Origin of the sequence: Peribacillus sp. B-H-3 (assembly GCF_048572925.1) — a bacterium.
Taxonomy (GTDB): Bacteria; Bacillota; Bacilli; order Bacillales; family DSM-1321; genus Peribacillus.
Map to the genome: position 1 here is coordinate 990001 of NZ_CP183879.1, position 922746 is coordinate 1912746.

The following is a 922746-nucleotide window of genomic DNA, read 5'->3' on the forward strand; positions in this document are numbered from 1 at the left end:
CCCAAGGGTTGGGCTGTTCGCCCATTAAAGCGGTACGCGAGCTGGGTTCAGAACGTCGTGAGACAGTTCGGTCCCTATCCGTCGTGGGCGCAGGAAATTTGAGAGGAGCTGTCCTTAGTACGAGAGGACCGGGATGGACGCACCGCTGGTGTACCAGTTGTCTTGCCAAAGGCATAGCTGGGTAGCTACGTGCGGACGGGATAAGTGCTGAAAGCATCTAAGCATGAAGCCCCCCTCAAGATGAGATTTCCCATAGCGCAAGCTAGTAAGATCCCTGAAAGATGATCAGGTTGATAGGTCTGAGGTGGAAGCGTGGTGACACGTGCAGCTGACAGATACTAATCGATCGAGGACTTAACCAAATTGAAAAGCGGAGAAAGCCCGCATAAACCGGTAGGATGATGGAGCTTCTGGCGGAAGAGACGGATGTCTCAGACAGAAGAAGCGAAGCAGCCGTACGGTTTGGCTTTCGCAGCCAGACAGCATGTATTGTTCCTGAATGCAAAATCTTCTTCTATTATCTAGTTTTGAAGGAACAACGTTCCTCATAGTTTGGTGGCGATAGCGAAGAGGTCACACCCGTTCCCATTCCGAACACGGCAGTTAAGCTCTTCAGCGCCGATGGTAGTTGGGGGTTCTCCCCCTGTGAGAGTAGGACGCCGCCAAGCAAACGAGAGGCCAGCAGAGATGCTGGTCTTTTTTGTGTGCAGAAATGGATATTTTATAAGAGCTAAATGAGTCCAGTAAACCAAAACCTGAATGGGGAGAACCAAGGAGGTCGATGATCGAAGAAGTGAGCACCGGCGTATACGGTGTACACGAGGAGCGGAAGTGCTGAAGCTGACAAAGAGATCCTACGGTTACCGCCATTCGGCAGTTAAGCATTCGCCGATTGCAGTTGGACTGCAAGGAGTGAGCCATTTTGATTAATACAAGAGAGTTACTTTTTATATAGATAGGAAACAGCTTGATTCTTTATGGTAAGATAATGAGTTTAAGCTCAGGGGAAATACAAATGAGCGGCTGCCGTTGGCATGCTCATTAGAGAAAGCAGGAGTTGTTACCACCGGCTACAGTACCTGTTTTTTAATGATTTTGTATAATTCATTATAAATAGGGCAATAAAGAAAATAAGTTGTTCTTTTAACAAAATGCTTGCAAAACCCCGAAAATAACCTTTATTAAGTGACAAATGCACAGAAGATATGATATGTTTTGGATTCTACATAAAATATTGAAAAAGAGGTGTTTTAATATGAATAAAACTGATTTAGTGAATGCAGTGGTTGAACAGGCTGAATTATCAAAGAAGGATGCTTCTAAAGCTGTGGATGTGCTTTTGGAGACGATTACTAATACTCTAGCTAAGGAAGAGAAAATCCAGTTAATCGGATTTGGCACATTTGAAGTGCGTGAGCGCGCTGCACGTACGGGCCGCAATCCTCAGACTGGGGAAGAATTGAACATTCCAGCTTCCAAGGTTCCTGCGTTTAAACCAGGCAAAGAGTTAAAAGAAGCTGTAAAGTAAGCTTATACCTGTTTAAAAGGCTCATAGGTTTTCCTATGGGCCTTTTTTGCGCCTTCTTAAAGGCTTGTCATTGAATTAAAGGAAGAGAGAGCCAGCATATTATTTTTACATAAGTCTTTAGGTTAGCGTTATTTCTGCCGAAATAAGATAGAGAGATTTTATTAAAAAGGGGAAAATTATTTGTACATGCAGGGACATTATAATTGGGGGTTTGTGTGCCTTTCAATATTGATTGCCGTATTTGCTTCGTTTACGGCACTTGATCTTGCAGGCAGAATAACCTTAGCCCGAAATGGGGCAAAAAAGCTATGGCTGATGGGCGGTGCAGTGACAATGGGCCTTGGTATCTGGTCCATGCACTTTGTGGCCATGCTGGCGTTTAGTTTGCCGGTAATGGTTAATTATGATGCTTCAATCGTTCTTTTCTCAGTTGCAGTGGCCATATTAGCCTCGTTTACAGCCTTGTTTGTCGTAAGCCGCGAGAGAATGGCAAATATTCATTTGCTGATCGGCGGGCTATTTATGAGCACCGCTATCATTTTGATGCATTATACCGGCATGATGGCTATGCAGATGCAGGCTGCTGTCCATTACAACAAGCTGCTGGTTACTTTATCCGTATTCATTGCTCTCGCTGCATCCTTGGCAGCGTTGAAGATCTCCTTTTTTTTCAGGGTGAAGTCGGGAAATCATTTTTTAGGAAAATTATTAAGTGCAATTGTGATGGGTTCCGCCATTTCTGGAATGCATTATACAGGAATGGCTGCAGCAAGCTATCGTGCCCAGGGACAAATGGTCCATCATATGGCATCAGGCGGGTTCCGAATGGATACAGCCATCCTGGCAGGAGGAATAGGTGCCGCCATTCTAACGATCCAGATTTTTGTTTTATTTTCTTCAGGAATGGACCGAAAGCTGGCCATCCAGAATAAAAGGCTCCAGGAAAGCCAGCAGCGGTATGATTCTCTTGTAAGGCATAACCTGGATATCATTTTTTCCTTGGATGCTTCCGGCAGCCTCTTAAGTTTTAATCCTTCTTTAACAGATGTATTGGGATATTCTGCAGAAGAAGTTCCATACCTTTCTTTTGATTCTCTGCTTTCTGAAGAAGAGGGATTGCGGGCAAGGAAGTACCTGACTAATACGATAAGCGGAATTCCTGAAAGATTTGATATCGAGGCAATCCATAAAAATGGAAATTCTGTCATGTTGAATGTGACGACTGTTCCGGTTTATATCGATAAAAAAATTGATGGCATTTATGGAATCGCTAAAGATATTACTGAACAGGTTAAGGCTCTGGAGATTATTCATAAGCAGGCATATCAGGATGATTTAACGTCCCTGCCAAACAGGCGCTCCTTCAGAGAACAGGTTTCCCGGGTGCTTCAAGAAATGGACCTAAGCAAATCAGCTGCCATTTTCCTGCTGGATATGGACCGGTTCAAGACAATTAATGATACGCTGGGACATTCTTATGGAGATTTGTTATTGGTGGAAATGGCCTCACGTTTTGAAAAGGCCATCGGTGCAAATGTATTCTTGGCAAGAATGGGCGGAGATGAGTTTACTTTGTTTCTCCCAAATATAAAGCATGTTTCGGAGGCTGAACAGCTGGCAGATAAACTGCTCAAATCTCTGAATGAGCCGTTTACGCTAAATCATCATGAAATATACACGACTGCAAGCATTGGGATTGCCATTTTTCCTCAAGATGGATCAGATATTGAAGAGCTGCTTAAAAAAGCAGATTTAGCTATGTACCTGGCAAAGGAAACGAGTAAGTCCAACTATCAGATTTACACAAAATCCATTGATAGCCGTTTAGATAAGATTCAATTGGAAGAAGAGATGAGAAGGGGAATTGAATCAGAGGGTGAATTTATCCTTCACTACCAGCCGAAGATTCATATAAAGTCTGAAGAGGTGACAAGCTTGGAGGCGCTGGTACGCTGGAATCATCCGCGGCTTGGATTTGTATCTCCTGCAGATTTTATCCCGCTAGCAGAAGAAACGGGTTTAATTGTTCCATTAGGCGAAAAAATATTAAGAATGGCCGTTGCACAGCTAAAAAAATGGCATGAACAGGGATTTTCCCATCTTCAGGTGGCTGTGAATGTGGCAACAAGGCAATTTATGGAGAACAGCTTTCTCAGCGAGCTGGAAACAATTCTGAAAGAGTATAATCTGGAGGGGAAATATCTGGAATTGGAGATTACAGAAAGCACGGCGATGAAAAATGTGAGCCGGGCCATTTATACGTTCAATAAGCTGAAGGAGATGGGCGTAGAAATTGCCATAGATGATTTCGGAACTGGTTATAGTTCTCTTGCTTATCTGAAGGATTATCCAATCAATACTCTTAAAATTGATCAGTCCTTCATAAGGAATTTGTCTGAAGGAAATACGGCTGGGACAGATGAAGCAATTACAGCTTCCATAATCAGCCTTGCTAAAAATATGCAGCTTAACATAGTGGCGGAAGGGGTAGAAACAGAAAACCAGCTGAATTTCTTAAAAGAAAATGATTGTGATACTGTGCAAGGCTATTTGTTCAGCAGGCCCCTTTCCGCTGAGGATCTCAAGAGAAGTTCCTGCAGAAACCCCTGTTGCAAACCTAGCGCAAAAAGAGCCATTTCATATGTACGGCACCCCAAAAGCTAGAGCTCTAACTTCTGGGGTGCCGTACATTCATATTGGCTCTTTTTATTTTGGGGTTTTGATGAAGGCTAGGCCTCCAAAGCACTATTTAGGTCATATTGCTCCAGGTCTATATCGGTTTCAAGCCCGAGTGCAAGCTTTGATAGCTGATAACCAATGTAGGGTCCCATTGTAAGGCCTGAAGCTCCAAGTCCGTTAGCGGCCAATATTCCCTCCCAGCCTGGCAGGGAACCGATAACAGGCAAAAAGCCCGGTGTAAAGGGGCGAAATCCAGTTCTGGCTTCAAGAAAGGAAGCTTTTTCGAGCCCAGGTGCAGAAAGTAAGGCCTTATTCAAGACTTCCTGCAATCCTCCAGCCGTAACCCGGCTGTCGTATTCTTCTGTATTTTCATGAGTTGCCCCGGCTACCAGCCTGTCTTCAAAGGCCAACAGATACTGATCACTTGGAGGCATGACGACGGGCCAGGTTTTTGTGCTTGTCCCAGGCAGCTTTAGATGAACGATTTGCGCCTTTTGGAAGGTGACTTGAAAATTTACTCCAAGGGGCTTCAGCAGCTGAGTTGCCCAGGCGCCGGCACAGACAATTACCATACCTTCCAGGACTTCACCATTCACGTTAGCCCCGATTACCTGTTTATCCTTAAAATTCAGAGATGCTGCTCCCTCTATAAAAACAGCACCGTTTTTTTCGGCAGCCCTGAGCAGGGAATCACGGAGAGCACGCCCATCAACACGTGACGCCCCGCTGACATGGACAGAACCGATTCCTTCTGCAAGAGGAGGGAAAAGGCTCTTTGTCTGCTCAGGATTAAGAATAGTGATATCACCCATCTCAGGAGCGTCTTCTTTTCGCTTTAATGCCCGTTCTTTCATGGCAATAAGCTTTTCGCTATCGCTGTGGAGGCTGATCGCGCCGACTTGTGCATATCCGGTATCTGTTTCACCGTCCTGTTTAAGGGACTCTATCAGATCCGGGTAAAACCTTGCACCTTCTTTTGCAAGCCTATACCAGGCTTTATTGCGGCGCTGCGACAGCCATGGACAAACAATGCCTGCTGCTGCATCAGTAGCCTGCCCCCTGTCTTTACGGTCAGCAATGACAACCTCTGCCCCGCTTTTGGCCAGCTGATAAGCCGTGGAAGCACCAAGGATTCCAGCTCCGATCACTATGTATCTCTGCATAAATAGACACTCTCTTCTTTATCAGCATCAGCACATGTTTCACAATGGCAATGCATTAATATGCTAAATATAGAGATTATCATAACATGGGGTCCTTGGTTTATCCAAAGGAAGAGGAAATCCATGCATGGTTGAATCAAAAAAATGGAATATTCTAAAATTTAATAGACAGCTGATTGACTGAATGCAGGAATCTTGTTACGATTTTCAATATGGCAAGTAGAGGAGGGCATTATGAATACAGTATCTGGCTTTTATTTAAAAGAATACGCTCAAAGCTTGGATAGAGATGATCCCCTTAAGGCATATAGGGATGAATTTTATACAAAGCCAGGCAGCATTTATTTGGACGGAAATTCATTGGGGCTTTTGTCAAAAAGAGCAGAAAAATCTCTGCTTAATACACTGAATGACTGGAAGACATATGGCATCGACGGATGGACACAGGGAAGCAATCCCTGGTTTTACTTATCAGAAAAAATGGGAGCGCTTTCAGCGCCCTTAGTTGGGGCATCATCTCCTGATGAAGTGATTGTCACAGGCTCCACAACGGTTAACCTTCATCAATTGCTGGCCACATTTTATAAACCTAAGGGAGACAGAAAAAAAATCTTGGCGGATGAATTAACGTTTCCTTCCGACATTTATGCCATGCACAGCCAGCTGGAAATGCATGGATATGATAAAACGAATTTGGTGCAGGTGAAGAGCAGGGACGGGCGATTCTTGGAAGAAGATGATATTATTGATCAAATGACGGAAGAAATTGCGTTAATTATATTGCCGACAGTCTTATACCGAAGCGGCCAGATTCTTGATATGGAACGTCTGACAGCAGAGGCGCATGAAAGGGGCATTATCATTGGGTTTGATGGCTGCCATTCTGTAGGAGCCATTCCGCACTATTTTGGCGAATGGGGTGTGGATTTTGCTTATTGGTGCAATTATAAGCATCTTAATGGAGGACCGGGAAGCGTTGGAGGCCTTTATGTGAATTCCAGGCATTTTGGAAGGAGCCCGGGGCTTGCAGGGTGGTTTGGATCTGATAAAAACAAACAATTCGATATGGAGCATCTGCTGACCCCGGCACAAAATGCAGGAGCGTACCAAATTGGGACCCCGCATGTGCTTAGCATCGCCCCTTTGATCGGTTCGCTCGAGATGTTCGGTGAAGCAGGAATTGATAGGATACGCCAGAAGTCCCTCCAAATTAATGAATATTTGATGAATCTGATTTCTTTTGAGCTTGGGAATATGGGCTTTTTTATCGGTAACCCAAGGGAGGATAGCCGCAGGGGCGCACATATCAGCCTGGAACATAAAGAAGCAGCGCGGATTTGCAAAGCCCTTAAGGCAAATGGAATCGTGCCGGATTTCAGGGCTCCTAATATCATTCGCCTGGCTCCGGTCGCCTTGTATACAGCCTACACAGATGTGTGGGAGGCAGTTCAGATTCTTAAGAAAATCATGATTGAGAAAGAATATGAAAACTTTAAGAATGAGCGGGACGTGGTTGCTTAAGACAAGGCAGGGAGGATGAAAATTGAATAGATATAAAAGCAGTAAGAATCCCCCTGAAAATGCGGGATTAAAAAGGGAAATGAGTACGAAGCAGCTGACCATGATCGCCATGGGATGCGCCATTGGGACTGGATTGTTCCTGGGAAGCGGCCTTGCCATTACGACTGCGGGCCCAAGCGTATTGGTGAGTTATGCCATTGGGGCATTTATTGTACTTTTATTAATGGGATGTTTAGCTGAAATGACGGTCGCCTACCCTACCTCGGGCTCCTTTGGGACCATTGCTGAGAAATATGTCAGCCCCATGGCGGGATTTCTGGTCCGCTATTCGTACTGGATTGCCAATGTGCTGGCAGTCGGTGTGGAGATAAGCGCCAGCACGGTGTATATGAAATATTGGTTTCCTGCAGTTCCGCAGATATGCTGGATTTTATTATTTGCCATCCTGTTAATCTATGTAAATTTGAAAAGTGTACATACCTTTGCAACTTTTGAATACTGGTTTTCAATGATTAAAATCAGCGCCATTATTTTATTCATTCTGCTGGGGATATATGTATTAACCGGTTCTTCACATGCTGAAATGGGGCCAGGACATTTGACAAATGACGGAGGCTTTCTCCCATTTGGAGTAAGAGGAATGTGGATAGCTGTATTCATTTCCCTATTCAGTTTTCTTGGGACAGAGTTAATTGCAGTTACGGCCGGGGAAACAAAGGATCCTGATACGGCTGTACCGAAAGCTTTGAAAGCAACGGTGTTCAGGCTTTCGCTGTTTTATGTAGTGACTATCGGGATCATGCTGATGATTGTTCCATGGAAGTCTGCCGGCATCGATCAGAGTCCGTTTGTTAAGGTCATGGAAATACTAAAGATTCCTTATGCATCCGGAGTCATGAATTTTATTGTTTTGACTGCTGCTTTATCCGCTATGAATAGCCAGCTTTATGCCTCGACAAGGATGATTTTTTCCTTGTCTCGCGAAGGCTCGGCTCCGGCCGTTTTCGGCAGGGTAAATAAACATGCAGTACCGAAGAATGCGCTGGCTGTCTCAACCGCAGGGATTTTTCTTGCAGGGATTGTCAGCGCCCTTAAACCGGACACCTCTTATTCTTTCATGATGGGCATTTCCATGTTCGGTGCCATTTTTACCTGGTTCATGATATTTGTTTCACATTTGTTTTTCAGGCAACAATGGGAGAGAAATGGCGGGAGGAAATTGCCGGTGAGAATGATGGGATATCCGTACCTGCCTTTGTTAGGAGCATTTCTTTTGCTTTGCCTCATTGTCACTACATGGTTTACCGATTTTAAGATTCTGCTTCAGTTTGGTGTTCCATGGCTTTTATTTTTGTCACTGATTTACTGGATCAGTAAAAAGCGAAAGCGCAGATCAGTTTAAGCATTCATGCAGAAAAGGGGATTTCCGGGATGGAAAAAGGCAATCAAGGAAAGGAAAATCAACTCCATACAGATTTTGAAAAAGAAATGTCATATGGAGATTATCTTCAACTTGATAAAATCCTTACGAGCCAGCATCTCTTGTCAGATCATCATGATGAAATGCTTTTTATCGTAATCCATCAAGCAAGCGAGCTATGGATGAAGCTTGCGATTCATGAATTGACTGCCGCAACGGATTGTATCATGGATAATAATCTTGAGCCTTCATTTAAAATGCTTTCCAGGGTGTCGAGGATTCAGCAGCAGCTGACCCAATCCTGGAGCGTCCTGTCTACCCTGACACCCTCTGAATATATGGAATTCAGGGACAAGCTAGGACATTCCTCCGGTTTTCAATCCTATCAAAACCGGCTCATCGAATTTGCACTTGGCAGCAAAAACTCTAAAATGCTATCTGTCTATCAGCATGATGAAAAACTGATGCAAATTATGCAGACAGCCCTGCATGCGCCAAGCATTTACGATGCTGCCATCGGGGCACTTTCCCATAAGGGGCTGCACATAGATGAAGATGTGCTTAATCGCGATTATTCTGAGCCCTATCAGCATAATAAAAGTGTAGAGGATGCATGGCTTACTGTTTATCAAAATGTCGGGCAGTATTGGGATTTATATGAACTGGGAGAAAAGCTGTCAGATATCGGCAGCCAGCAGCAAATTTGGCGATTTAACCACATGACAACGGTCGAACGGATTATTGGGCATAAGCAGGGCACAGGGGGATCTTCAGGAGTGACCTACTTAAAAAGAGTGCTGGACCAGGGGTTTTTTCCTGAAATATGGAGCCTTAGAACCCGGTTATAGAAATAATCCGCAGCGCGAGTTCAAAAAAGGAGAGGTATCCAAATGAATAAATGGATAGATATTTCCCAGAAGCTTAATGAAAGGGTTGCTGTTTGGCCGGGAGATACTGCGTTTTCCTATCAGCGGAATTGGACAAAAGAAGAAAGCGGATCTGTTAATGTCGGACAGCTGACTATGAGTATACATACCGGCACACATATTGATGCCCCTTTTCATTTTGACGATGAAGGAAAAAAGACGGGTGAATTGGATTTAGAGCTGTATATCGGAAAAGCCCGGGTCATTCATCTCCTTGGCAGGAATTCCATATCCACCCTGGATGTTAGCCAGTTTAATCTAGAGGGAGTGATGCGCCTCTTGATTTATACGGGCTCCTGGAAGGACAGAAGTGTTTTCCCCGATTCGATCCCGCCGATTGAACCGGATTTGGCCGTGTGGCTTGCGGATAAAGGCGTCCGTCTGCTTGGCCTTGATTTGCCTTCTGTAGATCCAATAGACAGCAAGGAACTGCCTGCACATCATGCCCTTTCAAAAAATGGGGTGCATATTCTAGAAGGGCTCGTACTTGATAAGGTGCCTCCCGGAGATTATGAACTTGCAGCCCTGCCTCTTTATTTAGCGGATGCAGATGGAAGTCCGGTCCGGGCGGTTTTGAGAGAATTGTAGACTACAGGCAGCGAAAAAAGCCAGGAAATCCTGGCTTTTTTGTTTTGCTAAATGGCAGTTGAACCTGATATGGAGTGCTCGGTTATTTTGTTAGAATAAAATGCATCCAAATGCCGTATTTTAACAGTAAACATATTAAAGGAGGATGAACAAGCATGTGGAAATCGCACATAGGATTTCTCCGGGGAATTGGGCTGATTGAGGGCGTTTCATATTTAGTTCTGCTTTTTATTGCCATGCCGCTAAAATATTTTGCACATGTTCCTATCTTTGTCAGGATTTTCGGAATGGCCCACGGTGTATTGTTTGTGCTATTTGTCCTTGCCCTTATTGGGGTATGGAGCAAGCATCGATGGTCCCTAATTCGAGTGTTAGGAGCATTTACTGCTTCATTGCTGCCTTTCGGTACATTTCTTTTGAATGGGCGCCTGCCAAAAGATTGAGTAAAAAAAATTATACAGCGTCTCAAAAAACAACAATTCAAGAAGTGGGCATAAGCTCACTTTTTTACTTTTCAGCGGGGAATACAGTAAAATGAGAAAAAAGGGAGGCAGACAATGGGACATGCACAGATTATCGAAAGCAGATTAGAAAAGGAGCAAAACCGCTATATTTTTCTCGGTTTATACACAGCGGATGACTATACCAGCTCTGTGACTGGGGATTTCGTCTTTATCCATTGGCTCGATAATGAAGGAGTGAATGGGGTAATAAAAGGCACTGCGCACTTTGAGGAATATTGGATGAATGAGATGGATCCGAGCAGGCAGCAAGAAGTGAAGCAGCAAATAAATGCATCCGTTAAAGACTATCTCAGAGAAAATAGATTGAAGTTTATGCTGGAAGGATATAACGTCGGCTTAAGATTAGGGGAGAATTAAATTCTCCTCTTTTTTTATGGCTTTGTTAATCCTGCCTGCTCAAGGGTCTTCTGGACCGTTATCGATACACAACCATTATTGTCCTTGGTTGTTTTCGTAAACTTTGCTGCTATTGAACAAGTGGGGTGATTTCCGCCCCGGGATGCTCGCTTTCCGCGGGGCGGTCGGTTTCACCATTGCTGCATCCCTTTTCCTAATATGGAGTATGTGTTAAGGGAGCTTAAAAATAAAGGAATATTGTTAGGCATCATAACAAATGGATTCACTCGATTCCAAATGCTGAATATTCAGGCCCTAGGGATTGAGGGGCATATGGATATCATTCTGGTGTCAGAACAAGAAGGAATTAAAAAACCTCAAGCAGAAATCTTTATTAGAGCATTAGAAAGGTTATATGTTCGCCCAAAAGAAAGCGTGTATGTTGGAGATCATCTGGAGAATGACGTAATAGGTGCCAGGAATGCAGGTTTGAATGCTATATGGATAGTTAGTGGCTTGCTGGGCAGCCTGTTCACAGATGACTATGTGATGAATGTTTTAAAAGAGCTGCTGCATCTGGCTGATACCTTATAAAAAAATTAATTGGCCTGCTAAAACGGGTGTTAAGTATTCTGGATGTATATGAAAGGGGATGAAGGAATGAAGTTTTACATCGGTTCAAGTTTTCAAAATATAAAACAAGTTAGACGCGTTGCAAAAGTACTAATACTTAAAGGATTTATACACACCTATGATTGGACTGAAAATGAAAGAGCAGATACTCTTGATAAGCTGCAAAGCATAGGAGAAGAAGAAAAGCAGGCTGTTACGGAATCTGATTTTGTAATTATTCTTCTGCCAGGAGGGAAAGGAAGTCATATTGAGTTAGGCATTGCACTCGGGTTAGGCAAACCCTTATATTTGTATTCTCCTTCAGATGAGATTAATGATCCCGCTGAATCAAGTACGTTTTACCATATTTCAGGAGTAAATAAGTTTACAGGCAGCTTAGATGACTTTCTGCTTCACTTGTTAAAACATGAATTAGTACCGGACTATCAGTAATGCATTAAAACCCCAAAGAAAATTCTTTTTATTGCATCAGAGACTGAATTAATACTCGTGGTACATATTATACAGCTTTTTATATTTCACAGTGATTTCTTCAAGGAAAGCCTGAAGCTGCCTATATTTCTGCAGGGGAGCTTTTGCGCCGAATCTTTCATCGAGTTCTATAAGTTCAATCTGGTGCCAATTACTGAGGTCGTCTTTCTCCAGCAAATGAAGGTTTTTATGGACGATTGCCCGGATCCTGTTAATAAGGTCATTCCATTTTTCCGCATCCTGAATGACAGGGATATCATCTTCAGGAATGATTGCCCCGTCAAGGGCTCCTTTTGAAGCCGTATAAAAGCTGTTCTTGAGCTTCTCCATATGAGTCAAACTGATGCTGAACAGCTCGTTATATACCTCTTTTAGCTTTTGTTCATTGATTACTTGTTTTTTTAATCTTTTTCCTTGTGAGTTCTCTTTTATATATAGTAAAAGTGTAGTGAATATCGTGGTTATCAATGGAATAAGCAGGATGTTTATCATGATTGTGCCGCCTTCCTTAATTGACGATTCCCTCAAATGGCAGGTTGTAAAGAGTATATGCCCCGGGCTCCGATAGATGATTGATGGAAGAATGGACAGCATAAAAAAAACCCTGCAGCAATAATGCAGGGGGAGACTTATCGCAGTTAAAAAAAGAGTGCTTACTTCACAATGATAACCGGACACTCTGCACTTTGGGCAACACGGTGGCTTATGCTTCCAAGCAGGGCTTCCTTAATGATGCTTTTTCCGGTGGTGCCCATCACAATTGCATCATAGTGGTGCTCTGCAGCAAAATCTCTGATAATCTGTGAGGGATCTCCTTCAAAGTTATGTGTTTCATACGAAATGCCTGATTCAGACAAAAATTGTATAGCAGGTTTTAGGATATCCTGATTTTCTTCATCCATTAATTGATCAAGATCCATGTAAGCTGGTTCCTGCAGCGGAAGATTTCTTGTCACATGAAGAATGGACAATTTTTCTGAGTTCAATGCTTTTGCGAGTGATGCTGCATGCATCAAAGCCCGTGATGAAGATGCAGAACCATCAAATCCTACTAAAATCTTTTTATACATATAAACTCCTCCTTTTATAATGCTCTGTATTCATGAATGCTGATTTCCGCTCCTATCACAATTTGCCAAAATGTATTTGAGCTGTAACAGGGCTGTGTTAAGAATTAAACGCTATAAATATGTATAACAGAAATGTTCCTTCAGGGAAAATATACCCTAAATCCTCTACACCTAACCGCCAGCCTGTTAATTCTTGAAACATGGAATAATACTTAGGGGTGAAAGGAAGAGGCTCTTTTCTTAAAGATTGTTGTTTTTTAATGAGTTCTTTGAGGCGTTCCATTGTTAATCGATTCGATTGGAGCGAGCATTCTGGAGCGGAAATCATCCCCTTGTTCCATAGCAACAAAGTTTATGAAACAGCCAAAGAAAAAATAGTGCTGTCGAGCATGAAAGAAGCCAGTCCTAAAAAATTAAGGACTGGCCAGTTTATTCTGTACTAACAATAAATAAGCGATGCGTATTAGAAACCTCTTTTGGAGTTTTTACTTAAAATGGGTATTTTCTTGCTTCTCTTTGGACAGTGACCCACTTGGCACTGGTGAATTCTTCAAATCCCCATTCTCCGCCATATCGGCCGAGCCCGGATGCTTTTTCTCCGCCAAATGGGGCGTTAGGAGAAGAATTAACAGTCTGGTCGTTAACATGAGCCATTCCGCTTTCAATTTGACGGGCAAACTCTATTCCACGCTCAAAATCCTGAGTGAAGACTGCACCTGACAGTCCATATTCTGTGTCATTGGCCATCTCAAGAGCCTCTTCTTCCGAGTCAAAAGGAATAATGATTGCTACAGGCCCGAAGATCTCTGTCTGAGCCAGTTTTGATTTGTTGTCTACATCAGCAAATACAAAAGGAGTAAGGATATTTCCAGCATGCTTTCCTTCCAATACAAGATTGTTTCCTTCTTTTTTTCCTTCTTCTACAATGTTCAATATTTTCTTGAGCTGGTTATCGTTAATGATTGGTCCGATAATGACTTTCGGATCAACAGGGTTTCCATAAGGAAGCTCACTCGCTCTTTGGACATAACGGTCAACGAATTCCTTATAATGCTTGCGATGGACCAGAATACGATTGGTTATCATGCAAATCTGGCCTTGATGAATGAATTTGCCGAAAATCGCTGCATCAATGGCCTGATCTATATCGGCATCCTCTAATACTACAAGGGGACTGTTTCCTCCAAGCTCTAAGGCTGCCTTTTTGAGATGCTGGCCGCACAAAGCTCCGATATGGCGCCCGACTGCTGTTGAGCCAGTAAAGGAAATAACCTGGGGAATAGGGTGCTCTACAAAATAATCCCCGACTTCTTCAATGGCAAACGTAAGCACGTTCAGGACACCCTTCGGCAGCCCTGCCTGCTCAAAAACCTCTCCAATGATATACCCGCCTGAAATTTGCGTTTGCAAATCAGGTTTAAGAACAACGGCATCGCCTACCGCTATAGCAGGTGCAACTGCCCTCATTGAGAGAAATAGCGGGTAGTTAAATGGAGAAATGATGCCCACTACACCTGCAGGCTTATGGAAAACAAGACTTTCTTTGCCTGGCATGCTTGAAGGGAGAGAGACGGGATTCTCCATGCGTTCGCTGTAATTTGCGGCATCTTTAATCATTTCGATGATGTTGATGACTTCACCTGTTGCCTTCAATACGGAGCTTCCTGTTTCTTTTGAAATAATCTCGATGATTTCCTGTGTTCGTTCCCCGAATATTTCTGCTGCACGAAAAAGGATCTCTTTTTTTTCTGCAGAAGGGACCTTTGCCCAGGTTTTCTGTGCTGATTGGCAGCTTCATAAGCTTCATTAACATCTTCTTTATTTGATAATTTAACAGAAGCAATAACCTCTTTATCAAATGGGTTGACGTTATCATACATTAATTGGCTGCTGCCATTACGCCATTCACCGTTTATAAATTGCTTAGAATATTTGTTTAACATCTATTTGACCTCCTAGGACTTATGCTTATTGGAATCTATCTTCTATCGGGTTAAAGGAGACTTCACTAGTCATTATAGAGGGTTATACCAATAGTGTATAATACATAATTCATTATATAATAATAGTATCAAGTCTATTAGAGAAAGCAGTTGAAAACAATTGGAATTATTACAGCTTAAGTACTTTCAAACCGTGGCACGGCTTGAGCATATGACACATGCAGCTATGGAGCTGAAGATTGCCCAGCCATCTTTAAGCAAAACAATCTCCCGCCTTGAGGAAGATTTAGGTGTTCCATTATTTGACCGTAAAGGGAGGCAGATTAAGCTGAATCATTACGGAAAAACCTTTTTAACAAGAGTAGATCGTATATTCATGGAGCTTGGAGAAGCCAAGAGGGAACTGGAGTATTTATCAGGACTTCATCTCGGAATGGTGCAGCTTGCTATCTCCATCCCCAGTATCTTGCCAGATTTAATCAGCTCGTTTTTAGCACAGCATAAAAATGTCTTTTTTCAGCAGCTGGTAGCAGGAAATGAATCCATGGTCCATTTGCTGGAAAAAGGGGAAATAGATATGTGCATTTCTTCTACACCGATTGAAGGCTCAGACATTGAATGGATTCCGCTGTTAACGGAGGAGATTTATTTAATGGTTCCTGAAAATCATCATTTAGCAGGAAGAGAAAGTATTGATCTAGAGGAAGTGAAAAATGAGGCATTCATCAGCTCAAATACCGGATTGGGAGTGAGAAGCATTACGGATTATTATTGCCGGGAAGCAGGCTTTGTTCCTAGAATTTCCTTTGAGGGAGATGAAACGATGGTGATTGCAAGGCTGGTTCAGCAAGGGCTTGGAGTTGCCTTTGTTCCAGCCTTGATTTGGCATATAGCACCCCATAAGTCCGTATCCCTGCTGCGTATTAAAAAACCTGTTTGCGAGCGGACCATTGGTGCCGGAAGATCCAAACGAAGGCATCCTTCTATTGCTGCTTCGAACTTCTTTGAGCATGTGATTGATTATTTTGCTGGTATCTCTTCCAGGATTACAAGAAACCTTTAGAGAAAGCAAGAAAGAAGACATTAAGCTGTCTTCTTTCCTGTATCTTACTATCCTTTACCACCTGTGAGCCTTTGCATTGCTTCTTAGTATAATGTTTGTCTGCGACATCGCAGTATGTCCATTTACTTGAGAGTTTGAACGCTTAGGTCTTGTCCAATTATGGTGAAACTGCTGTGAATGCGGATCTAGATGTTCTCTATAACTCATTCTAAGATCACCTCATCATTAGGATTGGATAGCAGGAAATCTTTGATATTGCATCAATATCATTTAAGAGTATGTGATAAATGCCTGAAAAAAATACATAGCTATTCATGTGGATTAAATCATGTTTAGTGAAGTACCCTTAAGCTTCTTTTTTGATATTATGAAGATCGTTGAAGACGATGCCAGTCAAAATATATTGAAGATACATACAGTCATTTAAGTTTTTTTTGCTGATATACTGCAGGTTAACAAGCAGGTCGTTAAGCTGTTCTTTACTTAAATGTGTTAAGAGCAAATTAATGGCCTTTGTTTTGCTGATTTTTATATGTTCTTTTCGATTGGCCTTTATAGCCATTTCTTTAAACGGGGAAATATAGAGAGTAAGCAAGTCCTTCATCTCATTTGTGGTCAGCCTGTCGAATGTCCATTTCTCCATTTGCCGTCTCCTTCTTTCAGGGCATATTTTTAAAATGTTTTAATTTTCTTTATATTTCCATACCCCTTATCAGCAGATTCAATCAAATTTCGCCCCAGAATTATTGTGATATAAAAAAATGGTAGTAAAGACTTGTGCATATGGTATGTGTAAATTTGAAAAATACCACAAAAAGGATATTTTAACCTTCCTATTACATGTACTAGCTGTCGCGGAAAATAACCTGCTTGGGAACTGGAATAGATTTCAGTTTAATATTTGAGAGCTGTCTGGAGATCCAGCTGGAGATAACTGCCCATAAAATCAGGCTGGCTAGGAAGATTCGGGCTGATAAAAGCTTTATTTTAGATCATTAATGAAAAAGAGATAACTAAATAACGCATGATTCCCCTTCTTTCTGCCGCTTGATCTGCTTTTTGACAAATTTCAGTCCTTATCGTCGGTTTTTGTTTATATCATCTTGGCAGCTGTGGTGTTAATATTAAGAAAAATCTAAATATTATTACGGGTCACTTTTATTGAATGGAGTCCCTCCTAATAATAGAAAGGGCGATTTAATGAAAGAGCTTATAAAAGGCATGGTGCAGGAGCTTTCTAAAAGACCATTGTCTCAAAGCGCAGTTGTCCATACATTTAAACTTAATCAAGAAGATATTGTGTCTGTGTCATATGACAATAACATTTCAATATATCATTTAAATCTTATAAAGAAGCAGCAAGTGGTCTATTGTTTCGACGAACATGAAGCGGCCGATATGATTATGCTCCAGCTTGCAAAATGCCATGAAAACTGACCATTCATGAGCAATCATAAATGTGCGGTTTTTTTTTTGCTGTTTTTGTAAACTTTGCGGTTATGAAACTAGGTGTTTGTTTTCCGCGGAGCAGGCGGTGGGCTTCCTCACTGCGCCTGCGGTGGACACTGGAAATGCTGAAGAAAATAAGCGTCTTCCACCGGAATCTGGGAATACTCAGTATCTTTTTTACAGAAGCATGAGAAATACTCCGCGTTATTTATTTGGGGATAAAACCCATATTAATCATCCGTTTAGCAGAGGTTCCCTTTGACTAGTATAGACAAATGGGATTGTTTTTTTGCAGTAAAACGTTCCTGAATATCAAGTTAAGCGATTAAGGATTCTAACTGGTTTGATGTATAGGCACATTGTCCGCTCTTGTTTTACAAAAACATTTCTTTATGATGTTTTAATAAATATTTAAGTTATACAGCGCTGTATAACCACAAAATACTTCAAGATTCAACAAAACAGTATTTACTGTTAAGAAACAGGGACAGAGTAGTGCATTCAGCCAAAGAAAGCTGGTCAGAAACTATCATTTAAGCATAAAGCAGTATACGCTGAAGCTCCACAACGCAGTACAGCCTAGAATGGTCCGTCTTTCAGCCATGCTTACAAAGCCGAGAAGTCCCTTGACCTTATGACGGGTCATATCCGTTCATATTTCTTTGAAAAAAAATCAAAGACTCTTTATGTCAATATCCCTGTAAATGAAAAATGAGATTTTGTAATCCGCTGATATAATAGGAGCCGGCTGCGATAAGCAGCCGGCTTTGTTTTGGTTTGTCAATTTTTTTAAACAATGGAAAAAGCGCATTTCATCGAGTCTGCCTGTTTAATGAATAGGCAAACAGATTTGTACTTCTGTGCCTTTTCCGATTTCGCTTTGAAAGGTCATTTTACCTTTATGAGCTTCTATGATCCTGTAGCTGACAGTCAATCCAAGGCCAGTGCCTTTTTCCTTGGAAGAATAAAAAGGCTCGCCTAAATGCCTGACCCGGTCTTCCTCAATGCCGCAGCCATCATCCTTAATGGTCATGATCACCCAGTCGCCTTTGGTGTCAAAGTCAATCCAGACATGCTGGGAGGAGGCTTCAATTGAATTTTTAATAATATTAATGAAAACCTGCTTCAAACCATTCGCTTCACAGGAAATGGGCGGGATGCTTTTTTTTGCATTAATTAGAAGCTCAGAGCTGTAGTAGGCAGCCTCTGGCTCAAGAAGGGTAGTCACATCGCCTAGCAGCTGGATAAGATTGTGTTTTTTAAAATGCGATTCCTGCGGTTTGGCGAGTACAAGAAGTTCGCTCACAATCTGGTTGATTCGATCAAGCTCGCTTAACATGATTGAGTAGTAGTTTTGATATTGTGTTTCATTATCCTTCAATAGCTGAACAAAGCCTTTCAGGGAAGTTAACGGGTTCCGGACCTCATGGGCTACACTCGCGGCAAGCTCGCCGACAACCGATAGCTTTTCTGTTTTCCTGAGGATGGCTTCAGTTTCCCGCATGGCTGTGACATCCTTGGCATAACCGATAATCCCGGCCATTTCTCCATCAATCAGGATAGGGACGAATGTGCAGGATAAAAGGAAGACCTCATCACTTACCGAATTGAACCGGAAGTCCCCGCTTGTAATGCCGGCTTTGCTTTCTTTTACGTAATCAATTGAACGCTTCAGATTAATTCTATCTTCGTGATCTGCAATAAAATTGCTGATGCAGACTCCGGAAAGCTGATTATGGGAGGATCCTGTGATGTTTCTGAATTTGGGATTGACGTTGGTGATATTTCCATGCAGATCCATCATGAAAACAGGATCAGGATTATAATCAAATAGGGATTTATACTGCTGCTGGCTGTCGGATAATTTCTTTTCAGCCTTTACCCGCTCAGTAATATCTCTTCCAATGACCACTAGAGCCCTTCTGGAACCATCTTCATGGAAAAGGGGAACCTTAATGGTGTCAAAGGTTTTAGTCTCTCCATCAGGCAGGGGGATCTTTTCTTCGCAGCGTGTTATATAACCTTTTTTCCAGGTTTCTTCATCAGAAATCTCGCAATAGAGCAATGCTTCATTATAAAAGCTTGTATAATTGGCTAACTCAGAATCCTTCTTACCTTTATAATCAACATGCTCCAGCTCAAATAGCCTTCTGCCAAAGTCATTTGCTTCTATCCATCTTCCATTTCCATCCTTGAAATTAACAAAATCCACCATTGAGTTGATTAAGGTCTGCAGTCGCTGCTGGTCTTCATCCAGTCCGTCTGATTTTTTCCTGGCAGCAATAAAAAAATGCAGCATAATTCCAGAGAATACTATGAATATAGCACTGAGGATAAATTGAATGAATGCTATCCCATTCAACTGTTGAAAAAAGAAGAGGAGAGAGAAGTCAAAGAGCAGGAAAACGGCAATACCCAATAAAATATAGATAAGCGAATTGTTATGTTTAATCATGATTGTTTCCCTCGATTTCCCAAACACTTGTACTAATAATAAAATTATTTTCAAATATACATTTTAACAGAAAAAAGATGGAAAAGATATACATCGTGCGAAAGGGACTCTGCTTGATCCGCAATTTTTCCTTAGAAGGTTTAGCGGAGCTTTGAAAAAGATAAGTAAAAAGCGGGCAGAATAGCTCTGCCCGCTTGATCATGAAGAAGCTTTACTGTAGTGAGGGGGGGTATCTTCTGTTAAACGATACTGCCCATTCCACGATTGCAGCCAGTTTTTCACTGCCGCTATCATGATAACCACACCCAGTACGAGCATGATGATGGAAAGTACGGCATTGAGCACGCTGTAACCTGCTGCATCTGTGTTTAAGTAAACATTTTTCACCATCCAGTAACCTGCATAGTTCACGGTTATATACAAATATGCCAGCGGAATCAGGCATGTCAGCATATATCTTCGCTTATCAGCCACTTTGAGGATAACGGTAGCTCCGATAATCAGGCCGATGGATGCCATCAGCTGATTGGAAACACCAAATAATGCCCAAACAGATCCGATATCTCCGGAAAATAACAGGTAGCCCCATAATAAGCATGCTAATGCACTAGCGAATATGTTCCCCGGAAGCCAGTCTGTATTTTTCATAGGTTTATAAAATGCCCCTGCAAAGTCCTGGATAATATAACGGGCAACCCTTGTACCGGAATCGATGGCAGTAAGGATGAATAGTGCTTCGAACATAATGACGAATTGAAAGAAGAAGGATGCAAGCTTTGAAAACCACGGGATATCCGTGAAAACATATGTCATTCCTACAGCAAGCGTTACAGCTCCGCCTGTGCGCCCTTCAAGATTTAGGCCGATTTCTTTGCTTAACGTTCCGAGGTTGACAGTATTCATTCCGAGTGTCTTGAAAACTTCCGGTGCAGAGTTAATGGCGAAATAGTCACCTGGATGCAGCGCTGTGGCAGCAACCAGGGCCATGATCCCGACGAGGCACTCTACGAGCATCGCTCCAAAGCCGATTGGTTTAATATCGCTCCAGCGGTCAAGCATTTTTGGTGTCGTGCCTGAACCCACAAAGGCATGAAACCCCGAGATTGCCCCGCAGGCAATGGTAATGGAGATGAAAGGCCAGACAGGACCATTCATAACAGGGCCGCCGCCTTTTATGAATTCCGTGAATGCAGGCATGTGCAGACTTGGATTTACAATAAAGACACCTGCGATAAGTGCTATAAAGACACCAATTTTCATGAAGCTGCTTAAATAATCACGAGGTGCCAAAAGAAGCCAGACAGGAAGCGCTGCCGCAAAAAATGCGTAAATTGGCAGAATGATGGATAGTGAGGTAATATCCAGCTTCAGAAAATCACCGAGAGCAGAATGCTGTATGTATGGTCCGGAAAAAACTGCGGCCAAAATCAGGATAAAACCAACAATGGTAGCTCCTTTTAAGTTTCCGGTTTTCTTATGATAGATGCCGACCCCCATTGCGATGGGAATCGTGATACCGACGGAAAACGTGCCCCAGGGGTTGTTTTCCAGTGCATGAAGTACGACCATGGAAAGCCCTGCCATCGTAATGGTTATGATGAAAAGCATAGCAAGTCCTGTACAGAAGCCGGCTACAGGCCCCAATTCTTTTTTTGCCACTTCGGCAAGTGATTGGCCATTCTGCCGCATCGATGCAAATAATACAACGGCATCGTGAACTGCACCGCCGATGACGGCGCCAATCAGCAGCCAGAGCAAGCCGGGGAGATAGCCGAATTGGGCGGCAAGGATTGGCCCGACTAAAGGGCCGGCAGCAGCAATAGCTGCAAAGTGATGCCCGAAAGTCACCCAGCGGTTTGTCGGTACATAGTCCTTTCCGTCCTCCAAGGCATGTGCAGGTGTCTGCTTGGAATCATCCAGTTTTAGTACTTTAGCAGCCATAAATGTGCCGTATAAACGATAAGCAATCATTAATATACAAATCGACCCGACAACCATAGTAATTGCATTCATTTCTCATGCCTCCCGTTACGATGTTATACGCTAACTATACCCCATGAAATAGAGTGTGATAGCGTTTTCAAAGCGACATGCCGGAAATGGAGGCTGAAATGCAGAATGATTCTGCTGAGTTACATTTCTTGTACATAACATAGCTAAAACCCAAGCAGACTTTTTAATTCCTTAACATAGGTGCGGCTCACAGGAATTCTTGATTTGTCTGACATGATGAGGTTATAGGTGGAGTTGAACCATGGCTCTATTTCTTTTATATGATTCATATTCACCAGATAACTGCGGTGAACTCTTACAAAGTATGGCTGGCTGAGTTTTTTCTCGAGAATGATCAGCGGTTCGGACACCTTATATTCCATGTTTAGAGTCTTAATGATCGTTCCATTATCAGTCCCTACATAGATGATTGAATCGATATCTGCCATGACAATTTTTTCGGCGGTCATGATGGCAAGCTTTCCGGCCTTTTCAGCAGTTAACTTTGGTTTGTTTGTTTCAGTGTAACTGCCTATTGTCTTTAAGCCCGAAATTTTATCTATCGTTTTTTTTATTCTATTTTCATCGAAAGGCTTTAACAGATAATCGGCTGCGTCTAAGTCAAAAGCCTGCAGCGCATATTCATCATAAGCTGTAGCAAAAACGACAGCAGGTGCCGGATCCATCATCTTGAGCTTTTCAGCCAGTGAGATGCCGCTTTCCCCCGAAAGCTCGATATCGATGAAAACAAGATCGGGTGTCAGTGCTTCTGCCTTTTTTAATGCTTCATCTATCGTGCCTGCCTCTCCGATTACTTCTACTTGATCTGTCTGAAGCAGGAGGTATTTCAGTTCATCTCTTGCCAGCGGTTCGTCATCCGTGATGAGGGCTTTCAGCATAACGTTCATTTCCACCTTTCTGTAAAATTTCAAGCGGTATATTTAGCTTGACCGAGGTTCCCGTTCCTTCAAGGCTTCTTATTTCAAAGCTGGCGTCATAGTTGTACATTCCTTCCAGACGTTCCCTGATATTAACCAGTGCTGTACCTGAACCCTGCTCGGAATGTACCTCTTTTTTTCCGAGAGCCTCAAGCTTGGCAGGGGATATTCCTTGTCCGTTGTCCGTTACATCTATATGCAGCCGGTTTTCCTGGGCACAGGCAGTAATCTGGACTTCGCCTGGGGCATTGGAATGCAAAAAGCCATAGCGGATTGCATTTTCTACAAGAGGCTGAAGGGTGAAGGGAGGGAGCAGGCACTTTTCCAGACCGGGTTCAATGTCAAAAGCAACATGATACTTATCCGGAAATCTGGCTTGCTCCAGTGATAAATAGGCCTTTACATGCTCCAGCTCCTTATCAAGCGGAATAAACATCTGTCTGGCACCCTGCAGGTTGCTTCTGAAAAACTGGCTGAGCTCCAATAGAAGCTTTCTGGCCTTCTCCGCATCTGTCCTGCATAAAACAGAGATGGTATTAATGGCATTAAAGAGAAAATGAGGGTGTACCTGTGATTGTAAGGCCTTGATTTCGGCATTCTTCAGCAATTTGCTTTGTCGTTCTGCTTCCGCAAGCTCCAGTTGTGCAGAGAATAATTTGGCTAGTCCTTCAGCCAGCTCATGTTCGACTTTCCCTAAGGAATTCGGGTTTTTAAAATACAGCTTGAGTGTGCCTGCTGTTTTATCATGAACTTTCAAAGGAAGGACAACTGCTGCCCTCAGAGGGCAATCACTATGATAACAGAGAATCTCCTCCCGGCTCTTTGCTGTCAAGATGGTGCCTTGCATAAGTACCTTTTTTGTCAGTTCGGTAGAAAATCCTTTTGTGGGAACATGATGATCTGAGCCTGCGCCGGCATGGGCAAGAACACTGTGTGAATCTGTAATTGCAATAGCATCTGCATCTGTAAGCTCCAGCATGATTTTGGCCACTTCCTTACAGGAAACAGGATTAAGGCCTTGCCGGAAATATGGAAGGGTTTTGTCTGCAATATCAAACGCTTTATTTGTCTGAAGGGCCTTTGTGCGTTCTTCTTCTCTCAGTATAGATTGAATGATCAGCATGAACAGGAGCGTCCCAAAGCCATTAATGGCAACCATGGGGATTCCGATCATTTGAACAAGATCCCAGGCACGTTCAATGGGCCTGGTCACCAAAATGATAATCGCCATTTGGACAATTTCCATTAAGCAGCCTGCAGCTGCCGCATACCATGGCTGTATTGAGGAATCTCCTTTATTTTTTTTTCCAAGGTATCCTGCGGCCACCCCGGCTAAAATGGCTGAGACAGCACATGCTTCCGCTGTAAATCCCCCCAGCAGAAGTCTATGGATTCCAGCAATCAGGCCAATGCCAAGCCCAACAAGCGGCCCGCCAAGCAGTGAACCAATGGCGATTCCCATAATTCTCGTATTGGCAATCGCACTATCAGGCTGCAGGTTATAAAGCCAATTGCTTTTGCCTACTAAACTTTGATGTATTTCTATGCCCGTATAATTACTGATAACGGCAAAAGCGCCAAATACAAGAATGAGAAATCCTTTTTCCTTCAGTCCTTGTTCATTGTGAATAATACGCCGGAATGGCTTGAATTGTGAAAGAAGGAATACTGCAATTAAAATAATGCCTACTCTTTCTATCATTAGAGGGAGCAAATTGATCATGGCCTGCTCCTTTCATTTCCTGAAAATTTTAGCCCCTTTTAACTGGGAGAAATATCTTTATTCGTTCAACTAAACATCAGCGGGGGAAGTTTCCCTTTTATTTTACAATAGTAAAGAAATAGTTGTCGAATATTGAAAAAATTTAAGCGCCGATTTTTGAAGAAAATTGGAGATATTTAGGCTGCACTTTTTATAGCAGAAGAAACGGACAGTCTGTATATAATAATAATTTATACATTTGTAAAATTCGAAAATAAATAAAAGGTAAAGCCAAAGGAATGTATAAGGAATATGATCTTGGTAAACAGGGAGGGAATTATGGGGAATGCTTTGGGTTTGCAGAATGCTTTTGGTTAGTGATGGTATGGTGAGAGCTATTGTATGGGGTGGCGATATGTCTGGGGGTAGCGGTAAATCAGGGTTCTTTAGCATGAGCATACAGCATAGGGGACGATACAAACTGGAGGGCAAAGCTCCGCGGTTTACCAGTAAGCCCGAAAACGAAAATGCAAATAAAACGGCCTTGAAAGAGCACAATCCTTCAATTCCAGACGGAATAGTTTAGCCCAAAAGGCAAAGGTAACCCAGGCCACGTAAGGCATCATGGCAAGGCCGGCAATTTTGTCACGCGGATGAAATTCATATGCTGTCAATGTCAGAACGCTCAGGAAAAGGGCGATTTCCACAAATGCTGTGCCTCTAAGCCCCCACTTAAAGAATAGAAAGGACCATAAAAAATTAAGCCCAAGATCAGCGGAAATTCCGTAGTCCAACTTCTGCCTCCAGCATAGAATAAACAACTTTTTGGGTTGCGCCTAATCAGCAAAATTAGTGCATACAAAAAGAATTCAACATGAAATATTGAATTCTTTTTGATTCGCTCTGTTAAACTTGCCTATTGATTTCCGCTCCAATCAACAAAGTACAGAAAGCAACAACGCTTTAACAAACCCTTATAATTAATAAGAACCTTGCCTTTGGAATCAATCAAATGAGCTGATCAAGGGGCTTTCGCTTTTTATTATGCCATGCAGAATGGATAAGTTAGTTATTTAATAGTTCATTATCTAATTCAGCAGGAGCATAATTTTGAGATTGATTGAATAAGTGTGTCAGGTATGTAGTTAATTCGAACCTTTCTGCGTTGATAAATTCAGAAAACCTCACTTCATTCTTTTCGTTCATCATGATTACCTCCTATTATTTTATGATTTATAATAACAGTATTCCCATTCTATGAACCTTTTAAAACCTGAAAAAAATTGGAAGTGCGTTCAGGGGGGCAAGAAGCCGATTGAAGGCTGCCATGAGGTGGGCGTCTCTGGGGAAAAAACTGATCGGGGGTAATGATATTGACTATTGATAGTGTTAAATCTCATTTTAGGAAGCTTGGGAGGGAAGGGGATATCCTGGAGTTTGACCAGTCTAGTGCTACAGTGGAATTGGCAGCTGCTGCTCTTGGAGTGGAACCAGCTAGAATTGCCAAAACCTTATCCTTCAGGGGGGAGGGGGAAAGGGCTCTTCTGATTGTATCTGCAGGAAATACAAAAATTGATAATAAGAAGTTCAAGAAGACATTTGGGTTTAAAGCACGGTTTCTTTCTCCTGTAGAAGTGCTGGAACAAACAGGCCATGAGGTAGGCGGTGTCTGTCCGTTTGGGCTTAAAAATGATTGTGATGTTTTCATCGATATTTCCGTTAAGGAGTTTAACACCCTGTTTCCAGCATGCGGGAGCTCTAACTCGGCCATCGAGCTCGCAAATGAAGAACTTTTTCAAATTTCCGGGGCAAAGGATTGGGTGGATATATGCAAACCGCAGGAGCAGGTCTCTAATATCTAACATCCCGCAGTCATTCCCTGAAAAAAAGAAAAGGACAAGCCAGTGCTTGGTCCTTTTCTGTGAAATGCGTTATCTAAAAATACTGCTGATTTTTTCAACTTCCTGTGGAGTTAAGTGCACATCAAGCGTCCCAAGGTTTCTGACAACCTGCTCAGGCACTTTGGCGCCTGGTATTAAGGCGTCAATTGAATCCTGGTGAAGATACCAGGCAAGCACAACATTTGCTACTTCAGCATGCTTGGCGTCGGCGATCTTGCGGACCTCTTCGACTTTTGCCAAATTCCGTTCAAATGCTTCTCCTTGGAACATTGGGTTCTTCGCGCGGCCATCGTCAAATTTGGTATCTTTAGTATATTTGCCTCCTAAAAGACCTGCAGCAAGCGGGAAATAAGGAACAAAGGAAATGTTATTCTGTGAAGTATAAGGCAGCGTGTCCTTTTCTGCACCGCGTTTAAACAGGTTATATTCTGATTGCAGAACATCTACATATCCATCTTTATTTGCCTGCTTTAACTGTTCCAAAGAAAAATTGGATACTCCGATCGAACGGATTTTGCCAGCATCCTTCAATTCTTTTAAAGCACCTACTGCTTCATCCTTAGGCGTGTTTTCATCTGGGAAATGAATATAAAATAAGTCAATATAATCTGTCTGAAGCCTTTTTAGGCTGCTTTCGACAGATTCCTTCAAGAATGCAGGAGAGTTATCTATGACTACCTTGCCATCCTCAAATCTATGGGCGCCTTTTGTTGCAATAACAACCTGATCACGGCTTCCCCTTTCCTTGAGAACCTCGCCGATTAGTTCCTCTGAGCGCTCCGGTCCGTATATAAAGGCCGTATCCAGGAAGTTGATTCCATGGTCCAATGCATTGCGGACAACTTCTTTGCCTGTTTCTTCATTTAAATTCGGATAAATATTATGCCCGCCCACTGCATTTGTTCCTAACCCAATCGGATTTACATACAAATCTGTCTTTCCAATACGTCTTTTTTGATCAGCCATGATTTACTTCATCTCCTTATATTAGACATATAAGTATCATAACAAGTTAAGCCGAAAAACAAAAATGATGGAATTCAGAAGAATGTGTTTTTTTTTTATAGCAGCTTATTCTATAACAATATGATATTCCTTCAGCCAGGCATTAATTTGCAGGAGATAATCTAGTAGCCCTCTAGCCGCCGTGCCAGTTATTTGTTCGCTTTTTCCTTCTGCAACGAGCCTGACTTCTGCTCTATCAATCAATGGGAGGATTGGCGACTCTGGGTCATCTAACACATGAAGCATCAGGTTTGATATGCCATTTAAATAGGCTTGGTCCTTGGTGCTTGGATAAGCACTTTTTCTCCTGTTGCGCACATCATCCGGCAATATACCCCCGAAGGCACGGCGGAGTATCCCTTTTTCAATATTATCAATGCTTTTTACTTCATAAGGCACATTCCATAAATATTCGACGAGCCTGTAATCACAAAAGGGAACACGCACTTCAAATCCAGTCATCATGCTGGCCCGGTCCTTGCGGTCAAGCATAAATGGCAGGAAGCGGGTGATGAACATATAGGACATTTGACGCTGTTTTCTTTGCATGCCCGTTTCTCCTTCGAGGAATGGCACTTCATCCAATGCTTCCTGGAACCGCTTTCTCCGGTATTCTTCCGGCTTTATTTTTTGCTTCATTTCAGGTGAAAGGATATTGGTTAAATAGCCAAGATTCAAAAGCCACGGGAAAACATCAGCGTCCAGGAATTCCTCCTGATGAAACCATGGATAACCAGAAAAAACTTCATCAGCAGACTCACCGGAAAGAGCGACCGTCGCTTCTTTTTTCATCTCAGTAAATAAAAGGTAAAGAGATGTTTCGAGTTCTCCGACGCCAGGCAGGTCACGCGCACGCATGGGAACCAGCAAATTCTCGATTAATTTATCTGCGCCAAAAACAATGGAATGATGATCGGTTCCGACATATTCAGCAACCTTTTTTACCCAAGGCTCATCCAGATCACGCCTCAGGAAGTCTTCTTCAAAGTCTTTATCATTATTTACGAAATCGATAGAGTAGGTATGGAGCGTTTTTCCTTCTTTTTTATATTCCGTGCCAGCAAGAGCTGTTAATCCGGATGAATCCAACCCGCCGGATAGCATGGAAACAAGAGGGACATCTGAAACAAGCTGCTTATGAACAGTATCTCTCAGAAGGTTCCTTATTTTTTCTTCTGTTTGCTTTACATCATCATTATGAAGTTTGCTTTCGAGCTGCCAGTAGCGCTGATTTTTTGAACCGTCTGAATTAAAAGTAATGCAGTGGCCGGCACGAACCTCTTTAATGTTTTTGAAGACCCCATTGCCTGGTGTACGCATCGGGCCAAGTGCAAAAATCTCTGCAAGCCCCTCAGCATTTACTTTTGTCTCTACTTCAGGGTGTGAGAGAAGAACCTTTATTTCAGATCCAAAAACGATAGAGTCGCCAACTTGTGTATAAAACAGGGGTTTCACACCTAGATGATCACGGCCAAGCAGCAGCTGGTCTTTTTCTTCATCCCAAATCCCAAAGGCAAAGATGCCATTAAGGCGGCTGAGGCAGTCTTCCTGCCATTCCAGATAAGAGTGAAGCAGCACTTCGGTATCAGATGCAGTGCTGAATATATGTCCTTTCTCTTCAAGCTCTTTCCGCAGTTCCTGATAATTGTATAGCTCACCGTTATATGTCAGCGCAATCGTATAACTGCTTTTGTGATATAACATAGGCTGCTGCCCGCCATCTGGATCAATGACAATCAGCCTGCGGTGTCCTAAAGCAGCCTTATCTGACATGAAATATCCGTCTGCGTCTGGACCCCTGTGAATGATTGAATCTGTCATCTTTTTAAGGATTTCTTTCTGTTCTGAGAGATTTTCCTGCCAATTAACCCATCCTGCTATTCCGCACATGCTTATTCCCTCTTTCTGTGAGTGTGATAAGTAGAATATAACCTTTACGTTAACGTTACATTTTAGTTATGCCAATCTTGAAGAGATTGACCGTCACGGCACATCGGCCATTATGAAAAACCAGATCCATGTTTTATCGTATGGGCATTATTGGGGGAATTCAACCTTTTCAGTCTTATATTTGAAAAAATCCTAAGATAGTCCCATTCACTTAATGAGGAAAGAGACTGCATTAAGCAAGGATGACCTGCGGCTTGGTTTCAATAGTTTGTTTATTGCCATAAGAACTTAAAAAAGAAGTCTTAGGTATGAAAACCCTCTTTATTATGTTTTCAATGTATTATGGAATAATGAATAACCCCGAAAATACCCAGAAAAGCTGATTCTGAAAATTTAAGGTGACGTGAGACTTACTGTTGGCCTTCAGAATTCTTTTGTTCACCAAATAGGACCAGGGCTTCTTTAGCTCGGTCTCTTAATGAAATCAGCTCTTCCTCGACTGCTAGCATTTTTTTTTTCTTTTGTTCAATCAGCTCCAGTTTTTCTTCAACGGTCTGCAGTACCATTCTCAATTTTTCTGTTTGTTCATCAGTGCCCTTTACTTGCCTGTAATTTATTCTTTGAAGCTCAAGTGTGTCGCTTAAAGCGATGAATTGCTGAAGCTCCAGCAGGGAAAAACCCATAACTTCTTTGGCGTTCGTGATTTTTTCCAGGAAGTCAATATGGTCCTGAGTATATAACCGTGTACCGCCTTCTGTTCTTGGAGGGGAGGGCAGAAGCCCTATTTGTTCGTAATACCGGATTGTTCGCTTCGTCAGTCCGCTTCTTTTTGCCACATCGTCAATCTTCATTCCATCCATATGTGTACGCTCCTATATTACATCCTCTGTGCAGGATGTTAATTGTTCATCTTTCTTTCATCATACCATAAACCAATAATCTCATAAATGTGACGTTGACGTTAAGGTTAAAGAGGAATATAATTGGATTATTATTGGATTTTACATTTTTGTTTCTGCACTTTTAAAAAACTGAATAAAGGAGTCAGATATACCATATGAGCAAACGAGAAGAATTACTCACTGCCCAAAATCAGCAGGTTAAACAGCCGCTTGTTGTTTGGGTGATCTTTGCAGCTGCGATTATTTCTTTTATGGGACTTGGCCTGGTCGATCCCATTTTGCCGGCGATTGCTGAAAAGCTTCATGCATCACCAAGTCAGGTGTCACTTTTGTTTTCCAGCTATAACTTGATTACGGGGGTAGCCATGCTGATTACTGGTGTAGTCTCAAGCAGAATTGGAATCAAATGGACCTTGCTGACAGGCATTTTGTTTACAATTTGCTTTTCTGCTTTGGCGGGGTCATCACATGGAATTTGGCAGATTGTCGGATTCCGCGGAGGCTGGGGCCTGGGAAATTCCCTATTTATTGCTACCGCACTATCAGCCATTGTAGGACTTGCGCTGGGCGGAACTGCTAAGGCTATAGTTCTGTACGAAGCTGCGATAGGCCTTGGCATATCAGTAGGACCGTTATTAGGAGGGGAACTTGGCTCAATATCATGGAGGGGTCCCTTCTTTGGAGTCAGCGTTTTGATGGTGGTTGCCTTTTTGGCCTTGCTGCTGAAAATGCCGCAGGTTGAGAAGCCAAAGGTTAAAGGCTCCATCCTGGATCCTATTAAAGCTTTAAAATATCCAGGATTATTAAGACTTGGGCTAACCGCTTTTCTTTATAATATCGGATTCTTCACTTTAATGGCATTCGCTCCATTTGTTATGCACTTGGATGAACATGGCTTAGGGTATGTATTCCTTGGATGGGGATTATGCCTTGCCATCACCTCCGTTTTTGTGGCACCAAAGCTTCAAGCGAAATTCGGGACCATCAAGTCCATGTGTATGATGCTGATATTATTTGCATTAACACTTTTATCTATGGGCATTTGGACGAATTCTTCTTCAATCGTAATTATTTGTGTTATTGTGGCAGGTCTTTTCCTGGGCACTAACAATACGCTTATTACAACAGCGGTCATGCAGGTGGCACCAGTAGAGAGAGCGACTGCATCGGCAGCATATAGCTTTGTCCGCTTCATTGGCGGTGCGATTGGTCCTTGGCTGGCAAATAAGCTTGCTGAATCCTATAACCCGCATGTTCCATTTATAACAGGAGCAGGATTTGTCTTTCTTGCGATGCTGGTTGTAGCATTTGGGCGTAAACATATCCAGCACGTGGATAAGATAAGCGGCCATTAATTTGTGCATATGCTGAACGAGTGAAAATAGCCTGCTCCCTTTATGGGAGCAGGCTATTTTTTTGGTTAAAGAAAGGGACGAACAGCCTGACCCCTATGAGAGAGGAGTAATTTCATGTTTTCCGAGTGTTACGGCTGATTTAGAGAAGTTCCCATTCAATGTTTTTTTTTCGGGTGTCCAGTTCTGCTACAATTTCATTATATTTATTATCAGAGAGCTTATAAAAAACACCCATGACAATGAAGGTAGCCAGGGCCAGAACACCCGGATAGATAAACATCAATCCTTTAATTCCGGAAATAACGCCTGCACTTTGAACGGCATTCGGCACATACCCGACCATTCCTAAAACCATGCCTGGTATGAACCCTGCGATGGCCTGTGACAGCTTGCGGAAGAAGGTAAAGAAAGAGTATACGACACCTTCTGATCTTCTTCCGGTCTTCCATTCTCCATATTCTACAGCATCAGATACAAGAGCCCAGTTCAGGCTGTTTATAAAAGAGCTTCCAAAGAAAGCCAAGCAGGCAAATATGATAAATAAGACAGCATCCTTTGCCAGCATGTATGCAAGAGCATCGCCAGCCGCCCAAATGGCGGCACCAAGCATGTATGTATACTTTTTGCCGATCTTCCTGACAAGAAAGGGAACGAATGCTACACCAATGAACACGCACCCAATACTGAAGAATCCCATATATGGTACGATAGAAATTTTATTAAGGACATATTGGCAATAATAAACCTGTACGGCAAGCTTTACATTAAATGCAGAGAAGGTAAACAAGTTGACCAGGCACAAAATCAAAAGCGGGGTATTTTTAAAGAGACCTTTATAGCTTTCTCTTAATGGCACTTTTGTTTCTTTTGGTTTATGTTCCACAAATCTCTCTTTAATGTTGGCATAGCAATACATCTGCAGCAAAACACCGGCGATTGCAAAAACTGCAACTGCAATTGGGTAGCCAATAGATTCATTATGAATGCTCAGCACTAGAGGCATAAAGCCTACCGTGGAAATCAGCAGTCCCAGATTGGAGCCGGCTTGCCTAAACGAAGCCAATTCTGCGCGTTCTCCAGGATCCTTTGTCATGGCAGGTATCATAGAGCCGAAAGGAATATTAGAAATACTGTAAATGGTTCCAAAAGCCATATAAGATGCATAAGCCCAAATGGTTTTGCCGGTTATTGAAAAATCCGGATTTATGAAGTTGACGACGGCAATCAGGGCCAAGGGAACAGCAGTATATAGGATAAATGGCCGGAACTTGCCTTTAGGCCCGATATTTCGGCGATTATCTATCCATGTTCCTACAGTAATATCAGCTATAGCGTCCCAAATTTTTGAGATCAGGAATACAAAGGCAGCTACAGCAGAGGGCAGTCCTAGTGTAAAATTTAAGCAAATAAATCAAATCTGGCCCATATCCAGTAAAAAGTTGTTGCCGACATCTCCAATCCCATAAGCAATTTTTTCTTTTAGCTTTAATTTATCGTGATTGAGTTTCTGATTGCCTTGCTCGGTAGCTGAATTTTTGCTCATCATTCTTATTCCACCTTCTCCGGAATTTTCTTATATCTTGAGGCAAACGGCTTTTCATTGGATGATGGGCAAGTTTGCATGTTAGCCTCTATTTTTCGGCTTTTTTACCCAGGCCAATTATTCTATAAACAAGATAATTCTTCCTTATCCGACAAAATGCCTGAAAGTGTGAAATGCGACAAGTCGGAAAGTGCAAATGCCTGGAATACCTGAATTAAGAAAAATTAGCACAAAAATAGAATGTCGAGTACGGGAAATGGGACCTAGTTAAATTTGAGGAATATTTACCATCGACATAATTCGACAAATTTCTTATAATGGGATAGGGAGCAATCATATTGCGGTGATTGTTTTCTTTTTATTCATTGAGATGCAGCCGGCCTCCCTTCAAAAGCCGGCTGCATTTTTTTGTGTTTTCTCTCCTGATTCTCCCCCTGAATAGGATGCACTCCAGTTATATCAGAGGGCTGCCTATCATAGCTAATGTGAATCACTCCTGGAATTCTCCTCTGCCAATACTTCAGAACTAATAAATAGCTAACAATTCCTGAAGGAAGTTTCCTGCTTAATTAGAGCTCAGTACCGATTTTGTCCACATGTGGAAGCTGAAAAACAGAAAGCTTGATTGTGCAAAAATAAATATTGTGATTTGGTTAAATTTTCTGATAACATTTAGTTGAGAAGTCACTAAGTTTTTATTGGGGGAGACATTGATGGAAAAAACAATGGAAAAACGGCTTTTCCGTTCTGAAGTACTTGTGGAGCAGACCTGGAATCTTGAGGATTTATTTTCTTCCAGAGAAGACTGGAAAACACAATTAGAGAATATTAATCTGGAAATTCCAGCACTATGTGAATTTCAGGGGAAGCTAAATGACGGGGATAAGCTTGTGCAATGCTTGGAGCTTCGGGAACAGCTTCATATGAAATTGACCAGGGCAGGAACATATGCATCATTGAGAAGATCGGCAGATGGAACAGATTCTGTCAATCAGGCAGATTATGCACAATTTTCTGCGCTGATGACTAAGGTGAATGCTGCCCTTTCATTTATTGATTCTGAAATTCTTGAATTGCCAGAGTCAGACTTAAGAGAATACATAGCTTCAGAACCAAACCTTAGGGTCTTTGAGAAGAATTTATTAGAACTGCTGGAGACGAAAAAGCATAAGCTTTCTCCAGAAACAGAGAAGGCTCTTGCTGCATTAGGAGATGTGCACAGCTCACCTTATAAAGTATATGAAATGGGCAAATTGGCCGATATGCAGTTTCAGCCAATACATGATGGGGAGGGAAATGAATATGCGGTTTCTTTTTCTTTATATGAAGACCGCTATGAATTCTCACCAGATACGGATCTTCGCAGGAAAGCATACGGATCATTTGTGAATACATTAAAACAATATAAAAATACCTTTGCCCAAGCATATTCGGCAGAGGTTTCAAAGCAGGTTGCACTTTCGCGGCTGCGCAGCTATGAATCTGTCACGCAAATGCTGCTTGAGCCCCAGCAGGTAACAGTTGGCATGTATAATAATCAGCTCGATATCATCCAGAGCGAGCTGGCTCCCCATATGCGCCGCTACGCTCAGCTCAAGAAAAAGGTGATGGGGCTTGATAAGATGCTTTTCTGTGATTTGAAAGCGCCGCTTGATCCTGAATTTAATCCAGCTACAACGTATGAAGATGCGTGCGTTGTCATTCTTGAAGCCCTAAAGGTAATGGGACCCGAGTATAGTGAAATCATGAGAAAAGGGCTGACAGAAAGATGGGTCGACCGTACCGACAATGTCGGCAAAGGAACTGGGGCTTTCTGTTCAAGCCCGTATGGAGTTCATCCATATATTTTAATTACCTGGCAGGATACAATGCGCGGAGCATTTGTATTAGCACATGAATTGGGCCATGCCGGACATTTTTACCTGGCTAACAAAAATCAGCGGCTATTCAATACAAGGCCGTCAACTTATTTTGTTGAAGCCCCGTCTACACTAAATGAGCTTCTTTTGGCGAAGCATCTCCTTGCTAAAACCGAAGATAAACAGATGAGACGCTGGATAATCCTGCAGCTGCTTGGAACCTATTACCACAATTTTGTGACACATTTGCTCGAGGGAGAATATCAGCGAAGAGTATACATGCATGCTGAAAGTGGGCACCCCTTAACTGCAAAAACTTTGTCTGAAATAAAAGGGAGCGTCCTTGCCGGCTTTTGGGGAGATGCTGTAGAAATAGATGAAGATGCAAGCTTAACCTGGATGCGCCAGCCCCATTATTATATGGGTTTATATCCGTATACCTACTCCGCAGGATTGACCGCATCCACAGCAGCTGCCCAAATGATCCAGGAGGAGGGCCAGCCGGCTGTTGACAGGTGGCTGGAAGTCCTGCGTGCGGGCGGAACAAAAAAACCGCTAGAACTTCTGAAGCATGCTGGAGTAGATATGTCGAAGCCGGAATGCATCAAACAGGCAGTTTCCTATGTTGGCTCCCTTGTTGATGAATTAATTGCTTTATATGAATGATGTGCAAAAGCTTGACTTTAGTTTATTGACAATAAAGATTTTTCTAAAAACTATTGCATTAAGAATCGGATGATGGTATATTCACCACAGGAAAAAAATTGAATAATGTTTTGCTTTAAAACTCTTATCCAGAGTAGGCGGAGGGATTTGGCCCGATGATGCCCAGCAACCGACTGTAATTCCGTTGTGAGACGGGGCGCGTGATAAAATGCGCCGGTATTTATACCAGAGGGCACGGTGCTAATTCCAGCAGAAAGATCATTCTTTCTGAGAGATAAGAGGTTAGAAGATCTATTTTTGTATTCTTCAAGCCTCTTTCTTTTACAGAAAGGGGCTTTTATTTTTTGGCTCTGTTTAATCTGGCCTGTCACCGTATTCAGGCGCGCAGCTTCCGGGAGCAGTTTGGATAATCCAGGCTTTCCGCGGGGAGGGCGGTGAGCCACCTCTGCTGCGCCTGCGGGGTCTCACCTTTCCGCAAATCTAAGCAGGAGTCTCGCACCTTACGCTTCAATCAACCTGGTTGAACAATGCGTTCGCCTCACAGAACTCATTAAAAAACAACAATCTTTAAAAAAACAGCCTTTAAAAATGGAAAACAGGAGGGAATACAGCTGAAAGGAAAATTCCAGGAGTCAGAAAATCTCAAATATTATGAGGGAGAGAAATCAATGAAGAAATATATATGGAAATCATCAATGGCTTTAATTTTTATTATTATGCTGCTGGCAGGGTGCCAGCCGCACGTAGGAAAGCAAGCAACCGCTGATTCAAAAGCAAGTGATAAAAATCCGCTTGCAAATAAGAAAGTGGCACTTATTATGCAGCAGAATCTTGGTACTTTTTCTGCACAATATATTGATGGTGTGAAGGAGCAGGCTGCAAAATTTGGAGGGAAGGTTACAGTATTCACTTCTGATGGAGACCTTGCAAAGATGTCCTCTAATGTTGATGCAGCGATTAACCAGGGCTTTGATGCCATTTTGATTGACCACGGCACAAAAGAAGCACTAACAGACGGCGTGAAAAAGGCCATTGCTAAAAAAATTCCCGTTATCGCATTCGATGCTGAAGTCAATGTACCGGGTGTAACAGTTCTTGAGCAAGGGGATCAGCAGATGGCAAAGGCTACGCTTGAAAAATTGGCCAAGGATTCCGGAGGCAAAGCCAATATCGTGAAAATTTGGGTTGCGGGATTTGCGCCGATGGAAAGAAGGCAGATTGCCTATAAAGACTTTTTAGCCAAAAATACAGGAATAAAAGAGGTTTCTGCTTTTGGAGCAGCTACTCAAAATACGGCTCTTGACACCCAATCGCAAATGGAAGCTATTTTAAAACAGTATCCTAAAAAAGGGCAAATCACAGCGGTATGGGCTGCTTGGGATGAATTTGCCAAAGGGGCGGTGCGGGCCATTAAACAGGCGGGCAGAACGGATATCAAGGTTTATGGAATCGATATGAGTGATGAAGATCTTCAAATGATCCAGGATAAAAACAGCCCATGGGTGGCTTCGGCTGCAGTTGATCCAAAGGATATCGGAAGAATCCAGGTTCGTTATGCTTATCAAAAACTCAGCTCCGGATCCGCGCCTGATAAAGTGAAGTTAAATCCGGTGTTCGTCACCAAAGAAGAATTGCCTGCAGAACAAATTACGACAGCAGAGCTCAATAAATATGTAAAAGGCTGGGGACACAGCGAGCAGGGATATACAGAAAAACTCAAAGACCTGGAAAATGGGAAGTAAAGAAATGTAAAGCCCAGTCGCGGACTGATGAAAGGGGGAGAATAAATTGAGTGCTAAATTGCTGGAGATGAAAAGCATTTCGAAATCATTCGGCCAAGTGAAGGCCTTGAAAAAGGCAAAATTCGAGCTGAGAGCAGGTGAAGTACATGCGCTGCTCGGAGCAAATGGTGCCGGCAAAAGCACACTGATTAAAATTCTTTCAGGGGTGTTCACTGAGGACAGCGGTGAGATAGTATTGGACGGAAGAACCGTCAACTTCCGCTCTCCCAAGGAAGCCAAGGAATGTGGGATTCATTGCGTTTACCAGGAGGTGGACACAGCCATTGTTCCGCAATTGTCAGTTGCTGAAAATATTTTGCTGGATTCATTCTCCACGGAAAGAAAATGGTTTGTATCAAGGAAAAAGATGCTCAAGCAGGCACATGACGCGCTGATTCAGCTTCATGCAGGGGGGATTTCACCCGATAAGCCGGCGTCTGCTCTCACCCTCGCAGAAAAACAAATGGTCCTGATAGCACGGGCCCTGGTCAGGGAGGCAAAAATCATTATTTTTGATGAGCCAACAGCCCCTCTTTCGCTTGAAGAAACACGGCATTTATTTGAAATCATCCAGAAGCTGAAGAAGCGGGGGGTAGCAAGTATTTTTATCTCCCACCGGCTCCCGGAGGTTTTTGAAATTTGTGACCGCATTACGGTGATGAGGGACGGAGAAGCGGCAGGGACTTTCCTTGCCCCGGAAATCACCCAGCAGCAAGTGGTAGACAAGATGCTCGGCAGCCAGCTGAGTATGGAGCTATTAAGATCCGGGAGCAAAATAGGAGATGTGCTGTTTGAGGTCAGGCATTTGGACGATGATGAGATGCTTAGAGATATTTCTTTCTCTGTTTCAAAAGGAGAAGTGGTCGGTGTGGTGGGTCTTGTCGGGGCAGGGAAGACAGAACTGGCCAAAGCTCTGTTTGGACTAACTCCCTGGAAGAGCGGAGAGGTCCTTGTACACGGGGAACGTTTTAGATTTAAGCATCCCTCGCAAGCAATTAAGGCTGGCCTTGCCCTTGTACCGGAAGAAAGGCGGAAAGAGGGGCTGTTTATCGGGGAATCTGTCCAGGCAAATATCACTTTTCCGCATCTGAAGAAATTCTCGAACTATTCATTTTTAAAGAAAAAGGCGGAACAAAAATATACAGAAGAAATGATTGATGCACTTGGAATAAAAACGCATAGCAGCCAAACTCCCGTAATGAACTTAAGCGGCGGAAATCAGCAAAAGGTAGCTATCGGAAAGTGGATGTCCGGACAGGCAGAAATTTATCTGTTTGATGAGCCTGCCAAGGGAGTGGATATAGGAGCAAAAAAGGATATTTTTCAGCTCATACACCGCCTGACCGGCAGCGGAAAGGGAGTTCTTTACTTCTCATGTGACATTACTGAAATTCTTGCGGTATCTGATCGGCTTCTGGTTATGTATGATGGAGCCATTGTGAAGGAACTAACAGCGGCTGAGGCGACACAGGAGGAAATCCTGCTGTATGCAAGCGGAGGAAAGGAAGATGGAAATGAGCGGGAAATTCATCGGGTTTTTATTTAAATATGGAGCCATCCTTTTAATGGTGCTGATATTAATTTATTTTAGCTTGGTGAATGGGGCATTTCTTTCTTACGGAAATATATCGGATATTCTGAGGTCCATATCCATTGTCACACTGCTTGCTTTAGGAGTCACATTTACGCTGATTGTGGATGGCTTTGATTTATCTGTCGGCTCGACGATGAGCTTGTCTACAGTTTTGACCTCGTCGCTCATGGTATGGTTTCAGCTTCCCCTTTGGCTCGTTATCATCCTTCCAATCATTACTGGTGTGCTCGTTGGGCTATTCAATGCCTTGCTGATAGTGAAAATCAGGATTCCGGATCTTCTTGCAACACTTGGAGTCATGTATATTGTTTCAGGCTTTCACCGGACGTATACAGAGGGATACTCTATATACAGCCATATGGAAATGACAACAGGAGGAAAAGCGCCAGGCGAATTTTATAAAAGCTTTCTGTGGGTAGGACAGGGAGAGCTGGGAGGCGTTCCTGTTCCTGTTATCATCATGCTGGTTTTTGTGGCAGCTGTGTTTATTATTCTCACCCATACCAGATGGGGCAGGATCTTGTATATGACAGGCGGCAATGCAGAAGCGGCGCGCCTGTCTGGCATTAATGTCAATAAAGTGAAGCTACTTTCTTACATTGTTTCCGGAATATTTGCTTCATTGGCAGGGATCCTTTTTGCCGCACGTGTTGGATCAGGGCAAATCGATGCAGGTTCATCCATGCTTATGGAAGCTGTTGCAGCAGTATTTGTCGGCTTTTCTGTTCTTGGCGCAGGCAAGCCGAATGCGCTTGGCACCTTTTTCGGGGCTGCTTTGATAGGTGTTTTGTTAAACGGTTTAACCATGCTGAACCTTCCTTATTACGCATTTGAAATTGTGAAAGGTACGGTTCTTGTACTTGCTCTGGCTGTAACATATATCCATGTGGGAAAAAGGGGCGGAAGCCTGAGGAAAAAACGGATTCAGCAGCCCGTGAAAAAGGCGAGCTGACTATACAGACAGACCAGGATGAGGCGATGCCGCTTTCGGCATCGTCTTTTAATTTGGCGAATTTTTAGCCATGGTATTCTCTGAGTACTCCTCTCAAACCTTCACTTGCTGAGATTGGAATTACCTCTGATTAAAATAGGCCTTCTTATCAAGGGGCTCTCTTCATTGTTGGGCAGCGGACTTATAAGCAAGTTAAAAGGGATTAAAAAATAGCTAAAAAGTTTCCTTCTATAAAATATTGACGTAAACGTGTTAAATTATGGTATATTGAAGGATAGCAGGATTTTTTCTGAAAAGTCATTAATAAAATGAACGTTTTTATAACATATGGGTGGTGCATGCTGTGGAAACACGTACAGGCAGAAAGCAGCAAAAAAAGAAAAAGAAATCCGTTTTAAAGGGCATATTAACTTTTATTTTCCTTATTTTTTTAGCGGCAGGAGGATATGCAGGTTTTCAATATTATGAGGGCTTAAAACAGGCCAAGCCTGCAGCTCAGCTGGAAAAACACTATGATGATTTTCAGGCTGCTGATCAAATTGAGGGTATACAAAATGTGCTTCTGCTGGGAATTGATGCCCGCAAAAAGGGCGAGATATCACGTACGGACAGCATCATGGTCGGGCAATATGATACAGATACCGAACAACTGAAGCTTGTTTCGATTATGAGAGATAATTACGTTGACATTCCGGGACACGGTAAGAATAAAATCAATGCAGCTTTTTCATTTGGCGGACCCGAACTGCTTCGTAAAACAATTGAACAAAACTTTGGCATTGATGTAAATTATTATGCACTGGTTGATTTTAAAGGATTTGAAAAAATTGTAGACGCACTGTCGCCTGAAGGCGTCCAAATTGATGTGGAGAAAGCCATGTCCAAAAATATCGGTGTTAACCTGAAACAGGGAGTCCAAAAACTTCATGGGAAAGAATTGCTGGGATATGCAAGATTCCGCCACGATGCAAGAGGGGACTTTGGGCGTGTAGAACGCCAGCAGAAGGTTATAGGAGCCCTTAAGGAGAAATTTCTTAGCGTAAGCGGAGTGGTCAAGCTTCCTAAAATGGTCGGAACCATCCAGCCTTACATTGATACAAATATGAAGACTTTGACGGCAATTGGTATTGCTAAGGATATTATTATCAATAAAAGTGATATTCAAACGATGGTCATTCCGGTTAAAGATGGCTTTAAAGAAACCAGATATCCTAATGCTGGGCAGGTTTTAGAGCCTGATTTAGCGAAAAATAAAGAAGCACTGCAGGAATTCCTTGTCAATGGAAATCAGGAAACGGAATACGGTCTATCCAGCTCGAATTGAGCTGGACAATGAAGGGAAGAATTACTTATAGAAAGAAAAAAGCAGTCTCATCTCAATGAGCTGCTTTTTCTTATGCTGAAATTTATTTCTTCACTAGGATTTTTGCCGGTTTGCTTACGTTTCCTGCTTTATCTCTGGCATAGAGGTATATGAAGCCTGTTGCTTTCTTGCTCATCGATATGGTGAATTGCCCCTTTTTTCCAGCTCTGGCTGTGCCGGCAGCTTTTCCTTTATTGACTGCTTTCACAGTAGAAAAAGGTTCAGCTCTTCCTGTGATCTTATTGCCTTTGATGCTTGCTTTTGGTGCAGAAGGAGCCGTTTTATCCTTTACGATGACTTTGGCGGATTTGCTGTTCCTTTTCGCCAGGTCAGTAGTGTGTATATACAAAGCAGAATATGCTTTTTGTCTTGCTATCTTAATCTTGTAGGATCCTTTGCTGTCGCTGACAGCCTGGCCAATAAGTCTTTTGGACGTATTGATAGCCTTGACAGCCAGTCCAGGCTGCGCTTTTCCTGCGATATAGCTGCTTTTGTCAGTGACAGAAGCAACTGTTGGGACAGAAGGAGCAGCTCCTTTTTGCACGTAAACTTTAAGGGTTGTTTTCGCAGCGTGATCCTGAGAAGAGATCGTGACAGAAAGCTGCTGATTTGCTTTTTGGACTGGTACATTTACAGTGAAGCTTCCGTTAGCAGATGCCGCTGATTTTCCAAGCAATTTCGTGCCATTTCTCACTTCAATCAGGGAATTCTTGGCGGCAGTTCCTGTAAGGTGGTTTTCATTATCTTTTATGATTTTGATTTTTGCATGCAGATCGAGATCACTGAGCGCACTGAATGCATTCAGTCTTCCGTAGCCTGTAACAAAATCCCAGCCGGCTGGATTAGGCTTAGCCGGAGGTTCTTCTCCGTCTTCTGAATAATCCATCGAGTCCTGGTTGTCTTTTTCAACAAATGCAACATGGTCAGATGTTTCATGCAGTATTTTTTCGATTTCACTTATTTTTAGAGACGGATTCTCCGCTAATAGCAAGCCGACGGTTGCTGTTACATGTGGAGCGGCCATGGAAGTCCCGTCCATATACGTAACATTTCCATCAGGAAGCAGACTTGGTATGCCAGAGCCTGGCGCAACCAGATCCAGTCCGTCTCCGTAATTTGAATAATCCGATACAAGGTCGAGCCTATTGGTAGCACCTACCGAAATGACATATCTGGACGATGCAGGATAAGATAATTGCGGAAGCCCGTCATTTCCGCTGGCAACGATAACGGGGACATTCTTAGAGTAGGCATATTTAAGCGCATATTCAAGAACTCTGCTGTATTTGCCGCCTAAACTTAGATTAATAGCTTTTGCTCCATGATCAACGGCGTAAATTATTCCATAAGCGACGTTTTCTGTGTCGCCCTGTCCAGATGCATCCAGGACTTTGACTGGCATAATTTGCGCTTTAGGATTAATCCCGCTCATGGAAAAGCCATTATCCTGTGAAGCAGCTATGATTCCTGATACATGGGTGCCGTGTCCGTTGTCATCCATGGTGTTTGTGCTATGATCGATCATGTTTTTCCCTAAATCTGTCCTTACATGTTCTCTAAGATCAGCCAAAGAAGAATCTGTACCGGAATCCACAACGGCGATTACCGTGTCTTTAAGTGTGCGGTGGTGAATCAGATTTTGCAGATAATCATAGTGAATATCTGCATGGGCTTTTCCTTCATTTAATCCCTTGTTTTGAAGAGACCACTGATAAGGAAATTGCACATCTGCAGATAGGGCGCGGAATTTCTGGACGGGCTCGACAAATTCTACTTCCGGCAGCTTTTCGAGCTGTGATGCAGTTAGCGCTGAAGCTGAACTAGCCTGAAGTCCGTTTTGAGCGGCTGTGTCTTTTATATTTAGCTCATACATGTTGCCGAATAGCCGATCGCTGCTGTTAATGGAAGACACAACAGATTGAGCGGCATACCCGCTTGTACTCTTGATATCAGTCAGCTTTTTTCCATCCTTTAGCTTAATGATGTATTTTCCGCTGATAGCCGCTTCAGGAAGGGATATATCCCCGTCTTTCATAACATCTGTAATACGTTCTCCAGCAAGACCTGAAATGTCCACCTTTTGGGCGGCTTCATCCATTTGTTTTTCCAATGATTCCGGAGCTGCCTCATAAGTACTGTCATACAAATTTTGTATGGATTTTTGTTCATTCTTAGAAATAACGTGAGTGCTGTCAGCACCATTCTTATTAAGGTCATCAATGATTGGCTTTAGTATAATCAGATTTTCATAAACTTCATTTCTTTTATCTTTGCTTACGATTAGCTTTGCCGCCAAAAATGGGGAAGCTTTGTAATAAAGAGAAGATAGCTTTCTGCCTTCCTCTGTCTTTGCAAGCGTACCGTCACGGAACAAACGAATGGCAGCCAGCAGGCTGCCCCCTGACTTTTCCTGTGAGCTGCTGAGCTCAACTGGGCACTCGGGCTGTGCAGGCTGCTCGGATGGCGCTAAATTTTCAGGTTTGTATGAAATGGAAAATTCCGCTGTGCCGTCTCCTTCATTTTCCGAAGAATCAAGGGCAGGCACTTCTGATTCTGCTGCTCCCAAATATTCCACTTTTACATAATAGGGATTGGCCCAGGCATATGGGAAGTGAATCTCTGCAGGAGCGTCCTTCCCGGCGGCACCTCTATACAAATCAAATGTGCTGTCCTGTGCGGCTTTTTCGAGACTTGGATAAACCGAAACATTCAGCGTTTTTTCGCTTTTTACTAAAATCTTCGCATGAGAGAACTTTTCACTGTCATCTTTTGACGGTGATATTTTGTACCATTTCACTGCCGGTTTTTCAAATAACCCCGATACATCAGCACCTTCTCCGAGAAGAATGGACTGATTTTCAATTGAAGCATTCGGCATTGCTTCAGCCAAACTACTTACAGGCAGAGTGAAGCCAAAAAACATAATGAATATTATCAAAAATGCTGGAATGCAGCTTGCCTTTTTGTGCAGCAAAATATTTCCTCCTAATCACGCAGATGCTAAATAAACACCTGGAAAATTCCAATACTATACTAAGCTACCATATATAAGATTTTATTCAATTGCTATCTGCCATTTTCATAATAAACAATACGAACTTCCTAGTAGGTAAAAGTGTCTTGTGTAAGGGGCGGTTTCGTAATAAGATAAATATAATTCTTGTAAATGGAATTTATTTCATATTGAACGGATTGGGGAATCTGTAAGGTATTCAGTTTGATGCAGCAAATCGGCAGCTCTCCAAGGACTTCTGGAACTTGAACGGCAATCACTGTTCATATCTCAGGATTACTAGTAAAGGATCAGGATAAAGTTTAACTATATAAACGGGGAGGTGAACATTATGATTTCTGGAGACGGTATTTTCGGTCTATTCGCAATTATTCCCATTTTATTGTATCTGGCCATATTGGTATTCAGTATTTACTTCATCATAGAAGTATTGAAGTTTATGAATGAAAAAACACGGCTGGATCGTGAAAGAAACGATAAACTGGATCAATTAATCAACGCAATCAGTAAGGAAAATAGTCTGTAATACTGGGCGATTCATTTAATGTGAAAAGCTTTTCTTATTGGAGGGGGCAATTTGACTGCTGTCTATGCAAATTGGGGAGAATCAAGAGTTAAATTAACTTGGGAAGAAAACAGCTTACTTCCTCAACAACATTTAATCACTAGTGTGCACGGCTTTTGTTTCCAAGAGAGTAAATTACTATTAGTTGATTTATACCATAGAGGGTGGGACTTTCCAGGCGGCCATATCGAACCTGGTGAAACTCCAGAGAAGTGCTTCAAAAGGGAAGTGATGGAAGAAGGTTATGCCGAAGGAGAATGTAAATTGTTAGGATACATCATCGTTGACCATAGTGAAAATCCTTTATGGGAAGAAAACAGCCCATATCCTAAAATTGGTTATCAAGTGTTTTACAAAATGACTATCACTAATCTCCACCCATTCGAGGGCAAATATGAATCCGCTCAGCGTGTGTTTGTAAGTCCTCATGATGTTTCTGCTTATTATCATGATTGGCACATTCTATACCAGGAAATATTGGATTGTGCTTTACAATAGCAGCCTGGCTATGCAAAAAAACAGCAGCAGTGTGCACTGCTGCTGTTAATAATTTTATTTAGATGCCTTCAAGTTCACATGTGATACCGTATGGTCCTTGCCGACTACAAAATGGATTTCATAGCCTCCGGTCTTGTATATATAGTCTTTTTCCTTTGTTTTAGAGATTGTCAGAATACGGTCTGCCCTGCCAAGCCTTTTAGCCAATGTCTTATTTGTGATACCTCCAAGATTCTGCTGTCTTTCCACGTTTGTGCCAAAATAGCGGATTTCAGCTATCTTGCCGTTTGCATGGTAAGAAAATGCATATCCTCCCTGGCCCATGGTAGCAGTGTATGTGTCAAAATGATTTTTTTTGCTTGCCGGGATTTCAGGCTTTCCGATTTTTTTATATACCTCTGCTCTAGTGGTGATGTTGATTTTAAAATTGTGGACAAGGACAGGCATTTTTCCTGTATGTGCTGATTTATAAAGCTTCATCAATACATTTTCAGCCTTTTTCTGATCAGCAGAAGCAGCAGAAGAAGGCTTCACCGTTTGTGCGTGTGCCGTTTCATTAAATGCAGGGATGGCGGTTCCGATCGTTCCCAAAACAGACCCGGTCAAGACGGCGGCAGCTAGTAAATTCTTTTTAAACATAACTTTATCCCTCCTTGATAGTTATTATTTATTTTCCACAAGGTGAACCGTACTAAACACTGCGTTTCCTTTCAATTATATATAAATGATTTTACAGGATATTACATTGGTGTCATATGAAATATAACGTAAACTCTAAATTTATATTTCAGAAGGATATTAAAGGAGAAGGTGCCGGTGATGCCGAATAAAAACAGTGGTTCTGCAGCTATGGCAAAATGACAGAACGAATCAATAAAGAAGGCGGGAAAGTATGCACTGTAAAGATAAAGAATTAATCATTCGTCCTATTGCTGAAGAAGATATACCGGTATTATGGCAAATGATTTATAGTGAAGAATCTCCAGAATGGAAGAAATGGGATGCTCCCTATTTTGAACACAAGAAGGTTTCTTTTGAAGACTATGAAGCTAATAAGGGGAATATCATCAATAGTGACCGTCTTTGGGCCATTAAAGTTAATGGGGAAATTGTAGGGACAGTCAGTTATTATTGGGAACACGAGCCTTCCAGATGGCTGGAAATGGGAATTGTCCTATATAACCCTTTATCCTGGGGCGGCGGTTATGGTACAAGGGTGCTCCGCCTTTGGATCAATCATTTATTCACTGCCCTGCCGCTTGTTCGGGTCGGTTATACGACTTGGTCGGGTAATGAACGGATGGTTAAGGTGGGGGAGAAACTTGGCATGACTTTAGAAGCAAGGCTAAGAAAGTGCCGGTATTATAATGGAGAATATTATGATTCAATCAGGATGGGTCTTCTGCGTGAGGAATGGGAAGCAAATCCCCTATTTCGTTAATCTGGTTAATATGAAACATGCCTTGAAGGATTCCTCAAGGCATGTTTCACGTTAGGTTTTGCTGCAGTACATTGCTGATTTCTGCACCGAATCTATCGCCTGTGTCCGAAATCATCAGGCACGTAACTTTAACAGTACCTTACAATTAAAATATTAGTGTATCAATAGAATATGCGCCTGCACCGGATATGGCGACAGCAATTGCTGTAACTAGGATGGAAAGATTATACTCATAGCCATTTTGTGTAGACCAATAGCCGTTTGTTCCATGGACTTTAACGATTGCAATCACCATAGTGAGAGCAATCAAAATGCCTGCTAGAGGTGTAAGGAATCCCGCAGCGAAGAATAATCCTCCTGCAAATTCTGCAAGGCCTGCAAAAAGAGCCATTGTTACACCAGGTTTCATACCGATTGAGTCAAACCATCCGCCTGTTCCTTTTAACCCATGGCCGCCGAACCATCCAAATAATTTTTGCGCGCCATGTCCGATAAAGGATAAACCAATCACTAATCGAATCAGCAATAATGCCAAATTTATCATGATATTTTCCTCCAATATTATTTTTTATTAAATAATCTTTAATTCGAGATAAATGAATAAAAAAAGATATGTCTATAAGAAATAGGGCTAGACAAACATATATTTTCAGTCTTGGAATATATCTTGAATTTAATTATCTCGAATATAGTGTAATTATATGCGGGTATCTTAAATGTGTCAATCCTTTTTATTATCGGTTCAGTAAATACTCTTTAGCCAATGGAAATGGAAGAAGAAACGGTCAATGTATGAGACACGGTCAAGAGAGGAAGGGCTTGTAGTAATAAAAAGTTAATATAGCCAGCTGTCTAAAACTTTATTTAGCATAGGTATTAAATTTGAGATATTCCTGCAAAGAGAATTATAATAATAATTGAAATATTCTTTTAATAAGGAGGCTTTCCTTAATGCCTGTTAATGCCAAAATAAAGTATTTCTTAGATAAGATGAAAGAGATGCCGCAAATGCAACTGGATAAAGTATCTCCCGAAGATTATCGGAAAAGGGAGAACCGGGGGCTTGATTTTCAGCAGCAAAAAGAACAGGTCCATGATGTGGAAGATAAGGTACTGCCTCTTATTGGGCGTGATCTTCCGATAAGGATATATACTCCAGAAGGACAGGCGCCGTATCCTGCATTAGTATTCTTTCACGGAGGCGGATGGGTGATCGGCAGTTTAGACAGCCATGATTCTATCTGCCGGACACTGGCTAACTGTTCAGGATGCAAGATTATTTCTGTTGACTACCGATTGGCTCCTGAAAATAAATTTCCGGCTGCAGTAAATGATGCATATGATTCGCTTGTAAGGATTGCTTCTGAACATAAAGAATTTGGAATTGATCCTGCACGGATTGCTGTAGGCGGGGATAGTGCTGGCGGAAATCTGGCCGCTGTAGCGTGCATTATGTCAAAAGAACGCAGGGGTCCGAGCATCATACATCAGCTGCTTATTTATCCTTCTACAGGATATGAGGAAGAGCCGCCTTCCATTCAGGAAAACGGGGAAGGGTATTTATTGACAGGGGAAATGATGCAGTGGTTCAGAAACCATTACTTCACCCGCGATGAAGAAATCAATAATCCTTGCGCTTCTCCGGTGTTATATCCTGATTTGAGCGGATTGCCGCCTGCATCCATATTTACGGCAGAGTATGATCCGCTACGTGATGTTGGCAAGGCATATGCAGAAAAACTCAGGGCCAGCGGAGTACCTGTGTTTTATAAAAATTACAGTGGCCTGATTCATGGATATGCAAACTTTGCCCCGGTGGTGCCAGAGGCAAAAGTGGCGCTGGAGGAAGCTGCATTAGAGCTGCATCATGCTGTCAAAATATAGAATGCCGGACCTTGGCATCAGAAGGTGCTGAATGAAACGCCAGATTTGAATTGCATCCCATTGTTAATTCTTATCAGAGAATGGGATGCAATACATATTTCCTGGCGTTATTTTCTACGCATCATAGCAGAAGAATGCTTTATTTTTTTAATTTACGGGCTGTGCGCCAGCCGGCATATATTGCAATTATCAGGCCGCCGAGTGTGTCCGCAATCAAATCTGTCATTGTATCCGTATTTCCGCCGCCCTGCAGGGACATCCCGAAAAACTGATCAGAGCTAAATTCATATATTTCCCATACAACCCCGCCGAGTGCAGCAAAGGATACAGTATATAAAAAGACGAACCAGGCTGAAATGCTTTCTCCTGCGCCTCTGTGCAGAAGCCTCTCGTATAAAGCGATTCCTGCAAAAGCCAGAATTCCCCCGCTGATAAAATGCAAGAAGGTGTCCCACCAACCCAGGCCGTACCATCCTGAAATGGATCCTAAAAATTGGGATCCGAATAAGAAAATCAGATAGGAGATTGTAATGGGCAAGTTGAATTTCAGCTTTGTGAATAATGATAAAAGGAGCGGAATGGCCCCGCAGACTACTCCTCCGATTGCAACTAAATATTTAAATGATTCTCCGCTTTGATAGTAATGGAAAAATAAAATGGCCATGAACAGAACATACAATAAACTTAGTGCCAATACGAGCTTTCGATTCATTCTTTTCACCCCGGTTTTTTGGTTTTTATGCTGAAATAAATCGCTGTCAGAAGGCCTCCAGCCGTACCGCAAAGCAAATCATACATCGTATCCCGATTACCGCCTCTTTGCATCGTATGGGTGAAAAAACGGTCTCCTGCAAATTCATAAATCTCCCAAATTACGCTTGCTGTGACTGCCAATGAAAAAATGAATATAAACGGAATCCATTTAGATACATCTCTCTGACTCCGCACGGGAACAAGGAATTCGAAAAGAGATATTGCAATAAACCCCATAAGCAGTCCTTTATAAAAATGAAGTGTTGAGTCCCACCATTTATATTTCATATAAAAAGATAAAATTGATCCAAGGTAGGTTGTGCAGAACAGAAAAATATAATAACTGATGAAAATGGGAACAGAAAAGGGATTTTTTTTTACGAAAAGCATGAAAAGCGGCAGGGCGCTGACTGCAATCCCTCCAAGAGCTACCTGCCACCGGGAAGAATCGTCCTTAATGAGGTAAACGATAAATAAAATGAGCATGAATAAGCTCAAAACCAAACTTAAAATTAGGATCAATTTATTCTTCAATATTTCACCCCATCACCCTGATTTCTCTTTAATTATCTCCAAATCTGCAAAAACCATTCTTAGGCAATTTACTTCATGCTGCTATGAGCAAAAGTGGAGGAGAAAATTAATTTATCAAGACACGGTCTACATTAGGGCAAAATAAATAAAGTGCTTTCATAATAATGGACATTCAGCAGCGATATTGTTTTATTGCATGATATGCTGTACCAGGAAAAATGGCACCATTTTTCATTTTTTGGGCAAGCTAGTTTTTGGAGGTGCAGAAATTGACGCTTATACGATTAGGGTACGTAGCCATGAGCATGCATGTTAAAAATTGTTCTCCTTCGCAGACCATGACTTTTTCACAGTTTTCAAAGATTAAAAATAAAGAGGCAGCTGTAGAAAAGCTTGAGAGGATCGCCAATTCTAATCTCCGCAATTGCCTGAGATTATTAAGGCATAACCAAGTGCATGATATTTCTTTTTTTCGGTTAAGCTCTAAGCTTATTCCGCTTGTAAACCACCCGGAAATACCTGAGTGGAATTATATGAATCCGCTGATGGATGAGTTAAGGGAAATCCGGAGCTTTCTTGAAGAGCATCCTGAAACAAGGGTGGATTTTCATCCTGATCATTTTGTTTTATTGAATTCTGAGGATAAAGGGGTGCTTATGTCAGCTGTCAAAACACTGCGGATGCACCGGCTATTGCTAAAAGGGATGGGGATAGACCCGGAGCATCGATGCGTCCTGCATGTAGGGGGCGGATATAACAATCATGAAAAGGCACTTGAACAGTTTATTCATAATTGGGGAATGATATCAGCGGGACTGCAGGAAATGATCATACTTGAAAATGATGATACAACCTTCAGCCTTTCAGAAACCCTTTATCTTTGTGAGAAGCTGGGCATACCCATGGCGTTTGATTATCATCATTTCCTGGCCCATCACGATGAGGATGAAAGCTGGGAGGATCAATGGGACAGGGTTATAGGGACGTGGAGCCATTCCAAACTGCCTCCAAAGATGCATATATCAAGCCCGCGTTCACCCAGCCAATTCCGTGCGCATGCAGAATATGTAGACAGCAGCATGTTCCTGGATTTTCTGAGAAAAATAAAAGGAAGCGTCCCCCAGCTTGACTGTATGATTGAGGCAAAGCAAAAGGATGACGCCCTTTTTCATTTAATGAAGGATCTGGAGAATTACGAAGAAATTGAAATTGTGGATGGCGGAAGCTTTTTAATAAAATAAGAGAGGAAGGCCGAAAAGCCATTCATCTCTTCATTGGCATAGGGCTTAAAAGTGATGGGCAAAGATCGGTTCTATGCATAGCAGGACACACAGGACATACGAAATAAGAGATGTTTTTTTGACAGCTTCCTGGCGCTGTATCCCGATGCCCATCCCGTAAATTGCAGTTTGTTTCTGTATAAAACGAATAAGAAAATAAAAATGGCTGCTCCTAAAAACCAAACATCATACTGCCTATCTGCTCCTAGTACAGAATAAAAAGCGTTCAGCAAGGCGTACAGAAGGCCTCCGCCAAATAAAAAAATAATGATTATCCTCAAAAGCTCAAGCAAGACTCTCATGGTACTCCTCCCCGTGTAAAAGAATCACGATAACTTTAACATAATTTTACATTTGGTTAAAGCCTTTAATCCGGCTTTTCGGGGAGATTGTACTCCTATAGATTTATATGTTTGTTTTTTCCTTTTGATATTTGAAATATGCCATACAGTGCCAAGCCTATAGAAACAATGCCCAGCATCCAGGGGCCGTAGCTTTGCTGCAGAATTTTCTCAAGCGCTCCATCTAAATTGGTAGGATTATGCGGATTGCTCGTGATGGCCATCCTGATTACGAAGTAACCCAGAAAACCAAATACTGCTCCTCTTGAAACCATGCCGATTTGTCCGGATTTTCTCGTTGCCTGAATTTCCTCTTTACTCATTTCCTCAAGCTTGAATTGCTTCATAAAATTCCCCTTAAACCCGGAGAAAATCGAGTAAATCCCGTAAATAATAATGCCTGCCCCAATCATGCCAATCAGCCAGGGTCCATAATCTTGAGCCAGGATTCTCGCTGTCCATGCCTTTTGTGCGCTGCTTGACTGACCGGCGTGAATGGCAAGCTTAATTGCCTTTGCTGCCAAACCGATGTAGATGATACAGGAAATTACATTGCCGGCTTTGCTGAGGCTGCCTTTCATAGGGTCATCTTTAATAGTTTGAAGTTCGAAAATTTGAATGAGAAGCCAAAGGATGTATCCGGCTAACCCAATGCCGATTAGCCAAAGAAGAACTTCTCCATATGGCTTCGCGGCAACTGCCGCCAATGCCCCATTCGTTCCTTTAGCTTTTGATCCCGCCCCGCATGCTGCCAGAAGAGATAATGCCCCGACTAAGATAAAATTGGTGCCCTTTGCCATGAAACCTGCTCTGGCGGCCTTTCTCGCCCAAGGCTTCATGTGATGAGCCGTTTTTTTAGCATGATATTTTGCATCAGCTTTTGAATGGATGCCAATCATTATCATTCTCCTCCCGCAGATTTGTCTGCTACTTCTTTTATTTCCCGCCTGGCTGATTTAAAAACGCATTTGACCCTTCCTATTTATGGAGGTTCTAAGTAAATACCTTAATAAAACATAAAAAGTTTTTACAATTCTTGGAAAAAGTAAGATGCTGCCTGTTAAAGCAGGATAAGGTACAGCCATCCATTTCCGAAGGCTGGCTGTACCAATCGGAGTTTTACGGGCAGTCCGCCACCTTTTAAAATGCCCAATTATATGATTTTTGAAGGAGTTAAGAGTATAAGAAGGCAGGCACATTCCGGGTTGCCTGCCTTCTTTGTTTTTTCTGGTTCAGCAGTACATTCGGCTAAAAGGTAAACAGTTTGGATACTAATAGATAATGGTATGTGAGAGTGGTGAGTCTCATTTTGTTCTTTTCTAAAGACTTATTGTTAAAATAAAAGGAACCAAACTATAAAATAAGGAGTTTTAAATTCATGGGGAAGAATAATAAAAAGAAAAAACAAAAAAACATAGTCAGGTACAGCCATGTAAAGGATCACGAAATTATAAAGATGGGTGATTTTAATATTGCCATTGACACAAAAGAAGAAGCAGGAAAAACAGTCCCTATTCATGGAGAAGAAACCACCATTTGCATAGCCCAGATAGCCGGAACGAAAAAATGGTCTTTATGGGAAGAAGCGGCTGGCCGCCAATTTCTGTCCACTGAGCGATATGAATCTAAAGAGGCGGCACTGAAAGCTGCTGATACTATGGTTAATCAATCAAGGGAAATTTACAAGCATATCATTAAGTCCATTGAAGGGTGATTAATGGTCATTTTGGCATCTAATTTCGCTGTCCATTCTCCTGCAGAGGTTCCTGCGCTTTATTAATATTATTACTGGAATAACTTATTTATTTTTTTTAAAATGTTAAAATCCTTTGGTGTTTTTCCATTGCAGGAAAACATTGACGTTAAATTGTAAGGTAAATGAAATCTATAGAGCTGTTTATTTTGCTAAAATAATATGTTAGGAGTCTATCTTTTTCGTTTATCAAATTGGTGTTTATTTTACAGTTAAAGAAGGTAATGGATTGGTAAGGACAGTTCACTGCAGTATATGGCGGGGAGCTGCGAAAATATATTACATTAACATGGCGGGGGACAGAAATGATTTCAGAAAATTTATTAATAAATAAGAAATTTTATGAAACATTGATTGGGGAAAGCGAAACAGCACATCCCATTCAGATTTTGGGAGAGGCGTATCTAGAGCGGCAAAAAACTGATGTGCCGGAGCTTGCTTCCATACGGTTTGCACAGGGGGAAGTGTACTTTCACTCTAAAGACTATGAAACGGCAGTTTTTAAATGGGAGAACATTGATTCTGAATTAAGTTCATGGGCAAACAAAAACATAGCTGATGCCTATTATGAGCTTGAAATGCTTTCCATGGCTGAAGAAAAGTATAAGTCCATTTCAACGGACGACCTTGTGCTAAGGGCAGAAGTCGCTCTTCAGCTTTTTTCACTATACATAGAAGAAAAAAGGTTCGACCTGGCTTCAAAAACAATTAAAGATGTTGTCTCGTTTTATCCGGATTATCCAAATGTCTCAGAAGTGGCGCGTGCCTTTTTTGAGGAGCAGCAGGATTGGAACAGCGGCATAGAGCTTGCGATGAGCGAAAGTATGCGTACAGGATACCTTCATTGGTTCGATGTGCTTCTAGACTATATCGACAGCGGATATACGGAAGATCTGCCTCCTGATTATTTCCTGCCGATGCTGAAGTCGCTTTATGATGCGGACCGGAACCGATTTGAAAAAGTTGTGCTCTCATTATGGAGTATATACAGGAAACAGGATACTTACTTTGCATGGCTTGCGTCTATTAACTCTCTTATTGCTGAAGCTGAAATCAATCAGTTTGATTCCTGGACAGATTTATCGCAGGTTTATCAAAGAACATACCTGGAGCTGATTGACGGAAGCTATTTGATTAAAGACATACAGATTACAGTTCCTCAGGTATTAATGAATTGGCTGAAGCTTTCAGAAGGTCAAAACGCCTTATTTGCAGCTGCTGCTGTTCTCTCATGGAGCGAGAATTTTCAAGGCAGCATCCCAGACAGCATGGCCCATGACGCCGAAACGGTATTAATGAAGTCAAGAAAACACCCGGATTCGCTTCGCGAAAGCAAAGCTCTCTTTGAAAACATCCTCCATTGGGCGAGCAGGCATGAACTGCAAATCGGGGAGAAAACCAAGTGGATGGCAGATCTCCTTTCAAATATTCAAACCCAGCAGATTCTTGTTGCAGGAACTGGAGAGTCAGATAAATCGCTGTTTGTTAATTTTCTGAGCGGTGAAGAAATTACAAAGCCAGACTCATCTGTTTTTACTTCAATAAGTGATAGCGACATAGCACAAATCACCGAGATATCACCAAGCGGCATTATTCCGCTGGATGAATTAGAAGCGATTTCTCTCAGCCGGCGTCAGCGGGATTCTGTATTTGAGGTAAAATTCCCTTCTGAGTTTCTGCAGAGCCAATCAATGGGGCTGATTGATACACCCGTATTAAACGGACAGGCAGGCATAAGGGAAGAATTGCTGGAAAGCACACATGCGGCGGATGGAATACTTTTTGTTCTCGATGCAAGTGCTCCGTTTACGGAAAGAGAACGAACGATTTTGCTTGATATTAAGAAAGAGTCCCCATATCAGCACATCCACTTTATCCTAAACAGGATGGAGAAGATTTATAACGAACAAGATGCAATTCGGATACTGGAAGAAACCACAGCCCGAATCCGCGAGTATTTTCCTGCAGCTTCTGTTTTGGCATGGTCCGCAAATTACCAGGGCCAAAAACAGCTGAATGATCTTACAGATTTCCTTGCCTATGGATTCCCTAAGGGAAATCTGGCTGAGGAGCGGACAGAACGGATTTTATACTTTACCAGAAAAACATTATGTGACCTGCTGGAAAGACGAAGAGACATGGAGAATGGCTATATAGATTCTATTCAATGGAATGAAGAAATGGCCGTGAAGCTTAATGGTGCCATTAATCAGCTTCATGATAATGAAAAAGAAAAAATGAGAATACTTAAATCATCCTACAGGGCAATTAAAGAAGAAGTGAAAAATGATCTGACCACTGAAATTCCGAAAATACTGCGCAAATGTGCAAATCTTTTGAATGAAGACAGTGATTTCCGCCGTGTGCATATTGATTTGAATGATGCCATGAACTCGAAAATTCAGGAATTTATTAATCAGACGGTATCTCCTAAATTTTATCGGAGTCTGCAGGAATGGATTTCTGTTTCGCAGGAAGAGTTTTCTCAAAGCCAGTTTTATCTTGAGGAAATGTCAGATGGCTTTAACGCCTTGTATGGAGATGACCGGATTCAACTGGAGTGCGACTTCAAAGTTCTGGATGACTGGAGACGCGATGCAGACCGGATGACAAGCGGGGTTTATAGCGATGAAGTCAATATTCTAATGCGGCATACTCCCTCACAGCTTCTTCTTAAAGGAGCAGGAAAGCTGTTAGGTGCCATTGCCCAAAATAAGGCTGCACTGTATACAAGATATAAAAAATTCCTTGAAACGATGGATTATGATGATGTAGCAGAGAGCATTGCAAAAAAATATCTGTCACAGTTTGATTTGTTTGAAAAATCATTAGACCGTGATATTTCCCTATTCTTCAGATACCCTTTGAATGTTTTAAACCAAGCGGTTACCGCATCTCATAAAGAAATCAAGGAAAGCCAGGAAGCTCTTGATAAAATGAGAGAAAACCCTGAAGTATATCTGGATCCCATTACATTATTTGAGGTTAAGCTGCGTCAATATGAATGGATGATGAATGCAGGCAAATAGAAAAAACGTTTCCGCAAATTGCGGAAACGTTTTTTTTGTTGGATGACCGTATTGTCATAACTCCGTTTTTATTAATCAGCCAGCCTTCTCACATAAAGTCTTTGGTACTCAGGAACGGGCTTTGCTTCAAAAAATACTATTGTTTAAAGCGCTGTATATCCTTTCTTTCCTGATAATTGTCATCTTCGAGTATTCCCATTTCTTTAATGAACCTCCGGGATTGCTCATTTCCCAATTTATAAATCATGGCGTAGATATCCTGAATCGTCCGGTCATATTTCCCGTTTTGAGAATCCTTGTGATATTCCTCATAAGGAATATGTGAACGGACATATGTTTTTATGTCAGCCGTATGATTTTTTTCGAGATAGCTTTTTAGTTCATTTACTTCACTGTCGTTTGCTTCAATGACAAAACTCGGATTTTCTTCTCCGATAGACTCAAGAAGCACATCTCCGCCAACAGAATCCACATAGTACGTTCTTTTTTCAGAATCCATTACATCCATCTCCTTTTTCCTTTTCTTACCTGTTCTCTACCACAAATTAAATCAAAATAACCCTAAATCAGCCGAAGGCAAAAGATTATAAAATAATGGATAAAATAGGCTTAATTTACATGATATAATTTATTTAGGCTGTTTTCGTAAACTTTGTTGCTATGGAGCAATGGGTTGATTTCCGCTTCAGGATGCTCACTTTCCGCTAATCTAAGCAGGAGTCTCGCGCCTTTCGCTCCAATCAGCCCCATTTAATAATGAGATTGCCTCACAACATTAAAAAACAACAATCTTTAAGAAAAGAGCCTTTATTTATTAATAATCCCTGATACTAGCAGATTTTAAAATCATCGCAGCGGGACACATAATTGGGAGGACATCGCATGAAAAAAGCAGGTTTATTATTGGTTTCACTGGCTCTACTGACAGGGTGCACATCAAAAGTATACAGCAGCAATATGGAGCTTGGGAAAGACCAGCTGAAGGATGGCCATTATCAGGAAGCTTCTGAAGCCTTCAGTAAAGCATTTAAGGATAATCGGACAAATGAGGCAAAAGAGCTTATGAAGGCTTCAAAATATATGGAAGAAGGCACAAAGGCTTTTAATGAAGGAGACTTTAAGGTCTCGGTTTCTTTCTTTAAAAAGGTTCTGGATATGAAGGCAGAGCAGCAGGAAGACAAGGACCTTAAGAAGGAAGCAAAGGACTGGATGGAAAAAGGTGTTCTTGCAGACAAACAAAGCACTGAACTGAAAGCCCAATTAAGTGATGGGCTAACAGCCCTGAATCAAAAAAAATTCGATGAAGCAAGCAAACAGTTTCAGGAGGTTGCTGAGAAATCAGCGGATCCTGCACTTAAAGAAGAAGCCAATGCTCTGATCAAACAGACCACTGACCAAAAACAGGCTTACAGTAAAACAGCATCCAGCCAGCCTTCAAAAGATACGAATGACTCAGTAAAGGAACAGGCCGGTTCTAAAGAAGAAGAACAAAAGCAGCCGGCAGCGGAAGTCCCTAAGAAAAAGGAAAATCCAGCGCCAAAACAGAATGAGCCTAAACCTTCCGCAGGCAAGAAAAACGATGACAAGCATAGCCAAACGGCTAAAAGCCTGACACACAGCGAAGCAGAGAAGCTAGTGAAAAGCTTTTTGCACATGGAGAATTCTTCAAATATCAAAGCACACTATGATCATGACGCAGATAATGGGGATTACATCATCCATGTATTTGAAGTAGTCATCGATGATCCTAAAACCAAGGAAGGGCATACAGCCACATGGGGATGGTATGGAGTGAACCCTAAGACTAAAAAGGTTTATGAGGCCATTTAAATGGCTTAAATAATCCTTTATAGCTTGATGCACAATCTTTGTTAAAGGCACTTTTTTAAAAGATTGTTGTTTTTTAATAAGTTCTGCGAGGCGATCCCATTGTTAAGCCAGGTTGATTGGAGTGTAAGGTGCGAGACTCCTGCTTAGATTAGCGGGACATGTGAGACCCCGCAGGTATTGCTGAGGAGGCTCGCCGCCCGCCCCGCGGAAAGAGAGCCTCCTGGAGCGGAAATCAACCCATTGCTCCATAGCAACAAAGTTTATGAAAACAGCCCCTTTGCTAATACAATACCAAGTGCCTCAGCACAGACGGGTTTTGCAGGAAATAAAGGGCAGATCAGCGAACTTCTATTATGATTGCTGCTTTAATCAGAAAGGAGACTGAAATATGGCTGAACAATATCCAATCCTAAAAGGAGCAGAGCCGTTTTATTTTGAAGGAAACAGGACGGGCATTCTCATATCCCATGGTTTTACAGGCACGGCCCAAAGTATGCGGCCAATTGCGGAGGCTTATGCTTCCACAGGGTATACGGTATGCTTGCCAAGGCTTAAAGGACATGGCACCCATTATGAAGATATGGAGTCAACCTCACGCGGCGACTGGATGGCTTCCGTGGAAGAAGGGTATCAATGGCTGAAAAAGCGCTGTGACAGGATCGCAGTCACTGGTCTTTCCATGGGAGGCACGTTGATTCTATATCTTGCAGAAAAACACCGTGAAATTGAGGCTGTGATACCAATCAATGCAGCAATAGATCTGGAAAAAATGGGCGCAGGGAAGGATTTAAGCAATACAAGGTATTTGGATGCTATTGGTTCGGATATTAAGAATCCGGCTGTTTCAGAGCTCGCTTATGAGAAAACACCTGTAAAATCACTGATGGAGCTGGTTTCTTTAACAGATGAAGTGAGAGCGGAACTTAGCCGTATATCATGTCCCGCACTTATTTTTGTATCCGAGGAGGACCATGTAGTGCCACCGGATAATGCTGAAGTTATTTATGAAGGCATTTCTTCTGAGGAGAAGAAGATTGTGACTCTTCAAAACAGCTATCATGTGGCAACGCTGGACTTTGACCAGACCCTGATCATTGAAGAGTCGCTGGCCTTTATAGAAAAAGTCTGCAGTCAAACATTGCATGAATAATGTTGGCAATTTGAAAGAGACATTCCTGTCTCTTTTTTTCATGCGCTGCGAAGGATAAATTATTTGCTAATCTTCGATGATAGTCTTAATTTAAAATAAAGAACTACAATGCTAAAGGAGAATGCAAGATGGATATTCTTGTAATAGAAGATAATGAAAGTGTTAGTTCCATGCTGGAAATGTTTTTTGCCAAAGAGGGGCTGAACGGGGAATTTATTACAAATGGAAAGGAGGGGTATGAGCGTTATAAATCTGGAGAGTGGGATTTGCTTATCCTTGACTGGATGCTGCCTGGAATGGACGGGGTCACCATTTGTCGCAAAATCAGAGAGGAAGGCAGCAGGATTCCAATTATCATGCTGACCGCTAAAGACAGTGAATCAGACCAGGTGCTGGGGCTTGAGCTTGGGGCAGATGATTATGTTACCAAACCCTTCAGTCCGCTTGCCTTAATGGCGAGAATCAAGGCCGTTTCAAGAAGATATGAAAAGGAAAGCAATGAGGGGGACAAGGAGGGCCAATATATAAAGACCCGCCATTTTAAAATAAGCAAAGAAACAAGAGAAGTCTTTTTAGACGGAGACCCTGTTTCGAACCTTACTCCAAAGGAATTCGATCTCTTATATTATCTGATTACCAACCCTCGCCAGGTTTTTTCAAGAGAACAGCTGCTGGAACGGGTTTGGGGCTACCAATTTTATGGAGATGAAAGAACAGTGGATGTACATATAAAGAGGCTTCGCAATAAAATAGGGTCCTCACGAAAGCCTATGCTTCATACGGTATGGGGAGTGGGATATAAATTCGATGAATCGGCGGCTGCCCATGAAGAATAGGATTATCATGCTGCTTCAGAAACTAAGGGTTAATTATATTTATCAAATGCTTGGAAGCCATATCAGTGTCTTGCTCGTAGCGTTTATTGTGCTGAGCCTTCTTTTTGCAAATTATGTAGAAAGACTGGTATACCAGAATAAGACGGATGAATTGATCACCTACGGTAGGAGCATTCTTGATAAATTCGAGAAAAATCCACAAGGCCCTGTAGCGACGCTGGAGCAATTTTATACCGTGCTGAATGCCCGCAATATTAACTTCAGCATCTTCGATGAAAATCAAAACATTGTATACCCTTTTACTGGCAGGCTTTCTAAATTTGTTCCGACCCGCGATGAGTGGAAACAGATTTCTGAAGGAAAGACCGTTGTTATTAAGCGGGAAAATCAGCGCTTCGGTCAGGAGGTTTCCATGGTTGTACTTCCTTATATAAGGAATGGAAACCTGCTGGGAGGAATCCTGCTGATTTCTCCTATCAGCGGTTCTGCGGAAATGATCAGTGAAATTAACCACTACCTGCTTTATACCGTACTGATAGCGCTTGCCGTTTCCTTTTTGTTCAGCTGGCTTCTGTCCAGAATCCATGTTTCCCGGATCAAAAGAATCAGGGAGGCGACTTCAATGATTTCTTCAGGCAAGTATGATGTCCATGTACCATCATCAGCGCTGGACGAAATTGGCGACCTTGGAAATGACTTTAATAAAATGGCTGAAAGACTGAAGGCCTCGTATGAAGAAATCGAGGTGCTTGAAAATAGGAGAAGGCAGTTCATGGCTGATGTTTCACATGAACTTAGGACGCCTCTAGCCACAATCAGAGGAATGATTGAAGGATTACAAGATGGAATCATTCCTGAGGAAGACAGGGAGAAAGGAATCAAGCTTGCAAGCAAGGAAACAAAGAGGCTGATTCGGCTTGTCAATGAAAATTTGGATTATGAAAAAATCCGTTCTAACCAAATCAAGCTGAACAAGGAACATATCCAGCTTTCAGAAATGCTTGAAATAATCAAAGAACAGCTTTTGTTTCAGGCTGAAGAAAAAAATAATGTGCTATTGGCAGAAGCGGACAGCGATGCGATGGTTTATGCCGATTATGACCGTTTAACGCAGATTTTAATCAATATTGCGAAGAACAGTATACAGTTTACTGAAAATGGAACCATTTGGCTCAGAGGAAAATCAGAAATGAAGCAGACGGTCATTGAGATTGAAGATACAGGGAAAGGAATTGATCCGAAAGAAATTGAATCCATCTGGAGACGTTTCTATAAAGCAGACCTTTCAAGAAGCAGCACCCCATATGGAGAATTTGGGCTTGGCCTATCCATTGTCAAGCAGCTGGTTCATCTGCTTGACGGCGAAATTAATGTGACAAGCGAAAAAGGAAAAGGCACAAAGTTTGTGATTTGCCTGCCACTGCAATCAGAATAAATACCATCCCGGCGTCCGGATATCCGGCCGCTTTTGTTTTGCCGGGAATGAGCATAAAGAAGGCCGGTGTTCTGAATAATAATGAAATGACAATAAATATTTTTATAATTTAACCAGGATTATTCACCTTTTTCAAGGGGAAGTTGTATAATGAACTAAAAGTTGGGTATAGGAAAGAAATATAGTAAAGGTTAAATACAAGCTTTGGGATGAGGTGAACAAACATGAATACGCAGCAAAAGGCTATGTCTAATAAAAAAACTTACTCTGCCGCAGATGACTCCATTTCAGGAAATCGAAAAGGGCTGCTTGCTTTATTGCCTTTTATAGGGCCTGCCTTTGTAGCGTCGATTGCTTATCTCGATCCGGGCAACTACGCGACAAACATTTCGGGTGGTGCCCAGTTTGGATTTAAATTATTATGGGTTATAGTCATTGCCAATATCATGGGGATTTTATTTCAGAATATGTCTGCGAAGCTTGGCATTGCCACTGGAAAAAATCTGCCTGAGCTTTGCCGGGAAACATTTCCGAAAAAGTCGGCTATCTCCATGTGGATATTGTCCGAGCTTGCCTCCATGGCTACAGAATTGGCAGAGTTTCTTGGTGCGACCCTTGCACTGCATCTGCTGTTTGATATTCCGATGATTATCGCCGTTATTATTAACGGAATTATAACGTATGTTATTGTTGCCATGGAGCGCTATGGTTTCCGGCCATTGGAAAAAATTATTACAGCATTCGCCCTCCTTATCGGCTTATGCTATATCGTAGAAATGTTTTATGCCAAGCCCCCGATGGAACAGGTGGCGTACCATAGCATTGTTCCTTGGATTGGAAACAGCCAAAGCATCATGCTTGCCGTTGGAATCATTGGAGCCACAATCATGCCGCATGCGGTATTCCTTCATTCCAGCTTAACCCAAAAACGTGTTGTTCCGAAAAATGATGCGCAAAAATTAAAACTTCAAAAATACAGCACAATCGAAATTTTTCTGGCAATGGGCCTTGCCGGTGTGGTTAATCTGGCAATGATGGTCATGGCAGCGTCGGTCTTTTACGAATCGGGTCATACCGCTGTGGGAAGCATTGAAACAGCCTATGTAACTTTAATTCCTCTGCTTGGCCATGCTGCAGCTTCTGTATTTATTGTATCTTTGCTCGTTTCAGGTGTTTCGAGCTCAGTGGTGGGAACAATGGCAGGCCAGGTTATTATGCAGGGATTCGTTAATTTCACCATTCCTGTCTGGCTCCGAAGGGTCATCACTATGGTCCCTGCTGCCATAGTTGTAACAATGGGGCTGGATCCTACACAAACGCTCGTCGTGAGCCAGGTCATATTAAGTATTGTGCTTCCACTCCCATTGATCCTGTTAATTCATTTTACAAGGAAAAAGGAGCTGATGGGCAATCTTGTCAACAGAAAACTGACTACGATTATTGCCTGTATTTTTGCCGCTGTCATTCTTACACTCAATATTGTCTTGATAGTCGATGTCATTTCTTCTATTCTTTCATAAATAGTAAAGGCAGGGTGCTTATTATAGGCACCCTGCTTTTTTGGTCGGGAAAATGGATGCCTTTCATTATGCGTGATCTCCTGATTATTAATAATCGTTTCATTCTTTGTTAATAATTTGGCCATAATTACTGGTTATGATAAAAACATAATCGGTGATCAGGGGAGGAATAAATCATGGAAAACAATATACACGAAGAAGAAAACTATACTCAGCAGCAAAGACAGAAGCCAAAAAACGGTCGGTCCATATGGATTTACTCAGGTGTTTCAAGTATTGTCGGCTCGCTTGTGACAAGCACAGTTTTCTTGGCTGGAGGTAACTATTTTCATGATACGCACGCAGCTTCCACTGCTGCACAGCCGAAAACGGCAGTGCAAAGCAGCAGTCAAAATTCAAAACTAAATGTCCAAAATACTTCATATAATAAAGGCTCATCAAACATTGCTGATATGGTAGAGAAATCATCAAAGGCAGTAGTCGGTGTTGTTAACTTGCAGGCTGGGAATAATGGAGACCTTTTTTCACAGGATACAACGAGCCAAAACGTCGAAGCTGGTTCAGGTTCAGGTGTCATTTATAAAAAGGAAAATGGAAGTGCATATATTGTTACCAATAACCATGTTATTGAGGATGCCAAGGAAGTGCAGGTTGCACTCTCCAATGGAGTAAAAACTAAAGCGGAGATTGTCGGAGCAGATCCTTTATCCGATTTAGCCGTATTAAAAATTGACGGAAGCAAGGCTCCTGATGCGCTCAGCTTTGGGGACTCCGATTCCCTGCGCGCAGGAGACCAAGTGATTGCAATCGGCAATCCTCTTGGACTTGATTTATCTCGTACAGTTACAGAAGGTATTGTAAGCGCCGTAGGAAGGACAGTACCCGTTTCCACCTCACAGGGTGAATGGGAATTGAACGTTATACAGACAGATGCAGCCATTAACCCTGGAAATAGCGGAGGAGCCTTAATTAATTCAAATGGAGAGGTAATTGGCATCAACAGCATGAAAATCTCAGAAAGTGGCGTGGAGGGCTTAGGATTTGCACTGCCGAGCAACGATGTACTTCCTATTGTTAATCAATTGATTAAAGAAGGAAAGGTGAAGCGTCCATATATCGGTGTGAGCTTGTCAAACTTGGATGAACTGCCGCAGTATTATCTCCAGAATGCGCCTAAGAACTTGAAAGGCGGAGTCATGGTTACAGGAGTCGATCCTAAATCAGCTGCTGCGAGAAGCGGTATCCTTGAACAGGATATCATTGTTTCAATCAATGGAAAGAAAGTGGCGAATTCGTCGGAGCTAAGAAAATATCTGTATACGAAGGTTGGTTCAAATGATAAAGTAACCCTGGGTGTTTACCGGGGGGATATTAAAAAAACTGTAACTGTGCAGCTTGGAAATTAAATTAACCTAAACAAAGAGAGCAGAAGTAATTTGCTCTCTTTGTTTAGGTTAATTTAGATATCAGGAATTAATAAAGCTTTGAGAGCCGCATAGGGGCGGCTGCAAGATTTACTATATTACCTTGCTGATTGGAACGGAAACGAGCAAGGTGCAGTGTGACAGAGCCGGCTAAAAAAATAATTTATTTTTTATGACAATTAAGGAAAAATTCATTCCTTTGAAATAGTATTATTCTAACGATCGGTAATCTGAATTATCTGTAAACAACCATCAGGCCCGCTTGTACACTTCATGTTTCAAATATATATAGGGTAATTAATTTTTTTGAAAAAATAAACGGATGCACAATAATAAAATAAATGCAATAGCATATAATGAATTATATATGAAAACTATTTGACAAATTTGTGAACAGAAGTAAAATAGAAAGTACAAAGGAGATGGAAAATATGGATGAAAACAAAATGAAAGCGCTGAATGTTGTGAGAACTGCTGCAATCCTTGGTTGCTTATTAGGTTTTGGTTTATTTGTAATTGGTATGTTTGCAAGCGGTTTCAATTACAACCACATAGTATCCATTACGGGAATTATGATCGCACTTAGCTCTGTTTTTGTCTTTGGGGGTGCTCTTATGATTTTGCTAATCAGTGAGGGCGGACCATTTAAGCAAAGAATAAAGTAATGAATAAAGATAAGTAATATATAAAAAAAAACCTGAACAGGAACGGCCCGTTCAGGGTTTTTTTTCTTTTAGCATCAAGCTGCAGGGCGCAAAGCCCTGCAGCTTTTTAGATGTAGTTTAGTACTTGTATCCCCAGATCATGGCGAATAGTGTACCAAGGATCGTTACAATACCTACGAATAAAGCATAAGCGACATTCAAGTAGATATGAGACTTATCACGTGATTCACCAACGTGCATGAACATAAGAAGCTGGACGCTTGCCTGTGCAATAGCAGTGATAAGCAAGATAATCATGCCAGCTGTAAAAGAAAGGTCAAAATAGTAAACCGCCAAGGCAACAATTGATAGGATTAATGAGAAAACAAATCCCATTACATGGTGAGCAGGGAATAATTGTTTCATATTACATCATTCCTTTCAAATAGACGAAGCTGTAGATGAAGATCCAGACAACGTCTAAGAAGTGCCAGTAAAGAGAGAAGATAAACGCTTTGTTGGCTGTACCTGCCGTGAAGCCTTCCCTTTTCACCTGAATCAGAATGGCAAGGCCCCAGAATACACCCAAAGTAACGTGAAGTCCGTGTGTTCCAAGCAATGTAAACAATGCAGAAAGGAAACCGCTTGTTTGAATTGTTGCACCATCATGGACATATGTGACAAATTCAGTGATCTCAGTGCTTAAGAACCCAAGGCCCAACAGCAATGTGATGATAAAGAAAGTCATCATCGCTTTCTTTGAACCATGGCGCATGGCGTTAATTCCAAGGCCGATGGTGAAACTGCTTGTAAGAAGCAAGGCAGTTTCAATTAGTACACCTTTAATCTCGAATAAATCATGTGCGCTTGGACCATTTCCAAAACGGTTTGAAAGCGTGAAATATACGGAGAAAAGGGTGGAGAAAAGGGCAATTTCAGCCCCTAAAAAGATCCAAAACCCCAATACCTTTAACCTGTTTTCCTCTGTGCTGTACTCAAGAGGAAGTGAGTTATCTATTTTCATGCTCTGTCACCTCGCAGTGCATTTTCTGTTCTTTCAATTTCTTCTACAGAGATATGGTAGCCATGGTCACGTTCGAATGAACGGTGGATCATAGTACCGAAGATTACAGCTACAGCAACGATTGCTGGAATCCACCAGCTGAATACTGCAAAGAATCCGCCGAAGAAGATTGCTACACCCATGACGAAAGGAACGCCTGTGTTGTTCGGCATATGAATTGGCTCATATTTGCCTTGGAAAATAGGTGTCTCACCTTTTTTAGAGAACCAGAACGCATCCAATTTTTCAATTGTTGGTGTAATGGCAAAGTTGTAAACCGGAATCGGACTGTGAGTAGCCCATTCCAAAGATCTTGCATCCCAAGGGTCACCAGTAGTTTCTCTTGGGCTCTTGCGGATACTGTAATAGATATTGTAAACAAGGATACAGAAACCGATCGCAAGTCCAAGTGCACCCACGAAAGATACCATATTTAACGGGCCATAGCCTGTGCTTGCTGAGTAAGTGTACATACGGCGTGCCATTCCGTTTAGCCCAAGAATGAATAGCGGGAAGAATGCCACGTTAAAGCTGATTGCGATAAACCAGAAAGCAAGCTTTCCAAGTCGTTCGTTCAATTTGAAACCAAAAACTTTAGGGAACCAGAAGTGGAACCCGGCGATTACCGCAAACACTGCTCCTGGAATTAATACGTAGTGGAAATGCGCTACAAGGAACATTGTGTTGTGGTACTGATAATCGGCACTTGCCATTGCAAGCATTACGCCTGTAACACCGCCGATTGTAAAAATCGGAATGAATGCCAATGAATAAAGCATCGGTGTAGTGAAAGTAATTTTCCCTTTGCGAAGGGTGAAGAGCCAGTTGAATATCTTAACCCCGGTAGGAACCGCGATAGCCATTGTTGTAATGGAGAAGAATCCATTAACCATTGCTCCGTGGCCCATTGTATAGAAATGGTGAGCCCATACTACGAAAGAAAGCAATGAAATGGCAACCATGCTTATTACCATGGATTTGTAGCCATAAAGGTTTTTGCGTGAAAATGCTGAAATGATTTCACTGTAAATACCGAAAGCAGGCAGGATAACGATATAAACCTCAGGATGTCCCCATACCCAGAAAAGGTTGGCCCAAAGCATATCCATACCGCCGTTCTGCATTGTAAAGAACTGTGTGCCGAATTGACGGTCAAACATCATTAGAGCAAGTGCTACAGTCAATACAGGGAAAGCGAAAACGATAATTACGTTTGTAACAAGGATAGACCAAGTAAACATTGGCATTTTCATTAAAGTCATGCCTGGAGCTCTCATTTTCAGAATGGTAACAAGGAAGTTAATACCTGTCAGCAATGTACCGATACCGGCAATCTGAAGTGATAGAGAGTAATAGTTATTTCCTACTGTTGGGCTGAACTCTTTGCTTGCAAGCGGGAAGTATGCAGACCAGCCTGCGTCAGGAGAACCACCGATAACAAAGGAAATATTGAATAGCATAGCTCCGGCAAAGAAAAACCAGAAGCTTACAGCGTTCAAACGAGGGAATGCAACGTCACGCGCCCCGATTTGAAGCGGAACAACAACGTTCATTAACCCAATAATAAATGGCATAGCCATGAACAGGATCATGATGACCCCATGAGTTGTAAAGATTTCATTATAATGCTGTGCATCAAGCAGGCCATTATCTGGCATTGCAGTTTGAGCACGCATCAAAAGTGCGTCGACGCCTCCGCGGAAAAGCATAAGCAAGGCGGCTAAAATGTACATGACACCGATACGTTTATGATCGACAGTTGTCAGCCATTCGCGCCAAAGATATCCCCATTTCTTAAAATAGGTTAATCCTGCAAGAATAGCGATTGAAACGACAACGATACTGACCATGGCTCCGTAGATCATCGGTTCACCGGTTACGAAAAATTCGTCCCATTTCATACGTTTGTGACTCCTTTCTTATTGTTAATAGAATTGTGATTCATATTAAGTCACATTGATTATTTGTCGTTCCCCATATCCATTCCATCCATGTCAGAAGACTTCATATCTGCATCTCCGCCATGATGATGGCTGGCATTTTTGCCTTCTGGTGCCGGGTTGAATTTCAGGTGAGTGGAAGTGAAAGTCTCACGGCCAACGTGCTCAGCCTTAAGAAGCTTATTAAATTTAGATTCAGTCAGTTTAGGAGCTGTATTTTTTACGTCAGCAACCCATTTCTTATAATCTTTTGGCGAAAGTGATTGTGCTTCGAAATCCATGTCAGCAAATCCCCGTCCTGAGAAGTTGGAGTTTCTGCCCATGAAAGAGCCTGGTGCATTCGCAACTAAACGAAGTTTATTTACCATATCGCTCATTGCATATTTTTGTCCGGCAAGCTGTGGAATCCAGAAGCTTGAGATCGGACCATAAGAATAGAGACGGAATTCAATCGGTCGGTTTGTAGGAATGTTTACATAGTTAACTGTCTCGATATTTTCTTCCGGATAGCTGAAGTGCCATTTCCAGTTAGATGATGCAGCATAGATAACGACAGGTTTTTGTGATTCATAACCCTTAGGAGTCGTTTCAACTGCATTCGTCGTACGGACAGTTACAACTGACAGTACAGCAACGATGATAACCGGAATTGCAATCCAGATTGTTTCAAGAACCTTGCTGCCCTCGTCATGCGGAGGCTCATAATCTTTATCCGCTTTAGAAGCGCGATATTTGGTTAACATAATTACAAAAAGTACATACACGACAAGTAAGATGAAAATCATGACTAAGATGGAGAATAAAATCGTGTCAGATTGCGTTTTAGCGACCGGACCCTTTGGATCAAAGATTAGTAACGAATTTTCGCAGCCTGAAAGCACTGTGGCAATAGTGAAAATTATAAACAGGAAAGCCCATTTCATTTTCATAATGTACCCCTTTCTTATATAGTGGTTAAAGCAATTTGTTAGTTATTCAGAAAAAGTGTTAAACATTTCACAAACTGACGTATCTATCTTATTCCCATAGGAGAAAAAATACAATCTAAAGTTACGCAGTGTCACAAAAAGTTCATTTATTATTGGTGAACAATTGGAAGCACAAACTAAAAGCTGGATATATTTAAGTAAGTAAAATATGATGGTAGTTTAGTATTTATACTTTTGAAAACAGTATTCTGATATAACTGAAATGATTAAATTATCCAACTTTTTAGAAAATAATGAATATCATCAAACGGCATTCTAATTTCCTAGTATGGCTGAAATCAAAGGAAGCCATACTCTGGAATTGAAATTTCTCTATAATATGGAAAGAAAATAATTATTTCATAAAACTAAATAGTATATACCAATGAAAAAGCAGGTATCTCTTGGATGCCTGCTTTAAGTTAATTAGCAACTTGTTTTTGTATCTGTTCCATTGCGGTTTGGTAAATTTCCTCTTGAGCTGTGCCTCTGCGTGCAATTACATTTGTCTGGTAGCACTTTCCCTGATAATCCAGTTTAACTGTTATTTCAATCATTTGTTCCACCTCCGTTATAGCGGAATATTTTTTCTATAGTATATATACCAAAAATCATCCCTTTTAAAACACATAATCCATTAATAATGGATATTTTTAAATAAAAACATGAAGCAGCCTTTTTTGATCGTGGTGCCATGGAACAAGGGGTTGATTTCCGCTCCAGGATACTCGCTTCCCGCTAATCTAAGCAGGAGTCTCGCACCTTACGCTCCAATAAACCTCATTTAATAATGAGACCGCCTCACAGAAATCATTAAAAAATAACAATTTTAAAAAAAAGAGCCATTAAAAAACACGAAACTAAAAATGTTTCGTGTTTTTTACCGTTTAACGTGCGTTTACTTTATTCAGGAATTGAAGGGTGCGTTTATTGCGGGTGTTGATAAGTACTTCTTCAGGAGTGCCTTTTTCAGCTATTACTCCTTGATCCATGAAGACTACGGTATCAGCAACATCGTTTGCAAATTGCATTTCGTGTGTCACGACAACCATAGTCATGCCTTCTTCAGCAAGATTTTTCATAACCTTAAGAACTTCACCGACAAGTTCTGGATCCAGGGCGGAGGTGGGTTCATCAAACAATAGTACTTCTGGGTCCATAGCCATGGCGCGTGCTATGGAAATCCTCTGCTGCTGGCCTCCGGAAAGCTGATGCGGATACATGTCCGCACGATCAGCGAGGCCAACCTTATCCAGAAGATTCATCGCCTTTTTACGGGCCTCCTGTTTGGAACGCTTCAGGACAATTACTTGGCCCTCCATAATATTCTCGACTGCAGTAAGGTGCGGGAAGAGGTTGTAGTTCTGGAATACCATTCCCGTTTGCTGCCGGAAAGCGACAACTTCTTTTTTATTGGTTTTTGATCCTTCATTAAAAGACATATTTTTGTTTCCCAGCACAATCGAGCCTGCGTCTGGAATCTCAAGCAGGTTTAAACAGCGGAGAAGCGTTGTCTTTCCTGAACCGGAAGGACCGATGATAACTGCTGTTTTACCTCTTTCAATTGAAAGGTCAATGCCTTTTAAAACTTCCAGGTCATTAAATCTTTTTTTTAGGCCATCTAAGATAATCATTTGATGTTCCTCCATTATTTAGCCACACTTCGCTCAAAGCGGATTTCGAGTTTAGTCTGCAAATAAGAAAGCACGGTGCTGAATATAAGGTAGATAAAAGCTACTTCAATATAAAGCCATAAAGGCTCATAGGTTACAGCAGCAATTTGCTGCCCTTTTTGAAATAATTCTGTAACTGTAATTGTTGCAGCAAGTGATGTATCCTTCACAAGGCTGATAAATGAATTCCCAAGAGGAGGGATGGAAACCCGGACAGCTTGAGGAAGAATAATTCTTCTCATGGCCTGTCCCCTTGTCATTCCGATAGAATAGGCAGCCTCCCATTGGCCTTTTGGAATGGAAAGGATTGCAGCGCGTATGATTTCAGAGCTGTATGCGCCTTTATTTAAAGTAAATACAATAATTGCGGCCGGAAGCGGGTCTAACGTTATATTCACACTGGGCAAACCATAGAAAATGATGAATAGCTGGACAAGCAGGGGTGTTCCCCTGAAGATCCAAACATAAAATTTCACCAGTGCTACCAGGGGTTTAACCCCGGATATGCGGGCAACTGCTGCAAAAAACGCCAGCAGGAGTCCGAGAATAAAGGTAATCAGCGTAAGCGGTATTGTATAATAAAGACCCGCTTTTAAGATAGGAAAAAAGGAATCGCTAAGGATTCCTAATATTCGGGTGACTCGTTCATCAGCAAACATATCTATTCAATTCCTTTACTTCGATACGTCCGTTCCAAACCATTTTTTAGAGATTTTTAAGTACGTACCGTCTTTTTTCATATCTGCCAAGGCTTTATTGATCTCAGTTACAAGCTTGCCGCTGTCTTTACGGAAAAGGAAAGCATTGCTTGTTGCATTTTTTTCTTCATATACCTTCTTGATCGGCAATTCAGGGCGCTGCTTGATTAAATCAAGGTATGAAAGGCTGTCATTCAGTGTTGCATCAACCCTTTTGGAAGTAATAAGGTCAATGGATTGATTGAAGCCATCTACCACTGTGTTTGTTGCTCCGTGCTGTTCAGCAATTTTGCGATAGTTGCTGTCTAAGGACTGTGCAACTTTTTTACCTTTCAAATCATCAAGTGTTTTGATGTCTTTGTTGTCCTTATTTACGATCAGGACAGCTTTAGACACGATGTATGGATTTGAAAAGTCATATTTTTTCTTGCGGTCATCACGCACAGCAACTTCATTAGCCACCATGTCATAGCGTTTTGAATCAAGTCCGGCAATCATGCCGTCCCATTTTGTTTCAATGAACTTCGGCTTGATATTCAGGCGCTTGAAAACTTCCTGGGCAATTTCAACGTCAAATCCAGTTAATTTGCCGGATTTGTCATGAAAAGTAAAAGGTGCATAAGTTCCTTCTGTACCAATCGTTACTTCGCCTTTCTTCTTCACTTGATCATAAAGACTGTTTGATGCTGAGTTGTTTTTATCCTTGCTTGTGCCGCAGGCTGATAAAGCCACGACAAGAATCAATGCAAGAAAAGACCATGCTGCTTTCTTCATATCTTAACCCCCACTATTTTTATCGGTATTATTAAAAACTTAATCAGAATACTTGAAAAAAATTTGCTTGTCAACGAATTAAGCACTCCTTATTATGTCTCTTTAAACCAAATATTATTTTTAAAATACAGATACCCTTAGAGAAGGAGGCGAAAACGTATTTAGAAATAAGGTTCTGTAAATCTTGCCTGTTGAAAAAAACTGCATTGAGCTTTAACAGAGCCCGTAAAAAAGGAGATGTAAAAATGAATTGATTGACAAAGCTTGTTTTTTTACATATAGTAACAAAGAAAAAAATACATATTCCGTGAAGCGGGAGAGGTTCATAGCGGCAACCCTCTATAAAAAACTATGGCTTGATCCTATACCAATCAACCATATCACTGAGGCGATATGGTTTTTCTTTTTTTAGGCTTTGCTAAAGTACAATGGTGATTTCTGTACTTTGTTGATTGGAGCGGATACGCTTGACTCCTGGAGGATTAGCATTACAGGCGAGCCTCCACAGACGCTTGGCGACGAGGTGGCTCGGCGAACGCCCCGGGGAGTCTTACGTCTGGAGCGGAAATCAACAGGCAAGTTTAACAGAGCCTTTTTTAAAAAAGCTTCCGGTTAGAGTATACTCTCTAGTGAAACGGGATATTAGGAGGAATTAGGATGTCTGGCAGAAAGACAGAAGAATTAACGGATATTACCCTGCTTGGAAATCAGGGAACAAAATATTTATTTGATTATTCTCCGGAGATTTTGGAAAGCTTCGATAATAAGCATCCAAACCGCGACTATTTTGTGAAATTTAATTGTCCGGAATTTACCAGCCTTTGCCCGATAACGGGACAGCCGGATTTTGCTACAATCTATATCAGCTATATTCCCGGCGAAAAAATGGTCGAAAGTAAATCATTGAAACTTTATTTGTTCAGTTTCCGCAATCACGGGGACTTCCATGAGGATTGCATGAATATTATCATGAATGATCTTATTGAATTAATGGATCCGAGATATATTGAGGTATGGGGCAAATTTACTCCAAGAGGCGGCATTTCCATTGATCCATATACGAACTATGGAAAACCTGGAACTAAATTTGAGGAAATGGCAAATTACAGGCTAATGAACCACGACTTGTATCCGGAAAAAATCGACAACCGTTAATGAAATAATGACATAGGCTTTATTTGGGGAAAAATTTTTGACCTCGTGATAGACCTAAAGAAAAAAGCTGTATTTATTCTATATTAGAATAGGTACAGCTTTTTTTATGTTTACAATTCTCCTTTTATCCTATTTTTTGCTTTTCGTCCCTGTTGTAAGGACAGCTTCTTGAATGATTCGTTCATTGGTCAAAATAAATAAAGAAAGATATTCCTTTATTCTTTGATAAATAAGAGAATTGCCATCGTTGAGTTAGATACATTCATTTTTAAGCACGAGGTTGATTGGAGCGCAAGGTGCGAGACTCCTGCGGGATCAGCGGGATAGGTGAGACCCCGCAGACGCTAGCGTCGAGGAGGCTCAGTGCACGCCCTGCGGAAAGCGATGCATCCTGGAGCGGAAATCAACCGGCCAGTTTAACACTGGCTAAACCTTTTCGGTGGCTCCAATTTATCCATTGTCATATTCCCGCCTGAATTAATTGTATATTGCGATAATAAATAAAACTGTAAACATTTATCCTGAAATGGCCGTTATATAGAATGAATTCAAAATAATAAGGCAGGGATGGATTTTGTTATGAAAAAAGTTCTGATGTTGTCGATCATACTGGTCTTGCTGGTTAGTGCAGCGGGTTGTTCTAATCAAGATAAAACAGCAAGTGCCTCTAAGCATAGAATTAAAATTGGCATCATGCTGTCGGATGCAGGCCTTGGGGACCAATCCTTTTCGGATGCTGGCTTTGAAGGTCTGGAAAAAGCGAGGGACAATCTTGGAGTGAAGTTTGATTACCGGGAAATCGAGGAAACGAAAACCTACGAAAAAGGGCTGGAGCAATTGGTAAAGGGAGGAAACGATCTGATCATAGGACTTGGATTTTCCATGCAGGAAGCTATGGATAAAGTAGCCAAGAAGTATCCTCACACCGATTTTCTAATTGTGGATTCTGAATCAAAGCTTCCTAATGTCTACTCCGTGACTTTTAAAGAAGAAGAGGGTTCTTATTTAATCGGTGCCATAGCAGGCATGAAGACGAAGACCAATACATTAGGCTTCGTAGGAGGGGTGGATGTTCCCTTGATCCGTAAATTCGAAAAAGGATTTATTGAAGGGGTAAAATCCGTTAATCCAAAAGCAAAAGTTATTTCCCGGTTTGCCGGAAGCTTCGGGGATGACCGGGCAGGGGCAAAAATAGCTGAAGACTTGATAAAAAAGAAAGCGGATTATCTGTATCAGGCAGCGGGATTTACAGGAGTGGGCGTAATTCTTGAGGCTCAGAAGGCCGGTGTCTATTCATTTGGTGTAGACAGCGATCAATATTTTGTGGCAGAAAAGTCAGTAGTGTCATCGATGCTTAAGCGAGTGGATGTAGCCGTCTATAATGCGGTGAAGGAATATGCCGAACATGGAAAAATCAAACAGAAAAACAGCAGATTAGGTATCAAAGAAAACGGGGTTGGAATAGCACCAATCACGGTTATTAAGCTTTCACCAGCGGAAGAGGAAACATTGGACCGCTTGCGCAGCAATATTTCCGGCGGATCCATAAGCATACTACCTTAAGAATTGAATGGAGTAATCACAATGAAGCTTAAACAAAAAATTTTATTAATGTCACTTGTTCCTTTGTTTTTGTCTGCCATTATCATAGGATACAATATTTTGGGACTAAAAGCCTTAAAGTCCTCGACCGAAAGTACGGTAGCATTACTGATGAATGTAGAAGAGCTGAATAGTTCTGCAAAAAGCATGGGAAAATCATTGAGTGCTTATTCTCTTAATATTTCTGACAGCAACGCAAATGATATTTCCCAGGATATCAAGGCATCCAAGGCTGCGTTTAAAACCTTAAAAGGAAAAATTAATAACAAGGAACAGAAGGCTTCTGTCAGCAGGATATCCATAAAGCTGGATGAAATCAGCGAAACCTCGCTTAAATCTCTTTCCGCAAAAAATCAGGCTGAAATCAAACGCCAGTCATTAAGAACAAAAGGAATGATGAATGATATTTATGAACTGAAATACTCGATTAATCAGCAGTATGAGCAAATGCAGCAGAATCTGAAAAATCAAATTCAGGGAATTGTAACCTTTTCTCTAATTGCCTTAGTTATCCTTTTGGCAGGAAGCGTGCTTTCATCCATTATCTTTACCCGGAGGATTACCGGGCCGATTAATAGGATTGCCCAAAACGCAAGAGATATAGCGGAAGGCAACTTGAATGTGCAAACGATAAAAGTGCGTACAAAGGACGAAGTAGCCGAATTAAATAAAGCTTTTGGCCAAATGACAGAAAACCTGAGAAGGGTTATTGAAAGGGTCGGCAATAGTTCTGGCCAGCTGGCTGCATCGGCAGAAGAACTGATGGCAAGTGCAGATGAAACAATGAAAGGAACAGAACAAATTACTTCTTCCATTCAGCAGGTATCTGCGGGAGCAGAACAGCAGACGAAAATGAGTATGGAGTCAGTACAATCCGTTGAACAAACAACAAATGCTGTTAAACAGATAGCAGACAATGCTGCTGCAGTCCTGGAGCTTACCATTTCAGCCAATGATAAGACAAAGCAGGGATCAGGTTATGTTAATGAAACAGTTTCACAAATGAAGTCCATCCATGAATCTGTAGAGCAGACAGATACAGCTTTAAATGAGCTTCATACCCGTTCTGATGAAATAAGCACCATTTTAAATCTGATTACAGCCATAGCCGATCAGACGAACCTTCTTGCACTCAATGCTGCAATCGAAGCTGCGCGGGCAGGAGAAGCAGGAAAGGGCTTCGCTGTAGTGGCAGATGAAGTAAGGAAACTTGCTGAACAGACAAGCCAATCAGTTTCCCAGATATCCGGCATCACTCAGGATATTCAAAAGGAAACAGTTAAAACGGTACAATCAGTTGGATTTGTAAAAGAAAAGGTCCAATCCGGGCTGGATATCGCCAATCGAACAGAAATGATTTTCAGCGATATCCTTGCTGCTATTCTTGAGATGGGTAAGCAAATTAAAGGAATTACTGAGGTTTCCCAGGGAATTAATCAGGAAGTCGGCCAGATATACGGCCATGTGCATGAAATGCTGAATGTTGCTTCCAATACATCAGGCAGTGCCGTTGATGTTGCTTCAGCATCAGAGGAACAGCTTGCTTCCATGGAGGAAGTAAATGCTGCAGCTGTATCTTTGTCCAGCTTGGCTGAAGAGCTTCAAAGCTCCATATCCGCATTTAAATTATAAAATCTATACTGATAAGCATATTATAAGATAAGGCCTGCGCATGCCATGCTGCGGGCTTTTTTATATTACATTAATCCCGTTTTGTTCTCTATGAATAAACATTTGTGTGTATCAGGGAGAATCTTCTTGAAATTTATTTATTTAAGAGTGATAATAAAAATTAAAATTCACGGACTATTACAAAAATGGGAGTTGGGTCAATGAAGGTTGTAAAGTTTGGAGGTTCATCCCTTTCCACAGCTTCACAAGTCAAAAAGGTTTATAACATTGTAGTTTCCGATCCTGAGAGAAAAGCAGTAGTGGTATCTGCACCGGGCAAGAGATTTGAAGAAGATCTGAAAATCACAGATTTATTAATAGAGTGCGGGGAGCGTGCGTTAAACACCAGGGAATATGGTGATATTGCTGCTGCAGTCATTTTAAGGTACAAACAAATAGCGAAAGAGCTTCTTCTTTCCGACAGCATTGGAGAAGAAATCAGCCAAAACATACTTGGGCTTTTAAAAGGAAATAAAAACAATCCCCATAAATACCTGGAAAGCATTAAAGCAAGCGGAGAGGATAACCATGCCAGGCTTATTGCGGCCTATTTTCAGTCACAGGGGCATAATGCCAGCTATATGAACCCAAGGACCGCAGGCCTGATTGTCAGCAATGAACCAGGAAACGCACAGGTTCTGCCGCAGTCCTACGAGCGTCTTTCAAAGCTCCGTGAGCATGAGGGCATTATTATTTTCCCTGGTTTTTTTGGTTATAACACAGAAGGAGAAGTAATGACGTTTTCAAGAAGCGGATCGGATATTACAGGGGCTATTCTTGCGAATGGCATGGGTGCTGATATATATGAAAATTTTACAGATGTTGATGCTGTTTATGCTGTGAATCCTAGTATAATCACTCATCCCAAGGAAATCAGAGAGCTGACATACAGAGAAATGAGGGAGCTGTCATATGCCGGATTTTCAGTATTCCACGATGAAGCATTAGTTCCGGCGTTCCGTGCAGCCATTCCTGTCCATATCAGGAATACGAATAATCCCGAGGCGGAGGGAACACTCGTGGTAAGTTCACGTGATAACAAAAATGGCCCAGTAATCGGCATTGCCAGCGATAATGGTTTTTGCAGGATTTATATCAGTAAATACTTAATGAACAGGGAAATCGGATTTGGCAGAAAGCTCCTGCAAATACTTGAAAGACATGGAGTTTCGTATGAACATATACCCTCAGGCATTGATGATGTCACGCTTATTCTGAGGCAGGACCAGATTGGAAGAAACGATGAAGATATGATTATCAGCGAAATCAAAAACGAACTTAGGGCAGATGAAGTGAAGATTGAACGTGATCTTGCTTTGGTCATGATTGTCGGGGAAGGGATGAGGCAGAATGTTGGTACAGCTGCAAGGGCATCTCAGGCTTTAGCTGATGCTTCCATAAATATTGAGATGATAAACCAAGGCTCTTCCGAAGTGAGCATGATGTTCGGGGTGCATGGAAATGATGAAAAGAAGGCGGTTGGGGCCCTTTATCGGGCGTTTTTTTGAATGGGAGGTTTTTATTTTTATTATGCCAATATACCTTTGCAAAGGTTTATTGGCATTTTTTTAAAACCTATATGGGCATTTGATCTAAAACCATGATGACAAACACAGCAACTAAATGAACCGCGGCAATTATGGCAAAATGATATCCTTCCATCCCGTCAATCATCTGAAAAACTATGGGAAACAAAATAGTTTCCGAACCAAACAGCATGACAACTGCCCCTATGCGCCCAGCTAATTTCTTTTCATTTTTAGGAACGAAAACTTCATTGTTACCTGCAATAAACGATGTTTTTCCCCTCTTGCGCAGTGAATATCCTGTTATAAATATTAAAATACCTGCAGCCATTATAGCCAGGGAAGCTATGAGCATCAGCTGTCCCTCCTCAATTTTTTTAAAGGCAGTTTTCGTAAACCTTGCTGATATGGAACGAGGTGGCTGGTTTCCGTCCGGGATGCTCGCCTTCGCGGAGCGGAAATCAGCCGCCACGGGGTCAATTCCGCAGGAGTCTCGCACCTTAAGCTCCAATCAACCTGATTTAACAATGAGATAACCTCACAGAACCATTAAAAAACAATATTCTTTAAGAAAAGAGCTTAATGTTATTGTGATTTTCACGAAATTTTTACATTAAGCTTTATATCCTCTTATATGAAAATAAAGAAAAATTTTCTTTATTTTTCTTTTGCAATTCGTCATCATAAAGATAAAAGATTGGAGGCCAAAAACTTTGTTGCTGCATCTGCGGGTAGTCATGTTTATTTTGTTTTGCTGGTTTTATTATGATAATACGCCCCCAGGCCACCCCTGGTCAAAGGTGTATGTTGTGCTGGTGCTCTTTGTACTGGTATTGAGCCACTTCTCTATGTTCCGGAATAACCGCAGGAAAACCCGGCTGGCAAATATATATCTGGACAGCAGTTTATGCTTTGGTCTTGGATTTGTTTACCTGAATTCATCTGCATACCTCATTCTTCTTGGCATAATTGCGATGACGCTGTTCATGTCTTTTTCCAATGCCAGGGTTTTAAGAATTTACAGCACCCTATTTCTTTTATTCCTGCTGGGTGAATTTCTGGCAAGATTCCTTGTTTATGGATCTTTTGATGTTTTAGGCGATATATTAAATGTTTCATTTGTTGCTTTCGGAGCAATCGGCGGCAACCTTGTCAGGAAATTGTATGATGCAAGCGACACGCTGAATGATCAGTATAAAAAGCTGGATGAATCACACCGTGCTCTATCAGAAGCCCACTTTCAGCTGAAACAATATTCTGATCAGGTGGAGGAGCTCAGTACTGCAAGGGAGAGGAATAGGGTTGCAAGGGAAATCCATGATACTGTCGGGCATAAAATGACAGCGCTGCTTGTTCAGCTGGAGCTTGCCCGGGAGTTTCTTGCACGTGATGTGAAAAAATCAGAAGATATTCTGGCGATTTGCGATCAGCTTGCCAGAACATCGCTGGAGGAGGTCCGTTATTCTGTCAAAACATTAAGAAGTGATGATAAAGGAGAGCAGAGCTTAATTTTGGCAGTCCGCAGCATGCTTGAAGATTTCCATCAAGCAGCGGGCGTGAAAAGCGAGCTTGAGCTGAAAGGAGATCCTTCGACAATCCCTGATTCAATGAGGCCGACAATCATCAGGGTCATACAGGAGTCACTGACGAATGCTAAACGCCACGGTGCTGCTTCAAAAAGCCATGTACTTATTGAATGCAGGGAAAGTGAAGTGAAATTAATGATTTGTGACAACGGAATTGGTACAGCTAAGATAATGCCGGGGTTCGGTCTTGTAAACATGAAGGAGCGAATTGAAGAGCATGCTGGCACAATCCTTTTTGAAAGCCTGGCTGGCGGAGGCTTCCAGACTGAAGTGGCATTTCCGCTCTTGCAAAAAAAATGGATGATAGGTGGAAGCGCATGATAAAGGTAATGGTTGTGGATGATCAGCCACTGATCAGGGACGGATTGGCCACTCTCTTGGATTTGAGGCCAGAGCTCCAAGTAGTGGGGACAGCGGGGAATGGGCAGGAAGCTTACGAAAAAGCATTGGAGCTCAAGCCGGATATCGTGTTGATGGATATAAGAATGCCTGTCAAAAATGGTGTGGAAGGAACAAAGATGATTACTTCGAATATCCCTTTTGTTAAAACACTGATGCTGACAACCTTCAGTGACAGCGAACTGATATTCGAGGCGCTTTCTGAAGGAGCTAGCGGCTATTTATTAAAGGATATGCCAACAGATACAATTGTGCAGGCTATCATTACTGTGCATTCCGGTGGCATTGTACTTCCTCCGGATGTGACCGGGCAGATGGTTCAGGAATTAAAGAAATCAAGAGGGACTGAAGATTCCGGCAGGACCGCAGAAGCTCCTGAAAGCTTGCATGACTTGACGGAACGCGAGGTTGATGTTCTCCGGCAGCTGGGATATGGACACAGCAATAAAGAAATAGCCGGAATTCTATTTATCACTGAAGGCACAGTGAAGAACCATGTATCCAATATTATCAGCAAGCTTTCACTGAGGGACCGCACACAGGCTGCAATTTTTGCTGTGAGATTTGGCATAGCCATTTTCCCTGAATCCTGAACATGGATTGTGCATATGACTTTTGGCATATAGAAAAGCATGGAGACCTGTATAATCGGGTCTTTTTTTTATGACTGTAAATCTATCCCAGGAGAGATGGTAAAAAGTCATTTTCGCAATAAGATGTTAGTAAGAAGACTAAAGCAAACCAAAAGGAGCGGATGAACCGATGCTGGTCGTTCAGGATATAAAAAAATCATTTTCTCATAAAGAGGTAGTCAAAGGCGTTTCTTTTACAGTGGCAAAAGGAGAAGCTTTTGGTCTGTTAGGGCCAAATGGTGCAGGCAAGTCAACCACCATCAGCATGATTTGCGGCTTGCTTCCATATGACTCTGGCGAAGTGACGGTAGGAGATGCATCTGTTAAAAAAAACCCTATGCAGGTGAAAAAGAAAATTGGCATCGTTCCCCAGGAAATTGCTCTGTATCCCACTATGTCGGCAAAAGAAAACCTGCTGTTCTGGGGGAGAATGTATGGATTAACAGGAAGAATGGCAAAAAAAAGGGCAGCTGAAGTATTGGAATATGTGGGTCTAAGCGATCGGGCTAAAGATAAAATTGAAACATTTTCCGGGGGAATGAAGCGGAGAATCAATATCGGGGCTGCGCTGATGCATGAACCGGAGCTGCTTATCATGGATGAACCGACTGTAGGCATTGACCCTCAATCAAGGAATCATATTTTGGAAACAGTGAAAATGCTGAATGAATCCGGAATGACAATTATATACACATCCCATTACATGGAGGAAGTAGAGTATTTATGCCAGAGAATCGGGATTGTTGATCAAGGAAAGATGATTGCGATAGGTGATAAAAATGATTTATGCAGCCGCCTTGCAGGCGGAACGGTCATTACCGTATCTGTCAGTTCTTTTCAGAATGAATTGATTGAAAAAATAAATAGCCTGCCTGATACAGAAAAGGTCACTGCTGATCACGATACTTATTCACTGGATATTATTGTGAAGGATCACAAGCGGGCAGCTGCTGGAATTTTGTCATGCTGTATGGAGTCAGGCACGGAGGTATTATCATTCGAAAGAAAAGATCCTAATTTAGAAAGTCTCTTTCTTCAATTAACGGGGCGCTCATTGCGCGATTAAGGGAGGTTTTAATCATGAAAATTATTGCCATAGCGTGGAAGGACTTCAAGATACGGATTACGGACCGCAGAGGGTTTCTGATGATGCTGATTATGCCGCTGGTTTTGACTGCCATTCTTGGCACAGCATTAAAGTCCGTCATGGCAGGAGATGACGGAATCCAGGATACAACAATTGGCTTTTACGCAGCTGACGGTGATCCGCTTTCGAAGTTATTTAAAGATGAAGTGCTGAAGAAACTTGATTTTATAAACATTAAATCAGCAGATAGTGAAGGCAGTCTGGAAAGCCTGCTGAAATCAAAAAAAATCGATGCAGGCATAGCCATTCCTGCCAATTGGAGTTCAGGTTTAAATGAAGGAGAACTGAAAAAGGTGAAAATATTCAGCGATCCTGATAAAAAAATCCGGTCTCAAGTAGCAGAGTCCTTGCTTACATCATTCAGCGAGCGTGTTAAAACAACGTCTGTTGCGTCTAGGGCTGTTATGGGGGACTTAGCGGACGCGAAACAGGTTTCTTCCAATCAGCCTGATTTGAAGAGTGCTGCCAAAGATGTAAGAAGTGAAATAATGAAGGCCGGAGAACAGGAGCCGAAGATAACCGAAGGGTCCATCGGCAAAAAAATGGTGGGTTCAAAGCAATATTATGCCGCTGCAATGTGTGCCATGTTTCTTCTTTATAATATCACGATCGGGGCCAAATCTTTATTGAAGGAAAAAACGACCGAAACTCTTTCAAGGCTGCTGATATCTCCAACTAGGGGGATTTCAGTCCTGATAGGGAAATTTCTCGGCACATGGCTATTTTCATTTATCCAGTTTACGTTATTTTTCCTGGTGACTTCCCTTTTCTTACATGTGAATTGGGGCGGCAATAATCTGCAGGTAATATCTATTGGACTATTTTACTCGTTTGCTGTATCTGGATTATCCATGATTATAGCGGCCTTCATATCTGACATAAAAACAGCAGACCTAATCGGAAGTGTGGGACTTCAGATTATGGCGATATTGGGAGGTTCCATGCTGCCGATTTATGCCTTTCCTGATGCTCTTCAGGCTATATCAGCATTTACCCCTAATCATTGGGCGATTACAGGTTTTTTGGATGTGATGTCTGGAACAGACTGGAATGGCTTATATGCTGGATTTGGAATATTGGCAGGAATTGGGGTATTATCGCTGCTTGCAGGAACCTGGAAGCTTGGAAGAAAGATTGGATAAGGGGGATTGGACATGAGAAAAGCCTGGAATATATGCAGTGCTGAAATCGGATTAATATTAAAAAAACGAAGAAGCTATTTGACGATGTTTGCCATGCCATTATTATTCACGCTTCTTTTTGGAAACATCCTTGGCGGTGACGTGGGAAGCCAAAAGCTGAAAATATTGCTGGTGGACCAGGACGGAACATTCCTTTCTAAGGAGTTAGGCAGGGATATGGGGAAAGACAATCAATATTTCACACTGGAGAAGTCAACTTCAGCACAAGCGAAGAAAATGCTGGAAAACAAAAAAGCGGAGGGCATGATTAAAATACCAAAGGATTTTGAAAGAAAGCTGAAGGCAGAACAAGACCCTGCCATCTCTTTCCGCAAAATTCCGGAATTCACATCCAGTGGAACGGTGACCGGAAGCTTATCCGCCGCTTTAACAAGAATGAAAATGAATCTTGCCGCATCAAATGCCTGGAGCAAGTACAGCGGCGGAAATGTTAGGGAAATGTATGGGAAGCTGGCAAACGAAACTAAGAATCATTCACAAAAAATAGAAAGAATTACGGTTTATGATCATCAAAAAGACAATCAGCCTTCAAAAATATCTGCCAGTGCTTCAGGGATGTCCATCATGTTTGTCATGATTGTCATGATGAGTGTGACAGGAACCATTTTAGAAGCCCGTAATAATGGTGTCTGGCATCGCTTGCTCATTGCGCCTGCTAAAAGGGCTTCCATAGCCAGTGGATATTTGCTTTCCTTCTTTATCTTAGGGTGGATTCAGTTCGGGACAATTATGGTGCTCACCCATTATCTGTTTGATGTGAATTGGGGGAATCCTCTTGTGCTTTTCATTCACGTATCGGCAATGCTTTTGGCCATTGTCGGCCTGGGATTGATTATTGCGGGCACAGCAAGGACGGCTGAACAGCAATCAGCGTTTGGCAATCTTCTCGTCATTTCAACCTGCATGATCAGCGGCGTTTACTGGCCCCTTGAAATTGAACCGCCCTTTATGCAGAAAATTGCAGAATTCCTGCCGCAGACATGGGCGATGCGGGGCTTTAATGAAATTTCCCTGAATGCCTCTTTCTTGGATAACCTGCATAACGTAGAGGTCCTGCTTTTATTTGCTGCGGTCTTTCTGGTGATAGGCATAAGGAAAATCAGAATATAACTGGAAGACAGCTGGCCTTACAGCTGTCTTTTCTGTTTTTTTGCCGATGAACCGTAAGGAGCCTCCTTACGTTCAGGGCAGTATAGTCAGAAGCTCTTCAAGCGGTTTTCTTTCACGGGGGGAAGGGATTTTTTCTGGATATCCGATATGCAGGGATCCAACAATTCTTTCTCCGGGAGCAACACCGGCTGCATTCCGGAATTCATGGCTGTGGATCATTCCATAAGTTTCCCAGATCATGCCAATGCCCTGTTCCCAGGCAAGCAAGCTGAAATTATGAATGAGGCAGCTTGTAGCCGCGTAATCTTCTTCTCTCATACTAATATTTGGATCTTCCTTCATCACTACAATTAAAAACATGGGAACATTTTTTAATTTATCGTATGCCCGCTGTCCCGCTTCGTTTTTCTTCTCAGGATCTCGTTCTTTAGCTGCATTGAAGGCTCTGCTTGCTTCTGCAAGCTTTTTTTTGCTTTCGCCCTGTACCAATATAAATCTCCATGGCTGGGTCATCTTATGATTAGGAACCCATACTGCAGTCCGGAGTAATTCTTGGATTAATTCGGATGAAACAGGCTGATCTTTAAATACTTTAATGCTCCGGCGATCTTTTATAAGTTTTTTCAATTCCATGATAATTCCTCCTTTATAAATGCTGGCAACAATATAAATACGCATATCTGCAGCCTTGCATCTTTCATTATTCAGCAAAGTAATTGAAAATCATTATCATTTAATTATCTCCATTATCATTTAAGAATGTCAAGGCAACGGTTTAAATAAATGTTCAGTGAAAAAATAAATTCTGATTATTTGAAATCCTGATCAAACATTGTATGATATGAAGAAGGAAAAGCGGAGAATTCAAGATATTAGTTTGGCTAAATAAAAATAAAGTATTTTTAAAAGGTTTTCGTAAACTTTGTTGCTATGGAACAAGGTGGTTGATTTCAGCTCCAGGATGCTCGCTTTCCGCGGGGCAGTCGGTGAGCCTCCTCGGCTGCGCCTGCGGGGTCTCACCTGTTCCGCTCATCCCGCAGGAGTCTCGCACCTTACGCTCCAATCAACCTGATTTAACAATGGAATTGCCTCACAGAACACATTAAAAAACAACAATCTTTAAGAAAAGAGCCTTTTAAATATTGACATGAAGATGAAAGGATCCCTATTGCGCTCTGGGGAGAATGGTGACAGACATGAAAAAGGTTTTTTCGTTTTTAAGGCCTTATCGCATCCCGATGGGCATTGCCGTCATTTTAATGCTTGTCGAACTGGGCGTTGAACTGCTTCAGCCGCTGTTAATGGCAAAGATCATTGATGAGGGAATTTTGAAGAAGGATTTGTCAGTGGTCTTACAGTGGGGAATAGTGATAGTGGGAGTTTCTTTGTTTGCATTTGCGGGAGGGATCATCAATTCCTTTACTGCCTCACATGTCTCACAAAGCTTTGGTTATGACATAAGAAAGCATTTATTCGAGAAGGTTCAATCTTTTTCGTTTACCAATTTAACAAAATTCCCCACGTCTTCTTTAATTACAAGGATGACGAATGATGTGACCGTCCTTCAAAACACGGTTTTTATGAGCTTGCGGATCATGATGCGGGCGCCTTTGATTGTCATAGGAGGAGCCATTATGGCACTGACTGTGAATGTGAAATTAGCTCTCGTATTGGTAATTTCCATCCCTATCCTTGTTTTGTTTATTTCTCAAGTGATGAAACATGCCGGAAGGCTATTCCGAACTGTTCAGGGAAAGCTGGACAGCGTCAATAGCGTGATGCGTGAAAATCTGACGGGGATGAGATTGATTAAGGCTTTTCTACGCAAGGATTATGAAGAAGACCGTTTTGATAAGGCGAATGATACTTTAAGAGAAAAAACTTCTTCGTCACTCCGTCTTATTGAAACCACAATGCCTGTCTTGCTGATGGTGATGAATATTTCTGTTCTCGTCATTTTATGGATCGGATCAAAGCATATCCAAACAGGTGACATAAAAGTCGGGGAAGTAGTGGCGATTGTGAATTACGCTACCAGAATAACAGCATCATTTTCTGTTTTTTCCTGGCTGATCATGTCATTATCAAGAGCTAAGGCTTCCGTTGAGCGGGTGAATGAAGTATTTGAAACAGAAGTTGATTTGCTGAACACCGCAGAAAGCAGGGCAGGTAATGATGTGAATACTGGAAAGGTCGAATTTCAATCTGTTTTCTTTTCGTATCCGGGGAGTGAAGAACCTGTTTTAAAGAATATCAGCTTCACGGCAGAAGCAGGGGAGACTGTGGCCATCCTAGGTGCCACTGGTTCTGGAAAAACCTCGCTGTTCCAGCTTATTCCCCGTCTTTTTGATGTGAATCAGGGAACCATTATGCTGGATAACCTCGATATAAAGTCATTCAAGCTTGATCATCTTCGTAAACAGATCGGGTATGTGCCACAGGAAGCCCTTCTTTTTTCAGGGTCGATCAGGGAGAATATTGCATGGGGAAAGGAAGGGGCATCTCCTGAAGAAATATTGGAAGCAGCCAAAAATGCTCAAATTCACGAGTCAATCATGAAGCTTCCTAATCAGTATGATACATTGCTGGGCCAAAAAGGTGTCAATCTATCTGGAGGGCAAAAACAGAGGCTTTCCATTGCCAGAGCACTAGTGCGGCGCCCGAAAATCCTGCTCTTGGATGACAGTACGAGCGCATTGGATTTGAAAACAGAAGCAAAGCTTTTAACAGCACTCAATCAATATACATCAACCACATTGATCATTACCCAAAAAGTCAGCACAGCAATGGCAGCGGATTCCATACTTCTTATGCAGGACGGAGAAATGATTGCAAAAGGAACACATGAAACCTTGTTAAGCGAAAATGATCTGTATCAGCAGATTGCCGCATCACAGTTTGGAAAGGAGGGCATGCACATTGAGAAGAATGGCTCATCCTTCTAATGCAGGCAAAAATAAAAATTCCAAACCAAAAAACTCCATGAGAACGATTCAATTAATCTGGAGGTATCTGGCCGTGAAAAAAGGAATGCTCGCACTTGTCCTGCTTATGGTCGTAGCAAGTTCAGCATTCGGGTTGCTTGGTCCATACCTTGTCGGGAGGGCAATTGATCATAATATTGTGGAAAAAAACAGCAGCGGGCTTATTGGCTTGCTTTGTGGTTTGCTTCTTGTTTATATCCTGTATTCCCTTACCACCTGGCTGCAGAATTATTGGATGATCGGGATTGCCCAGGAAACGGTGTATACGATGCGGAATCAGCTGTTCAGGCATCTTCACATGCTTCCGATTCCGTTTTTTGATAAGCGCCAGCATGGTGAACTGATGAGCAGGGTTACCAATGATATTGAAAACGTAAGTTCTACGTTAAACAGCTCAGTCATTCAGCTATTTTCAAGCCTGCTGACTTTATTGGGGACGATTAGTGTAATGTTATGGCTTAGCCCGTTGCTTACCCTGCTCACTTTATTCATCGTGCCGCTGATGTTCTTCGGCATGAAGTGGATTACTGCAAGAACAAGCAGGCTGTTTCAGCAGCAGCAGCGCAACATCGGCGAGCTGAACGGATTTATTGAAGAAACAATGTCAGGGCAGAGGATTATTAAGGCTTTTTCACAAGAAGAAAAGGTGACTGCTGATTTTATTGCCAAAAGCGAAAAGCTAAAAAAATCCGGTTATCTTGCCCAGGCCTATTCAGGTTTCATCCCCAAACTGATGAACACACTGAATAATCTCAGCTTTGCGATCATTGCTGGAGTAGGAGGGTTCCTTGCGGTAAAAGGGCTGATCTCAATTGGGGTCATTGTTATTTTTACCGAGTATTCCAGGCAGTTCACACGCCCTTTAAACGACTTGGCCAACCAGTTTAATACCCTGCTTTCGGCAATTGCAGGAGCAGAGCGTGTATTTGAAATACTAGATGAAGAAGTTGAGGAGAAGGATGAAATTAAACCCCTCGTTTTTGAAAAAATAGAGGGCGTAGTAGATTTCGAACATGTATCATTTGCTTATGAAAAAGGAAGCAGCACTATTGAAGATGTTTCCTTCCATGTGTCACAGGGAGAAACCGTGGCGCTTGTGGGACCGACCGGAGCGGGAAAGACTACGATCATTAATTTGCTGTCAAGATTTTACGAGCCTGATTCAGGCAGCATTTTCGTTGACGGTTATGAAATTACCGAGGCTAAAAGGGCCAGTCTGCGCCGTCATATGGGTTTTGTTCTTCAGGATTCGTTCCTTTTCCAGGGAACAATCATGGAAAATATCCGGTATGGAAGGTTGAATGCAACGGATGAAGAAGTCAGAGAAGCTGCAGAAATGGCAAATGCCCACTCTTTTATCACCAAGCTTCCCAATTCCTACAAAACCGTTCTTAAACAGGATGGAGGAGGAATTTCACAGGGGCAAAGGCAGCTCCTATCCATCGCACGCGCACTATTGGCTGATCCATCAATTCTGATCTTGGATGAAGCAACTAGCAGCATTGACACAATAACAGAGTTGAAGATCCAGGAAGCACTAAAGCGCCTGATGAAAGGAAGAACAAGTTTTGTGATTGCCCACAGGCTGAACACCATTCAGCAGGCAGATCAAATACTTGTCCTGCAGGAGGGGCGGATTATTGAAAGAGGCTCCCATGAAGAGCTTTTAAATAAAAAAGGATTTTATTATGGGCTTTACAGCAGCCAGCTGGATAAATCGATATCATAGAATTTTATTTAGCGGGTGAACAGCGAAAAAAGGGAACATATTGTTTCCTTTTTTCATTTTCCGGCTGTGTACGCCATTCGCTTTTTATGATATGCCCTTTCAGGGAGAGGATTTCTCTATCATTATTGATTTGTGCCAATAAAAGGATTAATATATCGCTAGACGATAATGGCAGTTCGAAGCAACACTAGGGGGCTTAATGATGAGAAAGAAAGCTGAAAATTACTTGCCGCTTACACATTCCTCTTTTTATATTTTGCTTGTTTTGGGAGAGCCGCTGCATGGATATGGCATTATGCAGAGAGTGGAGGAAATGAGCAATGGAGAAGTAAAACTCGGTCCTGGTACGCTGTACGGCGCACTCAGCAAGCTTGAAAAAGAGGGGCTGATTGTGAAAATAGATGGACAGGAGAACGAGCAGGAACGAAGAAAAAGCTATATCCTTACCGATCTTGGTAAAGTTGTCGTTACCCTGGAATATAAGAGGCTTCAATCCCTGGTTGAAAAATGTGAGTCTTTCATTAATAATTTAGGGACTTTATCTGAAAAACCATAGAAACTTATGCGGCAATCCATGATGAAGGCAGCTATATCTTAAGATTGACAAGTTTAATTCTGGATTCATGGGGAATTAAGTATAAAAACTGTAAGTGATATGGAATTTTGGAGAGTGTATAGAGTGTGGAGCATATCATTTGATAATCGTTATCATTCCGGTTATACTATGTATATAATCTGAAAATGAGGTGATCATGTTGAGAGAAACCATACATCCTGATTATAAGAAAGTTGTGTTTATGGACACAAACAGCGGCTTTTCATTCTTAGGAGGCTCTACAAAGACTTCACAGGAAACTGTTGAATGGGAAGATGGAAATACCTATCCGTTATTGAAGGTAGAGGTAACCTCGGATACACATCCTTTTTATACAGGCAGGCAGAAGTTTGCCGACCAAGGTGGCAGAGCCCAAAAATTCATTGAAAAATATAATTTAAATAAAGAAAACTAATATATATGAAAAAAAGGGGAATCGGTGCAAGTGCCGCTTCCCTTTTTTTATGTTTAATTATACAAATATTTGGAATATGATAGAAGTGAAGTTTTTAATAGAGAGGGATTAGTAATCAATGAAAAAAAGAATTTGGTTTAATCGCTGGTTTTCTGCTGCTTATCATTTTATAGAAGCAATTAAATATAATGACGATGGTGTGGCCTATCAAATCTATGGCACCCATCCGAATGAAGATACTGTTTATTTTCAGGTTTGTGATCACTCAGAAACGGAACCAGAGCTGGAGGAGGAGGAATATGTTGATTTTTGCCTGGATTACTGCCTAAAACATAACATTGATATTTTTATTCCCTATCATCATGCCCTGGCGATTTCGGGGTCTATCAGCAGGTTCCATGCAGCGGGCATTTCTGTTTTGGTAAGTGATAATTATTCACTTATGGACATGATTTCACATAAAGGAAAACTATATGAAAATTTCAGCCGCAACGCCTTGACAAGATTGGTGCCTGAGTATAGGGTAGTTAATACCGCAAAGGAATTTGCCGAGGCATACCAAATGCTGAAAGCGAAGGGGAAGACAGTGTGCCTGAAGCCGGACAGCGGCAGGGGCGGTGAAGGCTTTCGCATCATTCGAGGCAGCAAGGATTCAATAGAGGATTTATTTGGGCATCTGAGCCATGAAATGGCTTACGAGGATGTGTATGATATCCTTTTGACAGTCCCCCGATTTGATAGCCTGATAGTCATGGAGTATTTAGAAGGATATGAATACAGCATCGACTGCCTGGCATTCAATGGAAAGCTGCTGGCTGCCGTTCCAAGGAAAAAAGCGGGCGGAAGAATCAGAAGCCTGGAAAACGTGCCTGAGCTTATGCAGATTGCCCTTGAAATAAACCAAGAGCTGAATATCCCATATGTATTTAATATTCAGGTCAAGTACAGCAAAGGTGTTCCCAAATTGCTTGAGATTAATCCGCGGATGTCTGGCGGTCTGCATATTTCGTCTCTCTCGGGGATAAATTTCCCTTATCTTGCGGTCAAGCTGCTCACAACAGGTGGTGCAGATGTGCCAGTCCCTAATTTAAGGGTAACGGCCACACACATAGAGAAGTCGGTTGTATTATCCTGATTTTATTTTAGTTTATGGGGTTTTAGAGAAGAAAAAAATGAATCATGGGTAAAAAACTCTTCACAGCCGTCGATAATACTCTAGTAAGATGGAAGGAGAGAATGAGAATGTTAGTTGCTGGTTATTATTTTTTAAAAGAGAGAGAAAGGTTCCAAAAAGAGAGGGCTGTATTGGACTCAATGACTGGAATTACAGAATCCGAAGTTGCTGTTATGGATGATAGAGAACTAATGGAGATCTATCAGAGCTGCAAGGAACTCGTTACTGCTTAATTAAAATTGTTCGCTGTTACAATGCCAACTGACATACCGGGTGTGATTTTATCATCCTGGTCATATATAGTTTACCGAACAGGCCGGAAGCATTTTTTCCGGTCTTTTTCTTGTGGATTTTATGAAAAACTAGATAAATAAAATTTTTTCGAACAAAGTAATTGATTAAAGAAAATTTTTTTCATATAATTTTATTTAGCCGCTGAAAATGCTTTCAACTATTTAAGCGAGAAATAATAGCGAATTTTTTACTGTTTTGCAATATTATTCAATGAAGTCAGTGGTAACTTGTTAAGTGAAAGGCGGAATTTGCGCATGGATACACATATATACCATTTAATTGCTACACTGCTTGCCATCGCCATTGTTATTTTAGGTGTGTCATGGTGGAAATGGCATGCATTTATTAGTTTGACCGTTGCGAGCTTATTCCTGGCCATCGTGTCCGGGCTATCCTGGGATAAAATTGTAAGCGGCTTCGAAACAGGTGTCGGAGGGGTTCTCGGACATCTTGTCGGTATTTTGGCGCTTGGGACCATATTAGGTAAAATGATGTCAGAGTCCGGTGCTGGCATACAAGTTGCAGACTTTTTTGTCCGTAAATTCGGTGTCAAAAAACTGCCATGGGCCATGCTTTTGTCAGGATTTATCATTGGTATTCCTGTTTTCTTCGAGGTAGGCATTCTAATTGTGCTTCCACTGGTTATTTCCATACACAAAACAACTAAACAAAATATTTTACTGATTTCATTGCCGGTTATTGCCGGATTATCGGTTGTCCATGGGCTAGTGCCTCCGCATCCCGGAGCAATGGCTGCAATCGGAATTTACAATGCAAATGTCGGGAAAACGCTTCTTTATTCTTTAATCATTGCCATTCCTACTGCAATCATTGCAGGGCCTATATTTGCCAGCTGGATCCATAAACGGGTTGTTCCAGAAGGAGAGCCGGAATTGATCCGGGTAAATGCAACTGCCAAAAAGCTGCCTGGAACAGGTATTTCCTTCTTCATCATCCTTCTTCCAGTCATTTTAATGGTTCTTTCTGCAGTTGCTCCATATTTGCATCTCGCAGCTGGTTTGGTTAGATTTCTCGGATTTATAGGAAGTCCGCTTATTGCTCTTCTGATTGCATGTTTTGCTGCATTTTATTTCCTTGGCTTCCGCCAGGGAAGGGACAAAAACCTGCTTAAACGTTATACAGAGGAATGCTTGCTTCCTGTAGGTTCAATTTTGCTGATTATCGGAGCAGGCGGCGGATTTAAACAAATTTTGATTGATAGCGGTGTGGGTACAACAATAGCTCAAATGTCCGAAAACCTTTCGCTGTCTCCGCTTGTATTAGCGTTTCTTATTGCCGGATTGATCAGGATTGCTACAGGGTCAGCTACCGTTGCCCTGACAACAGCGGCAGGCATTGTTTCTCCTGTCATCGAGCATATGTCAGGTGTCAATCTTGAATTGCTTGTAATCGCTACCGGTGCTGGTTCACTGATGTTCTCGCATGTCAATGATGCAGGGTTTTGGATGGTCAAGGAATATCTTGGATTATCCGTGAAAGAGACATTTAAAACATGGACGGTTTTAGAAACCCTTCTTTCTTTTGTTGCCTTTGCCGGAGTATTGATAATTAATATGTTCGTATAATAAAAAGCAGCCTTTCTCTTTTTCAGGGAAAGGCTGCTTTTTATTTTTACTGTATTCTTTGGATAATTGTTTATGCAAAAGTTGCATGAATCATAAAAATAAGGATAAACACAATCGCTAGCTTAAAATGGAGTTTTCTATCGTTTCTTTTGAAGCGCTTAAAGCCCATTATAGCAAGGAACCCCAATAAAATTACTCCCAGCATTCCTGTCATATAAGTAAAGTCCAGGGTAAAACCCCTTAATATGGCCAATGTGCCATGCAGCAAAACCAGAGCCGCTGAAACCAGTGCGATGGGAGTATGCCACTTCCGCACATATTTAGCCGGAACCTGCAGTACCCTGCCTGGTTTGAAGCTTCCCCACTCAGCTTTTTTTAGCTTTTTCCATTTTAGCAGCAGAAAAACCGGGTAAACAGCTGCTGCTGCAAAGAAACCTATCCTCGCTATGGATCCAAGCTGTTTGAAAATACCCTTATACCAATGACTATCACCATTCATTAAAGTGTGATAGTCAGCATAGGTAAACAATAGGCCAGCTGCCAGCAGGATGCCTGACCCAGCCAATGCCATGCTTGTAAATACTCTTTCTTTTGGATTAGGAATATAAGATGAAAGAAAGCCTTTAGATTTCGAAGAATTAGTTGCAGGTTTAATGGAAAATCAGCTCCTTGTGAATTCAATGCAGAATAGATAATTTTGCTTCATTATAAACAATCCCTATTAAGATGGTATTAAAATTTAATTAAAATTTCTGAAAGGACAAAATTGGCAGATAGGCCTACAATAAACTTGGATGAATCACATGAAAAAGAGGGGCATTTTCTATCGGTACCGCTGAAACTTAAAGGGATTATTTACAGGGCATAGAAGTAAAATATACGCAATATGGTTATTAGGTATATTTCTTTCTAATCATGCGGATATGAAAGACATTCTGTTTATGCTAAAGTCTAAATGGAATACTAATTATAAGATACTTTATAAAGTGAGGCTATAAGATGATTGCAAAGACTGAAGAGGATTTTAAAGGACTAAAAGATATTGGTAAAATTTGCGGAGAGATTCGAGATGAACTAGTTTCTCGTACCAAACCTGGAATTACTACTAAAGAGCTTGATGAAATTGCAGGAGATATGTTTGAAAAAGCAGGAGCTCAGTCTGCACCAAAAGGAGAATACGATTTTCCTGGATATACGTGCATTAGCATAAACGAAGAAGTAGCGCACGGGATTCCTGGGGAACGGGCTATTCAGGAGGGGGACCTCGTGAATATTGATGTTTCAGGTTCAAAAAACGGGTATTTCGCAGATACAGGAATTTCCTTTGTGGTTGGGAAGGGAGAAATGGTTTTACAAAAGATATGCGATGTTGCAAAAGAAGCATTCGACGCTGGACTTCAGAAGGCAAAACCAGGCTCGAAAAAAAGCGCGCTCGGAAAAGCTGCACACAAAGTAGCGAAACAGCATGGTTTGACAGTCATTAAAAATCTTACTGGACACGGTGTCGGGCGCTCAATTCATGAAGAACCAGAACATATTTTCAATTATTTTACACCATGGGATGACGAAATTTTAAAACAGGGTATGGTGATTGCCTTTGAACCCTTCATCTCTACATTTGAAGAAGAAGTGTTTCAATCTGAAGATGGCTGGACATATCTAACCGATGATAGCTTTGTGGCACAATACGAACATACGATTATCCTTACAAAGGAAGGCCCCATTATTACTACATTGTAAGAGCACTAATCCATAATCATTTTCATTATAGCGTAACCTTTTTTGCTATGGAACAAGGGGGCTGATTTTCGCTCCGGGATGCTCGCTTTCCGCGGGGCGGGCGGTGAACCTCCTACAGCTGCGACTGCTGGGTCTCACTCGCTAATCCCGCAGGAGTCTCCCACCTTAGGCTCCAATCAGCCTGACTTAACAATGGGATTGCCTCATAGATTCATTAAAAACAACAATCTTTAAGAGAATAGTCTCATTTATAAAAGGGCAGCTTTTGCTGCTCATAAAGAACAGACAAAGACCTTTTCCATAAAATTATATGAGGAAAAAAGCTTTCATTTCAATTACAATACCAAATCTAAGGGATCTTTTTTCAAATGAAACAATCTGATGTGAATAGAACAGGGCTTCCATGGGGTGTATAATGTAATTATAGATTCCATGGCGGGAATAGCTGTTTCAACGGAATGGATAGTTTTATATAATTTTACAGACGGAATTTCAGAATACATGCAAAGCAGGTGGAAATATGAAAAAACTAGGTTGGATTTTATCCGGTTTAGGTGCCCTTGCTATACTAGGAAGCCTACTGTATCCTATTGATATTATTACTAAAAAAACATTTTTTATTTTACTTCTTGGAGGAGCAGGAGTCATGTTCATCGGTTCAATGGTAAGAAGCTTCAGCTTGCTGAAAAAATAGAGAAGAGGAATAACTTGATTCAGAATGTGATTGTAAATTCTGATTCTCTTAGATTCTTTGTTCAAATCTTTAAACCTATAAACGGTTAAGATATTTTAAAGGAGATGATACATCGTTATGGAAACATATGCAGATGAAATAAAGCAAATTCTCCGGGAACAAAAGCTCTTTTTTGCCTCAAATGAAACAAAAAGCCTGACTTTCCGGCTGGAGCAGTTAAAGAAGCTGAAAGAGGAAGTGAAGAGGCGGGAACAGGATATTATTCAGGCACTCGCACAGGATTTGAATAAATCAGAGCTCGAATCGTATTCAACAGAAATAGGGATTCTCTATGAAGAAATCAACTTTACTATGAAGCACTTAAAAAAGTGGGCAAAGCCAAAGAGGGTACGTACTGCATTAACACATACCGGCTCTAAGGGGAGTGTTATAAAGGAGCCGTACGGAACAGCTTTGATTATTGCCCCATGGAACTACCCTTTTCAGCTTGCGCTGTCCCCGCTCGCGGGAGCAATTGCAGCGGGCAACACAGCTGTGGTTAAGCCGTCGGAATTGACGCCCGCAGTTTCTTTACTGATTAAAGAAATTCTTCAGCACATATATCCTGCCTCTTATATTGCTCCTGTCGAGGGAGGGGTGCCGACAAGCCAGACCCTGCTGGAGCAAGACTTTGACTATATTTTCTTCACTGGAAGCGTATCAGTCGGAAAAGCCGTAATGGAGGCAGCAGCGAAACATTTAACACCGGTTACACTCGAGCTTGGCGGGAAAAGTCCAGTGATTGTTCATGAAGATGCCAATATTGCACTTGCAGCAAAAAGGATTGTCTTCGGCAAATTTACGAATGCAGGACAAACATGCATTGCACCTGACTATCTGTTAGCACACAAAAAGGTGAAAAAGGAGCTCCTGAGGGCTATAAAGGAAACGATTATCGAGTTTTATGGAGACATGCCGCTCGAAAGCTCCCGTTACTCCAAAATAGTAAATGATCGCCATTACGGCAGGATTTGTGAATATTTAAATGATGGCAAGGTTATTTTTGGCGGAGAAAAATCAGATGAAACCCTTAGGATTGCACCCACTCTGCTAGATCAGCCGGATCCAGGCTCGCCTGTCATGACAGAAGAAATTTTCGGACCGATTCTTCCAATAGTGGAGTACGAGAACTTACATGAGGTAATTGAATTTGTCAATGGCCGTGCTAAGCCGCTTGCCCTTTATCTGTTTACAAAAAGCAGGGAAACAGAAAGTCAAATAATGAGCTGCATTTCATTTGGAGGAGGGTGTGTGAATGATACACTCATGCATATTGCGACTCCTTATCTCCCATTTGGGGGCGTTGGTGAAAGCGGCATGGGAAGCTACCATGGAAAATACAGCTTTGATACTTTTTCACACTCAAAAAGTGTATTAAAGCAAACCACTGCCTTTGACTTTTCCTTCCGATACCCTTCGGCAAAAAATGGCCTTAAGCTTATAAGGCGGTTAATGAAGTGAAAAAACTGTAGCCTGTAGGTTACAGTTTTTTTTGAATTATATAGGATTGTAAAAGTTTTTTGAAATCTGGATTCCATTCTTTTGTAAGACTGCAGATTAAAAGGAATAATCTGCAGGGAAGTTGCGATTTTTGAATGGCTATCCAGGGGAGTCCCATATCGAGAGGGATCACCAATAGTTACAAACAACCTTTTCTTTAAAGGGATTTATCTGGCAAGTATTTTTTTCTCCCTTGCTTCTGTCAGCCAGCGGGGAAATTCATGAAGCAATTTTTCATATAGTTCTTCATCCGTCTCCTTTTCAATATCAGGAATATGAAAAAATCCTGCGTTGTCTGCATATCGGCCCTCTAAGTCATCGAGTTTTCTCAGAACGTCAAAGTTGCCGTCACCGATGCCTGCAAACTGCCAGAAAATAGCCTCCTTTGAAGAATCAATCAGAACATTTGCCACACTATCCTGATTCTTCTTCGCTTTCTTAATGCCCCCATCATTGATGAAGATTAAATAAACGGGGAGGCTGCTGCTTTCCTCCTTTATATATTTATTTAACACGTCACGCATGACAGGAGGTTCATTATTGGCAGTGAATTTTGAAACACCAGTATTTTCAAGGATTTCTCTTTCTACATAATTGGGAAAATCTTTTTCTGATACAGAAGGCAGCCTTGAAAAAGAATTATCATAGATCCAGACATCCAAGATTCCGTCATCATCAAAACGGGTCGCAAGGGCAAGCAGCCGCTCCATTACATTTTGGACAATCCCTTCTTTATACAGCCTTCTCATCGATCCGGAGATATCCAAGACTACCCCGACTCTTGCCCGGATTTTCTGCAGGGCGTTTTTTTCAATAATTATATCTACTTTTTTCTTTAATAAATCCAGCTTGCTGATTATTGGCTTTTCCGTTTCACTCTCTTTTTCTTCTTTAGACGGGGTATCTGCCGTATTTGCAGGATGATAAATATCCAAAAACTCCTGAAGCCCCTTGTTATACCCCCGGCCAATGGGATTGAACCGCCATGAACCTTCTTTTCGGTAGACATTGCCCAGTTCAAAAGCAGTTTCTTGTTCAAAATTGTCTAGAGTAAAAGTAAGAAGTTTTTCCTTTCTTTCTTCATCCCAAATGGTCAGGGAAATGTTTTCAAAGTGGCTAAAATTCTGCTGTCTGATTTCTGAGTCATGAATTGTAAGAATAAAAGTGACTTTTTCAATTTCAGGAGAGATGCTTGCCAGATTTAAGGAAAGTTCTTGATTTTCAGCTGAGGGAACCACCTTTGACATAGCTAGGGAATGATCGGCAGATAATGGATTATTGTAAAAAATAAAATATCCTTCTTCAGGAATCACAGCGTCCTGATTAATCATGAAGGCTGATAAGTCTATATCGTATGAATTGGAGTGGTGCGGGGCCTTTAACTTCCAGAAAATATCTATTTTTAGTTTGTCTGTTTCCGGGTATAGCTTGCTTAGATTGATTCTTTGTCCTTTAATTAATGTAATCAATGTTTTCACTTCTTTTCCCGCTTATTTTTATCATTCTATCTTTCTATATTCTAGCGTAACAAGGGTGCTTCGTAAAAATGAAACTGCCAATTAACGGGAATTGAAATGCAACTTTTACTATGAAAATGCGGTATAATAGGGGAAAAGTAAGTGCTTTTAGAAAGGAGATTATTCGGTGGGGGCTTTTGGCCAATATTCGAAGATCAATCCGGTATTGATCTCTTTTAAAGAAGACGAATGGAAAAATATATTAGAAAAAAAACGTGCCGAGAGACAGCCATTCCAGGCGGATGATCAAGAAATTTCCATTGGTCAGCTCGCAGCCAGGTTTTTAGGGATTCGCGGGGATGAAGATGAGTATTATAATGAGCTTTTTGAATTATCCCGTAAGCCCTTCCTTTATGTTCTCGATGCCGTTTCCATGAATAAAGAAATTGCACCTGAACAGTTTCAGGCCATACAAAACGTACTCATGATCAATCAGAATGAATCACTTTCCGTTAATAGGTTTGTCGCATTTCTGGAAGGAAAACAGCTGATACCTGTACATGAAAATTCTGCTGTCAACAGGCATGTCCGCGAGTGTTTGATACATACTTTGCAGGAATTCGCAAAGCGCCACCATGATGGCTTAAAGCATCCTGATTTCAGGAGGGTCATCGTGGACTTAATTAAATGGATGCGCAACCACATGGAGGAAGCATTAAGGGACATGCAGGATGACAGGATGCCGGCATTCCTCTGGTATGGTGACGGCAATAAAAGTGAAGGATATTTTTTGTACTATCTAACGCTCTTCGGGTTTGATGTTTTGATTTTCCATCCGGGAGGAAAAGACTTATTAAAAGAGCTCGAGCTTGATCCGGAGCATAATCTTATGATTGTTCAGGAACATTCCATAAATAAGGAGCCCAGAGCATTCCCTAAAGGAAAATCGGTCAGGAAAGCTACGGTTGCCTATCAGGCATCCAGGGAAATAGAGAGAATTCTCCACACTGATGAAACGCCAATCTTTAAGCCTTGGCAGTACCGTTCCTTCCAGCCGCATTCCATAACATTAAAAACGACATATGATGAATTGTTTTTGGTAAGCAGGGAAAAGGCATTTATCCGTCCGAATTTTTCAATAGAAGGAAACAAAGTCCATATTCCTTCCATATTTGCGAAAATTTCCGGGATCTCTGAAAACAGAAGGGAATACTGGGAAAGGCTGGAGGAAATGAAGGAAGGCGAATTAACTTTGTTTATCCGCTATTTTCCTTTGACGGCAAGTGTCGGGGCAAATCATCAATATCATTATCATCATGCATTAAATGCTGATGGCATGCTTGATCCTGAGAAGATGATCAAGAGTGTATGGTGGAAGCTCGGTCAATTGCCGCTTGGTGTTCAGCAGGGTGTGGCATCAGCTATTTCCAGGGTATGCGGGCATCCAAGGCTGCTTGCTGAAGGGAGCGAGTCCCTTTCTGACATTCAGCTTTATTTATTTACACAGCTGACGGTTTTGCCTGCTTCTGTTGTTGCTTTGTTAATGAAGTTTGATTACCCTCAGAGCGTGCCGAGAATTGTGATGTATAATAGCGGTTCAGGCAGCGGGATTACCAGGCCGGATGCTGCATTGCTGCTGCTCCTGAATGAGATGGGCATAGATTTAATCCTTTACAACCCTTCAGGCTTGAGAGATATGGAGATGTACATAGATGAACAATACTTTGATGTTCATCTCATGGAGCACGTCGAATTTGATTGTGAATATAAAGAGCCAAAGGTTCCAATTTGGCGGAGATTTTTTAAATAATTTTCTGGCTGGCCACATGGCTGTTCAGGGATAAATAAAGTGAGGGATAGGCATGGCAGATAATAATGGAATAGAATTAATGGATGTAAAAAATGAAGAGATTACACAGGCCAAAGCGGATGAAATTAAATTGAAGCTGAAAAACGAACCGGAAGTTCAGCGCCTTGTCCAGCAAATTGATGTAAAAAACCAAATGTCTTTATTAGAATTTGGAAAAGAGCCAGCAGTTGAGATTTCAAGGTTTTCAGACCGGATTTTGAGCACCATGAAATCTAGTTCCATGGAAGATTCCAGCGAGCTATTGAAGCATCTTGGACGGATCATGGACAAGTTTGATAAAAAGGATTTTGCACCTGAGAAAAAAGGCATGTTTGCCAAGGTTTTCAATCGCGGGGAAAAAATGATTGAAAAAATCTTCGGGAAATATCAGACCATGGGAAGCGAAATTGATAAGGTATATGTTGAAATTTCAAAATACCAGAATGAGATGGTCAATTCAACTCATAACCTTGAAAATTTGTATGAACAAAATTTTAATTATTATTTGGCACTGGAGAAATATGCAGTTGCGGGAGAAATGAAGGCAGAGGAATTGAAAATGCAGCTTCTGCCGCAATATGAGGCACGTGCACAATCCGGTGACCAGATTGCTGCCATGGAACTGGATTCCTTGCGCAATGGCATTGAAACGCTGGAGCAGCGTGTGTATGATCTGGAGATGGCAAAAATGGTCGCTCTTCAGACGGCTCCGCAAATTCGCCTGCTGCAAAGAGGCAATACCAAGCTGATTGGTAAAATCAATTCGGCATTTGTCATTACAATTCCAATTTTTAAGAACAGCCTGATTCAGGCAGTGTCAGCAAAACGGCAAAAGCTGGTTGCTGATTCAATGAGCGAACTTGACCGCCGAACGAACGAAATGCTGCTTCGCAATGCCCAGAATATTTCAACCCAGAGCACGGAAATTGCCCGGCTGGCAGGTGCGCCGAGCATAAAAATCGAGACTATAGAAGAATCATGGAACATTATCATCAAAGGGCTTGAAGAAACAAAAAGCATTGAAGATGAAAACAAACGCACCCGTGAAGAAGGCAAAAAGCGCCTGCTTGAACTAAAGGATAACTTCCAGGCAAAGCAGCTTAATGGATAAAGAAAAGTGCTTCATAAAACCTGGCAGCAAATACGGGATATTAAATGTTTGTCATAAAATAACATGAATGATAGAATGATATTATCACGCTGGCGTGATTTTAATGTTTAAAATGAACTGATGTTTAGTCTGCCGTTTCTGAACATAAAGGATGGCAAGGCTCTTACTGGTGAAAGGGAGTGTTTCTGTTGGCAATAACACTGCAAAAAGGACAAAAGGTTGATTTAACAAAAGGCAGAGCAGGTTTATCATCAATTACTGTCGGCTTAGGCTGGGATCCGGTTTCCCAAGGCAAAGGGAAGGGTATCCTCGGCGGGCTGTTTGGCGGCGGGAGCGCACCTGATATCGATTGCGATGCTTCCGTTTTGCTGCTTGATCAAAATGGCAAGCTGACAGACAAGAAAAATTTGATTTACTTCGGCAATAAAGTCAGTGCAGACAGAAGCGTCAAACACTCCGGTGATAACCTGACAGGAGATGGAGACGGTGACGACGAGCAGATTGTCGTTGATTTGAATATGGTTTCCCCTTCGGTTTCCAAGATGGTATTTGTCGTAAATATTTATTCCTGTGTCTCCAGAAAACAGGACTTTGGCATGATTCAAAATGCCTTCATCCGTGTTGTGAATAACTCTAATAACGAGGAATTGATTCACTTTAACCTGACAGACAATTACTCAGGATTAACTTCTCTGTTCGTCGGCGAAATTTACCGCCATAATGGTGAATGGAAATTCAACGCAATCGGCGATGGCACCAAGGATACATCCATTTCAGAAATAGCAAACAAATACGCGTAACATAAAAAGCGCAAGCGCCTTGCAGAGGGATCAAAGACTAAGAACGCCGCGTCCTGCGGCAACGCCTTTGTGACCCCCATCCTGGGGGCCTCAGCATAAGGCGCCCGAGAATAGAAGGTGCTCTTTGCCTTCAATTATTGGGTGACTTATGACCTTGAGAGGCTAGGCGCTGCAGCTGGATTAATAAAAAGCGGAAGCGCCTTGCAGAGGGATCAAAGACTAAGAACGCCGCGTCCTGCGGCAACGCCTTTGTGACCCCCATCCTGGGGGCCTCAGCATAAGGCGCCAAGAATAGAAGGTGCTCTTTGCCTTCAATTATTGGGTGACTTATGACCTTGAGAGGCTAGGCGCTGCAGCTGGATTAATAAATCAAACACATCCATTAATTAGCAAATAAAAAATAAAAAATAAGCGAGGTAATACATGATGGCTATTTCATTAAGCAAAGGTCAAAAGGTAGACTTAACTAAATCAAATCCTGGACTTAAAAATATTATTGTCGGATTGGGCTGGGACACAAATAAGTATGATGGAGGCCATGATTTTGACTTGGATTCCTCTGTATTTTTACTAAATGCATCAGGAAAAGTAAATTCCGATAAAGATTTTGTATTTTTCAATAATCTTCAAGGCGGAAATGGCTCTGTTGTACATACTGGCGATAATTTGACCGGTCAAGGGGATGGAGACGACGAGCAAATTAAAATTGACTTGACTGCCGTTCCTGCTGAGGTAGAAAAAATCGCATTTACTATTACAATTCATGAAGCGGAATCACGCGGCCAAAACTTCGGCCAGGTTTCCAATGCTTTCGTTCGTGTTGTAAACGAACAAGGAACTGAGGAATTAATCCGATATGACCTTGGAGAAGACTTTTCCATTGAAACAGCTGTAGTTGTAGCTGAATTGTACCGCCACAATGGAGAATGGAAGTTCAATGCTATCGGAAGCGGCTATCAGGGCGGATTAGCAGCGCTGGTTACAGACTACGGCCTGCAAGTAGGATGACCCAAAAGCGAAGTCGCCTGTCCAGCCCGGAAAGCAAATAGGGTTTTGCCGGAAGAAGGCGGGTTTAGGCCTTCGAGGGCAAAACATCTTTTGCAAAGCGGGCTGGGCGAAGGAGCTGAGAATAATCCAAAAGCGGAATCGCCTGATTCCGCTCATTTTTTAAAGAACAGGCAGAGCGGATTCATTCGCCTGTAATTCTAAGGGTTTCATGATTTCTTATGATGTACAGAAAGGGTGATCACATAAGATGACAATTTCACTTGCTAAAGGACAGCGGATTGATTTGACTAAAACAAATCCGGGTTTAACCAGAGCCATTATCGGGTTAGGCTGGGACACGAACCGCTATTCTGGCGGATATGATTTTGACCTTGATGCCTCGGCATTTCTGGTGGATCAAAATGATAAATGTACCAATGATCTGGATTTTATTTTCTATAATAATTTGAAGGATCCGAACGGTGGGGTCGAGCATACTGGCGATAACCGAACGGGTGAAGGAGATGGAGATGATGAGCAAATCAAAATCGACTTCAGTAAGATCCCTTCCCAAATCCATAAAGTGGCTATAACCGTAACCATTCATGATGCTCCTGCACGCAATCAGAATTTTGGCCAGGTATCAAACGCCTTTGTACGCGTAGTGAACGAGGATAACGATGAAGAAGTGCTTCGCTATGATTTGGGTGAAGATTTCTCTATTGAAACGGCAGTTGTGATTTGTGAACTTTACCGTCATGGCTCTGACTGGAAATTCAATGCCATCGGCAGCGGCTTTTCGGGCGGCCTTGCTGCGCTTTGCAGAAATTATGGGCTGACGGTCTAAGTCGAGAGGCTTCCTGCTGGCTATTCAAGGGGATGCCTCATTTGGTTTTGTTTGTAAACAATAAAAAAGAATTAAGGGTTGAACAAAAAAGGAGACCAATACATGAATTTTTTTCAAAATCTTTTCCATACATATGGGGAATTTTTTTCGATTGATAACATACAGCAGGTACTGACAGACCCTGCTGCATGGGGAGTAATCGGCACGCTGATTATTCTGGAGGGGCTATTATCCGCTGACAATGCACTGGTTTTAGCTGTCATGGTTAAGCATCTTCCGCCCAAGATGCAGAAAAGGGCGCTCTTTTATGGAATCATTGGGGCCTATATTTTCAGGTTTATAGCAATCGGGCTTGGTGTTTTCCTCATCAAAATTTGGTGGATCAAGATTGTTGGGGGAGCGTATCTTCTCTGGCTGTCTCTTAGCTATTTCCTTAAGAAGAATAAAGAAGAAGAGGAATCGGAAGGAATCAATAAAAAAGGCATCCTTATCAAGATGTTCGGCGTGTTCTGGGGTACGGTTGCTGCTGTTGAAATAATGGACATTGCCTTCAGTATTGATTCAGTCATTGCGGCCTTTGGGGTAAGCGATCAAATTTGGGTGCTGTTCCTTGGAGGAATATTAGGTGTGTTAATGATGAGAGGTGTTGCCCAGATATTCCTTGTTCTTATTGAAAGAATCCCGGAACTGGAAACAACTGCCTTTGTTTTAATCGCAATTATCGGAATCAAAATGATTGCAGGGGCATTCGGATTCCATATTGAAGAATTATTATTCTTCGGTATTCTGGTGGGCGTGTTCTTAATCACATTCATCGTACATGCTTTAAAAAAACGAAGCAAAGACGAAGAATTATCCAATTCTAAATAAAGTATTCATGGAGGGTAAACACATCAGTGTTTCCCCTTTCGTTTTTATCCAGATAATTTAGCAAACAGGAAGCGGGCGCTTTAGATATGCCCACCCGATATAGCAGGATGCTGCAGCAAGGAGAAAGGAGGACAATAATTGCGCCACTTTGATTATTTAAATACAAAAAATGATGACAGTATCTTTTTTCAGAAGCCTGCCCATTTTTCCAAAGACAGCGAGAAGGAATTGCTTGCACAAGGTTTGGGAGCTACACTATATATGCCTGGAACCAGGCCGAATATAAGCGGGGAAATAACAGCGAAAAAATATGATGGCCTTGTATCCATGGCGCTCTGCCTGGAGGACGCCATTGGAGACCATGAGGTGGAGGATGCTGAAATGAATATTATCACGCACCTTCAGCAGCTATACATGAATATTGAAAAGGGACTTTTTAAATATGAAGAACTGCCCCTGATCTTCATCCGTGTAAGAAATGAAGAACAAATGAGAAATGTTTCTGAGCATCTTGGCAGTTCCATCAGGGTGCTTAGCGGCTTTATTTTTCCGAAATTCAATCCTGAAAATGGCCCAGGCTACATCCAGGCCCTGCTTGATATAAATGAGGCATATGGACTGCAGCTGTATGGAATGCCAATACTTGAGTCGAAAGAAATAATCTATAAGGAAACAAGAATTTCTTCTTTGATGAAGATAAAGGAATTGCTGGATCAAAATTATGGCCGAATCCTGAATGTAAGAATGGGGGCAACTGATTTTTGCGGTTTATATGGAATCAGAAGGGGCAGCGATACGACCATTTATGATATATCTGTTGTCCGCGATTGCATTGCAGATATCGTGAATGTATTTGCCAGAAGCGAAAAAGAATATGTGGTCTCCGGCCCTGTCTGGGAGTATTTTCACAAGCTTGAGAGAGTCATGAAGCCTCAGCTCCGGCAAACTCCCTTTAAAAACAGCAGGGGCACGGAAGGCTTATTGATCCGTGAAAATATGCTGAATCAGTATTTGGACGGCTTGATTAAGGAAGTACTGCTGGATAAAACGAATGGGCTGATCGGCAAGACAATTATTCATCCAACACATATTCTGCCTGTCCATAGCTTCAGCGTCGTTTCTTTTGAAGAGTATTTGGATGCTTTGAGCATTATTGAAAGTGCAACTGGAGATACCGGCGTGAAGAAAAGCCAATTCTCCAACAAAATGAATGAAATGAAGCCACACTTTAATTGGGCTAACAAAATTATGACAAAAGCCAGAGCATATGGGGTGTACCATGAACAAAGTTCCTACATCGACTTACTTGCAAAACAAGAATCCATACACATTTAATATTCTTGATTCACTAAGTATCAAACTTACTGTTACTGAAAATCCATACCAGCTTCCGCTGGAATTGCTATTTGAAATGGCGGCCAGAAAAAATAAAAAAAGAGGGTTTTTATTTGTCAGCAAGGTCCTCGGCAAGCATATTCCGGTTAAACCAGCCGCTTCTTTATTAAGCGGAGGCGTTCTGGCAATGAGGTATATGGAGGAGGTTCATGGCGTGTCATGCAGCAAGCGCGAAGATATCATTGACCGCCTGCTCTCCGGACAGGGAGAGAGAGAAGCCTATCTTTCCATGCTGAAAGAGCCCTTTCAGCTGCCTGATGAAACTCTATTTATCGGATTTGCAGAAACGGCAACGGCACTTGGACACAATATGTTCGAGTTTTTTGATAATGCAGCATTCGTTCATACTACAAGAGAAAATATCCAGGAATTAGAGTCTATTATAAATTTTGAGGAAGAACACTCCCATGCTACCTCACAGGCATGCTATTGCAGTGAAGAGCTGCTGCAAAAGGGCGGTCCCATTGTACTTGTTGATGATGAAATCACAACAGGAAATACAGCCCTAAACATCATTAGAGCGATTCAGCAAAGCTTTCCTCGAAAAGAAGAGTATACGGTCGCTTCACTGCTCGACTGGAGATCAGCAGATAATAAAAAAAGGTATAAAGAGCTTGAGAAAGAGCTTGGAATCAGAATCAAGACAGTTACCTTGCTGGCAGGGGAAATTGAAGTGCAAGGAAATCCTGTTGAAGATGAAGGGGCCTTTCTATACATAAAGGACGAGCGAGCGGCTGCTGCTGCTCAGGTAAATAGAATCAGCCTATCTTCAATCAGCAAAGAGATACAGGATCACCCCTATACATCTATCAGCAGCAAGGGGGAAGCATCAAATGTGCTTTACTCTGGGATGACTGGCCGATTCAGCGGTCTCTTGTCTGAAAATAAGGCAGATATCAACTCATTTTGCAGGATGGCTGGCGAAAGGCTTCTTCAAACCCGGTCAGAAGGAAAAGCGTTATGCCTTGGAACAGGGGAATTTATGTATCTGCCAATGAAAATTGCCGATTATATGGGCGATAACCTTTTCTATCAATCTACAACAAGAAGTCCCATTCACCGGGTTAACAAGACTGGATACGCAGTAAAAAGCGGTTTTGCTTTCCCGTGCCCGGAAGATGACTGTATCATGAATTATTTCTATAATATTGAGTACAAGCAGTATTCAGATATTTTCTTGTTTCTTGAGAAAACAATTGACGAAGTAAAACTGGCTCCATTGCTGGAGTGCCTTAAGAAGACAGGACCGGAAACCATTACCTTAGTTACTGTTAATTAAGTCCAAGTGCAAAAGAGAGGGGGCGCAGCCATGCAAGTAGAAAGCTTTAATAAATTAACGCCAATGGGCAGTTATCCAAAAGATGATGTTACGTTTTTATTGAAGGATTTAAGCAATGTTATGGAGGAGCAGGAAACAGAAGACCGGGAAAAGGCTATTCAGTCTGGCATCCATTATTCAGAAATGCTTCCGGTTGAGTATCAGCCCACATCACAGTATATGGAGCTGTTTTGGAAGTCTCTTAATGAATATTCTCGAAAACTGGCAGTATCTGTTGGGGCTGTGGCGGAAGAAATTTATGAAAAAAAAGGAGAACGGATTGTACTTGTATCTCTCGCAAGGGCAGGCACGCCTATAGGAATTTTAATTAAGCGCTATTTAGCATATGTGTATGGTCTTGATCTGCCGCACTACAGTGTGTCCATTATCCGCGGAAAGGGTATTGATGAGAATGCTATAGCCTATATTGCCAGACATCATGGAACAGAAGGCATTCAATTTGTTGATGGCTGGACAGGCAAGGGAGCTATCACTACTGAGCTTAAAGGTGCATGCCGCAAGCTTCAGAATGATTTTGGTTTTTCCATAGATGACAGTCTGGCTGTTTTGGCTGATCCTGGGTATTGTGCGGAAATATTCGGGACAAGAGAGGATTTCCTGATTCCAAGCGCTTGCTTGAATTCTACGGTTTCCGGACTGGTCAGCCGAACTGTTCACAATGTAGCCTTCATCAAAGATCATGATTTTCACGGAGCAAAGTATTATCATCACCTTGAAAAAGAGGATGTTTCAAATGAATTCATCCGGGTGATTACAGAAGAATTTCAGTATGTGAAAAACGAAGTGAAAAGCCAGCTGGAAGAGCTGAGAAAAAGCGATTCAGGATTATCCTGGAGCGGATTGGAAGCAATCAAGGAAATTCAGGAAAGGTTTCAAATCAAGGATATCAATCATATTAAACCAGGCGTTGGAGAGACAACACGCGTATTGCTGCGGAGAGTACCCTGGAAAATTCTTGTGAAGGACCGCAATGATGAACGCCTCAAGCATATCCTGCTGCTGGCGGAGGATCGGGATGTGCCTGTGGAGGAATATAAAAGTATGACATATGCATGCTGCGGGTTAATTAAGATGGTGGGAGATCAAAAATGATTTTTGCAAGTGACCTGGACCAGACTTTAATTTATTCAAAACGTTCATCAAGAGTAGGACCTGGTGAAAAATGGCCAGATACCATTTTGGCGGAAATACTCGAAGAACGGGAAATTTCCTATATGACCAGTGAAGCAGCAGCGCTATTAAAGAAAGTAAATGGCATGATGACATTCCTGCCTGTCACTACCAGGACCATTGAACAATATAAGAGAATATTTTTTATTTCAGAGGTTATTCAGCCAAAAGCAGCAGTCACCAGCAATGGAGGAAACATTCTGATTGATGGAAAAGCAGATGAAGATTGGAAGCGCAGAATTGCTGGAAGATTAATTGGAGAATCCTCGCCAAAGGAAGATATTCAAAAAGAGTTCGGCAGGCTTTCGCATAGCAATTGGATTATTGAAGAACGGACGGCGGATGATCTGTTTCATTATTACCTCATTCAGCAAAATCTTGCGCCGAGAGATGAAATTGAGCAATTTAAAAAAGTGGCAGCTGCAATGGGTTGGAATTTATCCCTTCAAGGCCGGAAGCTTTATTTTGTTCCTCAATGTGTAAACAAATGGGAAGCAGTTGCATATTTAAAAGATGTTTTGAGAGAAGACGTAATTGCCGCTGCAGGCGATTCTATGCTTGATTTATGTATGCTTGAAGCAGCAGATTATGCTATTGCTCCTTGTCATGGAGAGCTTAACATCATGCCTGATTCCCCGGCAGGAACCCTGCTAAGAACTGAACAAAAAGGGATAAAAGCTGCTGAGGATATCTTGAAACACGTATTGAAGGTTTACGAAGAGCATAAAATGAATGTACATGGAGCATCCATTTCCTCAGGGAAATGAAATTTTTACAGCACAAGAAGGTGTCCTCTTTGATCAATTTATTGAAAAAACAGCCGAATTTAGATGACCGCAATATACTGAGTTCAAGTGATGCCTGCAAAGAATGGGGCATTGAAGCATCTACCTTGAGAAGAAGAATCAATGACTTTCCGTATGGGACAGTCAGGAAGTTCGGAACCTCCTGGGTTGTTACCCGGGAAGGGATGTACGCGGTGTTTGGCGAAAAAAGAACCAATAGGAATTTTTATTCTTGGAACCAAAAACGAGATCAGCTATGAGCTGATCCCGTTTTTTTTAGGTGATTTTTTCAACACTTTATCCGCATAATCCCCATGCTGCCGCTTTTGATGCAAGGCGCTTTCGCATTTGGATCAAGATAGGAATTCGGATGGGTTTAAGCCCAGTTCCCTGCAGATTTCAGCAACGACTCTTTGTTCGTTGGGGTCAAAATGGCCGTCTGCATAGCCGATAGCTATGCAATAACGTGCGACCAGTCTGGCGATTTCCGGTTTCGTGCGGACCCGACCAAGAGCTTTAAAGGCTTCTGCTCTTCCAACAATTTGATCACGTTCCATGCGCTGCACGAAAAGATTGAATGCCTGGATTACCTTATTGGTATCAAATACACGCAATTCTTCACTTTGATTAACGAACTCTGTCATCTTCTGGCGTTCTGAAGGGTCAAGCCGGCCATCTGCCATGGCTACCAAAGCGCATGCTGCTACCACTGCATCCATGACATCCTGGCTTTTAAAGCGTTTGAATACTTCCTGTGCTTTGCGTTTCTGCTGATTTGCCCACTCAACATAATCCTTTTGGTTGGGTGACCAAGAGTTCCCGCAGCTGCTGCAGGTGAACTTCAGCTGTTTTTTCCCGATAAATCCGCCAAGCAAGCCGACTGGTCCTAGAATCAGGCCGCCGATTGCAGCTTTTCCGAGTCCAAACCCTTTTTCACCCGTTCGGACATTGGAAGAATGGCAGCGCGGGCAGTGAATTTCCTCTCCGCCATAGGTCTGCGGTGCTGCAGGGTGTGACTGCTGCATGGGCGGATTGTATGGAGGCTGATTATAGGCAGGGCTTTGGGGTGCAAAAGTCTGTGCCTGCTGCTGAAATTGTCCCCCGTTATATGGAGGCTGCGGCTGCTGAAAGTAAGGCTGTGCAGCTTGCGCTGGCTCATCATCCACGGTTACTCCAAAATTTCTGCACAATGCCGCAAGACCGCCTTGGAAACCGCTGGCAATTGCGTTGAATTTCCATTCTCCATTATGTCTGTACAATTCAGCTGCAACAATGGCTGTTTCAACAGTGAATTCCCTGCCAAGATTGAAGCGCAATAATTCTTCGTTGGATTGTTCGTTGAAAATGCGGACATAGGCATTGGATACCTGGCCGAAATTCTGCTGTTTCATTTGCGCATCATGAATGGTAATAGTAAATGAGATTCGATGAACAGATTGCGGGACTCTTGATAAATCAATCCTGATTTGCTCATCATCTTGAACTCCAGCTCCGTTTCTGTTATCACCGCTGTAAAGGACTGATCCATTGCCTCCGGAAGGGTTGTTGTAAAATACAAAATCTGAATCAGAACTCACTTTTCCAGAAGGGCCAGTAAGAAATGCAGAAGCGTCCAAATCAAAATTTCCGCCGTGCTGGCTTACATCCCATCCTAAACCTGCAACTACATGCTGAAGACCTGGATTGGTTTTTGTTAAATCCACTTTCTGACCTTTGCTTAGGGTTACTCCCATAAACGAAATCCACTCCTTATCTACCGTAATTAAACGATTAATTTTTCAGCACAAAAACTTTATGCATGAAAAACTATTTATCTGGGAAAATATTGATTTATGTATAGTCGAAGCCGTTGCTGTATCTTAACTTTAACACAAGAAAAGTAAAAAAAAGAAATTTAAGTATTGGTATTTCTGCTGATTTTTTAAAAAAGCACTTAAAGCACAAAACCGATTTTGGCTGTCGGCGGTTAGAGCGGCTTTATGCAGTAAAGACGGGTCCTTGAGAGAGTGTAATCGGCGATGAGGCTTCCGGATACACATGGAAAAAGAGGCCTAAAAGAGGCAGCAAGCAGGCAAGAGCCGGGCCTGAAATGCAGGATAACATTAAGAAGCATAATTGTGCAGATTCTTTTTTGCAGAAGTCATTGTCTCAGAAGAGAAGTTGTTTTATAATTCAAAATATATAGAAAATTATAAAAAGGAGAGAGGAGTTTAAGAAAGTAAAGTCAGGAAAAGATTATACATTTCAAGAAAGGCAGGCATTTAAATGAAAGCGCTTAAATCAATTGTGCTATGGGGAATCATTTCGGCAATAGGAGCCATCAGTTTTGGATATATGGCTCTCAAAAGAGGAGAAAGCATTAATGCAATCTGGATTTTGACTGCTGCAGTTTGTGTATATGCTGTTGCTTACCGCTTTTATAGTAAATTTATTTCACAAAAGGTATTTCAGCTGGATGACAGCCGTATTACTCCTTCAGAAGCCAATAATGACGGTAAAGACTATGTCCCTACTAATAAGTGGGTTTTATTTGGGCATCATTTTGCTGCAATTGCCGGGGCGGGACCGCTCGTTGGCCCGATTCTTGCAGCACAGATGGGTTACTTGCCCGGAACGCTCTGGATTATCGTCGGCGTTGTGCTGGCAGGAGCGGTCCAGGACTTTGTTATCCTTTTTGCCTCAATGCGCCGAAACGGAAAGTCACTTGGGGAAATTATTAAAGAAGAAATAGGCACTGCAACTGGCATCATTGCCAGTATCGGAATTTTAGGAATCATGGTCATTTTATTGGCAGTTCTTGCGCTGGTAGTTGTGAAGGCACTGGCTGGAAGTCCATGGGGGATGTTCACGATAGCAGCGACCATTCCGATTGCCCTCTTCATGGGCATTTATATGCGCTATATCCGGCCGGGAAGGGTAGGCGAAGGTTCGGCAATCGGCATTATTTTACTGATGATTGCCCTCTATTTCGGGCAATATGTCTCTCAGCACCAGGCATGGGCAGATGCCTTTACATTCAAAGGAGAGACCATTGCAATCATGATGATTGCATATGGATTTATAGCGTCTGTCCTGCCAGTATGGCTGCTGCTTGCGCCAAGGGATTACTTGAGCACATTTTTAAAGGTAGGGACAATACTTGCACTCGCCTTAGGGATCATTATTGTTGCACCAAATCTTGAAATGCCGGCAGTCACAGATTTTGTTAATGGAACCGGCCCTGTATTTTCAGGCAATCTCTTTCCCTTTTTATTCATAACGATTGCCTGCGGATCTGTTTCAGGGTTTCACTCTTTGGTAGCATCCGGCACTACACCTAAAATGATTGAACGCGAATCTCATGCTCGTGCTATCGGTTATGGTGCAATGCTGACAGAGTCTTTCGTTGCAGTCATGGCAATGATTGCTGCATGTGTGCTGACTCCAGGGGTCTACTTTGCAATAAACAGCCCAGCGGCCGTAATAGGCACGGATGCCGCGCAAGCAGCTGCAGCTATTGCAAAGTGGGGATATACCATTACCCCTGATATGCTGACAGGCCTTGCTGATAAAGTTGGCGAACAATCCATTTTATCCCGTACCGGAGGAGCGCCAACGCTGGCCATCGGCATGGCTTTAATCTTCTCAAAGGTTATTGGCGGAAATGCACTTATGGCCTTTTGGTATCACTTCGCCATCCTGTTTGAGGCATTATTCATCTTAACTACGATTGATGCCGGCACTCGGGTCGGCCGGTTCATGATCCAGGATTTAATGGGGATCGTGTATAAACCATTGGCCAAGACGGATGCCTGGGTGCCCAATATTATCGCTACAGCACTGTGTGTATTACTTTGGGGATATTTCCTTTACCAGGGGGTTATTGATCCGCTCGGGGGAATTAATACATTATGGCCGCTTTTTGGAATCGCCAATCAAATGCTTGCTGGCATCGCACTCATTCTGGGAACAAGCATCCTGTTTAAAATGGGCAAAAAAACCTATACATGGATTACACTTGTGCCGACAACATGGCTGCTTGTGGTAACGATGACTGCTGGCTGGCAAAAACTTTTTCATGACAATCCGAAAATTGGATTTTTATCACATGCCAAAATATTTAAAAACGCTCTGGATCACGGAGAAGTGCTTGCGCCTGCCGCAACAAAAATCCAGATGAAACAGATTCTTGTAAATGATTATGTGGATGCAGCTCTTTGCGGCATTTTTATGATTGTGGTGCTGGCTGTTTTACTATCTGCCATTCGATTATGGATTAAAATCATTTCCAATCAAAAGGTCACGCTGCAGGAAACCGTTTATACCCGCCGAGCTTGACAGGAGGAGATTTCCATGATTAAGAAATTAGCGGTCATTTGGAGTTATCGAAAACAGTTTATTAGTTTGCTTGCAGGTGTTCCGTGCTATGAGCAATACGTGGAGCATATGAAACACCACCATCCGGATGAAAAGGCGATTAGCAGAAAAGATTTTTTTTGCGAAGCCCAGGAAGCGCGATTTAATGCAAAAGGCGGAAAAATATCAAGATGCTGCTGATGAAGAAAAGACGCTTTAAAAGCCTATATAACAGGCTTTTAAAGCGTTTTTTCATTTAGAGTAAACTGTCGGAATAGTTAGAACTGATCAGATTGGTTGAAACGTGTGTGAATTAAATGTTAAGGTTTTAGAGTATCTTAACCAGTCCTCATAATAATAAACCCGGAAATTCTTTATGATTCACTCTTCTGCTTTATCCATTTGCTCAACACATCACAAATTGGATGCCGTTTTACATTCATCGATTTTCCTGAAAAATCACGGAGAATAAAAACTGGCAAAAGGCACATTCTTTTTAATAAGACTGTCCTTTTTTTATTTCATTTTTAAGAATCTGCCTAGCTTTAAGTAATAGGAACTGTTTATTAAAAGAAAATTAATTGAACGAGGTGAAGCTAGTGAACCCCAATGTAATTGTAAAGGACGTATCAAAAATATTTGGAAAGAATCCGAAAGCGGCCGTCGAGCTATTGAAAAAAGGATACTCAAAAAAAGAGATCCTGAAAGAGACAGGCCAGACAGTCGGAGTCAATAAAGCTAATTTTGAAATCTATCCTGGAGAAATATTTGTCATCATGGGCTTGTCCGGCAGCGGGAAATCAACACTGATCCGGATGTTTAACAGGCTTATAGCGCCGACTTATGGGGAAATTCACATTGATGGTGAGGATATCGTCAAAATGACCCCGGCAAGGCTTCGGGATGTAAGGCAGAAGAAAATCAGTATGGTCTTTCAGAATTTTGCCCTTTTTCCTCATAAAACAATTCTTGAGAATACAGAGTATGGGCTGGAAATACAAAAAGTTCCGGCTGCTGAACGTGAAAAGAAAGCGATGAAGGCCCTGGAGGTTGTTGGTTTAAAAGGTTATGAACATCAGCATCCTTCACAGCTGAGCGGAGGCATGCAGCAAAGGGTAGGACTTGCGCGGGCTCTGGCGAGTGATACAGATATTTTATTAATGGATGAAGCATTCAGTGCCCTTGATCCGCTTATTCGCAAGGACATGCAGGATGAGCTTCTGGAAATCCAGGAAAATCTGAAGAAGACCATTATTTTTATTACACATGATTTAGATGAGGCTCTAAGGATTGGTGACAGAATCGCCCTTATGAGGGATGGAAGTGTTATTCAGCTTGGGACTCCTGAAGAAATCATGATGAATCCTGCCAACGAATATGTCGAACGTTTTGTGGAAGATGTGGATATTTCTAAGGTGCTTACTGCTTCTCATATTATGAAAAGACCTGAAAAAATTTCAGCCGACAGAGGCCCTCGTGTTGCTCTTCAAATTATGAGAGACCAAGGATACTCAAGCATTTTTGTAGTAGACCGCAAAAAACGTCTTCTCGGTGCATTGAGCGCTGAACAGGCAAAGCAGGCAATTGACCAGAACCTTGCCATCAGCGAGGTAATGACCACAGATGTTCCGGTTGTGGGAGAGCAAGTGGTGATTGCAGATTTATTAGATGTAATGGCTACGGCAAATTTGCCTTTATCTGTAGTGGACGAAGAAAATCGACTTAAAGGAATCATTATCCGGGGCGCCGTAATCGGTGCATTATCCGGGAACAAAGACTCCTTGAATGATTTGGGGGCTGAGTAAATGAATATACCTAAAATCCCTTTAGGTTCTTGGATTGATACATTGGTTGATTGGATTACGGTTACATTTGATCCTATTTTCAGTGCCATATCGAATTTCATACAAGGTGTGCTGGATGTATTTATACAGGTGCTTGGAGCAGGTCCGTCCTTTATTCTGATTCTGCTTCTCACTATACTTGTGACCTATACATGCAGATGGCCGCTGGGACTGTTTACATTAGTCAGTTTATGGCTGATTGACAATTTGGGTTATTGGGATGCTACGGTCGATACACTGGCTCTCGTGCTTTCTGCGGGAATTATCACCATACTGATAGGTATTCCAATCGGAATTTGGGCTGCCCAAAACGATACAGTGAAGAAAATTGTTACACCGATTCTTGATTTCATGCAGACAATGCCTGCTTTTGTTTATTTGATACCTTCCATTTTGTTTTTTGGAATCGGAGTGGTTCCTGGAATTATCGCTTCTGTAATTTTTGCAGTGGCTCCTACCATTCGGTTGACCAATCTGGGTATTCGCGAGGTCCCTAAAGACTTAATTGAAGCCTCTGAGGCATTTGGTTCAACTGCGGGACAGAAGCTTTATAAAGTACAGCTGCCATTGGCCATGCCGACTATTCTTGCTGGCGTGAACCAAAGCATCATGCTTTCTCTATCAATGGTTGTTATTGCATCGTTGGTTGGGGCGCCTGGGCTTGGAGCCGAAGTATATCGTGCAGTATCCCAAATAAAAGTGGGAACAGGCTTTGAAGCAGGCTTATCCATTGTTATTATCGCTGTCATTTTAGACAGGGTTTCACAGAATCTGAGAAATCCGGCATATGAGAAGATTTTAAAGAAAAAAGTGGTTTATGGAGTGTATGCCGCCCTAGTCATCATAACGGCAATTTACTTTGTCGTTGTCAATGCCGCTGCTCCTGACAAATCGTCAAGCGGCAATGCAGGGGATCAGGTAAATCATCAGATTATTGGGATTGATCCTGGTGCAGGCATCATGAAATCCACTAAAAAAGCTATGAAAGATTATGGGCTGAATGACTGGAACCTTGTCGAGGGGTCTTCAGCAGCCATGACGGCTCAGCTGAAAAAGGCTTATGAAAAGAAAGAGCCTATTATTGTAACCGGATGGACACCGCATTGGATGTTCCAAAAGTACAAGCTGAAATATCTGTCCGATCCTAAAGGTTCGTATGGAAAAGGAGAGTCTATCCATACCATAATCAGAAAAGGATTAAAAGCGGATGCACCAGGTGCTGTTTCAACACTTGATAAATTCTACTGGAAACCGTCGGATATGGAAGAAGTGATGGCGGATGTCCAAAAGGGAACGGAACCGGAAGAAGCTGCTGCCAAATGGATTTCTTCACATGGTGATCAGGTGAAAAAGTGGACAGCAGGTGCTCAAAAAGGCAATGGGCAAAAAATCAGTCTTGTTTACGTAGCTTGGGAGTCTGAAGTTGCCAGCACCAATGTAATCGGCAAAGTGCTTAAGGATCAAGGATACGATGTGTCGCTTAAGCAGGTTGAAATAGGCCCGATGTTTGCGGGCATTGCCAATAAAAGCGCTGATGCAATGGTTGCAGCCTGGCTGCCGACCACAACAGCAGATTATTATAAAGAGTACAAATCCAACATTATTGACTTGGGTCCTAATTTAAAAGGAACAAAGCTTGGCTTAACTGTTCCGCAGTATATGAAAATTAATTCAATTGAAGATTTAAAAAAGAAATAATCTAGAAAAGGCATTCTCTTAAGAGGATGCCTTTTTTAGTTGCTTATGTGAGGTTTTTTAACATCTTTTAGAAAAAAACTAAAAATTCATTGTATTTTTTCTATTTACGTAATAAGATAGTAAACATATTAGAATTCATGTTATAAAATCTAACATCAAATAAAATGGGGGAATGAAAATATGCAAATGGGAGATACAGTTTTTATGTTTTTATCCACGTTACTGGTTTGGATCATGACACCAGGCATTGCATTGTTTTATGGAGGAATGGTCAAAAGCAAGAATGTATTGAGCACAGCCATGCATAGCTATATGCCGATTGCTGTGGTATCTATTCTGTGGGTGCTTGCCGGGTATTCTATATCGTTTTCGACAGGAGGCAATGCATTCTTTGGCAATTTGGATTGGGCTGGGCTAAAAGGGGTAACATTTAAACCAAATCCGGATTATAGTGCAACCATACCGCATAATTTATTTATGATGTTCCAGATGACTTTTGCCGTCCTTACGGTTTCCATTATATCGGGTGGGATTGCTGAGCGTATGAAATTTTCTGCATTTTTTATTTTCTCCATATTCTGGTCTCTATTGGTATATGCTCCAGTTGCCCACTGGGTATGGGGAGCAGGGGGCTGGCTTCGTGAGCTCGGCACGCTTGACTTTGCAGGGGGGAACGTCGTTCATATTTCATCTGGGGTGACAGGGCTGGTTCTAGCCATCCTTCTTGGGAAAAGGAAAGGTTCTAATGTTAGTTCCCCGCATAATCTTCCTTTGACCTTTTTAGGGGCAACTTTAATATGGTTTGGCTGGTATGGCTTTAATGTAGGCAGTGCTTTAACCATTAATGACGTAGCGATGACTGTTTTTGTGAATACCGCCATTGCAGCATCAGCTGGGATCCTAGGCTGGCTTTTGGTGGAATATATCATCAACAAAAAGCCGACCATGCTTGGAGCACTTTCGGGAGCTATTGCCGGGCTTGTTGCCATTACACCTGCCTGCGGTTTTGTTACACCTGGAGCTTCAGTCATCATTGGACTGATTGGCGGGGCCGTGTGTTTCTGGGGAGTCTTTTTCCTTAAGAGAAAGCTTGGATACGATGATTCTCTTGATGCTTTTGGATTACACGGAGTGGGCGGCACATGGGGAGGAATTGCAACGGGGCTGTTTGCCACAACTAAAGTAAATACAGCCGGGGCTGACGGACTTTTTTATGGTGACGCAGGACTTCTCTGGAAACAGCTGGCTGCTATTGCTGCTACCTATATCTTTGTTGCGGTGCTTACTTTCATTATCGCAAAAGCCATACATGTATTTATGCCGATTCGGGTTAATGAGGAAGAAGAATCACTGGGGCTTGATATAACTCTGCATGGTGAAAAAGCTTATCACGAATCAATATAAGGAGGCGGAAGTATGGGAGATATCCTGACTAAAATAGATATTATTACGCGTCCTGGACAGTTCGAGTCATTTAAAAAGGAACTTGCGAAGATTGGCGTAAGCGGGATTACTGTTTCCGAAGTGAAGGGAACAGGTCTTCAAAAAGGCTTCATTGAGACATATAGGGGAGTGAAACGTGAAATAACCCTTCATGACCGCATTAAGATAGAAATTGTGGTATGCGAAGTGCCGGTGAGCGAAGTTGTGGATCTGCCCGAAAGTTATTGAACACCGGAAAGCCCGGTGACGGCAAAATCTTTATTTATGAGCTATCGAATGTTATCAAAATACGCACAGGAGATGAAGGGCATGCGGCACTAAAAAATGAAAACTGACAGCAGATGGCCATTCTCTGATGCTTTGGAAAGTTTATGATAAGCAGGAGGTATAAAATGGGGAGACTGGTGAAGATTATTGAAGCCAAGAAACAAAGAATCATTAATATGCTTATTGAAGAGAATGCGTATAAACCGTCTGACAGAATGTATTTATCCAATTTGCCGCTGAAAAATCTAGAAGAAATATTGCGATATCGTCCTGTTAAATCAGTAAATGAAAAAGAGAATAATAGCTGATGCTATTTTGAAAGGCGTTCTGTTAACAGGAACGCTTTTTTTAATTGCAGTCGGCAGAAAGTGCATATTCATCGGAGGCGACGGACTCGGGGGCTATGCATCTTTATTATTGTAAAAAAACACCGTTATGGTTTTCTTCCTATTAAAAAGGATGTAAAATAGCACTGTACTTTATAAGGCGGGCACGGGCAACACAAGCTTGCCAGTTTTCTTTTGAAAAAAATTTACCCGAGGTGATTTTCATGGATCCATTTACAGTGTCTTCTGTAATGAATGTAATCAGTGAATTCTTTCCGAAAGATACCTCGATTGCAGTGGCGAATGATCAAAATTTTATATACTATCAGCCGAGCAAGAAGGTTGATCTGAAAATTAGGCCAGGTGACAGAGTAAATGAAGATACAGTAACATATAAGGCACTGACCATTCACGAAAAAACTTCCGAATACATTGAGCGAAATGGATTCGGTGTTCCTTATTATGGGATGTCTGTTCCAATCCTTGACAATGGAAGTACAAGAGGGGTTGTTACCGCCATCTTGCCATCAAAGCCTTCTATCATGCCATCGTCCTTTTTGACTGTAAAAACCACTGACCGGTGGATACCGGTTCCATACGGAGAAGTTATGTACCTGGAAGCCCAGAACCGCAAGACAAGCGTTGTTTCAGAGCGCATCAGCGGATCTCATAAACTGAATTTAAGTGAAATAGAATGGTTTTTGCCAAATGAATTATTCATAAGAGTACATCGCTCTTATATTGTAAATATCCATTTTATCGAAGAAATTTTGCCGGATTTCCACTCGACTTTTTTGCTTGTAATGAAGGATTCATCGAAAATTCAAGTCAGCCAGACCTATGCAAGCCAGTTCAGGCGGGCACTTGGTTTTTGAACACTCTGAAATAGGTAACTTATTTTCTGCTTTATCCCTTAATTAAGGCTTTTCATTCCAAAATGGGTGAGGATGCTGTCCCTGGTTGGTAATATAGAAAGAAAAGCCGGAATGGGGGATACAAATGGAAGGGAACATTTCTAAACTGATTAGGAATTACGATTTGTTGGATAAGGTAGTATCTGCAGAGGAGGCTGCTTCCTGGATCAATGATGGTATGACTCTGGGATTGAGCGGCTTTACACGCGCGGGAGATGCAAAAGTAACACCAATGGCTTTAGTGGAACGGTCAAGACATGAACCGCTGAAAGTGAATGTCTACACCGGCGCATCTTTAGGTTCGGATGTCGATCGTTTGATGGCTGAGGCGGGTATTATTAATAAACGGCTTCCTTTCCAGGCGGATTCATCCATGCGGCAAAAAATAAATCAGGGAGAAATGATGTTTGTTGACCAGCATTTGTCTCATACAGCTGAAATGATCCGCGGCGATATTTTGCAGCCTATTGACTTTGCGATTGTAGAGGCTCTTTCCATAACCGAAGATGGCATGATCATTCCAACTACCTCTGTGGGGAATTCCTCTATTTTTGTAGAAAAAGCAAAATATGTCATCGTTGAATTGAATTCTGCCCATCCGGCAGGGCTTGAGGGAATTCATGATATATATTCGCCTGCAAAGCAGGGGGAGCGCCAGCCAATTGCATTGACTAAGGTGAATGATATCATCGGCAGCAGGGGAATCAAAGTAGAGATGGAAAAAATTAAAGGAATCGTGATTACCAATCAGCCCGACTCTCCGTCTAATATTGTCCCCCCTGACCCGGAGACTGCCATGATTGCCAGTCATTTAATTGAATTTCTGCGCGGGGAAATCAGGCAGGGAAGGCTAACGGAAAGCCTGGCCCCACTTCAGTCAGGGATCGGGACGGTCGCAAATGCGGTTTTCCATGGATTGCTGGAGTCGGAATTCACCGATTTAGAAGTGTATTCAGAAGTGCTGCAGGATTCTGTTTTTGAACTTCTGGATGCAGGTAAAATAAAATTTGCTTCAGGCTGCTCGATCACTCTTTCTGAAGAAAAAATGAAAGAGGTCTACAGCAATCTGGACCGCTACCGGGACAAGCTTGTACTCAGGCCGCAGGAGATTTTCAACCATCCTGAAATTATCAGAAGGCTTGGCTTGATTTCTATTAATACAGCCTTAGAAGCGGACATCTATGGAAATGTTAATTCCACCCATGTTTCTGGAACGAAAATGATGAATGGCATAGGAGGTTCGGGTGACTTTGCCCGAAATTCCCGCCTCAGCATCTTCGTTACGAAATCCATTGCTAAAAATGGAAAAATCTCAAGCATAGTACCATTTGCTTCACATATTGACCATACAGAACATGACGTGGATGTTCTTGTTACGGAACAAGGATATGCGGACTTAAGAGGGCTTGCTCCAAAAGAAAAAGTGCCTCTTATTATAGAAAATTGTGCACACCCTATGTACCGCAAACAGCTTCACACCTACTTTGCAGAGGCATTGGAGCTCGGGGGCCAGACCCCGCATGTGCTTGAAAAGGCATTTTCCTGGCATATTAATTATTCACTTAACGGAACGATGCTTAAAGAAGAACCCCAAAAACTGCAGCTAACATAAGGTGAAACTGCCTAATATAAAAACCAGCAGAATCATTACTGCTGGTTTTTTGTTCATGTTGAATAGGTTTCTTTATAGCCCAAGAGAAATATACTTTACTTCAAGGTACTCTTCAATCCCGTGGTGTCCGCCTTCACGTCCAAGACCGCTTTGTTTAAAACCGCCAAATGGAGCCTGCGGAGTGGAGGGAAGGCCATCATTTAAGCCGACGATCCCGAATTCAAGGGCTTCGCAAACCTTGATGCCGCGAGTGATATTTTCAGTAAAAACGTAAGCAGCAAGTCCAAATATAGAATTGTTGGCGCGCTCTATCGCTTCTTCTTCGGTTTTAAATGGTGCAATTGGAAGAAGAGGCCCAAACGTTTCTTCATGCATGCAAAGCATATTGTCGCTTATATTGGAGATCACCGTAGGCTCCATAAAAAGCCCTCCCTGGGATTTGCCGCCTGTTTCCAGCTTGGCTCCGAGGTGAATGGCATCATCAATATGCCTTTGGACCTTTTCTACTGCATGCTCATCAATCAGCGGGCCGATGTCCACTCCTTCTTCCATGCCATTGCCGATTTTAAGGGCCTTGACCTTTGGCAATAGTTTTTCAATGAAAGCTTGGTAAATATTTTCGTGAACATAAATCCTGTTGGAGCAAACGCAGGTCTGACCTGCATTACGGAATTTTGAGCTGATTACACCATCTGCCGCCTTATCAAGATCCGCATCTTCTAATACTATGGCAGGAGCATGGCCGCCTAGTTCCAGGGAGATTTTCTTGACCGTTTCTGCTGATCCTTTCATCAATTCCTTGCCTACTTCGGTTGAACCTGTAAACGTAAGCTTTCGGACCCGTTCATCCTCCATCCAGGCATTCCCGATTTCTTTTGACTTCCCTGTCACTACATTAATGACGCCTTTGGGTATGCCGGCTTCTTCAGCCAGTTCAGCCATTTTTAGGGCAGTAAGAGGGGTCAGGCCGGCCGGCTTGATTACGACTGTACATCCGGTAGCTAGTGCTGGAGCTACCTTGCGGGTAATCATGGCCGCCGGAAAATTCCATGGTGTAATAACGGCAACCACACCTACTGGCTGCTTTGTTACAAAGAGCCGCTTATTCTGGGCGGATGCTGGAATCATTTCGCCATATACCCGTTTTCCTTCTTCGGCATACCAGGAAATAAAACCATTTGCATAGCTCATTTCTCCTATGGCTTCTTTAAGCGGCTTGCCTTGTTCCGCCGTCATGACACGGCCTAATTCTTCTTTGTTATCCTCAATCAAACGGTGCCACTTTGACAGCAGTTCAGAGCGTTCGTAGGCTGAGAGGGCAGACCAGCTTTTGAAGGCCTCATAAGCTGCATCAGCTGCCTTTTTAGCTTCGTTGGTGCCGCCGTTAGGAACAGTGGCAATCACTTCATCCGTCGCCGGGTTTTTTACTTCAATTTCCGGCAGTCCAAAATCGGACCATTCTCCGTTGATATATAAACCATACTTTTTCATAAAAAAACCTCCCCGAATAAAGTGGCGTCGCTACAGGTGCATACGCTTTTTTTCTATTATATACAAATTTGTCTTATCTCTTAAATCTTCTGCCTGTATGAAGCCTATTCCTTTTTATATCCCGCTTTTTTATACTGCAATCCAGGCTGGGTCCCTGTGTTTTGCTTAAACTGCAATTTCCCTTTTCAGGCAAACGGATATCAAGTATAGTTACTATATACATATAGTGAGGTTTGCCATTTAAAATTTAAAGCGAGCGGAGGAGATTTTTTGTTCAAATCAAAGCTCCATTTTTGGACATTCGAGCTTTTAATGATTTCAGTCCTGATTTATGTCAGCACAAAAATTTCTTTTTTCTTTGAACCGGTTGTCATATTCATTTCGACGCTTTTTTTCCCGATACTGATATCGGGTTTCCTTTACTTCATGTTTAATCCGGTTGTTAAGTTCCTGGTTAACAGGAAAATTCCAAGAAATGCAGCGATATTATTGATATATGTCGTATTCATTGGACTTATTGGATTGCTTGCTGCACTTGTGGGGCCGCCATTGTCGAGACAGATTACAGAGCTTGTAAATAATGTGCCAGCTTATATTAAAGAGCTTAGGCAGCTGACTGATCAATTTTCACATTCAAGCTGGTTCAAATGGGGAATGCAGCAGGAATATGTGTCTCTTGATAAAGTAGAAACAGCTCTGCAAAAATATGCTACACAGCTTCCGGGCAATATTTCCAACAGCCTGTCATCCATTTTGAATGTTGTGACCAATATTACCTTAATCGTAGCGACCGTTCCTTTTGTTTTGTTTTATATGCTTAAGGATGGAAGCAAGCTGCCGCAGGCCATCATGAAATTTGTTCCATCTTCTTATCAAAAAGAAGGACTAGTCATTCTTGAAGAAACATCTGATACGCTGGCGACTTATATTCAAGGGCAGCTTCTTGTTTGCTTGTTTGTAGGAATTGCCACATTTATCGGCTATTTGGCCGTTGGACTGCCGTATGCCATTTTATTTGCCATTATCGGCGCAGTTACAAACATTATCCCTTATGTCGGCCCATTCATCGGTGCAGCACCGGCAGTCATAGTGGGGCTGCTGCATTCGCCTACACAGGCCCTGCTGGTCATCGTTGTCGTAGCCGTCGTTCAGCAGCTGGATGGAAATTTCATTTCGCCATTGGTCATCGGCAAGAAATTGAATACCCATCCGCTCACCATCATTATTTTATTGCTTGTTGCCGGAAATATTGCAGGCATTTTGGGCATGATCCTTGCAGTTCCAGCCTATTCGGTCACAAAAACAATTGTTCTGAACATTGTCAGGTTTATTAGATTGAAGAAAAGATCTAAAGTTGTCCTTGAAGAGTGAAGGCCTTGCTGAATACAGCAAAGCCTTTTTTTTAGGCTGTTTTCGTAAATTATGTTGCTGAGGAACAAGGCGGTTGATCCCCGTTCCATGATGCTCGCTTTCCGCGGGGCGGGCGGTGAGCCTTCTCAGCTGCGCCTGCGGGTGCTCATATATCCCGCTGGAGTCCTGCATTTTGCGCTGCATTCTAACCAAAATAGAAAGAAGCCTGCTATTTTAATAGTGAGAAATGCCAGGAGCCATGAACATATACACATTTAATCTGAAAAACTGAAGCAGGTGAGGCAAAAATAGGGTGGGGCCTTGTGAATATAAAAAATCCGTACTTGTTCCAAATATATGGATTGTGTACGGATTTTTTGTATGCAGGTTTACCAGGAGAGCGAAAAATCGGCGAATTTTCAGTGAACATGAAAATGACAGGGTCTCCCTAAATTATTTAAGATGTTTCCACGCTTATGAGGCTAAATGTACTATCCGCAAAAGGCCAGGAAAGTCATCCTATTTTACAGCTTCTTTTTCATAACCATTAACAATTTGCCCGCATAGTCTCTCTCTTCATAGACAACAAAGCCTAATTTGCCCCAGAAATCCAGTCCATCAGCATTTGCAGCAAAACAGCCTAAATGAATTTCTGCCACATCCCGCTGCTTCATCATATCTTCATAATGGTGATAAATCTGCACTGCATATCCTTGATTTTGATAATTTTTATGTAGAATAAATAGTCCCAGCCAGGGGTTTTTGTCACGAGGGTTACACATGGTGAAATCAGCAATGGCTGCGGGATTTTTATTTTCCAAAATCAGATATCGTTCCTTCTCGATTTCTTCTTCATGTTCTGCCAATATATCCTCTTTTGTTAAAAAAGACTTATCTTCAGAAAGCTTAACGAATTCAGGGTTGGAGTTCATTACAGCCATTTCGTATAGAATAGTATCATCATCACATGTTTTCCAAATGAACATTTTATCACCTCTCAATTATTACTTTTATTAAGTGATTGTAAGAAGAAAAAGACCCCGGAAGACCAGAGCCTGCTTAAAAGGTCTAAGAAAGATGCTAAATATTATAGGCTTTAGACCAATGAAATGGTTGTATTTCCTTCAGTGTTTTATATTCAAGCTTCTCATCTGAGTTAGTAATTGCTGCTTTTAAATTAGGACCCCAATAAAGCAGCCTTTCTTGACAAACCCCACAAGGTGTTAAAACTTTAAATTCATCCTTTTCGTCATCTCTTACTACACAAACAGAATGAGTAACTTTTTTATTATGCTTATGAGCTTCAAGGGTTGCCCCAGTTTCAATACACAATTCTGTCGATGCATTGATAACCTCTGGAGCAACGCTTGTGAAAATTTCACCATCTTCCGTATACATAGCTGCTGCACCGCCCCAGCCAAAAGGGTACCTTTTTTTTATCAATTCAATAGCAGCTTGGTATAGTCTTTGTTCAATGTTCATTCATCCTCGCCCCAAGTCATTTAGCGTTAGAATAACTTTAACAGAATCTAATAGAGTTTTCTTACCAATTCGACCTATTAGTTTAATGAAAATCCTCTTTTAGAAACGGGTGTTTTTTATCATACCAATACAACAATCAATCTAGTTTTAGACCTAATTTGGTCTCTATGACCGTATTAGGAAATCAAAGATGGGAAGGTTTTCAGTCGCCGAATACCGGAACTAGGTACTTAATTTTCAAAAGGCTTGATGATGCTATATAAAATTTCTGTGACAGGAAGTCTGATACCGGTTTTTTCCGCGAGCCTCAATGCCCCTCCCTGGATATGTTCCAATTCAAGAGTCAGCCATTTTCTTCTGTCTTGATGCATAGAGGAGGTGGCCCCATCTGGAAGTTTCCTGAATTGTTCGAGGGCCTGCCCGACTTTATCGCTGCTGATGGAGATGCCGTTTGCTTCAGCAAGAGAACGCATTTCTTCCAGGACCCTTGCTAGCAGTTCAAAGGTATCGGGATATTTTCGAATGGTGCCAATGGGCAGATTTAACGCGGTAGTTACTCCAGAAAACGCTGTAATAAACATATATTTGTTCCACATTTCATCTAAGATGCTATCAGTGAGCTTTCCATTGAGATTGGCCCCTGTTAAAATAGAATCCAGCTCGCGGCATATTTCGTTCTGTGAGTGATGCAGAGGGCCAAATACGAGATCGTGCTGGCTGCTGGTATGAACAACGTGACCTTTTTCATCCAGAGTAGCAATGATGTACGCGCTGCCGCCCAAGACTGCTTCTTTCTGCAGTTCTGCTTGGAGAATAGAAATATGCTCGATCCCGTTTAAAAGCGGAAGAATCTTAGCGCCTTTTTCTGCGAGAGCTTTTAAAGAGGGGAGAGCAGCCTTTAAATGGTAGCCTTTCAATGCAACGATGACCAAATCAGGCATTTCGATATCCTGTACATTCTCTGTGAATTGCAGATTGTTAAAAACATAGTTTCCGTGCGTGCTGGTTATATACAATCCATGTTCAGAAAGCTGCTGTGCCCGTTTTTGCCTGACTAAGAAAGTTACATTCTGGCCTGCAGCCTGCAGCCTGGCCCCATAATAAGCTCCTAATGCCCCGGCTCCCAATACGGCAATATTCAAAGTAAGCACCTCTCATCCTTTAATTTGGCTATAACAGCCCAGTTTAATTTTAACAAATTTTAGAAAAATTTAAAAATTTATTTTCCTCAAAAAAAAGCCAGGCTGCTGTTAAGCCCGGCTTTTTACTGTTAACGATAAATTCTTACTTTTACGTATTTGACGCCCCATTGAATTGCTTTTGACCTTGAAGAGACAAAAATATCAATTTTGCTGCCTTTTATTGAGCTGCCTTTATCTGCTGCGACTGCGTAGCCGTATCCTTCAACATATACCTTGGAACCCAGAGGAATGACTCTAGGATCAACAGATATTGCTTTAATAGAAGGGTTCTTCTTTAAATTCAATCCAGTTGATGTAATGCCGCTGCAGCCGCTGCATGTTGCGGTATAAGCTGTAGCCCTGACAGTAATGGTTTTGTAGGCTGCGGCCTTAACAGCCTTTTTGGCTGCCGGCTTTTTAACCGATTTTGCCTTTGTGCCTGATTTAGGTGATACCTGCAGAACCTGGTTTGGTTTGATGATGTCTTTCGAAAGCTTATTCCAGCTTTTAAGCTGGCTGACAGATACTTTTTGGTTATGTGCAATCTTCCAAAGTGTATCGCCTTTTTTAACATGATATGTATTTGCTGAAGCTACTCCTGAAAAACCGAATGCTAGGAAACATGCGCCAGTGATATATAATAGTAGTTTTTTCAAACGTTTTGATCTCCTTTGTACTAAATCGTTAACTTATCATAACAGGTTAATATGACAAATATGTTTCAATGGGTTGCTATTTTTGTTACAAAACAGAGACTTAAGTTTAAAAACTGTAATATATGGAAAACTATGTATCTTTGATAACAGCTTTATAGCATAAATTGTGATTTTTTGGGTTATATCATCGGAAAGATTTCCCGTGAATATTACGTGAAATCCGCTTGACTAATCAAAATAAGCCCCGGCCTTTGCCTGGAGCTTTCTGCAATTATACTTCTTGTTCAGTTCTTACATTTATATCTTCAATAATAGAATTCATTTGCAGTGAAAGAGAAGACAGTGAGCCAGTTATAGTATTCAGTGCTTCCACAGTATTTAATTGATCTTGGGCAGCGGCTGTAATATGGCTGCTTTTTAAAAGTGCATCTCTTGTTATATGGTTGCCATGTTCGATAGACTCAAACACATGCTTGGATTCACTGACCATTTCCTGTAATACGGTATCTGCATGTTCCGCCTGGCTTTCCGTACTACCTGCAGCCTGGGCAATTTGGGCAAATACCTGCTCTGTATCGAGGATTAATGATATTCCTGTCTGAAGATCGCTATTGCCTTTGGCAAGATCATCTTTTACTTCTTTCATGTCAGAATGAATCAAAGAGATCATTTCCTTGATCTCCTTTGCTGCCTTATCAGATTCAAGAGACAATTTGCGGACTTCATCCGCAACCACGGAAAATCCCTTGCCATAGCTTCCTGCCCGTGCAGCTTCAATAGATGCGTTCAAAGCAAGCATGTTAGTCTGGTCGGAAATGCCTGATAAAGTGTTTAAGGCGCGTTCAATATACTGTGTCCTATTTTCTAATTGGCTAACTGAGTTTGTCAATGTGGACATATTCCGTGTAATTACGTTCATCTGGCCTGTCATATTATTGACTTTGACACGTCCTGCTTTTGCTTCTTCACTTGTTTTAAGAGATGTTTTTTTAACAAGCCGTGAATTTTCCCGGATTTGGGAGATTTTTTGCAGCATGCTGTTCAGCAAATGTACATTTTGTGTGCTGATGCCGAGCTGTTCATCACTGCCAGAATTCATTTCTTCAATGGATACAGCAATCTCCTTGCTGGATTTTGAGGTAACCTCAGAGGTAACGGAAATTTGGCTTACTGATTCTAACAGGCGTGATGAGCTGAGACTAAGGCTGTCGAGCAGCTGTCTATTTGCTTTTTCATGGATCCTGTTCTGGGCTTCCATTGCATGTGCATATTTATTGCCTGAATGGATGAGCAGTACGGTTGCAAGGCATGAAAATATCAGGAAGAATGCGTGAACAAGCAGGAGCGAAAAATGATAATCTGCTGTACCGCATAAAAGCTCAGGATATAGAAAAAAACCAGTGAAATGCTGGATGGCAAAGAGGGCTGTGCTGATCAGGATAAAATTAATAGATTCAAAGTAAGCTATCATTGCAAGCACCATAAATATGCTAAAGTGATATTCGGTCATTCCTTCGCTTCCTGCTATAATGCTGATGCTGCTAAAGGTGAGGCATAGCGTTATTAAAAGCTGCAGGGACGGGTGGAAAGGCTGTTTTTTATAGATGGCGAATACAGATACAAGCAGGATGACTGGAACTATGAGAAGTGAATTCTGCAGGATATGTATTGAAGGAGAGAATGATCCATACCCATTTTGTGCTGTGTAATCAGCCAGGAAGCTGAACTTTCGATGTATGAGATGAACCATAAGGGATAAAAGGACGGTAAAAGAAGTCAAATATATCATCATTAAATTTTTATTCTTATTTTTCAATGTTATATACTCCTTTAGTTTGGGTTATTGATGTCAGTATAGTATTGAATAAGGAAATATATCTATTTTCAATGTGCTGTTGATGTGTAAAAAAAACCTCCCCAACCCGGAGAGGTTTAAAAATATTAATCTAGTTGTCAGGAGTGTACGAACTCCCTGGCAAAATCAATGAGCATATTTTTATAGAGTTCTACAGATTCAAGAACAACATATTCATCATCACCATGCCAATCAGCGCCGCTTGGTCCAAATTCAATGGCAGGAATATCAAAAGCAGCGTAAAACACGGTATCTGCTGAACCATGCTGGCCGAAAATCCTGGCTTCCTTATTGGTGTATCTTTCCACTATGGGCCGGAGCAGGGAGATGTACGGATCGTTTTCTTCTGTTTTCACTGGCTGGCTGAACATCCGGACCGAAACTTTTCCGTCTGTAATGCTTTGAATCTGCCTGATGATTTCATCCTTATTCTGTGAGGGAAGATAGCGGATATCAAGGCCCATGATGCATTTGTCAGGAACCTTATTATAAACTTCTCCAGCTTTTATTTTAGCCAGGTTAATAGATGGGCCTTCATAAAGCTCAGTCCTTTCCTTTGTAAAAGGCAAGGAGAGAATATGCTGGTATACCTCATAGGCCTTTTCGATGGCATTAATGCCCTCCCATGGTCTGCTTCCGTGGGCAGGTTTTCCGCTTATTTCAATATCGGTTTGCATGACGCCCTTTGCCTGCAGGGCAATCCCCAGCTGTGTCGGCTCCGCACAAATGACAAAGTCGCCTAAATAGCCTTGTTTGACCAGATAGCCTGAGCAATTAAATCCGCCAGTTTCTTCATCCGATACAATTTGCAGCTGAATCTTAAGACCTAGTTTATGATCCTTTAAGGCAGCTGCCGCGGTCATCATCGCTGCAACTCCCGCCTTCATATCTGCAGAGCCCCGCCCGTACAATCTGCCTTCACGAAACTCAGGAATGAATTGATTGGGCTTTCCGCTTACCACATCTACGTGGCCATTGAATATGAGAGTTTTTTCTCCGGAGCCGATGCTGCAAACGAGCATCTTATGGCCGTTATTTTCAAGCTGGCTAACAGGCAAGCCGTGCTCTGAAAGCCAATGTGAACAATATTCGACCGCTTCATTGGCACCTTCCTTAGTAGAACTATCAATAGAGATTAATTTTTTTAGCAAATCTTCAAGCAAAGTAATATCCTCCTTTTTAAATCTTTCCGCTTTAACTATACCCGTTACTGATAACAATAAAAAAGAAATGATATCCAAATACGTATAGTGCCAAGAAAACGATTTCTTTTTCTCTTGACGTATATGTATATACAAGTTAAAATGAAAAGGCAATCATGTATATACAAGTTCATTTATTGATAAATTTTAAGACAGATTGTAAACGTTCACACGGGGGGTAAGATTTATGTCTAAGAATTATCGTCAAACGGCCACCGAGATTGTAGAAGCAATCGGGGGAAAGGAAAATATCGCATCCGCTACACACTGTGTAACGCGCCTGCGTTTTGCATTAAATGACGAAAGCAAGGTGGATAAAGAGAAACTGGAACAAGTTAATGCCGTTAAAGGCTCTTTTTCTGCCAATGGACAGTTTCAGGTAGTCGTCGGGCAGGGGACGGTCAACGAAGTATATAGGGAAATGGTGGATGCAACTGGCATCGGATCATCCTCTAAAGAAGAAACAAAAGCGGCAGCTGAAAAAAACCTGAATCCGCTTCAGCGTGCAATAAAAACACTTGCTGATATCTTCATTCCGATCCTTCCAGCTATCGTAACAGCAGGCTTGCTGATGGGGATTAATAATATCCTGACAAATAAGGGGATCTTTTTTGATACAAAATCCATTGTAGATGTTTACACACAGTGGAAGGATTTTGCCGGGATTATCAATTTGATTGCAAATACAGCGTTTACTTTTTTGCCTGCCCTTATCGGCTGGTCTGCGCTTAAACGTTTTGGGGGAAGCCCGCTGCTTGGGATTGTGCTTGGTTTAATGCTGGTTCACCCTGATTTGCTTAATGCATGGGGATACGCTGAAGCAAAAGCTGCAGGCAAAATCCCTACTTGGCATTTATTTGGTCTCACTATCGACAAAGTTGGATATCAAGGACAGGTACTTCCTATATTGATTGCTTCCTTTGTACTGGCGAAGATTGAAATATTCCTGAGCAAAAGAATTCCTGACGCATTCAAGCTTTTATTAGTGGCACCAATTGCTCTGCTCGTTACAGGATTTTTGTCCTTTATCGTTATTGGACCGGTTACATTTGCAATTGCTAATGGCATCACATCCGTGTTTACGGGAATTTTCTCACACATTCCTTTGCTTGGAGGTTTGATTTATGGAGCACTGTATGCCCCGCTTGTTATTACAGGCATGCATCATACATTCCTGGCAGTGGATTTGCAGCTGATCGGAAGCACCGGCGGAACATTCCTATGGCCGATTGTAGCCCTATCAAACATTGCACAGGGCTCTGCCGCTCTTGCCCTGATGTTTGCTATCAAGGATCCAAAGCTGAAGGGATTAGCATTTCCGTCAGCAGTGTCAGCCTATCTTGGCGTAACCGAGCCTGCCATGTTTGGTGTTAATATCCGTTACCGTTTTCCATTTTTTGCAGCAATGGCCGGTTCAGCTCTGGCAGGGGCATTCATTACCGTCAATCATACGATTGCCTCATCAATTGGAGTAGGCGGCTTACCGGGCATATTCTCAATCATACCGAGTAAATGGGTTCCATTTGCAATCGGCATGCTGATTGCACTTGTTGTTCCTTTTGTTATAACCTTCTTCTATGCAAAAATGCGAAGAAATCAAAAACCTATATCATAAGGCATTCACTTAAGCCACAGAGAGGTTTCTTTCTGTGGTGTTTGAAATTCTATACGGAAAATAACTTTGAACAGGCGGTGGCTTACAATGAAAGAATGGTGGAGAAAATCAGCAGTTTATCAAATTTATCCAAAAAGTTTTAATGATACAACTGGCACTGGTGTGGGTGATATTAAAGGAATTATCGACAAACTTGATTACCTTAAAACACTTGGGATCGATGTAATATGGCTGACTCCGATCTACGAATCACCTCAGCGGGATAATGGCTACGATATCAGCGATTATTATGCCATACATGAGGAGTTTGGAACGATGGAGGATTTTGAATGCTTGATGAACGAGGCACATGGCAGGGGCATTAAGGTAATCATGGACCTGGTGGTTAACCATACCTCAACAGATCATGAGTGGTTCAGGCAATCAAGGATGTCAAAGGACAATCCATACCGGGATTATTACATTTGGAAAGATCCGGCGGATGGGAGGGAACCGGCTAATTGGATATCGAAATTCGGCGGTCCTGCCTGGGAGCTTGATGAGAAAACTGGTCAATATTATCTTCATCTTTTTGATGTAGCACAAGCTGATTTAAATTGGGAAAATAAAAAGGTGAGAAAAGAAATTTATGAAATGATGCATTACTGGTTTGGAAAAGGGATAGACGGATTCCGGCTGGATGTCATTAACCTTATCTCAAAGGATCAGGATTTTCCGGATGATGATGGTTCAATCGCTCCTGGAGATGGCAGGAAATTCTACACGGACGGACCGCGGATACATGAATTTCTTCATGAAATGAACACTGAAGTTCTTTCTAAATATGACAGCATGACAGTTGGTGAAATGTCTTCTACAAGCATTGAGGACTGCATCAGATATTCTAATCCCGCGAGCAGGGAGCTCAGCATGACTTTTAACTTTCATCATTTGAAAGTGGATTATCCAAATGGAGAAAAATGGGCACTTGGGGAATTGGATTTTCATGCGCTTAAAAGCATCCTCGCAAACTGGCAGACAAAAATGCAGGAAGGAGGAGGGTGGAATGCGCTGTTCTGGTGCAATCATGATCAGCCAAGGATCGTTTCAAGATTTGGTGACGATCTGAATTATCCTGTTGAATCTGCTAAAATGCTGGCAACCTCCATCCACATGCTGCAGGGGACTCCATACATTTACCAGGGAGAAGAGATTGGGATGGCCAATCCGCATTTTAATGACATCAAAGATTACCGTGATGTAGAAACTCTTAATTATTATGAAATTATGAAGGGAAAAGGACTTCCGGAAGCAAGTATAATGGAAATCATCAAGCAAAAATCAAGAGACAATTCAAGAACTCCTGTACAGTGGAATGATTCAGTGCATGGCGGATTTACGGAAGGAACTCCCTGGATACCTGTACCTTCATCTTATAGAAACATAAATGCCGAAAAAGCATTAGCTGACCCTGATTCTGTGTTTTATCATTACCAAAAATTAATAAAGCTCCGCAAGAAGCATGACATTATTACAGAAGGAAGCTTTGAACTTCTTTATCCGGAACATAAAGAGCTTTTTGTATATAAACGGGAGTTTAAAGGTGAAGTTTTGCTCGTTATCAATAATTTTTATGCTAAAGAGACAAAGCTGTCTATCGGCAAGGAATGGACATCAGGTGAATTTGAAGCATCCACCCTGTTATCCAATTATAAAGATGCTCCCGCTATAGCAGAAGAAATGATATTCCGCCCGTATGAATCTATCGTTTATCATTTTAAGAAGAAATGATAAGATTATCTGGGTGATATTAGATGATGAATAAATTCATGAAAATATATGAGGATATATCAAATCAGATCCAGGAAGGGAGCCTGGCAGCAGGCTCGCTCCTCCCCTCTGAGAATGACTTGGCTGATACCTTTCAAACATCAAGGGAAACAATCAGGAAAGCCCTTAAAATTCTTTCTGAAGACGGATATATTCATAAAGTTCAAGGGAAGGGATCCATTGTCCTGGATGTGAAGAAATTTGCTTTTCCAATCTCGGGACTGGTCAGTTTTAAGGAACTTTCCAAAAAAATGGGTCACCGGGCCAAAACGCATGTGGAGATGCTGCAGGAGATTTTTCCTGATGAAGGCTTGAAGGAGCATTTAAAGCTTTCCAGAGACGATACAGCCTGGGAAATTCACCGTGTTCGGGAAATAGATAAAGAACGAGTTATTTTCGATAAAGATTTTATCGTAAAGAAAATGGTTCCCGGTTTGAATAAAGCTATTTGCCAGAATTCCATTTATGAATATGTAGAAGAAGAGCTGGGTTTGACAATCAGTTTTGCAAAGAAAGAAATCACTGTGGAAACACCGACTGAAGAAGATCGAAGCTATCTTGATCTGGAAGGCTTTCATAATATCGTTGTGGTAAAAAACTTCGTCTACTTAGATGATACGAGCCTTTTTCAGTATACGGAATCACGCCATCGTCCGGATAAATTCAGATTTGTCGATTTCGCCAGAAGAAAATAAAGGTCCGCATTTCCCTGATTCTTTATTTTCAGTGATTTGGTCTCCCGCTTTTATTATCATTCAGTCCATGGTTAGTTTTTTCTTAATAAGGGTATGTAATAACCATACACTTTTTAGAGGAGCTGAGGGAAATGGATAAGAGAGTAGTCGGCGTATATGATAATGGAGAAGATGCAATTCGTGCGGTAGAAGATTTGAAACGGCAAGGATATGACCGGGACGATATTTCAGTAATCGCTAAGGACCGCGATGATGTGGATATGGTAAATGAGTCTACAGGAACTAACACAGAAGAAGGAATGGCGGCCGGAGCTGCGACAGGCGGCATCCTGGGCGGTGCTGTCGGGTTATTGGCCGGGGTGGGTGCTTTGGCAATTCCCGGAATAGGCCCGATTCTTGCGGCAGGCCCAATCGTTGCCACGCTTACTGGGGCGGCTGTTGGTGCAGGCACTGGAGGATTGGCAGGTGCTCTTATCGGAATGGGAATTCCTGAAGATGAAGCAGACCGCTATGAAACTGATGTGAAAGCAGGTAAATTGCTTGTGCTTGTTGATCCTAATGCTAAGAGAAGCGATTCGGGTTTAACAGAAAAGTATGATACAGATCCTGTACATCCTGGCAGAAATGATCAGCGTGCAGGCTTTGATCAAACCGTTGATGATGTCAATTCCGGCGCTAAAAGATATTGATATTTTAAAAGAAGGAGCTGCCTCATAACGGCAGCTCCTTTTTTTCGTGCATAATGCTATGGCCGGTCCAGGGAGGGACTCCGTCATCATTTTTCTGTTCCTGCCTTTTCAGCGTTCACCCTGCCGGAGAAGAAAACGGCGCCGCCGCCCATATCTGCAATCCTATCCGGGGTCAGGGAGTTTACGAGCTGTTTGGCTCCGATGACATCTGCAAATAGTCCCTGGCTCACTAATACACCGGGCAGCACATGCTCTCCTACGGCTGCCTTTAGCACGCATTCTCCGCGGTGATTCCAGATCCTGATATCATCTTTGTCCTGGATGCCGAGCTTCAAAGCATCTTCAGTGTGTATGTGAAGTCTGGGGGATTTCTCTAGAGAAACATGTTTTTCATTATTGGAAAAGGTCGAATTCAAATAATTATGGTTAGGTGCCGGAACAAAAAGAAATGGCAAATCCCCATCCTCTTTCAGCGGTTTATAGACAGGAAGCGGCTGGTGCCCATCACGTTCCATCGCTTTGGAATATAACTCAATTTTTCCGCTCGGTGTGGGCAATTCACCTGGAAACAGAGGACTGGTTTTCGCTTTCAAGAACTCATTTTCCATGAGTGAATCTAAGGTAATTCCCTCCAGATAAGGATTTTGGGGGAAATCCAGCGCCTGACGGATCATTTCTTCGTCACTATCCTTAAACGCCTGTTCATTAAATCCCATTCCGTCTGCGAGCAGCCGAAAGACATCTGTGTTCGATTTTGATTCACCGAAAGCTTCAATTATCGGTTTTTGAATTTGCATATAATGATGCCAATAGGAAGTGAAAAAGTCTATATTTTCGAAGGATGACGATGCCGGAAGGATGATATCGGCATACTGGGCAGTTTCAGTTAAAAACAGGTCATGCACAACAGTAAATAAATCCTCCCGCATCAGCCCCTCTCTGACCTTATTGGCATCTGGAGCTACAATTGCAGGATTTGAACTGTATACGAAAAGGGACCGTACGGGTTCCTCCAGACTCAGCAGTGCCTTTCCCAGCTCGTTCATGTTAATCGTCCTGGTTTGTTTATCCTTCAGTAAATCCGGACGCTGCAGCGCAGCAGTATTGAATGCCAGATATCCTGAATTTCCTTTGATGGCGCCGCCGCCCTTGATGCCCCATTGTCCTGTGAGGGCAGGCAGGCAGGCAATCGTCCTTATGCACATCCCGCCATTATCATGATGCTGCAAACCGTTTCCTATCCTTATGAAGGATGGGGAAGTTTCTCCATACATTCTTGCCAGCTTGTATATGTCATCTTCCGGTATGCCAGTGATGGCTGAAACAGTTTTGGGATCATATTGAGAAACATGCTGGCGAAGTTCTTCCCAGCCGGTTGTATACTGCTTCAAAAACTCAATATCCGCCATATTTTCAGAGAATAATAGATGCATGATTCCCAGTGCGAGAGCGGTATCTGTACCTGGGAGAATGGGAATGAACCAATCTGCAAATTTTCCTGTCTGATTTTTGTGCACATCAATGACAACGATTTTTGCTCCGTTTTTTCTCGCCTGCTGTGCCAGTGCAACCTGGTGCATATTTGTGCTGGCTGCATTGATTCCCCACATAATAATTAATTTGGAATGGATCGTGTCTTCAGGGTCGATGCCAAAAGATCCCCCCATTGTATACGTATAGCCAGCCGATCCCGCAGAGTTGCAAATAGAGCGGAGAAGCCCGCTTGCTCCTAAACGGTTGAAAAATCTGCGGTCCATGCCCTCGGCTGTTAAATTGCCCATGTTTCCGTAAAAGCTATAAGGCAGGATGCTTTCCGGGCCATGCTCGGAGATCAGCATTTTCCAATGAGAGGTGATGCTTGCTATCGCTTCTTCCCAGCTGATGCGCTCAAATTTCCCTTCTCCCTTGGCGCCTGCCCTTTTCATTGGATACTTGAGCCTTTTAGGATCATAAAGGCGTGACGCCATATGCCGCACTTTATTGCATATATTCCCTTTTGTGACCGGATGTTTTGGATCTCCTTCTACTTTAATGATTTTTCCTTCCCTTTTATGGACAAGAAGACCGCACTGATCTGGACAATCCAGTGAACAGACGGAGGGAAAAACCCCATCTCTTTGATTAATATATGAATTCATTTTTTTGCTCCTTATATGTTCATGGAATATTTCGTCTTTTTTACCTGAAGATGTTTTCTCTTCTCCGGAAGCAAGGGTCAAGCGAATCCTCCCCATTCAAAAATGTGCAGAATTAACCATGTACTTTTACAAATCCAATTTTATTGAGCTTATTTTTATGATAGTGGAATTTTACCATTCCATCAATAGAGGATACTTGAAAAAGAGTGAAGCAACATGGGTATAAAGAAGGTTTTCAATCCAAAACAAGGTAAACCGCATTAACCGGGTTTATATTATTTGTTAAGATAGGATATTATTTATTAATGATTAACGAACTATAAGGGGTGAAAGCGTTGAACCATGGAATGATTATTTCTATTGGGATTTATATGGCAGGGATGCTTTTGATTGGCTATATTGCATACCGCAGGACGTCTAGCTTATCGGATTATATGCTTGGAGGAAGGAATTTGGGTCCTGCTGTAACTGCTATGAGCGCAGGGGCCTCGGATATGAGCGGCTGGCTTTTGATGGGTCTTCCGGGTTCCATGTACGCTGCCGGCCTAAGCAGCGGCTGGATAGTAGTCGGGCTGACGGCAGGGGCTTATCTCAACTGGCTGTTTATTGCACCGCGTCTCAGGATATTTACTGAAGCTGCCAATAACTCACTGACTATCCCGGATTTTTTTCACAATCGTTTTAAAGATGCCTCAAGTATTTTAAAGATAGCATCCGCACTTGTCATTTTAATATTTTTCACTTTTTACACATCATCAGGCATGGTTTCGGGCGGGAAGCTGTTCACCACGGCTTTTCATATGGACTATACATTGGGGGTATGGCTTACAGCAAGCATCGTGATTCTTTATACTTTATTTGGAGGCTTTCTCGCTGTAAGCTGGACGGATTTTGTTCAAGGAACTATTATGTTTATTGCACTCATTTTAGTGCCAATTGTCACGATTCATAATATTGGGGGCATTGACAGGACTTTTGACGAAATTCATTCGGTCAATCCAAAGCTTTTGGAAGCTTTTAAAGGAACGACCCCTATCGGCATAATTTCTCTTCTTGCGTGGGGACTTGGCTATTTTGGACAGCCGCACATCATTGTCCGCTTTATGGCGATATCTTCAGTAAAGGAAATTAAAAGCGCAAGGAGGATTGGGATGGGCTGGATGATTTTTTCCATAGCAGGCGCGATGTTTACAGGCTTGGTTGGAATTGCATATTTCAGTATTCATCACTCCCCTTTGGGAATAAAGGAGGCTGAGAGTGTTTTCATTCTCCTTTCAAAGCAGTTATTTCCTTCGCTCATTGCCGGTTTCCTTTTGGCAGCCATTCTTGCTGCTGTAATGAGCACCATTGCTTCGCAGCTTTTAGTCACATCAAGTGCACTTACAGATGATTTTTATAAAGCATTCATCAGGCGTTCTGCTTCAGACCGGGAATTAGTACTTGCGGGCAGAATTTCGGTACTGATTATTTCAGCAATTGCCTTATATCTGGCACTGAATCCCAGTAAAACAATTTTAGAACTTGTAGGGTATGCCTGGGCAGGGTTTGGTGCGGCTTTTGGTCCTGTTGTCTTATTGAGTTTGTATTGGAAGAGGATGACGGGAACAGGGGCGCTTGCTGGCATGATCGCTGGAGCGGCTACAGTAATTTTATGGGAAAGGCTTGGCATTTATAAAAATGTTTATGAAATCATCCCGGGTTTTGCTGCAGGAACCTTGGCAATCCTGATTTTTAGCCTGCTGACACGAAAACCGTCACGGGAAATCGAAAAAGAATTCGATGCAGCCGTGAAAATACTTAATCAATGACCTAAAAGGGACCTGTTTCTTCACTAAATAAAATTCCAAATGCTTATATAAGCAGTTTTTTCATGGAATACTGATTAACGTATAAAGAATTCAAGCATAAGAGGAAACAATATGAGCCATTCTCGTAAAATTGCCCTAAAAATATCAATTATCTATATCATACTTGGCGTTATCTGGATTATAGGTTCGGATTCGCTATCCATGGCACTTGCCCAAAAAAACCTTAATCTATATGCTTTTTTTCAGCGTTATAAGGGATGGCTGTTTATCATTCTGACCGGTATTTTCCTGTATACCGTTATCCATAACGGAACATCGAAGCTTGTGGCTTCTAAAAACGAGCTCCAAAAGAAAAATCAGCAATATCAGTCCATCTTCATCCATAATCCTGACGCGGTTCTTGAATTGGATTTAGAAGGGAGAGTCTCTTCGATCAACCCGGCTGGAGAAGAAATACTGGGATGCAAGGCCGACTTCTTAAAAGAAAACCAAGCTTTCTTAAGGATGATGGCAGGTGAATATGAAAAGGTAAAAAAATACTATTATCGCGCGCTTCAAGGGGAAGCATCCCTATTTGAAACTGTCTTAAATAAATTAGATGGCGAAAAAGCGATATTAAGATGCACGTTTTTGCCCAGCAGCGTGAATGACCAGATTACTGGCATTTTTGTAATTGCCCGGGATATCACCATCATGCGGCGGGAAGAAGAATTAATGATTGCATCAGAAAAATTATCGGTCATTGGCCACCTTGCTGCTTCAGTCGCCCATGAAATCAGGAATCCGCTGACCTCATTAAAAGGTTTTGTACAGATTATGGGTATGACAAAAGAAGTAAATGAAGCTCATTTGGAAATCATGCTCACAGAGATTGACCGGATCAATATTATTTCGAGTGAAATGCTCATTCTTGGGAAAAAGCAGGATGTGACATTTGCTGTTCAGGATATGAATCAAATCATCGACCAGGTCATTATGCTAATGAAGGCACAGGCCAATCTGGATAGCATCGAATTGTTTTACAGGGAAAAATCAGCCGTCCCAGCCCTTGTTATGGCAGACAGCATCCAGCTCAAACAGGTGCTCATTAACATTATAAAAAATGGAATAGAGGCATTGGAACATAACGGTGAAATCAGCATTACCCTGACCACGGATTATGATGAAGTTATTGTGACCGTCCAGGATAATGGGATAGGGATGGAGCCGGAGCGCCTGAACCGGATTGGCGAGCCTTTTTATTCTACGAAAGAAAAGGGAACTGGGATTGGCCTTGCCGTTTGCAAAAAGATTATCGAACGCCATAAGGGGAAAATCCTTTTCCAAAGCAAAAAAAATGAAGGAACAACCGTCACTATCCGCATTCCATTGGCAGACTCCCCTTAAATAGTGATACTATGGAGGAAGGTACTATAGGAAAAACAGAACCCTAAACTAGCAATAATGATTAAAGGAGAACAATATGACAGACACACAGCCACTAACTTTAGATATGAAGCCTTTTATTATAAAAGCGTGGGAGAAATCGGAATTCCGGCAGCCGACACCCATCCAGACAAAGGCCATTCCCCTCATTGCGGAAGGAAAGGACCTTATCGCAGAATCTCCGACAGGCACTGGAAAGACGCTTGCTTATCTGCTGCCCCTGTTAAATAAGATGAATGCGGAGAAAAAAGCGCCTCAGGCTGTCATTCTTGCATCTTCAAGAGAATTGGTCATGCAGATTGCCGAGGAGGTGCGCATCTGGTCAGAAGGAAGCGAAATTACAGGAGCTGCTTTTATTGGAGGAGCCAACCCAAAAAGACAGCTTGAAAAATTGAAAAAGCATCCCCAGGTTATAGTAGGAACTCCCGGGCGCATATATGAGCTTATTGCTCAAAAGAAAATCAAAATGCATGAAGTGAAGACGATTGTCCTGGATGAGGGAGATCAGCTAATTGTATCAGAACATATAGCAACCATCCGGAATATTGTTAAGTCTACAATGAAGGATCGCCAGGTGCTTATTTTTTCTGCAACATTAACCGGGCAGGCAGAACAGCTGGCAGGAGAGCTTTTAAATGAGCCTGAAATTGTGAGAATCGATAAAAGTGAAAGAATGGAATCAAAGGTAGATCATATGTATCTGGTCGGAGACAGACGGGACAAATTTAAAATGATTGAAAAAATTACCCGTCTCGAAAATCTAAAAGGTCTTGCATTTTTAAACGATATAGCAGAATTAACCGTACTTAAGGAAAAACTTGATTATAAAGGAATTAAGCTTGAGGTCCTTCATGGTGAATCCAGCAAAATGGAGCGTGAGAAAGCGCTGAGGAATCTTCGCTCTGGAAAGTCCCCGCTGCTTCTAGCCACAGATGTAGCAGCAAGAGGACTGGATATCAAAGGGCTTAACACTGTAATCCATGCTGATTTGGCGAAGGATGCAGATCAATACACACACCGTTCTGGCAGAACAGGCAGGGCTGGGGCAGACGGCACAGTCATCTCCCTGGTTACGGAAAGGGAAGAGCGGGAATTAAAAAAAATAGCCCGTGAACTGGAACTGACACTTTCAAAGAAAACCTTTTTTGGCGGAAAATTAGTAGATGAACAGTAAATGAAGCAGAAAGACATATGATGCTGTCTCAGACTGTAGACAAACCCGAAAAGACGGGTTTGCCTACAGTCTTTTTTGTTTTAGGTTGTTTCGTAAACTTTGTTGCCATGGAACAAGGTGATTGATTTACGCTCCAGGATGCTCGCGCCTTGCGCTCCAATCAACCTCACTTAACAATGGGATCGCTTCACAGAACACATTAAATTAAAAAACATCAATCTTTAAGAAAAGAGTTTTGTTTTAAAATAGATAGCCAATTTTGAGGTGATGACCATGCTATCTAAACATCATTCCATTCAGCGAGATCAAATCGAAATAATTGCTTGAGATCAACTGATGCCTGTGGACCATTTAGTTCGTAAATTAGAGAGGGCATTTGATTTCTTTTTATGTATGATTTGGTGAAAGATATGTATTCAGGCATCAATCGCCCAAGTATGGATCTGTTTACCCTGATAAATTAACATTCATGATAAAATCATTATTTTGCTTAGAACCTATACTTAATAAGTTCACTTTGATTCTTTTGTTATTTCTATATAATCCGTATCAAAGTTAAGATTTATAATGTTATCACCTTTTTGAAATATCATATTTGCACCTTCTATTTGTATCTGTTTCCAACCACTCTTCTTAATCATTAAACGATAACTTAAGGGTACCTCTGTACCTGTGGCTGGGTCCCACTCATAATTTTTTGCTTTTTTGTTTTCGCTTTCTAACTTTGCATCATCTGGTATTGGAAAATCATAAAATCCTTTTTCTAAGCGATAGTTTTTGTCTAAATTGCCATAATAATAGATACCTATTCCTAATAAAATGATAAAAACTAAGATTAATGATATAAATCGCTTCATAAAATTTAACACTCCTGTGACTCATAGGATTTTCCTTTTCCATATTAAAGCACGTAATGGTAAAAAAAACCATATGATAATAACCAAAATTCTATTCTTGATCAAATTGGTTGAAAATCTAATGAAAATCGTAAAGGGGAAACGGAATGATCACATTCAGTTTCCCCTTTGTCTTATTTATCACTACGGATGGTTCTGCCAGGGAAAAAGCTTTTATCTTTGTTCATTGGATTCTCTTTTGCCGTTATGCTCTGAGGCAGCAGTTTATAAATGAACGTTTTGCTTCCAAGAGACGACCGATATTTATCTACATGGCTTTTTTGAAGCGGGGTTTCGTAATATCCCGGAACGTATTTATCGAGCATGTGCTGCATTACTGCTGAAGCTTCTTCTAAATCTTGCAAAAAAATAATTTCACCGAATATCATTACACTCATATATGCTGTGTCCGTTCTTGCAGGGACGGGATCTGCAATGGTTCCAAAGCTTTCGGAAACCGTCAGGCTGGCCCTGTTATTATGTTTCATAATATCTACTTTTTTGCCTTCATCCGCTCCGTGAAAATAAGCAGCCCCTTCATGCCATATAAAATTCATAGGTACCACATAAGGATAGACCCCGTCAAACAATCCTAAATATCCGGTTTCAGAACAAGAAAGAAACTTATTAATTTTCTCATCGTCAAAGCATGCCATATTCCTCTGTCTCATATTTTTCCTCCTAAGCGGATTATATGAGAATATTTTACTATATATCTGGTAGTTTTCTAAGGTTTATTGTACAGTACTGCATACATCTGCATGGGGAATTGAAATTCGGCAACAGTAAAATATGCTGACTAATTGGCTGATCAAGGGAGTTTAGCGTCTGGAGCGGAAATCCACAGGCAAGTTTAACAGAGCCAAAAATATAAATCCGTGTAATTAAGTCAGAAATGAAAACGCTTCCAATTTTATTTTATTTAACATAAGATAGAAGCATACAGACATAACAAGGAGGGGAACTATGGAGAGCAAGTATAAACATATTGAAACAGCTGTGATTCATGAAGGGTATGATTCAAAAGCTCACCTTGGGAGCCTTGCCATACCTATCTTCCAGACATCAACCTTCACTTTTGAAACGGCAGAGCAGGGAGAGAGGAGATTTGCAGGTACGGAGGAAGGCTATATTTACTCCCGTCTTGGCAATCCCACAGTGCGTGCACTTGAAGAACGAATTGCAGTCCTTGAAGGAGCTGAGGCGGCACTTGCATTCAGTTCAGGCATGGCAGCAGTTTCTGCTGTCTTAATTGATTTGACTAAGGCCAATGACCACATTATTTGTTCCCAGGGTCTATATGGCTGTACCTTCGGATTATTGAATCTTTTAAAGGAGAAATATAGCATCAGCCATGATTTTTGCGAAATGGAAACAGAAGAACAATTAAGAAATCTTATCCTTCCAGAAACGGCATGTATTTATGTTGAAACACCCATTAATCCAACAATGAAGGTATTGGACTTGCAGATGATTTCAAGGGTGGCGAAGGAATACGGAATACCTGTTGTAGTCGATAATACCTTTTCTACCCCATATATTCAAAGGCCAATTGAATGGGGGTGTGATATCGTTCTTCATAGCGCGACCAAATACATTTGCGGCCATGGAGATGTTGTCGCTGGACTTGTGGCAGGAAGCAGGGAATACATCAGCCGGGTTGCCAGATCTGCACAAAAAGATATTGGCGGCATATTATCTCCCTTTGATGCCTGGCTTTTGCTGAGAGGCATTAAGACCCTGCCAGTAAGGATGGATCGCCACTCAGCGAATGCTCTCCACATCTTCAGGGAACTGCAAAATCATCCAATGGTAAATAAGATTTACTATCCTTTAGATCATTCCCTTCCCGGGTTTTCTGCAGCAGAACGCCAAATGAAGCAGGGGGGAGGCTTGGTTACCTTTGAAATCAAGGGTACCAAACAGGATGCTCAAAGGTTCATGAACGAGCTTAAAATGGTGAAGATTGCAGTCAGTCTGGGAGACGCAGAGAGCTTGATACAGCACCCTGCCACAATGACACATGCTGTTGTCCCGGAAGAATCCAGGATTAAAATGGGCATTACTGATCAGATGCTGAGGTTATCGGCGGGACTTGAGAATTGTCATGATATCTGGGAAGACATAAACCAGGCGCTGAATGCCCTTATTCATGAAAAAATTTAAGCGATTGGACAAAATAACATAAAGTATTGAAAGAGCAAACCAAATAAAAAAGCAAGAATGATAAGATCAAGCTCTTATCGTTCTTGCGAATCGTCGTCTTTCTTCAAATCTTCAATCTGGGTAATAAGAATGTCACCTGTGTACTTATCATCATGCTTTTTTTTCAGCGCCAGGATAGCGGCTTTTCCGTCACTGGGACTCCCGTCATTAAAGTACATAGGAAAAAGCGAAAAAAATAGTACATAGAAAGAAAAGTATATAAATTGATCCATAATTACAGATGAATCAATAATATGAGCGTATTTCAGACTGCTGACAGTATACATGCCTGCAAAATTGAAAATGGATCCTCCCAAATAAATCAGTGTGTTTGTGAACCTGTTATCAAATTTCAATTGATGGAATTTACAAGCCCCGTTCCAAAAATAATATTTCCGGATTTCAACTTTTCCAAAAGAAAATAATAGATTTCCGCTTCCGATGATCAGTCTCTTTTTACTGCCGCCAAAAATGGTAACAAAAAAGAGGTGCCCCATTAAATGAATCATTGTGACAATGGGAAAAATAAAGAAGAAGGAAACTAAAAATTTAATGATATCATACATTCCCAGCATGGAAAAAAACCCCCTTCATCTAAGATGTTTGTGTGATTTTGTGTGTGAGCAGGAGGTCCACTATTCAGGTACCCGTCATAGAGCCTGAAAAACATGATTTAATTTTCCAATTGGGATTGAGGGTATTCTATGCATCCTTTCTTTCTGCATCCTATACCTAAGTACGAATACTCCTTCTTGAGATTAAAGGAATTAACACAGCAATAAAAAGGATGGCAGCTAAAACATAGGAAAGATATGCCAGTTGCAGATAACCCTCTGCATTTTTAACGCCAATTCCGATGAACGCCCAGACAAAAACAAGCGGATAAAGCCAATCATCATTTTTAAACCGGAAAATGACACCCAGGGCAGAAGCAGCGAGAAGCAGGATAATGGTCCATATTAAATCAGAGAGACCGAAACCCTTCCAGTTATAGTTTTTGAGCACATAGGCAATATTGGTTATCGTCGCAACGGATATCCACCCTAAGTAAATAGAAAAGGGAGCTAGGTCCATGAATGTATGGTGACGTTTCTTTATTTTTTGATAAAGCCCAATCAATGAGAGAAGCAATCCTGCCATAAAGATAACAGTCAAAATGAAAAATTCGTTATGTCACAATAATATTCATGAGATATTCAGAATGCAGCTCACAGAAAATAACGAAAAAGAAGCACGGTATACCGGTGATTGCCGCTGCTTTTTTAAGAATTGCCTCAGCACCCAAATTCCCGCTAAAACTTAGATTAGGTCCCAAATGGAAAAAACAAAGCTCGCTGGAGTAAAAAGCACTTTAATGCGTTTTGATAATTCTCCCGTTGTATTCCCGTTAATCGGAATTGCATTAGCCAAATAATTGACGAATATGACGAGCAAATATAAAACAAGATTAATCCAGGCTTTAAGCAAAAAAAGTCCCCTTTAATTAATGTATCTCCTTACTCATCCTTCTTAACAAAATGCCATAGAGTACAAATGTTTTTAAAATCCGACAAACGTTGCCTTTGGAACGCCAATACTTTGGCTAAGCTGACTCGCAGTGATGCCCTCACCATTTTGGAACTGCTCCAATATACGAATAGCATGAACAACGCTGTGAACTCCTTCTTGGTTATTCATAATCTATTCTCCCTTGACAAAAAATAAGTAACAATATAAATTTATTCCAATATTGATACACATGTGTCCATTATTGATACAAAATAAAGTATGGAAGAAGCAATAAGTACAGAAAAACTTATTGAAAAAGCACAACTCAATCATTAAGTGAAAATATAGTAAATAGTTTGCTTCTTTTATATACAAGATTAATAGAAAGGTTGGGAAAACGTGAAACGTGGGATTTTGCTATTGATTGTAGCCACTCTTTTATGGGGAGGCAATTACATTTGTGGGAGGTTTTTGGCACTTGCATTACCATCAACCTTACTTAACACAGTTCGGTGGGCAATTTCAACAATCATTCTTATAGGAATTATGACAATTTCTAAAAAGAGGTTGCCTTTATTCTCGAAATGGAAGGAATTCCTGATCCTTGGCTTCTTTGGTGTATTTGCATTTTCAACGTTGAACTACTTAGGATTAAGGTCCATTAGTGCTTCTCAAGCTGGGATGATTTCAGCAGGTATTCCAGTTGCCATTTTAATATTTACTCCATTCATTCTTAAAGAACACATCAAACTAAAGGCTTGGATAGGTACTGCGGTTTCGATTATTGGTGTTATTACATTGTTACTGGGGAAAAACCAAGCTTCTTCCGAGGGTTCCCTCATTGGTGACATGGAAATTGTCCTATCTTGCTTGGCTTGGGGATTATATACCGTACTTGGTAAACAATATGGGAAACAGATGGATCCTCTCACAATGACGGCAGGGGCATCTTTTTATGGAACAATACTAAGTGCCATCAGTTGCATAGGGACAGTACAACCAAGCATGATTCATATGTCAACGAACGCATGGCTTGCAGTACTATATGTTAGCACCTTTGCATCAGTCGGGGCATATTTCTCCTGGAACACTGGTGTGAAAATTGTTGGAGCAGGAAAAGCAGCACCATTCATCAACTTACTTCCTGTTTGGACGGTTATATTTGGTGTTTTCTTATTACATGAACAAATTTCTTTAATGTCGTTATTGGGTGGAATTATCACGATTGCGGGTGCGGTTTTGGCAAGCTTATAGCGCTATTGATAAGTCCTTATAAAAGTTTTTTTATAAGGACTTATTTGCAATGCTCATCTGAATTTATTCCATTATGCAATAATAAATTCAGATTTTCTAAGACTATCATATGTTTCTGCCACTGGGAAAAGGAAGGCGTAAATCTCCTTCAGATTTGCTTTTGTAGCTTCGAATTCAATTGTTTCATGGAACCAGATGTTGCTCAGTGCTTGCCAAAACTCAAATAGAATTACAGTTAAGTTTCTGCGTGAGGTGTATAAAAACAGCCATTCCATTGAGAAACGGCTGTCTTCCTTTTACTATTTTAAATTTTTGTTAGCACAATGCACAATTTATTTGGTTTCTTTAAGAACTTCACTTAATTGCAATGGTGATATAGTGCCTTGATGAAAATATAATTGCCATCTGCCATCAATAAGTTTCCATATAGAACTGCGAAACGTGTTACGATTTCTAGTTTTATCTACAATAAAATAAGTAGATAAAACTACATCTGGTGCTAACGGATTAATTTCATAGTTATGCAGTGACATTTCAGTCAACACAACTCCAGTTTCAAGGCATTCTTTTTTATCAAACATATACCCAGAACTACCTATTTCAAAGAACTCGTCTGCAAGTATTTCATCTAGTTTTTCACGACTTTTACGTACTTCTAGTCCTGTGTGGCTTTCCTCTAATTCCCTTAAATGTTCCTTTAAATTCGCATCCACAATATCATCATCCTTTAATTTGAATAATTGTAATAATTATACTATATACGGTGGATTTTCCAGGTTATTTTTAAAAGCAACAATCTTTACGAATAGAGCCTTTTAAAAAGAATCTCTAAAGTATACAATCCCTCAACTTTAAACCTGCTTACAATTTAGCACAATAAATGCATATATTTTCTAAGTTAATGAATTCTTAATCATGTATTAAGGGAACCAAAAGGTTATGAAAAAAAGCTATCCAAATTGAATGGCTAATAGCTTTTTACACAGGAACATCCATTAAATTTTTTTTACCCTAATTGGACTTACCATTAGGAGAGCGAGTATTAGGGTAATATACGCATTGCTATATAAAAAAAATCCCATACCCGCTAAAGATAATCCAGCCGCTGGAATGGGTAATCCGCTAAAATACCCTATGGTGGGTTTAACATTGAACTTAGCTAGTCTTAATGCCCCCATCGTTGGGAATACAATAAAAGCTAAGGAAGTTAAAATGGACGTTGCTGCTATTGAATGAAATAGAAGAGCAGGGGCAACACCGAAGCTCACTATATCAGCTAAGGAATCCAATTGAATACCAAATTCACTGTTCACTTTTAATTTTCTGGCAACCCTTCCATCTAAAAGATCGAATACAGCTGAAAAGAATATTAAAACGCCGGATACCTCTAAAAATCCACTCATATTACATGTAATTGCAAGAACACCGCACAATAAATTCCCAATCGTAAATAAATTAGGTACGGCCTTTACTATCTTTTTAATCAAACTACTCCCACCTTATAATCGGAATTCCTACTTTTATATATCATGCCCACACAATTTTATGAAATAGCACGATATGTAAATTAATTAATCAATCATATTAATGAATTTTGACAGAAATATAAGGTTATTTGGGTTTGGTTATATAAACAGATCGGGGAGGAAAAACATGAAAAAATTAGTAGAGGCAACTATGCAAAGAGCCATTCTTATGATTGTATGTGTTGTCTCATTTTGGCTTGGGGAGGTTATTTCAGCATACCAAATGCAACGAAATTATTTGCCTGATATTAATAATACAATCCTCTCTGTCAGTATGAGAGTGCCTGGTTTACAGGCTGAACAAGTAAAGCAGCAAGTTACCGATAATCTGGCTGTGCTGTCAAAGTAGTAGACGGACTTTCTAATGTGGAAAGCACATCTTATGATGGCGGCTTGTTCATGAGTTTGTATTTCCTTATGGATACAGACATGAAAATGGCAGAAGATCAAGTAAACAAAGTGTTGGCTAATGCAAATATTCCATCAACTATTACAAGCACGCCGTCAGTAACACGTTTAACAACTAGTTCGTTCCCAATTTTAACTTACAGCGTAATAAGTTCAAAATTGGATGAACAAACTTTACGTTCCACTGCAGCACAGGAAATTGTGAAGCAATTAAAATCTGTTCCTGGTGTATCAGATGTATCCGTCATCGGAGGAGCAAAAGATGGATATGTGTTAACTGTCCGCATGAAAGACCTTGTGAAAAACGGATTAACATTGGATGATGTGAATAAATCATTTGCGTTGGCTGTTCCATCCATGCCACAAGGGAATATTGTAAACAATCAATTATCAATACCAGTATCTTTCGATGGTTTACCATTAACAGTGCAACAAATGGAAAACGCAACGATTAAGAATAAGGAAGGAAATGCGATTCCTGTATCAGCGTTTGGTACCATCACTCATTCTTTAAACGATGTTAAAACGGTTTCTAGAACTAATGGAGCACAAGTGTTACTTTAAATGTTATCAAGGCACCATCGGCCAATATTACTGATGTGGCAGGCCAAGTAAAAAACCGTATTGGACATCTTCAATTGGATACTGTAAATCAGTGCATCTTATAGCGGGTTTGCGTGGTCGGTTGTAATCGCACTTATCAATTCATTCTTTGTTGCGATGCTTGTCATCCCTTCTCTTGCTTTTATGGGATGGAAAGGTGGCCACGGGGAAAATAAAACAGTTAAACTCGATTCAAAAATGAAACCAATCTTGCAATCTGCTTTTAAACATATAAAAGCAATGATTATTGGTTCTATCTTAGTGTTCTTAGCTGCTGGTACCTATTCTGCTTCTCTTTCAGTGAGTTTATTACCTAGCGGATGTCAGATTAACGACAACTGTTAATGAAAGGTATATCCAACCCATGCACCGGCGCATAAATTGCGCAGCATAACACCTGCGCTTTTTTAGTTGCAAAAATGGACAAAAACCTTGTTAAAAGCCCTGTCCGTTGTGATTGTTTGTACATAGGATAAATTGTGATACCAAGAATTTTCGCAAAGGGGTGGATAATATGGCAGATGGATATGGTGGAGGAATGGGTAGCGGATTTGCTCTAATCGTAGTATTGTTTATCTTGTTAATCATCATCGGTTGCTCTTGCTTCATGGGCGGCTATTAATAGCAAAAAAAAGCCTGTTAATTGGGGAAAACCCTTTTAATAGGCTTTTTAAATTCACAAAAAAACAAAAAAACAAGCCGGAATATATCCGACTTAATCGATGCCACTGTTTTATCCGAAACTATTTTTCCTAAAATATGCGTCTTCTACGGAATGAAAAAATAGCAGCTGTAAAAATGAAGGGAAAAAAGCGTCTCCTGAACCCGGTACGAATAAATACTCCCCGTGGTGGGTCAACGGCTTCCATTATCCCACGATGCTCTCTACCATCACGATCCCTCACAATAACCTCGCGGCCCATGTGTCGCATTAACTCTGGCATAGTAATCCCCCTTTTATATGGCCGTAATGGACAAACTACAGCGTGTTATATCCTATTGTCGGTTGTTATTAAGTGAAACGGACGTTAGCCCAGCTTGTACGAAAAATTACGCAAAAGAAAAAAGCCATCTGGGAGGGATAGCTCTCAGACTGCTTATGACGAAGCTTCACAGTTGCGCTAGACTATGTAAATTTATGTAAAATTCAGAAATCTGAAGCTAAACGGAAAAAAATCAAAGAAAAGCATTTTTAAGAATTGACCGTATTTCTTATTATTTCCCAAACTGAAAAACCTGGAATACGGCTTATTTTGGCCTAAAATCAAGCTTCAATATATGGCCAACTTTCATAAGAATCAAAGTCAGCTCTTCTTCTACTTTATTATGCCAAAGATGAAGATCCTTTGATGGGTGAATTTTATTGGTATGATCTAGATGACAATTTACAAATTTATTGGACCGGTTCTCAAATACATGTTGGTCAAAGTATTAGTCAGTCTTTTCCAGCGGAAACAAAATGGAGGAGCAATTTTGAAGGAGTCACTGCATACTTTCCAAATGGAACTAGCGGAGATTTATGGTTTGATATCCTTGAACAATTAGGATTTGATGAACCTGTTGAGTAATATATTCCAGAGGAATTTAAAACAGATAAATGGTATAAAAAAAAGTAAATGAGCAGAAAATTCACTAGCTTGTTGAGAGATGCTTTGGGGGCTTTTTTCTTATTTAATACAAAATTTGTGAAGGATTGTACTTAAACTAACGTCTTACATATTTCCGTCTTTTTTACATTCGAAAAACATACTGCCCTAAACAGTACTTTTTAATTGCCAAAAACACTCATAATATACTCAGCCATCATAGTGTTTCCTAATAACACGAAACTGTGTAGCTTCGCCTTGCAGAACTTTTGTGTTGAGATTTACTTGTTCAAATATCTAATTTTAAAAAATGCTTCAATATACATAAAATTCACCTTTACTAAGATACTAAAAAAAACATGTAATAGTACGAGGTGAATATGAAAACAAAGAATTTTGAACTCCAAAATGAGAACTTATCTATTCTAATATGGAACATGGCAATAGGATCTGCTTTTTCATGGGAATTAGCAAAATTATTGGGTTCCGATCATCCTTACTTAGCTCCACTATCGGTTATCTTATGTCTACAATCCACATATCATAAAACTTTACGTTTATCCATAAAACGCGTAACGGGAACTATAATTGGTATTTCTTTTAATGTGATAATCTCAACCCATATGAGTATAAATGGATGGAACTTAGGGCTATTGATTCTTTTGGGAGGTTTTATTACAAAGTGGTTAAAATTTGATAAGACTGTCCTTCATCAAGTCTCCCTTACGATATTATTTGTCTTTGTGTTTGAACATCAAAAGAATCATTATGTTATGGACAGAATGAGAGATACTCTTATCGGTGTAATTGTAGCTGTTTTTATACAGTTAGTTTGGTTCCGTCTAATTTTACCGAGCAAGCAAAAAGTTTCGTAATTTCTCCGGCAACTGGAAGTCCAATTTAACTGTTGTACATTGATGGCTACGATGAATAGCATCTTCAATATGAATATCTATTTTCGGAGTCAACAGTTAAAGAAGAAGGGTTGCTACAGCTGTTACAGCAACCCATTGTTTTTTATAATATATCCTTCAATTCAGTATCAGAATAAATTGAGATGAAGACAACTGCATTGCGATCACCAATGTTTTTCACGAAGTGAGGGACACTCGCATTCCAGCTAAAGGAGTCACCTTCTTCTACAATAAAGGAGTCCTCTCCTTGTTCAGCCAGAATTTTCCCTTCTAATACTAAATGACACTCTTCTCCCTCGTGTGAATTTGGCTCCCCAATGGAGGCTCCGGGGGGGAATTCAACTATCATGGTCCTTAGGCCCCCCTTTGAAGCCAAATGCTCTATCTTTAAGTTATTAAACGAAGAATTTGTTCTTTCATCTTGTCTAACAACACGCATGTGTTGTTTCTTCTCTAAAAGTAAATAAGGCAAAGGAACCCCTAGAAAATTTGCAATGGTACTTAGTGTATTAATAGAAGGTGAAGTATTATTGTTTTCAACATTGCTTATGAAACCTTTAGAAAGACCTGTTCCTTCACACATTTGAGCAATGGTAATTTTCTTTCTGTTTCGTATGGCTCGAATTTTTGTTCCAATATCCAGCTTAATCACCTCTAGTGTTTTTTAAAAAGAAACTTATTTATATATTAGCAAAAAAAACATTGACATTCTACCTGATTCGCTGTTATTTTATAGATAACAAATATTCATAGAAGAAAACAAAGGCGCAGTAATTATTTTTTTGACCTTTTGTTTCTTAATATGAATATTAATTCTGCATTAATAAAAATTTATGTTTGGTTTCTTTAGAGTAATAATCCAAGAAGGGATGATGTAATTTTGAATTCACCCATGATTTATGAACTTCACAAACCATCACAGGTTGAGCCCAATAAAACCTATCCTGCTATTTTTGTCATGCATGGAATGGGTAGCAATGAACAAAATATGTTGCCGATAGTCGATGGGTTAGAAGAAAGGTTTTACATTTTTAGTGTTCGCGGTCCATTATCTCAACCACCGGGCTTCGCCTATTTTTCCATTCAAGGATTTGGAAAACCGCACAGGGAAGTATTTGACCATGCAATCATTCAGTTGACTAGTTTTATTGATTATGCAACTGAACAATATCCGCTAAATCACGATCATTTATATCTACTTGGATTTAGCCAGGGAGCCATTTTATCCATGACGCTTGGCTTAACATTAGGAAATAGAATCAAAGGAATTGTTGCTCTGAGTGGATATATTCCCGGATTCGTCAAGGAAGAATACAGTATTAAACCTGTTGATCAGCTTTCTTTGTTTATTTCTCACGGCGAACTTGACACGGTTCTGCCTTATCAATGGGGATTAGAAAGCAATGATTTCCTTCAGGGATTAGGTGCACAAGTAACCTTTCAATCCTATTCTGAAGGGCATACCGTTTCATTAAAGAACCAAAAAGATTTTACGAAATGGATCCTTGATAATTTAAGTCAATAATAAAAAGATAAGGGAGGAATAGGACATGCTGCCGTCTTTATTTGTTGCTCACGGAGCACCACTTTTAGCCATTGAAAATAATGAATATACTCAGTTTTTACATTCGTTAGGCCAAACACTTCCAAGTCCCAAAGCGATTGTGCTGTTTTCGGCACACTGGGAATCATCTACTCAAAAGGTGAGTGATGTAGATGAATTTGAGACGATCTATGACTTCGGTGGATTTCCAGATGCTTTATACCGCATTAAATATCCTGCTAAGGGCAAAAAGGAAGTCACTAAGGATATTACAGACTTGTTCATAAAACTGGGTATTCCTTATGGAATTGATTCCACACGTGGATTAGATCATGGAGCCTGGGTAGTTCTCAAGATGCTTTTTCCCAATGCAGATGTTCCGGTCATTTCAATGTCTGTAAACGCTCATCTTAAGCCAGAGGAGCAATATCGAATTGGAAAGTCACTAACAAAACTCAGAGAGAAGGATATCCTTATTATTGCTAGTGGAGGAACTGTTCATAACCTAAGAGCCTTAAAAATGGGTAACGATGATGGATCAATAGATAAATGGGCTCTTAATTTCGATGATTGGCTAGGTGAGCATATAAACAATTGGGATTTAGAATCATTATTTAATTATGACTCGTTGGCTCCTGCTGCTGATATGGCAGTACCTTTATACGGAAAGGAACACTTTATTCCAATCTTTTATGCTATGGGGGCAGCAATCAAGAAAGAAATGCAAGACTATTGCATCGCAGTTATCGATACGGGAATCTTAGTCATAGTGTTTGGCAGTTTGGATTGTAGTAAATTTACTAGGAGGAAAGAAAAATGAATAACTATTTTAAAATAAGCAGTTTACTTTTAAGAGTCGTATTAGGAATAACTTTCTTTGTTCATGGATTAACCAAATTCCAGGGCGGAATTGAAAATACAGTTGGCTGGTTTGAAAGTATTGGACTGCCAGGATTTCTAGCCTATGGAGTTGCTGTAATAGAAGTTGTGGGCGGTCTTGCCTTAGTATTTGGGTTATTTACCAGATTTGTATCTGCTTTGTTTGTCCTACTAATGGTAGGAGCCATCGTAAAGGTGAAATTAGATGTAGGTTTTTTAGGAAATGGAAAGATGGCCGGATATGAATTGGATTTGGCATTCTTAGCAATAGCAGCATCTCTTGCTATTACCGGATCTAATGCTTATGCACTGGATTCCTTTATTTTTAAAGGACAAGAGAAGGAAAAAACTACATCTATCATCTAATTCCCTTGAATAAGCACTTTTAATAAGGCATTACTTCATTTCCAGAGGTAGTGCTTTCTTTTTGTCATTTATTACGTGGAGGGATAGCCTATGCCGATTATTCAAATTACATTGATTGAAGGTAGAGATCAAGAAACAATTGAAACATGTATACGTAATGTTGCACGTACTGTTCACGAATCGCTTGGGGCTCCTATGACAAGTATTCGTGTTATTGTGAATGAAGTTCCCAAGAATCGTTTTGCGGTGGGAGATATGCTAAAAAGTGAGATGCTGGAATAGGGAGGGTATCAATGCTTAACTACAGGGGTATTGCTCAAAGTTTAATCAAAGCTGAGAAACAAAAACAAGCAATTTCTTGTATTACCGATCAGCATGCAGATTTTAATGTAGCAATGGGATATAAGGTACAACAGGAACTGGTAAAGTTAAAAATTGACTCAGGCCATAAGGTGACGGCCTACAAGATGGGCCTTACCAGTCGGGCAAAAATGGAACAAATGAAAATCGGTGTCCCTATTTACGGGTACATTCTTGACTATATGAATGTCCCAAATAAAGGTCAAATCATAATGGAAGATTTCATCCATCCCAAGGTGGAGGCTGAGATTGCGTTTATACTTGGGGAAGATATTGAAGGACCAGGTATTACGGGTGAACAAGTTTTAGAAAAAACGCAATGGATTCTGCCTGCCCTTGAGATTATTGATAGCCGATATGAGAATTTTCGGTTTCAACTACCCGATGTGATCGCCGATAACACTTCTGCATCAAGGGTTATTTTGGGGAGTCGATTATACAGACCTCATGATTTTGCAGTGGATTCGATTGAGGTAACCATGGCCATAAACGGGGAGGTAAGAGCATGTGGGAAAAGTTCAGCGGTCCTAGGAAATCCCGCAAACTCTGTTGCGATGTTGTCTACCATGCTACATGAGGAAAAAAAGGGGAAGATTAAAAAGGGTTCCGTCATTCTGACAGGAGGAATGACGGAGGCTGTCTTCTTAAAGAAAGGTGACCATGTAATAACGGAATATGATCAAATGGGTCAAGTATCTTTTCATATTCATTGAGCTAAGAATAGGTAAAAAAATGAACACCGCTGTGTAATTTCTTCTGCGATTTTGGGGAGATAGTTGTTTAAATTTGGAATGCTTGTCAACCCTAAATTTTTGTTAAGGTGTATTTCCAATTTGAAGGGAAACCAAATATGAAAAGGGGGCGATGCCTTACAACTTTGCATTGCTCCCTTTTCATATATTTGCTTATACTAATTGTTAGTTTAACTATTAATCATGTATATACGTGGATTGCTTCATATACGTTTCATTTTCAATTGTACTTAGCATAAATGCCGCTAAATCCGCACGAGCAATTTTCCTAAATATCGAAGGAGAAAAATCTCCGTGTTTATATTGTCGTTTAGCAGATAATCGCTCTCATTCCTAATCCAACTTGCTTTCTGCTTATACGGCTTGTAACTCATCTGTACTAAGGCAATGTTCAGCTAAGGGTATAGAATATGGATTGGATGGAAAATCCGTCCTCCTTTTTTACGTGGTTTTGTTCCTTTAATATTCCGTTTCCCTTTTTGAGAGTGTGGGAGCGGAGTCCAAAAAAACAGCAGGAACCTGTGTACAGTTCCTGCCGCTCTGATTTTTTAAAGCTTTGCATATTTTGGATGTGCTGTTTTTACCAGCTGCTTTCCAAGGTTGGTTCCTTTGAAGAGTCCCAGAAAAGCTTCTGGTGTATTTTCGAATCCTTCAATGATTGTTTCTTCATATTGAAGTTTTCCTTCTTGCAGCCATTTTCCTAATTGGGCTGCTCCTTCCTTGAAGCGGGAGGCGTAATCTCCAACTGTAAATCCCTTCATTAAGGCACTAGTTTTAATCATCGCTGTCTGAATGCGGGGACCAAGATCTTCACCCTCGACATTGTAGGAGGAAATAGAACCGCACAGCGGAATTCTTGCATTTTTATTCAATAAAGTAAACACAGCATCCGTTATCTCGCCGCCTACATTATCAAAATAAACATCAATTCCGTCCGGACATGTCTCAGACAATGCTTCCCGGATATTTTGGGCTGTTTTATAATTAATTGCTTCATCAAAACCAAACTCGTTCTTCAGCAAGCTGATTTTCTCTTCTGAACCGGCTAACCCTACAACACGTGCTCCTTTAATTTTGGCAATCTGGCCAACCACGGATCCCACTGCTCCGGCTGCGCCTGACACAACAACCGTTTCACCTTTCCTGGGCTGCCCAATATCCAGCAGTCCAAAGTAAGCCGTTAATCCTGGCATCCCTAAAATGCCCAAGTGGGTTGTAACCGGTGCAACAGATGGGTCAATGGTCCGGATTTCTTTTTCGGTCACCACCGAATATTCTGCCCAATTTAAATTTCCGATCACTACGTCTCCCTGCTTAAAATGAGAAGAATTCGATTCTGCCACTTCGGCAATCACTCCGCCAGAAATTGCTTCATGAAGCTTAAAAGGAGGGATATAAGATTTAGTATCCTGCATTCTTCCTCTCATATAAGGATCAACTGAAAGATAAAGGGTTCTGACCAATATCTCGTTTTCCCCGGGAACTGGGATTTCACGTGTTACAAATTTAAAGTCTTCAATACCAGGCAACCCTTTTGGACGGTTTGCAAGCTGAATTTCTTTTTGGTTCATTGTACCCATGTTATAGCCTCCCAGCTTATATTACTCTTAAATTAGAAAGAATAAAAACGATGACAAGCAAAGTGTTAGTTCTACCAAAAAGCCTAACATTTTTAGAATTGCAGAGTCAAAACATATGCAGGAAAAAAACTTGGCAGTGTGCAGCAATTATTTAAAGGTTTGAGGAAGTTAATGATCAATAACTAGATGGGTGCCGTCTATTCATTTGGCTCTTTTCTAAAAGATTATTGTTTTTAATGAGGCGATTCTATTGTTAATCGGGTTGATGGGAGCGTAAGGTGCGAGACTCCTGCAGGATTAGGAGTTAGGGAGCATCCTGGAGCGGAAATCAGCCGCCATGTTCCTTAGTGCAAAGTTAACGAAAACAGCCATTCATTTAAAAGGAAAGCAGGTGAAAAAAATGAACGCAGAGAGCAAGAATTTAATAAGGTGGATTATTCCAGGATGGATATTCATAGGAGGAGTTTTGGTTTATATATTAGCTGGCCAGTCATATAGCCTATCAGAACTAAAGGGTGAAGATGGTGCCTGGCTTGCTGGGGTGGCCATAATCTTAGCGGGGGCTGGGCTTCCTGCAGGCTATATAATTTATCAAATCAGCATGTTTTTCGGCTTGATTTTGAAAAATAGGAATCTCCATTACAGCGAGGAGTATGACCTTGAGGTATTTTTCTCCATTCATGTGAATGGAGAAAAAATGAGAATGAGGTACAACAAGCTGCTTGAAACAGCGGGTGATTTAAGGGCTGCGGCCTGCAGTCTTCTTCTGGCTTTAATTGCAAATCTGCTCATCGGTATTCTGTACTTCAAAAGTTTTGACTTTGCTTTTTGGACAAGCATAGCAGTCAATGCAGCAGTTCTGTTAATTGTTTATCTGAATCAGAGGCACTATATGGGAAATCTGGAATACTTCAAAAAAAGAATTCATCATGAATATAGCTGGCTGAAGTAAGGCAGTTAAGCGACTGCTTTATTTCAAAAAGTCTTCATGGAAGAACAGGGACATAAATTCCTTGTTCTTTTTTTAGTAAGGTGATAGTATCTTAGGTAATCAAATTTGCAAATCAGAAGGGAAACAGAGCATGGCTGTTTTTGCTGGATCTGTTAAACGGATGATGAAGTGCAGGTTTGTTTGCAGTACAAGAAAGTTCATAAATACGCAGTCCTTCGGGGTCGGGTGAGAATCCCAACCGGCGGTGATGAAGCAATTCTAAGCCCGCGAGCCTGAATAAGGCAGGATTTGGTGAAATTCCAAAGCCGACAGTATAGTCTGGATGGGAGAAGGACGTATGGAAAAAAAAGACATAAATCGTAAGGTCTGGAGCAAAAAAAACTTTTGTAATAGGCTTATTTGGTTATGACTGAAAAATCCATATTCTCCCTTAAAACCTCTTAGGAATCCCTGAGAGGTTTTTATTTTTTTCAGAAGGACCTAAATGGTCCGAAACATGAAAAGAGGGTGAATGAATGAACGATCAAGAGTATATGGAGATTGCTTTAGGTCTTGCTGCTGCGGCTGCAGGCCAAACTTCGCCTAATCCGGCGGTTGGTGCTGTCATTGTCAAGGATGGGGAGATTGCCGGAATGGGAGCGCATTTGAAAGCCGGGGAAGATCATGCAGAAATACATGCTCTTAAAATGGCTGGCGAAAAAGCAAGGGATGCCTCCATGTATGTAACACTGGAGCCGTGCAGCCATTTCGGGAAAACTCCTCCATGTGCAACTGCTCTTATAAAGGCGGGAATAAAAAAAGTGTATATATCTTCAGCAGATCCCAATCCTCTTGTTGCAGGAAAAGGGATCAAGATGCTTGAAGAAGCAGGCATAGAGGTTCATAGCGGACTTTTATCAGAAAAGGGTGATGAGCTGAATGAAGTGTTTTTTCATTTTATCAGGACCGGAACCCCATTTGTCACGATGAAGCAGGCTGTGACTCTTGATGGAAAAACAGCTGCGGAATCGGGTGACAGCAAGTGGATCACTTGCGAAGAATCAAGGCTAGACGTTCACAGGGAAAGAAGCCGGCATGACGCTATTCTTGTAGGAATTAATACGGTCTTAAAGGATAATCCGCGGCTGACGAACAGAATAGAACGGGGAGCAAGGCAGCCCGTCCGCATCATTCTGGATACTCATTTAAGGACGCCTATAGATTGCGCGGCAATAAAAGATGGAACGGCAAAAACCCTTATTATTACAGGTTCAAAGGCTGAACAAAAAAATATAGATCGCATACAGTCAGACACAGTTAAAGTGCTGAAAATGCCATCTGATTCTATAAAAATTATGGATTTATTGAAGGTTCTGGCAAAACAAGGAATCACTTCCCTTTATGTAGAAGGCGGTGCCGAAGTGAATGCCAGCTTTTTGAAGGAACATGCTGCAGGCCGCCTGATAACGTATATCGCTCCGAAACTCGCCGGCGGAAAAGCTCACGGTATGTTCGGAGACCTGAATGTGAAGATGATGCCTGATGCATATTCCATGGAATTTGAGAAGGTGGAGAGAATCGGGAAAGACCTCAAAATTACATCACGTTTAAAGCAGGTGGAGAAATGTTCACAGGAATCGTAGAAGATATCGGCACTGTCGGCGGCATAAAGAAAGGCCGCAACAGTATGGAATTGACGGTACTTTCAAATAAAATTACACATGACATGCATCTTGGGGACAGCATTTCGGTCAACGGGGTATGTTTAACAGTTACAGAATATAAGAGTAATTCTTTTACGGTGGACGTGATGCCAGAAACGGTAAGTGCTACGTCACTGAATAATCTTAAAGCCGGGTCACCCGTTAATCTTGAAAGGGCCATGGCTGCGAACGGCAGGTTTGGAGGGCATTTTGTTTCCGGACATGTGGATGGAACAGGAATGATAGTGAAAAAACAGCATAAGGAGAATGCTGTTTACTATGTAATCGAAGTTCCTGAATATGTGTATAAATACTGCATTCCAAAAGGCTCGGTTGCTATCGATGGTGTCAGCCTGACTGTCTTTGATTTGTCTAAAAATCAGCTGACCATATCCCTGATTCCGCATACTCACAAAGAAACCGTATTAGGCAGAAAAGCGCCGGGAGAAATTGTCAACATTGAAGCAGATATGATTGGAAAATATATGTACCATCAAAATAATCGGGAAAGACAGACTAAAATGTCTGTTACTTATGAACTGCTGGAGAAAAGCGGATTCTGACAAAAAGGAGCTGATTGATATGCTGAGCAGTATTGAAGAAGCACTGGTGGACATTGCAGACGGGAAAATCGTCATTGTAATAGATGATGAAGACCGTGAAAATGAAGGTGATTTTGTAGCTGCAGCAGATAAGGCCACTCCAGAGGTCATCAACTTTATGGCGAAATATGGACGCGGCTTGATTTGTACAAGTATTCCTGGAGCATTAGCGCAAAAGCTGGAGCTGCATCCTATGATTGGCAAAAACACTGATCCTTTTGGAACAGCATTCACTGTGAGCATTGATCACAAAAATACCTCAACAGGAATAAGTGCTTATGATCGTTCGCTGACCATTCTTGAACTTCTCAATGAAAATACTGTTCCAGAAGACTTGAAGCGGCCGGGCCATGTTTTTCCTTTGATTGCAAAGGAAGGCGGTGTCCTCCGCCGTGCCGGACATACAGAAGCTTCCGTTGATTTAGCAAAGCTTTCAGGAACTGCTCCCGCGGGGGTTATTTGTGAAATCATGAATGAAGATGGAACAATGGCAAGAGTGCCGGATCTGGCTTTAATCGCTAAAGAGCATGGACTTAAGATGATATCGATCGCTGACCTCATTGCTTATCGCAGAGAATCGGAGCAAAGCGTGAAAAGAGAAGCGGAAGTGAAGCTTCCGACATCATTTGGCGATTTCAGGATGATTGGCTATTCTAATGCCTTTGACCAGCAGGATCACTTTGCATTAATCAAGGGTGAAATCGATCCAGATAAGCCAGTGCTTGTCCGCGTGCATTCTGAATGTCTGACAGGAGATATTTTCGGCTCGCACCGCTGTGACTGCGGACCGCAGCTGCATGCCGCGCTGGCACGGATCGAGTCTGAAGGGAATGGTGTTCTGCTTTATATGAGACAAGAAGGGCGCGGCATCGGCCTGATGAATAAACTTAAAGCCTACGAATTGCAGGAACATGGCTATGATACGATTCAAGCCAATGAGAAGCTCGGATTTCCCGCTGAGCTGAGAGACTATGGAATCGGAGCTCAAATATTGAAGGATCTCGGCATCACGAAAATGAGGCTTATGACGAATAATCCCAAAAAAATGGCAGGCTTAACAGGCCATGGGCTTGAAATAACAGAACGTGTGGCAATTGAGATTCCGGCAATTAAAGAAAATGAACAATATCTACACACAAAAAAAGTGAAAATGGGGCATCTGCTGTCATTATAGGAGGAATAAAAAATGGGTAATATATTTGAAGGAAACTTAGTAGGTTCAGGATTGAAAGTTGGAATTGTGGTTGGAAGATTCAATGAATTCATTACAGGCAAGCTGCTTGGGGGAGCACTGGATGGATTAAAGCGTCATGGCCTTAATGAGGAGGACATTGATATCGCCTGGGTTCCTGGAGCCTTTGAAATTCCGATGATTGCAAAAAAACTAGTCAATACAAATAGATATGATGCAGTCATTTGTCTTGGTACAGTGATCAGGGGGGCAACTTCCCATTATGACTATGTTTGCAATGAAGCAGCCAAAGGCATTGCTTCTGTTTCCCTTGAAACAGGAGTACCAGTGATATTTGGGGTACTGACCACTGAAAATATTGAACAGGCTATAGAACGCGCCGGCACGAAAGCTGGAAATAAAGGCTATGATTCTGCTGTTTCAGCCATAGAAATGGCAAACTTGCAAAAAATGATAGGTTAAGAATAGCGAAGAATTGGATAACAGCGGATGATTTTATCCCCTGTTATCCAATTTTTTTTATTGTATAGTTAGCTGAATTATTGTAAAATTTATATGATTCAAAAATTTGTATTTTGGAGGTGAAAGAGATGAATCGTTCTATTTTGCGCGAGCAATGGCTGGACTTTATGTATATTTGCCGTGCAATTTTTCATGAGGATTGTAATCAAGGGGGAAGTCTGCCTTTTTTACAACTGAATACATGAAACGGAATGATTAGAAGTCTCTTCACCCTTAACTTATAGAATGGGAAAAAGAGAGCCTTTTTGAGAGCTCTCTTTTTCTTTCACTGGCCGCGGGAAGAAGCTGCAAACTTCTTTCCCGCGGCTTTTTTTGTCCAAAAACTAAATATGCCTTTGCTGCGCGAACGCCCCTGGAGTCTTGTGTGAAGTGCAAATCAGCATAGCAGGCAAGTTTGGCAGAGCCCAAAACATAGAAGAGAAAGGGAGTCATAAACATGATTCTTTGCGGAATGAATCAGGTCAGCAAAATGTACGGAGGCAGCATCGTTTTTGAAAATTTATCACTGGAGATAAAAGAAAAAGAGCGAATTGGTCTGGTAGGAAGAAACGGAGGCGGCAAGACAACGATTTTAAAGTTATTAGCCGGTGCAGAAACGCCGGACTCTGGTACTATTTTTCTGAAAAAAGGATTGAAAATCGGCTATTTGTCCCAGCTCCCGTCTTTTCCCGAAAATACGAAGGGTAAGGATGTTTTAATGTCTGCCTTTGATGAGGCCGTTTCAATTTATAAAAAAATGAGTGAGTATGAGGAATACATGGCATCTGAAATCGATGAGGGCGCTTTATCACGCAAGCTGGAGGAATATGGCTTCCTCCAGGAACGATTTTCACTTCTTGACGGGTACAGCATGGAGGCTCAAATATCAAGGATTGCGAATGGACTTGGCATAGAGAGCTTACTGAATTCTCCCTTTTTATCACTTAGCGGAGGAGAGCAGACCAAAATATGCTTAGGGCTCATATTGCTTCAAAATCCGGATTTATTGCTGCTGGATGAGCCGACCAATCACCTGGATATTTACGCAGCAGAATGGCTTGAGCGATTTATCCGGGAGTATGATGGGACAGTGGCCATTGTATCCCATGATCGTTATTTCCTTGATGAAACAGCAACTAAAATCATTGATCTTGAAGACGGAGAAGCAACTGTATATCATCAGAATTACTCAGGTTTCGTCATTGAAAAAGAAAAGAGGCTGCTTGAGGAATTTCAGGCATATCAGGAGCAGCAAAAAAAAATCAAGAAAATGAAGGATGCAATCAAAAGATTGAGAGAATGGGCCAATCAGGCAAATCCTCCTAATGAAGGTTTGCATAAAAGAGCAAGAAATATGGAGAGAGCCCTTGAGAGGATCGAACAGCTGAAGCGCCCAATTATTGAAAGAAAAAAATGGGACTGCAGTTCGAGACGGCTGGAAGAAGCGGAAAAGACGTGATTGCTGTAAAAAAGGCAGCTAAAGTATATGGAAACAAAATGCTGTTTAAGGATGCAAATCTGCAGCTTCAATATAAGGAACGTGCTAGCATTGTAGGAAGAAACGGTACTGGGAAGTCCACTTTGCTCAAGATGCTGCTTGGAGATGTTCACCCGGACAAAGGTGAGATTCGCATTGGAAGCAATGTCAAGATAGGCTACCTTTCACAGCATCTGTATAACTCAAATGGAAATGAAACTGTTATTGAGGCCTTCCGGCAAGAAGCAATGGTAGATGAGGGGCAGGCAAGGCGTATTCTGGCAGGTTTTTTATTTTACGGGGCAGCGGTTTTCCGCAAGGTTGGACAGCTGAGCGGCGGCGAAAGAATGCGGCTTCGCCTGGCACAGCTCATGCATCAGGATATTAACTTATTAATACTGGATGAACCTACAAACCACCTTGATATTGATTCACGGGAGGTGCTTGAGGATGCGCTTGAGGATTTTTGCGGAACAATTCTTGCAGTGTCGCATGACCGGTATTTGCTGGATAAACTGTTTGATAAAACCTACTGGATGGAGAATGAAAGCCTGCATGCCTTTGCGGGGAACTATAGCTGGGCAAGAAAAAAATTGGATGAATGGAATAGGAAGAACATCAGTGAATTCGTTCAAGAAGATGTGCGGCCAGTAAGAAAAAGAGAAAAAGAAAAAAAGGAAGAAACAAAGAAAGATATGGAAAAGATAGAAGCTGAAATGGAAAAAGCAGAGCTTCAGGCAAGGCAGCTGGCTGGAGAAATGGAAAATGAAACAGATTTGCAGGAGCTGCAGAAACTGCACGAGCGCCTGATGCAAGCAGAGCAGAAGATAGAGGAGCTTTACACCGAGTTGGATGGTTTATAATTCAGCAGTCAGCTTTATCCCGCATTTGCTGAGGATGAATAGACTTGAAAAACTATAACTGAGCTTATAAAAAAGAGACTGTTCCGGGACAATGACTACTAGCCCGGTTAACAGCCTCTTTATTTAGCGGCAATTAAGCAGCCGTTTTTGTCCTTCTGAATTTACTGCGTGATAAAACGGTTTTATCTAAGCGGTAAGACATGACTCCAGCCAAAACAGCTAAGATGATATCCTTCGGAAGAGGAACGGCCATCCACGCCCAAGCCATTTTATATGTGAATCCTTCCGGAGCACTTGCCCAAAGTTTATAGGCATAATACATCCAGTTTGTGCCTATGACATAATTGATGGCCATCCCTGCAAGAGATCCAATAATGAATGTAGGGAGTGTCCGGCTTTTTTCTGAGATTTTTCCTGCTGCATAAGCTGTTAATATGTATGAAAGAATAAAACCGAAAGTAGGGCTGACCACAGATGAAACTCCGCCGCCAAATTTAGCGAAAACAGGAACGCCAACAAGTCCAACCAGTGCATAAGCCATCATGGTAAAAGCTCCGAGTCTGCTGCCTAAAATGGTTCCTGCTAAAATAGCGAAAAAAGTCTGCAGGGTAATTGGAACACCGCCGACAACCATGAAAGGAATGAGGGAGGTAATATTTGCGCCGATCATCATTAAAGCGATGAACATGCCTCCGAGTGTTAAATCAATCGCAGTAAACTTCCTTTTCATTTGAATTCCTCCGTTATAGTAATAGTGTTATATATAGAGGATAATGGTTTTTTCATCTTTATGTCAACTTGTTTTTTTTTAGGTTAACATATTTCATCATCCTGCTAGTCTTAATGATTGAGGAGGAAGAATTCTTGGCTGAGAATCACTGAACTAAGTCAGAGGAAACAGACTAATAAAGCCTATTTACTTCATTAAGAATACTTGTTATCATATTAAGTGATAATGATTATCAATATTATTCAGGGGGTAAACCATGTTTAACAAAAAGAAAAGCCTGTTTACAATGATTTTGCTGGTTGCATTTGCAGCTGTACTCAGCGCCTGCAGCAATGGATCTGATAAACAGGAACCTAAAGAAAGTAAAAAATCAGGGATGATTACATATAAAGCAGAGAACGGAGTTATTAAAATACCAAAACACCCAAAAAGGGTGGTACTGGTGGCAGACAGTTATTATGGGGATTTCCTGACTCTTGGCATCAAGCCTGCAGGTGCACCTGACAATGTATTTAACAATCCATTCTACAAAGGAAAAACAAAGGGAGTAGCCAATCTTGGCGATGGCACTTCTATCGAAAAAATTCTTGCTCTGAATCCAGATTTAATTATTGCCTGGACTACTTACCCGGCTATCGATAAGCTTGAAAAAATCGCTCCAACAGTGGCGATTGATTATTCAAAATTGAATTCTAAGGATCAGCTTAAGGAATTCGGCAAAATGACCGGTACTGAAAAGAAAGCGGACAAGTGGCTTTCTGATTGGGACAAGAAAATTGCAGAATACAAGCCGCAGGTCCAAAAAGCTGTCGGAAACAAAACCGTTGCCTTGATTCAGCCTACTGCTAAGGAAATCAATGCTTTTGGCGCCACCTTTGGCCGCGGCGGGGAAATTATCTATACTGAATTCGGCTTAAAAGCTCCTGCAGCAATCCAAAGAGATGCCATTGACTCTAAAACCGGCTATGCTCAATATTCTCTTGAAAAAATACCGGAAATAGCAGGAGACTACATTTTTACAAGTCCATGGTCTGTAGATGATAATGGCAGCAAAACTTATAACAGCAAGGTATGGAAGGACCTGGACGCTGTCAAAAATGACAGGGTGTTCGAAATTGATCCAATAGGGTTTTACTTCAATGATCCTATTTCGCAGGAAGGTCAGTTAAAATTCATTACTGATAAATTAATCAATCATAAGTAAAAAACAAAGTTTACGAAAACAGCTATTCAAAAAGAAACCATGTTTTAATATCAAAAGCGGGACCCGGTTATTGCCGGGCCATTTTCAGGAAATACACCAAATGAAAATCTGAGGCGAAGTAAATGAATGAAGAATTGGAAAGTATAGAAAAAGAAAATGAAAAACTGCATACAAGGCCATGGGCAGCGACGCTTATCCTGACAGCAGGCATACTTGCCCTGCTGTTCGGAGTCGCCTTTTCCATCTCGGTCGGAGCCGCGGACATTGACCTTAAAACCGTATGGTCCGCCATTTTCAGCTACAACCCTGATATGCCTAAGCACACTATAATCAGGGAACTCCGTCTGCCAAGGTCATTGGCGGATGTTATAGTTGGTGCTGCTTTTGCAGTAAGCGGGGCCATCATGCAGGGCATGACAAGGAATCCGCTGGCTGATTCAGGGCTGATGGGGCTTAATGCCGGGGCTGTATTAATGGTCGCTATATGCTTTGCCTTTTTTCCTGGACTATCCTATAACTCTCTAATTCTTTTTTCCTTTCTGGGGGCGGCGCTTGCAGCCATTCTTGTCTACGGGACAGGATCACTGGCCAAAGGCGGCCTTTCACCGATGAGGCTGGTTTTGGCAGGAGCTTCTGTTACTGCACTCATGACGGCAATGAACGAGGGGATTGCTATCCATTTTAAGCTTAGCCAGGATCTTGCCTTCTGGTTTGCGGGAGGAGCAGCAGGCGTGAAGTGGGAGCAGCTGAGAATCATGTTCCCCTGGTTTGTTATCGCGCTTCTTTTTGCACTCATGCTTTCACGATCTATCACTCTTTTGAGTCTGGGGGAAGATGTAGCTAAAGGTCTTGGCCAGAGAACTGGGCTTGTAAAGCTTGCCTGTTCCCTCGTCATTCTCATTCTGGCTGGTACTGCTGTTTCTGCTGTAGGGCCAATTGGATTTGTCGGGCTCGTCATTCCGCATTTGACAAGATATCTGGTAGGCGTGGATTACCGCTGGATTATTCCTTGCTCTGGAATACTTGGAGGTTTGCTGATGACTTTTGCTGATATAGGGGCAAGAATGATTAATCCGCCATTTGAAACACCCATCGGAGCTCTATTTGCATTGATCGGTGTGCCTTTCTTTTTGTTTGTTGCACGCAGAGAAGGGAGGTCACTGTGATGGACGAAGTCATTTTTGCCGAAATGGAACGAAGAAAAAGAATAAGAAGATTTACTGTCTTATTTATTCTGACGCTCGCCATTTTGGTGATTTTTTTTATTAGTATGGACACGGGTTATACAAAGCTTAGCCCTTTGGAAGTCGTTAAGACTTTATTTGGAATGGGAGACGAAAAGCAGAGCCTGATTCTTTTCGAGTTCCGGCTTCCGAGGATTATCATTTCTATCCTGATCGGAAGCGGTCTGGCTGTATCCGGCTGTGTGCTGCAGGGAGTGACCCGCAATCCTCTTGCCGATCCGGGTATACTCGGAATAACGGCGGGTGCGGGGTTATTGGTTGTCTTATTTATCTCGTTTTATCCAAACAGCATGGATGCCCCAGTCTTGCTTCTGCCTTTTTTGGCTCTGCTGGGAGGCGGCATGGCTGCAGCGCTGATTTATATGCTGACTTATAAAAAAAACGAAGGCCTGCTGCCTGGTCGGCTGCTGCTAAACGGCATTGGCGTGTCAGCAGGGATTAGTGCATTGATGATCGTCTTAATGCTTAAGCTTAACCCAAGGCAATTTGATTTTCTGGCAGTCTGGCTGGCTGGAAGCATCTGGGGCACAAGCTGGAAGCATGTCCTTACTTTGCTTCCGTGGATTTTACTCTTAATTCCTTATGTAATTTATAAATCCCGCAGCTTGGACGTGCTGGGCTTTGGAGACCAAATGGCTGCCGGACTTGGAATGCCCGTTGAGAGAGAAAGACTGAAGCTCTTGGCTGCTGCAGTCTTTCTGGCAGCGGCAAGTGTTTCGGTGAGCGGCGGAATCGGCTTTATTGGTTTAATCGGTCCTCACATGGCTAAGAGGCTTATCGGTACGGGGCATAAATACCTGATCCCAGCATCTGCTCTGACAGGGTCGCTGTTATTACTTGCAGCAGACACGATAGGGAGGACTGTGCTCCAGCCTTCTGAAATCCACGCAGGTATTGTTGTGGCCATTATTGGGGCGCCATATTTTCTTTATTTATTATCTAGATCAAAAGCATAAATTCATCAAAAGGAGCTCAAATGAGATGGACAGTAATCAGGAATTATATGATGTAACCATAATTGGCGGCGGGCCTATCGGCTTATTTACGGCATTTTACAGCGGGATGAGAGAATTGAAGACTAAGGTTATTGAATTTTTGCCGCAGCTTGGCGGAAAGGTATCCTATTTTTTTCCTGAAAAGACCATCCGTGATATTGGCGGGATTCCAGGAATAAAAGGGGAAGATTTAATCAAGCAGCTTACTGAACAGGCAGGCACCTTTAAGCCTTCGATTGTTTTGGGACAGCAGATTGCCGGTATGGAAAGGATGAAGGATGGAACGTTTGTATTAAGCAGCACAAATGGAGAAGTGCACCATACAAAGACAATTATCCTTACTACTGGAATGGGGACGCTTAAGACCATCAAGCTAGATGTTAAAGGGGCTTCACAGTATGAAGGCGGCAACCTTCATTATGCAATTAATGATATGCGGGATTTTACGGACAAGGATGTTGTCATTTCCGGAGGGGGAAACTCTGCGGTAGACTGGGCAAATGAACTGGAGAAGGTTGCCCGAAAAGTGACCATTGTACACAGGAAAAATGAATTCAGCTGCCACGAAAGCGATGAATCTCTGCTGAAGAATTCTTCTGTTGAAGTTTTAACTCCCTATAGCATTGAAGAGCTTCATGGAAATGGAGAGAAAGTAAGCGGGATAACCATCAAGAATGCAGAAACAGGCGGGCTAAGAACGCTAAGCATTGATGCGTTAATTGTCAGCCATGGCTTCTGCATTGATCTTGGTCCTATCAGAGAGTGGGGCTTGCAGATCGAAGAAGGCCGGATTGTTGTGAATGGAGATATGGAAACCAATATACCTGGAATATTCGCAGCAGGGGATTCTGTCATTCATCCGCATAAGCTCAGATTGATAACGGGAGGGTTCACGGAAGGCCCGCTTGCATTAAACAGTGCGAAAAAATACATGGATCCAGGAGCAGGAGCCATGGCGATGTACTCTACCCACCATAAAGAATTCGTCGCAGAATAGAAATGGGTTCATTAGAAAGCGGGGATTTGTTTGATTAAAGCAGAAAAATTGGACATTGGATATGCAGGCAGAATCATTGTCAGCCAATTGAATGTTTTTATTCCTTCCGGGAAAATAACAGCACTGGTCGGTGCAAATGGCTCGGGAAAATCCACAATCTTAAAGACCATGGCCCGTCTTTTGAAACCTGAGAGCGGCTATGTGTATCTAAATGGAAAATCCATTGCGGAGCAAAAAACAAAGGAAGTGGCCAAACAGCTGGCGATTCTCCCTCAAAATCCGGCAGCTCCTGAAGGAATAACGGTTCTGGAACTGGTCTCTTACGGACGGTTTCCGCACCAAAAAGGCTTGGGGTCGTTGAATAAAGAAGATCACAAAGTGATTCTGCAAGCTCTTGAAATGACCGGCATGAAGGAATTTGCTTCCCGCCCTGTTGATCAGCTTTCTGGAGGGCAAAGGCAGCGGGCATGGATTGCGATGGCTTTGGCCCAGGAAACAGATATATTATTCCTGGATGAGCCCACGACTTTCTTAGATATGGGGCATCAGATCGAGGTACTGAACCTGCTCCAGATGCTCAATAAGGAAAAGCGGAGAACGATAGTGATGGTGGTGCATGATTTAAATCACGCAAGCCGTTATGCCGAGCACATGATAGCGATAAAAAAGGGCGAGGTAATAAAAAGCGGTTCACCGGCCGAGGTCATGGCAGCGGATATTATAGAAAATGTATTCGGGGTAAAAAGCGACATCATTTTGGATCCAAGAAGCGGCCAGCCGCTTTGCCTGCCTTATGAACGGATTTAAATACACGAAAGGTTTCATTTTCAATTAGGAAATGAGCCTTTTTTCATTTGGAGTCAATACTGATTTTAGCTGATGATTGGAGCGGGACCTTCTTTCCTTAATATGTTGTTGAGTGTTTGTATAGAAAATGAAGGCAAAGAGCGCCCATGAATTTTTAAATGGCTGTTCAATGCCCTTGAGTATTTGTTTTGTTTTTTATTATCCCTTTTATTTGTATAATAGAAGGCGGAAAAATAAAAAGGTGCTTAATAGGAAAGAATGAATATATCTGTGCTTTAGGAGGCTGCAATATGTATCGGGTGTTAACGCATAATGATCTTGATGGAGTGGGCTGCGGAATTTTAGCTAAATTGGCGTTTGGGGATAGTGTTCAGGTCATTTACAATTCCATCTCCGCTTTAAATTATCAAGTAGAAAAATTTATTCAAGAAGGAAATAAAGATGTGCGCCTGCTGATTACCGATTTATCGGTACATGCGGATAACGAAAAAAGAATTACAGAATTTGTGGAATCTGGCGGACATGCGGAGCTGATTGACCACCACCAATCAGCCCAGCATCTTAATGAACATTCATGGGCAGCTGTTACGGTTGTGCAGGAAGACGGAAAACAAACCTCTGCCACTTCGCTTTTATATGAAAAATTCCTGAAGGATAACCTGCTTGAGCGTTCACAAATCCTGGATGAATTTGTGGAGCAGGTCAGGCAGTATGATACATGGGAATGGGAAATGAATGGAAATATTGCTGCCAAGCAGCTTAATGACCTGCTATTCATGATCACGATTGAGGAATTTGAAGAAAAAATTCTAAAAAAGCTTACCAGTGAGAGTGAATTTGTTTTTGATGAAATGGAAAGCAAGCTCTTGGACGTTGAAGAAAGAAGGGTGCAGCGCTATATTAACAGGAAAAAGCGGGAGGTATACCAGGCAAGCATAGGCGGCAAGTATGCTGGGATCGTTCATGCAGAATCGTATCATTCAGAGCTGGGAAACGAGTTATCAAAGGAATTTCCCCATTTGGATTATATCGCGATCATTATGGTTGGATCTAAAAGGATCAGCCTGCGCACCATTCATGATGAAGTGGATGTATCGGAAGTTGCGGCCAAGTATGATGGAGGCGGACATAGAAAAGCTTCCGGCTGCAATCTGACAGAAGAGGCTTACAAGAAGTATGTAGAAGGAACCTTCTTTTCTGAGCCGCTCAAACGTGATGCTTTTAAAAACCAGTATAATCTAAAAGAATCGGAAAGAGGCAGCTTATATATTGGCAAAAACGAGGAGCGCCTGTTTGTATTTTTCACCGGGGATAAGGGCTGGTCTCTCGAGATCAACCACCAGCACAGCAAACAATTCTTTTCCGGGTTCCCGGAGATTGAAAAACATATCAAAAGAAAATATTACGCTTCGCTAACACGGGATGATAAGTACCTGGATTATCTTATAAAGTACTATCAAATGAATACAGGCAAAAATCTCTGATATTATACATAAAGGCAAGAATCCCTGCACGTTCCGGGTTTCTTGCCTTTTTAGATTGCTTCATCCACCCCTCTTAGCCCCCCAGGATGGGGGTCACAAAGACGTTGCCGCAGGGCGTGGCTCCTTTATCTTTGATCCTCCAAACAAGGCGCTACCGCTTTTTGGTTTATCGAGCTTCAGCGCCTAGCCCGCTGTGCAAAAGATGGTTTGTCCACATAAGGCAAAGATCGGCCTTCTGAGGCCAACCCCCTATTTGCTTAGGCCCCCAGGTCACAAAGACGTTGCCGCAGGACGCGGCGCCTTTAGTCTTTGATCCTCCAAACAAGGTGCTTTCCGCTTTTTAGTTTACCCGCGGTATACGGGTGTTGTTTCCTTGCTTGCTTTGGCAGCAGCAGGGGAGTTTTTGTGGAAGAGGGCATTGATTTCTCCTCCAATTACCAGTGCAAGGCCGGTAAAATACAGCCACAGCATCAGTACGATAACTCCTCCGAGGCTTCCGTAAGTAGAAGCATAGTTTCCAAAGTTGGAAACATAAAAGGAGAAGCCGAGAGAAATAATTAGCCATACAAGTGTTGCTGTAATGGCACCTGGGATTACCTGTTTGAACGGATAATGCTTATTGGGTGCAAAACGGTATAAGAATGCAAGAACCCCTGCAATGATTGCTACAGAAATAACCCAGCGCAGCACTAAAATCAGAATGGCCAATCCATCGGGGATAGGCACAATTTGCTTAATAAGATCCAGAATGACATTTCCAAAAACGGGCAGAACTAACGCTACGATAAAGGCAATAATCAGCCCGAATGTCAGTAATATGGAGATAAGCCTTGCTTTAATGAAGTTTCTTGTTTCTGTGACATCAAAAGCGATATTCATGGAATGCATAAATGCATTCATTCCATTGGAAGCAGACCAGATTGTTCCGAGGATACCAAAAGTCAGCAATCCTCCATTGCGCTCGCTGATTATTTTCAAAATATTATCCTGAAGCACATTGGTCGTTGCAGAAGGGATGAAGTCATTTATGAAGTCAAGTGCCTTTTGAGGCTGTATGGATAAGTACGGCAGAATGGAAAGCAAAAGAATCAGCATCGGAAAAAGTGCAAGCATATAGTAATAAGCCTGTTCAGCTGCCAATCCTGTAGCTCTGTCTTCTTTTACCTCCTTGGAAAGGCTTTTGCCAAAGGATATAAGTTTTTTCATCTTTCATATCATCTCCCGGTTTTTCATCTTTGTTTACATTCCTTTTCCCCAAGATAGTGCTGTGTAACCCTCTAGTTTGCTTTTGGAAACACCAGGAATTAATGAAAGCGCAGATTTGGCTCCAAATAGAGAAAGGGCCTGACCCCAATGGATCAAACCCTTTCTCTGTAATTTTATTCTTGCCTATCCGTTCCGGTCGCCATTAGCGCAAAAAAGCATTTAGCTTTAACAGAGACTAATTTTTAATAGTAAATGAACTATATGATACATCTGCCTGTTTTTCGTTCCAATTGACTTCAGATACGCTTGAAAAGCGAGGGCCGGCTTGGATTTTAGCCAGGAAAGCTTCTAGGCTGTTTTCATTTCCTTCTGCCTCAATTTCAACAGATCCATCTTCAGTATTTCTTACCCAGCCTTTTATGCCAAGTTCAAGTGCAGCTGCATGGGTAAAATAGCGAAAACCTACACCCTGGACGTGTCCTCCAACGATGATGTGATACTGTTTCATAATTGTCAGCTCCCAAAGAACAGAGTTATATGATGGTTTTCAGCAAATCCTGCTTGATGCTGTTCCATAAATCAGCATCTGCAGTAAACCTGCTTGTTAAGCCTTCGATGAACAGCTGGAAGCCTGCTTCATGTGCAGGATCTTCTTTTGGCGGCACATTGGCACGCAGATTGTTTACAAATTCCTGGACTTCAGGAGCGCGCGGGCCCCATTTTGCAGTTTCGTTTCCATCTTGATCGATTAAGATGATAATAGGAATAGACCGTGCAGTCCCGTTTGTTAAATACTGATCCATCAGCTCCAGATTTTCATCCCTGATCAGGTAACGGTCATCAATGCCTGCCGCCTCTGCTATCCTCATGAAAATCGGCAAGTTTACCATGGCATCTCCGCACCAATCTGCAGTGAGGCTGATGGCACGCAGCTTTTTCTCCTTCAAGGGTGCAAGGATTTGCTTATCTTCATCTGAAAGCTGAAAGCCCATATAGACTCTTTCTAAGCTTTCTTTGTGCTTTTCCATGCTTTCTACATATGCGTCCCGGTTCATAGCTTTTTCAAACCAAGTGTTTAAGTTGCTCATTTTATCACTCCTCCTGAATTTTTCAAAACCTTTTTAATATCATAAGCTTTTTGGCACAGTAAATGGAAGAGATATGTTTGAGTGAAGAGGCTGCAGTATAATCAGGAGGAATGAATATATTTCGAAACTATTCTACCTCTCATCCAGCATATAATCTGGCAGCTCACTAAGAAACAAACCTTCGCTTAAGAGCTTTACATCCTGATAGATTTGTTCTTTAATGACGGTATTTTCACATTTATAATAATCATCTGTTAATCGTTTAATTTCGCGGCAAAGCAGTTCAATACGGATCATGGCAAGCCCTCCTTTGCAGATCTGTGTAATTTAATGCAAGGGCAAAGGACGGTTTATTATCCGGCGGAAATGATACTTGCAAGTGTAAAAACTCTGCCAGATTCGTTTTGCACCCCTAGATAATTTATACTATGTAAATAAAAGAATGCAAATGATTGTTAAAAGGAAATTGGCCATTAAACCAGCCCAGCCGCTATTTTTATCAATAGGCTGGAGTACAGGGGGGATCTGTACATAGTACTTATCAATCTTATTTTTGAAGATCATGACGAGGAAAGTATTGATTACATAGTATATCACTAAGGCTGATTTGGCGAAAAATATAAAAACAGTCATTGCATTTAATATTACTGGGTAAGGCATTTTGTTTGGCAATTAAAAGACTGAATCCAATTTCAAGGCAACTTAAAAATTTTCAATGTCTTTTATTATGCTTTTTAAGACATCGATAGATTCAACTATATCTTCATCATATTCCAAACTATGATTCACATTAGGGATTAATCTTGGAGAGATATTTGGATTTTCTGCCGCCTTTAAAAATCTTTCCTCACTGTAGTAATGATCTTTATCTCCTATGATAAACAGGCCTTTATTTACACTTCCTGCCATCGAACCTAAAACATCTTCTCTTTGTATCAAAGGTGTCAGCCAGATAGCTTTAGCATTCTTGAATTCTTCTCTTTCTAACACAGAACTCATTGCAATGGTTCCAATTGATTTGCCAATGAGATAAACATTTTCATAAGTTCTTTCCGCCAATACAGAATCCAAAACAGTATGTACATCCATTTTTATTGCTTCGCTTAATTCATCCATACTAAAGTCAACATAAAAGTCGTTGTTGTATTGGTACTTAACTTGTAAAACATCAAAAGATTTATTGATGAATACACCTGTTGAGTAATGGAGGATAGGAGCCTGAACCGTATACCCTGCTCCTGGAAGCAAAATCGCCAGTTTCCCAGAATCTTCTTTTTTGCTTAGCATAGTAAAAGGAATGTTCATCCCTTTGTATCCTTGGATTGTATTTGTTTTTACATGTAACATACTATTTCCTCCCTCTATTCTCCACTAAATATTACCATAAATTACAAAAAAACAGGAAATGTTTATTTCATTGACTTTGTTAAAATACATAAAAAAGTAATAATCTTTACGAAAGGAGTCTATTGATAGCAACTGTGGATATGTTTGAATGAATGAGTTGAACTAATTGAAAAACGGAGTGAAGATAAGCGGTTAGGAAGGAAGGTGGACTGTACCTTCTGCATGAGAATTAGAATTTTATAAAAAAAAAAGGGACTAATGCATGGTCTGCAGATAGTCCCTTTGAATATGTTAATCTTTTATTTTGCTTTTTGTAATTTGTGAATGACAGAAAGAGACCGTCCAGTTCCAATCGCAACAGATTCAAGAGGGTTGGCTGCCAGGTGAACCGGAACTACTATTTCGGTGCTGAGCCATTCCTGGATGCTGTTTAATAGAGCTCCTCCGCCGGTAAGTACAACTCCCTGGTCAACGATGTCTCCGCTTAGTTCAGGAGGGCAATCTTCAAGAGTGGCCCGTATGGCTTCTAAGATATGAAGCAGGGATTCTTTAATGGCTTCCTGAATTTCTTCAGAGTGAAGGGTAACGGTCTGAGGAAGGCCTGTCACAAGATCACGGCCTCTTACTTCCATTGAAACTCCTTCGTGTTTGACAAGCGCATGGCCGATTTCTATTTTAATTCTTTCGGCTGTTCTTTCGCCAATCAGCAGGTTGTATTTCTTTCTGACATACTGCACAATGTCCTCATCCAGCTGGTCTCCGCCGATTCTGATAGAATGGCAGGAAACTACGCCGCCAAACGAGATGATGGCAACCTCGGTTGTTCCTCCGCCGATATCGACAACAACATTCGCTATTGGCTCTTCTACAGGAAGATCTGCACCGATTGCCGCTGCTACAGGTTCTTCAATTAAATGAACCTGCTTTGCCCCGCAGCTTCTCACAGCATCCTGAATTGCTTTTCTCTCTACAGATGTGGAGCCTGATGGTGTGCATACCACTACATTCGGTTTTCTTAATGTCAAACCGAGCTTCTTGCCCGCTTTTTTCATGATTTGTTTAAGCATTTGCGTTGTAATATCGAAATCAGCAATCACTCCATCCTTTAATGGACGGATCGCAACGATATTTCCGGGAGTTTTGCCGATCATATTTTTCGCGTCTGTACCGACAGCCAATACGGTTTTTGTATCTAAATCTATCGCAACAACAGAAGGTTCATTTAAAACAATCCCTTTATTTTTGCTGTAAACCAATGTATTAGCCGTACCTAAATCAATTCCAATTTCAGTGTTTGATAACATCTAGTCACCCCTTAGTAAGAGTTTGACCCCCATATAAGCATTCTACATAAAAGTCTCGATTTATGGGGGTATGAGTAAACGGTAATTTTTACCTCAATATTAAGAAAGAGGTAAAAAAGGGGCGGAAGAACCTAGTTTAGCCTGCGCTGGAGGAAATTAACTATAAAAGCTGATGCATATGCATCAGCTTTTAGGGAATATCTGCTAGGTTTATTGGACGGCTTTTTCCTTTTCGAATCGTTTAAACATCACAAAATAAACAAGGGCGCTGATGATGGCAAGCAGACACAGGATCAGGAATGTCCAGTTATAGCCAAACCAGTCTGTCAATGGGATGGAGAGGGGGGCGAGCATCCTGCCAATGGTGAAGCGAAGACTGGCTGCTGCAAAATATTGTCCGCGCATGCTTTCCGGAGCCAATTCTGAAATGAAGCTCTGCTGTATACCTGCTGTCATTAACTCGCCATATGTAAAGATCATCATGGCAAATATGAGCCCCCAAATCCAGTCTGTCTTTCCGAACATCAGAATGGATGCTGCATATACAATCGATGAGGTCATGAAGACATTTCTTTCCTTATATGCTGACATCCATTTCGTTATGACAATGGTTAAAAGAGCAACCAAAAAGCCGTTTTCTGCAATCAACAGTCCAAATGCCTGCTCTCCTTTAATGGTAAAGGTATAATTGCCAAGTGAGAATAAAGGCTGTGTCGCGACAGTTTCTTTAACATAAACAGGGAACAAAAGATCGAGCTGCATGAAAGTCTGGCCTACAAGTACGCCTGCAATAATAAATAGCAGGAATGTTTTATCCCGGACAATGACGCTATAGTCCTTAAACTGATTGCCGATTATCCGTATCCAGCTTGTTTTACCTTCAGCAGAGCTATTTTCCCTTTTGAATGGGGGAGCGGTTTCTTCAATCCATCTTTTTAAAACAAGCCCTAGGGCAATATTTAGTATTCCTGCACAAAGAAGCAGCTCAAAGCGATGTTCAGCATAAAAAATGCCGCCTAAAATAGGGCCTATGACCACAGCAATATTAATGGATGTATAAAAGATAGCAAACACGCTGCTGCGGTCTTTTTCGTGTACAACGTCTGCCACCATCGCCTGGCTTGCCGGCCAGTAAAAAGAGCCGAAAATGCTGACAACCGTGAAGCTGATAAAGCCCAGCACAGGAGATTCGAGCCATGGTGAGCTGGCAAATGCAAAAACCATAAATGCGGCCCCTTGTCCCACGGCGGAATAGACCATCATTTTCTTTCTGCCGAATTTATCCGCGTAATATCCTCCAAGCAAATTCGCCGCTACAGAAAAGAATTGTGAAAAAATCAGCAGAAGGCCTGCAGCTGTTTTTCCGAAAGAATCTGTAAAATAAATCGCCAGGAAGGGAAAGAACATCCAAAACGTAACATTTACCAGGAATTCACCGCTTAAGCGGATTTTTAAATTTTTATCCCAATCTTTTAATCTCATAGCCATTATATCTGTCTCGCTTTCTAGTAATAACCCATTTCATGATAACTTCTGGCAGAGTGGAAATACAAGATAATTCTCAAATTACTTCCAATTCGATTTGTTTGATTTAAGATGGAAAAAGCATAATTTGACGCTGCTCAAGAATATTTTAAATATATGATATGATAAAGAGGGGATTTTTTTACATATTTTACTGTATAGAAGGAGATGGCTATATGTCAGAAATCAAAAAAACCAATTCAAAGGCTATCGCGTCTTTGGTACTTGGCATCCTCTCGCTCATCATCCCATTTTTAGGGATACTGCTGGGCATTATTGGGCTTATCATTTCATTTCCGAGTTTAAAAGAAATAAAAAATACCGGAGAAGGCGGCCGGGGAATGGCAATCGCAGGACGTGTCTGCAGCATCATCGGAATCATACTGGGCATCCTGTCTATCATCGCCATCATTATCCTCTCACTCGTAACCTATAACTCTGGCGTCACCACCTTTTAAATGGGGTCAGACCCCATTTCCCGTTATTTCCCAAGTGGAATATGTTAGGATGAAAGTATGGTATTTTACTATTTATATGAAGAAGGTTGGTTGAAGTGGTTAAGGGAGTTGTGAGCGGGGGTTTGGGGCCTTTGGTGCTGGCTGTTTTGGGCATTGCCGGGGCTGGCGGTTTTTTGTTTTATTATTCTGGTTTATATTTGCCCTGGATGCTCGGGCCGCTGTTTTTCGTTATGGCTGCGAAGATGAAGTTCGGCAAATACATGCAGTGGAACAGCAAGCTGCGAAATGCTGGCCTGATTATGCTTGGCCTTCAGCTGGGAAGTTCATTTACCAGTGATTCTGTTGCTCAGATGGCGAAATATCTGCCTGTCATGTTCTTTACAACAGTTATCATTATTTTATTTACGGTTCTGACCGCTATTTTTCTAATGAAAAGAATGAAGCTTACATTAAATACCTCTTTATTAGGAAGTTTTCCTGGAGGGCTTTCCCAGATGGTAGTGTTAAGCGAGGAAATCGAGGATGCAGATGAAAGTATAGTCGCATTCATGCAAACGCTTAGAATCATACTTGTGATTTCTATTGTACCCTGGCTGGTTGTGCATGTAATGTCTGCACAGCCTTCTACAGGCGCCGCTTCTGCAATTGTCCACAGAAGCACATTTAGTTTTCATTATAGCTGGATGCATGCAATCCTCATGGCTGCCATTTTTTCATCTATTATTTTTTTCGGCAAAAAAATAAACTTTCCGCTTCCTTTTATGCTTGGGCCGCTGCTGACAGCAGCCGCCTTTAATTTAACAGGCTTTGAAGCTCCGCAAATACCGGTGTTTTGGCTGAACCTTTCACAGCTGCTGATCGGTGCTCATCTCGGATATACTCTAAAGGTAAATAATCCGAGGCTGTTCCGAAAAATGTTCGGGGTGATTTTTGTCATTAATGTTTTACTGATTGGATTTTGCTATTTGGTCTCAAACAGTCTGAAAAATTATCTGTCTCTGCCAGCCAACGAGCTTTTTTTAAGCCTGGCACCGGGAGGCGTGGCAGAAATGTCTGTGACCGCTCTTTCTGTTCACTCCAACGTTTCGATTGTGACCAGCTTTCATCTATTCCGGATTTTATTTATTTTATTTCTGCTTTCTCCTGTAATGAAGTTTATTGCAGGCAGAAGGAAGAGTGAGGAACTCGAATAGCCCTGTTTTGCAGATATAGCGCGCTCACTGTGCAAAAGACGGAGAGATGCAGAAAGAAAAACCAGTTTTAGATCTTTACGGCCTATTCGTTTTATGAGCTGGCGAGGACACAGGTGGTCCTGGCTGGCTTTGAATTTTCATAATTTTCAGCGATTGGAGAGGAAGGACATGAAACAGGAATTTGAACATTGGAACAACCGTGAAGATATTATAATGCTTATTAAACGGCTTGTTGCCATTCCGAGCATTTCCGGTACGGAAGAAGAAAATGATATGGCCTCTGAAATATTGGCCATTTTAAAGGAAATACCTTATTTCAAGGAAAATCCATCCATGATTTTTGAAGAAAGCATTGAAAATGATTCTTTAAACAGAAAGACTGTCGCAGCTCTATTAAAAGGAAAGCAAAAGAGCGGACATCAGAAAACAATCATTCTCCTCAGCCACTATGATGTAGTAGGTATCGAGGATTATGGCTATTTAAAACCATATGCATTTGATCCGGACAGGTATACAGAAATGCTGAAATCAGAAGCATTGCCTTTGGATGCTGAAAAAGACCTAAGCTCTGGGGATTGGCTGTTTGCCAGGGGCATAATGGATATGAAGGCGGGGCTTGCCCTGCAGATTGCTCTGATTTCTGAATGGAGCCAAAGCAAGGACTTCGAAGGAAATCTGCTTCTTTTAGCCGCACCAGATGAGGAAAGAAATTCTGAAGGAATGTTTGCAGGGGTGAAGCTGTTAACAGCTTTAAAGGAGAAATGCGGGCTGCACTATGAACTTTGCTTTTGCTCGGAGCCGTCTTTTTCGAGTTATCCTGGTGATGAATCCAAATATATTTATCTTGGATCTGCCGGTAAACTGCTTCCGCTCATTTTCTGTACCGGTAAAGAGACACATGTAGGAGAGCCCTTGGAAGGAATTAATGCATCATGGATGGCGAGCGCTTTTACCATGAACATGGAGCTTTCCTGGCATTTCAGGGAGGAAGTCAGCGGAGAAAAAAATCCTTTGCCGACAGCATTGAAGCTTGCTGATTTGAAGGATCATTATAACGTGCAGACACCGGCCCATGCTTATGTGCTTTACAATATCCTGACACTTTCACAAAGTCCCCAGGAAGTGATGGATAAATTGGTAGTAACAGCGAAAAAAAGCTCTGAAGATATTTACAGAAAACTGCAAACTGCTTTTCAAAGTGAAAATGTGGAGAAAAATGAAGCAGACCTTCATATGCTTAAACCTGCTGTGTATACATATTCCGCTCTATTTTCATTAGGATTGGAAAGGTACGGAGAATCTTTCAGGGAAGAAATGCAGCATTGCTTGAATCAGGCAACGAATCCGGACTTTGATTATAGGCAGCTCACGATTGAACTGGCTAAAACCATCAGCGGATATTTTACTGATCTTGCACCGTTTTACTTGATCCTATTTGCACCGCCATATTATCCGCATGTTACTTTAAATGGACAAACAGCCAAGGAAGGCAGGCTGCTTGAGCTCGCAGAAAAAACAGTAATGCAAACGGAAGAAAAATTCGGCGTAAGCTTGAAGACAAAGAATTATTTCACAGGTTTATCGGATGTCAGCTATTGCCGTTTGATGGATGCTGATAAAGTCATTCCTGTTTTGGAAAAAGAAATGCCGCTCTACGGCAGGCGGTATCATGTACCGCTGTCAAAAATAAAGGATCTGGATATTCCTTCAATTAACATCGGTCCATATGGAAAGGATGCACACAAACGGACTGAGCGCCTTGAAATTCCTTTTTCAACTGAAGTTACACCAGCAATAATGAAGGAGTTTTTAAAAGAGGTGCTTTCAGCTGATTTTTGACAGATTATGGCCCACCCCCTGGTTTAAGTGGCAAAATTTGAAACATCTATTAACAGTTTGAGTTAGCAATTAATATAAAGTGCGTGTTTAACAATGCTCCATTTTTGATTTGGAAAGAGGTTAGCAAAATCAGCAAAACATATGCAGGAAGGGCTGGTATGAGTGGAATATATTGTCCGGGAGATGCAGAGGGAAGATATTCGCCAAGTACAGCATGTTGCTAAAACAAGCTGGAATAGCACATATCAAGGAATCATTCCTCTTGAGATTCAAGAAAGTTTCTTAAAAACAGCTTATAACAACGAGATGATGCAGAAACGATTAGAACATTCGTTGATTTGGGTTTCAGAAGTGAATGGGGAAATTGTGGGCTTTGCAAATTTTTCTGCTATAAAAGAAGAAGGCAAAACGGAACTCGCTGCTATATATTTAAACCCTGAATATCAAGGCAAAGGCATTGGCACTGCTTTACTAGATGAAGGGATTAAACAATTAGATGGTGTTAAAGAGATTTATATCAATGTAGAAAAAGAGAATAACATTGGAACAAGATTTTACAATGCAAAAGGGTTCAAAATTGTTTCCGAATTTGATGATGACTTTGATGGACATATCCTAAAAACAGTGAGAATGGTTTTGAAAGTATAAAAACCAGCTGGAAAGTTACAGCTTTACAAGGATATACTAAATAAGTTTTCATATTATCTTAATCTCCTAAAAAAAGGTTTTAAAACAAAAAACGGTGGTATAAAATAAGAAACAGCCAACTTTGGAGTTGGCTGTATGATTGGAATTATAATCGTCTGGCACCAATGAATTTAGATCTCCAGTATGATGTTTTAAGAGAATCTATGCTTACACCCTTTGATGTGGAGGCATGGATAAACTTGCTGCCGCCAATATAGATTCCTGTATGGGAAGCGCCTCTTTTGGATTTTATGGTTGAAAAGAAGACGATATCGCCTTTTTTTAGGCTGCTTCTGCTTACATATTGACCTGTTGAAAAAATTCCAGAGGCGGTTCTCGGCAATATCTTGCCGGTAGCTTTTCTATATGTATAGCCAACGAAGCCTGAGCAGTCAAAACCGCTTGGAGTCGTTCCTCCATACCGATAATGAACCCCTATGTATTTTTTTCCTTCCTGAACTACTTTTTCAGATGAAAAGGCTGCTTCTGCCCTGCTGGAAGGAGCAAGCAACTCTAAAAACAAACTTAGTATAATCACAGCGGCGAATAATAAATTCTTCATGTGGTTCCTCCGAATGCTTAGAAAGACTTGCTCTTTCCTTTGATAAATTTAATATAGCAAATATAGGTAATTAGTAGGGTTACAGGCCTATTAAGTTTTATTACAAAAATATGACAAAATATTCAAAAATGTAATGGATTCGACATATTTATCTGAAAATTAAATTTATTTTAGAGGTTATCTCAAATAACTTGTTACTTGCCAGAGACATTGAGGATACATTTTGTAATACCCCTTTCAATGCCGGGACGAAGGAGAGATAAAGATGGACTTTGCAGGAATTGTCTCTGAAGAAAGAATCAAAAAAGCGAGGCTGAAGGTGAATTCGATCACTTGCCTGGGAAAGGGAAGCCTCTCGTACTTGAAGATCTTTCAGCAATTCCGCCAGAGCTTAGAATGGCATACAGCATGATGAAAAATGCGAAAATGCTGGAATCTGAGGAAAAGTACCGAAAAGAGCTGCTGACAATTGAGGAATTAATCTCCTGCTGCCATGTTCCGGAAGAAAGGGAAAAATTGCAGGCAAAGCTCAATCAAAAACTGCTTCATTTTAATAAAGTGATGGAGAAAAGAAAGGTTACAAACAGTTCCTTCTTCAAAAAATATGAAAATAAGATTGCCAGCCGTTTGAGAGATTGACTGAGAGCCCATGAAAGGGCTATTTTTTTTTGCTCTCTTTGTCTGTTTTTAAGGAATATGTTTCCCGGGACATATTTGTTGGACATAATTCATGTTAATTCTCGTAAAAATGATAAAATCACTCATGATTTCTCTGTCTTTACCGATATAAAAATAAGAGTTGAGAAGATTAATAATGAATGGGTGAGTAATATGGATAAATCGTCAATCATAGGGCTTTTGCTGGGGATCATTGCAATTGGTGTCGGGATGGTGCTGAAGGGTGTAAGTTTATCAGCGCTGATCAATCCGGCAGCTTTTTTAATCATCATTGCAGGGACCATTGCAGCTGTTGCCACCGCATTTCCTTTATCTGAATTAAAAAGGCTTCCAAAGCTTTTCAAAATTCTTTTTACTGAGCAAAAACTGACTAAACCTGAAGAGTTAATCCGCACTTTTTCTGAATGGGCAGTCGTAGCAAGAAAAGAAGGACTGCTTGCACTTGAAGGAATTGCCGAGCAGGTAGAGAACCAGTTTTTGAAAAATGGTCTAAACCTTGCTGTTGAAGGACAAAGTGCAGATTACATCCGGGATATCTTATCAGAAGAAATTGATGCGATGGAAGAAAGACATCTTTCAGGTGCAGCCATTTTCAGCCAGGCGGGCACATATGCACCAACTTTGGGGGTGCTTGGAGCAGTACTCGGGCTGATTGCGGCTTTAAGCCATATGGACAATACAGATGAACTCGGTCATGCCATTTCAGCAGCATTCGTTGCTACCATGCTCGGTATTTATACAGGCTACGTATTATGGCATCCATTTGCCAATAAGCTTAAAAGGAAGTCGAAGCAGGAGGTTCAGCTGAAGGAAATGATGATTGAAGGAATTCTTTCTATCATTGAAGGAGAAGCACCAAGAACCATAGAGCAGAAGCTTACCTCTTACCTGCCTGCCGAAGACCGGAGAAAATGGCTGGAAGGCGAAGTGAAGCAGGATGCCTAAGAAACGGAAAAAGAAGAAGCATCATGATGAACATATGGATGAGTCGTGGCTCGTACCTTATGCAGATATCTTAACACTGCTGCTTGCTTTATTTATCGTTTTATTTGCTTCGAGTTCAGTAGATGCCACCAAGTTTCATCAGCTGTCAAATGTTTTTAATGAAATTTTCACCAGCGGATCTGGTGTCATGGATTACTCCAGTCCTGTAGCGGAAGAAGTTGCATCAGTCTCTGAGAAAAATTCTTCATCAAATGCCATGAAGCAAGCTGCTGAAAACGGCGGCCTTGGCAAACAGGATCAAAAAGAGCTTTCACAAATCCAGCAGAAGCTAAATGAATATATTCAAAAAAATAAACTGAGCAGCAAATTGCGGACCTCATTAACTGATGAAGGCCTGCTTGTCACAATTCGCGATAATGTATTGTTTGACTCAGGCAGTGCTGAGGTGCGGAACCAGGACGAAAAAATATCCAGAGAAATATCGGATCTGCTTGTGATGAATCCTCCGAGGAATATCGTCATCAGCGGCCATACGGACAATGTTCCGATTCAAACGTATCAATTCAATTCCAACTGGGATCTAAGTGTCATGAGAGCAGTAAATTTTATGAAGCTCCTTTTGAATAATAAAAAGCTGGACCCTGCCATGTTCAGTGCTAAGGGATACGGGGAATTTAAGCCAGTTGCTTCCAATGAAACAAAGGAAGGCCGTGCAAAAAACCGCCGTGTAGAAATACTGATTATGCCGCGGACAAGTGTTGCAGGCAATAAGTAAAGCTTCTCCGAATGATGGTTAGCTGCTCTTTAATGAAGGATGGAAACTTGTTATATAAGAAAATCGGGACTGCCAATCCATTATGTATAGTGAAAAGATTTTGCAGAAGCAGAGAGGACTCATCATGGATAGGGATTATATTAATGTAATGGAAGAAATCGTTGCGGCACTGGTGCAATTTTTGATGACAGGAACAGAGTACCAGACCTTTTGCAAATGTTCGAAATGCAAAACAGACATCATTGCTTTAAGTTTAAATAACCTTCCCAACCACTATGTTACAACAGCGGAAGGAAGAAAAAGGGTAATAGAACAGTTGAATACATCGGATAACCGGAAATGGATCAATAAGCGGATTATTAAAGCCATTCATGTGGTTGGAAAGTATCCGCAGCATGCGGAAGAAAAAAAGATAAACGTGACATAGCATTTTAATATATGGAAAAAAATGAAGCCCTTGAAACGTCAGGGGCTTTTCTGATTTGGGTTAACCTTGCTGGCTTATTTCTGGTGCGGGTACCCGAATTCCAAGTGTCCATCACCTTCCGTTTCAAACACTTATTGAGAATAAATTAACTTGGAGATTTAGCAAAGCTCTTGTGTTGCTCCCGTCAGTATGTTTATTTTTGCATTGTATTTAGTCTAACGGAGACACAATTAAGAGGTAAAAACGTTTACTAATACTAAATAGAAAGGATGTTTACTATGAGAAACATTTGGAATGATTTGGAAGGCGATTATTATAGACTTGAAAAGCTAGAAAAAAATGATATAGATAAAGCTGAAAAGTTTTTTGGAGTAAAACTCCCAGAAGAATACAAGGAATTACTTAATTTACAGAACGGTGGAACTTTAAAATTTCCTGCTCTGCCTGTAAATTTCACAAGTGATACAATCGGTAATGATGGTTTTGTTTTTATTGAATACTTAAATGGTGTTAAGGAAAATCATGGGGTATATGAGAGTACAGAGGCATTAAAAGATTGGGGAATTACTGAAGAGAATTTAGTAGTGTTAAGTGGAAATGGTCACACTTGGATTGTTCTAGATTATAGAAAAAGCTCTGATAATCCAGTAATCACATACATTGAAGTCGAAGAGGAACGTATGGAAATAATAGCGAATTCCTTTAAAGAAATGATAGAAAAGTTATTTGAACCGGCTTAAGTATACCTAATAAAAAAGCCCTTTTAATTTAATTTGTATCCTTTGTAAAGGAAAACTTAAAAAAGGACAGGCAGCCCCCATAAGGTGATTTCTGTATTGTACAGGGGTCATCTTTTTTATATTCCATTGAAACCTGTGATGATTATAATACATAATATCCTTGTTGAACTCATGCTTTATTCAGCAATGTCTTATATGCCTTTATATTTGCTTTGTCTTTAGCTGGAACATCATAGCACATAACAAAGTTTTATTAACTTAACATGTGGATATAGATACCATAACTTTTTATAATTTTTCTGAATATTTAAATATTTATCTTAAGAGTACTGAAGGGTTTATGAAATGCCATAAAGGGAACAATACAGTGAGTTCATTAATTCAATTAATTCAATTAGATGAGGAGATGGATGAATATGAGTAAAAAGATTGCTTGCGTTGTAACAGATATGGTTGAGGATTCCGAGTATACGGAACCAGCCCAAGCCTTTAAGGAAGCTGGGCATACTGTTGTCACCATTGAAATGGAAAAGGGAAAAACTGTAACAGGCAAAAACGGGGAAGCAAAAATTACAATTGATGAAAGCATCGATTCAGTAAATCCTTCCGATTTCGATGCACTCTTTATCCCAGGCGGAAGTTCTCCTGACGCGCTTCGAGGGGATGATAGATTCGTAACATTCGCCAAATCCTTCATGGATGATAAAAAACCTGTATTCGCTATCTGCCATGGACCGCAATTGCTGATTACAGCTAAAACTCTTGACGGCAGAACTGCTACAGGCTATAAATCCATCAAGGTGGATATGGAAAATGCCGGCGTAAACTTCAAGGACGAAGAAGTGGTTGTGTGCGGCAACCAGCTTGTTACAAGCCGTACGCCTGACGATATACCTGCTTTTGTCCGTGAATCCCTGAATTTGCTTAAATAAGTCTTTGTAAAAACCCGGCAGCTTGCCGGGTTTTTTTGTCGTGGAACCGGGAATGCATGCCGGCAGGAGGGATTATCAGGTTAAATTGCCTAATTAATTCATATCCAGGTTTTTTTGATATAGAATATAAATAGCTCTAAAGAAAAAGGAAGTGTCACGATTGATTGTATTAAAATCTGAAAGGGAAATCCAGGCTATGCATGAGTCAGGCAAGTTATTGGCTTCCTGTCATAAAGCATTGTCCAAACTAATTGTGCCGGGAGCAACCACTTGGGAAATTGAAGAGTTTGTTGAGGATTATTTAAAAAAACATGGTGCCAAGCCAGAACAAAAAGGCTATAAAGGCTATGAATATGCAACATGCGCCAGCATAAACGAAGAAATATGCCACGGCTTCCCAAGGAAGTCGGCTCTAAAAAGCGGGGATATCGTCACCATTGATATGGTTGTCAATTATAATGGGGCTTTATCAGATTCAGCCTGGACTTACAGTGTTGGCAAAGTCACCAAAGAAACCGAACGGCTTCTGCATGTGACCAAGGAAGCACTGTATAAAGGGATAGAACAGTCTGTAGCCGGCAACAGGATCGGCGATATCGGCCATGCCATCCAAACCTATGCAGAAGGAGAAGGCTTTTCTGTGGTCCGTGATTTTATTGGCCACGGAATCGGTGCTTCCATACATGAAAGCCCAGAGGTGCCGCACTACGGACTTCCGAATAAAGGAGCCCGGCTGAAAGAAGGAATGGTGTTCACCATAGAGCCCATGATAAATGCAGGTACCTATAAAGCGGTCAGACATGCCAATGGATGGACTGCTTCTACTGCAGATAATAAATATTCTGCCCAATACGAGCATACAATTGCCATTACAAAGAATGGCCCCCTGATCTTAACGGATCAGGACTAAAAATGCGGCGGCAGCTTGTTCAGCCTTGACCACCATAATATGGTCATTAAAAAGCCGGCATTCATTGAATGCCGGCTTTAGTTATTTCATAAATATGAAAGGAATGCGGTCTTACTTTACTGGCCGTTCCAGGGAAAAGAGTTCTTCTTCCAGGCTATCCATCCGGTCTTCAATAATGCGCTTTGCATCTTTTATTCCTTCGTTATAAATAAAAGGAGCTATCTCGCGGAGGATGAATTGGAGATGGTTTTCTGCAGCTAAATCCCCGATTTCCTCTCCTTGTTCCTGATGAACGTATTCCTGGATGCTGCGGATCATGGCTTTCTTTTTTTCTAAAGGAAATTGAATAAACATATGATTCCCTCCATTTTCATTAATCGGTCTTTGTTTACCATACATTGGTGATTGTTTTACTGTGCTGGCTGGAGTGAAATAGCTTTGCAGGCGAGTGACATGGCTTGCGTGAGCGGAAATCAGCACGGATGTTTATAATCATATAGTTTTATAAAGAGGTGTTTAAATAGCTGTTAAGAAACCATTCAGTAAAAAGTGTTCCGTTTATTGGGAACACAGGTATATTGCCGCCTGAAAACTCTTCTGCTGCATGAAGCATCTGCGGCCACGCCAGAATGGCTTCTATTGAGCTTAATCTTTTAAGCAGGCGCAGGTCTTCTTCATCCCGTATCAAGACTGCTTTTGGAAAGTCCTCATTTTTGTATCCTTCAACGATGATGACGTGAGGATGGAAAAAGCTGAGGACTTCAATTAATTTGCTCAATGTATTGTCTTCGTTTATGTTTGCAAGAAGCTCAATAGTTCCTTCACCCTCAACCAGGGAAGCAATGGCACCCGAATGAAAATGCTTATGAGAGTCCTTCTGCAAAGCGTAATCGGGTTTCCCTCCGTGTCCATGATGCTTTAAAACAGCGGCTTCGTACTGATTGCCGCGCAGTTCTTTAATCAATGCTGATATGATAGTGGTTTTGCCGGAATTCTGGAATCCGGCAATTTGGAAAATCACTGGTTTTACCAAGGCCAGCTGCTTCCTTCCTGATCCTCGAGCAGAAGAATCTCCACTTCATCGCCTTTAGTGAAACCACGGGTACCGCCCGGCAAAACGGCCAGTGAATTGGCGCCTGCAAGGCTCATGACTATGCTGGACTTGTCTTTTCCGCTTGGAGCGGCAATGAGCTTTCCATTTTCAAAATAATAGCGGGTACGTACAAGGCGTGTAAAAGGATTAGCTTTTGTAAAGTCGCTTCCAAGCTGAGCACGCTCTTTTCGCAAATGCGGTTTTTCGGAAAACAGCATGGTACGGATAATCGGCCTTGCAAATAATTCAAAACCCACATAGCAGGCCGAAGGGTTTCCGGACAAGCCAAACAGGATTTTATTTTCAAAAGAAGCTACAGTTGTAACGCTTCCCGGACGCATCCCTACTTTATTGAACAGCACCTGTGCACCAAGCATTTGATAAATATCAGGAAGCAGGTCATAATCGCCAACTGAGACCCCGCCGGTAGTAATAAGGAGATCCACCTTGCTTAAGGCTTCCTTGATGGCCTGATAGCTTACATCCAGCTCATCTGCGAGTTTACCGAAGTAAATGAATTCACCGCCGGCCCTTGTTATTTGTGAGGAAATCATATGTGAATTGCTGTTCCTGATTTTACCTGGCTCAAGAGGCTCATTTACGTCAAGCAATTCAGATCCTGTCGCAAACAGCCCGATGACCGGTTTTTTTGCGACAGGAACAGAGTCATAGCCAAAGGTAGCAAGAACTGCTTTGATGCCGGGATTAATTTTTGTTCCTTTTTTTACGAGCATATCGCCAATTCTTGCATCTTCCCCTTTAAAAGAAACATTTTCTCCCTTTTTAATGGAACGCTTAAATGTAATGAATTTTTTTCCGTCTATTTCGGATTCTGAGGTAAGCTCGAGCATAATCACTGCATCGCATTGTTCAGGCATTTGTGTACCTGTCATAATACGGACAGCCTGATTTGCGCTTACAGGCACGCTTGGAACCATGCCCGCTCCGAGCTCTTCAATCACTTCAAACGTAAGCGGGTGATCCAAGGAGCCAGAAGAGGTGTCTTCCGAGCGCAAGGCAAACCCGTCATAAGGAGAACGGTCAAAATGCGGAACATCATGGGTCGCTGCTATATCCTCTGCTAAAAATCTTCCATCTGAATCTGCCAGTGAAACATATTCTTTTTCACCTGCTGGTTTTTTTTCCATGACTAACTTAACTGCCTCGGCTATACTGATTGGTTTTCTTCGTTCTGCCAAACTTCTTCAGCTCCTGTTTCTGTGAATGATATGTCCTGATTATGTAGGTTATTATTTATACTATATCAAAATCATTACCCTCATGACACGTTCAGGCACTTGAAGCACCCGAAATGCATCAGGCTATCGAAAAGCGTAGTCTTAACAAAAAAACACTCAGAGTAGAGTGTTTTAGTAAAATTATGAATTCCGCAATTTGCCAAGTTCTTCAGCAATTGCTTCCATTTCATTTGGGCTGAAGGTGCTTTTTTTCATAACCATTGCGTAAATTTCATGCAGTTCTTCATACATATCACCATTAAAATGGGAAGGCTTGATGGCACCGATATTCATGACCTTTAGCTTTTCCTTGATTGCTTCAATTATAAATTCCACATTTTCGGCTGTGTTTTTTGATAAATCCATGGATTTCACCCTTTCATGCACTCTTTCAAGATAAGTATTCTAATTTTTTCATGATTGTCCTGATAAGTCAATGAAAACTCACAGCTGTCAAGAGAAAGGAAAAAAATCATGCCTAACAAAAAAATTGGCGGCTCGGCACATGCTATTCCTGTTTTTAAGGAAACAATAATACCGTTAGGGCGTTTTTACCCGGCCTTAGCTTATTGCTTAAGGATAATAATGAGATGACTATATGGGAGTTTGTTTGAAGAGAAAAGGATGCTGCTTTAAAGGCAGCATGCACCCCAAGAGGAGGATAAGACATGGAAAATTACAATAGAGAGTACCGCAACACAGGAAAAAGCTGGTTTATGCAGGGGATGTTTTATGGAGCTATGGCAGGAGCAGCCATCAGTTTATTTGATCAAAGCACAAGGAAATCTGTACTTCAGGGAAGCAGACAATGCATGAGGAGCATGAAGGAATATTTGAAAAATCCCAATCAAACATTGCAACAGGTAAAAGAAGCAACAGGGAATATGCGTGCTACCATTGAGAAAATAGCAGATGACGCAGCTTTCATTTCTCAACGCGTAGAGGAAATGAAGAATATTCCGCCGCAGGTTGCGCACGTTGTTAAAGAAACAAAGGAAGCTTTTGCGACGGATCAAAGTGAGTATACGCCACCTTCTTACGAAGGGCGCGAGAATGCATCACGCAGTGTATAGACAGCTTGCAGGCTGCAGAAGGTGAGGGAAAAGGCGATATGGCAGGAGAGACAGGATGGACAAAAATTTCTTATTATGCGGAATTGATAAGGCGGTTAATGGGGGATGATGTGTCAGGATTGGCGGCCCAGCTGGCGTATTTCTTTTTGCTTTCCCTGTTTCCGCTTCTGCTTTTTTTAATGGCTTTGCTGCCATATTTGCCAATATCTCAGGATGATATCCTGAATTTAATTCGAGGATATGCCCCCTCTCAATCCATGGCTTTGATAGAGGATAATCTGAACCAGGTCATGAAGGGAAATGGAAAACTCCTGTCATTTGGGATCATAGCAACGATTTGGTCTGCATCCAATGGGATCAGTGCTATTGTACAGGCATTTAACCGGGCATATGATGTGAAAGAAACCAGGCCGTTTATTACAGCAAGGGCCATGTCGATACTATTGACAATTGCGATGGTCATTGTATTTGTGGTTGCTCTTTTGCTTCCTATCTTTGGAAGGGAGCTTGGATATTTTCTGTTTTCTGAGCTTGGATATTCAGGGCAGTTTTTTGCATTTTGGAATTCATTAAGATGGATCATCAGCTCGGCCATTTTATTTTTTGTTTTCCTGATATTATATCTGATTGCTCCAAACAAGAGGCTTAAGTGTGTAAGCGTACTTCCTGGGGCCATTTTTGCCACTGCAGGCTGGAGCATTGTGTCGCTCGCTTTTTCTTTTTATGTCAGAAGGCTTGGGCATTACACAACAACCTACGGGGGACTTGGCGGAATTATCGTGCTAATGACCTGGTTTTATCTGACAGGGCTGATTCTGATTATTGGCGGTGAAATAAACGCCATGGAAAGCGTCAGGAAAAAACCAAATTGTGAGTAGTATGCCAGCAGTTCCTTGATTTTTCACACTTGCTTTAACGAATACTATAGCTGATGGAAACATCAAAGGAGGCTACTCTAATGGCTAAAAAAGATGGCAGCACGAAGCAAAAAGGCAAAAAAAGCCCTAAGCATAAAACTTCCGGTTCAGCGAATGGCAGAAACGGATATCACTAAATGATAAAAAAGAACCAGTGGATTTTATTCACTGGTTCTCATATTTAATACATTGGCAGGGAAGTTTTATGCATCGGGTTTTACTTTACTTTTCCTAATTTCAGTAATCGGAGACTGTTCAAAATAACAATAATCGTGCTGCCTTCATGACCGATGACACCATAGGGGAGGTCAAGAAACTGAAGGAAATTGGATAAAATGAGCAGCATGATTACACTGATTGAAAAAATGACATTTTGTTTGATGATTTTGTTCATTTTTTTGGAAAGTCTCACAGCTTCTGCTATTCGGGAAGATCGTTTTTCATCAGTACCACATCTGCAGTTTCAAGGGCTACATCTGTTCCTTCGCCCATTGCAATGCCGACAGAAGCCGTCGCTAAAGCGGGAGCGTCGTTGATGCCATCTCCAACCATGGCCACTGTTCCAAACCGTTCTTTAAGCTTTTTAATTTCATCTACTTTTGTTTCCGGCAGGCATTCTGATACATACTCATTTATATGGCTTTCATCAGCAATCACTTTTGCCGTTTTTTCGCCGTCGCCTGTAAGCATGACCGTGTAGATATTTTCTTTTTTTAATTCTTCCATGGCAGCGGCTGTTTCGTCCCGGACAATATCCTTAAGAGTGACAATGCCTGCGATGCCAAGCTCATCCTTTGCAAAAACAATCGTTTTCCCCTGCTGTGCAAGAGTATGGGAAATAGAATCGTGAAAGGCTTCCGCTTCTTTTTTTCCGACAAAGTCTGCCCTTCCTATTTTCCAAAGTGAACCATCCATATAACCCTGCACACCGTTCCCTGATATATCCTCCATGGCCTGCGGCTTTGCCAATTTTTTCGTGACAGCTTCTTTGGCATATTTAACGATGGCTGATGCCAATGGATGATTGGAGTAATTTTCAATGGATGCAACAGAATATAAAAAGTCTTCCTCATTAAGATCTTCTCTGATTATTACATCAGTTACCACAGGCTTTCCCTTTGTAAGCGTTCCTGTTTTATCCAGGGCAATTGCCTTCAGGTTGCCTAAGTTTTCAAGATGAATGCCGCCCTTAAATAAAATACCGTGCCGCGCTCCATTTGAAATAGCTGAAAGGGTAGCGGGCATAATGGAAGCGACCAGGGCACAGGGAGATGCAACCACTAGCAGGATCATGGCCCGGTACAGCGTTTCATTCCAGCTCCAGCTTAAAAGGAAATGGGGTAAAAACATCATTGCGAATACTGCCAGCAGCACAACCTTCACATAAGTTCCTTCAAACTTTTCTATAAATAGCTGAGAGGGCGATTTTTCGCTTTGAGCAGTTTGGACGAGTAAAATAATCTTTTGGAAAAGCGTTTCACTGCTTGGTTTGGTAATTTCAGCAGTAATCGTGCCGCGCAGGTTTACAGTCCCCGCAAATATTTCATCATCAATAGTTTTCATTAAAGGAATGGATTCACCTGTAATGGCCGCTTCATCAATATTTGTCTGCCCTTCTGTAATGACCGCATCGGAAGGAACTCTCTCCCCTGGCTTCACGATAATGCGGTCGCCAACATTAAGCTTCGCCACAGGAACTCTTTCTTCAATTCCGCTTAGTGTAATCCGAAGTGCTTCTTCAGGCTGAAGATTCATTAAGGAGGAAATTTCCTTGTGGCTTTTATTCATCGTATAAGTTTCAAGGGCACCGCTCACTGCAAATATGAAGATTAAAATAGCGCCTTCTGTCCAATAGCCGATGATGCTGGAACCTATGGCTGCAAGAATCATCAGCATTTCTACATTTAATTCCCTATTTTCAATGGTTTCCTGAATGCCTTCCTTTGCTTTAGCATATCCGCCGATAATAAAAGCAAAAAGGTAAGTGACAATTGAGGCGGTGTTTAAATCAGTTTTGGCAAGCAGCCAGCCGGCCAAAATCAGTACACCGCTGAATAAAGCGCAAATGAGTTCGATATGAGGTTTTGCTTTTTCCAATAGCGAGCTATTTTTAACAATAGGCTTATCTTGCTTTAATACATTTGTTTCTGCAGACATAGTATCCCTCCAAATATTGTCAAACATTTTATTGTAAAGTCATGATTGATATTTACACCATTATCCTTTTAGCGCTATGCTGCGGCGGCCTATGGAATAGGAATGTGCGAAGATGTTTGTGTACCGCACATTTTTAATTAATTGAGAAAGATACTCAGCATCAATGCCCCTATAAAATGACGAAAGCTGCCATCGAAGAGCGATGACAGCATGATACATAAATAAATGGATAATATTCTTTTTCCTGCATTTATAATACCATATTTCATGTTAGAAATTAAAGGTATTTGATTGCAGATAGCAGGTAATTCAGCAATTTAATTATAGAGTAAGTGTTGACTCGGAATGGTTATTCACTCCGGAAGATTTTTTGAAAGATATAAGGGCGAAAAAAATCATAAGAAGCATAAAACTAATCACAAAGAAAAAGCTTCCTTTAAAGAATTGTATGACGATTCCGCCGATAAACGGCCCGGAAATGCTTCCAAAGCTGAAGAAAATTCCGCATAAAAGATTTCCTGTAGGCAGCAAGTTTTTAGGAAGCAAATCTGCCATATAACTGATGCCGAGAGAAAAGGTTGAGCCTACCATCATGCCTGACAACAGGAAGCATAAAAACAGCCCAAGGGAGGAGGCGCTCAGAAATCCGGCTGCTGTAAAAATGAAGAATCCGGCAAGAAGAACGAATAGTAAGACTTTTTTTCTTCCGTAGCGGTCGCTCATCATTCCAAGAGGCAGCTGGGAAATCAGGCTGCCTGCAGCAAATGCGGGAACAATAATGGAAACCTTGCTGAGATCAATTCCTTCCCTAAGTGCGTAAACAGGGAAATTCCCATTAAGCGACGCTTCAAGAAAACCATATCCAAAAGGAGGCAAAAACGCGACCCATGCATATTTGCTGACCTTTGAAAAGCGTTTCATCGTACTTAGAAAGGAAGCAGTTTCAATTTCATGATCATGATCTGGCCGCTCATTTTTCAGTAAAAAGACAGTAAACCAAGTTAATAGGCTAAGTGCGGAAGAGACGATGAATGGCAATGCTTCATTAATTTCTAAAAGCTTTGTCATAAGCGGGCCGACTGTAAAACCAATGCTGAAAAATAATCCGTAAATGGATATATTCCTGCCGCGCTTATTCTCAGGCGAAACTCCAGTGATCCATGTTTGTGTGGCAAAATGGAGCATATGGTCGCCAATGCCAATGCATACCCTTAAAAAGAACCAAAACCAAAAAGATTTCCAGACCGGAAAGAGTGCCAGAGAAATGATGACTGTTAGCCCGCCGGCGAGAATCAGGGGTTTATAACCGAATTTGCGGAGGGGGTTCTCCATTAAAGGAGAGACCAGCAAAATTCCTGCATATAAGGCAGTTGCATTAAGTCCGTTCATGGAAGAGCTGACACCATCATGCTCAAATATGACTGCAATTATCGGAAGCAGCATACCCTGTGAAAATCCTGAAATTCCAACGATACTTACCAAAACTGCAATTAATAATTTCTGGTTCATAGCATTTCTCCTAATATAATTTACACTAATGATGTTACATGGATAATAGGTGATTAGGCAAGAGATATTAGGGTATAGAATTTTATCCGCTTCAATGGGAAGTAAACCCCTGCAGATGAAACTTTCACTTTGAGACAAAAGATTGAGAATAATAAAGAGGAGGATGTGGACAGGGGCTTGTGAAGAATAAAGCCAAATACGATACATATAAGGGAAAAAGGTACAAAAAATAAAAAATACAGCATTAAAGAAGTGAGGATATAAAATGGGGAATAAATTCTTTATGATTTTGCTTGCAGCAGGTCTTCCGCTTTCTGTTGCGGGCTCTCTGCTGGACTGGCCGAGTGTAATTATGTTTATCATCTACTGCTTAACAATCATCTCTCTGGCCAGTTTTATGGGGAGGGCAACAGAAAGTCTTGCCATTGTAATGGGGCCGAGAATAGGCGGGCTGTTAAATGCCACCTTTGGAAATGCGGTTGAGCTGATCATTTCCATTTTTTCTTTAAAAGCGGGCCTTATCGGAGTAGTGCTTGCTTCTTTAACGGGTTCCGTTCTTGGGAATTTGCTCCTTGTTGCAGGCTTATCTTTCTTTCTCGGAGGAACAAAGTTCAAAAGGCAGAAATTCAATATTTTTGATGCCAGGCATAATGCAGGATTGCTGATTTTCGCCGTAGTTGTGGCATTTGTGATTCCAGAAGTGTTTTCCATGAGGATGAAGGAAACAGAAACGATGACATTAAGCATCGGGATCTCCATCATTTTAATTCTTCTGTATTTGGCTGCACTATTCTTTAAGCTTGTAACACATCGGGGTGTATACTTGCCGAACAAAGAAGAGGGAAAGGCGGAAGAAGAGGAAGAAGAACCGGAGTGGAGCAAAAAGACTGCAATGACTGTATTGGCTGCGTCAACAGTCGCCGTAGCTTATGTTTCAGAAAATCTTGTCCATACCTTTCATACAGTTGGTGAAGCATTTGGGTGGACGGAATTATTTATCGGGGTCATTATTGTGGCAATCGTGGGAAATGCAGCGGAACATACTTCGGCCGTATTAATGGCTCTGAAGAATAAAATGGACGTAACGGTTGAAATTGCTGTCGGCTCTACTCTGCAGGTGGCGATGTTCGTAGCGCCAGTCCTTGTGCTTGTATCACTATTTTTCCCGGATACCATGCCATTGGTATTTTCTATGCCTGAACTGATCGCAATGATTACCGCTGTTTTTCTATTGATCATGATATCCAATGACGGAGAAACAAACTGGTTTGAGGGGCTTACCCTTATTGCCGCGTATATCATTATGGGCATCGGATTTTATCTGTTATAAAGGCTTTTCTATACTTGTCTGCTGTTATCCGCCTATAGCACTCAATCCGCACGCGGGTACAGATTTTTTGTAAGTGAAATTTCCCAGCCATAAAAAAATGACTCTGCTGAATACATTGCAGAGTCATTTTTACGTTCCATTTTCTAACGTTAAGTACATACAGTCATCCAAAATTATCATCATTCTTTTTTGCCGGAAAAGCGATTAAATAATTCTAGAATGCTCACATCCTTTTGCTTATGGTATAAAAAAATCAGCGAATTCGTTTTTATTCCTGATAGCCTGTTATCGTGTTCTCGCGATAAACATTCCTCCCTTTAGCTAAGGTGTGTTTGAACGATTTCGCCTCCTTGCTGTTAAGATAGTTTTAGTATACAACGTAAATGTAAAATTGTAAATATTCAGAACTTTACAATTTCATTACAATGAAAATATTTTTGAGCGCCAGCATCTGTGCATAGAATGCCATTGCAACGAGAACGATAAGTAACAATAGAATAACCTTCTTCAAAAGGAGCGTAAACACCATGAAAAGATTGATAAATGTACTATTACTTAGCTTACTTATCTCGTTGTGCCCTGCCGCCATTTCTGCAGAAAATAAAAATGCTGAAGATTATACAGTGCTGCAGCAAACTAAGGTGCCGCAGTCTGTGCTGAACATTGCCAAGGAAAATACCTATCCAAACCCGGATCAGGATCTTCCCTATTTGCAGCCAAGTTCATTGGCCAAGCAATTGACTTCGGCAGCAAAAGTTAAAATTGAAAACCCTGAGCTGATTCACATGCTGAATGAATCAGCGATTGCCAAGGCACCGCTCGCATTTGGCTACAGGGCGACCATTTATTTGGGGCATTGGGCGCTGAGTTATCAGTCCGCGGAAACCTCACCTAATTGGGATTATCAAAAAATAAATACCAATTACTTTGATAATCGCGGAAATACCGACATTTACAAAATCCATTACGTTCAAGAAACCCAAAAAACAGTACGCGGAGGACTTACAGCTAAGATTCCTTCCACGGAAGATGTGCAAAAGATGATGCTTTTGAAGGCCATCGAGAAAACAGGTTTGCCGCTATCCTTTGAAACCGTCATTGGTGCCGGAACGAAAAAGGATCAGGTGTATAATATTCCGCCAAGCAGGCTTGGTTATTTGAATGCCTACGCTTCGGCCGTGAACGAAAAAGGAAAAGTCACATATGGTGAAGTGTACCTGGTGCTGAAGGGAAGCAAAAAGCATTTGATGGTAAAAAATATTACCTCTCAGGGAATTGGCGCCTGGATTCCCGTACATGATCATCTGTCCTTTAGCTTCACAGCAGCTGTACAGCCAAAATAAACCAATCGCCCGCCCCACTAGGGGACGGGCGATTATTTGATTAAAGAGCATGATTTGTTTTTAAATATTTGTCTTCATGCTGCGGAAATCAGTATTTGCGTAGTAGGCATTTTTGACAAGAACGTTAGGTCCAAGGCATCTTACTGAAGAACAATGGCAATTAAGCTGAGCGGCCAGCTTCGAGTTCATCCATGTTTCATAAGACTGAGACAGAGGGCTTGTTGTTATATTGCCCAGTGAAGGAGCGTCACCGAAATCTGTTACAATGACTTCTCCTGTGAAAATATTTACATTAAGACGTGAGCGGCCATCCGGATCATTTCGGACAGTCACTTTTTTCGAACTATACAGCCTCTTAAGCAGTTCGAGATCTTCAGGTGTGCTGCTGCACGGATAAAACGGCAGAGTTCCAAAGAGCATCCAGACATCTTCATTTCTGATATCGAGTAGATGATGAATGGCTTCCCTTGTCTTTTCCAAAGGCAGGGTTTCAAGTGCTGAAGCAAAATCGCTCGGATACATAGGATGCACCTCATGGCGTTGGCATCCCATTTCTTCAGTGATTTGTTTATGTATGTGCTCAAGATGTGGCAATGTACGCTTGTTCAGCATTGTTTCTGCTGAAACAAGAACTCCTGCCTGAGATAGGGCACGTGAATTTTCAATCATTCTATTAAAAAGTTTAGCTCTTTGCTCGCGTGTCGGCTTTCGATCCATCATGGCAAAGCCGCCATCAATAAAGTCATCCAGCGTTCCCCAGTTGTGTGAAATGTGAAGAACGTCGAGATACGGGGCAATTTCCAAATAACGCTCAAGATCAAGAGTCAGGTTTGAATTGATCTGTGTACGGACACCTCTGCGGCGCGCATATTGAAGCAGCGGCAGTACATAGTTTTTCACGCTTTTCAGCGATAACATAGGTTCCCCGCCGGTAATGCTCAAGGACCTTAAGGCCGGAATTTCTTCAAGACGTGATAAAAGGAGTTCAAGAGGAAGCGCCACTGGATCTTTGGGCTGAAGGGTATAACCGACAGCACAGTGTTCACAGCGCATATTGCAAAGTGTGGTTGTTGTGAATTCCACATTTGTCAGGGCCAGCTTGCCATATTGTTCAATATCCATATATGCTTCCCATGGATCATGTTCAGGTGTGATAGGGTTTAAAAGATTTCTTTCTGAAAGTTTCATTATTTTATCTCCTTACTTTTTAGCACTCAATTATTATGGTGAAGGTGCGGGGGAATGTCAATGAATTAAAGTGAGTCCCTCCAAGCTTTCTTATATGGATTGCACTTTTTGCCTGATTTCGGTAGGATAAAGTGAAACTTCCATCAATGGGGGAAACTCGATTATCAGGATACAGTGAGACTAAAGACAGAAGGAGACTGCAATATGGGAAAACCAATACAAAGCAAAGACGGACAATTAAAGTACTTGAAGGAGCGCTTAAATATGTTTATGGAGGTGCTTGAAAACATTGATCCTGAAAGCACAGAACTGGATGACATCGATCGATTGATTGTTATCATTGATGAGCTTGAAACAAAAATTGAACAATTCAAAGCACGTGAAGAGTAAGCTCTTCATTTTATGATTTTCATGCTCTGAACATGCTAAACCCTTGTGAAGTGCCGCAGGGTTTTTCTTTTTGGCTGTTTTCGTAAAACTTTGCTGCTATGAAACAAGGTGGCTGATTTCCGCTCCAGGATGCTCGCTTTCCGCAGGGTCTCACGTGTTCCGCTAATCTAAGCTCTAAGCAGGAGTCTCGCACCTTAGGGACTTAACAATGGGATCGCCTCACAGAACACATTAAAAAAACAACAATCTTTAAGAAAGAGCCTTCTTTTTCCCCCTCATGCTGCATTTCAGTCATGCATTATAAGTGAAATGAGTATAGCCCGTATACTGGAAGATTTGGCTTAACTGCTGATTTCCGCCCTAGACGAAAAACTTCCCGGCGTCGTCTCGCCTGTGCCGAATATCTTCCATTTCAATCAGTACCTTAACAGTAAAACAGGACTCCCCGTACTAGACGGGAAGTCCTGCTTACTATTACTGAATGGAAATAATGCCGCTTTCTCCTTGTTCAGCTTTTCCTTGCTTCTTTACATGAAGCTTTGTCAGGTTCGTAAAGATAACAGGTGTAATAGTAGAAGATGCATTATTTTTTATAAAATCAAGATTGAATGTCAGGATTTCCTGGCCTTTTGCAACTCCTTCTCCTTCATTAACATGAACAGTAAATCCCTCGCCTTGAAGGTTGACTGTATCGAGGCCAACATGGATCAGGATCTCATACCCTTCTTTGGATCGAATGCCAATTGCATGCCTGGTCGGAAAGATGTTGATGATTTCACCGTCCACAGGCGAAACTACAGAGCCATTCACAGGCAATATACCAAAACCATCACCCATCATTTTTTGTGAAAATACCGGATCGGGAATTTCCTCTATCGAAATGATTTCCCCATCGATCGGCATTACAAAATTCTCATTATTCAATGGGAGCATGCCGGCTGTTACCGGCACATCCTGGCAGTCGCTGCTGTCCATACTTACAGCACTCATATCCAATCTCTTCATGGCATCAGCAACGAATTCCACTTCTGTACCGACGATTATTTGCAGATTTTTTTTATTTAACTTCATAACGCCTCTTGCTCCATGAGCTTTTAAGGAGGAATCATCTACCTTTTCCATGTCTTTCACATTCAGGCGAAGGCGTGTTGCGCAGTTATCAATATTTGAGATATTTTCTTTACCGCCAATATCATTAATAAAATGATAGGCCATCCTTTCAAACTTATCGCTGCTCAATGTGACAGGTGCAGAGGTCTCCTGTTCCTGCCCGAGTTCAATGTCATCTTCGCGGCCGGGCGTTTTAAGATTAAAGGCTTTGATTAAGAAATAAAAAACAAGGAAATAAATGATAGCATAAATTACTCCGACCAGCAGGATCAATAATGGTTTTTGTGCAATGTTAAAATTCAGCACATAATCAATGGCACCCGCTGAAAAAGTGAATCCATCTTTAATTCCGAGCAGGGAAGTTATCCACATAGAAAGCCCTGTTAATACAGCGTGCACTCCATATAGAAGGGGTGCTATAAACATAAATGAAAACTCGATGGGTTCTGTAATTCCTGTAAGGAAGGATGTAAGGGCGAGCCCTATGAACATCCCTGAAACTTGCTTTCTTTTTTCTGGCTTGGCTGCTGCAATAATGGCAAATGCCGCAGCAGGAAGACCGAACATCATGACCGGGAAGAAGCCAGTCATGTAAGACCCGGCAGTCGGATCGCCGGCAAAGAATCTGGCGATATCCCCGGCTTTACCCTGATATTCACCAAACTGGAACCAAAATAGGCTATTTAAAACATGGTGCAAGCCTAATGGAATCAGCAGGCGATTTAATAATCCAAAAAGACCTGATCCGACGGCTCCTAAATCAATCAGCCAATTTCCGACTGCGTTGATGGCATCCTGTACCGGCGGCCAGGCATATCCTGCGATTCCTGCTAAAATAACCATCGCAAGTGATGTTATGATCGGAACAAAACGCCTTCCGCTAAAAAAGCCGAGCCATTCAGGCAGCTTAATATCATGAAACCGATTATATAAAAGACCAGCAATGATCCCCGCTATAATACCGCCGAGAACCCCCATATTAATGCCCTTGTCCAACGATTTCGCGCCTTCTGTCAATACTAAATAACCAATGGCCCCTGAAAGTGCTGCAGCGCCATTGCTGTCCTTAGCGAATCCCATGGCCACCCCAATTGCAAAAATTAAGGGCAAATTTGCAAAAACGGCGTTTCCTGCATTTAGTATAAAGGGAATATCTAATAAATCAGGCTGTCCAAAACGCAGCAAAAGTCCGGCAGCGGGCAATACAGCAATAGGAAGCATTAGTGCTTTTCCGATTCGTTGCAAAAATCCTAACATATGTCCTCACTCCTATTCTTCATTGTATTAACAGTAATGAAAGCGATTAACGGAAACATCATATCATGCAAATTATGTATATGTCTATACCAATTTCAGCTAATGAAGTAATTGAAAACTGGGTTTTAACTGATTTTAAAAGGATATTATTCATGAGAATTTGTAAAACTTCAATACTGATTCTAAACTGTAGTTGAATTGCAGGGGGGAGAATCTGTAGGGGGACAGCAGACAAGATGTGCTTGGCCAATAAAAAAATAATGTTAAATAAAATTGGTATAGACGACTATAAATGGTTGATGATAAAGTAAAGATGTGAAACTGAAAGGAAGTTATGAATATGAATTCCATAGACAATCCTATTTTACTTAAAGACATTGAAATTTATACAGCCAGCAAAATTATCGATCATGGATTCATTAAAATAAAAAATCAAAAAATTATTGAGCTGGGACCTCTTGAAGACTTGGCCGATGAAGAAGATTTCAAGATTTTGAAGATACCTGGGAGCTATACCGCAGTTCCTGGATTTATTGATGTCCATATACATGGAGTAAATGGCGCTGATGTGATGGATGCAACCACAGAAGCGCTGGAGACGATGTCCGGGGCATTGCCAAAGGAAGGGACAACAAGCTTTTTGGCTACGACGATGACACAAGCAGTTAAGGAAATTGAAAAAGCGCTGCAAAACGCGGGAGAGTATATTTCAGACCGCCAAACTCCAGGCAATGCTGAGGTGCTCGGAATTCATCTGGAAGGGCCATTTGTTAATGCAAATAAAGCAGGGGCCCAGCCTGTCCATCATATAAAGGATCCTGATTTAAAGCTGTTTAAAAGCTGGGAGAACCTTGCGGGCGGCACAATCAAGCTGGTCACCCTGGCACCGGAACAGCCAGGCGGCCTTGAGATGATCCGCTATCTAAAAGAAAACGGCATTATTGCCTCTATAGGACACTCTGATGCTACCTATGAGGAAGTTATGGATGCGATTGATGCAGGGGCCAATCATGTTACACATTTATACAACCAGATGAGAGGACTTCACCATCGCGAGCCAGGAGTTGTCGGAGCGGCGTTTCTGAGAAACGAATTAAAAGCTGAACTTATTGCAGACGGAGTTCATGTACGCCCGGAAATGGCGGCGCTTGCTCTAAAGCAGAAAAGCAAAGACGGCCTGATTTTAATAACTGATGCCATGCGGGCAAAATGCCTGAAAAATGGACAATATGACCTCGGCGGCCAGGACGTTACAGTAGAAAATGGCAAGGCGGTTTTGGCGGACGGAACGCTTGCAGGCAGCATTCTGAAGTTAGGAAAAGCAGTTACGAACATTATTTCCTTTACAGGCTGCACGCTTTGGGATGCCATTAAAATGGCTTCCTCAAATCCTGCCAGGCAATTAAATATTTATGACCGGAAAGGAAGCATTGAGGCAGGAAAGGATGCAGATATAGTCATTCTTGATGAAAATCTCGAGGTATATCTTACATTATGCCGAGGGGAGATTGCATATATCAGAGGAGGAATTGCAGAATGAAAACAATTAAAGTTAAAGATTACGAAGAAATGAGCCAAAAAGCTGCCGAATACATTATTAAAAAAGTGCGCAATAACCCCAAGATTACACTTGGCCTTGCAACTGGAGGAACACCTGTTGGAACATACAGAAACCTAATTGAAGACCATGAAAAAAACGGCACCTCCTACAAGCATGTCACAACCTTTAATCTGGACGAGTATGTGGGCCTTCCTCAGGAAAATCCGCAAAGCTATCGTTCCTTTATGGATAATAACCTTTTTAACCATATTGATATTAATAAAACGGAAACACATGTCCCAAACGGAAATAAAGAGACACTTCATACAGAATGTAAAAGCTATGAAAAGACACTAATCGACCATGGCGGCGTGGATCTTCAGGTTCTAGGAATTGGAAGCAATGGCCACATAGGTTTTAATGAGCCGGGAACGTCATTTGAATCCAAAACCCATATTGTTGACCTTGCACCATCTACTATAGAAGCAAACAGCAGGTTTTTCGAAAGCGAGCAAGAGGTTCCGACACAGGCGATTACAATGGGTATTCAAACGATCATGAACAGCAGGGAAATTCTCCTTATCGTTTCTGGAGAAAATAAGAGAGATGCCCTGTTTCAGCTTTTGAATGGAGAAGAAGTGACAGAGAGCTTCCCTGCCTCGGTGCTCAGAAACCACCCGTGTGTTACAATCATTGCAGATGAAGCAGCAAGTGCAAACATCAAATATGGTATTTAAAGGAAAGGTTCGGTTGAATGGCGAATGATAAATAAAAATTCTCCTATTCCTATCTATTATCAGCTGGAGGAGCATATAAAGGATCTGATTGAAAACGGCGAGTTAAAACCGGGAGATTCGCTTCCTGCCGAAAGAGAGTATGCCGAAAAATATCAAATAAGCAGGATGACTGTCAGGCAGGCATTTACACAGCTTGTTAACGCAGGATACCTGCATCGGCTGCAGGGGAAGGGCACATTTGTATCTCAGCGGAAAATAGAACAGCCTCTTCAGGGCCTGACCAGTTTTACAGAGGATATGAAGGCAAGAGGCCTTGCGCCTGGCAGCCAATTAGTGAACTTTGAAATCATTCCTGCAGCAAGCCAGATTGCCAACACTTTATCCATTGGTGAATATGGCCCTGTTTACGAAATAAAAAGAATCCGACTGGCAGATGACGTGCCGATGGCTTTGGAGACAAACTACATTTCCGCTAATCTTATTAAAGGCCTTACAGAAGATATCGTAAACCGCTCTTTGTATGCCTATATAGAGGAACAGCTTGGCTTTCACATTGATCATGCTTCCCAGGTCATTGAGTCATCAATTGCGAATAAAATGGAAGCAAAATTCTTGAAAATCCAAACAGGTTCGCCTGTTATGCGAATTGAGAGAAATACTTTTTTGGAAGATGGCACTCCGGTTGAGTTTGTTAAATCCTCTTACCGTGCAGATCGTTATAAATTCATGATTTCTATGAAACGCTGAAACAAAAAGGTGGCAGCTCTTAATATGTTCAATCCATATTTTAAGAAAATTAAACAACTGATAGATACCGAATGAAATTGGAGCGCTTAACCACGCAGCAAGTAAAATTGCAGAGTGCATCCAAAACAATGGAATACTCCATGTTTTCGGCTGCGGACATTCCCATATGCTGGGTGAGGAGCTCTTTTACCGGGCAGGAGGGCTTGTGCCTGTCAGTCCGATTTTAATCGAAGATTTAATGCTGCATAAAGGCGCCGTACGTTCCTCTAAGCTCGAACGGCAAAATGGCCTTGGCCGGGAGTTTATGCAGCATATTTCCATAGAGCCGGGAGATGTCATGATTGTTGCTTCTACTTCTGGCAGAAATCCCGTCCCGATTGATGTGGCAGATACAGCAAGGGAAAGGGGCGCCTTTGTGATTGCAATCACTTCGCCCCGCTATGCCAATACTCAATCGTCTCGGCATAGCAGCGGGAAATACCTTTATCAAGCAGGTGATCTTACAATTGATAACCACATTGAAGCTGGAGACACACTTATGAAGGAAGAAGCACTAGATATTGGTTTTGGCTCTGGATCAACTATCATTGGAATGGCCATACTTAATGGAATCATAACAGAAGCCGTAAACATAATGATTTCAAAAGGTTTTACACCACCTATATTTAAAAGCGGCAACGTGGACGGTGCAATGGAGCATAACCGCAAGCTGATTGACCGCTATAAAAACAGAATTCCGATGCTGGAATCCTGACTAAAGATGAGCAGATGCTCATCTTTTTTTTAGGCTGTTTTCGTAAACTTTGTTGCTATGAAAAAAGGGGGTTGATTTCCGCTCCAGGATGCTCGCTTTCCGCGGGGCAGGCGGTGAGCCTCCTCGGCTGAGCCTGCGGGGTGTCACCTTCCCGCTAATCCCGCAGGAGTCTCGCACCTTACGCTCCAATCAACCTGACTTAACAATGGGAACGCCTCACATAACAAATTAAAAAAACAACAATCTTTAAGAAAAGAGCCTTTTTTTATGATTCCAAGCAGCACGGCGAAAAACAGCAAACAGTCCCAAACATCATCTTTTCGAAATAAAACGTTAGATGTATAATGAAACGGGGAAATGACTAAATTTTCTTAAGTTTATGTTCTAAGCATTCAGCACAGGGGAATGACCAAGAGGGGGAAATGCAGTATGAATATCGAGAAATTTCAAGAAAGCATGTACAGCTTAATTGTGGAAACGTCTACAAACCTTCCGAAAGATGTGCGCAGAGCCATTAAACAGGCGAAGCAGCTTGAAAATGCGGGAACCCGTTCTGCCATGAGTTTATCAACCATCACTGAAAATATAACAATGGCAGATGACAATGTATCGCCGATTTGCCAGGATACAGGTCTGCCGACTTTTAAAATCAAAACGCCGGTTGGGGTAAACCAGCTTGAAATTAAAAGTGCGATCAAAAATGCAATGGTATTGGCTACAAAAGCTGGTAAGCTTCGCCCAAATGCAGTTGATTCATTGACAGGGGACAACAGCGGAGACAATCTTGGCGAAGGATTGCCAGTCATGAAATTCGAACAATGGGAAAAGGATTATATAGACGTCCGCCTGATTTTAAAGGGCGGCGGCTGTGAAAATAAAAACATCCAGTATAGCCTGCCGTGTGAACTGGAAGGACTTGGAAAAGCAGGACGTGATTTAGACGGAATCCGTAAATGCATTCTTCATTCTGTGTATCAGGCTCAGGGACAAGGGTGCAGCGCAGGATTTATCGGAGTGGGCATCGGCGGTGACCGTTCATCCGGCTATGATTTGGCCAAGCAGCAGCTTTTCAGGAGCAATGAGGATGTTAACCCGCATGAAGATCTTAGAAAGCTTGAAGAATATATTATCAAAAACGCCAACGAGCTTGGAATCGGAACCATGGGCTTTGGCGGGGAAACGACTCTTTTAGGCTGCAAAATCGGCGTCATGCACCGTATACCTGCAAGCTTCTTTGTATCTGTTGCCTATAACTGCTGGGCTTTCCGCAGGCTTGGAGTGACCATCCATCCGGAAACCGGGGAAATCAATGAATGGCTATATCAGGAAGGCGAAAAAATTGACTTTGGAGCTGAAAGAGAAACAGCTGACATTGAATCAGCAGCTGCAGCAGAGGCTGAAGCACCGGCCAGCCGTGAAGTGGTATTGACTGCTCCGATCACGGAGGAACAGATCCGTGAATTAAAAGTAGGCGATGTAGTCCATATAAATGGAATGATGTACACAGGACGCGATGCAATCCATAAATATCTGTCCGAACATGATTCACCTGTAGATTTGAATGGCCAGATCATCTACCACTGCGGTCCGGTCATGCTAAAAGACCAGGAAGGCAAATGGCACGTAAAAGCTGCCGGCCCTACAACAAGCATTCGTGAAGAGCCGTATCAAGGAGATATCATGAAAAGGTTCGGCATCCGCGCTGTAATCGGAAAAGGCGGGATGGGCCCTAAAACGCTTGCTGCCCTGCAGGAGCACGGAGGCGTTTACCTGAACGCTATCGGGGGCGCAGCACAATATTATGCAGACTGCATCAAGTCTGTTGAAGGTGTCGACCTAACACAGTTCGGCATTCCGGAAGCCATGTGGCACTTAAAGGCAGAAGGCTTCACGGCAGTCGTGACCATGGATTCCCACGGAAACAGCCTGCATAAAGACGTACAGCAATCCTCACTTGAGAAGCTGTCACAGTTTAAAGAGCCTGTGTTTAAATAAAGAACCGTCAGTGAAAAACGTCAGCTTCCCTATCAGGAGCTGGCGTTTTTTTTATGGGGAATTACAACATAAAACACAATTGGCCCGAACATATAATCTGGCTCTAATAGAAGGTGATTTCGCTCGATTCATAGAGGAATTGGCTCTAATGGAGCTTGATTTGGCACTATTATCCAAATGAATGGAAATTAGCTGCTGATATTCTTTTTTAAAAAAACAGCTCTCGCCCGGACAAACATAAGAGCTTGTACATAAGGTATAGAGAAAGGAGAGTGATTACTACATGAATAACAATTACAAGCATAACAATTACATCTTATACTTTCTTGCCATCTTGAGCGGCTTTGCTTTGGTTATTCTTCCGGGACTAGTGACAGCTGGTGCGCTTGCTTCCTTCGTTGCGTCCATCGCCCCTGTTGCTATTAGCATTGGCTTGATTACTGTTGTTGTTTTCTCTCTTGTTTTAATTTATTTGGCATTTAAATCACTATTTGCCTAAGAAATAAAACGGGGGCTCTATATTCAAAATAGGGCCCTTTTCTATGCCGTATATTTTCCCTCCAACTCCAAACAATAAAAAAAAGAAATGGATGGAGGAAATAAGATGAAGAAATATATTCTCCTGATCATGCTGTTCATACTGCTGCCTTTGCACGCAAATGCCGGGCCGTCTAATACATCTTATAACTGGGGTTTTAATAAAGGGAAAAACGGACAGCCGGCTGAAGCAGGGACCAGGTACGATAACATGATAAAAAAATATGGTGCAGTCTATAAAGGGGATTCTGCTAAAAAAGAAATTTACTTAACATTTGATAATGGCTATGAAAACGGCTATACCGGAAAAATTCTGGATGTTATGAAAAAGCAACATGTGCCTGCCGCATTTTTTGTAACAGGACACTACTTAAAATCAGCTCCAGACCTTGTGAAAAGGATGGCGGCGGAAGGGCATATTGTCGGGAATCACTCTTGGAGCCATCCAGATATGTCAAGAACCGCAGATGATGTCATTAAATCCGAGCTGCAAAAGGTAAAAGATGAAACACAGAAAATCACGGGACAAAAAACGATGAGCTACTTAAGGCCTCCGCGAGGGGTGTTCAGTGAGCGGACTATGGATGTTGCCAGAAAAGAGGGGTATTATCATATTTTCTGGTCTCTTGCTTATAAAGATTGGATTACCGATGAGCAAAAGGGTGCGCAATATGCACATGATGCTGTAATGAAGCAAATTCATCCTGGAGCGATTTTGCTGCTTCACACTGTTTCCAAGGATAACGCGGACGCTCTGGACTCGATCATCACGGATTTGAAAAAACAGGGCTATGTATTTAAAAGCCTTGATGATTTAATGATAAAAGATCAATTGCCGGATAAAATGCTTTATTGATGAAGCGGCATTAAAGTGCAAGAGCTGTCTCTTTGCTTTGATGCCGTTTTTTCTATTGAGCTTATTATTGATGGAGACAAGTATTATTGCCGGAAACATGCTATAATACGTGGAAAACTGCTAAAGGAAGATGACTGTGTGGACTGAAAAATTATCGGTGCAGGCCCCTTATAACTTTGAACTGGTTCTTGAACGCCTGCTGCTTGATCCGCTGCATGCAGTGGACGTGGAAAACAAAACTGTTAAGGTCCCTCTTACTATAGAAGGAAATCCTCTGGTGTTCACAGTAAAAAGCCTGGGAAATACAGAGGAACCGCTCTTTGAAATTCATGGTGAAACAACGGAATTTAAAGACATGGCACTGCAGCGCATAAAGAAAATTTTTCATTGGCATCAGCCTTTGCATACAATAGCTTTGCATTTCGAGGGCTCGGATTTAAAAGAAATATTCGCTGAACATCGCGGAACGGCCATCGTTCTAGATTTTGATTATTACAGCTGTTTAGTTAAATGCATTATCCATCAGCAATTGAACCTTGCCTTTGCCCATACCCTTACGGAGAGGTTTGTGCATGCATTCGGCTTTCAAAAGGACGGGGTATGGTTTTACCCTTCTCCTGAAACAGCTGCCGCACTGACAGTTGAGCAGCTGAGAGAGCTTCAATTCAGCACCCGAAAAGCAGAGTACGTGATTGGGCTTTCTGGTCTGATTGCAGATGGTAGCTTGAATCTTGAGGAACTGGCTCAAAAGCCAGATGAAGAAATCATCAATACATTAATAAAGATACGGGGGATTGGAAAATGGACAGCCGAAAACTTTCTTTTATTCGGTGCAGGGCGTCCTAATCTTTTCCCAAAAGCAGATATCGGCATCCAAAATGCGCTGAAGCAATTATACGGACTGGATGTTAAACCAAATCAGGATGAAATGGAAAGCTACAGCAAGAGCTGGGCGCCATTTTTAAGCTATGCTTCCCTTTATTTATGGAGAAGCGTTGAAAAACGGAGTGAGAAGAAATGAAAACAGATGAAAACCAATTGGAAGTTAACCAAACCTTCCCGTTAACAATAAAAAGACTGGGCATTAACGGTGAAGGAGTCGGCTATTTTAAACGAAAAGTCGTCTTTGTGCCAGGAGCTCTTCCAGGGGAAGAAATTGTGGCTGAAGCTGTTAAAGTACAGTCTAAATTCTCAGAAGCAAAGATTAAAACAATACGCAAACCTTCCCCAGACCGCATCAACCCTCCTTGTCCGGTGTATGAAGAGTGCGGCGGATGCCAGCTTCAGCATATGAGCTACAGCAGGCAGCTCGCAGAAAAACGTGATATTGTGATTCAATCCATGGAGCGTTACGGTAAAGTTTCATTGGACTCGTTAAATATCAAAGAAACGATTGGTATGGAAGATCCGTGGTTTTACCGTAATAAAAGCCAGTTCCAGGTCGGCCTTAAAAACGGAAAAGTGATTGCTGGGCTATATGGACTGAATTCACATGATTTGATTGATATCCCTAATTGCATTGTACAGCACCCAAAAAGCAATAAAGCAACAAGGATGATTAAGAAAATCCTTACAAATCTTGGCATTTCAATTTATAACGAGAGAAAGAAAAAAGGCGCTATCCGGACAATCATCACCCGTGTAGGATTTGAAACCGGCGAAGTCCAGGTCGTGCTTGTCACAAACACGGAAGAGCTGCCGCAAAAGGATAAACTGATCGAATTGATCAAAAGTCAGCTGCCTGAAGTAAAGTCCATCATTCAAAATGTTAACAACAAAAATACATCCCTGATTTTTGGAGACAAAACGATCCTGCTGGACGGGGAACAGGTGATCACCGAAACACTTGGAGACCTATCGTATGAGCTGTCAGCACGGACATTTTTCCAGCTGAATCCGATCCAGACGGTTAAATTGTACGATGAAGTCAAAAAGGCAGCAGCTTTGACAGGCACTGAAAAAGTTGTTGATGCTTACTGCGGAGTCGGCACAATCGGTCTATGGCTTGCAGGCGATGCCAAGGAAGTCCGGGGAATGGATACGATCAGAGAATCCGTTGAAGACGCAAGGCAAAACGCAAAACGCCATAAAGTAAACAACGTAAAATATGAAACAGGAAAAGCAGAAAATATCCTGCCGCGCTGGGCCAAAGAAGGATGGAAGCCAGACGTGCTCGTTGCCGACCCGCCAAGAAGCGGCTTAGACGACAATCTGCTGCAAACGATCCTGAAAGTACAGCCGAAGAAAGTCATATACGTATCCTGCAATCCATCCACACTTGCAAAGGACCTTCAGATCCTGAGCAAGAGCTACAAAGTAAAATACATGCAGCCGGTCGATATGTTCCCGCAGACAGCCCATGTGGAAGTTGTAACGGAGCTGGAGAAGCTGTAAACAATGTACTTGCGGACAAGGTAAGAAACAAACGGAAAGAAAGGATGGGAACGAAACCCATCCTTTTTTCTGTTTTTTCATTGTTTATCAATTTGGAGATGAATTTTGGAAGTATGTTAAGTTTTATTTTTCTTAACAGCTTCATAAACAATTTGCTGCTTACTATTTGTAGGCTGTTTGCCATCGACAAAATCAGCTGAAATCACTACTTCGGAAAAGCCAATCTTCTCCAAAACTAATTTCAATTCCTCAACACCGTACCAACGTAGGGCAAAACGCTGTAATTCAGTTTGAATAAGTTTTCCTTCCCGCCATTTCTCATATTTTAAATACGAAACCTTGTATTGGTTAAGAAAGTCAACTTCCACTAGTTTCCTTTCCAGAGTGATGATGTCACCATTAGAAACGTGAAAAGTGGAAGTTCCCTCAAAACTTCCTGCTTGAAGATTGTCGTCTGGTATGAAAAGATCAAGTAGTAATCTTCCGCCAGTTTCAAGGTGCTCATAAATTTTCTTTAAAACCTGAATGGAGTCCTCTCGATTTTCAATTAATAAAAATGACCCAGCGGGAATGATGATAGCATCATATTTATGGGCTAATGATAATTCCCTTAAATCTGCTTGATATAAGTTCGGACTTAACTCATGCTCTTCACAGCGCTGTCGGCAAGAAGCCAGCATCTCAGGAGAGTAGTCGACTCCATCCACATTAAGACCAGCTTCTAAAAGAGGAATAATTACACGCCCTGAACCAACCATTGCTTCTAGAATTGGCCCTTTACAGTTTTTTAACTTTTCTAGATAAAACTCTATATCACCGCCGATTGATTGTCCTGTTTTTTTCGTTAAATCATAAACCTCTGTGCAAAGCTCACCGTAATAGCTAAAAGACATATATGTACCCTCCGTTTTTCGTTTTTACTGAAGGGTGAAAGGCAATAAAATTAACTAAGCCTTCAGTACCTCCATTTCGTTATGATGTATTTTCGAAAGTGCTATCATTTAAACCACTCGCTTTCTAAATGTAATATGATAACCTTAACATAAATAAAAAATTCAGACGATTTGTATCGTGTTAGTTTCTTTGTCTGTTTCGTAACCCTGGTACAAGGGGGTGACGTCCACTTCAGGATACTCGCTTTTCGCTAAAAATCATGCAACTTATCGAAATCATGCAACTTTGCTTCAGAATCATGCAATTTTGCTTCAGAATCATGCAGCTTTACTTCAAAATCGTGCAACATTACTATATAATCATGCAACTTCTCTTCAGAATCGTGCAGTTTTTCATGAAAATCTGAAGTTAGTATAAAAAGTGGACACAGGTAGTGGCGTCATGTTTAACTCTATACAACTACAAAAAGGGTGTGTATAAGCATGGCAAAAGATCAGAAAAAGTACCCGGCAGAATTTAGAGAATATGTGTGTAAATTAATCCATTTAGATGGACGGAAACTCGTGGATGTAAGCAGTGAACTCGACATTTCGTATAGCACACTTCAGAAGTGGATCGGCGCCTATCGTAAAAAGCAGAATCAGATAGAAAAAGAGAAACAAAGCCCTTATCTAACTGCTTCTGAATACAAAGAATTGTATGAAGCTGAAAAGGCGAAAAAATTAGAATTGGAAGAGGAAAACGATATTTTAAAAAAGGCTATGCACATCTTCACGCAAGAAAAGAAGTAAGATTTCGGTTTATATATCAAAATAAAAACGATCATACTGTCGTGAAGATGTGCGAAGTCTTGAATGTATCCACTTCTGGCTATTATGCCTGGGAACTTCGATTGGACAAGGAGGAAACGGAAAGGCAGCGATGGAGACGCCATCTTGATGAGCAAATCCGCTATCATTTCCACGACAACCTTGGTACGTATGGAAGCCCGAGAATCTATCAAAAACTAATCGAGGTGGATGACATTCAAGTCTCACTTAAAACGGTAACGAACCGCATGAGAGAGATGGGCTTATATGCCACTCCGCCAACTCGATACATTCAGACCACTGATTCGGATCACCAGCAGCTTGTGTTCAAGAATGAGCTGAATCGTAAATTTAAGCCTAATGAACCAAACCGTGTTTGGGCAACAGACATCACCTATATTCATACAGGGGAAGGATTTCTCTATTTAAATCCTGTTTTAGATCTGTTTTCTCGCCGGGTGATCAGCTATAGAATGGGTGACCGCATGGATGCCGAATTGCCGTTAAAAGCATTAAAAGAAGCGCTTGAAATTCGCCAGCCCGCTGAGGGATGGATTCACCATTCAGACCAGGGAAGCGTGTACTGTTCAAAAAAATATACCGAAGCCCTGAAGGGGGCCAAAGCGACCATTAGTATGAGCCGGAAAGCAACTCCTTATGATAACGCTTGTGTAGAATCGTTTTTTGCCTCCCTGAAAAAAGAGTATTTGTACAAGTTTGTGTTTAAGACAAAAGCAGAAGCCATGGGCGCCATCCAGTTTTATATTCAGTTTTATAATCGTAAAAGGATCCACTCGACATTAGAATACACCACTCCGATTGAGTACGAAAAGGCGTACAAAGAGGCACAGCGTTTAAACGCCACTGAGGAAAAATCGCCCTCTGCCTGAAGGATTCATTGTTTTTCAAATGATTCCTTCAGGCAGAGGCCTCCAAGCGGAGTGAAAACGAAGCGCGGAAGAAAAAAGTACGCCTCTACCTGGCATATAAGTGTCTACTTTATTGACAGAAGTCCAAATCGTGCAACTTTACTAATCCCGCATAAGTCTCGCACCTTTCGCTTCATGCAGCTCAGCAAACTTTAAAAAAAGATTAAATGGTTCAGAAGATTACTTAGTAAAGCAGCATACCAGTATCAAATGAATTCGTCATTTAGTAAGTAAGCAGGGCATTTTTCTTCTTCAAGAAGGTTTTTTATCTATTGATAGAGAAGACTTTATGGGGCTTTTATGACATTTTAAAGTATAGGGAGGAAATATGTTTAACTGCAAAATTTTAACGTTACCAGCTTACCGGGCAGTTGGATTGAAATGGGAGGGTACATTTTCAGAAATTGTACCTGATTTAAAAAAGGTAATTCAGCAATGTGAAGATCGAGCTAATGAATTAGAATATAGGGAAAATCCGAGCGTTCAATTGGGCTTATCTTATCATGTGATTGAAAATGGATTTATACATTACGCTGTGTATAAAGTAAGTGAGGAGCAGGAGATTCCTGATGGAATGATTGAAATAAGGGTTCCTGAATGGACATATGTGAAAACGACACATGAGAAAGGAAAAGATATAAAAAAGACATATGAGGAATTACATCAATGGTTATTTGCCAGTGATTATACTATAGTGAAAGAACCTGATGTAGAATACTATGATCCTTACATGCCAATTAAACATGAGTATTGTCCAGTTGATCATGATCCTAATGATCCGCATTTTGATATCTATATACCAATTGTGAAAAATTAATTGTTTTCAGCACAATGCGATCCTTTAATAATTAAGGATCGCATTTGTTATTGGGGCAAAATGGAGTGTCTGAAAACGTGTCTTTCTAAAAGGCTGTTTTCGTGTACGTTGTTGCTGATCTGAACAAGGGGCTGATTTCAGCTTCAGGATGCTCCGCTTTCAGCGGGGCGTGCGCTGAGCCTTCTCGACTTGCGTCTGCGGGGTCTCATCTGTCACGCTGATCCCGCACCTTTCGCTCCAATCAACCTGCTTTAACAATGGAATTGCCTCGAGAATTTATTAAATAAAAAAACCAATTATAACCCCTTCTTAGCTTCTTCAAAGGGAACGAATCTTCTCTAACTTAAAGAACTACTTACAGTTAAGTAAATATCCTCCAGAACCTGACTGTTATTTTGTTAGAAAAAATTTTTCCATCCTGCTTCTTTTTCCTGTCAAAACACTGCCAATTAAGGAGTCTTTTAATTCTTTCTTTGCTGCCTTTCAGAAAAACATAACTCATTAATGAGCAGGCTTTAACATAAAATCGTTTTGTTTGTATGAAGGATATGATGTTAAAATAAATGGTGCCAGTTTGATAAAAAGTACCTAGGCATGGTATAAGTGTAGATGAAGCAGAGATTGTTTGCTTCTTTAATTTTGGGCTGAGAGTTTTACTAACCCATTATGGAAGGATTGGAATTTTAAAATGAAAGATAATTTCTGGCGTGATTTACCGCGTCCATTTTTTATACTGGCTCCAATGGAGGATGTGACGGATGTTGTTTTTCGTCATGTAGTGAGTGAAGCAGCCAGACCTGATGTATTTTTTACTGAGTTTACGAACTCTGAGAGTTATTGTCACCCTGAGGGAAAACAGAGTGTGCGCGGGCGTTTGACTTTTACTGAGGATGAACAGCCGATGGTAGCTCATATATGGGGAGATAAGCCTGAAAATTTCCGGAAAATGAGTATTGGTATGGCGGAAATGGGCTACCGGGGAGTGGATATCAATATGGGCTGTCCTGTACCGAATGTGACACAAAATGGGAAGGGAAGCGGCCTTATCCTCCGTCCGGAAGTTGCAGCAGAATTAATACAGGCAGCTAAAGCAGGAGGCTTGCCTGTAAGTGTTAAGACAAGGCTTGGCTTCACGGATGTCGATGAATGGAAAGGCTGGCTGACCCATATCCTTAAACAAGACATTGTTAATCTTTCCATTCATCTGCGTACAAGAAAGGAAATGAGCAAAGTGGATGCTCATTGGGAATTGATCCCGGAGATTAAAAAACTTCGTGACCAGGTGGCACCAGACACACTCCTTACAATCAACGGAGATATTCCTGACCGTCAAACTGGTTTACAGCTTGCTAATCAATACGGTATCGATGGGGTCATGATTGGGCGCGGCATTTTCAATAATCCATTTGCCTTTGAAAAGCAGCCAAAAGATCATAGCAGTAAGGAATTGCTTGATCTGTTAAGGCTGCATGTGGATCTTCATGATAAATATTCAAAATTAGAGCTGCGTTCGTTCAAGGCTCTTCATCGCTTTTTTAAGATATATGTCCGTGCATTTCCCGGCGCAAGTGAATTAAGAAATCAATTAATGAACACAAATTCAACAGATGAAGTGCGCTCATTGCTCGATAACTTTATATCAGAGAAACTTTAAGGGTACGGTGGAGCAGGACTTGATTCCGGGAGTTTGAATTTTTCCTTAGCAGTTAATTGGCTGGTGTGAAGGCGGTATAGAACCGGATCCGCACCGCCAATTTTTGCTTTCTTTGTTAGTACAGTAATCTTTATCAGGATAATTAATAGATTGCCTAGATTTGTTGCCGGAGGGAGCATGACATTTGCCAATCTGCTCTTGTTTCTTTGCAGCAGTATAATAGTTAATTTTTTCAAGAATAAGCTCTCCCGGGGCGAATTTCGTTCAAATATAGTAAAATAGATAGAGAATGTAATAGACGAAAGGAATTAACTAACATGACATACAAAATGATTGTTCTGGATTTAGATGATACATTGCTGCGTAATGATTTGACGATTTCTCCAAGGACCAAGCAGGCCTTGATGGATGCTCAGGAAATGGGGGCTAAGGTGGTGCTGGCTTCAGGGCGGCCGACAAGTGCGATGCTCCCGATTGCTGAGGAACTGAAATTAAAGGAGTACGGCAGTTTTATTCTTTCTTTTAATGGAGCGAAAATAATCAATTGCCAAACAGGCGAGGAATTGTTCAGCTCTACATTGCCAACTGAAACAATCCATCAATTATATGACATCAGCCGCAGGGAAAACGTCTTGATCCATACGTATGTCGGAGATACGATTGTGACTGAAGATGCAAATCAATACACAGATGTTGAAGGCAAACTGACTAACCTGCCAATACATGTTGTAGAGAGCTTTAAAGAAGCTGTAACAGAACCTGTTGTGAAAGCATTAATGCTTGAAGAACCTGATTTTCTTAAAAAAGTGGAAGAGAAGCTTCAGAAGGAATTTGCAGGAAGCTTAAGCGTAATGCGGTCAAAACCGTTCTTCCTTGAGTTCACTGAAGCAGGAGTAACAAAAGGGACCAGCCTGAACTCTCTTATCGGGAAGCTTGGCATTAGCCGCGATGAAGTGATAGCAGTCGGCGACAGCAATAATGACTTATCCATGATAGAATTCGCAGGCCTCGGAGTTGCCATGGGAAATGCAACTGATGAAATAAAAGCAAAAGCTGATTTTATCACAGATTCTAACATGAATGACGGCGTTGCTAAGGTAGTAGAAGAATTTATCCTGAAAACAGTATCTGTACAGTAAGTTAGTTCTTTTTGCTATGGTAATTGTGAATACTTTCACATCACTTTCTTCCGGTCAGTTGGGGAGGAAGCAGGGTGCAACAAGCAAAAATCTATCCGTAAAAAGCAGATTTATTATTGTAGAAAGGCAGCTTCCGTCTTATCAGCGGAGTTGCCTTTTTTACTTGATAGCTCTGTTATAGTTCTATTGCTTTACTTTACCTTTAATACATAATCGTACAGGTAAATCTGTAAAACATGTCTCTGACGTGTTAAGCTAGTTATTCAATGGCAGGCAGGTAATTGGTATTGATGAAGGGTACTGGAGATACAATATTAAGGATTATACTTAATGATATTTATTACAATAAAGTATAAAGCAATAATGCTTTGACTTTCCAAGCAGGGGGAACAAAAGATGGTTATGGATAATAATGATATATTAATTAGATTGAGATATGCGCTGGATATTAAAAATACAGACATGGTAAAGATTTTTAATCTTGGAGGCATTGAAGCTTCTAAAGAAGAAGTGCTGAAAATGCTTATTAAATCCAAGGACAGTTATTATGATGAAGCCGGCAATGATGATCCGGAAGAAGAAGAGAATATAAAAGTCGATAATTACACGCTAGAATCATTTTTAAATGGACTTATTGTATTTAAACGGGGAAAACAAGAAACAAAACCAGGACAGCCTGAAAGACCGGCAATTACTATCAAAAATAATGGCAGTGTCAATAATGTCTTACTGAAGAAATTAAAAATAGCACTATCATTAACAAGCGAAGATATGATTGAAATATTAGATGACGCAGGAGTCGTTATCTCTAAAGGGGAATTAGGCGCTTTATTAAGAAAAGAAGGACATAAGAATTATAAAGCGTGCGGTGATCGGTACGCCAGGAATTTCCTGAAGGGATTAGCTTTAAGTTACAGGGAATAAGGGAATGCTTGATGCAGGTTTTAAGTTTTAACCGATATATTTATTAAATAAAATACATTTTTTGCTACATAGGTGTGAATGAAGGCAGTCAGCTCATAAAAGGGCGGCTGCCTTTTCATTAGCTGGTATAAATAAAACACTAGTCTGTAAAATGGTTTGTACATAATAAACCTTAAACGCGTCAATTATGCCGGGTGCGGGTATAATATGATGTATGTTGATATTTATCAGGCTTCCTGGTTCTGGAAGAAAAAATAAGTGAGGGCAATGCCTCAGTTTTACTGTAAAACAAAGAAAGGGGAGATATGATGACAAAAGCAATAAGTGAAACAGGCTGGAATTTTGACAATAGTTATGCACGCCTTCCTCAATCGTTTTTTACAAGTCTTGACTTAAATCCTGTACATACGCCTAAGCTGGTTATTCTCAATAAACCGCTGGCTGTATCACTGGGACTTAACGCTGAGGAGCTTCAAAGTGAAGATGGCATAGAAGTGCTGGCAGGCAACCGCATTCCTGAAGGCGGTATGGCACTTGCTCAAGCTTATGCCGGGCATCAATTCGGGCAATTGAATATGTTAGGTGATGGACGGGCTTTACTGCTGGGAGAGCAGATTACTCCCGGAGATGAGCGTGTTGATATTCAGCTTAAGGGTTCAGGCAGGACCCCTTATTCCCGCGGCGGAGACGGAAGAGCAGCACTAGGGCCGATGCTGCGTGAATATATCATCAGCGAAGCCATGCATGCACTCGGTATTCCTACTACCCGCAGTCTGGCAGTGGTAAAAACCGGTGAGACAATCATCCGTGAAACAGGGCTGCCAGGTGCTGTAATGACCCGCGTGGCCGCCAGCCATCTGCGCGTCGGCACTTTTCAATATGCTGCAGGTGCAAAAGCGGTCACAGATGAAGATCTTCAAATTTTGGCTGATTATGCTTTGAAGCGCCATTTCCCCGAGGTGGAAGGTGATGAAAATCGATATCTTTCCCTGCTTCAGGAAGTAATTAAACGCCAGGCTGCCCTGATTGCAAAATGGCAGCTGGTCGGTTTTATCCACGGTGTAATGAATACCGACAACATGGCGATAAGCGGTGAAACCATTGATTATGGCCCATGCGCGTTTATGGATGTGTATGATCCGGCAACCGTATTCAGTTCTATTGATATTCAGGGGCGCTATGCATTTGCTAATCAGCCGAATATAGGCGGCTGGAACCTTGCACGATTCGCTGAATCCCTGCTGACTCTGCTGCATGATGATCCAAAGGAGGCTGTCAAGCTGGCCCAGGATGCAATCTCGGAATTTCCTAAGCTATATCACCAAAATTGGCTGGCTGGAATGAGGGCAAAGCTTGGTTTATTTAATGAAGAGAAAGAGGACCAAACACTTATTGAAGACCTTCTCAGCATGATGCAAAAATATAAAGCGGATTATACCAATACCTTCCGCGCATTAACATTGGATAAGCACGAGGACACGGATCTGTTTGGTGCAGAGGAATTTGCTCAGTGGCATGCAGCCTGGAAGGAGAGACTTGGAAGGCAGGCGGAATCGGCGGACTCATCGAAAGAGCTGATGAGGAGCAGCAATCCAGCCATCATCCCTCGCAACCACAGGGTAGAAGAGGCACTGGACGCCGCAAATCAAGGAGACTACGGTGTGATGGAAAAGCTTCTTAAGGCACTGTCTAACCCATACGCTTATACTCCTGAACTGGAAGAATACACAAAGCTGCCTGAGACATCAAACTGTGCCTATCAAACCTATTGCGGGACATGATGAGCTAGCAGCATTACATCGCTATATATAAATTAGGTTAATATTTTTATTAAGGCTTCAGGTCTCTCCTTAAACAAGGGGGGACCTTAATTTGTTGATCCATAATCCTGAGGAACTTTAGCAGAGACAAGTAACCTGAATATTGCGGGTTACTAAAGGAAAATCTCATATGATTCAAGCGAAATTGGAAGAAATTGGAGCGAATTAAGGATCCATCCGAACAGATTAAAAGGATTTAATACACCTGTAGGATTACTACACGTGCGGTAATAAAGTGATAGTTCATTTGAATCATTTTTATGGAATAATCTGCAGATTCCTTGTTGTGGCAAAAGTATTCCTTTAAGATGTGATTATCCAATAATTTACATAAACAGGGACGACCGTGCCGAGTTTGTGAGAAAGGAATTCCAATTAAAATGTCTAATAAACTATATGATGCGAATACACTTTTTGCTGCAATGGATGATCGCGCAAACAATATGATTTGCATAAGCAATTGGCGGCAATCAGGAAGGAATTCGCCCTCATTGTGAAACTGGATGATGAATTTCAGGGAAAAGGCGCCGAATCTATAAAGGGATTTTACGAGGCGCAGATTGATGCAGTCGATGCCTGGATCGGTCTAGTTAATCGGCATATCGCCTTTTTTAAAGGGATAAGCGGGGATGCAAAGGAAGCCAAGCTTGGAGAAGACACCATTATCCATGTTCCCTTTTTAGAAGATGAAGTGCCAATGCCGACCAGAAATCCAAGGATTTAATCACCGCCCAAAAAAGGGACCTCAAAGCGATATTGGACCGGATCCATGACATTATCGACCTTAAACCTTTCTCTGATGAAGACTTTCAGGACGAAATTCAGAAGGCAGAAAATAAGATGAAGGGCTGCATTGGGTTTTCTCAGTAGTCTAGCACACCCTTTTCAATCAAAATATTAAAACTTCACGAGGTCAAATCCCTTCTTTTTAAAGGATCTGGCTTTTTTTTGTTTTCTACCTGCTGGAAGTGTACTTTTCCATTGAAAGTAATAAAACAATCAAACCAAACAAGTATAGTGTCAGTAAGTATTCTGTGGCATCACATAAATACTTATTACTAAATAAATAGATTACAGACCTCGTATGAACTTCATTTCATAATGTTATTTATTCATCTTTCGATTGAAAATTGCTCTTGACCAGAAGTAGACAGCACAGCCAATTAATAAAATAGTCATTTGCCATCCAGAGTCACCCTTGATAAAAAAACCATATAACGACCAAATAAAAAGGGCTATAGTATAAAAAATAAATCCGTATTTTGCAGACTGATCACTCTGATATTTTTCTATTTCATCAGCTTTTCGCAGATTCAATTACTTTCCTCCTTAAAAAAATTTTCTAAATTTGAGTTAATAGATGTATAGATAGCACTTTTTTTAGTTGGAAGAATTCTTGTAAATAAGTAAGTAAGTAAGTAAGTAAGTAAGTAAGTAAGTAAGTAAGTAAGCACTTTTTCAATAGCTGTTCTTTGATTGTAATGCCAAACATTTTTGTATAAAAGACATAGGGATTCACCTTCCATTGGTTTACTAAACAGTATTCAGGATCTTTGGGATGTGCCTCTTTATTTTATGTTGAACCCCTTGGGGGAAGAGGGGTTCAAATTATGAATTACTTCAATTATTAACTATGCTTTTTTTTATTGTAGAAAAACAACCTTAAACCAGCTATTAAAACGATTCCTATAATAATATAAGTTATTTCTTTAGAAAAAAGACTTAAAGCTAAACTTAAAAATAAAATAATAATTTCTAATATTTTTTCAGCTTTGTTTTTCAAGATGCTCTCTCCTTTTTTATAATATCCCATTTCTTACTTAAATTTCGTGAGTTCCATTTTGTGTGGTTACTAAACTGTATACAGAGATTTTGGGAGGTGTCTCTTTTTTTATATTGATATTACATTTCTGATTTTTTCTTCCGTTATTTAGAGTGTTTTTTTGTAACGGAATTTGTTTCCTCTACAGGCTAGAATGCCGCCATTTCAACCGTACCCTGCTATCCTTGTTACAAACTACCCTCCAATTGCAGCAGCAACTTCTTTCTCGTATATTTTTTTCAGCTTTCCTTCGTCAGCCGTTCCGTATTTCTTTTCCAATTTAGTGCGTAACAATGTCCAAATGTATCCTTGTTCGAACATGTCTCTATCAAATTTATGGTCTAAATCGATTGGGGTTATTCCTAAGCTATCAGCGAAGGCTACTTTCGATGGAGGTGAATATTTATCAAATGTATCAATATATCTATCTAATTTTTTATTTTCTATATGCATGTGATATTTATTTAGTGCGATTGCTTTCCATATCTTATATTTATGGGCTTCTTGCTTTGATAATTGGACTACCTGCTTTTCGGACAATTTTGTTTGGTAATATAATTTTTCCTGTGCTAATGTGCGAATGATCCACTTTTTCTGCAAGTCATCATGCACTTTAAAATTCTGAGATTCAGACAGAACTTCATCATAAGCTTTTTTGTATTGGCTATAAGAATAATCGGCAAGATATTCTTGTTCTTTTTTGCTTTTTAATTCTACATGGACTTGCCCAGATGAATTTTTTTGACATCCTGTAATAAAAGTTAGGCTAAAACAGAAAAGGAATATGCACAGACGGACCTTCATCGACTAGCTCCTTTTAAGAATCTTTTTCCTTATTTTAACATATGACAAAGGTGGTGAATATGCAGTAAAAATGCTGACTAAGAGACAGTTCATTCTTGTTGGCCATAAAGGAACATAATTATAGATAGAACCTGAGGCATTTAGTGAAGTACAAGTTAATGAAAAATCAGTATTGGACACTAAATGCTAATAAACATATCTCCGTTCTTTATTTTATTTGAAGCGTATGAATGTCAGCATAAGTTTACAATGCTGACATACAAATACAAATCCTATTTACAATACATAAACATTCGCTAAATACTCGTCCTTTATATTTAAGGTATAAATTCTTTGAAAAAGGGAGTGTTATTTATGGTGAAAAAGAAAACGATTATCAATGCCGCTTTATCTCTTGCTGTTGTTACCACATTCGGATTTAATCATTTTGCAGATGCGCATGGAGCTTCAAAAACTATAAAACCTCATAATGGAAAGGCAAAGAATGTAATTGTTTTTGTCGGGGATGGAATGGGTGCGGCCCATCGTGAGGCAATCCGGCTGGCTACTGTAGGACAAACTGGTAAACTAGCAATGGATGATATGCCTTATTCAGGCATTGTACATACAAGTTCAACAACTCCCGTAACGGATTCAGCAGCAGCTGCTACCGCTATGGCATCAGGGGTGAAAACGTATAACGGTGCTATTGGTGTTGATGCAAACAAAAAATCAGTAAAAACGGTCCTCGAAATGGCAAAGGGAGCAGGTAAATCAACTGGATTGGTGACAACTAGCCAGATTACCGATGCGACACCAGCTGCATTTGGTGCTCATGTTACAGATCGTTCAAAACAAAGCGACATTGCCAAGCAGTATCTTGAAAGTAGCAAAGTCGATATCCTGTTAGGCGGAGGGGAGGATTTCTGGTATCCTGCAGGAAATGCCGGAAGCTATGAAGACCACCCTGCAAAGGACCTTTCAGAACAAAGTAAAGGAACACAAGGTAATCTTGTTGAGGAAGCAAAAAAGCGCGGCTACATGTATGTGACCAATGCTAACGAGCTTAAACGTGCAAAAAGCGGCAAACTGTTAGGTCTGTTTGCAAACGAAGAAATGTTCGAACAGAGACCAGAGGGTGAAGGTGATCTATACGAACCTGTTGTACCTCTTCCTGACATGACAAAAAAGGCGATTGATACTCTATCTAAGAATAAAAAAGGGTTCTTCTTGATGGTTGAGGAAGAAGGAACGGACGAAATGTCCCATGAGAACAATGCAGAAAAAATGATCAAAGCTGGTCAACAATTGGATAAATCCGTTGTGATTGCAAAGGAATATGCTAAAAAACACCCTGACACACTTGTTCTGGTTGTGGCAGATCATGAATGCGGCGGATTATCTATAGAAGATGTGGACAGCAAAGATGAGTCCGGTGATGGCATCTCTAAAGAGGACGGTCCGTTTAAGGTGGCAAACAGCGGAAATCAATTTATGATGGATTGGACAACAAGCGGGCATGGCGGTGTATCTGTTCCTTTAACGGCAACAGGTGCAGGAGCGGAACTTTTGTCAGGAACATACGAAAACACTCATATTTTTGATGCTATTAAACAAGCAATGGGATTGAAAAAATAATTACTGACCAAACTTTTGAAAAGCATTCTTTAATATGGTCAGGCTGTCGGCAAAGTCGGCAGCCATTTTTTGTGCAAATACCAACTTCAAACATTTATTATTCGCAAATTTTATATACCTTCTTCTTCGTGAGTCCTGCTGATTGATTAGAGACTTATTGTATATGATACACAGTTGGCAAAACGCTGCATGTCACTTACAATTATCATGATGCTGACCGGGATAAGGAAGGCAAAACCATCTTCAAATGGTTCCGAGCAGAAAAAGGAAGAAACAACTAATTAAATGTTCAAACAAATCAAGCTGCAAATTAACATCTAAAGATGCATCAAAGCAAATTATGGTGGAAATTACCCCGATTGCTAAATCAGGAGTGAAAACTGGAACTAAAAAAATAAGCAAAGCTATCAAACCAGTGAAAATACAGTATAATGTGCACCTAGAATTAGGCGTAATTAGTAGTAAGGCATATGTGGAAAGAGTAAGGTCCATCGTTAAGAAGGATTACTATGGACAAGTAGTCATTAAGAAATCAGGCTTTTATTATAAAATGACGGCTAACTTTAAAACGAGAGCAGAAGCAGTAAAAGTTGGTAAGGATCTGAAACGAAGAAAATTAATAAACAATTATTCTCTCAATTGAAAAAGGGACGATTATTCAGCTGCCATTAAAGAAGCAGAATAATCGTTCCTTTTTTATGAATAGCCATTGTTTCATTAAAGTGTACGCTTATCCAAGAAGGATAACGTCTATTTTTGTTAAAGATATTGTATTAAGGAGCAATTTAGTAGATATTCAATTATGAAGAAAACCAAGGGGGAAACTAATATGACAAAGAGAAATAGGAAGTTATCACTAGAACAGCGTGAAGAGCTGCTCAACACTTTGAAAGCCCGTTTTGAGAAAAACAAGCACCGGCATAGAGGTCTTGAATGGGATAAAGTACAAGCTAAGATCGAAGCTAATAATGAAAAACTGTGGTCGCTCAATGAAATGGAGGGAACTGGAGGTGAACCGGATGTCGTGGGACATGATAACAGGACAGATGAATACATTTTTGTTGATTGTTCAGCGGAAAGCCCTAAAGGGCGCAGAAGTGTTTGCTACGACCGGGAAGCGCTAGAGTCAAGAAAAAAACACAAACCAGAAAATAACGCTATTGATATGGCAACTGCTATGGGAATAGAACTTTTAACGGAAGAACAATATCGGGAACTACAGAAACTTGAAAATTTCGATCTGAAAACTTCGAGCTGGGTGCAAACACCTGGCTATATTAGAAAGCTTGGCGGTGCCATATTTTGTGATTGCCGCTATGATACTGTATTTGTGTACCACAATGGAGCGGAATCCTACTATGCTGCAAGGAGTTTCCGTGGCTTGCTCAGGGTCTGAACTTTGAACAAACATCTAAATCTGGATTTGAAGAATGGATTACCTGGGAAATTCTAAATTTTCTTCTTCAACTAGGTGTTGTAAGATGAAAAATTGGATGCTGCAGTAGCTTTTTTTTCGCAGTGGGCAGTTAGATATAATTGGACAGTGCAGTCAATTTATGAGCAGATTTATTTTTAGTCTGTACTTTGTTAACTGTGGATACGCTGGGCAAAGAACCTTGAAGTATTGCGTTTGGAGCAGAGCCCGCCATGAAAGTTCGGTAAAGCTTTTAAAAAAAGCAATGCTTGCATTTTTAATATTTATAGATAACTTTTTTTGAATTTCATTTCAAATGTTTATATTCAGTTCATAAATATTTTATATAATCTGCTTATCAAATGTTGAAAGGGTTAGATATCAATGGAAAGCATTACAAAATATAAGGAACCAGTTTTAGCTGATAAGAGCAATAAAATTCTGGTGATGATGGGTTTGGTAATTGGATTGATTTTTTCTGAGCTGGATGAAACAGTGGTTAATACAGCAATGCCGACAATCATCCGTGATTTAGGCGGTTTAGCTGTGTATGGATGGGTCGGGGGCGTGTATATGTTAACCATGTCCGCATTCATGCCAATATTGGGAAAGTTAGCTGATTTAATGGGACGCAAAAAAATATATTTAGCAAGTATGGCATTTTTTATGGGCGGATCGATTGTCTGCGGGCTATCACATTCTATGACTCTTCTCCTTATTGGACGCGGGATTCAAGGGTTGGGGGCAGGAGGCTTAATGCCGCTTGCTATGACCATTTCAAGTGATCTCTTTCCCGTTGAGCAGCGGGCAAAAGTACAAGGATTCATGGGCCCGATTATGTTTATTCCGATGTTATTAGGGCCATTGATGGGCGGGTATTTTGTCGATCAGGTAAGCTGGCATTGGATTTTCTTTGTTAATATTCCTGTTGGTATCATAGCAGCACTTTTTTTGGCAAGCGGATTGCGTGAAACAGCTATTAAGAAACAAGTGGTTATTGATTGGGGAGGGGCACTGTTGTTAGTTGCTTCAATAGTTTCCTTGCTGATCACACCAGTTCTTGTAGAAAACAATGGCTACACGTGGGGCTCACCGCAAATTATTTTCCTCCTTTGCCTGGGAGCTGTTTTAATTGGGATCTTCATTTGGGTTGAGACCAAGGTAAAAGAACCAATTGTACCTTTGCATTTGTTTAAAAACCGCAATATTCTTGTGTTATCCTTAATTGTCTTTACTGTAGGAATTGGCTTAATGGGGTCATTTTCCTCATTTCCTTATTTTGCACAAAACGTGCTGGGACTGACTCCGACAGAGGCTGGCTATTTGACATTGCCTATGATGGCAGGAGCAGTTGGGTCAGCGATGGTAAGCGGTTTTCTGCTGACAAAAGTGCGCTACCGGGAACTATTTGGAATTGCATTTATCATGCCGATTATCGGATTTTATCTGTTTTCTCATATGAGTATTCATACAACTATTATTCAAATTATTATCTTCTTTTTCATTACAGGTCTTGGGTTAGGAGTTTTATTTGGAGGAGATAACCTCATTGTTCAGGAGTCTGTTGAAAAAGAAAATAAAGGAATTGCTCTTGCGACTGTTCCGTTATTTCAAACCATAGGTGCAACAGTCGGAGTCAGTCTCTTTGGAAATTTGTTATCCTCCACACTTACCTCCAAATTGCACAGCTTAGGTGATAAACTTCCTGAAAGTATGACAGCAAATATGAAAAATTTAGCTGCAGCAGGTGTTCCTCGCGGGTTGCCGGCAGGGCTATTAACACAAGTTAAAACATTATTCATAGAATCATTTCAGCATATTTACATGTACTCATTTATCATCGCGATCATTGCGTTTGCCTTGAGCTGGTTTTTGAAGAAAGAAGTATTATCACCCAAATCCGACGACGAGATTAAATAGAAACCTTTTTTCATGTTTCGCTAGCCGAGCAAGTTAGGCGTCAGGAGAGTTATAAATCTCTATACATCCCCATATTGTCCATACAGTATGTTATAATGTAAACAAACCTTTGAAGTCTTAAACTTTTTTACATTACCTGTTTCATCTCCCTGCTCTATTAATGAGCAGGGTTTTTTTTGCTATAAAAGAATAAAAAAACAAGCTCTTAAAAAGAGCTTGTTTGTGTCATTCATATAAAATTAAGCTTTTTGAACGTTTGTAGCTTGGGGTCCGCGTTGACCTTGCTCAACGTCAAAAGTAACTTTTTGGCCTTCGTCTAAAGATTTGAATCCTTCAGATTGGATAGCAGAGAAATGTACGAATACGTCGTCTCCAGCTTCGCGTTCGATGAATCCGAATCCTTTTTCTGCGTTAAACCATTTTACTGTACCTTGTTCCATTTTTGTTGCCTCCTAGTGCGTTAAAACACAATGTATTACTATCCTTGCCCAAAGTGATTCTCAAGAAGAAAAGTCCATATCTGTACTATCCCATTACACCGAACAAAAATAATTCTTTCTTATCATAACAGGATGCTGAAGATATTGCAAATTAATGGAGGCAGAACATCTCTGTTTCTTCATTGATGTAGTTTGTGGGGGTATAGTAAGACCGTTATATTTAATAGTTCCTCTCCTATCGGATGCTGAAGCCATTAGTGGATTAATGGTAAAATTAAGAAGTTAAAAGATATGAAAAAAATAACTGATTTCACTTAAAAGGTTCTATTACTAAAGGAGGTACATTACTATGGATTTTGAAACAGTTATGCAGGAGCTTGAAGGCTTGGGTAAGGAACGTACCAAGAAAATATATATATCCAATGGTGCTCATGAGCCGCTGTTTGGCGTGGCAACAGGGGCTATGAAGCCAATCGCCAAAAAAATAAAAATAAATCAGAGTCTGGCTGAAGAACTCTACGCCACAGGCAACTACGATGCCATGTACTTTGCTGGCATTATTGCAGACCCGAAAGCAATGACAGAGGCGGATTTTAATCGCTGGATGGACGGAGCGTATTTTTATATGCTGTCCGATTATGTGGTGTCAGTAACTTTATCAGAGTCAAGTATGGCACAAGACGTTGCCGATAAATGGATTGCCAGTGGTGAAGAGCTGAGAATGTCAGCAGGCTGGAGCTGCTACTGCTGGCTATTAGGGAATCGCGCAGACAATGAGTTTTCTGATAGTAAGATTTTGAATATGCTTGATCTTGTAAAAAAATCTATTCATGATTCCTCAGAACGAGCGAAATCTGCTATGAATAATTTTTTATACACCACTGGGACTTCCTATTTGCCCCTTCATGAAAAGGCAGTTGAGACTGCAAAGGAAGTAGGTACAGTTGAAATTCAGCGTGACAATAAAAAAAGCAGTTTCCTGAACGCCTGCGAAAGTATTCAAAAAGAAATTGATAGAGGGAGGATTGGGTTCAAACGCAAATATGTAAGATGTTAAAAGTAACTCGTATAAGGTTAAGCTTGAAATTAAATAACATAGATTGAAGACGCTCTTTCGACATTGAAAACCCTTTGATCTTTTAGTATGCCTCGCTGAGTAATAGAAAATATTTCCTTCGTTTTTTTGTTTTTAGAGAGAAGTGCGGTTATTCAACAATAGGTACAGGCTGATTGAGCAGGGATTTACGTTTATTTCTTGAAGGTCTATTGTGAAAAGTAATGTATTCGAGGGGAGATAATTATGATTATTAAAGGTTTTGGCGGGATATTTTGGAAAACTAAAAATGTGGATGCTGCAAAAAAATGGTACAGTGAAGTATTCAAAATCAATATAGAAAATTGGAATGGGACCATTATTAAACCCCACTCAGAGAATGAAACGATCTTTTCTTTCTTTGCTGAAGATGACAGTTACTTTCCTGCAGAACAGCAAGTAATGCTGAACTTCCAAGTTTATAACCTTGACGAGACTATTAAGCATCTTGAAGAGATTGGGGTACCTCTTGTAAAGGAAAGAGAGAGCAGTGAATATGGAAAGTTTATCTGGATTGAAGATCCCGAAGGCAGACTAGTAGAGCTATGGGAAAAATAAAAAATGTCATATTTTAGTTGAAATGGGCGATTCTTCAGTAAGAAGGATCGTTTTTTCTTGTTTAAGTAACAGGCAGATGATGAAGGGATTTTAATTGATGCTCCAGAATATTCATATTTAGGAAATTTGCAGGAAGGGAAATGGAATATGGGCAGAAATCTGATGTCTTATTCAATAATTTTTTTAGGAATATGCATTCTTTTGGGTTCTTGGTTTATTTCACAATCTTTAAAAACTCAACAAAATAAACAAAATATTGTAACTCAGGAAGACAAGCAGAGATATGAGTTAATCACACCAAACGAAAGCAACATCATTTTATTTGATAAAAAAAGCGGAGAGTATTGGCGAAGATTTATTGAGAAGGATGGGGGCCCGACTAACTGGGAAAAACAAAAATCGCCAGTTTCTCAGCATTAATGCATCAAACTTAACTAAAGGGCAGGAATATGGCAAAGCAATTACTTTAATTTATGGTGATATTTCCGTTCATGATCAACTGATGCCTGCTAGAGGGGAAGAACCCGCTGCCGTTGCAGCGACTTTTTCGATCGCTGCCGGTTTTAGTTGAAGAAGGGGAATTTTGTATTCTAGGTTCTTTTTATATATGAAAAGATTGGGATGGATTAAATGTTAATAAAAACTGATGATGAAATTGATTTATATATAGAAGTGAGGGGGAAAGGAAGCCCCTGTATATTTCTCCACGGAGGGCCCGGCTATTGGAGTAAATCGTTTAGTGAAACAGCTGGGAGTCTTTTAGAAAATCACTTGGAAATGATTTATTTGGACCAAAGAGGATGCGGGCGATCTTCATCTAATACGAAAAATTATTCTTTGAAAAGATTACTGAAAGACATTGATATTGTCAGATTGAGCTTAAATATTGATGAATTTTACTTAATGGGTCATTCATTCGGGGGAATTATCGCTGTAAACTATGCTTATTATTTTAGTCGACATACAAAAGGATTAATATTATCTAATGTAACCCTAAACATGGAGGCGTCCTTTCGCCATCAAATAAAAAAGGGTTCAAAAGTGTTAGGCTTAGAACAAATGGAATTGGACAGTAATGATCTTATGAGTATGTTCTATGCCATTCAAAGTGAATTAATGAAACAGGATATTTACTTTTCTCTTCAATATAAAAACCTAAAAAATAAAACAATAATAGATGAAATGGATAAAGAATTAATGCCTAAACCACATTTTCAGCAATATATATTCGGAGCAGAGGAATACTTTAAAGATTTTACTTTGCTAACAAAGGATATTGATAAGCCAGCTTTAATTTTATCTGGAAAATACGATGATGCTATAGGACCAGAGCACCATCTCTCTTTTAATTTTAGGGAAGGTATTAATTGTGTTTTGGATAGCGGACATCACCCATTTATTGAAACTCCAAATGAGTTTGCACAGGCAATTAGACATTTTGTGAAATAATATATTAAAGTAGGAAAAGTTACCTTGTAAACAAGAAGCAGAGGCAGCTTTTTAAGATGCCTTAAAGAATGAAGCAGCAAAGAACAGACTTCAGCTGCGGTTTAAAGAGATGCGGGTAACATAAATCTGTTTGCCGCGAACCATTTGAGAGCTTTTACAGAGTTATATTCGGTGTAAGGTTTAATTAAGGCGGGGATTTAATGATAAAGCTGTTTTTTCTTCTTATTATCTTGATTTTAAGCGGCTGCAGCGAAGAAAGGTCCATTTCTTTAAAAGGAGAAAGTGATCATTGGAGTGGGAACTATACTGCCGAAATAAATGGCGATACCGAACGAGGGGATCATACGTTCGGATACAGAAATGGAAAAAAAAGTAACAGAGAATTTAAAAACGTAGAGATTATTGTTAACGATGGAGAGCTCAATTTCAATCAAAGCAGCTATAAGGGAGCCATCATTACTATTCCTTCAAGCTGTTCGGGTTGTTCATTGACCGATAAAAACAAATCTATTAAAGCAAGTAGCCGCCTGCAAATACACCAGACCATAAGGAGGCTGCTGAGTTTAAAAAGGTTTATGCGATAACCTAAAGGGAATCAGAATCGGGAGATGATTTCGACAGGAGGAATGCCAGATGGGTAAAACAATTTTCATTACAGGTGCAGGCACCGGGCTTGGAAGAGGGGCTGCGCTGGGACTTGCCAGTGAGGGGCATTATGTAATTGCCACTACCGAATAGACTTCCCAGAAAACGGATCTCCTCAGGGAAGCAGCGGAAAAGGGCCTGGACATGGATGTTTTCAAGCTTGATATTACCAATTCGCGGGATCTTGAGCAGATTGAAAACTATGATTTTGACGTCTTTGTGGCAAATGCTGCGATCAATGAAGGAGGACCTCTTGGAGAAGTGCCAATGGACAGATTTCGTGCACTTTTTGAAGTGAATGTTTTTGGGACGCTTGAAACAGTACAGATAGCTGCAAGAAAGCTTGTGGAGAAAGGAAACGGAAAAATCATCTTCATGAGCTCGATGGCCGGAATTTCTGCAACACCATATGTTGGGCCTTACACAGCCACAAAGCATGCGATTGAAGGCATCGCCCAGACCTTAAAGGCAGAGCTGGAGGGGTTTGGGGTAAAAGTGGCTACCATTAATCCTGGAGCATTTAATACAGGCTTTAATGATCGAAGCGCAGAGGAAAAATATAAATGGTTTGATGAAGAAATACACTTTACAAAAAAGGAAGATATGAAAAAACAAGAAGAGCAGCTGAAGAATCAATTTGATCCAGAAGATATGATTAAGAAGATGATTGAAATCATTCCGGCTGATGAACATAAATTCCGTACCGTCTATCCCTGGGAAACGGAAAAACAGCTGAAGAAAACAGAACAAGAACGCTGGAACATGAACATTTAAATCATGATTTAAAAAGGCGCCGGCCCTTGGCCAGACGCCTTTTTTTGCTGCAGCAAATTGATTGGGAATAAAAAAACATTTTTCTCTTTAGCATTTAATCCCGCTCCAGTAAAATCTGCAGTATACGGGGTATTTCATTTTCTCATTATCATATTTTAGTTGTATCCCCGTTCACCGAATGGCTGCAGCTCTTCCAGCCATTTCTTCTCAAGATCACCCAGTGCTTCCTTCTCGTTATAATAAGGGTCGTCTTTCTTTTTCAATACCTCCAGCACCTCAATTGTGAAGGCATTCCTGCCGAATTCCTTCCATTCTGCCTGCAGTTTTTTATTGAAATTCGCGCCATTTTCGAGACTGAATATAACACCATTAAGAGTTTTTAAATTGCGGGTGCTGCCCACGAAAATTTTCTGGTTTCCTGTATTTTTAATTTGGTATACACCGGCTTCAATGGTTATTTCTTTATACTGCTGTTTCAGTTCCTTTTTGCGGTCCATATTTTTTCCTCCTATACTCTTGCTTATCCGGCATTAACCGGAAGTATAACCGTGGTTCAATGTTTCGAGAGGGGGAAATCCCAGTAAAGGATCAAGCTCAATCGAAATCATAGTCTATTTTTTTAGCCAATATTCGCTTCCATCAGGATGCCGGTCAATAAATCCATATTCAATCAGGTATCTTCTGATTGTTGCATAATCATCATACATTTCCTGCAGAATCTGATTTAAATTCCTTTCATCATATACCTTTTCCGTTTCTAGCCTGTTCGCGATTTCCCGCAAAACGGCTAGACGCTGCTTTTCCTTGGAAGGGAATCTTTTTAATGGCCCGTCCGTTCCATCAGGAAAGAATTTGCGGATAATATCAGCTTGTTCTTCCTGTGTAATATCGTACCTGCTATCAATCATTTTGGCCGTTTTATGTGGGGAGACAAAAGCGGGTGCATACTGGTCTTTTTCTTTCAGCAATTCCATCATCGCCAGAAATACTTTCGCCTGGCGTTCCTTTTCCTTTAGGGCAAAACGATGGTGCCGGATTGTCGATGTACTTCCAATGCCAGCTTCATGCTGAATATCTTTATCATTTTTTCCCTGATAAAAAAGGCCGAGCAAATGATTTTGATGATCGGTCAGCCCTGTCAGCTTCTTATCAAGATGTATTAAATAATTGAAAACCGAACCATGTTCCATCTCGATATGAACACGCATATATCTTTCAGCTTCATAAAAAATGCTTTCGTCCTGATAAATGATCCCCTTTTCAGTTCTTTCGCCGCATAACAGGCAAATATATGAATCATTTTTTAGGATATAACCCTGCTTAAGTTCTTGCAGCGAAGCATTCCAAAATAAATCGGATAATTCCAAGATAACACCTCTTTATCAATATATTAAACATATTATAAAATTGTTTGTCATATAGCAAATATTTTACCGATAAGTTTAATGTCTGTCAATTTAATCCTCATGTTCACAAAAACGTTTAAATAGCATATCCTACATTAACCCGCTCAACAGCGAAGGAAGTGACATATATGTGCAATATGCCTATTCAGATTATTAATGTTGGCGGTTCAGCAACAGTTCAATTCGGGAACTCGATTAACAATTCACCCAAAACCACTTCCAAAAATTTTCACGGCTCAGGCTCCAACAACTCCGGGGGCTTCATAACCAATAATAATCTTTTCAGCATGACAAATGCGGAAAATTCGAGCGTGGTTGACCAGCCATCAGCATGCTAAGATCAGTTACAAGTCTGCCCGCCTTTTGGCTGGGCTCTTTTTTTGTCTAATTATCCGATAAATGACTGTTGGGAAATGATAATAAAGAAGAACTTTGGAGACGATAATAAACGGATAAATGGTCTCTTTAGAAAGGAGTGAATGAAGGATGCAGAGAAAATTTCTGGGCGTATGTTTGATGTTTTTAATAGCTGCAGGAGGATGCAGCCAAAACAAGGGTATTGATGACAATGATGGAGGCAAACAAAACGTTCCTAATGATGTAAACTATCCAAGCCAGGTCCCGAATAGGACACCGGTTGACACACAAAGACAAATTGAAATGAATATCCCGCCAAGTCCTGCAAATCAGTAATACCTTTAGATTCTAATTCTTTCTTGATGAAGATAAAATGAAGTAAGCCTAATTAGCCGCAAGTGAGAATGGGATTTCTTAGATACAGAAATCCCGCACATCATTATGATTTGATATGGTAGAATTAAAGTACCGAATTTCTTCCATTAATTAGCAGGTGAAAGGGGTCTTCAATGAGCGATTTATCAAGATCAAAAATTTCATTAGCCGAGAAAAGAGAAGTGTTTCATAAAGAGCTGGATATTCTCAGAGAAAAAAGACTTATACCGAAAACAGATTACATAAGAATCGGCAGCGCATATGAAAGGCATTATAATCAGGCACTTCATCAGTCGATGCAGGAGGACAGCCAGAAGCCCGAAAACTATAGTCAGGATGTGCCTGCAAGCAGCACTGATACAAATCGATCTGTGGGGGAACAGCCCGTCAATCTGGCCTCCAAAACGCCGGAGGGACACCCGCAGGTAAATATCGCGGCAGAAATACAGAAATATCCGGAGATAAACGAAAAGGAGAAGAATCAAACAGCAGTACCTGATTCTGCTGCCCTCAGCAAGCAGACAACGGCTAAGCCTGCAAAAACGGCTGAGCAAATCAGGGAAAGAAACATTGCAGCAGTTTTGATTGCTGGAGTGGTTTTTCTTCTATTTGGCGGGCTTATTTTGGCCACTTCCACATGGGGGGCTTTAAATTCTGTTCTTAAGGTTTCACTTATAAGTCTGGTATCGGTTTTCTTTGCTGTTATGGCATTTATCTCTGCCAGGCTGAAAATCAGACAAACTGCTTTTGCGTTTTTGACATTGGCCGGGATGTTTATCCCAATCGCTATTTTGTCAGCTTCCTATTATAAAATCTTCGGAGAGTACTTATCGCTTCAGGGGGAAGGAAGAGGGCTGCTTGGATTTATGGGCGGCCTGGTGTGTTTGTTTATCTACTATAAAATCGCTGCTTTTTTTAAGTCGAGGGTGTTTATTTTTATTTCGCTTGCGACATTTGCAGCTACAAGTTATTTTGGATTATCCTTCATTACACCTTCGATGGAGATGTTATTTCTCCTATTAGCGGTATTTAATCTGCTCCTGGTGTGGAATGTGAGTAGTCTTAAGACAAGGAAAATCCTGCAAATATTCCGTTTATATATATTTCAATTTATCCAATTTAAGATTATAGCTGAAACCTTTGTGATCTTAACTTTATTTGCAGGCAATTGGCTGTATTCCCTGGCTGTACTATTATCTTCACTCGTATTCTTGATATTATCTTTGAAATACAAAGGGAAATATTATGATTATGTTTTCAGTGCACTTTTTAGCTATGGATATTTCCACTTAGTTTACACGTCTTTCCTTGAACAGGCAGACATTGTTGCAATTGGGCTGCTGCCAGTCATTTTTGCGGTAATTTGGCTGCTGCTGTCACGGATCAAGCATCCTTTATCAACAGATTTTCTTTACACAAGCATGATTGCTTCAGCATTGGTTTTCATCTATATGAATGGTCTTTTTTATCAAGAAAACTATGCTCAAATGGCAATTGCTCTATTTATCATGGCGGCACAGTTTGTTTCAATTGCGCTTTTAACGGCAAACAAGGTGTTCACTTATCCGGCAGCAGTGCTTATTAATCTTGCACTCTATGATTTGGCTATGGCTAATCACTTTACTATTTCAGAAACATTGACTATGATGTTTGTCTTTTCAGCAGTCTTATTTGCTGGAGGCTATCTGTTTAATACAAGTAATAGATGGCGTTTATTCAGGGAAAGTACCCTATATATTGAAGGAAGCCTCATTTTCCTGCTCACTTTGGCAAAAGTGGCAGGTGAAGAGTGGCTAACAGCTTGTTTGTTCCTTTTAGTGATTTCTGCACTATTCTTTATTGCCTATGGAAAGGAACAGACAAGATCAGCGCGCGAAGTATGCCGATATGGTTTTCCTATAAGCGCATGTTTGTCCCTGCTGCTGTCTTATTTGTTCTTAACAGAAAGAATCGGGTGGTATGATGTTCATATTGCTCCAAGTATTCATTTAATGATGAGTGCCCTAATAGCCATTAGCGCAGGGTTTTTACTGAAAAAATCATACAGCGGCTATTTTTCGGTATTTTTTATCAGCGGGCAAGTTCTTTCGTTCATCTCGCATCTTTTGATTTATGCAGATGGCTTAAATCCGTATGGCTCTGCAGGTTTAATGCTTGCTGCAACTATGATAAATATTTTATCCGTCCGTCAATACCAAAGGCACTATCTATGGCTGGCTGTTTTATTTACGGGGTCTGGGGCCTATGGTTATATACTGGACGCCCTTGACTTCAAAAATCAGAATTACACAATTGCATTCTGCCTTGCAGCTCCATTGGTTTTTTATCTTATCAGTGAATTTGCTGGCAGGTACTCAAGAAGCGGAAAGCTGTATTTCTTCTGGTACAGCCATCTCCTCAATCTAGCAGCTATTCCTGCAGGCTGCCTGATGATAATTATAACTGGTGCCTCACCGTTTTTATATCTGTTTGTACTGGTGCTTTACCCGGTGTGTGCAGCAAGAACAGTGATTAATCGCGAAAGGTATATTTTTGCATATACGGGATTTGCAGCACTTTACCTGCAGGTATGTCTATTTTTCAAAGATGTTCAAAATATGGATTATTTTACTTCGGTTACAATGTCCATTACAGCGGCAATCATTATAGTTTTATGGTTTGTGTTTAAAACATGGAATAATATAATCGAGTGGTATTTGATTCCATTCCTGTTGTTAACAAGTGCAGCGTACATCATGGAATCTTATACAGCAGGCTTTCCGGAGAAGATGGAAGCTGTCTGGACAGGGCTTGCAGCTGTTTTTCTGGCCTTTACGCTGTATCTCCTGATGAAGAGAAAGTGGGAAAACCTTGCTTCGCTTCCTTTATTGCTGGCTCTTATATTCTTTACGAATTATGCCTACAGCTTGCCGGCCAGCGGGGCGATTGGCATTACTTTAAGTTTAACGGCAATCATGCTGCTTTTGAGCAGAAGCCGCTTTAAGGGATTGATAAAAAGAGAAGCATCAAAAACATTTGTTGATGCGTACCGTATATTTGGCTGGCTGTTTGTGTTAAGTCTTCAGGTTAGACTAGTATCATCCGTATTCCGCCACACCTTTCTGGAAATTCTAGTAGCTTGTCTGATAGCGGCTTACTTTGGGATTATCAGAATGTGGACAGAAGGACGAATGGAAAGAAAAATTTATATGGCGGCATTATTTACTGCAAGCCTCTATCCTTATTACCTTGTGATGGAGCAAATACCTGTTCCTGAGATACTATCCATGGAGGTACTATTAATACCAGTCATGGTGATCTCCTCGATTCTGCTCAGGAAGATATTCGATTATGGAAAAACCTCACAGCTGATCGAGCTGCTGATTGTTGCATTCGTCTTTTTGATTTTGGTGTCAGACAGTATGGCGGGCAATACAGTAAATGATGCCATTGTAATTGGCGCCATTTCTCTTGCGTCAATTTTAACCGGATTTTTCATGAAATATAAATCGTATTTTTTGTCAGGGGGAGCGGTTCTTTTATTCAATGTATATATGAATACAAAGTCTATGTGGGGCAGTCTCCCGTGGTGGCTGTATCTGATTATTGGCGGTATTTTGATGATAGCTGCCGCGAGTTTTTTAGAATGGAAAAAGCAAAGGGAACATACAACCTCGAAAGAACTTCTTGATAAAAATAAAATGAAGATAAAAAACTGGTTCAGTAAATGGAAATAATGAACAAAGAAGCAGGAATCAGCTTGATTCCTGCTTCTTTGTCATAATTATCACTAAACGCGCTTCGGCTTACTTGCGCTCAATAAGCTTATTAAAATTCACCTTCATATTAAGCGAAAGCATAACGGGTATACCCGCCAGCATAACTGCAAATTCTCCGGCAGCAGTTGTCAGCCAGGTCAGCAGGAACGGCAGGCCAATGGCCAGGTGAAGCTCCAGTGCTATAAGGAACATTGTAATCGTGAAAACAATGGTATTTATAAACATGCGGAGCAGCACATTTTTAACAAACCGTGCAGTCAGTATCGCAATCAGTAAACTTATCACCGATTGCCCGACTCCAAAAATCAAGTCATAGGCAGCGGTCGGTGAAAAGAAGTTGGTTATGATGACACCCAGGACAATCCCTGGGAAGAACTTCTTATTGAACACAACAAGATGATTAAACATCTCGGAAATGCGGAATTGGATGCTGCCAAATCCAAATGGCGCAATGGCCATTGAGACGGCAATATACAAGGCGGCCAGGATGCTGTTGGCGACCAGGGGCTTAATATTCATAATCTCTTATTCTCCTTAGTTTTTTTGCGTGGGAGGGTCACGAACCACGTTAGTTTATTAACACTCAAAATGTAATAGTATAGTAAAATGAATGTTTCCGTCAATACATTGGGTATAATTGCATAGGCAATGTGTGATTGAGATTAATTTTAGGCTAAAAAGTAGAAATGAATCGGGAAATTTTAGTATAGTAGAATAAACTTTGATATTCATGCTGGCCTGCCCCGTGAAATATTATGAAATAGGGATGATGAATTTGACACTGCAAAAAAATCTTGGTTTGGTGGTCGATGTCGAAACAACTGGCTTAAGCCCAAAAAGCGATGAAATCATTGAGCTTGCCTTAAAGCTGTTTTCGTATGATGCAAAAAGCGGTGAAGTTCTGGATATAGTCGAAGAGGCTTCGTATTTAAGAGAGCCATTATCATATTCTGCAAGACAAAATTACAGCAGTGCTTATAAGATACATGGAATTCCTTTTGAAACAGTGGAAGGAAAAAGCTTTTATGATGAAGAAATTTCAGGTTTGTTTGCTAAGGCAGATACGGTTTTTGCCCATAATGCCTCGTTTGACCGCAGCTTCCTTTATCATATGTACCCTGAAATAAATGAGCTGAAGTGGCATTGTACGATGAGAGGGGTGCCTTGGAAGGAATACGGATTTCTTAACAGCAAGCTACTGACACTTCTTCAATTCCATAAAATAGCAAACCATCAGACACATAGGGCCCTCGACGATATCACCTACCTGCTTGAGCTTCTTAAACAGCAAAATCCGAGCGGCAGCCCCTATCTGAAAGAAGTGCTCGAACGCGGCCACATGAAGAAATATAAACCTGCATCCCAAAAGAGTACAAGTTCATTTCCAAGGAAATCAGGAACCAGGAAAACAGGAGATCATTTCAGCTTTTAAGAGGGTGGCTCTTAAAATCCGTCTATTAGCGGACTTTTGAGCCTCTCTTTTTTTATGCATTATCTCCCGTCAACAGGCAGCAAGTCTCCTTGGTACAACAAACCAGGCAACGATTTTTTTGGGTTACTTTTTCTTTGAACATTCAAAAAAAATTTGAATGTATTTTCATACTTAATGTAGTGCTTAGGGCCGATTATGTGTAAGATGTAAATAGGGAAATTTTTTTAAAAGTGATATGTCAGAAGGAGATAAAGTAGAAAAATGAGTGCAGTTAAAGATTATTTGCAAAGTAAAGGATTTTCAAGGCTGATTACGCTGTTTATACTGGTGGTTTTTTTATTTAGCATAGGCAAGATGCTGAATTTGCTTCTATTTACGTTCATTTTCACCTTTCTTATGGGAAGGATGCAAAGCTTTATAACAGGGCATCTAAAAAAAATCATCAATATAAGCCCGAAATTTGTCATCAGTACCTTATATATTATTGTTGTCGCCACGGTTGGAATCGTTCTATATAAATATCTTCCGGTCATTACTTTGCAGATTACAGAGCTTGTCAAGCAGATGCTGCACTTTTATCAGCATCCTCCGGATATCAGGGCGATCAGATGGATCATTGATAATATCAACAGGCTCAAGTCTCCTCTTGACGTACAAAAGCAAGTGAATGCACTATACATATATTTATCCGACATCGGGAAGCTGGCTTTGCAGATCTTTTTAGCAATTTTGCTGAGTTTGTTCTTCCTGCTCGAGAAGAATAAAATCATCGCTTTTACAACAAAATTCAAGCATGGAAAATTTAGTGACTTCTTCATTAACATTGCGCATTTTGGAAGCAAGTTTGTTAATTCCTTTGGCAAAGTGATTGAAGTGCAGTTTATCATCGCTGCCACAAATGCCATTGTTTCTACCATTGTTCTATGGATTTTAGGATTTCCGCAGCTGATCGGGCTGGGCCTTATGATTTTTTTCCTTGGGCTTGTGCCGGTTGCCGGCGTCCTGATTTCGCTTGTTCCGCTATTGGTCATTGCCTATAGTATCGGCGGGATTACAAAAGTCGTTGCTGTAATTATTATGATCATTGTGCTGCATGCATTGGAAAGCTATATCCTTAATCCGAAGTTCATGTCGGCAAAAACTAATCTTCCAACTTTCTTTACATTTATCGTGCTCATCTTTTCCGAGCATTTCCTTGGAACATGGGGGCTGATTATTGGTATCCCGATTTTTATGTTCATACTGGATATGCTTGAGGTTACAGACGATAGATTAACATAGGCAAAAACCAAAGAGGTGGGAATAGAGTGTATCTTACCGTCAAAGAAACAGCAGAATACCTTTCAATGACAGAAGTGATGATAGAAAAACTGATTCATCAAAACAAAATACGTACCGTTTTTGATGGTGAACAGCATTTGGTATACAAAGAGCAATTTAAAACACACTTTGAACAGCTTGAGAAATATAAAAAACAGCTGGCAGAGTGGAACAGCGAACCGCTGCCTGAAGATCCCGATATAAAGGATGAAGATTAACCGCAGAAGAAGGCCTTCCAAAATAATGGAAGGCCTTTTTGGCAGGTTTCAGGCAAATGAATCTTCATTTTTAATCCAGCATTTCCCCTTGTGAGTTCAATTTAAGAATCCCCCTATTAAATATCAGCATTACTCTTTTTCCTCATGTAAAATTTAGATTGTATCTAAAAACACGTTAACGTATAATAACCATTAATAGAAAATACTGAATTTTATAACTTCATTGTTAAAACAGAGGCTTTAAATCATATACTCAGAAAAAAGGGGGCAATACATTGAAAAAACTGATTACAGCACTGCTTGTTATTTCTTCATTAATATTTCTCGCAGCAGGCTGCGGGTCGTCTGATGTCAGCGGCGACGGAAAAGATGCCAAGGGAAAAACTCTGCGGGTCGTGACGGATGCTGCTTATTCACCGTTCGAGTATCTGGATAAAGACAAGATAGTAGGTTTTGATGTGGATTTGATTCAGGCTGTCGCAAAGGAAGCAGGGTACAAAGTAAAGGTTGAGAACGTCGGATGGGATCCATTATTTGTAGAAATCGATTCTAAACGCGCGGACATCGGTCTATCTGCTATTACCATCAACTCTGACAGGGAGCAAACCTATGATTTTTCCAATCCATATTTCTTATCCACCAACAAAATACTTGTCCCTGAAAAGAGCACCATCAAAAATGCGCTCGATTTAAAAGGGAAGAAAGTGGCTGTCCAAAGCGGAACAACAGGGGCTGAAGCTACAGAAAAACTGCTTGGGAAAAATAATAAAGATATTAAAAAATTTGAGAATAACAACCTGGCCATCATGGAGCTGAATAGCGGAGGTGCAGCAGCGGTAGTGGCTGATAATGCCGTCATTGAAGCGTATGCCAAGAATAATCCCGGCAAAAACCTGGCTGTCATTGAAGATAGCTCTAACTTTTCCAAGGAGTTTTACGGAATGATGTTTCCAAAAGGAAGCAAATTAAAGCCGGAATTTGATAAAGCTCTTAATAAAGTTTTTGAAAATGGGAAGTACAAGGAAATTTACAAAAAATGGCTTGGCAGCGAACCGGATATGGAAACGCTAAAAGCTCAGCAGAAAAAGTAAAACTCTAGCTCTGCGTAACTGTTGAGACAGGTTACGCAGTTTTTAATATAGGAGGATTAAAATGAGCAATTTTCGCTGGGATATTATTATGGAATACGCCCCGTTATTTTGGCAGGGCACGCTGCTGACAGTCGGTCTGTCATTGGCTTCGATTATACTTGGGACAATTCTTGGCTTATTGATCGGCCTCGGTAAAATGGTGCGCAGCCGCATTTTGGCATTTCCGTTTCAATGCTATGTCACTTTCTTTAGAGGCACACCCCTGCTGGTGCAGCTGCTATTGATTCACTTCGGCGTTGTTCCATTATTTACAGGTGAGACACATGCTGTCGCGGCAGCCATTCTAGCCCTAACCTTGAACTCTGCTGCGTATATAGCTGAAATATTCCGCGCAGGGATTCAATCAATAGACAAAGGGCAAACGGAGGGAGCACGTTCTTTGGGGCTGACACATGTACAGACTATGAAATTTGTCATTCTGCCTCAGGCCTTTAAACGGATGATCCCGCCGCTTGGAAATGAATTTGTTGTGCTGATTAAGGATTCTTCGCTGGCTTCTGTCATTGCTGCACCAGAGCTTATGTACTGGGGAAGGGCCATGGGCAGCCAATATTTCAAGGTTTGGGAGCCCTACCTGACATCCGCGCTTATTTACCTTGTTTTAACACTGCTTATGAGTGTTATATTACATTTCCTTGAAAGAAGGTTAAAGACAGCATGATAACGGTAGAAAATCTCAAGAAATCGTTTGGTGATCATGAAGTGCTGAAGGGAATTACTGCAAGCATAGCCCATAAAGAGGTGGCAGTCGTAATCGGCCCGTCTGGTTCAGGAAAGTCAACATTCCTAAGATGCATCAACCAGCTTGAAACCATTACAGATGGACATATATACATAGAAGGAATAGATATTGCAGGCAAAAAAGTGAATATCAATGAAATAAGAACAGAAGTTGGAATGGTATTTCAGCACTTTAACCTATTTCCGCATAAAACAATTTTGGAAAATATTATGCTGGCACCGGTAAAAGTAAGGAAGCTGAAGAAAGAGGAAGCAAAAAGAATTGGGCTGGAATTATTGGAGAAGGTAGGGCTTTCCGATAAAGCAGAAGCCTACCCTGATTCTTTATCTGGAGGGCAAAAGCAGCGTGCAGCCATCGCAAGGGCCCTTGCAATGAAGCCGAAAATCATGCTGTTTGATGAACCGACCTCTGCTCTTGATCCTGAGATGGTCGGGGAGGTTCTGGATGTGATGAAGCAGCTTGCAATAGAAGGAATGACCATGGTGGTTGTTACACATGAAATGGGTTTTGCAAGAGAAGTCGGAGACAGGGTCATCTTTATGGATGAAGGCTGCCTGATAGAAGCAGGTACTCCAGAAAAACTTTTTGGCAGTCCAGCAGAAAAAAGGACACAAGCGTTTTTGAGTAAGGTGCTATAAATAATATTAAAAAAACACGCCAGCAGCTGCAGCCAGCCAAAGCGTGTTTTTATTTGATGACCACAGCCCCTGATAAAGACTCTGGTTTATTGCCGAGTATCAATAAGCTGAGTTTAGCAAACCCAATTGTCTGATAGCGGGCGAATATTTCTTTTAAGGTCTGAAACTCTGCATCCTTTTTTAGCTGCTGAACTTCATTTTGATACAGTTGTATAACAGAGGGTCTCACAAATTCTGGTGAGCTTACTGTCTTTTCACCATCCACGATTAAACTTCCCATATATTGATATTTAAAATGCAGTGCACGCGTCAGGCTCACGACATGAAGCAGCTTTTCGAAAAAAGCAGGGCTTTGCATTTTAAACGATTGAAGGGCATCATTTGCAGTCTCAAGTTCATTAACACTTGATAATGAGATCATAATATCTGCTCCTTTCAGATTCGGCTATCAATCCCAAGGCTTGTTTAATGGAATTAAAGCCGCTAATTCTTTGCTTTTTTTCTTTCTTGCTTTACGAACTTCTGCTCTTTCGCTTCCTGTATTGAAAACAAGCCATTCTTCTTCTGTTTCTGGCTCAACCTGGGGAACAGGCACTGGCCGTTTATTCTCATCAAGAGCTACAAAAGTTAAAAATGCTGTTGCTGCAATACGGCGTTCGCCAGTAATCATATCTTCAGCAATGACTTTGCAGAAAATTTCCATTGAGCTTGTGCCCGTATATGAAACGAAGGATTCTACACAAACAGAATCAGTTTGGTGAATCGGGCATAAAAAGTCAATAGAATCAGTAGACGCTGTCACGCATTCTTTTACTCTTGAATGTCTTCTGGCAGATAAAGTCGCAACAGTGTCGAGCTTTTTCATAAGCACTCCGCCAAAAAGGGTATTATAGTTATTTAAATCGCAGGACAGCACCTGGTCAGTATTTACAATGCGGCTTTCTCTTGCTTTCTTTTTTTCCATGTTCAAACATCCTTTCCTGTTGAAATGCATAAATGAAAAGGTAAATAAACCCGAAAAGACAGGGTTTTCACTACTAAAGTGTACGCTCCGGCAATCGGGAAGTAAAATGATTAATATTCATTGTTTGCATAGCTTTCATCTATGAAAATGCTTTCAATTATACAGAAAAAGAATACCTGAAAAAAGCGATTTCTTTTGGAATTCGCTTTTTCAGGTATTCTCAAGATGCTCTTGGGTGAATCTCAGCCATTCTTTTGCTGCGTAGGAAAGATACTGTCCATTTCTCCAGATAAAACCCAGGTTCCAGCTGATTGATGGCTTGGATATTTTAACGGCACGCACGTTTTGATGTAGGTTCCGGCAGATGCTTTCCGGAAGAAGTGCAACACCAAGCTTGCATGCTACCATTTCTTCAATAAAATCCCATCGCGAACTTTCTGAAAGAATAGATGGATTGAATCCTGCACGATTACAGGATGAAATTATCAAGTCGCGCAGGACAAAATCTTTATTAAATAAGATAAATGAGTCCTCGCTGAGCTGTGCAAGATTGATCTCTGCTTCATTTGCGAGAGGATGAGAGGGATGAAGGATCAGTTTAATGTCTTCTTTTAAAAAGGAAAAAGAATGAAATTGATTATTTTTAGCCGGAAGAACAATGACACCAATGTCCAGGACATCATTTGCTACTGATTCTTCGATTTTTTTTGAGCCCTCTTCAACTAGCTGAAAGGTAATGCTTGGGTATTTATCATGAAATTTGCCCATGATTTCCGGAAAGAAGGAAGGATCAATGATAGGCGGAAGCCCGATGCGAATATGGCCTTTCTTCAGTTCCAGCAAGTTTTCCATTTCGACTTCCAGGTTTCGGAAAGCTTTATCGATCAGCTTAGCCTGTTCGAGCACAACACGTCCTGCATCTGTCAGGGTCAGGCTTTTCTTTGAGCGGTCAAAAAGCTCTACGCCAAGTTCGTTTTCCAGATTTTTTATCATTTTGCTGATTGTCGGCTGTGTGATGAACAAATGATCGGCAGCACGAGTAAAGCTTTTATAATTGCTGACTTCAATAAAATATTGCAAATGCTTGATATCCAATGCTTTCACCCGCTTATATTCTTTCATTAATAACTGTCCTTATTCTACCTTGTAATGCCTCTTTTATAAAACAAACAAATTTTCATGAATTTTTAGAAATTAATCAATTCCGGCTATTGATATTTACGTTAACGTAAATGCTATGATGTTTATAACAAAATTTGGGATAAAGAGTGGTTTTTCATGTATACAATTACAAACCTTGCAAGGGAATTTAAACTGACTTCGCGGACAATACGCTATTATGAAGAGCTAGGATTGCTTCATCCCAAGCGGTCAGCTAATGGGAGCAGAATCTACACGAATAAGGAATATGCTCTTCTTAGATTGATTCTTCGGGGAAAGCGCTTTGGTTTTTCGCTTGAAGAAATTAAGGACATGGTGCTGCTGTTTGATAAGGACCGGACAGGAATACAGCAGCTTGAAAGGACGGTTGTTTATGGTGAGCAAAAATTAGAGGAGGTGACTCAGCGGATTAAGGAGCTAGAGGAAATAAGAGAGGAAATCAGCCTTCTTATGGTTGATTTCAAAGAAAAAATTATGATGCTAAGGGGAGAAAATATATGAATATTTCTGAATTGCTGTCAAGGAATGCAAGGAAATACCCGCTTCAGGAAGCAGTCATAATAAATAATGAAAGAATCAGCCATAAACAGCTTAATGAATACTCCAATCGCCTCGCTTCTTCCTTAAGGGAGCTGAATATTGCCGCTGGGGATAAAGTGGTTCTTATTCTGCCTAACTGCCTTGAATTTGTCATAAGTTATTTTGCTGTTCAGCGGCTGGGAGCCGTCGTTGTCCCGGTGCATGCCAAATTGTCTGTAATTGAGCTTGAATATATTATTTCCCATTGTAATGCCAGTGCTGTAATCATTCACGATAGCGTGAAAGCATCAGTGGCATTTGCTGGCCATCCAACGCTGATTTCTATAAAAATAGGAAAACAGGAGGAAGGGTGGCGCTCTTTTGACTATCTTCTTAAGCAGGGAGATATCTCCGAAATAGCATGCACTCTTTCTGAAGATGATGAAGCTGCCATCTTGTATACATCCGGTACAACCGGCAAGCCAAAGGGAGTGCTGTTTACAAACCGCAATATCTTAACTGCCGCCATAATGATGTGTGTGGAAATGAGTTATAAACCAGAAAGCAGGATCCTGCACATGATGCCTCTCAGTCACTCTGCTCCTCTGCATTTATTTCTTGTAGCAGGAACCTACGCAGGCGCTGCTCATGTTTTATCTGAAGTCTTTACCCCGGAACTTCTTTTGAATTTGGTTCAAAAAGAAAGAATCACTCACTTTTTCGGCGCTCCTGTAGCCTATCTGCTTACGGCAAAACAGCCGGGGCTTGCAGAATATAACCTTGCATCGATGAAGTGCTGGGTATACGGAGGTGCACCGCTTCCTGAAAAGGATGTTAGATTCATTCAAGATAAGCTGCAGACCAAAGATCTCTACTGTGTGTATGGATTAACGGAGTCTGGCCCTACAGGGATGCTTCTGCACCCCGAAGATCACGATAAGAAGGCGGGAAGCATAGGAAAACGGGGGGCACTGGGCACGGAGTTCCGTATCGCTGATTATTCAGGGTATGATGTCAGTGTGGGTGAAGCGGGGGAAATACTCTTATACAGTGAAGGTAATATGAAAGGATATTATGGTGATCCAGATGAGACGAAAAATGCTTATTTTGGAAAGTGGATCCGTACCGGCGACATTGGAAGGATGGACCGGGACGGGTATGTGTGGATTATCGACCGCAAAAAGGATGTCATCATTTCAGGCGGAGTAAATGTGTATCCGAAGGAAATTGAAGAAGAGCTGCTAAAGCATCCGTCTGTTATAGAGGCTGCAGTCATTGGCGTGCCTCATCCTGAATGGGGAGAAACGGTGAAAGCGGTTATGGTGATGTCAGAAAAACCAGAAAACCTCCAGGAGGAATTTCAGGAATTTTTATATGGAAAGCTTGCTGCCTTTAAGCTGCCGAGGCTGTATGAAACTTGTGAGGCTCTGCCAAGAAACGCGACTGGCAAGGTACTGAAGCAGGTATTAAGAAAGAAGCAATTGGAGGTATGATGGATGAACTTCTATACTGATGACCCTTTATTTCAGGATTTGCTGAGGGAGCTGCTGGACCCTGATTTCTATGCCTATGCTAAAGAGCAATTAACAGATTTCGGCCGGATATGTGCCAATGAAATCGATGAACGTGCCCGTTATACAGATCGTGAAGGGCAGCCGCAGTTAATTAAATATGACGCTTACGGGGAGGATATCTCTGAAGTGCGGGTAAATGAGGGGTATAAAAAAACCGTGGAAGATACCTATAAAACCGGCATCGTGGGGTATGTCCATAAACCTGTGCCTGAGCTGCAGAAAAAAGGAAACTATATCTATTCTTATGCCCAGGGATATCTCCTGTCACAGACAGAACCGGGCTTTTATTGCCCTGTAACCTTAAGCATGGCGACTGCTTACCTGCTTAGCCATTACGGAAGTGAACAGCTGAAATGCCGCTTTTTGCCCCATGTGCTGTCTACAGGGGAGGCGCCTTTGTATGAAGGGGCTACCTTTTTGACAGAACGGCAGGGAGGCTCGGATGTAGGCGCAAATGAAACGAAAGCGATCAGAAACGGTGATGAGTATTTGCTTTACGGGGAAAAGTATTTTGCCTCAAATGCAGGAATGTGCGGGGTAGCGATGGTGCTTGCAAGGAAAGAGGGAGCACCTTCCGGAAGCAGGGGACTGACCCTTTTTGCGGTTCCCTGGAGAAACGAAGATGGCACATTGAATGGGATATCCATCCGGAGGCTGAAAGATAAGCTTGGTGTCCGGGCTGTTCCTTCAGCCGAAGTTGAATTTAATGGAGCGAAGGCTATTGTTGTTGGAGATCCTTCAAAGGGCTTCTATTATATGATGGAAGCTCTTAATCTATCAAGAGTCTGCAATGCAGTTGCATCACTTGGAATTATGCGCCGTGCTTACCAGGAGGCTGTGCGGTATAGCCTGAACAGGCGGGCATTCGGCCAGGCTCTCACTGACTTTCCAATGGTGAAGGATTCACTTGTGAAACTGGCTGTGAAGCATGAGATAGAAATGCGGGCAGTCTTTACTTACTTGCCGCTGTTTGATGAAGTCATGGGCGGAAATCAAGCCTGTCAGGAAGCAATGGTGCTTAACCGTTTATATATTGCTTTATTAAAAAAGGAAACAGCAGAGCAGGCTATTCATTTCGCACACGAAGCCATTGAAATGCATGGAGGAAACGGCTTTATTGAAGACTTTGTGACTCCCAGGCTGCTTCGCGATGCACAGGTGCTTACAGTTTGGGAGGGAACGGCTAATATTTTGGGCCTTGAAGTGCTTCGGCTTATTGAAAAATCCGGAGCACATAGTATATTTATTCTTGAAATGGAGAGAAGGCTTGAAGCTGTATCCTCAATATCACAGAAATGGACCATTCCAGTGTCATCCGCAATTTCAGAGCTGAGGGAACAGCTGGATGCGCTAAGCAGCGCCACGTATGATCACAAAACCTTTTATGCAAAGAAAATAGCTAAACGGATGACAGAAATCTTTGAAAGCATTATAGCCCTTGAATATGGCCATCAAAAGGGAGAGCGCGCTAAAAAAGTGATGGAGATTTTTATAGAAGAAACCTGGGAGAATTCATTTGCTTTTAAGGAAAAATTAAGAACCGTGGAGTATTTTGAAGAAATTGTTTTAAGTCCGCGGCAAAATAAAGAGATTGCTAGATAGGAAGATTATTAAAAAACAGATAATTCCGTCTGTTTTGAAGAAAGTAAAATTTTGTAGAAAAACAGTGCAAATAAGGATATAATGGTAAATAATACTAGAAAATCTGCGGGTATTTTCTTCCTTTTTGATAGAATGATAACTATGGATGGGATGCTGTTATGCAGACATGGAGGGAATTGAATGTTTAAAAAGAGTGCATTACTTTTATTTACCGTTTTTCTTACATTGGCTTTTGGCTCAGGAGCATTTGCTGCAGAGAATACCGACACACAAAAGGCTTTGCGTCTGATTGATGCAAAAAATGCCCAAATCGATGATGAAATACAAAAAGCCTCAGCGGCAGCTGACAATCTTCAAAGCAAGTATTTTGAAGATATCAAAGGCATTGAAGGAGCAGACGCTTTTATATCATTAAGAAATGAGCAATCCCAGCTTGAAGCAGCATTAGTTGCTGAAACTGATTCAGCAAAAGCTGATTCTATCAGAGCAGAACTTGCTCCTATTGATAATGAACTTGCTTTATCTGAAAACAGCCTTAAGGAAAAATCAAGTGATTTTGCTGGCCTTACCGATAAATATAACGGCAATTTGAATGCATTGATTTCTGCCCTGGACACACTTACTTCAGATATCACTGCAAATGCCATCCAAAAAGCAGCTGAATTAGGCGTATCTGCACAATGTGAACTTAAACTGGTGAAAATAGCCCACAAATTAGTATGGATTGACCCGATTCAGGTAGTCGGAAGTTAATAAAATACTTCTTGAGTTTATCCTTCCTAATAAGGTAATATTAAGAAAAAAGGCTCTATTTTAATGGAGTCCTTTTTTACTTATAGATAGAAAGAAGGGTATAAACTGAAAGGGCTGAAAATTTTCAAAAGTGGTACTTTTATAGAAAAAGTCGTCTCTAAATCTACTGAAATTAGCCTTTTAGAAGATAGTGACGGTGTCGAAATTATGATGCAAACTATTTATAAAGATAAGCTTTTCTATTTGTATCCTAGCGATAAAACGAATGTAGTTGAATTTATATATATATTGAATGGTACTATGGAATCCGAAATAAACAATCAAAAAGAGCAGTTAGGCCCAAATGATTCTTTTTCTGCAAAGGGGCTTGGCGGACCAATATATTTTGTCGCTAAAACTGATGTTACCTTTTTGTGGATTATAACAGAACCCACATTTCATTATATAAGCGAAGATATTAAGTTATTGAGAAAAATGGTAAACGATGTTGAAAGCAGAGATATGTACACGTTTATGCATAGTGAACGAGTTGCTGATTATTCCGTGAGAATAGCTAAAAAGCTCAATCTTAATACCGAAGATTTACAGAGTCTATTTTTTGCAGCTGAACTTCATGATATAGGCAAAATAAACATTCCGATTGAAATCCTCAATAAACCCGGCAAACTCACAAAAGAAGAATTTGATGTTATTAAAAAACATCCGGGTGATGGTGCAGATATGGTGATGAAAACCAGCTATAAGCATCTTGCGAAAATTATTGAACAGCATCATGAACGGTTAAACGGATCAGGTTATCCGCATGGTTTAAAAGGAGATGACATTCTTCTTCAGGCTAAAATCATTGCGGTAAGTGATACTTTTGATGCAATGACAGAGGACAGGGCGTATAGGAAGGCCCATACTGCACAATACGCCATGGACGAAATTAAGAGTATGGCAGGCACTCATTATGAGCCTGAAATAGTCGATGCCTTGGAAAAAGTGCTTATAGAAGAAGGAAAGATTGAAAGCAAGCGGGAAGAGTAGCCTGTCTTGCTTATTTTTGTGTCTTTTTTTGCTCAAAAAGAATCGAAAGAATATCATTTTGCTATTTATGAAGCTGCGATTAAAAATCTTTAAACTTTATTCTATGCAGGTATGTTTGGATTGAGTTAAAATAAAGATGTATTCTAAAGATTTAGAAAATTTAATATTCAAGGAGGCAGTGATGGAGATAGCAGGATGCTCGGCGCTTGTAACCGGCGGTGCTTCTGGCCTTGGTGAAGCGGTAGTCAGGAAGATTGTTGAAAAGGGCGGGAAAGCAGCCATTCTTGATCTTTCCATTGAGAAGGGAGAAAGATTGCGGAAAGAATTGGGGGATGCTGCATTATTCATAAAAACGGATGTTACAAATGAACAGGAAGTGACTGCAGCAATAGGAGCAGCCATAGATAAGTTTTCTTCATTTCACGCTGTTATCAATTGTGCCGGTATCGCAATTGGACAGAAAACGGTTGGAAAAAGGGGAGCCCATAATCTTGCGGACTTCTCAAAAGTCATTGAAATAAACTTAATTGGAACCTTTAATGTGATCCGCCTTGCAGCGGAGAAGATGATACATAATGAAGAAAATGAATGGGGAGAACGGGGAGTCATTATTAATACAGCATCTGCAGCAGCCTTTGAAGGGCAAATTGGCCAGGCGGCTTATAGCGCTTCTAAGGGAGGAATTGTCAGTATGACCCTCCCGATTGCCCGGGAATTGGCAGCATACGGAATCAGGGTAATGTCGATTGCCCCCGGGTTATTTTCTACTCCAATGTTTGACGGGCTGCCCGAGGATGCCCGCATTGCACTTGGCAAAACGGTGCCATTCCCCCCGAGATTGGGAATGCCTGCTGAATTTGCAAAACTCGCTGAAAGCATTATAGAGAACCCCATGTTAAATGGCGAAACAATCCGGCTGGACGGGGCAATCAGGATGCAGCCTAATTAGCTATTATTAGTAAGCGTTTACATTTTGCCAGGGAGTTGAAATGATGAAGCATCCTTATTTGTTTGATGAACATGAAATCTTTCGCAAGTCACTTCGGAGATTTCTGGAAAAAGAGGCTTATCCCTTTTATGATGAATGGGAAAATAATAGAATCATCCCCCGTTCATTTTGGGAAAAGATGGGCAAGCAAGGATTCCTATGTCCGCATCTTCCTGAAGAATATGGAGGCTCAGAAACGGATTGGGGATATTCCGTCATCATTAATGAAGAACTTGAACGTGTGGGTTCAGGATTAGTGGGAGTCGGGCTTCACAGTGACATTGCTGTTCCCTATATTGCCAGCTACGGAACAAAGGCTCAAAAAGAGAAATGGCTCCCAGGGTGTACGAAGGGTGAAATCATTACTGCGATAGCCATGACAGAGCCTGGGACCGGTTCAGATCTTGCCAATATCTCTACAACGGCTTTTCTTGATGGAGACCGCTATATATTGAATGGGCAGAAAACCTTTATCACAAATGGAATTCACGCTGATTTGGTCATCGTGGTATGCAAAACGAATACAAAAGCAGTGCCAAAGCATAAAGGAATCAGCCTGCTTGCTGTCGAGCGGAATAACCCCGGATTTTCAAGGGGAAGGAAATTGAACAAGGTCGGCCTCCACTGCCAGGATACGGCAGAGCTAATCTTCGAGGATTGTGAGGTACCTAAAGAGAATCTGATTGGCGAAGAAGGCGAGGGCTTTTTATATTTAATGGAAAAGCTCCAGCAGGAACGACTTATTGTAGCGATTGCAGCCCAAGTCGCAGCAGAGGAGATGGTTGCTGACACCCTGGAATATGTGAAGAACCGTGAAGCCTTTGGAAAAGCAATCGGGAAATTCCAGAATACGCAATTTAAAATGGCTGAGATGGCAACAGAAATAGAAATGGGGCGAACATTCCTTGATAGCCTGATTGCAAGCCATCTTGCAGGAGAAGATATCGTAACCAAGGTTTCCATGGCTAAGTGGAAATTGACGGAAACAGCGAGACGGATTTCCATGGAATGTATGCAGCTTCATGGCGGTTACGGCTATATGGAAGAATATAAAATTGCCAGGAGATATCGGGATATTCCTGTTGCAAGCATTTATGCAGGAACCAATGAGGTCATGAAAGGCATCATTGCCAAAAGACTCGGTTTATAGATATGAAAGGAAGGATGCTCAATGCGTGAAGTTGTTATTGTAGAAGGAAACCGCACACCTGTTGGAAGACGTAATGGCCTGCTTAAAAATGTGAGGCCAGATGATCTGGCAGCCTTGGTTTTGAAAAATCTGGCTGAAAGAGCTGGAATTAGTCCTCATATCATAGAGGACGTGATTCTGGGATGCGTAACCCAAACGGGTGAGCAGGCAGGTAATATTGCGCGGACAGCCGCTTTGATAGCAGGCTTTCCGATCGAAGTTCCCGGAACAACAATCGACAGGCAATGCGGCTCAAGCCAGCAAGCTGTCCATTTTGCCTCACAGGCCATTCTATCCGGTGACATGGATGTGGTGGCTGCTGGCGGAGTGGAAAGTATGTCGAGAGTTCCGATGGGCAGCAATTATCAGGGTGCAGGAATCAGTGAAAGCTTAAAGAAAAGCTATGATATGGTCCATCAGGGTATTTCAGCAGAGCTTATAGCCGAAAGATATGGTCTAACCCGCGAAGAATGTGACCTGTTTGCACTTCAAAGCCATGAAAAAGCAATCAAAGCCAGAAATGCCGGCTTTTTTGAAAGAGAAATCCTTCTAGTTGAGGTAATGGATGATCTAGGTGAAAGGTCAATCATGAAGGAAGATTCAGGCCCGCGGAGCGAAACGACATTAGACGCATTGTCGGGTTTGAAATCAGTTTTTAAAGAAGATGGCCTGATTCATGCAGGAAATTCAAGCCAAATCAGCGACGGGGCAGCAGCCGTTTTGCTCATGGAAAAAAATAAAGCATTGGAGCTTGGGCTAAAGCCTCGCTTTAAGATTCATACACGTGCCGTTGTAGGTTCCGATCCGACACTGATGCTGACAGGACCTATACCTGCTACAAAGAAAGTGCTTGAAAAGTCAGGACTGAAGCTTGAGGACATAGATATTTTTGAAGTGAATGAAGCTTTTGCCCCTGTTCCTCTAGCATGGCTGAAAGAACTTGGGGCAGATCCGAACAAACTGAATCCAAACGGAGGTGCGATAGCTCTTGGCCATCCTTTAGGGGGAAGCGGAGCACGGCTGCTTGTCTCGCTTATGCATGAACTTGAACGGTCCAACGGCAGGTACGGGCTGCAGACAATGTGCGAAGGAAACGGCATGGCAAATGCAACGATTATTGAACGGTTAGACCTATAAAAAGGAAAATGGGGGAATATCATGGAGGCTACTATTGGCGAAATTTTTGACGCGGCAGCAGAACGATTTCCGGATAAAGAGGCCATATATGATGTAAGAAGAAATGTCCGTTACACCTACAGGGAGTGGAGCGAAAGAATCCATGCCCTGGCACAAGCTTTTATAGCTGAGGGTATAAAAAAGGGCGATCGGGTTTCTGTCTTTTTGTACAATAACGAAGAGCTTGCAGCAGCCTTTTTTGCCTGCGCAAAGATTGGAGCGGTATTTAATCCGATAAATTTCCGGCTGATGCCTGAAGAAGTTTCATATATTCTGAGTGATGCCAAGCCAAAAATCCTGCTATTTGAGAGTGCCCTGAGACAGGTCATTGACGATATTGAAGGCCGGTTTCCTCATACAAGTTTCTGGTACATCGATGATAAACCCCCTTCCTATGCAGCAGACTTTAAGCAGAAAATAAAGCAAGCAAAAACATCCGAAATAACAGGCGGGGTTACACAAGATGATATTTACGCCATTATGTACACTAGCGGCACCACTGGCCGGCCTAAGGGAGTCCTTCACAGGCACAGGGAAATGACAGAGCAAAGCAAAATCCTGAAAGAGGCGACAAAATTGGATCAGCATGATGTGGGCTTAATTGCAGCTCCCATGTTTCATTGTGCTGAGCTTCACTGTGCGTTCCTTCCCCGTATACAGTCTGGAGCAGGAAATATTGTGGTGCATGGATTTCAGCCAAAGGAAGTGCTGCGTTTAATCGAAAGTGAAGGAGTCACAAAGTTATTTGCAGCTCCAGCTATGTGGAATATGCTCCTTCAAGAGGATCTCAGCCAATATTCTCTGAAAAGCCTGAAGCTGGGACTGTACGGTGCCGCACCTATGGCTCCCTCTTTAATTATGGCCTGCCGCGAAAAATTGGGAATCGAGCTGGTTCAGGCATATGGAATGACCGAAATGGGGCCAGCCATTACACTTCTTGCGGAAGAAGATCAAATAAGGAAAGCAGGATCGGCCGGCAAGGCATGCTCCGGCCATGAAATTATCATAGTCCGGCCGTCTGAGGACGGACCTTCTGATCCAGATGATGTGCTGCCGGCTTTTGAAACGGGGGAGATACTTGTCAAAGGGCCCTGTATGATGAGCGGATATTATCAAAGGGATGAAGCTAATGAAAAAGCCCTTTATAAGGGGTGGTACCATTCGGGAGACATTGGTTACTTAGACGATGAAGGGTATTTATGGGTAAAGGACAGAGTGGATGATATGATCATCTCCGGCGGGGAAAATATCTATCCTAGGGAAGTGGAGGATACACTGTTTGGACACAATGGTGTGCTGGATTGTGCAGTAATCGGGCAGCCTGATGACAGATGGGGAGAAACGGTCACTGCCTTTGTAGTGGCTAAAGACTCTGAGCTGACAGAAGCAGAACTGGAAGAATGGTGCAAGAACAGCCGCAGCCTGGCAAATTATAAACGTCCCCGAAAATATATATTCTGTGAAGCATTGCCAAGAAATGCGAGCGGCAAAGTACAAAAGTTCATGCTGCGCAAGGAAATTGGGCAAATCATTACCGGAAGCAATAAGTAAATGTACCAAGGGAGTATATTAGAATCCTATTTAACAAGCAGGGAGCAATAAATGCTCCCTGCAAGTTTACTTCTGTTTTCTCTTTTTTGCCCGCATATCTGCGGCATCTGACCGCTTTTGGGCTTCTAGGTCATTTTGATCAGCAAGCTCTTGTGAAAATTCAACATCTAAACCATCATGCTTCATTTCTGCAGGCACCTGCGGAAGTTTTTGCTTGTTTTTATCGCGGTTTTTATGAATGCTGTTTCTTCCCATGTTAAGCAGCCTCCCATAGAGAAAATCTTTTTGAAATGATATAATTTCAATATCACTTCAATGTTATTGTTAGCAGAATGGCTGTTTAAATGTCAGGTAATTGCCTCCAAAAATTCCTTAGCGTTTTCCCCTTTTAACATCAAATCCGCCAGCGCGGTCTGCGTGTTTGAACTCTCTGGCGTACAATACTGCCTGTGTGCTTGTTAAAGTGCTTTTTGTTCTATCCTTTTTTTTAGCTTCCAATGATATCATCTCCTGTTCATTACCTGTATTTTTTCCATAGAAATGAAATCCAATACCTGCATATGATCATTTATCAAGTAACTGTTCAAGTGCTCCTTTTAATAGGGGATAGTCAAATGTGAATGAATGTGAAAGTAATACATCTGGCATGACGCATTGTCCTTCTAAAACCATGCTGCTCATTTCTCCCATCACGGTTTTTAGGGCAATGGAAGGGACCGGGAGCCAATGTGGCCTGTGCAGGACTTCTCCAGCTGTCTGTCCGAACTCCTTCATTCTGACTGGGGCAGGCGCTGTTAGATTAATTGGGCCTGAAATGCTTTCATTTTGCAGACAATAATGAATGGCCCTTGCCGCATCGTGGATATGAATCCAAGAAAGCCATTGCCTGCCGCTTCCGATTGTACCTCCTGCAAATACCTTATATGGCATAATAATACTTGGCAGGGCACCCGCGTCCATTCCCAGTATGACCCCAAAACGGGCTATAACCATCCTGCCGCAGTATGCCTTGGCTTTTTTCGCTTCTTTTTCCCAGAGAACAACCGTCCTTGCAAGGAAGCCATCCCCGCTTTTTGTTTCTTTTTCTGTGTATGTGCTGCTCTCAGAGACCGGATAATAGCCGATTGCACTCGCGTTGATAACACATTCCGGCTTTTTTTCAAGGAGAGATAGAATTTTTGTCATTTCTGCTGCAGTTTCAATTCTGCTTTCAACGATTTCCCGTTTTCGTTTCTGTGTCCATCGTCCGCTGTTTAATGATTCTCCTGCAAGATTAATGAAGGCATCGATGCCTTCCAGTTCTTTTTCAGGATGGGCATCCTTTTGCAGCCATCTGATATATCGAATTCCCTGTGCTGGCTTATGTTTATCAGGGTTTCTTGTCAGAATGCAGATGTCATGCTTATGGGCGCGCAGTTCTTCAGTTATTGCCATTCCAATAAAACCGCTGCCGCCGGCAATGGCGATCTTCATAAAAACACTCCTTCATGACTGTATTGGATATAGATTTCCCGATTAACAAAACTGTATCATGTAATTGAAGTTTTTAAAAAAGTAAACCTTCTATAGAATGTGTTACAGTTAAAGCAGGGGGTAAAATTATGCCGAAAATCACCAAAATCACTACTCAAAAAAAACGGGCTGACCGTTATAATGTATATATAGACCATGGCAAAGGAGAACAGTATGCCTTTAGCGTGGACGAGGAAGTACTCATTAAGTTTCAGCTTAAGAAGGGCAGGGAACTGGAAGAGTTTGATTTAGCCGATATCCAGTATCATGATGAAATTCAGAAAGCTTTTACCATGGCACTGAATTATTTATCTCACCGGATGAGGTCTGAAAAGGAAGTCCGGCTTTATTTAAAAAAGAAAGAAGCAGAGGAGCCAATCATCCAGGAAGCCATTCATAAACTGTATCATTATAAATATTTAGATGAACTTGAATTTGCGAAAGCATTTGTCCGGACATATGCAAATGGCGGAAATAAAGGGCCATATACGATAGATATGGAGCTAAAGGAAAAAGGAATAGCAGACTCTGTAAGAGTGCAGGCAATGAATGAATATCCAATCGATCTGCAGATCGAACATGCCCGGAGCTTGGCTGAAAAATCTTTAAAAAAAGAAAAGAACCTGTCAAAGACGGCTCTCTCCCAAAAGATTGACCAAATTCTGTTGCGCAAAGGGTTTTCCCGGGATATTATTATGGAAGCTTTAAGCGAAGTTAAGGTTGAGAAAAGCCAAGGTGAAGAGTGGGAAGCCATATGTCTTCAGGCTGGAAAGATTAGCCGGCGGAATCAAAAATACACAGGCTTGGAGTACAGGCAGAGAATGAAGCAGGCCTTATATAGAAAAGGGTTCGATATCGGGTTAATTGACCGGTATCTGAATGAATCCGAAGACGTTGATTAAAAATCTTATCAAGCACATTAAAAGCGGAGGTGTTATTCAGTGAGTGAAGTAAGATACAGCCAAATGACAGAGCATGAGCTGCGGCAGGAAATAGGAGCTTTAAAAGAAAAAGCAAGAAAAGCGGAGCAGCTTGGCATGGTGAGCGAATTTGCAGTGCTGGAACGAAAGGCTGTTATGGCGCAGGCATATTTATTAAATCCTGAAGACTTCTTGCCTGGGGAAATCTATCAAATTGAAGGCGATCCCGGAACATACTTTAAAGTGGATTACTTAAATGGGGTTTTTGCGTGGGGGTATAGGATGAGCGGCAGCGGCGAAGAAGAAGCCCTGCCGATTTCAATGCTTATACCTGCCAAAAAAATCTAAAAAATCCAGAGGCAGCTGAGCCTCTGGATTGTTATACAACTTGTCAGCGAAGTGTGTCCGACGTTCTTTCATTCGAGGCTCTCATCCGCTCCTGTGGATGGGTATTAATGCTGCCATCCGGGCGTTTTGAAGCATACTCTGCTTTAGCCCTCGGCTCTCCCTCGAATTTATTATTGTTTTGATTCGGGAAATTTTTGGCTTTGTTTCTCATGGTTTTTTTCCCTCCAAACACAATGTAAAAGAATCGCGTTTCCGCGTACACTTAGTATGGGTAAAGAAGTACAAATTATGATTTTTTCAGGCAGAAAAAAATGGGTAGAGGTGAGAAAATGAAGGAATACCAAGAACGATTGACTCAGTCTCTTTTAGAGAAAAACGATCAAATTACGTTCAATCAAGCTTTGACATGGGTTGAGCTTCTCTGGGAGGATTTTGAAGCAACTTATGCAAAGGCCGGTCATGAATACGCAGGAGAAGAAATGACAGCGAGAGTCGTAAAGCAATGGATTGACAACTACGGGGACAGGCTGCATGAATTTATTGCAAGAAATCCTAAATATGAGCATTTATTGAACCAAAAAAATAACTTGCATTAAAAAATCCCCCCTTTTAAGGGAGGATTTTTTCTGTTTCGAAACTGATGAATTTAAAAAGGAATTAAATTCAGCTTTTTTCTGAGCTTTGCTTCACTGAATATCCAGCCTGTATAGGAGTTAAGGATATTTAAGTCCCGGTCCAGGTGGACGACGGCGACAAATGGGTAAAAGCCATTGCTGCGGTAGCGTAAATCAATAAAGCGGACTTCGTAATAATCCTTCACTGCCGTAATTTCCCATCGGTAAACAGGTGAAAAAGAAAGGAATGCCGCCAGATTTTTATCATGCTTTGCCGCGTCAAGCACTTCGCTTTCAGGCAGAGGAAGGCGGTCAAACTTGTCAAGAACCGTAACATACCCGTTTTCGGCACGCGCTACATAGAATTTGTTTCCTGTAATGACGGCAATTTTCCAGCGGTGATATTTCATTGTCGGTGAAAGGATGATTTTTTTAGCATCAGGAATCTGCTGCTTTACAGCTCTTTTAATATATCGCTGCTCCTTGAATCGGGCAAAATAGTAAATGACTAAAATGCCGTACATGGCAAGAAACGTATAGCCCGGCGGGAAGCCTACTCCCCACAGGACCAGGGCTGCAGCATGAATGCCGAAAATAAAGGGATCAAAGGTATTAATAACCCCAAGTGCCAGCCATCTGGATGAAATTGGCCGTAAAGCCTGTGTGCCATAAGAGTTGAAAATATCTACAAAAACATGCAGGAAAACGGCAAGGAAGGTCCAAAGCCACAAATGCAGCAAATTTGCTGAAGGAACGGCTGTAAAAATCGTAAACGTAATTAATACGGGCCAAAGCAGCACAGCGGGAATCGAATGAGTAATTCCCCTGTGATTTCGTATATAAACAGCATTGTTTCTGAGCTTTAAAACCGTGTCAATATCCGGAGCCTGGGAGCCTATAATAGTTCCAGCCATAATAGCATGTGCTGTTGACGTGTCGCCTAAGGCTGGATCCAGTGATGCAAGACCTCCTAAAGCGATCCCCATGACCAGGTGAGTGCCAGTATCCAACTAAGTAACCTCCCTGCTTAATAGCGGTCTGATATAATTGTTAAGAGTAATCATAGCTCATATAATTAGTATTCGCCAAAAGAATTTATTTTGACATATTGATTACACATATTACAATAAAAGAAAAGTACATCTTTTAAATGCTTTAAAGTATTTCATATATATATTCCCATTTTCTAAAGAAGTTTAACATCGCGGAGGAACAAATGTGAAGGAAAAAGAATTGCAGGGTTTGTCAGATATTAATATAACTGAATTTCAGCAGGATTTGCTTTCCTGGTTTGAAAAGGAACAAAGAGATTTGCCATGGAGAAAAAACAGCGATCCATACAGGGTATGGGTTTCAGAAATTATGCTGCAGCAGACAAGGGTAGATACTGTTATCCCTTTTTATAACCGGTTTATGGATTGGTTCCCTACAATTGAGGATTTCGCAGATGCCGATGAAGAAAAAGTGCTTAAGTCCTGGGAGGGGCTTGGATATTATTCCCGGGTCAGAAACCTCCATAGTGCCGCTAAGGAAGTAAGAGAAGCCTACGGCGGCATTGTTCCTGATAAACCTGAAGAAATTTCAAAATTAAAAGGTGTCGGGCCCTATACGGCAGGCGCAATATTAAGCATTGCTTATGGAAAGGCTGAACCGGCAGTAGATGGGAATGTAATGCGGGTACTGTCGCGAATTCTTAAGATTAAAGAAGATATTGCAAAGCCTAAAACAAGGATATTATTTGAAAGGGCTGTCAGGGGCCTGATTGACCATGATCATCCATCTTTTTTTAATCAGGCTTTAATGGAGCTGGGTGCCTTGATATGTACGCCTGGAACACCCGCATGCCTATTATGTCCTGTACGCAGCCATTGTCAGGCCTTTCAGGAAGGCATACAGTCTGAGCTTCCTATCAAGATTAAAAAGAAAAAAACACGCAATGTACCGCTTGTTGCTGCAGTGCTGACAAATGAAAAAGGTGAATTCCTGATTCATAAGAGGCCTTCTGAGGGTCTGCTTGCAAATATGTGGGAATTCCCCAACTTTGAAATACACACTGAGCTTATGACAAAAAGGGAGTACTTCGCAGAGGAATTTCGCAAGCTCTTTGAAGCAGTGGCTGATATTGGTGAATTGGTAGCTGAAATTGATCATGTTTTTTCTCACCTTGTCTGGAAAATCGATGCATTTAAAGGCACAGTAAGCAGTCATATTGATAGTACTATGTTAGAAAATCAGCAGTATAAATGGGTTTCTGAAAAGGAAATAGAACAATATGCATTTTCGGTATCACATCAAAAAATTATGACGGGTTATAAAAATTCCCAATGAAAAAGGAAGCGGAATATTCCGCTCCCCTTACTTCCATTATAGCTCAATCATAGCTTTCATTAGTACCATGTGTATAATCGGCTTCACTTCTTTGAAGGCCGCCGCGCTTTTCAATTTCCTCCACAATCTCCTTGTGGATTGACTGGCCTTCCTGGTTCAGGTAAGGTACCATTTGCTGCAGGGAATGATGGAAGTAAGCTAGCTCGCTTTTTTCCCAATCGGATTTTGGCAATAATGATAATTCTGTCATGTCACGGCCAACGTACATAATAACACTCCTTTTTCTTTATATTTTTCTTAAAAATAAACATCTTTATTCTTATTTTTCCAAATAGAAGGGACGATAAACAAATGACAAACAAAGTAGCATTGGTAACAGGAAGCAGTAAAGGGCTTGGAAAGGCGACTGCCTTAAAGCTGGCTGAAGAGGGATATGATCTTGTCATCAACTATGCCAGAAGTAAATCCAAAGCGCTGGAGGTTGCTGCTGAAGTTGAAGCAATGGGCCGGAAAGCGCTTGTTGTAAAAGCCAACGTAGGTGATGTGGCGAAAATAAAATCCATGTTTGCCGAGATTGAAGAGTATTATGGCAGGCTGGATGTATTCATATCAAATGCTGCATCTGGCGTTCAGCGTCCATTGATGGAACTTGAAGAGTCACACTGGAATTGGACCATGGATATCAACAGCAAAGCCCTGTTGTTTTGCGCACAGGAAGCTGCCAAATTAATGGAGAAAAATGGCGGAGGGAAAATTGTCAGCATCAGTTCACTGGGTTCTATCAGATACCTTGAAAATTATACGGTAGTTGGAGTTTCCAAAGCAGCACTTGAAGCACTGACACGTTATCTTGCAGTTGAACTGGCTCCAAAAAATATTACGGTAAATGCTGTTTCAGGCGGAGTGATTGATACAGATGCCCTTAAACATTTCCCTAACCGAGAAGAATTATTGGCAGATGCGGCAAAAAACACTCCTGCCGGACGAATGGTGGAAGTATCGGATATGGTAAATGCCATTCTCTTTTTAATAAGTGACCAAACGAGCATGATCTGCGGACAAACCATTATTGTAGATGGAGGAGTTTCACTTCTCGTATAGGTTTGGATAATTGGATAAATTTAACTGATATTTATTCGGATATCACCCCGTACTCCTGGTTATTCTATTATCGTGGAGGTGATTACGAATGGAGAACAACAAAACAACACAAGCTGGAACTAACGTACAGAAAGTTCAACAGCAAAATCAACAAGCATCTGCAGGAAAAAGCCAATCTGGACAGGGCCAATTTGGCACTGAATTTGCAAGCCAAACTAACGTGCAAGAAGTGAAGCAGCAAAACCAGCAAGCATCTGCAGGAAAAAGCCAATCTGGCCAAGGCCAATACGGTACTGAGTTTGCTAGCCAAACTGATGTACAAGAAGTAAAAAGACAAAACCAGCAGTCTCAATCTGGAAAATCTTCCAAAGCATAAGCACAAGAAAAAGGCATTCTTCTCTTCAGAAGAATGCCTTTTTTGTTTATGCTCTTTTTAGAATATGTTCTGTGAGGGGATCCCATAGTTAAATCAGCCACCTTGTTCTATAGCAGCAAAGTTTACGAAGTCAGCACTTTAATAAAATTCATTGAAGCTGAACAGGGCGCCTCCGCCTCCTGATTCGTCGAGCTGCAGCGCCCAGCTTCCTGTGCAAAAGACCGATGGAGGCCAGAAGGCAAAGACAGGCCTTCAGGCCTCCATCGCCTATTTGCTTCGGAAGCTGATCAGGGCGCCTCCGCATCCTGTATTCGACAAAAGTTCTGTTTGGTCTACATTTTAAGTCAAAGGACAATCAGGTGGAAGCAAGAATATTTGGAGGAGGGGAAATCATTATATAAATGATGGGGCGGTGTATGGATATGAAAGAGTTTGACCGGCTGATTAATGAACAGCTTAAAACGATGGAGAAGCTTTTATTTATACAATCCGAAATTGAAAGATGCCAGGAAATCGAACAGCAGCTCCGGGCCTTGCAGGAATTGACCGAGTTAGATTCCATTCAGGATGAGATTTTACGGATGAAACAGGAATTATCTGCAATTCATGATATGTTTGAACAGCAGACAGAAGAGGTCATCAGGTACTATCAGGAAGGGCAGGCAGCAATCATCTAATCAGTCACGCTGAATCCGGCTTAAGCTTAAATAAGGTTGATTGGAGCGAAAGGTGCGAGATTCCTGGAGCGGAAATCAACCCCTTGTTCCATAGCAACAAAGTATACGAAAAAAAGTCCTAAGGGGCTATCTTACAGTAATTGTCTTCAGCCAATAATGCGGGAATTTTGCAGCTTTTTTGCAGATTTTTTAAGTATTATTGGCTTTATGGCACATTTTTACTGATAGATAGCCTCTTTTGTTTTAAATTTTTGAATAAATCGCTATAATAAAGGAATATAGGAAATCGAATAAGATACAGTATAACCGCCATTAGAAAAGTTTTGTAAGATGTTTAAGGAAGGCAGGGGAGAATAATTATGGGGATTCCCACCGAGGGAGGAAAAATCCAAATTCAAAGTTATAAGCATAATGGGCATATCCACCGGATCTGGGAAGAAACCACCGTTTTAAAAGGGACGCAAAATCTTGTCATAGCGGCAAATGATCGTACAATGGTAACGGAATCTGACGGAAGAACCTGGATAACGAGAGAACCGGCAATATGCTATTTTCATTCTAAATATTGGTTCAATGTTATTGGGATGCTTAGAGAAGACGGTGTGTACTATTATTGCAATATCAGTTCTCCGTTCACTTGCGATACGGAAGCGCTTAAGTACATTGATTATGACCTGGATATTAAGGTGTTTCCGGATATGACTTTTAATTTACTGGATGAAGATGAGTATGAAAGGCACCGCAGGGAAATGAATTACCCTGATGCAATCGATGCTATCTTAAAGAGAAATGTCGATTATTTAATTTACATGATACGGCAGAGGAAAGGCCCTTTTTCTGCAGAATTTATTGATTCCTGGTATGAACGGTTTTTAACATACCGTTAGTGCCGAAAGCCTGTTGCATCAACAACAGGTTTTTTTTTGAGACAAAACTTACTTACGGAGGAATTTTGTGGACAGCGTAAAAAGATATCTGCGGTTTGTTAAGCCATATAAGTGGCAAATTGCAGGAACAGTCATCATAGGACTTTTAAAATTTGGTATACCGCTTTTAATTCCTGTTCTTACAAAATATGTTCTGGATGATATTATTGCCAACAAACACTTAACGTCATCTGTAAAAACGGAAAAGCTTTTCTGGGTTATGGGAATTATGCTGGTGATATTCGTGGTTGTCAGGCCGCCTGTTGAATACTACCGGCAATACTATGCCCAATGGACCGGCACGAAGATTCTATTTGATATCCGGAATGAGCTATTCAGCCATATCCAGAAATTAAGCTTTAAATATTATGCCAATACCCGGGCTGGAGAAGTCATCTCCAGGGTCATAACAGATGTAGAGCAAACAAAGAACTTTGTAATCACGGGGCTTATGAATCTCTGGCTTGATATAGCAACCATTATTATCGCGATCATAATCATGTTTACCATGGATGTAAAGCTCACCATTGTCTCCTTGGTGATGCTCCCATTTTACGCATTTTCCGTGAAGCATTTCTTTGGAAAGCTCCGAGATTATACGAGAACGCGCTCGCAGGCTCTTGCAGATGTTCAAAGCCATTTGGGTGAACGTGTTTCTGGAATGCCTGTTATTAAGAGCTTTGCCATAGAGGATCACGAATCAGAGCTGTTTAAAAAACAAAATCAAAACTTTTTGGACAAAGCGCTGGCGCATACAAGCTGGAATGCCAAGTCTTTTGCTGTTGTTAATACCATCACCGATATTTCGCCTTTGCTGGTTATTGGCTATGCAGGTTATCAGGTGATAAATGGCCCGCTGTCAGTAGGAACGATGGTGGCCTTCATCGGGTTCATCGACAGGCTGTATAATCCCTTGAGGAGGGTAGTCAACTCTTCAACTACCATGACACAAACACTAGCCTCAATGGACCGTATGTTTGAGTTCATTGATGAAAAATATGACATTGAGGATAAACCAGATTCTATATCACTGAACCATGTAGAAGGCAATCTTGATTTTGAGAATATTTCGTTTGCCTATGATGAATCAGAAGAGCCAGTTTTAAAGAATTTGAACCTTCATGTCCGTAAGGGTGAAACCATTGCATTGGTTGGGATGAGCGGAGGAGGAAAGTCTTCGCTAGTCAGCCTGATTCCAAGGTTTTATGATGTCAGCAGCGGAAGGATTTTATTGGACGGCACAGATTTGCGGGATTTCAAGGTCCGCAGCCTGCGCGATAAAATTGGGATGGTACTGCAGGATAATATCCTATTCAGTGAGTCGGTTGTCTCGAATATCAGGATGGGCAAGCCCGATGCAACCATGGAAGAGGTAATAGAGGCAGCAAAGGCAGCAAATGCCCATGACTTTATAGAAAACCTGTCAGAAGGTTATGAAACGAAGGTAGGAGAGCGCGGTGTTAAATTATCCGGAGGGCAGAAACAGCGTGTTGCCATTGCAAGGGTGTTCCTGAAAAACCCTCCGATCCTCGTGCTGGACGAAGCAACTTCGGCTCTTGATCTGGAAAGTGAGCACTTAATCCAGGAGGCACTGGAGGAGCTTGCGAAAGAGAGGACTACCTTCATTGTTGCCCATCGGTTATCCACGATTACACATGCTGACCGGATAATTCTTATCGAGCATGGAGAAATAACAGAAATGGGAAGCCACGAAGAGCTGATGAGAAGACAGGGAGGCTATTATAACCTCTTTCAGGTACAGCAGCTGGATTCATAAACCCGCACACAAAAGCCCCCAAGTCAATTGGGGGCTTTGGCTTTATTTATTTGTGTCCTGATTTCTCATGGATTTTAATGTTTCACGGAACATGTTATCGTTCATTTTGGAATCCATTTTAGGCTGAACAGAAGGTTCTTCTAGTTCTTCTATTTCTGCCTTAGGAGTATCGGTAGGGGTTTTCATGCTTTGCAGGGCATTCCTGTAAGCATTATCATCCATTTTTAACGTTTCTTCTTCTGCCCTCACATCAGGCATTGGCTGCACAGCAGTTTCATGGGCTTCTTCAGCCGGAACAGGAGGCATGGAAGAAGGCGTTTCTTCATGAAGGGCCGGTTCTTGCTCAACATGTGCCCCGCTGCGGGATGATGACCTTATATTCATGGTAACTAAGCCGGCTGCTACCAAGATCGCTACAATTATAAAAATAATCATTGCCATCTTATATCAGTCCTCCTTATCGCTCATTTTTAAATGATTTTGCGACATTCGCTACACGTGCTCCTAATATCCTGCCGAGTGCCAGGCCTTCCTCAGAAATTGCTTCGGTACTATCTGGAGGGCAGGTTACACCTACTCCATAATATGAGCCATAAAGGGCATTTTCACGGATGTTGCTTGGCATGCCAGTGATGATCATTCCCTGGTGCAGCATTGGAGTGATTAAGTTAAGCATCGTAGCTTCAAGTCCGCCGTGGACAGTAGCTGTTGTACAGAAAACTGCACCAATCTTATCCTGAAGCTTTCCTTCGGCCCAAAGATATCCCAATTTGTCGATCCATGATTTCAATCCTGAACTGATTGTTCCGAAATGTCCTGGGCATCCCCAGATAATGGCATCCATTTCAGGAAGCTTATACACATCTGCCTGGCTGACATGATCAATAAATACCTCAGCACCGCTTACTCCATCTGCTCCCTCTGCGATAGATTCCGCAAGAGCTCTAGTGTGTTCGCCTTCGCTATCATACACAACATAAATTTTCATGAAAGAAAAACCTCCTGTTAATTAAATGTAGCCTTCTGTGATAATAGTAAACCTCCCGATAAGGGGAGGTTTACTATTTCTTTATTTCGTTTCATTCACTGGAGAAGGAAGCAATTGAATTTCGTTTTTCTTTTTTGCTTCTTGTCTCTTTTTATCTTTTCTTACATCACGCAGGAAGAAGCTTAGTATTAATCCGACAACAGTAAATCCTGTTGCCCAGAAGAAGGCATCATTGATTCCCATAACATTGGATTGCAGCTGAATTTGGCCGGACAGCAGCGATACGGCTGTCTGCTGGGCTGATGCAGCTGTTTGGTGCATGGAAGCCATGATATTTTGAACCAGAGTCTGCAGATTTTGCGAGAATTCCGGATCAGTTGTGCTCATCTGGTTTCCCATTGTAGTTGCATGGAAGATGGTCCTGTTTGTATAAATGGTAGTGACCAAGCTTGTTCCGATTGCGCCGGTTACCTGGCGGATTGTATTCGTCATGGCGGTTCCGTGGCTATTTAAATGGCGGGGCAGCTGGTTCATGCCTGCTGTCATAATCGGCATCATCAATAGAGACATTCCGAATGAACGAATCATGTAAATACCTAATAGTGTTGTATAAGCAGTATCAGGCGTTATTTTAGTAAATTCAAACGTTGTTACAATAGTGACCAGCAATCCGACTATACCAAGGGGACGAGGTCCTACTTTATCAAACAGTATCCCCGAGATAGGGGACATAACCATCATAACAAGGGCTCCTGGAAGCATGAGAACACCTGATTGAACAGGCGTAAAGCCTCTTAGGTTCTGCAGATAGATCGGAAGCAGGAACAGCCCTGTGAACATTGATACGGTGATGATGGCTGAAATGATATTGGATAATGTGAATATGTCATACTTGAAAACCCTGAAATCGAGCAAAGGTTTTTCTGATTTTAGCTGCTGGATAACAAATCCGGCAATAGACAGAAGACCAAGCACGATCATAACCACTACAATTGAGTCTGACCATCCTTTTGAACCGGCTTCACTGACTCCATAAAGAAGGGCAGCCACACCGAAAAGGGAAAGAAATGCGCCGAATGCGTCGAGTTTGATTTTTTTTGGCTCGATTACATTACGCAATGTGATGAAAGCGACGATTACAATAATCGCTCCAAGCGGAACCATTCCATAGAACATTAAACGCCATGTATAGTGTTCTATGATCAGGCCTGATAGGGTAGGGCCGATAGCCGGTGCGAACATCATCGCAAGACCAAAGATCCCCATCCCTCTACCGCGCATATGCGGCGGGAAAATAAACATAATCATAGTCATAACAAGCGGCTGAAGCACACCGCCGCCTGCAGCCTGAATTAAACGGCCAGTCAATATTACGGAGAAAGTCGGTGCAATTCCGCAAATGAAAGTACCGATTGTGAAAAGTATCATAGCCAATATAAAAAGTATCCTTGTGCCAAAGCGTTCAATAAGGAACGCTGAAAGAGGAATTAACGCACCGTTGACAAGCATGAATCCTGTGGAAAGCCACTGGATGGTTGTGGCTGTTACGTTAAACTCTGTCATCATGCGCGGCATAGCCACGCTTAGAAGGGTTTGGTTTAAGATAACTAAGAATAAGCCAAGCATTAATATAACAAGCAAGGGAATATGCTGTCTAACTCCCTGGTCGTTATTTTCGATACTTTGGGCAGCCATTAAACCAGCCTCCTTTCTTGTAAAGTAAACAAATCAAATTATTTTGTGGAAATTTTAACTTCTGCGTTCATACCTGGAAGTACTTTATCAGATGGTGCTTTAATTGAGATTTTAACAGGAACCTTTTGAGTTACTTTAGTGTAGTTGCCACTTGAATTTTGAGACGGCATGATAGAGAACACTGAGTTTGTAGCATATCCGATATCTTCTAGAGTACCTTCGAAAGTAGTGCCTGGATCTCCGTCAACTGTGATATCAACTGAATCGCCTTTTTCGATATCGCTTAATTCTGTTTCTTTAATGTTTGCAGTAATATAAATTTTGCTCATATCGATTGTTTGGCCCAATACCTGTCCTGCTTGAACCAATTGATCAGATGAAACTTGTTTTTTAACCACTGTTCCGTCTTGAGCAGAAGAAACAGTCACAGAATTTTTACCATCAGAGATTTTGCCAAGTGTATTTCCTTTTGAAACATTATCGCCTTCCTGCAGATCCCAGCCTTTTAGCTTGCCTGTTGTTGGAGCAACAATTGTATTAAGATCTCCGGCTACTTTTGCTTCGTCCGTCTTAACGAAGTTTGTGCTTTGATAGTAGTAATAAGCACCTCCGGCTACTAATGCAAAAATAATGATAATTCCTACGATATTAACTAGGACTAAACGACCTCTACCCATAAATCTTTCTCCTTTCAATCCAACGAAGTATTTTAAGTATTAAATTGGCGGATAATTTTCACGTCATCATTTTCAATAGAAATTGGTTCCGTCATTTTATCCAGCAATGCTGAAAACCGATAAAAGTCTTCAAGTTCTGTTTCATCCATTTGTTTAATAGTTTGGATGATTAAATTCTTAAAGCTCTTTGTTACACATTCAAGAACTTCAGATCCTTTTTCGGACAGTTGTACTCTGACAACACGCCTGTCTTTGTCATCATTGAAGCGGCATATTAAAGTTTGCTCTACAAGGCGGTCAATCAGCCTGGTGAGGGAACTGAGGTGGATATGAACCATTTCCGCCAGCTTGCTGACCCGGATGTTGTTGTTTTGTCCGACTTTATAGAGAATATGAACCTGCAGCAAAGTGATGTCATAAGGTTCTATGCTTTTTTCAAGAAACAAAGTACGTATTTTCCCAAGCAGTAATATTTTGTCATGAATGTGCTCTACCGCAGCAATAATACGGCTTTCTTCATTCAACACTTCACTCCCCAATCATGCTAATATTTAAGAACATTAAATGTTAACTAATATAAATATATTTCTTAACAAGAAATTATTCTAACAGAGATTTTTTGAATTGTCATCAATTTAATCCTTTATTTTTTATTATTTTTTCGAGGTAAAAAATGTAATTTTTCTTGTTTGATGTGAATAAAGGGGGATTCCATTATGTTGAGTATTTGATAAATAATAAAAAAATATTTATGTAAAACAAAAATGGAGCGCTTTCATGTCGGGCGGGAGAAAAAACAAAAAAAGGGCTATCCTCTAAATAAGAGGAAAACCCTTTTTATCAAGTCCAGCTCACAAGGAGCCGGACAAGGCTCAAGCAATTAATCTACATCTTCTGGAGGAAGATATACTTCATTATCATCTTTATGGAAAGTCTGAAAACTGCTGATCAATTTTTCTAAGTGCTCCATTTGCTCATCATACTCCATAATGGCAGAGAGCAGAGGGACAAGTCGTGCAGCTAATTCCTGATCATCAATTTCTGAATCCCTGCCGTAAAAAAGCGCGAGCAGGTCCTCACGGCTTAAGCATTCATCTGAAACACAGTCTGAATATACATCGCTGAATTTCACCTTGCCGATATATTTTAACAGCAATTGCTCATGCTTGCGGATCAGGCAATCCAGCTGATAAAGAAGCTTTACCTGGAAACCCTCAGGCATCATGCTTATTTCATGTTCAAATTTATGGATGCGTTTAAGTGTTTCAAAAGCTTTTCTTGTGGTGATGAGCATTTGCCGGTACACGACTTTCTTTCTGGCCTTGACATGGTTTTCTTTCAGTAAATATCCGCGTTCTTCTTTAAACATATGATAAAGCTGTTCAATTTGATAAAGGTCGTTCTTTAAATCGCCGATGTCCTTTTTTAACAATGTCCGTTCCGAGACATGGCGGGTGCTCATCCTGATCCACTTCAGGATATCCTCCGTGACATTTGTAATCCGCACATACAGCTTTGTTTCATATTTGGGAGGAATAAATACAAGATTAACCAGGAATGAGCTCAGGATCCCTAATAACACTGATGATAAACGAATGAAGGCAAAGGTGTAGAAATTACCCTGCTGCGCTTCCATAATCGATAAAGTGGTTACAATTGATAGGGTAATGGTATTGCCCATCTTAAGTTTAAGGTTGATTGAAATGACCACGATAACAGCTAAACCGATAATAAAAATATGATTGCCAAAAAAGAGAACGAATACAACAGCGACACAGGCTCCGATAAGATTTCCCTGAAGCTGTTCCACAATCGTCCTGTATGAACGGTAAATGGTCGGCTGTATGGCAAATATGGCAGATATCCCTGCTAATACCGGTACAGGCATGTGAAGCAGCTTTGAAAGATAAAGCGCTAAAACAATTGCAATTCCCGTTTTTAAAATGCGGGCACCAAGCTTCATATAAGTCCGTTTTCCTTTCTCATGGGTAAAATCCAGCTATGAATATGATTTTTTATAATGATTGCGATATAATTCCGGATAAATAAAAACTCCCTTTTAAATACTTTACACTAAAACCTATTTAAGTAAACAATAATGTAATATACAGGGTTTACCGATAAGTTTCAAGGGGAAATAGCCAGATTTTACAATTGTTTATAAAAACTATAATAAATAAGAAGGTTTACGGTCAAAACGGTTTTGAAGGATACGAAAGCCGGCACTGGATGCAGTGCCGGCTTCTTTGCAAATACAACATTGCTGTGCAATTACATCATTCTGTTGAAACAGAGGGATCGGCTTGCTGTTTGACTGGGACAACCATAATAAAATGCTCAGCCGGATTAGACAGAAGGGGAGAAAGGGATAATGCTTCTTCTTCCTGTTCCTGTTCTTTAAGCATGGCTGTATACGCCCCCAAAAGCTCGGAAATGTCCTGGATTCCTTTTGTGGAGAGTGTTTCTATCGTGACGTTCGCACCCTTTGCAATCCTTCTTTCGGCTGCTTCCTTCGTAAAGCCGGACTTCGGCTGCAGCCTTAAATAAACGACGCCTCCTGTCATGCCTGCACAAATCCATGGTCCTGGATCTCCAAGAACCAAGCCCCTGCCATTTGTCATGTACTCAAAGGCAAAGCCTTTTATATTGGCATGTACTGCGATATTTCCGCTTTCTACTTTTCCAATTGGCTGCTTTAACTGCCCGCCAATGATCATATCTGCTCCAGAAAGCCTGATTCCTGCTCTGGCATCTGCATCTCCCTGTGCAACAAGAAGCCCGTGCTGTGCCCCATATCCGAAGCCTTTTCCAACAGAACCATTATAGAAATTTCCATCCTTGCCGCGGGATTTGAAAATCCATATGTTCCCGCCGATGGCAGTCTTGCCGATGCCATCCTGTGCTCCTCCGCTGACCTGTATCTCAATTCCCTCTGTGTTATAAGCGCCAAGTCCATTTCCTGGTATGGAACCATTTTTGTAAATGAGCTGTACAGAAGGGAGTGATTTATAAGATCCATCCAATCTTCCCCTGACACGATGGCAGGAAACCCTGCTTCCGAGCACGCGCTGGTCGGAGGTGATTCTGTCATATGTTCTGGATTCATTGAGGTCATCTACCGCTGAGTCCAGATATTCTGCTCCTACAGCAGCTTGCAGTGCACCTTCATTTAGGCAGGCTGCTGTCTCCAGGCTGGGAAACTGGCTGATTTCGAGGGTTTTCAACAAATATGTTAAATCAAGAAGTTCCTTCCCCTTGACCTGCTGAAGCAGATCAGATCTGCCGACGATATCCTGCAGGCTTCTTGCACCAAGAGAAGCAGTAAGTGCTTTAAGTTCGTTCCCAAAAGCAGTAAACATATTGGTCAGCCCCTGAACAGCCAAGTCAAATTTACGGGGCACAAAACGGCGCAGCCCATGTTCTTTTGCTTCTGCTTCAGATTCTATCTGGGTGGCAATCCCAACATGGCATGTATCTAAATGGCAGCCTCTGCAGGTAGTGCATCCGACGGCGATCATCGAAAGGGTGCCAAATCCAACCCGATTCGCTCCAAGGAGCATGACTTTCAATACATCCAGCGAGCTTTTTAAGCCTCCGTCGGCCCAGATTTCTACATTCTGCCTGATTCCTGCTTCCAAAAGGGCATTATGGGCGGCCTTGACGCCAATTTCAACAGGAAGCCCTACATGCTGAAGGGCATGGATACGGGCTGCGCCGGTTCCTCCGTCAAAACCGGAAAGCGTAATGATATCTGCGCCGGATTTGGCTATCCCGACCGCTATTGTCCCGATATTAGGGACGACTGGAACCTTTACCGCCACTTTTGCTTTATCATTCGCCGTTTTAAGCTCGTGTATCATTTGTGCAAGGTCTTCGATTGAATAAATATCATGATTATTTGATGGTGATATAAGATCGGAGCCAATGGTTGCATTGCGTGCCTGAGCAATCTTGGCTGTTACCTTAGAGCCGGGAAGATGGCCGCCTTCACCTGGTTTGGCGCCCTGGCCGATTTTAATTTCCAGCAGGTTGGATGAATTAAGCAGCTCAGCATTCACCCCGAAACGGCCGGAAGCAATCTGCTGGCCACGGGATTTGGGATATTTGCCGAGCATATCTTTGATTTCCCCGCCTTCGCCATTCATGCTGATCATATTCAAACGGTCGGCAGCTTCAGCGTAGGCCCTGAAGGCAATTTCGTTTTGCGATCCAAATGACATGGAGGCAATGACAAACGGCAGGCTATGCTCACCGATAGATATGCTGACTTCTTCAGGGGAAAGAGGTTCTTCACCTGGAATCAGGGAGGTTAAATGCCTGATTGCTGTTGGATTCGCTTCTTCCTGTTCAGATATTTTTTCCCGGTACGCTTCATAATCTCCGGTAGACGCAACATCTCCAATCGATTTCCAGATCCGGGGGAACAAATGGAAGGTTTTTCCTATTCGTCCTTCAGTGCTATGATAATCTTGAGCCCTTTGAAGAGCGTCTTCTTTCATGCTGTCAAAATTGTATTGCAGTTCAGAAGAACCGAAGAAGTTCACAATGTTTAAATGCTGCCCGACTTCATCATTCAGCCCTATGCTTGAAAATAGGCGGCCATATCCCCGCAGCTCATGTATTCCTATAGTGGAAATCACTTTCTCAAGCCCTTTTGTCAGGGCATTGTACAAATTAACGGCAGGTCCGGCTGTTTCTGCAGGCAGTGTCAAGAACATGTAATAAGGGCTGATTGCATCGGCACCAAGTCCGTATGCGGTAATAATATCATGCAGGGAACGGATTGCTGCAGACCTGACCAATAATGAGCAATTTCTTCTTTGGCCTGAACTCAATAGGGCCTGGTCAACAGCAGAGACCGCCAGATGGGGATCAAGCCACAGATAATCATCATGATGGGCATCTGCGTCATCCAATATGATCAGTGTTTTTCCATCTTTAACAGCAGAGACTGCTTCATCGGCTATTCGGGATAATGCGGACGGTATGGATTCATCCCTCATAAAAACAGCGGAAATGCTGCAGCTGGATTTTTGTTCCTGATGGTATTTGATGAATTGGTTATAGCTTGGCTGAGCCAGGATATCTGAACAATCAATTCCGCTTTTTCCTTCTATAAAAATAGGTGTCAGAAGCTCCATTACTTTTTCTGCTTTTTCAGCCTTGAATAAAGCTGGACGTTTCCCGATAATCGTGCGTGTAGAAAAATGCTCGGTTTCCCTGTCCCGGTCAATGGCTGGGTTTGTAACAACGGCTACGCTTTCTTTTATAAAATCAGCTATATTTTTCCTCTGGGGATTGAGAGCTGCCAATGGTGCGTCGTGGCCTAATGAACGGATAGGCTCTGCCCCTTTTTCCGCCATTTGCTCAACCAGCTGCACATGATCTCTTTCCCAGCCAAATGCCTTATATTGCCCATTTTGGATACCAGCAGAGTGAGTGCCGGGAGCCAGCTTTTCAAACACCGGGGGCTTGAGGCGGATACTGTCACTGGAAAGAATGAGCCGATTGGAAAAGCGTTCATAGACTTCAGTCTGATAGGAGGTATAATCCAAGAGTACAATTGAATCTCCCTCCCATTTAAGGCCGATTTTTTCTCCAGGTCCGATGGGCTTCGGATCTCCGGTATATTCTGAAGAAGATATAATGCCAGGTTCAGATGAAAATAGATAAGAAGTTTCTGTTTCCAAATTCCATAAAGGCCGCAAGCCTAATGAGTCAACGGAAAAAACAGCTTCATCCCCAAACCTGGAGATGATCCCTGCAGGCCCTTGTGCAAAGTGTCCCCAAGCCTCCCGCAGATAGGTATATAAGTTTTGCAAATGCTCGGGATAGGCCTTTATTTCATTAATGATAGGGGGGAAGAGCATATCGATTGCTTCGAATAGTGAAAAGCCATGCCTGCAGATCAGCGTTTCAATGGTCCTGTTAAGATCCTGGGAATCACTGCCCTCCTTCAAGAGCGGGACGCCAATCATTTGTGCTTCTTCACGCAGCTTGGCAATGGTATTGATTTCTCCGTTATGGCCTAGAATGCTGAATGGCTGAACCCTGAAAAAGCTTGATAAAGTATTTGTTGAAAAACGGTTGTGCCCAAGTGTCATTGTGGAGGCTGCCAGCGGATCAGCAAGGTCAGGATAATAGTTTGGGAGAATATCCCCTGCACCCATCACCTTGTATATAGCATGATATTGGCTCAGGGAAGCTACATGTATAAAATCATTTTTTTCTATATCGTGTGTAATTTCAAATAGAGACTGTGTAATCTCCGTTTGTTCTGTAAAAGAAGAAAGGCATGCGAATTGCCAGAACACCGGATTTTCCTGGATGGCAATCGGTCCGAGAGCAGATGGATTGCAGGCTTTATCTGTTTCAAATACAAGTGACAAACCGGCAGCGCTAAGCTTTTCCTTTACCTCGTCCTTTAAGGCGGAAATATCGCCCTTTGTGCTCAGGAAAAGATGCCCGACTGCAAAGCTTGTGTTATCAGCAAGTCCGCCGTCAACATTTGCTGATTCAAGCTTTTTTTTCCAAAGGGCTCTTGGGATATCGATATGGATGCCAACTCCATCTCCTTCGCCATTAATAAAGCCGGCACGGTGATTCATTTTTACTAAAGCATCTATGCAGGTGAAAATATTTTCCCTTGCAGGTATTCTTTTTTTCTCAATGCTTGCTACAATTCCGCAGGCATCATGCTCCTCGCGGTAAAACTCTTTGAATAACCCTGGATTCCATTGCTTTTGATTCATAAGTTCGGCGTCTATAAGGGGGAGCCTTATTTTGCCTTCACCTCCTGGTTTTATATAATGATGCTCTAATAAGTAAGGGGAATTTTTAGAGTGGCTCTGTTAGCTCTGCCAGCTATTTCTGCTTCAGTCACTGCGGTGCGATTTCAGTTCCGGGGCATTAACAGAGCCCCTATAAAAGGAAAGTAATTAATTTTCTGAATATTATTATAATGATACTAAATTAGGGATGATAAATCAATTTTTTATACAGGGCAGTGGATATGGTTTTTTTATAAGAAGGAAGGAAAATAAACTGTTCATCATAAATGTAACCGCTTTCTTTTGTAGCAGTAAAAAAACCCTGCAAAGCCTAAACCTTTGCAGGGTTGTATGATTTATGAATAATTATTCGTTTTCTAAAGAAGAACCAAGTGTTTTAAATGCATGTTCAACAGCTTTTAAAGTATAAGCGATATCTTCTTCGGTATGCTCGGTTGTTAAAAACCAGGCTTCATACTTTGATGGAGCAAGGTTGATGCCCTGATGAAGCATCAGTTTAAAGAACTTGGCAAACATTTCGCCGTCCGTGTTTTCTGCTTGTACATAATTTTCCACTTTTTCTTTAGTGAAGAAAATTGTAAGCGCACCTTTCAGGCGATTGATGGTAATCGGGACCTGATAGCGTTCAGCTGCTGCGAGAATCCCTTTTTCGAGTATGGCGCCAAGATGGTCAAGCTTCTCATAAAGGCCTTCCTGCTTCAGTACCTCTAAGCAGGCGATTCCTGAAAGCATCGATGCAGGGTTTCCAGCCATTGTACCAGCCTGATATGCAGGTCCAAGGGGAGCGACTGTCTCCATGATTTCTTTTTTTCCGCCGTAAGCGCCAATCGGAAGGCCGCCGCCTATGATTTTGCCTAGAGCAGTTAAATCAGGCTGCACGCCAAGAAGATCCTGGGCTCCGCCGTACATAAAGCGGAAAGCTGTAATGACTTCGTCAAAGATAACAAGTGCGCCTGCATTGTGGCTATGTTCCAGGACAGCTTCCAAGAAACCCGGATTAGGTTCGACAATGCCGAAATTTCCTACAATCGGTTCGACAAGCACACCGGCAATTTGATCTCCCCATTTTTCCAGGGCTTCTTTAAATGGTTCAATATCATTGAATGGAACAGTAATAACCTCTTGTGCGATGCTTTTCGGGACGCCTGCTGAATCTGGCGTGCCGAGAGTAGAAGGGCCAGACCCCGCTGCTACAAGCACAAGATCGGAGTGGCCATGATAGCAGCCTGCGAACTTAATGATTTTATCTCTTCCTGTGTATGCCCGTGCTACACGAATCGTTGTCATGACTGCTTCTGTTCCGGAATTGACGAAACGGACTTTGTCCATGTATGGCATGGCTTCTTTCAGCATCTTTGCAAATTTCACTTCATGGGGAGTTGGTGTACCGAACAAAACCCCTGATTCTGCAGCCTTCTTGATGGCTTCCGTTATATGGGGGTGAGCATGGCCGGTAATGATCGGGCCATATGCGGCTAAATAATCAATATACTTATTGCCGTCAACATCCCAAAAATAAGCACCCTGTCCCCGTTCCATAACAACGGGAGAACCGCCTCCAACAGCCTTATAAGAACGGGAAGGGCTATTCACACCCCCGACAATATGCTCCTGCGCTTCCCTATGTAAACTCTCTGAATTCGTAAACTTCATCACATATCCTCCTCTAAACCAAACTACAACAATCTATTCTAGCACAAAACCACCCGGAATTGTGGTCTGGGAAATGGGGTCTGACCCCCATCACCAGGTAGAGGAAAGCCTTTGTATCACACATCCTGCTGCGGGGGGCAGGGTCGGGAAATGGGGTCTGACCCCATTGTTTGGGCATTTTTGTTGTTTTGGCGGGCTGGTTTGGATAAACTATTTCATTAGGGCAAGATGACTATTGGAGGAAATGATGTTATGAGTTTTGCAATTGAAGTAGAGCATCTTAGGAAAGAGTTTAAGGCGTATTCCAGCCGTTCGGGGTTAAAGGGGGCCTTTCGTGACCTGCTTACTAGAAATTATAAAGTTGTTCCTGCTGTGAACGATATTAATTTCAATGTAAAACAGGGGGAAATGGTGGCTTATATCGGGGAGAATGGGGCAGGAAAGTCGACGACAATCAAAATGCTGACAGGCATCCTAACCCCAACCTCAGGGCATATTCGTGTGAATGGAATGAACCCTCATAAAGAAAGAGAAAGTTTCACGCCAACAATTGGAGTCGTATTCGGCCAGCGCTCACAGCTTTGGTGGGATATCGCTGTGCAGGAATCCTTCCGCCTATTGAAAAAGGTTTACAAAGTGTCAGATCAGCAATACGAAGAGCATATGGGACACATCATTAAGACGCTTGACCTGGAACCCTTGCTTGACAAACCTGTCCGTAAGCTATCGCTCGGCCAGCGGATGAGGTGTGAGCTAGCGGCTGCACTGATCCATAATCCGCCGCTTTTGTTCCTTGACGAGCCGACAATCGGGCTTGACGTACTTGTAAAGCTCAAGATCCGTGAGTTTTTGAAGGAAATCAACCAAAAGTACAATACGACCATTTTACTGACCACCCATGATCTGGCAGATATTGAAGCACTATGCGATAGGGTAATCATGCTTGATGAAGGTCAGATCATTTATGATGGCGCTTTAAACAGCCTGAAAAACAATTGGGCTGAAGGCAAGGAAATACATTTTCAATTCATGGAGCAAGTTTCGCTTAATGAGCTGCAGTCATTGCCGCTTCCTTTTGATGCTTCCTGGGAATATGACGAAAAAGATCAAACATATATTGCATTTATTAAAGAAGAAAATGATCATATTTCACAGTTGATTGCGGCAGTCATTGCTCATTATAAAATTAAGGACATCAAGATTCATGAAACATCGATAGAAGAAATCGTCCGGAATATTTATGATAAAGGCATCGTATGATTTCTCGTCATTCATAACAAATAACAAGCAGGAAAAGGCGGGAAAGGAGCAGTACGGTGGGAAAGTACACAGAAATGATACGCATCAGATTTTTAATGATGCTGGCTTATAGATCTGATTATTACACGGGGATTTTAATTTACAGCATCAACATCGGGGCTTACTATTTCCTTTGGAATGCCATTTATGGCGGAAAAGGATCGATGCAGGGAATGACTAGCACACAAATGACTACATATGTGGCCATTGCCTGGATGGCACGCGCTTTTTATTTCAATAATATCGACAGGGAGATATCCCAGGAAATTAAAGAGGGAAAAGTGGCCATTGAACTGATAAGGCCATACAATTATCTTGGCATGAAAACGATGCAGGGGCTCGGTGAGGGGCTTTTCCGTTTCTTCTTCTTCTCGATACCTGGCATGATAGTAGTAGCTTTGATTTTTCCGGTCAAACTTCCGCATGATGCTGCAGTTTGGGGATATTTTGTTTTATCTCTTATTCTTAGCTTTATTATCAATACACAAATCAATCTGCTTACAGGAATCACGACATTTTTCTTTTACAATAACGCTGGGCTGATCAGGGCAAAAAGGGTGATCATTGATTTATTTTCAGGCTTGCTTCTTCCTATCAGCTTTTATCCGATGTGGGCACAGGACATCATGAAATACCTTCCTTTTCAGGGCATTAGCTATATCCCGAGCATGATCTTCACAAATGGCTTCAGTACCGGGGAAATCCTGCAGGCGATGCTGCAGCAATTAATCTGGGTGCTGATATTAATGGTGCCAATCCAGCTTCTCTGGGTTACCGCTAAAAAACAGCTCATCATTCAGGGAGGCTAAAGCAAGTGTTTTATGTAAATATGTTTTTTCAATATGTAAGCCAGTATATGAAAACAAGGCTTCAGTACAGGGCTGATTTATTTGTTGAAATTTTTTCTGATCTGCTGAATCAGGCAGTCAATTTGGTCTTCATCTTCGTTGTATTCGGCCATACACAGCTGTTAAGCGGCTGGAACCGTGATGAAATCATTTTTATTTATGGCTTCTTCCTTATCCCGTTTGCTCTATTTTCGTCATTCTTTAATATATGGGATTTTAATGACCGCTATATAGTCAAAGGAGAGATGGACAGAATTCTGACAAGGCCGATTCACAGCCTTTTTCAGGTCATTCTGGAAAGGATGGAACTGGAATCGCTATTCGGGCTGATAACAGGCCTTATTGTTATTTTTTATGCAGGCTCATCACTGCACCTTGAAATTCACTGGTATGACCCCGTGCTGTTTATCCTGTTTTCCATCGGGGGAGCCCTTGCTTATGCAGCTATCTTCATTGCCCTTGCAAGCATAGGCTTCTGGTCAGACGCCAAAACATCGATTATGCCGATGATGTACAATATCGGAAACTACGGCCGTTACCCAGTCGATATTTACAATAAAGCCATCCGGTTTGTACTGACATGGGTTTTGCCCTTTGCCTTTGTAGGCGTCTATCCGGCCGCCTATTTTCTGGGCAAAAAAGAATGGTACATGTTCTCATTTGCCACTCCTGTAATCGGCATTGCTTTCTTCACTCTTTCTGTTCTGCTATGGAACCAGGGTGTGAAGAAATATCGAGGTGCAGGAAATTAAAAAAACGGCCGCTTTTCCAATCGGGAAAGCGGCTGTTTTTTCTATCTCAGCCTTCAGCAGGAAATAGGAAGCTTTTCGTTTCAATGATAAGAAACGCTTTTATAATAGCCGATCCTCCTTACCTTCTGTACTGTCTGTATAAAAGAGAAATTGATTTGTTTACATATAAACTCAGGACAGGGAGTAGTAATAGAATATCTAATGTTTTTAGGAGGTGAGGAGGATCCATGACCTTTTACCTGTTGATTGCAGCCATCCTGGCATGCATGTTTATGAGCCTCCGCACTTTATTTATAGAAGGCAGCAGTGAGAAAAGATTTTCCATAGAAAGCCTGATTTGGGTGACCAACCTTTACGGAACCATATTAATAGGATTTGCACTTATTTATTTATTGTTTGAACTTGATAATCATGCAGTTATTTTGGACAACGGCTTCAGGGTAGAGGGGGATTATATCAGGCATTTGGAAACCTCCTTTTATTTCAGTGCAATGACGATGTTTTCCGTTGGCTACGGCGATGTAGCGCCAATTGGGATTGGCCGTTCTATCGCAGCCGTTCAGGCCTTTATCGGATACACTCTGCCGGCTGCATTCGTAATCCGGACAGTTATTGATTTTGAGCAGAATAACAGGAGAAAGTGAGAAATTTGTAATTGGGGAGAAAATTGGGTACGCTTACTCCAAAGGCAAGAAATGGAGGGAGTGCATTGACAATGAAAATCGGTGAAAAAGCTCCAGATTTCAAATTGAATGCGAGTAATGGAGAAGTTATTTCTTTATCAGATTTTGCAGGCAAATATATCATTTTGTATTTCTACCCTAAGGATATGACACCCGGCTGTACCACGGAAGCGTGTGATTTTCGTGATCAGCATGAACAATTCAAGGAGCTGGATGCAGTCATTCTGGGAATTAGCCCGGATCCGGTTGACCGTCATATGAAATTTATTGAAAAGCACGGCCTGCCTTTCCTGCTGCTGGCAGATGAAAATCATGAAGCAGCGGAAGCGTATGATGTATGGAAGCTGAAGAAAAACTTCGGCAAAGAATATATGGGCATAGAACGCTCTACTTTTTTAATTGATCAACAAGGGATTTTAATAAAAGAGTGGAGAAAAGTGAAAGTAAAGGGACATACAGAAGAAGCATTAGAGTATCTTAGGAAAACAGAGATATAATTTGGGGGCAATGGCATGAGGGATGAGAGATTAAACAGGCTGGCGAAAATGCTGCTGAAGCATTCAATTAAATTGCAGAAAAAACAAAAAGTGCTTATCCGCGGTCATGTTAACAGCAAGCCTTTGCTAAAAGAACTGATTGATGAAACCTACAAAATGGGCGGTTATCCGTATGTTGATTTAATGGATGATGAAATCAGCCGGCATTTATTAATGGGGTATGAAAAGGAACAGCTTGATACATTTTCTTCATGGATGATGAAGAAATATGAAGACACAGATGCTGTCATCATTGTGTATGGTGAAGAAAATGATGCCGAATTTTCTGAAGTGCCTGCAGAAAAGCACCGGATTCGCGGAGAAGCCATGAAACCTTCTACGTTTTTTTATGTGAACAACCGGAAATGGGTATTACTGAACTATCCTACAATCGGCCTTGCCCAAAAAGCGGGCATGAGCTTGGGACGGTTTGAAGACTATCTGCTTGACGTCTGCACGGTTGATTATGACAAAATGGAACAAGCCATGCAGCCGCTTAAAGAATTAATGGAAGCAACAGATAAGGTCCGCATTGTCTCGCCTGGAACAGATTTATCTTTTTCCATCAAAGACATTCCTGCAGTAATCTGTGCAGGCTCCAATAATGTACCGGATGGTGAAGTCTTCACAGCTCCTGTTAAGGAAAGTGTCAATGGAACCATTACTTTCAATACTCCATGTCCATATCAGGGATCGGTTTTCAGGGGAGTTTCTTTAACATTTAAAGAAGGTAAAATTACTGACAGCAAAGCGGATCAACTGGAAAAATTCAATGAAATCCTCGATACAGACAGCGGTTCACGCTTTATCGGAGAGTTTGCACTTGGAGTCAACCCGCTGATTACCGAACCGATAGGCGATATATTATTTGATGAAAAAATATGCGGAAGTCTGCATTTTACTCCCGGAGAGGCCTATGAAGAAGCTGACAATGGCAACCGGTCATCGATTCATTGGGATATGGTCCTCATCCAGCGTTCAGAATATGGCGGGGGAGAAATATATTTCGATGATGTCTTAGTCAGGAAAGACGGCATGTTTGTCCTGCCGCAGCTTGCAGGGCTGAATCCTGAAAACTTGAAGGGGTAATGTAAAGCCTATTTTATTAGACAAGGGCTACTGTCCAACTCCAATAAGCTGTTTTAGAATAGTATAAATCATGGGAATACCTCCTCAAAGATTGTTTCGCGGATCTAGTATCCGCGTTTTTTTATGGCCGGAGAAGGGTGCGGGACGCTGCCTATGAATGAAAAAGCAGAGAATTCTTGTGCCGGATATCTGCCGGGAAGATTTTAACATGATAAAATAATTGAAAAACCTTTGGAGGATTTGCATATGCTTGTACTCTCAACTATTACTCCGGACGAGACCATCATAATGGAGATGGAACAAAAGTTTCCAGCTCTGGAATTTGTCTATGAAACAAAATTGCTTGTGAACGATGATCACTTAAAGCGCGCGGAAATCCTCATAACCTATGGTGAGGATTTAACAGAAAAACATATAGAAGCGGCCAAACAGCTGAAATGGATAATGGTCATGTCTGCAGGACTTGAGAAAATGCCCTTGCAGGAAATTAACCAGAAAAACATCATGGTGACAAACGCAAGGGGTATACATAGCATTCCGATGGCAGAGTATACAATAGGGATGCTGCTTCAATATGAAAAAAAGAATAAGCTATTGCTGGAACAGGAAGAAAAAGCATTATGGGAACGCAGAATTATAACAGGCGAGCTTAGCGGCAAAACGATACTCATCATGGGTACAGGAGCGATAGGCGGGGAAATTGCCAGACTGGCTAAAGCATTTAATATGAAGACCTTGGGAATCAACAGGGGAGGCAAACAGGCTGCTTATATTGATGAGCTCTATAAAAACAGTGACTTATTAAATGTGATCGCGCGTGCTGATTATATAACGGCTATTTTGCCTAGCACTCCCGAAACAAAGGGGATGCTTGGGAAAGAGCACTTCAGAAAGATGAAGAAAACGGCCGTTTTTATCAACATAGGCCGCGGAGACCTTGTAGAAGACAGCGTTCTTTTAGTGGCTATGAAAAATAAAGAAATCGCCCATAGCATTCTTGATGTTTTTAACACCGAACCTCTTCCAAAGGATCATGATTTCTGGAGAATGGACAATGTGACAGTAACTCCCCATCTATCAAGCAAATCAGACAGATACCTGCCAAGATCCTTTGACATTTTCGAAAAAAACCTCCAGGAATATATGGGAGAGGGAAAAAAGTATATCAATTTAATTGACTCCAAAAAGGGTTATTGATAAGCATGCTCATGTAAGTTTCGGCCGGAGTGGAATATACTAAGGGTATCCCTATTTTTATGTGAGGGAGATACCTCATGGCAGTCTAAAGGCTTATATTTTTTCATATAATTAAGCATATAGCCCTTGCAGAATCATTGACAAAAACGCAGGAATGCAGGTACACTAATTATAAATATTATAATATAAGAATATATACTGTTAGAAAAGAGGTGCATGGCGGTGTCTGAAAATCATTTGAAGGAAGCATTAGATTCATTGAAGGATACCGGAGTGAGAATCACTCCTCAGCGTCATGCGATACTTGAATATTTAATAAACTCGATGTCCCACCCGACAGCGGATGATATTTATAAAGCGCTGGAGGGCAAATTCCCGAATATGAGCGTGGCGACAGTTTATAATAACCTGAGAGTATTTCGTGAAGTGGGATTAGTGAAAGAGCTGACGTTTGGCGATTCTTCAAGCAGATTCGACTTTGTGACCACTAATCATTATCATGTAGTTTGCCAGCATTGCGGCAAGATTGTGGATTTTCACTACCCGGGATTGAACGAAGTTGAACAATTCGCCTCACATGTTACGGGATTCCAGATCAGCAACCACCGTATGGAAATATACGGAGAATGCCCGGATTGTACTGGCAAAGAGACGCATTAAAAAAGTTCCGCCTAAACAGGCAGGAACTTTTTTTGTGCCAATATGGCACAAGCAGACTGGCAGAGGCAGGTGCTTCAGTTTTTTTATCTATCCTTGTCAGTGATTTATAAGGCAGTGCGCGTCAATGATTCTTTGCTTGCCTTCTATTGTACTTTTCATCAAATTCTTCGCCCTCAAGATTTTTATCCAGTGTCAGAGGTTCATTGCAATGCATGCACATATCCACCCGCCCTAAAATTTTTGTGGGCTTGCTGCAATTTGGGCAAATAACCTGAACCGTTTTGGTGGAAAGCATGCCAATCCAAAAATACACAGCAGTGCTAGCCATAATGCACAAGACGCCAAGAATCATGAAAATTGTCATGATGATAGGATGCGACCTGAAGAATATCCCGCCATACATAACAATGAAGCCGATAAAGATTAAGCTTAAAGCAAATGTCCGTATTTTGTTTATTTTGCTAGAGTATTTTTGCATAGTTGTCCCTCCTGATTATTTTAACTATACCACAAAATTGGGACTAATATGAAAATTATAACAAGGGGAAAATGCGTGAATTTCCACAGAAAAGCAGGATTTCCACAAAAAAAGTCGAACCCGTATATAGTGAAGAATACACCCTGTACATTTTGCTCTATTTTAAATAAACTGAGTTTTGTACAGTAATCTGCAACGTTTTTGGAGGAATTTAAAAATGGAGGACATCCTTCGTCCAATCTACCAGGAAAGAGCCAGCCACTCTTCAACACTTGGCATTCTATTAATAGAAAAAAGAGAGAATGACATATCGATCACAGATACCTTTGACTACATCCTTTTTGTTATTGTGAACGAAGCGGAAGATGCCGTTTTTCTGAAGCATTATACATACAGGGATAAAAAGGCGGCACTGCATGTGGTGTCTGAAAGCCAGCTGCAGGATTGGCTGCTGCTTGGAACAAACCGTAAAGTCGTGGACTGGATTCAAAATGGAAAGATATTATTTGACAGAAACGAATACCTTTCCAGCCTGAAAAGAGAAATCAGCGAATTTCCTTTCTACGGAAGGAAAATTAAAATGGGCATGGAGTTTGCCAAGCTAATAAGAAGGTACATGGACGGAAAAGTGTTTTTTGAAAATGGGCAGTATCTCGATGCCTATAACCATGTTGTCCATTCTTTGCACCACCTGGCGCGCCTCGAAGTCATCGACCAGGGCTTTCACCCTGAGGTGACGGTGTGGAATCAGGTAAAGCATATCGAGCCTGAAATTTTCAAATTATATGAAGAACTCGTTAATAGCGAGGAAACTCTAGAGAAAAGGCTTGAGCTGTTATTTTTGGCAAGTGAATTTCTTATTTACTCAAGAACAAATATTGGCGCCCAGCATTTAATAGAGGTAATGGAAACAAAAGAAGAGCCATGGACAATTGCCCAGCTGATCACTCATCAGGAGCTGGCCCATTATGCAGTGGATCTCAGCGTACTTCTGGAATACCTTATCGAGAAAAACATTATTGAAATTGCGAATGTAGAAACAAAGGGCCAGGAAGTGTATCACAGGCTTTATCATTTATAAGATCAGGAAGAAGAGCGGCAGCCTCCCTGTGCAGCAGAGATATTTATGCATGTATAGGTGCTGCTTAACTTCCGTTTCTTTTGCTTGTAAAGCTAAGATCCGTAAAACAAAGAGCGCTTATGTGATTGAATAAGGGTATTTTGTAAAAGAATAATAGCTTGGCTAAAGTACTTTCAGGTGTTTAATAAACAGGTCCTGCACATCATAAAATAATTATCGTAAAAAATCATTTTTAGTATTGACCATTCATTATTTCGATGTTATATTTATATACGTCGCTAGGGGACATCAAGTTCTGAAGCGTCAAAAAATGTTTTACTAAAAAAGTTTTTCAAAAAGTTGTTGACAGTTAACTTGCTTGTATGGTAAGATAATCAAGTCGCTTCCGAGAGAAACGATAGAGAAATTGCTCTTTGAAAACTGAACAAAACTAAGCGCCAACGTTTTAAAATAGTGAGCACACACTCTAAAAGCAAATGAGCAAGTCAAACATTTCTTCGGAGAGTTTGATCCTGGCTCAGGACGAACGCTGGCGGCGTGCCTAATACATGCAAGTCGAGCGAATGGATGGGAGCTTGCTCCCTGAAGTTAGCGGCGGACGGGTGAGTAACACGTGGGCAACCTGCCTGTAAGACTGGGATAACTTCGGGAAACCGGAGCTAATACCGGATACGTTCTTTCCTCGCATGAGGAAAGATGGAAAGACGGTTTCGGCTGTCACTTACAGATGGGCCCGCGGCGCATTAGCTAGTTGGTGAGGTAATGGCTCACCAAGGCCACGATGCGTAGCCGACCTGAGAGGGTGATCGGCCACACTGGGACTGAGACACGGCCCAGACTCCTACGGGAGGCAGCAGTAGGGAATCTTCCGCAATGGACGAAAGTCTGACGGAGCAACGCCGCGTGAGCGAAGAAGGCCTTCGGGTCGTAAAGCTCTGTTGTTAGGGAAGAACAAGTGCCAGAGTAACTGCTGGCACCTTGACGGTACCTAACCAGAAAGCCACGGCTAACTACGTGCCAGCAGCCGCGGTAATACGTAGGTGGCAAGCGTTGTCCGGAATTATTGGGCGTAAAGCGCGCGCAGGTGGTTCCTTAAGTCTGATGTGAAAGCCCACGGCTCAACCGTGGAGGGTCATTGGAAACTGGGGGACTTGAGTGCAGAAGAGGAAAGTGGAATTCCAAGTGTAGCGGTGAAATGCGTAGAGATTTGGAGGAACACCAGTGGCGAAGGCGACTTTCTGGTCTGTAACTGACACTGAGGCGCGAAAGCGTGGGGAGCAAACAGGATTAGATACCCTGGTAGTCCACGCCGTAAACGATGAGTGCTAAGTGTTAGAGGGTTTCCGCCCTTTAGTGCTGCAGCTAACGCATTAAGCACTCCGCCTGGGGAGTACGGCCGCAAGGCTGAAACTCAAAGGAATTGACGGGGGCCCGCACAAGCGGTGGAGCATGTGGTTTAATTCGAAGCAACGCGAAGAACCTTACCAGGTCTTGACATCCTCTGACAACCCTAGAGATAGGGCGTTCCCCTTCGGGGGACAGAGTGACAGGTGGTGCATGGTTGTCGTCAGCTCGTGTCGTGAGATGTTGGGTTAAGTCCCGCAACGAGCGCAACCCTTGATCTTAGTTGCCAGCATTCAGTTGGGCACTCTAAGGTGACTGCCGGTGACAAACCGGAGGAAGGTGGGGATGACGTCAAATCATCATGCCCCTTATGACCTGGGCTACACACGTGCTACAATGGATGGTACAAAGGGCAGCAAAGCCGCGAGGCCGAGCAAATCCCATAAAGCCATTCTCAGTTCGGATTGCAGGCTGCAACTCGCCTGCATGAAGCCGGAATCGCTAGTAATCGCGGATCAGCATGCCGCGGTGAATACGTTCCCGGGCCTTGTACACACCGCCCGTCACACCACGAGAGTTTGTAACACCCGAAGTCGGTGGGGTAACCTTTATGGAGCCAGCCGCCTAAGGTGGGACAGATGATTGGGGTGAAGTCGTAACAAGGTAGCCGTATCGGAAGGTGCGGCTGGATCACCTCCTTTCTAAGGAAAATAACGTTCGCTTACGTTTTGTTCAGTTTTGAAAGAAGCAATTCTTTCAGAACTTTGTTCTTTGAAAACTAGATAATAGATAGAAGGCAAATTTTTGCGTCAATCTTTTCAAAAACATACCATGTTTATGGTTAAGTTAGAAAGGGCGCACGGTGGATGCCTTGGCACTAGGAGCCGATGAAGGACGGGACTAACACCGATATGCTTCGGGGAGCTGTAAGTAAGCTTTGATCCGGAGATTTCCGAATGGGGAAACCCACTGTTCGTAATGGAACAGTATCTTTACCTGAATACATAGGGTACTGAAGGCAGACCCGGGGAACTGAAACATCTAAGTACCCGGAGGAAGAGAAAGCAAATGCGATTTCCTGAGTAGCGGCGAGCGAAACGGAATTAGCCCAAACCAAGAGGCTTGCCTCTTGGGGTTGTAGGACACTCAACATGGAGTTACAAAGGAACGGGGTAAATGAAGAGGCTTGGAAAAGCCCGTCAGAGAAGGTAATAACCCTGTAGTTGAAACTTCGTTCCCTCCTGAGTGGATCCTGAGTACGGCGGGACACGAGAAATCCCGTCGGAAGCAGGGAGGACCATCTCCCAAGGCTAAATACTCCCTAGTGACCGATAGTGAACCAGTACCGTGAGGGAAAGGTGAAAAGCACCCCGGAAGGGGAGTGAAATAGATCCTGAAACCGTGTGCCTACAAGTAGTCAGAGCCCGTTAATGGGTAATGGCGTGCCTTTTGTAGAATGAACCGGCGAGTTACGATTTCATGCAAGGTTAAGTTGAGAAGACGGAGCCGCAGCGAAAGCGAGTCTGAATAGGGCGAATGAGTATGAGGTCGTAGACCCGAAACCAGGTGATCTACCCATGTCCAGGGTGAAGTTCAGGTAACACTGAATGGAGGCCCGAACCCACGCACGTTGAAAAGTGCGGGGATGAGGTGTGGGTAGCGGAGAAATTCCAATCGAACCTGGAGATAGCTGGTTCTCTCCGAAATAGCTTTAGGGCTAGCCTCATAATGAGAGTCTTGGAGGTAGAGCACTGATTGGACTAGGGGCCCTCATCGGGTTACCGAATTCAGTCAAACTCCGAATGCCAAAGACTTATTTATGGGAGTCAGACTGCGAGTGATAAGATCCGTAGTCAAAAGGGAAACAGCCCAGACCACCAGCTAAGGTCCCAAAGTATACGTTAAGTGGAAAAGGATGTGGAGTTGCTTAGACAACCAGGATGTTGGCTTAGAAGCAGCCACCATTTAAAGAGTGCGTAATAGCTCACTGGTCGAGTGACTCCGCGCCGAAAATGTACCGGGGCTAAACGTATCACCGAAGCTGTGGATTGACACCTCTGGTGTCAGTGGTAGGAGAGCGTTCTAAGGGCGTTGAAGCTAGACCGGAAGGACTGGTGGAGCGCTTAGAAGTGAGAATGCCGGTATGAGTAGCGAAAGAAGGGTGAGAATCCCTTCCACCGAATGCCTAAGGTTTCCTGAGGAAGGCTCGTCCGCTCAGGGTTAGTCAGGACCTAAGCTGAGGCCGAAAGGCGTAGGCGATGGACAACAGGTTGATATTCCTGTACCACCTATTCATCGTTTGAACGATGGGGGGACGCAGGAGGATAGGGTAAGCGCGCTGTTGGATATGCGCGTCCAAGCAGTTAGGCCGGAAACGAGGCAAATCCCGTTTCCATGAAGGCGGAGCTGTGATGGCGAGGGAAATATAGTACCGAAGTTCCTGATTCCACACTGCCAAGAAAAGCCTCTAGTGAGATGAAAGGTGCCTGTACCGCAAACCGACACAGGTAGGCGAGGAGAGAATCCTAAGGTGTTCGAGAGAACTCTCGTTAAGGAACTCGGCAAAATGACCCCGTAACTTCGGGAGAAGGGGTGCTTTTTAGGGTGAATAGCCCGGAAAAGCCGCAGTGAATAGGCCCAGGCGACTGTTTAGCAAAAACACAGGTCTCTGCGAAGCCGCAAGGCGAAGTATAGGGGCTGACACCTGCCCGGTGCTGGAAGGTTAAGGGGAGAGGTTAGCGCAAGCGAAGCTTTGAACCGAAGCCCCAGTAAACGGCGGCCGTAACTATAACGGTCCTAAGGTAGCGAAATTCCTTGTCGGGTAAGTTCCGACCCGCACGAAAGGTGTAACGATCTGGGCACTGTCTCAACGAGAGACTCGGTGAAATTATAGTACCTGTGAAGATGCAGGTTACCCGCGACAGGACGGAAAGACCCCGTGGAGCTTTACTGCAGCCTGATATTGAATTTTGGTACAGCTTGTACAGGATAGGTAGGAGCCTGAGAAGCCGGAGCGCCAGCTTCGGTGGAGGCGTCGGTGGGATACTACCCTGGCTGTATTGAAATTCTAACCCGCGCCCCTGATCGGGGCGGGAGACAGTGTCAGGTGGGCAGTTTGACTGGGGCGGTCGCCTCCTAAAGAGTAACGGAGGCGCCCAAAGGTTCCCTCAGAATGGTTGGAAATCATTCGCAGAGTGTAAAGGCACAAGGGAGCTTGACTGCGAGACCTACAAGTCGAGCAGGGACGAAAGTCGGGCTTAGTGATCCGGTGGTTCCGCATGGAAGGGCCATCGCTCAACGGATAAAAGCTACCCCGGGGATAACAGGCTTATCTCCCCCAAGAGTCCACATCGACGGGGAGGTTTGGCACCTCGATGTCGGCTCATCGCATCCTGGGGCTGTAGTCGGTCCCAAGGGTTGGGCTGTTCGCCCATTAAAGCGGTACGCGAGCTGGGTTCAGAACGTCGTGAGACAGTTCGGTCCCTATCCGTCGTGGGCGCAGGAAATTTGAGAGGAGCTGTCCTTAGTACGAGAGGACCGGGATGGACGCACCGCTGGTGTACCAGTTGTCTTGCCAAAGGCATAGCTGGGTAGCTACGTGCGGACGGGATAAGTGCTGAAAGCATCTAAGCATGAAGCCCCCCTCAAGATGAGATTTCCCATAGCGCAAGCTAGTAAGATCCCTGAAAGATGATCAGGTTGATAGGTCTGAGGTGGAAGCGTGGTGACACGTGCAGCTGACAGATACTAATCGATCGAGGACTTAACCAAAATGACGCGTAAAACCTTCACTATTATCTAGTTTTGAAAGAACAAAAAAGTTCTTGCAAAATAATTAAATAAGGTATATAATAATATATGTCTTATGGAAAATGTTTGGTGACGATAGCGAAGAGGTCACACCCGTTCCCATTCCGAACACGGCAGTTAAGCTCTTCAGCGCCGATGGTAGTTGGGGGTTCTCCCCCTGTGAGAGTAGGACGTCGCCAAGCTGGTATTATTCCGCAGTAGCTCAGTGGTAGAGCATTCGGCTGTTAACCGAACGGTCGTAGGTTCGAGTCCTACCTGCGGAGCCATATGGAGAGCTGTCCGAGTGGCCGAAGGAGCACGATTGGAAATCGTGTAGACGGGTACCCCTGTCTCAAGGGTTCAAATCCCTTGCTCTCCGCCATTATACCTGGCCCGTTGGTCAAGCGGTTAAGACACCGCCCTTTCACGGCGGTAACACGGGTTCGAATCCCGTACGGGTCACCATTTACATACTGGAGGATTAGCTCAGCTGGGAGAGCATCTGCCTTACAAGCAGAGGGTCGGCGGTTCGATCCCGTCATCCTCCACCATAATTTTTGATGAAACATTTATATTATCGCGGGGTGGAGCAGTCTGGTAGCTCGTCGGGCTCATAACCCGAAGGTCGCAGGTTCAAATCCTGTCCCCGCAATCTGGTCCCGTGGTGTAGCGGTTAACATGCCTGCCTGTCACGCAGGAGATCGCGGGTTCGATTCCCGTCGGGACCGCCATTTTAAAAATTCAATATAGCTGTAATTAATAATGGCTCGGTAGCTCAGTCGGTAGAGCAAAGGACTGAAAATCCTTGTGTCGGCGGTTCGATTCCGTCCCGAGCCACCATTCACTTAATTATGTGGAGGGGTAGCGAAGTGGCTAAACGCGGCGGACTGTAAATCCGCTCCTTTGGGTTCGGCAGTTCGAATCTGCCCCCCTCCACCATCTATAGGGGCATAGTTTAAAGGTAGAACAGAGGTCTCCAAAACCTCCGGTGTGGGTTCGATTCCTACTGCCCCTGCCAATTTTAAAATAATGGCGATTGTGGCGAAGTGGTTAACGCATCGGATTGTGGTTCCGACATTCGTGGGTTCGATTCCCATCAGTCGCCCCATTTATAACATAAATTGTTACTCAGTTGAATATAATGATATTGGGCTATAGCCAAGCGGTAAGGCAACGGACTTTGACTCCGTCATGCGTTGGTTCGAATCCAGCTAGCCCAGCCATCATGCGGAAGTAGTTCAGTGGTAGAATACAACCTTGCCAAGGTTGGGGTCGCGGGTTCGAATCCCGTCTTCCGCTCCAATATTTAAGGCGGCATAGCCAAGAGGAAAGGCAGAGGTCTGCAAAACCTTTACCACCGGTTCGAATCCGGTTGCCGCCTCCAAATTACATGCCGGTGTGGCGGAATTGGCAGACGCGCACGACTCAAAATCGTGTTCCTTCTGGAGTGCCGGTTCGACCCCGGCCACCGGTATCATGAAACAGCCAAGAGTGCTGTTGTATCAAGGTCTTACACTTAATTGTGTAAGACCTTTTTTCATTTTTCTCACACTACAGATTTGACACTAATAATGTGCGGAGGTCATGTGCGGTGAGTAAACGAAGAACTTGGCTGACATACCAATACATAGGAGGAATGATGATGGAAGTAAAGCATAAATATGAATTCACTGTAAATGGAATGGAAATTACATTAAAGGATAAATCTCATGCGGGCATCTTCCGTCAGTTCTGGTCATACTTCATGAATCTTGATGTGAACAAAACTATTATTTGTTTTGGTACCGGTTCCTAGAACTGAACAAAAAAATTCCTTCACTATGCAGAACGAAAGAAATGTTACTGCTTTCTTGTCAGAGACCGACTTTTACAACCGTTCAAAACATTAGAGATGTGGGTTAATTTCAGTTCAATGAATACCAACTCTTCATACAGAGATAAAGTCTACTTTATCAATATAAAAAAATACCGCTATTAGGCGGTATTTATGATTCCTAATATTTATATATGGACTTCACTGATTAAAGAATGAGTATTTCCTTCTGTGTCTTTAAAAAAGGTCATCCATGTTTCAGTTTGTTCCATTTTTGCAACTATATGTGGTTCGTCAATAAAATAAACGCCTTTTTCAATTAATTCTTCGTGAGCTTCTTTAATATTCTCAACTTGAAAATATATGACAGAACCTGATTGAGTAAAATCTTCTTTTTCAGGAAGGCTAAGAAGAAGGCGAGTACCATTACAATCAAAGAATGCCATAGAGTCTGTGCTGAATAGAAAAGGAAGTTTTAATAAATCTTTGTAAAAACCAACTGCTTTTTCTAAATTTTTTACGGGTATTCCTATTTGTCCGACCTTCTGAATAGAATTTGCAATCATTGAAAACAACTCCTTAATTTTATTCTATCTAAATTTTTTGAATATAAAATATATAATGGTAAATATACCAATAATTTTATTGTACTGTCTAGGTAAAAATATCCAAAAAAGAGGACCAAAAAAGTCCTCAACTAATTTAATACTATAGGCACAATCTTTCAGAACACAGCCTTTAAATAAGAAAAGGGTACGAAATTAAGTTGAATGAAAAAAAAAGACAAAGTACTCGCAATACCCTGCCTCCAAACATTTTAAATCGATAATCACATAAAACTAAATATGGAATTTTCCCTACCCTTATAGAATCGAAAAAAAATTCGATGTTGCAAGGTGTCTTTAGTATTACCAGCACAAGTTAATAGACAAAACAAAGGAAAAAATAGATGATTTTAAGCAGGAGAAAACTGTTCTACAATTCGATTTTTCTAGCATTATCGACAGTGAAAAGTTAGTACCGTTTACTGTGGATCTGCCAAAATAATGCACTAGCATCTATTATGTCCACATGCACTTTGTGTTGCAGCAAAATATAGTTAGAAACCCGAGGACAGCGTACATTTTGGTTAGCTGTCTTTTTTTATGGCAAGAGAGAACATTAAATCTAGATACTGTCTATATTATCCTTATTCAAGGGAACTATATAACCAATTAACTTAATGATGTCAGGAGCAGGGGGGATTAATAATGAAAGTACTGTCGATGATCCAGCCTTGGGCAAGCTTATTTGTCCTTAGGGAAGCCAAATATGAAACAAGGACTTGGAGAACGCATTATCGGGGTCCTCTTGCTATTCATACGAGCAAAAAAGTAGATAAGCCCGCCTGTAGACTGGATGGAGTTGCCGAGCTGCTGGCTAAGCATGGGTATACAGAAGATAACCTGCCGACCGGAATGATAATTGGAGTCTGCAAGCTGAAAAACTGTTTGAAAATAGAAGAAAACAATGGAAACTGGGCGGTCTTAGAAGATAGTCGGGTTATTTCAGGGAACGACTTGTTTTTAGGGGATTACAGAGTTGGCGGCTATGCCTGGGAAATTGAGGACATGCGGATGCTCGATGAATATATTCCTGCAAAAGGGCAGCTTGGGCTGTGGGAGTTTAGCGGAAAGATATAAGTATCAAACCATAGTGGCACTGAATCTGGAAATTCTATGCTGGTGTGTATCTATGAACAGATAAGATTGCTGTTATATCAAAGCTTCTCACTTTATGTGAGGTGCTTTTTTATTTGTTTGGAAACAACAAAATACTAACAAAAGTCATAGACATAATAGATGGGCGTAACCTGTGAGAAACATGGTCACAAAAGGATTCTTATTAATTTCTTGAGAAAGAAGGCGAAGTCAGATATTTAGTGAACTCAGGGCTGCATAGTGGTACTAAGAGTCAAAAAATATCTTGTAGGAATGAAACTTTAAAAATTTGATCGGCAGGATATCCTTGGTTGATTAGTGGGTTATTTGTAAGATATTTTGAAGAAAACAATTTTCTACATTCTAATTCCACTTCCTTGTTGTATAATTATAAGAAAAAATTGGAAATTGGATTATGATATAGTATTAATTTTTGAAAATAATTCAGAATAGTAATTTACATTTAAAATCACTAACTAAATCTAAAGCACAGCAATTTATATAAGGGGGATTCATATGGAATTAGAAAGAAATACCTTAAGACAGCCTTTTTATAAAAACAAGAAAATCATTCTACCAATAACAGCAATCATTTTAGCAATTATTTTCTACTCAGTAGGCTACAGTTCGGCTAAAACAAAAATTGATGGTAAAAAGACCAGCTACGATCAAGTGGTTTCAAAGTTTAAGAGTAAGGAATCTAAGCTTAAAAATATTGATGAAAAAATTGATGCAGCTGGGATAAAATTAGCTGATGTTGAATCACAGATCCAAGATAAACAAGATGAATATGATGCAGCGTTAACAAGCATTGCTAAAAAGGCACAAGCTGAACAGAAACTCAAAGATATAAACAGTCAGATTTCAGGCAGGAAATCTGAAGTAACAAAGTTGAATAAACAAATTGATGCTAAGCATAATGAATTAGCAACTGCTACTAGTCAAGTAAAAGCAGCAAAAGGCAAACCAAAGTTTCTAAGTGCAGGAAAATTTGAAGTAGGTAGGGATTTGCCAGAAGGAAGATATAAAGTATCAGCTAATGGAGGAGAAGGTAACTTCTTTGTAAACCAAGGAGCAGATGTAAATATTATTTTAGGAAATGGAGACTTTGGCGAGAGTGAGTATATGTGGGATGCATATGAAGGTGATGAAATTGAGTTAACCACATCTGCCAAATTTACACCTGTTGAATAGTTAATTGGGGAGTAATTGCTCAGGAAGTAAATTAAATAATTATGGAATCTAGATGTTTAATTCACCGTATCAGTGTAATGTCCGTAAATATGAGCCTTTACATGAATTGCCTGAATGGATGCCAACTCGATCGTATTTCGTGATCTAAAAAAGCTGTTAATTTCTTCACGAGCTGTGTATTGATCACAGTTACTCAGTGTGTACGAAAAACGGTGGTTTACTAGACTTCTCTTGTAAACAGCTTCATAGGGAATATCTCTTTCTTAGATTTGTTGTGGTGACTTTTCTCCCATGAAAAGGTATTCCTTTTAGCTTTATTCATTTACACAAAATATTGAAATACGCTCTTATTTTAATAAATAGTTTTTGTAAAGAGGTGGCTTATATGCTTTTTCATTATCATTTTTGGACTCCCTATGTGGAAGAAACAGAAAAATTTTATGTTAATAAGGGGTTTCGTATATCACAGCGTATAGGAAAGTACGAGGGGGATTTTCAACCATTTAATCCTCCTTTGGCATGGGATGACTTTCGAGAGAAAAAAATAATATTTCGTATTGTAGAAGCAAGAAAAGGGAGTATAAATATAACTTTTGGTCATGGAAAGAAAATCATGTTTGACCATATTGGTTTTTTAGTATCAGAAAATGAACAAAACCATATATGCAAAAATGCAGAAAAAATGGCATGGGAAGTAAAAAGAGGTGAACGAAGAAGCTTTATTGCAACACCCTATAATTTTAGGGTAGAACTTCAAATTAACACAGACTCGGTAGACTATCTGGCGGATAACATAAAAATAAAAGAATTAAAGCTGGAAACTCGAATGAAAGGATTAGAAAACGATCTTTCAAATTTATTTGGCAAACCTGTTGAAAATATTATTTCAGAAATTGGTCATACAGTTACTATTAAAGAAGCAGTATTGGAAGGTATCCTTTCTTCGAATATAGTTGATCCAAATGGAGTTAGAATTTTAAATAATATTTAGTAAAATGGCTTTAATATATTTTTTGGGATATAGGTGTCAACGTCGGTTTATTTTTCCCCATTGTCATCGGAATAAAAGTCCCCATTTATATCGGTTACTCAGTTACTTTGGCTGGGAACATTCCAGCCTTTTTCTTTTCTTTGAGGCGATAGGACTCTCCTTTGATATTAAAAGTGACAGAGTGATGAAGGAGTCGATCTAGAATCGCTGTAGCTAAAACATCATCCCCAAATACTTTTCCCCATTCAATAAATGATTTATTAGATGTTAAGATCATTGCCCCATTTTCATATCGTTTGGACACCACCTGAAAAAAGATATTGGCTGTTAGTTCATCAAATGGAAAATATCCTACCTCATCGATGAGGAGTAAATTGGGGCGGCTCCATTTGTTAACTAAGCGATGGAGAGTTCCTTTTGATTCTGCCTTTCGGCATTCTGATACCACTTCATCAGCCGTTAAAAATAACGCAGTGTATCCTTGTGTAATAGCTTCTACGGCAAAGGATATCGCTAAATGGGTTTTTCCTACACCTGGTGGACCTAATAGAATCCTATTTTCCCCGTTTGCGATGTACCTACAAGTCAAGGTTTCCTTCACACGCTGTTCACTTACACTAGGCTGAAACGTATACTCAAAATCATGGATGTTCTTCATGTAAGGAAGCTTGGCGCTCTTCATCCTCTTGGACAAGAGATTCCCCTGTCTAGCTTCAGTTTCTCTCAAAACAAGAGTGTGCAAAAAATCAAAATATGATACATTATTTCTAGAAGCGTTCTCTAAAAGATCATCTAATTGGTTGGCTATTTCCTGCCAACCAAGATTCTCTAGCTGCTCTTCGAGTTGGTTTTTCATATTGAATCACCTTCTTCCAGAGCAGCATAAGAAGCTAGAGAACGTGTTTCAACATTAGGAGTAGGGACATTTCCAGAATCTTTGGCCGCCAAACCAGTGGGATTCTGATGTTCCTGCTCTTTTCCTGTTTTGTGTAATCCTTCATAATGCTCTAGCTTCACATGAACACTCGTTTTACCCGTTAAAATAGGGTGTTGAGCCACGCACTCCTTCTCATCATAGATTTCAATTTGATGATCCAAGGTTACTTTAACCTTTACTTTGTGGCCCGCATACCGGAAAGGGACAGAATACTTTTTGCCTAAATAAGAGATGAAACAATCCCGGCTTACTTCACGTATCTCCCAATGACTAGTCGGGAAGAGGGGTTTTGTTCCCCAAGTCTGAAGAAACCTTTGTTCGTGTTGTAGGCGTTGAACCGGTGGTTCATTAGTTGTTTGATTCTTCTTTTGATTCGCTGTTTGATCAAGCCATATACGGATATCATGATTTAAGGCGTATATTGTAGGTTCATGTTTTCTTTGGAAGAAATTATTCTTTACATATAGAACCGTTCTTTCCACTTTCCCCTTGGTTTGTGGACGATGAGGTTTACATGCTTTTGGGATGATTCCATAATAGGCTAGAAAATCTTCAAACGTTCTATTAAATCGAATCTCTACTGGACTATGCTTCGTGACGACTGTTTTCATATTGTCATAGAGAATCTGTTCCGGTAGACCGTTAAAGTATGCAAAGGCATTCATGTGGCATTTCATCAGTGTTTCTAATTTCATATCTGTTGTAAACTCCACATATTTCATTCTGGAATAACTTAAAACCATGATGAATGCATAAACTTTTTGAAGCTTACCATCTACTTCATACATACCTACATCCGCCCAATCCATCTGAGCTTGTTTTCCTGGTGCTGTTTCAAATCGTACAGTGGCTTGTTTTTTCGGTTGAACCCGATAGGGTTTTATAAACTCTCGGAGGATAGTTGTTTTCCCCTCGTATCCCATGGCTTGAATTTCCTCAAATAGAACCATGCAATTTGTCGTTCCTTCTTGAATCCTTTGAAGAAGATAAGGCTTAAATGTTTCTAATTTACTCTCCCTAACCTTACGCTTAGATGATTGAGGTAATTGATCTTGATTTATGTATTTACTTACTGTTTTACGATCAAACCCTGTCTCTTCAGCTATAGCTGTTTTTGTCCATCCTTTTTGATGTAATTCTCTTATCATAAAAAATTCCCCAGTCTTCAGCATCGTCTCAAACACTCCAACCCTCTTAAGTGATGAGACAATTATCTGTTATTATTGGGGAATTTTAAACCGCTGATATCGGGTATTTTAGCACCGTTGATGACAATAGGCACACTTTCATTGTTAAAAACAAGCATGCTCCCTTTCTTTTATATATTTAAACGGCTATTCGTTATTCCATAAACTCATCTGTTAGTTAATCAAGAAGGTTGTTTAATACATATTCTTAAAGTCTATACTCTTCAGTAAACTCAATATTTTTTCTGTTTTTTGCATAGTTAATTATTTGTATTCTTATATTTGGGTAAAGAACTATATCATTTAATTGGGTTAGTTTTATCCACTTAACACCAATTTGATTTTTGTCAGGATTGATTGGCAGCTTTGGAATATATCCGTCTTTTATTTTACAATCAAACATTAATTGTAAAGAGTGTGTTTCTCCATATTTATTCGAGTTTAAGTGTGGTGCATACTCATAAACAAAAGCTAAAGGACCAACTTCTACATCGATTGATGCTTCCTCTTTTGCTTCTCTTCGAACTGCTTCAACAACTGACTCATTAGGTTCAACTCCACCTGCTGGCAGGTTATAATGCAGCCCATTTTCATCATTAAATTCAATCAATAGAATTGAATCGCTTTCTAATATGAGTGCACACGCTCTTACCCTAATATGATAAACCAATAATAATCCCTCCGCCTTATAAAATAATGATACTACTCAGAGGCTCAGCCTTTTTTTAAAAAGTGTTTTTAATGGGTCCATTTTGTTATGCTCATTTTCAGTTTTTGAGCTTTTTTAATTTTCATGGAAGTGAAAGAAGATAAAAGGCTTTTACTTACCTACATATTCAATCCTAACCCCATTCACTTTTTTATCCATTTCGTAATTTTCAGAGGATTTATCATAAATAACCTTTAGGTTCTTTTCATCAATCCATTCAATAGAAAAGTCTTTATTTGACCTATGTATTTCCCGATTCATTTTGAAAATCGTCATCTTTATCTAAAACGGATAATTGAGGTGAAAATCCTGTTGTTGTACCACAACTTCTTTCGAAAACATAAGCCACTTTTTCTCAATTGGGAGAAGGGCTTTTTTGTTTAATATCATTTCCATTCATATCCTCAAATAAAAAATCCAATAGATACTGATCAGCCATAAATACAATTCTATTTCGTGACCACAAAGTTTTTAAAAAAAGAGTTAGGAATTTTTGCTTTGCAGCTTTATTTTGTAAATCAGCAAGGATGAAACAAAAAAGGGCAGCACATTTATTCAAAACTGAGGAATGTTTTAAGATACTTGTCCAAACACCTTTAATGCTTGTCTCATAAAATACCTTAGTTTAAAAAAGGAGGTAAAGAAATTTGAGTAGAGAAAAAAGGTGTTCAGAATGCGGACATAGAGATTGCAGATGCAAGGACAAAAAATGTCGAGATTGTGGACATAGAGATTGCAAATGCAAAGACAAAAAATGTCGAGATTGTGGACATAGAGATTGTAAATGCAAAGACAAGAAATGTCGAGATTGTGGACATAGAGATTGTAAATGCAAGGACAAAAAATGTCGAGATTGTGGACATAGAGATTGTAAATGCAAGGACAAAAAATGTCGAGATTGTGGACATAGAGATTGTAGATGCAAGGACAATAAATGTCGAGATTGCGGTTGCAATGTAGAGCAAAAGGTAAATGTTGAAATAAAAGTACCTGTTGGTGCGACAGGACCAACAGGAGCAACAGGTTCAACTGGCGCAACAGGAGCAACAGGTTCAACTGGTGCTACAGGTTCAACTGGATCAGCTGGGCCGACTGGTGCAACCGGAACAACTGGCGCAACCGGAACAACTGGCGCAACCGGTGCAACAGGATCAGCTGGAGTAACCGGCGCTACGGGAACCACTGGTGCTACAGGTTCAACTGGACCAGCTGGACCGACTGGTGCAACTGGTGCTACAGGTGTAGGTGTAACAGGAGCAACAGGAGCAACAGGGGCCACTGGCGCAACCGGTGCAACAGGATCAGCTGGAGTAACCGGCGCTACGGGAACCACTGGTGCTACAGGAGCAACAGGACCAGCTGGACCGACTGGTGCAACTGGTGCTACAGGTGTAGGTGTAACAGGAGCAACAGGGGCCACTGGAGTAACAGGAGCAACAGGACCAGCTGGACCGACTGGTGCAACTGGTGCTACAGGTGTAGGTGTAACAGGAGCAACTGGACCTGCTGGCGCAACCGGTGCAACAGGATCAGCTGGAGTAACCGGCGCTACGGGAACCACTGGTGCTACAGGAGCAACAGGACCAGCTGGACCGACTGGTGCAACTGGTGCTACAGGTGTAGGTGTAACAGGAGCAACAGGGGCCACTGGAGTAACAGGAGCAACAGGACCAGCTGGACCGACTGGTGCAACTGGTGCTACAGGTGTAGGTGTAACAGGAGCAACTGGACCTGCTGGCGCAACCGGTGCAACAGGATCAGCTGGAGTAACTGGCGCAACAGGAGCAACCGGTTCAACTGGTGCAACAGGAGCAACAGGAGCAGCTGGACCGACTGGTGCAACTGGTGCAGCTGGAACCACTGGTGCTACAGGTGTAACAGGAGCAACAGGACCAGCTGGAGTAACTGGCGCAACAGGAGCAACCGGTTCAACTGGTGCAACAGGAGCAACAGGAGCAGCTGGACCGACTGGTGCAACTGGTGCAGCTGGAACCACTGGTGCTACAGGTGTAACAGGAGCAACAGGACCAGCTGGAGTAACTGGTGCACCAGGAGCAACCGGTTCAACTGGTGCAACAGGAGCAACAGGACCAGCTGGACCGACTGGTTCAACAGGAGCAACCGGAACCACTGGGGCTACAGGAGCAACAGGAGCAACAGGACCAGCTGGACCGACTGGTGCAACAGGCGCTACGGGAGCCACTGGTGCCACTGGAACAACAGGAGCGACCGGAGCTACTGGAGGTGGGTTATCCCAGTACGGATATATTTACAACCTAGCTGCACGAGTCGTAGCTATAGAAGCGGATGTCATTTTTGATACAAATGGAATCATTACGCCTGGAATTACGCATGCCCCTGGAACCACACAAATTGCAGTTACCGTTCCTGGAGACTACGAGGTTACTTTCTCCGTGTCGGGTGTAGAACCCAACCAATTCGCACTATTTTTAAATGGCGCGCTGGTTGCGGGAACTGTCTACGGTTCAGGTGCCGGCACTCAGCAAAACAACGGTCAGGCTATAATCGCTATAGCAGCGGGAGATGTTCTTACCCTTCGAAATCATAGTTCTGCTGCAGCAGTTACCCTTCAGACTTTGGCAGGAGGCACACAAACAAACGTAAACGCTTCTATTGTCCTTAAAAAATTAAATTAGTTGCTTAAATCAATCGCCCCTCAATTTTATGTATACCATTGAATTGAGGTGGCCGATTGATTTGTTTACTTATAATTCACTTATTAGGATTGTCCACACCCTATATTGTCTTTTTTCATAGTTTAAAAATAGGAAAATCTTTGGTTAAAGGAGCACATTAAACTTGATTACAGTTAGCCTTTGCATGATTGTGAAAAATGAAGAAGACACTATCGCAAGATGTCTAGATTCGGTAAAAAACCTCGTCGATGAAATCATCATTGTAGACACAGGTTCAACAGATAAAACGAAAGAAATTGTTTCTCAATATACAGATCATGTCCTCGACTTTCGCTGGATTGATGACTTTGCCGCAGCCCGTAATTTCACATTTAGTCACGCCAAAATGGACTACATTTTTTGGTTAGATGCGGATGATGTATTAATGGACGATGATCGCAAAAAATTTTTATTGTTAAAAGAAACCCTCGACCCTTCCACTGATTCTGTCACCATGCATTATAATCTTAGCGTTGATGAAAAAGGAAATGTCATTGCCAGCCTGCGACGTAATCGCCTTGTTAAAAGGATAAATAATTTCCAATGGTATGGGGCGGTACACGAGTACCTAGAAGTTTGGGGAAATATTCTACACAGCGAGGTTGCTGTTACCCATTGTAGCATTCAACACGACTCAGACCGTAATCTCCATATCTATGAAAACCGTCTTAAACGGGGTGAACAATTCTCTCCCAGAGACTTGTTTTATTTTGCAAACGAACTGTTTGACCATAAAAAGTTTGAGGACGCAATCAAATACTATAAACAATTTTTAGCAACAAAAAAGGGCTGGGTAGAAGATAACATTTCCGCATGCGCAAAGCTTGCAGATTGTTTCAATGCATTAGAAGATCATGAAAACGAACTTCATTTCATATTAAAATCTTTTGAATATAGCTCACCTCGAGCTGATTTTTGCTGCCGGCTAGGATACAGATTCCTCCATAATAATCAGCTCCACCAGGCTCTTTTTTGGTACAAACTTGCCACTCAACTAGAAATGCCATCTGACAATTTTGGGATGATTAGCCATGCTTGCTGGACTTGGCTTCCGCATTTGCAATTATGTGTTTGTTACTCACAAATAGAGAACTATGCACTAGCCTATGCACACAACGAGATAGCCTGCCAATACATTCCTGATCACCCAAGTATTCTTCATAACAAGCGTTATTTAGAACATTTTTTACAATGAAGGTGGTTACTCCAAGCAGGCAGAAGTGCGGACAAACCTGGGCATGCCCAAACGAATAACTTGCTGAACAACAGTGCTATCTTGTTTTTATGTATATCTTTCCTTTATTAAGTTTTTGGGGAATCGGTGCAATTTTTATTGTTCCAAGATCACACCGATTTTTAACAAATAAGGTTTATCTCATGATTTTCATACGAGTGACCTTGGTAACACTATAAAGTCATTTTTATTATGTCATAAGTGAAAGTGGATAACTAATTAATCTAAAAACAGAGTACCTTTGAAAGGTACTTTGTTTTTAGATAAGAGGATTTTTATTGGGGCTTTTCGTATTAATCCCTGAAAGGGAGTGTCATAATGGAAAAAATATTGATAGTGTTAACCCATTTCAAAAAGCCTTTGAAATATTATCTATATACAGGGGGGACGGGGGCACTTTATTGCTTAGGTCGCAGTATTTTTTATTAAGGATAATTCCTTCTGTAAACAGGAAACAGAGAAATTATTTCACTTTCAATCTGCGAGCGGTGGGGGGCATGTGAAAAGGTATTTTTTTTAGAATAATATTATGTAATTGTCTTCATAGTAAAAAGGAGCATCCGGCAGTTTTAACTTTCTTGAAATCATAATACAGGATTACGGAAAGTGTTTGGGTTTAAGGTTCGGATGCTCCTTCACGATTCAAGACCATATAATAAGAATTTTAGTTTCTGCAGCAAAATTAATTTATCAAGCAAGGCATTTAATTTCCCCTTTCACATCAGCCCTGCTGCTTGAGGTGTGAGTTAATATGAAAGGAGAAGCATTTCTCGGTTTGGCAGCGATTTCATTACTGTCTTAGCTTATGACTATTGATTCATTCCTTCTCTGGTTCTTTGTTAACATTGGCTGTGAATGATAAAGTGGTTGTGCGAAATAACAAAATCACTCATTCCATTATTCAATCTCTATACATTTAAACAATTCCGCGGATGAAACCGGTTGCTTAAATATTTATCGATTGCCTTTGTTTCAGCTTCCAGAGAATCAGGTGTAAACTCGCTCTTTTTCGTTCAGGTCAAGCGTCTTTGCTGTTAAAGCATGAACTTCTTCTAGAAGGTCGGGATTTTCCATTAGTGACATACCATAGGAAGGGATCATTTCTTTGATTTTTGTTTCCCACTGATTCATCTGCTGCGGGAAGCATTTGTTAATTATTTTAAGCATGACGTGAACAGCAGTAGAAGCACCTGGAGAAGCACCAAGTAATGCTGCAATCGAGCCATCTGCTGCAGTAATAACCTCGGTCCCAAATTGAAGCGTTCCTTTGCCTTCAGCAGTATCTTTGATAACCTGTACGCGCTGTCCGGCTACTACTAAATCCCAATCCTCGCTCTTTGCGTTCGGGATAAACTCCCGCAATTCTTCCATACGCTGTTCTTTCGTTAACATTACTTGCTGGATCAGGTACTTTGTCAATGACATTTCTTTTGCACCAGCCGCCAGCATAGTTAACACATTATTCGGCTTTACGGAAGTTACTAAATCAAACATGGATCCGGTTTTTAAGAACTTTGGCGAGAAGCCGGCAAAAGGTCCGAATAGCAGCGATTTTTTATTGTCGATGAATCTCGTGTCAAGATGCGGAACAGACATTGGAGGAGCACCCAGCTTAGCTTTGCCGTATACTTTTGCATGATGCTGCGCTATAACTTCCGGATTTTTGCATACCATGAATATTCCGCTGACCGGGAATCCGCCAATATGTTTCCCTTCGGGAATACCGGATTTTTGCAGTAAATGCAGGCTTCCGCCGCCGCCGCCGATAAAGACGAATTTAGCAGTATGGTATTCTGCACTGCCGCTATCGACATTCCGCACTTTTAATTTCCATAAGCCATCACTAGTACGATTAATATTCTCAACACTATTTTTGTATTTGATATCAACGTTTTTATCCTTTAAGTGGTCAAACAGCATCTTTGTTAGGGCACCAAAGTTTACATCTGTGCCAGAGTCGATTTTTGTTGCCGCGATAGGTTCATCCGATGTACGGTTTTGCATGATAAGCGGAATCCATTCCATCAGCTTTGCCGGGTTATCGGAAAATTCCATTCCCTTAAATAAAGGATTGCTTAAAAGCGCTTCAAAACGTTTCTTTAAAAACTTTACATCTTTTTCGCCTTGTACCATGCTCATATGAGGTAATGGCATGATAAAGTCCTGGGGATTTTTAATAAGCTTGTTTTTTACAAGATAAGACCAAAATTGCATGGAAACTTGGAACTGTTCATTAATATTAATAGCTTTGCTAATATCTATTGAACCGTCTGGTTTTTCAACAGTGTAGTTAAGCTCACACAGTGCTGCATGCCCTGTTCCCGCATTATTCCATTCGTTAGAGCTTTCCTTTCCTGCGTTTTCGAGCTTCTCAAATACTTTGATTTCCCATTCCGGTACTAATTCTTTCAGGAGTGTACCTAAAGTAGCACTCATGATTCCGGCGCCAATTAAGATGACGTCTGTTTTAGTTTCTTTGCCGCTCATTGTAACCCCTCCTTCTCCCTAAAATTTGCCGAAAGGATGCCGCGCTTTTGCTTAGCCGTCAAACCATGGCAATGCGCTGCCTGGTCCACTTATCCAGTCTCAATTATTAGTATATTACAATTATTTATAGATTAAAATATATTGTTAAAATATAGTTTAAGGGGAGAGCGATGACGTACATCAAATTTCCCCTTTAAATAGAAGATTAACAGATTTTTTTTACAAAACCCAGATAAAAAGACCAGAATGGCAAAAAACTGCCAAAATTCTTTATTCAGTCTAAGACCTTTTTAAACATTGTGCTTATTTTGCACCTTAAAATTGCCGGGCTGTTAGGAATGTGGGTCCTGCCACGGCCGCAGGCAGCAAAATACGCTGCTGTTTTTAAGATTCTATCCTTTTTCTCTGTAACTGAAGCCATCTTTGCTGCAGCACGAAAGTATATCGCTATTTATGCGGTGTGCTTTTTTGCTGATTGTGACATAAAAAGAGAATGTTTTAGTTTAAAAAGGGAATTCAGCCATTATTTTAAACTTATTTGAAAATATTTATTATGGTAGTTTAGGGAGGGGGAATTTTTGAAAAAATATAAGCCTGAAGTGAGTGATACCTTTGAAAAAAAGGGTTTATATACCGGTCCTTTGGAAATTCTATATCAGCCATCTTTTTGCTGTTATCTGGACATGCATTGCCATTGTATTATCAAAAAGCTGGATAAGTGATTTAAGCGGAGTTGCAGGGATCATGATGGCCGTGATTATCATAACGGGAATAGCTTATATTCCAGGGTATTTAAATGCTTTTTTGGTAGCGAGTCTGCTTATAGATAAACAGCCAAAATTAAAGACCGATAATCCGCAAGATGAAATAACAGTACTAATTGCTGCAAAGAATGAAGAAAGCGGAATTGCAAATTCTTTAATATATCTCAAAAATCAAGATTACGATGGGGGAATTTCAGTAGTTTTAATTGATAATGGTTCTGAGGATGGGACAATTGAGGCTGCAAGAAAAATAGCCCAAGAAATCGATTTAGACCTATCGATTAAAATTGAAGAAGAGCCAGGTAAGCATGCGGCTTTAAATCAAGGCATTAAATACGTAAATACTGAATATGTCATTACACTGGATGCTGATACTTTATTGCATAAATCAGCAATCAGATACATTGTGGCAAGAATGAAAACTGCACCGCCGGATGTATGTGCTGTGGCTGGAGCTATATTGGTCAGAAACAGCCGGGATAACTTATGGTCGCGGGTGCAGGAATGGGATTACTTTTTAAGTATCGCGTCTATTAAAAGGCTGCAGGGCTTGTATCAGGGGACATTGGTAGCGCAAGGGGCATATAGTTTATTTAAGACAGATACCATCCGGGAAGCCGGCGGGTGGCCGGATGCAATCGGGGAAGATATTGTACTGACCTGGAAATTTTTAAAACAGGGAAGAAAGGTTTTCTTTGAACCGCTGTCTGTTGCTTTTACAGTGGTTCCCACAAAATTGGTTCATTTAGGCAGACAAAGGAGCAGGTGGGCAAGAGGGATGATTGAAGGGTTAAAAGAGGTTAAGCCCTGGCAGCAGCCATCTATTTTTACAAAATATCTAACGTCGGTTAACTATATCATGCCGTATATAGATATCTCCTTTACATTTTTTTGGCTGCCTGGTCTTGTGCTGGCCTTTTTTGGAGTATATTGGATTGTGGGACTTACAACGCTATTGGTGCTTCCATTAACATTCGTCAGTTATTTTGTTTTGTATTTTTATCAAAAGAAAGTGTTTACTAAATTAAATCTTAAAATCAGAAGAAATATATCTGGCTTCATTGTTTTTGTACTATTTTACCAGATGATTATGAGCCCTGTATCTGTATGGGGCTATGTTCAGGAATTGTTTAAATTAAAGAGGGTTTGGAAATAAAGCATTTAGGAAAGCGTGTGTCTGCGGGACATGCGCTTTTTTGATGGCCGGGAAACAGCAATCGCTGCAGAAGGATGCCTATCCCGCATAAATAGATGGCAGATAAACTATCCTGGCTCAATCTTTCGTCATGAATACGCTATTTGGGTCTTCTATATAATCAGCAAAGGGAGGGCAGTACTGGAAACCAGCACTTTCGTATAGCCTTCTGGCAGGTATGAAGGCTTCTTGAGAACCGGTTTCCAGGCTTAAGCGCCTGTATCCCCTAAGCTTTGCTTCTTCCAAGATGTGAGTGAGGATTTTTCTTGCTGTTCCTTTTCGGAGGTATGCAGAAGAGGTGCGCATGGACTTTATTTCACCATGGAGAGGATTAAGTTCTTTTAGCGCGCCGCATCCGGCTAATTCATTTCCTTCCCATGCAGTCCAGAATGTGATTTCGGGTTTTCTCAATTCATCTAGTTTTAAAGCATGTATGCTCTCTGGAGGCGATTGCAGAGTCATGCCCTGAAGATGCTCATTCACCAATGCAATCACTTCCCGCCTGGATAAATCGTCCTTTACAATAATCATGATTATTCCCTCCTATTCTCTTAAGCTTCAATTCATTTTAACAAAAAGCCGGAATGGTTAGCTTTATTCCGGCTTACAATATATGTTAAATTTCTTCTTTAGTTGGAGGCGCCATAAATTCAGGGCCGATCGGGTCACTAATTGAGGTATGCAGAATATTATCAATGGCTGCCTTGTCATCATCTGTCAGAGTCCAGCCTGTAATTTCATTGATGGCGTCCAGCTGGTCTGGACGGCGTGCACCCCAGAGGGCTATACCTGTCCCAGGCTGGTCGAGTATCCAGCGCACAGCCAGATGGATCACTTCTTTGCCGTAGCGGTCCTTTGCCAATTGTTCTAACTGATTGACTGCATGCAGATATTGCTGAAAGCGAGGCTGCTGGAATTTAGGATCATTATTCCGCAGGTCATCTCCGCCGAAAGTCTGGCCAGCAGCCATTTTTCCGGATAGCAGGCCTCTGCATAAGCTTCCATAAAGAAGCGTGGTGATGTTGTTTTCTTCGCAGTAAGGAAGGATATCTTTTTCAATATCGCGTTCAAACAGGTTATATGGCGGCTGTGCGGTATGCAGGGGAGCTATTTTTCTGAACTCTTCCATTTGTTTTACAGTGAAATTGCTGACACCGATTGCGCGGATTTTTCCTGATTTATACAGGCTTTGGATGGCTTCCGCTGTCTCTTCCATAGGTACAAGAGGATCTGGCCAATGAATTTGATACAAATCAATATAATCGGTTTGCAGACGCTTGAGGGAATCATCTATCTCCTTTAGAATCCGCTGCTTTGTGCCATCACGGAAGGGTTCATTATTCTTCCAGTTTAACGCGGTCTTAGTGGCCAAAAGGATGCTGTCACGGCCGCCGTACTTCTTGACTGCTTTGCCGACTATTTCCTCGGATGTCCCAAATCCGTAGACAGGTGCCGTGTCGATAAGATTTATTCCTTTGTCAAGAGCGGCATGAATGGTCTGAATGGATGTATCCTCATTTGTTCCGCCCCACATCCATCCTCCGATTGCCCATGTGCCAATCCCGATGCGTGAAGCTTTCATTCCTGTATCAGCTATTTGAGTGAATTCCATGTAAACATCTCCTTTTTTTCTGTTTTTTTGGCTGTTTTCGTAAACTTTGTTGCTATTGAACAAGGGGTTGATTTCCGCTCCAGAATACTCGCTTTCTGGGGGCGGGAGGTGAGCATCCGCAGAAATGCCTGCGGGGTGTCACCATCCCGCTAATCCCACAGGAGTCTCGCACCTTACGCTCCAATCAACCCGGTTTAACAACGGGATTGCCTAACAGAACATATTAAAAACAACAATCTTTAAGAAAAGAGCCTTTTTTTTCTTCTCTGTCATCCCTTAATAACGGCATTTCCTTAATTGATTTGAAATTTTCATTTTAATCATTCCTTCTCAAAAACAAAATATCATGTTTTTCATATTTATTCCAAAGTTCAGCTTCAACACTTTCCTAGATACTTATGCATACAATGGCATCTAGTGCAGGAGGTGAACAGCAATGGCGGATCAACGGGAGTATCCTGCGGGACAGCGGGAGAACTTGAAGAATCATCTTATACAGCTTTTCAGAGATATTGAGGGAGATATATCGAAGAATTGCAGTGATCATGTAATCTCTTTATCTGAAAAAAGTAAAATTAATGTCTGTGCATTCCGCTCCTTCCAAAAAAGAATGGATGCTGAACTGGAAAATAAAATGATAGAGGAAGGCCTTTCGTCCACCCATAATCTTATTCCGCATGTTTTGTATTCTCTAAATAAAATGATTGTAAATCTATCTGGAGAAGATGGTGTTGAACCCGATCCTGCTTCATACGTTCATCCTGCTGAAGCAAATAGCTCCAGGGCTCACAGAAGGCAGGGGTTATTTGGGGGAACAGGGAGTGAAAACATTCCTTGTATCATGGTTACTCTTGATCGTTCCATGTTAGTGAAGCCCGATATTTTTTCAAAGCTGCTCACAGGAGGAATGAATATTGCCAGAATCAATTGTGCACATGATGATATACATGTTTGGACAGCACTCATTGAACAGCTAAAGATGGCAGAGGAGAACAGCGGCTGTAAGGATACATGCAAAATTTATATGGACTTGGCAGGTCCTAAAATAAGAATTGGAGAATTAGCAAAAGAAAAGACAGACCTTACAATCACTGTTGATAGAGCAAATGAGAATTCACAATACGGGTATTTGGTGTGCAAAGGCCACACCTTAAGTCATAATGATCTTTCTTTCTTGCTCACGGCTGCTAATTGTGAAGACTTCACCTATATTGATGACAATACGAGCATTCTATTTAAAGACAGCAGGGGAAAAAATAGAATTCTTACAGTAGTACATACTGTGCATTCTTCATGTTTGATGGTCAAGTTAAATAAAACAGCATCTTTTAATGAACATACAAAACTGATTTGCAAAAAGGAGCAGTGGACGTTAACGAACTTTGAAGAAGTACCTGCGGCTATCGTACTGAAAAGAGACGATGTTCTCAGAATCTACAAATCTGACCGTTATCAAGGAATGCCAGCCCGCGGTAACCTGCCTGCCTCAATTGGAATTTCACTGCCCAGGGCCTTATATAATGTAAGACTTGGAGATAACGTATATATGGATGATGGCAAGATTTCAGGGAAGGTCATTGGGATAGAAAAAGATTTCATTGAAACAAAAATACTTACGCCTTTGAGTGAAGCGGCAAAGGTGAAAGCCGGAAAAGGAATAAACCTTCCTGATTCTTTTGTCTATCTGAATGTGCCGGCTTTAACAGAGTCTGATATAACAACTCTTAACTTCATTCATGAAAAAGCAGATATTATAGGATTATCATTTGTACACCGTCCCCAGGATTTAAAAAAGCTTGCGGATTATCTGGGGAGCCTTACAGACCGCAGAATTGGAATCGTAGCTAAAATTGAAACGAAGGAATCCATTCGCCATTTAACCAATATCATTTTCGAAGGGATGGATTTCAAGCATTTTGGAATCATGATTGCGAGGGGAGATTTAGCTGTTGAACTTGGATACAGCAAGTTGGCCAGGGTTCAGCAGGACATTCTGGATTTGTGCCGTGCTGCTCATCTGCCTGTCATCTGGGCAACTGGAGTGCTCGAAAAAATGACCAAAAAAGGCATTCCTGCAAGAACCGAGCTGACGGATGTTTTTGCCGGGGCAAAGGCAGATTGTATTATGCTTAACAAAGGCCAGCATATTGCAGATTCTGTGATATTCATCAAAAAGGTAATGGCTATGAAGAACGAGGATATAATCAGCAATTCGCGGAATTTATTTTTACCGCTTTAACGTACAGTAACACCTTAAATAATTTTTTATGCGCCGTATCTTTTTTAAAGTCTCAAACGTTTAAGAGACAGAGAGGTGCCAAAGGAGTGAGCAGAATGACTAGCGAGCGCAGAGATTATGTGCAGAGGCTTAATCAGGGAAAGGACACTTGGGATGATGTTTATCATGAACTGCAAAGATTTTGCCGGTTTCTTTCACAAAGCGAGTGGGAGGGGAATGACCTTGCACAGGAAGCTGTATTAAAGGGGATCCAGCATTATCAAGGAGAAGCAAGCTTGCCGCTTTTAAAAACCATTGCAAAACATGTCTGGATTGATACGATCAGGAAAAGAAAAAGAGAAGTACTGTCAAACAGCGGAGAAGATCTGCAGGAGAAGGTGACTGAGAATGCCTGTATGGAATGCATTGAATTTCTCACCCTCCTGCTGACACCGAAGCAGGCAGTCATTTTCACACTGAAAGAAGGATTTCTGTATAAATCCGGCGAAATAGCCGATCTTCTTCATACAGCAGAAACAGCGGTTAAGTCAGCTTTGCACAGGGCGAATAAGCGGTTAAAGAAGCGCAGGGAAAATAAAGATCTTTCCGGGTTTGAACATGCACTGTGGAAAGACGAAGAAGAAATGAAGCTTGCAGAGCTCATCCTGCAGGCTGTGAAAAATCAGGATCCGGAAATCTTAATTAAGGCAATCCCAAGCATTCCTTCTCTTGCAGGCGAACTCAAAACTTCCGGACATAGCTATGCAGCGAATCGTTCAATCTCCTCACCATCATGCTTCCTCTCTATGGCTGCTTAAAGCCAAACAAATACGGGGGGATGAAAAAATGAGCACCATACCATATGTAATCGAGCAATCAAGCCGCGGAGAGCGTTCTTATGATATATATTCACGTCTTCTAAAAGACCGGATCATTATGATTGGTGAAGAAATTACCGACCATTTGGCAAACAGTGTTGTGGCACAGCTGTTATTTTTAGCAGCAGATGCACCGGATAAAGATATTACGATCTTTATTAACAGTCCAGGCGGCTCCACAAGTGCAGGCTTTGCGATTTATGATACCATGCAATATATCAAGCCCGATATCCGCACCATTTGTACAGGGATGGCTGCCTCGTTTGGAGCTATGCTTTTATTGGCAGGCACAAAGGGGAAAAGATGTGCGCTTCCAAATAGCGAGATCATGATTCATCAGCCGCTTGGAGGAGTGAAGGGGCAGGCCACTGAAATTGAAATTTCGGCAAACCGGATCCTGAAGCTAAAGAAGCACATTAATAAGATTATCTCAGAAAGAACAGGACAGCAGGAGGAAAAGGTTGCTCATGATACCGACAGAGATTACTTTATGACTGCAGAGGAGGCCATGAAATACGGGATTATCGATGAGATCATAAAAAAGATAAATTGAATGCCTTTTTGCTGTAAGAGTTGAATTTACTCTTGCAGCTTTTTTGCAGTTTTCCGGGATAAAAAGGGTATTTGCCCTTCTGTAAAGAAAATGTTATAGGGCTCAGGAAAAAGATATATAACATGCATAAAGAAAAAATACATAAAAGTGAAGGTGGCATCGTTATGGTAAAGGCGATTTTTTTTGATTTGGATGATACACTTCTTTGGGATCAAAAAAGCGTTCAGGAGGCTTTTTCGGCAACTTGCAGAAGGGTCCTGGAGACCTATGATATATCTCCGGCAAAGCTGGAAGAGGCAGTAAGAAGAGAAGCGAGGGAACTGTATGCTTCATATGAAACCTACCCTTTTACCCAAATGATCGGCATTAATCCTTTTGAAGGATTATGGGGAGAATTTTTGGACGAGGGAGACAGCTTCCGTAAAATGAGGGAAATTGTACCGATGTACCGGAAGGAAGCCTGGACAAGAGGGCTGCAGGCAATGGGCATTCAAGATGATGATCTCGGCTTCGAGCTTGCCGAAAGTTTTCCAAAGGAGCGAAGGAAAAACCCTTTTTTATATGAAGAATCACTAAGGGTCCTTGATGAACTGAAAGGCAAGTATAAGCTGTTGCTGTTAACTAACGGATCTCCCCAACTTCAGCAAACTAAATTGAGCATTACACCTGAGCTTGTTCCGTATTTTGATGAAATTATCATTTCGGGGGCTTTTGGCAAAGGAAAGCCGGATCCTGCTATTTTTAAGCATGCCCTGGAAAGCCTTAAGGTGGAGAGAGATCAAGCCATCATGGTTGGAGACAATCTGATGACAGACATTCTTGGCGCAAATCGCGCAGGGGTGAAATCCGTCTGGGTTAATAGAAGCGGAAAAGAACAGGGAGAAGCAAGCCCTGATTATGAAATCAGCCATTTGGAAGAGCTTCACTCTATTCTTAAATCCCTGAAGGCATCTCTTTAGCATGTAATTCGGCAAAAAACTTTCTGGAATGTCAGAAGTCCGGAAATTCGGCGGAATTTCTCTGAAAACTCTGTAAAGATTTATCATTTAGATATAAAATAGAAAGACAGCAGAAAGGTGGATTATATGTCTAACATAGCGAAATTCCGAGATTTTTTACAAACACAAGGTATACCAATGAATGAATTCGAAGAAAATGGAAATACCTTCTTCCGCTCAGAGCAAAAATTAAAGGATGGCTGGGCAGTTACTATGGTATTTGCATTTACGCCTGGGGAAGATATTGCAGATTTGTTCTGCTTTAATGTAACAGAAGTGAAAAATCCTAATAAAAAGCCGGCTGTTCATGAATTGATTAACGAGCTGAATTCAAATTATAGATATTCAAAATTGTATGAAGAAGACGGGGTCATTTCCATCCGCTACTCGTACTTTCTTGAAAATGATTTTGATCCGGATGCTGCATTTAGAAGGCTTGTCATGCTTTTGGAAACAGCTGAAGAAGTATATCCGCAATTAATGAAGGTTATTTGGGAGTAAAGCACAGCTCCTGAGCAGAAGCTCTTCGCTATGAAGGGCTTTTTTATTTCGGGTCTAAGGAGGAGCAGCTTGACATATAATAAGAGAAAGCAGCAAGAAATCTTGTACTGCGCATAAATTCCGAAAAGAAAAGTGCTTTAAAAATATGGACAGTTTATATTAAGGCTCTTTTCTTAAAGATTATTGTTTTTAACGAGTTCTGTGAGACGATTTCATTTTTATAAGGTTGATTGGAGTGAAAGGTGTGAGACTCCTGCTTAGAATAGCGGGAAGGTGAGACCCCTCAGGCATTGCTGAGGAGGCATAACGCCCGCCACGCGGAAATCAATCACCCTGTTTCTTAGAAAAATAGTTTACGGAAAAAGACTATAAAAGATATTATTAAATAATTTTTGAGTTTTGGGGTTGCAATCACTCAGATAGTCAGGTATAATAAATTTTGTTGATAGGAAATACACATTTCGACAAAATACAGCAATATTATTTGCGGGTGTAGTTTAATGGTAAAACTTCAGCCTTCCAAGCTGATATCGTGGGTTCGATTCCCATCACCCGCTCCATACATAGGTCACAACGCAGTGTTTCGTTACATCAGAGAACGAGGCATTGCGTTTTTATATTTTATGGGCATGCCAGGTTCCAAGGCATGCTTTTTTTCTTGTCTGAACAAGAAGAGGGTATTGCGGATTGTACCCAAAAGTTTGAATTGGCTGGCGTGATGACATTATAATGAAGTATCATGGACAGTATTGCGAAGGCGGTTTAATTATGGAGAATAACAGAGAAGAGAAAAGGAATGTAAAATGGCGGTCATTTTTCTTAATGCTCAAATCGGAAAAGCCACCTGTCCTCATTATTGTGCTGGTGCTGTCGCTTAGCCTGATAGAGACAGCTGCGGCACTTGTAGTGCCATTATTCACTAAAAAGCTTGTGGATTTAATGTCAGGCAGCGGAATTGAAACCGGTACCGTTGTTATGCTGCTTGCTGCCTTCATTCTGCAGACTCTTTCAGGAGGATTTTCCTTTTATTTTTTAACCTATATAGGAGAGAAAATTGTAGCCGGCCTGCGCCGAAAGCTGTGGAACCATATTCTGCAGCTGCCTGTTTCCTTTTTTGACCAAAATCAGTCAGGTGAAACCCTGAGCAGGATTACACAGGATACAAATACGATCAAGACAGTCATTACGAATCATTTGGTTACCTTTATTTCTGGAATTGTGTCTATCATTGGTTCTATTATCATTCTGTTTACGCTCGACTGGAGAATGACGTCAATCATGCTTGCCGTTGTTCCGCTTTCATTGCTGATCTTAATGCCGCTTGGAAGGAAGATGTACAAAGTTTCCAAGCTCACCCAAGATGAAATGGCTGCTTTCAGCGGGAATCTTGGCAGGGTTTTGAGTGAAATCCGGCTGGTCAAGTCTTATAACGGAGAGAAATTAGAAGTGGAAAAGGGGAATAAGGGCATCCTTAAGTTATTTTCCTTCGGGTTAAAAGAAGCAAAGATCCAAGCGGTGATATCTCCGTTTATGACTACCATTATGATGGTGATTTTGGTTGTTTTGATCGGCTATGGAGGTGTGCGGGTTGCCTCTGGTGCCCTTACAGCAGGGACATTAGTGGCCATCATTATTTATATGTTTCAAATTGTGGTTCCCTTCAGCCAGCTTGCTTCCTTTTTTACAGCCTTTCAGAAAGCAATGGGTGCAACGGAGCGCATCCATCACTTACTGGAATTGAAGCAGGAGCCATATGCAGGCAAGGAAGCCATGCTGGTACAGGGAGATCTTGAATTTACAGATGTATCTTTTTCATATAGTGAATCAAAGCCGATTCTTAGCAATATATCCTTTAATGTTCCTGCGAATGGAACGGTTGCATTAGTAGGTCCTAGCGGCGGGGGGAAAACGACAATATTCTCACTGATTGAACGTTTTTATGAAGCATCTGAAGGGAGCATCACGATACACGGAGTGCCAATTCAGGAACTTGGGTTAACCTATTGGCGTTCGCACATTGGGTATGTATCTCAGGATAGTCCTATCATGACAGGATCGATTAAAGAAAATATCTTATATGGGATAGGCCGTGATGTACAGGAAGAAGAGGTGACAGCTGCCGCGATGTCAGCAAATGCCCATGAATTTATCACAAAACTTCAAGATGGATATGACACAGAAGTTGGAGAAAGGGGAGTAAAGCTCTCCGGAGGACAGAGACAGAGGATTGCGATTGCGCGTGCTATGCTGAGAAATCCAAAGATCCTTCTTCTCGACGAAGCAACTTCGAATCTGGACAGTGAGTCTGAACAGCTTGTGCAAAATGCCATAAGAAAGCTGATGAAGGGAAGGACTACCCTGATTATTGCCCATCGCCTGTCCACGGTCATTGAAGCTGATCAGCTTCTTGTTGTGGAGGATGGAAGAATTACCGGCAAAGGAACACATGAAGAACTGCTTCTTAAGCATACCTTATACCGGAAACTGGCCACCCAGCAATTGAAGATTGAGCAATAAAATGAGAGAGGGCAGTCCACAATGACCTCAATTGATTATCAGCAATGAATGATATGGCAGGTAGCTGTGCCTCCATGTATCCCGATAAACATATTCATCAGGGATTCTGTCAGCAGCTGTCCTTTTTCTAGTGAAATGGACGGCGCTAAGTAGATGATCTGGATGGCCTGTTTTGTTGACTCGGTCACTTTGGTTCGTTCTGAATCAACGAAAGGACTGCCGAAACAGCCTTTTTCATCAGATGCTGTAATCATCTTCTGCATAGAATTTATGCGTCCATTTAAACCTGCATATTCATCATATTCGTCTCCGATTTTTATGGAAACATTACCCTCAATTTGGCTGCTGTCATAGATGCCTATGGGCACTTCGTATTTGAGCGAGAAAAAGTTATTCAGGTCGATGGCAGAATGGACAGGCGAGATGTAGTTTTGCTTTTTTATTCTTCGGTAAAGCGCTTCGTGTGCAGGGCGATAGCGGGATGGGTTGGTCCCGGCTGCTTTAAATACATGGCGCCACTCTGAAATTCCCGGAAAATCAGTCAGTTCCTTTTCTGCCAAATCGAAATATAATGACTCCTGGAAAAGCTGGAGTCGTCCTTTTAGCATTTGGGGTGATGGCCCTACCTCAATATCCTGGTAGAATATGACGCCGGCCTTAAAATCTGGTATTTTGCTGCAAAGTGCAGGGTGAATGATGGTTTCCAATCGTTTCAGCTCCCAATCATGAGTAAAATCGTTTATTATATATTAGTTGGTTTGTAAGTAATTGGCGGGCAGCGGGATGACTGTATAAGGCCCGGTTTGTCAGCTAATTAAGAGAACTGGGCATGGCTCAGGGATTCTTCTATATTAACTATAATCGAAACTTCTTTCATTTCAAAGCGCGAAGGGAGGCACATCAAATGGATTTTCAAAAACTGAAAGAAGAAATTATTTCATACAGCAGGGAAATTGGCATTGATAAAATTGGTTTTGCAGCTGCAGATACCTTCAGTGAGCTCAAAAACAGGCTTTTGAGGCAGCAGGAATTGAACTTTCAATCAGGATTTGAAGAACCTGACATTGAAAAAAGAGTCAATCCGGATCTGATTTTTCATGAACCAAGGTCCATCATTGCGATTGCCCTGGCATATCCGTCAAAAATGAAGAATCCTCCTCAAAGCAAAAGAGGCGAACGGAGAGGAATATTCTGCAGAGCATCCTGGGGAACGGATTACCATGTATTGCTGCGAAATAAGCTCAAGCTGCTTGAGGAATTTATTAAAGATAAAGTCCCGCAGGCGCAAGTCAAGTCGATGGTAGATACCGGAGAGCTTGCTGACCGTGCGGTGGCTGAGAGGGCAGGGATTGGCTGGAGCGGAAAAAATTGTGCGATCATCACTCCTGAATTTGGTTCATATGTTTATTTGGGTGAAATGATCACAAGCCTGCCGCTTGAACCTGATAAGCCTATTGAAGAAGGCTGCGGAACGTGCAACAAATGTGTGGACGTCTGTCCGACAGGCGCTCTTATTGAAGGCGGACAGCTGAATGCACAGCGCTGCATTGCTTTTTTGACTCAGACCAAGGGATTTCTTCCTGATGAGTTCCGCAGCAAAATTGGAAATCGCCTGTACGGCTGTGACACCTGCCAGACCGTCTGCCCTGAAAACAAAGGGAAGGATTTTCACTTTCATGAAGAAATGGAGCCAGATCCTGAGCTTGCCAAACCTCTTTTAACTCCATTGCTTAACATTGGCAATCGTGAATTTAAAGAGAAGTTTGGCCATGTTTCAGGATCTTGGAGAGGAAAAAAGCCAATCCAGCGGAATGCAATCCTTGCCATTGCCCACTTTAAAGATGAAACGGCACTCCCTGAGCTTTTTGGGCTGCTGAAGCATGATACCCGTCCGGTGATAAGAGGAACAGCAGCATGGGCCATCGGGAAAATCGGCGGAGGAGAAGCCCTGTCAGAGTTAACCAGTGCGCTTGCTGCAGAAGCAGACGAAGATGTAGTCCATGAAATTGAAAAAGGGCTTCATATGATTTCTTCTGTAAAATAAATACAGGATGCCCGGCATATGCCGGGTTTTTTGTCTTTTTATAAGCCGCCTGTCATATAGTTGCAGTGAGGATTAAAAAAGGGAGGGTTCAGAATGAGGAAAAAACTCGAAATGTTTTTAAAAGATAGACTGAACCAGGCACTCTCAGGAAATGGCGATATGAGAACTTATGACAGGAAATGGGATGCCAAACAGCAATCTCTGCAAAAGCGGTCTGCTGAAATTGTGAAAATCCTTGCAGCTGGGGCTGTCAGGTCTCTTGAGGAAAATGGCGATGAAATTCTTTTGAAATATGGCCTTCACTATAAATATGTGGTGAAGCAGAAGAATTCTTTTTTTATAGAAGAAGGAACTGAAGAGAGGCAGGCTCGCTTTTCGGGCGGTGAACTTGTCCATGATGAGGAAATACTTCCTCCTGCACAAACTTTTGATCCGCTCTCACTATTTATTGAAGATGATCCGATTCGCCTGTCATACCGGTATGACAGGCTGAAGGCCGTGCAATATGCAGAGAGATGGTGGAATGAGTTTAATCCCGTTTATCCGCGCTTCAATGATGATTGCACAAACTTTATTTCTCAGTGCCTTCATGCCGGCGGAATCCCGATGTGGGGAATTCCTAATAGAAACCGCGGTTTGTGGATAAAGAAAAAGTCATGGAGCTATAGCTGGACGGGGGCGCATGCTTTCAAACAGCTGATGGCAGGTTCTGGCGGGCTTAAAACAAAAGAAGTCCACTCGCCGCAGGAACTCCTGCTTGGAGATATTATATGCATCGACTTTCAGGGGAACGGTAGATTTGATCATTCTCTTATCGTGACAGCAAAGGATGCGGAGGGGATGCCGCTTGTGAATGCCCATACAACCAACAGCAGGAACAGGTATTGGGCCTATGAAGATTCCACTGCATATACCCCGAATATTAAGTATAAATTTTACAGCATTGTTGAAAATCCATGACGTAATCAGGAATAACTTAGCGCCAGGAGTCTTTGTTGAAAGGCTCTTTTCTTAAAGATTGTTGTTTTTTAATGAGTTCTGAGAGGTGATCCCATTGTTAATCGGTTTGATTGGAGCGAGCAACCGGAGCGGAAACCAGTCACCTTGTTCCCTAGCAACAAAGTTTACGAAAACAGCCTTTTTAAAAGAAGTGAAACTCAAATGCAATAGCCGGGTTTCTTCGTAAAATGATCAGCAGAAGAGAGAAAACGGCACTGATGCAAGCTTCACTTTATTAAAGACTATTGTTTAGTGATATAATATCTCGTGAAGACATTAGCAGAGGTGAATAAGAAGTGTCCATACACGTAGTACTATATCAGCCCCAAATTCCGTCCAATACCGGAAATATTGCAAGAACCTGTGCAGCAACCGATTCTGAGCTTCATTTAATCCGTCCGCTGGGCTTTTCTACAGACGATAAGATGTTAAAAAGAGCAGGTCTTGATTATTGGGAATTTGTCAAAATTCATTATTATGATTCCCTGGAGGAATTCTTCGAGAAAAATGAAGGAGGAGAATTCTTCTATCTCACTAAATTTGGGCAAAAACCGCATACCACATTCGATTACAGCGATAAAAACAAAGAACATTATTTCATATTTGGCCGTGAAACCACTGGCCTTCCCAAGGACTTAATCAGGGAACAGCATGAACGCTGCCTGCGTATTCCCATGACCGATAAAGTGCGGTCGCTAAACCTTTCAAATACAGCAGCTATCCTTGTATATGAAGCGCTGCGGCAGCAGGATTACCGCAGTTTGGATCTGAAATTCAATGAGTAGTTGAAACAGTGCAGAAAGGGATTCCCCTTTCTGCATAATAAAAGTCATGGAGTGATATTGATGAATGAAATGATAGAAAAAATTCTTGATCACCGGTCTGTCCGTTCTTTTAAGGACAAGCTATTATCAAAGGAACAAATTCATGAAATCGTAAAGTCAGCCCAGGCAGCATCTACATCAAGCTTTATTCAGGCTTATACCATTATAGGTGTAACCGATCCCGAGAAAAAGGCGGCACTTGCCGAATTAGCCGGCCCGCAAAAGTATGTGGCTGAAAATGGCCATTTCTTTGTTTTTTGTGCCGATTTGCACCGCCTTGAACTGATTGGGGAAATGGAGAATGTGGAATTCACTGAATCCATCGAAAGTACGGAGAAGTTTATGGTGGCCCTTATCGATGCTGCCCTGGCTGCACAAAATGCTGCGCTTGCTGCAGAATCAATGGGCCTTGGCATCTGCTATATCGGGGGCATACGCAATAATCTGGATGGAGTCAAGCAGATTCTTAATATTCCTGAAAGGGTTATACCCCTATTCGGGATGGCAGTCGGCTATCCTGATTCATTGAATGATAAAAAGCCGCGCCTTCCTTTGGAAAATGTGTATCATGAAAATGGTTATGCAGAGAAAGAGGCATTAATCAGCCAGCTGGAGGATTATAACCGTACCATTTCCGAATATTATAAAGAACGTACAAATGGTGTCCGAAATGACACATGGACAAGACAGATGGCTGGCATGATAAAGCAAAAAAGCCGGATGTATATGAAGGATTTCGTTGAACGCCAAAAATTAAATAAACGATAAAAAAAGCTGCCTCAGCAGCTTTTTTTAATTTCAATATATTTAACTGCGGTTTTTAAATCCTGCACATCAAAAGCGCTATTTATGTAATCCAGCTCAAGAACTGGCCAGGGTGATTTGCTGCTTGCGCTTTCTTTTAGGCACTGTTAATCTTGTCTTCAAATCGGTTATGGCCAAGCAGCCGGATGGTCAAGAATCCTTGATGCTTACGCCTGCTTTGTCTCCCGTAACCTGTACTTCCTCCGTTTATCGCTAATCAGCATAGGTCTTTAACAGGACCTATTTTTTCAGGCCTGGTTTATCGTTGTAGCCTGCAGTAAAAATAGAAACCAGAAACGTAATCATTACAGCGATGATGATGACCGTACCCATCCAAGCAGCCCCCTTTGACTGAATTATCCCAATTTATAGTATAAACTCAGTATACCTTATAGTTCCCGCGGTGTGAATGGAAAAAGGAACAATTTTTGGTTTCCCGCCCGGCGGATATCTTATCCTGTTTCTTTTAATCTCTGCACATGTTTGTCACAAAACGAGCATAGAGTAAAGTATCATCTCTGAAAGTACCAGTAACAGGGGGAGGTTCCATAATGGACATTTTAAAGAAAATTGAAAAATTTAGAGAAGATGAGCAGAAGCTGAAGTGGGAAGGTACCTTCTCGGAATATCTGGAAATTGTCAAAGAACAGCCGTGGGTAGCTCAATCTGCACATTCACGTGTTTATAACATGATCAGAGATGCTGGAATAGAAGAAGTCAATGGAAACCGCACTTATAATTTTTTCAGCGGCCAGCTGTTTGGGCTTGAGGAATCTTTAGAGCGTCTGATTGAAGAATATTTGCATCCTGCAGCCAAGAGGCTTGATGTAAGAAAAAGGATACTGCTGCTGATGGGGCCTGTGTCTGGAGGGAAATCCACACTGGTTTCGCTGCTGAAACGGGGATTGGAAGCATATTCCCTGAAAAATCAGGGAGCCATTTATGCAATAAAGGGATGCCCGATGCATGAAGATCCGCTTCATCTGATTCCCCAAAACCTTCGGGAAGATTTTTTTGAAGAATACGGAATTCGGATCGAGGGCAACCTGTCACCGCTTAATTTAATGAGACTTGAAAGCGAATATGGAAACCATATTGAAGATGTGATGGTAGAGCGGGTATTCCTTTCAGAGGATAAGCGGATCGGGATCGGAACATTCAGCCCGTCTGATCCTAAATCCCAGGATATAGCTGATTTAACAGGAAGCATCGACTTTTCTACTATCGCTCAATATGGATCAGAATCTGATCCGAGGGCATACCGGTTTGATGGAGAACTGAATAAGGCAAACCGGGGCATGATGGAATTTCAGGAAATGCTGAAGTGCGATGAAAAATTCTTGTGGCATTTGCTTTCCCTTACCCAAGAGGGGAACTTTAAAGCGGGAAGATTCGCCTTGATATCTGCTGATGAACTGATTGTTGCCCATACAAATGAAACGGAATATAAATCTTTCATTTCGAACAAGAAGAATGAAGCTTTGCATTCCAGGATAATCGTCATGCCGGTTCCATATAATCTTCAGGTATCACAGGAAGAGAAAATCTATGAAAAAATGATACGTGAAAGCGATGTGTCAGATGTGCATATTGCCCCGCATACACTCAGGGTTGCTGCCATGTTCAGCATTCTGACGCGGCTGAAGGAACCGAAAAAAGGCGATATTGACCTTGTAAAGAAGATGAGATTGTATGATGGAGAAAACGTGGAGGGATATAACTCAGCTGATATTTCAGAACTGAAAAAAGAACATCAGGATGAAGGAATGAGCGGTATCGATCCCAGGTATGTGATCAACCGGATTTCATCTACAATTATCCGCAAGGAAGAAAATCCTTCCATCAATGCACTTGACGTGCTGCGTTCCTTAAAGGAAGGGCTGGATCAGCATCCTTCGATAACAACAGAGCTTAGGGACAAGTATTTGAACTATATTTCCCTGGCGCGGAAGGAATATGATACAATTGCGAAAAATGAAGTTCAAAAAGCATTTGTTTATTCTTATGAAGAATCTGCCAAAACCCTGATGGATAATTATTTGGATAATGTAGAGGCATACTGCAATAAATCGAGGCTGCGCGATCCTCTGACAGGAGAAGAAATTTCACCGGATGAAAAGCTAATGCGTTCCATTGAAGAGCAGATTGGCATTTCAGAAAATGCTAAGAAAGCGTTCCGTGAAGAAATCTTGATCCGGATTTCCGCATACGCACGAAAAGGAAAACGATTTGATTATAATTCACATGACCGCCTCAGGGAAGCCATTCAGAAGAAGCTTTTCGCAGACCTGAAAGATGTTGTGAAAATTACTACCTCAAGCAAAACGCCTGATGAAGGCCAGCTGAAGAAAGTAAATGAAGTGGTTGCAAGGCTCATAGAAGAGCATGGCTATAATTCTACTTCCGCGAATGAATTGCTGAAATATGTAGGAAGTCTGCTTAATAGATAATAAAGTAAAACTTGCATCAGCGGGGGATTGCACTTATCCCCTGCTGAGTTCAGCTGTATTGAAGGCAGTTATCCCCAAAGTTAGAAGGGGGACTGCTGTCCGATAATACGGGATAAAAAAAAGCTTGCTGGAATCTATTAGTACCCTTTGCAAAGAACAATTTTAAAAAAGGTTCAGGAGGCCTTAAGAGATGATCTCTGTATTGAACAGGGGTCATCTTTTTTAGGTTCCATTGATACCTGTGATGATTATAATAGTAATATACTTGTTAATCTCCTGTTTCAATTTAGCTAACGTTTTACACTTCTCTATATTACTTCTTCTTTAAGGTGTCCAAAGAAGGACTCAATCGGTGCGTTTATCCTTACCCTATTCCGTAGTTTGTTGGATTGTTTTGCACAGATAGTTTTGAAGGAACTATTTCAAGTTTCTGTTTTATTAAAAATAAGAGCAGAGGAAATGATACCTAATTATATTGGTATCAGCTGTTTATACTTTACACTGACTTAATTGGTTTACTCATTTGATACTTACTTAATCTAAAGTTACGTTGAACCGCAATATAAGACACCACACTTCCATTTAATTATTTCACGATTCAAGGATTCTAAAAGTATATTGTAATTTTTCTAAACCAATGATATAGTATAAAAAAGTAAAAAATCTAAACGTTTACATTAAATACTTAAAGATTTTATTGTTTTTAGTTATTTTTTTGCAGAAAAATCTAAACGTTTACATTTTAGGGGTTTGAAAATGGAATCTAAACCAAATATCCATGATGTAGCGAAGCTTGCAAATGTCTCTATTGCGACTGTCTCTAGGGTGATAAATAATCAGGGCGGTGTCCGTACAGTAACAGAGGAGAAGATACAAAAGGCGATTGATGAATTAGGCTATATCCGCAATGCAGCAGCTAGAATTATGAAGCGAAAAGAAACGAACACAATCGGTGTCATTGTCCCTGACATCAAAAACCCGTTTTTTCCTCTTTTAATGGCTGGAATTGAACAAAAAGCCATGGAGAAAGATTATTTCACCATATTGAGCAGTACAAACGAGTCACTTATTGTGGAAGAAAAGATCGTGAAGAATTTTATTGAGCGCGGAGTTGATGGGGTAATTATAACGACTGCCAATGAAAATGGAGAACACCTTAAACTGTTTAAGGAACAAGATATTCCAATTGTAGCGGTTGACCGAAGTATCAAAAGTTTTGATGTGGACACTGTCCTTGTTGACAACATAAAAGGGTCGTACCAGGCGGTTCAACATCTAATTTTACAGGGGCATGAGAAAATTGCCGTCATTTGCGGTCCTCAAAATACTACTCCGGGGCTTGAAAGATTCCTGGGGTATAAGAAGGCACTGGAAAATTATAATAAACCTTTTGATGAGCGATATGTAGTCATGGGAGATTTTGGAGAGCAAAGCGGCTATCAGGCAACAAAGGTGCTTTTTGAACTTGACGAAAAGCCGACAGCTATTTTTTCTTCGAATAACTTAATGACAATAGGCTGTATGAAGGCTTTAGAAGACTTGAACTGGAGGCTTGGCAGCGAAGTGTCGTTCATTGGCTTTGATGATGTTGATATTGCGACATTTTTAAATCCGAAACTTAGTGTTGTTGCAAGGCCTATGAATGCGATAGGAGAAATTGCATTCCAGCTATTATATGAACGAATCAGCTTTAAAGAACCTCTTCCGAAACGGGAATATTTATTGGCTCCTGAGCTGAAAATTAGGCAGTCCTGCCGGTTAGTGAAGACGGTATTTTAAATTTTTGCTAAAAGCAAAGCTTTCAATCAATTGATGAATGGAGCACAAGTGGGAAATACCATTTTTGTGTTCTTATTTCAGAATAATGAAAGCGCTTTAATAAATGAAACATCTTAAAGAAAAGAGGTGATCTTTAAATGAGCACTGCAAAAATGATTGATCACACTCTGTTAAAAGCAGAATCTACAAAAGAACAAATTGTTAACCTTTGTGCAGAGGCTAAGGAATATGGATTTGCTTCTGTATGTGTGAATCCGGTATGGGTCAAAACAGCGGCAGAAGAGCTAGAAGGAAGTGATGTTAAGGTTTGTACAGTCATTGGTTTTCCGCTTGGGGCCTCGACTTCTACAGCTAAATCATTTGAAACAGAGGATGCGATAAAGAATGGTGCAAAAGAAGTGGACATGGTAATCGCAATTGGTAAAGTGAAACCGGCGATGATCAGGAGGCAGAAGCTGACGTTCGTGCTGTTGTAGAAGCCGCAAGTGGAAAAGCGATCGTTAAAGTCATTATCGAAACATCACTACTTACCGTGGAAGAGAAGGTGCGTGCCTGTGAAATGGCAATGCGTGCAGGTGCTGATTTTGTAAAACATCAACAGGATTTTCAACAGGCGGGGCAACAGTTGAAGATGTTGCATTAATGCGGAAAATTGTCGGAGAACAAGCAGGGGTAAAGGCATCTGGAAGAATACGTGACCTGACAGATTTGAAGACTATGGCCGAGGCTGGTGCAAATCGAATTGGTGCAAGTTCTGGTGTGAAAATTATGAAGGGCGAAACTGTTGAGAGTGGCTACTAATTTCTAATAGGCTTGAAAGTAATAAAAAATAAATATTCAGGAGATGTTGAAATGAAAGGAAATAACTTAATTCAATTGCCAGATGGATATTTGAACCGCACACCATTTTTCCAGTTTATCCTGTTGTCCATGCTTTTTCCTTTATGGGCGGTAGCCGCAAGTTTAAATGATATTTTAATCACACAGTTCAAGCAGGTGTTTGAGTTAAGTGATTTTGCAAGCGCTTTAGTTCAAAGCGCGTTTTACGGAGGCTATTTTCTAGTAGCGATCCCTGCTTCAAGGGTCATAAAGAAAACGAATTACAAGTTTGCGATTATTACAGGATTGCTATTTTATATTGCAGGTTGTTCGTTATTTTATCCAGCTTCGCACATGGCTACATACACGATGTTTTTATTTGCAATCTTTTCCATTGCAATTGGCCTTGGATTTCTTGAAACTGCTGCGAATACATACAGTTCTATGATTGGACCAAGCAAGTTTGCAACGCTTCGCTTAAACATTAGCCAAACGTTTTATCCATTAGGATCAATTTCAGGAATTTTACTTGGAAAGTATCTTGTATTCCAAGAAGGAGCAAGCCTTCAGGCGCAGATGGAAAAAATGTCTTCAGCAGAAGCACATGCTTTCGGACTCAAAATGCTAGAGCATACTCTAGAACCATACAAGTATATTATTTTTGTTCTTATCGGTGTACTTGTGCTGTTTATTCTTACTAAATTTCCTTCTTGTAAACCAGCAATTGAAAGCGGCAAAACTTTAGAAAAATCGCGAGAAATTGTAAGGACGCTGAAATACCTAAGCGGAAACAAGAACTTCCGTAAAGGGATCGTTGCCCAATTCTTATATGTAGGAATGCAGGTAACAGTTTGGTCTTTTACGATTCGTCTGGCGCTCGACATCAACCATGGCATTAATGAGCGTATGGCTTCGAATTTCATGGTGTTCAGTTTTATTGCCTTTTTTGCAGGTAAGTTTATTGCCAATTTCCTTATGACTCGATTCTCGCCGTCAAAGGTATTATTTAGCTATTCCATTATCGGTTCTGCACTGCTTGCTTATGTATCATTCGTTCCTAACATGACAGCAGTATATGGGGCAGTCGCAGTAAGCATGCTATTCGGACCATGCTGGCCAACCATTTATGCGGGAACACTTGAAGTTGTAAAAGAGAAGAAATATACAGAAATGGCCGGAGCTATTTTGGTTATGTCTATTGTTGGAGGCGCTGTCATACCTGCAGCTCAAGGGTTTGCCTCAGACTTTTTCCATTCAATGCGAATCTCGTTCCTTGTACCAATGGCATGCTTTATATATGTTGGATTCTATTTCTTCAGTAAAATAAAAAAACAACAAACCGTAGAGAAACCATCAGAGGAATTAGTGAAAATAGCTCCCTAATAGTTATAGGGCAGTTGTGACTTGGCTGCCCATTTGTTGAAATAGGAGATGATTAGGAATTATGAAAGGGATCTTAGAATTACAACGACATTATTTTAAAGAAACGAGCAAAGTAATTTTTCATAATGAAAAAATCACAGCAAGCATATTCCGGTATTCATCGGGAGTAGAGGCAATCGAATTGATGAATTCCCGGGGTAGAATGGTTGTTCTTCCTTATATGGGGCAGATAATCTGGGATTTGGAGTTTGATGACGTGGATCTTAAAATGAAAAACATGTTCTCACAGCCAAAAAAGGTAAAAAATATCACAGATACTTATGGCTGCTTTGCTTTTCACTCAGGTTTGATCCGCAATGGCTGCCCGGGACCTGGTGATGATTATGAAATGCACGGAGAAATGCCGTGTGCAGAAATGGATAGAGCTTGGTTAGAAATAACAGATGAGGGTATAAAGATCTGTGGTGAAACGGAGTATGTAAAAGGGTTTGGCCACCATTACTTGGCCCGTCCCAGTGTAAAAATATTTAATGATGAAACGTATATTGAGATTAACATAACTGTGAAAAATCTCTCAGGTGCAGAGATGCCGCTTCAGTATATGTGCCATACAAACTATGCTTATCTGGAAGAAGGAGAAATGAAACAGAACATTCCATCTGACGCTTTCAAGCTTAGAGAATCCGTTCCAGCCCATGTGATGCCGACCGAAAAATGGCTGAATTATAATCGAAAGCTACTTTCAGGTGAAGAAACACTTACAGTTTTAAACCAGCTTGAAATGTACGATCCTGAAATAGTGTTTTTTGGTGATGAGTTGGATCATTATCAGAAAGAAGTAGAATTTGAAATGGTTTCTCCAAACGGTTGTACGTTCTTTACCAAATTTTCAACAGAGGAATTAAAGTATGCAACACGTTGGATTTTACATAACAGCGATCAGCAAGTCGGGGCGTTTGTTTTACCTGCTACATGCCGGCCAGAAGGTTTTCTTGCTGCTGAGAAGTCTGGAACATTAATTAAGCTTGGTACAGGGGAAGAAAAATCATTCACAGTAGTAACAGGTAAGAAATAGGGAGGAAAAGGAATGGATATCGCAGTAATTGGATCCAATATGGTTGATCTCATTTCATATATTGATAAAATGCCAAAAGAAGGAGAAACATTGGAGGCACCGGACTTTAAAATTGGCTGTGGCGGTAAAGGGGCAAATCAGGCAGTAGCAGCTGCCAAAATGGGCTCGAAGGTAATGATGGTAACCAAGATTGGCGACGATCTTTTTGCAGACAAAACGATGGAAAATCTCGAAAGCTATGGAATTGATACGGAGTTTACAAGTAAGGTCCATGGAACCTCAAGTGGTGTTGCACCGATTTTTGTAGACCGGGAATCAAGGAACCGCATCCTTATTATTAAAGGCGCGAATCAATACCTCTTGCCAGAAGATGTTGACAGCGCAGCTGAAAAGCTTAAAAAATGTTCATTGATTGTTCTGCAGCTTGAAATACCACATCAGACAATTTATCGTGCCATAGAGTTCGGCAATGAGCATCGCATTCCTGTTATTTTGAATCCAGCACCCGCATCAAAGGATTTGGATTTTGATTATGTGGGCAAATGTGATTATTTTATCCCAAATGAAAGCGAACTAGAGCTATTAACAGGTATGCCTGTTGAGAGTAAAGAGCAGATTGTGGCGGCCGCATTCACTTTAATTGATAAAGGTGTAAAAAATGTGATTGTCACAATGGGTAATCGCGGGGTTATGTGGGTAATGAAGGAGAAGTTCTATTCAATAGATTCATATAAGGTTGATGCTATCGACACAACTGGAGCTGGCGATGCTTTCATTGGCTGTTTTGCTCATTTTTTAGTGCAACATGGCGATGTGCTCCATGCGCTCAAATTGGCTACTGCTTTTGCCGCTCTAAGTGTCACAAAGCAAGGAACTCAATCTTCTTATCCAAGTGTAGAAGAATTGGAACAGTTTATGAAGATATAAAGGTAAAGATGGTAAAAGAATTTGTAGCACCTATAGCAACAGATGTAGATGGGAACATATTGCCCAATGGGGAAAAGAGAATAGAAGACTAATTTAACCGGTAAATAGTAAAATGAATATCCCGTCAAACAGAAGGTATCTGGTAAACGAAGTAATTGATCCAACATTACTTCATCGGGAAGGATAGGTTGCATGAAGAAGATGAATCCGTATTAAACAGAAGTCATCTTTTTATAATTCCATTGATATCTGCAGTAGTTGTAGTAGATCATATACCTTATATTTTCTTTATTACTGCCAATGTTTCACACGGTTTTATTTATGATTCGTCTATAAAATGTCCAAAGAATGATTCCTATGTTTGGCCTAGTATTATTACTCCTTTCAGAGTGAATAAATACACCAACATTTAGATTTCTCCAATCACCTTTTTTTATTAATTATACAAAAAAGTATCCTATAGGTAGACTTTTTCTGAAGGGTCTACTCTATAGGGTTCTTTTTTAAGCATCAGCAATTTCTTTATATTCCAAAAGCGGGTCAGACTTTATGATATACACAGCCCTTGATGTTCAATGAGAGACAGAATTTGACTTAGCGTTATTATTTCATTGTTATAGTCAATGATAATTTCTCCTTTATTAATATCCAGCAGCGCCCTCTCTATTCCATCCTGGCCCGATAAATATTTCTCCAGATTTTGAATGGAGCTCTCTGTTATTACATGCTTCAGACTAATTGCGGCAGTTTGCATTTCATTCATTCTCCTTTATATCAACTTGTAGTTATATATACCCGCAAATATGAAAGGTATGTGCAGGGCATCGGGGAATTTCAGCTGTTTAAAAGAGAAACAAACAGGGTAGGTTAAAAATGGAGGTGGCTATTTTGAAGGATGAAGTTAAAAAAGATTATGTTCCTGAAAACAGCTCAATGGCTCAGAACCTGGAGGAAATGAAGGATCTTGGCAAGCAGATGGAGCACTTAAGGACAAACGAGGAATTAAAAGAGTGGGGTAAGCGGCCCGGGACGGTCCAGCACGAATCGGAAGAGGGAAAATAAACCTGAAGTCTCAGTATGGCGAGGCTTTTTTTTATGACCATTTTTTTATATGATCCGGAAAGTAATTGCCGATATTCACTACTTCGTTCATTACCACACGAATTTTCTTTTCCTCACTGTGCCAGTTATCCTTTGTGATATTTCCATAGTCAGGGACTGTGCAAACCATGAACTTAATGGTTTCAGGAAAAACTGTTTGGTATGTCATAAGTGCCCTTCGCGAATGAAATGCCTTTGTGACAAGAATCACTTTTTTGAGCTGCAGTGAATGCTGTTTCACAACTTCCCAGGAATAACGGGCATTTTCAAACGTATTTCTTGCTTTATCTTCTTTTAAAATAACATCCTGCGGCACTCCAAGCGACACTCCTATATTCCTCAGAAACTCCCACTCTGTCCCTTTCAATGATTCCTGGTACCCTCCGGATGGCAGAATAAGAGGCGCGTATCCTTCCGAATATAGAAAGGCCGCTTTTTCCATGAGCCTTTTCTGGCGGCTTCCCGGTATTAAAATTAAATCAGCTTTTTCTATCTCAGTTTCATAAAATATAAAATCAGTAATGCAATCATATGGCTTCATAAAATGATCCTCCTTTGCAGCTCCATATATTTATCTTACAAAAATATGGTAAAGCTTGTCTATAGACATGGGTAAACAAATATTGTCAAAATTTTTTGTAAATTATTCTCTGTCCCTGCATAAGATGAAGTAATACTCTACACTACAACGCCAAGGACGAAGGCAATCCATATAATTCAGTAAGCAGAGCGTTCAGCTCACACTACCATAGCGTATGCTGTGAAATGGAAAATGTGCAAAATTTTTAAGGAGGGGAATACAGTGACGGAAGAGAATAACCATCAGTTTGTCATTTCGCGGGAAGATTGGTCCCTCCACCGTAAAGGCTTTGATGATCAGCAAAGGCATCAGGAAAAGGTGCAGGAAGCAATTAAGAATAATTTGCCCGACCTGATTTCTGAAGAAAGCATCGTAATGTCAAACGGGCGGGATGTTGTGAAAATACCAATAAGGTCATTGGATGAATATAAAATTCGCTATAATTATGATAAAAATAAGCATGTAGGCCAAGGAAGCGGAGACAGCCAGGTAGGAGATGTAGTAGCCCGTGACGGCTCTGCAGAAAAGGGGCCAGGCAAAGGCCAGGGAGCCGGTGACCAGGCGGGGGAAGACTATTATGAAGCAGAAGTATCCATGCTTGAAATAGAAGAGGCCCTGTTCAGCCAGCTTGAACTTCCCAATCTTCAGCAAAAGGATCCTGATGAACATACACTGGAGCATATTGAATTCAATGATATCAGGAAAACAGGGCTAATGGGAAATATCGATAAAAAAAAGACCATGATTACAGCTTTTAAAAGGAATGCATTAAGCGGAGAACCCGGGTTTCATCCAATCATTAAGGAAGATTTCAAATTTAAGACATGGAATGAAGTCGAAAAGCCGGAATCTAAGGCAGTTGTTCTGGCTATGATGGACACCTCTGGTTCAATGGGATTATGGGAAAAGTACATGGCCCGCAGTTTTTTCTTCTGGATGAACCGCTTTTTGCGCACTAAATACGAAACCGTTGAAATTGAGTTCATTGCCCATCATACGGAGGCGAAGATTGTGCCGGAGGAAGACTTTTTTACAAAAGGCGAAAGCGGGGGAACCATTTGCTCTTCCGTGTACAAAAAAGCTTTAGAACTTATTGATTATAAATATGATCCTGATAAATTCAACATTTATCCTTTCCATTTTTCCGACGGAGATAATCTGACTTCTGATAATGCACGATGTGTAAAGCTTGTAAATGAACTGATGAAGGTATCCAATATGTTCGGGTACGGTGAGGTCAATCAATACAACAGGCATTCCACCTTGATGACTGCCTATAAAAATATTAATAACGAAAAATTCCGCCATTATATTCTAAAACAAAAAGCAGATGTTTTTCATGCGATGAGAAGTTTCTTTAAGAAGGAAGAGTCAGGAATGTATGTATAGAAAAACCCCTGGCGCCAGCACTGATGCTGGCTGCCGGGGTTTTTTCATGATCATGGCAGGCCGAACTTAGGGGCAGAAAAAAAGAAGGCTGTTTTCGAAGACTTTGATGCCAGGAACAAGATGGCTGATTTCCGTTCAGGAGTCCGCTAATCCTGCAAGAGGCTCGCATCTTACGCTCAAATCAACCCGATTGAATAATGCGGGATAGTCCCGCAGAAAAGAGCCAAAAAGAAAGGCTCTTAGATGAGGTCCTCTCCTCGTAATCAGCTGGAAACATTTTGAGGATGTTCCGCAGCAGCAAGATCAGCTGCTTTAGCATTCAGAGCAACTTGTTCAGGATTCTTACATCCCGGGATGACACTGGTCACAGCGGAGTGCTTCAGGCACCAGGCAAGTGCCCAGGAAGCCATGGATACCCCTTCAGGAACTTCTGTTTTCGCGATTTCCTCCACTTCTTTCAAAAGTTTTGCAGTTTTCTCAGAATCGTGTCTTGAACGGACATCATTGCTTTCAAAGGAAGCACCAGGCTTGTATTTGCCGCTTAAATATCCGCTTGCTAAAGGAACACGTGCAAGCACACCCAAGTTTTGTTCAATGCTTAAGGGAAAAATGGACTCTTCAGGAGCGCGTTCCAGGCGGTTGTATACAACCTGTATGGCATCTGCACCGACATCCTTTGCCTTAGCTGTTTGGTAGCTGTCGTTATTTTGCTGCAGCGAAATGCCCAGGCAGCGGATTTTGCCTGCCTGCTTTTGCTTATCCAGCATCGTCCATAATTTATCATTATTAAATTCTTCATCTGTGCAGGAATGTGCCTGATAAAGGTCAATATAATCTGTATTCATCGACTTTAATGAAGAGTCAAGCTGATTCAGGACATCAAAAGCGTCCCAATGTCTTGTCCTGTCAAAGTTTCCGTGAAAATGGTGGCCGAATTTCGTGGCGACAATCCAGTTTTCCCTTTTATTGCGTCTCAGATAGTCACCGATAAAACGTTCAGATAAATGGTCGCCATAGCATTCTGCAGTATCGATGAAGTTGATTCCCTCATTCTGTGCTGCCTCCAATATACTGTCTACGTCTGACTGGGTGAAATTTACGCCCCATTCTCCGCCAAACTGCCAGGTGCCTAATCCAATAACAGAAATGTCCAAATTCGTTTTGCCTAAAGTTCTGTACTTCATTTTTTCACCCCTGAATCATGATTTTCTCTTAAATTATAACATGGACAGTAAGCGTTTTAATAATGCCGAGTCTTGTACTGCAGCGTAAATCAGCAGGCAAATATAACAAAGCCTGATAATAACAAGGAGGGTACTGAAACGAACAGCATAAAGCACTTTATAGGGAGGGGCGATATGGGGTATATTTACGGTATCAGGACGACAGGAGGGAATCAGGAATGTGCGGAAGATATAATCTCTTTTCAGAACTAAAGGTAATTGCGGAGCGGTTCCAGCTTAATAATGCACCAGCATTGAAAATGAAAGAGCGGTATAACATAGCACCGGGACAGGACATTTTCGCGGTGGCCAGGGATGGTGAAGTACAAAATGCAGGAACATTTTTCAGGTGGGGTTTGGTGCCAGGTTGGGCAAAGGATCCGAAAATCGGCTATAAAATGATCAATGCGCGTGCAGAAACCATAGATGTAAAGCCGTCATTTAAGAATATCCTTAAAAGAAACAGATGCTTAATCATCGCAGACGGTTTTTATGAATGGAAAAAAGAAGAAGACAGGAAGCAGCCGTATCATATCACTTTAAAAAATAAAGAACCTTTTGCTTTTGCGGGGCTGTGGGATGAATGGGAGCATAAAGGGGAAATATTAAAAACCTGTACAATCATTACGACAGAAGCTAATCAATTGATGAAGGAAATACATCACCGCATGCCGGTCATATTGACACGGGAAAATGAAGATGCATGGCTGAATTCTGACGAATCAGGAGCAGAGGTGCTGACATCCATGCTTCTGCCCTATGATTCTTCAAAAATGGAAGCCTACCCGATTTCGGCCATGGTGAATTATGCAAAAAATGAGGGGAAGGAAATTATCAATTCATTATAGTCTGCCTTGAGAAAGGGACAGGCTATCTGCTATCTCGAGAGATACATGCTGCCTGAGATCCAAAATCGCCATGGGTAGTCCTTTGCTTCACCTGAATTATCAATGCCGATTCTCGGGCCTGCAGAAATCATCTCAGGTTTGATGCCGGGGGATAAGTAAAGGGAAGAGTCTGTAAAACTGTTTCCATAATCCATCATGGTGATGCCGAGTGCTTTTGTTAATTTGCCCGGACCGTTTGTCAGCTTCCTGACGTCCTCCAGGCCTCTCCGCTGCTGCATAAGGGGAATTCCTTCATAAGGCTCCACAGCGCGTATGAGGATGGCTTCAGGAGTTTCTGTTCCCCCTGAAACAACGTTGACTAAAGTATGGGTATGCATCACATAAGTATAGATCAATCCAGATTCCCCGAACATGATTTCAGTTCGTTTTGTCCGCCGGTTATTGTAGCTATGCGCAGCCCGGTCCCCAGGCCCCATGTATGCTTCTGTTTCAACGATAAATCCTGAAGCTGTCCCATCTGGAGTCTCTTTAACAAGCAGGCACCCAAGCAACTCCTGTGCTAGCTCCAGAGTGGGTTTTTGAAAGAACTGCGGATGAAGAGGAGAAGGTTCTATTTCTTCTTGAAGCAATGATTGAAGCAAAAATTCTTTTTTCATGTAAAAACCTCCTTGGGTACTTATGTTTGTAAATTTCCCTTTTTAGTATAAAAAAAACACTGTTGAATTTCTGTACATCACAGAGAAATTCGGATAGAGTAGTAACGGCTAGTGCATTAGGCTATATTAATAAGTGTAAAAAGCTAATAGAAGCAGGATGTGGATATATGGATAAAAAAATCGGATTTATCGGGTGCGGGAAAATGGGGCAGGCCATTCTTGGCGGACTGATTGATGCTAAAGCAGCAGAGCCAGGCCGAATAACAGTGAGCACTGCAAACGAAGCTACCTTGTTAATGCTTAAGGAGAAATTCAAGGTCGGGGTTTCCCTTGATAATAAAGAAATTGCCGCTGGTTCAGATGTATTATTTTTAGCGGTTCAGCCTTCACTTCATGAACAAATTATCGGTGAAATTAAAGAAGTTATCCAGGATCATACGGTTATCATTACAATTGCTGCCGGCATCACTCTCGATATGGCCGGGCAGTTTTTTGGCAAAAAGGTGAAGATAGTCCGTACTATGCCGAACACCCCATCCCTTGTTGGTGAAGGGATGACTGCAATGTGCATAAATGGTGAAGTTGCAAAAACCGATCTGGAATATGTACAGGTGCTTTTAAACAGCTTTGGAAAAACAGAGCTTGTAGAGGAAAGCCTGATGGATTCCATTCCTGCAATCAGCGGTTCTTCGCCTGCATATGTGTACATGTTTATCGAAGCGCTGGCGGATGGGGGCGTAAGGGATGGCATTCCAAGGAAGCAGGCATATAAAATGGCTGCACAGGCCGTTTTAGGTGCAGCCAAAATGGTGCTGGATACAGATAAGCATCCCGGTGCGCTAAAAGATGATGTATGCACGCCTGGAGGCTCTACCATTCAAGCGGTTGCAGCTCTTGAAGAGAACGGTTTCCGGTCGGCTGTTTTAGAGGCCATGAAGGTTTGCACCCAGAAAAGCAAATCTTATTCTAATAATTGTTAAGCAAAGGCTCTTTTCTTAAAGATTGTTGTTTATTAATGAGTTCTGCGAGCCGAAACCATTGTTAAATCAACCACCTTGTTCCATAGCAGCAAAGCTTACGAAAACAGACTATGCAAAAAAACACATGCCATATAAATCCGGCATGTGTTTTTTTATCGTTCATATTCATGTATCTTTTTTAACCAAAATGCTTTGGGCGAGGGTTAAAAGCAATGAGCCAATAAAGGCTCCCCAAAAGGAAGTGACTTCAAAGCCGCTGACTAAATAGGAGGTGAGGTAAAAGGCAGCAGCGTTAATGACAAAGGAGAAAAGTCCGAAAGTAAGAATGGTAATAGGAAGTGAAATCAGGTGCAAAACCGGTCTAACAATAAGGTTTACGATGCCTAAGATAAAGATAGCAATCAAAGCTGTGATATAGGAATCGACTGAAATTGAATCAAGCAGCCAGGCAATTGCCATTAATAGCAGGCCATTCACTAAAAAACGAAACAGTGCATTCATAATAGTTCCTCCTCGCAGTTTTAAATGGCGGAATCCTGCAGTCAAATTTAATTAACATTGTTGAGTCGATTTGTTATCATAAATATGAAGAAATATTCTAAATAATTATACAAAAAAGAAATACAGCAATGAAAAGAGGGAACAGCAATGGCAAATTATTTAAAAGGCTTGCAGGAAATTTTCAATGAATCCAGGATATCGGTAAATGAAACGATTTTGGAACAGCATAGCAGAGATGAGTCATATCATACCCCAGCTTTGCCGGATGTGGTCGTTTTTCCGGAAAATGCAGATGAAGTCAGCAGGATTTTAAGTTTTGCAAATGAACATCATATTCCAGCCGTGCCGTTCGGGCTCGGTTCAAGCCTTGAAGGACATGTTATCCCTTACCGCGGAGGCATATCCATAGACATGTCACTGATGAATAAAGTGCTCGAAGTGAGGGAGCAGGATTTTTTGGTTAAGGTTCAGCCTGGTGTAACAAGAACGCAGCTTAATAAGGAATTAAAAAAATATGGGTTGTTTTTCTCTGTTGATCCAGGTGCAGACGCAACGATCGGCGGCATGGCTGCAACAAATGCAAGCGGTACCACATCTGTTAAATATGGCATCATGAGAGATCAGGTGAGAGATCTTGAGGTGGTGCTTGCTGACGGGAAGATTATACATACAGGAGGGCTTGCAAGCAAGTCTTCTTCTGGTTTGAATTTGAACGGTTTGTTTGTCGGATCAGAAGGGACGCTAGGTGTATTTACTGAGCTTACTTTGAAGGTGTACGGCATTCCTGAAGTAACAGCGGCAGGTAGGGCCTCGTTTCCTTCTGTTGCCCAGGCAGTGGAAGCGGTCAATGGAATCATGATGGCCGGTATACCGATTGCAAGGATCGAGCTTGTGGACGCCCAGTCCATTGTGCAGGTTAATAAATATATGAATGCTTCTTATGAAGAAAAACCAACCTTATTCTTGGAGTTTCATGGAAACCGTGCCGGATTGGATCAGGATGTTGCTTTTGCAAGGGAAATCGTGAAAGATCTTGGCTGCCGTGACATTCAATTGGAAACAGATTCTAAAGTCCGCAATGAGCTTTGGGAGGCAAGGCATAATCTCGCCTACTCCTTTATTCATAGTTCTCCAGGAAAAAAACTAATGGTGACGGATGTTAGTGTTCCTTTGGATGAACTTTCTCCTGCAATCAGCGATACAAGGAGAAAAATTGATTCTTCAAACATTGAAGGAGCCATTGTAGGCCATGTGGGTGATGGCAACTACCATGTGTTATTCATGATTGATCTCAAAAATCCCGAAGAAGTTATGGAAGCCAAAAAACTAAATGAAGAAATTGTCGAGTACGCCTTGTCTAAAGGCGGGACCTGTACGGGAGAGCATGGAGTCGGTATGGGCAAGATCAAATATCAGCGCAGGGAGCATGGAAATGCCTATGATGTCATGCTCAGCATCAAAAGGGCATTAGATCCGAATTGCATCATGAATCCGGGAAAGATTTTCGAGGAAGACGTTTAATAAAATTTTTGATGGAGAAAGCTGCCCAAACCGCTAATATTGGGCAGCTTAAATGCAAATAATATTCCATAATAAAAAAAAGCTGCAGACGGCTCCTTTTACAGGAGATGTCTGCAGTCTTTTATTAAGCGTTGATATTTTCGCTGAATAGAGCTTTTTCAACGCTGACATATTGCAGGCCAAGATCGGATGCAACGGCTTCGAATGTGATTTCGCCATTGGCTACATTCACTCCCTGAGCAAGAGCTGCATTATCCTTGATTGCCTGTACTGCGCCTTTGTTAGCAATTTGCAGTGCGTATGGGATTGTTACATTTGTCAGGGCGATCGTAGATGTCTGGGGAACAGCACCTGGCATATTTGCAACAGCATAATGAACAACGCCATGTTTCACGTACGTAGGATTATCATGCGTTGAGATTTTGTCGGCTGTTTCAAAAATACCGCCTTGGTCAATGGCCACGTCCACGATAACGGAACCGTCCGCCATCGCTTTTACCATTTCTTCAGTGACCAGTTTAGGTGCTTTGGCACCAGGAATTAAAACAGCACCGATAACAAGGTCTGATTCAGCAACAGCATGAGCCAGATTGTATGGATTGGAAATCAGGGTGGTAATCTGGTTTCCGAAAATGTCATCCAGCTGGCGAAGGCGCTCTGGGCTCAAATCGATAATTGTCACATCTGCGCCAAGCCCGATCGCAACTTTAGCAGCGTTCGTGCCGACAACACCGCCGCCCACGATTGTTACCTTGCCTCTTTTAACTCCAGGTACACCGCTTAAGAGGATTCCTTTTCCGCCCTGAGGCTTTTCTAGGAACTGGGCGCCGATTTGTGCTGCCATTCTGCCGGCAACCTCGCTCATAGGAGTCAATAGCGGCAGAGTGCGATTTACGGAAACGGTTTCATAAGCAATCGCCAAAATACCGCTGTCTTTCAATGCCTGAGTGAGGCTCGGTTCTGCTGCAAGGTGCAAATAGGTGAATAGAATTAAATCTTTGCGGAAATATTGATATTCACTGGCAATAGGCTCTTTAACTTTAAGGACCATTTGAGCTGTTGTCCAGACGTCTGAAGCTTCCTCCGTAATGATGGCGCCAGCCGCGATATATGCTTCATTTGAAAAGCTGCTTCCTAAACCTGCATTTTTTTCAATATACACTTCATGGCCAGCTTCCACTAAAGCAACAACGCCAGCAGGAGTAATGGCAACACGATTTTCATTATTTTTTATTTCTTTTGGAATCCCAATACGCATGATTAAATACCCCCAAGAAAAAATTTCAACCTTTGTACAAAAATTATAAGCATAAAACTTCAATCTTTGTTTGTAGAAAACAGAAAATCAAAAAAGGGTCATTTGTGGAATTCCACAAATGACCCTTCCGTATAGTTACTTAAAGTCTCTGAAAGCTCCATGCAGATCATTCACCGGATAAGCATTATGGAAGCTGTCACTGTTTATATCCGGAAGCCTTTTTGATGGCAGATGCACAGCTGACATCTAAAAGGAAGCTTATTTTCCGGCTGCATCCGCAATATTTGAGTGCCTATCAGCAAGTCGTTCCATGATTCTGCGTTTACGGTACAGTATGCCTGCTGTTTCGCCGATATCAGCTATCATGGACCTGTTTGTAAATGCACCAAAAATCATTCCTGCAACGGGGACCATCTGCAATAATTTTTTCCATCCATACTGGTCGCGGTATGTATAAATGACTTCACGCCACCCTTGAAGCTGTGACATCATGGCTTGAGATTCTCTTGCATCAGAATATGAAGAAAGCTCATTTAATATTGCTTCCTTGCCGACTGTATCTGCTGTAGCAAATTGCATGCATTTTACGATAAAGATTCTTTCTTTTTTCACTTTAGGATTATAACCGTACGCAATGGCTGTATCTTGTATAGTCTTTAAAGAAAGGCCAAGCAGAATCGGGATATCGACTGCCAGTGTGAAAACACCGCCAATTCCCGTTGATGCACCCTGTATGGCGGCCAGCTGTTTGCTTGATTCATTAAGATCATCACTGACTGATTTCATAACAGACAGCGGGACATTTTGTATATCGCTAATAGAAGTGAAAACCGCATCTGGCATCTGAATTTGCATTTTATGGAGAACATGCTTTTCTTTTGTCAGATATTGGCCGCCTGTCTGTACGAAGCTGCCCAGCTCATCCAGCAGGACGCCGAGTTTTTTCTGTATAAAAGCGGGCGTGAATTTATCCAGAAGCTTGAAGGGGATCCTGCCGATTTTTTCCCAAAACCATAATCCCTTTTGTGCTTTTTCCCATTTTTCAATAATTCTAAGTTCTTCGTTTAACTGTTCCGTCGATTCCCTTATCACGTCGTCCATCATTCCTTTATTTGAAATTTTGATATGGCAAAGGGTTATGGTTTCATAAGAAATTCTTTATATTGTTCCGTTTTAAGATGCAGAAACAATGACATTTTCTGAAGCGGATCACGGAGGTTAATATGTGCCACCTCAGAAATTCGTTTCAGCCTGTAATTCAGGGTATTTGCATGTACATGCAGCGACTTAGCCGCTTCATTGGGATGGCAATCTTTTTCTAAGTATATTAAAAGGGTTTCAAGCAGGCCAGTGGCATTTTTTGCATCATATTCCTTTAACAATGCAAGGGAAGAATGCTCCTGCAGGTTGTGCTTTCCGCTGACTAAATAGTCCAAGGTCCTAAAGATGCCCAGCTGCTCATAAAGAATCATGTCCGCTGTATCCTTTGGGAATGCATGTTTCATCTTCAATGTATAAAGGGCTTCCTGATAACTGTGCATAGAATGGGATAGAAGCTGATAAACATTTCCTGCTGCACCCATAATATCTTTTACTGCAAAACGGTTTTCCATTTCCATGATGAAATAAGGCACAAATTCATAAAGAGAAGAGATGAAATTTTCTTTTTTTTCTGACCCTGCCAGCAGAATTAATTTGTTTTGATCAAGGGTATAATAGTACACCTTCGTTTTCTGTGTTGTTAAAAGCATATAAGAAATATTCCGTTCAATATCTCTGGTAATTTCTTCAGGAAATTCAAACACAATGACAGAAAGTTCATAAGGAGACTGCAGCGGAAAATGTGACAGATGTTCCTGAATTTCTTCTTCGTCCTTAAAGTGGCCAGTTAATAAGCGCCAAAGAAACTCCTGATTCCCGGCCTCGAGCTGTTTCTTCTTTAAATGATGCTGCTGCAGCTGGTTTTTTGCTTCTCTGGCTGCCTGCTGCAAAAATTCTAAATCAGCGTCTGAAAAAGGCCTATCCACTTGAAGTGCCCATATAAATCCGAGTACTTCATTTTGCTTGCGTATGCTAACGGCAGCTCTGCTGCCAAGTCCGACTTCTGTAATTGCCTGCACCTTTATCGGTTTATCTTCTTTAAGAAGGGCTGGAATGATTCCTTCCTTCCAAAGACTGTTGATAACTTTTTCAGGAACGCGTTTTCCGATGATTGTGGAAATTCTCGCTTTATCAGTCGTATCTTCATGCATGCTGTAGGCAAGCAGGCGGTGATTATTATCTTCAATTGTGACAGGACACCCCAGTACCGAGCTGATACGGTCAGCGAATTCCATTAAATCACCAAACAGCCCTTTAAAAATATCTCTGTTTTTATTGGAATTCTTCATTTTTAAAATCCCCCTTACTAAAATTTTAATCTATTTTGGGGAATTAATCATAAAAAAATCTCTAAATAGCCATGGAAGAATAGATGGGACATTTAGAAAAATCCATCCTGAACAATTCAGAATGGATTTTTTTTAAAAGATTAAATTTAAAATTGTGTAGATGGCTGCTGCTAGCATTGCGGAAATTGGAAGCGTGATGAACCATGTAATCACCATGCGCTTTGCAGTGCCCCATTTAACTCCTTTTATTCTATGTGCAGAACCTACACCAAGAATGGATGAAGAGATAACATGGGTTGTACTGACAGGCAGGTGGATAAAGGTTGCTCCAAAAATGATGGCAGCTCCAGTAATATCGGCAGCTACACCATTTACAGGGCGGATTTTCATGATTTTGCCGCCGACTGTTTTGATGATTTTCCAGCCGCCGATAGAAGTGCCAAGACCCATTGCAGCCGCACAGGAAATTTGGACCCATAAAGGAATATCAGTGCTTTTAACCATTCCTGCAGAGATTAAGGCAAGGGTGATGATACCCATCGATTTTTGTGCATCATTCGTTCCATGTGAGTAGGACTGAATAGCAGCCGTCAATATTTGAATAAGACGGAATCTTTTATTTGTTTTTGTAAGGTTATTGTTCTTGAATACAACTTTGAAAATGCTGTATATAAGATACCCGACTCCAAAAGCCAGAAGAGGGGAGATAACTAGAGCTTCAAGAATTTTAATAAAACCGGTCCATTTAATTATTCCGAATCCTGAAGCTGCAATTGCTGCTCCGGCAACGGAACCGATCAAAGCATGTGAAGAGCTGCTGGGTATGCCGTAATACCAAGTAATAAGATTCCAGGCAATCGCTGCTATTAAAGCGGCAAGGATAACAACTGAGCCATGGCCAAGCTTATTGGGATCAACGATGTCACTGGTGATTGTTTTGGCAACTCCTGTGAATGTCATGGCTCCGATAAAGTTCATGATGGAAGCCATGATAATTGCATGTCTTGGCTTTAAGGCTTTGGTTGAAACGGATGTTGCTATTGCGTTTGCTGTATCATGAAAACCGTTTATGAAGTCAAAGCCAAGCGCGAAAACAACAATCAGTATAGTTAAAACAAATAAAGTATCCATGTATGGAGAACTCCTTAAGCGTTTTTCATGATAATAGATTCAAGTGTATTGGCCACTGTCTGGCAATAATCGGCGATTTCTTCAAGGTTTTCATAAATCTCTTTAAACTGGATAATCCGGATAGGGTCCTTTTCTACAGTAAAGAGGTTTTTGATGGACTGGCGCTGAATGCCGTCACAAACAGATTCGAGATCCTTGATTTTGATTGCGTGTTCACGAATGTTCTGCAGCTTTTTAGTTGAAAGTGTAACTACTGCTGCATGAATTTCATACGCACAATTTTTGATTGCATCGACAAACTTCAGCATATATTCATCAGCATTGATGATGGAGTACATTTCGAATAGTGCTGCAGTATGCTCCAATCCATCCAGAACATCATCCATGTTCATGGCTAAAAGGAGAATATCCTCGCGTTCGATTGGTGTGATGAATGCATTATTAAGCTCCTTGATGATATCGTGAACATATGTATCGCCCTGATGTTCATAATCCTTCATTTTATCAGCAAACACTTTTAAGTCGCTGACATTGTTCAGTTTAAAATCAGCAAAGAAATCGGCGCTTTCCTTAATGTTTGAAGAAATACTATTAAGAAGAATTGCAAATTTGTCCTTTGATTTGAATACCATTTCAAGACCCCCATTATTATCAAGCATATATGCAGGCAAAGTATTGCCGCATGACTTGCGAGTTTATTGTAACGAATTTTTTCAGTCATGTGGTAGTGATTTCGACGAAAATTTACAAAATCTTAACAAACCAAATAAAGAAAATTGAAAAAATTAATAAACATCCTTCAAATTTGTATGTATATCTCCCAGTGGGTACTCTTTTTAGCTTGCTCTAGACCTGCAAAGATTATGACAGCTTTTTGTCCTGGGGTTCTGCTTGGAGCAGCTGAAAGAGAAAGTTTGCAGGGCATATGGTTAGTAAAATTATTCCTGTCCATGTACAATAAAACATAATCAAAAAAGGGGGTATTGATGATGATTAATAATATTAAAGGAACGGTTACGCTGAATAATGGAGTAGAAATGCCCCAGCTTGGCTTTGGGGTCTTTAAGGTGGAAAATGGAGATCAGACTGTTGAATCTGTAAAAAAAGCCCTTGAGGCTGGTTACCGCGCGATTGATACTGCCTCTATCTATGGAAACGAAGAAGGTGTAGGACAAGCAATCAGAGAAAGCGGGATTCCGCGTGAAGAGTTATTTATTACATCCAAGGTCTGGAATGATGACCAGGGCTATGACTCTGCTCTTGCAGCCTATGATGCCAGCCTTAAACGGCTTGGCCTTGAATATCTGGATTTGTATTTAATCCATTGGCCGGGCAAAGACAAGTATATTGACACATGGAAGGCATTGGAGAAAATTTACAATGACGGGCGTGTCAAGGCAATCGGAGTGAGCAATTTCCATATACACCATTTAGAAAACCTGATGGCCAGCAGCGAAGTAACGCCTGTAATTAATCAAATTGAACTTCATCCCCGGCTCTCCCAGGAAGAAATAAGGGAGTTTTGTAAAAAGCATGACATTAAAGTAGAAGCATGGGGACCGCTCGGCCAGGGAAATCTTTTGGAAGAGCCGACAATCAATCACATTGCAGAGAAACACGGCAAGACTCCAGCACAGATCCTTATCAGGTGGCATCTCCAGCATGGCATTGTTGTCATCCCTAAATCAGTAACACCATCAAGGATTGAACAAAATGCCCAAGTATTCGATTTTGAATTAAGTATGGAAGAGATGAATAAAATAGACGCACTGAACATGAATGAACGCTTCAGTAAAAATCCTGATGAATTTATTTTTTAAATAGGCTGTTTTCGTAAACTTTATTGCTGTGGAACAAGGTGGCTGACTTCCGCTCCAGGATGCTCGCTTTCCGCGGGGCGGGAGGTGAGCCTTCTTCGGACCCTATTGAACAATGGGATCGCATCCCAGAACTCTAAACAACAATCTATAAGAAAAGAGCTATTAAATATATGGCCTAAAAGGAAAGCATTCTAGCTTCCCTTTTTTTATGTAGAAATTTGTATAAAAATACAAAACCTATTCACAACTTACTACTAATACCCAGTTTTAAAAAGAATATTCAAAATTAATATACATTTTTTTATTCGAAAAAAAATGTTTTATCCATTTAGAAAGGGGGAAAGTAACCAATACAGCGGCGGAGAAAGCAACTAAGAAATATGGAAAGAAGGAAGGTGAACGATACCGGAAGAAACGAATGAATGAAAAAAACAAAAAGGTGAAAAATAAGATCGCAGCATTAAAAAAAATACTTAGAGTTCATTATTCCAAAAAATGGCATTATAACTTATTAAAACTTTAAAGACTTCAATTTCTTAGTAAGCCGTAAGAGCAGGGGCAAAAGAGATAATCTCTCTCCAGCTTCTTGAACACTATACATTGAATTAAAAAAACTAAAATAATTTTTAGGAGGAAACAAAATGGGATTTTTATGGTCATTAATCATCGGAGGAATTATAGGCTGGCTTGCAGGCATGATCGTTGGACGTGACGTACCGTTTGGCATTATCGGCAACATCATTGCTGGTTTCATTGGTGCATGGTTAGGTTCGCTAATCTTGGGAGACTGGGGTCCAGTTGTTGGAAACTTTGCTATTATTCCAGCATTAATCGGCGCAATTGTATTAGTATTCATTTTAAGTTTGATCTTAAAAGGAACTAGAAGAGCTTCATAACAAAATAAACAATTAAAACAAACAATTTAAGGAGGAATATAAAATGGGATTTTTATGGTCATTAATCATCGGAGGAATTATAGGCTGGCTTGCAGGCATGATCGTTGGACGTGACGTACCGTTTGGCATTATCGGCAACATCATTGCAGGTTTCATTGGTGCATGGTTAGGTTCACTTATCTTGGGAGACTGGGGTCCGGTTGTCGGAAACTTTGCCATCATTCCAGCATTAATTGGCGCCATTGTATTTGTTTTCATCTTAAGCATGATCTTAAGAGGAACCAGAAGAGCGTCTTAACAAAAAAAGCCTTCCCTAAAACGGGAAGGTTTTTTTTCTGATTTTTGGCTATTGCTGCTAAAAAGCTGCATGGCTAGAAAATAGGAGGCACATCCAGGAAGGGAGCAACACAATCTACAGCCTGTTCCGTTAAAGGGTGTATGAAAGTTACTTTTCGTGCATGAAGTGCCTGGCGGGGGAAAATTCTTTTTCCTCCATATAATACGTCGCCTGCTAAAGGGTGGTTTATTGAGCTTAAATGAACACGAATCTGGTGAGTCCGTCCGCTTTCAAGTGTACAGCTGATTAACGTCATTTTTTTATCTGGCCATCTTTTTTCCACTTTATAATGGGTAACGGCAGCTTGTCCCGATGGAGAAACCCTTCTCCTTGTCGGATGATGCCGATCCCGGCCAATATTCTTTCGGATTGTTCCCTTTTCTCCTTCTATTAAGCCCTCTGCTATTGCAAGATATGTTCTCGATATTTCCCTTGCTTCAAGCATCCTGTCAAGGATGCTTCCCGCTAGGCGGTTTTTTGCGAATATGACAGCACCGGTAGTATCTTTATCCAATCTGTGAATATGCTTTATTATGCAATTCTGTCCAGTGGCCTTTAAATGATAAGCAACACCATTTAGCAAAGTGTTTGAGATTTCTTCGCTTGAAGGATGTGTATCCATTCCTGCGGGTTTATTGGCTATTAAGAGGTGGTCATCTTCATAAAGAATTGAAATGCCAAGATCATTTGGTACGACTGGATTTTCTATCTCTTCATCAAAAACGGGAATGCTTAGTTCATCGCCTTCCTTAAGTATGGAAGACCATTTAACGGGGACATCATTTAAGGTTACGTTTTTGCTCATTCTCCATTGATGTATTAACTTTTTGGGAGCCTGAAGGGCCGTACGGAAAAAATCATCCATTGTTAAATTATTCCATTTATCTGGAATAGTTATTACTAGATTGCTCCTTTTTCTGGTAATATTCATTGAATATCCTCCTAAATTCGACATTATTATCAATAATTCGACAAGATATGACATAATTATTGTCTTAATTCGGTAAAAAATCACTCCGTTAGACCTATTTAAATTCCTTTTGTGGGTATAATTACCACCGTCTTTTTAATCACAATATGATATTCTATTGTAAAGATATAGAAGTTTAAACCGATGAATAACATAGGTCTATACGATGTAAAAGGTGGTTTTTTTGTGAAGATTGTTTATTCTTCAACCTCTGAGCAAGAACAGGAAATTGGAAAATTGGTCTCTTACTTTTACAGCTCCATTTTTCCCAAATATTTTCATTTTGATGAAATCCTCCATTTTCAAGAAATTGGAGTTCTTCAGGTTGAAAAAAATTGCTTTACGTATTGCGGAACGTTAAAAGAAGCTTATCAGGTGATGACCTGCCTTCAGGTAATTCAATTTATTCTGGAAAAAAAAGAAAAGCAGAGCCCGTTTCCGTTAGATAAACAGTCAGCGGCTTTATTTATGCGCAATATATCTTTATTAAATGATACCGGCATTTTCTTTCCGTTTTTCTTAGATAATTTCACATCATTGAAATGTAAGGAAAATGAAATCGCATTAACGATGAATTGTGAGCCTGCCAACCAGTACTTAATTTAAGTCTGGATAAAAGCTCCATGCCCCAATGCTCATATAAGCAGAGGGGCGGCGTTCGCCTCATTAATCAGCCATTTACTTTAACAAAGCCCTATTTTAAAGACTATTTACTGAATTTACAAGCGCTGTAAAGAGGCTGACTCCTTGAGTCAGCCTCTTTATGCTGGACGGCGCTCTATTCTATTTTATTTTTTTCGAACCATTTCATATACTCTTTTTCTCCGTTATACCCAGTAATTCTGTCTTGTTCAACCCCGTTTTTATAATAAATAACGGCTGGTGCTGAATCAATATGATATTTTTCCCTGCCGCTTTGAAACTCCAGCAGGTTGTATTGAACAAGGTCGATGCCCATTTTTTCTGCCAAGGGCGCAACAACCGGTGTAGTTTTGATACATTCCTTACAGTCTGGACTGTAGAAATAAACCACCGTATTTTCGTGATCCTTTAATTTTTTGCTTAATTCATCCGGCAAAATCAGGTTCTGGTAATTAGGATCTTTTAATTGGCCTATTGTTGCAGGTTTCAAATTTTTTTTGCCATAGGGATTGCCTTCAGACCTCTCATTTCTTTGCATGGAACTGATAAGGCTGATTGTGATAAACAAAGCCAGGACAACCAGTAGAAATATGGCAAATTTCTTCATGAAGCATCCTCCCTGTTGAGCTTCCATACCGCAGCACTGCAAGTGAAGATGATTACAAAGGCTATCAAGGCAAGCAGCGGGATGGTTACGAAGCCGAACCAATTGATGTAATCACTTGTGCAGGAAACTCTGCCGCAGGATGCAGCGTGTTCCGTGAAAAAAGGAACTTTTTGAATAGAAAAATGATAAGCTGACAAGAACATGCCTATTCCTGAAAGTATCATTGTATAAAAAACGATGTGATAATCTTTTTTGACGACTGCCACACCTAAAAGCAGAGTAAAAGGATACATAAGGATCCTTTGATACCAACACAGCTTGCATGGTTCAAAGTGTTTTATTTCAGAAAAATATAAACTGCCAAACATGGCAATAATTGCTGAGATCCAAGCCAGGAAAAGGAGATAATCTTTATTGCCTTTTTTGAAATTCATTTTTTCTCCACCTAATATTATTTTCTATTAAAAATTATAGTATGCAAAGGTGGCATATGTAAAATAAATGTGCCTATTACAGACAGGATTGGTAAGGGAATTTTAAATCATAAATGGATGGTTTATTCATGCGAATCAAGAATGCGGGGAAGGAGGGCCTGCTAAAAACATGCTTTGTTGATTGGAGTGGATTCGCTTGACTCCTGGGAGATTTAGCGTTACAGGCCAGACCCCACAAGCTTGGCGAACGCCCCAGGAGTCTTGCGTCTGGAGCGGAAATCAACAGCAAGGTTAATAAACCCTATTCCAAAAGAATAGATAACAGATTTTTGTTATAGGCATGATAATAGCTGACGCTTAAAAATGTTACAGTACCGAGGGCTGTCAAAGTTTTCTGAATTAATATAAAGTAATATAGTACAATACAATATATTTCCCTGGGATTTTGCTGTTGGCGCCATCCATGCATCATGGAACCTCACAGCTGTATTATATTACTTTGGGTTTCATAAGGGAAAAAGACTTTCTTAAGCTGGCTGTCTCTTTTAAAAAATACCCGTGTGTAATAAATGCAGTATAAATAGGGCTTCCTATGTATATGACCAGATAGGGTTTTGCCATGGAATCAGTGTCCATTTCTTAATTAAGTTTCACTTTATTCGTTTGGCCTTCCGCCAAAAAGGGTAAAACATATTGATTTTGGTTTACATAAAAAGGAGCTGCACATAATGACTAAGCTTGATTTGCATAAATTTGAAAAAATTATGGAAATAAGGAAAATGAAGCACAGTGATATAGATGAAATTATTGCTATGCAGGAGGCTTGCTTTCCGGGAATGATTCCATGGAAACGGGAGCAATTGGAAAGCCACCTGGATATTTTTCCTGACGGCCAATTTTGCGCCGAATATGATGGCCGTGTAATTGGCTCTTGCTCCAGTTTGATCATAAATTTTGACGAATATGATGATCGCCATTCATGGGATGATGTAACAGACAACGGCTATATTACGAATCACAATCCGGATGGATATAATCTGTATGGAATTGAAATTATGGTTCATCCCGATTTCCGCCGCATGAAAATCGGCCAGCGGCTTTATGAAGCCAGAAAAGAACTAGTAGCAGAATTAAACTTAAAAAGTATCATTATTGGCGGAAGGATACCTAATTACCATAAACATGCTGATGAAATGTTACCAAGGGAATATGTAAAAGAAGTTTCTCTGCATAAAATCTATGACCCGGTTTTATCATTCCAGCTTTTAAATGGCTTTACTTTAATGAGGATTAACCCTAACTACCTTCCCGATGATATACAATCCAATAAGTATGCAACGCTCATGGAATGGAACAATGTGGATTACCATCCCAAAACAAAGACAATCTTTAAAACCTCAGAACCGGTCAGGATATGTGTGGTCCAATATATGATGAGGCAGATTAATTCGTTTGAGGATTTTGCCAGCCAGGTCGAATATTTTACCGATGTTGCTTCAGATGCAAACGCTGATTTTGCTGTTTTTCCCGAGCTTTTTACAACACAGCTGATGTCTTTCTTGAATGAGCGTACACCAAGTCTGGCAGTCAGGAAACTGACGGACTTTACGGAACAATATATCGAATTGTTCACTACCCTTGCAGTCCGATATAACGTAAATATTATCGGCGGATCGCACTTTGTCAAAGAAGATGATGAAAATATCTACAACATTGCCTACTTATTCCGCAGGGACGGAACGATTGAGAAACAGTATAAAATTCACATTACCCCGAATGAAAGAAAATGGTGGGGAATCAATGCCGGAGACCGGGTCAAGGTATTCGATACTGACTGCGGGAAAATAGCCATCCAGATATGCTATGACATCGAATTTCCTGAAATGGCGCGTATTGCCACAGAAATGGGAGCGAAAATCATATTTACTCCTTTTTGTACAGAAGATCGCCAGGGATATCTCAGGGTTCGTTATTGTGCGCAGGCACGGGCGGTGGAAAACCAGATTTACACAGTTATTTCAGGTACTGTCGGAAATCTCCCCCAAACTGAAAATATGGATATCCAATATGCGCAGTCCGGTATTTTCGCTCCGTCAGATTTTGAATTTGCACGTGATGGAATAGTAGGGGAAACAAATCCGAATCTGGAAATGGTTCTGATCGGGGATGTGGATCTTGAAATACTGCGCCGCCAAAGGCAATCCGGCACAGTAAGGCAGCTTAAGGACAGAAGGCATGATATCTATAAAATTCAATATCAGTCAGGCCTTAAATAAAGAAAGTGCTGAGGGCCAGTTGTTTTCTTTAAGGAAAGAAACATTTTAAAGAATGGCTGGCCTGTAAGTGCCTTCTCAATTTAGTTAGATTATGATACCTTTTAAAATATACATAAAATAATAAATTTTATAAATAAGGGGCTGAGGACATTGGAATGGAAAGAACTCTATTCTTCATGGGCAGGTTATCAAAACTTAAATTCAGATCTTCGTGAAAAGCTTCAGGAAATGAAGCACGATGATGCAAAGCTTGAGGATGCATTTTATAAAAATCTGGAATTCGGCACAGGCGGAATGCGCGGGGAAATAGGCGCAGGGACAAACAGGATGAACATATACACTGTCCGTAAAGCAACCACTGGACTTGCCAGGTATATTCACTCATTCGGTGAGAATGCCAAAAAAAGAGGCGTTGTTATTGCATTTGATTCCAGGCACCAGTCTCCTGAATTCGCTATGGAGGCAGCAAAGACGCTTGCTACAAACGGCATTAAAGCATATGTATTCGATGAACTGCGGCCGACACCGGAATTGTCCTTTGCTGTGCGGGAACTAAATGCTGTTTCCGGTATTGTCATCACGGCTAGCCACAATCCACCTGAATATAATGGATACAAGGTTTACGGAGAGGACGGGGCACAGCTTGGCCTCGAAGCTGCAGATAAAGTCATCGGATATATCAATGAAATAGAAAATGAATTAATCCTTCAGGTCGAAGAGAAAGACGCTTTGATGGAAAAGGGGCTTATTGTAATCATAGGGGAAGAGCTGGATGCCTCCTATAATGCCAAACTGCTTACCCTTCCTGAAAACCAGGACCTTTCGTCTGAAACGGATATTAATATTGTATTTACTCCTTTGCATGGCACCTCGAATAAGTCAGTAAGGCGTGCACTGAAGGATTTAGGATACAAAAATGTCCATATCGTTAAAGAACAGGAAAAGCCAGATCCAAACTTCTCTACGGTTGCTTCACCAAATCCTGAGGAACACGCCGCTTTCGAAATGGCGATTGAACTTGGAAAAGAAGTTTCAGCAGACATCCTGATTGCAACAGATCCTGATGCCGACCGTTTGGGAATTGCCGTTAAAAACCTTGAAGGCGACTATACGGTGCTGACAGGAAACCAGACTGGCGCTCTTATGCTGGATTACCTGCTTGCTTCAAAGAAAGAAAAAGGAACCCTCCCTGAAAACGGAGCCGTCCTTAAAACAATTGTTACATCAGAAATAGGAAGGACTATAGCAAGCTCTTATGGCCTGGAAACTATAGACGTCCTTACAGGGTTCAAATTTATTGCAGAGAAAATCAGCGAGTTCCATCGTACGGGCCAAAAGACCTTTTTATTTGGCTATGAAGAAAGCTATGGTTATCTGATTAAGGACTTTGCAAGAGACAAAGATGCCATTCAGGCCAGCATCCTGGCAGCAGAGGTTTGTGCATATTATAAAAAGCAGGGTAAAACCTTGTATGAGGGCCTGCAGGATGTATTCAGGAAATATGGCTTCTACATGGAAGGCTTGCGGTCACTGACTCTAAAAGGGAAAAATGGGGCTGCCCAGATTCAGGGCATACTTAATGAATTCCGTGAAAATCCGCCAAAAGAAATTGCAGGGAAAAATGTAGTGACGAGCGAGGATTATTTAAGCAGCCAAAGATTTTCCTGGGAGAATAATGAAGGAACAAACATTACGCTTCCTAAATCCAATGTACTTAAATACTTCCTTGAGGATGGAACGTGGGTATGCCTCCGTCCATCAGGCACAGAGCCAAAGATTAAATTTTATTTTGGCGTCCAGGGATCAAGTATGGAAGAAGCAGAGAATAAATTATCAGGGGTTATAGAAGACTTTATGTCAAAGATTAATAAACTGATTTAATCATAGAAAAGCGACAAACTGCACCGATGGGAGAAATTATCATGAAATTATTGGTTATTGGAGGTTCACCCCGCAAGAAAGGCCGTACAGGGATTGCCGCACGATTTATTGCTGAAAAGCTGCAGGCGGAAATTATTGATTTAAGCACTGCAGTACTGCCTTTATACAGCGGAGAAGACGAGCAGCTGCAGAATGAAGATGTAAAACGCCTTCGTCAGGCAGCAGGAGAAGCGGACGGAATTATCCTGGCTTCCCCAGAGTATCATTCAGGAATGAGCGGTGCATTGAAAAATGCGCTCGATTTTCTGGGAAGCGAGCAATTCTCTCATAAGCCTGTGGCCCTGCTGGTTGTTGCAGGCGGGGGCAAAGGTGGAATCAATGCACTGAATAACATGAGAACCGTTGCAAGGGGGCTTTATGCCAATGTAATCCCTAAGCAGCTTGTGCTCGACCCTCACTGCTTCGATTATGAAAATGACACGCTAAATCCGGATCCGGCTTTACTGGCTGCCGCTCTTATGGATGAACTGAAGCTGTATGTAAAGGTGTATTCATCCATGAAGGAATCAATAGACTCTTTTCTTTAAATATTGTTTTTTTATTGTGTTCTGAGAGGTGATCACATCGTTAAGTCAGGTTGATTGGAGCTTAAGGTTTCGAAATTCCTGCTTAGATTAGCGGAACAGGTGAGACCCCGCAGGCTCAGCCGAGGATGCTCACCGCCCGGCTCCGCGGAAAGCGAGCATCCTGGAGCGAAAATAACCACCTTGTTCCATAGCAATTCGAAAACAGCCTTGCTATTAGAGGTAAAGGCCGTTACTTACTGAATTAAAAAGAAGAGCTGACAATAAACTTGTCAGCTCTTTCCTTGTCTCACAGGTAAAGGTTTACCAGCCAATTGTAAAACCCTCAAGAGTTTCCGCATAAATATTACCACTTAACAAAAACTACGTGTAGCCAATTATTTTTATTGCTTATCCATACAGGTATAAATCCTGAGAAGACATTTCTGCTGCATGATCTAAATATCGGAGAAGGCTATATAAATAATTCTCAACAACCTTATAGTCATGTTCAAAGTGATAAGCGTGCAGGAAACGCTCTATTTTCTTTGAAAGAAATTGGTCTTCTGTCCGCACCATAAGTATAAGCAGGTTATCCCATTCAGAACGGTGTGTATAAAACAGCGCCCTGTCATAATCTGTTTTGTTCATTTGTATCTCCTCCTTAAAGGAGCTATTTGTAGTTTGTTCCGGAACCTCACTCTGCATTCCCATACAAAATGTGGAGATTGTGCTGTACCGGTGTTGTTTCTATTTACCAGAATAAAGATGATCAAGTGATACTTCGGTCAGGGATTTTTCTTATATAAAAAAATGGACTTTTACGGACAGCTATCCCGTTTCAGCATCATTGGGCATTAGTTCCAGAACCGGTGATGGATGCCCGTTAAAGCGGAATTAACGGTGAAGTCATGAAATTTTTTGCATCCATTTATTTAGTATTCTGTTTGATTTTCTGGCCAGGCAGTTATGCACAAGCCCAAATTATTCAGGAGGACCATATATATACATATGAAAAAATGGAAAAAGACTTGAATGATTTGCAGAAAAAGTACAAATTTGGGCTTAAGTCACTGGGTATCACACAGAAAGGAAAGAAAATCTACGCCGCACATCTCGGAGAAGGCGAGGAAAGCATCATCATTACAGGATCACATCATGGAAGGGAATGGCTGACATCGCTCCTTTTAATGAAGATGCTCGAACAGTATGCAAAAGCTTACCACCTGAACGAGCCGATCAGCAGGTACCCGTCAGAAATTTTAAACAAGGTAAGCATCTGGTTTGTGCCAATGGTGAATCCCGAGGGTGTCAGCATACAGCAGGGAGATTTATCACTATATAATTGGAAAGAAAAATTGGCACTGATGAAAATGAACCGCTACAGCCTCAACTTTATGCGGTGGAAAGCAAACGGACAGGGAATAGATCTTAACCGCCAATATCCAGCAGGGTGGAGCAACGTAGAAACGGGGATAAACCATCCTTCGTATCATTTTTACAAAGGAAAGTACCCGCTGCAGGCAAAAGAGGCAGCAGCACTAGCATCTTTTACACAAAAAATAAGGCCTTTACTGGCGGTTGCTTATCATACATCAGGAAGAGAAATTTATTGGAAGTATCAAAATAAGCAGGAAAACGTAATCAGGGATTACCTTCTTGCCTCAAAAACAGCAAAAATGACCTCTTACCTGCTTTCAGTCCCGGAGAAGCATGCAACCGGCAGCGGTTATACAGATTGGTTTATTACAGAATTTAAACGTTCTGCAATAACGCTGGAAGCGGGCCCTCCTGCTGGAGAAACCAGTGTGCCTATGAAGGTGTTCAAGGAGGAATGGCAAAGAAATAAATATGTAGGAATCATGCTGGCAGAAGAAGCTTATAAACAGGATAAGAATAAGAAAAAAAATCCTCTCCATACTAAAAATAATGATAAATGAGGAGGATGAATATGAAAAAAATACTGCTCGCATTACTTGTTTTAATGTTGTTGCTGCCTGCTGCCGGCAAGCCTTCTGAAGGAGCACCCCTGCACTATGAGAAGTATGGCAATATTGCCATTGCTGTAGTAAGGACCGACTATCCCGGGACTTCAGTTACCGATTATGAATTTTTGGGAAGGAAGAAGTCTGGAAACGGACTTGCTGTGGATTCCTTCCTGTTTTTGATAAAAGATAAGGGGATAGAAAAGAATGTATTAATTAAAGCGGAGCATAGCCTGATTTCCCAGAACCTGATCAGCCTTCATGTCACTGAAGCACCATTTAATCAAAAATAAGATTATCTAAACAAATTTAAAGACAGTCAGTCAGGATATTGTCATACTCCAATTCCTCTATCATACATTGTGGTAAGGATGAAAAGGGGGAAGAACAATGAATGCTGAACAAAAAGCCCTTGAATATACAATCAGTGAAATTACAGAAATCGCAAAAGGATTTGGCCTTGATTTTTATCCCATGCGTTATGAAATTTGTCCATCAGAAATCATATATACATTCGGGGCTTACGGAATGCCGACAAGGTTTTCGCACTGGAGCTTTGGCAAACAGTTTCACAAAATGAAGCTGCATTATGATTTTGGGTTAAGCAAGATTTACGAACTTGTGATCAATTCGGATCCATGCTACGCTTTTTTACTGGATTCCAATTCACTTATACAAAATAAACTGATTGTGGCTCATGTGCTGGCCCATTGTGATTTCTTTAAGAATAATGTCCGTTTTCAGAACACCAAAAGGGATATGGTGGAAAGTATGGCTGCAACAGCTGACCGCATTCGTGATTATGAAATACTTCACGGAAAGAAAGAGGTTGAAACCTTCCTCGATGCTGTACTTGCAATAGAGGAGCATATTGATCCATCTCTTATGCGTCCCAAGCTTTCCTGGACATTGGAGGATTTGGAGATTGATGAGGAAGATCAGGCATCTCCCGCTTCTCCTTATGATGATTTATGGTCATTGGATTCCAAACCAAAAACACATGAACCAGCCAAGAAAAAGAAAAAAAGATTTCCTCCTCAGCCAGAGAAAGATCTCTTACTTTTCATTGAACAGTATAGCCGCGACCTGGCTGATTGGCAGCGTGACATCCTAACGATGATGCGGGAGGAAATGCTGTACTTTTGGCCGCAGCTGGAAACAAAAATCATGAACGAAGGCTGGGCTTCATTCTGGCATCAGCGGATTCTCAGGGAGCTTGATCTTACCTCAAGTGAATCGATTGAGTTTGCTAAATTGAATGCAGGGGTGGTGCAGCCTTCAAAAACAGGAATTAACCCATATTATTTAGGCGTGAAGATATTTGAAGACATAGAGGAACGCTACAATAATCCCACAGAAGAGATGAAAAAGCTTGGAATCCAGCCAAATTCCGGCCGGGAAAAGATGTTTGAGGTCAGGGAAATAGAATCGGATATATCCTTTCTCCGGAATTACCTGACCAAAGACTTGGTTACAAGAGAAGATTTGTATTTATTTCAAAAGCAGGGCAAGGACTACAAAATCGTCGACAAAGCCTGGAAAGAAGTAAGAGACCAGCTTGTCAGCATGCGCGTAAATGGCGGGTTCCCTTACCTGACAGTCAATGATGGCGATTATCTTCGAAATGGCGAATTGTATTTAAAGCATTGGTACGAGGGAATTGAACTGGATTTTAAATACCTGGAAAAGGTCATGCCTTATATTCATCAGCTTTGGGGCAGGTCTGTACATCTGGAATCGGTCATGGAGAATAAAGAAATGCTTTTTACCTATGATGGAAAAGGAATACACCGCAAATATCTGTAAATCATGGGGCCTGCACATCTGAAGACGATCAAGAGAACTAAGAGCTGAATAAATCAGTAAGGCGCAGGCACAGTCCTGTGCCATTTTTTAATGCTCAAATGATGGCCGGATCGGATTCTGTATAAGTATGGGCAGCAGCCTTTTGTTATCAAAAAATTAACTCCGGGAATTTAGAAGCGTACTGAAAAAGTCCGTAAAGGATACCTTTGTAAAATTGAGCGTTGGTTTTCACCGGCTTCATTGGCACGGGAGTTTCTTGAGTCAATATTAAATGTACTTAATCTCTTTTGCATGTAGTTCATATATTGAGTTGTTCCGAAATTGTTCAAGTTTGCTGTTACAGTTTATAGCGGGCAGTATGTTACAATTCAATTACAGTGAAGGCTCAAGTATTAGAGCCATTGATCGAGGTGCTGAAATTGAAAACAGTTGCAGTGATTGGCGGGGGCATCACAGGTTTATCCGCCATGTATTATTTGCATAAAGTGATAATAGAAAAACAATTAGACGTGAAACTGATACTTATAGAGCAAAGTGAAACATTGGGCGGGAAAATCCATACGGTCCGCGAAGGCAAATTTACAATGGAAACAGGCGCTGACTCCATTGTAGCGCGCAAAAAAAATGTTGTTCCGCTTTTGGAGGAACTGGGCTTAACAGGTGAAATGGTATACAACGCAACAGGGACATCATATATTCACACAGAAAACCGCCTGCTGCAAATTCCGGAGGATTCTGTGTTTGGAATACCAATGAGCATTGAATCACTCTTTAGCAGCCCGCTGATCTCTTCAAAGGGAAAGCTGAATGCATTAAAGGATTTGATTTCCACGAATAAAGACTTTTCTAAGGATGATTCAATCGGGTTATTTCTTGAGCACTTTCTTGGCAAAGAATTGGTTGAAAATCAAATTTCTCCCGTTCTATCCGGCATTTATTCAGGAAAATTGAATACTCTCACAATCGCTTCCACACTTCCATATTTACTTGACTATAAAAATCAGTATGGAAGCATTATCAGGGGGCTGTCACATAATAGAGATAAATTTAAAGGCTCAGGAAACCGGAAATTTATTTCCTTCAAGAATGGTTTATCGCAAATTATTGATTCTATTGCAGAAAAAATTAAGGGAACGGAAATTTTAACAGGCACTGCAGCTTCCTCTATTGAAAAAAGAAATGGGAAATATACCATCTCTTTTACTAATCATGATGATATTGAAGCCGACTATGTTGTGTTAAGTGTTCCAGAGACCGCAGCTAAGCGGCTGCTGGACAATCATGATTTGGAGGAAGAGTTCAATAAGCTAAAAAGCAGTTCTATGATCAGTGTTTATCTCGGATTTGATATCCCTGACAGTGAATTGCCGAAAGATGGTACGGGATTTATTGTTTCTGAAAAAAGTGATCTTGCCTGCAATGCCTGCACATGGACAAGCAGGAAGTGGGAGCATACTTCAAAAAGCAAGCAGCTTTTAGTACGGTTATTTTATAAAAGCTCCAATCCGGTATATCCCGGCTTAAAAGACTTAAGCAATGCCGAATTATCTGAAGCTGCCTTAAGGGATGTTGAGAAAAGTATGGGAATCTCAGCAAAACCGATTTCCAGCGAGGTTACTAAGTGGGAAAATTCAATGCCAAATTATCACATCTCCCATAACAAAACTGTGGAGGCTCTGGAAGAAAAAATGCTCCAGCACTATCCTGGTGTTTTTCTTGCAGGCTGTTCGTACTATGGAGTTGGAATACCCGACTGCATCGCCAATGGAGAGAAAATGGCTAATGCCATTCTTTCTGACCTGAATTCAGTCATGTAATCAGAAATGCCAATATAAGCTGTCCTAAAGGTTATTAAATAACCTATTGGACAGCTTTTTTTGCTGGCTGCACGTATTTAGAAGTCTGCCTTTATGTACAAGGACTTTTCCATGAAGATAATGGACGGCGGCTGGATCAAAGAAATGAATAACTGCCGCTGAATTGAACTTTATTTATTTTAATGTTGACAGCAGAAGTGTATTACAGATATAGTACATTATATAAGGTGTATGAACCACTTAGTACATACACTCAGGGTGGCTGCTTCCCGCTATAACATAATAGGTAACATATCTTTAAGATCTGAGAAAGATTGAAGCTAAAACAGCGGAACACTGTCCATTGAAGGAAGTTTCACTTAATAGGAGTTGTTTTTCATGAATGTAACGTTTAACAATCGTGACCCGGTGTATTTGCAGGTAGTCCGTTACTTTAAGGAGCAAATTGCGATTGGGGCGCTTGAAGCCGGACAGGAAATCCCATCGAGAAGAGAGCTGGCTTCACTGCTCAAGATTAATCCAAACACTGCACAAAAAGCTTATAAAGAGATGGAGGAACAGGATTTGATCACTACAGAAAAAAATCATCCCAGCAAGATTACAAATGACCTGAAAGTCTTAAGCGGCATCAGGGAAGAGCTCATTATAGAAGCGGTAGATATGTTCGTCCAGTCCATTAAACCGATTAATGTGCCGGTTGGAGAGCTATTAAATCTTATTGAAAAAAAATATAACTCTGTCGATAAGGGATGACAAGGAGGAATCTTAATGATTGAAGTGAAGAATGTCAGCAAGAGATATGGCAGGAAAAAGGTGCTTGAGGATATAAGTTTTACAGCAGAAAAAGGTGAAATCACCTGTCTGATCGGAATTAACGGAGTAGGAAAAACCACTACTTTAAAAGCGATCATGGGTTTGACTCCATACAAGGGAGAAATCACAATCGATCAAAAAAAATTAGATAAAAACAGTTATGAAAAAATCACATATGTACCTGATGCCATAACGATGCTGCCATCGATGTCCATTTTTCAGGCTTTTGACTTCATGAAGGATTATTACGGCAGCTGGAATGGGAAAAAGGCTGATGAACTTCTCGAATTTTTTAAGCTTAAGAAGGAAATGAGGATTTCAGAGCTATCCAAAGGAAATACCTCTAAATTAAATTTGCTTTTAGGGCTCGCACTTGATGTGGATTATATTTTGATGGATGAACCATTCTCTGGCATTGACATGTTCAGCAGAGAACATATTGCCGATGTTTTCGCAAGCTCGCTGATTGAGGATAAGGGTGTCATCATTACTACTCATGAAATTGGGGATATCGAGCACTTAATTGATAAAGCAGTGCTGATTGAATACGGAAAAGTTATTAAGGAATTCAAGCCTGAAGATTTGAGGTTTTCAGAGGGTAAATCAGTTGTAGATGTTATGAGAGAGGTGTATCAGCAATGAAGAAATATGCAAAGTTAGTGAACTTTGAAGTCAACCGGTTCGGTAAAATGTACTTAGCTCTGCTTCTTATTACGGTTCTTTCACAATTTATAGGGGTAATTGTCCATTCTAACAGTTATATGAGTAATGCTCATCAAGACATGCAGCAGCAGTCACTGACTGAGGCACAATATCTTAGTAATTTTGGCCCTACATCCTTTCTGGATATCATGAATAGTTTTTGGTTCCTTGGACCAATAGCACTTAGCGCAATAGGCCTTATCCTTTATATCTTTTTAATTTGGTATAGAGACTGGTTTGGCAAAAATACTTTTATTTACAGATTATTGATGCTTCCAACTTCGAGGTTAAATGTCTATCTCGCCAAGGCAACAGCCATCTTTTTAATGGTGTTGGGGCTTACGGCGCTTCAGCTATTGATACTTCCTCTTGAAAATGAACTTTTCCTGCAGCTTGTTCCTGAACATTTCAGAAGTGTTTTTCAAATTAGTACATTAATTGAGGGAAACCAGGTATTAAACGTTATTATTCCAAGGAATTTTCCGCAGTTTATTCTTTCATATGGCATTGGATTTATGTGTGTGTTTGCATTATTTACAGCTATTATGTTTGAAAGAAGCTACAGAATAAAGGGTGTATTTTTCGGGATTCTTTATTTTGCAGCCTCACTTGCTGTATTTCTTTCACCGCTTTTGCTGATTGGTTTCACAGATTCCGTGTATCTGTACCCAATGGAGCTAGCTGGACTGGAATTGATTTTGGGCCTTTTTGTAATCGGTGCATCCATTGCGATTGGCAAATTCCTCATTAATAGAAAAGTTACTGTGTAAGGAGAATAGACGATGAGAAGATATTGGAAAACAAGCTTAATTATTGCAGCTTCGATTATTTGTATCGGTACATTTTATATCCAGTCAGCACAATCAGCGGACAAGCTGCCGCAATATAGAATAAATCCGGATGAAGGCGGGGCTGAATACATCAAGTCAGTGGTCCTTGAAGGCAGCTATTTAAAGGGCGGCATTGGGGAATCCGTTGATATTACTGCCAATGGAACTGTGTATACAGGAAAACTGCCATTTTTTGAAAGCCTTGAGAATTCAGCAGCACATAGTAAGAGAATAAAAGAACTTCAGTCAAAATATCACAATTTTATGAGAGGAAAATCTCAAGAAACCAACTTTTATGAAGACAGCAATAAACTCGCTTATGCAGAGGTAACTGGCGGAAATTCCGGAGACAGCAATGATCTTACTTTTAAAGTTTCCCAGCTGGAAAAAAAAGACGAATCTGTCACATCCATAAATATGCCCGTTCCAGGCAGGGATAAGTCCAACTATATATTTGTTTCAGAGGTACAGAGTGTAGGTTCAAAGATATATGTTGTCACAACAAATTCAGCACAACTGCCGGATGAGGATAACGCCGAAGAAATACATGTGTACACCTTTGATATGCATAAAGGGAAGCTTTTGGACAACCAGACTATCCTCCGTACACAAGGAGGGCCGAATATGCATGTTTCTTTTGAGAAGGCTCTTGAAGCAGATGAGATGGGTCCAGATGACTACCTTGTATTCAAAAAAATCTCTACAGAGCAAATCTCTAAAAAGAACGGAGAAATAGTAGAGGGAAAAACTAAGATTGACTGGGTTGTTTTTAACTTAAAGGAAAACATCCAAGTGAAGACAGAGATCCCGCAGAAGCTTACAAGCGGCGAAGAAAATCTCCCTGTATATCATCATGGGTCTGTCCTATATTTCTTTTTAGAAAAAGATCACGTTCTTCATCTATATAAATATGATGCTGCAAGCAGCACTCCCTCTAAGGAAATTGCTATTCCTCTAGGAGGGAAGGATTTAAGGGTAAATTCATTATTAATAAACAAAGAAAAGATATTTGTTATGGCAGTAAATGGAGAGGGAAATTTTGGCGGAAAGGACAAATATCTCATCGCTGCTGATTTAAATTCAGGAAAGCAGGTCTTCAAAGGAAGCATATTAGAAGGAAAAGGCAATAAAAAAGCGGGGATAAATCTTCAAATCGATGGAATAAGTATTAATTAGACGGGTTAACGTTTTAATAGAATTTTAATTTGTTAATTGATTTTATAATAGATATAATTATTCCGCAGGCATGTTCCAGATTAATTTTGGGCAAAAGGCAAGATGTTTTGGAAATTCTCCCTGCAGTTAGGAATGATTAAATGAATTACGAGTTATTTAAAGATATTCACAATTTGTCTGGACATAGCAATGCCCTTGATCAATTTATGGTGTTTATCACGAATAATGCAATCTACATTTTTGCATTGGCACTTTTAGTTCTTTGGCTTTTTGGCGGCAAGTCCATGAAACGTGCAGTTCTTTTTGCCGGAGGCACTGGGGCAGTTGCATTGATTGCAAATGTGGTCATCTCTCATATCTATTATGAGCCGCGTCCATTTGTCACCCATCATGTTCACACGCTGATATCCCACGCAAAGGATGCATCTTTTCCCAGCGACCATTCTACAGGTGCTTTTGCGATAGCTATTGCCATGTGGTTTCATTACAAAAAAGCGGGTATTCCAATGTTTATTTTAGCATTATTAACGGGATTTTCCCGGATTTGGGCCGGCCTTCATTATCCATTTGATGTAATGGGAAGCCTGATTGTGGCTTTGATTGTTGCTTTTGTAATCTTCAAGCTTTCGGGGCTGCTCGATCCATTAGTCAATGGTATCATATCAATTTACTATTCAATCTTCGGCAGAAAAAGCAAATCACCCTCCAGGACCAAACATCTATAAGCAATGCAGGATAACAGCAAAAAGAAGGAAACCAGTATGGTTATCCTTCTTTTTGCTGTTATAACGCTCATCATAAGGAGGCTAGTTGACTTTTAAGGCCTGATACACTGCAGTTACAACATTGCCATACTGGCTGATGCCAAATGTGTCGCCAAGAAATTTATTCGGATCTTTTTGCGGATCCGCCACTGGAGAATGCTTTTTATTGGTTAAAAGGACAATCCCCAGATTTTTCTCACGATCGATGATGGTAAGAGTACCGGTCCATCCTGTATGACCCACTGCATTTTCGCTTGCATAGGGACTGAACATCCAATGCATGCTTGAGTTTCCATTTCTTCTCCAGCCCAGCCCGTAAGTAGGATTCATATCAGATGGTGCTAAAAATCGATCAATTGTTTGTTTATCAAATAACTGCACATTCCCGTAGCCGCCATCATTCAGTATCACCTGAAGCAAAACTGCAAGGTCTCCTGTCGTTGAAAATAAACCTGCATGCCCGGAGACCCCCCCCATTGAATAAAAGGCTTTTTCATCGTGTACTTCTCCTTGAAGGGTATATGTGCGGATGCCTGGAAAGTATATAGCCCCGTCCCTGGTATTTCCATTAAGTTCAGTCGCAGCAAAATCCCGTGGCTTAAACCCCTTTTGCAGCGGGTTAAAGAGTGTATGCTTCAATCCCAGCGGCTTATACAGCGTTTCCTCTGCATACTGGTCCAGCCGTTTGCCTGTGACTTTTTCAATGATAAAACCCAGCAGCATATAATCCAGATCACTGTATATATTTTTTGTTCCTGGCTGATAATCTAAGGGAGTTCTTGATATCATTTGAAGGACTTTACTGCGGTCTGTTGTGTATAAATCCCCGGCAAGCTTGGGATTATAGTATTCGACACTCGGCGGGAAGCCAGCCGTATGGTGAAGGATATCAATTAACCGAAGTGTATCTTTTCCTTTGATTTTATCGTCAGCACTATCCTTGAACTGAGGGACATAGTGTGAGACAGTCTGATTCAGGTCTATTTTGCCCTGGCTTACCAGGTGCTGAAGGGCAAAATTCACTGAATACATTTTGGTATTTGATGCTAGGTCGAACATTGTGGTTGTTTTCATTTTTTTTGGGTGCTTTAGCAGTGTGCCCCGATCGTATTTTTTTGCATAGCCGTAAGCCGTGTTTTTTACGATTTTGCCATCCTTGATAACAAGCAGGACAGCTCCAGGGAAACCATTATCGATTTCATTTTCAATCAAAGAATCGACTTCCTTTAACTTAGAGGATGAAAATCCGGCATCTTCCGGTTTATGTGCCTTTTTAAGTACCGGATACATCAGGTTATGCGAATTGTGCCTGCTGGCGTTCTCACTTTTCTTGTTAACCAGTTTTGTTTCCTTTGCGGAATCGTTCTTGGCAGATGCCTGGATTGAGCCTGTCAGCATCACGGATAGGGAGAGTGCTGCAATAATAAGCTGTTTACAGGGTATTTTCATGTTTTCCTCCTTTATTTTAAATATTCTGAATTCAACTCTATCATAGAATGTCCGGTTCCTTTGTGTAAAGATGGAACATCATTATTTCAGTAAATTGATACTTTTGTCCTCCATAATCAAATGTTTTACATAATGAAATGGCTGAATGGCATTCATGCACTTTAAACCTGGATGAACCAAAAATCCATCTGTTTTTTAATCCAGGTTATGTTTGAATGAATAATTCTTTCCTTTACGAAACATATTTAAGTTCTTTCAAAATAATTTATCTTTTCCTAAATTAAGCACTGCAGGCAATTCTGTTTCTCTAGACTCACCTAAACTTCTTATATTACTATGGAAAAGCAGTTAATTATTATTGGAGTTGATCGATTTTGGATGTAAGAGAATCCTTGGCCCATAAGGTGGCATGGATAAGTCTTGTAAGCAATATTATCCTGATGCTTGGAAAGATTTTAATCGGCTGGTATGGAAACAGTGATTCCGTTTTTGCAGACGGTATTCACTCTGCAGCTGACGTCTTTGCATCAGTTATTGTCCTCATTGTCATAAAAATTGCGAGTAAACCTGCTGACGCAGAACACCCATACGGCCATGGAAAGGCAGAGGTAATTGTTTCGTCTATTGTGGGTATGATTCTTTTAGTGGTTGCATTATACATTGCATATGAAGCCCTGACTGGATTTCTTCATCCGGTATCAGCGCCAAGCATTCTTGCATTATGGGTAGCGTTAATCTCCTATGTTTCTAAATTATTCTTATACCGATACTCCTTTAAAGCAGCTGATGAGCATAACAGCAAAGCAATAGAAGCAATTGCACTGGATCATAAAGCTGACATTGTTGCGTCGCTGGCCGCTGCGATAGGTGTAATTTTATCAATAATTGGAGGAGCTTACGGCTGGCACTTCCTGCTTTATGGAGATAAGCTGGCCAGTATATTTGTTGCCTATCTTATTTTCCGCATTTCAAAAGAAATGATTACAGAATCGTATGATATTCTTCTTGAAAGAAGTATTGATGGGGAAACACTGAAGGGCATAGAGTCCATTATACTTACGTTTAAGGATGTAAAGCGCATTGACAAAATCCGTGCGCGCGAACAGGGACATTATATTTTAGTGGACGCGAGGATTTCTTTATTCCATGATAAAACCATTAAAGAAGGCCATGATATAACAAAGGCAATAAGAGATGAAATCATGAAGCAGTATAGTGTGATTAAAGAGGTATTAATCCATGTCAATCCCTACTATCCTGAGGATTCCCTGCAGGATGATGAAAAGAATAAAAATAATGATCAGTTTTAAGCAAAGTCATACATAAGAAAAAGACCTTCACATTTGCCTGAAGGTCTTTCTCTTTTTTTGACGTTTGAAGGTGCAGCAAGCCTATTTTTTATTAAATAAATACAGGGACACCAAAAGAAGCAGGATGGCTGTAATCCTTTTAGCATCAAGAGAAATCTGATTTCCTCCGAGGAGCCCCAGATGATCGATGACGGCCCCAGTGATGATTTGCCCTGCAATAACCGCGACCAGTGTTTGTGCAACGCCTATGCTTGGAACGGTGAAGACCATCACACTTACATAGAACGCCCCAAGAAGCCCGCCGATTAATTGCCATTTTGGAACGGCAGAAACTGCGGAGACGTGCCCTTTGCCAAAGAATATCAAAACGAAAAATAAGGCGAGTGCCCCAATGGCGAATGAAATGAAGGAGGCCTCGATTGCCCCTGTTTTCTTTCCTAAGCCTCCGTTAATTTGCGACTGGAAGGCAATGGCGATTCCGCCAGCTAAAGCAAGCAGCGGGAATATAATTTTCATGTCTTAAAACTCCTTTGCGAAAAATTTGGATATTCAGTGTACTGCCTCCCAACAAAAAGGAGTGTATGTATGGAGAAATTATACTCCATCACGATAAAAAAAGGGAATTTTCAACTCATGAAAAAATACACCATTGCAGGGTCTTCACTTTTTGAATGGCTCTTTTCTTAAAGATTGTTGTTTTTGGCTATGTTAAAGGTTAAGGTTGATTTAATAATGCACAAAAAAATGAGCTGGAAAATATCTCCAAGCTCATTTTTTACTAAAGCACCCGTTACTTTAAGTCCACTTTTTCACAATCTCTCTGAGTATCATAAATTCTTAAGAATCTCTAAAACACTGGCTTAATATTGTTTGCTATAATAAAACATAGATAATTGTAATCTAAGAGGTGAATCAAAATGTATTGGACTCCATTATTTGAAAACGATGTACCAGTAGCACACTTCTGCTCTTAGTGGAGTGAAGGTGACTACATCTCTCCGTTAGGGGCATTGTCGACCTAATCAAAAAAACGGAGGGTACAAAAAATGAAAAATACCTTAATAGGTTCTTTATATTTAATACTAGCTTCAAGTATTTGGGGCGGAATGTACGTTGTTGTTAAAGTTGTAGTATCGGTTATACCTCCACTGGAACTTGTGTGGATGCGATATATAGTAGCTATTGTTGCACTTCTCATTATCGGCTTTATAACAAAACAAAAATGGCGAATCGAAAAACGTTATTTCTTAATTATCATAGCCATTGGAATCATTGGTAATGCCATTTCAATCGTTGCTCAGGAAACTGGTACTATGCTATCCACAGCACAAATGGGAGCCATTATAACTTCTTCAACACCAGCATTTATGGTTATTTTTGCTCGCTTAATCCTTAAAGAACGGATGACGTTAAGAAAGGGAATCTCCGTTTGTTTAGCGACAATTGGAGTATTTCTCATTGTTGGAATTGGCGATGTGAATATGTCCGGTACACTTGGAGGTATTGCACTTCTTATTGCAGCTTTAACCTGGGCACTCATGTCTGTACTTGTAAAGCTTTTGCCTAGTGATTACTCACAAATTGTAGTAACCACTTATTCTATCTTGGTAGCATTAATTAATTGTGCTGACTCCTTTTGTTTTGCCAAGGTTACACGAAATTAATATCTCTCAACTGACTCACCCGACCATTTGGAGTGGACTCTTGTATTTGGGTATTGTTTCAACAGCAGGTGGATTTCTACTTTGGAATCGTGGATTACAAATGCTTAACGCCTCAAGTGGAGGAATATTTTTCTTTTTTCAACCCGTGGTTGGAACATTACTTGGATGGCTTATACTAGGAGAGAACATAGGTTTAACGTTTTGGATCGGCTCTATCCTAATTCTCACAGGTGTTTTATTCGTTATCAACGAGAAAAAATAGTATTTAGAACCCCTTCAAATTGTATTTGAAGGGGGTTTTGCTTGTTTAACAGCATTAATCATAAATTCGGCTTATTAAACTAAACTGCTGCGTTAGTTTAAGTGTAACATTTTACAAGCAATACCACCTTACGAAAAAACAACCCTTACCTTTAACATAGCCTTGTTTTTTAATGAGTTCTGTGAGGCGATTTCATATTAATGAGGTTGATTGGAGCGTAAGGTGTGAGACTCCTGTAGGATTAACGGGAAGGTGAGACTCCGCTGGCATTGGTGAGGATGCTCACCGCCAGCCCCGCGGAAAGCGAGCATCCTGCAGCGGAAATCAGCCACTTTGTTCAAAAGCAACAAAGTTTACGAAAACAGCCTTTTGAATTATGGCTAAAGTTCCGCTTTACGGAAAAAATAAGCCAAAACGTATAGGAGGTGCTGAGGTGAAAGAGCCTATTAATGGAAATAGGGAAGAAGCCGAGAATTTGATTCAGCTTGCAGAAATGATCAATACGGGTGGAGACAGCGGAGAAATAGATGAAATTGCAAGCCGCAAGAAACATTTAACCTGCAATGAGGAACTATTCAATAAAGAGCTTCGTGCGATTGCTGATGATGCAGAAGAGTGAGATGGCGGAGCATGAAGAAAAGCTGGCAGCAGAAGGAGCCGGCTTTTCTTCTGTGTAAAAAAGAAAAGACCTGAAAAAAATGATGGAGCTGCATCCTCTATGATTTTTTTGAGCTCTTTACATTCTGCTGCATGAATCGTTTAACATAATCCTGACATATTGGTCTGATATCCTATTTAAAAAGGATTTTTTAAGTATGAATAAGCTGGGCTGTATTGGCACTGGCTGTGTATTTTTATATTATGGTATGTGAGGTGAAAATCAAAATGAAGAAAGTTTTGATTATAGAAGATGAACAAGCCATTTCTATGGTACTGAAGGCTTATCTGCAAAGAGATGGCTTCGAAATTTTTCAGCACTACGAAGGAATTGGAGCCATAGATGTTTTTGAAGAAAAAAAACCTGATCTTGTACTTCTGGATGTGATGCTTCCCGGGAAGGATGGCTGGCATATATTGAAGGAAATACGGCAAAAGAATGCATGCCCAGTAATCATGCTTACTGCGCTCGGAGATGTGGACTATCGTTTAAGCGGCTTTAAGTCAGGTGCGGATGATTATATTTCCAAACCATTCATAGCTGAAGAAGTCGTCGCAAGAGTTCATGCGGTTTTAAGAAGATCAGCAAGCAGTAGCAGCACAAACACCGCTAATATTAGGCAATACGGCAATTTGCGCGCTGACTTCAGTTCATATACGATTCAGTTGAATGGCGAAGAAATTAGTCTAACCCCAAGAGATCTTTCATTATTCTTATTTTTGGCAAAAAACCCCAATCAAATATTTACCAGAGATCAGCTGATTGATCAGGTTTGGGGCATGGATTATGACGGAAGTGACCGCGCTGTTGACCTGGCGATTAAAAGAATAAGAAAGGCATTGGAAAAATGGCCGGCGGCTGAAGGCGAAATAAAAACTTTACGGGGGATGGGGTATCAATTAAGTGTCAGCGAAAACTAAAAAAAGAACAACTCTTGTAAGATATTGGACAACTAGATACCTGATTACATTGGTTACAGGCTTAATGGTGCTGTCAATCTTTTCTGCATGGTGGATGGAGCACACAGCTTTGCAGTACAGACTAAGTTTACTGAAATATCTCGCCGATGAAACATCTGACAGGGTTATCAAGGAAAATGGAAAAATGGTGGTGGGGCCTGTCCTTTCTGGTATTGTAGAAGAAAGGGAGAAAATCCTTCATCTTAATAAACCGCCTATTATCTATATCACAGATACTCAAGGCGAGATTATTTATACAATGCCGCAGCTTTATATAGCTAAAGGGGACGACCACCTTCCCAAAATAATCATAAACAGCAAGGAACCCATACAAAAGGTGAAAATCAGGAATGAAAATCAGGTTTATGTTGTCAAATCGGCCATAGACCGTAACGGCAAAAAATATGGCTGGGTTGTGATTGCACAGGAAGAGAGTACATTAAAGGAACTGAACCAGGATCATGGGCTGCTTGCAGTTATGATGGGAGGACTTCTTATTTTGGGGTGGGGAGTGATTTACGTTCTCTCCAGAAGGATTTCCAAACCAATTCAAAAGGTGGCAAACGCTGCTGTCCAGATCCGCCAGGGCAATTATGATATTCAATTAAAGGAAGAAGAGCCAAAAGAAGAAGAAATACATGAATTGATAGAATCGTTCAAGGAAATGACCAACAGGCTGAAGCAAAATGACAAGCTGCGTGCCGAGCTGTTTGCAGGAGTGACTCATGACCTAAAAACACCGGTTACGTCAATTAGCGGACTGATTCAGGCAGTAAAGGATGAAGTAGTAACAGGGGAGGAAAGCAAGGAGTTCCTCACAATATCTCTGAAGGAAACACAAAGGCTGCAAACAATGATAGAAGATTTACTGGATTATAACGCCATGGCTGCTGGTTCATTCAAGATTCGTTTTGAAAAGGAAAATCTGAACAAATTTCTTCAGGAAATAGCTTATCAATGGAAAATGACGCAAGATGATCAGGATTTTGAACTGTCTGTGAATCTGCCGGAAGAGATAGTCACTGCAATGGTAGATCGGCTGAGGCTTCAGGAAATCATCATAAACTTACTGAATAATGCCAGGCAGGCGCTGATGCAGGATGGAAAAATCGAAATCAGCTTATACAGTGTAAGCAAAGACCGTGTATGCATTGATATCCGTGATAACGGGCGCGGCATTCCGGATGAAGAACAGGATTTTGTATTCGAACCTTTTTACAGAGGGGAGAAGAAAAAGCTGAGGGTGCGCGGACTTGGTCTTGGCCTTCCATTCAGCAAGATGCTCGCTAAAGCCCAAAAAGGAGATCTGAGCCTTAAAGGCAGCAGCAGCGAGGGTACCATATTCACTATATCGCTATTGAAATCAAAATAAAGAAATCGGGCTGCCCTTTTGATGGACAGCCCGTCTGGTTGTTTGAAGAGGGTTTTGCTGTTGTCTCTGATCAAGCGCTAATCAAATATTTCTTTAAGTGGGAGCGGTGCTTAGTGAAATGGTGAACATGATAGTTAGGATTTAAGCATTAATAAGGCTGATAGCCCTCCATAACTGAACATGTCTTACCTGGCGCGGCAGGAATCGTCCCATTTCCTCTTCATTATAGCCAGTGTGAAGATTTTTTTCGTCAAATATAATCGGACGGCGCAGCAAGTCGGGATTTTTTTGAATGATGCTGCAAAGCTCATTTAATGGTGTATTATTAATATCGATTTTCATGTTCTTGAATTTTTTTGAGCGGGTAGAGATAATTTCATCAGTACCGCCTTCAGTTTTTCTTAAAATTTCTTTAATTTCGTTAACTGATAGAGGCTGTGCATATAAGTTTCTTTCTTTATAAGGAATATTGTTCTTTTGCAGCCAGGATTTTGCCTTTCTGCATGCAAGACTGCTTGGTGTAGTATAAATGTTTACCATTAAGATCGACTCCCTTATCATTTTTTAGCTATATCGCATTAAATAATTATTTGTATTTGTATATTCATCTGATACTAGTTACTTTACAGAATGATTGTGTCAGCAATATGTCAAGGAAAAGACATTTTAAAAAAAGGCAGAAAAAAAAAGAGCGGGGAATTGGAGTATAATGTTGAATGTGAAGTCTTATTTAGAAGGTTTTTGTTAAAATCATTGCTGATTTTGTTTATCGGTGTGAATCCGCGTGACTCCGGGGCGTATTAGTGTATAAGGCAGGGCGGCGGGAGGCTTGGCCGCCGGGACTTTTGCTTCTGGAGCGGAAATCAGCAGACAAGTTATCAGAGTCCTTTAAAAACAGTAATTTATATGCAAGGAGAATAAAAAATGGATAATCATTTAATGATAGAAAGTAATGGCTGCAGCAGTTATGACAGCTGATTTCTGGCTTCCTGTAAAGATTTCTATTCAAGTTGCTGCCATTTCGGGGCTTGCTGTATTTTGCATAGGAACGATGGCAGCAAGGTTAATGGCAAATAAGAAGTTCAGGGGGAGCATTCTCCTGGAAACTCTTTTCTTGCTTCCTTTAGTATTACCGCCCTCGGTAGTCGGGTTCTTGCTTATCATTTTTTTCGGGAAAAACAGTCCAGCTGGCCAGGGAATTGAATGGCTATTTCACCAGCCGATTATCTTTACATGGGCTGCAGCAGTGATTGCCTCCATTGTTGTAGCGTTTCCGCTGATGTATCAATCAGCTAAAACAGGATTTGCAGGGATCGATTCTGATATCGAAAATGCTGCAAGAGTGGATGGCGCAAATGAGTATAAGGTTTTTATATTCATATCTGTGCCGCTGGCCATAAAATCCATCATTTCAGGGGGGATCTTAAGTTTTGCTAGGGCCCTTGGAGAATTTGGCGCAACTTTGATGTTTGCAGGCAATATTCCCGGCAGGACACAGACAATGCCGACTGCTATTTATATGGCTATTGATTCAGGAAATATGGAAATGGCATGGATGTGGGTAGGAATAATGATCGTGATATCTTTTATCATGCTGCTGGCGGTGCATATTATCAAAGATTAAATTACGTGATGCCATGAAAAATCGCAGGTTTATATAGATAAGAGCTGCTAGTAAATAATGCAGTAGTGAATGGGTGGATTTGAAGTACTGTATGGTATAATCAACAGACAAATGAACTGAATGATGAAATGAGGAAAACTGTGTGCTGACATTTGAAGAAAAATTGAGTATTATTGAATCCTTTCCTGAACTGGAAAGAAAGGATGTCTCTCTTGGAAGAGTGAACTTTCATTATGAAGAAAGCGTGCATGAAAAGAAAATAGTCGTGCAGCATTTACACCCAAATGGAAATGGATTTGTCTACGGAGGGCATTTGCCAAAAGCAGCAATAGATCGCAAGGGTTATGTGAATATCCGTGATTATTCAGAATCGGAATTAAGGGAGATCATAAAAAAGAGTATAGGCTATCTTTCAGAGATTCATGAAGAGAAAGAGCAAGAGGATACGTACACCGATTTAGAAGGAGTTTGGACAAAACGGGGACAAGAAGAACTATCTCTGGTAAAAGAAGATTTACTGTGGAATATTTATTCCGGAAGCAATCTTGAAGATTGTTTTGAATCTCCTATTGAAGCTGAAAGGTACTTGAAAGAGGAAGGCTTCAGCAAGAAAGATTAAAGGCGAAAGAAGCAGAAAATAAGCGGAATTTGTCGTTAATAAATTTTCTGATTTTCTTGTTTTTTTAAGAAAAATCATGTTATACTATAGTCAATTATTTTTGTTCGGATTAAAGATTGATAGAAGGAAGTACATGTTACATGGTTTCCTCTTGAGACGTTATCCTAGATCAAGAATAGTAATATAAGGATTTTTTTCCAAACAGGAGGAAATACACATGGTACAAGGTAAAGTAAAATGGTTTAATGCAGAAAAAGGTTTCGGTTTCATCGAAGTAGAAGGACAAGACGACGTATTCGTACACTTCTCTGCTATTCAAGGCGAAGGCTTCAAAACTCTTGAAGAAGGCCAAGAAGTTTCTTTCGAAATCGAGCAAGGCGCTCGCGGACCACAAGCTGCTAACGTTCAAAAATAATTGAACTTTAAAAGACTCCCATTTGGGAGTCTTTTTTTTGAAAATCATCGATGATTTTCCTATTTCTATAGTTCATCAAAGCCATTATCAACAGAATTAATCTTCGTATATTGTCTTGATTTCTGCTCGAAAAAGTCGGACCTGCCCTTATCCGCATCCTCATAGGCTGCAATCCATTTCATCGGGTTTTGCCGATAGCCCTCAAAGGGCTTGCCGAACCCCAGCTGGCTGCAGCGGACGTTAGCGTAAAATTTGATATATGCCTCCAGGTCCTTCATCGAGATGCCATCTATTTTATCTCCAATGATATGCTTCCCCCATTCGATCTCAAGGCTGGCGGCTTTAATAAAGGTACTGCTTACAAACTGTTCAAATTCAGCTGTTCTGCATTCCGGAAATTCCCTCAGGATTTCCTGGAATATCTTCACAAATAAATCCACATGAAGCTGCTCATCCCGGTTAATATAATTAATCATCGTCGATGTTGCGACCATTTTTTGGTTTCTTGCGAGATTATAAAAAAATGCAAAGCCGGAGTAAAAGAACAAGCCTTCCAAAATAACATCAAAGACAATGGATTTAAGCAAGCTTTCAACACTGGGCTGCTCTGCAAAATCCTTATAGCCATTCATGACAAACTCGTTCCTGGAGACAAGGACGGGTTCACTTCTCCAAAACTCAAAAACTTCTTCCTGCTTCTTTGCTGTAACCAGACTGGATAAGACATACGAATAAGAATGATTGTGAATGACCTCCTGCTGAGCAAGTATAATCATCAAGGCGTTCAGGCTTGAATCTGTAAGATAATCTGCTACACGGCCAGCGTAATCAGTCTGAATGCTGTCCAGCAGTGCAAGAAGTCCGATTATCTTAAGAAAAGCTTCTTGCTCAATCTCTGTTAACTGGCTGAATTGCTTGATATCCTGTGACATGTTAATTTCAAAAGGCGTCCAAAAATTCCCGAGCATTCTTTTATATTTTGGATACGCCCAGTTAAAGGCGGTATCATCCCAGTTTAAGATATTGGAACTGCGGCCGTTTATAATGGAGGTTGACTTGTTGGGGGCACCATCATCCATAAGGGCACGTTTATTTACTTTGATTTTCATGAATTACACCTCTTCTTTTTTCATGTATATCCTGAAGCTTAACTGGAGCAAGAATCGCAATCTTCCAGATCACTTGATGTAGAGCGGATATAATATGTTGTTTTAAGACCTGATTTCCAGGCTTCCATATGATAGTTCAGCAGTTCTTTTGCTTTAATGGTGTTTTTAACATAAATATTGAAAGAAATAGATTGATCAATATGGCGCTGCCTTGCTGCATTTTGTTTAATGCTCCAAAGCTGGTCAATATGGAATGAAGATTTATAGTACCACGATGTTTCGCTGTTCAGGTCTGGAACCGTAACTGGGATTTTATAATCCTTTTTCTCTTCGGAAAATACCTTCAGGAAAATAGGATCAATGCTTGCAGTGCTGCCGGCTATAATAGAAGTGGTTGCATTTGGGGCGACAGCCATTAAGTAGGCGTTGCGGATGCCGTTTTTCATGACGTCCTGCTGCAAACCGGGCCAGTCCAGATCAGAATCGCGGTTTAAATAATCCCTTTTAGTAAAATATTCGCCAGTTTCCCAGTCGGAATGGCTGTAAACCGGGTATACTCCTTTTTCAGCCGCAAGCTCCATGCTCGCTTTGATTGTTAAGAATGCGATTTTCTCATAAAGCGCATCAGCATACTGAACAGACTCCATGCTTTCCCATCTTATTTTTTTCAGGGCAAGCAAATGGTGCCAGCCGAATGTTCCGAGGCCAATTGCCCGGTACTTTTTATTAGTCAATTGGGCTTGGGGAACAGGAATGCTATTTAAATCTATTACATTATCAAGCATACGAACCTGAATGGAAATCAGCCTTTCCAGCACATTGCCTGTTACTGCCTTTGCCAGATTTATAGATGATAGATTGCAGACCACAAAGTCTCCAGCCGTTTTGACTGTGATGATTTTTCCATCTTCTGTGTACTGCTCATGAATGCTTGTGGCACTCTGATTTTGGGCAATCTCCGAGCAAAGATTGCTGCAGTAAATCATGCCGGCGTGTGAGTTCGCATTTTTCCGGTTCACTTCGTCACGGTAAAATAAGAAAGGTGTGCCTGTTTCAAGCTGGCTTTTCATGATGCTTTTCATGATTTCAATTGCCGGTATTTCGATTTTTGAGAGTTCAGGGTTCTCGATGCAGAGTCTGTATTTTTCCCGGAAGGTTCCAGAGCCCCGCTGTTCATCATAAAAATCTTCGAGGGAAAATCCCATAACTGTCCGGACCTCATGCGGATCAAAAAGGAACCACGAGGAACGGGATTCGACTTGTTCCATGAATAAATCCGGCAGACAGATCCCAGTGAATAAATCATGCGTTCTGTAGCGTTCATCTCCATTGTTAAGCTTGGAATCCAGAAAGGGGAAAATATCCTTATGCCAGACATCAAGGTATACAGCAATGGCGCCCTTCCTCTGGCCGAGCTGATCTACGCTTACTGCAGTGTTATTAAGCTGCTTCATCCAGGGAATAACACCTGATGATACTCCTTTAAACCCCTTAATAGCGCTGCCTCTGCTCCTGATTTTACCGAGATAAACACCAATGCCGCCGCCGGATTTAGATACATTGGCAATATCGGTGTTGCTGTCATAAATGCTTTGAAGGCTGTCCTCAACAGTGTCTATGAAGCAGCTTGAAAGCTGTCCATAATTTTTTCCGGCATTTGCAAGAGTAGGAGTGGCAGCGGTCATAAATAGATTGCTGAGTGCCCAGTAAGCTTCCTTCACGTATTCAATTCTTTTTTCTTTTGATTCATTTGCCATAATCGTCATAGCAATAATTAAGAAGCGCTCCTGTGGCAGCTCCTGAATTTTTCCGTCAAAGTCTTTTGCTAAGTATCTGTCAGACAATGTTCTCAATCCTATGTAGGTGAACAGCTTATCCTTGTCTGGATCCAGCAGCTTTCCAATCTCTGTAATTTCTTCTTTTGAATATGAATCGATAAGCAAGGGGTGGAAAATCCCCAGACTGCTTAGATGGCTGATGAGGCTGTACAGAGAACCATAAGGTGCATCGGGACTATAGTTTCTGCTTGCAGCTGCCTCACTGCGCAGGAAGTTCAGGTACACTCTTGCACATACAAAAGTCCAGTCAGGTTCGATTTCTGAAATTAAGGAAAGTCCTTCTAAAATGATGAAATTAGCGATTTGTTCTTTGGAAATCCCGGTTCGGCCAAAGAGGATTTCCGTTACCCTTTCTTTGAAGTCCTCAGTTTTCAGGAAAGGAAAATCACGAAGAATTTCATCGAGGGAAGCGACTGCCTCCTTTTTCAATTCGTATTCCTCGTGCACGGATAGATCTTCAGCAGATAGTGCCTCTTTCATCTTGTTTTCCTCCTTTTGGATATAAAAAAATCCGCTCATGAATTGAGCGGATCAAACGATGTGATAAAAGAGAAAATGAAGACGGTGCTTTTAACCCATCGTTTCATCACCTCAATCCCCGAAGAATAAGAAACTTGGCAGGCAATAGGCAGGTCTCCTGGCTTATGTTCATCCTACTCTGAGTCCTTCCCGTATGAAAACATACAGTGGAAATCTCATTTCGTCACATTTACAGTTGCGGGGACAGCTCCGGGTTTACACCGGATTCCCTTTTCAGCCATTTCTGGCACCTATGCTGCGGTTCTATATATAGTTTTATGTATATGTTCATGTTCCATATCTAGTATATTGACTGATATAATCGTACGCTAACTTTATGGAAATATCAACTATGAAAATGATAAGAAGTTTTTTTAATTTTGGCTGTTTTCTTAAAGATAGCTGTTTTTATTGAGTTCTGTGAGGCAATCTCATTGTTAAATCAACTATCTTGTTCCATAAAAGCAAAGTTTACGAAAACATTGGCAGGAAAATGGCAGCAGCCAAATTTCTGTCAAAAAGAGAAGGGGAAACTTGAAAAAAATTAATAATTAAAGGACAATGAAGTTGTGATAAAATAGATGGAAAAGCTGTGCACCAAATTTGGGAAAGAGCTAAAATTCAATCAAGAACAAAAGGAGTAATAACGTGGAAAAAATATTAGTGTTCGGACATAAAAATCCAGATACAGATACAATTTGTTCAGCCATTGCTTATGCTGATCTGAAAAAACAGCTGGGCATGAATGCAGAACCCGTCCGCCTTGGTGAAATTAACGGAGAAACTCAATTTGCATTAAGCCACTTTAATATGGATGCACCGCGTCTTGTTGAGGGAGTTTCAGCTGAAGCGGATACTGTCATTCTGGTTGACCATAATGAACGCCAGCAAAGTGCGGATGATATCAATAAAGTACGGATTCTGGAAGTAATCGATCATCACAGAATTGCAAACTTTGAAACAAGCGATCCGCTATATTATCGGGCTGAGCCTGTTGGCTGTACAGCAACGATCTTAAATAAGATTTACAAAGAAAACGGCGTCAGCATTTCAAAGGAAATTGCCGGTCTGATGCTTTCTGCGATCATTTCAGATACTTTGTTATTTAAATCACCTACCTGCACGGACCAGGATGTTGCCTGTGCACTTGAATTAGCAGCAATTGCAGGAGTTGAAGCAGAGAAATACGGTCTGGACATGCTGAAGGCAGGAGCCGATTTAAGTGATAAGTCCATTGAACAGCTTATTTCGCTGGATGCAAAGGAATTCCAGATGGGGAATGTCAAAGCTGTAATTGCCCAGGTTAATGCTGTGGATACGAATGATGTTCTATCACAGCAGGATGAGCTTGAAAAAGCCATTTCTCAAGTCATAGAAGAACGCAGCCTGGATTTATTCCTGTTTGTGGTTACAGATATCCTGAACAATGATTCTGTTGGCCTTGCACTGGGCCGTTCAGCAGAATCTGTTGAAAAAGCCTACAATGTAACTCTTGCAAATAATACGGCAGTTTTAAAGGGAGTAGTTTCCCGCAAGAAGCAAATTGTTCCGGTATTGACTGAAGTTCTGACTGCTAATTCTTAAGATTAATAAAAGGGTGCATCTCGGTAAATGAGATGCACCCTTTTATTAATTGGGCTCCGCTATAGCTTAAATCTAGTTATGCCTGATGGCACATGAAGCGAAATTAGCCGGTTTTTTTTCTTAGTTAAACATTATCATTTTTCCAGATTGAGGCGCAGAGCGCAATTCTCATTCACTGGATGAATGGTCTTTTGTATCTTCCTTATCCCGTTCTTCCTGATTTTCCATTTTAATATCTTCCAATGGAAGTTCATCAATTGGCATAACAGTTTGATCTCTTTCCAGCTGTGTTTCTCGATCTTCTTTAAATGCCTTGGATTTTTCGTTTCTTTCGTCCAGGTACTTTTCTTTATCCTTATTAGTGCTCATAGCATATCTCTCCTTTTTAATGCGTTTTTTATCTTTTCCCCTATAAAAAATTGTCAAACACATCGTGCCTGCTCATTGATTGTTTTAGCAGGCGTTCACGGGCTAATAAAAAAATCATTGGAAGATATACTAGAAACAGGGAAGGCAAAGGGGTTTTTTGCATCCGGAATAGAGGTATACCTAAGGAGGAAGGAAGTGTTGGTGCTGGAATTTGTATTTATTCTTTTATACTTTGCGATCATTGCACTTGTTATAGAAATATCCGTGATTCTTTTTAATATGACAGGAATGAAGACAAAGGTGTCACGGTTTCAGGTGATTTCCATGCTGACTGGCACCGGATTTACAACAGATGAATCAAGTGCCATCATTGATCATCCAATTCGCAGAAAAATAGCTGCATTTCTAATTTTATTCGGAGCCTTTTCACTTGCAGTCATCATTTCATCCGTGAGTACCATCCTGTCTGATGATCTCAGGATACATGAACTCTCCATTATTTGCGGAGCATTGCTTGTCCTCCTTTTTATCGGCAAAACAAAATGGATTCAAAAACGCTTTGAAGGTAAAGTTACGAAGGAAATGGAGCAAAATTATCAAATGTATGAGCGTCCAATCAAGGACATTCTTTTTTTGGATGAAAATGATCTGGTGACCGACCTGGCGATTAAGGAAGGAAGCCCTTTAATCGGAAAAAGGGTGGGAGACATTCTTTCGGAAGATGATGATATTACTATCCTTTTTATTCAGAGAGGAGAAGTTCAGGTGCGTAAAGGCCTGCATGGCTCTACCATCAACGAGGGGGATCAAATTTATCTGTATGGAAATAAAAACGAAATTGAGGAGAAATTCGAGTCGGAAATAGATAAGAAAAATTGAAGCGATTCTTAATTATTTTTCTTCACTCTTCCATAACAGTTGAATTTTGCTGTTTTTGTCCGATAAAAAAATAGGACATTCGATGAGTGAGGGAGACAGATAATGAAGCTAACGATTGCAAGAAAACTGATTGGGGCCTTTGCTGTGGTATTGCTTTTGCTTGGAAGTGCCACTGCTTTAACAAACTGGCAGCTCGGAAAAATTGATCAAACCTATAAAAAGGTGTTCGATCAAAATATAAGAGACCTGATTGCTGTCAAAGATATGAGGGAATCTGTCATGGATCAGTCCAATCATATCAGAGGGTATTTAATAACCGGGGATGTAAATTTCATTAATGACTACAAAAAGTCAGTCAAGGTATTTGAGAGCACTTACAATAAACTCCTGAGCAGTACAGATGATAAAAAAGGAAAAAAACTGCTGAAGGATTTGAAGGATACCGATAAACAATATCAAGCTATGGTTCAAAGGGAAATTCTGTTCAAACAGCAAAATAAAGAAGAGACTTATGTAAGCATCGTTCAAACCTCTGCTGCCGGCATGGGGAAAAACTTTTCCAATAAAACAGGAAGGCTTGTTGAATACCAGAAGCAGAAAGTGGACCAGGCAAGAAAGAATGCACATGATAATTCGAGTCACATTCAGGCAATCATCTGGATTGTAAATGTTTTATCTGTCATCATTGGTATCGTATTGGCTATCAGCCTTGGAAGGTCTATCACAAGGCCAATCCGCATTGTTTCCGGCGATTTGAAGGAGCTGGCAGCAGGAAACTTGTCAGGCCAACTGATTTCGGTGAAAAACAAGGATGAAATTGGCGTTCTTGTCGGGGCGCTGAACCAAATGAAACAGGATTTAAGAAACATTATTGCCAGAGTCCAGGATTCCTCCCTGCAGGTTGCTTCAAGCAGTGAAGAATTATTGGCGAGTGCTGAACAAAGCTCTCAAGCAGCCCAGCAGATTGCAAGCATCACCCAGGACCAGGCTGGCGGGCTGGAGGGGCAATTACAGGAGTTTAACAAAGTATCGGATTCAGTTGATGAAATGTCCCATGGAATGGGCCAGATTGCATCAGACAGTGAGGAAATGCTTCATGCAGCTGAACTGGCAGGCCAATTAAGCCAAAAAGGAAAGAAATCAGTGGAAAGCATCGTAGCACAGATGAAAAAGATCGATGAGACAGTAAAGGATGCAACGCATTCTATCCATCAGCTCGGCAGCAGATCGAAAGAAATCAGCCATATTGTTGAAATGATTACTTCTATTGCCGATCAAACCAATTTGCTGGCACTGAACGCAGCGATAGAGGCGGCAAGGGCAGGCGAGCATGGAAAAGGGTTTGCAGTAGTGGCGGATGAAGTGAGAAAACTTGCTGAGGAGTCAAAAAAGTCCGCTTCCCAGATCCATGAAATGATTGGGCATATCCAAAGTGAGACATCAAGAGCAGTGGAAGCAATGAATGCTGGAAATAAACAGGTGTTTAATGGACTAGAGCAAACCAGCGAAGTCAATAACGCCTTTACCCAGATTTCAGGGTCGATCTCAGATGTATCAGAAAAGGTTGAGGATGTATCGTCATCGGTCAAGAATCTTTCATCAATAAGCGCGGGAATTGTTGGCGCTATACACTCTGTTAAAGCTATTGCTGAAAACAGTGTCATGGGGAGCCGGGAAAGCTCGGCTGCCACTCAGGAACAGCTCGCAACAATGGAAGAAATCACAGCTTCTTCAGCTACCTTGTCTCAATTATCAGAAGAGCTGCAAACACTTGCAGCAAAATTCACAGTGGAATAACATGTAAGGGTTCTTTCATCCGCCTTCTGGCTATTTAAATGAACCTGATTATTACTGCGGCAGTCAAATAAAAGGGAGGCCTCCATCTTGTCAAGATGGAGGCCTTATCCATTTTTCGGGAGCGATTCTGATAAGTTTTCTTTACAATATACGGCAGACTTTCTTTTTAAAAATGAATGTAATGAGTGGTACAGCCATACATATAGTAATCATGGCGTTTAAATATTAGGTGCTGCTGTTATATGGAGAAATAAAGATGCTTTTAAAGTCTCCTGTATGATAACCGTGTGCAGGATTCATATATATAAAGCATGGCCGGCAGAAGGCAGGGAGGAAGAGGCATCATGATATCAAGCTGGTTTTGGAGAATTGTGTTTGCTGCGGGTATTCTATTTTTAATTCCTTATTCATGGCCATTACTATTTGCCCTTGGCACAGCTGCCTTTCTTGAAAAGCTGATTGTCTTTATAATCCGCTCTTGGGGGCTGAATAGATTTTGGGCTGTTTTACTTACTTTTGTCTGCTATATTGGAGGATTGCTGTCTGCCGTTTACTTTGCTGTTTCAGTGCTGGCAGGCCAAATCGCCACGTTCGCAGAAAAGCTGCCCCGTTTAATTAAAGAACTTTACTACTCTGCCATTTTGCCTTCAGTTGGACAGTGGGATAAATATTCCGAGAAACTGCCTGCAAATGTCATTTCTTCAGCAGAACGGGCAGTTGAAGGGGGCATCCGCTCATTGGAAGCCTTCCTGCAGGAACTCATGCAGGGTACCGTACAGATAGCTGCGCTTGTTCCGGGCTTTTTTATCGATTTTTTAATTTACGTAATCGCCCTGTTCTTATTTTGTCTGGAATTCCCATTAATAAGGAAAAAGGCGAAGAATCTGTTGAAGGAGACAACCTATCAAAAGATTTCTCTTGTCTGCAGCGATTTGAGTAAAGCAGCCATAGGTTTCTTGAAAGCACAGGTGTTTTTAAGCTTCATTACTTTTCTCCTTGCTTACACCGGATTATGGATTCTCGGGGTACCATTTACACTTCTGCTTGCTATCTTGATTATTTTGGTAGATATTCTTCCAATACTGGGAACTGGCTCAATGCTGGTGCCATGGGCAGTAATAGCAATCATTCAGGGAAACGGGAATTTAGGAATCGGGCTTATCATTTTATTTATCAGCATTACAGTGATCAGAAGAATTATCGAGCCAAAGGTGTATTCAGCAAATCTTGGTTTAACTCCCATAGCATCGCTTATCAGCTTATATTTAGGCTTAAAGCTTATGGGTTTTATCGGTCTCTTTATTGGGCCTGCTGCGGTCATTGTCTTTGAAACGCTTAAAAAAGCAGGCTTTATAAAACTGAAAATTAAAATGTAAGATTTAGCCCTTCCTGCACGTGGGCCGCGAAGCTCTTAATAGAACGCGGCAAATATGCTAGTATAGTTAATATACTGTCTGCATATTATCCATTCTTGTCTGCAGGAAGGGAGGGAATCAATGGCGAAATCCATTATACTTTTTGTTCTGGCGGGTATTGCTGAAATTGGCGGAGGCTATCTGATGTGGATCTGGATTAAAGAGGGGGCATCATTCTGGCTTGGTATGATTGGCGCAATTATACTTGCAGTTTATGGAGTCATTCCTGCGTTTCAAAGCTTTCCATCCTTTGGAAGGGTGTATGCAGCATACGGAGGGGTGTTTATCATTCTGTCGCTGCTGTGGTCATGGGCACTTGAAAAGAAGACTCCGGATCTGTATGATACGGCCGGTGCAATTTTATGCCTGGCTGGAGCTGCCATTATCTTATGGGGACCGAGAAATATTTAGAGAGCATTGTATTGCAGGGCTGTTAAAGAAAGCGCCTTGCTTATAATTGGCGAAAAAGCAAAGAACCCGTACCAGCCGGTACGGGTTCTTTTTGCTTTAAGATACAATTTCAGTTTGCTGTACAACAGGAAACTCCATGACTTCAGAAACTTCAGCTGTGATTTTTGCTTTTTTGTAAATTTCAATGTACCGGATATGATGTTCTTCCATATCCGTGATTTTGAAATGGTAATCACCCTGCTGCAGGATATCCCCCTGCCTGGATTCATAGTTTTCCGTGAGCATCCAGCCCCCGATTGTATCGATATCTTCATCTGAGATCTCAAGTCCAAGGAGGTCATTTACCTCACTGATCAGAACCTTGGCATCCAATATATAATGATCTTCTTTCAATTTGCGGATCATCGGTATTTCATCCAAATCAAACTCATCGCGTATGTCACCTACGATTTCTTCTAGGATGTCTTCCACAGTAACCAAACCTGAAGTACCGCCGTATTCGTCCATTAATATCGCCATGTGAATACGTTCCTTTTGCATTTTAAGCAGCAGGTTATGGATGGGAATGCTGTCGATTACCCTGATAATTGGACGTACGAATTTTTCTATGGTTGTATCAGCTGGCTTTATTCGATCCGAAATCATTTCGGTGAAAAATTCCTTCACATTCACCATGCCGATTACGTGGTCCTTATCACCTTCAATGACAGGGTAACGTGTGAATTTTTCTTCCTTCATTGTTGCAAAGAAGTCCTCGAGAGTATCTTCGATGGATAATGCGGCAATTTCTGTCCGAGGCACCATGATTTCCTTAGCAATGCGATCGTCAAATTCAAAGATTTTATTCACATACTTAAACTCAGATTGGTTAATTTCACCATTTTTGTAGCTTTCGGATAAAATGATGCGCAATTCTTCCTCAGTGTGAGCGAGTTCATGCTCTGAAGCGGGCTGTAAGCCAAACATTCTTGTAATCAATCCTGCAGACTTATTCAGCAGCCAAATAAATGGATACAATATCTTATAAAACAGGATTAATGGTTTTGCAGTGAGCAAGGTGATTTCTTCCGCCTTTTGGATTGCAAGTGTTTTTGGAGCCAGTTCCCCTATTACCACATGGATAAAGGTAATAAAGGCAAAGGCCAAGACAATCGAAAGAAATTCTGCTGCTGTCTCGGGAACGTTTAACTTATGAAATAAAGGAGCTAAAATATGTTCGACCGTCGGTTCTCCCAGCCACCCGATTCCAAGCGCCGTCATTGTGATTCCCAGCTGGCAGGCTGACAAATATTCATCGAGGCTTGAAATGACTTTTTTTGCCTGGAGTGCGTTATTTTTTCCTTCTTCAATCAGCTGTTCAATTCTTGAACTTCTCACTTTGACTATCGCAAACTCCGAAGCTACAAAAAATGCTGTCAAAGCAATTAAAATGGCAATAATAACCAAGTTTATTATGTCCAATAGTCTCCCTTTATCCGCCGGAATGGCGAATAAGGAGTCCACCTCCTATAAATTAAAAATATAGTTTGAATCAATTACTTATTTTTTAGCTCCGTTTAAGCTCTCTGCTGATTTTTTGGTCTTTTCATGACACATGCTGCCTGGCACTCCTGCCAAATGCGGCGGGGTTCCTGCAGCAGAATTCAGCAAACTAGATTAACAGAGCCTCGTTTCAAGACAGGCAAATACGTTCTGATAGGCGAAAGAAGGGCAGTATGTTCATTTGCATAACAAGCGCCTTTACTTTTCCGTCCGTACAAAGCAGGCTTTGCCAGCTTATAGAAACATGCAATTTTTAATATCCCATCTTATCACCTCATCCGCAAATTAAGTAAATATCTTTATTATAGAAAAAGTATAAAATACCGTCAAATCGCTTAAATATCCAAAAAGAAGCTTATAACATAATATATGGCCGCTTTCTCCTCTATATTAGCTTTTTTTAGCGATTATGACAGACTGATCAATTAATTTTACGCTCAGCTTACGTTTTCTGCAGTTTTGGTCAAATTGCTGTTCACCACTGCAGGTATGAGAGTTACGCGCAAAGAAGCAGGAAGTTTTAAACCCCCCACGGGTGCAGGACCTGCCGCTAAAAATAAAAAATCAGCAATAACAGGTGCGTTTGTTATAGAGTATTCAAAAAATAGCGAAGATGAATAGGGAGTTAGACTAAATAAAAATAACCGCCATAACATGTAAAGAGGGACAAGGGAGGCTTACCATTTATATGCTGGAGAAGATAGGTGCAATGATCGCGGGCAGCACTTTACTTGCAGTCGGGATTAATTTATTTTTGGCTCCTTATCATTTACTTGACGGGGGATTGATCGGGATCGGTCTTTTGATTAATTATTATTCAGGATTTCCAGCAGGGCTCAGCATGCTCCTGGCAAGCATCCCCCTTTATCTATATGCTTGGCGGAACGAGAAAAAACTTTTTTTTAACAGTCTGCATGGGCTGCTGTTTTCATCTATATTCATCGACCTTTTTGCCGGTAAGAAGGTACCCTGGGATTTGCCCTTGTTTGCCAATGCTGTAATAGGGGGAGCCATCATTGGGCTTGGGATAGGATTGATGCTCCGGTATGAAGTCAGTACGGGAGGAACTGACCTGCTGGCACAAATCATTTCCAGTAAAATGGCAGTGAATGTAGGCGTTGTTATATTCATCATTGATGGAGCAGTGATTATTTGCGGACTTGGACTGGTGGGTATCACTATTTTCTTGTATTCCTGCCTTACCATATTAACCGTAGGCCTTTTAACATCGGTCACGATGATGGATGTCTCAGGAAAATTGCAGGACTAATTTCTTAAAAATTGTCTTGCAGCAGGATGAGAGGGAACCAGCAGGGAATAATATATTAGCGTATATTTTTCTATTATCAGGGAAACTGATTTGGTCGAAATTAATATTACATGTTTTAACATGTGAGATCCTGGGAATGTAGTTTGTAAACACATAAATAAAATACTGAGGTGAGATGATTGGAGAATGAACTGATTTTGAAATTTAGAAATAAAGGAGTGAAAATTGAAAAAACTAAGTCCAGGAATGAAATTTTTTCAAGTGTCTTTCAGTCCGATCCTTCTTTACTGGCTTTTCAGGCTTCTATTTTTGCGGACCGTCTCTCATGCATTCATACTGATAAACAAAAAGTTAATGAGTTTTAACATTCAGCAGCATGCCTGATAAATTGGTATGCTTTTTTATTGTCTGCTAAAACGGGATGCTGATAGTGAATATTAACAGGTAAATGACAGTAGTATTATTAAAGGACAAAATATAAATATTTGCAAAAAAAATGAAGCAGCCTTATTGTGAAAGAGAAACAATAAAGAATAGGGAGTTAATTATGTCTGAGTTTATCATGAAGATATTAGAATTCTTTTCCGGACTGGGCTATTTTGGAATCATGCTCGGCCTAATGATTGAAATTATTCCTAGTGAGTTTGTTCTTGGCTATGGGGGGTTTTTGATTGGCAAGGGAGATCTTAATTTCTTTTTGGCCACTGTCTTTGGCGTTGCAGGCGGTACTATTGCCCAGCTGTTTTTATATTGGGCTGGTTACTTCGGTGGCAGGCCATTTCTTTTAAAATACGGGAAATACATATTGATTAAAGAAAAACAAATCGATATGGCAGAGAGGTGGTTTGAAAAATATGGAGTAGGCGTCATTTTCTCTGCACGTTTCATTCCTGTTGTCAGACATGCCATCTCCATACCTGCAGGCATTGCGAAAATGTCCTGGGCTAAATTCACTTTGTATACCGTGGCCGCCCTCATCCCATGGACTGTACTGTTTTTGTATCTTGGGATGGCATTGGGGAGCAACTGGAAGGATATTAAAGAAAAAGCTGCTCCAATTGTGCTGCCGGTCATGATTTTGGCATTTGTAATCGCGGCTGTTTATTTTGTCTGGAAGAAAAAGAGAACACCGCCAATTGTGACAGTTCCAAGGAAAAAGAAAGATTAAAAGCATATCCCCAGCAGGGTTTTTATGCATGAATACTTGCTATAATTAGGATAAAAAAGGAGCAGCCAGTGATGGCTGCTCCTCTTATTGATAAATATTATAATTCAGCCGAATATTCCTCTTGCAGCGGAAGCTTTTCCACCTTTTTCGTTACTTCGATAAACTTAATGGAGTGGTCTTCCATTTCCAGTACCTTAAAGCAGAACGAGTCACTTTCAATAATATCACCGATGTTAACATCATAATTTTCTGTCAGGATCCAGCCCCCGATAGTATCTACATCTTCCTCGTTCAGGTGGATGCCAAGGAGGTCATTGACTTCTTTCACAAGTAATTTTGAATCAATGATATAGTGTCCGTCTTTAATTTTCCGGATGGAAGGCACTTCATCGATGTCAAACTCATCCCTTATATCTCCGACAATTTCCTCAAGTATATCTTCGACAGTTACAAGACCGGATGTACCGCCATATTCATCCATAAGGACAGCCATATGAATTCTTTCTTTTTGCATTTTTAAAAGAAGGTCGTGAATGGGTGTGTTTTCCATGACTCTAATAATTGGCCTTATATATGAATCCAGTGTTTCAGAGGCAATGTTTTTCTTTTTTACAATGTCAGAAAATACTTCTTTAATGTTAATAAGCCCGACAACATGGTCTTTATCACCTTCAACGATAGGGTATCTGGTGAATTTTTCCTCTTTGGCGGTGTTAATGAAATCCTGTATGGTGTCATCCTTAGCCAGGCTGACAATTTCAGTCCGTGGAACCATGATTTCTTTAGCTATTCTGTCATCAAATTCAAAGATATTATTCACATATTTAAATTCCGATGAGTTTATTTCGCCGCTTTTATAGCTGTCTGATAATATAATACGCAATTCTTCTTCAGAGTGAGCGATATCACTTTCTGCAGCAGGCTTGAGCCCGAATGCACCTGTCACCACCCGCGAAGAATGGTTCAATATCCAAATGAAAGGAAACATGATTTTGTGAAAGAAAATCAGCGGTTTTGCAATCAGAAGACTAACCTGTTCAGATTTTTGTATGGCGACCGTTTTCGGAGCCAATTCACCGATCACCACATTAAGGAAAGTGACGACAGAAAAGGCAATCAGAAAGGTGAGGACTTGTACAATGCTGTTCGGAATATCCATTTTCTTAAGCAATGGTCCAAGGATGTGCTGAACGGTGGGTTCCCCCAGCCAGCCAAGGCCAAGGGCCGCAATTGTAATTCCGAGCTGTGTGGCAGATAAGTATTCGTCCAGATTGGTGGTCACCTTTCTGGCTGCCATGGCTTTCGGGTTTCCTTCCTCCACCAATTGATCAATCCTTGATCCTCTAACCCTGATGATGGCAAATTCAGAAGCTACAAAAAAAGCTGTAAGAGCAATTAAAAAGACGACTAAAAGTAAGTTTATTATGTCCAAAAACGCTGGGACCGCCCATTGGGAATTGAATCTGATAACAGTTCAACTTCCTTTACAAGCTGTCCCGGTCACCTCCCGGGGCAATGAATGATATTTATACGTGGTGCTGTACTGCTTTTTAAGGGCTGTTCATATTAAATGGCCTCATAAAAATAGGTTCGGCTATTCCTGCTTGCTGATATAACCGGCGCGATTTCACCGCAAGGCCTCTTGAACCTTCCGTTTAACCGCCAATAAAATTATTTGCCTGCTAGCTTTATTATTCTATTGTACTGCGCATTTTATTTCATGAAGGATAGGGCTTGTCTAGTTTGTAACTAGTATAAGGAAAAAGATATGCACCAGTCAAAGGTTACGGTTTCCCGGCATAGAAGGCCTCTTATTTTGAAATACCCCTAATCAGGCAGGAATAAACGATTTGGAACAGGATTGGGGGAAGGATATAGGTGAATCCGTCCATAAAAAAACAGCTCCAATGGAACTGCTGATTTTTATGGATGTATTTCATAATCCAATCCTGGTTTAACACATGGAGTATGTATGGTAAAAGTCGTCAGTGAAGCAGAAGAGGTACAGCTTAATGTGCCGTTGTGTTTTTCGATAATTTCCCTGCAGACAAATAATCCAAGTCCTGTGCCTGTTTTTTTCGTGGTGGTAAATGGTTCGAATATAGTAGAAATAATGTCATCCGGAATTTTCGGACCATTGTTTGCAATATGCAGCGTAAGATAGCCTTCAGGGTTTTCCGCGGCGGTTATGCTTATGGATGGCAAATTGATACTTGAAATGACATCCAGTGCATTTAGAATGATATTGATGAAAACCTGTCTGAATTCTTCTTTAGCTCCATTGATATAAATCCCGTCTGGAATACTGACCGAGATGGCAGCATTCACCTCAAGGATGGCAGGATACAGGAACTCAATAACTTCATGGGCTAATTCACTCACAGAAAAGAGTTTTGCTTCATATACCATGCTTTCTTTTTTGGATAAATTCAGAAATTGGGTAATCCTATAATTGAGCTGTTCCAATTCTTTTGAAATGATATCCAAATATTTGATTTCAGTATTCTCTGACTGCAGAAGCTGAACAAATCCCATGATTGAAGTAAGCGGATTCCTGAATTCATGAACAAAGCTAGACGTCATCTGCCCGAGCAAGGTGAGCCTGTCCTTATGGGTTTGGCTCAGAAAATTATACTGTGATTCTATAATTTGTGTTTTTAGCTCTGAATAGTGTGAAACCGTGTAAAAAATGCACTTGTCAAAACATTCATTGATCCGCAGCAGCACATTACAGAGCTCTTCAGGGGATTTTTGCAATTCTGTCAGCCGGCAATAAATAATGGATCTGCCCAGTGAACAGTTGTGAATAAATTCATCAATATGTATATTTGCTTTGTAACGTTCACCGGCAACAAGATGGGAGTAGCTTTTAATATACTCGTCCACCAAGTTTTCCGGCTCACTTAGGGACTTGATGATTAAATCAAAAAAACGCTCCACATTTTCCGCGATATTCTCCATATATGGGTCATATGAGGAAATGTTGATCCTCTCATTCCATTCTGAAACAATACTTTCCTTATAGAAAATTAAAAAGTCAATAAATGTTTCATTAATAAACACCATTATGGCCTCCGACTAAGGTAAATTATAAGATCATTTCGTCCTAGTCCTAGTTCTAATTCTATAGTATAGAAAAAAAACCCTTTTTAACAGATAAAAATGTTCTTCAGTTTAATATTTTTAAGGAATAAAGTCAGTTTCTGCAGAAATTTTGTGCTTGTAAATTCCTGAAACAAGTAGTATATTTCTTTCGAGGATAAAAAAATATAGTAATCCACAAGGGGAGCCCTAACGGCTGAGAGTGAGCGATTGAGTTCAGACCCTATGAACCTGTTAGTTAATGCTAGCGTAGGGATGTGGTTTTGGATAAAAGCAATAAAGGGAATCCATTACCGCCCTGTATTGCTTTTTTTGCGTTTGCAAAAAAAACATGCAGGCAGGCTCTTGTAAGCTTCTCACTGGGGAGAAGGAGGAAAAATATGCAAAATAAGACATTGTTTATGGTTGAAGTGGCTGTATTTGCTGCTTTGGCACTGCTGCTTGATTTAGTATCTGGTTTTATCTTTTCAAGAATATGGCCTCAAGGAGGTTCGGTGTCCATAGCGATGGTCCCGATCTTTCTGATGGCATACCGCTGGGGTGTAAAAGGAGGGGTTGTGACAGGGCTGCTTTTGGGACTTCTCCAAATCGTTATTGGAAGCCCGGTTATTGCTCATCCTGTGCAGGGGTTTCTTGATTACTTCCTTGCATTTTCCCTCGTGGGAATATCAGGGATATTTATGAACAAAGTTGTCACCAGCTATAAAGAAGGCCATACCGGCAAGGGGAAAATGTACGGAATAGCCGGCATCCTTCTTGGAAGTTTTCTGAGATTTTTGTGCCATTTCACTTCAGGCATTGTATTCTTTGCGTCATATACGCCTAAAGGACAGAATGTGGCTGTTTACTCACTGGTTTACAATGGCACGTACATGCTGGCAAGCTTTATCCTGTCAGCGATTATAGTGGTGCTGTTATACTCGGGAGCTTCAAAGGTACTGATCAAAAAGTCTTACCAGGCATAGTATGGTGATGGTTTTTTTATCGGCATGTAATGATGTTCCTCGGGAAATATTACTGTGCTTTTGTTAATGCTGAAATCCTGTTTTTTTCCGCTTGTTGGCTGAAGCGGGAATCAGCAGATGAAATAGACGCAGCCCATATATTACGTAATGGGCATGCACATGACTGTATATACAATGATTCTGTCCCAAAAGAAGATAGGGGCTCGCTTAAATTTAGGCGAGCCCCTTTTTGTCAATCTACTGGACGGTCTTCAAATGGATATTTTACAATGGCGGGCGATTTCGGATCAGCTATTTCATAAGCTGACGAGCCGACAATCTTAGCAACTTGAAGCAATTTCTTTTTATCGATTTTATCCAGTGTATCTGTCGGCTGGTGATACCATGGTTCGACAGGCGAATGAATGAACAAGGCAGAAGGGATGCCAAGCTCATGGAACGGCTGGTGATCACTGCGGCCCAATTCACCGTAAGGAATGGTTTCTTTGAATATTTGGTAGCTGTATTTTGCACCAAGATCTGTCACCAGGTTTTTTTTGCCGTCAATTGTATACATGATCAAGCCTCCGGCTGGCTTGCCTTTACCTGCATCACGTCCGCCAATCATGTCCATCTGAAAGTGCGCTACCATCCGGTCTGTATCTGTCTTTGGAAGGTGTGCAGCATAGTAGGATGATCCGACAAGGCCTCTTTCTTCAGAGCCGAATGTCAGGAAGCGGATTTCGGTATCTGTTTTTTCTTTGGAAAGTACTCTTGCCAGTTCGAGGACAGCTGATACTCCGGAAGCATCATCATTAGCTCCGGGTCCGCCGTGTACAGAATCGTGATGGGAGCCGATGGTGATAACCTGGCCGGTTGACTTTTTGGAAGTGGGTTTCATGCTGGCGATAACATTGTAGGAGGTTTTTTCTATTTTTTGGATATCAACGTCCAGAGTCGCAGTGAGCTGTTCTGTTTTTAGCTGCTCTATAATCTTCAGCCCGGAAGACCGTGTGATGGCAACAGCAGGAATATTTTGCCCCTCGCCGGCCTGTCCAAATTGATTGCCTTCTGCAGAGTTGTTAAACATAATAACTCCAGCAGCTCCTTTGGCGATAACATTTGCGATTTTCTCAATGAAAGGAATGTCTCCCCGCTCAACCAGTGCGATTTTCCCTTTTACATCGCCAATTTCTTCTGGCTTTGCTTTGCCTGCATATACGAGTGGGGCAGTAACTTTTCCGCTTCCGCTTCCGCTGAATGCATACGGTTTTTCTTCAATATCCTGGCCGGCAATTTTTGCATATGCGTGATTTGTTTTAAAGTCATAAATAGGGAAAGGCTGAATTTTTGTCTTCATGCCAAGCTTCTTAAACTCATTTTCTATGTAATGTACAGCCTTCAGCTCCCCTTCAGTTCCAGCTTCACGGGGCTGTTTCGAAAGCAATGCAATGGTGTTGTACATTCTGTCTGCACTGAGTTTCTTAAGGAAGCTGCTTTGTACGGTTTGCTCATGATGGACAACCGGCTTCTTTGCAGCTGTAGCCTGTACGGTCCCGCCAGTCAGGACTAGTCCTGCAGCGAGTGCTAATCCCATAGATTTACGCTTCATAAAATTCCTCCTCAATTAAATAAAATTCTTCTTAATTATTATAGATGACAGAATATTTGTAAATTTAATTAATTCAGCAAATTTTGCAGATTTTCCGGAAGAAATGTTTGATAGTCTCGGAAAAGGTCGGAAAGATAGGGGAAAAGGCCAGCAGGAAATGGCAGCATTTGTCCGAATGGAGAAAAAACATTTTGGGTGCAATTGAAGAAAAATAAGGCTAAATGGCTAGTATAAGAGATTTAATTTAAATGTGAAAAGATAGCAAATTATCCAGTGCAGCAAAACCACCCAACTGAGGATGAAAGCTTTTATGGCACCATAGTGTTCCGTTCTAATCCCAATGACTTCTATATGTTTGTCACAGCTTTAATTAGCTGTACATAAGACCTGTGATCTCTCTGGAGCAGATATATAAGCCATCCGGAATTCATTCTTATTTACATGAAAGTCCTCTTCTGGAAAAAGAAGAAATGTAATTTTAGTTTTTAGAAGAATATTTCTTTCTATTTTCTTTTGTTATGTAATATAATGATAAATATCAAATGTAAATGATAATCATTTTCATATCATTAATTGACAAGATAATCTGTCATTGCGCTATTTTAGAACCAGGCTTCCAGTTGGGCTGCCTGTAATCCATATTAAAAAAACATATATTGAGATACATTTTTCACTGTTTGGGGGGATCAGCATGTTAACAGGCTTAAAGGCAGGGGAAAAAGCAGTGGTTTTTAGCATGGTAAAGACAAACCAGCTAGTGAGAAGAAGGCTGCTTGATTTAGGGATTTGTGAAGGCTCTGAGGTTTGCCTTAGATGCATCATGCCATTTGGCGGACCTTATATGATAGAGTGCAATGGGCAATCAGTTGCCATCAGGCGCAGAGATGCTAACGAGATAGAAGTAGAGCGGGAATTGGCATGAGCATTGCACTGCTTGGAAACCCGAATACAGGAAAAACCTCACTATTCAACCACTTAACTGGTTCATATGAATATGTAGGAAATTGGAGCGGCGTAACGGTAGAAAAAAAGGTAGGCACATTAAAGCATTCAAGCGGAAAGATTATTGATTTGCCAGGCGTATATACTCTCAATCCCCTTTCGCGCGATGAAGGTGTTGTCACTCAGTTCTTTTTGAATGAAACGTGCAGGACTGTGCTGAATATACTGGATGCCTCCCAGCTAGAAAGAAACCTTCATTTGACCATGCAAATCATGGAATATGGAAAGCCTATTGTTATTGGTTTGAATATGGGTGATGTTGCTGATAAACGAGGCATTAAAATTAATGCAGGTAAGCTGAGCTCCATTTTGGGATCGCCTGTTGTTCCGATAACCGCAAGAAATGGGTCAGGGTGTGACGAACTTGCAGAGGTAGTCGTTCAAGAAAACGTGCAGGTTCCTTTAAGTTCTTTCATTGATTATGGACAAGCGGTCGAGGAAGGCATTGTTCTTTTGGGAAAACAGCTGCCTGAAACACGATTATCTGTCCGATGGCTGTGCCTTCAGCTGCTGGAAGGGAATCCTGATGTAAAGCATTATCTTGAGCAATACGCTGATCATCAATGGCTTGAGGAGTTCATTTCTGTAATCAATCAAAAAGTCATAGCTGCCGGGAATTCGAAAAGCGCTGAATCTTATATATATGAAACAAGGCAGAAGAAGATAAAAGAAATCATTCATGAAGTAATGGAGCGCAAAGAGACGAAAACACTCACCTTGACAGATCGTGTGGATGCGATTGTGACAAACAAATACCTTGGCATCCCTATTTTTTGCGGCGTCATGTATCTCATGTTTATGCTGACTTTTGACTGGTTTGGCTTTCCATTATCCAATGCCCTGGATGCCTTCATGTCAGGTCCGCTGACTAAAACGATTACCCTGATCCTGAATGCAGCAGGTGCATCCGGTTTTATTAAATCGCTTATTTTGGATGGAATTGTGGCCGGTGTGGGCGGAGTGCTTGTATTTGTGCCACAGATCTTTATTTTATTCTTATTTATATCCATCCTTGAGGATTCGGGCTATATGGCACGGGTGGCTCTGGTAATGGACCGGCTGATGGAATCTGTCGGGCTGAACGGAAAAGCATTCATTCCCATGATAATAGGATTTGGATGCAACGTGCCCGGGATCATGTCTGCAAGAACAATTGAACAGCCTAAGGAAAGGCTGCTGACTATCCTGCTTACACCCTTAATGTCCTGCTCGGCCAGGCTGCCCGTTTATACACTTTTTGCCGGCGCGTTCTTTGTGCACAATAAGGCTTTAATCGTATTATCGCTTTATTTGCTAGGAATAGCAGTCGCACTTGTTCTGGCAAAGATATTTTCTTCCACCATTTTAAAAGGTGAAAGCTCCTTTTTTGTAATAGAGCTGCCGCCGTATCGCATGCCTCAGGGAAAAGCCCTTTGGAGAAGCACGTGGGATAAGGGAAAAGGCTTTGTTAAAAAGGCTGGAACATTCATTTTTGCAGGCTCCGTTTTTATTTGGCTGCTTTCTAATTCCGGCCTGTCCGGATGGGGAGTGAATATGGATGATAGTTTCCTTGCCATGATTGGCGGTACGGTCGCTCCCCTGCTGGCACCATTAGGATTTGGGACCTGGCAGGCTGGAGCATCGCTGATTACTGGATTTTTAGCAAAAGAAGCGATTATATCATCGATGAATATCATTTACCATACTTCAGGAGATGTTCGCCTGCAGGGATTGCTGGGTGATTTCTTTACACCGCTATCAGCATATAGCTTCATGGCATTTATCTTATTGTATATCCCTTGCCTGGCTACTACTGCGACTATCTTCAAAGAAACCAACTCTAAGAAATGGACGTTTTTTGCTGTTGTGTATGCTTTAATACTTGCCTACATCATTTCGATTGCCATTTATCAAGGAGGAAAATTATTTTTCTGACAGGAGGCAGCTTCATGATTAATTTCATTTTAGGCGCATTGATCATTGGATATGCATCATGGGCCATGTATAAATTCATCAGCAAATCTAAACAGGGAAAATGCGGTGCTTGTGCTTTAAAGAAGTCTTGTTCATCAGATTGCAGTACAGGCCCGTTAAAAAAATAAATGTGTTTTAAGCTGCCAGTACATGGCGGCTTTTATTTCTTGGCAGAGGCCTTAAAAGGCGGTGAGAGTGTGAATAAGCAGGATATTATTGAGATTGTCTCGGACAAGATCAAGCTTGTCAGGGTGGAAATGGGTTATACACAGGATAAAATGGCGGAAATAATAGGGCTGTCAAAAAAAACTCTGGTTCAAATTGAAAAAGGCAGAACCCAGGCTGGCTGGACGGCAGTGATTGCCATATGTGCGCTTTTTCGCGAAAGCGATGTTATACAGTCTTCCTTTGGAGGAGATCCGCTTGAAGCGGTTGAAACGGTCGCCAGGGCTGGTGCTGTTTTTAAAAATGAAAAAACAATGGGCGGCAAGGTCTGGTGGAAGGAGGTTTCTGCCAAATACGGATTTGTGCTTCAGCAAAATATAATCAGCCAGCATTACCGTATATTGGATGAGGATAATTACCGGCTTTACAGTACAGCCGACAAACTAGATGCAGTACAAAGGTACCAAGAGCTGGTGAACGGGATGCAGAATAAACCAAGTTGAATTTGATGCAGATAATCGGCGGCTGCATGGTGCTGATGCAGCCGCCAGTCAAAAGCAGAGCCTTTTGGAAACAGAAGTTTAGATAGGGGGATGTTAAGCACTATTTAGCTATCAGGACAGGACAAGATGCATCCTTAATTATGGAGCTCCCGGTGCTACCCGTGAACAATTTTTGAATCCCCGATTTTCCGCTGTTTCCGACTATAATCACATCAGCACCAATTCGCTCAGCATAGCTGGTGATGCTTTCTACAGGATTCCCTTCGAGTATTTCAAAGTTCCCGTCAACGCCGTTTTCGCTCAGGATACTTAAGCGGTGGCTTTCTGCCGCTGTCACACTATTTGAAACTACAAGATGTGTATCAGCACCTCTGTTAAAATTATTCTCTACCGGCAGCACAGGATGCATTTGAGTCGGATCAATATAATAGCCGTCATTTGCTAATCCGGCAGATCCTGGATTCCCCACGGCTCTTTGCTCTACTCTTTCATTATAAACATGGACAATAGTAAGATTGGATTCAGGAATTCTTTCTTTGAAGTAAATTCCGTATTCGATGGCTCTTTTTCCTTCATCACTGCCGTCATAGGCAACTACAATTTGTTTAAAAGCAATGGACATATTTTTCATCTCCTGACATGAATATTTATTAGGCTCTGCCTGACTTGCCTGGTGATTGCCGCTTTAGATGCCAGACTTTCCGGAGTCTAATGACTCTGCTGCAATCAGCAAAGTGCTTAAGCAAAGCCAAAATTCGTATTTTATTGATTAATTTTTTAATACCCCATTTTACGGAAATTATCCATGTTCCCTGGAAATGATGAAAAAGATAAGGGATTTTGGGTAATGTTAAAAGGTAAATGGGCATAAAATCGGATTTTTCCGACACATTTAGAACAGTATGAGAAAAAAGTACCATTACATATAGGAAAAAAAGCAATATAATTGTGGCAAGCGAAGTGAAAAGGGGTGGTTGAAATATTACATGCCAATGTTCACCCGACCATAAGACGATGCCTGCAGCACTTGGATGTCATCGGGACGGACCATAAAACAAGGCAATTAGTGTATATGTATATGGAGACATTATGCAGGGAACTCGCCACCGGGGAATCGAATCAAATAAAAGAGGCAAAAGTACAGAGGCCCTTCATTCTGTAATGACATAAGATGAATCCTGCAAAGCAGCCGTTTAAATCGCGGCTGCCTTTTTTTGTCCGATATGAACGGCTGCAGCAGAAAAATAGATAGTTTAGATGATATTAGGAAAAATATATACTGTGTATGAACTAAAAAGTGGGTAAAGGAATTAAAAGCTGTTAAAATTGGTTTTGCCATCGCAAAAATAGGGAGGCATTATGAAAAGAATCGAAAGAAACAGAAAAAAATACAGGAAAAAAGCATGGACGCGTATTCTTACCGTCTTCTGCATTATTGCAATATTGGTGGTTGGTTTTTCTTCCTTTTACAAGCCGGAAATCAATTTAAATGATAAACTTGCCCGTTCTACGGAAATTTATGATAAAAAAGGCGTGCTTGCAAGCAGGATAACGTCAAATAAAACTGAAGGCGTTCCAATTGAAAAAATTCCAGAATCAATGAAAAATGCCGTGATTTCCATTGAAGACCGCCGTTTTTATGAACATCATGGCATTGATTATCAAGGCATCATGCGGGCTCTCTTAACAGATATTAAAGCAAGGGGTGTAGTTGAGGGCGGAAGTACCATTACACAGCAGCTTGTGAAAATATCCCTATTGAAACCTGAGAGGACCTTTAAGAGAAAATGGGAGGAATTTTTCCTTGCCCGTGAAGTAGAAAGAAAATATAAAAAAAGCGAAATTATGGAAATGTATTTAAATCAGGTATATTTTGGCCATGGAGCGTGGGGGATCCAAAAAGCATCAGAAATTTATTTTGGGAAAGACCCATCAAAATTGACCTTATCAGAGAGCGCTGCACTTGCCGGAATGATCAATGCACCGTCAGCCCTTGACCCCTATAAACATATGGATAAGACCATTGCACGGAGAAACCTTGTTTTATCCAGGATGAAATCCAATGGAAAACTGAAAAAAGGTGAATATTCACAAGCAAGAAATGAAAGGTTAAAACTTGATGGACGAAACCTGAAGGATCCATTAAAGGGGAAATTCCCTTATTATGTGAATCAGGTCCTTCGTGAAGCAGCTGGAAAGTATCATTTGAAAACGGATGAGCTGCTTAGAGGCGGTTACAAGATTTTCACTGCCCTTGACCAGGGGATGCAGACCGATGCCGAAAATGTTTATAATAATGAGCTTGATTTTCTGGATCATTCAAACAAAGGCATCGTACAAAGCAGTGCTGTATTAATGGACCCAAAATCGGGCGGCATTGAAGCATTAATAGGGGGACGGGGAAAACATGTTTTTATGGGATACAACCGCGCCTCCCAGCTAAGAGCCCAGCCTGGATCTGCTATGAAGCCGCTCGCTGTTTATACCCCTGCACTAGAGGAAGGTTATGAAATCACAAGTGAGTTAAAAGATGAAAAGATGAAATTTGGGAACTATGAGCCATCCAACCTTAATGGTCAATATGAAGGACAAGTTCCCATGTATGAAGCAGCCATGAAATCCCTTAATGTCCCTACTGTCTGGCTGCTTAATGAAATAGGAGCTGATAAGGGCGTTGATGCTCTCAGAAGGTTCGGGATACCGCTTGATAAAAAGGATAAAAGTTTAGCTCTTGCGTTGGGAGGGATGGATAAAGGGGTTTCTCCGCTGGATATGGCAGAAGCTTACTCGGCATTCGCCAATAATGGTACACGGACAGATGCCCACACGATTGTCAAAATTGAAAACTCTGAGGGAAAAGAAATAGCTCACTGGACAAAGAAGAAGACAAAAGTGACAACAAAAAAGGTTGCAGAGAAAATAACCAGCATGCTACTTGGCGTTGTTAAATACGGGACAGGAAAGAATGCAGCTGTTCCCGGTTATGAAATTGCCGGTAAGACAGGCTCTGCCCAGGCAGTAATAAATGGCAGGGACACTGGCGTTAAGGATCAATGGTTTGTAGGATACACGCCGAAATTGGTTGGTGCTGTATGGGCAGGAAGTGATAAAACTGATTCAAGCAATTATCTGACAACGCACAGCAGTGAAGGGGCTGCCATTGTATTTCAAAAAGTCATGTCAAAGGCTTTGGCCAAAGAGCATCCCGAATCTTTTAATGTACAGGATATAGGGCCTCTCATTGAAGAGAGGCAAAAGGAAAAAGAACAGCAGGATAAGTGGAAATACTGGCTGGAACAAGGCGGAAATCTCAAAAAGAATTTTGACAAATGGAAGGATAGAATATTCAACTGGAAATAACACTGCTGAAGGCAGAAAAATAAGCCGTGTGCTTCTCAACACGGCTTTTTTCGGAGCAACTTTAGGGTTAATGCGAATGGAAGCTATATCAGGAAATTAAAAGAAGCCGCCATTTTTAAAAGGCAGCCATAAGATGTTGTTCGCAGATATCATTATATCTGTATAGTTTGTTCGGGATTGGCAAAGTATTTAAATTTATCATTTTGCCTAAGAGTTGATGAGTGGCAGCAATCCTTTATGTTTTGAAGAGTTTCCTGAACATTGGCTCCTTCAATGATTACTTTGATATCCGAACATTCATTAAGTGTGAGCATGAAAGATACGAGACCTGAAAGCTTGGCAGAATCAACGATTTTTTGCTTGCACATGAAATACGCAGTGCTCCCGGAATTTTTGGTAATTTGGTATAATTCCATTAATTGTCTCATGGTCAGCTTCTTATTTAATGAAATTTCAGTGGAAATCAATTCACTCATCATGTTTTTCTCCTTTTGTTAGTGGTATTTTATATGATAATTCTTAATTTGTAAGGTTATGGTTGATATTTACCCCGGGCACATCTTTTAAAACCTTTGATGTGTAGAAAAAATGCTATTGTAACAAAGTGAATTATTATTAATAAAATTTGTAAAAGTAAATTGCTGGTTTCCTCACTTTATTGATTGGACCGGGAAACGGCAGTCAAGTTTAACAGCGGATACTTTGGAGGGTGAATGCAATATGCTTACGCTAATAAGAAATGGAGAAGTATATGCCCCTGAATATATTGGGAAAAAGGATGTACTGCTTGTTGCCGATAAAATAGGTTTTATAGAAGATGAAATTGAAATTCCAGAATCCTTTGATCAAGTAAAAGTCATAGAGGCATCAGGAAAGCTTGTAGTACCGGGTTTTATAGATGCTCATGTTCATATTATAGGCGGCGGAGGCGAGGGAGGTTACAAAACAAGAACACCGGAAATTCAGCTGACAGATGCAACACTTGCAGGCATTACTACACTGGTTGGAGTAATTGGCACGGATGGAACGACAAGAACCATGCCTGCACTGCTTGCCAAGGCAAGAGCTCTTGAAGAAGAAGGAATTACCTGCTATGTGCATACAGGCTCATATCAAGTGCCAGTTAAAACGCTAACGGGAAAAATAGAGGATGATTTAATTCTAATTGATAAAATCATCGGCGTAGGGGAAATAGCCATAGCAGACCACAGATCCTCACAGCCTTCAGCGGAGGAAATTGCAAGACTCTCCTCAGAGGCCCGTATTGGAGGCTTATTATCCGGAAAATCGGGAGTTGTCAATATCCACGTTGGAGACAGTATGGATCATCTTGCAGTGATTGAGCAAGTCGTTGAAAATACCGAGGTGCCAATCAGCCAATTTTATCCGACGCATATTAACAGAAACCATCATCTATTCCATGCAGGAATTAAATATGCGAAAAATGGCGGATATATTGACTTTACGACTAGTACCATCAAAAAATTCATTGAAGATGGAGAAGTGAAGGCAAGTACTGCTTTAAAGCTGGCACTTGAAGCAGGGGTGGATATCAGCAGAATGACCTTTACCTCTGATGGGCAGGCAAGCCTGCCCGACTTTGACAGCACGGGAAGATTAGCAGGGCTTAGTATAGGAAAATGCATGTCTTTATATGAAGCTGTAAAGGACGCGATCCTTATAGATGGAGTATCAGCAGAGAATAGCTTTCGGGCAGTAACAGAAAACCCTGCAAATATTTTAAAGCTTTCCCAAAAAGGGAGAATAGAAGCTGGAAAAGATGCAGATGTTTTACTTATGCAGAAAGAGACATATCAAATTGAAACTGTATTTGCCAAAGGGAAGATGATGGTAGAAAATGGCCAAGCCTTGATAAGGGGAACATTCGAAGAGGAATAGTTATTGATTTTGAAAGGTAATACACGCTGTATTATCTAAGCCACTGCTAGTGCTGTATGAGGACATTCTTCTCAGACTCAGGGTGGAGAGAAAAACCAGCGGCAGGCTATATATTAAAATAAACCTTTTCTGTATAATTATGTTAATAAATTAAAGAAGAGGCAGGTTTAATATGAATAAAATGGCAAGTGTATTCCGCGAAAGAAATTTTACAAAGCTATTCTTTGCCGCCTTTACATCACAAATGGGCGGTACGATTGGCCTTACTGCGTTTATGTTTTATTTGCTTCACCGCTACTCCAATCAGCCGGTTTATGCGACGATAACGGAGCTGATGTTTTCTCTGCCTACACTGGCGGTTTTCTTCATGGTAGGTGTTGCAGCTGACCGTCTGGACCGCCAAAAGGTAGCGCTTTATTGCGACTGGATATGTGCAGGAATATCGCTGCTGTTTATTATTTCATTAATCATTCAATGGATACCGCTTACATTCGCACTGTTGTTCATAAGAAGTGCAGTCAGGAATTTTTTCTCTCCTGCAGAATCGGCCATTATTCAGGGGATATTAACACCTGAGGATTATACGACAGCAGCCGGGCTGAACCAGATGGTTTCAAGCTTGTTCATGCTGTTTGGCTCTGGTCTTGGAATTTTCTGCTATTGGCACTTTGGCATCCGCGGGGCCATCCTGATTGATGTGCTGGGCTTTATTATAAGCGGGTTTTTAATTAAGTCCTGTCGGTTAAGCAAGGAAGTGCGCCTTCCAAATGGATATCATTCGTTGAGGGATTTGAATTTTTCTTTTGTGCTGCGTGACTTTAAAGTCGGGATTTTATACATTCTTAAAAACAAGCTGCTGGTCAGTCTGATTTGCGGGTTCATCGTTTTTGGCATTATCAATGGAGCCTTTTCAGTTATGCAGGTATTCATATTAAAGTATAAATTGGAGCCTAATCATTATGAAGAGTATTCCATCGTTCTCGGAATTGTGTTTGGAGCAGGCGTGCTGGCTGGCAGTGTAATTGCTTCCATGCTTGCACAGAAGTTGAAGCTTTATAAAATGCTGGTGCTCGGTTTATTGCTGTCTGGGGCAGCAACAGCATGGGGGGCGTTAGTTCCTTCCACTATGCTATATTTAATCAGCTCTGGAGCGGTAGCCTTATCTCTTCCAATGATCAATGTAGCGATTGGTGGATGGATGCCAAGCATTGTTGATCCCAAGATGATGGGAAGGGTACAGGGCTGGGTCAATCCCCTGATGATGATGGCCCAATCGGTTACCCTGCTTTTAATTGCAGGCTTTTATCCTAAATATATTACAGTTGAATCGTTATTCTGGCTTGTCGGATCCTGCCTGTTCCTAGTTGGTATATTCTACAGCATCATCTTGCCAAGGTTCATAAAGAAAAATGCTCCACTACAAACCGGAGTCCATGCCTGAAAAACTTTGCGTTTCCTGATCAAGGAAACGGATTTTCTTTTGATGCAAAAAATGTTAAAAAGTGCAGTACGGGGCTTTATATAATGGCCTTTATTTCATTGATTAGCTGCAGCTGGCGGAGGTTATTTATCACGGTTTCTGTTATGTCCAGTTTTTTCATGGCAGGCAGCTCTATAAGGTCATCCATGCAGTCCTCATTTTTAAACCAGTCAAGCATAGGAATAATCGGGAGCGGTTCATCCGGCCATGCTTCCGTTAAGCTGGGGCTGTGAATTTTGCCTTGCTGCTTATTTTCCCCGAATATATAGGGCCAATAATCCGCTCTTGATCCTGTATGAGGGATTGACTTTGAAAAGTGATAAATTCCTTTGTGAATTTCAGGATACTGAAAGAGGATTGCGTACAGCTTCTTGCCTGTCATAATTCGATTGGACAAATCGGCAAAGCGTTTTACTGTGAGGCCGGTCAGGGAGCTTGGTGCCGTTTTTTTATAGGAAAATGGAAAAATGACTGTAGTGAAACCTAAAAATTCCTGGAGCTGAAAATCAATTCTCTGAAGAACTTCTCCATGGCTGGTACGCTTTAATATGCGATCTTCAAGCATCCTTTGTTCATTTATTATCATGGCAGCAGTGAGCAGGGGAGGATTTTTCTCTGCCGCGAACATTTCCCAGATTGGATGCATAAATCGGGAAATATGAAAGATGTTGAGAAGCTTCCTGAGCTTAAAGGGTTTTTCTTTATAGATTTCATATAACAGGAGCTGCGGATAGGCATCTGAAAAGATGGCTGCATTTGCATGCTCTAAAAAGCGGAAGAATATTTGCTGATCATCCTTGCCGAAAAGATGGTTCATGCTCTCCCCTTTTAAATCTGTCATATGATATCCGCCGTTTCTGGATACCAAATGGGCAAGCAGGGACCAATGGAGTTCCGGATTTCTTTCATAGCAATCAAGATAAGCGTTCGTTCGGGTCAGGTTATTCCGATTCGCTTGTTTGGTTTCTTCCCGTACCTTGCTTACAATTGCTGTTTCGTGAGGCAGGAGGCCTTTATCGATTTCTGCAGGAAAAGCCAATTCTTTTTTTATAAGAGTGTTTAACACAGTGAATGTCTGGGGGTTCAGCAGGTTTTTTGAGGCTTCATTTTTTTTCTGGGCTGAAGCCTTGATATAATTCAAAAGTGTCTTTATCGGAAAAATGTAAATTCCCCCTTAAAATTAACGCATGATGCAATATATGTGAAATGCAAAATGAAAGGTCCAAAATGGCGTCCTTCGGCATAGTAATATTTTTAAGAAAATAATTAATAATATCCAAGTAAATGAATGAGATAACTTATTGACATATCTTCCTGTTGTGTTATTATTTTTAATAATCAAACTTATCTAGAGAGACTGAGGGAATTGGCCCGATGATGTCCGGCAACCTGCATAGCATGCAAGGTGCCAATTCCAACAAAATGTGATGCATTTTGGGAGATAAGGTATATGTTTATATGACATTGCCTGTAAAAATCTTTCCAAAGCGAAAGATTTTTTTTTATAAAAAGTCTCTGTTATCACAAATGAATAAAAGACAGCTGACTAGACAACTAGAGGCGGTATTAGCGGGTTCTGTTAATGCTGCCTTTTTTTATTCAAAAATCAGGAATGAACAATAAAAGGAGGCTGTTTATGGGCAATAGCATATTGGTGTATCAGAATTTTGATGAACATGCCCCTGTTGATTTTCCAGCAGGCAGTGAAACGAAAGGAGCCCTTGAAGTTTTAGATTGGGCCTATAAAACCTATGCTGATGAATTGGTATATGCCTGCAGTTTCGGAATAGAAGGTATTGTTATGATCGATTTGATTTCAAAGATAACGGATAGGGCAAAAATTGTTTTCTTAGATACCGGCCTGCATTTCGAGGAAACGTATCAATTAATTGAAAGGGTAAGTGAAAGGTACCCGAATCTACAGATTGAAATGAAGAAGCCTGAACTGACGCTTGAAGAACAGGCAGAACAATATGGAGCTGAATTATGGAAAAGGGAGCCTGATAAATGCTGCGAACTCAGAAAAATCATTCCCCTGAATGAAGTCCTTTCTATGCCGCTTGCATGGATTTCAGGATTGAGGCGGGAACAATCCCCATCCAGAAGGAATACCCAGTTCTTTAATAAAGACAATAAGTTCAGATCTGTTAAAATATGCCCGCTCATTCATTGGACATGGAAGGATGTTTGGCGGTATGCCCATAAAAATGATCTGCAATATAACATTTTGCATGATAAAGGCTATCCAAGCATTGGCTGTGAAACGTGTACGGCCGCTGCTGTGAATGAAGATGATTTGAGGTCAGGGAGATGGTCGGCCACCGGGAAAACGGAGTGCGGACTCCATACTTCATAAAAGACATGGAAAATAGAATACATGAAAAAAATGGGAGGCCAAAAAACGTGACACTAAGCATACCGCATGGAGGAACACTAATCAATAAGTGGAATCCCCATTATGATACAGCACATATAAAAAAAGAAATAGAGCTTGATGCTATTTCATTAAGTGATCTTGAATTGATTGGAACAGGGGGCTTCAGCCCGATTGAGGGATTTTTGACACAAAAGGATTATGATTCCGTGGTTGAAAATATGCGTCTTTTGAACGGAGCGGTGTGGAGCATTCCTATTACTCTTCCCATTTCTAGGAAAACAGCACAAAGCCTGTCAAAAGGAGAAGAAGCAAGGCTGGTCCATGATGGCATCACGTACGGCACCATAATGGTCGCTGATATTTATGAACCTGATAAAAGCAAAGAAGCAAGAAGTGTCTATGGAACTGAGAGCAGCGAACACCCCGGGGTACAAAAGCTTTACAGCAGGGGGGACATTTATATCGGCGGAGAAATAAAGCTGACTAAAAGAGTCGAAAGGAAGGGTTTCAGGGATTTTTACAGAGATCCGGAAGAAACCAGGAAAATCTTTTCTGAAAAGGGCTGGAATACAATTGTAGGCTTCCAGACAAGAAATCCGGTCCACCGTGCCCATGAATATATTCAAAAAACGGCACTGGAAATTGTAGATGGATTGCTGCTTAATCCTCTGGTAGGGGAGACGAAGTCAGATGATATCCCTGCAGACATCAGGATGGAGAGCTATCAGGTGCTCCTTGAAAACTACTATCCAAAAGACAGAGTATTTCTGTCCGTTTTTCCGGCAGCCATGCGCTATGCAGGACCAAGAGAAGCAATATTTCATGCAATGGTCCGCAAAAATTATGGCTGCACGCATTTCATAGTTGGCCGCGATCATGCAGGTGTCGGCAATTATTACGGCACATATGATGCCCAGAAAATCTTTTCGAATTTTACAGAGCAAGAGCTGGGAATTACCCTCTTATTCTTTGAGCATAGCTTTTATTGCAGCAAGTGCAAAAACATGGCCTCTGCCAAAACCTGCCCGCATAACTCAGAGCATCATGTTATTTTATCAGGCACAAAAGTCCGGGAAATGCTCCGGAACGGGGAAATACCTCCGGCTGAATTTAGCCGCAGGGAAGTCATCGAAGTACTGATTAAAGGCATGAAAAAGGATGAAGTGCAGGTTTGATTAGAAAAGGGGGTTGCGGATTTGGAGACAGGTTCAAATATTACATGGCATGAGTTATCTTTATCAAAAGAATTCAGAAGAGTGCAAAATGCGCATCATAGCTTTGTCATTTGGTTCACTGGGCTTTCTGGCTCAGGCAAATCAACGATAGCAAATGAACTTGCAAATGTTTTATACAAAAATGGAATCAGCAATTATGTTCTCGACGGTGACAATATCCGCCATGGACTGAATAAGGATCTAGGGTTTACAGACAGTGACAGAAAGGAAAATATCCGGCGTATCGGAGAAGTTTCAAGACTTTTCGTCGACAGCGGCCAGGTCATTTTGACTGCTTTCATTTCTCCTTTCCAGGAGGACCGGGATACAGTCAGAAGCCTGCTTGAAGACAACGAATTTATCGAGGTATATGTCAGGTGCCCGATTGAAGAATGCGAAAGCCGCGATCCGAAAGGACTGTATCAAAAAGCTCGCGGCGGTCTGATCAAGGATTTTACGGGCATAGATTCTCCCTATGAGGAACCGCTGAATCCAGAAATCATTCTTGAAACAGACCGTTATTCCATTGAAGAATGCGTCAGCCAGCTACTGCACTATCTAACTAGCAGAAATTTTATTTAAGCAGGGGGAACGGGACATGGGCTACGAAAAAAATTGGCAGGATCATCCTAAACTAAATAAAACAGAAATCAAGAAGCTTGAAAAAGATGGCCTCAGGATTTTTGAAGATATTCCTTTTTATGCTGAAAACGGATTTGAATCAATTCCAAAGGAAGAATGGGATATGTTTAAGTGGGCAGGCCTTTATTTGCAGAGGCCTAAAGAGGATGGCTACTTTATGATGCGGGTCGTTATCCCATCAGGCATCCTGACTAACGAGCAGGCAGAAACGCTTGCCCAAATTGCCAGGGATTACGGACGCGGCGTATATGATATTACAACAAGGCAGGCCGTGCAGTTTCACTGGCTGACCATCGATCAAATACCCGATATTTTCAGCCGCCTTGAAAAGGCAGGCTTGACGACAGCGGGTGCATGCGGAGACATCACCAGGAATATTGTCGGAAGTCCGCTTGCCGGGATAGATGCTGAAGAATTATTTGACACAAGAGATTTGGTCAGTGAACTTTTCCATTATTTCAGCAAAAATGAAGAGTTTTCCAATTTGCCAAGAAAATTCAAAATATCTGTCAGCACGAATCTTTATAATGCATCCAATTCCGAAATCAACGATGTTTCCTTTGTGCCGGCGTATAAGGAAGTGAATGGTGCAAGAATCGAGGGCTTCCATGTGAAAGTTGGCGGGGGGCTATCAGCCGTTCCGAAGCTTGCGGAAACACTGGATATATTTATCACTCCAGATCAGACATTGAAGGTGGCCATTGCCGTCACAACCATTTTCAGGGACTACGGATACAGAGAAAAACGGCATCATTCACGCCTGAAATTTTTAGTTGCCGACTGGGGTCCGGAGAAATTCAAGGAAAAGCTGCTTGAGTATACAGGCCCTCTTCAGGAAAAAGGGGAAGATGCTTCAAAAGGGTGGAATGCCGGTTACTTTTATGGTGTCCACAAGCAAAAACAGGAGGGGCTGAACTACGCCGGAATCCATATTCCAGTAGGTCGGCTAACACCTGATGAGGTTTTGGAACTTGCCCGTATTTCAAGAAAATACGGCAACGGGGAAATCAGAAACTGCAACTCGCAGAATCTGATTATACCAAACATACCTGATGAAAGTGTAGAATCATTTTTAAAGGAAGCGATTTTTGAAAAATTCCCGGTGTCTCCGAAAAAAATACTAGGTTATGCTGTTTCTTGTACGGGAATCGAATATTGCAATCTGGCATTGGTAGAAACGAAGGAAAGAATGAGACGTGTGGCAGAAGCTCTGGATGAGGAGCTCCAACTCGATGTTCCTGTAAGGATTCATATGGTAGGCTGTCCAAATTCATGCGGCCAAAGGCAAATAGCTGAAATTGGCCTTCAGGGAATCAAAATGAAAAATAAAGATAAGGTTATGGTGGAAGCCTTTGAAATTTACGTTGGAGGCACTTTGCGTGAAGGCGGCAAGTTCAATGAAAAGCTGAAAGGCAAGGTTGCAGCGGAGCAGCTGGAGCATGTTTTAAAAGACCTTTTGGTGTTTTTCCATGAAACAAAGATTCCGGGGGAAACCTTCTTTGAGTATGTCGAAAGAACGGGAACTGGCAAGCTTCAGGAAAGGCTAGATACATACCTGGAGAGCGTGGCAGTCTAGAAACTGGCAGGTGGGAATATGAACTTATATCGTTTTGAGGTTACAGCAGATAAAGAAGTGATTCATGTCATCATTGCAGCTGAAAATGATGAAGCAGCATTTGAAATGGTTGACGCCGAATTGGAAAAACATTATTTAAGGCTTCCAGTTATTGATGATATTTCTCTTTATGAAAAGAAGAAGATCAGAAAAGGAGCGGGTTTTGTTTTATCGGGACAGTGATGCTCACCCGAAACTGGCAGCGGATAAACTGCTTCGTTAACTAGCTATCAACGGGGATGTGAAAAACACCCGCTTATGGAAGTGCATTTTATAGTTTTGCAGAGAAAGGGTGAGTGTTATGGGAAAGGTTTACCTGACTGGCGCGGGTCCCGGAGATCCAGATTTAATTACAGTGAAGGGCTTAAGGTCCATCCAGGAAGCGGATGTAATTTTGTATGATCGCCTGGTCAATGAGGAACTGCTGAAAAGTGCAAAGCCTGGAGCAGAATTGATATACTGCGGCAAGCTCCCTGATTTTCATTTGATGCAGCAGGAAACAATTAACCGGTTTCTTGTGAAGTATGCAAAAAAAGGGAATGTGGTCACACGGCTAAAAGGAGGAGATCCTTTTGTATTCGGGAGAGGCGGCGAAGAAGCGGAGGCTCTTGCCATGAACGGGATTCCATTTGAAATTATACCAGGCATCACTGCCGGAATTGCAGCTCCTGCCTATGCCGGGATTCCGGTTACCCACCGTGATTATGGCTCATCTTTCGCATTTATTACCGGCCATAAAAAAAATGGAGAAAAAGATACCCATAAATGGGAGGCACTCGCTAAGGGCATCGATACACTTGCTGTGTATATGGGAGTGAAAAATCTTCAATATATCCAGGAAAAGCTGCTGGAGCATGGGAAAAATCCGGAAACGCCTGTAGCCTTTATCCACTGGGGAACCTTTCAGGAACAAAGAACTGTAGTAACCACTCTTTGCGAAGCTTCAGAAACGGCGGCAAAAGAAAAGGTAGTTAACCCCTCTTTGATCATTATTGGTGAAGTCGTAAAAATGAGAAAGAAAATAAGCTGGTTTGAGCAGCTTACATTCAGCGAAAGCCTGCTTGTAAGCGAGGGATTTTAAATGGAAGCCATTCTTTACATCTGCCATGGAAGCAGGGTGGAAAAGGCCCGCTTGGAGGCAGTTTCATTTATTAATGAATGCATAAATCAGCATCCTGCATCGATACAGGAATATGGTTTTCTTGAGCTTGCAGAACCTTCTATTGAAGAGGCATTCGCAAATTGTGTCAAAAGGGGTGCGGAAAAAATTATTGTACTTCCTGTTTTGCTATTGGCCGCCATGCATGTGAAGGAGGATATTCCGAAAGAACTCAAAAGAATCCAGCAGCGTTTTCCTTTTATAGAGATTAAATATGGTGATCCTATTGGGGTTCATGATTATATGATAGATATTTTGAAAGAACGGATAGCAGAAACAGGGGAAACAGACATTGAAAATTCCATAGTTCTCCTGGTCGGACGGGGAAGCAGCGATCCCGGCGTTAAGAGGGATTTGTCCTCCATAGCAGATCGGCTGAAAATAAAAACCGGTTTTCCTGCAGTGGAAGTCTGCTTTTTAACAGCGGCTTCTCCAGGTCTGGAGGAAGGGCTTGAGATTGCAGGGAAAAGCAGGTACAAGAATGTCCTCATCATACCTTATCTTCTGTTCACTGGAATATTAATGAAGACCATCCGCAGGTCGATCAGCACCCTATCGCGAGATGCTGGCAAGCAGTTTATCCTTTGCAATTATCTCGGATATCACCCGAGGATTGGGGATATCCTGCAGCAGCGGGCAGCAGAGCTTTCGGAAGGAGCCTCACATGTTTCCAGTCATGCTTAATGTATCCGGCAAGGAATGTGTGATTATAGGCGGAGGAGAAATAGCTTATCGTAAAGCGCTGCCTCTTGTTTTAGATGGTGCGAAAGTAACAATAATCAGCCCGGAAATATGCGATGACATAAAAGAGCTTTTGAACGAGGGGAAAATAAAGGTGCTACTGAAGGAAGCAGAAATGGAAGATTATAATCATGCCTTCATGATTGTAGTTGCAACAAATTCCAAAAGCCTAAATGAAGAAATCCTTAGGAACACACAAAAAAATCAGCTAGCCGCGTCCGTAAGCGACCATGAACTTGGCAATTTCCATATCCCCGCTTCTATCCGCCGGGGGAGGCTTACAATTGGCATATCAACTAGCGGGGCAAGTCCTCATCTTGCTAAAAAAATAAAAAAAGACCTGCTGGACAGATTTGATGAATCATATATCGAATTTACGGATTTTCTTTGGAAAGCACGCAAGAAAATTAATCAAAGCGATTTGGGCCATAAGGAAAAATCGGCTATGCTCCGAAGAATAACAGATGAAGAATATAGACATTCCGAACTGAATAGGAAGGATTTTATGGAGCTCTTAATGAGAAAATGAGGGGAAGTTATCAAAGAAAAACCAATTATTAAGGTAGGAAAAGGAGGTATAATATGAAGAAACTACTGATTTTGGCGTTTATCGGATTACTTGCACAGTTAATAGACGGGTCGTTAGGGATGGCATATGGAGTAACTTCGTCTTCTCTGCTATTGGCATTTGGCATCACTCCTGCAGTCGCTTCAGCATCAGTTCATTTCTCAGAGGTTGTCACCACTGCAGCTTCAGGCATTTCACATATCCGATTTGGAAATGTAGACAAAAAAATGGTTTTTCGCCTTATCATTCCTGGATCGATTGGGGCATTTACTGGCGCCTGTTTCTTAAGCAGCCTGCCAGGAGATGCTGTAAAACCTTACGTTTCGACTTTTTTATTGATCCTAGGAGCCTATATCATCATACGTTTTCTGTTTCTGTTCAAGCCTTCAGAAGACAGGGAATTGCCTCCTTTGCCCTATAAGCAATCCATCCCCCTCGGTTTGATTGCCGGTTTTGCCGACGCAACAGGAGGAGGCGGCTGGGGGCCAATCTCCACGCCAATCCTTCTTTCCAAAAAAGGAATGACTGCCCGCAAAGTAATTGGAACTGTTGATACCAGTGAATTTGCTGTTTCTATTTCGGCAACATTGGGCTTTATTATTTCACTGGGCTGGAATCAGGTCAATTGGCTATGGGTTGGTGCTTTAATGCTTGGAGGCATTTTTGCTGCGCCGATTGCTGCCTGGCTGGTCAGAATTATTCCAGCACAGCTGATGGGAGTCTTCGTTGGAGGCTTCATCATAATTTTGAATGCAAGAACCCTTTTGAATACCTGGCTGCCGAACTATTCCAGCCATTATCCTTCCATTTATACTGGTTTTATCATTCTATGGGCGGCAGCTTTGATCATATCCATCAGAAAATTGATGACCTTTAATAAAAATAATGTCAGCAGCACGAATTAGAAAAACGAGTCCGAAACTGGGCTCTTTTTTTTATCCTCAAAAGAAAAAATGGAACTTTTTTACGAAAGTTGGCAGGATACAGGGTAGCAAGGCGCGAAAATAACAGATGAATTGCATCTTCAGAAGATTAAGGAGGCTCAACAATGAATCAATTAAATAATGTAATCGCACTTAGATTTTATAATGAAAGATATAGGAGTGAAATAGAAAGTTTTTATTTGGATGGGGAGCAGCACCAATTTACAGCATTGCCCGCAGAGGCCTTGCAAATATGCGAAACTGACCATGAAAGATACCCGGTTATGGTCATGGATGGCTGCACCCCAGCCGGATTTTTCGTGCTTCATGAAAAGGAAGGGGTCAAACAGTACAGTAAAAATCAGGATAGCATTTTGCTTCGGGCCTATTCAATTAACACACCGCATCAGGGCAAAGGAATAGCCAAAACGTCTATTAAGCTATTACCATCCTTTGTGAAGGAAAATTTCCCTGATAAAAATGAAATAGTACTGGCTGTAAATCACAGCAATCATGCTGCCCAGCATGTTTATAAAGCATGCGGTTTCGAAGATAGAGGAAATCGGGTGATGGGAAAAAAAGGGGAACAATTCATCATGCATATGGATCTGTAATCTTTAACAGGCTTAAAAAGGGAGGCTACGCCCCCCTTGGCCAGCTGTTTAATCCTTCAGAGAATTAAGAGCTCGTACACTTCATTCAGCTGTCCTGCTCTTTCGCTGTCTCCCTCTTGTTCGGAATAATCAATTGCTTCTTTAAGTACCTTATTCAAATAATCTCCTTCTGAACTTGATAAATCCCTGACGAATGCTTCTTCATCCTTATAGTTGTTTTTCACAAGTTTATGGTAAAGAATCTTTCCTGCATGGTCACTGTCTGTATGGCCGGACAAAATTTCTCTTAGATATCCTAGGGTTTGATCCATTGATACTCCTCCTTCTGCTTCATGTTATTGTGTTTAATTAATGCAAATACATACATGACTTTTTTAGCAGACTTTCCTGTTTTATAATTTACTGAAATTTCGATATGTTAAAATAAATACAAAAACACCTGGAGGGAAAAATGGAGTTTACCATCAGACAGGAAGTAATGCTAAAAGCCATCGCCGATGTGGGCAAGGCGGTTTCCGCTTCTTCTGTTCATCCTATAATAACCGGCATAAAGATATCTGCTGGACAGAAAGGCCTTACTCTCATAAGCAGCGATTTTGATATTTTCATCTCAAGATTTATCAATCAGACAATCGAGGCGCTGGAGATAGTGGAAATAGGAGAAATCATTGTGCCATTCAAACATTTTTCTGAGCTGTTCAAGAGATTGCCCAATGGTAATGTTTGGATCAAAAGTGATGGATTATCAATTGTTTTAAAAGCAGGTGAAATAGAAGTGAAATGGAAGGGAATGAATGCTGGCGACTTTCCGGAGTTGCCGGAGATGGACCCGGATTATTCTGTATCCTTGGAAGAAAAAGTGCTTGCGCGGCTTTTTAAACAAACAAAGTTTGCTGTAGCCAATCAAATTAGAAACCCTGTTCTGGCAGGAGTGAACCTGATATTTAAAGATGGTTTTCTATATTGTGCAGCTACCAATTCCCACAGATTGGCACTGAAGAAAATTAAAATAAATGAACAGCAAATTGAAGGCTCATATATTATCCCAGGAACCAGTGTACATGAACTGTTAAAGCTGCTGGGGCGTGAAGACAGGATGATCATCATCCATATTTCACAGCAGTATATCAGGTTTGAAGCAGGCGGGCTCATGGTGTATACAAGACTTATTTCAGGGAGATTCCCGGATGTGCATCAGCTGGTTCCAGATCATCCTGAAACAGAAATTGCACTGAATGCGAAGCTGCTCCTGAGGGGTATCGAGAGGTCTTATTTCCTGTCTTCAGATTCGCATAACCATAATGTTAAGCTGGAAGTTCAGGGACCATCGAGTTTGATGCTATCCGCAGCCGGTCCGCAGCTGGGAGAAATCATCGAAAAACAGCCATTGCTTGGCAGCAGCGGGATATGCAGGCTGAAAATAACAATGGATGGAAAGTACCTGCTTGATGCATTAAAAGAAATTGAAGAAGAAAATGTGAAGTTCTGTTTTTACGGAAATCTGAAACCGATAGTCATCCGCCCTCTGGAAAATGATACATACTTACATGTTATCTCTCAAGTCCGCGATTATTGAGCATACACATTTTTAATGCCTGGAGGTGTGCAGGCTGCAGCTTTGGACTGTTCAAAAAAGGTGAACGATATTTTAAGCAGAAAAGGTACAATGCAAATTAGGCAAAGGTGGATGGGGCACATTGTCCATATGAGAGGAAGGAATATAAAATGTTTAAAGAGCTAAAAACCGAACGGCTTGTGCTTAGAGAAATAAAGGAAAGTGATGCAAATGATTTGTTTGCCAGCTTTTCAAGAGACGATGTTACAAAATTTTATGGGCAGGACAGCATGAGGGAAATAGAACAAGCTAGAAAACTCATTGAATTTTTTGCGGAAAGCAGGAGAAATAAACGGGGAATACGCTGGGGCATCCAGCGGAAGGGTCAGAATGGACTTATAGGCTCCATAGGATTTAACAATATGGCCCTGTCGCATAAAAGAGCAGAAATCGGTTATGAAATCCACCCTGATTTCTGGAGGATGGGTTTTGCTTCAGAAGCAATAGAAGCTGTCCTTTCGTATGGTTTCTTCCATATGGAGTTAAATAGAATTGGGGCGATTGTTTACATAGAAAATGATGCCTCCAACAGGCTATTACAGAAGCTTGGTTTTGAAAAGGAAGGTGTATTGAAGGAATATATGCATCAAAACAACCGTTTTTATGATGTTACTATGTATGGTTTATTGAAAGATCAATTTGAGGAAATCGGGAAGGTTCAGCATGAGAGAAACGCTTAGTTAGATTATGAGCATTTTAAATTGCTTCAGGATCGGTGATTACGTTAATTGTTTTTCCATTCTTTCTTAATTTGTTTTGATCCTATTTCGGGTCATCAGGCCAAAAAGTGCCAGCGGGAAATTCACTTGGCGGAAGTGCTGTATTTCCTGTACCTGAGTCTTTGCCTCAAAGTTAACCCTTAGGATATGGGGAGGAACACGGATATAGCAGGGATGCTTGGACAAAAGAAGGATAATAACACAAAAAGCTGTTTTCTTAAAATGGAAATATCTTTTTGTTTGGCAGCAGTGATTTATGTTTATTTTAACCTCAAAGTAATAGGGAGGAAGCCGGAAACAAACAAGCTTAACAGAGCGTTTGTTCGAATAGCTTAGAGTATAGGGCAGCGGGTGAAGGAGATTATTAAACATGATTATGGGGGATAAAGAAAGTAATCCATAGATAGGCAGCAAGTAAATTTTGCATGCTGCCTAAATCAAGATTAAAAGAAGGAAGGGACTTTCATGGATTATAAAAATAAGACCGTTATTGTTACCGGAGCTGCCAGCGGTATTGGCCGCGGAATTGCCATAGCTTATGGGGATAAGGGAGCAAATGTTGTCATTGCTGATGTAGAAGAAGCAAGGGGTGAGGAAACAGCTGAAGAAATCCGCCAAAATGGCGGGGAAGCCAGATTCATTAAAACAGATGTGCGTAAAGAAAGTGAACTGGCCAGCATGATGGAGGAAGTGAAAAAAGCTTATCAATCCATCGATATTTTAATCAATAATGCCGGAAAAGCTACGTTTAAATCTCTTTATGAACTATCCATAGAAGAGTGGGATGATGTTATAAATACTAACCTGCGGAGTGTATTTTTGGCATCACGCGAGGCATCCAAATATTTTAGGGAAAATGAGCATGGCGGATCTATTGTAAATTTGGCCTCCACCCGTGCTATTATGTCGGAGCCGGATTCAGAAGCATATGCAGCAACAAAAGGAGGAATAGTGGCTTTGACGCATGCTCTTGCTGCATCACTCGGCGAATTCAAGATTACTGTGAATGCCATTTCCCCGGGATGGATAGAGACAGGAGATTATTCAAGGCTCCGCGACAAAGACCATGAACAGCATTTTTCCGGGCGTGTTGGAAAGCCGGATGATATAGCACGGGCCTGCTTGTATCTGACAGCTCATGAAAATAACTTTGTTACAGGAATTAACATGGTGATAGATGGAGGGATGACAAGGAAAATGATTTACGAGGAGTGAAAAGGGAAAGGATGCTGGCGGGAAATGGATTTGCCTAAAACCTTTTTGGATAATGTGATTTCCTCTCATGGTGAAAAGGGGCGAAAGTGGCTGGATGACCTTGATGGCTTATTGCAGGAATGTGAACGGCGCTGGTCCCTGAAAACGACCGGGATTTTTGATTTATCATATAACTATGTGGCATCTGCCGTATTTAAGAACGGAAAGGAAGCAGTTGTAAAGCTGGCCGTGCCGGGAGGTGAGTTTGCCAGTGAGCTGCATGCTCTTCAATACCTGAGGGGTCCTTATATAGCTGAGCTGAAGGATTATGACGAAGACAGGGGCATACTCATTATGGAAAAAATCTCACCCGGCGCCCCCTTAGCAGCCATTTGTATGGATGATGATCAAAAGACTGAAATTGCATCTGCTCTTCTTAAACACCTTTGGAAAGCTGTTCAGCCAGTGCGGAAAGTATATTCTGTGAGGGACAGAGAAAAGGAATTGATAATGGAGAGCAAGAAGCATAGTGATGGTTTTGGGGAGATTTCCGCAGAAACTATTAAGGAAGCTTTAAAGGTTTTTGCTTATATGAATACAACGGCGGGAGAATTATATTTTCTTCATGGAGATTTACATCATGGGAATATATTGAAGAGAGAAAACGGAAGCTGGGCGGCAATAGATCCAAAAGGACTTGCTGGAGAAAGGGAATATGATACCATTCAATTTCTGATCAATGAACTGCCATCAGTCAATGCTGAATTCATAATCAGGAAAAGGGTGGATATATTTGTAGAAAAACTGAACTTGAACAGGGAAAGAATCTTATTATGGGGATTTTGCCATGCTGTGCTGGCTTCCTGCTGGTCTATAGACAGTTCGGGAATACCGGAAGATGGATTTGTACGCAGTGCAAGGGTTTTTCAGAATCTGATAAGAGAAAATGGCATTTGCTTTGAAAATACCATTTAAAAGTCGCCGCCTAATCCATCTTTTTGGATTTCCGGTTTTTATAACCCTCATCAAAGCCCAATTCCTGATTAAGCAAAAGTTCCATATCCCTTAATTCTGCTTCATTTACAGCCGGATCGGGATAGGACCATTGGACATTATAAACAAAGTAGTAATTTCTGATTCTCCGGAATATCACTGGAGAATTAGGATAGATGTCAAAGCTTGTCTTAATCGTATTCCGCCTGAGGTATGACCATTTAAGCAGCTTCAATCTTACTCCTCCCATTAGGCAATATATACACATATACCCTTTGGAACATGGACAGAAACAAGAGGACAGCATCCTGAAACTGAGCTCTCCTCTTGTTTTTCTGACGGGCACTTGTGTTTATTATTGGATCAGGCACCCGGATTTTTGACCATAATTCACAGCAGAATTGAAGGCAAGGTGCGCCAACATTTTCAATCTCCATCAAAAAGGTTGAATAATCCTTTAGCAATGCTTCCTTCATCTTTTGTGCCGCCATTATGCGGCATAGCTGCAAATACACGGCTTGCGAGCCTGCTGAATGGAAGAGATTGAATCCAGACAGCGCCTGGACCTTGCATTGTAGCTAAAAACAATCCTTCTCCGCCAAATAATGCTGTTTTAACACCTTTCACCATTTCAATGCTATAGCTGACATCTGATGTCATGGCAACAAGGCAGCCGGTATCGACCCGAAGTGTTTCGCCTTCCTGCAATTCTTTTCTCTGAATGGTTCCGCCGGCATGGACGAACGCCATTCCATCTCCCTCAAGCTTTTGCATAATAAAGCCTTCACCGCCAAAGAAACCTGTTCCCAGCTTTTTCTGAAATTCGATTCCTACAGAAACCCCCTTGGCAGCAGCTAAAAAGGCATCCTTCTGGCAAATGATCTTTCCGCCTAATTCGCTCAAATCCATTGGGATAATCTTCCCTGGATAAGGCGAAGCAAATGAAACGTGTTTTTTCTCTGTTCCCTCATTGGTAAAGGCAGTCATAAAAAGGCTTTCTCCAGTCAGCATTCTTTTGCCTGCACTGAAAAGCTTGCCCATTAGTCCGGTTGTTCCAGCTCCGTCGCCAAAGATGGTTTCCATGGCTATGCGGTCATCCATCATCATAAAGCTCCCAGCCTCAGCTACCACTGTTTCTTCAGGATCTAATTCCACTTCAACAAATTGCATATCGTCTCCATAGATTCTGTAATCAATTTTGTGATTATTCAAATAAAAACCTCCATTCCATTAGTTGAGTTATTTCTTTATTGTATGATAAAAACAATCATTCTTCTATTACAATTCCATTATACTAGCAAATGTAAACCTGACGCCTGTTTGGAATGCCTCCCTTTTTTTGATAAAAGTCTTAAATTAATGGAATACTATCTGTCAATCTTAAAGAATATGGTAAAATGAATATCAGCAAGTTTTTCAAATATCTGTAAAGGAAGATGAGTTTTTTGAAAAAAAGTCCTGTTTTTGACGAAGTGCTATCCTGGATTAAATCGGCGCTGATCGCTCTTATTATTGTAGTTATTTGCCGCACGTATATTTTTACACCAACATTGGTAAAGGGAGAATCCATGATGCCCAATCTGCAGGATGGAAACTGTCTGATCATCAGTAAAATCGGTGAGCCTAAGCGATTTGATGAAGTTGTGTTTCATGCAACAGACTCAAAGGACGATTATATTAAAAGGGTAATCGGCCTGCCTGGAGACACTGTGGAGATGAAAAACGATACGTTATATGTTAACGGAATTGTCTATAAAGAACCATATCTTAATCTGGGAAAGAAAAAACTTCCTTTTAAAGAGAAATATACAGGCGATTTTACTCTTAAAGAAATAACAGGACGGACAAAGGTTCCAAAGGATTCGCTTTTTGTGCTTGGGGATAATCGGCCAATCAGCAATGATAGCCGGATCTTCGGCTTTATTCCCCAAAAGTCTGTAATTGGGAAGGTGAAATTGCAGGTGTGGCCGTTAAGCGAAATAGGAATCCCGAAATAATATCCTTGTACTTGAGCTCCTGCAGGGAAAAAGGTAGAGGTAAGGAGTATAATAGATATAGAAGGGGTGATTAGTATGCTAGTAAATGAAATTATGATTAAAAATGTGTTTACTGCACATCCTGAACAAACCATTAAAGAGTTGTTAACCATCATGATTGAAAATAAAATCGGGGGAGTTCCTGTAATAGATGAAAACGGGAAACTTCTTGGAATGATCAGTGATGGAGATATCCTAAGGTATATCTCCCCAAGGAAGCAGACCATCCATGATTACTTCCTGCACATCACCGTCATTCCTGATGTAACCTTGAGCACGGCTGTAAAAAACAGCTTGCAGCAGCCTGTCTCCCGGCTTTTGAAAAATAGAAAAATTGTCACACTCTCCCAGGAGGATGACCTGAGCAAAGCGGTATCCCTGATATCAAAGCACCATTTCAAGAAGATACCTGTCGTTGACACCGAAAACAGGGTGGTCGGGGTCGTAAGCCGGGGAGATGCCATACGTATGATTTATAAAGATATTATTGAAAAAATATAGTTGATGGCCAAGACAGCTTATTCAGTGTCTTGGCTATTTTTTCGTTTTACTGTCGTGCCGAAGAGATATAACATTAAGTTCTGTTTTAAAAAAACCAAAAACAGAATTTAATACCGCAGCAGAGCAGGAATTATCATAGTTATGGGGCAGCCGAATGGGAAACTTGCAAAGTTTCCGAAAGAAAGACAATCTCTCCAAAGCAGTGTTTAAGCTGTTCCCACTTTTCTGGATAAAGTTCAGTAAATCGTTCAATGACAGAGAAAGAGTAGATGACGAGAATATCCAGGCTGTTTATGCCAGACTTTTGGAGATCATAAAGCAGTGCATGTGGAATGGTGTAGTAGCCATAAACCTGGTAAGGATTCAGTTTGATTTCGTTGATATGATATTCCTTGAGATAAGCAGCAGTAAGTATTTTTTGTACTTCGAAAAATTCTTCTTTAGTTGCTGTGCTGTGAGAGCAGTTTGGGTTAATGAGTGAAAGGCCCTGCATAGTTCACCTGGTTTCCATTTTTAACTTCATCTTCGGCAAAAATTATTCGATATATACCAGCTTAGTTTCATAGTGGAATGAATCGCTGAATGCATCATAAATTAGATTGTGCAAGTTCAGCTTTACATGCACAGTTAAGAGTTCTGGTGTTTCAAATAATTTGAATAGTGTAAAAATGTAATTGACAATAACTTCTAATTGGGGTAACCTTACAAATATCTTGAAATTTAAAAGGGAGGCGAACGTTATGATTTTAGCAGATGTGAAAGATAACATTCTACAGTCCAAACATCAAATTCATACCGCAGCCTTGCAGCATTCAGCCTGAGTAAAATCAGGGGAAGCTTAATTACCGCTTGAGTTACAAGCGCAGGCTGCATTTTAATGCAGCATGCGCTTTATATATGGGTTCATCTCAGTTAATGAGGTGGAAAACATAAAAAGCCTCCGCATGTTTGCGGAGGCTTTTTATGTTTTGGTGAAGCTCCATGCTCAATGGAGAGGAAAGTGAGCTCCTGACATGGAAACCCGCAGAACCTTATGTGAATAAAAGCTGTTCAAGATGCAGCAACTTCAGGGAATTCGGATGCATCATCATCCTTTCCAAATAATCAAAAGCAATGGAGGAATGAACATGAAAAAGTTAAACACTGATAAGATGTTTCTGAATTTTACAGATCCAGAGAGCGGCTAGTGATAATGAAATGATGACTTAAGGAGGAGAAACTATGTTTTCGATATTTAAAAAGCTATCATGGTTCTTTAAAGAACAATGGAAGCGCTATTTGTTTGCAATCATTTGTTTATGCATCGTAAATATCCTGGAAGTCATTCCGCCCAAGCTGGTGGGAATGGCAATCGATGATATCAATACAGGAACACTTACGAAAGAAAGTGTTGTTAAATATGCAGGCTATTTGGCTGCGGTTGGGATTTCCACCTATACATTCGGCTATTTATGGAGTTACCAGCTCTTTGGAGGGGCATTTTTAGTGGAGAGAAAAATGAGGTCCAGATATATGGGGCACTTGCTGAAGATGACACCCTCTTTCTTTGAAAAAAATAAAACCGGCGATTTGATGGCTCGGGCAACTAATGATTTAAAAGCCATTTCAAACACCGCAGGATTCGGAATCCTGACACTTGCCGATTCCATCCTGTATACATGCACAATTCTGCTGATGATGGGAACGACCATAAGCTGGACGCTTACCATAACAGCTATTCTTCCTTTGCCGGTCATGGCAGTCATGATGCAGGTATACGGAAAGAAAATCCACAAGCGGTTTACTGAGGCACAAGATGCTTTCGGCGAACTGAATGATAAAGTTCTTGAATCAGTTTCCGGCGTCAGGGTCATAAGGGCTTATGTGCAGGAACGGCAGGATGAAAGAAACTTCGATAGTATGACAGAAGATGTGTATAAGAAAAACCTTGAAGTCGCAAAAATCGATGCGCTATTCGATCCGACTATCAGCATCCTGATCGGAATCAGCTATTTAATTGGTTTAGGATATGGAGCTTATCTTGTTTTCCATCAGGTTATTTCGCTTGGAAGCCTGGTATCATTCAATGTTTATCTTGGAATGCTGATATGGCCTATGATTGCCATGGGAGAGCTTATCAATGTCCTGCAGCGGGGTAATGCTTCTCTTGACCGTGTACAGGAAACTCTTTCATATGAACAGGATGTCAAAAATGCTCCTGTAACAGAACATATTATTCAGCCAGAAGATATAGTTTTTGATTCTGTGAACTTCACCTATCCATCCTCTAAAGTGCCAAATCTAAAGGATATTACAGTAACGATAAAGCGCGGAGAGACTCTTGGAGTCGTCGGAAAAACAGGAAGCGGAAAGACCACTTTTGTTAAACAGCTCCTTCGTGAGTATCCTCTTGGCTCAGGCACTATTTCTGTAGCCGGTGTAGAAGCGGGAAGGCTGCCTGTTGAGGAGATGAGGGATTGGGTTGGATATGTCCCTCAGGATCATTTCCTATTTTCAAGGACAGTCAGAGAAAATATTTATTTCGGGAAGATTGAAGCAACAGATCAAGAATTGATTAAGGCAATCAGGCTAGCTGATTTTGAAAAAGATCTGGCCATGCTGCCAGATAAGCTTGAAACACTTGTCGGTGAAAAAGGAGTGGCTTTGTCAGGCGGGCAAAAACAGCGGATTTCCATCGCAAGGGCGCTCATCAAAGATCCTGAAATTCTTATATTGGATGACTCTCTTTCTGCGGTGGATGCAAAAACAGAAACAAATATCATCAGTAATATCCAAAGAGAAAGAGCGGGAAAAACGACCATAATCACTACTCACCGTTTATCGGGTGTTATGCATGCCAATCATATTATCGTACTCGATCAGGGGGAAATCATTGAAGAAGGCAGTCATTATGAACTTTTGAACCGCCATGGATGGTATTATGAACAATTTGAAAGGCAGCAAGTTGAAAATGGGCCGGAGGTGAGCGCATGAAAATCGTTAAAAAACTAAGCCGATATGCGTGGATGTATAAAAAGTTAATTATCGCGGCCTTAATTATGCTTTCTATTTCAGTAGCTGCAGATCTGACTGGCCCATTCGTGGCCAAAAATATAATTGACTCCCATATACTGGGGATACAATCCAAGTGGCATCAAACGTCAAAGGGGAAGGATGCTGTATACTACCAGGGATCATGGTATAAAAGAGAAAGCTATTTTGCCAAACACGAGGATAAGGGAAAAGAAGTGCGGATTATCCAGGCTGGAAAACATTTTGTTTTCACTGATCAGCGTATCCCGTTTGAAGGAAGCAAGAAATTAAAAAACAATACCCTGCTAGTTGAAAATAAAGGGAAAAAGGAACAGTACAGGGTAAAAGTTCTGGCCACTAAAGAGCTGCTGAAGTTTTACCAGCCTGAGACGCCAAAAATCCTTAAATTGGTCTTTTTGTATTTTGGGCTTGTTATCTTATCAGCCATTTTTCAGTACGGACAGAGCTTTACTCTTCAGAAATCTGCCCACCGCATCATTCAGAGAATGCGCAATGATGCTTTTACACATATATCAAAGCTGCCTATCAAATACTTCGATAATCTTCCTGCCGGTAAGGTTGTATCACGCATAACCAATGATACAGAAGCGATACGCGACTTATACGTACAGGTGCTGGCCAATTTCTTTTCCAGCTCCATCAACATCATCGGGGTCGTAATTGCCCTGTATATTTTGAATCCTAAAATCGCACTGCTTTCGCTCGCCTTGATTCCAATCTTAGTGCTATGGACGATTGTTTATCGCAGATTCGCATCAGGCTACAATCAGATTATCCGGGCGAGGATCAGTGACATTAACGGAATCATTAACGAGTCGATTCAGGGGATGAATGTGATACAGGCTTTCAGGCGTGAAAAAGATACAAAGGAAAGATTTGAAAAGCTCAATCAGGAACATTTTTCCTATCAGAATAAAATATTAAACCTGAACAGCCTTACAAGCCATAACTTAATCGGTGTTCTTAAAAATACCGCATTTGTATCGTTCATCTGGTATTTCGGAAATATGTCCTTGACGTCAGCCTCAGTAATCTCTCTCGGAATGCTGTATGCCATTGTTGACTTCATCAGCAGGCTGCTGCAGCCCGTGCAGGGCATTGTCAATCAATTTGCAAACCTGGAGCAGGCACTGGTCGCAGGGGAGCGTGTATTCAGTTTACTCGAGGAGCCTGGCGTAGATGTCAGTGATAAGGAAATTCCAAGGTATAATGGAAATGTAGAGTTCAAATCAGTTTCCTTTGGCTACAAGGAAGATGAGTATGTTCTGAAGGATCTTACCTTCACAGCCAGACAGGGAGAGACGGTGGCCCTTGTCGGCCATACAGGATCCGGGAAAAGTTCAATCATGAATCTTCTTTTCCGATTTTACGTTTCAAATAAAGGGGAAATTTTGATTGATGGCATGAACATTACTGAAATTCCCCATCAGACACTGAGAAAGCATATGGGGATTGTACTTCAGGATCCTTACTTATTTTCCGGGACCATTGCCTCTAACATCAGCCTGAACAGCAGCAGTATCACCAGGGAAATGATTGAGAAAGCATTGAGAGATGTTGGCGGGGACCGGGTCTTGAGCCATCTGGAAGAAGGAATTGATGCACCGGTAATTGAAAAGGGGAGCACCCTCTCATCCGGCCAAAGACAGCTCATTTCTTTTGCCAGGGCGCTTGCCTTTAACCCGGCGATTTTAATCCTGGATGAAGCGACCTCAAGCATTGATACTGAAACAGAGGCAATCATTCAACAAGCAATGGATGTTCTTAAGAAAGGAAGAACCACCTTCATTATCGCCCACCGCCTTTCTACAATCAAAAATGCCGACCAGATCCTTGTACTGGATAAAGGAACAATTGCTGAAAAAGGAAGCCATGATGAGTTAATGCGCCTAAAAGGAAAATACTATCAAATGTATGAACTCCAGCAAGGACAGCAAAAGGGCATGGCAGTTTAATAAAACAGCCGAAGCTCATTTCAAAGAAAAAGTCCTCTATTTTGAAAATGGAGGACTTTTTTTGCGGAAATTTATTAATTTCTTCAATCTAGAAGGGATGGCGGGTCTTAAGGCAGAACAAGAATATAAAACAGTTAGGAGGAGGGAATAGATGATACTGAGCAGAAATGAAACCTTTAAGGAATATATTTCTTTATATCCTGTCACATGCCTGATTGTTGCAGCAAATACGCTGGTTATGATCTTTTCCCTAAGTATTGATGGCGGATTATCTCAAAGGGGGGGAATCAGCCAATCTGCCTTTGTAGAGGGAGAGTATTATCGTTTAGTCACGTATTCTTTCATACATAATGGGTTTTCGCACTATTTTATGAATATGGCGGCGACCGTCATTTTGGCGCCGCCGATAGAAAGGATACTGGGCAAAGCGAGGTATTTTCTGCTGTTTGCTTTATCTGTTATACTATCAGGTCTGGCAATTGTCCTGCTGGCTTTTAACGTGAATTTAATGAATGCAGGTGAGTCAGGGTTCGGTTATGCCCTTTTGGGATATTATTTATATCTCATTTTGTTTGATAAAAGAAAATTAGATTCTGGCTCAGCTAAAGCTGTCATAGTGCTGATTATAGCCGGATGGATTACAACTTTTATATTTAGCAATATCAGTATTTTGGGGCATGCAGGCGGCTTTGTTTCTGGTTTTCTATTAGCGCCTGTTCTGCAATATACACAGAAAAATGGAAAAAACCCTCTTAAAAGGCTATTTACGTAAACTTTCCTTCTATGGAACAAAAAGTGAGGCTGATTTTCGTTCCAGGATGGGGGCGGCGATGAGCCTCTTTTGCTGCATGCGGGTCTCGCGCCTTACCCTCCAATCAACCTGGTTTAACCACTGATCTCATCATAGAACACATTTCTCAATTGGAAACTATAAACATATTTTTTTCACCATACAGTTTACCGTTGGATTAATTATGTTAAAATGTAAGAAAAATACATAATTTCAAAAGGTGAATATCATTGAAGATGTGGAGATTAAGCGAAATAGAATCTGATATTAGTGACACAATACCGTATTACTTTTTATGTTTATTGTTCTCTAGTATCTCTTTTTCTGCTGTTATGATTATTTTAATTGGAGAACCATCTTGGCTGCGGCCAATGCCTATTACTTTTTATTCTTTTTATGTTTTTGTGGCGTATTTACTTTTTGCAGTGCCGCTGCAGGCTTTTTTCAATAATCGCCCCAAAAAGTTCAGCTTATTGTACTTATTATTATATATACTTTTTTCTTTTATTGCCTTGTTCATAATTTATATATTAATAAATTTAGACTTTACTATGAATGTAATAAAAATGGCAAAGTACTATGAATTCAGCCTTGCCGCAGCGGTTATTTATTGGATCTGGGACTCCGTTTTTTTTACAAAAAAAATTAATGGTTATTAACCTAAACCAGTTTATAATTTGCAGCCTTTTCTAAGGCTCTAAATCCTCCTTATATTACGCTTGCAGAGATAGCGGCCATCGATTCCGTTTATTTTACCTTGTGTAAACTGTAACTCTTCCCTCGCTAAGAGATAAGATGACTAAAATCAATATTCAATTGTAAAAGTAAGTTAATGGAGGGAAAATGGAATTGCTGTATAGTATATTAAGTATATGGATTTGTGCATTCCTTATAGCTAGATTGTTCAGTATATTTAGTGGAAGATTAGGTCCATTTGGAAAAACCTATTGGAAAAACGATTTAGCTATTACTTTTGCGCAGAGTATAATCATAACCATATTATTAGAAATTTTATAAATTAATATCTACGCTCCTTTTAGCACTTTCTTTTTGTACTAAGAGAATTTGGCTGAATTGTTTAAACTGGGAACAAAGTGTTACCCCTAAATGAATGTCAATCTATAACAATCCTTCATTAAATAAGGCTGTTTTTATAGGTGTAGCTGAAGAGGCTCACCACAGCCCCCATCCTGCGGGTCTCGGATCTTACCCTCCAATCAACCTAGTTTAACAACTGGATCTCCTAACAGAACTCATTAATATACAACAATTTTAGAGAAAAGAGCCCATTTTTGGAATTAATTAACATGAGAAGAATGGATGTATAGGATTAGCTACCATTTTGATGTTTTTTTTATTATCATATGCAGAATATATATGAAAGAAGTCTATTTACTGTGGAATAATGGAAAATAGCAGAATAAGAGGGGATATACGCAGGCATTATAAGGTTAATTTATCGTAAAAAGCTAAACTCTCCCTAACTTAATTATAGCATATAAAAAATGGTATAAATAGACTTTTTGTTCTCGTTTACAACTGCTAAAATGCAATAGAACTTTACGGAAATTTCTTGGGGAGGGAAATAGTATGAATTCTTTAGTTCTCGGTTTTCAGGAAATGGAAAAAAAACAGCTTTTGCTCATTGGCGGAAAAGGGCTAAATCTTGGGGAATTGTCAAAAATTCAAGGAATACAAGTACCAGAAGGATTTTGCGTTACAACCGCGGGATATCAAATAGCCATCGAACAAAACAAAATATTTCAAACATTGATGAATCAACTAACAATGCTTAAAGTAGAGGATCGAGATCAAATTGCTGAAATCAGCAGAAAGCTTCGGCAAATCCTGATGGAGGCAGAAATTCATTCCGATGTTGAGAATGCAGTTACTCACTATCTCTCGCAGCTTGGCGATAAACATGCTTATGCGGTGCGTTCTAGTGCGACTGCTGAAGATTTACCATATGCCTCATTCGCTGGTCAACATGACACCTATTTAAATATCATTGGAAAAGAAGCAATCATGCAGCATATTAAAAAATGCTGGGCTTCTCTATTTACGGAACGGGCGGTAATATACCGTATACAAAATAAAATTGACCACAGACAGGTTTATTTATCCGTAATCGTTCAAAGGATGGTTTTCCCGCAGGCTTCAGGGGTTTTATTTACTGCTGATCCGATTACTTCTAACCGTAAGCTGCTGTCAATCGAGGCCAGTTTTGGACTTGGAGAAGCGCTGGTCTCCGGCTTGGTAACTTCCGATTGTTACAAAGTACGGGAACAGAAAATCGTTGATAAGAGGATAGCAACAAAAAAATTGGCTATCTATGGACGAAAAGAAGGCGGAACAGAGAGAAAGCCAATCAACCCTGATCAGCAAAATACTCAAGCACTTACTGAACAGCAAATTTTACAATTGGCACGAATCGGAAGACAGGTCGAAGCTTATTTTGGCTGTCCGCAAGATATAGAATGGTGTTTGGCTGATGATACTTTTTATATTGTCCAGAGCCGCCCGATCACGACTCTTTTCCCCACCCCTGAAGTGAATGATCAAGGAAATCATGTCTATGTATCTGTTGGTCATCAACAAATGATGACAGACCCCATAAAACCATTGGGATTGTCTTTTTTTCTGTTAACGACTCCCGCACCCATGCGTAAAGCTGGCGGAAGACTGTTTGTTGATGTCACACAACAACTGGCTTCACCTGCCAGCAGAAATATTTTATTAAATGCCATGGGACAACACGATCCGCTCATGAAAGACGCGCTTATGAACATCATTGAGCGAGGGGATTTCATAAAATCGTTACCAAATGATAATAAAGCACCAAGTCCGAGCAGAGGCAATAATACAGACATGCTGGCACAAATCGAAAACAATCCATCAATTGTTTCTGATTTGATTAAGCGCAGCCAAACATCCATTGAAGAATTAAAACAAAAAATTAAAAACAAATCAGGATCAGATTTATTTGAATTTATCCTGGAAGATATTCAAGAATTAAAGAAGATTTTATTTGACCCGCAAAGTTCAGCTGTATTTATGGCTGCTATAAATGCTTCAACATGGATTAATGAAAAAATGAACGAGTGGTTAGGTGAAAAAAATGCAGCAGACACGCTTTCTCAATCTGTATCGAACAATATTACTTCAGAAATGGGTCTTGCACTTTTAGACGTTGCAGATGTCATTCGTCCTTATCCGGAAGTAATTGATTATTTACATCAAGTAAACGATGATAACTTTTTGGATGAACTGGTTAAGTTTGATGGTGGTAAGGAAGCTAGAGACGCTTATAATGCTTTTCTCAGCAAATATGGAATGCGGTGTGCCGGAGAAATCGATATCACGAAAACTCGCTGGAGTGAAAAGCCAATTACCCTTGTTCCCATGATTCTCAGTAACATAAAAAACTTTGATCCTAATGCCGGAAAGTGCAAATTTGAGCAAGGCCGGCATGCGGCTTTAAAAAAAGAACAAGAGTTATTAGAACGATTGAAGCCATTAACGGATGGTGAACAAAAAGCCGGAGAAACAAAGCGAATGATTGGCCTTATACGTAATTTCATCGGGTATCGTGAATATCCAAAATACGGCATGATTAACCGCTACTTCGTTTATAAGCAGGCATTACTGAAAGAAGCGGAACAACTGGTGCAAACGGGCGTTATTCCTGAAAAAGAAGATATATACTATCTCACACTTGAAGAATTCAGCGAAGCCGTACGCACAGAAAAGCTGGACTGCCAAAAAATCATGAAGCGGAAAGATGATTATAAATTATATGAAAAATTGACTCCTCCGCGGGTTATTACATCTGATGGAGAAATCATTACAGGTAAGTATCAAAGAGAAAACCTTCCAGCCGAAGCAATTGCTGGTTTGCCTGTTTCTTCCGGAGTGGTAGAGGGACGGGCACGTGTCATCTTAAAAATGGAAGAAGCTGATTTTGAAGAAGGAGATATATTAGTCACCTCCTTTACTGACCCTAGCTGGACACCATTGTTTGTATCCATAAAAGGCTTAGTCACTGAAGTGGGCGGACTGATGACACATGGAGCAGTGATCGCACGTGAATATGGACTGCCAGCAGTGGTAGGAGTGGAAAATGCTACTAAACTGATTAAAGATGGACAACGAATCCGCGTACATGGAACAGAAGGGTTTATTGAACGATTGTAATGGCTGAATACGTGGAATTTCCCTTTTGCGTCGCTATAAAAAAGAAACTTTATAACAGTTTGTTAGTCTCTTGGCGGGATGATTGATTGTCCATTTTTAAAACTAAAATATAGGGGAGCGCCTTTTATATAATTTAAGAATTTTTAGCAGTTCAACTATTGGATACGAATGTTCAGGAATGTATGGCTGTCTTTATGCAGCCTTTTTTTATTCACTAATAAGAAGTTTTGAAAAGCCTTCATAAAAGAATACTGCATAAGCTGCAGTATTCTAGGTCCTGTCATAATCAGCCTTCTTTAACAGCGGTCTGTAAATACTCCCTTTCGCTTTGCTGCAGGGCTAAAGTGAAATCGCGGATTAAATCATCACAGTTTTCAAGTCCCAGGGATAAACGCAAAAGGCTCTTTGAGATTCCGCGCCTTTCCCTTTCCTCATCAGGCATTGCTGCATGTGACATTTTAGCAGGATAGGAAAGGATGGTTTCAACGGCGCCAAGGCTTACAGCAAAAACGGGCAGCTGGAGTTGATTGACAAAGGAGCGAAGCAGGCTTTCATTTTGCAGTTCGAATGATAATACGGCGCCTGCTCCCTTGGCCTGTTCGCTTTGGATCCTGTGCTGAGGATGACCTGGGAGGCCTGGGTAATGGACAGCTTTAACAGAAGGCAGTGAAGATAGAAATTCAGCCATTTTGTGTGCGGACTTCATGGAATGCTCCATTCTTACATGAAGGGTTTTGATTCCCCTCATGACCAGCCATGCATCCTGGACACCCAGAACAGCTCCAAATGAATTCTGCAAAAAAGAAAGCTTCTCACCTATTTCCGGATCTTTAACGGCCGCAAGTCCTGCAACAACATCGCTATGGCCTGAAAGAAACTTCGTTGCACTATGGAGAACAATATCAGCACCAAGCGAAAGAGGCTGTTGCAGAGCTGGAGTTAAAAATGTATTATCCACATATGTTAAGGCGCCGATTTCCCTGGCAATGGCACTGATTTCCCTAATATCGCTGACCTTAAGTAAAGGATTGGAAGGTGTTTCAATATAAAAAGCCCTTGTATTATGCTGGATTGCAGATCTGATGTTTTCAAGATTCGTCATATCGGCAAAAGTGTGCTGAATTCCAAACCGGTTCAAAACGTTTGTCACCATCCGGTAAGTCCCGCCGTATACATCCTCTGAAATGATGACATGATCACCCGAAGATAATAAAAGAAACGCAGTCGAAATGGCCGCCATTCCGGATGAGAAAGCAAAGCCCCTGGTTCCTTCCTCCAATTCAGCAATAATCTCTTCAAGTGCCTCCCGTGTCGGATTCAGGCTTCTGCTGTAATCATACTTGCCGAACTGGTCAATATCGAATTGATGATAAGTGGAGGCATGCTGGATCGGTACACAGACTGCACCTGTTGCCGGATCAATTTTATGACGATTATGAATCAAAGCAGTTTCAAAAGCAAAATTATTTTCAGATGTCATATGAGGGCCTCCTGTTTTACATAGTTTAAAGAGTAATCCAAATCACTTATTAAATCGCTGGGATCTTCAATTCCAACTGAAAAACGCAATAACCTATTACAAACCCCATTTGCTGTTCTGATATCTTCTGGAATGTCTGCATGGGTTTGTGTTGCAGGATACGTTATAAAGCTCTCAACTCCGCCGAGGCTCTCTGCAAAAGAGATAAGGGAAAGTCCTTTTAAGAAAGGATTGATCCATGACTCATCATTTAACCTGAAAGAAAGCATACCGCCTCTGCCGGGATAAAGGACCTCTGAAATGGACTCGTGATTGGACAGGTATTCAGCAAGGATTTTTGCATTGGATTCATGGCGGGCCATCCGAAGAGAAAGTGTTTTCATGCCTCTCATTAAAAGCCATGAATCAAATGGGCTCAGCACGGCTCCTGCCCCATTATGGTGAAGGGCAAGAGAATTGCATAGCTCCTTTCCTTTGGCAACGACCAGCCCTGCCAGGACATCGTTGTGTCCGCCAAGATATTTTGTAGCGCTATGGATGACGATATGAGCTCCAAGCGGGATAGGTTTTTGGATCAGCGGTGTATAAAAGGTATTGTCAACGATTAAAAGCAAATCGTGCTGTTTCGCCAGCTGGCCGATAGCTTCAATATCCGCCGTTTCCATTAGAGGATTAGTGGGGGATTCTATAAAAATCGCTTTAGTCTGAGGTGTTATTGAGTGTTCAATGCTCTCCAGACAGCTTGTATCCCTGTATTTACAGACTAAACCCCATTTCTTGAATCCCTGTTCCAATAAACGATATGTTCCTCCATATAAATCCTTGGATAAAATCCACTCATCCCCGGATTGGAATAACGATAATACCGTCAATATTGCTGCCATGCCTGAGCTGCATGCAAAGCCCTTATCGCCGCCTTCAAGTTCAGCTATGGTCTTTTCTAGAATTTGCCTTGTGGGATTTCCGGTACGGGAATAATCGAAGCCAGTTGATTGCCCGATCCCTTCATGGCGGTAAGCTGTTGAAAGGTAAATGGGAGCATTCACAGTTCCTGTCTCTTTTTCGCTGCGATTTCCAATCTGCGCCAGAAATGTGTCAATATTATACATAAGTTCACCACTCCTTGAGCTGGAATAAAATAAAAAAGCCTTCTTAAAGAAGAAGACTTTTAACATTGCGTGAGAAGTCATTCTTCTTATCTTTCAAGTTATTATCTAACTTGATGGAGTTAGCACCTTTTCATTGTTCTGGACAATGATGGTTGCTGAGGCATCAACGGGCCAAATCCCTAAACCTCTCTTGATAAGAAACAAATTCAAATTATTCTATTAGTTTAGAATTTACTACACAAATCAAATAGTGTCAACTAATATTGATATTATATCTTGCCTGTAATATAGAGAAGCAAATTCGGGCGTCAATGGGGCACCATCAGAAATGCAGAAGTTTTGATAGTAAGATATCGATAGAAGATCGAAAGGAGCGGATTTTGTTGAAAATTATCATTGCCCCTGATTCATTCAAGGAAAGCATGACTGCGATGCAGGCTGCAGACTCTATAGAAAAGGGATTCCGCCGTTTTTTTAAATCTGCTGAAATTATTAAGGTTCCGTTAGCAGATGGCGGGGAAGGAACGGTGCAGGCACTTGTAAATGCAACGGGTGGGAATATTATTGAAAAAGAAGTCACCGGGCCGCTTGGTGAAAGGGTGAAAGCAAAATTCGGGATTTCAGGAAATGGAGAAAAAGCGATAATCGAGATGGCTGCAGCTTCAGGTATCCATCTTGTTCCTTATGAAAAAAGAAACCCGTTATATACGACCACCAGGGGCACTGGTGAGCTGATACAGGCGGCACTGGATGCGGGAGCAAAGCATATAATCCTTGGAATTGGCGGAAGTGCCACTAATGATGGCGGGTCAGGAATGGCTAAAGCGCTTGGAATAAAGCTTATGGATGAAAGCGGCAGAGAAATTGAAGACGGTGGAGGAGCTCTTGATAAGCTTTGCTCCATTGATATAAGCGGCGCAGATCAGAGATTGCAGCATATCAGGGTCGAAGCCGCATGTGATGTAGATATTCCATTAACCGGAGAAAAAGGTGCATCAGCAATTTTTGGGCCTCAAAAAGGGGCAGATCAGCAAATGGTTTCTTTTCTTGATAAAAACCTGGAAAGGTATGCGGCTGTCATTGAAAAGGAGCTAGGAAAAAAAGTGATGGATGTACCTGGTTCCGGTGCAGCCGGGGGGCTTGGAGCAGGATTGCTTGCCTTTTTGTCTGCAGAGCTTAAAAGGGGCAGTGAAATCATTATGGAAGCCGTCAATCTGAAGGAACACTTGATAGATGCTTCAATCCTGATAACAGGAGAAGGTAAGATTGACGATCAAACTCTGCTCGGAAAGACACCAATCGGGGCGGCGCGTCTGGCTAGAACTTTTAACGTTCCTGTGATTGCAATTGCCGGCAATGTTTCATATAACAGCGAGGAGTTTACTCAGCATGGAATAAATGCCGTTTTCAGCATAGTTCCGGGAATTATCAGCAGGGAGGATGCCTTTAGAAAGGCAGAGAGGCATCTTGAAGAAACTGCAGCCAATATTGCAGCAGTGTTAAAAATGTCAGCATGCAGCCGGGTTAAATAATGATATTTTTCTATACGATAATGAAAGCGAGAATAGAGGGCAAAGCTTAGAAATATTAAATACATGTTCGTTTATGCTGATTTTTGGGAAAATAGGTAGAGTAACCTTTTTTGGCAGGGTATATAAAAATTATTTAACAGTGGAGACGGGAGGAAATTCCATGAAATTCAGAACAGAGAAAGACACTATGGGTGAAGTTCAGGTTCCTTATGATAAATATTGGGGAGCGCAGACTGAAAGAAGCAGAAATAATTTCAAAATAGGGAATGAAAGAATGCCGATAGAGCTCATCCAGGCTTTTGCATATGTAAAACAAGCCTCAGCTAGGGTCAATCATGAGCTGGGAGATTTATCTCAGGCAAAAATGAAAGCGATTGTAAAAGTCTGCGGTGAAATTCTTGAGGGAGCACTTGATGATCACTTTCCCCTTGTTGTCTGGCAGACTGGAAGCGGCACTCAAAGCAATATGAATGTGAATGAAGTGATTGCTAACAAAGGGAATGAGTGGCTGCGGGAAAACGGAGGAAATGAGGAGGAAATCCTGCATCCTAATGACGATGTCAATAAGGCCCAAAGCTCCAATGACTCATTTCCGGCGGCGATGCATATAGCGGCGTACCTGGCAGTTGCAGACGTGCTGCTGCCTTCTATATCTGCATTAAGAGATACTTTGCTTGAAAAGGAACAGGAATTCATGCACATTGTAAAAATCGGCCGCACCCATTTGCAGGATGCTACACCGCTCACACTAGGGCAGGAAATCAGCGGATGGAGGACAATGCTTGATAAAAATCTTCAAATGATTGAAGAAAGCAGCAAGCATTTAAAAAGCCTTGCACTTGGGGGAACAGCAGTAGGGACCGGGATTAATACAAAACCGGCATTCGGACATATGGCGGCAGAACAAATCAGCAAGGATACCGGACATTCATTCCATACATCACCGAACAAGTTTCATGCGCTTACCAGCCATGATGAAATTGTGCACGTGCATGGTGCCATGAAGGCTCTTGCTGCAGATTTGATGAAAATTGCCAATGATGTCAGATGGCTTGCGAGCGGACCCAGAAGCGGTATAGGCGAGCTCTCTATTCCGGCAAATGAACCTGGAAGCTCCATCATGCCTGGTAAAGTAAATCCCACACAATGTGAAGCATTGACGATGATTTCCGTTCAGGTATTCGGAAATGACTCCACTATTGCTTTCGCGGCCAGCCAGGGAAATTTTGAGCTAAATGTATTTAAGCCTGTTATCATTTATAACTTCCTGCAGTCTGTAAAGCTTCTGAGTGAAGGAATACAATCATTTAATGAGCATACTGCAAAAGGAATCATGGCAAACACTGAAAAAATCAAGGAAAATGTTGAGCGCTCACTAATGCTTGTGACTTCCCTAAATCCGCATATCGGCTATGAAAAAGCAGCAGAAATTGCAAAACTGGCCTTCAGCGAACACACGACTCTAAAAGAAGCCGCCCTAAAACTCGGATACCTGACACCCGATGAATTCGACAAATGGGTGAACCCGGAAAATATGGTTAACCTATAAAAAAAGCGGAAGCGACTGTTTATAGGATCAAAGACTAAGAACGCCGCTTCCTGCGGCAACGTCTTTGTGACCCCCATCGTGGGGGCCTAAGCAAATAGGGTTTGATCCTCAGAAGGTGTTCTTTGCCTTCAGAGAATCAAACATCTTTTGCACAGCGAGCTAGGAGCTGAAGCTGGATTAAAAAAGCGGAAGGCGGTGATTGCAGCATGGATGTATGTCCGCTTTGCAACGGATTAAGGAGCCTCAGTGCATCCTGTCCAAGCTGTACAGCAAAAATGGAGGATAAGGGAAAGGTCATGGATTATTATGACGAATATAGCGCGTATATGGATACAGATACCTTAAAACAAAATGATGGCTTTCCCCGTTCACTTCAACAGGGGAAATGCCCTCATTTAATAAACTGTCCATCCTGCGGGCACGATGAAATTATCCTGGTTCAAGAGTAAACAAAAGGCGTGCACGGTATATGTGCACACCTTTTGTTTTGTTTAATTATTCACCTTTGGCGCGAATGCGGAATTCTGTTTCTTTATCGAAGAAATGAGCTTTGTTCATATCAATCGCCATGCCTAAAGTGTCACCTGGCTTCACGATAGTACGGGCATCTACACGGGCAACAAAGTCCTGTCCGCCAATTGTAGAATAAAGCATAAACTCAGCACCCATTAATTCTGCAACATCGATGTGGGCAGCAATTGTTGTGTCAGGAGATGTCTCAAGGAATAATGGTTCATCATGGAAATCTTCAGGACGCACTCCAAGGATGATATCCTTGCCTACATAGCCCTGATCGCGAAGAACCTTCATTTTTCCTTCCGGCACTGAAATGGACTGGCTGCCAATTAGTACTGTACCATCCTGAAGCTGTCCGGATAAGAAGTTCATAGCTGGTGATCCAATGAAACCGCCTACGAAAACATTTTCAGGCTTTTCATAAACTTCCTTAGGGGCACCAACTTGCTGAACGATTCCATCTTTCATAACGACAAGACGTGTTGCCATTGTCATGGCTTCTGTCTGGTCATGTGTTACATAGATGGTAGTCGTATTCAGGCGTTTGTGAAGCTTTGCAATTTCAGCACGCATTTGCACGCGCAGTTTTGCATCCAGGTTAGACAATGGTTCATCCATCAAGAATACCTTAGCGTCACGCACGATTGCGCGCCCAAGAGCTACACGCTGGCGCTGTCCGCCTGATAATGCTTTAGGCTTACGGTCAAGATACGGCTCTAGACCAAGGATTTTTGCAGCTTCCTTAACACGTGTATCAATTTCTGATTTCGGCATTTTTCTCAGTTTTAACCCAAAGGCCATATTATCATATACAGACATATGCGGATAAAGTGCATAGTTTTGGAAAACCATCGCGATATCACGGTCTTTTGGAGGTACATCATTTACACGCTTGCCGTCGATGAAGAAGTCTCCGTCTGAAATTTCTTCCAGGCCGGCAATCATTCTTAGAGTCGTTGATTTACCGCAGCCTGATGGGCCAACGAAAACGATGAATTCTTTATCTGCAATATTTAAATTGAAATCTTCTACAGCAGTCACTTTATTGTCATACACTTTATAAATATGATCGAGTACTAACTCAGCCATTGTAAAACCCTCCAGTACAATATGTATTTCATGCTTTTATTGTAGCTTTTGATCCGCAAAAAGAACATGTACACCCTGCACAAAAATGAAAGCGTTTTACTGTGCAGGGTGTACATGCTCCATTATTCCTCCTTTTTTAATAAACACAAATAGGCAGGAAGGGCATGGTGAAAGGTCCGGATATCGAGTCCTGTCTTTTCTATGAATTTATCAATGCGGTACTGAAGGCTGTTCCGGTGGATATAAAGCTTTTTAGCGGCAAGGCTGGCATTTGAATTGCACTCAATATACGTTTTCACAGTGCTGATCAGCTCTTCATCTTTCCCGGCATCACCGAGCAGCTCCTCACAAAACCAAATAAATTCTTCAGGAGCCAGTCCTTCAAGTACTGCAAAAGGAAACACATCCGGCAATGTGAACATCCGAGTATCAAGAGAATGCTTTTTAGCCAGTTTAAAGCTCTTCTGTTCCATCTGAAAGTGTGTTGGAAGATTTTCATCCATAAGATGGTAATGTCCGCTGAAAGCCTGTATTTTCACATAAAAATCACTTTCAAGTGTTTGGACAATTGAAAAAAAGTCAGGATCATCTAAGCTGCTGTCTGATTCGCCCTCAATAATCGCCCCTCTATCTTCATCCTCCCAAACAATCATGGAATCCCCCGAAACAAGAGAAGTGAACGCTTCTTCAAAGTCCAGGTAAGAAAAATCAGAAGTTGAGCTGCTGAAGTGTATGAACCGCACCTTCTTCCAGCTGGTTACAGGCAAACTGCGGTCATTTTGATATAAAAATTCACTCCACTGCTTTTTCATTTCTGATGCATTTCTGCTGAGGAAGGCTTCTTCATTGTGAGGGAATAGAAGCTGAAGGAGGGATGCTTCCGCCGAACTGATTTCTTCTTTAGGAATTCCGAATGTCCCGCTGCTGTCACGGAACCAAAAAAATTCCCTGTCGCTTTGCCGCGGCTCATTTCCAGAAACGGCGTTTGGAAATTTTACTTTCAATTTATCTAACATGAATGATTTCCTTCTTTTCGATTATTTGTTTTTATTATACCGAAATGACTCTCTTATAACTATTGTGAGCTTTTTTGCAGGAAAAGCGAGTGCACATTCAAAGCACTCAAATAGTTTAGTGCAGATAGGGAAGGGTAAGTTAGTAAAATGTACATCTACTAAACTATTTAAAAGGGAATGGTGATTTTCATGGAAAAAGGCCAAAAAACAGCCATTATCACTGGAGCAAGCAGCGGGATCGGACAGGCGACAGCTAAAGAATTGGCAAGCAAGGGGATTTCAGTCATGCTTGCTGCACGCCGAGAGGAACGCTTGCAGGAGCTGAAAAGGGAAATCGAAGAAAGCGGAGGAAAAGCGGAATATAAGGTTACGGATGTGACCTCCGCAGAAGAAATGGAAGAATTGGCAAACGCAGCAGCAGAAAAATTCGGAGCCATTCATATTTTAGTGAATAACGCCGGGCTAATGCCGCTTTCCTACTTAAATAAAAAGAAGACAGATGAATGGAATAAAATGGTAGACGTTAACATTAAAGGAGTATTGAACGGAATAGCAGCTGTGCTTCCATACATGGAAAAACAGAAGCATGGTCATATCGTAAATATTTCTTCAGTAGCTGGCCACGTGATTTCTCCGGGAAGCGCTGTATATAGCGGAACAAAATTTGCAGTCCGCGCAATTACTGAAGGACTTAGAAAGGAAATCGATCCTGAGCTGAACATCCGTGCAACAATCATATCGCCGGGAGCTGTGGCTACAGAACTAACCAATACCATTACAGATGAAGATATCCTCAATAAATTCAAAGGGTCCAATATGAAGCCTTTAGACAGCGAGGATATCGCTAGGGCCATCGCATACGCCGTTGAACAGCCGGAACATGTGGATGTTAACGAAATTATCATCCGTCCGACTCAGCAAAAGGGATAATCAATAATCCTTTTGACATTAGCTATATTAGAATGGAGGGATGTTTGCATGAATACAGACTTCACTAAAATTTATATAAATGGCGAGTGGCGCAAGGGAAAAAGTGATAAGGAATTGATTGATAGTAATCCTTTTACAGGTGAAGAGCTGCTTCGCATTCAAGCTGCAAGCAAGGAAGAGCTGGATGAATCCTATAAATCTGCAGCACAGGCACAGGTTAAATGGGAAAAGGAGCTTCCGCAGACAAAGCGCGCTGTCATTGAAAAAGCGGCTTCTATCATGGAGGAACAAAAAGAAACTATTATCGATTGGCTGATCAAGGAATCGGGAAGCACTTTTATAAAAGCTTCTGCAGAATTCCAGGCTTCTGTGAATATGTTAAAGGAAGCTGCAACCTTTCCTTTCCGTCTTGAAGGAAAAATTCTTCCTTCGCAGACTCCAGGCAAAGAAAATAGAGTGTACCGCAAACCGCTGGGTGTTATTGGGGTAATTTCTCCTTGGAATTTCCCGCTTCATTTGACCATCCGCTCTATTGGTGCAGCACTTGCTATCGGAAACGCAGTGGTTGTTAAGCCATCTACAGAGACACCTGTGACAGGCGGCCTGATTTTTGCAAGCATCTTTGAAGCGGCCGGCCTTCCTAAAGGCCTATTAAATGTAGTGGCAGGCAAAGGCTCGGAGATAGGCGATGACATGGTAACCAACCCGATTCCGCGCCTTATCTCGTTTACAGGATCAACCGAAGTTGGACGGCATATAGCAGAGCTTGCAGGCGGATCCCTGAAAAAAGCAGCACTTGAGCTCGGCGGCAACAATGTCTTCATTGTTAGAGAAGATGCTGATATTGAAAAGGCAGCTGAATCGGCAATCTTCGGCAAATTTTATCATCAGGGACAAATTTGCATGGCGATAAACAGAATTTTTGTTCAGCGCAATATCAGCCAGGAATTTACCGATGCCTTCAAAAGGATCACTGAATCGTTAAAGTACGGAAACCCTGAGGAAAAGGACACCAATGTTGGTCCGCTTATCAATGAGAATCAGTCAAAACGGATTCAAGAGGATATTGAAAAAAGCATCAGCCAGGGAGCAAAATTGATATACGGAGGGAATATTGATGGAAACGTCCTTCAGCCGGCTATCTTGACAGATGTTACAAATGACATGCCGATTGCTAAGAACGAGATATTCGGACCGGTTGCAGCCATTATTACTTATGACTCTGAAGATGAGGCTGTGGAAATGGCGAACGCCCATCCTTATGGATTAAGCGGTGCGGTGCATACTTCTGATATCGAAAAAGGCACACTGCTTGCCCACAAAATTGACACAGGGATGATTCATGTGAATGATCAGCCAGTCAATGATGAAGCGATCATGCCGTTTGGCGGGGAAAAGAATTCAGGCTTGGGCCGTTTTAACGGTGAATGGGTCCTTGAGGAATTCACTACAGTGAAATGGCTATCCGTTCAGCATCAGCCCCGTTCATATGATCCTTTTATCAAGAAATAAACACAAGGCCCGGGTCACTGACTCCGGGCCATTCCTCTGCCGCTTGACTTATCAGTGAATGATTGGCGGGGAAGGAGGGTTTTGGGCATATAAAAGAGAATCAAATAAAGAAAGGAGGGAAAATATGATTGAACTTACATCCGTGCACGACGTGACATGTGCTAAAGGAATTGTTTCATATGGTGATGTCAAAATGAATATTTATGCCTATTTAATTGATGCGCTGCTGATAGATTCGGGGCCAGCTTCGCTTCTTAAGGATTTCATTCCTTTTTTTGAAAAGGAGGATATTCAGCAAGCGGCAATGACACATTATCATGAAGACCACACAGGAGGGGCGCGCTGGCTTAGTGAAAATAAACATATTCCCGTCTTTATTCACCCTATGTCCATAAAAACTTGCTCAGAGAATGCAGAGTATCTTCCGTACCGCCATCAGCTATGGGGAGATAGGGAAGGATTTCAGGCAAAGCCATTGGAAGCAGAGCTGCATTCAGAGAATTATTCCTGGGAGGTTCTCCATACCCCTGGCCATTCAAAGGATCATATGGTCTTTTTGAACCGTGAGAAGGGGATGCTTTTTTCCGGCGACCTGTTTGTTTCCCCTAAGACAAGGCTTATCCTCAAGGAAGAATCAATTCCTGACATCATTCAGTCCATCAAACATGTGTTGAGATATGATTTCCAGGAAGTATTTTGCGGCCATGCAGGCTATGTCAGACATGGAAAGAAAATGTTTCAGAAGAAACTTGATTATCTCGAAACCCTAAATGGAGACATTCTTTATCATTGCAGCAAAGGGCTTAGTGAAGAAGAAATCCATTCCCTGCTTTTTCCGAAAAAATATCCTCTTATTGAAATTTCGGAGCATGAATGGGATACCAAGCATATTGTTTCTTCTGTTATAAGGGACAGATATGAAACAGGTTCCAGGAAAGAAAAAAAGAGAGCGGACATTAATTAATGCCGTCTCTCTGATTTGACTTGGATGTTTAATTTGTCTGCTCTTCGCCATCAATATCATGTGATTCTTCAATATTCACTTCATGCTCTGCCTGAAAAACATTTCCTCCAGCAAGACCTTCATTTATAATGCGGTCTATATCCAAATAGGCTGAATTTTTCCCCTCGTTTGGTGTATCAGGAATAAAAGATGCTTTTTTATCTTTCATGGAAGTACCTCCTGCATTTGTTTTTCTTACTTTGGCTCTGTTAAGCTCTGCTGCTTTCATCTGCGGCAAGGGGGCCGCGGCGGGCTCGGATTTTCCTGCCTCTATGACCCTGTCCGCTTCAATGAGCAGAGAGCTTTAATAGAACTATTATTTTTAGCAAAATAAAGCAGGATGATGTAAGCGATTCATTTTATATCTGTTATGATTCATAAACATGATATAACATAAGCTCATGAACCATGGCTAAAATATTCTTTTCCTCTTCTGCAGCAGGATGATGTCCGGTCCATTCAATCCTGCCTTCAGGATGATAAATCCCCTGAAAATGCTGTTTTTTATAATAAAAGGAAATCCGCCATCCTGGCAGTTTTTCATCCTCGAATAACGGTTTCCATTGAAAGTGTGTAATCACGGCTAGCCCTCCATTTTTTTCTATTACCTCAAGTATAATGGAAAAATGGGAAGCTGCGATAGTTCAATTATCGCTGGCACTTAGAAATATCTTTAAATAGGGAGCTTAACTGCTTGAGCCGTTTCTTTTCAATCGCTGTTTCATCGAATTGCATGGGCTTTGAATTGACTTCATATAAGTATATATTTCCTGTCTCATCTTCACCAAGGTCCATAGAAAATTCTCCAAAAAAACCAAAATGCTCTGATAATATTGGTCCGCACCTCTGTGCAATATCTTGGATTGTCGTATCAAGCTTAGCCGTCTGCAGCAATTTATAAGGATATAGCTTGCCGCCGTTTGGCACATGTGTCGTAATTTCTTGGGATTGGGACATACGGACAGCTTTGCCGCTGATCGTATAAACTCCAAAGCTGTAATGCACCAGCACCCGAAAATCGTATCGGTGGCCATCAATTTTTTTCGACATGATGGCTTGCTGGGCAAGATAGTTTTTCTTTTTAAACTGTCTTGAATAGTGTTTCCAAAAGGCTTCGAAATTTTCAAAAGATGTACTGTAATGAGGTTCTTTGGCCGTAATGCATCCATCATGATGCAGAGCAGCGAGAAAAATCCCGCTTCCTTTATTGCCTTTTTTGGGTTTCAGATAGATGGTTTTATGGTTTTCGATAAACTTTTGAAGCCTTACTTCGCTGCCAGCCATGATTGTATCCGGTAAAAAACATCGCAATGCGGGATCTTTGCTGAATGTTGTATGCATCTCATACTTATCAAGGAAGCAAGGATTAAACATGACAATGGATTGGGAATCAAACGATTCTTTAACCTTTTTAAAGCGGGAAGTTGCCTCGATGGAGCGGGAAGGTATGCGGTTATAAACAATATCAGGCAGCGGAACTTGAACTTCCTCCCATTTTCCTGTATGGGGTACAATGATATATCCTTTCTTGTTTTTTAATAAGACATCTTCAATTGTCATAACAAAGGAAAAAATCCCTTCTTCAGCAAGATACTTATGAAGCTCGCAGAATAAGGGGACATTTCCTCCAATACCGGTCTCATGTTTATTGTTTTTGCAGGTTAAGATTCCGATGGATAGTACATTAGTTTTTTTGAAGGGCACAACATGGACCGGATAATTTTCTGCACTGTCAATGTGCTCACTATAAAGGATCTCAGCAGAACCCTTGTTGAAATATAGCTTTTGATCTCCTTCCTGGTGAAGCCAGGCCCTTTTTTCAGGAACATAATAGATGTTCATTCCCTGGTGCCTGCGGAATTTGTAAAATATTGTTCAGCCAGATAAACGGCGTAATCCAGGCTCAGCTTGCGTGTGAGCAGTTCGAATTCCTTTAATTTTGGATGAGAGAAGATGGACCGGCCTGGTTTCGAATTTGCTTCAAACATCCAGATTCGGCCTTTTTTATCGATTCCGAGATCAAAACCAATCTCCGCAATGATGCCATCCAAATGCTGCTCAATACAATCGCTGAGGACTAGTGCGGCATATGAGAGCTTTTCCTGTACTTCCTGAGATATTTGCGGATTTTCAAAGAGCTCATCGACTGTCCTGACTTCTCCTCCATTTTTCACATGTGTGGTTACACTTCCTTCACCGCCCACTTTAGCTGCAATAGCGGTAACCTGCCAGGCTCCATGCTGGTCTTTATTCGTATGGACACGAAAATCTATTGCCCGGTTATTGGATCTAAGAAGGGAAATGCCTTGCTGGATAATCAGATTTTGTACTTTTTTGCTTTTAAAAACATGATCAAACATAGATTCAAGAGAAGGAAAACGCTGGAGCTTATTTTCTTTTTCGTCGTTTTTATAGCGGCAATAGTAAGCATTGCTGTGTTTATCAAAAAGGATTTGATGTATGCCAAGCCCAAGGCTGCCATGGACGGGCTTTATGAAGACCTGCCTGTATTTAGAAAGCAAGGCTTCAATGGCAGATAAAGATTGAAAAGGATACGTTTCCGGAAGATACGGAATGGCCCGCTGGTCATCTGTCAGCCTCTGATAGATATCCCATTTATTGAAAAAACCAGGATTGTACCAGGGAATCATGTACTCCTCCTGGAATTTCCTTTTGACTTCCTTAGGTCCTGATTTGTTTTCAGTTTTTCTATTTGGCAGCCGGTCATAAACCACATCGGGTAAGGGAAACTCCATGACACTCCATTGATTATCTTGAAAGATATAGCCTTTAGTGCATTCCCTTTCCCAGTCTATTTGATTTTCTCCAAACACGAACGGAATGCATCCTGTCGTTTCATTCAAAGAAAGAAGCCTGGAAAAGAACTGCGATCGTTCCCCCAGCGGTTTATTGATGAATGTAGTGAAGCCAGATGTGAAAATGCCCACAAGCGGCCCGATATGGATGCTGTTTCCGTATACAAAAAGATGAAGAGGAGCAGTGGTTTCGGGAAATTGAAGGGATTCAGCCAAAGACTCTGATAGGATTATCGATTGCCTTTTGAATGGGCTTGGCTTTACTTCAGCGTATTGGCGGTTTTTCCCAAAACAGATTTGTTCGATATTATCCAGATTTCCCAGCTGGGATGGATATAAAAAGGTGTGACTCTTCATGACGACTATTTCTGCAGGATAGGTTTTTTTCATTTATTCATTCACCTGCTTTCATTTTTTCTGCAGTCCGGGCCAGATACCCGGAGTACACGACAGGTGCTTCGTACAGGGCTTTCACTTTTTCCGGGTAAAGCTTTTCAATAATTTTTCTGCCGGGTTTTGAGTTAATATCCAAAATCCATACCTGACCTTTTTTGTCTATGCCAAGATCCAGGCCTATTTCAAACAGCCTTTGGAAGTTTGCTTCCAATTCTCCTGGCAGCTGAGTGATAATCGTCTGGATTTTTTGTTCATATTGATCCTGCAGCGAGGGGGGGATGGTCATATTAAAGGTTTGAAAGGCTTCGGCTTTTCCGCCGGATGCAAGATTTGCAGTTATGGATTCCTTCATTCCCGTTCGTATTCCTCTTCCTATTTCTTCCCAGTCATTCTCTTTGTTTTTTTGAAGAAGAATCCGGACATCAAAAGGTTCATTATTTTCATTTGACAGTTCAAGATAAGGCTGGACAAGGAGGGTGTATTTTCTCATTATGGAATCAAGCCAGAAAAGGCTGTCTCTCTTAGTTTCAATCAGTCTGTCATATCTTTTTCCTTCTTTGTTCATTGATACGTTAATTCCTTCTGCTGTCTGCTCCAAAAGATAAATTCCTGCACCTCTTGATCCGAATTCTGGTTTGATTATCACTTTTTTATAGGTTTCAAGGCTCCTCCAGATGTCTCCTGGTCCATACGCTTTTTCAGTAGGAGGCAGAAAGGCGGACAGGCGCGGGTGGTTCTTTAAAGAATCATAGACATCCTTCTTTCCCGGAAGGCCATAGCCAAGGAATTCAGATACTTCCTTTAGCCAGCTGATGTTCTGCCTTGCTCGTGTCTTGGACCGTGAAAGACCATGAAAGCTGCGGTCATATACATAGGCAGGAGGCGGGAAAAGGGCAGGAAGCCACCTGTCTTCGCTGTGAACATACGATTCACCTTGTATCATTCCGGAATTCGCATCAATACCTTCTGGGCAGAATTTCACAATTTTCACCTGAAGATTTTTTGCGCTTTTGGCAATTTCGGAAAAGTATTTCTGTTCCTTGGATATATGGGATGTTAAAATTCCAAGTGATAGCATAAGGCATCTCCTTTCAGGTTTCAGGTAATTCTCCCTTAGTGCACAGGTAATTCATATACTCAATGACCGACTTCACTGAGGGACGGAACTTTTCATAATTTCCCTGGAATTTTTTTGATGGCTTAGAATTCACTTCAATGATCCATGGATGGCTTTCGGTATCAAGGGCAAGGTCTATGCCCAGTTCACCGAAAAGATCTTCCCGGCTGTCAGAAAGTGTATTAGCTGTCTTGAGAGCAATTTCCTTCAGTATTCTGCACAGCCTTCTCGCTTCTGTTTGTTCGAATATGGAAGTTAAAAATTCCATGCCATTTTTCATTTCTCCGCCTCTTGAGAGATTGGAAACGATATGCCCGGCATAACCAATTCGTGCTACCATGGAAGTCACTTTCCACATGCCACGTTTATTTTTATTCATAAGAACCCTGAAATCGACTTTTTTATCATCAATTTCAAGCAGTGAAATCCCTTTTTGAACAATATAAGAAGCTTTCCTGCTGATTTTACTAAGCATGCGAAATAATTCTTCAGCTTCTGCCAAATAAGTATCCTTAATGCCGTCTGAATGCTCAACAACCCATCCTTCTTCAGTTTTTGAAAGCTTAATGATGTTTTTGCCCTGGCTTCCGAAGGCAGGTTTGACATATACATTGGAAAAGTCCCGCAGAAAGGATGCAAAGCTTTCTTCCTCCTTTAAAGGAATGCTGTCAGGTAGATTCGGAAGCAGGTCTGCGTTAGAACTCAAAAGATCATGAACCTCCCATTTTGAAAGGAAACAGCCGTTAAACATTGGAATTCTCCTCTTTTTAAGCTGATCGGAAAAATCCTGGAACAGGGCAGAGCGTTCAAGCTTCCTCGATCCTATCCTGTTATATACGGCATCAGGCAAAGGGAATTGGAAGCTCTCCCATTTGCCGTTGAACCAATATCCTTCCAATGTTTCTCCATGGGTTATTTTTTGAAGCTTTACTGCATAAAAGGGATATCCATGTTCCTTGCAATATTCGGCCATTTCTTTCAGAAAATCTCCATATTCTCCAAAGGGTTCTGGCCCGCTGCTTGAGGAACTGGTAAGAATGGCTAAATAAGGCCCAATTGAAAGAGTCTTTTCTTTCGGGCAGTAAGCCATTTGAACAGGAAAGCCGAAAGGAGGCAAACAAAGAATCTGAGCAGAGTTTTCGGATATTATGACAGTGCTGCTGCTGCGAGATAATGAGCGGACTGTTAATGTTGCTTTTTTGCAGCCGGCTAGAAAGTTCAATGAATCCCCCTCTTGAATTTCCCAGTGTTTAAGCAATTTATTATCAATGAAAATAACTGATGAATACTGGTTTTTGACGAAATGCATGGTCACTTTGCAGTAAATTGCCTTCATTGTCATTCCCCGTTCGTGCAAGGCTTAATGTTTATAAAAGAGAATATTAGCTGTTACTTGCATGATATGCCCATATTCGGCGGAAAGTGTTTGACTTATGCAATTCATTATTTTTAAGGAATGAATCTTCATTAATTTTAAACATATTAAGGCGGGGTAAAGAATATTTTAAAAGGGTGAATGCAGAGAGCAGAAAATCCTTTAATCATGCATCAGAAATATATAAGGGATTTAAGTGTAATTGCAGCTCTGTTTTGTTATAGTTGAAAAGATATGGCATGCCAAAGCATTTCCGGGAGCATTTACCTGCCCGCAAGCATTCGCTTAGGAGTCAGGAAGGATGATGCTTGCAAGGTGTGCCCAGTTCATCCAGCGGACCAGCAGTACGGGAAGAGACCCCTGCTGCACGAAGCTTTACTATTAGGAGGGAAAAATATGAGTGGAAATTTATATGATGTAGCATACGAAATGGAAAGAGCTATCCGCAACAGTAAGGAGTATGCGGATTTGCGCAGCCTGTATGACCAGGTAAACGCAGATCCTTCCGCACGGGGAATGTTTGATAACTTCCGCCAGCTTCAAATGGGACTGCAGCAAAAGCAGATGATGGGACAGGAAATTACCCAGGAGGAAGTGGATCAGGCACAGAAAACTGTAGCACTTGTACAGCAGCATCCAGCCATTTCCCGTTTAATGGAAAGTGAACAAAGAATGAGCATGGTAATTGCGGAATTAAATAAAATTATCATGAAGCCATTAGAAGACTTATATGGAATGCCTGAACAGGGATAATAAAGAATGCTTGCTCTGCCGTTTACTCCGGCAGGGCATTTTTTTATACTGGCAGAAATTATTAGGCATAGCTGCTTCCAGAAGTATTGTTGCATGGCTGTCACTTGAGTTCTAATATCTGGTTATTCTTCATAAGTTGGAATAGGACACTACAGATAGGAGAGATCAGCATGGTATATCGTTTACTGGCAGTCAATATCGACGGAACCTTGCTTCAATCTAATGGCCGTCTAAATAAATTAACCAAAGAAGCGATTGAATATGTCCATCATAAAGGCGTCACTGTAACGCTCGTAACTTCCAGAAGCTTTCATTCGGCTAAAAAGGTTGCCAAGGCTTTAAAAATAGATCCCATGATAATTGCACACCATGGAGGATATATAGGCACAGCTTCAGGGAAGCCTGTTTTTGTTAAAAGAATACCAGAAAAGCTGACATTGGAGATTGTTCAGCTGCTTGAAAAAACATCTTGCCAAATCTCACTTGTCCATGAAAAATATATGCTGGGAAACAGGGTGGATTTGCCGGAAAATCTGCTTGGGAAGGCTGTACTGCATCATAATGAGCAAAATTTTTACTCGCAAAGCTTTGTTGATTCGATCAGCGGGGAATTAAACAATCACCCTATTTCCCCAACAAAAATCACAGCATTGTTTCATAATGAACGTGATAAGAGGGACATCATGAAGCTAATCAGGGAGCTCTTCCCTGAAGTGATGCTTTCAGGACACAATGATCAGGGATTAACCATTCTTCCCAAGGGTGTATCCAAATGGAATGGGATTTTATATCTGGCCGAACAGCTTGGTGTCAAGAGAAACGAAATCGTTGCAATAGGCGACGAATACGATGATCTGGAAATGATTGAAAGAAGCGGACTTGGAGTTGCTATGGGCAATGCGCCTGCTGAAGTTAAAATCGCTGCTAAATGGGTTACCAGGACCAATGATGAAAACGGAGTGGCATATATGCTCAAGGAATTTTTCAGAAAACAGCATCCTCTAGAGTTTTTAGAAAAAATGAACATGCTTAAATAATGTAAAGAGGCTTCCTGCGATTGCGCAAGAAGTCTTTTCTTTGTGGATGCCTCATAATAATATCATTTAAAAGGCAGACTAAAAAAAACAGCCCGAGAGGATGAAGAAAATGGATACGATAGATCCTAAAGATGTAAAAGCTGGAGATGAGGTGTATGTGATTTACAATAATCCGCATACTCCGAGTGTTTCGAATGTGCGTGCCGCAGAGATTGTGCAGCATCCTAAAGATCCAGATGCAGTAGCATTATTTCTTAATGAAACTTTCCATGTAATTGAAGACGACGATGCGCTGTTCAGCTCAGAAGAAGCAGCTGAGCGGGCATACAGCGAACATTTTTTGACTGAATAGCACGAGCTGCTGGCCGTTTCCTGAGATGGAGACGGCTTTTACTGTCCGTTTTATGCAAAGGCTCTTTTCTTAAAGATTGTTGTTTTTTATTGTGTTATGTGAGGCGATCTCATTGTTAAGCCAGGCTGATTGGAGCGTAAGGTGCGAGACTCCTGCGGGATTAACGGGAAGGTGAGACCCCGCAGGCGCAGCAGAGGAGGCTCACCGCCTGCCCCGCGGAAAGCGAGCATCCTGGAGAGGAAATCAGCCACCTTGTTCCATAGCAGCAAAGTTTACGAAAATAGCTTATGCAAAAAAGGCAATCAATCAGTGTTTGTTCTTCATTCATTTGTGAGATTGACCGCAGGATGCCAATTGGTTACACTTATAGTGGTATTTTTGAAAGTATAAAAATCAGCATACAGATGGGTGATTATCTTGCATATAGAAATAACAGGGATAGAAGATGAGCGGTTCCACAGGCCACTTCAAAATATAGCCAATTTATTTTTTGAAGAATCCAATGTAAAATTGGGGGGCCATTCTTCAGGAGACCTTCACATACACATGACCTGGAGTGCTTCAGAACATATTGCTGCATCTGCCATCCTGACGGAAAAAGCATCTCAAAAAACCTTTAAAGCGAGCCATCAAGAAGCATCGATGCTGCATGGCAATGAAAAGGAGCTTTTTAAACAGGTAAAAAGAGCTGTGTCACATGTTTATCTTGAAGTACTTCAGGAGCTTACCGGTATAAATCAGAAATGGGGCATATTAACTGGTATAAGGCCAACAAAGCTGCTGCATAAAAAGCTGCAGCAGGGGATGGATGAACATATTGCCCATCAGGAGCTGAGGCAGGATTATCTGATTTCGGATGAAAAAATAAATTTGATGCAATCCATTGTCTCCCGTCAATTAGCGGTTGTCCCGGATCTATATCAATTAAAGGATGAAGTAAGCATTTATATAGGCATTCCGTTTTGCCCGACTAAATGCGCGTATTGCACGTTTCCGGCTTATGCGATAAACGGGAGGCAGGGCTCTGTCACTTCTTTCCTTGGCGGGCTTCATTATGAAATAAAGGAAATTGGTAAGTGGCTGAAGAAAAAGGATATTAAAATCACCTCCATTTATTATGGCGGGGGTACTCCGACAAGCATTACGGCTGAAGAAATGGATATGCTGTATGAAGAAATGTATGCCTCATTTCCTGATACAGAGAATGTGAGAGAAGTAACGGTTGAAGCAGGGCGGCCAGATACAATTACCCCTGAAAAATTAGAAGTCATGAAAAAATGGAACATCGATAGGATCAGCGTGAACCCCCAGTCTTATATTCAGGAGACTTTAAAAGCAATCGGTCGGCATCATACCGTTGAAGAAACCATTGATAAATTCCATCTTTCCAGAAATATGGGAATGAATAATATCAATATGGACTTGATTATTGGACTTCCCGGGGAAGAGCTGCCGGAGTTTCAAACAACGCTTTCGGAAACAGAAAAGCTTATGCCGGAATCCCTGACTGTCCATACACTATCTTTTAAACGGGCTTCCGAGATGACAAGGCATAAAAACAAATATAAAGTGGCCTCAAGAGAAGAAGTGGAAAAAATGATGGCAGCAGCTGAAGAGTGGACAGCGGGACATGGGTATCACCCGTATTATCTGTACCGCCAAAAAAATATCCTTGGCAACCTGGAGAATGTAGGATATTCCATTCCAGGACAGGAAAGCATCTACAATATTATGATTATGGAAGAGCAGCAGTCAATTATTGGCCTTGGCTGCGGGGCTGCCTCAAAATTCCTGCATCCTGTTACAGGAAAAATCGAACATTTTGCAAATCCCAAAGATCCTAAATCTTATAATGACAACTTTGTTTCTTACACAAATAAGAAAATTGAGATATTAGAGGAATTGTTTGCGAAAAGCGGTAATGGACAATGAGATAAAAAAAGGCAGCCTGAAAGGGGAACATGTCCCGTTCAGGCTGCCTTTTTTCTCTATGCTTGGGCTGGTTCACGGAATAATGGCATGGTACAGCAGCGGAAGGAGCCTCCAGATTTAATAATTTCCGTAATATCTACCTCGATGACTTCATATCCGCGCCTGCGAAGCTCTTTATTTACGTTTTTATTGACAGGCAAGCTCAGCACCTTTTTATTTCCGATGGAGAGGACATTCGTTCCGAGCGTAAACTGCTCTTCTTCGGAAATTTCAATTAAATCATACCTCTTTGACAGATGTTCTCTTTCGGTCTTGCTGATTACATTAGGAAAAATAATCGCTTCATCCGGAGACAAAACATTAAAAACACAATCCAGATGCAAGTATTTGGCTGCAAATGGAACAGGCATGACTTCTTTTCCGGGAAGAAGTGATTGCAGATGGCGGATAGACGCCTCATGCGTTCTATTCGATACTCCGACATAAATTGTATTGCGGTCAACCACTACATCTCCGCCTTCAATGCGCTCTTTGGTCAAGTTATGATATTGCACGCGGCGGTCTTGAAGCCATGATTGAAGGATGGTTTCTTCACCCTGACGAATTGGGCTTGCCATTTCTGCAACAAAAACGGTGTCTCCGATTGTAAATCCGATATCCCTTGTGAACACCTGCTCAGGATAGGCAGAAAGCGACGGCAGCTTAATCACATTAATGCCCTGTGACTCCATCACTTCAACAAACTCATTATGCTGTTTCATGGCACGTTCGATATGGATATTTTCATTTTTAAAATGCTTTTGTGTTTCATTGATTACTTCCCGGATGCTCATGTACTGCGGTTCGCAGACGATTACTTCCTTCAATGTATCATACTCGCTGGCACAAAATGCCTTAGCTTCATTTTGAGGCGCATTTATCATAATTATCCCCCTGAATATTCATTTATTTATCTTTTTCCCTTTTTTCTATAACTCTATGTAATAAAGCCGCTGTTTTTTAGCCCCAAAAACTTGCCAGTTGTTTTCAGAGCCACTGACCCTGCACTCCAATCAACTAAAAAATCAGCCATGAACTTTGCCAAAACTTTTTACAAAACTTATTTAGGTATAATACCCTTTCAAAATTATGTGAAAACCAGAAAATCATCGATTTATTTTTTAAATAACGGGATGGTTGAAGGTATTTGCAATTGATAATCGAACCTATTAATGAGAAATATTACCTAAAAACTCCGGGAGGTTTTGTATATGATGAATACACCTTTAACCATGCCGCAAATGATGGAAAGGGCAGAGAGGTATTTTCCTTCAAAAGAGGTGGTTTCAAGGACAGAAAGCGGGACACAAACATTTACATATGCACAAATTGCCCAAAGGACCCGCAGGCTTTCAAGCGTCTTGGAGCGGCTGGGGCTAAAACAAGGGGAGAGGGTAGGCACGCTTGCGTGGAATCATCACAGACATCTCGAAGCCTATTTTGCCATCCCATGTTACGGAGCAGTCCTGCACACCATCAATCTCAGGCTTTCCCCCCAGCATATTTCATTCATCATCAATAACGCCGAGGATCAGCTTCTTCTTATTGATCCGGATGTAATACCCCTGCTTGAAAAAATCCAGCATGAGCTGAAAACCGTCCAGGGATATATTATTATGACGGATGCTGAGAATCTTCCGGAGACTAGCCTTTTCCCTGTTTATCATTATGAGAAGCTGCTTGGGGAGGGAGACCCGGAATTTTCTTTCAGGCATGATTTGGATGAAAATTCGCCCGCAGGCATGTGCTATACATCCGCTACAACAGGAAATCCAAAGGGTGTGCAATATTCGCACCGGGGAATCGTCCTTCACAGCATGGCCCTTGGACTGGCTGACAGCACGGCAATAAGTGAGAGGGATACAGCCATGCCTGTTGTGCCTATGTTTCATGTGAATGCCTGGGGCCTTCCTTTTGCAGGTGTATGGTTTGGAGCGAAGCTTGTCCTTCCCGGCCCCTACTTCACACCGCAAATTCTTTGCGAGCTGATTCAATCTCAAAAAGTAACCATCTCTGCAGGTGTGCCGACCATCTGGATGGGCTTATTGAAAGAGCTGTCTGAAAAGCAATATGATACGAGCAGCCTGCGGGCAGTTTTATGCGGAGGATCTGCTGCCCCAAAAAGCATGATAGAAGCCTTTGAAAAAAAACATGGAATTCCCTTTTTGCATGCTTATGGAATGACAGAAACGAGTCCTCTGGTATTTGTTTCTTCCATTAAAAGCTATCACGATAACCTGCCGGAAGAAGAACGCTATGAAATCAAGGCAAAGCAGGGAATGGCGGTGCCTGGTGTGGAAATAAAATTACTCGGTCAGAATGGTGAAGTAAAGGCGGATGGCCGGGAGATGGGCGAGCTTCTTATCAGAGGCCCATGGATTGCGGATGAGTATTATCGGGATGAGCGGTCCGGACAGGCATTTAAGGATGGATGGCTATACACCGGGGACGTGGCGACGATTGACCAGGAAGGTTATGTGAAGATTGTGGACCGGACAAAGGACCTGATCAAGAGCGGAGGAGAATGGATTTCGTCTGTAGATCTGGAAAACGCTCTGATGGCCCATGATGCTATATTTGAAGCGGCTGTAATAGCAGTCCCGCATGAAAGATGGCAGGAAAGGCCGGTTGCATGTGTTGTTTTGAAAGATAAATATAAAAATGAGATTTCAAAAGAAGAGATCATTGAATTTCTGAGGCCTGGCTTTGCCAAGTGGTGGCTGCCGGATGATGTAATATTTATGGATGAAATACCAAAAACCTCAGTAGGGAAATTTCTTAAAATGGCTTTAAGGGACTCATTGCAGGACAAATATCTGAATTCCGGAAAATAGCGTTAAACCTGCAATTCTGATATTTCTGTTTTTTGCTTTTAATTTGTTTCAGGGAACATGTATAATAGACTCATAGTTAACAAAGGAGGCAGGGTACATTGGTATATGAAACAACTTCAGCAGAGCAAAAAACGGTACTGGTAGCATACTCCGGCCGGACAGCAACCGTAGAATTGAACCGTCCGGACGCTATGAATGCAATGAATCTGGAAATGCTTCAGGAACTAGTCAGCATCCTGAAAGAGATTACAGTCAATGAAGATGTCGATATCGTCATTTTGCGCGGAAAAGGGAAAGCGTTTTCAGCGGGCGGAGATATCAAAATGATGCTTTCTTCATCAAATGAGAATGAGTTCCATTGTGTCATGGATTGCATCAGTGAACTGGTTTCGGTCCTGTATTTCATGCCGAAGCTTGTAATATGTGCGATTCATGGTGCTGCAGCAGGGCTCGGCCTAAGCGTTGCCCTTGCAGCCGATTATATAATTGCTGATCCCGAGAGCAAGATTGCCATGAATTTTATTGGCATCGGACTCATTCCTGATGGAGGGGGACATTTCTTCCTTGAACGAAGATTGGGAGAAGTAAAAGCAAAAGAACTGATTTGGGAAGGAAAGGTTATGGATGCCCGCCAGGCCCTCGAAAAAGGCCTGATCCATGAAGTCGCAGGTGAAACACTGGACAAGACAGCAGAGAGAAAACGGCAGGAGTGGCTTGGCAGCCCTATTCAGGCTATGATTAAAACAAAAAAAATTCTCAGTGAAAATAACAGGCCAACGCTATTGAAAATCTTAGAACTCGAAAAAAATGCCCAGCTGAAAATGAGAAAAACGAATGACCACAAAGAAGGCGTCAAGGCATTTCTGGAAAAACGAAAACCTAAGTTTACAGGGAAATAAAGATATAAATATTTGAGAGGTATGTTTTGTTTGCGCTTTCTTTTGCGAGCGGAATGCCTTTCAAGACTTCAAAGCGGGATTGGAGTGAGTTTTGCTCTTATAAGATGTTTCGGCCACAGAAGGCAAAAAGCGCCAGCTGTGGCCGAAATCCTATTTGCTTAGGTCCCCAAAATGGGGGTCACAAAGACGTTGCCGCAGGACGCGGCGTTTCTTAGTCTTTGATCCTATAAACAGGCGCTTTCGCTTTTTTTGAATCCAGCTGCAGCACCTAGCCCCTCGAGGTCATAAGTCACCTAAGAATTGAAGGCAAAAAGCGCCTTCTATTCTTAGGCGCCTTATGCTGGTCGGGGCTGAACAGGCGCTTTCGCTTTTTTTTATCGGTGGAATAGTATTAGTTTTCCTGTTGGCGAGGTGCAGCGGTGTGTTTGTTCTAAGAGCTTTTTTTCTTTTAATAAAGATTCACCTGATATTTTTGCCTGCTGATCATTTTCCGCGCTAATGGATTCATCGAGAAGTTTTTCTCCAGAAGCAGCAAATGCTGTTACTTTATAGACTTTGCCCATCATCATTCTCCTTCTATTCATACTCAAACAAACATAGCTTTTGAACGGTCTTTCAAGTTGTTTCTTATCCCGCTTTAGCTGGCAGCAAAGCCCTCCTGATGGAAGTTTTACTTTATTATTATTTTTACATAATATTCAATCTTTTGTAAAGATTTAATCTTTCATAGAATATATATAATTTGTCCTTGAAGCAGCTTGATGAATGACCTATGATTAATGAGATTGCTAATTAATTCCAAATGATATTTTGGTAATTAGAGAGAAGGAGGAATGAAGTTTGGCATTGCAAATTAATCATGTTACGAAGCGTTTTGGGGAATTTACAGCAGTGGACTCCCTGGACTTTACAATTCCTGAGAAGGAGATGTTCGGTTTTTTAGGTGCGAATGGAGCAGGGAAGACCACTACGTTCCGGATGATCCTTGGACTATTGAATCCGACAGAAGGCCAAATACTCTGGAATGGAAATAAAATTGGCTATTCTTCCAGTTCGGCTATAGGCTATTTGCCGGAAGAGCGGGGACTTTACCCTAAGCTTAAGGTGCGCGAACAGATTGTTTATCTCGCAAGGCTGAGAGGGATGAATAAGCATGATGCGCTGACTGAGCTTGAATATTGGCTCAATCGATTTAAGGTGCCTGAATACCTGGATAAGAAGGTGGAGGATCTTTCCAAGGGCAATCAGCAGAAAATCCAGCTTATTGCTTCTGTTATACATAAACCGTCATTGCTTATATTAGATGAGCCGTTTAGCGGCCTGGATCCAGTGAATGTAGAAATGCTAAAGGACGCAGTCATTGAGCTTCGCGACAGAGGAACGACTATTGTATTCTCCAGCCATAGAATGGAGCATGTAGAGGAAATGTGCGAGCACTTGTGTATTATGCATAGAGGAAAACCAGTCGTCTCAGGAAAACTAAGAGATATTAAACGGTCCTTTGGCAAAAAGAATGTTGCCATCCATGCTGATTTTGATTTGAGCTTTTTGGACGGCTACGAGGGTGTAACAAAAGTGAAGACAGTGACAGAAGGAAGGATCGTGCAGGTTACAGGTGAGGATATTGCCCAAAATATCCTTCAGGATCTTGTTCCCAGAGGATTTGTCAGGAAATTCGAGCTTGAAGAACCTTCCTTAAATGATATTTTCATAGAAAGGGTAGGTGCTGAATATGAATAAATTCTGGATTGTTTTATTCCATACATACCTCACGAAGCTAAGAACAAAATCCTTCATAATTTCTACCATTGTTATGCTTCTATTGACCATCGGGCTTACGAATCTCCCAAGATTACTGGACCTATTCGATAAAAAAGACAGCGATGTGATAGGAGTCATCGACCTTAAGGGAAGTTTATATGAACCATTCAAGGCACAAGTTAACGCCGTCAATCATGATTTGAAGCTGAAGGTGATTGAAGATGAGACAAAAGCCAAAAAACTTGTGGCTGATAAAAAACTGACAGGCTTTATCATTCTTGATCAAGATGCTTCAAATATGCCTCAAGGATTTTATAAAGCAAATTCCCTGTCGGATTCATCTATAAGCAATGATTTGTCTGCAGCCCTTACAGGAGTGAAAAGTAATCTGGCAGCAAGGGAATTGAAGCTTACTCCTCAGCAAATAGCAAATATAAGTTCACCGGCAGGTTTCAAAAAGACAGCACTGGAGAAGGATGCAAAAACAGAGGAAGAATTGAATCAGGCCAGAGGGCTTGTTTATATCCTGCTGTTTGTTATTTACTTCAGCGTGCTGATGTACTCGAATATGATTGCAATGGAAGTTGCAACAGAAAAGACGTCAAGAGTCATGGAAATCTTAATTTCTAGCGTTTCGCCTGTTCAGCAGATGTTTGCAAAAATTATTGGAATTGCCCTGCTGAGCATTACACAGATGATTTTGTTTTTTGGAGTGGGGTATTTCTTCATCAAACAAAATCTTGGAGATCTTAATGGGGGATTCTTTTCGTTCTTTGGATTCGGCAGCACAAATATTTCTACGGTCATATACGCTGTCATTTTCGTTTTGCTTGGGTACTTTCTATATGCTACACTTGCTGCGTTTTTAGGGTCAATGGTAAGCAGGATAGAGGATGTCCAGCAAATGACATTTCCAATGACCATTCTTGTGGTGATTGCGTTTATGATTGCTATGTCGGGGCTTAATAATCCATCTGCAAGTTATGTGACCGTTACATCTTTTATACCATTTTTCAGCCCGATGATCATGTTCTTAAGGGTGGGCATGATTTCCGTGCCTTTTTGGCAGGTTGCTGTAAGCATTCTTATCCTGATCGTTTCGATTGCCGTTCTTGCGATTTTTGGAGGACGGGTTTATCGCGGGGGAGTTCTTATGTATGGAAGCTCTAAATCTCTAAAAGATATCAAAAAGGCCATTCAGATAACAAAAAATACGTAAGCCAAAAAAGGATCCCTCCACAGGTGATCCTTTTTTTAGCGAAGATGAAAGGCTCCATTCATCTCTAATTATTTATGGGAAAGTATGTTCTGTTTATGCTAAAATGGTTAAAAAGAATTCTTTGAAAGAGGGATGCTCATGGGCAGGATCGTATTTTTGCATGCAGCTGATCTTCACCTGGATAGCCCTTATTCAGGCTTGAAAATGCTGCCGGCAGCTATACTTGAAAAAGTAAGAGAAAGTGCTTTTCAGTCGTTTCAAGGTATGATTGATGCCGCGATAAGGCATGAGGCGGATTTTATTTTGCTGGCTGGTGATTTATATGATGGAGAAAATAGAAGTTTACGCACTCAGGTGCGGTTCAGGTCTGAGATGGAAAGGCTTAAAAAAAATGGGATATCAGCCTATATCATCCATGGAAATCACGATCATTTGGGAGGTTCCTGGATACAGGTCGAATATCCGGAAAATGTACATGTTTTTGCAGGTAATACGGAAATGAAAATTCACATAGCAAAAGATCGCACTGCCGTTTCCATATATGGATGCAGTTACTCAAAACGGCATGTTCCGGAAAAAATTGTTGATACATACCAGAAAATCCAGGGTGCTGATTATCATATAGGAATGCTGCATGGAAATCTTGAAGGATCAAGCGGGCATAGTCCATATGCACCTTTTAGTTTAACAAATCTTGAGGAAAAAGATTTTGATTACTGGGCGCTTGGACACATTCATAAACGGATGGTGATATCAAAAAACCCCTTGGCTATATATCCCGGCAGCGTGCAAGGCAGAAACAGAAAAGAAACGGGTAAGAAGGGCTGTTATCTGATTAGAATGGAGGGCGAAGCAAGATCATATTCCTTTATTGAAACATCTCATTTGAACTGGGAGTCTGCTAAGGTTTATATAGGAGAAGACGATAACTTCGATAGTTTATTGAAGTCATGCCGGGCCCTTATTGAAGAAAAAAGGTCGTCTGGCAGGAACGTGCTGCTGGATTTGGTGCTGGAGCCAACCTGCTCTGCGGCAGAAATCATGTTAAAAGATGAAATTGTGACTGGTCTGACAGACATCTTGCAGGAAGGCGAAGAAGATATGCAGCCATTCATCTGGACAGCTGGCATACAGGTAAAGGAAACACAGCGTGCGGATTCTTTATCATTGAATTCTCCTTTTCTTGCTGAGCTCATGAAATCAGAACCTGATGAAGACGATTTTGAAAAAGCCCTTGAACAGCTTTTTAAGCATAGGCATGCAAGACGATATCTGGAATATCCCGATAAAGAAGAAAGGCAAAACCTGCTGGAGGATTCAAGAAGGCTTCTTCAGCAAATATTGTATTCTACATGACTTAAGGGCGGGTGAAAGTTTTGGAGATAAAAGAATTACATGTTTATGGGTATGGAAGGCTTGAAAATGTTCATTTTGATAACATGGAACAGCTTCAGATTTTCTATGGAGAAAACGAAACCGGGAAATCCACCATTATGTCATTTATCCATAGTATATTATTCGGTTTTCCTACAAGGGTCCAAAATGAGCTTCGCTATGAACCTAAGCTTCATGCGAAATATGGCGGAATGCTTACGCTTCAAACTAAAGAATATGGAGCAGTCAGAATTGAACGTGTGAAAGGAAAAGCAGCAGGAGATGTTTCCCTTATCTTTGAAGATGGCCAGCCGGGCGGTGAATCAGAGTTAAGGGACGTTTTGCAGGGAATTGACAAGAACTTCTTTTTATCCGTTTTTTCTTTTGGCTTGGATGGCCTTCAAGGCCTTCATACACTAACAGAAGGAACAATCGGAAAGTATCTTTTGTCGGCAGGATTAATCGGGAACGACAAGCTGATGGAGGCAGAGGCCAGACTCCAAAGCGAACTGGATGCGAGATTTAAGCCATCGGGCCAAAAACCCTTTATGAATGTAAGGCTTGAAAAGCTCAGGCTGCTTCAAACACAGCTTAAGAAGGCTGATGCAGACCAATCTGAATATGAGAAGCTCTTACTTAGGCAAAAAGACGGGGTACAGGAACTCGCGGCAGTGCAAAGCGAAATAAAAACTGAAGAAAACCAGCTTATGCAAATCGGGGAGTTCCTAAGATTGAAACCGCTCGCAAAAGAAAAGGGAATGTATGAAACCAGATTATCGGAGCTTGGGAATTCTCCGTTTCCGGCCGATGGGCTGAAGCTGCTGGATCAGTTTAATGGAAGGCTGATGCCTTTGAAAGCTCAAATTTCTTCACTTCTTGAGAAAGCTGGGGAAAACCAAAAGAAAGCTGCCGCAATGGAAGTCCACCCCTTTTTAAGCAGCAATCGAGAGCATATTGAATTTGATATTCAATCATCCTCCCTCCTTGAAAAATTGATTATTGATCAAAATAAAATGCAGCAGCTGCTTGAACGGAAAGAGGGGGATGTGCAGCGAATGAAAAGAGCTGTATCACTGCCGCTTCAAGAAGCCGAAATTCTTCAGCTGGATACAAGCATTTTTGCCAAAGAACGGATTAAATTCTTAGAAAAAGAAAGACAGCGCCTGAGAAACCAAAAGGAACATCTGGATAGCAGTTATAAGGAAGAAAAGGAGAGGCTTGAAGCTGCAGAAGACAGGATCAGAGTACTTAAGCAAAGAGCCATGCCTCCTGAAAAAAGAAAAGAACTGGAAAATGAACACAGGAAAATGAATCAAGACTACCTGGAAGGCCAAAAGACACTTTTGGATGAACAAATATCTGAGCTGCAGAATAAATACCATGAAGAAGAAGCAGCTGTTAACAGAAAGAAAAGCAGGAACCGCTTTGTCTCCCTCTTTTCATTTATGCTTTTGATTTCTCTTGCACTATACAGCTTTTTCCGGGATTCACTGTTTCCTGCTATATCTTTTGTATCAATTGGGGTGCTGATCAGCATTTTTCCGTTGTTTTTCAAAAGTGCCAATAAGCTTTCGGCACTAACAAACCAGCTGAAAGAAGCTAATAGGAAAAGGGAGGAATTTGAAAGAAAAACGACTGGAACAGAAAGTGAAGCTAGGCACCTCACCCGGCTTCTTGATCAGGAGCGGGAGCTGCAAACGCTCCTGGAGGGGGAAAAGTATTCTTACAGGGAAAGGGAAAGATCATTTGATGAAATTATTAATGAATATGAAATGTGGGAAAGAGATTGGAAGCTTATTTCTGAGAAGTTGTGGAGGTTTGTCAGTCAATGGAATATTCCACAGCAAATTGATTCGATTTCTTTAGATGAAGCTTTAAATTCCATTGAACAATTAAAGGATGCCATTGAAGAAAAAGATGCAATACACCGTCAGCTAACTGATATGACTAATGAAATTGAAGCAAGGAAGAAGAGGCTTTTAAAACACGCAGAGGCTTGCGGGCTTACTCCCGCAAATTGGCAGGATGCAATAATTGCGTTAAAACATGCTTTGAATGACCATAACGAAAAGACAGGATTGATCAGGCAGCTTCAGACAGAGCACAGTAAGATCAATGATGAGCTGGATCTTCTTTACGCCAAGCAGCATTACCTCGAACAGGAAATAAGGAAACTGCTGCAGGCTGCACTGGCGGAGAGTGAAGAAGAATTCAGGCAAAAAGCAAGTATTGCTCAAGAAATCTCTGAGCTGCGAAAAAAGCATGAATGGATATGCATTCAGCTTCAGCAGTCTAATGTGTCTTCAGAGATGCTTGAAGAATATATGGAAAAAGGCATCAATGTTTACAGCCAGGAGTCATTGGAGGCAAAAAGAAAAACAGATATCAAGAAGCAGTCTCTTCTCCTGGAAACTCTTTCAGATATAAAGCATAGCATCAAAATGCTTGAGGAAGGAGGAACATATGAACATTTGCTTCATAGCTTTCACGAAGAAAAGGCAGCATTCAGAGAAGAGGCGAGAGTCTGGGCTAAATACTCACTGGCCAAAAGGATTCTTGATGGAACCATTGAAAGCTTTAAAAGAGAGCGGCTGCCTAAAGTGCTGCTTACTGCAGGAGGATTTCTGGAAATTCTGACAGAAGGTTCTTATGTCAAGCTCATAATGAATGAAAAAGAAGACAATCTCCTGTTAAGAAGATATGATGGCGTATTGTTTAAGGCGGAAGAGGTAAGCCGGGGCACGGCCGAAGGAGTGTATGTTTCCCTGAGGCTCGCCCTGGCGGAGTATATATTTAGAGAAGATCCTTTTCCTCTTATTATTGATGACAGCTTTGTGAATTTTGATGCCAGGAGAACACGGACCATGGTGAAGCTGCTCAGGAAAATTTCAACTGAGCGGCAAATTATCTTTTTCACATGCCATGACCATCTGCTTAAGGAGTTTGAAAACATTGATATAATTACTTTAACAAAAGAAAAAGCAGTAAATTAACAAAAAGAAACCGGAGCAAGCTGTATCCTTGTTCCGGCTTCTTTTTGGCTTTTGGTGAGTATTTTGAACTATATACAAAACAGAACCAAAAGAATAAACTGTTTTACTAGAATAATTTAAAGATTAATTTAGAATCAAGTCTTAAAAAACTGCCAATAATCATATTATATAGAGATTGACTATTTTTTTGTAAAGAGAGTGAACGTATTGAATCTATATTCTTTTATTACCCAGCACGATTCAACATTAAACCTGATTATAGAACAAGAATTTCCCGATAAGCGCTGTGTGGGAGGAAAATACTCACTGGAAACTCATAGTATTACTTTATTTCAGCGAGATATCCAAATACAGTGTAAAAGAGCACTGGGATCACTGGATAGGCTGCAGGAATATTCCTTAATTGTTTGTTCACACGAACTTGGCCATGCCTTGGATAAGACCCTCCCGGATTTAAGTGAAGAATTAGCCTTAACGGGGAATCTGGATATCTTATACAAAATTGAAGTGAACGCATGGAATATTGCTGAGAAGCTGATTCCTTTCACCTCCCGCGAATTATTTTTGAAAATCAGGGAAGAGTCTCTTTTCCATTGCAGAAAAAGACCGCTTGTCAGCTGATTTATACCATTCGCCGCCTGCAGATATCCTTTTGCGGGTTTTTTCTTTTGTAAGCACATCTTTGATCTTTAGGCTCTTTTCCTATTTAAAGGAGTCTGTAAGGAGCTCCCGTTGTTAAATCAGGTTGATTGGGGCTAAGGTGCGAGACTTCTGCGGGATTAGAGGCTCATCATCGCCCGCCCCGCAGAAAGCGAGCAGCCTGGAACGGAAATCAGCCACCTTGTTCCATAGCATCAAAGTTTACGAATATAGCCTTGATTTATCGATAATTGGAAGATGGAGCTAAAAAGAGTGTTAAAGGCATGTCAGGAAAGGGATTTGGACTACATGGATTCACCGGCTGGGCAGATTGCCTTCCTTAGCTTTAGAAACCTTCGATTAAAACTTTTAGCTTCAGCTGGCTGTAACAGATGTTAGGATGTAGGGCATGTGGGATGTGAAATTGCTATCAAATGTCTTTTGCTGAGGCTTTATTATAGTGCATATAATGACCTTTTCAGCGGTGCATTCCTGGTTGAACCCATTTTTTGCAGCAGGGAGAAATCAATCATCTGAAAAAGGTTTTATAAAGCTCCGTATGATATAATATTTATACTTAAATCATACGGAGGTACCTTTACATGCAAAACGGAATTATACACTACGGCATTGGTGAATCGATAGATACATATATGTATATAAAAACAAGCACAAAGGCTGTTGCGAGCAACGGCAAACCTTTCCTGACGCTTATCCTTACCGATAAAACAGGGGAAATAGAAGCAAAGCTGTGGGATGTTTCTGAGGATGATGAAAGAAACTACTCTGCGGAAAGAGCTGTTAAGATACAAGGCGAAATCCAAAATTATCGCGGAAGAAGCCAATTGAAAATACGCAATATCCGGTTAATTACAGACCTGGATGGGATTAAAACTTCTGATTTGATCCAAACTGCACCGCTTAGCCAGGAAGAGATGATGGATAAAATAACTAAATATATATTTGAAATGACCAATCCTAATATTCAGCGCATCACAAGGCACTTGCTGAAGAAATTTCAAAATGAATTCCTCACGTATCCTGCTGCCACTAAAAATCACCATGAATTTATGTCCGGTTTAGCATTTCATGTCGTCTCAATGCTGGATTTAGCTAAAGCAATCGCTGGACTTTATCCTAAACTTGATAAAGACTTACTGTATGCAGGTGTTATTCTTCATGACCTGGGCAAAGTCATTGAACTTTCCGGCCCGGTATCGACAGCATATACGGTGGAAGGCAATTTGCTGGGCCATATTACTATCATGGTCAATGAACTGGGGAAGGCAGCCGATGAACTGGGCATTGATACTGAGGAAATTATGATTCTTAAACATATGGTGCTTTCACACCATGGTAAGGCGGAATGGGGCAGCCCGAAACCTCCCCTTGTCCGCGAAGCAGAGATATTGCATTATATAGATAATATCGACGCTAAAATCAATATGATGGACAGGGCACTCGAGAAGGTGAAACCCGGTGAATTTACGGAAAGGGTATTTGCCCTGGAAAACCGTTCCTTTTATAAACCTTCTTACTGAAGCAGTCCCTGAAAATATATAAATCTGTCTTATTGCTTGTTAATTTACAGATATCAGCATGCATAAACCTGTCCGGGGAGGCATATTCTCTATTAAGATTAATGGGACAGCTTCCCGAAAGGAGAAAGAATATGCCATTTTGGATATGGATTATATTTGCGGGAATTATTGTAAGTGCAATTATGGCTGTTTACACGGCAAAGCAGGACAGGAAACTGGAAAATGATTGGATTGAAAAAGAAGGCCAGAAATATATAGACAGGATGAAGCTCGAGAAAGAAAAAAGAAAAGACGATGATATACAGCAAGGAGCATAAAAAACATCCCGGCGTAATGGCCGGGATGTTTTTTATGCTATTGCAGTCCTGGAAAGTTCCGGGATTATTGCCCTGCAGCTGGAGCAGCTGCAGGCTGTTTAAGGGCATCCTTGAGATCTTTATCCTTAATCTCTACATCAGAAGCCTTAATTTCTTTATTGATTTTCTTTTGGACTTGAGCTTGGTCAAGTTTGGAAACTTTTAAATCATACTCAAGCTTTTTCTTCATATCTTTATATGGTTTCTTTGCCTTTTTATCTAGGAGCTGGATAATGTGATATCCATTTTGTGATTTAACCGGTCCGGAAATTTCACCTTTTTTCAATGCATACGTAGCATTTTCGAATTCAGGAACCATTTGTCCTGCACCAAACCATCCTAAATCTCCACCTTTGGAAGCAGAGCCTGGATCTTGTGAGTATTTCTTGGCAAGGTCTTCGAATTTTTCGCCTTTATCCAGCTTTTGTTTAATTTCTTTTGCTGTTTTTTCATCTTTAAGCAAAATGTGTCTTGCGTGAACCTGCGGCTTAAGCTTATCGTAGGATGCTTTTACTTCTTTATCAGTAACCTTTACATCCTCAGCTGCAGCTTTTTCTTGAAGCATGCCGATTTTCATTGAACGTTTAAGATCAGCTTCGCTTTTATAGCCGGACTGTGCAAGCGCGGCTGCGAAATTATCACCCATTTGATCTTTAAGTTCTTTAAGCTTGGCATTGACCTCAGAATCAGAAACTTTATATTTTTTTGAAAGGACCTTTTCATAAACTAATTCCTGAAGAACTTGGTTTCCATATCTGTCTTTCAAAGTATTGTAAAGATCTTCTTTTGAGATATCTCCAGCCTTGGTTTTAACAACCGCTTCAGAGTCGCCTCCGCTGCTGCAAGCAGTTAGTCCAAGAAGGCCGGCTGTTACCGCAAGGGATAATACCAATTTCCTCATAAAAAACAACTCCTGTTAATAAATTCGTGGCTGCTTTGTAAATCCACAAATCCTACTATAACATAAATTGGTTTCATTACAAAAAATAATATGGTTTTTCCCGATTGAATTTATTGAAAATAGGCAAATATCTAGTCAATTTATTACTGCCTACATATGATAAGCCGTGGGAATAAAAGGGGTACCACAATGGGGATTTTTAGGCAGCTGTTTTACATTTGGTTTTTGATCTGACGGGCAATAAAATCAAGTGAAAGCATTTTTTACAGTGCAAGTCAATAGCCCACTCTTTTCAACCAAATGCTGAATAGGATATGGTAATCGCATATTAAATGCTTTCCAGGAATGCAGGCTTGCCTGGTAAGAAAACGATATTATGCGGGGTATAGCCTATTCACTTCTTTTATTGGAAAGGAGGAAACATAATGTCCGGAGGATACGGTGGAGGTTTTGCTTTAATTGTAGTCCTTTTCATCCTTTTGATCATCATCGGATGTTCTTGCCTATAATAAGAGCTTAAATAAATAATAAAGGTGAAGCCTTATTGGGCTTCACCTTTTATAGTTGTATACGAACAGCCAAATTTTCATTAAATTCGGGAGAACTTTGAAAGGATTATGTATGAAAAAGTTACCGGATGTATACATTTGTAAATTTGTGCGGCAGATTAAGTAAAGGATATTTCAATATAAGACGATAAAAGCAATATGGTAATTAATATATTGATAGTCCTGAATACTTTAGGCTGGCGGTCTTCAGGAATTTCTTTTTGAAGACATAGAGAATTGGTCATTTTGTTGATATTGTATAATATTACGGCGGAGAAGAGAATAAACCATAAAACAATCACTCCTGAATCCCTCCTTGCAAACATTCATGTATAATAACGATACCAAATTCCCCGCAAAAAAGATAGCCTAAAAACTTCAGCAGCGCGTACCTGGCTGGAGCTTTCGATATTTGTAGAAAAGTAACACCATGCAGATTTTCGCGTAATAAAACTGGGACAATGTACTGTTTTTGCATGAAACCCAGCAAAAGGTGTTTATCTCTTTAAGGGTAAAAAGCAGTTTAAATGGAAAGGGCCGCCTTTTGGGAAAATGCGGCTGCAGGTGGAGCATTTTTTTAGGATTTAAGAAAGGTAAATAGTGTAATAGTATTCAAAAAAGATATAATAAGGTGAGAGGGTCTGAAGCCGGGTGTAAAACGGCCCGGATAAGCTGCTTTAACAGCTCATATAAAATGAAACTGTAATTATACATAGGAAAAATCAGTTATGCGTATTGTATCCGGAGGAAAACATATGGGAAATCTTGAAAAAGAAATAGAGACATTAAAATATCATAACCAGCTGCTGCTGAATATCATAAAAAATCCTAAAGCCAGTCTGGATTTCCTTTATGTAGAGAAAAATATTACTCTAGCTGAAGCAAAAAGAGTAAATCAAATTTGTGAAGAATTGAACAAGCAATATCAAATAGAAAAAGCGGAAGGATATATGAATTTTCAACCGCTTCTTGGCCAATTAAAAAGGGAGCTGAATCCGAAGCTATCACTTAAGGAATTTATGGAAGCATGTATGACTCAAGGAGAGTTCATTTCATTGATGTCTGCATTATCCAAGAGTCAGTGATCCTTAAACAGGTTCTTTTTCTGCTTCACTCTTCTTTTTTTGAATTTTACCTTCTTCTTCTGTAAACTGATTGTCAATATTGGCAAACGAGCGTTCAAAAATACCAATGAAATCCTCGCCATAAATATTTTTGATTACGGCCATCATTTCAATCATATCAGGAAATTTCCCATACAAGTCACGAAGGGGGAGTGCCCCTGTAAAAGCTGCATTGTTGCCGGGATCATAGGTTTCCATCAATTCCAATAGAATCGTTTCACCCTTTTCGGTGATCTTGATGTAGGTGTTTCGCTTATCATGTTCTTTTTTTGAAAACTCCAGTAAACTGCGTTCTTCTAATTTTTTTGAAAAATTAAATGCTGTAGATACATGCATAACACCGAATTTTGCAACATCAGAAATGGATGCGCCGTTCAAATGATAAGCAATCCATAATATATGATGTTCATTAATATTTAAGTCATAGGGTTTGATCCATTGCTGCCAATCTTTTTCGATTGATTTCCATAGTGCTTTGCTGAGCTGTGCAATCCTTTGACTGAAAATTAGCGCTTCTTTCATAGAATAATTTTTATCCTGCATGTCCTTACTCACCTACTTATAAGAATTCTCTATATTTATTATGACAATAAAGTAAAAATTAATAAAGATAAAATTTGCTAAATTTTTAGAAATTTTCAGTTTTTTTAATTCTGTTTTGCTGAAAATATCGTTTTTTACTTTGGGAAATGGAAATGCAGCTTCACGAAGTAAAAGAACCGGAGCGGGAAAAACAGGCATAGGCCTGCTGCTCCGGTTTTTTCTTATTTTGCAGGAGCTCCAGCGGTTTCCTCTAATTCCTGAATAGAAGACTCTATTTCCTGGATGCCTTTTGTCAGCTCTTCTTTATGAGGTTCAATGTCCTCTTTCCATCCTTGAATCAGCAGCTTTACATCTGCAATGAATGCTTTGATGGACTCTTTGCTTACTTTAGAAGCGTTTACGGTTTCATTTTTTATATCCATGATCCGTGCTTTAAGCTCCTGGATTGACAATGAAATCTCTTCCTTGCCTGCACTGATTTTTCCGCGGACTTCTTTTCCTGAAGCTGGAGTTGTCAGGATTACAGCAGCACCTGCGACAATGGTTCCTGTCACAAATCCGAACAATAATGATTTAGCCTTCATTGTATATCACCTCGTTTTTTCTTATCTAATTGATTTCGATGAAAAAAGACAAATCCCTTCTATAAATGAAAACATTAATTGGTAATTAAAAAAGTTTTTAATAAACTTGAGTGTTTTTCTTAATTTACCATAATTTTCTTATGCGGGGAAGTGTAACTCTATATTAACTTTATATCACAAAAATAATTTCTTAAACGTTAATTACAATAATTAAAGTATATAAAAATAACTTGGAATATACAAAACGCACCCGTTTCATAAAAAAGGGGCAAGATGCATATAGTTAAACAAGCCTAAAAGGGAAGACGGGAGGGAGTGAGCATGGGGAGAGCTATGGCCATTTTTTTTATATTATGTACGCTAAGTCTTGCTGGAATGCTTTATTTTTTGGCAGCTGCCAGGAAACCAGGCATGTATCCGCCCAAAAATATGCTGAAAAAAAGAGCTGAAATGCTTGGCGTGCTTGGCTGCATATTCCTGCTGCTTGGCCTGATAGGATATATGTTCCACTAAAAAAAGGCAAACGGCTTGATATCTCATAAGCGAGTATTGAATGCCGGATAATCTTCATGCTGCATATAAAAAACCCCGCCAGGATTCCTCTTCGGCGGGGTTTGGCATATGCTTTTATTTAAACATTGGCAGGGAGGCTGCTTTTTTTTATAAGCCCGCTGACAATCGGATAAATAATGACCATAGCGACTGTATTAAGAAGTACTGCAGGAAGTACAACAGCAGCGAATAAGCTTACAAAAGCACCAGGCAGTCCAACGATTAAATATGCTGATCCTAAAAATACAGCTCCGGAAACTAATGTGCCGATGGCTGTCAAAATTCCTGCGCTTACTGCTGTAAAAGAAAACTTCCTTGCTGCAATAAACATGAAATAAAAGACAAAACAAGTGACAAATTTATCAATAATGTTCGGGATAAAGCCCCCGGGGAATGTAGAAGTCAATCCAGATATAATTCCGCCCGCCAAAGCCACTAAAAAGACATTTTTCTTTTCAGGAAAAAGGATGATGGCCAAAAATGACATTGTAAGCATCATGTCAGGCTTCATTCCCAGGAAAAAACCGGGGATGATGACATGAAGTGCAGCACCAATTCCGACAAAAAGGGCAAGTGAAACCAAAGTTCTAATATTCATTTCTCATCTCTCCTATTCTAATCTCAGCTAATTTTCTGATTCTTCAGCAGTGCACTGATTGCCTGCTGCAAGAACTTTAAAATAGTATATCATGTGATTGCACTTTTTTGAAGTTATATCTTTTGAAAATCTATTAGAGCTCTTATCGGGTGCCGCATTTTTTATAGGTGTCCTTAAACGCATTCATAAAATCGAATAATTGCTCGCAGTGTGAATAAGGAACCGCATTATAGATGGAAGCCCGGCAGCCTCCAATGGAGCGATGGCCGTTTAATCCTGTAAATCCTGCTTCGGCTGCTTGCTGAAGAAATTGTTTTTCTGCAGCTTCTCCAGGGAGAGTGAAGGTTATATTCATATTTGACCGGCTGCCGCTCCTGGCATGTCCTTTATAAAAACCATCACTTTCATCAATGGCCTTGTAGATGAGCTTTGCCTTTTTAGTATTCATTGCTTCTATTTCCTTTAATCCTCCTTTGTCTTTAACCCATTCCAGCACAAGTGAAAGAAGGTAAATGGCGAATGTAGGAGGAGTATTATACAGTGAATTATTTTTTGCATGAATATTATAGGAAAGCATTGAAGGCAGATGGCTTGATTCATGAATTAAATCTTTTCTGATAATGACAGCGGTCACTCCCGATGGTCCAAGGTTTTTTTGCGCACCTGCATATATCAGTCCAAATTTATCTACCTCAATTTCTTTACTTAGAATATCGCTGGACATATCCGCAGCCAGCGGCACATGCTTTGTATCAGGATACTCATGCCACTGTGTTCCGTAAATCGTATTATTGCTTGTAATATGGAGGTAAGATGCATCATCGCTGACCGATAGTTCATCAAGCTTTGGGATATGTGTATAATTATCATTCTTCCCTGAGCCGGCAATCCGGGTTTTTCCGATTTTTTGGGCCTCCTTCAGCGCCTTTTCGGACCATGATCCGGTGATTACATAATCAGCATATTTATCAGGGGCATTGAGGTTCATCGGAACCATTGAAAATTGAAGACTTGCTCCGCCCTGCAAAAATAAAACTTCATAATTGGAAGGAATCTGAAGGATTTCTTTTAGTGAATGTATGGCAGAGTGGTGGATGTCTTCAAAAATAGAACTGCGATGGCTAAGCTCCATGACAGACATTCCTGAATTGCGGATGTTTAACCATTCTGACTGTGCTTTAGCAAGCACCTCTTCTGGCAAAGCAGCAGGACCGGCATTAAAATTCAGCGCTCGTTTCATCTTATTTCCTCCTATACTGTAATGTGCTAAAGAACTATTGTATAATCCTAACAGAAAAATAGGCGGAATAGTATAAAAATTTAGATAAAAAACGCAAAGCCTTAAAAAGACTTTGCGGAAGAATTTTATTATAGTGAAATATGCTGTGCTATGGATGATGCGATGTCATTAAGATCTTCATTTGTGTATTCGCTGGTATGCGTTTTCCAGACAGCTCCAAAACCGTCTCCTTCACCGTAGCGGGGAATTAAATGCATGTGATAGTGAAAAACAGATTGGCCGGCAGCTTCACCGTTATTATTAAGCACATTTAAACCAATTGGCTTCAATTCCTGATTAATGGCTTTTGCGATCTGAGGAACTGATTCGAATAGGCGGCTTGCGATCTCCGGTGTCAATTCATAAATGTTTTCTTTATGTATTTTTGGAATAACAAGGGTATGGCCCTTGGTTACCTGGCTAATATCGAGAAAAGCCAGCACATGTTCATTTTCAAATACCTTTGTGCTTGGAATATTTCCTTGTACAATACTGCAAAAAATGCAATCGCTCACTGCCGATCGCCTCCTTAATTAAAATGTACCCTAATCGTACCACATGTTGTACAAGAGCGAAACGACAAACAGGATGCAGCCTAAGCTGCACCCTGCCGTTTGAAAAGGGGCTTTGCTTCTTTTCGTTTCAGGTAGAATTCTCTTTGATAAACACCTCATTTACTGAAATCAGGTATTATATGTTAAAGAGTATGCATTCAAAGCAACCATCTCCTATATCTCTAAAGTTTCATCAACTTTTAAAGCATAATGGACGGAGTGTTATGAACGTTTTTTCAGCCTTTACGTGCAAGACAACCATCTCCTTGCTCGAAAACGTTTTTTTGAAGCTAAATTGGAATAAACAGTCAGAACAGTAAAATGTCTTTAACTGACACCCCATTTACAATTTGATGTGAATCACCTTGTAAGGACTGCCCCTCTTCACTATATATCATGGCCCTCTGAGAAGAAATTTATAATTGGTAAATAACGGAATAAAAATAGTCTAAACATTGTAATGGAACAGATTTTTGATAAAATGAAAGCATCATACAGAGAGAGGATGGTTCGATGTCCTTATTAGAGATACATGAACTTGTTGGCGGCTATACCCGGACTCCGGTCCTGAAGGGAGTCAGCTTTGATGTCCAGCCAAACCAGCTGGTAGGTCTGATTGGATTAAATGGAGCGGGTAAAAGTACCTCGATCAAACATATTATAGGCTTAATGGAGCCTAAGAGCGGCAGCATCTCCATTAATGGGAAAACATTTCAAGAAGATCCTGATGGCTATCGCAAGCAGTTCACTTATGTGCCGGAAACGCCTATTTTATATGATGAACTTACTCTTGAAGAGCATTTGAAACTGACGGCGATGGCCTATGGATTGGAAGAGAGGATATATAAAGAAAGGCTGGGCCGCTTGCTTAAGGAATTCAGAATGGAAAAAAGACTTTCCTGGTTTCCTGCCCACTTTTCTAAGGGAATGAAACAAAAAGTCATGATCATGTGTGCCTTTCTGGTTCAGCCGTCCCTTTATATTGTTGACGAACCTTTTGTAGGACTGGATCCGCTCGGTATACAATCATTGCTGGACCTCATGGATAAGATGAAAAAAGAAGGAGCAGGCATTCTTATGTCAACTCATATCCTTGCAACTGCAGAAAGATATTGTGATTCTTTTATTATTTTACATAATGGCGAAATCCGTGCCAAAGGGAACCTTGAGGACCTTCGTTCGCAATTTTCGATGCCCGGAGCAACGCTTGATGATATTTATATTGCTTTGACGAAAGAAGAAAACAATCATGAATAACCCGGATTTGTGGCAGGGCAGGTTCACTGCTTTCATAATTGAAATGCAGAAATATTTAAAATATATTTTCAACGGCCATCTTCTGTTTGTTTTGCTGATTGCGGCAGGAGGTCTTGGTTATTATTACAGCGAGTGGGTTAAAAATCTGGGGAGCGGTTTTCCCGCTGCACTGATTATGTGCCTGGTTATCGGTTTTGCTGTTGCAAAGAGCCCCATTTTTACATTTTTGAAAGAAGCGGATATGATTTTTCTGCTTCCGCTTGAAACAAAACTAAAAAGTTACTTTTCCCGTTCCATTACCCTGAGTCTTTTTATGCAGTCCTTTATTCTGTTGGTTCTTTTTGCTGTTTTGATGCCAATGTATTCAAAAGTCAGCGGTGCATCGCTCAAAGACTTTGCCATTATCTTTGTTTTTTTGATTGTTTTGAAATATGTCAATTTAATGATTACATGGCATGTCTTAAAATTTCAGGAAAATAGTACAATCCTTACAGATGCAGCCATCAGATATATTTTAAATGCCGCTGTACTTTATCTGGTTTTCAGCGGAGCGGGCATCCTGTTTCCATTGATTGCTTTCATTTTACTGATTGCATTGATGCTGTATTATCGAAGCGCAACTATCAGAAAACCGTTAAAATGGGAAAAGCTTATTGAACTTGAAGATAAGAGAATGATGTCTTTCTACAGGATTGCCAACTTGTTTACAGATGTTCCTAAGCTCCGGGGCAAAACCGCCCGAAGAAAATGGCTGGACTGGCTTCTGAAATTCATTCCTTATAATCAGAAATCTGCTTATTCCTACCTGTACGCCCGAACTTTTTTGCGTGCTAATGATTACATTGGACTTCTGCTCAGGTTAACGGTAATTGGCTCTGTAGTGCTGCTTGCATTTATAAGCGTTTGGGCAAATATACTGGTAATAGTCATTTTTCTCTATATGACTGGAATCCAGCTGCTTCCAGCCTGGAAGCAGCATGAAATGAAAATTTGGGTGTCTCTGTACCCGCTTCCTGCAAAGATGCGTGAAACGGCAGTGATTAAAATGGCCATGTATTTTCTCATCTTCGAAAATTTAATTTTCTTTCTTGTGAAGATCTTGTCAGGCGCCGTGTTTTCTTCATTCGTTTCCTTTGTGGCAGGGTTCATATTTATTAGCATATTCAGGGCGTATGCGGTGAAGAAAATCAGGAAATTTTAAATTTGCTTACAAGAAGGATCTGGCATATAAAAGAATGTCAGATCCTTTTATTTTCTAATGAATCATTCCGGACACCTGGGATTGGGTGGAGTTGCAGGCTTCCTGCACTGTCCGCAGGAATCGGGCTGAAGCAAGAGACTTTTGTTAAAAAGGGGGAAGAGCACGGATGGGCAGTTACGAAAACAAAGCTTTAGAAGAGGCTGAAGCATGGAAGAATAAAATTATCCGCAAATCTGGGATGATGAGCCGGATGTCCAAGCAAGCTCAAATTAAAATAAATGGTTTCATACCCGAAAAAGCACACGGAGCCATTACGGAAACTTTTAAGAGTTTGATCGAAGGCGTGCTCAAAGGAACCCATTATCTTGCGAAAAATAAGAAAAAAGAAGCTGAGATGGCTTTTTCTGAAAGAGAAGAGAAAGTCAAAAAAGCTATCCAGCTGGCTCAGAAAACCGGAATGCTGGAAGGAGCAGGCACTGGCGCAGGAGGGATTTTCTTTGGTCTGGCTGACTTTCCGCTGCTGCTTGGCATAAAGATGAAACTGTTATTTGAAATTGCTGCCCTATACGGATTTAATGCCAATCGATATGAGGAAAGAGCATTCATTTTATATGTCTTTCAGCTAGCTTTCTCCAGCGGCGAAGTGAAAAAGGAGATGCTTGATATCATCTTGAACTGGGAAGAAAGCACCCCGCTGAAAGAGCCTGACTGGCGGGTCCTTCAGCAAGAATACAGGGATTATATCGATATCATTAAAACATTTCAGCTGGTGCCTGGAATAGGTGCAGCAGTCGGAGCCTATGCAAACCGGGTCCTGATTGCCGAACTGGGGGAGACAGCCATGAACTGTTTTAGGTTAAGGATGCTCTCAAAAAATAGGGAAGAGGCATAAGCCCTTCCCTTAATTCCTATTCTTCGCCATGAATGCTGACAGCGGCAGTGCCTAACGTTTTTGCTGCTATCAGCATGGCTTTTTCATCAATGTCAAACTTGGGATGATGATGTCCGTATGTTATGTCAGCATCAGGCTTTGCCCCGGTAAAAAAGAATGTCCCTTTTACCTTTTGAAGGTAATAGGCAAAATCTTCTCCGCCCATATCCGGATCAATTTCTTCTGTATGCTCCACCTCTGAAACCTGCTTGGCGCATTGAAGCAAAAACCTGGTTTCCTCATCATGGGGAACAACTGCAGGGTAGCCCCTTTCATACTTGTACTCATATGCTGCATTAGCTGCCATACATGTTCCTTTAATGATTCTCTCCATTTCCCCTTCAATAAAACTTCGTACGTCTTCTTTGAACGTTCTGACCGTCCCGATCAATTTTGCTTTATCTGCAATCACATTAAAGGCATTTTCTGCAACGAACGATCCTACTGTAAGTACTGCTGAATCAATCGGGCTGACCCTTCGGCTGACAATCTGCTGAAGGGCGATGACCAGCTGGGAGGCAATGATAATGCTGTCCTTTGTCTTATGGGGCTGTGCACCGTGTCCGCCTTCTCCCTGAATCATAATTTCAAAACGGTCGGCGGCTGCCATTATGGGACCGCTGCAATACTGAATGGTGCCGGTTGGTGCCGTAGCCCATAGGTGTGTCCCGAAAATAACATCCACACCATCGAGGCACCCATCTTCAATCATAGGTTTAGCGCCGCCTGGAGAGTATTCTTCGGCATACTGATGAATGAAAACGTAATTTCCTTCGAGATCATCCTTCAATTCATGTATGATTTTTGCGAGAACCAGCAATGATGCTGTATGTCCATCATGTCCGCAGGCATGCATGACTCCGGGGACTGTGGACTTATATGCCACTTCTTTTTCATCCTGAATCGGAAGGGCATCAAAATCTGCCCGCAATGCAACGGTTTTTCCAGGTTTGGATCCATGGATTTTTGCAACAACCCCATTTCCCCCGACGTTAGTACGGACGTCCACACCCAGTTTATTATAATATTCGGCAATATAGGCTGCTGTTTTGGTTTCCTTAAAACTCAGTTCGGGGTGCTGATGGAGATATCTTCTGATTTCAACCATTTCCTGAAAGGACTGCTCAAGCCGTTTATGTAAGATATTTATCGTCATATGACCCTCCGAATTTAAATATTTAGAATATTTAATATTATACCATATACTAAGATAATAGCTTACATTCTGCCTGTCCTTCCTAATAAAGAATCAAATACCATAAAAAAAGCCAAAACAGGCTGTGTTTTGGCACCGTAAAGACTATTACATTAAAAACATGGCTGCGATGGTTGTAACCGCCAATCCGATAACCACTGGCACCAGATTCCGTCTTGCCAGTTCAAAGGGGTCAACATTGCAGATTGCAGCTGCCGGAATGAGTGCCCATGGAATGAGCGTTCCGCCCCCTACCCAAATGGCCGAAATTTGCCCAAGCGCAGTAAGTGTTGCTGCACCGCCTCCAATGGCTGCGGAAAAAAGATGGGCAACAGAGCCTGCGAGTGAAATGCCTGAGAAGCCGGAACCATCCAAACCGGTGATAGCGCCTATCGAGGTCAGGGTAACAGCGGCAGCTTCCTTTGACAAAGGTACGGCAGACGCAAGGGCGGCTCCAAGATCGTTCACGATTCCCTGAGAAGAATGGGGCAGTGCGCTGCCAAGGATTTTTGTAAATCCTGCATCTCCCAGATAAAAGAAAGCGGCAATCGGAATGACCGGCCCAAATACTTTAAAGCCAAACTGAAAACCTTCTATCAGGTAGCTGGTTGTCTTTTCCAAACCATGATTTCTGTGTGCTGCGAGTGAAAGGATTAATAGAATAAAGACCGAGGTGCCTCCGATAAGTGCTGTAGCATCCCCGCCTTGAAGGTGAAGCACTGACATGGCAGCCACATCGAGAATGAAGGCCAAGGGGATGAAAACTGCAAATGCCTTTTTTACTCCGGGAGAAAGCAGGTCTTCGTATGTTGTGTTTGGCTGTTTAATCTGTACAAATGAATCTGCTTGTGCAAATTTACCCCGTTTCATATCTCTTTTTAAAAAGAAAAAAGCTGTGAACGTAGTGACGGCACCCATTATAATAACGAGCGGAATACTGGCATGTATGACCTCGCCAATCGGGAGTCCTGCCGCATCTGCTGTGAGCTTTGGGGCTGCCTGAATGATAAAATCTCCTGAAAGTGCTATCCCGTGGCCAAAAAGATTCATCGCCATGGCAGCCCCAAGAGCAGGTAAGCCAGTTCTAATTGCTACGGGCAGCAAAACGGCGCCGAGCAGTGCTACGGCAGGAGACGGCCAGAAAAACCATGAAATGACCATCATTAATATTCCGATTGTCCAATAAGCAAGAGCAGGGGATTTAATGAATCGGGTAAATGGCGAGATCATAACATCATTAATTCCGGTTATTGAGAGAACTCTGCTCATGGCCACAATAATGGAAATTATCAATATGGTTGACATTAATTCTGTAATTGCATAGACAAAGCTATTAAAAACCCCGCTTACTGATCCAAAAAGGCTGCCGGTTGCAATGAATGCAATAGTGAAAATCCCAAGAATGCACACGATTGTTGTATCTCTTCTTTTTATCATAAAGCCGATAATCAGCACGATAAATATTACATAAGACCAATGGAGAGCCGTCAGTTCCACTCCCATAATCTTTCCTCCTTCCGAATGGCAGAAATGTATTTGCTTTCCTACACATTATGATGGGCATTGCCTTTGGTGAAAGGTAAAGGGAGATATATTTCATCATAAAGTAACCCTTCTTTTTAAACCTGTTAATTTTGCCTATTGGTTCAGCTTAAAGAGCTCATTATGTGCCTTAGAACCCTCACTGGTCACATCCTCAATCAGCATGGAACATTAACAAATTACTTTTTAAAAGTGAAAAATTCAGCCTTAAGGCGGAGAAGCAATAAAGCTTAAGCAAGTATTAACTAATGAAAAGGCATGATACATTCAAACGGTGGGATCCGGTGTGTTAACGGCAAAAAAGGAAAATTTGGGGATTATGACGAATTAAGGAGAAGAGAAAGGGTCTGAAACATTTATGAAAAAAAACTCGCTTACACATAGTTTGACTGCACTGGTACTGTTCGCAGCGGGAACGGTGCTGCTGCTAATAAATATCGGGGTCATTTCTTGGGAAATAAAGCAGATTATTGTCGCATATTATCCCTACCTTTTGCTGATTATCGGAATACTTATTTTTCTGAAAAGCTTGAAGATGCCATTTGGATCGTCCATGTTTGCCGGTTTTTTTATGCTGCTTTTATCATGCCTGCTGGTCGGGGACCGGCTGGGCTTCTGCTCTTTTCATTTATATGATGCAGGGGAACTATGGCCTGCAATCATTATTTTTGCTGCTTTACGTATGCTTTTTCTGAATAAAAGAATTCGCGTAGAGATTAAAAATGAGCACTCTAAAAAGGGTGATGACGGACTCGGAAAGGTAAAGCAAATTCCTAAAACAAGAGGGTTTTCGATAGGAAGCTTTGAATATAGCCATTCTAACTGGGCTCTTGAGCCTATGAAAATGTACAAAATGATAGGTGATTACCATATAGACTTAAGCAAAGCCTTTATTTCAGATAGAGAAACGACGATTGAGCTTAGCGGGTGGATCGGAGATGTGGAAATCATTGTTCCCCAAAACATACCTATCAGAGTCAAAGCAAAAGTGAATATTGGGGATGTAAAGGTTTTTTCCCTTTCATCCAGCCATGCTGCAGGGCCTGTGGTTTCGTTTGAATCTCCCGATTATGATGCAGCAACTAAAAAGGTTGATATACAAATATCCCTTGTGATTGGAGATGTCCGCATTGATAAGGTATAGAAATTTGGTGCCTGAATGAAAGGCGTCAAATTATTTTTTCTTAAAAGTTATTTTGTGTATGCATGCTTTTGTTCACTTCTTTTTTTTATCATGCTGCAGGCGTATCTCGTTTTTGCTGATCATCCCGGTTTTTCGATTGTGGCAGCATTATGGATCTCGGGAGGCAATTGCGTGATTCTCTTCCTATTCGCGGCATACTTTGCAATCAAAAATGCTTATGAACTGAAAGGGAAGCTTTCCATGATTTCAGCATTTATAGGAAATCTGCGCAGCGGCAGATTTCCGGGAAAAATAACAAATGAGGCGAATGATGAAATTAGCAGAATTATTTATGAAATCAACCTGCTTTCCGATCATATTCAAAATCAGGTTCAGTCCCTGCAAAAGCTTGCCGATGAAAAGTCCCTTCTTGCACAGCAGGCACACAGCGCAGCTGTCATGGAAGAACGTCAAAGAATAGCCAGAGATTTACATGATGCGGTCAGCCAGCAGCTTTTTGCCTTGAATATGATGTCGGCAGCAGCCTGCAAAACACTTGAACACTCTCCGCAGGCGGCTAAAATCCAGCTTGAACAAATATCGGGAATTTCTGTAAAGGCACTTGGGGAAATGAGGGCACTTCTCCTTCATCTCCGCCCAGTCCAGCTTCAGGAAGATTCATTATGTGATGGCATCATAAAATTATTGAAAGAACTTAAAACCAAAACCTCGCTTCAATTTCAAGCGAGTATAGATGAAGTGGCCGGAATCACAAAATCTGCTGAAGAGCATTTATTCCGGATTGTCCAAGAAGCTGTTTCTAATGTAATGAGACATGCAGAAGCCAGTAAAGTTAAAGTGGAATTAAGAGAAGAAGGGGCCTTCATTTATCTCTACATCAGTGATAACGGAAAGGGATTTGATCCCCAGGATGTGAAAATGGTGTCTTACGGGATTAAGTCCATGGAAGAACGGTGCAAGGAAATTGGCGGTGTCTTTCAAATTCGTTCAAAACACAGGGAAGGAACATACATAGATATTAAGGTGCCGTCGATAGGGAGGGTATAAAATGACAAGAATCAGACTTGCAGTAGTAGATGACCATGAATTAGTGAGAAAGGGAATAATATCTTTCCTGGAAACTGAACCGGACATTGAAGTAGTTGGCGAAGGAATCAGCGGAAGAGATGCTATTAACCTCGCTGCGAAGCATAAACCGGATGTCATTTTGATGGATTTATTAATGGAAAATGGTACAGGGATTGAAGCAACTAAGGAAATAATGGAAACAGGTTCAGCTTGCAGAATCGTAATCCTTACAAGTTATTTTGATGAAAAAGAGGTTTTTCCTGCCCTGGAAGCAGGAGCATTCAGTTATTTGCTGAAGACATCACCGGCTTTTGAGGTGGCAAGTGCGGTCAGAAAAGCGGCGAAAGGCGAGGCTGTGATAGAGCCAAGGGTCACAGATGTAATGGTAAAGCGCCTTCGCAATAAAGAAGCGAAACTCCATGATGTGCTGACTGAAAGAGAAAGAGATGTTTTGCTTTGTATTGGGGAAGGAATGACCAATCAGCAAATTTCAGAGGAGCTATTCATTGGAATCAAAACGGTTAAAACGCATGTCAGCAGCATTCTTGGAAAGCTGCAAGTCGGGGACCGGACACAAGCCGCCGTTTATGCAAATCGAAATGGCCTAATTAAACAGCCTTGAATGGTAATAAGCATGTAGGGCTAAACGGCATTACATATTTGGGGTGATTATTTTCTCAGGATATTTAAGTGCAAAACTTAAAACGATTTTAATAAAAATTTTCCGAAGTCATTTTTTCATTTGCTTTCACAGCCAGTAACTGATACAATAAAGTAGAATTATTTTTGTTCGGTGTAAAGGATAGTATAAGTATTTGACTTTTCGTCTTGATGATCACTTTGGGCAAGGATAGTAAAACATTGTGTGTTTAGCGCACTAGGAGGCAACAATTATGGAACAAGGTACAGTTAAGTGGTTTAATGCAGAAAAAGGTTTTGGCTTTATCGAACGCGAAGGTGGAGACGACGTATTCGTACATTTCTCTGCTATCCAAAGTGAAGGTTTCAAATCATTAGACGAAGGTCAAAAAGTTACTTTTGACGTTGAGCAAGGTGCTCGTGGAGCTCAAGCTGCAAACGTTCAAAAAGCGTAATAATTTGCAACCAAAAAACAGGTCCTTTTAAAGGGCCTGTTTTTTTTTCTTATACAAGCAATTACTTCATGTAAAAAGCAGCCGGAAGGCAAAATAAAAGGCTCTTTTCTTAAAGCGTGTTGTTCTTTTAAATGTTCTGTGAGGCGATTCCATTGTTAAGTCAGGATTGTAGCGTAAGGTGCGAGACTTCCCGCAGGCGCAGCCGGGGAGGCTTGCCCGCCCGCGGAAGGCGAGCATCCTGGAGCGGAAATCAGCCGCTTTGTTCCATAAGCAGCAAAGTTTACGAAAACAGCCAAATAAAAAAACCCGCTCTGTGTAAGAGCGGGTAACTGGTACAAGTAAAGTAACGATGATTTAGTTAAAAGGTTTAACTTAGTATAGCACAGTGATTACACATATCCTAACTTATGCATAAAATACTTTGACTTAGAACCTTTAAGCATAAGAAAAGTGCAGGCTTAATCCCCGAAAAAAATTATTCCGTATCTGGTGTAATCGTATATTGTGTGACATATGAAGGGCCGGAGAAAATGGTTTGCGATGCATCTGTTTTTTTCCCAGGCTGCTCCTTTTGATGAGCCTCAGAAAATGAATTCGAATTCTTCCAATTATTGAAAGACATGGAGTCGTCCCATACCGTCAGGATGACATATGTATCTGATTGGATAGGGCGTAAAATACGGATGGCCTGAAATCCAGGTTCATTTTCTATCATCCCTGCCCGATTTTTGAATTTATACTCAAAAACAGGCCGCCCTTCGCCAGACACAGGGATATTATTCATGACCGCATAACCTTTGCCCCCTATAGTGCCCTTTGATTCGATGGCCTCAAACTTCCTTGGTGAGCTGAAGACGCTTTTTCCATTTGTTTCATGATACAAAAGAGTGTTTTCCGCATTTTGCATGAGGATGATTTCTTCCTCTTGATATTTGTCTTTTTTACCTTTTAAAAAATCGTATGTACCTGTTGTCATATAAACATTCAAATTTTCCACCCCATTTTACAGTATAGGTATAGATGTATTGTTACCACAAATCCCAGTATAGTAAACTATTGGCCGAAAATCGTCATTTTTTTGACAATTGAGTGTAAAATCTATACTTCAAAAATCAAAAAGGATATATTTATGTGGGTCGCAAGCAGTAAAAATAATTGAAAGCAATTTAGAGTAAAATGCGGAATAGCTCCCAAGAAACGTTATTTTGGAATGGATAGCATTTGAAAATAGCACTTTGTCTGCTATTCTAGGGAAAGAAGTATATATAAGGTTGTCTTAGGCTGAAAGGTGGATATGAATGCTAAATGAATTTAACGATACACTTTTAAGAGCAGCAAGAGGAGAAAAAACGGACCACGTGCCAGTCTGGTATATGCGCCAGGCTGGAAGGTCTCAGCCGGAATACCGGAAAATCAAGGAAAAATATTCGCTGTTTGAAATTACGCACCAGCCTGAGCTTAGTGCCTATGTAACCAGGCTGCCTGTTGAACAATATGGGGTGGATGCGGCCATTTTATATAAGGACATCATGACTCCGCTTCCTGCAATAGGTGTGGATGTGGATATTAAATCAGGAATAGGGCCGGTTATCTCTAACCCGATCCGCTCGCTCAGCGATGTAGAACAGCTCGGGGAGCTGTCTCCTGAAGATGACATCCCTTATATTCTGGACACAATCAAATTGCTTACTACAGAGCAATTATCGGTTCCTTTAATAGGATTTTCCGGTGCTCCTTTTACTATTGCTTCTTATATGGTCGAAGGAGGCCCCTCCAGAAATTACAATAAAACCAAAGCATTGATGTATACTGAACCAAAAGCCTGGTTCGCATTAATGGACAAGCTGGCTGATACGATCATCGTCTATGTGAAAGCACAGATTAAAGCGGGCGCAAAAGCGATTCAAATTTTTGATTCATGGGTTGGGGCATTGAATGTGGAAGATTACCGGATGTTTATCAAGCCGGTGATGGACAGGATTTTTTCTTCTTTAAAAGAAGAAAATGTACCGCTCATTATGTTTGGAGTAGGTGCAAGCCACCTGGCCCTGGAATGGAATGATCTCCCGCTTGATGTTGTGGGGCTTGACTGGAGGATGCCAATTTCAGAGGCCAGAAGCATGGGGATACATAAAGCGGTTCAGGGGAACCTTGATCCATCGATTCTTCTATCTTCATGGGAAGTGATCGAAGAAAGAACAAAAAAAATCCTTGATCAGGGGATGGAGCAGCCAGGATATATCTTTAATCTTGGACACGGTGTATTCCCCGAGGTAAATCCGGAAATCTTAAAAAAATTGACCAGCCTGATACATGAATATTCAGCAAAACATTCTTGAAATTAAAATGCGAAGGGGCTGTAAAGTCCGCAAAGCAAATAGGGTTTTGGCATCAGGACGCGTTTTGGGCCTGTGAGGGAAAATGTAAAAATTATAGATAAGGTGTGAGACATATGACTCGAAAGAAAATGGGGCTGCTGGTAATGGCCTATGGCACCCCCTATAAAGAAGAAGATATTGAGAGATATTATACTCATATCCGCCGTGGAAGAAGACCTTCTGAAGAGCTTATCGAAGATCTTAGGAGCAGATATAAAGCCATCGGCGGCCTGTCACCTCTTGCGAAAATAACAGAGGCACAAGCTCTTGCTCTACAAGAGCATTTAAATAGTATCCAAGACGAATTAGAATTCATTTCATATTTGGGTTTAAAGCACATTGAGCCATTTATAGAAGATGCGGTGCAGAAAATGCATGAAGACGGGATTACTGAATGCATCAGTATTGTACTTGCCCCTCATTTTTCTACATTCAGTGTTAAATCCTATAATGGACGGGCAATGGAGGAAAGCAGCAAAATTGGCGGTCCGAGCATTATATCTGTAGAAAGCTGGTATGATGAGCCCAAGTTCATTCAGTATTGGTCAAATCAGCTGAAAAATACTTTAGAAAATATGTCTCCTGAAGAACGGGATCATTATATGCTCATCGTTTCTGCGCATAGCCTTCCGGAAAAAATTGTCCAGCTTGGCGATCCGTATCCTGATCAGCTTAAGGAGTCGGCTGAACTGATTACAAAAGCGGCTCGAATAAACAACTATAGCATCGGATGGCAAAGTGCCGGACAAACACCTGAGCCTTGGCTTGGACCTGATGTGCAGGATCTGACAAGAGATCTTTATCATGAAAAAGGATACAAGGCATTCATTTACATGCCGGTGGGCTTTGTTGCTGAGCATCTGGAAGTCCTTTATGATAATGACTACGAATGCAAAATTGTAACTGAAGAAGTAGGTGCAGCCTATTACAGGCCGGAAATGCCTAATGACAATCCTGCATTCATCGATGCTTTGGGGTCAGTAATCATGAAAAAACTAAAAAGCGCTGAGTAAAGTCAATGCGTGATAATGCCTGCATATGAACCATCCTTCCCCGGGGTGGTTTTTTGTTTTTTTGTGAGACCATATGTCTGCACCGTTTTGTCTCATGTTCTGCGTTGTATAGCTATGATAAATCATTTTCTGTTAACTGCTTTTTGTGTTTACATGGTAAAATAATGCTATCATTTAGAAAAATAAGGAAAAGGCGGGAAAGCAGTGGGGAGAAAAGCAAGAAAGGCAGCCTTTAAGAAGCGGGGTAAAGGAAATTTCATAGACTGGATTTTTACATCAGTACTAAATCTCTGCTTTTTTGTATTAGTGGCAGGTTTAATTTTTTATCTTCTAAAATAATGGAATGTGATTTTTAAAGCTTTGTGCATGAAGGACCAACGGAAAAAAATCCCCCGCTATGTTCCGTGAAAGAATGAAGAGGAGATTTCTGGGCAGAATCTCTACTGTTTAATTCTCTAAAAAAGTGAAAAGTTGAAAAGGATGCTATAATGTAGCAGAAATCATGATTCGTGCATAAAGGGGAGGAAAGTTCTTGAAAATTACTGTTATTGGCTATTGGGGAGGATATCCTGCTAAAAATGAGGCTTCTTCAGGGTACTTGCTTGAATATGGGGACTTCCGGATTTTGCTTGACTGCGGAAGCGGTGTGCTCGCACAGCTGCAAAACCATTTGAAACCCGAGGAACTTGATGCAGTCGTACTGACCCATTATCATCCAGACCATGTTGCAGATATAGGTGTCCTGCAGCATGCTGTTTTTATTCAGCAGATTTTGGGAAGCGAAAAAAAGACGCTGCCCATTTATGGCCATGATTTGGATTCATCAGAATTTAAGAAACTCACGTTTAAAGACGTTACGAAAGGGATTTCCTATTCAGCTGACGTACCATTGACAATTGGGCCATTGACTTTTACCTTCATGGAAACAAAGCATCCTGTTCCCTGTTTTGCGATGAGAGTCGAAGCTGGTGGACAAGCAATTGTTTATACAGGCGACAGTTCATACATGGAGGAGCTTGGCGAATTTGCCAAGGATGCGAACGTATTGCTGTGTGAAAGCAATTTTTATGGAGATATGGATGGCACACAGGCAGGGCATATGACGGCACGCGAAGCTGGCACCGTGGCAGAAAAAGCAAACGTGCAGCTGCTGCTGCTTACCCACTTGCCCCATTTCGGAGAACTGAACCAGCTTAAGAAAGAGGCTGCCGAGAAATTTGGCGGGGAAATCGCCATCGCAAGGAGCGGGCTGGAATATCAGCTGTAGCCCTAATTTACAAAAATGACCGAGCGGACACTGATGTCCCGCTTTTGATTGTGCAGGAGGAATAGGATGCTTTTTATTGATAATAAGGGAATTACAGATCCGCAAATTAATTTGGCAATTGAAGAATATGCTCTTAAAAACCTCGATATAAATGAAACTTATTTGCTTTTTTATATTAATGAGCCATCCATAATTATTGGGAAAAACCAGAATACCATTGAAGAAATTAATACTGACTATGTAGAGAAGAACGGGATTAAAGTAGTCCGCCGGTTATCAGGGGGCGGAGCAGTTTATCATGATCTCGAAAACCTGAATTTCAGCTTCATTACAAAAGATGATGGAGAAAGCTTTCATAATTTCCTGAAATTCACCGAGCCGGTAATAAAGGCACTAGGCAAACTCGGCATACATGCAGAATTGAGCGGCAGAAACGATATTCTGGCTGAAGGGAAAAAAATTTCCGGAAATGCACAGTTTTCTATCAAGGGAAGAATGTTCAGCCATGGAACTCTTCTGTATAACTCTGATATGAACCATGTTGTTTCGGCCTTAAAGGTGAAAAAGGATAAAATTGAATCCAAGGGAATTAAGTCGATTAGAAGCCGTGTAACCAACATTGCCGATTTAATGGAAAACCCCATTGCAATAGAAGAGTTCCGGTCTCTGCTTTTACGATACATTTTTGAAGACGCCGAAGAAATTCCTGAATATGTGCTTACTGAAGAAGATTGGAAAAATATCCATGAGCTCTCAAAAAGCAGGTATCAAAATTGGGAATGGAATTACGGTAAATCTCCGAAGTTTAATTTGCAGCATTCACATCGCTTTCCGGCAGGATTTATTGATGTCAGGCTTGAAGTTAACAAAGGAATCATTGAGGAATGCAAAATTTATGGAGATTTTTTTGGCGTCGGGGATGTACATGATTTGGAAGAAAGGCTGAAGGGCATCCGCTATGAAAAGGCGGCAATTGAAAGTGCGTTGGATGATATACAAGTCAGCCATTATTTCGGCAATATTTCAAAAGAAGATCTGATCAATTTAATTTATTAAAAATATTTTTGCCCTTGCTTTAATTGGCAGGGGCGAAGTATATCGGGAATCTTTGTGGAAAATATTGCTTGAAGTAAGAGAATTATAGTTGATAGGATTATTTTCTTTTAATATAATATATTTGAAATTATTTTTTTATTTAAAAAATGAATGGTTATTCATTCATTGCTTATGGGGGAGGGAAACGGGAATGAATTTATCAGAAAGACTTCATCAAACAGCACTCGATAAAGGAAGCAAAACAGCCTATTATTTTATGGATCAGGCAACATCCTATGAAGAACTGGATACAGCTGTAACCAAATTTGCAGATGGATTGAACAAACTGGGGATTGGAAAGGGTGACCATGTAGCGCTGCTTCTTGGAAACTCGCCGCATTTTATTATCGGCATGTACGGTTCTTTAAGGGCTGGAGCAGCAGTTATTCCAATTAATCCTATTTATACGCCGGATGAAATTGGATACATTATCAGCAATGGAGATGTGAAGGCGGTTATTGCTTTGGATGCTCTTGTTCCGCTGCTTGAAAAGATGAGTCCTCATTTGCCTTCAGTGGAGCATATGATTATCTGTGATACCCAGCAGTCCGCAGAACAGAACGATCTCTCAGGCTTAACTATTTACCCTAAATTGAAAACGTTTTCAAAAATGATTCAAGCAGGAAATGAAGAATATCGCCGAGAAGCTGCAGATCCGGATGAAACAGCTATCATTTTATATACTTCCGGCACAACAGGAAAGCCAAAAGGCGCCATGCTTACTCACCGCAATCTTTATTCAAATGCCAAGGATACGGGGGATTATCTAAAAATATCAGAAAACGACAGGGTAATAACAACATTGCCAATGTTTCATGTGTTTTGCTTAACAGTGGTATTGAACGCTCCGCTCATGAACGGAGGCACCTTGCTCATCGTTCCTAAATTTAGTCCAAGGGAGATCTTCAGGATTGCAAAAAAATATGAAGCAACCCTTTTTGCCGGTGTGCCAACTATGTACAATTTCCTATTGCAATATCCGGAAGGAAGCGCAAAAGATCTGAATTCCTTTAGACTTTGCATTGCTGGAGGATCCTCCATGCCTGTCGCACTCTTAAAATCCTTCGAGCAGAAGTTTAATGTTACTGTATCAGAAGGCTACGGATTATCAGAAGCTTCACCTGTAACATGCTTCAATCCGCTGGACCGTCCGAGGAAGCCAGGATCAATCGGAACCAGCATCCTTAATGTGGAGAATAGAATTGTGGATGAGCTGGGAGAGGAAGTTCCTGTCGGCCAGGTTGGCGAATTGATTGTGAGAGGCCCGAACGTCATGAAGGGATATTATAAGGCTCCTGAAGAAACAGCTGCAGCATTGAAGGATGGGTGGCTGTATACAGGGGATTTAGCAAGGATGGATGAAGAGGGCTACTTCTTTATTGTGGACCGGAAGAAAGAAATGATTATTGTCGGAGGGTATAATGTTTATCCGCGTGAGGTGGAGGAAGTATTATATGAACATCCTGAAGTCGTGGAGGCGGCAGCTATAGGAGTGCCTGACCCGGAACAGGGAGAAGCTGTCAAATGCTTTGTAGTCGCTAAAAATAAAGCGCTTACCGAGAAAGAGTTAAGGGAATATTGCAAGGAACATCTCGCAAAGTATAAAGTTCCCGGCACTATCGAGTTTTTAGAAGAACTGCCTAAAAACACGACAGGAAAAATTCTAAGAAGATCATTGAAAAGTGAAGTGTTGCAGCGATAATTAAAAGCCAGGAAAAAGGAGGTTCTCCTTGATCCTGGCTTTTTTACTGTGATAACGTGATCTATCTGACCTGGTGAGTGGGATTGGCAAAAAAGATTTCCGCTGGTTCCGCTTAAACATCAGCATGTGGAAGAGCTCTTCGCTGAAGGAAGTCCCGTGTTGCGGCGCTTTAGCTGGCAGAACGCAATTAAGGCAAAATTCCTGCTTAACTTCAAGAATAAGCGGGAATAGGGGAGTATGGAACTATTGAAACAAAAGGAAGTGAATTTGAATGCCATCTATTTTATATGAAGTCCAGGCAGGGATAGCAATTGTTACTCTCAATCGGGAGTCTGCCTTAAATACGATTGATACTGCAACAGCAGAGAGATTGCAAGCAGTTATAGCTGATATATCCAATAATGATCAAGTTAAGCTGGCTATTTTTACCGGTACGGGAAATAGAGCATTTTGTGCGGGAGAAGATCTGAATGACCCATCTATTCATTCGGCTGAAGGGCTCATTCATTTCACTGGAAGGCTCAATGATATTTTTAATAAAATCGAAATGCTGCCTCAGCCCACAATTGCGGCAATTAACGGATTTGCCTTCGGAGCAGGGTTTGAGCTTGCCCTTGCCTGTGATCTTCGGATATCAGCCGATCAGACGCTAATGGGGCTTCCACAGGCTAAGCTTGGCCTGATTCCTGGAGCTGGCGGGACTCAGCGGCTGCCGAGACTGATTGGAGAAGCAAAAGCATTGGAATTAATTTTAACCGCAAAGCGTTTCACTTCTTTGGAAGCCTACCATTTCGGTATATTATCCAAGGTCGTATCAAATCATGAGCTGCATAAAGAGGTCATGAATACAGCGGAACTGATATTAGAAAATGCACCCATCGCATTATATCAGGCTAAATATGCAGTGAAAAAAGGAATGAGGACAGATCTGCAAGCTGGTTTGGAACTGGAGAAAGAATGCTTCTCGAAGACTGCCTCATCTCAAGATTTAGAAGAAGGGATTCAATCATTCTTTGAAAAGAAAAAACCCATTTTTAGAGGGAAGTGAAAAAAGGCTGTTCCTGATACGGTATGACTGATTTCTGCTTTCAGGCCGTTTTGGAGCAGCCTTTTATCATGTCAATAGAGCTTAACACAAGCGGATGGTGCAGTTTTAAGCCCTTCCTGCCTCTCTATCTTGATGAGGTACTTGCTCTTTTTGGAATGATACCTGTAAAATAAGAAAAACTCCAAAAGGAGAGAATCAAAAATGAGAGATGTAACACTGCTAGAGATTTTTCAGCATCATATAGCTCAAAAATATTTAAACCGGTCCGGCCTGGCACATGCCATAGCTGTTTCTTATCATGCCTTTCATTTAGCCAAGGAGCAGAATGTCGATGTAGATCTGGCTGCAAAAGCAGGGCTGCTGCATGATATAGGCCATTTTACTTGGTACAGAAACGGAAAATGGGATTATGATTTATACAAGAAAAATGATATACATCCAATTAAAGGAGCAGAACGGGCACATAAATTGCTGATCAGGCTTGGAGAAAACCCAATTGCTGCCAAAACGATTTCCCTTGCCATTTTATTTCACACCGACTCCTTTCTGCCATCAAATGATATTGTCCGGACTCCTTTACAGCAAATCGTTAAATGGGCTGATGAAAAGGATGAAGAAGAAGGAGGCAAGCATCATTACAGGAAAATTGATTTTGAACGGGCAAAAAAAAGCCTATCCCGCCTTGATGAAATGATTGATGAAGAAAGAAAAAAGCTGCCATCCTGATTTTCATCAGGCTGACAGTTTTTTTTCATGTTATAGTTAAAAGACGAAATGTTCTTGTAATTGGGAGGGTGAGACAATGGAATCAGAACAGCTGAAAATTTTTGATGAAAGAGGCCGGCACACCGGTAAAGCTTCAAGAAGCGATGTTCATAAAAATGGTTATTGGCACGAAACCTTCCATTGCTGGTTCATCAGCAAAAAAGGAGATAAAGAATACATATATTTTCAACAAAGGAGTTCTGGAAAAAAGGATTTTCCGGATCTTCTTGATATCACGGCTGCCGGCCATCTGACCTCTGAGGAAAGCGTTCAGGACGGAGTCAGGGAGATCAGGGAAGAGCTCGGGATACCTATTTCCTTTTCTGATCTTGTTTCAATAGGCATAATTAAGGATCAGCTCCAAAAGCAGGGTTTTAATGATAACGAATTCAGCCATGTTTACCTATATGATATAACTGACCTTGATATCTCCTATCATTTTCAAAAAGAAGAAGTGTCAGGAATGTTCAGAGTGGCTTCAGCTGATTTTTATAAAATGTTTTTAGAAAATGAAAAAGAAATACCTGTTAATGGATATTACATTAATCAGCAGGGTGAAGAAGTTAAAGTCGATGGACATGCTATAAAAAGCAGCTTTGTTCCGCATGGCAGGGAGTACTATCACACGGTTTCCGGCGCATTCAAAAAATATTTTTCTTCCCTGAATTGAAAAAAATGTACTGGCTGGCAGCTAAAATGTATGCCTATATATAAAATAATTAATGATAAAAAGGGGAGAGGAAGATGGGAGAAGCATTATTGCAGGGAGGGCCTTCTTCTTTCCGCCAGGGTATGAAGGCAGGGACAGGCATTGCAATAGGCTACGCCCCAATAGCCCTGACATATGGACTACTGGCTAAAACCACAGGGCTTTCCATGGAAGAAACAATTTTAATGAGCTTAATCGTGTTTGCCGGTGCTTCTCAGTATATTGCGCTAAACCTGCTGGCAATAGGAACCGGCGCAATAGAAATTATACTGACTACCTTCATAGTGAATATCCGGCATTTTTTGCTGGCAGCATCTATTAATGAGAAAAGCAGCAGCGAGGATGGCATTGTAAAAAGGGCGATTTATGCTTTTGGCTTAACAGATGAAACTTTTTCTGTTGCAGCCATGATGCATGGCAAGGTTACAGCAGGGTTTATGTTTGGGCTGAATATGACTGCGTATGTTAGCTGGGTGCTGTTTTCCGGACTTGGGCATGTATTTGGCGCAAGCCTGCCTGATATGCTGCAGGAAAGTATGTCAGTGGCTTTATATGCAATGTTTATAGGTCTGCTCACACCTTCAATGAAAGGATCCAAAAAGACTGTATTCCTGGCTGTGACCGCTGCTGCCTTTAACAGTGTATTTACACTTTCTGGATTAAGCGCAGGCTGGTCGATTGTACTTGCTACACTTCTTTCTTCCGTTATCATCCAGCTGCTTGGTACCTTGAGAAACAAAGGGGAAGAAGCCGATGCATAGTAAAATGATTTATATGATCATTGCAATGGGGGCAGTTACATACATCCCGAGATTTTTGCCTTTCGTCTTATTTAAAGGAAAAGAGCTTCCTCCCTTTCTTCAGGGAGTATTGAAAAATATTCCTTTTGCCACTCTTGGCGCCTTGATTTTTCCGGGCGTATTATTGATCAGCCATGATCTTAAATATGGCCTGACCGGTGCAGCAGCTGCCTTTATCCTTGCATGGTATGGAACCAATGTCATCGTGGTCATCGTTGGGGCCATTGCCGCTTTAAGTGTATATTCGATGATATTTTAGGCATTGTTAAGTTTCCGCTGCAATCAGCAAAGCCGGAGGGGTGAAAATAGAATTGAAAAGCATAATACTTGAAGGCAAGGCTTTTGATTGTATTTAGCAGCCCTAAAAAAAGCGCTGTTTGTAAACTTGTGAGGAGCATTCAGACTTTTTGTTCTAATTTTCCTTGCCGCACCTAAACTATGTAGAGAGGGTTTGTCTTATAAGGAGGAAAAGCAATGGCAAGAAAATGGGCAGCTGCAGCTGTAGGTGTGTATCTAATCTCTGCAGCTTTTATGTACTGGTACCTTTTTTACGGAGGATCTGGCGCCATTCCTTCCGGCTTGAAGGGGACCGCTGCAGATCCTGCGACGTTTTTGAATGGAAGGGAATTGCTTTTAAGTGAACAATATTCAAAGATCAGGAATTTTATTTTCTTCCTTTCAACGCCTTATGAATGGCTGTTTTATTTCCTGGTTTTAATCTCTGGTTTATCCCGGGTGTTCGAGAGATGGGCAATTTCTTCTTCAAAATGGAAAGCTTTACAGACAGCGGTCTATCTATTCTGGCTTTCGCTTCTTTCGTTTGCTGTCTCCTTTCCGTTTGATTATGTAAGCTATGCCTATAGTAAAAGGTATAATATCAGTACCCAATCCTTTTCTTCATGGATGAAGGATAACATCATTGATTTTTGGGTCAGTTTCGGCACTATGTTCATCCTTGCAGGTGTTATTTATTGGCTGATGAAGAAAAGCGCAAAAAAATGGTGGCTGTATGCATGGCTGTTATCCATTCCCTTTTCACTATTCATGATGTTTGTTCAGCCTGTGATCATTGATCCGCTTTATAATGATTTTTATCCGCTGAAGGATAAAAACCTGGAAACAAAAATTCTTGCGATGGCCCAAAAGGCACATATTCCTACAGATCATGTGTACGAAGTGAATATGGCCAAAAAGACAAACTCCCTTAATGCATATGTCACAGGAATTGGCTCTAATTCCCGGATTGTACTTTGGGACACCACACTCAAAAAGCTTAATGACAAAGAAATAATGTTCATCATGGCACATGAAATGGGGCATTATGTAGAAAAGCATATTTACTACGGAATTGCAGGCTATCTTGTTCTTACATTTGCAGGTCTTTGGCTAATAGCAAAGCTTATGGATTTCATGGTGAGAAAGCGAGGGAAGCTGCTTCAGCTATCGGATGTCAGCAGCCTGCGTTCCCTGCCGCTATTTTTGCTGCTTGCAGGTGTGCTTCTGTTCGCCTCGAGCCCGCTTACAAACTATGCTTCCCGTTATCAGGAAACCCGTGCAGATCAATATGCAATGAAAATGACACATGATAAAAATTCCGCCGTAAAAACCTTTCAGGAGCTCACCCGTGCAGGACTGAGCGAGGTGAATCCGCCCCTATTGGTTAAGTGGTTCCGATATACGCATCCAGCCATGCTAGACCGCATCACTACTGCATCGCAATATAAAAAATAAGCAGCAAAAGCCATCCCGATCTGGAATCAGGATGGCTATTTTGTATGCATAATCCTCATAATACATATGAAGGAGCCGCGTTCAATTCAGGAGGGGGCGGCAGATTAATATATTATATTCAGAAAATACTTTTATATTTTATATTTATGGTTTCTTTACTATAATAAAGTAAATTCTTAATTCGTATGCAAGGGGATCAGTTATGTATAAGATATTCAACATTATTTTGGGTTCGGTCATCGTTGGAGTTGCCTATAATTTATTTCTTATCCCGCATCAGATTTTAAGCAGCGGATTAAGCGGAATTGCCATTATGCTTGGGATCCTTACTCCTTTTAATACTGGAATTCTAAATTTCCTGCTAAATCTGCCGCTCCTGATTTTAGGATGGTTTAAATTAGGTAAACAGTTTATTTTCTTTACCATTCTTTCTGTAGTCGTTTTGTCTGTCAGCTTATATTTGATTCCGGTGCATGCCATATCACATGAACCTATTTTGTCTTCTTTATTCGGAGGGGTTATTACAGGTATTGGAATTGGCTTGATTTTTCGGGCTTCAGGATCCTCAGGCGGATTTGATATTGTGGCGATGCTTTTGACGAAAAAAAGAGATTTCCCATTGGGCGCTCTCATTTCTGCCATGAACGGTATTGTTGTCATTGCCTCCGGATTTGTATTTAATTGGGACGCTGCTTTGAATACAATGGTTGCAATCTTTGCGACAGGAAAGGTCATTGATACGATACACTCCAATCATATCAAGCTTACTTTAATGATTGTTACCAAAAAGGGCGAAGAAATGAAAGGCAAGCTGCTTTCCAATCTTTATCGGGGCATTACTGTAATTGATGGAGAGGGAGCATATACCGGAGAGGGACAGAAGATTCTCATGGTTGTTATTACAAGATATCAATTAACCGATGTGAAGACAATGATTAATGATGTTGATGGGAATGCATTCGTTAATATTACTGAAACCACAGAAGTGATGGGATCATTTCATCGGTCATAACTACAATAAAGGCCTCTCCATACTTGAATGGAGAGGCCTTTATTATAATGTCAGAGGACTCCGGAATAGCTGCCGCATGATACAGATATGTGCATTTGCGGCTTAAGTGCCGAACGACAAAAGAAGTTTTTTCATTTCGCTGCTTAGCTTCATGAACAGTATCTTGTCCTTTTTATCCAGTGCGTCATCTAGTTTGCGTTCTAAATCGTCTTTTTTACTGTTAAGGAGCGCTTCATGAATAATCATGTCAATAAACATTTCCTGAAGGGAGGATTCTCGTTTTTGTTTTTTCATGTAACAGTCTTTAACGAGGTCGGAATAGGATTTATTATTTTTCAAGATAACCACTCCTGACATTCTTTTCTTTATTATATAAAATAACTTGTTGGATAATTCAGAAAATTTAACATATATTCATTAAAAATATGACAAAATATCCAAAAAAATTACAATATTTTGTTAATTTTAGGAGAAAAGTAGGGGATTTATGGTATGATGAGAGAAAAGATAATAGGAAGGAAGCGTTTTATGACAGATTTCAAGCCGAGCCATATAGAAGAATATGAGATATCTCCATTCACCTTACTGATCATGCCCATTAATTATGGAAGCAAAATCTACTCGCATATAATAGAAGTGGAAGATGAGTTTATTTCTCCATTTAAACCTATCGATATTATTAAAAAAAGCTGCGAGTATTTTGGCAGCAGCTATGAAGGCAGAAAAGACGGAACCAAAGAGCTGATTGGCATTACCCATAAAGCACCGATTGCCATCGATCCGACAAGCTCTGTTTTTTTCTTCCCGACCACTTCTCCGATGCGCCCGAAGTGCATTTGGCTGTCGCATTCACATGTTTCAAGATATAACCGCCAAGATTCCACCCATACGAAAGTTGTTTTTAGAAGCAAACAGAATATAGAAGTGCCTGTATCCAGCAGCTCTTTTGGGAATCAAGTTCTTAGAACCGCCCAGCTAAAGGCCAAATTGACCCAGCGGATAGAAGAAAGCGAAAGAAAGTCCTACTATCTATTTACAGGTTCAGGAAATTCAGAGGCCTCGGAATTTTCGTCTGCATATACTCCAGGAAGCCGGAAAAGGTAACAAAAAAGGAAGCTTAGAATATTCATAGACGGAATAACAGCATGCTTCCTTTAAAAGACTGAGAGCATTTTTTCCTTTTTTGCGTCTGTATTTATTGGAGCTGTCAGGTATTTTATCCGGGAACAATAATTTTAGTTCCTCATTAACTCACTCCCGCAAGGTTTTGATTGTTCCTTTCCCTCAAAATGATTCATAAGAAACTCTTCCATACTTTTACCACCATAGGTATCCCGGCACGCCAGCTGGTACTGCACCTCCTGCAAAGGAATTTATGGCATCCACAAGTAAAAGGATAAACAATCAAACAGCAGAGCAAAATGAAGCCTTCATCATTTCATTGCCGGTCGTTATTTTTTGGCATCTTCCATCAGCCGTTTAACAAGATAAAATGCCAGTAACTCTTCTACCCGGTTGCGGAGCCTTGGGTTGAAATAATTATGATGCTCTTCATAGCCGCGGTAAAGAAAGCAATACATCGTAAAATCCAGATCTCTCTTCAGCTCACTGACTTTAATATTTTCCCTGCGCAGGTACTTTCGCACTTCCATTAAATCCTTTTGTGCCATTTTCAGTGCTTCTTCTACGAGTTCCATGTAAGGCTTTTTTAACTTTAAGGGACTTTCATCAATGATTTTTAAATCGCGGTTTAATATCGTGATGACCATTGGAAGATAAATAGCCTGCTCGATAATATTTCTTTCTTTTTCGGGTATACGGGTCACGGAGCTTCAACTCCCTTCTTGATTGTCTATGCACCGTTTATGAAATAGGCTTTGTTTATTAGCCTGTGTCTGCGGTGTCTTTTTTGTTGTGCTACCCCTTTGGTGAAATCCTCCGCTTCAGTCAGCGAAGTTCAGAAATCAGCAACTTAATTGGTTGAAAAATAAAAAAAGCCGCAAATTATAAATAATCCGTTCGTTATGTTTTCAGCTTTCTGGACTTGAACTGCTTTATACAACGATCTGGTGAGATCAATAAGTTTTAAATATTCACCATAATCGTATTAACAAACCCATGAAATAAGAAGCAGCTCCCGTACAATTATATGTATGATGAAAACTCGTTTTAGAACACATGTTCCTGTATTTATATTAATCAATAAACAGCATGGATGCAAGCCTCCCCGGGCAGGAAATTCATCCCGCTGCTACTATGATGGCCCCCTTGAAGAAGGACTGTCTGTTAAATGTATTACCCTTTTCTAAACAGGCGCATTTTTGGCGGATTTATGTCATTTCAGGAAATAAGGCATCTTATCATGCTTAGGGAACAGAAAGTTAGGGAAAGAAAAAAATAGACCATTTACATATAATTCTTGCATTTTGAAGGAGAAGTGATATATCTAAGTTATACAATTGACTCTGGACTATACCTTCTCTGAAAATGAATGGAATAGCCTGTGTACTTAAGGAGATAACTATGGACTTTGACATAATTCGGGAATGGTTTACCTTAGATTATATTTTGGAATTAATGCAGAAATATAAATCATTCGGCCCGATTCCAGGAATACTGCTGCCGATGCTTGAGGCTTTCTTGCCGTTTTTGCCTCTTTTTGTATTTGTCTTTGCCAATGCCAGCGCATTTGGATTATGGTTTGGTTTTTTGTTTTCCTGGATTGGTGCCATTACGGGGGCGCTGCTAGTATTTTGGATATTCAGAAAATATGGTCAAAGAAAAGCTTTAAAGTTTCTTCACAAACATAAACAAGTGCAAAAATTAATGAACTGGGTGGACAGGCATGGATTTGGGCCATTGTTTTTGCTGCTTTGCTTCCCGTTCACTCCATCTGCGGTTGTGAACATTGTGGCAGGATTATCCAGAGTAAAGCCGATGCAGTATATTCTCGCTGTTCTGGGCGGGAAAATGGTGATGATCTTTACGATAAGCTTTGTTGGTTATGATTTGAAATCGCTGATACATAAGCCTGTCAGGACAGTCATTGTATTTTTGGTTATTTTTATTCTATGGTACGCAGGAAAATTAATTGAAGGCAGGTTAAATAAGAGCATGAAGAGGGAGAATGGTTAATATATCTTAGAAACAGGCTATCGGCTAATGGAGGCATAAGGATGGAAAAAAAAAGAAAAGGCCCTTTGTTTGATTGGTTTAAAGCAGGCATCATTGGCTTTGTGCTCTTTCTCCTTATTCGTGCATTTTTCTTTTCAAGCTATGAAGTGGATGGCAAGTCTATGCAGCCTACCCTTCAGGATGGAAATAAGCTTGTTGTGAATAAAATTGGATACCAAATGAAGGATATTCAGCGGTTTGACGTGATTGTTTTTCATGCAAACAGCAAAGAAGATTATGTTAAAAGGGTAATAGGCCTTCCTGGAGACACTATTGGTTATAAAAATGATCAGCTGTATATAAAGGGTGTACGGTATGCGGAGCCATATCTTCAAAGGTTCAAACATCCTTTTCCAGGCCAGCTGCTGACTGGCGATTTCACGCTGAAGGATGTGACGGATACCAATACCGTCCCGAAAGGAAAGCTTTTTGTAATGGGGGATAATCGGCTAGAAAGCATGGACAGCCGCCACTTTGGCTACATTTCATATAAGCAGGTGGTCGGAAAGGTTGATATGAGATATTGGCCAATAAGGGAATTTAACTTGAATTTTAAAGGAAATTGAATGGCGATAAAAAAGCAAAAGACCAGCAGTTTACGGTTTTTTGCTTTTTTAGTTGTTTAAAGGCTGTTTTCGTAAACTTTGCTGCTATGGAACAAGGTGGCTGATTTCCGCTCCAGGATGCTCGCTTTCCGCGGGTCGGGCGGTGAGCCTCCTCAGCTGCGCTTGCGGGATCTCACCTGTCCCGCTAATCCCGCAGGATTCTCGCACCTTACGCTCCAATCAGCCAGCTTGAACAATGTGATCGCCTTACAGAACTCATTAAAAACAACAATCTAAGAGCAAAAAACCTTGTCGCTTTTGAGTCATAAATTAAACTTAAATAATGGTGAAACTTACCAAAATTAGTGGCGTCTAATTGATGGGGTTTGTTAAGGTACATTGCTGATTGGGGAAGAAGACGCTTTGTGACGAGCGGGCTCGGCGAACGCCCGCTGAGTCTTAAGGGCCAACAGCAAACATAACAGAGCCAATTGATAAAAAGGGTTTATAGTGATACTTTCAATTCTTATGGCAAGCTGTTCAAAAGAAGGTTCAAATGAAGTCAAAAATGAAGGAGATAAGATTATAGTACAAAATCGTTCAGGCAAGAACGATGAATATGAACAGTTAAGAGAAATCACAGATAAAGCCTCAGTTGAAATAGTTAAAGATATACTTGATAACATCCGGTGGGTAAATGCAAAAGTAAGTATGGTCCATCCGGCGGAATATAAATTTTGCTTTGCAGGCAAAAATGAAAAATTTCAATCAATCACGTTGATTTATGAACTATGGATTAGTCCAAACAAGGATAAAGTAGAACTTGTAATAGACAGTGAAAGCAAATATGTTCAATTAGATAAGAATAAATCTCAAAGATTATTTAAGCTGCTTACAGGTGAAAGTCTATCAGGCTTAAAGTGAAATACCAAATTCCGTCTCCGCCAATTTTTTAGGGGATAGCTGGGATGGAAACGGCTTACAAGTCTTATTGTGCTGCTCAGGATCAGCAGGACGCGTTTTGATTTTTTAAGATTTGTGTTACCAGCATGGACTTAACGCAAAGCCGGATTTACCAAAAAAATACGAACGTATGATTGGATTCAGGGCGGGAAACAAAGTAAAATAAAGGGAGGAACTTATTAATTCGGCGTACCTGGATTCTGGCAGGTACAGCAAATGATAAATCTTTCAATGAAAATTCATCCGCCTGATGCGCAGGCACCAAAGCCATGCGGAAATGTTGGTGCCATTCAGGGAGTTGCGCTGCGCCGAGATTCTTCTTTCACAGGAAAATTGCCAGCAATTACAGACTCCTTTTAAAGAAAAAAGGGATGTTTTTCTGATATGATAATAGCAGGGAAATATGAAAATAAAGTGGGAGAGCTAGGAGGCTGCATAGTGTCGCTTCGTTTTATTACTGGAAGGTCAGGAACGGGAAAAACTTCAGTGATGCTGGATGAAATCCGCAATAAGCTGCAAGATGATCCTGGCGGGAATCCGCTGATCTACCTTGTTCCGGACCAGATGACCTTTTTGTCTGAATATAAATTAACCTCAACACCCGGCCTCGGGGGAATGATCCGGGCCCAGGTCTTCAGTTTCAGCCGCCTTGCCTGGCGCGTGCTGCAGGATACAGGCGGCATGAGCAGGATGCATTTAGACAGCACTGGCGTCAATATGCTGATTAGAAAGATCATAGAAGACAAAAAAGAGAATTTGGCGTTATTTCGGCGTTCTGCTGATAAACAGGGATTTATCGCCCAAATTGAAGATATTTTGACAGAATTTAAAAGATATTGCCTGAACCCTAATGAAATCAAAGAGTATGCCGCCCGTAAGCAAGGCGGAGATTCTAAGGCATTGCAGGATAAATTGCATGATCTTGAACTGATTTACCAAGCTTTCGAGGATGAGCTTATTGGCAAGTATCTGGATTCGGAAGATTATTTTACGCTGCTCGCAGAAAAGCTTGGGGAGTCTGATTATATCGCGGATGCCGAAATCTACATTGACGGTTTTTACAGCTTTACCCCTCAAGAGCTGCAGATTGTAGCACAATTGATGAAGCTGAGCCGCAATGTCACTATTGCACTCAGCGCTGACAAGCCATATAAGCTCGGGCCTCCTGATAATTTGAGCCTTTTCCGCCAGACAGGAAGTACTTATTACAGCGTATATCAGGCTGCTGCAGGGATGGGCATCGATATTGAAGAAGATTTACATTTGAATGAAGGTGTGAGATTTAAGCAAAGTCCAGGCCTTTTACATTTAGAATCGAATTTCAATATCCGTCCAGCAGCACCTTTCTATGAACATGGAAATATAACCATCGCACAGGCAGTGAACCGAAGAGCGGAAGCCGAAGGCACTGCACGCGCCATACTTGAATTGGTCCGTGATAAGAAATACAGGTGGAGGGATATCTCCATCCTCATCCGCAATGGCCAGGCGTATCATGATATCATTCAAACTGTCTTTCGTGATTATCATATTCCTATATTCATTGATTCCAAAAAATCGATGCTCAATCATCCTCTCATTGAATTAATACGCTCTACTCTGGAGATTCTGATTACCAATTGGAGGTATGAGCCAGTATTCCGTGCTATAAAGACGGAACTTCTTTTTCCTCTGAAAAACAGCAATCATGAAATGCGTGAACAGGTGGACCGTCTGGAAAACTATGTTCTTTCAAGAGGTATCAAGGGAAATAAATGGACCTCTAAGGACAGATGGCATTACCGGAGAATCAGAGGGCTTGAGCTTGAAGAGCGCATGCAGACTGACAAAGAAATGCAGCAGGAAGAGGAGCTGAACGGCTTAAAGCAGATTTTCACTGAGCCTGTTCTAAGGCTTGCGAGAAGATTAAAACGAGCAGAAGATGGCCGGGAATTCTGTGAAGCTCTTTATCTGTATCTGGAGGAATTGCACATTCCGGAGAAACTGGAAAAGCTGAAGGGTGAATCCGAGGAAGAGGGTGACCTGGTTTCTGCCAGAGAGCATGAACAGTCATGGGATGCTGTTGTGGATCTGCTCGATCAGTTCGTTGAAATACTAGGTGATGAAAAAATAACCATCAAGCAATTCTCAGCAATTCTGGAATCAGGAATGGACACGATGAAGTTTTCCATCGTTCCTCCTGCAATTGACCAGGTTTTAGTGGCAAACCTAGATTTGTCCAGGCTTGATTCTGTAAAGGCAGCCTTTGTAATAGGTTTAAATGAAGGAGTGCTGCCGGGTAAAGCTGCTTCAGATGGCATATTCTCTGACAGTGAGAGGGAAAATCTCACTGCGAATGGACTGGAGGTAGCACCAGGTTCCAAAATACGGCTTCTTGATGAAGAATTTACTGCTTATAAGGCCTTCACGACTCCATCACACGATCTTTACCTGTCATATCCGATGGCAGATGAAGAAGGTAAGGCCTTGCTGCCGTCTTCATATATTAAAAGAGTAAAAGATGCTGTACCAAAGGTATCTGAAATGGTGTATATGAATGATCCTTCTGATCTCGATGCAGACACGCAGGCAGGATTCGCAGCGAATTATGATGTCGCCCTTTCCTACCTGACAGCGCAGCTTCAATTACAAAAGCGAGGCTATCCAATCGAACCGTTATGGTGGGATGTGTACAATGCCTATATGGATGACAGCAAAGTGAAACCTCGGGCAGTCCGTGTGCTATCAAGCCTTTTCTATCAGAATAAAGTCAAGACACTAAATGAAGATACAAGCAAAAAACTTTACGGGGACAGCATTCTTGCAAGTGTATCCAGGATGGAAATGTACAATAGCTGTGCGTTTTCCCATTTTGCGGCACATGGGCTGAAATTGCAGGACAGGAAGATTTACCGCCTTGATGCCCCAGACATTGGGGAGATGTTTCATGCTGCACTAAAGCTCATTTCAGAGCATTTATATCAAAATCACATTGCATGGTCTTCCCTGACCAAGGAGCAGTGCCTGCAGCTGGCTAAAGCAGCTGTTGAAAACCTTGCCCCGAAACTGCAGAATCAAATTTTGCTCAGTTCAAACCGCCATCATTATTTAAGAAGGAAGCTTGAAAACGTCATAGGCAGGGCTTCTATCGTGCTGAGCGAACATGCAAAGGCGAGCGGTTTTTCCCCGATAGGCCTTGAGCTTGGATTCGGCAGGAATGCAGAGCTTCCGCCGCTTTCTTTTACATTGAAAAATGGCACTAAAATGGAGCTTATAGGAAGAATTGACCGCGTTGATAAAGCTGAGGAGGACAATGGCACATATCTGAGGGTGCTTGATTATAAATCAAGCGAAAAAGAATTGAATATGAGCGAAGTTTATTATGGTCTGTCCCTGCAGATGCTTACCTATCTTGATATCATTATTACCCACTCGAGGTCATTAATCGGAAAGGAAGCATCTCCTGCCGGTGTGCTTTACTTCCATGTCCACAATCCGGTGGTGAAGAGCAGCGGGATGCTTGGACTGGATGAAATAGAGGAAGCCATTTTAAAGAACTTTAAAATGAAGGGCCTAGTGCTCGGAGATCCAAATGTTGTTCAATTAATGGATAAAAATCTTGAAATTGGCGTGAATGGGAGTTCGGATATTATCCCGGCCGGTTTTAAAAAAGACGGAACGCTGCAGTCTGTTTCAAAGGTTGCGAGCAGTGAAGAGTTCAGGATGTTAAACCGCCATGTGCGGAATGTATACCAAAGTGCCGGAGATGGCATAACAGGGGGGAAAGTTGATATAGCTCCATATAAGTTAAAGGAAAAAACCCCATGTACATTTTGTTCGTTTAAAACGGTGTGCCAATTCGATCAATCGTTAGAGGACAACGAGTTCAGAATTCTTTTGCCAAGAAAACAGGAAGATGTTCTCAGCTTGTTAAGGGAGGAGATAAAGGGTTATGAGTAAAACAATTATTCCGGCTATGCCGGAGCATGAAAACTGGACAGCAGAACAATGGAAAGCCATTTGGGCAAAAGATCAGGATGTTCTGGTGGCCGCAGCTGCCGGTTCAGGAAAAACGGCAGTCCTCGTCAATCGCATCATCCAGAAGGTTCTTTCGGAAGAAGAGCCTATGGATGTAGATGAATTGCTGGTAGTAACATTTACGAATGCTTCTGCGGCGGAAATGAGACACCGGATCGGAAATGCACTCGAGAAGGCCATTCGTTCAAATCCGCAGTCACAGCACCTCAGAAAACAGCTCAGCCTGATTAACAGGGCATCGATTTCGACATTGCATTCCTTTTGTCTTGAAGTGATCCGCAAATACTATTATCTTACCGAAATCGATCCCGGCTTCAGAATTGCTGATTCGGCGGAGGCGGAGCTGCTTCGTGATGAAGTTCTTGAGGAGCTTTTTGAAGAACAATACGGGAGAAGTGATAATGAACGCTTTTTCAGGCTGGTGGATGCCTACACAAGTGACAGGAATGATGATGCCTTGCAGGGAATGATCAGGACACTGCATGACTTTTCAAGAGCTCATCCTGATCCCGGCGAATGGCTGAATCGTACTGTTTCAATGTATGAACTGCCTGAAGGATCATCGATTGAAGATTTGCCTTTCTATGAGACACTGCTCTTTGATATCGGCCTAAAGCTTCAAAGCGTAAAGGATCTGCTTCAGCAGGGAATGGAGCTGACTAAAGTGCCAGGGGGACCGGCTCCGAGGGCGGAAAATTTCATTGCTGATCTGGAAATTGCAGAAGGGCTGATCGAGGCAAGCGGCCAATCTTGGAATTCATTATATGAAAAAATGAATAACTGGAAGTTTTCAACAGCCAAAAGGTGCTCCGGTGCAGATTTTAATAAAGATCTTGTTGATCAGGCAGCAAAGCTGCGCAATCGGGCAAAAAAAATCCTGGAAGATTTAAAAAAAGAGCTATTCATTAGAAAGCCAGGGCACTATTTACAGGATATAAAGGATATGAAGGAATATGCAGAAACTCTTGTGGAACTGGTGAAAGAATTTGACAGTAAGTTTTCTGCAGAAAAAACAGAAAAAAACCTTGTGGATTTTTCTGACCTTGAACACTACTGTTTAGATATCTTAACAGATGAAAAGAGCGGAGAAATCCTTAAACCTTCAGAAGCTGCTGAGGAGTATAGAAAACAGTTCAAAGAAGTGCTTGTCGACGAATATCAGGACACAAACCTTGTACAGGAATCTATTTTAAATCTGGTTACGTCAGATGGAGAATATGACGGGAATTTATTCATGGTGGGAGATGTAAAACAAGTGCGCCCATAAGGGCAGATAAGAATCCGGACATTAGCAAGTCCGCAGAGAAAACTCGCAGGCAATACTCTGTCACTGATCACTAACTTAAACTGGGAAACTGGTTTGAGGACAATAGCATGTGATTAAAGGTATAATCCGCCAAAGCTGCTTAGGCGAAGATGAATATCGAGGTGAAAAGCGCAGACAAGGATGAAAGCTATACTGCCTGAATGATAGTCCAAGGTGCTTTAATGTCAGCCATGTTGCAGAGCAGCTGAAACGGCATGCGGTCAATGGAATAAAGTATGGTTGTTTTGCTTTATTTGTAAAAGATTACATCTTTTCGTGTACATGATGTAATGAGCGGGTCTTGACCGGCCAATCTCAATAAGAGTTAAAGGACGAAAGTCACATCCGACACTGCACAAGCTATGTTCTTATCTGTACTAAATGGGGATTGCCTAAACGGGAACGCTATTAATTAGCTATTGAGGATGATTTCAAGCGAAAGCAAGAAATGTGGCTCATGAAAATCCCGCATGGTAACAGAGCTCCCGCAGTAGTCCGAGCTAGGGAAAGCCTAGTGCATGGCGAAGGGGAGCAGTTCATCGGGCATAATACAAAATTGGGAAGGAGCGAGAGGCTCTATGAGAAATCCGAGAGTAGTATTAGCCAGTCTAGCTGGGAAATCCAGTAATGAAAATTATAAGTATGATAGGCTATATCGGAATTTATATAACCCGGAATTTTTTTGCTTGGCATATCAGCATTTATATGGGAAGCCTGTGGAAATGATGGAAGGGGTAAATAACGATACAGCCGATGGCATGAGTCTTGAAAAAATCAATAACTTAATCGAACGTCTAAAAGACCAATCATACCAGCCTGCCCAAATTGGGAAAGCAGATCTACCGAAAAGGGACGGCAGTAATAGACCAGGTATACCTTCAGGTGAAGATCAATTAGTCCAGGAAGCTGTAAGAATGATACACCAAAGTATTTATGAGGGGAAATTTGAAGAGACATCGCATGGTTTCAGACCAAACAAAAGCTGTCATACCGCAATAATGCAAATTCAGCAGCGATTCAGCGGTGTCCGCTGGTTCGTCAAAGGAAATATCGGAAATTTGTTTGATAATATTGACCGCCATATCTTAATAAGCCTGTTAAGAAAGAGCATTGAGGATGAAAAATTCATTAATCTGATATGGAAGTTCCTCAAAGCGGGTTATATGAAAGACTGGAAATGCCGCAAAAGCTATAGCGGGGCTCCAGAAGGAAGTATTATAGGCCCGATATTATCAAATATATATCTTCATGAACTTGATAAATACATGAAAGAGTATAAGGTAAACTTCGATAAGGGCAAAAAGCGGGGACATAGCAAGGAATATGCAAACGCGGCAGCACGGATCAGGCATTATCAGGATGAAATCAGCGTTGTTGGCAAAGAAACCGAAAAAGGAATGGAATATCTTCAAAAACTTAAAAGGCTGGAAACAAAACTTAATAATATACCCTCTAAAGATCAAATGGACAAGAACTTCAGAAGATTGTTTTATACAAGATATGCAGGTGACTTTATTGTAGGCATTATCGGGGCAAAGGAAGATGCAGACAAAATAAATGAAGATGTAACATTGTTTCTAAAAACTAAGTTAAACCTTCAATTATCACGAGAGAATACAAACATAATAAATTCTGCAGAAAAAGCAAGATTCCTTAGCTACGATATAACAACTGAGCGCGGTCAGAAATACAGCTTACAGCGAAGTGATGGAATTATCCCCGCGCAACATATGCCCATCAGACTATATGTACCGCATGAGCATTGGGAAGGTAAACTAAGGGAATTAGACGTATTGGATACTACCAAAGAAGGTCAATGGAAAGGCAAGGCAAGGCCCCGGATGCAGCAGTATGATGATCTGGAAATCCTATTAAAATATAACTCCGAAATCAGAAGGCTATATGATTATTTTCGATTAGCCCATAATGCAAATGTACTGAACAAATTCTGTTACATTATGGAACAGAGTATGTTAAAAACCTTTGCAAGTAAATATCGGACATCAGTCTCGGAGATTTGGGGCAGATATTCAAAGGATGGAAGATTTAGAGTGAGGTACAAAACAAAAAAAGGGGAAGAGTTTGCTTATTTCATTGATAAGGTAAAAAGACAAAACGATTAAGGAAAAGCATTCTGTTAATACTTATGCTGATTTTTGGACATTGTTGATTTCTGCTGCAGAGCCTGGTCCCTGAAGCAGAAATCGAGCAACAGAGCCATAAAAGACTCGAACATTGACTGATAGCCGAATACTATATAATTTGCTGCTCGTGAAGTCTTTTAGACAGGTTATATGCAGGAAGATGTAAAAGTACCTTGAAAAGCAGAAAATGACCTGACTAAAAGGCAAAAAGCTGCGCGGAGAAATATGATTGAAAGGCAGAAAAAGACTTTTGCCCTCATTAGAAACTTTCATTCATATAAGACCCGAAGCGGCGAGCTGGACTGATGAATGTGGAGCCGTATACATCGAGAGGTGTACGTACGGTTCTGGGAGGAGTGTTTGGAAACCTGCTATAGCAATATAGCAAGGCGCCGGGCGCTTACTTGATTCTATTTACCGTTTTCGATTGGCAGAGCCAAATTTATTTCTCGGAAAATATGCAAGGTTTACCCATGAAGGAGAACAGACAGGCTTAAAAATTGATTTGAACCGGAATTTCCGCAGCCGCAGCGAAGTTCTTGACGGTACAAACTTCTTATTCAAACAGCTGATGGGAATGACTGTCGGCGAAATTGAATATGATGAAGATGCTTCTTTAAAAAAAGGAGCCAGTTACCCTGAAGACGGGCCGCATCCTATTGAGATGTTTATGATTGACGGCGGGAAAAATGAGGAAGAGGCTATGACATCCCTTAAGGAAGAATCTGAAGGAGAGGGAGAAGCCGGATTTGAAAATGAGGAACTTGAGAATGCACAGCTCGAAGCAAGAATGATGGCTAAGCTGATTAAGAAGGCAATCGGGGAAAAAAAGCAAATCATTGATCCAAAAACAGGTGAATCCCGCTCAACCGCATACAGGGATATTGTCATTTTGCTGCGTTCAATGCCGTGGGCTCCCCAAATCATCGAGGAGTTTAAAAAGGCGGGAATACCTGTTTATGCCAATTTATCGACAGGATATTTTGAGGCGACAGAGGTTGCTATTATGCTTTCTTTGCTTAAAATCATTGATAATCCACAGCAGGATATCCCGCTTGCTTCCGTGTTAAGATCTCCTATTGCCGGCCTGGATGAAGAAGAGCTGGCACAGGTGCGGCTGTTTCATTCCGGGAGCTATTATCAGGCTATGGCAGAATACTGCTTAAAAGGAGATCCTACTGAAAATGAGGCTCTTTATGAAAAAGTGTCATCTTTTTATAAAAAACTTACAGTATGGAGAAAAGCTGCCAGGCAGGAGGCACTCTCTGATTTAATTTGGCTGTTATTCCGGGATACGGGCTTTTATGATTTTGCTGGAGGAATGCCAGGCGGAAAGCAGAGACAGGCCAACCTTAGAGCACTATATGACAGGGCAAGGCAATATGAGTCCAGTTCTTTTAGGGGATTATTCCGGTTCTTAAGATTTATTGAAAGGATGCAGGAGAGGGGAGATGACCTCGGTGCAGCAAGAGCTTTGGGTGAACAGGAAGATGTTGTGCGCATCATGACCATCCACTCATCGAAGGGTCTGGAATTTCCCATCGTTATGTTTGCAGGGCTTTCCAGGCAGTTTAATATGATGGATATCCGAAAATCCTACCTGCTTGATAAAGATTTAGGTTTTGCTTCGAAATTCGTGAATCCCGAACTTCGGATTACCTATCCTTCTCTGCCGCAAATTGCATTTAAGAAAAAAAAGCAGCTTGAAATGATAGCGGAGGAAATGCGGGTTTTATATGTTGCGCTGACAAGGGCGAAGGAAAAGCTTTATTTAATCTGTTCTTTAAAGGATGCCCAAAAATCCATTGTTTCATGGTCAGCTAATGCATCCCATGGGGAGTGGCTGCTGAAGGACTATGTCAGGGCAAATGCCAAAAGCTACATGGACTGGATTGGACCTGCCATTATCAGACACCAGGACCTGGCTGAAATAGCCGGCATGGACGGCGGAACGGCTGATGATACCAATAGCAGCATCACTGGCCATCCTTCAAAATGGAAAGCCCGGATTGTTGCTTTAGAGGAACTTCAATCAGAAGAAGATGGAGAAGCCGCGGTACAGCAGAATTTGCTTGATCATGTGAAGCATGGTGAAAATGTGGAGGTGCAATCAGGATATAATGACCAAATTCATACACAGCTTACGTGGATTTATCCGCATTTGGAAGCTTCCATACACCGTTCGAAGCAGTCGGTCTCCGAGCTGAAGCGGCAAAATGAACTAAGAGATCAGGAAAGCTCCACAGAGCTGCTGCGGAAATATAAGCGCCCGATTTCGAGAAGGCCGCAATTTTTGCAGGAAAAGTCATTAACTCCGGCAGAGAAGGGAACAATTACACACCTTGTCATGCAGCATATAGATGTAAGAAAGCCGGTAACAGAGGCAGCGATTGATGAGCTCTTACACAGCTTAATAGATAGAGAGCTCCTAAAAGAAGAACAGATGGACGCCGTTGACAAAAGTGTGATAGCAAATTTCTTCAATAGTAAGATAGGAGAAAGACTAAGCCGGGCAGAGGTAATCCGGCGTGAAGTTCCCTTTACAATGTCCCTTCAGGCAGCTGAGATATATTCAGATTGGAAGGGGGCTGATGAACAAATTCTTGTTCAGGGTGTAATTGATTGTATTTTTGAGGATCATGATGGACTCGTATTGATCGATTATAAAACAGATGCTATCCAAAACAGATTTGCAAATGGCTTTCAAGGAGCAAAAGAAATACTTGCTGATCGGTACCGCCTTCAGCTTGAACTCTATACGAGAGCAATTGAAGAAATTCTAAACAAAAAAGTAATGGAAAAATATTTATTCTTTTTTGATGGTGCACACCTGCTCGAAATGTAAACAACTAGGGAGACAGCAGAGCTGTCTCCCTAGTTGTTTCCTGTAATCGGCTGATCGATGCCATTCACATCAAGTACATTGCTTCCGTTAATGCCGTTTATAGTGAGGATAAAACCGCCAGAGTTGACAGATCCCGAACCTGCTATCGTTTTGGCTGCAGATTTGGGTGAAGTAACAAGAGAATCTCCGAATTGCAAGACCCCTCCTCCTACGTTTATGATTTGAACGGGCCCTGTTATTGCAGGCATCTAAAACATTCCTTTACCATAAATTTTTTAATATGCTCTCATGAAATATCGGTATCCGGCGAGGGGGAACCCTGAGCGGGCGCATTTCTGTTTAGCCGGCGGATATGCTTGATCCTGGATTTCATTCTGATATGATCTGTGTTTCCGATAGAAATAACAGAAGAGACCGTGGCTCCAATAAAATCCAGTCGGCCGACTTTAATAAGTGGTGATTTATTTATTGTTTTAATTGAAATTTGCTCATCTATAGGCAAGTAAACAGACGGATAGCCGAATATCCGGTATTCTGCAAAATTCCCCTCATTGCCGTAATTATATTTTACGTCCCTCTGCACAGCTAAAACTTCAGAAACTCCGTCAATATAGCGCGCATCTCCAATTTGCAGAACAGAGCTGAAGATGAGGCTTTTTCCAGTGATGGAATCAACCTTCGATATTCTTGAAAACATGGGATTAACCTTGTGCGCTAAATGGCACAAATGGGCCAATGATTAAAGATTCAGGTGGTGTATCAAAGGCTGATGACAGCTGGACGGTCTGCACATCACCAATGTGCAGAAGTGAAGAGGCTGCCACACCAGTGACCTTGATTTCTCCGACACATATTTCATGATTTGTTACATTAAACTCCATTAGCGCTGTTCCCTCCTGTTTGACTGTTTGATTGACTCATAAATGCGGCAATGGCAGCATGTATATCGGAAGTGATCCGCTCAATTATTTTTTCCTTTACATTCTGAAGCAAATGAGGAACCCTCTCAGGCTGCGGCGTTTCATTGATGTACATCTCAATCCGGGCAGGCAGCTGCCGTTCTACATCATGCTTAATGAAGTCATGATAAGAAGGATCCATTGCTGTCCCGCTTCTTTCCTCGTTTTCTGTAATAATGGCAGGCAAGCTGCCTTTTATCGCATCAGAGATGTCAGCTGTCATGATATCTCTTTCAGGAAAAAGATAGGGCGTTGGTGCCGCTGGATTTTTATTAACGGTAAATTCATCAATATTAGCAAGGTCATTTGGATTTAACCCGATATTTAAGGTGCCTTCTAAAGACTCAACTTTGAGCTGATCGAATTTATATTCAATTCTTTCAACATTAATGGGGGGCTTTTTTTTTATTTCATCCAGTTCTTTTGCCAGGCGTGTGAGATCACTTTCAAGCTTAGCTATCCGCCTGTCCTGGGCCTCCAGATATCGCTGCATTTGTTCTGCATAGGAATAAAATTCAGATTGCATGGGGTGTCTTCACCTAACCTTCAGCAAAATTTTCAGATGAAAGGATTTAATCAAGTATATGCAGGAACTGGGCGCAGGTGAACAGACTTGCAGTTATTCCCTTCCGGCAGTGAATGGAGTAGTAATTTCAAAGCCTGGTGCCGGTGCAGTGAATCCTCCGGTATTCGAAAGAGTTGAATATGGCTTTATGACCCCGGCGCTTCCAATTTGGAAAACGGAAGAATTGGACACACTGCCGATTTTAATCATATTAATATGAATGGATTGCTGAATATTAAAAATCATGATGTGCCTCCTTACCGTACAGCATCCGTCCATTAAAGGTTAAAAAGAATTGGCTGATCAGCGGCATCAGTATCATAGGTATTTGTTGAACTGTGTGCATTGTATAAAGAAATGGTGTCCCCTGTGTTAAAAGAGCCAGCCCCGGAAAATGTTTTTGAGGTGGAGTAAGGAGCTATTTTAAAAACATCTCCAATATGAAATACACCGCTGCTGCCGACACTGATTACTTGAACAACACCAACGATGGCCGGCATACAGGCACCTCCCTGCTGAATGAAAGTTCTAGGTTATCATATGTGAAAGACCCGGACTCGTGATAAATTTATGGGCGATATAATTAAACCTGCCGCCTTTCCGCCGGTGAACCTGAAGAAATACAAGCAGAAAAGTGCATAGGAGGAAATGAGATAATGAGAATGGAATTGTTGATTCAGATTACAGAAATTTCAACATTTTCTCAGTATTTAGTATAATAGGGACATACAGGAGAGGTGGTGCCGTGGCAGAAGAAACAGTTTTATTCAAAGCAAGGATTACAAGCATTGACAGTCTCAGAGGCATCGCATTATTTGGAATCCTGCTTGTCAACATACTTTCCTACTTTTATCCGGTTGCTTATATGGATCCGGCTGTCTGGAGAAAAGGATTTCCTTTTCATTTTATTTACATATTCATTGATATTACGGCACAGGCAAGCTTTTATCCGGTTTTTTCGTTTTTATTCGGCTTTGGAGCGGCGGTATCTGCAGAGAGGTTTTTGCATGAAGGAAAATCATTTCCTTTGTTTTTTGCAAAAAGGCTGATTATCCTCAGTGTTTTTGGCGTTATTCATGCTTTTTTAATATGGAGCGGAGATATTCTCATTCATTATTCTCTATTTGGTTTTGCTTTTTTGCTGTTTTATAAATGGGAGGGGAAATTCCTGCTTTTAACAGGGGCTGCCCTATATATTATTCCTTTTTTTCTGACGGGACTGTTAATGGCTATATCTGCAGATAACCCTGTAAATGCGGGTGCTGCAATGGCCAGAAAAGCTTTGAATATTTATCAAACGGGTACCTTTGAACAAATAACAATGATGAGAATAAAAGAATGGCAAGTAATGAATAATGCTGAAAGCTTTATATTTCTATTTTTATCTATTTTTCCATTTTTGCTCATTGGAGCCGGATTTGCCAAGTTAAGATGGATACATGCTCCGGATCAGTATAAAAACTTGCTCGGAAAGCTGGCTGTTATTTCTCTTTTTGCCGGTTTGATTTTAAAGTTGCTTCCGTATGCAACGGTCTCAAATTCTTTTACGGAATTTATCCAGGACCAGTTTGGAGGGCCGCTGCTGTCAATGTTTTATATTACTGGAGCAGCCTTAGCGCTGCAGCAAAATGCCGGCAGCAAACTTTCATGTCTTCTTGCTGCAGCGGGGAAGATGTCACTCAGCAATTATTTGCTTCAGTCATTTGTGTGTACCATTCTGTCCTATTCATATGGTTTGGGTTTATATGGAAGGATGACACTTGCAGAATGCCTTGGTGCCGCAGCTATTATTTTTTCTTTGCAGCTGGGTGCAAGCTTTCTTTGGATTCAGCGTTATTATTTAGGGCCTCTGGAATATGTATGGCGATTTGCTTCCTACGGAAAAAGACCTTTCATGAAGAAGAGGCGGCTATAAAAAAATATAGGATAGGAGAGGGAGAACATGAAATTTGGAACGATAAGGGCAGAAGGAAAAAGCGTGCTGGTGCTGGTGGAGGAGGAAAAGCTTTTGCTTCTCCAAAAAGCGGCTGTGAAAAGCGGAATTGAAATGGTAACTTCCCTTGAGGAATTAATAAAAAATGAAGAGAGTGAACTAAATAAAGCAGAAAGCATTCAAAAATGGGTGAAAGAGCAAAAAGACACAGAAGGTTATTATACAAATTTTGAAAGTGCAGACTGGGAAGCGCCGATTCCGAGGCCATCTAAAAATATTTTCTGTGTGGGAAAAAACTATACTGAGCACGCAAAAGAACTGGGAAGCGAAGCGGATATTCCGACAGACATTATGATGTTTACAAAAGCTCCGACTTCAGTAATAGGGAATAAAGCGGACATTCCTATCCATTCTGAAGTAACATCTCAGCTGGACTACGAGGGTGAGTTAGCTGTAGTAATCGGCAAAAAAGGGAAAGGAATCAGCAGGGAAAAAGCGCTGGATTACGTATTTGGGTATACGATTTTAAATGACGTAACAGCGAGGGATCTGCAGGAAAAACATAAGCAATTCTTCCTTGGAAAAAGCCTGGATGGGACCTGTCCGATCGGACCGGTGATTGTGCATAAATCTCAAATTGAAAATCCGGGAAGCCTGGAAATCCTGACAAAGGTGAACGGAGATGTACGGCAGCAGTCCAATACTGACCAGCTTATCTTTCCGGTAGAAGAAATCATTTCTGTAATTTCCAAAGGAATGACACTTGAGCCCGGAGATATTATAGCTACTGGAACTCCTGCAGGCGTCGGCAAGGGTATGAAGCCCCCTGTTTACCTAAAGTCTGGTGACAAGATTGAGGTTACAATTGAAAAAATAGGCACGCTCTCAAATTCAGTCCGATAACTTGATTAAAGCTGAAAAGAAAGGGCGATACCTTTGTTTTTCTATAAATGTGTATGATATGATGATGAAGATTATATATTAGGAGGGCATTGTAATATGACCACACATTTGCACATAACGACCTGGGTAATCGCTATTATCCTCTTTTTTGTTTCATTGTCCATGTATAAGAGCGGAAATTCGAAAGCAAAGGCTCTTCATATGGCAACACGTGTTTTTTACATATTGATCATCCTCTCAGGCTTTCAGCTGATTGGAAGCAGTTTTTCGTATTATGCAGGAAAGCTTATTATGGGAATCGTGGTCATCGCCTTGATGGAAATGACTCTTGTCCGAGCAAAAAAAGGAAAAAGCACAGGAATTTTTACAGTAATATTTATTGTTGCTTTCCTGATTATCCTGTACATGGGATTATCCATGCCTCAAGGCTTGCATCCATTCAGTTAATAAGAAGAAAGCACCGTCTTTTTGAAATGCACCCCAATTGTTAGACACCAATCTAACAATTGGGGTGTTTTCTTGTTTTGAGAGCAGAAGGAGATATTCAGGGCTTGACGTTTCCTTCAAAAGGGTCTAATATAGGTTATGTAAAGTAACTTAATCGATAAAAAGTTACTTCTTGTGATTTATGAAATGGTTCTTATTGAGAAATGAAGAACATGAGGATCATTTACTGAGCAGCAATAAGTTTTACTCTCACAGAAACTAAAAGCAGCCGATAAGGGCTTTTCATAGAACACAAATAGTGCAATCGCCCAACAGCCCCTCAGACCTCGAGGGGCTAGGCGCCTTGCAGAAAATATTGGACATGAAAAAAGAAGAAGGAGGAAAACTGAATGTATCAAGTAACACTTACAGTTGATTATCAGGGCAGAAGATATCAAACAAATGTAATTGCCAATAAAGGCGACAGCAGCAAAAAAATCGAGAGCATTGCCATGCAGCAAGTAAAAAAACAGCTATCTGCATAATAGAAAAAAAGAAAAAGACATGAAAACAGCAGAGGCTGTTTTCATGTCTTTTTTAGTATTATTGGCTTAGGCCCCCAGGATGGGGGTCACAAAGACGTTGCCGCAGGACGCGGCGTTTGTAGTCTTTGATCCGCTATTCAAGGCGCTTGCGCTTTTTAGTGAATCCAGCTCCTGCACCTAGCCTGCTGTGCAAAAGAAGATTAGCCCTGAGAAGGCAAAGAGCGCCTTCTCAGGGCTAATCCCTATTTGCTTAGGCCCCCAGGACGGGGGTTACAAAGACGTTGCCGCAGGACGCGGCGTTTGTAGTCTTTGATCCGCTATTCAAGGCGCTTACGCTTTTTATTAATCCAGCTCCAGCGCCTAGCCCCTCGAGGTCATAAGGCGCGCAAGAATTGAAGGTAAGAGCACCTTCTATTCTTGCGCGCCTTATGCTGGTCGGGGCTGAACAAGGCGCTTACGCTTTTTGGTTAGGGATTATCCATTTTTCTGCCCATGTTTGTACAGGAGAAAGTGCTTTTCCGAGTTCAAAGCCTTTTTTTGTAAGGCTGTATTCTATTTTGACGGGGCGTTCTGCGATGACATTCCGGATTACAATACCCAGTTCTTCAAACTCTTTCATCCGCTCTGTTAGCATCCGCTTGCTCAGGTTTGGCACCATTTCGTGTACTTCATTAAAACGTCTTGGGCCATCCATCAGCACGTGGATAATCAAGCCTGCCCATTTCTTTCCGATAATTTCATATGAGAATTCAATTTTGGGGCATAATTGAAGCGGTGATTTCATTTTAGATCTCCCTTTAGTTACTTTTACTGTCATAGAGCATTATAAGTAATTTAAGTAAATTATACATGGAATACTGCGAAAACTCAATTGTTACAGGGGGAATTGCCCCAAGCGTGCAGTGAATTCCCTTAGATTGAAAAGCAGAATAAAAAAGACTTGCTGGTATAACGTCAGCAAGCCATTCGATTAAAAGTTGTTCATTTTCTCAATTACAATTCTTTTTCCAGTGTTCATGGTAAATTCAAACCGGTCATGGGATTTCTCGGCATAGCAAAAGTGATGCTGCACAGAGCATATATCTGTACCGTTGTCGAAAGTAAAAAAATTAACACCTGACCGGCTTTCTGCCTCTTTTAAAAAAGTCAGCTGATTATAGCTGTAAATACAGTCATAAATTGAAAAATCGAGGGAGTTCAAAGTCGTAATAAACTGAAAAAAAGAATCGTCATTCAATTCTTCAAGCAGCCTCTCAAATGAGTAAATCAGCTGTTTACGGATTCGTATCCGTTCTTCATCCATTAAGTAAAGAACTTCTTTGTTGAATCTTACGGCACCATTATCTTCAATAATTCCTTTTCTCCATCTATGTCCTCTGAAAACTTCAATATCCTGGTGCAAATATTCTTCCAAAGAAGAGGCTTCATCAGTTTCTTCATCAAAAAATATCCATTGATGATTGATATTTTCCACTGTTCCTGCTGAAAATGCCCTGGATTGGCGCTGGAAAAGCTTTGCTCGCTGCTGTTGACTCATAATTTACCTCCAAAAGTGGAATGCCTCACCTACTTTTTTGACAAAATTCCAAGAAATTATAACTGAATCTATTTAATAAGAGCTTCATACAATGATTTTACTGGGTGCGTCTATAATAAACGCAAGCCGTTAAAAGGGCTGGCTTCCACCACACAACTGTTTTTTAATAAGGACAAATAACCATCCTCTGCAATTTGCATAGGCTATTTTAAATCGCTATTAAGCTGCACTCAGTCTGAATATGAAAAACCAGCGTATATGTCGGCGCTGCTGTAAAAGAGGCCGTTTGGCTTTTCTTGCTTTCCGGCTAGAAAGGATGGATGGATATGTGCGGAATAACCGGCTGGGTCCATTTTCAAAAAGACCTGACAAAAGAAAGAGAAAAAGTGGCAGCCATGACCGAAACATTAAAGAAAAGAGGACCCGATGAAACGAATATTTGGAATGATACTCACGCAAGTTTCGGGCATAAGCGGCTCACAGTGGTCGATCCCATAGGCGGCAAACAGCCAATGGAGAAGGAACACGGCAGCTTGAAGTATACTCTCGCTTACAATGGTGAATTGTATAATACGGAAGATATACGTAAAGAACTGTTATTAAAAGGATATTCCTTTAAGGGGCATTCTGATACAGAAGTTTTGCTCACTTCCTATATAGAATGGAAAGAAAAATGCGTGGATTTTTTTAATGGGATCTTCGCTTTTGCCATTTGGGATCATCATGAGCAAAAATTGTTCATTGGAAGAGACCGGTTAGGCGTAAAACCTTTATTTTATGCGGAAAAAAATGGAGGGCTTATTTTTGGGTCTGAAATTAAAGCCATTCTGGCACACCCTGACATAAAAACTGAGCTGGACCGTGAAGGATTGGCAGAAGTGCTTGGACTGGGCCCTTCCCGATCACCTGGCTCGGGTGTGTTCAGGGGAGTTAATGAGCTGAGGCCAGGGCATGCAATGACACTGTCACGACAGGGCCTGCGGCTTTGGCGGTACTGGAATGTAAAAAGTGAACAGCACATGGATACACTTGGCGAAACAGCAGAAAAGGTCCGTTTTCTTGTGAAGGACGCCGTAAAAAGACAGCTGGTGTCTGATGTACCTTTATGCACATTTCTATCTGGAGGAGTGGATTCAAGCGCAATCACGGCCATTGCTGCAGAGGAGTATAAGAATGAAGGCAAAGGAAGGCTCCATACTTATTCGATAGATTATGAAGGAAATGATCTGTTTTTTAAAGCAAATGATTTTCAGCCGAATTCGGATGGACCATGGATTAAGCTGATGTCAGACACTTTCGGCACTGCCCACCATAAATCCGTCATCTCCCAGGAGCTGCTGACAGATTATCTGACCGAAGCGGTTCATGTAAGAGATCTTCCTGGAATGGCTGATGTCGATTCCTCACTACTTTGGTTTTGCAGGGAAATCAAAAAAGATTTCACTGTTGGATTATCAGGGGAGTGCGCTGATGAAATATTTGGGGGATATCCATGGTTTCATAGAGAAGATGATCTGAACCGGTCCGGGTTTCCCTGGATGAGATCAACTGAGGAAAGGGTGTCACTGCTGAAACATGGCTGGCAGGAAAAGTTAAGGCTTGAAGAATATGTACGCTCCCAGTATTTACGGACTGCAGCAGAAACGCCTAAATTGGACGGGGAAAGCAAAGAAGAAGCTAAAAGAAGAGAATTGTTTTACCAAAATATCACTTGGTTCATGACTACCCTTCTTGACCGGAAGGACCGGATGAGCATGGGGGCGAGCCTTGAAGTCCGAGTGCCGTTTGCAGATCATCGTCTCGTGGAATATGTCTGGAACATTCCTTGGGAAATGAAAATGACTGGAAACAGGGAAAAGGGGATACTGCGGAAGGCATTGGAAGGTCTGCTCCCCGATGAAGTGCTGTACCGCAAAAAAAGTCCATACCCTAAAACCCATAATCCGGTTTATACCGAACGTGTGGCAATGTGGCTGAAGGATATATTGGAAGACAGGAATTCTGTGCTGTATGAGTTATTTGATAAGAAAAAGCTTGGAGATATTCTGGAAAGCAAGGGTGCTGCCTTTAAGGTCCCTTGGTTTGGGCAATTAATGTCAGGGCCGCAATTGCTGGCCCATCTTGCCCAGATGCATGTATGGTTCAAGGATTATAATATTGGGATAGTCGAATCCTAAAAAAAGGCTGCGGTGCATTTTAAAGTCCCGCAGCCTTTTCATTTAACCTATTATTTTTCTGTATTTGAATCAGAAGATGAGATAATGATAAATCCATAGCTCCCTAGCTCAAGAGATGGAGCTGAGCCAGTTTTGATTTCTGCGGAAGCAGAAAATAAACTGGTATATTCCGCATCACCTGGCAGAATTGCTTTAACTGGCTCTCCGGAAGGATTTGCAGCAATAAGTACCGATTTGTCATCGGTGAACTTGCGGAAAGCAACCAGATTTTCATGCAGAGAAGGTAAGAATTCAAATTGCCCTTCATTTGAAAGAAGAGGCTCTTCCTTACGAAGCGCGATAAGTTCTTTTATATGATGATACATTCTAAGGTTTTGTTTTTCTTTATCCCATTCCATACATTTTCGGCAGCCAGGGTCCATTTCACCGGAAAGGCCGATTTCATCTCCGTAATAAATGCAAGGGGTTCCCATGAAGGTAAGAAGCAGTGAAAAGACAAGCCTGGTTTTGTCCTCATCTCCGCCGCATTCAGTCAAAATCCTTGGTGTATCATGGCTTCCGACAAGGTTGAATGCCACGCTGAAGACATTTTCCGGGTAGCTATGGTAAACAGAAGAAATATTGTTCATAAATTGCTGTGCATTTATTTTATCAGATGCTAAAAGATTTAAAATGTTGGCTGTAAACGGGTAATTCATGACTGCATCAAATTGATCGCCGCGGAGCCATGGCATGGAATCGTGCCAGATTTCTCCAAGAATATAAAGATCAGGTTTAATTTCCCTTACAGTCTGCCTGAACTCTCTCCAAAACTGGTGGTCAATTTCATTAGCCACGTCAAGCCGCCAGCCGTCAATATCAAACTCTTTAATCCAATATGCTGCTGCATCCAAGAGATACTTTTTAACGTCCTGATTATACGTATTCAGTTTCGGCATGGACCCCACAAAGCCAAAGGTTTCATAATTAGGGCGCTCTCCCGCTTGCAGCGGGAAGCTGTGAGGGTGGAACCAATCTTTATAAGGGGAATTCTCCCCGTTTTTCAAAACATCCTGAAAAGGTTCGAAATAATAGCCGCTGTGATTGAAAACAGCATCAAGCATGACACGAATGCCCCGTTTATGGCATTCAGATACAAGTCTCTTAAGTGTGTCCTTATCACCGAATTGAGGGTCGATTTCAAAGTAATCGATTGTGTCATATTTGTGATTTGAATGGGCCTTGAAAATCGGAGTGAAGTAGACTCCATTTATGCCGAGATCTTCAAGATGGTCGAGATGCTCGATAACACCTTCGAAATCACCGCCGAAGAAATTATCCGGGCTTGGCTCCTTGCTGCCCCATGGAAGAGCACCTTCTGGGTCATTGGCACTGTTTCCGTTCCCGAAACGTTCAGGGAAAATCTGGTACCAGACAGTTTCCTTTACCCACTCTGGTGCGTTAAATACTTCTGTTTTATGAATGTATGGAAAAGCGAAGTAGTATCCGGCATCCTCCGGCGCTGATTCAAAGAATCCCTTTTCAGTTAAATATGTTTCCTCTTCTCCTGACTTCAGAAAAAACCCATATCGAATCCTTCTATATTCAGGCTTGACATGAATATGCCAGTAATCAAAAAGACTATCGCTGCCGGAAATTTTCATTGGCTCTAAAGAGGCTTTATCCCACTCATATGGGTCACCATTCAGCAAATGGACTTCCTGTACATCATTTTTCTTCGTTCTGATTCTGATATGCAGTGTTTCCTGATCTGTCGGATAAATGAAATTATCTCCAGGACGGTGAAATATTGCAGCATGTTCCATCTAGTAATCCTCCTGTGTAATGCAATCGATTGCATCAATTTTTTAAAAAAACTCAAAGTTTAGAATAAAGGCTACTTTAAAAAATATCAGAGTGAAAGCTATACAGCAAGCAGTTTGCACAGCCACAAAAACCATTTTCTGTTTAATATACGTGTCATAAAATTGTAAAAAATTTCATTTTTAAAAAATACTTGTAAAAAATAATAATGATTGTATAATAAAGCCATAAAGTAGTGCAATCGGTTTCACAAATGTCACCTTGAAATAATAAGTGCTTACATATCCTTCTATCAAGAGATTTATAGAATAATATAGGATTTCTTTGTTAGTATATGTCAGCGTTTTCATTTAAGGTAATTTTTCAGAATAGTGCAAACGGTTGTGCAAACTTAAGAAAGAGAGTACATATTTCAGGGGGGAAAATAGAATGAAAAAGTCACTATCTATCTTAGTGTTATTCGTTTTGCTTGTCGGCATGCTTGCTGCGTGCGGACCTAAGCGTGATACTGCTGAAAGAAAAAATGCAACTGGCGGTAAGAATACAGAAGAAAAATCAGCAGAAGCAAAACCGGAAAAACTGGTTGTGTGGGAAGATAAAGATAAAGGCATTGCATTAAAGCCTGCAGCTGAAGCTTTCACAAAGAAATACGGAATCAAAGTAGAATACAAAGAATTGAACATGGCTGATAAAATCCGCGACCAATTACGTCTTGACGGACCAGCTGGAAATGCCCCGGACGTAGTTACATTGCCGCATGACCAAATCGGCCAGGTTGTTACAGAAGGCCTTATTCAGGAAATCAAAGTAGATGACAGTGTTCTTTCTACTTTCAATGACTCTGCTGTCAATGCAGAAAAATATGATGGAAAACTTTATGGGTTGCCAAAAGCAACTGAAACTCCAGTTTTCATTTACAACAAGAAATTGATGGATAAGGCTCCTGCTACAATGGATGAGCTTTATGCAAAATCAAAAGAAATGACGAAAGACGGCAAATACGGCTTCCTTGCTCTATTTGACAACTACTACTTCGCACACGCAGTAATCGGCGGAATGGGCGGATATGTATTCAAAGACGACAACGGCAAGATTGATCCTTCAGATGTTGGTTTAAATAACAAAGGTGCTGTCGAAGGTGCAGCATACATTCAAAAATGGTACAAAGAAAAGCTATTCCCTAAAGGCATTATCGGAGAAAGCGGCGGCGCAGCAATGGACGGCTTGTTCAATGAAGGCAAAGCAGCATCTGTTATGAACGGTCCTTGGGCATTCCAGGGAATGAAAGCAGCTGGAGTTGACATTGGTGTTGCTCCTATGCCTACACTTCCAAATGGCGAGCATATGAAAACGTTCATGGGAGTTAAAGGATGGCATGTAACGGCATTTACAAAGAATCCTTACTGGTCCACAAAACTTGTTGAGTTCATTACAAATGCAGACAATGCAAAAATCCGTTTCGAAAAAACTCAGGAAATTCCTCCTGTAAAATCATTAATCAAAGATCCTGTCATTGCAAATGATGAAGGAGCAAAAGCGGTTGCTGAACAATCCAAATATGCACTTCCAACACCAAACGTTCCAGAAATGAGCGAGGTATGGGGTCCAATGGCGTCAGCGCTGCAAACACTTGCTACTAATAAAGCAGAACCTAAAGCTGCGATGGATGATGCTGTAAAAACAATCAATACCAATATTAAATCTAACCATCCATCAAAATAATTGATACAAATAACAAGGGCGTACCTCCATATACATATGGGGGTAATGCCTTTGTTTTAACAAATGGGAGCAAACGTTTGCGCACCGGCAACAGCGCTTAATAAATAATTCCCCTAACAGAAAGGGTAGGCTGATTTACCATGGATGCAACCACTCCGATAACGAAACATAGAAGGAACGCTGCCCTGCTTTCCATCATTCCTGGATTTGGGCAATTTTATAATAAACAATACGTTAAGGGCTTCATATTTTTGATTTTGACAGCAGCTTTCTTCAGCTGTTTTTCGGATACACTCAGCTGGGGATTTTGGGGGCTGTTTACTCTTGGGGAAATTCCGGGCTTAGATCATTCAGTTTTCCTTTTGATCGATGGTATCATAGCCTTGCTGATTACTGTAATCGGGCTGATCATTTACGCATTGAATATATATGATGCACAAAATAATGGCCGTAAGCGTGATGAAGGTTTTAAACTTAATAATGTTAAAGAGCAATATCATAACCTGATGGACAGCGGTTTTCCGTATTTAATGTTTTCACCCGGATTTCTGCTGCTGATTTTTGTGGTTATCCTTCCAATCATTTTTGTTATTTTGCTGTCATTCACCAATTATGATTTATATCATTCACCTCCAGCAAAGCTTGTGGATTGGATTGGCATCCAAAACTATATTGATATCTTTAAACTCGACCTTTGGAGAAAGACTTTTGTAGGTGTTCTTGGCTGGACGATTGTTTGGACATTTGGTGCTACAACCATACAGGTAGCAATCGGAATCTTCCTGGCAATTCTTGTGAATCAAAAGGACTTAAAAGGAAAAGCGATTATCCGGACCATTTTTATTCTTCCTTGGGCTGTTCCATCATTTGTTTCTATCCTAATCTTCTCAGGTATGTTCAATGAATCCTTTGGAGTAATAAACAACGGTATCCTTCATGCTTTAGGCATAGGCCCAATACCGTGGATGACTGAAGAAATGTGGACAAGGCTTGCATTGATTTTCGTTCAATCCTGGCTTGGATTCCCGTTCATTTTTGCCATGACAACTGGAATCCTTCAATCAATTCCAGACGAGCTGTACGAGGCTGCAACAGTGGATGGTGCGTCAATTTGGCAGAAATTCACCAAGATTACACTGCCTATGGTTCTTTTTGCTACAGCACCGATTATTATTACGCAATATACCTTTAACTTTAATAACTTTAATGTTATCTATCTATTTAACGGCGGCGGACCTGCAATTCCGGGACAAAATGCCGGCGGTTCTGATATCCTCATCTCTTGGATATATAAGCTTACGATGACTTCGGCCCAATACGGAAAAGCCGCAGCCATCACTATGCTGCTGTCACTCGTTGTGGTAGGGGTAGCATTGTGGCAATTCAAACGGACCAAAGCATTCCAAGAGGAGGTATAAGATAGAATGAGCATGAAAAGAAGCAGAATCATCCGTTTGACGCTTTCTTATCTGGTAATTATTATTATGAGCGGCATCGTCATTTATCCTTTGCTGTGGGTAATCGGCTCTTCGCTTAATCCGGGAGCAAGTTTATCAGGTTCATCGATGTTTCCGAAACATCCGACATTTGATCATTATAAATATCTGTTTAATAGCGGGAAATCCCATTATCTTGTGTGGTATTTCAACTCTATTAAAATCAGCATATTTACCATGATTTTTACTGTAATAGCAGTTTCTCTTACTGCTTACGCTTTTTCCCGATACCGCTTTGTCGGAAGGAAAAACGGTCTAGTGACCTTTTTGATTCTTCAGATGATACCAAACTTTGCAGCGCTTATTGCCATTTATGTGCTGGCAACACGCACACACTTAATTAATACACATGTAGGATTGATCCTGATTTATGTAGGCGGGCAAATCCCAATGAACACCTGGCTGATGAAGGGGTATCTGGATACCATTCCTAAGGAGCTGGACGAATCAGCAAGGATGGACGGAGCTGGCCATCTGAGAATTTTCTTCCAGATAATCATGCCTCTCGCCAAGCCGATTGTAGCTGTAGTCGCCCTGTTTGCCTTCATTGCACCATTTGGAGACTTCATACTTGCGAGAATCATGCTCCAGGATGATGAAAAATATACAATGGGTGTAGGGCTGTATGAAATGGTTTCCAAGCAATTTGGAAATGAATTCACTACATTCGCAGCAGGGTCCGTGCTGATTGCACTTCCTATTGCGGCATTATTCTTAATGTTCCAAAGATATTTCGTTTCAGGTTTGACGGCTGGGGGTACAAAAGGCTAATCTTAAAGGCGTAAAGAAGTATAGGTAGGGGGAGCGGAAATGAAAAAAAGAGTGCTGTCACTCCTTTTGATTCCGTTTCTTCTTTTTTACGCCCTTCCCGCAGAAGCTGCTGAAAAAGAAGAACGAACTTTGGGAGACGAAGTAATTTATTCGCTGGTGATCGACAGGTTTAATGATGGAAATGTAAACAATGATGCTGGTGTAAATGTTTATGATGCACATGCCTATAACGGCGGAGATTTTGCTGGCATTACAGAAAAACTGGATTATTTGAAGGATATGGGATTTACATCCATTCTTCTGTCACCTATTTTTGATAATGAAGGTGAAAGTTTTCACAGTGGTATGGTAAAAGATTTTTACAAGCCTGATGAGCATTATGGCACGATTAAGGAATTAAAAAAACTTGTTCATGCAGCACACAAGAAACACCTGAAAGTTATCCTGGATTTTAATGTGGACAGCATTGGCCCGCATCATCCCTGGTTAAAGGATCCATCAAAAAAAAATTGGGTTCACTCAAATAAGGAAGACAGCAGCACAGGAAGCATTAAACTGGATCAGGAAAACCCGGAAACTAAGAAATATTTAGTAAAAATGGGTTCATGGTGGATTAAGAAAACGAATATTGACGGGTATCGCCTTGATAAAATGAATGATATTTCTCAGTCATTTTGGCTTGATTTTGCACATGCTGCAAAATCAGTTAAAAAGGACTTTTATTTAATTGGCGAATTGCAGGATTCAAGCCAGGAGAGCATCTCTGCCTATGAAAAGGCTGGAATCAGGGGATTCATGGATCAGACTCAAACAGATCCTATGCGCTCGTCCTTTAAAAAACCAAATGGGGATTTGAGCCCGCTTTTTTCTGATTTGAACCGAAATCAACAGGCATATACTCATCCAGAGGATTCAGAGAAATTTATAGATAATCAGAATATGCCCAGGTTTACATATGATATAAATGCAAGATTGCTGAATCCTGGCACCAGATGGAAGCTGGCATTATCTTACATGTATACGTCACCGGGAGTACCGGTAATCTATTACGGCTCTGAGATAGCGCTGAACGGCGGAAAAGCTCCGGATAATCAAAGATTAATGGGCTTTAAAACAGAAAAAGAACTAATAGATTACATCACTAAGCTTGGGGAACTTAGAAAAAAGTATCCTTCTTTAAGAAAAGGCAGTATGAAGCTGCTTTATGAAAAAGATGGCATGGCAGTTTTTAAACGAACATATAAAGAAGAGACTATGGCAGTTGCTATCAATAATACAGATAAGTCTCAAACCGTGCGAATTTCAGGCGGGGAATTTGAGAAGGGGAAAGAACTGAGAGGCTTGCTTGAAGGAGATCTTGTGCGAAGCAAGGGAGACACGTATACAATCATTCTCGATCGTGAAAAAACAGAAGTGTATGAACTTGCTCCTAAATCAGGAATAAATATGGCTTATATTTTTGCAATGGCAGCAGTTATCATTGCGTTTGCAATATTTATCGCCCTTATATTAAAAAGAGGGAAGAGAAATCCCTCATGAATATGTAAGCGGTAAAAAACTTCTCTCGATTCTTTGTATGTTTAGCATCAGGAAAATCGGCATAGCCAGCTTTTGCAAATAGAAAAATTGCGAAACGATGATTTTCAGAAAAAATCCGATAAACCTGGAATCGGGAGGGATTCTTATGGAAAAGAAATGGTGGAAAGAAGCGGTAAGTTATCAAATTTACCCGCGCAGCTTTATGGATAGCAATGGAGACGGAATCGGTGACTTGAAAGGAATCATTTCCAAACTGGATTATTTGAAGGAATTTGGGATTGATGTCCTTTGGATTGCCCATTTTATCAGTCGCCTAATGCGGATAATGGATATGACATAAGCGATTATCAGGGTATAATGGCCGAATTCGGCACAATGGATGATTTTGATCTGCTATTAAAGGAAATACATGCGCGGGGCATGAAGGTCATTTTGGATCTGGTGATTAACCATACAAGTGATGAACATCCATGGTTCATTGAATCACGGTCATCCAGGGACAATCCAAAAAGGGACTGGTACATCTGGGAGGAAGGCCGTGAAGGAAAAGAACCGAATAACTGGGAAAGTATATTTTCCGGCAGCTCCTGGAAGCTGGATGAACTCACAAATCAATATTACCTTCACATTTTCGCTGAAAAACAGCCAGACCTGAACTGGAAGAATAAAGAGGTCAGAGAGGCTCTGTACGATACCGTAAATTGGTGGCTTGATAAGGGTATCGACGGATTCAGGGTAGATGCCATCAGCCATATTAAGAAGCGGGACGGCTTCCCGGATATGCCAAACCCATTCGGGATGGATTATGTGCCTGCTTTTGACATGCACACCAATCAAGAAGGAATACTTGATTATCTGACAGAACTCAAGGACGAAACATTTTCTAAGTACGACATTATGACAGTCGGCGAAGCAAATGGTGTCAGGCTGGAGCAGGCTGACGATTGGGTCGGAAGTGAGAATGGAAAGTTCAACATGATTTTTCAGTTTGAGCATTTAGGTCTATGGGGAAAAGGTTCAGAAAAATCCATTGATGTGGGGCAATTGAAGAAAACCCTCACGAAATGGCAGAAAGGCTTGCATAACCGCGGCTGGAATGCGTTATTCCTTGAAAATCATGATCAGGCCCGCAGTGTATCTACATGGGGAGATGATGGACAATACTGGCTGGAAAGTGCAAAAATGCTCGGTGCATTATTCTTTTTCATGCAGGGGACTCCCTTTATTTATCAAGGGCAGGAAATAGGCATGACAAATGTCAAATTCTCTTCGATAGAACATTATGATGATGTGGGAATGAAAAACTATTACCGCATCGAAACAGCAAAAGGCAGGCCGCATGAAGAAATCATGAAAATCATCTGGCTTAGCGGAAGGGATAATTCCCGGACTCCGATGCAATGGAATACAGAAGACAATGGCGGTTTTACAACAGGTAAACCATGGATGAAGGCTAATCCAAACTATTTACGCATCAATGTTTCGGATCAGCTGGCAGATCAGAATTCGATTTATAATTTTTATAAAAGCATGATACGCCTAAGAAAACAGCATGAAGTTTTCGTTTATGGAGATTATGATCTGATATTGGCAGAACATAAAAGTGTATATGCATATACACGAAATTTGAATGGTCAGCAAGCTTTGGTTCTCTGTAACTTTGGCAGCGTGGAATCCGCTATTACCTTAACTGAACTTGTATGGAAAAAGTCAGAGCTGATCCTGGCCAATTATAGTGATGCAGAAATTGAATTGCCTGCAGATTTCACATTACGGCCATATGAAACCCGAGTGTATTTGTTTAATGATTGAACTATGAAATATCGATGCTGATTTTGGCACCATTATGATTGAGCGGGTATGCAGGACTCCTGCGGGTTATCGTTAAAGGAGGATTCTTCCCGGAAAATCAGTGCATGAAATGGAAATTAGCGGAGTCCTTGGAATATGACCAATGAAAAAGGGTATGAATTCATGGACACAGACAGGCAAAAACACTCCTGGTTGCTGCAGGAGCTTATGGAGAGGAGCATGTGAAGCATGGCAGTTACAATAAAAGATGTTGCAAAGTTGGCAAACGTTGCCCCTTCAACTGTTTCCAGGGTAATTGCAAACAATCCCCGAATAAGTGACAAAACAAAAAATAGAGTGCGTGAGGCTATGAATCACTTAGGCTATCACCCTAATTTAATTGCCCGTTCACTTGCCAATCAATCGACAAGGGTGATTGGGCTGGTTTTGCCCAGTTCTACCGATATTTATTTTCAAAACCCTTTTTTCTCAACTGTTCTTAGAGGGTTGAGCGAGGGGGCACATGAGAAACAATATGCCCTGCAGATTAATACCGGTAAAACAGAGGAAGAGATATATGAGGGCGTCGTCCATATGGTCCAAGGCGGCAGGGTAGACGGAATCGTATTGCTCTACTCTAAAATAGAAGACGGAATAATTGCCTATCTGCGGGAAAGGAAATTTCCATTTACCGTAATCGGGAAACCATCTGATCATGTAGAAGAAATTACCCATGTTGACAATGATAACTATCGCGCTTCCAAGGAAGCTACGGATTATCTGATCAAGCTTGGACATAAAAAAATAGGATTTATCGGCGGCAAGCTGAATCTCGTAGTTACGGTAGAACGGCTTCTGGGTTACAAGGAGTCTCTGCAGGAAGCTCAAATTGGATTAAATGATGCTTACATCATTCATGAGGAGTTTTTGAGAGAGGGGGGACAGGAGGCGATAAAGGAGCTTTTGTCACTGATTGATCCGCCTACCGCCCTTGTTGTAGCAGACGATCTTATGGCAATTGGAGTAGTCAATACCCTGACGGAAATGGGCATGATTGTTCCTGACCATGTATCCATAATTTCCTTCAATAATGTTTTATTTGCCGAATTGTCGAGGCCGCCGCTGACTTCAGTTGATATTAACATTTTTGATTTGGGCTACCAGGCCGCAAAAAGCTTGATTACAAAGCTCGAAAATCCATGCGAGCCAGAAAAACGGATCATCATTCCCCATCAATTGGTTGAACGGGTTTCGTGCAGTCCTCAAACAAGAGCAAAAATGCAAGTATAACAATAAGGCTTCCAGATTGCCGGAAGCCTTTTTGCTGTTTAGTTCCCAGTCATTATCCGTTTACGACTGAGCCGCCATTTACATGGATGATTTGCCCGCTTACATATGAAGAATCATCGCTGGCAAGATATACATAGGCAGGAGCCAGTTCTTCAGGCTGCCCCGCTCTGCCCATAGGAGAGTCTGTACCGAATTTCTGCACATCTTCTTCGGAGAAGGAAGCGGGAATCAGCGGGGTCCAGATTGGTCCCGGAGCTACGCCGTTTACCCTGATTCCGTCTTTTACAATAGAATTTGAAAGTGCTCGAGTAAAGGCAACAATCGCTCCCTTTGTAGAGGAGTAATCAATCAATTTTGGATTGCCCTGGTAAGCTGTGATGGATGCTGTGTTGATGATGCTGCTTCCTTTTTTCATATGGGGAATGGCAGCTTTGGTGAGGTGGAACATGGAAAAGATGTTGGTTTTGAAAGTTCTTTCAAGCTGCTCTGCTGAAATGTCCAGGAAGTTTTCCTGAACGTGCTGTTCTCCGGCATTGTTCACAAGTATATCAATAGAGCCAAATTGATCAGCTGCTACCCGCGCTACTTCCTGGCAGAAAGATTCTTCGCCAATGTCGCCATTAAGCAATACACATTTTACACCTTCTTTTTCCACCAATTGTTTTGTAGTCTGGGCATCTTCATTTTCATCTAAATAAGCAATGACTACATTTGCACCTTCTTTTGCGAAATAAATGGAGACAGATTTTCCGATTCCGCTGTCCCCGCCAGTAATGATCGCTGTTTTGCCTTTTAGCTTGCCGCTTCCTTTATATTCCGAGTTTACGGATTCTGGATTCGGGGTCATTTTTGTTTCGGTTCCTGGCTGATGCTCCTGATGCTGCGGTGTAAATCCTTGTTTGCTTTCTTCATTTGTATTAGCCAAAGTGTATCCCTCCAATTAAATTATGTCTGCCCCCTTTTTATTCCATTCTTTAAGGATATTAAAACATGGAAAAAATAGTAAAAACAACGAACCTTGCCATCGTAAAGGGGAATCACATTGTAAACTCGGATTTGGAGCGTAAGGTGAGGGACTCCTGCGGGATTAGCGGTACATGTGAGACTCCGCGGGCGCAGCTGAGGATGCTTCTTATCGCCCGCCCCGCAGAAATCAGCCACCTTCTTCCAAAGGTTACAAAAAGCAGTCAAATTAAAAAAAGCCCATAATTGGGCTTTTCTGAATAATAAGCTTTAGGCTGTGCCGGGCGTTTTTAACGGTAGTTGATAAACTGCACGTCGATGGACAAGTCAGCACCGCGGATGGCTGAAATAATGCCCTGCAGGTCATCCCTGTTTTTTCCGGTTACGCGGATTTGGTCATCCTGAATCTGGCTTTTTACTTTCAATCCGCTGTTTTTTATGATGGTGTTTATTTTTTTTGCCTGTTCTTTATCAATTCCCTGAACAAGCTTTGCCCTCTGGCGGACAGTGCCGCCTGAAGCTCCTTCAATTTTTCCGTAGTCCAGGTTCTTGATTGGCACATCACGCTTTACAAGCTTGCTGATTAATACATCCTTTAGCTGATCAAGCTTGTACTCATCGTCAGAAACAAGAATAAGTTCTTCTTTTTCGAGGGATATATCACTTTTGCTTCCTTTAAAGTCATAGCGTGTCTGTATTTCTTTAAGAGCCATGCTGACTGCATTGGTTACCTCAGAAAACTCCACCTTGGATACAATATCAAACGAATTTTCCTTTGCCATAATTACCTCCGGAGATTTTTGATGTCTTTATTATAGATAATCAGGGAGATGATGACAACCAAACAATCTTAGAGAATCATAAAAGAAGCAGGGTTTCCCGCTGCTCCTCTTCCTAAATCCGTATTTATTGTCCCGGGCAAACTCTCGGTGAGGCCCCGTACGGAATCTCCCTTATTTGTGGTCAGTTTTTTTTGAATAGGAGTGCTTGCCTGCCTCACTATTCTTTGCCCGGGATATATTTTCCCTGGCATTGGCCGCTTGATTATCTTTTGCCTTCTTATTATTATCAGCTGTGTTTGACAATATGGAAACCCCCTTAGATGATGATAAGGTTAGTATCATGCAATCTGAAGAGAACTATGTGCACCATTACAATTTGGGCGACTTGTTCAAGAAAAATAAGGCGATTGTGCCAGGGCCTGAATGTGCCCCGATTGCGGCACCGATTGTATTAATGATAAAATGCGTTGTGCCAAACTCTTCCTCGATGGATTGCTTCCATTCAAGCGCCGTTTCCAAGTCATCTCCATGGCTGATGGCAACCGTTTGATTCTCGAGTCCCTCGCCGCGTTCATGCATCAATTCTATGACCCGTTTTAAAAGTTTCTTTTTGCCGCGAAGCTTTTCAAGAGGGACAAGTCTTCCATCTTCCACATGCAAAAGAGGCTTGATGTTCAATAGGCCGCCTACGAGTGCAGAGGCTTTGGATATTCTTCCTCCGCGCGCGAGATATTCTAAGTTATCGACAGTGAAGAGATGCTCCATATGTTCAATATGAAAAGTGATATCACTCATGATTTCTTCTTTATCAGCACCATTCAGCGCTAAGCGGGCCGCACTTTCCACTACAAGGCCGCCGCCAAGCGAAGCACATTTGGAATCGATAATTTCAAGATCGAGCCCGGGGTATTCTTCTTTAACGAGGTTCCGGACCATGACCGCAGTCTGATAAGTTCCGGATAGCTCTGAAGAAAAAGCAATATAAATGGCAGTCCGGCCGCTCTCTGCTATCTCCTTGAATATTGACTCAAAAACCTCTGGAGAAGCCTGGGAAGTTTTAGGGGTTTTTCCTGATCTCATTGCTTCAAAAACATCCTCAGGCTGTATGCCCTTAACATCCTCGTAAACTTCTCCATCAAGGTTAACTTGTAAGGGAATGAATGTAACCTGGTTTTCTTTATAAAAAGACATCGGCAAATCACTGGCACTGTCTGTTAAAATTTGAATGGTCATTATTGCACCTGCTTTCTTAAACGTATTTTGCGATTAAACCAAATTCATCTATTCAAGCCTGGAAACAGCAGTGAATGGGCTGCTCTATATGAAGCGAAGCAAACTGGCATTGCGCTGCCGTATGATATGTAGGGGCATAGCGGATAGTATGCCTGTTATGCTTTAGGTGCTGATGAAAACATGAAATTGAGTTAATATACCCAGTTTACGCATACTGCAGGAAAATTACAATCCATTCATGTCTAGAATAACTGGCTGAAGGGAATAGGATACTAATGCTTAAGAAGAATGGAGGACTTTTATGTACATAGTAGAAGCGAAAAAAATTATTGTGGTGGTGATTGGCGCCTTTTTGAATGCAATCGCCATGAACTTCTTTTTAATCCCGGCAAATGTTTACGCCAGCGGATTTACCGGTGCAGCCCAGCTATTGTCTAAGCTGCTGGGCTCTTTTGCGCCTTTTAATATATCGACGGGCATATTACTGTTTGTATTAAATGTGCCAGTTACGATTATTGCCTGGAGAAAAATAGGAAAGTCTTTTACATTTTACAGTTTTATCAGTGTTCTTTTATCGACCATTTTCCTAGAAGTACTGCCGGTGAAGCATGTATCGCCTGATATTCTTCTAAATGCCGTCTTTGGGGGCGTCATTGCGGCAGTCGGAGTGGGGCTGACTTTGAAATTCGGTGCATCTACAGGAGGTATGGACATCATTGCCATGCTTCTTTCAAAGGTCAAGGATAAGCCTGTCGGCGTGTATTTCTTTATGCTTAACAGCATTATCATTATTACCGCAGGAAGCATTTACGGATGGCAAAATGCCCTGTATACGCTTGTGACCCTATATGCTTCCACACGGGTAATTGACGCGATCCATACCCGCCATGAAAAGCTTACAGTCATGATTGTCACAAATAAGGGGGAAGAATTAAAAAAAGCCATTCATGCCAAGCTTGTCAGGGGTATTACATCTGTTCCTGCCAAAGGGGCCTTTACTAATCAAAATAAAGAAATGATGATGATTGTCATCACCCGCTATGAGCTATACGATCTGGAGCAAATAATCAGGGAAGAAGATCCGACGGCCTTTACGAATATAGTCGAAACGGCAGCTGTATTTGGAGCATTTAGAAAGGATTGAACGACTCTGATATTACAAAATGTAAAGAACATGACGGCTAAATTACAATTGAAAAAAACTGTGTTTTTCATGTTTATTGTTCAGTCAAAACGGCTATTTTCAGTAGTGTAACTTACAAAAATCTTATTTAGGAGTGATTCATAATGGCTAACCAAAAAGATGGAAAAATGAGCAGAGAAGAAGCAGGCCGTAAAGGCGGAGAAGCAACTTCGAAAAATCACGACAAAGATTTTTATCAGGAAATTGGACAAAAAGGCGGAGAAGCCACAGCTGACAATCACGACAAAGATTTTTATCAGGAAATTGGACAAAAAGGCGGAGAAGCCACAGCTGATAATCATGATAAGGAATTTTATCAGGAAATCGGCAAAAAAGGCGGAGAAGCCACAGCTGATAATCATGATAAGGAATTCTATCAGGAAATCGGCAAAAAGGGCGGAGAAGCCACATCAAAGAACCACGATAAAGACTTCTATCGTGAAATTGGCGAAAAAGGCGGAAATTCCCGCAATAACAATAACAACGACTAATGATCTAAATATACAGCATCACAGATTTCGGGAGTTTTTCTTTAGTCCATAAACCGTTTTTTTAAAATTCTAAGGAGTGATTTAATAATGGCTGACAATCAGAATGGCAAGATGAGCAGAGAAGAAGCTGGACGCAAGGGCGGAGAAGCCACTTCAAAAAATCATGATAAAGAATTTTATCAGGAGATCGGCGAAAAGGGCGGAGAAGCCACTTCAAAAAATCACGATAAAGACTTTTACCGGGAAATCGGTGAAAAAGGCGGAAAAGCCCGAAGCAACAATAATGATTAACATTTAAAAGAAGGCCAAGCTCCTCAATGGGGGCTTGGCCCTCTTTTTGTTTTGCCTATACATAAGGAACGAAGCAGAAAAACCTGTTACATGCCCAGCAAGGCTTATCCTTTTATTCTACTGCGGGCATTTAGGCTTCAGAGTTTCCCCTCAAGCTCTTTTTGCAGCTCGCTCAATTGTTCCTTTTCGGCAACAGTAGAATTTGCAAAAGCTGAGGAAAGGGCATTCTTGGCAATTTCCTCGGTGTCTTGCTTTTGATGCACTTGATTTTCCTGATGTTCATCATGATCTGCATGCAGGGCTTCCTTTACGAAGTCGCGAGCCTGCTGAAATAATTTATTTGCCATTAGAAACCACCATAACTTTGTTCTGACATGCTTTGGAGCTTTCTTTCTTCTGCTTCAGCGTACGTAGAATGATAAGGGATTTTTTCAGCATGCTTGGATACAGTATCCATGCCCTGCTTGACAAATCGTTTGGATTTACTGCTTTTACCCATCACTATCGCCTCCGTATTAAAAGCATTGCACCGGAATTGCTTCCTGTACATCAATAGTTTGGCTGTCAGGCGGGATATTAACAGCGTAAAAATATGGAATTAGAATTGCTTATTTAAGATTGAATTTTTCTTCCAGGAATACAGCAATTCCGTCTTCTTCATTGCTGAGCGTGATTTCATCGGCCATTTCTTTTAATTCAGCGAGAGCATTTCCCATCGCGACACCTGTACCGGCATATTTTATCATTTCAAAATCATTATCTTCATCGCCAAAAGCAATGATTCTTTCTCTTGGAATGTCAAAATATTTTGCGACCCTTTCCAATCCTACCGCTTTGTTTAAGCCAGATTTAACGATCTCAATCACATGGAATGGATCAGCCCATCTGCGGTGATCGATTACTTCTGCATGTACGTCTGATAAATGCTCCCTGATTTCGGCGACATATTGGGCATCAGTATGTATGAGCATGCTTGTTGGGGGCACATTAAGAAAACTTCTAAGGTCGCCCGTTGTGATAACGGGATTTCCCATACGCATGATATCAATCAGCTTTTCGTCATGATAATGGAAGTAAACATCATCTCTGACTTCTGCAACTATATTGTGATAGTGGAAGCTGTCACATGCATCCACAATTTGTTTGGCGACATCTATATCCAGCGGGGAATGGTATGTTCCAAAGCTTTTATCTAATGGATGGTGAACAAATGCACCATTGAAGTTGACGATCGGTGTAGTCAGCCCGAGCTCCTGATAATAAACCTCGCACGAGCGGAAAGGCCTTCCTGTAGAAATCATGACTTCGTGACCTCTGTCTTTTAATTGGGAAAGAACCTTTTTTGAACGCGGAGATATGGATTTATTGTCAGTAAGCAATGTTCCATCTAGATCTAATGCGATTAAGTATTTTTCAGCCATAAGGTCACCCTCTGTTTTCAGTATTGTTTTACATGCTACAATATTAAGTTTACTTCCATTTTAAGCGAAAGTTAAATCTTTTTCATTCTTTGGACATTCCTGTATAGTAAAAATATATAACATATATTAAATAGTATTCACGATGGAGGGATTTTCATTGGTGGTCATTGAAAAGGAAAGGATAGGGGATATACCTGTCCTGCATATAGCCCAAAAAGAAAGATTTGATGAAAAACTTCCTTTTATCATTTTCATACATGGATTTACGAGTGCTAAGGAGCATAATCTTCACTATGCCTATTTAATGGCTGAAAAAGGTTTTAGGGTCCTTCTTCCTGATGCTATTTATCACGGCGAGCGCTCTCAGGGGTACAGTGAAACTCAATTAATGATGCGATTCTGGGGCACTGTTGTACAAACCATTAAGGAAATCGAAATCTTAAAGGATGATCTGCTGAATAGAAATTTGATTTTACCGGATAAAATAGGCATATCCGGGACTTCGATGGGGGGTATTGTAACGAATGGTGCCATGGCAGTATATAAATGGATCAGTGCAGGTGTTAGCCTTATGGGCAATCCTTCTTATGTTAAATATGCCCAGATGCAAATGGAAAACATCCAAAAACAGGCAGCGGATATAAATATCCCCCAGCAGGAAATGAACAAACAGCTTGAGCTGATCCGCGACTATGACCTCAGCCTGCACAGCGATAAGCTTGCAGGCAGGCCGATGCTTTATTGGCACGGAGCCAAAGACCCTGTAGTCCCATACAAGCATGCATCCGACTTTTATGAGTCCATGCGCCCTGCTTATGCGAATGCCAAGGGAAAGCTGCAGTTTATCCTTGATAAACAAGCAGGGCATAAAGTAAGCAGGGAAGGCGTGCTGAAAACAGCTGAATGGTTTGAAACCTTTCTGGGACAAGCAGGGCAAAAAGCTTAACTCACGTGACATACAATGTTATGATAAAAAGCATAAGAAAGATCCAGTAAAGGAGTGAAAAGCATGGACCAGGATTTAAAAGATAACATTATGGGGGCTTTAGAACAGGTCATCGACCCTGAACTTGGCATAGATATAGTAAATTTAGGTTTAGTTTATGATGCTGATTTAAATGAAGAAGGTCTGGCTACTGTGACCATGACACTAACTGCTATGGGCTGCCCTCTTGCCGGCACCATTGTGGATCAAGTGAAATATGTGCTTGAGGATATTCCGGAAATTAAAGAAACAGAAGTCAATATTGTCTGGAATCCGCCTTGGTCAAAGGATAGAATGTCACGATATGCCAAGATTGCCCTTGGGATTAAGTAAAACGGACCGGACGGAAGACAAAGAATATAGATATGAATTTTAACAATGATGGACATTAAGCCGGAATCTGCAGAACGAGAATGACAAAAGGCAGCATGTTTTTTGCCTTTTAGAAGATTTTTGTTTTGTTGAAATCCGGTTTTTTGCATGGTCATTTATTGCTCCCGAAGCTGCATATCTTAAACAGATTAGACTTGCGGCAAAAGCCATAAGCTGATTATTGTTCAATGCTAACAAAAAATGATACAATCAGTTATTATTTCATTTTCACTGTTTTTAAGCAGGACAAAAATAAACGGTGAATAACTGTTTGAAAATACTCTTTTTAGATATAAATAGATAAAACAATCAAGATTTGCTGAATTCATACCTCTAAGGGAGTGAAGAAGTTTGTATAACACCAAAGTCAAAGATGCTCTGGACAGACCCTTAAGAGACTTGCGGATTTCTGTTATAGATCGCTGCAACTTCAGATGTCAATATTGCATGCCTGCTGAAATTTTTAATGAAAATTTTCATTTTCTTCCTAAAAGCGAATTGCTATCTTATGAGGAAATCGAGCGGACGGCCAGAATATTTGCAAGCCTTGGAGTTGAAAAACTGAGATTGACTGGAGGAGAGCCCCTCCTCAGAAAAGATCTTCCCAAGTTAATTAAAAACTTGTCACAAATTGAAGGAATTAACGATATTGGTTTAACAACCAATGGCGTTTTTCTTAAAAGATACGCGAAAGAATTAAAAGAATCAGGTGTGCACCGTGTAAATATCAGCCTAGACAGCATAGATGATGAGCTTTTCAAGCAAATTAACGGCAGAAATATAGGAACCAAAGCTGTTATGGAGGGCATTCAGGCTGCTAAAGAAGCAGGACTGGGTGTTAAAGTAAACATGGTTGTTAAAAAAGGACTGAATGAGAATCAGATCCTGCCAATGGCACGCTTTTGCCTTAAAGAAGGAATACAGCTCCGTTACATCGAGTTCATGGATGTTGGGAGCACAAATGGCTGGCAAATGGAAAATGTTGTGACAAAGAAAGAAATTATTGAACTGCTGCAATCTGAATTTGAAATTGAGCCGGCAGAAGCAGATTATTTTGGTGAGGTAGCAAAAAGATATCGCTACAAGGGTACAGATACCGAAGTCGGATTTATCACCTCTGTTTCAGAATCGTTCTGCGGCAGCTGCACCAGGGCAAGACTTTCAGCAAACGGAAGCCTTTATACCTGTTTGTTTAATGGAAACGGACATGATATAAAGGGACTTCTGCGTTCTGAAATGACTGACAGCGAATTGACTGCTCATATTGTCTCCCTCTGGAATCACCGGAAAGATAGATACTCAGATGAACGGGCAGAAGGTAAAAACATTCATCAGGAAAAAATTGAAATGTCTTATATAGGCGGCTAAGAACAAAAAGATCTGATTTTGCAATCAGGTCTTTTTTTTGTCTTTTAATCAGCCCGCATGCATAAATGGCTGCAGTTGCCGGGCAATGAGCAAGTCTTACAAGGTTATTTTTCTGGCTTTTATTTTGGCTCTTTTATTAAAGATTATTGTTTTTTTTGAGTTCTGTGAAGCGTATTAAATGAGGTAGATTGGAGCGAAAGGTGCGTGATGCCTGCTTAGATTTGCGGGAAGGTGAGACCCCGCAGGCAATGCTGAGGATGCTCACCGCCCGCCACGCGGAAAAGCACCCTGGATCGGGAATCAACCACTTGTTCCATAGCAGCAAAGTTTACGAAAACAGCCATTATTTTTATTAGACCCAGGTTGATTGAAGCGATGCATCCTGCTGTGGAAATCAACCGGCTTGTGTAACAAGGGCAGACCAGAAAGATGCATACTTATTCCAAACTACAAATTAAATACGGCTTTTTTGCATGTAGGCTTACCAGGAGATCGAGGTATCATCAAATGTTATTGAACGGTTTTCCATGTATTCATTATGGAAAGAGTGGAAGAGTGATTAAAAATAACTAAAAATTTATAAAAATACAATTGATTTAATTTTTATTCAATCATATAATAATAGAAATAAAGAGCCGGTGCGCTCGGGAAGTGGAGATGATATCTTGAGGGCATCCATTGTTGGAGCTTCAGGCTACAGCGGTTTAGAGTTGATCCGTATTCTGGATAATCATCCGGGAATAGAGATTGTATCCGTGCATGGATCTTCTTCTGGAATCAGAGGTATGACAGATGAATATGCACACTTAATGCATAAAAATATGAATATTCTAGAGTTTGATCCTGGTGAAATAGCATCCGCATCAGAACTGGTTTTTGTTGCGGCTCCTTCAGGGATTTCAGGAGAGCTTGTGTCTGCATTACATAACTATGATGTGAGGATTATTGATTTATCAGGTGATTTAAGGCTCAAAACGCCTGGCGAATATGAAAGATGGTATAAACATAAATCCGCCCCTCAGGAACTTGTTAATGAAGCGGTGTATGGCCTTTCAGAGTGGAATGCAGCATCAATAGGAAATGCGAGAATCATAGCAAACCCAGGTTGTTATGCTACTGCCGCACTGTTGGGCCTCGCCCCGCTAATTACTGAAAACTTAGTAGCGGGTGACATAGTGATTGATGCAATGTCCGGGGTATCGGGCGCAGGAAAAGCACACACAGCGATGAGCCATTTCAGTGAGATGAACGAAAACTTGAAAATTTATAAAGTGAATCAGCATCAGCATATTCCTGAAATCGAGCAGCAGCTTTCATCCTGGTCATACGGAAATAAGCCAATCACCTTCAATACTCATCTTATCCCGATGACAAGAGGCATAATGGCAACGATGCACATTGCTTTAAAACAAGAGACCTCGGCATCTCATTTAGCTGAATTATATAAAAGCACATATGAAAAAAATCCATTTGTCCGAATACAGAACCTTGGAACATTTCCATGCACAAAGCAGGTATATGGCAGCAACTTCTGTGATATAGGCGTTTCATATGATAAAAGGACAAATAAAGCAACCATTGTTTCTGTAATAGATAATCTTGTGAAAGGAGCGGCAGGCCAGGCAATCCAAAATGCAAATATTATGATGGGCCTAAAAGAAGAGACAGGATTGCTGAATATTCCAGTATATCCTTAAAACAAAACCGGAGGGCTAAAATGAAAATCTTGCAGCAGGCTGGAAACATAGAACAAATGACAGATGGAAGTATAGTCTCGCCGATAGGATTTGAAGCGGGAGGCGTGCATGCCGGTTTGCGGTATTCAAAAAAAGACATCGGCATGATTTTTACAAAACTGCCTGCAAGCTGTGCAGCGGTTTACACTCAAAGCGAAGTGAGAGCAGCACCGCTTGAAGTAACACAGAACAGTATTAATGCAGAAGGGAAGCTTCATGGAATCATTGTAAACAGCGCCTGTGCAAATGCATGTACAGGAAAACAGGGACTTTTGGATGCATATGAAACAAGAGAAGTGATGGCGGGTAAATTCAATCTTCCTTCCCGTTATTTTGCAGTCGCCTCCACAGGTGTAATTGGCGAATATCTGGAAATGGATAAAATTAAAAAAGGAATCAGCATGATAGAGACCTCTTGCAATGCCAGGGCCGCCAAGGATTTTGAAGAAGCCATATTAACAACAGACACAGTGACAAAAAGCTGCAGCTACCGCGCTGTCATTGATGGAAAAACAATTACAATGGGCGGCGCCGCCAAAGGATCAGGCATGATACATCCAAACATGGCAACAATGCTTGGCTTCATCACTACCGATGCGAACGTGGAATCCGCAGAACTAAAAGCAGCGCTTTGCCAAGCCGCAGATGCTTCTTTTAACCAAATCACCGTAGACGGAGATACATCAACCAATGATATGGTGCTGATATTGGCAAATGGTGCTGCCGGGAACAGGCCGCTTACTTCCTTACACCCTGAATGGGATGTATTTCTCGGACTGCTGAAGGCTGTTGCAGAAAACCTTGCAAAGCAGATTGCACGGGACGGAGAAGGAGCTACAAAGCTTATTGAAGTAAACGTCTCAGGAATGAAAACGAAGCAGGACGCACAGCAGATGGCAAAGGTCATTGTGGGTTCAAGCCTTGTAAAAACGGCAGCTTATGGAGCAGACGCCAATTGGGGGAGGATTATAGCAGCAATGGGCAGAAGCGGGCTGAAGTTCAATCCTGATGCTGCAGATATTTTATTTGGTGATATTCTGGTCTTCAAGGAAGGAGAGCCGCATCCATTTTCAGAAGGAGCCGCAAAAAAGTACCTGGAAGAAGATTCTATCACCATTAACGTCCATTTAAAGGAAGGCAATGAAACGGGAACGGCATGGGGCTGTGATCTTACCTATGATTATGTGAAAATCAATGCCAGCTACCGGACCTAAAGGAGAATGTATATGGCTGTATTAGTGATAAAGTGCGGAGGCAGCATTATTGAAAATCTTTCTGGGGCTTTTTTTGAAAGTATAAAAGACCTGCAAAAAGAAGGATATCAAATAATCTTTGTTCACGGCGGCGGTCCTGATATTAATTTGATGCTTGAAAAAAGCAGCATTGTTCCAGCCTTCAAAAATGGCTTAAGAGTTACTACGAAGGAGGTTTTTAATATCGCGGAATTAATGCTCTCAGGCAAATCAAATCGCTGTTTGGTGCATAAACTTGAAACCTGCGGAATTCAGGCAGTCGGTTTAAATGGTTCTGATGCCGGAATTCTGACGGGAAGCCCTATTGACGAGAGCAGCCTGGGAGCTGTCGGCAATGTTGAAAAGGTCAATACCGAACTTCTTCAGTTATTGTTTGACAGAGGATATTGTCCTGTACTGACTCCGATTTCCTCTAACGGAAGCGGGGGTAAATTGAATGTAAATGCAGACCTTGCTGCAGGTGCAGTAGCGAAAGAGCTGAGGGCGGAAAAATGCATTTTTGTCAGTGATGTACCTGGAGTCATGAAGAATGGCCAAATTATTGAGGAGCTTAACCGGGACGAAGCTCATGCTTTAATTCAATCTGGAGAAGTAACTGGAGGAATGATTCCAAAGGTGAACACGGCACTGTCGGTTTTGGATAATGGTATTGAAAATGTAATGATTGCCAGCGGGAAAAATGCTTTTTACAGAAATGGAGCCTTTACCGGCACCAAATTTATTAACGAAAAGAGGGTGCTGAATTGAATTCTTTATTTCCTACTTACCAGCGCTGGGATATAGAGCCCAAAACGGCTAAGGGTTCCTGGCTGACTGCAGCTGACGGCAAAAAATATCTGGACTTTACTTCGGGCATTGGTGTAACCGGATTGGGACACTGCAGCGACTATGTCATGGATGCTGTTAAGGAACAGCTCAATCATTTTTGGCATACCTCTAATATGTTCCGCAATTCAAAGCAAGAATCAGCCGCAGCACTCTTGGCGGAAGCATCTGGTTTAGATCGTGTCTTTTTTGCAAATAGCGGAGCAGAGGCCAATGAAGCTGCAATTAAATTGGCACGCAAAGCGACTGGGAAAAGCAAGATCATCACATGCCATGGTTCCTTTCACGGCCGGACGTTTGCCGGAATGGCTGCAACAGGGCAGGAAAAGGTGCGGACTGGATACGGTCCAATGTTAAAGGAATTTCAATATATATCTTTTAACAATAGTGAAGAAGTAAAAAAAACGGTGGATAAAAATACGGCTGCTGTAATGCTCGAGATTGTCCAGGGAGAAGGAGGAGTCCATCCTGCCTGCCAGGAATTCCTGACTGCCATTACAGAGGCATGCAGGGAATCCGGAGCCCTGATTATTATTGATGAAATTCAAACAGGCATCGGCAGAACAGGCAAGCCCTTCGCATTCCAGCACTTTGATATTTCCCCGGATATCATTACTTCTGCAAAAGGGCTCGGAAATGGTCTTCCCATAGGTGCAATGATAGGGAAAGAAAATCTTGCAGATTACTTTGGACCAGGCAGCCATGGATCGACGTTCGGGGGGAATCCTGTCAGCATTTCAGCAGCAGAGGCCGTATTGAAAAAAATCATGGAACCGGATTTTCAAGCGGAAACAGAAAAAAAAGCCGGACTCTTTTTGAAACAGCTTCAGCACACATTAAGTGATGCAAAAGACGTGTCAGAGATCCGCGGGCTGGGGCTGATGATTGGCATTGAACTAAAAGAAGGCAGTGAAAACATTTTGCTGGAGCTTCAAAAAGAAGGGCTGCTTGTATTGACTGCAGGCTCTAATGTTTTGAGATTGCTTCCGCCGTTAACAGCACAGCAAGAGGAATTTGATTATGCTGCAAAAGTAATAGGAGAGGCACTGAGAGTCAAGCAGAATACCTGAATTTTCATAACTAAAAATGAATAAATATTCTTTTGTTTTAATAAATATAAACTTCAACAGAGGTGAGCGCTTTGAAAAGTTTTCTGCATTTATCCAATGGAGCATCATATGAAGGAACATTGCTGACAGATCACCATGGTAAGGAGGCCGCTGGAGAAATTGTCTTTTTTACGGGCATGACCGGGTATCAGGAGGTTCTGACAGATCCATCCTACAGTAATCAAATTGTTGTTTTCACATATCCCCTGATTGGAAATTATGGAATCAACCGTCATGATTTTGAAAGCAAAAAACCCCATTTAGCCGGGGTGGCTGTTTATGAAGGAAACATGGCCCATTCACACTACCAGTCTGAATATTCGCTGGCTGAATACCTGAACAAGTGGAATATCCCCTTAATAAGCAGGATTGACACAAGGGCCGTCGTTAAACAAATCCGCCGCAGCGGCTCCATGGACGCTGCCATTTCGGAGCATGAAGAGAAAGGAAGCTTTAAGGGGATTGACTCAACCTTATCTCCGGTGGCAGATGTATCTGTCAAAACTTCGGAATGCTATGGAAATGGAAAAAAACATATTGTGCTAATGGATTTTGGATATAAAAAATCAATTCTGCAGACGCTCGTCAATAATGGCTGCAGGGTCACTGTGGTTCCATATAATACGGCCGCGGGAACGATTCATCAACTTAAGCCGGACGGAATTCTTTTATCCAATGGACCTGGTGATCCTAAACAGCTGAAATATCTGCTTGGGAATATAAAAAACATTGCCTCAAGCTATCCTACTATGGGCATTTGCCTTGGCCACCAGCTGGCAGCTCTTGCTTTTGGGGGAAATACAAAAAAAATGCTCTTCGGTCACAGAGGGGCAAATCAGCCGGTTATGGACTTGATAACGAAGAAAGTATATATGAGTTCTCAGAACCACAGTTTCATGGTCGATGAATCCAGCCTTGATCAAACACCGCTCAGGGTGCGTTACCGAAATGTTAATGATGGGACAGTAGAAGGGCTCATGCACAAAACACTGCCGATTATGACCGCTCAATATCATCCTGAAGCACATCCGGGACCGGCAGAGAATATTCAGCTATTTCATGATTTTTTGGCCTTGATAGATGAATGCGGCGGGAGAGAAAAAGTATATGCCTAAAGATAAGAATATCCATACAATACTAGTTATCGGCTCAGGGCCGATTATCATCGGCCAGGCGGCAGAATTTGATTATGCAGGGACACAGGGCTGCCTGGCGCTGAAGGAAGAAGGCTATAAAGTAATTCTTATCAATAATAACCCTGCCACGATTATGACGGATGAGCTTCATGCAGATGCTGTTTACTTTGAGCCAATGACCTGTGAAAACGTCGAAAAAATAATCATGAAGGAAAAACCTGATGGACTTCTTGCGACGCTCGGTGGCCAAACAGGATTGAATCTTGCTTTTCAGCTTCATGAACAGGGGGTTTTGGATAAATACGGAGTTAAACTGCTTGGGACTCCCATTGAATCAATAAAAAAAGGGGAAGACCGGGAGTTATTCAGGAGCCTTATGCTGGAAATTGATGAGCCGGTACCAGAAAGCACGATTGTCACCACTATGGAAGAAGCCCATGCATTTGCAGAAAGCACAGGTTTTCCTATCATCATTCGTCCTGCTTATACACTTGGGGGAACGGGGGGCGGAATTGCAGATAATTTCGGGGACTTAGCTTCCATCGTCCGAAGCGGATTGCAGGAAAGCCCAATCACCCAATGCCTGATTGAGAAAAGCATAGCTGGCTTTAAAGAAATCGAATATGAAGTAATGCGGGACAGCAATGGAACCTGCATTACAATCTGCAACATGGAAAATATCGATCCGGTAGGGATCCATACAGGCGATTCAGTTGTTGTCGCGCCCTCACAGACTTTGACAGACGAAGAATTTCATATGCTCCGCTCTGCGTCCATTAAAATCATTTCCGCGTTAGGAATAGTGGGGGGCTGCAATATTCAATTTGCTTTGGACCCTTTTAGCAAAAAGTACTATTTAATTGAAGTGAATCCTAGGGTCAGCCGTTCTTCTGCGCTTGCATCCAAGGCCACCGGTTACCCTATTGCCAGAATTGCCGCCAAATTGGCTGTTGGCTTCCAGTTGTCTGAACTGGCCAATCCGGTAACACAGAGCACCTATTCAAGCTTTGAGCCTGCCCTGGATTATGTGGCCGTAAAGTTTCCCCGCTGGCCATTTGATAAATTCAGTACAGCATACAGAAAGCTTGGGACCCAAATGAAAGCAACCGGAGAAGTAATGGCGCTGCACAGAAGTTTTGAAGGAGCCATACAAAAAGCCATAGACTCCTTAGAACTGAAAACAATAGGGCTGAAGCTCCTGGGCCTTGAAGACAAGGATATGGCTGAATTAAAGAGCATGCTTAAAGAATCCACAGACGAAAGAATCTTTATTATTTTTGAACTTTTAAGAAGAGGTCTTCCCTCTGAAGATATTTGTAAGGTAACAGCAATCGACCCATTCTTTTTAAAGTCATTTGCTTCTTTGATTGAAGATGAAAAGAATATTAGTTCCCTCACTCTTCATTCAATAAAAAAAGAGGAAATGATGATGTATAAAGAAAAAGGGTTTTCAGACCGGTACCTGGCCTTCACCTGGGACGAGAAAGAATCTGATGTGAGGAAGTGGCGTAAAAAACAGGGCATTACGGCCGTTTACAAAACTGTTGATACCTGTGCAGCGGAATTCGAATCTCCTTCCAATTACTACTATTCAGCCTATTTTGGCGAAAATGAACAGGTGATCACTGACAAAAAGAAAGTGCTCATCATTGGCAGCGGCCCAATACGCATAGGCCAGGGGATTGAGTTTGATTATTGTTCGGTACATGGAGTGCTTGCCCTCCAAAAAGAAAATGCCGAAGCGATCATGATCAATAATAATCCAGAAACAGTCAGTACGGACTTTGCCATAGCTGACCGGTTATATTTTGAACCTCTCACGCTTGAATATGTATTGAATGTGATCGAGGCAGAAAATATAACAGATGTAATCGTTCAATTCGGAGGGCAAACCGCCATTAATCTTGCGCAGGATCTGGAGAAGCATCATGTGAATCTCCTGGGAACCTCATATGACATTGTGGATCAGCTGGAGGACAGGAGGAGATTTTATCAGCTTCTTAAGAATCTGGAAATTCCGCATGTGCCTGGTAAAGAGGCCGCAAACAAAGGCGAAATAGCAGCCTGTATTGAGCAAATCGGCTATCCCGTTCTTTTAAGGCCATCATATGTAATCGGAGGCCAGGGAATGGAAATCATTTCTGGTGAAAAGGATTTGAAGAGAATCATGGAGCAGCAGGAAGAGCTGATGTATCCAATTTTGGTTGATTCGTACATACCCGGCAAGGAAGCGGAAATTGACCTCCTTGCAGACGGTAAGGATATCTTCATTCCCCTCATTGCTGAGCATATTGAAAAAGCAGGTGTCCATTCAGGAGACAGCATGGTCCTTCTTCCGGAAGAAACACTTTCAGATTCTGTAAAAGAAAAAATGGTGCTCTACTCAAAAAGGATTGTTTCAGAGCTAAAATATACAGGATTAATGAACATACAATTTGTGATAAAAGGAAATGACGTTTATGTTCTGGAAGTTAACCCCAGAGCCAGCAGAACCGTGCCTATTATCAGCAAAATATCCGGTATTCCTCTTGTAGAAGCTGCTGCAAAAATTATTTACCGCAAGCAATCACTATATGAAGCTGCAGGGTCAGCTGGACTTCAGGAAAAATTGCCTTATACAGCAGTAAAGTATCCTGTGTTTTCTTCCTTTGCACTATCAGGGCTTGATACTAAAATAGGTCCTGTTATGAAATCCACCGGTGAAGGCATCGCAATCGGGCGAACAAAAAATGAAGCTCTGAATAAGGTGTATCCGCACCGCAAATCAGGGAGTAAAGGCATTTTTAAAACACAATCCGTCAATTTGCCGGCAGACCTTCAGGATGCCGCAGCAGATCTTGGGTTTGAAATTTCAAGCGGTGATTTTAGGAGCTGGGCAGAACGCGAAACAGGTGCTGCTGTCCTTTCATATGGAAGCAGTGCAGACGACAAGGAAATCAGGTTATGGGCAATTAAGCATCGCCTTCTTGTTTTTACGGAAGAAGAAACCTTCGCAGCGTATGTACAGTCGTTCGCGGAAAATGAGGCGGAAATAGCTTCGCTACAGGAATGGAAGGAAAGATACAAAAAGGACGTGATTTCCATATGACCGCAATGGCCAAATTGAATAAAAAAAATATTATAAAAACAAAGGATTTTCTTTCACTTGCTGATATGACAGGCATTGATATCCTAAAACTGCTGGAGCTGGCAGGAGAAATTAAACTAAAACAGTCAAGCGGTGAAGAATATCATCCTTTAAAAGGAAAAATATTGGGAATGATTTTTGAAAAATCTTCAACAAGAACAAGAGTATCATTTGAAGCAGGGATGCTTCAGCTGGGGGGGCATGCTCTATTTTTAAGCAGCGATGACATTCAGCTGGGCAGAGGCGAGACCATTGAAGATACAGGAAAGGTTTTGTCTCAATTTGTGGATGCCCTGATGCTTAGGACACATGAACATTCAAAGGCTGAAGCTCTTGCAAATGCTGCGGATGTGCCGGTTATAAACGGACTGACCGACATGTACCACCCTTGCCAGGCATTGGCTGACCTTTTGACGATACAGGAAATTAAAGGGAGTTTCAAGGGACTTAACATAGCTTATATTGGAGACGGAAACAATGTCGCGCATTCATTAATGCTGGCCAGCGCCAAAACGGGCATGAATTTTTCAATAGCATGTCCGGCGGGATATGAGCCGGATTCAGAGGTTATAAAGCTTGCGAAAAATGAAGCACTTCATAATGGGGGCACAATAACAATCACCCATTCACCAAAAGAGGCCATCTTAGAAGCGGATGCAGTGTATGCTGACGTTTGGACATCAATGGGCCAGGAACAAGAAAACAGCATCCGTCTCAAGGAATTCAAGGATTTTAAAATTGATCAAAACTTAGTGAAACATGCAAAGCCTGATTATATATTCATGCATTGCCTGCCCGCCCATAGGGAAGAAGAAGTAGCTGCTGAGGTGATTGACGGCCCGAATTCGGTGGTTTTCCGCCAGGCGGGGAACAGGCTTCATGCCCAAAAAGCTTTGCTTGTAGATTTAATGCTTCATTAACCTTCTTATTATTTTGCAAGTATTATTACTAAAAAATGGCGAGTGATGAAACTCCTTTTTGCGGAAAGAATATGGTTACAGCCATTGAAAAGGAGAGATGGAAATGGGACAAAGTCATCAATTTACGCCAGGTCAAAAGGCCCCGAACAATGGGATGTATGTAGAAATAGGAGAAACAGGAAGCACGGTGAACAACCCTAAAAAGGTAAGGCTGAATGCTGGAGACCGTTTTCCAGAAACAACCAATGGAAACAGGCATTGGACATATAAAAGAAAACCATAATAAAAAAGCAAATTCTTTTTCTTCATGAGGGAAAAGGATTTGCTTTTTTTCTGTGAAAGAAGATGATGAATCTTTACTTTATAAGAAATTTTCGTATAATAAAATCAAAGGTCAAAAAAGGTCAAAACGCTTCTTCTGAATGTTTGTATGAGGAGGAATATTATGGATATAAACAGCATGACTGAAAAAATGCAGCAGGCTTTATTGATTGCACAGGAAATTTCGGCCAGACATAAGCACCCCGAAATAGGCGAGCTTCATGTGCTGTCCGCTTTGACTAAGATAGAAGATCATTTGCTTCATTCACTAATTGCAGAAATTCAAGAAGGAGATAAGAAACTTGAGGGTGAGTTAAAAAAAAGATTAGACAGGCTGCCTTCCGTTGAACTGGCAGACAGCAAAGAAGCCAGGAACTATATGTCATCAACACTGCAAAATACCTTTAGGGCAGCAGGTGAAATGATGGTGCAAATGCATGACGACTACCTTTCGGTCGAGCATTTTCTTCTTTCATCATTCAAAGTGGGAAAATCAGAAATTAAGGACATACTTTCTAAACTTGGCGTTGATTTTCAAATGGCAGAAAATACAATGAAAAAAATCAGGGGGAATCAAAACGTGACCAGCCAGAACCCGGAAGGTACATATGAAGTGTTGAAAAAATACGGCCGTGACCTGGTAGCTGAAGCGAAAACAGGCAAAACCGATCCTGTAATCGGCAGGGATTCAGAAATTCGCAGCGTAATCAGGATCCTTTCCAGAAAAACAAAGAATAATCCGGTCTTGATTGGAGAACCAGGTGTCGGAAAAACGGCGATAGCAGAAGGGCTGGCTCAGCGGATCGTACGAAAAGATGTTCCTGACGGACTGAAGGATAAATCGATCTTTTCCCTGGATATGAGTGCACTGATAGCAGGTGCAAAATTCCGGGGAGAATTCGAAGAGCGCTTAAAAGCTGTACTGCAGGAAATTAAAAAAAGCGATGGCAGAATCCTGTTATTCATTGATGAGCTGCACACAATTGTGGGTGCAGGACGGACCGAAGGCTCGCTTGATGCAGGCAATATGCTTAAGCCTATGCTTGCAAGAGGCGAGCTTCATTGCATAGGTGCTACGACTCTCGATGAATACCGCAAATATATTGAAAAAGACCCTGCATTGGAAAGAAGATTTCAGCAGGTGCTGGTAATTGAGCCTGGTGTGGAAGATACCATAACAATGCTTCGGGGATTAAAAGAGCGTTTTGAAATTCATCATGGAGTAAGAATTGGGGACAGGGCCATTGTTGCAGCAGCTGTTTTATCCAATCGGTATATAACAGAAAGGTTTTTGCCTGACAAGGCTATAGATTTGATTGATGAGGCATGTGCATTAATCCGGACTGAAATTGATTCGATGCCCTTAGAACTGGATGAGATAACAAGGAAAGTTATGCAGCTCGAGATAGAGGAAGCCGCACTGAAAAATGAGAAAGACCCCCGCAGCGAAGAAAGGCTGGACGAGCTGAGGAAAGAGCTTACAGAACAGCGCAAACTTGCAGAATCCTTAAGGTCAGATTGGCTGAGTGAGAAAACATCGCTTCAGCAAGTTCAGGAACGAAGGGGGAAACTGGAAAAACTTCGGCGTGATCTTGAAATAGCGGAAAGTGAATATGACTTAAACAGGGCTGCAGAATTGCGGCACGGGCAAATACCAGAGATGGAAAAGGAACTGCAAAGCATGGAGGAATACCTTGAAAGAGGGAAGCAGGAATCACGTTTGCTTCGGCAGGAGGTAACAGAAGAAGAAATCGCTTCTATTGTGGCCAGCTGGACAGGAATCCCTGTCGACAGGCTAGTGGAAAGTGAAAGGGAAAAGCTTCTCAAACTGCCGGGCATTCTTCAAAAAAGAGTGGTTGGCCAGGATGAAGCGATAGAAGCTGTAGCGGATGCGGTGCTAAGGGCGAGAGCGGGGATAAAAGATCCTAATCGTCCGATAGGCTCTTTTATCTTTCTTGGGCCTACTGGAGTTGGTAAAACAGAGCTGGTCAAGGCTCTTGCCGGAACACTGTTTGACTCAGAAGAGCATATGATCAGGATTGATATGTCTGAGTATATGGAGAAACACTCTGTTTCCCGGCTGATTGGAGCCCCTCCAGGGTATGTGGGATACGAGGAGGGCGGACAGCTGACCGAGGCAATCAGAAGAAATCCTTATTCAGTTGTTTTGCTGGATGAAATTGAAAAAGCACATGGAGAAGTGTTCAACTTATTGCTGCAAATGCTTGATGACGGCAGGATAACTGACTCACAGGGGAGAATAGTAAATTGCAGGAATACAGTAATCATCATGACCTCTAATATTGGCTCCCATTATATGCTCCAGACTGCAGCAGAAAGTGAAAAAATAGATGACAGAACGAGAGAGCGTGTTTTTTCAGATCTAAGGAAACATTTCCGACCTGAATTTTTGAACCGTATTGATGATATTGTCCTGTTTAAGCCTCTTTCAAAAAAGGAAATCATTAAAATTGTTGAAAATATGGCCGTGCAGCTGCAGAAGCGCCTCGAGGAACAAAATATATCGTTAATTCTTACATCGAAAGCCAAGGAGTTTATTGCTGACCAGGGATTTGACCCCGTTTATGGGGCTAGGCCGCTAAAAAGGTTTATTCAAAAGCATGTGGAAACCATGGCCGCCCGGGAAATCATAGCCGGAAATATAAAATCGGATTCCTCCTTAACGGTGGATTTCAATGAAGAAAATGGATTGTTTATTGTTTCCTAAAGGCTATTTTCGTAAATTTCGCTCCTAAACTGGCTGATGTAGACCGGCTCGCAGAACACATTAAAAAAACAACAATCTTTAAGAAAAGAGCCTTACTAAAAAAGATTAACAAGCTTTGGTGAAACGGGGCACTGGCGCGGTAAGTAAATACAATTCGCGGAAACCTGCAAACAAAATGAATATAGCTAAAAGAAAGAAGGACATCCGGAATGGATGTCCTTTAGCTTACATAACGGATTAATGATGAGTTTTTTCAACCGGATCATTAGGTATAATAGCAGGAACAATCAAAACAAGTACGGTTACCACTACTCCTAAAATCATAGCTGTTGAAAAATCATATGAAGACCCAATCATTGAAGAAACAACATATGTAAGCATATGCATTAATAACATCGTCCAGAAAAGCGTAGCAATGTATCGCATCGAAATTCACCTCATTCCACTGCAGTCGTTTTTATCTTATCATAATTAATATCACTATAAAACTGCTTTTTCATTATAATTATGAACAAATTGAGTCATTGAAACAGCGGCAAATCATTACCTGCCGCACATTCAGTCATCCTGTAATAAAACCGGGGGCATTCACAAAATTTTACGTCCTATTCATAAAGGAAGAAAGTCCTTGCCTTTTTTGTGTGATATGTTAAAAATAGCTTAATTGATCGTAAAATTCAGATAAGCACTTAGGCGCTTCTCCCTTTCGATTCTAAGCGGCGAACATATGATTAATAGTAGTGACTTAAAGAAAAGGAGTAAAGCTGATGGAACAGCGAACATTTCTTTTGGATGGACAATGGAACATTGTTTATTATCCCCATAAACCAAGCGGATTTTCAGTCCTTATTTTTGGCGACAGCGGACACTTCGTTCAAGAACGTACAAGCTATTGGAGGGAACATCCAGGAAGGCTTCAAATACTCGAATCCCTTAAGGAATACGGCTATACACTTTTTTCGTCCAACTTTCACGGGGTGAAGTGGGAAAGCCAAAGATCTTTTGAACTGGCCGTGAAATTATATTTTCTGATTATGAAGAGTGAAATCCTGAATAGTAAAATCCATATTTTAGCAGAAGGGACAGGCGCACTACCTGCCATGAAATTCATGGAAAGCATGCCCGAATTGATCCGTTCAGCCGTGTTCATCAACCCATGCTTATCTGTTAAAAACAGACTGATAAAAGAAAAAGAAAGTAAGTTTTTTTACAAAAAATGGCTAAAAGAAGCCTCTGCTGCCAATAAGATGGATTCCGGAGAATTTGAAGACTTCGTACTGGATTCTAAGAAGCTTTCATTCCAGACAAAAGTTCCCTTGAAAATAATAACAGTCTTAGATAATGCCAATGGTGAACAAAATCCGCTTTATCAGGAGCTGAAACAGCAAAACGATCAAGAATTGCTGGAATTTACTTATTTGCTTCCTGAAAAAAGATATAAGATCCCGAGCCAGATACGGCAATTTTTTCAAAAATATGAAAAATTGCTATAAAAATAGCTATATTGAGACTGCTCGCTGCATACCATACAGAATCCAGCGAGATTAAATAATAATTCGCATCATTTCGGGTATAATCTGGCATGAATAAGGGGGGCTGCAGGATGTGTTCATTAATTGTTATTGGCGCTTTACAGTTTACGGGCTTCCACTTAACGGAGCGCTTGCTTGACAGAGGTGAAAAGGTTCTTGGAATTGACCATGTCCAAGGGGATGAAGATGATTATATTCATGAACATAAAAAGGATGCCTTTGGCAGGAACGCCAATTTTATAAGCAGTGCTTTTCATGAGAAACTGCCTTCTTCATTCCCTGGTGCATCCGCGATATATGTATGCTTATATGATTTCTGGAGAATGCCTGGAAGGGACACGAAAAAAATAGCAGATGCCATCAACAAGATCCTTATAAATCTCAAAAACGTCCAACCTCTTCCTACACTCACCATTTTCATCCCGCTTGGCCAGAAAGAGCAGAGTTTTGCAGAACATACAGAACTATGGACCATCCTCAAATCCTTCGCGCATGCCCAGTTTGTTTATCTGCCAACCATTTATGGCCCCTGGCAGCCTGAATCATTTGCCTTTGAAACTGGAATCCAAAAAAAAAGCAAGGAACAAACAATTGAAGCCATTTCTTTAGAATATCGAAATGACGCAATATATATTTCAGACTTCATCGATGCCTTGGATAAGCTTAAAGAACATGATGGCGGAAATATCGTGCTGGAAAGTGCAGAGAAACAACAGTGGCCAGCCTGTGCAAATCTTATTTTTGATACTGAAATACTGGATAGGTTTCCTTCAGAGGGTGAATGCCTCCAAACAGCTAATGTTTTGAAAGTGAAAAATAGTGTAAGCCCTGATGAAGGGATAAACATGCAAAAAGAACATTGGAGGAAAATAATGATGCTTAAACAGCATCATGGGAGGAATAGCTAAAATCCTTTTCATTCTTTATTGAAGAAGGTAAAATGGAATTCGAGTAAAAGGTGCTAATTTTTTCCTGTAAGTGCTGCTCTTATTTTTGGCCATTTGCTGATTGGAACGGATGAGCAGGGTTCCTGGGCGGGCTGAGGGATACCCCGCAGGGCGAAATGCAGTTCTGAAGCGCCCGCGGGTGAAAGCACCTGCAGCGTTGAAGGAGTTGCGGTGGATGTTAAAGAAAATAGGCATCTGTATGTTATTTGCCTTGCTGCTTAGCGGCTGCTATAAAACAGAAAGCTCCGGTCATTTAAAGAAAGCTGCCCTGCTTGTGCCTAATACGATAAATGATCAGGTATGGGGGACAAAAGGCTATAAAGGATTGCTGGCAATACAATCCCGTTTCGGGGCGGATGTATTTTATAAAGAAAAAATGAACAGCAAATTCATTGTTGAGCAGGCAGTAAAAGACCTCCAGGATAAAGGGGTTAATCTTATTATCGGCCATGGCAGCGAATATGCTGAATACTTTAACGAAATATCGGACAAATATCCGGACATACGATTCGTCAGTTTTAATGGAGATGCAACAAAGCCCAATACAACAAGCCTTAATTTTAAAGCTAAAGCAATGGGCTTTTTTGGCGGTATGGTTGCCGCCGAAATGTCACAGACCAAACAAATTGGCGTGCTTGCCGCATATGACTGGCAGCCTGAAGTGAAAGGATTCGTTGAGGGAGCAGTATTTCAGGATCAGCAGGTAAAAGTGGACGTTGAATATGTGAACGGATGGGACGATGAAGAAAAAGCTCTGCAGCTTCTAAATAGGATGATTTCTAATCGGAATGATATTTTCTATCCTGCAGGCGACGGATTTAATGTGCCTGTTATTGAGAGGCTAAAAGAAAAGCAGCTTCACGCGATTGGCTATGTGTCGGATCAGTCAAATCTGGGAAGCACCACTATACTCACAAGCACCATACAGAATGTGGATGCCCTATATGTGCGGGCAGCGGAGAAGTTTGATAAAAATGAATTGGAGTCAGGAAACTTGTTTTTTGACATTCAAGATGGTGTAATTACTATGGGACAATACAGTCCTCTTGTAAAGAAAAGCTTTCAGGCTGAAATGAAGAAATACTTTCAATTATACAAAGAAACCGGCAAACTGCCGGATAAACTTAAGGAGGGATAATCATGAATCAAGACAAGACTATGGAGTTCATGGGAATAGCAATGAAATACTTTCCGGAAGCGAAAGCGAAGTTAGAGGAAGCAGGCGTACCATTTTCAATGGAGCTTGCCCAGCCGTTTATGGATTTATTTACAAAGGTCATGTATGAAGCCTATGAACTTGGTTTAAAGGACGCTGAAACTAAATAAGCTAAAAAACTCTGGATCCAACCGGGGTGTTACCGGCAGCCCTTGTGCGCATCTGCTTGAAGCGGTCGGGGCCGCTGCCAGTTAAGCGGATATAAGGCTGATTATTGTTCCTTGATAATCAGCCTTTTTGGCCGCTTTCTGTCAGCCCTGCTTTTCGAATTTTTTCAGCACCTGTAAAATGATGGGGTTCAGCTTGCTGAGGGCCGGTTTAAATTCCCCATAAATCGTCATAAGTGTATCTACACTTTCCATCAGCTGCATATAATCAATGCTTCCAGGAGCAGCGGATTCTTCTTCTTTTACTGGTTCTTCTTTTACTGGTCTTTCTTTTTTGGGGAACATTATAGATGAAAAACGGTCGCTTTGATTTGATTTTTTGTTTCCATTAAATAAATCCAATTACAGGTTCCTCCTTTTTTATAAAATAGGATTCAGGCAATACTCCTCTTCTTTAGCACCGCAGCCAGCGGTTAAGCAATGGCTGCCAAAGGAAGTGCCGAAGAAGCATTTCCTGATCAAGGGCCATGCCATTGTTCATATTTAAAGTATGCCGCCAGCCGCTTTATTGAGCAGGCTCTTGTCCAGCAAGGCCCGAATTTACTGGGATATATCCAGGCCAGCGCCTTTTTTAAGCGATATCTGTTGCAAGTGGGGGAAGTTTTTAATAAGATTAGTACCAGGTAATAATATTTGATAATAAAAGATTAAATAACAATAGATAAGGGGTTGTCAAAAATGAATGCAGGAATCTTAGGGATGGGCCGCAGCTTGCCGGAAAAAGTTTTAACGAACTTTGACCTTGAGAAAATGGTGGATACAAGTGATGAATGGATCCGCACCAGAACTGGCATTGAAGAAAGAAGAATTGCAGCAGATGACGTTGATACTTCTGATATGGCTTATGAAGCAGCTCTCAATGCCATTAAGAATGCAGGAATTTCTGCCGAAGAACTAGATTTAATTCTTGTAGGGACCGTAACACCTGACCAGCCATTTCCATCAGTTGCTTGTATGATCCAAGATAAACTTGGCGCAAAAAAGGCAGCTGCAATGGATATCAGCGCCGCCTGTTCAGGGTTTATGTATGGTATGATTACAGCGGAACAGTTTATTAAAAACGGCACTTATAAATATGTATTGATTGTTGGAGTTGAAAAACTCTCAAAAATAACCGATTGGAATGACCGCAATACTGCTGTGCTTTTCGGTGATGGAGCAGGAGCTGCAGTAATGGGCCCAGTTTCTGAAGGCAGGGGAATTCTGTCATTTGAGCTTGGCTCTGACGGATCTGGCGGAAAGCATTTGTATCAAAATGGGCCGCATCTGTTCATGAACGGCCGTGAAGTATTCAAATTCGCTGTTCGCCAAATGGGCGAATCCTGTATAAATGTTATTGAAAAAGCAGGATTAACGAAAGAAGATGTGAGCTTTTTAGTTCCCCATCAGGCAAATATCCGTATCATGGAAGCTTCCAGGGAACGCCTTGGGCTGCCGGCTGAAAAGATGTCAAAAACGGTTGCTAAATATGGAAACAGTTCTGCTTCATCAATTCCTATTGCAATGGTAGAGGAATTGGAAGCAGGCAAGATAAAAGATGATGATGTTGTTGTTCTGGTAGGATTTGGCGGCGGTCTTACATGGGGTGCCATCGCACTTCGCTGGGGCCGATAAAAATAAAGCAAAGCTTCCATCAGCAGGCAGGTATCCCCCCCTATTAGGGGTGGCTGGGCGCTATGCTGAATTTCCCTTGAAGGGATCTTACTGTAAGTAATGTAATGAAACATATAAGATTCTAATTTTTACGCGGCAAACCGGATAAAGAGATTCAGGTTAGCTTGATGCAGCAGGCATATTCGACTGGCATACATTATCCGGGGCGGGCGCTTTATTATGAAAGGAGCAAGTTTTTATGAATAATCGTCGAGTGGTTGTCACGGGAATAGGTGCAGTAACACCTTTAGGAAATGATGCAGAAACTACATGGGCTAATATTGTGGATGGCAAAACGGGCATTGGCCCCCTGACACGATTAAATGCAGATGAATATCCTTCAAAAGTTGCAGCTGAAGTGAAGGACTTTGATATCGAGCAATATGTAGATAGAAAAGAAGCAAGAAAAATGGATCGCTTCACACACTATGCTATTGCGGCTTCCGTGATGGCTGTAAAGGATTCCAGTCTGGAAATCACAGATCAAAATGCCCCGCGTGTGGGTGTATGGATCGGTTCTGGAATCGGTGGTATGGAAACCTTTGAAAATCAGTTTGAAAATTTTCAAAAAAGAGGCTATAAACGTGTCAGCCCCTTCTTTGTTCCAATGATTATTCCTGATATGGCTGCAGGCCAGGTTTCTATTTTGCTTGGAGCAAAAGGAATGAATTCCTGTACTGTAACGGCTTGTGCAACTGGAACAAACTCAATTGGCGACGCTTTTAAGGTCATTCAGCGCGGAGATGCCGATGTAATGATCAGCGGAGGAGCAGAAGCACCTATAACAAAAATGTCTGTAGCAGGCTTCTGCTCAAATACTGCTCTTTCAACAAATCCGGATCCCCAAACAGCAAGCCGTCCATTCGACTTAAACAGAGATGGATTTGTTATCGGTGAAGGAGCAGGCATAGTTGTACTGGAAGAATTGGAGCATGCCTTGAGCCGCGGAGCCAAAATTTATGGCGAAGTGGTTGGCTACGGATCCACTGGAGATGCTTATCATATTACAGCTCCTGCTCCAGGCGGGGAAGGCGGCGCCCGTGCGATGAAAATGGCACTAAATGACGCTGGCATGAACCCTACTGACATTGATTATATCAATGCCCACGGTACAAGTACTGCATATAACGACAAGTATGAAACTATGGCGGTTAAAGAAGTATTTGGAAGCCATGCATATGACCTTGCTATAAGCTCTACCAAATCCATGACAGGCCACCTGCTTGGTGCTGCCGGAGGAGTAGAAGCCATTTTCTCTCTTCAAGCAATCAGAGACAGCATTCTTCCTCCGACAATCAATTTGGAGACAGCAGATCCAGAATGTGATCTGGATTATGTAGCAAACTCCGCTAGAAAAGCAGAGCTGAAAGCAGTAATGAGCAACTCATTAGGATTTGGAGGCCATAATGCAACACTGGTCTTCAAAAAGTACGAATAAACATAGCACATGCTCCTTTGTCAGGGAAACATAGAAAATGATTTTATCTTTCCAAAGCTTTTTTGGAACGTCTTATTTTCTGCTTAACGCAGGACGTGAAAAAAGGACCGAACTATAAAACGCAGTGTAATAATGCCTGAGACCTGTTTTTTTAAAGACAGGTCTTCAGGCATTTTTTAATGTGTTCTGTGAGGCGATTCCATTGTTAAGTCACGTTGATTGGAGTGTAAGGTGCGAGACTCCGCGGAATAGGTGAGACCGCAGGCGCAGCCGAAGGAGGTTCACCGCCCGCCCCGCGGAAAGCGGGCATCCTGTAACGGAAATCAGCCACCTTGTTCCATAGAAGCAAAGTTTATGAAAATAGCCTTTTTTTAAAAAAATTATTTAGTAATCCTTGCTCATTTTTTCAGGATGTTCATACGATACTGTATATGAAAATGAGGTGAGCTGTATGGGGATAGAAAACACAAACGAATGGCTGAGGGATGATTTTTTTAACCCGTCAGCAATTTGCGATCATTTCAAAGAACTCTTTATGGAACAAGATGCTAAAAAACTTTATCAATATCTTAAGAGCTACGGAATGTATTCACCTGGGCAAAAGTCCAAAAGAGATGCGGAGTCTCTGATGGATAATGATATCTGGGCAAAGGGAAAAAAAATCTTCAATAAATACAAAAAAAATTGGAACGGGCCTGATGTGCCTATTTATATTTTTCCCTTAAAACAGCCGGGATTTTTAGAAAGATCCATTGAAAATAAATCCGGTCTGGCATTTCCTGATAAAATGCTGTTATTTATCCATGCAGGAATAAAGGATAAAGAGCTAGAAGCGTTATTTATACACGAATATCATCATGTTTGCCGTCTTAACAAAATGGCCGGCCGTGAAGAAGAGCCAAACTTGCTTGATTCCATGATTATGGAAGGTCTTGCTGAGAATGCGGTGGCACACCATTTAGGAAAAGAATATTTGGCGGGCTGGACAGCGGTTCACAGCGAAGAAAAGCTGGAAGAATACTGGATCAGGTATGTTGAAAAACATATTTACGTAAAAAGACATGAAAAACTCCATGATTCCATTTTGCTCGGCCAAGGAAGATACCCTTCAATGCTTGGGTATTGCATGGGATACCATTTAGTGAAAAAGCAAAGCAAAATACCTTTCATGCAATCTTTCAGTATTTCTGCGGAAAAATTTCTGAATAATAAAGAGCTGTAAGCCTATACTCCGCCTATTAATAATTTGGGAAGATCAAATGGAATAATTTCTCTTTAGGATGCCTATACTGATGGACAAACAGATTATTGTAAGCGAGGGATGAATTCATGCTATATCTTCATGATGTTTGGGTTAATTGGTTTGAAGGAGAAGAAAATGGCTATAACATCTGCCATTTTCATGAATGGAGAAAAGATGATGGAATCGAGTTGCTTGATCAAGTTCCATTATTAAAAATTTCGGCAGCTTTGTTTAATTACATAGAAAATGATTTGGCGGAATTGCCGAAAACACTGCTTAATGATGTTTTCCAAAAAGCCTTCACTAGAAAAAACCATGAGAGAATCCAGATGGATTACTGTTTTGTCATTACAGATGGAACAGGCATACTTGCAGTGGATACAATTGGCTACCATATACCAATCAGGAAAAGCAGATTGATTCCGCGGCAGGAGCAAATTGTTTATGACATGATAGAAAACCACAGCGAATTAGATTACACATTCGGCGATTCACAAACATCAGCCAAGGAATATCATATATTATCTCCATCGCCACAGTTCATGAATGGGCTTACGAGGAAGGAAAGGCAGCTGAAACAGCTGCTGTTTATGGCATTGGACCAGCTTTTGACGGCAAAAAACACGGCTGAAATCCGTTATTGGTATACTGAATGGGCACCTGAGAAATATGCATTTATACAAGAAATGAACTTTGATCATGCCTGGCTGGGACTTTATGAAGAAATGAAGGATGGCTGGACAGATAAGCATTTAAACATATGCGAAAATCTTGTGAAGGGGCAGCCCTTTTTCGAGAAGCTATGGGAAATGGAAGTAGGAGACAGTCCGTCGATGCTTTAAATACATGAAAAAAGGGAGCAGCCTTATTAGAGGCTGTTCCCTTCCTTTTTATCTGCAGTTCAGACAGAAAACATACATTTTACCTTCTTTTTCTGCCCAGTCCCATTCCGTTCAGCATCTTTTTCATCATTCGATTTGCCTCGATATTTGCTTTTTCAGCACCTCTGTCAAGGATATCATCGAGCTCGGATGACTCAAGCAGCTCATAAAATCTTTCCTGGATAGGCTTTATTTCATTTAAAACGACTTCGGCAAGGCCGCTTTTGAAATCGCCATATCCTTTTCCTTCATACATACTCTCAATTTCACCGATTGTTTTATGGCTAAAAATAGAGTAGATGGATAGAAGGTTGGAAACACCCGGTTTGTTTTCTTTATCATATTTAACAATGCCTTCAGAATCGGTGACCGCGCTCTTGATTTTCTTCTCAATCTGTTTAGGGTCATCAAGCAATGTAATGGTAGCTTTCTTATTAGGGTCGGATTTGCTCATTTTCTTAAGCGGTTCCTGCAGGGACATAATCCGCGCCCCCACTTTTGGCAGGCTGATTTCAGGAATCTTAAGAATATCGCTGTACTTCTTATTGAACCGCTCTGCCAGATCTCTTGTCAGCTCGATATGCTGCTTTTGATCATCGCCAACAGGAACAATATCTGTATTATATAAAAGAATATCTGCGGCCATCAGAGGCGGATAAGTAAGCAGGCCGGAAGATACGCCTTCCTTGCCATGTGATTTATCCTTAAACTGTGTCATCCGCTCAAGCTCTCCTATATAAGAGATGCATTGCAGGAGCCATCCTGCCTGAGTATGCGCAGGCACTTCGGATTGGATAAAGATTGTGTTCTTTTCGGGATCAAGGCCAATTGCCAGATATAGGGCGGCAAGTTTCCTTGTGTTCTCCCTTAATTCAAGGCGGTCCTGAGGGACGGTGATGGCATGCTCGTCCACTATGCAAAAGTAGCAATCATATTCATTCTGTAATTCCACAAATTGCTTCAAGGCTCCTATATAATTGCCAAGCGTTACGGAACCTGTAGGCTGAATGCCTGAAAATATTCTCTTCAACTGCTAGTCACTCCTCTTAGAAACATCCGATGATTCTAATCAAGCATCGGGTTTATCTTTCATTTTAGTTGTATTTAGCTGCATTATCCAGTGATTTTTATGGAACACCCATTATATCAGGATAGACAAAAAAATGCAGAATCATAAGTAGTATATATATAGTGAAATCATCATGATTACGAGCAGCATCAATCCTGACAAAAGTGCAGGGCGCAAATCCATTGACACGATGCCTGATAGCCGCGGAATATCTTCCATTTCATCACCGCTTTCATACTTTGCCCTGAAGATCCTGCGAAAGCTATATGAAATACCGTCAAAAAAGCCCTTCTGTGTGACAAAGCCCAATATACCCATGAATAAAACGGCCCCGCCCACATAAAAAGACATATTAATAAAGTAAAGCAAAGATAAATCGCGATATACCGCAAAAATGAGCAGCAGTGTTAAAAGTAGCAAAATAAAAAAGAATGTCGCTGTTTTTTTCAAAATGGCTGACCCTCGCTCCAGTATTTTTTTCCTATCATTATATCAGAGAACAAAGAACGATAAAAAGAATAAAAATTATTCGAAAATAGAAATATACGTGTACAAACCAAAGGAAAAGACACATTGGAGTAAAATATGATAAATATAAAGACCTATTTCACTTTAGCGCTCTTACTCGTTAAAGGGTAATAATGTTAAAATATATAGAAGATTTTAGGAAATCAACCTGTAAAATAGCTATTTTTTAAAATATTATTACATTTTAATTAACTTTTTTAAAAAAGCTTATGTACAAAAATTTAAAAAATTGTATAATAATCTTTGTAAGAATTTTTAAAAAGAGGGGTGTCACGAATTCGAAAAAGTCAAAATTTTCTTTGCTTTTAGTTCTTACACTTGTATTTAGTTTGATTCTTGCTGCATGCAGCGGTAAAGACGATAATAATTCAAGTGATAAGGGCAAAGACAAAGGTGATGGCAAGGCAACAAGCTCGAAGTTAGCTTCTAAACAGGAAGCAAAGATTTTAGAGTCTTCTGAAATTCCAACTATGGATACTGCTCTTGCAGAAGGATCTACAAGCTTTACTTACATCAACAACGTAGGCGAAGGTTTATACCGCCTTGACCAAAAAAATAAGCCGGTTCCAGCTCTTTCAGACGGCGAGCCGCAAGTAAATGCTGATAAAACAGAATTTACATTCAAAATCAGAGATGCAAAATGGTCTAATGGAGATCCAATCACTGCACAGGACTTCGTTTTTGCATGGCAGCGTGCAATCGACCCTAAAACAGCTTCACCTTACGGACCATACATGATGGGCGGAAAAATCAAAGGAGCCCAGGAAATCACAGATGCAGCAGCAGCTAAGAAGCCTTACGATGTTAAGAAGCTTGGCGTAGTTGCTAAAGACGACAAAACACTGGTTGTTACTTTCGAACAGCCGATTCCATACTGGGAAGATTTATTCGCATTCCCGACTTTCTATCCTCAACAAGAGAAATTTGTTAAGGAAAAAGGCAAAAACTATGCAAGCAATAAAGATAACCTTCTATACAATGGACCATTTGTAATGACAAAATGGGACGGCCCTTCAGATACTGAGTGGGTACTTGAAAAGAACAAAAATTATTGGGATGCAGACAAAGTGAAGATGACCAAGCTTACATTCAACTCTGTTAAAGATTCTTCTGCAGCAGTCAATGCATTTGAAGCTGGCGAAGTTGATGTTACAGGAAAGCTTTCTTCAGACCTTGTTCCTCAATATGAAGGCGACAGCCGTTTGAACAACAAACTGGAAAAAACAGTTTTCTGGCTTAAGATGAATGAAAATGCAACTTCCGGCTTCAAGAATGAAAACATTCGCCGTGCAGTAGCACAAGCATTCAACAAAGATGATTATGCAGCAAGCATCCTGAATAACGGATCTATCCCTGCAAATGCTCAAATGCCAAAAGAATTCGTAACTGATCCTAATACAGGAAAAGACTGGCGCGAAGTGAACGGCGATTTGCTTAAGTTTGACAAAGATGCAGCAAAAGCTTCATGGGAAAAAGGCTTGAAAGAGCTAGGCAAGAAAAGCCTGACTCTGCGTTTCCTTGGCGATGACACAGAAAGTGCTAAGAAAACAGCTGAGTATTTCAAAAGCCAGCTTGAAACAAATCTTCCTGGTTTAACGATTAAAGTAGAAGCAGTTCCTTTCGCTGTCCGTCTAGAGCGCGACAACAAAATGGATTACGATATTCAAGTTGCAGGATGGGGACCGGATTTCCGCGATCCAATGACATTCTCTGACCTATTCGTTACTGGCGGAGGAAGCAACAGAATGGGATATTCCAACAAAGAATACGACAAGCTGATCACAAAAGCACGTACAGAGCTTGGCGGAAATCCTAATGAATACTACAAAACATTGTTAGAAGCTGAGAAAATCCTTATTGAAAAGGATGCAGCAATTGCACCAATCTATCAGCGTTCAAGCGCTATCCTTCAAGCTGCAAAAGTTAAAGACATTGCAAAGTATGATTACGGTCCGGATTATTGCTACAAATGGACTTATATCACACAAGAATAAGATATTAACAGCATTTTTCGTTTCTAAATAATGATAGTTTAGGAGTTGAAAAGAGAGTATATTCCAAGATATACTCTCTTTTTCCCTGTATGACAATTGTCGAAATATAGGGAAAATTAAAATTAAACAGGAGGTGCGCTTATGATCCGTTATTTATTGACAAGGGTTTTTTACATGATAGCGACACTGTTCATCATTGCGTCCGCAACCTTTTTTCTAATGAAGATCATTCCAGGAACACCATTTGCCAGTGCTGCTAAATTGCCGCCTGCACAGCTGGAAATCATGAAAACACAATATGGGCTTAACGATCCTGTCCCAGTGCAATATGCCAAATATATCGGCCACCTTGCACAGGGGAATTTGGGCACAGCTTTCCAATTTGGTAATACTCCGGTAACTGAATTGCTTTCTAAAAGAATAGGGCCATCTTTCCAGCTTGGAATTCAGGCAATGATTTTCGGTTCAATTGTCGGAATCATTCTTGGTGTATTGGCCGCCATTAAGCAAAATACATGGGTAGATTATTCAACGACCTTCCTGGCTGTTGCCGGAAAAGCGATTCCAAACTTTGTATTTGCAGGATTGCTTCAATATTTTGTAGCGCTAAAACTGGGATGGTTTCCTGTTCTTTTCTGGAAAGGGTTTGAGTATACGATTCTTCCAACAATAGCGCTCAGCATGTTTGTTATTGCCATTGCCGCCCGTTTCATGAGAACAGAAATGATTGAAGTTTTGGGATCGGATTATATTACGCTTGCCAAAGCGAAGGGCGCAAGCTTTTTCGATATTGCGTTCAAGCATGCATTAAGAAATGCGCTCATTCCAGTAGTAACAGTCCTTGGGCCATTAACAGCAGCCCTTATGACTGGTTCTCTTGTAGTTGAGCAGATTTTTGCAATACCAGGCATCGGGGAGCAGTTCGTTAAGTCGATCCAGGTTAATGATTATAATGTCATTATGGGAACAACTTTGCTGTTTGCTGCATTATTCGTTGTAATTATCTTAATTGTGGATATTTTATATGGAGTTATTGATCCTCGCATCAGGCTGTCAGGAGGTAAAAAATAATGGCTATAAAGAAAGAGAAAATTGCACCTGAAAGATTTGCTCCTGCTGTCATTGATTCTTCAGTGAGTGAAAATATCAATAAACCCAGCTTGAACTTTTGGCAGGATGCATGGCTGCGAGTTAAAAAGAATAAAGGGGCGGTCATCAGCCTTTATTTGATGATATTCCTGATCCTTATGGCATTTATCGGCCCTATGATCAGCGGAAGGGATGCTGACGCACAAAACGTCCGCTACCAAAACCTTCCTCCGAAAATTCAAGGCCTTGAAAATATAAGCTGGCTGCCTTTTGATGGTGTAAAAAAGAATCCAGCGGGCGTTGAAATGGATATGTATAAGCTAAAAAATGTAAAAGAATATTATTGGTTTGGTACAGATGTTCTTGGGCGCGATTTGTTCACAAGGATCTGGAAGGGTACTCAAACTTCCTTATATATTGCTTTTCTAGCAGCTTTGATTGATATGATCATAGGTGTTGCATATGGAGCCATTTCTGGCTACTTCGGAGGGAAGCTGGATAATACGATGCAGCGTATTACAGAAATATTATCTGGAGTTCCGACACTGATTGTCGTTATCTTGATGATCCTTGTTCTTGAGCCGGGCATTATTTCAATCACGGTGGCAATGAGCATCACCGGCTGGGTTGGTATGGCACGGGTAGTGCGTGCACAGGTGCTTAAGCTGAAAGAGCAGGAGTTCGTCCTTGCCTCCAGAACATTGGGGAATTCAAATGGAAAAATCATATCGAAGCATTTATTGCCTAACTTATCTGGTGTAATCATTATCAACACAATGTTTACGATTCCGAATGCAATTTTCTTCGAAGCATTTTTAAGCTTCATCGGATTAGGGCTGCAGGCACCAAAGGCTTCTCTTGGTACATTGATAAATGACGGATACAAGGTACTTCGCCTGCATCCTCATGAAATGATCATTCCAGCAATTGTTATCAGTTTAATAATGATTGCATTCAATATGATTGCAGATGGACTCCGAGATGCTTTGGATCCAAAAATGCGTGATTAAGAGAGTGGGGGAAATTCATGGAAAATATTTTGGAAGTTAAAGACTTAAACATATCTTTCCATACTTTCGCTGGTGAGGTACAAGCCATCCGCGGAGTAAACTTCAGTGTTAAAAAGGGTGAAACACTTGCGATTGTCGGCGAGTCCGGATCAGGCAAGTCTGTTACTACAAAAGCAATAATGCGGCTTCTGCCTCAAAACAACTCTGAAATCAAAAAGGGTGAAATTCTTTTTGACGGCAAAGATTTAGCCAAGCTATCTGATAAAAAAATGCAGAAAATCCGCGGTAAAGATATATCGATGATTTTCCAGGATCCTATGACATCTTTAAATCCAACCATTAAAATTGGAAAACAGATAATGGAACCGATCGTCAGACATCAAAAACTTTCGAAGGCGGCTGCAAAGCAGAGAGCAATTGAGCTTCTTAAACTGGTTGGGATTCCAAATGCCGAAGAGCGCTTTCAGCAATATCCTCATCAATTTTCTGGCGGTATGAGGCAGCGTGTGGTCATTGCCATTGCCCTTGCCTGCAATCCAAAGGTTTTAATAGCTGACGAACCAACGACAGCACTTGATGTAACCATTCAAGCGCAGATTCTCGAGCTTATGAAAGACCTGCAAAACAAGATTGACACGTCCATTATTTTCATTACCCATGATTTGGGTGTTGTAGCAAACGTGGCCGACCGTGTAGCTGTAATGTACGGCGGAAAGATTGTTGAAATCGGGACAGTGGATGAGATTTTTTACAACCCGAAGCATCCGTATACATGGGGATTGATCAGTTCCATGCCGAGCCTTGATTCCAAGGATGAAGAGCTGTATGCAATACCTGGAACACCTCCAAACCTGTTGTTCCCTCCTAAAGGAGATGCATTTGCGCCGAGGAACCAGTATGCTATGCAAATTGATTTAGAGGAACAGCCGCCAATGTTCAAGGTTTCTGATACACATTATGCAGCGACATGGCTTTTGCATCCAGATGCCCCTCATGTTGAACCGCCTGAGGCTGTTAAAAAACGCATGTCACAGTTTTCAGCAGAGCAGGAGGGTAAATAATGGAACAGCGTGAAAAATTGGTTGAAGTTAAACATTTAAAGCAATATTTCAATGTAGGAAAACCAAGTATGGTAAAAGCAATTGATGATGTTTCATTTGATATTTACAAAGGCGAGACATTCGGTCTTGTAGGAGAGTCCGGCTGCGGAAAATCAACCACTGGCAGAACGATCATCCGCCTTTATGATGCAACAGACGGAGAAGTCATATTTAATGGAAACAACGTTCACGGAAAAAAATCAAAAGCTCAGTTAAAAGACTTCAACCGCAAAATGCAAATGATATTCCAGGATCCTTATGCATCCTTAAACCCTCGTATGAAGGTATCTGATATTATCGCAGAGGGAATTGATATTCATGGACTAGCCAAGAATTCGAAAGAAAGATCGGAGCGGGTGTACAGCCTCCTTGAAACAGTCGGTCTAAACCGCGAGCATGCAAACCGCTATCCGCATGAATTTTCTGGAGGCCAGCGCCAGAGGATCGGAATTGCAAGAGCCTTGGCTGTTCAGCCTGAATTCATTATTGCGGATGAACCGATTTCCGCGCTGGATGTATCAATCCAGGCTCAGGTGGTCAACCTCCTTAAAAAGCTTCAAATCGAACACGGATTAACATATTTGTTCATAGCACATGACCTTTCGATGGTTAAGTATATTAGCGACCGCATCGGTGTCATGTATTTCGGCAAATTGGTTGAAGTAGCTCCAAGTGAAGATTTATACAGCCATGCCATCCATCCTTATACTCAATCGCTTCTTTCAGCAATTCCGCTTCCAGATCCTGAAAGCGAAAGAAAAAGAAAGCGTATTGTTTATAATTCGAAGGTACACAATTACTCAGAGGGTGAAGAACTGAAAATGAGGGAAATCCGGCCAGGGCATTTTGTATACTGCTCTGAAACAGAATATAAACAGTATAAAGCAATGCACTCTCAATAATGAAAAACGGTCTCCAGAAGAGGCCGTTTTTCATTTGCTGTTTTTTTCTCTTAAGGCCGAATATTGATTTTGACCAATGCTGATTGGGCAGGTTTTAGACTTATTCGGAAAAATAAGCGCCAGAAGTAAAAGAAAAAAAGTGAAATTATGCTTATTTTTGCCAAAATTGTGGTATTAGTTAATAAAGCTCTGTTTTCTTCCGAATGGTGCCATACGGCCTGGAAAGTTTAAAAGAGTAAAAGAGAGGAGGAATTTCATGCGCATGAAGAAAAAAACATTACTTGCAAGCTTATTATTAGCAAGTTCATTGCCGCTCTCTGTATATGCAGACGAGCCTGAAAATAGCGGCAATCTCGGGAAGAACGAGGTGTCTCTTGCTAAGAAAGAACTGCCGGATGCACTGTCGCGTTTTACATACAATTCCGGCCTGGATTTTAAATATCCGGATGCAGTCCGCGGCATTTATGTTACTGGATTTTCGGCGGGGGGATCAAGGTTCAAAAAGCTTGTTGATTTTGTTGATAAATCGGAATTGAATTCAATGGTCATCGATGTGAAAGACGATACAGGAAATATTACATATGAACCGGAAGATCATAATTCGCTGTATGCGAAAATTGGAAAGAATTACATAAGCAATCCCAAGAGCATGCTGAAGGTGCTTGAGAAAAAGAAAATCTATCCGATTGCAAGGGTCGTTGTATTTAAGGATTCTGTGCTTTCAAAAGCAAGGCCTGACTTATCCTATGTGGAAGGAAAGGAACTGTGGAAGAACGGAAGGGGAGAATCTTTTGTTAATCCCTTTTTGAAGGAAGTATGGGATTATAATGTCGGAATCGCCATTGAAGCAGCAAAAATGGGGTTTCAGGAAGTTCAATTCGATTACGTCCGTTTTCCTGAAGGGTTTGAAAAAAGGGATAAGACACTGAAATACAGCATGGGGCCATATAAGAATCTTAAGATGGATAACGCCCATAAAAGGGTGCAAGCGGTTACGGATTTTGTTAAATATGCGAGAGGGAAATTAAAGCCGTATGGAGTTAAGGTTTCTGCAGATATTTTCGGATATACAGCCACACTGCCTGAAGCACCGGGAATAGGACAAAATTTTTCTAAGATAGCAGAAAATGTGGATGTGATTTCCTCGATGGTTTATCCAAGCCATTGGACTTCGTATTTTGGCATTTCCAAACCTGACCTGCAGCCATATCAGCTGCTGAAAAAGTATGGAGAGCTGGAAAACAAAAAATTGGCAGCACTGAAAACTCCGCCTCAATCCAGACCGTGGATACAAGACTTCACTGCTTCTTATCTTGGAGCCGGGAATTATCAAAAATACGGCAAGAAACAGGTGGAAGACCAAATTCGGGCACTTAAAGACAGCGGAATTAAAGAATATCTGCTATGGAATGCGGGCAATACGTATACAGAAAATGTTGATTATACACCATAAAATATGTAAGCTCCGCTAAATGGGCTGATGTTTAGAATGAATAGGCGCAGGGTACTCATACTAATAACAGGGTCCAAAACTGCGCTGGAGGATCATAGAATTGGCCGCTTACGCATAAAAAGCTTGCCGCAGCATAAGAGGCAAGCGCCTGAAATTGCGGGGAAAAAGCATTACCGCTCTGCATCAATGCTTTTTCCTGCCCCCAACGCTCCGCCAGCCGCTTTGTATTCCTTCAGAACGGCTGGATATTTCCGTGCGCTGTTTTCCGCCAAAAAGCTTTTCTCCGATGCTGTTTGTCAAAACTCCATTAAAAGCAGTAATTCCTATTACTAACAGTGAAAAAATCACTAAATCAATAAGATAGCCAGTCATAACCTACCTCCTAAATTTAACTGCTTTACAATGCGGAATCATAATCCCCTTTAATTAACCCAATGGTACCGAATCAAAGATACTATATACCCATTGTATATAATCAGTATTAGGATGAAAAGGGAAAATTTACAACCATGAAAAGGCGAAAGGAGTATTTTTATGAATTGGTATGAAAAATTAAATCAGTACTTTCCTATACAGGAAATGAAATCAAGAGAGCATATGGAAACATTGCTGAATGAAAAGGCTTCTATTTACAAAAAGGATGAGGGGCCGAACCATGTTTTAATGTATGTGGAGACAGAGGACTTTATTTTCATCGATTACCTGTTTGTGTCAGGAAACAGCAGGGGGCAGGGTCTTGGGAAGAAACTTATTCAAATGCTGCAGGATAAACAAAAACCAATCCTGCTGGAAGTGGAACCTGCGAGTGACGAGGATCAAGATTCACAAAAAAGGCTTCGTTTTTATAAACGTGCAGGATTTATACATGCGTCTTCCATTTCTTATCGCAGGCGCTCTCTTGCAACAAATAAAATCAATGGTATGGAAATTTTATATTGGTCATCAAGTCCTGTAAATGAAAGCGAAATTTTTGAGGATATGAAAGTAGTTTACAAGGAAATCCATACGCATAAAGACCTTCAGTTTTACGGCAAAGAATACCAGCCGTCTGAGGAAGTATTGAAGCTTCAAAAAAGCGGCGATGAAGAAGATATACTTGAAGCAGTAAATTAAATGAAGGATGCAGAGATATAAATATCCCTTTGGTCCAGGCCGCTGATAATTTGCCCATATGGATATTTCAGGAAGGCATAAATGCTAAAAGCCGTACTTATTCGATATTGTTGGAATAAGCACGGCTTTTTTTATGTTTTTCTGCCAGCATCAGTTTTAGAAGAGACGTTTTAGACAAATCCCCTAATATAAAAGATAATAACAGCAGCTTTACTTAAAAGGGTTCCCGGCAACCTTGTGATAACAGCCCTTTAGACTGAGGATTAATATGTCTGCTGCTCTTATGCCTTCAGTACGTGTGCTTCATAATGCTTGGACTCCGAGCTGGTCTCTCTGTGCTGGGAGAAAAGATTTATTTTTACAGATAAAAAAGGATTTATGCAATAGGAAAGCGAAATTTTTTATAAAATGCCCTTTTATGCGTTTTAAAAATTATGGCAGCGGGTACATCATACATATACGATAAAAAATATTCTCGGAAAATTGGTGTTAATTGAGAAAATGTCCTTCATTTTATCAATGGAGACTAGATGAATTATTTTGACATTTCACTATTTTTAGCTAAGTGACCTGTTATACAGGAAAAAACACAGCAGTTTTCTATTTTAGATTAGTTCTATTCAATTCGAGATTTTTAGTGTATAATATTAATAGAAATTACTTAATTAAAGTTATTTCAAATTAAAAATGGAAATATAACTGATACATTAGATTTCCCATCATAGATCGCCGATTCTATACTTAGGGAGTGTGATTTTAACATGGTAACATTATATACATCACCGAGCTGTACTTCATGCAGAAAAGCCAAAGCGTGGCTGGAGGAGCATGAAATTGGTTATTCTGAAAGAAATATTTTCTCTGAACCATTATCAATAGAGGAAATTAAGGAAATTCTTCGCATGACGGAAGATGGAACGGATGAAATTATCTCAACAAGATCGAAAACGTTCCAGAAGCTTAATGTCAATTTAGAAGCCTTGCCTCTGCAAGAGTTATATAAAATCATCAAAGATAACCCTGGCTTGCTTAGAAGGCCAATTATATTAGATGAGAAGCGCCTGCAAGTCGGATATAACGAAGATGAAATCCGCCGGTTCTTGCCCCGGAAGGTCCGTACCTTCCAATTGCGTGAAGCACAGCGAATGGTTAACTAGAAAAATGGATGAGCCCTGTCACATAGTGATTGGGCTTTTATCTTTCTATGAAGCAGGCCAAAGTGCTGCCAGCATGACATAAACACATTTTGGTTTTGAATCATGTGATATGCTTTTTTAGCAAATTGCAGAGAATATCAGTGCCTTGCAAGTTAATTGATTTTTTTGTAAAATGAATGGACTATAGGCAAACAATTGTTTTTATTAATGTAAGCTTTTTTATTTCCCTTATTCATGCTTTTATCATAAAATGTAATAAAACTAGAATATTTTTTACCATCGTGCTGGTGGTTACAAAATTGGCTCGATGGGTAAAGATAATATAAAGAGCCTAAACAGCTCGGGGGTAATTATCCCTTCAAAATGTGACCAGAAGGGAGAGGGAGAATAGTGGAAATCGAACGAATTAATGATGATACAGTTAAGTTTTATATTTCATATATAGATATTGAAGAAAGAGGATTTGACCGGGAGGAGATCTGGTACAGCCGGGAACGAAGTGAAGAACTTTTCTGGGAAATGATGGATGAAGTTCATCAGGAAGAAGAGTTCATGATTGAAGGCCCGCTGTGGATCCAGGTGCAGGCGCTTGAAAAAGGGCTGGAAGTTCTGGTAACAAAAGCGCAGCTGACGAAGGATGGGCAGAAAATTGAACTTCCTTTAACAGATGAAAAAATGAAAGATCTTCCTGTGGATGAAAAAATTGAATCCCTGCTCGATCAGCATTTTCAGGGAAAGCAGCAGGAATACTCAACTGTCCAGTTTGAAGATGGATTTATTGAATTTATCACTGAATTTAAGGATTTTGAAGATTTAATTGCCCTCAGTAAACGAAGCGGATTAGATGGTTTAAATACAAAACTGTATGCCTACGGTGATAAATATTTTCTTTATATAGAATTTTCTGAAGAGGATATTGAAGAAGAGGAAATAGACAATATCCTGAGCATTCTTTTAGAGTATAGCGAGGAATCGCCGATTACAGTTCACATGCTTCAGGAGTATGGGAAAGTTGTAATGGAAAATGATGTTTTCGATACGGTCTATAAATACTTTTCTTGATTTAAAGCCGATTTCGTTTAGGAATCGGCTTTTTTTGCATTAGATTAAACTTTGCATGCACCTTAGATTGGGATAGCAGGCACTTTCAAGATGCACTTTTAGAAAATGGGCAGGTGTTTTTTATTGAAAAATACGTTTCGTGTCCTGCTGCTGGCATTAATTCTGGCAGGAATTTGGTTTGTATTCAGAAAAAGCTTGGACGGAGACATATTAAGCTACTTTAGCCTCTTATTGTCGATTTCTTTATTTATTATAGGATTTATCATCTTTCTTGAAAATAGGCATCCAGCCCAAACGTTGACCTGGCTGATTGTTTTTGGAGCATTTCCGCTTGTTGGCTTTATTTTTTATTTTTTGTTCGGCAGGAACTACAGGAAAGAAAAAATGTTCAGGAAAAAGTTCTTTTTAGATAAACAAGCTTATCAGAGCATTGCTGGTGAACCGGAGGCAATCGAGGAAAAAATCATGAGGATGGGTGATCATCAGCGGAATTTATTTAACTTGGCACACCGGATTGGCAACAGCCCAATCTCTTTTGCCACAGAAACCAGGATTTTGACCAATGGAGAGCAAACCTTCTCATCCATTATTGAGGAGCTGAAAAAAGCTGTACATCATATCCACATGGAATACTATATTGTCCGCCATGATAAGATTGGGTCTGAAATCAAGGATATACTGGTTGAGAAAGCAAAGGAAGGTGTTAAGGTCCGGTTTTTATATGATGCTGTAGGTTCTTGGAAGCTTTCAAGAACCTATATTCAGGAGCTTAAAAATGCTGGTGTAGAAACCGTGGCATTTGGCCCTGTACATTTGCCTTTTTTGAATAACAAATTTAATTTCCGGAATCACCGGAAAATTATTGTTATCGATGGATCTGTCGGATTCATGGGAGGATTGAATATCGGCGATGAATATTTAGGTAGGAACGAGCATTTTGGCTTTTGGAGGGACACCCACTTAATGGCCAAGGGAGAAGCAGTGCGCACGCTGCAGCTGATTTTTCTTCAGGATTGGTACTACAGCACTGACCGCAGTTTTTTAACAGACGAGTATATGTCTCCAAATCTTCCGATTGAAAATAGCCATGGCGGTGTACAGATGATTGCCGGTGGTCCTGATAATGAATGGACAGTCATTAAAAGCATTTTCTTTTCCATGATTACATCGGCAAAGGACTCTGTCTGGATTGCATCTCCTTATTTCATTCCAGATGAAGATATTTTTCAGGCGCTGAAAATTGCAGCTTTGAGCGGAATTGATGTCAGGCTGCTGGTTCCGAAAAATCCCGATAAGCGAATTGTGTATCATGCGTCCCGCTCCTATTTTCCGGAGCTGCTGGAGGCAGGGGTAAGGATATTTGAATATAAAAATGGCTTTATGCACAGCAAAATTGTAATTGTAGATAACGAACTTGCTTCGATAGGGACTGCTAATATGGATATGAGAAGCTTTCATCTGAATTTTGAAGTAAATGCTTTCCTGTATAGAACTAGAAGCACCCAAAAGCTCGTGAATGATTATCTGCAGGATATACTTGTTTCAAGAGAACTCCTTATCGAAACATTTTCGAAGAGAAACATCGGATTAAAATTAATCGAGTCAACTTCACGGCTGCTATCGCCCCTTTTATGAGCGGAAGGATGCAGGTAGCAGTAAAAAGCAAAATGAGCTTGAGGATTTCCTCAGGCTTTTTTTGTTAGACTCTATGCGTCAGTTCTTAAAGGAAGCTGTTCTGCAGCCATTTTCTGTTCTTGCACTGGTGCAGTTTAGAAGAATATATACAATGTTGAATACAAAATATGTTATAGTTTTGGTAATAACTGGGGGTGTATAGGTGAAAGTAATAGGAGGAATTTTACTGCTTTTGGACATTGTTTTCACTATTTATTGGCACTTTATGGTCTTAGCTATCGATGGATATGCAAGAGGTATTTCTTTTTATCAGTTCAAACTGGCATATGTTTTCAGTTTAATCATCGCTGTAATAGGGATCGTGCTGATTGTAAAGACAAAACAAGCTAATAAAAAAAGACCTGCAGAGGAAATGATGAAAGAGTTTATGGAAAATTCCCCGCCTAATATCAATAATATCAATCATTTTTGACTACCGCTTACTGCACTAAAGGTTTTTTAGTGCAATAAGTGAATATTAGAGGGGCCAATAAGGTTCCTTTTTTTACTGAGGCTATTTTTGTTTTCGTAAACTTTGTTGCTATGGAACAAGGGGTTGATTTCCGCTTCAGGATGCTCGCTTTCCGCGGGGCGGGAGGTGAGCATCCTCTGCTGCGCCTGCGGGTTCTCGCCTTCCCGCTAATCCCGCAGGAGTCTCGCACCTTACGCTCCAATCAACTTATTTAATAACGAGACGCCCCACAGAACTCATGAAAAAAACAACAATCTCTAAGAAAGGCTGTTTTCGTAAACTTTGTTGCTATGGAACAAGGGGTTGATTTCCGCTCCAGGAGGCTCGCTTTCCGCGGGGCGGAAGGTGAGCCTCCTCTGCTGCGCCTGCGGGTTCTCACCTTCCCGCTAATCCCGCAGGAGTCTCTCACCTTACGCTCCAATCAACCTTATTTAATAACGAGACCGCCTCACAGAACTCATTAAAAAACAACAATCCTTAAGAAAAGAGCCTTTACTAAAATCAACAGCGTTGTTTAACAGAGATTTTTGTTAAAAAAAGGGATTGAGCATGGTCAGGAAGAATGTATAGCAGGAAAGGGGGAGGAATATGCTGACTGCGAAAAAAAGGGACGGAACAATCGTTACGCTTCCTTATAAAATGACCAAACAGGCAATTCAGGATTGGAAACTGGGAGAAAGTTATTATTGCCCCTGCTGTGAAGCTCCGGTGATTTTAAAGGCCTCATTTTGCCCATAAACAAAACATAGAATGTGCCGCCACATCAGAGCCTGAGTCCCCTTATCATCTTGAAGGGAAAAGAAGCATTTTTGAATGGTGCAAAAGGCCGGGGCTAAGAGTATTTCTGGAATGCTACATTCCAGAAATCAAACAGAGAGCAGATATACTTATCTGCAGCAAGAAGAAAAGATACGCGATTGAATTTCAATGCTCGGTCATATCCGAGGATGAATTTATGAAAAGAACTGCTGCCTATGTCAGTCAGAATATAACACCCATTTGGATATTGGCCGAAAAGAATATCAGGAAAGCAGGCAGCTCCTCATTTTCTTTTTCTAGGTATCATTGGCTTTTTTTATGCAGTCCCCGCTGTAAACCCCTAATATTTACGTTCTGCCCCGTGACACAGCAATTTGGCCTGTTATATGGCATTATTCCTTTTTCGTCACGAACTGCTTTTGCAAAACACCAAAGTTATCCTCTAACTGAACTCTCTCCCCTTAAATTAATGGCTCCGATACCGGATTATCGCAGTTTAGTTGAACAATGGCGCATTAAGAGGCATTCCTGGTGCCTTAACAGCATATACACCGCAAAATCTTCACACCCCTTTCATCAATCTCTCTACCTGAACCGCCTGTCTGTATCCGCACTTCCTCCGGAAATCGGTTTGCCCGTTCCTTCTATGGAAATCATAGAAACGCCGGCTGTTTATTGGCAGGCCTGGCTTTATACAGATCTTCTTGCAAAGAAAGAAATCAATGAATGCATTCATATCGAGCACTTTGCCGAAGCCTTTTTGAAGCGGGTAAAAAGAGGGCATATTCGCTTAAGGAATCTGCCGCTAATTCCACAATCAGACTGCGATTACAAGGTGCCGTTAAGTCATTATGCCGGATTTCTTGCTAAAGCAGGCATCCTAAGGGAAAAAGGAAGCGGAATATTTAAGGTCAATAGAAAAATAAATATACCAAGGGACAGCGAAGAAAGCGTAATGATGGAGAAAGTGTTTTATGAGAAGTTCAAATCAATGATTTTAAAGAGGGAAATGGAGTAAACTAGAATGGAAGGTTATATTAGGAAAGAATTTATTTCGGATTTCGGACAAAAGCAGGATTTTTGCTCAAAATGGAGAATTAGTAAATAAAGATCCTGCTAAGGGATTGAAAGAAAAACAGGTGCTTTTAACAGAAATGGAGGACTTTTTTATGACACAGCAAACAAAAATAAGTACGCTTCCAGGACGCAGCGAGGTGGAAGCTGAACAAACCTGGAAACTTGAGGATATTTTTGCTACAGAAGAAGATTGGGAAGCTGCGTATGAAACAGTTAAAGAAGAATTGAAGAAAGCCGATGCTTTCAAAGGTACACTGGGAGAAAGTGCGAATAAGCTATTTGCTGCTCTGCAGTTCCAGGATAAAGTGTTTGAAAAGCTTGGGCAAGTATATGCATACTCTCATATGCGTTATGACCAGGATACAACGAATTCTTTTTATCAGGGAATGGATGACCGCGCAAAAACTCTATATGCACAGGCTGGAAGCGCATTTTCCTATATTGTGCCTGAGCTTTTGAGCTTAGATGAGGGCAAGGTAGAGCAATTCCTGAAAGAGAGCGAAGAGCTTAAGCTTTATGAGCATTCCCTTGAGGAAATCAATCTTCAGCGTCCGCATGTGCTATCTGCAGAACAAGAAGCACTTCTTGCTCAGGCTGCAGAAGTCTTCGATGCTTCTTCCAATACATTTGGCATGCTGAACAATGCGGACTTAACTTTCCCTGTCATCAAGGATGAAGAGGGGAATGAAGTGGAAATTACCCATGGCAGGTATATCCGTTTTCTTGAAAGCGAAGACCGCCGTGTAAGGGAAGATGCATTTAAAGGAGTTTATTCTACATATGATAAATTCAAGAATACATTCTCAAGTACACTGTCAGGCCAGGTAAAAGCACAGAACTTTACTGCGAAAGCACGAAATTATGATTCGGCACGCCATGCTGCATTAAGCAATAATAATATTCCTGAAAGTGTTTATGACAACCTGGTTCAGACAGTAAATGAACATCTGCCCCTTCTTCACAGATACATTGACTTAAGGAAAAAGGTGCTTGGGCTTGATGAGCTTCACATGTATGATCTTTTCACTCCGCTTGTTAAAGAAGTGAAAATGGAAGTTTCTTACGAAGAAGCAAAGGAGTACGTTCTAAAAGGTCTGCAGCCGCTTGGTGAAGAATATCTTGAAGTTCTGAAGGAAGGGTTTGAAAACCGCTGGGTTGATGTTCAGGAGAATAAAGGTAAAAGAAGCGGTGCCTATTCCTCTGGAGCATACGGCACAAATCCATATATCCTGATGAACTGGCAGAACAATGTAAATAATTTATTTACACTTGCCCACGAGTTTGGCCATTCTGTCCACAGCTACTATACAAGAAAAATGCAGCCATATCCTTATGGGAATTATTCGATTTTTGTTGCAGAAGTGGCATCCACCTGCAATGAAAATCTTTTGAACGATTATCTGCTCAAGACAATTGATGACGAGAAGAAAAGGATTTATTTATTGAATCATTATCTTGAAGGTTTCAGAGGCACTTTATTCCGCCAGACCATGTTTGCTGAATTTGAGCATATCATTCACACAAAAGCACAGAATGGGGAAGCCCTGACTGCAGATATGCTGACAAAAGAGTATTATGATCTCAATAAGAAGTACTTTGGAGAAAACATTGTTATCGATGAGGAAATTGGTTTGGAATGGGCAGGATTCCGCATTTCTACTACAATTATTACGTGTATCAATATGCAACGGGAATCAGTGCAGCAACTGCTCTTTCCAAGCAGATTCTTGAAGAAGGCAAACCGGCAGTAGACCGCTACATTGCATTCCTTCAATCCGGAAGTTCTGATTATCCAATTGAAGTCCTGAAGAAGGCTGGGGTCGATATGACCCAGGCAGAGCCTGTCAGGGAAGCTCTGAAAGTATTTGAGGAAAAACTGAATGAATTGGAATCACTTTTATCCTAAATATGAATAAAGAAGAGGGTGCTGTGGAAGCACCCTCTTCGGCTGTGTTTTCGTAAACTCTGCAGACGCTTGGCGATAATCGCCCCGCCTTTCATATTGGGGACAGCGGAAGCATCCTTATTGTTGATTATCTTTTATACTAAGCTTAAGCTAAAAGCCTTAAAATGCTGATGTTAGCGTTCTAAGGCTTTTTTGTTTACGGCTGTTTTCGTAAACTCTGCCTTTGGAACATGGCGGCTGATTTCCGCTCCAGAATACTCATATTCCGCGGGGCGGGCGGTGAGCCTGCTTAGCTGCGCCTTAGGGGTCTCACCAGTTCTGCTAATCTAAGCAGGAGTCTCGCACCTTACGCTCCAATAAAACCTGACTTGACAATGGGAACGCCTCACATAACAAATTAAAAAAACAACAATCTTTAAAAAAAGAGCTTTAAAAAAAGCCTGGCACCTAACGAGCTCAGCTTATTGGCTGGTATATAACAGTTAAAACCCTTTAAACCTTCTTCGGGAATTCATGCTTAATATAAGAAGAAACAGTGCTACAAATAAAACGCTGGAGCTTAAGTATAGAGGAATTAGATGCATGATGCCTAATAACTGGATGAACAGTGCACAAGGAAGAATCAAAAGCAAAATTAATATCTTCAAATTCAGCCACCCCGGAAATTTCATTTATTACAAGCTATGTCCAGACAGGGGTATTATTCTTGGTTTCTTTAAATATGACAATATTGTGAAGAAGTACACATACACCTTGAAACGAGTGCATAATATCTGATATATTACAGTAGTGAGGTTGATCACAGCAAACTTATACCCCTTTGTTTGATCGTGAAAAATTTCTCCCATCCCCTTTGTTCGTATAAATAGATAAAGAAGGCCCTGCTATTTTAGCAGGGTCTTCTTTCTTGTGCAGAGCAGGATGCAGAAAAAAGCCCCAAATCTAAAAGCAGCGGGCTTTCAGTTCGGGGGTGAGCAGTTTTCGGCTTCTTCTGAGTATTTCCAGAATATACCGTATTTTGCAGGAACCTTTTTTACTACCTGTTTTAAAACGAGCCTTTTCATTTCTTTTTCAACCTGTGATTTACTCATATTGTAAACCACTTCAATTTCCTTTGCGGCAACCAATTTGAAGACACGGATAAAACTCTCCAATGAAGGGGGATCTGCAGGAGCAGGCAGTTCAGTAAGCATTTCTTCAAGAATATGAACATATACGTCATAAGGATAAATGCCTGAAACCTTAATTCCTTCTTCATCGATGTTATGGTTAAAAAATACAAGTGATGGAATTTCCGTTACTTCCATCTCGGATGTGATCTTTAAGTCACATTGAAAGCCTTTTGCGGCACTCGAAGAATTTATATCTCTCTTAAATTCCTCGACATCTAAACCGACACTGCCTGCTATCTCAATCAGCACATCTATTTTTGAAATATCGCGTTTTTCAAGAAACAGTACTTCCTGCAGTTTTCTCAAAAAGCGTGCTGCCAGTAATCTGCCCTGCAGTTCAGCCGCTTTAATGGCAATGGAAGCACTGTAGGGAGAAACAATCGGGTTTTCCAGCCATAAATTGCCGTCGCATGACATGCCTGACCGGCTGGCTGTTTTTTCCCAAACCTGGGCAAGACTTTCATAGGATTTATTTTTTCCCGCGTTAAGAGTTGCCAATTTGCCGCTGATTACGTGTTTAATGCTGAATAGTTGGCCGTATTCAATGTGCAGTTTTTTAATTATTGGTTCAAGGGCCCAACATTCAGGACATAAGGGATCAACAAATACGTATATTTCTATGGGCTTTTTTCCTATACCATAACAATGCTGGGATTTTATCCACTCGGTAACATTGAAATTCGGTTTTTGAGAGCTCAAAAGTCTACTCCTTTCTCGTCCGTTTGTGCAGAATTAACCATATGCTGTGCGGTCAAGTAAAGACGATGGTAAAAAAATTCGCGGATGTCGCCATCAATTCCGGTTTCATCCATTGCTTCCCGCATGCAAGACAGCCAGGCTTCTGCACGGGTTTCTGTTATTTTAAATGGCATATGCCGAGCCCGGAGCATCGGATGGCCGTGTTCTGTTGTATAAAGCGGTGGCCCGCCTAAATATTGAGTCATGAACTGCTTTTGCTTGCGTACAGTTTCAGACAAATCATCAGGAAAAATGGGTATTAAATCCGGGTGTTTGCTTACTTTGGAGTAAAATACATCAATTAACCTGTGTAATAGCCCTTCTCCAATCAGTTCATAGGGTGTAGGGTTTCCTTGTGCCATGCGGATTACTCCTTTAAAGAAGAATGGATTTAATATGAATATTTTATCAAGTGACTTAGAATATCTCAAATTTTCAGCTTTGCCCCTCCAGCTCAAGTTAAGGAAAAGCTTAACAGCCAACTTTGTAAGCGTTTTCTAAATGGAGGTAAAAAAAAGCCAATGTACGTATATGATAGGCATTGCACTTCAGGAACAGAAGCACATCCATACTCATAAACGGCAAAGGCTTTTGTTTGCATGGTCAGCTTAAATAGCTGTTCATGATTTTCTGCACATAATTTTGTGTTTCCTTAAATGGAGGAATTCCGCCATGTTTATCCACGTTTCCCGGACCGGCATTATAAGCAGCTAAAGCAAGCTCCGTATTTCCGTTGTAGCGGTTCATCATTTGGCTCAGGTATTTGCTGCCGCCCATGATATTATCAGCTGGGTCAAAAATATTCTTTACGCCAAGTCCCTGTGCAGTGGAAGGCATGAGCTGCATTAGTCCTGAAGCGCCTGCCGCACTTGATGCGTTAGGGTTAAAACCTGACTCTTGGTTAATGACAGAATGAATCAGCTTCTCGGGAAGATTATAAAGAGAGGCTGCCTGGCTGATTATACCGCTGTAATCTCCCTTGGTGTCCGGTGCAGCATTTGCATTGGAAGATGCAAGTGAAACAGGGGGCATGGAAGGGGGCAAGGTAAGGGAAGGCTTGACAGCTGAGAGAGCTGGCATGTTTTCAATTGCATTAAATACTTCCCCTAAAGACTGCGAGGCATTCCCCTGTGATCCGCTGTCAAGGATGCCTGCGAGCATATCCCCAAAAGAACCTGAATCACTTGAATCAGATATGCTTTGTGAAGGGGCTAGGTTATTTAGCCCCTGCAGCTGAAGCATTAATTTAACATCTTGTATATTCACTGAATTCACCTCAGAAAGTTTATTCGCTCATTTTTTTTATTTTTTGAAGATAAAATCTCTTAACCTTATTTTCGGTCATTCTTTCAGGAATTTGAAGTGTTTCCAGGATACTGGTGAAAATTTCCTGTCCCTCGGATCTGCTTAACGCTTCATATTCCATTTCAAAATCCTCGGTGCCAAGATAATGGCTGTGATCTAGAACAAGCAGTCCGTTTTTATATGGACGTTCAAATCTGCTGGTTTTTAATGTGCCGAAGAATTCAATCTGTTGGGGATCTACATTTACTGAAATCAAGAGCTGCTGAATCTCCCCCTCCGGAAAGCCTTCCCCTTTTAGAAAAGCTTCTGCCTGCATTGGAGTGAGCTGCTGATTGGATTCCAGCAATCCATCACGTGCCGGCTGTTTTAATGTAAGCTCATGCTTTCCTTGTTTTAAACGAATCCGCAGTGCAGATTGCTGATTCTTCAGAGCAAAATCCGAAGTATCAAAATAGTGGTTTTCCTGAAGAATGAAATCACTTTCTTCAACATTAAAGTAGCTTGTTAATTTATTAAATTCCTCTTTAGAAAGCAAATTTTTAAACTCGATTTCTATATGCTGATCCATTGTATCCAATCCCTTCCCATTGCATCATATAATGCGGCGCCTAGCCTCTCGAGGCCTCAAGGCACAAGAGAATGAAAAACGAGCCGCTTTTAGTTTTTTCGCCAGCAGGCGCTAATGCTTTTTTATATTGGCTGTTTGCCAAAACCCTATTTGCTTCGCAAGCTGAACAGGCGCTTACGCTTTTTATATTATCCCTATTTTTTTTTGAAGAAGCAATCTTGATTTTTAGGATTCGTGTATGGGTTGTGATAAAATATATACGTTAACTGGGGAGGATGAATGATGAGAAAAACGATTATGGTACAAGATGCAAAAATATCTGATGGCACATTGCTGCTGTTTGCGGATGAAACCGCTAACTTAACTTCCTTGCATCCAAAAGAACAAATGCTGGTTGATTCCGATCATTTTGCATTTATTTACTTAACTGAAACTGATGAAGGATATACATACATTTCTTTGCATGAAGGAGTTTGGGCTCCGCTTAAATCCGCATGGGAGAAAAAAATGCCTGCTGTTGTCAAAGCAGGTGATAATACCCTCGAATTAAAGGGTATATATGAAGAACTGGAATACTTAATTGATAATATTAAAGGAAACAGCAACTATGGAGAAGAATTCTCTGGTAAGGTAGAAAAAACGTTTGCGATTTAACAGGCAGTGAATGTCATGCAGATTTAGAGCTTAAATCTGGAATGGCTGCCGTTAATGCCTGATTGGTTTCATAACAATCAGAGGCATAGGAGAAGTTATATTTTATACAGGTAAATATTACGGCAGCCGGCAAAAGCAGCGAGAAGCAGGTTTGACGATAGTCAGGGATTTAAACCCGGACTGCTGCTGAGCCTGCCATCCTGCCCGGCTGTGCAGGGATAGGCGGTGGCGGCTTATGGAACAATGGGAAGATTTTTTAGCTCCATATAAAAAAGCAGTGGATGAATTAAAAGTTAAATTAAAAGGAATGAGAGCGGAGTTTGAACGAAGTCATGTTCATTCGCCTATTGAATTTGTCACAGGCAGAGTAAAGCCGATTGTCAGCATTCTCGACAAGGCAATCCAAAAGAATATACCGCTTGATAAGCTATCTGAGGAAATGCAGGATATTGCAGGCCTTCGTATGATGTGCCAATTTGTTGAGGATATATCACAGGTGGTCGGGCTGCTCAGGGCCAGGAATGACTTTGAAATCATCGAAGAGAGAGATTACATATCGAACAAAAAGGCGAGCGGATACAGATCTTATCATGTTGTCATCTGTTATCCGGTTCAGACGATACACGGAGAAAAAAAGATCCTTGTTGAAATCCAAATAAGGACACTCGCCATGAATTTTTGGGCGACGATTGAACACTCGTTAAATTATAAATATCGCGGAGATTTTCCTGAGGATATTCAAATCCGGCTGAAAAGAGCATCTGAAGCAGCATTCCTGCTTGATGAAGAGATGTCAGAAATCAGACTGGAAATACAAGAAGCACAAAGGCTGTTTTCAAGGAAAAAGGATGGCCAGGAATTCTGAAGAATGCAGGAAGGAAAGGGAAGGGAGGATTATCATGAAATTTGCCATAACCTCTAAAGGGGATACAAAATCAAATACATTAATGAGTAAAATGCGAACCTATTTGCAGGATTTCAACCTTGAATATGATGAAGACCAGCCGGATATTGTAATCTCAGTCGGTGGCGATGGGACATTGCTGTATGCCTTTCACCGATATAAAAACCGGCTTGATAAGACGGCCTTTGTCGGTGTGCATACAGGCCATCTTGGATTTTATGCAGACTGGACGCCGGACGAGATTGAAAAGCTTGTCATTGCAGTGGCTAAAACTCCATTCCAGGTTGTTGAGTATCCTCTTTTGGAAGTGATAATCCGTTACCAGCATGGAGGCCGTGAATCAAGGTTCCTTGCGCTGAATGAATCCACTGTGAAATGTGTGGAAGGTACACTTGTCATGGATGTGGAAATTCGGGGGCAGCATTTCGAAACCTTCCGCGGAGATGGCTTGTGCCTTTCAACACCAACAGGAAGTACAGCTTATAATAAAGCTTTGGGCGGCGCGATCATCCATCCATCCTTTGATGCCATTCAATTTGCAGAAATGGCCTCAATCAATAACCGGGTATTTAGGACAATCGGATCTCCATTATTGCTTCCTGCGCACCATACCTGTATGCTGCGCCCGGTAAATAATGCGAATTTCCAGATCACTGTGGATCATCTTTCCCTGCTTCATCAGGACGTAAAGTCCATTCAATATCGCGTAGCAGATGAAAAAATACGTTTTGCACGGTTTCGTCCTTTTCCTTTTTGGAAGAGAGTACACGATTCATTCATTGCAAACTAAGGAGCTATGGCAAACTTCATGTCAAACAACAGCAGCAAACAGCATTTCACCTTAAGCTGGAGGGTGGAAAAAGGGCAGTCAGGAAAGCTGCTCCGCGAATTCTTATCAGGCCGGGATATTTCAAAAAGGGCTCTCACCGCCATTAAATTTGGCGGCGGGAGGATCCTGGTGAATGGCATTGAAGCAACTGTACGATATTCACTGCATGAGGGTGACCAGGTGGAAGTGCATTTTCCTCCTGAAGCCGGGAGTGAAGGATTAAAGGCTGAGAGACTGCCGCTTTCCATTAAATATGAAGATGATTATGTCATGGTTCTTGTCAAACCTCCTTACATGAATACAATCCCTTCACGTGAACATCCAGAGGGCAGCCTGGCAAACGCACTGGCTGGATATTATCAGGAAAAAGGGCTGTTATCTACCGTCCATGTTGTCACAAGGCTCGATCGGGATACATCAGGCCTTTTGCTTATTGCAAAACATCGGCATGTCCATCATTTATTTAGTGAACAGCAAAAAGCCGGTGGTGTAAAACGCACGTATGATGCCGTTGCAGAAGGGTCCATTTCCTGTGAGTCGGGCCGTATAGAGGCCCCTATCGGAAGAAATCCTGACAGCATCATCGAGAGAGAAGTGAGGGAGGACGGGCAATATGCCTGTACACTCTACCAGGTTATGGGCTATTATGACGGCTATTGCCATGTGAAGCTCAGGCTCTTAACCGGCCGCACCCATCAAATCAGGGTGCACCTTTCCCATCTTGGACATCCTCTCGCAGGGGACGATTTATATGGAGGAAGCCGCCAGGCCATTTTGCGCCAGGCACTTCATTGCAGTCAGCTGACTTTCTATCATCCATTCCTGGAGAAGGAACTGACATTTTCAGAACCGCTGCCGGAAGATATGAAAAAGCTGCTTGCCTCAATTAAAAGGCTATGAATATGTCTGAAAAAAGCGCTGGTAATTTTCAGTTATGATGCTACAAAACTTCTAAATAAAACAAAAAAGATTAATAGAGCACATGCAAAAAAACCTCCTGGGATGGTCTTACCAGGAGGTTTTTTGTTTAGTTATGTTCAGCCTACAGCGGGCTTGTCTTAATCAAAGGTACTGCGGAATTTTTCAGGAAGAAAAGGCATGGAAGATGGCACAGATACGGTTTCGAGCTCAGGATAGCGCAGGGCGGTTAATTTTCCGCCGAAAACGCAGCCTGTATCAATATTAAAGGTGTTGTGGATATGCCGCACCTCTTTAACCGGGGTATGGCCATAGACAATTAAGGGCTTTCCTTTATAGCTCTTCGCCCAGTCACGCCTTACCGGTGAGCCGTCAGGATGCTTTTCGCCTGAGATGTCTCCATAAAGGACAAAGGTTTTCACCTTATCTGATGTCTTACCAATATAATCTTCTTTTATGCCAGCATGTGCAATAATCAGAGAATTGCTGTCAGCAATCTGATATAGTGGTGACTGCTCATAAAGATCTATGAATTTCTTTCTGATTTTCTTTTGGCTCCTTGCGGGAAGGGCTTCATATTCTGCTACAGTGGTTTCGAGGCCATATGTAATCTGCACCTTGTTGCCCAAAAAGAAACGATAAAGCTTATTGCAATGATTTCCGGGCGAATACAAAGCCAGCTTATGTATAAGAACCAATTCATAAACAACTTCAATGACCTTCAGTGAATGTGGTCCGCGATCGGTCAAATCTCCAACAAATCCAAGAATCCTGCCATCCGGATGAACAGGGTATCCCTTTGACCAGTCATATCCCAGCTGTTTTGTGAGTGACTCAAATTCATCAAAACAGCCATGGATGTCTCCGATAATATCTATTTTCATAAAAACTCCCCCTAATGCTTCATTCACACGATACATTTATAGTACCACCATTGCTTTTAATAAAAACAGGCTATGTTTCTCATCATCTAGTATAGGCCATGAATGGGAATTTCATCCCGCAGCTTGTTTTAGCTCTTATAGGTTTTCAAAAGGAAAGAGGAAGGCACATGTACGGCAGGAATAAAAAACCCCCAAAGGTGTTTCTTTGCGCTGTTTTTTGTTATACTTGAATTAAGTACTAGGTACTAATGACTCGTAATAAATTGGAGGGCATGAGGCTATGACTCTTTCTTTAGAAGGTAAAACATTTGTAGTGATGGGTGTTGCAAATAAACGCAGTATCGCATGGGGAGTTGCACGTTCTCTTCATGAAGCTGGCGCAAAATTAATATTTACATATGGACGGGAACGCACGGAAAAAAGTGTGCGTGAGCTTGCTGCAACTCTTGATGGAGCATCTTCCCTGATTCTTCAATGCGATGTGTCAGAAGATCAGTCCATTGAACAATGCTTTAAAGAAATTAAGGAAAAAGCAGGAGTGATTCACGGGATTGCCCACTGTGTCGCTTTTGCCAATAAAGAAGAACTGAACGGCGATTATATGAATACAAACAGAGAAGGCTTTCTGCTTGCGCATAACATCAGTTCATATTCACTGACAGCAGTTGCGAAAGCAGCGCAAGGCCTGATGTCAGAAGGCGGATCTATCGTAACGATGAGCTATCTTGGCGGCGAGCGTGTTCTTCCGAATTATAATATTATGGGAGTGGCCAAGGCGTCACTTGAAGCAAGTGTAAAATACCTGGCAAACGATTTAGGTAAACATGGCATCCGAGTGAATGCCATTTCTGCAGGCCCTATCCGGACTCTATCAGCGAAAGGCGTAAGTGACTTTAACTCCATTCTGCGGAAAATTGAAGAGCAAGCTCCTCTTCGCCGCACAACAACTCCTGAAGAAGTAGGGGATACAGCCCTTTTCTTATTCAGCGCTCTTTCAAGAGGCATTACAGGTGAAAATATACATGTGGATTCAGGCTACCATGTAATGGGCTAATGATTTATGTCTGCAAAGAAGCGTCTCATATGAGGCGTTTTTTTTTTGTGGCAATGCACCCTTTCACCTTAACTTTACTCCTATTTGCTCCGTTTAAAATCACTGATATAATTTCTTCTGCCTGGAAGCATGCAATACCATACATAAATGCAAAAAAGAAAAATATATTGTACATAGACCGGAAAATGGTCCAATTATGAAGAGACCGGTGTTATTGATCTGTCTGGTTACCCAAAATGAATGTACATTAGTCCGATTTTATAAAGGGGGGAGCGGCTATTCATACTGTAAAGAAGCACTTTTTCTTAATTGACGGAGTCCGTTCGGTTAATGAGGTCATAAAAAAATCAGATAAGCAAAAATGCAGCATTCCAAGAGTAAGTATTAAAAATGCCCTTTCTCAGGAAATTCTGCTTGAAAAGCTTGCGAAATTGCCGGCCTTTGCCCCAAAGCCGGTATGCCGATTTACCTTCAATGGCAAAGCAGTAATTGGACGCCTGGAAAAAAGGAATGATTCTATATTGTTCATCAGGCACCAATTCGGCAGGAAAATGACAGAATATCCAGAGAGCCTGCTTGAAAGCATCAGCATACTGAAATATTAGGAGGCGGAATATGGCAGACAACAAGAAAGAAGGAGCATCGACTAAACCGCTATTTTATATCATCCAGCCAGATATTACAGAAGGCCCAAAGCCAAATATGCAGCAAGAGTACCGCTCTAAAAATAAAGAAAAGGAACATCCAAAGAAGGAAGAGAAAAAGGTCCTTGAAGAGGATGCGGTAAGCCGGAAAAAAGAAGATGAAGAAAGAAAACTTGAACAGGTGAAGGTGGAATTTGGCGTGTATGACGCCATGAAAGAAATAGAGGATGAGATAGAAGCGATTAAAACGGTAAAAGATCCCAAGCCTGCAGGAAATGCCGAGGCGATTAAAGAAATTAATGCAATCCTCGAAAAAGAATCAAATATGATTAAGAGGCTGATGAGCGGCGAAGAAGAAAAGGAACAGCCAGCAGAAGCATTGCCAGTATATCAGGAAGAGAGAATGGATCCCAAGGAATTGAAGAAGATGAAAGAACAGATAACGCGGGTATTGAAAACTCCCAAAGGATCGCCAAAGCCTTACTGTGAAGCCGTCATTCATGGAAGTAAAATCCGGTTTCAAATTATCGGCAAGCAGGACGGTGATGTGAAAATTAAAGTCGGCAGCTCGGTTCATGTTGTCAGCCTCCAGGATATTCGAGACTTCACCATTGTTTAAAGCATGATAAAACTCTCATGAAAGCGGTGAAGCTGATGTACCTCGAAACCATCCATCCTGCTGCCATTATTCTGCTCGGTTTGGCTTCCTTCCGGTTAACAAGGCTGATTGTGTATGATAAGATTACTGAATTTTTCCGGAGACCATTTTTTAATGAAATTGAGAAGGAAAACGAAGAAGGCGTTTCCGAGATTTACCTCCTGCCGAAAGATAAAGGGATGAAACGATGGGTTGGAGAACTGCTGAGCTGTTTTTGGTGTACGGGAATTTGGGTCAGCATATTTCTGTATGGGCTATACCTTCTTAAAAATCCCGCCGGCGACGCAGTGATCCTTGTCCTTTCCATAGCAGCCATCGGATCAGTGTTTGAAGTGGTAATCGCAAAGATAATGGGTGATTGAAAGGGACAAAGCTTTTTCCCGTTTCATATACTAACAATATAATTAAAAGGAGGCTTTGTGATGATCAGAAAACAACAGCCCATAAACATTGTGCAAAGACCTATTAAAAAAAGCCCGCCGGTAGCTGTAAAGAAAGGCTGCGGCTGCAATAAAGGAAGATAATAAAAGGGATGGGACCTTATCTTAATGGATAAGGTCTATTTTTTTTGCGGAAAATTAGAAATGAACAAACTGATTCTTTGTAATTTCCTTATCCTACCATTCATAAATTCTCTCTTCATAAAAGAAAATAGAGGTATAACCAAAATACGGGAAGTGAAAAAATGTTAACCTTCAGAGAAAAAGGAATAGGCAAATGGTTTTCTTTGCCTGTATTCATTCTTTTTATTATTCTTGCAGGCTGTTCAGGAGATGGCCAGAATAATGATGATTTGTCACTTGTTAAGAAAATCGATCCAGCTCCAATGGATATCATCAAAACTTCTAATGAAAATGATGATACCGCGAAAAGAGTGAAAAAAGAAGTAGCCGGCCATAAGTACATTTATGACGTGGTGACGGTCAAGCATGGAAAAACCATTATCGTCGCTTACAAGGTGAAGCATCTTCACAGGTTCCAGATGAAAAGTATCGAAAAACAGGTAACAGGAAAACTCAAGCAGAAATTTCCTGATCATCAATTCATCGTGTCGAGTGATTATAAGATTTTCCTTGAATCCGTGCGATTAAATGAAATGCTGCAAAAAGAAGATGTTCCAGAGAAAAAAGCCAAAAAGAAATTCCGGGAAATCGTTGAATTAAAGAAAGAGTTAACCTAAACGATCAGCAAATATGCTGTTAAAAAAAGGAGGAATCTGCTATGCTGCCTATGTTTTTTTGGGCATTTGTTGTAGGAGGAATCATTTGCGTTATCGGACAGCTTCTGTTCGATGTTGCCAAGCTTACTCCAGCTCACACGCTTAGTACACTAGTTGTTGCAGGTGCAATATTGGATGGCTTTGGCCTTTATGAGCCCCTCATTGATTTTGCAGGAGCCGGGGCAACGATTCCCATTACCTCATTCGGTAATTCTTTAGTGCATGGCGCGATGCAGGAATCAGCGCGGCATGGGCTTATCGGCGTGTTAACAGGCATGTTCGAAGTAACGAGCTCAGGTATTTCAGCCGCCATCATATTCGGATTCATCGGGGCACTGATTTTTAAACCTAAGGGCTGAGTGCACTGAGTGTATCTTTTTTGAAATAGGCTATATATCTATGGAGTTTGCCTATACACCTTGGGTTTCCTGTCATATGTTAGAAGGGAGAACCCAAAGTGAGGTGAAGCGGAATGTATGGATATGGATGGGGAGGATACGGACCAGGCTATGGTTATGGAGCAGGATACGGAGGAGGATATGGCTCTGGATTTGCTTTGATCGTTGTATTATTTATTCTCTTGATCATTGTGGGCGCTGCGCTATGCTAAGCTTTTTATTTAACGGAATAGGCGGCGCCTATTCCGTTAAAATAATAAATGAATTTTCTTGCTCATATGTTTTCTCAGCAAGTTCTCCGGTGTTTGGCCATTTTTCCTGCAGCGGCAGAAAAGGCTGAGACAAAGTTCTCTTCTGAAGGTGCATACCTCCGTATTTTCACGGGATGGTACCCGCTTTGGTTTATCTGGCGGGAAAAGCAAGGGATTTATCCATACAGCTTCATGCTTTCTACTTTTTTCGGCGGATGCGTTTTTACTAAATGGTTTTATTTTCAGTACGTTCCGAGCGTTATCGTTCAAATGAATGTTCACTTCATTCTGTTTAGCTTCAATCTTTGTTACAAAAGCAAGCGGGAAGGAAATTCTTTCAGTATCCGTTTCCACAACTGCTTCTGTTCTTGATACTTCCTTTAGCTCTCCAACCCGGCGTTCAATTTGCTTTGGCCTGCGGGAAAAAAACACAGCATTTCCTCCTGCCTATATAACTTTTACATATCATATGCAGATGTGCTCAGTTTGTTAAATACCTGTTTCCTCCTGCTGTAAAAACTCCTATGAACCATTTCCCCCCCGAGCGCATAGGATATTACAGAGAAGGAGGGCTTAGAGAATGGAAAATAACTTTTTTAAAAACATTGAAGGCAAAACCGGTGTAAATATGAAGGATGTTTTTGAACTGGCAAATTCTCTTCAGGGAGCTAACTTTAAAGATGAAGCGACAGTGCGGAGCGTAATCAAAAGGGTTTCTCAAATTGCGAAAAAGCCGGTAAATCAGGAAACAGAGGATAAAATTGTGGCAAGCATCGTAAAAGACGGAAACAAATTAGACTTTGGCACACTTGCCAATATGCTGAATAAAAAGTAAAACCTATTTGTACCTGAACCAAATGAAACAGGCGGGGAAAAACCCCCGCCTGTTTCTATTTTTTCAGCGCCTTTAAAAATCGTGAAGGATAGGCCGTTTTTCCGCGTCTTGTTTTTGGTACGGAAATGTACAGCTGTTCCTGTGCCCTGGTTGCTGCCACATAAAGCAGGCGCCGTTCTTCTTCCAGGGAGCTTTCATTTCCATTTCTGTATTCCTCAAGGGAAAAGTCATGAGGGAGGCTGCCGTCTACTGCCGCCAGAATATAAACGGTTTTATATTCAAGTCCCTTGGACCGGTGGATGGTTGTTAATTGGATGCTGTCTGTAAAATGCTTCGAAAGGTTTTTCACTTCTTTAATCATCGCTGTCATATGATCTGCATGTTCAATAAATTCGGCCAGCGTTTCAAAGCGTTTGGCGGCTACCCGCAAATCCCGTATATCATCGGAGGCCTTTTCAGCACTTCCATCATTGCCGCGCTTTTTTACAAAATCCTTAAAGCCCAAATCCTTTTCAATGATTTCTAAAGCAACAAGCGGAGAGACGGTTTTCAGTGAACGAATTTTTTTGGGCAGTGCTTTAAGCTTTTTTTCCTGAAAAGCATGTCCAGTTTTTACAAAAGAAAAGCTATCAATAAAATCGCAATCCTGCAAAATGGTCTGAGCCTTCATTTCCTGAAGGACGCTTTGCTTCAGGAAAAGGGAAGAAAGGACTTCACCTGCAGGCTTCGGATCTTGAGGTGTGAGGCTGAGGCGCATAAAAGCAAGCATACCTCGTACAAGTCTCCGTTCGTAAAAGCTCTCTGCATCCCTTTCAATCACAAAAGGAAGCGTCGATGAAGCGAGCCGCTCAAATATGGCCCTCGACATAGAATGGGTCCGGTAGAGAATCGCAAAATCCCCGGGACTTGCCCCGTTTTGAATTTTCTCCTGAATGTCCGTCACAATCATCGTTGCTTCAATTTCTTCATCATAAGGATAAAACATGACAGCAGGAGTGCCATCATTGTGCTGTGCGCTCATGGTTTTGCTCATACGGTGAAGGTTGCGTTTAATAATCCGGTTGGCTGCTGACACAATTTCGTGCGAAGAACGGTAATTTTCCGTGAGCTTCACCACTTTTGAACCAGGATAGTCTTTTTCAAAATTCAAGATGAAGGACGGATTGCTGCCGCGAAAAGAATAGATGGCCTGATCATCATCTCCTACGGCACAAATATTTTTTGTCTGCTTTGACAGGAGCTTGATCAGTTCGTATTGAACTTTATTAATATCCTGAAATTCATCCAGAAGAAAGTACTTGAATCTTTGCTGATATTTTTCGAGAATTTCCGGGTTATCTTTTAAGAATGAATAACACCCGGCGAGCATATCATCAAAATCATACCGGCCGTTATTTTCCTTATATTCTTCATAATGCTGATATAAAGCGGCGCAGGATTTTTCCCAGTCATCCCGAGGCTGGATGCCATCAGGGAAGATGAGGGAGTTTTTCCATAAGCCAATTTGCGCGATGGCATTTTCAAAGGAAAATTCCTTTTCATCAAGGGACATCTCCCGTGCAGCCATTTTCAGAATCTTCTCTTTTTCCCAGTCCCACTTGATTAAACGCTCACGCTGCCATTTATGAGGTTCATGAAAAATCAGGATTTTATAAAAAATACTGTGGAAAGTGCCGTTTACGAGCTGAGAAAGCACCCCTGAGGTGATATTAGGATACGTTAAAAGCCGGTGCTTCATTTCATTGGCCGCCTTGGCAGTAAAGGTGACAAGCATGATGCTCCTCGGATCGATTTTTTTAACTGTAAGCATATAGGCAGTCCGGACTGTCAGCACCCTGGTTTTGCCGCTTCCGGCACCTGAAAGCACAAGCAAGGGGCCTTCGGTTGCAGTGGCTGCGTCAGTCTGCTGCTTGTCCAGCACAATTTTCTGTTCGTTAAGCTGCTTAAAGAAGTCATCATTTATATCGGAGGAAACTGGCGGCTTGGAGCGATAGGCCGGGCTTCCTTTGACAATCTCGCTTTTCCAGTATGGAAGGTATTCTGTCTTGGTTTCTGCAATTGCCCTTGATTTTGGCAGCCTGAATCCTTCACCGGACTCTTCTTCCTGCTGGCTGTTTGTTTCATTGGCAGCTGCTGTTTCGCTTTCCGTTTCTGCAGCATCACAGCGCTGGGCCTTGGACGGATGGTAAAAGTGGGGAAGTTCATTAATTCCTATATAAAGACGCACAGGATTTCCGCATTGTCTGCAAAAAAGCTCGCCATTTTTGCTCTTTTCATAAAGCGGCTGCAGCTGATCAGGGGAGATGCGATTCAAATCAATTAAAGTATTGTGTAACATTGCTAATTTCATAGAAAAACCTCTAATCACATATGGAATACTACTCATAATCATAACAGAACATAATAGAAACAAAAAGAGCACGAAGAACATGTTTATCTTATCAGTATAAGTGGTATGTAAGTAAAAAATTGCGAAAACATATGAAGAAAAGAGGTGGAAGCAGATGGGATACATAATGCCAATTACTCACTATGAGTACATACAATATGCCAGCCGCACTGCTGCAGCAGAGGAAGAGCAGCCGATAAGAGCAGTAAGCGGAGTTGCCCCTGTAAGGCCGATTAACTTTTATGGTGAGCTTCAAAAGGAAATAGAAGGAAGTGCTGAAAAATCAGCTTCCCAAATCAGCAGCGAATCAAAAAATCTGCAGCTGCCGCATTTTGCCCATTACAAGAGCAGCGTCCCAAGGGAAATAATTGAACAAGCAGCGACAGAGATGACCGGCAAAGGCTGGTTTGTAAATCAGACGGTGTGATATCAGAATAAACATCAAAAGGACACATATGTGTCCTTTTTGATGGGAGTTTTACAGAATATCCAATTCTACGATTAAAGCGAGCAATAGCTGAAGAAGCAGCTGGATGTTAACGGCCACTTGAGCGTCAGTTGTGGTAACTTCAACATTTCTGGAGTTTTCAATGATTGTTTTTTGGCGAGTGATTTGGCTAATTTTAGAAGACTGAAGCAATTCCTGAGTGATTTGCTCTGCTCTGCTGCTGTCCGCGATGGAGATGCTGATTACCACCACGATGGCTGCCTGCAATGCTGCCTGCAGAGATAGTGCAGCCTTAACATCTGTAGACGTTACATTTACATCACAAGAATCTTTGATATAAACTAATTCCTCAGAAAGCTGAAGCTGTGTGCTGTTTTGAACAGCTTCTTGCTCTACGTCATTTCCGGAACCGCAAAACGCTGCCATTGGGTGCTCGTTGCGGTCATCCAGAGCGGACCACTTTCTTTCATGGCAGTTGCTGCTGCCGCTATTGCCTTTGCTTCTATAAACATCTTGATTCATATTTGATTATCCTCCTTTTATCTTACTTCCCTATTACTGTATGCTGTGCGTTTCACTATGTTTGGACGGATACCCTTGATTAATTCGTCTATTTTTAAATTTAATCTGAAAAATTTTCATGCAGCACCTATTTATCTCCTTCATAAATATTCGTGCGCGGGTTCACGTCTTTTTCTGTAATGCTGTTTTCGCTTTGCATCAGCTTGTTTGATTGTTCCTGGAGATACTTAAGGGTTTCCTTTAAATTTGCTTTTTCTTTCTCTGAAAGGTCATGCTTGCCCTTTTGGACTCCGTGTTTTCGAAGTGTACGCGAAACCAGTAATTCCATCAGTGCTTTTTGCGAATCTGTGACATTAAAGTCCTTTTCACTCATCTAAATCCCTCCTTACAGTTACTTATAAATAGACTATGACCCGGTTTGGGATTTGGCATTAGATATGAGTGGATTTTCTGAAATTTTTAAGTCAGTGGAGGGATTTCGAGGAAAATAGGGGAGGAAAGAGGGACAAAAAAATCCCGGCACACTGCATATACGACATGCAGTGTGCCGGGATTACCTTATATCTTCATTTTCATGGTGTGATGCGGAATGCCGGCATCGAGGAATTCTTCTGATACGACCTGATATCCGAGCTTTTCATAAAAAGGGATAGCGTGATTCTGGGCATTAAGCTTCAATTCATGAATGTTTTGCTTCTTTGCTTCATCATGGATGGCCGTCATGAGCATGGTGCCTGCACCTTTGCTTCGGACATCGGATAAAACACAGATCCGTTCAACCTTGCCCATACCGTCCACAAGACGGAAACGTCCAGCACCAATAGGGGAACCATGATCATCATATAAAACAAAATGCTTTGCTTCTTCTTCATACTGGTCGATTTCTTCTTCAGCCGGAACATTCTGCTCGTGTATAAACACTTTGGTCCGGACTGAATAGGCATCTTTCATTTCAGCTTGTGAATCTGCTTGTTTAACAATCACTTTCTTTATTCATCTCCTAACCGGAATGTTTCATATACAGTCCAGGCTCCATCATCCAGCTGATAAAGCAAATGGAACCGCTCGATTTCCTCTTCATGGGACAAATCGAGCATGCTCAGCTGGCCGAACACATCTGAATGTTCATCGTCTGACAGCTTTTGGCCGATTGTGATATGCGGCACGAAAGCATATTCGGATGTTTCAGGAGAAAAGGTATTCAATTCATTATGCAGGGCTTCAAGTTCAGCGGAATTTTCCACTTTAAAGTAAATCGTATTTGAAACCGGCTGGAAGGTGCTGGCTTTTAGCACCTTTAAAGAAAATGGCTGATATTTCTTAGCGATTTCTTTTAACTTTAATGCAATTGGCTTGATTTCTGAATCTGTTGCCTCAAATGCACCCTTAAGCGTGACGTGCGGAGGAATTAAGGCATAATGGGAATCATAGCGCTTCCGGTAAGAATTCGCTTTATCCTGAAGCTTTTTTGAAGGGAAAATGGCCACACCGTAATTCATAAAAATACCTCCTGGATCGACATGTATTTGTTTTGCGGCATGCAAGAACGCCAAGGCTTGACAGCCCGGTGACCGGCATGGAAGTGCAATGGCCCTTTGCGCAAAAATGAGGATATGGTATGTATCTGAACGCAAAGGAACATGTATTTGTTAGATATTATAACAAAATTTTCGGAAAACAGGGGGACGATTCTTTAAAACATTTTCCCCCTTAAAATAATTCTTTGAGGGCCCTCTTAAGGTCTGCCTGCCAGTATTTCCAGGTATGGCCTCCGTCAAATTCCTCGTAGCGATATGAAAAGCCCCGCTCTTTAAACACTTTGCTCAGTTTACGGTTAGGTTCAATGAAGTTCTGGATTTTTCCATCTGTTGTCGGTACCTCGGTTTCACCCGTTCCTGCAGCATGATACAGCTCAAGCAGATGTGGATCAGTGAAGCTTGCAACAGCATCCAAAACCGCGTCATTTACAAGAGGGGAGTGAAGCATCGCTTTTCCGAAGGTATGCGGATATTTCAGTGCAGCCATCAGCGAAACGGTGGCTCCGAGCGAATCCCCGATAAGGGCCCTGCCCATTCCGACCCCGTAGCCTGGAAGCTTTTTGTCTAAATATGGAACAAGCTCATGGGCCAGAAAACGGATGTAAGCAGCATTCTGTTCACCTTCGGGATGGTATTTGCTTCTCCGGTCATGAACATTACGGTATGGTATCCCGATGATAATGATATTTTCGATTTCTCCCTTATAAAGGAGTTCATCGGCCATCCTGCCGATTCTCCCCATTTGGAAATAATCCCGTCCATCCTGAGCGATGACCAGGGAATATTTATATAATGGAGAAAAATTTGCGGGATAATAAATCAGTAATTCTAACTCTTCCCCTAATTCCTTGCTTAAAAACATTTCTTCTTTTATCGTGCCTTTAGGTATTTCCATCACTTGCACCCTGCTTTCTAAAAAATGGCTGTAAGGGCTTACCACACCATTTTATCATAATGATGAAGGATTTTTCCTGCTTAACGATTGATGACTGGTTTTTATTATTTGGAGATCAGCAAATGACTCAATTCATACTAATAAAAAGGATAATAGGGATTAAGGATTCCCCAAAAAGAAAGGTCGGATTTTTTCAGACCTCTAATCAAGCTTTATATAGAGAACTGTTTCAAACTCAGATGTTTTTTGCTTTTTTTTGAAATAAAATTTTATCCATCCACAGATAATAGTTTTCTTCTTTATATAATAACATTTATGGGCTTATACCATAAATGGAACCACAAGATATGTCCATAGCCAGGAGATGGAAAATAACCTTTTTACTGGAATCTGATATGAAAGGAGACATTGAACGAGGGGGGAGAGAGACTAATGTTCTGTATAAAATTGCTGTATGGTTTGTAATAATAAATCCTAAGGACTATGGTCCAGGTAAATGAATGTTAATTATACGTAAAATACCAAAAAGAAAAAGGGAGCCCATAAATAAGGACTCCCCAATTTTTTGCGTCTAAGCAGAGGTATTAATAACCGCCGTAACCGTAACCTCCGCCGCCATAGCCTCCGCCGCCAAAACCGCCGGCACAACTGCAACCAACAATGATTAGGAGAATAAACAGAACAACCACAAAGGCAAAACCGCCTCCGCCGTAACCGCCAACTCCAGCTCCATCTGACATTTCAAATCCCCCTTTGATAACGGGAGGGTATTACATGGGTAGTGCTATAGTATGCGCGAATAAATAAAATGATACTTGAACTCTTTTTTATATAATTTTTGCTTCGGCCGGGACGCCAGACCATATGGGGTCATCACTTTGAATTCTATTGTGCACAGCGATATGGTTAGTTACATAGCATCTTTAATAATGGGGAGTTTAATTTGAAGGAGGTGGGGAAGTAATCCGATATTGCATTTATTAACCGGAATATTCGTAGTGCTGCTTGAAAATTCGAGAAGATAAGATATTGCTGATTTTAAATGTTCTTTTCGTTTTCCTGAGGAAACAATAGGCCCGAACATAATCCTCCGTGATATCCAGCACCTGAATCCTGCGCTGTGAAACCTGGCCCTTTTCTGATAAATAAATAATTTCGAGTACGCTGTCTTCTTTCAAGCTTCTCAATAAAGTGCTGTTCATCATTGTTCCCCCTTTTTATTTATTATATGAGAACAAATGTTCTTTATGCAAATGAAACATCTGGGAAATACAAAAAAATAAAAAAAGTTTATAACTTTTTCAGAAAAAGGGATTGACTTTTTCCCAGTAAAAACTATAATGAAAAATGTACTTTAATAAAACGATCTGTTAGCTCAGCTGGGAGAGCACAACCTTGACAGGGTTGGGGTCGGCGGTTCGATCCCGTCACAGGTCATCTTTTAAATAAAGCTCAAATCCTTTTATATCAAGGGTTTGGGCTTTATTTTGTTTATATTCCCCCACAAATTTAAGCGTAACTAAGGTGTTTGGTGCCATTTTGGTGCCGTAAAGATTTATTTTGTATTAGTTAATAGGATATCAATCTTATTTGCGGCATCTTCTTGCATGTTAGGAAGTATATGCGAGTAGATATCCATTGTTGTTTTGATATTGCTGTGACCCAGCCGCTCTGAAATAACTTTAACATGTACACCTTGAGAAAGAAGCAGAGTAGCATGAGTATGCCTAAGATCATGAAAACGAATAAGGGGTACAGCAGCTTCCTTTATGAGCTTATGGTATGTCTTCTTTAAATTATTGGGATTAACAGGGGTTCCTATGGACGTACATACGACAAGATCATAATCACTATAAGCACGTCCACAAGCAAGCTTTTCTTTTGCTAGTAAACGTTTCTGTTTCTTTAGTATCAGAATACTTTCGTTAGCCAGTTTAATACTCCTTACACCTGCCTCAGTTTTAGCCCCATTTAAGAAATACTTCCCATCCCCGCTCAATGTTTGATGTACATACAAAATACCTTTTTCAAGATCAACATCTTTCCAACGAAGCCCAAGAATTTCACCACGCCGCATGCCAGTAGTTAATGCAAGATGAAATGCTGGATAAAAACGGTGTTTTATAGCAACCTGCAAGAACTGGTTCATTTCTTCCATCTGCCATACCTTCATTTCCTTTTTTGTTATTTTAGGCAACTGCACTTTTACTATTGGATTAGAAGGAAGTAACTCCATATTTACCGCATGATCAAGAGCACTTTTAAGAATGTTATTAAGCTTCTTAATGGTTCCACTGGCGAGTCCGTCCTCTACTAAATCATTTACATAACTTTGCAGTAAGACAGGGGTTAGCTTTGATAGTTGCGTATTCCCCAAAATAGGAACTATTCGATTTTTTATGTAGCCTTTAGATAGGCTACACTAGGTTGGACAGAAAAATTAAGGTCAAGTAGACTACAGATACTATACTAGAGGAGAATCTACGATGACTAAAAAAGAACGCCGGACATTTACGGCGGAATTCAAGCAACAGATTGTTCAGCTTTACCAAGATGGAAAACCAAGAAAGGATCTGATTCGGGAATATGATCTTACGCCTTCTTCCTTAGATAAGTGGGTGAGTCAGAGCCTGAAGACCGGTTCATTCAAGGAAAAAGACAATCTATCACCAAACGAAAAAGAACTGATCCAACTACGCAAAGAAAACAAGCAGCTTCAAATGGAGAATGACATTTTAAAGCAAGCCGCGCTGATACTAGGACGAAAGTAAATGTGATCAAAAATAACCAGCACAAATACTCGATATCAGCAATGTGCAAAGTCCTCCAGCTTTCCAGAAGCACCTACTATTATGAAGCAAAAGAGAGAGCTTCCGAGGACGATTTGACATCCTCTGTCATCGACATCTTCCATAAAAACCGCCAGAACTACGGAACACGAAAAATCAAGGTTGAATTGAAAAAGCTTGGGTACCAGGTGTCCAGACGCCGGATTGGCCGGATCATGGATGAACAGGGACTTGTCTCAGCTTATACGGTCGCCCAATTCAAACCGCATAGCAAGAGCTGTAATGAATCCAATCAAAAGAACGAAGTCAATCGTGAATTCGACCAGGCAGAAGAGCTTGCGGTCGTGGTTAGTGATTTAACCTATGTAAGAGTCAATGGGAAATGGCAGTACATCTGTGTCTTTATTGATCTCTTTAATCGCGAAATCATTGGCTCCAGCACGGGACCGAATAAAGATGCGGCCTTGGTTTACCTGGCTTTATCATCCATCAACAGGGACCTTCGAAAGATTACATATTTTCATACGGATCGTGGCAGCGAATTCAAAAACAATTTGATTGACGACGCTTTGGAGACGTTCGGTATCATACGATTGTTGAGTATGAAGGGGTGTCCTTATGATAATGCAGTGGCAGAAGCAACGTTTAAAATCATCAAGACAGAGTTCGTTAAACGTCGCCATTTTACCAGTTTAGAAGAGTTAACAAGAGAGTTTCAGGATTATGTTCATTGGTTTAATCACATTCGAATTCACGGAACGTTAGGCTACATAAGCCCTATCGAGTATAAACTGGGACACCTTATAAAAACTGTCTAGTTTAGTGTTGACAATCCAGTTATTAAAGTGGTAATTGAGGGGGGGAGATACAAAGCAATACTTCCAGGCAGGAATACTGATTAAAATCCCAAATTCACCTCTCATTTTTCCAGGAAGAAACGTGACAAAAGTTTCTACGTATGATGGAGCAGAATCAACCTCAATAAACATCCTTTCAATGTAGGGAAGTACCTGATCATATAAGCCTTCAGCTATTCGGGAGTTTGAAACAATAAAGTCATTCAATTTAATTTCCTTATCTTTCATTCTTTATCCTCCTATATAGTTTAGGATGGGCGTATGAACGTTAACCATTTCGTGAGGACTCTTAGAGGTTACATACGAAGGGGTTTTTACTGTAACTCTATGTAACTATACTTTTTTCTTCTAGTAGTTAGTATTGGTTTTAATTTTAAAAAAGGAGGGCTTAGAATGGAAAATAGATGAAACGAAAGCTCTTGACAAATAAGGGATTGCAAATAGTAAAAAGTATGGAATACTATTAAAAAAAAGGCTCTGTTAAACTTTATTGTTGATTTTTTAGATATTTTTAGGGAACCCCCTATTTTATTGGTTTCCCTATACTGATAAGCAAAGTCCTTGTCGTTGACAAATTTATAGAACTGTCCCAATTATTTTCCAATTAGCTAATATAAGACAGATTACTATACCATTTTTAATTGCATTCACAATGATTCTATTGTATTTCGTTTCTTTTTCTTTATCGTCACTTCGGTACATTCGTAAGTTGATGTTTTGTGGAAACCTTTCAAAGAAACTAAAAACAATCCAAGCTAATATTCCAAAGACAGGAAGACCCAAAATGCTTTTTTTACTTTCCCATTGAGATACACCACCATCTGAGTCAAATCTCATTGGGATGTTATTCGGTAATGACGACCACTTCAAATAAATGAATAAAAAAATGACTATTATCGCAATTACCGACAGTAAATCAAAACATTTTTCAAATAGAGTCCTTTGAGTGTTTGCATTTAATCGGTTCGGCATTCAATAACCCCTTTCATTTAATTTACTTTCAATAGTGAAGTTCTTTTTATGCGTTGAGAATTGTATAGCATCTATTTGGGTGAATTTGGTTTATACCTTGAATTTTGATAATCGCAAACTGTCATATGTGTCCGTCATTTCAAATACAAATGATGATAATAGAAATTCTTTTATATGCTGTTTAGTGCTTTCGTTGCTACGACTATCGACAAATAAGAACCAAGCGAGGTAATTGTCGAGATACTTAGTAGCCACGCCTTTAAAACGGTCTATCCATTGTTTTAGACGGGAGTGGAGACCGTTGACATTTTGGATGTGATACAAGCCCTTAATAACGTGTTTGCCACCGTCTGATTTAATACGATAATGCTCTAATCCTTTTTCTTTAGCATAGGTTTTGTAAGCCCTCCAAGCATCGGTTACAATCACGTTTTCTTTGGACAGTTTAGAACCAATCAAGGCATCAACTTTCGGTTTTACAATACGCCCCATACAAGCAACTTTGGAGACAGTTGCTTTTGTTCGGTCTCTTGCAACGAGAACACATACCTGTTCGTGACTAATTCCTCTATGTTTGGATTTTCCGCCACGTTTGCGAGGTTTACGGTCTGTGATGCCTCGTTGTCCTTTTTGAGAGTACAGGAAATAGGTCTCGTCAATTTCAACGATACCTTCAAAATGTTCAATATCCATTTGTTTTAGGGCATTTAATAGTTTGTGCCTCCAATAAAAAAGTGTAACCCAAGTAACCCCTACGATTTCAGCCGATTTTCGCAGGGAATATCCTTTAAACATACAATCAACAAAGGTAATCCATTCGTTGCCTTTTCGGGTACGGTACAAGACGGTATTGGTTGTATCAGTAAAGGTTTTGCTACAAGCCTTGCAACGATAACGTTGGCGACCATTGTACTTCCCGAACCGAACAACGTGTTCTGATGTACAATGTGGGCATTCAAAACCTTCTTTGAAACGAGTTTCTCTCATTTCGTGGATTAATTGACCACCAGCAGAGGAAGAAGGTTCAACATAGCGTTTAACCCATTGGTAAACTTGTTCTTTTTTTGTATGTGGTAATTTGTCAATATGCTTTAACAAGTTGCTAAACGCTTTGCTCACCTTGATAGCCTCCACGAACACTTGTTCTTATGTTGATTATATCAAGAATTGGGACAGGTATCAAATATCAACATTTACCTTTAACAGAGCCAAAAAAAAAGAAAAAACAAGCTTGTGTACAAGTGTATGGTCATCTTCTAGAAAAATCAGAAGAATACGTTCTTAAGAAAAAGTCTGCTGTACTTTGTACAAGGTTCAATATGGGTGTTCTGGCTAAAGAAAATCTGTCTGAACCCTATGCACACGTTCCGTTTCCAGAAATGAAGAAGATACTTGAAAAAGCCGAATCTCTCAATAAAGAAGAGCATGGTTTACAAATGAAGTTAGTAAGTGAATTAGAACGATAAAATCCTACTTCCCTAAGTATGACAGGAAGTAGGATTTTTCGATTTTAGTACCCACAGTACAATAATTAAATCAAAACTTGAAAGTAGTCTGGGGAAATCGCATAATGTAATTAAGTTAAAAATACTTAAGGTGCGCCAACACCTTATGATTCTATCAACTTCTCACCAGACCATGAGGATCGATAACGAATTTTTTTGATGCCCCGTTATCAAATTCCGCATAGCCGCTCGGTGCTTCATCCAGAGAGATTAATGTCGCGTTAACCGCTTTGGCGATCTGCGCCCTGCCGCTCAAAATGGAATTCATCAGTTCCCTGTGATAGCTCATGACAGGTGTCTGCCCGGTAACAAATGTATGAGCCTTTGCCCAGCCTAACCCCAAACGGATCTTTAAGGTTCCGTGTTTGGCATCATCGTCAACCGCTCCCGGGTCTCCCGTTACATACAGTCCGGGAATTCCAAGTCTTCCGCCTGCTCTAGTGACATCCATTATAGAGTTCAATACGGCAGCTGGAGCCTCCTCGCCTGATCCTGCACCATGTCCATGTGCTTCAAAACCGACACAGTCCACAGCACAGTCCACTTCAGGTGCTCCCAGCAGCTGATCAATCTGCTCACCAAGATTGGCATGTTCACGTAAATTGACGGTTTCACAGCCAAAGCTGCGGGCCTGGGCCAAACGTTCTTCTATCAGATCCCCTACAATCACTCTGGATGCCCCTAATAGCTGGGCGGAATGGGCTGCTGCTAATCCAACAGGGCCGGCACCGGCTATGTAAACCGTAGATCCTGTCTTTACTCCAGCAGAAACTGCACCATGATAGCCTGTCGGGAATATATCAGACAGCATGGTCAAATCTAGGATCTTTTCCATAGCCTGATCTTTATCCGGAAACTTCAACAGCTGGAAATCTGCATATGGGACCATTACATATTCTGATTGTCCGCCAACCCAGCCTCCCATATCTACATATCCATAGGCTGAACCTGCCCGGTCCGGATTCACATTTTCACATACATGGGTATTCCGTTCTTTACAGCTTCTACAGCGTCCGCAAGCAATGTTAAAAGGAACAGAAACTAAATCTCCCTTTTTAATGAATTCAACATCGCTTCCTACCTCAATTACTTCTCCTGTGATTTCATGGCCTAGTACCAAGCCGCTTGGTGCTGTCGTCCTTCCTCTTACCATGTGCTGGTCGCTTCCACAGATGTTCGTTGTAACGACCTTTAAAATAACACCATGATTACACTTCCTGCCCACGTTCAACGGGTTCACTCCGGGGCCGTCCTGCAGAACCAAATCCGGATAACTTATATCCCTTACTCCCACCTCTCCTGGTTTCACATAGACTACCGCACGATTTCCAGCCATACAAAAATCACACTCCCAAAATGTATTGGTAAAGCCACATTTGTAAACGCTGTCATGTAGTCCCTATTATACTATTTATTTAGAGTTTATCAAATTAGAAGTTTTAGAACTGAATTGAGACATTAGTCTATCATTTTAGGAGAAAATTAGACTTTATATCAATAAAAGGGACCGTACATATTGTCCATATCAAATACGGTCCTTTTACTAAACAAAAATAATATGGCCCTTATATTGGCAGTTATTGATTTAAAGTACCTATTATTTGGTTGTCTTGCAGCCTTTGTTTTTTAGCTTTCCGGAAGTGGAACAATTCATAGAACGTCGGAATAACAATCAGTGTCAAAAGGGTGGAAACGATCAGCCCAAAAATTACGACTACGGCAAGCCCTTTTGAAACGAGATGTAAACTCATCGCTGATTCATGTGTAACCAAAGCCACCACAAGGGCTGAAGTTAAGAGGACTTTAAATAAAAATAGGCAGAGAAATAATCCCTGCCTAAACAATTATGATATAATCCATTAGTAAAATTATAGTTTCTCACCATTGCTTGCAATCACGTCTTTATACCAGAAGAAAGACTTTTTCTTTTTACGCTCTAATGTTCCACTGCCATCATCATGCTTGTCTACATAAATGAAACCATAACGTTTAGAGAACTCACCTGAAGACATACTTACCATATCGATACATCCCCAAGTTGTATAGCCCATTAGCTTCACTCCATCTTCAATGGCTTCACCCATCGCTTTAACATGTTCACGAAGATAATCAATCCGGTAGTCATCATTGATGGAGCCATCTTCCTCTACCTTATCATAGGCACCCAACCCATTTTCCACTATGAAGAGCGGGATTTGGTAACGGTCATATAGTTTATTAAGGGAAATTCGTAATCCAACTGGGTCAATTTCCCAGCCCCAATCACTAGCACTAAGGAATGGGTTCTTCACACCGCCAATAATATTTCCTTGTGAAGCTTCGTCATCTGTCTTCACCTTTTTCTCGGTTCTCGACATGTAATAACTAAAGCCGATATAATCAACCTTACCTTCTTTAATTAATTCTAAATCGCCATCTTGAATGTCTAATTCAATATTATGTTCTTTAAAGTAACGATTAATGAAAGCAGGGTACTCTCCGCGTACCTGTATATCTCCGCAGAAGTAGTTGAAAAGTTGTTCTTCCTGAAGGGAAAACATGATATTTTCCGGATTACTATCAAACGAATACACAGGCGCATAAAGAATCATACAGCCGATTTGGGAGCCAGGTATAATCTCATGGCACGCTTTTACTGCAATGGCACTAGCGACAAATTGATGATGGTACGCCTGGAAGGTTGGCTGATATTTATCCTCTGCTTTTTGAATCGAAAAACCAAGTCCTTGAATCGGCATCACCAGGCCGCTATTAATTTCATTAAAAGTCATCCAGTACTTTACTTTATTTTTGTAACGATTGAAGATAGCTTTAGCATATCTTTCAAAGAATGTTACAACTTGACGGTTTCGCCAGCCGCCATATTTCTTTACAAGGTGAAGCGGCATTTCATAGTGAGAAATGGTTACTACCGGCTCGATACCATACTTGTGCAGTTCATCAAACACACGATCATAGAAAGCTAACCCCTCTTCATTAGGCTCTAACTCATCACCTTTTGGGAAAATTCTTGTCCAGGCAATGGACATACGGAATGACTTAAAACCCATTTCCGCAAACAGAGCAATATCTTCTCTATAGCGGTGGTAGAAATCTATGGCTTCATGGTTTGGGTAGCTATATTTCTCCGGATGGATTTCAAAATCAAAACCAGGATTCAATAGTAAGTCATATCGCTTTTTTCCACCTGGAAGAACATCCGCAATATTTAATCCTTTATTTCCTTCCTTATATCCGCCTTCCATTTGATTGGCAGCAGTAGCTCCTCCCCACAAAAATCCTTCTGGAAATTGATAAGTTGTCATTGGGTTACCTCCTATTATTTTTCCATAGTAATTAGTATATGATATGTGTTTGGAATTAAATCTCTCAGCTTCATTTGGAATCGTAACTCTTTTTATAAAAATCGTAAATATGTTCTGCAAATCTTGTTGTTAATAACATTGGTAGTCATTTGTTTCAAAACTGTAACACTGTGTATCATCCGAAAATTATGTTAAAATAAATATCAACATTATTTTAGAAGGGATCGCCCACGTATGTTTTCAAATGAAATGATTGCATCATTCAATGAATTAGAAACTTCCTTATACAACTACATCATGCAAAACAGCGATAAAGTGGCCTATATGCGCATTCGTGAACTAGCCGATGAGACGCATGTTTCCACTGCAACGATTTTACGTTTTTGCAGAAAAATAAACTGTGAGGGATTTTCCGAATTTAAGGTCAAACTTAAACTCTATTTAGAAGAAAATAAAAATACGATGATTAAAAGTTCGCAACATTCTCTTGTTGAGTTCTTTGAACGGACATTAAAAGGAGATATAGAGGAAAAGATCAGGCAAGCTGCAAATATAGTTAACAAGGCAGATAATGTGATATTTTATGGGATTGGAAGCTCAGGAATCCTAGCGGAATATGGAGCGAGGTATTTCTCAAGCTTAGGTAAATTCTCGATGTATATTAAAGATCCTCATTTTCCAATTCACTCGAAATTGATGACCAATAGTGTAACCATGGCTTTATCTGTTTCAGGGGAAAATCCGTTTACTGTTACCCACCTGCATCAACTGAAACGAGAAGGCAGTATGGTTATTAGTATCACAAACAATAAACTATCTACCGTTGCTAAGATGTCTGATTTCAATATTTCCTACTATGTAACAGAAGAATTCATTGAAGAAGCGAATATTACGACACAAGTACCTGTTATTTATATTCTAGAAGCCATGGCTAGGGATATATATAAATTGAATCACTAAGGTTAGTGATATAGCATCAATACTGTGAATCCAAAATATTACTCCTTTCTATAAAAACACATCCTAATGCTTAGCATTGATGTTAAAAAAGCCCTGTATGACAGGGCAATTCTTTACTTGGACTAGTAGTGGAAAAGCTAAAAAAGTTATTTTCCATCGATACGTTGATGTTAGAAGGTGGAGGCTTTCTAAACGGCTCCTTTTTAAATGAAGGTTTAATTAATGAGTTGAGTTTGGTTTAGTCCCGATTGCAGATGCTGCATCTAACTCTGTGACACTATTTGAAACGAGTTCTCATCTAAATAAAACTCAACCAGTAAATTTCTTTTTGAAGGACATAGAAAAGCTGGAAGATGGTGGGCTATGGTTAAAGTATGTAACAAAACCAAAATTAATTACCTTTTTACTATAAGAGAAAGTGGGTCCTGAAAAGTGAAATATGAACAATTAAGCAATAGCACAATCTTTCCATTGGGACAAAAGGTTGATGCAAACTTTATTGGTGCTGCATACTTACAAATGGTGTATACCAATCCAACGCCACTTAATACTGCAATCGGTAATGTAACCTTTGCTCCAGGAGCCCGCAATAACTGGCACTCACACAAAGTCGGACAAGTTTTGTTAGTTACTGGTGGGGAAGGTTGGTATCAGGAAGAGGGAAAACCAGCTCGTTTACTCAAAACGGGGGATGTAGTCAACATTTCGCCGAATGTAAAATATTGGCATGGTGCCACAAAAGACAGTTGGTTTGTACACTTAGCGATGACACCAGGAGAAACAGAATGGTTAGAGCCTGTAGATGGTGAATGGTACAATAAATTATAATTGAAATTAGTATATAGAAAAGCCGATTTTCCAAAGGAGGAGTTCGGCTTTTTTTGCTTTAACTAGGTGAAGGTTTGTACTTAAACTAAAGGGTGCGTGTGCGGCCGAGCATAGGTCGTATCATATAGCGGGTGGGATTCCCGTCGAGTAAGAACTAGCCATTCGCTCGTAGCGAGTCTTGGAGGGCTAAAGGTAACTTTAGTCTTTAAGCGTAGACAGTTAGGTGGCGGGCCGAAAGCCAAATGGTTGAAGGGATTGAGCTCCATAATGTTAGTAAACCGAGAGGGTTGATGCGTTACGCACAGCAGAAAGCTACATTTTATCTTTCGATAAGGTGAGAAGGATAAAACCTCTCTGGAGTCAGAGACCTTGGCACGTTATACATTGATATGATACGGCAACTCGGGAGACCCTACCGGTCTTTTCTTTTTTTAGAAGAGTATGGTCAACAAGCGATAACAAGTAAGGAAACCAAATGCCGTGTAGGGAGTCGGATAGCAGCGTAGTACCAATGAAGTTGGGTAATGCCGATGGAGGGAAGGCTAGCTACCAGTTATCACCCTTACTAGGGACACATTTACTACACACAGAGGTAGGTATAATAAATGGAAACAAAACTACTAAGGATAGCAGAATTAGCAAAATCTGATACTAAAATGAAATTTACATCTCTTGTACATCTTTTAAATAAAGAAGCATTAGTCAAATGTCATCTTGAGCTACCCAATAAGAAGGCAACGGGGATTAACGGTACAACTAAAGAGCAATACGGTGAAAGTTTAGAAGAAAACATAGAGGATTTAGTAAGACTTAAAAGCAAAAGCTATCGTCCTGTTCCAGTAAGAAGAATGTATATTCCAAAGCTCAATTCAAACAAGAAAAGACCATTGGGAATACCGGAACATGAAGATAAAATTGTTCAAAAAGGCATTACAAAGATACTAAATAACATTTATGAAAATGACTTTCTAGATTGTTCCTTTTGGATTCGGCCCAAATCGTAACTGCCATGATGCTTTGAAAATACTGAACCACTATATTGAAAAGAGGTCAGTAAATTATGTAGTAGATGTAGATATTAAAGGATTCTTCGACAATGTTGACCACATATGGATGATGGAGTTCTTAAAACTGCGAATCGCTGACCCTAATCTACTAAGAATAATCGGTAGGTTTCTTAAAGGTGGGTATATGGAGGAAGGTAAGAAATACAAGACAGACAATGGCACACCGCAAGGTGGAGTAATATCTCCGATATTAGCCAATGTTTATCTCCATTATGTCCTCGGCCTGTGGTTTGAGAAAAGGGTTAGGAAACAGTGCAAGGGACAAGCATACATAGTGAGATATGCAGATGATTTTGTTTGTTGTTTTCAATATAAAAGTGAAGCCCAGCAATTCTTCCATTCTTTAAAGTTGAGATTAAAGAAATTTAATCTAGAAATAGCTGAGGATAAAACCAAAATTATTCCCTTCGGGCGGTTTGCGGAACAAAATGCAAATCAACAGGGGAGAAATAAACCTGCAACTTTTGATTTCCTTGGGTTTACTCACTATTGTGGGAAAAGTAAACAAGGGAAATTTCGAGTAAAACGGAAATCAAGCAGAAAGAAAGTACAAGGTAAACTAAAAGAAACGAAAGAATGGCTGAAGAGTAATAGAAGTAAAGACATTCATATGATTATGGATAGATTTAAACGCTCTCTAATAGGTTATTACAACTATTATTGCATCACTGATAATACCCAAAATGTTAACAACTTCAAAGACAAAATAGAAAAGTTATTGTTTAAATGGCTCAATAGAAGAAGCCAAAGGAAATCCTTTACTTGGGATAAATTCAGTCTATTTCTTAGTAAATATCCACTTCCATCACCAAAAATAAAAGTAAATATATACGATTTAAGAAAAGAGATTAGCTACATTCTGTAAACGATGACTAGGAGGAGCCGTGTGCATTAATAGTGCAAGCACGGTTCTGTGAGGGGGGTGGAGTCCAATTTACCGCAAGGTAGAAAGGCTCCCTTCTACTCGACTCGTATTATAGAGTTAACCAGTTTTTACTGGTTGCTCCTTTTTTTTATAGGACCTATTATTTAGGGCTGGGGAATATCCGCCAGCCCTTTCCTGCTTAATAATCATAATACAATTCTTCCGCCCGCTTCTTGTCCGTTCCCTTCAGATAAGACCATATATAGCGAGGGTTTATGACCATAACCCAATCCCCGAATTTATCAAACTTTCTGCTTGATGTGAGCATGCCAAAAGGGATGATGCCGAAAAGCTTTCGATTTACCAGCCCCCACATCATCAGCCGATGGGCAAAATCAGCGTCTTCGGCCATAAGCAATTCCTCATTGAATCCGTTAATGGCCACGAAATCTTTTCTGTAGCACCAGAAAATCCCAACTGCAATCAAACCATACTTGATTAGCATTGGAATGGATATGGCTGCAACAGATGTTAGAATCCCCAAAGACATACGGTCAAATAACCCGGATGTCCCGCCACCGATAAATAACCCGCTCGATAATAACAAATTCACTCTAGATAGGAATCCTTTAGACATTTTGGTATCTGCATCTATCGTAATCAGAATATCTCCAGTGGCAACTTTCGCCCCTGCATTTCTAATCTTTGAAAGATTTTTGTCCTTATTTTTGATCGTGATCGCATTATAGGATTTTGCGATCTCCTCCGTCCGATCTGTACACCGATTCAACACAACAATAATTTCAACCTGATCCTTATACCTCTTTGAAGCAGCTTTGATGGATTCCAGACACCCCGCTATATATTTTTCTTCATTGTGGGCAGGTATGATGATAGAAAACTTCTTATTCCTATTTTCCTGTGTCAATTTTCTCACCCTTTCTTTATATAATTCAAATTCAAAAAGTGCCAGCTTAGAAGATTGATTCTAATAACACTCAGTTATATAAAATATGAAAAAAGTGACGGATTGCTTGTACATTTTTCCTGTTTCTTATAAGAATGTTAGTGGATTCAAGAAATTTACAAATGAAGTTATATGAAAATATAGGAAAATGAGACGGAGTAAGTGGCATACATTTGGGAAACTGACGGATAAATCTTTATGTGTTCAATTGAATAGCTGGCTATGTATAAAAATGGAAAAAGTCTGTGTTTGTTAAGATAGTTTGGAATGTCCTGTGGATTCTAAAACAATGGGAGCTCGAACTCCAGTCATACTTTCGATGTCTTGAAGAAATAAAGAAAAGTTCTCTAATCCTTCGAGGGTATGTGTCACCTTAAAACTATATTTGTAACGCTTTTTCTTTTCCAAGTATGCTTGAACCTGACTTTCACTTTTGCGATATCCAGACCTACCACTGGATTCATTCCCTTAGCCCTTTTTACTGAAGGTATTATTAGTGAAAGGAAGAAAACAAGTAAGTTAGTGTTTTAATGTAAGCGTTTTCTGTTATAATTAAGGATGAACAATCGTCGCCATTATGCCATCCATGGATTATTCAACTATGTGCACCCTTTTTCTTTACAAACAAATTTTCATAGTACTGCGCATGAGGTTTATTTAGAATGGTGGTCTCGAAAGATTGAATATTCAAATAAATTTTCAAAAGGAGATGAGTCATTTGTTTTCTGCATTAACCCCACTGGACTGGTAACGTAGGGCGGTGAAATATTATCCGAATGTTATCGATGGAGAGAAGGAGTTTACGTATAAGGAGTTTGGAGAACGTACCGATCAGCTTTCGGTTGTCTTACATAAAGCAGGAATCCGAAAAGGTGACCATGTTGCGGTGATGTTGCCTAACACTCATTATATGTTGGAGAGCTTTTATGGTATCTGCCAAATGATCGCCTTAAAGCACTGTTTGGTATTCAAAATATTATAAATTTTCATAGAAAAGGGTAGATAGGGCCAAGAGTCCAAGAGACTTCATTTTTACTGGTACTCCAGAGGGTGGGGCATTAGGGATGGAAGAGAAACCTTGGGTACAACCCGGGGATGAAATTGTTGTCGAAGTGGAAGGGCATGGTACTTTATAGAATATTGTCGGGGAAAGAAAGCAACTCCAATCTAAATGAGGAGGAATGAAAGTGATTACTGTTAATGAAATTTATGAAGTTGAGATTGAAGCCAATATACCAATCGTTATGCGGGATGGGGTTACTTTACTGGCAGATATTTATTATCCGAAAGCGGATGGTGAATTTCCTGTTCTGCTTATGCGTTCCCCTTACGATAAATCACATTCTGAGTTCATGAGTTATCTGCATCCAGAGTGGTATGCCAGACAAGGTTTCATAGTAGTAACCCAGGATTCACGAGGGAAATATGCTTCGGAAGGTGAATTTAATCCTTTTCATTATGAGCGCCAGGACGGACTGGATACAATTAAATTTGTGAAGGATTTGCCAAGATCAAACGGGAAGGTTGGCATGTATGGCTTTTCTTATGTAGGAGCCACCCAATTGCATCCTGCTGTCGAAAATCCTGAGGGATTAACGGCGATTGCCCCGGCTTTTACCAATGACGGTTACTATGAAGATTGGTCTTATAAAAATGGTGCCACCCACTTAGCCTTCTTGCAATCCTGGTCAGCCTTTTTGTCATTGGATCAAGCGATGAGAAAAGGGAAGCCGGAAGCAGCCCGAAAATTAATGAAGATTAATACGACCATCAATGAAGAATACGATCATTTGCCGCTTACCGACCACCCGCTAATTGACTCTGATATTACTTCTTTCTATTATGAATGGCTCTCTCATCCGACATTCGACGAATATTGGAAAAAATGGCACTTGGGGGATAAATACAATCAATTGAATGTTCCTTCCCTGCATATTGGGGGATGGTATGATATTTTCATAGAAGGAACCATCAGGAATTACACCGGAATCTCCAAATTGAATAAAAATCAAAAGTTGGTGATTGGACCTTGGTATCATATGCCATGGACCAACTTTGTCGGTGACATTTATTTCGGGGAAGAAGCCAATAATGTCGTTGATGACATTCAGGTTCGCTGGTATGACTACTGGTTAAAAGGGAACGAGAACGGTATTATGGATGAACCGCCGGTATCCATATTCGTCATGGGTGAAAATAAATGGAGACAGGAACATGAATGGCCGTTAGCCAGAACACAATATACGCCTTATTATATACACAGCAAAGGAAGAGCGAACTCTGTTAATGGTGATGGATCGCTGGATCGCCAGACACCAAACCAGGAGATTCCAGACATTTATGTCTATAATCCGCTTGACCCAGTACCGAGTGTGGGAGGGCATAGCTGCTGCAATGCTGCCATAACCCCGATGGGCCCTAAGGATCAGCGAATTATCGAAGGACGCAACGATGTAATGGTTTATACATCTAATGTACTTACAGAAGATTTAGAGGTGACCGGACCGGTTGAGGCGATCATTTATGCATCATCCTCCGCTAACGATACTGATTTTACCGTTAAACTGGTAGATGTCCATCCAGATGGAAAAGCGATTAATCTACTAGAAGGAATTCAAAGGGCCAGCTATAGAGATTCAAATGAAGATCCAAGTCCAATTATTCCTGGGGAAATTTATGAATATCGCTTCCACGTAGGGAATACGAGCAACTTATTCAAACAGGGACATAGAATCCGTATTGAAATATCGAGCAGCAACTTCCCTGCATTTGACGCAAACCTAAATTCATTTAGAATAGACAAAGATGGAACATATGCAGATAGTAAGCTGGCTACTCAAAAAATATATCACGATGAGAGGCATCCAACTCAATTAATCCTGCCAATCATTCCAAGGTAAGTCATATGAACATTAAGCATTAATTTGAAAGACTTTATAGAAATATATTGAAAGAGAGTACGACAACTGCCTATTCCTAAAGTGAGGGCAGTTGTTTTTTGTTTGTTTCTTTTTTATCGAGTTGATAAATCAAAGGGTCCAACTATTCTTATTTAAGTCAGAAATAGCTGCACAAGCTAAGAAGAATTACACCAATGTGCCCAAAATGCAGAAGATACAATACCTATGACATAATCCCGGAAATTCCAAATCAGCTTGAGTTTCAATTACAAGCTGATGAGTTCACTCATGATACCTATTCAGTTGGAAATGCCAAGTATTATTGTATCGACTGTAATTATAAATGGAAAAAGTATAGAGGCAAGAAACCATATGAAAGAATTAGAGTAATATATTCAGAGGCAGGTGGATTTCCTGGCCCATATAGTCAGGTAAAAGTTGATTTAGCTGAAAAAAGAGTGGAACACCATACGGACTTTCCTTTCAACGACGGATCACCTGTTAACGATATTAGAGTGATAACAGAAGAGGACATAGAATCATTTCTAACTGAACTTCATAAATGCGATTTTGTTAATTGGGCAGAAGAATATAATGTTTTTGGACCAGTATTGGATGGGACTCATTGGAGTGTACGTATTGAATATGATACCCACTGCGAGATAAAAGTCGGAAGTATTCACTTCCCGCCGAAATGGACAAAATTTTGTAAAGCACTTTCTAGATTAAGTGGAAATGAGTTCTATTAGTCTATGGTTAATTAAACCTTTAATTTTATAAAATTTAATGATTGCTGGTGGTGGGTAAAGAAGGGCTACACTTTCGTTCAGATTATATTGCCAATCAAATTTATTTAATGCACAGAGCTCAATGATTCTAATATTATGTTTTTTTCAAAAATAATGAACAAATTTAGTTGTTTTGTTTAGCAATACACAAATTGCGTTCATTTAACAATTGAGAGTGCTTTCTTTCTGGTTATAATAGTTGTAGTTACACTATGCTATTTGGAAAGAGGGGACAAACAAATGGAATATGTAAAACTTGGGAATACCGGTCTGGATGTATCCAGGCTTTGCCTTGGCTGTATGGGTTTTGGTGTAGCAGAGAGATGGGTGCATCCCTGGGTTATAGGTGAGCAGGAATCACGTCCAATTATTAAAAAAGCTCTTGAGTTAGGTATTAATTTTTTTGATACAGCGAATGTATACAGTGACGGAACAAGCGAAGAAATTGTTGGGAAAATCCTGAAGGAATATGCCAATAGGGATGAAATTGTTATCGCTACTAAGGTTTACTTTCCTATGCATGAAGGCCCGAATGGCAAAGGTCTTTCCCGAAAGCATATTATGAGTGAAATTGATAAGAGTCTTAAACGGCTCGGAACAGATTATGTAGATTTGTACCAAATTCACCGGTGGGATTATAACACTCCTATCGAAGAAACAATGGAAGCATTGCATGATGTAGTGAAAGCTGGTAAGGCAAGGTACATTGGTGCTTCTGCAATGTTGGCCTGGCAGTTCCTAAAAGCAAACCATGTTGCTGAAAAAAATGGGTGGACCCGGTTTGTATCGATGCAGAATCATTTAAATCTTTTGTATCGTGAAGAGGAACGTGAAATGCTGCCGTTATGCAGGGAAGAAAAAATCAGTGTGATTCCGTATAGCCCGCTTGCATCAGGAAGATTGACACGTGATTGGGCTGAAACAACACATCGTTCCGAAACTGACCAAGTCCAGAAGTCTAAATATGATGCTACTGCAGATACGGACAGATTGATCGCGAAGCAGGTTGCTGAAATCGCTGAAAAACGCGGCGTACCCCGTGCTCAAATTGCACTTGCCTGGCTGCTCCAAAAGGAACCTGTAACAGCTCCAATTATTGGCGCTACAAAAATATCACATCTGGAAGATGCCGTACCAGCCCTTTCAATTAATCTATTACCTGAAGAAATAGCCTCTCTAGAGGATCCATATGTACCGCATCCATTAGTTGGTCCCTTAGTTTAGGCCAGCATCTGATATACATTGCGGTTTTAACATGTACCAGATAACATAGACTTTCCCTTAGGAGCAGTGTGCAGGCACTGCTCTGTTTTTTTATAAATTCCTATCCAATAAAATCCCTACTTGTTCCGCCATCACATGAGGCGGAACAGGCATTCCATTGTTAAACCACCATTCGACCAGCCCAACGTAAGAGGTGACAATAAATTGAAGAATAACCTCTTCATTTAATCCCTGGTTTTTACCTTTTTCTACATCAACTTCATCTTTAAATTCTTCGATGAGAAATTCAAGAAACTGACTGCGGAATGACGGGGCCCCTTTACTGGCAACCATCGTGGAAAAGAATAAATAATGATCTTTAAGATATTCGAACCAAGGAAGATTTGCGTCTACATAATCCATTTCAGATGCAGATTCACATATTTTCCGAAGTTCTTCAATATGTTCAGCAATGAGCTTATCCAGTAGATCATATTTATCCGTGTAATGAAGATAGATAGTTCCCCGGCTAACATTAGCCCTGTCGGAAATATCTTGTATCGTAATGTCATCGAAATTTTTTTCGGACATTAATTCAATAACGGCTTTTTTAATGGCTTCTTGGCTTTTGGCTATTCTTCTATCCACTTTAGGCATTGTGATGATCACCAAACTTTCATAAAGATATTTAACAATTTAATAATATTTGTTCATTACTTAACAAAGCGTGTTTATTTAACCATTGTAAGTGTTTTGTATCTGTTTATAATTATAGACAGGTGTTCATTAATTTATCAATGTTTATTATATAAACACTTTTGAAGTATGTTAATACAGAAAGGATGTTTTCTTTAATGTCTAATATTCAGGGTAAAGTTGTAATTATAACAGGTGCTTCTAGCGGGATTGGAGAAGCTGCTGCCAAAGAACTTGCGTCTAGAGGATCAAAGCTGGTATTGGCAGCTCGGCGTGAAGATCGCTTAAAGAAATTACAGGAAGAAATTCAAGGTATTGGCGGGCAGGCAATTTATAAAGTGACGGATGTTACCTCGCATGAACAAATGGAAGAATTGGCCCAGATTGCTCTTGATGAATTTGGGAAAATTGATGTCATGATTAACAATGCAGGCTTAATGCCGCTATCTCCTGTCTTTGAGAAAAAGATCAAAGAATGGGATACGATGATTGACGTGAACATCAAAGGCGTACTATATGGGATTGCTGCTGTACTTCCTTTTATGAGAGAAAGAAAAGAAGGACACATTATTAATATTTCTTCTGTAGCAGGACACTTAATTGGGCCGGCAGGTTCTGTCTACAGTGGTACCAAATTTGCTGTACGTGCAATTACCGAAGGTCTTCGTAAAGAAGAAGCGGTGAACAATATTCGTACAACCATCATATCACCGGGAGCGGTTGCTACTGAATTGCCAGAAACGATTTCGGGTGCGGAATTAAAATCTGGCATTGATGACTTTTACAAAGTTGCGATTCCAGCTGAGAGCATTGCTCGTGCAATTTCCTATACAATTGAAGAGCCATCTGATGTAGCAATAAATGAGATGATTATCCGCCCAACAATTCAAGAACTGTAAAACTTCCATCCAGCTGTCAAGGACAGCTGGATGTTTACCTTATTAAATAATGAAAGGGAGCGTTTAATTTGACTAATGTTTTAATTCTTGGAGCAAACGGCTCAATCGCCCGTGCTGCAATTGATTTATTCTTAAAAGAATCGGATGCACAATTAACGCTCTATCTGCGCAATTCAAGCAGACTAAAAAATATTGATCAAAGCCGTGTACGTGTAATCGAAGGCGATGTTTTGGATATAGAAAAACTAAAAGAAGCAATGATTGGCCAAGATGTTGTTTACGCAAATCTTGCTGGCAGTCTGGAAGAAATGGCAGAAACGGTTGTCGAGGCGATGAATGCTGCTGGCATTAAACGCCTGATTTGGATTAGCTCAATGGGGATTTATGAGGAAGTCCCAGGAGAGAAGTATAGAAGTATTTTAGATTCCTATCGAGATTCAGCAGCGATTATTGAAGCTTCAGTTCTCGACTATACAATTTTGAGACCCGGCTGGTTTACCAATAAAGATGAAATTGACTATGAGATAACTCAGAAAGGCGAACCATTCAAAGGGCACGATGTATCCCGTAAGAGTGTTGCTGACTTGGTTGTTAAATTAGCAGTGAAGCCAGGATTGGAAGTCCGCCGCAGCTTAGGGGTCAACAAACCGCTGTAATCTGGGGGATTATCCATACCGTATCTCTTGAAGCAATAAAAAAAATTTTATACAAGATAAAGTTGTCATAATAACAGGTGCATCCAGCGGGATTGGAGAAGCTGCTGCAAAAGAACTGGCATCTAAAGGTGCAAAGCTGGTGCTGGCTGCCCGCCGGGAAGAACGCTTAAAGAAACTGCAAGAAGAAATCAAAAACAATGGCGGACCCTTGGGATGACTGCTCTTGTTTACGGCATCGTTCACTCCGCTGACACCGGTTGGGGCAATCCTTTGACTGCAGGAGCACTTACAGCTGCAGTTCTGCTTCTGGCATTCTTCATTTTCAACGAGTCGCATGCAGAGCAGCCAATTATGCCGCTGCACCTGTTCGCTAGCAGCGAGCGAGTCGGAGCCTATTTAGGACGGATTCTTTTCCTTGGCGCGATGATGGGATTTTGGTTCTTCATTACTCAATTTCTTCAGGGTGTTTGCAATTATAGCCCTCTAGAGGCTGGGCTTGCCTTTCTTCCAATGACAGTGGCTAACTTCTTGATGGCAATCGCTGTGCCAAAATTCACACGCCGATTCGGCAACCCCCGGCTGCTTGCAGGCGGAGTCACCTTGACAATGATCGGGATACTGTGGCTTAGCCGCCTATCAGTCGACACTAGCTATATTACTGGAATCGCGCTGCCAATGATCCTTATTGGCATTGGACAAGGCGGCTCTCTCGGACCCTTAACCGTCTCAGGTATTAAGGGAGTTAGCGGAAAAGACTCTGGTGCCGCCTCTGGTTTGGTAAACGTTGCCCATCAGCTTGGCGGTTCTCTCGGACTTGGCATTCTAGTTACGGTATTTGCTTCAACAGGATCCGCCGTGCTTAATGGACGGGAGCTGCTTGCACACAGGATATCAGCCGCTCTGACTGGAAGCACAATAATGCTTGTATTTGCCATTATCGTCATCTTTACGTTAATTGTCCGGACCCGTAAGGTTTAGTTTTAGTCGGAGGATCATATAGCGGAGGTGCTTACAGAGCAAGTTTCTGATGCCTACCTAGCTTATTTGAAAGACCTGGGTATTTTTTTTGTTTTTGGCGGAAAAGAAATTTTAAATTTTACAGTAGTAGTGGAAAAGCTAAAAAAGTTATTTTCCATCGATGCTCTGTTAAAGCTCTGATATTAAGAATTGTTGGTAGTAACTAACGCTTCGGGAATTTCATATGAGGCTGCAAGTAAAAAAATGAGCGAAGATAAACAAAACATACTAGCAATTTATCAGCGGATTGATGACGCAATGGTTAATAAAGACACGGAGACATTGGATAAAATTCTTGATGCTGATTATGTATTAGTACACATGACTGGGTATCATCAAGGTAAGCAAGAATGGCTTGAGCAAATAGAAAATGAACAAATGAAATACTTTAAAATCATGCCTCGAAAAACAGCAATCACAATAGATGGTAATAGTGCTATTCTCGTTTGTGAGACTAAAATTGATGCTAGAATTTATGGTTTCAGAAACACATGGAGTATGAAAATGGAAATGCATTTTGAGAAACGCGGAGACAATTGGTATCCGGTAAATGCCATAGCAACAAGCAGATAAATACAGAGATAACAATACAAATTAACAGAGTGAAAAATTAAAAGAAAGCAGGAATTAAATATGATAAATGAACAGTTAGCAAACAGCACAATCTTCCCATTGGGACAAAAAGTTGAAGCGAACTTTATTGGAGATGCATACTTACAAATGGTGTTTACCGACCCAACTCCGCTTAATGCACCCATTGGCAATGTAACCTTTGCGCCGGGAGCCCGCAATAATTGGCACTCTCATAAAGCGGGACAAGTTTTGTTAGTCACCGGTGGCGAAGGATGGTATCAAGAAGAAGGAAAACCGGCGCAATTACTTAAAACAGGCGATGTGGTGAATATTCCGGCGTATGTAAAACATTGGCATGGAGCGACAAAAGACAGCTGGTTTGTACATTTAGCCATGACACCAGGAGAAACCGATTGGTTAGAGCCTGTAAATGATGAATGGTATAACACATTATAAAGCACACACAAGGGTCTTTGATTCGAGGTGTATTCCTTTAGTTTGTGAAGAGAAATATGATGCTTGAAGCGGACAATGCGGGACTGCTGCGGCAGCCCCATTTTTTTTTGGACTAGTATTACCAATCTGAGTTTTGATTGTTCGTTAGCTCAATTTCAAGATTAGTGCATCTTCTTGGAAAATTAACCCTCTTCTCGACGCAAGAGGACTGGCATTTAACAGGGCTTGATGAGTTTATGGTTTTCTCATGATTTTCCTTCAAGCGTTTGATATCTTCTTTAGGCGGTAAACCAAACATGCGGGAATATTCACGGCTGAATTGTGATGGACTCTCATATCCGACCCGGAATGCAGCATCAGCGGCATCCGATGATTCAGATAACAGCAAATGACGGGCTTCCTGCAATCTAAGTTGTTTTTGAAATTGAATCGGGCTCATAGCGGTTATCTCTTTAAAGTGCCGATGAAGCGAAGAAACACTCATATTCCCAATTTCAGCTAGTTCCTCAATCTTAAATGACTTTTCATAGTTATTCATGATGTGTTCAATCACATCACTGATTTGATTAGCAGAGCTTCCCTCTAATGCCATTTGTTTCAGCATCCCGCCATGTTCTCCTTGCAGAACTCTATAGATGATTTCTTTCAATATTAGAGGAGCAAGTACCGGGATATCCTTCTGATTATTTAGGAGCCGCGCTAACCTAATTACCGCGTCCATTAGTGATGGCTCTATTTTGCTGACATACATGCCTCTCTTGGGATTTTCCTTCTTTACTCCCATTTCAGTTTCATGCAACACCTCTAAAATTTGACTTGGTGTAAATTCAATTTTCAGAGCCAGGTACGGATTCTGTGAAGAGGCTTCTGTCACTTGTCCGGATATTGGGAGCTTAACGGATGCAACAAGGTAATCGGCAGGGCCGTACTGAAAACGCTCCTGTGACAGCATTACCTCCTTCATTCCTTGAACGACAATGCATAAGGAAGGCTTGTATATTCCGTAATTTGGTCCAGTTTCATTAGAGTAACGGGAGAAAATTAAATACGGAATAGCAGTCATGTTAGAACCGTCCTTTCCTATGTGATCCTCTATGATTTTGGCGAGTTCAACTCTTTGTCTATAGAATTGTTCAAACATACAATCCTCCTTGGTTTGCTTCATCATGGGTCCATTATAGTGCTAATTCATATTTAACGTAAATGGCTGTGAGAGGATTGTGCAATCATTTGACAGGATTGTGATACCTGGTGTGATTTCATTTAATGCATAATATGGATATAAGTTATCGCACATCTTATTTTCAACTTAAGAATTTCAAATTATAGATAAGGGAGAGATAGAATACCATGAATAACACATCGGAAATATACATGCTAACTCTCATCAGCTTCGGATAAAGTCAATGCTGCTGCCGGCGTATAGTATCTGCTTAACACTGTTTTAGCACTCTAACCCATAGGCACGCCTGTGTTCATGGTGGCGGGCAAAAATGAATCGGCGCAAGCATTTTTCTATACGAGGAGGGGGTATTATGAAAGTATTGATTTTAGGTGCAGCAGGTCAAATAGCTCGTATGCTAAGAAAAGAATTGTTCAATGAAACTGTCCATTCAATTGTACTTTATGCCAGAGACAGTCATAAGCGTTTAACCATTAATGATGATAACCGGGAAGTTATCTTTGACGGTGATTTTAAAGACAAAGAGAAACTGCTCAATGCTATGAGGGATGCTGACCTTGTATATATAAACGACATGGGTGACGATAAATCAACAAAAACAATCATTGATGCCTTGTATGATGCAGGAGTACGGAGAGTAATAGCGGCATCGGTTCTTGGAATTTACGATGAAATGCCCGGAGCTTTCGGTAAGTGGAATAAGCGCTGATTGGCGGAAGTCCTCGAATGCATTCTCAGATTGAATCAGCACGGATATTAGAAAATTCTAATCTGGATTATACTCTTTTAAGACTGACATGGCTTTACAACCAAGCTGATAATACAAAATATATGATTACCCAAAAAGGGGAACCATTTAAAGGTGCGCAAGTAACACGTCAAGCGGTCACTCAATTAATAATTGATATTATCGAAGAAAAAAGTGATAAATATCTTCAAACTAGTCTAGGGGTGAGTGAACCGGATACAGATTGGGCGAAGCCGTCATTTTATTAAGATAAGAATTTGAGAGGGTATAACCTATCATTATTAAAAAGGCTTTGTTAAAATAATAATGTTTATTTATTAGTCAACTAGAGAGATTTTTTTAATTAATATGGTAAAATTGTCCTGTGTTAGGAAAATATAGGGGGTATATTATGGGTGATATAGTTTGGGGTAGTCCAGCTAGTTTGTTTTGTTTAGGTTTTTTCTTAGCTGGGTTAGGAGTTTTTATTAAATTATCAAGATTTACAGGGAAATAGCATAAGTAATTTAACCATGATAGATAAAAACATCAAATAGCAGCCAATAGATGGCTGCTATTTTCATAATCTATAGAAAAGACGTAAATATCAATAATAAACTTTAACAGAGCCATTAAAAAAGAAAGGAAGACAAAATATGCAAAAGCGAAAGTTAGGGAATAGCGGCTTAGAAGTTTCTGCTATAGGTCTTGGCTGTATGGGAATGAGTCATGGTTATGGTCCGCCATCGGACAAGAAAGAGATGATTTCGCTGATTCATGCAGCCATTGATCAAGGCGTGACTTTCTTCGACACCGCCGAAGTTTATGGTCCATATGTGAATGAGGAGCTGGTTGGTGAAGCTTAAACCTTTCAAGGGAAAAGTGGTCATTGCCACTAAATTCGGTATCCACATGGAAAATGGCAAGCAGGTGCTTGACAGCAAGCCAGAAACAATTAGGCAGTCGGTCGAAGGCTCGCTCAAACGCTTAAAGATTGATACCATAGACCGCTACTATCAGCATCGTGTTGACCCAAATGTCTCAATTGAAGAAGTCGCTGGAGTAGTACAAGACCTAATTAGGGAGGGTAAGGTAAAACACTGGGGACTTTCTGAAGCAGGTGTAGAAACGATTCGCCGTGCACATGCAGTTTTGCCTTTGACTGCGATTCAAAGTGAATACTCCATGATGTGGAGAAGTCCTGAAGAACAACTTCTGCCTGCCCTTGAAGAACTTGGAATAGGATTTGTGCCGTTCAGTCCTCTGGGCAAAGGCTTCCTTACTGGGAAAATTGATAAAAATGCAACATTTGACAGCACCGATTTTCGCAGTATTGTTCCTCGCTTCAAGCCGGAAAATATAGAAGCTAATCAGATATTGGTCGAACTTATAAAGAAGATTGCAGTAGAGAAAGATGCAACCCCTGCTCAAATCGCCCTAGCATGGGTACTTGCTCAGAAGCAATGGATTGTTCCGATTCCCGGTACAAGGAAACTGGAACGTCTGAAAGAAAATCTGGGCGCAACGGAAGCTAAGCTGACTCCTGAAGAACTATATGATCTGAACGGCGCATTATCAAAGATTGAAATTTCGGGAGAGCGCTACCCGGCAGAATATGCAAAAAGAGCAGGCAAATAAGACATTCAAAATTTAATTAACAGGAGGAATTTTTTTATGCAAAAAGTAACTTTAAACAATGGTGTTGAAATGCCCATTCTTGGCTTTGGGGTTTTTCAGATACAGGATGAAAATGAATGTGAACAAGCTGTTTACGATGCGATTATGGCAGGATATCGTCTAATTGATACGGCTGCCTCGTATCTAAATGAAGAAGCAGTCGGCAGAGCAATCAAGCGGAGCGGTGTGCCAAGAGAGGAATTGTTCATCACAACAAAACTTTGGGTTCAGGATACTGGTTATGAGAGCACAAAGAAAGCATTTGCCAATTCACTAAAAAGACTTCAATTGGATTATTTAGACTTGTATTTGATTCATCAGCCATTCGGCGATGTATATGGTTCTTGGCGAGCTATGGAGGAATTATACAAGGAGGGAAAAATCAGAGCAATCGGAGTAAGTAACTTCTATTCAGACCGCCTGATTGATTTAATCATCCATAATGAAGTTGTACCTGCCGTAAATCAGGTCGAAACACATGTTTTTAATCAGCAAATCGAAAGTCATAACTTAATGAAAGAGAACAATGTTCAGATTGAATCTTGGGGACCGTTTGCTGAAGGAAAAAATAACATGTTCCAGAACGAAACTTTGGTATCAATTGCTGAAAATTATAATAAATCCGTTGCACAGGTGGCTTTACGCTGGTTAACACAAAGAGGCGTCGTTGCGATTCCAAAATCTGTTCGTAAGGAAAGAATCATCGAAAACTTCAATATCTTTGACTTTGAATTAAGCAAAGAAGATATGGAGAAAATGGCTGCCTTAGATACGAAACAAAGCTTGTTCTTTTCACATCAAGACCCTGAAATGGTGAAATGGATCGGTACCCGTAAACTTGATATTTAACGCTAAAGATAGTACAAATTGATATATTTCGATTTAGGGTGCTAGATGTCAACGTCGGTTTATTTTTCCCCATTGTCATCGGAATAAAAGTCCCCATTTATATCGGTTACTCAGTTACTTTGGCTGGGAACATTCCAGCCTTTTTCTTTTCTTTGAGGCGATAGGACTCTCCTTTGATATTAAAAGTGACAGAGTGATGAAGGAGTCGATCTAGAATCGCTGTAGCTAAAACATCATCCCCAAATACTTTTCCCCATTCAATAAATGATTTATTAGATGTTAAGATCATAGCCCCATTTTCATATCGTTTGGACACCACCTGAAAAAAGATATTGGCTGTTAGTTCATCAAATGGAAAATATCCTACCTCATCGATGAGGAGTAAATTGGGGCGGCTCCATTTATTAACTAAGCGATGGAGAGTTCCTTTTGATTCTGCCTTTCGGCATTCTGATACCACATCATCAGCTGTTAAAAATAACGCAGTGTATCCTTGTGTAATAGCTTCTACGGCAAAGGATATCGCTAAATGGGTTTTCCCTACACCTGGTGGACCTAATAGAATCCTATTTTCCCCGTTTGCGATGTACCTACAAGTCAAGGTTTCCTTCACACGCTGTTCACTTACACTAGGCTGAAACGTATACTCAAAATCATGGATGTTCTTCATGTAAGGAAGCTAGGCGCTCTTCATCCTCTTGGACAAGAGATTCGCCTGTCTAGCTTCAGTTTCTCTCAAAACAAGAGTGTACAAAAAATCAAAATATGGTACATTATTTCTAGAAGCGTTCTCTAAAAGATCATCTAATTGGTTGGCTATTTCCTGCCAACCAAGATTCTCTAGCTGCTCTTCGAGTTAGTTTTTCAAATTGAATCACCTTCTTCGAGAGCAGCATAAGAAGCTAGAGATCGTGTTTCAACAATAGGAGGAGGGACATTTCCAGAATCTTTGGCCGCCAAACCAGTGGGATTCTCATGTTCCTGCTCTTTTCCTGTTTTGTGTAATCCTTCATAATGCTCTAGCTTCACATGAACACTCGTTTTACCCGTTAAAATAGGGTGTTTAGCCACGCACTCCTTCTCATCATAGATTTCAATTTGATGATCCAAGGTTACTTTAACCTTTACTTTGTGGCCCGCATACCGGAAAGGGACGGAATACTTTTTGCCTAAATAAGAGATGAAACAATCTCGGCTTACTTCACGCATCTCCCAATGACTAGTCGGGAAGAGGGGTTTTGTTCCCCAAGTCTGAAGAAACCTTTGTTCGTGTTGTAGGCGTAGAACCGGTGGTTCATTAGTTGTTTGATTCTTCTTTTGATTCGCTGTTTGATCAAGCCATATACGGATATCATGATTTAAGGCGTATATGTAGGTTCATGTTTTTTTTTGGAAGAAATTATTCTTTACGTATAGAACCGAAATCTCTACTGGACTATGCTTCGTGACGACTGTTTTCATATTGTCATAGAGAATCTGTTCCGGTAGACCGTTCTGTTGTAAACTCCACATATTTCATTCTGGAATAACCTAAAACCATGATGAATGCGTAAACTTTTTGAAGTTTACCATCTACTTCATACATACCTACATCGGCCCAATCCATCTGAGCTTGTTTTCCTGGTGCTGTTTCAAATCGTACAGTGGATTGTTTTTTCGGTTGAACCCGATAGGGTTTTATAAACTTTCGGAGGAAATAGAAGACATACTTTATAAACTCGCCTTCTAATGTATTGTCTGGAGAAGACTCGAAATTCAACATCGGATTTTTAACGTGTCATGTCGCTCATGCACGGCACCTTTAGCGTTGCCTGAAAAATAATTCCGATAACTTTTAATAATTTATCTCTGCGAATTTCAAATTTTCACCCCTTTTTTAAAAAGATATAGAAGCGCATGAAACTATTTATTTATTCCTAAAGAACCAATACGTGATATTTCATTTTACGTTTATGATTGAGAGAATGATAAAGAAGGTAAATTTATTGAAAGTGTAGGTTCTTTAAAATGATGAAGCACTTTTTATCTATACTCAATTACCATCTGGAATTCCTAATTACATCATTAAATATGAAAGTTTCGATTATGTTAAAGGTAAATTGGTATTATCTGCGGATGGGAGAGGAATTACGAATTTTAGAACCCCTGAAATCAAACATACAATGAAAGGAAAATGGAATATACTCATAAACGCATTGTGTACAAAAATAAGATTAAAATCATTTTTACAGGGGATATCGATAAATTAAAAGAAATGGCTCTTCAAATCTCCGGTTAAAATTTATATACTGTTGAATCGCTATCTGTTCGATTCATGGATGACTACGGGTGCGTTAATTTAAGAACGTATTGCTGCTTTGGCAGCCTTTTTTATTTTATACCTATGGGCAGGTAAAACTAATGTGATTAACAATAGAAGGGTAATGGGTATATAAAAGTTTATTCTAAGGATAATTAATAAGAAGATGAATGGAGAATAGAAAATTCCTAATTGAATTATTGTAAGTATATCGTAGATAATTTATGGTATTTTAAACTATTTTTAGAGGAGAACACAATGAAGAAAATTAGAGCCTTTTTTGACCCACCCAAAATTTTAGTTTTAGGCTTTGCCGTTTTAATTTTAATAGGAGCTTTTTTATTGACCCTTCCCATTGCGACACATGATGGAAAAGGGTTATTGTTTTTAAATGCCTTATTTACTGCTACATCTGCCACCTGTGTAACGGGTCTTGTAGTTGTGGATACAGCCGATACATTTACCACTTTCGGGGAATTGGTCATCTTAACACTCATCCAAGTTGGTGGGTTAGGCTTTATGACGTTTGCAACCTTTTTTGCCTTCCTTTTAGGTAAGAGAGTGTCTCTAAGAGACCGGCTGATTCTTCAGGAGGCTTTAAATAACATTTCCCTAGCAGGAATTGTGCGGTTGGTTAAGAGGGTGTTAATATTCACTGGAATTATCGAGCTGACCGGTGCCATTATTTTGGCGATCCGTTTCTCTTTAGAAATGTCAGTTGGTAAAGCAATTTACTGGGGAATATTCCATAGCATCTCAAATTTTAACAATGCAGGATTCGATCTGAACGGTGAATTCCGAAGCCTCACTCCGTTTGTTGACGACCCGACTGTGGTGCTTACCGTGGGTGCATTGATTACTTTAGGCGGACTTGGGTTCATAGTTCTGAATGAACTGTACGAATACCGTGAGACCCGCCGTCTTTCCATACAATCAAAGGTGGTTTTAGCAACTACGCTAATTTTGACACTTGGAGCAGCTATTCTAATCTTCGCATTTGAATATGGGAATCCCAAAACGCTCGAATCATTGTCTGGCTCAGGAAAAGTGTTGGCTTCCTTATTCCAGGCCATCACACCAAGAACTGCCGGAGCCAATACGTTGCCTATTGGAGATTTAGCCCAATCCACTTTGCTCCTGATTATCTTCTTAATGTACGTTGGAGCTGGTCCGGGTTCTACTGCGGGAGGAATAAAAATTACCACCTTTGCAGTTCTTTCGGCTACGGTATGGACCCAAATGAAAGGGAAAGAAGATGTGGTCATGTTCCGCCGGAAAATTGTAATGGAAACTATTTTAAAAGCCCTAGCAGTAGCTGCAATGGGGATATTCCTCGTGATGTTTGTTACGATGCTTCTTACCATTACCGAAGGTGAACGACATAATTTCATCATGTACCTATTTGAAGCTACATCTGCGTTTGGTACGGTAGGTCTGTCTATGGGATTAACCCCTGAATTATCGCCCTTTGGACGAGTGATCATTATCTTTACTATGTTTGCAGGTCGGCTGGGACCTTTAACGCTTGCCTATGCTCTAACTATGAGACGAAGAGGGAATAAAGAACCTATTCGCTATCCGAAAGGAAAGATTATGATTGGATAATCAAAAATAGGGAGTGGTAAAAATGAAAAAACTTCAATTCGCTGTAATAGGCTTAGGAAGGTTCGGTACCAGTGTAGCTCAAAAATTAAATGAAGCTGATCAAGAGGTATTGGGAATCGATATAAACGAAGAGAGAGTAGAGGATGCCGAAATGTTTGTTACTCACGCATTGGTAGCAGATACTACAGAAGAAGAAGCACTGAAGTCAGTTGGAGTCCGAAATTTTAATGCCGTTATTGTGGCAATTGGCAATGATATGCAGTCTAGTATCTTAACCGTTTTGCTATTAAAAGAGTTAGGGGTTAAAAAAGTGATAGCGAAAGCCCTTAATAAGAATCATGGGCAAGTATTACACAAAGTAGGAGCAGACTGGATAATCTACCCGGAAAGAGATATGGGGGAACGTGTCGCCCATCAGCTTCTGTCACCCAATGTGTTAAATTTCATTGAGCTTTCGAATGAATACAGTATAGAAGAAATCAGAACCCCATTGAGTATGACAGGCAAAAGTTTGAGAGAGCTTGATTTGCGAGCGAACTATAATCTCACTGCAATTGCTATTGAAAGTGATGGAACAATTACTGTCTCTCCTTCTCCAGAACAGATTATTCATAAGGGGGATATGTTAGTTCTCATTGGCAATATAAAGGATTTGGAGGAATTTTCACATTTGGACTAAACAGTAGGATTAAGGAAGGCTGGTGCATAAATTGGAAGCTGGTGCAATGGAAATAGCTCAACAGGACTTATATACAATCACCATAGTGTTATTGCTTGGATTACTTGTCATGAAGATTGCAGAACGTTTAAAAATTCCAGATGTAGCCTTATTCATGATAGTAGGAATCATAATTGGACCTTCCTTGTTAGATGTCATCAAAGTTCCAATTGATTCAGTCATATCTCAATTTATTATTATTCTTGGTTCGGTTTTAATCTTATTTGAAGGGGGAAGGGGAATTCAGCTTTCCATTCTGAAAAAGGTCTGGATCACGATTTCCCTTTTATCGATTGTTGGAGTCATTGTAACTGCAGCTGTCGTTGCACTGATTGCCTTTTATTTATTAGAATTGCCTCTAATTTATGCACTGTTACTTGCGTCCGTCATTGCATCCACAGACCCAGCGACACTCATACCTGTATTTAGACAGGTGACCATTCGAGAAAAAGTAAGGCAGACGGTAGAGAGTGAATCTGCTTTTAACGATGCAACAGGTTCTATCCTGACCTTTACACTGCTAGGTGCGATTGTCGGTGGAACTGGTTTGTCCGTTTCCTCAAGCATTTGGAGTTTCCTTCGCGAGGCTGGTGGAGGCATACTTATCGGGGCTACAGTGGGATTGGTCGCGGCGTTTACCATCTCTCAACGCAGATTGGGATTCTTACGGAAATACAACGCCATTGTTAATCTGGTTACCGCTGTTGGCTCTTATTTAGCTGCCGGACTTCTTGAGGGAAGTGGATTCATGGCTACGTTTACTGCTGGACTGATTTTAGTAAATTCACGTTTATTCCGTGTGTATATTTCAGATGAAACGAATGGTTCAGTCTCGAATTTCTTGGAAAAGGTAACGTTAATCATGAGGACGCTTATTTTCATGTTGCTGGGCACTCAAGTAGATTTTGATGTAATTGGCGAGTTTTGGCTTCGTGGAATCATAATCGTCTTGGTTTTTATGTTTATAGCAAGACCTCTTGCTGTAATGATTTGCACCCTGCCGGACCGCAGGGCTAAATGGAGATGGAATGAAATCTTCTTCATGTTTTGGGTCAGAGAAACCGGTGTTATTCCTGCGGCTCTATCAGGAATGATAGTCGCATCTAACGTTAAATACGCACAAGAAATTTCTTCAGTGACTTTTATAGCCATTTTGGTCACAATACTTTTGCAAGCCAGTACAACAGGATATGTTGCTAAAAAGTTAGGTGTAACGCTGAAATCTCCTTTGACTAAACAATAACGTGAGCATACTGATGGCGACATTGGTACAAATACGGGTTCTCTCGATCAGCTCGCAATCAGTATCGGTCAATCGGTCGTGTTTTTTATTAATGCAGCCGTTGCAAATCAAGGAGGACAGCATTGGAATGTAACAACAGGCTGGCGCTGGATGTTAGGGATTGGTGCTGCGCCTGCCATTATTTTTTTCTTTCTGCTGTTTTTTGTAAAGGAAAGCCCGCGCTGGCTGGAGAAAAAAGGGAGATCAGAAGAAGCCCTGCAGATTCTTGTTTAGGGAGTTCAATTGACATCAGGTTCGGGAGAATATGGAGCGGATTTAATATAATCAAAATTTAAAAACAAAGTCATTGTCCAAGCAAAGCGATATTATCAATCTATTATTAAAAAAATTCCAATACCGATTAAATTAAATTACTAGTATGTTTTCGTTAACTCCAATTGAACAAAGAGGCCATTGTAAAATTCTTTTTTCTCTACGATGTCAAAACCAACTTCCTTAATTGTTTTTTCTGTGTCCCTGTCTAAGCAACAGCCATCACAAATCCTTTTCCAATAGGGAGTTAACCTCTTTTGCATTTTATACAAAAGGGGGTTATCCATTTTCACGTGTTCGAATACAAGGACTCTTCCTTCATCCTTACATACCCTTTTCATTTCTTTAAGCGATTGTTCAGGATTAGGGATCGTGCATAAAACCAATGTAGCTACAACGGTATCAAAAGTTCCGTCCTCATAAGGTAACGTTTCTGCACTTTCTTTGTGGATTTGTATTTTAGCAGTGGACATATCCTTTCTCTTTTTTGAACGCTCAATCATATCCTGGCTAGGTTCTATAGCAATAACCTCCACGTCTTCAGAGTAATAAGGAAAATTTATTCCTGTGCCTGAACCTATTTCCAATACCAAACCCTTTGCTTTAATAAGTAAATTCTGTCTAATTAATTTAAACTTGGTTTTCTCTAGGGGAGTCATAAAGATATCAAACCATTTAGGAAATGTCTTACTCATCGTTATTCATCTTACCTCTCTTTATATGCTTTAATCTATTATATAATAAGTAAGGTTTTTGCAGAATCTATCACCCTCTGTAATACAATGAAGAAAACTACAGAGAGGTGCAACAATGGACGAAATACCAAAAGGTGAAAAGGGTGTTTTTTACAATTGAGTATGCCTTTAAGAATAGTATTGTTAATGCAGGAGAGGGAATTCCCCTCTCCTTTTTTACTTTGTTTAATCTAAATGTCTTGCTGAATCAAATTTTTTGTACTAGTGGTTTAGGAAAATCAAGATGTGGTATGTGTAATATGACGCTTTTTAATTAATTCCAATACATATATAGTAGACTTTTAAAGTATAAAAATCAGTAAGTGGAGAAAAACCATATTTGCTGTAAAAAATAGGTGGGATAAAGTGAAAAAAATAATAAGGGCAGGAGTTTCTTTGGCGGCCATCCCGTATGTACTGTTAACTGGCTGTTCAGAAACGGCAACTTCACAAAAAGAAGGGCCGGAGCTAAGTGAAAGGCCGGCCATAAGTTCGCAGAATTTAACTAAAGAATTAATAGAGTCTCCTAGATTCCCGCATATGGCGGCCTATCAGGCTATCAAACCTTCCCAGAAGGCACAGCCGTTAGAAAAGAAGTATACCAAAGAACAGGTAGCTAATATGCCAAAATCAGAGGCGCATGGAGATGCAACGGACAGAAGTGTCCCTTTAGGACAAGTCTTGCAAAAAGGTGCGGCAGATCAGACAGAGGGGCCGCTCCAGAAATATAGAATTGTTTCGTATTATGGAAGTCCCCATTCGAAACAAATGGGGATTTTAGGAGAATATAGTCCTCGTGCTTTAATGGATAAATTGATGAAGCAAACACGTGCTTATTCTGAACTGGACCCTAAAAGGCCTGCTATCCCTGCAATTGAATTGATCACAACTATTGCACAGCGCAATCCTGGACCAAAGGGTCTGTATGTGCATCCGACACCTACTGCCGACATCGAAGAATATGCGAAGCTGGCAACAGAAAATAATGCTGTATTGATTTTAGATGTCCAGCTAGGCCGCGACAGCGTTATGAACGAGGTAAAATCGATAGAAAAATATTTGAAACTGCCAAATGTATATTTAGCGATAGATACCGAGTTTCATGTCAGTAAAGGGCAGGTCCCAGGCGAGAATCTGGGGCATGTGGATGGTAAGGATATACAAGAAGCGATTGAATATGTATCCAATTTAACAAAAGAAAACAGACTTCCAGACAAAGTGGTCGTGGTCCATCAATTTGCAGGCAAAATTATCAGCAATAAAAGCGCAATTCATCCGACAAAAAATGTGGAAGTCGTTTTAAATAATGATGGATTTGGAATTCCAGCCTTAAAACGATCAGGCTATCACCAGCTTGTGCGAAACCAGCCTATCCAGTACGGCGGGTTCAAGCTCTTCTATAAGAATGATCAGCCTTTAATGACTCCTAAAGATGTTTTAGAACTGGACCCGGCACCAGCTTTTATTAATTATCAATAGTGGATACATACAAAAGAACGCAGCGGATTAGTATTTCCGCTGCGTTTTTTTAAACGAAATATAAAGGAGAAAGCGATTGTTTTTGCCATTTTCCATTGACTCTTATAAAGGTTAAAGAGCTTACCACAAACATAAGCTCTTTTGCCTGGTCTATTTACTTTATTCTATGACAGCCTATATAAACTGCCTATAGTTCTAGAATGATTTTTATAGACTGTAGCTAATTCAAGCCTCGGCAACTGTCATGCTCATTTTGTATGTTATGGGGCCAAAGCGAGCAATTTCAGGGGTAGCTTAACTTATTTGTTCTCTCCGTTCATCGTGAAGTTGATCCGCAGGGGCGATTTTCTCAATTCCCACACCGCATATCCTTTTTTCTTCTTAGATCAACTGGCCATTCACCTGAATAAAGAAGTGTGACTGTTTGTAGTTATAGGTGACTTTCGAAAAGTCGAATGGCTGGCCGTTTGTTAAATAAAACAAACTTTCAATGCAGAACTTAGGATTGCCGGGTTCTAACCCTAAAAGCTCCGCTTCTTCTGGGCTTAATTGATCCGCATGAAGGAACAGATCTGAAAATCCAATCTTCAATCCAAGTCCTTCACGAATATATTGAAAGATTGATTCAGATACAATTTCTTTATTTAAATAAGTAACAATTTCTTTATTATAATAAGATTCTTCAAAGCATAATGTCTCTCCATTAATGTAGCGAACCCGCTTGACATAATAGACATCATGATCCGGTCCAATGTTTAGGTTATCCATTACTTCTTGTGTTGGTTTGACGACATTTAATTCAATGACTTTTGAGGTTAATTGAAAATCCTCTAGGTCTTTTTTAAACCCCTGGTTGGAAAGCAAGCTTACATAACCTTCCCGTTTATGGCGCCTTACAAATATGCCGCTTCCCCTGACTTGAAAGACGACCCCTTTTTTCTCCAAAAGATCTAAAGATTTCGTGATTGTACTTTTGCTGACTCCATATTGTGCTATGAATGCTTCCAAAACTGGCAGCTTATAACCTTGCTTCAGGTCATGATCCTGAATATATTTTTCTATTTCATTTGCAATCTGCTGATATTTTAACATAACTGTGTCCTCAACTTTAATTGATCTTTTCTTCATTATAACATAAAACGCTTACAAATATTGAATGGTGATAAAAATATTGTTTAGGTATTGAAAAATTATACCGGTACAATTATAATGAAAACGTAAACAATTTGAATTGACAAACAACTTTAAAAAAAGGATCAGTAAGGAGGAAAGAATATGTCGGCAAAAGTAAGAGATTATCCCCAGCTGGCAAAAGATATTTTGGCGGCAGTTGGCGGGGAAGAAAATATCATTGGAGCGACACGGTGTGCAACAAGGCTGCGTTTGGTGTTAAAAAGATCTAAGCCGAAAGCGAAAGACGAGGTTGCCTCAATGCCGGGTGTTATTACCGTCGTTGAAAATAGCGGCCAATTCCAAGTTGTTATCGGGCAGCGTGTCGGTGAGGTCTATGAGGAATTTAACCAACTTGTAAATCTCGAAACTTCTGATGCGGAAAGTGAAAATAAAGGAACCGTTTTAAATCGCGTGATTGCAACAATGTCGGCAGTATTTGCTCCTTTTATCTATATCTTAGCCGCTTCAGGTATTTTACAGGGTGCGTTAATCATTATTAATCTATTATTTGACGGTTTTTCCAAAACTGGCACATATCAAGTATTAAGTTTTATGTCTTGGGCGCCGTTTACTTTTCTTCCAATTTTTATTGCGATTACCGCATCCAAGCATTTTAAGGCCAATACGTTTATTGCGGTCGCCTGTGCCGCTGCGCTTGTAAGTCCGACATGGGCCGATATGGCTGCACAAATTGCAAGTGGAAAGACTATTACATTTTTAGGCATTGTTTTATCAAAGACGACTTATACGTCATCTGTTCTGCCGCCGCTGTTTTTAGTCTGGATTATGTCATACCTTGAAAAATTCTTGAACAAACGAATGAATGAAGTGATCAAACCATTATTTGTGCCATTAATCTGTATGATTGTGATGGTGCCGTTAACGATTCTCGTTATTGGTCCTATTACGACTGCAGGTGCAAATGGGATTGCGAACGGATACAACTTCCTGGCTGAACATGTGCCAGTACTAGCTGGAGCACTGATTGGAGGATTCTGGCAAGTGATTGTCATTTTCGGTATCCATTGGGGCATCACGCCAATGGTCATGGCAAACTTTGATTTACATGGCCGCGATTCCTTCCAAGCCTATCAAACTATCGCAGTTATCGCACAAGTTGGTGCAGTTTTTGGTGTTCTTTTAAAAGCAAAGAGCCAGGAAGTGAGGAAAGTCAGTCTTTCTGCCGGGGTCACCGGAATTTTCGGAATTACAGAGCCGGCGATTTATGGTGTTACTTTAAGATTTAAGAAACCTTTTATCTTTGGATGTATTTCCGGTGCGATTGGAGCCATCGCAGCAAGCTTTTTCCATCCATATTACTTTGCCTATGCAGGGCTGCCGGGGCCGTTAACAATTGTAAATGGAATCAATGCAAAATTCCCTCTATCAATCTGGGGAATCTTGATTGGAGTGGCAATTGCTATTATTCTTCCGGTTATTTTGATTCAAATTTTCGGATACGGGGATGATACAGCTAAACAAACGGACAGTGAACCTGCAGAACAGGTTGGAGTAATAAGCCAGCCTGATGAATATGAAGAAGTTATTTATTCACCGCTAAGCGGAACAGTCATTCCATTGTCAGAGGTGCCGGATCCGGTATTCAGCTCCGGTGCAATGGGCGATGGTGTCGCCATTGAGCCGACGGATAATAAATTGCATGGCCCTTTTGATGGAACCGTCGTGATGGTGGCACCGACCAAGCATGCCATTGGCCTACGTTCAAATAATGGCGTGGAAGTACTCGTTCATATTGGACTTGATACTGTTAAATTAGAAGGAAAGCCGTTTGATTTAAAGGTGAAGGAAGGCGATAAATTCCATCAAGATGAGGTGCTGATTGAGTTTAATAAGGAATTGATTGAAAAACAAGGCCTTAAAACAGTAACGCCGGTCATTATTACAAATACACAATCATTCCAAGAAATTATTAGTGTAAATGCAAAGAAACTACTGTCAAATCAGAAATTATTTACGGTTGTAAAATAGGAGGGTTTTTGAGATGAGTAAATTATCGGAAGATTTTCTATGGGGCGGCGCTTTAGCTGCCCACCAATTTGAAGGCGGCTGGAGTGAAGGCGGCAAGGGGCCAAGCGTTGTTGATGTAATGACTGCCGGCGCACACAGCGTTCCCCGGAAAATTACTGATGCCATTGAGGAGAACGAGTTTTATCCGAACCATGAAGCAATTGATTTTTATCATCACTATAAAGAAGATATTGCCTTGTTCGCGGAAATGGGATTGAAATGCTTGCGGACTTCGATTGGATGGAGCCGTATCTTTCCAAAGGGAGATGAAACTGAACCGAATGAAGCCGGGCTGCAATTCTATGATGATGTGTTTGATGAGCTCCTGAAGCATGGCATCCAGCCTGTCATTACTTTGTCGCATTTTGAAATGCCGCTGCATCTAGCCCGGGAATATGGCGGTTTCCACAATCGCGAAGTTGTCGGCTTCTTTGTTAAATTTGGAGAAACATGCTTCAAACGGTACAAGGATAAAGTGAAATACTGGATGACGTTTAATGAAATCAATAACCAGATGGATGTGAACAACCCGATTTTCTTATGGACAAACTCGGGTGTCTCGGTGAAGGAAGGCGAGAATGCCAGAGAGGTTATGTATCAAACTGCACATCATGAGTTAGTAGCAAGTGCGCTGGCGGTGGCTAAGGGAAAGGAAATCAATCCTGAATTTCAAATTGGGGCGATGGTGTCGCATGTGCCAATTTATCCATATTCCTGCAATCCGGAAGACATCATGCTTGCGGAAGAGGAAATGCGGCAGCGTTATTTCTTCCCGGATGTCCAGGTGCGCGGCTATTATCCGGCTTATGCGCTCAAGGAGTTTGAACGGGAAGGTTTCAACATTAAGATGGAAGACGGGGATGATGAAATTCTCCGTAATGGAACTGTCGATTATCTTGGCTTCAGCTATTATATGTCCACAACGGTAAAAAGCGATGTCAAAAAGGACAATATAGGGAATATAGTGAACGGCGGCTTACCGAACGGTGTAGAGAATCCTTACATTAAAGCGAGTGACTGGGGCTGGGCAATTGACCCAACAGGATTGCGTTACACATTAAATCGATTCTATGACCGTTATCAAATTCCGTTGTTTATCGTGGAAAACGGTTTTGGCGCTGTAGATGTTCTGGAAGAGGATGGTTCGGTGCATGATGCGTCGAGAATTGAGTATTTAAAATCGCATATTGAAGCATTGGAAAAGGCAGTTGCGTATGATGGTGTGGATTTAATGGGTTATACACCATGGGGCATCATTGACATTGTCTCCTTCACAACCGGAGAAATGAAAAAGCGTTACGGCATGATCTACGTCGACCGCGACAACGAGGGCAACGGAACCATGAAACGCTTTAAGAAAGATTCTTTTGATTGGTACAAAAAAGCAATTGAAACGAATGGTGAAGTTTTATAAATAAGGTAATTTTAACGTGCTTTAAAATATCAAAGTGATGGCTTTGAAACTTCATTTAGCTGTGTTAAAGAGAACCTTCCCAAATAAAAGAGGAAAAAAGAGGAACTGGAACTGTTTTTAGTACTAACAATTAACAATTAATTTATAGAAAAGAGGACTTATCTTGTGGTAAGTCCTCTTTTTACTTTTTCTAGATAAGAAGTAAACCAAGAAGGTTATTTGGCAGTTGATTTACTTCCGTTATAAGCAAATGTGAAAGAGATGTTATATTTTCTCAACCTTTCTATAAAATGAGACAAGTCTTGTCCTCCTATAAACCATAGAGTAACACCTTTTTTTTGTTAATCAATAACTTCATGGTCTTTTCTTTCCAGGTATTTCTTTAATTCATTTTTCGGAGAGATGACTTTTGTTCTTCGTTGTTTTGTGTAGTCTTGTTATCCAAATGTTGTACTTTTACCATTTGGTGCGATAGTGATAAAAATGATGATCCTATTAGTCTGATTTCAAAGTGTTTTCTATCTCGTTGAATAATGAGATTTCCTGAATATTTTTCTGTTCACTATCAGCTTCAAGATTTTTGGGAAGGTCCTAACTTCTTGCTCGTTCATTGCGGAAATTTCTCTAAAGTTATTTAATTTATATTAAGAGAAGGAATTGGTATCTGTTGTCACTTCATCCAATTGATTAGAAACATCCAGTTAGACAATGCAGCTGCAATTTTCCTTGAGATTGCAGGATAAGGAGATACCCAACCCATCATTAGGTTTAGTTATCCTCTCCATCTTTTTAAATGAGCTAGTGCATGCTATAATAAGGAACTTAGTATTATTAATCCTTTTTCTTATGATTGAACGGATGCCAAGAGAAGCCTCCGCATAGCGAAAAATATGGAGGTGCAAGAGTTGAACAGACGATGGACGATTGAGAAAATTAAAGAATTTGTTGAAAAGAATTCTGATAGTAAGCTTCTGACGACGGAATATCATGGTTTTTCTCAGAAATTACTATTAAAATGTAAATGTGGCAGCAATTTCGAAAAAACATTTACGAAGTTTAAAAATAATAACCAGCGTAAATGCGACGTATGCCAGCCGCCAAAAGAGGCACGATAACGTATTGGGAATTAATTTAGTGTCGATTTCTATTAAAAAGAGTTGGCACTATTTTTATATTAAAAGTGGCACTTGAAATTAATGTGTTTCGGTTCAGCCTGCATATTGCAAGCCGTGTAGCATCAGTTGCATGGCGTTAACCTCTTTGGTACATTATGCAGAAGTAAGACAAAATCTAATAACGGCTTAACCATTTAGTTGTTTATGAATAAATCATATGTTCCCTCATACAGCAGGAGCTGTATGGGGGCTTATGCTTTTTAGGGATATTCAGTTTAAAGCAGTAAAATCAGGAGGAAGCAATGAATAATTATAAAATGACGATTCAATATGATGGCGGGCGCTATAAGGGCTGGCAGCGGCTTGGTACCAGTGATGATACAATTCAAGGCAAAATTGAAAATGTTTTAACAGAACTAGCAGGAGAAACGGTTGAAATTATCGGAAGCGGCAGAACAGATGCCGGTGTACATGCTCTTGCTCAAATAGCCAATTTTAAAATAAGTGAAGGTAAAAATGAATCTGAAATCATGGAGTATTTGAATAGATATTTACCGCAGGATATCAGTGTTGTTGAGGTCATATCCGTTCCAGAACGTTTTCATGCCCGCTATAATGCCAAAGATAAAACGTATTTGTATAAAATCTGGAACGAGCAATATACCAATCCTTTTATGAGGAAGTATAGTATGCATGTTGATCAAAAGCTGGATATCACAAAAATGGAAACTGCCTGTCAATATTTTATTGGAAAACATGATTTTACTGCTTTTTCAAATGCAAAGTCTAAGAAAAAGTCCATGGTACGTGAAATATATACTATTGATATAGAAGAAAATGCCGGATTCATTGAAATTAGAGTGCAGGGCAATGGTTTTCTCTATAATATGGTAAGAAAAATGGTGGGAACGCTCATAGAAGTCGGTTTGGGTGAAATAGAGGCTGAAAGTATACCAGGTATCTTAGAATCAAAAGAAAGAGTTCAAACGGGCCGCATGGCTTATGCAGAAGGTCTGTACCTGGAAAAAGTTGATTTTTAAAAGGAATAAAGAGGTTTTAGATTGTTAACTTTCTTTAATTCCTGAATAACCCTCCAGAAGCGTACTCAATTTACGCTTCTTTTTTGTGATTCGGAAGTTAGAAGGTCTATGAAAGTTATCCACAAAGTAATTAGTTTTTTGTCACAAAATTCATCTTTCGGTTCATTTTGGAAAATGATTAACTTTTCAGATAATAATTAGGTTAAAATGGGTATAGAATAACAGCTCCATGCGAAAGGGGAAATTATATGAATTCATTAAGAAAAAAATCGCTTTATGCTTTGTTTGCTGCCGGATTAACATTGACGTCTGTTTCAGGTGCGATTCCATTTACACATGCAGCACAAGTACAGGCTTCTTCTGATGATTATCAAAACTCTGTTTCCTACTACAAGGTTACCGCATCGAGTATTAAAGTCTGGTCAAAGCCAGGAACGAAAGGCACTGTGCTAGGGACAATTAAAAAAGGCAGCATTGCAGCCGTTGAAGGTTTTATAAATGGTACGAAGTGGGCCATGATTACGTATAAAGGAAAAACGGCTTACATCTCTACTGAGCATTCGGTACGATATTTAAGCAAAGTAAAGACAATATCAGATGTAAGGCTCCATATTAAGGCTGCTACAGGCTCGAAAACTCTGATCGTTGTTCCAAAGGGAACTTTATTGAAAGACGTATACTGGGGTAATGGCAGCAAATACTCTCACTGGGCTCTTGTACAGTACAAAAACAAAACAGGCTGGATATACGGCAAATTCCTGACACCAAACGATATGTGGAGAAAATAATAAAGAGCCACTACAGTTCTTCGAATGAAGACTGTAGTGGCTTTTTTTGCTGGTGAAAGACATATTGCTGCCTTAGAATATTCTCTGATTATACCTTCCGCAAAACACCTTTTTTCGCTAATTTAATTAAGATTCCTTTGTTTTTATAGCGATTGTAAGCTATCAGTTTATTAAAATCTTTTTATGTTAGCTTTTCAGGCTCCACTGCAAGAACGTAATCATAACTAATTTTTGCAATAAGCGAAAGAGCATATTCTATTTGCTTGGGCGTTAAGGATAAATCTTCAAGGGCATGTGATGAATGCTTTAGAGATTCAGCATGCTCTTTTAGCCGTGCATCCACCAATGCCTCAATTTCCTCCTGGCTGAATGGTTTCGGTTCTGTTTCCATACTTTTTTTGTTTGGGATTTTTCAGCTTCTCAAGTAATCCTTTGAGCATACCTTCACGTCACTTTCTTTGCATCAGATGAATCTATGTAAGTTTGTGTTCCTCCTCCAATTTCAACATAATATATCATCTGATAATTATTAACATTTATAAAAGCTGCATAAACTGCTTACAGCCGAACCTTACATTTAAGCATAAAAAAGAAGGGCAGGGAATAGTCCTATCCTTCTTTCAATATTTATAACAATTACATTCCGGTGTCGCCGTTGTCAAAGTTGATTTGCCAGTGAATGCCGAACTTATCAGTTAGCTGGCCATACAGCTTGCTCCAGAATGTTTCCTGAAGCTCCATGGTTACCTTGCCATTATCGCTCAGCTTGTTAAACACCGATTTTAGTTCTTCTTCGTTTTGACTGCCATAAGTAAGGGTGATATTATTTCCTTCAACATAAGGCCTGCCAGGCATAGTATCGGAGAACATAACTGTGCTGCCGCTTATTGTAAGCCTTGCGTGCATAACCAGGTTCTTTGCTTCCTCTGCGAGCGGATAATCCGGATGCTGGGGTGCTTCTCCAAATGTCATAATCTGCGGTTTCTCTGTGTTAAAAATCTCTGAATAAAATTCCACTGCGTCTCTCGTATTTCCGTTAAAATTCATATAAACATTAATAGACATTGGCACCACTCCCGGAAAAATTTATATTAAAACTCAGTATTTATAATAAGCCATTTCAAAGAGATAATCAAAATATTCTTGTAATTATTTTTGACTTATGATATTAAAAATTTTCTCGAATAATATTGATGTTAATTAAATTAAAATGATTGCCATGGTCATATCAGGCCATATATTTAAGAATACTCTTTGCCGATATATTGAATAAAAAATACTGGTATTACAACTAAAGGGAAAATAAAAATTGAATGGAAGTGAACAGTATTATTAACAATTTACTAGCTTCCTTATAAAGAGGGCTTATTGACCAATAGCATACTATTTTAGGAAATTATAAGCCACCTAAAGCTATAAGGTAATAGTGGCTTTTATCACTGAGAGTGGAAGGGAATTTCGAGTAGGACTGTAGCGGTGCCTTATGATTAGTCTGCAGTAAAGCAATGACAAAAAAGAACAATGACAAAAGGCTTCAGAAAGTTTTTTCTGAAGCTTTTGTTAATAAGCCGAAAGGTGAAATAATTTCCACCTTATAACTGTTTGAAAATATCTAAATCCTCTTCCTTAATAAAGCTAGACAAAGAAAAACGAACTGTAAATATTACCTCATCAATAGTTAGACCAATTGCTGACAGAACGTGTGAAGGTTTACTTGAACTGCAAGCAGAACCTGTAGAAACCGCAACAATAGGTGCTAAGCTTTTAACTAATACTTCATTATTAATTCCTTTAAATTGAATACTGATAACTCCAGGTATTTTATTGTCGTTATCATTATTAAAATGAATTTGATTACTAAACTTATCTTTTAGGATAGATATTAGATACTTTTCAAGTTTATTTATCTTCTGTATGTTTTCAGAAATACTATTAATTGCTATTTCTGCTGCCTTTCCTAGACCCACAATATTATGGACAGCAAGAGTACCGCTTCTGATTCCTTGTTCTTGTCCTCCTCCGTGAAGGAGGGGAGTTATCATTGTCAAAATATGATACTGGTCCTCTCTAATAAAAGCAGCTCCAATTCCTTTTGGTCCATGAAATTTATGTGACGAACATGATAGAAAGGTAACGCCAGGATAATCACTTAAATTAATTTTAATCTTTCCAATAACCTGTGTAGCATCAGAGTGAAAGAATACATTTTTCTGTAAGCAAAGTTCAGAAATGGCTTTGATATCATTTAATGATCCAAGCTCGTTATTTCCCCAGATGATTGTTACTAATATTGTATTTTTTTTAATCTGATTTCTTAGATCATCTAGTAGAATCCTGCCGTATTCGTCTACATCAAGATATGTTACCTCGAACCCCTTGGTCTCTAAATATTTACAGGTTTCTAAAACAGAAGGATGTTCAACTTTAGTGGTAATAATATGTTTCCCTTTATCTGAGTGAAAATCTGCTACACCTTTAATGATCATATTATTGCTTTCGGTTGAACCACTTGTAAAAATGATTTCCGAATCTTTACTTCCTATTAAAGATCCAAGAGCAGACCTGGCTTTTTTAACTGCATTTTTTGCATTTTCAGCAACTAAATAATATTTGCTGGAAGGGTTGCCGAACTCCTCCATTAAAAAAGGGAGCATAGCATCCTTTACTTCAGGATGTATTTGTGTAGTTGCACTATTGTCTAAATAGAGCATGATTTTTCACCTAATTTCCCATCGTGATAAGATTATTCAAAAGTTTTTCGTAGTTTCCAGCATGCCTATACTCAATATCAAGGAGCACAATTCCACGCTCTAAATGAGCATTAAAAAGGTCAGGGAAATATTCTTCATCTAATACATTTCGCTGTGCATGCTGTCGGATTAGTGCTTTGTAAATATAATCATTTTCTCCGGTCATAGCATTTCTATGAATGTCCACACCTGATTTGTTTTCAACTAATGGAGGCATAGAAGGATCGCGCAAAGATAATGAGACTGCAATTCTGGATAGGATATTCCAGGTTAAAGAAGTGGTTGATTGAAGCTCTGCTAGCTTTTCTCCAGTAACTTTTGATGTTTTTAATCGGAAATTCATATATTCATCTCCATTTTCCTAAAAGGGAAATATTGATTAAGAATTTGGGTCTGCTTTCTTTCTACATTAAAATCAAGCATATATTCTTTCGCAATATTCTTCTTTAATTCAGAATAATGATTTGCGTCAATTTCTGTATCCGTAGAAAGAATTATTGCCTGTTTACCGCAATTTGGTATAAATTCTTTTAATATAGCAGTTTTATGAGTTCTATCTAATCTTCCGAGCAATGTATCAAATATAAATGGAACTTTTCTTCCTGAACATTTAAATATAGCCCAGATTATGGAGATTAATAAAATCTCTTTTTCACCCGCTGACAAAGTTGATTTTTCAATATGATCTTTGTGAGAATCCAGCAAATTAACTTCATACGTATTATGATCAATAATGATTGTAGATATATAATTTTGCTTTCTGAAAATTCGCTTAAGCATAATTGAAGCTTCAATTTGAACTTGCTGCAATTTTTTCTTTAATTGAACTTCTCTAAAACGGCGGCTTAAAGCAATAATTTTTTGAGACTCAAAAAATGAACTTTTGGTTTTTTCACTATCTCTAAGTGTAAATTGAATTTTATCAGTTGAAGAGATGGTAATATTCAGAGCATTTTTATATTCTTCCAATTCTCTTTCACCTTTAGATAATTCATCCTCTAATTTAAGAACGGATTGTTGAATGAACTCCATTTGTTCAATCATAGTGCTTAATTCGTTGGCGTTATCATTCTCTCTTAGTTTACTCCTAAGCGCTTGAAGCTCACTTAATTTATTTTTATTTTCTTCAATAATTTTTAGAGCATTCGCATCAGAATTGCCCATAATTTGTTGGTGCATATTCTCTACAATACTACTTTCTGAAAAGGATGCCCCATGAATTTGATTTAATTCTTGCTCTGGCTTTACTAGATTTAACACTTGATTCCTTAATTCTTTACTATGAGAAGGACTAACAGTAACAGTTAGAGAATTTAAGATGTTGCTTATTTTGTCTTCCGTAAGTTTCGAGTTAAGCTGTTTATAAAGCTGAAGTGCTTCTTCATTTTGTATCTGATGTATTGTTTGTGAAAGAAGATCCTTAGACAGATATAAAGGAAGCAGGGTAGAAACAAAATCACGGATTTTTTCTAAGTTTTGTTTTCTAGTCAATTCAATAGTTGACATTTGTCTTAAGATCTCATCTCGTTCAGCTTTTACAAGACCCCCGTTTACTTCAAAATCATTTTTTAATTGTTGGTATTCATCCTGTAAGGCTGTTTTCTGATCTTTTAACCGGTTTATATTCTCTATAAGCGTTTTTATTTTAGTTCTTTGTTCTTTTCCTTGTAAATTAAGATTGTATAGTTCTTTCTCGGCAGTTTCCATTTTTTCAGGATCTAAAGTCTGGCTAGAATAATTCTCCAGATCAGATTCAAGAATCTCAAATAAATCAAGATTAAAAACCACTCGGGATAGGTTCTTTAAGTACTCTGACAATTTATCTTCACTTACTATTCTCCCAATTTCCTCACCATCAAACAAGCAAAGATCTAATAATTGAGGAGGCATTACTTCTTTAAGCTTTGATTGAAAAATTTCTTTTTCATATTCAGTCAAATGTTTACCATTTGCTACTAATTCAACTGATTCTTTTACTAGTTGGTCAGAGAGTCTCCAGCTTCGATAAATAACATAATTAATTCTTTCAAAATCATCTATTAATGCAAATTCAAGTTTAATTCTAAAGTTATTCTCATTCATTTTCTTTGCATCATGGTTAAGCATATTTATTACTCTTTTAAAGTATTCTGCACTATCTGTTTTAAAGCCATAACCATAGGAACCGAATAAACCTAGTTTTATCGCATTTAATAAGGTTGTTTTACCTGCACCATTTTCTCCACCTATTAGAATTACATTCCGATCATTTTCTGTAAGAAGGTCAAAGGAGTTAATTCCTCTGTATGCACCAATATTTGTTAGTTGTATTTCATTGATAATCATTTTAGAACCTCATTTTCTACTATTATAAATGTAGATAATCCTGTTTTAATGCTTTGCTGATTTCATCCATAAGTCCTCTTCTTACTTTATAACCTGAGTAGTCTTTCTCAATGGAAATCAACTTTTTTAGAACTTTTATGTCTACTTTAAATTGGTCGCTGAGCAATTCTAGGTCGGAAATTTGTTCTTTATCAAATAGGGGACGGTCGTCAATTTCCCAATCAACAGAGTAACCCATAACTTCCTCAAAAATAGTTGGAATTTCATCTTCCCATTCACCGTTTTTAAACCAAATTTTCCTTATTGCTTTTAATTCTTCTATGCTAATAAGCTCAAAATTTGGATCTTCTGGATGTTTTAATTCCTTTTGGATTTTAGAAGTCTCTTAAGCATTTCTTTACGGGTTTCCATTGTATAAGGTCCTAAGCCAAGTTGAGCATACTTTAGAACTTTATCACCCTCTAAAGTTTCTTCTTCGTAAGTAACAAGAATTTTGTAATCCTCTGGTGAGCTTAAATCAATGTTTTGCTCAGCAGCATAAGACTTGAATTTATCTTTATCAATTACTGTATATTGAGCAAGAGGTATAAGGGATTTTGGCCTGCTTGATTTCTTTGGAATTAATACATGTGGAACTCCGTCAATATGCTCAATCTTGACCTCTTTAAAGTAAACTTGACCGTTCATTCTGTATTTCATTCTTCTGGTCCTTGAATCTCTTATAAAGGTTAACCAGTTGCGATAATCGAGTAAAGGTTTCATCCAATCATGGCCGCTTCTAATAAATCCAGTCAGAGCTTTATCTTCGTTGACAACAGTACAAACCCAACAGCCAAAACGACTGTTTCCACAGGAACCAGCACTTTCTTTAATTGACTTATCAACTATAAGAGGGCATTCTCCACTGCTTGAATCTTGATACAGACGGTGAAGATCATGATTATCATCACCCCAAGGTGAAGGGTAGTTCAGTAAATAATCCCAAACATCATCCAAAGTAAAGCTTCTAATTGGTGCGTACACATAAGCGTTGGATAGTGTAGAGTGTCTCATAAAAGTCTTTCCTTCTACAGTATGAGATCGTATTACATTACCTCTAGTAGTGCTTTCGTCTTCTCGTACACCTAATACCATTATAACTTCACCAAAGGAAGAGACTTTGTCCATAATAAATTTATTGGCTGGATCTATTTTAAGACGATCTGTACACCATCTAAATTGCTGGTTAGGAGTTGGGTACCCTTTTCCGATTATATTTACCCAGAAAGACTGCTCATAATCAGGTTTTACCTTATGTGTTTCAATAGGTAAGTCATGACTTAAGGCAGCATCTTGAATTCTTCTTAAGGTAGTATTAATAGAATTAATGATCAAGGGAGTTTCAACAAGAGTATCAGAAGAGATCACATATACTTTTTTATGTAATTCGTCTTTTGGCATTTCACATAAGGCTTCAAAGACAAGTTGGACAACAACAGTGGAGTCTTTTCCTCCGCTGTAGCCAACTACCCAAGGACGGTTATCTTCTTTATATGCTTTTTTAATCCGGTCTTTAGCATCCTCTACGATGTGCATTTGTTTGGTTAATAAATTACTAATAATACCATTCATATATTAAACCGCTCCTTTACAAAATTTATCTTCAAGCACCTGCTCTGATTCAGTTAATGGAAGTTCAATCAATTGTTTAATCTTGTGTGAGGTTAATTGGATTGTATAGGATGTCTTTTGGATTCTTCCATTCTGATTAAAAGCTCGCCCAAGCCAATCATGTGTATTGCTTCTGTTCCAATCGGCTTTAGAGAGTTTTCTAATATATTTATCCCAATCTAACGGATAATAGTTTCTTAGATATTGGCCAACTAATCCCAGGGCTTCGATAAAAACCCCATGCCCTACTATATAATTTGCTCTTAAATCTCTTGGTGTTAGTTCTTTTTTTAAAACCAGATTCCATTCTACAATAGAATCACATACAAGAGGCCAAAACTGCTTAATAAAAACCTCATCATCCTTTGAAATTTCATCACCTTTAGTTTTTTTAATTAATTTCAAGTTAGTATTAAAAATATGATTTAAAGCTAATATTTTAGGTGAATTTTTTGACAGAGAAACTCGTTCCTTATCTGTATACCTATTAAGCAATGGTGTAGTGGCAATTACGTCTTTAGTCACCATTGCCAACTGATCACGGTGATCATAAAGAATACCAATAGACGAAGTGGTGTTAACGGCATGTCTATTTAAATCTGAAAATATCTGCTGAGATTTCTTTAGGCCATCATCATGAAAGAAAACCACAGATATAGTTTCATTACCAAGTTCAGGAGAAATCTTTAAAGCTTCTTCTATTGCTGCCCTTCTATGTTGACCATCATTAATTAGAAATCTGGAATCTAAAGAGATCCTTAATTGTCCCAAGTCCCTTGAGGAAGCATCATTATTAAATGGAATAAATTCAATTTCACCATCTATTGAGGCGGTAATGGATGAAAAGACATAATCAGTTTGATTTTCAATAATGTAATTAGTCATTTCAGGTATTCTAGTTTTATTTAAAATTCTTTGCGCTCTATGATCTGGTGGGATCTCTTCTTCATCGAATAAGAATATTTTAGATATTATTCGAAGTGGGCACATGGCAACATAGTATTCTTTTCCTGCCTGAACTCCTCTAATAGAAGGGAAATTATAGCTAAAGGTTGCATCCAATTATATAACCTCCTAATTACGTACGTAAATATATAAAATGATTATATACTTAAAGGTTTTATAATTCAATGAAAAGACCGAACTTTTATTCGGGTCATTTTTAGTATTTAATGATGGGAAGTAATAGTTAGCTATCCTTGTTAAAAAACTGGAGAAATTATGGTAATATATAATGAAGAGAAATTCTGACGGAGTTGATATATAAATGAGTTCACACGAGGTTTATTTTCTGAGTTTTTTAGAAAATGTACATCCTATTGCTGCTCAAAATGCCAAAAAATTAGAACAATTATTATTTGAGGATCCAAGCAGTTCTATTGTTAAAGCAAGACTGTTTGCAGAGGAGATTTTAAAAGGTGTTTTACAAAATGAAAAAGATGCGCCCTACCTTCCAACCCTATTTGATAAACTTTCATACCTTACTAGAGAAGGGGTATTTAACAAAGAAATTCAGCAGTCTTTTGATATTATAAGACTTTCTGGTAATAAAGCTGCTCACGATGGGAAATTCAATGACATTACCATAGCTTTTAAGTTACATAGAGAAGTATATAAAATTGGAGTTTGGTTTTATGAGGTATATTCTTCCGAGCAAGTACAGATTCCAATTTATGAAATTCCTAAGCCCCGTCAAAATGATAATATCGAAGAGATCGTTCAGAAGAAAATACTTGAACTACTAGGAACGGGTTTGTTTGAACAAGAGAAAATTACTAAAGAACCAGCATCAGTAAATGAGGGGACTGACAAATCTCAAGAACACGGGAGTGATGCTCCAAATATTATCAGAAAAGATCTTAAACCAGGTGGCAGCTATCTTTTAAGGGAGTTAAGCAGATTAAAGGACTCCTCTCAGGAGGCAATTGAAAATGCGAGCCAATTTAGCATATTTAAGAATTACATGCACGTTGACCGTAAAATACAGAAGGACCTGGGGGGAATTCTCGAGAAAAACGCAAATAGAAGTAGGGGTAACTTAATTTTATTATGCGGGAGTGTTGGGGATGGAAAGTCGCACCTTCTTGCTTATCTTAAGGAAAAGAAAGCCCATCTAATCGATAAATATACTATTTTTAATGACGCTACAGAAAGCTTTTCGCCAAACAAGAATGCCATGGAGACTCTAGAGGAAATTTTGCGAAATTTCTCAGATGAAAAAATTGATACTTGTACAGATAAAGTCATCCTAGCTATAAATATGGGTGTATTGCATAACTTTACCACTAAGGAACATAAACGGCATTCATATACTATTCTACAAAAATTTGTAGCCGATAGTGATTTGTTTTCACAAAACATAACTACTTATTTCGGTAGCGAGACTTTCGATTTGCTAAGCTTTGCGGATTACCACTCTTATGAGCTTACAGAGGAAGGAACAGAATCATCTTTTTATTCAGCATTGCTTGAAAAAGTATTCAATCCCGCTGATAATAATCCTTTTTTTCTTGCATTAAAAGAAGACGAAAAGAACAGTGTAGAAACAATGATTCATCAAAATTATAGGTTCTTACAAAATAAATTTGTACAGGAACAGATCGTTCAGTTAATTATCCAAACGATTGTAAAGAAAAAGCTAGTAATTTCAGCTCGTTCTTTTTTAAATTTTATTGCAGATATATTAATACCTGATGAAGTAAAAAGTTTGGAACTAGCGACTGAATTTGAGAAGCTAGAATTCTCTTTGCCCAATCTTCTATTTAATAGAAGAGAGCGGTCAACCATATTACTTGCAATAAGCCAGTTAGATCCTATTCATCGCCGAGCAGAAGAAATTGATCAGTTAGTCATAGACCTAAATACACTTACTGATTGGAAATCCTTATTGGAAGAATATATTAAGGATAAAACACCTGTCAGCTGGTTAAGTCCTTTTGTTGCAAAGAGCAACTTGACAGGATACTCTTTCAATTTGTTTTTTGAGTCTTTCGTCAGAATTACATTCTTATGCAACCAAGAATTTGCTTTGCAGATAGCTGAACAAAGCTACGAAAAATATATTAAAAATTTATATTCTTTTAATATTGGTGACAAAAGAAAGATAAGAGAATTTTACGATGAAATTAAAGCAGTTATTTACAAATGGAAGGGCACCCCTAAAAAAGATTTTATCTATATGAATAAGTCTTCCGAGAAATTCAGGTTGGCCCAGAAGTTAAATTTACGCCCATCTATAGACCATCTTAAACCAAGTTCTAAAGAAAAATTAGATACTTTTAAATCTTCTATCCTTCTAGCTTATCGTGACTGGGAATCCGAGAATATAATTGATTTGGATATAGACTATCCATTATATGAACTTTTAACAAAAGTGCAAGATGGTTATTGTCCTAATAAAAAAGACGAAGAAGATGCAATAAAATTTGTTGAATTTATTGAAAAACTTATGGCGTTAGGAGACAAAAAGAAAGAAATGCTTGTTTATTTTCCACAAGACCATAAATTTTATATGATTAAACGAGATGACTTCGGTTCTTTTGTCTTCGAAAGGGAGTAAAAAATGGAGCGTATTTTAAATATAGAATACTTAAAAGATAATTTGGAAGAAAAACGTAAAAATGACACCGGTGAAGCAATGGATATTTTACCATTTTTGACAAAACGGTCTCAAGAAATCCGTAAAAGTGGTTTTAATAAAGTTCTTGGTGATTATATCAGGAAAATTTGTGAAGTAAAGTTTGATGAAAAATCACTGAAAAATAAAGAAGTATATTTTTCTACTGAAGGAAATGGTTTAAGCGAGCATATAGCTGATAACGTTGAGTTTGAACAAGAAGATGATAAACACGATTTCATCCGATTTTTAAATCAGTACTTAATTAACCAAGATGATATAAATCCTATACACCCATTCATATTTAATTTTATAAAGGTCGATAAAAGGCTAAATAATGAATATGGAAAGTATGCGACATTTATGTATGAGAATTTTGTAAAGGGCAATCAAGAGATTAAGCAAGTTTTTCATAACAGAGAGACAGAAGACATTTTAACTGAACTAGTATTAAGTAAAATGGATGTATTAGAAGAAGAAAATAGTCAACAGAAGCAGGAGTATCAACCTCTTTTACACTCCTTTACCAAACTATATCAAGAATATCTTTTGTTTTTGAGTAAATATAAAGATTATTTTTTAACTTCTTTCCCTTTATTAACACATTATTATGTATTTATGTATGCTTGTCAGCTGATTATTAAATTTGAGCAGTTTACAGAAGCGGATTTTGATAAGATACAGCCGCTTTATTTTGCTCTTGAAATGGAATCTATCAGTAAAAGAAGAAAAGCAGCAGATGAATTAGAAGGGTTTAAATTTATAAAAGATCATTCTATTAATCTATTTAGGCATATTCACACAATTTCCCATTTGAGCCATAACGTTTTCAACGAGGAACTTTTAAAAAAAGGTGAAAAGATTGATTTTATGCCTTATAGCCAACTTAATAAGTTAGTAAAGCAAGAGGGTACTGAATTTGAACAGTTGTTTTTAAGAGATATTAAGCAGTGGATTCAAGACTATTTAGAGTGGTCGAATAAAAAAGTCGATGACGAATCTCAAGATCTCGAAAGTGCTATGAAAATATTATTTAACTGCTTAAAAGCGGGAATGAGTGCGGGAGTTTGTGATAAATATGGAAAAAATATCGAGGACCTTGGTGCAAATATTTTCATAAAAAGTCGTGGAAGTATAGGTCAAGTTCTTAATATAAAGCATGATTTCTTACTTCTCTTAACTGCCGTCTCTGTGAAAAATCAAAGGATCCCTTTAAATGATTTATTTGTTGAGTTTGAAAGGAGAGGGGTAGCTTTTGATAGGTACTCTAAAAAAGAAATTATAAGTTTATTTGATAATCTTAATATTTTAGACAAAAAAAGTGATAGTGGTGATGCTCAGTATGTCAAACCAATTCTTTAATTATATTTCTAACCTTTTAAACGATTATTTCAAAAGAGCTGAAGTAAAGGCTGGAGACCGCTTTTACTTACAATTAGACCAAGATTTGGATGTGTCTCACCTTGTAGATTCATTAGAAGAAATAGAAGGTATTAAACATTTTATATATCAACATGAATTGGGTGAAGAATACAGAACGTTTTCAATTCCTTTTAATTCAATTAATCTTGTAGTAGCAAACACATCAGAACATGTTAAACCTGATTTTCTTGTAACTTTAAGAAATCTAGTTGGGGAGCAAAAGGGAGTATGGGAGAATACTGCGTTAATTAGCATTGTGTCGGAACAGCTAGATTCAATTCAAGGTGGCAGCAGTGATTTACAAAAGGAAGGTATGCCATTACATCCTGCCTCTTTATTTTCTAACCTAAAGTTTCAGATTGATAAAAGTGTTCTTAAGAAAGTCGAGAAAATTATTTTAGTTGATAATCTTGAAAACTTACTAAAGGAACAGCTATATCAACAAATTACATTTTTTGAGTTTGAGGACATTTTTACTACTCTCCAAAAGGGATCTATTGAAGACAATGAGTATTATAAATTTGGTATTTTTAAAGATCCTGATTTAGAAAGATTTAAAGGGAAAGAGCAGAAAGAGAGATTAAGCAAAAACCGTGACTTATTTGATTTTGTTAGGAAAGTACATGATTTTGGGCTGGGTCAAGAGGAATTAGAAAAAAAGTTCACCCTTGTAGGTGCCAAAGAACTAGCAGGAAATCGCTGGATGGAAAATATTTACCCAAAGGTTCAAAGAGAGGAAATAGGACCTAAGATAGATAAAGTAGAAATTAGTTCGATAACGGTATCTGACAAGCTCAAGTACTGGAATAAGCCCCACAAAGATACCGCAGCTGGAAAAAGAAAAAGACACGTTGTTATTTTTAATCCTGATGGTAAAGATGAGGTTCAGCTTCAAATTTCCTTTAACTTGATTGGTGCAGTAAAAAGTCTTTCTTCGGAATATCTTAAGCTGGGAAAGTCTAATAAACAAGATATTCGAATAGATGTGAAAAGTAAAAATATTGCTGTAAGTATTTCAGCTAATCAAAATGAAGCCACCTTTATGAAATTTGCGTATAGACACGAAAACAAAGCTACAATGGGGGCAGAGTTTCTAATAGTAGTCCTTCCTATTGATCCAATCTACTTAGACAATTATAAATCAGTATACATTGTTGATCCTGAAAAAAGTGTAGTTGAGCTTCAATATGATGACAGTAGCTTAAGTTTTAATGATGGCATGATGCATAAGAAAGTGGAAATTAAGGAACAAAACGTTACAGTTAGTGTATCTCAGGAAGAAAAGCTTACCATTACTCCTTTGCCAGAAGCATTCAATGATGATGACGAATTGGCTATAAACATTAAAATGAATGAAGCTATTATTCCGTTTCTGTTGAAAAATGAGTTGCAGGAGTCTATGCCAATTTCCGGACAGAGATTGTGGAAACTTATTAGGGAAACAGGTAAAGATGTTCAATGGATTAAAGAAAATAACAGGCTTATATTAGAAAATAGAGAGTTCTACTTTAATTCAGAATATCGTGAGTTCTTCTATTGGGAGAATGAATGGATTGAAAGAGGATTAAAAAGTGCTAGATTTGATTCAGGTGTTTTATTACCTGAGGAAATAAAGCTTAGTGATGATATGAGAGAAGCTTACAGTCGTTTCCTCACGTATTTTAATATAAGAAATTCTATACCAAGCTTATGTACGGTAACAAAAGATATGAAGGAACGTTCTCTAGAATACATTAATCAGTATCAGGAAGAAATTTCAAGTTTTAAAAATGGCACACCTGCTGGTTCTAAAGGTATTGACCTATTTAAATTAGGGACTATTCAATCAAATGATACATTTTATATTACTCCATTTCATCCACTCATGGTTGCTTATAAATTGAAGTTGTATGAACTACTAGAAACAGAAGAGTTGGATAATAGTATTTTGAATCGTTTAACTCCAGATTCGCTTATTCCTTTCCTATATGATGAAAAGGACTTATATAAGCCGGAACATCAGAAAGCTGCAATGGAATGGCTAACCTTTAAGCCTGTTAATAACATTTCTGTTTCAGATGCTAATCAATACCTTTCAAAAGTTGTAAGCGACAAGATTAGTCAATTTAAAGAGCATTTTTCATATTTGTTTATTGAGAAATCTATGGCACCTCTGCAGCTAAATGTAATAAATATTTCAAATGATATTGAAGTTCTTAGAGGAATAATCCAATGGATGCTAAAGGAAATCGATAGAGTAGGTAAGGAAAATCTTAAGCCTGTTGTGGCTACTCTTTATAAACAAGAAAGTATTGAAAGTTCCTTTGATTTGTTTGCACGTACTGATACTATTGCTGAATTTGAGCAGCTGTTCGATATAAAGCTAAAAGCAAAAGAAGTAGACCCTGAAGAAGTGTTGAAAACAATCAGGGAAAAACTATTTTTCTATAAGCAGGAGCCAAATGCTGCATATCGATACTCACATATATCATTCTATAAGATGCATGCACAGGAACACCATGCTGTGCAGCCTATGAAGGATATGACCTCTGGCATTGCTATAGAGGGATTATATTCAAGTGTTCCGTCAATGAAAGACGAAGAAAATTATAAGAGTGGTTTTGGAACGAAGACAAATAGTATTGATGAGCAAAACTATTTAACAAGCACAGCTTTTTATGTAAATGAGTTAGCTGCAAATTTACGTAATGAAGGCAATGACAGCTATAGAAAAGGAGAAGCCATTCTCTCTAGAACAACGACAGCTGACAAAGAAACTTTAGAAAAGGTCTTTAAATCTTCGTATTGGGTGACCTTTGTTGATCCATCCGTTGATTTGGAATTCTTTAATAAATACAATGGTAATTTGGTTGTCATTCATTATAGTGATCAATATTCTTCTTCCAGTCGATATGATGCAATCACGGTTACAGATAAATCACAGCAATATTATGCAGTTATCAAAGAATTCCTTAACCAAAAGGATGTTGAGGGAACAGATGAGCATGTTCTGAATACCATTAAGGCGTTTAATACATTTAATGGAGAATGGCTGCTACGTATTATTGGGAGTAAAGGTCACTTTGATCGGGAGAAGCTTAGCATACTTTCTGCAATTAAGTACGCTGTTTCTTACTTTGATCACAAGGACATTACCTGGATTCCGATTTCTTTAGAGGAAATATTAAGGGTTGCAGGGGCAGTAAGCCTGAGTAAATCAGATGGAATATTTACTGCTAAAAATCTTGGTGTTAAGGGCAGCCATAGTGATGATCTTTTGCTAATAGGAATTGAAAATAAATCAAGTAATATTTCACTTCATTTTTACCCTGTTGAAGTCAAAATCGGATTTAATAAAGGAGACATTTTAGACAAAGCAAAGATACAAGTACAAAAAACTAAAAAAATTCTTAATGATACATTTAGTGGAGATATGGGAGATACATTCACTGGTCGATTTTATAGGAATTTTTTCGTGCAGCTGCTAATTGCTAATGCTAAGAAACTAGTACAAAGTGGCTTCTGGCCAGATAAACAGTACAATATGTCGGAAAATGTAATAGAAAAGTTGTTGAAGGATGATTTTAGTATTTCAAATGATTTAACCAATTTTATTGGCGACGGCGCGATTCTTTCGTTTCAGAAAGATGCAACCCATAGGAGTGCTGGGTTGGACGATAATGTTCTAATACTAAATCTTACTGAAGACGATGGTTATAGTGGATTAGTAAAACCGATAAAAGAAATGTGGCAATGGATTCAGCAGCAGCCGAACGATTTTATTAAAGAAGATATGCTGTCTTATAAATATAATGGTCAAAGCCTTATGGATGACAAAGAGCAGGCACCTAGTAATACAGGAGAAGAACAAGGAGAATATACACTTGTCAATGATATTCGAGAAAAGGATGAAAAGTATCCTTCACTAATGGATGAAATAAAAGGAGAGTTAAAAGAATCCGTTCTAGAATATCAAGAAGATAATATTCCTCTTAGTAATGAAAAACCAAAACCTAATTTGGAGGAAGTTCAGTTAACGAATGATTCAGCAATTGAAGGAGTGATATATCCAAATGAACCAGTAGAGGTAGCCATTCCTGCCAATCATTCTTTAGAAGAATTGCGAATTAAAATAGGTAGAGCTGAAAATTCAAATAAAGAAATATACTGGGAATACGGAAATACAGGGTTAGCCAACAGGCATTTGTTGATATCTGGAAAATCTGGTCAGGGTAAAACTTATTTTATGCAGTGCTTGCTCCTGGAAAAATCAAAGCTAGGACTACCTAGCATTGTAATAGACTATACCGAAGGATTTCTTCCTAACCAGCTGGAACCTGAGTTCGTTGAGTATTTAGGAGATAAACTTAAGCAAAAAATTGTATATAGTGATAAGCTCCCAGTGAACCCATTTCAAAAGAATATTCGGGATATTGGTGGTATTCATTTACCTGAATCCAATACCGATGTAGCTGAACGTATTAAAAGCGTATTTGGCTCAGTTTATAAAACTTTGGGCATTCAGCAGCAGAACTCAATTTACGAAGCCGTATTAAATGGTTTAGAACAATATGACGATCAAATGAGCTTATTAAAGTTAAAGGATCTTCTAGAGGAAGATGGAACAAATTATGCTAAAACGGCTCTTTCTCAAATAAGGCCGTTAATTGATCGTAATCCGTTTACTATTGACAAAGCAATAAATTGGCAAGATATAGTGGAAAGTAAGGGAGAAGTGCATATCATACAACTCACTGGATTCCCTCGGGATGTACAGCTGATCATTACAGAATTTATCCTTTGGGATTTGTGGAATTATTCTGTAAGGTATGGAAATAAAAACAAACCAATGCCTGTCATAATGGATGAGGCACAGAACCTGGATCATACCGAAAAATCTCCTTCAGCAAGAATCTTAACAGAAGGAAGAAAATTTGGCTGGTCGGCATGGTATGCAACTCAGTTCTTGAAATCTCAGTTAGATGCTGACGAGTTAGCAAGACTTCAAAATTCCTCTCAGAAGATATACTTTTCTCCTCCTGAGCAAGAACTATCTAACATTGCGGCAAGCCTTACTAAAGATAGCCAAGAGAAAAAATACTGGGAGGGCAAACTGGCAACATTGAAAAAAGGGCAGTGCATTGTACATGCACCAGTACAGAAAGAGAGTGGTGAATTATCGAATCCTACGGTTACCGTAGTAGATATTATTCCTCTTTCGAAAAGAATATAAAAAAACTCCCACCGCAATGGTGGGAGTTTTGTATTATTTATAGAATACTTAATCTAAAATCCTCCATAGAGGTTTTATTTTTAAGTATATCTCTTAAGGTTCTTAAGCCTTTTTCGATATACATTAACATGTATTTATGAAGTTCCTCATCGTTCAGTGATTTATTTGTCTCATTGATTATTAAGTGTTTGAAGAGTAAAAACTCTTTATCTTTAATTATAGAATCAGGTATGGTCCATCGATTACCACCAGTGTAATTTTCATTAATTGACCCACTTGATACAGCTATCCCTTTGGCGAGTGCTATTCTTATGGCCATTGGCCTTTCAACTTCTAGAGATTCAGCTATTAAGTCTACTATTTTTTTGCCTTCTTCCGATAATAACATTCTTTTATTGGACATTTAATCACCCTTTAACAAATTGAAAATAACCGTCTCGTATAACTGTATATTTCTTTTCTTCATCATAATCCAGCATATATTGCTTGTAGGAATTGCTTTCCATGAGCTTTACATATTCTTGCGTGATTTCTGTATCAGTGGACAATATAATTACCTGTTCACTTAGTTCTTTATAATAATGATTAATCAGATGGTTTCTATGATAACTATCAAGTCTCCCTAAAGGAGTATCAATAACCATAGGCAATGATAAATCAGAAGCTTTAGTAAGAGCCCATATGAGAGCGGATGAAATCATCTGCATTTCCCCAGCAGACCGATCCTGAATACTGATTTCCTTCATTCGATCATTATACAAACGAATCGAATAAGTGTTTATATCAAATTCAATGTTTCCAAATTCATCTTGTTTTCTAAACAATTGACGCAGCATCCTAGAGAATTCCTCTTTAATTAACGTGGCTTTTAAAGTAGTTATTTCTGTAACATACTGATCCATTGCTTCAATCGCCTTACTTACCTGTTTACTTTGTTCCATTAACTCTTCTAAATTTCCACCATGGCCAGACAATCTGGTTATATTGTTTTTAATATTTGCTCTTTCATCTAAAGCGTTGTTAAGCCGTAGCATTAAAGACTTTAACCTTAGATTTTTTTCACCAACCGCTTTTGTTAGCAGGTCAATCCGATCATTTTCTTCATCGATATTGACTGATTCAGGAGCATTTCTAATTTCCACTTCTAAAGATTCAAGTTCTTGCTTAAGTCTTTCGATTTTATTTATATAATTGGCGGCCTGTGTTTTATCTTTTATCGCAAGATTAATAAGAAAACTATAATCGTTATTGGATATATCATGTAATTCATTAAAATCTTCTGGAACAGAATGCTTTATTGCATTCTCTTTAATCCAAATGTCTTCACCAAGTTTACTTATTTGTTCTAACTGCTCCTGACTCAATGGAGGAGTTATACTTTTATTGAGTAACTGATTGATAAACTTACGATAAGGAGTTAAAGAAGCATCCCTTAATATTTTTTTATGGCTAACCTCATTTTCAAGCTTTAACTGCTTCTTTAATTTAGATATTTTATCGCCCACGATAATATTAATCATATTATGATTAAGGAATTCATTTAGATTGTCAGTGGCAAGCTTCAATTCGGTTGATAAGCGTGACTGTTGTTTAACAATAGACTCACGTGATTTCGAATTTCGGGAAATCTTTTTGCTGCGTTTTTCTTTAGTTTTGTCTATTAGTTCTTCAAATTTACGAATGTCAGCATTTAGTGTATCCTTCTTTGATTCAAGAATTGTAATAGTACCATTAACTTCATCTAACTGTGTCTGGAATGTAGATAGTTTTACCTGACCTGCAGATTTAGCCAGCTTTTTCTCTAATGAATTTTTAAGAGAACGAATATCAACAAGAAGTTGCTTATAAGCCTCCATGCCAGTTATTTTATGAATAGCAGCTTTCATTTCGTTACTATTCTGTCTCAAAATAATATCCTTAATTTCTTCACCGTCAAAAATAAAGAAAGGAGCCGCATAATAAGGAATTATCCTGTCGATAAACCTATTATATACTTCAATGTTTTCAATACGAGCTTTCTTTGACATTTTTGAACCAGCTTTTTTTATCTCTAATTCTCGTTCTTCATGAGTGACTGATTTATTCTGGTCGAAGAACCATTTAATACCCAGAGTCCATTCTTCGCCAGAATCAGTTTCTAAGCTTAATGAAACAGAACATTCCCGGCCTCCTTCATCAAAAAAGGTATTATTAATAACATTCGAAAAGAGTCTTTTATGCTCTAAGTCGGTCATTCCTCTTTTTCCAAATAAAATATAGAGAATTGCTTTTAAAATTGTAGTCTTCCCGGCACCATTAAGGCCACCTAGGAGAATAATATTTTGTAATTCCTCTTGTCTTACTTTTTTTGGAATATATAGGTCTATCTCCTGGATTCCATAATAAGTCTTATAATTATAAAATTTAAGTGTCTTTAAGAGCATTATTTTCCACCCACGCCATTATCTTTAGAAAGATATTTAATTAAGTCTTGATATTCGGTAACCCTGGTACCATCAGAAACATTTTCATATGAAAATTTCTTGGCCGCCCTAATTAACTCAGAAACGAGTTTTACAGAAATATCGTTTTGTGTACATACACGATTCAAAACCTCTAATTCTCTTTTTTTATTATCTTTCATAGGGAAATTCACCTTTTCTTAAGTAAAAATAGTTTATTCTTGACAGAATTTATTACTATTATTCTACCATAATACACTAGTACTTTTGTATTTTTTTTACAATGATACTGCATACAAAAATTCCCATCTTAAGTGAATTACAACCATTAATCGTTGAGAAATGATGGTTAACTTAATTAATAGTCTTTGTCTAAGTAAATATAGGCCGGTGGTATTGTTAATGTCTTAGTTTAGACCACGGGTAACTTTATAATAAAAAAGTGGTATACTGATTCTTATTCTGCTTTATTGTAAAATGTAGAAAAATATCACAAAAATGTTACAACTGGTTTAATCTAAGAAATCTGAAAAAATAAAATTATCTGGTTATTTTTTTGTATAAACCGGTAGAAATAGGACACTGTTTAACTTTTTTTAATAGTGAATTAATCGATTTGCCCTTTAATCAAAATTAAACAGGCCGATATCTATTCCAGACAGTTAAATATTATCTAACATTCTCTTCATTTAGTTATAATCTTCCTTCTAATAGAGAGGTAAAAAATACTTAACATTAATTAAAACTTATTTAGAAAAGATTGTGGGTATAATTAAAAATTATAGGATGAATTGTATATCTGATTTTATATATAAACATAATCGCTTCATAACAAAGGAGTAAATAATGGACTTTAGTCAATTATCAATTTCATACCAATATAGGTCGGATGATGAGGATGGACATATCGTAAGAGATTTTTATAATCCTGTTCTTTCAATAGCTAAGAAATATAAAAGAGCAGTCGGTTATTTCACTAGTGGCTCTCTAATATCAGTCGCTAAAGGAATGAGACATTTTATTAATAATGGTGGGCAAATGCAATTGATAGCATCACCTAAACTCAATGAACACGATATTGAGGCGATAACAAAGGGTTACAAAGCGAGAAAAACTGTTATTGAGGAAGCTCTAGTTAGGCAAATGGAAAATAATATAACCTCATTTATGGAGGAATGTTATAACTATCTTGCGTGGCTTATCTATAAAAATCAATTAGATATAAAAATTGCAGTAGTAAAAGGTGATATATTAAGTGGTATTTATCACGAAAAGATAGGTATAGTCGAAGATGAAAGTGGCCACAAAATTGCTTTTTCAGGTTCTTTGAATGAGACGGAAGGTGGTCTAACTAATAATTTTGAATCTATTGATGTATTTTGTTCATGGAACCCGAGCGAAGAAGCAAGGGTAGAAAAAAAGGAGCTAGATTTCAATAGATTGTGGAATAATCAAACTAAGGAATTAGAGATTATTGACTTTCCTGCTGCTTTGAGAAAGAAAATATTGAGTTATAAAAAAGATACAATTATTTCACTTGATTCTCAGATGAGCTTTATAGAAGCAAACAGTGTCGTGATAAATGAATATTACCCATTAATTCCTCCTCATTTGACCATTAGAGAGTATCAGCAAAATGCTATTAAGAGTTGGTTTCGTAACGATTGTCAGGGTTTACTAGAAATGGCCACAGGTACTGGTAAAACAATCACTGCTTTAGCAGCAATTGCTAAATTAGCAGAAGTAACTAAGCGCCTGGCAGTGATAATAGTCTGTCCGTATATGCATTTAGTTGACCAGTGGGTAAAAGATATTAATTTGTTTAATATGTCTCCAGTTATTGCCTATCGCTCCAGAAGTGTATGGCAAGAGGATCTAGCTAATTATGTAGCTGCATATAACTCTGGAGTGTTGAATCACTTTTGCTTAATTACAACGAATGCTACTTTTGCAACTCAGGCTATGCAAGAGATGAGTAGAAATATAAAGGGAGAAGTCGCCTTTATAGCGGACGAGGCTCATCATTTAGGTGCTGAAAAAGGTAGAATGTATTTAAATGAAAATTTTCCTTATAGGCTCGCGTTGTCGGCGACTCCTAATCGCTGGTTTGACGATGAAGGTACTTCCAAATTACTAAATTATTTCGGAGGGAAGGTCGTATTTGAATTTGGATTAAATCATGCAATTGGACAATTTCTTACGGAATATTACTATTACCCACACATCATTACATTAGACGAAGATGAGGCTGAAAATTATTTTGAGATTACAAGAAAAATAGTAAAAATGTATCCAAAAGATGATAATACTATCGGGGATAATAAATCATTAGAAGGTTTATTAATTGAACGGGCCAGGATTATAAATCATGCTAGGAATAAAATTGGGAAATTAAAAGAAATCATGCAAGAGCAGAAAGACGAGAGTCATAATATAGTTTATTGTGGTGATAGTAATGTGGATGGAGAAAAGCAAATAGATGCTGTTGTAAAATTACTAGGAACTGGCTTAAATATGAAAGTGCATACATTTACCTCCCGGGAGGATGCAAACGTAAGAAAGAAACTATTAGAGAAATTTGAGTCAGGAGAATTGCAAACACTTGTTGCCATTAAGTGTTTAGACGAAGGCGTTGATGTACCTGCTACAAAAAGAGCTTTTATATTAGCAAGTAGTACAAATCCTCGTGAATTTATTCAACGGAGAGGCAGAGTTCTAAGAAAACACCCAAATAAGAAATATTCATATATTCATGATTTTATAGTGGTTCCAAGAAAATTAGATGAAATTAAGTTTATTGACACTTCAGTGTTTAATACGGAAAGAAATATGATTAAACGCGAGCTAAAAAGGTTTTGTGAATTTGCTGATCTTGCTTTAAATGGACCTCTAGCACACCAAATATTAAACGAAATAAAGCATGCATATAATTTATTGGAAATGTAGAGATGATCGAGGGGAGGTTTTTATTATGAGTAACGACAGAGAAAAAATAGAATCATTACTAGCAGAGTTACCGGATTCAAGTGCTCTAATTCTTAAAGAAATATTACAAGCAGAAAAAGCAATACTACACTTAAAAAATCTACAAGGTACAACGATTATAAGTGATATTATTAATATAGTAAAAGAAAGGATTAAAGAATAATGCTAATTCAATATATAAAGTTGAAAAACTTCAGACAGTATTATCAAGAACAGACAATCGAGTTTTCTAAATCAGCTACAAGAAATGTTACAGTTATACACGGCGAAAATGGTTCTGGTAAAACTGCTCTTCTTAATGCTTTTAGCTGGTGTTTTTATGGATTACTTAATCTTCCAAATGAGTCTAATATCATTAATGAACATGCAATCGCGGGTGCTGGTGAAGATGAAGTAGAAGGTTCAGTTACAATAAATTTCCTTGATAGTGGTAAAGATTACACCGTTACTCGAAAAGTTAGGGCAAGATCTACAAATGGAAAAGTATTATATTTCGAGCCAGAAGTAAAAGTAGATTATATTGAAAAAGGTGGTTTATTTAAATCGGTTAATAATCCAACAGTAGAGTTAAACAGGATTCTTCCTGAAGATTTAAGAACCTATTTCTTTTTTGATGGTGAAAGAATTGATAATTTATCCAAAGACAGTGGAACTGAAGACGTAAAAAAAGCAATCAAAAATATTATGGGGCTTGAAATCTTAGAGAGGGCCATTATACACACTGAGAAAGCAAGGGTTAGATTTCGTAACGAGTTAAAAAAATTTGGGAATTTACAAATTATTACCTTAATAGAAGAACTTGATAAGCTGGAAGGACAACGTGAGGATCTTAGAAAACAAGAAATTCTTCAAAAAGAGAACTTGACGATCTTAGACAAACAGATCGTTGAGGTGGAGACGCGTTTAAAACAAATTGAAGGAGCTAAGCAATTACAAGCTCAAAGAGATATTAAACAAGCAGATTTTTTAGACGTTCAAAAAAGGATTAGTGATATAAGAAGACAAATGCAGGAAAAGATGAGTAAATTGGGGTATCTTGCATTTAGTTATTCAGCTATACAAAAAGCCGACTCAATTATTAAAAACAACGTGAATGTAGATACATTTACTGGCGTTAGTAGCCTTTTTATTGATGAGCTTATTTCTAAAGGTCAATGTATTTGTGGTAGTTACTTATCATCAGGTTCAACACATTTTGAACATCTCCTCCAATTAAAGGAGAAATTAAATGTTAACAACTTTCAAAATAAAATATATGATTTAACAGGCAATTTAAAACTTGTTAAGGAACGAAGATTAAATTTAATTACTGACTTAAAATCGAAGAAGAAAAGTGAACTTAATGAAATTCTAATACAGAAAAAATTATCAGAAGAACTTGATGAAATAAGTTTGAAACTAGCAGGGAAAGAATCAGAAGAGATAGTAGAGTTAGAAAATAAGAGATTAAAACTGATTGAAAAAAAAAGTTCAGTAGAACGACGTATAGGAGTTATTGAAAGTGATCTTGAAAGAATAAAAAAAAGTATCAATGAAAAAACCAATGAAGAAAAAAAATATCAAGCTCTGGAAGAAAAGGGATTATTAACACAAAAGCGGATGGAGGCATTACAAAAGCTCGAAAGTGTGATGCAAGAGATCCTACAAGTGCGAGAAAGACAAGTAAAATCACAGTTACAAGATCGAATAACAAAAGTTTATACGCAGTTTTTAAGGAAAGGTTATCATATCCAACTAGCCGATAATTATGAACTGAATGTCCTCAATGACAACAATAATATAGTTGGATTATCTCAAGGGGAAAGACAAATTACAAGTTTGTCTTTCATAGGTGCAATAGTTGATATCGCTCGCGAACATTATAAAGATCAAAAGGCTGATTTTGATGAAGGAGGTATTTATCCTCTTGTAATGGATTCTCCATTTGGGGCTTTAGACTCAGATCATAGAGAAAGAATCGCAAAAGGAATTCATAAATTATCTGATCAAGTTATTGTAATTGTTTCAACTTCTCAATGGAAAGGAGAGGTAAGTGAACAATTGGCCGACTACATTGGAAAAGAATATAAACTTATATATAATGATCCACGACAAAATAAAGAGCGACCTTACGAATTTACCGAAGCAGTAGAGGAGTTTAATACAAATGTCTAAGAGAAGGATTAAACGTCCTAAAGATCAAGAGGAACGATATAAAAAATTAATAGATTCCGAAGAATTTGGGATCTTTTCAACCTATAAGGATATTTTTATGGCAGCAGGCACAATTGGATTCATGGAACAAAAAAGAACAAAGTTTACAAGTTCTGCAGAAGGAATTCCATGGAGCGTGTTTACTTTAGAGACGGACGAGACAATAATTGATGCAATTGCTTTAACACAAACTGGGGATATCGCCATTCTTAGTGATGATCCAGAAACATTTGATAAAAAGATACAAATATTTGAGGAATATGCAGCAGGTGGTTTTGAAATTCTTTTTAAACTACTGACAGATAATCCAAAACTCGCTTTAACATCATTTTTTGATTTTATTTTGAGTATGGACAATGAAGTGAATGACAAGGATCGAAATCTAAAAGGAATTGCAGACATGTTATCATTTTAAAAATCTTTAAAATGTAAATATTGTAAAAGGGGTAGTACAGATGGATATCCTAGACATTGTAAATTCTCATCTCAAGGAGAGAGAGTTACTTGTTCAAAACAAACTTCAGGAGATCGTAGCTAAACTTAACGGGGGAGAAACTTTTGAATATTTAGCACCAATATATAAAATAGAACCGATATTTATAAAAGAGCATCTAGAAAAAGAAGGGTACCATTTTGACTTAGAGTCAAAAAAATGGTTGAAAGAAATACAGCAAGAATTAGTAAAGGGTAATATTTCTTTTGAACAAATTTCTGGAGTTCCATACACGTTATATTCTGGTAATAGTTTACATTTCAAGGCAGAACAATTAAGTTTAACTACAAATGATTTGAAGGAAATATTAAAAAAATATAATTACAAAAGACGTTGGACATATATCGATATGGGAAACAAGTCTAGTATACCTTCAAATGTTTTAAAGATTGTCCACTTACTTAACGCCAAAAATTATAGTCTTCAAAATGCAGCTGAATTATTAAAAACAGACGTAGAAGAGTTGAAGGAAACGCTTAGAGAGGCACACTTTAAAAAAGTGTGGACGTTAGAAACAAAAGTGGGAGATTTGACAACTGAGACAACTATTGAAGGAATGACCGTTTGTAGGGATTTGGATACCGGAATATTGGAACAGATTATGATTAATGAAGCAAAATATTACACAAACAATCAGGTTAGTACAATACTACGTATCAATCCAACCTATTACTTTAATTTAGCGTCTAAACAGTTTATATTGGAAAAGCATTTTATACAGGTAGATCGAGGATTGGCAAATAAGTTCATTCAAGCTATCCCCATGTTCCGTACTATTGACTTTGGGAGGCTGTTCAGTGAACAAGGATTAGAATTATTTGCTGAGATAAGTAAGCGAGAAGTTGACTTAAAAAGGTATAGGAAAAAGGAAAACTGTGACCAAGATCAGCAGTGCAAAGCTGAAAAAAAGTTTGAAGTTGAAATTGAGGGTTCAAAAGAACAAAATACTAAAGGTATTACACTTGAGGAACATAATTATGATCCTCTCTTTAAAGACGGTATGAAAGATAAAAAAGTTAAATTAGAAAAAATTGTGGAGAAATTAAATAACGGACTAACACTTTATGATATATCTAAAGAATTTGCGGTTAATAGAAAACTTCGTGCCCCGTTTGTAAGTAACTTACAATTTCGTTTAGAGAATGAAGGATATGTTTATGACAAAGTAACAAAACGATGGACTCTTACTATAAAAGAAAAAACTAAACAGCCTCTTAATAAAAAAGGTCAAAATAATTATTTAAATAAAGATATAGTCGACGAAAAAAACACCTCCACCAATAAAGATTTAGATCTAAATGAGGTAGTTTCCTTCCTTAATAATGTAAAATCTTTCCTGAAGACAGAAGTGGAATTTGGAGTGAATAGGCAAGAACTAAAGGTACTCTTAAAAAATAATGGCTACAATTATGATGGTTCTTTTAAATTATGGACAAAAAAAAATAGGAAAGCTTTACTTGATGAAGTGTCGGATTATTCAGAAAAGGGTGTTCGATCCTTTGATAAATTGGAAAAAAGTGAGATTAATAGTTCCGCTTTAACAAAAGAAATCCAGGGTTATCAAGATGAAGTGAACGAAGTAATTGAAACTCTAGATCACAAAAAAAATCTAATAAAGGAAAATTCTAAAGAAGCAAAAAATAAAATTAGTGATTCAGAAGCTTTAAAACTTAATGCCAAAGAAATACAAACACTGCGCCAAATGATTTCTCAATGGCAACAAGATAAGAATAGTGAACAATTAGGTAAGAATAATCAGAACGTGGAAGTTACTTTTAGATTAGATCAACAAATATTCAAACAAATCGATAATTATTCTGAGGTAAGTAGGATAAGTAAATCGATGGTCTTAGAGAAAGCATTAAAGCAATTTTTTGAAAACAACCAGAGGTTATAAATAACTAGGAGATTATTAAGGTCAAGGAAGAAATCACTTGACAAGAGAAGCACATTGAATAAATAAAATCCCAATTATTTATTTACTGGACCACCTCATATAAGTAGAATATGCCCATCTTATCCATTTCCTGTACAGCCCATTGCAAGTGAACGTTTGAAACGGCAATAGATGTAATGTTGAGATCACATTTATATTTTCTGAAATTTGTATCAAAACCTCTTAATGTTGAAAACTCTCTAAGTATTAATATTAATGCTGTGACGAATTCTACTTAATAGGAACTTAACGGTATTAAAATCATTGAAAAGTATATTGAGCATGAACATAATGAAACAATATTGAAAAAAGAAAGATTAAATGAGGTAAACAAAGATAATGACACAGCATAAACTAATTTTAAAAAGAAAAGAAGCAATCAATATAGAGAAGATCATAACTAATAAAAAGTAAATCAAAGGCAAATACGAAAACTAATTACCCACAAATCAATTTATAGTTTTTGTTTGTTTTTTAAGCGGAAAGAAATCACTATTGGTACCTCTTGTAGTTTATCAAGGAGTGATTTCTAGTAAATAAAGCAGCGGATGTTGATGACGGCATAAAAAAGTTACTGATTTATCTATTATTGTAAAAATAACCTACTTATCATGATATTTATTCCGACAGTCAGATTGATAACTCCATTAACGATAATAACTAATTTATGGCTATGGTTTTGGCAACTTCTGTTGAAAGCAACCCTAACATGTATTCTAGAAGAATAATAGATGAGTAATATTTATTTTATCACATAGCTCTAAAACAAGAACAAAGAAGAATTCCATCTGCAGGAAACACTATTCAATTGAAGTCTAAGACAGTCCAATTTGATTAGTCCTGAGTGTCCAGCATTAGGGAGTCTAAATTAGCTTTATTTACATGGTTGAGGATTTTGGGGACTATGCTGAAATCGCTTAAAAGAAAATACTCAAGTCATAGAAAATAAGATAGTATCAGGAATTATTGAGGGGATAATTGGAACAGAAACTGCAATACTTGTTCTTCGAATAAATTTATTTATTTATTCTTGCGTACATTCTATTTCAGTTTGAATTTTCCTATGGATACCCCGCGTATATAATAATTTTAAAAGTATTATATACCCATAAGGACAGTAAGGCCTTAATGAACAAGCTTGCCTGCCCTCTATACAGTTCAGTCCTGTTTTCTATAAAGATATAATGAAATTGGCTGTAAGGAGTGTATCATGGCCAGAATGGAGGAGGAATGAATGAGCACCTTAAATACATTATTTCGCAAAAGAATTGGTTACCCTGAAAATGAAGAAATCACTTTTGAAAACCTGGATATCATTCTTGAAAAAATGGCGAAAACGATTCCATTTGAAAATTTATGCATTATCGGAAAGAAGACAACTAACATTTCGAAAGAAAATTTAATAAATAAATTGCTTTTAAAAAATGAAGGCGGGCTTTGCTATGAACTGAATGCACTCCTTAATTTCTTTTTAGCACAAAACGGGTTTGATATTACTCTTGTTCGAGGGGTGATATTTGATCAGCAGAATAAGCGGTGGAATACGATCGGCAAGACCCATGTGGCCAATCTGATCACATATAGGGGACAGGTATACCTTGCAGATACCGGATTCGGCGGAAATCTGCCATTAAGGCCTGTTCCATTGACTGGAGAGACGGCTGCATCTGCGAATGGGGAATTTTCCGTAAAAAAAGAAGAAAGTGATCAGGGCAATTATATTTTTTATATGAAACTGAGGGATAAAGATACAGAGTGGAAAAAGGGGTATGCCTTTCATTCTGCTGAAGCGGTGCATGATATAACTGATTTGAATGAAGTTCAAAAAATCATACTGGAGCATCCGGAATCTCCTTTTAACAAAAAAAAACTGATCACCATGCTGACTGATAGAGGAAACGCAACTTTAACGGAAAGTTTGTTTACCGAATGGGCGGATGGAAGATCTGAAAAAAAGGAAGTAGATGATAAGGAATTTGCTGAGATAGCAAAGAATTATTTTGGTCTTTCAGATTATTAAAATTTGAATTTGTTCGTTGAATCATTCATCTTTTAAGGCGGGTCATCCAAGCGGGTGCCCTTTTTTTGCGGGGAAAATCAGTCGTATTTTAGTTTTCTATTAAAAGAAATCATGATGTGCTGGAAGATGATGGGAATCATACCCTTCCTGTTTATCATGATAAAGCATGGGTATAAATATCCTAGACAGTCAATAACGACTATGGAAATTCAATTTTTTAAAGGGAGGAAGTTATCATGGCAAAAAGTATTGTTGGAGTTTATGAATCATCTGAAGAGACAGTTAATGCAATTGAAGGCTTGACTTCAAAAGGATATGATGCCGGAAACATATCGGTTATTACGAATAGAGAAGATACCGATTATGTAGAAGACCAAACAGGCACAGTTGTGACAAGTTCTGCTGATGATGGGAAACAGCATGGATCTTTTTGGGATAGATTAAAAGAATACTTTGTTATGGATGACACTCCAGGAGAAGAAAGTGATAAATTTGCGGACCTGAATATTCCAAGAAATGAACTTGACGCGTATTCTGCTGATCTTAAAGACGGAAAATTCCTTCTGGCAGTGGATATTGATGCAGTCAATGATGCAGTAGTGAGATCAGCTATTCGAAATGACAGCGCGGAAGCTGGCACTGTAAATGGTTTCGGAACAGGCAATGTAAATACTGCGGGTACAGGCTCGTTGAATGACAGCACGGAAACAGCCTCACCAGATGGTTTGAGAACAAAGTGTGTGGATGATTTCCAAACAGATGGTAAAAGAACGGCAGGCCGCATAAATAACTCTCAAACTTCGGGATTGGATGATAGTGAGGATACGGCAACTTACAATAATCCGAGAACAGGCAAATTACAAAACAGCTTGGTAACAGATAACATCAATGGCATGAACAAAGAACAGTTCCATGATACGGCCGGTGCCCGGCGCGGTAATGACAGCCTCGGCACAGATTACGGAAATAACCTGGATGGAACAGATGATAAAGATAAAAGTGAAAGAGAATATGGTTATGCCCCAAACCCGGACACAGATAATAAGGATGGATTTGATGGCGAGGGAAAAAGAGAGAATGGTCTTTTAGAGAATGATGAAAAAAACCATGTAACTTCCCAAAGAGGTTTTGGAAGAGAATAAAAAATTAGCAACAGCTAAGACGCATCAGCAGAAGAAACACAGTAAAACGATGTAGCAATATAAATCTATTCACCAAACGGCAGGCACTAAAAGGGGTGCCTGCCGTTTTTGTATATAACTTCTTCTCCTGATGAATTCCTCTGTTTAAGGACTTTTCTGCCAAATTCCAATTTTTAAAAATATTTATTTAGAAAAATGATATGCTTTATCAGCTTTAAATAATAAAAATTAAGCCGATAAAGAAATGGTCACCGTATTGTATAGATATGTAAAGAGAGGATAGTTGATCCATGGCGTTATTTGAGACCAATCAAAAAGCGAAGGCATTCATTATTACACTGGGCGGTTTTGCTGAAACAGATAAAGCTTCCAACTTTGTTGATTTATTAAAACAAGAAACTGCAAAATTGCATGTGAAAGATTTCACGTTAATTGTGGATTCATCCGAATTGAGGACATTCAAGCACTCGATACTGCCTGTCCTGGAGCAAAGCTATGCTTTGTATATGAGTCTGGGCTTCAAAAAAATACTAATGGTAAAGCCGTTACATGTAACACCGCGTTTGCAGCTGAAAAGAATAGCCAAGAATACAGGATTTACCGGCCAATTTGTGGATAGCCGGCAGGATGCATTAAGCATTTCCGTGAGCCAGTAAACGAGACACCTTTCAAGCGGCTGAATACGGCCAGTCTCAAACAATCACTTAATAAATAAAGGAGAGCAAATATAATGTCAGCCAGCATCGTACTGAAGGAAGTATCTGTATACCACCCCAAAAAAGCTGTAAATAATCAATATTATATCAATCATTTTAACAAGCAGGGTTCCGATATTACCCGTTTGCTGGATGCTCTTGGCAGAGAAAATAGATTTGTGGCAGATGATTCTGAAAATGCATTAACGATGGCGGTTAAAGCGTCTAAAATAGTCCTTGAAAAAGCGGGCATGACCGGACAGGACATGGATATGATTGTTTTTGTTTCTGGTACACCTGAGTACCTGTGGCCGCCGAATTCAGTTGCGGTCCATCATGCGATTGGCGGAAAAAGAGAAGCGGTTGTGTATGACATGAATACAGCATGTGTCGGCATGATCACTGCGGCAGAGCAGGTAAGCCGGAATATGTTATCAAGCCCCCACATACAGCGTGCATTGATTGTCGGCTCTGAACTGATGCACAGATACAGCAGGCGTGAAGAAGCAGTTACATATGCAAGCTTTGGAGATGGTGCCAGTGCTATCATCTTAGAAAAAAACGAAAATAGCAAAAGCGGCTTTATAGATTCGGTTTTTAGTGTAAATACAGAGTCGCTGGAGCGGATTGTATTTCCCGCCTGTGGGATATCTAACATGTATGATGAACAGACAAGTGATTTTGAAAAAAGGGTTCAATGGGAAAATGTCAACAATGACCGGGCATTTGAATCCACCTTGGAGCTAATCGGCACTTTATTAGATAGAAACCATTTAAAAGCTGCAGATATTTCTGCCTACTGCTTATCCCAGCTTTCCCGGAAGAATATCTATAAAATACAGGAAGCACTGAATGAAAGTATAGAAAAATTCCCTATAACAGGGACTGAATATGGCTATACTGGCGCTGCCAGCCCCTTCATGGCTTTTGAACGTGCCATAAGCAATGGCGGGATTCAAAGGGGAGATTATGTCATTTTCTGGTCAGTCGGCGCAGGCTCCGTATCTTGCGCATTATTGTTTAAATATTAAGGAGTGAAAAACTTGGCAGGCAAAAAAACAGCGAAAATAGCGGAAGCGAGCCCGTATAAAATAATCATGATGCCTTCAGTTATTTTAGGGATATGTATACTTCTCAGCACATTATTCAAAAACCGGCATATTGAAATAACCCTATTAATAATCAGTGCAGCAGCTATCATTGGGCTGGGCACCTGGATTTCTGTAATCCTGGCAAATAACCTGAATAAAGTGAAAGAATATGCAAAAGCACTGGAAGCAGGGAATTTAACAGGAGTCACAGATACGGAAGGCTATGATGGTTCTCTGATTCGCTCCCTGCATGATGCAGGAAATACAGTCAGGCATTTTATAGCTGATCTGAAAAAAAGAATTGAACAAGCAGATGGTAATTCTGATGAACTGACTGCAATCATGACAGAACTCATATATATTATGCAGGATATTAAAGAAACCACGAAGGAAATGACAGAGGGTTCAATCGAATTAAGTGCAGCCACTCAGCAATTAGGGGCTTCTGCGGAAAGTATTGAATCATCAACAAGGCAATTAGCTGTAAAAGCAAATGAGGGAGGAAGCATCGCTGAGGAAATCAAATCAAGAGCCTCCCAGGTAAGAGAAGATGCCAAAAACTCTGCCCTTGCTTCCTACAATATTTATACAAGTCATGAAGATAAAATAACAAAGGCAATAAATGAAGTGAAAGTTGTGGAAGAAATAAAAATTCTGGCAGATACCATTGGCAGCATTGCCGGACAGACCAATTTGCTGGCTTTGAATGCTTCCATAGAGGCAGCAAGAGCAGGAGATGCCGGTAAGGGATTTTCTGTAGTAGCGGAAGAAATACGCAAGCTCGCTGAACAGTCCACTAAATCAGTGGAAAACATCCGCAATGTGACTGGACAGGTGCAGACAGCATTTACAAATCTCACCATCAATGCAAAAGACATTTTGGAGTATATGGATAAAAAGGTAAAACCGGATCTTGAAAAAATGGTTCACATCGGTGTTCAATATGAAAAAGACGCAGAATATATAAGCCAGATGTCTAATGGAATTGCTCAATCTTCAGACGAAATGGCGAATGCCATACAAGAAGTAAATTCAGCCATTCAAATGGTATCCTCCACCTCTCAGCAAGCAGCATCAGGTGCCGAAGAAATCCTTGAGAACGTGTCAGAAGTTTCACTGGCCATCAAAGAAGCACAAGAAAATGCAAAAAACCAGCAGGGAAGCATTGAGCAGATTCAAAAGCTTTCACAGAGCTTTACCGTGTAAGTTTAATGGAAATCGGATATTTGCGGTAATGGGCAAATATCCATAAAGCTTTCCATTTGCTGGTTCGAAGAAGGATTAACTGACCCGCTGAATGCTCCTTTTTATATGTAAAGAATGGAAAGAATGGAAGAATCCAAGGACGATAACGAAAAGACTTGTCTCTCTAGGTGTTCCTAAAGAGAAAGCCTTTGAATGGGGAAATTCCCGTAAGAAATATTGCAGAATTTCCATGATTCCAATTCTAAACACAACTAGTTTACTTACATCCACTCACTTATATAAAAGCGAAATTGTTTCCTCCACCAATCCCAGTCGTGATGGGAATCATGTCCCCAAAATTCTATTCGGGCTGGGATTTTCTTTTGTTCCAAAATCGTTTTTAGTTGATGGGTTTCCTTAATCATTTCTTCTTCGTACTCACCTTGACCGGTACAAATGACCAGTCTGCTTTGTCTATATGATTGTAAATAATTCTCATCATGCATATCATTCAAGTAGGAAAGAGGTGAGTGGAAATAGACATCATCATCCATATGGTTCCCAAAGAAATAAGTTGTGGAATAAACACCGCTGAGCGCAAGTAATCCATCAAAAGCAAATGGATGACGAAAGAAGAAATTGGCACTGTGAAATGCGCCCATGGAACAGCCTGTTATCCAAATCTTTTGATCAACTCCATTATTGTTCCTTTTGCTTGTTTGTAAAATTGATGGAACAAGTTCTTCAGCTATGTATTGATCATATTCCTTATGACGGGTAATCCGAGAACGGATATCAGAATGATGAGCAAAAAAGGTTTCTTCATCAATGCCGTCACAAGCCCACACTTGAATGCGACCCTCTTCAATGTAGTCACTCAGCTCTTCAATCATTCCGAAGTCTTCATATTGAAAAAATCTGCCTAAAGACGTTGGGAATGCTACTATGGGTTTGCCACGATGCCCATACACTTTGTATTCCATGTCTCTATTTAATGAAAAGCTCCATTCCTTATGATAGGAGATATGCATGTTAAGTCCTCATTTCTTCTTGAACATAAGAGACAATTGATTGAGCCTTCTCAAAGGTATCTGCTCGAAATTGATAAGCGTAATTTCCCATGGCCTGACTAAAAATATCTTCAATTCGATTATGGTAAACGATGTAAGCTGAATAGGTAGACACTATATCTTCGTGGCTGTGAACATAGTGCTTATGATCTTTACGGCTTGCGTATGCAGTAAAGTATGTCCCTTCTTTAGGGACCTTCACATGGTTATGAACCACCATATTGGCCCATTCTTTATAAATATCACTATTATATGAATAATTAATGGCGTCTGTCATCCAAGCACCAGGAGGCCTCATATTGACTTCAAGTGCGTAGAGTTTCCCATTTTTCTTAGACTCAAATAATTCAATGTGGAAAAAGCGTTCGGTAATGTCAAAAGCCCTTAAAATACTTTGGCCAGCTTGTCTAACTTTAGTCGGAACATCTTTTAGACAATAGTAATGCAAATGGTCATTCGTATTAACGACCGTCATAATACTTTGATCAAATAAGTGAGTCGCATCAAATTGGACTACGCCGTCACGGTCAATTAAGCCGTCATAGGTTAATACATTTCCTTCAATGAATTCTTCTGCAATAAAATTGACTTCGGCTGGTTTCTGTTCGAAAAATTGGTTTAGTTCGGTATCATTATTTATCTTAGAGGTCATGCTCGCCCCTGAACCTAAATCAGGCTTAATCACGATAGGGTATCCAACAGTTTTAATAAACTCAGCTGCTTGTGGATACGTTATATCCTTGACGCTGCGAATCATAGCGACATCGCATTTTTCAAAGAACTTCTTCATTTTCGATTTGTGAATAACATCGTACACGAATTCTAATTTTGTACCATAAATATTAAAATCCGTTCGAATTTTTGCTTCGAGCTCAAGCCAGTGATCATTAAGAGATTCAAAACGATCTATTTTTCCAAACTTGTGAGTGAAATAGCCAACAGCTTTCAGAACCTCATTGTATTCTTCCATATGCTTAATTTGCATGTAATCTGTTAGAGCTTCCTTTAGAGAATCGCTTAGCGACTCATAAGGAGTATCACCAATCCCCAGGACGTTTGCACCGTTATTCTTTAAATGACTACAAAAATAGGTGCTATTTTGAGGAAAGTGTGGAGAGAAAAAAATAATGTTCACGGACGTTCCTCCTAAAAATAGTCTTCTCTTAATGTACTGTATGAAAATTCAGTAATCAAGTACTATTTCTTCTCAAGGCCTGACGTTTCAAGTAGTTTCATTAAATTAAGTGTTCACTAGTATTTATAGAGGTTGAAATAGATTTAAAGAGGATAGCAGCCATTCTACCCTCTTTAACTTACTGCAAGCGCAGTTAGTTTTGCCCGTACCGATTGTCTCTTTGACTGAGGGTTCGGATCATGCGGATTCATATCAAAGGAAAAGGTTTGGATGGCTACAATGGACACAAATTGTGAATGCGCCTTAGCATATTAGTTTTGGATAGCTTGCCACGGTGCAGGGCTTAGAAAATAAAGATATAGCCGAAAAAGCCATCCAAGGGCTTGATTAGGGAAAAATCTAGCATTTGAAAAACTAGTGGAGCAAATGCTTATTTTAGCGTGTCAAAATCAAGTGTTACAACTGTTGAAATGTTATTTAACTTCGTCATGTATTTGTTCCTAGGTAACATCATTATCACATCTACATCCATAGTAATCCTCTAATAATCGTTTGATTGGAAATGTTTCGTGTTTCGAAACCTTAATATACCCCAAGATAGACCTGAATGTTTAAACTTATTTTTATTTTACAAATGATGAATTGTACTAATAATCACAGCTAATACGCGGTTCTCCTAAAGTAACTTGAAATCCCCGAATATTTGTTTCCTTTTTCATAAAGCACCTTTATAATGAGAGACATACGGAATTTTTTCAGTATAAGGAGAAAATAATGACCAAAAAAATCGAATTCAGTAAAGTATTAATAGATCAAGCCATAGTAATAGCTAGGGAGCTTACTGAATACAGTTTGAGCGTATTGCCTTTTGATGTTCCCAAAGAAGTAATAGATACAACCGTTAAATACCAGAAAGAGTTTGTAACTTTCCTAGGTAAAGCCATTGAGATTGACTCGGAGCAGCTCGTTGTTGAAGAGTTCAACAAATGGCATAAAGTATTTGTTGAAGAACAAACATATATGTTGGATAAAATATCAAGTTTAGTCTCACCCTATCCGAATTTCAGGCTTTTCTTTCAAAAAAAAATCATGAGCCTTATGGAAGAGATGAACCTTTCCATAAAGGAATGTTTTTTTATCATTGGTCGATTCAATTATGTGTTGGATATTAGCTTAGCAGATTCGATACTTGCTTATGAACATTATAACGACGTCAAGCACAAACAAATAAAGAATGAAGTAATCGAACTTGCTTCACCTGTGGTGCCACTCAGAAACGGTGTGGCAGTTCTACCTTTAATCGGGTCCATGGACCTTGATCGAACCGAGCACTTACTGAAATACACGGTACCCAAAATAGGAAACATGGGCATTAATTGTCTAATCCTGGATTGCTCAGGGATTTATACAATAGATATAGAAGTTACGGCCTTCGTGTTTCGTATGAATGACATATTAAGACTATTGGGTATTCAAATGCTTGTAACGGGGCTCAGGCCCGAGTTAGCTCAGAGTATGGTGCAGAGCGGTATCGATTTTTCTTCTTTAATAACATTTTCAAGTGTCAAAACGGCTCTGGATACCTGGAAGATATAAGCAGTCCTCTGTTCATATAGAGACTGTTTTTTTATTTGTAAGATCCATATAATTATAGGATATTTCAAGACAAAGAATTGGGAGAAATTGAACGCGGGTTTAAAGAGAGCCGTGAGAGCTATTTTAGTCTGTTTTATGGCTAGTTAAAGAACATATGGCTGCCTTTGGCAGCTTTTGTGTTTTTTTATCAGATTTGAGACGTAATCGTGGTAAGGAAAATTGGATTCCAGGTGGTAAAAATTCAACTCCAAGGAGACTGCTAAGCTTGCCCTAATCTAGGGTAATTCACGCCTGGGTTTTGAGCTTGCTTCCGTAGATAAACGTAAGAAAGCTGATGCAAAAAGAAAAAGAGATGGATAGGATATCAGATGAACACTTTTCCCTTTTGAGGAAAGGTGTTTTTTTTTTAATGCGACTATTTACCCGGATTGAACCCTTGAAAAGAAGCCGAATTTCCTATTAATTTAAACAACTATGTACCCTATAATGTAAAATATGGGAAAAATTGAATGTGTTTTTGCTCTATTAATATAAGATAACCGTTTAGGTATGTTCAATTATTCACGGACCAAAGGGAGAAGATTTTAGAGAATGTCGGCTATTTTTTAAAGGCTCTTTTCTGAAAGATTGTTGTTTTTTAATATTTTCTGTGAAGCGATCCCGTTGTTAAACCGGGTTGATTGGAGTGTAAGGTGCGAGACTCCTGTGGGATTAGCGGGAAGGTGAGACCCCGCAAGCGCAGCTGAGGAGGCTCACCGCCCGCCCCACGGAAAGCGAGCATCCTGGAGCGGAAATCAACCCCTTGTTCCATAGCAACAAAGTTTACGAAAACAGCCTTTTTAAAAGACTTGAGCAATAAGGTATGTAAATGGAGCTGGAGATAAAGCTGAAGCATGTGAGTGTAATCAGTCAGCTGTTAAAAAAGACAAAATTAGAAACTTTAACACTGCATGCTCCTGCTGAACATTCTCCTGGCAGTACTAAACTTGATTTCACCAGTCATGGGATGGAAGTATAGCATAATTGGTCAAAGGTTTTATTCCATCATCCAAAAAAATATCGAGGATACAAAAGCAGACGCTGATTTAATGAAGCATCAGGACGAGGCGATGATCAAGAAATAAATAGGGAAGGGCCTGATACAATGGCAAATGCCAAAATTTACGAACATAGCACACTGATAGCGGCCATGAATGAACGCGCCAAGCAATATGAAGATCTTGAAAAGCAAATCACCGCGCTCAAAAAAGAATTCGAAGCCATTGTAAAAATGGATGATGAACTTAAGGGAAATGGCGCAAAATCGATTAAGGGATTTTATGGGGCGCAAGGAGTTCTTGCGGATGCCTGGCTCGGGCTGATTAAGGCCAACATCGCCTTTTTCAATGGAGTCAGCGGCTCTGCTGAGGATGCCAAGCTCTCAGGAGACACCGTCGTCATGGAACCTTTTCTCGAGGACGAGGTTTCAAACGGACTGAAAAAGTCAAAGGAAATCGTAACGGCCCAGCAGGACGATTTGAAGAAGATTTTTCATACAATAGATGATATTCTATCTTTACAGGTATTTTCGAAAGAAACCTTTGAAGATGAAATTGAAAAAGCGGATAAAAAAAAGAAACAACACCATTAAAGCAGTCAATAAGTTCGATGCCAGTCTGCTGACTGAATATGCGGTCACAGAGACGCAGGAAATTTACCTGATCACACAAATGGGCACCATTATGCAGTCAAGCAGCAAGGGCGGTAAGATCTCGCCCATGTACTTTGACAGCAAGGCCTATAAAAACAGTGACGTGTACAAACAGATGGATGATGTGAAAAAAGCGAACAGTGATTATCTGACATTTAAAAAGGACCAGGCTAAGGCCAGGAAACAGGCAAAAGAGCTCGAGGAACAGGAGAATCGCCCATGGTATGAAAAAGCCTGGGACACAACAAAGACCTTTACCGGCGAAATCACCGGATATTACGACTATATCAGGGCGACAGAAGGCGTTGACCCTCGTACACATGCGAAACTGACCACAGCCCAGCGTACTGCGGCCGGGGCTATGGCGTTAGCCGGATTCATTCCAATAGTAGGATGGGCCGGAAGAGCGGCCAAGGGCGGAGTGGCCATCTACAGAACGGCCAAAGTCCTTAATGCCGCCGATCATGCCCTGGATGCCTATAAAACCACCAAAGGCTTCGCCGCTCTCCAAAAGACTGAAAAAGGCATCTATGCGCTCGCCGCTGCCAATGGCATGGGAGAGGGTATCACAGGCAGGGACTTTTTAGGAAACAAACTGACAGAAGAACAAAAGCAGCAAAGCCTGATTCAGGCATTCAGCATACTCGGACTTGGGGCTGCAAGCAAATTCATCGGCGGAAAGCCAGCAAACATCCCATTTAACACCTACAGCAAACAATACGCCCAAGCCACAGCAAAAAATGCCCAAAACACAATCAGGGAAATCGGCAAACAAATCGGAAAAGTCGATGTCCCAGTGGGCGCAAAAGTACTTAAAATGGCAGGGAACGGTCCCATCCAGCCAAAAGTCCTCGCCATCGAAACCAAAACTCTCAGCGAAGTAAAGCAGGGTCTTGGGGAGAAGCTTGCGAAGAAGCAGAAGCAGGTTAATAAGGAGTTGAGTGGTGGTAGTGAGGGTCGGGGTACGCATTTAAGTAAAACAGAAGTCGGAAAGGCAGATTTAAATGTTTTACGTCAAAAACTAAATGTACCTGAGACTCATACTATAGCTGTTGGAAAAACGGACATTTCAGGACTGGAGGAGAAGATTTTTGAAGGGAGTTCAATAAAAGTTCGTAGAGAAGCTGGATTGCCTGATTTAGATGATATAATGCCTAATAGAGAAATAAGAGCTCCTTATGATGGAAGTAATCCACGACATATACAATTTATGAAGCACGCTGAAGAAGGAGTTATTAATGAATTTGATATGGCTATCAAAAAATTAGGGGTCAATCCAAATGAGGTGGAAGGAACTTTAGTAGTTCATCAGTCAAACCCAAGAGGTGTATGCTCGATTTGTACTCAAGGTATGACTAATCCGAATAAAGAGGCTGGGATATTTATGCAGTTAACAAAAAAATATCCTAATTTAACAATTAAAGTTACAACTGAAGTCAAAGATGGCATAAGGGTTTCGGGAAAGGAAAATTTTATTTTACTGAATGGAAAATTAGTTGAGTAAATGAGGGATATATTATGATAGATATATTTGAAAAATTGGAATCGGATAGACAAGTTGCATTTTTGTTAGGGTTAAGTGAAACAGTTGTTGATTTGTTAATTTCTTCTTCAGCATATAAGGACATAAATAGCGCTATGAAAGTTTGCTGGGAGTGGCTAGAAAATAAGCGATATTCTGGAGATGAAATCTATTACCTATTAGACGATGGGACGGAATTCACGGGGTTATTTATGCAAATGCAAGATGAGAATGATCCATTAAAAGAATTAGTTTGGGGTTGCATTGTAGATGCAATATCTTTTACTAATTGGAGAGCTTATCAGTTTGATAATGAAGAATATTTACCTGCACCAATAGAAAATGTAGACGAAAGTATATTACAGCAGTTTCTAGATGGTTTTTATGACATAAAATTAATAAATAAAATCGTGGCTAAAGAGTTCATGAATTATTTAATGGATAGCAATAATTCGTTAAAGAAAGACGATATTATCAACTTTTTAAAAGGGTTGCAATAAAATTTAAAGCAGTTGACTGTAAAGTGATTCAATAAAGTTAGACACAGTTTTGCCTTAATACGTTTTGTTATTGCCGTAATTTATATACTTATCTAGTTCTAGCTTAAAATGATCCACTGTCGAATTCCATAGATAAAGAAATTCTGATTTCATAGTGCCAAAGAATCTTTCTATTACAGAGTTATCGTTACAGTTACTATAACTAATAATTATTCCTTGATTGGCTAAATGCCTTTCAAGGTTTTTTCTTATTATATAAATAGTTAAGCTCGTGGTGCTAAACAATGGGTAAAGTAAGAGATTGTATTTAATATGCCCTTTTTTTACTAAAGACGGTCGTAGAATTCTTGCTATTCAAGTGTTACATAAATTGTAATTACTGTAACGGGAGAATGACTCAATATGTAAAAAGGTTGTTGTGTTAACAAGAACATTCTTTGATGCTCTTTTTCACTGTAATCCAGGAGATAATCTGAAATAATATACTATTTATTTTTAAATTATTTCCTTATGAAAAAGCCTGGGACACAGCTAAGACCTTTACCGGCGAAATAACCGGATATTACGATTTTATCAGGGCGACAGAAGGCGTCGATCCTGTTACACATCAGAAGCTTACCGCAGCCCAGCGTGCTGCGATGGCAGCAGCCGGATTCATTCCTGTAGTAGGATGGGCTTGACGAGCAGCAAAGGGCGGAATGGCCATCTACAAAACGGCCAAAGTCCTTAATGCCGACGATCATGCCCTGGATGCCTATAAAACCACCAAAGGCTTCGCCGCTCTCCAGAAAACTGAAAAAGGCCTCTATGCACTTACCGCAGCCAATGGCATGGGAGAGGGCATCACAGGAAGAGATTTCTTAGAAAACAAGCTTGACAGAAGAACAAAAGCAGCAAAGCCTGAACCAGGCATTCAGCATACTCGGATTTGGAGCAGCCAGCAAATTCATCGGCGGAAAGCCTGCACATATCCCGTTCAACACCTACAGCAAACAATACGCCCAAGCCACAGCAAAAAATGCCCAAAACACACTCCGGGAAATCGGCAAACAAATCGGGAAAGTCGATGTCCCAGTGGGCGCAAAAGTACTGAAAATGGCCACAAACGGCCCTATCCAGCCTAAAGTTCTCGCCATCGAAACTAAAACTCTCAGTGAAGTGAAAAGCGGTCTTGGGGAGAAACTTGCGAAGAAGAAGGAACAGAAGCAGGTTAATAAAGAGTTGAGTGGTGGTAGTGAGGGTACGGGTAAAGGTAAGATCTCAGTCGGCAAAGAAGATTTGGATGCTTTACGGAAAAAGTGGAATGTTCCAGAGACTAATACAATTGCTATGGGTAGAACAGATATAAAAGGACTTGAAGATTTAACTTTTGAAGGAGGATCTCCAGAAGTACGGAAAGAAGCAGGGTTGCCTTCATTAGATGAAATCTTACCAGATAGGGAAATTAAAGCCCCATATAATCATTTGAAAAACCCTAAGTTAGCACAGTTCACAAGGCATGCTGAAGAAGGGGTTTTAAACGAATTTGATTCTGCTGTTAAAAAAGCAGGAATCGAACCTAGTGATATTGCAGGAGCATTAAGAATCCACCAATCTAATCCGAGAGGTGTTTGTAATAAGTGCAGTAAAGGATTGCTGAAAACTTATCCGATTGAAAAGAGCGGGATATTTTATCAAGCTAGCAAGAAATACCCCAACCTAACAATAGTTGTAACATCAGAGATTGATGAGGGTGTTAAAACCAATGGTCTGATCTCTTTCGTTTTAAAAGATGGGAAGATTATCGAATAAATATAAGGAGGAACTCATGGAAAATAAATTAATTGATAATTTACAAAGTGAAGTAAAAGTGAGCTTTGTTTTAACAGTTGCTGAAAGAGTATTTTCTGTAATTAGTAAAGATGATGAAAGATATCCAGAAGGGAGAGAAGCATTGGACAAATGTTGGTTATGGGCCGAGTCCCATGCTGTAACGGGGGATGAACTATATGAGCTTATTGATAATGCCGACTATACTGGAATCTCGGAATTTGCTGAAGAAGAAGAAGATTTGAATATTGCTAGACTATGGTCATTGCTTGTGGATGCTGTTGCTTATACATCTTGGGAAGCTTATAAAAAAGAAAAAGCAAAATATTTGCCACAATCTCTGGAAGGTATCAATCCCGATAGTATCACTATCCTTTTAAACAGTGCAGTTGAAACAGCTTTTCTCACAATCGATGAAATTAAGAGAATGGAATTAATTCTTCAGGAATACAGCTGTACAAATAATGCAATTCTAATAAAAAGAAAAGAGTTTATAAAATTATTTTAAGCCTGCCTAAAGTGATCCACACAGTCGGATTCCTTAGATAAAGAAATTTCGATTCCATAGCAAAGAATCTTTCTATTACAGCGTTATCGTACCAGTTACAATTACTATTACTTATTCCTTGATTGGCTAAATGCCTTTCAAGGTTTTTTCTTATTATATAAATAGTTAAGCTCGTAGCGCTAAACAATGGGTAAAGTAAGAAATTTTATAATATATGCTCTGGCTTTTTAAAATTTAAGTTTTATTTTTACTAAAGATGGTCGTATATTTCTCGCTATTCGTTTAAAAAGTGTTACATAAATTGTAATTACTGTAACGGGAATGACTCAATATGGAAAAAGGTTGTTGTGTTAACAAGCACATTCTTTGATACTCTTTTTAACTGTAATCTAGGAGATAATCTGAAATAATGTGCTATTTATTTTTAAATTATTTCCGTACGAAAAAGCCTGGGACACAGCGAAGACCTTTACCGGCGAAATAACCGGATATTACGACTACATTAGGGCGACAGAAGGCGTTGATCCTATTACACATGAAAAACTGACCACAGCCCAGCGTGCCGCCGCAGCCATGGCAGCAGCCGGATTCATCCCAGTAGTAGGCTGGGCCGGCCGAGCAGCAAAAGGCGGAGTGGCCATCTACAGAACGGCCAAAGTCCTGAACGCCGCCGATCACGCCCTGGCTGCCTATAAAACCACCAAAGGCTTCACAGCTCTCCAAAAAACGGAAAAAGGACTCTATGCGCTTGCCGCCGCCAATGGCATGGGAGAGGGCATCACAGGAAGAGACTTCCTGTGAAACAAGCTGACAGAAGAACAAAAGCAGCAAAGCCTGCCCAGGCATTCAGCATACTCGGACTTGGGGCAGCAGGGAAATTCATCAGCAGAAAGCCCGCACACATCCCGTTCAACCTAAAGTCCTTGCCCTCGAAACCAAAACCCTCAGTGAAGTAAAGTAGGGTCTAGGGGAGAAGCTTGCGAAGAAGAAAGTTGACCGGGAGTTGAGTGGTGGTAGTAATAGTACGGCAAATAATAGGGTAAATGGTATTGATAATGCACTTAGAGATGGTAGTCATTTTTTAGATGAATTTAAATTGAAACCTAATGTAAAATATGAAACGAATGGATATCTATATTCAAACAGATGAACTAGGAAGAGTTGAGAGAGCTTCTGGAGAATTAACGTTAGAGATGGGAGAACGTAATAGTAAGCATCAGTTAGCAGCTGGAGGGGAAAACCGAGTTAAAGCTCTTAGTACTCAAGGAAATCATGGTGGACACTTAATCGGTACGCAATTTAATGAATCACCGCTTATTGATAATATAGTTGCAATGAATGGTAATGTTAATGTAAGTGCTTATAAAAAATTGGAATCTGCTTGGGCAAAAGCTTTGAGAGATAAGAGGGAAGTTATATTAAGGCCCGTTAGCTTTAACATAAAATATAGAATTGATGGAGAAATATTTAAAGCTAGTTTGAAAAATGTATATGGAGGAGAGTAAATGAATACAGAGAACTTGGAAAGTATTTATCAAAAAGTAGCTATGCAGTTAAACAGTATTATTCCAGAACCATGGGAAAAAGTAATGGTATATTCAGAAGTTGATGAATATAGTGATTCGACGGTATTTTTCTACTATCCAAAAAATAAGCAGGAACCGATATACAGTTTAGATATTGAAGATATGGAAGTGATTGATGAAGACGAGACTGATCGTCAATTAAATCTTCTTGATAGTATCTTCAGAGAGTTATGGGAAGAATTAAAAAGAAATAAGCAGGAACCTTGGACCAATTTAACATTTGAGTTATATTCTACTGGTAAGTTTGATGTTGAATTTGATTACACTTTATTAGAAGAAGAAAATAATTATAATCATTATGAGAGATTAATTATATGGAAGTATAAAAAGTTAGGAATTTCACCTGATGAAAAGAGAGAAAGTGATGTAAAACTAATTAGAGAATATATTAATGCACAAAAGTAATTTCTACTAGAGTTATAGATATAAGGTGCTTGGAAATACATACTCCATAATGGTTGTCCCATTATAGAGTACTACGTGCAATATAGAAGAGAATACAAAGTACGAGCTTAGGCGAGATAACATTTTAATGGGTGATGAATATAAACACATGGAATGTATATTAAACTAACGAACTCGTACAAACTCGTGAGTTTTAACGTAGTCGTTGTCACGACGTATAAAAGGTGTCATACTGTTACCACAAAAATCCCAAATTTATGATATTTAGAAATACATGAACTTAAAGCACTTGATTGTCGACTAAAGGCAATGAGTGCTTTTTTACTCTGTGGTGCCAAACTGAATGAAGATGTGGGCTTACAGGTGGCTCACCTCTACGCAGCAAATTGATTATGTGGTTGTGCTCAACACAAGCCGATTATGGCGGTCAGATATTGTGAATTTTGATACAAAAGAGAGTTGAAGTAGTATGGCTATGACATTCAAGGTTTTGAGCACTTGACAGTATAGTGTAAAGGAGCACATAAGTTCAAATATTATTTTCCACCATAATCCAGGTGAAATCCCAAAATAATGTGTAATTTATTTTAAATATTTCTATACAAAAAAGCCTGGGAAATAACAAGTCCTAACCGGCGAAATTACTGGATATTACGACTACATCAGGGCGACAGAAGGTGTTGACCTGTTACACATGAAAAACTGACCCCAGCTCAGCCTGCTGCGGTCGCGGCTATGGCAGCAGCCGGATTCATCCCAGTAGTAGGCTGGGCCGGAAGAGCAGCCAAGGGCGGAAGGGCCATCTACAAAACGGCCAAAGCACTCACTGCCGCCGATCATGCCCTGGAGGACTATAAAACCACCAAAGGCTTCACAGCTCTCCAAAAGACTGGGCAGAGGCACTTAAACAGGGTGATGAAGTAAAAGTGAAGATAACCCCAAACTATAATGGCAATTCACAACGTCCAGAAAAATTTGATATTAAGTATAAAATTGGTGATGATGAATGGGAAATCAGACGATTTGATAATGAACCGGGAGGGAGAAGGTTAGATGAATGAAGAGCAATTAGATAGATTATATCAAATCCAAGTATGCTGAATGCCTGGGCTAGGCTTTGCTGCTTTTGTTCTTCTGTCAGCTTGTTTCCTGATAAGTCCCTGCTGCGGTGGTCTCTCCCATACCATTGGTAGAAGTGTGACCGTAAATTGTTTAGGAAATGCTTTGGCATATACAATTTGGGAGGCGTATCAATATGAAAAAGAAAAATATCTCCCCCAGACTATTGAAAGTGTTGATTATGACACTGTTGAAAGTTTCATAACAAATTTTGAAAAGGTATATGAGAATAATAGCCTGTCAGATAATTTATTACACTTTCTTGAAGAAAATTATCCAAAAGATGCTGATAAAAAGGTGGATTTAACTTCAATAAAGACTTTTATTATTAATGAATCTATTGAGAAATAGATAATGAAACAATTCCAAAAAACAAAAGAGGTATAATTATCTAGCAATTCAAGCACGCTTGTTTTACTTTTAAAGGCTGATTCCAACGTAATGATAAGGAAGAATGAGATTTTAGGTAATGAAGGGACCCCATAAAATTAGACACAGTTATTTCATTAGGCAACTTATTGGGCATGAATTCGGTATTGTACCGGGCTCATGCCTTTTAGATTTGCCTTAATACGTTTGTTATTGTAGTAATTTATATACTTATCAAGTTCAAGCTTAAAATAATCCACACTGTGGAATTCCATAGATAAAGATATTCTGATTTCGTTACAGCGTTATCGTAACAGTTACTATTACTTATTCTTTTATTGGCTAAACATTCTTTAATGAATATCCTGACCTTAAGGGTAGTGTTGTGGTTCATCATGCAATAGAGCAACAAATTTTAAAAAGACATCCTAATTTATTTTCACTTGATGAAATACATGCTTTAGAAAACCTGAGAGGGTACCAAAAGAAGTAAACAATGATATGCATTTATCAAAAATAAGAAGGGATTGGAATAGGTTATATAGAAATAATCCAAATCCTACAAAAGAAGAAGTAATAAATTATATGATAGAGTTAGATAAAAAATATGGTGAAAATTTTAATCCGCCAGTGAAAAGGGAAGTATGTGGGAGGAAGAAGTAACTAATGATATTATATTTTTTAGAACCAGAAGTATCAGGTGGTCATGGTGAATATACCATTTATGGAACAGATGATGTTATTGCAACAGAGGGTATATTAGGAAAGGTAAAATATTTGCATTATGAATTTGAAGGATGGCTAGGAGATGACCTATTAGAGTCAACACCAGCCTTTATTGTATCAAGTGTACTTGATACAGAATTAGAGAATAGTGATTTTATAGATTACAAACTTGAAGAGTGTTTGATTACAACGTCTGATGAATTTAAAGAAATGTATCCAAATAAAGAAATTCCTGCATTCAGCAGATTTATTCCGCTCGGTAAAATTGAAGTAGAAGGAGAGAACTTCAAAAATTGGTCAGGACATCATTTCTGTTTATCACCAAAAGGTGAGTTAGTTGTAACTCAAGAAGCATTGGATTTTTTAAATAGAGTTTCAATAGATAATTGTTTTATTACACCCCTAACAAAGGAATAAATTATAAAAACCTTAGAGATATTAACATTCTCTAAGGTTTTGTTTTTGGTGGGGTAGAGCTGTAAACGAGCACATTATTTCGTCAGATACTCTTATTCACAATAATCCAGGAGAAAAACTGAAATAATGTGCTATTTATTTTAATTTACTTCGATATGAAAAAGCCTGGGATACAGCGAAGACCTTTACCGGCGAAATGAACGGATATTACGACTACATCAGGGCGACAGAAGGCGTCGATCCTGTTACACGATGAGGACGAGAGATATGACGTTTCTTCAAAACGTCAGTTTATGGTATTAGATGTTTTGAATGAAGACATCGAAAATATCAAAATGGTTTGCAAAGAATACGAAAGAGACATGCCAACTGAGATGAAATTAATATACGATGTTAAGAGTGGCAATTTCAAAGCTGAGTACAAGTATGATTTAGTATATACAAATGATGATATTAAAACAGCTGGCGATATTGCTGATGAGTGGTTTGGAGAGGTGAAAAATAATAACCTTTAAATTGTTCAAAGTTAAAGGTATTGTAATTAAAAGAAAAGAAAAATGGGATCCTAAATAGGGATCCCGAAAGATTGAATGTGTTCCTTATTTTAAAGGTTGTTTATAGGACGATGCATGTAGTTTCTCAGTAAAATAAATCCTACACTTAATACTACTGACAGTATTCCCACTAGTATGACGTATTGTGTCCCCATTACTGATATAAATAATCCGCCTGCTGCTGTACCAATAGTTGTTCCTAGGTTAACGGATGATAAAAATAATCCATTGGCAAAATCAGGAGCTTCTGGAGCTGCAGATGAAATCCAATATTGATTAATATTCGTACCTATACCAGCAAGTATTCCCCAAACTAAAGTCATGATTGCCATAGGCCAAGTGAACTGACCTGTGAAGAATAAAATAATGTAAACCGCTCCCAATGCAAAAGGAAAAACTGTTACAGTTTTGATGGCATATTTTGAAAGTAGCTTCCCTGCCAAAATGTTCCCAATAATATTTGCCGCACCGAATAGGATTAAAATGAAGCTGATTAATTTTCCAGAAATATCTGTAACGGTTTTAAGATACTCAGCAAGATAACTATACACTCCAAATACTGCTGAATTGAGTAATAGGACAGCAACAATGGAAAGCCAAGTAACTTGCCTTTTTAATACGCTTAACTGTGCTCCGTAGGTAAGTTTTTCTTTAACTGGCATAGAAGGGAAAAATGCCCATGTAGCTATAAATACGATAGCATTAGTGATAGCGAAAAATGTCATTGATATTTGAAACGAAACTGTACTTGCAAGAAAGCTTGCGATAGGCACACCTATTACCATACCTGCAGATATTCCAATGAAAACTTTTGAAACAGCTTTAGGAGCTTCTTCCTTGCTGACTGAGTTAGCAGCCATAGTAAAAGCTGCTGAAAAATAGATGGGATGAAATATGGCAGGAATCACACGAGCAATAATGGCAATTGCAAAGTTAGATGTAAAGATAGAGACAATATTACCTAAAACGAATATACCAAGTACAAGTAACATTGCCTTTTTACGATTTACTCCTGAAAATAATAACGGCATAGTTGGACCAGATATCGACACAGTAAGGGCAAAGAGACTTACCAGCCAACCGGCCTTCGATACACTAATATGAAAGTGATCAGCAATGTAAGGTAATAACCCTATAACCCCCATTTCAGTATTTATAATGCCGAAAGCCCCCAAAGTTAATACAATTATAAGTAACGTGTTTTGTTTAGACATAAAATGAATTTCCCTCTTTCTAAAAAGTATCTTCTAGTTGTTTCAAAGCTGCTGCATCCTATAAAGGCTTATTAAGTGGATGAAGAGTGTAAAGTCACCACTAAATAACAAGGGTGTTTTCGTAACCTTTGCTGCTATGGAACAAGGTGTTGAGTTCTCCTTCAGGATGCTTGCTTTCCGCGAGGTCAGCTATCAAATAAACTTCTTTGGTATCTATTTTAGATGGTTCTCCTTAATATAAAAAATACTTATATCTTATATCTTGATATGCTTGATAAGCATTTCTTGAACGTATACACTAAAACTTGTTAAAGGAGTTGATTATATGGAATTTCGAGTTTTGCGATATTTTCTTACGGTTGCTAGAGAAGGAAGCATCACAAAGGCGGCTGATTTTTTGCATGTGACACAGCCAACCTTGTCGAGACAATTAAAAGACCTTGAACTAGAGTTAGGTAAAAAACTATTTATCCGGAGCAGTCACAGTGTCATTCTTACAGATGAGGGGATGCTTCTGCGAAATAGGGCAGAAGAAATCGTTAATATGGTCGATAAATTAGAGACAGAATTTAGTTCTATGGAAGAAACAATAGGCGGAGATGTTTATATAGGCGGCGGGGAAACAGAAGCAATAAAGCATATTGCACGAGTAGCAAAAGTTGTACAGTTGCGTTATCCCAATATACGATATCATCTTTACAGTGGAAACGAAGAAGATATAACGGAACGGCTTGACAGGGGGATGCTTGACTTTGGTGTTTTAATTCAACCAGCTAATATTTCAAAATATAATTATATTGGGATCCCTGCTAAAGATGTTTGGGGCGTTGTTATGAGAAAAGACAGCCCTCTTGCCGTTAAAGAAAGAATTCAAGCTGAGGATTTATTAAAGGTTCCGCTGATTGCTCACGACAGGCAATGAAACAGACATTTTCACAAAATGAATTTGCAGATTGGTTTGGCGAAGAGTTTCATAAATTAAATATCGTCACTACATACAATCTTGCATATAATGCCGCTATTATGGTTGAAGAGGGCATTGGGTATGCGATAACACTTGATAAAATAGTAAATACATCTACTAATAGTAGCCTTTGTTTCAGGCCGCTAAAGCCAAGGCTTGAATCAGGTTTAAATATTGTGTGGAAAAAGCATCATTTTCTTTCCGCTGCCGCTGATGCATTTTTAAAAGAACTGCTGCTGAAATTCTCATACACTGAAAACTGACAGCAGCATCGGTATCTGTTGGTTTTAATTACGTAATAAACACTTTTTTATAGTCAATAAGTAAAGTAAAGGTGTTGGCTGCGCAGGCCGCAGAAATAATGTTTAAAGAGAAGCCAGTGAAAGACTTTTACTGCAGGTGCGGATATCACCGTTAAGTCAGATTTATTGGAGCGAGCATCCTAGAGCGTAAATCGCCCCCTGTTCCATAGCTGCGATTTACGAATACAGCAGATTTAGGGTTTACTTAAAATATAAACGACTTTAAAAATAATAATTAGTAACAGAGGGATTGATATGGAGCTGTCAATGACATTGATTTCCCGCACAAGATGATTTATTCATGTCCGATGCCTTTTTACATGGATAAACCTCTCAATCATGCGGACATGGAAATGGCAATTATCGAGGGGGTCAGAAAACTTGAAAAAACAGGTGTTGATTTTATTGCAATTCCATATAATACCGCACATATATATTTTAATCAGCTAAAAAAGTTGGTGTCAGTGCCTTTATTAAATATGGTCGATGAAACAATAAAGAAGATACCAAACAACTCAAAAAAGGTAGCCCTTTTAGCTACTTCCCCAACAGTTTAGTCTGCAATATTTCAAGAAGCTTTAATCAGAGAAGGCTATGAGTTTTTACATGACGATAGTTGGCAAACCTGCGTGAATGAAATAATAATACAGATTAAACAAGGTCAAATCGATAAGGCCCGTCAATTATGGGATGAACTTCATTCAAAATTGGCTCAAACGATTGATACGGCTATTATTGCATGTACAGATCTAAATGTTGTAACAGGTTCGCTGGGAGTTTTTTTCTAAGATGCAACTTATCTGTTGTAAAATAAAAAAGAGTATGATACTCTATGTGTAATCGGTTACATATTTGAGGTGAGATTTCTGGCTACGATTAAGGATGTGGCCCGTGAAGCGGGTGTTTCAGTAGCGACAGTTTCGAGAGTTTTGAATAATAACGGATATGTGCATGAAGATACTAGAGTTTTGGTAAATGAAGCAATACGTGAGTTAAATTATAAACCGAATGAAGTTGCGAGATCACTATATAAAAAAAAGTCCAGATTAATAGGTTTGCTGCTTCCGGATATCCGAAATCCGTTTTTTCCTGAACTTGCCAGGGGAGTAGAAGATGAGATGCAGGCCAAGGACTTTCGGCTGATTATCGGAAATGCAGATGAAAAGCCGAGCAAAGAGCTTGATTATATCGACACCTTTATACAGAATAATGTAATCGGTATCATCTCGGCCACGAACCATACGAAAAGAGATCATTATAATAATCTCTCCCTGCCGGTTGTGTTCCTCGACAGAACATCGAACGACCATCCATCGGTTTTTGCCAATGGAATGGAAGGCGGGAAAATTGCCGCAAGGGAAATGGTGAAAAGGGGCTGCAAAAGAATCACCCTGCTTAAAGGGCCAGGTGAACTGCAGACGGCGCAGGACAGATTTAAGGGAGCCATCGAGGAGCTTTGTGTTTCAGATGTGAACTTTAATGTGATGGCCACCTCATCTTTTTCTTTTGCAGAAGGAGAGAAATCGGCCAAAATCCTTTTTAAGGACTTCCCGGATACAGATGGTGTTATCGCCAGCAATGATGCAGCAGCTGCTGCAATCTTGCACGAAGCATTGAGGATTGGAAAAGCAATTCCGGAAGATCTTCAAATTATCGGATTTGATGATATTCCGCTTTCGAGCCTGCTGTTTCCTCCTCTGTCAACGATCAGGCAGCCTGCATATGAAATGGGAAAAGAAGCGGCAAAGCTTCTGATTCGGCTAATCAATAATGAGCATGTAGCTGAGAAGAACATCCAGCTTCCTGTCAGCTTCATTGAAAGGCAAACAACGAGAAAGGTTGATGACAATGGCTAAAATTACGGTAATTGGCAGTGCATCCATGGACTTGGTGGTCACTGCCCCTAAACGACCAGAAGCAGGAGAAACGATTTTAGGACATTCATTTAAAACGGTTCCCGGAGGAAAGGGAGCTAATCAGGCGGTTGCTGCAGCAAGACTTGGAGCAGACGTGCACATGATCGGCAGTGTCGGGGATGATGCATTTGGAGCAGAAATCCTTGGAAACTTAAAAAACAACAATGTTCATGTGGATTATGTGGAACCGGTTACAGATACTGAAAGCGGCACAGCTCATATTACTCTTGCCGATGGAGACAACAGCATTATCGTTGTGAAGGGCGCCAATGACTTTGTGACGCCGGAATATGTTGAAAAGGCGGCAGATGTAATCAAACACTCTGATATCGTGCTGATTCAGCAGGAAATTCCTGAAGAAACGGTTGAATATGTCAGCGGACTTTGCTTTGAAAGCGGTGTTCCTCTTTTACTGAATCCCGCTCCGTCCAGGCCAATCAGCAAGGAAGTGATAAAAAAGGCAGCCTATCTGACTCCCAACGAGCTTGAGGCATCGGTTCTTTTTGAAGGGATCGATATGCACACAAGCTTGGAAAAGTTTCCGAATAAGCTCCTGATTACAGAGGGGAAAAACGGTGTGCGCTATCATGATGGAGAAAAGGAAAAGCTTGTTCCTTCTTATAAAGTAGAAGCTGTAGACACTACAGGTGCAGGAGATACATTCAATGCAGCCTTTGCTGTTGCACTTGCAGAAGGAAAGAGTATGGAACAAAGCATACAGTTTGCTAACAGAGCGGCATCGCTTTCTGTTACAAAATTTGGTGCCCAGGGCGGAATGCCAACAAGAGCTGAAGTAGAGAGGAGTCTATAAAATGAAGCGGCATGGAATGTTAAACAGCCATATTTCAAAGGTCCTTTCAGACCTGGGGCATACAGATACAATCGTAATCGCTGATGCGGGCCTTCCTATACCTGAGGGTGTTTTGAGGATCGACCTGGCCCTCGTGCCGGGAACGCCTTCTTTTATAGAAACTGTCAAAGCCGTTTCAGATGATATGGTGATCGAAAAGATTACGCTGGCACAAGAAATCGCCGAAGGTAATCCTGATACCCTTGAATTTATAAAGAACTCCTTTGGAGATATCGAGATGGAACAGGTTTCCCACGAGGAATTTAAACAAAAAACTAAGCAGGCAAAGGCGGTAATCCGAACAGGCGAAATGACTCCGTATGCGAATTGCATCCTGCATTCTGGTGTATTTTTCTAAAAAAAGAGGTGAATAACATGCAGATTTCTATGAAGAACATTTATAAAGCATTTGGAGCCAACCGCGTTTTAACAGGAGTCGATTTTGAATTGGAGCATGGTGAAGTGCATGCTTTAATGGGTGAAAATGGAGCCGGTAAATCAACACTTATGAATCTGCTTACAGGCCTTCACTCCCTTGATGGGGGTACCATTGAAATTGACGGGAAGGAAACGCTTTTTGCCAATCCGAAAGAAGCCGAGAAAAGCGGCATCACCTTCATCCATCAGGAGATGAATGTCTGGCCTGATATGACGGTTCTGGACAACCTGTTCATCGGAAAGGAACTGAAATCGCCGCTCGGCTTTTTAAAAATAAAGGAAATGAGAGCGCTCGCACAAAAGCAGTTTGAAAGACTGGCTGTGTCCATTCCACTAGATAAGGAAGCGGGAAGCTGTTCGGTCGGTGAGCAGCAGATGATTGAAATTGCCAAAGCTTTAATGACAGACAGCAAGGTCATTATCATGGATGAGCCGACTGCAGCCCTTACAGAAAGGGAAATCGGCAAGCTCTTTGAAGTAATCGCTTCACTTAAAAACCAGGGAGTTTCGATCGTCTATATATCTCATAGAATGGAAGAAATATTCGCCATCTGTGACCGCATTACCATTATGCGTGATGGAAGGACAGTTGATACAAAATCTATTCCGGACACCCATTTTGATGAAGTTGTGAGAAAGATGGTGGGGCGGGAATTGACAGACCGTTTTCCTGAACGGCAAACAAAACCCGGCGAAGACGTTCTGCAGGTGAAAAACATAACAAAAAATGGCCAATTCCGTGATATCAGTTTTACAGTCCGTGCGGGAGAGGTTGTCGGTTTCTCAGGGTTGATGGGAGCGGGCCGGACGGAAATCATGCGTGCCATCTTCGGCCTTGAGTCTCTTGACGGCGGAGAAATCTGGATGAATGGCAAAAAAACGGCGATCAAATCTCCAGATCAGGCAGTTAAGCTTGGCATGGGCTTCATCACGGAAGACAGAAAAGATGAAGGGCTGATATTGGATTTTTCCATTAGGGAAAATGTCGTTTTGCCTTCTCTTTACAGCTTTGCCCCTAAAGGAATCATTAATGGAAAAAATGAAAGTGATTTCGTTAACATGCTGATTAAGCGGCTGACTGTCAAAACAGAAAGCGCTGAAAATAGTGCCGGAACATTATCCGGGGGAAATCAGCAGAAAGTGGTAATCGCCAAATGGGTCGGCATCGGACCGAAGCTGCTTATCCTGGACGAGCCTACCAGAGGGGTGGATGTAGGAGCGAAGCGGGAAATTTATCAGCTCATCAATGAACTGACCGAACGCGGAGTAGCCATCATCATGGTATCCTCTGAACTGCCCGAAGTTCTCGGCATGAGTGACCGGATCCTGGTGGTCCATGAAGGGAAAATTACCGGTGAATTATCTAAAAATGAAGCCACGCAAGAAAAAATTATGACATTCGCAACAGGAGGCCAGTGAGATGAAATCTATTAATGAAGGTGCTGCAGCAGCTAGACCCAATTTTGTCTCTTCGATGACTCAAAAGCTTGGGCCGCTGCTTGGATTGCTAATCCTGCTAATCATTGTATCCATATTAAATCCGAGCTTTCTAGAACCATTAAATATTCTTAATCTATTAAGGCAAGTTGCCATCAATGCGCTAATCGCCTTTGGCATGACCTTTGTCATTCTTACAGGCGGCATTGACCTTTCCGTCGGCGCCATCCTTGCGCTGTCAAGTTCATTAAGCGCAGGAATGATTGTAGCGGGCCTTGATCCGATCCTTGCGATCATCATCGGCTGCGTTCTTGGCGGAATTATGGGAATGGTCAACGGAATTCTTATTACCAAAGGGAAAATGGCACCATTTATCGCAACTCTTGCAACAATGACAGCTTTCAGGGGTCTAACCCTTGTTTATACAGACGGAAATCCGATTACAGGCTTAGGAGATAACTATTTGTTTCAGTTATTTGGCCGCGGATATTTCCTTGGCATCCCGGTGCCGGCCATCACCATGATTTTGGCATTTGCTGTTTTATTCATCGTCCTTCAAAAAACTCCTTTTGGCCGGAAAACCTATGCCATCGGAGGAAATGAAAAGGCCGCTTTGATTTCAGGAATAAAAGTTCCGCGTGTTAAGGTTATGATTTATGGCCTGTCAGGTATGCTTGCCGCGTTGGCAGGAGCCATCCTGACTTCACGCCTGAATTCAGCGCAGCCCACTGCAGGTACATCTTATGAGCTTGATGCAATCGCTGCGGTTGTATTGGGCGGTACAAGCCTGTCAGGCGGTAAGGGAAGGATATTCGGCACACTGATTGGTGCCTTGATCATCGGAACGTTAAATAACGGCTTGAATCTTCTTGGTGTATCTTCCTTCTATCAAATGGTAGTCAAAGGAATTGTTATCATCATTGCGGTATTACTGGACCGCAAGAAATCAGCATAAGGAGGGGCTTTTATGAAAAAATTACTGGTTTTGATTGTTTCTTTAACACTTATGCTTTTAAGTGCCTGCTCATTGGAACCGCCAGGCTGGGCAAAGCCTGCTGAAAAAAAGAATCTTAAGGATGTTAAAATAGGTCTGTCTGTATCCACATTAAACAACCCGTTTTTCGTTGATTTGAAGAATGGGGTCATAAAAGAAGCAAAAGCGCTTGGCATGCAGGTTAAGGTAGTCGATGCGCAAAACGACTCTGCCAAGCAGGTGAGCGATGTAGAGGATTTAATTCAGCAGGGCTCCGACATATTGCTGATTAATCCGACTGACTCTGCTGCTATATCGGCAGCGGTGCAGTCTGCCAATAATATTGGCATCCCGGTCATTACACTAGACCGTTCCGCTGATAAAGGAAAGGTTAAAACTCTTGTTGCCTCCGATAATATTAAGGGCGGAGAAATGGCAGGAAAGTATCTAGTTGAAAAGCTTGGGGAAAATGCCAAAGTAGCTGAACTCGAAGGTGTACCAGGGGCTTCAGCTACTCGTGAAAGAGGAAAAGGCTTCCACAATATTGCTGATAAGAACTTAAAAGTCACTGCAAAGCAGTCAGCAGACTTCGACCGGACCAAGGGCTTGAATGTCATGGAAAACCTGATTCAGGCACATCCGGACATAAAAGCGGTATTCGCCCATAATGATGAAATGGCTTTGGGTGCAATTGAGGCCATTAATAGTTCAGGGAAAAATATTATGGTCATTGGCTTTGACGGAAATGAAGATGCATTAAACAGCATCAAAGCAGGCAAGATGGAAGCGACTGTCGCTCAGCAGCCTGTACTGATCGGACAGCTTGCGGTGAAAGCCGGAAGAGATGTCTTGAAAGGCAAAAAAGTTGAGAAAATGATACCTGCTCCGCTAAAGCTTGTAACCAAAAAATAACGAAAAAAGGAAGCTTCAAGAGAAGCTTCCTTTTTTCGTGCATATAAATCCGCTTATAGAAGAGATTCAGCACCATCGATATATACCTTTGTGCCGGTAATATGCGAAGACATGCTGGAAGCAAGGAAAAGGACTAAATCGCCCACCTGCTCTGGAGTGCCTGACTTATTTTCCAGTGGCTGGCTGCCTTCTGGGTATTCAATCGGAATTTTGATTTTCTTGAGGCTTTCATCCTCAGGAAACGTATTGCTGTCAATATTTGTGTCAATTGCTCCAGGACAAATGATATTGACCCGTATTTTGTATTTAGCCAATTCAAGGGCGGCCATTTTTCCAAAAGCAACCTGTCCTGCCTTTGATGTGCTGTAGGCAGAAAAGCCAAAGTTGCGGAATGTCCGGTTTCCGTTGATAGAGCTTGTGATCGCGATACTTCCCCCGTTTTCCTTCATATAAGGAATGGCATATTTAAGGGTAAGGAAAGTTCCTCTCAAATTGGTATGTATCGTTGTATCGAAATCCTCTGCCGTAATATCTTCAATAGGGGCGATGACGCCATTGATGCCGGCATTCGCAAATACAAAGTCAATTGTTCCAAATTCCTCGCTAGTGCGGTGGAAAGCATGTTCCATCTGCTCTGGCACGGAAACATCCGCTTCGATAATAATTGCTTCTGCTCCTAGCGCTTCAACCTCTTTTTTTACTTCTACAGCATTGTCTTCTTTTATATCCACCAGGATGATTTTTGCCCCATTTTCGGCAAGCTTCAATGCAGCTGCCCTGCCGATTCCAGAACTTGCGCCTGTAATTAGCGCCACTTTATTTTTCATGATCTCTCCCATAAAATATCATTCTCCTTTTTTGATACATCTTTTCCCCTAAATAACTTGGCAGAAACATATTTGAAAATCTTTTTTTGAATGGCTCTTTTCTTAAAGATTGTTGTCTTTTAATGAGTTTTGGGAGGCGATCCTATTGTTAAATCAACCACCTTGTTCCATAGCAGCAAAGTTTACAAAAACAGCCTGTTGAATTGACAAAAAGATAAATGATGCCGGATTGGTCTAATAACAGGCAAAAAAATAGACATCCTATAATAGAAGGAGTATAAAAAAAGAAGCGGCCTTTTAAGGACGGATATTACTTATTAAGAAAGCGGTGTACTTATGAACGTTAAAATTAACCGTAATGCAGCTAAAGTATTAAATACAATTCTTGCGAGCAAGGAAGCAGAAGGCGGAAAAATGATCCGTGTCGTGATTTCTCATATGCACGGCGACCATGCACACTATGACATCGAGCTTGATACGCCAAAAGAGCATGATGAAATCGTTAAAACCGACAAAGATATCGACATTCTTTTGGACAGCCGCGAAGAATTTCTTGATGGCGTCTGGATTAAGTACTTTTATGTCCCTCAGGAAGGTTTTGAAATTACCAATCCTTCAAAAGATGGAAATGCTCACTCCCATAATCACTGATTAATCAATCGTTAATATTTCTGCAGAGAAGGGCTTGTGTTCTGAATGGAACGCAGGCTCTTTTTTGTGTGAAAAAGATGTGTAAACTGCTGCAGGTAAAGTTATTCATTTTGAGGCAGCATTTTTCTAATGAATCTTATTTGGCCTCTATGATTAATTTCATCTTCAAATACGTGAAACCAGATAAAATAGTTATTAGAGGGGTGGTTATCCCATAGTCTATTTTCATACAGCCAATTATCATTTAGTTCAGTAAATTCCCTCAACGTTCTATTTCTAACTTCCTCAAGTTTAGCAATATAGTATTCTAAGGTATTTCCTTTAATGCAGTTTCTGCCTTGTTCTCCGAGGCTGTATGGTGCACCCCATTCTTCCATCTCTTGTTCATTCGGCTTTCTGCCCTCAAAAATCTCAATTTGAAATCCCTTTTCAACAGCGGCCATATGTAATAAAAGTCCTCCGATACTATTACCATTCTTGATCGGTAAAAAGTCTAATTCTGAGGTAGTTAATCCATAAACAGCTTCTAAAGTTGTTTTTCTTGCATAGTTCATTTGTGAGACAAGATGCCCTAATTGGGGGCTGAACCCCCTTAGCTTTTCAATCATAAACTCCATAAAATTCCACCACCATTGTTTAAATTGAAATCTTGATGTCTGCTTTTTGCTGAATACGCTCCAATAATAATAGTACCATTAAAGGTGAATTTATCCATATTTGAGGGCGTAAATAAAAGAAAGCAAAAAATTTCAGGGCGAATGTAATACTGGCAGCATAACTGCAGATTTTGGGACTTTTATATTTACACTGATACCAAAAAATGTGGAAAGTCATTGAAAAAACTAATGCTATTAGTTATCATTAAACTAATGGCATTAGTTTTATTAATTTGGGGGGATATTAATGAAAATGACTCACATGCAGTCCTTGTATCAGCTCACATTTCTGCCGGGAGTTTTTCCTGTAAACTGCTACCTTGTTGAGGAAGAGGATGGGCTTACTTTAATTGATGCAGCACTGCCGTACAGTGCAAAAGCGATTCTCGAGGCTGCGGGTAAAATAGGAAAGCCGATTACCCGCATTCTTTTAACACATGCACATGGCGATCATGTCGGTGCACTCGATAACTTAAAACAGACATTACAAGATGTTCCCGTTTATATTTCTGAACGGGATGCCCGGCTGCTTAGAGGAGATGTTTCGCTTGATAAAACTGAGCCGGATACACCGATTCGCGGCGGGGTTCCGAAAAGCCTGAAAACCCGCGAAGACTTTACATTAAAGGATGGAGACAGGGCGGGATCGCTGCTTTGTATTTCAACACCAGGCCATACCCCTGGTTCCATGTCTTTCCTGGATACCAGAAACAGGACATTAATAGCAGGAGATGCTCTTCAGATAAGAGGCGGTATAGCAGTATCTGGCAAGGTACGTCCATTGTTCCCGTTTCCTGCCATGGGGACGTGGAATAAACAGGTTTCGATTGAAAGTGCAGAGAAACTAACAGCCTATGATCCTGCAATACTTGCCGTAGGGCATGGCAGGTTTTTGCCGGCACCGGCTGTAGCCATGAGGCGGGCCATAGAAGCTGCACGGAAACACTGAAAGGAGAATGTATATGTCACCACGAGCAGGGCTTGACGAAAGCTCCGTTATTTTGGCAGCAGTCGAACTTGCTGAAAAAAAAGGCACGGAGAATGTCACGATGGCTACACTGGCAAGAAGGCTTGGAGTAAAGACACCTTCGCTATATAACCATATCGCAAGCTTAAAAAGCCTGCAGAATAAAATGGCCATTCACGCTCTCCGTCACCTTTATGCAGATGTCTCGGAGGCTGCAAAAGGTAAAAGCGGTGATGAGTCAGTTACAAGCATCGCCAGGGCTTACGTAAATTTCGCCAGGCAAAAACCAGGTTTATATCAATCCACACTTCAGGCTCCAGATGTAAACGATTTAGAATATCAAAAAGCGGGCAGCAGCCTGGTTGAACTGATTCTCGAAAAAATGTCTTACCTGGAATTGGATGAAGACCAGGCGCTGCATATGGTAAGGGGACTTCGGAGTATTCTTCATGGTTTTGCATCACTTGAACAATTGGGAGGATTCGGCCTGCCGCTTAAAGTCAATACAACGCTTGATGTAATCATACAAACGTATTTAACGGGAATAAAGACTCAAAAAGCACATAACAAGAAGAATGAAGGAGATTTACCTGTCAGGATTTAGAACCCGGTAAAATGGCTATAACTCTTTAATAAAGGGTTATAGCCGCTTTTTTATATTCGGGCTTTTAAAGTCCAGTGTTGGTTTTTGCACTATGCTGAATGTAGAGCAGGAAAATTGAATTAAAAATCAGAATAATTAATTTTAAGGATTGCTGATTTTGGCAGCATGGTATATAATACGATTAACAATTAGTTAATCATTAATATTAGACGTTTGGAGATGCCGTAATAAATGGATAAAGAATATATTCACCATGCTGATGCATTAAAGGAATATGATGTGAAAAAGTACCGCACACCTGATGGCTACACAAGCGACATCGCCATCTTTACTATTGCAAGTGATGAACATGCAGAGTATGGGCGCAAACTTAAAATTATGCTTATTAAAAGGGCGCTTACAAATAATGAAGGAAAACCGAATATTGAAGGCGGGAAATGGGCGCTGCCCGGAGGCTTTGTGAACCCTGATGAAACAGCATTGGAAGCTGCTGCAAGGGAGCTTGCTGAAGAAACCGGTGTATTGCATCTTCATTTAAAACATTATGCGGTTTATGACAAGGAAGGACGCGACCCGCGGGGCTGGATGATAACAAATGCCCATTATGCAGCCCTCCCTGAGCATCTCCTCAGCAATCGAAAAGCAGGAGATGATGCAGCTGAGGTCAATTTGTTTGATGTGGAAGAAGCTTTAAAGCTTCCGCTAGCCTTTGATCACAAACAGGTTATTGAGGATGCCCTAAGCCGCATCAAGCTCGATATGGTGCAGACCACTTTGGCAGGCAGGTTTTTGCAGGAAGAATTTACATTATCAGAATTGCGCAGCGTTCTTTTATGTGCAGCAGAGGACGTCCTGGATGAAGTGGTTAAGTCAGAGCCGTTTTTCTGGAGAAAGGCTCCAAAGCTTCCTTTTATAGAAAATGTGATCAACCAGGATGGAAGCAGCAAAACCACTCAAAGAAATTCAAAATATAAAACAAAGCTTTACCGCTTTAATGATTATGAACCAGTAAAAAGCATTTACAAATAAGTTCGGTCAAGGGGAGATAAATTGATGGCAAAAAGAGCATTGATAAATATTGATTATACAATTGACTTTGTAAATGGGGCGCTTCCTGCCGGGGAACCAGCTGAGAAGATTGAACAGAAAATTTCTGCGCTGACAGAAGAGTTTCTGGCAAATGGAGATTTTGTCGTTTTGGCTATTGATCTTCACAGGGAAAATGACGAGCTCCATCCGGAAACAAAGCTATTTCCGCCTCATAACCTTGAAGGAACAAAGGGCAGGGAGCTGTTTGGAAGTTTAAATGATCTGTATAAAAGGAACAGGGATGCTGAAAACCTTTATTATATGGATAAAACCAGGTATTCGGCTTTCGCAGGGACAGATCTTGATTTAAAGCTTAGGGCACGGGAAATTACGGAGCTTCATTTAGTTGGAGTTTGTACGGATATCTGTGTCCTTCATACAGCGATAGATGCATACAATCGGGGTTATACTATTATTATCCATAAAGAAGCTGTGGCGAGCTTTAATCAAAAGGGCCATGTATGGGCACTTGATCATTTCGAACATTCTCTAGGCGCAAAAATTATCTAATCCGGAGGGACTGCTATGAACAATTTGTATAGTGATGATAGTTTGGCTTTGCATACCGATTTATATCAGATTAATATGGCTGAAACATACTGGAATGACGGTATTCACGATAAAAAGGCGGTTTTTGAACTGTTTTTCCGGAAGCTTCCCTTTGGCAACGGCTATGCCGTTTTTGCCGGTCTTGAAAAGGCAATAAGCTATTTAAAGAATTTTAAATTCAGTGACAGTGACATCCGGTATTTGCGGGATTTGGGATATAAGGAGGATTTTCTTTCGTATTTGAAAGATCTGACCTTCACAGGATCTGTCAAGTCGATGCGCGAAGGCGAAGTTGTATTTGGCAATGTGCCGCTGATGAGGGTGGAGGCGCCGCTTGCACAGGCCCAGCTCATTGAAACGGCTTTGCTCAATATCATAAATTACCAGACATTAATAGCCACAAAAGCTTCAAGAATTAAGCAGGTGGTTGGAGATCAGACAGCGATGGAATTTGGCACCAGGCGCGCGCAGGAGATGGATGCGGCGATTTGGGGTACAAGGGCTGCCTATATTGGGGGCTTTTCTTCTACAAGCAATGTAAGGGCTGGGAAATTGTTCGGCATACCTGTGTCAGGCACTCATGCCCACGCATTGGTGCAGGCCTATCGTGATGAATATACCGCTTTCAGAAAATATGCAGAAAGGCATAAAGATTGTGTGTTCCTTGTGGATACATATGACACATTAAGATCCGGTGTCCCAGCTGCGATTGCTGTTGCAAAAGAGCTCGGAGATCAAATCAACTTTATTGGCATCAGACTGGACAGCGGCGATTTGGCTTATTTATCAAAAGAAGCGAGAAGAATGCTTGATGAAGCAGGATTTAAAAATACAAAAATTAGCGCATCGAATGATCTGGATGAATACACGATCATCAACTTAAAAGCCCAGGGAGCAGCAATCGATATCTGGGGAATAGGCACGAAATTGATTACGGCATATGACCAGGCTGCATTGGGAGCCGTGTATAAGCTTGTATCCATTGAAGCTGAAAACGGTGAAATGCTTGATACAATAAAAATATCAGGGAATCCGGAAAAAGTATCCACTCCAGGGCTAAAAAGAGTGTACCGGATTGTTAATAAAAGCAGCGGGAAATCTGAAGGAGATTATATAGCCATGGACGATGAAAATCCTTCAGAAGAAGAAAGACTGAAGATGTTTGATCCGGTCCATACCTATATAAGCAAGTTTGTTACGAATTTTGACGCCATCGAGCTTCACCACCCCATCTTTGCAGATGGTGAATTGGTTTACGAGGAGCCTCAATTGGCTGATATCCAAAAGTCTTTGGAAGAAAATCTCCAGTTTTTATGGGAAGAATACAAACGTGCTCTGCACCCGGAGAAATATCCGGTAGATTTGAGCCTGAAATGCTGGGAGAACAAAATGAAAAATATTGAAGAAGTAAAGCAGAAAATCGAAGAAAAAATAAATACGGGCAGATAAAAGGCTTAGGAGATTTGTTCGGGGAGGAGCGGCATGATGGCAAAAATCGGCATTTACGGGTCATCCTTTGATCCAATAACGAATGTTCATCTGTGGACGGCATCAACAATTGCTCACCGTGCGAAGCTGGATAAAGTGGTTTTTCTGCCTTGCTCAAGCCGGAGAGCTGATAAAGAAATGAAAACGGACAATGAACACAGGTGGAATATGCTGCAGCTGGGGATTAAAGATAACCCGATATTTGAAGCGAGCGATTATGAAATTAATGAACATGCGGGAACAGGGAAACAATACACCTTTTACACGATGGAATATTTTAAAAAGCATTACCCAAAAGATGACATTTTCTTCATCATGGGAGCAGACTTATTACAGGATATCGATGATCAGGAGGTTCCTGTTTATAAACGGTGGAAGCATAGAGAAGAACTGATCGCCAACCATAAATTTATTGTTATGGCCAGGGACGGCATCGATATGCTCAAAGTCATATCAAAAAGTCCGCTGCTAAGAAATTACGATAATGGCAGTACCTTTCATTTAATTGATAAGGGGTTATCCATGGAGATTTCCTCCTCATATATCCGCGATGAATTTTCCATGGGCGGGGAACCCCGATATCTCATGCCTGAAGCATGCTATCAATATATTATGGAAAATGGCCTTTACCAAAAGGATTAACGGGGAACTGCTTTTCGTTATAGCTGCTGTGCAAGAATAAAACCATCCTTAAGGAGCCTTTCCTACTAGGCTCCTTATCTTTGTTATTAAATAGTTGTATCATACAAATGAATGGTTGTATAATACAATCGTATGAAAAACTCCGGATAAGGAGATAACAAATGAGTGGAAACAATGGAAGTAATACCGGGAAAGAATCTTTGGAGGTTATTGAGCATGAAATTGCCATGCTTCTTCGCAGGGCAGACTTTAAGCGAACTTTAGATGGAAAAAAAGACAGCCTGGACCGTTCGGGATATATCTTGCTCCACGGACTTATGCAGAACGGGCCTGCATCATTTCGTGCTCTTTCACTCCTGCTGCAGCTGGACATTTCAACAGTCAGCAGACAGGTTGCACCGCTTGAAAATAAGGGATTTGTAATAAGAGGAAAAGACGAAAAAGATGCAAGAGTCAGCGCATTATCCATCACAGAAAGCGGAAAAGAGGCACTTCTTGCTGCGAAACAAGACCGGAAAGAGGCTTACCAGGAGATTTTATTTGAATGGACTTCTGAAGAAAAAGATATTTTTGCTGAGCTGCTGACACGATTAAACAGAAAAATTGCAGACAGGAAAAAGCTCGAACAAAATTAAAAACATCTGGAGGTACACAATGCAATCATTACAGTTAGACTTTAAAAAGACAGCACTAGTTATTATCGACCTGCAAAAAGGAATTACGGGTTTGCCCGGCGGAAGTGAAGTTGTTGTACAATCAAAAAAGTTAATCGATAAGTTCAGGGAAAATCAAGGTTTTATCAGCTTTGTGCGGGTGGATTTTCTTGATGGAAAGGACGCTCTAGTTCCTAAAACAGATCAGGCTGCTTCAGGAGCCATGGAACGGCCATCTGATTGGGCGGAATTTGACCCATCAATGGAGGTTGGTCCAAATGATCATATTGTAACCAAACGCCAGTGGGGTGCATTTTTCGGAACTGATTTGGATATCCAGCTTAGAAGAAGAGGAATCGATACGATTGTTCTCTGCGGGATTGCTACTAATATTGGAGTGGAAAGTACAGCAAGGGAAGCATTCCAGCATGGCTATAATCAAATCTTCATAACAGATGCCATGACTACCTTCACAAAGGAAGAACACGAAGCATCACTGACATATATTTTCCCCCGGATCGGGCAGCTTCGTACGACTGAAGAATTTCTGTCACAGGTGAAATGATGCGCGGCGGCAAAAATGGCCGCTTTCTGTTTCTGACAGCAGTGGCAACAGGCACCATGCTCAATCCGCTGAATTCATCGATGATTTCATTGGCCCTTCACAGTATACAAAAGGATTTTCATCTCACTTTCAGTACGGTATCCTGGCTGATATCTTCCTTTTATCTGGCAAGTGCTGTTGCACAGCCCATAACAGGCAAACTGGGAGATTTGGCCGGCAGAAAGAAAATCTTCTTATTCGGGCTGCTGTTGGTAGCTGTTTCGGCTATTGGCGCCCCATTTGCTCCAACCTTTATGGTTTTGCTATTATTGAGGCTTTTTCAATCTGTCGGAAGCAGTGCGATTTATCCTTCTGGGATGGCGCTTTTGAGAAACAACATTCAGGAACGGCAAGCCTCTGCATTAGCAGTATTGTCTATTTTTGCTTCCGCAATGACAGCCATTGGCCCGACTGCGGGCGGATTTCTGATTGTGTGGGGGGGATGGCCAGCCATCTTTTTAGTCAATTTTCCTTTTATCGTCATCAGCTTTGTGCTGGGATGGAAACTGTTTCCCGATGATTCTAAAAAAGAACGGACTTCTTTTAAGGAAATTCTTCATCTTTTAGATATTTGGGGCATTCTTCTGTTTTCAGCAGGTCTTATTTGTTTATTATGGTTTCTGCTGTCACTTGGAACCTCGGTTCATTACGGCGCAGGAGCTGCAGGCCTTGCTTTTATTTTATTATTTGTCTGGAGAGAGTTAAGGGTAAAAGATCCTTTTATTAATATCAGGATCTTTAAGTCACATCCTGATCTTTCATGGGTGTATTTACAGTATATTTTGCTGAATGTTTTTAACTATTGCCTATTCTTTGGCCTGCCAAGCTATTTTCAGGATGAAATGCATTTCAGTGTGCAAAAAAGCGGACTGCTGATGCTTTTCATGGCAGGAGTCAGCATTTTCATTTCTCCCATTACAGGGAAATGGGCCGACAAGTCAGGAGCCAAGCAGCCTATTGTGACAGGTGCTGTTTTAATGGTGCTTGGAGCCGTTATCATGAGTATCTTCTTTATACATGTCCCTGTTATAATTATGGGCTTGATTTTGTCCCTGCTGGGAATCAGTTATGGGCTTGGAAATGTTGCTCTTCAGGCAGCGATGCTTGAAGCAAGTCCCCGTGAGCTTGTTGGAACGGCTTCAGGGCTTTTTCAGACCTGCAGATATTTAGGGTCCATATTTTCTTCTGTTGTGCTTGGTCTTGTATTTGGGAAAGAAATAACGGCGGGACACATGGAGATATTAGGAATCATATTAACCGCAGCGGGTGTGCTCAGCTTTGTGTTTAGTTTGCTTTACGTAAAGTCACTCAAAAATAACCCCGTTCAGGCTATAGAATAAACATAAACAATAAAGGAGCCGATTCCATGGGAACGGCTCCTTTATTATGGAGGCTTAAAGCACGGACTTTTCTTCAGGCAATCTATTTACCCTTGACCTGCTAAAGGTGACAAGCAATAAAACCATATATTTATGGCCTCTATGTTCAGATCGAAACCAGCCTGAGGAAGGGAAGGGAATATGCTGCTAATGGCGGATTAAAAACAGATTATCAGAAACAATCCATCACCTGCACAGGCCATTTGCTGTTCAACTCACATACTTTTCTATGAAAAATCCTCCAAAGGTAGCTGTTTTGTCATTTACTGAATTGTTAAAATAGTCTTGCATCAGGAATTGCCTTCAATTTTACTTTATCCGGGAGGGAATGTAGATGGAGAGAAAAATGCGTTTATATCCATATCAGGTGATTGCGGAGACCGAAACAGCCTCTGAGATTCCAAAAGGTGTGGAGCTTATCCAGGCCCCTAAAGTATGGGATAAGACAAAGGGCGGCGGGATAACCATTGCCATTTTAGATACTGGATGCGACATCACCCATCCTGATTTAAAAGAGCAGATTATTGGCGGAAAGAATTTTACCGGGGATGATCAAAGCAATCCTGATATTTACAAAGATTATAATGGCCATGGAACACATGTGGCAGGCACGATGGCTGCCGCTGAAAATAACGCAGGGGTCGTCGGGGTCGCTCCAGGTGCCAAATTGCTGATTGTTAAAGTTCTCGATAAAAATGGATCGGGCCAATACGAATGGATCATAAATGGCATTCACTATGCGATTGAACAAAAAGCAGACATTATTTCCATGAGCCTGGGAGGGCCTGAAGATCTTCCTGAATTGCATGATGCCATAAAAAAGGCAGTGGATAATAATATCCTGGTTGTGTGTGCAGCAGGGAATGATGGAGACGGAAAAGATGTAACAGACGAACTGGATTATCCCGGATGCTACAACGAAGTAATCAGTGTCGGAGCAGTAAACCTTGAACGGCGCTCTTCGGATTTTTCAAACTCCAACAATGAAATCGACCTAGTGGCCCCTGGGGAGGAAATACTATCCACCTATAAGGATGGGAAGTATGCCACACTCAGCGGAACCTCTATGGCTACTCCGCATGTGTCAGGGGCAATGGCACTCGTTAAGGATTATGCAAATAAAAGCTTTGAAAGAAAACTGACGGTGCCTGAGTTGTACGCACAATTAATCAAAAGAACTGTACCTCTCGGCAATTCCCCAAAAGTAGAGGGAAATGGCCTTTTGTACCTGACTGCAGCGGAATACTTAGCACAGATGTTCAAAGAAAAAGCAGCTGCCATAGTGCAGGAGCTCCAAAGCCATTAATTTATATCTGCTGATATCAATAACATAGTTAAAACACATTGTCCGCAGCTGAGGCAGTGTGTTTTTTACTTTTAATATCCATGCTGAAAGATTATAAATGGTGGTCTCTCAGCACCGGACCAGATTATGGGCAATATCATATTTATTTCTGGAAAAGATTGAAAGTTTTATAATTTTAGTGTAATATTACACTAAAATTATAAAAAGTATGCAAAGGGTGATGATTTTGAAAGATGCCATAAAGTTTTTTCTGATTTATTTAGGATTTGTTCCTTTCTGTGTATCACTGGCAGCACTTGTGATTTTGATGACAGGAATCATCCAAAATGAAGCAGTGGTCATTCTGGTTACTTTGATAGCGGGCGGTGCAGCAGCAGGCATTATGGCTGGAAATGAGAAACATTTGCATGCTGATTTCAAAAGCAGGTTCCTGCCATGCATCATTGCCATCTTATTTACAGCTGCATGCTGGAGTTTGTTCATATTTATCAGCGGCGGCTTTTATGGGCATGGTGCTTGGGATATTTATGGACTTTTACAGCTTCCGTTCATCCTAGTTCATTTCATAGCTGCTTTCATTGGGGATGGACCGCTTTATTTGTATGGGCCGCTTTCCTATGAACTGGCCTTTACTGCCGGATTCTTTTTCAGCGAAAGACGAAGAGAAGACCCTTCCTCCATTCAGCTGAAGAAAATACTGCCATGGCCTGCAGCAATTATTTTAATATTTGCTGCAGGAGGTGCCGTCCTGTGGCATAGAAGCCTAACGGTGCTTCCTTCTTATGGAATGGAGTATGGAGACGGCTATTCGAGTACAGATTTGACTCCATATGAGGTAACAAATGGAGATAATATATTGCCGAAGCTTGAAGGGGAAAGTTTGTTTACAATAAAAGATAAAAAAAATATGCCTGTGCTCGACGGGGCAGAGGCAGCATTTCCTGTATACTCTGCATTTGCACAGGCCACATACAGGAATATTGGCAATATTGACCAAGACAAAGAAATAGTGAGCTTTAATAATACTATTTATGCGTTTGAGCGGCTTGTGGACGGAGAAGCAGATATTTATTTTGGAGCAGAGCCATCAATGGGACAAATTAAGCTTGCTAAAAAGAAACATAAGGAATTAGTTATGACCCCCATTGGCAAAGAGGCCTTCGTTTTTTTTGTTAACAAAGAAAACCCTGTAAAAGGCTTGACCTCAGCGGAAATTAAAGACATCTATACCGGCGGAATTACGAATTGGAAAACCCTTGGAGGCAAAGACAGGACAATACTCGCTTTTCAGAGGCCGGAAAATTCAGGAAGCCAGACAATACTGGAAAAAATAGTCGGCAAGGACAATTTAAAGGAACCGCTTAAAGAAGATATCCCTGAAGGCATGGGAGGCATTATTGAACAGGTTGCCGATTATAGAGACTATGACAATAGCATTGGGTTTTCTTTTCGATATTTCGCTTCTCGGATGAACAGCAGCAAAAAGATTAAATTTCTTTCCATAAACGGAATCGATCCAAATACAGCAAACATTTCAAATGGAACATACCCATTTACCGCCAATCTTTATGCCATTTCATTGCGCGATAATCCTAATCCGGAAATCCGGCCCTTTCTAAAATGGATGCAAGGGAAGCAAGGTCAAGAGCTGGTTGAAAAAGTGGGCTATGTTAAAGAACAATAAACGGAATTCCAAGGTGCGCTTGAAGAAGAGCTGGCCTTGGATTTTTTTTGTTTTTTTAGAAGAATGACGTTTAATGTAATGTTTGTAATATAAATGTAATAGTTTTATTACTTAATTGACAAAATTTGATGGTATACTACTTTTGGGTCGAAAATAGGATGAATTTGGCTTTTTGGCTTACTTTCGCCTTAGAAAATACATAGGAAAGCTGTCACCTAGAATCCTGGATTATATATTCACAAAAAAATTACTTTCTAAAGCTGTTTCTTTCATCCAGGCGCTGTTAAAGCATAATTAGGGTGTGTGGCTGCAGGGAAAGTGAGTCCCTGAAGAAGAATCAGATTTGCAAGATTAATAGAGCCTTCATTTAAGAAAAGATAGCTTAATTCTAATAAACTAAAAAAATGGCTGTAAAATGGCTCTTGGTTTCAAAGTTGGATGTGCAGTCCTCCAGCGTTAATCAGAGAGAAAATTTGCATTTTGGCCTATAGAAACTCAGGGGGAATAACGTGTTGAAGAAAAGATTAATTGCGATTAATACGACAATAGTACTTGGTTTGGGAAGCGTCTTTTCCATTCCTGCTGTACAAGCTTCATCTATTCACCAGCTACAGGGCCAAAAAGCCCAAATCAGCGGAAAACGGTCACAAGTGCAGACAAATATTTCTGCTGCCGTTAAAAAGATTACTAATCTTCAAGAAAGCCAGACAAAACTAAATGCGCAGATTAAGCGGATCGATCAGGCTATTGCGGACAACAATGCGAAAATTGAAGAAACAAAAGAAAAGATTGCCCAAACACAAATCGAAGTAGATGGCTTAAAATCTGATATAACAAAGCTGAATGATAGAATTGCAAAACGGAATGATGTATTAAAACAGCGTGCACTTTCTTTCCAGGAAAGCGGCGGAGATGTGGATTACCTGAGTGTTATTCTGGGTTCCTCAAGCTTTAGGGATTTCGTTGATCGTGTAGGTGCAGTTGCTACTATCGTCGAAGCTGACCAGGATATCCTTAAGCAGCATGAAGCGGATAAAAAAGAATTAAAGGAAAAAGAAGCGGCGGTTGAAAAGAAGCTTGCTGAATTAACCAGTACAAAGGTTGAATTCGAAGGAATGATCGCTCAAATCCAGGATCAGAAAAAGGAAAGCCTGATTCTTAAAGCTGATCTTAAAAAGAAAGAAACAGAAACACAAGCACTGAAAAAAGGCCTTGAAAAAACCGACAGCAAGCTTGCTGCACAGGAATTCTCCATTCAAAAGCAAATGGAACAGGAACGTAAGCGCCAAGCGGAACTAGAGGCAGCGAGACTGCGTGCGGCAGCTGAAGCACAGGCCCGCAAAAAAGAGATGGAAAAAAGAATGAGTGAGCAAAGCCGCTCGCAAGCACAATCTTCTCCAACTCAATCTCAATCTGCACCTGCATCTGATGCCAGCCCGGCAGGCAGCTCCGCTGATTCTGTACATGTCATAAGCGGAGGCGGCAATCCGGTGACTGCCGGCTACCGTTATATCGGAAATTCCGTTTATGTTTTTGGCGGCGGAAGAAGCGATAGCGATATTGCCAATGGCAGATTCGATTGTTCAAGCTTTGTTCACTGGGCATATGAGCAGGCAGGAATCTCCCTTGGAGCAAGAGGCTCTGTAAGCACGGATACCCTGAAAAACATGGGCAGCCAGGTTTCATCTTCTGACATGCAGCCTGGAGACCTTGTATTCTTCAATACGTACAAAACTGATGGACATGTTGGCATTTATGTGGGTAACGGGAAATTTATCGGAGCACAAAGCTCTACTGGTGTAGCAGTTGCTGATATGACAAGCGGCTACTGGAAGCAGAAGTTTAACGGACGTGTAGTCCGAATCAGATAATTATTTAAAAAAAGCACGAGCTGCCTTCCTGGGGAGCCCGTGCTTTTTTGCTATTCCTGTGGTAATAGAGCTTCGGGAGAATCCTTAATTATGGAAGGTTGGAAAAACCTCAACTACAAATAAAGGGCTCTTTTCTTAAAGATTGTTGTTTTTTATATGTTCCGTGAGGCGATCCCGTTGTTAAACCGGGTTGATTGGAGCGTAAGGTGCGAGACTCCTTTGGGATTAGCGGGAAGGTGAGACCCCGCATGCATTGCTGTGGATGCTAACTGCCCGCCCCGCGGAAAGCGAGCATCCTGGAGCGGAAATCAACCCTAGTTCAATAGCCGCAAAGTTTACGAAAACAGCCAAATGAAAATACGAAGTCTATTTTTAGATGATATGCGTTTTGGAAAATGTTGAATGGGGAATATTATTCAAAATAAACTATTTCGTACTGAAATGAAACTTTGTATGCTTTTATCCGTATATAAGATAGAGGAAAGGTGCGATAATATTATATTGTACAAACATTCTTCTTCATCTCAAGCTAAGTCAGAAAACAATCATGGAGGAATAAAAATGATAAAAAAAATATTGGCTGCGATGCTTACCCTTACTCTAGTGTTCAGCCCGGCCGGTGCTTCTGTATTTGTTGATCACAGCCATACCGTAAGTGCCAAATCGTATAAATCCGGCAAGGGATCCTTTAACAGCAATCGCTCAAATTTCCAGAATAATAACCGTTCAAATTATCAGAGAAATAATAAATCGTACAATTCACCAAGCAAAAGCAATTCCTTCCGCAAAGGCGGCTTTGTGAGAGGCATGCTGTTTGGCGGTCTGGCAGGCATGCTGTTTGGAGGCTTACTTGGGCATTTGGGAGGCTTTGGAGCCATTTTCGGCCTATTAGTCAATGTAATAGCCATACTGGTCATTATTATGATCATCAGCAAAATCTTTAGCCTTTTCAGAAGAAATCGCCGTCCAGAGGACAGAGATTCATGGAGAAGATAAAAGCTGAAGAACAGGATATCATTAATGCAGTCTGTCTTTATATTGCTGATAAGAAGGGGATTGCACCTGAAGAAGTGGAAGTAGAGCTTATGTATGACGATGATTATGGCTTTTCTGCTGAAGTTTATACAGGCGGGAGAAAGCAGGTGCTCATTACCGTAAACTTAATAGAAGCCCTTCGTTTATGGCTTGATCAGGAGCTGCAAAGAAACCCGTATGCCGGTATTGAACTCGTCCTCGATGATGATGAAGGCATAATTGCCTACATTACCGAATGATTATATAGAAAATGAATCTCCTTATGAAGAGGAGATTCATTTTTTTTTGCTGAAAAACAGGCAAGATACGTTTTAGAACATAAGGTAGATAAAAGAAGGTTTTAAGTAAAACGTCAAACAAAACGGCACAAAATGGGGCAGTGTGAATTTATGTCATAAAAAAACGCCCTGGCATGAAAGCCCAGAGCATTTTTGTAATGGATGACAGTGCTAATTCAATTTCGTTTTAGGCTTTCTCATTAAGACCGGATAGAGAATAAGTCCGAAAACAAAAAGCCCGATACCTAAACAAAATGTTTTTAAATCTGCAGTGCCTGATTTGATTACCCATAGAGAATAAATAAGGGCAAGGATCGTAATCAATCCGTCCAGCTTGCGTGAACCTTTGATGGTTTCATATGTTTCGCCAGTAATAACAAGTTTTAGCTGGTAAATGGCAGAAACCAGATACGGAATCAGATAGGCTAGTGTAGCCACGACTATGACAAAATTATAGGCTTTTCCTATTGTGCCGGAAATGGTAGTGAACAAGAAAACCTGTGTCATGATATTGGTTAAGGTCAAAGAACGGATTGGACTTCCTTTTTTATTTGTTTTGGCAAAAAAAGCAGGAAATAATTTATCCTTGGCAGCCTGATAGGGAACCTCCGAGCTGACAACGATCCAGCCAATCGTTGAACCTAGAAGGGAAATAAGTGCAAGGATTGCCATTACGGTGGCTCCCTGATGTCCCATTGCTGCCTCTAGTGCATCAACTAACGGCTTTTCAGAGTGGCTTAATTGGTCATGAGGCAATGCTCCCATCGTGAGAAGTGTAATGCCTACATAAATAACTAAAGAGACGATAAGGCCAATAATGGTTGCTTTTTTAACATCATGCTGTGATTTGGCCCTGTTTGACAGCATAACTGCTGATTCTATGCCGATGAATGCCCAGAGCGTTGAGATTGCTGCATGATTCACTTGGCTTCCCAGAGAGAGAACATTGCCTTTTGCATCAATGAATGCCTTGCCGTTTCCAAGGTTGGCTGCATCAAAAATGAAAACTGTCACGATAATGAAAAGCGCAAAGCCGAGCACCTTGGCAATGGTTGTAGTAAGATTCATTGTGCCGGCGCTGTTAAAGTTTTTTGCCAAAATGGCTTGAATGCCCCATAACATGACTGTGCAAACCATAAAGGTGATGAACTTACCCAGTTCTATAGTAGATGATCCCAGGTCAAATAGCGGCTTAGTGCTTTGCATAATTGGAAAGAATGCAGATAGATAACCTGCGAAGGATATAATGACAGAAGCAGTGGCCGCCCAGTTTGCCGCCCAATATCCCCATGCCATACTGTACCCCGCTGCCCTTCCGGCTCTGGGGGAAGATGAAAACAAAGCTTGTGCATAGCTTTGGGGCCCTGCCTTTAGTTCAGGTTTTCTGATTGCCAGATTCCCAAAAACTAAAGCAATTAAAAATACGCCAATTCCTGTAATGCCCCAGGCTATTGAAGATCCCAAGGAACTTGATTGCTGTGCCAGATTCGAGGGCAGCATAAAAACCCCGCCGCCAACCATATTTCCAATAACGAATGTAGCCAATACCCACATTCCCCATTTTTTATTTTGCATAATAATCGACCTTTCTGCTGAGTTCATTTATATGTTAATAAGGAAAAAGATAAGTACATGTTTTATTACTTTAGTAGTATATAATAATATTTTAGTTTGGTAAAGTGATAAACAGATAAATCACTAAAGAGTTAATGGGTAATTAAAGGGAATTTGCTTTATATTTGAGGAAGATGGGAAAAAATGTGTAATATGAATTTTACTATCATGATTGTAAAATATTAATAACGAAGAAAAAAGCTGATTTTTCCGTGAATTTAAATTGACAAAAATCAGCTGCGGATTTATTCTGTAAATATCTAAAAAACCAAGTTTTTTGATAAGTATTGTAAATATTAAGATGATAATTGAATATATTACATTGAAAGCTTATCCAGAGAGGTGGAGGGACTGGCCCTTTGAAGCCTCGGCAGCAGATTCATGGAGAATACTGTGCCAACTCCAGCAGGCGTGAGTCTGGGAGATAAGAAGAGACCTTATTAAGGCATAAACCTCTTCTTTAAATATGAAGGGGTTTATTTTTTGCTCTGTAAAGCTCAGTCATGGCTTTTGCAAATGCTGAATCGTGAAGGAATTCCGACTGAAATCAGGTTAGGAGTATCAGGAACAAAACAGATTTATGCTTGCCCGGGGGACCTGCAGGTGATGGGCTAATGAGTGAAAAGTGTGTATATACATAAGGGGGAGCCGTGAAAATGGATGAATCAAAAATAAAATATATTCTTTCAAGTCTTAAAGAATTGGAATTCGGCTCCATCCTGATTACGGTTCATGATGGAGAAATTACACAGATTGATACCACTGAGAAAAAGCGTTTTCCAATCATCAAAAAACAAAATGAAAGAAAGAATTGAACAAGGAGCGCCTTCTCTGGAAGGCAGCTCTTTTTTTTGTTTGGAAATTTTTCTTAATGAATGTTTTTTAATGAGTTCTGTGAAGCGAGCCCATTGTTAACCGGTTTGATTGGAGCATCCTGGAGAGGAAATTAACCGCCTTGTTACATAGCAGCAAAGTTTATGAAAACAGCCTTTTGCTTCATGCAGAAGAAAGCGCAATTCAGTTTTTTCTTATAGGTTTTGTTGGTTCGAAAGGGTATGTAAGCGATACCAATTTTTATTTCGAGATAATAAAGTAATGAAGACAGGGATTGGAAATTTTTTATCTGAAAGAAAAAACCCCATGTTAGCAGCTTTTTCTGTAGGCTAATGCTATTAATAGAGCCAGATTTGGTTTGCAAGAAATAGTATTATAATTTATAATTTTAAGAAAATTATAACATTTTAAAAGGAGAGTGGATTTGGGGATGAAGTTATATGTGTCTGTCGATATGGAGGGAATCACTGGTCTAGCCGACCATACTCATGTTGACTCTTCTCAGCACAATTATGAACGAAGCCGGCTCATTATGACGGATGAAGCAAATAGTGTAGTTTCTGCTGCTTTTGAAGAAGGCGCAAATGAGGTGGTCGTCAATGACAGCCACTCTAAGATGAACAATTTGCTTATCGAAAGGCTCCATCCTGAAACACAGTTGATTACAGGAGATGTAAAGCCGTTTTCCATGGTTCAGGGACTCGATGATACATATACGGGAGCCATGTTTGTGGGGTATCATGCACGTGCAGCAATGAAGGGGGTTATGTCCCATAGCATGATTTTTGGAGTGAGGAATTTCTTTATTAATGATACACCAGTTGGTGAATTGGGATTTAACGCATATGTCGCCGGATATTACGATGTCCCAGTAATCATGTCGGCTGGAGATGACAGGGCCGCATTTGAAGCTGAACAGCTGATTCCAAATATCACAACTGTTACAGTAAAAGAAAGTATTTCCCGGTCAGCGGTAAAATCATTGACTCCTGCGAAGGCGGCTGGACTTCTCCGCGAAAAAACGGCATATGCGATAAAAAACAAAGATAAAGTGAAACCGCTTTCTCCGCCGGATCGCCCTCTGCTATCCATTGAATTTTCTAATTACGGTGAAGCCGAATGGGCGAACCTGATGCCAGGCACGGAAATCGTCCCCGGCACTGCAACTGTCCGTTTTCAGTCGAAGGATATCCTTGAAGCTTACCAGGCTATGCTTGTCATGACAGAATTAGCGATGAGAACTACATTTTGTTAAGGGGAGCTTTTAGATGAAATCATACATAATCAAAAGGCTTGTTTCCATGATTGTGACTCTTTGGCTGATAGTAACCATGACTTTTTTTCTTATGCATTCTATCCCGGGGTCGCCATTTAATGAAGAAAGAGCTACAAATGAAGCTGTCCAAAAAAACTTGAAAGCTTTTTACCATTTAGATGATCCACTTTATGTCCAATATGGTGCCTATTTAAAATCGCTTGCGGTTTTAGACTTCGGCCCATCCATAAAAAAACCTTCACAGACAGTAAACGATATGCTCGGGAGGGGCTTTCCCATTTCCTTTGAATTAGGCATGTGGACCCTTATTGTGGCTGTTTTTTCAGGATTGATTCTTGGCATAGCTGCAGCACTGCGCCATAACGGGATAATCGATTATGCAGCCATGGCCATTGCAGTGCTTGGGATTTCCATTCCCAATTTCGTGCTGGCAACTCTATTGATTCAGCAGCTGGCAATAACCTGGCCGATTTTCCCTGTATCTACCTGGCAAAGCCCCATGCACATGGTTTTGCCGATCCTTGCGCTTGCAACAGCGCCAATGGCGATTATTGCAAGATTAACACGGACAAGCATGCTGGAGGTTTTAACGCAGGATTATATCAGGACTGCCAGGGCAAAGGGGCTTTCACCTCTTAAAATTGTCATTAAGCATGCGCTCCGCAATGCATTGCTTCCAGTAATTACAGTGCTTGGGACTCTCGCGGCAAGCATCTTGACAGGAACCTTTGTCATTGAAAAGATTTTTGCCATTCCTGGCATGGGAAAATACTTTGTCGACAGCATCGGCAATCGTGATTATCCCGTCATCATGGGTACAACGGTCTTTTACAGCTGTATTTTAATTGTCATGCTGTTTTTGGTGGATATTGCATATGGCATTTTAGATCCCCGGATCAAGCTGCACAGAAAGGATGGCAATTAAATGGAACTTCACAAAATGAATGAATCCCATAGAGCGCCGGACATTCCTGATGAATGGTTCCGGCCAAAAAGTAAAGATGCACATCAGGCGGAAGAAGTGGTCAGGCCAAGTCTCTCGTATTGGCAGGATTCATTTCGCAGGCTTTTGAAAAATAAACTTGCTGTCGGGGGCCTGCTTTTCCTGGTTTTTCTTGTGATTATGGCGATTTTCGGTCCGCTGCTTCCGCACCATGCGGAAAATTTGAGAAAACAAAATCTGCCACCGTCCAGTGATTACTGGTTTGGCACAGATGCATTTGGCAGAGATGTATTTAACAGAACATGGATCGGTGCCAGGGTATCATTGTTCGTCGGGGCTGCAGCTGCTCTTGTGGATCTTGTTATTGGTGTTGCGTATGGCGGATTTTCAGGATATAAAGGCGGAAGAACAGACAATTTCATGATGAGAATCATTGAAGTATTATACGGACTGCCTTATCTGCTTGTTGTCATACTGGTTATGGTTGTGCTGGGGCCTGGGCTTTTTACCATCATCGCGGCCCTTTCGATTACAGGCTGGATTGGTATGGCCCGGATTGTCCGCGGGCAGGTCCTGCAGATTAAGAACTACGAATTTGTGCTTGCTTCAAAGACGTTTGGAACGAAAACATCCCGGATTATAAAGAAAAACCTGCTTCCAAACACAATGGGGCCAATCATTGTCCAAATGACGCTGACCATCCCGTCCGCCATTTTTGCAGAAGCGTTTCTAAGTTTTCTTGGACTTGGCATACAGCCGCCGAACACAAGCTGGGGCATGATGGCAAATGATGCATTGTCAGCCATTTTAACAGGGAATTGGTGGCTTCTTTTCTTCCCGGCATTCTTTATTTCAGCGACAATGTTCGCTTTTAATGTACTCGGAGACGGCTTGCAGGATGCATTTGATCCTAAGCTAAGGAGGTGAGCAGGATGGAAAAAGTATTGAAAGTAAAAAACCTTGAGGTGAAATTTGATACTTACGGCGGTCAAGTCGAAGCAGTACGAGGTGTAACCTTTGATTTGTTCAGGGGAGAAACGCTGGCCATCGTCGGGGAATCGGGCTGCGGGAAAAGCGTAACTTCACAGAGCATAATGGGATTGATTCCAAATCCCCCCGGCAGGATAACGGGAGGGGAAATCCTGTTTAACGGCAGGAACTTGGCAAAAACCAGGGAAAAAGAAATGCGGAAGGTCAGGGGGGCAGATATTTCGATGATTTTTCAGGATCCCATGACGGCACTGAATCCTACATTGACAATTGGGGAACAAATCATAGAAGGCATTTTGCAGCATGAAAATATATCCAGAGGAAAAGCAAGGGAAAAGGCGGTTGAAATGCTTTCTCTTGTAGGCATTCCTGGACCTGAATCCCGGCTTAAGCAATATCCCCATCAATTTAGCGGAGGAATGAGGCAGCGGATCATGATTGCCATTGCCTTGGTGTGCAATCCTGAAATCCTGATTGCCGATGAGCCGACAACAGCTCTTGATGTTACCATACAGGCCCAGATACTGGAGCTGTTTAAGGATATACAAAAAAAGACTGGGGTTTCCATTATTTTGATTACTCATGATTTAGGCGTGGTAGCGCAGGTAGCAGACCGGATTGCGGTCATGTATGCAGGGAAAATAGTGGAGACAGGATCTAGGCGTGATATTTTTTACAAGCCGCAGCATCCATACACAAGAGGCCTCTTGCGTTCGGTTCCGCGGCTGGATAAAGAAGATGCGGAACTATTTCCTATTTCCGGGTCTCCGCCAGATTTATTTTCGCCTCCAAAAGGGTGCCCGTTTGCCGCAAGATGCGAATACACCATGGAGGTTTGCGACAGGGTGTACCCGCTGAAAACAGCACTTTCCCAAAATCATGAAGTGGATTGCTGGCTGCAGGATGAGCGTGCCCGAAACATGCTGCCTGCCGCTCCATAATGATTACCTAATAGAAGGCATCACTGTCCGCGCGGCTCCCAGCCTTTGCGGATATAAGTATAGCTTTAAAAATTTGCTCTGTTAAAACTTTAAGCTGATTTGGCCAATAGCTGATTTCTGGCACTTGCACCGGATATCTGCAGACAAGATTAACAGAGCTAAAAAATTAAGGGGGAACAATTATGAAGAAACTAGGAACGATTTTTATGGCTGCAACTCTGACATTAGCACTTGGTGCATGTACTGCAACAAAGGATGCAGGCTCAGAAGCGGATGGAGGGAGCAAAAAAGGCGGGGAAAAAGTGCTCAACCTGAATAATGGATCAGAACCGACTTCGTTTGATCCGGCGATAGGCTTTGATGCTGTTTCATGGAATGCGCTGAATAACATTATGGAAGGCCTGACCCGTTTAGGAAAAGACAACAAGCCGGCACCTGCAGCGGCAAAATCCTGGGATATTTCTAACGATGGAAAAACCTATACCTTTCATCTCCGTCCTGATGCCAAATGGTCAAATGGGGATAAAGTGAAAGCAGGAGACTTTGTTTATGCCTGGAAACGCCTGCTGGATCCTAAGACAGGCTCATCAGCTGCATTCCTTGGTTATTTCATAGAAGGAGCCGAGGCATATAATACCGGCAAGGGTTCTGCAGATGATGTAAAGGTTACAGCAAAGGATGACCAAACCTTTGAAGTAACACTGGCAAGTGCGCAAGCCTACTTTTTAAGTGTTATTGCCAATCCAGCCTTCTTCCCGGTAGATGAAAAAGTGGCTAAGGAAAATCCTAAATGGTTTGCTGAAGCCAAGTCCTTTGTGGGCAATGGCCCCTTTAACTTAACCGGCTGGACACATGACAGTGAAATGACAATGAAGAAAAATGATAAATACTGGGATGCCAAAAACGTGAAGCTGGATAAAGTGCACTGGGCCATGGTAGATGACACAAATACCGAATATCAGATGTTTAAAAAGGGCGATCTTGATAAGTCAGATGTTCCTTCAGATCTGGCCGAAAGTCTCTTTAAAGATCCTCAGCTTCACATCGAGGACCAGGCAGGCGAATATTTTTACAGGTTCAATCTTACAAAAGAACCGTTTCAAAATGCAAACATCCGCAAAGCCTTCGCCATGGCTGTAGATCAAAAGGAAATGGTCGATTATGTGACCAAGAATAAAGAAAAAGAAGCGTATGGGTTTGTTTCTTACGGCTTTAAAGATCCTTCCGGGAAAGACTTCCGTGAAACAAATGGCGATCTGGTCAAAACAGATCCTAAGCAGGCGAAGGAGCTGTTAAAGAAAGGAATGCAGGAAGAAGGCTACTCTAAGCTTCCGCAGGTCACCTTAACTTATAGTACGGATGATGTTCATAAGAAAATCGCTGAAGCACTTCAAGGCATGTTCAAGAAAAATCTGAATGTCGATGTAAATCTTGCCAATATGGAAGCGAACGTGTTCACCACAGAGCAAAAAGCAATCAAATTGCAGCTGTCCAGATCCTCTTTCCTTGCGGATTATGCAGATCCGATCAACTTCCTTGAAAATTTCCAGACCGGGCATTCCATGAATCGCACAGGCTGGAGCAATAAGGAATATGACCAATTAATCAAGGAAGCAAAAAGTGAGGGAGATGAAACTAAGCGTTTTGAGTTGATGTATAAAGCTGAAAAAGTGCTCTTCCAGGACATGCCGATTATTCCTATCCATTTCTATAATCAAGTGTACTTGCTGAATAAATCTGTTACAGGAGTTGTGCATCATCCAGTAGGTTATCTCGAATTGAAATGGGCAGACAAAAAGTAAGGTCATAAGCTATCTATGCAAGTCGCCATAGCTTCCGCTTATTCTTTGAAAAGGGAGTGTTTCCTCGGACACTCCCTTTTGCTCAATGGGGGAAAAGATCTCCTGGAATCAGAAAAACTATCCCGCAAACCGCATATAAATCTTAGGAGATAACATACAAGATGATGAAAGGAGATTTTACCATGCCAATAAAGCCTAACCGTCTGCAAAAAGGAGATACAGTGGGGGTCATTGCTCCTGCCAGCCCCCCCAATCCTGAAAATCTGAAGAAATCTCTGTATTTCCTGGAGGAGCTGGGGCTGAAAGTAAAAATAGGGCAGCATGTTGAAAGGCTAAATGGATATTTGGCTGGTTCTGATGAAGAAAGGCTCCAGGATTTTCATGATATGTTTTTGGATCGTGAAATTAAAGCCATCTTTTGTGCCTGTGGAGGGTACGGCACAGGCAGGATAGCTGCAGGAATAGATTTTAATATCATTAAAGAAAACCCTAAAATATTCTGGGGATACAGTGATATTACCTTTTTGCACAATGCCATAAATCAGCAGACAGGCTTGGTGACTTTTCATGGGCCTATGCTTAGCTCGGATATAGGCAAGGAAGATGAGGATCCGCTTACAAAACGATTATTTTCCCAATTATTTGTGCATGAAGATTTTACATATACAGAAGATATTTCGCCATTAACATCTATGATTTCAGGAAAAGCCCGGGGACAGCTTACAGGAGGGAATCTGACTCTCTTGTGCAGCACTCTTGGCACACATTATGAAGTGGATGTTAAAGGAAAGATTTTATTAATTGAGGATATCAACGAAGAGCCGCGCAATGTAGACAGGATGCTTAATCAATTGCTGATGAGCGGGAAACTGAGAGAGGCGGCAGGCATTGCAGTCGGCGATTTTAACCAATGTGAACCGGAAAGGGAACAAAGTTTAACACTTGATGAAGTGATCGATCATTATATCGCTTTGGCAAATGTCCCGGCAATCAAAGGATTCAAGATCGGGCACTGTTCGCCGAATGTATCAGTTCCTCTCGGAGCTTATGCTGTCATTGATGCAGATGAAAAAAAATTAGCCATAGAAAGCGGCGTTCTATAAGGAGTGACCAGCTTGAATATTATTAACATCGAAACTTTTCGAGTATCCGTCCCATTAATTAAACCATTCAAGACAGCTCTCCGGACGGTGGAAATTGCAGAATCCGTATATATGAAATTGACCTGTGATAATGGCATATCAGGATGGGGCGAAGCGCCGCCAACCCTTGTCATAACAGGTGAAAGCATGGACAGCATAGAATCTTCCATCCACAAAGTCTTAAAGCCGATGCTGTTAAATAAAAATCTTCTGCACTATGAATCTATTTTCCAGGAAATGAAAACAGTGCTTACTGGGAATTCCAGTGCTAAGGCCGCAGCAGACATGGCTATTTATGACTGCCTTTCGCAATATTGCAAACTGCCTCTCTACCAGTTTCTGGGCGGATACAGAAAAGAAATAGAAACAGATTATACGGTCAGTGTGAATGGTCCTGAAGAGATGGGCGAAGATGCGGTTTCATATATTAAACGGGGCTTTAATGTTCTGAAAATAAAGGTCGGCAAAGATCAGGCAGCTCTTGATATAGACAGAATCACAGAAATCCGCAGCCGTATAGGCAAGGATATTAAAATCCGCCTTGATGCCAATCAGGGCTGGACACCGAAGGAAGCCATCCGGACGATAAGGACATTGGAAGACCGCGGCTTGGATATTGAACTTGTGGAGCAGCCCGTGAAGGCTCATGATATTGAGGGTTTAAAGCAGGTAACAGATTCTGTAGAAACAAAAATCATGGCAGATGAAAGCATCTTTACTCCAAAGCAGGCTTTTGAGGTATTGAAAACGCGCAGTGCTGATTTGATCAATATCAAACTCATGAAAGCAGGAGGCATTTATCAGGCACAAATTATTAATAACCTGGCAGAAGCATGCGGAGTGGAGTGCATGGCAGGCAGCATGATTGAAACCAAACTCGGGCTGACAGCGGCCGCGCATTTTGCCGCAAGCAAAAAAAATATCACCCGATTTGATTTTGATGCCCCGCTTATGCTTGCAAGGGATTTAGTTGAAGGGGGCATTGTTTATAATGGGCGCAGAATTTCCCTTCCAGATGCCCCTGGTCTTGGAATAAGCGCGGTATACACAGAAGGAGGAAAAGGTATTGAAAGTGCAGGCTGAAATGATTGTCAATGTGCCGGTAGCAAATGTATGGACTTCTTCCGGATCGCCGAGAGAAATAGACGAAGATGCTCTTTCACAGCCCATGAAGATGGAGTCTTGGCTGAACAAAATGTCGTTTGAACAGAGGCTGGAATTATGCAATGCCAATCTCCTTCAATCACAGGCATTATATGGACAAAAAGTGCTGGTGATTAATGAAAATGAAGACTGGGCAGAGGTCTGTATACCTGATCAGCAATCAAATAAGGACGGGAGAGGCTATCCTGGCTGGATACCAAAAAAACATTTGACATCACTAACGGAGAACTGGGAACAGCATACTCAGCATGCTGCAATCAGAAAGAAGAAGGCGTGGCTTTTAGATGAAAAAAATCGCCAGCCCTTGCTTCAGCTAAGCTATGGAACGGCCCTGCCGGCAGCTGAAGTTCAAAAGGACTATGTAAAAGTAAGGACACCAGATGGATATGGTTTTTTTAGACAAGAAGATATAGATATAATAGAAGATTTTCAGAGTAATGAAAAAGGCAGCGGCCAGGATATCGTGGATTCCGGCAAGCAATTCCTTGGTCTTCCTTATTTATGGGGAGGAATGAGCAGCTTTGGCTTTGACTGTTCAGGTTTCAGCTATACGATGTGCAAAATGAATGGTTACCTGATTCCAAGGGATGCCGGAGAACAGGCTCTAAAGGGAAAGAAAGTAGCGCTGGATCATATTCAGCCAGGAGATTTGCTGTTTTTTGCCTATAACGAAGGCCAAGGAGATTTGCATCATGTAGGAATTTATTATGGAGATGGCAAATTGCTTCATTCGCCAAAAACGGGGAAAGACATAGAAATCATACCTATAGCCGGAACAATTTATGAAAAAGAGCTTTGCACAGCAAGCCGTTATTGGCAGGAGACGAGGGCATAATCATGGAAAAACTATTAGAAGTGAATAACCTGAAGAAGCATTTTTCATTTGCAAAAGGGGAATCTCTTAAAGCAGTTGATGGAATTTCCTTTTCTGTTAATAAAGGTGAAACCTTTGGAATAGTAGGGGAATCAGGCTGCGGGAAATCCACGGCAGGAAGAACGATTATGGGACTTTATAATAAAACAGATGGTGAGGTTCTTTTTCATGGAAAAGATATTCATTCTCTGAAGGGAAAAGAAAAATTGAATTTTCATAAAAATATGCAAATGATTTTTCAGGATCCTTATGCCTCATTAAATCCGAGATCAACAGTCAGTGAGATTATTTCTGAACCGATGGAGGTGCATGGTTTATTTTCGTCTAAGAAGGATAGGATGAACCGGGTTTATCAGCTGCTGGAGGATGTGGGGCTAAACCGGGACCACTCAAACCGTTATCCTCATGAATTCAGCGGCGGACAGAGACAAAGGATCGGCATCGCCCGTGCACTCGCCTTGAATCCTGAATTCATCATAGCGGATGAACCGATTTCTGCCCTTGATGTATCTGTGCAGGCACAAGTGGTCAACCTGCTGAAACGCCTTCAGAAGGAAAAGGGGCTTACATATTTATTTATTGCCCATGACCTGTCGATGGTCAAACAAATAAGTTCTCGCATTGCTGTGATGTACCTGGGCCATATTGTTGAGCTTACAACAAGCAGCGAGTTGTACAGCAAACCTCTCCATCCCTATACCCAGGCACTTTTGTCCGCGATTCCGATTCCTGACCCGGATATTGAGGATAAACGGGAACGGATCATTCTGAAAGGGGAACTGCCAAGTCCGGTTAATCCTCCGAGCGGATGTGTTTTCAGAACACGCTGTTCTTTTGCCATGGATGCCTGTGCTCACCATAAGCCAATATGGCAGGAAAAAGAGCCGGGACATTTTGTTTCTTGTCATCTGTATAATCCGGATATAATGCGTGACGGGAATCAGAGCAGTAAAGCCCTTGCCTTTAAATAGGAGGAAATCACTTAAATGGATTTATCAAACCTGCAAAAGAAAATCAAATCGTATATTGCAGAATTCCCTGGCAGGATCAGCTATAAAATAGAAAGCGAAGATCAGTTCATTCAGAAAGATGCTTCTGAAGGTTTTCAAGCAGCAAGCTTGATTAAGATTCCAATTATAATGGAAGGTTTTCGCCAAATAGAAGAAGGCAAGATCCATCTTAATGAGCGTATCGAGATATCAGACAGTGATCTTGCTGGCGGCTCGGGTGTCCTTCAAGCATTAAGCAAATCAGGTTTCACGATAGAAGATATGCTGACACTAATGATTATCGTATCGGATAATACAGCAACGAATATACTGATCAGGAAATTGGGCATAAATTGCATTCATCAAACAATTGCCTCGCTCAATTTGAAAAAGTCCGTACTTGGCAGGTACATGATGGATTTCGATGCCATTGGAAACGGCTTTGATAACTATACTTGTGCAGATGACATGGTGACCTGTTTACGCAGTATCCATCAGGGAAGTTTTCTTTCTGGAGAGAGCAGGCAGCATATTCTCCGCATTATGGAAAAGCAGCAGCTGATCAGCAAGCTGCCTGCAATGATGAATTTGAATGAAGTGACAGTTGCCAGTAAAAATGGAGCAATTCCGGGAGCAGAACATGATTCCGCCATAATTACCCGGGGAGATGTAACCGTATATGCAGCTGTATTAACGGACAGCTTGGAAAATGAGGAAGATGGAAGGAGAATCATTTCTCAGATTGGCAGGTATATTTATGAAGAAATGATGTTATCCTTTAAATAAAGAAAAGGAGTGAACGCTCCTTTTCTTTATTTTTTATTGCATAGTACTTTTGCCTTCATTCCGTCATGAAAAGGGGTATACCCGCTTCGTTTTTCTGCATGTATATTCTGCTGTGTACATTGCTTCAGTTTCTTTCCCCGAAATGCAATTACTGCCTATTATGGAACTGAAAAATCCAATTCTAATGTTTTTTAATGCAATTTTAATGTTATTTTCATTTGATATTCACAGTACTTCTCTACACTTATAACAGTTAACCGGCAAGCGTCAAAAAGGGAAACACAGCTAGTACCGAAAAAACCATTTCCATATTTGTAAAAAATAAACTATTATTTAACTAATGCAGCTTTTAGGCTGAAATTATAAGCAAGGATTATTTTTTTGGCAGCATGTAGATTGCCAAAGAAAGCGAGGACACATGTGATTTTTTTTCTTTTGCTGATTTTACTCGTATTGGCCATTCTGGCATATGGTCCGCTTTCAACTATTATCATAAGAGTGTTTTCACTTGGAATATATAAGCGAGGATTAAGGGATAAGGGCATATGTCTTACATTTGATGATGGACCGCACCCTGTTTATACACCCCAATTATTGGATCTTTTAAAAAAATATGATATTAAAGCTGTTTTTTTTGTAGTTGGTGAGCTTGCCAAAAGGTATCCGGCGCTTGTAAGGCGAATGAGAGATGAAGGACATGAAATCGGCATCCATCATTATCGGCATGTAAGCAGCTGGATGCTGCTTCCGCATCAGCTCAAAAAAGAGATTCAGGAATGCTCGAAGATCATTGAAATTATAACAAATAAGGAACCGGTATATTACAGGCCGCCATGGGGACATTTTAACCTTTTTACGTTACTGCTTTCTAGGCGATACAAGAAGATTTTGTGGTCTTCAATCTCAGGAGACTGGAAAATACAGCATGAAAATGATCTTATGAAGCGGATCATTGGAAGTGCCTCTGATGGGACGATCATCCTATTGCATGATAACGGAGATACGAAGGGCGCTGATCCTGAAGCTCCGGCTGTCATGCTGAAGGCATTGAATCATAGCATTCCTCTGTTAAAACAGCAAGGTTTTCGGTTTCTTCCGATGAATTCGCTGATTAACGGAAATAAAGGGACAGCAGGAATCAAGAATGAGCATTGAACAAATTATGCCTTATTTGCAGGTGTATGGTTACTGGATCATCCTGCTTATCCTTTTTTGCGGCATCGTTGGCATACCTGCGCCGGAAGAAAGTTTTATGGTGTTTCTCGGAATGCTGTGCGGGGCACATCAATTGAACTATTCATTAAGTGCATCCGCTGCAGCCATTGGTGCGGTAAGCGGAATGATTACTGCTTATTGGATCGGCAGGACACTTGGACAATCTTTTATCAGCAGGTTCGGGAGATATATTAAAGTGACACCTGAGCGCTGGGAAAAAGTTGAAAGCAAGTTCCGAAAGAGTGGAAAATATTCACTGCTGATTGGTTTTTATCTGCCGGGTTTAAGGCAGCTGAATCCATATATGGCTGGGACAAGCCGGTTTTCCTTTCCGTTTTTCCTCGTTCTGTCAGCTGCCGGAAGTGCCATTTGGGTAATTACATTTGTGACACTTGGCTTTTTTCTTGGTGATAAAATACATGTCGCTTATATACCGCTGCTCGCTGCAGCATTTGTGGCAATCCTGCTGCTGTATAAATGGTTTAAGAAAAAGAATGGCGCATAAAGTGGCCCATAATATAAAATACATTAAAATGTAAGTGTACTCTCGCTGGGAGGGAAAACTATGAAAAAAATTCTTATCATGCCATTGTTGAGAATGCCATCTGGCCATCACCAGGTAGCAGAGGCCGTTGCAAATATGATACAACAGCAAAAAAAAGATGTTGAGATAAAAAAAATAGATTTTATCAGTTACACAAGCGGGATCCTGGAAGCCATAGTCACGAATCTTTATTTAAAATGGATCCGATATACACCGGGATCGTATCAATGGGTATACGGCAAGTATGTGAATGCCGATTCCAAAGAAACGGCCCTTCTCAAGTTTTATAAACATCTTTTCATGAAAAAAATGAATCAATTGGTGGCTGAGGAAAAGCCGGATTTAATCATCTGCACCCATGGCTTTCCATCTCTGCTGCTCAGCCAGTTAAAAGCTGACGGCAAGCTTAGCATCCCTGTTGTCAATGTATATACAGATTTCTTTATGAATGATATGTGGGGTAAAGAGGCCATTGATGCCCACTTTGTTCCAAATAAACAGGTGCAGCTATCCTTAATGAATAAGTTTAAGGTTCCGAAAAAAAACATCTTTATAACAGGTATACCTGTACACAGTGAATTTTTGCTAAAGAAAAAGGATGGGCTGCCAAAGGACGGGGGAAATCGGAAAAAGGTCCTGATTTGCGGAGGCAACAGCGGGTTAGGGGACATTATGAATTTGCTTCAAGATGTAAAAAATGCCGGGGACTTTGATTATCGGGTATTATGCGGAAACAATCAAAAATTACTGAAACAGATCCAGTCATGGAAACTGCCGCATATAACCCCTATTTCTTATATTACGTCCAGAAGCGCAATGAATATCTTATACAATGAAGCAGATGCGATCATTACAAAGCCTGGTGGAGTGACCATCAGTGAAGTGATCCGAAAAAAAATCCCAATATTTATCCATTCTGCACTTCCCGGCCAGGAAGAGGTTAATCTGAAGTTTTTGAAAGACAGGGGCCTTGCTTTTGAATTCATGCATGATCAGCCTATTGAAAGCCAGCTGGCTAAAGTGATCGGCAATGATAAGAAGATGTCCATTTTTAATAAACAGCTGGCTGCCTATAATAAGGAGCTGAATGTTAAAGAAAAGGATATTGCCTGCTTAATTGATTCACTGCTGGAGAATCATGCATACAAAGAAATGAGACAAGCAAGGAATGACAGTTTTTATGTATCAACTTCATATTGATGAAGCTGTATATCGGCAGTGATATCATGTGCCTGAACGGGAGGCTTAACTCATTGGTATCTTGCCGCTATAAGGTTTTATATTCAATTAAGGCTCCGGCAATTGCCGGAGCCTTAAAGGGAAGGAATGGTCCTTAAATTTATGCAGCCAGGGGTATGCTTCTGTCACTTACCGTGCTTGCAGTTCATTTAATATCTGTCTGAGGCTTCCCCTGATATTGAACGATTGAAAATCAAGGCCCAGCCTGATGATAGTTTGGGCGATTCTAGGGCGGATTCCCGTCAAAATGGCTTCAACTCCCGTAAGTTTGAGCGCATTGATTATTTCTGCTATTTTATGGGTAGCTGTCTCATCAATCATCGGGACACCGGAAAGGTCTATAATCAAAACTTTCAGGTTTAACTTTGTACTTTCCCGCAATGTAATATCCATGATTAATTTTGCACGGTCAGGATCAATTTCGCCGATGACCGGCACGATTGCGGTGTTATCATAAACTGGTACAATAGGTACTGATAGCTCTTCAAGAGCGGAGTATGCTATATTCATTAGATTTTTATTATGTTTCTCAAATCCATCGCCAAAAATTTCGGTGATGGAATCAAGCAGCGGATCGATTTTTTTGCTTACATCAAGCATAGTAATGGCTGCGAATTGACGTTTCTCCAACTCCTCAGTAAAAGCATCCCAAATGACGGAACGATAATAGGTTAGAGCTCTTAGTGTATCAACAAGGGGAACGTGATTTCGGATTGAATATTCTCCAATCATCCTGGCCCAGTCCTTTACCTTTTTCTCTATCTCTTGTTTGTTGCCGTACAGAGACGCCCCTAAATAGGATATAAGCATTGATCTCCACTCAATAAGCTGTTCCTTGGAAGCGTCGCTGTACTTTAAACGCTCGCTATACTCACTACCCTGAAGTGAACCCAGGTTTTTTGCCAATTTTAGCTGATTCTCAACAATTTTTTTGCCGATATACTTTAACTCAGATTCCATTACGTTTTCTCCTAATAAAAAGTAATATCATTTAGTGAAAATGATTCATTAGTATTATGATAAAGGTTAAGTCCATTATCATCAAGATTTAAGCGGAAAAAACCTTTCATTCGCCAATCAGCCGGATTGCAGCATACTAGCTTATGATGCATAATTTTGGCAAACGGAATAATTGATTAAAGGATAGGGAACGCCGATGAAAAGAAGGAAGAAAGTGATGCTGGCATTTGCTGCTATTTGTCTTATATATCTGATATTCCTCCAAGTGAAAATATATCAGGCCAGCACCGTGGCTGTACCAAAAGATGCATCGTACCTAGTCGTGCTGGGAGCGAGAGTAAATGGAACGATTCCGTCCCTCGCTCTCAAAAACAGAATTCACTCTGCTGCCCGTTATTTGCGGGAAAATAAAGATACCTTTGTAATCGTATCTGGAGGAAAGGGTCCTGGCGAAACGATTTCTGAGGCAGAATGCATGAGGAGGGAGCTCACTGCACTTGGCATTGAAGCTTCCAGGATCACTATGGAAGACAAGTCAGTCAGCACCTATCAAAATTTAGCTTACTCCAAAAAGCTGCTGCCTGATCCGAAAGCAAGAGGCATCTTGGTTTCAAACGATTTTCATATTTATCGGGCAGGTTTAATGGCTGAAAAACAAGGTCTTCAAGTAACAGGACTTCCAGCAAAAACACCGAAGGTAATCATACTGAAAACTTATCTCCGTGAATATCTCGCTATTACAAAGTTTTATATAGCAGGCTCATAATGCGATAGGGCGAAATATAAAATGATGCCTTACAGGCGTCAATTTTTTATGTTCCTGTTTAAGCTTACAGTGGATAGTGGCCAATTAGGATTAATAGCAACAGCATTTATAAAGTCTGCTCAATATGGGGAAGCGGGCTATTTTCAGATCTTATGCAGATATCCTGATGAAAATATGATTAAAATAGAATTAAAATTTCATGATATTCAGCGTTCAGTGCTACATTAATAATAAGAGATTGCATATAAGAGCTATATCTGAAAAATGGTGAAATCAGCAGCTGCAGCAGAGGTGAGGAAAATGAAGAAGAAGATATTGGTTGTTGAGGATGAAATGCAAATAGCCAAGGTATTGAAAATAGAACTGGAATATGAGGGATACGAGGCGGCTGTTGAATATGATGGCAAGTCTGGTCTGCAGGCAGCATATGATTTTAATCCTGATTTAATTATATTGGATATCATGCTGCCTGAACTGAGCGGCATTGAGGTTTTGAGAAGACTGAGAAAAGAAAATAATCATGTTCCGGTCATCCTGTTAACAGCAAGGAATTTAACGATGGATAAAGTTCTTGGTTTGGATCAGGGTGCCAATGATTATATAACAAAGCCTTTCGAGATTGAAGAATTGCTTGCAAGAGTCCGTTCCTGTATCCGCCATTATGCTTATGATAAAAATGGAAGCATCAATGAAGACGGAAGCATGGTCCTGCATATAGCAGATCTTAAAATTCATTTGGAGACCCGTGAGGTAATACGGGAAGGTACCCAGATTATCCTGACTCCGAAGGAATATGATCTTCTCGTTTATTTAATCAGCAATAAAAATAAAATAGTCACTCGTGAAAATATCCTCATCAATGTCTGGGGGTATGAATATGAAGGAGAAACTAATGTCATTGATGTCTATATCAGGCATTTGAGAAAAAAGATCGATGAATGCTTTGCATCTCCAGCGCTTATTCAGACCGTTCGCGGTGTCGGGTATACGGTAAAGGAGAATTAACCTTGAAGATCACAACAAAGATCAATCTTATGACAACAGCATGGCTGATGTGTATTTTAATCGCCATCAATGCGGTTGTGCTATTTTCATTCATGAAAATCACCGTAAATATGGAGCAGGAAACTGTTCTTCAAAAAGCGGATTCCATTATTAAAGAAATTAATGTCCTGGATACGCCCCTGCAGACTAAAGATAAAATGAACCCTTTCTTAACCAATCACTCGTTTATCAGAATTGTTCAGCCTGGCCCGAAAATCCTGAGTCAGGTTGCAAACGATAAGCATCTGGCAGAAATAGGGGCAAAATACAGTGAAAAGGTGAGCACCCAGCGGCGGGTGATGCATGAAAAAGAAGGAGAAGAACAGGTTCTGATTGTAAGAGTCCCCATTCATGATAAGCAAAAAGTGACGGGGACACTTGAAATTGGAGAAAGGTTATTGGGACTGGAAGTAAGAAAAGACATTCTCATTTCCATCCTCATCACCTGTACGGTCCTGGCTGCCATTCTTTCTTTATTTGGCGGTGTGTTTTTATCAAATATCATTATACGTCCCATCACCAATATGGTTAAAACCATGGAGGATATTGAACAAAGCGGAATTCCCCAAAAAATCGTTATGCAAAACAAAACGAAAGATGATTTGCAGAACATGGCAGATACATTCAATAGGATGATCATGAGATTAGAAGATAATATAGAAAAACAAAAGCAATTCATTTCAGACGCATCGCATGAAATTAAAACGCCCCTGACAGTTATTAAAAGTTATGCAAACCTTCTTAGAAGGAGAGGCATGCAGAATAAGGAAATTACAGATGAAGCGATAGATTCCATACTTTCTGAAGCTACACGGATTCAAAAAATGACAGAAAATTTTCTCGACTTGGCGAATACTGAAAATGAGAATGCACTGGACATCAAACAAGTCCACATTACAGCATTGTGCCAAAGTATCTTGAAACAGTTAAAAGGAGCCTATAAAAGAGAAATTCTGCTTCATTATAATGATTCCCAAACCATTATTCTGGCAGATGAATTGAAAATTAAACAAGTCATCATTATCCTGCTTGATAACGCTATAAAATACAGCACGGAAAAAATTGATGTTTTTATTGAAGGTTATGAGGAGCATGCCGTTATCCGGGTGAGGGACACTGGAATCGGGATACCCGCTGATGAACTTAAAAAGATATTTGAAAGGTTTTACCGGGTGGATAAAGCAAGAAGCCGGGAAACTGGGGGAACGGGCCTTGGCTTAGCGATTGCAAAGAATATTGTAATCCAGCATAAAGGAGAAATAAACATAAGCAGCGAGGAAGGAAAAGGGACAGAGGTTGAAGTGATTCTGCCGTTAATCTATCCTGCAGATCCAAAACAGGAGAGCTGACCATACACGGGCAGCTCTTTTTGTCTTTTTAAAGATTGTTGTTTATTTGTTATGTGAGGCGTTCCCATTGTCAAGTCAGGTTGATTAGAGCGTAAGGTGCGAGACTCCTGCTTAGATTAGCAGGCGCAGCCGAGGAGGCTCACCGCCTGCCCCGCGGAAAGCGAGGATCCTGGAGCGGAAATCAACCACCTTGTTTCATAGCAGCAAAGTATACGAAAACAGCCTTTTAAAATACTTCCAGGCTTGATTAAAACCTAAAAAGTAAAACAGCAGAGTCATCTGTTTCGCAAGCGGTATGCCGCTATATTCAAATTAGTATTGTTTTAATTAAATTTTAATGTGATTTTCATAGATAATTAAGGCTCAATTGGTACATTTACTTAAGATCATTAAAATTCTATTCTGAATCAGTATTAAAGGAAAAAAATATTTTCAAAGCTGAATGGATACTATTATAGTAAGACAGGAAATCCCAAAAATTATTTCCCCTTCTTGATTTCAGTGATTATCTGCAGGAATAAATCGCTAAAGAACAAACAGAAAACAATACGGCTTCTTATTTGGAATGGAGCTGGAGAATACAGAGAATATGGAAAAATTGCTCAAAAAGTCGCATCATTACATATTCATTATCGTGTACACTGAGTATGTGAACCAGATAATGACCTCTCTGGTCTATTCGGCATTATAGACGGCACATCAGGGTCTGGTGTTTCCATGTTAATCATTGTTTGGACAAGCTTGAGAATTCAGGGTTTCTGTTATGAGAGGCCGTCTATCGGTCTCACAGCTAAAAAGCAGGTTATCAAATAGCCGGAAATGCAGGATTCTTTCGGTGGTGATGAAAGCCTGTTACCTGTAATTCTTAAAGTTAAAGAATACAAAAAAGGATTTCATATACAGAATATAGTACAATAAGAAACGATTCATTTTATTTACAAAAATGTAAAATATATACAACTCTTTCGGCGCCGATACCAGGGGAAGTACAGCCAAAAGCTTAATTTCAAAAGAATGCCATTTAGCCTGAAGGTATTGCGGATTTTTATTCTGAAGGACTATCAAGTGGTTCTTTGGTCCTATGTCAGCAGACTGGCCGTTTCGAAGGACAATTCGCAGAGTTATGCCGGTGCTTATAAAGGGTAAATAGCCTTGTGGCGCAATACGATATAGTCATGAGATGGAGAGGCGTGCGAAGTAGCATGCATTTGTCTATCAATTTAAGTCACGCGGGTTTTAAGGAAGTGAAGGCCAAAAGGAATGAAAAGCGGAGAAGATAGACGAAATGATTTAATGGGCTGTTGAGTCCTATGCTGATTTTGGCTGGTGTGATTGAGCCGGAAGGTGCGTAAACCGTATAGGCTTAAAAGCTGTGGGCGGTAAGCAGGGTGCTGAAGCGGAAATCAGCAGGGAAGATAAACGAAGCCTATAAATAAAAAAATAGTTGTATATAAGGAGAAAAAAAGATGAAAAAAATCAGAAAAGCAATTATACCTGCAGCAGGACTTGGAACAAGATTTTTGCCGATTACAAAGGCTATGCCCAAGGAAATGCTTCCAATCGTGAATAAGCCGACCATTCAATATATTGTAGAAGAAGCCATCGAGTCTGGCATTGAAGATATCATCATTGTGACGGGCAGAGGAAAAAGAGCCATTGAGGATTATTTTGATCATGATCCGGGCCTTGAGCAATTTCTGCGCAAAAAAGGAAATGATGCACTTTTAAAAGAAGTGGAAAAAGCGAGTGAATTGATCAATATCCACTATATCAGGCAAAAGGAACCAAAAGGTCTGGGCCATGCTATCCTGTGCGCAAAGTCATTTATTGGCGACGAGCCTTTTGCAGTGCTTTTGGGTGATGATATCACTGAGGCTAAAACGCCGTGCCTTCAGCAGCTTATAGAACAATATGATCAGCTTAACTCTTCTGTAGTGGGCGTTAAACAGGTGCCGCTTCAATCTGTTTCAAGGTATGGAATTATAGATCCTGAAACAAATGAAGGATTATTGTATAAGGTCAAAAACTTTGTTGAAAAACCTTCTGTTGAAGAAGCGCCATCTGATCTAGGCATTATTGGCAGATATGTATTGACTCCGGAGATATTCGGGCTGCTTGAAAGCCAGGAAGCCGGCAAAGGCGGAGAAATCCAGCTGACGGATGCTATTGAAAGGTTAAACGCCTTCCAATCTGTCTATGCGTATCAATTTGAAGGTGAAAGATATGATGTGGGCGAAAAACTGGATTATATTTTGACAACTATGTCATTAGCTGTGAAGGATCCGGGTTTAAGAACACCGATTTTGGAAAAAATGAGAGAGATACTGGAAGAATCTAAGCAATACCAAAATTAATAGTTAGGAAATTGGATAATGAATCAAAATAAGTTTGCAAGCAAAGAACGAATTTTTCTTTATGGGGCTTTTGCACTGATTATTCTCTTTCTTTCACCCATGTTCTTTTTGGGTCAGGATGCCCATATGAGGGTTCATGATAATTTGGATTCAAACATTGCCTGGTATAAGGTTCTTCGAAACAGCGGAGAACTGTTCGGTCCTGTAGATGCAGTAATTCCTCAAATAATAAATGGATTGCCGCGCAATGCCTTTGGAACAGAATTCAGCGGTATACAGTGGCTTCATAATTTGTTTGATCCAATGACTGCATATTCATTGAGCCAGGCCCTTACCAGGATAATTGCCTTCATAGGCATGTACCTGCTTTTAAAAAGGCACTTTATTAAAGACCAGGATGCTTATCCGATTACAATTGGCGTTTCATTGGCATTTGCTTTAACGCCCTTCTGGCCCTCAGGCATGCTGAGCACGCTGGGACAGCCGCTTGCTTTATGGGCATTCCTGAATATTAGGAAACGGGAAGGAAGCTGGAAGGATTGGCTGACACTCACATTGCTGCCTCTTTACTCTAGTTTTGTATTGGGATTTTTCTTTTTTCTGGCGGCAATGGGCTTGCTATGGCTGCGTGACCTGGCTGTGAAGAGAGATATAAATGCAAAGTTTTTGGCAGGCATTATGTATATGACTCTGTTATTCTTATTGATTGAATACAGGCTTGTATATTCTCTTGTGATTCCTGAAGCTCCGACAAGCAGGAACGAATTTGTCAGTTCCACTCTTGGGTTCTGGCATACCATTCGTCTTGCAGTCAAAAATTACTTTCTTGGACATACCCATGTCATGACCCTGCATACACTTATTATTGTGCCTTTGTCTTTCATTGTGATTTGGTTCATTGCAAGACAGGGATTATGGAAACAGGAAAAGCAATTCGTCCGTCTGTTTATTTTGAATGGAGTACTGTCCATCTGGTATGCTTTTTGGTTTTTTAAAGGATGGGAGCCATTGAAGGAAAAGGTTGGACTCTTAAATACATTCAACTTTGCCCGTTTTCATTTTTTGAGGCCGATGATCATTTATATGATGTTCGGGTCAGGTGCTTATATCTTATGGAAAAAGGGCATGGCTGCAAAACAGTTGGTGAAGATTTTCCTGATCCTGCAAATTGCACTATTATTCCTGGCCAATCCGGAGTTATACTACCGCGTCGTTCATCAGCCATCTTTCAGGGAATTTTATGCTGAGGAACAATTCAGGGACATAAAGAACTACATAGGGAAACCACAATCATCCTATAGAGTCGCTAGCATTGGCATACATCCTTCTATTTCACAATATAACGGTTTTTACACACTTGATACGTATAACAATTTTTATCCATTATCATACAAGCATCAGTTCCGCAAAATTATATCAAAAGAGCTGAACAAAAATAAAAAAGAAAAAAAATATTTTGATACGTGGGGGGGAAGGTGCTATATCTTTGTGGCAGAGCTTGGGAAAAAATACGATTATCGTAAAGACAGCAAAAAGAAAATCCATAACCTGCAGCTCAATACGGCAGTATTTAAAAAAATGGGAGGACGTTACATTATGTCCGCAGTTCCTATCTTAAATGCCGAAGAAGATGGCCTTCATTTCCTAAAGTCATTCAATTCAAGCCGTTCAGCATGGAAGATTTATTTATATAAAGTTAAGTAGAGTTTATATGTACCAAAGGAGGTCATTGATTTTGCACTATCCCGTATTAACGATTGTAGTGCCTTGCTATAATGAGGAAGAAGTTTTCCAGTCGACAGCAACGCAGCTTACATCTGTAATGGAAACACTGATAAGTGATAAGCTTATTTCCGAAGAAAGCAAGCTACTATTTGTCGATGATGGCAGCAAGGATAACACTTGGAAGCTTATTGAGCAGGAAGCGGAAAATAATGAATATGTAAAAGGACTGAAGCTTGCACACAATGCAGGCCATCAAAATGCGCTTTTGGCAGGATTAGCGACGGCAAGCAAGCTTTCTGACTGCGTCATTTCAATTGATGCAGACCTTCAGGATGATGTGAATGTCATTCATAGCTTTGTAGAAAAATATTGGCAAGGATATGATATCGTATATGGCGTGAGAAATGACAGAAGCACAGATACGTTCTTTAAACGAAACACTGCTGTCGGGTATTATCGCTTTATGAACAAAATAGGTATCAGCCTGGTGCCTAATCATGCTGATTTCCGCCTGATGAGCAAAAGAGCCTTGGAAGAATTGCTGAAATACAAAGAGACGAATATTTTCCTGCGGGGAATCATTCCTTTAATCGGGTTTCCTGCAACAGAGGTTGCGTATGCCCGCAAAGAGCGGATGGCAGGGGAATCTAAATATCCTCTGAAAAAAATGATCGCATTTGCCCTGGATGGCATAACATCCTTTAGTATCGCGCCTATCAGGCTTGTGACTGCAGTCGGCTTTCTGGCCTTTTTCATCAGTTTATTGGCAGGAGTCTATAGTTTAATTGTTAAACTGCTGGATCATTCTGTAACTGGCTGGTCGTCGCTCATGATGTCAGTCTGGCTGATTGGAGGACTGCAGCTAATAGGGATAGGCATTATTGGGGAGTATGTCGGGAAGATATTTAAAGAAGTGAAAAAAAGGCCGGTTTATGCCATTGAAACGGATTTATATACACCGTCTTCAGCTGGCCGGCAATCCAATAATTCCTTTAATAACCCGCCTGTTACAGAAGAATGGTGAAACTGCTCTCAGGCTCTTTTATCCGTTTTTTGGCGGTTGGAATGATTAATACACTCATAGGGTTGGCTATTATCTTTACATTCATGAATTTGCTTCATTTTTCCTATTGGACATCCACTTTAATGGGCAATATTATTGGTGCGGCAGTAAGCTATGTATTAAACAGGAAATTTACTTTTAATAGCACCAAAAATCAAGCAGGGAGTGTATTAAGATTTATCCTTGTTATATTAGCCTGCTATTTTATTGCATACGGCCTTGGCTTAAGAGCTGTTCATCTGGCTTTGGGACATCTTCCAGCCATTCCCCAACATTTTGAGGAAAATCTTGCCGTGATAATAGGCATGGGGTTATATACCATTTTGAATTATTTCGGGCAAAAGAAACTGGTTTTCTAAAGTTTAGGCTGTTTTCGCAAACTTTGCCGCTATGGAACTGGTGGTTGATTTCCGCTCCAATCACCCGATTTAACAATGGGATTGCCTCACAGAACTCATTAAAAAACAGCAATCTTTAAGAAAAAAGTCAAAGTTTAATATATAAAACGCCTGGATAGTGAAATCCAGGCGTTTTTGCAATACTACTATTAAAAAGCCCAGTCGCCGTTTCTGAATACAGGCTCTGAGGTTCCATCTTCTTTAATTCCATCAATATCCATTTGATCTGAGCCGATCATGAAGTCTACATGTGTAAGGCTTTCGTTCAGCCCGTTTTCTTCCAATTCCTTTTGGCTCATTTTTTTGCCGCCCTCAATGCAAAAAGCATATGCGCTTCCGATTGCTAAATGGTTTGAGGCATTTTCGTCAAATAGTGTGTTGTAAAATAAAATATTTGATTGGGAAATTGGCGAATTGAAGGGTACAAGTGCAACTTCTCCAAGATAATGTGAACCCTCATCCGTTTCGACAAGCTGCTTTAAGATTTCCTCACCTTCTTCTGCCTTCACTTCTGTGATTCGTCCATCCTTAAAGGTTACAGAGAAGTTATCAATAATGTTTCCGCCATAGCTAAGCGGTTTTGTGCTGGAAACCGTACCATTTACACCAGTTTTCAAAGGAACTGTGAATACTTCCTCAGTTGGCATGTTAGCCATGAATTCATGGCCTTTTTCATTGATGCTGCCGGCACCTACCCATAGATGCTTAGACGGGAGCTCAATGGTCAAATCAGTTCCTGGTGCGCGGTAATGAAGTTTTGTATAGCGTTTTTCATTTAAATATTCCACTTTTTCATGGAGGCTGCTGTCATGGACTTTCCATGCATCTACTGGATTTTCCGCATCGATGCGGGTTGCTTTAAAGATGGCGTCCCAAAGCTTATGTATTCTAGTTTCTGCAGCATCCTCAGGGAAAACTTTATCTGCCCATGCCTGAGAAGGTACGGCAACAATTGACCAGCTAACCTTGTCTGACTGCATATATTGACGGTATTTCTTTAGGGCTGTTCCTGCTGCTTTTTGGAAATTAGCAATTCTTTCTGATTGAATGCCTTTCAGCAGATCAGGGCTTGATGAGATGACCGATAAAAAGGCCGCACCATTTTCAGCTAATTCTATTGTTTCTTTGGCTCTATACTCCGGATATTCGCTGAAAACATCGTCAGGAGCCAGTTCATATTTTGTGCGTCCGACAATATCATCATTCCAGTTAACAATGACATTGCGCGCTCCTGCTTTGTAGGCTTTTTTTACGATTTCCCTTACAAGCTCGGCTCCTTCAAGCATAGTATTGATAACAAGGGTTTGCCCTTCTTGGACGTTTACGCCAACTTTAACGGCAAGCTCTGCGTATTTTTCTAAATTAGTCTGAAAGTTGCTCATTGTTCATTCTCCTTTATCATTATCTACATTTATTGTACTTATTGTTCTATAAAAAAGATACTATTTACTCTGAAAATTTTCACTATAGGAAGGGGAAAGACAGCAAGATACCCGCTTACCCCAAGCGGTAAATCGTATGGCTGACTTATGATGCGCAATACCATGAGAAAGAGCCAAAGAAACATTCTTTGGCTTCTCTCTTAAAATTGGCTGTTTTTCGTAAACTTTGCTGCTGCGGAACAAGGAGGCTGATTTTTGAATCAGCCTCTTTGAGACTATTATCTGCCAAGATTTACCCAGACGCTTTTAACTTCTGTATAATTATTGAGTGCATACGAACCCATTTCGCGGCCCATGCCTGATTGTTTATACCCGCCGAAAGGAGAGGCTGCATCAAAAGCGTTATAGCAGTTGACCCAGACAGTTCCTGCGCGCAGCTTGCTGGCAACATAGTGAGCATTAGAAATGTCTCTTGTCCACAGGCCGGCAGCCAGTCCATATTCGCTTGCATTAGCGCGATTAATCACTTCATCAAGGTCTTCGTATGGAAGTGCAGCGATGACCGGACCAAATATTTCTTCCTTTGCAATGGACATTTCGTCATTGACCGCCGCAAAGATTGTTGGAGAAACGAAGTAACCGTCATCCTGGGGCTTGCTGCCGCCCACAAGCACTTCAGCACCTTCATTTAAGCCTTTTTCGATATAGCCAAGTACACGGTCCTGCTGTTCCTGCGAGACCAGCGGGCCAATCTGTGTATTCGGATCAAGTCCGGCGCCCTGTTTGATGTTTTTAGCATGACTGACCATATCAGCAACCACATTGTCATAGTGTTTCTTTTGGATAAATACACGTGAGCCGGCACAGCAAACCTGGCCCTGGTTAAACATAACCCCATTCAATGCTCCTGGGATTGCTTTTGAGAAATCCGCATCAGGAAGTATGATATTTGGAGATTTTCCACCCAGTTCAAGTGTTACACGCTTCAATGTATATGCTGCAGATTTCATAATCGATTTTCCGACTTCAGTTGATCCGGTAAAGGCGATTTTATCAACAAGCGGATGGTTTACAAGGGATTGTCCTGCAGTTTCACCGAATCCGGGAACAATATTCACTACGCCTGGAGGGAAGCCTGCTTCATTTATCAGTTCGGCTAAATAAAGAGCTGACAGCGGAGTCTGCTCGGCGGGTTTCAATACAACTGTACATCCTGTTGCAAGTGCGGCACCAAGCTTCCACATTGCCATAAGAAGAGGGAAGTTCCATGGAATGATCTGTCCGACAACACCAACCGCTTCATGCCGGGTATAGTTAAAGTAATTTCCGCTCACAGGAATGGTCTGGCCGACGATTTTCGTAGCCCAGCCGGCATAATATCTCATATGCTCAACAGCAAGCGGGATATCTGCATTTGTTGTCTCGCCGATAGGCTTTCCGTTATCAAGGGTCTCCAATTGGGCCAATTCCTGTTTGTTCTGCTCCATCAAATCAGCAAGCTTGTACATCAGATGGCTTCTCTTGGCAGCACTCATTCTTGACCATTTGCCTTCATCAAATGCCTTTCTTGCGGCTTTGACGGCCATATCGATATCAGCCTGGTCTCCTTCGTATACGTCGGCAAGTTTTTCGCCTGTTGCTGGGTTTGGAGTGGAGAAAGTCTTATTAGAAGCACTTTCAACAAATTCCCCGTTAATAAAAAGTTTTTTCGGGCCTTGCAGGAATTTCTGCAATTTTTCGCTAATTTCCAGCGTAAGATTTGCCATGAATACCCTCCTCATTAATTGGTGTAATTGCATCATTTGAAAGCGGTTACATCATCCTTCAGGAATATCATATCGAAAATTAAATGAATATTCAATTATTAATTACCGACAAAAACAATGAAATTTCGCGTTCGTTAAATCTTGAAGAGGAAATCAAGGCATAAAAAAATACAGATGTTGAATCTGCGTAGGGATTGTGGTAGCATAAAATGAGGTTTAAATATTCCGTATGAATTAATTATAATTACCCTACTTTATATTATACACATAATGAATGACGTTGTCAATTAAAAATAATTGGTTGATCAGGAGGCTGCTATGAGGAATTGGGAAGAAGAAATACAGCAAGAGCAAAAACGGGTGAGTGATGTTGTTCATAGAATCAATATCTCGACAGCGGTGTTTATGCAGCAGATAGGTGAAGCAGGAACTGATATTTCGGGCTTGAGAAAAACCTTCTGGGATGATGTCACAGTGAATCTTGATAACCCTGACGATCTTGCAGAAACATATATCAGCATACGTCAGCAGACAGAGCTATTATCTGAGAGAGAGCGGCGGCAGGATCATTCAAGAAAACAGCTGAAATTGCTTAAAAAGCTCAAATACTCCACTTACTTTGGAAGAATAGATTTTATGGAAGCTGGAGAAACAGAGACAGATCAAGTGTATATCGGGATAGGTTCGTTTTATGACGATGAGTCAGACTCTTTTCTGGTCCATGATTGGCGTGCACCAATATCCAGCGTGTATTATGACTATCTGCTGGGTCCTGCTCATTACGATGCTCCTGCAGGGAGGATGGAAGGTACATTAACGCTGAAGAGGCAATATATTATCAAAGAAGGCAAAATCATCAGTATGTTCGATGCCGGTATCACAATTGGAGATGAGTTATTAAAAGAGGTACTAGGCAGCCAGGCTGACAGCCAAATGAAAAGCATCGTTGCGACCATCCAAAAAGAACAAAACTTGATCATCCGGGATGAAAGGAGCAAGCTGCTTATTGTTCAAGGTTCAGCGGGCAGCGGAAAGACATCTTCTGCCCTTCAGCGGATTGCCTTTTTGCTATACCGTGACAGAAACAATATGAATGCAGATCAGATTTTGCTCTTTTCCCCTAACGCACTTTTTAACAGCTATGTGTCTAATGTGCTTCCTGAACTTGGGGAAGAAAATATGCAGCAGACAACTTTCGAACAGTATTTGCTGCAATTTCTCCAGGAAGATTTAAAGATGGAAAGCTTGTTTTCCCAAATGGAATATGTGCTTGCCACATCTGAAGATCCTGGATATCTGTCCAGACTGCAGAATATATCCTTTAAATCTTCTTTAGCGTTCTTGAAAATAATAGAAGAATATCTATTATTTCTTAAGAAGGATGGAATGCTTTTTAAGGATATTATATTTAGAGGCAGCGTGCTTATATCTAAGGAGGAACTTAAAGAGCTGTTTTATAGGGATGGACAATCAATTCCCATCCCAAACAGGCTGGCATTGCTGTCTGAAAAACTGCTCCGCCAAGTCCGGAAAATGGAAATAAATGAAAGAAAGCAATCGTGGGTTGAAGAAGAAATGCAGTATTTAGATAAAGAAGATTATTTAAAAAGCTACAGAAAGGCTTTAAAGCTCAAAAATGGCGATGATAATGATGATTTTTCGGATAGTAAACGGGAGGAAGCCATTTTATCTTCGTATATCGTGAAGAAAAGCTTCAAGCCCATCTATCGTCAAATCAAAACTCTTGGCTTTTTGGATGTTGTTTCTATTTATAAACAGCTATTTCTTGATAAATTGAGTTTTTGGGGAAATCCTTCTTTATTTACTGAGACGTGGGATGAAATTTGTTTAAGTACTTTAAGGATGCTGGATGGAAATGAATTATATTATGAAGACGCAACACCATTGTTATTTTTAAAAGAAGGCCTTGAAGGAGGAAGGAAAAATACAGGAATCCGGCATGTATTTATTGATGAGGCACAGGATTACTCTCCTTTTCAATTCGCTTTCATAAAGAAGGTTTTTCCGAATAGTAAAATGACTGTTCTGGGGGACAGCAGCCAGACCATTTTTGCTCATGGAAATGAATTCGGCATGGATATTCTCTCTGAATTATTTCAGCAGGAAGAAACCAGGAAGATTGAATTAACAAAAAGCTACCGGTCCACTCGTGAAATTGTTGAATTTACAAAATCCCTGCTTATTGATGGAGAGAACATATCGCCATTTAACCGGCCGGGAGTAAAACCGGAAATTATTATATGCCGGCAATCCCAGCATAAAGAAGCGGTAATTAAGGCAGCTGCCAGTCTCCGGGAAAGAGGCCATGAGTCCATTGCTGTTATTTGCAGGACCGAGGGAGAAAGTATTCAGGCTTATCAGGAATTAAAAGACAGCATCCCTCTTAAACTTATCAGACAAGGCAGGGGGGAGTTTGAGGAAGGAATCGTTGTCATTCCTTCTTACCTTGCAAAGGGAATAGAATTTGATGCCGTGATCATTTATAACGGTTCAGAAGCTATATATAATAGAGAATCAGAACGGAAGCTGTTTTATACAGCTTGCACGAGGGCCATGCATGAACTTTATATTGTTTCAGCCGGGACATTGACTTCCTTTGCAGATGAAACTTCAAAATCCTTAGCTTACGTACGGTATCTTAATGCTGAATAATTCAAACGAAAGAGCAATCTACGGGAGATTGCTTTTTTGTTTTCTCTGTAATTTCTATTGGCTCTGTTAGTGTATTGCTGATGTCTTGCATTTTGTTGTGTGAAGAGCATTTGCTTTACTCCTGAAGGATTTTTGTTACAGGAGAGACCCTGCAGGGACCAGGCTGAAGAGGATATGTAAAAAACTATGAAAAGATGATGAAGAAGAAAGGTGTCATGGTTTTTATAGCTGTATTCTTTTTTGTGTTTTTTGGCTCTTTTCTTAAAGATTATTGTTTTTTAATGTGTTCTGTGAGGCGATTCCATTGTTAAGTCAGGTTGATTGGAGCGTAAGGTGCGAGACTCCTGCGGGCTCACCGCCCGCCCCGCGGAAAGCGAGCATCCTGGAGCGGAAATCAACCACCTTGTTCCATAGCAACAAAGTTTACGAAAACAGCCTTTTTTTAAAAATAAGAGTTTGGAAAAATAATCCAGGGGTAGAAAGTATATGAATTATAAAACTAAAGGAGGATTCATAACCTATGTTTCGACATCAAAAAGAATTACAATTTGAAGTGAAAGTTGATCGTCCGGATCCGATGCTTGCCCGTCAGATTCAAGAAGTATTGGGCGGACAATTTGGAGAAATGACAGTCATGATGCAGTACCTCTTTCAGGGATTTAACTGCAGGGGTGAAGAGAAGTACAAAGATATGCTTATGGATATCGGGACTGAGGAAATTGGCCATGTAGAAATGCTGTGCTCTTTAATCAGTCAATTGCTTGACGGTGCAACACCAGCAGATCAGGCGGAAGCAGCTAAGGATCCTGCTATTGCAGCGATTATGGGAGGCATCAATCCGCAGCATCTTCTAGTAAGCGGACTTGGAGGGCTGCCGACCAATTCAAATGGTATTCCCTGGAACGGGGGATATATTGTGGCAAGCGGAAATTTATTAGCGGACATGCGTTCAAACCTGCATGCGGAAAGCCAGGGCCGCCTTCAAGTTGCCCGATTATATCATATGACCAAAGATGAGGGAGTTCGTGCCACTTTCCGTAAAATGCTTGCCCGCGACCGGTATCACCAGTATCAATGGATGGCTGCGATAGCTGAACTGGAAGAGAAAAATGGTGTTGTCGTGCCAGCCTCATTCCCGCCGGAAGCGGAAATGGAATCACAGCAGGAAGCATATGAATTCTGGAACCTGTCAGAAGGTGAAGAATCCTCTGAGGGCCTTTGGGCTCAGGGAACAGCCCCTGATAAATCCGGTGATTTTGTGTATGTGGCAAACCCGGTAGCGAAAGGGCAAATTCCTAATCCGGCAATACCATCTCCTGAACTTCACCATGACCTTGATGATATCAAACAGCGTGTTTCTAAATAAATAAATAAATAAATAAATAACCCCGGATAAAGGTGTTAACATTCCTTTATCCGGGTTTTTTTAATTGAAGCAGTCGGAATAATTTATCGTCCCATGTCTGAAATGCCAGGGCTATGCATGTTGGGTCTTTCAGGAAGCTGCGGAACCGGAAAGCCATTTGGAGGCTGTACCACGGAAAGCTCTCCGCCATTTCGGCTTGGAGTTTGCCCTGAAAAAATTTCGGCAATCCTTGTTTGATCTAATCTGAAGTTAAATTGTACATTATGGAAGCCCATATCAACATACTTTTTACACTCCGGATATTTGTTAATATCATAGTTAGGGACAGGGAAAAGTTTAGCCCAATCGACTCCTAATGTTTCCAAAGCTTTAGCAAAAGCATTTTGGTGGGCATTGTCCCTCACTATCAAGAAAGCAATTGTCTCTCTCAGTGTTTTATTTGAGCTCATTTCATAAATTCTGGATTTTTGTAAAACGCCAGTGGATTCCAGTACCAAATTATCCAGCAAATCAGCAATTAGATTTCCGTGGCTGTATACATAAGAGCCTAGCCAAGGGTTTCCATTCGCATCTTCTGCTACAGAACCGCCCATAATATAGTGGTGCGGCAGGGCATGCTTAATGGCTTCGTCAAATGGAGCTCCATCAATTCCGGAATTCCCGGGAATTTGTGACCCAGAATCATCGAGCAAGGCATTGATGGTATGCTGTACAAGTTCAACATGAGCGATCTCTTCCAGAAAAATTCCTTTAAGAAGATCCCGGTATTGCAGATCTTTTCCACGGAAGTTGCTGCTTTGGAAGAAGAACTGGTTCATGGTCCGCATTTCACCAAACCGGCCGCCTAGCGTTTCCTGAAGAACTTTAGCTGCTGCAGGATCTGGTTTATCTGCAACAATAGGATTAATCAATTCCTCTTTGTAGTAATACATCATATCCCTCCAAGCCAGTATTAAGTTACCCATTTATTATTCCGGACAGGCGGGGAAGTTATACCATATTTCCGTGCAATAGGATAGCGAGCTGGACTTTAAACCAAAACCAATATTCAGCCAAACAAATGACCCTGGCATATCGCCGGGGTTTTATTTTTAGAGTTAGCTAGAAGTGCTCAATGATGTTCTTCTTTTAAATAAATGCTGTTTTCGTAAACTTTGCTGCTATGGAACAAGGTGGCTGATTTCCGCTAATCTAAGCAGGAGTCTCGCACCTTACGCTTCGATCAAACGATTAACAATGGGATCGCCTCACAGTACTCATTAAAAAAAATCTTTAAGAAAAGAGTCTAAATAAATGAAGGGTGATGGACTTGGGTGAATAATTAAATCCTCTGCATTTCATAATAATAAGAATGTTAGGTGAGTTCCATGCAGTGGAGAATTTGAATTAAGGTGATATCCAACATTAATGGTTTTTTAACTGCAAAGCTTAAAGTTACAGCGCGTTTGTGAAAGTATAAAATAGAGGGTTCCATTAATGATGAACAGGAGGGGTTTCATGAGTCAATCAGGGTGTGTAACAGGAGGAAGTAAACCAGCCACTTCAAGTAAAGGGCAAATGAAATGGTGGCAGCTGTCTTTAATGGGAATTGGGTGTACAATTGGTACCGGTTATTTCCTCGGGTCAAGCATAGGGATAAAAACAACTGGCCCTTCTATTGTTTTTTCCTTTATCTTAGCTGCAATTGGCACCTACATCGTTTTTAATGTGCTTGCAAAAATGACTTCCGATGACCCGCATGAAGGATCTTTTTGTTATTATGCGAAAACTGCTTATGGAAATTGGGCAGGTTTTAGCTGCGGCTGGAACTACTGGAGTTCTAATATCCTCATTATCGGGAGTCAGCTGACTGCACTTTCTATCCTTTCAAAGTTTTGGTTCCATCAGGTGCCTCTTTGGGTTTTCGCCGCTGGTTATGCAGTGGCATCGATTGGAGTGGTGCTTCTCGGCACAAAAGGGTTTGATAAAGTTGAGGGGATTCTTGCCGTCGTCAAAACGGCTGCCATTTTTATGTTTATTGTTATTGCGGCAGCTGCTATATTCGGATGGATTCATGGAGATGGAAGCTCTATACACTTTCCGAAAAAGTCTCATGAAATCTTTCCTGAAGGGTTTAAAGGATTTTGGGCTTCACTCATTTATGCATTTTACGCATTTGGAGGCATTGAAGTAATCGGCCTTATGGCAATGCAGCTGAAAAAGAAGGAAGAAGCCCCGAAATCGGGGATTGTCATGCTGATTCTGCTCACTATCATATATGTCATTTCTTTGGTATTAGCGGTAAGCATGGTTTCATATGAAGGATTCAATGACAAGGAAAGTCCGTTTGTTAAAGCGCTGGAAAATTTCCACCTTGCCTTTTTTCCTCATGTATTTAATGGAGCTATCATTATTGCAGGTTTTTCAACGATGACCGCTTCACTTTTCGGTGTTACAACTTTGCTGGCTACGATGGCGGAGGATGGGGATGCCCCTTCTTTTTTTGGTAAAAAAATAAGGAAAATGAAGGATTTGCCTCTGCCATCCTTAGGACTTGCAGCAATAGGGCTGCTTGCTTCTATTATTACTGCACTTTTATTGCCGGGAAAAATATACGAATATATTACAACGGCAGCAGGTATTCTGATTCTGTATAATTGGCTGTTCATAATTATATCTTCACTGAAAATCCTAAAAATGAAGGTCATAGCAAAAGTAATGGCTTTCATCGGGCTGGCCCTGATGCTTGCAGCCATCAGCGGGACGGCTCTGGAAAAAGATATCCGGCCGGGCTTGTTTGTGAGCTTGGGTGTGGTCGTGCTGATTGCCTGTGTAGCGGTTGTGAAAAATAAAATTCAAGGAAAGAAAAAGACTGCTGAAGAATCTTAAATCCGGGATGATAAAGACACATTGGATTTTATTGAAGAGGATGCGACATGTCCCTTACAGCAGGATAAATTAGGACAACCGCTGGATGCTCCGAATTTTATCCTGCTATTTACTTTTTACACCTATTAAGATAAGAGTAACACCCAAAAATATACAGACGATTTTAACAAGAGAAAGTTTTTCGGAAATCCCAATCAGGCCTATCGTGGTCGTGAGTATTAAAACAATTGGCCCGATTAACGATAGAGAGCTGTTTACCATAAGTGCTTTCTCAATATCATTCAGCTTGTACATAAGGATGGCGGCCGATATTTCAATACTTCCAGAGATGAGCCGTAAAAAAGCCATAATAAGCACCGTTTTCTCAATTGCTATAAACATTGACATCCCCCAACTTCGGATTGAGCTAATTCTTGTTCTATGGTTAATAAATGGACATGTCACCCCGCCAAAGCTGCTATTCCTTGGGAACCAAAGTAAACTCCAAACCCGATCAGCGATATGCCACTGATAATAGATATGGCTTTAAGGCTTGTGGTATTTAAAAACTTCCTGAAGCCAGTGGTCAGTGCAGCAACGAATATATCCCACAAAGTTAACCCGGCAAAAATCATTGAACTATAAATTAATAGTTTGCCGTTTCCATTTACTTGTGCTGTTTTGGCCAAAACTGATCCGTAAATTCCAAGCCAAAATAAGATAGATAATGGACTGGTGATAGACATGATAAAACCTGTTAAAAAGCACTTGAAAATAGGATTCTTTTTTTCTGCTTAGTGAGAGGGTAATGGAGTTAGCCTTAAAAATACTTTCTGTCCCGGTATATATATGGATAAATCCTCCAAATAACCACAAGAAAATTTGGACGATGGGTATGGACAGGAACTGAACCATGCCTAAATAAACAAGCAGCATAAAAACCGCGTCTGCTACCATTGATCCCGCACCAACAAACCAAGCATGCCAAAAGCCGTTTTTGATTCCCTTATCAAGGCGTGCTGAATTAACCGGACCAATTGGCGCTGCTAAAGTTAATCCTAAAAGTATGTAACTGATTAGTATGCTGATACTCAAGGGGACATGAACACCTCCATAAGTTACAACTTGTACATTTTATGACCTGCCTTCCTTTCTAATGCCTGACAAAGTGAGATGGGTATATTTTTAAGCAGCTAGAAGCATAAATTTTTTTAGAATTATTAATGTCCAGGGTACAGGGATTTTTAGACAGAGCCCCAGACATATACAACTTGGACAGGGGAAAGGGCGGAGATCGTTCAATATCTCGCTAAGTGGAAAAGGGCAGCGTTAAGCAGGGATAGATTCGAGAGAGTGAAGGGCTGGTTGTGAATATGAAGTAGGTGAAGGGAAACTTTTATAACAATTTTTTAGGCAAATGCATGATTTTTATAGAAATTAGCAAAAACGAATTTTTGTTTTTAATATTTTATATCACAAAAGTATTTAATTAAAAAAGGTGCGGGAAAATTGCCATCTCCATGCACCCTCATTTTGATTTTCTTAAAAAAATTTTATACTTCAATAATAATAGGAAGAATCATCGGCTTTCTTTTGGTTTGCTCGTATAGGTACTGCCCAATGGTCTTTCTGATGCTTTGTTTCATGGCATTCCACTGATAAACTTTGGCTTTTTGGAGATCCTTGACTGTTATCTTCACCAGTCTGTTCACTTCGCTTAAAAGCTCCTCCGAGTCACGAGCAAAAACAAATCCGCGAGAAATGACATCAGGGCCGGATATAATCCTTCTTTCTGACTTGCTGAGCGTGACCACGATTACAAGCATTCCATCTTCGGAGAGAAGTTTGCGGTCTCTCAGTACAATGTCACCAACATCCCCAATTCCCACACCGTCTACAAAGATATTCCCTGCAGGCACTTTCCGTATTTGCCGGGCTTCCCCGTTTTCAATATCGACGACTTCACCATTGCTGATAATAAAGGTATTTTCTTTATTAACCCCAACAGCCTCTGCCAGCATGCTGTGGTGATGCAGCATCCTGAATTCTCCGTGAACAGGGATGAAGTATTTAGGCTTCATTAACGTGAGCATCATCTTTAATTCTTCCTGATAAGCATGTCCAGAAACATGCATTCCTGTCGAGGAACCGGAGCCATAGATTACATTGGCTCCAAGCTGAAAAAGGTTATCGATGATTTTAGAAACATCGCGTTCATTCCCTGGTATAGGGGAGGATGCAAATATCACGGTATCGCCAGGGAGGATGGAGACATCCCTGAAATTTGATGAAGACAGGCGTGATAGAGCGGCCATGGGTTCTCCCTGGCTTCCCGTACAAAGAATGCACACTTTTTCAGGTTCGAAGTCATTCACTTGATTGGCATCAATCAGCATATTTTCCGGGATGTCTAAATAACCGCGTTCCATTGCAACGGAAACGACGTTCACCATGCTCCTCCCAAGCAATGCAAGCTTGCGTCCGGTCTTATGTGCAGCATCCGCTATCTGCTGAAGCCTGCTTACATTGGAGGCAAAGGTCGAAATGATTACTTTATTTTCGGCTCTTAAAAAAGATTCCTCGATATGCGTGCCTACCACCCGTTCAGAAGGGGTAGAGCCGGGACGTTCAGCGTTTGTGCTTTCAGACAATAAAGCCAATACTCCGTCACTCCCGATTTTAGCCATTTTATGAAAATCGGGAAATTGGTTATTTGTTGGCGTCAGGTCAAACTTGAAATCGCCCGTATGGACCACTGTGCCTTCAGGTGTATCAAAAACAATTCCGAGGCAATCAGGTATGCTGTGATTTGTGTTGAAAAAACGGAGGCCGATCTTGCCTAATTGAAAAACGGAATCTGAACGAATCTGGATTAACTTGCTTTCTCTAAGAATTTTATGTTCTTTCAATTTCAATTCAATTAATCCCAGAGTAAAGAAAGTGGCATATATAGGGATGTTTAATTTTTTGAGAAAGTAGGGAATTCCGCCTATATGGTCTTCGTGTCCATGAGTAACAATCATTCCGCGGATTTTTTCTTTATTTTCCTGCAAGTATGTAATATCGGGAATAATCAGATCAATTCCCGGCAATGTTTCATCAGGAAATTTAGAGCCGCAGTCAATCACGATGATGTCATCGGAATATTGAAGAACATACATATTTTTTCCAATTTCATTCACTCCGCCTAATGCAAATAACGACAGCATGTCTTCACTTTTTCCCATAAAAGAAACCTCCCAGCTGAAATGTATGTTTCTTAGTATGCTCAGCTTATAAGCTATTAATCATCATTTAGCAGGTGCTTGCCTTACGTTTTTATTAAATCAAATGTATTAAATACCTTGAGTTTAAATGAACATATATCTGTTGGGCTTGGTGTCCGTGTAGAAAAGGAAAGAGTGGTGCTGATTTTTATTTCTGTTGCCCTTGCGTCAGCATCCGTTTCTGTAAGCGGAGGCATTGCCTTTATAGGTCTCATGGCACCTCACACCTCATATCGCCAGGGGACTTGTCGGGCCCAGGCATCAGACATTCCTGCCAATTGCTGCCTTAATAGGAGCAAACCTGCTTTTAGCTGCTGATACTGTTGGAAGAGTTATCTTAGATCCCAGCGGAATTCCGGCAGGTATCATCGTAACAGTAATAGGTGCACCGTATTTTATGTATTTAATGGTCAAAAAATAGCATTATATATATTAATCGGCAACCTTTCAAAAACAGCCGTGTAATCCAGGATTGGAATACACAGGCTGTTTTTTGGAAGCCGCTCAGTGCCTTTTATGTTCTTTTGTTCAGGTTTATTAGTATAAAAAAGACTGGATGTTAAGAAATTTAGACGCAGCAAAATTAAACAGCTGATGACAACCCAAATCACACGCTTACTGCCCGTTAAGATGTTAAAGCAGATGGTTCGGCTCCACTAATGATTCTGCTATAAAAGCGACAATCAACGTTACGGCAAATTGGATCAGTGCCCGTCCCGCTGAAAACGGTGATAAACCATGTAAAATTGTGTTATAAACTGACATTATCAGAACCATTCCAAAACACATAAATAGCCCAAATATAATACCTTCTTTTTTAGTACTAGGCAAATGAAAACATCCTTTCTCCTTGTGAATACATGTAATTATATCTGCTAAAAAAATTTTCCATAAGTGACGTTTTTGTGAACTTTATGGCACCTGCGTCCCCTTCGTAATATGATCTTCATTCTGAATTTTTTTAGGAATTTGAAAAAAGCTATCACTAAATAGTGACAAATAGTGACTTGGCGTTGTTGACCGTTTTATAAAGGGAGATATGAATTTATAGTTTAGGGGTTTAACAGCCTTAACTGGCAATAACCCTTTACGGACGGGAGCTTTCATTGTTTTTTTAAAACTTCAAAAAAGCTTTATGGTATAAAATAATAAGTGCAGGTAGAATAAGGGAAGCAGGTTTAATGTAAATATACCTGAAACAAGATAAATGATCCGTCATTGGGAGGGTTTTATGGAAAAGAAGAAGATTTCGGAAAAAAGACTGCTTGCTGTTGCAGGATTAGGCTGGCTGTTTGATGCAATGGATGTGGGAATGCTGTCTTTTATTATAGTGGCTCTGAAGGAAGAGTGGGGCTTAACAGCAGGGCAAATGGGCTGGATAGGAAGTGTCAATTCTATTGGCATGGCAGTTGGAGCATTGTTGTTTGGGTCTCTTTCTGATAAAGCTGGACGTAAGAATATCTTTATTATTACATTATTGTTTTTCTCTATTGGCAGCGGTTTATCAGCAGCTGCAACTACACTTGCTGTGTTTTTAATTTTAAGGTTTTTTATTGGAATGGGACTTGGAGGGGAACTTCCGGTTGCTTCCACATTGGTTTCTGAAATTGTTCCCGCTCACCAGAGAGGAAGAGTCGTCGTCTTGCTTGAAAGCTTTTGGGCAATCGGATGGATTGCGGCAGCATTGATTTCCTATTTTGTCATTCCTCATTACGGCTGGAGAATTGCGCTTATTCTTAGTGCCATTCCTGCACTGTATACCTTATATCTGCGCTGGAGTTTACCTGATTCACCGCGGTACGAAAGCCTGGAACCACAGCAGAAATCATCCGTTATGCAAAACATGAGGAAGGTGTGGGGAAAAGAATATTTGCGCCAGACCCTTGTATTATGGATACTTTGGTTCTGTGTTGTCTTTTCTTATTATGGAATGTTTTTATGGCTTCCAAGCGTAATGGTGCTGAAAGGCTTCAGCTTAATCAAAAGCTTTGAATATGTCCTGATTATGACTCTTGCCCAGCTTCCTGGATACTTTACGGCAGCCTGGCTTATTGAAAAGGCGGGACGGAAGTTTGTTTTAGTTACATACCTTTTAGGCACGGCTGCTAGTGCATACTTTTTTGGCCATGCAGCAAATTTGCCTTCTTTGATTACGTCAGGAATTTTCCTTTCTTTCTTCAATCTTGGAGCTTGGGGAGCCATGTATGCTTATACACCAGAACAATATCCTACATCGTTTAGAGGAACCGGATCAGGGATGGCTGCTTCCTTTGGAAGGATAGGCGGTATTTTAGGCCCGCTTACAGCCGGCTATCTGCTTGAAAGAGAAGTATCTGTGTCAGCAATTTTCACGATTTTTACCATTTCTGTCTTTGCCGGTGCGGCAGTCGTACTGATATTTGGCAAAGAAACAAAAAATACTGAACTGGCAAAAGGATAGGCAGGCAGCCTTAAGCCCGGAATGCCTGCTGTTATCAGACATTTAAATGCTGAATCTGGGTTGAATTGCATCTGCGGGAAGTTTCGTTTTATAATGTGCAGTAAAGATGTTTAGAATGAAGCAATAAAAGGTATATAAACTTTGGTGCTGCTTATTTATATAAAGCTTATAAGTGAAAGGCTTGCCCCTTTTTGAATTCCAAGCAAGCCGTCTACCTTCAAAGAGCAGCGCTTACTAAGCTTTGCAGCACATTTACCAGCATATGAAAGGAAAATTTAGAATGAAAGAAACTGTCCCTATAAATGAAAACAGGAAAACATGGCTGATTGAGCAGCTGCTGGCCCAGGGAGTATTCAAAACCTCTGACGAAAAGCATTTGTATGATGCTTCCTTAAATATATTGGAAGCTGAACTGGATTCCGTTCTCAAAAAAAAAGAATTCATCATGTAAACGCAAACATTTTGCATTAGTTTGCTGAAAGTGCCCTCTTGCAGCCAAAGAGGGCACTTTTATTCCAAAGAGATATAAACCATATAATGATAGGTACATCAATTTAACATTCATAGTATTTGGTTAAGAAGCTTTGCGGCGGGATGGAACTGCGCACGGAGTCTGGCGAAGCAGAAATCAGCAGGCGAAAAATAATTATTTTAATAGTATTGTAATATTCCCTCGCAATGAATGGATTTTCCCAAATACATACATAGGATTTAAAAGAATATATGCTGAAAAACTTTGAGAAAATAGTAAAAATAAACAAATCCGCCTTAATTTTTCCCAATATTCTTTCTATTAAAAAGATAGTAAAATAGATTTAAGAAAGGAGGGCTCATCTATACTATATGGTCGAACTTAAATAGTAGGAGGGAATGTAATGAGGAAAAAAGTTGGGAAAGTTTTTGCTGGTTCTATTTTAGGAACTGCCATTGCCACATCCTCTGTATATGCATCCAACACATTCAACATACAAAATCATGTTGAATTCACCCTGCTTAACAAACAGTTTGCCAATCAAACAGAAGATGAATTAAATAATGCCCGACCATTTTACAATCCAGATTTGCACAAAATAAGTTCTGGCAATACGCAGAATAACGGTATTACTCAAAGTAAACCAATTACAGAACAACATAATTCAAATTCAGTTCCGCACTTTAATGTCCCCACTACAGGCAATTATCAGAAAAACGGAACCGATGATCCCGCAAACCGCCGAAAAGCTGTGAATAAACTCCCCGTATATGATAAACATGCAGCAGGCATTCAGGAGCCTGTGATTTCTGATAAGTCCGCCTCCATCCTTGATCATCATCCCACCCAAAGGAATAGTATTGAAAAAGAGAAGCAGATTGCAGGGAAATACAGAGAAAACACAGGAAATATGACGGTCAATAGCAGAAGCCATATAGATGGAAAGAAGGGAAATTCCTTATTTGAAGAAGAAGAAGGCAATGGCGTATTGGGTCTCACATATCAAGCCAGCGCGTTGAAGGGATTATTATTTTATACTGTCGGCATTTCTTTCAGCAAAGAAGCATTAAAACTGGGGGTTGAGTTATTTAATGGAGGCAGGGAAGAAATCGGAAAATATTATGCTGAAGTTCCGGTAAAAGGGCTATGGGGGAAGGTTAAGGGAGGCTTTATGAATAAGATTATATTACCGGCAAGGAACTTATTATATAAAAGCCTTATAAGAGGATTTCCTTTAGCTGCTAAATATTCCGGATCTGGCTTCAAAGAAAAAGCAAAGTATGAAAAATAAGTGCCAGCCAAAAAGCATTCAGCAGTTTGTGCATTACAGCAAAAAAAATCAGCCGGACATGGATTATGCTGTCCGGCTGATTCATGGTTTCGGTACAAAAGCAGTTCATTCTAGAGAGGCGGCCAAATGGGATGTGCAGATATGGAAGAAGACTCTGCTGCATGGGTCAGTCCCGCTGTACCGGAAAACGATAAACTCAATACGGAAATTGCAAGGGCAAACACTAGCTTTCTCATATTCTTTTCCCCCTATTCACTTTGAATAAAATGATAAATGGCAGGCTCATATTTCCCTGATTCATGATAATACCTGGCAAGCATTTTTGAATAATAATGAAAATCTTGCTTGTTTTCCTTGGCTTGGAGAAAGGGAAGCACTTTTTCTTCGAGATGAACATAAGCTGTATCCTTTTGCTTATGAAGCAAATACAGGTAGAAAGCAGAGAGAAGGCTGTATTCCTGATTGTTTATGCACTTAGCCAAAGCCGATGCTTTCTTAAAATACTTTAAAGCAAGTTCATTCTCCCCGGCTGAATAAAAAGTTTCAGCCAATGAATACACGCTGACCAAATAATTGGGATGCTGCTGATTTTGCAGGCTTAGGCTTTTTCTGTATAGAATAATTGCTTCTTCCTGATTCCCCATTTTTTTTCTTAAATCGGCAAAGTTATGATAAATCTGGGGAACCAGTTCTTTATCGCCAAGTATTTCTGTATTTCTCAGCAAATGTTTATAGCATTCCATTGCTTCAGCGTATATATCTGATTGGGCATAGTTGATTCCTAAAATCATGTGTGTATGAAGCATTCTTCTGAGGTTAAAGTGATTCGTGTAAAGCTGAAGGGCCTTCCTCGCATAAAATATGGCCTGGCCTGGCTGATTAAGGTAGCCCTTAACCATAGCAAGATGATAATATACTTCTGCACTAAGAAAGAGTTCTCCATGTGGATTATGAATAAGGCTCATCAAAAGTGAATCAGCTTCTGATAATTTCCTTTTCACTATTAAATATATGGCGCTGTAGCAATTATATAAGTACATTTCATGTTGGGAAAAATTTTTTTTATGTTTTTGAAGCCATTTTTTCTGATTTTCACTTTCTTGAATTTGATAGGTAAAAAGGCAATATCTGAACTTATATAGTTCATAAAGATAAAGATAGTCTGTGTGAGGAATCAGTTCTAGTTTATCTTGAAGAGTATCATAATCTGCCTGTGCATTTTCTGTTTGGTAGAAATGGATATTCTCTATCAGCTGATCAAGAATATGTTTGATTATTTGTTCGTTTTTTTCGATATCCTTCACATTCTTGCCCAATTTCTGTAAAAGCAAAGCTAGGGTTTCAGCATTAGCCTCTTTTGAATTGTTTTCGATTTTACTTAAATGAGGTATCGAGCAAATTCCTTCTGACAACTCGTTTTGTGTAAGGCCTTCTTTCGTCCGGTAATATTTGATAAGAGAACCAATTTGCATGATATCACTCTCTTTCACATTAATACCTTTAATATATTATAAGGGAATGTATGTTTTTTCCCAATTAACCTAAAGAAGGATTTTATAGTTAAATACCTAATTATAAAGAAGGATGTATTTAGGGATAAGTCAGCAGTGTATTTCGTTTCTGTAGGCTTTATGCCCTGATATAGTCTGTATTTCCTATTAGTTTAGTTGTGGAGAGGCTGATATTGTATGAAAATCTTATTTTGGATAATTTTGAAATATTGATGAATGGTAAAATTACCTAAATTAATGAAAGGAAGCAGGGGGATGATTTGTATGGAAGCTGTGGATGCACTTATTGAAAAAAAACGCCAGGAAATGATCAGGATTGCAGGTGTATGGGGATTTACCAGTCAAGAAACCATTAAAGCCAGCCAGGAATTAGACTCCCTGTTAAACTCAGTCCTTTTAACTGATAAATATATGAAAGAAACCGTAAATGTGTAACGCAATTCACGGGCGTGGGAATAAAAGGAGAAAAAGATAGCTTCATATACAGGGGAGTAGCTGAAGAAGCCTTTAACGAAAAACCTTTGTTAAATTGCAGGTTGATTGAAAGGAAAAGATGCTTCGCTTTACGCGGGTTTGCAGCGGGCCTCTTAAGCCCAAAAATTGCTAAGTGTATAAATCATTCAAAGTGCGGATATTTATAAAAATTCCTGCTTTTTGCATGATTTATATTTTTTTAATTTTACACTTTAAAATGATGTGAAAAATATAATGCATTGAAAGGGGTGGGGGAAATTAAAAACTTTATCATTATAACCGTTATTTTAATGATTGTTATTGCAGCTTTAGCGTCATATTTATTAAAAAAAAATCCATCAAAAAAAACGTATACACTGCCAGGTTTGATCTTAACAGCTTTATCCTTAATTGCAGCAATAGCATCTCACTTCACAGGAGACGGGTGGAGCGTTATGGGTTATAGTATTTTGTTTGCTGCTGTTGCGATAGCTTCGCTTATAGGAACAATGGCGGCGAAAATGTTCACCAATTAAAATTGAGCGGAATTTACTTAAGCGGCGTTGCCAACAACGCTGCTTTTTTATGTTTTGTTTTAATTTATAGAATGAATGATTAGTAATACTGCGGCCTAACTTTTTCTAGTTTTCTTTGCAGAGAATTAATCTAGACCTGAGGAAAGGAGGTTTTGGGCTCAGCAAACCCTGCATTAATCACCCCGGTTGCTTGGCAGAAGGGATTATTTTGGTATAGCCTTATCTTTTTATACATTTATAATTAAAGGCTGTTTTCGTAAACTTTATTGCTATTGAACAAGTGGTTGATTTCCGCTCCAGGATGCTCGCTTTCCGCGGGGCGGGCGGTGAGCATTCTCGCTGCGCCTGAGGGATCTCACCTTCCCGCAGAAGTCTCGCACCATATGCTCCAATTAATAAGATTTAACGATGGGATCGCCACACAGAACTCATTAAAAATTTAGGCTCTTTTCGTAAAGTTTGTTGCTTTTATAAAATGAAATATATTGATATTTGTAATTTGTAATCGTTATTCAACTAATTGCATGATAGTTCAATAAAAAGTGTTAAAAATTTAAAGGGAATAACTTCCATTATATAGTATATAAACATTAATAAATAAGGAGGTAACTAGATATGTATCAATACTTTAATGGCTTGGTGATTAGGGAAGGTACTGAAGGAATTCCAGCTGACTATGTTGAAGCCCTTTTTGAAGATGCTGGTTGGGCGAAGAATACTCCATCTTGGCAGAAAGAAAAGTTTTCATTAATTTTCAAAAACTCAACTTGGGCATTCACTGTTTGGGATAATAACAAAATGATTGGAATGGTTAGGGTTATTTCAGACCAAATAATGGCTGCTAACATTATGGATTTGGTGGTATTATCAGAATATCGTGGGAAAGGTATTGGTAAAAAACTAGTGGAACTTTGTGTTCAAAAGCTTCCTCAAAGTGATTGGTTTGCTCATACCTCTTCTAACAATTTCAATTTCTATGAAAAGTGTGGTTTCGAAGTCAAGGACTTATCAAAAATGGTACCTGTGCATATTATGGTTATATACAAGCAAGAAAAGATGGTCATAGGTAAACTGACGCCTGGTTTAGTTGTTTACGAAACCTTTAAAAGTCATATCATCGATATGGCTTTTTTGTTCCAATTCAACTATACTTAGACTTTTCGTAAATATTGAACTGTAATGTAATTAGGCTTTTGACAGGAACCTAACATCATACCATTAACTCTATCTTTAGTAGGTAACTTCTTATTCTGTTCAATAAATTTGAACCAATATAAGTAGTTGTCGAGATATTTAGTGGCAACTCCTTGAAACATATCCATCCAATCTCCTAGACGTTTATGAAAATTATTGACATGCTGAACATGGTATATGCCTTTTTTGACATAACCTTCTTTACTGACATTAATTGTTTCACGTTTTAGCCCTTTAACTAAAGCAAATTTTTTATAGTTAGTTGCTGTATCTGTGCATAACAAAGCAGAGGGGTCTATATATTCCCCAATTACAGCATCAATTTCTTCTGCTCGGACACGACCACGACCAGCTTTTTTAACAACTACTTGACCATTTCGGTCTTGTGCAACAACAACCGCGATTTTTAGACCACTTATACCTCTTTTAGGGTCTTTTCCACCACCTCTTTAGGTTCTCTACTTTCAACTTTACGTCCTTTGAAGGACTCTTTAAAAAAGGTCTCATCACTCTCGACTATCCCCTTTAAACCTTGAAATCCAAGAGACCTCAATGCAAATAAAATCTTATGTCTCCAAAAGAAACAAGTTGATATGTGAATTTTAAGCTCCTTAGCTATTCTTGGTAACGTGTAACCTTCAAACATCATATGAAAATATTTAGCCCATTTCCCAAGATAACGTGAACCAGAGATTGGAGTATTAGTTAAATCGTTGAATGACTTACTGCAATCGCGGCAGAAGTAACGCTGTCTCCCTCGATACTTGCCGTTTCGCTTTACCTTAATACTTCCACAATACACAGCCAAGCCCTTCGCTAAATCGAACTTCTCTAATGAAGTGTATGCATCTTTTATTTCATCTTCTTCGTTAGAGAAAAATTCTGTTTTTAAGCGATTAAAAAGCTTAATTTGGTCTTGTTTCGATAAATCAGTAAAGTTTGCATAAACATCTTCCAACATTGCATTCCACCTCCCAAAGTAGTATTTTAACACCCTTTAGGAGCGAAAAGAGCCAAAATTTAAGAAAAGAGCCTAATTAAAAGCCGAATTCTGCATATAAAAATGATGATTTTAGGATCCCTTTTAATGCTCCCGCAGTCCACGATTCCTCGAAGCTTGAAGGTATGAACCCCGTTTTGCCCCTCTGCCACAAAAAAGAAAGACGAGGAGTCAGCTTATTTATTTTAATTTCTGGCCACTATGAAATATCTTTTTATAATGGGTGGGGGAATAACGCTTATGCTCCTTGAATTTCCGAATGAAGTAACTGAAATTTTCAAAACCAACCATGAAGGAAATGTCCAAAACTTTAAAATTACTGTTCTTTAGTAACTCAGCTGCTTTTTCACATCGATATTCATTGATATATGCAATGGGCGTTTTGCCAACTGATTCATGAAAATATTTTGAGAAATAGTTTTTATTCATATCTAAAATAGAGGCCAATTCTTCAAGTGTTATCTTTTTGAAATAGTGACTTTGGATATAGGTAATCACTTTTTTTATATTTTCCTGTTTTTCTTTTGCATTTGTCTGCAGTTCTGAGAAAAGATTTCTATCAAAGAGTGCCATTATAATTTCCAATAAGATGATTTTAATATGCAATGCGGATATTGCTGATTCATTTTTATTTATTGAAATAATGTTTATTAACCTATCTGCTATTAATTTATTTAGTTCTGCTTCAATTTGAGTGTAAGCCGGGAAACGGAAAGTCCCATTAGTAATAGGAGTAATAATGGAAGTTTGGGATTTATCGGGATAGCCAAAGTTCAATATCTGCGGATGAAATACGATAGCATGATGGATAGATGGTCCCTTTGCGGTAACTTGATGAAAGTCGCCAGAGTTTATAAAAATAAATTGTCCCTTTGTAACATTTACAACTTTTGAATTAATTGTAATTTCCATTACCCCATCTTCTACGAAAATAAATTCTAATTCATCATGCCAATGGTAGCCTACATGGTAGTCCCTGTCTCTAACCTTACTGTACACATGCAATGGGAAGAATGGAGTGCCGTGAATCGAGTTTTCTTTTAAATGAGATTTATTCATTATGAATCCCCTAATGTGAAAATAGTGTTATTTTTTTTGAAAAAAGTGCAAGAAGTAAAACTATTGATTCATTATACTAAATATGAAAGCGCAGTACAAAAGGGGGATGAAAATGACAGAAACTCAACAAAAGTGGTGGCATCAAAGTGTTATTTATCAGGTGTATCCTCGCAGCTTTTATGATAGCACCGGTGATGGGATAGGTGACTTACAAGGGATTATACTGAAATTAGATTACTTGAAAAATTTAGGTATAGATGTTATTTGGCTTAGCCCGGTTTATGAATCACCCAATATAGACAATGGATACGATATCAGTGATTATTATTCTGTTTTATCTGAATATGGAACAATGGAAGATATGAATAAATTGCTAGCTGAAAGTAAAAACCGAGGCATAAAAATCATTATGGATTTAGTAGTAAACCATACTTCAGATCAGCATCCTTGGTTCTTAGAAGCAAAAAAATCAAAAGATAATCGTTATCGGGATTATTATATTTGGCGGAATCCGGTTAATAGTCAGGAGCCTAATGAACTAAAGTCAAACTTTGGCGGGTCAGCCTGGGAGTACGATGAAAATACAAACCAATATTATTTACATTTTTATAGCAAGCAGCAGCCTGATCTGAATTGGGAAAATGAAAAAATGAGAAATGATATATGGGACATGATGAATTTCTGGATAGATAAGGGGATAAGTGGTTTCCGTATGGATGTCATTGATTTGATAGGGAAAGAACCCGACAATCTAATAAAAGAAAACGGTCCCAAGCTGCATGATTATCTGCAGGAAATGTATAGGAACACTTTTGGAAGCCGAGACCTGCTTACAGTAGGAGAAACATGGGGAGCCACAACAGAAAATGCTACCTTATACTCTGATCCCAAAAGAAACGAATTGAATATGGTATTTCAATTTGAACATATGCAATTGGATAAGTTACCGGGAAAGCAGAGATGGGATTTAAAGAAGTTAGAATTAAGAGAGTTAAAGCATGTGTTAAGTAAATGGCAATATGCTTTAGACCAAGACGGGTGGAATAGCTTGTTTTGGAATAATCACGATTTGCCCCGGATTGTTTCCAGGTGGGGGAATGACCGTGAATACCGGGTCGAGTCAGCGAAAATGTTAGCAACCCTGTTACACGGAATGAAAGGTACGCCCTATATATATCAAGGTGAAGAAATCGGCATGACCAATGCTGCTTTTCAATCGATTGAGGATTATATAGATATTGAAACCCAAAATATTTACAAAGAACGGATTAATGCTGGTTTTAGTGAAGCAGAAATAATGAAATCGCTTTATATGAAAGCAAGAGACAATGCCAGAACTCCGATGCAGTGGTCTAACGAGGAATATGCAGGTTTTTCAACAGAAAAACCATGGATGAAAGTGAATCCGAATTACACGTATATCAATGTTGAAAACGCTATCTCTGATTCGAATTCAATATATTATTATTATCAAAAACTAATTAAGATGAGAAAATTCAATCAAACTCTTGTGCATGGCACTTATAAACTTCTCAATCCTATGGATGAGAGTGTGTATGCGTATGAACGGATACTAGAGGATAAGAAACTCCTTATTGTCTGTAACTTTTATGAACAAGAAAATGAGTTTTCCTATTCAATGGAGAGCCATTTAAAAGTCCAAATTCTAATAGGTAATTATCAAGACTCCAGTTTGGATATTTCAAACATCAAGTTACGGCCCTACGAGGCCATCATCTATGAAATAAGCGAATGAAAGGTTGAATATGATGAGCAATAAAATAAATCAAACAGCCCAACAGATTCTGGACATTATTGGAGGGCCTGAAAATATAGTAAGCGCTGCACATTGCGCAACGCGGCTCCGTTTAGTCTTAAAAGATGAATCCATTGTAAGGACGGAAGAGTTATCAGAAGTCGAATTAGTAAAGGGTCAATTTAGTAATTCAGGTCAATATCAGATTATTATCGGTGCCGGTACTGTAAATGAGGTTTATCATTCATTAATTAAACTGGCTAATATTACTGAATCGAGTAAGACAGAGGTAAAAAAGGACGCAGACAATAAAATGAATGCGATTCAAAAGCTAGTGAAACTTTTGTCAGATATCTTTGTTCCCATTATCCCTGCTCTTGTAGCTGCTGGTCTCTTGATGGGTCTAAACAATGTGTTAACGTCAAAAGGATTGTTTGTAGCAGGCAAATCTTTACTTGATATTTATCCGCAAATGACTGACTTTGCAAACATGATCAATATCTTTGCAAATGCCGCTTTTGTCTTTCTGCCTATTTTAATTGGTTTTTCAGCAACAAAAATGTTTGGCGGAAACCCTTATTTAGGAGCAGTAATCGGAATGATCATGGTACATCCTGATTTGTTAAATGCGTATGGCTATGGAGATGCCATTCTCAAAAATACTGTGCCGGTTTGGAAAATTTTTGGCCTAACCATTGAAAAAGTAGGATATCAGGGAACAGTATTCCCAGTACTTGCAGCATCGTTTATTTTGGCATGGACCGAAAAGAGTTTACGTAAGATTATTCCCTCTGCACTCGATAATTTATTAACACCTTTATTGTCGGTTTTTATAACAGGTTTTCTTACTTTTACTGTTGTTGGCGGTATTATGAGATCAGCCGGGAACTTATTAGCTGATGGTTTGGTATGGTTATACGATACATTGGGCATTTTTGGCGGGGCAATTTTTGGATTAATTATGGCCCCCCTGACATTGACAGGTATGCACCATAGTCTGCTCCCTGTTGATATCCAGTTAATTGCATCCGGTGGTTCATTCCTGCTTGCACTTGTAGCAAGTAACAATGTTGCCCAAGGAGGAGCGACATTTGCCGCCTTGCTGCTTACAAAAGATAAAAAAATGAAAAGTATTGCGGTATCTTCAGGCATATCTGCTTTATTAGGGATAACAGAACCAGCAATGTTCGGTGTGAACCTGAAATTGAAATATCCTTTTTACGCTGCTATGATTGGTTCTGCATTGGGAGGCGGCTATGCAGCGTTTACTCACATCACAAATGTTGCACCTGGACCAGCGGGTATTATTGGATTTGTCACTGTCCAAGCTGGGGATGTTATAAACTTTTTAGTCGCAATCAGCATTTCTCTTATTTCATCATTTTTGATTACAATTCTCCTGTCTAAATCAAAAAAATTAAATAAAGACACATATTAAAAATTTTTCCTGTAATTTTATTTGAACACATTTAAATGAAGGTATTAATTGCTAATCAATAGCAATGGCATAACCACCTGCTAAAAAACGAGCTGCTTTTAGCGACTCGTTTTTTTTGCAGTTTAGGAGGGCAAAATCTATGGAATGGACAAAAGAAGCACGCTATCGTCTTTATAAAAGTATGACTGCGAAAGAACGGATGGAACTGGAAAGGTTAGTATCTGCTAGTATATGGCGGCAAAATTATCATATCCAGCCTATGCATGGTTTACTGAATGATCCAAACGGATTTGTTTGGTATAACGGGAGATATCATTTATTTTATCAATGGTTTCCATTTGGAGCGGTACATGGAATGAAACACTGGTTTCATACAGAATCATCGGATTTAGTGAATTGGGAAAACAAAGGTGGAGCGTTAGAACCGGAATTTTCTTTTGAAAGCCATGGGATTTATTCTGGCAGCGGGTATGTGCATAATGATTCTCTTCATTTATTTTATACTGGAAATAGCCGTGATGATGAATGGAACCGCCATTCTTCTCAATGCTTAGCGGTTATGGATGAATTAGGGAAAATCACCAAATTGAATAAACCTATCATAGAGAAACAGCCCAAGGGATACACCGAGCATTTTCGGGACCCTAAAGTGTGGGAGGAAAAAGGCAAGTTCTATATGGTCGTAGGGGCGCAGCGTGAGGATTTAACTGGCTGTGTTCTTCTTTACGAATCAAGCGATCTGATTCAATGGTCATGGCTTGGTGAGATTCGCACGAAAGCAAGAGAGTTTGGCTATATGTGGGAATGTCCTGATTATTTTACAATCGAAAATCATGGAGTCCTATTATTTTCCCCTCAGGGTCTGCAGCCTGAAGGTGATTCATTTCAGAATATTTTTCAATCGGGAGTCTGGGTAGGAAAGCCTTTAAACCTCGAAAATGGCCAGTTTCTTCATGGCGACTTTCAGGAACTCGATGCTGGTTTTGACTTTTATGCACCCCAAACGACCTTATCTCCTGACGGGAGGCGTCTGATGGTGGGCTGGATGGGACTGCCGGATATAGAGTATCCAACCGATACAGAAGGCTGGGCTCATTGTCTGACCATACCAAGAGAGGTTATGATCAAGGACAATCTTCTTTGTCAGCGGCCTGTTCGTGAACTAAAGGAAATGCGCAAAACGGAATCCCGGTCAGTAATGATGCTCAGTAATGAATTGAGAAATCCGGGTTTGCTGTCAGGAGAATCATACGAAATGATCGTAAACATTGAACTGGGTAACGCAAGGAGAGCAGGAATGAAATTACGTGTTGGTAAAGGAGAAGAAACATTAATTTATCTTGATGCAAAAAATCAAAAGGTAGTGCTTGACCGTACTGACTCTGGCACTAAATTTGCACAGGAATACGGATCCGTTCGCCAAAAGGATTATTCCAAAAACAACATACGTTTACACATTTTCATGGATAATTCCTCGATTGAAGTGTTTATTAATGAGGGAGAAATCGTTTTTACCTCGCGGTTATTTCCAAGAAAAGATAGCCAGGGTATTCAGTTTTTTGCGGAAGAAGGTACAGCAGAAATCGAGGCGGTACAGTGGGAAATATAGATAATGTCTTAGATGTGATGAAATATAATTGTGGAAGTGAGGATGTTAAATGAAAAGAGATAATTTAGTCGTTTGTGTGGGGGAGTTACTGATTGATTTCTTTTGTACAGATATCGATGTGAATTTAATTGCAGGCTTTAACTTTATGAAGCAAGCAGGGGGTGCTCCGGCAAATGTTACAGCTGCCATTGCAAAACTAGGTGGAAATGCAGCTTTAGTTGGTAAAGTAGGAAATGATCCATTTGGCACCTTTTTAATTGAAGTGATGAAAGATTTGAAAGTTGATACAACGATGGTTTCAAGAGACGCACACCTTAAAACAACAATGGCGTTCGTCTCGCTTGAAGCCAATGGAGAAAGAGATTTTGTCTTTTATCGCGGGGCGGATGAACAATTAAAGTTAGATGAATTGAATCTTGAAAAAGTAATGTCAGCAAAAGTTTTACATTTCGGATTGCAACTGCCATGCTTGGAGGTACAGCGTTAGAAACCTATTTTACTATGATAGATATGGCAAGAGAGAAAGGCATATTTTTATCATTTGATCCCAACTTTAGAGGGAATCTATGGGGAGACCGAGAAAAGAATTTTGTAGAATTAACTAAAAGGGCCATTTCTAAGGCAGATTTAGTAAAAGTCAGCGAGGATGAGCTTAAAATTATTACAGGAGTTCATAATTTAAAAGAGGGTGTATCCTATTTACATAGACTAGGTGCCAAAGTTATTACAGTCACATTGGGGCAAAATGGGACGCTTCTTTCAAATGGCAATCAGCAGTCCATTATTCCCAGTATCCCTTTAAAGTCAATTGATTCAACCGGAGCAGGAGATGCCTTTACAGGTGCAATGTTACACCAAATTTCAAATGAAGAAAACCTTTCTAATCTCTTTTATGATTATTCAAAACTAAAAGAAATGGTTTCCTTTGCTAACAAAGTCGGTGGTCTAACTTGTACAAAAATAGGAGCAATCACAGCATTGCCGACAATAGCAGAAGTAGCCAGAGCTGAAAAGGGATAATAATAAAAAAATTAAAATCAAACTGAGAAATTCCATCCCTTGTTTATTAATGATCCGGAGGCTATAAGTAAATTTTTAAGAGGAATATAAGGTTGCTTTAGTTGAAAACAAATGGCTGCTTTTTTAGTTTGATATGAGCAGTCACTCTGGACGCTGACTAGTCAGTGTCCTTGATTTTTTTACATGAAAGAGACGTTACTGATATAAGTCGCGGATTGTAAGCTTTACTTCACATGGGGCTGTTTGAGCGTTACGGGATATGGACTTTAATTTGTATTTATCAAGATAGCTTCGCCTATAAACAATGGCGGGAAAAAGTTCTACCATTAAAATTGAAAATTATTATATCTCAAAATCCTGACTTAAGTAGTTTGATAGATTCTGTTTTATATTTTCCAGCACTCAGTAATTACATATAAAGTAAAATGAATATATTTAGTTAATTTTCGTCAGTTTAGAGGAATCTGGTTGAAATTTAACGAACTATTTTAAGCTGCCTTATAAGTAAAAGTGAGGGCCATAATCATAAAATATAAAACGAAATTAATAGTGCTGGTATTTCTGTTCCTAATATGGTTTATAGGAACCGCGGTTCCTGTTATGTTGCCTGTAGAAAAATACTATAACCCTGAGAAACCAGAACATTCTTATTATTCTTTTACAGTCTTGAAATAGGTTTATTTATCATCCCAATACTTTATTTATGTACTCCAAATCGAAGGCACGCACCTCAAGTGCTTATATTATTGTTTCTATTAGCTTTCTTTCTAATTATTTGGATTCTATTATACGATTTTCACCCTAGGTTTATATGAAAAATAGTGGAAGACGCTTGACTGCTGACTGAGGATTAGCGCTGCAGGCGAGACACCACAGGAGCCCATCTTTGAGGAGGCACGACGAACGTCCCTCGGCTTCACTGTTTTGGAACGGAATCAAAAGGCAAGTAATAGAGCTGTTGAATTAACAAAGATTAGGAACAACTGTGAAAAAAGGGCGTGAGTTGGAGGAAGAGAACGAAATCATAAACACGGCTATGCACACCTTCAGAAAGGAGAAAAAGATGGCTTCATATACAGACAGGGAGATTTTTTTAACTAACTTTGAAAAATATGCAAACCCAGAAAAATATGATGAGGAATATGGAAGTTATCTGAAAGATCTGCCTTTGCTGCTGGAATGGGCAAAGAAAAAAGGGGGGCCGATCATTGATTTAGCCTGTGGAACTGGGAGAATTACGATTCCGCTGGCAAATGAGGGATTTACAATATTGGGAGTGGATTTACATGAAGGGATGCTTCAGCGGGCCATGCAAAAGGCAGTAAGGAACCAACAAGTAATTAGCTGGCATCTGCAGAACTGCACCGATTTGTCACTTCCTGTTAAAAGCCCTTTCATATACATGACAGGGAATTCTTTTCAGCACTTCCTGACAAATGCCATACAGGAAAGGCTCCTTAAACGTGTTAGAAAGCATCTTGATAAAGACGGCATTTTTATATTTGGAACAAGATTTCCTGTCATGTCTGAACTGCAGAACGGGGAAAATTCAATATCTGTTTACAAAGATCAAAATGACAGGGAAATCAGAGAGCATATCATGGAAAGTTATGATCATCAAACACAGGTATTAACATCCACTTCAAAGAGAGTCATGGCAAAAACCGTTCAGTCTCCTGAAGAAACAGAAGAAGACAGCATTTCCTTAAGATATGTATTCCCTCAGGAAATGGAGCGTTTATTATATAGCAGCGGATTCTCCATCCTCCACAGCTATGGTTCATGGGATAAAACCCCTTTAAACGGAGACAGCAAGGAAATGATATATGTATGCCAAAAAAGAAATAGGTAGCTCAAAATCAATAAAGCCAGTCAAATTATGTTCGTTTTGGCTGGTACTGCTATTTTTTTTCCGAGTATTATTAAATCTCTTTCTTCATCGTCCAGTACTGCAACTCCCGGAAGATGCCCCCACTGTTCAAATCCGAATTTAGAAAACAGCTTCAGGCTGGGCAGATTATGGCCGAAAATGAAGCCAAGAAGATTTTTAATGCCTAACTGAGGAGATATTTCTATTGCTTTTTCGAGGCATAGCCTTCCAATGCCCATCCCCCTAAAACGGCTGTCCATATAAATGCTGAGCTCAGCTGTACTTTCATAAGCAGGTCTTCCATAAAAGGATTGAAAACTTAACCAGCCGGCTATTTCTTGCTCTGACATAATTAAAAACAATGGCCTTTTATTCATTGAATGCTCATGGAACCAGGAAATCCTGGATTCAACTGATATAGGTGAGGTATCTGCTGTAACCATGCGGGAAGCTATGGTCGAATTGTAAATATCAACAATTGCAGGAAGGTCTTCTAATGCAGCTTCTTTAAAAAAAATGGATTTAGTCATAATTGTTCCCGTGCCTTTCTTTGTTCCGATATCGGTTGTCTGAAGTATGAATTCTTGTAAGATGATTATCAAGGCAAAGAGCGCCTTCGAGGGTCAAATCCCTATTTGCTTCGCAGGCTGAACAGGCGCTTGCGCTTTTTTTATCATACATGAGTTTTTGTTTTGTGTGCCAGTTAATATTTAACAGCTTGAGGAATGGTTTTTGTTTTTCAGTGATTAATCGGTGTTGTTTCTTTGAGAATCGGGTATATGACCATGAAAACATCTTAGACAAACTTAAAAGGAGATTATCATGAAAGTAATGGCATGGGGGCTTCTGCTTCTCTCGATTTTATGTTTGATATGGCAGGTGCATTTTTTTAATAAAGGGAAAAACGAGCGGGTGCTGATGGCATTTGGCGATTCTCTTACATATGGATATGGAGACAGGGAGGAAGAAGGATATGTAGGCAGGCTTGAGGACAAGGTTAACTCCACAAATTCGAAAGAAAATATTCATGTTTGGAATTACGGTGTATATGGGCAGGAAACAGATGGTGTTTTAAAACAGCTGGATGATTTAAAAATCAGGACAAAATTAAAAGAAGCAGAAAGTATGATTGTTTTCATCGGGACGAACGATTTACTGAACAGCAATGGCGGGGACCTTTCTCCTTTGCATGTGAACAATATACGCAAAGAAAAGCCAGTATACATACAGCATTTACATCAAATACTGAGCATATTGAGGAAAGAAAATAAGCAGGCTCCAATATTGGTACTGGGGCTTTATAACCCGTATCCCGCCAACCATTCAATTGAAAAGCAAATTGATGACTGGAACCATTCCATTTTGGCAGAAACGAATAAACATACTAAAATGAAGTATGTACCAACAAATGATTGCTTTAAACACATAGAAAAAAGTAAATACTTTAGTGATTCTCTTCATCCGAATAAAAAAGGATACGATTTAATAACAAAAAAAATCCTTGAAGTACAGCGTTTTTAGGATAAATAATAAGCACATGCCAAATGTCGGCATGTGCTTGTTTGCATTTTGGAGTTTAAAAAAGTGTAAGCAGCTGGCTCCCGGAAGCAATGCCGACTTGTCACTGCAATGGGCCAGGCATTTATTTATTGTTTTCTTATATGCCCTGTTCTTTCTTTGTGTCTTCTGGAAATTGCAGATTATGCAATGTTTTGTATCTGCCGCCTGCTTCCAGCAATTGGCTGTGAGTCCCGGACTCGGCGACTTGCCCATCTTCAATGACAATAATTTGGTCAGCCATTTTTATCGTTGATAGCCTGTGTGCAATTACAATGCTTGTCCGGTTTATCAAAAGGTGTGACAAAGCCTCCTGGATTAAATGCTCGGACTCTGTATCAAGAGAGGCGGTCGCTTCATCTAAAATAATGATTTCTGGGCTTCTCAATAAGGCCCTGCTGATGGCAATTCTCTGTTTTTGCCCTCCAGATAGTTTCACACCCCTTTCCCCGACTTGAGAATCATAGCCTTTGGGGAATGCCATAATGAATTCATGTGCATTGGCGGCCATTGCTGCATCCATTATTTCCTGGTCGCTTGCTGAAATGTTTCCATAGGCGATATTTTCTCTGATGGTTCCATTGAACAAAAAGATATCCTGAGAAACTATCCCTATTTGGCCCCTGAGTGATTTTAAAGTAACATCTCTAAGGTCATAACCATCTATTTGAATGCACCCCTGTATGGGATCATAAAACCTTACAAGTAAACTGGCAATAGTAGATTTTCCGGCACCTGAGGAACCAGCAAGTGCAGTGAGCTGCCCCTTTGGGATCTTAAGATTGAGGTTTTTAATAACAGGAACATTCTCATCATAAGAAAAATGGACATTTTTGAACTCGATGCCTTCTTTAAGCGGCGGAAGTTCTATTGCCTGTTTTTTATCAAAAATGACAGGTTTGGTTTCAAGTATCTCTGTAATTCTTTCATATGCCGCAGCGGATTGCTGAACAGTGCTTATCACTCGGCTGAAATTACGCACCGGGCTTTGAAGCAGCCTTAAATAGGCCATAAAAGCCACAATGGACCCTATTGTAAAATGGCCGTTCATCACCTGCCATGCCCCAATTACAATGACGGCAATCAGTCCGATATTATTAAATAAGTCGATGATAGGACCAAGCAATGCCCTTAGACGAACTGACTTAAGGTTTGCTGACATGTTTTCTTTGTTTTTTTCTCCAAAGCGCGCTGACTCATGTTCTTCGTTTGTAAAGGATTGAATCAGCCTTATTCCGGATATGGAATCCTGCAGCTGATTGCTGACATCTGCAACCGAATCCTGCACAGTCCGAAAAGACCTTCTGATTTTCTTTCCAAATGAACGGGTGAAATATATCATGAACGGAAATGTCAGCAATAAAACAACCGTAAGCTTCCAATTTATAAAAAGCATATAAACGGCAATGGCGAAGAATGTAACAATATCTGTGAATACCCCAAGCATGCTGGATGATATCAGCTGCTGAAGAATATTAACGTCGTTTGTGATGCGGGACATGATGTCACCGGTTCTGTTTTTATCAAAAAACTTCATATCAAGTGTCTGTATATGACGGTACATATGGTTTCTCAGATTTAAGATTGCATGCTGGCCAATTACAGATACCATATAGGTGTTAAAGTAATTCAAGATACCGAGCAATATGGCTGCGCCAAGTATAGAGACGGCTATTATGATCAATTGGTGAAATTGCTTGCCTGGAATAAGTTTGTCGATTGTGTACTGAGTCATCTGCGGAATGACAAACTCCAGGCATGATATAGAAAGCATGCTAAGAGCAATGCCGATTAAGTAAATCCATTTGGACTGCACCCTCCGGAACATTTGCATGAGCATACTCCAAATGCTTCCTTTAGAAGGAGCTGCACTTGCTGCACTGCGGCCGCTATGGCTAAAAGGAATATGGCCTGCCAACTTGTTCCCTCCTTATTCTTATTCGGTAAAAAATTTCAAAGAAATATCTGTTTATATGCATCTGAAATTCAATTTAAATCGTTATATTGGCTGAGTCAAATTTTGATAGGCTATCTGCAAAACTATTACAAAAAACTGTCTAATAAAAACTGTTATAATCAGGTGGGTTGAATAAAGTTAAAAGTTTAAAATTGGTGGTGCATGCTGATAAGCTGGATAAAATGAAAGGAAAAGAAGTTTATCAGGTTTGGCTTTTGGAAAAAGGAAAGCCATATCGTGCCGGTTCCTTTGTGCCAAACGAATCTGGTGAAGGAGGAGTCGTATTTAAGCTAAATTCATTCAACAGCCATAAGTGGGATACCATTGCCATCACGCTTGAACCGGATGAAAAAAGCCAGACGCCTAAGGGAAGTATTTTGCTGAGCAAGCCGCTATAGCATGTCAGTTTTGTTTAAAGCTGTGTATTTTAAAAAAGCTGCAAATGGAGGAGATATAAATGAACGAAAATGATGCTATCAGAAAATCGGTTTTGGAAAGTGTTGAAAATTTACCGCTGTCAAAATTGAATGCAGTGCCAGAAGGCGGAGGATGGAGCATTATGCAGATTCTTGAGCATTTATACTTGATGGAACGGTCTGTAACCAAGTCGTTTGCAGTTTCACTTGCAGGCAATGAGAAAAAGGAAGTTTCCCCTAAACAGATAGAAATGACAACAGACCGTTCAACAAAAGTGGATGCTCCTCCTTTTGTCATTCCTGAGGATGCCGATATTTCTCTGGATGAAATGAAAAAGAAGCTTGAACAATCAAGAATGGAGTTTATTAAAGTGACAGGAACCGCCAGTGAAGAAGATTTGAACCAAAAATCATTCAGGCACCCGCTTTTTGGAGACTTAAGCTTAAAACAATGGACACGGTTTGTCGGCCTTCATGAACAGCGCCATCTTCAGCAAATAGAAGAAACCAAATCAAGAATCTATTAGATTGTTTATAATAGGCTCTTCTCTTAGGGATTGTTGGTTTTTAATGAGTTCTGTGGGTCGATCCTAATGTAAAATCGGGTTGATTGGAGCGTAAGGTGCGCGACTCCTGCTGGCTCACCGCCCGCCACGTGGAAAGCGAGCATCCTGGAACGGGAATCACCCCCTCGTTCCATAGCAGCAAAGTTTTTGAAAACAGCCTTGTAAGAAAAGCCTGGCGATTATTTGGAGAGAAAAATTGAAGGTTTATAAAATATACTAAGAAAATGATTTTTAAATAAATTTTACCAATAAGGTGAAAATAGAGTTATATTAGCCTTTATTTGGCATAGGTAAATTACTTTAGTATAATGTAAATAAAGAAAAATTCACGTTGAAAAAGGAGATCGAAAATATGGAAGAAATCAAGTATTGCCGTGATTCACTGGTGATTAAAACCAGTATGGTGCTTCCCCCTGATACAAATAACATCGGGACAATGTTCGGAGGCAAATTAATGGCTTACATAGATGATGTGGCGGCAATTTCTGCAATGCGCCATGCCAGGAATTCTGTTGTTACAGCATCTACAGATTCCGTGGATTTTATGCATCCTATTCTTGAAGGAAATGCCGTTTGTCTTGAATCCTTTGTCACTTACACAGGAAGGTCTTCCATGGAAATTGTCGTAAAGGTTGTGGCTGAAGATCTGCTTTCTGGAGAACGGAATCTTTGTGCAATGTCGTTTCTAACATTCGTTGCGATTGATAAAGACGGCAAGCCGCAACCTGTTCCAAAAGTTGTTCCGCAGACAGAAATGGAGAAAAGCCTCTATCAGACAGCCAAATCGCGTGCTGAACTGCGAAAAAACAGAAGAAAAGATACCCAGGATATTGCAAGCACGTTTGGCGTGGACCTGCCCTGGTAAACACAAAAAAACCAGCTTCCCCGAAAGCTGGTTTTTTCGTGTTTTTTGCATGTTTAATGTTCAGTGAAACTATTCAAGCTGTCCCTTAATCGTCGTTTGAGAGGATCCCAAAGAAACGAAGGATATTTATGAAGAGATTAATGAAATCCAGATACAGATTCAAAGCCATCAGCGGCACTTCTTCGGCACTTACTCCGTAGTGTTTCATTCTGTTGATATCAAATAAAACATAACCGCTGAATACTAATATTCCAATAAAAGAATAGACCAGCATGGCCATTGAGCTAAGTGGAGAAAAAATATTGAAAATGCCCAGTACCACTAAAGCAAGAAGGGCAGCAAATAAAAATCCGCCGAGAAAAGAAAGGTCACGTTTAGTGGCTGAAGCATAAAGTGCCAATCCTCCAAAAACCGCAGTAGCAGTAACTCCGGCCATTAATACCACATTAGCTCCAGATTCAGCAATATAATAGGCAATAATCGGATAGGTTGTAATGCCAGAGATAAAAGTGAACAGATAAAGGAAAGTATAACCTATGGATTTTTTCTTCCTCATAATAAAGGCGCCGATTAGCATGGCCGCTTCAAGAAGGGCAAGAGGGAGAAACAGCGCCTGCGGAATGTACATCCCCGCTGCCATTCCAATAACGGAAACGGCCAGTGATAATGCAAAAGAGCGTAGCACGGATGGCATATAATTAGGAGCAGTCTGTGTATACATGATTTCACCTCGAAAAAGAATTATATCTATTAAGCTCTGCTCAGCATAGAGCTTTAACAGTACTATTTATTAATACGAAACAAATGCAGATAAGTTTCATTTTTATCATTTTTGGACTAATCTTATTTCAGTATTGAAGGAATAAATTTGTATGGAGGGAAATTAAAATGAGCGAATGCAAAATGAATCATAGTGAAGCAGATATATATCTAAAAATTGAACAGCAGCGAAAATTTTTGCCAGAAGATGTTTTAAACGGGCTTAAGCAGTTTACTGCAATGGAATCTGGCCAGGAACAGCTTAATGAGGTATTTCATTTATTGAAAAAGTATGACCTTTCCTCCAAAGAAGAACAGCAGAAAAGAAATCAATTGTTTTTACAAATATTCAAAGAAACACTGTGAAAGCAGGCCCGGGGTTCCGGGCCTGCTATTTATGTAGAGCTCTTTTCTTATAAATTGTTGTTTTTTAATGAGTTCTGTGAGATGAACCCAGTGTTAAATCAGCCCCCTTGTTCCATAGCAGCAAGTTTACGAAAACAGCCTTATGAAAAATGCACAGAGTTAATCTGAATTTATCCTTTATCTGTTGATTTTTTGGTTTTTTTGAGATGAGAAAAAGGATGGTGAAGTGGCGAGTTGTTATTAGAATCATATTCTGAATATAAGAAAAATAAGAATGGAATTAAAAAAAATTAGAGTTTTTACAAATTAATTGAATTGAAAGATTTATTAAAGTATTGCAATATTTGTAAAAAGTAAGTTAATATATTCCTAGCGGCAACTAAATTTATGTTTATTCAAATAATATTATTTGAAAAAGTGACTGGAAAAAGAAAATAAAAAGATTTTACCGCAATATAATATCTGAATATTTAATTTTATCAGAAAACTGCCGTAACAAGCATTTCGCTGTCGGATCAATTTTGGAATCCTATTTCAATACATTAATTATCTATATATATGGTAATTATATCTATTATATATAGAATATTGATAATTTTCTAATTTTTTTATAAAACTATTGAATATTTATTAAAAATTGTTTACACTCAGATTAATTATCAGAAAATTTATTATTTTATTAAAAAAGTAAAAGTTAGGGGGGACTTCAATGGGAAAACCAATTCTTCAGCTAGAAAACCTAACAACATCGTTCCAAATTGGTGATGATTATCACGCTGCTGTAGACGGAGTTTCATTTACAGTTTATGAAAATGAAATTGTGGCTGTAGTAGGAGAGTCAGGCTGTGGAAAAAGTGCATTGGCACTATCCATAATGAAGCTTCATAATCAAAAACGCACCAAATTTGACGGAGCTATTAAATATAAAGAAACCAATATTATTCCATTGAATGAATCGCACATGAATAAAATCAGGGGGAAGGATCTCGGGATGATTTTCCAGGAGCCGCTTACAGCTCTTAATCCTCTGATGACGATCGGCAAGCAGATAGAGGAGAACCTGGATTTTCATACCGATTTGACGAAGGAGCAGAAGAAAGGAAGGACTCTTGAGCTGCTGGCACAAGTGGGCATTCCCTATCCAGAGCGTACGTATAAACAGTACCCTCATGAGCTTTCCGGCGGGATGAGGCAGCGTGCGATGATTTCCATTGCAATTGCATGCAGCCCGGCCTTGGTTATTGCTGATGAGCCAACAACGGCCCTTGATGTAACCATTCAGGCACAAATTCTGGATTTGCTGAAGTCCATCCAGGAGAAAACACAGATGGGAATCATTCTAATCACACATGATTTAAGCGTTGTTGCTGAAGTTGCAGACAGGATTGTCGTCATGTATGCCGGCCAGGTGGTTGAAACTGGTTCAGTGAATGATATTTTCAATAAGCCCCTTCATCCATATACACGCTCCCTTTTGAACTCTATTCCTTCTGCCACAACGAATAAAGACCGTTTGCATGTGATTGATGGCATTGTTCCATCACTTGCAAATATGGACCGGAAAGGCTGCCGGTTTAAAGAAAGAATTTCATGGATTCCTGATTATGCTCATGAAGAATCTCCTCAGCTGCACGAGGTGGATAAAGATCACTGGGTACGCTGCACTTGCTATAAACATTTTCATTTTCAGGGTGAAGAAGGAGAAGAGATAGCACATGACCTTACTCAAAGTAAATGATTTAAAAGTTCACTTTCCGATAAAAGGGGGCTTTTTCAGGAGAGTTGTTGACTATGTAAGGGCCGTTGATGGTGTATCCTTTGAACTGCAGCAAGGGGAAACATACGGATTGGTCGGTGAATCCGGAAGCGGTAAGTCTACAACAGGCAAAGCAATTGTGAAGCTCGAAAAAGTGACTTCAGGACAAATTCTGTTTGACGGCAAGGATTTGGCAAAGTTGAACCGAAGGGAAATCAAGCCTTTCCGAAAAGATATACAAATGATCTTCCAGGATCCTTACTCTTCTTTGAACCCTAAAAAAAGAGTTCTGGATATAATCGCTGAACCTCTTCGGAATTTTGAGAGAATGTCTCCAGGTGAAGAAAAAAAGGTTGTCCAGAGTTTCCTGGACAAAGTAGGGCTGAATCCGGAATCCATCTATAAATATCCTCATGAATTTTCCGGCGGGCAAAGACAGAGGATTGGGATTGCCCGGTCTTTATCCCTGAAGCCAAAGCTTATTATTGCAGATGAACCTGTTTCTGCGCTGGATGTATCTGTACAGGCCCAAGTGCTGAATTTTCTTCAGGATCTGCAGAAAGAATTTAACTTAACGTATCTTTTTGTCGGCCATGACCTGGGGGTAATCAGGCATATGTGTGACAGGATGGGAGTCATGTACCGCGGCCGTCTGGTAGAAGAAGGAACCAGCCAGGAAATATATGAAAACCCTCAGCATATATACACTCAGAGGCTGATTGCTGCAATTCCTGAAATTCAGCCGGAGGTACGCGAGAAAAGGGCACTTATGAGGCAAACAGTTAATGAAGAATTTAAACGCTCATATTCCTCCTATTTTGATGATAATGGCAGGGCCTATGACTTAAAATCTATTTCCAGCACACATAGAGTGGCATTACCATAGGGGGCGAAGAAGACATGTGGAAGTTTATTTTAAGACGATTATTGATCATGATTCCTCAGCTGTTTATTTTGAGCATTATTATATTCCTAATGGCTAAAGCTATGCCGGGAGATGCCCTGACAGGAAAGCAAATGGATCCGAAGGCAGATGCCAAGAGAATAGAAGAAATCCGAAAGCAAATGGGACTTGATGATCCTGTACCAGTTCAGTATGTTCATTGGATCAAAAATATTTCGCATGGCGACTGGGGAGTATCCTATACGCATAAAACCCCTGTGCTTGATGTCATAGGCGACCGGATATGGAATACAATCTATCTTGGCATCGCTACACTTATACTTACATATCTCATTGCAATTCCGCTTGGCATTCTGAGCGGAAGGCACAATGATTCGTGGGTCGATAAGCTGATTACCGGTTATAACTATATAGGCTATGCAACACCGATATTCATTTTCGCATTAATCGTATTGTTTGTGTTTGGGTTTAAACTAGAATGGTTTCCGACTGGCGGAACGGTGGATCCACAGGCTGTACCTGGAACCTTTGGCTACTTTATGAGCAAAGTGTATCATCTGATTTTGCCGACGCTAAGCGGTGCACTCATTGCTACAGTGACCACTGTACAATATTTAAGAAATGAAATTATTGACACGAAGATTAAGGACTTTGTAAGAACTGCACGTTCAAAAGGGATTCCTAATTCGAAAGTGTACAACCGCCATATTTTAAGAAACTCGCTGCTTCCTATTGCTGCTTTTATGGGATACGAGATTACTGGTATAGTTGTCGGCTCCATTTTCGTAGAATCTATCTTTGGCTATCCTGGTATTGGACAGTTATTTGTTAAGTCGGTTCTGCTGCGTGACTTTAGCGTAGTTAATGCTCTGGTTATCATGACTAGCTTTGCCACACTGCTTGGCACTCTTCTTTCAGACATTATATTAAGTGCGGTTGATCCGCGAATACGCATTGAATAGGAAGAAGGTGAATATACATGGAGATGAAAGTTGAATCAGCAAAACCTGTAATTGTTAAAGAAAAGAGTCCCTCAGGCTTCAGGGTCATACTCAGGGAATTAAAAAGAGACAAGCTTGCTATAGCCTCCATAATCATTCTAGGCCTCATCCTGATTGCTGTATATGGCACTTCTATTGTTATGGATGTTAATAAAATAGTCAAAGTGGATTTCCTGTCCATTTATATGCCTCCGTCTGCTGAGCATTTGCTTGGCACAGATTATGGCGGCAGGGATATCTTTGGACAGCTTATTATAGGTACAAGGAACTCCTTTACAATCAGCCTTTGCATTACGACCATAACAGCTATTGTGGGTCTTGCTGTAGGATTGATTGCAGGCTATTTTGGCGGAATTATTGACGGAATCATTATGAGGGTCATTGATTTTATTATCATCCTTCCGTTTTTAATGCTCGTTATCGTTATCGTAACGATTATCCCAAAATTCAGTATTTTTGCGTTTATCTTAACTATTTCTGCTTTTTACTGGACAGGAAAAGCAAGGCTGATCCGTTCGAAGGTACTGGCAGAAAGGGAATTGGATTATGTTCATGCCTCCCAGACACTTGGCACGCCGAACTGGAAAATTATCCTGTTTCAAATTCTGCCTAACGTCAGTTCTCTTATTATCGTGAACTTTACACTTAATTTAGCTGGCAATATAGGCATTGAATCGGGCCTGACATTCCTGGGCTTCGGTCTTCCGGAAAGCACGCCGAGCCTTGGAACACTGGTGGCATATGCAACAAATCCGGATGTTCTGGAAAATAAATGGTGGATCTGGGTACCTGCATCAGGCATTATATTAGTGCTTATGTTGAGTATAAATTTTATTGGCGAAGCGCTTAAGCGCTCAGCTGATGCAAGACAAAGAAGAGGTTAATTAAAGGGGAGTGAATCACAATGAAATTAAAAACTTACAGTAAAGTATTAAGCGCCATGGCAGTATCTGCACTTCTGCTGTCAGCTTGTTCATCAGGCGGCGATTCAAAGACAAACGGAAAAGAAAATGCAAAAGTCGATACTTCGGCATTCAAAACTAAATCATCCAATACTAAAGCAGATGTTTCAGAAGGTATTTTCAATTATGGACTTGTTTCAGATACCCCTTTTGAAGGGATCTTAAACAGAGCATTTTATGAAGGGCAGCCAGACTGGGAAGTATTGAAATTCTTCGATGAAAGCCTGCTTGGATATGACGATAACTTTATTTATGATCAGTCAGGAGCAGCAACCTATAAGCTATCGAATGATAACAAAACTATTACATTAAAAATCAAGGATAATGTAAAATGGCATAATGGAGATCCTGTAACAGCTGAAGATCTTGAATACGCTTATGAAGTAATCGGCAGCCCGAAATATGCCGGAGCCCGCTATGATACTCAAATGAGCATGGTTGAAGGAATGGCAGCCTATCATGCAGGAAAAGCGAAGAAAATTTCAGGAATAAAAATTACGGATCCTCATACCATTTCCATTACTTTTACGGAGGCTAATGCTTCCATGCTGACAGGTTTATGGGCAACTCCGCTGCCGAAAAAGTACTTAGCAGGAATTCCTGTTGATAAAATTGTTTCTTCTGATCAGATCCGCAAAAAGCCGATTGGATTTGGACCATACAAAGTGAAAAGCATCGTGCAGGGAGAGTCTGTAACATTTGAGGCCAACAATGATTACTGGAAAGGCAAGCCGAAAATGAAGGGCGTTGTCCTCAGGGTGGTAAATCCGCAGATTGCAACTGCTTCTCTTCAAAAAGGCGACCTTGATGCTGTCGGCCAGCTTCCAGTTGAACAGTATGATCAAGCTAAAAAACTTAAAAATGTTGAAATCCTAGGAACGGTAGATTTGGCTTATTCTTACATTGGATTCAAAATGGGCCATTATGATGCGAAAAAAGGCGTCAATGTGATGGATCCTAATAATAAATTCAAGGACAAGCGCCTTCGCCAGGCAATGGGCTTTGCACTTGATAATAAGACGGTTGGGGAGAAATTGTTTAAAGGGCTTCGGTTCCCTGCAACAACGGTTGTGCCTCCTTCCTTCCCGAAATATTATGACAAAGATGTAAAAGGCTTCACATATAACAAAGATAAAGCGAAAAAGCTTCTTGATGAAGCAGGCTACAAGGATACAAACAAGGACGGCTTCCGTGAGGATCCGAATGGCAAGGAATTCAAGCTGAATTTTGCATCTATGAGCGGAAGCGACATTTCCGAGCCATTGGCAAAATTCTATATCCAATCCTGGAAGGATGTTGGCCTGAATGTTCAGCTTCTTGACGGACGCCTTCATGAATTCAACTCTTTCTATGATAAGCTGAAAAAGGATGATCCAAAAGTGGACATCTACTCAGCTGCATGGGGCACCGGCTCGGATCCAGATCCATCAGGAATCTGGGCAAAAGAAGCGCCGTTCAACTATACTCGCTGGGTTAATGATGAAAACGATAAGCTGTTAAAAGAGGGCATCTCGCCAAAAGCATTTGACGAAAGTTACCGTACAGATGTTTATAACAAATGGCAGGAGCTTATCGATGAAGAAGCTCCAGTAATTCCAACATTGTTCCGCTATACTTTAGCTGGCTTTAACAAGCGTGTTAAAGGTGCTAAAATGCTCGGCGGCGAAGTGGATGACTGGTATGATGTATCTGTAACTTCTGAATCACCGGAAAAATAATAGTTCCATAAAAGGGCGGCAGGTTATCTAACCTGGCCGCCTTTTTCCTTGTAAAGTAATCATTTTAGTCATAAGCGGTTTAGCCAGCAGGGAGAGCTTATTCATAAGGATTGTAAACGTTTCATTTTGGTAAATAGCGGATATATATAGATAAATGTTCCTTGAAGGAGTAGATATAAATGGAAATCATTAATCCGAATGAGACAAAGAGAGAGCTTGAAAGGATGTTTACCGAAGGCCTTGGCAGAACTCTTTCCCCTTATGAACATGAAATCCTGGCTGATATAGTGGCCTATCCAGATGAAAAGAGAATTTCTTTTTTGGAAATGATGAAAGAACTGCTTAATAAGCATGCCAGAATCAGCTGATCTGAAGTGATCCTAAAAAGGAGTAAAAAAACATGAGTTATGGAGAATGGTATCAAAAGCGAAACCCTATATACACTAAATGGAAGCATCGTTGGAGCAGTAAAGCGAACCTGGAAAACGGCTTGCTTTATGCAATACCTTCCGCTATCATGATTGCTCTTCCTTTTATGGTTTATCTTTTTTAGCAGACAGTGAAGAGAGCTCCATCCTCAGGCGAGGATGGAGCCTTTTTAGGTTCAAAAGCATCTCAGTTATTATTTTCGCTTAGCATTATGATTCTTGCCTTAAATAAGAAGGGAGCATGATTTTTCTCTTTTTAAAAATTGAAAAAGAGATATATAATAGAAATATTCAAAGTATTAGGGGGAGATTAAGCTGACCGGGCTAATTAATGAAAAAGATATTGTTTCATACATAAAAGATTTAGTTGAAATTCCAAGTCCATCCGGGTATACGGAAGCTGCCATTTCACATGTTGCTTCATTCATGCAAGAAAAGGGCATACCCGCACAGATTACGAATAAGGGTGCCTTGCTTGCGAGCATTAAAGGGCAAGATGACAGCAAGCACAGACTTTTAACAGCCCACGTAGATACGCTGGGTGCCATGGTTAAAGAAATTAAAGGAAATGGCCGTTTAAGGCTGACTATGATCGGCGGTTTCCGCTGGAATTCAGTGGAAGGAGAGTACTGCAGCATCCATACAGCAGACGGCAGGATTTTCACTGGAACTATACTGATTGATCAGACATCGGTTCATGTTTATAAAAATGCTGGAGATGCAAAAAGGGATGATAAGACCATTGAAGTCCGGATTGATGCAAATGTCAAAACCAAGGATGAAACAGAGAAACTTGGGATATCTGTAGGAGATTTTGTTTCCTTTGATCCCCGTGTTGAAGAAACGGATCATGGCTTTTTGAAATCCAGGCACTTAGATGATAAAGCTAGTGTCGGCATCCTGATGCATTTAATAGATGTAATTAATAAAGAAGGAGCCGCATTGCCGTATACCACACATTTCTTAATTTCTAATAATGAAGAAATCGGCTATGGAGGAAACTCGAATATCCCTGGTGAGACAATAGAATACCTTGCGGTAGACATGGGGGCAATCGGAGAAGGGCAAACCACCGATGAGTACAGCGTTTCAATCTGTGCCAAGGATTCGTCTGGTCCTTACAATTATAGATTGAGGCAGCATTTAGTTTCACTTGCAAAAGCGAATGAAGTGGATTACAGAGTGGATATTTATCCTTATTATGGATCAGATGCCTCAGCTGCCATTAGTGCGGGCCATGATGTTGTCCATGGCCTTATCGGACCTGGCATTGATGCCTCCCACGCGTTTGAAAGAACACATATTAAAGCATTAATCCATACTGCAGGGCTGCTTTACCATTATTTGCATTCCCCGCTTGCGTAACTCCATAGCAAAAGCGGCCCCTTTTCAGGGTGCCGCTTTTGTTTTGACTATTAATGCTTTGGTTTATCAGTATCTCTTTGGGGATCGATATCCTGCCCGTTTTCCTTTTTCTTTTCCTGTTCTATTGAATCATTATCTTTTTTCTTATTTTCTTCCATAAAACATCCTCCTTAAAATTATCCTGGCTGTTATAATTCAAGCTTTTTTGGGCCTTCGCCTTTGTTGTTCATAAGCAGAATGCTGTCTGGAATAATTTCAAGTATTACATAATTTGGATCTTCCGGACCGTCAAACCATGGTTTGAGATGGTCATTCCACATTTGCTTTTTCAATTCAGGAGAATCCTTTACTTGGGAAGTGCCGCTGACTTCAACATACGAATCCCCAAAACCTTCACCATCATATCCAAGCAAAACATGCACATACGGGTTGCTTTCAATTTCATTCACTTTTTCTGTTTCACCGTTTGTAGCGGTATAAAGAGTAGTGCCGTCATTAAAAAACGTCATATATCTCGCGTGAGGCCGGTCATTTTGTATAGAAGATAGTACTCCAACTTTATTTTCTTCAAGAATTTTTAAGATTTTCTCCTTTAATTCCTGCTGATCCATTTTACCACTCCTCTTTAGTAACATAGTGTTACTTTTCCTCTAAAAGAAAAAGTCTAAACCTTCTTTTATTATGGCTGTTTTCGTAAACTTTACTGCTAGGGAACAAGACGGCTGATTTCCGCTCCAATTTAACAAGGGATCGGCTCAGAGAACTCATTGAGAAATAAAAATCTTTAAGAAAAGCGCCTTTATTATTAACCAGCTAGTTTTCAGCGCACTTCATAATCTTTCGGACACAGATTAATCAGCGCTACAAGTACCCCCAAAGTTGGGGAAATGACATTTGCTGATGCAAAAATAATTTTATATGAATGAAAGCCTGACAATTTTTGCATACTACAAAGTATGCATTTTTAATCTTGTGTCTTTTGCTGAAAAGGCAATCCAGGATTTCTAACAATTCCAAAAGCAAAGGTGAGCAATCAAAAATGAATGTTGGAGAATTACTAATTATCGGCGGGGCCGAAGAAAAATGTTCTGACGCAGAAATTTTAACAAAATTCATTGAATTAGCTGGTGGAAAAGATGGCAAAGTAGGCATCCTGCCAACAGCAAGCAAAATTCCAGTAGAGGTTAGTGAAGAATACATTAAAACCTTTAAAAAATTAGGAGCCGAAAAAATAGAAGTTATTCACGTGGAATCCAGGGAACAAGCAGAGGATAAAATGATTGCCGATCTAATTTCGTCTATGTCAGCCGTTTTTATTTCCGGGGGCGACCAAAGCCGTTTAACTGACTTGATTGGAGGAACAAAACTTCATCAATCTCTAACAGACAACTGGAGAAGGGGCATGGTGCTTGCCGGGACATCAGCAGGGGCCAGCATTATGGCAAAACAAATGATTCTCTCTGCGGATATGAAATTAACAGACAATAAATTGAAGGTAAAGCTTGGGGAAGGGTTCGGTTTCCTGGACACCATTCTCATTGATCAGCATTTTTCTCAAAGAGGGAGATTTGACCGTTTATTAAGTGCTATTGCCCAAAACAAAGATACCATAGGGATTGGCATCGATGAAAACACGGCCATTTTAATTGATAAAGAAAAATTTGAAGTATTCGGCCAGCATCAGGTACTGGTGATGGATGGAATTAACAGTGATTTTATAGACGTCAATATCTCTGAAAACGGCAGCGAAGAACTGACCGTTTCTCAATTTCAAGTAACTGCGTTAACAAAGGGATTTCAATTCGATTTGATAAAAAGAAAGCTAATACACCAAAAGGGGATAAAAGAATGAAGATCAACTGTGTAAAATACTTGAAGGGGCCAAATTATTTTACCTATTCACCTTCAATTTTCATCGAATGTGATATTGAAGAGCTGGAATACCGGCCTTCTGATTCTATCCCTGGTTTTACAGAAACCCTGCTGAAGCTGCTTCCGGGCCTGAAGAAGCACACTTGCTCTCCGGGATACGAAGGAGGGTTTGCAGAGAGGCTTGCAAAAGGCACATGGATGGGGCATATTCTTGAACACATGGCTATTGAAATACAGGTTTCTGCAGGCATTGATGTTAAAAGAGGCAAAACACTGACAGGGGACCAACCTGGCATTTACTATATTACTTATAGCTATAAGGAAGAGAAATCAGGATTATTTGCCTTTGAAGCAGCCGTTGAAATCATTAAAAGCATACTTGCGAATGAAAAAAATATCCCGGTTAATGGCTATATAGAAAAGACAGCAGCCCTTTTTTATAAAAATAAGCTTGGGCCGAGTACAGAGGCAATCTACGAAGCAGCACTTGCTGCTAAAATACCCGTTCAGAGAGTCGGCACGGAAAGTATGCTTAGATTGGGCACAGGCTCCAAGCAGAAATTCATGCAAGCCACCATTAGCAGCCAAACCTCAAACATAGCAGTTGAAACTTCCTGCAATAAGCAGCTGACAAAAGAAACCATAAAGGCATGCGGGATTCCAGTTCCGCACGGAGAAGTTGTCGCTTCTATGAGCGAAATATTTCATACTGCAGACAGACTTGGTTTTCCTTTGGTCATCAAGCCTTTAAATGGAAGACAGGGGCAGGGAGTCATTACAAATATAAAAAATAAGGATGAACTTTTTAATGTGGTGAACTGCCTGGACAAGCATGAAGATACCTATATTTTAGAACGATATTTTGAAGGCAATGATTATCGTCTGCTGGTTGTTGATGATAAGCTTGCTGCTGCCAGCATGCGTACGGCTCCATTTATCATCGGCAATGGAAAAGACTCCATCCGCAATTTAATTGAGGAAGAAAACCTGAACCCGCTTAGAGGAGATGGACATGAAAAACCTATGTCAAAAATCCCGCTTAATCATTCGGTCTCCTGTTATCTTGAGAAATTCGATTTGACAGTGGAAAGCATACCGGAAAAGGGCAAGATCATTGCAGTTGCAGGAAATGCCAATCTTTCTACAGGGGGGAGAGCGAGTGATGTCACCGAGCAGGTGCACCCTTCAATAGCTAAAATGGCTATATCTGCAGCGAAAGCTATCGGTCTTGACATAGCCGGAATTGATTTAATTTGCAAGGACATCTCTAAACCGGTGAATATAAACGAAATGGCAATTATTGAAATCAATGCAGCACCTGGAATACGGATGCATCTATATCCCTCTGAGGGGAAAATGAGGGACGTTGGCAAAACAATCGTTGACTATCTGTTTTCAGACAGAAGGGAAGCTGCCATTCCCATTATCTCAATAACGGGAACAAATGGAAAAACGACTACCGCCCGCCTCGTCCATCACTTTCTTTCCAAAGAAGGCATAGCAGTGGGAATGGCCAATTCTGATGGCGTTTTTATCGGTCAGCAGTGCCTTCATCAAGGAGATTGCAGCGGACCTATCAGTGCAAGACAGGTTCTTAATCATCCCATGGCCGATTTTGCAGTCCTTGAAACAGCAAGAGGAGGCATACTTCGTGAAGGGCTGGCTTTTAGGGATTGTGAAGTAGGGATTGTGACCAATGTGGCAGAAGATCATTTAGGGAGCGACGCAATAGATACATTTGAACAGCTCGTAAAGCTTAAAAGGCTTATTCCTGAGGTAGTCCATGAAGAAGGCTACTGTATATTAAATGCTGATGATGAACAGGTTGCAACAATGGCTCCATACTCCAAAGGAGAAGTCATTTATACTTCGATTCAGGAGCATAGCCGCTATATTCAAAACGCCATCAAAAACGGAAAAAAAGCCTGGTTCTTAAATCATGACTCCTGGGTGGTTTATCATGATGGCAACGAATTAAACATGTTCCTGGATTGCCGGGATATTCCAATAACAATCAATGGTTCGGCCAAGCACAATATTTCTAATGTTCTGCAGGCGCTTGCAGCAGCTCATTCGCAAGGGATTTCTTTGGAGGAATTAAGAAAAAAGGCTAAATCGTTTATTCCTGATTCTGTCTTATCCAAAGGGAGATTTAATTATCAGGAAATCAGAGGCAGGAAAGTTCTTGTGGATTATGCCCATAATACCGCAGGGTTAAAAGCCATTTTTGATACGATTGCCGTATTTGATAAAAAGCGTGTCATATCAGTAATTGCGGGGCCTGGAGACAGGAAAGATGAAGATTTGAAAAAAATGGCAAAAATCACAGCGGATCATTCGGATATTTTTATCATTAAAGAAGATGATGACCTGAGAGGAAGAAAGCCTTTTGAAGTGGCGTCAATCCTAAAGGAAACTGCCCTGGAATGCAGTATGGATGAAAATCAGACTCTCATTGTCCCGAAAGAGCTTGAGGCATTCAAGAAAGCCTGGGAGATATCGGTGCCAGGTGATCTGCTTTTGTTATTTTACACAGATTTCGCGTATGTGAAGGAGTTTTTGCAAGGAACCATGAAACAATCATCGTATAAGCGGTAAGGAAAAGGTCCGGCGTGTTAGCCGGACCTTTTTGTGAATATTTTATTAGTTTTTGTCTATAGAAGTTTGTTTGCCAGGCTGCGGCAATTCATCTTTTTTGTAGATGCGTTTCAAGACCATGGTCTGGATAATCAGGAATAGTCCTCCTACTGACCAGTATAACGGCAATGCCGCTGGTGCAGTAAATGAAACAAACAATATCATTACTGGTGAAAGAAGGCCCATGAATTTCATGGTATTTTGCTGTTCCGCTGGCATCTGCTGCAGGGAAACACGGAATTGCAGGTAATAGATGATGCCGGCAATAATTGCCATGATATGGCTGGCCTGCCCAAGATTGTACCAAAGGAAGTTATGTGTCGCTATCTCATGTGACCCTTTAATTGCATAATAGAATCCCATAAGTATTGGCATTTGAATCAAAATCGGCAAACAGCCCATGTTCAGCGGATTAACGCCATGCTTTTGATAAAGCCCCATCATTTCCTGCTGAAGCTCCTTTTGTTTCGCGGGATCTTTTGTTTCTTTGATTTTCTTTTGGATGGCATCCATTTCTGGCTTTAAAAGGGCCATTTTCCCCTTCATTTGATTCTGCGTTTTATATTGTTTCATTGTAAGCGGCATTAATACCAGCCTGATGATAAAAGTCATCATGATAATGCTGATTCCGAAATTTCCATGAAAAAGACTGGCGTTGAATTCAAGCATTTTAGTCATCGGATTAACAAGCAGATTATGAAAAACTCCGCTTCCCCCAGAAGTTGCCTGGCACCCTGATAAAGCAAATAATAATGTTAATGCAGTTAAAGCAAGTACTATTTTTTTCAATTTCTTTCCTCCTCAAATTGTTTTACATTCATTTCAAGAGAGAAGGAAAGCTGGGTCCATCTGAATCATCAGGAGATTCTTTTCTTCTTACATAAGTGAAAAAGCGCTGCAGGCCCAGCCTGTTAAACTGGAAAGAAACAAGATTTGCCTGCTTCCACTGCTGTGTACGAAGAAGATAATCATACTTTTTAAAAGAAACCGAGTCCTTTTTATTGATAATATATACAGCCGCAAAAGGGAGCAGGAAGGTTAGCATATAGCCAGCCCACATTGCGCTGCGAAGGGTATTATAGTCTATTTCAAGCATTAATTCCCACATAGGAAACCCTCATTTATTGTATAATGTCGTATCAATAAGCTGTAAGGCAGCATGTTTGATGGTGTACGTTCTGCCTGATTCATTTTTCCATGAATCATATTTACCACTATAACAGTTTTTGTCCCGAAAATAAAAAAAAATTAATGGAATTCTGCAGCCTGTCCTAATAGTAGTATATGATTTCCAGAGATACTGTAAAACATGTTTTCGGGGGTGTGAATTTCATATTGGCTTTATTTATCCAAATGGATGTGTGGGCATGCATCTATATAAATCAATCTTCATAGTTATATTTAAAGCTGATATTTGGAGTGTGATGCCCATGAACGGTTATAACCCGCAGCACCCATGGTACTATGGCCAGTATTTAAAAAAAGAACCCTACAGTACTTTTCAAGAAAGATTTCCTCCATCTGGATTTCCGCAATTTCCCCCGCCTGGATCTATCTTTCCCCCAGGCCACTCTCAGAATCCTTCGGGGCCACAGCATCCTCCGCAAACGGGAGGAGGGGAGGGAGGAAGCCCGCCTCTAGGGCCGCCTCCGGTCCATATACCATATGAAGCCCAGAGCCCCCAAGTGAAGGCAGTAGATCCCGGATCGCTTCGCGGCTGTTTATATAGATATACGTATATATGGCTTCGAGGCGGGCGCTCCTTCTGGTACTACCCGACATACATTGGAAGCAGTTCTGTAGCGGGTTACCGGTGGAAACCTAATTCGAGACAATGGACCTATTATGGAATAGATGCGAAAGAAATCCGTTCCTTTAAATGTTCCTGACAGCCGTTTAAAAACAGATCATCAGTGTTTTTTAATTTTACTGATTAACAACATAATGGATATCACCATATAAAAACAGCTGCAGGCTTTATCTGGCAGCTGTTTTTATATGCATGGAAAATTACTGCGGGTTTTTTTAAAAGTAATCGGGAAAATCTGTTGTTATGCCGTTAATACCAAGACGGCTGAATTTTTTGATATACCTTTTTCTATTGACTGTCCAGGTAAATACAAACATATTATGACTTCTTATGCGCTTAATAAGCTTTTTATTGATCATTAGCCATTTAGGATTCACAAAGCTCGCAAATTCGGATATTTCAGCTAAGGTTTTTTCTGGAATTCCTCGTGGCGTATATTTAAAAAGAACTCCCGCCTGTATGTCCGGCAATAGCTGATGTACTTTTTTCATGGAATCAATGCTAAAAGAATGAATCATGATTTTGGGGCTTCTTTGTACATTGCGCATGATAAGTTCTTCTGCAAGCTTGTTTTCAATGCCTTCATGCATGCCGGGGTGTTTTATTTCAATGAGCAATCCGGCATGGTGCAAATATTTGTCTAATACCTCCGCAAGGGTTGGTATTCTTTCATGTTTAAAAGCAGGGTCAAACCAGCTTCCTGCATCAAAACCTTTTAATTCCTGAGCAGAAAAATCGCTGACTTTTCCTTCATGTTCAGTTGTCCGTTTCAGTGTGTAGTCGTGGCAGACGATTATGGTTCCATCTTTGCTGAGCTGAATATCAATTTCAATGAAATCAGCACCCATTTGTACAGCTCTGTCAAAAGCGGATATTGTATTTTCAGGGCAATAACCGGATGCTCCCCTGTGCCCTATTTTTAGAGGGCGGTTTTTGTTCTGAATGCGGCTGCCATTCTTGATCTTGCAAAGCAGTCCAAAAAAGAGCGCAATACCGACAGCTCCAGTTATAATCCAGTCCATCATAATCCCTCGTTTGTGTATGGATGAAAAACATTTTTCCTGTATTCGTTTGCCGGAATATACCAGCTATAAAATCTAAGCTAAAGAAGGGGACAGCCGCCAATTTGATTATCTGAACATAAAGAGTGAAGTAACCCGCTGATGGAAGTGTCACTTTATCATAGTAGATACAATTTGATAAATCAAATTCATCATTATTTATACTTCATGCTGCTTTTCCTCCATTTAAGTATATATAAAGTTTGAAAGGAGGTGAGATGATGGCAAATGGAGTCCTTTACTCGAGCACACTTAAATTAAGCTTTGACACAGGCATGAATGAAAAGGGAGAAGCTGTGCTGAAAAGAAAATCGTATACAAATATCAAAACCCAGTCGGCAGCTGCTGAGCTGTTTTCAGCTGCAAAACTGATAGCCAGCCTGCAGGTTTATCCGCTTCAGGAGGTTGTCCGTGAAGATGCTGCAAGTCTGCATGAATAAAATAATAGGAGGGATATTAAATGGCTAAAACTCTCGAATTGCTGTTTGCCACTCTGCAGGGCAAAACGGCTGTGCTTTCCATCGATGACCCGAAAGAGCCTGTTGATTTGGCTAAGGTCAAGCAAGCAATGGATCAAATTATTACATTAAATGTTTTTACTTCACGCACAGGAGATTACATCAGCAAAAAAGGAGCCCGTGTAGTAGAGCGAAACGTTGATGATTATGAAATGAATTAAAAATTCCCATAAGCTGCTTCCATAATTGCAGCAGCAGCGGGTGTTAATTTTTTGCAGGGAAGTGTGGTGTTTAAAAAATGGATCAGCTTCTTCCATTTGTAAGCGATGTAGGATTTCCTATTATCGTAACCCTGTATTTGCTTCATAGAATTGAAGCAAAACTGGATATGGTGAATGAAACCCTCATTGCTCTGCCAGATCGATTGAAAGATGGAATCCATAAGAAAGCAGGCTGACATAAGAAAGGCATGATGAGCTGTGCTCATCATGCCTTTCTTATATTATTAGTATAAAAATTACACAAGAATTAATGTTACATCGATATTGTTTCGTGTCGCTTTTGAATATGGACAAACTTCATGCGCTTTTTCCATGAAGGATTTAGCTTCTTCCCGCTCAAGATCGGGAAGTGATACATCCAGTCTTACCGCAAGCTTAAAGCCTCCGTCTGCTTCATCTTTGCCGATAGTTACATTTGCTGTAACGGATGAATCAGTTTTTTTTCGTGCTTTGCTGAGTACAAGGTTAAGGGCGCTTCCAAAGCAAGCGGAATATCCCGCAGCAAAAAGCTGTTCAGGATTAGTTGCATTTTCTCCGGATCCGCCCATTTCTTTAGGGGTTCTTACATCAAAGTCAAGAATGCCATCCTCTGATTTAACATGGCCATCTCTTCCTCCTTCAGTTGTTACAGCCGCTGTGTATAGTGGTTTCATACTGAACATCTCCTTTTTTGGTTTACGTATAATTTAATAATTCCCCGCACAGAATTTCTTAAACAGAATTATGTGCAGATGCTATATTTTTTTGTGAAATGAGGTGTGGAGTATAGAAGCTTTTTCGATTAAATTAAAAAAGCAGATTAATAGGGGAGCAGCTGCTGGAAGAAAAAAATGAAGAGGATGCTGCTTGCAGGAGCTGCATCCTCTTAGGTTTAATTCCCTAAATTATAATTTCACGACGTTTTTAGCTTGAGGTCCGCGGTTGCCTTCTTCAATTTCGAATTCAACTTCCTGGCCTTCATCAAGGCTCTTGAAGCCTTCACCCTGGATAGCAGAAAAATGTACAAATACATCGTCTCCGCCTGGAACTTCAATAAATCCAAAACCTTTTTCACTGTTAAACCATTTTACTTTACCTGTTACCATTGAAAAATCCTCCTAAAAATAAACAAAAATTAATATGCAATTCCAGCTTCCCATTTGTGAATGTGAAGTGGAAATTCACACATTATCAAACACCCGCTAAGTAAGGATGCAGATGTTTGATAATGTATGAATTTAAGGAATTTCTGGAAGAACATCAGTTAATAAAATTATAATTCAATATTTGAAAAATAACAACAAATGTGACGGTGAAAACTCATTCCATATAATCTCCAGTTTTTAATGGAATATACATCTGTAAATAACACTGCAAATTTCTTTGCTGTTTCCACTGCACTTTACACAGGAATAGCGCAAGCAGCTTCCATGTAAGTCTTAAAATCAACAAGGTATAATAAGCAAGCCAAAAAGATATAAGTTGGCTTTGTCGTTTTTTTACCCGCATCGATTAAATTTAAACCCTATAATTTGAAATTTTATTTAAAGGTTTATTTTTTATTTAATAGGAGAAACTCTTCGGAAAAGGAGGCTCTATTGAAATGTTGAAACTTAATAAATTTATACCTTTTCTTGTACTATGCATGGTCTTGATGGCTGGCTTCGGGGCGGGAGGGAAAAATGATGCTTTGCACCCTGTCCGGGAGCCGAGTGTGAAGGCAGCACAAAAAGACAGCGTGAATGATTCAGACGTACATACAGCAAAAGAACTAAAATCCGGATCTGTGAAGGTTTTGTCTCTAATTGAGAGCATGATAAAAAAAATGAAGCTGTCAAGCGATGCGGAAATCAATAGTATGGGCGCTGAAGCAGAAAGAAAATGGGACAAGATAGAGAAGCTGGTAGAGAAAAAATATCCGCAGGATTATAAAAACATTGAACAAAGTCTGTATCCTTTAATTGCAGAAGCGAAAAAGAAAAAACCTGACAGACAGAAGCTTGGTGAGTTTTCCGAGGAAACTAGAGAAAAACTGATTTTGTTTCAGTCTCATCTGAATCAGCCTTAACCATTCACAATTCTTCTCTTCACATTATCATAATGTTTCTTTTTTAGTCTTACGGGTAAATGAAGAGTAAGAAAGGGTGATAAAGCATGGCAAAAGGAATTTTTAAAAAAATGATCATTGCAGCGGCACCGCTTATAATCAGCCAGGCAGGCAAGTATTTAAGGAACAGGAAAAGAGTAAAAAACATGCAGCAGGCAAATATGGTAAAATAAAAGGCGCTTACTGAGCGTCTTTTTATTTTGCCCAAAAACCGGCTGCAGCGGCATTCAGTTTGAGAGGTAAACGAACTGAGATACATGTTTCTGCATATAATGGCAGGCAATGAATGATACTTGGCAAGGTTTACATTTTGATGGGCATGTAGCCAAGGAATAAGCAATTATGATATATTTTTTTATGTGTATAAAAATTTGCATCAGCAGGCTACATATAAGGATGCTAACAGGATTTGGGATGTTATGCATTTTTTGAAAAAGAGAAGGAAAGGTTGCATTCCAATGTAAAGGAATATTAGGCCCATAGAGGGCATTACAAATAAAATAGGCAAATTGAACGAGGAAAGGATTATGATACATGACTACTTTAAAAGATGAGGTTCAGTCAAGGCGGACCTTTGCCATCATTTCTCACCCTGATGCCGGTAAAACGACACTGACTGAGAAATTGCTGTTATTTGGCGGTGCAATCCGTGATGCTGGAACAGTAAAGGCAAGAAAAACAGGAAAATATGCGACAAGTGACTGGATGGAAATTGAGAAACAGCGCGGAATTTCGGTAACATCCTCCGTTATGCAATTTGACTATGATGATTTCCGGGTCAATATTCTTGATACCCCTGGCCACCAGGACTTCAGTGAAGATACGTACCGTACTCTTATGGCAGTGGATAGTGCGGTTATGATTATCGATTCGGCAAAGGGTATTGAAGATCAGACAATTAAATTATTCAAGGTTTGCCGGATGAGGGGCATCCCCATTTTCACGTTTATCAATAAAATGGACCGCCAGGGTAAAACACCGCTTGAATTGCTTTCTGAGCTTGAGGAAGTACTTGGAATAGAATCTTATCCGATGAATTGGCCGATCGGGATGGGTAAAGATTTTGTAGGAATTTATGACCGGTTCAATAATAGAATTGAACAATTTAAGACAGAAGGGGAAGACCGCTTTCTGCCGCTGAATGAGGATGGAGAGCTGGCAGGCGGCCATGCTTTGAAAGATTCTCCTTTATATGAACAGACACTGGAGGAAATTATGCTTCTTACTGAAGCAGGAAACCAGTTTTCTGAAGAAAGCATCGCAAGCGGCAAGCTTAGCCCTGTGTTTTTCGGAAGTGCGCTGACAGCTTTTGGGGTACAGACATTTTTAGATGCTTACCTTCAATTTGCCCCGGCGCCTCAGCCCCGTACATCATCAGCCGGAGAAGTAAACCCAGTTGGCAATGAGTTTTCCGGTTTTATTTTTAAGATTCAGGCGAATATGAATCCTAAACACCGTGATAGGATTGCCTTTTTGAGGATTTGTTCAGGTAAATTCGAAAGAGGGATGAGTGTCTTTTTAAGCCGGACGGGCAAACCAATCAATTTGTCTTCATCTACCCAATTCCTGGCAGATGACAGAAATACGGTAAATGAAGCAGTTGGCGGCGATATTATCGGTTTATATGATACAGGTAACTATCAAATTGGCGATACAATCACGACAAGCAAGGATATGTATCAGTTTGAGAGGCTCCCGCAATTTACACCAGAGCTGTTTGTGCGGGTTACAGCCAAAAATGTCATGAAGCAAAAGCATTTCCACAAGGGAATTAACCAGCTTGTACAGGAAGGGGCCATTCAGCTGTTCAAGACAGTAAGAATGGAGGAATATCTTTTAGGTGCAGTCGGGCAGCTTCAATTCGAGGTTTTTGAGCACAGGATGAAAAATGAATATAATGTTGAAGTGATTATGGAGAGAATGGGCAGTAAAATCACACGCTGGGCAGAGGATGAAAAATTAGATGAAAATCTTCACAGCTCAAGAAGCGTACTTGTGAAAGATCGTTATGGCAAATATGCATTTTTATTTGAAAATGAGTTTGCTCTTCGATGGTTCAATGATAAAAATCCGGATGTAAAGCTATTTAATCCGATGGATCTTAAATAAGGCCAAAACAAAACCGCACAGACAAGGTGGTTATCCCCAAAAGTTAGAGTTTTATTATGCAGCTGATTGGCTGGATTGAGTTCGGTAATTGACTGGACTCAATCCAGCTAATTTTGTTTTAGATCGTTCATTGTTATACCAGTGGATATATTCTTCTATTCGACTTTTTAATTCTTCATAACCTACTAGTTTTTCCCCATAATCCATTTCTTGCTTTAAAATGCCAAAGAAATTCTCCATCGAAGCGTTGTCTGCACAGGTTGCTTTACGTGACATGTTTTGAAATATTTTATTTTCTTTTAACGTCCTGACCCAGTGGTTGTGCTGATAATGCCAGCCTTGATCGGAATGGATAATGGTGCGATAGGTCGCATGATTCTTTAGTACCTCTAATGTTTCTTTCAAAGGTTTCATGACAAGATCTAACGTTGGTCGTTTCCTCATTTCAAACTCAACAATTTCTCCGTTATAAAGGCCAAGAATCGGGTTTAAATATAATTTCTCTCCGCCTGGACATTTGAATTCGGTAATGTCGGTTACTAATTTTTGTAGAGGAATAGATGTGCTAAAAAGGCGTGATCATTGATTTTTCGCTACCTTTCCAATCGTCCCCTTATAGGAATTATAGGTGAGAGATTTTCGCATGAATTTCACACATTTTAATCCTAGCTCCCGCATAATACGATAGACTTTTTTATGATTGATAAGATGTTCTAATTTCTTTAATTCCTCCGTTATACGTATATAACCGTAGCGTTCATAAAATTTTTAAAATAGGTGTGCAATGAGTTCTTTTAATTTGGTATCCGGGTCATATTTGTTAAAATTTTTCACATGATAGTGATAAGTTGCTTCCGGTATTCCCATAACAAAGAGAATATCTTTTAATCGAAATCCTCCTAAGTTCGAATGCCATCTTGGTTTGTGCTTTTCGTGAAAGGCGTTCGGATTCTCGCGAAAAGCTCTCAGCTTTTTTAGATACGCATTCTCCAGTCTTAGTAGTTCATTCTCACGTTCTAACTCTTCTTCTCGTGTTCCCTTTTTTTCTTCCTTTTTCTTCTGATTATTGGGTTTCTTAGACATAGAAGGCCGCCCCTTTGATTTTAGTTTCATGCCTTCTACTCCCTGTTCTTGAAATGTTTTCATCCAGCGTTTAGTCAAGGAAGGGTTGTTCAAATTTAATTGTTTATTTTAAATTCTTCACTAAATTTAGTAATTTAGCCATAAAAACACCCCTGATAGTTAGATTTTTTACTCTAACTTTCGGGGGTCGGTACCCTTGCGGCAAAAAAGCTCTTTTCATCAACCTTTATTTAGGCAGTATTCAGCCAGTAGCAGGCTTGATGATTCGGCAAAGATTATCTTCCTGTGAGAAAATGGAAGAATGAATCTTTTTAAAGTCCTGTCTTTGCGTTACAATGATAAATGAAGGAATATTCATAATCTTATTCTAAATAAAGGGGCACACAGAAGAATATGTTAATCATTATTGTGCTGATTATATTATCCTATCTTTTCGGCAGTATAAACGGCGCCTATTATGTGACGAAGCTTGCCTCCGGAAAAGATATCCGCCAGCTTGGAAGCGGAAATGCCGGTGCAAGAAATGCTGGCAGGCAGCTTGGCAAGTTTGGCTTTTTAGCTGCATTGCTGATTGATGCAGGAAAAACCCTTGTCATGCTTACCATTGCCAGTTCAGCATCACATGACGGGCCATTTGTAAATATCCTGTGTGCTGCTTTTCTATTATTAGGCCATATCTGGCCGGCTCAGCTTCGTTTTCATGGAGGAAAGGGTGTTGCTGTTTTGCTGGCATCGGTACTTTTTCTGGTGCCTGCAGCCATTCCCGTTATAGGTGTTTTGATGGCAGTCTGCTACTTGCTGCTGAAAAAATTCACCGTTCCAGGTTTGGTTTCCCTGCTGAGCATTCCAGTTACATCTTATATAACAGGAAAACCCATATCATATACCATAGGGCTGCTTATCCTAACTATTTTCGTAATAGCAGCGCATATACTGAAGCTTCATCAAATAACCCCAGCTACTACATAAGGAGTGACCAATATGAAATCTTCTTCGTTCATCTACAAAATTGCATCCGAACAGGATGAATTTGAGCAAATTAACGAAATGAACTATCAAACTTTCGTTGAAGAAATTCCCCAGCATCAAAGGAACGGGCAATCCAGTCTCGTTGACCGTTTTCATAAAGAAAATACCTATGTGATAGCCAAACACGGAAATATGGTTATCGGAATGATCGCCATCAGGGCAAATCGGCCATTCTCCCTTGATGAAAAACTTGGGAATCTTGATGAATATTTACCTCAAGGATCGAAGCCGTGTGAAGTTAGGCTGCTTTCAGTCAAGAATGAATACCGTAAAAGCTATGTGTTTTATAAAATGACAGATTTACTGGTATCTCATTGTCTTGAGAACCAATATAATATGGCACTTATCTCCGGTGTGGAAAAGCAGATTCCGCTGTATAAACGAATGGGCTTTGTTGCTTTTGGAAGCATGACGGGAACAGGAGACGCCAAATTCCAGCCCATGTATCTCACTAAGGAAAAATTTGAAAACTCCACCAAAGCCTATAAACGGATGATGGAGCGGAAACAGCAGGAAACAAGACAGTACAGCTTCCTCCCAGGTCCTGTTCCAGTTGGGGAGGAAATAAAGAAAGCCTTCTCCATGCCTGCTGTTTCCCACCGGGCAAACAGCTTTCACAGTGACCTCCAGGAAGTGAAGGATCTGCTGGGCAATTTTTTTCAAGCAAATTTTGCAGAAATTACAGTGGGGACAGGTACACTCGCTAATGATCTTGTGGCTGCCCAGATTTCTTCTCTGAACAAGAAAGGGCTTATCTTGTCTAATGGAGAATTTGGCTGCAGGCTCAAAGACCATGCTATGAGATTTCAATTGAATTTCGATTATCTGGAAAAAGAGTGGAACATGCCGATTTCCCATGAAGAAATTAGCGATTTTTTGCAAACTAATCCAGATATCGGCTGGCTATGGACAGTCCATTGTGAAACATCTACAGGTTATTTGTATGATTTAGAAGCCATCCAGAAGATCTGCGATGCATACGGTGTAGAGCTATGTGTGGATGCCTGCAGCTCTCTTGGGACGGTACCTGTCAATCTATCGAAGTGTTATCTGGCTTCAGCGGTCAGCGGAAAAGGACTGGGCTCATTTCCTGGACTCGCAATTGTTCTTCATAGAGAATCAATACAGCCAAATCCCAATCTGCCACGGTATCTGGATCTGGGATTGTATCAGGAAAAGGACAGTGTGCCTTTCACTCATTCTTCTAATTTGGTAAAAGCACTCAAGGCTTCCTTACATTCACTTAATATTACGGAAAAGAAACGGTTATCTGACTTTACCAGGAATCAATTACAGTCAGCCGGCCTTGAAGTTTTAGGGAACTCCCATTACTCTTCGGGCATCATTACAATTGCTATCCCATCATACCTCTCCTCCCGGGAAGTGGGGGATAGGCTTTCTGAAAAAGGTATTCTATTAAGCTATGAAAGCGAATATTTGCTTGAAAAAAATTGGGTCCAGGCAGCATTTATGGGGGAACAGACTCGTGAAGCAGCATTACGCATGGTTGCAGAGCTGAAGCAGCTATGCTGTAATCAGAGGGAAGAATCAGTGATATGGTGAAAGGAAGAATAAATCTGCCTCCTGAAAAACTGGTGCTTATCGCTTTCCTTCTTCTTTGGCTGAAAACGGTCATCGTGTCATTTATCGGATTTGATTTCAGCATTGTATCCTGGCTCGATGTGCTTCTTTTAATGATTAATCCTGCTGGTTCACTTTTGCTGATGCTGGGACTGAGTTTTTATTTTGGGAGAAGGCTGAACAGGGTCCTCCTGATTGTCATAATGGTTTTGATAACAGGGCTTTTGTATGCAGATTTGCTTTATTACCGGTTTTATATTGATTTTGTTACGGTATCGGTTATCTTTCAGTTCAAAAATGTGGGAGGCATTGGCCCAAGCACATTTGAACTGGTAAAGGCCTGGGATTTGTTTTTGTTTGCCGATATCTTTGTAATCGCCTGGCTATCAAGGCGCTGGGACAGGCAGAGGCTTGTGATCCCAGCTATCATCAGGAAACGCTATATTGCTGCAGGCACTGCTCTTGTCCTGCTTGTAGCAGGTTTGGGGCTTTTTCAGTCCTCACGTCTGTTCTCTGCTGCCTATAACCGCAGCCAGATGGTAAAAACAATAGGGCCATACAATTATCACTTGTATGATATTGCTATGGCGCTTCGGCCCCCGCTTGACCAGGCGCTTGCAGATAAATCTGATACTGCTGCCATAAACCAATATGTGTCATTACATAAACAAAAGCATTCAGGCAAATTCGGGATCGCCAAAGGGAAAAATATCGTGTTAATCAGCATGGAATCGACCCAAAATTTCGTGATTAACCGGAAAGTAGACGGAAAGGAGATCACCCCCTTTCTCAATAAGCTAGTGAAAAAAAGCTATTATTTTAATTCCATATATGATCAGACTGCACAGGGAAAAACATCGGATGCAGAATTCATGGTTGATAACAGCCTTTATCCGCTCTCAGGGGGATCAGTTTTTGTCAGGAGGCCGAAAAATACCTTTAATAGTCTGCCAAAAATATTAAAACAGCATGGAAACTATTATTCTGCGGTTTTTCACGGAAATGATGCAAGCTTCTGGAATAGGGAGAACATGTATGATCACCTGGGATACAACCGTTTTTTCTCAAAAAAAGATTTTACAGTGACCGAGGAAAATTCAATAAACTATGGCATCAAGGATATTCCTTTTTTTGAGCAAAGCATTTCATACCTGAAAAGCCTGCCTCAGCCCTACTATGCGAAGATGATAACATTGACCAATCATTTTCCTTTTTTGCTGAATGAAGAAGACCAGATGATATCAGCAGCAAATACCGATGAAGGTGTCGTGAATAGATATATTACTACTGTCCGGTATGAAGATGAGGCACTGAGACGTTTTTTTCTGGAACTGAAAAAGAATGGAATGTACAAAAATACAATTTTCGTTTTATACGGAGATCATTACGGGATTTCTGAAAAATACGAAGAAGCCCTGAGCACATTATTAGATGAAAAGGATATACCGGCCAATCACACGAAATATCGCCAGGTACCGCTCATCATCCATATTCCCGGCCAGGAAGAAAAGACTATTTCCACGCTGGGAGGAGAGGTGGATATCAGGCCGACCCTGCTGGATCTGCTGGGGATTGATGACAGCAGGCATATCTCGTTCGGGCAAAATCTCTTTTCAAGAGATCCCAAACATCCTGTGATCTTCCGTAATGGCGGGTTTGCTGCCGACAATCTGATTTATCAGGATAATATCTGCTATAATGCCAGGTCGGGTGAAGAACTGGAAAGCAAGTCCTGCGAGCCTTATCAGGATACGGTGCATCAGGAACTTGATTTATCGGATGAAATCATTTATGGAGATCTTCTGCGTTTCAAATAAACCTCCTTTGAGCCTGCGTGAAAATACGCAGGCTCTGCTTGACTATCCTGCTTAGCCTGGCAGTAAATTCTTAAATAGAATCATCGAAAAGTATGGGGTAAAAACCGATTTTTCGAGCCTTAAGCGCTGGACAAAATCCTGCTGCCGGGAGATTTATCTATTCATAGACCAGATGATGGGGTATGAAAGCAGAAAATACTATTGTGCCGGTAAGCTGGCAATCATTCAGTAAATATTAAAAAAAGTCCTGGGCCTTTAGCATGTGATAACAAAAATTTAACAGGATATAGGAATAAAGTAACTGCTTTTCTGGCAATATACCAGGATCATCTGTAAAATATAAATAGATAAATAAGTAAGAAGGAGAATATTATGGAATACGGATGTGCAAGCTGCGGAGTTACATTTAATTTACTTAACACAGGATATTTATATGTGAAGGGAAGCAGGGAGATACCCAGGATATTTTCTCAGGCAATGCCTTTTCGAAAGGGATATGCCATTTCATTCAGCAGTGAAGCAAAATTAATTGAGTTGGTGGAAACATTGCTGTCTTCCATAGGGGAGGAGATTCTTGAAGGCAATATCATGCCATCTTTAAATCAATATTTCCCCGTGTATCCTCTTGGTGAAATAGCTGTGAGAATTCAGAATTATAAAATTGTAGATATGATTCAGTCTACAGACTTTACAAGCTTTTTTCAGCCTATTATATCATTGAAGGATGATCGTGTATTTGCCTATGAATCTCTATTGCGCGATCCAAAAGGAAGAATATCTCCTGGTGATTTATTTGAAGTTGCCCATAATGCCGGAATGCATAGCCTTTTAGATCAAAAAGCGAGGGAAACAGCAATACGGACACGTTCTGCAAAAATACAGGATGGCATTAAGAGCTTTATTAATTTTTTGCCTTCCACCATTTATAATCCTGAATTCTGTTTGAAACATACTTTTCACAACGTTAAAAAGTATAATGTCAATCCTGATGATTTGGTTTTTGAGGTCGTTGAAACCGAAAAAATTATTGATATCGATCATCTTAAGGAGATTTTCAGAGTGTATAAAAGAGAGGGCATCCAAGTGGCGCTTGATGACTTTGGAAGCGGACATTCAACGTTGGATGTACTAATTAGGCTCGTTCCGGATTATGTGAAAGTGGACCGGTCAAAAATAATGTATTGTGACCAAGATGCTGAAAATCAAGAATATTTAAGAGAATTAGTGAGGATTTCAAAAGAACTCGATATAGCCGTGCTTGCAGAAGGGATAGAAAGACAGGAAGAGCTGGCATTTTGCAGGGATATTGGCATGAATCTTGCGCAAGGATATTTTTTAGGCAGGCCGCAAAGCGAACCGGAGATATTCAGCAGCAGCATGGTGTAAATCCCTAGTTTCATACATAAAAACAGAAGGCAGGCGGATAATCCGCCTGCCTTCTGTTCGATCCTGCTATAAAAGTACAGTAAGTCGGAGGTTTCTATTATTGATCGAATGGAATGATTTGCTGCACTTCTGTTTTTTGCTGAAGCAAATTCATCCGCATGACTACATTTTGCAGAATGCCGATCGACAGCATAAGCAGCAAAAGTGAAGAGCCTCCATAACTGATAAATGGAAGTGTAATACCGGTTATTGGAATCAATCCAGTCACACCGCCTATGTTAATGCACACTTGAATTCCAATCATTGATGAAATGCCGATCAGCAGCAGGCTGCCAAAGGGGTCTTTGCATCGTGCTGATAAAGTGAAGCCTCTCAAAACAATAAATCCAAGCGTTAACAAAACAAATAAAACGCCAAATATACCTAATTCTTCCGCAATGACAGACATGATAAAATCTGTATGAGACTCAGGAAGATATCCGTATTTTTGAGTACTGTTTCCAAGTCCGACCCCTTTAAGCCCTCCTGATCCTATCGCTAAAAGAGAATTGGCAAGCTGATATCCATCATCCCCTGCTTTTCCTGCCCCAAAAGGATTGGATAACCCGTTAAACCTTGAAAGCCTCTCTTTCGAAAGAACGGAAGAAAGGTTCCCGGTTACAAGCATACCGAGAGCAAATATCCCGGCGATGCCAGTACCCAGCACACCCAGCTTACCAAGGCTCTTCCATGACATCCCTGAAGAAAGTATGATGGTACCGGAAATCGCAAGAATGATCATCGCGCTTCCGTAGTCAGGCTGAAGAATGATCAAAAAACAAATTAAAACCAGAAAGACAATAGGAGGGATGACGGCTTTATCGATGTTATTGATCCTGTCCTGCCTTTTTCCGTATATGGCCGATAAATAAATAATCATTGCCAGTTTGGAGAATTCGGCAGGCTGAATGGAGGTAGATCCGAATTTAATCCAGCTGGTTGCATTTCCGGCTGTGTGTCCAACAAGTGTAACCAGAACCAGGAATAATGACATGCCAAGCATCATAATCATAAGGAATTTTTTATTTTGATACGCCTTATAAGGAAAAATCATGGCTGCAATCATTACAATGAATGAGAAGATCATGGCTAGTTTTTGTTTTTGATAAAAATAATCCATAGTTTGTCCATAACGGGCCACTGCTGTTATCATACTTGAACTGTATACCATCACTAATCCAAATAAGCAGAGTAACACAACAGCTATGAACATGGGGTAATCATAAGCTTTTAGTATTCTTTTCAATTGTGCTTCACCTCTGATTTTGCGTACGCATTGCATGGAACGCTTTCTTCTATAGTAACTGAAAAAGCGTATAATGATAATAGAATTCTAATCTTTTTTCAAGAAGTAAATCAATAATAAATGACTATTTATTGAATGTTAAACCAGAATACCTGATTTATTTCCGGAATTTGGGTGTGCCCTTCTGTTTGGATACGTGAATTTCCCCGGGAGACAATTTTTGGGAAACTGAAAACGGAATTTGAGTAAAAAAATGATTGCCATTATTCCTGATTTTATATATAATATAAATAAATTAATACTGATTTCCTTTCAAAGGGGAGTAGCGTTAGGGTTCGCCCTAAAACAAAGTCGTCAATTCGTGGATGCAATATCCATCGGCTTTGTTGACATGATTTCATGTTCAGCAAGACCTTTGCCTATGATGGCAGAGGTCTTTTTATTTTATCCGGACCGAAGTGCCAATACTGATAGGGAAAAGGAAAAATTCTTATATCGGAGGCTGGGTTATGGATGCTACATTACTAATGGAATACGGATGGGTACTTTTGATACTTGTCGGCCTTGAAGGGATTTTGGCAGCTGATAATGCTGTGGTTATGGCTGTGATGGTCAAACACCTTCCTTCTGATCAGCAGAAAAAGGCACTTTTTTATGGTTTGCTTGGAGCATTTATTTTCCGGTTCCTAAGTTTGTTTCTAATTTCTTACCTGGCAGATGTTTGGCAGGTTCAGGCGATTGGGGCTGCCTACCTGTTTTTTATCGCCGGCAAGCATATATTCAGCAGGAATCCCGCTGAAAATCAGAAGAAAATATCCAAAGAAAAGAAAAAATCGGGATTTTGGCTTACTGTATTGAAGGTTGAAATTGCTGATATAGCTTTTGCTGTGGATTCAATGCTCGCAGCAGTGGCACTTGCCATAACCCTTCCGGAACTCGGCTGGATGAAAGTGGGCGGAATTGACGGGGGGCAATTCACCATTATGTTCCTCGGAGGGATGGCTGGTCTTATCATAATCCGATTTGCTGCCAATTCTTTTGTGAAATTACTTAAAAAAAGGCCATCTCTTGAAACAGCAGCCTTCTATATTGTTGGCTGGGTCGGTATGAAACTGGCGGTTTTTACACTTGCACATCCGTCAATAGGAATACTTGATAAGCATTTCCCGGAATCATTAGGCTGGAAACTGGTTTTCTGGATTGTTTTAATCGGAATTGCTGCCGGGGGATATATATTTTCCAAGGAAAAAGACAGCGGTACTCAAGAAGCATAAAGGGAAACCCGGATAAGAGCCATTCTTAATCCGGGTTTTTTTGTTGCTCTGCAAAAAAATGCCTTCTGATGGGTAAAAACCATTTGCTTTACAAGGCTTAGCCCCCCGGCTTCCCAAAAAGAATTAGCCGGTTTCTGAAGTGAATTTTCAGATGATGGTAAAAAAGGTCTATGAAACAACAAACAAAATAGCGAAAATGGTTCTTTTGGTACTTTTATTCACGCTTCATGACCCTAAGAATGGATATGTTGGCGTCTTGCAGGCGAAAACAGGAACGGGGTGAGAAGATGCTTGGCATGTTATTTGCGGCATTTAAAAAAGAACGCTCATTAGAGATTACCGTAAAAAAAATACAAGAAGGAGATATCCTCCTTCGAAACGAAGTTATTCAATCCTTTAAGCCATTCATTGCCAAAGCAGTTTCAGCCGTTTGTAAACGATACATAAGCGAGTCAGATGATGAGTTTAGCATAGGCATGATTGCTTTTAATGAAGCCATAGATAAATTTACTCCTGAAAAAGGCAGTTCCCTGCTGTCATTTGCAGATACACTTGTGAAAAGAAGAGTCATTGATTATCTCAGGAGCCAATCAAAAAATAATGAGCTGCTTATAGATGTAACGGCAGATGATGATGAATATAGCCAGTCCTTCATAGAATCAGAAAAATCAATGCAGGAGTTTGATAAACAAAATGATTCAAAAAAACGAAAAGAAGAAATCTCTCTGTTTCAGGAGCGGTTAAGGGCCTTTAATATTTCTTTTTCTGATCTTGTCAAAAATTCACCTAAACATTCTGATGCCAGGAAGGGAGCGATTGGCATAGCTCACACACTAATGGAGGATCCGGGGTTAGTTGATGCGGTCTATAAGAGTAAACGCCTTCCAATCAAGCAACTGGAAAAAGTGGTTAAGGTCAGCAGAAAAACAATTGAGAGGAATCGAATCTTTATTATTGCTATGCTGATTATATTGAATGAAGATTTTTTATATCTTGGAGATTACTTGAAAGGGGCAATTGATAAATGAAAAAGGGAATAATTTTATCAATAGATCAACGTTTCATCACAGTATTGACCCCTGATGGCGAATTTTTGCGTACATTGCGCGAAAAGCGTGCATATGAAGTTGGAGAGGAAATGATTTTTACGCCAGTTAAACGCGATAACAAGCATTTCCCCTTTTCCTTTTCATTTTTCAAAACCTCATCTTTTGCCATTATAGCCATTCTTTTAATTACATGTATCTTTTTTCCCGGAAATGCTGGGAGCAGGGTTTCAGCCTACATGACTTTCGATGTGAATCCAAGCATTGAGCTTGCACTGGATGATCATTTGCATGTCATAAATTTAAATGGACTAAATCCTGATGGGAAAAAGGTTATCAGTAAACTTCCTGACTGGAAAGACGCTGATGTAAAAATAATAACCAGCCAGATTATCAGGACCACCAACCGACTTGGATATTTTTCGGATAATAAACAGATTGTTGTTTCTACTACCATTCTTAATAGAAATAAAGAGCTTGATAAACGTTTAGATAAAGAATTGGATGAGGTATCTAAGGATACTGAAGTACCTGATACTAAAATGAAGGTAATCGCGGCTACAGAGAAAGACAGAAAGCAAGCAAAAAAACAGGGCATTTCAACAGGCAGGTTAATAGAGAGTGAAAAGGAAAAAGCAAAAAGCAAAAGGAAACAGGGTGAACCAATTAAAAGTCGGAATACAAACGGAACAAAAAGCATACATCACACAGTTCCAAAACAAGTTCAAAAACCATTAAAGAAAATAAAGACGAAGACCTCTAAACAGGCTGTGTATCCACAAATATTAAAAAAGAGAACAAGCACAACTATTTCACAAAAATCGGGTATTAAACACCGGAAAATAAATCATGCTGAACCACGATCCAAAAAGCATACTGCGTTTTTAAAGCGAACGAGACCAATAACAGCAGGTGATAAAAAAAGAAATCATCAACATACATTCAAGCCAAGACAGCATTATAAGCACGAACCTACCCATTCATATCACACTCGTCACAACAATAAAGAAAAATGGAAAAAATCCAGGGGGCATCATCACTGGAACCACTCTAATAATAAGGGGAAAATGCAAATCAATAAAAGAAATAAAGGCAAGGACCCGGCATAGCCGGACCCTGTAATAGCTAAAGCAAATGCTTGCTTATATATCATGGGAAATTCCATCATGTATTCAATTTTTATGCATTAATCTCTATTAAGCTGAGCCTGTGCTTGCTGCACCAGACGTTTGGTGATTTCTCCGCCCACAGATCCATTGGAGCGTGATACGGTGTCTGATCCTAATGTTACGCCGAATTCCTGGGCAATTTCATACTTGATTTGATCTAAAGCCTGCTCGATCCCTGGAACCAGCAGTTTATTTCTGCTATTCGCCATTAGAATGATCCCCCTTTATAATTTCTTTAACAGCCATCCTACGGCTGTAAATTTAGTATGGGCGGGATTTTTCTTTTTATCTATAGCGGCAGGCATTTTGTAATGGAAGCATAGGTTATAATTGCAAATGCCGATAAGATGTGCTCAATTAACAGCAGGAAATTTACTTTTAAAAAGTAATGTAAAATCTTCCATTATCATTACCCTCAAAATAAATAATGTTTTTTGAATTTTCGGTTAAATAGTTGAAATATATAGAGAAAGACGTATACTTAACTTAATACTGACCGGTTGGTTAGTTGCAATTTTGCCTGTTTTGCCGTTGCGGCTTGGGTATGGGAGGAGGAGTTTTTATTTGTAAACGCATTCATAATTGCGCTGATGTCTTAATAAAAAAACGTTTAATAACACTGGCATTTTTGCCCGGAACACTTTTTTACCTTGAATTTCATTGAATGAAGATATTGGAGGGAACTTGATGAAAGAAAAAGTGTGGCTGTCCGTATATCCTGAATCAATCAGCAAAGAAATTGAAATACCTGACAAAACTCTGCCCCAAATCCTTCAAGAAACAGCACAGCAATTTCCCCATAACCATGCAATTACTTTTTACGGCAGCAAAATTAACTACCAGGAATTAAATCATGCAGCGCTCTCCTTTGCAGAGGCTCTGCAGACACAGGGAATCAAAAAAGGAGACAGGGTTGCAATCATGCTGCCGAACTGCCCTCAGTATGTCATAGCCTATTATGGAATTCTTTCGGCAGGCGGCATCATTACACAGGTGAATCCCATGTCTGTAACCCGTGAACTTGAGTATATTCTTAATGACTCTGGAGCCGAGATGATTGTCGTGCTAGATGATTTTTATCAAAGGGTAAAAGAAGTGCAGCCGCGTACGGCAATTAAGAAGGCCGTCGCTGTATCACTTGGTGCTCCTGCCAAATTGGCTGAGGAAGACATCACCTTTGAGGCTTTTTTAAAAATGGGGAACGGACAGCCTGCTGTGCCCGAAATTGATACAGAACATGACATTGCCGTTCTGCAATACACGGGCGGAACTACAGGGCTCTCTAAGGGAGCAATGCTCACTCATAGAAATATACTGGCCAATGTTATCCAGTCCTATGAATTTTTCAAGCAGGAAATAGAATTGGGCAAAGAAAGATTTTTGACAGTCATCCCATTATTTCATGTGTTTGGCATGAGCTCTGCCATGAACTTTGCTGTATACACAGCAGGTGACTCAATCATGCTTCCGCGCTTTCAGCTCGAAGAAGTATTACATACAATCAAGCAGGAACAGCCGACCATTTTCCCGGGAGTGCCGACGATGTATGTGGCTATTAACAGCCACCCGAATGCTGAGGAATTCGGGATAAATTCAATCAGGGTCTGCAATAGCGGAAGCGCACCGATGCCTTTGGAGCTTCTGAGAGAATACGAAAAGAAAACCGGCTCTAAAATTTTGGAAGGGTATGGATTGTCTGAAGCATCTCCTGTAACACATTGCAATCCGATGTTTGCCAAGCGAAAACCAGGGAGCGTAGGCATAGGAGTTCCGTCCACACAATATAAAATTGTCGATTTGGCAGCTGGCACAGATGAAGTGGAGGCTGGAGAGCTGGGAGAATTGATTGTAAAAGGCCCTCAAATTATGAAGGGATATTGGAATATGCCACAGGAAACAGCCGCTGCCCTTAAGGATGGATGGCTGTATACAGGTGATATAGCGAAGATGGATGAAGAGGGTTACTTATATATTGTCGATCGTAAGAAAGATCTGATCATAGCGAGCGGCTATAACATTTATCCAAGAGACGTAGAGGAAGTCATTTATGAACATCCCTCTGTCAAGGAAGCTGTGGTTATAGGAATTCCAGATAAATATAGAGGGGAAAGCGTAAAAGCAATCATCGTACTTAAAGATGGAAAAACGGTTTCAGAAGATGAAATCAGTCATTTTTGCCGCGAAAATCTGGCTGCTTATAAAGTTCCGCATTTTATTGAATTCAGAAAAGAGCTGCCAAAAACGAATGTTGGAAAAATTCTGAGAAGGGCATTAAGGGAGGAAGCACAGTCACAAATAAGCAGGTGATTTTTGTAGTTGATTATCTTGCCTGCTGATGGTGCTGCCATCCTGATTGACAATGTCATTTTAGAAACACTGGATGTATGCAGAAGGAGGAGAAACGATGAAAAAAATCGAAAGAATTTCTGTGATCGGGGCAGGGCAGATGGGCCATCAGATTGCCATGCTGTCGGCACTTGCGGGATACGAGACGATTCTTCAGGATGTAGAAGAAAAAGCCTTGAAAAGTGCTGATGAAAAGCTGCACAGCATTTTAGATAAATGGGCGGCAAAAGGGAAGATAAAGGAAGATGAAAAAATGGCAGCGTTTCATCGCCTGCAATACTCAACAAGCATGGAAAAGGCTGCAGAAAAGGCGGACATGGTGATTGAAGCAGTAGTTGAAAAGCTGGATGTTAAAAAGGCCGTTTTTGCCGAGCTGGACAAACTGGCCCCTCCAGATGCCATACTCGCTACAAACAGCTCTACTATTGTTAATAGTCTGCTGGCTGAAGCAACAGGCAGGCCGGATAAAGCAGTGAATATGCATTTCTTTTTTCCTCCGCTTATCATGGATTGCGTGGAAGTGGTCATGAGTGAAAAAACATCTAAAGAAACAGCTGATGCCGCCATGGAAGTGACTAAAAAAATGAATAAGACTGGCGTTCTTCTTCAAAAAGAAATATCCGGGTTCGTTGCAAACCGCATACTTGGCGCACTTCAAAGGGAAGCCGTTTATTTATATGAAGAAGGAATTGCCGATTTCAAGGACATTGACCTTATTTGCAGGACGGCTCTGAACCACCCGATTGGGCCTTTTGAATTAATGGACCTTTCAGGAATAGATGTGGGCTATTTTGTTATGCAGCAAAGATATGCAGAAACGGGGCGGCCAGAAGACAAACCATTTGCATGCTTGGAGGAAAAGATGGCACAGGGGCATTTGGGAAGAAAAACCGGTAAGGGATGGTACGAGTACGGTGCAAAAGAATCGGCAGCAAAATAAAATCGGCTGAAATAACATGGTTTTCAAATCAGTGTGGAGCTTGCTGACAGTTTAAGCGGATTAAAACTCAAAAGGTGTTAAGCGGAGATTGTGTGCTATATAGGGATATCGGCGATACGCCGTCCTCGCTTAATGTAAATAAGCAGGAAAAGTGCCAAGGGGGAGGAAGTATGCGGGATATAGAGGTGAATGTAAGATTTTGTGAAACAGATGCACTCGGTCATGTAAATAACACAAGCTATTTTATATATCTTGAAGAAGCAAGAATCAAGTTTTTTGAAAGCTTAGGCTACAAAATGGATGCGAACAATTGGAATTTCATATTAGCATCTGCCCATTGTGATTTTATTAACCAGGGCTACTTTAACCAGCTGCTGACCATTACCACGTATGTAACGGAAATAGGGAATAAAAGTTTTGAGATTTCACATGACATTCTTTGTTCTCAAACAAAGCAGCTGATCGCGAAGGGAAAAGCGGTTATGGTGTATTTTAATTTTGATGAGCAAAAAAGCGAAAAGCTTCCGGAAGTGCTGAGGGAAAACCTGTCTCTATATATACAGGCTCCTTCTTTATAAACAAAAAAATACTAAGCTGCTAAGGATGATTATGATGAGATTTCAGCAATCAATTGCATTGGTTACAGGAGCAGGTACTGGTATTGGCAAAGCTGCTGCATTAAGGCTTGCGAGTGAAGGTGCCAGGGTGATTCTGACAGGCAGGACGAGGCAGACGCTCGAGGAAACAGCACATGAAATAAACGATGGAAAAGAAAGGAAAGCTGAGATTTTCTGTGCTGATGTGACAGATGAAAAAGATATTCTTTCCTTAACGAATTATATTAAAGAAGAATTTGGGGATTTGCAGATTTTAATCAATAATGCGGGAGGATCCAAGCAGACAAGCATTCTTGAGACCACAGAGAGAGAGTGGGACATGGTTCAAAATGTGAATTTAAAAAGTGTTTTTCTGGTATCTAAGCATCTTGGCAGATTAATGTACGAGTCTGCAGAAAAAAGCGGCACACCCTGGAAAAACAGGGCTATAGTGAATGTGGCTTCGTTATCCGCCCACCAGGCTGGGGCTAATATCCCGCACTACAGCGCAGCTAAAGCAGGTGTTATGAATTTAACGAAATCGCTCGCATTTGAACTTGCTCCTGCTGGCATCCGCGTCAATTCAATTTCACCGGGATTCGTTGAAACTCCTCTTACTGAAGAGGGCCTTTTGAATGAGCATTTTCAGAAATCAATTAAGAGGAATACAGCTTTAAAGCGGGTTGCCAAACCTGAGGAAATTGCCAATGTCATAGCTTTTGCCGCTTCCAATGAAGCATCCTATATGACGGGCAGCGATATTTTGGTGGACGGCGGCTGGCTGATCATGTAAGAGGAGGGGAAATTGGTGGAAAATGAAGATATCGTAGTGAATATTAAGGATGGCCTGATGCATGTCACACTGAATCGTCCGGAGAGCCTGAATTCATTCAGCCCTGATATGATATCTGGTTTGTCACAGGCAATTAGTGATGCACAGGAAAGTACGGAAGTGAAAGTTATGATTGTATCAGGAGCAGGCAGGTCTTTTTCTGCAGGCGGAGATGTGAAAACGATGGGGCAGGCCACAGCACTGGAGACATATGAGCATATTGGCAAGCTTAATCAGTGCATTGCTGCCATACAGAATTCAAAGGTCCCCATTATTGCAGCAGTTCATGGATATGCTGCTGGAGCGGGATTCAACCTGGCACTTGCCTGCGATTTGATTGTAGCCGAAGAAGGCAGTAAATTTGCTATGAGCTTTTCACAGGTAGGGCTTGTTTCTGACGGAGGAGGATCATATTTTCTGCCCCGCCTTACAGGGCCTTACCTTGCTAAGCAGCTCTTCTTCAGCGGTGAGCCTATGGCAGCCCATCGGCTTTATGAACTTGGAATACTGCACTCAGTTGTGCCTGCAGGACAATTGAAGGAAGCAGCAGCAAATCTCGCTGTGAAATTGGCGCAAGGTCCTGGAATAGCCTACGCAAAGATGAAACAGCTGATACATCAGTCATATACGTCAAGTCTAGAAGAAATGTTAGAGCAAGAAAGGCTGACCCAGACTTTAATGATTGCTACAGAAGATCATTTAGAGGGCATTTGTGCTTTTAAGGAAAAAAGAAAACCTGTGTTTAAGGGCAAATAAGGACAAAGAGGTGTTTTATGAAAGCTATTCAAATTAGTAAGTATGGCGGACCGGATGTGCTAGAGCTGATTGATATGGAAAAACCCGTGCCTGCTCCAGATGAAGTCCTCATTGAAATACATGCGTCTGGAGTGAATTATGCGGATACCGCAAGAAGAGAAGGCCAGTACGTCGTGCCAACTCCGCTTCCTTTTATACCAGGAGCGGAAACGGCAGGCATCATATCGGAAGCGGGAGCCAGTGTAAGCAGTGATTTGAAGCCTGGAACCAGGGTAGTGTGCCTTGTGGATTCAGGCGGCTATTCGGAATATGTCCGGGTTCATGCAGCCTCTGTCATTCCAATCCCGGATGATATGGATTATCAGACTGCGGCCTCGATACCGCTTCAGGGGTTAAGTGCTTACCATATCCTTAAAACAATGGGACGTGTGCAGAAGGGAGAAACAGTCCTTATACATGCAGCTGCAGGAGGTGTCGGTCTCCTTGCCGTCCAGCTGGCAAAAATATTCGGGGCGGGCAAGGTTATCGCAACCGCAAGTTCGCCTGAAAAATTAAAGCTTGCAGAGGATATGGGAGCGGATGTGCTTATTGACTATACGGAGGAAGGATGGGAAGAGAGGGTTTTAGAGGCAGCAGAGAAAGGCGTCGATGTGGCCCTGGAAATGGCTGGAGGCAGCGTATTCAAAAAGACACTAAGATGCCTGGCACCATTCGGCAGGATTATTGTTTACGGAAATGCCAGCGGAGAGCAATATAAAATGAATCCTCAAATACTGATGCGAAGAAATCAATCCGTAATGGGGTTTTTTCTGCCGCAAATTATGAAAAAGCCTGAGCTTCTTCAATCAAGCATTAATGAATTGTTTGCCTATGTGAATGATGGCAGGCTGAAATTATCTATTGGCGGAGTGTATCCTCTCGATCAGGCTGCAAAGGTACATAAAGACCTGCAATCACGCCTGACAAAAGGCAAGCTGATATTAAGCATAAAATAAACGAAAGCCTGCAGGTTTCACATTGGATCTGCAGGCTTTCGCTTTATTTAAATTCGTCCCTCAAAACGTGAAATCCCCAAATTCATCTTTGCAGCTCCTCACTTTAAAATTCCCTTTCTGAATCCCTCAGCGACGGCTTGAGACCTGTGTTTCACCCCTAATTTTCTGTTCACTGATGAAAAGTAATCCCTAACCGTGAACTCGCTGATTTTCATGAAGGAAGCCATCTCTTTTAGTGAATAACCATCGGCAAGATGCTGAAGGACTTCTGTTTCCCTTCTGCTGAGTAGCAAAGTGGTATGAGCAGAGGCTTTGATGTTTTCGGCTGCATGCTGAAAATACATGTACAGCTGCTTAATATACATGTTTAAAATAGGGGCATCTCCTGTATATCTGTCCATGAATACACATCCTACCACAATGTTAATTCTGCTGATCGGGACAATAGCCAGGGAGGTTAAATCAAATTGCCGGATATACTTTTCAGGAAAAGAACTTCTGTTTTTCCGGGTGTCAATAAAGAGAGGCTCATTGTTCATAACAGCAAGATAAACGGACGGAATTGAGCGTATGTCCTCTTTAATCCAATCCATATTGTTTACTTGGTTATTTTCCACCTGAAAAATTCCTTCGCCGATATAATTTAATAGAGAGAAAGTAAAGATTGAAGCTCGTTCGAATGGAAAAAAAAGCAAGGCACCCCGTACAATCAGTTCTGTTCGTTTTTTTAAATCATGAATGGACGAAACTTCTTTCAAATAATTACTTACTTTATTATCCAGCATTCGACTTTTTTCACCCCTATATTTTCAGATATTTAAGGTTGGTCACATTCATCGTACAATAATATGTAAGCCCTTACAATAATTAGCGTGTTTAATGGTTTGAATGGAAGGAGGAAGCAGAATGAATGAAAAAAGAAGGATGATCACCACTAGCAACAGAGGATTGCAGGAGGATTCATTTCCATACCGCCTTTATCAAAAAGCAAAGAGGTTTGGCATCTGGAATCCTTCTGACATAGACTTTTCACAGGATAAAGAGGATTGGCGAACCTTAAACAAGGAACAGAAAAATGAGATATTGAGGCTGATCTCGCAATTTCAAGCGGGAGAAGAAGCAGTAACACTTGATCTGCTTCCGCTTATGTTTGTCATTGCTAAAGAAGGGCGACTGGAAGAGGAAATGTACTTAACGACTTTTTTATATGAAGAAGCGAAGCATACTGAGTTTTTCAGGCTGGTTCTTAATACTCTGGGAGAATACGATGATTTATCGCTGTTCCATTCAGAAACCTATCACAAAATCTTTGGAGAAATACTGCCGCAGGCTATGGAACGGCTGATTACGGATTCATCTCCAGAAGCCATTGCCGAAGCTTCAACTGTTTATAACATGTTTGTAGAAGGTGTTCTGGCAGAAACGGGATATTTTTCTTTTTATCAATCTTTGGAAAAAGCCGGAATCATGCCGGGACTGCTAAAAGGGATTTCTTATTTGCAAAAAGATGAATCAAGGCATATCGGCTACGGAACCTTTCTGCTTCAGCGCCTGATCAGTGAGCATCCGCATCTGTATGAGTGTATTGCCGGCAAGATGGAGGAATTAACTCCATTAGCAATAAAGCTTAATCAGGAAGGATTCAGCCAAAACGTGAGTACATTCGGCAACTCGACGGAAGACACAATGAATTTCACCATGAAGCAGCTCTCTGTCCGAATGGAGATCCTCTCAAGGGCAAGAGGGAAAAAAGCCGAAGAAATCTTCAGGGTGCAGGAAAATGAGTTAGGCGTATTTTAAGGAAGATGAGGAGGAATGAATAGTGGCAGTTAACGCAGATGTAATGACTTTTCCCTTATTCATCAATGGAAAATGGGAGCAATCAGGAAATCAAGAATTCTTTGATGTTTTTAATCCTGCGAATGGAGAAGTTGCAGCAAGGGTCGCAAAGGGAACAAAAGAGGATGTTGACAAAGCGGTTACTGCAGCAAGAGAGGCTTTTGACCATTCCGATTGGAAAATGATGAAGCCCAAAGAGCGCTCCAATGTCCTTCATAGCCTGGCCAGGCAAATCATAGCCAATGCAGAGGAACTGGCCTATCTGGAATCTATAAGTTCGGGAGGCACAATCCGCCGAATCGGATCTAATGATATTTTGCAAATGGCGGATTTATTTCAGACTCTGGCTAATTTTGTTCTGCAATATCCTTTTTCTGAAACATTGCCAAGCCCGCCTTTTCCAGGACCGGCCCATAATTTTATATGGAGGGAGCCGATTGGTGTTTGTGCGGCCATTACTCCATGGAACATGCCCATGCTCATCGCATGCTGGAAAATAGCACCTGCTCTTGCAATGGGAAATACAGTGGTGATAAAACCTGCCAGTTATACCCCCCTTTCAACGCTTAAACTGGCAGAAATTTTATCAGCAGAATTGCCTGATGGAGTACTTAATGTTGTAACAGGCTCGGGATCAGAAGTAGGCGAAGCCCTTGTGAGCCATCCTAAGGTGGACAAAATTGCATTTACCGGCTCTACAGAAGTCGGCAGGAAAATCATGGCGCTCGCTGCAGGGACGATAAAACATACGACTCTCGAGCTTGGAGGAAAATCACCCAATATCATTCTCGAAGATGCAGAACTGGACATTGCAATTCCTGGAAGTTTATTTGGGGTATTTTTGCACTCTGGCCAATTATGCGAATCAGGAACCCGCCTATTTGTTCCGGACCATCTTCATGACATTATTGTTGAGAAGCTTGTCCAGCTTGCTTCGAAGCTTAAACCAGGTAATCCTCTAGACAGCCGCACGGATATGGGGCCGGTCATTTCAAAAAAACAAAAAGAATCCATATTGGCGTATATCGAAGAGGGAAAAAGGGAGGGAGCGAGGCTTGTCTGCGGCGGAAAGGAATGGTCTGTGCCGGGCTGCGAAGGCGGACACTTCATTGAACCGACCATCTTTACGGATGTTACCAACGATATGAAAATTGCGCAGGAAGAAATATTCGGGCCAGTTCTTACAGTCATCCGCTACTCTTCAGTGGACGAGGCAATAAAGATGGCCAATGATACTATTTATGGATTGGCAGCCGGTGTATGGACAAAGGATGTTAATAAGGCTTACAAAGCTGCAAGAGAACTGCAGGCAGGTGTTGTCTGGATCAACGATTGGCATATGCTCCGCAATGATGCTCCTTTTGGCGGATACAAGCAAAGCGGCATTGGCAGGGAAATGGGAAAGCATTCTTTAGACGCATATACACAGTTAAAGCATGTCCATACTTCGATGGTGCCTGAGATTGAGCATAAAAGCTGGTATGGTTTATTATTTTCAGAAACTGACGAGGGGTGAGATGATGTTAAACAATACGTATTCTTCTTTCATGCTGCGGACAGCCATTTACAGCGGCTCCAATACCCGTGCACTTGTACCTGGCCTGTTTCAGGGCCTTGGAGCAAAAAAAGTAGTTTTATTCAGTGACAGAGGATTAGAAAAAGCAGGCATTGTGGATAAAGTTTCGGAAATATTCGATTTGTCACAGTATGGGACAGGTCCTGAACTTGCAGGCATCTATTTAGATATCTCACAGGACGCAGAAAGCCAATGTGTGAATGCCGCAGCGCGTTTTGCCAGGGAGAAAGGGGCAGATGCTTTATTAGCAGTAGGCGGAGGAAGTGTTCTTGATACCGTCAAGGGAGTGAAATATTCGCTGCATAAAGGCCTTTCCGATATCAAAGAAGCTATCCCGGGCGGCCTTTTATTCGAATCATTCCCTCAGGCGAATTTCATGTCCATCCCGCATATTGCGATACCAACTACTGCAGGAACAGGCTCTGAAGTCTCTCCCATAGCTGTAATTTATAATGAAGAAATTAAAATGAAAACCAATATTATCAACCCTTTCATCAATGCTGACATGGCTATTTTAGATCCGGATCTAACAGTGAAGCTTCCGCCGTTCATAACAGCTTTTACAGGATTTGATGCACTTACACACGCCATTGAGGCCCTAGCATCGCCATATGCCACCCATTTTACCGATGCACAGGCTCTCCATGCCATCCGCCTTATTGAAAAGAACCTGCTGCTTGCCGTTAATGATGGAGAAAACCTCGATGCGAGAATGGCCATGCTGCAGGCAAGCAACATGGGAATAACGGCTTTCAGCTTTGCGCTGCAAGCCATCCCGGTCCACAACTTTGCGCATGCATATGGTGCCATGTTCCGTATTCCTCATGGACTTGCTAATGGTGTTTTCCTGCCTGTTGTGATGGAAAGGATTCCACATTTATATCTGCCGAAAGTAATGGAACTTGGGGAAGCATTAGGAATCGGCATCCGCCATCTTGATCATGAGGCGGCTTTAGAAAAGGTCATTGAAAAGATTCGCCTGTTGCAGTTTAAATCAGGGCTGCCAAGAGATTTCTCTGATTATCATATCAGCTATGAAAATGTCAGAGATACAATCAAAGCCGTAAGCATGGATCCGGCATCGGTGTTTTTTCCAATGCCTGATGAACTTATTCAGGCAGTAGGGGAAGCTGTGGTTCCTGTGAGCGTAAAATAATAGCTGTTTTCATAAACTTTGCTGCAATGTAACATGCAGTTGATTTCCGCTCCAGGATGCCCGATTTAACAGTGGGATCGCCTAACAGAACTCATTAATAACTACAGTCTTGAAGAAAAGAGCCAAAGGACTGCTTAGGCAGTTTGCTGCAATCACAAAAATACATCATGTAAGGAGGCTCCGCCTTTTTGCTTGGTGTATTTTCTTTGGGACCGTATGGCAGGATAGAATACATGAAATATCAAACACTAATAGAAGGACTCCTGCTGCAATCAGAATTAACGGAGATGACTGCGGGGGTTCAATCATTATATTCTGCAAAGGGGATATGCGAGCCATGAAAAGAAAGGCAAATGTTGACGGTGCCGTAAAGGCAAGTAAAACACCTAAGAAAAACCAGGGTACAGATGAGTTTTCTAATGAATTTGCAGCTGATGAAAATCCAATGAAGGGTGCAAATCGAAATTCAAAGCAAGGGAGAAAAGGAAGGATATAAATGGGGTCTGAAAAAAAGAAGTCACAAGAAAAAGAACAGGCAAATAATGTACGTGAAGAATTTGGTGAAGAATTTAATGGAGATATGAATGCCGCAAAAATTTTTGACGTCCTTCTGTCCGGCAGCACCAAAAAGAAAAGTAAATAAAGAAAATGGCCAGAGGGTATCTGGCCATTTTCTGAATGAAGCAGCTTACTTATTTGCCTGCAGTGTTTTTTCTTCTGTATATGAAAAAATGGAAGACCCTATCCCTGAAGGATCAAAGTAGGATAGCATGATACCCCGCGCCCGTACAATACTTCCTTTTTTCAGGTATTCATTCAGATCAAATGGTATTTCCTCAAGCATGGTATGTTTATATAAATCCTTTTCATTCAATTGAAGATTCTGGTAGCCTTCACCAAGAATTGCCCCATTCTGCAGAATTGTTTCGTAAATCGCCGTTCTCTCGGCCTTTTCAAAGGATTGTTCCCACCAGGGTTTTCTTGGCTTGTATTTTTGAGTGTTGAAATAATCGTATTTCATAAATCCGACAGCAATATCCAGTTCAGCGATCTTTTTGTCCTGAAGGAACTGGTGAAGCCTGCGGAATAAATCCTCCAACTGATGCCCGATCCTTGACCAGCCCTGCTGGTCCCAGTATGTTCCAAACTCCTGGAAGAAGTCAAAAGCAGAATCGAAAACGCGTGTCACAAGGAATTCGATTGTCTGGTTCATCCGATGATCATTCCAGTATTTTTCCAAAACATCCTCAACTTGTTTAATCCTGACAATATCATCGAATGAAAGAACATTATTGCCAAGTATTTCGTAGGGTGAATAATCACTATATATATACTGATGATCGCTGGCCCTCAGCTTGAGACCGGTGCCCCTGAGCATCTTGAGGAATCCCAGCTGAAGTTCTTCCGGCCTTAATTCAAATACATCATTAAATGTTTTTCGGAATGTTGAATAATCCTCTTCTGGAAGCCCTGCAATCAAATCAAGATGCTGATCGATTTTTTGGCCTTCCTTTACCATCGTAACAGTTCTGGTCAGCTTTTCGAAGTTTTGTTTGCGTTTTACCAATTCATTGGTAGGGTCATTGGTGGATTGTACCCCAATTTCAAAGCGGAATAATCCAGCTGGTGCATGGTCATTCAGAAATTGAATAACCTCAGGTCTCATGATATCCGCAGTTATTTCAAATTGAAAGACCGTGCCGGGAAGATGTTCATCTATTAAAAATTGGAACATTTCCATGGCATAGCTTCTGCTGATGTTAAAGGTTCTGTCGACAAACTTAATCGTTTTGGCGCCATTTTCCATAAGATAGCGAATATCATTCTTGATTTTTTCACGGTCGAAATATCTTACTCCAACTTCTATGGATGATAAACAAAATTGACAGTTGAAAGGGCAGCCCCTGCTTGTTTCGATATAAGTCACCCTTTTTGAAAGATGCTGCTGATCTTCTGCAAATCGGTAGGGTGATGGCAATTCCTTTAAATCCAGTTTTGAAATTTGAGGATGGATAATCTTTTTATCATTCTCCCGATATGCAATTCCGCCAATTTTGCCGAATTGCTTTCGTTCTCCTTTAAGTTCAGCCAGAAGTTCTTTAAACGTTGATTCGCCTTCGCCAATAACGATAAAGTCAGCTTCAGGTATCCGGTCAAGCCAATGTGAAACATCGTAAGTAACCTCCGGACCGCCCAAAATAATGGTTATTGCCGGATTAATTTTCTTTAGGGTCTGAATGACCTCGATCGTTTCCTCGATATTCCAAATGTAGCAGCTGAATCCGACTACATCAGGTTTTTTTGAATAAAGATCGCCTACAATATTCATGATTGGGTCTTTTATGGTATATTCAGCAAGCTTAACGACAAAGTCGGGTTCTGCATATGCTTTCAGATAACGGATTGACAGGCTTGTGTGGATATATTTTGCATTTAGGGTACTAAGGATTATATTCATATGTTTACAGCGTGTTTACGCGTTCTCCTTTCGGGAAGGAATACTCCATCCATTACTAACATTTTATTTTACCATAGTATAGTCATTTGAACAGATGAAAATAACAATCTGGGGAACAAGTTAATTAAGATGATGGAAGCGGGGAGTCAAATATTACTGATCATAAGCCAGCAAATGACCCTCACTTGAATAAGCGAGGGTCATTTGCTTTTAACTGATTGGATTTTTATTTGCATCCCTTACCATTTCAATAAACAGTTCAATAAAACGGCCGTCATTTGTAAGCTCTGGATGAAAGGCACTGACTAGAATATGATTCTGCCTTGCCGCAACAATTTTATCATTCAATGATGCTAAAACTTCAACATCACTGCCTGCTTTTTCAGCATACGGGGCACGAATGAAGACAGCAGGGAAGGGTTCGGGCAGGCCTTTAACATCAAGCGGTATTTCGAAACTGTCGCGCTGCCGGCCAAATGCATTGCGCTTGACTGAAATATCCATAAGATTTAGATGGGCGTCTTCGGAATCTGATAATTGTTTGGCGACCAGTACCATTCCTGCACAAGTACCAAAAATGGGCTTTTTTTCTTCAGAAAATTGCTTAATCGGCTCGATAAAACCATACTGATCCATAAGCTTCTTAATGGCGGTGCTTTCACCGCCTGGAATGATCAGCCCAGCGATTTCCTTAAGCTGTTCTGCTTTTTTTATGACAACAGCATTTAACCCGGCTCCCTGAATTTGTTTCATATGTTCTGCTACTGCACCCTGCAAGCCTAATATACCTATTGTCAGCATATTACCAGCCGCGCTCCTGCATGCGGTCAGAAGGCTGAAGTTTAGAAATATCAAGCCCCTTCATGGCTGTTCCAAGTTCTTTTGAAAGATCTGCAATCAAACTATAATCAGTATAGTGGGTGGTTGCCTGGACAATGGCTTTTGCAAATTTTTCAGGATGATCAGATTTGAAGATTCCAGATCCTACAAAAACTCCGTCCGCTCCCAATTCCATCATAAGGGCAGCATCAGCAGGCGTTGCAATACCTCCTGCTGCAAAGTTAACAACAGGAAGACGGCCTTCTTCCTTAATTTGTTTTAAAATTTCAAAAGGGGCACCAAGCAGCTTGGCTTCTGTCATGATTTCATCATCATTCATGCTGGCCAATTTGCGCACCTGGGCATTAACTTTTCTCATATGGCGCACAGCTTCTACAATATTGCCTGTCCCTGGTTCTCCTTTTGTGCGCAGCATAGATGCCCCTTCTCCAATGCGGCGCGCAGCTTCTCCTAAGTCACGGCAGCCGCAGACAAATGGAACGGTATAGGTGCTCTTAAGCAAGTGATACTCTTCATCTGCAGGAGTAAGAACTTCACTTTCATCTATATAATCCACACCCATCGCTTCAAGAATGCGGGCTTCAACGATATGGCCGATTCTTGCTTTCGCCATTACAGGAATCGTGACGGCATTCATAACTTCTTCTACAATACGCGGATCAGCCATTCTCGCGACTCCGCCTGCTGCCCGGATATCAGATGGAACACGTTCTAAAGCCATGACTGCAACCGCTCCCGATGCCTCGGCAATTTTAGCTTGCTCAGCATTAATAACATCCATAATGACGCCGCCTTTTTGCATGCTGGCCATCCCTCTTTTTACAGCTTCAGTTCCTAATGTTCTTTCCATCATCATCAGCATCCTTTATGTAAGAATAGTTTGTTAATTCTTATAATATCTACTAGTATAAAAAGAAAATGACTGTATTAAAAGTGTCAGTTTTGTTAAAATCAATGGGGTCAGATATAAGGAGCGAATAGTGATTTGAATATGCTTTCATGTCAATTAAACCGAACAAGTGAAATACCGCTTTATGAACAATTATATTTGTATGTAAAAAATGAAATTGCAGAAGGGCGCCTGGAATTTAACACCAAGCTGCCTTCTAAACGCAAGCTCTCAGATCATCTTCAAATCAGCCAGAATACGGTAGAATCCGCATATGGCCAATTGGTTTCAGAAGGGTTCCTTGAGGTAAGGGCGCGGAAAGGATATTACGTAATGGCATCAGAAGACCTGGAATACTTGCGCCAGGCGGGATACCAGAATGACATTAAATCTGAAAGGAAGAAGGAAGTCATAAAATATGATTTTCATCCAAGCCAGATTGATACAAAGTCGTTTCCTTTTAGGGTCTGGAGAAAATATTCGAGGGATATGATAGACGAAAAAAACGAAAAGCTCCTGCTGATGGGAGATCATCGCGGGGAAAGCGGGCTCAGGCAGCAAATTGCTGCATATCTGTATGGATCAAGAGGAGTGGTCTGCACACCTGAACAAATCATTATTGGCGCGGGTGTTGAAATTCTGCTGCAGCAGCTTGTTTTGTTATTGGAAGAGAATACCTCTTACGGGGTGGAAGATCCAGGGTACCATCTCATTTACCAAATACTGAAAAGCTACGGAAAAACAGTGAATCCTCTTGAAATTGATGAAGAAGGAGTGAATGTGGAGCAGATTGAACAATCAGGGGTCCAGGTTGTGTACGTGACTCCATCCCACCACTTTCCATATGGTACGATTTTGTCTATTAACCGCAGGATGAAGCTTCTGAACTGGGCTTCTGCAAGCGATGAACGATATATTATTGAAGATGATTATGACAGTGAATTCCGGTATAGCGGAAAGTCGATACCTTCTCTTCAAAGCATAGATAAAGGGGATAATATCATTTTTTTGGGGTCTTTTTCAAAATCGCTGATGCCCTCGATCCGCATCAGCTATATGATACTGCCGCAAAGCCTTATGGACCGTTATCAGGATAAGCTTTCTTTTTATCATTCTACTGTTTCCCGCATTAATCAGCAGACGCTTGCTCAATTCATGGAAGCGGGAGAATTCGAAAAACACCTAAACCGGATGAGGAAGGTGTATCGAAGCAAGCTTGAAGCGGTTGTTACTGTGTTAAAGGAATATGATAAAAAAATCAGGGTTATCGGAGCCAATTCTGGTTTGCACATCGTGCTGGTCATAGAGAATGGTCTGGATGAAGAAACACTCATAGAAGAAGCACGGAAATCTCAAATCCGGGTATATCCTCTTTCGCTCTATAGCATAGAAAGACCGGTAGCCCCCCCTAAAGTTATCTTAGGTTTTGGAGGAATACCTCTGGATGAACTTGAATCCGCAATAAGAGCATTGTTGAAGAGCTGGAAGATCGATTAAAAAAGCAGGGAATAATATTGTTAGGCAGTTCAGTTTTTTTGGAGAAACAACCTGCAAATCAGCCGATGGCAAAGAACCTACACCTGCACAACGGTTAGGTATAACCGATAAATTGTTTGATTTGAACGATGTAATATATCTACGATAGATAGTTCGCTTGTCTTTCAAGCGGACTTTTTTTAAGGAAAAGGAAAAACAAGTTCAATAGTTTGAATAGTTTTAATATAATCATTTACAATGGGGTGAAATAAAGATTTATAGTAAAACGGATGCACCTGAGGTTGTTAAAATATGTAATAATTACAATCTTTATAAAAACACTTTATACCTGCCATATCCGTATTCATAAAAAGCGCTCTCTCTTGGATGAAAAATATCTTGATAACTTTAATGATGATAAGTGTTTTGAACTTGCTATTACAGATAAGACTACGGGAAAGTTATACGGAGCAATAGCATTGTCAAATCATCAAAAGTTTAATAATGGAGAGCTTGCATATTGGATTGGAGAAGAATATTGGGGAAATGGCTATGCTACTTAGGCGGCAAAAATTATACTTGAATTTGCTTTTATTGAAAAGGGATACAATAAAGTGTTTGCACGCTTCTTTCATTCAAACCAAGCTTCAGGCAGAGTTATAGAGAAAATGGGGATGAAGAAAGAAGGTATTCTAAGAGAACACGTTAAATAGGACGAAGAATATATAGACCTTGTTTATTGTGGAATACTCAAACACGAAGCAAATTTCTTAAATTAGAAAGGGATTTCCGTAAAGGGCAATATACTAAACCTAATAAAAACGCTTGGATGGTACCGACCCCAAGCGTTTTTATTTGTTATTTTATTGCTATGATTTGAATGTGAAATAAACTGAGAATTACGGTTTACTCCACATTATCTGAACTAATTAATTTTGTCCCCTGCTTTTTAGCGCAAGCTTGAAGAATGATTTTGAGAGCGGCTTTTAATTGCCTTTACACGTTTCAATACAATATAAAACAGCTTTTTGAATTTTGATATTTTCAATTCAATGATTGGCTGTGCCAAAGATTCGATAATTTGGCTGGATAATAAGATGGTGATCAGCAGGGCAAAGCCTGCAAGCATGAAAAAGCTTTCAGTGCTGGTAAAATAAGTATGGATCCGGCTTTCGCGAAATATCCGGACAAAAAAACCATGAAGCAGATAGACATAAAGAGTCTGTGCCCCCCATCTTGAAAAGAAGTGTTTTCCGCGGGGAACAAAAGCAAGAAAACTGAAAACCATGATCATGGAAACTGTGTAAACCCCTAGTCTGGTAAACATGGATAATATATCGGGATTGCCAAGCTCAGCGTAAGGCTTAGAACCAAGAAGCCATTTATCGCTTATATCCGGATGCCGGTAAAATCCGGAAAAAACAACAGTGATGATGATAAAAGCCGTAATTCGCCATTTTACAGAAAAAAGCTTCTTTATTTGCTCTTTCGAGAGATGGTATCCAATCAGATACATAGGAAAGAAAACAAAGGTCCTGGATAAGCTCAGATAATTGGAGACAGTGTCTGCATAACCAATCAAGAGGGCAGCCAGAATGGCTATGCCAATCCCTGCAGCAGGCTTTAGCTTTGCAAAAACAAGAAGCATCAGATTCCAGCAGAATAAACTGATAAGAAACCACATGGCCCATTGCGGATCAAGCAAATCCATCTTAAAGTCTGATTTGCTGTAAAGAAAATAATAAAATACCGTATAAATTGTCTGGAAGATCAGGTAAGGCAGTATTAATTTTTTTGTGATTTTAGATAGATATCCCTTTTTATAAAACCCTTTTGCAAAAAAGCCTGAAACCAGGATAAATGCTGGCATATGAAAAGTGTAAATAGTTTTATAAAGAGCGTAAATTTCCTCGCTTTCATGGATATATGATTTCAGCAAATGGCCGAAAACAACAATGGCCATCAAAATGAATTTAGCATTATCAAAAAAGTAATTTCGTTTTGTCATGGCTGCCTCCGTTTTTATTTAGTAGGAAAACGGGGTAATTTCATTAAACTTTACCCGGACTTGATCCTACTTAATCTCCTTTTATCCAGGAAAAATAAGGAAGGATGAAAGAATTTAAAGCATATTGGTCATTCATACAGAAAATGATTGAGTCTAATGCATTTTTACTATTTTTGTCAGACAGATAGGAAAATAAGGCGGATATGTAGAATATTGGTGGTAAGTGGATGCTTCGGAGGGGAAAGTATGATGGAAACAGAGTTAGCTGAAATTGCAGCTTATAAAAAGGAAATTTCAAAGCTGAAATCGCAGCTTGAACAATGCAAGCTGCTTTCTGATAAAATATTTGATCCATTTATTATCGTTAATCAGGAGAGGGATATTCTATATGGCAACCAATCAGCCTGTGTTCTTTTAAATACTCCAAAAGAAAAACTGCAAACTATGAAAATCACCCATTTTTTAAAAGTTGTTCCTTCCCATATTCTGCAGCTGCAGGAAGAGAAAATTGAAAAAGATGGAATTGTGGAGGACGAATGGCTCATTCAGCTGCTGGATGGAGAAATCAAACATATTGAGTTCACTGGATATACGTATAATTCCATATGCCATACTATATTTAAATTAAAGGATATTACGCTGGAACGATCACTTGAACGGGAAAAAATGATGAGCATGCAAATGTTCCTCGATGTTTTCAATCAGGCGATAGACAGCATTGTCATTTATGATCGCTCGGGAATCATCATAGATAGCAATACCCCGTTCTGCCAAAGTCTGAAATTGGATAAATCAGAAGTAGTCGGCAGGAATATTACTGATTTCATATCGGAAAGTTCCCTGGGAATATGGGAGGCATGCTTCAAACAGGTTCAGGCAGAAGGATCCTCGTCGGGAGTTATGGAAATAAAGTCGTATGCGGCAGAGCTTAAAGTGGATTTTTCATCAACGGCAAACATTTTCAACGGCTTTTATATGTGCATTCTAAATGATATTACCGAGAAAAGCCTGATTGAGCAAAAGCTGATGGACAGCGAAAGGATATTTTCAGAATTATTTGAACAGACAATGGACGCCATTGTCTTTTGGGATCAGAACGGGACCATATTCAGGGTGAATGATTCTGCATGCAGAATTTTCGAGTCAAACAGGGAAAGTCTTATTGGCTGCCTTATTACAGAGTATGTAGCCCAAAAGGATGAACGATTTTATAATATGATTGATTCTTTTAATAGGTATGGGGCCGTACGTGAAGAGCTTTTTTATAAAATGCCGAACGGCCAGCTGAAGCTGTTGGAGCTTACCGCAAAAATGCATTCCAGTGAAGGGTACAATATAACGATTTTCAGGAATGTAAGCGAGCGATGGCGAATAGAAATGGAGCTTAGGAAAAGTGAAAAAAAATTCCGTAAAATTTTTGAGGGATCTCTCGATGGAATGATTATCTGGAATTTGAAGGGTTTTGCAGATATTAATGAAACAGGCTGCAATATACTGGGATTTAACAAGGAAAAGTTTTTATCCATGAACGTGAATAAGCTGCTCGAAAGTGTTCCTGAAAACGCAGTCCTTCTCAATGAGCATATTGACCAGGTTCTAAAAAAAGGTTCGTTCACTTCTGTCATTCCTGTTATATTCGAGGAAGGAAGCACCAAATATATTGAGTTTTCCACAAGGAAAAATCTATATTCAGGCCTTCACCTGACCATTTTCAGAGACATCACAAAAAGTCTGGAAATGCAGGAGCAGCTAAAGAAGTCCGATACACTGAATGTGGTAGGCGAGCTTGCCGCGGGTATTGCCCATGAAATCAGAAATCCCATGACTGCACTTAAAGGGTTCATACAGCTGCTGCAGGGAAGCGTCAAGGAGGATTTTTCAAATTATTTCAATGTGATCACATCAGAGCTGCAGCGCATAGAAACGATTATTACGGAATTTTTGGTTCTTGCCAAGCCGCAGGCTGTGAAATATTTCAGGCAGAATATTAATTCAATCATGAAGGAAACACTGGAACTTCTCACGGCACAGGCCCTGATGTTAAATATTCAGTTTGAGGTGAATTACCAGGAAGCTGATTTGATGATTTATTGTGAAGGCAACCAATTAAAACAGGTCTTTATTAATATAATCAAAAATGCCCTGGAGGTTATGCCTGATGGAGGAATTGTCAGGGTGGAAACCAGCAGGGAAGGTGACAGGCATATAAAAATAACGATTGCTGACCAGGGAATAGGAATTTCAGAAGAAAAGATAAGAAAATTAGGAGAGCCCTTTTATACGACAAAAGAAAGAGGAACTGGACTTGGATTGATGGTCAGTTATAAAATTGTAGAGGAGCATAGAGGATGGGTCGAGGTTGAAAGTGAGGAAGGAAAAGGGACAGCCTTCCATTTATTTCTGCCTATGGACCGGAGCCAGAAGGAGCCAAGATAATGAAATACTATTACAGCCAATATGAAAGGCCGGAAATCGGCAAGTTATACTTACTGGCGGATGAAGAAGCCATGGTGCACATGACATATAATCCGGTGGATTTTGAAAAGCAGGCTTCAGTCTGCCGGCCAGTCCAAATGGATGAACATGAGGTTTTTAAGGAATTAAGAATTTGGCTGGACGGATATTTTTCAGGTGTGAATAAAGAGTTTACGATTCCTCTCCGCGAGAAGGGAACTGAATTCCAGAAGCAGGTATGGAATAGGATGAAGGAGATTCCATACGGAGAAACTAAGTCATACAGTGAAATTGCCTATGAAATAAACAGGCCAAAAGCTGTCCGCGCCATCGGCCAGGCCAGTAAGGCTAATCCTTACCCAATTCTTGTGCCCTGCCACCGGGTTGTTGGCAAGAAGGGGCAGCTTACCGGGTATGCAGGAAGCAAAACAGATATTAAAGATAGATTATTGACCCTGGAAAATAAAAATTGGGTTACCAGATAAATTGATTGATTCGCCAAGGTGCCTTGCACTTTCTTAATAATATGCAGGATATTCACTGAAAAAACGCATTTCACGTGCCTGAGAGGCTGAGGAAATGCGTTTTTTTGTATTTCTATTTAACTGTAATCGCAAGCTGTTTTTCACTTTGCCATTGTTCAAACAATACCAGATCTTTATCAATCTGAGATAAAACAAAAGCCATAACTGCAGCGTCATCAATCAAACCAAATCCTATCAAAAAATCAGGGATGACATCTATCGGCGATACAAAGTAAATGACAGAAATTAATATCATAATCAGGGAACGGTATGGCACCTTGCGGTAAGAACCGTTCGACCATGCCTTCAATAAGGAAAGCATGGTATGCAGTTTTGTCCACAAATTTTTAAAAGAAAGCTGGTTTGAAGCTGCCTTTCTTTCTGCGTTTGCCAGAAGCCCCTTCGTGCTTCCTTTATTTCCCGCATAACGCTTCGCCTGCTTACTGAAAAGCGTATAAGCAACTTTCCTGAAAAACCATTTGCGCAGCATATTTCCACCCTCTTTTTTCAATTATGATACCACTCTTAAGAAAATTAAAAACCTGTATAATCTTGTAAAAAAATGAATTCTTACATTGGAATATTGGCGTAAAATGATAGGTTTTGTCATGTTCTGCTAACCTATTTACATCTAAAGAAAATTTTGTAATAATCCTTAAGTGATTATTTTTTAAAAAGTGAGAAAGGATGTAGGTTAAGTCATGATATGCAGAAATGAAACAGCAATTTGCTCTGAGATTACAGTTAAGCGGATGGAAATGATCAGGATAGCGGATGTTTACGGCATGACTGCCGAAAAGACCATTCGTTGCAGCCAGGAACTTGACGGTCTGATCAATGAGTATCTGCAATTACAATACCACTCGGATTTTTTGCTGAGTAAATTTGAAAGTTATGATTTCAATACAGAGGTGAATGCATGACACTCTTTCCCGGGAAAACGATGGGGAATAAGGAATGGCAGGGGATAGGGGGAGTAGTGCTAAAAAAAGCAGGCAGAAATATACATAAAGCATTAAGACCTGTCTGCACCCGCCTTCACAAGGATGCAACAGGTGCAGACAGGTCTTAATGAACATCTCCGAACTAAAATTCAGGCCGCCGGCTCTCCATCTTCCAATAAATACTCAACTTCAGCCCAAATATAACCGCTCATCAGGATGCAGCATCATAAAAAATGGCATTGAAATTTGCTGTTTAGCTTTATTCGTGATGCGGATTTTGCCAATCTTTCAATGTTTTATCCGATGGAAGGAGCAGACTAATAAGGCCCAGAAGCGGCAAAAATCCTACATATTTAATAGTGGCAGCAATGCCGATTGAATCTGCCAGTGCACCTAGTGCAACCGAGCCTATGGCCCCCATGCCGAAAGCAAGTCCCACGGTCAGTCCTGCCATCGTTCCCACTTTACCCGGCACCAGCTCCTGCGCGTAAACAACTGTGACAGAAAAGCTTGTCATAATAATAAATCCGCTGGCCAATAAAAGAACAAAAGAAGCCCATGATGGAAGAAAAGGCAGCAATATAGTGAAAGGCGCACATCCTGCCAATGAATATAAAATAATGTTCTTCATTCCGAAACGATCTGCAAGCGGGCCGCCGAAGAAGGTTCCAAGCGCACCGGCAGCAAGGAAAGCGAAAATATAGAGCTGTGCTTCACTAACGGAGAAGCCATTATGCTTTATCAGAAAAAAAGAATAGTAATTTGTCATGCATGATATATACCAGGATCTAGCAAAAATAAACAGAAGGATAAAGGTTAAAGCTTGGGCAACTTTTTTATTGAACACTGCTTTTGAACCTGCTTTGCCTTTTGCATGGTGAACCGGTGATTTCAGCTTCCGCCCATACCATACGGCAATATAGAACAGCATGATAACTGCGCAAAGGGCAACAGGAGCAAACCATAATGCCCCTTTTTGCCCGAATGGCACCAGGACAATAGCGGTAATAAGGGGAGCAAGCGCCTGTCCGGTATTGCCGCCGACCTGATAGATGGATTGAGCAAGACCCCTCTTTGTTCCTGCTGCCATATAAGCCACGCGGGAGCCTTCAGGATGGAAAATAGCAGAGCCGATCCCAATCAGGAAAACAGAAAACAGGATGATTCCATAGCTTGGGGAAATGGCAAGTAGAATAATGCCCGCGAGTGTGCTGGAAAGCCCGATTGGCAAAGCAAAGGGAAGCGGTTTTAAATCGCTGTACCAGCCTACAGCGGGCTGCATGATGGAAGCTGTAATATTTAGCGCAAAGGCTATATAGCCAAGCTGGGTATAGCTTAAGGACATTGAGTGTTCCAATATTGGAAACATTGCAGGTACAACGGCTTGAAGAGTATCATTTAATAAATGGCAAATACCCATGATAATCAGGATTCTAAAAACCGTTGCATCGGCATTTTGATTTTGAAGTTTAAGAGAAACACTTGACATTAAAAAGACTCCTTATGAGTAAAATATTTTGCTTGTCATGGCCCCAGGCAAGAATGGGCAAACTTTAAATCGGGGTTTGTCCTGGAATTCCCCGATATAATACCTAATTTATATCAGAGGAAGGCAGAATGATTTCAGCTTTAGTTCCCTTAGTCTCCTGGCTTGAAAGGATGATTGACCCATTAAAGAGTTCAATGATCCTCTTGCAAACGTACAGCCCAAGCCCTGTTCCAGTATCTTTATTCGTATAAAAAGGATCAAACACCTTTCCGAGCTGTTTTTCGGTCATGCCAATGCCTGTGTCAGCAATTTCAATCACTGTTTCTTTTTCCCTGTAATATACAGTGATGGCAAGGGTTCCCCCTTCCGCCATGGCTTCACACCCGTTTTTTGCAATATTTAAAATTACCTGCTTCAGCTGGTCTCGTGTACAAAGAACTATGACAGGCTTCTCTGGCATATTGAGGCTGAAATCAACATTATATAAGCGGGATTCAGATTGAATAAGAGGTTCAAGCTCTTCTAAAATAAGGCAAAGATCTATGCTTGATAGATGCTGGGCGGTAGGCTTTCCTAAAATCAGGAATTCACTTACGATAGAATTTATCCTCTGAATCTCGTTTTTTATGACCGAGAAATACAGTTCATCCTGTTTATCTTTATATTTCTCCTCCAGAAGCTGGACAAGTCCTTTAATGCCGGTCAGCGGGTTTTTGATTTCATGGGCAGTACTTGCAGCAAGCATTCCGACAACCTCTAATTTTTGTGCTTCCATCATCGATTTTTGCTTTTTAGCTTCTCTTCTCAATAGAAGATACTTAACCGTTAGAAAAAGGATATGTGTAATGATGAGCCCAAATATTGCAAAATAAAAGAAAGCCCTATAATCTACAACTGGAATATTTTTGTCAGGTTTTACGGAGAGTCTCCATGGTACCTCATCAAGTGTACCTTCCGTCCAGGCTCCAGGTGAAAGTGTGCTTTGCGGATTAATTCTGATCAGGCTTCCTCCGGATTTATTCTGCAATTTCACAGAGTAGTCAGGGGTAAGGATTTTCATGACATTTTCCATGTAATCCAGCCTGATTCGCGCTAAAACAAATCCTTCAACTTCACGTTCCTCATTCAGGATAGGTGCAGACACAGAAAAATAATCGTATCCGCCTATATGCTCGCGTTCATCTTCTACAACTGTGCTTTTGGTGAGAAGTGCCGTGCGCCTATAGTTTTCAGTCAGGACTTTTTTTCCGTCCTCGCCAGGTTCAGAACCTGCCATCGCAGTACCGTTTAGATTCAGCAAAAACATAGCACCATATCTTGGGTCTGTTTTTGAAGCTTTACTAAGCAAAGCCATCATTTTTTCTTTGTCAGATATAAAGGATGACCCGCTTAATGCAAGCATCTGCAGATTTTCCCTGGTTTCTTTAATAACCTGATCAATGTATTGATGGTGTATGGAGCCGACCCACTCTGACTTTAGTTTATATTTTAATTCACCTTTTTTTTCAAGATGGAACCAATAAATAATCATCAAAAAGATCATCGGCAAGACGACGAATAAAATATATAATGCATGATTTTGCCTTTTTTTCATTTTTTCACTACTTTTCATTTTTTTCACTAGTATAACAAATCGTTTTATGAAACAATAGATAAACCTATGCTGGAAATTGACAAAAAAAAAATAATTGAATATAATAATTTTTAATTCGAGATATATGAATTAAATATGTTTAAAAGGTTGGGAAAAGGAATGAATGAAAGTATTCAGCAATCCTTAAAGCTATTTATTGTTTTGTCGCGGGCTAACAGGTCCATTAATGATGTGGTAAATAAATATATTGCCGAACAAGGTTTAAATCCTACAGAATTCGCTGTATTGGAGCTTCTTTATCATAAAGGAGATCAGCCGCTTCAGCAAATTGGCGGAAAAATCCTATTGGCAAGCGGAAGTATCACATATGTAGTCGATAAGCTCGAACAAAAAGATTATTTGAGAAGGGTAGCGTGCAAAGAGGACCGCCGCGTCACCTTCGCGCAAATAACCGAAAAAGGAAAAGAGTTCGTAGAATCTATTTTTCCTGAACACGAAAGCAGAATAGATGAAATTATGAATGTATTGACTGCAGAAGAAAAAGAAACAGTTATTGAACTGGTGAAAAAAATAGGTTATAAAGCATTAGACAATTAATGCCCTTCAAGAGCACCTTACTTTGTGAGGTGTTTCTTTTTTGGCTCTTTTCTTCAGGTTCTTTTTTTAAAGATTGCTGTTTATTGTTTTTAATGAGTTCTGTGAAGCGATCTCCTTGTTAATCGGTTGATTGGAGCGTACGGTGCGAGATTCCCGCGAAAAGCGAGCATCCAGGAGCGGATAACAATCACCTTGTTCCAAAGCAACAAAGTTTAGAAGATAGCCTTTTTTGAATGCGGCGAGATATGGAAGCTCGCAAAAAAATTCCTCTTCCGCAGGCAGGAATTCCAGTTGGGCTAGCGAATATTATTTAAGTGTAAAATTTTCCTGTATATAGGTAAAATAAATGTATGTAAAGGAAGTGTCATTTTGAAATTTGATCAATATGAATATAAACGGCCTGACATGACGGAAATAAAAACAGCCTTTACTGCAGCTTTGGATCGCTTCAAATCAGCTGCAGATGAAAAAAGCCAAAGCGAAGCCATGAAAGAGATCAATGCAATAAGAAATGATGTAGGCACAATGTTCAATATTTGTTACATAAGGCATTCAATCGATACAAATGATGAATTTTATAAAGCAGAAAATGATTATCTGGATGAAATTGCCCCGGAAATCGAAGAATTGGTTTCACAGTATTATAAGGAGCTGGTTTCTTCTAATTTCCGCAGCCAGCTGGAAGAAAAATGGGGCACACAGCTTTTTGCATTGGCCGATGCCCAGCTGAAGACCTTTTCTCCAGATATCATTCCGCTTCTTCAAAAAGAAAATAAGCTTTCTACGGAGTATACTCAATTAATTGCATCTGCGAAAATTAATTTCGAGGGGGAAGAGAGGACACTGGCACAGCTTGCTCCCTTCGCTGAATCATCAGATCGGGAAGTGAGAAAAAAAGCGAGCCAGGCCCACAGCGAATTCATGGTTGAACATGAAGAAAAGCTTGATGGGATTTTTGACAGGCTTGTCAAGGTCCGCCATGAAATCGCCTGCAAGCTTGGTTATAAAAACTTCGTTGAACTTGGCTATTACCGGATGGCACGGACAGATTATAATGCTGAAATGGTTGCCGATTTCCGCAAACAGGTACAGGAATATATAGTACCTCTTGTTACAAAACTCAAGGAACGCCAGCGCAGCAGAATTTCTGTTGACGAACTGAAATATTATGATGAAGGGTTTGAATTCAAATCCGGCAATGCAGTTCCAAAGGGCAACCCAGATTGGATTATTGAAAACGGCCAGAAAATGTACAGTGATTTATCAAAGGAAACAAAGGAATTTTTTGAATTTATGATCAGTAATGGGCTGATGGATCTTGTTGCAAAGAAAGGCAAAGCTGGCGGAGGCTATTGCACCTACATTGAAAACTACAAAGCTCCCTTCATTTTTTCAAATTTCAATGGGACATCAGGGGACATAGATGTACTTACCCATGAAGCAGGCCATGCATTCCAGGTTTTCAGAAGCCGCGGCTTTGAAATTCCGGAATACAACTGGCCTACATATGAAGCCTGTGAAATTCACTCAATGAGCATGGAATTCTTTACATGGCCATGGATGGAGCTGTTCTTTGAAGAAGATACGGAAAAATACAAATTCAGCCATTTAAGCGGAGCGCTTACATTCTTGCCGTATGGAGTAGCTGTCGATGAATTTCAGCATTTCGTCTATGAAAATCCGGATGCCTCTCCTGAGGAAAGAAAGCAGGCTTGGAGAAGCATTGAGAAGAAGTATCTTCCACATCGCGATTATGGAGATAATTCTTACTTAGAGCAAGGCGGATACTGGCATCGCCAGGGCCATATATTTAACTCGCCATTTTATTATATTGACTATACACTTGCACAAATATGTGCTTTCCAGTTCTGGAAGCGCTCAAGAGAAAACAGGGAAGAAGCATGGAAGGATTATGCCGCACTGTGTGAAATGGGCGGAAGCAAGTCATTTCTTGGCCTTATTGAAGCGTCCAATCTGCAATCTCCTTTTAAAGAGGGCACAGTAAAATCGGTTGTTGATGTAATCGATGAATATCTGTCTTCTGTAGAAGATCAATCTCTTTAAAAACAAGCACTGTTAACCCTGTATGACGAATACAGTCAATGTATAGCGGGACCTCAGGCGGGAAGGCGGCACATGGACAAGAAACCGGCTGAAAAGATTAACAGAGGCTAAAGGAATATCAGGGAAAAGCTGTTCAGAAGATCATTCTTTTGAACAGCTTTTTTTGTTGTCCCCCTGTAATTTAATAGCTAGCAGAAGCTTTTGCCTTTACTTTGAAAATGAGCGGATAATGGAAGAACAAGGAAAGTTGCCTGATGCTTGTCTTAATGGCTGATGTTGCGCATATACATGTCAGGAAGGAGGGGGAGGCATGGTTTCTAGGTGGACAGGTGCTTTTCAGATTGCGGCTGTATATGTCGGCACTATTGTTGGTGCCGGATTTGCAACTGGAAAAGAAATCGTTGAATTTTTTACCCGATTTGGTTTTTATGGGTTTATAGGGATATTAATAGCAGGCTATATTTTTATTTTTACAGGCTCGAAAATGATGATTCTTTCCTCGCGGGCGGGGGCTGCTACATTTGAAGAATTTAATCTTTTTTTATTTGGAAAAAAGCTTTCTTCCTTTGTGAATGTCATATTCATTATGATGCTGATTGGTGTAACAGCTGTAATGATTTCAGGGTCAGGTGCAGTTTTTGAGGAACAACTTGGCTTTTCTAAACTTGCTGGCGTGGCAGTGACCATTATTTTAGCTTCGCTTGTTTTGATGTTCGGCCTGAAGGGGTTATTTGCTATAAATTCTTTTGTGGTACCTATTATGATTTTTTTTAGTGTGCTGCTGTGCATTCTGACCATTAATAATGGCCATTTTGCTGCATCCTTTTTGACTGTGCCGGACCAAGGATTAACCTTTGGAGCCATAATTTCTCCGCTCACATATACAGCTTTTAATTTGGCGCTGTCGCAAGCAGTTCTGGTACCTGTAGCTTTTGAAATTGGCGATGAAAAGGTCATAAAGCATGGAGCTGTTTTAGGAGGCATTTTTTTGACAATCATTCTGCTTTCTGGCCATTTCGCTCTTGTGACACTTCCGAATCTGACGACTTATGAAATACCTTCTGCAGAGTTAATGAAAACGGTGGCATCCAATCTTTATTGGGTTTTTATCCTGGTAATATACGGAGAGATCTTTACTTCGGTTATTGGAAATATTTTTGGACTGCAGAGGCAGATTGGAGCATACGTGAAAATTCCGGGAATAGTCATCATTGGAGGGATTTTTCTGCTGGCTTTTACTGCAGGCAAACTGAAGTATGGAGTCCTGCTGGGGTATTTGTATCCTCTATTTGGATACATCAGCATGAGTTTCTTGCTGCTGATATGGATCAAGAGGCTGAATAAATAACCTCATCTGCTGTGATGCTTGCAGATGAGGCAGTGGAGGTCCTATTTTTTTTGATCCTTTAAAATGGTTTTTCCCATTTCTATAAAAGCTTTTCGCTGATCATTATCCTTCGTAGTAAACAGAGTAAGCCTGACAGGGTTTTTCTCATCTTTAATGATAATCCCGGTGACTATATCATGGCCGTTATTAGCTTCAAGCACTTTCGCATTAGGAATGGAAAGGCTTGGATCGCTTACTTCCTTGATGTTTTCTGAAACACTTTTCAGCTGCAATTTTGTATTATTTTCAATATCTGCCCAATCTGCATCAGCAGGGAGAATTTCTATTCGCATAAAAATATCATCTTTGCCTTTTACAAATAAAGAATCCTTCATTGGCTCCTCGGCAGTTAACACAAATCCAGGAAGTACATACATACTGAAATGCTGATTTTCGCTTCTTTTAAGAAAGGCCGTATTTTTCTTTTCCGCACCGTTTACAGAGTAGGAAAGATTTTTTTCCATTACCCTCACTGAAGGGTTTGCACTGTCTGCTTTGCTCTCAGTATCGCTTTGCTTGGCCGGGGTTGCTTTTGATTCTGTTTGGTTAGATGCATCTGTCTTTTTTTGCCCTTGTTTATCACTAGGAGTGTTTGCAGCAGTTGAGGCATTTGTGTTGTCTTCCTTTTTCTGGATGTTTCCGCTGCCGCTTTCTGCCGTTCCGCATCCTGTTAATGCTAGTGTGATCGAAGCGCCTGCTAGAATGGCCTGTAATCTGTTCATTGATTCTCCTCCTCGTGTAGTTGGTTCCAGCGTTGAGAGAAAAGTAAATGCTGATTCAATCAGCGTGAAACCTGCTTATGTCATTATAGACGAAATTTGACAGGGGCTAGTTACAAATTATGATAAATCCTGCAAAAATGTCCAGCTTATCTTTCTATTATAATAGTATATGATTTAAAAAAGAAAGAACGTTTCAGTTCCGAAACGTTCTCTTGGAATATTATCATTGCTGAGCTTGTATGATTCTGTAATTCTTATGGTTCACTACAGTTTTTTGCTCCAATTCATAATCACGGTAGTTGTCCATATAAGTTACATCAACGATGACAGAGTTTTCATTCACTTTTTCTACGATTCCCTTTAAGCCATCGCGAAACTCAATTATATTTCCTACGTCTGCCTTTTTCATATAAACCATCCTTTTCCATTCCATTTTCATTTTTAAGAATAGCGAAGATAAAAATTGGTATTGTCCCAAAAATATCAAAACTTTTTTTGCTTTCATGTCCTGCTGCATTAAAGCCTGAAGGGCATAAATAAATCGAATTATGTAATCATTCACAGTGTGCGATGGGAGCCTATGCACAGAAAATTCTAATATTTCACTTTACAGTTTGCACTATTTTAAAGAATACGTAAAGAAAAAAGTTGAAAATATCACAATAATTTCCTTAAGTCCTTGAGGGCCAATTGAGTGAAAGACTAGAGTAAAGTATGATGGTAAAATAGAAAATACATTTTATGACCGGGAGGCAAAAGGAATTGGATAAAACCCAAGTACAAGAGATATTGGAAAAGCTCGCAAGTAATGAGATTGACAACTATAAAGTAAGCAAAGAGCAATTCATGGATTTTCGCAATGTGTTGGTCAAGCGTGATGATTTTAAGCATTTCAGAGGTACTGCACAGCATAATGGCGAGGTAATATACGAATATACGGAAAGTCCGCGCAGCTAAAGCAGATGTAAGGGTCAGCATTGCAAAAAAAATTAAAAATAACCCCCTGACAAAGTTCGACATTATTCAGTATTTCCTTATATTACAATTGTAATAGTTTAAAGGGGGAATACAGAATGGCTTTTTCTTTCAGTAAGTTGACAGCAGCAAGCTTAGTGATGATGCTGATGTTTGGATACCTGCCAGCTCAATCACAGGCAAAGACAGTGAACCAAAGCACGAGAATTACTTTTGCAGGCGATGTCATGATGGATTGGTCGGTCAAAACCACTATTAATAAAAAGGGTGCATCTTATCCTTTTCAGCAAGTGAAAAATGAGGTTACACAAAGCAGTTTTGCTCTTGCAAATTTAGAAACAGCAATTACAACAAGAAAAGATAAAAATGTTAAGCAATATACGTTTAAGTCTGATCCCAAAGCATTAACAGGCTTAAAAAATTCGGGTTTTGACTTGGTTTCTCTGGCAAATAATCATTCAATGGATTATAAAAGGGCAGGCCTGTCAGATACTATGAACAATCTTAAAAAGTATCATCTTCCCTATATTGGAGCCGGTAATAGCTCTAAGGAAGCTTATCGTGCATACACACAAGTCATGCATGGAGCCAAGGTTAAGTTTTTAGCTTTTTCAAGGGTACTGCCTGATACGAGCTGGATGGCACAAGCTAAACGGCCAGGTATTGCCAGCGGGTATGATATCAATGTCATAGATTCAGTGATTAAAAGAGAAAAGAAATCTGCTGATTATGTCTTTGTTTACATTCATTGGGGTGTTGAAAAAAATAAGAAGCCAGAGCCCTATCAAAGAGAATGGGCTAAGAAAATGATCAACTCAGGTGCTGATGGTGTAATAGGAAGCCATCCGCATGTCCTGCAGGGGTTCGAATATTATAAAGGCAAGCCAATTGCATACTCTTTGGGGAACTTCCTGTTTCCTGATTATGTAACAGGGGCAGCTGCCCAAACAGGTCTGCTTCATTTGCATTTGAGTAAATCATCCATCTATATGAGTTTTTCTCCATATTATATCAAGAAGGATAAAATCATTGCCCAAAGTTCTTCTGCAAAGAAAAATGTTTGGCGCAATCTTCAATCGATATCTTATGGTGTAAAAATAGTCAACGGAAAAATACTTAAGAAATAATAACAGCCTGTCCAGGCCGTGACCGTTTGTGATTAATTTCCAAAATCACTTTCGGGTCCCGGCGGTGGACGGCTTTTTTTACTGGTTATAACTTCAGTCAAATCACTGGCTGATGGATTAATGGGCATTTATGGAAGATCGTAAGCCGCAGATCTTTTTTAGTTTGATAAGTCCGCTTTTATCTTGTTCAATGCTGATTTTCTCCATGATTTAACGGCGCTGGCTGAGGAGCCTGTAACTTTTGCAATCTCCTGGATTGTAAGATTATCTTTAAATGAAAGCAGAACCCATGCTGCCTGCTTCGCTGTAAGAGATTCGCAGTAGGTTAATAAAATCTCTTCTTCAAGCGGACGATCATGAAAAACTGCGCTAACTTCATTTAACAGATCATCGCTGGCTGGTGTAAAGCGGGAGTCAAACCTGGCCTCTTTTTTTAATTCATTAAGTATACGCCCTTTTACCATTGAATAAGCAAAGCTCAGGAAGGAGCCTTTTTCTGCAGAAAATTTTTCTTCTGCCTCCCACAGTGCAATGAGGCCGATTTGAAAATAGTCTTCTTTATTTTTGTAGATTGATAACTGTCGGATAATGCTGTGAATCATTGGAGTATATTGGTTGCAAAGTGCTGTAAAGTCATCCATGTTTTTGCCTTTTTGAAGAGTGCACTCTTCGGTTATTCCCGGGTGAAATAACTTTATTATGCTTTCCCGGCAATGGCTAAAAGGTAAAAAGGATAAATAGACAGCGTTATGGGGTGAAAATAGACAAAACATTGTTTTTTAATAACTTTTTGCAGGATGAAACAAGAAGAAAGCAAGTTTTTTAATGGAAGGCTGATAATTCTGAGTATTTACGATTTCATAAAAAAAGAGCCGGGTTTATCTCTTTCATAAACGGCTCTTACGGAATTTTTTTAATTCCTGAATGATAATATCTTTTTTCTCTGCATCTTCGGCAATATCGAATCCATAATGATAGTGATTCAATTTCTTTTGCTTCCAAATGATGCTGCCTGGAAGGATTAGTTCATTTTCTTCATTCAAAGTAAATGAAAGGGAAAACGCTATGTCCTGATTAACGGGCAGTTCCAGAAGTGATTGAAACTTAACTCCGCCCGGACTGATATCCAGAATTTCCATTTCCCCCATCCTGCTCATGCCTTCCAGTCCATTCATCTTAGTTATGGTAAAGTACCCCGGAAACGGGGGATTGAAGTTAAAACGGAAGGATTCTTCTCTATTATATTTCATGGTCCACCTCCAGATAAAGTCAGGCCAAGGCCGCCTGATCAATTTCCATATACCCGAAATGCTGTGTGTTTGGGAATAGTGAAACTGATATGTGTAAAATTATAGTAACTTATTGAAAAGGGAAAGAGAATAAAAAAGAGGAATTTTTTTGGGCTTTTAGAAAATGCCACACTTTGCTGACGCTGGGTATATAACAGAACTATTTTCACAGGAGTTGTTTTCTGAATTATCTTATGATTGCTTTTTGCTGCAAATTAGTTGATTTTAGGTTGAATATTGTGTACTCTTTTTATCATGAAAAGTGAGCCTAATGATTGTATGAAAGCCAAAGGAATGCTATTCTGATGAATGATAAGTATTATTTTATAGTTCCGCAAACTATGGAAATGCTTTCATTTCCATAGGCACACTGTTTACTTTATAACATAGAATCTCTAAAGGCGGGAAAGCTACATATAACAGAAATTCATGTTGTTCAGTAAATGAAAAATGCATTAAACCATACAAATAAAAGGGAGATTGATTAGAATGGTAGAAAAAACATTTCATGTAATTGCAGAAACAGGTATTCATGCACGCCCGGCAACTTTGCTAGTACAGGCAGCAGGCAAATATGATTCTGAAATCCACCTTGAGTATAAAGGCAAAAAAGTAAACCTTAAATCCATCATGGGTGTTATGTCCCTTGGTGTAGGCAAAGATTCAGACATCACAATTTCAGCAGAAGGCAGCGACGAACAGGATGCACTAAATACTCTTGAAGAAACTTTGAAAAAAGAAGGTTTGGCTGAGTAATGTCAACACTATTGAATGGCATAGCCGCATCTAACGGCATTGCTATCGCTAAAGCCTATCGATTAATTGAGCCTGATCTTACGGTAAAAAAACAATCAATTGATAGTGCAGATGAAGAAGTAAGCCGTTTCAGAACTGCTGTTGAAACCTCAAAAACAGAATTGCAAAGCATCCGCGACAAAGCTGAAATTGACTTGGGAGCAGACAAAGCCGCCATTTTTGATGCGCATCTGCTTGTGGTTAGCGATCCGGAGCTTATTTCTCCAATCGAAGATAAAATTAAGAGCGAGAGCATTAATGCAGAGTTTGCTTTAAAAGAAACTGCAGATATGTTCGTAACCATGTTCGAACAAATGGATAATGAGTACATGAGAGAACGTGCTGCAGATATCCGCGACGTTACAAAGCGGATTCTTTCGCATCTCCTTCAAGTCCAGATTCCGAATCCGAGCATGATCCAGGAAGAAGTCATCGTCATTGCAAAAGATTTGACTCCATCCGATACTGCGCAATTAAACCGCCAATATGTGAAGGCTTTTACAACGGATATCGGCGGCAGAACTTCTCATTCTGCCATTATGGCACGTTCCATGGAAATTCCGGCAGTCGTAGGAACAAAAGAAGCAACGGATATTATCGAAAATGGAGACCTGATCATTGTTGACGGCTTGAATGGCGAAGTACATATCAATCCGACTCCAGAGCTTGTTAAAAGATATGAATCCGAAATGGAAGCATATGAAAAACAAAAGGCTGAATGGGCAAAACTGGTGAATGAAAAAACAGTTTCTGCTGATGGCCACCATGTTGAGCTAGTGGCAAACATTGGAACCCCTAAGGATTTAACCGGCGTTGTAAACAATGGCGGCGAAGGTGTAGGTTTATACCGGACTGAATTCTTATATATGGGCAGAGACCAAATGCCGACTGAAGAAGAACAGTTTGAGGCATACAAAGCTGTACTTGAAGGTATGGACGGAAAGCCAGTTGTCGTCCGTACACTAGATATCGGCGGCGATAAGGAACTTCCATACCTGAATCTTCCGAAAGAAATGAATCCATTCCTTGGGTATCGGGCCATCCGTCTGTGCCTGGACGAACAGGAGATTTTCCGGATTCAGCTTCGTGCATTGCTTCGTGCAAGCCAGTTCGGCAACCTGAAGATCATGTTCCCGATGATTGCAACTCTTGGAGAGTTCCGCGATGCAAAAGCTATCCTTGAAGAAGAAAAACAAAAGCTTACAGACAGCGGTGTAAAGGTATCCGAAACAATTGAAGTCGGAATCATGGTGGAAATTCCATCAACAGCTGTTATGGCTGACACCTTTGCAAAAGAAGTTGACTTTTTCAGCATCGGAACAAATGACCTGATTCAGTATACAATGGCAGCAGACCGTATGAATGAACAAGTTTCTTATTTGTATCAGCCATACAACCCTGCAATTTTGCGCCTTGTTAAAATGGTTATTGATGCTGCCCATAAAGAAGGAAAGTGGGCGGGAATGTGCGGAGAAATGGCCGGGGATGAAATTGCAATTCCTGTATTGCTTGGTTTAGGGCTGGATGAGTTCTCCATGAGTGCAACTTCCATTCTTAAAGCAAGGTCATTGATCTCCAAGCTTAACAAATCTGATATGGAAAAACTTGCACAATCCGTTCTCGGTATGGATACAAATGACAGCGTTAAAGCTGCAGTAACTGAAGCTGTAACACAATAATGCCGATTTTGGCTTGCTGCAAAAAAGGCAGCGGGCTCATGGATCCCCGGGAAAAGTGAGCACCTGAAGAGTTAAAAAGGATTAATAAAATCTTAAAATATTCTTTAAATAAATGTTTATCCTTTCCTAAAAAGGGTATATAAAGAGCAAGCACAGTTGTTTTGCTAACATTAAGCAGCTGACATTCTCATTTCCCCCTTTTTAAACCGATGGAGTTTTATCTCCATCGGTTCTTTTTTTTGTCACAGCAAAAAGAGAAGTGCAGATTTTTCACTGCGGACAAAATAAGAAGTATAATAATAAAGAAAAATTCAAATTCATGAAAGGGGCGGGTGAAAGATGGATTTACAAGTAACTAATAAAACTGCTCTTGTTGTTGCTTCAAGCCAGGGGCTGGGGAAAGCAATTGCAGAGGAACTGCTAAAAGAGGGAGCAAATGTGATGCTGACAGGCAGAAATGGTGAAAAACTTGCCAAGCTTGCTGAAGATCTCAATAGGCTGGGATATGGCAGGGCAGCTTATATTAAAACTGACATCACCAAAGCTGTAGATATCAGAGCGATGGTGAAGGCTGCTGTATCTGAGTTTGGAGGATTGGATATTTTAGTTAATAATGCCGGCGGTCCCCCTGCAGGATCGTTTGAGGAATTATCAGATGAAGACTGGCAAAATGCGTTCGAGCTGAATTTATTGAGTTACATACGAATCATAAGGGAGAGCCTGCCGCATCTGAAGAGGAATGGAGGGAAAATTGTCAATATAGCTTCATCTTCCATCAAGGAACCCCTGCAGGGAATGGCACTGTCGAATACCTTCCGTACAGGAATTGTGGGCTTGTCCAAGACGCTGGCAGCAGAGCTTGCCCCATATGAAATCCTTATCAATACTGTAGGGCCGGGAAGGATTGCGACAGACCGGGTTGCACAGCTTGATAAGATCAATGGAGATAAAAAGGGAATCAGCGCTGAAGAAATGAAACAAACCATGCTATCCTCCATTCCGCTGGGACGCTACGGGGAGCCGGAGGAGTTCGCGAGGTTTGCCGCTTTCTTAGCATCAGGGGCAAATACCTATATGACCGGACAGGCATTCTTAGTGGATGGCGGTATGGTGAAATCCATTTAACATCATGATTTCTGCAATGAAAAAATATAACTATTGGTATAGGAGCTGGCATTATGGGTTTGGATAAAAAAATTACAGCAATAGGGTTTATTGGAACTGGAGTTATGGGGAAAAGCATGGCGCGCCACCTGCTGGACGCAGGGTTTGAACTGTTCGTTTATAACAGGAGCAAGGAGAAAGCCGAGGAGCTTCTCGCAAAAGGCGCAAAATGGGCTGGGTCTCCAGGAGAACTTGCCAAAAAGACAGAAGTGATTATTTCTATAGTTGGGTATCCTCAAGATGTAGAAGAGGTTTACTTAGGTAAAAACGGAGTCGTCGAAAATGCCAAGGAAGGCACTTATCTGATTGACATGACCACTTCGACTCCATCGCTTGCTGAAAAGATTTATCATGCGGCAAAGAGTAAAGGGCTGAAAGCACTCGATGCACCTGTTTCGGGAGGAGATATTGGGGCACGGGATGCAAAGTTGGCTATCATGGCTGGCGGTGATGAAGAAGACTTCAGGGAGATGAAGCATATTTTTGATTTGCTTGGCACAAATGTTGTGTATCAGGGACCTGCGGGCTCAGGGCAGCATACAAAAATGTGCAATCAGATTGCCATTGCTTCCAATATGATTGGAGTCACGGAAGCAATTGTTTATGCAAAAAAGGCAGGGCTTAATCCGGAAACTGTGTTAAAAAGCATTTCCACAGGAGCTGCAGGAAGCTGGTCATTGTCTAACCTCGCACCTAGAATGGTGAAGGGCGATTTTGAACCTGGATTTTTCATTAAGCATTTTATTAAAGATATGAAAATTGCTTTAGAGGAAGCAAAAAGGATGGACATGGAAGTTCCCGGCCTTTCTCTTGCAGAATCACTTTATGAAGAGCTTTCGCGTAATGGAGAGGAAAACAGCGGTACACAGGCATTATATAAGTACTGGAAATGATTTTTGAGGTAATCATGGGCGGCTTATTCAAAGCAGAGGGTTCGAATGAAAAGAAAAAGCATGCTGCCCCAAGGCACATGCTTTTTCTATTATAAAGCTTGATTTCCTGTAACTGGTTTTATTTCAAAAGGAAATTTTCCATTCGGTCCAGAGCAGTTTTTAACGTTTCTAATGAATAGGCGAAGGATACACGGAAATATCCTTCACCCATCGGAGAAAAGGCATCCCCAGGAACGACTGCGACTTTTGCTTTTTCAACAAGTTCAAGACAAAAAGCCAATGAAGTATCGTAACTTGCCGGGATTTTGACAAAAAAGTAAAAGGCACCGTCTGGCTTAACGATTTCAAGGTCCATGTCACGCAAACGTTGGAATACAAATTCCCGTCTTTTAGAGTATTCTTCTTTCATAGGCAATGCATCATTAAAGCCTTCTGTCAGCGCGGCAATCGCAGCTTTTTGGGAAACTGAAGAGGCGCAGGCGACATTATATTGGTGGACCTTTAAGATATGCCGGCAAATGGAAGCAGGCGCGAATAAAAATCCAATTCTCCAGCCTGTCATGGAATGGGATTTGGATAATCCGTTAAGGAGAATGGTCTGATCCTTCAGGAACTCCGCTATTGAGGAGTGTTTTTGTTCATAAACCAGCTCACTGTATATTTCATCAGCAAGAATGAATATATCACGGCCTTTTACAAGTTCTGCGATTGAATGCAGCTCTTCCCTGCTTAACGTTACACCGGTTGGATTGGACGGATAGGGAAGGACAATGCAGCGGGTGTTTTCTGTTATGTACGACTGGATGATTTCCGCAGTCAGCCGGAAGCCGCTGGACCTTGTATCTGCATATACGGGGCTTGCGCCGCACATTGTAATGAGGGGTTCATATCCAGGGTAAACAGGTCCCGGAAGGATGACTTCAGAGCCAGGGCTAAGCATCGTCCTAAAGGCAATGTCAATGGCTTCGCTGGCACCGGCTGTGACAATTATTTCGTCGTCTGCATTGTACTTCAAATTATATTTCTTTCGTACATATTGTGAGGCGGCTTCTCTTAGCTCAATGAACCCGGCATTATGTGTATAAACAGTAAAATCCTGGTCGATGGCAAGCTTAGCGGCCTCTTTAATATGCGCTGGAGTCGGAAAGTCAGGCTGGCCAAGTGTTAATGAAAGAGTGCCTTCAATGTGGGCCACCATATTGTAAAATTTTCTGATTCCGGAAATCTCTATTTTTTTAACAAGAGGATTGAGTATATGTTCCATATGCTAGTAGTGCCTCCTTTTCTTTCATTCATTTTAACACTTTACATTATATGAATACCATTGATATATACACAGCTTTTCATAAGGATTATTTTTGTCTATAATTAAGTAGGCATTGGTATGAATACTTAGAGCATGAGCAAATTTTTTACTGAGGATATGATATAGTGATACGAATATGCAGAATCGGAAATGATCATGAACCCGTTTTTGGGTCATCATTGGAAGATGTAAAAGAAAATAATATTCAGTGGCACTGGGCGGATTTTTATAATCCTGATGAGCAGGAAATGAAAATGCTGTCAGATTTCTATCATTTTCACCCTTTAGCCATTGAGGATTGTATGGATAATTTCAATCAGCGCCCTAAAATGGATTTTTATGAAGATTATCAGTTTCTGGTCCTGCATTCTCTTGAGCAGAAAGAGCTTAGTGCAGTAGAATTGGATATGTTCGTCGGGGAAAATTTTATTGTAACGTTTCATAAGGAACCTGTTCCGGAACTTGAAGCTACCTGGAAAAGCATGCAGGACAGCAAAAGCCTGAAAAGGGGCCCGTTTTTCTTGATGCATTCATTAATTGATAAAACGGTGGATGAATATTTCCCCCCTGTATATAAAATGGAAACAGAGTTAAATGAAATAGAAGACAACACCAAGAACGATACGGTCAGTGAACTGATGGATCAATTATTTGATCTTCGGGCAGATTTGTCAAAATTAAGAAAGACGATTCTGCCGATGAGAGATATGCTGTACAGGATGACTCATTCTGAACGGCTGAACTATTTGAAAGAGCAGCATCTTTATTTCAATGATGTGCATGATCATCTGCTGAAGCTTGCTGAAATGCTTGAATCCTACCGGGATTTTTCATCAGACATCAGAGACAGCTATTTGTCGCTGAACTCTAATAACATGAATACCACCATGATGACATTGACTGTGATTACGACCATATTCATGCCCCTGACATTTATTGCAGGAGTTTATGGAATGAATTTTAAAAATATGCCAGAACTGAATTGGCATTATGGCTATTATATCGTATGGGCCGTTATGCTTGGAATTGCACTCTGCATGTTTTTGTATTTCGTGAAAAGAGGATGGCTTGGATCTGGAAGAAGAAAAAGAAAAAAAGGTCTAAACAGAAGATAATGCAGGTAGAAGCAGGGATGAATATATTCCTGCTTTTTTCTGTTATTTATGCACTCGTGCGTTCAATAGTTTAGATAGGTGTTGCGGTTTTTTGTAAAAATTTGCTATAATTTGACGTGGTATATTTTCATAGATTTACATATCAATCATATTCTGGAGGTGGACCATGGAATTTGCAGAACTGACGAAGCATGAAGAAAAGAAAGAGTATGCAGGGTTTTGGATTCGCGCAGCTGCATATCTGATTGACGGGATCATTGTCGGCATTCCGCTTTATGCCATTTATTTTGTCTGTACGATGGTAATAGTGGGGGCGGCAGGCGGATTTTCTGATGAAGCACTTTCAGATTCCGATTCAGCAGCCATAATAATTGGAATGATCATATTATTCCTTATTACGTTTATCACAGTCACTTTATACTTTTCTTGGATGCATTCCTCTAAGTGGCAGGCGACACTCGGCAAGAAGATAGTAGGCCTGAAGGTGACTGATCTGCAAGGGAATAGAATTTCTTTTTGGAGAGCTTTCGGCCGGCTTTTTGCTATGTATTTATCTGGCATTTTTTATATTGGCTACATTATGGCAGCTTTTACTGAAAAAAAGCAGTCCCTGCATGACTTAATTGCCGGAACGGTTGTAGTAAAATCCCGGAATTGACATCATATTAGGCAGCTGCAGGGCCATAGGCGGAAAAAGGAGGGATCTTGTGGAAAGAAACGAGATTGCAGATCATTATACGAAATATTCCGAGTGGCTCCAAAGCTTAAAGGAAATGTGTGAAACGGAATGGATAACACCGGTTGCGGAAGGGAAATGGCCGCCTGCAGCCATTATCAGCCACATTTATTTCTGGGATACATTTTCCCTTCATGAACGGTTTCCATTCATTGAAAAGAATGCGAAGCTTAGTCCGTATCCTGATTTTCAAGAGTTTAATAATGAAGCAGAAAAGTTTGCTGCGAGCGGTATTTCAAAAGAAGAACTATTAAATAATCTCCTCGAGATAAGAGAGGATATGAAAGAATTTGTTAACAGGCAATCTGATGATATGCTGGATGTGCTTTTTTATATTGGGGAACACAGCCTGACTCTAAGAGAATACTTGACTGATTTTGCTTCGCATGATTTGCATCATCAAGAACAAATCATTAAGGGCCGCAGGTAGAATATAAAGCAGATTGCATATGCAGTCTGCTTTTTCTGCGGCATTAAACAAATACAGAAGATTGCCGACATTAATATAGAGAACCAAGAAATTCATAAAACAGATTAAATGGAATACCGCAGCTGACAACAGCCTATAACGAGATTTAGCTGCAGGAAAGGCGAGGGAGATATGGAAAGCAATAAAGGAATTCTTCTTGAAAGCGGAACAAATGAACTGGAAATCGTTGAATTTTCCATAGGAAAAAATAAATTCGGGATTAATGTTATAAAAGTAAAGGAAATTATCAATCCGGTAAGCATTACTGAAATTCCCCATGCGCATGATCATGTTGAGGGAATCATTGAACTAAGAGGCGAAGTTTTGCCTATAATTGATGTGGCAAGAGCTCTCGGATTTAAAGGCTCAGATAACCCCGCGCAAGATAAATTTATTGTGGCGGAATTTAATAAACAGAAGATTGTTTTTCATGTACATAATGTGACACAGATACATAGGATTTCCTGGAATCAGATTGAAAAGCCTTCTAATATGTATCAGGGGCTGGACAGCCAGATTATCGGAGTCATTAAGTTAAATGGTGAAATGATCCTTCTCCTGGATTTTGAAAAAATTGTGGTTGACATCAATCCGGAGTCTGGAATTAACATTCAGCAGGTGAGAAAGCTGGGAACCCGTGAACGATCTAATAAAAAGATTGTTGTTGCAGAGGATTCGGCATTATTGCGAAAGCTCTTGCAGGATACGCTAAGCGAAGCGGGCTTTCATAATATTGACTTCTTTGAAAATGGCCAGGATGCGCTATCATATCTGGAGGAAATAGTTTCAACAGGAGGGGACATTGAAACAAGTGTACAATTGGTTTTGACAGATGTTGAGATGCCGCAAATGGACGGACATCATTTTACCAAAAGAATTAAGGAAAGCAGCAAGCTGAAAAACTTGCCTGTTATCATATTTTCTTCACTCATTACCGATGATTTATTGCATAAAGGAAACATGGTTGGAGCAGATGCACAAGTGAGCAAGCCGGAAATTGCAGAATTGATTGGCCTTATTGATCAGTTAATCCTGTAATTTGCCCCTCCTGGAGAAAAGGAAAATCAAAAACGCCCAAAGGACATATTTGTTCTTTGGGCGTTTTTGATTTGTAAGCAAATGAAATCGTTTTAGAAGTATTGATTGCTAGGAGATGCAGAAAAGGGATCCCGGTGCTTTAATACTTAAATCCCTTTCCTAAAAATGAGGAGGGGAAGGTGTTTTGAAATGATTTTTTTGGATTTGTCTTTTGGCCGGCAGGGCGTTTGTGGTGGTCTTTTTTATTTAGGGCATTGCAGGCGGCTTGTCCTATATAAGCCTGAAGTATTTGTTTTGCCCGATTTAAGGAAAGGACGGTTTTGGGATTTCTGACAGATTGCGACCTGCTGCCTAAATGAGGCAAAGTCTTTAAGTCTTCCCTTGTCGGGGGCAGGTGAAAAATATATTCTCCGCAGCTGATAATAACATCCGACTGCTGTGCTGAAAATTTTGGATGATCAGAGAAATGCAGACCCATTTTTTTTGCCTTTCCCTCACTAAGGAGTTTGTTTAAAGAAAGGCGCTTCAATTCATATAGCAGTTTTGGCTCCGGTGCAGTTTTTGCATGTTTATTTATTATGAAGATAGCCTGGGCAAGAGAATTGGCCTCCGCATGATCATTGTCGTCAGTTTGCCCTTTATTCTGGTTCATAGGGAAACTCCTTTCCTAAAGTAGCTTTTAGCATGCAGTACATATTATACCATTTCCAAAAAAGAAGGAAAATAAAAGAATACAGGAAAAAAAGGCCGGGTCTTATCAATTGCCCTGCTGAGGATAAAAATATGGCAGGCAGGAAATGCATTTCTTGCACAGCAAAGGTGAAACTTGATGGAAAGTTTCACTTTTTTCAGGTGGCTCTGTTAAAGCCTCGAAGGTTTGACCAAATTCTGATTGCAGCGGTTGTGCGGGAAAAGTGGCAGGGAGACACAGGTGTGCGGCGGAGAGCATCCCTGCCGGCCCGCGGGAAAAATTACTGAAGCGAAAAATATTTGGCCTCGTTTACCTTTGCTGATTATAAATGTTAATATTTTCTGTCACGCCTGCCTGGCTGCCGTAAACAGGCGGATATCCTGGGTAAGGAGGATAAGCAGGATATGGAGGGAATGGATAGCCTGGCTGTATTGGCGGGTAAGGCGGATAAAATGGACGTGCAAAAGGGCGGAATAATAATGGCCCAATGGCAAGTCCTGCTACAAATGGCAGCAGGGGAAAAAATCTTTGATCCTGATATTGTCCATTGCGCGAGTAAAAGGAATAAGGAATGTTTATATGATTTGATGGATAAAATTGCTGTTGCATAGGTTAACCTCCTTTTTCTCTTATTCCTTACAGTGTATGGTGTTTTGTTTATTTGGAGCCTGTATTATATGTTTTAGGGAAAAGTAATCTGTGCAGGCAGGAAACCCTGAAATGAACTGCCTTATTCTTTTTTTCGGACTTATTTACCATACAAGGCAGCAGAGAAGGATACGGGTGCAAGGAGATTTCCGGGACGAAGAGGAAACGGTATTTTTGGCAGCTTGCTGCAGCATTGCTGTAATGGTATGGTTTTAAAGGGCCTTGTGAAAATCAGGTGAAGTAAAACATATTTTAACTAAAAGATAGAAGTTTAAGGTAAAATATGAAAGATGTACTTAGAATGCTTGTAGAATGATATAATTTATATAAAGTGCAAATAGAATGTTGCAAAAGCTCTTTATCCAGACAAATAAACAAAAAAAATATTGGGAAAGCATATAGATGCTTTTGATAATATAATTACTAACAATACTGCTTGTTGAAATCATAAATAACGGTACTATATAAAATACGGGCGTGCGTGATTTTCATATTGTCTCCATAGCATGGGAATTTCAGTTCCGGCGATGAAAAAAGGCAAATCTGTACAATTGCAGCTCATAAAGTATTTTGGGAGAAATGAGATCCAGGTTTTTCCTTCAGTATTAAACCTCGCACCTCAGATCAAAAGAGCTTTTGGCAGAAAAAAAGGTTTCACCCTTTTTGATGCTTAGCATTTTCAATGCCCGCGACGAGGACAGGTGTGCTTTTGATGAAAAAATATAGAAAAATAGGTTAATTTATTATCAGCCTATCTTTTATATGCTGTTTTCCTGATAATAACAAACTATGTGCATAATAAGCAGAATATAGTATTTTTTTAATATGATTGAAACGAACCAGAAAAATAGATAGAAAAAGGAGTGCAATCTTTACAGGAAGATTTCATTCTTGCTTTATTGATGAACACCTATACGGGGGTAACAGAATGATGACTCTGCCATTGTTTTTAACAATGATTATACTTTTTTTTACATTGGTTTTCCTTATCCATGGAAAATTCAGAGCCGATTTAATTGCCTTAGCCTCCTTGTTGGCGCTGGGTTTAACACGTATATTGACGCCTGACGAAGTTTTATCCGGATTTTCGAATTCTGTGGTAATCATGATAGCCGGCCTTTATATCGTTGGTGCAGGAATTTTTAATACAGGACTGACTGAAGTAATTGGCTCACAGGTAATCAAAATGAGCAAGGGAAGCAGGCTTAGACTTCTTATCATTAGTATGATTACCACTGCCATATTAAGCGGATTATTAAGCGGAACAGGAATCGTGGCCATTTTGCTTCCGATTGTCATGAGCATGGCGATAAAGCAGAAAGCCAGTCCGTCGCGGTTTTTGATTCCCATTGCCTATGCAAGCAGCATGGGCGGAGTTCTGACATTGATCGGGACACCTCCAAACTTGATTGTGGATGCTGTACTGAAGAAAAATGGTTTTGACGGATTTAAATTTTTTGATTTTACGCCGATTGGATTAATTATCCTTGCAGCAGGGCTTTTATTTATGCTTGCAGCAGGAAGAAAACTGCTTCCTGACCGGTCTGCACCTGCCGGAAGCGGGATAAAAGGGCTTTCAGCTGGAGAGCTTGCTGGCATGTATAAAATTTATGACAGGCTGCATTATCTTCATATCCCTGCACATTCAGACCTGGTTGGAGAAAGACTTTCCGACCTGAAGCTTCCAGAAAAGTATGAAATCACCGTGATTGAAATCAAAAGGGACAATGAAGAAAAGTCAGGTTCCGATGCCTCATTAAAAGAGGATACTTTGTCTGCAAGTGCAGATGAAATCTTCCATCCTGAAGATATTATTTTAGTTTTTGGTGCAGAGAATGATGTATGCCGTCTCGCAAAAGACTATGAACTAGAGTTAAAGCATTTTAATACAGAGCAGATAAAAAGCCATTTTGCCAGCAGTGAATTCGGACTGACAGAAATTTTGATCATGCCGAATTCAGATTATGAAAACCAGACATTGCGTGATATCCATTTTAGGGAAAAATATCAGTGCAGTGTTCTTGCCATTAACCGGAAGGGAGAATATATTCAGGCTGACGCAGGAAATGAACAGCTCAATCCTGGAGATGCACTTCTCATTCATGGAAGATGGGAAAATATAGAAAGGATATCTGCTGATTTACAGGATATTATCGTAATTGGGAGTGCCCCAGAAGAAAGTGAAAGGAGCCCTTACTCGGCTAGAAAGGCGTTAATGGCTGCTGTTATTACCGGGCTCATGATTCTCTTTTTATCCATTGATATTATCTCGCCGACAATTGCCGTTCTTTCAGCCGCATTTCTAATGATTGTAACAGGCTGTGTAAGGTCCATTGAAGAAGCCTATCAGAGAGTGCAATGGGAGTCGGTAATCCTTATTGGAGCCTTGATCCCGCTTTCTGGGGCCTTGGAAAAGACAGGCGGATTATTAATGATCAGCACCTGGCTGGAAAAATCCCTAGGTGATCTTGGTCCATACGGCGTTTTGGCAGGTTTTTATTTATTGACGATGCTTTTGGGTCAATTCGTGTCAAATGCTGCTACCGCCATTATAATTGCGCCTATTGCCTTTACATGTGCGATTAATATGCACTATAGCCCCGATCCGATTTTGATGTCTGTTGCTGTAGCTGCGAGCATGGCATTTACAACGCCTGTTGCATCTCCTACCAATGCACTGGTCATGACCGCAGGCGAATACAGGCTTAAAGATTTCGCTCTGATTGGCATATTGCTCCAAATATTAATCGGGATTATCATGATTTTCACTATTCCATTATTTTTTCCGTTTTAACCATAAGCTCTTTTAGAGTGTTGTTTTTAATGTTTTCAGTGAGGCGATCTCATTGTTAATCGGTTTGTTTGGAGCGTAAGGTGCCCGAGGATAGCGAGCATCCCGGAGCGGAAATCAGCCACCATGTTCCATAGCAGCAAAGTTAACAACAGCATAAACATAAGAGCTGAAAAAACCATGTTCAAATGTAGAACATGGTTTTTTGTCGTAAAAGCCCGATTGATTCTGCTTGCTATCAGCAGGGAAACCCGCTCTAATGGAAGTTTTATCTGATCAAATATGTAAATGATTTAGTAACCCATACGGGCTCCCAAGTGATATAATTTTTTCATAATGTACTTAAAAAAAGGGGGAGCACATCATGGATGCAGATGAAATAATTACCCATCCTGAGCGGATACAGCCTTTTTTTCAGCCTGTTTTCAGTGCTGATGAGCATATGGTTTGCGGTTATGAAATACTTGGCAGCTACCAGCATGGCACTGATTATCAAAGCCTTGATCCATTTTTTCAAGACAAAAGCATACCAGAAGAATACAGAAACGAAGTGGCTAACCATTTGCTCGAAAAAGCTCTGGACATAATCGCGGCAGAGAAGGAAGAATTTTTGATTTTCATTAACCGGGACCCTGGCCAGCTTATGAGCGACCATGGTGAATCTTTTTTGGAAATTATAAAAAACCGCCTGGCTCCTGCCCAATATTCAAGGGTTGTCCTGCAATTAACTGACAGGGAGCATACAGAAGCGTTTGACTCTTTTTTGCACGTGCTAACCTATTATAAAACCTATGGAATTAAAATATCTCTTAAGCATATTGGTGAAGAAAGGCTGCTTGACAGGTTTGCGCTTATTTCACCCCAAATTCTTGTTGTGAGCCTTGAAGAGCTAAAGAAATCCGGCAGTGATGCCCTGCAGATCACTCTTTATTCATTAGGGATACTTGCAAGGAAAATCGGGGCAAATCTTTTGTTTGAAAGTATAGACAGAGACTATCAGCTCAGATTCGCTCTAAAAAATGGAGGAAGGTATTATCAGGGAGGCTACCTGGCACTGCCCGGTTCTTCATTTATACCTAAAGATTTGTTGAAAGAAAAAATAAAAGAAGAGAGCCAGCGATATATTTCTTTTGAAATGAGGAAGCTTGAGATTGTTTATCAAAAAACGATGAAAATAAATGAAGATATTCAGCTGCTCCTATCTAAACAAAAAAAATTCAATACATATGAAAGTTTATTAAAGTCTCTGACTGCCAAGCTTGAGTCAATGTGTTTCCGCCTATATATTTGCAATGAAGAAGGATACCAGAAATCAGCTAACTTTTTGAAAAAAGATGGATCATGGACAGTTCAGGAAGAGTATCTTGAAAAAAACTGGAGCTGGAGGCCGTATTTTTTAGAGAATATAATCAGGATGAGAAATGAAAAAAAAGGAATATTATCTGATTTGTACAGCGATATTGAAACAGGTGAAACGATCAGGACATTTTCTTATCCTTTAGATGGCAGCCATTATTTATTTTTGGACTTATCATATGAATATTTATATGAAAATGAGGAACTTTTGTAAAAAAGCTGTATGCGGAATAAAAGCCATAAAAAGGTGCCATTCTAACCAAAAGAAATGAATGGAGAGGAAATGCGCTTGAGCATGTTTATTTGGATTTTATGCATCGCGGCAGCGGGGATTATCGTGTATTCGATTTATTACACCCTTGTAATCGCCAGAACACAAAAAGCAGTGAATCAATATGATGGATCTGTAAATGAAAAGGTTCAAAGCCACCCTTATTTCCGCAATCCGGTTTTTATTGCCTTTATTGTTTTTTTTCTTCTGATGGGCTTGCTTATCATGTATTTTTCTTTTAAATAACTTTGTTAACTGATTGAGGTTACCTGGATTTGGAGACTGCTGCCGGTTAAAGGGACAAACGAATTCTTCAAAAAAAGACTTCAATACGGAGTCTTTTTTTTCATCATTTTTCCAGCTCCAATTCGGTTTTCTGCTGCAGGGAAGGGGTATTGAATGAATAAGAACAAAGTACAATGCATATAGCGAATCTATACGGGGAGTGATTTTGTTGAAAAAATACTTTTTACTTTTTACGGCCGCTCTGATTGCAATGGCATTATCTTTCAGCAGTGCGGAGGCAAAGGGCAAGGTACATAATAACAATACCTTTAGAATCGTGCAGGAAGCTTTTAAAAAACAAGTTTCCATCAGTGAAAAACCAAGAACAAAAAAAGAAATTCATGATATTCTGCAAGGTTATTTTACAGAAGATGTTATTAAAAAATTCATGAAGGAAAATGTAGTAAAGGTAAAAGGGGGATATGCAGCATTAGGCTCGGATAATGCCGCATATTATATTCCTTTCTTTAACTATGGAACTAAAACAAAGGTAATTGAAAACCAGAAACGGAGCATAAAATATGTGCAGGAAAAAATGCAGGCAGGTGAAGGGCCTGTATCATATGCCCCGCATTATGAAACTGTAAAGATGGAGAAAATTTCAGGAAAATGGAAGGTCAGCGCTATTTCCATTAATAGCAGAAAGTTGCCGGCAGCAGCCAAATAAACAAGCAATCCCCCGCAAATGATAGGGGGATTGCTTGTTTATTTGGCTGTTTTCGTATACTTTGTTGCTATGGAACAAGGTGGCAGATTTCCGGTCCAGGATGCTCGCTTTCCGCTAATCTAAGCAGAAGTCTCGCTCCTTACGCTCCAATCAACCTGACTTAACAATGGAATCGTCACACAGAACACATAAAACAATCTGTAAGAAAGGAGCCTTATTTATTTAGGACAGGGAGAGTGTCTCTTTAATTTTATCGATCTCAAAGCCGATTATTGCCTGGCCGTTTATCACAATAGTCGGTGTAGAATAAGAGCCGTATTTTTTTGTCAGCTCTTTCATGCTGGCAGCATCTTCTTTAATATTTTTTTCTTTAAAAGAAATTTGATTTTCCTGTAAAAACATCTTCATAATCTTACAGGGAGGGCAGTCAGGCTGCGTAAACAGGATAATGTCGTTCATGATTACCTCCAAGTTTCATCGTATATATAGTATATAGCGATTTTGTGTATTTTAAAAGAATACAGTCTGTAAATGTCCAAGTTTGCTGTTTATTTAAGATTTAAACTGCCATGGCTTAATCTTGAACATGTGAAATCGTACTTTTTTGACCGCCGCTGATCTTGATAAAGTAATCTGCCATTCCCAGTGCGCTTACTTTTAAGTCCAGTTTAAGAATATCAAATACCCGATGTGAAGCAGGAACTCCCTTTTCATGAAGATGGGTGCTTATTTGGCGATACAGCACAGCTGCTGTTTGTGAAGCCTGCTCATCCATGCTTTTATCAGAGGAGTAAGATGTTTCTGCTGCAGAAAGGAATAAAGGAAGCCAATGTTTTATTTGGGCATACACATGTAATGGATGATTGGAGTTTCCGAAATGCCCAAAGTAAATTTTTTTAATTCCCAGACGTTCATATAACTGAAGAGCCATAAGCATTGCATCGGGATTAAACTGGTTAGGCGACGTGGAAGGAAGGTAAAATTCAATATTCAATTCCTGTAATTCGCTATAAAATATACCTGCCGTGTCTCCAGTGAACATTCCATTGGAAACCGAATCATGTATGCTCAAGTGATGGCTGGCGTGCCCTGGTGTGTCATAAAATGTCAATGTGCAGGATTCTGAAAGCTGAAGAGTTTCTTTATCATCTTTAATTAAGATAGCGTCATGGGGAATTGGCAGTATGGGTTCGAACAATTTACTGAATTCGCCTTTATAAACACCTTTTGCACTTTCAATCAGTCGTGCAGGATCCTCAAGATGGCGGGCTCCTTTTTTATGTACGATGACTTTGGCTTTTGGACAGTATTTGAGAAAAAGACCGAGACCTCCTGAATGGTCCAGATGAATGTGGGTAATAATTATATAGGCAATGTCTAAAGGAGATATGCCGATGTCAGTTAAGCCCTCCAATATGCGGGGAACTGATGGGCTTGCTGAAGTTTCAACGAGTGCCAGCTTTTTTTCTCTTATTACATAAGTGCCTGTCCTGTTTGGAATGTTTAAATCATATCCATCTATCAGAGTGATTCTATCATCAATCTTATTAATATTCGACAAAATCCATCACCTTCTTTTAATTTGGATGTTTTTCGTAAACTTTTGTTGCTATGGAACTGCGCCTGCAGGTTCCCGCCTTTCCCGACAATCTAAGCGGGAGTCTCGCATCTTACGCTCCAATCAAACCTATTAACAAAGGAATTGCCTCACAGAACTCATTAAATAACACAATCTTTAAGAAAAGTGACTATAATTTTTAATGTACAAAATCTCTTCCTTATTTTATGCTGATACTATGGCCATGTAAATAAAACGTTTTGAATAATTCTGAATTTAATTCGTTGTGGTTATTGGATAGAAATATATGATATAGTGAAACCTATCGATAAGGTTTTATTCAGAAAGGAGAGGGAGTATGTCTCAATTACAGGGCATTCTTACCAGATTAAAAAGTTTACAGGAGCAAGCGAAGGAAACTGAATCTGCTCAGCGTTTTTTTGAAATAGATGGAGTGAAAATTTGCCAGGTTACATATTTCAGCAAAACAGAAATGTTTGAATTGGAAGTATTTAATGAAAAAAGCAAGTCATCTAAATATCAATTTGATAATATTGATATGATTACAATCGAAATTTTCGATTTGCTGCAGGCTTAATTAAAAAGCTGCCCTATGGATTTTTTGATGTTATAGCAGGCCTCAATACTAAAAGCCGTACTTATTGGTACCGACCCTCGAAAGTTAGAGTGAAAAATCTAACTTTCGGGGGTGTTTTTATGGCTAAATATAGTGAAGAATTTAAAATAAAGCTTGTCACCGGTATTTAGATGGAAATCTTGGCTATAAATCATTGGCAAAAAAAATATAATATGGGCAGCCAGACACCAATCGTGGAATGGGTAAAAGTCTATAAATCTCAGGGGATGGAAGGATTAAAACGAAGAAAGACGAAGAAGAAGTATTCTGTTCAATTTAAATTAGATACGATACAATTTATGTTACTTACAGGTGCTTCTTATTTAGAAACAGCTGTTCAATTTAATTTGAACAACCCTTCCTTGACTAAACGCTGGATGAAAACATTTCAAGAACAGGGAGTAGAAGGCATGAAACTAAAATCAAAGGGGCGGCCTTCTATGTCTAAGAAACCCAATAATCAGAAGAAAAAGGAAGAAAAAAAGGGAACACGAGAAGAAGAGTTAGAACGTGAGAATGAACTACTAAGACTGGAGAATGCGTATCTAAAAAAGCTGAGAGCTTTTCGCGAGAATCCGAACGCCTTTCACGAAAAGCACAAACCAAGATGGCATTCGAACTTAAAGAAGGAGGATTTCGATTAAAAGATATTCTCTTTGTTATGGGAATACCGGAAGCAACTTATCACTATCATGTGAAAAATTTTAACAAATATGACCCGGATACCAAATTAAAAGAACTCATTGCACACCTATTTTAAAAATTTTATGAACGCTACGGTTATATACGTATAACGGAGGAATTAAAGAAATTAGAACATCTTATCAATCATAAAAAAGTCTATCGTATTATGCGGGAGCTAGGATTAAAATGTGTGAAATTCATGCGAAAATCTCGTACTTATAATTCCTATAAGGGGACGATTGGAAAGGTAGCGAAAAATCGATTATCTCGCCGTTTTAGCACACCTGTCCCTCTTCAAAAATTAGTCAGAGAGAAATTATATTTAAATCCGATTCTTGACCTTTATAACGGAGAAATTGTCGCGTTTGAAATGGGGAAACGTCCAACGATAGATCTTGTCATGAAACCTTTGAAAGAAACATTAGAGGTACTAAAAAATCATGCGACCTATCGCACCACTATCCATTCCGATCAAGGCTGGCATTATCAGCACAACAAATGGGTCAGGACGTTAAAAGAAAATTAAATATTTCAAAGCATGTGACGTAAAGCAACCTGCGCAGACAACGCTTCGATGGAGAATTTCTTTGGCATTTTAAAGCAGAAATGTATAATGGGGGAAAACTAGTAAGTTATGAAGAATTAAAAAGTCGAATAGAAGAATATATCCACTGGTATAACAATGAACGATCAAAAACAAAATTAGCTGGATTGAGTCCAGTCGAATATCGAACTCAATCTAGCCAATCAGCTGCATAATAAAACTCTAACTTTTGGGGGTAACCACCATTCCGCTGGTGGGAATAAGTACGGCTTTTTATGTTCCCGCTGGAGAGGAAATCGGCCGGCCAATGTACCAAAAGGCTGAACTTAAAAGACTTTTTCAGCTGCCGCCTGACCGTTCTTCAGGTTAATATAACAACTGACTCTTCTTGCCAGTTCCAAGGCAAATATATGTATGTGATGTGATGGAAAACCGCATCCTATAAATTGAATACAGCGGATGGCCTGTCATTCAGGCGCCGATGGTTAGCAGAAAAAATCTGGCGGTTAGTCTCCCTGGAGACTAACGAACCTATAATGGGGGATTACTGCCTGCAAAAACGAGTAATAGGGAGGGAAGTTTATGAATTCACCTGTTGTCAGATGTCCAGAGTGCAGAAGTGAAAGGGAGATAGAACATGTATTGACCGCTCAGTCCAATCAAAATGTCATTTATCAATGCAGCCAGTGCGGGTATGAATTGAGAAATATTAAAACAGATAAAGGGTAAAGAAGACAGTTAAATGAATAAATAAATCAGGTATTGCCAGAAGAAAGTTTCCCCTGCCTATGGTACACTTATATAGCGTAAAGATAAAAACAAAGACATATAGGTAAGGGGATTTTAAAATGATTGGTACACATGATGGGGATTTATTGGACTCAAGTGTTAAAGACCTTATGATTTCTTCAGAAAGGGTAGCACATGTGCAAGTGGCCAATAATCTGGAGCATGCTCTGCTCGTTTTAACCAGAAGCGGATATACAGCGATTCCCGTATTAGATCCAATGTACAAGCTGCATGGTCTGATCAGCACACCTGTAATTTTGGATGCAATCATGGGACTTCAGAGAATTGAATTTGAAGAACTTGAAAATAAAAAGGTTTCAGAAATTATCAATAGAGACATTCCAAGGCTTCATATAGACGACAAAGTCAGCAAGGGACTGGAATTGTTAATAGATCATCCTTTTGTATGCGTTGAAAACGATGAGGGTGTATTTGAAGGAATCCTGACACGCAGGGCCATTTTAAAGAGAATACGCATTAAGTGACACATAATGAGAATGGGTTCAGACTTTTGCCGGCAGGAGTTCCGCTTTGTATAAGTGTCATTAACGAGAATAGCCAGCTATTCAGGAAACAGCTCCCGGTTGGGGGCTGGTTTTATTTATTTGCTCAGAGCCACACCTTCTGCAGCCGGCGGTTCCGCTGGATTCACGCATTATCATTCCAGCCCGTCATTGTTTAAAAATTAAAATTATGTAAGGAGGGACTCATACGTTGGGGTGGGCATTTTATAAATCCGTAAAAGAAAACAAGCAAACAAGACGCAGCTTTGTTCTTGCAGCTGTTATGCTTGCTATGTTCATGAATGCAATCGAGGGAACCATCGTTTCTACAGCAATGCCTGCCATTGTGAGCGATCTCGGAGGTTTTTCTCTTTATAGCTGGGTGTTTTCATCGTATCTATTGATGAATGCTGTTACCGTGCTGATTTATGGCAAGCTGTCAGATTTATTTGGAAGAAAGCCGATTCTGATTTTTGGAATCATTGTGTTCTTAATAGGTTCGATATTATGCGGATTTGCTCATACGATGAATCAGCTGATTATATATAGATTCATCCAGGGTTTCGGGGCTGGAGCGGTCGCCCCGGTTGCTTCCACCATCATTGGAGATATTTATGAAAAGAAAGAACGTGCGAAAGTACAGGGGTACCTATCAAGTGTGTGGGGAATTTCAGCCGTCATGGGACCAGCACTGGGAGGCCTTCTTGTCCAGGCGCTGACGTGGAGGCTCGTATTTTGGATTAACATTCCCCTGGGTATTTTATCCATGATCGGACTTGTTTTGTTTCTGCATGAAAATGTTAGTAAGAAAAAACCAGAAATTGATTATGGCGGAGCCGCATTGCTGACAGCCGGCATTTCCGCTGTCATGATCATTCTGGTAGAAGGCGGAGTTCATTGGCAATGGGGATCCTGGAAGATTATTAGTCTCGGGGCATTCGCGCTGCTCGCCCTGTTTTTATTTGTCAGGCAAGAACGAAACTTTCCTGAACCCATGATGCCGTTTGAAATTTGGAAAGAAAAATCCATCCTGCTGGCAAATCTCGTATCTCTGACTACGGGTATTATGATTATTGGATTATCCAGCTACCTGCCGGCTTTCGTACAAGGCGTGATGGAAAAGTCTCCTACTGTGGCGGGTTTTACTTTAACCTCCATGTCCATTGGGTGGCCCATTGCTTCGGCTCTTTCCGGGAGACTTTTAGCGAAAATAGGATTTAAATTTACTTCCATTATTGGCGGGGTTTCCTTAATTGCCGGCAGTGCAATCCTTGTACTGATGAAGGCTTCCTTTGGACCGCTGCTGGCTGCATCTGGCACATTTCTTATTGGAATCGGGATGGGGCTAACCTCCACATCCTTTATCGTCCTCATTCAAAATACAGTAGAATGGGAGCGTCGGGGCATTGCAACTGCTTCTAATCTTTTTATGAGAAACCTCGGCAATACTGTCGGTGCAGCCCTGTTAGGCGGCATCATGAATGGAACTCTGCAAACATATCTGCATCAGCACAGTGATCGCAAGTCCCTGACGATTGATGATGCTAATTCTTTGTTAAACGCCAAAGAACGCCTGCAGATCCCGTACAAACTGAGACATATCCTACAGGAGGGGCTGACAATTTCACTTCACCATGTTTATTTGATCGTCCTTTTATTCGCTGCTGTCAGCCTTGCCTTGCTGCTACTCCTGCCAAAGAGCCATAAGATTGATTAATTTTAAAGGAAAAGGCGATAAATCAGCTGCAAGATAAGGGCAATAGTTACGGCGTGCAAAATCTTTTTTAGATGATTTGCAGAAATTTTTCTTGCCGCCCGTACTGCCAGCTGGGCACCAGCGATAGACCCTATCGCATAATATATAGCGACATCCCATTCGAAATTACCGGCATACAGATAAGACAGAAATGCTGCCCCGCAGCTGATGAAGGTCTGAAAGCGGGTAAATGCCAAGGCCTTCAGGTAGCTTGCACCATTGTTTAAAAATGTGTACATCAGCAGGGTCGCCTGTCCAGGGCCAAACATTCCATCATATACACTTATCCCAAAAAGGGCAGGATATGCTTTTTTAGGGATATACCAATCACCGCCTTTTTGTTTCGGTTTTTTAAAAAAACTGATTGTAAACGCCATGCATAGGAGAATAACAGCCATAATATTCATTGTTTTTTCGCTGAAAGAATTCGCAAGCATTCCGCCTGTCAATCCCCCAGTCAAGGCAAAAGGAATCAGGGTGAGTACATCTTTTAATGTCAGCTCTCTTTGCTTTAACAAAACATAAAAACTTGAAAACGAAGAAAACATGTTTGAGAACTTAGCGGATGCTATAACAGAATGTATCGGAATTCCGATAAGCAGCAGCGATGGCATGCCGATTAATCCGCCGCTTCCGGCAAGTGTGCCAATAAAAGTAGCTGTAAATCCAATCACGATCAATAAAACAATTGTCATTTCGCTCGCTTCCTTTCTTTTTCTCTTGTATTATATGCCGTTTAAGTTGATAATTAAATTCTGATAAAATTAATCAAAGACATAAGATTTAGTTATCATTGGAGGTGCGAACGGTTATGTTATTTACAGAATTTCAGCTTCTGTCCGTTTTAGCGCAGGAAATGAATATGAGAAAAGCTGCTGAGCGTTTATTTGTTTCACAGCCAGCACTTTCTCAAAGACTGCAGAACATTGAAAATGATTGGGGGAAGAAATTGTTTCTCCGCTCCCAAAAGGGGCTGTCCCTTACTCCTGCAGGCGAGGCAGTGATTCGTTTCGCGAATGAAGTAATTGAAAAAGAAGAAAAGGTAAGGGAAGATATACAGTCCATGGATCATGAAGTGTATGGCACGCTAAAAATAGCTTGTGCAACAATCGTGGGTCAAAACTGGCTGCCGCAGGTTTTGAAAAAATTCGTTCAAAAGTACCCTTATGCGAAAATATCACTTATTACTGGCTGGAGCAGCGAAATCCTAAAATCATTATATGAAGGGCAGGTCCATATAGGAATCATCAGGGGTGCCCCTGACTGGAAAGGGGTAAAAAAGCACCTTTTCACAGATAAGCTTTATCTGGTCGATACCGAAATGAATGAATTAAGCCAGGTTCTGGAAACAGAACGGCCATTTATTCAATTTAAAAGCGATTCCAATTATTATCAGGAAATTCAGGACTGGTGGCACAGACAATTCCAGACCACTCCCAAAAATACAATTGTCGTCGACCAGATTGAAACCTGTAAACAAATGGTGTTCAATGGAATCGGCTATGCCATCCTGCCTGCCATTACTCTGCATAATAAAGACGAGAATGTATATAAAATCCCGCTCAGCAATGATCAAAAACATTCCATCCAAAGAGATACCTGGCTTTGCGGATATGAATCTGCTTTTGGGCTGAAGCAGGTACAGGCATTCACTGAAATTGTCAAAGAGCATATTCAGATGCAGGAAATATAATTTCATTATCATGGGGGTGGCAGGTTTCCCCGGGAAATTTATTTTTCAGCTTTAGGTATGCAATAACTTGTTTTAAATACTGTAGTTTGGTAAATTTAAATCTGAAAAATGATACATACAGGAGGACTATAAGCATGAAAATGATGGACGCAAATGAGATTATCTCATTCATACAAAACAGTAAAAAATCAACACCAGTAAAGGTATATGTAAAAGGTGATCTAGAAGGTGTCGATTTCGGGGATTCTTCCAAGACATTCATTACCGGCAGCACCGGAGTGGTGTTCGGTGAATGGGACATTTTAGGCCCAATCCTTGAGGGAAATAATAAAATTGAGGATTTCGTAGTAGAAAATGACCGCAGAAATTCTGCTATCCCATTGCTTAACCTGAAGGGAATCAAGGCAAGAATTGAACCGGGCGCAATCATCCGCGACCAGGTTGAAATCGGCGATAATGCAGTCATCATGATGGGAGCTTCCATTAATATCGGATCAGTGATCGGTGAAGGAACCATGATTGATATGAACGCCATTCTAGGCGGAAGAGCAACGGTAGGAAAGAACTGCCATATCGGAGCCGGCGCAGTCCTTGCAGGTGTTATTGAGCCTCCTTCCGCAAAGCCCGTTGTTGTTGAAGATGACGTGCTGATTGGAGCAAATGCAGTTGTTCTTGAAGGAGTAACAATCGGCAAAGGAGCTGTAGTCGCTGCAGGAGCCATTGTAACAAAAGATGTGCCTCCATATACGGTTGCAGCCGGAACTCCAGCGAAGGTCATTAAAGAAATTGATGAAAAAACCAAGTCGAAAACAGAAATCATGCAGGAGCTTCGCCAGCTTTAATAAATCTATATACATCCCACAAAAGCGCGGACTGCTTTATCCGCGCTTTTGTGCTTAGGAGGCAGTGAAAATGGAACAAATCAATCCGTTCATCGAGATACGCAGAGAACTTCATCAAATACCGGAATTGGGTTTTAAGGAATTTAAAACACAGCAATTTTTATTAGATTATATAAAAACTCTTCCGCAAGATAATCTTGAAACAGAAACATGGAAAACAGGCATTTTCGTTAGAATTAAAGGCACCAGCCCCCGTAAGACCATCGGATATCGGGCAGATATGGATGGACTTCCCATTAAAGAAGAAACAGGGCTGCCTTATGCATCACGGCATGAAGGAAGGATGCATGCCTGCGGCCATGATTTGCACATGAGCATAGCGCTTGGCGTACTGACTCATTTTGCACATCATCCTGCAGAGGACAACCTGCTCTTTATATTCCAGCCAGCAGAAGAAGGGCCTGGCGGTGCTGAGCCCATGCTTAAGACAGAAGCTATGCGAAAGTGGCGTCCCGATCAGATCCTTGGGCTTCATATAGCACCCGAATACCCTGCGGGCACTATCGCCGTCAAAGCGGGCCTGCTTTTTGCAAACACGTCAGAGCTGTTTATTGACTTAAAAGGAAAGGGCGGCCATGCGGCATATCCCCATGAAACAAAGGATATGGTAGTTGGTGCCTGCTCACTAGTCGGCCAGCTGCAGACTATTGTGTCGAGAAATATCAACCCGCTTGATTCTGCGGTCATTACAATTGGCAAGATAACAGGAGGCACCGTTCAGAACGTCATTGCTGAAAATGCCCGTCTGGAAGGTACAATACGGACGCTTAATGCCGATTCCATGCTTAAGGTCAAAAGCCGGATTGAAGCACTTGTCAAAGGAATCGAAATTGGCTTTGAATGTGAAGCTTCAATCGATTATGGAAGTATGTATTATCAGGTGTACAATGAGGAAAAGCTGACAAGGGAATTCATGGAGTTTGCCGAAAAACACTCAAGTGCAAAGGTCATTGAATGCACCGAGGCGATGACCGGCGAGGACTTTGGCTATATGGTGAAGGAGATACCCGGTTTTATGTTCTGGCTTGGTGCAGGCTCTGCTTATGGCTTGCATCACTCCATGCTAAATCCGGATGAAGAGGCAATCGGCACAGCGATACCATTGCTGATTTCTTATATAAGCTTCAAAGCAAATAGAATGTAAGAAATGCATGCAAAGAAAAAGAAAAGGGCATTTGCAGCAGACCCTTTTCTTTTTCTTTGCATTTTTACGCTTCTGCACTTGATTCCAGTCTTTTTTGTTCTTCAAGCTGTGCTTTTATCGTTTTTCTTAATGACCGTTCAACATCTGCCTGTTCGCCGTTTATCGTTTTTGCGAGGATGCGGATTACGACATTGGATGAATCAAAGGACTGCACGCCAAGAACACTCGGGCCCTCGATGATATTCTGAGACTGTGCTTCAGCAACTCTGCTGCATGCTTCCTGCAGAAGCTTTATGAGAGGCTCTACTTCCTTATCGGCAGGAAAAGAAATATCAACTAACGCACTCATATTGCCTCTAGAATGATTGCTTAAGCTGGTTATCTGCCGGTTGGGAAGATAATGGAGAGTTCCGTCCATGCCGCGGATGATGGTGGTTTTAAGTCCGAGCTGTTCAACGACTCCTGAAAAAGTGCCTATTGTTACGTAATCCCCTACATCAAGCTGGCGTTCCAATAATAGAAAAAATCCAGTTACAACATCACTGACAAGTCCCTGTGCCCCAAAACCAACAGCAAGCCCGACAACACCGGCTCCTGCCAAGATAGAGGTTGCAGGAATCCCGAGAACCTGAAAAATGGTAACAAGGAGCACAAAGACAAGAATATAGCTTATGACGTTGCCTGAAAGGCTTTCGAGGGTTTTGGACCGTCCTGGAGACACCTTTTCGCGAGTGCGGATTCTTGAAAAACTGGTTTTGATTATTCTTCTTGAAAGTGACCTGACAATCAGATAAATGAAATAGATAATGAGGATTTTTAAAAAAATCATGCCGCCTTTTATGAATAAATCGTTCCAGTAACTGATATCCTGGACGTCATTAGGGAGCGTGAATTCATGCAGTTTCATGTAATCTTCCTTTCTGTGTTCGTCAGTTAAAGCACTTCATTATATTCCCCAATATGTTCATGATAAACTTTCTTGAGACATTCCTATTTTAACTGAAAATGAAAAAAACTTCATCGCTTTAGCCGCCATTTACCTATTTATATCTTACGCTGCTCTGCTTATAAAACTTGGTTATAGCAGGAAGGAATCAGAAAACAGCATAAAGGAAATGATAGTGGAAGCGGGAGTTATTATTAATAATTACTCTTTATCTAAAATCGTTTTAATTGACGGCAAGAATGAGCTTGTCTATAATGGATTTTGTGCAGAAAAAATGAGAATATAATGTTGCATTCTCATTTAATTACTTAATTGGAGGGATTATTATGCCAGAACGCATGGTAGGAAAACAGGCTCCGCGCTTTGAACTGGATGCTGTTATGCCTAATAAAGAGTTTGGAAAAGTAAGCCTTGAAGAAAATATGAAAAACGATAAATGGACAGTTTTATTTTTCTATCCAATGGACTTTACATTCGTATGTCCAACAGAAATTACTGCTATGTCTGATCGCTTTGACGAGTTCGAAGATTTGGACGCTGAAGTAATTGGTGTTTCTACTGACACTATTCATACTCATCTTGCATGGATTAACACTGACCGTACAGAAAACGGACTTGGCGATCTTAAATATGCCCTGGCTGCTGACACTAACCACCAGCTTTCCCGTGAATACGGCGTGCTGATTGAAGAAGAAGGCGTTGCACTTCGCGGCTTGTTCATCATTAACCCTGAAGGCGAGCTCCAATATCAAGTAGTCAACCATAACAATATTGGCCGTGATGTAGATGAAACACTTCGCGTGCTTCAAGCTCTGCAGACTGGCGGATTATGCCCAGCCAACTGGAGACCTGGACAAAAAACACTTTAATTTATTTGCAGGGCCTAACTTTGCAGTTAGGCCTTTTTAGATAGGCATCATCTTGATAGTGCTTTTATTCAAACAAGTGGAGGTGCATTGTTTTGAAATTGCGCGAATTAATGCCGGAATTAAGCGGCGCAACAGCGTGGGTGAACAATGAGGTAACTAAGGAAGATCTTGTAGGCAATAAACCGACTCTGATCCATTTTTGGTCTGTAAGCTGCCATTTATGCAAAGAAGCGATGCCGCAGGTCAATCAGTTTAGAGACGAATTCAAGGATAAGCTGAATGTAGTGGCAGTTCATATGCCGCGATCAGAAAAAGACCTGGATCTTGAAGAAATTAAAGAGGTTGCCAAAGAGCATGGCATTACCCAGCCTATTTATGTGGACAGTGAACTAAAACTGAATGATGCATTTGAAAATCAATATGTTCCTGCTTATTATGTGTTTGATAAAGAAGGCAAGCTGCGTCATTTTCAGGCAGGCGGAAGCGGAATGAAAATGCTCGAAAAACGTGTAAACCGCGTATTGGATGAAAATGAAAAAACAGTTTAACTTAAAGATAGACTAAACCCCGTCTCATCGACAGATGAGGGTTTAGTCTTTTTTTTTGCTCTTTTTTAAAGATTAAAGTATTTGAGTTCTGTTAGGCGATGCCATTGTTAAACGGGTTGATTGGAGTCAAGGGGCGAGGCTCATGCGGGCGGGGCATGTTAGACCCCGCAGGTGAGCATGTCTCACCGTCACTCCAGCCACATGGAAAGCAGCCGCCCATAGCTGCAAAGTATATGAAAACAGTCTTTTTTATACACCCAAATCATATTTGACTCTTGGACAATTTAGGGGATAGTTTATTTTATTCGAATTTTAAAAAAATAAAAAATATTATTAAAAATAGCTGGAAATTTATTTCGAAACTCGATATATTTAGTAAGGTGTCTGTTTATAAAAATACATATTTTGATTTTTTTGGAACTAGAAAGGGGAAGTGAAAATTGGAGACTTTTAAAAAACTAAAAGATTTTTATTGGCCATACAAAAAATATTTTTTTGTCTCCCTTGCTTTTTTGCTGATCATTACGGGAGTTACCGTTGTTTATCCGGTTTTTCTGCAGCTGACCATTGATAAAGTTGTAAATGAGAAGAAATATTATATGGTTCCATATCTTTCACTGGGGTTTGTAGCCATCATGGTCATCAAAGGCGGAGCCACCTTTGTTAATCAGTATACAGGTGATTTATTCGGGATTCATTCGGTTTATAAGCTGAGAAATTCTCTATATGAAAAACTGCAGTACCTGCCGTTTCGCTATTATGATAATGCAAAGACGGGAGATTTGATGTCGAGGCTGACAGCAGATGTTGAGGGCTTCCGGTTTTTCCTTTCTTACGGCTTTTCAGAGCTCATACGCTTTATATTGATGGTTTTGATTTGCTGCGGAGTTATGTTTTACTATTCTGTTCCTCTTACATTTGTGACGCTTAGCACACTTCCATTTTTGGCGGCAGCCGTATACAAATTTGATAAAGCCGTGCATCCGGCTTTCAGGAAAATCAGAAAGTCATTCGGAAAATTGAATACCAATGTACAGGAAAACATCAGCGGTATCAATACGGTAAAATCACTTTCGAGAGAAGACTTTGAAATCGGGAAATTTAACAGCTCCAACGGGGAATATAAGCAAAACAGTCTGCTTACTTCTGGAATATGGGCGAAGTATTTTCCAGTGATGGAGCTTTTGGGAAACATCTCAGTAGTAGCTTTGCTTTCTTATGGAGGTTATCTTGTTATCCATGGCACCTTGACTCCAGGAGAACTTGTTGCCTTCTACAGCCTGGTCTGGTTTATTATTTGGCCGATTGTGAACCTTGGCTTTGTTGTGAATATGTTTTCCCAGTCTAAGGCATCCGGAGAAAGACTGCTGGAGATACTTGAGGAAACACAGCATATTGAGGAAAGAGAAGATGCCATTGAAATGGAGCGGCTACTTGGCTCAATAGAATTCCAGAATGTCAGCCTTCAATATACCGAAGATGATGAAGAAGCCCTGTATGATATTTCCTTTAAAGCAGAACCGGGCAAGGTAATAGGCCTGATCGGTGCCACTGGCAGCGGGAAAACTTCAATCACACAGCTGATTACACGATTTTATATACCGACAGACGGAAGTATTCTGATTGATGGAAAAGACATTAGGGATTATTCACTCCAAACCCTTAGAAAGAATATCGGATTTGTCATGCAGGAATCCTTCCTTTTTTCTTCAACCATCAAATCAAATATAGCCTATGGTAAACCGGAAGCATCCATGGAAGAAATCATCGATGCCGCAAAAAGGGCACAGGCACATGAATTCATTATGGAACTTCCTGATCAGTATGATACCCTTCTCGGGGAGAGGGGGATGGGGCTGTCTGGCGGTCAGAAACAGAGAATTGCCATCGCCAGAGCCATCTGTATAAATCCAAGCATACTCATACTTGATGATGCAACAAGCGCTGTTGATATGGAAACCGAATACAAAATACAAAATGCTTTCAGTGAAGTCATGAGAGGAAGGACGACATTTATCATTGCACACCGTATTTCTTCCTTAAAGCATGCAGATGAGATACTGGTCCTGGAAAATGGAAAAGTCGCTGAAAGAGGCACCCATGATGAATTAATAAAGTCCCATGGAGCATATGGGAGAATATATGATATTCAATTCAAAGACAGAGATTTGATACTGCAATCATAATGGATTGAATAGATAGGAGGTTGAATATGAAACAGGCAAAATCTAAAAGAACTTCATCAGAGCGTTTTCAGTACTCTAATGACCAAGTCATTGAGAAACCCTTTAATTGGAAACAAATGCTTAGATTATTCAGTTATATGAAGCCGTACAGCAAGAAGCTTCTGCCTCTGGCCATTTTTTCCGTCTTGCTGACAACAGCGATAAAGCTAGTTATTCCAGCTCTTATTGGAGTGTATACACTTGGAGGGGCCATAAAGGAAAAAAACACGAACCATCTTTTCATGTATATCGGTATTATTGCCTGTTTGTATCTTATTGCATATGCTGCAAATATTTTTCGGATAAAGTGGATGAACGAGCTTGGGCAAAATGTTATTTATGATTTAAGGAAGGATTTATTCACACATGTGCAGAGCCTATCGCATCGTTTTTTTGATCAGCGCTCTGCAGGGTCAATCCTGGTGAGAATCATGAATGATATTAACTCTCTTCAGGAGCTGTTTACAAACGGGGTCATTAATCTTTTGATGGATATGGTTTTGCTTGCGGGCATTATTGTTATTTTATTTACATTAAGTCCTTCGTTGACACTGGCCATCATGATCATTCTGCCTATTATGTTCTTTATTTCAACCAGTCTCCGCAAAAAAATCAGGAGAAGCTGGCAGCTGGTCCGTTTAAAACAGTCGAAATTGAATTCCCATTTAAATGAAAGCATACAGGGAATCAGGATTACACAGTCATTCACCCAAGAAAAAGAGAACATGAACTTTTTTGACGGGATCAATGCAGAAAACTTTGAGAGCTGGAGTAGCGCTGCCAGAAAAAATGCAGTATTCAGGCCTCTAGTTGAAGCTACAAATGCACTTGGGACAGCTGTATTAATTTGGTATGGATCACATCTAATCCGGGGGAGCTCCCTGTCACTTGGCGAATTTGTTTCCTTCTCATTTTATCTGGGAATGTTTTGGGATCCCATTTCGCGAATGGGGCAGGTATATAACCAGCTGCTGGTCGGGATGGCTTCTTCAGAAAGGATTTTTGAATATTTAGATGAAAAGCCTTTAATTGATGAGCATCCTGATTCTGTTAAACATGATGATATGAAAGGCCATATCATTTTTGATTCGGTAGAATTTGCCTATAACGGCGCCCGAAAAGCATTAAAGGGGATTTCACTCGAGATGGAAGCTGGAAGCACTGTAGCGCTTGTAGGCCATACAGGATCCGGAAAAACCACGATTGCAAATTTGATCAGCCGCTTTTATGATCCGACCGCAGGAGAAGTTAAAATAGACGGTATTGATTTAAAAAACATGTCCCTAACAAGCCTTAGGGGAAATATCAGCATTGTGCTGCAGGATACATTTATCTTTTCGGGTACCATTATGGAAAACATTCGTTTTGGACGCCCTGACGCAACCGACGAAGAAGTGAAAAATGCAGCCCGGGCTGTTGGAGCCGATATATTCATCCAATCTTTGCCGAATGGATATGAAACAGAGGTAGAGGAGAGGGGGAATATCCTGTCTGTAGGGGAAAGGCAGCTTCTTTCCTTTTCTCGGGCCCTTCTTGCAGATCCTAAGATTCTGATTCTCGATGAGGCAACTGCGAGCATTGATACTGAAACGGAAATGAAAATACAAGAAGCACTTAAAACCCTGCTTAAGGGAAGAACCTCAATCATCATCGCACACAGATTATCAACTATTAGGGAAGCGAATAAAATATTCGTGCTGAACCATGGAGAAATCCTGGAGGAAGGCAGCCATGAAGAACTGATGAACCTAAAGGGAGAATATTATCATCTTGTTAAAGCGCAGTTCAATATGCAGCAAGCTGTATAAAAAGGATAATGAAAGAAAAGCGGTCAGCAATCTACTTCCATCTGGAAGGAGAAGCTGGCTTTTTTTGAATATTAATATGGTACAATTTTTTCGTCCCTGCTAGAAAAAAAACAATGTGATAAACTAGAGTAATACAAGCGCATGACTGGCCATGAAGGCAGGGCAGCAGGGTACATACATTTTCCTGCATGGCGCCTGTCAAGACATACTGGGTCATAAGGAGAGCCTTCGGGAGGGATGTTTCTGCATGAAGGCGGAATTTGATGATGTGTTCAGGAGGAATTTTAGTGAAAAAGGAATTTGCTGTAATTGGTTTAGGGAGATTTGGGGGAAGTATAGTCAGGACATTGGCTGAAGAAGGCATGGAGGTCCTGGCCATAGATACAAATGAAGAAAGGGTCAATGAATTTGCCCTGGTGGCTTCCCATGCGGTAATCGGTGATTCGACAGATGAAAATGTTCTGAAAAGCCTTGGCATCCGGAACTTCGATCATGTTATCGTAGCGATTGGGGATAATATTCAATCCAGTATTCTTACAACTCTCATGCTAAAGGAATTGGGAGTGGAAAATATAACAGTCAAAGCTCAAAATGATTACCACGAAAGAGTACTGCTGAAAATAGGTGCTGATCGTGTTGTACACCCTGAGCGGGATATGGGAAGAAGAATTGCCCATAATATTGTTTCAAACAATGTCCTGGATTATTTAGAGCTGTCTGATGAGCATTCTATTGCTGAGATTGCAGCCAGCGGTAAAATGACAGGAAAATCTGTTATTGATTTAGATATTCGTGCAAGGTTTGGCATCAACATTGTCGCTATTAAAAGAGGGAAGGAAATCATTGTTTCTCCGCTTGCCACTGATATCTTTCAAAATGGGGATATCCTCATCGTCATTGGTGCAGACGATGATATCAGCAGGTTTGAAAGAAAAGTCATTCAATGATTGTGCACAAAAAAACCGTTCCTTAGGAACGGTTTTTTTAATGGCTATTATACTTCCATGATAATCGGCAGGATCATCGGGCGGCGTTTTGTTTTCTCATAAAGGAACGGTGAAAGTGTATCAGTGATTTCATTCTTGATTTCTGACCACTGATTAGTCTTTCTTTCCATCACTTTATTGAGATGCTTTGTGATTAGGGACTGGGCATCACTTATCAGATCACCGGATTCTCTCATATAAACAAAGCCTCTTGAAATAATGTCCGGTCCTGCAGAGATTTTGAATTCTTTCATATTAATGCTGACGACCACTACGACAAGACCTTCTTCAGATAAGATGCGGCGGTCGCGCAAAACGATATTGCCTATATCGCCAATGCCGCTTCCATCAATATAGACAGAGCCTGAAGGGATTTTGCCGGCAACCTGGGCAGTATTTTCACTGAGTGCCAGCACTTCGCCATTATCCATGATAAAGCAATTTTCAGCAGGAACTCCGCAGTCAATCGCATGCTGGCTATGAAGTTTCTGCATCCGGTATTCACCGTGAATCGGCATAAAGAATTTTGGTTTCATTAAACGAATCATTAATTTCTGTTCTTCCTGTCCGCCGTGTCCAGAAGTATGGATATTGTTAAGCGGTCCGGAAATGACTTCAGCACCAGCGCGGTAAAGCATGTTGATTGTTCTGGAAACGCTGATATTGTTGCCTGGTATAGGAGAAGATGAAAATACAACAGTATCCCCAGGAATAATCTGAATCTGGCGATGTGTTCCGTTTGCTATCCTCGAAAGGGCGGCCATAGGTTCTCCCTGGCTTCCTGTACACAAGATCGCAACCTTATTGGCAGGCATTCTGTTAAGCTGGTGAGTATCAATGAAAGTATCCTTAGGTGCACTGATATATCCCAGTTCAAGCCCTATATTGATGGCTGCTTCCATGCTCCGGCCGAAAACAGCAACCTTCCGCCCGTTTGCTACAGCAGCTTCTGTAACCTGCTGCAGACGGTGGATGTTTGAAGCGAATGTTGCAAAAATGATTCTTCCGTCAACCTTCCGGAAAATATCATCAATGCTCTCGCCGACGCGTCTTTCAGACATGGTAAAGTGAGGGACTTCACTATTCGTACTGTCTGAAAGCAGGCAAAGAACTCCGTCTCTTCCGATTTCAGCCATTTTTGTCAAATTGGCAGGCTCGCCGACTGGAGTGAAATCGAATTTGAAGTCGCCTGTGTGGACAATTTGCCCAGGCGGTGTTTTTACTACAATTCCATAAGAATCAGGAATGCTGTGTGTTGTGCGGAAAAACGTTACAGATGTTTTTCTGAACTTGATTACATCATCTTCCTGGATTTCAATTAATTTTGTCTGGCGCAGCAGTCCATGTTCTTCAAGCTTATTCCGAAGAAGTCCCAAAGCCAATTTCCCGCCATAAACAGGGACGTTCAGCTGTTTAAGGAAGTAAGGAATCCCGCCGATATGATCTTCATGGCCATGTGTGATGAAAAGGCCTTTGATTTTATCTTCATTTTTAACTAAGTAGCTGTAATCAGGAATAACATAATCGATGCCAAGAAGTTCGTCTTCAGGAAATTTTATTCCCGCATCGATGATGATGATTTCATCCTGGAATTGTACAGCGTAAGTGTTTTTACCGATTTCTCCCAGTCCGCCTAAAGCGAAGACGGCTGTTTGATCATTTTTTACAAATTTCATAAATTATCCTAGCTCCAATACTTTAAAATCTTCATTATGTTCTTTTTCATAATCATAATAAGCGCCTTGTACTGCTTGAACGAATTCAATATTATATGGTTCTGATTTGAGTTTTAAACGGACATCCCGTTCCGACTCGCCTTCCACATAAATTGTTTTTGTATTTTCCCGCACCGGGACTTCTGTTGCATTTACTTGGTAGTAAACTTTAAAAGTCATCGAATCTCTCTCCTATTCTTTTTTAATTGCTTTTTTCATTATATATAAAAACAACAATTTTTTCATGTTTTACAACATCATGCTAAAATTCATAGAGCCTTCTTTAAACCAGTATTTGCTTTTTGGTTTTTGAAGCCTATTATGTACATAATTATAATTGATAAAACCTGTATAAAAAGAATTATACCAACAGTTCATCCAGAAACCAAACCTTATCGGTCATTTTCCTCAAGACAGTACGCTTCCAGGAGGAATATGTAAGGATATTCATTTGAATTTTCATATAGAAGAAGCCCTGCCTGAATTGTGGGAGGGCCATTTGCCCGTTCTGGATTCCATATGCCAGATCAGGCGGGAGAAGAATCATTGCACGATATGAACATCAGGCAATTGATTTTTTTCTTATTAGATCATTCCATTGTTTAAGCAGTTTTTTTCGCAGCCTTTTTAACAAGGTGATCACGCTCCCCTTATCTATTATTGTAAAGGAATATTGGATAATGTAAATATATCTTTCTGCACAAAACGTAAAATACCGAAAGTCTGTTCTGCGCTAATGAACATATCCTTTAGTCAGTCACTTCCTTTAGTATGCGAAAAAACCTTAAGAACTTGCAGTTTGAAGTCTGGGAATTGCTTACATAAATCTCCCTGAAAATTTACCCCTGTTTTCTTGACTTATTTCCTAAAGTGAGTATTAAATGGGAACATATCAATAAATTATAATGAATGCTGTACTGAAAAGAATGGATGTGGAACCTGATGAAAATTGTTTTTTTTGATATAGATGGTACGCTGCTTGATCATGAGAAATCACTCCCCGCATCGGCAAAAAAGGCTATTAAAACCCTTCAGGAAAATGGAGTGTTTGTCGCCATTTCAACTGGGAGAGCTCCTTTTATGTTTAAAGCCTTAAGGGAGGAGCTGGGTATTGATACATTTGTCAGTTTTAATGGGCAATATGTTGTTTTTGAGAATAATGTTATCTACCAAAATCCTTTATCACCTGAAGAAGTAGAAAAGTTAAAAAACCATGCAGGCAAACAGGATACTGCTTTTGTATTCATGAATGAGCAGACAATGAAGTCAACTGTTCAAAATAATGGCAGAGTGAAAGAGGCAATGGGGACACTTAAATTCCCTCATCCCGAACAGGATGCAGATTTTTATAAAGATAAAGAAATATATCAGTCTTTATTGTTTTGCTCAGAAGAAGAAGAACATCAATACATAGGCCATTATGATAAATTCAGATTCATCAGATGGCATGAATTATGCTTGGATGTGCTGCCCGCAGGCGGATCTAAAGCAGAGGGAATCAAAATACTCATGGACAAAATAGGATTCGAACTGGATGATGTATATGCGTTCGGGGATGGTCTGAATGATATTGAAATGCTTCAGGCTGTCGGCCATGGAGTTGCGATGGGAAATGCTCTTGAAGAAGTAAAGAAGCATGCAGATTTTGTAACAAAAGATGTGGATGATGATGGCATCCTTTATGGATTGAAGCATCTGAAGCTGATATAAACTATGTGGGGCAATTGAAGGACGCACGGTCTGCAATTGCCTGCCTATAGCAAAGTGCGATTGCACTTAATTAGGTTAGATATAAAAAGTAAGAGGCCGGCAGTGAGCCGATTTGCACTGCCAGCCTCTTATTCAGCGTTCAATTGGAACAGCACCGGATTCGATTTCAAATGGATCTTTCTCATTGATATGATCATAAAACATGATACCATTAAGGTGATCGATTTCATGCTGAAATACGATAGCCGGCAGTCCTCTTAGCCGCAGTTTTACTTCTTCTCCATCCATTTTCGTTCCTTTGATTGTTACCCTGGAATGGCGCGGGACAAAGCCGGGAACGACGCGGTCAACCGAAAGGCATCCCTCGCCAGCTGTCAGGTAAGATTTTTCTAAAGAGTGGCTGATGATTTTTGGATTAAAGAGAGCGTGGCTGAACAGATTTCCTTTCTTATCCCGGACATGTACGGCTATCATTTTCTTTGTAATGTTAATCTGCGGTGCTGCCAGCCCGATTCCTGGCCTCAGTCCGTATTTTTCAGCCATTTCCGGATCCTGGCTGTTTTGGACATATTCCATTAAACTCTTCAGGATATTTTTATCCTCTTCTGATGCTGGTAAAGAAACATCCTTTGCAGGCAGTCTCAATGAAGGATGGCCCTCCCTGACGATATCTTTCATGGTAATCACGATTTTCACCTCTATTTATATGTATAATAAAAGTCTATCAAAAATGTCCTGAAAAGGTAAATGCACATTTTAAAAGCAGCCTTAAATAAAGAGGGCTTGCTGAACGCTCGCCCTCAGTGCAATTCATGTACAACAAATACAAATCACTTGTTTTAGTTTCTTGTAGAAAAGGGTAAAGGAATATTGGAGTGATGAATGTGAGCACTTTTTGCCTTATATAGTATTTATTAATTACATAAGCACGCACCGACAATGATAAGCAAAATGAACAGGACGATAATTAAGGCAAAGCCTTTTCCAAAACCGCAGCCCCCTGCAGGAATTGCCGGATAGCAAGGGGAATAGCTGTAAGAAGGAATCGGTGTGCAGCATTCGCTTCCATAACCTCCATAATACATAGGTGAAACCTCCGCTTTATCTTTTTTTATCATCCACCTGGAATGATTTACTACAGCCTATGCGGTTCGCAGGGTTTGGTGCAGGAGATTTTCCTCATGCACACTGGAAACGATTAGGAGACTTTCTGGAGAGCAGTATGAAAAACCTTTAGGCAAAAGCAGGCGGCACTCCTTTGCCTGTTCAGGAAAAAAACGAATACTTAGAAAAATGGGGGTTCTACTAGTGTTAAAGTATCTTAACGTATTGTTCATCATCGGACTGACAGCAGGTTTATCCGGGTGTTTTGGAAGTTCATCGCCTGAAGAGCAAATTCAGGAAACGCTGCAAAAAACCGTCAACCAAGAGAAGGCATTTGAAAAACAGCAAAAACCGATCACTGAACTTGAAAAACAGGAAAATGCCTATTATCAGCAAATTATCAAATTGGGGATGCCTCAGTACGATCAGATTGTTTCCTTATCCGACAAAGCGATTGAGAATATTAAAAAACGTGAACAGCTGGTTGAAAAAGAGCGGAAGAGCATCCTTTCATCGCAGGATGAATTCAAAAAAATGGACGGCGAAATCAGCGACATTGATAAAAACGATGTGAAAAAAACCGCAGTAAACATGCAAAAGACGATGGATCAGCGCTATAAGGCCCATGAAAAGCTATACCATCTTTACAAACAGAGCCTAGCAGACAATAAGGAACTGTATCAGCTTTTTAAGAAAAAGGATCTGAAGATGGATGAACTGCAGACCCAGATTGATAAAATTAATCAGTCCTATGACAAGGTGATGGCCGAGAACAAACATTTCAATAGCCTTACAGATCAATACAATAAAGAAAAAAAGTCTTTTTATAAACAGGCTGAATTAAAAAGTGAATCAAAATAAAAAAACTGGTGCAGCGGCCAGTTTTTTTTTAGGCTTTTTCCTATAGATTGTTTTTAATGTGTTCTGTGAGGTAATCCAGTGTTAACCGGGGTTGATTGAAGGAGCATCCTGGAGCAGAAATCAGCCACCATGTTCCATATCAGCAAAGTATAAAAAAATAGCCTCTTATTAACAGGCTCTTTGTTTAGGCTAAGTCAAATACAGGTGTTTTCGTGAATAGGGCAATGCTGAATTTGTTCGCTCTAGAATAAAACATAGCAAAAATGCTCAAGTTTGGATGCGAACGAATATATACACCGAATAGCTTATTTTTCTATTCATGCCACATTAGATGCAGGCTATAGTGCATTTGTAATTTCTTCATTTTGCTGAATGGAGGCTGAAGTCCCTAACAAAAATCCGCAGGCCAAATTAACAGAGCAGCCTTTGTTTAAATAAATAACTACTGGCTGTCTTATACAGGAAATAGGGATTTTAAAATGAAAAGGCTTACCTTTTGAGGTTTTTATAGTACAGTAGTAAAATTAAAACTATAACAGATGTCTGTAAAAAGGTAACGAGGATGAAAAAGCAATAAAAATAATCATGGTGAATAAAAGATTCTAACTCATTGACGGATTAATATTGATTACTGTAAACTAAACATGGAATAAAGCATTGTATCAATTTTAGTAAAAAAAATATTGGTACAGTATTAATTTGCAGAAGGTAAAAAATCTTCGTGTTTACGGACAAAGGTATAGGGAAACATATAATGATCTGGATTTTGATACCTGAGCAGATCGATAATGCTTTATAGATAAATTTAACCCTTTTATTGAAAGGATGAGGTGGCACAGATGGCTTCCAAAACGAAACAGGCTAAATTTGATGTCAAAAAACAACTCGATGTTGTTGAAGAACAGTTTCAAACCTTACAGATACTGAACGAAGAAGGCGAAGTAGTCAATAAAGATGCTATGCCTGATTTAACAGATGAACAGCTTCAGGAATTAATGAAGCGTATGGTGTATACACGTATTCTTGATCAGCGTTCCATTTCCTTAAACAGACAGGGAAGGCTTGGATTTTATGCTCCGACTGCCGGACAAGAGGCTTCACAGCTAGCATCTCAGTATGCATTGGAGAAGGAAGACTTCATTCTTCCTGGATATCGTGATGTGCCGCAGCTCATTTGGCATGGCCTTCCGCTTGCCCAGGCGTTCCTTTTCTCACGCGGTCATTTCAAAGGAAACCAGATCCCAGAGGGAGTTAACGTGATATCTCCTCAAATTATCATCGGAGCACAGTTTGTACAAGCTGCCGGTGTAGCGCTTGGCTTGAAAAAACGCGGTGCAAAAGCAGTTGCGGTTACATATACAGGAGACGGCGGTACTTCACAGGGTGATTTTTATGAAGGCATGAACTTTGCGGGAGCTTTTAGTGCGCCAGCTATCTTTATCGTTCAAAATAACCGTTTTGCGATTTCAACTCCAGTGGAAAGACAATCTGCTTCAAAAACAATGGCCCAAAAAGCAGTTGCTGCAGGTATTCCGGGCATCCAGGTAGACGGAATGGATCCTCTTGCTGTTTATACGGCTGTTAAAGAGGCTCGTGAACGCGCTGTCAATGGCGAAGGCCCTACGCTTATCGAAACATTGACATACCGTTACGGCCCGCATACCATGGCAGGCGATGATCCGACTCGCTACCGTACCTCAGACCTTGACAATGAATGGGAACTTAAGGATCCGCTAGTGCGCTTCCGTAAATTCCTGGAAGGAAAAGGAATCTGGAACGAGCAGATGGAAAACGAGACAATTGATAAAGCAAAAGAAGATATCAAGGCAGCAATTAAGATTGCTGATGAAACTCCAAAACAAAAAGTGACAGATCTGATGAAAATCATGTACGAAGAAATGCCTGTTAACTTAAAAGAACAATATGAAATTTATAAAGAAAAGGAGTCGAAGTAAGCCATGGCTCAAATGACAATGATACAAGCGATTACTGATGCACTTCGCACAGAATTGCGCAATAATGAAAACGTTCTTGTGTTCGGGGAAGATGTCGGTGTCAACGGCGGAGTTTTCCGTGCAACAGAAGGTTTGCATAAAGAATTCGGCGAGGACCGTGTATTTGATACACCGCTTGCTGAATCCGGTATTGGCGGACTATCAATCGGTCTGGCGCTTCAAGGCTTCCGTCCGGTTCCTGAAATCCAGTTCTTTGGTTTTGTTTTTGAAGTAATGGATTCAGTTGCAGGACAAATGGCACGTATGCGCTACCGTTCAGGCGGCCGCTACAATATGCCGATTACTGTCCGTTCTCCATTTGGAGGAGGGGTCCATACTCCGGAAATGCACTCAGACAGCCTGGAAGGGCTGATGACTCAATCACCTGGATTGAAGGTAGTTGTTCCTTCAACACCTTATGATGCAAAAGGGCTTCTTATCTCTGCTATCCGTGATAATGACCCGGTCATTTATCTGGAACATTTAAAATTATACCGTGCCTTCCGTGAAGAGGTGCCAGAAGAAGAATACACCATTCCTCTTGGCAAAGCTGATGTAAAACGTGAAGGTAAAGATATTTCCATCATCACTTACGGAGCTATGGTTCATGAGTCTCTAAAAGCGGCAGAAGAGCTTGAAAAAGAAGGTTTTTCAGTTGAAGTTGTTGACCTTCGCACGATTGCTCCGCTTGATATTGAAACAATCATTGCTTCTGTGGAAAAAACAGGCCGTGCAATCGTTGTGCAGGAAGCCCAAAAACAAGCAGGTGTGGCAGCAAATGTTGTGGCAGAAATAAATGAGCGCGCTATCTTAAGCCTTGAAGCACCGGTTCTCCGGGTGGCTGCAGCAGATACGATTTATCCATTTTCACAGGCAGAGCCTGTTTGGCTTCCAAACTATAAAGATGTAATTGAAACAGCTAAAAAAGTTCTGAATTTCTAATAAACAAAGATGTCTGCTTACGGGTTTTTCCCTTAAGCAGTTCATTTTTCTTAAAGTCTGCGGCAAAAGCTATTAGACGACAGGTAATAGCTTTGTTCTGGCTGCGATAGTTGATTTAAAAAATAGGAGGGTGAATTCATTGTCATTCCAATTTAGACTCCCAGATATCGGTGAAGGTATTCACGAGGGTGAAATAGTAAAATGGTTCATAAAACCGGGAGATAAGATTCAAGAAGACGATGTGCTTTGTGAAGTTCAAAATGACAAAGCTGTTGTGGAAATACCATCTCCAGTTGATGGAACAGTTGAAGAAGTCCTTGTAGAAGAAGGCACGGTTGCCACAGTTGGCGACATTCTGGTAACTTTCGATGCACCAGGATACGAAAACCTTCAATTTAAAGGCCATCACGATGAAGAAGAAGGAAAATCAAGCACGGAAGCACAAGTTCAATCTACTGGTGAAGCTGGCCAGGAAGTGGATAAGAAAGAGGCTTCTAAGCAGGAAGAAACAGAAACCACTGGTGCAGGAGCGCAGCCGCAGGCGGATGCTGACCCTAACCGCCGTGTAATTGCCATGCCTTCCGTACGCAAATATGCAAGAGAACAAGGAATAGATATCCGCCAGGTTTCCGGAACCGGTGATAATGGACGGGTTATGAAGAGCGACATTGATGCTTTCGCAAATGGCGGAGCAGAACAAGCTCAGACAGAACTGCCTGTCCAGGAAACAGCTAAAGAGGAAAAAGCTCCTGCAAAAGCTGCAGCAGCAATCCCTGAAGGCCAATATCCTGAAACCAGGGAAAAAATGAGCGGAATCAGAAAAGCAATTGCTAAAGCTATGGTTCATTCTAAACAAACGGCTCCACATGTGACGCTTATGGATGAAGTGGACGTAGACAAACTTGTTGCGCATCGCAAGAAGTTCAAAGAAATTGCTGCTCAAAAGGGAATAAAATTAACATTCCTTCCTTATGTGGTCAAAGCTTTAACCAGTGCATTGCGTGAATTTCCTGCACTTAATACATCTATTGATGATGCTTCAAGCGAAATCGTCCATAAGCATTACTATAATATAGGAATTGCAGCAGACACTGAAAAAGGCCTTCTGGTTCCTGTAGTAAAAGATGCAGACCGCAAATCTACATTTGCTGTCTCAAATGAAATTAATGAACTGGCAGCTAAAGCCCGTGAAGGAAAATTGGCACCAGATGAAATGAAAGGCGCTTCTTGCACAATTACCAATATTGGTTCTGCAGGCGGACAATGGTTCACTCCTGTAATCAATCATCCAGAAGTAGCCATTCTTGGAATCGGCCGCATTGCGGAAAAACCGGTTGTCCGTGACGGTGAAATTGTTGCTGCTCCGGTATTGGCTTTATCTCTTAGCTTCGATCACCGGATTATCGATGGTGCTACAGCACAAAATGCTCTTAATCATATAAAAAGATTGCTTAACGACCCAGAACTTTTGTTAATGGAGGCGTAAAAAATGGTAGTAGGAGATTTTCCGATTGAAACAGATACTTTAGTCATTGGTGCAGGTCCCGGCGGATATGTTGCGGCAATCCGTGCAGCCCAGCTTGGACAAAAAGTAACAATTGTTGAAAAAGGTTCGATTGGCGGAGTTTGTTTGAATGTAGGCTGCATTCCTTCAAAAGCCTTAATTTCTGCAGGACATCGTTTTGAGCAAGCACAGCATTCAGATGAGATGGGGATAACAGCTGAAAATGTGAAACTTGATTTTTCCAAGGTACAAACCTGGAAAGCAAGCGTTGTTAATAAGCTTACCGGTGGAGTGGAAACTCTTCTGAAAGGCAATAAAGTAGATATCGTTCGTGGAGAAGCATATTTTGTGGATGAAAACAGTATTCGTGTAATCAATGACGATTCTGCACAAACATACACATTTAAAAATGCAATCATTGCTACTGGCTCTACTCCGATTGAACTCCCTGCTTTCAAATATTCAAAGCGCGTTCTGAACTCTACAGGTGCTCTTGCACTTGAAGAAGTTCCTACATCAATGGTTGTAATCGGCGGAGGATATATTGGAACAGAGCTCGGCGGAGCATATGCCAACCTTGGAACTAAAATTACTATTTTAGAGGGACTGGATGAAATCCTGGCTTCATTTGAAAAGCAAATGTCATCTCTCGTAAAACGCAACCTTAAGAAAAAGGGTGCAGAAATTGTTACAAAAGCAAGTGCCAAGAGTGTGGAAGAAACAGAAAATGGCGTAATTGTCACTTATGAAGTTAAAGGTGAAGAAAAGAAAGTGGAAGCTGACTATGTGCTGGTAACAGTCGGCCGACGCCCGAATACCGCAGAAATGGGACTAGAGCAGCTTGGGATCAAGGTTTCTGATCGCGGACTGATTGAAATAGATGAGCAGTGCCGTACAAACATCAAAAACATCTATGCAATCGGTGATATCGTTACAGGACCTCCTCTAGCGCATAAAGCTTCCTACGAAGGCAAGATTGCTGCAGAAGCAATTTCAGGACATGCTTCTGAAATTGATTACCTGGCAATTCCGGCTGTTGTATTTTCTGAACCGGAGCTTGCTTCTGTAGGCTATACTGAAAAAGAAGCTAAAGATGCAGGAATCGATGCTATTGGATCAAAATTCCCGTTTGCAGCTAATGGAAGAGCTCTTTCATTAAACAGTGCAGAAGGCTTTATGAAGCTTGTTACACGCAAAGAAGATGGACTGGTAATCGGCGCGCAAATCGCCGGAGCTGGAGCTTCTGATATGATTGCGGAGCTGGGATTGGCAATTGAAGCTGGCATGACTGCAGAAGACATCGCTATGACCATTCATGCGCATCCGACTTTGGGAGAAATTACAATGGAGGCAGCTGAGGTTGCACTTGGTATGCCAATCCATATCGTAAAATAAATAAACATAAAAAAATGCGTCTGCTGTTTGCAGGCGCATTTTTTTGTGTTTATACCGATATATATCCTTCATTGACAGACAGCAAATTATAGTATAGGCGGGTAATAGCAAGCAGCAGCTGAACCCCGATTAGTCTGCTTAATACGCTAATTCTTTACTCTATAGGGTTTTTTGGATAGCTTTCATTATAGCCTGTTTTGTGACATTTGTTCCGGATATCCGGTTGAGAACTTTACCGTTTTTGGAAAGAATGACTAATGCAGGAGCTTCTTTTATGTTGAGGGTTTTACAGTCTTTTTTATGATTTTCAAAATTCAATTTCTTAAGTTTTCCAGATTGTGCCGGATGTTTGCTGATAAATTCCAAAAGGGCATCATAATATGCATTTTCAGACATATAATTAGATTCATTAGAAAGTAATACAATCTTATCTTTATACTTAGGCAAGGAGTGTGCAGAAGGATTTTGGCCTGGAGTGCAAGAGGAAAGAATCAGGAAAGAACATGGAAGAAAAATCAGTAACAATAATTTATTTTTCATGATAAACCCCTTTCTAATACGATAGTTATTTTCAGATAAAGGGAGCTTCTCATCCCTGTAAGAGTTTTGTTTAAGGTAATCACAAAATGATAGTTTATCACCTGGAGAAATATGATAACTTAGCTGCTGATTTGGAATAAATTAATTTTAACATGAAAATCTGTCTAAAACGCCGTGTCATTTAAATGATACACAACTGCAAAAATAGAGGTACAAGCAGGAAAATGTAGAAAAACATGATATAGCTGAACAATTAGGCTAGGAAATTACCTGGTAGGGACTTATAAGATGCACTATAGCATTTAAAGCTTTGCATTTTTACTTTAGCGAGGGTGATACCTTGAAAAATTATGTAGTATTCCTCTTTCAGCTCATAGTATGGAGCGGTTATACAGTTGTAGAATGGCTATCTGTGGATGATAAACTGTTATTTAAAATACTGATGTTTCTTATTTTTTCCTATCTTGCGATTTATGTTGGCAATTCGATTCTTAAGTCTAATAAAAAAACAATCCTTATAACAGGAATCAGTTTGTTTTTCTACGGTGCTGTGCAGATTTTACTAAAAATTGTCATGCCCTACTCCTAATTTGGGCTTGCCATTTGCAAAATTAGCCTGTTCTGTGTAAGTATAGGTAATATGGAAATATATTATGAACCTTCTGCAGGAAGATGCAAAGGGGAAGGACAGGCAATTTTGGAACAGGGAGGCCAGACATTGAAGAAGTTAGCTTTAAGTATTGCAGCACTCTTTTTAATATTAAGTGGGTGCGGCCAGCAGGATGCCAAACAGCCGGACACAGAAAAGGGGACTGGCGGGCAAACAGCCCAATCTGTACAAAAAAATGAAAAAGACACAGACCGAAATGACATTAAGAAAAAAGAAAACAGCAAGGATACTATGGCGCAATTGGTGCAGACTGCTGAAAAACCAGTTCCTCAATACCGCCTGAATCCGGCTACATGGTCGCTTAAGCCGATTACAAAGGCCAATCCAAAAGCCATTTTGCTGACGTTTGATGATTCTCCCGACAAGTATGCATTGGATATAGCCAAAACTCTTCAGTCTCTTCATGTTAAAGCAATCTTTTTTGTGAACGGCCATTTCCTTGAAAGTGCAGAAGGCAGGAAAAAGCTGAAAGCCATTCATGATATGGGCTTTATGATCGGCAATCATACTTACCATCATACTGGGTTAAAAGATCTGCCAGAAGCGAAACAGAAAGATGAAATAGTTAAATTGAATAATCTTGTTAAATCCATTACGGGTGAACAGCCAAAATTTTTCCGGGCTCCATTTGGCCAGAATACAGACTATTCGAAGAAAATTGCTGCACAGCAAAAAATGATTTTAATGAACTGGTCATTTGGATACGACTGGGTGAAAGAATATCAAAGTAAGGCTGCCATAACCAAAATCATGCTCACAACACCGTATTTAACCAGCGGCGCCAATTTGCTTATGCATGACAGAAAATGGACTAGCGAAGCAATCAAGGACATTGTACAGGGCTATCAGGCAATGGGCTATGATATCATTGACCCTGCTCTGATCGAAACTCTTTAGGCGGATTGGACAATTTCATGCTGTCAATACGCAGAAGAAATCCAAAAGGTAAGAAAAGAACCGTTTCAATGCACAATTATTGAGACGGTTCTTTTTTTGTGTGGAAACTAATTGGTTAAAAACAAAATAGCGAATTAATTATTTGCGCGGATAAAAATACATAATTCTTTTATTGAAGAGGTGAAGTTCAGCATTTAATTTTTTAGCAATAAACCTGCAGTATTCATTGGCTTTGCCTTTATCTCCGTAAGTGGAAGCAGGTACTAGTTTAATTTGAATATAAGGTTGAAATCTTTCTGTTCCTGTTTTATCTTCTATTTTTTCAGTATTAATTCCTGCCAGCATCCCATTATAGCGGTCTTGATTTGAAACAAACCTGATCCATTTTTCTTGTGATTGATCGACCACTTCCATTTTATATGGAAATGCTGAGTTCTGATAATCCCAGTCTATTTGCTTTCCTGTTTTTTCCCTAAGGGATTTATAATAGCGGAAAAGGTCTTTCACTTCCTCTAAGGTGATACTTTGTCTGTTTGATTGCGGAACCAGTTTGATAAATGCACTTTCAGGCAAGATACATTCTCCTTTCTGTCTTCAAATTAAACTTTAATTCAGGGGCAAGTGAGAGGAAATGGGGTTTTGTTTTCTGCACTTTGGTGATCGAAGTCATGTGTCTAGATGGGAAATGGGCAGGATGTTCAACAGGGCAGACGATTTTAATGTATACGTTATCATTTTACACCTTTTTGCTAATGAGATATAGAAGAGTTTGTCATAAAACAGGCCTATTCATGATATGCAGAATAAATAAAAATAATCACTAAAAAAAATAAATGTGACATACAATTAAGCTTGATATTTTAAATGTGTTATATTATTATAGATAAATAGAAGGATAAAACGCTTTCATTTTTTAGACAACTTGAAGGGAGACTGTAAATATGGGAACAATCATTTGCCAAACCTGCAACAATACGATTGAGCATTATGAAGACGAAAAGGTCAGTGTTTTGTATTCACATTGCGGTACCTGCCAGTATGATATAGAAAAAGAGATGGAGTAAGTAAGCAAACCAAAGAAAGCCGCCCGGGTTGGGCGGCTTTCTTTAGTGCAGCATGGGTCGTGCTTTTAATGATAGGCCTTTACTTAAATATTGCGATGAGAGACACCCGCTAATCCTGCGAAAAGCGAGCATCCTGGAACTGAAATGAGCCACCTTGTTCCATATCAGCAAAGTTTACGAAAACAGCAATTTATATGATTGCTTTACGTTCTTTAATGACCCGGAGGTTTTTAAGTTCACTGTCTTCGGGACCTTGGACAGGCAAGCCCACTTCGATATTTTTCTTTATATAGGCAATATTTTCTTCGGTAATAATTTCGCCAGGAATGAAAATGGGTATTCCTGGCGGATACACCATGATGAATTCCGCGATAATTCTGCCTGCGGATTCTTCAATTGGAACTACCTCTGTTGAAGCATAAAATGCATCTCTTGGAGTAAGGGCAAGCAAAGGGATATCAGGAAGCATTACTTCCGAAATTTCCTGGTTCTCTCCTTGATATTGATTGAATTCCTCAGCCAAATCCCTAAGGGCACTGATTAAAATTTCGGCTTCGGTTTCTGTGTCGCCTGTTGTGACAAGGCAAAGGATATTGTATAAATCCGACAGTTCCACCTCGATATTATGTTTCTCGCGAAGCCATTTTTCTACATCATAACCTGATATGCCCAACTCTTTCACAGATATGATCAGCTTTGTCGGGTCATAGTCAAAGGTAGCCTTGCTTCCGAGTATTTCTCTGCCGATACAAGTCAGTTTCGGGATTGTATTTACTTCTAGGCGGATATGGTCTGCAAGTTTGATGGCTTTGTCAATTAACTCCCTGCCTTCTGTTGCAAGGCGTTTCCGGGCAACATCCAATGATGCCAGCAAGATGTAGGATGTAGAGGTTGTTGTAAGCATGCTTAAAATAGATTGTACATGATTGGGTGAAACCAGCCCCTCTTTTACATTCAAAACAGAACTTTGAGTCAGGGAGCCGCCTAGTTTATGAACACTGGTAGCTGCCATATCGGCTCCTGCCTGCATGGCAGACATCGGCAATCCTTCATGGAAATGGATATGAACGCCATGTGCCTCATCCACTAATACTGGCACACTGTAGGAATGGGCAATTTCAACAATCTTCTTTAAGTCAGCAGAAACCCCGAAATACGTCGGATTAATGACAAGGAGGCCTTTTGCGTCAGGATTTTGCTCAAGTGCCTTCTCTACCGATTCAGTTGTAATTCCATGTGAAATGCCAAGCTCTTTATCAATTTCAGGATGGATGAAGATTGGAACAGCGCCTGAAAATACAATAGCCGACATAACAGACTTATGAACATTCCGGGGAACGATGATTTTATCCCCAGGTCCGCAGACAGCCATGACCATTGTCATGATGGCACCGCTTGTTCCTTGAACGGAAAAGAACGTATGATCTGCTCCGAAAGCTTCTGCAGCAAGATCTTGTGCTTGTTTTATAATTCCTTTAGGCTGGTGCAGATCGTCTAAAGGTGCAATATTGATTAAGTCGATGGACAAGGCATTTTCTCCAATGAAATTGCGGAATTCTAAGTCAATTCCCTGTCCTTTTTTATGGCCTGGAATGTGAAATTGAATTGGATTTTTTTTTGCATGATTAATCAGGCCTGTAAATAAGGGTGTTTCATACTGTGACAATTCTTTATGACACCTCTTTATAAGAAATTTTCGCGTAAAACAAGAAGAATTATAGCATGGATAAAGAACTTTGCCTAGCGATTCTTTTTTTTGAGCAACGTCGGTTTTATATAACCGAATTATGAATATTTATGCGAGAGGTATTTTTCTCTAGAGTTTCTGGATTAAATTCTATAAACTGATTTTATATGATGAATTAAGTGGAATAAAGGATGAAGGGGGAGCGGAATGAACTGGAAAACTAGAGTGACGGAGATTCTTGGCATAAAATACCCGATCGTGCAGGGAGGTCTTGCACACCTGGCTTATTCTGAACTTGCCTCAGCAGTTTCAAATGCAGGAGGTTTAGGTCAGGTAACAGCTATGTCCCTTGATTCGCCAGAAGAGCTCAGGGAAGAAATCCGCAAAACAAAATCTAAGACTTCAAGCCCTTTTGGTGTGAATTTTGCCATTGGACAGCACGGCAGAAGCTATGAGCATTTCCTGGAAGCAGCGTTAAGTGAAGGAGTTCCTGCTATTTCAGTCACTGGGGGAAATCCTGCCCCTTTCCTGAGTCATTTGAAGGGCACTGGTGTCAAAACCCTCGTTCTTGTAGCATCAAGAAGACAGGCAGTTAAAGCTGAAGAATCTGGCGCCGATGCTGTCATGGCAGTCGGCCAGGAAGGCGGAGGCCATCTTGGAAGGGATGATATTGGTTTTGCTGTGCTTATTCCTAAGGTTGTTGATGCCGTTTCTATTCCTGTTATCGCATCAGGAGGTATTGGTGATGGAAGGGGACTAATGGCGGCACTTTCACTCGGAGCGGAGGGCATAGAAATGGGCACCAGGTTTATTGCGACTAAAGAGTGCGTCCATGCCCATGAGGCCTATAAAAATGCACTGGTTCATGGCAGCGAATATGACACAGTGGTTATTAAGAGGTCCCTAGGAGCTCCAGGCAGAGCTCTTTCAAATACCTGGACAGGTAAGATCCTCGGCATTGAGAAGGAGAATGGAGGATATGAGCGGCTGAAAAACTATATCAGCGGTGAAGCGAATCGCCGTTTCATTTATGAGGGCCAAATAGAAGATGGATATGCATGGGCTGGACAGGTGATGGGGCTTATCCGTGATATTCCATCTTCCGCAGAACTTATTGAAAGAATGATATTAGAATCGGAAGAAATAAGAAGGAAATGGGCAAGATAATAAAAAATAAGCTGATGTTTTAGGCTTGACAGGTAAATGGATTGCTTTAAATCCGCTACAAATGATTAAATATGAGGCAGACAGGGAAAGAAACTGATAAAATTTTAATGAACAAGCAGAAGCGTACAATTGGGTCGGCAGCTGAAATGGTCTTCCGCATTTTAAACAGCCTTTGCTTTTTGATTGGGTCTAGTGCGGAAGCAGAAATCAGCGGGCAGGTTTATCAAAGCTTAAAAATAAAGAATAGCAGGTGACAGCATGAATTACTCATATCCGATGGACAGCGGCTGGAGTACTGAGGAAATTATTGATGTAATTAAATTTTTTGAATTTGTGGAAAAAGCCTACGAAGGGAAAGTACAAAAAGAACAGTTTATGGGCTCCTACCGCAGATTTAAACAAATCGTACCAGGTAAGGCAGATGAAAAAAGAATTACAGATGAATTTCAGGAAAACAGCGGATATTCAGCGTATCTGGTCATAAAAAAAGCGAAAGAAATGACAACAGACGGCTACATATCCATTAAAGTGTAATATTTTTTTAAAAAAACTATTGACAAATCGGGGCGAATAGCTTTAATATTAAAAACAAGAAAACTAGATGCAAAGCGTTGAAGAAGAAGAGTACCTTACTTCATTCACTGAAGAGAGCCGGTGGCTGGTGCAAACCGGTGTGAATGGTTAAGCGAATGGGCTTCTGAGCTCCAAACTGAAACCGGCAGCGGAAGTAGGCTTTGGCGGACCGTCTCATCGTTACCCGAGACAGGCATTTAATCATGATGCTGTAAAGTGAGCTTTTTTAGCTAATTAAAGGTGGTACCACGGGTTCCTCGTCCTTTTGGATGAGGGCCCTTTTTGCGTTTTTTAAAACATGGATTTGTTGAAGCTCATTGGACGGACCCGGAATATGTATAATAGATAAATCGCAGAATAAGAGGAGTAATTTTGTCAGATGCACAACAGAGAGCCGGTTATGGTGAGACCCGGTGTGATATGGCAAAATGAATGGGCTTATGAGAGGTTCCTTGAAAGTGAAAGTAGAGGAACCCGGTTTCCGCCGTTAAAAGGATAGGGTATCGGAATTTTTCCTGTGCCTGAAAAGAGGGAAGGCTTTTAGCTTTCCAACCTGAGGTGGCACCGCGGTAATTAATCGTCCTCTGCAAACACTATTTTGTGTTTGCAGAGGACTTTTTTTGTTTCATTTTAGATTACCATTTCCATTGAGTAAGATCATTTGAATGTAGAAAAGGCGGGAGAAAATGAAAACTGATAATTCGACACAAAAAAATCCTTTTAAGATAGAAACTGTTGACGGAGATATCCATACACCTGTCTCGATTTTCCAAAAGCTGGAAGGTAATAATAAATTTCTGCTGGAAAGTTCTCAGGCGCATCACGATCATGGCAGGTATTCTTATATCGGCTGCAATCCATTTTGCGAGGCAGCATCGTTTGGAGGGGAACTGCGAATTTCTGATCATAAAAAACATCATCAGGATTTGAGAAGAGAAACAATGATTGACTTTCTAGAGAAACATATAGCTGATGAAATGGAATCGAAAGCTGTTCCGGAGCTCCCCTTTACGGGAGGGGCCGTTGGATATTTGGGATATGATTCCATCCGCCAATATGAAGATATTGGCGCTCAGCAGCCTTTGGATGACCTACAAATGCCAGATGCTCATTTCCTTTTATACAATGAAATGTATATTTTTGATCACATCCTTCAAGTCATCCATTTAGTAACACGGGATGAAAATAGCCTCAACAGGTTCAGGGAGATGAAAGAAGTGCTTAGTAGGCCTCTTCCTAAAATGGAAGATGAATCCTTGGAAGATCTGAACTTTGAATCTAACTATTCTAAAGAACAATTTACAAATATGGTCAAAATGGCCAAAAAGGCGATTGTGGCTGGAGAGGTATTTCAGGTTGTGCTTTCTCAGCGCTTTGAGGCAGCGTTTCACGGAAACCCGTTCAGGGCATACCGCCGCTTGAGGCTTTCTAATCCATCTCCATATATGTTTTATATCGAGTTCAAGGATTACACAATATTGGGATCCTCTCCTGAAAGCCTGATCAGTGTGAGAGGAAAGGAAGTGACTGCCAATCCCATAGCCGGAACAAGGCCAAGAGGGAAAACAGAGAAAGAGGATTTGGAGCTTGAGATTGAGCTGCTGAATGACGAAAAAGAACTCGCAGAGCACAGGATGCTGGTTGATCTTGCTAGAAATGATGTGGGAAAGGTCAGCAAGATAGGTTCTGTATCACTTGCATCTGAGATGACCATAGAAAGATTTCAGCATGTGATGCATATTGCTTCAAAGGTTAAGGGCCAATTAAAGGAAGGCACAAGCAGCCTTAAGGCATTGATAGCCTGTTTGCCGGCTGGAACGGTATCCGGAGCACCAAAGATTCGGGCCATGCAGCTTATCAATACTTTTGAAAACCGTAAAAGAGGCGTATACGCGGGTTCAATCGGCTATATCGGATTCGGCGGAAATTTGGATATGGCCCTTGCTATCAGGACGATGGTAGTGAAGGATAACAGAGCATTTATACAGGCGGGTGCAGGTATTGTATATGATTCAGACCCGGAAAAGGAATATGAGGAAACGAAAAATAAAGCAAAAGCTTTAATGGAGGTGTACCGTTCATGATTTTACTGATTGATAATTATGATTCTTTCACTTTTAACCTATTTCAATATTTAGGTGAATTTGAGCCTGATATTCTTGTAAGAAGAAATGATTGCATAACACTGAATGAAATTGAAGCGCTGAAACCGCAGGCCATCGTGATTTCTCCAGGGCCCGGCCGGCCTGAAAATGCCGGTATCTGCATTGAATTAATTCAGCACTTTCATAAAATAATCCCGATTTTGGGAATTTGCCTTGGCCATCAGGCGATTGGCGCGGCATTTGGCGCAAGAGTTGTAGAGGCAAAAAGAATCATTCATGGAAAAGCATCCTTCATTAAACATGATGGCACTGACTTGTTTAAACAGCAGGATACGGATGTTTCAGTAATGAGATATCACTCTTTGGTGATTGATGAAAAAAGTATGCCTGCAGACTTAACTGTGTCAGCCTATGCTGCTGATGATGGTGAAATCATGGCGATCAGGCATGTGGATTTTCCAGTATTCGGGCTTCAGTTTCATCCTGAATCCATAGGCACAAAAACGGGAAAAAGCATGCTTCATAAATTCATCATGCAAGCAAGGGAGGAGAATCATTTTGAAACAGTATCTTGAAAAGCTATCAAGCCAAAATCCGCTGAATGAGGAAGAAATGATGCTAGCTGCCCAATCGCTTTTTTCAGATGAAATCAGCGAAAGCGAAATTGCTGCTTTTTTAATCGCTTTGAAATCGAAGGGAGAAACTGCTGAAGAAATTGCAAGCCTTGTGAAGGTGCTCAGGCAGCATGCAGTCAAAATTAAAACCTCTCAAGAAAATATTATGGATAATTGCGGTACAGGAGGGGACGGGTCACAAAGCTTCAATATCAGCACAGCATCTGCTTTTGTACTCGCTGGTGCCGGAATTAAGATTGCCAAACACGGAAACCGCAGTGTTTCAAGTAAAACGGGAAGTGCAGATGTCCTGGAAGAGCTCGGAGTAAACCTGGAACTGGGAACTGGTCAAATAGAGGAGCTATTGGAGGAAGCAGGCATTACCTTTTTGTTTGCTCCCTCTATACAGCCGAAAACTAGGCGGATAATGAAAATAAGAAGAGAGCTTAAGGTTTCCACGGTCTTTAATATCATTGGCCCGCTAACGAATCCTGTCAATCTCGATTCACAGCTTCTGGGTGTTTACCGCAAGGATCTGCTTGGACTTATGGCATCTGTTCTAAATAAACTGGGAAGAAAAAGAGCGGTGGTGCTTACAGGAGCAGGCAATATGGATGAAGCCAGCCTGCAAGGCGAGAACAGCCTGGTTTTACTTGAAAATGGAAGAATGACCTCCTTTACCGTCCATCCTGAAGAGGTCGGACTTCCGGTATATTCCAATGAAGCTATCCGGGGAGGTGGCTCAAAGGAGAATAGTGAAATCCTTCTGAGCGTTCTGCACGGTGTAAAGGGGCCCTGTCTCGATACAGTCTTGCTGAACGCAGGGATAGGCATATATGCAAATGGGAGAGCAAATTCAATTACCGGGGGAATTCAGCAGGCGAGAGAAAGCATACGAAGCGGAGCGGCGCTTGAGAAGCTGCAAATGCTTATTGCCTACAGTCAGAAAAATAAGGCGGTCATATAAATGGAAAATATTTTATTGAAAATCATCGAGCAAAAAAAGATTGAAGTCGCATTATTGAAACAATCCGGCATCGTGTATCAGATAGATGAAAAGCCAGAAAACAAGTCTTTAATTAAAAGGCTGCAATCCTCTCAAACAGTTTCAATAATCGCAGAAATTAAAAGGGCATCTCCATCAAAGGGGGATATAAAAAGCGATGCAAATCCAGCTGAGCAGGCAAAAAAATATGAAAGGTACGGGGCATCTGCAATTTCAGTGCTTACAGATCCAACATTTTTTAAAGGGTCGATTGAAGACCTGAAAAATGTTAGAGCGGCTGTCCAAGTGCCTGTACTATGCAAGGATTTCATTATTGATGAAATTCAGATTGACAGGGCAAAGGCTGCGGGAGCAAATCTAATCCTTCTGATTGCCGCCGCCCTTCCTATAGAGAGATTAAAGGAATTATATCTATATGCAAAATCTAAAAATCTGGAAGTACTGACAGAAGTTCATGACGAGGAAGAACTGGAAAGGGCCATGCTCATTGATCCTGAGTTAATCGGAATCAACAATCGGAATCTAAAAACCTTTCAAGTGGATTTGGGGATAACCGAAAAACTCGCGAAGGAGCTAAGTTCTTCAGGCAAAATCATCATCTCCGAAAGCGGGATAAAGTCAGAAGATGATGTGAAAAGAGTCAAGGAAGCAGGAGCAAAAGGAATACTTGTAGGTGAAACGCTGATGAAATCGGGCGATTTAAAAAACATAATGAGCAGTTTCCAAGTCAGTTTTTGAAGGAGTGATAGTTATGAAAGTCAAGATTTGCGGCATTAGAACTTTTGAAGCTGCACAGGCAGCAGTCTTGGCAGGCGCGGATTATCTAGGTTTCATTTTTGCAGAAGGAAAGCGCCATATTTCCCCGTTGGATGCAGGAAGAATTATTTCGAAAATTGATAGCAGTGTTAAAAAAATCGGGGTTTTCATGAATCAGCCTTACGAAGAAATTGTAGAGACATACTATTTAGCTGGCCTTGATTATGTTCAGCTCCACGGAGAGGAAACCGCAGAATTTGCCGATTCTCTTCCCTTTCCGGTAATAAAGGCAATATCTCTGAACTCTGAGTATAATTTCAGCGGTGTCAGTGGTTACCCGGCAAGCTATTTTTTGCTGGACCGCCCCAAATCAGCAGCTAAGGAGACTCTGGACTGGAAGAGATTAACCATGAGTGATTTTCCTTTAAGCGAACTCTTCCTTGCAGGGGGGCTGACACCGGAAAATGTTGAAGAAGCCATTATAACAGTAAGGCCTTATGCCGTGGATGTATCAAGCGGTGTAGAGACAGATGGGGTTAAGGATATCGGGAAAATTAGAGCATTTATTAGAAACGCAAAAAGAGGAAGCGGAGAGGAGATCATCAAATGAAAACATATATACAGCCTGACAACAATGGACATTATGGAGCATTCGGGGGACGTTTTGTGCCTGAAACACTAATGGCAGCAGTTAAGGAACTAGAAGAGGTTTATGAAGAAGCGAAAAGGGACGTGGAATTTCAAAGAGAATTGAATTATTACCTTAAGCAATATATCGGCAGGGAAAATCCGCTTTATTTTGCAAAAAACCTGACTGAACTGGCAGGAGGGGCAAAAATATATTTGAAGCGTGAAGATTTAAATCATACAGGTGCACACAAAATCAATAATACAATCGGACAGGCGCTTCTTGCCCTTAAAATGGGCAAGAAGAAGATGGTTGCCGAGACTGGCGCCGGGCAGCATGGGGTGGCAACAGCGACTGTTTGTGCCTTGCTTGATCTTGAATGCATCATTTTTATGGGGAGAGAGGATGTTAAAAGGCAAAAACTGAATGTATTCCGGATGGAGCTCCTTGGAGCAAAAGTTATTCCTGTTGATGGAGGAAGCGCCACGCTGAAAGATGCAGTCAACGAGGCATTAAGATATTGGGTAGCGAATGTTGAAGACACCCATTACATAATGGGTTCTGTGCTTGGTCCTCATCCTTTCCCAGTTATAGTAAGGGATTTTCAAAGTGTAATCGGCAATGAAACTAAGACACAATATCTTAGCCAGGAAGGAAGGCTTCCGGATGCAATTGTCGCCTGCATCGGAGGGGGAAGCAATTCAATGGGGATGTTTTACCCTTTTATAGAGGATGCCGATGTGAAGCTGATAGGAGTAGAAGCTGCCGGGAACGGACTGGATTCTGGCCTTCATGCTGCATCACTGACTAAAGGAACAAAGGGTGTGCTTCATGGTTCATTGATGTATGTTTTGCAAAATGAAGATGGACAAATTCAGGAAGCACACTCCATATCAGCAGGCTTGGATTATCCAGGTGTAGGACCGGAGCATTGTTATTTAAAAGATATAGACAGGGTTTCATATACATCTGTTACAGACGAGGAAGCACTTGAAGCTTTCATGATCCTGTCTAAAAAAGAAGGCATCATTCCAGCATTGGAAAGTGCCCATGCCATCTCTCATGCCCTTCAGCTTGCGTCCTCCATGAAGAAGGAGGAAGGTATAGTGGTCTGTTTATCAGGAAGAGGAGACAAAGATGTTGAACAAATCCATGCTGCTTTAGGGGGAAAAGAAAATGAATAATAATCGTGTTGCAAAATCAATGATGGCCGTGCAGCAAAAAGGAGATAAAGCATTTATCCCTTATATTATGGCAGGGGACGGGGGTTTGGAGAAGCTGAAATCCCATTTGCGGTTTTTTGAAGCAGAAGGTGCTGACGCAGTCGAATTAGGCATACCTTTTTCAGATCCTGTAGCAGATGGGCCAGTTATCCAGCGGGCTGGTATCCGAGCTTTACAGGAGGGAACCACATTAAAAAAAATTCTGGACAAATTGAAAGAAATCAAGGGAGAAATCCGAATACCGGTTATTCTGATGGCTTATATGAATTCCATTCTTGTTTACGGTGCAAAACGTTTTGTAAATGACTGCAAATCAGCTGGAGTGGATGGCTGCATAGTTCCTGATTTGCCGATTGAAGAAGAAGAGATTATTTCGGGCCCTTTAAAGGAAGCGGGCATAGTGCTGATTAGACTTGTTACGCTTACGAGCACGGAACAACGAATTAAGAAAATAGCAGAAAGGGCTGAGGGTTTCCTTTATGCGGTTACCGTAAAGGGAACAACAGGAGTGCGGAATGACTTCGGATTGGATGCAGGACCTTATCTCGAAAAAGTGAAAAAAGCAAGCGGGGTGCCTGTTCTGGCGGGATTTGGCATTTCCAGTGCTGAACAAGTAAAGGAGCTGTCAAAATATTGTGATGGTGTAATCGTTGGCAGCAAGATAATTGATTGTCTGGAAAGGGGCGAATATGAAGAAATCAGCCGCCTCATTTCTGCGGCAAAAATGGCTGGGGCAAGGCAGTGAGCAGCTCATAAGGGGGGGCTTTAAGCCGGCCCCTTTTTAGCTGCTTTTATAGATATAGGGTGTTAGTTTGTTGTTTAATATAATTTATATAAGGGTATTAAAACTTCAAATGACTCTTGAATGCGTTTAATAAATGACTGATCTGAAAGTGAAACGGCATCTTCGCGTGAAATCTGGATGCCGCACAGTATTTCAGCCTTTTTAACAGTCTGCAGCCTTTGAAACATGGATTTCATATCATCAAGGGAGAGACTGGAATGAGGGATCACATCCGGTTTTGTGTGATCAATGGACCATACAAAGTGTCCGGGAATGGAGTCTTTGATCGTTTCGGCATTATTCTCAAGTGTCAATCCGTATTGTGCTTTATCAGGAGCTTCGTAAATGACGGAAAACCATACAAACATATGGGTTCCCCACAATCCAATCTGAAAGTGAGGCATCATTTTGTAGCCCCGGCTGTTTCGTGAAATAGCAACCCATGTGTCGTTTGGGGGGTTAATGGTTCTCCTCATATGCTTCGCAACATGGGGAAACATTTCATCTCCGGTCAGTTCAGTCAGCTCTTTCGAAAAATAGTCGCCCAATTGGCGAAGCTTTGGCTGTATCCGATTCTTTAGTGCTTCCATTCTTGGATCCAGTCCATCTATTTTAAATACATTATAATCGGCTGCAGTAAATCCAGATATATTCATTATTATCCTCCTGCTTATTTCATCTGTTGCATATTGTAGCATAGAGAGGAAGAAAAGAGAAAGTATACAATCCTTTGCGGAACTTAATTTCCATGAAGGTAAAGAGCACAATTTTGTTGCGATTCTGCTGAAGAAATCATACTATAAAATAAAAATATATCAGAAAATTTAGTCAATTATTGAAGGGAGTACGACAATCATGAAACAAGTAATGAATCAGTCCTTAAAATCCAAGGAAGTTGAAAAACATAGAACAGCTGTTTTAAGAATGGAAATGGATTATGAATTAGCCACACTTTTTGAAGCAATTGGCGAAGAAAATGAACAAAAGAAAAGCCAATGCAAACAAAAACTTGAAAGAATCCGTCTTGAACTGTTAAGGCTTAAAGCTCTTTAAACACGAACCTCGATGCCCGCCAAATGAAGGAGAAAATTATCTTAAGATGAAAAGATATATTGATGAAAAATTTCATTAGATGGCGGACACTCTGATTACATTCTGGATGTGTCCGTCTTTTATATTCTTTATTAAGGTGTTTTTTCAAGATGCTGGGAAGAAAAACTTGAAGACCAATGGCCTTTCCTATAATCTTTAGGTAGCATTTGATGCAGAGGCGCTCGATTAATCCCAGAAATAACACGGGATAAAAGCTGAATAATTCTAAAAGATAAACGTACATGGCTTGTTAATCAAATCAGGCGGAGGCTTAAATAATGGCAAACTTAAAAGAAATTGATACATATGCAAAAACCTGGATAAAAGAAGCTGGAGAACGTATAAAATCTTCTTTTGAACACAAATTGAACATTTCTACCAAATCGAATCCCAATGACTTAGTGACGAATATGGATAAAGAAACCGAACAATTTTTTCTTGAAAAAATCACAGAAACATTTCCCGGCCACCAAATACTCGGCGAAGAGGGAATGTGCAGTGATGTGAGCGATCTTACAGGTTTTGTCTGGGTAATCGATCCGATTGACGGCACAATGAACTTTGTACATCAGCAAAGGAACTTTGCGATTTCCATTGGAATACTTGAAAATGGAAAGGGTAAAATAGGGCTTGTATATGATGTTGTCCATGATGAACTTTATCATACAATCAGAGGAGAAGGAGCATTCATGAATGACGTGAAGCTTCCTCCGCTAAAAGCTGTTCCGGTAAATGAGGCCATTTTATCCTTAAACGCTACCTGGGTGACTGAAAATAAGAAGATTGATCCAGCAATTTTGGCACCGCTTGTAAGGGATGTCAGGGGGACCCGTTCATACGGATCAGCTGCACTGGAAATGGCATTTGTAGCTGCTGGGAGACTTGATGCCTACATGTCGATGAGGCTTGCACCTTGGGACTTTGCCGGAGGAGCCATCTTAATAGAAGAGGTTGGCGGAGAAGTAACCACCATGACTGGGGAAAAGCTTGATTACTTAAAAGGAAACTCGCTTTTTGTTTCAAAACCCGGCCTGCATCAGCTTATATCTGAAAAATATCTTTCAAACCTGTAAATCAAAGGACCATAAAGAATACCTAGGGCTGCCGCTGATTACGGCAGCCTTTGGCAATGTTGAAATTAGTTGCATTTAACCGGAAAACGAAAAGCGTTTACATATATTTTTTAAAAAAGGAGCCAGTCAAGCGGTTAGGTCTCAATGGCAGCTGCTTATAATTTGCCTTTTTTCCGCATTTTCTTTTTTAATGTAAAGCCATAGCCCATAATAATAAATAGGGCGAAAATACTGATGATTACCCCTGCAATGCTTTGTTCGGCGATAGAAATGCCTATCCAGCTGATACTTGCGACAGCCAGAAGAGCTAACAAAAGGAAATTCCATTTTATATTCATTTTCTCACCTCATTAGTGTGGTTAATTGGATATTAATTATATTGTACAAAATTTCTTGCTTGGTTTCTACTATGTTTGTGATATAATATGTAAGTTAATGGTACGATAATAACATTTAAACTAACTACTTTTAGGAGTGAATTTTTTGAAATCTCGTAATGATATTCGAAATATAGCAATTATTGCCCACGTTGACCATGGTAAAACAACTTTGGTTGACGAACTTTTGAAGCAATCAGGTACTTTTCGTGCGAATGAACATGTAGAAGAACGCGCTATGGATTCTAACGATCTTGAAAGAGAACGGGGAATCACCATTCTTGCGAAAAATACAGCTGTTCAATATAAAGATACAAGAATCAATATCCTGGATACTCCAGGACATGCTGACTTTGGCGGAGAAGTGGAACGTATCATGAAAATGGTAGACGGCGTTCTATTGGTTGTTGATGCCTATGAAGGCTGCATGCCGCAGACCCGTTTTGTTCTTAAGAAAGCTTTAGAACAAAAACTTACGCCAATTGTTGTTGTAAATAAAATCGATAAAGACTCTGCACGTCCGGAAGAAGTAATCGATGAAGTATTGGATCTCTTCATCGAATTGGGTGCAGAAGAAGAACAGCTTGAATTCCCGGTTATTTATGCTTCAGCCATTCAAGGTACTTCAAGCCCGGATCCAGATCCATCAAAACAAGAAGAGGATATGTCTTCACTGTTTAAAGCAATTATCGCAAATATTCCTGCTCCAGTTGATAACAGCGATGAGCCGCTTCAATTCCAGGTTGCTCTTCTTGACTACAATGACTATGTTGGGCGTATCGGAGTTGGCCGTGTTTTCCGCGGTAAAATGCATGTAGGACAGCAGGTTGCTCTTATGAAACTTGATGGCAGCGTGAAGCAATTCCGTGTTACAAAAATTTTCGGCTTCAGCGGTTTAAAAAAGGTTGAAATTGAAGAAGCATTTGCAGGCGACTTGATTGCAGTTTCAGGAATGGAAGACATAAATGTCGGAGAAACCGTCACTCCTGTTGAACATCAGGAAGCACTGCCAGTTCTTCGAATTGATGAGCCAACCCTTCAAATGACTTTCCTTGTTAACAATAGCCCGTTTGCAGGACGAGAAGGAAAATTTGTAACGGCCCGTAAAATCGAGGAAAGATTAAAGGTTCAATTGCAGACGGATGTAAGCTTACGTGTTGAAAATACAGATTCACCTGATGTATGGATTGTTTCTGGACGCGGAGAGCTTCACCTTTCCATTCTTATTGAAAACATGAGACGTGAAGGCTATGAACTTCAAGTATCTAAACCTGAAGTTATTGTACGTGTTATTGACGGTGTACGCTGTGAACCGGTAGAAAGAGTTCAAATTGACGTTCCTGAAGAACATACAGGAGCCATCATGGAGTCTATCGGCGCCCGCAAAGGTGAATTGCTGGATATGATCAATAATGGAAGCGGCCAGGTCCGCCTGATCTTCAACGTGCCTGCACGCGGACTAATCGGTTACTCAACAGAATTCCTTACAATCACAAGAGGCTACGGAATCATGAACCATACATTTGACAGCTATCAGCCTATGCAAGCTGGCCAGGTTGGCGGAAGAAGGCAGGGTGTTCTTGTTTCCATGGAAACAGGAAAAACGACTCAATATGGTACCATGCAGGTTGAAGACCGCGGCGTGATCTTTATTGAGCCTGGCACTGACATTTATGAAGGAATGATTGTCGGCGAACATAACCGTGAGAGCGACTTGACGGTTAATATTGTAAAGGCAAAACAAATGACCAATATGCGTTCTGCAAATAAAGACCAGACAACTTCTATGAAAAAACCTAAAATTATGTCACTTGAAGAATCACTTGAATATTTGAATGACGATGAATATTGCGAAGTAACGCCAGAATCAATCCGCCTTCGCAAAAAAATCCTTGATAAAAACGAACGCGAAAAGTTTGCTAAAAAGAAAAAAATGGCTGAAGCCTAATACGCACGTTTAAAGGGAGGAAGAAGCATGGGTGTCCATGAGCATTTGTCGTTTTTTGCAGCATTGTACAGAGTTGACGAATTTCCTAAAACAGGGATGTGGTTTTTGTATCTGACGATTTTAGCCCTTTGTATAATCGTATATCAGCTGGGGTTTGCCAAAAAGCTGCCACTGTTAAAAAATGCTGTCATTTATGCGGTAATGGCTCTTGGATGTACACTTCTTTCCTTTTTGGGTGTTTTTCTGCCAATGGGAGAGGGCCTTGTAATAGCAGCACTTGTTCTAGGCATTTACCGGTTCCGGCTGCGCAATCATAAAAAAGAAGAGCAGGCATAATCATGCAGTCCCTGCAAGATGCTCTTTATAATTGGCTGACCATTAAAGTGGTTTATGACGCAAGACCGGATGACATGGCTGCTCAAGAAACAAAGGAGTTTTTTGAAGCCAGGCTGAAGGAAGATCACGATGCATCAGTTATCAATCTGGAGAAAAATGGACCGTTTTATTTTGTTGATTTGTTAGCAGGCGGTGAAAAAAAACGGCAGCGATTTTCAATAGAATTAATTGATGCATTGCTTGAACAAATTGAGGCAGAGCCAGATAAATACAAAAATTATAATGAAGAATAACTAAAAAACCCGTACAGGCCTCGGTACCGACCCCCGAAAGTTAGAGTGAAAAAATCTAACTTTCGGGGGTGTTTTTATGGCTAAATATAGTGAAGAATTTAAAATAAAGCTTGTCACCGAGTATTTAGATGGAAATCTTGGCTATAAATCATTGGCAAAAAAATATAATATGGGCAGCCAGACACCAATCGTGGAATGGGTAAAAGTCTATAAATCTCAGGGGATGGAAGGATTAAAACGAAGAAAGACGAAGAAGGAGTATTCTGTTCAATTTAAATTAGATACGATACAATTTATGTTACGTACAGGTACTTCTTATTTAGAAACTGCTGTTCAATTCAATTTGAACCACCCTTCCTTGACTAGACGCTGGATGAAAACATTTCAAGAACAGGGAGTAGAAGGCCTGAAACTAAAATCAAAGGGGCGGCCTTCTATGTCTAAGAAACCCAATAATCAGAAGAAAAAAGAAGAAAAAAAGGGAACACGAGAAGAAGAGTTAGAACGTGAGAATGAACTACTAAGACTGGAGAATGCGTATCTAAAAAAGCTAAAAGCTTTTCGCGAGAATCCGAACGCCTTTCACGAAAAGCACAAACTAAGATGGCATTCGAACTTAAAGAAGAAGGATTTCGATTAAAAGATATTCTCTTTGTTGTAGGAATTCCAGAAGCAACTTATCACTATCATGTGAAAAGTTTTGGTAAAGAAGACCCGGATATAAAATTAAAAGAACTCATTGCACACCTATTTAAAAAGTTTTATGAACGCTACGGTTATAAACGTATTTCTACGGAATTAAAGAAACTAGGACACCTTGTCAATCATAAAAAAGTCTATCGTATTATGCGGGAGCTAGGATTAAAATGTGTGAAATTCATGCGAAAATCTCGTACTTATAATTCCTATAAGGGGACGATTGGAAGAGTAGCGAAAAATCGATTATCTCGCCGTTTTAGCACACCTGTCCCTCTTCAAAAATTAGTCACCGATATTACAGAATTCAAATGTCTAGGCGGAGAGAAATTATATGTAAATCCGATTCTTGACCTTTATAACGGAGAAATTGTTGCGTTTGAAATAGGGAAACGTCCAACGTTAGATCTTGTCATGAAACCTTTGAAAGAAACATTAGAGGTACTAAAGAATCATGCGACCTATCGCACCACGATCCATTCCGATCAAGGCTGGCACTATCAACACAACAAATGGGTGAGGACGTTAAAAGAGAATAAAATATTTCAAAGTATGTCACGTAAAGCAACCTGCGCAGACAACGCTTCGATGGAGAATTTCTTTGGCATTTTAAAGCAAGAAATGTATTATGGGGAAAAACTAGTAAGTTATGAAGAATTAAAAAGTGGAATAGAAGAATATATCCACTGGTATAACAATGAACGATCAAAAACAAAATTAGCTGGATTGAGTCCAGTCGAATACCGAACTCAATCTAGCCAATCAGCTGCATAATAAAACTCTAACTTTTGGGGGTAACCACCCTCTTCTGTACGGGTTTTTAGTTATTCTGTTTAAAAGAAGCCAGAATAGGCAATAAGCATGCATATAAAAGGTGGGAGATTGCCCATAAACCGAATGCTGCCATATTATCAGTCTGAGGTTCTGGAAGGGAAGAAAGCGATGTTAAAGGGAAATATGAAAAAATTAAGGGAATGATCATAAGAAGAGAAATTACATACTTTCCTTGTAATGAGCGGATTTTCCAATGATTTAAAATAAAAAAATAAAGAATGCCAAGTATGGCAGACAGCAGGAGATGGAATAGGAATTGGGTCATTTCGCTCCAGCGGATTTTTCCAATTACAGGAATGAATTTCGTATCGAGAAGAAGCTGATAGATATTTTCATTTGCGGCATTTTCGAGAGCTTTCATTAAAAATCCAAGAAAAAAGCCGGAAACAAGGCCGGCCATAATGCCATACTGCACCACTTTACCATTCATCTTCGGGAGTAACAGAGCGGTACAGCCGGAAGTTCCCTGTCTCAATGCGCTTCTGTGTTCTTTCTTCTATTCGTGAGTGGCATTCTTCACACATATAAGTATGTATAGGGCGGTTCCGTAATTTTTTTGCTTCTGGGGAGTAATCAGGTATTGATTCAATTTTGTCGCAAATTACACATTGTACTTTCATATCTTTTTCCTCTTTCCCTGGCAGTAATGACGCTGATTTGCTAGGCTGTTTTTTAAAAAGCAGTGATGAATATTTGTGGACATCCACCTTAAGTATAACATGTTTATCAGCTGATGAATATTTGGATATCCAAAAGCCTTCACTGCCCGGAATGCGCGGCTGAAGTTAGCTGATGCCAGCTTTTCTGCTGCTTTTTATGCAGTCCTGCAACATTTGCTGCTGCCATCATCTTGAATGGAGACTTGGCAAAAATAGTCCTATTTCCGTATACCATACAATTCTTCTTCTATCTTGCCCGGAACCGACATATATTTTATCAATAGTCTCGTCCTTTGCATATACACCTGTGAACAGGATGGAAATTGAGACATCTGAAATTGATTAGGCGGGAGGCTTCATTATTGGACAAAATATATGTTTTAGATACCAATGTCTTGCTGCAGGATCCCTATTCCATTTTTTTATTTGAAGATAACGAGGTAGTCATCCCGGCAGTTGTTCTTGAAGAATTGGATTCGAAAAAAAGATATATGGATGAAATAGGAAGAAATGCGCGGCAGGTATCAAAATTAATTGATGGCTTCCGCGAAAAAGGAAAACTTCATAAAAGTGTGCCTCTGCACAATGGGGGGACTATCAGAATAGAATTAAACCATCGTTCTTTTCATGAACTGCAGGAAATTTTCATAGAAAAAACAAATGATAACAGGATTCTGGCAGTTGCCAAAAATTTATCGCTTGAAGAGGAAAGCAAGGAAAACGGAAAAACTGTCATATTAGTCAGCAAAGATACACTGGTCCGGGTAAAAGCAGATGCAATTGGGCTGCATGCCCAGGATTTTTTAAATGACCGTGTTGTGGAGATGGACCATATTTACAGCGGGTTTCAGGAGTTATTTCTTTCACTTGAAGCATTGAATGCATTTTATGTCCAGGGTAACCTGGACATAGCCAAATACTCGAATCAAACCTTCTATCCCAACCAATTCATATTGCTGAAGGACGAACTCGGCGGATCATCTTCCGCAGTGGGAATAATGGACTGGACGGCAAAAAAAGTGAAAAAACTGATCTTTGACAGCGAGCATGTCTGGGGAATAAAACCAAGGAATGTACAGCAAATAATGGCAATGGAGGTCTTGCTGAGGTCTGACTTGCCTTTGGTGACATTGATTGGAAAAGCAGGTACTGGCAAGACACTCATGGCACTTGCAGCAGGGCTTATGCAAACGGAAGATTTGGGGCACTATAAAAAGCTGCTTGTTGCCCGTCCGATAGTGCCTGTAGGAAAGGATATCGGCTACCTGCCTGGTGAAAAAGAAGAAAAGCTGAGACCCTGGATGCAGCCGATTTTTGATAATCTGGAGTATTTGTTCAACACTAAAAAGCCTGGGGAACTGGACGCAATCCTTGCGGGGATGAGTTCAATAGAGGTCGAGGCGCTGACATATATCAGGGGGCGAAGCATCCCGGATCAATTTATTATTATTGATGAAGCCCAGAATTTAACCAAGCATGAAGTGAAAACAATCCTAACCAGGGTAGGGGACCGCAGTAAAATTGTACTGATGGGAGACCCCGAGCAGATTGACCATCCATATCTGGATGAATATAATAATGGGCTGGCATATGTAGTTGAAAAATTTAAAGATCAAAAAATTTCGGGGCATGTGAAATTGATCAAAGGAGAAAGGTCAGGACTTGCCCAATTGGCTGCGACACTGCTTTAGTCTGTATATTATTAAAATATATAAAGCTGTTCACCATGCAAGCGGCAAAGAAATCGGTTTCTTTGCCGCCGTTTGTCTAAAAGTTAAATCCTGCATTGATAGCAGTGATGGAGCTGTTCAGAGTGTCAAAGAAATTAAGTTTATTTCACTGTAAATGAGATAACATCTCTTATTGGCTGATTCCGGTTGGTGCCATCTCCAAAATAAATATATAAAGGCCCGCCATCTTTGATAGGTTTGCCATCTATGGAGAAACCAAGCAGGAAATTACTGGCTTCTTCCATGGTGAAGTGATGCTCTTTGCCGCCTGCTGTAACGGTAACTCCGGAAGCGTTTTCTTCAGGCTCGGCATTTTTTAAGAATGGATGAAAGGGAATTACAAATGTGCCGGATAAAAGTCTTTGTTTCTCAAATTTTCTTTCGGTTTTTAAAGTTGGGGGGAGAGTGGCCCCTTCCTGTATTTCCTTTTGCCAATGCCTTGCAGCAGTTGCTGTGTATTCTTCATCGCCGCTTCGTTCTGTTTTTTCCTCTGAAAAATATGTATCTATCTCAATCTTTCGGTCATCAAAAATCCAGACGCCGGGATCAAGGGTAATCTGATATTTTACTTTTCCATTAATAAAAACGATGGATTCCATTTCAATCAATTCCTTTCTTGGCTGTTTCAAGTATAAGTATAAGCAAAAATCATGAAATTGTCACAATTGAAGAAATGAAAAACGTGGATCAGTTTGAAAATGAAAATCCCTGCAGTTTCCTTTTTGTGTGAAGCAAAGTTACTGTCAGGTAAATAAGAGGCAGGATTCTTGAGTGACTCCTCCAGTAAAACGGAGCCCTTGTAAACTTATAAGTTCCTTGCTTTTTCATAAAAGTAAGGGTAAAATTTATAGATAAGATTTAATCGCTTTTTGAGCGGGGGGATTTATTATGGCATCTGAAATGCTTGTTAATCATCAAGAAAAAGCCTATGCTTTGTTAAAAGCAGATGCTGACAAGATTCTGAAGCTAATTAAAGTACAAATGGACAATCTTACTATGCCTCAATGTCCTCTTTATGAAGAGGTTCTCGATACTCAAATGTTCGGCTTGTCCCGTGAAATAGATTTTGCTGTCCGTCTGGGACTTGTGGATGGTTCAGAGGGAAAAGCTTTATTAGAAGAACTCGAAAGAGAATTATCAGCTTTACATGAGGCTTCCTTGCGAAAATAAACCTGCAGGATAATAAACTCAAAGTAATCGAACAGATTCTTTGAGTTTTTTTATTACCCGTTTTATGCTGTAAACAAATATTTTTATTTCAGTAAATGGTTTTTTTATATATAATGATAAAAAAGTTGCTGTATTCAGAATATTTTCGTATTATTGTTTAAGTATTATTTTTAAAGGATGCTCTATTATATTTATTATTTTCTGTTTATTCCCTATAAATATTATATTTAAATAATTGGATTATCTTAACAGGGAGTTTCATGGAAATCTCCCAAGGTGATTTTTCGAAACATAAAGGGTTAGTTTCCATTTAAATTGTGAAGTAAAAGACCGAGATTGTTCTCCGTTCTTTTTTTCAATATATTCATGTCCATTTCATATTGCAATATTTGAAGGGTGTCAGTATCAGCTTTTTGTAAGGGCCTTTCTGCTGTGTCCCCCTGGCAAATATGAAATAAGCAATTCAGCTAAAATACATAAAAGTAGGTGCTAGTATGAAAAAAAGTCGTATTACAAAAATCCTTGCTGCAAACCGTGGAGAAATCGCAATCAGGATTTTCAGGGCATGTACCGAGCTGAATATTCGGACAGTTGCCATCTATTCCAAAGAGGACTCTGGCTCTTATCACCGTTTTAAAGCTGATGAAGCGTATATAGTCGGCGAAGGAAAGAAGCCAATCGATGCTTATTTAGATATTGAAGGCATTATTGAAATTGCAAAAAGAAGCGGTGTAGATGCCATTCACCCTGGATACGGATTCCTATCGGAGAATATTGATTTTGCAAGACGCTGCGAAGAAGAAGGGATTATATTCATTGGTCCTGAAACAAGGCATTTGGACATGTTCGGCGATAAGGTAAAAGCAAGGTACCAGGCTGTACAGGCTGAGATCCCAGTTATTCCCGGAAGTGACGGGCCCATTGAAAGTTTGGGTGATGTAGCAGAATTTGGAGAAAAAAATGGTTTTCCTATTATTATTAAAGCATCATTGGGCGGCGGCGGCCGCGGCATGAGGATCGTCAATAATGCCGGAGAACTGCAGGAGGCATATGAGCGAGCAAAGTCAGAAGCGAAGGCCGCTTTCGGCAATGATGAAGTGTATGCCGAAAAATTCATTCAGCATCCAAAGCATATAGAGGTTCAGATTCTGGGTGACAAGTATGGAAATATCGTACATCTGCATGAGCGGGATTGTTCTGTGCAGAGACGGCATCAAAAGGTTGTCGAGGTAGCTCCGTCTGTATCCATTTCTGCGGAATTGCGGGCACGTATTTGTGAAGCGGCTGTAAATTTAATGAAAAATGTAAATTACATCAATGCAGGTACCGTCGAATTCCTGGTGGCAAATGATGAATTTTATTTTATTGAAGTCAATCCAAGGGTTCAGGTTGAACATACCATTACTGAAATGGTGACAGGCATTGATATTGTTCAGTCACAGATTTTAATAGCGGAAGGATTTGAGCTTCACGACTCGACAACCGCCATTCCTGCGCAGGAAGATATACAAACACATGGCTTTGCCATTCAGTCCCGTGTCACAACGGAAGATCCCTTAAATAACTTTATGCCTGATACCGGGAAAATCATGGCCTACAGGTCAGGCGGAGGTTTTGGGGTACGACTTGATGCCGGCAACGCCTTTCAGGGAGCGGTCATAACACCTTTCTATGATTCTTTGCTTGTTAAGCTGTCAACACACGGCATGACCTTTGAAAAAGCGGCTGCCAAGATGGTCAGGAATTTAAAGGAATTCAGGATAAGAGGCATCAAAACAAACATCCCATTTTTAGAGAACGTCATCAAACATGAGAAATTCAAAAAGGGAGAATACGATACTTCCTTTATTGATGATACTCCGGAGCTATTTGTTTTTCCTAAAAGAAAAGACCGGGGCACAAAAATGCTCAGTTATATAGGGAACGTCACAGTAAATGGATTTCCGGGAATTGAAAAAAAGAAAAAACCTGTTTTTGACAAAGTGGATATCAGCGGGCTGAAAACAAACAAGGACATTCAAAGCGGAACCAAACAGATTCTTGAAGCTATGGGTCCAGAAGGTCTTGCAAATTGGATCAAAGGGCAGAATGAAGTCCTCATAACCGATACCACATTCCGTGATGCCCATCAGTCTCTTCTTGCAACAAGGGTCAGGACAAGGGATCTGCTTCAAATAGCGGAACCTACTGCCAAGCTTTTGCCTCATTTATTTTCCCTGGAAATGTGGGGAGGGGCAACATTTGATGTCGCTTACCGTTTCCTTAAGGAAGATCCTTGGGACAGGCTGCTCCGGATGCGTGAAAAGGCGCCAAATGTTTTATTTCAAATGCTTCTGCGTGCATCCAATGCAGTCGGATATAAAAATTATCCTGACAACGTAATTAAAGAGTTTGTGGATAAATCTGCTTCCGCAGGAATTGACGTATTCCGGATCTTCGACAGCCTTAATTTCGTTAAAGGAATGGAAGTTGCGATTGATTCAGTCCGCAGTTCCGGAAAAGTGGCAGAAGCCGCGATTTGCTATACAGGTGATATAAATGATCCATCCAGAAGAAAGTATGATATTGATTACTATAAAAATTTGGCAAAAGAACTGGAAAATCAGGGAGCACATATCCTTGGGATAAAAGATATGGCAGGGCTGCTAAAGCCTGAGGCTGCTTATCGCCTGATCTCTGAATTAAAGGATACCATTGATATCCCTATCCATTTGCATACACATGATACGAGCGGAAATGGGATCTACATGTATGCAAAGGCAATAGAAGCAGGTGTGGATATTGTCGATACAGCCATTGGCTCCATGGCAGGGCTGACTTCACAGCCAAGTTCCCAGACTTTGTATTATGCCCTTGAAGGCACAAAAAGGCAGCCTAAGCTTGATATTGACTCCCTTGAAGGATTATCTGGATACTGGGCAGGTGTCAGGGAGTATTACAAGGATTTTGAAAGCGGCATGGTGGCTCCCCATACAGAAATCTACAAGCATGAAATGCCGGGAGGCCAGTACAGCAACTTGCAGCAGCAGGCAAAAGCAGTCGGTTTGGGTGAACGCTGGAATGAAGTAAAAGAGATGTACCAAAGAGTCAATGCCATGTTTGGCGATATTGTAAAAGTTACACCGTCTTCAAAAGTGGTAGGAGATATGGCGCTTTTCATGGTACAAAACGATTTGGATGAGGAAGCTGTTATAGCAAGAGGAAAATCGATTGATTTTCCAGATTCAGTTATTGAACTGTTCGAAGGATATCTTGGCCAGCCTAGCGGAGGCTTTCCGAAGGAACTGCAGCAGGCCATATTGAAAGACAGGAAGCCAATTTCAGTAAGGCCGGGAGAGCTTCTGGAGGATG

867 protein-coding genes, 16 tRNA genes, 5 rRNA genes, 37 pseudogenes, 8 riboswitches and 2 other annotated features (2 of these 935 cut by a window edge) are annotated in these 922746 nt (G+C 40.7%); of the genes and pseudogenes, 634 read left to right on the forward strand and 291 right to left on the reverse strand.

The features are described 5' to 3' along the window. The 4 genes from ACN6MY_RS04855 to ACN6MY_RS04870 all read left to right on the forward strand — a co-directional run. Positions 1–362: ribosomal RNA gene (locus ACN6MY_RS04855) — 23S ribosomal RNA — on the forward strand; it begins 2570 nt to the left of the window's first position. 189 nt (positions 363–551) lie between these two features. Beyond that, positions 552–668, forward strand: a 5S ribosomal RNA gene (gene rrf, locus ACN6MY_RS04860). Positions 669–1255: 587 nt separating this feature from the next. Further along, positions 1256–1528: an HU family DNA-binding protein gene (locus tag ACN6MY_RS04865; RefSeq protein ID WP_071353067.1), complete on the forward strand. Its 273-nt coding sequence runs from the start codon at positions 1256–1258 to the stop codon at positions 1526–1528. A gap of 186 nt (positions 1529–1714) precedes the next feature. Then, the gene (locus tag ACN6MY_RS04870) at positions 1715–4192 is read left to right on the forward strand and encodes an EAL domain-containing protein (protein WP_419884074.1); all 2478 of its coding nucleotides are present in this window, start codon (positions 1715–1717) and stop codon (positions 4190–4192) included. A gap of 65 nt (positions 4193–4257) precedes the next feature. Here the strand turns inward: ACN6MY_RS04870 and ACN6MY_RS04875 are convergent, their stop codons facing one another. Next, positions 4258–5370 (reverse strand): NAD(P)/FAD-dependent oxidoreductase, encoded by a 1113-nt coding sequence (locus ACN6MY_RS04875; RefSeq protein WP_419882982.1) that lies wholly within the window; start codon positions 5368–5370, stop codon positions 4258–4260. A gap of 234 nt (positions 5371–5604) precedes the next feature. Here ACN6MY_RS04875 and kynU point away from each other — a divergent pair, with 234 nt between their 5' ends. The 8 genes and pseudogenes from kynU to ACN6MY_RS04915 all read left to right on the forward strand — a co-directional run bounded on the left by kynU (position 5605) and on the right by ACN6MY_RS04915 (position 11750). Continuing rightward, a complete protein-coding gene (gene kynU / locus ACN6MY_RS04880; RefSeq protein ID WP_419882983.1) occupies positions 5605–6891 on the forward strand; it encodes a kynureninase in 1287 nt (428 codons plus the stop codon). Positions 6892–6970: 79 nt separating this feature from the next. After that, positions 6971–8293, forward strand: coding sequence for an amino acid permease (locus ACN6MY_RS04885; RefSeq protein ID WP_419884075.1), 1323 nt, complete (start codon positions 6971–6973; stop codon positions 8291–8293). 29 nt (positions 8294–8322) lie between these two features. Then, positions 8323–9159, forward strand: a complete 837-nt coding sequence (kynA, locus tag ACN6MY_RS04890; RefSeq protein WP_419882984.1) for a tryptophan 2,3-dioxygenase — start codon at positions 8323–8325, stop codon at positions 9157–9159. Between the two features lie 42 nt (positions 9160–9201). Then, on the forward strand, positions 9202–9825 hold the full coding sequence (gene kynB, locus ACN6MY_RS04895; protein ID WP_419882985.1) for an arylformamidase: 624 nt from the start codon (positions 9202–9204) through the stop codon (positions 9823–9825). Between the two features lie 155 nt (positions 9826–9980). After that, positions 9981–10268, forward strand: coding sequence for a DUF3817 domain-containing protein (locus tag ACN6MY_RS04900; RefSeq protein WP_071350532.1), 288 nt, complete (start codon positions 9981–9983; stop codon positions 10266–10268). Between the two features lie 114 nt (positions 10269–10382). Then, positions 10383–10706: a hypothetical protein gene (locus tag ACN6MY_RS04905; RefSeq protein ID WP_071350531.1), complete on the forward strand. Its 324-nt coding sequence runs from the start codon at positions 10383–10385 to the stop codon at positions 10704–10706. A 168-nt stretch (positions 10707–10874) separates the two neighbouring features. Beyond that, a pseudogene (locus tag ACN6MY_RS04910) lies at positions 10875–11279 on the forward strand (HAD family hydrolase); the annotation flags it as partial. A 48-nt stretch (positions 11280–11327) separates the two neighbouring features. Then, positions 11328–11750, forward strand: a complete 423-nt coding sequence (locus ACN6MY_RS04915; protein ID WP_419882986.1) for a group-specific protein — start codon at positions 11328–11330, stop codon at positions 11748–11750. Between the two features lie 48 nt (positions 11751–11798). Here the strand turns inward: ACN6MY_RS04915 and ACN6MY_RS04920 are convergent, their stop codons facing one another. The 3 genes and pseudogenes from ACN6MY_RS04920 to ACN6MY_RS04930 form a co-directional block, all read right to left on the reverse strand. Then, positions 11799–12281 (reverse strand): hypothetical protein, encoded by a 483-nt coding sequence (locus ACN6MY_RS04920; RefSeq protein ID WP_419882987.1) that lies wholly within the window; start codon positions 12279–12281, stop codon positions 11799–11801. 161 nt (positions 12282–12442) lie between these two features. Then, a complete protein-coding gene (locus tag ACN6MY_RS04925) occupies positions 12443–12859 on the reverse strand; it encodes a universal stress protein (protein ID WP_071350528.1) in 417 nt (138 codons plus the stop codon). Positions 12860–13348: 489 nt separating this feature from the next. After that, a pseudogene (locus ACN6MY_RS04930) lies at positions 13349–14802 on the reverse strand (aldehyde dehydrogenase family protein). Between the two features lie 160 nt (positions 14803–14962). On the opposite strand from ACN6MY_RS04930, the gene ACN6MY_RS04935 reads away from it, so the two are divergent. Beyond that, positions 14963–15865 carry a LysR family transcriptional regulator gene (locus ACN6MY_RS04935; protein WP_419882988.1) on the forward strand — a complete coding sequence of 301 codons (903 nt, stop codon included), beginning with the start codon at positions 14963–14965 and terminating at the stop codon, positions 15863–15865. Between the two features lie 54 nt (positions 15866–15919). Here the strand turns inward: ACN6MY_RS04935 and ACN6MY_RS04940 are convergent, their stop codons facing one another. Further along, on the reverse strand, positions 15920–16072 hold the full coding sequence (locus tag ACN6MY_RS04940) for a YpzG family protein (protein WP_083392062.1): 153 nt from the start codon (positions 16070–16072) through the stop codon (positions 15920–15922). A 139-nt stretch (positions 16073–16211) separates the two neighbouring features. Then, positions 16212–16508, reverse strand: coding sequence for a hypothetical protein (locus ACN6MY_RS04945; protein WP_419882989.1), 297 nt, complete (start codon positions 16506–16508; stop codon positions 16212–16214). 557 nt (positions 16509–17065) lie between these two features. Between ACN6MY_RS04945 and ACN6MY_RS04950 the strand changes: the two genes are divergently transcribed. Next, a complete protein-coding gene (locus ACN6MY_RS04950) occupies positions 17066–17302 on the forward strand; it encodes a hypothetical protein (protein ID WP_419882990.1) in 237 nt (78 codons plus the stop codon). Positions 17303–18143: 841 nt separating this feature from the next. Here ACN6MY_RS04950 and ACN6MY_RS04955 read toward each other — a convergent pair. From ACN6MY_RS04955 to ACN6MY_RS04980, 6 genes are all read right to left on the reverse strand, one after another. Then, positions 18144–19769 carry a PAS domain S-box protein gene (locus ACN6MY_RS04955; RefSeq protein WP_419882991.1) on the reverse strand — a complete coding sequence of 542 codons (1626 nt, stop codon included), beginning with the start codon at positions 19767–19769 and terminating at the stop codon, positions 18144–18146. A gap of 198 nt (positions 19770–19967) precedes the next feature. Continuing rightward, positions 19968–21782: a carbon starvation protein CstA gene (gene cstA / locus ACN6MY_RS04960; RefSeq protein WP_419882992.1), complete on the reverse strand. Its 1815-nt coding sequence runs from the start codon at positions 21780–21782 to the stop codon at positions 19968–19970. A gap of 143 nt (positions 21783–21925) precedes the next feature. Next, a complete protein-coding gene (locus ACN6MY_RS04965) occupies positions 21926–22660 on the reverse strand; it encodes a LytR/AlgR family response regulator transcription factor (RefSeq protein WP_419882993.1) in 735 nt (244 codons plus the stop codon). Continuing rightward, a complete protein-coding gene (locus ACN6MY_RS04970) occupies positions 22635–24422 on the reverse strand; it encodes a LytS/YhcK type 5TM receptor domain-containing protein (RefSeq protein ID WP_419882994.1) in 1788 nt (595 codons plus the stop codon). Before ACN6MY_RS04970 ends, ACN6MY_RS04965 begins: the two co-directional genes overlap by 26 nt. A gap of 482 nt (positions 24423–24904) precedes the next feature. Beyond that, positions 24905–25195, reverse strand: a complete 291-nt coding sequence (locus ACN6MY_RS04975; protein WP_419882995.1) for a TspO/MBR family protein — start codon at positions 25193–25195, stop codon at positions 24905–24907. Positions 25196–25466: 271 nt separating this feature from the next. Next, positions 25467–25610 (reverse strand): hypothetical protein, encoded by a 144-nt coding sequence (locus ACN6MY_RS04980; protein ID WP_419882996.1) that lies wholly within the window; start codon positions 25608–25610, stop codon positions 25467–25469. A gap of 164 nt (positions 25611–25774) precedes the next feature. Between ACN6MY_RS04980 and ACN6MY_RS04985 the strand changes: the two genes are divergently transcribed. Beyond that, a complete protein-coding gene (locus ACN6MY_RS04985) occupies positions 25775–26263 on the forward strand; it encodes a YbaK/EbsC family protein (RefSeq protein WP_419882997.1) in 489 nt (162 codons plus the stop codon). A 69-nt stretch (positions 26264–26332) separates the two neighbouring features. Here ACN6MY_RS04985 and ACN6MY_RS04990 read toward each other — a convergent pair whose 3' ends face one another. From ACN6MY_RS04990 to ACN6MY_RS05000, 3 genes are all read right to left on the reverse strand, one after another. Next, a complete protein-coding gene (locus ACN6MY_RS04990) occupies positions 26333–27268 on the reverse strand; it encodes an aldo/keto reductase (RefSeq protein ID WP_419882998.1) in 936 nt (311 codons plus the stop codon). A gap of 105 nt (positions 27269–27373) precedes the next feature. Next, the gene (gene asnB / locus ACN6MY_RS04995) at positions 27374–29197 is read right to left on the reverse strand and encodes an asparagine synthase (glutamine-hydrolyzing) (protein ID WP_419882999.1); all 1824 of its coding nucleotides are present in this window, start codon (positions 29195–29197) and stop codon (positions 27374–27376) included. A gap of 410 nt (positions 29198–29607) precedes the next feature. Then, positions 29608–30057, reverse strand: coding sequence for a MerR family transcriptional regulator (locus ACN6MY_RS05000; protein ID WP_419883000.1), 450 nt, complete (start codon positions 30055–30057; stop codon positions 29608–29610). Positions 30058–30254: 197 nt separating this feature from the next. Here ACN6MY_RS05000 and ACN6MY_RS05005 point away from each other — a divergent pair, with 197 nt between their 5' ends. Beyond that, on the forward strand, positions 30255–31454 hold the full coding sequence (locus ACN6MY_RS05005; RefSeq protein ID WP_419883001.1) for an MFS transporter: 1200 nt from the start codon (positions 30255–30257) through the stop codon (positions 31452–31454). A gap of 139 nt (positions 31455–31593) precedes the next feature. On the opposite strand, the gene ACN6MY_RS05010 is transcribed toward ACN6MY_RS05005, so the two are convergent. Beyond that, a complete protein-coding gene (locus ACN6MY_RS05010; protein WP_419884076.1) occupies positions 31594–32862 on the reverse strand; it encodes a glycoside-pentoside-hexuronide (GPH):cation symporter in 1269 nt (422 codons plus the stop codon). Between the two features lie 3 nt (positions 32863–32865). Continuing rightward, entirely contained in the window at positions 32866–33000 is a 135-nt protein-coding gene (locus tag ACN6MY_RS05015; RefSeq protein WP_419883002.1) for a hypothetical protein, read from the reverse strand. 710 nt (positions 33001–33710) lie between these two features. Between ACN6MY_RS05015 and pepF (ACN6MY_RS05020) the strand changes: the two genes are divergently transcribed. The 5 genes from pepF (ACN6MY_RS05020) (at position 33711) to ACN6MY_RS05040 (ending at position 41173) form a co-directional block, all read left to right on the forward strand. Beyond that, entirely contained in the window at positions 33711–35522 is a 1812-nt protein-coding gene (gene pepF, locus ACN6MY_RS05020; protein WP_419883003.1) for an oligoendopeptidase F, read from the forward strand. Positions 35523–35643: 121 nt separating this feature from the next. Continuing rightward, a riboswitch (SAM riboswitch) is annotated at positions 35644–35803 on the forward strand. Between the two features lie 387 nt (positions 35804–36190). Further along, on the forward strand, positions 36191–37264 hold the full coding sequence (locus ACN6MY_RS05025) for a sugar ABC transporter substrate-binding protein (protein ID WP_419883004.1): 1074 nt from the start codon (positions 36191–36193) through the stop codon (positions 37262–37264). A gap of 46 nt (positions 37265–37310) precedes the next feature. Further along, positions 37311–38849 (forward strand): sugar ABC transporter ATP-binding protein, encoded by a 1539-nt coding sequence (locus ACN6MY_RS05030; protein WP_419883005.1) that lies wholly within the window; start codon positions 37311–37313, stop codon positions 38847–38849. After that, positions 38818–39849 carry an ABC transporter permease gene (locus ACN6MY_RS05035; RefSeq protein ID WP_419883006.1) on the forward strand — a complete coding sequence of 344 codons (1032 nt, stop codon included), beginning with the start codon at positions 38818–38820 and terminating at the stop codon, positions 39847–39849. Before ACN6MY_RS05030 ends, ACN6MY_RS05035 begins: the two co-directional genes overlap by 32 nt. Before the next feature lie 343 nt (positions 39850–40192). Further along, the gene (locus tag ACN6MY_RS05040) at positions 40193–41173 is read left to right on the forward strand and encodes an LCP family protein (protein ID WP_419883007.1); all 981 of its coding nucleotides are present in this window, start codon (positions 40193–40195) and stop codon (positions 41171–41173) included. Between the two features lie 82 nt (positions 41174–41255). Here the strand turns inward: ACN6MY_RS05040 and ACN6MY_RS05045 are convergent, their stop codons facing one another. Continuing rightward, positions 41256–44186, reverse strand: a complete 2931-nt coding sequence (locus ACN6MY_RS05045) for a S8 family serine peptidase (RefSeq protein ID WP_419883008.1) — start codon at positions 44184–44186, stop codon at positions 41256–41258. Between the two features lie 370 nt (positions 44187–44556). Between ACN6MY_RS05045 and ACN6MY_RS05050 the strand changes: the two genes are divergently transcribed. After that, on the forward strand, positions 44557–44751 hold the full coding sequence (locus ACN6MY_RS05050; RefSeq protein ID WP_419883009.1) for a hypothetical protein: 195 nt from the start codon (positions 44557–44559) through the stop codon (positions 44749–44751). Positions 44752–44802: 51 nt separating this feature from the next. Beyond that, on the forward strand, positions 44803–45288 hold the full coding sequence (locus tag ACN6MY_RS05055; RefSeq protein ID WP_419883010.1) for an NUDIX hydrolase: 486 nt from the start codon (positions 44803–44805) through the stop codon (positions 45286–45288). 54 nt (positions 45289–45342) lie between these two features. Here the strand turns inward: ACN6MY_RS05055 and ACN6MY_RS05060 are convergent, their stop codons facing one another. Continuing rightward, complete coding sequence (locus ACN6MY_RS05060) at positions 45343–45927, reverse strand: YjgB family protein (RefSeq protein ID WP_419883011.1); 585 nt, start codon at positions 45925–45927, stop codon at positions 45343–45345. Positions 45928–46180: 253 nt separating this feature from the next. On the opposite strand from ACN6MY_RS05060, the gene ACN6MY_RS05065 reads away from it, so the two are divergent. Continuing rightward, entirely contained in the window at positions 46181–46729 is a 549-nt protein-coding gene (locus tag ACN6MY_RS05065) for a GNAT family N-acetyltransferase (RefSeq protein WP_419883012.1), read from the forward strand. Positions 46730–46874: 145 nt separating this feature from the next. On the opposite strand, the gene ACN6MY_RS05070 is transcribed toward ACN6MY_RS05065, so the two are convergent. Continuing rightward, complete coding sequence (locus tag ACN6MY_RS05070) at positions 46875–47273, reverse strand: DoxX family protein (RefSeq protein WP_419883013.1); 399 nt, start codon at positions 47271–47273, stop codon at positions 46875–46877. A gap of 407 nt (positions 47274–47680) precedes the next feature. On the opposite strand from ACN6MY_RS05070, the gene ACN6MY_RS05075 reads away from it, so the two are divergent. Continuing rightward, entirely contained in the window at positions 47681–48613 is a 933-nt protein-coding gene (locus ACN6MY_RS05075) for an alpha/beta hydrolase (RefSeq protein ID WP_419883014.1), read from the forward strand. Positions 48614–48752: 139 nt separating this feature from the next. On the opposite strand, the gene ACN6MY_RS05080 is transcribed toward ACN6MY_RS05075, so the two are convergent. Both ACN6MY_RS05080 and ACN6MY_RS05085 read right to left on the reverse strand, forming a co-directional pair. Next, positions 48753–49325, reverse strand: coding sequence for a hypothetical protein (locus ACN6MY_RS05080; protein WP_419883015.1), 573 nt, complete (start codon positions 49323–49325; stop codon positions 48753–48755). A gap of 5 nt (positions 49326–49330) precedes the next feature. Then, the gene (locus ACN6MY_RS05085; protein ID WP_419883016.1) at positions 49331–49900 is read right to left on the reverse strand and encodes a membrane-spanning protein; all 570 of its coding nucleotides are present in this window, start codon (positions 49898–49900) and stop codon (positions 49331–49333) included. Positions 49901–50169: 269 nt separating this feature from the next. On the opposite strand from ACN6MY_RS05085, the gene uvsE reads away from it, so the two are divergent. Beyond that, positions 50170–51141, forward strand: coding sequence for a UV DNA damage repair endonuclease UvsE (gene uvsE / locus ACN6MY_RS05090; protein WP_419883017.1), 972 nt, complete (start codon positions 50170–50172; stop codon positions 51139–51141). 71 nt (positions 51142–51212) lie between these two features. Here uvsE and ACN6MY_RS05095 read toward each other — a convergent pair whose 3' ends face one another. Both ACN6MY_RS05095 and ACN6MY_RS05100 read right to left on the reverse strand, forming a co-directional pair. Then, positions 51213–51482 (reverse strand): hypothetical protein, encoded by a 270-nt coding sequence (locus tag ACN6MY_RS05095; RefSeq protein WP_419883018.1) that lies wholly within the window; start codon positions 51480–51482, stop codon positions 51213–51215. Positions 51483–51577: 95 nt separating this feature from the next. After that, a complete protein-coding gene (locus tag ACN6MY_RS05100) occupies positions 51578–52420 on the reverse strand; it encodes a DUF1206 domain-containing protein (RefSeq protein WP_419883019.1) in 843 nt (280 codons plus the stop codon). Between the two features lie 479 nt (positions 52421–52899). Between ACN6MY_RS05100 and ACN6MY_RS05105 the strand changes: the two genes are divergently transcribed. Next, the gene (locus ACN6MY_RS05105) at positions 52900–53235 is read left to right on the forward strand and encodes a hypothetical protein (RefSeq protein WP_419883020.1); all 336 of its coding nucleotides are present in this window, start codon (positions 52900–52902) and stop codon (positions 53233–53235) included. Positions 53236–53579: 344 nt separating this feature from the next. Beyond that, positions 53580–56303, forward strand: coding sequence for a GTP-binding protein (locus tag ACN6MY_RS05110; RefSeq protein ID WP_419883021.1), 2724 nt, complete (start codon positions 53580–53582; stop codon positions 56301–56303). 136 nt (positions 56304–56439) lie between these two features. On the opposite strand, the gene ACN6MY_RS05115 is transcribed toward ACN6MY_RS05110, so the two are convergent. Continuing rightward, positions 56440–56802, reverse strand: coding sequence for a hydrolase (locus ACN6MY_RS05115; RefSeq protein ID WP_419883022.1), 363 nt, complete (start codon positions 56800–56802; stop codon positions 56440–56442). 383 nt (positions 56803–57185) lie between these two features. On the opposite strand from ACN6MY_RS05115, the gene ACN6MY_RS05120 reads away from it, so the two are divergent. The 7 genes from ACN6MY_RS05120 to ACN6MY_RS05150 all read left to right on the forward strand — a co-directional run bounded on the left by ACN6MY_RS05120 (position 57186) and on the right by ACN6MY_RS05150 (position 65163). Beyond that, on the forward strand, positions 57186–58133 hold the full coding sequence (locus tag ACN6MY_RS05120) for a tetratricopeptide repeat protein (RefSeq protein WP_419883023.1): 948 nt from the start codon (positions 57186–57188) through the stop codon (positions 58131–58133). Positions 58134–58521: 388 nt separating this feature from the next. Beyond that, positions 58522–59283 carry an alpha/beta hydrolase gene (locus ACN6MY_RS05125; RefSeq protein ID WP_419883024.1) on the forward strand — a complete coding sequence of 254 codons (762 nt, stop codon included), beginning with the start codon at positions 58522–58524 and terminating at the stop codon, positions 59281–59283. Between the two features lie 128 nt (positions 59284–59411). Then, on the forward strand, positions 59412–60119 hold the full coding sequence (locus ACN6MY_RS05130; protein WP_419883025.1) for a winged helix-turn-helix domain-containing protein: 708 nt from the start codon (positions 59412–59414) through the stop codon (positions 60117–60119). After that, the gene (locus ACN6MY_RS05135) at positions 60109–61554 is read left to right on the forward strand and encodes a sensor histidine kinase (protein ID WP_419883026.1); all 1446 of its coding nucleotides are present in this window, start codon (positions 60109–60111) and stop codon (positions 61552–61554) included. The genes ACN6MY_RS05130 and ACN6MY_RS05135 overlap by 11 nt, the downstream gene beginning before the upstream one ends. A gap of 224 nt (positions 61555–61778) precedes the next feature. Further along, positions 61779–63074: an Nramp family divalent metal transporter gene (locus ACN6MY_RS05140; RefSeq protein ID WP_419883027.1), complete on the forward strand. Its 1296-nt coding sequence runs from the start codon at positions 61779–61781 to the stop codon at positions 63072–63074. A 176-nt stretch (positions 63075–63250) separates the two neighbouring features. Next, a complete protein-coding gene (locus ACN6MY_RS05145) occupies positions 63251–64480 on the forward strand; it encodes a S1C family serine protease (protein ID WP_419883028.1) in 1230 nt (409 codons plus the stop codon). Between the two features lie 449 nt (positions 64481–64929). Next, a complete protein-coding gene (locus ACN6MY_RS05150; RefSeq protein ID WP_419883029.1) occupies positions 64930–65163 on the forward strand; it encodes a hypothetical protein in 234 nt (77 codons plus the stop codon). Between the two features lie 117 nt (positions 65164–65280). Here the strand turns inward: ACN6MY_RS05150 and qoxD are convergent, their stop codons facing one another. The 8 genes from qoxD to ACN6MY_RS05190 form a co-directional block, all read right to left on the reverse strand. Then, positions 65281–65568 (reverse strand): cytochrome aa3 quinol oxidase subunit IV, encoded by a 288-nt coding sequence (qoxD, locus tag ACN6MY_RS05155; RefSeq protein ID WP_071350488.1) that lies wholly within the window; start codon positions 65566–65568, stop codon positions 65281–65283. Between the two features lies 1 nt (position 65569). Further along, a complete protein-coding gene (gene qoxC, locus ACN6MY_RS05160; protein ID WP_419883030.1) occupies positions 65570–66166 on the reverse strand; it encodes a cytochrome aa3 quinol oxidase subunit III in 597 nt (198 codons plus the stop codon). Next, positions 66163–68106 (reverse strand): cytochrome aa3 quinol oxidase subunit I, encoded by a 1944-nt coding sequence (qoxB, locus tag ACN6MY_RS05165; RefSeq protein ID WP_419883031.1) that lies wholly within the window; start codon positions 68104–68106, stop codon positions 66163–66165. The genes qoxC and qoxB overlap by 4 nt, the downstream gene beginning before the upstream one ends. 59 nt (positions 68107–68165) lie before the next feature. After that, complete coding sequence (gene qoxA / locus ACN6MY_RS05170; protein ID WP_419883032.1) at positions 68166–69074, reverse strand: cytochrome aa3 quinol oxidase subunit II; 909 nt, start codon at positions 69072–69074, stop codon at positions 68166–68168. A 461-nt stretch (positions 69075–69535) separates the two neighbouring features. Beyond that, the gene (locus ACN6MY_RS05175; protein ID WP_419883033.1) at positions 69536–69670 is read right to left on the reverse strand and encodes a BA3454 family stress response protein; all 135 of its coding nucleotides are present in this window, start codon (positions 69668–69670) and stop codon (positions 69536–69538) included. Positions 69671–70000: 330 nt separating this feature from the next. Continuing rightward, positions 70001–70747, reverse strand: a complete 747-nt coding sequence (locus ACN6MY_RS05180; protein ID WP_419883034.1) for an amino acid ABC transporter ATP-binding protein — start codon at positions 70745–70747, stop codon at positions 70001–70003. Positions 70748–70761: 14 nt separating this feature from the next. Then, the gene (locus ACN6MY_RS05185) at positions 70762–71445 is read right to left on the reverse strand and encodes an amino acid ABC transporter permease (RefSeq protein WP_419883035.1); all 684 of its coding nucleotides are present in this window, start codon (positions 71443–71445) and stop codon (positions 70762–70764) included. 15 nt (positions 71446–71460) lie between these two features. After that, a complete protein-coding gene (locus tag ACN6MY_RS05190; RefSeq protein WP_419883036.1) occupies positions 71461–72258 on the reverse strand; it encodes an amino acid ABC transporter substrate-binding protein in 798 nt (265 codons plus the stop codon). Between the two features lie 657 nt (positions 72259–72915). Here ACN6MY_RS05190 and queF point away from each other — a divergent pair. The 4 genes from queF to ACN6MY_RS05210 all read left to right on the forward strand — a co-directional run bounded on the left by queF (position 72916) and on the right by ACN6MY_RS05210 (position 78194). Continuing rightward, positions 72916–73413, forward strand: a complete 498-nt coding sequence (gene queF / locus ACN6MY_RS05195; protein WP_419883037.1) for a preQ(1) synthase — start codon at positions 72916–72918, stop codon at positions 73411–73413. A 579-nt stretch (positions 73414–73992) separates the two neighbouring features. Next, positions 73993–74976, forward strand: a complete 984-nt coding sequence (locus tag ACN6MY_RS05200; RefSeq protein ID WP_419883038.1) for a BMP family ABC transporter substrate-binding protein — start codon at positions 73993–73995, stop codon at positions 74974–74976. Between the two features lie 21 nt (positions 74977–74997). Beyond that, positions 74998–76647 carry a methyl-accepting chemotaxis protein gene (locus tag ACN6MY_RS05205; RefSeq protein ID WP_419883039.1) on the forward strand — a complete coding sequence of 550 codons (1650 nt, stop codon included), beginning with the start codon at positions 74998–75000 and terminating at the stop codon, positions 76645–76647. A 200-nt stretch (positions 76648–76847) separates the two neighbouring features. Next, a complete protein-coding gene (locus tag ACN6MY_RS05210; protein WP_419883040.1) occupies positions 76848–78194 on the forward strand; it encodes an aspartate kinase in 1347 nt (448 codons plus the stop codon). Between the two features lie 67 nt (positions 78195–78261). Here ACN6MY_RS05210 and ACN6MY_RS05215 read toward each other — a convergent pair whose 3' ends face one another. Then, positions 78262–78711 carry a hypothetical protein gene (locus ACN6MY_RS05215; protein ID WP_419883041.1) on the reverse strand — a complete coding sequence of 150 codons (450 nt, stop codon included), beginning with the start codon at positions 78709–78711 and terminating at the stop codon, positions 78262–78264. 214 nt (positions 78712–78925) lie between these two features. Here ACN6MY_RS05215 and ACN6MY_RS05220 point away from each other — a divergent pair, with 214 nt between their 5' ends. The 5 genes from ACN6MY_RS05220 (at position 78926) to ACN6MY_RS05240 (ending at position 84288) form a co-directional block, all read left to right on the forward strand. Beyond that, a complete protein-coding gene (locus ACN6MY_RS05220) occupies positions 78926–80119 on the forward strand; it encodes a sensor histidine kinase (RefSeq protein ID WP_419883042.1) in 1194 nt (397 codons plus the stop codon). Beyond that, on the forward strand, positions 80116–80790 hold the full coding sequence (locus ACN6MY_RS05225; protein WP_419883043.1) for a response regulator: 675 nt from the start codon (positions 80116–80118) through the stop codon (positions 80788–80790). The genes ACN6MY_RS05220 and ACN6MY_RS05225 overlap by 4 nt, the downstream gene beginning before the upstream one ends. A gap of 169 nt (positions 80791–80959) precedes the next feature. Beyond that, positions 80960–81895, forward strand: a complete 936-nt coding sequence (locus tag ACN6MY_RS05230) for an ABC transporter ATP-binding protein (protein ID WP_419883044.1) — start codon at positions 80960–80962, stop codon at positions 81893–81895. A 14-nt stretch (positions 81896–81909) separates the two neighbouring features. Beyond that, entirely contained in the window at positions 81910–83118 is a 1209-nt protein-coding gene (locus ACN6MY_RS05235) for an ABC transporter permease (protein WP_419883045.1), read from the forward strand. A gap of 12 nt (positions 83119–83130) precedes the next feature. Next, positions 83131–84288 (forward strand): ABC transporter permease, encoded by a 1158-nt coding sequence (locus ACN6MY_RS05240; RefSeq protein WP_419883046.1) that lies wholly within the window; start codon positions 83131–83133, stop codon positions 84286–84288. Between the two features lie 72 nt (positions 84289–84360). Here the strand turns inward: ACN6MY_RS05240 and ACN6MY_RS05245 are convergent, their stop codons facing one another. Continuing rightward, positions 84361–84921, reverse strand: coding sequence for a nitroreductase family protein (locus tag ACN6MY_RS05245; protein WP_419883047.1), 561 nt, complete (start codon positions 84919–84921; stop codon positions 84361–84363). A 563-nt stretch (positions 84922–85484) separates the two neighbouring features. On the opposite strand from ACN6MY_RS05245, the gene ACN6MY_RS05250 reads away from it, so the two are divergent. The 7 genes from ACN6MY_RS05250 to ACN6MY_RS05280 all read left to right on the forward strand — a co-directional run bounded on the left by ACN6MY_RS05250 (position 85485) and on the right by ACN6MY_RS05280 (position 93065). Next, positions 85485–87233: an ABC transporter ATP-binding protein gene (locus ACN6MY_RS05250; RefSeq protein ID WP_419883048.1), complete on the forward strand. Its 1749-nt coding sequence runs from the start codon at positions 85485–85487 to the stop codon at positions 87231–87233. Continuing rightward, positions 87217–89001: an ABC transporter ATP-binding protein gene (locus ACN6MY_RS05255; protein ID WP_419884077.1), complete on the forward strand. Its 1785-nt coding sequence runs from the start codon at positions 87217–87219 to the stop codon at positions 88999–89001. Before ACN6MY_RS05250 ends, ACN6MY_RS05255 begins: the two co-directional genes overlap by 17 nt. A gap of 202 nt (positions 89002–89203) precedes the next feature. Continuing rightward, on the forward strand, positions 89204–89557 hold the full coding sequence (locus ACN6MY_RS05260; RefSeq protein ID WP_419884078.1) for a PadR family transcriptional regulator: 354 nt from the start codon (positions 89204–89206) through the stop codon (positions 89555–89557). Between the two features lie 199 nt (positions 89558–89756). Beyond that, positions 89757–90011, forward strand: a complete 255-nt coding sequence (locus ACN6MY_RS05265) for a type B 50S ribosomal protein L31 (RefSeq protein ID WP_419884079.1) — start codon at positions 89757–89759, stop codon at positions 90009–90011. 118 nt (positions 90012–90129) lie between these two features. Continuing rightward, positions 90130–91146 carry an ATP-grasp domain-containing protein gene (locus tag ACN6MY_RS05270; RefSeq protein WP_419883049.1) on the forward strand — a complete coding sequence of 339 codons (1017 nt, stop codon included), beginning with the start codon at positions 90130–90132 and terminating at the stop codon, positions 91144–91146. A gap of 107 nt (positions 91147–91253) precedes the next feature. Continuing rightward, a complete protein-coding gene (locus tag ACN6MY_RS05275) occupies positions 91254–91418 on the forward strand; it encodes a hypothetical protein (RefSeq protein ID WP_419883050.1) in 165 nt (54 codons plus the stop codon). Between the two features lie 315 nt (positions 91419–91733). Further along, on the forward strand, positions 91734–93065 hold the full coding sequence (locus tag ACN6MY_RS05280; RefSeq protein WP_419883051.1) for a GntP family permease: 1332 nt from the start codon (positions 91734–91736) through the stop codon (positions 93063–93065). Positions 93066–93135: 70 nt separating this feature from the next. Here the strand turns inward: ACN6MY_RS05280 and ACN6MY_RS05285 are convergent, their stop codons facing one another. Next, on the reverse strand, positions 93136–93636 hold the full coding sequence (locus ACN6MY_RS05285) for a hypothetical protein (RefSeq protein WP_419883052.1): 501 nt from the start codon (positions 93634–93636) through the stop codon (positions 93136–93138). A gap of 428 nt (positions 93637–94064) precedes the next feature. On the opposite strand from ACN6MY_RS05285, the gene map (ACN6MY_RS05290) reads away from it, so the two are divergent. The 3 genes from map (ACN6MY_RS05290) to ACN6MY_RS05300 all read left to right on the forward strand — a co-directional run bounded on the left by map (ACN6MY_RS05290) (position 94065) and on the right by ACN6MY_RS05300 (position 96999). Beyond that, entirely contained in the window at positions 94065–94805 is a 741-nt protein-coding gene (gene map, locus ACN6MY_RS05290) for a type I methionyl aminopeptidase (RefSeq protein ID WP_419883053.1), read from the forward strand. Positions 94806–95325: 520 nt separating this feature from the next. Then, entirely contained in the window at positions 95326–95499 is a 174-nt protein-coding gene (locus ACN6MY_RS05295) for a hypothetical protein (protein WP_419883054.1), read from the forward strand. Positions 95500–95616: 117 nt separating this feature from the next. After that, a complete protein-coding gene (locus tag ACN6MY_RS05300) occupies positions 95617–96999 on the forward strand; it encodes an aldehyde dehydrogenase (protein WP_419883055.1) in 1383 nt (460 codons plus the stop codon). A gap of 206 nt (positions 97000–97205) precedes the next feature. On the opposite strand, the gene ACN6MY_RS05305 is transcribed toward ACN6MY_RS05300, so the two are convergent. Then, positions 97206–98516 carry a VWA domain-containing protein gene (locus ACN6MY_RS05305; protein WP_419883056.1) on the reverse strand — a complete coding sequence of 437 codons (1311 nt, stop codon included), beginning with the start codon at positions 98514–98516 and terminating at the stop codon, positions 97206–97208. A gap of 166 nt (positions 98517–98682) precedes the next feature. Here ACN6MY_RS05305 and ACN6MY_RS05310 point away from each other — a divergent pair, with 166 nt between their 5' ends. The 11 genes from ACN6MY_RS05310 (at position 98683) to ACN6MY_RS05360 (ending at position 109908) form a co-directional block, all read left to right on the forward strand. Then, entirely contained in the window at positions 98683–100305 is a 1623-nt protein-coding gene (locus tag ACN6MY_RS05310) for a YceG family protein (protein ID WP_419883057.1), read from the forward strand. A gap of 52 nt (positions 100306–100357) precedes the next feature. Next, a complete protein-coding gene (locus ACN6MY_RS05315) occupies positions 100358–101455 on the forward strand; it encodes a toxic anion resistance protein (RefSeq protein ID WP_419883058.1) in 1098 nt (365 codons plus the stop codon). A 188-nt stretch (positions 101456–101643) separates the two neighbouring features. After that, positions 101644–102255 (forward strand): TerD family protein, encoded by a 612-nt coding sequence (locus ACN6MY_RS05320; protein WP_071353527.1) that lies wholly within the window; start codon positions 101644–101646, stop codon positions 102253–102255. Between the two features lie 426 nt (positions 102256–102681). Continuing rightward, positions 102682–103263 (forward strand): TerD family protein, encoded by a 582-nt coding sequence (locus ACN6MY_RS05325; protein WP_419884080.1) that lies wholly within the window; start codon positions 102682–102684, stop codon positions 103261–103263. Positions 103264–103510: 247 nt separating this feature from the next. Beyond that, the gene (locus ACN6MY_RS05330; protein ID WP_419883059.1) at positions 103511–104089 is read left to right on the forward strand and encodes a TerD family protein; all 579 of its coding nucleotides are present in this window, start codon (positions 103511–103513) and stop codon (positions 104087–104089) included. Positions 104090–104191: 102 nt separating this feature from the next. Then, positions 104192–104959 (forward strand): TerC family protein, encoded by a 768-nt coding sequence (locus tag ACN6MY_RS05335; RefSeq protein ID WP_419883060.1) that lies wholly within the window; start codon positions 104192–104194, stop codon positions 104957–104959. A 138-nt stretch (positions 104960–105097) separates the two neighbouring features. Further along, positions 105098–106294, forward strand: a complete 1197-nt coding sequence (locus ACN6MY_RS05340; RefSeq protein WP_419883061.1) for an HpcH/HpaI aldolase/citrate lyase family protein — start codon at positions 105098–105100, stop codon at positions 106292–106294. Then, positions 106239–107633, forward strand: a complete 1395-nt coding sequence (locus tag ACN6MY_RS05345; protein ID WP_419883062.1) for a phosphoribosyltransferase family protein — start codon at positions 106239–106241, stop codon at positions 107631–107633. The genes ACN6MY_RS05340 and ACN6MY_RS05345 overlap by 56 nt, the downstream gene beginning before the upstream one ends. Before the next feature lie 30 nt (positions 107634–107663). Next, entirely contained in the window at positions 107664–108785 is a 1122-nt protein-coding gene (locus tag ACN6MY_RS05350; RefSeq protein WP_419883063.1) for a cysteine protease StiP family protein, read from the forward strand. Beyond that, the gene (locus ACN6MY_RS05355; protein ID WP_419883064.1) at positions 108782–109630 is read left to right on the forward strand and encodes an HAD family hydrolase; all 849 of its coding nucleotides are present in this window, start codon (positions 108782–108784) and stop codon (positions 109628–109630) included. The genes ACN6MY_RS05350 and ACN6MY_RS05355 overlap by 4 nt, the downstream gene beginning before the upstream one ends. Positions 109631–109659: 29 nt before the next feature. Further along, positions 109660–109908, forward strand: coding sequence for a helix-turn-helix domain-containing protein (locus ACN6MY_RS05360; RefSeq protein WP_170846210.1), 249 nt, complete (start codon positions 109660–109662; stop codon positions 109906–109908). Between the two features lie 93 nt (positions 109909–110001). Here the strand turns inward: ACN6MY_RS05360 and ACN6MY_RS05365 are convergent, their stop codons facing one another. Continuing rightward, the gene (locus tag ACN6MY_RS05365) at positions 110002–111381 is read right to left on the reverse strand and encodes a TerD family protein (RefSeq protein WP_419883065.1); all 1380 of its coding nucleotides are present in this window, start codon (positions 111379–111381) and stop codon (positions 110002–110004) included. A 532-nt stretch (positions 111382–111913) separates the two neighbouring features. On the opposite strand from ACN6MY_RS05365, the gene ACN6MY_RS05370 reads away from it, so the two are divergent. The 9 genes and pseudogenes from ACN6MY_RS05370 (at position 111914) to ACN6MY_RS05410 (ending at position 122087) form a co-directional block, all read left to right on the forward strand. After that, entirely contained in the window at positions 111914–113965 is a 2052-nt protein-coding gene (locus ACN6MY_RS05370; protein ID WP_419883066.1) for a carbon starvation CstA family protein, read from the forward strand. Between the two features lie 15 nt (positions 113966–113980). Next, a complete protein-coding gene (locus ACN6MY_RS05375) occupies positions 113981–114184 on the forward strand; it encodes a YbdD/YjiX family protein (protein WP_419883067.1) in 204 nt (67 codons plus the stop codon). A 398-nt stretch (positions 114185–114582) separates the two neighbouring features. After that, entirely contained in the window at positions 114583–115788 is a 1206-nt protein-coding gene (locus ACN6MY_RS05380; protein ID WP_419883068.1) for a quaternary amine ABC transporter ATP-binding protein, read from the forward strand. Next, positions 115789–117525: a glycine betaine ABC transporter substrate-binding protein gene (locus ACN6MY_RS05385; RefSeq protein WP_419883069.1), complete on the forward strand. Its 1737-nt coding sequence runs from the start codon at positions 115789–115791 to the stop codon at positions 117523–117525. It abuts the gene before it with no gap. Positions 117526–117705: 180 nt separating this feature from the next. After that, positions 117706–118929 (forward strand): ammonium transporter, encoded by a 1224-nt coding sequence (locus ACN6MY_RS05390; protein WP_419883070.1) that lies wholly within the window; start codon positions 117706–117708, stop codon positions 118927–118929. 12 nt (positions 118930–118941) lie between these two features. Further along, positions 118942–119303 (forward strand): annotated as a pseudogene (locus ACN6MY_RS05395) (P-II family nitrogen regulator). Between the two features lie 57 nt (positions 119304–119360). Then, positions 119361–119543, forward strand: a complete 183-nt coding sequence (locus tag ACN6MY_RS05400; RefSeq protein WP_419883071.1) for a hypothetical protein — start codon at positions 119361–119363, stop codon at positions 119541–119543. A gap of 242 nt (positions 119544–119785) precedes the next feature. Next, positions 119786–120436, forward strand: a complete 651-nt coding sequence (locus ACN6MY_RS05405; protein WP_419883072.1) for a LytTR family DNA-binding domain-containing protein — start codon at positions 119786–119788, stop codon at positions 120434–120436. 124 nt (positions 120437–120560) lie between these two features. Beyond that, positions 120561–122087: an acetyl-CoA hydrolase/transferase family protein gene (locus tag ACN6MY_RS05410; RefSeq protein ID WP_419883073.1), complete on the forward strand. Its 1527-nt coding sequence runs from the start codon at positions 120561–120563 to the stop codon at positions 122085–122087. Between the two features lie 72 nt (positions 122088–122159). On the opposite strand, the gene ACN6MY_RS05415 is transcribed toward ACN6MY_RS05410, so the two are convergent. After that, the gene (locus tag ACN6MY_RS05415; protein WP_419883074.1) at positions 122160–123578 is read right to left on the reverse strand and encodes an NAD-dependent succinate-semialdehyde dehydrogenase; all 1419 of its coding nucleotides are present in this window, start codon (positions 123576–123578) and stop codon (positions 122160–122162) included. Between the two features lie 270 nt (positions 123579–123848). Here ACN6MY_RS05415 and ACN6MY_RS05420 point away from each other — a divergent pair, with 270 nt between their 5' ends. Continuing rightward, positions 123849–124949: an AI-2E family transporter gene (locus tag ACN6MY_RS05420; protein WP_419883075.1), complete on the forward strand. Its 1101-nt coding sequence runs from the start codon at positions 123849–123851 to the stop codon at positions 124947–124949. Positions 124950–125452: 503 nt separating this feature from the next. Here ACN6MY_RS05420 and ACN6MY_RS05425 read toward each other — a convergent pair. The 6 genes from ACN6MY_RS05425 to ACN6MY_RS05450 all read right to left on the reverse strand — a co-directional run bounded on the left by ACN6MY_RS05425 (position 125453) and on the right by ACN6MY_RS05450 (position 131265). Next, complete coding sequence (locus tag ACN6MY_RS05425) at positions 125453–125914, reverse strand: GNAT family N-acetyltransferase (protein ID WP_419883076.1); 462 nt, start codon at positions 125912–125914, stop codon at positions 125453–125455. A gap of 94 nt (positions 125915–126008) precedes the next feature. Continuing rightward, positions 126009–126410: a cytidine deaminase gene (locus ACN6MY_RS05430; RefSeq protein ID WP_419883077.1), complete on the reverse strand. Its 402-nt coding sequence runs from the start codon at positions 126408–126410 to the stop codon at positions 126009–126011. 230 nt (positions 126411–126640) lie between these two features. Then, positions 126641–127561: a ketopantoate reductase family protein gene (locus ACN6MY_RS05435; RefSeq protein WP_419883078.1), complete on the reverse strand. Its 921-nt coding sequence runs from the start codon at positions 127559–127561 to the stop codon at positions 126641–126643. A 119-nt stretch (positions 127562–127680) separates the two neighbouring features. Then, positions 127681–128247, reverse strand: a complete 567-nt coding sequence (locus tag ACN6MY_RS05440; RefSeq protein ID WP_419883079.1) for a 3D domain-containing protein — start codon at positions 128245–128247, stop codon at positions 127681–127683. Between the two features lie 271 nt (positions 128248–128518). Then, positions 128519–130063 (reverse strand): methyl-accepting chemotaxis protein, encoded by a 1545-nt coding sequence (locus tag ACN6MY_RS05445; RefSeq protein ID WP_419883080.1) that lies wholly within the window; start codon positions 130061–130063, stop codon positions 128519–128521. Between the two features lie 137 nt (positions 130064–130200). Next, positions 130201–131265: a M20 family metallopeptidase gene (locus ACN6MY_RS05450; RefSeq protein ID WP_419883081.1), complete on the reverse strand. Its 1065-nt coding sequence runs from the start codon at positions 131263–131265 to the stop codon at positions 130201–130203. A 226-nt stretch (positions 131266–131491) separates the two neighbouring features. On the opposite strand from ACN6MY_RS05450, the gene treP reads away from it, so the two are divergent. The 4 genes from treP (at position 131492) to ACN6MY_RS05470 (ending at position 136112) form a co-directional block, all read left to right on the forward strand. Next, entirely contained in the window at positions 131492–132919 is a 1428-nt protein-coding gene (gene treP, locus ACN6MY_RS05455) for a PTS system trehalose-specific EIIBC component (RefSeq protein ID WP_419883082.1), read from the forward strand. 87 nt (positions 132920–133006) lie between these two features. Then, the gene (gene treC / locus ACN6MY_RS05460) at positions 133007–134689 is read left to right on the forward strand and encodes an alpha,alpha-phosphotrehalase (protein ID WP_419883083.1); all 1683 of its coding nucleotides are present in this window, start codon (positions 133007–133009) and stop codon (positions 134687–134689) included. Positions 134690–134712: 23 nt separating this feature from the next. After that, positions 134713–135423 carry a trehalose operon repressor gene (gene treR / locus ACN6MY_RS05465; protein ID WP_419883084.1) on the forward strand — a complete coding sequence of 237 codons (711 nt, stop codon included), beginning with the start codon at positions 134713–134715 and terminating at the stop codon, positions 135421–135423. 131 nt (positions 135424–135554) lie between these two features. Next, positions 135555–136112 carry a general stress protein gene (locus ACN6MY_RS05470; RefSeq protein ID WP_419883085.1) on the forward strand — a complete coding sequence of 186 codons (558 nt, stop codon included), beginning with the start codon at positions 135555–135557 and terminating at the stop codon, positions 136110–136112. A gap of 86 nt (positions 136113–136198) precedes the next feature. Here the strand turns inward: ACN6MY_RS05470 and ACN6MY_RS05475 are convergent, their stop codons facing one another. Further along, positions 136199–138250 carry a molybdopterin-dependent oxidoreductase gene (locus ACN6MY_RS05475; RefSeq protein WP_419883086.1) on the reverse strand — a complete coding sequence of 684 codons (2052 nt, stop codon included), beginning with the start codon at positions 138248–138250 and terminating at the stop codon, positions 136199–136201. A gap of 335 nt (positions 138251–138585) precedes the next feature. On the opposite strand from ACN6MY_RS05475, the gene putP reads away from it, so the two are divergent. The 3 genes from putP to ACN6MY_RS05490 all read left to right on the forward strand — a co-directional run bounded on the left by putP (position 138586) and on the right by ACN6MY_RS05490 (position 142657). Further along, positions 138586–140058 (forward strand): sodium/proline symporter PutP, encoded by a 1473-nt coding sequence (putP, locus tag ACN6MY_RS05480; RefSeq protein ID WP_419883087.1) that lies wholly within the window; start codon positions 138586–138588, stop codon positions 140056–140058. A 111-nt stretch (positions 140059–140169) separates the two neighbouring features. Beyond that, positions 140170–141444 carry an ATP-binding protein gene (locus ACN6MY_RS05485; RefSeq protein ID WP_419883088.1) on the forward strand — a complete coding sequence of 425 codons (1275 nt, stop codon included), beginning with the start codon at positions 140170–140172 and terminating at the stop codon, positions 141442–141444. A 76-nt stretch (positions 141445–141520) separates the two neighbouring features. Continuing rightward, the gene (locus ACN6MY_RS05490; RefSeq protein WP_419883089.1) at positions 141521–142657 is read left to right on the forward strand and encodes a DEAD/DEAH box helicase; all 1137 of its coding nucleotides are present in this window, start codon (positions 141521–141523) and stop codon (positions 142655–142657) included. A 512-nt stretch (positions 142658–143169) separates the two neighbouring features. On the opposite strand, the gene ACN6MY_RS05495 is transcribed toward ACN6MY_RS05490, so the two are convergent. Together ACN6MY_RS05495 and ACN6MY_RS05500 are read right to left on the reverse strand one after the other, a co-directional pair. After that, a complete protein-coding gene (locus tag ACN6MY_RS05495; RefSeq protein ID WP_419883090.1) occupies positions 143170–143514 on the reverse strand; it encodes a hypothetical protein in 345 nt (114 codons plus the stop codon). 173 nt (positions 143515–143687) lie between these two features. Next, the gene (locus ACN6MY_RS05500) at positions 143688–144224 is read right to left on the reverse strand and encodes a pyridoxamine 5'-phosphate oxidase family protein (protein WP_419883091.1); all 537 of its coding nucleotides are present in this window, start codon (positions 144222–144224) and stop codon (positions 143688–143690) included. A 295-nt stretch (positions 144225–144519) separates the two neighbouring features. On the opposite strand from ACN6MY_RS05500, the gene megL reads away from it, so the two are divergent. Further along, entirely contained in the window at positions 144520–145719 is a 1200-nt protein-coding gene (gene megL / locus ACN6MY_RS05505; RefSeq protein WP_419883092.1) for a methionine gamma-lyase, read from the forward strand. Positions 145720–145793: 74 nt separating this feature from the next. Here the strand turns inward: megL and ACN6MY_RS05510 are convergent, their stop codons facing one another. The 3 genes from ACN6MY_RS05510 to ACN6MY_RS05520 all read right to left on the reverse strand — a co-directional run bounded on the left by ACN6MY_RS05510 (position 145794) and on the right by ACN6MY_RS05520 (position 147435). Continuing rightward, the gene (locus tag ACN6MY_RS05510; protein ID WP_419883093.1) at positions 145794–146333 is read right to left on the reverse strand and encodes a hypothetical protein; all 540 of its coding nucleotides are present in this window, start codon (positions 146331–146333) and stop codon (positions 145794–145796) included. Between the two features lie 157 nt (positions 146334–146490). Next, positions 146491–146913: a hypothetical protein gene (locus ACN6MY_RS05515; RefSeq protein WP_419883094.1), complete on the reverse strand. Its 423-nt coding sequence runs from the start codon at positions 146911–146913 to the stop codon at positions 146491–146493. 384 nt (positions 146914–147297) lie between these two features. Further along, on the reverse strand, positions 147298–147435 hold the full coding sequence (locus ACN6MY_RS05520; RefSeq protein WP_419883095.1) for a hypothetical protein: 138 nt from the start codon (positions 147433–147435) through the stop codon (positions 147298–147300). A gap of 210 nt (positions 147436–147645) precedes the next feature. Between ACN6MY_RS05520 and ACN6MY_RS05525 the strand changes: the two genes are divergently transcribed. After that, entirely contained in the window at positions 147646–148500 is an 855-nt protein-coding gene (locus tag ACN6MY_RS05525; RefSeq protein WP_419883096.1) for a DMT family transporter, read from the forward strand. 71 nt (positions 148501–148571) lie between these two features. Here ACN6MY_RS05525 and ACN6MY_RS05530 read toward each other — a convergent pair. The 3 genes and pseudogenes from ACN6MY_RS05530 to pssA form a co-directional block, all read right to left on the reverse strand. Next, positions 148572–148694, reverse strand: a pseudogene (locus ACN6MY_RS05530) (IS1595 family transposase); the annotation flags it as partial. 138 nt (positions 148695–148832) lie between these two features. Then, on the reverse strand, positions 148833–149213 hold the full coding sequence (locus tag ACN6MY_RS05535) for a DUF4440 domain-containing protein (protein WP_419883097.1): 381 nt from the start codon (positions 149211–149213) through the stop codon (positions 148833–148835). A gap of 282 nt (positions 149214–149495) precedes the next feature. Next, entirely contained in the window at positions 149496–149987 is a 492-nt protein-coding gene (gene pssA / locus ACN6MY_RS05540) for a CDP-diacylglycerol--serine O-phosphatidyltransferase (RefSeq protein ID WP_419883098.1), read from the reverse strand. 166 nt (positions 149988–150153) lie between these two features. On the opposite strand from pssA, the gene ACN6MY_RS05545 reads away from it, so the two are divergent. The 5 genes from ACN6MY_RS05545 to ACN6MY_RS05565 all read left to right on the forward strand — a co-directional run bounded on the left by ACN6MY_RS05545 (position 150154) and on the right by ACN6MY_RS05565 (position 153498). Next, entirely contained in the window at positions 150154–150375 is a 222-nt protein-coding gene (locus ACN6MY_RS05545; protein WP_419883099.1) for a hypothetical protein, read from the forward strand. Positions 150376–150425: 50 nt separating this feature from the next. After that, the gene (locus ACN6MY_RS05550; protein WP_419883100.1) at positions 150426–150998 is read left to right on the forward strand and encodes an efflux RND transporter permease subunit; all 573 of its coding nucleotides are present in this window, start codon (positions 150426–150428) and stop codon (positions 150996–150998) included. Between the two features lie 553 nt (positions 150999–151551). After that, complete coding sequence (locus ACN6MY_RS05555) at positions 151552–151659, forward strand: YjcZ family sporulation protein (protein ID WP_090990759.1); 108 nt, start codon at positions 151552–151554, stop codon at positions 151657–151659. Positions 151660–152383: 724 nt separating this feature from the next. Continuing rightward, positions 152384–152605 carry a hypothetical protein gene (locus ACN6MY_RS05560; protein WP_419883101.1) on the forward strand — a complete coding sequence of 74 codons (222 nt, stop codon included), beginning with the start codon at positions 152384–152386 and terminating at the stop codon, positions 152603–152605. Between the two features lie 398 nt (positions 152606–153003). Beyond that, on the forward strand, positions 153004–153498 hold the full coding sequence (locus ACN6MY_RS05565) for an FUSC family protein (protein WP_419883102.1): 495 nt from the start codon (positions 153004–153006) through the stop codon (positions 153496–153498). A gap of 142 nt (positions 153499–153640) precedes the next feature. Here ACN6MY_RS05565 and ACN6MY_RS05570 read toward each other — a convergent pair whose 3' ends face one another. Next, positions 153641–154180 carry a helix-turn-helix domain-containing protein gene (locus tag ACN6MY_RS05570; protein WP_419884081.1) on the reverse strand — a complete coding sequence of 180 codons (540 nt, stop codon included), beginning with the start codon at positions 154178–154180 and terminating at the stop codon, positions 153641–153643. A gap of 237 nt (positions 154181–154417) precedes the next feature. Between ACN6MY_RS05570 and ACN6MY_RS05575 the strand changes: the two genes are divergently transcribed. The 5 genes and pseudogenes from ACN6MY_RS05575 to ACN6MY_RS05595 all read left to right on the forward strand — a co-directional run bounded on the left by ACN6MY_RS05575 (position 154418) and on the right by ACN6MY_RS05595 (position 157398). Further along, positions 154418–155062 carry an alpha/beta hydrolase gene (locus ACN6MY_RS05575; RefSeq protein WP_419883103.1) on the forward strand — a complete coding sequence of 215 codons (645 nt, stop codon included), beginning with the start codon at positions 154418–154420 and terminating at the stop codon, positions 155060–155062. Between the two features lie 25 nt (positions 155063–155087). Then, positions 155088–155872, forward strand: a pseudogene (locus ACN6MY_RS05580) (dioxygenase). A 24-nt stretch (positions 155873–155896) separates the two neighbouring features. Next, complete coding sequence (locus ACN6MY_RS05585) at positions 155897–156325, forward strand: DoxX family protein (protein WP_419883104.1); 429 nt, start codon at positions 155897–155899, stop codon at positions 156323–156325. Between the two features lie 90 nt (positions 156326–156415). Then, positions 156416–156607 carry a 2-hydroxymuconate tautomerase gene (locus ACN6MY_RS05590; RefSeq protein ID WP_419883105.1) on the forward strand — a complete coding sequence of 64 codons (192 nt, stop codon included), beginning with the start codon at positions 156416–156418 and terminating at the stop codon, positions 156605–156607. Between the two features lie 11 nt (positions 156608–156618). Next, positions 156619–157398, forward strand: coding sequence for a 2-keto-4-pentenoate hydratase (locus tag ACN6MY_RS05595; protein ID WP_419883106.1), 780 nt, complete (start codon positions 156619–156621; stop codon positions 157396–157398). A gap of 587 nt (positions 157399–157985) precedes the next feature. Here ACN6MY_RS05595 and ACN6MY_RS05600 read toward each other — a convergent pair. Next, positions 157986–159017 carry an NADP-dependent oxidoreductase gene (locus ACN6MY_RS05600; RefSeq protein WP_419883107.1) on the reverse strand — a complete coding sequence of 344 codons (1032 nt, stop codon included), beginning with the start codon at positions 159015–159017 and terminating at the stop codon, positions 157986–157988. 337 nt (positions 159018–159354) lie between these two features. Between ACN6MY_RS05600 and ACN6MY_RS05605 the strand changes: the two genes are divergently transcribed. From ACN6MY_RS05605 to abc-f, 7 genes and pseudogenes are all read left to right on the forward strand, one after another. After that, a complete protein-coding gene (locus ACN6MY_RS05605) occupies positions 159355–159969 on the forward strand; it encodes a hypothetical protein (RefSeq protein WP_419883108.1) in 615 nt (204 codons plus the stop codon). 207 nt (positions 159970–160176) lie between these two features. Continuing rightward, positions 160177–160307: riboswitch (FMN riboswitch) on the forward strand. 177 nt (positions 160308–160484) lie between these two features. After that, a complete protein-coding gene (gene ribD, locus ACN6MY_RS05610; RefSeq protein ID WP_419883109.1) occupies positions 160485–161591 on the forward strand; it encodes a bifunctional diaminohydroxyphosphoribosylaminopyrimidine deaminase/5-amino-6-(5-phosphoribosylamino)uracil reductase RibD in 1107 nt (368 codons plus the stop codon). Then, entirely contained in the window at positions 161573–162214 is a 642-nt protein-coding gene (gene ribE / locus ACN6MY_RS05615) for a riboflavin synthase (RefSeq protein ID WP_419883110.1), read from the forward strand. Before ribD ends, ribE (ACN6MY_RS05615) begins: the two co-directional genes overlap by 19 nt. Positions 162215–162233: 19 nt before the next feature. Continuing rightward, complete coding sequence (locus tag ACN6MY_RS05620; RefSeq protein ID WP_419883111.1) at positions 162234–163427, forward strand: bifunctional 3,4-dihydroxy-2-butanone-4-phosphate synthase/GTP cyclohydrolase II; 1194 nt, start codon at positions 162234–162236, stop codon at positions 163425–163427. 12 nt (positions 163428–163439) lie between these two features. Beyond that, positions 163440–163907: a 6,7-dimethyl-8-ribityllumazine synthase gene (gene ribE, locus ACN6MY_RS05625; protein WP_419883112.1), complete on the forward strand. Its 468-nt coding sequence runs from the start codon at positions 163440–163442 to the stop codon at positions 163905–163907. A gap of 128 nt (positions 163908–164035) precedes the next feature. Beyond that, positions 164036–164152, forward strand: coding sequence for an RAxF-45 family protein (locus ACN6MY_RS05630; protein ID WP_419883113.1), 117 nt, complete (start codon positions 164036–164038; stop codon positions 164150–164152). 251 nt (positions 164153–164403) lie between these two features. Beyond that, positions 164404–166286 (forward strand): annotated as a pseudogene (gene abc-f / locus ACN6MY_RS05635) (ribosomal protection-like ABC-F family protein). Positions 166287–166419: 133 nt separating this feature from the next. Here the strand turns inward: abc-f and ACN6MY_RS05640 are convergent. After that, positions 166420–167016, reverse strand: coding sequence for a biotin transporter BioY (locus tag ACN6MY_RS05640; protein ID WP_419883114.1), 597 nt, complete (start codon positions 167014–167016; stop codon positions 166420–166422). Between the two features lie 256 nt (positions 167017–167272). Here ACN6MY_RS05640 and ACN6MY_RS05645 point away from each other — a divergent pair, with 256 nt between their 5' ends. From ACN6MY_RS05645 to ACN6MY_RS05670, 6 genes are all read left to right on the forward strand, one after another. After that, positions 167273–168220 (forward strand): iron-hydroxamate ABC transporter substrate-binding protein, encoded by a 948-nt coding sequence (locus ACN6MY_RS05645; RefSeq protein ID WP_419883115.1) that lies wholly within the window; start codon positions 167273–167275, stop codon positions 168218–168220. A gap of 122 nt (positions 168221–168342) precedes the next feature. Next, positions 168343–169386 (forward strand): FecCD family ABC transporter permease, encoded by a 1044-nt coding sequence (locus ACN6MY_RS05650; RefSeq protein WP_419883116.1) that lies wholly within the window; start codon positions 168343–168345, stop codon positions 169384–169386. Then, the gene (locus ACN6MY_RS05655) at positions 169386–170420 is read left to right on the forward strand and encodes a FecCD family ABC transporter permease (RefSeq protein ID WP_419883117.1); all 1035 of its coding nucleotides are present in this window, start codon (positions 169386–169388) and stop codon (positions 170418–170420) included. Before ACN6MY_RS05650 ends, ACN6MY_RS05655 begins: the two co-directional genes overlap by 1 nt. A 25-nt stretch (positions 170421–170445) precedes the next feature. Then, positions 170446–171456 (forward strand): NAD(P)/FAD-dependent oxidoreductase, encoded by a 1011-nt coding sequence (locus ACN6MY_RS05660; protein ID WP_419883118.1) that lies wholly within the window; start codon positions 170446–170448, stop codon positions 171454–171456. Positions 171457–171480: 24 nt separating this feature from the next. Continuing rightward, positions 171481–172263: an ABC transporter ATP-binding protein gene (locus ACN6MY_RS05665; protein WP_419884082.1), complete on the forward strand. Its 783-nt coding sequence runs from the start codon at positions 171481–171483 to the stop codon at positions 172261–172263. 290 nt (positions 172264–172553) lie between these two features. Next, complete coding sequence (locus ACN6MY_RS05670; RefSeq protein WP_419883119.1) at positions 172554–173747, forward strand: DHH family phosphoesterase; 1194 nt, start codon at positions 172554–172556, stop codon at positions 173745–173747. Positions 173748–174092: 345 nt separating this feature from the next. On the opposite strand, the gene ACN6MY_RS05675 is transcribed toward ACN6MY_RS05670, so the two are convergent. The 7 genes from ACN6MY_RS05675 to ACN6MY_RS05705 form a co-directional block, all read right to left on the reverse strand. Beyond that, positions 174093–174953 (reverse strand): YihY/virulence factor BrkB family protein, encoded by an 861-nt coding sequence (locus tag ACN6MY_RS05675; protein ID WP_090990886.1) that lies wholly within the window; start codon positions 174951–174953, stop codon positions 174093–174095. 235 nt (positions 174954–175188) lie between these two features. After that, a complete protein-coding gene (locus ACN6MY_RS05680; protein WP_419883120.1) occupies positions 175189–175461 on the reverse strand; it encodes an acylphosphatase in 273 nt (90 codons plus the stop codon). Positions 175462–175486: 25 nt separating this feature from the next. Then, positions 175487–176041 (reverse strand): thioredoxin family protein, encoded by a 555-nt coding sequence (locus ACN6MY_RS05685; RefSeq protein WP_419883121.1) that lies wholly within the window; start codon positions 176039–176041, stop codon positions 175487–175489. Between the two features lie 132 nt (positions 176042–176173). Further along, the gene (locus ACN6MY_RS05690; RefSeq protein ID WP_419883122.1) at positions 176174–176338 is read right to left on the reverse strand and encodes a hypothetical protein; all 165 of its coding nucleotides are present in this window, start codon (positions 176336–176338) and stop codon (positions 176174–176176) included. A 405-nt stretch (positions 176339–176743) separates the two neighbouring features. After that, positions 176744–177388, reverse strand: a complete 645-nt coding sequence (locus tag ACN6MY_RS05695; protein ID WP_419883123.1) for an alpha/beta hydrolase — start codon at positions 177386–177388, stop codon at positions 176744–176746. A gap of 299 nt (positions 177389–177687) precedes the next feature. Then, a complete protein-coding gene (mreBH, locus tag ACN6MY_RS05700; protein ID WP_071351638.1) occupies positions 177688–178692 on the reverse strand; it encodes a rod-share determining protein MreBH in 1005 nt (334 codons plus the stop codon). Between the two features lie 210 nt (positions 178693–178902). Continuing rightward, the gene (locus ACN6MY_RS05705) at positions 178903–180174 is read right to left on the reverse strand and encodes an MDR family MFS transporter (RefSeq protein ID WP_419884083.1); all 1272 of its coding nucleotides are present in this window, start codon (positions 180172–180174) and stop codon (positions 178903–178905) included. Between the two features lie 218 nt (positions 180175–180392). Here ACN6MY_RS05705 and ACN6MY_RS05710 point away from each other — a divergent pair, with 218 nt between their 5' ends. From ACN6MY_RS05710 to ACN6MY_RS05725, 4 genes are all read left to right on the forward strand, one after another. Then, positions 180393–180674, forward strand: a complete 282-nt coding sequence (locus ACN6MY_RS05710) for a DUF4190 domain-containing protein (RefSeq protein ID WP_419883124.1) — start codon at positions 180393–180395, stop codon at positions 180672–180674. Positions 180675–180769: 95 nt separating this feature from the next. Next, positions 180770–181867, forward strand: coding sequence for an AbrB family transcriptional regulator (locus ACN6MY_RS05715; protein ID WP_419883125.1), 1098 nt, complete (start codon positions 180770–180772; stop codon positions 181865–181867). 168 nt (positions 181868–182035) lie between these two features. After that, a complete protein-coding gene (locus tag ACN6MY_RS05720; protein ID WP_419883126.1) occupies positions 182036–183706 on the forward strand; it encodes a M20/M25/M40 family metallo-hydrolase in 1671 nt (556 codons plus the stop codon). Positions 183707–183889: 183 nt separating this feature from the next. Beyond that, positions 183890–184354 (forward strand): N-acetyltransferase family protein, encoded by a 465-nt coding sequence (locus tag ACN6MY_RS05725; RefSeq protein WP_419884084.1) that lies wholly within the window; start codon positions 183890–183892, stop codon positions 184352–184354. A gap of 145 nt (positions 184355–184499) precedes the next feature. On the opposite strand, the gene ACN6MY_RS05730 is transcribed toward ACN6MY_RS05725, so the two are convergent. After that, on the reverse strand, positions 184500–184955 hold the full coding sequence (locus ACN6MY_RS05730; protein ID WP_419883127.1) for a C40 family peptidase: 456 nt from the start codon (positions 184953–184955) through the stop codon (positions 184500–184502). Positions 184956–185220: 265 nt separating this feature from the next. Between ACN6MY_RS05730 and ACN6MY_RS05735 the strand changes: the two are divergent. The 5 genes and pseudogenes from ACN6MY_RS05735 to ACN6MY_RS05755 all read left to right on the forward strand — a co-directional run bounded on the left by ACN6MY_RS05735 (position 185221) and on the right by ACN6MY_RS05755 (position 188520). After that, a pseudogene (locus ACN6MY_RS05735) lies at positions 185221–185594 on the forward strand (DnaJ family domain-containing protein). Positions 185595–185786: 192 nt separating this feature from the next. Continuing rightward, positions 185787–186578 (forward strand): flagellar motor stator protein MotA, encoded by a 792-nt coding sequence (gene motA / locus ACN6MY_RS05740; protein WP_419884085.1) that lies wholly within the window; start codon positions 185787–185789, stop codon positions 186576–186578. After that, positions 186571–187353: a flagellar motor protein MotB gene (gene motB / locus ACN6MY_RS05745; protein ID WP_419883128.1), complete on the forward strand. Its 783-nt coding sequence runs from the start codon at positions 186571–186573 to the stop codon at positions 187351–187353. The genes motA and motB overlap by 8 nt, the downstream gene beginning before the upstream one ends. Before the next feature lie 124 nt (positions 187354–187477). Next, positions 187478–187780, forward strand: a complete 303-nt coding sequence (locus tag ACN6MY_RS05750; RefSeq protein WP_419883129.1) for a late competence development ComFB family protein — start codon at positions 187478–187480, stop codon at positions 187778–187780. Positions 187781–188058: 278 nt separating this feature from the next. Next, positions 188059–188520 carry an SMI1/KNR4 family protein gene (locus tag ACN6MY_RS05755; RefSeq protein WP_419883130.1) on the forward strand — a complete coding sequence of 154 codons (462 nt, stop codon included), beginning with the start codon at positions 188059–188061 and terminating at the stop codon, positions 188518–188520. A gap of 69 nt (positions 188521–188589) precedes the next feature. Here ACN6MY_RS05755 and ACN6MY_RS05760 read toward each other — a convergent pair. Further along, positions 188590–188700: pseudogene (locus ACN6MY_RS05760) on the reverse strand (IS3 family transposase); the annotation flags it as partial. A 236-nt stretch (positions 188701–188936) separates the two neighbouring features. On the opposite strand from ACN6MY_RS05760, the gene ACN6MY_RS05765 reads away from it, so the two are divergent. Both ACN6MY_RS05765 and map (ACN6MY_RS05770) read left to right on the forward strand, forming a co-directional pair. Further along, positions 188937–189452, forward strand: coding sequence for a type 1 glutamine amidotransferase domain-containing protein (locus tag ACN6MY_RS05765; protein WP_419883131.1), 516 nt, complete (start codon positions 188937–188939; stop codon positions 189450–189452). Positions 189453–189612: 160 nt separating this feature from the next. After that, complete coding sequence (gene map, locus ACN6MY_RS05770; RefSeq protein WP_419883132.1) at positions 189613–190362, forward strand: type I methionyl aminopeptidase; 750 nt, start codon at positions 189613–189615, stop codon at positions 190360–190362. A 111-nt stretch (positions 190363–190473) separates the two neighbouring features. Here the strand turns inward: map (ACN6MY_RS05770) and ACN6MY_RS05775 are convergent, their stop codons facing one another. The 4 genes from ACN6MY_RS05775 to ACN6MY_RS05790 form a co-directional block, all read right to left on the reverse strand. Beyond that, positions 190474–190716 carry a DUF2164 domain-containing protein gene (locus ACN6MY_RS05775; RefSeq protein ID WP_419883133.1) on the reverse strand — a complete coding sequence of 81 codons (243 nt, stop codon included), beginning with the start codon at positions 190714–190716 and terminating at the stop codon, positions 190474–190476. Between the two features lie 148 nt (positions 190717–190864). Then, a complete protein-coding gene (gene mobB, locus ACN6MY_RS05780; RefSeq protein ID WP_419883134.1) occupies positions 190865–191395 on the reverse strand; it encodes a molybdopterin-guanine dinucleotide biosynthesis protein B in 531 nt (176 codons plus the stop codon). Then, positions 191389–192654, reverse strand: coding sequence for a gephyrin-like molybdotransferase Glp (gene glp / locus ACN6MY_RS05785; RefSeq protein ID WP_419883135.1), 1266 nt, complete (start codon positions 192652–192654; stop codon positions 191389–191391). The genes mobB and glp overlap by 7 nt, the downstream gene beginning before the upstream one ends. Before the next feature lie 180 nt (positions 192655–192834). After that, positions 192835–193059, reverse strand: a complete 225-nt coding sequence (locus tag ACN6MY_RS05790) for a DUF1128 domain-containing protein (RefSeq protein ID WP_419883136.1) — start codon at positions 193057–193059, stop codon at positions 192835–192837. A gap of 302 nt (positions 193060–193361) precedes the next feature. Here ACN6MY_RS05790 and ACN6MY_RS05795 point away from each other — a divergent pair, with 302 nt between their 5' ends. Further along, a complete protein-coding gene (locus ACN6MY_RS05795; RefSeq protein ID WP_419883137.1) occupies positions 193362–193766 on the forward strand; it encodes a YtxH domain-containing protein in 405 nt (134 codons plus the stop codon). A gap of 38 nt (positions 193767–193804) precedes the next feature. Beyond that, on the forward strand, positions 193805–194644 hold the full coding sequence (locus tag ACN6MY_RS05800; RefSeq protein WP_419883138.1) for a YihY/virulence factor BrkB family protein: 840 nt from the start codon (positions 193805–193807) through the stop codon (positions 194642–194644). 256 nt (positions 194645–194900) lie between these two features. Here the strand turns inward: ACN6MY_RS05800 and ACN6MY_RS05805 are convergent. After that, a pseudogene (locus tag ACN6MY_RS05805) lies at positions 194901–196840 on the reverse strand (heavy metal translocating P-type ATPase). Positions 196841–197161: 321 nt separating this feature from the next. Then, positions 197162–198349: an MFS transporter gene (locus tag ACN6MY_RS05810; RefSeq protein WP_419883139.1), complete on the reverse strand. Its 1188-nt coding sequence runs from the start codon at positions 198347–198349 to the stop codon at positions 197162–197164. 265 nt (positions 198350–198614) lie between these two features. Between ACN6MY_RS05810 and cax the strand changes: the two genes are divergently transcribed. Continuing rightward, positions 198615–199679 (forward strand): calcium/proton exchanger, encoded by a 1065-nt coding sequence (cax, locus tag ACN6MY_RS05815; protein ID WP_419883140.1) that lies wholly within the window; start codon positions 198615–198617, stop codon positions 199677–199679. Positions 199680–200206: 527 nt separating this feature from the next. Beyond that, complete coding sequence (locus ACN6MY_RS05820; protein ID WP_419883141.1) at positions 200207–201022, forward strand: YfkD family protein; 816 nt, start codon at positions 200207–200209, stop codon at positions 201020–201022. Positions 201023–201082: 60 nt separating this feature from the next. On the opposite strand, the gene yfkAB is transcribed toward ACN6MY_RS05820, so the two are convergent. After that, positions 201083–202210 carry a radical SAM/CxCxxxxC motif protein YfkAB gene (gene yfkAB, locus ACN6MY_RS05825; RefSeq protein WP_419883142.1) on the reverse strand — a complete coding sequence of 376 codons (1128 nt, stop codon included), beginning with the start codon at positions 202208–202210 and terminating at the stop codon, positions 201083–201085. Between the two features lie 204 nt (positions 202211–202414). Here yfkAB and ACN6MY_RS05830 point away from each other — a divergent pair, with 204 nt between their 5' ends. After that, entirely contained in the window at positions 202415–202600 is a 186-nt protein-coding gene (locus tag ACN6MY_RS05830; RefSeq protein ID WP_419883143.1) for an SE1561 family protein, read from the forward strand. Between the two features lie 474 nt (positions 202601–203074). On the opposite strand, the gene nagE is transcribed toward ACN6MY_RS05830, so the two are convergent. Next, positions 203075–204967 carry an N-acetylglucosamine-specific PTS transporter subunit IIBC gene (gene nagE, locus ACN6MY_RS05835; protein ID WP_419883144.1) on the reverse strand — a complete coding sequence of 631 codons (1893 nt, stop codon included), beginning with the start codon at positions 204965–204967 and terminating at the stop codon, positions 203075–203077. A 340-nt stretch (positions 204968–205307) separates the two neighbouring features. On the opposite strand from nagE, the gene nagA reads away from it, so the two are divergent. The 9 genes from nagA to rlmD all read left to right on the forward strand — a co-directional run bounded on the left by nagA (position 205308) and on the right by rlmD (position 214527). After that, complete coding sequence (nagA, locus tag ACN6MY_RS05840; protein ID WP_419883145.1) at positions 205308–206507, forward strand: N-acetylglucosamine-6-phosphate deacetylase; 1200 nt, start codon at positions 205308–205310, stop codon at positions 206505–206507. Continuing rightward, positions 206504–207244, forward strand: a complete 741-nt coding sequence (gene nagB / locus ACN6MY_RS05845; protein WP_419883146.1) for a glucosamine-6-phosphate deaminase — start codon at positions 206504–206506, stop codon at positions 207242–207244. The genes nagA and nagB overlap by 4 nt, the downstream gene beginning before the upstream one ends. A 24-nt stretch (positions 207245–207268) precedes the next feature. Continuing rightward, positions 207269–207991: a GntR family transcriptional regulator gene (locus ACN6MY_RS05850; RefSeq protein ID WP_419883147.1), complete on the forward strand. Its 723-nt coding sequence runs from the start codon at positions 207269–207271 to the stop codon at positions 207989–207991. A 76-nt stretch (positions 207992–208067) separates the two neighbouring features. Continuing rightward, complete coding sequence (locus ACN6MY_RS05855; RefSeq protein ID WP_419884086.1) at positions 208068–208745, forward strand: SIS domain-containing protein; 678 nt, start codon at positions 208068–208070, stop codon at positions 208743–208745. A gap of 429 nt (positions 208746–209174) precedes the next feature. Continuing rightward, on the forward strand, positions 209175–210740 hold the full coding sequence (locus tag ACN6MY_RS05860) for a fumarate hydratase (RefSeq protein WP_419883148.1): 1566 nt from the start codon (positions 209175–209177) through the stop codon (positions 210738–210740). Positions 210741–211023: 283 nt separating this feature from the next. Then, positions 211024–211239: a hypothetical protein gene (locus ACN6MY_RS05865; RefSeq protein WP_090990709.1), complete on the forward strand. Its 216-nt coding sequence runs from the start codon at positions 211024–211026 to the stop codon at positions 211237–211239. A gap of 105 nt (positions 211240–211344) precedes the next feature. Beyond that, on the forward strand, positions 211345–212133 hold the full coding sequence (gene pdaA, locus ACN6MY_RS05870) for a delta-lactam-biosynthetic de-N-acetylase (protein WP_419883149.1): 789 nt from the start codon (positions 211345–211347) through the stop codon (positions 212131–212133). A 136-nt stretch (positions 212134–212269) separates the two neighbouring features. Next, positions 212270–213154 carry a DNA-3-methyladenine glycosylase family protein gene (locus ACN6MY_RS05875; RefSeq protein WP_419883150.1) on the forward strand — a complete coding sequence of 295 codons (885 nt, stop codon included), beginning with the start codon at positions 212270–212272 and terminating at the stop codon, positions 213152–213154. Then, entirely contained in the window at positions 213151–214527 is a 1377-nt protein-coding gene (gene rlmD, locus ACN6MY_RS05880) for a 23S rRNA (uracil(1939)-C(5))-methyltransferase RlmD (protein ID WP_419883151.1), read from the forward strand. The genes ACN6MY_RS05875 and rlmD overlap by 4 nt, the downstream gene beginning before the upstream one ends. 116 nt (positions 214528–214643) lie before the next feature. Here rlmD and ACN6MY_RS05885 read toward each other — a convergent pair whose 3' ends face one another. Beyond that, the gene (locus ACN6MY_RS05885) at positions 214644–215420 is read right to left on the reverse strand and encodes a class I SAM-dependent methyltransferase (RefSeq protein WP_419883152.1); all 777 of its coding nucleotides are present in this window, start codon (positions 215418–215420) and stop codon (positions 214644–214646) included. 483 nt (positions 215421–215903) lie between these two features. Between ACN6MY_RS05885 and ACN6MY_RS05890 the strand changes: the two genes are divergently transcribed. From ACN6MY_RS05890 to ACN6MY_RS05905, 4 genes are all read left to right on the forward strand, one after another. After that, positions 215904–216212 (forward strand): transposase, encoded by a 309-nt coding sequence (locus tag ACN6MY_RS05890; RefSeq protein WP_419881538.1) that lies wholly within the window; start codon positions 215904–215906, stop codon positions 216210–216212. Then, positions 216149–217120: an IS3 family transposase gene (locus ACN6MY_RS05895; RefSeq protein WP_419884087.1), complete on the forward strand. Its 972-nt coding sequence runs from the start codon at positions 216149–216151 to the stop codon at positions 217118–217120. Before ACN6MY_RS05890 ends, ACN6MY_RS05895 begins: the two co-directional genes overlap by 64 nt. A gap of 367 nt (positions 217121–217487) precedes the next feature. Continuing rightward, entirely contained in the window at positions 217488–217976 is a 489-nt protein-coding gene (locus ACN6MY_RS05900; RefSeq protein ID WP_419883153.1) for a GyrI-like domain-containing protein, read from the forward strand. Positions 217977–218664: 688 nt separating this feature from the next. Further along, positions 218665–219630: a tRNA dihydrouridine synthase gene (locus ACN6MY_RS05905; protein WP_419883154.1), complete on the forward strand. Its 966-nt coding sequence runs from the start codon at positions 218665–218667 to the stop codon at positions 219628–219630. On the opposite strand, the gene ACN6MY_RS05910 is transcribed toward ACN6MY_RS05905, so the two are convergent. Next, the gene (locus ACN6MY_RS05910; protein WP_419883155.1) at positions 219627–219866 is read right to left on the reverse strand and encodes a hypothetical protein; all 240 of its coding nucleotides are present in this window, start codon (positions 219864–219866) and stop codon (positions 219627–219629) included. The genes ACN6MY_RS05905 and ACN6MY_RS05910 overlap by 4 nt on opposite strands. A gap of 81 nt (positions 219867–219947) precedes the next feature. Here ACN6MY_RS05910 and ACN6MY_RS05915 point away from each other — a divergent pair, with 81 nt between their 5' ends. From ACN6MY_RS05915 to ACN6MY_RS05930, 4 genes and pseudogenes are all read left to right on the forward strand, one after another. Beyond that, a complete protein-coding gene (locus ACN6MY_RS05915; RefSeq protein WP_419883156.1) occupies positions 219948–220769 on the forward strand; it encodes a Cof-type HAD-IIB family hydrolase in 822 nt (273 codons plus the stop codon). 396 nt (positions 220770–221165) lie between these two features. Next, positions 221166–221693 carry a DUF1456 family protein gene (locus tag ACN6MY_RS05920; RefSeq protein ID WP_419883157.1) on the forward strand — a complete coding sequence of 176 codons (528 nt, stop codon included), beginning with the start codon at positions 221166–221168 and terminating at the stop codon, positions 221691–221693. Positions 221694–222001: 308 nt separating this feature from the next. Continuing rightward, positions 222002–223474, forward strand: a complete 1473-nt coding sequence (locus ACN6MY_RS05925) for a protein adenylyltransferase SelO (RefSeq protein ID WP_419884088.1) — start codon at positions 222002–222004, stop codon at positions 223472–223474. A 532-nt stretch (positions 223475–224006) separates the two neighbouring features. Next, positions 224007–224383: pseudogene (locus ACN6MY_RS05930) on the forward strand (T7SS effector LXG polymorphic toxin). Between the two features lie 234 nt (positions 224384–224617). On the opposite strand, the gene ACN6MY_RS05935 reads toward ACN6MY_RS05930, so the two are convergent. From ACN6MY_RS05935 to ACN6MY_RS05945, 3 genes are all read right to left on the reverse strand, one after another. After that, positions 224618–224824, reverse strand: a complete 207-nt coding sequence (locus ACN6MY_RS05935) for a hypothetical protein (protein WP_419884089.1) — start codon at positions 224822–224824, stop codon at positions 224618–224620. A gap of 316 nt (positions 224825–225140) precedes the next feature. After that, positions 225141–225296: a hypothetical protein gene (locus ACN6MY_RS05940; RefSeq protein ID WP_419883158.1), complete on the reverse strand. Its 156-nt coding sequence runs from the start codon at positions 225294–225296 to the stop codon at positions 225141–225143. Between the two features lie 234 nt (positions 225297–225530). After that, positions 225531–226139: a hypothetical protein gene (locus ACN6MY_RS05945; protein WP_419883159.1), complete on the reverse strand. Its 609-nt coding sequence runs from the start codon at positions 226137–226139 to the stop codon at positions 225531–225533. Positions 226140–226493: 354 nt separating this feature from the next. On the opposite strand from ACN6MY_RS05945, the gene ACN6MY_RS05950 reads away from it, so the two are divergent. The 4 genes from ACN6MY_RS05950 (at position 226494) to ACN6MY_RS05965 (ending at position 231090) form a co-directional block, all read left to right on the forward strand. Further along, positions 226494–227756, forward strand: a complete 1263-nt coding sequence (locus ACN6MY_RS05950; RefSeq protein ID WP_419883160.1) for an alkaline phosphatase — start codon at positions 226494–226496, stop codon at positions 227754–227756. A gap of 247 nt (positions 227757–228003) precedes the next feature. After that, complete coding sequence (locus ACN6MY_RS05955; protein ID WP_419883161.1) at positions 228004–228399, forward strand: hypothetical protein; 396 nt, start codon at positions 228004–228006, stop codon at positions 228397–228399. Positions 228400–228585: 186 nt separating this feature from the next. Beyond that, entirely contained in the window at positions 228586–229152 is a 567-nt protein-coding gene (locus tag ACN6MY_RS05960; protein ID WP_419883162.1) for a DUF4256 domain-containing protein, read from the forward strand. 402 nt (positions 229153–229554) lie between these two features. Further along, entirely contained in the window at positions 229555–231090 is a 1536-nt protein-coding gene (locus tag ACN6MY_RS05965; RefSeq protein WP_419883163.1) for an MDR family MFS transporter, read from the forward strand. Positions 231091–231329: 239 nt separating this feature from the next. Here ACN6MY_RS05965 and ACN6MY_RS05970 read toward each other — a convergent pair whose 3' ends face one another. Next, positions 231330–231530: a cold-shock protein gene (locus ACN6MY_RS05970; RefSeq protein ID WP_419883164.1), complete on the reverse strand. Its 201-nt coding sequence runs from the start codon at positions 231528–231530 to the stop codon at positions 231330–231332. 349 nt (positions 231531–231879) lie between these two features. Between ACN6MY_RS05970 and ACN6MY_RS05975 the strand changes: the two genes are divergently transcribed. The 6 genes and pseudogenes from ACN6MY_RS05975 (at position 231880) to ACN6MY_RS06000 (ending at position 236049) form a co-directional block, all read left to right on the forward strand. Then, positions 231880–232587 (forward strand): DNA alkylation repair protein, encoded by a 708-nt coding sequence (locus tag ACN6MY_RS05975; RefSeq protein ID WP_419883165.1) that lies wholly within the window; start codon positions 231880–231882, stop codon positions 232585–232587. Between the two features lie 246 nt (positions 232588–232833). Further along, positions 232834–233181: a VOC family protein gene (locus ACN6MY_RS05980; RefSeq protein WP_419884090.1), complete on the forward strand. Its 348-nt coding sequence runs from the start codon at positions 232834–232836 to the stop codon at positions 233179–233181. Between the two features lie 147 nt (positions 233182–233328). After that, on the forward strand, positions 233329–233601 hold the full coding sequence (locus ACN6MY_RS05985; protein WP_419883166.1) for a hypothetical protein: 273 nt from the start codon (positions 233329–233331) through the stop codon (positions 233599–233601). Between the two features lie 210 nt (positions 233602–233811). Then, the gene (locus ACN6MY_RS05990) at positions 233812–234630 is read left to right on the forward strand and encodes an alpha/beta fold hydrolase (RefSeq protein WP_419883167.1); all 819 of its coding nucleotides are present in this window, start codon (positions 233812–233814) and stop codon (positions 234628–234630) included. Positions 234631–234830: 200 nt separating this feature from the next. After that, complete coding sequence (locus ACN6MY_RS05995) at positions 234831–235214, forward strand: hypothetical protein (protein WP_419883168.1); 384 nt, start codon at positions 234831–234833, stop codon at positions 235212–235214. A 49-nt stretch (positions 235215–235263) separates the two neighbouring features. After that, positions 235264–236049: pseudogene (locus ACN6MY_RS06000) on the forward strand (SDR family oxidoreductase). Between the two features lie 155 nt (positions 236050–236204). Here ACN6MY_RS06000 and ACN6MY_RS06005 read toward each other — a convergent pair. Together ACN6MY_RS06005 and ACN6MY_RS06010 are read right to left on the reverse strand one after the other, a co-directional pair. Beyond that, positions 236205–236546: a GIY-YIG nuclease family protein gene (locus ACN6MY_RS06005; protein ID WP_419883169.1), complete on the reverse strand. Its 342-nt coding sequence runs from the start codon at positions 236544–236546 to the stop codon at positions 236205–236207. Between the two features lie 114 nt (positions 236547–236660). After that, positions 236661–237416 carry a DUF2087 domain-containing protein gene (locus tag ACN6MY_RS06010; RefSeq protein ID WP_419883170.1) on the reverse strand — a complete coding sequence of 252 codons (756 nt, stop codon included), beginning with the start codon at positions 237414–237416 and terminating at the stop codon, positions 236661–236663. 167 nt (positions 237417–237583) lie between these two features. Here ACN6MY_RS06010 and ACN6MY_RS06015 point away from each other — a divergent pair, with 167 nt between their 5' ends. From ACN6MY_RS06015 to ACN6MY_RS06025, 3 genes are all read left to right on the forward strand, one after another. Then, positions 237584–237793, forward strand: a complete 210-nt coding sequence (locus tag ACN6MY_RS06015) for a spore germination protein (RefSeq protein ID WP_419883171.1) — start codon at positions 237584–237586, stop codon at positions 237791–237793. Between the two features lie 148 nt (positions 237794–237941). After that, entirely contained in the window at positions 237942–238148 is a 207-nt protein-coding gene (locus tag ACN6MY_RS06020) for a hypothetical protein (RefSeq protein WP_419883172.1), read from the forward strand. A 173-nt stretch (positions 238149–238321) separates the two neighbouring features. Then, entirely contained in the window at positions 238322–241903 is a 3582-nt protein-coding gene (locus ACN6MY_RS06025) for a hypothetical protein (RefSeq protein ID WP_419883173.1), read from the forward strand. 69 nt (positions 241904–241972) lie between these two features. Here ACN6MY_RS06025 and ACN6MY_RS06030 read toward each other — a convergent pair whose 3' ends face one another. Beyond that, entirely contained in the window at positions 241973–242464 is a 492-nt protein-coding gene (locus ACN6MY_RS06030) for a QueT transporter family protein (RefSeq protein ID WP_419883174.1), read from the reverse strand. A gap of 9 nt (positions 242465–242473) precedes the next feature. Then, positions 242474–242518: riboswitch (PreQ1 riboswitch) on the reverse strand. A gap of 202 nt (positions 242519–242720) precedes the next feature. On the opposite strand from ACN6MY_RS06030, the gene ACN6MY_RS06035 reads away from it, so the two are divergent. The 6 genes from ACN6MY_RS06035 to ACN6MY_RS06060 all read left to right on the forward strand — a co-directional run bounded on the left by ACN6MY_RS06035 (position 242721) and on the right by ACN6MY_RS06060 (position 247446). Beyond that, positions 242721–243377: an exonuclease domain-containing protein gene (locus ACN6MY_RS06035; protein ID WP_419883175.1), complete on the forward strand. Its 657-nt coding sequence runs from the start codon at positions 242721–242723 to the stop codon at positions 243375–243377. Between the two features lie 261 nt (positions 243378–243638). Continuing rightward, positions 243639–244658 carry an AI-2E family transporter gene (locus ACN6MY_RS06040; RefSeq protein ID WP_419883176.1) on the forward strand — a complete coding sequence of 340 codons (1020 nt, stop codon included), beginning with the start codon at positions 243639–243641 and terminating at the stop codon, positions 244656–244658. A 26-nt stretch (positions 244659–244684) separates the two neighbouring features. Continuing rightward, complete coding sequence (locus tag ACN6MY_RS06045; RefSeq protein WP_071351585.1) at positions 244685–244915, forward strand: excisionase family DNA-binding protein; 231 nt, start codon at positions 244685–244687, stop codon at positions 244913–244915. Positions 244916–245190: 275 nt separating this feature from the next. Further along, positions 245191–246006: a basic amino acid ABC transporter substrate-binding protein gene (locus ACN6MY_RS06050; protein ID WP_419883177.1), complete on the forward strand. Its 816-nt coding sequence runs from the start codon at positions 245191–245193 to the stop codon at positions 246004–246006. 61 nt (positions 246007–246067) lie between these two features. Then, positions 246068–246727 carry an amino acid ABC transporter permease gene (locus tag ACN6MY_RS06055; protein ID WP_419883178.1) on the forward strand — a complete coding sequence of 220 codons (660 nt, stop codon included), beginning with the start codon at positions 246068–246070 and terminating at the stop codon, positions 246725–246727. Continuing rightward, positions 246724–247446, forward strand: coding sequence for an amino acid ABC transporter ATP-binding protein (locus ACN6MY_RS06060; protein ID WP_419883179.1), 723 nt, complete (start codon positions 246724–246726; stop codon positions 247444–247446). The genes ACN6MY_RS06055 and ACN6MY_RS06060 overlap by 4 nt, the downstream gene beginning before the upstream one ends. A gap of 49 nt (positions 247447–247495) precedes the next feature. Here ACN6MY_RS06060 and ACN6MY_RS06065 read toward each other — a convergent pair whose 3' ends face one another. The 3 genes from ACN6MY_RS06065 to cidR form a co-directional block, all read right to left on the reverse strand. Next, on the reverse strand, positions 247496–247867 hold the full coding sequence (locus ACN6MY_RS06065) for a hypothetical protein (protein WP_419883180.1): 372 nt from the start codon (positions 247865–247867) through the stop codon (positions 247496–247498). 27 nt (positions 247868–247894) lie between these two features. Beyond that, positions 247895–248410 carry an acyl-CoA thioesterase gene (locus ACN6MY_RS06070; protein WP_071351580.1) on the reverse strand — a complete coding sequence of 172 codons (516 nt, stop codon included), beginning with the start codon at positions 248408–248410 and terminating at the stop codon, positions 247895–247897. Between the two features lie 210 nt (positions 248411–248620). Then, complete coding sequence (gene cidR, locus ACN6MY_RS06075; protein ID WP_419884091.1) at positions 248621–249505, reverse strand: cidABC operon transcriptional activator CidR; 885 nt, start codon at positions 249503–249505, stop codon at positions 248621–248623. A 183-nt stretch (positions 249506–249688) separates the two neighbouring features. Here cidR and ACN6MY_RS06080 point away from each other — a divergent pair, with 183 nt between their 5' ends. The 9 genes from ACN6MY_RS06080 to ACN6MY_RS06120 all read left to right on the forward strand — a co-directional run bounded on the left by ACN6MY_RS06080 (position 249689) and on the right by ACN6MY_RS06120 (position 259952). After that, on the forward strand, positions 249689–250072 hold the full coding sequence (locus ACN6MY_RS06080) for a MerR family transcriptional regulator (RefSeq protein ID WP_419883181.1): 384 nt from the start codon (positions 249689–249691) through the stop codon (positions 250070–250072). Then, positions 250069–251583 (forward strand): class I adenylate-forming enzyme family protein, encoded by a 1515-nt coding sequence (locus tag ACN6MY_RS06085; RefSeq protein WP_419883182.1) that lies wholly within the window; start codon positions 250069–250071, stop codon positions 251581–251583. Before ACN6MY_RS06080 ends, ACN6MY_RS06085 begins: the two co-directional genes overlap by 4 nt. 3 nt (positions 251584–251586) lie before the next feature. Beyond that, positions 251587–253266, forward strand: a complete 1680-nt coding sequence (locus tag ACN6MY_RS06090) for an acyl-CoA dehydrogenase family protein (RefSeq protein WP_419883183.1) — start codon at positions 251587–251589, stop codon at positions 253264–253266. A gap of 180 nt (positions 253267–253446) precedes the next feature. Further along, a complete protein-coding gene (locus tag ACN6MY_RS06095) occupies positions 253447–254019 on the forward strand; it encodes a hypothetical protein (RefSeq protein WP_419883184.1) in 573 nt (190 codons plus the stop codon). A 207-nt stretch (positions 254020–254226) separates the two neighbouring features. Further along, the gene (locus ACN6MY_RS06100) at positions 254227–255048 is read left to right on the forward strand and encodes an HD domain-containing phosphohydrolase (protein WP_419883185.1); all 822 of its coding nucleotides are present in this window, start codon (positions 254227–254229) and stop codon (positions 255046–255048) included. Positions 255049–255229: 181 nt separating this feature from the next. Next, on the forward strand, positions 255230–255997 hold the full coding sequence (locus ACN6MY_RS06105) for a 3-hydroxyacyl-CoA dehydrogenase (RefSeq protein ID WP_419883186.1): 768 nt from the start codon (positions 255230–255232) through the stop codon (positions 255995–255997). A 43-nt stretch (positions 255998–256040) separates the two neighbouring features. Next, a complete protein-coding gene (locus ACN6MY_RS06110) occupies positions 256041–257186 on the forward strand; it encodes an acyl-CoA dehydrogenase family protein (RefSeq protein ID WP_419884092.1) in 1146 nt (381 codons plus the stop codon). Positions 257187–257207: 21 nt separating this feature from the next. Next, the gene (locus ACN6MY_RS06115; protein WP_419883187.1) at positions 257208–258362 is read left to right on the forward strand and encodes a thiolase family protein; all 1155 of its coding nucleotides are present in this window, start codon (positions 257208–257210) and stop codon (positions 258360–258362) included. A 21-nt stretch (positions 258363–258383) separates the two neighbouring features. Beyond that, a complete protein-coding gene (locus ACN6MY_RS06120; RefSeq protein ID WP_419883188.1) occupies positions 258384–259952 on the forward strand; it encodes a fatty acid--CoA ligase in 1569 nt (522 codons plus the stop codon). A gap of 66 nt (positions 259953–260018) precedes the next feature. Here ACN6MY_RS06120 and ACN6MY_RS06125 read toward each other — a convergent pair whose 3' ends face one another. From ACN6MY_RS06125 to ACN6MY_RS06135, 3 genes are all read right to left on the reverse strand, one after another. Next, positions 260019–260207 carry a YfhD family protein gene (locus ACN6MY_RS06125; protein ID WP_071351569.1) on the reverse strand — a complete coding sequence of 63 codons (189 nt, stop codon included), beginning with the start codon at positions 260205–260207 and terminating at the stop codon, positions 260019–260021. 117 nt (positions 260208–260324) lie between these two features. Next, complete coding sequence (locus ACN6MY_RS06130) at positions 260325–260459, reverse strand: YfhE family protein (protein ID WP_083392138.1); 135 nt, start codon at positions 260457–260459, stop codon at positions 260325–260327. Between the two features lie 57 nt (positions 260460–260516). Next, positions 260517–261425 (reverse strand): TIGR01777 family oxidoreductase, encoded by a 909-nt coding sequence (locus tag ACN6MY_RS06135; RefSeq protein ID WP_419883189.1) that lies wholly within the window; start codon positions 261423–261425, stop codon positions 260517–260519. A gap of 128 nt (positions 261426–261553) precedes the next feature. On the opposite strand from ACN6MY_RS06135, the gene recX reads away from it, so the two are divergent. Both recX and ACN6MY_RS06145 read left to right on the forward strand, forming a co-directional pair. Further along, positions 261554–262366: a recombination regulator RecX gene (gene recX / locus ACN6MY_RS06140; RefSeq protein ID WP_419883190.1), complete on the forward strand. Its 813-nt coding sequence runs from the start codon at positions 261554–261556 to the stop codon at positions 262364–262366. Between the two features lie 39 nt (positions 262367–262405). Then, positions 262406–262732: a YfhH family protein gene (locus ACN6MY_RS06145; protein ID WP_419883191.1), complete on the forward strand. Its 327-nt coding sequence runs from the start codon at positions 262406–262408 to the stop codon at positions 262730–262732. Positions 262733–262775: 43 nt separating this feature from the next. Here the strand turns inward: ACN6MY_RS06145 and ACN6MY_RS06150 are convergent, their stop codons facing one another. Beyond that, positions 262776–262943, reverse strand: coding sequence for a small, acid-soluble spore protein K (locus ACN6MY_RS06150; protein ID WP_090990667.1), 168 nt, complete (start codon positions 262941–262943; stop codon positions 262776–262778). Positions 262944–263061: 118 nt separating this feature from the next. Here ACN6MY_RS06150 and ACN6MY_RS06155 point away from each other — a divergent pair, with 118 nt between their 5' ends. Continuing rightward, positions 263062–263328: a YfhJ family protein gene (locus tag ACN6MY_RS06155; RefSeq protein WP_419883192.1), complete on the forward strand. Its 267-nt coding sequence runs from the start codon at positions 263062–263064 to the stop codon at positions 263326–263328. 50 nt (positions 263329–263378) lie between these two features. Here ACN6MY_RS06155 and ACN6MY_RS06160 read toward each other — a convergent pair whose 3' ends face one another. Then, on the reverse strand, positions 263379–264356 hold the full coding sequence (locus ACN6MY_RS06160; RefSeq protein WP_419883193.1) for a metal-dependent hydrolase: 978 nt from the start codon (positions 264354–264356) through the stop codon (positions 263379–263381). Between the two features lie 208 nt (positions 264357–264564). Between ACN6MY_RS06160 and mutY the strand changes: the two genes are divergently transcribed. After that, positions 264565–265674 (forward strand): A/G-specific adenine glycosylase, encoded by a 1110-nt coding sequence (gene mutY / locus ACN6MY_RS06165; protein ID WP_419883194.1) that lies wholly within the window; start codon positions 264565–264567, stop codon positions 265672–265674. A 43-nt stretch (positions 265675–265717) separates the two neighbouring features. Here mutY and ACN6MY_RS06170 read toward each other — a convergent pair whose 3' ends face one another. Next, entirely contained in the window at positions 265718–265942 is a 225-nt protein-coding gene (locus ACN6MY_RS06170) for a hypothetical protein (protein WP_090990663.1), read from the reverse strand. 83 nt (positions 265943–266025) lie between these two features. Between ACN6MY_RS06170 and fabL the strand changes: the two genes are divergently transcribed. The 5 genes from fabL (at position 266026) to ACN6MY_RS06195 (ending at position 270531) form a co-directional block, all read left to right on the forward strand. Then, positions 266026–266775, forward strand: coding sequence for an enoyl-[acyl-carrier-protein] reductase FabL (fabL, locus tag ACN6MY_RS06175; RefSeq protein WP_419883195.1), 750 nt, complete (start codon positions 266026–266028; stop codon positions 266773–266775). Positions 266776–266863: 88 nt separating this feature from the next. Next, a complete protein-coding gene (locus tag ACN6MY_RS06180) occupies positions 266864–267151 on the forward strand; it encodes a gamma-type small acid-soluble spore protein (RefSeq protein ID WP_419883196.1) in 288 nt (95 codons plus the stop codon). Between the two features lie 422 nt (positions 267152–267573). Further along, the gene (locus ACN6MY_RS06185; protein ID WP_419884093.1) at positions 267574–267828 is read left to right on the forward strand and encodes a YgaB family protein; all 255 of its coding nucleotides are present in this window, start codon (positions 267574–267576) and stop codon (positions 267826–267828) included. Between the two features lie 359 nt (positions 267829–268187). Next, positions 268188–268715 (forward strand): DUF402 domain-containing protein, encoded by a 528-nt coding sequence (locus ACN6MY_RS06190; protein ID WP_071351558.1) that lies wholly within the window; start codon positions 268188–268190, stop codon positions 268713–268715. Positions 268716–268782: 67 nt separating this feature from the next. Then, positions 268783–270531 carry an ABC transporter ATP-binding protein gene (locus ACN6MY_RS06195; RefSeq protein WP_419883197.1) on the forward strand — a complete coding sequence of 583 codons (1749 nt, stop codon included), beginning with the start codon at positions 268783–268785 and terminating at the stop codon, positions 270529–270531. A 42-nt stretch (positions 270532–270573) separates the two neighbouring features. On the opposite strand, the gene ACN6MY_RS06200 is transcribed toward ACN6MY_RS06195, so the two are convergent. From ACN6MY_RS06200 to ACN6MY_RS06235, 8 genes are all read right to left on the reverse strand, one after another. Beyond that, positions 270574–270972 carry a hypothetical protein gene (locus tag ACN6MY_RS06200; RefSeq protein WP_419883198.1) on the reverse strand — a complete coding sequence of 133 codons (399 nt, stop codon included), beginning with the start codon at positions 270970–270972 and terminating at the stop codon, positions 270574–270576. Positions 270973–270988: 16 nt separating this feature from the next. Then, the gene (locus ACN6MY_RS06205; RefSeq protein WP_419883199.1) at positions 270989–271519 is read right to left on the reverse strand and encodes an NAD(P)H-dependent oxidoreductase; all 531 of its coding nucleotides are present in this window, start codon (positions 271517–271519) and stop codon (positions 270989–270991) included. 81 nt (positions 271520–271600) lie between these two features. Further along, complete coding sequence (locus ACN6MY_RS06210; RefSeq protein ID WP_419883200.1) at positions 271601–273214, reverse strand: DHA2 family efflux MFS transporter permease subunit; 1614 nt, start codon at positions 273212–273214, stop codon at positions 271601–271603. A gap of 38 nt (positions 273215–273252) precedes the next feature. Then, positions 273253–273891, reverse strand: a complete 639-nt coding sequence (locus ACN6MY_RS06215; RefSeq protein WP_419883201.1) for an HlyD family efflux transporter periplasmic adaptor subunit — start codon at positions 273889–273891, stop codon at positions 273253–273255. 32 nt (positions 273892–273923) lie between these two features. Beyond that, on the reverse strand, positions 273924–274415 hold the full coding sequence (locus ACN6MY_RS06220; protein WP_419883202.1) for a MarR family winged helix-turn-helix transcriptional regulator: 492 nt from the start codon (positions 274413–274415) through the stop codon (positions 273924–273926). Between the two features lie 356 nt (positions 274416–274771). Continuing rightward, positions 274772–275854, reverse strand: a complete 1083-nt coding sequence (locus ACN6MY_RS06225) for an FUSC family protein (RefSeq protein WP_419883203.1) — start codon at positions 275852–275854, stop codon at positions 274772–274774. 313 nt (positions 275855–276167) lie between these two features. Beyond that, the gene (locus ACN6MY_RS06230; protein WP_419883204.1) at positions 276168–280643 is read right to left on the reverse strand and encodes a glutamate synthase-related protein; all 4476 of its coding nucleotides are present in this window, start codon (positions 280641–280643) and stop codon (positions 276168–276170) included. Between the two features lie 384 nt (positions 280644–281027). Further along, positions 281028–282335, reverse strand: a complete 1308-nt coding sequence (locus ACN6MY_RS06235) for a glutamate-1-semialdehyde 2,1-aminomutase (RefSeq protein WP_419883205.1) — start codon at positions 282333–282335, stop codon at positions 281028–281030. Between the two features lie 252 nt (positions 282336–282587). Here ACN6MY_RS06235 and ACN6MY_RS06240 point away from each other — a divergent pair, with 252 nt between their 5' ends. The 8 genes from ACN6MY_RS06240 to perR all read left to right on the forward strand — a co-directional run bounded on the left by ACN6MY_RS06240 (position 282588) and on the right by perR (position 289399). Continuing rightward, on the forward strand, positions 282588–283595 hold the full coding sequence (locus ACN6MY_RS06240) for an ABC transporter ATP-binding protein (protein WP_419883206.1): 1008 nt from the start codon (positions 282588–282590) through the stop codon (positions 283593–283595). Between the two features lie 56 nt (positions 283596–283651). Beyond that, the gene (locus ACN6MY_RS06245) at positions 283652–284443 is read left to right on the forward strand and encodes an ABC transporter permease (RefSeq protein WP_419883207.1); all 792 of its coding nucleotides are present in this window, start codon (positions 283652–283654) and stop codon (positions 284441–284443) included. A gap of 5 nt (positions 284444–284448) precedes the next feature. Further along, entirely contained in the window at positions 284449–285234 is a 786-nt protein-coding gene (locus ACN6MY_RS06250; RefSeq protein ID WP_419883208.1) for an ABC transporter permease, read from the forward strand. A gap of 227 nt (positions 285235–285461) precedes the next feature. Beyond that, complete coding sequence (locus tag ACN6MY_RS06255; protein WP_419883209.1) at positions 285462–285878, forward strand: ion channel; 417 nt, start codon at positions 285462–285464, stop codon at positions 285876–285878. Positions 285879–285943: 65 nt separating this feature from the next. Continuing rightward, positions 285944–286414 carry a thioredoxin-dependent thiol peroxidase gene (gene bcp, locus ACN6MY_RS06260; protein WP_419883210.1) on the forward strand — a complete coding sequence of 157 codons (471 nt, stop codon included), beginning with the start codon at positions 285944–285946 and terminating at the stop codon, positions 286412–286414. 15 nt (positions 286415–286429) lie between these two features. Next, positions 286430–287542: an aminopeptidase gene (locus tag ACN6MY_RS06265; RefSeq protein ID WP_419883211.1), complete on the forward strand. Its 1113-nt coding sequence runs from the start codon at positions 286430–286432 to the stop codon at positions 287540–287542. A gap of 246 nt (positions 287543–287788) precedes the next feature. Next, a complete protein-coding gene (locus ACN6MY_RS06270) occupies positions 287789–288739 on the forward strand; it encodes a D-2-hydroxyacid dehydrogenase (protein WP_419883212.1) in 951 nt (316 codons plus the stop codon). Between the two features lie 216 nt (positions 288740–288955). Then, a complete protein-coding gene (perR, locus tag ACN6MY_RS06275; protein ID WP_071352172.1) occupies positions 288956–289399 on the forward strand; it encodes a peroxide-responsive transcriptional repressor PerR in 444 nt (147 codons plus the stop codon). Between the two features lie 121 nt (positions 289400–289520). On the opposite strand, the gene ACN6MY_RS06280 is transcribed toward perR, so the two are convergent. Further along, a complete protein-coding gene (locus ACN6MY_RS06280) occupies positions 289521–289877 on the reverse strand; it encodes a YgzB family protein (RefSeq protein WP_419883213.1) in 357 nt (118 codons plus the stop codon). A gap of 217 nt (positions 289878–290094) precedes the next feature. Here ACN6MY_RS06280 and ACN6MY_RS06285 point away from each other — a divergent pair, with 217 nt between their 5' ends. The 20 genes and pseudogenes from ACN6MY_RS06285 to ACN6MY_RS06380 form a co-directional block, all read left to right on the forward strand. Continuing rightward, positions 290095–290958 carry a nucleotidyltransferase-like protein gene (locus ACN6MY_RS06285; protein WP_419883214.1) on the forward strand — a complete coding sequence of 288 codons (864 nt, stop codon included), beginning with the start codon at positions 290095–290097 and terminating at the stop codon, positions 290956–290958. A gap of 494 nt (positions 290959–291452) precedes the next feature. Continuing rightward, a 16S ribosomal RNA gene (locus tag ACN6MY_RS06290) occupies positions 291453–293003 on the forward strand. Between the two features lie 138 nt (positions 293004–293141). Continuing rightward, positions 293142–296073: ribosomal RNA gene (locus ACN6MY_RS06295) — 23S ribosomal RNA — on the forward strand. Between the two features lie 104 nt (positions 296074–296177). Beyond that, positions 296178–296294 (forward strand): 5S ribosomal RNA (gene rrf, locus ACN6MY_RS06300). The 16S, 23S and 5S rRNA genes sit together here with 14 tRNA genes alongside, the layout of an rRNA operon. A gap of 9 nt (positions 296295–296303) precedes the next feature. Then, positions 296304–296378 (forward strand) — tRNA-Asn (locus ACN6MY_RS06305). A 3-nt stretch (positions 296379–296381) separates the two neighbouring features. Further along, a tRNA-Ser gene (locus tag ACN6MY_RS06310) sits at positions 296382–296473 on the forward strand. A gap of 8 nt (positions 296474–296481) precedes the next feature. Next, positions 296482–296556: transfer RNA gene (locus tag ACN6MY_RS06315), tRNA-Glu, on the forward strand. 10 nt (positions 296557–296566) lie between these two features. Beyond that, positions 296567–296642 (forward strand) — tRNA-Val (locus ACN6MY_RS06320). A 27-nt stretch (positions 296643–296669) separates the two neighbouring features. Next, positions 296670–296743 (forward strand) — tRNA-Met (locus tag ACN6MY_RS06325). Positions 296744–296746: 3 nt separating this feature from the next. Beyond that, positions 296747–296822 (forward strand) — tRNA-Asp (locus ACN6MY_RS06330). A 33-nt stretch (positions 296823–296855) separates the two neighbouring features. Next, positions 296856–296931 (forward strand) — tRNA-Phe (locus tag ACN6MY_RS06335). A gap of 15 nt (positions 296932–296946) precedes the next feature. After that, positions 296947–297030, forward strand: a tRNA-Tyr gene (locus tag ACN6MY_RS06340). A 5-nt stretch (positions 297031–297035) separates the two neighbouring features. Next, positions 297036–297109, forward strand: a tRNA-Trp gene (locus ACN6MY_RS06345). A 14-nt stretch (positions 297110–297123) separates the two neighbouring features. Next, positions 297124–297199: transfer RNA gene (locus ACN6MY_RS06350), tRNA-His, on the forward strand. 40 nt (positions 297200–297239) lie between these two features. Beyond that, a tRNA-Gln gene (locus ACN6MY_RS06355) sits at positions 297240–297314 on the forward strand. 4 nt (positions 297315–297318) lie between these two features. Next, positions 297319–297393, forward strand: a tRNA-Gly gene (locus tag ACN6MY_RS06360). 8 nt (positions 297394–297401) lie between these two features. Continuing rightward, positions 297402–297475 (forward strand) — tRNA-Cys (locus tag ACN6MY_RS06365). An 8-nt stretch (positions 297476–297483) separates the two neighbouring features. Further along, positions 297484–297565 (forward strand) — tRNA-Leu (locus tag ACN6MY_RS06370). Positions 297566–297682: 117 nt separating this feature from the next. After that, positions 297683–297886, forward strand: coding sequence for a hypothetical protein (locus tag ACN6MY_RS06375; protein WP_419883215.1), 204 nt, complete (start codon positions 297683–297685; stop codon positions 297884–297886). Then, positions 297862–297993, forward strand: a pseudogene (locus tag ACN6MY_RS06380) (IS1595 family transposase); the annotation flags it as partial. The gene ACN6MY_RS06375 and the pseudogene ACN6MY_RS06380, both read left to right, overlap by 25 nt. A 99-nt stretch (positions 297994–298092) precedes the next feature. Here the strand turns inward: ACN6MY_RS06380 and ACN6MY_RS06385 are convergent. After that, entirely contained in the window at positions 298093–298470 is a 378-nt protein-coding gene (locus tag ACN6MY_RS06385) for a VOC family protein (RefSeq protein ID WP_419883216.1), read from the reverse strand. Positions 298471–299154: 684 nt separating this feature from the next. Here ACN6MY_RS06385 and ACN6MY_RS06390 point away from each other — a divergent pair. From ACN6MY_RS06390 to ACN6MY_RS06400, 3 genes are all read left to right on the forward strand, one after another. Continuing rightward, positions 299155–299586, forward strand: coding sequence for an ASCH domain-containing protein (locus ACN6MY_RS06390; protein WP_419883217.1), 432 nt, complete (start codon positions 299155–299157; stop codon positions 299584–299586). 534 nt (positions 299587–300120) lie between these two features. Beyond that, positions 300121–300798: a hypothetical protein gene (locus ACN6MY_RS06395; RefSeq protein ID WP_419883218.1), complete on the forward strand. Its 678-nt coding sequence runs from the start codon at positions 300121–300123 to the stop codon at positions 300796–300798. Positions 300799–301183: 385 nt separating this feature from the next. Continuing rightward, on the forward strand, positions 301184–301789 hold the full coding sequence (locus ACN6MY_RS06400) for a hypothetical protein (protein WP_419883219.1): 606 nt from the start codon (positions 301184–301186) through the stop codon (positions 301787–301789). Positions 301790–301883: 94 nt separating this feature from the next. Here the strand turns inward: ACN6MY_RS06400 and istB (ACN6MY_RS06405) are convergent, their stop codons facing one another. The 3 genes from istB (ACN6MY_RS06405) to ACN6MY_RS06415 all read right to left on the reverse strand — a co-directional run bounded on the left by istB (ACN6MY_RS06405) (position 301884) and on the right by ACN6MY_RS06415 (position 304583). After that, positions 301884–302645, reverse strand: a complete 762-nt coding sequence (gene istB, locus ACN6MY_RS06405) for an IS21-like element helper ATPase IstB (protein ID WP_419883220.1) — start codon at positions 302643–302645, stop codon at positions 301884–301886. Next, positions 302642–303898 (reverse strand): IS21 family transposase, encoded by a 1257-nt coding sequence (gene istA / locus ACN6MY_RS06410; protein WP_419884094.1) that lies wholly within the window; start codon positions 303896–303898, stop codon positions 302642–302644. The genes istB (ACN6MY_RS06405) and istA overlap by 4 nt, the downstream gene beginning before the upstream one ends. 223 nt (positions 303899–304121) lie before the next feature. Beyond that, positions 304122–304583, reverse strand: a complete 462-nt coding sequence (locus tag ACN6MY_RS06415) for an NUDIX domain-containing protein (RefSeq protein ID WP_419883221.1) — start codon at positions 304581–304583, stop codon at positions 304122–304124. Between the two features lie 686 nt (positions 304584–305269). Here ACN6MY_RS06415 and ACN6MY_RS06420 point away from each other — a divergent pair. After that, the gene (locus ACN6MY_RS06420) at positions 305270–307279 is read left to right on the forward strand and encodes a collagen-like protein (RefSeq protein ID WP_419883222.1); all 2010 of its coding nucleotides are present in this window, start codon (positions 305270–305272) and stop codon (positions 307277–307279) included. 163 nt (positions 307280–307442) lie between these two features. Continuing rightward, positions 307443–308513 (forward strand): glycosyltransferase, encoded by a 1071-nt coding sequence (locus ACN6MY_RS06425; protein ID WP_419883223.1) that lies wholly within the window; start codon positions 307443–307445, stop codon positions 308511–308513. 1026 nt (positions 308514–309539) lie between these two features. On the opposite strand, the gene ACN6MY_RS06430 is transcribed toward ACN6MY_RS06425, so the two are convergent. Further along, the gene (locus ACN6MY_RS06430; RefSeq protein ID WP_419883224.1) at positions 309540–311039 is read right to left on the reverse strand and encodes a malate:quinone oxidoreductase; all 1500 of its coding nucleotides are present in this window, start codon (positions 311037–311039) and stop codon (positions 309540–309542) included. A 612-nt stretch (positions 311040–311651) separates the two neighbouring features. Here ACN6MY_RS06430 and ACN6MY_RS06435 point away from each other — a divergent pair. Then, positions 311652–312959 (forward strand): glycosyltransferase family 2 protein, encoded by a 1308-nt coding sequence (locus ACN6MY_RS06435; RefSeq protein WP_419883225.1) that lies wholly within the window; start codon positions 311652–311654, stop codon positions 312957–312959. 117 nt (positions 312960–313076) lie between these two features. Here the strand turns inward: ACN6MY_RS06435 and ACN6MY_RS06440 are convergent, their stop codons facing one another. Beyond that, positions 313077–313529 (reverse strand): GNAT family N-acetyltransferase, encoded by a 453-nt coding sequence (locus ACN6MY_RS06440; RefSeq protein WP_419883226.1) that lies wholly within the window; start codon positions 313527–313529, stop codon positions 313077–313079. A gap of 85 nt (positions 313530–313614) precedes the next feature. After that, the gene (locus tag ACN6MY_RS06445) at positions 313615–314610 is read right to left on the reverse strand and encodes an aldo/keto reductase (protein ID WP_419883227.1); all 996 of its coding nucleotides are present in this window, start codon (positions 314608–314610) and stop codon (positions 313615–313617) included. Between the two features lie 436 nt (positions 314611–315046). Between ACN6MY_RS06445 and ACN6MY_RS06450 the strand changes: the two genes are divergently transcribed. The 7 genes from ACN6MY_RS06450 (at position 315047) to ACN6MY_RS06480 (ending at position 322275) form a co-directional block, all read left to right on the forward strand. Further along, the gene (locus tag ACN6MY_RS06450) at positions 315047–316849 is read left to right on the forward strand and encodes a pyruvate kinase (RefSeq protein ID WP_419883228.1); all 1803 of its coding nucleotides are present in this window, start codon (positions 315047–315049) and stop codon (positions 316847–316849) included. Positions 316850–316944: 95 nt separating this feature from the next. Continuing rightward, a complete protein-coding gene (locus ACN6MY_RS06455; protein ID WP_419883229.1) occupies positions 316945–317646 on the forward strand; it encodes a sigma factor-like helix-turn-helix DNA-binding protein in 702 nt (233 codons plus the stop codon). A 28-nt stretch (positions 317647–317674) separates the two neighbouring features. After that, the gene (clpP, locus tag ACN6MY_RS06460; RefSeq protein ID WP_419883230.1) at positions 317675–318259 is read left to right on the forward strand and encodes an ATP-dependent Clp endopeptidase proteolytic subunit ClpP; all 585 of its coding nucleotides are present in this window, start codon (positions 317675–317677) and stop codon (positions 318257–318259) included. Positions 318260–318423: 164 nt separating this feature from the next. Then, positions 318424–319218 carry an HAD family hydrolase gene (locus tag ACN6MY_RS06465; RefSeq protein ID WP_419883231.1) on the forward strand — a complete coding sequence of 265 codons (795 nt, stop codon included), beginning with the start codon at positions 318424–318426 and terminating at the stop codon, positions 319216–319218. A gap of 126 nt (positions 319219–319344) precedes the next feature. Beyond that, the gene (locus ACN6MY_RS06470) at positions 319345–319758 is read left to right on the forward strand and encodes a YbjN domain-containing protein (protein WP_419883232.1); all 414 of its coding nucleotides are present in this window, start codon (positions 319345–319347) and stop codon (positions 319756–319758) included. Positions 319759–320244: 486 nt separating this feature from the next. Further along, positions 320245–320318 (forward strand) — tRNA-Gly (locus ACN6MY_RS06475). 208 nt (positions 320319–320526) lie between these two features. Then, entirely contained in the window at positions 320527–322275 is a 1749-nt protein-coding gene (locus tag ACN6MY_RS06480; RefSeq protein WP_419883233.1) for an ABC transporter ATP-binding protein, read from the forward strand. Positions 322276–322313: 38 nt separating this feature from the next. On the opposite strand, the gene ACN6MY_RS06485 is transcribed toward ACN6MY_RS06480, so the two are convergent. Beyond that, a complete protein-coding gene (locus ACN6MY_RS06485) occupies positions 322314–322982 on the reverse strand; it encodes a B3/4 domain-containing protein (RefSeq protein ID WP_419883234.1) in 669 nt (222 codons plus the stop codon). Between the two features lie 197 nt (positions 322983–323179). Here ACN6MY_RS06485 and queG point away from each other — a divergent pair, with 197 nt between their 5' ends. The 5 genes from queG (at position 323180) to ACN6MY_RS06510 (ending at position 329396) form a co-directional block, all read left to right on the forward strand. Next, the gene (gene queG, locus ACN6MY_RS06490; RefSeq protein WP_419883235.1) at positions 323180–324319 is read left to right on the forward strand and encodes a tRNA epoxyqueuosine(34) reductase QueG; all 1140 of its coding nucleotides are present in this window, start codon (positions 323180–323182) and stop codon (positions 324317–324319) included. Positions 324320–324412: 93 nt separating this feature from the next. After that, complete coding sequence (locus ACN6MY_RS06495; RefSeq protein ID WP_419883236.1) at positions 324413–325279, forward strand: amidase domain-containing protein; 867 nt, start codon at positions 324413–324415, stop codon at positions 325277–325279. A 335-nt stretch (positions 325280–325614) separates the two neighbouring features. After that, a complete protein-coding gene (gene trmL / locus ACN6MY_RS06500) occupies positions 325615–326103 on the forward strand; it encodes a tRNA (uridine(34)/cytosine(34)/5-carboxymethylaminomethyluridine(34)-2'-O)-methyltransferase TrmL (protein ID WP_419883237.1) in 489 nt (162 codons plus the stop codon). A gap of 60 nt (positions 326104–326163) precedes the next feature. Then, positions 326164–326910 (forward strand): oxygen-insensitive NADPH nitroreductase, encoded by a 747-nt coding sequence (gene nfsA / locus ACN6MY_RS06505; protein ID WP_419883238.1) that lies wholly within the window; start codon positions 326164–326166, stop codon positions 326908–326910. Between the two features lie 587 nt (positions 326911–327497). Then, on the forward strand, positions 327498–329396 hold the full coding sequence (locus ACN6MY_RS06510) for a PrkA family serine protein kinase (protein WP_419883239.1): 1899 nt from the start codon (positions 327498–327500) through the stop codon (positions 329394–329396). 184 nt (positions 329397–329580) lie between these two features. Here ACN6MY_RS06510 and ACN6MY_RS06515 read toward each other — a convergent pair. Beyond that, a pseudogene (locus ACN6MY_RS06515) lies at positions 329581–329788 on the reverse strand (IS3 family transposase); the annotation flags it as partial. Between the two features lie 364 nt (positions 329789–330152). Here ACN6MY_RS06515 and ACN6MY_RS06520 point away from each other — a divergent pair. The 5 genes and pseudogenes from ACN6MY_RS06520 to rbsK (ACN6MY_RS06540) all read left to right on the forward strand — a co-directional run bounded on the left by ACN6MY_RS06520 (position 330153) and on the right by rbsK (ACN6MY_RS06540) (position 335379). Beyond that, entirely contained in the window at positions 330153–331175 is a 1023-nt protein-coding gene (locus ACN6MY_RS06520) for a LacI family DNA-binding transcriptional regulator (RefSeq protein ID WP_419883240.1), read from the forward strand. A gap of 137 nt (positions 331176–331312) precedes the next feature. Continuing rightward, a pseudogene (gene deoC, locus ACN6MY_RS06525) lies at positions 331313–331976 on the forward strand (deoxyribose-phosphate aldolase). A gap of 51 nt (positions 331977–332027) precedes the next feature. Beyond that, the gene (gene fucP / locus ACN6MY_RS06530) at positions 332028–333377 is read left to right on the forward strand and encodes an L-fucose:H+ symporter permease (protein ID WP_419883241.1); all 1350 of its coding nucleotides are present in this window, start codon (positions 332028–332030) and stop codon (positions 333375–333377) included. A 61-nt stretch (positions 333378–333438) separates the two neighbouring features. Continuing rightward, on the forward strand, positions 333439–334452 hold the full coding sequence (locus ACN6MY_RS06535) for an aldose 1-epimerase family protein (RefSeq protein WP_419883242.1): 1014 nt from the start codon (positions 333439–333441) through the stop codon (positions 334450–334452). Positions 334453–334464: 12 nt separating this feature from the next. Then, a complete protein-coding gene (gene rbsK, locus ACN6MY_RS06540) occupies positions 334465–335379 on the forward strand; it encodes a ribokinase (protein ID WP_419883243.1) in 915 nt (304 codons plus the stop codon). Between the two features lie 547 nt (positions 335380–335926). Here the strand turns inward: rbsK (ACN6MY_RS06540) and ACN6MY_RS06545 are convergent. Beyond that, positions 335927–336133 carry a hypothetical protein gene (locus tag ACN6MY_RS06545; protein ID WP_419883244.1) on the reverse strand — a complete coding sequence of 69 codons (207 nt, stop codon included), beginning with the start codon at positions 336131–336133 and terminating at the stop codon, positions 335927–335929. Between the two features lie 125 nt (positions 336134–336258). Here ACN6MY_RS06545 and ACN6MY_RS06550 point away from each other — a divergent pair, with 125 nt between their 5' ends. Further along, positions 336259–336441 (forward strand): hypothetical protein, encoded by a 183-nt coding sequence (locus ACN6MY_RS06550; protein WP_419884095.1) that lies wholly within the window; start codon positions 336259–336261, stop codon positions 336439–336441. Between the two features lie 31 nt (positions 336442–336472). Here the strand turns inward: ACN6MY_RS06550 and ACN6MY_RS06555 are convergent, their stop codons facing one another. Further along, entirely contained in the window at positions 336473–337021 is a 549-nt protein-coding gene (locus ACN6MY_RS06555) for a YdcF family protein (RefSeq protein ID WP_419883245.1), read from the reverse strand. 261 nt (positions 337022–337282) lie between these two features. On the opposite strand from ACN6MY_RS06555, the gene yhbH reads away from it, so the two are divergent. Next, positions 337283–338449, forward strand: coding sequence for a sporulation protein YhbH (gene yhbH, locus ACN6MY_RS06560; protein WP_419883246.1), 1167 nt, complete (start codon positions 337283–337285; stop codon positions 338447–338449). Between the two features lie 263 nt (positions 338450–338712). Here the strand turns inward: yhbH and ACN6MY_RS06565 are convergent, their stop codons facing one another. Beyond that, positions 338713–339633 (reverse strand): aldo/keto reductase, encoded by a 921-nt coding sequence (locus tag ACN6MY_RS06565; RefSeq protein ID WP_419883247.1) that lies wholly within the window; start codon positions 339631–339633, stop codon positions 338713–338715. A gap of 218 nt (positions 339634–339851) precedes the next feature. On the opposite strand from ACN6MY_RS06565, the gene ACN6MY_RS06570 reads away from it, so the two are divergent. Continuing rightward, positions 339852–340520: an SOS response-associated peptidase gene (locus tag ACN6MY_RS06570; RefSeq protein WP_419883248.1), complete on the forward strand. Its 669-nt coding sequence runs from the start codon at positions 339852–339854 to the stop codon at positions 340518–340520. A gap of 29 nt (positions 340521–340549) precedes the next feature. Here ACN6MY_RS06570 and ACN6MY_RS06575 read toward each other — a convergent pair whose 3' ends face one another. Continuing rightward, entirely contained in the window at positions 340550–341176 is a 627-nt protein-coding gene (locus ACN6MY_RS06575; RefSeq protein WP_419883249.1) for a DNA-3-methyladenine glycosylase, read from the reverse strand. A gap of 167 nt (positions 341177–341343) precedes the next feature. Here ACN6MY_RS06575 and proC point away from each other — a divergent pair, with 167 nt between their 5' ends. Beyond that, positions 341344–342156: a pyrroline-5-carboxylate reductase gene (gene proC / locus ACN6MY_RS06580; RefSeq protein ID WP_419883250.1), complete on the forward strand. Its 813-nt coding sequence runs from the start codon at positions 341344–341346 to the stop codon at positions 342154–342156. Between the two features lie 165 nt (positions 342157–342321). On the opposite strand, the gene ACN6MY_RS06585 is transcribed toward proC, so the two are convergent. Then, positions 342322–342657 carry a phage holin family protein gene (locus tag ACN6MY_RS06585; RefSeq protein WP_419883251.1) on the reverse strand — a complete coding sequence of 112 codons (336 nt, stop codon included), beginning with the start codon at positions 342655–342657 and terminating at the stop codon, positions 342322–342324. 147 nt (positions 342658–342804) lie between these two features. Here ACN6MY_RS06585 and ACN6MY_RS06590 point away from each other — a divergent pair, with 147 nt between their 5' ends. Further along, positions 342805–344178, forward strand: coding sequence for an FAD-binding oxidoreductase (locus ACN6MY_RS06590; protein ID WP_419883252.1), 1374 nt, complete (start codon positions 342805–342807; stop codon positions 344176–344178). A gap of 124 nt (positions 344179–344302) precedes the next feature. Here the strand turns inward: ACN6MY_RS06590 and ald are convergent, their stop codons facing one another. The 5 genes from ald to ACN6MY_RS06615 form a co-directional block, all read right to left on the reverse strand. Continuing rightward, entirely contained in the window at positions 344303–345436 is a 1134-nt protein-coding gene (gene ald / locus ACN6MY_RS06595) for an alanine dehydrogenase (RefSeq protein WP_419883253.1), read from the reverse strand. A gap of 258 nt (positions 345437–345694) precedes the next feature. Next, positions 345695–346525, reverse strand: coding sequence for an EcsC family protein (locus ACN6MY_RS06600; RefSeq protein WP_419884096.1), 831 nt, complete (start codon positions 346523–346525; stop codon positions 345695–345697). 47 nt (positions 346526–346572) lie between these two features. Next, on the reverse strand, positions 346573–347826 hold the full coding sequence (locus ACN6MY_RS06605) for a helix-turn-helix domain-containing protein (protein ID WP_419883254.1): 1254 nt from the start codon (positions 347824–347826) through the stop codon (positions 346573–346575). Positions 347827–347958: 132 nt separating this feature from the next. Continuing rightward, positions 347959–348957, reverse strand: coding sequence for an anion permease (locus ACN6MY_RS06610; protein ID WP_419883255.1), 999 nt, complete (start codon positions 348955–348957; stop codon positions 347959–347961). Between the two features lie 14 nt (positions 348958–348971). Beyond that, on the reverse strand, positions 348972–349589 hold the full coding sequence (locus ACN6MY_RS06615) for a DUF47 domain-containing protein (protein ID WP_071351350.1): 618 nt from the start codon (positions 349587–349589) through the stop codon (positions 348972–348974). 357 nt (positions 349590–349946) lie between these two features. Here ACN6MY_RS06615 and ACN6MY_RS06620 point away from each other — a divergent pair, with 357 nt between their 5' ends. The 3 genes from ACN6MY_RS06620 (at position 349947) to ACN6MY_RS06630 (ending at position 351971) form a co-directional block, all read left to right on the forward strand. Beyond that, a complete protein-coding gene (locus ACN6MY_RS06620) occupies positions 349947–350777 on the forward strand; it encodes an aldo/keto reductase (protein WP_419884097.1) in 831 nt (276 codons plus the stop codon). A 641-nt stretch (positions 350778–351418) separates the two neighbouring features. Then, positions 351419–351673 carry a GlsB/YeaQ/YmgE family stress response membrane protein gene (locus tag ACN6MY_RS06625; protein WP_419883256.1) on the forward strand — a complete coding sequence of 85 codons (255 nt, stop codon included), beginning with the start codon at positions 351419–351421 and terminating at the stop codon, positions 351671–351673. 43 nt (positions 351674–351716) lie between these two features. Then, positions 351717–351971 carry a GlsB/YeaQ/YmgE family stress response membrane protein gene (locus tag ACN6MY_RS06630; protein WP_071351352.1) on the forward strand — a complete coding sequence of 85 codons (255 nt, stop codon included), beginning with the start codon at positions 351717–351719 and terminating at the stop codon, positions 351969–351971. Between the two features lie 73 nt (positions 351972–352044). On the opposite strand, the gene ACN6MY_RS06635 is transcribed toward ACN6MY_RS06630, so the two are convergent. After that, positions 352045–352941 (reverse strand): RluA family pseudouridine synthase, encoded by an 897-nt coding sequence (locus ACN6MY_RS06635; RefSeq protein ID WP_419883257.1) that lies wholly within the window; start codon positions 352939–352941, stop codon positions 352045–352047. A gap of 225 nt (positions 352942–353166) precedes the next feature. On the opposite strand from ACN6MY_RS06635, the gene ACN6MY_RS06640 reads away from it, so the two are divergent. After that, a complete protein-coding gene (locus tag ACN6MY_RS06640; RefSeq protein WP_419883258.1) occupies positions 353167–353586 on the forward strand; it encodes a DUF5365 family protein in 420 nt (139 codons plus the stop codon). Between the two features lie 172 nt (positions 353587–353758). Here ACN6MY_RS06640 and ACN6MY_RS06645 read toward each other — a convergent pair whose 3' ends face one another. Then, positions 353759–354229: a thioredoxin family protein gene (locus tag ACN6MY_RS06645; protein ID WP_419883259.1), complete on the reverse strand. Its 471-nt coding sequence runs from the start codon at positions 354227–354229 to the stop codon at positions 353759–353761. Next, the gene (locus ACN6MY_RS06650) at positions 354226–354663 is read right to left on the reverse strand and encodes a disulfide oxidoreductase (protein ID WP_419883260.1); all 438 of its coding nucleotides are present in this window, start codon (positions 354661–354663) and stop codon (positions 354226–354228) included. Before ACN6MY_RS06650 ends, ACN6MY_RS06645 begins: the two co-directional genes overlap by 4 nt. Before the next feature lie 728 nt (positions 354664–355391). Between ACN6MY_RS06650 and ACN6MY_RS06655 the strand changes: the two genes are divergently transcribed. From ACN6MY_RS06655 to ACN6MY_RS06665, 3 genes are all read left to right on the forward strand, one after another. Then, complete coding sequence (locus tag ACN6MY_RS06655; RefSeq protein WP_419883261.1) at positions 355392–356939, forward strand: GNAT family N-acetyltransferase; 1548 nt, start codon at positions 355392–355394, stop codon at positions 356937–356939. Between the two features lie 150 nt (positions 356940–357089). After that, positions 357090–358820, forward strand: coding sequence for a phospho-sugar mutase (locus ACN6MY_RS06660; protein WP_419883262.1), 1731 nt, complete (start codon positions 357090–357092; stop codon positions 358818–358820). A gap of 41 nt (positions 358821–358861) precedes the next feature. Then, entirely contained in the window at positions 358862–359407 is a 546-nt protein-coding gene (locus tag ACN6MY_RS06665; protein WP_419883263.1) for an NADPH-dependent FMN reductase, read from the forward strand. A 387-nt stretch (positions 359408–359794) separates the two neighbouring features. Here ACN6MY_RS06665 and ACN6MY_RS06670 read toward each other — a convergent pair whose 3' ends face one another. Further along, positions 359795–360034: a YhdB family protein gene (locus tag ACN6MY_RS06670; RefSeq protein ID WP_419883264.1), complete on the reverse strand. Its 240-nt coding sequence runs from the start codon at positions 360032–360034 to the stop codon at positions 359795–359797. A 260-nt stretch (positions 360035–360294) separates the two neighbouring features. Between ACN6MY_RS06670 and ACN6MY_RS06675 the strand changes: the two genes are divergently transcribed. The 9 genes from ACN6MY_RS06675 (at position 360295) to ACN6MY_RS06715 (ending at position 369237) form a co-directional block, all read left to right on the forward strand. Then, a complete protein-coding gene (locus ACN6MY_RS06675) occupies positions 360295–361323 on the forward strand; it encodes a M14 family zinc carboxypeptidase (RefSeq protein ID WP_419883265.1) in 1029 nt (342 codons plus the stop codon). An 11-nt stretch (positions 361324–361334) separates the two neighbouring features. Next, complete coding sequence (locus ACN6MY_RS06680; protein WP_419883266.1) at positions 361335–361661, forward strand: DUF3889 domain-containing protein; 327 nt, start codon at positions 361335–361337, stop codon at positions 361659–361661. Positions 361662–361758: 97 nt separating this feature from the next. After that, a complete protein-coding gene (locus tag ACN6MY_RS06685) occupies positions 361759–363174 on the forward strand; it encodes a SpoVR family protein (RefSeq protein WP_419883267.1) in 1416 nt (471 codons plus the stop codon). A gap of 419 nt (positions 363175–363593) precedes the next feature. Continuing rightward, positions 363594–364991, forward strand: a complete 1398-nt coding sequence (locus ACN6MY_RS06690; protein ID WP_419883268.1) for a protoporphyrinogen oxidase — start codon at positions 363594–363596, stop codon at positions 364989–364991. A gap of 378 nt (positions 364992–365369) precedes the next feature. Next, entirely contained in the window at positions 365370–365744 is a 375-nt protein-coding gene (locus ACN6MY_RS06695) for a GntR family transcriptional regulator (RefSeq protein ID WP_419883269.1), read from the forward strand. A gap of 15 nt (positions 365745–365759) precedes the next feature. Continuing rightward, entirely contained in the window at positions 365760–366446 is a 687-nt protein-coding gene (locus tag ACN6MY_RS06700) for an ATP-binding cassette domain-containing protein (protein WP_419883270.1), read from the forward strand. Further along, complete coding sequence (locus ACN6MY_RS06705; RefSeq protein WP_419883271.1) at positions 366443–367276, forward strand: hypothetical protein; 834 nt, start codon at positions 366443–366445, stop codon at positions 367274–367276. The genes ACN6MY_RS06700 and ACN6MY_RS06705 overlap by 4 nt, the downstream gene beginning before the upstream one ends. Positions 367277–367288: 12 nt before the next feature. Beyond that, the gene (locus ACN6MY_RS06710; RefSeq protein ID WP_419883272.1) at positions 367289–368512 is read left to right on the forward strand and encodes a hypothetical protein; all 1224 of its coding nucleotides are present in this window, start codon (positions 367289–367291) and stop codon (positions 368510–368512) included. Between the two features lie 140 nt (positions 368513–368652). After that, entirely contained in the window at positions 368653–369237 is a 585-nt protein-coding gene (locus ACN6MY_RS06715; RefSeq protein WP_419883273.1) for an undecaprenyl-diphosphatase, read from the forward strand. Positions 369238–369318: 81 nt separating this feature from the next. On the opposite strand, the gene pbp4b is transcribed toward ACN6MY_RS06715, so the two are convergent. Then, positions 369319–370566, reverse strand: a complete 1248-nt coding sequence (gene pbp4b / locus ACN6MY_RS06720) for a penicillin binding protein PBP4B (protein WP_419884098.1) — start codon at positions 370564–370566, stop codon at positions 369319–369321. 530 nt (positions 370567–371096) lie between these two features. Between pbp4b and ACN6MY_RS06725 the strand changes: the two genes are divergently transcribed. Further along, positions 371097–372035, forward strand: a complete 939-nt coding sequence (locus tag ACN6MY_RS06725) for a cation diffusion facilitator family transporter (RefSeq protein ID WP_419884099.1) — start codon at positions 371097–371099, stop codon at positions 372033–372035. 81 nt (positions 372036–372116) lie between these two features. Here the strand turns inward: ACN6MY_RS06725 and ACN6MY_RS06730 are convergent, their stop codons facing one another. Then, positions 372117–372551 carry a DMT family transporter gene (locus tag ACN6MY_RS06730; RefSeq protein ID WP_071352138.1) on the reverse strand — a complete coding sequence of 145 codons (435 nt, stop codon included), beginning with the start codon at positions 372549–372551 and terminating at the stop codon, positions 372117–372119. Between the two features lie 530 nt (positions 372552–373081). Here ACN6MY_RS06730 and ACN6MY_RS06735 point away from each other — a divergent pair. The 4 genes and pseudogenes from ACN6MY_RS06735 to ACN6MY_RS06750 all read left to right on the forward strand — a co-directional run bounded on the left by ACN6MY_RS06735 (position 373082) and on the right by ACN6MY_RS06750 (position 376950). Continuing rightward, positions 373082–373961: pseudogene (locus ACN6MY_RS06735) on the forward strand (DMT family transporter). A gap of 433 nt (positions 373962–374394) precedes the next feature. Continuing rightward, complete coding sequence (locus tag ACN6MY_RS06740; RefSeq protein ID WP_419883274.1) at positions 374395–374580, forward strand: hypothetical protein; 186 nt, start codon at positions 374395–374397, stop codon at positions 374578–374580. Between the two features lie 266 nt (positions 374581–374846). Then, positions 374847–375539, forward strand: coding sequence for a response regulator transcription factor (locus ACN6MY_RS06745; RefSeq protein WP_419883275.1), 693 nt, complete (start codon positions 374847–374849; stop codon positions 375537–375539). Further along, positions 375523–376950, forward strand: coding sequence for a HAMP domain-containing sensor histidine kinase (locus ACN6MY_RS06750; RefSeq protein ID WP_419883276.1), 1428 nt, complete (start codon positions 375523–375525; stop codon positions 376948–376950). The genes ACN6MY_RS06745 and ACN6MY_RS06750 overlap by 17 nt, the downstream gene beginning before the upstream one ends. 141 nt (positions 376951–377091) lie before the next feature. On the opposite strand, the gene spx is transcribed toward ACN6MY_RS06750, so the two are convergent. After that, positions 377092–377490, reverse strand: coding sequence for a transcriptional regulator Spx (gene spx / locus ACN6MY_RS06755; RefSeq protein ID WP_071352134.1), 399 nt, complete (start codon positions 377488–377490; stop codon positions 377092–377094). Between the two features lie 427 nt (positions 377491–377917). On the opposite strand from spx, the gene modB reads away from it, so the two are divergent. The 3 genes from modB to ACN6MY_RS06770 all read left to right on the forward strand — a co-directional run bounded on the left by modB (position 377918) and on the right by ACN6MY_RS06770 (position 379608). After that, a complete protein-coding gene (gene modB / locus ACN6MY_RS06760; RefSeq protein WP_419884100.1) occupies positions 377918–378574 on the forward strand; it encodes a molybdate ABC transporter permease subunit in 657 nt (218 codons plus the stop codon). Positions 378575–378716: 142 nt separating this feature from the next. Then, positions 378717–379193, forward strand: coding sequence for a hypothetical protein (locus ACN6MY_RS06765; RefSeq protein ID WP_419883277.1), 477 nt, complete (start codon positions 378717–378719; stop codon positions 379191–379193). Between the two features lie 217 nt (positions 379194–379410). Beyond that, positions 379411–379608, forward strand: a complete 198-nt coding sequence (locus ACN6MY_RS06770) for a cold-shock protein (RefSeq protein ID WP_028393295.1) — start codon at positions 379411–379413, stop codon at positions 379606–379608. A gap of 65 nt (positions 379609–379673) precedes the next feature. Here the strand turns inward: ACN6MY_RS06770 and ACN6MY_RS06775 are convergent, their stop codons facing one another. After that, complete coding sequence (locus ACN6MY_RS06775; RefSeq protein WP_419883278.1) at positions 379674–380717, reverse strand: ribonucleotide-diphosphate reductase subunit beta; 1044 nt, start codon at positions 380715–380717, stop codon at positions 379674–379676. 38 nt (positions 380718–380755) lie between these two features. After that, on the reverse strand, positions 380756–383035 hold the full coding sequence (locus tag ACN6MY_RS06780) for a ribonucleoside-diphosphate reductase subunit alpha (protein ID WP_419883279.1): 2280 nt from the start codon (positions 383033–383035) through the stop codon (positions 380756–380758). Between the two features lie 129 nt (positions 383036–383164). Continuing rightward, a riboswitch (cobalamin riboswitch) is annotated at positions 383165–383344 on the reverse strand. A 378-nt stretch (positions 383345–383722) separates the two neighbouring features. Here ACN6MY_RS06780 and ACN6MY_RS06785 point away from each other — a divergent pair. Then, positions 383723–384658 carry a manganese-dependent inorganic pyrophosphatase gene (locus tag ACN6MY_RS06785; protein ID WP_419883280.1) on the forward strand — a complete coding sequence of 312 codons (936 nt, stop codon included), beginning with the start codon at positions 383723–383725 and terminating at the stop codon, positions 384656–384658. 168 nt (positions 384659–384826) lie between these two features. Here the strand turns inward: ACN6MY_RS06785 and ACN6MY_RS06790 are convergent, their stop codons facing one another. Continuing rightward, positions 384827–385027 carry a hypothetical protein gene (locus ACN6MY_RS06790; protein ID WP_419883281.1) on the reverse strand — a complete coding sequence of 67 codons (201 nt, stop codon included), beginning with the start codon at positions 385025–385027 and terminating at the stop codon, positions 384827–384829. A 195-nt stretch (positions 385028–385222) separates the two neighbouring features. Here ACN6MY_RS06790 and ACN6MY_RS06795 point away from each other — a divergent pair, with 195 nt between their 5' ends. The 4 genes from ACN6MY_RS06795 to ACN6MY_RS06810 all read left to right on the forward strand — a co-directional run bounded on the left by ACN6MY_RS06795 (position 385223) and on the right by ACN6MY_RS06810 (position 389529). Beyond that, positions 385223–385906: a TrkA C-terminal domain-containing protein gene (locus ACN6MY_RS06795; protein WP_419883282.1), complete on the forward strand. Its 684-nt coding sequence runs from the start codon at positions 385223–385225 to the stop codon at positions 385904–385906. Positions 385907–386008: 102 nt separating this feature from the next. Further along, entirely contained in the window at positions 386009–387703 is a 1695-nt protein-coding gene (locus tag ACN6MY_RS06800; RefSeq protein ID WP_419883283.1) for a methyl-accepting chemotaxis protein, read from the forward strand. A 344-nt stretch (positions 387704–388047) separates the two neighbouring features. Further along, positions 388048–389079: a sporulation integral membrane protein YtvI gene (gene ytvI, locus ACN6MY_RS06805; RefSeq protein WP_419883284.1), complete on the forward strand. Its 1032-nt coding sequence runs from the start codon at positions 388048–388050 to the stop codon at positions 389077–389079. A 120-nt stretch (positions 389080–389199) separates the two neighbouring features. Beyond that, complete coding sequence (locus ACN6MY_RS06810) at positions 389200–389529, forward strand: YnfA family protein (RefSeq protein WP_419883285.1); 330 nt, start codon at positions 389200–389202, stop codon at positions 389527–389529. A 96-nt stretch (positions 389530–389625) separates the two neighbouring features. Here ACN6MY_RS06810 and ACN6MY_RS06815 read toward each other — a convergent pair whose 3' ends face one another. After that, positions 389626–390990 carry a hemolysin family protein gene (locus ACN6MY_RS06815; protein WP_419883286.1) on the reverse strand — a complete coding sequence of 455 codons (1365 nt, stop codon included), beginning with the start codon at positions 390988–390990 and terminating at the stop codon, positions 389626–389628. A gap of 769 nt (positions 390991–391759) precedes the next feature. Between ACN6MY_RS06815 and ACN6MY_RS06820 the strand changes: the two genes are divergently transcribed. The 3 genes from ACN6MY_RS06820 (at position 391760) to ACN6MY_RS06830 (ending at position 393509) form a co-directional block, all read left to right on the forward strand. Further along, positions 391760–392341 (forward strand): YitT family protein, encoded by a 582-nt coding sequence (locus ACN6MY_RS06820; protein ID WP_419883287.1) that lies wholly within the window; start codon positions 391760–391762, stop codon positions 392339–392341. Positions 392342–392559: 218 nt separating this feature from the next. Continuing rightward, a complete protein-coding gene (locus ACN6MY_RS06825; protein WP_419884101.1) occupies positions 392560–392706 on the forward strand; it encodes a hypothetical protein in 147 nt (48 codons plus the stop codon). Between the two features lie 182 nt (positions 392707–392888). Continuing rightward, positions 392889–393509: a DedA family protein gene (locus ACN6MY_RS06830; protein WP_419883288.1), complete on the forward strand. Its 621-nt coding sequence runs from the start codon at positions 392889–392891 to the stop codon at positions 393507–393509. A gap of 97 nt (positions 393510–393606) precedes the next feature. On the opposite strand, the gene ACN6MY_RS06835 is transcribed toward ACN6MY_RS06830, so the two are convergent. After that, positions 393607–394941 (reverse strand): hemolysin family protein, encoded by a 1335-nt coding sequence (locus tag ACN6MY_RS06835; protein WP_419883289.1) that lies wholly within the window; start codon positions 394939–394941, stop codon positions 393607–393609. A 491-nt stretch (positions 394942–395432) separates the two neighbouring features. Further along, entirely contained in the window at positions 395433–396575 is a 1143-nt protein-coding gene (locus tag ACN6MY_RS06840; protein WP_419883290.1) for a histidine kinase N-terminal domain-containing protein, read from the reverse strand. A gap of 206 nt (positions 396576–396781) precedes the next feature. Next, positions 396782–396884, forward strand: a riboswitch (TPP riboswitch). Positions 396885–396991: 107 nt separating this feature from the next. On the opposite strand from ACN6MY_RS06840, the gene thiT reads away from it, so the two are divergent. Then, entirely contained in the window at positions 396992–397576 is a 585-nt protein-coding gene (gene thiT, locus ACN6MY_RS06845; protein WP_419883291.1) for an energy-coupled thiamine transporter ThiT, read from the forward strand. Between the two features lie 232 nt (positions 397577–397808). On the opposite strand, the gene ACN6MY_RS06850 is transcribed toward thiT, so the two are convergent. Next, positions 397809–399167, reverse strand: a complete 1359-nt coding sequence (locus ACN6MY_RS06850; RefSeq protein ID WP_419883292.1) for a M28 family peptidase — start codon at positions 399165–399167, stop codon at positions 397809–397811. A 691-nt stretch (positions 399168–399858) separates the two neighbouring features. Here ACN6MY_RS06850 and ACN6MY_RS06855 point away from each other — a divergent pair. The 4 genes from ACN6MY_RS06855 (at position 399859) to ACN6MY_RS06870 (ending at position 402790) form a co-directional block, all read left to right on the forward strand. After that, a complete protein-coding gene (locus ACN6MY_RS06855) occupies positions 399859–400089 on the forward strand; it encodes a FeoA family protein (protein WP_419883293.1) in 231 nt (76 codons plus the stop codon). Then, positions 400086–402083 carry a ferrous iron transport protein B gene (feoB, locus tag ACN6MY_RS06860; RefSeq protein WP_419883294.1) on the forward strand — a complete coding sequence of 666 codons (1998 nt, stop codon included), beginning with the start codon at positions 400086–400088 and terminating at the stop codon, positions 402081–402083. Before ACN6MY_RS06855 ends, feoB begins: the two co-directional genes overlap by 4 nt. 14 nt (positions 402084–402097) lie before the next feature. Further along, the gene (locus ACN6MY_RS06865; protein WP_419883295.1) at positions 402098–402250 is read left to right on the forward strand and encodes a FeoB-associated Cys-rich membrane protein; all 153 of its coding nucleotides are present in this window, start codon (positions 402098–402100) and stop codon (positions 402248–402250) included. Positions 402251–402319: 69 nt separating this feature from the next. Next, positions 402320–402790: a helix-turn-helix transcriptional regulator gene (locus ACN6MY_RS06870; protein WP_419883296.1), complete on the forward strand. Its 471-nt coding sequence runs from the start codon at positions 402320–402322 to the stop codon at positions 402788–402790. A gap of 100 nt (positions 402791–402890) precedes the next feature. Here the strand turns inward: ACN6MY_RS06870 and ACN6MY_RS06875 are convergent, their stop codons facing one another. Beyond that, positions 402891–403412, reverse strand: coding sequence for a universal stress protein (locus ACN6MY_RS06875; protein WP_419883297.1), 522 nt, complete (start codon positions 403410–403412; stop codon positions 402891–402893). 737 nt (positions 403413–404149) lie between these two features. Between ACN6MY_RS06875 and ACN6MY_RS06880 the strand changes: the two genes are divergently transcribed. Then, entirely contained in the window at positions 404150–406150 is a 2001-nt protein-coding gene (locus tag ACN6MY_RS06880; RefSeq protein ID WP_419883298.1) for a transglycosylase domain-containing protein, read from the forward strand. A 152-nt stretch (positions 406151–406302) separates the two neighbouring features. Here the strand turns inward: ACN6MY_RS06880 and ACN6MY_RS06885 are convergent, their stop codons facing one another. After that, on the reverse strand, positions 406303–406629 hold the full coding sequence (locus ACN6MY_RS06885) for an HPr family phosphocarrier protein (RefSeq protein WP_419883299.1): 327 nt from the start codon (positions 406627–406629) through the stop codon (positions 406303–406305). A 241-nt stretch (positions 406630–406870) separates the two neighbouring features. Between ACN6MY_RS06885 and iadA the strand changes: the two genes are divergently transcribed. Together iadA and ACN6MY_RS06895 are read left to right on the forward strand one after the other, a co-directional pair. After that, the gene (gene iadA / locus ACN6MY_RS06890) at positions 406871–408049 is read left to right on the forward strand and encodes a beta-aspartyl-peptidase (RefSeq protein ID WP_419883300.1); all 1179 of its coding nucleotides are present in this window, start codon (positions 406871–406873) and stop codon (positions 408047–408049) included. Positions 408050–408221: 172 nt separating this feature from the next. After that, entirely contained in the window at positions 408222–409490 is a 1269-nt protein-coding gene (locus ACN6MY_RS06895; RefSeq protein ID WP_419883301.1) for an MFS transporter, read from the forward strand. Positions 409491–409566: 76 nt separating this feature from the next. On the opposite strand, the gene ACN6MY_RS06900 is transcribed toward ACN6MY_RS06895, so the two are convergent. Then, entirely contained in the window at positions 409567–410670 is a 1104-nt protein-coding gene (locus tag ACN6MY_RS06900; RefSeq protein ID WP_419883302.1) for a DUF2515 family protein, read from the reverse strand. 200 nt (positions 410671–410870) lie between these two features. Further along, a riboswitch (SAM riboswitch) is annotated at positions 410871–410977 on the forward strand. A gap of 188 nt (positions 410978–411165) precedes the next feature. On the opposite strand from ACN6MY_RS06900, the gene ACN6MY_RS06905 reads away from it, so the two are divergent. From ACN6MY_RS06905 to ACN6MY_RS06950, 10 genes are all read left to right on the forward strand, one after another. Then, on the forward strand, positions 411166–411885 hold the full coding sequence (locus ACN6MY_RS06905) for a phosphoadenylyl-sulfate reductase (RefSeq protein ID WP_419883303.1): 720 nt from the start codon (positions 411166–411168) through the stop codon (positions 411883–411885). A 47-nt stretch (positions 411886–411932) separates the two neighbouring features. Beyond that, positions 411933–413081, forward strand: coding sequence for a sulfate adenylyltransferase (gene sat, locus ACN6MY_RS06910; protein WP_419883304.1), 1149 nt, complete (start codon positions 411933–411935; stop codon positions 413079–413081). Between the two features lie 21 nt (positions 413082–413102). Then, the gene (gene cysC / locus ACN6MY_RS06915; RefSeq protein WP_419883305.1) at positions 413103–413702 is read left to right on the forward strand and encodes an adenylyl-sulfate kinase; all 600 of its coding nucleotides are present in this window, start codon (positions 413103–413105) and stop codon (positions 413700–413702) included. 16 nt (positions 413703–413718) lie between these two features. After that, a complete protein-coding gene (locus ACN6MY_RS06920; RefSeq protein ID WP_419883306.1) occupies positions 413719–415338 on the forward strand; it encodes a nitrite/sulfite reductase in 1620 nt (539 codons plus the stop codon). A gap of 18 nt (positions 415339–415356) precedes the next feature. After that, the gene (locus ACN6MY_RS06925; protein WP_419883307.1) at positions 415357–415560 is read left to right on the forward strand and encodes a DUF3906 family protein; all 204 of its coding nucleotides are present in this window, start codon (positions 415357–415359) and stop codon (positions 415558–415560) included. A 118-nt stretch (positions 415561–415678) separates the two neighbouring features. Continuing rightward, a complete protein-coding gene (gene cobA, locus ACN6MY_RS06930) occupies positions 415679–416458 on the forward strand; it encodes a uroporphyrinogen-III C-methyltransferase (protein ID WP_419883308.1) in 780 nt (259 codons plus the stop codon). Further along, positions 416459–417220, forward strand: a complete 762-nt coding sequence (locus tag ACN6MY_RS06935) for a sirohydrochlorin chelatase (protein WP_419883309.1) — start codon at positions 416459–416461, stop codon at positions 417218–417220. Beyond that, positions 417201–417806, forward strand: coding sequence for an NAD(P)-dependent oxidoreductase (locus tag ACN6MY_RS06940; protein WP_419883310.1), 606 nt, complete (start codon positions 417201–417203; stop codon positions 417804–417806). The genes ACN6MY_RS06935 and ACN6MY_RS06940 overlap by 20 nt, the downstream gene beginning before the upstream one ends. 53 nt (positions 417807–417859) lie before the next feature. Then, a complete protein-coding gene (locus ACN6MY_RS06945) occupies positions 417860–418750 on the forward strand; it encodes a sulfite exporter TauE/SafE family protein (protein WP_419883311.1) in 891 nt (296 codons plus the stop codon). Positions 418751–418893: 143 nt separating this feature from the next. Continuing rightward, a complete protein-coding gene (locus ACN6MY_RS06950; protein WP_419883312.1) occupies positions 418894–419382 on the forward strand; it encodes a GNAT family N-acetyltransferase in 489 nt (162 codons plus the stop codon). Positions 419383–419438: 56 nt separating this feature from the next. On the opposite strand, the gene ACN6MY_RS06955 is transcribed toward ACN6MY_RS06950, so the two are convergent. Continuing rightward, entirely contained in the window at positions 419439–419693 is a 255-nt protein-coding gene (locus ACN6MY_RS06955; protein WP_090987227.1) for a sigma-G-dependent sporulation-specific acid-soluble spore protein CsgA, read from the reverse strand. Positions 419694–419833: 140 nt separating this feature from the next. Here ACN6MY_RS06955 and dnaN point away from each other — a divergent pair, with 140 nt between their 5' ends. The 4 genes from dnaN to ACN6MY_RS06975 all read left to right on the forward strand — a co-directional run bounded on the left by dnaN (position 419834) and on the right by ACN6MY_RS06975 (position 423885). Next, entirely contained in the window at positions 419834–420958 is a 1125-nt protein-coding gene (gene dnaN, locus ACN6MY_RS06960; protein ID WP_419883313.1) for a DNA polymerase III subunit beta, read from the forward strand. A 149-nt stretch (positions 420959–421107) separates the two neighbouring features. Next, entirely contained in the window at positions 421108–421677 is a 570-nt protein-coding gene (locus ACN6MY_RS06965; protein WP_419883314.1) for a GNAT family N-acetyltransferase, read from the forward strand. Positions 421678–422181: 504 nt separating this feature from the next. Further along, on the forward strand, positions 422182–422931 hold the full coding sequence (locus ACN6MY_RS06970; RefSeq protein WP_419883315.1) for an SDR family NAD(P)-dependent oxidoreductase: 750 nt from the start codon (positions 422182–422184) through the stop codon (positions 422929–422931). A 24-nt stretch (positions 422932–422955) separates the two neighbouring features. Further along, the gene (locus tag ACN6MY_RS06975; RefSeq protein WP_419883316.1) at positions 422956–423885 is read left to right on the forward strand and encodes an aminoglycoside phosphotransferase family protein; all 930 of its coding nucleotides are present in this window, start codon (positions 422956–422958) and stop codon (positions 423883–423885) included. Between the two features lie 10 nt (positions 423886–423895). Here the strand turns inward: ACN6MY_RS06975 and ACN6MY_RS06980 are convergent, their stop codons facing one another. Both ACN6MY_RS06980 and ACN6MY_RS06985 read right to left on the reverse strand, forming a co-directional pair. Then, positions 423896–424138 carry a hypothetical protein gene (locus ACN6MY_RS06980; RefSeq protein WP_419883317.1) on the reverse strand — a complete coding sequence of 81 codons (243 nt, stop codon included), beginning with the start codon at positions 424136–424138 and terminating at the stop codon, positions 423896–423898. 191 nt (positions 424139–424329) lie between these two features. Continuing rightward, positions 424330–425115 carry a TIGR00266 family protein gene (locus tag ACN6MY_RS06985; RefSeq protein ID WP_419883318.1) on the reverse strand — a complete coding sequence of 262 codons (786 nt, stop codon included), beginning with the start codon at positions 425113–425115 and terminating at the stop codon, positions 424330–424332. A 224-nt stretch (positions 425116–425339) separates the two neighbouring features. Between ACN6MY_RS06985 and lepB (ACN6MY_RS06990) the strand changes: the two genes are divergently transcribed. Then, positions 425340–425900 (forward strand): signal peptidase I, encoded by a 561-nt coding sequence (gene lepB, locus ACN6MY_RS06990; RefSeq protein ID WP_419883319.1) that lies wholly within the window; start codon positions 425340–425342, stop codon positions 425898–425900. Positions 425901–425975: 75 nt separating this feature from the next. Beyond that, positions 425976–426440, forward strand: coding sequence for a CBS domain-containing protein (locus ACN6MY_RS06995; protein WP_419883320.1), 465 nt, complete (start codon positions 425976–425978; stop codon positions 426438–426440). A gap of 139 nt (positions 426441–426579) precedes the next feature. On the opposite strand, the gene ACN6MY_RS07000 is transcribed toward ACN6MY_RS06995, so the two are convergent. Beyond that, positions 426580–426933 (reverse strand): hypothetical protein, encoded by a 354-nt coding sequence (locus ACN6MY_RS07000; protein ID WP_419883321.1) that lies wholly within the window; start codon positions 426931–426933, stop codon positions 426580–426582. A gap of 728 nt (positions 426934–427661) precedes the next feature. Between ACN6MY_RS07000 and ACN6MY_RS07005 the strand changes: the two genes are divergently transcribed. The 5 genes from ACN6MY_RS07005 (at position 427662) to ppsA (ending at position 436412) form a co-directional block, all read left to right on the forward strand. Next, positions 427662–429413: an ABC transporter ATP-binding protein gene (locus ACN6MY_RS07005; protein WP_419883322.1), complete on the forward strand. Its 1752-nt coding sequence runs from the start codon at positions 427662–427664 to the stop codon at positions 429411–429413. Beyond that, on the forward strand, positions 429410–431428 hold the full coding sequence (locus ACN6MY_RS07010; RefSeq protein ID WP_419883323.1) for an ABC transporter ATP-binding protein: 2019 nt from the start codon (positions 429410–429412) through the stop codon (positions 431426–431428). The genes ACN6MY_RS07005 and ACN6MY_RS07010 overlap by 4 nt, the downstream gene beginning before the upstream one ends. Positions 431429–431579: 151 nt before the next feature. Beyond that, positions 431580–432200 (forward strand): rhomboid family intramembrane serine protease, encoded by a 621-nt coding sequence (locus tag ACN6MY_RS07015; RefSeq protein ID WP_419883324.1) that lies wholly within the window; start codon positions 431580–431582, stop codon positions 432198–432200. Positions 432201–432550: 350 nt separating this feature from the next. Continuing rightward, positions 432551–432877 (forward strand): UPF0715 family protein, encoded by a 327-nt coding sequence (locus tag ACN6MY_RS07020; RefSeq protein WP_419884102.1) that lies wholly within the window; start codon positions 432551–432553, stop codon positions 432875–432877. Positions 432878–433808: 931 nt separating this feature from the next. Next, the gene (gene ppsA, locus ACN6MY_RS07025; RefSeq protein WP_419883325.1) at positions 433809–436412 is read left to right on the forward strand and encodes a phosphoenolpyruvate synthase; all 2604 of its coding nucleotides are present in this window, start codon (positions 433809–433811) and stop codon (positions 436410–436412) included. 286 nt (positions 436413–436698) lie between these two features. Here the strand turns inward: ppsA and metC are convergent, their stop codons facing one another. Together metC and ACN6MY_RS07035 are read right to left on the reverse strand one after the other, a co-directional pair. Further along, positions 436699–437892: a cystathionine beta-lyase gene (gene metC, locus ACN6MY_RS07030; protein WP_419883326.1), complete on the reverse strand. Its 1194-nt coding sequence runs from the start codon at positions 437890–437892 to the stop codon at positions 436699–436701. Beyond that, positions 437889–439001, reverse strand: coding sequence for a methionine biosynthesis PLP-dependent protein (locus ACN6MY_RS07035; RefSeq protein ID WP_419883327.1), 1113 nt, complete (start codon positions 438999–439001; stop codon positions 437889–437891). Before ACN6MY_RS07035 ends, metC begins: the two co-directional genes overlap by 4 nt. 83 nt (positions 439002–439084) lie before the next feature. After that, a riboswitch (SAM riboswitch) is annotated at positions 439085–439201 on the reverse strand. Between the two features lie 183 nt (positions 439202–439384). Here ACN6MY_RS07035 and ACN6MY_RS07040 point away from each other — a divergent pair. The 3 genes from ACN6MY_RS07040 (at position 439385) to ACN6MY_RS07050 (ending at position 442531) form a co-directional block, all read left to right on the forward strand. Beyond that, positions 439385–440533 carry a glycerate kinase gene (locus ACN6MY_RS07040; protein WP_419883328.1) on the forward strand — a complete coding sequence of 383 codons (1149 nt, stop codon included), beginning with the start codon at positions 439385–439387 and terminating at the stop codon, positions 440531–440533. 160 nt (positions 440534–440693) lie between these two features. Further along, positions 440694–442082, forward strand: a complete 1389-nt coding sequence (fumC, locus tag ACN6MY_RS07045; protein ID WP_419883329.1) for a class II fumarate hydratase — start codon at positions 440694–440696, stop codon at positions 442080–442082. Between the two features lie 206 nt (positions 442083–442288). After that, positions 442289–442531, forward strand: a complete 243-nt coding sequence (locus ACN6MY_RS07050) for a hypothetical protein (RefSeq protein WP_419883330.1) — start codon at positions 442289–442291, stop codon at positions 442529–442531. Positions 442532–442577: 46 nt separating this feature from the next. Here the strand turns inward: ACN6MY_RS07050 and ACN6MY_RS07055 are convergent, their stop codons facing one another. Both ACN6MY_RS07055 and ACN6MY_RS07060 read right to left on the reverse strand, forming a co-directional pair. Beyond that, on the reverse strand, positions 442578–443687 hold the full coding sequence (locus ACN6MY_RS07055) for an ABC transporter ATP-binding protein (RefSeq protein ID WP_419883331.1): 1110 nt from the start codon (positions 443685–443687) through the stop codon (positions 442578–442580). A 122-nt stretch (positions 443688–443809) separates the two neighbouring features. Beyond that, positions 443810–444703: a PucR family transcriptional regulator gene (locus ACN6MY_RS07060; protein WP_419883332.1), complete on the reverse strand. Its 894-nt coding sequence runs from the start codon at positions 444701–444703 to the stop codon at positions 443810–443812. 189 nt (positions 444704–444892) lie between these two features. Between ACN6MY_RS07060 and ACN6MY_RS07065 the strand changes: the two genes are divergently transcribed. From ACN6MY_RS07065 to ACN6MY_RS07075, 3 genes are all read left to right on the forward strand, one after another. Continuing rightward, positions 444893–445633 carry an SDR family oxidoreductase gene (locus ACN6MY_RS07065; protein ID WP_419883333.1) on the forward strand — a complete coding sequence of 247 codons (741 nt, stop codon included), beginning with the start codon at positions 444893–444895 and terminating at the stop codon, positions 445631–445633. A 48-nt stretch (positions 445634–445681) separates the two neighbouring features. Then, positions 445682–447145: an aldehyde dehydrogenase family protein gene (locus tag ACN6MY_RS07070; RefSeq protein WP_419883334.1), complete on the forward strand. Its 1464-nt coding sequence runs from the start codon at positions 445682–445684 to the stop codon at positions 447143–447145. Between the two features lie 124 nt (positions 447146–447269). Next, complete coding sequence (locus ACN6MY_RS07075; RefSeq protein WP_419883335.1) at positions 447270–448109, forward strand: MBL fold metallo-hydrolase; 840 nt, start codon at positions 447270–447272, stop codon at positions 448107–448109. 28 nt (positions 448110–448137) lie between these two features. Here the strand turns inward: ACN6MY_RS07075 and ACN6MY_RS07080 are convergent, their stop codons facing one another. From ACN6MY_RS07080 to ACN6MY_RS07105, 6 genes are all read right to left on the reverse strand, one after another. Further along, positions 448138–448317 carry a hypothetical protein gene (locus ACN6MY_RS07080; protein WP_419883336.1) on the reverse strand — a complete coding sequence of 60 codons (180 nt, stop codon included), beginning with the start codon at positions 448315–448317 and terminating at the stop codon, positions 448138–448140. Between the two features lie 199 nt (positions 448318–448516). Continuing rightward, complete coding sequence (locus ACN6MY_RS07085) at positions 448517–448729, reverse strand: YheE family protein (protein ID WP_419883337.1); 213 nt, start codon at positions 448727–448729, stop codon at positions 448517–448519. Between the two features lie 67 nt (positions 448730–448796). Then, a complete protein-coding gene (locus ACN6MY_RS07090; RefSeq protein WP_419883338.1) occupies positions 448797–449990 on the reverse strand; it encodes a YheC/YheD family protein in 1194 nt (397 codons plus the stop codon). Then, positions 449987–451354 carry a YheC/YheD family protein gene (locus ACN6MY_RS07095; RefSeq protein ID WP_419883339.1) on the reverse strand — a complete coding sequence of 456 codons (1368 nt, stop codon included), beginning with the start codon at positions 451352–451354 and terminating at the stop codon, positions 449987–449989. The genes ACN6MY_RS07090 and ACN6MY_RS07095 overlap by 4 nt, the downstream gene beginning before the upstream one ends. A 4-nt stretch (positions 451355–451358) precedes the next feature. Beyond that, positions 451359–452438 (reverse strand): YheC/YheD family protein, encoded by a 1080-nt coding sequence (locus ACN6MY_RS07100; RefSeq protein WP_419883340.1) that lies wholly within the window; start codon positions 452436–452438, stop codon positions 451359–451361. Between the two features lie 13 nt (positions 452439–452451). Beyond that, positions 452452–453813, reverse strand: coding sequence for a YheC/YheD family protein (locus ACN6MY_RS07105; protein ID WP_419883341.1), 1362 nt, complete (start codon positions 453811–453813; stop codon positions 452452–452454). A 435-nt stretch (positions 453814–454248) separates the two neighbouring features. On the opposite strand from ACN6MY_RS07105, the gene ACN6MY_RS07110 reads away from it, so the two are divergent. The 4 genes from ACN6MY_RS07110 to ACN6MY_RS07125 all read left to right on the forward strand — a co-directional run bounded on the left by ACN6MY_RS07110 (position 454249) and on the right by ACN6MY_RS07125 (position 457926). Beyond that, complete coding sequence (locus tag ACN6MY_RS07110) at positions 454249–454605, forward strand: YlbF family regulator (protein WP_071352528.1); 357 nt, start codon at positions 454249–454251, stop codon at positions 454603–454605. 170 nt (positions 454606–454775) lie between these two features. Then, a complete protein-coding gene (locus ACN6MY_RS07115; RefSeq protein WP_419883342.1) occupies positions 454776–455642 on the forward strand; it encodes a Cof-type HAD-IIB family hydrolase in 867 nt (288 codons plus the stop codon). A gap of 109 nt (positions 455643–455751) precedes the next feature. After that, complete coding sequence (locus ACN6MY_RS07120; protein ID WP_071352542.1) at positions 455752–455994, forward strand: transcriptional regulator SplA domain-containing protein; 243 nt, start codon at positions 455752–455754, stop codon at positions 455992–455994. A gap of 417 nt (positions 455995–456411) precedes the next feature. Next, complete coding sequence (locus tag ACN6MY_RS07125; RefSeq protein ID WP_419883343.1) at positions 456412–457926, forward strand: coproporphyrinogen III oxidase; 1515 nt, start codon at positions 456412–456414, stop codon at positions 457924–457926. 56 nt (positions 457927–457982) lie between these two features. Here ACN6MY_RS07125 and ACN6MY_RS07130 read toward each other — a convergent pair whose 3' ends face one another. Continuing rightward, positions 457983–458849, reverse strand: coding sequence for a dimethylarginine dimethylaminohydrolase family protein (locus ACN6MY_RS07130; protein ID WP_419883344.1), 867 nt, complete (start codon positions 458847–458849; stop codon positions 457983–457985). A gap of 327 nt (positions 458850–459176) precedes the next feature. Here ACN6MY_RS07130 and ACN6MY_RS07135 point away from each other — a divergent pair, with 327 nt between their 5' ends. After that, positions 459177–460799: a long-chain fatty acid--CoA ligase gene (locus ACN6MY_RS07135; protein WP_419883345.1), complete on the forward strand. Its 1623-nt coding sequence runs from the start codon at positions 459177–459179 to the stop codon at positions 460797–460799. A 98-nt stretch (positions 460800–460897) separates the two neighbouring features. Continuing rightward, a complete protein-coding gene (locus ACN6MY_RS07140) occupies positions 460898–461698 on the forward strand; it encodes an enoyl-CoA hydratase (protein ID WP_419883346.1) in 801 nt (266 codons plus the stop codon). A 374-nt stretch (positions 461699–462072) separates the two neighbouring features. Here the strand turns inward: ACN6MY_RS07140 and ACN6MY_RS07145 are convergent, their stop codons facing one another. Further along, complete coding sequence (locus ACN6MY_RS07145) at positions 462073–462267, reverse strand: YhzD family protein (RefSeq protein ID WP_419883347.1); 195 nt, start codon at positions 462265–462267, stop codon at positions 462073–462075. Positions 462268–462538: 271 nt separating this feature from the next. Between ACN6MY_RS07145 and ACN6MY_RS07150 the strand changes: the two genes are divergently transcribed. The 7 genes from ACN6MY_RS07150 (at position 462539) to ACN6MY_RS07180 (ending at position 471542) form a co-directional block, all read left to right on the forward strand. Then, positions 462539–463438 (forward strand): ABC transporter ATP-binding protein, encoded by a 900-nt coding sequence (locus tag ACN6MY_RS07150; RefSeq protein WP_419883348.1) that lies wholly within the window; start codon positions 462539–462541, stop codon positions 463436–463438. Then, positions 463431–464678, forward strand: a complete 1248-nt coding sequence (locus tag ACN6MY_RS07155; RefSeq protein WP_419883349.1) for an ABC transporter permease — start codon at positions 463431–463433, stop codon at positions 464676–464678. Before ACN6MY_RS07150 ends, ACN6MY_RS07155 begins: the two co-directional genes overlap by 8 nt. Before the next feature lie 138 nt (positions 464679–464816). Then, positions 464817–466034, forward strand: coding sequence for a metallophosphoesterase family protein (locus tag ACN6MY_RS07160; protein WP_419883350.1), 1218 nt, complete (start codon positions 464817–464819; stop codon positions 466032–466034). A 20-nt stretch (positions 466035–466054) separates the two neighbouring features. Continuing rightward, positions 466055–469045, forward strand: a complete 2991-nt coding sequence (locus ACN6MY_RS07165) for an AAA family ATPase (RefSeq protein WP_419883351.1) — start codon at positions 466055–466057, stop codon at positions 469043–469045. 207 nt (positions 469046–469252) lie between these two features. Continuing rightward, a complete protein-coding gene (locus tag ACN6MY_RS07170) occupies positions 469253–469666 on the forward strand; it encodes a hypothetical protein (protein ID WP_419883352.1) in 414 nt (137 codons plus the stop codon). Between the two features lie 620 nt (positions 469667–470286). Continuing rightward, entirely contained in the window at positions 470287–471225 is a 939-nt protein-coding gene (gene yhaM, locus ACN6MY_RS07175; protein ID WP_419883353.1) for a 3'-5' exoribonuclease YhaM, read from the forward strand. A 131-nt stretch (positions 471226–471356) separates the two neighbouring features. Beyond that, positions 471357–471542 carry a sporulation YhaL family protein gene (locus ACN6MY_RS07180; protein WP_071352516.1) on the forward strand — a complete coding sequence of 62 codons (186 nt, stop codon included), beginning with the start codon at positions 471357–471359 and terminating at the stop codon, positions 471540–471542. Between the two features lie 64 nt (positions 471543–471606). Here ACN6MY_RS07180 and ACN6MY_RS07185 read toward each other — a convergent pair whose 3' ends face one another. Next, on the reverse strand, positions 471607–472482 hold the full coding sequence (locus tag ACN6MY_RS07185; RefSeq protein WP_419883354.1) for a peptidylprolyl isomerase: 876 nt from the start codon (positions 472480–472482) through the stop codon (positions 471607–471609). 425 nt (positions 472483–472907) lie between these two features. Between ACN6MY_RS07185 and ACN6MY_RS07190 the strand changes: the two genes are divergently transcribed. Next, on the forward strand, positions 472908–472991 hold the full coding sequence (locus ACN6MY_RS07190; protein WP_083392217.1) for a YjcZ family sporulation protein: 84 nt from the start codon (positions 472908–472910) through the stop codon (positions 472989–472991). A 158-nt stretch (positions 472992–473149) separates the two neighbouring features. Here ACN6MY_RS07190 and ACN6MY_RS07195 read toward each other — a convergent pair whose 3' ends face one another. Next, positions 473150–473329 carry a hypothetical protein gene (locus ACN6MY_RS07195; protein WP_071352540.1) on the reverse strand — a complete coding sequence of 60 codons (180 nt, stop codon included), beginning with the start codon at positions 473327–473329 and terminating at the stop codon, positions 473150–473152. A gap of 456 nt (positions 473330–473785) precedes the next feature. Here ACN6MY_RS07195 and ACN6MY_RS07200 point away from each other — a divergent pair, with 456 nt between their 5' ends. Next, positions 473786–474115, forward strand: a complete 330-nt coding sequence (locus tag ACN6MY_RS07200; RefSeq protein WP_419883355.1) for a DUF1878 family protein — start codon at positions 473786–473788, stop codon at positions 474113–474115. A 3-nt stretch (positions 474116–474118) separates the two neighbouring features. Here the strand turns inward: ACN6MY_RS07200 and ACN6MY_RS07205 are convergent, their stop codons facing one another. Both ACN6MY_RS07205 and ACN6MY_RS07210 read right to left on the reverse strand, forming a co-directional pair. Next, positions 474119–474697, reverse strand: a complete 579-nt coding sequence (locus tag ACN6MY_RS07205; protein WP_419883356.1) for an HTH-type transcriptional regulator Hpr — start codon at positions 474695–474697, stop codon at positions 474119–474121. 221 nt (positions 474698–474918) lie between these two features. Continuing rightward, the gene (locus ACN6MY_RS07210) at positions 474919–475281 is read right to left on the reverse strand and encodes a YtxH domain-containing protein (RefSeq protein WP_419883357.1); all 363 of its coding nucleotides are present in this window, start codon (positions 475279–475281) and stop codon (positions 474919–474921) included. Between the two features lie 321 nt (positions 475282–475602). Here ACN6MY_RS07210 and ACN6MY_RS07215 point away from each other — a divergent pair, with 321 nt between their 5' ends. Then, entirely contained in the window at positions 475603–475794 is a 192-nt protein-coding gene (locus ACN6MY_RS07215) for a hypothetical protein (RefSeq protein WP_071352767.1), read from the forward strand. Positions 475795–475912: 118 nt separating this feature from the next. Here the strand turns inward: ACN6MY_RS07215 and ACN6MY_RS07220 are convergent, their stop codons facing one another. The 3 genes from ACN6MY_RS07220 to ACN6MY_RS07230 form a co-directional block, all read right to left on the reverse strand. After that, positions 475913–476431, reverse strand: a complete 519-nt coding sequence (locus ACN6MY_RS07220) for a tryptophan transporter (RefSeq protein ID WP_071352768.1) — start codon at positions 476429–476431, stop codon at positions 475913–475915. Between the two features lie 142 nt (positions 476432–476573). Continuing rightward, entirely contained in the window at positions 476574–477671 is a 1098-nt protein-coding gene (gene serC, locus ACN6MY_RS07225) for a 3-phosphoserine/phosphohydroxythreonine transaminase (RefSeq protein WP_419883358.1), read from the reverse strand. A 128-nt stretch (positions 477672–477799) separates the two neighbouring features. Then, complete coding sequence (locus ACN6MY_RS07230; RefSeq protein ID WP_419883359.1) at positions 477800–478225, reverse strand: HIT family protein; 426 nt, start codon at positions 478223–478225, stop codon at positions 477800–477802. Positions 478226–478777: 552 nt separating this feature from the next. Here ACN6MY_RS07230 and ACN6MY_RS07235 point away from each other — a divergent pair. The 3 genes from ACN6MY_RS07235 (at position 478778) to ACN6MY_RS07245 (ending at position 481614) form a co-directional block, all read left to right on the forward strand. After that, positions 478778–479521 carry an ABC transporter ATP-binding protein gene (locus tag ACN6MY_RS07235; protein ID WP_419883360.1) on the forward strand — a complete coding sequence of 248 codons (744 nt, stop codon included), beginning with the start codon at positions 478778–478780 and terminating at the stop codon, positions 479519–479521. After that, complete coding sequence (locus tag ACN6MY_RS07240) at positions 479514–480722, forward strand: ABC transporter permease (protein WP_419883361.1); 1209 nt, start codon at positions 479514–479516, stop codon at positions 480720–480722. Before ACN6MY_RS07235 ends, ACN6MY_RS07240 begins: the two co-directional genes overlap by 8 nt. Positions 480723–480888: 166 nt before the next feature. Further along, a complete protein-coding gene (locus ACN6MY_RS07245) occupies positions 480889–481614 on the forward strand; it encodes an EcsC family protein (protein ID WP_419883362.1) in 726 nt (241 codons plus the stop codon). 16 nt (positions 481615–481630) lie between these two features. Here the strand turns inward: ACN6MY_RS07245 and ACN6MY_RS07250 are convergent, their stop codons facing one another. Both ACN6MY_RS07250 and ACN6MY_RS07255 read right to left on the reverse strand, forming a co-directional pair. Further along, on the reverse strand, positions 481631–482809 hold the full coding sequence (locus ACN6MY_RS07250) for a M20 family metallopeptidase (protein ID WP_419883363.1): 1179 nt from the start codon (positions 482807–482809) through the stop codon (positions 481631–481633). Positions 482810–482956: 147 nt separating this feature from the next. Then, the gene (locus tag ACN6MY_RS07255) at positions 482957–484351 is read right to left on the reverse strand and encodes a hypothetical protein (RefSeq protein WP_419883364.1); all 1395 of its coding nucleotides are present in this window, start codon (positions 484349–484351) and stop codon (positions 482957–482959) included. Between the two features lie 397 nt (positions 484352–484748). Between ACN6MY_RS07255 and liaF the strand changes: the two genes are divergently transcribed. The 4 genes from liaF to cspC all read left to right on the forward strand — a co-directional run bounded on the left by liaF (position 484749) and on the right by cspC (position 487696). Beyond that, positions 484749–485534: a cell wall-active antibiotics response protein LiaF gene (liaF, locus tag ACN6MY_RS07260; protein WP_419883365.1), complete on the forward strand. Its 786-nt coding sequence runs from the start codon at positions 484749–484751 to the stop codon at positions 485532–485534. Positions 485535–485705: 171 nt separating this feature from the next. Continuing rightward, positions 485706–486581: a sensor histidine kinase gene (locus tag ACN6MY_RS07265; protein WP_419883366.1), complete on the forward strand. Its 876-nt coding sequence runs from the start codon at positions 485706–485708 to the stop codon at positions 486579–486581. 1 nt (position 486582) lies between these two features. Continuing rightward, positions 486583–487224, forward strand: a complete 642-nt coding sequence (locus tag ACN6MY_RS07270; RefSeq protein ID WP_419883367.1) for a response regulator — start codon at positions 486583–486585, stop codon at positions 487222–487224. 271 nt (positions 487225–487495) lie between these two features. Then, positions 487496–487696 carry a cold shock protein CspC gene (cspC, locus tag ACN6MY_RS07275; protein WP_044394619.1) on the forward strand — a complete coding sequence of 67 codons (201 nt, stop codon included), beginning with the start codon at positions 487496–487498 and terminating at the stop codon, positions 487694–487696. Between the two features lie 475 nt (positions 487697–488171). Here cspC and ACN6MY_RS07280 read toward each other — a convergent pair whose 3' ends face one another. Next, positions 488172–488684 carry an antibiotic biosynthesis monooxygenase family protein gene (locus ACN6MY_RS07280; protein ID WP_419883368.1) on the reverse strand — a complete coding sequence of 171 codons (513 nt, stop codon included), beginning with the start codon at positions 488682–488684 and terminating at the stop codon, positions 488172–488174. A 310-nt stretch (positions 488685–488994) separates the two neighbouring features. Between ACN6MY_RS07280 and hemE the strand changes: the two genes are divergently transcribed. The 12 genes from hemE to ACN6MY_RS07340 all read left to right on the forward strand — a co-directional run bounded on the left by hemE (position 488995) and on the right by ACN6MY_RS07340 (position 501216). Next, positions 488995–490035, forward strand: a complete 1041-nt coding sequence (gene hemE / locus ACN6MY_RS07285; protein WP_419883369.1) for a uroporphyrinogen decarboxylase — start codon at positions 488995–488997, stop codon at positions 490033–490035. Between the two features lie 113 nt (positions 490036–490148). Beyond that, on the forward strand, positions 490149–491087 hold the full coding sequence (gene hemH / locus ACN6MY_RS07290; protein WP_419883370.1) for a ferrochelatase: 939 nt from the start codon (positions 490149–490151) through the stop codon (positions 491085–491087). 532 nt (positions 491088–491619) lie between these two features. Further along, positions 491620–492354: an MBL fold metallo-hydrolase gene (locus tag ACN6MY_RS07295; protein ID WP_419883371.1), complete on the forward strand. Its 735-nt coding sequence runs from the start codon at positions 491620–491622 to the stop codon at positions 492352–492354. Positions 492355–492420: 66 nt separating this feature from the next. Beyond that, the gene (locus ACN6MY_RS07300) at positions 492421–493410 is read left to right on the forward strand and encodes a lipoate--protein ligase (RefSeq protein ID WP_419883372.1); all 990 of its coding nucleotides are present in this window, start codon (positions 492421–492423) and stop codon (positions 493408–493410) included. 190 nt (positions 493411–493600) lie between these two features. Next, a complete protein-coding gene (locus ACN6MY_RS07305) occupies positions 493601–495151 on the forward strand; it encodes a fatty acid--CoA ligase family protein (RefSeq protein ID WP_419883373.1) in 1551 nt (516 codons plus the stop codon). Positions 495152–495422: 271 nt separating this feature from the next. Then, complete coding sequence (locus ACN6MY_RS07310; RefSeq protein ID WP_419883374.1) at positions 495423–496199, forward strand: enoyl-CoA hydratase-related protein; 777 nt, start codon at positions 495423–495425, stop codon at positions 496197–496199. Positions 496200–496400: 201 nt separating this feature from the next. Continuing rightward, positions 496401–496925: an HD domain-containing protein gene (locus tag ACN6MY_RS07315; protein ID WP_419883375.1), complete on the forward strand. Its 525-nt coding sequence runs from the start codon at positions 496401–496403 to the stop codon at positions 496923–496925. A 76-nt stretch (positions 496926–497001) separates the two neighbouring features. After that, on the forward strand, positions 497002–497634 hold the full coding sequence (locus ACN6MY_RS07320; RefSeq protein ID WP_419883376.1) for an NUDIX hydrolase: 633 nt from the start codon (positions 497002–497004) through the stop codon (positions 497632–497634). A 74-nt stretch (positions 497635–497708) separates the two neighbouring features. Next, positions 497709–498434 carry an AzlC family ABC transporter permease gene (locus ACN6MY_RS07325; RefSeq protein ID WP_419883377.1) on the forward strand — a complete coding sequence of 242 codons (726 nt, stop codon included), beginning with the start codon at positions 497709–497711 and terminating at the stop codon, positions 498432–498434. After that, entirely contained in the window at positions 498427–498732 is a 306-nt protein-coding gene (locus ACN6MY_RS07330; RefSeq protein WP_419883378.1) for an AzlD domain-containing protein, read from the forward strand. Before ACN6MY_RS07325 ends, ACN6MY_RS07330 begins: the two co-directional genes overlap by 8 nt. Before the next feature lie 215 nt (positions 498733–498947). After that, positions 498948–500204 (forward strand): M48 family metallopeptidase, encoded by a 1257-nt coding sequence (locus ACN6MY_RS07335; protein ID WP_419883379.1) that lies wholly within the window; start codon positions 498948–498950, stop codon positions 500202–500204. A 202-nt stretch (positions 500205–500406) separates the two neighbouring features. Continuing rightward, positions 500407–501216, forward strand: a complete 810-nt coding sequence (locus tag ACN6MY_RS07340; protein ID WP_419883380.1) for a YitT family protein — start codon at positions 500407–500409, stop codon at positions 501214–501216. 102 nt (positions 501217–501318) lie between these two features. On the opposite strand, the gene ACN6MY_RS07345 is transcribed toward ACN6MY_RS07340, so the two are convergent. Next, complete coding sequence (locus ACN6MY_RS07345; protein ID WP_419883381.1) at positions 501319–501555, reverse strand: IDEAL domain-containing protein; 237 nt, start codon at positions 501553–501555, stop codon at positions 501319–501321. A gap of 153 nt (positions 501556–501708) precedes the next feature. Between ACN6MY_RS07345 and ACN6MY_RS07350 the strand changes: the two genes are divergently transcribed. Further along, complete coding sequence (locus tag ACN6MY_RS07350) at positions 501709–502320, forward strand: competence protein ComK (RefSeq protein ID WP_419883382.1); 612 nt, start codon at positions 501709–501711, stop codon at positions 502318–502320. 347 nt (positions 502321–502667) lie between these two features. Here ACN6MY_RS07350 and ACN6MY_RS07355 read toward each other — a convergent pair whose 3' ends face one another. After that, complete coding sequence (locus ACN6MY_RS07355) at positions 502668–503042, reverse strand: hypothetical protein (RefSeq protein ID WP_419883383.1); 375 nt, start codon at positions 503040–503042, stop codon at positions 502668–502670. 697 nt (positions 503043–503739) lie between these two features. Between ACN6MY_RS07355 and ACN6MY_RS07360 the strand changes: the two genes are divergently transcribed. From ACN6MY_RS07360 to addA, 8 genes are all read left to right on the forward strand, one after another. Next, positions 503740–504351 (forward strand): TVP38/TMEM64 family protein, encoded by a 612-nt coding sequence (locus tag ACN6MY_RS07360; RefSeq protein WP_419883384.1) that lies wholly within the window; start codon positions 503740–503742, stop codon positions 504349–504351. A 41-nt stretch (positions 504352–504392) separates the two neighbouring features. After that, positions 504393–504956, forward strand: a complete 564-nt coding sequence (lepB, locus tag ACN6MY_RS07365) for a signal peptidase I (protein ID WP_419883385.1) — start codon at positions 504393–504395, stop codon at positions 504954–504956. Positions 504957–505445: 489 nt separating this feature from the next. Continuing rightward, positions 505446–505859 (forward strand): hypothetical protein, encoded by a 414-nt coding sequence (locus ACN6MY_RS07370; protein WP_419883386.1) that lies wholly within the window; start codon positions 505446–505448, stop codon positions 505857–505859. A gap of 255 nt (positions 505860–506114) precedes the next feature. Then, positions 506115–506258: a hypothetical protein gene (locus ACN6MY_RS07375; protein WP_419883387.1), complete on the forward strand. Its 144-nt coding sequence runs from the start codon at positions 506115–506117 to the stop codon at positions 506256–506258. A gap of 78 nt (positions 506259–506336) precedes the next feature. Continuing rightward, positions 506337–509837, forward strand: a complete 3501-nt coding sequence (gene addB / locus ACN6MY_RS07380) for a helicase-exonuclease AddAB subunit AddB (protein ID WP_419883388.1) — start codon at positions 506337–506339, stop codon at positions 509835–509837. Continuing rightward, positions 509830–511182, forward strand: a complete 1353-nt coding sequence (locus tag ACN6MY_RS07385; protein WP_419883389.1) for a UvrD-helicase domain-containing protein — start codon at positions 509830–509832, stop codon at positions 511180–511182. Before addB ends, ACN6MY_RS07385 begins: the two co-directional genes overlap by 8 nt. Positions 511183–511943: 761 nt before the next feature. Beyond that, positions 511944–513344, forward strand: coding sequence for a reverse transcriptase domain-containing protein (locus ACN6MY_RS07390; protein WP_419883390.1), 1401 nt, complete (start codon positions 511944–511946; stop codon positions 513342–513344). 448 nt (positions 513345–513792) lie between these two features. Continuing rightward, positions 513793–516210 carry a helicase-exonuclease AddAB subunit AddA gene (addA, locus tag ACN6MY_RS07395; protein ID WP_419883391.1) on the forward strand — a complete coding sequence of 806 codons (2418 nt, stop codon included), beginning with the start codon at positions 513793–513795 and terminating at the stop codon, positions 516208–516210. A 29-nt stretch (positions 516211–516239) separates the two neighbouring features. On the opposite strand, the gene ACN6MY_RS07400 is transcribed toward addA, so the two are convergent. From ACN6MY_RS07400 to ACN6MY_RS07425, 6 genes are all read right to left on the reverse strand, one after another. Beyond that, on the reverse strand, positions 516240–516458 hold the full coding sequence (locus ACN6MY_RS07400; RefSeq protein ID WP_419883392.1) for a spore germination protein: 219 nt from the start codon (positions 516456–516458) through the stop codon (positions 516240–516242). Positions 516459–516496: 38 nt separating this feature from the next. Next, positions 516497–516907, reverse strand: a complete 411-nt coding sequence (locus ACN6MY_RS07405; protein ID WP_419883393.1) for a spore germination protein GerPE — start codon at positions 516905–516907, stop codon at positions 516497–516499. Positions 516908–516911: 4 nt separating this feature from the next. After that, a complete protein-coding gene (locus ACN6MY_RS07410) occupies positions 516912–517091 on the reverse strand; it encodes a spore gernimation protein GerPD (protein ID WP_071350134.1) in 180 nt (59 codons plus the stop codon). After that, positions 517081–517695, reverse strand: coding sequence for a spore germination protein GerPC (gerPC, locus tag ACN6MY_RS07415; protein WP_419883394.1), 615 nt, complete (start codon positions 517693–517695; stop codon positions 517081–517083). Before gerPC ends, ACN6MY_RS07410 begins: the two co-directional genes overlap by 11 nt. Positions 517696–517788: 93 nt before the next feature. Further along, positions 517789–517980 carry a spore germination protein GerPB gene (locus tag ACN6MY_RS07420; protein WP_071350136.1) on the reverse strand — a complete coding sequence of 64 codons (192 nt, stop codon included), beginning with the start codon at positions 517978–517980 and terminating at the stop codon, positions 517789–517791. 32 nt (positions 517981–518012) lie between these two features. Beyond that, positions 518013–518234: a spore germination protein gene (locus ACN6MY_RS07425; RefSeq protein ID WP_071350137.1), complete on the reverse strand. Its 222-nt coding sequence runs from the start codon at positions 518232–518234 to the stop codon at positions 518013–518015. A gap of 245 nt (positions 518235–518479) precedes the next feature. Here ACN6MY_RS07425 and ACN6MY_RS07430 point away from each other — a divergent pair, with 245 nt between their 5' ends. From ACN6MY_RS07430 to ACN6MY_RS07445, 4 genes are all read left to right on the forward strand, one after another. Then, on the forward strand, positions 518480–519649 hold the full coding sequence (locus ACN6MY_RS07430; RefSeq protein WP_419883395.1) for a DUF418 domain-containing protein: 1170 nt from the start codon (positions 518480–518482) through the stop codon (positions 519647–519649). A 27-nt stretch (positions 519650–519676) separates the two neighbouring features. Next, positions 519677–520570, forward strand: coding sequence for a fumarylacetoacetate hydrolase family protein (locus tag ACN6MY_RS07435; protein WP_419883396.1), 894 nt, complete (start codon positions 519677–519679; stop codon positions 520568–520570). A 96-nt stretch (positions 520571–520666) separates the two neighbouring features. After that, a complete protein-coding gene (locus ACN6MY_RS07440) occupies positions 520667–521017 on the forward strand; it encodes a YisL family protein (protein WP_419883397.1) in 351 nt (116 codons plus the stop codon). A 389-nt stretch (positions 521018–521406) separates the two neighbouring features. Continuing rightward, on the forward strand, positions 521407–521541 hold the full coding sequence (locus ACN6MY_RS07445; RefSeq protein ID WP_090987391.1) for a BA3454 family stress response protein: 135 nt from the start codon (positions 521407–521409) through the stop codon (positions 521539–521541). A gap of 454 nt (positions 521542–521995) precedes the next feature. Here ACN6MY_RS07445 and ACN6MY_RS07450 read toward each other — a convergent pair whose 3' ends face one another. Both ACN6MY_RS07450 and ACN6MY_RS07455 read right to left on the reverse strand, forming a co-directional pair. After that, positions 521996–522325, reverse strand: coding sequence for a winged helix-turn-helix transcriptional regulator (locus ACN6MY_RS07450; RefSeq protein WP_419883398.1), 330 nt, complete (start codon positions 522323–522325; stop codon positions 521996–521998). A gap of 186 nt (positions 522326–522511) precedes the next feature. Further along, positions 522512–523078, reverse strand: a complete 567-nt coding sequence (locus tag ACN6MY_RS07455; protein ID WP_419883399.1) for a DUF2777 domain-containing protein — start codon at positions 523076–523078, stop codon at positions 522512–522514. Between the two features lie 326 nt (positions 523079–523404). Between ACN6MY_RS07455 and asnB (ACN6MY_RS07460) the strand changes: the two genes are divergently transcribed. Beyond that, a complete protein-coding gene (gene asnB, locus ACN6MY_RS07460; protein ID WP_419883400.1) occupies positions 523405–525255 on the forward strand; it encodes an asparagine synthase (glutamine-hydrolyzing) in 1851 nt (616 codons plus the stop codon). Positions 525256–525305: 50 nt separating this feature from the next. On the opposite strand, the gene ACN6MY_RS07465 is transcribed toward asnB (ACN6MY_RS07460), so the two are convergent. Further along, entirely contained in the window at positions 525306–527060 is a 1755-nt protein-coding gene (locus tag ACN6MY_RS07465; RefSeq protein WP_419883401.1) for an alpha-glycosidase, read from the reverse strand. Between the two features lie 427 nt (positions 527061–527487). Between ACN6MY_RS07465 and ACN6MY_RS07470 the strand changes: the two genes are divergently transcribed. The 6 genes and pseudogenes from ACN6MY_RS07470 to ACN6MY_RS07495 all read left to right on the forward strand — a co-directional run bounded on the left by ACN6MY_RS07470 (position 527488) and on the right by ACN6MY_RS07495 (position 535667). Further along, positions 527488–528780 carry an extracellular solute-binding protein gene (locus tag ACN6MY_RS07470; protein ID WP_419883402.1) on the forward strand — a complete coding sequence of 431 codons (1293 nt, stop codon included), beginning with the start codon at positions 527488–527490 and terminating at the stop codon, positions 528778–528780. 140 nt (positions 528781–528920) lie between these two features. After that, positions 528921–530198 carry an ABC transporter permease subunit gene (locus tag ACN6MY_RS07475; RefSeq protein ID WP_419883403.1) on the forward strand — a complete coding sequence of 426 codons (1278 nt, stop codon included), beginning with the start codon at positions 528921–528923 and terminating at the stop codon, positions 530196–530198. A gap of 6 nt (positions 530199–530204) precedes the next feature. Next, the gene (locus tag ACN6MY_RS07480; RefSeq protein ID WP_090987403.1) at positions 530205–531047 is read left to right on the forward strand and encodes a sugar ABC transporter permease; all 843 of its coding nucleotides are present in this window, start codon (positions 530205–530207) and stop codon (positions 531045–531047) included. 39 nt (positions 531048–531086) lie between these two features. Beyond that, complete coding sequence (locus ACN6MY_RS07485; protein ID WP_419883404.1) at positions 531087–532586, forward strand: alpha-amylase family glycosyl hydrolase; 1500 nt, start codon at positions 531087–531089, stop codon at positions 532584–532586. A 145-nt stretch (positions 532587–532731) separates the two neighbouring features. Beyond that, a pseudogene (locus ACN6MY_RS07490) lies at positions 532732–534398 on the forward strand (glycoside hydrolase family 13 protein). A 228-nt stretch (positions 534399–534626) separates the two neighbouring features. Continuing rightward, positions 534627–535667: a LacI family DNA-binding transcriptional regulator gene (locus ACN6MY_RS07495; protein WP_419883405.1), complete on the forward strand. Its 1041-nt coding sequence runs from the start codon at positions 534627–534629 to the stop codon at positions 535665–535667. A gap of 52 nt (positions 535668–535719) precedes the next feature. Here the strand turns inward: ACN6MY_RS07495 and ACN6MY_RS07500 are convergent, their stop codons facing one another. Further along, positions 535720–536592 (reverse strand): SDR family oxidoreductase, encoded by an 873-nt coding sequence (locus ACN6MY_RS07500; protein ID WP_419883406.1) that lies wholly within the window; start codon positions 536590–536592, stop codon positions 535720–535722. A gap of 65 nt (positions 536593–536657) precedes the next feature. On the opposite strand from ACN6MY_RS07500, the gene ACN6MY_RS07505 reads away from it, so the two are divergent. After that, a complete protein-coding gene (locus ACN6MY_RS07505) occupies positions 536658–536876 on the forward strand; it encodes a hypothetical protein (protein WP_419883407.1) in 219 nt (72 codons plus the stop codon). 44 nt (positions 536877–536920) lie between these two features. Here ACN6MY_RS07505 and ACN6MY_RS07510 read toward each other — a convergent pair whose 3' ends face one another. From ACN6MY_RS07510 to ACN6MY_RS07520, 3 genes are all read right to left on the reverse strand, one after another. Next, positions 536921–537412, reverse strand: coding sequence for a YajQ family cyclic di-GMP-binding protein (locus ACN6MY_RS07510; RefSeq protein WP_071350153.1), 492 nt, complete (start codon positions 537410–537412; stop codon positions 536921–536923). Positions 537413–537583: 171 nt separating this feature from the next. Further along, positions 537584–537715: a DUF3941 domain-containing protein gene (locus ACN6MY_RS07515; RefSeq protein WP_090987415.1), complete on the reverse strand. Its 132-nt coding sequence runs from the start codon at positions 537713–537715 to the stop codon at positions 537584–537586. Positions 537716–537781: 66 nt separating this feature from the next. Then, a complete protein-coding gene (locus ACN6MY_RS07520) occupies positions 537782–538645 on the reverse strand; it encodes a DegV family protein (RefSeq protein ID WP_419883408.1) in 864 nt (287 codons plus the stop codon). A 301-nt stretch (positions 538646–538946) separates the two neighbouring features. Between ACN6MY_RS07520 and ACN6MY_RS07525 the strand changes: the two genes are divergently transcribed. From ACN6MY_RS07525 to ACN6MY_RS07535, 3 genes are all read left to right on the forward strand, one after another. Further along, complete coding sequence (locus ACN6MY_RS07525) at positions 538947–539789, forward strand: YitT family protein (protein ID WP_419883409.1); 843 nt, start codon at positions 538947–538949, stop codon at positions 539787–539789. A gap of 143 nt (positions 539790–539932) precedes the next feature. Continuing rightward, on the forward strand, positions 539933–540319 hold the full coding sequence (gene gsiB / locus ACN6MY_RS07530) for a glucose starvation-inducible protein GsiB (RefSeq protein WP_419883410.1): 387 nt from the start codon (positions 539933–539935) through the stop codon (positions 540317–540319). Between the two features lie 87 nt (positions 540320–540406). Then, positions 540407–540610, forward strand: coding sequence for a KGG domain-containing protein (locus ACN6MY_RS07535; protein WP_419883411.1), 204 nt, complete (start codon positions 540407–540409; stop codon positions 540608–540610). A gap of 137 nt (positions 540611–540747) precedes the next feature. Here the strand turns inward: ACN6MY_RS07535 and ACN6MY_RS07540 are convergent, their stop codons facing one another. From ACN6MY_RS07540 to ACN6MY_RS07550, 3 genes are all read right to left on the reverse strand, one after another. Continuing rightward, the gene (locus ACN6MY_RS07540) at positions 540748–540957 is read right to left on the reverse strand and encodes a DUF3813 domain-containing protein (RefSeq protein ID WP_090987423.1); all 210 of its coding nucleotides are present in this window, start codon (positions 540955–540957) and stop codon (positions 540748–540750) included. Further along, the gene (locus ACN6MY_RS07545; protein WP_170846079.1) at positions 540957–541109 is read right to left on the reverse strand and encodes a hypothetical protein; all 153 of its coding nucleotides are present in this window, start codon (positions 541107–541109) and stop codon (positions 540957–540959) included. The genes ACN6MY_RS07540 and ACN6MY_RS07545 overlap by 1 nt, the downstream gene beginning before the upstream one ends. Before the next feature lie 109 nt (positions 541110–541218). Next, complete coding sequence (locus ACN6MY_RS07550) at positions 541219–542031, reverse strand: Cof-type HAD-IIB family hydrolase (RefSeq protein WP_419883412.1); 813 nt, start codon at positions 542029–542031, stop codon at positions 541219–541221. Between the two features lie 157 nt (positions 542032–542188). Here ACN6MY_RS07550 and ACN6MY_RS07555 point away from each other — a divergent pair, with 157 nt between their 5' ends. From ACN6MY_RS07555 to clpB, 12 genes are all read left to right on the forward strand, one after another. After that, positions 542189–542977 (forward strand): prolyl oligopeptidase family serine peptidase, encoded by a 789-nt coding sequence (locus tag ACN6MY_RS07555; RefSeq protein WP_419883413.1) that lies wholly within the window; start codon positions 542189–542191, stop codon positions 542975–542977. Positions 542978–543040: 63 nt separating this feature from the next. Next, entirely contained in the window at positions 543041–543349 is a 309-nt protein-coding gene (locus ACN6MY_RS07560; RefSeq protein WP_419883414.1) for a metal-sulfur cluster assembly factor, read from the forward strand. Between the two features lie 390 nt (positions 543350–543739). Next, positions 543740–544756 (forward strand): GTP 3',8-cyclase MoaA, encoded by a 1017-nt coding sequence (moaA, locus tag ACN6MY_RS07565; RefSeq protein ID WP_419883415.1) that lies wholly within the window; start codon positions 543740–543742, stop codon positions 544754–544756. Positions 544757–545421: 665 nt separating this feature from the next. Then, positions 545422–546453: an N-acetyl-gamma-glutamyl-phosphate reductase gene (gene argC / locus ACN6MY_RS07570; RefSeq protein WP_419883416.1), complete on the forward strand. Its 1032-nt coding sequence runs from the start codon at positions 545422–545424 to the stop codon at positions 546451–546453. Positions 546454–546473: 20 nt separating this feature from the next. After that, on the forward strand, positions 546474–547706 hold the full coding sequence (gene argJ / locus ACN6MY_RS07575; protein ID WP_419883417.1) for a bifunctional ornithine acetyltransferase/N-acetylglutamate synthase: 1233 nt from the start codon (positions 546474–546476) through the stop codon (positions 547704–547706). 12 nt (positions 547707–547718) lie between these two features. Beyond that, positions 547719–548492: an acetylglutamate kinase gene (argB, locus tag ACN6MY_RS07580; protein WP_419883418.1), complete on the forward strand. Its 774-nt coding sequence runs from the start codon at positions 547719–547721 to the stop codon at positions 548490–548492. Next, positions 548489–549640 (forward strand): acetylornithine transaminase, encoded by a 1152-nt coding sequence (locus ACN6MY_RS07585; protein ID WP_419883419.1) that lies wholly within the window; start codon positions 548489–548491, stop codon positions 549638–549640. Before argB ends, ACN6MY_RS07585 begins: the two co-directional genes overlap by 4 nt. A 71-nt stretch (positions 549641–549711) precedes the next feature. Then, positions 549712–550794: a carbamoyl phosphate synthase small subunit gene (locus tag ACN6MY_RS07590; RefSeq protein ID WP_419883420.1), complete on the forward strand. Its 1083-nt coding sequence runs from the start codon at positions 549712–549714 to the stop codon at positions 550792–550794. Continuing rightward, positions 550787–553903 carry a carbamoyl phosphate synthase large subunit gene (locus tag ACN6MY_RS07595; RefSeq protein WP_419883421.1) on the forward strand — a complete coding sequence of 1039 codons (3117 nt, stop codon included), beginning with the start codon at positions 550787–550789 and terminating at the stop codon, positions 553901–553903. The genes ACN6MY_RS07590 and ACN6MY_RS07595 overlap by 8 nt, the downstream gene beginning before the upstream one ends. Positions 553904–553908: 5 nt before the next feature. Beyond that, positions 553909–554862, forward strand: coding sequence for an ornithine carbamoyltransferase (gene argF / locus ACN6MY_RS07600; RefSeq protein WP_419884103.1), 954 nt, complete (start codon positions 553909–553911; stop codon positions 554860–554862). Positions 554863–554965: 103 nt separating this feature from the next. After that, on the forward strand, positions 554966–555145 hold the full coding sequence (locus tag ACN6MY_RS07605) for a YjzC family protein (protein WP_071351909.1): 180 nt from the start codon (positions 554966–554968) through the stop codon (positions 555143–555145). A 162-nt stretch (positions 555146–555307) separates the two neighbouring features. Then, positions 555308–557911 carry an ATP-dependent chaperone ClpB gene (gene clpB / locus ACN6MY_RS07610; protein WP_419883422.1) on the forward strand — a complete coding sequence of 868 codons (2604 nt, stop codon included), beginning with the start codon at positions 555308–555310 and terminating at the stop codon, positions 557909–557911. 237 nt (positions 557912–558148) lie between these two features. Here clpB and ACN6MY_RS07615 read toward each other — a convergent pair whose 3' ends face one another. Next, complete coding sequence (locus tag ACN6MY_RS07615) at positions 558149–558337, reverse strand: YjzD family protein (protein ID WP_071351911.1); 189 nt, start codon at positions 558335–558337, stop codon at positions 558149–558151. A gap of 341 nt (positions 558338–558678) precedes the next feature. Between ACN6MY_RS07615 and ACN6MY_RS07620 the strand changes: the two genes are divergently transcribed. The 4 genes from ACN6MY_RS07620 (at position 558679) to ACN6MY_RS07635 (ending at position 561716) form a co-directional block, all read left to right on the forward strand. After that, complete coding sequence (locus ACN6MY_RS07620) at positions 558679–559404, forward strand: hydrolase (RefSeq protein WP_419883423.1); 726 nt, start codon at positions 558679–558681, stop codon at positions 559402–559404. A 110-nt stretch (positions 559405–559514) separates the two neighbouring features. Further along, complete coding sequence (locus ACN6MY_RS07625) at positions 559515–560351, forward strand: hypothetical protein (RefSeq protein ID WP_419883424.1); 837 nt, start codon at positions 559515–559517, stop codon at positions 560349–560351. Positions 560352–560565: 214 nt separating this feature from the next. Next, positions 560566–561528, forward strand: coding sequence for a BMP family ABC transporter substrate-binding protein (locus ACN6MY_RS07630; protein ID WP_419883425.1), 963 nt, complete (start codon positions 560566–560568; stop codon positions 561526–561528). 2 nt (positions 561529–561530) lie between these two features. Next, entirely contained in the window at positions 561531–561716 is a 186-nt protein-coding gene (locus ACN6MY_RS07635) for a ComZ family protein (protein ID WP_071351915.1), read from the forward strand. Between the two features lie 141 nt (positions 561717–561857). Here the strand turns inward: ACN6MY_RS07635 and ACN6MY_RS07640 are convergent, their stop codons facing one another. Beyond that, complete coding sequence (locus tag ACN6MY_RS07640) at positions 561858–562115, reverse strand: hypothetical protein (RefSeq protein WP_419883426.1); 258 nt, start codon at positions 562113–562115, stop codon at positions 561858–561860. A gap of 78 nt (positions 562116–562193) precedes the next feature. Here ACN6MY_RS07640 and ACN6MY_RS07645 point away from each other — a divergent pair, with 78 nt between their 5' ends. The 5 genes from ACN6MY_RS07645 to ACN6MY_RS07665 all read left to right on the forward strand — a co-directional run bounded on the left by ACN6MY_RS07645 (position 562194) and on the right by ACN6MY_RS07665 (position 566949). After that, complete coding sequence (locus ACN6MY_RS07645) at positions 562194–562400, forward strand: hypothetical protein (RefSeq protein WP_419883427.1); 207 nt, start codon at positions 562194–562196, stop codon at positions 562398–562400. 51 nt (positions 562401–562451) lie between these two features. Further along, complete coding sequence (locus ACN6MY_RS07650; protein WP_071351917.1) at positions 562452–563387, forward strand: beta-ketoacyl-ACP synthase III; 936 nt, start codon at positions 562452–562454, stop codon at positions 563385–563387. A 238-nt stretch (positions 563388–563625) separates the two neighbouring features. Continuing rightward, positions 563626–564864 (forward strand): beta-ketoacyl-ACP synthase II, encoded by a 1239-nt coding sequence (fabF, locus tag ACN6MY_RS07655; RefSeq protein WP_419883428.1) that lies wholly within the window; start codon positions 563626–563628, stop codon positions 564862–564864. Positions 564865–565315: 451 nt separating this feature from the next. Continuing rightward, positions 565316–566086 carry a DUF2268 domain-containing protein gene (locus tag ACN6MY_RS07660; RefSeq protein WP_419883429.1) on the forward strand — a complete coding sequence of 257 codons (771 nt, stop codon included), beginning with the start codon at positions 565316–565318 and terminating at the stop codon, positions 566084–566086. Positions 566087–566193: 107 nt separating this feature from the next. Next, a complete protein-coding gene (locus tag ACN6MY_RS07665) occupies positions 566194–566949 on the forward strand; it encodes a YjbA family protein (protein WP_419883430.1) in 756 nt (251 codons plus the stop codon). A 79-nt stretch (positions 566950–567028) separates the two neighbouring features. Here the strand turns inward: ACN6MY_RS07665 and trpS are convergent, their stop codons facing one another. Continuing rightward, positions 567029–568018 (reverse strand): tryptophan--tRNA ligase, encoded by a 990-nt coding sequence (trpS, locus tag ACN6MY_RS07670; protein WP_419883431.1) that lies wholly within the window; start codon positions 568016–568018, stop codon positions 567029–567031. 141 nt (positions 568019–568159) lie between these two features. Beyond that, positions 568160–568507 (reverse strand): DUF3899 domain-containing protein, encoded by a 348-nt coding sequence (locus tag ACN6MY_RS07675; protein ID WP_419883432.1) that lies wholly within the window; start codon positions 568505–568507, stop codon positions 568160–568162. A 377-nt stretch (positions 568508–568884) separates the two neighbouring features. Between ACN6MY_RS07675 and ACN6MY_RS07680 the strand changes: the two genes are divergently transcribed. The 6 genes from ACN6MY_RS07680 (at position 568885) to ACN6MY_RS07705 (ending at position 576133) form a co-directional block, all read left to right on the forward strand. Beyond that, positions 568885–570579, forward strand: a complete 1695-nt coding sequence (locus tag ACN6MY_RS07680) for a peptide ABC transporter substrate-binding protein (protein WP_419883433.1) — start codon at positions 568885–568887, stop codon at positions 570577–570579. A 141-nt stretch (positions 570580–570720) separates the two neighbouring features. Continuing rightward, positions 570721–571650 (forward strand): oligopeptide ABC transporter permease, encoded by a 930-nt coding sequence (opp3b, locus tag ACN6MY_RS07685; RefSeq protein WP_419883434.1) that lies wholly within the window; start codon positions 570721–570723, stop codon positions 571648–571650. Then, complete coding sequence (opp3C, locus tag ACN6MY_RS07690; protein WP_419883435.1) at positions 571650–572678, forward strand: oligopeptide ABC transporter permease; 1029 nt, start codon at positions 571650–571652, stop codon at positions 572676–572678. The genes opp3b and opp3C overlap by 1 nt, the downstream gene beginning before the upstream one ends. Before the next feature lie 17 nt (positions 572679–572695). Continuing rightward, positions 572696–573739 carry an ABC transporter ATP-binding protein gene (locus ACN6MY_RS07695; RefSeq protein WP_419883436.1) on the forward strand — a complete coding sequence of 348 codons (1044 nt, stop codon included), beginning with the start codon at positions 572696–572698 and terminating at the stop codon, positions 573737–573739. Beyond that, positions 573739–574680 (forward strand): ABC transporter ATP-binding protein, encoded by a 942-nt coding sequence (locus tag ACN6MY_RS07700; RefSeq protein ID WP_419883437.1) that lies wholly within the window; start codon positions 573739–573741, stop codon positions 574678–574680. The genes ACN6MY_RS07695 and ACN6MY_RS07700 overlap by 1 nt, the downstream gene beginning before the upstream one ends. A 262-nt stretch (positions 574681–574942) precedes the next feature. Continuing rightward, complete coding sequence (locus ACN6MY_RS07705; RefSeq protein WP_419884104.1) at positions 574943–576133, forward strand: putative glycoside hydrolase; 1191 nt, start codon at positions 574943–574945, stop codon at positions 576131–576133. 183 nt (positions 576134–576316) lie between these two features. Here the strand turns inward: ACN6MY_RS07705 and ACN6MY_RS07710 are convergent, their stop codons facing one another. Continuing rightward, positions 576317–576505 carry a hypothetical protein gene (locus ACN6MY_RS07710; protein ID WP_419883438.1) on the reverse strand — a complete coding sequence of 63 codons (189 nt, stop codon included), beginning with the start codon at positions 576503–576505 and terminating at the stop codon, positions 576317–576319. 162 nt (positions 576506–576667) lie between these two features. Here ACN6MY_RS07710 and ACN6MY_RS07715 point away from each other — a divergent pair, with 162 nt between their 5' ends. The 7 genes and pseudogenes from ACN6MY_RS07715 to pepF (ACN6MY_RS07745) all read left to right on the forward strand — a co-directional run bounded on the left by ACN6MY_RS07715 (position 576668) and on the right by pepF (ACN6MY_RS07745) (position 585353). Next, the gene (locus tag ACN6MY_RS07715) at positions 576668–577246 is read left to right on the forward strand and encodes a GNAT family N-acetyltransferase (protein WP_419883439.1); all 579 of its coding nucleotides are present in this window, start codon (positions 576668–576670) and stop codon (positions 577244–577246) included. Between the two features lie 761 nt (positions 577247–578007). After that, on the forward strand, positions 578008–578403 hold the full coding sequence (gene spxA / locus ACN6MY_RS07720; RefSeq protein WP_419883440.1) for a transcriptional regulator SpxA: 396 nt from the start codon (positions 578008–578010) through the stop codon (positions 578401–578403). Between the two features lie 390 nt (positions 578404–578793). Next, positions 578794–579465, forward strand: coding sequence for an adaptor protein MecA (gene mecA / locus ACN6MY_RS07725; protein ID WP_419883441.1), 672 nt, complete (start codon positions 578794–578796; stop codon positions 579463–579465). Positions 579466–579588: 123 nt separating this feature from the next. Beyond that, entirely contained in the window at positions 579589–581100 is a 1512-nt protein-coding gene (cls, locus tag ACN6MY_RS07730) for a cardiolipin synthase (RefSeq protein ID WP_419883442.1), read from the forward strand. A gap of 202 nt (positions 581101–581302) precedes the next feature. Beyond that, positions 581303–581572, forward strand: coding sequence for a hypothetical protein (locus ACN6MY_RS07735; protein ID WP_419883443.1), 270 nt, complete (start codon positions 581303–581305; stop codon positions 581570–581572). Between the two features lie 678 nt (positions 581573–582250). After that, positions 582251–583388: pseudogene (locus ACN6MY_RS07740) on the forward strand (competence protein CoiA). Between the two features lie 151 nt (positions 583389–583539). Next, positions 583540–585353: pseudogene (gene pepF, locus ACN6MY_RS07745) on the forward strand (oligoendopeptidase F). Positions 585354–586312: 959 nt separating this feature from the next. Here the strand turns inward: pepF (ACN6MY_RS07745) and ACN6MY_RS07750 are convergent. From ACN6MY_RS07750 to ACN6MY_RS07765, 4 genes are all read right to left on the reverse strand, one after another. Then, positions 586313–587224 (reverse strand): ClpXP adapter SpxH family protein, encoded by a 912-nt coding sequence (locus ACN6MY_RS07750; protein WP_419883444.1) that lies wholly within the window; start codon positions 587222–587224, stop codon positions 586313–586315. Further along, entirely contained in the window at positions 587221–587625 is a 405-nt protein-coding gene (locus ACN6MY_RS07755; protein ID WP_419883445.1) for a globin, read from the reverse strand. Before ACN6MY_RS07755 ends, ACN6MY_RS07750 begins: the two co-directional genes overlap by 4 nt. Positions 587626–587866: 241 nt before the next feature. Then, complete coding sequence (locus ACN6MY_RS07760) at positions 587867–588529, reverse strand: lytic transglycosylase domain-containing protein (RefSeq protein WP_419883446.1); 663 nt, start codon at positions 588527–588529, stop codon at positions 587867–587869. Positions 588530–588548: 19 nt separating this feature from the next. After that, positions 588549–589136, reverse strand: a complete 588-nt coding sequence (locus ACN6MY_RS07765) for a CYTH domain-containing protein (RefSeq protein WP_419883447.1) — start codon at positions 589134–589136, stop codon at positions 588549–588551. 279 nt (positions 589137–589415) lie between these two features. Here ACN6MY_RS07765 and ACN6MY_RS07770 point away from each other — a divergent pair, with 279 nt between their 5' ends. From ACN6MY_RS07770 to ACN6MY_RS07785, 4 genes are all read left to right on the forward strand, one after another. Continuing rightward, on the forward strand, positions 589416–589790 hold the full coding sequence (locus ACN6MY_RS07770) for a hypothetical protein (RefSeq protein ID WP_419883448.1): 375 nt from the start codon (positions 589416–589418) through the stop codon (positions 589788–589790). A gap of 235 nt (positions 589791–590025) precedes the next feature. Next, positions 590026–590655, forward strand: coding sequence for a GTP pyrophosphokinase (locus ACN6MY_RS07775; protein WP_071351972.1), 630 nt, complete (start codon positions 590026–590028; stop codon positions 590653–590655). 34 nt (positions 590656–590689) lie between these two features. Beyond that, entirely contained in the window at positions 590690–591484 is a 795-nt protein-coding gene (locus ACN6MY_RS07780) for an NAD kinase (RefSeq protein WP_419883449.1), read from the forward strand. An 18-nt stretch (positions 591485–591502) separates the two neighbouring features. Beyond that, complete coding sequence (locus ACN6MY_RS07785; protein WP_419883450.1) at positions 591503–592423, forward strand: RluA family pseudouridine synthase; 921 nt, start codon at positions 591503–591505, stop codon at positions 592421–592423. Positions 592424–592581: 158 nt separating this feature from the next. Here ACN6MY_RS07785 and prpE read toward each other — a convergent pair whose 3' ends face one another. Next, on the reverse strand, positions 592582–593325 hold the full coding sequence (gene prpE / locus ACN6MY_RS07790) for a bis(5'-nucleosyl)-tetraphosphatase PrpE (RefSeq protein WP_419883451.1): 744 nt from the start codon (positions 593323–593325) through the stop codon (positions 592582–592584). 280 nt (positions 593326–593605) lie between these two features. On the opposite strand from prpE, the gene fabI reads away from it, so the two are divergent. The 6 genes and pseudogenes from fabI to ACN6MY_RS07820 form a co-directional block, all read left to right on the forward strand. Further along, positions 593606–594379 carry an enoyl-ACP reductase FabI gene (fabI, locus tag ACN6MY_RS07795; RefSeq protein WP_419883452.1) on the forward strand — a complete coding sequence of 258 codons (774 nt, stop codon included), beginning with the start codon at positions 593606–593608 and terminating at the stop codon, positions 594377–594379. Positions 594380–594994: 615 nt separating this feature from the next. Then, complete coding sequence (locus ACN6MY_RS07800) at positions 594995–595642, forward strand: hypothetical protein (RefSeq protein WP_419883453.1); 648 nt, start codon at positions 594995–594997, stop codon at positions 595640–595642. A gap of 17 nt (positions 595643–595659) precedes the next feature. Then, positions 595660–596043, forward strand: coding sequence for a DUF1360 domain-containing protein (locus ACN6MY_RS07805; RefSeq protein WP_419883454.1), 384 nt, complete (start codon positions 595660–595662; stop codon positions 596041–596043). A gap of 323 nt (positions 596044–596366) precedes the next feature. Next, complete coding sequence (locus ACN6MY_RS07810; RefSeq protein WP_419883455.1) at positions 596367–596861, forward strand: YhcN/YlaJ family sporulation lipoprotein; 495 nt, start codon at positions 596367–596369, stop codon at positions 596859–596861. A 41-nt stretch (positions 596862–596902) separates the two neighbouring features. Continuing rightward, positions 596903–597259, forward strand: coding sequence for a stage V sporulation protein AE (spoVAE, locus tag ACN6MY_RS07815; RefSeq protein WP_071351963.1), 357 nt, complete (start codon positions 596903–596905; stop codon positions 597257–597259). Positions 597260–597432: 173 nt separating this feature from the next. Then, a pseudogene (locus ACN6MY_RS07820) lies at positions 597433–597510 on the forward strand (YjcZ family sporulation protein); the annotation flags it as partial. Positions 597511–597546: 36 nt separating this feature from the next. Here the strand turns inward: ACN6MY_RS07820 and ACN6MY_RS07825 are convergent. After that, positions 597547–597981 (reverse strand): hypothetical protein, encoded by a 435-nt coding sequence (locus ACN6MY_RS07825; protein WP_419883456.1) that lies wholly within the window; start codon positions 597979–597981, stop codon positions 597547–597549. A 148-nt stretch (positions 597982–598129) separates the two neighbouring features. Here ACN6MY_RS07825 and ACN6MY_RS07830 point away from each other — a divergent pair, with 148 nt between their 5' ends. Next, on the forward strand, positions 598130–598384 hold the full coding sequence (locus tag ACN6MY_RS07830) for a stage VI sporulation protein F (RefSeq protein WP_090987526.1): 255 nt from the start codon (positions 598130–598132) through the stop codon (positions 598382–598384). Positions 598385–598439: 55 nt separating this feature from the next. Here ACN6MY_RS07830 and ACN6MY_RS07835 read toward each other — a convergent pair whose 3' ends face one another. After that, positions 598440–600734 (reverse strand): UvrD-helicase domain-containing protein, encoded by a 2295-nt coding sequence (locus ACN6MY_RS07835; protein WP_419883457.1) that lies wholly within the window; start codon positions 600732–600734, stop codon positions 598440–598442. A 154-nt stretch (positions 600735–600888) separates the two neighbouring features. Here ACN6MY_RS07835 and ACN6MY_RS07840 point away from each other — a divergent pair, with 154 nt between their 5' ends. After that, the gene (locus ACN6MY_RS07840; protein ID WP_419883458.1) at positions 600889–601200 is read left to right on the forward strand and encodes a hypothetical protein; all 312 of its coding nucleotides are present in this window, start codon (positions 600889–600891) and stop codon (positions 601198–601200) included. A 51-nt stretch (positions 601201–601251) separates the two neighbouring features. On the opposite strand, the gene ACN6MY_RS07845 is transcribed toward ACN6MY_RS07840, so the two are convergent. The 7 genes from ACN6MY_RS07845 to ACN6MY_RS07875 all read right to left on the reverse strand — a co-directional run bounded on the left by ACN6MY_RS07845 (position 601252) and on the right by ACN6MY_RS07875 (position 605381). After that, positions 601252–601743, reverse strand: a complete 492-nt coding sequence (locus tag ACN6MY_RS07845; RefSeq protein ID WP_419883459.1) for a spore coat protein — start codon at positions 601741–601743, stop codon at positions 601252–601254. A 127-nt stretch (positions 601744–601870) separates the two neighbouring features. Continuing rightward, positions 601871–602116, reverse strand: coding sequence for a hypothetical protein (locus ACN6MY_RS07850; RefSeq protein WP_419883460.1), 246 nt, complete (start codon positions 602114–602116; stop codon positions 601871–601873). 185 nt (positions 602117–602301) lie between these two features. Next, entirely contained in the window at positions 602302–602727 is a 426-nt protein-coding gene (locus ACN6MY_RS07855; protein WP_419883461.1) for a GNAT family N-acetyltransferase, read from the reverse strand. 5 nt (positions 602728–602732) lie between these two features. Further along, positions 602733–603242, reverse strand: a complete 510-nt coding sequence (locus tag ACN6MY_RS07860; RefSeq protein ID WP_419883462.1) for a YjcG family protein — start codon at positions 603240–603242, stop codon at positions 602733–602735. A 211-nt stretch (positions 603243–603453) separates the two neighbouring features. Next, positions 603454–604176 (reverse strand): alpha/beta hydrolase, encoded by a 723-nt coding sequence (locus tag ACN6MY_RS07865; RefSeq protein ID WP_419883463.1) that lies wholly within the window; start codon positions 604174–604176, stop codon positions 603454–603456. A gap of 584 nt (positions 604177–604760) precedes the next feature. Then, a complete protein-coding gene (locus ACN6MY_RS07870; protein WP_419883464.1) occupies positions 604761–604916 on the reverse strand; it encodes a YjcZ family sporulation protein in 156 nt (51 codons plus the stop codon). A gap of 240 nt (positions 604917–605156) precedes the next feature. Continuing rightward, positions 605157–605381: a hypothetical protein gene (locus tag ACN6MY_RS07875; RefSeq protein WP_419883465.1), complete on the reverse strand. Its 225-nt coding sequence runs from the start codon at positions 605379–605381 to the stop codon at positions 605157–605159. A 159-nt stretch (positions 605382–605540) separates the two neighbouring features. On the opposite strand from ACN6MY_RS07875, the gene ACN6MY_RS07880 reads away from it, so the two are divergent. Then, a tRNA-Val gene (locus ACN6MY_RS07880) sits at positions 605541–605613 on the forward strand. A 118-nt stretch (positions 605614–605731) separates the two neighbouring features. On the opposite strand, the gene ACN6MY_RS07885 is transcribed toward ACN6MY_RS07880, so the two are convergent. Continuing rightward, positions 605732–606553 carry a tyrosine-type recombinase/integrase gene (locus ACN6MY_RS07885; protein WP_419883466.1) on the reverse strand — a complete coding sequence of 274 codons (822 nt, stop codon included), beginning with the start codon at positions 606551–606553 and terminating at the stop codon, positions 605732–605734. A gap of 109 nt (positions 606554–606662) precedes the next feature. Between ACN6MY_RS07885 and ACN6MY_RS07890 the strand changes: the two genes are divergently transcribed. After that, positions 606663–607783, forward strand: a protein-coding gene (locus tag ACN6MY_RS07890; RefSeq protein WP_419883467.1) for an IS3 family transposase whose coding sequence is annotated in 2 segments (ribosomal slippage) — positions 606663–606912 and positions 606912–607783 — 1122 coding nt in all. Because the reading frame shifts where the segments join, the coding sequence is not laid out codon by codon here. Here the strand turns inward: ACN6MY_RS07890 and ACN6MY_RS07895 are convergent. The 3 genes from ACN6MY_RS07895 to ACN6MY_RS07905 form a co-directional block, all read right to left on the reverse strand. Then, positions 607727–608050 (reverse strand): hypothetical protein, encoded by a 324-nt coding sequence (locus tag ACN6MY_RS07895; protein ID WP_419883468.1) that lies wholly within the window; start codon positions 608048–608050, stop codon positions 607727–607729. The two genes, ACN6MY_RS07890 and ACN6MY_RS07895, sit on opposite strands and share 57 nt — an antisense overlap. Before the next feature lie 348 nt (positions 608051–608398). Next, a complete protein-coding gene (locus ACN6MY_RS07900; RefSeq protein WP_419883469.1) occupies positions 608399–608794 on the reverse strand; it encodes a DUF1648 domain-containing protein in 396 nt (131 codons plus the stop codon). A gap of 90 nt (positions 608795–608884) precedes the next feature. Then, on the reverse strand, positions 608885–609913 hold the full coding sequence (locus tag ACN6MY_RS07905; RefSeq protein WP_419883470.1) for an IS1595 family transposase: 1029 nt from the start codon (positions 609911–609913) through the stop codon (positions 608885–608887). A gap of 29 nt (positions 609914–609942) precedes the next feature. Between ACN6MY_RS07905 and ACN6MY_RS07910 the strand changes: the two genes are divergently transcribed. Next, positions 609943–610260 (forward strand): hypothetical protein, encoded by a 318-nt coding sequence (locus ACN6MY_RS07910; RefSeq protein WP_419883471.1) that lies wholly within the window; start codon positions 609943–609945, stop codon positions 610258–610260. Between the two features lie 154 nt (positions 610261–610414). Here the strand turns inward: ACN6MY_RS07910 and fdhA are convergent, their stop codons facing one another. Continuing rightward, positions 610415–611635 (reverse strand): formaldehyde dehydrogenase, glutathione-independent, encoded by a 1221-nt coding sequence (gene fdhA / locus ACN6MY_RS07915; protein WP_071352754.1) that lies wholly within the window; start codon positions 611633–611635, stop codon positions 610415–610417. 532 nt (positions 611636–612167) lie between these two features. Then, positions 612168–613604, reverse strand: a complete 1437-nt coding sequence (locus tag ACN6MY_RS07920; RefSeq protein WP_419883472.1) for a glycoside hydrolase family 1 protein — start codon at positions 613602–613604, stop codon at positions 612168–612170. A 234-nt stretch (positions 613605–613838) separates the two neighbouring features. Here ACN6MY_RS07920 and ACN6MY_RS07925 point away from each other — a divergent pair, with 234 nt between their 5' ends. The 4 genes and pseudogenes from ACN6MY_RS07925 (at position 613839) to ltrA (ending at position 617324) form a co-directional block, all read left to right on the forward strand. Continuing rightward, positions 613839–614564, forward strand: a complete 726-nt coding sequence (locus ACN6MY_RS07925) for a MurR/RpiR family transcriptional regulator (RefSeq protein ID WP_419883473.1) — start codon at positions 613839–613841, stop codon at positions 614562–614564. 167 nt (positions 614565–614731) lie between these two features. Next, positions 614732–614806, forward strand: a complete 75-nt coding sequence (locus ACN6MY_RS07930; protein ID WP_419884105.1) for a hypothetical protein — start codon at positions 614732–614734, stop codon at positions 614804–614806. A gap of 190 nt (positions 614807–614996) precedes the next feature. Next, complete coding sequence (locus ACN6MY_RS07935) at positions 614997–615392, forward strand: cupin domain-containing protein (RefSeq protein WP_419883474.1); 396 nt, start codon at positions 614997–614999, stop codon at positions 615390–615392. Between the two features lie 605 nt (positions 615393–615997). After that, positions 615998–617324, forward strand: a pseudogene (gene ltrA, locus ACN6MY_RS07940) (group II intron reverse transcriptase/maturase). A gap of 199 nt (positions 617325–617523) precedes the next feature. Here the strand turns inward: ltrA and ACN6MY_RS07945 are convergent. Beyond that, on the reverse strand, positions 617524–618261 hold the full coding sequence (locus tag ACN6MY_RS07945) for a glycosyltransferase (RefSeq protein WP_419883475.1): 738 nt from the start codon (positions 618259–618261) through the stop codon (positions 617524–617526). A 790-nt stretch (positions 618262–619051) separates the two neighbouring features. On the opposite strand from ACN6MY_RS07945, the gene ACN6MY_RS07950 reads away from it, so the two are divergent. The 5 genes from ACN6MY_RS07950 (at position 619052) to ACN6MY_RS07970 (ending at position 623203) form a co-directional block, all read left to right on the forward strand. Then, positions 619052–619273 (forward strand): AMP-binding protein, encoded by a 222-nt coding sequence (locus ACN6MY_RS07950; RefSeq protein ID WP_419883476.1) that lies wholly within the window; start codon positions 619052–619054, stop codon positions 619271–619273. An 82-nt stretch (positions 619274–619355) separates the two neighbouring features. Further along, positions 619356–619427: a hypothetical protein gene (locus ACN6MY_RS07955; protein WP_419884106.1), complete on the forward strand. Its 72-nt coding sequence runs from the start codon at positions 619356–619358 to the stop codon at positions 619425–619427. 51 nt (positions 619428–619478) lie between these two features. Next, a complete protein-coding gene (locus ACN6MY_RS07960; RefSeq protein ID WP_419883477.1) occupies positions 619479–621191 on the forward strand; it encodes a CocE/NonD family hydrolase in 1713 nt (570 codons plus the stop codon). A 194-nt stretch (positions 621192–621385) separates the two neighbouring features. Further along, on the forward strand, positions 621386–621940 hold the full coding sequence (locus tag ACN6MY_RS07965) for a hypothetical protein (RefSeq protein WP_419883478.1): 555 nt from the start codon (positions 621386–621388) through the stop codon (positions 621938–621940). A gap of 279 nt (positions 621941–622219) precedes the next feature. Then, positions 622220–623203 carry an aldo/keto reductase gene (locus ACN6MY_RS07970; RefSeq protein ID WP_419883479.1) on the forward strand — a complete coding sequence of 328 codons (984 nt, stop codon included), beginning with the start codon at positions 622220–622222 and terminating at the stop codon, positions 623201–623203. Positions 623204–623293: 90 nt separating this feature from the next. Here ACN6MY_RS07970 and ACN6MY_RS07975 read toward each other — a convergent pair whose 3' ends face one another. Beyond that, positions 623294–623839, reverse strand: a complete 546-nt coding sequence (locus ACN6MY_RS07975) for a TetR/AcrR family transcriptional regulator (protein WP_419883480.1) — start codon at positions 623837–623839, stop codon at positions 623294–623296. 197 nt (positions 623840–624036) lie between these two features. Between ACN6MY_RS07975 and ACN6MY_RS07980 the strand changes: the two genes are divergently transcribed. From ACN6MY_RS07980 to ACN6MY_RS08005, 6 genes and pseudogenes are all read left to right on the forward strand, one after another. Further along, entirely contained in the window at positions 624037–624777 is a 741-nt protein-coding gene (locus ACN6MY_RS07980) for an SDR family oxidoreductase (protein WP_419883481.1), read from the forward strand. Positions 624778–624845: 68 nt separating this feature from the next. Continuing rightward, a complete protein-coding gene (locus ACN6MY_RS07985; RefSeq protein WP_419883482.1) occupies positions 624846–625433 on the forward strand; it encodes an SDR family oxidoreductase in 588 nt (195 codons plus the stop codon). 49 nt (positions 625434–625482) lie between these two features. Continuing rightward, a pseudogene (locus ACN6MY_RS07990) lies at positions 625483–625638 on the forward strand (SDR family NAD(P)-dependent oxidoreductase); the annotation flags it as partial. A gap of 8 nt (positions 625639–625646) precedes the next feature. Next, complete coding sequence (locus tag ACN6MY_RS07995) at positions 625647–626411, forward strand: MFS transporter (RefSeq protein ID WP_419883483.1); 765 nt, start codon at positions 625647–625649, stop codon at positions 626409–626411. Between the two features lie 243 nt (positions 626412–626654). Next, positions 626655–627023: a nuclear transport factor 2 family protein gene (locus tag ACN6MY_RS08000; protein ID WP_419883484.1), complete on the forward strand. Its 369-nt coding sequence runs from the start codon at positions 626655–626657 to the stop codon at positions 627021–627023. A 60-nt stretch (positions 627024–627083) separates the two neighbouring features. Then, on the forward strand, positions 627084–627479 hold the full coding sequence (locus ACN6MY_RS08005) for a cupin domain-containing protein (RefSeq protein ID WP_419883485.1): 396 nt from the start codon (positions 627084–627086) through the stop codon (positions 627477–627479). Between the two features lie 118 nt (positions 627480–627597). On the opposite strand, the gene ACN6MY_RS08010 is transcribed toward ACN6MY_RS08005, so the two are convergent. Beyond that, positions 627598–628620: an AraC family transcriptional regulator gene (locus ACN6MY_RS08010; protein ID WP_419883486.1), complete on the reverse strand. Its 1023-nt coding sequence runs from the start codon at positions 628618–628620 to the stop codon at positions 627598–627600. Positions 628621–629014: 394 nt separating this feature from the next. On the opposite strand from ACN6MY_RS08010, the gene ACN6MY_RS08015 reads away from it, so the two are divergent. From ACN6MY_RS08015 to ACN6MY_RS08030, 4 genes and pseudogenes are all read left to right on the forward strand, one after another. Then, complete coding sequence (locus ACN6MY_RS08015) at positions 629015–629371, forward strand: NAD(P)H-binding protein (RefSeq protein ID WP_419883487.1); 357 nt, start codon at positions 629015–629017, stop codon at positions 629369–629371. 17 nt (positions 629372–629388) lie between these two features. Further along, entirely contained in the window at positions 629389–629658 is a 270-nt protein-coding gene (locus ACN6MY_RS08020) for an NAD(P)H-binding protein (RefSeq protein ID WP_419883488.1), read from the forward strand. A 387-nt stretch (positions 629659–630045) separates the two neighbouring features. Beyond that, positions 630046–631027: pseudogene (locus ACN6MY_RS08025) on the forward strand (aldo/keto reductase). A gap of 36 nt (positions 631028–631063) precedes the next feature. After that, on the forward strand, positions 631064–631915 hold the full coding sequence (locus ACN6MY_RS08030; protein WP_419883489.1) for an aldo/keto reductase: 852 nt from the start codon (positions 631064–631066) through the stop codon (positions 631913–631915). Between the two features lie 106 nt (positions 631916–632021). Here the strand turns inward: ACN6MY_RS08030 and istB (ACN6MY_RS08035) are convergent, their stop codons facing one another. The 3 genes and pseudogenes from istB (ACN6MY_RS08035) to ACN6MY_RS08045 all read right to left on the reverse strand — a co-directional run. After that, positions 632022–632585: an IS21-like element helper ATPase IstB gene (istB, locus tag ACN6MY_RS08035; RefSeq protein ID WP_419883490.1), complete on the reverse strand. Its 564-nt coding sequence runs from the start codon at positions 632583–632585 to the stop codon at positions 632022–632024. A 194-nt stretch (positions 632586–632779) separates the two neighbouring features. Further along, positions 632780–633124, reverse strand: a complete 345-nt coding sequence (locus ACN6MY_RS08040; protein WP_419884107.1) for a Mu transposase domain-containing protein — start codon at positions 633122–633124, stop codon at positions 632780–632782. A 51-nt stretch (positions 633125–633175) separates the two neighbouring features. Next, positions 633176–633608 (reverse strand): annotated as a pseudogene (locus tag ACN6MY_RS08045) (IS21 family transposase); the annotation flags it as partial. 864 nt (positions 633609–634472) lie between these two features. Between ACN6MY_RS08045 and ACN6MY_RS08050 the strand changes: the two are divergent. The 4 genes from ACN6MY_RS08050 to ACN6MY_RS08065 all read left to right on the forward strand — a co-directional run bounded on the left by ACN6MY_RS08050 (position 634473) and on the right by ACN6MY_RS08065 (position 638053). Beyond that, positions 634473–635819 (forward strand): TrkH family potassium uptake protein, encoded by a 1347-nt coding sequence (locus ACN6MY_RS08050; protein WP_419883491.1) that lies wholly within the window; start codon positions 634473–634475, stop codon positions 635817–635819. 22 nt (positions 635820–635841) lie between these two features. Next, on the forward strand, positions 635842–636498 hold the full coding sequence (locus ACN6MY_RS08055; protein ID WP_419883492.1) for a potassium channel family protein: 657 nt from the start codon (positions 635842–635844) through the stop codon (positions 636496–636498). Between the two features lie 46 nt (positions 636499–636544). Further along, the gene (locus ACN6MY_RS08060; protein ID WP_419883493.1) at positions 636545–637780 is read left to right on the forward strand and encodes a cation:proton antiporter; all 1236 of its coding nucleotides are present in this window, start codon (positions 636545–636547) and stop codon (positions 637778–637780) included. A 78-nt stretch (positions 637781–637858) separates the two neighbouring features. Further along, the gene (locus tag ACN6MY_RS08065; protein WP_419883494.1) at positions 637859–638053 is read left to right on the forward strand and encodes an MFS transporter; all 195 of its coding nucleotides are present in this window, start codon (positions 637859–637861) and stop codon (positions 638051–638053) included. 140 nt (positions 638054–638193) lie between these two features. Here the strand turns inward: ACN6MY_RS08065 and ACN6MY_RS08070 are convergent, their stop codons facing one another. Next, complete coding sequence (locus ACN6MY_RS08070; protein WP_419883495.1) at positions 638194–638787, reverse strand: class I SAM-dependent methyltransferase; 594 nt, start codon at positions 638785–638787, stop codon at positions 638194–638196. Between the two features lie 405 nt (positions 638788–639192). On the opposite strand from ACN6MY_RS08070, the gene ACN6MY_RS08075 reads away from it, so the two are divergent. Beyond that, complete coding sequence (locus ACN6MY_RS08075; protein WP_419883496.1) at positions 639193–640305, forward strand: hypothetical protein; 1113 nt, start codon at positions 639193–639195, stop codon at positions 640303–640305. A 381-nt stretch (positions 640306–640686) separates the two neighbouring features. Here the strand turns inward: ACN6MY_RS08075 and ACN6MY_RS08080 are convergent, their stop codons facing one another. Beyond that, positions 640687–641397, reverse strand: coding sequence for a GntR family transcriptional regulator (locus tag ACN6MY_RS08080; protein WP_419883497.1), 711 nt, complete (start codon positions 641395–641397; stop codon positions 640687–640689). A gap of 183 nt (positions 641398–641580) precedes the next feature. Between ACN6MY_RS08080 and ACN6MY_RS08085 the strand changes: the two genes are divergently transcribed. From ACN6MY_RS08085 to ACN6MY_RS08105, 5 genes are all read left to right on the forward strand, one after another. Further along, entirely contained in the window at positions 641581–643467 is a 1887-nt protein-coding gene (locus ACN6MY_RS08085; protein WP_419883498.1) for a beta-glucoside-specific PTS transporter subunit IIABC, read from the forward strand. A 13-nt stretch (positions 643468–643480) separates the two neighbouring features. Then, positions 643481–644920: a 6-phospho-beta-glucosidase BglA gene (bglA, locus tag ACN6MY_RS08090; protein WP_419883499.1), complete on the forward strand. Its 1440-nt coding sequence runs from the start codon at positions 643481–643483 to the stop codon at positions 644918–644920. A 905-nt stretch (positions 644921–645825) separates the two neighbouring features. Further along, positions 645826–646035 (forward strand): hypothetical protein, encoded by a 210-nt coding sequence (locus ACN6MY_RS08095; protein WP_419883500.1) that lies wholly within the window; start codon positions 645826–645828, stop codon positions 646033–646035. 302 nt (positions 646036–646337) lie between these two features. Next, the gene (gene truA / locus ACN6MY_RS08100; protein WP_419883501.1) at positions 646338–647075 is read left to right on the forward strand and encodes a tRNA pseudouridine(38-40) synthase TruA; all 738 of its coding nucleotides are present in this window, start codon (positions 646338–646340) and stop codon (positions 647073–647075) included. A 248-nt stretch (positions 647076–647323) separates the two neighbouring features. Next, the gene (locus ACN6MY_RS08105; protein WP_419883502.1) at positions 647324–647863 is read left to right on the forward strand and encodes an SH3 domain-containing protein; all 540 of its coding nucleotides are present in this window, start codon (positions 647324–647326) and stop codon (positions 647861–647863) included. A gap of 181 nt (positions 647864–648044) precedes the next feature. Here ACN6MY_RS08105 and ACN6MY_RS08110 read toward each other — a convergent pair whose 3' ends face one another. From ACN6MY_RS08110 to dndB, 8 genes are all read right to left on the reverse strand, one after another. Continuing rightward, on the reverse strand, positions 648045–648254 hold the full coding sequence (locus ACN6MY_RS08110; RefSeq protein WP_419883503.1) for a hypothetical protein: 210 nt from the start codon (positions 648252–648254) through the stop codon (positions 648045–648047). 245 nt (positions 648255–648499) lie between these two features. Next, positions 648500–648928: a VOC family protein gene (locus tag ACN6MY_RS08115; RefSeq protein ID WP_419883504.1), complete on the reverse strand. Its 429-nt coding sequence runs from the start codon at positions 648926–648928 to the stop codon at positions 648500–648502. 527 nt (positions 648929–649455) lie between these two features. Then, a complete protein-coding gene (locus ACN6MY_RS08120; protein WP_419883505.1) occupies positions 649456–650574 on the reverse strand; it encodes a cysteine desulfurase family protein in 1119 nt (372 codons plus the stop codon). A 10-nt stretch (positions 650575–650584) separates the two neighbouring features. Continuing rightward, positions 650585–650956 carry a DNA sulfur modification protein DndE gene (gene dndE, locus ACN6MY_RS08125; RefSeq protein WP_419883506.1) on the reverse strand — a complete coding sequence of 124 codons (372 nt, stop codon included), beginning with the start codon at positions 650954–650956 and terminating at the stop codon, positions 650585–650587. Then, entirely contained in the window at positions 650953–652938 is a 1986-nt protein-coding gene (gene dndD / locus ACN6MY_RS08130; protein ID WP_419883507.1) for a DNA sulfur modification protein DndD, read from the reverse strand. The genes dndE and dndD (ACN6MY_RS08130) overlap by 4 nt, the downstream gene beginning before the upstream one ends. Positions 652939–652960: 22 nt before the next feature. After that, positions 652961–653176, reverse strand: a complete 216-nt coding sequence (locus tag ACN6MY_RS08135) for a hypothetical protein (protein ID WP_419883508.1) — start codon at positions 653174–653176, stop codon at positions 652961–652963. Between the two features lie 119 nt (positions 653177–653295). Beyond that, a complete protein-coding gene (gene dndC / locus ACN6MY_RS08140) occupies positions 653296–654549 on the reverse strand; it encodes a DNA phosphorothioation system sulfurtransferase DndC (RefSeq protein WP_419883509.1) in 1254 nt (417 codons plus the stop codon). 3 nt (positions 654550–654552) lie between these two features. Continuing rightward, the gene (gene dndB / locus ACN6MY_RS08145) at positions 654553–655650 is read right to left on the reverse strand and encodes a DNA sulfur modification protein DndB (protein ID WP_419883510.1); all 1098 of its coding nucleotides are present in this window, start codon (positions 655648–655650) and stop codon (positions 654553–654555) included. Between the two features lie 205 nt (positions 655651–655855). Here dndB and dptF point away from each other — a divergent pair, with 205 nt between their 5' ends. From dptF to dptH, 3 genes are read left to right on the forward strand one after another with little or no spacing between them, the layout of a single operon-like run. Continuing rightward, positions 655856–658147, forward strand: a complete 2292-nt coding sequence (gene dptF, locus ACN6MY_RS08150) for a DNA phosphorothioation-dependent restriction protein DptF (RefSeq protein WP_419883511.1) — start codon at positions 655856–655858, stop codon at positions 658145–658147. A 3-nt stretch (positions 658148–658150) separates the two neighbouring features. Beyond that, positions 658151–659566: a DNA phosphorothioation-dependent restriction protein DptG gene (gene dptG / locus ACN6MY_RS08155; RefSeq protein ID WP_419883512.1), complete on the forward strand. Its 1416-nt coding sequence runs from the start codon at positions 658151–658153 to the stop codon at positions 659564–659566. After that, positions 659547–664838 carry a DNA phosphorothioation-dependent restriction protein DptH gene (gene dptH / locus ACN6MY_RS08160; protein ID WP_419883513.1) on the forward strand — a complete coding sequence of 1764 codons (5292 nt, stop codon included), beginning with the start codon at positions 659547–659549 and terminating at the stop codon, positions 664836–664838. Before dptG ends, dptH begins: the two co-directional genes overlap by 20 nt. Positions 664839–664875: 37 nt before the next feature. Here dptH and ACN6MY_RS08165 read toward each other — a convergent pair whose 3' ends face one another. The 3 genes from ACN6MY_RS08165 to ACN6MY_RS08175 are packed head-to-tail and all read right to left on the reverse strand — an operon-like array spanning position 664876 to position 667461. Next, entirely contained in the window at positions 664876–665241 is a 366-nt protein-coding gene (locus tag ACN6MY_RS08165; RefSeq protein ID WP_419883514.1) for a hypothetical protein, read from the reverse strand. Between the two features lie 4 nt (positions 665242–665245). Then, positions 665246–667261, reverse strand: a complete 2016-nt coding sequence (dndD, locus tag ACN6MY_RS08170) for a DNA sulfur modification protein DndD (RefSeq protein ID WP_419883515.1) — start codon at positions 667259–667261, stop codon at positions 665246–665248. After that, entirely contained in the window at positions 667261–667461 is a 201-nt protein-coding gene (locus tag ACN6MY_RS08175) for a DNA modification system-associated small protein (RefSeq protein WP_419883516.1), read from the reverse strand. Before ACN6MY_RS08175 ends, dndD (ACN6MY_RS08170) begins: the two co-directional genes overlap by 1 nt. Positions 667462–668125: 664 nt before the next feature. Here ACN6MY_RS08175 and ACN6MY_RS08180 point away from each other — a divergent pair. The 11 genes and pseudogenes from ACN6MY_RS08180 to ACN6MY_RS08230 all read left to right on the forward strand — a co-directional run. Further along, positions 668126–670225, forward strand: a complete 2100-nt coding sequence (locus ACN6MY_RS08180) for a DEAD/DEAH box helicase family protein (RefSeq protein ID WP_419883517.1) — start codon at positions 668126–668128, stop codon at positions 670223–670225. Positions 670226–670250: 25 nt separating this feature from the next. Next, positions 670251–670427 (forward strand): hypothetical protein, encoded by a 177-nt coding sequence (locus ACN6MY_RS08185; protein ID WP_419883518.1) that lies wholly within the window; start codon positions 670251–670253, stop codon positions 670425–670427. Continuing rightward, positions 670427–672418: an AAA family ATPase gene (locus ACN6MY_RS08190; RefSeq protein WP_419883519.1), complete on the forward strand. Its 1992-nt coding sequence runs from the start codon at positions 670427–670429 to the stop codon at positions 672416–672418. The genes ACN6MY_RS08185 and ACN6MY_RS08190 overlap by 1 nt, the downstream gene beginning before the upstream one ends. Then, positions 672411–672872 carry a DNA phosphorothioation-associated protein 4 gene (locus ACN6MY_RS08195; RefSeq protein ID WP_419883520.1) on the forward strand — a complete coding sequence of 154 codons (462 nt, stop codon included), beginning with the start codon at positions 672411–672413 and terminating at the stop codon, positions 672870–672872. Before ACN6MY_RS08190 ends, ACN6MY_RS08195 begins: the two co-directional genes overlap by 8 nt. Before the next feature lie 40 nt (positions 672873–672912). After that, entirely contained in the window at positions 672913–674847 is a 1935-nt protein-coding gene (locus tag ACN6MY_RS08200; RefSeq protein ID WP_419883521.1) for a hypothetical protein, read from the forward strand. 1273 nt (positions 674848–676120) lie between these two features. Further along, positions 676121–676906, forward strand: a complete 786-nt coding sequence (locus ACN6MY_RS08205) for an arylamine N-acetyltransferase family protein (RefSeq protein WP_419883522.1) — start codon at positions 676121–676123, stop codon at positions 676904–676906. Positions 676907–677142: 236 nt separating this feature from the next. Further along, complete coding sequence (locus ACN6MY_RS08210; protein ID WP_419883523.1) at positions 677143–678048, forward strand: general stress protein; 906 nt, start codon at positions 677143–677145, stop codon at positions 678046–678048. A 290-nt stretch (positions 678049–678338) separates the two neighbouring features. Beyond that, the gene (locus ACN6MY_RS08215; RefSeq protein WP_419883524.1) at positions 678339–678704 is read left to right on the forward strand and encodes a hypothetical protein; all 366 of its coding nucleotides are present in this window, start codon (positions 678339–678341) and stop codon (positions 678702–678704) included. Positions 678705–678778: 74 nt separating this feature from the next. Further along, on the forward strand, positions 678779–679774 hold the full coding sequence (locus ACN6MY_RS08220; protein WP_419883525.1) for a 3-oxoacyl-[acyl-carrier-protein] synthase III C-terminal domain-containing protein: 996 nt from the start codon (positions 678779–678781) through the stop codon (positions 679772–679774). A 3-nt stretch (positions 679775–679777) separates the two neighbouring features. Beyond that, a complete protein-coding gene (locus ACN6MY_RS08225; RefSeq protein WP_419883526.1) occupies positions 679778–681040 on the forward strand; it encodes a methyl-accepting chemotaxis protein in 1263 nt (420 codons plus the stop codon). A gap of 115 nt (positions 681041–681155) precedes the next feature. Then, positions 681156–681293 (forward strand): annotated as a pseudogene (locus ACN6MY_RS08230) (group II intron reverse transcriptase/maturase); the annotation flags it as partial. Between the two features lie 7 nt (positions 681294–681300). Here ACN6MY_RS08230 and ACN6MY_RS08235 read toward each other — a convergent pair. Next, positions 681301–682050, reverse strand: a complete 750-nt coding sequence (locus tag ACN6MY_RS08235; protein WP_419883527.1) for an esterase family protein — start codon at positions 682048–682050, stop codon at positions 681301–681303. Between the two features lies 1 nt (position 682051). Beyond that, complete coding sequence (locus tag ACN6MY_RS08240) at positions 682052–683224, reverse strand: ATP-grasp domain-containing protein (RefSeq protein WP_419883528.1); 1173 nt, start codon at positions 683222–683224, stop codon at positions 682052–682054. 774 nt (positions 683225–683998) lie between these two features. Between ACN6MY_RS08240 and ACN6MY_RS08245 the strand changes: the two genes are divergently transcribed. The 5 genes from ACN6MY_RS08245 (at position 683999) to ACN6MY_RS08265 (ending at position 688532) form a co-directional block, all read left to right on the forward strand. Then, entirely contained in the window at positions 683999–684820 is an 822-nt protein-coding gene (locus ACN6MY_RS08245; RefSeq protein ID WP_419883529.1) for an STAS domain-containing protein, read from the forward strand. 986 nt (positions 684821–685806) lie between these two features. Continuing rightward, positions 685807–685944, forward strand: a complete 138-nt coding sequence (locus ACN6MY_RS08250) for a hypothetical protein (protein ID WP_419883530.1) — start codon at positions 685807–685809, stop codon at positions 685942–685944. Positions 685945–685964: 20 nt separating this feature from the next. Further along, complete coding sequence (locus ACN6MY_RS08255; protein ID WP_419883531.1) at positions 685965–686450, forward strand: T7SS effector LXG polymorphic toxin; 486 nt, start codon at positions 685965–685967, stop codon at positions 686448–686450. Next, on the forward strand, positions 686407–688014 hold the full coding sequence (locus ACN6MY_RS08260; RefSeq protein ID WP_419883532.1) for a pre-toxin TG domain-containing protein: 1608 nt from the start codon (positions 686407–686409) through the stop codon (positions 688012–688014). The genes ACN6MY_RS08255 and ACN6MY_RS08260 overlap by 44 nt, the downstream gene beginning before the upstream one ends. Positions 688015–688028: 14 nt before the next feature. Further along, positions 688029–688532, forward strand: coding sequence for an Imm6 family immunity protein (locus ACN6MY_RS08265; RefSeq protein WP_419883533.1), 504 nt, complete (start codon positions 688029–688031; stop codon positions 688530–688532). Positions 688533–688586: 54 nt separating this feature from the next. Here the strand turns inward: ACN6MY_RS08265 and ACN6MY_RS08270 are convergent, their stop codons facing one another. Further along, a complete protein-coding gene (locus ACN6MY_RS08270; protein ID WP_419883534.1) occupies positions 688587–688685 on the reverse strand; it encodes a hypothetical protein in 99 nt (32 codons plus the stop codon). Positions 688686–689104: 419 nt separating this feature from the next. Between ACN6MY_RS08270 and ACN6MY_RS08275 the strand changes: the two genes are divergently transcribed. From ACN6MY_RS08275 to ACN6MY_RS08315, 9 genes and pseudogenes are all read left to right on the forward strand, one after another. Beyond that, on the forward strand, positions 689105–689212 hold the full coding sequence (locus ACN6MY_RS08275; RefSeq protein WP_419884108.1) for a pre-toxin TG domain-containing protein: 108 nt from the start codon (positions 689105–689107) through the stop codon (positions 689210–689212). A 193-nt stretch (positions 689213–689405) separates the two neighbouring features. After that, positions 689406–690323, forward strand: a complete 918-nt coding sequence (locus ACN6MY_RS08280) for a hypothetical protein (RefSeq protein WP_419883535.1) — start codon at positions 689406–689408, stop codon at positions 690321–690323. 16 nt (positions 690324–690339) lie between these two features. Further along, positions 690340–690849, forward strand: a complete 510-nt coding sequence (locus ACN6MY_RS08285) for an Imm6 family immunity protein (protein ID WP_419883536.1) — start codon at positions 690340–690342, stop codon at positions 690847–690849. Between the two features lie 438 nt (positions 690850–691287). Beyond that, positions 691288–691739 (forward strand): annotated as a pseudogene (locus ACN6MY_RS08290) (pre-toxin TG domain-containing protein); the annotation flags it as partial. Positions 691740–691973: 234 nt separating this feature from the next. Beyond that, positions 691974–692354: a DNA/RNA non-specific endonuclease gene (locus ACN6MY_RS08295; protein WP_419883537.1), complete on the forward strand. Its 381-nt coding sequence runs from the start codon at positions 691974–691976 to the stop codon at positions 692352–692354. Then, on the forward strand, positions 692355–692840 hold the full coding sequence (locus ACN6MY_RS08300; RefSeq protein WP_419883538.1) for an immunity protein YezG family protein: 486 nt from the start codon (positions 692355–692357) through the stop codon (positions 692838–692840). Positions 692841–693471: 631 nt separating this feature from the next. Further along, positions 693472–693728 (forward strand): annotated as a pseudogene (locus ACN6MY_RS08305) (pre-toxin TG domain-containing protein); the annotation flags it as partial. Between the two features lie 38 nt (positions 693729–693766). Beyond that, on the forward strand, positions 693767–693901 hold the full coding sequence (locus ACN6MY_RS08310) for a hypothetical protein (protein WP_419883539.1): 135 nt from the start codon (positions 693767–693769) through the stop codon (positions 693899–693901). A 40-nt stretch (positions 693902–693941) separates the two neighbouring features. Further along, positions 693942–694310, forward strand: coding sequence for an Imm6 family immunity protein (locus ACN6MY_RS08315; RefSeq protein ID WP_419883540.1), 369 nt, complete (start codon positions 693942–693944; stop codon positions 694308–694310). A gap of 164 nt (positions 694311–694474) precedes the next feature. Here the strand turns inward: ACN6MY_RS08315 and ACN6MY_RS08320 are convergent. Further along, a pseudogene (locus ACN6MY_RS08320) lies at positions 694475–694647 on the reverse strand (IS3 family transposase); the annotation flags it as partial. 182 nt (positions 694648–694829) lie between these two features. On the opposite strand from ACN6MY_RS08320, the gene ACN6MY_RS08325 reads away from it, so the two are divergent. From ACN6MY_RS08325 to ACN6MY_RS08340, 4 genes and pseudogenes are all read left to right on the forward strand, one after another. Then, a complete protein-coding gene (locus tag ACN6MY_RS08325) occupies positions 694830–694991 on the forward strand; it encodes a hypothetical protein (RefSeq protein WP_419883541.1) in 162 nt (53 codons plus the stop codon). 3 nt (positions 694992–694994) lie between these two features. Then, positions 694995–695471 carry a hypothetical protein gene (locus ACN6MY_RS08330; RefSeq protein ID WP_419883542.1) on the forward strand — a complete coding sequence of 159 codons (477 nt, stop codon included), beginning with the start codon at positions 694995–694997 and terminating at the stop codon, positions 695469–695471. Positions 695472–695625: 154 nt separating this feature from the next. After that, positions 695626–695721, forward strand: a pseudogene (locus ACN6MY_RS08335) (pre-toxin TG domain-containing protein); the annotation flags it as partial. Then, positions 695717–695986 (forward strand): annotated as a pseudogene (locus ACN6MY_RS08340) (DUF600 domain-containing protein); the annotation flags it as partial. The pseudogenes ACN6MY_RS08335 and ACN6MY_RS08340, both read left to right, overlap by 5 nt. An 89-nt stretch (positions 695987–696075) precedes the next feature. On the opposite strand, the gene ACN6MY_RS08345 reads toward ACN6MY_RS08340, so the two are convergent. Beyond that, positions 696076–697239, reverse strand: coding sequence for an MFS transporter (locus ACN6MY_RS08345; RefSeq protein WP_419883543.1), 1164 nt, complete (start codon positions 697237–697239; stop codon positions 696076–696078). Positions 697240–697564: 325 nt separating this feature from the next. Between ACN6MY_RS08345 and ACN6MY_RS08350 the strand changes: the two are divergent. From ACN6MY_RS08350 to rbsB, 8 genes and pseudogenes are all read left to right on the forward strand, one after another. After that, positions 697565–698466 (forward strand): annotated as a pseudogene (locus ACN6MY_RS08350) (LysR family transcriptional regulator). 293 nt (positions 698467–698759) lie between these two features. After that, positions 698760–699269 (forward strand): annotated as a pseudogene (locus ACN6MY_RS08355) (aspartate/glutamate racemase family protein); the annotation flags it as partial. A 102-nt stretch (positions 699270–699371) separates the two neighbouring features. Further along, positions 699372–700361: a LacI family DNA-binding transcriptional regulator gene (locus ACN6MY_RS08360; protein WP_419884109.1), complete on the forward strand. Its 990-nt coding sequence runs from the start codon at positions 699372–699374 to the stop codon at positions 700359–700361. After that, positions 700354–701232: a ribokinase gene (gene rbsK / locus ACN6MY_RS08365; protein ID WP_419883544.1), complete on the forward strand. Its 879-nt coding sequence runs from the start codon at positions 700354–700356 to the stop codon at positions 701230–701232. Before ACN6MY_RS08360 ends, rbsK (ACN6MY_RS08365) begins: the two co-directional genes overlap by 8 nt. A 1-nt stretch (position 701233) precedes the next feature. Then, on the forward strand, positions 701234–701629 hold the full coding sequence (gene rbsD / locus ACN6MY_RS08370; protein ID WP_419883545.1) for a D-ribose pyranase: 396 nt from the start codon (positions 701234–701236) through the stop codon (positions 701627–701629). Positions 701630–701646: 17 nt separating this feature from the next. Next, the gene (locus tag ACN6MY_RS08375; protein WP_419883546.1) at positions 701647–703128 is read left to right on the forward strand and encodes a sugar ABC transporter ATP-binding protein; all 1482 of its coding nucleotides are present in this window, start codon (positions 701647–701649) and stop codon (positions 703126–703128) included. Position 703129: 1 nt separating this feature from the next. Then, complete coding sequence (gene rbsC / locus ACN6MY_RS08380; RefSeq protein ID WP_419883547.1) at positions 703130–704101, forward strand: ribose ABC transporter permease RbsC; 972 nt, start codon at positions 703130–703132, stop codon at positions 704099–704101. Positions 704102–704113: 12 nt separating this feature from the next. Beyond that, positions 704114–705031: a ribose ABC transporter substrate-binding protein RbsB gene (gene rbsB, locus ACN6MY_RS08385; RefSeq protein ID WP_419883548.1), complete on the forward strand. Its 918-nt coding sequence runs from the start codon at positions 704114–704116 to the stop codon at positions 705029–705031. A 53-nt stretch (positions 705032–705084) separates the two neighbouring features. Here the strand turns inward: rbsB and ACN6MY_RS08390 are convergent, their stop codons facing one another. Continuing rightward, positions 705085–705870, reverse strand: a complete 786-nt coding sequence (locus ACN6MY_RS08390; protein ID WP_419883549.1) for an SDR family oxidoreductase — start codon at positions 705868–705870, stop codon at positions 705085–705087. Between the two features lie 324 nt (positions 705871–706194). Between ACN6MY_RS08390 and ACN6MY_RS08395 the strand changes: the two genes are divergently transcribed. Further along, positions 706195–706509 (forward strand): iron-sulfur cluster assembly accessory protein, encoded by a 315-nt coding sequence (locus ACN6MY_RS08395; RefSeq protein ID WP_419883550.1) that lies wholly within the window; start codon positions 706195–706197, stop codon positions 706507–706509. A gap of 101 nt (positions 706510–706610) precedes the next feature. Here ACN6MY_RS08395 and ACN6MY_RS08400 read toward each other — a convergent pair whose 3' ends face one another. Further along, positions 706611–707126, reverse strand: coding sequence for a DinB family protein (locus ACN6MY_RS08400; protein WP_419883551.1), 516 nt, complete (start codon positions 707124–707126; stop codon positions 706611–706613). A 286-nt stretch (positions 707127–707412) separates the two neighbouring features. Here ACN6MY_RS08400 and ACN6MY_RS08405 point away from each other — a divergent pair, with 286 nt between their 5' ends. The 14 genes from ACN6MY_RS08405 (at position 707413) to ACN6MY_RS08470 (ending at position 721275) form a co-directional block, all read left to right on the forward strand. Continuing rightward, positions 707413–708114, forward strand: coding sequence for an MBL fold metallo-hydrolase (locus ACN6MY_RS08405; protein WP_419883552.1), 702 nt, complete (start codon positions 707413–707415; stop codon positions 708112–708114). A gap of 13 nt (positions 708115–708127) precedes the next feature. Further along, positions 708128–708736, forward strand: coding sequence for a WHG domain-containing protein (locus tag ACN6MY_RS08410; protein WP_419883553.1), 609 nt, complete (start codon positions 708128–708130; stop codon positions 708734–708736). Positions 708737–708967: 231 nt separating this feature from the next. Then, positions 708968–709765 (forward strand): NUDIX domain-containing protein, encoded by a 798-nt coding sequence (locus ACN6MY_RS08415; protein WP_419883554.1) that lies wholly within the window; start codon positions 708968–708970, stop codon positions 709763–709765. Positions 709766–709789: 24 nt separating this feature from the next. Then, positions 709790–710335, forward strand: a complete 546-nt coding sequence (locus ACN6MY_RS08420; RefSeq protein ID WP_419883555.1) for a cysteine hydrolase family protein — start codon at positions 709790–709792, stop codon at positions 710333–710335. Positions 710336–710350: 15 nt separating this feature from the next. Continuing rightward, on the forward strand, positions 710351–711823 hold the full coding sequence (locus tag ACN6MY_RS08425) for a nicotinate phosphoribosyltransferase (RefSeq protein WP_419883556.1): 1473 nt from the start codon (positions 710351–710353) through the stop codon (positions 711821–711823). A 36-nt stretch (positions 711824–711859) separates the two neighbouring features. Then, positions 711860–712504: a nicotinate (nicotinamide) nucleotide adenylyltransferase gene (gene nadD, locus ACN6MY_RS08430; RefSeq protein WP_419884110.1), complete on the forward strand. Its 645-nt coding sequence runs from the start codon at positions 711860–711862 to the stop codon at positions 712502–712504. 161 nt (positions 712505–712665) lie between these two features. Continuing rightward, positions 712666–713139, forward strand: a complete 474-nt coding sequence (locus tag ACN6MY_RS08435; RefSeq protein ID WP_419883557.1) for a MarR family winged helix-turn-helix transcriptional regulator — start codon at positions 712666–712668, stop codon at positions 713137–713139. Positions 713140–713158: 19 nt separating this feature from the next. Further along, positions 713159–713722 (forward strand): isochorismatase family protein, encoded by a 564-nt coding sequence (locus ACN6MY_RS08440; protein ID WP_419883558.1) that lies wholly within the window; start codon positions 713159–713161, stop codon positions 713720–713722. Further along, positions 713722–715101, forward strand: a complete 1380-nt coding sequence (locus ACN6MY_RS08445) for an MFS transporter (protein ID WP_419884111.1) — start codon at positions 713722–713724, stop codon at positions 715099–715101. The genes ACN6MY_RS08440 and ACN6MY_RS08445 overlap by 1 nt, the downstream gene beginning before the upstream one ends. Before the next feature lie 373 nt (positions 715102–715474). Continuing rightward, positions 715475–716446 (forward strand): S8 family peptidase, encoded by a 972-nt coding sequence (locus tag ACN6MY_RS08450; protein ID WP_419883559.1) that lies wholly within the window; start codon positions 715475–715477, stop codon positions 716444–716446. Between the two features lie 226 nt (positions 716447–716672). Then, complete coding sequence (locus tag ACN6MY_RS08455; RefSeq protein WP_419883560.1) at positions 716673–718130, forward strand: PstS family phosphate ABC transporter substrate-binding protein; 1458 nt, start codon at positions 716673–716675, stop codon at positions 718128–718130. A gap of 509 nt (positions 718131–718639) precedes the next feature. Then, positions 718640–720001: a coiled-coil domain-containing protein gene (locus ACN6MY_RS08460; RefSeq protein WP_419883561.1), complete on the forward strand. Its 1362-nt coding sequence runs from the start codon at positions 718640–718642 to the stop codon at positions 719999–720001. Positions 720002–720562: 561 nt separating this feature from the next. After that, positions 720563–720997, forward strand: coding sequence for a hypothetical protein (locus ACN6MY_RS08465; RefSeq protein WP_419883562.1), 435 nt, complete (start codon positions 720563–720565; stop codon positions 720995–720997). After that, positions 720985–721275, forward strand: coding sequence for a YxcD family protein (locus ACN6MY_RS08470; protein ID WP_419883563.1), 291 nt, complete (start codon positions 720985–720987; stop codon positions 721273–721275). Before ACN6MY_RS08465 ends, ACN6MY_RS08470 begins: the two co-directional genes overlap by 13 nt. Positions 721276–721485: 210 nt before the next feature. Here the strand turns inward: ACN6MY_RS08470 and ACN6MY_RS08475 are convergent, their stop codons facing one another. Continuing rightward, a complete protein-coding gene (locus tag ACN6MY_RS08475; protein ID WP_419883564.1) occupies positions 721486–722889 on the reverse strand; it encodes an amino acid permease in 1404 nt (467 codons plus the stop codon). Positions 722890–723255: 366 nt separating this feature from the next. Further along, positions 723256–723359, forward strand: a riboswitch (SAM riboswitch). 225 nt (positions 723360–723584) lie between these two features. Here ACN6MY_RS08475 and ACN6MY_RS08480 point away from each other — a divergent pair. From ACN6MY_RS08480 to ACN6MY_RS08545, 14 genes are all read left to right on the forward strand, one after another. Beyond that, a complete protein-coding gene (locus tag ACN6MY_RS08480; RefSeq protein WP_071350362.1) occupies positions 723585–723743 on the forward strand; it encodes a YezD family protein in 159 nt (52 codons plus the stop codon). A gap of 449 nt (positions 723744–724192) precedes the next feature. Further along, positions 724193–725017: a M55 family metallopeptidase gene (locus tag ACN6MY_RS08485; RefSeq protein ID WP_419884112.1), complete on the forward strand. Its 825-nt coding sequence runs from the start codon at positions 724193–724195 to the stop codon at positions 725015–725017. Positions 725018–725030: 13 nt separating this feature from the next. Next, positions 725031–725963 (forward strand): ABC transporter permease, encoded by a 933-nt coding sequence (locus ACN6MY_RS08490; protein ID WP_419883565.1) that lies wholly within the window; start codon positions 725031–725033, stop codon positions 725961–725963. Next, entirely contained in the window at positions 725964–726908 is a 945-nt protein-coding gene (locus tag ACN6MY_RS08495) for an ABC transporter permease (RefSeq protein ID WP_419883566.1), read from the forward strand. It abuts the gene before it with no gap. Positions 726909–726913: 5 nt separating this feature from the next. Beyond that, complete coding sequence (locus ACN6MY_RS08500) at positions 726914–727912, forward strand: ABC transporter ATP-binding protein (protein ID WP_419883567.1); 999 nt, start codon at positions 726914–726916, stop codon at positions 727910–727912. Between the two features lie 182 nt (positions 727913–728094). Next, a complete protein-coding gene (locus tag ACN6MY_RS08505) occupies positions 728095–729714 on the forward strand; it encodes a peptide ABC transporter substrate-binding protein (RefSeq protein ID WP_419883568.1) in 1620 nt (539 codons plus the stop codon). A gap of 164 nt (positions 729715–729878) precedes the next feature. Next, positions 729879–730817: a S66 peptidase family protein gene (locus ACN6MY_RS08510; protein ID WP_419884113.1), complete on the forward strand. Its 939-nt coding sequence runs from the start codon at positions 729879–729881 to the stop codon at positions 730815–730817. Positions 730818–730829: 12 nt separating this feature from the next. Continuing rightward, positions 730830–731939, forward strand: coding sequence for a mandelate racemase/muconate lactonizing enzyme family protein (locus tag ACN6MY_RS08515; protein WP_419883569.1), 1110 nt, complete (start codon positions 730830–730832; stop codon positions 731937–731939). Then, positions 731929–732855 carry an NlpC/P60 family protein gene (locus tag ACN6MY_RS08520; RefSeq protein ID WP_419884114.1) on the forward strand — a complete coding sequence of 309 codons (927 nt, stop codon included), beginning with the start codon at positions 731929–731931 and terminating at the stop codon, positions 732853–732855. Before ACN6MY_RS08515 ends, ACN6MY_RS08520 begins: the two co-directional genes overlap by 11 nt. Positions 732856–732857: 2 nt before the next feature. Then, entirely contained in the window at positions 732858–733865 is a 1008-nt protein-coding gene (locus tag ACN6MY_RS08525) for an ABC transporter ATP-binding protein (RefSeq protein WP_419883570.1), read from the forward strand. A 15-nt stretch (positions 733866–733880) separates the two neighbouring features. Continuing rightward, complete coding sequence (locus tag ACN6MY_RS08530; protein WP_419883571.1) at positions 733881–734669, forward strand: serine hydrolase; 789 nt, start codon at positions 733881–733883, stop codon at positions 734667–734669. A 420-nt stretch (positions 734670–735089) separates the two neighbouring features. After that, positions 735090–735824: a polysaccharide deacetylase family protein gene (locus ACN6MY_RS08535; protein WP_419883572.1), complete on the forward strand. Its 735-nt coding sequence runs from the start codon at positions 735090–735092 to the stop codon at positions 735822–735824. Further along, entirely contained in the window at positions 735814–736389 is a 576-nt protein-coding gene (locus ACN6MY_RS08540) for a DedA family protein (RefSeq protein WP_419883573.1), read from the forward strand. The genes ACN6MY_RS08535 and ACN6MY_RS08540 overlap by 11 nt, the downstream gene beginning before the upstream one ends. 60 nt (positions 736390–736449) lie before the next feature. Then, positions 736450–737628 carry an MGDG synthase family glycosyltransferase gene (locus tag ACN6MY_RS08545; RefSeq protein ID WP_419883574.1) on the forward strand — a complete coding sequence of 393 codons (1179 nt, stop codon included), beginning with the start codon at positions 736450–736452 and terminating at the stop codon, positions 737626–737628. A 168-nt stretch (positions 737629–737796) separates the two neighbouring features. Here the strand turns inward: ACN6MY_RS08545 and ACN6MY_RS08550 are convergent, their stop codons facing one another. After that, positions 737797–738627, reverse strand: a complete 831-nt coding sequence (locus ACN6MY_RS08550; RefSeq protein WP_419883575.1) for an STAS domain-containing protein — start codon at positions 738625–738627, stop codon at positions 737797–737799. 196 nt (positions 738628–738823) lie between these two features. On the opposite strand from ACN6MY_RS08550, the gene ACN6MY_RS08555 reads away from it, so the two are divergent. The 7 genes from ACN6MY_RS08555 to ACN6MY_RS08585 all read left to right on the forward strand — a co-directional run bounded on the left by ACN6MY_RS08555 (position 738824) and on the right by ACN6MY_RS08585 (position 747287). Continuing rightward, the gene (locus ACN6MY_RS08555; RefSeq protein WP_419883576.1) at positions 738824–739393 is read left to right on the forward strand and encodes a YdcF family protein; all 570 of its coding nucleotides are present in this window, start codon (positions 738824–738826) and stop codon (positions 739391–739393) included. A gap of 300 nt (positions 739394–739693) precedes the next feature. After that, positions 739694–740398 carry a response regulator transcription factor gene (locus tag ACN6MY_RS08560; RefSeq protein ID WP_419883577.1) on the forward strand — a complete coding sequence of 235 codons (705 nt, stop codon included), beginning with the start codon at positions 739694–739696 and terminating at the stop codon, positions 740396–740398. Between the two features lie 2 nt (positions 740399–740400). Next, positions 740401–741786 (forward strand): ATP-binding protein, encoded by a 1386-nt coding sequence (locus tag ACN6MY_RS08565; protein ID WP_419883578.1) that lies wholly within the window; start codon positions 740401–740403, stop codon positions 741784–741786. A 1466-nt stretch (positions 741787–743252) separates the two neighbouring features. Next, a complete protein-coding gene (gene galU, locus ACN6MY_RS08570) occupies positions 743253–744140 on the forward strand; it encodes a UTP--glucose-1-phosphate uridylyltransferase GalU (protein WP_419883579.1) in 888 nt (295 codons plus the stop codon). Between the two features lie 18 nt (positions 744141–744158). Further along, complete coding sequence (locus ACN6MY_RS08575; RefSeq protein WP_419883580.1) at positions 744159–745844, forward strand: DUF6044 family protein; 1686 nt, start codon at positions 744159–744161, stop codon at positions 745842–745844. 31 nt (positions 745845–745875) lie between these two features. Beyond that, positions 745876–746889: a glycosyltransferase family 2 protein gene (locus tag ACN6MY_RS08580; RefSeq protein WP_419883581.1), complete on the forward strand. Its 1014-nt coding sequence runs from the start codon at positions 745876–745878 to the stop codon at positions 746887–746889. 41 nt (positions 746890–746930) lie between these two features. Then, positions 746931–747287: a GtrA family protein gene (locus ACN6MY_RS08585; RefSeq protein WP_419883582.1), complete on the forward strand. Its 357-nt coding sequence runs from the start codon at positions 746931–746933 to the stop codon at positions 747285–747287. 188 nt (positions 747288–747475) lie between these two features. Here ACN6MY_RS08585 and ACN6MY_RS08590 read toward each other — a convergent pair whose 3' ends face one another. Together ACN6MY_RS08590 and ACN6MY_RS08595 are read right to left on the reverse strand one after the other, a co-directional pair. Further along, complete coding sequence (locus ACN6MY_RS08590; RefSeq protein WP_419883583.1) at positions 747476–748708, reverse strand: aminopeptidase; 1233 nt, start codon at positions 748706–748708, stop codon at positions 747476–747478. Positions 748709–748986: 278 nt separating this feature from the next. After that, positions 748987–750474, reverse strand: a complete 1488-nt coding sequence (locus tag ACN6MY_RS08595) for an aldehyde dehydrogenase family protein (protein ID WP_071350342.1) — start codon at positions 750472–750474, stop codon at positions 748987–748989. A gap of 318 nt (positions 750475–750792) precedes the next feature. Between ACN6MY_RS08595 and helD the strand changes: the two genes are divergently transcribed. Together helD and ACN6MY_RS08605 are read left to right on the forward strand one after the other, a co-directional pair. Continuing rightward, positions 750793–753147, forward strand: coding sequence for an RNA polymerase recycling motor HelD (helD, locus tag ACN6MY_RS08600; protein WP_419883584.1), 2355 nt, complete (start codon positions 750793–750795; stop codon positions 753145–753147). A 520-nt stretch (positions 753148–753667) separates the two neighbouring features. Beyond that, positions 753668–754513, forward strand: a complete 846-nt coding sequence (locus ACN6MY_RS08605; RefSeq protein ID WP_419883585.1) for a manganese catalase family protein — start codon at positions 753668–753670, stop codon at positions 754511–754513. 83 nt (positions 754514–754596) lie between these two features. On the opposite strand, the gene ACN6MY_RS08610 is transcribed toward ACN6MY_RS08605, so the two are convergent. Continuing rightward, positions 754597–755445, reverse strand: coding sequence for a manganese catalase family protein (locus tag ACN6MY_RS08610; protein ID WP_419884115.1), 849 nt, complete (start codon positions 755443–755445; stop codon positions 754597–754599). A gap of 565 nt (positions 755446–756010) precedes the next feature. Between ACN6MY_RS08610 and ACN6MY_RS08615 the strand changes: the two genes are divergently transcribed. Next, positions 756011–757381 carry an amino acid permease gene (locus ACN6MY_RS08615; RefSeq protein WP_419883586.1) on the forward strand — a complete coding sequence of 457 codons (1371 nt, stop codon included), beginning with the start codon at positions 756011–756013 and terminating at the stop codon, positions 757379–757381. A gap of 105 nt (positions 757382–757486) precedes the next feature. On the opposite strand, the gene ACN6MY_RS08620 is transcribed toward ACN6MY_RS08615, so the two are convergent. From ACN6MY_RS08620 to ACN6MY_RS08630, 3 genes and pseudogenes are all read right to left on the reverse strand, one after another. After that, complete coding sequence (locus ACN6MY_RS08620) at positions 757487–757762, reverse strand: YqhV family protein (RefSeq protein WP_419883587.1); 276 nt, start codon at positions 757760–757762, stop codon at positions 757487–757489. Positions 757763–757821: 59 nt separating this feature from the next. Then, positions 757822–758455, reverse strand: a pseudogene (locus ACN6MY_RS08625) (LysE family transporter). Positions 758456–758913: 458 nt separating this feature from the next. Next, positions 758914–760587 carry a ribonuclease J gene (locus ACN6MY_RS08630; protein WP_419883588.1) on the reverse strand — a complete coding sequence of 558 codons (1674 nt, stop codon included), beginning with the start codon at positions 760585–760587 and terminating at the stop codon, positions 758914–758916. A gap of 78 nt (positions 760588–760665) precedes the next feature. Between ACN6MY_RS08630 and ACN6MY_RS08635 the strand changes: the two are divergent. The 4 genes and pseudogenes from ACN6MY_RS08635 to ACN6MY_RS08650 all read left to right on the forward strand — a co-directional run. After that, positions 760666–761047 (forward strand): annotated as a pseudogene (locus ACN6MY_RS08635) (FecCD family ABC transporter permease); the annotation flags it as partial. A gap of 810 nt (positions 761048–761857) precedes the next feature. Continuing rightward, the gene (locus ACN6MY_RS08640; RefSeq protein WP_419883589.1) at positions 761858–763066 is read left to right on the forward strand and encodes an MFS transporter; all 1209 of its coding nucleotides are present in this window, start codon (positions 761858–761860) and stop codon (positions 763064–763066) included. A gap of 280 nt (positions 763067–763346) precedes the next feature. Continuing rightward, positions 763347–763517, forward strand: coding sequence for a Fur-regulated basic protein FbpA (gene fbpA / locus ACN6MY_RS08645; RefSeq protein ID WP_419883590.1), 171 nt, complete (start codon positions 763347–763349; stop codon positions 763515–763517). Between the two features lie 424 nt (positions 763518–763941). Beyond that, complete coding sequence (locus ACN6MY_RS08650) at positions 763942–764829, forward strand: hypothetical protein (RefSeq protein ID WP_419883591.1); 888 nt, start codon at positions 763942–763944, stop codon at positions 764827–764829. Positions 764830–764939: 110 nt separating this feature from the next. On the opposite strand, the gene ACN6MY_RS08655 is transcribed toward ACN6MY_RS08650, so the two are convergent. Then, complete coding sequence (locus tag ACN6MY_RS08655) at positions 764940–765065, reverse strand: hypothetical protein (RefSeq protein ID WP_419883592.1); 126 nt, start codon at positions 765063–765065, stop codon at positions 764940–764942. A gap of 12 nt (positions 765066–765077) precedes the next feature. Next, positions 765078–766301, reverse strand: a complete 1224-nt coding sequence (locus ACN6MY_RS08660; RefSeq protein WP_419883593.1) for a helix-turn-helix domain-containing protein — start codon at positions 766299–766301, stop codon at positions 765078–765080. Between the two features lie 303 nt (positions 766302–766604). Here ACN6MY_RS08660 and ACN6MY_RS08665 point away from each other — a divergent pair, with 303 nt between their 5' ends. From ACN6MY_RS08665 to ACN6MY_RS08675, 3 genes and pseudogenes are all read left to right on the forward strand, one after another. Continuing rightward, positions 766605–766775, forward strand: coding sequence for an aspartyl-phosphate phosphatase Spo0E family protein (locus tag ACN6MY_RS08665; RefSeq protein ID WP_419883594.1), 171 nt, complete (start codon positions 766605–766607; stop codon positions 766773–766775). 287 nt (positions 766776–767062) lie between these two features. Next, positions 767063–767329, forward strand: coding sequence for a YesK family protein (locus ACN6MY_RS08670; protein ID WP_419883595.1), 267 nt, complete (start codon positions 767063–767065; stop codon positions 767327–767329). A gap of 615 nt (positions 767330–767944) precedes the next feature. Beyond that, positions 767945–768399, forward strand: a pseudogene (locus tag ACN6MY_RS08675) (GNAT family N-acetyltransferase). 81 nt (positions 768400–768480) lie between these two features. Here the strand turns inward: ACN6MY_RS08675 and ACN6MY_RS08680 are convergent. Beyond that, positions 768481–769484 (reverse strand): annotated as a pseudogene (locus ACN6MY_RS08680) (IS1595 family transposase). Between the two features lie 219 nt (positions 769485–769703). After that, entirely contained in the window at positions 769704–770582 is an 879-nt protein-coding gene (locus ACN6MY_RS08685; protein ID WP_419883596.1) for an AraC family transcriptional regulator, read from the reverse strand. Positions 770583–770694: 112 nt separating this feature from the next. On the opposite strand from ACN6MY_RS08685, the gene ACN6MY_RS08690 reads away from it, so the two are divergent. The 5 genes and pseudogenes from ACN6MY_RS08690 to ACN6MY_RS08710 all read left to right on the forward strand — a co-directional run bounded on the left by ACN6MY_RS08690 (position 770695) and on the right by ACN6MY_RS08710 (position 778257). Further along, positions 770695–772338, forward strand: a complete 1644-nt coding sequence (locus tag ACN6MY_RS08690; RefSeq protein WP_419883597.1) for a glycoside hydrolase family 13 protein — start codon at positions 770695–770697, stop codon at positions 772336–772338. Positions 772339–772348: 10 nt separating this feature from the next. After that, the gene (locus ACN6MY_RS08695; protein WP_419883598.1) at positions 772349–773776 is read left to right on the forward strand and encodes a sucrose-specific PTS transporter subunit IIBC; all 1428 of its coding nucleotides are present in this window, start codon (positions 772349–772351) and stop codon (positions 773774–773776) included. Between the two features lie 139 nt (positions 773777–773915). Continuing rightward, positions 773916–775385: a glycoside hydrolase family 32 protein gene (locus ACN6MY_RS08700; protein WP_419883599.1), complete on the forward strand. Its 1470-nt coding sequence runs from the start codon at positions 773916–773918 to the stop codon at positions 775383–775385. A 49-nt stretch (positions 775386–775434) separates the two neighbouring features. Then, positions 775435–776405, forward strand: a pseudogene (locus tag ACN6MY_RS08705) (carbohydrate kinase family protein). 1063 nt (positions 776406–777468) lie between these two features. After that, a complete protein-coding gene (locus ACN6MY_RS08710) occupies positions 777469–778257 on the forward strand; it encodes a class I SAM-dependent DNA methyltransferase (RefSeq protein WP_419883600.1) in 789 nt (262 codons plus the stop codon). Between the two features lie 20 nt (positions 778258–778277). Here ACN6MY_RS08710 and ACN6MY_RS08715 read toward each other — a convergent pair whose 3' ends face one another. Beyond that, a complete protein-coding gene (locus ACN6MY_RS08715; RefSeq protein ID WP_419884116.1) occupies positions 778278–778805 on the reverse strand; it encodes an N-acetyltransferase family protein in 528 nt (175 codons plus the stop codon). Positions 778806–779097: 292 nt separating this feature from the next. On the opposite strand from ACN6MY_RS08715, the gene ACN6MY_RS08720 reads away from it, so the two are divergent. After that, the gene (locus ACN6MY_RS08720) at positions 779098–779796 is read left to right on the forward strand and encodes a GDSL-type esterase/lipase family protein (protein ID WP_419883601.1); all 699 of its coding nucleotides are present in this window, start codon (positions 779098–779100) and stop codon (positions 779794–779796) included. Between the two features lie 136 nt (positions 779797–779932). On the opposite strand, the gene ACN6MY_RS08725 is transcribed toward ACN6MY_RS08720, so the two are convergent. Then, the gene (locus ACN6MY_RS08725; RefSeq protein WP_419883602.1) at positions 779933–781750 is read right to left on the reverse strand and encodes an ABC transporter ATP-binding protein; all 1818 of its coding nucleotides are present in this window, start codon (positions 781748–781750) and stop codon (positions 779933–779935) included. Positions 781751–781917: 167 nt separating this feature from the next. Here ACN6MY_RS08725 and ACN6MY_RS08730 point away from each other — a divergent pair, with 167 nt between their 5' ends. The 3 genes from ACN6MY_RS08730 to ACN6MY_RS08740 all read left to right on the forward strand — a co-directional run bounded on the left by ACN6MY_RS08730 (position 781918) and on the right by ACN6MY_RS08740 (position 783636). Continuing rightward, a complete protein-coding gene (locus ACN6MY_RS08730; protein WP_419883603.1) occupies positions 781918–782187 on the forward strand; it encodes an anti-sigma factor in 270 nt (89 codons plus the stop codon). A 59-nt stretch (positions 782188–782246) separates the two neighbouring features. Continuing rightward, positions 782247–782732, forward strand: coding sequence for a DinB family protein (locus ACN6MY_RS08735; protein ID WP_419883604.1), 486 nt, complete (start codon positions 782247–782249; stop codon positions 782730–782732). Between the two features lie 391 nt (positions 782733–783123). Continuing rightward, a complete protein-coding gene (locus tag ACN6MY_RS08740) occupies positions 783124–783636 on the forward strand; it encodes an acyl-CoA thioesterase (RefSeq protein WP_071350378.1) in 513 nt (170 codons plus the stop codon). Between the two features lie 85 nt (positions 783637–783721). Here ACN6MY_RS08740 and ACN6MY_RS08745 read toward each other — a convergent pair whose 3' ends face one another. After that, positions 783722–784357 carry a Bax inhibitor-1 family protein gene (locus ACN6MY_RS08745; RefSeq protein WP_419883605.1) on the reverse strand — a complete coding sequence of 212 codons (636 nt, stop codon included), beginning with the start codon at positions 784355–784357 and terminating at the stop codon, positions 783722–783724. Between the two features lie 167 nt (positions 784358–784524). Between ACN6MY_RS08745 and ACN6MY_RS08750 the strand changes: the two genes are divergently transcribed. From ACN6MY_RS08750 to ACN6MY_RS08790, 9 genes are all read left to right on the forward strand, one after another. After that, complete coding sequence (locus tag ACN6MY_RS08750) at positions 784525–784761, forward strand: hypothetical protein (protein ID WP_419883606.1); 237 nt, start codon at positions 784525–784527, stop codon at positions 784759–784761. A gap of 709 nt (positions 784762–785470) precedes the next feature. Beyond that, a complete protein-coding gene (locus tag ACN6MY_RS08755; RefSeq protein WP_419883607.1) occupies positions 785471–786499 on the forward strand; it encodes an ABC transporter ATP-binding protein in 1029 nt (342 codons plus the stop codon). Then, complete coding sequence (locus ACN6MY_RS08760; RefSeq protein ID WP_419883608.1) at positions 786477–787403, forward strand: ABC transporter ATP-binding protein; 927 nt, start codon at positions 786477–786479, stop codon at positions 787401–787403. Before ACN6MY_RS08755 ends, ACN6MY_RS08760 begins: the two co-directional genes overlap by 23 nt. Before the next feature lie 14 nt (positions 787404–787417). Then, a complete protein-coding gene (opp4B, locus tag ACN6MY_RS08765; protein WP_419883609.1) occupies positions 787418–788383 on the forward strand; it encodes an oligopeptide ABC transporter permease in 966 nt (321 codons plus the stop codon). A 23-nt stretch (positions 788384–788406) separates the two neighbouring features. Continuing rightward, positions 788407–789306: an ABC transporter permease gene (locus ACN6MY_RS08770; protein WP_419884117.1), complete on the forward strand. Its 900-nt coding sequence runs from the start codon at positions 788407–788409 to the stop codon at positions 789304–789306. A gap of 20 nt (positions 789307–789326) precedes the next feature. After that, a complete protein-coding gene (opp4A, locus tag ACN6MY_RS08775) occupies positions 789327–791102 on the forward strand; it encodes an oligopeptide ABC transporter substrate-binding protein (protein WP_419883610.1) in 1776 nt (591 codons plus the stop codon). 179 nt (positions 791103–791281) lie between these two features. Then, positions 791282–791470 (forward strand): hypothetical protein, encoded by a 189-nt coding sequence (locus ACN6MY_RS08780; RefSeq protein WP_419883611.1) that lies wholly within the window; start codon positions 791282–791284, stop codon positions 791468–791470. A 32-nt stretch (positions 791471–791502) separates the two neighbouring features. Beyond that, positions 791503–791655, forward strand: a complete 153-nt coding sequence (locus ACN6MY_RS08785) for a hypothetical protein (protein ID WP_419883612.1) — start codon at positions 791503–791505, stop codon at positions 791653–791655. Positions 791656–791845: 190 nt separating this feature from the next. Further along, positions 791846–792895, forward strand: a complete 1050-nt coding sequence (locus ACN6MY_RS08790; protein ID WP_419884118.1) for a M42 family metallopeptidase — start codon at positions 791846–791848, stop codon at positions 792893–792895. Positions 792896–792945: 50 nt separating this feature from the next. Here ACN6MY_RS08790 and ACN6MY_RS08795 read toward each other — a convergent pair whose 3' ends face one another. Further along, the gene (locus ACN6MY_RS08795) at positions 792946–793053 is read right to left on the reverse strand and encodes a 3-methyladenine DNA glycosylase (protein ID WP_419883613.1); all 108 of its coding nucleotides are present in this window, start codon (positions 793051–793053) and stop codon (positions 792946–792948) included. A gap of 30 nt (positions 793054–793083) precedes the next feature. Next, complete coding sequence (locus ACN6MY_RS08800; protein ID WP_419883614.1) at positions 793084–793506, reverse strand: pyridoxamine 5'-phosphate oxidase family protein; 423 nt, start codon at positions 793504–793506, stop codon at positions 793084–793086. A 428-nt stretch (positions 793507–793934) separates the two neighbouring features. Between ACN6MY_RS08800 and ACN6MY_RS08805 the strand changes: the two genes are divergently transcribed. After that, positions 793935–794747: a cyanophycinase gene (locus tag ACN6MY_RS08805; protein ID WP_419883615.1), complete on the forward strand. Its 813-nt coding sequence runs from the start codon at positions 793935–793937 to the stop codon at positions 794745–794747. Beyond that, positions 794744–797365, forward strand: coding sequence for a cyanophycin synthetase (gene cphA / locus ACN6MY_RS08810; protein ID WP_419883616.1), 2622 nt, complete (start codon positions 794744–794746; stop codon positions 797363–797365). Before ACN6MY_RS08805 ends, cphA begins: the two co-directional genes overlap by 4 nt. A 45-nt stretch (positions 797366–797410) precedes the next feature. On the opposite strand, the gene yidC is transcribed toward cphA, so the two are convergent. The 3 genes from yidC to ACN6MY_RS08825 form a co-directional block, all read right to left on the reverse strand. Continuing rightward, the gene (gene yidC / locus ACN6MY_RS08815) at positions 797411–798193 is read right to left on the reverse strand and encodes a membrane protein insertase YidC (protein ID WP_419883617.1); all 783 of its coding nucleotides are present in this window, start codon (positions 798191–798193) and stop codon (positions 797411–797413) included. Between the two features lie 28 nt (positions 798194–798221). Next, positions 798222–798512, reverse strand: coding sequence for a hypothetical protein (locus tag ACN6MY_RS08820; RefSeq protein ID WP_071349972.1), 291 nt, complete (start codon positions 798510–798512; stop codon positions 798222–798224). Between the two features lie 917 nt (positions 798513–799429). Next, positions 799430–800239 carry a glycerophosphodiester phosphodiesterase gene (locus tag ACN6MY_RS08825; RefSeq protein WP_419883618.1) on the reverse strand — a complete coding sequence of 270 codons (810 nt, stop codon included), beginning with the start codon at positions 800237–800239 and terminating at the stop codon, positions 799430–799432. Positions 800240–800493: 254 nt separating this feature from the next. Between ACN6MY_RS08825 and ACN6MY_RS08830 the strand changes: the two genes are divergently transcribed. The 3 genes from ACN6MY_RS08830 to ACN6MY_RS08840 all read left to right on the forward strand — a co-directional run bounded on the left by ACN6MY_RS08830 (position 800494) and on the right by ACN6MY_RS08840 (position 801190). Beyond that, positions 800494–800715, forward strand: a complete 222-nt coding sequence (locus ACN6MY_RS08830; RefSeq protein ID WP_419883619.1) for a DUF1659 domain-containing protein — start codon at positions 800494–800496, stop codon at positions 800713–800715. Between the two features lie 20 nt (positions 800716–800735). Further along, positions 800736–800954: a DUF2922 domain-containing protein gene (locus ACN6MY_RS08835; protein WP_419883620.1), complete on the forward strand. Its 219-nt coding sequence runs from the start codon at positions 800736–800738 to the stop codon at positions 800952–800954. 77 nt (positions 800955–801031) lie between these two features. After that, complete coding sequence (locus tag ACN6MY_RS08840) at positions 801032–801190, forward strand: YvrJ family protein (RefSeq protein WP_071349989.1); 159 nt, start codon at positions 801032–801034, stop codon at positions 801188–801190. A 60-nt stretch (positions 801191–801250) separates the two neighbouring features. On the opposite strand, the gene ACN6MY_RS08845 is transcribed toward ACN6MY_RS08840, so the two are convergent. After that, on the reverse strand, positions 801251–801667 hold the full coding sequence (locus ACN6MY_RS08845; RefSeq protein ID WP_090987814.1) for an organic hydroperoxide resistance protein: 417 nt from the start codon (positions 801665–801667) through the stop codon (positions 801251–801253). Between the two features lie 231 nt (positions 801668–801898). After that, positions 801899–802099: a cold-shock protein CspD gene (gene cspD, locus ACN6MY_RS08850; RefSeq protein ID WP_071349965.1), complete on the reverse strand. Its 201-nt coding sequence runs from the start codon at positions 802097–802099 to the stop codon at positions 801899–801901. 497 nt (positions 802100–802596) lie between these two features. On the opposite strand from cspD, the gene ACN6MY_RS08855 reads away from it, so the two are divergent. The 3 genes from ACN6MY_RS08855 (at position 802597) to ACN6MY_RS08865 (ending at position 805209) form a co-directional block, all read left to right on the forward strand. Further along, entirely contained in the window at positions 802597–803061 is a 465-nt protein-coding gene (locus ACN6MY_RS08855; protein ID WP_419883621.1) for a hypothetical protein, read from the forward strand. 86 nt (positions 803062–803147) lie between these two features. After that, positions 803148–803273, forward strand: a complete 126-nt coding sequence (locus ACN6MY_RS08860) for a hypothetical protein (protein WP_419883622.1) — start codon at positions 803148–803150, stop codon at positions 803271–803273. 361 nt (positions 803274–803634) lie between these two features. Then, on the forward strand, positions 803635–805209 hold the full coding sequence (locus ACN6MY_RS08865; RefSeq protein WP_419883623.1) for a peptide chain release factor 3: 1575 nt from the start codon (positions 803635–803637) through the stop codon (positions 805207–805209). Positions 805210–805263: 54 nt separating this feature from the next. Here ACN6MY_RS08865 and ACN6MY_RS08870 read toward each other — a convergent pair whose 3' ends face one another. Genes ACN6MY_RS08870 through ACN6MY_RS08880 form a run of 3 tightly spaced genes read right to left on the reverse strand, consistent with a single transcriptional unit; the run spans position 805264 to position 806322 of the window. Next, positions 805264–805767: an IS3 family transposase gene (locus ACN6MY_RS08870; protein WP_419884119.1), complete on the reverse strand. Its 504-nt coding sequence runs from the start codon at positions 805765–805767 to the stop codon at positions 805264–805266. 21 nt (positions 805768–805788) lie between these two features. Next, a complete protein-coding gene (locus ACN6MY_RS08875; RefSeq protein ID WP_419884120.1) occupies positions 805789–805953 on the reverse strand; it encodes an IS3 family transposase in 165 nt (54 codons plus the stop codon). Positions 805954–805977: 24 nt separating this feature from the next. After that, entirely contained in the window at positions 805978–806322 is a 345-nt protein-coding gene (locus tag ACN6MY_RS08880; RefSeq protein WP_419883624.1) for a hypothetical protein, read from the reverse strand. 363 nt (positions 806323–806685) lie between these two features. Between ACN6MY_RS08880 and ACN6MY_RS08885 the strand changes: the two genes are divergently transcribed. The 4 genes from ACN6MY_RS08885 (at position 806686) to ACN6MY_RS08900 (ending at position 812105) form a co-directional block, all read left to right on the forward strand. Beyond that, positions 806686–807261 (forward strand): glycerol-3-phosphate acyltransferase, encoded by a 576-nt coding sequence (locus ACN6MY_RS08885; protein WP_419883625.1) that lies wholly within the window; start codon positions 806686–806688, stop codon positions 807259–807261. Between the two features lie 12 nt (positions 807262–807273). Next, positions 807274–808884 (forward strand): aminotransferase class V-fold PLP-dependent enzyme, encoded by a 1611-nt coding sequence (locus ACN6MY_RS08890; RefSeq protein WP_419883626.1) that lies wholly within the window; start codon positions 807274–807276, stop codon positions 808882–808884. Next, positions 808878–810719 (forward strand): LTA synthase family protein, encoded by a 1842-nt coding sequence (locus ACN6MY_RS08895; protein WP_419883627.1) that lies wholly within the window; start codon positions 808878–808880, stop codon positions 810717–810719. The genes ACN6MY_RS08890 and ACN6MY_RS08895 overlap by 7 nt, the downstream gene beginning before the upstream one ends. 372 nt (positions 810720–811091) lie before the next feature. Further along, complete coding sequence (locus tag ACN6MY_RS08900; protein WP_419883628.1) at positions 811092–812105, forward strand: EAL domain-containing protein; 1014 nt, start codon at positions 811092–811094, stop codon at positions 812103–812105. 97 nt (positions 812106–812202) lie between these two features. Here the strand turns inward: ACN6MY_RS08900 and ACN6MY_RS08905 are convergent, their stop codons facing one another. Then, positions 812203–813390: an FtsW/RodA/SpoVE family cell cycle protein gene (locus ACN6MY_RS08905; protein ID WP_419883629.1), complete on the reverse strand. Its 1188-nt coding sequence runs from the start codon at positions 813388–813390 to the stop codon at positions 812203–812205. Between the two features lie 509 nt (positions 813391–813899). On the opposite strand from ACN6MY_RS08905, the gene ACN6MY_RS08910 reads away from it, so the two are divergent. From ACN6MY_RS08910 to ACN6MY_RS08925, 4 genes are all read left to right on the forward strand, one after another. Further along, positions 813900–814664 carry a TerC family protein gene (locus ACN6MY_RS08910; protein WP_419883630.1) on the forward strand — a complete coding sequence of 255 codons (765 nt, stop codon included), beginning with the start codon at positions 813900–813902 and terminating at the stop codon, positions 814662–814664. A gap of 151 nt (positions 814665–814815) precedes the next feature. Then, on the forward strand, positions 814816–814947 hold the full coding sequence (locus ACN6MY_RS08915) for a hypothetical protein (RefSeq protein ID WP_419883631.1): 132 nt from the start codon (positions 814816–814818) through the stop codon (positions 814945–814947). A 4-nt stretch (positions 814948–814951) separates the two neighbouring features. Then, positions 814952–815692 carry an RNA polymerase sigma factor SigI gene (gene sigI, locus ACN6MY_RS08920; protein ID WP_419883632.1) on the forward strand — a complete coding sequence of 247 codons (741 nt, stop codon included), beginning with the start codon at positions 814952–814954 and terminating at the stop codon, positions 815690–815692. Beyond that, the gene (locus ACN6MY_RS08925) at positions 815689–816819 is read left to right on the forward strand and encodes an anti-sigma factor domain-containing protein (protein WP_419883633.1); all 1131 of its coding nucleotides are present in this window, start codon (positions 815689–815691) and stop codon (positions 816817–816819) included. The genes sigI and ACN6MY_RS08925 overlap by 4 nt, the downstream gene beginning before the upstream one ends. A 77-nt stretch (positions 816820–816896) precedes the next feature. On the opposite strand, the gene ACN6MY_RS08930 is transcribed toward ACN6MY_RS08925, so the two are convergent. After that, positions 816897–817088: an alpha/beta-type small acid-soluble spore protein gene (locus ACN6MY_RS08930; RefSeq protein ID WP_090987831.1), complete on the reverse strand. Its 192-nt coding sequence runs from the start codon at positions 817086–817088 to the stop codon at positions 816897–816899. 478 nt (positions 817089–817566) lie between these two features. Between ACN6MY_RS08930 and ACN6MY_RS08935 the strand changes: the two genes are divergently transcribed. The 6 genes from ACN6MY_RS08935 to ACN6MY_RS08960 all read left to right on the forward strand — a co-directional run bounded on the left by ACN6MY_RS08935 (position 817567) and on the right by ACN6MY_RS08960 (position 823344). Beyond that, positions 817567–819186: a long-chain-fatty-acid--CoA ligase gene (locus ACN6MY_RS08935; protein ID WP_419883634.1), complete on the forward strand. Its 1620-nt coding sequence runs from the start codon at positions 817567–817569 to the stop codon at positions 819184–819186. 97 nt (positions 819187–819283) lie between these two features. Further along, positions 819284–820165, forward strand: coding sequence for a 3-hydroxyacyl-CoA dehydrogenase family protein (locus ACN6MY_RS08940; protein ID WP_419883635.1), 882 nt, complete (start codon positions 819284–819286; stop codon positions 820163–820165). Positions 820166–820335: 170 nt separating this feature from the next. After that, on the forward strand, positions 820336–820743 hold the full coding sequence (locus ACN6MY_RS08945; protein WP_419883636.1) for an acyl-CoA thioesterase: 408 nt from the start codon (positions 820336–820338) through the stop codon (positions 820741–820743). 34 nt (positions 820744–820777) lie between these two features. Then, positions 820778–821554: an SDR family NAD(P)-dependent oxidoreductase gene (locus ACN6MY_RS08950; protein ID WP_419884121.1), complete on the forward strand. Its 777-nt coding sequence runs from the start codon at positions 820778–820780 to the stop codon at positions 821552–821554. Positions 821555–821569: 15 nt separating this feature from the next. Then, on the forward strand, positions 821570–822349 hold the full coding sequence (locus ACN6MY_RS08955; RefSeq protein ID WP_419883637.1) for an enoyl-CoA hydratase/isomerase family protein: 780 nt from the start codon (positions 821570–821572) through the stop codon (positions 822347–822349). Positions 822350–822366: 17 nt separating this feature from the next. After that, positions 822367–823344 (forward strand): quinone oxidoreductase family protein, encoded by a 978-nt coding sequence (locus ACN6MY_RS08960; protein WP_419883638.1) that lies wholly within the window; start codon positions 822367–822369, stop codon positions 823342–823344. 98 nt (positions 823345–823442) lie between these two features. Here the strand turns inward: ACN6MY_RS08960 and ACN6MY_RS08965 are convergent, their stop codons facing one another. Beyond that, positions 823443–824129 carry a response regulator transcription factor gene (locus tag ACN6MY_RS08965; protein ID WP_419883639.1) on the reverse strand — a complete coding sequence of 229 codons (687 nt, stop codon included), beginning with the start codon at positions 824127–824129 and terminating at the stop codon, positions 823443–823445. A 121-nt stretch (positions 824130–824250) separates the two neighbouring features. On the opposite strand from ACN6MY_RS08965, the gene ACN6MY_RS08970 reads away from it, so the two are divergent. The 6 genes from ACN6MY_RS08970 (at position 824251) to ACN6MY_RS08995 (ending at position 828558) form a co-directional block, all read left to right on the forward strand. After that, positions 824251–825144, forward strand: coding sequence for a R2-like ligand-binding oxidase (locus tag ACN6MY_RS08970; protein ID WP_419883640.1), 894 nt, complete (start codon positions 824251–824253; stop codon positions 825142–825144). Between the two features lie 22 nt (positions 825145–825166). Continuing rightward, on the forward strand, positions 825167–826699 hold the full coding sequence (locus tag ACN6MY_RS08975; RefSeq protein ID WP_419883641.1) for an aldehyde dehydrogenase family protein: 1533 nt from the start codon (positions 825167–825169) through the stop codon (positions 826697–826699). A gap of 1 nt (position 826700) precedes the next feature. Continuing rightward, complete coding sequence (locus ACN6MY_RS08980) at positions 826701–827915, forward strand: iron-containing alcohol dehydrogenase (RefSeq protein WP_419883642.1); 1215 nt, start codon at positions 826701–826703, stop codon at positions 827913–827915. Between the two features lie 188 nt (positions 827916–828103). After that, on the forward strand, positions 828104–828256 hold the full coding sequence (locus tag ACN6MY_RS08985) for a hypothetical protein (RefSeq protein WP_419883643.1): 153 nt from the start codon (positions 828104–828106) through the stop codon (positions 828254–828256). Beyond that, on the forward strand, positions 828253–828411 hold the full coding sequence (locus ACN6MY_RS08990; protein WP_090987846.1) for a hypothetical protein: 159 nt from the start codon (positions 828253–828255) through the stop codon (positions 828409–828411). Before ACN6MY_RS08985 ends, ACN6MY_RS08990 begins: the two co-directional genes overlap by 4 nt. After that, the gene (locus ACN6MY_RS08995) at positions 828412–828558 is read left to right on the forward strand and encodes a hypothetical protein (protein ID WP_419883644.1); all 147 of its coding nucleotides are present in this window, start codon (positions 828412–828414) and stop codon (positions 828556–828558) included. 45 nt (positions 828559–828603) lie between these two features. Here the strand turns inward: ACN6MY_RS08995 and ACN6MY_RS09000 are convergent, their stop codons facing one another. The 3 genes from ACN6MY_RS09000 to pdxS all read right to left on the reverse strand — a co-directional run bounded on the left by ACN6MY_RS09000 (position 828604) and on the right by pdxS (position 832063). Next, entirely contained in the window at positions 828604–830373 is a 1770-nt protein-coding gene (locus ACN6MY_RS09000; RefSeq protein ID WP_419883645.1) for a B12-binding domain-containing radical SAM protein, read from the reverse strand. Between the two features lie 210 nt (positions 830374–830583). After that, on the reverse strand, positions 830584–831174 hold the full coding sequence (pdxT, locus tag ACN6MY_RS09005; RefSeq protein ID WP_419883646.1) for a pyridoxal 5'-phosphate synthase glutaminase subunit PdxT: 591 nt from the start codon (positions 831172–831174) through the stop codon (positions 830584–830586). 1 nt (position 831175) lies between these two features. Continuing rightward, the gene (gene pdxS / locus ACN6MY_RS09010) at positions 831176–832063 is read right to left on the reverse strand and encodes a pyridoxal 5'-phosphate synthase lyase subunit PdxS (protein ID WP_419884122.1); all 888 of its coding nucleotides are present in this window, start codon (positions 832061–832063) and stop codon (positions 831176–831178) included. 141 nt (positions 832064–832204) lie between these two features. Between pdxS and ACN6MY_RS09015 the strand changes: the two genes are divergently transcribed. Together ACN6MY_RS09015 and ACN6MY_RS09020 are read left to right on the forward strand one after the other, a co-directional pair. Then, positions 832205–833599 carry a PLP-dependent aminotransferase family protein gene (locus ACN6MY_RS09015; RefSeq protein WP_419884123.1) on the forward strand — a complete coding sequence of 465 codons (1395 nt, stop codon included), beginning with the start codon at positions 832205–832207 and terminating at the stop codon, positions 833597–833599. Between the two features lie 362 nt (positions 833600–833961). After that, positions 833962–834291: pseudogene (locus ACN6MY_RS09020) on the forward strand (GNAT family N-acetyltransferase). Positions 834292–834527: 236 nt separating this feature from the next. Here ACN6MY_RS09020 and ACN6MY_RS09025 read toward each other — a convergent pair. After that, on the reverse strand, positions 834528–835586 hold the full coding sequence (locus tag ACN6MY_RS09025; RefSeq protein ID WP_419883647.1) for an acyltransferase family protein: 1059 nt from the start codon (positions 835584–835586) through the stop codon (positions 834528–834530). A gap of 246 nt (positions 835587–835832) precedes the next feature. Between ACN6MY_RS09025 and ACN6MY_RS09030 the strand changes: the two genes are divergently transcribed. Continuing rightward, positions 835833–838022 carry a PAS domain S-box protein gene (locus tag ACN6MY_RS09030; protein WP_419883648.1) on the forward strand — a complete coding sequence of 730 codons (2190 nt, stop codon included), beginning with the start codon at positions 835833–835835 and terminating at the stop codon, positions 838020–838022. Then, positions 838022–838525 (forward strand): methylated-DNA--[protein]-cysteine S-methyltransferase, encoded by a 504-nt coding sequence (locus ACN6MY_RS09035; protein ID WP_419883649.1) that lies wholly within the window; start codon positions 838022–838024, stop codon positions 838523–838525. Before ACN6MY_RS09030 ends, ACN6MY_RS09035 begins: the two co-directional genes overlap by 1 nt. Before the next feature lie 112 nt (positions 838526–838637). On the opposite strand, the gene ACN6MY_RS09040 is transcribed toward ACN6MY_RS09035, so the two are convergent. Next, positions 838638–839054: a YkvA family protein gene (locus ACN6MY_RS09040; protein WP_419883650.1), complete on the reverse strand. Its 417-nt coding sequence runs from the start codon at positions 839052–839054 to the stop codon at positions 838638–838640. A gap of 211 nt (positions 839055–839265) precedes the next feature. Between ACN6MY_RS09040 and ACN6MY_RS09045 the strand changes: the two genes are divergently transcribed. Beyond that, positions 839266–839487 (forward strand): Spo0E family sporulation regulatory protein-aspartic acid phosphatase, encoded by a 222-nt coding sequence (locus tag ACN6MY_RS09045; RefSeq protein WP_419883651.1) that lies wholly within the window; start codon positions 839266–839268, stop codon positions 839485–839487. A gap of 280 nt (positions 839488–839767) precedes the next feature. On the opposite strand, the gene ACN6MY_RS09050 is transcribed toward ACN6MY_RS09045, so the two are convergent. Continuing rightward, positions 839768–840997 (reverse strand): MFS transporter, encoded by a 1230-nt coding sequence (locus tag ACN6MY_RS09050; protein WP_419883652.1) that lies wholly within the window; start codon positions 840995–840997, stop codon positions 839768–839770. Between the two features lie 103 nt (positions 840998–841100). Continuing rightward, positions 841101–842591, reverse strand: coding sequence for an ATP-binding protein (locus tag ACN6MY_RS09055; protein WP_419883653.1), 1491 nt, complete (start codon positions 842589–842591; stop codon positions 841101–841103). 159 nt (positions 842592–842750) lie between these two features. Here ACN6MY_RS09055 and ACN6MY_RS09060 point away from each other — a divergent pair, with 159 nt between their 5' ends. The 3 genes from ACN6MY_RS09060 (at position 842751) to ACN6MY_RS09070 (ending at position 846600) form a co-directional block, all read left to right on the forward strand. Then, on the forward strand, positions 842751–843188 hold the full coding sequence (locus tag ACN6MY_RS09060) for a MarR family winged helix-turn-helix transcriptional regulator (RefSeq protein WP_419883654.1): 438 nt from the start codon (positions 842751–842753) through the stop codon (positions 843186–843188). Between the two features lie 405 nt (positions 843189–843593). Then, positions 843594–845252, forward strand: coding sequence for a M3 family oligoendopeptidase (locus ACN6MY_RS09065; protein WP_419884124.1), 1659 nt, complete (start codon positions 843594–843596; stop codon positions 845250–845252). 310 nt (positions 845253–845562) lie between these two features. Next, the gene (locus tag ACN6MY_RS09070; RefSeq protein ID WP_419883655.1) at positions 845563–846600 is read left to right on the forward strand and encodes a GerAB/ArcD/ProY family transporter; all 1038 of its coding nucleotides are present in this window, start codon (positions 845563–845565) and stop codon (positions 846598–846600) included. A gap of 41 nt (positions 846601–846641) precedes the next feature. On the opposite strand, the gene ACN6MY_RS09075 is transcribed toward ACN6MY_RS09070, so the two are convergent. Both ACN6MY_RS09075 and ACN6MY_RS09080 read right to left on the reverse strand, forming a co-directional pair. After that, the gene (locus ACN6MY_RS09075; RefSeq protein WP_419883656.1) at positions 846642–847361 is read right to left on the reverse strand and encodes a hypothetical protein; all 720 of its coding nucleotides are present in this window, start codon (positions 847359–847361) and stop codon (positions 846642–846644) included. A gap of 223 nt (positions 847362–847584) precedes the next feature. Further along, positions 847585–847770: a YkvS family protein gene (locus ACN6MY_RS09080; RefSeq protein ID WP_419883657.1), complete on the reverse strand. Its 186-nt coding sequence runs from the start codon at positions 847768–847770 to the stop codon at positions 847585–847587. Between the two features lie 353 nt (positions 847771–848123). Here ACN6MY_RS09080 and ACN6MY_RS09085 point away from each other — a divergent pair, with 353 nt between their 5' ends. Together ACN6MY_RS09085 and ACN6MY_RS09090 are read left to right on the forward strand one after the other, a co-directional pair. Then, positions 848124–848318: an abortive phage infection protein gene (locus ACN6MY_RS09085; RefSeq protein WP_419883658.1), complete on the forward strand. Its 195-nt coding sequence runs from the start codon at positions 848124–848126 to the stop codon at positions 848316–848318. Between the two features lie 116 nt (positions 848319–848434). Next, entirely contained in the window at positions 848435–849463 is a 1029-nt protein-coding gene (locus ACN6MY_RS09090; RefSeq protein WP_419883659.1) for a CapA family protein, read from the forward strand. Between the two features lie 158 nt (positions 849464–849621). Here ACN6MY_RS09090 and ACN6MY_RS09095 read toward each other — a convergent pair whose 3' ends face one another. Continuing rightward, entirely contained in the window at positions 849622–850104 is a 483-nt protein-coding gene (locus ACN6MY_RS09095; protein ID WP_419883660.1) for a sigma-70 family RNA polymerase sigma factor, read from the reverse strand. A gap of 246 nt (positions 850105–850350) precedes the next feature. Then, positions 850351–850713: a PilZ domain-containing protein gene (locus ACN6MY_RS09100; RefSeq protein ID WP_419883661.1), complete on the reverse strand. Its 363-nt coding sequence runs from the start codon at positions 850711–850713 to the stop codon at positions 850351–850353. Between the two features lie 528 nt (positions 850714–851241). Here ACN6MY_RS09100 and ACN6MY_RS09105 point away from each other — a divergent pair. The 4 genes from ACN6MY_RS09105 to ACN6MY_RS09120 all read left to right on the forward strand — a co-directional run bounded on the left by ACN6MY_RS09105 (position 851242) and on the right by ACN6MY_RS09120 (position 855283). After that, on the forward strand, positions 851242–851508 hold the full coding sequence (locus ACN6MY_RS09105) for a phosphocarrier protein HPr (protein ID WP_071349921.1): 267 nt from the start codon (positions 851242–851244) through the stop codon (positions 851506–851508). Beyond that, complete coding sequence (gene ptsP / locus ACN6MY_RS09110) at positions 851508–853226, forward strand: phosphoenolpyruvate--protein phosphotransferase (protein WP_419883662.1); 1719 nt, start codon at positions 851508–851510, stop codon at positions 853224–853226. Before ACN6MY_RS09105 ends, ptsP begins: the two co-directional genes overlap by 1 nt. Positions 853227–853565: 339 nt before the next feature. Further along, a complete protein-coding gene (locus ACN6MY_RS09115; protein ID WP_419883663.1) occupies positions 853566–854351 on the forward strand; it encodes an SDR family oxidoreductase in 786 nt (261 codons plus the stop codon). A gap of 53 nt (positions 854352–854404) precedes the next feature. Further along, on the forward strand, positions 854405–855283 hold the full coding sequence (locus tag ACN6MY_RS09120; RefSeq protein WP_419883664.1) for an NAD(P)-dependent oxidoreductase: 879 nt from the start codon (positions 854405–854407) through the stop codon (positions 855281–855283). Positions 855284–855401: 118 nt separating this feature from the next. On the opposite strand, the gene ACN6MY_RS09125 is transcribed toward ACN6MY_RS09120, so the two are convergent. Then, the gene (locus ACN6MY_RS09125) at positions 855402–856547 is read right to left on the reverse strand and encodes an aminotransferase A (RefSeq protein WP_419883665.1); all 1146 of its coding nucleotides are present in this window, start codon (positions 856545–856547) and stop codon (positions 855402–855404) included. A gap of 167 nt (positions 856548–856714) precedes the next feature. Between ACN6MY_RS09125 and corA the strand changes: the two genes are divergently transcribed. The 4 genes from corA to ACN6MY_RS09145 all read left to right on the forward strand — a co-directional run bounded on the left by corA (position 856715) and on the right by ACN6MY_RS09145 (position 859947). Beyond that, positions 856715–857704: a magnesium/cobalt transporter CorA gene (corA, locus tag ACN6MY_RS09130; protein WP_419883666.1), complete on the forward strand. Its 990-nt coding sequence runs from the start codon at positions 856715–856717 to the stop codon at positions 857702–857704. Between the two features lie 166 nt (positions 857705–857870). After that, positions 857871–858362: an RDD family protein gene (locus tag ACN6MY_RS09135; protein ID WP_419883667.1), complete on the forward strand. Its 492-nt coding sequence runs from the start codon at positions 857871–857873 to the stop codon at positions 858360–858362. Between the two features lie 49 nt (positions 858363–858411). Continuing rightward, entirely contained in the window at positions 858412–858870 is a 459-nt protein-coding gene (locus tag ACN6MY_RS09140; protein ID WP_419883668.1) for a DinB family protein, read from the forward strand. Between the two features lie 171 nt (positions 858871–859041). Continuing rightward, positions 859042–859947 carry a chemotaxis protein gene (locus ACN6MY_RS09145; protein ID WP_419883669.1) on the forward strand — a complete coding sequence of 302 codons (906 nt, stop codon included), beginning with the start codon at positions 859042–859044 and terminating at the stop codon, positions 859945–859947. Between the two features lie 139 nt (positions 859948–860086). On the opposite strand, the gene ACN6MY_RS09150 is transcribed toward ACN6MY_RS09145, so the two are convergent. Together ACN6MY_RS09150 and ACN6MY_RS09155 are read right to left on the reverse strand one after the other, a co-directional pair. Continuing rightward, positions 860087–860599: a YkyB family protein gene (locus ACN6MY_RS09150; protein ID WP_419883670.1), complete on the reverse strand. Its 513-nt coding sequence runs from the start codon at positions 860597–860599 to the stop codon at positions 860087–860089. Positions 860600–860947: 348 nt separating this feature from the next. Continuing rightward, positions 860948–861247, reverse strand: a complete 300-nt coding sequence (locus tag ACN6MY_RS09155; protein ID WP_205684407.1) for a penicillin-binding protein — start codon at positions 861245–861247, stop codon at positions 860948–860950. Positions 861248–862214: 967 nt separating this feature from the next. Here ACN6MY_RS09155 and ACN6MY_RS09160 point away from each other — a divergent pair. From ACN6MY_RS09160 to ACN6MY_RS09175, 4 genes are all read left to right on the forward strand, one after another. Continuing rightward, entirely contained in the window at positions 862215–864080 is a 1866-nt protein-coding gene (locus ACN6MY_RS09160) for an SLC13 family permease (protein WP_419883671.1), read from the forward strand. Positions 864081–864441: 361 nt separating this feature from the next. Continuing rightward, positions 864442–865647 (forward strand): EAL-associated domain-containing protein, encoded by a 1206-nt coding sequence (locus tag ACN6MY_RS09165; protein WP_419883672.1) that lies wholly within the window; start codon positions 864442–864444, stop codon positions 865645–865647. 75 nt (positions 865648–865722) lie between these two features. Next, a complete protein-coding gene (locus ACN6MY_RS09170; protein WP_419883673.1) occupies positions 865723–865950 on the forward strand; it encodes a hypothetical protein in 228 nt (75 codons plus the stop codon). A gap of 208 nt (positions 865951–866158) precedes the next feature. After that, positions 866159–866656, forward strand: coding sequence for a DUF3993 domain-containing protein (locus tag ACN6MY_RS09175; protein ID WP_419883674.1), 498 nt, complete (start codon positions 866159–866161; stop codon positions 866654–866656). Positions 866657–866878: 222 nt separating this feature from the next. Here ACN6MY_RS09175 and ACN6MY_RS09180 read toward each other — a convergent pair whose 3' ends face one another. Together ACN6MY_RS09180 and ACN6MY_RS09185 are read right to left on the reverse strand one after the other, a co-directional pair. After that, complete coding sequence (locus ACN6MY_RS09180; RefSeq protein WP_419883675.1) at positions 866879–867115, reverse strand: glutaredoxin family protein; 237 nt, start codon at positions 867113–867115, stop codon at positions 866879–866881. Positions 867116–867230: 115 nt separating this feature from the next. Beyond that, positions 867231–868217, reverse strand: a complete 987-nt coding sequence (locus ACN6MY_RS09185; RefSeq protein WP_419883676.1) for an MBL fold metallo-hydrolase — start codon at positions 868215–868217, stop codon at positions 867231–867233. 355 nt (positions 868218–868572) lie between these two features. On the opposite strand from ACN6MY_RS09185, the gene ACN6MY_RS09190 reads away from it, so the two are divergent. The 7 genes from ACN6MY_RS09190 to ACN6MY_RS09220 all read left to right on the forward strand — a co-directional run bounded on the left by ACN6MY_RS09190 (position 868573) and on the right by ACN6MY_RS09220 (position 873088). Next, entirely contained in the window at positions 868573–868812 is a 240-nt protein-coding gene (locus tag ACN6MY_RS09190; protein WP_071351707.1) for a YkuJ family protein, read from the forward strand. 179 nt (positions 868813–868991) lie between these two features. Further along, a complete protein-coding gene (locus tag ACN6MY_RS09195) occupies positions 868992–869495 on the forward strand; it encodes a helix-turn-helix domain-containing protein (protein ID WP_419883677.1) in 504 nt (167 codons plus the stop codon). 239 nt (positions 869496–869734) lie between these two features. Further along, entirely contained in the window at positions 869735–870061 is a 327-nt protein-coding gene (locus ACN6MY_RS09200; protein ID WP_419884125.1) for a DDE-type integrase/transposase/recombinase, read from the forward strand. A gap of 80 nt (positions 870062–870141) precedes the next feature. Beyond that, positions 870142–870294 (forward strand): IS3 family transposase, encoded by a 153-nt coding sequence (locus tag ACN6MY_RS09205; RefSeq protein ID WP_419883678.1) that lies wholly within the window; start codon positions 870142–870144, stop codon positions 870292–870294. A gap of 367 nt (positions 870295–870661) precedes the next feature. Continuing rightward, positions 870662–870808 carry a hypothetical protein gene (locus ACN6MY_RS09210; RefSeq protein ID WP_419883679.1) on the forward strand — a complete coding sequence of 49 codons (147 nt, stop codon included), beginning with the start codon at positions 870662–870664 and terminating at the stop codon, positions 870806–870808. 119 nt (positions 870809–870927) lie between these two features. Then, positions 870928–871353 (forward strand): cyclic-di-AMP-binding protein CbpB, encoded by a 426-nt coding sequence (cbpB, locus tag ACN6MY_RS09215; protein ID WP_071351706.1) that lies wholly within the window; start codon positions 870928–870930, stop codon positions 871351–871353. A 301-nt stretch (positions 871354–871654) separates the two neighbouring features. Then, entirely contained in the window at positions 871655–873088 is a 1434-nt protein-coding gene (locus ACN6MY_RS09220; protein ID WP_419884126.1) for an MDR family MFS transporter, read from the forward strand. A gap of 2 nt (positions 873089–873090) precedes the next feature. Here ACN6MY_RS09220 and ACN6MY_RS09225 read toward each other — a convergent pair whose 3' ends face one another. Further along, positions 873091–873822 (reverse strand): sulfite exporter TauE/SafE family protein, encoded by a 732-nt coding sequence (locus tag ACN6MY_RS09225; protein ID WP_419883680.1) that lies wholly within the window; start codon positions 873820–873822, stop codon positions 873091–873093. A 116-nt stretch (positions 873823–873938) separates the two neighbouring features. Here ACN6MY_RS09225 and ACN6MY_RS09230 point away from each other — a divergent pair, with 116 nt between their 5' ends. The 3 genes from ACN6MY_RS09230 (at position 873939) to ACN6MY_RS09240 (ending at position 876866) form a co-directional block, all read left to right on the forward strand. Further along, complete coding sequence (locus ACN6MY_RS09230) at positions 873939–874820, forward strand: LysR family transcriptional regulator (protein ID WP_419883681.1); 882 nt, start codon at positions 873939–873941, stop codon at positions 874818–874820. A 134-nt stretch (positions 874821–874954) separates the two neighbouring features. Next, complete coding sequence (gene dapD / locus ACN6MY_RS09235) at positions 874955–875662, forward strand: 2,3,4,5-tetrahydropyridine-2,6-dicarboxylate N-acetyltransferase (protein WP_419883682.1); 708 nt, start codon at positions 874955–874957, stop codon at positions 875660–875662. A 70-nt stretch (positions 875663–875732) separates the two neighbouring features. Beyond that, entirely contained in the window at positions 875733–876866 is a 1134-nt protein-coding gene (locus tag ACN6MY_RS09240; RefSeq protein WP_419883683.1) for an N-acetyldiaminopimelate deacetylase, read from the forward strand. A gap of 64 nt (positions 876867–876930) precedes the next feature. Here the strand turns inward: ACN6MY_RS09240 and ACN6MY_RS09245 are convergent, their stop codons facing one another. Then, positions 876931–877773 (reverse strand): mechanosensitive ion channel family protein, encoded by an 843-nt coding sequence (locus ACN6MY_RS09245; RefSeq protein ID WP_419883684.1) that lies wholly within the window; start codon positions 877771–877773, stop codon positions 876931–876933. A 365-nt stretch (positions 877774–878138) separates the two neighbouring features. Here ACN6MY_RS09245 and ACN6MY_RS09250 point away from each other — a divergent pair, with 365 nt between their 5' ends. The 5 genes from ACN6MY_RS09250 to ACN6MY_RS09270 all read left to right on the forward strand — a co-directional run bounded on the left by ACN6MY_RS09250 (position 878139) and on the right by ACN6MY_RS09270 (position 884209). Further along, entirely contained in the window at positions 878139–878681 is a 543-nt protein-coding gene (locus tag ACN6MY_RS09250) for a peroxiredoxin (protein WP_071351699.1), read from the forward strand. 92 nt (positions 878682–878773) lie between these two features. After that, complete coding sequence (locus ACN6MY_RS09255) at positions 878774–879229, forward strand: TlpA disulfide reductase family protein (protein ID WP_419883685.1); 456 nt, start codon at positions 878774–878776, stop codon at positions 879227–879229. Positions 879230–879669: 440 nt separating this feature from the next. Further along, positions 879670–881415 (forward strand): ABC transporter ATP-binding protein, encoded by a 1746-nt coding sequence (locus ACN6MY_RS09260; protein ID WP_419883686.1) that lies wholly within the window; start codon positions 879670–879672, stop codon positions 881413–881415. Between the two features lie 26 nt (positions 881416–881441). After that, positions 881442–883262, forward strand: coding sequence for an ABC transporter ATP-binding protein (locus ACN6MY_RS09265; RefSeq protein ID WP_419883687.1), 1821 nt, complete (start codon positions 881442–881444; stop codon positions 883260–883262). A gap of 287 nt (positions 883263–883549) precedes the next feature. Further along, on the forward strand, positions 883550–884209 hold the full coding sequence (locus ACN6MY_RS09270; RefSeq protein WP_419883688.1) for a potassium channel family protein: 660 nt from the start codon (positions 883550–883552) through the stop codon (positions 884207–884209). 47 nt (positions 884210–884256) lie between these two features. Here the strand turns inward: ACN6MY_RS09270 and rnjA are convergent, their stop codons facing one another. Together rnjA and ACN6MY_RS09280 are read right to left on the reverse strand one after the other, a co-directional pair. Beyond that, complete coding sequence (gene rnjA / locus ACN6MY_RS09275; protein ID WP_071351695.1) at positions 884257–885924, reverse strand: ribonuclease J1; 1668 nt, start codon at positions 885922–885924, stop codon at positions 884257–884259. 3 nt (positions 885925–885927) lie between these two features. After that, positions 885928–886143 carry a DNA-dependent RNA polymerase subunit epsilon gene (locus tag ACN6MY_RS09280; RefSeq protein ID WP_419883689.1) on the reverse strand — a complete coding sequence of 72 codons (216 nt, stop codon included), beginning with the start codon at positions 886141–886143 and terminating at the stop codon, positions 885928–885930. Positions 886144–886905: 762 nt separating this feature from the next. Between ACN6MY_RS09280 and ACN6MY_RS09285 the strand changes: the two genes are divergently transcribed. Continuing rightward, positions 886906–887673 (forward strand): Cof-type HAD-IIB family hydrolase, encoded by a 768-nt coding sequence (locus ACN6MY_RS09285; protein WP_419883690.1) that lies wholly within the window; start codon positions 886906–886908, stop codon positions 887671–887673. A gap of 132 nt (positions 887674–887805) precedes the next feature. Here the strand turns inward: ACN6MY_RS09285 and def are convergent, their stop codons facing one another. Then, a complete protein-coding gene (def, locus tag ACN6MY_RS09290; RefSeq protein WP_419883691.1) occupies positions 887806–888360 on the reverse strand; it encodes a peptide deformylase in 555 nt (184 codons plus the stop codon). A 227-nt stretch (positions 888361–888587) separates the two neighbouring features. After that, complete coding sequence (locus tag ACN6MY_RS09295; RefSeq protein WP_419883692.1) at positions 888588–888758, reverse strand: YjcZ family sporulation protein; 171 nt, start codon at positions 888756–888758, stop codon at positions 888588–888590. Positions 888759–888981: 223 nt separating this feature from the next. Here ACN6MY_RS09295 and ACN6MY_RS09300 point away from each other — a divergent pair, with 223 nt between their 5' ends. The 5 genes from ACN6MY_RS09300 to lpdA all read left to right on the forward strand — a co-directional run bounded on the left by ACN6MY_RS09300 (position 888982) and on the right by lpdA (position 895473). Then, complete coding sequence (locus ACN6MY_RS09300; protein ID WP_419883693.1) at positions 888982–889638, forward strand: YkyA family protein; 657 nt, start codon at positions 888982–888984, stop codon at positions 889636–889638. Between the two features lie 839 nt (positions 889639–890477). After that, on the forward strand, positions 890478–891593 hold the full coding sequence (gene pdhA, locus ACN6MY_RS09305) for a pyruvate dehydrogenase (acetyl-transferring) E1 component subunit alpha (protein ID WP_419883694.1): 1116 nt from the start codon (positions 890478–890480) through the stop codon (positions 891591–891593). Between the two features lie 3 nt (positions 891594–891596). Beyond that, positions 891597–892574 carry an alpha-ketoacid dehydrogenase subunit beta gene (locus ACN6MY_RS09310; protein WP_419883695.1) on the forward strand — a complete coding sequence of 326 codons (978 nt, stop codon included), beginning with the start codon at positions 891597–891599 and terminating at the stop codon, positions 892572–892574. A 139-nt stretch (positions 892575–892713) separates the two neighbouring features. Next, positions 892714–894060: a dihydrolipoamide acetyltransferase family protein gene (locus tag ACN6MY_RS09315; RefSeq protein ID WP_419883696.1), complete on the forward strand. Its 1347-nt coding sequence runs from the start codon at positions 892714–892716 to the stop codon at positions 894058–894060. Positions 894061–894063: 3 nt separating this feature from the next. Next, positions 894064–895473 carry a dihydrolipoyl dehydrogenase gene (lpdA, locus tag ACN6MY_RS09320; protein ID WP_419883697.1) on the forward strand — a complete coding sequence of 470 codons (1410 nt, stop codon included), beginning with the start codon at positions 894064–894066 and terminating at the stop codon, positions 895471–895473. A gap of 159 nt (positions 895474–895632) precedes the next feature. On the opposite strand, the gene ACN6MY_RS09325 is transcribed toward lpdA, so the two are convergent. Then, the gene (locus ACN6MY_RS09325; RefSeq protein ID WP_419883698.1) at positions 895633–896013 is read right to left on the reverse strand and encodes a hypothetical protein; all 381 of its coding nucleotides are present in this window, start codon (positions 896011–896013) and stop codon (positions 895633–895635) included. Between the two features lie 340 nt (positions 896014–896353). On the opposite strand from ACN6MY_RS09325, the gene ACN6MY_RS09330 reads away from it, so the two are divergent. Beyond that, positions 896354–896602, forward strand: a complete 249-nt coding sequence (locus ACN6MY_RS09330) for a hypothetical protein (protein ID WP_419883699.1) — start codon at positions 896354–896356, stop codon at positions 896600–896602. A gap of 129 nt (positions 896603–896731) precedes the next feature. Beyond that, positions 896732–897580, forward strand: a complete 849-nt coding sequence (locus tag ACN6MY_RS09335) for a polysaccharide deacetylase family protein (protein WP_419883700.1) — start codon at positions 896732–896734, stop codon at positions 897578–897580. Positions 897581–897718: 138 nt separating this feature from the next. On the opposite strand, the gene ACN6MY_RS09340 is transcribed toward ACN6MY_RS09335, so the two are convergent. Then, positions 897719–898153: a DUF1885 family protein gene (locus ACN6MY_RS09340; RefSeq protein ID WP_419883701.1), complete on the reverse strand. Its 435-nt coding sequence runs from the start codon at positions 898151–898153 to the stop codon at positions 897719–897721. Between the two features lie 368 nt (positions 898154–898521). On the opposite strand from ACN6MY_RS09340, the gene ACN6MY_RS09345 reads away from it, so the two are divergent. Continuing rightward, positions 898522–898644 (forward strand): GapA-binding peptide SR1P, encoded by a 123-nt coding sequence (locus tag ACN6MY_RS09345; protein ID WP_083392247.1) that lies wholly within the window; start codon positions 898522–898524, stop codon positions 898642–898644. 190 nt (positions 898645–898834) lie between these two features. Here ACN6MY_RS09345 and ACN6MY_RS09350 read toward each other — a convergent pair whose 3' ends face one another. Then, positions 898835–900310, reverse strand: a complete 1476-nt coding sequence (locus ACN6MY_RS09350; RefSeq protein WP_419883702.1) for an aminotransferase class I/II-fold pyridoxal phosphate-dependent enzyme — start codon at positions 900308–900310, stop codon at positions 898835–898837. A gap of 228 nt (positions 900311–900538) precedes the next feature. On the opposite strand from ACN6MY_RS09350, the gene ACN6MY_RS09355 reads away from it, so the two are divergent. The 9 genes from ACN6MY_RS09355 (at position 900539) to trpA (ending at position 909148) form a co-directional block, all read left to right on the forward strand. Beyond that, positions 900539–901498 (forward strand): NAD(P)H-dependent flavin oxidoreductase, encoded by a 960-nt coding sequence (locus ACN6MY_RS09355; protein ID WP_419883703.1) that lies wholly within the window; start codon positions 900539–900541, stop codon positions 901496–901498. Between the two features lie 258 nt (positions 901499–901756). Further along, entirely contained in the window at positions 901757–902032 is a 276-nt protein-coding gene (locus tag ACN6MY_RS09360; RefSeq protein ID WP_419883704.1) for a UPF0223 family protein, read from the forward strand. A gap of 68 nt (positions 902033–902100) precedes the next feature. Beyond that, positions 902101–902339: a binding site (T-box leader), on the forward strand. A gap of 76 nt (positions 902340–902415) precedes the next feature. Beyond that, positions 902416–902659 (forward strand) — a binding site (T-box leader). A gap of 98 nt (positions 902660–902757) precedes the next feature. Beyond that, positions 902758–904155: an anthranilate synthase component I gene (trpE, locus tag ACN6MY_RS09365; protein ID WP_419883705.1), complete on the forward strand. Its 1398-nt coding sequence runs from the start codon at positions 902758–902760 to the stop codon at positions 904153–904155. Then, positions 904152–904751 (forward strand): anthranilate synthase component II, encoded by a 600-nt coding sequence (locus ACN6MY_RS09370; protein ID WP_419883706.1) that lies wholly within the window; start codon positions 904152–904154, stop codon positions 904749–904751. The genes trpE and ACN6MY_RS09370 overlap by 4 nt, the downstream gene beginning before the upstream one ends. Continuing rightward, complete coding sequence (trpD, locus tag ACN6MY_RS09375; protein ID WP_419883707.1) at positions 904735–905757, forward strand: anthranilate phosphoribosyltransferase; 1023 nt, start codon at positions 904735–904737, stop codon at positions 905755–905757. Before ACN6MY_RS09370 ends, trpD begins: the two co-directional genes overlap by 17 nt. Then, positions 905758–906534 carry an indole-3-glycerol phosphate synthase TrpC gene (gene trpC, locus ACN6MY_RS09380; RefSeq protein ID WP_419883708.1) on the forward strand — a complete coding sequence of 259 codons (777 nt, stop codon included), beginning with the start codon at positions 905758–905760 and terminating at the stop codon, positions 906532–906534. A 13-nt stretch (positions 906535–906547) separates the two neighbouring features. After that, complete coding sequence (locus ACN6MY_RS09385; RefSeq protein WP_419883709.1) at positions 906548–907162, forward strand: phosphoribosylanthranilate isomerase; 615 nt, start codon at positions 906548–906550, stop codon at positions 907160–907162. Next, positions 907159–908364: a tryptophan synthase subunit beta gene (gene trpB / locus ACN6MY_RS09390; RefSeq protein ID WP_419883710.1), complete on the forward strand. Its 1206-nt coding sequence runs from the start codon at positions 907159–907161 to the stop codon at positions 908362–908364. The genes ACN6MY_RS09385 and trpB overlap by 4 nt, the downstream gene beginning before the upstream one ends. Then, on the forward strand, positions 908357–909148 hold the full coding sequence (gene trpA / locus ACN6MY_RS09395) for a tryptophan synthase subunit alpha (RefSeq protein WP_419883711.1): 792 nt from the start codon (positions 908357–908359) through the stop codon (positions 909146–909148). Before trpB ends, trpA begins: the two co-directional genes overlap by 8 nt. Positions 909149–909222: 74 nt before the next feature. On the opposite strand, the gene ACN6MY_RS09400 is transcribed toward trpA, so the two are convergent. Continuing rightward, positions 909223–909843, reverse strand: a complete 621-nt coding sequence (locus ACN6MY_RS09400; RefSeq protein ID WP_419883712.1) for a YktB family protein — start codon at positions 909841–909843, stop codon at positions 909223–909225. 199 nt (positions 909844–910042) lie between these two features. Here ACN6MY_RS09400 and ACN6MY_RS09405 point away from each other — a divergent pair, with 199 nt between their 5' ends. Then, a complete protein-coding gene (locus ACN6MY_RS09405) occupies positions 910043–910240 on the forward strand; it encodes a hypothetical protein (RefSeq protein ID WP_419883713.1) in 198 nt (65 codons plus the stop codon). Positions 910241–910557: 317 nt separating this feature from the next. Further along, on the forward strand, positions 910558–911352 hold the full coding sequence (locus tag ACN6MY_RS09410; protein ID WP_419883714.1) for an inositol monophosphatase family protein: 795 nt from the start codon (positions 910558–910560) through the stop codon (positions 911350–911352). A 155-nt stretch (positions 911353–911507) separates the two neighbouring features. Here the strand turns inward: ACN6MY_RS09410 and ACN6MY_RS09415 are convergent, their stop codons facing one another. Continuing rightward, positions 911508–911690, reverse strand: coding sequence for a DUF5325 family protein (locus tag ACN6MY_RS09415; protein ID WP_419883715.1), 183 nt, complete (start codon positions 911688–911690; stop codon positions 911508–911510). A gap of 145 nt (positions 911691–911835) precedes the next feature. Between ACN6MY_RS09415 and typA the strand changes: the two genes are divergently transcribed. The 5 genes from typA to ACN6MY_RS09440 all read left to right on the forward strand — a co-directional run bounded on the left by typA (position 911836) and on the right by ACN6MY_RS09440 (position 915776). After that, positions 911836–913677 (forward strand): translational GTPase TypA, encoded by a 1842-nt coding sequence (gene typA / locus ACN6MY_RS09420; RefSeq protein WP_419883716.1) that lies wholly within the window; start codon positions 911836–911838, stop codon positions 913675–913677. Between the two features lie 27 nt (positions 913678–913704). Continuing rightward, positions 913705–914013 carry a YlaH-like family protein gene (locus ACN6MY_RS09425; RefSeq protein ID WP_419883717.1) on the forward strand — a complete coding sequence of 103 codons (309 nt, stop codon included), beginning with the start codon at positions 913705–913707 and terminating at the stop codon, positions 914011–914013. A gap of 2 nt (positions 914014–914015) precedes the next feature. Then, entirely contained in the window at positions 914016–914306 is a 291-nt protein-coding gene (locus ACN6MY_RS09430) for a hypothetical protein (protein ID WP_419883718.1), read from the forward strand. Positions 914307–914382: 76 nt separating this feature from the next. Further along, the gene (locus ACN6MY_RS09435) at positions 914383–914946 is read left to right on the forward strand and encodes a transposase (RefSeq protein WP_419881349.1); all 564 of its coding nucleotides are present in this window, start codon (positions 914383–914385) and stop codon (positions 914944–914946) included. Then, the gene (locus ACN6MY_RS09440) at positions 914910–915776 is read left to right on the forward strand and encodes an IS3 family transposase (RefSeq protein ID WP_419883719.1); all 867 of its coding nucleotides are present in this window, start codon (positions 914910–914912) and stop codon (positions 915774–915776) included. Before ACN6MY_RS09435 ends, ACN6MY_RS09440 begins: the two co-directional genes overlap by 37 nt. Before the next feature lie 46 nt (positions 915777–915822). On the opposite strand, the gene ACN6MY_RS09445 is transcribed toward ACN6MY_RS09440, so the two are convergent. The 3 genes from ACN6MY_RS09445 to ACN6MY_RS09455 form a co-directional block, all read right to left on the reverse strand. Then, entirely contained in the window at positions 915823–916254 is a 432-nt protein-coding gene (locus ACN6MY_RS09445; RefSeq protein WP_419883720.1) for a hypothetical protein, read from the reverse strand. Between the two features lies 1 nt (position 916255). Further along, the gene (locus ACN6MY_RS09450) at positions 916256–916456 is read right to left on the reverse strand and encodes a YlaI family protein (RefSeq protein ID WP_071352845.1); all 201 of its coding nucleotides are present in this window, start codon (positions 916454–916456) and stop codon (positions 916256–916258) included. Between the two features lie 139 nt (positions 916457–916595). Beyond that, positions 916596–916730, reverse strand: coding sequence for a hypothetical protein (locus ACN6MY_RS09455; RefSeq protein ID WP_419883721.1), 135 nt, complete (start codon positions 916728–916730; stop codon positions 916596–916598). 127 nt (positions 916731–916857) lie between these two features. Here ACN6MY_RS09455 and ACN6MY_RS09460 point away from each other — a divergent pair, with 127 nt between their 5' ends. Continuing rightward, entirely contained in the window at positions 916858–918186 is a 1329-nt protein-coding gene (locus ACN6MY_RS09460) for a PhoH family protein (protein WP_419883722.1), read from the forward strand. A 140-nt stretch (positions 918187–918326) separates the two neighbouring features. Here ACN6MY_RS09460 and ACN6MY_RS09465 read toward each other — a convergent pair whose 3' ends face one another. After that, positions 918327–918824 carry a peptidyl-prolyl cis-trans isomerase gene (locus ACN6MY_RS09465; protein WP_419883723.1) on the reverse strand — a complete coding sequence of 166 codons (498 nt, stop codon included), beginning with the start codon at positions 918822–918824 and terminating at the stop codon, positions 918327–918329. Positions 918825–919113: 289 nt separating this feature from the next. On the opposite strand from ACN6MY_RS09465, the gene ACN6MY_RS09470 reads away from it, so the two are divergent. Next, positions 919114–919395, forward strand: a complete 282-nt coding sequence (locus tag ACN6MY_RS09470; RefSeq protein WP_071352842.1) for a YlaN family protein — start codon at positions 919114–919116, stop codon at positions 919393–919395. Between the two features lie 494 nt (positions 919396–919889). Continuing rightward, on the forward strand, positions 919890–922746 hold the 5' portion of the coding sequence (pyc, locus tag ACN6MY_RS09475) for a pyruvate carboxylase (RefSeq protein ID WP_419883724.1). It continues 587 nt past the right edge of the window; only the first 2857 of its 3444 coding nucleotides appear in the window; it begins with the start codon at positions 919890–919892; the stop codon falls past the right edge of the window.

Excerpts from the sequence above, each read along its gene's own strand:
- cphA (WP_419883616.1), top strand. The coding sequence starts at position 794,744 with ATGAAGATCAACTGTGTAAAATACTTGAAGGGGCCAAATTATTTTACC.
- asnB (WP_419883400.1), top strand. The coding sequence starts at position 523,405 with ATGTGCGGAATAACCGGCTGGGTCCATTTTCAAAAAGACCTGACAAAA.
- ACN6MY_RS09160 (WP_419883671.1), top strand. The coding sequence starts at position 862,215 with ATGATGACTCTGCCATTGTTTTTAACAATGATTATACTTTTTTTTACA.
- nagA (WP_419883145.1), top strand. The coding sequence starts at position 205,308 with ATGAATTCCATAGACAATCCTATTTTACTTAAAGACATTGAAATTTAT.
- ACN6MY_RS06780 (WP_419883279.1), bottom strand. The coding sequence starts at position 383,035 with ATGAAAGAGGCACTATCTGCTGAAGATCTATCCGTGCACGAGGAATAC.
- ACN6MY_RS08260 (WP_419883532.1), top strand. The coding sequence starts at position 686,407 with ATGAAATTGAAAAAGCGGATAAAAAAAAGAAACAACACCATTAAAGCA.
- ACN6MY_RS07420 (WP_071350136.1), bottom strand. The coding sequence starts at position 517,980 with ATGATTTTTAATATTCAGCAATCCATTCATATTAATATGATTAAAATC.
- ACN6MY_RS07495 (WP_419883405.1), top strand. The coding sequence starts at position 534,627 with ATGGCAGTTACAATAAAAGATGTTGCAAAGTTGGCAAACGTTGCCCCT.
- ACN6MY_RS06445 (WP_419883227.1), bottom strand. The coding sequence starts at position 314,610 with ATGGAATTCACTCAAATAGCTGATACAGGAATGAAAGCTTCACGCATC.
- gsiB (WP_419883410.1), top strand. The coding sequence starts at position 539,933 with ATGGCTAACCAAAAAGATGGAAAAATGAGCAGAGAAGAAGCAGGCCGT.
- ACN6MY_RS07715 (WP_419883439.1), top strand. The coding sequence starts at position 576,668 with ATGAATTGGTATGAAAAATTAAATCAGTACTTTCCTATACAGGAAATG.
- ACN6MY_RS07775 (WP_071351972.1), top strand. The coding sequence starts at position 590,026 with ATGGAACAATGGGAAGATTTTTTAGCTCCATATAAAAAAGCAGTGGAT.
- ACN6MY_RS06810 (WP_419883285.1), top strand. The coding sequence starts at position 389,200 with ATGGCGAAATCCATTATACTTTTTGTTCTGGCGGGTATTGCTGAAATT.
- ACN6MY_RS07115 (WP_419883342.1), top strand. The coding sequence starts at position 454,776 with ATGGTATATCGTTTACTGGCAGTCAATATCGACGGAACCTTGCTTCAA.
- ACN6MY_RS08795 (WP_419883613.1), bottom strand. The coding sequence starts at position 793,053 with ATGGAAGAAAATAAGAAAAAAGATAATGATTCAATAGAACAGGAAAAG.
- ACN6MY_RS08345 (WP_419883543.1), bottom strand. The coding sequence starts at position 697,239 with ATGTCTAAACAAAACACGTTACTTATAATTGTATTAACTTTGGGGGCT.
- ACN6MY_RS06830 (WP_419883288.1), top strand. The coding sequence starts at position 392,889 with ATGTCTGAGTTTATCATGAAGATATTAGAATTCTTTTCCGGACTGGGC.
- ACN6MY_RS08715 (WP_419884116.1), bottom strand. The coding sequence starts at position 778,805 with ATGACTAAATCCATTTTTTTTAAAGAAGCTGCATTAGAAGACCTTCCT.
- ACN6MY_RS08505 (WP_419883568.1), top strand. The coding sequence starts at position 728,095 with ATGAAGAAACTAGGAACGATTTTTATGGCTGCAACTCTGACATTAGCA.
- map (WP_419883053.1), top strand. The coding sequence starts at position 94,065 with ATGATTGCAAAGACTGAAGAGGATTTTAAAGGACTAAAAGATATTGGT.
- ACN6MY_RS07340 (WP_419883380.1), top strand. The coding sequence starts at position 500,407 with ATGTATAAGATATTCAACATTATTTTGGGTTCGGTCATCGTTGGAGTT.
- ACN6MY_RS07160 (WP_419883350.1), top strand. The coding sequence starts at position 464,817 with ATGGGCAGGATCGTATTTTTGCATGCAGCTGATCTTCACCTGGATAGC.
- ACN6MY_RS05135 (WP_419883026.1), top strand. The coding sequence starts at position 60,109 with ATGAAGAATAGGATTATCATGCTGCTTCAGAAACTAAGGGTTAATTAT.
- ACN6MY_RS05695 (WP_419883123.1), bottom strand. The coding sequence starts at position 177,388 with ATGTTACATGTAAAAACAAATACAATCCAAGGATACAAAGGGATGAAC.
- ACN6MY_RS05680 (WP_419883120.1), bottom strand. The coding sequence starts at position 175,461 with ATGAAACAGTATCACATCATCGTTGGAGGACACGTCCAGGGTGTAGGT.
- ACN6MY_RS04980 (WP_419882996.1), bottom strand. The coding sequence starts at position 25,610 with ATGATGAACGAAAAGAATGAAGTGAGGTTTTCTGAATTTATCAACGCA.
- ACN6MY_RS05410 (WP_419883073.1), top strand. The coding sequence starts at position 120,561 with ATGGAAGGGAACATTTCTAAACTGATTAGGAATTACGATTTGTTGGAT.
- ACN6MY_RS06440 (WP_419883226.1), bottom strand. The coding sequence starts at position 313,529 with ATGATTATTGTAAAGGACGATTTATCCAGGCGGGAAGTGATTGCATTG.
- ACN6MY_RS07250 (WP_419883363.1), bottom strand. The coding sequence starts at position 482,809 with ATGACGATAAATATCTTACATAAACGGCTTGAGCAGTCCTTTCAGGAA.
- ACN6MY_RS05990 (WP_419883167.1), top strand. The coding sequence starts at position 233,812 with ATGTTAATAAAAACTGATGATGAAATTGATTTATATATAGAAGTGAGG.
- ACN6MY_RS07485 (WP_419883404.1), top strand. The coding sequence starts at position 531,087 with ATGAAAAAAAGAGTGCTGTCACTCCTTTTGATTCCGTTTCTTCTTTTT.
- ACN6MY_RS06665 (WP_419883263.1), top strand. The coding sequence starts at position 358,862 with ATGAAATTATTGGTTATTGGAGGTTCACCCCGCAAGAAAGGCCGTACA.
- ACN6MY_RS04905 (WP_071350531.1), top strand. The coding sequence starts at position 10,383 with ATGGGACATGCACAGATTATCGAAAGCAGATTAGAAAAGGAGCAAAAC.
- ACN6MY_RS06710 (WP_419883272.1), top strand. The coding sequence starts at position 367,289 with ATGAGAAGATATTGGAAAACAAGCTTAATTATTGCAGCTTCGATTATT.
- ACN6MY_RS09045 (WP_419883651.1), top strand. The coding sequence starts at position 839,266 with ATGATATGCAGAAATGAAACAGCAATTTGCTCTGAGATTACAGTTAAG.
- pdhA (WP_419883694.1), top strand. The coding sequence starts at position 890,478 with ATGGCTTCCAAAACGAAACAGGCTAAATTTGATGTCAAAAAACAACTC.
- ACN6MY_RS08295 (WP_419883537.1), top strand. The coding sequence starts at position 691,974 with ATGGATATCTATATTCAAACAGATGAACTAGGAAGAGTTGAGAGAGCT.
- ACN6MY_RS06970 (WP_419883315.1), top strand. The coding sequence starts at position 422,182 with ATGGATTATAAAAATAAGACCGTTATTGTTACCGGAGCTGCCAGCGGT.
- ACN6MY_RS05890 (WP_419881538.1), top strand. The coding sequence starts at position 215,904 with ATGGCAAAAGATCAGAAAAAGTACCCGGCAGAATTTAGAGAATATGTG.
- ACN6MY_RS07155 (WP_419883349.1), top strand. The coding sequence starts at position 463,431 with ATGAATAAATTCTGGATTGTTTTATTCCATACATACCTCACGAAGCTA.
- ACN6MY_RS07830 (WP_090987526.1), top strand. The coding sequence starts at position 598,130 with ATGGAAAATAACTTTTTTAAAAACATTGAAGGCAAAACCGGTGTAAAT.
- ACN6MY_RS08205 (WP_419883522.1), top strand. The coding sequence starts at position 676,121 with ATGAGCACCTTAAATACATTATTTCGCAAAAGAATTGGTTACCCTGAA.
- qoxD (WP_071350488.1), bottom strand. The coding sequence starts at position 65,568 with ATGAAACAATTATTCCCTGCTCACCATGTAATGGGATTTGTTTTCTCA.
- argB (WP_419883418.1), top strand. The coding sequence starts at position 547,719 with ATGGCTGTATTAGTGATAAAGTGCGGAGGCAGCATTATTGAAAATCTT.
- ACN6MY_RS04875 (WP_419882982.1), bottom strand. The coding sequence starts at position 5,370 with ATGCAGAGATACATAGTGATCGGAGCTGGAATCCTTGGTGCTTCCACG.
- ACN6MY_RS06790 (WP_419883281.1), bottom strand. The coding sequence starts at position 385,027 with ATGAGCACTAATAAGGATAAAGAAAAGTACCTGGACGAAAGAAACGAA.
- ACN6MY_RS05675 (WP_090990886.1), bottom strand. The coding sequence starts at position 174,953 with ATGAAAAAACTTATATCCTTTGGCAAAAGCCTTTCCAAGGAGGTAAAA.
- cobA (WP_419883308.1), top strand. The coding sequence starts at position 415,679 with ATGGGAAAGGTTTACCTGACTGGCGCGGGTCCCGGAGATCCAGATTTA.
- ACN6MY_RS07970 (WP_419883479.1), top strand. The coding sequence starts at position 622,220 with ATGGAATATGTAAAACTTGGGAATACCGGTCTGGATGTATCCAGGCTT.
- spoVAE (WP_071351963.1), top strand. The coding sequence starts at position 596,903 with ATGCTGCCTATGTTTTTTTGGGCATTTGTTGTAGGAGGAATCATTTGC.
- rnjA (WP_071351695.1), bottom strand. The coding sequence starts at position 885,924 with ATGAAATTTGTAAAAAATGATCAAACAGCCGTCTTCGCTTTAGGCGGA.
- ACN6MY_RS06850 (WP_419883292.1), bottom strand. The coding sequence starts at position 399,167 with ATGAAGCGTAAATCTATGGGATTAGCACTCGCTGCAGGACTAGTCCTG.
- ACN6MY_RS08895 (WP_419883627.1), top strand. The coding sequence starts at position 808,878 with ATGGTGAAAGGAAGAATAAATCTGCCTCCTGAAAAACTGGTGCTTATC.
- serC (WP_419883358.1), bottom strand. The coding sequence starts at position 477,671 with ATGAAACGAGCGCTGAATTTTAATGCCGGTCCTGCTGCTTTGCCAGAA.
- ACN6MY_RS09000 (WP_419883645.1), bottom strand. The coding sequence starts at position 830,373 with ATGAATATAATCCTTAGTACCCTAAATGCAAAATATATCCACACAAGC.
- ACN6MY_RS05390 (WP_419883070.1), top strand. The coding sequence starts at position 117,706 with ATGCAAATGGGAGATACAGTTTTTATGTTTTTATCCACGTTACTGGTT.
- ACN6MY_RS09060 (WP_419883654.1), top strand. The coding sequence starts at position 842,751 with ATGAATGAAAGTATTCAGCAATCCTTAAAGCTATTTATTGTTTTGTCG.
- fbpA (WP_419883590.1), top strand. The coding sequence starts at position 763,347 with ATGAAAGAAACTGTCCCTATAAATGAAAACAGGAAAACATGGCTGATT.
- ACN6MY_RS07060 (WP_419883332.1), bottom strand. The coding sequence starts at position 444,703 with ATGTTAGATAAATTGAAAGTAAAATTTCCAAACGCCGTTTCTGGAAAT.
- ACN6MY_RS08195 (WP_419883520.1), top strand. The coding sequence starts at position 672,411 with ATGTCTAAGAGAAGGATTAAACGTCCTAAAGATCAAGAGGAACGATAT.
- ACN6MY_RS05190 (WP_419883036.1), bottom strand. The coding sequence starts at position 72,258 with ATGAAGAAAGCAGCATGGTCTTTTCTTGCATTGATTCTTGTCGTGGCT.
- ACN6MY_RS05260 (WP_419884078.1), top strand. The coding sequence starts at position 89,204 with ATGAGAAAGAAAGCTGAAAATTACTTGCCGCTTACACATTCCTCTTTT.
- ACN6MY_RS05690 (WP_419883122.1), bottom strand. The coding sequence starts at position 176,338 with ATGATCCGTATTGAACTGCTTTGCCGCGAAATTAAACGATTAACAGAT.
- ACN6MY_RS09095 (WP_419883660.1), bottom strand. The coding sequence starts at position 850,104 with ATGGATGACTTTACAGCACTTTGCAACCAATATACTCCAATGATTCAC.
- ACN6MY_RS06820 (WP_419883287.1), top strand. The coding sequence starts at position 391,760 with ATGCTGGAGAAGATAGGTGCAATGATCGCGGGCAGCACTTTACTTGCA.
- fabF (WP_419883428.1), top strand. The coding sequence starts at position 563,626 with ATGAATAATCGTCGAGTGGTTGTCACGGGAATAGGTGCAGTAACACCT.
- ACN6MY_RS08610 (WP_419884115.1), bottom strand. The coding sequence starts at position 755,445 with ATGTATTACTACAAAGAGGAATTGATTAATCCTATTGTTGCAGATAAA.
- ACN6MY_RS07020 (WP_419884102.1), top strand. The coding sequence starts at position 432,551 with ATGATTATTTTAATTGGAGAACCATCTTGGCTGCGGCCAATGCCTATT.
- ACN6MY_RS07520 (WP_419883408.1), bottom strand. The coding sequence starts at position 538,645 with ATGACCATTCAAATTTTAACAGACAGTGCCAGTGATTTGCCGATGTCT.
- ACN6MY_RS05210 (WP_419883040.1), top strand. The coding sequence starts at position 76,848 with ATGAAGGTTGTAAAGTTTGGAGGTTCATCCCTTTCCACAGCTTCACAA.
- ACN6MY_RS05115 (WP_419883022.1), bottom strand. The coding sequence starts at position 56,802 with ATGGATTCTGAAAAAAGAACGTACTATGTGGATTCTGTTGGCGGAGAT.
- ACN6MY_RS06675 (WP_419883265.1), top strand. The coding sequence starts at position 360,295 with ATGAAATTTTTTGCATCCATTTATTTAGTATTCTGTTTGATTTTCTGG.
- ACN6MY_RS05070 (WP_419883013.1), bottom strand. The coding sequence starts at position 47,273 with ATGATAAATTTGGCATTATTGCTGATTCGATTAGTGATTGGTTTATCC.
- qoxA (WP_419883032.1), bottom strand. The coding sequence starts at position 69,074 with ATGAAAATGAAATGGGCTTTCCTGTTTATAATTTTCACTATTGCCACA.
- ACN6MY_RS07090 (WP_419883338.1), bottom strand. The coding sequence starts at position 449,990 with ATGAACATCTATTATGTTCCTGAAAAAAGGGCCTGGCTTCACCAGGAA.
- ACN6MY_RS04950 (WP_419882990.1), top strand. The coding sequence starts at position 17,066 with ATGAAAGAGCTTATAAAAGGCATGGTGCAGGAGCTTTCTAAAAGACCA.
- ACN6MY_RS06265 (WP_419883211.1), top strand. The coding sequence starts at position 286,430 with ATGAGGGATGAGAGATTAAACAGGCTGGCGAAAATGCTGCTGAAGCAT.
- ACN6MY_RS06100 (WP_419883185.1), top strand. The coding sequence starts at position 254,227 with ATGATGCAAACTATTTATAAAGATAAGCTTTTCTATTTGTATCCTAGC.
- ACN6MY_RS05105 (WP_419883020.1), top strand. The coding sequence starts at position 52,900 with ATGGGGAAGAATAATAAAAAGAAAAAACAAAAAAACATAGTCAGGTAC.
- ACN6MY_RS07645 (WP_419883427.1), top strand. The coding sequence starts at position 562,194 with ATGGCTGCCAAAGGAAGTGCCGAAGAAGCATTTCCTGATCAAGGGCCA.
- ACN6MY_RS06840 (WP_419883290.1), bottom strand. The coding sequence starts at position 396,575 with ATGGTGTTTATTAATGAAACATTTATTGACTTTTTAATTTTCTATAAG.
- ACN6MY_RS09155 (WP_205684407.1), bottom strand. The coding sequence starts at position 861,247 with ATGCAACAGCAATTTTATCCATCAAATCATATAAACATTCCTTATTCC.
- dndD (WP_419883507.1), bottom strand. The coding sequence starts at position 652,938 with ATGATTATCAATGAAATACAACTAACAAATATTGGTGCATACAGAGGA.
- ACN6MY_RS06470 (WP_419883232.1), top strand. The coding sequence starts at position 319,345 with ATGTCTAACATAGCGAAATTCCGAGATTTTTTACAAACACAAGGTATA.
- ACN6MY_RS08450 (WP_419883559.1), top strand. The coding sequence starts at position 715,475 with ATGGAGAGAAAAATGCGTTTATATCCATATCAGGTGATTGCGGAGACC.
- ACN6MY_RS07050 (WP_419883330.1), top strand. The coding sequence starts at position 442,289 with ATGGATGTATGTCCGCTTTGCAACGGATTAAGGAGCCTCAGTGCATCC.
- ACN6MY_RS06235 (WP_419883205.1), bottom strand. The coding sequence starts at position 282,335 with ATGAAGTTTACGAATTCAGAGAGTTTACATAGGGAAGCGCAGGAGCAT.
- ACN6MY_RS04955 (WP_419882991.1), bottom strand. The coding sequence starts at position 19,769 with ATGATTAAACATAACAATTCGCTTATCTATATTTTATTGGGTATTGCC.
- ACN6MY_RS08900 (WP_419883628.1), top strand. The coding sequence starts at position 811,092 with ATGGAATACGGATGTGCAAGCTGCGGAGTTACATTTAATTTACTTAAC.
- ACN6MY_RS06170 (WP_090990663.1), bottom strand. The coding sequence starts at position 265,942 with ATGTACGTTGGCCGTGACATGACAGAATTATCATTATTGCCAAAATCC.
- ACN6MY_RS08480 (WP_071350362.1), top strand. The coding sequence starts at position 723,585 with ATGGATGAATCAAAAATAAAATATATTCTTTCAAGTCTTAAAGAATTG.
- ACN6MY_RS06270 (WP_419883212.1), top strand. The coding sequence starts at position 287,789 with ATGCTTGTACTCTCAACTATTACTCCGGACGAGACCATCATAATGGAG.
- ACN6MY_RS07385 (WP_419883389.1), top strand. The coding sequence starts at position 509,830 with ATGAGTAAAACAATTATTCCGGCTATGCCGGAGCATGAAAACTGGACA.
- ACN6MY_RS06430 (WP_419883224.1), bottom strand. The coding sequence starts at position 311,039 with ATGAGCGGCAAAGAAACTAAAACAGACGTCATCTTAATTGGCGCCGGA.
- ACN6MY_RS08595 (WP_071350342.1), bottom strand. The coding sequence starts at position 750,474 with ATGGCAAATCTTACGCTGGAAATTAGCGAAAAATTGCAGAAATTCCTG.
- ACN6MY_RS05255 (WP_419884077.1), top strand. The coding sequence starts at position 87,217 with ATGGCTCATCCTTCTAATGCAGGCAAAAATAAAAATTCCAAACCAAAA.
- fumC (WP_419883329.1), top strand. The coding sequence starts at position 440,694 with ATGAAATTCAGAACAGAGAAAGACACTATGGGTGAAGTTCAGGTTCCT.
- ACN6MY_RS06040 (WP_419883176.1), top strand. The coding sequence starts at position 243,639 with ATGAGTGCAGTTAAAGATTATTTGCAAAGTAAAGGATTTTCAAGGCTG.
- ACN6MY_RS08410 (WP_419883553.1), top strand. The coding sequence starts at position 708,128 with ATGTCACCACGAGCAGGGCTTGACGAAAGCTCCGTTATTTTGGCAGCA.
- ACN6MY_RS07965 (WP_419883478.1), top strand. The coding sequence starts at position 621,386 with ATGTGCCCAAAATGCAGAAGATACAATACCTATGACATAATCCCGGAA.
- ACN6MY_RS07535 (WP_419883411.1), top strand. The coding sequence starts at position 540,407 with ATGGCTGACAATCAGAATGGCAAGATGAGCAGAGAAGAAGCTGGACGC.
- nagB (WP_419883146.1), top strand. The coding sequence starts at position 206,504 with ATGAAAACAATTAAAGTTAAAGATTACGAAGAAATGAGCCAAAAAGCT.
- ACN6MY_RS08960 (WP_419883638.1), top strand. The coding sequence starts at position 822,367 with ATGAAAGCTATTCAAATTAGTAAGTATGGCGGACCGGATGTGCTAGAG.
- qoxC (WP_419883030.1), bottom strand. The coding sequence starts at position 66,166 with ATGAAAATAGATAACTCACTTCCTCTTGAGTACAGCACAGAGGAAAAC.
- trpC (WP_419883708.1), top strand. The coding sequence starts at position 905,758 with ATGGAAAATATTTTATTGAAAATCATCGAGCAAAAAAAGATTGAAGTC.
- ACN6MY_RS07545 (WP_170846079.1), bottom strand. The coding sequence starts at position 541,109 with ATGGGTAAAAGCAGTAAATCCAAACGATTTGTCAAGCAGGGCATGGAT.
- treC (WP_419883083.1), top strand. The coding sequence starts at position 133,007 with ATGAAAGAATGGTGGAGAAAATCAGCAGTTTATCAAATTTATCCAAAA.
- ACN6MY_RS08995 (WP_419883644.1), top strand. The coding sequence starts at position 828,412 with ATGGGGTCTGAAAAAAAGAAGTCACAAGAAAAAGAACAGGCAAATAAT.
- ACN6MY_RS08885 (WP_419883625.1), top strand. The coding sequence starts at position 806,686 with ATGTTAATCATTATTGTGCTGATTATATTATCCTATCTTTTCGGCAGT.
- ACN6MY_RS07065 (WP_419883333.1), top strand. The coding sequence starts at position 444,893 with ATGGAAAAAGGCCAAAAAACAGCCATTATCACTGGAGCAAGCAGCGGG.
- ACN6MY_RS08700 (WP_419883599.1), top strand. The coding sequence starts at position 773,916 with ATGGAATGGACAAAAGAAGCACGCTATCGTCTTTATAAAAGTATGACT.
- ACN6MY_RS07780 (WP_419883449.1), top strand. The coding sequence starts at position 590,690 with ATGAAATTTGCCATAACCTCTAAAGGGGATACAAAATCAAATACATTA.
- ACN6MY_RS08270 (WP_419883534.1), bottom strand. The coding sequence starts at position 688,685 with ATGAAATCAGAATTTCTTTATCTATGGAATTCGACAGTGGATCATTTT.
- fdhA (WP_071352754.1), bottom strand. The coding sequence starts at position 611,635 with ATGGCTGGAAATCGTGCGGTAGTCTATGTGAAACCAGGAGAGGTGGGA.
- ACN6MY_RS08540 (WP_419883573.1), top strand. The coding sequence starts at position 735,814 with ATGAGCATTGAACAAATTATGCCTTATTTGCAGGTGTATGGTTACTGG.
- ACN6MY_RS08655 (WP_419883592.1), bottom strand. The coding sequence starts at position 765,065 with ATGAGAAAGCTAGTGTTTGCCCTTGCAATTTCCGTATTGAGTTTATCG.
- ACN6MY_RS09285 (WP_419883690.1), top strand. The coding sequence starts at position 886,906 with ATGAAAATTGTTTTTTTTGATATAGATGGTACGCTGCTTGATCATGAG.
- ACN6MY_RS07865 (WP_419883463.1), bottom strand. The coding sequence starts at position 604,176 with ATGGAAATACCTAAAGGCACGATAAAAGAAGAAATGTTTTTAAGCAAG.
- ACN6MY_RS09105 (WP_071349921.1), top strand. The coding sequence starts at position 851,242 with ATGGTAGAAAAAACATTTCATGTAATTGCAGAAACAGGTATTCATGCA.
- ACN6MY_RS08395 (WP_419883550.1), top strand. The coding sequence starts at position 706,195 with ATGAACGTTAAAATTAACCGTAATGCAGCTAAAGTATTAAATACAATT.
- ACN6MY_RS09145 (WP_419883669.1), top strand. The coding sequence starts at position 859,042 with ATGGAAAGCAATAAAGGAATTCTTCTTGAAAGCGGAACAAATGAACTG.
- ACN6MY_RS05605 (WP_419883108.1), top strand. The coding sequence starts at position 159,355 with ATGTTCCTTAGTGCAAAGTTAACGAAAACAGCCATTCATTTAAAAGGA.
- ACN6MY_RS06255 (WP_419883209.1), top strand. The coding sequence starts at position 285,462 with ATGACCTTTTACCTGTTGATTGCAGCCATCCTGGCATGCATGTTTATG.
- mreBH (WP_071351638.1), bottom strand. The coding sequence starts at position 178,692 with ATGTTATCAAACACTGAAATTGGAATTGATTTAGGTACGGCTAATACA.
- ACN6MY_RS08805 (WP_419883615.1), top strand. The coding sequence starts at position 793,935 with ATGAATGTTGGAGAATTACTAATTATCGGCGGGGCCGAAGAAAAATGT.
- ACN6MY_RS05475 (WP_419883086.1), bottom strand. The coding sequence starts at position 138,250 with ATGAATTCATATATTAATCAAAGAGATGGGGTTTTTCCCTCCGTCTGT.
- ACN6MY_RS08630 (WP_419883588.1), bottom strand. The coding sequence starts at position 760,587 with ATGGGAAAAAGTGAAGACATGCTGTCGTTATTTGCATTAGGCGGAGTG.
- pdaA (WP_419883149.1), top strand. The coding sequence starts at position 211,345 with ATGAAGAAATATATTCTCCTGATCATGCTGTTCATACTGCTGCCTTTG.
- ACN6MY_RS05125 (WP_419883024.1), top strand. The coding sequence starts at position 58,522 with ATGGCTGAACAATATCCAATCCTAAAAGGAGCAGAGCCGTTTTATTTT.
- ACN6MY_RS07270 (WP_419883367.1), top strand. The coding sequence starts at position 486,583 with ATGACAAGAATCAGACTTGCAGTAGTAGATGACCATGAATTAGTGAGA.
- ACN6MY_RS06745 (WP_419883275.1), top strand. The coding sequence starts at position 374,847 with ATGAAGAAAGTTTTGATTATAGAAGATGAACAAGCCATTTCTATGGTA.
- ACN6MY_RS06925 (WP_419883307.1), top strand. The coding sequence starts at position 415,357 with ATGAACTTATATCGTTTTGAGGTTACAGCAGATAAAGAAGTGATTCAT.
- ACN6MY_RS06935 (WP_419883309.1), top strand. The coding sequence starts at position 416,459 with ATGGAAGCCATTCTTTACATCTGCCATGGAAGCAGGGTGGAAAAGGCC.
- ACN6MY_RS08375 (WP_419883546.1), top strand. The coding sequence starts at position 701,647 with ATGCAGATTTCTATGAAGAACATTTATAAAGCATTTGGAGCCAACCGC.
- ACN6MY_RS05585 (WP_419883104.1), top strand. The coding sequence starts at position 155,897 with ATGAATAACTATTTTAAAATAAGCAGTTTACTTTTAAGAGTCGTATTA.
- ACN6MY_RS08265 (WP_419883533.1), top strand. The coding sequence starts at position 688,029 with ATGATAGATATATTTGAAAAATTGGAATCGGATAGACAAGTTGCATTT.
- ACN6MY_RS09385 (WP_419883709.1), top strand. The coding sequence starts at position 906,548 with ATGAAAGTCAAGATTTGCGGCATTAGAACTTTTGAAGCTGCACAGGCA.
- ACN6MY_RS05175 (WP_419883033.1), bottom strand. The coding sequence starts at position 69,670 with ATGATTGAAATAACAGTTAAACTGGATTATCAGGGAAAGTGCTACCAG.
- ACN6MY_RS05520 (WP_419883095.1), bottom strand. The coding sequence starts at position 147,435 with ATGAATAACCAAGAAGGAGTTCACAGCGTTGTTCATGCTATTCGTATA.
- ACN6MY_RS08970 (WP_419883640.1), top strand. The coding sequence starts at position 824,251 with ATGAATGAAAAAAGAAGGATGATCACCACTAGCAACAGAGGATTGCAG.
- ACN6MY_RS09345 (WP_083392247.1), top strand. The coding sequence starts at position 898,522 with ATGGGAACAATCATTTGCCAAACCTGCAACAATACGATTGAGCATTAT.
- ACN6MY_RS08435 (WP_419883557.1), top strand. The coding sequence starts at position 712,666 with ATGAGTGGAAACAATGGAAGTAATACCGGGAAAGAATCTTTGGAGGTT.
- galU (WP_419883579.1), top strand. The coding sequence starts at position 743,253 with ATGAAAAAAATCAGAAAAGCAATTATACCTGCAGCAGGACTTGGAACA.
- ACN6MY_RS06610 (WP_419883255.1), bottom strand. The coding sequence starts at position 348,957 with ATGGATACTTTATTTGTTTTAACTATACTGATTGTTGTTTTCGCGCTT.
- ACN6MY_RS05370 (WP_419883066.1), top strand. The coding sequence starts at position 111,914 with ATGAAAGCGCTTAAATCAATTGTGCTATGGGGAATCATTTCGGCAATA.
- ACN6MY_RS05620 (WP_419883111.1), top strand. The coding sequence starts at position 162,234 with ATGCTGAGCAGTATTGAAGAAGCACTGGTGGACATTGCAGACGGGAAA.
- ACN6MY_RS07470 (WP_419883402.1), top strand. The coding sequence starts at position 527,488 with ATGAAAAAGTCACTATCTATCTTAGTGTTATTCGTTTTGCTTGTCGGC.
- ACN6MY_RS05075 (WP_419883014.1), top strand. The coding sequence starts at position 47,681 with ATGCCTGTTAATGCCAAAATAAAGTATTTCTTAGATAAGATGAAAGAG.
- ACN6MY_RS07510 (WP_071350153.1), bottom strand. The coding sequence starts at position 537,412 with ATGGCAAAGGAAAATTCGTTTGATATTGTATCCAAGGTGGAGTTTTCT.
- ACN6MY_RS06855 (WP_419883293.1), top strand. The coding sequence starts at position 399,859 with ATGTTAACAGGCTTAAAGGCAGGGGAAAAAGCAGTGGTTTTTAGCATG.
- ACN6MY_RS08175 (WP_419883516.1), bottom strand. The coding sequence starts at position 667,461 with ATGAAAGATAATAAAAAAAGAGAATTAGAGGTTTTGAATCGTGTATGT.
- ACN6MY_RS07120 (WP_071352542.1), top strand. The coding sequence starts at position 455,752 with ATGGATACGATAGATCCTAAAGATGTAAAAGCTGGAGATGAGGTGTAT.
- hemE (WP_419883369.1), top strand. The coding sequence starts at position 488,995 with ATGCTAAATGAATTTAACGATACACTTTTAAGAGCAGCAAGAGGAGAA.
- ACN6MY_RS05470 (WP_419883085.1), top strand. The coding sequence starts at position 135,555 with ATGGATAAGAGAGTAGTCGGCGTATATGATAATGGAGAAGATGCAATT.
- ACN6MY_RS07130 (WP_419883344.1), bottom strand. The coding sequence starts at position 458,849 with ATGATAAATGCGCCTCAAAATGAAGCTAAGGCATTTTGTGCCAGCGAG.
- ACN6MY_RS07925 (WP_419883473.1), top strand. The coding sequence starts at position 613,839 with ATGTTTTCAAATGAAATGATTGCATCATTCAATGAATTAGAAACTTCC.
- ACN6MY_RS08060 (WP_419883493.1), top strand. The coding sequence starts at position 636,545 with ATGGAAATAGCTCAACAGGACTTATATACAATCACCATAGTGTTATTG.
- ACN6MY_RS06200 (WP_419883198.1), bottom strand. The coding sequence starts at position 270,972 with ATGGCAATGATTATTTTTATAATTGTAGCGATCTTGGTAGCAGCCGGC.
- ACN6MY_RS06015 (WP_419883171.1), top strand. The coding sequence starts at position 237,584 with ATGTGCAATATGCCTATTCAGATTATTAATGTTGGCGGTTCAGCAACA.
- ACN6MY_RS05885 (WP_419883152.1), bottom strand. The coding sequence starts at position 215,420 with ATGTCTTTTAGCTATTACGGTGAGCTTTGCACAGAGGTTTATGATTTA.
- ACN6MY_RS08500 (WP_419883567.1), top strand. The coding sequence starts at position 726,914 with ATGGAAAAAGTATTGAAAGTAAAAAACCTTGAGGTGAAATTTGATACT.
- ACN6MY_RS07450 (WP_419883398.1), bottom strand. The coding sequence starts at position 522,325 with ATGAAATCACCGCTTCAATTATGCCCCAAAATTGAATTCTCATATGAA.
- ACN6MY_RS09230 (WP_419883681.1), top strand. The coding sequence starts at position 873,939 with ATGTTATTTACAGAATTTCAGCTTCTGTCCGTTTTAGCGCAGGAAATG.
- ACN6MY_RS08755 (WP_419883607.1), top strand. The coding sequence starts at position 785,471 with ATGGGAAAACCAATTCTTCAGCTAGAAAACCTAACAACATCGTTCCAA.
- ACN6MY_RS05810 (WP_419883139.1), bottom strand. The coding sequence starts at position 198,349 with ATGAACCAGAAATTATTAATTGCAGTTTTGGTAAGTATCGTTGGAATT.
- ACN6MY_RS07695 (WP_419883436.1), top strand. The coding sequence starts at position 572,696 with ATGGAAAATATTTTGGAAGTTAAAGACTTAAACATATCTTTCCATACT.
- ACN6MY_RS08890 (WP_419883626.1), top strand. The coding sequence starts at position 807,274 with ATGAAATCTTCTTCGTTCATCTACAAAATTGCATCCGAACAGGATGAA.
- ACN6MY_RS06055 (WP_419883178.1), top strand. The coding sequence starts at position 246,068 with ATGAGCAATTTTCGCTGGGATATTATTATGGAATACGCCCCGTTATTT.
- ACN6MY_RS08005 (WP_419883485.1), top strand. The coding sequence starts at position 627,084 with ATGATAAATGAACAGTTAGCAAACAGCACAATCTTCCCATTGGGACAA.
- ACN6MY_RS05730 (WP_419883127.1), bottom strand. The coding sequence starts at position 184,955 with ATGAAGAATTTATTATTCGCCGCTGTGATTATACTAAGTTTGTTTTTA.
- ACN6MY_RS07320 (WP_419883376.1), top strand. The coding sequence starts at position 497,002 with ATGGAATCAGAACAGCTGAAAATTTTTGATGAAAGAGGCCGGCACACC.
- ACN6MY_RS07980 (WP_419883481.1), top strand. The coding sequence starts at position 624,037 with ATGTCTAATATTCAGGGTAAAGTTGTAATTATAACAGGTGCTTCTAGC.
- ACN6MY_RS07220 (WP_071352768.1), bottom strand. The coding sequence starts at position 476,431 with ATGAATATTAGAACTTTGGTTTCACTTGCCCTTTTTGTCGGAATTGGT.
- ACN6MY_RS05000 (WP_419883000.1), bottom strand. The coding sequence starts at position 30,057 with ATGGATGGAATGAAGATTGACGATGTGGCAAAAAGAAGCGGACTGACG.
- ACN6MY_RS07425 (WP_071350137.1), bottom strand. The coding sequence starts at position 518,234 with ATGCCGGCCATCGTTGGTGTTGTTCAAGTAATCAGTGTCGGCAGCAGC.
- ACN6MY_RS06700 (WP_419883270.1), top strand. The coding sequence starts at position 365,760 with ATGATTGAAGTGAAGAATGTCAGCAAGAGATATGGCAGGAAAAAGGTG.
- kynA (WP_419882984.1), top strand. The coding sequence starts at position 8,323 with ATGGAAAAAGGCAATCAAGGAAAGGAAAATCAACTCCATACAGATTTT.
- ACN6MY_RS05955 (WP_419883161.1), top strand. The coding sequence starts at position 228,004 with ATGGTTCCGAGCAGAAAAAGGAAGAAACAACTAATTAAATGTTCAAAC.
- ACN6MY_RS07505 (WP_419883407.1), top strand. The coding sequence starts at position 536,658 with ATGGAAAAAATAGTAAAAACAACGAACCTTGCCATCGTAAAGGGGAAT.
- ACN6MY_RS05640 (WP_419883114.1), bottom strand. The coding sequence starts at position 167,016 with ATGAAAAGGAAGTTTACTGCGATTGATTTAACACTCGGAGGCATGTTC.
- trpE (WP_419883705.1), top strand. The coding sequence starts at position 902,758 with ATGAAAACTGATAATTCGACACAAAAAAATCCTTTTAAGATAGAAACT.
- ACN6MY_RS05425 (WP_419883076.1), bottom strand. The coding sequence starts at position 125,914 with ATGTTCATTTGGAAAACATGTGATGATGATACTATTCTATACGAAATG.
- ACN6MY_RS08405 (WP_419883552.1), top strand. The coding sequence starts at position 707,413 with ATGAAAATGACTCACATGCAGTCCTTGTATCAGCTCACATTTCTGCCG.
- ACN6MY_RS08865 (WP_419883623.1), top strand. The coding sequence starts at position 803,635 with ATGACTACTTTAAAAGATGAGGTTCAGTCAAGGCGGACCTTTGCCATC.
- ACN6MY_RS07445 (WP_090987391.1), top strand. The coding sequence starts at position 521,407 with ATGTATCAAGTAACACTTACAGTTGATTATCAGGGCAGAAGATATCAA.
- ACN6MY_RS09100 (WP_419883661.1), bottom strand. The coding sequence starts at position 850,713 with ATGAAATATAATAGAGAAGAATCCTTCCGTTTTAACTTCAATCCCCCG.
- ACN6MY_RS06955 (WP_090987227.1), bottom strand. The coding sequence starts at position 419,693 with ATGGATCAAACCCTAGGATATCTAAGAGAAATTTTGTCCGGCCATACA.
- ACN6MY_RS05295 (WP_419883054.1), top strand. The coding sequence starts at position 95,326 with ATGAAAAAACTAGGTTGGATTTTATCCGGTTTAGGTGCCCTTGCTATA.
- ACN6MY_RS08050 (WP_419883491.1), top strand. The coding sequence starts at position 634,473 with ATGAAGAAAATTAGAGCCTTTTTTGACCCACCCAAAATTTTAGTTTTA.
- ACN6MY_RS06230 (WP_419883204.1), bottom strand. The coding sequence starts at position 280,643 with ATGAATCAAAAGCAATGGAATCCAGGGTTATTCAAAGAGTTTTACCGC.
- ACN6MY_RS07400 (WP_419883392.1), bottom strand. The coding sequence starts at position 516,458 with ATGCCTGCAATAACAGGGCCCGTTCAAATCATAAACGTAGGAGGAGGG.
- ACN6MY_RS07475 (WP_419883403.1), top strand. The coding sequence starts at position 528,921 with ATGGATGCAACCACTCCGATAACGAAACATAGAAGGAACGCTGCCCTG.
- ACN6MY_RS06180 (WP_419883196.1), top strand. The coding sequence starts at position 266,864 with ATGGAGAACAACAAAACAACACAAGCTGGAACTAACGTACAGAAAGTT.
- fabL (WP_419883195.1), top strand. The coding sequence starts at position 266,026 with ATGACAAACAAAGTAGCATTGGTAACAGGAAGCAGTAAAGGGCTTGGA.
- ACN6MY_RS07705 (WP_419884104.1), top strand. The coding sequence starts at position 574,943 with ATGAAGAAAAAAACATTACTTGCAAGCTTATTATTAGCAAGTTCATTG.
- ACN6MY_RS06390 (WP_419883217.1), top strand. The coding sequence starts at position 299,155 with ATGAAAGTACTGTCGATGATCCAGCCTTGGGCAAGCTTATTTGTCCTT.
- ACN6MY_RS08950 (WP_419884121.1), top strand. The coding sequence starts at position 820,778 with ATGAGATTTCAGCAATCAATTGCATTGGTTACAGGAGCAGGTACTGGT.
- ACN6MY_RS06395 (WP_419883218.1), top strand. The coding sequence starts at position 300,121 with ATGGAATTAGAAAGAAATACCTTAAGACAGCCTTTTTATAAAAACAAG.
- ACN6MY_RS09050 (WP_419883652.1), bottom strand. The coding sequence starts at position 840,997 with ATGTCAAGTGTTTCTCTTAAACTTCAAAATCAAAATGCCGATGCAACG.
- ACN6MY_RS08940 (WP_419883635.1), top strand. The coding sequence starts at position 819,284 with ATGAAAAAAATCGAAAGAATTTCTGTGATCGGGGCAGGGCAGATGGGC.
- ACN6MY_RS08390 (WP_419883549.1), bottom strand. The coding sequence starts at position 705,870 with ATGGGAGAGATCATGAAAAATAAAGTGGCGCTAATTACAGGCGCAAGT.
- dptG (WP_419883512.1), top strand. The coding sequence starts at position 658,151 with ATGGAGCGTATTTTAAATATAGAATACTTAAAAGATAATTTGGAAGAA.
- ACN6MY_RS07070 (WP_419883334.1), top strand. The coding sequence starts at position 445,682 with ATGAATACAGACTTCACTAAAATTTATATAAATGGCGAGTGGCGCAAG.
- istB (WP_419883490.1), bottom strand. The coding sequence starts at position 632,585 with ATGAAGAACATCCATGATTTTGAGTATACGTTTCAGCCTAGTGTAAGT.
- ACN6MY_RS08880 (WP_419883624.1), bottom strand. The coding sequence starts at position 806,322 with ATGAAACTAAAATCAAAGGGGCGGCCTTCTATGTCTAAGAAACCCAAT.
- ppsA (WP_419883325.1), top strand. The coding sequence starts at position 433,809 with ATGAATTCTTTAGTTCTCGGTTTTCAGGAAATGGAAAAAAAACAGCTT.
- ACN6MY_RS09470 (WP_071352842.1), top strand. The coding sequence starts at position 919,114 with ATGGCATCTGAAATGCTTGTTAATCATCAAGAAAAAGCCTATGCTTTG.
- ACN6MY_RS07455 (WP_419883399.1), bottom strand. The coding sequence starts at position 523,078 with ATGAGTCAACAGCAGCGAGCAAAGCTTTTCCAGCGCCAATCCAGGGCA.
- ACN6MY_RS06085 (WP_419883182.1), top strand. The coding sequence starts at position 250,069 with ATGAATATTTCTGAATTGCTGTCAAGGAATGCAAGGAAATACCCGCTT.
- ACN6MY_RS05550 (WP_419883100.1), top strand. The coding sequence starts at position 150,426 with ATGAGTTTGTATTTCCTTATGGATACAGACATGAAAATGGCAGAAGAT.
- ACN6MY_RS06385 (WP_419883216.1), bottom strand. The coding sequence starts at position 298,470 with ATGATTGCAAATTCTATTCAGAAGGTCGGACAAATAGGAATACCCGTA.
- ACN6MY_RS06480 (WP_419883233.1), top strand. The coding sequence starts at position 320,527 with ATGGAGAATAACAGAGAAGAGAAAAGGAATGTAAAATGGCGGTCATTT.
- ACN6MY_RS07525 (WP_419883409.1), top strand. The coding sequence starts at position 538,947 with ATGTACATAGTAGAAGCGAAAAAAATTATTGTGGTGGTGATTGGCGCC.
- ACN6MY_RS06185 (WP_419884093.1), top strand. The coding sequence starts at position 267,574 with ATGAAAGAGTTTGACCGGCTGATTAATGAACAGCTTAAAACGATGGAG.
- ACN6MY_RS08300 (WP_419883538.1), top strand. The coding sequence starts at position 692,355 with ATGAATACAGAGAACTTGGAAAGTATTTATCAAAAAGTAGCTATGCAG.
- iadA (WP_419883300.1), top strand. The coding sequence starts at position 406,871 with ATGCTTACGCTAATAAGAAATGGAGAAGTATATGCCCCTGAATATATT.
- ACN6MY_RS06080 (WP_419883181.1), top strand. The coding sequence starts at position 249,689 with ATGTATACAATTACAAACCTTGCAAGGGAATTTAAACTGACTTCGCGG.
- ACN6MY_RS06865 (WP_419883295.1), top strand. The coding sequence starts at position 402,098 with ATGATTAATTTCATTTTAGGCGCATTGATCATTGGATATGCATCATGG.
- ACN6MY_RS08110 (WP_419883503.1), bottom strand. The coding sequence starts at position 648,254 with ATGGAAACAGAACCGAAACCATTCAGCCAGGAGGAAATTGAGGCATTG.
- ACN6MY_RS06210 (WP_419883200.1), bottom strand. The coding sequence starts at position 273,214 with ATGGCTGCCCAAAGTATCGAAAATAACGACCAGGGAGTTAGACAGCAT.
- ACN6MY_RS09025 (WP_419883647.1), bottom strand. The coding sequence starts at position 835,586 with ATGACAAAACGAAATTACTTTTTTGATAATGCTAAATTCATTTTGATG.
- rbsC (WP_419883547.1), top strand. The coding sequence starts at position 703,130 with ATGAAATCTATTAATGAAGGTGCTGCAGCAGCTAGACCCAATTTTGTC.
- ACN6MY_RS04945 (WP_419882989.1), bottom strand. The coding sequence starts at position 16,508 with ATGGAGAAATGGACATTCGACAGGCTGACCACAAATGAGATGAAGGAC.
- ACN6MY_RS09455 (WP_419883721.1), bottom strand. The coding sequence starts at position 916,730 with ATGGTATACGGAAATAGGACTATTTTTGCCAAGTCTCCATTCAAGATG.
- sigI (WP_419883632.1), top strand. The coding sequence starts at position 814,952 with ATGCTTGGCATGTTATTTGCGGCATTTAAAAAAGAACGCTCATTAGAG.
- ACN6MY_RS06105 (WP_419883186.1), top strand. The coding sequence starts at position 255,230 with ATGGAGATAGCAGGATGCTCGGCGCTTGTAACCGGCGGTGCTTCTGGC.
- ACN6MY_RS06225 (WP_419883203.1), bottom strand. The coding sequence starts at position 275,854 with ATGAAGCTTGGTGCCCGCATTTTAAAAACGGGAATTGCAATTGTTTTA.
- ACN6MY_RS05065 (WP_419883012.1), top strand. The coding sequence starts at position 46,181 with ATGCACTGTAAAGATAAAGAATTAATCATTCGTCCTATTGCTGAAGAA.
- ACN6MY_RS07055 (WP_419883331.1), bottom strand. The coding sequence starts at position 443,687 with ATGGCTGAGTTAGTACTCGATCATATTTATAAAGTGTATGACAATAAA.
- ACN6MY_RS07995 (WP_419883483.1), top strand. The coding sequence starts at position 625,647 with ATGACTGCTCTTGTTTACGGCATCGTTCACTCCGCTGACACCGGTTGG.
- ACN6MY_RS05275 (WP_419883050.1), top strand. The coding sequence starts at position 91,254 with ATGTTAGTTGCTGGTTATTATTTTTTAAAAGAGAGAGAAAGGTTCCAA.
- ACN6MY_RS07660 (WP_419883429.1), top strand. The coding sequence starts at position 565,316 with ATGGGGATAGAAAACACAAACGAATGGCTGAGGGATGATTTTTTTAAC.
- ACN6MY_RS07850 (WP_419883460.1), bottom strand. The coding sequence starts at position 602,116 with ATGAGTGAAAAGGACTTTAATGTCACAGATTCGCAAAAAGCACTGATG.
- ACN6MY_RS06215 (WP_419883201.1), bottom strand. The coding sequence starts at position 273,891 with ATGGGTAGAGGTCGTTTAGTCCTAGTTAATATCGTAGGAATTATCATT.
- spxA (WP_419883440.1), top strand. The coding sequence starts at position 578,008 with ATGGTAACATTATATACATCACCGAGCTGTACTTCATGCAGAAAAGCC.
- ACN6MY_RS05185 (WP_419883035.1), bottom strand. The coding sequence starts at position 71,445 with ATGTTTGCTGATGAACGAGTCACCCGAATATTAGGAATCCTTAGCGAT.
- pepF (WP_419883003.1), top strand. The coding sequence starts at position 33,711 with ATGGAAAAAACAATGGAAAAACGGCTTTTCCGTTCTGAAGTACTTGTG.
- ACN6MY_RS05485 (WP_419883088.1), top strand. The coding sequence starts at position 140,170 with ATGAGCCATTCTCGTAAAATTGCCCTAAAAATATCAATTATCTATATC.
- ACN6MY_RS05025 (WP_419883004.1), top strand. The coding sequence starts at position 36,191 with ATGAAGAAATATATATGGAAATCATCAATGGCTTTAATTTTTATTATT.
- ACN6MY_RS06945 (WP_419883311.1), top strand. The coding sequence starts at position 417,860 with ATGAAGAAACTACTGATTTTGGCGTTTATCGGATTACTTGCACAGTTA.
- ACN6MY_RS06905 (WP_419883303.1), top strand. The coding sequence starts at position 411,166 with ATGGGCAATAGCATATTGGTGTATCAGAATTTTGATGAACATGCCCCT.
- ACN6MY_RS07435 (WP_419883396.1), top strand. The coding sequence starts at position 519,677 with ATGAAATTTGGAACGATAAGGGCAGAAGGAAAAAGCGTGCTGGTGCTG.
- ACN6MY_RS06495 (WP_419883236.1), top strand. The coding sequence starts at position 324,413 with ATGAGGAAAAAACTCGAAATGTTTTTAAAAGATAGACTGAACCAGGCA.
- opp3b (WP_419883434.1), top strand. The coding sequence starts at position 570,721 with ATGATCCGTTATTTATTGACAAGGGTTTTTTACATGATAGCGACACTG.
- rlmD (WP_419883151.1), top strand. The coding sequence starts at position 213,151 with ATGAAAACAGATGAAAACCAATTGGAAGTTAACCAAACCTTCCCGTTA.
- ACN6MY_RS08785 (WP_419883612.1), top strand. The coding sequence starts at position 791,503 with ATGAGTTATGGAGAATGGTATCAAAAGCGAAACCCTATATACACTAAA.
- ACN6MY_RS05015 (WP_419883002.1), bottom strand. The coding sequence starts at position 33,000 with ATGATGAGCAAAAATTCAGCTACCGAGCAAGGCAATCAGAAACTCAAT.
- ACN6MY_RS08000 (WP_419883484.1), top strand. The coding sequence starts at position 626,655 with ATGAGCGAAGATAAACAAAACATACTAGCAATTTATCAGCGGATTGAT.
- ACN6MY_RS06575 (WP_419883249.1), bottom strand. The coding sequence starts at position 341,176 with ATGAAAAAAGAATTTTTGCTTCAATCATTGCTTCAAGAAGAAATAGAA.
- ACN6MY_RS06875 (WP_419883297.1), bottom strand. The coding sequence starts at position 403,412 with ATGTCCATTGCTTTTAAACAAATTGTAGTTGCCTATGACGGCAGTGAT.
- ACN6MY_RS07845 (WP_419883459.1), bottom strand. The coding sequence starts at position 601,743 with ATGAATCAAGATGTTTATAGAAGCAAAGGCAATAGCGGCAGCAGCAAC.
- ACN6MY_RS05200 (WP_419883038.1), top strand. The coding sequence starts at position 73,993 with ATGAAAAAAGTTCTGATGTTGTCGATCATACTGGTCTTGCTGGTTAGT.
- ACN6MY_RS08420 (WP_419883555.1), top strand. The coding sequence starts at position 709,790 with ATGGCAAAAAGAGCATTGATAAATATTGATTATACAATTGACTTTGTA.
- ACN6MY_RS08640 (WP_419883589.1), top strand. The coding sequence starts at position 761,858 with ATGGAAAAGAAGAAGATTTCGGAAAAAAGACTGCTTGCTGTTGCAGGA.
- ACN6MY_RS06030 (WP_419883174.1), bottom strand. The coding sequence starts at position 242,464 with ATGAATATTAAGCCCCTGGTCGCCAACAGCATCCTGGCCGCCTTGTAT.
- ACN6MY_RS04940 (WP_083392062.1), bottom strand. The coding sequence starts at position 16,072 with ATGAGTTATAGAGAACATCTAGATCCGCATTCACAGCAGTTTCACCAT.
- cspC (WP_044394619.1), top strand. The coding sequence starts at position 487,496 with ATGGAACAAGGTACAGTTAAGTGGTTTAATGCAGAAAAAGGTTTTGGC.
- modB (WP_419884100.1), top strand. The coding sequence starts at position 377,918 with ATGACAGCTGATTTCTGGCTTCCTGTAAAGATTTCTATTCAAGTTGCT.
- ACN6MY_RS07110 (WP_071352528.1), top strand. The coding sequence starts at position 454,249 with ATGAGTGGAAATTTATATGATGTAGCATACGAAATGGAAAGAGCTATC.
- ACN6MY_RS09210 (WP_419883679.1), top strand. The coding sequence starts at position 870,662 with ATGAATTCACCTGTTGTCAGATGTCCAGAGTGCAGAAGTGAAAGGGAG.
- ACN6MY_RS08945 (WP_419883636.1), top strand. The coding sequence starts at position 820,336 with ATGCGGGATATAGAGGTGAATGTAAGATTTTGTGAAACAGATGCACTC.
- ACN6MY_RS06880 (WP_419883298.1), top strand. The coding sequence starts at position 404,150 with ATGAAAAGAATCGAAAGAAACAGAAAAAAATACAGGAAAAAAGCATGG.
- ACN6MY_RS05755 (WP_419883130.1), top strand. The coding sequence starts at position 188,059 with ATGAGAAACATTTGGAATGATTTGGAAGGCGATTATTATAGACTTGAA.
- motB (WP_419883128.1), top strand. The coding sequence starts at position 186,571 with ATGCCTAAGAAACGGAAAAAGAAGAAGCATCATGATGAACATATGGAT.
- ACN6MY_RS08555 (WP_419883576.1), top strand. The coding sequence starts at position 738,824 with ATGAAAAGAAGGAAGAAAGTGATGCTGGCATTTGCTGCTATTTGTCTT.
- ACN6MY_RS05385 (WP_419883069.1), top strand. The coding sequence starts at position 115,789 with ATGAATATACCTAAAATCCCTTTAGGTTCTTGGATTGATACATTGGTT.
- ACN6MY_RS06615 (WP_071351350.1), bottom strand. The coding sequence starts at position 349,589 with ATGGTATTCAAATCAAAGGACAAATTTGCAATTCTTCTTAATAGTATT.
- ACN6MY_RS07975 (WP_419883480.1), bottom strand. The coding sequence starts at position 623,839 with ATGCCTAAAGTGGATAGAAGAATAGCCAAAAGCCAAGAAGCCATTAAA.
- ACN6MY_RS05325 (WP_419884080.1), top strand. The coding sequence starts at position 102,682 with ATGGCTATTTCATTAAGCAAAGGTCAAAAGGTAGACTTAACTAAATCA.
- ACN6MY_RS06585 (WP_419883251.1), bottom strand. The coding sequence starts at position 342,657 with ATGAATGCACTGTTTCGTTTTTTAGTGAATGGCCTGCTATTAATGGCA.
- ACN6MY_RS08115 (WP_419883504.1), bottom strand. The coding sequence starts at position 648,928 with ATGTCTATTAATGTTTATATGAATTTTAACGGAAATACGAGAGACGCA.
- ACN6MY_RS05510 (WP_419883093.1), bottom strand. The coding sequence starts at position 146,333 with ATGCTGGGAATGTATGATATCATTAAATTTTTAGTTTCCTTCTTCTTT.
- ACN6MY_RS07810 (WP_419883455.1), top strand. The coding sequence starts at position 596,367 with ATGTTAACCTTCAGAGAAAAAGGAATAGGCAAATGGTTTTCTTTGCCT.
- ACN6MY_RS08780 (WP_419883611.1), top strand. The coding sequence starts at position 791,282 with ATGGAAATCATTAATCCGAATGAGACAAAGAGAGAGCTTGAAAGGATG.
- ACN6MY_RS07105 (WP_419883341.1), bottom strand. The coding sequence starts at position 453,813 with ATGAAGGCAATTTACTGCAAAGTGACCATGCATTTCGTCAAAAACCAG.
- ACN6MY_RS07700 (WP_419883437.1), top strand. The coding sequence starts at position 573,739 with ATGGAACAGCGTGAAAAATTGGTTGAAGTTAAACATTTAAAGCAATAT.
- ACN6MY_RS08830 (WP_419883619.1), top strand. The coding sequence starts at position 800,494 with ATGATGGCAAATGGAGTCCTTTACTCGAGCACACTTAAATTAAGCTTT.
- rbsB (WP_419883548.1), top strand. The coding sequence starts at position 704,114 with ATGAAAAAATTACTGGTTTTGATTGTTTCTTTAACACTTATGCTTTTA.
- ACN6MY_RS07375 (WP_419883387.1), top strand. The coding sequence starts at position 506,115 with ATGATAAATCTTTCAATGAAAATTCATCCGCCTGATGCGCAGGCACCA.
- ACN6MY_RS08685 (WP_419883596.1), bottom strand. The coding sequence starts at position 770,582 with ATGAATAAATCTCATTTAAAAGAAAACTCGATTCACGGCACTCCATTC.
- ACN6MY_RS08620 (WP_419883587.1), bottom strand. The coding sequence starts at position 757,762 with ATGTTTATAGCAATTGAGAAAACGGTGCTTATTATGGCTTTTTTACGG.
- trpB (WP_419883710.1), top strand. The coding sequence starts at position 907,159 with ATGAAAACATATATACAGCCTGACAACAATGGACATTATGGAGCATTC.
- ACN6MY_RS05060 (WP_419883011.1), bottom strand. The coding sequence starts at position 45,927 with ATGTTTAAAAAGAATTTACTAGCTGCCGCCGTCTTGACCGGGTCTGTT.
- ACN6MY_RS08200 (WP_419883521.1), top strand. The coding sequence starts at position 672,913 with ATGGATATCCTAGACATTGTAAATTCTCATCTCAAGGAGAGAGAGTTA.
- ACN6MY_RS09280 (WP_419883689.1), bottom strand. The coding sequence starts at position 886,143 with ATGACTTTTAAAGTTTACTACCAAGTAAATGCAACAGAAGTCCCGGTG.
- ACN6MY_RS08245 (WP_419883529.1), top strand. The coding sequence starts at position 683,999 with ATGACCAAAAAAATCGAATTCAGTAAAGTATTAATAGATCAAGCCATA.
- ACN6MY_RS05590 (WP_419883105.1), top strand. The coding sequence starts at position 156,416 with ATGCCGATTATTCAAATTACATTGATTGAAGGTAGAGATCAAGAAACA.
- ACN6MY_RS05050 (WP_419883009.1), top strand. The coding sequence starts at position 44,557 with ATGATTTCTGGAGACGGTATTTTCGGTCTATTCGCAATTATTCCCATT.
- ACN6MY_RS07410 (WP_071350134.1), bottom strand. The coding sequence starts at position 517,091 with ATGGAGTTTAATGTAACAAATCATGAAATATGTGTCGGAGAAATCAAG.
- ACN6MY_RS05860 (WP_419883148.1), top strand. The coding sequence starts at position 209,175 with ATGAATATCGAGAAATTTCAAGAAAGCATGTACAGCTTAATTGTGGAA.
- ACN6MY_RS08470 (WP_419883563.1), top strand. The coding sequence starts at position 720,985 with ATGGAGAAGATAAAAGCTGAAGAACAGGATATCATTAATGCAGTCTGT.
- dptH (WP_419883513.1), top strand. The coding sequence starts at position 659,547 with ATGTCAAACCAATTCTTTAATTATATTTCTAACCTTTTAAACGATTAT.
- ACN6MY_RS07625 (WP_419883424.1), top strand. The coding sequence starts at position 559,515 with ATGTGTTCATTAATTGTTATTGGCGCTTTACAGTTTACGGGCTTCCAC.
- ACN6MY_RS05145 (WP_419883028.1), top strand. The coding sequence starts at position 63,251 with ATGGAAAACAATATACACGAAGAAGAAAACTATACTCAGCAGCAAAGA.
- ACN6MY_RS06670 (WP_419883264.1), bottom strand. The coding sequence starts at position 360,034 with ATGAACAAAACAGATTATGACAGGGCGCTGTTTTATACACACCGTTCT.
- ACN6MY_RS07205 (WP_419883356.1), bottom strand. The coding sequence starts at position 474,697 with ATGCAGGATAAAAATTATTCTATGAAAGAAGCGCTAATTTTCAGTCAA.
- ACN6MY_RS08530 (WP_419883571.1), top strand. The coding sequence starts at position 733,881 with ATGGATTTATCAAACCTGCAAAAGAAAATCAAATCGTATATTGCAGAA.
- ACN6MY_RS08425 (WP_419883556.1), top strand. The coding sequence starts at position 710,351 with ATGAACAATTTGTATAGTGATGATAGTTTGGCTTTGCATACCGATTTA.
- ACN6MY_RS07240 (WP_419883361.1), top strand. The coding sequence starts at position 479,514 with ATGAATAACCCGGATTTGTGGCAGGGCAGGTTCACTGCTTTCATAATT.
- rbsK (WP_419883544.1), top strand. The coding sequence starts at position 700,354 with ATGGCTAAAATTACGGTAATTGGCAGTGCATCCATGGACTTGGTGGTC.
- feoB (WP_419883294.1), top strand. The coding sequence starts at position 400,086 with ATGAGCATTGCACTGCTTGGAAACCCGAATACAGGAAAAACCTCACTA.
- queF (WP_419883037.1), top strand. The coding sequence starts at position 72,916 with ATGTCTGGCAGAAAGACAGAAGAATTAACGGATATTACCCTGCTTGGA.
- ACN6MY_RS05240 (WP_419883046.1), top strand. The coding sequence starts at position 83,131 with ATGAGAAAAGCCTGGAATATATGCAGTGCTGAAATCGGATTAATATTA.
- ACN6MY_RS09415 (WP_419883715.1), bottom strand. The coding sequence starts at position 911,690 with ATGAATATAAAATGGAATTTCCTTTTGTTAGCTCTTCTGGCTGTCGCA.
- ACN6MY_RS06605 (WP_419883254.1), bottom strand. The coding sequence starts at position 347,826 with ATGAAGAATTCCAATAAAAACAGAGATATTTTTAAAGGGCTGTTTGGT.
- ACN6MY_RS05655 (WP_419883117.1), top strand. The coding sequence starts at position 169,386 with ATGGACGAAGTCATTTTTGCCGAAATGGAACGAAGAAAAAGAATAAGA.
- ACN6MY_RS08930 (WP_090987831.1), bottom strand. The coding sequence starts at position 817,088 with ATGGCGAATAGCAGAAATAAACTGCTGGTTCCAGGGATCGAGCAGGCT.
- ACN6MY_RS07440 (WP_419883397.1), top strand. The coding sequence starts at position 520,667 with ATGACCACACATTTGCACATAACGACCTGGGTAATCGCTATTATCCTC.
- ACN6MY_RS06655 (WP_419883261.1), top strand. The coding sequence starts at position 355,392 with ATGACTAAGCTTGATTTGCATAAATTTGAAAAAATTATGGAAATAAGG.
- ACN6MY_RS05405 (WP_419883072.1), top strand. The coding sequence starts at position 119,786 with ATGGATCCATTTACAGTGTCTTCTGTAATGAATGTAATCAGTGAATTC.
- ACN6MY_RS09220 (WP_419884126.1), top strand. The coding sequence starts at position 871,655 with ATGCTTGCTATGTTCATGAATGCAATCGAGGGAACCATCGTTTCTACA.
- ACN6MY_RS05345 (WP_419883062.1), top strand. The coding sequence starts at position 106,239 with ATGAACAAAGTTCCTACATCGACTTACTTGCAAAACAAGAATCCATAC.
- ACN6MY_RS06190 (WP_071351558.1), top strand. The coding sequence starts at position 268,188 with ATGGGGATTCCCACCGAGGGAGGAAAAATCCAAATTCAAAGTTATAAG.
- ACN6MY_RS09030 (WP_419883648.1), top strand. The coding sequence starts at position 835,833 with ATGATGGAAACAGAGTTAGCTGAAATTGCAGCTTATAAAAAGGAAATT.
- ACN6MY_RS07635 (WP_071351915.1), top strand. The coding sequence starts at position 561,531 with ATGAATCAAGACAAGACTATGGAGTTCATGGGAATAGCAATGAAATAC.
- ACN6MY_RS05795 (WP_419883137.1), top strand. The coding sequence starts at position 193,362 with ATGGAAAATTACAATAGAGAGTACCGCAACACAGGAAAAAGCTGGTTT.
- ACN6MY_RS06065 (WP_419883180.1), bottom strand. The coding sequence starts at position 247,867 with ATGATCTCATTATCAAGTGTTAATGAACTTGAGACTGCAAATGATGCC.
- ACN6MY_RS09150 (WP_419883670.1), bottom strand. The coding sequence starts at position 860,599 with ATGAACCAGAATAAAGGGCAAACTGACGACAATGATCATGCGGAGGCC.
- ACN6MY_RS06680 (WP_419883266.1), top strand. The coding sequence starts at position 361,335 with ATGAAAAAAATACTGCTCGCATTACTTGTTTTAATGTTGTTGCTGCCT.
- ACN6MY_RS09265 (WP_419883687.1), top strand. The coding sequence starts at position 881,442 with ATGAAACAGGCAAAATCTAAAAGAACTTCATCAGAGCGTTTTCAGTAC.
- ACN6MY_RS05415 (WP_419883074.1), bottom strand. The coding sequence starts at position 123,578 with ATGAAAAAGTATGGTTTATATATCAACGGAGAATGGTCCGATTTTGGA.
- ACN6MY_RS09070 (WP_419883655.1), top strand. The coding sequence starts at position 845,563 with ATGGTTTCTAGGTGGACAGGTGCTTTTCAGATTGCGGCTGTATATGTC.
- clpP (WP_419883230.1), top strand. The coding sequence starts at position 317,675 with ATGAGCACCATACCATATGTAATCGAGCAATCAAGCCGCGGAGAGCGT.
- ACN6MY_RS06450 (WP_419883228.1), top strand. The coding sequence starts at position 315,047 with ATGGCGGATCAACGGGAGTATCCTGCGGGACAGCGGGAGAACTTGAAG.
- ACN6MY_RS09225 (WP_419883680.1), bottom strand. The coding sequence starts at position 873,822 with ATGACAATTGTTTTATTGATCGTGATTGGATTTACAGCTACTTTTATT.
- cstA (WP_419882992.1), bottom strand. The coding sequence starts at position 21,782 with ATGAATGCAATTACTATGGTTGTCGGGTCGATTTGTATATTAATGATT.
- ACN6MY_RS06565 (WP_419883247.1), bottom strand. The coding sequence starts at position 339,633 with ATGAAGTACAGAACTTTAGGCAAAACGAATTTGGACATTTCTGTTATT.
- ACN6MY_RS05430 (WP_419883077.1), bottom strand. The coding sequence starts at position 126,410 with ATGAACATTGAACAAAGACTATACCAAGCTGCTATTGAATTGATAAAA.
- ACN6MY_RS06620 (WP_419884097.1), top strand. The coding sequence starts at position 349,947 with ATGATTAATAATATTAAAGGAACGGTTACGCTGAATAATGGAGTAGAA.
- ACN6MY_RS09405 (WP_419883713.1), top strand. The coding sequence starts at position 910,043 with ATGAAACAAGTAATGAATCAGTCCTTAAAATCCAAGGAAGTTGAAAAA.
- ACN6MY_RS05920 (WP_419883157.1), top strand. The coding sequence starts at position 221,166 with ATGGTTATGGATAATAATGATATATTAATTAGATTGAGATATGCGCTG.
- truA (WP_419883501.1), top strand. The coding sequence starts at position 646,338 with ATGAATAATTATAAAATGACGATTCAATATGATGGCGGGCGCTATAAG.
- clpB (WP_419883422.1), top strand. The coding sequence starts at position 555,308 with ATGGATATAAACAGCATGACTGAAAAAATGCAGCAGGCTTTATTGATT.
- ACN6MY_RS07325 (WP_419883377.1), top strand. The coding sequence starts at position 497,709 with ATGGGAGAAGCATTATTGCAGGGAGGGCCTTCTTCTTTCCGCCAGGGT.
- ACN6MY_RS07605 (WP_071351909.1), top strand. The coding sequence starts at position 554,966 with ATGGGACAAAGTCATCAATTTACGCCAGGTCAAAAGGCCCCGAACAAT.
- ACN6MY_RS05180 (WP_419883034.1), bottom strand. The coding sequence starts at position 70,747 with ATGATTATCTTAGATGGCCTAAAAAAAAGATTTAATGACCTGGAAGTT.
- ACN6MY_RS06110 (WP_419884092.1), top strand. The coding sequence starts at position 256,041 with ATGAAGCATCCTTATTTGTTTGATGAACATGAAATCTTTCGCAAGTCA.
- ACN6MY_RS08585 (WP_419883582.1), top strand. The coding sequence starts at position 746,931 with ATGATTAATACACTCATAGGGTTGGCTATTATCTTTACATTCATGAAT.
- ACN6MY_RS06650 (WP_419883260.1), bottom strand. The coding sequence starts at position 354,663 with ATGAATTTCAAAAAAGGCAATAAAGATTATCTCCTTTTCCTGGCTTGG.
- ACN6MY_RS04870 (WP_419884074.1), top strand. The coding sequence starts at position 1,715 with ATGCAGGGACATTATAATTGGGGGTTTGTGTGCCTTTCAATATTGATT.
- ACN6MY_RS08475 (WP_419883564.1), bottom strand. The coding sequence starts at position 722,889 with ATGCAAAATAAAAAATGGGGAATGTGGGTATTGGCTACATTCGTTATT.
- ACN6MY_RS09325 (WP_419883698.1), bottom strand. The coding sequence starts at position 896,013 with ATGAAAAATAAATTATTGTTACTGATTTTTCTTCCATGTTCTTTCCTG.
- ACN6MY_RS09115 (WP_419883663.1), top strand. The coding sequence starts at position 853,566 with ATGGATTTACAAGTAACTAATAAAACTGCTCTTGTTGTTGCTTCAAGC.
- ACN6MY_RS08445 (WP_419884111.1), top strand. The coding sequence starts at position 713,722 with ATGCGCGGCGGCAAAAATGGCCGCTTTCTGTTTCTGACAGCAGTGGCA.
- ACN6MY_RS06150 (WP_090990667.1), bottom strand. The coding sequence starts at position 262,943 with ATGAGAAACAAAGCCAAAAATTTCCCGAATCAAAACAATAATAAATTC.
- ACN6MY_RS08545 (WP_419883574.1), top strand. The coding sequence starts at position 736,450 with ATGAAAAAAATTCTTATCATGCCATTGTTGAGAATGCCATCTGGCCAT.
- ACN6MY_RS06020 (WP_419883172.1), top strand. The coding sequence starts at position 237,942 with ATGCAGAGAAAATTTCTGGGCGTATGTTTGATGTTTTTAATAGCTGCA.
- ACN6MY_RS08820 (WP_071349972.1), bottom strand. The coding sequence starts at position 798,512 with ATGTGGGAATTAATGCTTGAAATAGACTATAATACCCTTCGCAGCGCA.
- opp4B (WP_419883609.1), top strand. The coding sequence starts at position 787,418 with ATGTGGAAGTTTATTTTAAGACGATTATTGATCATGATTCCTCAGCTG.
- ACN6MY_RS04990 (WP_419882998.1), bottom strand. The coding sequence starts at position 27,268 with ATGGCTGATCAAAAAAGACGTATTGGAAAGACAGATTTGTATGTAAAT.
- ACN6MY_RS08825 (WP_419883618.1), bottom strand. The coding sequence starts at position 800,239 with ATGATGGACTGGATTATAACTGGAGCTGTCGGTATTGCGCTCTTTTTT.
- ACN6MY_RS05035 (WP_419883006.1), top strand. The coding sequence starts at position 38,818 with ATGAGCGGGAAATTCATCGGGTTTTTATTTAAATATGGAGCCATCCTT.
- ACN6MY_RS07895 (WP_419883468.1), bottom strand. The coding sequence starts at position 608,050 with ATGAAAGATAAGGAAATTAAATTGAATGACTTTATTGTTTCAAACTCC.
- ACN6MY_RS05925 (WP_419884088.1), top strand. The coding sequence starts at position 222,002 with ATGACAAAAGCAATAAGTGAAACAGGCTGGAATTTTGACAATAGTTAT.
- ACN6MY_RS05670 (WP_419883119.1), top strand. The coding sequence starts at position 172,554 with ATGTATCGGGTGTTAACGCATAATGATCTTGATGGAGTGGGCTGCGGA.
- ACN6MY_RS05095 (WP_419883018.1), bottom strand. The coding sequence starts at position 51,482 with ATGAGAGTCTTGCTTGAGCTTTTGAGGATAATCATTATTTTTTTATTT.
- dndC (WP_419883509.1), bottom strand. The coding sequence starts at position 654,549 with ATGAATGGTATTATTAGTAATTTATTAACCAAACAAATGCACATCGTA.
- ACN6MY_RS08325 (WP_419883541.1), top strand. The coding sequence starts at position 694,830 with ATGCATTTATCAAAAATAAGAAGGGATTGGAATAGGTTATATAGAAAT.
- ACN6MY_RS05705 (WP_419884083.1), bottom strand. The coding sequence starts at position 180,174 with ATGAGATTAAAAGATTGGGATAAAAATTTAAAAATCCGCTTAAGCGGT.
- ACN6MY_RS06995 (WP_419883320.1), top strand. The coding sequence starts at position 425,976 with ATGCTAGTAAATGAAATTATGATTAAAAATGTGTTTACTGCACATCCT.
- ACN6MY_RS07100 (WP_419883340.1), bottom strand. The coding sequence starts at position 452,438 with ATGCTATCACTTGGAATTTTAACATCCCATATATCCAAGGAACAGAAA.
- ACN6MY_RS06645 (WP_419883259.1), bottom strand. The coding sequence starts at position 354,229 with ATGAAGAAATTTGCCATATTTCTACTGGTTGTCCTGGCTTTGTTTATC.
- ACN6MY_RS09240 (WP_419883683.1), top strand. The coding sequence starts at position 875,733 with ATGGAACAAATCAATCCGTTCATCGAGATACGCAGAGAACTTCATCAA.
- ACN6MY_RS09425 (WP_419883717.1), top strand. The coding sequence starts at position 913,705 with ATGGGTGTCCATGAGCATTTGTCGTTTTTTGCAGCATTGTACAGAGTT.
- ACN6MY_RS05500 (WP_419883091.1), bottom strand. The coding sequence starts at position 144,224 with ATGAGACAGAGGAATATGGCATGCTTTGACGATGAGAAAATTAATAAG.
- ACN6MY_RS07665 (WP_419883430.1), top strand. The coding sequence starts at position 566,194 with ATGCTATATCTTCATGATGTTTGGGTTAATTGGTTTGAAGGAGAAGAA.
- ACN6MY_RS04915 (WP_419882986.1), top strand. The coding sequence starts at position 11,328 with ATGAAAGGGGATGAAGGAATGAAGTTTTACATCGGTTCAAGTTTTCAA.
- ACN6MY_RS07235 (WP_419883360.1), top strand. The coding sequence starts at position 478,778 with ATGTCCTTATTAGAGATACATGAACTTGTTGGCGGCTATACCCGGACT.
- ACN6MY_RS05495 (WP_419883090.1), bottom strand. The coding sequence starts at position 143,514 with ATGAAGCGATTTATATCATTAATCTTAGTTTTTATCATTTTATTAGGA.
- ACN6MY_RS06715 (WP_419883273.1), top strand. The coding sequence starts at position 368,653 with ATGAATTACGAGTTATTTAAAGATATTCACAATTTGTCTGGACATAGC.
- ACN6MY_RS05280 (WP_419883051.1), top strand. The coding sequence starts at position 91,734 with ATGGATACACATATATACCATTTAATTGCTACACTGCTTGCCATCGCC.
- ACN6MY_RS06775 (WP_419883278.1), bottom strand. The coding sequence starts at position 380,717 with ATGAAAATCAAAGTAAATAAACGTGCCCTTATGGATGATGGTGCCCCC.
- ACN6MY_RS05375 (WP_419883067.1), top strand. The coding sequence starts at position 113,981 with ATGATTAAGAAATTAGCGGTCATTTGGAGTTATCGAAAACAGTTTATT.
- ACN6MY_RS06005 (WP_419883169.1), bottom strand. The coding sequence starts at position 236,546 with ATGGACCGCAAAAAGGAACTGAAACAGCAGTATAAAGAAATAACCATT.
- ACN6MY_RS07200 (WP_419883355.1), top strand. The coding sequence starts at position 473,786 with ATGGGAAATCTTGAAAAAGAAATAGAGACATTAAAATATCATAACCAG.
- ACN6MY_RS05110 (WP_419883021.1), top strand. The coding sequence starts at position 53,580 with ATGATTTCAGAAAATTTATTAATAAATAAGAAATTTTATGAAACATTG.
- ACN6MY_RS06455 (WP_419883229.1), top strand. The coding sequence starts at position 316,945 with ATGACTAGCGAGCGCAGAGATTATGTGCAGAGGCTTAATCAGGGAAAG.
- ACN6MY_RS07245 (WP_419883362.1), top strand. The coding sequence starts at position 480,889 with ATGGGCAGTTACGAAAACAAAGCTTTAGAAGAGGCTGAAGCATGGAAG.
- argF (WP_419884103.1), top strand. The coding sequence starts at position 553,909 with ATGGCCAAATTGAATAAAAAAAATATTATAAAAACAAAGGATTTTCTT.
- ACN6MY_RS09295 (WP_419883692.1), bottom strand. The coding sequence starts at position 888,758 with ATGTATTATGGAGGTTATGGAAGCGAATGCTGCACACCGATTCCTTCT.
- ACN6MY_RS08220 (WP_419883525.1), top strand. The coding sequence starts at position 678,779 with ATGTCAGCCAGCATCGTACTGAAGGAAGTATCTGTATACCACCCCAAA.
- dndD (WP_419883515.1), bottom strand. The coding sequence starts at position 667,261 with ATGCTCTTAAAGACACTTAAATTTTATAATTATAAGACTTATTATGGA.
- ACN6MY_RS07770 (WP_419883448.1), top strand. The coding sequence starts at position 589,416 with ATGATGAGAAAAACGATTATGGTACAAGATGCAAAAATATCTGATGGC.
- ACN6MY_RS07330 (WP_419883378.1), top strand. The coding sequence starts at position 498,427 with ATGCATAGTAAAATGATTTATATGATCATTGCAATGGGGGCAGTTACA.
- ACN6MY_RS08040 (WP_419884107.1), bottom strand. The coding sequence starts at position 633,124 with ATGCGTGAAGTAAGCCGAGATTGTTTCATCTCTTATTTAGGCAAAAAG.
- ACN6MY_RS05270 (WP_419883049.1), top strand. The coding sequence starts at position 90,130 with ATGAAAAAAAGAATTTGGTTTAATCGCTGGTTTTCTGCTGCTTATCAT.
- ptsP (WP_419883662.1), top strand. The coding sequence starts at position 851,508 with ATGTCAACACTATTGAATGGCATAGCCGCATCTAACGGCATTGCTATC.
- ACN6MY_RS05300 (WP_419883055.1), top strand. The coding sequence starts at position 95,617 with ATGGAAACATATGCAGATGAAATAAAGCAAATTCTCCGGGAACAAAAG.
- ACN6MY_RS08760 (WP_419883608.1), top strand. The coding sequence starts at position 786,477 with ATGACCTTACTCAAAGTAAATGATTTAAAAGTTCACTTTCCGATAAAA.
- lepB (WP_419883319.1), top strand. The coding sequence starts at position 425,340 with ATGAGTTTTTTGAAAAAAAGTCCTGTTTTTGACGAAGTGCTATCCTGG.
- ACN6MY_RS06545 (WP_419883244.1), bottom strand. The coding sequence starts at position 336,133 with ATGCAAACTGCCGCAATTAGTCTGAAGCATGTAATAACAGAGAGCTCC.
- ACN6MY_RS05750 (WP_419883129.1), top strand. The coding sequence starts at position 187,478 with ATGGATAGGGATTATATTAATGTAATGGAAGAAATCGTTGCGGCACTG.
- ACN6MY_RS07210 (WP_419883357.1), bottom strand. The coding sequence starts at position 475,281 with ATGAAGGCTAAATCATTATTGTTCGGATTTGTGACAGGAACCATTGTC.
- ACN6MY_RS07785 (WP_419883450.1), top strand. The coding sequence starts at position 591,503 with ATGTCAAACAACAGCAGCAAACAGCATTTCACCTTAAGCTGGAGGGTG.
- ACN6MY_RS08215 (WP_419883524.1), top strand. The coding sequence starts at position 678,339 with ATGGCGTTATTTGAGACCAATCAAAAAGCGAAGGCATTCATTATTACA.
- ACN6MY_RS05005 (WP_419883001.1), top strand. The coding sequence starts at position 30,255 with ATGAGCAAACGAGAAGAATTACTCACTGCCCAAAATCAGCAGGTTAAA.
- ACN6MY_RS07335 (WP_419883379.1), top strand. The coding sequence starts at position 498,948 with ATGGCAAGAAAATGGGCAGCTGCAGCTGTAGGTGTGTATCTAATCTCT.
- ACN6MY_RS07180 (WP_071352516.1), top strand. The coding sequence starts at position 471,357 with ATGCCATTTTGGATATGGATTATATTTGCGGGAATTATTGTAAGTGCA.
- ACN6MY_RS06135 (WP_419883189.1), bottom strand. The coding sequence starts at position 261,425 with ATGAAGATCGCCATTGCCGGCGGCAGCGGTTTTATTGGAATGGCAATA.
- ACN6MY_RS09435 (WP_419881349.1), top strand. The coding sequence starts at position 914,383 with ATGGCTAAATATAGTGAAGAATTTAAAATAAAGCTTGTCACCGAGTAT.
- istA (WP_419884094.1), bottom strand. The coding sequence starts at position 303,898 with ATGCTGAAGACTGGGGAATTTTTTATGATAAGAGAATTACATCAAAAA.
- ACN6MY_RS07350 (WP_419883382.1), top strand. The coding sequence starts at position 501,709 with ATGATGAGAGAAAAGATAATAGGAAGGAAGCGTTTTATGACAGATTTC.
- ACN6MY_RS04965 (WP_419882993.1), bottom strand. The coding sequence starts at position 22,660 with ATGCTGAAAGCCCTCATCACGGATGACGAACCGCTGGCAAGAGATGAA.
- ACN6MY_RS04900 (WP_071350532.1), top strand. The coding sequence starts at position 9,981 with ATGTGGAAATCGCACATAGGATTTCTCCGGGGAATTGGGCTGATTGAG.
- perR (WP_071352172.1), top strand. The coding sequence starts at position 288,956 with ATGGCGGTGTCTGAAAATCATTTGAAGGAAGCATTAGATTCATTGAAG.
- treP (WP_419883082.1), top strand. The coding sequence starts at position 131,492 with ATGTCTAAGAATTATCGTCAAACGGCCACCGAGATTGTAGAAGCAATC.
- ACN6MY_RS07860 (WP_419883462.1), bottom strand. The coding sequence starts at position 603,242 with ATGAATTACGGTGTGGCCATTTTCCCTTCAAAAAAGCTTCAGGATAAA.
- ACN6MY_RS05315 (WP_419883058.1), top strand. The coding sequence starts at position 100,358 with ATGGCAGATAATAATGGAATAGAATTAATGGATGTAAAAAATGAAGAG.
- ACN6MY_RS08185 (WP_419883518.1), top strand. The coding sequence starts at position 670,251 with ATGAGTAACGACAGAGAAAAAATAGAATCATTACTAGCAGAGTTACCG.
- ACN6MY_RS06120 (WP_419883188.1), top strand. The coding sequence starts at position 258,384 with ATGGAGGCTACTATTGGCGAAATTTTTGACGCGGCAGCAGAACGATTT.
- ACN6MY_RS08315 (WP_419883540.1), top strand. The coding sequence starts at position 693,942 with ATGCCTGGGCTAGGCTTTGCTGCTTTTGTTCTTCTGTCAGCTTGTTTC.
- prpE (WP_419883451.1), bottom strand. The coding sequence starts at position 593,325 with ATGAAAATAGATATTATCGGAGACATCCATGGCTGTTTTGATGAATTT.
- ACN6MY_RS06920 (WP_419883306.1), top strand. The coding sequence starts at position 413,719 with ATGGGCTACGAAAAAAATTGGCAGGATCATCCTAAACTAAATAAAACA.
- ACN6MY_RS07080 (WP_419883336.1), bottom strand. The coding sequence starts at position 448,317 with ATGAAAGATAAAAAAGCATCTTTTATTCCTGATACACCAAACGAGGGG.
- ACN6MY_RS05225 (WP_419883043.1), top strand. The coding sequence starts at position 80,116 with ATGATAAAGGTAATGGTTGTGGATGATCAGCCACTGATCAGGGACGGA.
- ACN6MY_RS04970 (WP_419882994.1), bottom strand. The coding sequence starts at position 24,422 with ATGATCAATTTGCTCCCTCTAATGATAGAAAGAGTAGGCATTATTTTA.
- ACN6MY_RS07405 (WP_419883393.1), bottom strand. The coding sequence starts at position 516,907 with ATGTTTTCAAGAATATCGAAGGTTGATTCCATCACTGGAAAAAGCCTC.
- ACN6MY_RS07480 (WP_090987403.1), top strand. The coding sequence starts at position 530,205 with ATGAGCATGAAAAGAAGCAGAATCATCCGTTTGACGCTTTCTTATCTG.
- istB (WP_419883220.1), bottom strand. The coding sequence starts at position 302,645 with ATGAAAAACCAACTCGAAGAGCAGCTAGAGAATCTTGGTTGGCAGGAA.
- ACN6MY_RS06570 (WP_419883248.1), top strand. The coding sequence starts at position 339,852 with ATGTGCGGAAGATATAATCTCTTTTCAGAACTAAAGGTAATTGCGGAG.
- ACN6MY_RS07755 (WP_419883445.1), bottom strand. The coding sequence starts at position 587,625 with ATGGCACAAGGAAACCCTACACCCTATGAACTGATTGGAGAAGGGCTA.
- ACN6MY_RS07015 (WP_419883324.1), top strand. The coding sequence starts at position 431,580 with ATGATACTGAGCAGAAATGAAACCTTTAAGGAATATATTTCTTTATAT.
- rbsK (WP_419883243.1), top strand. The coding sequence starts at position 334,465 with ATGGATATCGCAGTAATTGGATCCAATATGGTTGATCTCATTTCATAT.
- ACN6MY_RS08255 (WP_419883531.1), top strand. The coding sequence starts at position 685,965 with ATGGCAAATGCCAAAATTTACGAACATAGCACACTGATAGCGGCCATG.
- ACN6MY_RS09080 (WP_419883657.1), bottom strand. The coding sequence starts at position 847,770 with ATGAAAAAGGCAGACGTAGGAAATATAATTGAGTTTCGCGATGGCTTA.
- ACN6MY_RS07315 (WP_419883375.1), top strand. The coding sequence starts at position 496,401 with ATGAGAGATGTAACACTGCTAGAGATTTTTCAGCATCATATAGCTCAA.
- ACN6MY_RS08010 (WP_419883486.1), bottom strand. The coding sequence starts at position 628,620 with ATGTTTGAACAATTCTATAGACAAAGAGTTGAACTCGCCAAAATCATA.
- ACN6MY_RS09465 (WP_419883723.1), bottom strand. The coding sequence starts at position 918,824 with ATGGAATCCATCGTTTTTATTAATGGAAAAGTAAAATATCAGATTACC.
- ACN6MY_RS05985 (WP_419883166.1), top strand. The coding sequence starts at position 233,329 with ATGGGCAGAAATCTGATGTCTTATTCAATAATTTTTTTAGGAATATGC.
- ACN6MY_RS09430 (WP_419883718.1), top strand. The coding sequence starts at position 914,016 with ATGCAGTCCCTGCAAGATGCTCTTTATAATTGGCTGACCATTAAAGTG.
- ACN6MY_RS07650 (WP_071351917.1), top strand. The coding sequence starts at position 562,452 with ATGAATGCAGGAATCTTAGGGATGGGCCGCAGCTTGCCGGAAAAAGTT.
- ACN6MY_RS08910 (WP_419883630.1), top strand. The coding sequence starts at position 813,900 with ATGGATGCTACATTACTAATGGAATACGGATGGGTACTTTTGATACTT.
- ACN6MY_RS05960 (WP_419883162.1), top strand. The coding sequence starts at position 228,586 with ATGACAAAGAGAAATAGGAAGTTATCACTAGAACAGCGTGAAGAGCTG.
- ACN6MY_RS09400 (WP_419883712.1), bottom strand. The coding sequence starts at position 909,843 with ATGAATATATCTGGATTTACTGCAGCCGATTATAATGTATTTAAAATA.
- ACN6MY_RS05850 (WP_419883147.1), top strand. The coding sequence starts at position 207,269 with ATGATAAATAAAAATTCTCCTATTCCTATCTATTATCAGCTGGAGGAG.
- nadD (WP_419884110.1), top strand. The coding sequence starts at position 711,860 with ATGGCAAAAATCGGCATTTACGGGTCATCCTTTGATCCAATAACGAAT.
- ACN6MY_RS09370 (WP_419883706.1), top strand. The coding sequence starts at position 904,152 with ATGATTTTACTGATTGATAATTATGATTCTTTCACTTTTAACCTATTT.
- ACN6MY_RS09450 (WP_071352845.1), bottom strand. The coding sequence starts at position 916,456 with ATGAAAGTACAATGTGTAATTTGCGACAAAATTGAATCAATACCTGAT.
- ACN6MY_RS05365 (WP_419883065.1), bottom strand. The coding sequence starts at position 111,381 with ATGGGAGTAACCCTAAGCAAAGGTCAGAAAGTGGATTTAACAAAAACC.
- ACN6MY_RS09075 (WP_419883656.1), bottom strand. The coding sequence starts at position 847,361 with ATGAACAGATTACAGGCCATTCTAGCAGGCGCTTCGATCACACTAGCA.
- ACN6MY_RS05685 (WP_419883121.1), bottom strand. The coding sequence starts at position 176,041 with ATGAGCAACTTAAACACTTGGTTTGAAAAAGCTATGAACCGGGACGCA.
- ACN6MY_RS08650 (WP_419883591.1), top strand. The coding sequence starts at position 763,942 with ATGAGGAAAAAAGTTGGGAAAGTTTTTGCTGGTTCTATTTTAGGAACT.
- ACN6MY_RS08030 (WP_419883489.1), top strand. The coding sequence starts at position 631,064 with ATGCAAAAAGTAACTTTAAACAATGGTGTTGAAATGCCCATTCTTGGC.
- asnB (WP_419882999.1), bottom strand. The coding sequence starts at position 29,197 with ATGTGCGGAATAGCAGGATGGGTTAATTGGCAGGAAAATCTCTCAGAA.
- ACN6MY_RS06950 (WP_419883312.1), top strand. The coding sequence starts at position 418,894 with ATGAATCAATTAAATAATGTAATCGCACTTAGATTTTATAATGAAAGA.
- ACN6MY_RS05995 (WP_419883168.1), top strand. The coding sequence starts at position 234,831 with ATGATAAAGCTGTTTTTTCTTCTTATTATCTTGATTTTAAGCGGCTGC.
- ACN6MY_RS05725 (WP_419884084.1), top strand. The coding sequence starts at position 183,890 with ATGCAGAGGGAAGATATTCGCCAAGTACAGCATGTTGCTAAAACAAGC.
- ACN6MY_RS05800 (WP_419883138.1), top strand. The coding sequence starts at position 193,805 with ATGGCAGGAGAGACAGGATGGACAAAAATTTCTTATTATGCGGAATTG.
- thiT (WP_419883291.1), top strand. The coding sequence starts at position 396,992 with ATGCAAAATAAGACATTGTTTATGGTTGAAGTGGCTGTATTTGCTGCT.
- ACN6MY_RS06090 (WP_419883183.1), top strand. The coding sequence starts at position 251,587 with ATGAACTTCTATACTGATGACCCTTTATTTCAGGATTTGCTGAGGGAG.
- ACN6MY_RS06280 (WP_419883213.1), bottom strand. The coding sequence starts at position 289,877 with ATGCAAAAATACTCTAGCAAAATAAACAAAATACGGACATTTGCTTTA.
- ACN6MY_RS07300 (WP_419883372.1), top strand. The coding sequence starts at position 492,421 with ATGCTTTTTATTGATAATAAGGGAATTACAGATCCGCAAATTAATTTG.
- ACN6MY_RS09065 (WP_419884124.1), top strand. The coding sequence starts at position 843,594 with ATGACGGAAATAAAAACAGCCTTTACTGCAGCTTTGGATCGCTTCAAA.
- ACN6MY_RS08015 (WP_419883487.1), top strand. The coding sequence starts at position 629,015 with ATGAAAGTATTGATTTTAGGTGCAGCAGGTCAAATAGCTCGTATGCTA.
- ACN6MY_RS07900 (WP_419883469.1), bottom strand. The coding sequence starts at position 608,794 with ATGCCGAACCGATTAAATGCAAACACTCAAAGGACTCTATTTGAAAAA.
- ACN6MY_RS06635 (WP_419883257.1), bottom strand. The coding sequence starts at position 352,941 with ATGAATATTACCAGAAAAAGGAGCAATCTAGTAATAACTATTCCAGAT.
- ACN6MY_RS09190 (WP_071351707.1), top strand. The coding sequence starts at position 868,573 with ATGTCTCAATTACAGGGCATTCTTACCAGATTAAAAAGTTTACAGGAG.
- ACN6MY_RS08235 (WP_419883527.1), bottom strand. The coding sequence starts at position 682,050 with ATGCATATCTCCTATCATAAGGAATGGAGCTTTTCATTAAATAGAGAC.
- ACN6MY_RS06770 (WP_028393295.1), top strand. The coding sequence starts at position 379,411 with ATGGTACAAGGTAAAGTAAAATGGTTTAATGCAGAAAAAGGTTTCGGT.
- ACN6MY_RS05865 (WP_090990709.1), top strand. The coding sequence starts at position 211,024 with ATGAATAACAATTACAAGCATAACAATTACATCTTATACTTTCTTGCC.
- pbp4b (WP_419884098.1), bottom strand. The coding sequence starts at position 370,566 with ATGTATCCGGTACTTAAAAAGGCACATAAACCGGAAGATGCCGGATTT.
- ACN6MY_RS05790 (WP_419883136.1), bottom strand. The coding sequence starts at position 193,059 with ATGGATTTATCAAAAAACACAGCCGAAAATGTGGAATTTATAATTGAA.
- ACN6MY_RS05950 (WP_419883160.1), top strand. The coding sequence starts at position 226,494 with ATGGTGAAAAAGAAAACGATTATCAATGCCGCTTTATCTCTTGCTGTT.
- ACN6MY_RS06095 (WP_419883184.1), top strand. The coding sequence starts at position 253,447 with ATGTTTAAAAAGAGTGCATTACTTTTATTTACCGTTTTTCTTACATTG.
- ACN6MY_RS08085 (WP_419883498.1), top strand. The coding sequence starts at position 641,581 with ATGTCGGCAAAAGTAAGAGATTATCCCCAGCTGGCAAAAGATATTTTG.
- ACN6MY_RS08980 (WP_419883642.1), top strand. The coding sequence starts at position 826,701 with ATGATGTTAAACAATACGTATTCTTCTTTCATGCTGCGGACAGCCATT.
- ACN6MY_RS08415 (WP_419883554.1), top strand. The coding sequence starts at position 708,968 with ATGGATAAAGAATATATTCACCATGCTGATGCATTAAAGGAATATGAT.
- ACN6MY_RS08800 (WP_419883614.1), bottom strand. The coding sequence starts at position 793,506 with ATGGATCAGCAGGAATTAAAGGAGAAAATCTTAAAAATTCTTGAAGAA.
- ACN6MY_RS08615 (WP_419883586.1), top strand. The coding sequence starts at position 756,011 with ATGAGTCAATCAGGGTGTGTAACAGGAGGAAGTAAACCAGCCACTTCA.
- ACN6MY_RS05630 (WP_419883113.1), top strand. The coding sequence starts at position 164,036 with ATGAATCGTTCTATTTTGCGCGAGCAATGGCTGGACTTTATGTATATT.
- ACN6MY_RS05140 (WP_419883027.1), top strand. The coding sequence starts at position 61,779 with ATGAATACGCAGCAAAAGGCTATGTCTAATAAAAAAACTTACTCTGCC.
- ACN6MY_RS06130 (WP_083392138.1), bottom strand. The coding sequence starts at position 260,459 with ATGATATCATTGGAAGCTAAAAAAAAGGATAGAACAAAAAGCACTTTA.
- ACN6MY_RS06705 (WP_419883271.1), top strand. The coding sequence starts at position 366,443 with ATGAAGAAATATGCAAAGTTAGTGAACTTTGAAGTCAACCGGTTCGGT.
- kynB (WP_419882985.1), top strand. The coding sequence starts at position 9,202 with ATGAATAAATGGATAGATATTTCCCAGAAGCTTAATGAAAGGGTTGCT.
- ACN6MY_RS08860 (WP_419883622.1), top strand. The coding sequence starts at position 803,148 with ATGGCAAAAGGAATTTTTAAAAAAATGATCATTGCAGCGGCACCGCTT.
- ACN6MY_RS08485 (WP_419884112.1), top strand. The coding sequence starts at position 724,193 with ATGAAGTTATATGTGTCTGTCGATATGGAGGGAATCACTGGTCTAGCC.
- ACN6MY_RS05100 (WP_419883019.1), bottom strand. The coding sequence starts at position 52,420 with ATGATTGGCATCCATTCAAAAGCTGATGCAAAATATCATGCTAAAAAA.
- opp4A (WP_419883610.1), top strand. The coding sequence starts at position 789,327 with ATGAAATTAAAAACTTACAGTAAAGTATTAAGCGCCATGGCAGTATCT.
- ACN6MY_RS04920 (WP_419882987.1), bottom strand. The coding sequence starts at position 12,281 with ATGATAAACATCCTGCTTATTCCATTGATAACCACGATATTCACTACA.
- metC (WP_419883326.1), bottom strand. The coding sequence starts at position 437,892 with ATGACATCTGAAAATAATTTTGCTTTTGAAACTGCTTTGATTCATAAT.
- ACN6MY_RS09165 (WP_419883672.1), top strand. The coding sequence starts at position 864,442 with ATGGATGCAGATGAAATAATTACCCATCCTGAGCGGATACAGCCTTTT.
- ACN6MY_RS08605 (WP_419883585.1), top strand. The coding sequence starts at position 753,668 with ATGTTTCGACATCAAAAAGAATTACAATTTGAAGTGAAAGTTGATCGT.
- fucP (WP_419883241.1), top strand. The coding sequence starts at position 332,028 with ATGAAAGGAAATAACTTAATTCAATTGCCAGATGGATATTTGAACCGC.
- ytvI (WP_419883284.1), top strand. The coding sequence starts at position 388,048 with ATGATATCAAGCTGGTTTTGGAGAATTGTGTTTGCTGCGGGTATTCTA.
- ACN6MY_RS07310 (WP_419883374.1), top strand. The coding sequence starts at position 495,423 with ATGCCATCTATTTTATATGAAGTCCAGGCAGGGATAGCAATTGTTACT.
- ACN6MY_RS05205 (WP_419883039.1), top strand. The coding sequence starts at position 74,998 with ATGAAGCTTAAACAAAAAATTTTATTAATGTCACTTGTTCCTTTGTTT.
- spx (WP_071352134.1), bottom strand. The coding sequence starts at position 377,490 with ATGGTAAACATTTATACTACACCAAGCAGTCTTGCATGCAGAAAGGCA.
- ACN6MY_RS09360 (WP_419883704.1), top strand. The coding sequence starts at position 901,757 with ATGAATTACTCATATCCGATGGACAGCGGCTGGAGTACTGAGGAAATT.
- ACN6MY_RS08550 (WP_419883575.1), bottom strand. The coding sequence starts at position 738,627 with ATGGAATCTGAGTTAAAGTATATCGGCAAAAAAATTGTTGAGAATCAG.
- ACN6MY_RS05555 (WP_090990759.1), top strand. The coding sequence starts at position 151,552 with ATGGCAGATGGATATGGTGGAGGAATGGGTAGCGGATTTGCTCTAATC.
- ACN6MY_RS08855 (WP_419883621.1), top strand. The coding sequence starts at position 802,597 with ATGTTGAAACTTAATAAATTTATACCTTTTCTTGTACTATGCATGGTC.
- ACN6MY_RS07875 (WP_419883465.1), bottom strand. The coding sequence starts at position 605,381 with ATGATGAACAGCACTTTATTGAGAAGCTTGAAAGAAGACAGCGTACTC.
- ribD (WP_419883109.1), top strand. The coding sequence starts at position 160,485 with ATGAACGATCAAGAGTATATGGAGATTGCTTTAGGTCTTGCTGCTGCG.
- yhaM (WP_419883353.1), top strand. The coding sequence starts at position 470,287 with ATGCAAAACGGAATTATACACTACGGCATTGGTGAATCGATAGATACA.
- ACN6MY_RS08495 (WP_419883566.1), top strand. The coding sequence starts at position 725,964 with ATGGAACTTCACAAAATGAATGAATCCCATAGAGCGCCGGACATTCCT.
- ACN6MY_RS09245 (WP_419883684.1), bottom strand. The coding sequence starts at position 877,773 with ATGAAACTGCATGAATTCACGCTCCCTAATGACGTCCAGGATATCAGT.
- ACN6MY_RS05490 (WP_419883089.1), top strand. The coding sequence starts at position 141,521 with ATGACAGACACACAGCCACTAACTTTAGATATGAAGCCTTTTATTATA.
- liaF (WP_419883365.1), top strand. The coding sequence starts at position 484,749 with ATGAAAAAAAACTCGCTTACACATAGTTTGACTGCACTGGTACTGTTC.
- ACN6MY_RS08660 (WP_419883593.1), bottom strand. The coding sequence starts at position 766,301 with ATGCAAATTGGTTCTCTTATCAAATATTACCGGACGAAAGAAGGCCTT.
- ACN6MY_RS08285 (WP_419883536.1), top strand. The coding sequence starts at position 690,340 with ATGGAAAATAAATTAATTGATAATTTACAAAGTGAAGTAAAAGTGAGC.
- ACN6MY_RS05595 (WP_419883106.1), top strand. The coding sequence starts at position 156,619 with ATGCTTAACTACAGGGGTATTGCTCAAAGTTTAATCAAAGCTGAGAAA.
- ACN6MY_RS08835 (WP_419883620.1), top strand. The coding sequence starts at position 800,736 with ATGGCTAAAACTCTCGAATTGCTGTTTGCCACTCTGCAGGGCAAAACG.
- kynU (WP_419882983.1), top strand. The coding sequence starts at position 5,605 with ATGAATACAGTATCTGGCTTTTATTTAAAAGAATACGCTCAAAGCTTG.
- ACN6MY_RS07870 (WP_419883464.1), bottom strand. The coding sequence starts at position 604,916 with ATGTCAGATGGAGCTGGAGTTGGCGGTTACGGCGGAGGCGGTTTTGCC.
- ACN6MY_RS07620 (WP_419883423.1), top strand. The coding sequence starts at position 558,679 with ATGGAACAGCGAACATTTCTTTTGGATGGACAATGGAACATTGTTTAT.
- ACN6MY_RS07035 (WP_419883327.1), bottom strand. The coding sequence starts at position 439,001 with ATGTATAATATTGACACATTTCTGGCGCAGATTGGAAATCGCAGCGAA.
- ACN6MY_RS06535 (WP_419883242.1), top strand. The coding sequence starts at position 333,439 with ATGAAAGGGATCTTAGAATTACAACGACATTATTTTAAAGAAACGAGC.
- ACN6MY_RS08180 (WP_419883517.1), top strand. The coding sequence starts at position 668,126 with ATGGACTTTAGTCAATTATCAATTTCATACCAATATAGGTCGGATGAT.
- ACN6MY_RS06465 (WP_419883231.1), top strand. The coding sequence starts at position 318,424 with ATGGTAAAGGCGATTTTTTTTGATTTGGATGATACACTTCTTTGGGAT.
- ACN6MY_RS08510 (WP_419884113.1), top strand. The coding sequence starts at position 729,879 with ATGAAAGGAGATTTTACCATGCCAATAAAGCCTAACCGTCTGCAAAAA.
- ACN6MY_RS08840 (WP_071349989.1), top strand. The coding sequence starts at position 801,032 with ATGGATCAGCTTCTTCCATTTGTAAGCGATGTAGGATTTCCTATTATC.
- ACN6MY_RS07305 (WP_419883373.1), top strand. The coding sequence starts at position 493,601 with ATGAATTTATCAGAAAGACTTCATCAAACAGCACTCGATAAAGGAAGC.
- ACN6MY_RS08575 (WP_419883580.1), top strand. The coding sequence starts at position 744,159 with ATGAATCAAAATAAGTTTGCAAGCAAAGAACGAATTTTTCTTTATGGG.
- ACN6MY_RS07000 (WP_419883321.1), bottom strand. The coding sequence starts at position 426,933 with ATGCAGGGCCTTTCACTCATTAACCCAAACTGCTCTCACAGCACAGCA.
- ACN6MY_RS05350 (WP_419883063.1), top strand. The coding sequence starts at position 107,664 with ATGCAAGTAGAAAGCTTTAATAAATTAACGCCAATGGGCAGTTATCCA.
- trpA (WP_419883711.1), top strand. The coding sequence starts at position 908,357 with ATGAATAATAATCGTGTTGCAAAATCAATGATGGCCGTGCAGCAAAAA.
- ACN6MY_RS05650 (WP_419883116.1), top strand. The coding sequence starts at position 168,343 with ATGAATGAAGAATTGGAAAGTATAGAAAAAGAAAATGAAAAACTGCAT.
- ACN6MY_RS05820 (WP_419883141.1), top strand. The coding sequence starts at position 200,207 with ATGAAAAGATTGATAAATGTACTATTACTTAGCTTACTTATCTCGTTG.
- treR (WP_419883084.1), top strand. The coding sequence starts at position 134,713 with ATGATGAATAAATTCATGAAAATATATGAGGATATATCAAATCAGATC.
- ACN6MY_RS06685 (WP_419883267.1), top strand. The coding sequence starts at position 361,759 with ATGAATGCTGAACAAAAAGCCCTTGAATATACAATCAGTGAAATTACA.
- ACN6MY_RS08135 (WP_419883508.1), bottom strand. The coding sequence starts at position 653,176 with ATGGGTTACTCTGTTGATTGGGAAATTGACGACCGTCCCCTATTTGAT.
- ACN6MY_RS05830 (WP_419883143.1), top strand. The coding sequence starts at position 202,415 with ATGGGAAAACCAATACAAAGCAAAGACGGACAATTAAAGTACTTGAAG.
- ACN6MY_RS05250 (WP_419883048.1), top strand. The coding sequence starts at position 85,485 with ATGAAAAAGGTTTTTTCGTTTTTAAGGCCTTATCGCATCCCGATGGGC.
- ACN6MY_RS07075 (WP_419883335.1), top strand. The coding sequence starts at position 447,270 with ATGATTGAACTTACATCCGTGCACGACGTGACATGTGCTAAAGGAATT.
- ACN6MY_RS08020 (WP_419883488.1), top strand. The coding sequence starts at position 629,389 with ATGCATTCTCAGATTGAATCAGCACGGATATTAGAAAATTCTAATCTG.
- dnaN (WP_419883313.1), top strand. The coding sequence starts at position 419,834 with ATGGAGTTTACCATCAGACAGGAAGTAATGCTAAAAGCCATCGCCGAT.
- cax (WP_419883140.1), top strand. The coding sequence starts at position 198,615 with ATGGGGAATAAATTCTTTATGATTTTGCTTGCAGCAGGTCTTCCGCTT.
- ACN6MY_RS06625 (WP_419883256.1), top strand. The coding sequence starts at position 351,419 with ATGGGATTTTTATGGTCATTAATCATCGGAGGAATTATAGGCTGGCTT.
- ACN6MY_RS06730 (WP_071352138.1), bottom strand. The coding sequence starts at position 372,551 with ATGAAAATTATATTCCCGCTGCTTGCTTTAGCTGGCGGAATCGCCATT.
- ACN6MY_RS05720 (WP_419883126.1), top strand. The coding sequence starts at position 182,036 with ATGAAACAGGAATTTGAACATTGGAACAACCGTGAAGATATTATAATG.
- nagE (WP_419883144.1), bottom strand. The coding sequence starts at position 204,967 with ATGTTAGGATTTTTGCAACGAATCGGAAAAGCACTAATGCTTCCTATT.
- ACN6MY_RS08770 (WP_419884117.1), top strand. The coding sequence starts at position 788,407 with ATGAAAGTTGAATCAGCAAAACCTGTAATTGTTAAAGAAAAGAGTCCC.
- ACN6MY_RS08490 (WP_419883565.1), top strand. The coding sequence starts at position 725,031 with ATGAAATCATACATAATCAAAAGGCTTGTTTCCATGATTGTGACTCTT.
- ACN6MY_RS05660 (WP_419883118.1), top strand. The coding sequence starts at position 170,446 with ATGGACAGTAATCAGGAATTATATGATGTAACCATAATTGGCGGCGGG.
- ACN6MY_RS07550 (WP_419883412.1), bottom strand. The coding sequence starts at position 542,031 with ATGGCTGAAAAATACTTAATCGCATTAGATCTAGATGGAACATTGCTT.
- ACN6MY_RS07185 (WP_419883354.1), bottom strand. The coding sequence starts at position 472,482 with ATGAGGAAATTGGTATTATCCCTTGCGGTAACAGCCGGCCTTCTTGGA.
- ACN6MY_RS06630 (WP_071351352.1), top strand. The coding sequence starts at position 351,717 with ATGGGATTTTTATGGTCATTAATCATCGGAGGAATTATAGGCTGGCTT.
- ACN6MY_RS07840 (WP_419883458.1), top strand. The coding sequence starts at position 600,889 with ATGGGATACATAATGCCAATTACTCACTATGAGTACATACAATATGCC.
- ACN6MY_RS07595 (WP_419883421.1), top strand. The coding sequence starts at position 550,787 with ATGCCTAAAGATAAGAATATCCATACAATACTAGTTATCGGCTCAGGG.
- ACN6MY_RS06115 (WP_419883187.1), top strand. The coding sequence starts at position 257,208 with ATGCGTGAAGTTGTTATTGTAGAAGGAAACCGCACACCTGTTGGAAGA.
- pdxS (WP_419884122.1), bottom strand. The coding sequence starts at position 832,063 with ATGGAAAGAACATTAGGAACTGAAGCTGTAAAAAGAGGGATGGCCAGC.
- pdxT (WP_419883646.1), bottom strand. The coding sequence starts at position 831,174 with ATGCTGACAATAGGTATATTAGGCTTGCAGGGTGCAGTAGCAGAACAT.
- ACN6MY_RS07710 (WP_419883438.1), bottom strand. The coding sequence starts at position 576,505 with ATGACTGGCTATCTTATTGATTTAGTGATTTTTTCACTGTTAGTAATA.
- ACN6MY_RS07835 (WP_419883457.1), bottom strand. The coding sequence starts at position 600,734 with ATGAAATTAGCAATGTTACACAATACTTTAATTGATTTGAATCGCATC.
- ACN6MY_RS07630 (WP_419883425.1), top strand. The coding sequence starts at position 560,566 with ATGTTAAAGAAAATAGGCATCTGTATGTTATTTGCCTTGCTGCTTAGC.
- ACN6MY_RS07800 (WP_419883453.1), top strand. The coding sequence starts at position 594,995 with ATGGCAGACAACAAGAAAGAAGGAGCATCGACTAAACCGCTATTTTAT.
- ACN6MY_RS08080 (WP_419883497.1), bottom strand. The coding sequence starts at position 641,397 with ATGTTAAAATATCAGCAGATTGCAAATGAAATAGAAAAATATATTCAG.
- ACN6MY_RS07390 (WP_419883390.1), top strand. The coding sequence starts at position 511,944 with ATGATGGAAGGGGTAAATAACGATACAGCCGATGGCATGAGTCTTGAA.
- ACN6MY_RS05710 (WP_419883124.1), top strand. The coding sequence starts at position 180,393 with ATGTCAGAAATCAAAAAAACCAATTCAAAGGCTATCGCGTCTTTGGTA.
- ACN6MY_RS07765 (WP_419883447.1), bottom strand. The coding sequence starts at position 589,136 with ATGGATCAGCATATAGAAATCGAGTTTAAAAATTTGCTTTCTAAAGAG.
- ACN6MY_RS08735 (WP_419883604.1), top strand. The coding sequence starts at position 782,247 with ATGAACGAAAATGATGCTATCAGAAAATCGGTTTTGGAAAGTGTTGAA.
- ACN6MY_RS09090 (WP_419883659.1), top strand. The coding sequence starts at position 848,435 with ATGGCTTTTTCTTTCAGTAAGTTGACAGCAGCAAGCTTAGTGATGATG.
- ribE (WP_419883110.1), top strand. The coding sequence starts at position 161,573 with ATGTTCACAGGAATCGTAGAAGATATCGGCACTGTCGGCGGCATAAAG.
- ACN6MY_RS08845 (WP_090987814.1), bottom strand. The coding sequence starts at position 801,667 with ATGAAACCACTATACACAGCGGCTGTAACAACTGAAGGAGGAAGAGAT.
- ACN6MY_RS05905 (WP_419883154.1), top strand. The coding sequence starts at position 218,665 with ATGAAAGATAATTTCTGGCGTGATTTACCGCGTCCATTTTTTATACTG.
- ACN6MY_RS05600 (WP_419883107.1), bottom strand. The coding sequence starts at position 159,017 with ATGGGTACAATGAACCAAAAAGAAATTCAGCTTGCAAACCGTCCAAAA.
- ACN6MY_RS06940 (WP_419883310.1), top strand. The coding sequence starts at position 417,201 with ATGTTTCCAGTCATGCTTAATGTATCCGGCAAGGAATGTGTGATTATA.
- ACN6MY_RS08210 (WP_419883523.1), top strand. The coding sequence starts at position 677,143 with ATGGCAAAAAGTATTGTTGGAGTTTATGAATCATCTGAAGAGACAGTT.
- megL (WP_419883092.1), top strand. The coding sequence starts at position 144,520 with ATGGAGAGCAAGTATAAACATATTGAAACAGCTGTGATTCATGAAGGG.
- ACN6MY_RS09125 (WP_419883665.1), bottom strand. The coding sequence starts at position 856,547 with ATGGAACATATACTCAATCCTCTTGTTAAAAAAATAGAGATTTCCGGA.
- ACN6MY_RS08750 (WP_419883606.1), top strand. The coding sequence starts at position 784,525 with ATGAGCGAATGCAAAATGAATCATAGTGAAGCAGATATATATCTAAAA.
- ACN6MY_RS05975 (WP_419883165.1), top strand. The coding sequence starts at position 231,880 with ATGGATTTTGAAACAGTTATGCAGGAGCTTGAAGGCTTGGGTAAGGAA.
- ACN6MY_RS07215 (WP_071352767.1), top strand. The coding sequence starts at position 475,603 with ATGGGGAGAGCTATGGCCATTTTTTTTATATTATGTACGCTAAGTCTT.
- gerPC (WP_419883394.1), bottom strand. The coding sequence starts at position 517,695 with ATGCAATCTGAATTTTATTCCTATGCAGAACAAATGCAGCGATATCTG.
- ACN6MY_RS08440 (WP_419883558.1), top strand. The coding sequence starts at position 713,159 with ATGCAATCATTACAGTTAGACTTTAAAAAGACAGCACTAGTTATTATC.
- ACN6MY_RS07920 (WP_419883472.1), bottom strand. The coding sequence starts at position 613,604 with ATGACAACTTATCAATTTCCAGAAGGATTTTTGTGGGGAGGAGCTACT.
- ACN6MY_RS05945 (WP_419883159.1), bottom strand. The coding sequence starts at position 226,139 with ATGAAGGTCCGTCTGTGCATATTCCTTTTCTGTTTTAGCCTAACTTTT.
- helD (WP_419883584.1), top strand. The coding sequence starts at position 750,793 with ATGAGGAATTGGGAAGAAGAAATACAGCAAGAGCAAAAACGGGTGAGT.
- ACN6MY_RS05335 (WP_419883060.1), top strand. The coding sequence starts at position 104,192 with ATGAATTTTTTTCAAAATCTTTTCCATACATATGGGGAATTTTTTTCG.
- ACN6MY_RS07560 (WP_419883414.1), top strand. The coding sequence starts at position 543,041 with ATGGACCAGGATTTAAAAGATAACATTATGGGGGCTTTAGAACAGGTC.
- ACN6MY_RS05965 (WP_419883163.1), top strand. The coding sequence starts at position 229,555 with ATGGAAAGCATTACAAAATATAAGGAACCAGTTTTAGCTGATAAGAGC.
- ACN6MY_RS07805 (WP_419883454.1), top strand. The coding sequence starts at position 595,660 with ATGAAAGCGGTGAAGCTGATGTACCTCGAAACCATCCATCCTGCTGCC.
- bglA (WP_419883499.1), top strand. The coding sequence starts at position 643,481 with ATGAGTAAATTATCGGAAGATTTTCTATGGGGCGGCGCTTTAGCTGCC.
- ACN6MY_RS05230 (WP_419883044.1), top strand. The coding sequence starts at position 80,960 with ATGCTGGTCGTTCAGGATATAAAAAAATCATTTTCTCATAAAGAGGTA.
- ACN6MY_RS06975 (WP_419883316.1), top strand. The coding sequence starts at position 422,956 with ATGGATTTGCCTAAAACCTTTTTGGATAATGTGATTTCCTCTCATGGT.
- ACN6MY_RS09055 (WP_419883653.1), bottom strand. The coding sequence starts at position 842,591 with ATGAAAAAAAGGCAAAATCATGCATTATATATTTTATTCGTCGTCTTG.
- ACN6MY_RS09180 (WP_419883675.1), bottom strand. The coding sequence starts at position 867,115 with ATGAACGACATTATCCTGTTTACGCAGCCTGACTGCCCTCCCTGTAAG.
- rbsD (WP_419883545.1), top strand. The coding sequence starts at position 701,234 with ATGAAGCGGCATGGAATGTTAAACAGCCATATTTCAAAGGTCCTTTCA.
- ACN6MY_RS07465 (WP_419883401.1), bottom strand. The coding sequence starts at position 527,060 with ATGGAACATGCTGCAATATTTCACCGTCCTGGAGATAATTTCATTTAT.
- ACN6MY_RS06965 (WP_419883314.1), top strand. The coding sequence starts at position 421,108 with ATGTTTAAAGAGCTAAAAACCGAACGGCTTGTGCTTAGAGAAATAAAG.
- ribE (WP_419883112.1), top strand. The coding sequence starts at position 163,440 with ATGGGTAATATATTTGAAGGAAACTTAGTAGGTTCAGGATTGAAAGTT.
- ACN6MY_RS08055 (WP_419883492.1), top strand. The coding sequence starts at position 635,842 with ATGAAAAAACTTCAATTCGCTGTAATAGGCTTAGGAAGGTTCGGTACC.
- ACN6MY_RS05120 (WP_419883023.1), top strand. The coding sequence starts at position 57,186 with ATGAAAAAAGCAGGTTTATTATTGGTTTCACTGGCTCTACTGACAGGG.
- ACN6MY_RS06240 (WP_419883206.1), top strand. The coding sequence starts at position 282,588 with ATGAGTTTTGCAATTGAAGTAGAGCATCTTAGGAAAGAGTTTAAGGCG.
- ACN6MY_RS05545 (WP_419883099.1), top strand. The coding sequence starts at position 150,154 with ATGAAAAAATTAGTAGAGGCAACTATGCAAAGAGCCATTCTTATGATT.
- qoxB (WP_419883031.1), bottom strand. The coding sequence starts at position 68,106 with ATGAAATGGGACGAATTTTTCGTAACCGGTGAACCGATGATCTACGGA.
- ACN6MY_RS05565 (WP_419883102.1), top strand. The coding sequence starts at position 153,004 with ATGAAAACAAAGAATTTTGAACTCCAAAATGAGAACTTATCTATTCTA.
- fabI (WP_419883452.1), top strand. The coding sequence starts at position 593,606 with ATGACTCTTTCTTTAGAAGGTAAAACATTTGTAGTGATGGGTGTTGCA.
- ACN6MY_RS08690 (WP_419883597.1), top strand. The coding sequence starts at position 770,695 with ATGACAGAAACTCAACAAAAGTGGTGGCATCAAAGTGTTATTTATCAG.
- ACN6MY_RS07910 (WP_419883471.1), top strand. The coding sequence starts at position 609,943 with ATGTTGATTATATCAAGAATTGGGACAGGTATCAAATATCAACATTTA.
- ACN6MY_RS09135 (WP_419883667.1), top strand. The coding sequence starts at position 857,871 with ATGGAATTTGCAGAACTGACGAAGCATGAAGAAAAGAAAGAGTATGCA.
- cspD (WP_071349965.1), bottom strand. The coding sequence starts at position 802,099 with ATGGTAACAGGTAAAGTAAAATGGTTTAACAGTGAAAAAGGTTTTGGA.
- ACN6MY_RS06155 (WP_419883192.1), top strand. The coding sequence starts at position 263,062 with ATGAAGGAATACCAAGAACGATTGACTCAGTCTCTTTTAGAGAAAAAC.
- ACN6MY_RS04865 (WP_071353067.1), top strand. The coding sequence starts at position 1,256 with ATGAATAAAACTGATTTAGTGAATGCAGTGGTTGAACAGGCTGAATTA.
- ACN6MY_RS06205 (WP_419883199.1), bottom strand. The coding sequence starts at position 271,519 with ATGAAAATTTATGTTGTGTATGATAGCGAAGGCGAACACACTAGAGCT.
- hemH (WP_419883370.1), top strand. The coding sequence starts at position 490,149 with ATGACTCGAAAGAAAATGGGGCTGCTGGTAATGGCCTATGGCACCCCC.
- ACN6MY_RS09015 (WP_419884123.1), top strand. The coding sequence starts at position 832,205 with ATGCTTTCATGTCAATTAAACCGAACAAGTGAAATACCGCTTTATGAA.
- ACN6MY_RS05355 (WP_419883064.1), top strand. The coding sequence starts at position 108,782 with ATGATTTTTGCAAGTGACCTGGACCAGACTTTAATTTATTCAAAACGT.
- ACN6MY_RS06885 (WP_419883299.1), bottom strand. The coding sequence starts at position 406,629 with ATGATGAGTGAATTGATTTCCACTGAAATTTCATTAAATAAGAAGCTG.
- ACN6MY_RS08190 (WP_419883519.1), top strand. The coding sequence starts at position 670,427 with ATGCTAATTCAATATATAAAGTTGAAAAACTTCAGACAGTATTATCAA.
- argJ (WP_419883417.1), top strand. The coding sequence starts at position 546,474 with ATGAAAATCTTGCAGCAGGCTGGAAACATAGAACAAATGACAGATGGA.
- ACN6MY_RS08740 (WP_071350378.1), top strand. The coding sequence starts at position 783,124 with ATGGAAGAAATCAAGTATTGCCGTGATTCACTGGTGATTAAAACCAGT.
- ACN6MY_RS08925 (WP_419883633.1), top strand. The coding sequence starts at position 815,689 with ATGAAAAAGGGAATAATTTTATCAATAGATCAACGTTTCATCACAGTA.
- ACN6MY_RS06800 (WP_419883283.1), top strand. The coding sequence starts at position 386,009 with ATGAAGCTAACGATTGCAAGAAAACTGATTGGGGCCTTTGCTGTGGTA.
- ACN6MY_RS08105 (WP_419883502.1), top strand. The coding sequence starts at position 647,324 with ATGAATTCATTAAGAAAAAAATCGCTTTATGCTTTGTTTGCTGCCGGA.
- ACN6MY_RS09205 (WP_419883678.1), top strand. The coding sequence starts at position 870,142 with ATGTATAATGGGGGAAAACTAGTAAGTTATGAAGAATTAAAAAGTCGA.
- ACN6MY_RS09120 (WP_419883664.1), top strand. The coding sequence starts at position 854,405 with ATGGGTTTGGATAAAAAAATTACAGCAATAGGGTTTATTGGAACTGGA.
- ACN6MY_RS07010 (WP_419883323.1), top strand. The coding sequence starts at position 429,410 with ATGAAAATCGTTAAAAAACTAAGCCGATATGCGTGGATGTATAAAAAG.
- ACN6MY_RS09410 (WP_419883714.1), top strand. The coding sequence starts at position 910,558 with ATGGCAAACTTAAAAGAAATTGATACATATGCAAAAACCTGGATAAAA.
- ACN6MY_RS07360 (WP_419883384.1), top strand. The coding sequence starts at position 503,740 with ATGGACTTTGACATAATTCGGGAATGGTTTACCTTAGATTATATTTTG.
- ACN6MY_RS05150 (WP_419883029.1), top strand. The coding sequence starts at position 64,930 with ATGGATGAAAACAAAATGAAAGCGCTGAATGTTGTGAGAACTGCTGCA.
- cbpB (WP_071351706.1), top strand. The coding sequence starts at position 870,928 with ATGATTGGTACACATGATGGGGATTTATTGGACTCAAGTGTTAAAGAC.
- ACN6MY_RS08935 (WP_419883634.1), top strand. The coding sequence starts at position 817,567 with ATGAAAGAAAAAGTGTGGCTGTCCGTATATCCTGAATCAATCAGCAAA.
- ACN6MY_RS04925 (WP_071350528.1), bottom strand. The coding sequence starts at position 12,859 with ATGTATAAAAAGATTTTAGTAGGATTTGATGGTTCTGCATCTTCATCA.
- ACN6MY_RS07095 (WP_419883339.1), bottom strand. The coding sequence starts at position 451,354 with ATGAAAAAAACCTATCCTGCAGAAATAGTCGTCATGAAGAGTCACACC.
- ACN6MY_RS08330 (WP_419883542.1), top strand. The coding sequence starts at position 694,995 with ATGATATTATATTTTTTAGAACCAGAAGTATCAGGTGGTCATGGTGAA.
- ACN6MY_RS08525 (WP_419883570.1), top strand. The coding sequence starts at position 732,858 with ATGGAAAAACTATTAGAAGTGAATAACCTGAAGAAGCATTTTTCATTT.
- ACN6MY_RS09035 (WP_419883649.1), top strand. The coding sequence starts at position 838,022 with ATGAAATACTATTACAGCCAATATGAAAGGCCGGAAATCGGCAAGTTA.
- ACN6MY_RS06070 (WP_071351580.1), bottom strand. The coding sequence starts at position 248,410 with ATGGAAAAAAAGAAAGCAAGAGAAAGCCGCATTGTAAATACTGACCAG.
- ACN6MY_RS05970 (WP_419883164.1), bottom strand. The coding sequence starts at position 231,530 with ATGGAACAAGGTACAGTAAAATGGTTTAACGCAGAAAAAGGATTCGGA.
- lepB (WP_419883385.1), top strand. The coding sequence starts at position 504,393 with ATGGAAAAAAAAAGAAAAGGCCCTTTGTTTGATTGGTTTAAAGCAGGC.
- ACN6MY_RS08915 (WP_419883631.1), top strand. The coding sequence starts at position 814,816 with ATGATGGTAAAAAAGGTCTATGAAACAACAAACAAAATAGCGAAAATG.
- ACN6MY_RS05330 (WP_419883059.1), top strand. The coding sequence starts at position 103,511 with ATGACAATTTCACTTGCTAAAGGACAGCGGATTGATTTGACTAAAACA.
- ACN6MY_RS06125 (WP_071351569.1), bottom strand. The coding sequence starts at position 260,207 with ATGGGAAGAAACAGCATTCATAAAAACCGCGATAAAAACAAGCAAAAA.
- ACN6MY_RS08720 (WP_419883601.1), top strand. The coding sequence starts at position 779,098 with ATGAAAGTAATGGCATGGGGGCTTCTGCTTCTCTCGATTTTATGTTTG.
- ACN6MY_RS08710 (WP_419883600.1), top strand. The coding sequence starts at position 777,469 with ATGGCTTCATATACAGACAGGGAGATTTTTTTAACTAACTTTGAAAAA.
- ACN6MY_RS06060 (WP_419883179.1), top strand. The coding sequence starts at position 246,724 with ATGATAACGGTAGAAAATCTCAAGAAATCGTTTGGTGATCATGAAGTG.
- ACN6MY_RS08590 (WP_419883583.1), bottom strand. The coding sequence starts at position 748,708 with ATGAGCAACTTTCAGACTAATTTAGAAAAATACGCAGAGCTTGCCGTT.
- ACN6MY_RS06555 (WP_419883245.1), bottom strand. The coding sequence starts at position 337,021 with ATGAAGCCATATGATTGCATTACTGATTTTATATTTTATGAAACTGAG.
- ACN6MY_RS05400 (WP_419883071.1), top strand. The coding sequence starts at position 119,361 with ATGGGGAGACTGGTGAAGATTATTGAAGCCAAGAAACAAAGAATCATT.
- ACN6MY_RS05080 (WP_419883015.1), bottom strand. The coding sequence starts at position 49,325 with ATGAATCGAAAGCTCGTATTGGCACTAAGTTTATTGTATGTTCTGTTC.
- ACN6MY_RS09310 (WP_419883695.1), top strand. The coding sequence starts at position 891,597 with ATGGCTCAAATGACAATGATACAAGCGATTACTGATGCACTTCGCACA.
- ACN6MY_RS05245 (WP_419883047.1), bottom strand. The coding sequence starts at position 84,921 with ATGGAATTGAAAAAACTTATAAAAGATCGCCGGAGCATTAAAGTATTT.
- ACN6MY_RS05235 (WP_419883045.1), top strand. The coding sequence starts at position 81,910 with ATGAAAATTATTGCCATAGCGTGGAAGGACTTCAAGATACGGATTACG.
- lpdA (WP_419883697.1), top strand. The coding sequence starts at position 894,064 with ATGGTAGTAGGAGATTTTCCGATTGAAACAGATACTTTAGTCATTGGT.
- ACN6MY_RS05285 (WP_419883052.1), bottom strand. The coding sequence starts at position 93,636 with ATGGCATTGGCTGGGTCAGGCATCCTGCTGGCAGCTGGCCTATTGTTT.
- ACN6MY_RS06695 (WP_419883269.1), top strand. The coding sequence starts at position 365,370 with ATGAATGTAACGTTTAACAATCGTGACCCGGTGTATTTGCAGGTAGTC.
- ACN6MY_RS08560 (WP_419883577.1), top strand. The coding sequence starts at position 739,694 with ATGAAGAAGAAGATATTGGTTGTTGAGGATGAAATGCAAATAGCCAAG.
- ACN6MY_RS05765 (WP_419883131.1), top strand. The coding sequence starts at position 188,937 with ATGAGTAAAAAGATTGCTTGCGTTGTAACAGATATGGTTGAGGATTCC.
- ACN6MY_RS08990 (WP_090987846.1), top strand. The coding sequence starts at position 828,253 with ATGAAAAGAAAGGCAAATGTTGACGGTGCCGTAAAGGCAAGTAAAACA.
- ACN6MY_RS09040 (WP_419883650.1), bottom strand. The coding sequence starts at position 839,054 with ATGCTGCGCAAATGGTTTTTCAGGAAAGTTGCTTATACGCTTTTCAGT.
- ACN6MY_RS04885 (WP_419884075.1), top strand. The coding sequence starts at position 6,971 with ATGAGTACGAAGCAGCTGACCATGATCGCCATGGGATGCGCCATTGGG.
- ACN6MY_RS09440 (WP_419883719.1), top strand. The coding sequence starts at position 914,910 with ATGGCATTCGAACTTAAAGAAGAAGGATTTCGATTAAAAGATATTCTC.
- ACN6MY_RS08070 (WP_419883495.1), bottom strand. The coding sequence starts at position 638,787 with ATGAGTAAGACATTTCCTAAATGGTTTGATATCTTTATGACTCCCCTA.
- dapD (WP_419883682.1), top strand. The coding sequence starts at position 874,955 with ATGAAAATGATGGACGCAAATGAGATTATCTCATTCATACAAAACAGT.
- ACN6MY_RS05915 (WP_419883156.1), top strand. The coding sequence starts at position 219,948 with ATGACATACAAAATGATTGTTCTGGATTTAGATGATACATTGCTGCGT.
- ACN6MY_RS06590 (WP_419883252.1), top strand. The coding sequence starts at position 342,805 with ATGGCAAATTATTTAAAAGGCTTGCAGGAAATTTTCAATGAATCCAGG.
- ACN6MY_RS06285 (WP_419883214.1), top strand. The coding sequence starts at position 290,095 with ATGGAGGACATCCTTCGTCCAATCTACCAGGAAAGAGCCAGCCACTCT.
- ACN6MY_RS05775 (WP_419883133.1), bottom strand. The coding sequence starts at position 190,716 with ATGTTTATTCAATTTCCTTTAGAAAAAAAGAAAGCCATGATCCGCAGC.
- ACN6MY_RS06520 (WP_419883240.1), top strand. The coding sequence starts at position 330,153 with ATGGAATCTAAACCAAATATCCATGATGTAGCGAAGCTTGCAAATGTC.
- ACN6MY_RS06895 (WP_419883301.1), top strand. The coding sequence starts at position 408,222 with ATGAATAAAATGGCAAGTGTATTCCGCGAAAGAAATTTTACAAAGCTA.
- ACN6MY_RS06510 (WP_419883239.1), top strand. The coding sequence starts at position 327,498 with ATGGACATTTTAAAGAAAATTGAAAAATTTAGAGAAGATGAGCAGAAG.
- ald (WP_419883253.1), bottom strand. The coding sequence starts at position 345,436 with ATGCGTATTGGGATTCCAAAAGAAATAAAAAATAATGAAAATCGTGTT.
- opp3C (WP_419883435.1), top strand. The coding sequence starts at position 571,650 with ATGGCTATAAAGAAAGAGAAAATTGCACCTGAAAGATTTGCTCCTGCT.
- ACN6MY_RS08120 (WP_419883505.1), bottom strand. The coding sequence starts at position 650,574 with ATGCTCTATTTAGACAATAGTGCAACTACACAAATACATCCTGAAGTA.
- ACN6MY_RS07190 (WP_083392217.1), top strand. The coding sequence starts at position 472,908 with ATGTCCGGAGGATACGGTGGAGGTTTTGCTTTAATTGTAGTCCTTTTC.
- ACN6MY_RS05130 (WP_419883025.1), top strand. The coding sequence starts at position 59,412 with ATGGATATTCTTGTAATAGAAGATAATGAAAGTGTTAGTTCCATGCTG.
- ACN6MY_RS07540 (WP_090987423.1), bottom strand. The coding sequence starts at position 540,957 with ATGGCAAATAAATTATTTCAGCAGGCTCGCGACTTCGTAAAGGAAGCC.
- ACN6MY_RS07255 (WP_419883364.1), bottom strand. The coding sequence starts at position 484,351 with ATGGGAGTGGAACTGACGGCTCTCCATTGGTCTTATGTAATATTTATC.
- ACN6MY_RS09355 (WP_419883703.1), top strand. The coding sequence starts at position 900,539 with ATGAACTGGAAAACTAGAGTGACGGAGATTCTTGGCATAAAATACCCG.
- motA (WP_419884085.1), top strand. The coding sequence starts at position 185,787 with ATGGATAAATCGTCAATCATAGGGCTTTTGCTGGGGATCATTGCAATT.
- queG (WP_419883235.1), top strand. The coding sequence starts at position 323,180 with ATGGATTTTCAAAAACTGAAAGAAGAAATTATTTCATACAGCAGGGAA.
- proC (WP_419883250.1), top strand. The coding sequence starts at position 341,344 with ATGGATAAAAAAATCGGATTTATCGGGTGCGGGAAAATGGGGCAGGCC.
- ACN6MY_RS09250 (WP_071351699.1), top strand. The coding sequence starts at position 878,139 with ATGCCAGAACGCATGGTAGGAAAACAGGCTCCGCGCTTTGAACTGGAT.
- ACN6MY_RS07005 (WP_419883322.1), top strand. The coding sequence starts at position 427,662 with ATGTTTTCGATATTTAAAAAGCTATCATGGTTCTTTAAAGAACAATGG.
- ACN6MY_RS07145 (WP_419883347.1), bottom strand. The coding sequence starts at position 462,267 with ATGATGATGGGCAAAGTCTATAAAGTAACAGCATTTGCTGCTTCTGGA.
- ACN6MY_RS08965 (WP_419883639.1), bottom strand. The coding sequence starts at position 824,129 with ATGCTGGATAATAAAGTAAGTAATTATTTGAAAGAAGTTTCGTCCATT.
- recX (WP_419883190.1), top strand. The coding sequence starts at position 261,554 with ATGCCGAAAATCACCAAAATCACTACTCAAAAAAAACGGGCTGACCGT.
- ACN6MY_RS07615 (WP_071351911.1), bottom strand. The coding sequence starts at position 558,337 with ATGCGATACATTGCTACGCTTTTCTGGACGATGTTATTAATGCATATG.
- ACN6MY_RS08400 (WP_419883551.1), bottom strand. The coding sequence starts at position 707,126 with ATGGAGTTTATGATTGAAAAGCTAAGGGGGTTCAGCCCCCAATTAGGG.
- ACN6MY_RS06400 (WP_419883219.1), top strand. The coding sequence starts at position 301,184 with ATGCTTTTTCATTATCATTTTTGGACTCCCTATGTGGAAGAAACAGAA.
- ACN6MY_RS08165 (WP_419883514.1), bottom strand. The coding sequence starts at position 665,241 with ATGTCCAATAAAAGAATGTTATTATCGGAAGAAGGCAAAAAAATAGTA.
- dndE (WP_419883506.1), bottom strand. The coding sequence starts at position 650,956 with ATGAATTTCCGATTAAAAACATCAAAAGTTACTGGAGAAAAGCTAGCA.
- ACN6MY_RS05900 (WP_419883153.1), top strand. The coding sequence starts at position 217,488 with ATGTTTAACTGCAAAATTTTAACGTTACCAGCTTACCGGGCAGTTGGA.
- ACN6MY_RS08465 (WP_419883562.1), top strand. The coding sequence starts at position 720,563 with ATGATAAAAAAAATATTGGCTGCGATGCTTACCCTTACTCTAGTGTTC.
- ACN6MY_RS05645 (WP_419883115.1), top strand. The coding sequence starts at position 167,273 with ATGTTTAACAAAAAGAAAAGCCTGTTTACAATGATTTTGCTGGTTGCA.
- ACN6MY_RS08745 (WP_419883605.1), bottom strand. The coding sequence starts at position 784,357 with ATGTATACACAGACTGCTCCTAATTATATGCCATCCGTGCTACGCTCT.
- dptF (WP_419883511.1), top strand. The coding sequence starts at position 655,856 with ATGAGTTCACACGAGGTTTATTTTCTGAGTTTTTTAGAAAATGTACAT.
- ACN6MY_RS08665 (WP_419883594.1), top strand. The coding sequence starts at position 766,605 with ATGGAAGCTGTGGATGCACTTATTGAAAAAAAACGCCAGGAAATGATC.
- ACN6MY_RS07135 (WP_419883345.1), top strand. The coding sequence starts at position 459,177 with ATGATGAATACACCTTTAACCATGCCGCAAATGATGGAAAGGGCAGAG.
- nfsA (WP_419883238.1), top strand. The coding sequence starts at position 326,164 with ATGAATGAAATGATAGAAAAAATTCTTGATCACCGGTCTGTCCGTTCT.
- ACN6MY_RS09200 (WP_419884125.1), top strand. The coding sequence starts at position 869,735 with ATGCGAAAATCTCGTACTTATAATTCCTATAAGGGGACGATTGGAAAG.
- ACN6MY_RS08695 (WP_419883598.1), top strand. The coding sequence starts at position 772,349 with ATGATGAGCAATAAAATAAATCAAACAGCCCAACAGATTCTGGACATT.
- ACN6MY_RS06025 (WP_419883173.1), top strand. The coding sequence starts at position 238,322 with ATGAGCGATTTATCAAGATCAAAAATTTCATTAGCCGAGAAAAGAGAA.
- yfkAB (WP_419883142.1), bottom strand. The coding sequence starts at position 202,210 with ATGAAACTTTCAGAAAGAAATCTTTTAAACCCTATCACACCTGAACAT.